The 833,765-nt window shown below is 60.4% G+C and carries 719 protein-coding genes, 18 tRNA genes, 1 other RNA gene, 13 pseudogenes and 5 riboswitches (1 of these 756 cut by a window edge); of the genes and pseudogenes, 321 read left to right on the top strand and 430 right to left on the bottom strand.

The genetic code is table 11. The annotated features are described in order from the left end of the window. Positions 1-47: 47 nt before the first annotated feature. Entirely contained in the window at positions 48-707 is a 660-nt protein-coding gene (locus tag J3T92_RS05720) for a hypothetical protein (protein WP_267400195.1), read from the bottom strand. A gap of 322 nt (positions 708-1,029) precedes the next feature. Between J3T92_RS05720 and J3T92_RS05715 the strand changes: the two are divergent. The 15 genes and pseudogenes from J3T92_RS05715 to J3T92_RS05640 all read left to right on the top strand — a co-directional run bounded on the left by J3T92_RS05715 (position 1,030) and on the right by J3T92_RS05640 (position 14,558). Further along, a pseudogene (locus tag J3T92_RS05715) lies at positions 1,030-1,805 on the top strand (hypothetical protein). 51 nt (positions 1,806-1,856) lie between these two features. Further along, on the top strand, positions 1,857-2,297 hold the full coding sequence (locus tag J3T92_RS05705) for an RpiB/LacA/LacB family sugar-phosphate isomerase (protein WP_045924139.1): 441 nt from the start codon (positions 1,857-1,859) through the stop codon (positions 2,295-2,297). Between the two features lie 50 nt (positions 2,298-2,347). Next, a complete protein-coding gene (locus J3T92_RS05700) occupies positions 2,348-3,124 on the top strand; it encodes a triose-phosphate isomerase family protein (RefSeq protein ID WP_267400191.1) in 777 nt (258 codons plus the stop codon). 230 nt (positions 3,125-3,354) lie between these two features. Beyond that, on the top strand, positions 3,355-4,026 hold the full coding sequence (gene infC / locus J3T92_RS05695) for a translation initiation factor IF-3 (RefSeq protein WP_029676114.1): 672 nt from the start codon (positions 3,355-3,357) through the stop codon (positions 4,024-4,026). Beyond that, entirely contained in the window at positions 4,007-4,201 is a 195-nt protein-coding gene (rpmI, locus tag J3T92_RS05690; RefSeq protein ID WP_024627165.1) for a 50S ribosomal protein L35, read from the top strand. Before infC ends, rpmI begins: the two co-directional genes overlap by 20 nt. A gap of 48 nt (positions 4,202-4,249) precedes the next feature. Then, positions 4,250-4,633: a 50S ribosomal protein L20 gene (gene rplT / locus J3T92_RS05685; protein ID WP_015021618.1), complete on the top strand. Its 384-nt coding sequence runs from the start codon at positions 4,250-4,252 to the stop codon at positions 4,631-4,633. Positions 4,634-4,750: 117 nt separating this feature from the next. Next, positions 4,751-6,520, top strand: coding sequence for a spermidine synthase (locus J3T92_RS05680; RefSeq protein WP_267400190.1), 1,770 nt, complete (start codon positions 4,751-4,753; stop codon positions 6,518-6,520). A gap of 109 nt (positions 6,521-6,629) precedes the next feature. Next, the gene (gene xerD, locus J3T92_RS05675) at positions 6,630-7,559 is read left to right on the top strand and encodes a site-specific tyrosine recombinase XerD (RefSeq protein WP_267400188.1); all 930 of its coding nucleotides are present in this window, start codon (positions 6,630-6,632) and stop codon (positions 7,557-7,559) included. A gap of 45 nt (positions 7,560-7,604) precedes the next feature. Further along, the gene (locus J3T92_RS05670) at positions 7,605-8,444 is read left to right on the top strand and encodes a ParA family protein (protein ID WP_024627161.1); all 840 of its coding nucleotides are present in this window, start codon (positions 7,605-7,607) and stop codon (positions 8,442-8,444) included. Then, on the top strand, positions 8,441-9,244 hold the full coding sequence (locus J3T92_RS05665) for a segregation and condensation protein A (protein ID WP_267400186.1): 804 nt from the start codon (positions 8,441-8,443) through the stop codon (positions 9,242-9,244). The genes J3T92_RS05670 and J3T92_RS05665 overlap by 4 nt, the downstream gene beginning before the upstream one ends. Further along, positions 9,241-9,903, top strand: coding sequence for an SMC-Scp complex subunit ScpB (gene scpB, locus J3T92_RS05660; protein ID WP_267400184.1), 663 nt, complete (start codon positions 9,241-9,243; stop codon positions 9,901-9,903). The genes J3T92_RS05665 and scpB overlap by 4 nt, the downstream gene beginning before the upstream one ends. 113 nt (positions 9,904-10,016) lie before the next feature. Then, entirely contained in the window at positions 10,017-11,936 is a 1,920-nt protein-coding gene (typA, locus tag J3T92_RS05655) for a translational GTPase TypA (RefSeq protein ID WP_267400270.1), read from the top strand. 71 nt (positions 11,937-12,007) lie between these two features. Then, positions 12,008-12,472, top strand: coding sequence for an alcohol dehydrogenase (locus J3T92_RS05650; protein ID WP_267400182.1), 465 nt, complete (start codon positions 12,008-12,010; stop codon positions 12,470-12,472). Beyond that, the gene (locus tag J3T92_RS05645) at positions 12,469-13,455 is read left to right on the top strand and encodes a prephenate dehydratase domain-containing protein (RefSeq protein WP_267400181.1); all 987 of its coding nucleotides are present in this window, start codon (positions 12,469-12,471) and stop codon (positions 13,453-13,455) included. The genes J3T92_RS05650 and J3T92_RS05645 overlap by 4 nt, the downstream gene beginning before the upstream one ends. 65 nt (positions 13,456-13,520) lie before the next feature. Next, positions 13,521-14,558, top strand: coding sequence for a prephenate dehydrogenase (locus J3T92_RS05640; RefSeq protein WP_267400269.1), 1,038 nt, complete (start codon positions 13,521-13,523; stop codon positions 14,556-14,558). On the opposite strand, the gene J3T92_RS05635 is transcribed toward J3T92_RS05640, so the two are convergent. Continuing rightward, entirely contained in the window at positions 14,548-14,820 is a 273-nt protein-coding gene (locus J3T92_RS05635) for a DUF6725 family protein (RefSeq protein ID WP_267400180.1), read from the bottom strand. The genes J3T92_RS05640 and J3T92_RS05635 overlap by 11 nt on opposite strands. A 71-nt stretch (positions 14,821-14,891) precedes the next feature. Here J3T92_RS05635 and J3T92_RS05630 point away from each other — a divergent pair, with 71 nt between their 5' ends. The 12 genes from J3T92_RS05630 to acnA all read left to right on the top strand — a co-directional run bounded on the left by J3T92_RS05630 (position 14,892) and on the right by acnA (position 32,335). Further along, positions 14,892-15,857: a tyrosine recombinase XerC gene (locus J3T92_RS05630; RefSeq protein ID WP_416378899.1), complete on the top strand. Its 966-nt coding sequence runs from the start codon at positions 14,892-14,894 to the stop codon at positions 15,855-15,857. A gap of 137 nt (positions 15,858-15,994) precedes the next feature. Further along, positions 15,995-17,674, top strand: a complete 1,680-nt coding sequence (locus tag J3T92_RS05625) for a peptide ABC transporter substrate-binding protein (RefSeq protein WP_267400178.1) — start codon at positions 15,995-15,997, stop codon at positions 17,672-17,674. Between the two features lie 78 nt (positions 17,675-17,752). After that, a complete protein-coding gene (locus tag J3T92_RS05620) occupies positions 17,753-19,414 on the top strand; it encodes a peptide ABC transporter substrate-binding protein (protein WP_267400177.1) in 1,662 nt (553 codons plus the stop codon). Between the two features lie 190 nt (positions 19,415-19,604). Then, the gene (locus J3T92_RS05615; protein ID WP_121914526.1) at positions 19,605-20,531 is read left to right on the top strand and encodes an ABC transporter permease; all 927 of its coding nucleotides are present in this window, start codon (positions 19,605-19,607) and stop codon (positions 20,529-20,531) included. 31 nt (positions 20,532-20,562) lie between these two features. Continuing rightward, entirely contained in the window at positions 20,563-21,552 is a 990-nt protein-coding gene (locus tag J3T92_RS05610) for an ABC transporter permease (protein WP_267400268.1), read from the top strand. 10 nt (positions 21,553-21,562) lie between these two features. Beyond that, complete coding sequence (locus J3T92_RS05605) at positions 21,563-23,560, top strand: dipeptide ABC transporter ATP-binding protein (protein WP_267400171.1); 1,998 nt, start codon at positions 21,563-21,565, stop codon at positions 23,558-23,560. A gap of 37 nt (positions 23,561-23,597) precedes the next feature. Next, the gene (locus tag J3T92_RS05600) at positions 23,598-24,395 is read left to right on the top strand and encodes a DUF3710 domain-containing protein (protein ID WP_267400170.1); all 798 of its coding nucleotides are present in this window, start codon (positions 23,598-23,600) and stop codon (positions 24,393-24,395) included. A gap of 4 nt (positions 24,396-24,399) precedes the next feature. Next, entirely contained in the window at positions 24,400-25,086 is a 687-nt protein-coding gene (locus J3T92_RS05595; protein WP_267400169.1) for a DUF3159 domain-containing protein, read from the top strand. Then, positions 25,079-26,365: a class I SAM-dependent RNA methyltransferase gene (locus J3T92_RS05590; protein WP_267400267.1), complete on the top strand. Its 1,287-nt coding sequence runs from the start codon at positions 25,079-25,081 to the stop codon at positions 26,363-26,365. The genes J3T92_RS05595 and J3T92_RS05590 overlap by 8 nt, the downstream gene beginning before the upstream one ends. 1 nt (position 26,366) lies before the next feature. Further along, positions 26,367-26,981, top strand: coding sequence for a substrate-binding domain-containing protein (locus tag J3T92_RS05585; protein WP_267400168.1), 615 nt, complete (start codon positions 26,367-26,369; stop codon positions 26,979-26,981). A 14-nt stretch (positions 26,982-26,995) separates the two neighbouring features. Beyond that, positions 26,996-29,494, top strand: coding sequence for an HAD-IC family P-type ATPase (locus tag J3T92_RS05580; RefSeq protein WP_267400167.1), 2,499 nt, complete (start codon positions 26,996-26,998; stop codon positions 29,492-29,494). A gap of 111 nt (positions 29,495-29,605) precedes the next feature. After that, entirely contained in the window at positions 29,606-32,335 is a 2,730-nt protein-coding gene (gene acnA, locus J3T92_RS05575) for an aconitate hydratase AcnA (protein WP_267400166.1), read from the top strand. A gap of 66 nt (positions 32,336-32,401) precedes the next feature. Here the strand turns inward: acnA and J3T92_RS05570 are convergent, their stop codons facing one another. Next, positions 32,402-33,205: a Bax inhibitor-1 family protein gene (locus J3T92_RS05570; RefSeq protein ID WP_220237134.1), complete on the bottom strand. Its 804-nt coding sequence runs from the start codon at positions 33,203-33,205 to the stop codon at positions 32,402-32,404. Positions 33,206-33,663: 458 nt separating this feature from the next. Between J3T92_RS05570 and J3T92_RS05565 the strand changes: the two genes are divergently transcribed. After that, positions 33,664-34,503: an aldo/keto reductase gene (locus J3T92_RS05565; RefSeq protein ID WP_267400161.1), complete on the top strand. Its 840-nt coding sequence runs from the start codon at positions 33,664-33,666 to the stop codon at positions 34,501-34,503. A gap of 120 nt (positions 34,504-34,623) precedes the next feature. On the opposite strand, the gene J3T92_RS05560 is transcribed toward J3T92_RS05565, so the two are convergent. Then, complete coding sequence (locus tag J3T92_RS05560) at positions 34,624-35,334, bottom strand: GTP pyrophosphokinase (RefSeq protein WP_416378843.1); 711 nt, start codon at positions 35,332-35,334, stop codon at positions 34,624-34,626. Positions 35,335-35,467: 133 nt separating this feature from the next. Between J3T92_RS05560 and miaB the strand changes: the two genes are divergently transcribed. Genes miaB through J3T92_RS05545 form a run of 3 tightly spaced genes read left to right on the top strand, consistent with a single transcriptional unit; the run spans position 35,468 to position 38,433 of the window. Continuing rightward, the gene (miaB, locus tag J3T92_RS05555) at positions 35,468-36,886 is read left to right on the top strand and encodes a tRNA (N6-isopentenyl adenosine(37)-C2)-methylthiotransferase MiaB (RefSeq protein WP_267400158.1); all 1,419 of its coding nucleotides are present in this window, start codon (positions 35,468-35,470) and stop codon (positions 36,884-36,886) included. After that, complete coding sequence (miaA, locus tag J3T92_RS05550) at positions 36,873-37,877, top strand: tRNA (adenosine(37)-N6)-dimethylallyltransferase MiaA (protein ID WP_267400156.1); 1,005 nt, start codon at positions 36,873-36,875, stop codon at positions 37,875-37,877. The genes miaB and miaA overlap by 14 nt, the downstream gene beginning before the upstream one ends. A 34-nt stretch (positions 37,878-37,911) precedes the next feature. Next, positions 37,912-38,433, top strand: coding sequence for a MerR family transcriptional regulator (locus tag J3T92_RS05545; RefSeq protein ID WP_267400154.1), 522 nt, complete (start codon positions 37,912-37,914; stop codon positions 38,431-38,433). A 10-nt stretch (positions 38,434-38,443) separates the two neighbouring features. Here the strand turns inward: J3T92_RS05545 and J3T92_RS05540 are convergent, their stop codons facing one another. After that, entirely contained in the window at positions 38,444-39,175 is a 732-nt protein-coding gene (locus J3T92_RS05540; protein WP_267400153.1) for a Fic family protein, read from the bottom strand. A 100-nt stretch (positions 39,176-39,275) separates the two neighbouring features. Here J3T92_RS05540 and J3T92_RS05535 point away from each other — a divergent pair, with 100 nt between their 5' ends. The 8 genes from J3T92_RS05535 (at position 39,276) to J3T92_RS05500 (ending at position 47,917) form a co-directional block, all read left to right on the top strand. Further along, positions 39,276-41,999, top strand: coding sequence for an FtsK/SpoIIIE family DNA translocase (locus tag J3T92_RS05535; RefSeq protein ID WP_267400152.1), 2,724 nt, complete (start codon positions 39,276-39,278; stop codon positions 41,997-41,999). 107 nt (positions 42,000-42,106) lie between these two features. Beyond that, positions 42,107-42,712 (top strand): CDP-diacylglycerol--glycerol-3-phosphate 3-phosphatidyltransferase, encoded by a 606-nt coding sequence (gene pgsA / locus J3T92_RS05530; protein ID WP_267400151.1) that lies wholly within the window; start codon positions 42,107-42,109, stop codon positions 42,710-42,712. Beyond that, positions 42,709-43,278, top strand: coding sequence for a CinA family protein (locus J3T92_RS05525; protein ID WP_267400150.1), 570 nt, complete (start codon positions 42,709-42,711; stop codon positions 43,276-43,278). Before pgsA (J3T92_RS05530) ends, J3T92_RS05525 begins: the two co-directional genes overlap by 4 nt. Before the next feature lie 269 nt (positions 43,279-43,547). After that, on the top strand, positions 43,548-44,066 hold the full coding sequence (locus tag J3T92_RS05520; protein ID WP_416378900.1) for a helix-turn-helix domain-containing protein: 519 nt from the start codon (positions 43,548-43,550) through the stop codon (positions 44,064-44,066). Between the two features lie 145 nt (positions 44,067-44,211). Further along, a complete protein-coding gene (locus J3T92_RS05515) occupies positions 44,212-44,445 on the top strand; it encodes a DUF3046 domain-containing protein (protein ID WP_015021655.1) in 234 nt (77 codons plus the stop codon). A gap of 228 nt (positions 44,446-44,673) precedes the next feature. Next, positions 44,674-45,828, top strand: coding sequence for a recombinase RecA (gene recA / locus J3T92_RS05510; protein ID WP_024627844.1), 1,155 nt, complete (start codon positions 44,674-44,676; stop codon positions 45,826-45,828). Between the two features lie 4 nt (positions 45,829-45,832). Beyond that, a complete protein-coding gene (locus tag J3T92_RS05505; RefSeq protein ID WP_267400148.1) occupies positions 45,833-46,747 on the top strand; it encodes a regulatory protein RecX in 915 nt (304 codons plus the stop codon). A 117-nt stretch (positions 46,748-46,864) separates the two neighbouring features. Next, positions 46,865-47,917 carry a DNA-processing protein DprA gene (locus J3T92_RS05500; protein WP_267400147.1) on the top strand — a complete coding sequence of 351 codons (1,053 nt, stop codon included), beginning with the start codon at positions 46,865-46,867 and terminating at the stop codon, positions 47,915-47,917. A gap of 50 nt (positions 47,918-47,967) precedes the next feature. Here the strand turns inward: J3T92_RS05500 and rnpB are convergent. The 6 genes from rnpB to J3T92_RS05470 all read right to left on the bottom strand — a co-directional run bounded on the left by rnpB (position 47,968) and on the right by J3T92_RS05470 (position 54,244). Then, positions 47,968-48,344, bottom strand: an RNA gene (gene rnpB, locus J3T92_RS05495) — RNase P RNA component class A. A 135-nt stretch (positions 48,345-48,479) separates the two neighbouring features. Further along, entirely contained in the window at positions 48,480-49,556 is a 1,077-nt protein-coding gene (locus J3T92_RS05490; RefSeq protein ID WP_267400146.1) for a LacI family DNA-binding transcriptional regulator, read from the bottom strand. Further along, positions 49,553-50,440 (bottom strand): carbohydrate ABC transporter permease, encoded by an 888-nt coding sequence (locus tag J3T92_RS05485; protein WP_267400145.1) that lies wholly within the window; start codon positions 50,438-50,440, stop codon positions 49,553-49,555. Before J3T92_RS05485 ends, J3T92_RS05490 begins: the two co-directional genes overlap by 4 nt. Beyond that, on the bottom strand, positions 50,437-51,309 hold the full coding sequence (locus J3T92_RS05480; protein WP_267400144.1) for a carbohydrate ABC transporter permease: 873 nt from the start codon (positions 51,307-51,309) through the stop codon (positions 50,437-50,439). The genes J3T92_RS05485 and J3T92_RS05480 overlap by 4 nt, the downstream gene beginning before the upstream one ends. Before the next feature lie 63 nt (positions 51,310-51,372). Further along, entirely contained in the window at positions 51,373-52,722 is a 1,350-nt protein-coding gene (locus J3T92_RS05475) for an ABC transporter substrate-binding protein (protein WP_267400143.1), read from the bottom strand. 85 nt (positions 52,723-52,807) lie between these two features. Then, complete coding sequence (locus tag J3T92_RS05470; protein WP_267400142.1) at positions 52,808-54,244, bottom strand: hypothetical protein; 1,437 nt, start codon at positions 54,242-54,244, stop codon at positions 52,808-52,810. A 413-nt stretch (positions 54,245-54,657) separates the two neighbouring features. Between J3T92_RS05470 and hpf the strand changes: the two genes are divergently transcribed. The 3 genes from hpf to trpD all read left to right on the top strand — a co-directional run bounded on the left by hpf (position 54,658) and on the right by trpD (position 59,861). Continuing rightward, positions 54,658-55,332, top strand: coding sequence for a ribosome hibernation-promoting factor, HPF/YfiA family (gene hpf, locus J3T92_RS05465; RefSeq protein ID WP_267400141.1), 675 nt, complete (start codon positions 54,658-54,660; stop codon positions 55,330-55,332). A gap of 225 nt (positions 55,333-55,557) precedes the next feature. After that, positions 55,558-58,530, top strand: a complete 2,973-nt coding sequence (gene secA, locus J3T92_RS05460) for a preprotein translocase subunit SecA (protein ID WP_267400139.1) — start codon at positions 55,558-55,560, stop codon at positions 58,528-58,530. 230 nt (positions 58,531-58,760) lie between these two features. After that, positions 58,761-59,861, top strand: coding sequence for an anthranilate phosphoribosyltransferase (trpD, locus tag J3T92_RS05455; protein ID WP_267400137.1), 1,101 nt, complete (start codon positions 58,761-58,763; stop codon positions 59,859-59,861). 81 nt (positions 59,862-59,942) lie between these two features. Here the strand turns inward: trpD and J3T92_RS05450 are convergent, their stop codons facing one another. Beyond that, positions 59,943-60,488 (bottom strand): hypothetical protein, encoded by a 546-nt coding sequence (locus tag J3T92_RS05450; RefSeq protein ID WP_267400136.1) that lies wholly within the window; start codon positions 60,486-60,488, stop codon positions 59,943-59,945. A 48-nt stretch (positions 60,489-60,536) separates the two neighbouring features. On the opposite strand from J3T92_RS05450, the gene J3T92_RS05445 reads away from it, so the two are divergent. Further along, positions 60,537-61,235: a lysophospholipid acyltransferase family protein gene (locus J3T92_RS05445; RefSeq protein ID WP_267400135.1), complete on the top strand. Its 699-nt coding sequence runs from the start codon at positions 60,537-60,539 to the stop codon at positions 61,233-61,235. A gap of 12 nt (positions 61,236-61,247) precedes the next feature. Here J3T92_RS05445 and J3T92_RS05440 read toward each other — a convergent pair whose 3' ends face one another. Next, entirely contained in the window at positions 61,248-63,401 is a 2,154-nt protein-coding gene (locus tag J3T92_RS05440; RefSeq protein ID WP_267400133.1) for a Stk1 family PASTA domain-containing Ser/Thr kinase, read from the bottom strand. Positions 63,402-63,420: 19 nt separating this feature from the next. Beyond that, positions 63,421-64,629 (bottom strand): polyprenyl synthetase family protein, encoded by a 1,209-nt coding sequence (locus J3T92_RS05435; protein WP_267400132.1) that lies wholly within the window; start codon positions 64,627-64,629, stop codon positions 63,421-63,423. Between the two features lie 175 nt (positions 64,630-64,804). Between J3T92_RS05435 and J3T92_RS05430 the strand changes: the two genes are divergently transcribed. The 4 genes from J3T92_RS05430 (at position 64,805) to J3T92_RS05415 (ending at position 74,359) form a co-directional block, all read left to right on the top strand. After that, complete coding sequence (locus J3T92_RS05430) at positions 64,805-65,410, top strand: hypothetical protein (RefSeq protein ID WP_267400130.1); 606 nt, start codon at positions 64,805-64,807, stop codon at positions 65,408-65,410. Positions 65,411-65,524: 114 nt separating this feature from the next. Continuing rightward, positions 65,525-66,925 carry an RNA polymerase sigma factor gene (locus J3T92_RS05425; protein WP_373312900.1) on the top strand — a complete coding sequence of 467 codons (1,401 nt, stop codon included), beginning with the start codon at positions 65,525-65,527 and terminating at the stop codon, positions 66,923-66,925. Between the two features lie 130 nt (positions 66,926-67,055). After that, positions 67,056-69,404: a DNA gyrase/topoisomerase IV subunit B gene (locus J3T92_RS05420; protein WP_267400129.1), complete on the top strand. Its 2,349-nt coding sequence runs from the start codon at positions 67,056-67,058 to the stop codon at positions 69,402-69,404. 47 nt (positions 69,405-69,451) lie between these two features. Continuing rightward, entirely contained in the window at positions 69,452-74,359 is a 4,908-nt protein-coding gene (locus tag J3T92_RS05415) for an ATP-dependent helicase (RefSeq protein ID WP_267400127.1), read from the top strand. Between the two features lie 19 nt (positions 74,360-74,378). Here J3T92_RS05415 and J3T92_RS05410 read toward each other — a convergent pair whose 3' ends face one another. Continuing rightward, entirely contained in the window at positions 74,379-77,003 is a 2,625-nt protein-coding gene (locus tag J3T92_RS05410) for a DNA gyrase/topoisomerase IV subunit A (RefSeq protein ID WP_267400125.1), read from the bottom strand. A gap of 114 nt (positions 77,004-77,117) precedes the next feature. On the opposite strand from J3T92_RS05410, the gene J3T92_RS05405 reads away from it, so the two are divergent. Next, positions 77,118-78,341 carry an alkaline phosphatase family protein gene (locus J3T92_RS05405; protein WP_267400123.1) on the top strand — a complete coding sequence of 408 codons (1,224 nt, stop codon included), beginning with the start codon at positions 77,118-77,120 and terminating at the stop codon, positions 78,339-78,341. On the opposite strand, the gene sepH is transcribed toward J3T92_RS05405, so the two are convergent. Beyond that, positions 78,342-79,403: a septation protein SepH gene (gene sepH, locus J3T92_RS05400; protein ID WP_267400122.1), complete on the bottom strand. Its 1,062-nt coding sequence runs from the start codon at positions 79,401-79,403 to the stop codon at positions 78,342-78,344. Positions 79,404-79,570: 167 nt separating this feature from the next. On the opposite strand from sepH, the gene J3T92_RS05395 reads away from it, so the two are divergent. The 3 genes from J3T92_RS05395 (at position 79,571) to J3T92_RS05385 (ending at position 82,775) form a co-directional block, all read left to right on the top strand. Next, positions 79,571-79,867 (top strand): DUF4193 domain-containing protein, encoded by a 297-nt coding sequence (locus tag J3T92_RS05395; RefSeq protein WP_267400121.1) that lies wholly within the window; start codon positions 79,571-79,573, stop codon positions 79,865-79,867. Further along, positions 79,867-80,331, top strand: coding sequence for a dUTP diphosphatase (gene dut / locus J3T92_RS05390; RefSeq protein ID WP_267400120.1), 465 nt, complete (start codon positions 79,867-79,869; stop codon positions 80,329-80,331). The genes J3T92_RS05395 and dut overlap by 1 nt, the downstream gene beginning before the upstream one ends. 83 nt (positions 80,332-80,414) lie before the next feature. Beyond that, on the top strand, positions 80,415-82,775 hold the full coding sequence (locus J3T92_RS05385) for a RelA/SpoT family protein (protein ID WP_267400119.1): 2,361 nt from the start codon (positions 80,415-80,417) through the stop codon (positions 82,773-82,775). A gap of 164 nt (positions 82,776-82,939) precedes the next feature. Here J3T92_RS05385 and J3T92_RS05380 read toward each other — a convergent pair whose 3' ends face one another. After that, a complete protein-coding gene (locus J3T92_RS05380) occupies positions 82,940-84,412 on the bottom strand; it encodes a DUF349 domain-containing protein (RefSeq protein WP_267400118.1) in 1,473 nt (490 codons plus the stop codon). 84 nt (positions 84,413-84,496) lie between these two features. On the opposite strand from J3T92_RS05380, the gene hisS reads away from it, so the two are divergent. The 7 genes from hisS (at position 84,497) to J3T92_RS05345 (ending at position 94,125) form a co-directional block, all read left to right on the top strand. Continuing rightward, the gene (gene hisS, locus J3T92_RS05375) at positions 84,497-85,882 is read left to right on the top strand and encodes a histidine--tRNA ligase (protein ID WP_267400117.1); all 1,386 of its coding nucleotides are present in this window, start codon (positions 84,497-84,499) and stop codon (positions 85,880-85,882) included. Positions 85,883-85,921: 39 nt separating this feature from the next. Then, on the top strand, positions 85,922-87,724 hold the full coding sequence (gene aspS, locus J3T92_RS05370; protein ID WP_267400265.1) for an aspartate--tRNA ligase: 1,803 nt from the start codon (positions 85,922-85,924) through the stop codon (positions 87,722-87,724). Positions 87,725-87,908: 184 nt separating this feature from the next. Further along, positions 87,909-88,724, top strand: coding sequence for an amino acid ABC transporter ATP-binding protein (locus J3T92_RS05365; protein WP_301280166.1), 816 nt, complete (start codon positions 87,909-87,911; stop codon positions 88,722-88,724). Positions 88,725-88,767: 43 nt separating this feature from the next. Then, on the top strand, positions 88,768-89,598 hold the full coding sequence (locus tag J3T92_RS05360) for a glutamate ABC transporter substrate-binding protein (RefSeq protein WP_254477180.1): 831 nt from the start codon (positions 88,768-88,770) through the stop codon (positions 89,596-89,598). 1 nt (position 89,599) lies between these two features. Continuing rightward, positions 89,600-90,277 carry an amino acid ABC transporter permease gene (locus J3T92_RS05355; protein WP_024627819.1) on the top strand — a complete coding sequence of 226 codons (678 nt, stop codon included), beginning with the start codon at positions 89,600-89,602 and terminating at the stop codon, positions 90,275-90,277. A 6-nt stretch (positions 90,278-90,283) separates the two neighbouring features. Beyond that, the gene (locus tag J3T92_RS05350; RefSeq protein ID WP_254477078.1) at positions 90,284-91,447 is read left to right on the top strand and encodes an amino acid ABC transporter permease; all 1,164 of its coding nucleotides are present in this window, start codon (positions 90,284-90,286) and stop codon (positions 91,445-91,447) included. Between the two features lie 74 nt (positions 91,448-91,521). Then, positions 91,522-94,125, top strand: coding sequence for a DEAD/DEAH box helicase (locus J3T92_RS05345; RefSeq protein WP_267400116.1), 2,604 nt, complete (start codon positions 91,522-91,524; stop codon positions 94,123-94,125). Between the two features lie 11 nt (positions 94,126-94,136). Here the strand turns inward: J3T92_RS05345 and J3T92_RS05340 are convergent, their stop codons facing one another. Together J3T92_RS05340 and J3T92_RS05335 are read right to left on the bottom strand one after the other, a co-directional pair. Next, a complete protein-coding gene (locus tag J3T92_RS05340; protein ID WP_267400264.1) occupies positions 94,137-94,862 on the bottom strand; it encodes an amino acid ABC transporter ATP-binding protein in 726 nt (241 codons plus the stop codon). Positions 94,863-94,948: 86 nt separating this feature from the next. Further along, a complete protein-coding gene (locus J3T92_RS05335) occupies positions 94,949-96,463 on the bottom strand; it encodes an ABC transporter substrate-binding protein/permease (protein WP_267400115.1) in 1,515 nt (504 codons plus the stop codon). Positions 96,464-96,707: 244 nt separating this feature from the next. Here J3T92_RS05335 and J3T92_RS05330 point away from each other — a divergent pair, with 244 nt between their 5' ends. Together J3T92_RS05330 and J3T92_RS05325 are read left to right on the top strand one after the other, a co-directional pair. Continuing rightward, complete coding sequence (locus J3T92_RS05330; protein ID WP_267400114.1) at positions 96,708-98,102, top strand: replication-associated recombination protein A; 1,395 nt, start codon at positions 96,708-96,710, stop codon at positions 98,100-98,102. A gap of 181 nt (positions 98,103-98,283) precedes the next feature. Further along, positions 98,284-99,681, top strand: coding sequence for an MFS transporter (locus J3T92_RS05325; RefSeq protein WP_267400113.1), 1,398 nt, complete (start codon positions 98,284-98,286; stop codon positions 99,679-99,681). A 130-nt stretch (positions 99,682-99,811) separates the two neighbouring features. On the opposite strand, the gene J3T92_RS05320 is transcribed toward J3T92_RS05325, so the two are convergent. Beyond that, on the bottom strand, positions 99,812-100,252 hold the full coding sequence (locus J3T92_RS05320) for a MarR family winged helix-turn-helix transcriptional regulator (RefSeq protein ID WP_267400112.1): 441 nt from the start codon (positions 100,250-100,252) through the stop codon (positions 99,812-99,814). A gap of 329 nt (positions 100,253-100,581) precedes the next feature. Between J3T92_RS05320 and J3T92_RS05315 the strand changes: the two genes are divergently transcribed. The 9 genes from J3T92_RS05315 to J3T92_RS05275 all read left to right on the top strand — a co-directional run bounded on the left by J3T92_RS05315 (position 100,582) and on the right by J3T92_RS05275 (position 110,307). After that, entirely contained in the window at positions 100,582-101,160 is a 579-nt protein-coding gene (locus tag J3T92_RS05315) for a haloacid dehalogenase-like hydrolase (protein ID WP_267400111.1), read from the top strand. 174 nt (positions 101,161-101,334) lie between these two features. Continuing rightward, positions 101,335-101,994, top strand: coding sequence for a winged helix-turn-helix domain-containing protein (locus tag J3T92_RS05310; RefSeq protein WP_416378842.1), 660 nt, complete (start codon positions 101,335-101,337; stop codon positions 101,992-101,994). After that, the gene (gene mtrB / locus J3T92_RS05305; RefSeq protein WP_267400109.1) at positions 101,991-103,625 is read left to right on the top strand and encodes an MtrAB system histidine kinase MtrB; all 1,635 of its coding nucleotides are present in this window, start codon (positions 101,991-101,993) and stop codon (positions 103,623-103,625) included. Before J3T92_RS05310 ends, mtrB begins: the two co-directional genes overlap by 4 nt. Further along, the gene (locus tag J3T92_RS05300) at positions 103,622-105,370 is read left to right on the top strand and encodes an LpqB family beta-propeller domain-containing protein (protein WP_254477085.1); all 1,749 of its coding nucleotides are present in this window, start codon (positions 103,622-103,624) and stop codon (positions 105,368-105,370) included. Before mtrB ends, J3T92_RS05300 begins: the two co-directional genes overlap by 4 nt. A gap of 55 nt (positions 105,371-105,425) precedes the next feature. After that, a complete protein-coding gene (locus J3T92_RS05295; RefSeq protein ID WP_267400108.1) occupies positions 105,426-105,566 on the top strand; it encodes a hypothetical protein in 141 nt (46 codons plus the stop codon). Beyond that, positions 105,563-106,537: an ABC transporter substrate-binding protein gene (locus J3T92_RS05290; RefSeq protein ID WP_045924190.1), complete on the top strand. Its 975-nt coding sequence runs from the start codon at positions 105,563-105,565 to the stop codon at positions 106,535-106,537. Before J3T92_RS05295 ends, J3T92_RS05290 begins: the two co-directional genes overlap by 4 nt. 134 nt (positions 106,538-106,671) lie before the next feature. After that, positions 106,672-108,258: a sugar ABC transporter ATP-binding protein gene (locus J3T92_RS05285; RefSeq protein ID WP_267400105.1), complete on the top strand. Its 1,587-nt coding sequence runs from the start codon at positions 106,672-106,674 to the stop codon at positions 108,256-108,258. After that, positions 108,224-109,303: an ABC transporter permease gene (locus tag J3T92_RS05280; protein ID WP_267400104.1), complete on the top strand. Its 1,080-nt coding sequence runs from the start codon at positions 108,224-108,226 to the stop codon at positions 109,301-109,303. The genes J3T92_RS05285 and J3T92_RS05280 overlap by 35 nt, the downstream gene beginning before the upstream one ends. Then, on the top strand, positions 109,300-110,307 hold the full coding sequence (locus J3T92_RS05275) for an ABC transporter permease (RefSeq protein ID WP_254477089.1): 1,008 nt from the start codon (positions 109,300-109,302) through the stop codon (positions 110,305-110,307). Before J3T92_RS05280 ends, J3T92_RS05275 begins: the two co-directional genes overlap by 4 nt. Before the next feature lie 79 nt (positions 110,308-110,386). On the opposite strand, the gene J3T92_RS05270 is transcribed toward J3T92_RS05275, so the two are convergent. The 5 genes from J3T92_RS05270 to J3T92_RS05250 are packed head-to-tail and all read right to left on the bottom strand — an operon-like array spanning position 110,387 to position 113,524. Continuing rightward, positions 110,387-111,433 carry a Gfo/Idh/MocA family protein gene (locus J3T92_RS05270; RefSeq protein ID WP_267400101.1) on the bottom strand — a complete coding sequence of 349 codons (1,047 nt, stop codon included), beginning with the start codon at positions 111,431-111,433 and terminating at the stop codon, positions 110,387-110,389. Next, a complete protein-coding gene (locus J3T92_RS05265; protein ID WP_254477091.1) occupies positions 111,426-111,890 on the bottom strand; it encodes a very short patch repair endonuclease in 465 nt (154 codons plus the stop codon). Before J3T92_RS05265 ends, J3T92_RS05270 begins: the two co-directional genes overlap by 8 nt. Positions 111,891-111,902: 12 nt before the next feature. Further along, on the bottom strand, positions 111,903-112,442 hold the full coding sequence (locus J3T92_RS05260; protein ID WP_267400099.1) for a peptidylprolyl isomerase: 540 nt from the start codon (positions 112,440-112,442) through the stop codon (positions 111,903-111,905). Between the two features lie 12 nt (positions 112,443-112,454). Then, on the bottom strand, positions 112,455-112,826 hold the full coding sequence (locus J3T92_RS05255; protein WP_254477093.1) for a YccF domain-containing protein: 372 nt from the start codon (positions 112,824-112,826) through the stop codon (positions 112,455-112,457). After that, positions 112,817-113,524 carry a TetR/AcrR family transcriptional regulator gene (locus J3T92_RS05250; protein WP_254477094.1) on the bottom strand — a complete coding sequence of 236 codons (708 nt, stop codon included), beginning with the start codon at positions 113,522-113,524 and terminating at the stop codon, positions 112,817-112,819. Before J3T92_RS05250 ends, J3T92_RS05255 begins: the two co-directional genes overlap by 10 nt. A gap of 206 nt (positions 113,525-113,730) precedes the next feature. Between J3T92_RS05250 and J3T92_RS05245 the strand changes: the two genes are divergently transcribed. The 15 genes from J3T92_RS05245 to J3T92_RS05175 all read left to right on the top strand — a co-directional run bounded on the left by J3T92_RS05245 (position 113,731) and on the right by J3T92_RS05175 (position 132,295). Then, positions 113,731-115,425: an MFS transporter gene (locus tag J3T92_RS05245; protein WP_267400097.1), complete on the top strand. Its 1,695-nt coding sequence runs from the start codon at positions 113,731-113,733 to the stop codon at positions 115,423-115,425. Between the two features lie 83 nt (positions 115,426-115,508). Further along, the gene (locus J3T92_RS05240; RefSeq protein ID WP_416378901.1) at positions 115,509-117,188 is read left to right on the top strand and encodes an NAD+ synthase; all 1,680 of its coding nucleotides are present in this window, start codon (positions 115,509-115,511) and stop codon (positions 117,186-117,188) included. 5 nt (positions 117,189-117,193) lie between these two features. Then, on the top strand, positions 117,194-117,430 hold the full coding sequence (locus J3T92_RS05235) for a hypothetical protein (protein WP_267400095.1): 237 nt from the start codon (positions 117,194-117,196) through the stop codon (positions 117,428-117,430). 242 nt (positions 117,431-117,672) lie between these two features. Then, positions 117,673-120,048 (top strand): formate C-acetyltransferase, encoded by a 2,376-nt coding sequence (gene pflB / locus J3T92_RS05230; protein ID WP_024627933.1) that lies wholly within the window; start codon positions 117,673-117,675, stop codon positions 120,046-120,048. A gap of 98 nt (positions 120,049-120,146) precedes the next feature. Further along, positions 120,147-121,028: a pyruvate formate-lyase-activating protein gene (gene pflA, locus J3T92_RS05225; RefSeq protein WP_121914576.1), complete on the top strand. Its 882-nt coding sequence runs from the start codon at positions 120,147-120,149 to the stop codon at positions 121,026-121,028. A 328-nt stretch (positions 121,029-121,356) separates the two neighbouring features. Beyond that, complete coding sequence (locus J3T92_RS05220) at positions 121,357-122,643, top strand: HRDC domain-containing protein (RefSeq protein WP_267400093.1); 1,287 nt, start codon at positions 121,357-121,359, stop codon at positions 122,641-122,643. 49 nt (positions 122,644-122,692) lie between these two features. Next, on the top strand, positions 122,693-124,069 hold the full coding sequence (tig, locus tag J3T92_RS05215; protein WP_267400091.1) for a trigger factor: 1,377 nt from the start codon (positions 122,693-122,695) through the stop codon (positions 124,067-124,069). 179 nt (positions 124,070-124,248) lie between these two features. Then, a complete protein-coding gene (locus J3T92_RS05210; RefSeq protein ID WP_029676324.1) occupies positions 124,249-124,836 on the top strand; it encodes an ATP-dependent Clp protease proteolytic subunit in 588 nt (195 codons plus the stop codon). A gap of 9 nt (positions 124,837-124,845) precedes the next feature. After that, the gene (locus tag J3T92_RS05205; protein ID WP_121914578.1) at positions 124,846-125,514 is read left to right on the top strand and encodes an ATP-dependent Clp protease proteolytic subunit; all 669 of its coding nucleotides are present in this window, start codon (positions 124,846-124,848) and stop codon (positions 125,512-125,514) included. A 144-nt stretch (positions 125,515-125,658) separates the two neighbouring features. Next, positions 125,659-126,972 carry an ATP-dependent Clp protease ATP-binding subunit ClpX gene (gene clpX, locus J3T92_RS05200; RefSeq protein WP_267400090.1) on the top strand — a complete coding sequence of 438 codons (1,314 nt, stop codon included), beginning with the start codon at positions 125,659-125,661 and terminating at the stop codon, positions 126,970-126,972. 69 nt (positions 126,973-127,041) lie between these two features. Continuing rightward, complete coding sequence (locus J3T92_RS05195) at positions 127,042-127,980, top strand: NAD kinase (RefSeq protein ID WP_254477102.1); 939 nt, start codon at positions 127,042-127,044, stop codon at positions 127,978-127,980. After that, positions 127,980-129,752, top strand: coding sequence for a DNA repair protein RecN (locus tag J3T92_RS05190; protein WP_267400087.1), 1,773 nt, complete (start codon positions 127,980-127,982; stop codon positions 129,750-129,752). The genes J3T92_RS05195 and J3T92_RS05190 overlap by 1 nt, the downstream gene beginning before the upstream one ends. 443 nt (positions 129,753-130,195) lie before the next feature. Then, on the top strand, positions 130,196-130,603 hold the full coding sequence (locus J3T92_RS05185) for a GntR family transcriptional regulator (RefSeq protein ID WP_267400086.1): 408 nt from the start codon (positions 130,196-130,198) through the stop codon (positions 130,601-130,603). A 22-nt stretch (positions 130,604-130,625) separates the two neighbouring features. Continuing rightward, the gene (locus J3T92_RS05180; protein ID WP_416378904.1) at positions 130,626-131,582 is read left to right on the top strand and encodes an ABC transporter ATP-binding protein; all 957 of its coding nucleotides are present in this window, start codon (positions 130,626-130,628) and stop codon (positions 131,580-131,582) included. Continuing rightward, positions 131,579-132,295, top strand: a complete 717-nt coding sequence (locus J3T92_RS05175) for an ABC-2 transporter permease (protein ID WP_267400084.1) — start codon at positions 131,579-131,581, stop codon at positions 132,293-132,295. Before J3T92_RS05180 ends, J3T92_RS05175 begins: the two co-directional genes overlap by 4 nt. Before the next feature lie 17 nt (positions 132,296-132,312). Here J3T92_RS05175 and thrC read toward each other — a convergent pair whose 3' ends face one another. After that, positions 132,313-133,794: a threonine synthase gene (thrC, locus tag J3T92_RS05170; protein ID WP_267400083.1), complete on the bottom strand. Its 1,482-nt coding sequence runs from the start codon at positions 133,792-133,794 to the stop codon at positions 132,313-132,315. 202 nt (positions 133,795-133,996) lie between these two features. On the opposite strand from thrC, the gene glyA reads away from it, so the two are divergent. From glyA to J3T92_RS05110, 12 genes are all read left to right on the top strand, one after another. Beyond that, positions 133,997-135,304, top strand: a complete 1,308-nt coding sequence (glyA, locus tag J3T92_RS05165) for a serine hydroxymethyltransferase (protein WP_267400082.1) — start codon at positions 133,997-133,999, stop codon at positions 135,302-135,304. A 119-nt stretch (positions 135,305-135,423) separates the two neighbouring features. After that, positions 135,424-136,737 carry a glutamate-5-semialdehyde dehydrogenase gene (locus tag J3T92_RS05160; RefSeq protein WP_416378905.1) on the top strand — a complete coding sequence of 438 codons (1,314 nt, stop codon included), beginning with the start codon at positions 135,424-135,426 and terminating at the stop codon, positions 136,735-136,737. After that, positions 136,734-137,291, top strand: coding sequence for a phosphoribosylglycinamide synthetase (locus J3T92_RS05155; protein WP_121914587.1), 558 nt, complete (start codon positions 136,734-136,736; stop codon positions 137,289-137,291). Before J3T92_RS05160 ends, J3T92_RS05155 begins: the two co-directional genes overlap by 4 nt. A 5-nt stretch (positions 137,292-137,296) precedes the next feature. After that, the gene (gene nadD / locus J3T92_RS05150; protein WP_229133146.1) at positions 137,297-137,977 is read left to right on the top strand and encodes a nicotinate-nucleotide adenylyltransferase; all 681 of its coding nucleotides are present in this window, start codon (positions 137,297-137,299) and stop codon (positions 137,975-137,977) included. Between the two features lie 103 nt (positions 137,978-138,080). Beyond that, on the top strand, positions 138,081-139,097 hold the full coding sequence (locus J3T92_RS05145; protein ID WP_267400079.1) for a ribose-phosphate diphosphokinase: 1,017 nt from the start codon (positions 138,081-138,083) through the stop codon (positions 139,095-139,097). Between the two features lie 82 nt (positions 139,098-139,179). Next, positions 139,180-139,250 (top strand) — tRNA-Gln (locus tag J3T92_RS05140). Positions 139,251-139,317: 67 nt separating this feature from the next. Next, positions 139,318-140,115, top strand: coding sequence for an HAD-IIA family hydrolase (locus J3T92_RS05135; protein ID WP_267400076.1), 798 nt, complete (start codon positions 139,318-139,320; stop codon positions 140,113-140,115). Between the two features lie 14 nt (positions 140,116-140,129). Next, positions 140,130-141,506, top strand: a complete 1,377-nt coding sequence (glmU, locus tag J3T92_RS05130; protein ID WP_267400263.1) for a bifunctional UDP-N-acetylglucosamine diphosphorylase/glucosamine-1-phosphate N-acetyltransferase GlmU — start codon at positions 140,130-140,132, stop codon at positions 141,504-141,506. 41 nt (positions 141,507-141,547) lie between these two features. Beyond that, positions 141,548-142,024 carry a ribosome silencing factor gene (gene rsfS / locus J3T92_RS05125; protein ID WP_267400074.1) on the top strand — a complete coding sequence of 159 codons (477 nt, stop codon included), beginning with the start codon at positions 141,548-141,550 and terminating at the stop codon, positions 142,022-142,024. Next, positions 142,017-142,757 (top strand): histidine phosphatase family protein, encoded by a 741-nt coding sequence (locus tag J3T92_RS05120; RefSeq protein WP_183129771.1) that lies wholly within the window; start codon positions 142,017-142,019, stop codon positions 142,755-142,757. The genes rsfS and J3T92_RS05120 overlap by 8 nt, the downstream gene beginning before the upstream one ends. Before the next feature lie 95 nt (positions 142,758-142,852). Beyond that, positions 142,853-143,779: a hypothetical protein gene (locus J3T92_RS05115; protein WP_267400072.1), complete on the top strand. Its 927-nt coding sequence runs from the start codon at positions 142,853-142,855 to the stop codon at positions 143,777-143,779. Between the two features lie 128 nt (positions 143,780-143,907). Then, the gene (locus J3T92_RS05110) at positions 143,908-144,993 is read left to right on the top strand and encodes a glycerol dehydrogenase (RefSeq protein ID WP_267400071.1); all 1,086 of its coding nucleotides are present in this window, start codon (positions 143,908-143,910) and stop codon (positions 144,991-144,993) included. Positions 144,994-145,082: 89 nt separating this feature from the next. Here the strand turns inward: J3T92_RS05110 and J3T92_RS05105 are convergent, their stop codons facing one another. The 4 genes from J3T92_RS05105 to J3T92_RS05090 all read right to left on the bottom strand — a co-directional run bounded on the left by J3T92_RS05105 (position 145,083) and on the right by J3T92_RS05090 (position 149,108). After that, positions 145,083-146,051 carry a PfkB family carbohydrate kinase gene (locus tag J3T92_RS05105; RefSeq protein ID WP_267400070.1) on the bottom strand — a complete coding sequence of 323 codons (969 nt, stop codon included), beginning with the start codon at positions 146,049-146,051 and terminating at the stop codon, positions 145,083-145,085. Continuing rightward, positions 146,044-147,510, bottom strand: a complete 1,467-nt coding sequence (locus J3T92_RS05100; protein ID WP_267400069.1) for a purine-cytosine permease family protein — start codon at positions 147,508-147,510, stop codon at positions 146,044-146,046. Before J3T92_RS05100 ends, J3T92_RS05105 begins: the two co-directional genes overlap by 8 nt. A 155-nt stretch (positions 147,511-147,665) precedes the next feature. Then, on the bottom strand, positions 147,666-148,661 hold the full coding sequence (locus tag J3T92_RS05095; protein ID WP_267400068.1) for an ADP-ribosylglycohydrolase family protein: 996 nt from the start codon (positions 148,659-148,661) through the stop codon (positions 147,666-147,668). Positions 148,662-149,035: 374 nt separating this feature from the next. Beyond that, positions 149,036-149,108, bottom strand: a tRNA-Ala gene (locus J3T92_RS05090). Positions 149,109-149,321: 213 nt separating this feature from the next. On the opposite strand from J3T92_RS05090, the gene J3T92_RS05085 reads away from it, so the two are divergent. From J3T92_RS05085 to J3T92_RS04990, 20 genes are all read left to right on the top strand, one after another. Then, positions 149,322-150,347 (top strand): D-2-hydroxyacid dehydrogenase, encoded by a 1,026-nt coding sequence (locus J3T92_RS05085; protein ID WP_267400067.1) that lies wholly within the window; start codon positions 149,322-149,324, stop codon positions 150,345-150,347. A 5-nt stretch (positions 150,348-150,352) separates the two neighbouring features. Then, complete coding sequence (locus J3T92_RS05080; protein WP_267400066.1) at positions 150,353-151,168, top strand: DUF1287 domain-containing protein; 816 nt, start codon at positions 150,353-150,355, stop codon at positions 151,166-151,168. Positions 151,169-151,274: 106 nt separating this feature from the next. Then, entirely contained in the window at positions 151,275-152,225 is a 951-nt protein-coding gene (locus J3T92_RS05075; RefSeq protein WP_267400262.1) for a magnesium transporter CorA family protein, read from the top strand. Between the two features lie 9 nt (positions 152,226-152,234). Next, positions 152,235-153,065 (top strand): glutamate ABC transporter substrate-binding protein, encoded by an 831-nt coding sequence (locus J3T92_RS05070; RefSeq protein WP_267400065.1) that lies wholly within the window; start codon positions 152,235-152,237, stop codon positions 153,063-153,065. A 75-nt stretch (positions 153,066-153,140) separates the two neighbouring features. Next, positions 153,141-156,110 carry a leucine--tRNA ligase gene (gene leuS, locus J3T92_RS05065; RefSeq protein WP_267400064.1) on the top strand — a complete coding sequence of 990 codons (2,970 nt, stop codon included), beginning with the start codon at positions 153,141-153,143 and terminating at the stop codon, positions 156,108-156,110. 100 nt (positions 156,111-156,210) lie between these two features. Further along, a complete protein-coding gene (locus J3T92_RS05060; protein WP_267400063.1) occupies positions 156,211-156,876 on the top strand; it encodes a ComEA family DNA-binding protein in 666 nt (221 codons plus the stop codon). Between the two features lie 425 nt (positions 156,877-157,301). Continuing rightward, complete coding sequence (locus J3T92_RS05055) at positions 157,302-158,786, top strand: ComEC/Rec2 family competence protein (RefSeq protein ID WP_267400062.1); 1,485 nt, start codon at positions 157,302-157,304, stop codon at positions 158,784-158,786. 28 nt (positions 158,787-158,814) lie between these two features. After that, positions 158,815-159,792: a DNA polymerase III subunit delta gene (holA, locus tag J3T92_RS05050; RefSeq protein WP_267400061.1), complete on the top strand. Its 978-nt coding sequence runs from the start codon at positions 158,815-158,817 to the stop codon at positions 159,790-159,792. Next, positions 159,789-160,373: a tRNA (adenosine(37)-N6)-threonylcarbamoyltransferase complex ATPase subunit type 1 TsaE gene (gene tsaE / locus J3T92_RS05045; RefSeq protein WP_267400059.1), complete on the top strand. Its 585-nt coding sequence runs from the start codon at positions 159,789-159,791 to the stop codon at positions 160,371-160,373. Before holA ends, tsaE begins: the two co-directional genes overlap by 4 nt. After that, positions 160,370-161,158, top strand: a complete 789-nt coding sequence (gene tsaB, locus J3T92_RS05040; RefSeq protein ID WP_267400058.1) for a tRNA (adenosine(37)-N6)-threonylcarbamoyltransferase complex dimerization subunit type 1 TsaB — start codon at positions 160,370-160,372, stop codon at positions 161,156-161,158. Before tsaE ends, tsaB begins: the two co-directional genes overlap by 4 nt. After that, positions 161,155-161,667, top strand: coding sequence for a ribosomal protein S18-alanine N-acetyltransferase (gene rimI / locus J3T92_RS05035; RefSeq protein WP_267400057.1), 513 nt, complete (start codon positions 161,155-161,157; stop codon positions 161,665-161,667). Before tsaB ends, rimI begins: the two co-directional genes overlap by 4 nt. Beyond that, the gene (gene tsaD, locus J3T92_RS05030) at positions 161,660-162,703 is read left to right on the top strand and encodes a tRNA (adenosine(37)-N6)-threonylcarbamoyltransferase complex transferase subunit TsaD (RefSeq protein ID WP_267400056.1); all 1,044 of its coding nucleotides are present in this window, start codon (positions 161,660-161,662) and stop codon (positions 162,701-162,703) included. The genes rimI and tsaD overlap by 8 nt, the downstream gene beginning before the upstream one ends. Positions 162,704-162,781: 78 nt before the next feature. Further along, positions 162,782-162,854, top strand: a tRNA-Asn gene (locus J3T92_RS05025). Positions 162,855-163,340: 486 nt separating this feature from the next. Beyond that, on the top strand, positions 163,341-164,876 hold the full coding sequence (locus J3T92_RS05020) for an alpha-N-arabinofuranosidase (RefSeq protein ID WP_267400055.1): 1,536 nt from the start codon (positions 163,341-163,343) through the stop codon (positions 164,874-164,876). Between the two features lie 56 nt (positions 164,877-164,932). Beyond that, entirely contained in the window at positions 164,933-166,303 is a 1,371-nt protein-coding gene (locus J3T92_RS05015) for an ABC transporter substrate-binding protein (protein WP_267400054.1), read from the top strand. Between the two features lie 61 nt (positions 166,304-166,364). After that, positions 166,365-167,291, top strand: a complete 927-nt coding sequence (locus J3T92_RS05010; protein ID WP_267400053.1) for a carbohydrate ABC transporter permease — start codon at positions 166,365-166,367, stop codon at positions 167,289-167,291. A gap of 1 nt (position 167,292) precedes the next feature. Further along, entirely contained in the window at positions 167,293-168,192 is a 900-nt protein-coding gene (locus J3T92_RS05005; protein ID WP_229133174.1) for a carbohydrate ABC transporter permease, read from the top strand. 153 nt (positions 168,193-168,345) lie between these two features. Then, positions 168,346-169,425 (top strand): LacI family DNA-binding transcriptional regulator, encoded by a 1,080-nt coding sequence (locus J3T92_RS05000; RefSeq protein WP_324123895.1) that lies wholly within the window; start codon positions 168,346-168,348, stop codon positions 169,423-169,425. A 774-nt stretch (positions 169,426-170,199) separates the two neighbouring features. Next, positions 170,200-170,565, top strand: coding sequence for a M23 family metallopeptidase (locus J3T92_RS04995; RefSeq protein ID WP_267400045.1), 366 nt, complete (start codon positions 170,200-170,202; stop codon positions 170,563-170,565). 119 nt (positions 170,566-170,684) lie between these two features. Further along, positions 170,685-172,511 carry an AMP-dependent synthetase/ligase gene (locus J3T92_RS04990; protein ID WP_267400260.1) on the top strand — a complete coding sequence of 609 codons (1,827 nt, stop codon included), beginning with the start codon at positions 170,685-170,687 and terminating at the stop codon, positions 172,509-172,511. Here the strand turns inward: J3T92_RS04990 and J3T92_RS04985 are convergent. Both J3T92_RS04985 and J3T92_RS04980 read right to left on the bottom strand, forming a co-directional pair. After that, the gene (locus J3T92_RS04985) at positions 172,481-174,064 is read right to left on the bottom strand and encodes a hypothetical protein (protein ID WP_267400044.1); all 1,584 of its coding nucleotides are present in this window, start codon (positions 174,062-174,064) and stop codon (positions 172,481-172,483) included. The two genes, J3T92_RS04990 and J3T92_RS04985, sit on opposite strands and share 31 nt — an antisense overlap. 207 nt (positions 174,065-174,271) lie before the next feature. Beyond that, positions 174,272-175,531 (bottom strand): NADP-dependent isocitrate dehydrogenase, encoded by a 1,260-nt coding sequence (locus J3T92_RS04980; protein WP_267400042.1) that lies wholly within the window; start codon positions 175,529-175,531, stop codon positions 174,272-174,274. Positions 175,532-175,694: 163 nt separating this feature from the next. On the opposite strand from J3T92_RS04980, the gene J3T92_RS04975 reads away from it, so the two are divergent. The 24 genes from J3T92_RS04975 to J3T92_RS04860 all read left to right on the top strand — a co-directional run bounded on the left by J3T92_RS04975 (position 175,695) and on the right by J3T92_RS04860 (position 197,145). Further along, positions 175,695-176,819 (top strand): GuaB3 family IMP dehydrogenase-related protein, encoded by a 1,125-nt coding sequence (locus tag J3T92_RS04975; RefSeq protein ID WP_267400041.1) that lies wholly within the window; start codon positions 175,695-175,697, stop codon positions 176,817-176,819. A gap of 199 nt (positions 176,820-177,018) precedes the next feature. After that, positions 177,019-177,573: a hypothetical protein gene (locus J3T92_RS04970; protein WP_034524942.1), complete on the top strand. Its 555-nt coding sequence runs from the start codon at positions 177,019-177,021 to the stop codon at positions 177,571-177,573. A 38-nt stretch (positions 177,574-177,611) separates the two neighbouring features. Beyond that, positions 177,612-179,564 (top strand): AMP-dependent synthetase/ligase, encoded by a 1,953-nt coding sequence (locus J3T92_RS04965; RefSeq protein ID WP_267400040.1) that lies wholly within the window; start codon positions 177,612-177,614, stop codon positions 179,562-179,564. A 3-nt stretch (positions 179,565-179,567) separates the two neighbouring features. Next, positions 179,568-180,050 (top strand): peptide deformylase, encoded by a 483-nt coding sequence (locus J3T92_RS04960; RefSeq protein WP_267400039.1) that lies wholly within the window; start codon positions 179,568-179,570, stop codon positions 180,048-180,050. 225 nt (positions 180,051-180,275) lie between these two features. Continuing rightward, positions 180,276-181,145, top strand: coding sequence for a 30S ribosomal protein S2 (rpsB, locus tag J3T92_RS04955; protein ID WP_024627680.1), 870 nt, complete (start codon positions 180,276-180,278; stop codon positions 181,143-181,145). Between the two features lie 27 nt (positions 181,146-181,172). After that, the gene (gene tsf, locus J3T92_RS04950; RefSeq protein WP_267400038.1) at positions 181,173-182,027 is read left to right on the top strand and encodes a translation elongation factor Ts; all 855 of its coding nucleotides are present in this window, start codon (positions 181,173-181,175) and stop codon (positions 182,025-182,027) included. 210 nt (positions 182,028-182,237) lie between these two features. Then, entirely contained in the window at positions 182,238-182,993 is a 756-nt protein-coding gene (pyrH, locus tag J3T92_RS04945) for a UMP kinase (RefSeq protein WP_267400036.1), read from the top strand. A gap of 114 nt (positions 182,994-183,107) precedes the next feature. Further along, complete coding sequence (frr, locus tag J3T92_RS04940; RefSeq protein WP_024627683.1) at positions 183,108-183,662, top strand: ribosome recycling factor; 555 nt, start codon at positions 183,108-183,110, stop codon at positions 183,660-183,662. A 25-nt stretch (positions 183,663-183,687) separates the two neighbouring features. Continuing rightward, complete coding sequence (locus J3T92_RS04935; protein WP_267400034.1) at positions 183,688-184,677, top strand: phosphatidate cytidylyltransferase; 990 nt, start codon at positions 183,688-183,690, stop codon at positions 184,675-184,677. A 37-nt stretch (positions 184,678-184,714) separates the two neighbouring features. Next, complete coding sequence (gene rlmN / locus J3T92_RS04930; RefSeq protein ID WP_267400033.1) at positions 184,715-185,902, top strand: 23S rRNA (adenine(2503)-C(2))-methyltransferase RlmN; 1,188 nt, start codon at positions 184,715-184,717, stop codon at positions 185,900-185,902. Positions 185,903-186,015: 113 nt separating this feature from the next. After that, complete coding sequence (gene hisF, locus J3T92_RS04925; RefSeq protein ID WP_267400032.1) at positions 186,016-186,792, top strand: imidazole glycerol phosphate synthase subunit HisF; 777 nt, start codon at positions 186,016-186,018, stop codon at positions 186,790-186,792. Positions 186,793-186,932: 140 nt separating this feature from the next. Continuing rightward, complete coding sequence (gene hisI / locus J3T92_RS04920) at positions 186,933-187,331, top strand: phosphoribosyl-AMP cyclohydrolase (RefSeq protein ID WP_267400030.1); 399 nt, start codon at positions 186,933-186,935, stop codon at positions 187,329-187,331. A gap of 86 nt (positions 187,332-187,417) precedes the next feature. Beyond that, on the top strand, positions 187,418-189,523 hold the full coding sequence (gene trpB, locus J3T92_RS04915) for a tryptophan synthase subunit beta (protein ID WP_267400029.1): 2,106 nt from the start codon (positions 187,418-187,420) through the stop codon (positions 189,521-189,523). Next, positions 189,523-190,443 (top strand): tryptophan synthase subunit alpha, encoded by a 921-nt coding sequence (gene trpA, locus J3T92_RS04910; protein WP_267400258.1) that lies wholly within the window; start codon positions 189,523-189,525, stop codon positions 190,441-190,443. The genes trpB and trpA overlap by 1 nt, the downstream gene beginning before the upstream one ends. A gap of 37 nt (positions 190,444-190,480) precedes the next feature. Then, positions 190,481-191,392: a prolipoprotein diacylglyceryl transferase gene (lgt, locus tag J3T92_RS04905; protein ID WP_267400028.1), complete on the top strand. Its 912-nt coding sequence runs from the start codon at positions 190,481-190,483 to the stop codon at positions 191,390-191,392. Positions 191,393-191,481: 89 nt separating this feature from the next. Continuing rightward, the gene (rpe, locus tag J3T92_RS04900; protein WP_029678892.1) at positions 191,482-192,147 is read left to right on the top strand and encodes a ribulose-phosphate 3-epimerase; all 666 of its coding nucleotides are present in this window, start codon (positions 191,482-191,484) and stop codon (positions 192,145-192,147) included. Between the two features lie 31 nt (positions 192,148-192,178). Continuing rightward, positions 192,179-192,442 (top strand): phosphoribosyl-ATP diphosphatase, encoded by a 264-nt coding sequence (locus J3T92_RS04895; protein ID WP_024627692.1) that lies wholly within the window; start codon positions 192,179-192,181, stop codon positions 192,440-192,442. Between the two features lie 50 nt (positions 192,443-192,492). Next, positions 192,493-193,344 carry an ATP phosphoribosyltransferase gene (gene hisG, locus J3T92_RS04890; protein ID WP_267400026.1) on the top strand — a complete coding sequence of 284 codons (852 nt, stop codon included), beginning with the start codon at positions 192,493-192,495 and terminating at the stop codon, positions 193,342-193,344. Between the two features lie 4 nt (positions 193,345-193,348). Further along, on the top strand, positions 193,349-193,963 hold the full coding sequence (locus J3T92_RS04885) for a CDP-alcohol phosphatidyltransferase family protein (RefSeq protein ID WP_029676262.1): 615 nt from the start codon (positions 193,349-193,351) through the stop codon (positions 193,961-193,963). Next, positions 193,956-194,912 carry a DUF881 domain-containing protein gene (locus tag J3T92_RS04880; protein WP_267400025.1) on the top strand — a complete coding sequence of 319 codons (957 nt, stop codon included), beginning with the start codon at positions 193,956-193,958 and terminating at the stop codon, positions 194,910-194,912. Before J3T92_RS04885 ends, J3T92_RS04880 begins: the two co-directional genes overlap by 8 nt. Position 194,913: 1 nt before the next feature. Then, entirely contained in the window at positions 194,914-195,246 is a 333-nt protein-coding gene (locus J3T92_RS04875; RefSeq protein WP_015021764.1) for a small basic family protein, read from the top strand. Positions 195,247-195,250: 4 nt separating this feature from the next. After that, on the top strand, positions 195,251-196,084 hold the full coding sequence (locus J3T92_RS04870; protein WP_024627696.1) for a DUF881 domain-containing protein: 834 nt from the start codon (positions 195,251-195,253) through the stop codon (positions 196,082-196,084). A 6-nt stretch (positions 196,085-196,090) separates the two neighbouring features. Continuing rightward, positions 196,091-196,534, top strand: a complete 444-nt coding sequence (locus J3T92_RS04865) for an FHA domain-containing protein (protein WP_267400022.1) — start codon at positions 196,091-196,093, stop codon at positions 196,532-196,534. A gap of 14 nt (positions 196,535-196,548) precedes the next feature. Then, positions 196,549-197,145 carry a MerR family transcriptional regulator gene (locus J3T92_RS04860; protein WP_416378836.1) on the top strand — a complete coding sequence of 199 codons (597 nt, stop codon included), beginning with the start codon at positions 196,549-196,551 and terminating at the stop codon, positions 197,143-197,145. Between the two features lie 158 nt (positions 197,146-197,303). Here J3T92_RS04860 and J3T92_RS04855 read toward each other — a convergent pair whose 3' ends face one another. From J3T92_RS04855 to J3T92_RS04830, 7 genes and pseudogenes are all read right to left on the bottom strand, one after another. Further along, positions 197,304-198,035, bottom strand: a complete 732-nt coding sequence (locus J3T92_RS04855) for an HAD hydrolase-like protein (protein ID WP_267400020.1) — start codon at positions 198,033-198,035, stop codon at positions 197,304-197,306. Continuing rightward, positions 198,028-198,375, bottom strand: a complete 348-nt coding sequence (locus tag J3T92_RS04850) for an RNA polymerase-binding protein RbpA (RefSeq protein WP_220237292.1) — start codon at positions 198,373-198,375, stop codon at positions 198,028-198,030. The genes J3T92_RS04855 and J3T92_RS04850 overlap by 8 nt, the downstream gene beginning before the upstream one ends. Before the next feature lie 84 nt (positions 198,376-198,459). Continuing rightward, entirely contained in the window at positions 198,460-201,024 is a 2,565-nt protein-coding gene (locus J3T92_RS04845; RefSeq protein ID WP_267400019.1) for a DEAD/DEAH box helicase, read from the bottom strand. Between the two features lie 13 nt (positions 201,025-201,037). Continuing rightward, a complete protein-coding gene (locus J3T92_RS04840) occupies positions 201,038-201,361 on the bottom strand; it encodes a hypothetical protein (protein ID WP_267400018.1) in 324 nt (107 codons plus the stop codon). Positions 201,362-201,382: 21 nt separating this feature from the next. After that, positions 201,383-202,480 (bottom strand): annotated as a pseudogene (locus tag J3T92_RS09530) (helix-turn-helix transcriptional regulator); the annotation flags it as partial. A 74-nt stretch (positions 202,481-202,554) separates the two neighbouring features. Next, a pseudogene (locus J3T92_RS09525) lies at positions 202,555-203,338 on the bottom strand (WYL domain-containing protein); the annotation flags it as partial. A 144-nt stretch (positions 203,339-203,482) separates the two neighbouring features. Then, positions 203,483-204,913 (bottom strand): UTP--glucose-1-phosphate uridylyltransferase, encoded by a 1,431-nt coding sequence (locus tag J3T92_RS04830; protein ID WP_220237296.1) that lies wholly within the window; start codon positions 204,911-204,913, stop codon positions 203,483-203,485. Between the two features lie 179 nt (positions 204,914-205,092). Between J3T92_RS04830 and J3T92_RS04825 the strand changes: the two genes are divergently transcribed. Next, positions 205,093-205,166: transfer RNA gene (locus J3T92_RS04825), tRNA-Pro, on the top strand. Positions 205,167-205,270: 104 nt separating this feature from the next. On the opposite strand, the gene J3T92_RS04820 is transcribed toward J3T92_RS04825, so the two are convergent. Beyond that, complete coding sequence (locus J3T92_RS04820) at positions 205,271-205,495, bottom strand: helix-turn-helix domain-containing protein (RefSeq protein WP_045924380.1); 225 nt, start codon at positions 205,493-205,495, stop codon at positions 205,271-205,273. Between the two features lie 91 nt (positions 205,496-205,586). On the opposite strand from J3T92_RS04820, the gene J3T92_RS04815 reads away from it, so the two are divergent. Beyond that, a complete protein-coding gene (locus J3T92_RS04815) occupies positions 205,587-206,855 on the top strand; it encodes a tyrosine-type recombinase/integrase (protein ID WP_052692763.1) in 1,269 nt (422 codons plus the stop codon). A 111-nt stretch (positions 206,856-206,966) separates the two neighbouring features. Here J3T92_RS04815 and J3T92_RS04810 read toward each other — a convergent pair whose 3' ends face one another. The 4 genes from J3T92_RS04810 to J3T92_RS04795 form a co-directional block, all read right to left on the bottom strand. Then, positions 206,967-207,155 (bottom strand): helix-turn-helix transcriptional regulator, encoded by a 189-nt coding sequence (locus J3T92_RS04810; RefSeq protein WP_267400016.1) that lies wholly within the window; start codon positions 207,153-207,155, stop codon positions 206,967-206,969. Beyond that, the gene (locus tag J3T92_RS04805; RefSeq protein WP_267400015.1) at positions 207,148-207,672 is read right to left on the bottom strand and encodes a hypothetical protein; all 525 of its coding nucleotides are present in this window, start codon (positions 207,670-207,672) and stop codon (positions 207,148-207,150) included. Before J3T92_RS04805 ends, J3T92_RS04810 begins: the two co-directional genes overlap by 8 nt. Before the next feature lie 293 nt (positions 207,673-207,965). Continuing rightward, positions 207,966-208,589 carry a response regulator gene (locus J3T92_RS04800; protein ID WP_267400013.1) on the bottom strand — a complete coding sequence of 208 codons (624 nt, stop codon included), beginning with the start codon at positions 208,587-208,589 and terminating at the stop codon, positions 207,966-207,968. Further along, positions 208,586-209,929, bottom strand: coding sequence for a sensor histidine kinase (locus J3T92_RS04795; protein ID WP_267400012.1), 1,344 nt, complete (start codon positions 209,927-209,929; stop codon positions 208,586-208,588). Before J3T92_RS04795 ends, J3T92_RS04800 begins: the two co-directional genes overlap by 4 nt. A 369-nt stretch (positions 209,930-210,298) precedes the next feature. Between J3T92_RS04795 and J3T92_RS04790 the strand changes: the two genes are divergently transcribed. From J3T92_RS04790 to J3T92_RS04780, 3 genes are all read left to right on the top strand, one after another. Continuing rightward, positions 210,299-211,282: an Abi family protein gene (locus tag J3T92_RS04790; protein WP_045924387.1), complete on the top strand. Its 984-nt coding sequence runs from the start codon at positions 210,299-210,301 to the stop codon at positions 211,280-211,282. Between the two features lie 475 nt (positions 211,283-211,757). Next, positions 211,758-211,976, top strand: coding sequence for an alpha/beta fold hydrolase (locus J3T92_RS04785; RefSeq protein ID WP_045924388.1), 219 nt, complete (start codon positions 211,758-211,760; stop codon positions 211,974-211,976). A gap of 385 nt (positions 211,977-212,361) precedes the next feature. Continuing rightward, positions 212,362-213,024: an alpha/beta hydrolase gene (locus tag J3T92_RS04780; protein WP_110412869.1), complete on the top strand. Its 663-nt coding sequence runs from the start codon at positions 212,362-212,364 to the stop codon at positions 213,022-213,024. Between the two features lie 1,508 nt (positions 213,025-214,532). Here the strand turns inward: J3T92_RS04780 and J3T92_RS04775 are convergent. After that, complete coding sequence (locus tag J3T92_RS04775) at positions 214,533-215,996, bottom strand: 5-methylcytosine restriction system specificity protein McrC (protein WP_267400009.1); 1,464 nt, start codon at positions 215,994-215,996, stop codon at positions 214,533-214,535. Between the two features lie 5 nt (positions 215,997-216,001). Further along, a complete protein-coding gene (locus J3T92_RS04770; RefSeq protein WP_267400008.1) occupies positions 216,002-217,837 on the bottom strand; it encodes an McrB family protein in 1,836 nt (611 codons plus the stop codon). A gap of 193 nt (positions 217,838-218,030) precedes the next feature. Here J3T92_RS04770 and J3T92_RS04765 point away from each other — a divergent pair, with 193 nt between their 5' ends. Then, positions 218,031-218,804 carry an alpha/beta hydrolase family protein gene (locus tag J3T92_RS04765; protein WP_267400007.1) on the top strand — a complete coding sequence of 258 codons (774 nt, stop codon included), beginning with the start codon at positions 218,031-218,033 and terminating at the stop codon, positions 218,802-218,804. A 68-nt stretch (positions 218,805-218,872) separates the two neighbouring features. On the opposite strand, the gene J3T92_RS04760 is transcribed toward J3T92_RS04765, so the two are convergent. The 6 genes from J3T92_RS04760 to J3T92_RS04735 all read right to left on the bottom strand — a co-directional run bounded on the left by J3T92_RS04760 (position 218,873) and on the right by J3T92_RS04735 (position 223,567). Beyond that, entirely contained in the window at positions 218,873-219,547 is a 675-nt protein-coding gene (locus J3T92_RS04760) for a response regulator transcription factor (RefSeq protein WP_267400006.1), read from the bottom strand. After that, positions 219,544-220,770: a sensor histidine kinase gene (locus J3T92_RS04755; protein WP_267400005.1), complete on the bottom strand. Its 1,227-nt coding sequence runs from the start codon at positions 220,768-220,770 to the stop codon at positions 219,544-219,546. The genes J3T92_RS04760 and J3T92_RS04755 overlap by 4 nt, the downstream gene beginning before the upstream one ends. A 162-nt stretch (positions 220,771-220,932) precedes the next feature. After that, positions 220,933-221,529 carry an ABC transporter permease gene (locus J3T92_RS04750; RefSeq protein WP_267400004.1) on the bottom strand — a complete coding sequence of 199 codons (597 nt, stop codon included), beginning with the start codon at positions 221,527-221,529 and terminating at the stop codon, positions 220,933-220,935. Positions 221,530-221,571: 42 nt separating this feature from the next. Further along, a complete protein-coding gene (locus tag J3T92_RS04745; protein WP_267400003.1) occupies positions 221,572-221,706 on the bottom strand; it encodes a hypothetical protein in 135 nt (44 codons plus the stop codon). A gap of 23 nt (positions 221,707-221,729) precedes the next feature. After that, on the bottom strand, positions 221,730-222,581 hold the full coding sequence (locus J3T92_RS04740; protein ID WP_267400001.1) for an ABC transporter permease: 852 nt from the start codon (positions 222,579-222,581) through the stop codon (positions 221,730-221,732). Beyond that, on the bottom strand, positions 222,578-223,567 hold the full coding sequence (locus tag J3T92_RS04735) for an ABC transporter ATP-binding protein (protein ID WP_267400000.1): 990 nt from the start codon (positions 223,565-223,567) through the stop codon (positions 222,578-222,580). The genes J3T92_RS04740 and J3T92_RS04735 overlap by 4 nt, the downstream gene beginning before the upstream one ends. A gap of 325 nt (positions 223,568-223,892) precedes the next feature. On the opposite strand from J3T92_RS04735, the gene J3T92_RS04730 reads away from it, so the two are divergent. After that, positions 223,893-224,696, top strand: a complete 804-nt coding sequence (locus J3T92_RS04730) for a MerR family transcriptional regulator (protein WP_267399998.1) — start codon at positions 223,893-223,895, stop codon at positions 224,694-224,696. A gap of 84 nt (positions 224,697-224,780) precedes the next feature. Then, entirely contained in the window at positions 224,781-225,308 is a 528-nt protein-coding gene (locus tag J3T92_RS04725; RefSeq protein ID WP_267399997.1) for a VOC family protein, read from the top strand. A gap of 299 nt (positions 225,309-225,607) precedes the next feature. Here the strand turns inward: J3T92_RS04725 and J3T92_RS04720 are convergent, their stop codons facing one another. The 12 genes from J3T92_RS04720 to J3T92_RS04665 all read right to left on the bottom strand — a co-directional run bounded on the left by J3T92_RS04720 (position 225,608) and on the right by J3T92_RS04665 (position 236,103). Then, complete coding sequence (locus J3T92_RS04720; RefSeq protein WP_267399995.1) at positions 225,608-226,012, bottom strand: DUF2511 domain-containing protein; 405 nt, start codon at positions 226,010-226,012, stop codon at positions 225,608-225,610. Between the two features lie 35 nt (positions 226,013-226,047). Beyond that, the gene (locus J3T92_RS04715; RefSeq protein WP_267399994.1) at positions 226,048-226,908 is read right to left on the bottom strand and encodes an ABC transporter ATP-binding protein; all 861 of its coding nucleotides are present in this window, start codon (positions 226,906-226,908) and stop codon (positions 226,048-226,050) included. Between the two features lie 31 nt (positions 226,909-226,939). After that, a complete protein-coding gene (locus J3T92_RS04710) occupies positions 226,940-227,698 on the bottom strand; it encodes a murein hydrolase transporter LrgB (protein WP_267399993.1) in 759 nt (252 codons plus the stop codon). After that, the gene (locus J3T92_RS04705) at positions 227,695-228,312 is read right to left on the bottom strand and encodes a hypothetical protein (RefSeq protein ID WP_267399992.1); all 618 of its coding nucleotides are present in this window, start codon (positions 228,310-228,312) and stop codon (positions 227,695-227,697) included. The genes J3T92_RS04710 and J3T92_RS04705 overlap by 4 nt, the downstream gene beginning before the upstream one ends. A gap of 109 nt (positions 228,313-228,421) precedes the next feature. After that, on the bottom strand, positions 228,422-229,267 hold the full coding sequence (locus tag J3T92_RS04700) for a hypothetical protein (protein WP_267399991.1): 846 nt from the start codon (positions 229,265-229,267) through the stop codon (positions 228,422-228,424). 14 nt (positions 229,268-229,281) lie between these two features. Continuing rightward, complete coding sequence (locus tag J3T92_RS04695) at positions 229,282-229,878, bottom strand: RNA polymerase sigma factor (RefSeq protein WP_267399989.1); 597 nt, start codon at positions 229,876-229,878, stop codon at positions 229,282-229,284. Positions 229,879-230,088: 210 nt separating this feature from the next. Beyond that, positions 230,089-230,622 carry a ClbS/DfsB family four-helix bundle protein gene (locus J3T92_RS04690; protein ID WP_267399988.1) on the bottom strand — a complete coding sequence of 178 codons (534 nt, stop codon included), beginning with the start codon at positions 230,620-230,622 and terminating at the stop codon, positions 230,089-230,091. A gap of 312 nt (positions 230,623-230,934) precedes the next feature. After that, positions 230,935-232,323, bottom strand: a complete 1,389-nt coding sequence (locus tag J3T92_RS04685) for a hypothetical protein (RefSeq protein WP_267399987.1) — start codon at positions 232,321-232,323, stop codon at positions 230,935-230,937. A 32-nt stretch (positions 232,324-232,355) separates the two neighbouring features. Further along, positions 232,356-233,066 carry an ABC transporter ATP-binding protein gene (locus J3T92_RS04680; RefSeq protein WP_267399986.1) on the bottom strand — a complete coding sequence of 237 codons (711 nt, stop codon included), beginning with the start codon at positions 233,064-233,066 and terminating at the stop codon, positions 232,356-232,358. 335 nt (positions 233,067-233,401) lie between these two features. Next, positions 233,402-234,442, bottom strand: coding sequence for a zinc-dependent alcohol dehydrogenase family protein (locus tag J3T92_RS04675; protein WP_267399985.1), 1,041 nt, complete (start codon positions 234,440-234,442; stop codon positions 233,402-233,404). A gap of 242 nt (positions 234,443-234,684) precedes the next feature. After that, the gene (locus J3T92_RS04670; protein WP_267399983.1) at positions 234,685-235,308 is read right to left on the bottom strand and encodes an endonuclease III domain-containing protein; all 624 of its coding nucleotides are present in this window, start codon (positions 235,306-235,308) and stop codon (positions 234,685-234,687) included. A gap of 120 nt (positions 235,309-235,428) precedes the next feature. Further along, positions 235,429-236,103, bottom strand: a complete 675-nt coding sequence (locus J3T92_RS04665) for an HAD family hydrolase (RefSeq protein ID WP_267399982.1) — start codon at positions 236,101-236,103, stop codon at positions 235,429-235,431. A gap of 284 nt (positions 236,104-236,387) precedes the next feature. Here J3T92_RS04665 and J3T92_RS04660 point away from each other — a divergent pair, with 284 nt between their 5' ends. Next, positions 236,388-236,726 carry a metalloregulator ArsR/SmtB family transcription factor gene (locus J3T92_RS04660; protein ID WP_024627731.1) on the top strand — a complete coding sequence of 113 codons (339 nt, stop codon included), beginning with the start codon at positions 236,388-236,390 and terminating at the stop codon, positions 236,724-236,726. A 10-nt stretch (positions 236,727-236,736) separates the two neighbouring features. Then, complete coding sequence (locus J3T92_RS04655) at positions 236,737-237,465, top strand: SdpI family protein (RefSeq protein ID WP_267399979.1); 729 nt, start codon at positions 236,737-236,739, stop codon at positions 237,463-237,465. Between the two features lie 217 nt (positions 237,466-237,682). On the opposite strand, the gene der is transcribed toward J3T92_RS04655, so the two are convergent. Then, complete coding sequence (gene der, locus J3T92_RS04650; RefSeq protein ID WP_267399978.1) at positions 237,683-239,791, bottom strand: bifunctional cytidylate kinase/GTPase Der; 2,109 nt, start codon at positions 239,789-239,791, stop codon at positions 237,683-237,685. Beyond that, complete coding sequence (locus J3T92_RS04645; protein ID WP_024627734.1) at positions 239,788-240,561, bottom strand: pseudouridine synthase; 774 nt, start codon at positions 240,559-240,561, stop codon at positions 239,788-239,790. The genes der and J3T92_RS04645 overlap by 4 nt, the downstream gene beginning before the upstream one ends. Positions 240,562-240,731: 170 nt before the next feature. Between J3T92_RS04645 and J3T92_RS04640 the strand changes: the two genes are divergently transcribed. Further along, positions 240,732-242,006 (top strand): MIP/aquaporin family protein, encoded by a 1,275-nt coding sequence (locus tag J3T92_RS04640; protein ID WP_267399977.1) that lies wholly within the window; start codon positions 240,732-240,734, stop codon positions 242,004-242,006. Between the two features lie 6 nt (positions 242,007-242,012). Here the strand turns inward: J3T92_RS04640 and J3T92_RS04635 are convergent, their stop codons facing one another. From J3T92_RS04635 to J3T92_RS04555, 17 genes are all read right to left on the bottom strand, one after another. Further along, a complete protein-coding gene (locus J3T92_RS04635) occupies positions 242,013-242,360 on the bottom strand; it encodes a DUF3017 domain-containing protein (protein ID WP_267399976.1) in 348 nt (115 codons plus the stop codon). Positions 242,361-242,493: 133 nt separating this feature from the next. Then, complete coding sequence (locus tag J3T92_RS04630; protein WP_267399975.1) at positions 242,494-243,867, bottom strand: NAD-dependent succinate-semialdehyde dehydrogenase; 1,374 nt, start codon at positions 243,865-243,867, stop codon at positions 242,494-242,496. Positions 243,868-243,998: 131 nt separating this feature from the next. Then, a complete protein-coding gene (gene purH, locus J3T92_RS04625) occupies positions 243,999-245,600 on the bottom strand; it encodes a bifunctional phosphoribosylaminoimidazolecarboxamide formyltransferase/IMP cyclohydrolase (RefSeq protein ID WP_267399973.1) in 1,602 nt (533 codons plus the stop codon). Positions 245,601-245,652: 52 nt separating this feature from the next. Then, positions 245,653-247,029 (bottom strand): DUF6350 family protein, encoded by a 1,377-nt coding sequence (locus J3T92_RS04620; protein WP_267399972.1) that lies wholly within the window; start codon positions 247,027-247,029, stop codon positions 245,653-245,655. Then, positions 247,026-247,949: a succinate--CoA ligase subunit alpha gene (gene sucD, locus J3T92_RS04615; protein WP_267399970.1), complete on the bottom strand. Its 924-nt coding sequence runs from the start codon at positions 247,947-247,949 to the stop codon at positions 247,026-247,028. The genes J3T92_RS04620 and sucD overlap by 4 nt, the downstream gene beginning before the upstream one ends. Next, the gene (gene sucC / locus J3T92_RS04610; RefSeq protein WP_267399968.1) at positions 247,946-249,160 is read right to left on the bottom strand and encodes an ADP-forming succinate--CoA ligase subunit beta; all 1,215 of its coding nucleotides are present in this window, start codon (positions 249,158-249,160) and stop codon (positions 247,946-247,948) included. Before sucC ends, sucD begins: the two co-directional genes overlap by 4 nt. 22 nt (positions 249,161-249,182) lie before the next feature. Continuing rightward, on the bottom strand, positions 249,183-249,767 hold the full coding sequence (locus tag J3T92_RS04605) for an adenine phosphoribosyltransferase (protein WP_024627742.1): 585 nt from the start codon (positions 249,765-249,767) through the stop codon (positions 249,183-249,185). A gap of 108 nt (positions 249,768-249,875) precedes the next feature. Then, positions 249,876-250,433 (bottom strand): preprotein translocase subunit YajC, encoded by a 558-nt coding sequence (locus J3T92_RS04600; RefSeq protein WP_267399965.1) that lies wholly within the window; start codon positions 250,431-250,433, stop codon positions 249,876-249,878. 66 nt (positions 250,434-250,499) lie between these two features. Further along, positions 250,500-251,576 (bottom strand): Holliday junction branch migration DNA helicase RuvB, encoded by a 1,077-nt coding sequence (gene ruvB / locus J3T92_RS04595; RefSeq protein WP_211120622.1) that lies wholly within the window; start codon positions 251,574-251,576, stop codon positions 250,500-250,502. Between the two features lie 3 nt (positions 251,577-251,579). Continuing rightward, on the bottom strand, positions 251,580-252,191 hold the full coding sequence (ruvA, locus tag J3T92_RS04590) for a Holliday junction branch migration protein RuvA (protein ID WP_121914658.1): 612 nt from the start codon (positions 252,189-252,191) through the stop codon (positions 251,580-251,582). A 42-nt stretch (positions 252,192-252,233) separates the two neighbouring features. After that, a complete protein-coding gene (gene ruvC / locus J3T92_RS04585) occupies positions 252,234-252,815 on the bottom strand; it encodes a crossover junction endodeoxyribonuclease RuvC (RefSeq protein ID WP_267399964.1) in 582 nt (193 codons plus the stop codon). A 4-nt stretch (positions 252,816-252,819) separates the two neighbouring features. Next, on the bottom strand, positions 252,820-253,575 hold the full coding sequence (locus J3T92_RS04580; RefSeq protein WP_267399963.1) for a YebC/PmpR family DNA-binding transcriptional regulator: 756 nt from the start codon (positions 253,573-253,575) through the stop codon (positions 252,820-252,822). 71 nt (positions 253,576-253,646) lie between these two features. Beyond that, positions 253,647-254,924: a glycosyltransferase family 4 protein gene (locus J3T92_RS04575; protein WP_267399962.1), complete on the bottom strand. Its 1,278-nt coding sequence runs from the start codon at positions 254,922-254,924 to the stop codon at positions 253,647-253,649. Further along, complete coding sequence (locus tag J3T92_RS04570; RefSeq protein ID WP_267399961.1) at positions 254,899-255,909, bottom strand: phosphatidylinositol mannoside acyltransferase; 1,011 nt, start codon at positions 255,907-255,909, stop codon at positions 254,899-254,901. The genes J3T92_RS04575 and J3T92_RS04570 overlap by 26 nt, the downstream gene beginning before the upstream one ends. A 4-nt stretch (positions 255,910-255,913) precedes the next feature. Next, the gene (gene pgsA / locus J3T92_RS04565) at positions 255,914-256,588 is read right to left on the bottom strand and encodes a phosphatidylinositol phosphate synthase (protein WP_267399960.1); all 675 of its coding nucleotides are present in this window, start codon (positions 256,586-256,588) and stop codon (positions 255,914-255,916) included. 3 nt (positions 256,589-256,591) lie between these two features. Further along, positions 256,592-258,637 (bottom strand): threonine--tRNA ligase, encoded by a 2,046-nt coding sequence (gene thrS, locus J3T92_RS04560; protein ID WP_267399959.1) that lies wholly within the window; start codon positions 258,635-258,637, stop codon positions 256,592-256,594. Positions 258,638-258,713: 76 nt separating this feature from the next. Beyond that, the gene (locus J3T92_RS04555) at positions 258,714-259,544 is read right to left on the bottom strand and encodes a PAC2 family protein (RefSeq protein WP_267399958.1); all 831 of its coding nucleotides are present in this window, start codon (positions 259,542-259,544) and stop codon (positions 258,714-258,716) included. 162 nt (positions 259,545-259,706) lie between these two features. Here J3T92_RS04555 and J3T92_RS04550 point away from each other — a divergent pair. From J3T92_RS04550 to J3T92_RS04535, 4 genes are all read left to right on the top strand, one after another. Further along, positions 259,707-259,779: transfer RNA gene (locus tag J3T92_RS04550), tRNA-Gly, on the top strand. A gap of 27 nt (positions 259,780-259,806) precedes the next feature. Continuing rightward, a tRNA-Cys gene (locus J3T92_RS04545) sits at positions 259,807-259,877 on the top strand. A gap of 23 nt (positions 259,878-259,900) precedes the next feature. Next, positions 259,901-259,972, top strand: a tRNA-Val gene (locus tag J3T92_RS04540). Positions 259,973-260,003: 31 nt separating this feature from the next. Then, positions 260,004-260,076, top strand: a tRNA-Val gene (locus tag J3T92_RS04535). Between the two features lie 651 nt (positions 260,077-260,727). Here J3T92_RS04535 and J3T92_RS04530 read toward each other — a convergent pair. Then, positions 260,728-261,381 carry a helix-turn-helix transcriptional regulator gene (locus J3T92_RS04530; protein ID WP_267399957.1) on the bottom strand — a complete coding sequence of 218 codons (654 nt, stop codon included), beginning with the start codon at positions 261,379-261,381 and terminating at the stop codon, positions 260,728-260,730. A gap of 731 nt (positions 261,382-262,112) precedes the next feature. Continuing rightward, a complete protein-coding gene (locus J3T92_RS04525) occupies positions 262,113-262,988 on the bottom strand; it encodes an undecaprenyl-diphosphate phosphatase (RefSeq protein WP_220235834.1) in 876 nt (291 codons plus the stop codon). Between the two features lie 145 nt (positions 262,989-263,133). On the opposite strand from J3T92_RS04525, the gene J3T92_RS04520 reads away from it, so the two are divergent. Then, positions 263,134-263,928: a fructosamine kinase family protein gene (locus tag J3T92_RS04520; protein WP_267399956.1), complete on the top strand. Its 795-nt coding sequence runs from the start codon at positions 263,134-263,136 to the stop codon at positions 263,926-263,928. 1 nt (position 263,929) lies between these two features. Here the strand turns inward: J3T92_RS04520 and dnaJ are convergent, their stop codons facing one another. Together dnaJ and hrcA are read right to left on the bottom strand one after the other, a co-directional pair. Continuing rightward, entirely contained in the window at positions 263,930-265,066 is a 1,137-nt protein-coding gene (gene dnaJ / locus J3T92_RS04515; protein ID WP_267399954.1) for a molecular chaperone DnaJ, read from the bottom strand. 84 nt (positions 265,067-265,150) lie between these two features. Beyond that, positions 265,151-266,224 carry a heat-inducible transcriptional repressor HrcA gene (gene hrcA / locus J3T92_RS04510; RefSeq protein ID WP_267400256.1) on the bottom strand — a complete coding sequence of 358 codons (1,074 nt, stop codon included), beginning with the start codon at positions 266,222-266,224 and terminating at the stop codon, positions 265,151-265,153. 184 nt (positions 266,225-266,408) lie between these two features. Here hrcA and tkt point away from each other — a divergent pair, with 184 nt between their 5' ends. Both tkt and tal read left to right on the top strand, forming a co-directional pair. Beyond that, positions 266,409-268,511 carry a transketolase gene (gene tkt, locus J3T92_RS04505; protein WP_267399952.1) on the top strand — a complete coding sequence of 701 codons (2,103 nt, stop codon included), beginning with the start codon at positions 266,409-266,411 and terminating at the stop codon, positions 268,509-268,511. Between the two features lie 156 nt (positions 268,512-268,667). Then, a complete protein-coding gene (tal, locus tag J3T92_RS04500; RefSeq protein ID WP_267399950.1) occupies positions 268,668-269,777 on the top strand; it encodes a transaldolase in 1,110 nt (369 codons plus the stop codon). Positions 269,778-269,895: 118 nt separating this feature from the next. On the opposite strand, the gene hemH is transcribed toward tal, so the two are convergent. The 12 genes from hemH to J3T92_RS04440 form a co-directional block, all read right to left on the bottom strand. Then, positions 269,896-270,819, bottom strand: coding sequence for a ferrochelatase (hemH, locus tag J3T92_RS04495; protein ID WP_267399948.1), 924 nt, complete (start codon positions 270,817-270,819; stop codon positions 269,896-269,898). Next, entirely contained in the window at positions 270,812-272,158 is a 1,347-nt protein-coding gene (locus tag J3T92_RS04490) for an MFS transporter (protein WP_267399946.1), read from the bottom strand. Before J3T92_RS04490 ends, hemH begins: the two co-directional genes overlap by 8 nt. Before the next feature lie 54 nt (positions 272,159-272,212). Continuing rightward, positions 272,213-272,971: a hydrogen peroxide-dependent heme synthase gene (hemQ, locus tag J3T92_RS04485; RefSeq protein ID WP_267399944.1), complete on the bottom strand. Its 759-nt coding sequence runs from the start codon at positions 272,969-272,971 to the stop codon at positions 272,213-272,215. A gap of 232 nt (positions 272,972-273,203) precedes the next feature. Then, positions 273,204-273,452: a preprotein translocase subunit SecG gene (secG, locus tag J3T92_RS04480; RefSeq protein WP_267399941.1), complete on the bottom strand. Its 249-nt coding sequence runs from the start codon at positions 273,450-273,452 to the stop codon at positions 273,204-273,206. Positions 273,453-273,512: 60 nt separating this feature from the next. Then, positions 273,513-274,295 (bottom strand): triose-phosphate isomerase, encoded by a 783-nt coding sequence (tpiA, locus tag J3T92_RS04475; protein ID WP_024628060.1) that lies wholly within the window; start codon positions 274,293-274,295, stop codon positions 273,513-273,515. 90 nt (positions 274,296-274,385) lie between these two features. Next, positions 274,386-275,582, bottom strand: coding sequence for a phosphoglycerate kinase (locus J3T92_RS04470; RefSeq protein ID WP_267399938.1), 1,197 nt, complete (start codon positions 275,580-275,582; stop codon positions 274,386-274,388). Between the two features lie 79 nt (positions 275,583-275,661). Next, a complete protein-coding gene (whiA, locus tag J3T92_RS04465; RefSeq protein WP_267399937.1) occupies positions 275,662-276,621 on the bottom strand; it encodes a DNA-binding protein WhiA in 960 nt (319 codons plus the stop codon). 120 nt (positions 276,622-276,741) lie between these two features. Next, positions 276,742-277,635, bottom strand: coding sequence for an RNase adapter RapZ (rapZ, locus tag J3T92_RS04460; RefSeq protein WP_155804756.1), 894 nt, complete (start codon positions 277,633-277,635; stop codon positions 276,742-276,744). 2 nt (positions 277,636-277,637) lie between these two features. Continuing rightward, positions 277,638-278,597 (bottom strand): shikimate dehydrogenase family protein, encoded by a 960-nt coding sequence (locus tag J3T92_RS04455; protein WP_267399936.1) that lies wholly within the window; start codon positions 278,595-278,597, stop codon positions 277,638-277,640. A 61-nt stretch (positions 278,598-278,658) separates the two neighbouring features. Next, positions 278,659-280,959: an excinuclease ABC subunit UvrC gene (gene uvrC / locus J3T92_RS04450; protein WP_267399935.1), complete on the bottom strand. Its 2,301-nt coding sequence runs from the start codon at positions 280,957-280,959 to the stop codon at positions 278,659-278,661. Further along, positions 280,956-283,877: an excinuclease ABC subunit UvrA gene (gene uvrA, locus J3T92_RS04445; protein WP_267400254.1), complete on the bottom strand. Its 2,922-nt coding sequence runs from the start codon at positions 283,875-283,877 to the stop codon at positions 280,956-280,958. The genes uvrC and uvrA overlap by 4 nt, the downstream gene beginning before the upstream one ends. 162 nt (positions 283,878-284,039) lie before the next feature. Further along, entirely contained in the window at positions 284,040-284,642 is a 603-nt protein-coding gene (locus tag J3T92_RS04440; RefSeq protein WP_267399934.1) for a DNA-3-methyladenine glycosylase I, read from the bottom strand. 185 nt (positions 284,643-284,827) lie between these two features. Here J3T92_RS04440 and J3T92_RS04435 point away from each other — a divergent pair, with 185 nt between their 5' ends. Continuing rightward, positions 284,828-286,006: a TspO/MBR family protein gene (locus tag J3T92_RS04435; protein ID WP_267399933.1), complete on the top strand. Its 1,179-nt coding sequence runs from the start codon at positions 284,828-284,830 to the stop codon at positions 286,004-286,006. A gap of 117 nt (positions 286,007-286,123) precedes the next feature. Then, a complete protein-coding gene (locus J3T92_RS04430) occupies positions 286,124-287,725 on the top strand; it encodes an ABC-F family ATP-binding cassette domain-containing protein (protein ID WP_267399931.1) in 1,602 nt (533 codons plus the stop codon). A 12-nt stretch (positions 287,726-287,737) separates the two neighbouring features. On the opposite strand, the gene J3T92_RS04425 is transcribed toward J3T92_RS04430, so the two are convergent. Next, on the bottom strand, positions 287,738-288,427 hold the full coding sequence (locus tag J3T92_RS04425) for an MgtC/SapB family protein (RefSeq protein WP_015021846.1): 690 nt from the start codon (positions 288,425-288,427) through the stop codon (positions 287,738-287,740). A 132-nt stretch (positions 288,428-288,559) separates the two neighbouring features. Here J3T92_RS04425 and J3T92_RS04420 point away from each other — a divergent pair, with 132 nt between their 5' ends. From J3T92_RS04420 to J3T92_RS04410, 3 genes are read left to right on the top strand one after another with little or no spacing between them, the layout of a single operon-like run. Then, the gene (locus J3T92_RS04420; protein ID WP_267399930.1) at positions 288,560-290,467 is read left to right on the top strand and encodes a bifunctional ADP-dependent NAD(P)H-hydrate dehydratase/NAD(P)H-hydrate epimerase; all 1,908 of its coding nucleotides are present in this window, start codon (positions 288,560-288,562) and stop codon (positions 290,465-290,467) included. A gap of 28 nt (positions 290,468-290,495) precedes the next feature. Then, positions 290,496-291,278: a 2,3-bisphosphoglycerate-dependent phosphoglycerate mutase gene (locus tag J3T92_RS04415; protein WP_267399929.1), complete on the top strand. Its 783-nt coding sequence runs from the start codon at positions 290,496-290,498 to the stop codon at positions 291,276-291,278. Positions 291,279-291,302: 24 nt separating this feature from the next. Beyond that, the gene (locus tag J3T92_RS04410; RefSeq protein WP_267399928.1) at positions 291,303-292,241 is read left to right on the top strand and encodes a LysR family transcriptional regulator; all 939 of its coding nucleotides are present in this window, start codon (positions 291,303-291,305) and stop codon (positions 292,239-292,241) included. A gap of 116 nt (positions 292,242-292,357) precedes the next feature. On the opposite strand, the gene J3T92_RS04405 is transcribed toward J3T92_RS04410, so the two are convergent. From J3T92_RS04405 to J3T92_RS04345, 13 genes are all read right to left on the bottom strand, one after another. Beyond that, positions 292,358-293,476: a DsbA family protein gene (locus tag J3T92_RS04405; protein WP_267399927.1), complete on the bottom strand. Its 1,119-nt coding sequence runs from the start codon at positions 293,474-293,476 to the stop codon at positions 292,358-292,360. A gap of 158 nt (positions 293,477-293,634) precedes the next feature. Continuing rightward, entirely contained in the window at positions 293,635-294,384 is a 750-nt protein-coding gene (gene pyrE, locus J3T92_RS04400; RefSeq protein ID WP_267399926.1) for an orotate phosphoribosyltransferase, read from the bottom strand. Then, on the bottom strand, positions 294,381-295,328 hold the full coding sequence (locus tag J3T92_RS04395) for a dihydroorotate dehydrogenase (RefSeq protein ID WP_220235856.1): 948 nt from the start codon (positions 295,326-295,328) through the stop codon (positions 294,381-294,383). The genes pyrE and J3T92_RS04395 overlap by 4 nt, the downstream gene beginning before the upstream one ends. Beyond that, a complete protein-coding gene (locus tag J3T92_RS04390; RefSeq protein ID WP_267399925.1) occupies positions 295,325-296,170 on the bottom strand; it encodes a dihydroorotate dehydrogenase electron transfer subunit in 846 nt (281 codons plus the stop codon). The genes J3T92_RS04395 and J3T92_RS04390 overlap by 4 nt, the downstream gene beginning before the upstream one ends. Next, positions 296,167-297,228 carry an orotidine-5'-phosphate decarboxylase gene (gene pyrF / locus J3T92_RS04385; RefSeq protein ID WP_267399924.1) on the bottom strand — a complete coding sequence of 354 codons (1,062 nt, stop codon included), beginning with the start codon at positions 297,226-297,228 and terminating at the stop codon, positions 296,167-296,169. Before pyrF ends, J3T92_RS04390 begins: the two co-directional genes overlap by 4 nt. 2 nt (positions 297,229-297,230) lie before the next feature. Beyond that, entirely contained in the window at positions 297,231-298,655 is a 1,425-nt protein-coding gene (locus J3T92_RS04380; protein ID WP_267399923.1) for a dihydroorotase, read from the bottom strand. A gap of 1 nt (position 298,656) precedes the next feature. After that, positions 298,657-299,070, bottom strand: a complete 414-nt coding sequence (locus tag J3T92_RS04375) for an aspartate carbamoyltransferase regulatory subunit (RefSeq protein ID WP_267399922.1) — start codon at positions 299,068-299,070, stop codon at positions 298,657-298,659. Next, positions 299,067-300,074, bottom strand: coding sequence for an aspartate carbamoyltransferase (gene pyrB / locus J3T92_RS04370; RefSeq protein ID WP_267399920.1), 1,008 nt, complete (start codon positions 300,072-300,074; stop codon positions 299,067-299,069). The genes J3T92_RS04375 and pyrB overlap by 4 nt, the downstream gene beginning before the upstream one ends. 70 nt (positions 300,075-300,144) lie before the next feature. Further along, positions 300,145-303,225 (bottom strand): bifunctional [glutamine synthetase] adenylyltransferase/[glutamine synthetase]-adenylyl-L-tyrosine phosphorylase, encoded by a 3,081-nt coding sequence (locus J3T92_RS04365; protein ID WP_267399918.1) that lies wholly within the window; start codon positions 303,223-303,225, stop codon positions 300,145-300,147. 85 nt (positions 303,226-303,310) lie between these two features. After that, a complete protein-coding gene (locus J3T92_RS04360) occupies positions 303,311-303,511 on the bottom strand; it encodes a carbon starvation protein (protein ID WP_267399917.1) in 201 nt (66 codons plus the stop codon). Positions 303,512-303,597: 86 nt separating this feature from the next. Next, entirely contained in the window at positions 303,598-304,833 is a 1,236-nt protein-coding gene (gene mmsB, locus J3T92_RS04355) for a multiple monosaccharide ABC transporter permease (protein ID WP_267399916.1), read from the bottom strand. Further along, on the bottom strand, positions 304,830-306,386 hold the full coding sequence (locus J3T92_RS04350) for a sugar ABC transporter ATP-binding protein (protein WP_267399915.1): 1,557 nt from the start codon (positions 306,384-306,386) through the stop codon (positions 304,830-304,832). Before J3T92_RS04350 ends, mmsB begins: the two co-directional genes overlap by 4 nt. 77 nt (positions 306,387-306,463) lie before the next feature. Beyond that, positions 306,464-307,618, bottom strand: a complete 1,155-nt coding sequence (locus J3T92_RS04345) for a sugar-binding protein (RefSeq protein WP_121914824.1) — start codon at positions 307,616-307,618, stop codon at positions 306,464-306,466. Positions 307,619-307,855: 237 nt separating this feature from the next. Between J3T92_RS04345 and J3T92_RS04340 the strand changes: the two genes are divergently transcribed. The 3 genes and pseudogenes from J3T92_RS04340 to J3T92_RS04330 all read left to right on the top strand — a co-directional run bounded on the left by J3T92_RS04340 (position 307,856) and on the right by J3T92_RS04330 (position 310,241). Further along, positions 307,856-309,049 (top strand): ROK family transcriptional regulator, encoded by a 1,194-nt coding sequence (locus J3T92_RS04340; RefSeq protein WP_267399913.1) that lies wholly within the window; start codon positions 307,856-307,858, stop codon positions 309,047-309,049. 93 nt (positions 309,050-309,142) lie between these two features. Further along, positions 309,143-309,904 (top strand): annotated as a pseudogene (locus tag J3T92_RS04335) (ATP-binding cassette domain-containing protein); the annotation flags it as partial. A gap of 16 nt (positions 309,905-309,920) precedes the next feature. Next, a complete protein-coding gene (locus J3T92_RS04330) occupies positions 309,921-310,241 on the top strand; it encodes a hypothetical protein (RefSeq protein WP_267399910.1) in 321 nt (106 codons plus the stop codon). A gap of 58 nt (positions 310,242-310,299) precedes the next feature. Here J3T92_RS04330 and metF read toward each other — a convergent pair whose 3' ends face one another. The 12 genes from metF to lepA all read right to left on the bottom strand — a co-directional run bounded on the left by metF (position 310,300) and on the right by lepA (position 330,138). Next, positions 310,300-311,181 carry a methylenetetrahydrofolate reductase [NAD(P)H] gene (gene metF / locus J3T92_RS04325; protein WP_267399909.1) on the bottom strand — a complete coding sequence of 294 codons (882 nt, stop codon included), beginning with the start codon at positions 311,179-311,181 and terminating at the stop codon, positions 310,300-310,302. Next, on the bottom strand, positions 311,174-313,510 hold the full coding sequence (metE, locus tag J3T92_RS04320) for a 5-methyltetrahydropteroyltriglutamate--homocysteine S-methyltransferase (protein ID WP_267399908.1): 2,337 nt from the start codon (positions 313,508-313,510) through the stop codon (positions 311,174-311,176). Before metE ends, metF begins: the two co-directional genes overlap by 8 nt. Before the next feature lie 178 nt (positions 313,511-313,688). Beyond that, positions 313,689-314,249: a SixA phosphatase family protein gene (locus J3T92_RS04315; RefSeq protein WP_267399907.1), complete on the bottom strand. Its 561-nt coding sequence runs from the start codon at positions 314,247-314,249 to the stop codon at positions 313,689-313,691. Positions 314,250-314,330: 81 nt separating this feature from the next. After that, positions 314,331-315,464, bottom strand: coding sequence for a tRNA (adenine-N1)-methyltransferase (locus J3T92_RS04310; RefSeq protein WP_267399906.1), 1,134 nt, complete (start codon positions 315,462-315,464; stop codon positions 314,331-314,333). A gap of 6 nt (positions 315,465-315,470) precedes the next feature. Further along, complete coding sequence (locus J3T92_RS04305) at positions 315,471-317,417, bottom strand: ABC transporter ATP-binding protein (RefSeq protein WP_267399905.1); 1,947 nt, start codon at positions 317,415-317,417, stop codon at positions 315,471-315,473. Next, positions 317,418-319,181, bottom strand: coding sequence for an ABC transporter ATP-binding protein (locus J3T92_RS04300; protein WP_267399904.1), 1,764 nt, complete (start codon positions 319,179-319,181; stop codon positions 317,418-317,420). 143 nt (positions 319,182-319,324) lie between these two features. Then, complete coding sequence (locus J3T92_RS04295; RefSeq protein ID WP_267400253.1) at positions 319,325-320,164, bottom strand: ABC transporter ATP-binding protein; 840 nt, start codon at positions 320,162-320,164, stop codon at positions 319,325-319,327. Between the two features lie 2 nt (positions 320,165-320,166). Next, positions 320,167-320,619: a tripartite tricarboxylate transporter TctB family protein gene (locus tag J3T92_RS04290; RefSeq protein WP_267399903.1), complete on the bottom strand. Its 453-nt coding sequence runs from the start codon at positions 320,617-320,619 to the stop codon at positions 320,167-320,169. A gap of 45 nt (positions 320,620-320,664) precedes the next feature. Beyond that, positions 320,665-322,212, bottom strand: coding sequence for a glutamate synthase subunit beta (locus J3T92_RS04285; protein WP_267399902.1), 1,548 nt, complete (start codon positions 322,210-322,212; stop codon positions 320,665-320,667). 1 nt (position 322,213) lies between these two features. Then, on the bottom strand, positions 322,214-326,788 hold the full coding sequence (gene gltB, locus J3T92_RS04280; protein ID WP_267399901.1) for a glutamate synthase large subunit: 4,575 nt from the start codon (positions 326,786-326,788) through the stop codon (positions 322,214-322,216). A 124-nt stretch (positions 326,789-326,912) separates the two neighbouring features. After that, the gene (gene hemW, locus J3T92_RS04275) at positions 326,913-328,217 is read right to left on the bottom strand and encodes a radical SAM family heme chaperone HemW (protein ID WP_416378906.1); all 1,305 of its coding nucleotides are present in this window, start codon (positions 328,215-328,217) and stop codon (positions 326,913-326,915) included. Positions 328,218-328,260: 43 nt separating this feature from the next. Beyond that, entirely contained in the window at positions 328,261-330,138 is a 1,878-nt protein-coding gene (gene lepA / locus J3T92_RS04270; protein WP_267399898.1) for a translation elongation factor 4, read from the bottom strand. A gap of 145 nt (positions 330,139-330,283) precedes the next feature. On the opposite strand from lepA, the gene rpsT reads away from it, so the two are divergent. Beyond that, positions 330,284-330,544, top strand: coding sequence for a 30S ribosomal protein S20 (gene rpsT / locus J3T92_RS04265; RefSeq protein WP_015021872.1), 261 nt, complete (start codon positions 330,284-330,286; stop codon positions 330,542-330,544). 36 nt (positions 330,545-330,580) lie between these two features. On the opposite strand, the gene J3T92_RS04260 is transcribed toward rpsT, so the two are convergent. The 4 genes from J3T92_RS04260 to J3T92_RS04245 form a co-directional block, all read right to left on the bottom strand. Continuing rightward, a complete protein-coding gene (locus tag J3T92_RS04260) occupies positions 330,581-331,387 on the bottom strand; it encodes a trimeric intracellular cation channel family protein (RefSeq protein ID WP_267399897.1) in 807 nt (268 codons plus the stop codon). A gap of 182 nt (positions 331,388-331,569) precedes the next feature. Next, complete coding sequence (locus J3T92_RS04255; protein ID WP_267399896.1) at positions 331,570-332,697, bottom strand: branched-chain amino acid aminotransferase; 1,128 nt, start codon at positions 332,695-332,697, stop codon at positions 331,570-331,572. 187 nt (positions 332,698-332,884) lie between these two features. Continuing rightward, positions 332,885-333,508: a 50S ribosomal protein L25/general stress protein Ctc gene (locus tag J3T92_RS04250; RefSeq protein WP_267399895.1), complete on the bottom strand. Its 624-nt coding sequence runs from the start codon at positions 333,506-333,508 to the stop codon at positions 332,885-332,887. After that, positions 333,501-333,638, bottom strand: a complete 138-nt coding sequence (locus J3T92_RS04245) for a hypothetical protein (protein WP_267399894.1) — start codon at positions 333,636-333,638, stop codon at positions 333,501-333,503. The genes J3T92_RS04250 and J3T92_RS04245 overlap by 8 nt, the downstream gene beginning before the upstream one ends. A 135-nt stretch (positions 333,639-333,773) precedes the next feature. On the opposite strand from J3T92_RS04245, the gene J3T92_RS04240 reads away from it, so the two are divergent. After that, a complete protein-coding gene (locus tag J3T92_RS04240) occupies positions 333,774-335,765 on the top strand; it encodes an AMP-dependent synthetase/ligase (RefSeq protein WP_267399893.1) in 1,992 nt (663 codons plus the stop codon). A 6-nt stretch (positions 335,766-335,771) separates the two neighbouring features. Here the strand turns inward: J3T92_RS04240 and era are convergent, their stop codons facing one another. The 6 genes from era to J3T92_RS04210 form a co-directional block, all read right to left on the bottom strand. Then, positions 335,772-336,725 carry a GTPase Era gene (gene era / locus J3T92_RS04235; protein WP_220235883.1) on the bottom strand — a complete coding sequence of 318 codons (954 nt, stop codon included), beginning with the start codon at positions 336,723-336,725 and terminating at the stop codon, positions 335,772-335,774. Continuing rightward, entirely contained in the window at positions 336,722-338,134 is a 1,413-nt protein-coding gene (locus J3T92_RS04230; protein WP_267399892.1) for a hemolysin family protein, read from the bottom strand. The genes era and J3T92_RS04230 overlap by 4 nt, the downstream gene beginning before the upstream one ends. After that, entirely contained in the window at positions 338,127-338,681 is a 555-nt protein-coding gene (gene ybeY, locus J3T92_RS04225; protein ID WP_267399891.1) for an rRNA maturation RNase YbeY, read from the bottom strand. Before ybeY ends, J3T92_RS04230 begins: the two co-directional genes overlap by 8 nt. Continuing rightward, positions 338,678-339,793 carry a PhoH family protein gene (locus J3T92_RS04220; protein WP_267399890.1) on the bottom strand — a complete coding sequence of 372 codons (1,116 nt, stop codon included), beginning with the start codon at positions 339,791-339,793 and terminating at the stop codon, positions 338,678-338,680. Before J3T92_RS04220 ends, ybeY begins: the two co-directional genes overlap by 4 nt. A 40-nt stretch (positions 339,794-339,833) precedes the next feature. Continuing rightward, positions 339,834-340,181 carry a histidine triad nucleotide-binding protein gene (locus J3T92_RS04215; protein ID WP_267399889.1) on the bottom strand — a complete coding sequence of 116 codons (348 nt, stop codon included), beginning with the start codon at positions 340,179-340,181 and terminating at the stop codon, positions 339,834-339,836. A 97-nt stretch (positions 340,182-340,278) separates the two neighbouring features. Continuing rightward, on the bottom strand, positions 340,279-341,079 hold the full coding sequence (locus J3T92_RS04210; protein ID WP_267399887.1) for a 16S rRNA (uracil(1498)-N(3))-methyltransferase: 801 nt from the start codon (positions 341,077-341,079) through the stop codon (positions 340,279-340,281). 119 nt (positions 341,080-341,198) lie between these two features. Between J3T92_RS04210 and J3T92_RS04205 the strand changes: the two genes are divergently transcribed. After that, positions 341,199-341,287: transfer RNA gene (locus tag J3T92_RS04205), tRNA-Leu, on the top strand. Here the strand turns inward: J3T92_RS04205 and J3T92_RS04200 are convergent. Next, complete coding sequence (locus tag J3T92_RS04200) at positions 341,269-342,141, bottom strand: MerR family transcriptional regulator (protein WP_267399886.1); 873 nt, start codon at positions 342,139-342,141, stop codon at positions 341,269-341,271. The genes J3T92_RS04205 and J3T92_RS04200 overlap by 19 nt on opposite strands. 266 nt (positions 342,142-342,407) lie before the next feature. On the opposite strand from J3T92_RS04200, the gene J3T92_RS04195 reads away from it, so the two are divergent. The 3 genes from J3T92_RS04195 (at position 342,408) to J3T92_RS04185 (ending at position 346,194) form a co-directional block, all read left to right on the top strand. Further along, entirely contained in the window at positions 342,408-343,931 is a 1,524-nt protein-coding gene (locus J3T92_RS04195; protein WP_267399885.1) for a carboxylesterase/lipase family protein, read from the top strand. A 36-nt stretch (positions 343,932-343,967) separates the two neighbouring features. Beyond that, entirely contained in the window at positions 343,968-345,224 is a 1,257-nt protein-coding gene (locus J3T92_RS04190; protein WP_267399883.1) for an MFS transporter, read from the top strand. Positions 345,225-345,327: 103 nt separating this feature from the next. Next, positions 345,328-346,194 carry a TrmH family RNA methyltransferase gene (locus J3T92_RS04185; protein ID WP_267399882.1) on the top strand — a complete coding sequence of 289 codons (867 nt, stop codon included), beginning with the start codon at positions 345,328-345,330 and terminating at the stop codon, positions 346,192-346,194. A 194-nt stretch (positions 346,195-346,388) separates the two neighbouring features. Here the strand turns inward: J3T92_RS04185 and J3T92_RS04180 are convergent, their stop codons facing one another. From J3T92_RS04180 to aroC, 12 genes are all read right to left on the bottom strand, one after another. Continuing rightward, positions 346,389-347,705, bottom strand: a complete 1,317-nt coding sequence (locus tag J3T92_RS04180) for a uracil-xanthine permease family protein (protein WP_267399881.1) — start codon at positions 347,703-347,705, stop codon at positions 346,389-346,391. Between the two features lie 101 nt (positions 347,706-347,806). Next, positions 347,807-348,529, bottom strand: a complete 723-nt coding sequence (locus J3T92_RS09470) for a metal-sulfur cluster assembly factor (RefSeq protein ID WP_324123915.1) — start codon at positions 348,527-348,529, stop codon at positions 347,807-347,809. Further along, complete coding sequence (gene sufU / locus J3T92_RS04170; RefSeq protein ID WP_267399880.1) at positions 348,526-349,113, bottom strand: Fe-S cluster assembly sulfur transfer protein SufU; 588 nt, start codon at positions 349,111-349,113, stop codon at positions 348,526-348,528. Before sufU ends, J3T92_RS09470 begins: the two co-directional genes overlap by 4 nt. A gap of 60 nt (positions 349,114-349,173) precedes the next feature. After that, positions 349,174-350,448 carry a SufS family cysteine desulfurase gene (locus J3T92_RS04165; protein WP_220235896.1) on the bottom strand — a complete coding sequence of 425 codons (1,275 nt, stop codon included), beginning with the start codon at positions 350,446-350,448 and terminating at the stop codon, positions 349,174-349,176. A 21-nt stretch (positions 350,449-350,469) separates the two neighbouring features. Further along, positions 350,470-351,249 (bottom strand): Fe-S cluster assembly ATPase SufC, encoded by a 780-nt coding sequence (gene sufC, locus J3T92_RS04160; protein WP_220235897.1) that lies wholly within the window; start codon positions 351,247-351,249, stop codon positions 350,470-350,472. Between the two features lies 1 nt (position 351,250). Further along, positions 351,251-352,477, bottom strand: a complete 1,227-nt coding sequence (gene sufD / locus J3T92_RS04155; RefSeq protein ID WP_267399878.1) for a Fe-S cluster assembly protein SufD — start codon at positions 352,475-352,477, stop codon at positions 351,251-351,253. Continuing rightward, positions 352,477-353,931, bottom strand: a complete 1,455-nt coding sequence (sufB, locus tag J3T92_RS04150; RefSeq protein ID WP_267400251.1) for a Fe-S cluster assembly protein SufB — start codon at positions 353,929-353,931, stop codon at positions 352,477-352,479. Before sufB ends, sufD begins: the two co-directional genes overlap by 1 nt. A gap of 260 nt (positions 353,932-354,191) precedes the next feature. Then, positions 354,192-355,856: a CTP synthase gene (locus J3T92_RS04145; protein ID WP_220235899.1), complete on the bottom strand. Its 1,665-nt coding sequence runs from the start codon at positions 355,854-355,856 to the stop codon at positions 354,192-354,194. 65 nt (positions 355,857-355,921) lie between these two features. Then, entirely contained in the window at positions 355,922-358,465 is a 2,544-nt protein-coding gene (locus tag J3T92_RS04140) for an excinuclease ABC subunit UvrA (RefSeq protein WP_267399877.1), read from the bottom strand. Continuing rightward, positions 358,462-358,932, bottom strand: coding sequence for a type II 3-dehydroquinate dehydratase (gene aroQ, locus J3T92_RS04135; protein ID WP_220235901.1), 471 nt, complete (start codon positions 358,930-358,932; stop codon positions 358,462-358,464). Before aroQ ends, J3T92_RS04140 begins: the two co-directional genes overlap by 4 nt. A 3-nt stretch (positions 358,933-358,935) precedes the next feature. After that, positions 358,936-360,567, bottom strand: a complete 1,632-nt coding sequence (locus J3T92_RS04130) for a bifunctional shikimate kinase/3-dehydroquinate synthase (protein WP_267399875.1) — start codon at positions 360,565-360,567, stop codon at positions 358,936-358,938. Between the two features lie 13 nt (positions 360,568-360,580). After that, positions 360,581-361,774: a chorismate synthase gene (aroC, locus tag J3T92_RS04125; RefSeq protein WP_220235903.1), complete on the bottom strand. Its 1,194-nt coding sequence runs from the start codon at positions 361,772-361,774 to the stop codon at positions 360,581-360,583. A gap of 62 nt (positions 361,775-361,836) precedes the next feature. Here aroC and J3T92_RS04120 point away from each other — a divergent pair, with 62 nt between their 5' ends. Further along, positions 361,837-362,310, top strand: coding sequence for a prepilin peptidase (locus J3T92_RS04120; protein WP_267399873.1), 474 nt, complete (start codon positions 361,837-361,839; stop codon positions 362,308-362,310). Between the two features lie 53 nt (positions 362,311-362,363). Here the strand turns inward: J3T92_RS04120 and mltG are convergent, their stop codons facing one another. The 7 genes from mltG to rpsD form a co-directional block, all read right to left on the bottom strand. Next, on the bottom strand, positions 362,364-363,560 hold the full coding sequence (gene mltG / locus J3T92_RS04115; RefSeq protein ID WP_267399872.1) for an endolytic transglycosylase MltG: 1,197 nt from the start codon (positions 363,558-363,560) through the stop codon (positions 362,364-362,366). Continuing rightward, on the bottom strand, positions 363,561-364,043 hold the full coding sequence (gene ruvX / locus J3T92_RS04110) for a Holliday junction resolvase RuvX (RefSeq protein WP_267399871.1): 483 nt from the start codon (positions 364,041-364,043) through the stop codon (positions 363,561-363,563). Between the two features lie 7 nt (positions 364,044-364,050). Further along, positions 364,051-366,732 (bottom strand): alanine--tRNA ligase, encoded by a 2,682-nt coding sequence (gene alaS / locus J3T92_RS04105; protein ID WP_267399870.1) that lies wholly within the window; start codon positions 366,730-366,732, stop codon positions 364,051-364,053. 166 nt (positions 366,733-366,898) lie between these two features. Beyond that, entirely contained in the window at positions 366,899-367,138 is a 240-nt protein-coding gene (locus J3T92_RS04100; protein ID WP_267399869.1) for a hypothetical protein, read from the bottom strand. Next, a complete protein-coding gene (locus J3T92_RS04095; RefSeq protein WP_267399868.1) occupies positions 367,138-367,569 on the bottom strand; it encodes a DUF948 domain-containing protein in 432 nt (143 codons plus the stop codon). Before J3T92_RS04095 ends, J3T92_RS04100 begins: the two co-directional genes overlap by 1 nt. A gap of 92 nt (positions 367,570-367,661) precedes the next feature. Next, entirely contained in the window at positions 367,662-368,330 is a 669-nt protein-coding gene (locus J3T92_RS04090) for a histidine phosphatase family protein (protein ID WP_267399867.1), read from the bottom strand. Positions 368,331-368,422: 92 nt separating this feature from the next. Beyond that, a complete protein-coding gene (rpsD, locus tag J3T92_RS04085; protein WP_220235909.1) occupies positions 368,423-369,049 on the bottom strand; it encodes a 30S ribosomal protein S4 in 627 nt (208 codons plus the stop codon). A 319-nt stretch (positions 369,050-369,368) separates the two neighbouring features. Between rpsD and J3T92_RS04080 the strand changes: the two genes are divergently transcribed. After that, positions 369,369-370,055 (top strand): TetR/AcrR family transcriptional regulator, encoded by a 687-nt coding sequence (locus J3T92_RS04080; protein WP_267399862.1) that lies wholly within the window; start codon positions 369,369-369,371, stop codon positions 370,053-370,055. Then, on the top strand, positions 370,052-371,311 hold the full coding sequence (locus J3T92_RS04075) for an MFS transporter (RefSeq protein WP_324123914.1): 1,260 nt from the start codon (positions 370,052-370,054) through the stop codon (positions 371,309-371,311). The genes J3T92_RS04080 and J3T92_RS04075 overlap by 4 nt, the downstream gene beginning before the upstream one ends. Positions 371,312-371,397: 86 nt before the next feature. Here the strand turns inward: J3T92_RS04075 and J3T92_RS04070 are convergent, their stop codons facing one another. From J3T92_RS04070 to J3T92_RS04055, 4 genes are all read right to left on the bottom strand, one after another. Beyond that, positions 371,398-371,970 carry an NAD(P)H-dependent oxidoreductase gene (locus J3T92_RS04070; protein WP_267399859.1) on the bottom strand — a complete coding sequence of 191 codons (573 nt, stop codon included), beginning with the start codon at positions 371,968-371,970 and terminating at the stop codon, positions 371,398-371,400. A gap of 168 nt (positions 371,971-372,138) precedes the next feature. Further along, positions 372,139-373,473, bottom strand: a complete 1,335-nt coding sequence (locus J3T92_RS04065; protein ID WP_267399858.1) for an ABC transporter permease — start codon at positions 373,471-373,473, stop codon at positions 372,139-372,141. Next, positions 373,460-374,653, bottom strand: coding sequence for an ABC transporter permease (locus tag J3T92_RS04060; protein ID WP_267399857.1), 1,194 nt, complete (start codon positions 374,651-374,653; stop codon positions 373,460-373,462). The genes J3T92_RS04065 and J3T92_RS04060 overlap by 14 nt, the downstream gene beginning before the upstream one ends. Before the next feature lie 41 nt (positions 374,654-374,694). Beyond that, positions 374,695-375,651, bottom strand: a complete 957-nt coding sequence (locus J3T92_RS04055) for an ABC transporter ATP-binding protein (protein ID WP_220235915.1) — start codon at positions 375,649-375,651, stop codon at positions 374,695-374,697. Positions 375,652-375,830: 179 nt separating this feature from the next. Here J3T92_RS04055 and J3T92_RS04050 point away from each other — a divergent pair, with 179 nt between their 5' ends. Beyond that, the gene (locus J3T92_RS04050; protein WP_267399855.1) at positions 375,831-377,078 is read left to right on the top strand and encodes a sensor histidine kinase; all 1,248 of its coding nucleotides are present in this window, start codon (positions 375,831-375,833) and stop codon (positions 377,076-377,078) included. Next, positions 377,075-377,728 carry a response regulator transcription factor gene (locus J3T92_RS04045; protein ID WP_267399854.1) on the top strand — a complete coding sequence of 218 codons (654 nt, stop codon included), beginning with the start codon at positions 377,075-377,077 and terminating at the stop codon, positions 377,726-377,728. Before J3T92_RS04050 ends, J3T92_RS04045 begins: the two co-directional genes overlap by 4 nt. A 51-nt stretch (positions 377,729-377,779) precedes the next feature. On the opposite strand, the gene J3T92_RS04040 is transcribed toward J3T92_RS04045, so the two are convergent. Both J3T92_RS04040 and J3T92_RS04035 read right to left on the bottom strand, forming a co-directional pair. Next, positions 377,780-380,314 carry a UvrD-helicase domain-containing protein gene (locus tag J3T92_RS04040; protein ID WP_267399853.1) on the bottom strand — a complete coding sequence of 845 codons (2,535 nt, stop codon included), beginning with the start codon at positions 380,312-380,314 and terminating at the stop codon, positions 377,780-377,782. 190 nt (positions 380,315-380,504) lie between these two features. After that, positions 380,505-380,798 (bottom strand): hypothetical protein, encoded by a 294-nt coding sequence (locus J3T92_RS04035; protein WP_220235919.1) that lies wholly within the window; start codon positions 380,796-380,798, stop codon positions 380,505-380,507. Between the two features lie 247 nt (positions 380,799-381,045). Here J3T92_RS04035 and J3T92_RS04030 point away from each other — a divergent pair, with 247 nt between their 5' ends. Beyond that, a complete protein-coding gene (locus J3T92_RS04030; RefSeq protein ID WP_220235920.1) occupies positions 381,046-381,636 on the top strand; it encodes a xanthine phosphoribosyltransferase in 591 nt (196 codons plus the stop codon). 38 nt (positions 381,637-381,674) lie between these two features. On the opposite strand, the gene J3T92_RS04025 is transcribed toward J3T92_RS04030, so the two are convergent. The 3 genes from J3T92_RS04025 to J3T92_RS04015 all read right to left on the bottom strand — a co-directional run bounded on the left by J3T92_RS04025 (position 381,675) and on the right by J3T92_RS04015 (position 385,194). Next, a complete protein-coding gene (locus tag J3T92_RS04025) occupies positions 381,675-382,667 on the bottom strand; it encodes a D-2-hydroxyacid dehydrogenase (protein WP_220235921.1) in 993 nt (330 codons plus the stop codon). Positions 382,668-382,739: 72 nt separating this feature from the next. Next, positions 382,740-383,909, bottom strand: a complete 1,170-nt coding sequence (locus tag J3T92_RS04020) for an aminotransferase class I/II-fold pyridoxal phosphate-dependent enzyme (protein WP_267399849.1) — start codon at positions 383,907-383,909, stop codon at positions 382,740-382,742. A 340-nt stretch (positions 383,910-384,249) separates the two neighbouring features. Continuing rightward, a complete protein-coding gene (locus J3T92_RS04015) occupies positions 384,250-385,194 on the bottom strand; it encodes a sugar-binding transcriptional regulator (protein WP_267399848.1) in 945 nt (314 codons plus the stop codon). 155 nt (positions 385,195-385,349) lie between these two features. On the opposite strand from J3T92_RS04015, the gene deoC reads away from it, so the two are divergent. The 5 genes from deoC to J3T92_RS03990 all read left to right on the top strand — a co-directional run bounded on the left by deoC (position 385,350) and on the right by J3T92_RS03990 (position 390,380). Then, positions 385,350-386,000, top strand: coding sequence for a deoxyribose-phosphate aldolase (gene deoC / locus J3T92_RS04010; protein ID WP_267399846.1), 651 nt, complete (start codon positions 385,350-385,352; stop codon positions 385,998-386,000). 92 nt (positions 386,001-386,092) lie between these two features. Further along, a complete protein-coding gene (gene fucP, locus J3T92_RS04005; protein ID WP_267399845.1) occupies positions 386,093-387,439 on the top strand; it encodes an L-fucose:H+ symporter permease in 1,347 nt (448 codons plus the stop codon). Between the two features lie 14 nt (positions 387,440-387,453). Next, positions 387,454-388,470 (top strand): aldose 1-epimerase family protein, encoded by a 1,017-nt coding sequence (locus J3T92_RS04000; RefSeq protein ID WP_267399843.1) that lies wholly within the window; start codon positions 387,454-387,456, stop codon positions 388,468-388,470. A gap of 8 nt (positions 388,471-388,478) precedes the next feature. Continuing rightward, positions 388,479-389,405: a ribokinase gene (gene rbsK, locus J3T92_RS03995; RefSeq protein ID WP_267399842.1), complete on the top strand. Its 927-nt coding sequence runs from the start codon at positions 388,479-388,481 to the stop codon at positions 389,403-389,405. A gap of 150 nt (positions 389,406-389,555) precedes the next feature. After that, positions 389,556-390,380: an oxidoreductase gene (locus J3T92_RS03990; RefSeq protein ID WP_267399841.1), complete on the top strand. Its 825-nt coding sequence runs from the start codon at positions 389,556-389,558 to the stop codon at positions 390,378-390,380. A gap of 120 nt (positions 390,381-390,500) precedes the next feature. On the opposite strand, the gene J3T92_RS03985 is transcribed toward J3T92_RS03990, so the two are convergent. Both J3T92_RS03985 and J3T92_RS03980 read right to left on the bottom strand, forming a co-directional pair. Further along, the gene (locus tag J3T92_RS03985) at positions 390,501-391,529 is read right to left on the bottom strand and encodes an alpha-L-fucosidase (protein WP_267399839.1); all 1,029 of its coding nucleotides are present in this window, start codon (positions 391,527-391,529) and stop codon (positions 390,501-390,503) included. Between the two features lie 47 nt (positions 391,530-391,576). After that, positions 391,577-392,776 carry an MFS transporter gene (locus J3T92_RS03980; RefSeq protein WP_267399838.1) on the bottom strand — a complete coding sequence of 400 codons (1,200 nt, stop codon included), beginning with the start codon at positions 392,774-392,776 and terminating at the stop codon, positions 391,577-391,579. Between the two features lie 556 nt (positions 392,777-393,332). On the opposite strand from J3T92_RS03980, the gene J3T92_RS03975 reads away from it, so the two are divergent. The 9 genes from J3T92_RS03975 to J3T92_RS03935 all read left to right on the top strand — a co-directional run bounded on the left by J3T92_RS03975 (position 393,333) and on the right by J3T92_RS03935 (position 400,600). Beyond that, positions 393,333-394,295: a N(4)-(beta-N-acetylglucosaminyl)-L-asparaginase gene (locus tag J3T92_RS03975; RefSeq protein WP_267399836.1), complete on the top strand. Its 963-nt coding sequence runs from the start codon at positions 393,333-393,335 to the stop codon at positions 394,293-394,295. Positions 394,296-394,599: 304 nt separating this feature from the next. After that, positions 394,600-395,574, top strand: a complete 975-nt coding sequence (locus tag J3T92_RS03970) for an ABC transporter ATP-binding protein (RefSeq protein ID WP_267399834.1) — start codon at positions 394,600-394,602, stop codon at positions 395,572-395,574. Further along, positions 395,571-396,419: an ABC transporter permease gene (locus tag J3T92_RS03965; RefSeq protein ID WP_267399833.1), complete on the top strand. Its 849-nt coding sequence runs from the start codon at positions 395,571-395,573 to the stop codon at positions 396,417-396,419. The genes J3T92_RS03970 and J3T92_RS03965 overlap by 4 nt, the downstream gene beginning before the upstream one ends. Then, positions 396,416-397,219 (top strand): ABC transporter permease, encoded by an 804-nt coding sequence (locus J3T92_RS03960; protein ID WP_267399832.1) that lies wholly within the window; start codon positions 396,416-396,418, stop codon positions 397,217-397,219. Before J3T92_RS03965 ends, J3T92_RS03960 begins: the two co-directional genes overlap by 4 nt. Positions 397,220-397,257: 38 nt before the next feature. Continuing rightward, positions 397,258-397,710 (top strand): hypothetical protein, encoded by a 453-nt coding sequence (locus J3T92_RS03955; protein WP_267399831.1) that lies wholly within the window; start codon positions 397,258-397,260, stop codon positions 397,708-397,710. Positions 397,711-397,717: 7 nt separating this feature from the next. Beyond that, positions 397,718-398,047: a hypothetical protein gene (locus J3T92_RS03950; RefSeq protein ID WP_267399830.1), complete on the top strand. Its 330-nt coding sequence runs from the start codon at positions 397,718-397,720 to the stop codon at positions 398,045-398,047. A gap of 41 nt (positions 398,048-398,088) precedes the next feature. After that, positions 398,089-399,345: a sensor histidine kinase gene (locus J3T92_RS03945; RefSeq protein ID WP_267399829.1), complete on the top strand. Its 1,257-nt coding sequence runs from the start codon at positions 398,089-398,091 to the stop codon at positions 399,343-399,345. Between the two features lies 1 nt (position 399,346). Further along, positions 399,347-400,072 (top strand): response regulator, encoded by a 726-nt coding sequence (locus tag J3T92_RS03940; protein WP_267399828.1) that lies wholly within the window; start codon positions 399,347-399,349, stop codon positions 400,070-400,072. Positions 400,073-400,162: 90 nt separating this feature from the next. Next, positions 400,163-400,600 carry an ATP-binding cassette domain-containing protein gene (locus J3T92_RS03935; RefSeq protein WP_267399827.1) on the top strand — a complete coding sequence of 146 codons (438 nt, stop codon included), beginning with the start codon at positions 400,163-400,165 and terminating at the stop codon, positions 400,598-400,600. Positions 400,601-401,178: 578 nt separating this feature from the next. Here J3T92_RS03935 and J3T92_RS03930 read toward each other — a convergent pair. Continuing rightward, positions 401,179-401,613, bottom strand: coding sequence for a hypothetical protein (locus J3T92_RS03930; RefSeq protein WP_267399826.1), 435 nt, complete (start codon positions 401,611-401,613; stop codon positions 401,179-401,181). 177 nt (positions 401,614-401,790) lie between these two features. Here J3T92_RS03930 and J3T92_RS03925 point away from each other — a divergent pair, with 177 nt between their 5' ends. Together J3T92_RS03925 and J3T92_RS03920 are read left to right on the top strand one after the other, a co-directional pair. Then, on the top strand, positions 401,791-402,204 hold the full coding sequence (locus J3T92_RS03925) for a TetR/AcrR family transcriptional regulator (protein ID WP_267399825.1): 414 nt from the start codon (positions 401,791-401,793) through the stop codon (positions 402,202-402,204). Between the two features lie 12 nt (positions 402,205-402,216). Continuing rightward, positions 402,217-402,594 (top strand): hypothetical protein, encoded by a 378-nt coding sequence (locus J3T92_RS03920; RefSeq protein ID WP_267399824.1) that lies wholly within the window; start codon positions 402,217-402,219, stop codon positions 402,592-402,594. Between the two features lie 93 nt (positions 402,595-402,687). On the opposite strand, the gene guaA is transcribed toward J3T92_RS03920, so the two are convergent. Next, positions 402,688-404,250: a glutamine-hydrolyzing GMP synthase gene (guaA, locus tag J3T92_RS03915; RefSeq protein ID WP_267399823.1), complete on the bottom strand. Its 1,563-nt coding sequence runs from the start codon at positions 404,248-404,250 to the stop codon at positions 402,688-402,690. Positions 404,251-404,587: 337 nt separating this feature from the next. On the opposite strand from guaA, the gene J3T92_RS03910 reads away from it, so the two are divergent. The 3 genes from J3T92_RS03910 to J3T92_RS03900 all read left to right on the top strand — a co-directional run bounded on the left by J3T92_RS03910 (position 404,588) and on the right by J3T92_RS03900 (position 410,293). Next, positions 404,588-407,062 (top strand): phosphoketolase, encoded by a 2,475-nt coding sequence (locus tag J3T92_RS03910; RefSeq protein WP_267399822.1) that lies wholly within the window; start codon positions 404,588-404,590, stop codon positions 407,060-407,062. A 126-nt stretch (positions 407,063-407,188) separates the two neighbouring features. Continuing rightward, positions 407,189-408,877, top strand: a complete 1,689-nt coding sequence (gene pta / locus J3T92_RS03905; protein ID WP_267399821.1) for a phosphate acetyltransferase — start codon at positions 407,189-407,191, stop codon at positions 408,875-408,877. 189 nt (positions 408,878-409,066) lie between these two features. Continuing rightward, positions 409,067-410,293, top strand: a complete 1,227-nt coding sequence (locus J3T92_RS03900; protein WP_024627366.1) for an acetate/propionate family kinase — start codon at positions 409,067-409,069, stop codon at positions 410,291-410,293. Positions 410,294-410,448: 155 nt separating this feature from the next. On the opposite strand, the gene hisN is transcribed toward J3T92_RS03900, so the two are convergent. Then, complete coding sequence (gene hisN / locus J3T92_RS03895; protein ID WP_267399819.1) at positions 410,449-411,249, bottom strand: histidinol-phosphatase; 801 nt, start codon at positions 411,247-411,249, stop codon at positions 410,449-410,451. 32 nt (positions 411,250-411,281) lie between these two features. Beyond that, a complete protein-coding gene (gene aroA / locus J3T92_RS03890; protein WP_416378907.1) occupies positions 411,282-412,637 on the bottom strand; it encodes a 3-phosphoshikimate 1-carboxyvinyltransferase in 1,356 nt (451 codons plus the stop codon). Between the two features lie 118 nt (positions 412,638-412,755). On the opposite strand from aroA, the gene J3T92_RS03885 reads away from it, so the two are divergent. Then, a tRNA-Pro gene (locus tag J3T92_RS03885) sits at positions 412,756-412,829 on the top strand. Here J3T92_RS03885 and J3T92_RS03880 read toward each other — a convergent pair. The 11 genes and pseudogenes from J3T92_RS03880 to J3T92_RS03835 all read right to left on the bottom strand — a co-directional run bounded on the left by J3T92_RS03880 (position 412,821) and on the right by J3T92_RS03835 (position 421,864). Further along, on the bottom strand, positions 412,821-413,219 hold the full coding sequence (locus J3T92_RS03880; protein ID WP_267399817.1) for a hypothetical protein: 399 nt from the start codon (positions 413,217-413,219) through the stop codon (positions 412,821-412,823). The two genes, J3T92_RS03885 and J3T92_RS03880, sit on opposite strands and share 9 nt — an antisense overlap. Next, the gene (locus tag J3T92_RS03875; protein ID WP_267399815.1) at positions 413,204-414,106 is read right to left on the bottom strand and encodes a hypothetical protein; all 903 of its coding nucleotides are present in this window, start codon (positions 414,104-414,106) and stop codon (positions 413,204-413,206) included. The genes J3T92_RS03880 and J3T92_RS03875 overlap by 16 nt, the downstream gene beginning before the upstream one ends. 13 nt (positions 414,107-414,119) lie before the next feature. Next, positions 414,120-414,332, bottom strand: coding sequence for a hypothetical protein (locus tag J3T92_RS03870; protein ID WP_267399813.1), 213 nt, complete (start codon positions 414,330-414,332; stop codon positions 414,120-414,122). A gap of 34 nt (positions 414,333-414,366) precedes the next feature. Then, positions 414,367-414,816, bottom strand: a pseudogene (locus J3T92_RS09520) (ABC transporter permease); the annotation flags it as partial. A gap of 1 nt (position 414,817) precedes the next feature. Further along, positions 414,818-415,542: pseudogene (locus J3T92_RS03865) on the bottom strand (ABC transporter ATP-binding protein). 117 nt (positions 415,543-415,659) lie between these two features. Then, positions 415,660-416,373: a TetR/AcrR family transcriptional regulator gene (locus J3T92_RS03860; protein ID WP_267399812.1), complete on the bottom strand. Its 714-nt coding sequence runs from the start codon at positions 416,371-416,373 to the stop codon at positions 415,660-415,662. 127 nt (positions 416,374-416,500) lie between these two features. Next, entirely contained in the window at positions 416,501-417,184 is a 684-nt protein-coding gene (locus J3T92_RS03855) for an NUDIX hydrolase (RefSeq protein WP_267399811.1), read from the bottom strand. A 35-nt stretch (positions 417,185-417,219) separates the two neighbouring features. After that, entirely contained in the window at positions 417,220-418,137 is a 918-nt protein-coding gene (locus J3T92_RS03850; protein ID WP_267399809.1) for a Nif3-like dinuclear metal center hexameric protein, read from the bottom strand. 53 nt (positions 418,138-418,190) lie between these two features. Next, positions 418,191-421,085, bottom strand: coding sequence for a DNA polymerase I (gene polA, locus J3T92_RS03845; protein ID WP_267399807.1), 2,895 nt, complete (start codon positions 421,083-421,085; stop codon positions 418,191-418,193). 7 nt (positions 421,086-421,092) lie between these two features. Next, the gene (locus J3T92_RS03840; protein WP_015021953.1) at positions 421,093-421,740 is read right to left on the bottom strand and encodes an ANTAR domain-containing response regulator; all 648 of its coding nucleotides are present in this window, start codon (positions 421,738-421,740) and stop codon (positions 421,093-421,095) included. Positions 421,741-421,790: 50 nt separating this feature from the next. Beyond that, positions 421,791-421,864, bottom strand: a tRNA-Leu gene (locus J3T92_RS03835). Between the two features lie 121 nt (positions 421,865-421,985). On the opposite strand from J3T92_RS03835, the gene J3T92_RS03830 reads away from it, so the two are divergent. Beyond that, positions 421,986-422,579, top strand: a complete 594-nt coding sequence (locus J3T92_RS03830) for an NUDIX domain-containing protein (RefSeq protein ID WP_024627356.1) — start codon at positions 421,986-421,988, stop codon at positions 422,577-422,579. A gap of 148 nt (positions 422,580-422,727) precedes the next feature. Here the strand turns inward: J3T92_RS03830 and pyk are convergent, their stop codons facing one another. From pyk to J3T92_RS03800, 6 genes are all read right to left on the bottom strand, one after another. Further along, on the bottom strand, positions 422,728-424,170 hold the full coding sequence (pyk, locus tag J3T92_RS03825) for a pyruvate kinase (RefSeq protein WP_267399805.1): 1,443 nt from the start codon (positions 424,168-424,170) through the stop codon (positions 422,728-422,730). A gap of 114 nt (positions 424,171-424,284) precedes the next feature. Then, positions 424,285-425,283, bottom strand: a complete 999-nt coding sequence (locus J3T92_RS03820; RefSeq protein ID WP_267399804.1) for a TerC family protein — start codon at positions 425,281-425,283, stop codon at positions 424,285-424,287. A gap of 141 nt (positions 425,284-425,424) precedes the next feature. Further along, the gene (gene uvrB / locus J3T92_RS03815) at positions 425,425-427,536 is read right to left on the bottom strand and encodes an excinuclease ABC subunit UvrB (protein WP_024627353.1); all 2,112 of its coding nucleotides are present in this window, start codon (positions 427,534-427,536) and stop codon (positions 425,425-425,427) included. 39 nt (positions 427,537-427,575) lie between these two features. Continuing rightward, entirely contained in the window at positions 427,576-428,223 is a 648-nt protein-coding gene (gene coaE / locus J3T92_RS03810; protein WP_267399803.1) for a dephospho-CoA kinase, read from the bottom strand. A gap of 80 nt (positions 428,224-428,303) precedes the next feature. Further along, positions 428,304-429,809 carry a 30S ribosomal protein S1 gene (rpsA, locus tag J3T92_RS03805; protein WP_267399802.1) on the bottom strand — a complete coding sequence of 502 codons (1,506 nt, stop codon included), beginning with the start codon at positions 429,807-429,809 and terminating at the stop codon, positions 428,304-428,306. Between the two features lie 102 nt (positions 429,810-429,911). Then, a complete protein-coding gene (locus J3T92_RS03800) occupies positions 429,912-430,832 on the bottom strand; it encodes a bifunctional methylenetetrahydrofolate dehydrogenase/methenyltetrahydrofolate cyclohydrolase (protein ID WP_267399801.1) in 921 nt (306 codons plus the stop codon). A 212-nt stretch (positions 430,833-431,044) separates the two neighbouring features. On the opposite strand from J3T92_RS03800, the gene J3T92_RS03795 reads away from it, so the two are divergent. Continuing rightward, positions 431,045-431,920 (top strand): ABC transporter ATP-binding protein, encoded by an 876-nt coding sequence (locus J3T92_RS03795; RefSeq protein WP_121914768.1) that lies wholly within the window; start codon positions 431,045-431,047, stop codon positions 431,918-431,920. Further along, a complete protein-coding gene (locus tag J3T92_RS03790) occupies positions 431,917-432,744 on the top strand; it encodes a metal ABC transporter permease (RefSeq protein WP_267399797.1) in 828 nt (275 codons plus the stop codon). Before J3T92_RS03795 ends, J3T92_RS03790 begins: the two co-directional genes overlap by 4 nt. Positions 432,745-432,750: 6 nt before the next feature. Here the strand turns inward: J3T92_RS03790 and J3T92_RS03785 are convergent, their stop codons facing one another. Next, positions 432,751-433,230: a 2-C-methyl-D-erythritol 2,4-cyclodiphosphate synthase gene (locus J3T92_RS03785; protein WP_267399795.1), complete on the bottom strand. Its 480-nt coding sequence runs from the start codon at positions 433,228-433,230 to the stop codon at positions 432,751-432,753. Between the two features lie 14 nt (positions 433,231-433,244). Then, positions 433,245-433,865 carry a CarD family transcriptional regulator gene (locus tag J3T92_RS03780; RefSeq protein WP_267399794.1) on the bottom strand — a complete coding sequence of 207 codons (621 nt, stop codon included), beginning with the start codon at positions 433,863-433,865 and terminating at the stop codon, positions 433,245-433,247. A 224-nt stretch (positions 433,866-434,089) separates the two neighbouring features. Between J3T92_RS03780 and J3T92_RS03775 the strand changes: the two genes are divergently transcribed. The 4 genes from J3T92_RS03775 to J3T92_RS03760 all read left to right on the top strand — a co-directional run bounded on the left by J3T92_RS03775 (position 434,090) and on the right by J3T92_RS03760 (position 438,013). Beyond that, the gene (locus tag J3T92_RS03775) at positions 434,090-434,827 is read left to right on the top strand and encodes a response regulator transcription factor (protein ID WP_024627345.1); all 738 of its coding nucleotides are present in this window, start codon (positions 434,090-434,092) and stop codon (positions 434,825-434,827) included. Positions 434,828-434,836: 9 nt separating this feature from the next. After that, positions 434,837-435,976 (top strand): sensor histidine kinase, encoded by a 1,140-nt coding sequence (locus J3T92_RS03770; protein WP_416378902.1) that lies wholly within the window; start codon positions 434,837-434,839, stop codon positions 435,974-435,976. A 70-nt stretch (positions 435,977-436,046) separates the two neighbouring features. Next, positions 436,047-436,664 (top strand): LexA family protein, encoded by a 618-nt coding sequence (locus tag J3T92_RS03765; protein ID WP_267399792.1) that lies wholly within the window; start codon positions 436,047-436,049, stop codon positions 436,662-436,664. Then, on the top strand, positions 436,661-438,013 hold the full coding sequence (locus J3T92_RS03760) for a Y-family DNA polymerase (protein WP_267399791.1): 1,353 nt from the start codon (positions 436,661-436,663) through the stop codon (positions 438,011-438,013). Before J3T92_RS03765 ends, J3T92_RS03760 begins: the two co-directional genes overlap by 4 nt. On the opposite strand, the gene J3T92_RS03755 is transcribed toward J3T92_RS03760, so the two are convergent. Further along, positions 438,010-438,765, bottom strand: coding sequence for a ComF family protein (locus J3T92_RS03755; RefSeq protein ID WP_267399790.1), 756 nt, complete (start codon positions 438,763-438,765; stop codon positions 438,010-438,012). The genes J3T92_RS03760 and J3T92_RS03755 overlap by 4 nt on opposite strands. Before the next feature lie 106 nt (positions 438,766-438,871). After that, positions 438,872-439,666: an HAD-IIB family hydrolase gene (locus J3T92_RS03750; RefSeq protein WP_416378822.1), complete on the bottom strand. Its 795-nt coding sequence runs from the start codon at positions 439,664-439,666 to the stop codon at positions 438,872-438,874. Between the two features lie 110 nt (positions 439,667-439,776). Between J3T92_RS03750 and J3T92_RS03745 the strand changes: the two genes are divergently transcribed. Continuing rightward, entirely contained in the window at positions 439,777-440,211 is a 435-nt protein-coding gene (locus J3T92_RS03745; protein ID WP_024627339.1) for a metallopeptidase family protein, read from the top strand. A gap of 10 nt (positions 440,212-440,221) precedes the next feature. On the opposite strand, the gene J3T92_RS03740 is transcribed toward J3T92_RS03745, so the two are convergent. The 3 genes from J3T92_RS03740 to J3T92_RS03730 are packed head-to-tail and all read right to left on the bottom strand — an operon-like array spanning position 440,222 to position 445,186. After that, complete coding sequence (locus J3T92_RS03740; RefSeq protein ID WP_267399788.1) at positions 440,222-441,733, bottom strand: DUF5719 family protein; 1,512 nt, start codon at positions 441,731-441,733, stop codon at positions 440,222-440,224. After that, on the bottom strand, positions 441,730-444,870 hold the full coding sequence (locus J3T92_RS03735) for a glycosyltransferase (RefSeq protein WP_267399787.1): 3,141 nt from the start codon (positions 444,868-444,870) through the stop codon (positions 441,730-441,732). Before J3T92_RS03735 ends, J3T92_RS03740 begins: the two co-directional genes overlap by 4 nt. 58 nt (positions 444,871-444,928) lie before the next feature. After that, positions 444,929-445,186: a WhiB family transcriptional regulator gene (locus J3T92_RS03730; protein WP_267399786.1), complete on the bottom strand. Its 258-nt coding sequence runs from the start codon at positions 445,184-445,186 to the stop codon at positions 444,929-444,931. A 304-nt stretch (positions 445,187-445,490) separates the two neighbouring features. Between J3T92_RS03730 and J3T92_RS03725 the strand changes: the two genes are divergently transcribed. The 4 genes from J3T92_RS03725 to J3T92_RS03710 all read left to right on the top strand — a co-directional run bounded on the left by J3T92_RS03725 (position 445,491) and on the right by J3T92_RS03710 (position 450,659). Continuing rightward, a complete protein-coding gene (locus tag J3T92_RS03725) occupies positions 445,491-446,945 on the top strand; it encodes an LCP family protein (RefSeq protein ID WP_267399785.1) in 1,455 nt (484 codons plus the stop codon). A gap of 338 nt (positions 446,946-447,283) precedes the next feature. Then, a complete protein-coding gene (locus tag J3T92_RS03720; protein WP_267399783.1) occupies positions 447,284-448,255 on the top strand; it encodes an LCP family protein in 972 nt (323 codons plus the stop codon). A 94-nt stretch (positions 448,256-448,349) separates the two neighbouring features. Beyond that, positions 448,350-450,302: an FtsK/SpoIIIE domain-containing protein gene (locus J3T92_RS03715; RefSeq protein ID WP_267399781.1), complete on the top strand. Its 1,953-nt coding sequence runs from the start codon at positions 448,350-448,352 to the stop codon at positions 450,300-450,302. A gap of 78 nt (positions 450,303-450,380) precedes the next feature. Further along, on the top strand, positions 450,381-450,659 hold the full coding sequence (locus tag J3T92_RS03710; protein ID WP_015021978.1) for a WhiB family transcriptional regulator: 279 nt from the start codon (positions 450,381-450,383) through the stop codon (positions 450,657-450,659). A gap of 81 nt (positions 450,660-450,740) precedes the next feature. On the opposite strand, the gene J3T92_RS03705 is transcribed toward J3T92_RS03710, so the two are convergent. Further along, positions 450,741-452,228 carry a sensor histidine kinase gene (locus J3T92_RS03705; RefSeq protein WP_267399779.1) on the bottom strand — a complete coding sequence of 496 codons (1,488 nt, stop codon included), beginning with the start codon at positions 452,226-452,228 and terminating at the stop codon, positions 450,741-450,743. 168 nt (positions 452,229-452,396) lie between these two features. Between J3T92_RS03705 and trhA the strand changes: the two genes are divergently transcribed. After that, a complete protein-coding gene (trhA, locus tag J3T92_RS03700) occupies positions 452,397-453,317 on the top strand; it encodes a PAQR family membrane homeostasis protein TrhA (protein ID WP_267399778.1) in 921 nt (306 codons plus the stop codon). A 123-nt stretch (positions 453,318-453,440) separates the two neighbouring features. Here trhA and J3T92_RS03695 read toward each other — a convergent pair whose 3' ends face one another. From J3T92_RS03695 to J3T92_RS03635, 13 genes are all read right to left on the bottom strand, one after another. Continuing rightward, complete coding sequence (locus J3T92_RS03695) at positions 453,441-453,920, bottom strand: GreA/GreB family elongation factor (protein WP_267399777.1); 480 nt, start codon at positions 453,918-453,920, stop codon at positions 453,441-453,443. Positions 453,921-454,025: 105 nt separating this feature from the next. Beyond that, on the bottom strand, positions 454,026-454,433 hold the full coding sequence (locus tag J3T92_RS03690) for an FKBP-type peptidyl-prolyl cis-trans isomerase (RefSeq protein WP_220235969.1): 408 nt from the start codon (positions 454,431-454,433) through the stop codon (positions 454,026-454,028). 90 nt (positions 454,434-454,523) lie between these two features. Then, positions 454,524-454,609 (bottom strand) — tRNA-Leu (locus J3T92_RS03685). Between the two features lie 24 nt (positions 454,610-454,633). After that, the gene (locus tag J3T92_RS03680) at positions 454,634-455,635 is read right to left on the bottom strand and encodes a Ppx/GppA phosphatase family protein (RefSeq protein ID WP_267399776.1); all 1,002 of its coding nucleotides are present in this window, start codon (positions 455,633-455,635) and stop codon (positions 454,634-454,636) included. 11 nt (positions 455,636-455,646) lie between these two features. Then, positions 455,647-456,237 carry a DUF501 domain-containing protein gene (locus tag J3T92_RS03675; protein ID WP_267400247.1) on the bottom strand — a complete coding sequence of 197 codons (591 nt, stop codon included), beginning with the start codon at positions 456,235-456,237 and terminating at the stop codon, positions 455,647-455,649. Between the two features lie 181 nt (positions 456,238-456,418). Beyond that, complete coding sequence (locus tag J3T92_RS03670; protein WP_267399775.1) at positions 456,419-457,003, bottom strand: FtsB family cell division protein; 585 nt, start codon at positions 457,001-457,003, stop codon at positions 456,419-456,421. A 95-nt stretch (positions 457,004-457,098) separates the two neighbouring features. Continuing rightward, entirely contained in the window at positions 457,099-458,394 is a 1,296-nt protein-coding gene (gene eno / locus J3T92_RS03665; RefSeq protein WP_220235973.1) for a phosphopyruvate hydratase, read from the bottom strand. A gap of 43 nt (positions 458,395-458,437) precedes the next feature. After that, on the bottom strand, positions 458,438-462,040 hold the full coding sequence (gene mfd / locus J3T92_RS03660; RefSeq protein WP_267399774.1) for a transcription-repair coupling factor: 3,603 nt from the start codon (positions 462,038-462,040) through the stop codon (positions 458,438-458,440). Continuing rightward, complete coding sequence (gene pth / locus J3T92_RS03655; protein ID WP_229131621.1) at positions 462,030-462,629, bottom strand: aminoacyl-tRNA hydrolase; 600 nt, start codon at positions 462,627-462,629, stop codon at positions 462,030-462,032. Before pth ends, mfd begins: the two co-directional genes overlap by 11 nt. A 40-nt stretch (positions 462,630-462,669) precedes the next feature. After that, positions 462,670-463,200: a GNAT family N-acetyltransferase gene (locus tag J3T92_RS03650; protein WP_267399772.1), complete on the bottom strand. Its 531-nt coding sequence runs from the start codon at positions 463,198-463,200 to the stop codon at positions 462,670-462,672. Then, positions 463,197-466,403: a UPF0182 family protein gene (locus J3T92_RS03645; RefSeq protein WP_267399771.1), complete on the bottom strand. Its 3,207-nt coding sequence runs from the start codon at positions 466,401-466,403 to the stop codon at positions 463,197-463,199. The genes J3T92_RS03650 and J3T92_RS03645 overlap by 4 nt, the downstream gene beginning before the upstream one ends. A 9-nt stretch (positions 466,404-466,412) precedes the next feature. Then, the gene (locus tag J3T92_RS03640) at positions 466,413-467,576 is read right to left on the bottom strand and encodes a glycosyltransferase family 4 protein (RefSeq protein ID WP_267399770.1); all 1,164 of its coding nucleotides are present in this window, start codon (positions 467,574-467,576) and stop codon (positions 466,413-466,415) included. Further along, complete coding sequence (locus J3T92_RS03635; RefSeq protein ID WP_267399769.1) at positions 467,573-468,205, bottom strand: NAD(P)H-dependent oxidoreductase; 633 nt, start codon at positions 468,203-468,205, stop codon at positions 467,573-467,575. The genes J3T92_RS03640 and J3T92_RS03635 overlap by 4 nt, the downstream gene beginning before the upstream one ends. Positions 468,206-468,338: 133 nt before the next feature. Further along, positions 468,339-468,497: riboswitch (M-box (ykoK) riboswitch) on the top strand. A 97-nt stretch (positions 468,498-468,594) separates the two neighbouring features. On the opposite strand from J3T92_RS03635, the gene J3T92_RS03630 reads away from it, so the two are divergent. The 4 genes from J3T92_RS03630 to J3T92_RS03615 all read left to right on the top strand — a co-directional run bounded on the left by J3T92_RS03630 (position 468,595) and on the right by J3T92_RS03615 (position 472,730). Next, positions 468,595-470,334 carry an ABC transporter permease gene (locus J3T92_RS03630; RefSeq protein ID WP_267400246.1) on the top strand — a complete coding sequence of 580 codons (1,740 nt, stop codon included), beginning with the start codon at positions 468,595-468,597 and terminating at the stop codon, positions 470,332-470,334. A gap of 20 nt (positions 470,335-470,354) precedes the next feature. Then, positions 470,355-471,707 (top strand): nitrate/sulfonate/bicarbonate ABC transporter ATP-binding protein, encoded by a 1,353-nt coding sequence (locus tag J3T92_RS03625; protein ID WP_416378903.1) that lies wholly within the window; start codon positions 470,355-470,357, stop codon positions 471,705-471,707. 47 nt (positions 471,708-471,754) lie between these two features. Next, positions 471,755-471,827, top strand: a riboswitch (Fluoride riboswitch). 88 nt (positions 471,828-471,915) lie between these two features. Next, positions 471,916-472,353: a FluC/FEX family fluoride channel gene (locus J3T92_RS03620; protein ID WP_267399767.1), complete on the top strand. Its 438-nt coding sequence runs from the start codon at positions 471,916-471,918 to the stop codon at positions 472,351-472,353. Continuing rightward, a complete protein-coding gene (locus J3T92_RS03615) occupies positions 472,350-472,730 on the top strand; it encodes a fluoride efflux transporter FluC (RefSeq protein WP_267399766.1) in 381 nt (126 codons plus the stop codon). The genes J3T92_RS03620 and J3T92_RS03615 overlap by 4 nt, the downstream gene beginning before the upstream one ends. 33 nt (positions 472,731-472,763) lie before the next feature. On the opposite strand, the gene J3T92_RS03610 is transcribed toward J3T92_RS03615, so the two are convergent. From J3T92_RS03610 to J3T92_RS03585, 6 genes are all read right to left on the bottom strand, one after another. Next, positions 472,764-473,771, bottom strand: a complete 1,008-nt coding sequence (locus J3T92_RS03610) for a bile acid:sodium symporter family protein (protein ID WP_267399765.1) — start codon at positions 473,769-473,771, stop codon at positions 472,764-472,766. 120 nt (positions 473,772-473,891) lie between these two features. After that, positions 473,892-474,683 (bottom strand): L,D-transpeptidase, encoded by a 792-nt coding sequence (locus J3T92_RS03605; protein WP_267399764.1) that lies wholly within the window; start codon positions 474,681-474,683, stop codon positions 473,892-473,894. 54 nt (positions 474,684-474,737) lie between these two features. Next, a complete protein-coding gene (locus J3T92_RS03600; RefSeq protein ID WP_267399763.1) occupies positions 474,738-475,538 on the bottom strand; it encodes an alpha/beta fold hydrolase in 801 nt (266 codons plus the stop codon). After that, positions 475,535-476,641 carry a redox-regulated ATPase YchF gene (gene ychF / locus J3T92_RS03595; RefSeq protein WP_267399762.1) on the bottom strand — a complete coding sequence of 369 codons (1,107 nt, stop codon included), beginning with the start codon at positions 476,639-476,641 and terminating at the stop codon, positions 475,535-475,537. Before ychF ends, J3T92_RS03600 begins: the two co-directional genes overlap by 4 nt. A 57-nt stretch (positions 476,642-476,698) precedes the next feature. After that, the gene (gene proC, locus J3T92_RS03590) at positions 476,699-477,502 is read right to left on the bottom strand and encodes a pyrroline-5-carboxylate reductase (protein WP_267399761.1); all 804 of its coding nucleotides are present in this window, start codon (positions 477,500-477,502) and stop codon (positions 476,699-476,701) included. Between the two features lie 10 nt (positions 477,503-477,512). Beyond that, on the bottom strand, positions 477,513-478,892 hold the full coding sequence (locus J3T92_RS03585; RefSeq protein WP_267399760.1) for an alpha/beta fold hydrolase: 1,380 nt from the start codon (positions 478,890-478,892) through the stop codon (positions 477,513-477,515). 552 nt (positions 478,893-479,444) lie between these two features. Between J3T92_RS03585 and J3T92_RS03580 the strand changes: the two genes are divergently transcribed. From J3T92_RS03580 to J3T92_RS03560, 5 genes are all read left to right on the top strand, one after another. Continuing rightward, positions 479,445-482,513, top strand: coding sequence for an InlB B-repeat-containing protein (locus J3T92_RS03580; protein WP_267399759.1), 3,069 nt, complete (start codon positions 479,445-479,447; stop codon positions 482,511-482,513). A gap of 474 nt (positions 482,514-482,987) precedes the next feature. Further along, positions 482,988-484,025 (top strand): LacI family DNA-binding transcriptional regulator, encoded by a 1,038-nt coding sequence (locus J3T92_RS03575; RefSeq protein WP_267399758.1) that lies wholly within the window; start codon positions 482,988-482,990, stop codon positions 484,023-484,025. Between the two features lie 54 nt (positions 484,026-484,079). Further along, complete coding sequence (locus J3T92_RS03570; RefSeq protein ID WP_416378883.1) at positions 484,080-485,063, top strand: ribokinase; 984 nt, start codon at positions 484,080-484,082, stop codon at positions 485,061-485,063. Positions 485,064-485,676: 613 nt separating this feature from the next. After that, complete coding sequence (locus J3T92_RS03565; RefSeq protein WP_267399757.1) at positions 485,677-488,445, top strand: DUF7134 domain-containing protein; 2,769 nt, start codon at positions 485,677-485,679, stop codon at positions 488,443-488,445. Positions 488,446-488,793: 348 nt separating this feature from the next. Beyond that, positions 488,794-489,468: a response regulator gene (locus tag J3T92_RS03560; RefSeq protein WP_267399756.1), complete on the top strand. Its 675-nt coding sequence runs from the start codon at positions 488,794-488,796 to the stop codon at positions 489,466-489,468. Between the two features lie 19 nt (positions 489,469-489,487). On the opposite strand, the gene J3T92_RS03555 is transcribed toward J3T92_RS03560, so the two are convergent. Then, positions 489,488-492,136 carry an FtsX-like permease family protein gene (locus tag J3T92_RS03555; RefSeq protein WP_267399755.1) on the bottom strand — a complete coding sequence of 883 codons (2,649 nt, stop codon included), beginning with the start codon at positions 492,134-492,136 and terminating at the stop codon, positions 489,488-489,490. A gap of 31 nt (positions 492,137-492,167) precedes the next feature. Next, positions 492,168-493,052 carry an ABC transporter ATP-binding protein gene (locus tag J3T92_RS03550; RefSeq protein ID WP_267399754.1) on the bottom strand — a complete coding sequence of 295 codons (885 nt, stop codon included), beginning with the start codon at positions 493,050-493,052 and terminating at the stop codon, positions 492,168-492,170. 88 nt (positions 493,053-493,140) lie between these two features. Between J3T92_RS03550 and J3T92_RS03545 the strand changes: the two genes are divergently transcribed. Then, positions 493,141-493,335: a hypothetical protein gene (locus J3T92_RS03545; RefSeq protein WP_267399753.1), complete on the top strand. Its 195-nt coding sequence runs from the start codon at positions 493,141-493,143 to the stop codon at positions 493,333-493,335. 160 nt (positions 493,336-493,495) lie between these two features. Here J3T92_RS03545 and J3T92_RS03540 read toward each other — a convergent pair whose 3' ends face one another. The 3 genes from J3T92_RS03540 to J3T92_RS03530 all read right to left on the bottom strand — a co-directional run bounded on the left by J3T92_RS03540 (position 493,496) and on the right by J3T92_RS03530 (position 498,606). Then, positions 493,496-496,189: an ABC transporter permease gene (locus tag J3T92_RS03540; protein WP_267399752.1), complete on the bottom strand. Its 2,694-nt coding sequence runs from the start codon at positions 496,187-496,189 to the stop codon at positions 493,496-493,498. Positions 496,190-496,200: 11 nt separating this feature from the next. Continuing rightward, entirely contained in the window at positions 496,201-497,091 is an 891-nt protein-coding gene (locus J3T92_RS03535; protein WP_267399751.1) for an ABC transporter ATP-binding protein, read from the bottom strand. A 195-nt stretch (positions 497,092-497,286) separates the two neighbouring features. Further along, positions 497,287-498,606 (bottom strand): O-acetylhomoserine aminocarboxypropyltransferase/cysteine synthase family protein, encoded by a 1,320-nt coding sequence (locus J3T92_RS03530; RefSeq protein WP_267400244.1) that lies wholly within the window; start codon positions 498,604-498,606, stop codon positions 497,287-497,289. A 266-nt stretch (positions 498,607-498,872) separates the two neighbouring features. Here J3T92_RS03530 and J3T92_RS03525 point away from each other — a divergent pair, with 266 nt between their 5' ends. The 4 genes from J3T92_RS03525 to J3T92_RS03510 all read left to right on the top strand — a co-directional run bounded on the left by J3T92_RS03525 (position 498,873) and on the right by J3T92_RS03510 (position 504,263). Further along, positions 498,873-499,766 carry a pyridoxamine kinase gene (locus tag J3T92_RS03525; RefSeq protein ID WP_267399750.1) on the top strand — a complete coding sequence of 298 codons (894 nt, stop codon included), beginning with the start codon at positions 498,873-498,875 and terminating at the stop codon, positions 499,764-499,766. 759 nt (positions 499,767-500,525) lie between these two features. Then, entirely contained in the window at positions 500,526-501,044 is a 519-nt protein-coding gene (locus tag J3T92_RS03520; RefSeq protein WP_267399749.1) for a YraN family protein, read from the top strand. Beyond that, complete coding sequence (locus J3T92_RS03515) at positions 501,044-502,630, top strand: YifB family Mg chelatase-like AAA ATPase (RefSeq protein ID WP_267399748.1); 1,587 nt, start codon at positions 501,044-501,046, stop codon at positions 502,628-502,630. Before J3T92_RS03520 ends, J3T92_RS03515 begins: the two co-directional genes overlap by 1 nt. 1 nt (position 502,631) lies before the next feature. Then, positions 502,632-504,263 carry a DNA-processing protein DprA gene (locus J3T92_RS03510; protein ID WP_267399747.1) on the top strand — a complete coding sequence of 544 codons (1,632 nt, stop codon included), beginning with the start codon at positions 502,632-502,634 and terminating at the stop codon, positions 504,261-504,263. Here J3T92_RS03510 and J3T92_RS03505 read toward each other — a convergent pair. Continuing rightward, entirely contained in the window at positions 504,179-504,523 is a 345-nt protein-coding gene (locus J3T92_RS03505; protein ID WP_024626499.1) for an MGMT family protein, read from the bottom strand. The genes J3T92_RS03510 and J3T92_RS03505 overlap by 85 nt on opposite strands. A gap of 78 nt (positions 504,524-504,601) precedes the next feature. Between J3T92_RS03505 and J3T92_RS03500 the strand changes: the two genes are divergently transcribed. From J3T92_RS03500 to J3T92_RS03490, 3 genes are all read left to right on the top strand, one after another. Then, positions 504,602-506,503 carry an FAD-dependent oxidoreductase gene (locus J3T92_RS03500; RefSeq protein ID WP_267399746.1) on the top strand — a complete coding sequence of 634 codons (1,902 nt, stop codon included), beginning with the start codon at positions 504,602-504,604 and terminating at the stop codon, positions 506,501-506,503. Between the two features lie 142 nt (positions 506,504-506,645). After that, the gene (locus J3T92_RS03495; RefSeq protein WP_416378882.1) at positions 506,646-507,821 is read left to right on the top strand and encodes a succinate dehydrogenase/fumarate reductase iron-sulfur subunit; all 1,176 of its coding nucleotides are present in this window, start codon (positions 506,646-506,648) and stop codon (positions 507,819-507,821) included. A 73-nt stretch (positions 507,822-507,894) separates the two neighbouring features. Next, positions 507,895-508,572: an O-methyltransferase gene (locus J3T92_RS03490; RefSeq protein WP_267399745.1), complete on the top strand. Its 678-nt coding sequence runs from the start codon at positions 507,895-507,897 to the stop codon at positions 508,570-508,572. Between the two features lie 19 nt (positions 508,573-508,591). On the opposite strand, the gene J3T92_RS03485 is transcribed toward J3T92_RS03490, so the two are convergent. Beyond that, the gene (locus J3T92_RS03485; RefSeq protein WP_267399744.1) at positions 508,592-509,359 is read right to left on the bottom strand and encodes a TIGR00730 family Rossman fold protein; all 768 of its coding nucleotides are present in this window, start codon (positions 509,357-509,359) and stop codon (positions 508,592-508,594) included. A 147-nt stretch (positions 509,360-509,506) separates the two neighbouring features. Here J3T92_RS03485 and J3T92_RS03480 point away from each other — a divergent pair, with 147 nt between their 5' ends. Continuing rightward, positions 509,507-510,247: a glucose 1-dehydrogenase gene (locus tag J3T92_RS03480; RefSeq protein WP_267399743.1), complete on the top strand. Its 741-nt coding sequence runs from the start codon at positions 509,507-509,509 to the stop codon at positions 510,245-510,247. A 1,684-nt stretch (positions 510,248-511,931) separates the two neighbouring features. On the opposite strand, the pseudogene J3T92_RS03475 reads toward J3T92_RS03480, so the two are convergent. Then, positions 511,932-512,209 (bottom strand): annotated as a pseudogene (locus J3T92_RS03475) (ABC transporter ATP-binding protein); the annotation flags it as partial. A gap of 525 nt (positions 512,210-512,734) precedes the next feature. Here J3T92_RS03475 and J3T92_RS03470 point away from each other — a divergent pair. The 3 genes from J3T92_RS03470 (at position 512,735) to J3T92_RS03460 (ending at position 513,916) form a co-directional block, all read left to right on the top strand. Next, a complete protein-coding gene (locus tag J3T92_RS03470) occupies positions 512,735-512,974 on the top strand; it encodes a hypothetical protein (RefSeq protein WP_267399742.1) in 240 nt (79 codons plus the stop codon). Positions 512,975-513,286: 312 nt separating this feature from the next. After that, on the top strand, positions 513,287-513,559 hold the full coding sequence (locus J3T92_RS09515; protein WP_416378881.1) for a DUF2599 domain-containing protein: 273 nt from the start codon (positions 513,287-513,289) through the stop codon (positions 513,557-513,559). Between the two features lie 117 nt (positions 513,560-513,676). After that, on the top strand, positions 513,677-513,916 hold the full coding sequence (locus J3T92_RS03460) for a hypothetical protein (protein WP_267399740.1): 240 nt from the start codon (positions 513,677-513,679) through the stop codon (positions 513,914-513,916). Between the two features lie 1,470 nt (positions 513,917-515,386). On the opposite strand, the gene J3T92_RS03455 is transcribed toward J3T92_RS03460, so the two are convergent. The 4 genes from J3T92_RS03455 to J3T92_RS03440 form a co-directional block, all read right to left on the bottom strand. Further along, complete coding sequence (locus tag J3T92_RS03455) at positions 515,387-515,611, bottom strand: hypothetical protein (RefSeq protein WP_267399739.1); 225 nt, start codon at positions 515,609-515,611, stop codon at positions 515,387-515,389. 78 nt (positions 515,612-515,689) lie between these two features. Further along, on the bottom strand, positions 515,690-515,938 hold the full coding sequence (locus J3T92_RS03450; RefSeq protein WP_267399738.1) for a hypothetical protein: 249 nt from the start codon (positions 515,936-515,938) through the stop codon (positions 515,690-515,692). 2,135 nt (positions 515,939-518,073) lie between these two features. Further along, the gene (locus tag J3T92_RS03445; protein ID WP_267399736.1) at positions 518,074-519,858 is read right to left on the bottom strand and encodes a macrolide family glycosyltransferase; all 1,785 of its coding nucleotides are present in this window, start codon (positions 519,856-519,858) and stop codon (positions 518,074-518,076) included. Next, positions 519,780-520,355 (bottom strand): hypothetical protein, encoded by a 576-nt coding sequence (locus tag J3T92_RS03440; RefSeq protein WP_267399735.1) that lies wholly within the window; start codon positions 520,353-520,355, stop codon positions 519,780-519,782. The genes J3T92_RS03445 and J3T92_RS03440 overlap by 79 nt, the downstream gene beginning before the upstream one ends. A gap of 184 nt (positions 520,356-520,539) precedes the next feature. Between J3T92_RS03440 and J3T92_RS09510 the strand changes: the two genes are divergently transcribed. Continuing rightward, positions 520,540-520,722: a WhiB family transcriptional regulator gene (locus tag J3T92_RS09510; protein ID WP_416378892.1), complete on the top strand. Its 183-nt coding sequence runs from the start codon at positions 520,540-520,542 to the stop codon at positions 520,720-520,722. Between the two features lie 184 nt (positions 520,723-520,906). Beyond that, the gene (locus J3T92_RS03435; protein WP_267399734.1) at positions 520,907-521,419 is read left to right on the top strand and encodes an EXLDI protein; all 513 of its coding nucleotides are present in this window, start codon (positions 520,907-520,909) and stop codon (positions 521,417-521,419) included. A 1,043-nt stretch (positions 521,420-522,462) separates the two neighbouring features. On the opposite strand, the gene J3T92_RS03430 is transcribed toward J3T92_RS03435, so the two are convergent. From J3T92_RS03430 to J3T92_RS03335, 20 genes are all read right to left on the bottom strand, one after another. After that, a tRNA-Arg gene (locus J3T92_RS03430) sits at positions 522,463-522,536 on the bottom strand. 105 nt (positions 522,537-522,641) lie between these two features. After that, on the bottom strand, positions 522,642-523,451 hold the full coding sequence (locus J3T92_RS03425; protein WP_267399733.1) for a TlyA family RNA methyltransferase: 810 nt from the start codon (positions 523,449-523,451) through the stop codon (positions 522,642-522,644). After that, positions 523,448-523,768, bottom strand: a complete 321-nt coding sequence (locus J3T92_RS03420) for a hypothetical protein (RefSeq protein ID WP_267399732.1) — start codon at positions 523,766-523,768, stop codon at positions 523,448-523,450. The genes J3T92_RS03425 and J3T92_RS03420 overlap by 4 nt, the downstream gene beginning before the upstream one ends. 5 nt (positions 523,769-523,773) lie before the next feature. Beyond that, a complete protein-coding gene (locus J3T92_RS03415) occupies positions 523,774-524,838 on the bottom strand; it encodes an HAD-IIA family hydrolase (RefSeq protein ID WP_267399731.1) in 1,065 nt (354 codons plus the stop codon). After that, entirely contained in the window at positions 524,835-527,009 is a 2,175-nt protein-coding gene (locus tag J3T92_RS03410) for a helicase (RefSeq protein ID WP_267399730.1), read from the bottom strand. Before J3T92_RS03410 ends, J3T92_RS03415 begins: the two co-directional genes overlap by 4 nt. A 23-nt stretch (positions 527,010-527,032) precedes the next feature. Further along, a complete protein-coding gene (gene tyrS, locus J3T92_RS03405; protein ID WP_267399729.1) occupies positions 527,033-528,364 on the bottom strand; it encodes a tyrosine--tRNA ligase in 1,332 nt (443 codons plus the stop codon). Between the two features lie 248 nt (positions 528,365-528,612). Continuing rightward, positions 528,613-529,344, bottom strand: coding sequence for an SGNH/GDSL hydrolase family protein (locus tag J3T92_RS03400; RefSeq protein ID WP_267399728.1), 732 nt, complete (start codon positions 529,342-529,344; stop codon positions 528,613-528,615). A gap of 93 nt (positions 529,345-529,437) precedes the next feature. After that, the gene (argH, locus tag J3T92_RS03395; RefSeq protein ID WP_267400242.1) at positions 529,438-530,883 is read right to left on the bottom strand and encodes an argininosuccinate lyase; all 1,446 of its coding nucleotides are present in this window, start codon (positions 530,881-530,883) and stop codon (positions 529,438-529,440) included. A 17-nt stretch (positions 530,884-530,900) separates the two neighbouring features. Next, a complete protein-coding gene (locus tag J3T92_RS03390) occupies positions 530,901-532,136 on the bottom strand; it encodes an argininosuccinate synthase (RefSeq protein WP_267399727.1) in 1,236 nt (411 codons plus the stop codon). 59 nt (positions 532,137-532,195) lie between these two features. Beyond that, positions 532,196-532,732 (bottom strand): arginine repressor, encoded by a 537-nt coding sequence (locus J3T92_RS03385; RefSeq protein WP_267399726.1) that lies wholly within the window; start codon positions 532,730-532,732, stop codon positions 532,196-532,198. Next, positions 532,732-533,706 (bottom strand): ornithine carbamoyltransferase, encoded by a 975-nt coding sequence (gene argF / locus J3T92_RS03380; RefSeq protein ID WP_267399725.1) that lies wholly within the window; start codon positions 533,704-533,706, stop codon positions 532,732-532,734. Before argF ends, J3T92_RS03385 begins: the two co-directional genes overlap by 1 nt. A gap of 47 nt (positions 533,707-533,753) precedes the next feature. Continuing rightward, positions 533,754-535,049 (bottom strand): acetylornithine transaminase, encoded by a 1,296-nt coding sequence (locus tag J3T92_RS03375; protein ID WP_267399724.1) that lies wholly within the window; start codon positions 535,047-535,049, stop codon positions 533,754-533,756. Continuing rightward, a complete protein-coding gene (gene argB, locus J3T92_RS03370) occupies positions 535,036-535,983 on the bottom strand; it encodes an acetylglutamate kinase (protein ID WP_267399723.1) in 948 nt (315 codons plus the stop codon). The genes J3T92_RS03375 and argB overlap by 14 nt, the downstream gene beginning before the upstream one ends. A 71-nt stretch (positions 535,984-536,054) precedes the next feature. Further along, entirely contained in the window at positions 536,055-537,224 is a 1,170-nt protein-coding gene (argJ, locus tag J3T92_RS03365; protein ID WP_267399722.1) for a bifunctional glutamate N-acetyltransferase/amino-acid acetyltransferase ArgJ, read from the bottom strand. Then, positions 537,221-538,315, bottom strand: coding sequence for an N-acetyl-gamma-glutamyl-phosphate reductase (gene argC, locus J3T92_RS03360; protein ID WP_267399721.1), 1,095 nt, complete (start codon positions 538,313-538,315; stop codon positions 537,221-537,223). Before argC ends, argJ begins: the two co-directional genes overlap by 4 nt. 108 nt (positions 538,316-538,423) lie before the next feature. Next, on the bottom strand, positions 538,424-539,014 hold the full coding sequence (locus tag J3T92_RS03355; protein ID WP_267399720.1) for a DJ-1/PfpI family protein: 591 nt from the start codon (positions 539,012-539,014) through the stop codon (positions 538,424-538,426). A gap of 23 nt (positions 539,015-539,037) precedes the next feature. Beyond that, positions 539,038-539,646, bottom strand: a complete 609-nt coding sequence (locus J3T92_RS03350; RefSeq protein WP_267399719.1) for a DUF4190 domain-containing protein — start codon at positions 539,644-539,646, stop codon at positions 539,038-539,040. 25 nt (positions 539,647-539,671) lie between these two features. Further along, positions 539,672-542,278, bottom strand: a complete 2,607-nt coding sequence (gene pheT / locus J3T92_RS03345) for a phenylalanine--tRNA ligase subunit beta (protein WP_267399718.1) — start codon at positions 542,276-542,278, stop codon at positions 539,672-539,674. A gap of 7 nt (positions 542,279-542,285) precedes the next feature. Continuing rightward, complete coding sequence (gene pheS, locus J3T92_RS03340; RefSeq protein ID WP_267399717.1) at positions 542,286-543,353, bottom strand: phenylalanine--tRNA ligase subunit alpha; 1,068 nt, start codon at positions 543,351-543,353, stop codon at positions 542,286-542,288. 69 nt (positions 543,354-543,422) lie between these two features. After that, positions 543,423-544,343, bottom strand: coding sequence for a TrmH family RNA methyltransferase (locus tag J3T92_RS03335; protein ID WP_267399716.1), 921 nt, complete (start codon positions 544,341-544,343; stop codon positions 543,423-543,425). 220 nt (positions 544,344-544,563) lie between these two features. Here J3T92_RS03335 and J3T92_RS03330 point away from each other — a divergent pair, with 220 nt between their 5' ends. Next, positions 544,564-545,184, top strand: coding sequence for a superoxide dismutase (locus tag J3T92_RS03330; RefSeq protein WP_024626528.1), 621 nt, complete (start codon positions 544,564-544,566; stop codon positions 545,182-545,184). 109 nt (positions 545,185-545,293) lie between these two features. Here the strand turns inward: J3T92_RS03330 and J3T92_RS03325 are convergent, their stop codons facing one another. From J3T92_RS03325 to J3T92_RS03315, 3 genes are all read right to left on the bottom strand, one after another. Then, complete coding sequence (locus J3T92_RS03325; RefSeq protein ID WP_267399715.1) at positions 545,294-547,783, bottom strand: ATP-binding cassette domain-containing protein; 2,490 nt, start codon at positions 547,781-547,783, stop codon at positions 545,294-545,296. Between the two features lie 10 nt (positions 547,784-547,793). Continuing rightward, positions 547,794-548,468, bottom strand: coding sequence for an ECF transporter S component (locus J3T92_RS03320; RefSeq protein ID WP_267399714.1), 675 nt, complete (start codon positions 548,466-548,468; stop codon positions 547,794-547,796). A gap of 49 nt (positions 548,469-548,517) precedes the next feature. Further along, positions 548,518-548,633: riboswitch (TPP riboswitch) on the bottom strand. A 3-nt stretch (positions 548,634-548,636) separates the two neighbouring features. Next, positions 548,637-550,013: a dipeptidase gene (locus J3T92_RS03315; protein ID WP_267400241.1), complete on the bottom strand. Its 1,377-nt coding sequence runs from the start codon at positions 550,011-550,013 to the stop codon at positions 548,637-548,639. Between the two features lie 66 nt (positions 550,014-550,079). Here J3T92_RS03315 and J3T92_RS03310 point away from each other — a divergent pair, with 66 nt between their 5' ends. From J3T92_RS03310 to J3T92_RS03290, 5 genes are all read left to right on the top strand, one after another. Beyond that, positions 550,080-550,706 (top strand): DUF3043 domain-containing protein, encoded by a 627-nt coding sequence (locus J3T92_RS03310; protein ID WP_267399713.1) that lies wholly within the window; start codon positions 550,080-550,082, stop codon positions 550,704-550,706. Between the two features lie 140 nt (positions 550,707-550,846). Next, positions 550,847-552,334, top strand: coding sequence for a dihydrolipoyl dehydrogenase family protein (locus J3T92_RS03305; protein WP_267399712.1), 1,488 nt, complete (start codon positions 550,847-550,849; stop codon positions 552,332-552,334). Between the two features lie 48 nt (positions 552,335-552,382). After that, the gene (locus J3T92_RS03300) at positions 552,383-553,117 is read left to right on the top strand and encodes a DUF4191 domain-containing protein (RefSeq protein ID WP_267399711.1); all 735 of its coding nucleotides are present in this window, start codon (positions 552,383-552,385) and stop codon (positions 553,115-553,117) included. Between the two features lie 136 nt (positions 553,118-553,253). Next, positions 553,254-554,690, top strand: a complete 1,437-nt coding sequence (glnA, locus tag J3T92_RS03295; protein WP_267399710.1) for a type I glutamate--ammonia ligase — start codon at positions 553,254-553,256, stop codon at positions 554,688-554,690. 202 nt (positions 554,691-554,892) lie between these two features. Continuing rightward, positions 554,893-556,239, top strand: a complete 1,347-nt coding sequence (locus J3T92_RS03290; protein ID WP_267399709.1) for an MFS transporter — start codon at positions 554,893-554,895, stop codon at positions 556,237-556,239. A gap of 97 nt (positions 556,240-556,336) precedes the next feature. Here J3T92_RS03290 and J3T92_RS03285 read toward each other — a convergent pair whose 3' ends face one another. From J3T92_RS03285 to J3T92_RS03275, 3 genes are all read right to left on the bottom strand, one after another. Beyond that, on the bottom strand, positions 556,337-557,533 hold the full coding sequence (locus J3T92_RS03285) for an Mrp/NBP35 family ATP-binding protein (protein ID WP_267399708.1): 1,197 nt from the start codon (positions 557,531-557,533) through the stop codon (positions 556,337-556,339). A gap of 69 nt (positions 557,534-557,602) precedes the next feature. Further along, on the bottom strand, positions 557,603-560,191 hold the full coding sequence (gene ligA / locus J3T92_RS03280; protein ID WP_267399707.1) for an NAD-dependent DNA ligase LigA: 2,589 nt from the start codon (positions 560,189-560,191) through the stop codon (positions 557,603-557,605). Then, on the bottom strand, positions 560,184-563,588 hold the full coding sequence (locus J3T92_RS03275) for a tetratricopeptide repeat protein (RefSeq protein WP_267399706.1): 3,405 nt from the start codon (positions 563,586-563,588) through the stop codon (positions 560,184-560,186). The genes ligA and J3T92_RS03275 overlap by 8 nt, the downstream gene beginning before the upstream one ends. 50 nt (positions 563,589-563,638) lie before the next feature. On the opposite strand from J3T92_RS03275, the gene J3T92_RS03270 reads away from it, so the two are divergent. Continuing rightward, complete coding sequence (locus tag J3T92_RS03270) at positions 563,639-565,897, top strand: hypothetical protein (protein WP_267399705.1); 2,259 nt, start codon at positions 563,639-563,641, stop codon at positions 565,895-565,897. 18 nt (positions 565,898-565,915) lie between these two features. Here J3T92_RS03270 and J3T92_RS03265 read toward each other — a convergent pair whose 3' ends face one another. The 4 genes from J3T92_RS03265 to ppgK all read right to left on the bottom strand — a co-directional run bounded on the left by J3T92_RS03265 (position 565,916) and on the right by ppgK (position 571,759). Further along, entirely contained in the window at positions 565,916-568,153 is a 2,238-nt protein-coding gene (locus J3T92_RS03265) for a glycoside hydrolase family 3 C-terminal domain-containing protein (protein ID WP_267399704.1), read from the bottom strand. 71 nt (positions 568,154-568,224) lie between these two features. Further along, a complete protein-coding gene (locus tag J3T92_RS03260) occupies positions 568,225-569,601 on the bottom strand; it encodes an MFS transporter (RefSeq protein WP_267399703.1) in 1,377 nt (458 codons plus the stop codon). 131 nt (positions 569,602-569,732) lie between these two features. After that, positions 569,733-570,914, bottom strand: a complete 1,182-nt coding sequence (locus J3T92_RS03255; RefSeq protein ID WP_267399702.1) for a pyridoxal phosphate-dependent aminotransferase — start codon at positions 570,912-570,914, stop codon at positions 569,733-569,735. A 74-nt stretch (positions 570,915-570,988) separates the two neighbouring features. Next, positions 570,989-571,759, bottom strand: coding sequence for a polyphosphate--glucose phosphotransferase (ppgK, locus tag J3T92_RS03250; RefSeq protein ID WP_220236045.1), 771 nt, complete (start codon positions 571,757-571,759; stop codon positions 570,989-570,991). Positions 571,760-571,932: 173 nt separating this feature from the next. On the opposite strand from ppgK, the gene J3T92_RS03245 reads away from it, so the two are divergent. After that, the gene (locus J3T92_RS03245) at positions 571,933-572,712 is read left to right on the top strand and encodes a nitroreductase family protein (RefSeq protein ID WP_267399701.1); all 780 of its coding nucleotides are present in this window, start codon (positions 571,933-571,935) and stop codon (positions 572,710-572,712) included. Positions 572,713-572,763: 51 nt separating this feature from the next. Next, positions 572,764-573,534 (top strand): histidine phosphatase family protein, encoded by a 771-nt coding sequence (locus tag J3T92_RS03240; RefSeq protein ID WP_267399700.1) that lies wholly within the window; start codon positions 572,764-572,766, stop codon positions 573,532-573,534. A gap of 13 nt (positions 573,535-573,547) precedes the next feature. On the opposite strand, the gene J3T92_RS03235 is transcribed toward J3T92_RS03240, so the two are convergent. The 8 genes from J3T92_RS03235 to J3T92_RS03200 form a co-directional block, all read right to left on the bottom strand. Beyond that, on the bottom strand, positions 573,548-574,573 hold the full coding sequence (locus J3T92_RS03235) for a glycosyltransferase (protein WP_416378889.1): 1,026 nt from the start codon (positions 574,571-574,573) through the stop codon (positions 573,548-573,550). A gap of 62 nt (positions 574,574-574,635) precedes the next feature. Then, positions 574,636-576,453, bottom strand: a complete 1,818-nt coding sequence (locus J3T92_RS03230) for an ABC transporter permease (RefSeq protein ID WP_267399697.1) — start codon at positions 576,451-576,453, stop codon at positions 574,636-574,638. A gap of 230 nt (positions 576,454-576,683) precedes the next feature. Next, complete coding sequence (locus tag J3T92_RS03225) at positions 576,684-577,421, bottom strand: ABC transporter ATP-binding protein (protein ID WP_267399696.1); 738 nt, start codon at positions 577,419-577,421, stop codon at positions 576,684-576,686. A 39-nt stretch (positions 577,422-577,460) separates the two neighbouring features. Beyond that, a complete protein-coding gene (locus J3T92_RS03220) occupies positions 577,461-578,147 on the bottom strand; it encodes a hypothetical protein (protein ID WP_267399695.1) in 687 nt (228 codons plus the stop codon). Then, positions 578,128-578,562, bottom strand: a complete 435-nt coding sequence (locus J3T92_RS03215) for a hypothetical protein (RefSeq protein WP_267399694.1) — start codon at positions 578,560-578,562, stop codon at positions 578,128-578,130. The genes J3T92_RS03220 and J3T92_RS03215 overlap by 20 nt, the downstream gene beginning before the upstream one ends. Positions 578,563-578,729: 167 nt before the next feature. Continuing rightward, a complete protein-coding gene (locus J3T92_RS03210) occupies positions 578,730-579,560 on the bottom strand; it encodes an ABC transporter ATP-binding protein (protein WP_267399693.1) in 831 nt (276 codons plus the stop codon). A gap of 81 nt (positions 579,561-579,641) precedes the next feature. Then, positions 579,642-580,484 (bottom strand): hypothetical protein, encoded by an 843-nt coding sequence (locus tag J3T92_RS03205; RefSeq protein ID WP_267399692.1) that lies wholly within the window; start codon positions 580,482-580,484, stop codon positions 579,642-579,644. Beyond that, the gene (locus J3T92_RS03200) at positions 580,471-581,142 is read right to left on the bottom strand and encodes an RNA polymerase sigma factor (protein WP_267399691.1); all 672 of its coding nucleotides are present in this window, start codon (positions 581,140-581,142) and stop codon (positions 580,471-580,473) included. Before J3T92_RS03200 ends, J3T92_RS03205 begins: the two co-directional genes overlap by 14 nt. Before the next feature lie 144 nt (positions 581,143-581,286). Beyond that, positions 581,287-581,421: riboswitch (FMN riboswitch) on the top strand. Positions 581,422-581,426: 5 nt separating this feature from the next. On the opposite strand from J3T92_RS03200, the gene J3T92_RS03195 reads away from it, so the two are divergent. Both J3T92_RS03195 and J3T92_RS03190 read left to right on the top strand, forming a co-directional pair. Next, the gene (locus tag J3T92_RS03195) at positions 581,427-582,032 is read left to right on the top strand and encodes an ECF transporter S component (protein ID WP_267399690.1); all 606 of its coding nucleotides are present in this window, start codon (positions 581,427-581,429) and stop codon (positions 582,030-582,032) included. Positions 582,033-582,065: 33 nt separating this feature from the next. Further along, on the top strand, positions 582,066-584,492 hold the full coding sequence (locus J3T92_RS03190; protein WP_267399688.1) for an energy-coupling factor transporter ATPase: 2,427 nt from the start codon (positions 582,066-582,068) through the stop codon (positions 584,490-584,492). Positions 584,493-584,875: 383 nt separating this feature from the next. Here the strand turns inward: J3T92_RS03190 and J3T92_RS03185 are convergent, their stop codons facing one another. The 6 genes and pseudogenes from J3T92_RS03185 to J3T92_RS03160 all read right to left on the bottom strand — a co-directional run bounded on the left by J3T92_RS03185 (position 584,876) and on the right by J3T92_RS03160 (position 592,653). Beyond that, complete coding sequence (locus J3T92_RS03185; protein WP_220236050.1) at positions 584,876-587,524, bottom strand: ATP-dependent Clp protease ATP-binding subunit; 2,649 nt, start codon at positions 587,522-587,524, stop codon at positions 584,876-584,878. A gap of 132 nt (positions 587,525-587,656) precedes the next feature. After that, positions 587,657-588,610 (bottom strand): annotated as a pseudogene (locus J3T92_RS03180) (DUF3027 domain-containing protein); the annotation flags it as partial. Positions 588,611-588,677: 67 nt separating this feature from the next. Beyond that, positions 588,678-589,067 carry a cold-shock protein gene (locus J3T92_RS03175; protein WP_015022102.1) on the bottom strand — a complete coding sequence of 130 codons (390 nt, stop codon included), beginning with the start codon at positions 589,065-589,067 and terminating at the stop codon, positions 588,678-588,680. A gap of 86 nt (positions 589,068-589,153) precedes the next feature. Beyond that, positions 589,154-591,109: a sensor histidine kinase gene (locus tag J3T92_RS03170; protein ID WP_267399686.1), complete on the bottom strand. Its 1,956-nt coding sequence runs from the start codon at positions 591,107-591,109 to the stop codon at positions 589,154-589,156. Next, positions 591,099-591,857 carry a response regulator transcription factor gene (locus J3T92_RS03165; protein ID WP_267399685.1) on the bottom strand — a complete coding sequence of 253 codons (759 nt, stop codon included), beginning with the start codon at positions 591,855-591,857 and terminating at the stop codon, positions 591,099-591,101. Before J3T92_RS03165 ends, J3T92_RS03170 begins: the two co-directional genes overlap by 11 nt. Before the next feature lie 4 nt (positions 591,858-591,861). Beyond that, complete coding sequence (locus tag J3T92_RS03160; protein ID WP_267399684.1) at positions 591,862-592,653, bottom strand: TPM domain-containing protein; 792 nt, start codon at positions 592,651-592,653, stop codon at positions 591,862-591,864. 69 nt (positions 592,654-592,722) lie between these two features. Between J3T92_RS03160 and J3T92_RS03155 the strand changes: the two genes are divergently transcribed. After that, the gene (locus J3T92_RS03155; RefSeq protein WP_024626574.1) at positions 592,723-593,016 is read left to right on the top strand and encodes a WXG100 family type VII secretion target; all 294 of its coding nucleotides are present in this window, start codon (positions 592,723-592,725) and stop codon (positions 593,014-593,016) included. Between the two features lie 207 nt (positions 593,017-593,223). On the opposite strand, the gene groL is transcribed toward J3T92_RS03155, so the two are convergent. The 3 genes from groL to J3T92_RS03140 form a co-directional block, all read right to left on the bottom strand. Then, positions 593,224-594,843, bottom strand: a complete 1,620-nt coding sequence (groL, locus tag J3T92_RS03150) for a chaperonin GroEL (RefSeq protein ID WP_024626575.1) — start codon at positions 594,841-594,843, stop codon at positions 593,224-593,226. A 297-nt stretch (positions 594,844-595,140) separates the two neighbouring features. Continuing rightward, a complete protein-coding gene (locus J3T92_RS03145; RefSeq protein WP_015022108.1) occupies positions 595,141-595,344 on the bottom strand; it encodes a cold-shock protein in 204 nt (67 codons plus the stop codon). Positions 595,345-595,513: 169 nt separating this feature from the next. Then, the gene (locus J3T92_RS03140; protein ID WP_267399682.1) at positions 595,514-596,158 is read right to left on the bottom strand and encodes a LytR C-terminal domain-containing protein; all 645 of its coding nucleotides are present in this window, start codon (positions 596,156-596,158) and stop codon (positions 595,514-595,516) included. A 148-nt stretch (positions 596,159-596,306) separates the two neighbouring features. On the opposite strand from J3T92_RS03140, the gene J3T92_RS03135 reads away from it, so the two are divergent. The 12 genes from J3T92_RS03135 (at position 596,307) to J3T92_RS03080 (ending at position 608,612) form a co-directional block, all read left to right on the top strand. Next, positions 596,307-597,095, top strand: a complete 789-nt coding sequence (locus J3T92_RS03135; protein WP_267399681.1) for a uracil-DNA glycosylase — start codon at positions 596,307-596,309, stop codon at positions 597,093-597,095. 45 nt (positions 597,096-597,140) lie between these two features. Beyond that, a complete protein-coding gene (locus tag J3T92_RS03130; protein ID WP_373312847.1) occupies positions 597,141-598,196 on the top strand; it encodes an AAA family ATPase in 1,056 nt (351 codons plus the stop codon). Then, on the top strand, positions 598,193-599,125 hold the full coding sequence (locus tag J3T92_RS03125) for a DUF58 domain-containing protein (protein WP_267399680.1): 933 nt from the start codon (positions 598,193-598,195) through the stop codon (positions 599,123-599,125). The genes J3T92_RS03130 and J3T92_RS03125 overlap by 4 nt, the downstream gene beginning before the upstream one ends. Continuing rightward, a complete protein-coding gene (locus tag J3T92_RS03120) occupies positions 599,122-599,655 on the top strand; it encodes a hypothetical protein (protein ID WP_267399679.1) in 534 nt (177 codons plus the stop codon). Before J3T92_RS03125 ends, J3T92_RS03120 begins: the two co-directional genes overlap by 4 nt. Next, entirely contained in the window at positions 599,652-600,728 is a 1,077-nt protein-coding gene (locus J3T92_RS03115; protein WP_267399678.1) for a vWA domain-containing protein, read from the top strand. Before J3T92_RS03120 ends, J3T92_RS03115 begins: the two co-directional genes overlap by 4 nt. Next, the gene (locus tag J3T92_RS03110) at positions 600,725-601,753 is read left to right on the top strand and encodes a vWA domain-containing protein (protein WP_267399677.1); all 1,029 of its coding nucleotides are present in this window, start codon (positions 600,725-600,727) and stop codon (positions 601,751-601,753) included. Before J3T92_RS03115 ends, J3T92_RS03110 begins: the two co-directional genes overlap by 4 nt. Further along, complete coding sequence (locus tag J3T92_RS03105; protein ID WP_267399676.1) at positions 601,750-602,283, top strand: DUF6466 family protein; 534 nt, start codon at positions 601,750-601,752, stop codon at positions 602,281-602,283. Before J3T92_RS03110 ends, J3T92_RS03105 begins: the two co-directional genes overlap by 4 nt. 126 nt (positions 602,284-602,409) lie before the next feature. Further along, positions 602,410-602,739: a hypothetical protein gene (locus J3T92_RS03100; protein ID WP_267399675.1), complete on the top strand. Its 330-nt coding sequence runs from the start codon at positions 602,410-602,412 to the stop codon at positions 602,737-602,739. Continuing rightward, a complete protein-coding gene (locus tag J3T92_RS03095) occupies positions 602,736-604,163 on the top strand; it encodes an alpha/beta hydrolase (protein ID WP_267399674.1) in 1,428 nt (475 codons plus the stop codon). Before J3T92_RS03100 ends, J3T92_RS03095 begins: the two co-directional genes overlap by 4 nt. Before the next feature lie 72 nt (positions 604,164-604,235). Continuing rightward, on the top strand, positions 604,236-605,681 hold the full coding sequence (gene purB / locus J3T92_RS03090) for an adenylosuccinate lyase (RefSeq protein ID WP_267399673.1): 1,446 nt from the start codon (positions 604,236-604,238) through the stop codon (positions 605,679-605,681). A gap of 2 nt (positions 605,682-605,683) precedes the next feature. After that, the gene (locus J3T92_RS03085) at positions 605,684-608,155 is read left to right on the top strand and encodes a lysylphosphatidylglycerol synthase transmembrane domain-containing protein (RefSeq protein WP_267399672.1); all 2,472 of its coding nucleotides are present in this window, start codon (positions 605,684-605,686) and stop codon (positions 608,153-608,155) included. A gap of 169 nt (positions 608,156-608,324) precedes the next feature. Beyond that, positions 608,325-608,612 carry an HU family DNA-binding protein gene (locus J3T92_RS03080; protein ID WP_015022121.1) on the top strand — a complete coding sequence of 96 codons (288 nt, stop codon included), beginning with the start codon at positions 608,325-608,327 and terminating at the stop codon, positions 608,610-608,612. Between the two features lie 101 nt (positions 608,613-608,713). Here the strand turns inward: J3T92_RS03080 and J3T92_RS03075 are convergent, their stop codons facing one another. The 10 genes from J3T92_RS03075 to rpoZ form a co-directional block, all read right to left on the bottom strand. Continuing rightward, the gene (locus J3T92_RS03075; protein WP_267399671.1) at positions 608,714-610,141 is read right to left on the bottom strand and encodes a proteasome accessory factor PafA2 family protein; all 1,428 of its coding nucleotides are present in this window, start codon (positions 610,139-610,141) and stop codon (positions 608,714-608,716) included. Positions 610,142-610,144: 3 nt separating this feature from the next. Beyond that, positions 610,145-610,348 (bottom strand): ubiquitin-like protein Pup, encoded by a 204-nt coding sequence (locus tag J3T92_RS03070; RefSeq protein ID WP_024626588.1) that lies wholly within the window; start codon positions 610,346-610,348, stop codon positions 610,145-610,147. Between the two features lie 24 nt (positions 610,349-610,372). Continuing rightward, on the bottom strand, positions 610,373-611,209 hold the full coding sequence (locus J3T92_RS03065) for an inositol monophosphatase family protein (protein ID WP_024626589.1): 837 nt from the start codon (positions 611,207-611,209) through the stop codon (positions 610,373-610,375). Positions 611,210-611,299: 90 nt separating this feature from the next. After that, positions 611,300-612,808, bottom strand: a complete 1,509-nt coding sequence (gene dop, locus J3T92_RS03060; protein ID WP_267399670.1) for a depupylase/deamidase Dop — start codon at positions 612,806-612,808, stop codon at positions 611,300-611,302. Beyond that, positions 612,805-614,367, bottom strand: a complete 1,563-nt coding sequence (gene arc, locus J3T92_RS03055) for a proteasome ATPase (RefSeq protein WP_267399669.1) — start codon at positions 614,365-614,367, stop codon at positions 612,805-612,807. Before arc ends, dop begins: the two co-directional genes overlap by 4 nt. Positions 614,368-614,438: 71 nt before the next feature. Beyond that, complete coding sequence (gene fmt / locus J3T92_RS03050; RefSeq protein WP_267399668.1) at positions 614,439-615,413, bottom strand: methionyl-tRNA formyltransferase; 975 nt, start codon at positions 615,411-615,413, stop codon at positions 614,439-614,441. Between the two features lie 45 nt (positions 615,414-615,458). Further along, the gene (locus J3T92_RS03045; RefSeq protein ID WP_267399667.1) at positions 615,459-616,163 is read right to left on the bottom strand and encodes an HAD family hydrolase; all 705 of its coding nucleotides are present in this window, start codon (positions 616,161-616,163) and stop codon (positions 615,459-615,461) included. 101 nt (positions 616,164-616,264) lie between these two features. Then, positions 616,265-618,568, bottom strand: coding sequence for a primosomal protein N' (locus J3T92_RS03040; RefSeq protein ID WP_267399666.1), 2,304 nt, complete (start codon positions 618,566-618,568; stop codon positions 616,265-616,267). A gap of 92 nt (positions 618,569-618,660) precedes the next feature. Next, a complete protein-coding gene (gene metK, locus J3T92_RS03035; protein WP_267399665.1) occupies positions 618,661-619,881 on the bottom strand; it encodes a methionine adenosyltransferase in 1,221 nt (406 codons plus the stop codon). A 61-nt stretch (positions 619,882-619,942) separates the two neighbouring features. Next, the gene (gene rpoZ / locus J3T92_RS03030; protein WP_015022131.1) at positions 619,943-620,227 is read right to left on the bottom strand and encodes a DNA-directed RNA polymerase subunit omega; all 285 of its coding nucleotides are present in this window, start codon (positions 620,225-620,227) and stop codon (positions 619,943-619,945) included. Between the two features lie 178 nt (positions 620,228-620,405). Between rpoZ and ilvD the strand changes: the two genes are divergently transcribed. Then, positions 620,406-622,268: a dihydroxy-acid dehydratase gene (ilvD, locus tag J3T92_RS03025; RefSeq protein ID WP_220236074.1), complete on the top strand. Its 1,863-nt coding sequence runs from the start codon at positions 620,406-620,408 to the stop codon at positions 622,266-622,268. Between the two features lie 90 nt (positions 622,269-622,358). On the opposite strand, the gene J3T92_RS03020 is transcribed toward ilvD, so the two are convergent. The 16 genes from J3T92_RS03020 to J3T92_RS02945 all read right to left on the bottom strand — a co-directional run bounded on the left by J3T92_RS03020 (position 622,359) and on the right by J3T92_RS02945 (position 642,342). Then, complete coding sequence (locus tag J3T92_RS03020; protein ID WP_267399664.1) at positions 622,359-623,513, bottom strand: PTS transporter subunit EIIC; 1,155 nt, start codon at positions 623,511-623,513, stop codon at positions 622,359-622,361. Beyond that, positions 623,510-624,514: an ROK family protein gene (locus J3T92_RS03015; RefSeq protein ID WP_267399663.1), complete on the bottom strand. Its 1,005-nt coding sequence runs from the start codon at positions 624,512-624,514 to the stop codon at positions 623,510-623,512. The genes J3T92_RS03020 and J3T92_RS03015 overlap by 4 nt, the downstream gene beginning before the upstream one ends. Positions 624,515-624,657: 143 nt before the next feature. Continuing rightward, a complete protein-coding gene (locus J3T92_RS03010; protein ID WP_267399662.1) occupies positions 624,658-625,335 on the bottom strand; it encodes a transaldolase family protein in 678 nt (225 codons plus the stop codon). Positions 625,336-625,416: 81 nt separating this feature from the next. Beyond that, on the bottom strand, positions 625,417-627,843 hold the full coding sequence (locus J3T92_RS03005) for a glycyl radical protein (protein ID WP_267399661.1): 2,427 nt from the start codon (positions 627,841-627,843) through the stop codon (positions 625,417-625,419). Between the two features lie 356 nt (positions 627,844-628,199). Next, positions 628,200-628,946, bottom strand: coding sequence for a DeoR/GlpR family DNA-binding transcription regulator (locus J3T92_RS03000; RefSeq protein ID WP_267399660.1), 747 nt, complete (start codon positions 628,944-628,946; stop codon positions 628,200-628,202). An 85-nt stretch (positions 628,947-629,031) separates the two neighbouring features. After that, complete coding sequence (locus tag J3T92_RS02995) at positions 629,032-629,937, bottom strand: glycyl-radical enzyme activating protein (protein ID WP_220236080.1); 906 nt, start codon at positions 629,935-629,937, stop codon at positions 629,032-629,034. Between the two features lie 110 nt (positions 629,938-630,047). Then, positions 630,048-630,671 (bottom strand): guanylate kinase, encoded by a 624-nt coding sequence (gene gmk, locus J3T92_RS02990; RefSeq protein WP_267400239.1) that lies wholly within the window; start codon positions 630,669-630,671, stop codon positions 630,048-630,050. 95 nt (positions 630,672-630,766) lie between these two features. After that, the gene (gene carB, locus J3T92_RS02985) at positions 630,767-634,141 is read right to left on the bottom strand and encodes a carbamoyl-phosphate synthase large subunit (RefSeq protein ID WP_267399659.1); all 3,375 of its coding nucleotides are present in this window, start codon (positions 634,139-634,141) and stop codon (positions 630,767-630,769) included. Beyond that, a complete protein-coding gene (carA, locus tag J3T92_RS02980; RefSeq protein ID WP_267399658.1) occupies positions 634,134-635,345 on the bottom strand; it encodes a glutamine-hydrolyzing carbamoyl-phosphate synthase small subunit in 1,212 nt (403 codons plus the stop codon). Before carA ends, carB begins: the two co-directional genes overlap by 8 nt. 197 nt (positions 635,346-635,542) lie before the next feature. Then, complete coding sequence (nusB, locus tag J3T92_RS02975) at positions 635,543-636,223, bottom strand: transcription antitermination factor NusB (RefSeq protein ID WP_267399657.1); 681 nt, start codon at positions 636,221-636,223, stop codon at positions 635,543-635,545. Positions 636,224-636,246: 23 nt separating this feature from the next. After that, a complete protein-coding gene (gene efp / locus J3T92_RS02970) occupies positions 636,247-636,810 on the bottom strand; it encodes an elongation factor P (protein WP_045924655.1) in 564 nt (187 codons plus the stop codon). Positions 636,811-637,046: 236 nt separating this feature from the next. After that, positions 637,047-638,246 carry an elongation factor Tu gene (tuf, locus tag J3T92_RS02965; RefSeq protein ID WP_267399656.1) on the bottom strand — a complete coding sequence of 400 codons (1,200 nt, stop codon included), beginning with the start codon at positions 638,244-638,246 and terminating at the stop codon, positions 637,047-637,049. Positions 638,247-638,441: 195 nt separating this feature from the next. Next, the gene (gene fusA / locus J3T92_RS02960; protein WP_045924656.1) at positions 638,442-640,568 is read right to left on the bottom strand and encodes an elongation factor G; all 2,127 of its coding nucleotides are present in this window, start codon (positions 640,566-640,568) and stop codon (positions 638,442-638,444) included. Between the two features lie 26 nt (positions 640,569-640,594). Next, positions 640,595-641,065: a 30S ribosomal protein S7 gene (rpsG, locus tag J3T92_RS02955; protein WP_015022140.1), complete on the bottom strand. Its 471-nt coding sequence runs from the start codon at positions 641,063-641,065 to the stop codon at positions 640,595-640,597. A 3-nt stretch (positions 641,066-641,068) separates the two neighbouring features. Further along, the gene (rpsL, locus tag J3T92_RS02950) at positions 641,069-641,440 is read right to left on the bottom strand and encodes a 30S ribosomal protein S12 (protein WP_015022141.1); all 372 of its coding nucleotides are present in this window, start codon (positions 641,438-641,440) and stop codon (positions 641,069-641,071) included. 494 nt (positions 641,441-641,934) lie between these two features. Then, positions 641,935-642,342, bottom strand: coding sequence for a DUF488 domain-containing protein (locus J3T92_RS02945; RefSeq protein ID WP_416378719.1), 408 nt, complete (start codon positions 642,340-642,342; stop codon positions 641,935-641,937). Positions 642,343-642,423: 81 nt separating this feature from the next. On the opposite strand from J3T92_RS02945, the gene J3T92_RS02940 reads away from it, so the two are divergent. The 5 genes from J3T92_RS02940 (at position 642,424) to J3T92_RS02920 (ending at position 645,696) form a co-directional block, all read left to right on the top strand. After that, the gene (locus J3T92_RS02940; protein WP_267399652.1) at positions 642,424-643,416 is read left to right on the top strand and encodes a YwiC-like family protein; all 993 of its coding nucleotides are present in this window, start codon (positions 642,424-642,426) and stop codon (positions 643,414-643,416) included. Beyond that, a complete protein-coding gene (locus tag J3T92_RS02935) occupies positions 643,413-643,991 on the top strand; it encodes a DNA-deoxyinosine glycosylase (RefSeq protein ID WP_267399651.1) in 579 nt (192 codons plus the stop codon). Before J3T92_RS02940 ends, J3T92_RS02935 begins: the two co-directional genes overlap by 4 nt. Further along, positions 643,981-644,439 (top strand): ASCH domain-containing protein, encoded by a 459-nt coding sequence (locus tag J3T92_RS02930; RefSeq protein ID WP_267399650.1) that lies wholly within the window; start codon positions 643,981-643,983, stop codon positions 644,437-644,439. The genes J3T92_RS02935 and J3T92_RS02930 overlap by 11 nt, the downstream gene beginning before the upstream one ends. A 132-nt stretch (positions 644,440-644,571) precedes the next feature. Next, a tRNA-His gene (locus J3T92_RS02925) sits at positions 644,572-644,647 on the top strand. Positions 644,648-645,405: 758 nt separating this feature from the next. After that, complete coding sequence (locus J3T92_RS02920) at positions 645,406-645,696, top strand: hypothetical protein (RefSeq protein ID WP_267399649.1); 291 nt, start codon at positions 645,406-645,408, stop codon at positions 645,694-645,696. Between the two features lie 134 nt (positions 645,697-645,830). Here the strand turns inward: J3T92_RS02920 and J3T92_RS02915 are convergent, their stop codons facing one another. Then, positions 645,831-646,682, bottom strand: coding sequence for an aldo/keto reductase (locus tag J3T92_RS02915; RefSeq protein ID WP_267399647.1), 852 nt, complete (start codon positions 646,680-646,682; stop codon positions 645,831-645,833). Positions 646,683-646,829: 147 nt separating this feature from the next. After that, positions 646,830-646,890: riboswitch (guanidine-III (ykkC-III) riboswitch) on the top strand. A 21-nt stretch (positions 646,891-646,911) separates the two neighbouring features. Here J3T92_RS02915 and J3T92_RS09505 point away from each other — a divergent pair. The 9 genes and pseudogenes from J3T92_RS09505 to J3T92_RS02875 all read left to right on the top strand — a co-directional run. Beyond that, positions 646,912-647,124 (top strand): annotated as a pseudogene (locus tag J3T92_RS09505) (CBU_0592 family membrane protein); the annotation flags it as partial. A gap of 192 nt (positions 647,125-647,316) precedes the next feature. After that, a complete protein-coding gene (locus J3T92_RS02910) occupies positions 647,317-647,568 on the top strand; it encodes an ACT domain-containing protein (protein WP_267399645.1) in 252 nt (83 codons plus the stop codon). A gap of 424 nt (positions 647,569-647,992) precedes the next feature. Continuing rightward, a complete protein-coding gene (locus tag J3T92_RS02905) occupies positions 647,993-648,763 on the top strand; it encodes a hypothetical protein (protein WP_267399643.1) in 771 nt (256 codons plus the stop codon). Between the two features lie 423 nt (positions 648,764-649,186). Further along, on the top strand, positions 649,187-650,368 hold the full coding sequence (locus J3T92_RS02900; protein WP_267399642.1) for an NAD(P) transhydrogenase subunit alpha: 1,182 nt from the start codon (positions 649,187-649,189) through the stop codon (positions 650,366-650,368). Next, positions 650,365-650,733, top strand: coding sequence for an NAD(P) transhydrogenase subunit alpha (locus tag J3T92_RS02895; RefSeq protein ID WP_267399641.1), 369 nt, complete (start codon positions 650,365-650,367; stop codon positions 650,731-650,733). The genes J3T92_RS02900 and J3T92_RS02895 overlap by 4 nt, the downstream gene beginning before the upstream one ends. Beyond that, positions 650,730-652,139, top strand: coding sequence for an NAD(P)(+) transhydrogenase (Re/Si-specific) subunit beta (locus J3T92_RS02890; RefSeq protein ID WP_267399640.1), 1,410 nt, complete (start codon positions 650,730-650,732; stop codon positions 652,137-652,139). The genes J3T92_RS02895 and J3T92_RS02890 overlap by 4 nt, the downstream gene beginning before the upstream one ends. Before the next feature lie 102 nt (positions 652,140-652,241). Then, entirely contained in the window at positions 652,242-653,267 is a 1,026-nt protein-coding gene (locus tag J3T92_RS02885; RefSeq protein WP_267399638.1) for a threonine aldolase family protein, read from the top strand. Between the two features lie 267 nt (positions 653,268-653,534). Next, positions 653,535-653,777 (top strand): alcohol dehydrogenase catalytic domain-containing protein, encoded by a 243-nt coding sequence (locus J3T92_RS02880; protein ID WP_267399637.1) that lies wholly within the window; start codon positions 653,535-653,537, stop codon positions 653,775-653,777. 114 nt (positions 653,778-653,891) lie between these two features. After that, positions 653,892-654,230 carry a hypothetical protein gene (locus tag J3T92_RS02875; RefSeq protein WP_267399636.1) on the top strand — a complete coding sequence of 113 codons (339 nt, stop codon included), beginning with the start codon at positions 653,892-653,894 and terminating at the stop codon, positions 654,228-654,230. 175 nt (positions 654,231-654,405) lie between these two features. Here the strand turns inward: J3T92_RS02875 and J3T92_RS02870 are convergent, their stop codons facing one another. From J3T92_RS02870 to J3T92_RS02855, 4 genes are read right to left on the bottom strand one after another with little or no spacing between them, the layout of a single operon-like run. Then, the gene (locus J3T92_RS02870; RefSeq protein WP_267399635.1) at positions 654,406-654,933 is read right to left on the bottom strand and encodes a sensor histidine kinase; all 528 of its coding nucleotides are present in this window, start codon (positions 654,931-654,933) and stop codon (positions 654,406-654,408) included. Further along, positions 654,909-655,310: a hypothetical protein gene (locus tag J3T92_RS02865; protein WP_267399633.1), complete on the bottom strand. Its 402-nt coding sequence runs from the start codon at positions 655,308-655,310 to the stop codon at positions 654,909-654,911. The genes J3T92_RS02870 and J3T92_RS02865 overlap by 25 nt, the downstream gene beginning before the upstream one ends. Before the next feature lie 60 nt (positions 655,311-655,370). Beyond that, positions 655,371-655,907 (bottom strand): response regulator transcription factor, encoded by a 537-nt coding sequence (locus tag J3T92_RS02860; RefSeq protein ID WP_267399631.1) that lies wholly within the window; start codon positions 655,905-655,907, stop codon positions 655,371-655,373. Between the two features lie 14 nt (positions 655,908-655,921). Next, positions 655,922-656,062, bottom strand: coding sequence for a hypothetical protein (locus J3T92_RS02855; protein WP_267399629.1), 141 nt, complete (start codon positions 656,060-656,062; stop codon positions 655,922-655,924). 157 nt (positions 656,063-656,219) lie between these two features. On the opposite strand from J3T92_RS02855, the pseudogene J3T92_RS02850 reads away from it, so the two are divergent. After that, a pseudogene (locus tag J3T92_RS02850) lies at positions 656,220-657,152 on the top strand (ABC transporter ATP-binding protein). After that, a complete protein-coding gene (locus tag J3T92_RS02845) occupies positions 657,149-657,925 on the top strand; it encodes an ABC transporter permease (protein ID WP_267399627.1) in 777 nt (258 codons plus the stop codon). Before J3T92_RS02850 ends, J3T92_RS02845 begins: the two are co-directional and overlap by 4 nt. 11 nt (positions 657,926-657,936) lie before the next feature. Here the strand turns inward: J3T92_RS02845 and J3T92_RS02840 are convergent, their stop codons facing one another. From J3T92_RS02840 to J3T92_RS02820, 5 genes are all read right to left on the bottom strand, one after another. Continuing rightward, positions 657,937-659,109, bottom strand: coding sequence for a glycosyltransferase (locus J3T92_RS02840; protein ID WP_267399626.1), 1,173 nt, complete (start codon positions 659,107-659,109; stop codon positions 657,937-657,939). 77 nt (positions 659,110-659,186) lie between these two features. Next, positions 659,187-660,050, bottom strand: coding sequence for a MetQ/NlpA family ABC transporter substrate-binding protein (locus tag J3T92_RS02835; RefSeq protein WP_267399625.1), 864 nt, complete (start codon positions 660,048-660,050; stop codon positions 659,187-659,189). 33 nt (positions 660,051-660,083) lie between these two features. After that, positions 660,084-660,965: a MetQ/NlpA family ABC transporter substrate-binding protein gene (locus tag J3T92_RS02830; RefSeq protein ID WP_220236108.1), complete on the bottom strand. Its 882-nt coding sequence runs from the start codon at positions 660,963-660,965 to the stop codon at positions 660,084-660,086. 25 nt (positions 660,966-660,990) lie between these two features. Continuing rightward, a complete protein-coding gene (locus tag J3T92_RS02825) occupies positions 660,991-661,671 on the bottom strand; it encodes a methionine ABC transporter permease (RefSeq protein WP_267399624.1) in 681 nt (226 codons plus the stop codon). Next, a complete protein-coding gene (locus tag J3T92_RS02820) occupies positions 661,668-662,720 on the bottom strand; it encodes a methionine ABC transporter ATP-binding protein (protein WP_220236109.1) in 1,053 nt (350 codons plus the stop codon). The genes J3T92_RS02825 and J3T92_RS02820 overlap by 4 nt, the downstream gene beginning before the upstream one ends. Before the next feature lie 114 nt (positions 662,721-662,834). Between J3T92_RS02820 and purT the strand changes: the two genes are divergently transcribed. The 6 genes from purT to purD all read left to right on the top strand — a co-directional run bounded on the left by purT (position 662,835) and on the right by purD (position 672,744). Beyond that, positions 662,835-664,142 (top strand): formate-dependent phosphoribosylglycinamide formyltransferase, encoded by a 1,308-nt coding sequence (gene purT, locus J3T92_RS02815; RefSeq protein WP_416378890.1) that lies wholly within the window; start codon positions 662,835-662,837, stop codon positions 664,140-664,142. Positions 664,143-664,219: 77 nt separating this feature from the next. Further along, positions 664,220-664,972, top strand: coding sequence for a phosphoribosylaminoimidazolesuccinocarboxamide synthase (purC, locus tag J3T92_RS02810; RefSeq protein ID WP_267399622.1), 753 nt, complete (start codon positions 664,220-664,222; stop codon positions 664,970-664,972). Positions 664,973-665,051: 79 nt separating this feature from the next. After that, entirely contained in the window at positions 665,052-668,831 is a 3,780-nt protein-coding gene (locus J3T92_RS02805) for a phosphoribosylformylglycinamidine synthase (protein ID WP_267399621.1), read from the top strand. Between the two features lie 17 nt (positions 668,832-668,848). Then, the gene (gene purF / locus J3T92_RS02800; protein ID WP_267399619.1) at positions 668,849-670,366 is read left to right on the top strand and encodes an amidophosphoribosyltransferase; all 1,518 of its coding nucleotides are present in this window, start codon (positions 668,849-668,851) and stop codon (positions 670,364-670,366) included. A gap of 38 nt (positions 670,367-670,404) precedes the next feature. After that, positions 670,405-671,454, top strand: a complete 1,050-nt coding sequence (purM, locus tag J3T92_RS02795) for a phosphoribosylformylglycinamidine cyclo-ligase (protein WP_267399617.1) — start codon at positions 670,405-670,407, stop codon at positions 671,452-671,454. Between the two features lie 18 nt (positions 671,455-671,472). Further along, complete coding sequence (gene purD / locus J3T92_RS02790) at positions 671,473-672,744, top strand: phosphoribosylamine--glycine ligase (RefSeq protein ID WP_267399615.1); 1,272 nt, start codon at positions 671,473-671,475, stop codon at positions 672,742-672,744. On the opposite strand, the gene J3T92_RS02785 is transcribed toward purD, so the two are convergent. Together J3T92_RS02785 and J3T92_RS02780 are read right to left on the bottom strand one after the other, a co-directional pair. Further along, on the bottom strand, positions 672,741-674,918 hold the full coding sequence (locus tag J3T92_RS02785) for an LTA synthase family protein (RefSeq protein ID WP_267399614.1): 2,178 nt from the start codon (positions 674,916-674,918) through the stop codon (positions 672,741-672,743). The genes purD and J3T92_RS02785 overlap by 4 nt on opposite strands. 126 nt (positions 674,919-675,044) lie before the next feature. Further along, positions 675,045-675,965 carry a metal ABC transporter solute-binding protein, Zn/Mn family gene (locus J3T92_RS02780; protein ID WP_267399613.1) on the bottom strand — a complete coding sequence of 307 codons (921 nt, stop codon included), beginning with the start codon at positions 675,963-675,965 and terminating at the stop codon, positions 675,045-675,047. Between the two features lie 227 nt (positions 675,966-676,192). Between J3T92_RS02780 and J3T92_RS02775 the strand changes: the two genes are divergently transcribed. Beyond that, positions 676,193-677,557, top strand: a complete 1,365-nt coding sequence (locus J3T92_RS02775) for an alpha/beta hydrolase (RefSeq protein WP_267399612.1) — start codon at positions 676,193-676,195, stop codon at positions 677,555-677,557. Positions 677,558-677,611: 54 nt separating this feature from the next. Further along, positions 677,612-680,221, top strand: a complete 2,610-nt coding sequence (locus J3T92_RS02770) for a bifunctional lysylphosphatidylglycerol flippase/synthetase MprF (RefSeq protein ID WP_267399611.1) — start codon at positions 677,612-677,614, stop codon at positions 680,219-680,221. On the opposite strand, the gene J3T92_RS02765 is transcribed toward J3T92_RS02770, so the two are convergent. The 3 genes from J3T92_RS02765 to purE all read right to left on the bottom strand — a co-directional run bounded on the left by J3T92_RS02765 (position 680,193) and on the right by purE (position 682,362). Next, positions 680,193-680,636 carry a Fur family transcriptional regulator gene (locus J3T92_RS02765; RefSeq protein WP_267399609.1) on the bottom strand — a complete coding sequence of 148 codons (444 nt, stop codon included), beginning with the start codon at positions 680,634-680,636 and terminating at the stop codon, positions 680,193-680,195. The two genes, J3T92_RS02770 and J3T92_RS02765, sit on opposite strands and share 29 nt — an antisense overlap. Before the next feature lie 69 nt (positions 680,637-680,705). Then, the gene (gene purK / locus J3T92_RS02760) at positions 680,706-681,872 is read right to left on the bottom strand and encodes a 5-(carboxyamino)imidazole ribonucleotide synthase (protein WP_267399608.1); all 1,167 of its coding nucleotides are present in this window, start codon (positions 681,870-681,872) and stop codon (positions 680,706-680,708) included. Further along, positions 681,856-682,362, bottom strand: a complete 507-nt coding sequence (purE, locus tag J3T92_RS02755; RefSeq protein ID WP_267399607.1) for a 5-(carboxyamino)imidazole ribonucleotide mutase — start codon at positions 682,360-682,362, stop codon at positions 681,856-681,858. Before purE ends, purK begins: the two co-directional genes overlap by 17 nt. Positions 682,363-682,541: 179 nt before the next feature. Between purE and J3T92_RS02750 the strand changes: the two genes are divergently transcribed. Together J3T92_RS02750 and J3T92_RS02745 are read left to right on the top strand one after the other, a co-directional pair. Further along, positions 682,542-684,380, top strand: a complete 1,839-nt coding sequence (locus tag J3T92_RS02750; RefSeq protein ID WP_267399606.1) for a 1-deoxy-D-xylulose-5-phosphate synthase — start codon at positions 682,542-682,544, stop codon at positions 684,378-684,380. A gap of 44 nt (positions 684,381-684,424) precedes the next feature. Then, positions 684,425-684,501: transfer RNA gene (locus J3T92_RS02745), tRNA-Arg, on the top strand. A gap of 208 nt (positions 684,502-684,709) precedes the next feature. Here the strand turns inward: J3T92_RS02745 and J3T92_RS02740 are convergent. Together J3T92_RS02740 and J3T92_RS02735 are read right to left on the bottom strand one after the other, a co-directional pair. Beyond that, positions 684,710-685,330 (bottom strand): NUDIX hydrolase, encoded by a 621-nt coding sequence (locus J3T92_RS02740; RefSeq protein ID WP_267399605.1) that lies wholly within the window; start codon positions 685,328-685,330, stop codon positions 684,710-684,712. A 21-nt stretch (positions 685,331-685,351) separates the two neighbouring features. Continuing rightward, on the bottom strand, positions 685,352-686,509 hold the full coding sequence (locus tag J3T92_RS02735; protein ID WP_267399604.1) for a hypothetical protein: 1,158 nt from the start codon (positions 686,507-686,509) through the stop codon (positions 685,352-685,354). Between the two features lie 6 nt (positions 686,510-686,515). Between J3T92_RS02735 and J3T92_RS02730 the strand changes: the two genes are divergently transcribed. Continuing rightward, complete coding sequence (locus tag J3T92_RS02730; RefSeq protein WP_267399603.1) at positions 686,516-686,752, top strand: hypothetical protein; 237 nt, start codon at positions 686,516-686,518, stop codon at positions 686,750-686,752. A 571-nt stretch (positions 686,753-687,323) separates the two neighbouring features. Here the strand turns inward: J3T92_RS02730 and J3T92_RS02725 are convergent. Further along, positions 687,324-689,987: a multicopper oxidase domain-containing protein gene (locus J3T92_RS02725; protein ID WP_267399602.1), complete on the bottom strand. Its 2,664-nt coding sequence runs from the start codon at positions 689,985-689,987 to the stop codon at positions 687,324-687,326. Between the two features lie 58 nt (positions 689,988-690,045). Here J3T92_RS02725 and J3T92_RS02720 point away from each other — a divergent pair, with 58 nt between their 5' ends. Genes J3T92_RS02720 through J3T92_RS02710 form a run of 3 tightly spaced genes read left to right on the top strand, consistent with a single transcriptional unit; the run spans position 690,046 to position 691,783 of the window. Continuing rightward, positions 690,046-690,798, top strand: coding sequence for a helix-turn-helix transcriptional regulator (locus J3T92_RS02720; RefSeq protein WP_267399600.1), 753 nt, complete (start codon positions 690,046-690,048; stop codon positions 690,796-690,798). Beyond that, the gene (gene fdxA / locus J3T92_RS02715; RefSeq protein WP_267399599.1) at positions 690,795-691,181 is read left to right on the top strand and encodes a ferredoxin; all 387 of its coding nucleotides are present in this window, start codon (positions 690,795-690,797) and stop codon (positions 691,179-691,181) included. The genes J3T92_RS02720 and fdxA overlap by 4 nt, the downstream gene beginning before the upstream one ends. Continuing rightward, positions 691,178-691,783, top strand: coding sequence for a DNA-3-methyladenine glycosylase (locus J3T92_RS02710; protein ID WP_267399597.1), 606 nt, complete (start codon positions 691,178-691,180; stop codon positions 691,781-691,783). Before fdxA ends, J3T92_RS02710 begins: the two co-directional genes overlap by 4 nt. Before the next feature lie 48 nt (positions 691,784-691,831). Here J3T92_RS02710 and J3T92_RS02705 read toward each other — a convergent pair whose 3' ends face one another. From J3T92_RS02705 to J3T92_RS02665, 9 genes are all read right to left on the bottom strand, one after another. After that, complete coding sequence (locus J3T92_RS02705; protein WP_267399596.1) at positions 691,832-692,983, bottom strand: MFS transporter; 1,152 nt, start codon at positions 692,981-692,983, stop codon at positions 691,832-691,834. A gap of 151 nt (positions 692,984-693,134) precedes the next feature. Beyond that, positions 693,135-694,316, bottom strand: a complete 1,182-nt coding sequence (locus J3T92_RS02700; protein WP_267399595.1) for an SLC13 family permease — start codon at positions 694,314-694,316, stop codon at positions 693,135-693,137. A 225-nt stretch (positions 694,317-694,541) separates the two neighbouring features. Beyond that, positions 694,542-694,718 carry a hypothetical protein gene (locus tag J3T92_RS02695; RefSeq protein ID WP_267399594.1) on the bottom strand — a complete coding sequence of 59 codons (177 nt, stop codon included), beginning with the start codon at positions 694,716-694,718 and terminating at the stop codon, positions 694,542-694,544. 3 nt (positions 694,719-694,721) lie between these two features. Then, positions 694,722-696,134: an MFS transporter gene (locus J3T92_RS02690; protein ID WP_267399593.1), complete on the bottom strand. Its 1,413-nt coding sequence runs from the start codon at positions 696,132-696,134 to the stop codon at positions 694,722-694,724. Positions 696,135-696,137: 3 nt separating this feature from the next. Next, positions 696,138-697,079 carry a nucleoside hydrolase gene (locus J3T92_RS02685; protein WP_267400237.1) on the bottom strand — a complete coding sequence of 314 codons (942 nt, stop codon included), beginning with the start codon at positions 697,077-697,079 and terminating at the stop codon, positions 696,138-696,140. A 37-nt stretch (positions 697,080-697,116) separates the two neighbouring features. Further along, a complete protein-coding gene (locus tag J3T92_RS02680; RefSeq protein ID WP_267399592.1) occupies positions 697,117-698,274 on the bottom strand; it encodes an iron-containing alcohol dehydrogenase in 1,158 nt (385 codons plus the stop codon). A gap of 2 nt (positions 698,275-698,276) precedes the next feature. Next, complete coding sequence (locus tag J3T92_RS02675) at positions 698,277-698,972, bottom strand: phosphoribosylanthranilate isomerase (protein ID WP_267399591.1); 696 nt, start codon at positions 698,970-698,972, stop codon at positions 698,277-698,279. A gap of 45 nt (positions 698,973-699,017) precedes the next feature. Continuing rightward, entirely contained in the window at positions 699,018-699,992 is a 975-nt protein-coding gene (locus tag J3T92_RS02670) for a carbohydrate kinase family protein (protein ID WP_267399590.1), read from the bottom strand. Positions 699,993-700,192: 200 nt separating this feature from the next. Then, the gene (locus J3T92_RS02665) at positions 700,193-701,296 is read right to left on the bottom strand and encodes a PfkB family carbohydrate kinase (protein ID WP_267399589.1); all 1,104 of its coding nucleotides are present in this window, start codon (positions 701,294-701,296) and stop codon (positions 700,193-700,195) included. Between the two features lie 447 nt (positions 701,297-701,743). Between J3T92_RS02665 and J3T92_RS02660 the strand changes: the two are divergent. Beyond that, positions 701,744-702,075 (top strand): annotated as a pseudogene (locus J3T92_RS02660) (nucleotide pyrophosphohydrolase). A gap of 10 nt (positions 702,076-702,085) precedes the next feature. Here J3T92_RS02660 and J3T92_RS02655 read toward each other — a convergent pair. Both J3T92_RS02655 and J3T92_RS02650 read right to left on the bottom strand, forming a co-directional pair. Next, positions 702,086-702,859: an HAD family hydrolase gene (locus tag J3T92_RS02655; protein WP_267399588.1), complete on the bottom strand. Its 774-nt coding sequence runs from the start codon at positions 702,857-702,859 to the stop codon at positions 702,086-702,088. 49 nt (positions 702,860-702,908) lie between these two features. Beyond that, on the bottom strand, positions 702,909-703,133 hold the full coding sequence (locus J3T92_RS02650) for a helix-turn-helix domain-containing protein (protein ID WP_110417844.1): 225 nt from the start codon (positions 703,131-703,133) through the stop codon (positions 702,909-702,911). A 289-nt stretch (positions 703,134-703,422) separates the two neighbouring features. Here J3T92_RS02650 and J3T92_RS02645 point away from each other — a divergent pair, with 289 nt between their 5' ends. Then, on the top strand, positions 703,423-705,342 hold the full coding sequence (locus J3T92_RS02645; RefSeq protein WP_267399587.1) for an alpha/beta hydrolase: 1,920 nt from the start codon (positions 703,423-703,425) through the stop codon (positions 705,340-705,342). Positions 705,343-705,436: 94 nt separating this feature from the next. On the opposite strand, the gene dnaG is transcribed toward J3T92_RS02645, so the two are convergent. From dnaG to J3T92_RS02615, 6 genes are all read right to left on the bottom strand, one after another. Next, positions 705,437-707,527 (bottom strand): DNA primase, encoded by a 2,091-nt coding sequence (gene dnaG, locus J3T92_RS02640; protein ID WP_267399586.1) that lies wholly within the window; start codon positions 707,525-707,527, stop codon positions 705,437-705,439. A gap of 57 nt (positions 707,528-707,584) precedes the next feature. Then, positions 707,585-708,868, bottom strand: a complete 1,284-nt coding sequence (locus J3T92_RS02635; RefSeq protein ID WP_267399585.1) for a deoxyguanosinetriphosphate triphosphohydrolase — start codon at positions 708,866-708,868, stop codon at positions 707,585-707,587. An 18-nt stretch (positions 708,869-708,886) separates the two neighbouring features. After that, positions 708,887-709,345: an Ohr family peroxiredoxin gene (locus J3T92_RS02630; protein ID WP_267399584.1), complete on the bottom strand. Its 459-nt coding sequence runs from the start codon at positions 709,343-709,345 to the stop codon at positions 708,887-708,889. Between the two features lie 70 nt (positions 709,346-709,415). After that, positions 709,416-710,774 carry an alanine racemase gene (gene alr, locus J3T92_RS02625; protein WP_267399583.1) on the bottom strand — a complete coding sequence of 453 codons (1,359 nt, stop codon included), beginning with the start codon at positions 710,772-710,774 and terminating at the stop codon, positions 709,416-709,418. 42 nt (positions 710,775-710,816) lie between these two features. Further along, positions 710,817-711,467 (bottom strand): N-acetyltransferase, encoded by a 651-nt coding sequence (locus J3T92_RS02620; RefSeq protein ID WP_416378808.1) that lies wholly within the window; start codon positions 711,465-711,467, stop codon positions 710,817-710,819. 131 nt (positions 711,468-711,598) lie between these two features. Then, positions 711,599-712,657, bottom strand: coding sequence for a LacI family DNA-binding transcriptional regulator (locus J3T92_RS02615; RefSeq protein WP_267399582.1), 1,059 nt, complete (start codon positions 712,655-712,657; stop codon positions 711,599-711,601). A 150-nt stretch (positions 712,658-712,807) separates the two neighbouring features. Between J3T92_RS02615 and J3T92_RS02610 the strand changes: the two genes are divergently transcribed. The 5 genes from J3T92_RS02610 to J3T92_RS02590 all read left to right on the top strand — a co-directional run bounded on the left by J3T92_RS02610 (position 712,808) and on the right by J3T92_RS02590 (position 717,941). Continuing rightward, complete coding sequence (locus J3T92_RS02610) at positions 712,808-714,091, top strand: enolase C-terminal domain-like protein (protein WP_267399581.1); 1,284 nt, start codon at positions 712,808-712,810, stop codon at positions 714,089-714,091. 80 nt (positions 714,092-714,171) lie between these two features. Then, on the top strand, positions 714,172-714,963 hold the full coding sequence (locus J3T92_RS02605; RefSeq protein ID WP_267399580.1) for an SDR family oxidoreductase: 792 nt from the start codon (positions 714,172-714,174) through the stop codon (positions 714,961-714,963). An 8-nt stretch (positions 714,964-714,971) separates the two neighbouring features. Then, on the top strand, positions 714,972-716,240 hold the full coding sequence (locus J3T92_RS02600) for an MFS transporter (protein WP_267399579.1): 1,269 nt from the start codon (positions 714,972-714,974) through the stop codon (positions 716,238-716,240). Between the two features lies 1 nt (position 716,241). Continuing rightward, positions 716,242-717,039 (top strand): amidohydrolase family protein, encoded by a 798-nt coding sequence (locus tag J3T92_RS02595; RefSeq protein ID WP_267399578.1) that lies wholly within the window; start codon positions 716,242-716,244, stop codon positions 717,037-717,039. A gap of 2 nt (positions 717,040-717,041) precedes the next feature. Next, a complete protein-coding gene (locus tag J3T92_RS02590) occupies positions 717,042-717,941 on the top strand; it encodes a dihydrodipicolinate synthase family protein (RefSeq protein ID WP_267399577.1) in 900 nt (299 codons plus the stop codon). 79 nt (positions 717,942-718,020) lie between these two features. On the opposite strand, the gene J3T92_RS02585 is transcribed toward J3T92_RS02590, so the two are convergent. The 7 genes from J3T92_RS02585 to J3T92_RS02555 form a co-directional block, all read right to left on the bottom strand. Then, a complete protein-coding gene (locus tag J3T92_RS02585; protein ID WP_024626660.1) occupies positions 718,021-718,503 on the bottom strand; it encodes an S-ribosylhomocysteine lyase in 483 nt (160 codons plus the stop codon). Between the two features lie 78 nt (positions 718,504-718,581). Beyond that, positions 718,582-720,585, bottom strand: a complete 2,004-nt coding sequence (locus J3T92_RS02580) for a RecQ family ATP-dependent DNA helicase (protein WP_267399576.1) — start codon at positions 720,583-720,585, stop codon at positions 718,582-718,584. 79 nt (positions 720,586-720,664) lie between these two features. Then, positions 720,665-721,486 (bottom strand): ABC transporter ATP-binding protein, encoded by an 822-nt coding sequence (locus tag J3T92_RS02575; protein ID WP_267399575.1) that lies wholly within the window; start codon positions 721,484-721,486, stop codon positions 720,665-720,667. Beyond that, entirely contained in the window at positions 721,473-722,267 is a 795-nt protein-coding gene (locus J3T92_RS02570; RefSeq protein WP_267399574.1) for an ABC transporter ATP-binding protein, read from the bottom strand. Before J3T92_RS02570 ends, J3T92_RS02575 begins: the two co-directional genes overlap by 14 nt. Further along, positions 722,251-723,282, bottom strand: a complete 1,032-nt coding sequence (locus J3T92_RS02565) for an ABC transporter permease (protein ID WP_416378891.1) — start codon at positions 723,280-723,282, stop codon at positions 722,251-722,253. The genes J3T92_RS02570 and J3T92_RS02565 overlap by 17 nt, the downstream gene beginning before the upstream one ends. Further along, positions 723,279-724,259, bottom strand: coding sequence for an ABC transporter permease (locus tag J3T92_RS02560; protein ID WP_267399573.1), 981 nt, complete (start codon positions 724,257-724,259; stop codon positions 723,279-723,281). The genes J3T92_RS02565 and J3T92_RS02560 overlap by 4 nt, the downstream gene beginning before the upstream one ends. A 2-nt stretch (positions 724,260-724,261) precedes the next feature. Then, positions 724,262-725,908, bottom strand: coding sequence for an ABC transporter substrate-binding protein (locus tag J3T92_RS02555; protein WP_267399572.1), 1,647 nt, complete (start codon positions 725,906-725,908; stop codon positions 724,262-724,264). A 145-nt stretch (positions 725,909-726,053) separates the two neighbouring features. Between J3T92_RS02555 and J3T92_RS02550 the strand changes: the two genes are divergently transcribed. Continuing rightward, positions 726,054-726,851, top strand: coding sequence for a type III pantothenate kinase (locus tag J3T92_RS02550; RefSeq protein WP_267399571.1), 798 nt, complete (start codon positions 726,054-726,056; stop codon positions 726,849-726,851). Here the strand turns inward: J3T92_RS02550 and J3T92_RS02545 are convergent. From J3T92_RS02545 to J3T92_RS02490, 12 genes and pseudogenes are all read right to left on the bottom strand, one after another. Next, positions 726,808-728,910 carry a beta-galactosidase gene (locus tag J3T92_RS02545; protein ID WP_267399570.1) on the bottom strand — a complete coding sequence of 701 codons (2,103 nt, stop codon included), beginning with the start codon at positions 728,908-728,910 and terminating at the stop codon, positions 726,808-726,810. The genes J3T92_RS02550 and J3T92_RS02545 overlap by 44 nt on opposite strands. Positions 728,911-729,020: 110 nt before the next feature. Next, a complete protein-coding gene (locus J3T92_RS02540) occupies positions 729,021-729,773 on the bottom strand; it encodes a pseudouridine synthase (protein ID WP_267399569.1) in 753 nt (250 codons plus the stop codon). 6 nt (positions 729,774-729,779) lie between these two features. After that, entirely contained in the window at positions 729,780-731,672 is a 1,893-nt protein-coding gene (gene glmS / locus J3T92_RS02535; RefSeq protein WP_267399568.1) for a glutamine--fructose-6-phosphate transaminase (isomerizing), read from the bottom strand. An 87-nt stretch (positions 731,673-731,759) separates the two neighbouring features. Further along, the gene (locus tag J3T92_RS02530; RefSeq protein ID WP_267400232.1) at positions 731,760-732,560 is read right to left on the bottom strand and encodes an amino acid ABC transporter ATP-binding protein; all 801 of its coding nucleotides are present in this window, start codon (positions 732,558-732,560) and stop codon (positions 731,760-731,762) included. Between the two features lie 28 nt (positions 732,561-732,588). Continuing rightward, positions 732,589-733,563, bottom strand: a complete 975-nt coding sequence (locus J3T92_RS02525; protein WP_267399566.1) for an amino acid ABC transporter permease — start codon at positions 733,561-733,563, stop codon at positions 732,589-732,591. Between the two features lie 109 nt (positions 733,564-733,672). Then, positions 733,673-734,611 (bottom strand): ABC transporter substrate-binding protein, encoded by a 939-nt coding sequence (locus J3T92_RS02520; RefSeq protein WP_267399565.1) that lies wholly within the window; start codon positions 734,609-734,611, stop codon positions 733,673-733,675. Between the two features lie 289 nt (positions 734,612-734,900). Next, positions 734,901-735,377 carry an SsrA-binding protein SmpB gene (gene smpB, locus J3T92_RS02515; RefSeq protein ID WP_267399564.1) on the bottom strand — a complete coding sequence of 159 codons (477 nt, stop codon included), beginning with the start codon at positions 735,375-735,377 and terminating at the stop codon, positions 734,901-734,903. 93 nt (positions 735,378-735,470) lie between these two features. Continuing rightward, on the bottom strand, positions 735,471-736,859 hold the full coding sequence (locus J3T92_RS02510) for a CHAP domain-containing protein (protein WP_267399563.1): 1,389 nt from the start codon (positions 736,857-736,859) through the stop codon (positions 735,471-735,473). A gap of 87 nt (positions 736,860-736,946) precedes the next feature. Beyond that, positions 736,947-737,870 carry a permease-like cell division protein FtsX gene (gene ftsX, locus J3T92_RS02505; protein WP_024626676.1) on the bottom strand — a complete coding sequence of 308 codons (924 nt, stop codon included), beginning with the start codon at positions 737,868-737,870 and terminating at the stop codon, positions 736,947-736,949. Between the two features lie 824 nt (positions 737,871-738,694). After that, a pseudogene (gene ftsE / locus J3T92_RS02500) lies at positions 738,695-739,726 on the bottom strand (cell division ATP-binding protein FtsE); the annotation flags it as partial. Between the two features lie 97 nt (positions 739,727-739,823). Beyond that, entirely contained in the window at positions 739,824-740,957 is a 1,134-nt protein-coding gene (gene prfB, locus J3T92_RS02495; RefSeq protein ID WP_267399562.1) for a peptide chain release factor 2, read from the bottom strand. A gap of 107 nt (positions 740,958-741,064) precedes the next feature. Further along, positions 741,065-741,196: a hypothetical protein gene (locus J3T92_RS02490; RefSeq protein ID WP_267399561.1), complete on the bottom strand. Its 132-nt coding sequence runs from the start codon at positions 741,194-741,196 to the stop codon at positions 741,065-741,067. Positions 741,197-741,342: 146 nt separating this feature from the next. On the opposite strand from J3T92_RS02490, the gene dapD reads away from it, so the two are divergent. Next, a complete protein-coding gene (dapD, locus tag J3T92_RS02485) occupies positions 741,343-742,302 on the top strand; it encodes a 2,3,4,5-tetrahydropyridine-2,6-dicarboxylate N-succinyltransferase (RefSeq protein WP_267399560.1) in 960 nt (319 codons plus the stop codon). A gap of 19 nt (positions 742,303-742,321) precedes the next feature. Here dapD and J3T92_RS02480 read toward each other — a convergent pair whose 3' ends face one another. The 3 genes from J3T92_RS02480 to J3T92_RS02470 all read right to left on the bottom strand — a co-directional run bounded on the left by J3T92_RS02480 (position 742,322) and on the right by J3T92_RS02470 (position 745,515). Next, on the bottom strand, positions 742,322-743,611 hold the full coding sequence (locus J3T92_RS02480; protein ID WP_267399559.1) for a citrate synthase: 1,290 nt from the start codon (positions 743,609-743,611) through the stop codon (positions 742,322-742,324). A 325-nt stretch (positions 743,612-743,936) separates the two neighbouring features. Next, on the bottom strand, positions 743,937-744,713 hold the full coding sequence (gene map, locus J3T92_RS02475) for a type I methionyl aminopeptidase (RefSeq protein WP_267399558.1): 777 nt from the start codon (positions 744,711-744,713) through the stop codon (positions 743,937-743,939). 103 nt (positions 744,714-744,816) lie between these two features. Beyond that, positions 744,817-745,515 (bottom strand): HdeD family acid-resistance protein, encoded by a 699-nt coding sequence (locus J3T92_RS02470; RefSeq protein WP_267399556.1) that lies wholly within the window; start codon positions 745,513-745,515, stop codon positions 744,817-744,819. A gap of 176 nt (positions 745,516-745,691) precedes the next feature. Between J3T92_RS02470 and J3T92_RS02465 the strand changes: the two genes are divergently transcribed. After that, positions 745,692-747,785, top strand: a complete 2,094-nt coding sequence (locus J3T92_RS02465; RefSeq protein ID WP_267399554.1) for a M13 family metallopeptidase — start codon at positions 745,692-745,694, stop codon at positions 747,783-747,785. Between the two features lie 119 nt (positions 747,786-747,904). On the opposite strand, the gene J3T92_RS02460 is transcribed toward J3T92_RS02465, so the two are convergent. After that, positions 747,905-748,414 carry a single-stranded DNA-binding protein gene (locus tag J3T92_RS02460; protein WP_267399553.1) on the bottom strand — a complete coding sequence of 170 codons (510 nt, stop codon included), beginning with the start codon at positions 748,412-748,414 and terminating at the stop codon, positions 747,905-747,907. A gap of 371 nt (positions 748,415-748,785) precedes the next feature. Here J3T92_RS02460 and J3T92_RS02455 point away from each other — a divergent pair, with 371 nt between their 5' ends. Continuing rightward, positions 748,786-749,640 carry an exodeoxyribonuclease III gene (locus tag J3T92_RS02455; protein WP_267399552.1) on the top strand — a complete coding sequence of 285 codons (855 nt, stop codon included), beginning with the start codon at positions 748,786-748,788 and terminating at the stop codon, positions 749,638-749,640. Positions 749,641-749,755: 115 nt separating this feature from the next. Here the strand turns inward: J3T92_RS02455 and J3T92_RS02450 are convergent, their stop codons facing one another. Next, on the bottom strand, positions 749,756-751,570 hold the full coding sequence (locus J3T92_RS02450; protein WP_267399551.1) for a proline--tRNA ligase: 1,815 nt from the start codon (positions 751,568-751,570) through the stop codon (positions 749,756-749,758). Positions 751,571-752,409: 839 nt separating this feature from the next. Between J3T92_RS02450 and J3T92_RS02445 the strand changes: the two genes are divergently transcribed. The 4 genes from J3T92_RS02445 (at position 752,410) to J3T92_RS02430 (ending at position 756,226) form a co-directional block, all read left to right on the top strand. Continuing rightward, the gene (locus J3T92_RS02445) at positions 752,410-753,195 is read left to right on the top strand and encodes an ABC transporter ATP-binding protein (protein ID WP_324123883.1); all 786 of its coding nucleotides are present in this window, start codon (positions 752,410-752,412) and stop codon (positions 753,193-753,195) included. A gap of 56 nt (positions 753,196-753,251) precedes the next feature. Beyond that, the gene (locus J3T92_RS02440) at positions 753,252-754,694 is read left to right on the top strand and encodes a hypothetical protein (RefSeq protein WP_267399549.1); all 1,443 of its coding nucleotides are present in this window, start codon (positions 753,252-753,254) and stop codon (positions 754,692-754,694) included. A 26-nt stretch (positions 754,695-754,720) separates the two neighbouring features. Next, positions 754,721-755,473, top strand: a complete 753-nt coding sequence (locus J3T92_RS02435; RefSeq protein ID WP_267399548.1) for a hypothetical protein — start codon at positions 754,721-754,723, stop codon at positions 755,471-755,473. A gap of 270 nt (positions 755,474-755,743) precedes the next feature. Then, positions 755,744-756,226 carry a GNAT family N-acetyltransferase gene (locus J3T92_RS02430; protein ID WP_267399547.1) on the top strand — a complete coding sequence of 161 codons (483 nt, stop codon included), beginning with the start codon at positions 755,744-755,746 and terminating at the stop codon, positions 756,224-756,226. A gap of 33 nt (positions 756,227-756,259) precedes the next feature. Here the strand turns inward: J3T92_RS02430 and J3T92_RS02425 are convergent, their stop codons facing one another. From J3T92_RS02425 to rpmE, 8 genes are all read right to left on the bottom strand, one after another. Continuing rightward, positions 756,260-757,666 (bottom strand): PIF1 family DEAD/DEAH box helicase, encoded by a 1,407-nt coding sequence (locus tag J3T92_RS02425; RefSeq protein ID WP_267399546.1) that lies wholly within the window; start codon positions 757,664-757,666, stop codon positions 756,260-756,262. Positions 757,667-757,706: 40 nt separating this feature from the next. Continuing rightward, on the bottom strand, positions 757,707-758,408 hold the full coding sequence (orn, locus tag J3T92_RS02420; protein ID WP_220236176.1) for an oligoribonuclease: 702 nt from the start codon (positions 758,406-758,408) through the stop codon (positions 757,707-757,709). Between the two features lie 165 nt (positions 758,409-758,573). Then, positions 758,574-760,121 carry an IMP dehydrogenase gene (gene guaB, locus J3T92_RS02415; protein WP_220236177.1) on the bottom strand — a complete coding sequence of 516 codons (1,548 nt, stop codon included), beginning with the start codon at positions 760,119-760,121 and terminating at the stop codon, positions 758,574-758,576. 66 nt (positions 760,122-760,187) lie between these two features. Further along, positions 760,188-761,378: an MraY family glycosyltransferase gene (locus J3T92_RS02410; RefSeq protein ID WP_267399545.1), complete on the bottom strand. Its 1,191-nt coding sequence runs from the start codon at positions 761,376-761,378 to the stop codon at positions 760,188-760,190. Further along, a complete protein-coding gene (locus J3T92_RS02405) occupies positions 761,375-762,034 on the bottom strand; it encodes an L-threonylcarbamoyladenylate synthase (protein WP_220237448.1) in 660 nt (219 codons plus the stop codon). The genes J3T92_RS02410 and J3T92_RS02405 overlap by 4 nt, the downstream gene beginning before the upstream one ends. Before the next feature lie 52 nt (positions 762,035-762,086). Then, on the bottom strand, positions 762,087-763,070 hold the full coding sequence (prmC, locus tag J3T92_RS02400; protein WP_267399544.1) for a peptide chain release factor N(5)-glutamine methyltransferase: 984 nt from the start codon (positions 763,068-763,070) through the stop codon (positions 762,087-762,089). Continuing rightward, positions 763,067-764,155 carry a peptide chain release factor 1 gene (prfA, locus tag J3T92_RS02395; protein ID WP_267399543.1) on the bottom strand — a complete coding sequence of 363 codons (1,089 nt, stop codon included), beginning with the start codon at positions 764,153-764,155 and terminating at the stop codon, positions 763,067-763,069. Before prfA ends, prmC begins: the two co-directional genes overlap by 4 nt. A gap of 103 nt (positions 764,156-764,258) precedes the next feature. Beyond that, a complete protein-coding gene (gene rpmE / locus J3T92_RS02390) occupies positions 764,259-764,471 on the bottom strand; it encodes a 50S ribosomal protein L31 (protein ID WP_015022244.1) in 213 nt (70 codons plus the stop codon). A gap of 207 nt (positions 764,472-764,678) precedes the next feature. Here rpmE and J3T92_RS02385 point away from each other — a divergent pair, with 207 nt between their 5' ends. After that, positions 764,679-765,452 carry a (S)-acetoin forming diacetyl reductase gene (locus tag J3T92_RS02385; RefSeq protein ID WP_267399538.1) on the top strand — a complete coding sequence of 258 codons (774 nt, stop codon included), beginning with the start codon at positions 764,679-764,681 and terminating at the stop codon, positions 765,450-765,452. Positions 765,453-765,529: 77 nt separating this feature from the next. On the opposite strand, the gene J3T92_RS02380 is transcribed toward J3T92_RS02385, so the two are convergent. Next, positions 765,530-766,741, bottom strand: a complete 1,212-nt coding sequence (locus tag J3T92_RS02380) for a MalY/PatB family protein (RefSeq protein WP_267399537.1) — start codon at positions 766,739-766,741, stop codon at positions 765,530-765,532. Positions 766,742-766,884: 143 nt separating this feature from the next. Here J3T92_RS02380 and J3T92_RS02375 point away from each other — a divergent pair, with 143 nt between their 5' ends. Beyond that, positions 766,885-767,709, top strand: a complete 825-nt coding sequence (locus J3T92_RS02375) for a helix-turn-helix transcriptional regulator (RefSeq protein WP_267399536.1) — start codon at positions 766,885-766,887, stop codon at positions 767,707-767,709. Positions 767,710-768,323: 614 nt separating this feature from the next. On the opposite strand, the gene J3T92_RS02370 is transcribed toward J3T92_RS02375, so the two are convergent. Continuing rightward, positions 768,324-768,400 (bottom strand) — tRNA-Ile (locus J3T92_RS02370). Positions 768,401-768,485: 85 nt separating this feature from the next. Next, entirely contained in the window at positions 768,486-769,133 is a 648-nt protein-coding gene (locus J3T92_RS02365) for an ECF transporter S component (protein ID WP_267399535.1), read from the bottom strand. A gap of 301 nt (positions 769,134-769,434) precedes the next feature. On the opposite strand from J3T92_RS02365, the gene ettA reads away from it, so the two are divergent. Beyond that, the gene (ettA, locus tag J3T92_RS02360; RefSeq protein WP_220236185.1) at positions 769,435-771,111 is read left to right on the top strand and encodes an energy-dependent translational throttle protein EttA; all 1,677 of its coding nucleotides are present in this window, start codon (positions 769,435-769,437) and stop codon (positions 771,109-771,111) included. 39 nt (positions 771,112-771,150) lie between these two features. Next, positions 771,151-772,065 (top strand): acyl-CoA thioesterase, encoded by a 915-nt coding sequence (locus tag J3T92_RS02355; protein WP_267399534.1) that lies wholly within the window; start codon positions 771,151-771,153, stop codon positions 772,063-772,065. Positions 772,066-772,138: 73 nt separating this feature from the next. On the opposite strand, the gene J3T92_RS02350 is transcribed toward J3T92_RS02355, so the two are convergent. From J3T92_RS02350 to J3T92_RS02305, 10 genes are all read right to left on the bottom strand, one after another. Beyond that, entirely contained in the window at positions 772,139-772,726 is a 588-nt protein-coding gene (locus tag J3T92_RS02350; protein WP_267399533.1) for a DUF3180 domain-containing protein, read from the bottom strand. Further along, the gene (locus J3T92_RS02345) at positions 772,723-773,805 is read right to left on the bottom strand and encodes a dihydroneopterin aldolase (RefSeq protein ID WP_267399532.1); all 1,083 of its coding nucleotides are present in this window, start codon (positions 773,803-773,805) and stop codon (positions 772,723-772,725) included. Before J3T92_RS02345 ends, J3T92_RS02350 begins: the two co-directional genes overlap by 4 nt. Positions 773,806-773,888: 83 nt before the next feature. After that, positions 773,889-776,003 (bottom strand): ATP-dependent zinc metalloprotease FtsH, encoded by a 2,115-nt coding sequence (gene ftsH, locus J3T92_RS02340; protein ID WP_267399531.1) that lies wholly within the window; start codon positions 776,001-776,003, stop codon positions 773,889-773,891. Continuing rightward, the gene (gene hpt / locus J3T92_RS02335) at positions 776,000-776,602 is read right to left on the bottom strand and encodes a hypoxanthine phosphoribosyltransferase (RefSeq protein ID WP_110425672.1); all 603 of its coding nucleotides are present in this window, start codon (positions 776,600-776,602) and stop codon (positions 776,000-776,002) included. Before hpt ends, ftsH begins: the two co-directional genes overlap by 4 nt. Next, on the bottom strand, positions 776,589-777,698 hold the full coding sequence (tilS, locus tag J3T92_RS02330) for a tRNA lysidine(34) synthetase TilS (RefSeq protein ID WP_267399530.1): 1,110 nt from the start codon (positions 777,696-777,698) through the stop codon (positions 776,589-776,591). The genes hpt and tilS overlap by 14 nt, the downstream gene beginning before the upstream one ends. A gap of 19 nt (positions 777,699-777,717) precedes the next feature. Then, positions 777,718-779,142: a D-alanyl-D-alanine carboxypeptidase/D-alanyl-D-alanine-endopeptidase gene (locus J3T92_RS02325; protein ID WP_267399528.1), complete on the bottom strand. Its 1,425-nt coding sequence runs from the start codon at positions 779,140-779,142 to the stop codon at positions 777,718-777,720. 110 nt (positions 779,143-779,252) lie between these two features. Continuing rightward, positions 779,253-780,884 (bottom strand): hypothetical protein, encoded by a 1,632-nt coding sequence (locus tag J3T92_RS02320; RefSeq protein ID WP_267399526.1) that lies wholly within the window; start codon positions 780,882-780,884, stop codon positions 779,253-779,255. Next, on the bottom strand, positions 780,881-781,726 hold the full coding sequence (locus J3T92_RS02315) for an ABC transporter ATP-binding protein (RefSeq protein WP_267399525.1): 846 nt from the start codon (positions 781,724-781,726) through the stop codon (positions 780,881-780,883). Before J3T92_RS02315 ends, J3T92_RS02320 begins: the two co-directional genes overlap by 4 nt. Positions 781,727-781,779: 53 nt before the next feature. Beyond that, positions 781,780-783,006 (bottom strand): glycosyltransferase family 2 protein, encoded by a 1,227-nt coding sequence (locus J3T92_RS02310; RefSeq protein WP_267399524.1) that lies wholly within the window; start codon positions 783,004-783,006, stop codon positions 781,780-781,782. Continuing rightward, a complete protein-coding gene (locus J3T92_RS02305; protein WP_267399523.1) occupies positions 783,006-784,445 on the bottom strand; it encodes an AI-2E family transporter in 1,440 nt (479 codons plus the stop codon). The genes J3T92_RS02310 and J3T92_RS02305 overlap by 1 nt, the downstream gene beginning before the upstream one ends. A 90-nt stretch (positions 784,446-784,535) precedes the next feature. Here J3T92_RS02305 and J3T92_RS02300 point away from each other — a divergent pair, with 90 nt between their 5' ends. From J3T92_RS02300 to J3T92_RS02290, 3 genes are all read left to right on the top strand, one after another. Further along, positions 784,536-785,429: a glycosyltransferase gene (locus J3T92_RS02300; RefSeq protein WP_267400229.1), complete on the top strand. Its 894-nt coding sequence runs from the start codon at positions 784,536-784,538 to the stop codon at positions 785,427-785,429. A gap of 60 nt (positions 785,430-785,489) precedes the next feature. Beyond that, positions 785,490-785,561: transfer RNA gene (locus tag J3T92_RS02295), tRNA-Glu, on the top strand. Between the two features lie 145 nt (positions 785,562-785,706). Beyond that, positions 785,707-786,909 (top strand): site-specific integrase, encoded by a 1,203-nt coding sequence (locus J3T92_RS02290; protein WP_267399522.1) that lies wholly within the window; start codon positions 785,707-785,709, stop codon positions 786,907-786,909. A gap of 8 nt (positions 786,910-786,917) precedes the next feature. Here J3T92_RS02290 and J3T92_RS02285 read toward each other — a convergent pair whose 3' ends face one another. After that, complete coding sequence (locus J3T92_RS02285) at positions 786,918-787,190, bottom strand: hypothetical protein (RefSeq protein ID WP_267399521.1); 273 nt, start codon at positions 787,188-787,190, stop codon at positions 786,918-786,920. A gap of 89 nt (positions 787,191-787,279) precedes the next feature. Here J3T92_RS02285 and J3T92_RS02280 point away from each other — a divergent pair, with 89 nt between their 5' ends. The 4 genes from J3T92_RS02280 to J3T92_RS02265 all read left to right on the top strand — a co-directional run bounded on the left by J3T92_RS02280 (position 787,280) and on the right by J3T92_RS02265 (position 790,144). After that, positions 787,280-788,113, top strand: a complete 834-nt coding sequence (locus tag J3T92_RS02280) for a hypothetical protein (RefSeq protein WP_267399520.1) — start codon at positions 787,280-787,282, stop codon at positions 788,111-788,113. 134 nt (positions 788,114-788,247) lie between these two features. After that, positions 788,248-788,631 carry a hypothetical protein gene (locus J3T92_RS02275; protein WP_267399519.1) on the top strand — a complete coding sequence of 128 codons (384 nt, stop codon included), beginning with the start codon at positions 788,248-788,250 and terminating at the stop codon, positions 788,629-788,631. 5 nt (positions 788,632-788,636) lie between these two features. Beyond that, a complete protein-coding gene (locus J3T92_RS02270; protein ID WP_267399518.1) occupies positions 788,637-789,230 on the top strand; it encodes a hypothetical protein in 594 nt (197 codons plus the stop codon). Continuing rightward, positions 789,227-790,144, top strand: a complete 918-nt coding sequence (locus J3T92_RS02265) for a helix-turn-helix domain-containing protein (RefSeq protein WP_267399517.1) — start codon at positions 789,227-789,229, stop codon at positions 790,142-790,144. Before J3T92_RS02270 ends, J3T92_RS02265 begins: the two co-directional genes overlap by 4 nt. A gap of 257 nt (positions 790,145-790,401) precedes the next feature. Here J3T92_RS02265 and J3T92_RS02260 read toward each other — a convergent pair whose 3' ends face one another. The 22 genes from J3T92_RS02260 to J3T92_RS02155 form a co-directional block, all read right to left on the bottom strand. Then, a complete protein-coding gene (locus tag J3T92_RS02260; RefSeq protein WP_267400227.1) occupies positions 790,402-790,641 on the bottom strand; it encodes a phage holin in 240 nt (79 codons plus the stop codon). 13 nt (positions 790,642-790,654) lie between these two features. Then, positions 790,655-791,899: a GH25 family lysozyme gene (locus tag J3T92_RS02255; RefSeq protein WP_267399516.1), complete on the bottom strand. Its 1,245-nt coding sequence runs from the start codon at positions 791,897-791,899 to the stop codon at positions 790,655-790,657. A gap of 65 nt (positions 791,900-791,964) precedes the next feature. Then, positions 791,965-792,279 (bottom strand): hypothetical protein, encoded by a 315-nt coding sequence (locus tag J3T92_RS02250; protein WP_267399515.1) that lies wholly within the window; start codon positions 792,277-792,279, stop codon positions 791,965-791,967. Positions 792,280-792,293: 14 nt separating this feature from the next. After that, positions 792,294-794,750 (bottom strand): hypothetical protein, encoded by a 2,457-nt coding sequence (locus tag J3T92_RS02245; protein WP_267399514.1) that lies wholly within the window; start codon positions 794,748-794,750, stop codon positions 792,294-792,296. 13 nt (positions 794,751-794,763) lie between these two features. Further along, positions 794,764-795,996: a hypothetical protein gene (locus tag J3T92_RS02240; protein ID WP_267399513.1), complete on the bottom strand. Its 1,233-nt coding sequence runs from the start codon at positions 795,994-795,996 to the stop codon at positions 794,764-794,766. Next, positions 795,972-796,922 (bottom strand): hypothetical protein, encoded by a 951-nt coding sequence (locus J3T92_RS02235; RefSeq protein ID WP_267399512.1) that lies wholly within the window; start codon positions 796,920-796,922, stop codon positions 795,972-795,974. Before J3T92_RS02235 ends, J3T92_RS02240 begins: the two co-directional genes overlap by 25 nt. Positions 796,923-796,932: 10 nt before the next feature. After that, positions 796,933-797,808 carry a hypothetical protein gene (locus J3T92_RS02230; protein ID WP_267399511.1) on the bottom strand — a complete coding sequence of 292 codons (876 nt, stop codon included), beginning with the start codon at positions 797,806-797,808 and terminating at the stop codon, positions 796,933-796,935. Next, positions 797,805-801,098 (bottom strand): phage tail tape measure protein, encoded by a 3,294-nt coding sequence (locus J3T92_RS02225; RefSeq protein WP_267399510.1) that lies wholly within the window; start codon positions 801,096-801,098, stop codon positions 797,805-797,807. Before J3T92_RS02225 ends, J3T92_RS02230 begins: the two co-directional genes overlap by 4 nt. Before the next feature lie 15 nt (positions 801,099-801,113). Further along, entirely contained in the window at positions 801,114-801,284 is a 171-nt protein-coding gene (locus tag J3T92_RS02220; protein WP_267399509.1) for a hypothetical protein, read from the bottom strand. Positions 801,285-801,475: 191 nt separating this feature from the next. Then, a complete protein-coding gene (locus J3T92_RS02215) occupies positions 801,476-801,946 on the bottom strand; it encodes a hypothetical protein (protein WP_267399508.1) in 471 nt (156 codons plus the stop codon). A 95-nt stretch (positions 801,947-802,041) separates the two neighbouring features. Continuing rightward, complete coding sequence (locus J3T92_RS02210) at positions 802,042-802,617, bottom strand: hypothetical protein (RefSeq protein WP_267399506.1); 576 nt, start codon at positions 802,615-802,617, stop codon at positions 802,042-802,044. 69 nt (positions 802,618-802,686) lie between these two features. Beyond that, on the bottom strand, positions 802,687-803,082 hold the full coding sequence (locus tag J3T92_RS02205; protein ID WP_267399504.1) for a tail completion protein gp17: 396 nt from the start codon (positions 803,080-803,082) through the stop codon (positions 802,687-802,689). Next, positions 803,079-803,450: a hypothetical protein gene (locus J3T92_RS02200; RefSeq protein WP_267399503.1), complete on the bottom strand. Its 372-nt coding sequence runs from the start codon at positions 803,448-803,450 to the stop codon at positions 803,079-803,081. Before J3T92_RS02200 ends, J3T92_RS02205 begins: the two co-directional genes overlap by 4 nt. Position 803,451: 1 nt before the next feature. Then, complete coding sequence (locus J3T92_RS02195; protein ID WP_267399501.1) at positions 803,452-803,895, bottom strand: DUF6093 family protein; 444 nt, start codon at positions 803,893-803,895, stop codon at positions 803,452-803,454. A gap of 9 nt (positions 803,896-803,904) precedes the next feature. Then, positions 803,905-804,357 (bottom strand): Gp19/Gp15/Gp42 family protein, encoded by a 453-nt coding sequence (locus J3T92_RS02190; protein WP_267399499.1) that lies wholly within the window; start codon positions 804,355-804,357, stop codon positions 803,905-803,907. A gap of 2 nt (positions 804,358-804,359) precedes the next feature. Continuing rightward, positions 804,360-805,352 carry a major capsid protein gene (locus tag J3T92_RS02185; protein ID WP_267399498.1) on the bottom strand — a complete coding sequence of 331 codons (993 nt, stop codon included), beginning with the start codon at positions 805,350-805,352 and terminating at the stop codon, positions 804,360-804,362. 21 nt (positions 805,353-805,373) lie between these two features. Beyond that, positions 805,374-805,949 carry a capsid assembly scaffolding protein Gp46 family protein gene (locus J3T92_RS02180; RefSeq protein ID WP_267399497.1) on the bottom strand — a complete coding sequence of 192 codons (576 nt, stop codon included), beginning with the start codon at positions 805,947-805,949 and terminating at the stop codon, positions 805,374-805,376. 76 nt (positions 805,950-806,025) lie between these two features. Continuing rightward, positions 806,026-807,033 carry a hypothetical protein gene (locus tag J3T92_RS02175; protein ID WP_267400226.1) on the bottom strand — a complete coding sequence of 336 codons (1,008 nt, stop codon included), beginning with the start codon at positions 807,031-807,033 and terminating at the stop codon, positions 806,026-806,028. Further along, positions 806,918-808,390 (bottom strand): phage portal protein, encoded by a 1,473-nt coding sequence (locus J3T92_RS02170; protein WP_267399496.1) that lies wholly within the window; start codon positions 808,388-808,390, stop codon positions 806,918-806,920. The genes J3T92_RS02175 and J3T92_RS02170 overlap by 116 nt, the downstream gene beginning before the upstream one ends. Then, positions 808,365-810,032, bottom strand: coding sequence for a hypothetical protein (locus J3T92_RS02165; protein ID WP_267399495.1), 1,668 nt, complete (start codon positions 810,030-810,032; stop codon positions 808,365-808,367). Before J3T92_RS02165 ends, J3T92_RS02170 begins: the two co-directional genes overlap by 26 nt. 6 nt (positions 810,033-810,038) lie before the next feature. Then, entirely contained in the window at positions 810,039-810,548 is a 510-nt protein-coding gene (locus J3T92_RS02160; RefSeq protein ID WP_267399494.1) for a hypothetical protein, read from the bottom strand. 750 nt (positions 810,549-811,298) lie between these two features. Continuing rightward, positions 811,299-811,568 (bottom strand): Thoeris anti-defense Tad2 family protein, encoded by a 270-nt coding sequence (locus tag J3T92_RS02155; protein ID WP_267399493.1) that lies wholly within the window; start codon positions 811,566-811,568, stop codon positions 811,299-811,301. A 76-nt stretch (positions 811,569-811,644) separates the two neighbouring features. Here J3T92_RS02155 and J3T92_RS02150 point away from each other — a divergent pair, with 76 nt between their 5' ends. Next, the gene (locus tag J3T92_RS02150; RefSeq protein WP_267399492.1) at positions 811,645-811,995 is read left to right on the top strand and encodes a hypothetical protein; all 351 of its coding nucleotides are present in this window, start codon (positions 811,645-811,647) and stop codon (positions 811,993-811,995) included. A gap of 87 nt (positions 811,996-812,082) precedes the next feature. On the opposite strand, the gene J3T92_RS02145 is transcribed toward J3T92_RS02150, so the two are convergent. The 23 genes and pseudogenes from J3T92_RS02145 to J3T92_RS02040 all read right to left on the bottom strand — a co-directional run bounded on the left by J3T92_RS02145 (position 812,083) and on the right by J3T92_RS02040 (position 823,651). Further along, a complete protein-coding gene (locus tag J3T92_RS02145; RefSeq protein ID WP_267399491.1) occupies positions 812,083-812,823 on the bottom strand; it encodes a hypothetical protein in 741 nt (246 codons plus the stop codon). After that, positions 812,810-813,007: a hypothetical protein gene (locus tag J3T92_RS02140; protein ID WP_267399490.1), complete on the bottom strand. Its 198-nt coding sequence runs from the start codon at positions 813,005-813,007 to the stop codon at positions 812,810-812,812. Before J3T92_RS02140 ends, J3T92_RS02145 begins: the two co-directional genes overlap by 14 nt. Positions 813,008-813,184: 177 nt before the next feature. Continuing rightward, positions 813,185-813,430: a hypothetical protein gene (locus J3T92_RS02135; protein ID WP_267399489.1), complete on the bottom strand. Its 246-nt coding sequence runs from the start codon at positions 813,428-813,430 to the stop codon at positions 813,185-813,187. Beyond that, positions 813,427-813,687, bottom strand: a complete 261-nt coding sequence (locus J3T92_RS02130) for a hypothetical protein (RefSeq protein ID WP_267399488.1) — start codon at positions 813,685-813,687, stop codon at positions 813,427-813,429. The genes J3T92_RS02135 and J3T92_RS02130 overlap by 4 nt, the downstream gene beginning before the upstream one ends. Further along, positions 813,684-814,046, bottom strand: coding sequence for a hypothetical protein (locus J3T92_RS02125; RefSeq protein WP_267399487.1), 363 nt, complete (start codon positions 814,044-814,046; stop codon positions 813,684-813,686). The genes J3T92_RS02130 and J3T92_RS02125 overlap by 4 nt, the downstream gene beginning before the upstream one ends. Next, positions 814,043-814,192, bottom strand: a complete 150-nt coding sequence (locus J3T92_RS02120) for a hypothetical protein (protein ID WP_267399486.1) — start codon at positions 814,190-814,192, stop codon at positions 814,043-814,045. Before J3T92_RS02120 ends, J3T92_RS02125 begins: the two co-directional genes overlap by 4 nt. Further along, positions 814,189-814,701, bottom strand: a complete 513-nt coding sequence (locus J3T92_RS02115; protein WP_267399484.1) for a hypothetical protein — start codon at positions 814,699-814,701, stop codon at positions 814,189-814,191. The genes J3T92_RS02120 and J3T92_RS02115 overlap by 4 nt, the downstream gene beginning before the upstream one ends. After that, complete coding sequence (locus tag J3T92_RS02110; protein WP_267399483.1) at positions 814,698-815,579, bottom strand: hypothetical protein; 882 nt, start codon at positions 815,577-815,579, stop codon at positions 814,698-814,700. The genes J3T92_RS02115 and J3T92_RS02110 overlap by 4 nt, the downstream gene beginning before the upstream one ends. Beyond that, the gene (locus tag J3T92_RS02105) at positions 815,554-815,994 is read right to left on the bottom strand and encodes a hypothetical protein (protein ID WP_267399482.1); all 441 of its coding nucleotides are present in this window, start codon (positions 815,992-815,994) and stop codon (positions 815,554-815,556) included. The genes J3T92_RS02110 and J3T92_RS02105 overlap by 26 nt, the downstream gene beginning before the upstream one ends. After that, positions 815,981-816,409, bottom strand: a complete 429-nt coding sequence (locus J3T92_RS09500; RefSeq protein WP_416378909.1) for a DNA cytosine methyltransferase — start codon at positions 816,407-816,409, stop codon at positions 815,981-815,983. The genes J3T92_RS02105 and J3T92_RS09500 overlap by 14 nt, the downstream gene beginning before the upstream one ends. 525 nt (positions 816,410-816,934) lie before the next feature. Beyond that, positions 816,935-817,417: pseudogene (locus J3T92_RS09495) on the bottom strand (DNA cytosine methyltransferase); the annotation flags it as partial. After that, positions 817,414-817,818 (bottom strand): hypothetical protein, encoded by a 405-nt coding sequence (locus tag J3T92_RS02095; protein ID WP_267399480.1) that lies wholly within the window; start codon positions 817,816-817,818, stop codon positions 817,414-817,416. The pseudogene J3T92_RS09495 and the gene J3T92_RS02095, both read right to left, overlap by 4 nt. Continuing rightward, a complete protein-coding gene (locus J3T92_RS02090; RefSeq protein WP_267399479.1) occupies positions 817,815-817,964 on the bottom strand; it encodes a hypothetical protein in 150 nt (49 codons plus the stop codon). The genes J3T92_RS02095 and J3T92_RS02090 overlap by 4 nt, the downstream gene beginning before the upstream one ends. Further along, positions 817,945-818,460 carry a single-stranded DNA-binding protein gene (gene ssb / locus J3T92_RS02085; protein WP_267399478.1) on the bottom strand — a complete coding sequence of 172 codons (516 nt, stop codon included), beginning with the start codon at positions 818,458-818,460 and terminating at the stop codon, positions 817,945-817,947. The genes J3T92_RS02090 and ssb overlap by 20 nt, the downstream gene beginning before the upstream one ends. Next, positions 818,450-819,094 carry a helix-turn-helix domain-containing protein gene (locus tag J3T92_RS02080; protein ID WP_267399477.1) on the bottom strand — a complete coding sequence of 215 codons (645 nt, stop codon included), beginning with the start codon at positions 819,092-819,094 and terminating at the stop codon, positions 818,450-818,452. Before J3T92_RS02080 ends, ssb begins: the two co-directional genes overlap by 11 nt. 211 nt (positions 819,095-819,305) lie before the next feature. Further along, complete coding sequence (locus J3T92_RS02075) at positions 819,306-819,464, bottom strand: hypothetical protein (RefSeq protein WP_267399476.1); 159 nt, start codon at positions 819,462-819,464, stop codon at positions 819,306-819,308. Beyond that, the gene (locus J3T92_RS02070) at positions 819,451-819,927 is read right to left on the bottom strand and encodes a hypothetical protein (protein WP_267399475.1); all 477 of its coding nucleotides are present in this window, start codon (positions 819,925-819,927) and stop codon (positions 819,451-819,453) included. Before J3T92_RS02070 ends, J3T92_RS02075 begins: the two co-directional genes overlap by 14 nt. After that, entirely contained in the window at positions 819,924-820,589 is a 666-nt protein-coding gene (locus tag J3T92_RS02065) for a hypothetical protein (protein ID WP_267399474.1), read from the bottom strand. The genes J3T92_RS02070 and J3T92_RS02065 overlap by 4 nt, the downstream gene beginning before the upstream one ends. Then, complete coding sequence (locus tag J3T92_RS02060) at positions 820,586-821,422, bottom strand: PD-(D/E)XK nuclease family protein (RefSeq protein WP_267399472.1); 837 nt, start codon at positions 821,420-821,422, stop codon at positions 820,586-820,588. Before J3T92_RS02060 ends, J3T92_RS02065 begins: the two co-directional genes overlap by 4 nt. Then, positions 821,422-822,012: a hypothetical protein gene (locus tag J3T92_RS02055; protein ID WP_267399471.1), complete on the bottom strand. Its 591-nt coding sequence runs from the start codon at positions 822,010-822,012 to the stop codon at positions 821,422-821,424. Before J3T92_RS02055 ends, J3T92_RS02060 begins: the two co-directional genes overlap by 1 nt. A 295-nt stretch (positions 822,013-822,307) precedes the next feature. After that, a complete protein-coding gene (locus tag J3T92_RS02050; protein ID WP_267399470.1) occupies positions 822,308-822,544 on the bottom strand; it encodes a hypothetical protein in 237 nt (78 codons plus the stop codon). Then, positions 822,541-823,302: a phage antirepressor KilAC domain-containing protein gene (locus tag J3T92_RS02045; protein WP_267399469.1), complete on the bottom strand. Its 762-nt coding sequence runs from the start codon at positions 823,300-823,302 to the stop codon at positions 822,541-822,543. The genes J3T92_RS02050 and J3T92_RS02045 overlap by 4 nt, the downstream gene beginning before the upstream one ends. Next, positions 823,295-823,651, bottom strand: coding sequence for a hypothetical protein (locus J3T92_RS02040; protein WP_267399468.1), 357 nt, complete (start codon positions 823,649-823,651; stop codon positions 823,295-823,297). The genes J3T92_RS02045 and J3T92_RS02040 overlap by 8 nt, the downstream gene beginning before the upstream one ends. Positions 823,652-823,720: 69 nt before the next feature. On the opposite strand from J3T92_RS02040, the gene J3T92_RS02035 reads away from it, so the two are divergent. The 4 genes from J3T92_RS02035 (at position 823,721) to J3T92_RS02020 (ending at position 825,706) form a co-directional block, all read left to right on the top strand. Then, entirely contained in the window at positions 823,721-824,119 is a 399-nt protein-coding gene (locus J3T92_RS02035; RefSeq protein WP_267399467.1) for a hypothetical protein, read from the top strand. An 873-nt stretch (positions 824,120-824,992) separates the two neighbouring features. Then, a complete protein-coding gene (locus tag J3T92_RS02030) occupies positions 824,993-825,349 on the top strand; it encodes a hypothetical protein (RefSeq protein ID WP_267399466.1) in 357 nt (118 codons plus the stop codon). Further along, entirely contained in the window at positions 825,346-825,546 is a 201-nt protein-coding gene (locus J3T92_RS02025; RefSeq protein WP_267399464.1) for a hypothetical protein, read from the top strand. The genes J3T92_RS02030 and J3T92_RS02025 overlap by 4 nt, the downstream gene beginning before the upstream one ends. Before the next feature lie 63 nt (positions 825,547-825,609). Then, positions 825,610-825,706, top strand: a tRNA-Glu gene (locus tag J3T92_RS02020). 710 nt (positions 825,707-826,416) lie between these two features. On the opposite strand, the gene J3T92_RS02015 is transcribed toward J3T92_RS02020, so the two are convergent. From J3T92_RS02015 to J3T92_RS02000, 4 genes are all read right to left on the bottom strand, one after another. Beyond that, positions 826,417-828,036, bottom strand: coding sequence for a glycoside hydrolase family 43 protein (locus J3T92_RS02015; RefSeq protein ID WP_267400225.1), 1,620 nt, complete (start codon positions 828,034-828,036; stop codon positions 826,417-826,419). A 90-nt stretch (positions 828,037-828,126) separates the two neighbouring features. Next, entirely contained in the window at positions 828,127-829,008 is an 882-nt protein-coding gene (locus J3T92_RS02010) for a carbohydrate ABC transporter permease (RefSeq protein WP_051354081.1), read from the bottom strand. 47 nt (positions 829,009-829,055) lie between these two features. Further along, positions 829,056-829,982 (bottom strand): carbohydrate ABC transporter permease, encoded by a 927-nt coding sequence (locus J3T92_RS02005; RefSeq protein ID WP_267399463.1) that lies wholly within the window; start codon positions 829,980-829,982, stop codon positions 829,056-829,058. 116 nt (positions 829,983-830,098) lie between these two features. Further along, entirely contained in the window at positions 830,099-831,379 is a 1,281-nt protein-coding gene (locus J3T92_RS02000; RefSeq protein ID WP_267400224.1) for an ABC transporter substrate-binding protein, read from the bottom strand. 362 nt (positions 831,380-831,741) lie between these two features. On the opposite strand from J3T92_RS02000, the gene J3T92_RS01995 reads away from it, so the two are divergent. After that, positions 831,742-832,761 carry a LacI family DNA-binding transcriptional regulator gene (locus J3T92_RS01995; protein ID WP_267399462.1) on the top strand — a complete coding sequence of 340 codons (1,020 nt, stop codon included), beginning with the start codon at positions 831,742-831,744 and terminating at the stop codon, positions 832,759-832,761. 425 nt (positions 832,762-833,186) lie between these two features. Here J3T92_RS01995 and J3T92_RS01990 read toward each other — a convergent pair whose 3' ends face one another. After that, positions 833,187-833,765 carry the 3' end of an elongation factor G gene (locus J3T92_RS01990; RefSeq protein ID WP_267399460.1) on the bottom strand. 1,386 nt of this gene lie beyond the right edge of the window, so the window shows 579 of its 1,965 coding nt (coding positions 1,387-1,965); its start codon lies beyond the right edge, outside the window — the gene reads right to left on this strand; the stop codon is at positions 833,187-833,189.

Below are 833,765 nucleotides of genomic sequence, written 5' to 3'. Positions count from 1 at the left end.
ATGTGGTCTTTGCCGGACCATGCTCGTCCATGATAAGCTCCCCCTCCTCACATGACACTTTGCCACCAGCTCCATTCTCCAACATTTGTCGGATTGCCGGGGAGGCCGGACCGCCACGGGCGGTTTTCGACATTTTGGGGTGCATCCCCTTGCCGGGGTGTATGCATCATGACGGTGACGGGCTTGTCGCCACCGGGTCCTGCGCCAGCGGGGGAGCAGGATCGAAAGAATGGAACAAATGACGAGCAGAATGCACGTGACGATGATCGGGGTGATGCTGCTTTCGACTTGGGCCAGTATCCCGGTGATGCCGTTTTCTGCTCGCGGATGTCCGGCGGCGGCGACGTGGACGTGTAGTTCCTGGTCACGAGGCCATCGGCGCTGGTGGTGGTGATTGATGCGTCGGCACCGTTCTTATGGGTGTGCACGCTCATGCCGAATCGTTCGTCGTATTGCGGGACGATGGTCCATTGGTCGGTCCTGGGCACCTCGACCGTGTATTGGCGGGTGTCCGGGTTGAAGTGCTGTATATCGTGGCCATTCACCTTGATGCCGGTCAGACGGCCACCTGGGTGGCTGGGGGGAGGGGTGATGTAGATGATCGTGATTACATGCTGGACGAAGTTTCTGAGATCCCCCGGGGCAACGATGTTGACGGTGTACCGGTAGGTCATGCCCTTGGTCTTCGACGTGGTGACGACGGCCACCTGTCCTGTTTTGGCCTGGTAGGAGAATACGCCGCCATTCGGGATGGTGTATTGTCCTTGTCCACTGCCACGTACTTGCCATCGGCATCGACATATCCGTGCGCTTGCAGGTCGGCGTCGTGTTCGTACTCCGTCTGCGTGCCTCCCTGACGGATCGGCTGTTTCGGCGTGGATGTCCCTACTGCAGGGTTCGGTTCTCAGCTGTCTACTACCGGTATCGTGATAGGTTCGGGAGCTGTCATCGGTGTAGGTGCAATCGGCGTGGATCTCGGGTTGATTTCCATAATCGACATCGTAATCTGCATTCCTGAGTTCGCTGCCGGTGTCTGACTGTTCTCCCAAGCTTATACAACGGTATTACCCTCGCTATCAGGTAAGCGACGGCTCTGAGTATGCCATCAAGGACGACGCCCTGGCACAGGTTTCCAGCATGCTCAAATCACTATCTTCGGTTTTGCTGGCCCCAATATTGCTGATCATCGGCACCATCGACAAGGCGTTCTTCTCCCAGAGCTCCGTCGATTATGTGATTACGCGATTTTTTGGGAATACTGTGATCGTCTTGCTGCTGTCGGCCCTGTACGCGCTGATCTTCTTGGGGCTCGGTTCGGGCATGACCGCCAAGAGAACATTGAGTTAGAGCAAGACCAGCTTAAAAGATATGGTCAATGTTCTGCTGATCATTGGCGAAGGCGGTGGCCTTAAGGAAATGATGCAGAGCACTGGTCTGAGCGCTCAAATAGCGACAACCACATCCAAGTGGGCCATTCCCACCGTTCTGTCGGCTTGGCTGATCGCTACGCTCTTCCGAGCCGCTCTTTGGTCTGGCACGGTCGCTGTGGCGGCTGCAGCGGGCATTGCGGCTCCGATGGTCGCACAAACTGGTGATTTGCAAAAGGCGCTGGCTGTTCTAGCCATCGCCGTAGGCGCGATGATCTTTCTCATGCAAATGATGGTGCCTTCTGGCCCTTCCAGGAGCATCTGGACATGACAGTTCTTCAGGAGTTGAAAACATGGAGCTTTCTGGTGACTGTCCAATCGGTGGTAGGTCCGATTGCTCTGCTGCTGGTGGATGCCGTCCTAGGCATTGTGGTATAGGCCGCTAGCCCGCTACGTCGATATTCGAGATTCAAGGAAAGGTGAAAGATAATGAGACTGGCGTTTGGAGCCGATCCTAATGCTGCAGGGTTGAAGAATGTGCTCATGGAGGAGGCAAGACGTCTAGGTCACGAGGTGATCGATTTCCCTACTGATGATCCGATCTACGCCAACGTGGCCATCGCCCTTGCGCAGTCCGTGGTTAGGGGCGAAGCGGATCGAGGCGTCCTGCTGTGCGGGACGGGTCTAGGCGTTTCGATCTCGGCCAATAAGGTGCCGGGAGCCTATTGCGCTTGCGTATCGGACATATACCAAGCCGAGCGTGCCCGCCGCAGCAATGATGCGAACATCATCGCCATGGGTGCTCAGGTTCTGGGGCCCGAAACAGCCAAATCCCTGTTAAGGGCCTATCTGGACAGTGAGTTCGATCCTGATTCCAGAAGTGGCCCGAAGGTGGCGCGCATCCGCGAATTTGAGCTTCATCAGCAATGATGAATCCGTGGGCAGCAGATAGTCAATTTTAATAGCGCAGAGTGGGGAAGATGAACAAGCCGATTGTAGCTATAAGCCTGAAAATGTATTTTACAAGAAAACAGACACTGGCATATTGTCGACGATTAGCCGATCTTCTCAATGCCGCAGCCCTTCCACTGGACAAGGTGACCATGGCGGTTTTGCCGGATTACCTTACGGTGGAGCAGGCTGGGCAGGCCCTGCTGTCCACGGATGTTCATCTTGGTATTCAGGATGTATGCGATCAAGATCGTGGCCCGTTTACTGGAGAGGTCTCGCCCCGGGATGCTTTTGATCTGGGTGTGACCGTGGCCGAAGTGGGTCATGAGGAACGCCGTCGCCTGTATGGGGAAGATGATGAACTCATCGGGCGGAAGGTTCTTGCATGCTGGCGCAATGGATTGACACCCCTGCTGTGTGTGGGTGAGCTGAGCAACCACGGTCCTGAGGCAGCCGCTGATTATTGCTTAAAACAGATCGAAATGGGGCTGGGTGAGAAGCCTGACCTTCCAGCCTGGATTGCATATGAACCCGTCTGGGCCGTCGGAGCTTCCCGCCCCGCTCCAGTTGAATACGTCCAAGAGGTATGTTCGATTATCAAAAACAAGCTTGGCCCCCAATGCCACAATTTGTCGCTCATATATGGAGGGGCCGCTGCTCCGGGATTGTTGACTGAGCTATGGCCAACTGTCGATGGGGTCTTTCTAGGTCGTTTCGCGCATGATCCCGCTGCTTTCCTGGAAGTCGTGAAAGAGGCCTGGCGCCTGATCAGCCAGGACTCGGAGGTCCAGAACGGTCAGAGTTGACCGCTTATCGGCATTGTGCTAATATATCCAACGGCTTGAGCAATCAAGAAAGCGGGTGACCCACCTGGAAGTCTCTTATGACTTCGGGTTCGAGGAGTGGCGATATTCTGTTGTATTCTACAGAATCGCTCATGAACGCGGAAGTGCGTCGTTTACAGCGATGGTCTTTTCGTCTGGACTCATGTGGATCGGCTGCAGGCAGTGGATGTTGTGGTATTTGAGAAGGAGTCATCATTAGCGACGAACCAAGGATTAACGACGATATACGAGTGTCTCAGGTACGCCTGATCGGGCCCAACGGCGAACAGGTGGGAATCATTGCGACCTCCGTCGCCCTCAACCTGGCCAAGGAGGCCAACCTTGACCTGGTCGAGGTTGCGCCCAAGGCCAAGCCTCCGGTCGCCAAGCTCATTGATTACGGCAAGTTCAAATACAACGAGAAGATCAAGGCTCGTGAGGCGCGCCGCAATCAGAGCATGTCGGAGATCAAAGAGATCCGCTTCAGATTGAAGATCGACGACCACGACTTCGAGGTCAAGGAGGGGCACGTGCGCCGCTTCCTGTCCGCCGGAGACAAGGTGAAGGTCACTATCATGCTGCGTGGGCGCGAGCAGTCCCGGCCCATCGGCGGCGTGGAGCTCCTGCGTAAGCTGGCTGACGACGTCGCGGATCTGGGCTCCATCGAGTTTGCCCCCAAGCAGGAGGGGCGCAACATCATCATGACCCTGTCGCCCAAGGGCAAGAAGGTCCACACACAGTCCGAGCAGCGTCGGCGGGGCGGTCAGGCCCGTGCCGAGCGCAAGGCCCGTCAGGCGGCCCATCTGGCTGCCAAGGCCGACAACAATACTTCTCCCAAGCAGATGAAATCCAAGGAGGGCAGCAATGCCGAAGATGAAAAGTAACTCCGCCGCATCCAAGCGCGTCCGGGCCACGGGTTCGGGCAAGCTCATGCACGCCGGGACCGGTATGCGCCACAATCTGGAGCACAAGTCGGCCAAGAAGCGTCGTCACCTGTCCACTGACGAGGTGCTCGCTCCGACCCAGTCCAAGAACATGAAGAGGATGCTGGCCCGCTGAGCGGGTGCTGTCGCGTCGAGTGAGATTTTAGAAAGCTGAGGAATATCTATGGCACGAGTCAAGCGGGCAGTTAACGCGCATAAGAAGCGTCGGGTCGTCCTGGAGCGGGCGTCAGGCTACCGTGGCCAGCGCTCCCGTCTCTACCGCAAGGCCAAGGAGCAGCTGCTTCATTCATATACATACAACTTCCGGGACCGCAAGGCCCGCAAGGGCGACTTCCGCAAGCTGTGGATCCAGCGCATCAACGCCGGATGCCGCGCCCAGGGAATCACCTACAACCGCTTCATCCAAGGGCTGCGCTTGGCCGGCATCGAGCTGGACCGTCGCGCCCTGGCCGACCTGGTTGTCAACGACATCGACACCTTCAACGCCATCGTGGCTGAGGCCAAGAAGGCCCTGCCTGCCGATGTGAACGCTCCGGTCGCTGCCTGATCAGCGGACCCGAACACCGCATTTCAAGAACCTCGCCTTTCGCGGGGTTCTTTGCATATTTGACCATTCCTCAGCGGGACGGTAAGTTGATTGACGACAATGATGCCGGGAGCAGCCATGAACGATGATCACAGCGCAAACGTGTCGGCTGTATCGGCAGCATCGGCCGGTCAGTCCAGTCCATCACCGAGTAGCGGCAGATCCAAGCCGGCCAGGATCAATCAGTCGCGCCCCATCCTTCAGTCGCGGATCTTTCTCTATGTGACTGAGTTCTTCTCGGGGATGGCCGTCATGGCCGATGAGCTGGGAGCATCCCGCCTGCTGGCTCCTTACTTCTCGTCCTCCCAGATCGTATGGACCATCATCATCGGGACCATCATGATCGCTCTAGCCTTGGGCGCCGTCGTCGGCGGCCGTTGGGCCGACCGGAACCCTGACCCGGACAGGCTCTACCTGTGCATTATGGCCGCTGCGGTCTGGATTGCCCTGATCCCACTGGTCGGCAAGTATCTGATCATCCTGATCTCGGGGCTGCTGATCGTGGCCGTATCCACCAACTTCCTGGTCCTGGCGGCTTTCATCTCCTGCCTGATCATCTTTGTTCCGCCCCTCTTCCTCCTGGGCACCATCACCCCCGGACTGGTCAAGAGCGCCACCGACTCCCTGGACGACAACGCTTCGGTGGTCGGCCGGCTCAGCGCCTGCAACACGGTAGGTTCCATCCTGGGCACCTTCCTGCCCACCTTTGTGACCATCCCGGCAGTGGGGACCTTCGTCACCTTTCTGATCTTCTCGGGGATACTGCTTCTGGTGACCTTGGTCTACTTTCTTTCATCCCAAGCGCATCGCCAGGCCTGCCTGATCGCCACGGTGGCCTTTGTGGTCTCGGCCGCCCTGTCGCCGATGACGGGGTTCGCCTTCTGGGAGAAGGGCCTGACCTACGAGGGCGAGTCCATCTACAACTACCTGCAGGTCAAAACCCTGGCGGACAGAACCATCCTTTCCACGAACGTCCTCTTCGGCGTTCAGTCGGTGACCATGAAGCATCCCGGGATGACCGGCATGTACTACGACACGGCCCTGGCGGCACCGCTCATGGCTGATCAGGCCCGCTCGGCTCTGATCCTGGGCATGGGGACCGGGACCTACGCCCGGCAGCTGAGGCGGTACTATCCTCGGATGGCCATCCAGGGGGTGGAGATTGACCGGACCATCAGTGACCTGGCCACCAAGTATTTTGATCAGCCCGCCGATATTCCGGTTTCCACCTACGACGGGCGAGCCTGGCTGGCAGCCAGTGGCCAGCGCTTCGACCTGATCGTGGTTGATGCCTATCAGGACATCACCATCCCCTTCCAGATGAGCTCCACCGAGTTCTTCACCCTGGTCAGGAATCACCTGAATCCGGGCGGGGTCATGGTGGTCAACATGAACATGATCGACGACGGTCAGGGGTCCATCAATGCGGCCCTGACCAATACCATCACCAGGGTCTTCGGATCCGATGCCATCCTGACGGCCGACGTGCCCCAGACCACCAACCGCGAGCTCTTTGCGCGCCGCCCCGCTTCCGAGGATTGCTCGGGATCAGAAGGGGATAACCAGGGCAAGAAGGCGGCCATGAGAGACTATCCGCATTCCGACCTGCTGGCGGAGGCTGCCTTCAGGGTCAGCCCTGATCCGGACCTATCCGCGATGATGGAGCAGGTCAGCACCCGTCTGAGCACGGTTGGGAATGCAGAGGGGAGAGTATTGACCGATGACAATGCGCCGGTGGAACTGCTGGGCATGCATGCCATCGACAGGATCATCAGCAGGGAGGCCAGACCCTACCGACGGATTCTTCAGCAAGAGGGGATTCAAGGGCTGGTCCGGGAGCTCTCTTGAGCGGTCGCGGCAATACCGAGCGCGTCGGAAGCATGGAAACAGGGGAGTGGAGCGTTAGAATGTGGCCTACAGACCAGCACTGATGAAGAGAACCGGAGGTTAAGCGGTAGTGGACGGTGATCATCAGGAGGGGCTGACCGCCCTGCTGGATCAGTTCCTGGCCTATACCGGGCTGGAGCGGGGTCTAGCCCCTGCCACGGTCAAGGCCTACAAGTCCGATCTGACCATGTACATCAATTGGCTATCCGCTCGAGGCATCACCAACCTGGAACAGATCAAGACCGCCGATGTGGAGGGTTTCCTGGCCCATCTGGCCGATGAAAGTCCAGCCAGCCGCTCCCGAAGGATGGCCGCCGTCCATGAGTGGCACCGGTTCGCCCTCAAGCAGGGGGTGACCGACCAGGATGTCTCCCGTACCGTCAAGGCTCCCAAGGGCACCTCGGTCCTGCCCGGTGTGTTGGACGTGGACCAGGTGGCCCGGCTGCTGGATGTGGCTGCCATGGGCGGGTCCAAGGATCCGGTGGTCCTGCGGGACAAGGCCCTGCTGGAGTTCATGTACGCCACCGGCTGCCGGGTCTCGGAGGCCGTCGGCACCGACTTGGAGGACATGGACCTTAATGAGCGGGTGGTCCGTCTGACCGGCAAGGGCGACAAGCAACGTCTGGTGCCCATGGGCTCCTACGCCTGCCAGGCCATGCAGGCCTACCTGAATCTGGGACGGTCCAGCCTGTGCGATCGGGCCACCAAGGGCAGGGAGCTGCGTGCCGTCTTCCTCAACAAGCGGGGCAAGCGGCTGACCAGGCAGACCGTCTGGCAGGTGGTCAGGGATGCCGGACGCCGGGCGGGCCTGAACAGACCACTGCACCCCCACACCCTGCGGCACTCCTTCGCCACTCATCTGCTGGAGGGAGGCGCCGATGTGCGTTCGGTTCAGGAGCTGCTGGGCCACGCCTCGGTGACCACAACCCAGATTTACACACACGTCAGCCCCCAGGCCCTGATGGAGACCTACCAGACGGCCCATCCTCGCGCTCGCTGACCCGCCAACCCGCGAATGCGGTCGGAAACTTGATAGGGTAGAAGCATGCCTACGGATTTGTTAGGGCGCGAGTATGAGACGTTCGCTGCCCCAGAGCCTTTGAAACAGCACGGCCCGGCCCGTGTTCTCGCCATGTGCAACCAAAAGGGCGGCGTGGGCAAGACCACCTCATCCATCAATATCGCCGGGTCCCTGTGCCAGTACGGGCGACGGGTGCTGATCGTGGACTTCGACCCCCAGGGCGCGGCCACCGTGGGTCTGGGCATCAATGCCAACAGCGTGGATAACACCATTTACACCGCCATGTTCGACACCTCTCTGGATGTCCACGAGGTGGTCCGGCACACCCGTTTCGACGGCCTGGACATCATCCCGGCCAACATCGATCTGTCGGCCGCCGAGATTCAGCTGGTCACCGAGGTCGGCAGGGAACAGGCCCTGGCGGCCACCATCCGGCCCCTGCGGCAGGAGTATGACGCCATCATCATCGACTGCCAGCCCTCGCTCGGCCTGCTGACCGTCAACGCGCTGACTGCTGCGGATGGGGTCATCATTCCCGTGGCGGCCGAGTTCTTCGCTCTGCGCGGCGTGGCCCTGCTCATGCAATCCATAGAGAAGGTCCGCAGCCGCATCAACCCTGATCTGCAGATCTACGGGGTGCTGGTCACCATGTACACCAAGACCCTGCATTCGGACGAGGTGCTTCAGCGCATCTACGAGGCCTTCAAGGGCAAGGTCCTGCACTCCATCATCAGCCGGTCCATCAAGCTGCCCGATGCCACGGTGGCCGGCGAGCCCATCACCATGTTCGCCCCCGAGCACAAGACCGCCAAGGAGTATCGGGAGGTCGCCCGGGAACTGATCGCCCGTGGCATCGTGGCGTGAGCGGATCAGCGGACGGCTTCGCCGTCGACCTGGATGTCTACCAGGGACCCTTCGACCTGCTGCTGGGTATGCTGGCCAACCGAAAGCTCACCCTGACGGAGGTCTCCCTGGCCTCCATCACCGGGGAGTTTCTGGACTATGTGCGCACCCTGGACTTCAGTCAGGGACTGGACCAGGCGAGCGCCTTCCTGGATGTGGCCTCGGTGATGGTCGAGGCCAAGAGCGCTGCCCTCTTGCCTGTGGAGGACGAGTCCATGCGCGACCAGGCCTCGATGGATGCACTTCGGGAGCGTGATCTGCTCTTCGCCAGGCTGCTGCAGTACCGGGCCTTCAAGCAGGCGGGGCAGGACTTTCGAGCCAGGCTGGCCGCCAACTCGGGCCGCTACCCGCATCCTGGCCATCTGGAGCCTCAGCTGGCTCATCTGCTGCCTGATCTCGTCTGGACCCTGAAACCAGAGGATCTGGCGCTGCTCTGCGCCAATGCCCTGGTCAACGCTCCAGCACCAGAGGTTCGTCTGGACCAGCTGCACGTGCCCCTGGTCGACCTGAACAAGGAGGCCGACCAGGTTCGCCAGGCCCTGCTGGAACAGCCTGGTCAGCCGGTGGCCTTCGCCGATCTGGTCGCCTCCTCCAAGGGTCGGGCGCAGGTGGTGGCACGATTCCTGGCCGTGCTGATCTTCTTCAGACAGGAGCTGATCCAGTATCGCCAGGATGGCCCCTACCAGCCGCTCTACCTGCGCTGGATAGGACAGACCCAGGAGCCGGAAACGGCCTTGATCAGTGAGGGGGACTTCGCATGAGCCAAACCTCGGCTCCCGATACCCGTCCCGAATATGTGGACTTCGACGTGCAGGACTTTCCCGGCGGACTGGCCGCCTGTCTGGAGGCCATCTTGGTGGCCACGGACCGACCGCTGACTGCAGAGGACTTCTCCCGGGTGCTGGCCGTGGATCCTGACCCGGTCAATGCCGCCCTGGAATCGTTGGCTGAATCCTATAGCGACCGAGGATTTGAACTGCGTCGGACCGCCCGGGGTTGGCAGCTGACCAGCCGGGCCGCCTACCAGCCCGTGGTGGCGGCCTTCGTCAAGGACGGCCAGACGGCACGCCTCTCCCAGGCGTCCTTGGAGGCCCTGGCCATCGTGGCCTACCGCCAGCCCATGACCCGTGCTCAGGTGGGCCAGATCCGCGGGGTCAACTCCGACGGGGTCATCCGGGCCCTGCTTGTGCGCGGCCTGGTTCGTGAGGAGGGTCTGGACGAGCAGACCCATGCCGCCCTGCTGGTCACCACCGACCTCTTTCTTGAGCGGATGGGCCTGCAATCCTTGGAGGATCTGCCCTCCCTGGCTCCATTCCTGCCCGACGAGGACTCGGCCCTGGCTCAGGCTCGCCAGGAGCTGTCCGGCCAGCTCCAGTCCCCGGATCCGGCACATGGCTCGACCCAGGGCGAGGAGCAGTGAACGCCTGTCACACAAGGCGGTTACACTTGTCTCTGTTTGTCCAGTTCCGGGACCACGCCAGCCGGCAGACAGGCCGGCAGGGCATGGATAGCATTCACGAGAATGAGGTTTTGATGGCGGTACGCGGCGATATACGAAATGTGGCGATTGTGGCACACGTTGACCACGGCAAGACCACCCTGGTCAACGCCATGCTGCAGCAGTCGCACGTCTTCTCCGAGCGGGAGGAGGTGCCCGACCGGGTCATGGACTCCAACGATCTGGAGAGGGAAAAGGGCATCACCATCCTGGCCAAGAACACCGCCGTCAAGTACACAGGCCCCCTGGCAGCCAAGCTGGGCCAGCCCGACGGCATCACCATCAACGTGGTGGACACCCCCGGCCACGCCGACTTCGGCGGCGAGGTGGAGCGCGGCATCTCCATGGTCGACGGGGTGGTCCTGCTGGTGGATGCTTCCGAGGGGCCCCTGCCCCAGACCCGCTTCGTCCTGCGCAAGGCCTTAGAGGCCAAGCTGCCCGTCATTCTGGTCATCAACAAGACCGACCGGCCCGATGCCCGCATCTCCGAGGTGGTCTCCGAGTCCACCGACCTGCTCTTGGGCCTGGCCCAGGACGTGAGCGAAGAGGGAGTGGATCTGGACCTGGATTCCCTCCTGGACCTGCCGGTCATCTACTGTGCAGCCAAGGCCGGCAAGGCCTCTTTGAACCAGCCTGCCGACGGTGCTGTGCCCGACAACGACGATCTGGAGCCACTCTTTGAGGCCATCCTGAACAACATCCCAGCCCCGGAGTATGAGAAGGGCGCACCCCTGCAGGCCCATGTGACCAACATCGACGCCTCCGACTACCTGGGACGTCTGGGCCTGGTGCGCATCTACAACAGCACCCTGACCAAGGGCCGCCAGTACGGCCTGTCGCGCGTGGACGGGTCCATCGAGAACTTCAAGCTGACCGAAATCCTGCGCACCAAGGGCCTGCAGCGCTTCCCGGTGGATGAGGCCGGTCCCGGAGACATCGTGGCTGTGGCCGGCGTGGAGGACATCATGATCGGTGAGACCATCGTCGATCAGGACGACCCCCGCCCCCTGCCTCTGATCCACGTGGACGACCCGGCCGTCTCCATGACCTTCGGCACCAACGATTCGCCCTTGGCCGGCACCGAGGGCAAGGACCATAAGCTGACCGCCCGCATGCTCAAGGACCGCTTGGACCGCGAGCTGATCGGCAACGTCTCCATCAAGGTGCTGCCCACTGACCGGCCCGACGCCTGGGAGGTCCAGGGCCGTGGCGAGCTGGCCCTGGCCATCCTGGCCGAGCAGATGCGCCGCGAGGGCTACGAGTTGACCGTGGGACGCCCCCAAGTGGTCACCAAGACCGTGGACGGCAAGCTTCAGGAGCCTATGGAATCCGACACCATCGACGTGCCCGAGGAGTACATGGGCGCGGTAACCCAGCTTATGGCCGATCGCAAGGGCCGCATGGAGACCATGACCAACCATGGCTCCGGCTGGGTCAGGATGCAGTTCACTGTGCCCTCCCGCGGCCTGCTGGGCTTCCGCACCGCCCTGCTTACCGCCACTCGCGGCACCGGCATCTCCTCGTCCATCTCCGCCGGCTACGCCCCCTGGGCGGGTGACATCAAGACCCGTCAGAACGGATCCATGGTCTCTGACCGCTCCGGTAAGGCCAGCCCCTACGCCATGCAGAAGCTCCAGGCCCGCGGCGAGTTCTTCGTCAAGCCCCAGTCGCCTGTCTACGAGGGACAGATCGTGGGCATCAACAACAAGCCCGGCGACCTGGACATCAACATCACCCTGGAGAAGCACATGACCAACATGCGTTCCTCCACCGCCGACGTGTTGGAGACCCTGACACCGCCCATCGACATGAGCCTGGAGGAGTCCCTGGACTTTGCCAACGATGATGAGTGCGTGGAGGTGACTCCCGAGTCCATCCGTGTGCGCAAGATCATCCTGGACAGGGATGCCTGGTACAAGTGGAACGCCCGCCAGCGCAGGGCCAACAAGAAGTAAGCCTTCTTTCACAATCAGATCAGTGCGACCCGGCCGACCCACGGTGACCGGGTCGGACTAGTCTTGAACCCATGAACTCTCAGGTTTCCAAATCCAAGGAACAGGCCGCCTCCCACTCGGCGGGGGAGTCCGGCAAGGCAAATCCCTTCCGTTGCCTGCTGGGCCTGCCCATCGGCTTGGCGGTGGGCGTGCTGGGGACCCTGGTCCAGCGTTCCGGGGCCGCCCAGGGTCTGCCCTGGGGTATGGTCCTGGCCTATCTGCTGGTGGCCCTGGCTGCCTGGTGGGTTCGATGCGACAGCGGCACCATGGGTCTGGCACTGCACTTGGTGGCCTCGACGGTCGTGGTTTGGTTGCTCTCCATGCGCGGACCCGGCGGCGATGTGCTCATGCCCTACGCCAACTTCCCCACATTCTTTGCCAAGTATGCGGTCTTCCTCTGGATGGGCGGGCTGGTCCTGATTCAGACCCTGGCCATCTGCCTGCCGGCCTCCTGGTTTGCCGACGGCCCCCTGCGCCGTCAGGGGCGACCAGTATGAGTCAGGATTCGTCAGGAAAGCCTGCGACTGTGCCCGACCGGGTCTCCCTGTACTTCCTGGGTCCCGAGGGAACCTTCACCCATCAGGCCGCCCTTGAGGCCGCCAACCTCATGGCAACAGGGCTGGACTGCAAGGCTGACTTGCGCCCCTGCCTGGATGCGGCTGGCATCGTGGTCGCCGTGGAGGAGGGCCGAGGCTGGGGAGTGCTGGCCTGGGAGAACAACGTGGAGGGCCATGTGGTGCCCAACATGGACGCCCTGATCGACGCTCAAGCGGTAGCGGGCTTCGGCATGGTCCGCCTGCCCATCGTCTTCGACGCCTTCGTCCGAGCCGACCATGGCCCCCTGGACCAGGTCGCTGCACATCCCCACGGCCTGGCCCAGTGCAAGGGCTTCATCAAAGAGACCGGCCTCAATCCCGTGACAGCCAACTCCAACGCCGCTGCCTGCCGTGATCTGGGCCCCAACCAGGTGGCTCTGGGGCCGCGCATCTGCGGAAGCCTCTATGGACTGGAGACCTATCGGCGCGAGGTGCAGGACTATCAGGGGGCCCGCACCGACTTCCTGCTGCTGGCTCCCCGGGATCAGGCCGCCCGGCTGGCACGGCGTCTGGCGCCGGGCGGGGATTTCGAGTCCATCGTCACCTTCATTCCCCTGAACACCGGGCCGGGCGTGCTGGCCAACCTGCTGGACCGCCTGCGCGATGCGGGCCTGAACATGACCTCATTCATGTCCCGGCCCATCAAGGGGCACGACGGGACCTACAGCTTCGTAGCCAGCATTGACGCCGCACCGTGGCAGAAGGGTCTGCATCAGGTGCTGGCCGACCTGCTGGACAAGGGGGACTGGCTCAAGACACTGGCGGTCCATCCGCGCACCCCGCATCCAGCGCCCCCCATCCGCGAATGGATGCTGCCCAGGGCGGGGGCCTTCCGGGGTGAGGACCCCGATTCCGAGACGATCAGCAAGGAGTTGTTATGGTAGATGAATCCGCGCCCTTCCCACACATGGACCTGTCCGGTCCCGAGCACATGCATCCCATGGCAGGCATGGCCGCCTCGCCGGTGCTGACCTCGGCCCACAAGATCGCCGTGGCAGGGCTGGGCCTGATCGGCGGATCGCTGGCCCGCCGTCTGGCTGCCCGGGGCCGGTTCGTGATCGCCTGGAACCATAATGACCGTCCCTATGAGCAGGCCCGCAGCCAGGGGATCCATTGCGTGGACACCCTGGAAGAGCTGGCCAAGGGCAAAGCAGACGTGCTGGTGCTGGCCACCCCCTTGCGGGCCATGCCCGAGGTGCTCAAGGCCCTGGCTCCGGTGCTGACCCGGGGCACCACCCTGACCGACGTGGGCAGTGTCAAGGGTCCGGTCCGCCAGCAGGTCGAACAGGCCGGTCTGGCCGATCGTTATGTAGGCGCCCATCCCATGGCCGGCAGCGAGGGCTCCGGTTACGAGGACTCGGACCCGGCCCTCCTGGAAGATGCCCTCTGGGCCCTCTGCGTCGATGAGCATACGGACTACAGCCGCTTTTTGACTGTGGCTGACATGGTCACCCAGGGGCTGGGCAACCGGCTGATTGTCCTGGACGATGCCACCCATGACCGGGCCGCGGCACTGATCTCGCACATGCCCCATGTGGTGGCCACCGCCCTGGCCAACATGCTGGCCACATCGCCTGACCGCCGTGTGGCCTCGGCCCTGGCGGCCGGATCCTGGCGTGACATGACCCGGGTGGCCCTGACCGATCCTGAGCGGACCCGGGCCATGGTGGAGGAGAACTCCGACCAGGTGGCCGACCTTCTGGATGACTTGGCCGAGAATCTGCAGGGCATGGCCTCCCTCTTGCGGAACCAGGAGCCGGCGGCCGATAAAAAGCGCCAGGACTTCTTCCTCCAGGCGGACCCCTTCCGGCGTTACAAGGCCGCTCTGGGCGATCAGGAGCAGATGTCCACCACCGACCTTGAGCTGGATCCGCAGGAGGGCAACTGGCGTCAGGAGCTGCTGGATTCGGCCCAGCGCGGCGAGCAGGTCTCGGCCTTCCTGACCACCAGCCGGGCCCGGGTGCTGCACCCTCCGGTCATCGACTGAGATCAGGTGGGTCCGGGCGGGGCGAACGGCGTTCCGGGACCGGCTTCAGTGCCACCATGTCTGCCGCTTGCAGGGTCACACGTTCCCCGGGACGCGACCCATTGGCCGCCGGGTCCCTGTCCAGGATCAGCCGCCGTCCGTCCCAGTCGACCGCATGGCCCACGTAGTCGCGGAACTTGGGCCTTCCGTCTTCCGGGTCCGGTCCCAGGGCAATCCTGACCACCAGCCGCGCTCCGGCCGGTATGGTTGCTGGCAAACGCATGGCCATCCACCTCCGGGGTCAGTATCGCCTGCGGCTGCGACGAGGGTTAAAGCGCCTAGACTGTATTGCACATGCTGCACAGCCAAGCGAAGGGAGCGCCCGTAGTGGATCAGGATCTGCAGGACTTCACCGACTATCTTTCCCGGGTGGCAGGCAAGAGTCCCAATACCGTCCGCTCCTACCGGGCCGACCTGGCAGGCTTTCTGCACCTGATGCATCTGCATGGCATCGATGATCCCGCGCAGATCGACCTGGCCACCATCAGGTCCTGGCTGGCCCACGAATCCGCCACCCACGCCCGCTCGACCATGGCCCGGAAGACAGCCGCACTCAGGTCCTTCTTCGTCTGGCTGAGCCGGCATGGCCGCATCAAGACCGACCCAACCCTGGCCCTGAGCAGCCCCAAGCAGTCCGAGCACCTGCCACGAATCCTGACGCACGACCAGGCCCGCACCCTGATGGATACAGTTGACGAGGATCCGGTCGAGCCCCGGGAGGACCAGGAGGTTCAAGCGGCCCTGCAGGTGCGGGACGCGGCCATGCTGGAGCTGCTCTACGCCACGGGCATGCGCGTTGCCGAGCTCTGCGGATTGGACCTGGGTGACGTGAACCGACACAGCCGCACTGTAAAGGTCCTGGGCAAGGGATCCAAGGAGCGGGTCCTGCCCTATGGCCTGCCCGCCGATCGTGCTCTGGACCGTTGGCTGGGGGAGGGGCGGCCGGTCCTGGCGGGCGCAACGGCCAAATCGGCCCGCAAGGCCGGTCAGGCCCTCTTCCTGGGTCAACTGGGCGGCAGGGTTGGTCAGCGTCAGGTCCGCAAGGTGGTCCACCAGGCGGCCGGTCAGGCCGGGGTGCCCGACATAGCCCCCCATGCCCTGCGGCACTCGGCCGCCACGCATATGCTGGATGGGGGAGCCGACCTGCGCGAGGTTCAGGAGATGCTGGGCCACTCCTCCCTGCGGACCACCCAGCGCTACACCCACGTCTCCATCGAGCAGCTGCGGGCCCGGTACAGGCAGGCTTTTCCAAGGGCCTGAAATCCGGCAAATGAGACAGGACTTGTCTTGGGAAACATCCTGGTATCAGAATATGGCGTATTGTAACTTGAACATCGGTCAAAGACTTTCGGGATACAGGCGAGACGTTGATAACCAGCTAAAGGGGAGCGGCAGGAATGAAGAAAAGTTCACAGCTCACGGTGGTGTCAGCGGTCATCTGTGCCTTGGCGCTTCTGGCCAGTGGCTGCGGTAGTGGCGGCAGCAGTACCGATACCGAGGGTGCCGAGCAGTCGTCCGGCGACCAGGCCAGCAACAACGCCGTGGTGTCGGTCCATGGGTGCGAGCCGGCCAACCCGCTCATTCCCAGCAGCGCCGCGGAAAGCTGCGGCGGGCAGGTCGTGGACGCCATCAACTCCAAACTGATCCGCTTCGATGACCAGGGCAAGGCCCACAACGATCTGGCCTTGGAAATCAAGGGCAACGACGACATGTCCCAGTACAAGGTCACCCTGGCCGACGGGCGCAAGTTCTCGGATGGCACCCCTATCACCGCCAAGTCCTTCACCAAGGCCTGGTCCTGGAGCGCCAATGTGTCCAACGGCCAGCTGAACGCCAGCTTTTTCTCCAATATCAAGGGCTTTGATGACCTGCAGAAACAGGGCGTGCCTACGGATGCCCAGTTCTCCGGATTGAAGGTCATCGATGACAAGACCTTCACCGTGGACCTCATTTCGCCCTCGTCCACCTTCCCCATTCAGGTGGGCTATACCTCTTTTGCGCCCCTGCCTGAATCCTTCTACAAGAATCCCAAGGCCTACGGGGAGAACCCTGTCAGCTCGGGTCCCTACAAGTTCGAATCCTGGCAGCACAACGTCATGATCAAGCTTCGCAGGAACGACGGCTACGACGGGGAGGTCAAGGTCCGCAACGGCGGCATCGACTATAAGGTCTACACGGACCTGGGTTCCGCCTATTCCGATGTACAGGCGGGCAACCTGGATGTGATCGACAGGATTCCCACCTCCGCCGTCAAGACTTTCATGACCGACAGCATGGTTCAGAGTTATAACAAGCCCGGCTCCACCCTGCAGATGTTCACCATTCCTACCACGATGGAGCATTTCGGCCAGGATCAGGAGGGCCACCTGCGCCGCCTGGCCATCTCCATGGCGATTGACCGGAAGATGCTGATCGACAAGGTCCTGGGCGGTCTGGGCGTGCAGCCCACCGACTTCACCGCGCCGACCATTCCAGGCTATACCAAGGATCTCAAGGGTTCGGACAACCTCAGGTACAACGCCAAGAAGGCCAAGGAGTACTGGGCCAAGGCCGATGCCATCAGCAAGTGGTCGGCAGACAAGAGCTTCCAACTGCTTTACAGTTCGGATGGCGGAGCCAAGGACTTCTACGACGGCATGGCCAACTCCATCAAGAACACGCTTGGCATCAAGGCCGAGGCCTCTCCCGTGCCCACCTTCAGCGAGTTCCGCGGCAACATCAAAAAGCGCCTCTATAACAATGCGGCCTTCAGGTCTTCATGGTCGCCCGACTATCCATCGCCAGAGAGCTATCTGATGAGCAACTTCGCCAGCTCGGCGGCCGATGGCAACGGATCCAACGATGGCGACTACAAGAACTCCAAGTTCGACGCCCTGCTGAAGCAGGCTGCCAAGGCCAAGGACACCGATGAAGCCAACAGGCTCTTCCAGCAGGCTGAGGAGATCCTTCTACAGGACATGCCGGCGGTTCCGCTCTATTATGGAAACAACATTGGCGCTTCCGCCAAGAAGGTCCATGGGATGCGTCTGGGCTGGGATGGCTATCCGATCTTCCCGGAGCTGTCCAAGGACCAGTAATGATCGTGCCGGAAACGGCATGAACCGCCGTCGATGACTGGCGGTTCGGGAAACCAACCAAAGGAAAGAGCAAGATATATGAAGAAGCAATCGGCCCTGACCATTGCGGGTGCCGGACTGTGCGTCATGGCACTCACGCTGGGTGCCTGCGGCGGATCCGGTGGATCGGACTCCTCTGCCAAGGGGACCAACGGTGGCAGCTCGAATGCCGTCATCTCGGTCTTCAACCCTGAGCCGGCCAATCCGCTCATCCCCAGCATGACCAACGAGGTGGGGGGTGGCAACCCCATCGACGTCATGTTCTCCAAGCTGGTCCGCTTTGACGACAAGGGCAAGCCAGTCAACGAGATCGCCAAGCAGATCAAGGCCAACGAGGACAACACCCAGTACACCGTGACCATCAACGACGGCTGGAAGTTCTCGGATGGCACCCCGGTCACCGCACAGTCCTTTACCAAGGCCTGGTCTTGGGCGTCCAGCATCGCCAACAAGCAGCTGGGCTCCAGCTTCTTCGCCAACATCAAGGGTTATGACGACCTGCAGAAGGAGGGCACCCCCAGCGATGCCCAGCTGTCCGGCCTGAAAGTCATCGACAACAAGACCTTCACCGTTGATCTGACCTCGCCTTCCTCCACCTTCCCCATCCAGGTGGGCTACACCGCCTTTGCGCCCCTGCCTGAGTCCTTCTATAAGGACACCAAGGCCTTCGGCGAGAAGCCGGTGACCGTGGGACCCTACAAGTTCCAGTCCTGGGAGCACAACAAGTCCATCAAGGTCGTCAAGGACCCCGCTTACAAGGGCGGCGTCAAGGTCAAGAACGGCGGCGTGGAGTTCCGCTCCTACACCGATGCCACCGCAGCCTACCGCGACGTGCAGGCCGGCAACCTGGATGTGCTGGACACTCTGCCCGCCTCGGCTCGTAAGACCTTCCAGACCGACAACACGGTCCAGGCCATCAACGACCCGGGCTCGGTCATCCAGATGTTCACCATCCCCTCCTACATGAAGCACTTCGGCCAGGATCAGGAGGGCAAGCTCCGCCGCCAGGCCATCTCCATGGCCATCGACCGGCCAACCATCATCAAGAAGGTGCTGTCCGGAACCGCCAAGGAGGTCCACGACTTCACTGCCCCCGTCATTCCCGGCTATTCAACCAGTATCAAGGGATCTGACGTGCTCAAGTACAACCCGTCCAAGGCCAAGGAGCTCTGGGCCGAGGCCAACAAGATCTCCCCATGGAGTGAGGGCGACACCTTCAAGATCGCCTACAACGCCGATGGCGCCCACAAGGAGATCTACGACGCCGTGACCAACTCCATCAAGAACGCCCTGGGCATCCAGGCTGCAGGCAACCCTCTGCCCACCTTCAGCGAGTTCCGCTCCAACGTGCAGAACCGCAAGTTCACCGACTCGGCCTTCCGCTCCGGTTGGCAGCCCGACTACCCCTCGCCCGAGAGCTACCTGTCCAGCAACTTCGCCAGCTCGGCAGCCAACGGCAACGGGTCCAATGACGGCGACTACAAGAACCCCGAGTTCGACGGCCTGATGGACAAGGCAGCCTCCGCCAAGAGCATCGACGAGGCCAACAAGATCTACCAGCAGTCCGAAGAGCTGCTCTTCCGCGACCTGCCCGCAGTTCCGCTCTACTACCAGAACTCCAACGGCGTGGCCGCCAAGAACGTCCAAGGATTCTCCTTCAACTGGAAGGGCGTCCCTGCTTACTACAACATCAGCAAGTGAGATGACGGGAGCCTGAATCCTGCACCTGACAGCTGACACCGCCCGGGCCGGCGCGGAAGGATCCATTCCGCGCCGGCCTTGGTGTCTTTGCACCCCTGTTGAGGTGTGCTGGTAGACTCAAACAAGAATTTTTGCGGCGGCCCCGATCCCCATGCCGATCCCGGTCGCGGATGACAAAGGAGAATAGCCGATGGGAAAATATCTTCTGCGACGTATTCTGCAGATGATCCCCGTCGTTCTCGGCACGACACTGCTGATATACGCGCTGGTCTTCGCGCTTCCCGGCGACCCTGTGGCCGCCATGTTCGGAGACAAGCCGGTCAACCAGGCCGTTGCCGCACAGATACGTTCGGAATACAATCTCGACAAGCCCTTCATCGTGCAGTACGTGCTCTTCCTGAAGAACGCGCTGACCCTGAACTTCGGCAACACCTTCGCCGGCCAGCCCGTGATCAGCGTGATCGGCAGGGCCTTCCCGGTGACCATCAAGCTGGCCCTGATGGCCTTCGTCTTCGAGGGCGTCTTCGGCGTGATCTTCGGCATCATCGGCGGCCTGACCAAGGGCAAGTGGTCGGACAACATCATCCTGGTCCTCTCCCTGCTGCTGATTTCGGTGCCTACCTTCGTCACCGGCTTCATCCTGCAGTACCTGTTCGGCGTCAAATGGCATCTGCTGCCGGCTACAGCCGGGGCCAATCCGGGCTTCATTGATCTGCTCATGCCGGCCGTTGTGCTGGGGTCGGTATCCATGGCCTCCATCATCCGTCTGACCAGGACGGAGATCACCTCCAACATCTCCGAGGACTACGTGCGCACGGCCCGGGCCAAGGGCATGAGCAACCGGTCCGTCATCGTGCGGCATGTGCTGCGCAACTCCCTGATCCCCGTGGTCACCTACCTGGGCGCCGACATCGGCGGACTGATGGGCGGGGCCATGATCACCGAGCGCATCTTCAACATCCAGGGCGTGGGCAACACCCTTTACCAGGCCATCCTGAGGGGCGAAGGCACCCTGGTGGTCTCCATCGTGACCATTCTGGTCCTGATCTTCGTCATCACCAGCCTCCTGGTCGACCTGCTCTACGCAGTGCTCGATCCGCGGATCCGGTATGCGTGAGGGAGAGGGACCGACTATGAGTGAAACGGCAATGAACGAGTCAAGCGAACAGAACGAAAGCCAGGCCCGCGTCTACTTCCCTGACCCCCTGCCGGGGCAGGAGCGGTTCGTGGCCCCCATCGACGAGACGCCCCTGCGCGAGGTGGACTCGGTGGATGAGGACGTGCCGCCCACCAGCATGTGGGCCGACGCCTGGAAGACCCTGAGGCGCAACCCGCTCTTCATCATCTCCTCAATCCTGGCGATCGTGGTCATCCTGGTGGCCCTCTTCCCCAACCTCTTCGCCAGGCAGGACCCCATGGCCTGCAGCCTGTCCGACTCCCTGGAGCCCGGCCGGCCCGGGCACCCCCTCGGCTTCGACCTGCAGGGCTGCGACGTCTACAGCCGCGTCATCCACGGGGCCCGGACCTCGGTGGCCATCGGTATCATGACCACCATCCTGGTCACCGTCTTCGGCGGCCTCATCGGCGCCATCGCCGGATTCTTCGGGGGCTGGGTCGACGCAGTGCTCAGTCGCATCACCGACATCTTCTTCGCCATCCCCATGATCCTGGGCGCCATCGTGCTCCTGCAGATGTTCCGCACCTCCACCTCCCTGTGGAAGATCATCCTGACCTTGACCCTCTTCGGCTGGGTCAACATGGCCCGTATCACCCGCAGTGCCGTGCTGGAGGCCAAGAACCTGGAGTTCAACACCGCTTCCACGGCCCTGGGCTCCACGCCTCTGCGCAACCTCTTCCGACACATCATGCCCAACTCCCTGGCCCCGGTCATCGTCATGGCCACCATGTCGCTGGGCACCTACATCGTCTCTGAGGCCACGCTGAGCTTCCTGGGCATCGGCCTGCCCTCCACCGTGGTCTCCTGGGGCGGGGACATCTCGACGGCCCAGAACCTCCTGACCACCAACCCCTCGGTCCTCTTCTATCCCTCTGCAGCCCTGGCCATCACCGTGCTGGCCTTCATCATGATGGGCGACGCGGTCAAGGATGCGTTGGATCCCAAGAGCAGAACGGCCTGAGTGAGGAAGCATGACTGAAGCAGACAAGAACATGACCACCAATCAGGAGCAGCAGCCCCTGCTCGACGTTCGGGACCTGCAGGTGGACTTCACCGCCGATGGGCGCACCGTCCACGCAGTTCGCGACGCCTCCTTCAACGTCTACCCCGGCCAGTGGGTGGCTATCGTGGGGGAGTCCGGCTCGGGCAAGTCCACCTCGGCCATGGCTGTGCTGGGCCTTCTGCCCGGCACCGGCAAGGTGACCGGCGGCAGCATCAAGCTCAATGGCCGCGAGCTGGTGGGCCTGGACCGCAAGGACTATGAGGCGCTGCGTGGCTCCCAGGTGGGTCTGGTCCCGCAGGACCCCATGAGCAATCTGAACCCGGTCTGGCGCATCGGCTCCCAGGTCAAGGAGGCGCTGACCGCCAACCACATGGATGTCTCTCGGGAGAAGCGCTCCCGGTTGGCCAAGGCCCTGGCCGGCGATGAAGAGGTGACGCTCAAGAAGTCAGACGACGAGCTCTTCATCTCCTCCAAGGACCTGCCCGGCCTGCTGGAAGCCGCCCGTCAGGCCCTGAGTGATGCCGGGGTGGCCGACGTGGACAAGACCATGGAGGCCCTGAAGGCCGAGTGGGATGTGGGCTCCGAGACCCGCTGGGGCGTGGCCAAGTCCCTGATCGACGCCGGTGTGGATGACGATGCGGCCTGGAAGTTGGCCAAGGAGCATGTGACCGGTTCGGACATGGATGACCGCATTGCCGGTCTGCTGTCGGAGGCCGGGTTGCCCGAGGCCGCCACCAGGGCCAGGCAGTATCCGCATGAGTTCTCCGGCGGCATGCGCCAGCGCGCCCTGATCGCCATCGGCCTGGCCTCCCGGCCCGACCTGCTGATTGCGGACGAGCCCACCAGCGCCCTGGATGTGACCGTCCAGAAGCGGATTCTGGACCACCTGCGCAACCTGACCGAATCCTTGGGCACCGCCGTGCTCTTCATCACCCACGACCTGGGTCTGGCGGCCGAGCGCGCCCAGCACATCGTGGTCATGTACCGGGGTCAGGTGGTGGAGTCCGGGCCCAGCCTGGAGGTCCTGCAGCACCCCCAGCACCCCTACACCAAGCGGTTGGTTCAGGCCGCGCCCTCGCTGGCCTCCCAGCGCATCATCTCCGCCAAGCAGCGCGGCCAGGATGCCGAAGACCTGCTGGAGCACCATGTCAAGGGCGAGAGCACTCTGGAGCGCAGCGAGCACGTCATCACCGTGGAGCACCTGACCCGCGAGTTCAGGTTGCCCCGGCGCAAAGAGATGTTCAAGGCTGTGGACGACGTCTCCTTCTCGGTCAAGCGAGGAACCACCTTGGCCATCGTGGGGGAGTCCGGCTCCGGCAAGTCCACCGTGGCCAACATGGTCCTGCACCTGCTCAAGCCCACCTCGGGCCGGGTGACCTACGAGGGCCAGGACATCGCCGGCTTCGGCAGCCACGAGCTCATGGAGTTCCGTCGGCACGTGCAGCCGGTCTTCCAGAACCCTTACGGCTCCCTGGACCCCATGTACTCCATCTACCGCTCCATCGAGGAGCCCCTGCGCATCCACAAGATCGGCAACGCCAAGTCCCGGCAGAAGCGGGTCAAGGAGCTGCTGGACATGGTGGAGATGCCCGAGTCGGTCATGGGGCGCTACCCCAACGAGCTCTCCGGTGGACAGCGTCAGCGCATCGCCATCGCCCGGGCCATGGCCCTGAATCCGGATGTGATCATCTGCGACGAGGCCGTCTCCGCCTTGGACGTGCTGGTCCAGGATCAGGTGCTGCGGTTGCTCAACGACCTGCAGGCCGAGCAAGGGCTCAGCTACCTGTTCATCACCCACGATCTGGCCGTGGTCAGGCAGATCGCCGACGAGGTGGTGGTCATGCAGCACGGCCGACTGGTGGAGCACGCCACCACCGACGAGGTCTTCGACCACCCGCAACGCCAGTACACCAAGGATCTGCTGGACGCCATCCCCGGCGGCAAGCTGCGCCTGGGTCTTGACTAGGTATCCTTTGCACAGACTTACAAGGAAATGAGGCATCATGGGATTGTTCGGTTTCGGCAAGAAACGCGCCAAGAAGCAGGCTGAGGAGGCCGTCGAGGAGTCCAAGGACGTTGAAAAGTCCACGGAGAAATCTGACCAAACTTCTCAGGCTGGCCGCGATGAAGCCGAGCAGAGCGGGAAGGGCCCCTGGGACAGTTTGGATTCCGAGGCCCCCGACACCGATGAGTACCTGGACATCGGTGCCCTGATGCTTCCCTTCCTCAAGGGCAGTGAGCTGAGGCTCAAGGCCAACTCGCAGACCGGCGACGTGCTGGGAGCCACCATCACCTACGGGTCCTCCAGTCTGGAGCTGGAGCCCTTTGCGGCCCCCAAGTCCCTGGGCCTCTGGGACGAGGTCCGGGCCGACCTGCTCAAGGCCAACCCCTCCTGCAAGGAGGTGGACGGCGTCTTCGGCAAGGAGCTGACCCTGCCCGTCAAGGTCAAGGGTAAGAACCTGGTGACCCGGGTGGTGGGCATCGACGGACCCCGTTGGATGCTGCGAGGCATCTTCTCCGGTCCTGCGGCCAAGGGCGGCAAGGAGAAGGATGTGCTCGACGGCTACCTGGCCGACCTGGTCGTGGTCCGTGGCGATGAGCCCCTGGCCCCCCGTGACCTGGTTCCCATGCATGCGCCCATCACCCCCAACCAGCGTCGAGGAGAAGCCGAAGACTCGGAGTCCAAGGACGATGAGAGTGCGCAGATCCCCGGCAGGCCTGAGGGCCCCTTCGATTCGGATCAGCAGACCGAGGTGAAGACCACACTGTCTCGCGGACCCATGTTCTCGGAGGTCCGCTAAGGCTGTGAAGCAGAAGCATCTCGGGCTGGCAGCGCTGGCCGACGACGATTTCTCCGTCATGGAGGCCATCGGCGGATGGCGGGGGATTGTCGAATCCCTGTTGCCGGGGCTGGTATTTCTGGTTTTCTTCCTGGTGACCGGCCGTCTGGGGCTGACCGTGGCGGTTTCGGCGGCCTTGGCCGTTGTGCAGCTCCTGATTCGTCTGGTTCAGCGGCAGTCTTTTCTTGGGGCGCTGACCGGTCTGCTTTCGGTGGTCATCTGCCTGGTGGCTGCCTGGCTGACCCGAGATGCCCGCAACTATTACCTGCCAGGATTCCTGACCAACGGATTCTGGATCATCGTTCTCGGTGCCTCGCTGCTGGCACGGATGCCCGGCATAGGCCTGCTGGTGGAGTATCTTCGCCGACCTGTCGTCTCCGGGTGGAGACAGTGGCTGGCCTCTTGGCGCAGTGAACCGGATCTGGTACGGGCCTATAATCAGGCCACCCTGGTCTGGATCGCCGTCTTTGCGCTGCGCCTGCTGGTTCAGGTGCCGCTCTACTTAACTGGTTCCGTTGGGTTTCTTGGTGCCGCACGCCTGATTCTGGGCCTACCCCTGTTTGCCCTGGGAATCTGGATCAGCTGGCTGCTGATCGGCGGTCCCTACCACCGTCGCCAGGCCGACCAGGAGGTTCATGCCGATCATGACTGAGACCAGGGTTCGTCTGCGTATCGAGCGCTATGCCGACCAGGGCCGTTGCGTCACCCATCTGGAGGACGGTCGGGTGGTCTTCGTCCGCTTCGCCCTGCCCGGGGAGCTGGTGGAGGTCCTCCTGGACGAGCCTCACGGCCGGGCCGACAGATTCGCCACGGGAGAGGTCACCCAGGTGTTGGAGGCCAGCCCTGACCGACGTGAACCCGTCTGGCCCCTGGCTGGCCCCTTGGCCTGGGGAGGCGGCCTGGGCGGCGCTGATCTGATTCACGTCAGCCTGCCCGGTCAGCTGGCCTGGAAGGCCGATCTGATTGGTCAGCAGATGTCCCGTCTGGGCGGGGTGGACGTCCAAGTGCCGGTGGTCCGAGTTCCGGGCGATGAAGAGCTGGGCGGCCTGCACTGGAGGACGCGAATCGAGCTGGTGGCCGACGACCAGGGCCGCCCCTCCATGCGTCGGCAGGGATCGCATGACCGCCTGCCGATTCAGACCATGCCCTTGGCTACACAGCAATTGCTGGACCTGGCTGACGAACTGGGCATCTGGGAGGGCGGACTGCCCGCTGGTGCCCGCATACGCCTGGCCGTGCCCCAGCCGCGCGATGGGGGACCGGTCGGCGACAACTACGCCCTGCTGGTGGATGGTCGCCTGAGCAAGGGGAGCCGCCTGTTGATGGAGCGGCTGGAGGCCGGGGCAGGACCTGTCTACCAGGTTCGGGCCGACGGATTCTGGCAGGTCCACCGCCAGGCACCGGTCGTGCTGACCAAGGCGGTCCTGGACCAGGCCAGGCAGGCCCTGAATGGGGTCGCCGAACCGGTCATCTGGGATCTTTACTGCGGATCAGGGCTCTTCACCCTGCCCTTGGCTGCTCTGGCCGACGGACGTGTCCGGCTTCTGGCCGTGGAGGGGTCCGCCGGAGCCATTGCCAGCACGAAAAACAACGTGAAGCGGGCCGGACTGGACCGGGTGGTCCTGCGTCGAGGGGACGTGGCCAAGGTCCTGGCTGGCGGTCCGCCCAAGGGGCTTGGCCATCCCGACTTGATCCTGCTGGATCCACCCAGGGCCGGCGCCAAGGCTCAAGTCTGCCGACTGTTGGCCACCAGCGGGGCGCAGACCATCATCTATGTGGCCTGTGATCCGACCAGCCTGGCCAGGGATACAGCCACCCTGATCTCCCTGGGCTACAGTCCCAGGCACCTTGAGGCCTTTGACATCTACCCGATGACCCACCATGTGGAAACTGTGGCGGTCTTCATCCGCACGGCGGGAAGGCAGCGCTGACATGAGACACACCGGGCGGATCGTGGCAGCGGTCAGGCGGCTGGCGGGTCTACTGCTGGCAGTCGCCCTGCTGGCAGGCCTGCCCATGCTGACCGGCTGCGCCCCCAAGCACAGGGCTGTGGGCGACTCCTGGCATGAGGGCACCGTGCCCCATGACGGCGTGGATCGGTCCGACACACTCGTGGCTTTGATTGGATGCCCGCAGAAGGGTGACAAGGACCCCGATGCCGGTCTTGACAGCCGCATCCTGGCGTCCTTGAAGGCCGAGCGCATGAAGGGCTATTTCTCCTCCGCGCAGTCTACCAGCGATCAGCAGGATGGGGTGCAGGATGCCATCAACCGTGGAGTCAGTCTGATTCTGATTCGCCAACCCGGAGCCGGCGACTGGACCCCGGCCCTCAAGGCAGCCCGGAAGGCGGGCATCCCTGTGGTAGAGTTCGCTCAAAGCGCCAAGGCTTGGACCCCTGACTTAGGTAGGCTCTACTATGCGGCTACGGTCCACCCGGTGGATCCTGCCGGGAATCCACGTGCGCCCTTGCTGGCCGACGCCCTGCAGACCATTGTGGACGACGGACCGCATGCCAGGATCATGGCCGTGCGCCTGAGCGCCGACTGAAAGAGGGGCTAAGGATGAGCACAGGCAGTGAGCAAGAGACGGCAGTGGGCACAACGGCGGGCACAGGCTTTCCGGACACCGACCGGCCGGGGCTGAGCTCCCAGGAGGTGGAGCAGCTGGAGGCCCAAGGTCTGATCAATGCCTCCCAGGACCAAACCTCCCGCAGCCTGGGCCAGATCATCCGAGACAACGTCTTCACCCTCTTCAACGGGATCATCCTGACCGCCATGGTGGTGGTTCTGCTGACTGGCCAGTGGAAGGATGCGGTCTTCGGACTGATCATCATCATCAACACCGGCATCGGCGTGGCCACCGAGCTCAAGGCCAAGCACACCCTGGACGGGCTGTCCATCCTGGTGGCCTCCGACTACACGGTGCGCAGGGATGGCCGTAACCTGACCCTGCCCCACGATGCCATCGTCAAGGGGGACCTGCTCTGGATCCGCTCCGGGGACCAGGTGCCCGCCGATGCGCAAATCATCGACACATACGGTCTGGAGCTGGACGAGTCCATGCTGACCGGCGAATCGCGCACGGTCAAGCACAAGCCGGGCGACCAGGTCTACTCAGGCTCCACGGCCGTCTCGGGCATGGCCCTGGCCCAGGTGACCGCCGTGGGCGCCGACTCCTACGCCGCCACGCTGACGGCCAAGGCCAAGGTCTACAAGAAGGTTCGCTCTGACCTGAACGAGGGCATCAACACCATTCTCAAGGTCATGACCGTGGTGGTCATTCCCCTCTGCCTGCTGCTCATCTTCACCCAGATGCGGACCGTGGGCGGCTTCCAGACGGCCCTGGCCACCGGAGCCTGGCGGCAGGCCGTGGTGTCTGCCGTAGCCGGGGTCGTAGGCATGATCCCTGAGGGTCTGGTTCTGCTGACCTCTCTGAACTTCGCCCTGGCTGCCATCCGCCTGGCCCGCCACCAGACCCTGGTCCAGCAGATGGAGTCCGTGGAGACCCTGGCCCGGGTGGACGCCCTGAACTTGGACAAGACCGGCACCATCACCGACGGGGGCATCGTCTATGACGATCTGCATCCGCTGGTCGATGACTTGCCTGCCCAGCAACTGCGGCAGGCCCTGGTGGACGTCTGCGCGGAGGAGAGCCCCAACGCCACCGGCCGTGCCATCCTCAAGGGGATGGACGACCTGCGCCCCGGCAGGGCCGTCAGCCGCCTGCCTTTCTCCTCGGCCCGCAAGTGGAGCGCCGTGGCCGACCAGTCCGGCAAAATCTGGTACTTCGGCGCTCCGGAGGTGCTCCTGGCATCCCAGGCGGGCAGGTGGCCCCAGGTGGACCTGCAGGTGGCCGACTTGGCCGACCGCGGCTATCGGGTGCTGATGCTGTCCGCCCCCGATGGGTACCCGAGCACTGACCAGCCTGACCACTTCACCAGCAGCCCCGACCTGCCTGGGAACCTGAAGCCCCTAGCCCTGATCACCTGCTCGGAGCACATCCGCGAAGACGCTGCCGAGACCCTGGCCTGGTTCCGCCAACAGGGTGTGCGCTGTCGGGTCATTTCGGGCGACAACCCGGCCACGGTGGCGGCCATTGCCAACAAGGTGGGCCTGACCGGCGACAGGGCGCCCAGGGCCATGGATGCCCGTCAACTGCCCGAGGACACGGCAGCCCTGGCCGAGGTCCTGGAGGATGTAGACGTGCTGGGCCGGGTCCTGCCCGACCAGAAGAAGGCCATCGTCCAAGCCCTGCACCTGAAGGGTCACACGGTGGCCATGACCGGCGACGGGGTCAACGACTCCCTGGCTCTGAAGGAGGCGGATCTGGGCATCGCCATGGGCAATGCGGCGGCAGCCACCAAGGCCGTGGCCCAGCTGGTCCTGGTGGATTCGCGCTTCTCCCACCTGCCCGACGTGGTGGCCCGGGGCCGGCAGGTCATGGCCAACATGGAGCGTGTGGCTGGTCTCTTCTTGGTCAAGACCGTCTACTCGGCCCTGATCTCCTTAGGTGTGGTCCTGACCGGCATTCCCTTCCCTTACCTGCCCCGGCACATCACCTACATCGGCGCCCTGACCATCGGCACTCCCGCCTTCTTCCTAGCGCTGGCCCCCAACACCAGGCGCTACCGGCCAGGCTTCCTCAAGCGCGTGGTTACCTTCGCCCTGCCCTCGGGCATCGCCACTGCTTTGATTGTGCTGGCGGCGGCCTGGAGCCTGCCCGGCTTGCTGGGCCTGGACCTGGCCCGGCCCGGTGACCTGGGGCGCTGGCGGTCGGTCTGCGCCATCGTCCTCTTCTGTATGGGCGTGCTGGTCCTGACCCAGGTGGCCCGGCCCATGCGCTCTTGGAGGGGCCTGCTGGTCCTCTTCTTCGCTGCAGCCGGGGTGATCGGGGCCCTGATCCCCATGGTGGCGCAGTTCTTTGCCATCAGCCTGCCCACTGGTCCGGCCCTGGTCACAACCGTGGCCTTTGCCTTGGTGGGAGCCCTGCTCATGGTCCTGGCCGTCTTGGGCTATCCGGCATGCGCACGTTACATACGCCAAGTAACACATGGGCGCTAAGAATGGAACCTAAAAAGCGCAGATAGCGTCACTGACGGCCTGGGGTCCTCCTGCCGCCGGTCCACGTGGGCGCAAGGGCCGGCGCCTGAGCGTCCAGGGAAGGGGTGGTGCATGTCAGAATCCGCACAAGATGCCGGTCGTTCCAAGCTCAAGGTGGGTTCCGAGGAGTTCGAATACTACCGGATCAGTGACCTGCCGGGAATCGACCACCTGCCCTACAGCCTGCGCATCCTGGCCGAAAATCTGCTGCGGCACCAGAACGGAACCACGGTGACCCGGGACCAGCTGGATCAACTGCTGGACTGGGACCCCAAGACCCAGTCCGACAGGGAGATCCAGTTCACCCCCGCCCGGGTGCTCATGCAGGACTTCACCGGCGTACCCTGCATGGTCGACCTGGCCACCATGCGCGATGCCGTCAAGGCCCTGGGCGACGATCCCTCCCTGGTCAACCCGCTCATCCCCGCGCAGATGGTCATCGACCACTCCGTTCAGGTGGACAGCTCGGGCGTGCCCGGTGCCCTGGAACACAACATGGACCTGGAATACCAGCGCAACAGCGAGCGCTACCGCTTCCTGCGCTGGAGCCAGCAGGCCTTCCAAAACTTCCGCGTGGTGCCCCCGGGCACCGGCATCATCCACCAGGTCAACCTGGAGTACCTGGCCCAGGTGGTCATGCGCAGGGACAGGACCAAGGGGGAGAGGCCGGCCCTGGTCTACCCGGACTCCTGCGTGGGCACCGACTCCCACACCACCATGGTCAACGGCCTGGGCGTGCTGGGCTGGGGCGTGGGCGGCATCGAGGCCGAGGCGGCCATGCTGGGCCAGCCCATCTCCATGCTGGTGCCCCAGGTCTTGGGCTTCAAGCTGACCGGATCCATTCCCGAGGGGGTCACCGCCACCGACGTGGTGTTGACCGTGACCCAGATGCTGCGCGAGGTGGGCGTGGTGGGCCGGTTCGTGGAGTTCCACGGCAAGGGCCTGGCCCAGGTCCCCCTGGCCAACCGGGCCACCCTGGGCAACATGAGCCCCGAATTCGGCTCCACCTGCGCCATCTTCCCCATCGACCAAATAACCCTGGACTACCTGCGTCTGACCGGCCGCAGCGACGAGCATGTGCGCCTGGTGGAGGCCTATGCCAAGGCCAACGGCCTGTGGATGGACCCGGAGGATGCCGACTGCCCCGAACCCGAGTATTCGCAGGTGCTGGAGCTGGATCTGTCTACGGTGCGGCCCTCCATTGCCGGCCCCCGGCGGCCCCAGGACCGCATCCTGCTGGACCAGGCTCAGAAGACCTACCAACGGGACCTTAAGGATTACAGCGACCAGGACAAGGACAAGGGCGAGGCTGTGCCGGTCAGGAAGGCCGACGGCAGCGAGTTCAGCCTGCGGGACGGGGATGTGGTCATCGCGGCCATCACCTCATGCACCAACACCTCCAACCCCTCGGTCATGGTGGCCGCCGGTCTGCTGGCCCGCCAGGCGCGCGCCCGGGGCCTCAAGCCCAAGCCCTGGGTCAAGACCTCGCTGGCGCCGGGCTCCCAGGTGGTGACGGACTATCTGAACCGGACCGGCCTGAGCAAGGACCTGGATGCCCTGGGCTTCGAGCTGGTCGGCTACGGCTGCACCACCTGCATCGGCAACTCCGGCCCCCTGGACCCGGCCATCCACCAGGCCATCGCCGATCATGACCTGACAGTGACGGCCGTGCTCTCGGGCAACAGGAACTTCGAGGGGCGCATCAGCCCGGACGTGAAGATGAACTATCTGGCCTCGCCGCCCCTGGTGGTGGCCTACGCCCTGGCCGGCACCATGGACTTCGACCCCTGGCACGACTCCCTGGGTCAGGACAGCCAGGGCAAGCCGGTCATGCTGGCGGACATCTGGCCCTCCCAGGAGGCCATCGAGTCCGTAGTGGGCACCGCCCTGGACCGGGACATGTATCTGCGCGACTATGCGGACGTCTTCGGCGGGGATGATCGCTGGCGGAAGCTGGAGGTGCCGGAGGGCGAGCTCTTCCACTGGGACCAGGATTCCACCTACATACGCCGCCAGACCTTCTTCGACGGCATGAAGGCCCAGCCCGACCCCCTGGAGGACATCCACGGGGCCCGGGTGTTGGCCCTGCTGGGGGATTCGGTCACCACCGACCACATCTCGCCCGCAGGGGCCATCAAGGCCGATGCACCAGCCGGCCGCTACCTGCAGGAGCACGGCATAGCCCCCAGGGACTTCAACTCCTACGGCTCCCGGCGCGGCAACCACGAGGTCATGGTCCGGGGCACCTTCGGCAACATCCGCCTGCGCAACCAGCTGCTGGCCTCGGTGGGGCTGGATGTGCGCCCGGGAGGGTTCACCTACGACTTCCTGAACGGCCAGGAGACGACCATCTTCGATGCTGCGCAGGACTATGCCAGGCAGGGCACGCCCCTGGTGGTGCTGGCCGGCAGCGAGTACGGCACGGGCTCCTCAAGGGACTGGGCGGCCAAGGGCACCCGAATGCTGGGCGTGCGGGCCGTCATCGCCAGGTCCTTCGAGCGCATCCACCGCAGCAACCTGATCGGCATGGGCGTGCTGCCGCTGGAGTTTCCTGCAGGTCAGTCGGCCCAGAGCCTGGGGCTGGATGGTCAGGAGACCTATGACCTGATTGGCGTCGATGCGCTGAACAGCTCCCTGCCTGAGCAGGTCCAGGTGTGTGCCCAGCGGCCCGACGGCAGCAGGGTGGAGTTTGCGGCCAAGGTGCGCATCGACACCCCTGGCGAGGCCGAGTACTACCGCAACGGCGGCATCCTTCAGTACGTGCTGCGTGGTCTGCTGGCCAGGGTCGACCAGGATGCCTGAAAAACCAGGATGCCTGAAAAAGATATAAAAAATCCCGCCCCCGATGCCAGGGGCGGGATTTCTTCGTCAGTTCCGGTCGCCGACCAGATTCAGGATGTAGAGGAAGAGGTTGACGAAGTCCAGGTAGAGGTTGAGGGCGCAGAGGATGGAGACCCGCTTGATGGCCTCCGGCCCCTGGCTGCGGTAGGTGGCGAAGATGACCCTGGTCTGCTGGGCGTCGTACATGGTCAGCCCGGCGAAGAGGATGATGCCGATGGCCGAGACCACGCGCAGGGCCGTGTTCGAAGGGGCCACGAAGAGCATGACCAGCTGGACCAGGATCAGCATGAGCAGGCCGGCCATGAAGATGGACCCCATGCCCAGCATGTTCCGCCGGGTGGTCAGCCCCAGCATGCTCAGAACGAAGAAGAAGCCTGCGCTGATCACCAGGGTCAGCATGATGGACGGCAGTGAGTAGGTTATGAAGATGGTGCTCAAAGTGAAGCCCATCAGGGCCGCATAGAGGTAAAACATGACCCGGGCGGTGGAGGTGCGCATACGCATGATCCGGGCGCTCAGAATCATGGCGAAGGCCACCTGGACCACGGCCATGCCGATCCAGCCCAGGGTGCCCGTGGCCTGCATGAAAGCCAGGAGCAGTCCGGTCCGGGCGGTCAGATAGGCCGTCAGGGCGGTGACCAGCAGGCCGACGGCCATCTCCGCATAAGCGCGGGACATTGAGACCCGCTCCGCCTTTTCAAAGCTGTATGCTGCGTTGGCGTCGATGGGCGAGCCCATGCTGTAGGGCTCACCGCCCTGCATGGTCGGCATCGGCTGCTGCGCGTACTGACTGTATGGGGCCTGCGGCCGCGGATTCCCGTTGAAAGCCATCTGCTCCTCCTTGTCGTTCCCGCCTGTGGCGGATAGTTATCTTATCCAAGTCTACATGGCGGGCTGGCTGTATAAAGGGTGTTTGCTCTGGCCGCAATGGCGGGGTGGTTCCTTGCCTACACCCCGCCGTTGCGGTTGCCTCTTTCTGATTGTGTGTTGCACGATTTAAGGGGTATGAGCCTCTGCGGCGCTCAGCCCTGTCGGGCTGGCCCGGCAGGAGGCCGGATGCATGAACCGGCAGCCAGGCGGGCCGGTGCCGTCTGCCATGTCGGCCTCCTGCCTGCCGGAAAGCCGCCCAGCCGGAGGACAGGACGCATGAAGAACATGCCCAAGCACGGTTTCGTGCATCGACATCTGTCAAAAAGCCGTTATCGCTGGTTCGGCCCATCTTGCCTGGCAGATAGAATGAACAGGCAACACGTCACGGCCTCTGATCGGCCGGCAAGGAGTATGCCTATATGACCGGAAACGTCACCGACACCGTCATCACCCTCAACAATGGGGTCAGCATTCCCCAGCTGGGGCTCGGGGTCTTCCAAACACCTGATGGCGAGGCCACCAGCCAGGCCGTCACCTGGGCCCTGCAGGCGGGCTACCGCCACATCGACACCGCCATGATCTACGGCAACGAACAGTCCGTGGGGGAGGGCCTGCGCCGCTCCGGGGTTGACCGGCGGGATGTCTTCCTGACTACCAAGCTCTGGAATGAGGACATCCGCGCTGGGCGGGCCAAGGAAGCCTTCAAGGAGAGCCTGGACCGGCTGGGCGTGGACTACCTGGACCTCTACCTGATCCACTGGCCCGCCCAGGGCTGGCAGCAGGCCTGGGAGGACATGGAGGAGCTCTACACCCAGCGGCGCGTGCGGGCCATTGGGGTCTGCAACTTCCAGAAGCACCACCTGGACGAGCTGCACACTATCAGTGGCACCAAGCCGGCGGTCGACCAGATTGAGTCCTCGCCCCAGTTCGTCAACGGCGACCTGATCGACTACTGCCACGGCACCCTGCGTGTGGATGTGGAGGCCTACAGCCCCCTCGGCGGCACCGGCGGCAACCTGCTGGCCGACCCCAGGCTCAAGACCATGGCCGAGCGCTACGACCGCTCACCGGCACAGATCGTGCTGCGCTGGCATCTGCAGCGCGGGGTCATCGTCATCCCCAAGTCCACCCACAAGGACAGGATTGAGCAGAACGCGCAGGTCTTCGACTTCGAGCTGAGCGACGAGGACATGCAGGCCATCGCCGCCATGAACAGGGATGAACGCACTGGCGCGGATCCCGACAATTTCGACTTCTGAGGAATGGTGGTACAGGAGGAGACCCGACCTTGAAGGCGGGGCCACCTCCTGGGGCCTGGCGGAAGCCCCAACCCTTCCACCTGGCCTGGTTCCTATGGTAAAGGATCTGTGAGGATTCAGTTAATCGGTATTGCCGCTGATGGCTTCGTCGTCGGAATCCTGCTCCTGGGGCGAACCTGAGATGTCGCGGTGGATGGACTGCATCTGCACCTCAATGTTCTGCAGGGAGCGGGCGCAGTCCAGCAGGGTCTGCGAATGCTCGGCCAGGCGGGCGTCGGGTAGGTCGGACTTGTAGCGCAACTGGTGCTCCAGGGAGGCCCAGTAGTCCATGGCGATGGTGCGGAACTGAACCTCGACCGGCGTGTAGTGGGGGCCCGAGGTCAGGAAGACAGGCACGGCATAGATGACGTGCAGGCTGCGGTAGCCGTTCATCTTGGGATTGCGGATGTAGTCCTTGACCCTCAGCACCTGGATGTCCGACTGGTCGGAGAGATAGCGGGAGACCGAGTAGACGTCGTCCCGGTAGTTGCAGATGACACGCACGCCGGCCACATCGAAGATGTGATCGCGCACCGAGGTGATGGTGACGGGCAGGTTCTTGCGGTGCAGCTTGCCGATCAGCGAGTCCACGCTCTTGAGCCGGCGCTCCATGTGATGGATGGGGTTGTGGCTGAACCTGACCTGGAACTCGGTGTCCAGCACGTCCAGCTTGGTCGAAATCTCGTACATGGCCCCCTCGTAGGTCTGCATGAGATTGACGAATTCCGTTATCTCGTCGATATTCAGCTTGGGGCGGTCCCTTTCGTCCAAGTCTGACAGCCGTTGCTTCATTTCGGATGCGCTCATGGCACTGTTACGGTCGAGTATCACATGAACCTCCCATGCCGCCGTTCGTAACCATGACTCATGGTACGCACAGGCCCCGATGGCCGCGGGACCCGACCTGCGCATACAATCATGGCTTATGGAAGCAGACGAGGGCATGAGCGTGACCGCTCAGCGTAAGGGCAGCAGGGGCGTCTACTATGTGCGGACCCTGGGCTGTCAGATGAACGAGCACGATTCCGAGCGAATTGCCGGGGTGCTGCAAGACCACGGCTACCAGCAGGCCACGCCCGAGCAGGTTCGCGCACACGAGGTGGACGTGATGGTGCTCAACACCTGCGCCGTGCGCGACAACGCCACCGAGCGCATGTACGGGACCATCGGGCGCTGGCACCGGTTCAAGCAGCACAAGCCCGACACGCGCATCGCCGTGGGCGGCTGCATGGCCCAGAAGGATCGGGAGCGGATTGTGAGGGCGGCGCCCTGGGTGGATGCGGTCTTCGGCACCAGGGACATCGGCTCGTTGCCCGGCCTGCTGGATAAGGCCCGCGAGGACGGGCGGCCCCAGGTGGGGGTCTCGGAGGAGTTGCGGAATCTGCCCGGGCGGCTGCCGGAGGTCAGGGCCTCGCGCTCGCAGGCCTGGGTGTCCATATCGGTCGGCTGCAACAACACCTGCACTTTTTGCATCGTGCCCTCGGTGCGCGGTCGGGAGCGGGACCGGTCCATGGACGACATCCTGCACGAGGTCCGGGACTGTGTGGGCTCCGGAGCCCGCCAGGTGACCCTGCTGGGGCAGAACGTCAACTCCTACGGCTGGTCGACGGGGGACCGCTACGCCTTCGCCCGACTCCTGCGCGCCTGCGGCCGGGTGCCCGGGCTGAAGAGGATCCGCTTCACCTCGCCCCATCCGGCTGCCTTTACCGACGATGTGATTGCGGCCATGGCCGAGACTCCCACGGTCATGCACCAGCTGCACATGCCCCTGCAGTCGGGCTCCGACCGGATCCTGAGGGCCATGCGGCGCTCCTACCGGTCCCAACGCTTTCTGGAGATACTCGACAAGGTGCGGGCCGCCATGCCCGATGCCCAGATCACCACCGACATCATCGTGGGATTCCCAGGGGAAACCGAGGAGGATTTCCAGGCCACCATGGATACGATGCGCCGGGCGCGCTTCTCGTCGGCCTACATCTTCGAGTATTCGCCTAGGCCCGGCACACCTGCCGCGCGCATGACCCAGCTTCCCAAGGCCGTGGTCCAGGACCGGTTCGAGCGTCTGCATACCCTGCAGGAGTCCATCACCATGGAGCAGATGAAGGCCTTCACGGGCAAAGACGTGGAGGTGCTCATCGGCGACAGGCACGGCCGGCATGACGGCAGCACCCACCGGGTGACCGGGCATGAGCGCACCGGGGTGCTGGTCCACGTCGGCGTGCCTAAGGGAATGCCTGCGCCAAAGCCCGGCGACCTGGTCACCTGCACCGTCACCCAGGCCGGACCCCACTATCTGATTGCTGACCCGGATCCCCGGGTGGGGCAGGTCTATGACATCCGCTGAACCCCGCATCGTCTCCATCGTGGGTCCTACAGCCTCGGGCAAGACCGCCCTGGGTGTGGCTCTGGCACAGGCTCTCCAGGAGCGCGGGCAGGAGGCACATATCGTCAATGCCGATGCCTACCAGATGTACCGGGGGATGGATGTGGGCACGGCCAAGCCGCCGGTCCAGGAGCGGCAGGCGGTGGTCCACCACCTGATCGACATCATCGAGCCGGAGGAAGCCATGAGCGTGGCCCGCTTCCAGGCCATGGCCCGGTCCCTGATAGCCGACCTCCGGACGCGAGGAATCAGGCCAATCCTTGTGGGCGGCTCCGGGCTCTATACCCGGGCTGTCATTGATGGCCTGTCCTTCCCTGGCACTGACCCGTCGGTCAGGGCCAGGCTGGAGGAGTTGGCCCAAGAGGAGGGCCCCGGGCTGCTCTTCCGCGAGCTGCAGGAGCGGGACCCGGAGGCTGCGGCCCGGATGGATCCTCGGAATGTGCGCAGGACCGTGCGGGCCCTGGAGGTCATGGACATCACTGGACGGCCCTACTCGGCCAGTCTGCCCCGATATCGCTACCTGATGCCCGCCCTGCAGTTGGGACTGGACCTGCCCCGGGAGGAGCTAGACCGCAGGATCGACCAGCGCACCCAGGCCATGCGCGACCGGGGGCTTGTTGACGAGGTGAGCGGGCTGCGAAACCGCCTGGGGCCCACAGCTTCCCGTGCCCTGGGCTATCAGCAGATTCTGGACTACCTGGACGGCCGCACCGACCTGGATGCCGCCTTCGAGCTGATAGCGCAGAAGACCAAGCGCCTGGCCCGCAAGCAGATGGGCTGGTTCGGCCGGGATCCGCGTATCCACTGGCTGAATGCCCTGGCCCCGGACTTGGCTCAGCAGGCCCTGGACTTGGTGGACCAGGCCGACCAAGGCTGCTTCGACCAGGCGGATGCCCAGGCCGATCTTTCAGAACAGGGAAGGGTGACCAGACACCATCTGGGAGCGCTTTGACTTCAAGTACTTGAAGTTCCTAGGCTGGATGGGTATGACCACCATCATGCAGCCCCAGGTTGAAACCCAGACCGCCCAAACCCAGGCCGACCAGGAATCCGGGCCCTGGTACACCATTCGCCAGGCCTCGCTCATGTCAGGGATGCCGGAGACTACCCTGCGCTACTACGAGACCATCGGCATCATTCCGCCCATCGCCAGGGATCCCTCAAGCGGCCACCGCTGCTACAACCAGGAGGATCTGGACCTGCTGGAGACCATCTCCTGCTTGAGCGCCACGGGCATGTCCCTGGAGCACATGCGGGAGTATCTGGGCAACCGCGCGGCGGGATCCGAGGTCGCCGGACGGCAGATCGAACTCCTGGACGAGCAGGAACAGCGGCTGGACCAGCGGATGGCCGACCTGCGCGCACGGAAACGGTATGTGCAGCTCAAAATAAAATACTGGGGGCGCATCCGCGACCACGACCAGGCTGGTGCAACACAACTAATCAGTCAGAGTGCCCAGATTATCGAGGCCGCCAAGCGTAGCGGCAACGAGCGGCTGCCGGGCTGAAGCTGCCGACTCAGTGGGCTGGGCCCTGGTCCCATCCGGCGATCAGGAATATTCGAGTTGGGTTGACCGGGCGGACTATGCCCGCAATCAGGACCTGCAGATCATCGGTCTTGCCTCGGAGCGCTCGCTGGATGGCCCGGCGGTGGGCGGCCGGATCAGCCCGTCCCCAATCCAGGTCCCAGCCTGCATCGTGGGACAAGCGTGAGAGGAAGATGCGCAGAGTCATGCCGTTGCAGTCGGCGAAGGGGTGCAGATAGGAGAGCTCGTCATAGTAGTGGGCCAGGCGGTCTGCGAAGACCGGACGGTCCAGGTTGGCCAGATTGCGTTCGGCCGCCAGCTCCTGGCCGATGGCTGCCGCACCCTGCTCCAGCATGGCCGCCGGATACAGGCTGGCATCGTCGTCTGGTTGGGGTCGGCGCAGCACTCGCCCTTCCGGCAGACTGGGCAGCAGCCGACGGTGGATGGCCCGCAGCTCTTCAAGATCTCCCTCGGTCGCCCAAGGCCGCTGACAGATCAGGATGCTCCGCAGAAAAAGGGCATCCGCCGGGGTATCTGCCTTGGCCTTCTTATGACTGCTCTGTGCCTCCAAGCGTCGGGCCTGGTCGGCCAGTGACTCGGCCTGCCTTCTGCCCGCCATAAAGTCGCTGGCCGCCTGAAGAGCAAAAGGACTGGGCCGACGGTCATCCAGAAGCAGGTTGCGCATGGCGAAGGCCACGGCGCTCTGACGTTCGGCTGGTGTCATGCCAACGATGCTAGCCCTGGCGGCCCCCGTCTGAAAGAGTTGTGCACACTGACCCGGAGAACCCGATGCGGACCGGGGTTCTGGGTAGGCTGAAAGGGTTATGACACGTAAGCAGCAAGCAGACGCACGCGGTCGCGGCCGGACCGCATCCAAGGACAGCCAAGACCCGGAACCCTTCTGGCATAAGGTCTTGCTGGCCCTGCCCCGGGGCATGGGATCCTTGGTTCGCGCCGTGGCCGGCAAAAACGGCGACAACTCCGCCTATCGCAAGGATGGACTCTGCTTCGTACTGGTCATTCTGGCCGTGCTTTTCTGCGCCAGCGAATGGTTCCGCGTGAACGGCTTTCTGGGGCGGGGGCTGCATGCCCTGGCTGCGGGTGTTCTTGGGCTCTGCAGCATCATCCTGCCGGTGGTTCTGCTCTTTGCGGCCTTCCGGCTGGTCTGCTACACCGGGCGCGAGGCGGGCAACCTGCCTGTGGTGGGCGGCCTCATGGTGGTGCTCTGGTCGGTCTGCTCCATTCTGGACGTGCTCATGGCCTCGGATTATCGCGGCTTTGACATGAAGGCCATCAGTGACTCAGGCGGCCTTCTGGGGTTCTTTCTGGGGTCGCCTCTGGCCTGGGGGCTGTCCAAGGTCTTCGCCGTCGTCATCTTTGTTCTTGTGGCCATTTTCGGTCTCTTCATCACCTTTAGATTCCATATGAGTGACCTCATGGCCTGGCTGCGCGGCAAGAGGGCCCATGCCTCCAGCTCGGCTTCGCCGCAGACCGCCCCCAACGAGGTCAGACTGGGCGATGACACCCTGCCCCTGGCGCCCGGCGTGCCCACCCACCAGGAGCCGGACCAGGAGGATGCCCAGGACTCCGACAGGGGCGGGGTGGCCGGCTGGTTCAGTCGGCTGCTGCATGGCCGCATCGGCAAGGATACGGACACCCATCTTGAGCGTTACGAGGCTGACGAGCCCTTCTCCCAGGCGGCCTCGCTGGAGGGTGCTGACCAAGGTGATCGGTCGGCGCAGGGTGCGCAGTCCGATCAGGTGTCCACACAGAACATGCCCGCTGTAGAGGCCCCGGCCACGGCTGCCCTCCTGGATGCCAGGGAGCAGGGGCACCCCAAGGTGGATCCGGCCGCCCTGTCCGGTGTGGGGACCTCGGACCCCTGGGCCGCTGCCGCAGCTGCAGCCGACACCGTGCAGATGGATGCCCAACCCGCTCAGGGAGCGGGGAACCAGCCGGCTGGAGCCCAGGGTACGGGAGCCCAGGCTGCCGACGCGTCAAGCTCCTCCGATGACCGCCAGGTGGACGAGAGCCGGCCCTATGTGCTGCCCAGCACGGACCTGCTGGTCAAGGGGAAGCCTCACGCGGTCAGGACCTCAGCCAACGACGCAGTCATCAAGGCCTTGCAATCAACCTTCCAGCAGTTCGATGTGGACGCCAAGGTGGTGGGCTTCCTGCGTGGCCCCTCGGTCACCCAGTACGAGGTGGAGTTGGGGCCGGGCGTCAAAGTGGAGAAGGTCACCAATCTTCAGCGCAACATCGCCTACGCGGTGGCCAGTTCGGACGTTCGCATCCTGTCCCCTATCCCCGGCAAGTCGGCCATCGGCATCGAGATTCCCAATGTGGACCGCGAGATCGTCCACCTGGGCGACGTGCTGCGCTCCGACAAGGCCAAGCAGGACGACAACCCCATGATGACCGCCGTGGGCAAGGATGTGGAAGGCCACTATGTGACCGCCGACCTGACCAAGATGCCCCACCTGCTGGTGGCCGGCGCTACGGGTTCGGGCAAGTCCAGCTTCATCAACTCCATGCTGGTTTCGTTGATCATGCGGGCTACGCCGGAACAGGTCCGCCTGATCATGGTGGACCCCAAGCGTGTGGAGCTGAGCGCCTATGCCGGCATTCCTCACCTGCTCACGCCCATCATCACCGAGCCCAAGAAGGCCGCCCAGGCCCTGGAGTGGGTGGTCAAGGAGATGGATGCCCGCTACGACGACCTGCAGTTCTTCGGATTCCGGCACATCAAGGACTTCAACAAGGCCGTGCGCGAGGGCAAGGTCCACGCACCGGCCGGCTCCAACCGCAAGGTGGCGCCTTATCCATACCTGGTCGTGGTGGTCGACGAGATGGCCGACCTGATGATGGTGGCCAAGAACGACGTGGAGAGCTCCATCCAGCGGATCACCCAGCTGGCACGTGCGGCCGGCGTGCACTTGGTCCTGGCCACCCAGCGGCCCTCGGTGGACGTGGTCACCGGTCTGATCAAAGCCAACATCCCCTCCAGACTGGCCTTTGCCACATCCTCCTCGACGGATTCCCGAGTCATTCTGGATGCCACTGGCGCCGAGACCCTGATCGGCCAGGGCGATGCCCTCTTCCTGCCCATGGGCCAGGCCAAGCCCACACGCGTCCAGGGAGCCTGGGTCTCCGAGTCCGAGATCCGCAAGGCGGTGGATTATGTGCGCACCCAGCGCAAACCCCATTACCGCGAAGACATCGAGCAGATGGCCGACAAGGCCGACCACAAGAACGAGATTCAGGAGGAGATCGGCGACGACATGGACGAGCTGCTCCAGGCGGCCGAGCTGGTGGTGACCACCCAGTTCGGATCCACCTCCATGCTCCAGCGCAAGCTGCGTGTGGGTTTCGCCAGGGCAGGGAGGCTGATGGATCTGCTGGAGTCGAGGGGAATCGTAGGGCCGTCGGAGGGCTCCAAGGCCCGCGAGGTGCTCATTCAGCCGCCGCAGCTGCAGCAGGCCCTGGCTTTCATCCGAGGCGACGCCACCTCCATGGATCCTGCCCCCGATGAGCAAGCGCAGGGCTGAACATCGGCCCGAAGAGCCGGGCCTGGTCTACCGTTATGATGAAACTGCCGCCCGGCATGTATTGTTGGACGGCCCGAGCGCACGAGTATCGCGTATAAGGAGTGGCAATGCAGGAGCATGCCGAGTCAGAGACCGGTCGTGAGAGGCGTAGGCTTCTCGAAGGATGGAATTCTCCCCCAAATCTGGTCACCTACACCCGTATCCTCCTGGTCCTGATCTTCATCGCTCTGGATCTGATGGCCGGTCCTTGGGGCGAGCGCAGGCCTGGCATGCGGTGGACCGCCGCAGTGCTCTTCATCCTCGCCGCCTCGACCGACAAGCTTGACGGGTGGCTGGCCCGCCGGTACAACCAGGTGACCGAACTGGGCAAGCTCATGGATCCCATTGCCGACAAGCTGCTGATCTGCTCAGCGCTGATTGTGGCATCCGTCTTCGGCGAGCTCTGGTGGTGGATCACCCTGCTCTTCCTAGTGCGGGAACTGGGCATCACCCTGCTGCGGGTTCTGGTCATCAACAAGCAGGGCCGGGTCATCGCCGCCTCCCGGGCTGGCAAGTACAAGACCCTATTTGAGTGCATCGGTCTGGGTATGCTCATGGTGCCCCTTTCGCCGGTCTGGCCCTGGTACCTGGTGACTACGCGCGTGGTCATCCTGGTGGCTCTGGCCCTCTGCCTCTACTCGGGAGCGGAATACGTGATAGGGATGCGGCAATGATCGGCAAGAGCGTGCAGGTCCGCTGCGACGACCTGGCTGGACGGATCATCGACACCTGCCGTGATTCTGGCCTGTTGCTGGCTGCAGCCGAATCACTGACCGGGGGACTGCTGGCCGATGCTTTCGTCAGGATTCCCGGGGCGTCAGACGTCTTTCTGGGCTCGGCCGTCACCTATGACATCGCCGCCAAGGCAGCCATCCTCAAAGTGGACCAGGATCTGCTGGCCACCCAGGGCGCAGTCCATCCCCGGGTTGCCCAGGAGATGGCCGAGGGCACGGCCAGGCTTTACACCAGGCCGGGGCACGAAGATACTGTTATAGGCATGGCCACTACAGGTGTGGCTGGGCCTGGTCCTGATGGGGGTGATCCTGCTGGGCTGGTCTACATCGGTCTGGCTCTGCCCGCCCGGGTGATGGGTCGACGTATAGAGACTGGCCTTCAGTCCCATGTCTACCGGACTTATGCCTATGAGCTGCATCTGGATGGCGATCGGGAACAGGTGCGCCGGGGGACGGTCATGCGGATTCTGGAACAGCTGGATCGGGCCTTGCGCTCGCGGGGCTGACGGCCTGATGCGGTCAGTCGCTTTTACGGTTTTTACGGCTTCCGCAAGTCGATGTCGAACCTTCTGCCTGCGGAATGCTGTAGTCGGCAGGCCAAAGCAAGAGGGTGCCTGTATTGTGCCATCCCTCATGTTCCCTGATTTCTTTCTTGCGCATACGTGACCTTGGTCACAAAGCAAGCATTTCGGGTTCCTCCCCTGGAATAATCTACTGGCTCGTCTGTTGGTCAATGTGTAAGAAGTTGAACACGATAATGGCGAAAGGGGCTGCTATGGCCAGCACCGAGACCGTGATGACTCGAACTAACGATACCTATGATGTCAAGCCGGCCGCACCCGGAGTGGAGCGCAATGCACGGGTTCGTGATCTGACACCTGCCCAGCGTCGTGCCGTCGTCTTCGCCCAGCAACAGGTGATCCGTGCCAAGGCTGCCAAGAAGGCCAAGGAGGAGCGCCAGGCCAATCTGAACAAGATGTGGATGGAGGAGGACGGCGTGGAAGCCAGCCGTCAGCGGGCAGCCTCCACCAACGACGGCCAGGCCGTCACCCACACCGTCTCCCTGCGCGAGGCCTTGGGCCACGTGCTGCGCGAGCTGAGGACCAACGATCACAAGACCCTGCGTGAGGTCAGCGAGAAGGCCGGCGTGTCCCTGGGCTACCTGTCCGAGGTGGAGCGCGGCCAGAAAGAGGCCAGCTCCGAGCTGCTGAGCTCCATCGCCGACGCACTGGGCCTGGGCGTGCCGCAGACACTGAGGATGGTGGCGGACTACTTGGAGTCCACTCAGGAGTAAGTATGTCAGGTCCTGCCGGTCGACTCGGCGGACCGTTCTTGAGGGCGTCCGGTTCTGAGGAACCAGGCGCCCTCTTCTGCTGACTGTCGGTTGCTACCGTAGAAGGGGTGTGACAGGGTGGGTTTTGGACGAAAGGTGATGTCGGGTGCGTGAACGGGAATTCTGGCAGCTGCTGGAGGAGGTCTTCGGCCGGGTCTACGGACGCAGCCTGGCCCGTGACCAAAGGCTGACCGCCCTGGATGCCATGACCGTAATAGAGGCATTGGATGCGGGCGTGGAGCCGCGCGTGGTCTGGAATGTGCTCTGCGATCAGATGGAGATTCCCGACTCCCGCCGCTGGGGGAAGGATCACAATGCGCCGCCCATGCCGGCAGCCTGATCGGCGGGTTTTATCCTCCGCGAACGTATTTCCCATACCAGGCGATTTTCGAACATTTGTTCGCATAGTCGGGTATACTGATACCCATGGTCCGGTGATTATCGGCACGTTCGACCACATCGGGCGCCGGGACCGCAGACGGGTTCCGACGGCGGATAGGCTGTCAATCGTGAGGTCGTCAATCAGGATGTCGTCATCGTGAGGTCGGTTACGAAAAAGGAGAGCCATATGGCACGTCAGAGCAACAGTGGCAAGGCGAAGAAGGAAGAGGAGGGCGGGATCGACCCACGTCGCCAGGCAGCTTTGAACACGGCCCTCGCGCAGGTGGAGAAGAGCTTCGGCAAGGGTTCGGCCATGCGTCTGGGCGACAAGCCTGCCCAGGATGTGGAGGTCATTCCCACCGGATCCCTGGCCTTGGACATGGCCCTGGGCATCGGCGGACTGCCCCGTGGCCGCATCGTCGAGATCTACGGTCCTGAATCCTCGGGCAAGACCACCCTGGCCCTGCATGCGGTGGCCAATGCACAGGCCGGTGGTGGAGTGGCCGCCTTCATCGACGCCGAGCACGCTCTGGATCCCGAGTACGCCAAGAAGCTGGGCGTGGACACGGACTCCTTGATCGTCTCCCAGCCGGACAACGGCGAACAGGCATTGGAGATCGCCGACATGCTGATCAGGTCGGGTGCCCTGGATGTCATCGTCATCGACTCGGTGGCCGCCCTGGTGCCCAAGGCCGAGATCGAGGGCGACATGGGTGACAGCCACGTGGGTCTGCAGGCCCGTCTGATGAGCCAGGCCCTGCGCAAGATGACCGGCGCCCTGTCCCAGGCCAACACCACAGCCATCTTCATCAACCAGCTCAGGGAGAAGATCGGCGTCTTCTTCGGCAGCCCGGAGACCACCACCGGCGGCAAGGCCCTGAAGTTCTATGCCTCGGTCCGCCTGGACATCCGCCGCATCCAGACCCTGAAGAACGGCGACGAGGCGGTGGGCAACCGCACCAAGGTCAAGGTAGTCAAGAACAAGATGGCCCCGCCCTTCAAGGTGGCCGAATTCGATATTCTCTATGGAGAAGGCATCTCCAAGGAGGGTTCGGTTCTGGACATGGCCCTGCAGACCAACATCGTCAAGAAGTCGGGCTCCTGGTTCACCTACGAGGGCGATCAGCTGGGTCAGGGCAGGGAGAACGTCCGTCAGTTCCTCAAGGACAACCCCGGCCTGACCAAGGAGATCGAAGATAAGGTCAAGGTGGCCTTCGGCCTTATCCCTGCTCCCTCTGAGGACGACAAGGCCGATCAGGCTGATGCTGACCAAGGCAGCAAGGAAGACGACTCGGCTCCTGTCGACGTCAACACCACCGTACCCACGGCCCAGGCTGCATGACCCGATGATCTCGGCCGAGGACTTCCTCAAGGACAATCCTGTCCGACTGGCACAGACCGAGGATTCTGCCGACTCCAGTACAGAGTCGAAGAATTCTCGGTCGGACAAGTTGCAGCCAGACTCTGCGGGTGCGCCTGCTCCAGCAGAGTCGGTGGCAGTTCTTGATCCTGTCCTTGAGCAGAAGGATGACAGCTTGAAGGAGGACAGCCGCCCAGTGCAGGCCGCTGCCTTGGGTCTGGAGCATGGCGCCCGATTCGGGGGTAGTCTGGAAGATGTAGACAGTGCTGCCAATGCTGATATGGGTGACGAATCCCTGGCAGGTCACCATTCTCGTGGTCGCCGTTCTGCCCGGGGTTCCGATAGAAGGACCCGCCGTCGTGGCCGTCACCCACGTGCCGGCGGCTTTGGTGGGGGTTCCGCGCCTGCAGCTCCGCGAGCAGATGCCGATGATGCGGATGCTTGCCGGGAGGCTGCTCTGACCCTGCTGGATGCTGCGGCCCGTTCAAGCGGGGCTCTGGCCCGCCGTCTGGTTGACAAGGGGTTTGATACGAACGTGGTCGATCAGGTGATCGACCGGCTGACCAAGTTGGGTTTGGTGGATGACCAGGCCTATGCCCAGGATCTTCTGCGCTCTTGTCTGCATCGCACCATGGGGGAGCGCGGTGTTCTCTCGGAGATGACCCGCAAGGGTTTGGATCGGGGGCTGGCTGCGCAGGTAGTCGCTCAGGCCTCCCGTGAGGGACTCTTCGTCGACTCCGCCTACGAGCTCGGTCACAAGGTGGTCCGGAAGACAGCGGGGCTTGATCTCAAGGTGCGTAAACGTCGATTCTGGAGTGCTGGATCCCGCAAGGGCCACTCTCCCGGCCTCCTCAACCAGGTGGCAGCAGACCTTTTCGTCTCTGACGACCCTCTCGATTGAGATGCGCCATGGACCTATCGGTATCCAGAATGAAAGCTTGCAAGGCAATATGCGGCTATGGCCGTTTCCCTGAACTGCTGCTCTTGTTCTAGATCTGTTAGAAGGTGAAAGTGTCGGATGCTCAAAAAGAGTGAACTTCTGCAGGAAAATACAGCACTTGTAGCCCTTCTAAGAACCATTGACAAATCTCATGATACCTGGAGCTCCATCGCTGAGAAGGTTGTACGCCAGGGTAGCGCTATTCAAGTTTTTGAACATGAGCTTGACCCGCAGCACCATCGGCTGGATGACCCCGATGAGGATGACGAATATGACGACCGTATTCAGTCGACCCTGTTGGGAGAGGATGACATACCGATTACCGCACAAAGTCGTGTACAGCTCCTGCAGGATCACAAAGAGGCAGAAGCCTTGGTTCACGATTGGGATAAGCAGGGTTTGGATATGGTGTCGGTCCTCGACGAACGGTATCCGTTGAGCCTGCGTGAAGTTGTCGATATGCCTCCGTTCCTGTTTTCCAAGGGGCGTTCCCTCAGCCCCAATCAACAGGATATGGGTGTCAGCGTGGTCGGTTCGCGCAATGCAGGGCCGGAGGCCTTGCACTTCGCTTCTGATGTCGCAACAATGCTCGTGAGTAAAGGCCTGACCGTTATCGCCGGCTTGGCCCTGGGGGTGGATGCTGAGGCCCATCATCGTGCCCTGCAGGAGCATGGCCGTACGGTGGCTTTCATCGGTACGGGCATAGGGAAGTACTACCCTGCAAAAAATCGCCAATTGCAGGATCTTATCGAACGTAAAGGGCAGGTGTTTTCGCAATTTTGGCCTTGGCAGGAGCCCGCAAAGTGGACCTTTCCTGCGCGTAATGCCACCATGAGCGGCTACGGGATCGCTACGGTCATTGTTGAAGCCCATGAATATTCCGGAACCCGTGTGCAGGCTCGGCAGGCTCAGCATCATGGCCGGCCGATCATAATTCGCGACGTTGTAGTTGACCATACGGAATGGGGCAATCGTTTGGCCCATAAGCCCAATGTTTACGTCGTATCCAATGTGGATGATGTGGCCAGGGCCATCAACTCGATACAGAGGGTCAATGGTGAGTTACAAGACGCAATCAACGGTCTAATTGCCCAAGCCAGTGCCTATGCCAAACGTGTCTTATTGGTCTGACTACAGCCGACCTTTAATGATCGCAAGTGTAAAAGTAGCTGAGGGGAAGAAGATGAGACCTCTCATATACCCCGGGTTCTGTCATCGACCGGATAAAATCCGGACGACGGGTGGCCATCCATCTCGACCTGACGTTGCCGCCAGGCTCTAGCGGCCTACCCGAAGGCGGGACGAGCAGCCCCTGAATGCCTTCTGCTTGGCCTTGCTCCCGATGAGGCTTGCCATGCGGTCGGCGTTACCGTCGACCCGGTGGTCTCTTACACCGCCGTTTCACCCTTGCCCGCCTTTAGAAGGCGAGCGGTCTATTCTCTGTTGCGCTATCTCTCAGGTCGCCCTGGGCGGAAGTTATCCGCCATCGTGCTCTGTGGAGCCCGGAAGTTCCTCAGCCCTTCCCAGGAGGAGGGGCCGCGGCCATCCGAGAGGTCTCGTTTAGCATGATAGAGATTCACAAGGACCTTAGCAAAATTGGAACAACCTACTCAGCTATATTCAAAAATATCTTTGAACAATATACTGTGTAAGTTAAAAGCGAACATTTAACAATTTTGTAGTGATAAATAATTCATTGCCAGTTAGTAGCCACGGATGCCCTTATGACAGGTGGACAGACCACGAGCTGTTTACCAGTCATAGGTGCATCCTCATTGAGTATAGCTTTTACTCCTTCATAACCTAGTTGGTAATGGGGAAGGGCGACTGTGGTCAGTGGTGGTGAGAGGTGGGCTGCAATGATCTCTTGATCGTCAAAGCCGACGATTGAAATGTCATCAGGTATGCGGGATCCTCCACGTTGGAGTTCGTCATACAGGCCCATAGCCACTCGATCATTGTGACAAAAAACTCCTGTTGCACCACTATCTTTTACCCGCCTTGCAACGCTCCGACCTCCCTCCTGGTTGGGTTCCACTTCAAAGGTCAAAGATGGATCAAAAGTTATGCCAGACTCTTTTAGGGCTTGCTTGTATCCATCCAAGCGCCCAGTCTTTGCCGGAGATTCAGCTCTGGTATTGACAAAGGCGATTTTCGAATGTCCTCGTTCCAGCAAAAGCTGTGTTGCTGTTCGGCCTCCCTGAATTTCATCCGGAACAATTGCCAGGGGAGAATTTTTCTTATTCCCGAAGCAGTTCACTAGAACGGTTCGAACATTCTCGAGGGGTTTAGGTACTTCGATTGAATGGTGATACCAGGTCGAAAAAGCGATCCCCCTGACCTTGTATCGCAAAAACATTCGTATAGCCTCGTCTTCAAGGCCTCGGTTGCCTTCAGTGTTGGCAATCAGAAGAACATATCCTTGTTCCCATGCCGCATTCTGTGCCCCATGAATAACTTGCCCTGCGAATGGAGTGGTTGCAATGGAATCGGTAACCAAGCCTATGAATTGTGAGTAACCACGCACTAAATTTTGAGCCATAGCATTAGGCCGATAGCCTAATGCACGTATTGATTCCAGCACTTTCTCTCGAACTTCGGGACTAATCCGAGAGACCTTCTTGTTGTTCATGACTAAGGAAACTGTAGAGACTGACGTGTGCGCTCTTTGAGCCACGTCCTTGAGCGTCACCGGTTTGCTTTCATTCTTGATCGAATGGGGTTTGCTTGCCCCCTCTTCTTTCGCGTCTGTGGATTTTCGTTGGTTCATCCTTTAGAAGCCCCGCCTTCAATGCCCTGTATCATTGCCTTATTTAGTATAAGAAAGACCAGCATTAGAGGGGTAATCGTCACGCATACGGCAGCAAAAGTTGCAGTCCAATCAGTATTACCCATGGCTCCAATGTAATTTTGCAACCCGAGTGGAATAGTCTTCAGTCCATCAGTCAGGATGAACGTGTTGCCGAATATAAATTCATTCCATATGAAAATGCTGTTAACCAGGACTACGGTTACGACCGTATTCAGAGATAGAGGTAGTGTTATTTCCATAAAAATGCGGTATGGACCGGCACCATCTAAGGAAGCTGCTTCATAGTTTTCTCGAGGAGTATAATGATAAAAGGAGCTGAAAAGAAAAACCGACATAGGTATTGAGAAACCCGCTAGTGGAATAATCATGGACAAACGTGTGTCAAGAAGGTTGATTTGAGAATAGTCAATGAATAGGGGTACCAAAGCAATCTGAGTGGGGACGATCATGCCCATCAGGAAAAGCATACGAATTATTTTGCTCCACTTAAAGCCTAAAACTTCGATAGCATATGCGGCCATCATGCCCATAATCACGATCAACAGATCAGCGCCAAATGTAACGATAAGGCTGTTGAAAATATACTGACCAAGATTGCCGGCTTGAAATGCTCTTGAGTAATTCTCCAAGGTGAAGCTGTGAGGTACTCCGAAAGCGTTGCCGGATGCAAAATCATGTTCGGTTCTTAGACTGGTGATAAAGAGCCAGAGCAGGGGATAAACCTGGATTATCACAATCAGGATTATGAACACCCTATTCAAAACCATATGGAAGTTTAGCTTGTTTCGGCGAGCAGATGGTTTGTTCTGTCCTTTCAGAGCTAACGTACTTGTTGCACTCATGCTTCTTCCTTTCTGAAAATGACCTTGAAGATCAAAGCAACTGCTATCAAGCACTCAATAACGATGAAAACCGAAATGGCACTTGCATATCCGTAGTTGGTATTTGAGAAAGCTGTCCGGTACATATAAGTCGTAACAAGTTGCCCATATCGTCCATTGGTCAGAAGGTAAGGTATATCGAATCCTCGTAGTCCATACGTGACTGCCATGATTACCGTCGTGATCCATACGGGTCGTATGTAGGGGAAACGAATCTTAGTGAAAAGTTGCCATCCATTAGCACCGTCCAGTCTTGCTGCTTCTTCTATTTCAGGTGGGACTGACATGAATGCTGCGTAGATAATCAGCATGTACAGACCGCTAAATCGCCATCCTTCCGGTATAGAGACAGCCGAAAGAACAGTATGAGGGTCTGATAACCAGGCATGGGTCCAGGAATGCAGCCCTATAGCATCCAAGGTTTGATTGAGCAGTCCTTTTGGATCAACCGAGTATATTCTCTGGAAAAGAAACGAGATAGCTACTGTTGAAATGACTGCTGGCAGGAGGTACAAGGTTTTGACCAAATCCCGACCTTTAGTCATTCCCGTGAGCAACGTAGCTACGAGCAGCGCGCCTCCCAGCTGAAGGACTAGGCAAATAACTAGGTAGACCATAGAGTTGCCAAAAGACTGCCAGAAGACGGAATCTCCAGTGAGCATTTTTATGTAATTGGCAAGTCCAGTAAATTTCATGTCAGAGATGCCATCCCAATCGAAGAAGCTGATGATCAAAGATTGGATGACAGGCAAAAGTACACCAGCTCCGTACAGGAGAAGGGGAGGAAGAATAAAAATCAAAACTGATTTCTTAGATCTATATGGAAGCATAATTTGTCCTTTTAAACGGGCAGAGCTCTGTAGGTGAGAGCCCTGCCCGAAGTTTGTCAAATATCAGTTCAAATCTTTGAAAGCTTTGGGCCCGTTTTCTTGGATGACCTTATCCATAGTGCTGATAAACTTATCAACGCTTATATCGCCCTGGACCAAGAGGGGCAGTTCTTGTTGCAACCGCGTATTAGAAGTTGAGTCAAGCTGTGTGTCCCAAGGCATCAGAGTCACTTTGCCGACTTTATCTGCATCATCGAAGTTGCGTTTGTACAGCGGCGTAGCGTCGGAAGGTATTTTTGCAGTACTTGATTTCATCGGGGTGATTTGGCCAGTATCGGCATAAATCTTCGAATAATTGGTTAAGGAATACTTGATGAAATCGCGAACTAGCGGATCATAGGTCTTAGCGTTGATTGCCATTCCTATTCCCGATGGAGCGGCATACTCATTCTCCGTGGTTTTGGAGCCGGGTGTTGTTGGCAATAGGAAATAATCAATATCGTCGCGGACTTCTGGATTTAGCTTAGATGTGGCTAATGCCGGTAGGTCCCAGCTCCCATCGTTGTAAACGGCTGCTTTGCCGGATGTAAAAAGTGCCTGAGCATCGGCGTATTCAGTTGATGAGAATCCTTGTTGGAAGCATTGTGATTTCCCTAGATTAGCCATCCACTCTACCGCTTTGCGTCCCTCGGCATTCGAAAGTTTAGCATTACCCTTTTTAAGGTTTTTAATAAACTCATTTCCAGATGCTCTAAAGGGATAAAAAGCCATGTAACGTTCCAGTGGCCACATGTCCTTACCGTTCAAGGCGATCGGCGTGCTGCCGCTTTTCTGTAGGGCCGTGCACATGGCAGGAAAGTCATCAAGGGTCTTCGGTATGTTGATGCCGGCTTTTTTGAATAAAGCCTTATTGTAGAAGAACACTTCGATCTGTGACTCAAAAGGAACCATATACAAACTACCATCATCAAAGCGTTGATAGTCCAGAGCCGAAGTTCGGTAGTTGTCGTAGATTTTCATATCCTTCAACATCTTTTCAACATTGACCATGCTTCCCTTCTTGGCCAGTTTCTGTGCAAAGGGTGTTGCATCGATGTCGAAAAGATCTGGGAGTTTATTCGCGGCGGCCAGCGTTTCTAATTTTTGAATGTAAGAAGGCCGATCAGGCGTGGTAATTAGTTTCAGTGAAAACCCTGGGTGTTCTTTGGAATAGTCTTTAGAAATTTGCTTCATGGCCTTGATGACTCCCCCGTCAGCCGGTCTGGACAGCAGCCATGAAATTTCGCGGGGCTTGATGTCGCCCTTAGGGTTGACGCTCTCGGCCTTACCAGATCCTCCGCCACTGCCGCAACCTGTTACTAGTAATAATGCAGCTACCGTTGCTGCAATGGCAGCATACTTATTTTTTCTCATCCTGGTAATCTCCTTTGATTATTTGTATGGGTGGGGTGTCATTTTGCTGACAGATTTATTTTTTTTTTTTAATTGTTTGCCTGTCTCATTGTTGGGTTGTGGATATTGTGACTGCTGTGATTGTTGCTTCCCCGTCTGTCACGCAAATGCCGAAATAGCTACCAAGAGGATTTTCCAAACGCGAATGGAGGGTAGTTTTCCCGTCGACGTTGCAAAGGCAGATATCCTTATCCAAAAGAATGTCGACTTCATGTTTGCCTATCGACAGATTGCATGGACGCTCTAAATCCACGAAATGAGGAATATCGCCCGATATCTGCCACTGCTCTTTTCCTGTAATTGGCCTGGGCCAGCGGTCTAAGACCAGCCTTGAGTATCCGGGCTCTAATCGGAGCGAATATGCTTGGTCACCATCGGCTGAGCTTCTGATTAGAAAAGCAAGGTTGTCGGGTTCAGGCTCGTGAAGAATGAAATCAATGTGCACTAAGCATGTGGAAGGAAGCTCATCTGAACTCATCCTGACCACCATGCCGTCGTCTCTTTTCAGATTCACGTCGAATTCGAATTGATCCATGGATTGAGGGAGCCCAAATACCTCCTTAATTTCGTGGGGGATACGGAATGATAGGGATCCGTTCTTCTGCTGTATTGCTTCAAGCACCGACATGGTTCCTGCCCACTGCCAGGCACCATCATCTTTGTTGTCTGTGCGTGTTGGAATCCATCCGAAGAAAAAGCGTCTGTTATTCCACTCCACGCTCTTTGCGGCATAGAAGGCTCGTGCATCGATGCTGTCCGAATCGGGTGGCCTCAACCATGGCCCTTGAAGAGATCTGGCCATACGATAACGCGTGCAGAAACGTTCCGAGAATTCTGAATATACGAGATACCACCATTTCCCCCAATGGAAAAGGTCTGGGCACTCGTGGGTGATGAACCTGTCGGGTGCCCAAATGGGATCAACAGCACGCCACGTGTGTAGATCTTCGGAGACGCATTGAGCAATCAAACCTTGTCTTCGAGATGGGCCGGCTTCGCGGCGTGCGGCTATGAGCATATGCCACAGTTGATCAGATTCGTTGAAGAAGACGAATGGATCTCTCCAATCCGATGTGTCATACCCCTGAGTGGCACAGAAAGTATCGGCAGGAATCTTGCTCCAGTCTGTGAGGGAGCCATTGCTTACGGCATGCATCACCCACTGAATGGGGTGGTTTCGCTGATCCTTGATCTCAGGATTGACTCCTGTATAGAAGAGGTGGGTAGTGCCCTTTGCGTCCTCTACAACGCTGCCAGTGTAGGCGTTAAAGTCTTTGTCTTCTAATGAACCGTTATGCAGAACAAGGCCGTAATCGTGGTAGTTTCGTAGATCTCTTGTGCCCACTAGCCGCCAGCCCATTCCTGTTTTAGGGCCCTTGCGCTGTTCATCAAGATAGAAGAGCATGAATTCGCCATCGCGAGTGAAAGGTATAACGTCACCGACCCAACCTCGGACCGGCTGATAGAAGATTTGTCTACTCATTGAGAACCTCGTCGTTTCAGCAGCGATTAATGACAAAATGCGTTGTTCGAACGTTTGAACAAACTGTATTTACTATACTATTGATTTATATCGATATTGTCAAAATAAGCGATTTCTGAGTTCTATACTGGTTGTTCAAACGTTGTAATCTCGGTGTTGTCCTTGTGCTATTTGGCAAGATCTAAAAATGTAACAATGGTGAAGTTTTGTATTGATCAATTGTCATAAAGCGTAGATCCGATTCAATGCGATGCATACGGTGTGTTTGTTGATCTAGCAAGCTTGAAGCAAGAAGTCGTTTGAGTCAGTGTCGGATTCAGAGGCTTTCGGCTAAAATCGGAAGCACAGTCGATGGTGACCAAGTCCGCCATCGCACCAGCGGTTCGTCCGCTCACAAGTGCAAGGAGATTCCCATGGAGATCGTCATTACCGGTCGACATACCCAAATCAAGCAGCGGTTCCGCGATGTTGTGGACAGCAAGATGAACAGGGTGACGGCCATCGCCCCCGATGCACAGCGCATCCAGGTCGTTGTGACACATGAAGGCAATCCCCGCCAGGCTGACAGCGCCAAGAGGGTGGAGCTCACGGTCCAGGCCGGCAAGACCGTGATTCGGGCCGAGGCTTCCAGCGCCGACGAGTTCAGCGCGCTGGATATGGCCCTGGACAAGCTGACCCAGCGTCTGCGCCGGGTCCGCGACCGCCGCAAGGATCACCGCCGCGGACTGGAGCATCCACCTCTGCCCGTCGAACTGCCCGTGGACGACCAGGCAGGCGACCAGGGAGATCAGGGCCAGGAGTCCAATCCCGACAACAGCGCCCAGAGCGCCGTGGCCTCGGATCTGGCTCCGGGCCAGTCGGTCGAGGTGCAGGTGGGAGACACCCCCATCGTCATCCGCCGCAAGCTGCACATCGCGGAGCCCATGAGCATCGACGAGGCCCTCTACGAGATGGAGCTGATCGGCCATGACTTCTTCCTCTTCGTCAACAAGGAGACCCAGCGGCCGTCGGTGGTCTACCGTCGGCATGGTTGGAGCTATGGCGTCTTCGAGATCGATACGCCTGAGCATGTAGGCCAGAAGAAGTAACGGTAAAACGGATATTGAACTGTGGGGCGATTCCCCGGCGGCAGATTGGCCTGACCTCGGAGAATCGCCCTTCTTCAATGCCCGGTCCGGCTGCCAGGGCCACAGTCGGGTTTGTGGAACCATCGGTTTCGAGAAAATCGGTGCATTCGCGTAAGATAATCAAGGTCTGGGCCTACGTCAGCTGAGGGCGTGCGAAGGCCATAAAAGAACGGTAGGGAGCGCAACGTGGTAGCAGTCTTGGACAAGGTCCTCCGTATGGGCGAGGGTCGTCAGATTCGCAAGCTTCAGGGGGTGGCCAAGGCGACCAACGCCTTCGAGGATCAGATCTCGGCCATGTCCGATGAAGAGCTCAAGGCGCAGACGCCCAAGTTCAAGCAGCGACTGGAGAACGGCGAATCCCTCGATTCCCTGATGCCCGAAGCCTTCGCCACGGTTCGCGAGGTTTCCAAGCGCACCCTGGGCCAGCGGCACTTCGATGTCCAGCTGATGGGCGGCGCGGCTCTGCACTGGGGCAACATCGCCGAGATGAAGACCGGCGAGGGCAAGACTTTGGTGGCCACCCTGCCCAGCTATCTGAACGCCTTGGAGGGCAAGGGCGTGCATGTGGTCACGGTCAACGACTACCTGGCCTCCTACCAGAGCGAGCTCATGGGACGCATCTTCCGCTTCCTGGGCATGAGCGTGGGCTGCATCATCACCGACCAGCGCCCCAACGAGCGTCGCAAGCAGTACCAGGCGGACATCACCTACGGCACTAACAACGAATTCGGCTTCGACTACCTGCGTGACAACATGGCCTGGGACAAGGACGAGCTGGTTCAGCGCGGCCACCACTTCGCCATCGTGGACGAGGTGGATTCCATTCTGATTGACGAGGCACGAACTCCTCTGATCATCTCCGGACCCGCCGAGGGCGACGTGACCCGATGGTATCGGCAGTTCGCCAAGCTGGTCCCCAAGCTCACCAGGGATGAGGACTACGAGGTCGACGAGAAGAAGAAGGTCGTCGGCATCCTGGATCCGGGCATCACCAAGGTGGAGGACTACCTGGGCATCGACAACCTTTACGAGCCCGCCAACACCGCCCTGATCGGATACCTGAACAACGCCATCAAGGCCAAGGAGCTCTTCCTGCGCGATCGCGACTATGTGGTTCAGAACGGCGAGGTCCTGATCGTGGACGAACACACGGGCCGTCTGCTCAAGGGCCGCCGCTACAACGAGGGCCTCCACCAGGCCATCGAGGCCAAGGAGGGCGTGGAGGTCAAGGCCGAGAACCAGACCTTCGCCACCATCACCCTGCAGAACTACTTCCGCATGTACGACAAGCTGGCGGGCATGACCGGAACGGCCGAGACCGAGGCCGCCGAGTTCATGAACACCTACAAGCTGGGCGTGCTGCCCATCCCCACCAACAAGCCCATGATCCGCAAGGACCAGGACGATCTGATCTACCGCTCCAAGAAGGAGAAGCTGGCCGCCATCGTTTGGGATGTAGCCAAGCGACATGCCAAGGGCCAGCCCATCCTGTTGGGCACCGCATCCGTGGAGTCCTCCGAGGTGGTCTCCTCCCTGCTGGACGTAGCCGGCATCGACCACCAGGTACTCAACGCCAAGCAGCATGCGCGCGAGGCTGCGGTCGTAGCCGTGGCAGGGCGCAAGGGCGCCGTGACCGTGGCCACCAACATGGCTGGGCGCGGCACCGACATCATGCTGGGTGGGAACGTGGAGTTCCTTGCCGATCAGAAGCTCAAGGAGCAGGGCTACTCGCCCGACGACACCCCCGAGGAGTATGAGAAGCGCTGGCCCAAGATGCTGGATTCCGTCAAGGAACAGGTTAAGGACGAGCATGAGGAGGTTGTCAAGCTGGGCGGCCTCTACGTGCTGGGCACCGAACGGCACGAGTCTCGCCGCATCGACAACCAGCTGCGCGGCCGTTCCGGCCGTCAGGGCGACCCCGGTGAGTCCAGGTTCTACCTGAGCCTGGAGGATGACCTGATGCGCCTGTTCAACACCCAGCTGGTGGCTCGCATGATGTCCTCCAAGAGTCTGCCCGAAGGTCAACCCATCGGCACCAAGAGTGTCTCCAAGGGTGTGCGCAATGCGCAGAAGTCCGTCGAATCCCGCAACTACGAGATCCGCAAGAACGTGCTCAAGTATGACGACGTGATGAACAAGCAGCGTCAGGTCATCTACGGCGAGCGTCAGGCCGTGCTCAAGGGCGAGGACATCCACCAGGACATCCTCCGCTTCATCCGTGAGACCGTGACTTCATACATCCGTGGGGCGCAGAACGGCTCGGACAAGCCTCAGGATTGGGATGCTGACGGGCTCTGGAAGGCGCTGGCCTCCGTCTATCCGATCAGTCTCGACCAGGATGAGAGCATGGACTCCCTGGAGGGTCTGAAGGGTGACAAGGCCGTCAAGGCCCTGGCGGACAAGATCGTTGAGGATGCCGAGTCCATCTACCAGAAGCGCGAGGATGAACTGGGCGAGAAGGGCTCCAGGCAGCTGGAGCGCCAGGTGGTCCTCTCCGTCCTGGACAGCAAGTGGCGTGAGCACCTCTATGAGATGGACTACCTCAAGGATGGCATCGGCCTGCGCGGTATGGGTCAGCGCGACCCCTTGGTCGAGTACCAGCGCGAGGGCTACCAGATGTACAACTCCATGATCGACGCCATCAAGGAGCAGACCGTGCAGCTGCTCTTCAACGTGGACCTCAAGCAGATCGCGGCCAGTCAGGAGAACGAGCGGCGGGCCCGCGAAGAGCGTGAAGAAAACGAGGGAAGCCAGTCCGAGGAAGTCAACTACCAGGCGCCTGAAGAGCCTGATGCCGAAGACGAGACCACCGACATCGACGAGACGGCCGAGGAGCGCGATGAGGATGCCCCGGCGGGCAGCGTCCAGGAGGACTCCGACAAGGATGAGTCAGAGGATGCCGCTGACGCGCAGTCGGGTCTGAGCACGTCCGCCGAGGACTCGGAGGCTTCCGACGATTCGGCCCCGGCCCCGGTTGGGCCTGCTCCCATCAGTCATGCCGAGGGGAAGGTTCCTGCCAATAAGCGGCCCAAGGCCGTAGAGGATCACTCGCCTTGGGCCGATGGCCGCACCTTCCCGGGCACACCCCGTAACGCTCCTTGCCCCTGCGGCTCTGGACGCAAGTACAAGATGTGCCACGGTCAGAACGAGAAGAAATGACAGGTAGGCTCACTGATTAGCGGCTTCTGCAGATAGGGTTGCCGATCTGTTTGACGGTCATCGCTCGCAAGGGCGGTGGCTGTTTCCATATATTGGATTGACTGCTTTCATATATTGGTAGATAAGTGACCAGAATATGGGATTACCTTGTGTAGGGGAGGGGCAGGGCAGTAAACCTAGAGCAAACAGCGGGGCATCCGGCCCCGCTTCTTCAAAGGAAAAGAGTCATCATGCGGCCACTTAGCTGGAAATCCGTCCTGAACTCCTTGGTGTCCGGTCGACACCTGAGCGCGGATGAGGCCGAGTGGTGCATGAACGACCTGATGGACGGGAATGCCGACCCGGTACAGGTGGGCGCCGCCCTGTCCATGCAGTCCACCCTGGGGCTGACCAGCCCGGAAGTCGAAGGGGCCGCCAAGGCCATGGCGGGTCATGCGGTGCCGCTGAAGGTCAGCGGTGATGTGACTGACATCGTCGGCACCGGCGGCGATGGGGCAGCGACCGTCAACCTGTCGACCATGGGCGCCATCGTGGCTGCCGCAGCAGGGGTCAGGATCGTCAAGCATGGCAACCGGGCCGCCTCCAGCAAGAGCGGCACCGCCGACTGCCTGGAGCAGCTGGGCCTGCCCTTGGATCTGCCGCCGCAGGAGGTGGCTGCCATGGCTGATCGCTACGGCATCACCTTCGTCTTTGCCAAGACCTTCCACCCGGCCATGCGGTTTGCCGGACCTGTTCGCTCCTCGCTGGGCATCCCGACCGTCTTCAACCTGCTGGGTCCCCTGACCAACCCGGTCAACCCGCGCTATGTGGCCATTGGATGCGCCCAGCGTCAGCTGAGTCCCATGATGGCCCAGGTCTATGCCTCACGCGGCCAGGAGGGCATGGTCTACACCTCGGTCGAGGGCCTTGACGAGATGGCCCCGACCGGGCCGGTTTCCATCTGGGAGATCCACCAGGGCAAGGTGGAGGAGCGCTCCTTCGACCCGACCCGTGAACTGGGCCTCGACCCGGTGGATTTGGATGACCTGCGCGGCGGCGATCCCGCCTTCAACGCCAGCGTCGTCAGGGACTTCCTGGCTGGAAAGTCGGTTCCCTCCGGTTCCACGGCCCTGCTCAATGCGGCCTCGGCCATCGTGGCTGACGGTACGCAGATCGATGCCGGTCCCGAGGCTGATCTGAACGTGCGGTTTGCCCAGGCCTATCAACTGGCTACCGAGGTTGTGGATCAAGGCATGGCCGCCGACCTCCTGACAGCCTGGATCCACGGAGCCCAGGAGGCGCAGTCCCATTACCGGCAAGAGGATCGGGCATCCCGTCCGGTCTTAGTCTAGGTTCGTTGCTGCTAGACCTGTTTGGGCCCCGCCGGCTGATATTCCAGCCAGTGGGGCCCGATTTTTTGGCGGCACACGGCATTATCGCCTGTAGTGTCGTTCGTCGTCATCGAAGAGCCCGCTTGAATCATCGCGGAAATTCTTCCGGTCGATGATCAGTCCTGCGATGCCTATCAGCAGGAGCAGGCCCGCCAGCAGGCCGGTCAAGCCGGACCAGCGGGGAATGAAGATGGTCAGGAAGAAGCAGACCAGGCCCAGCGCCGTCATGATCATGAACGCCACCCGCCTTCTGCCCAGATCGCTCAGGTCGGGGTTGGGCGGCACAAAGTTCGACGACTGATCCATGACCTCGTCGGTGTCCAGCCAGCTCCTACCCTGGAAATCGCGCGGTCCTGAGCCGCCGACGAAGGAGTCTCGCTTCAGGTCCTCGGCCCTCAGCGCCGCCTTCTTCTCGGACTTTCGAGCCTTCTTTTCAAATTCCTTGGCCGTCTTGGACGACTCCAGGGAACCCAGCTCGTCAGCGTGCGAGTTCAGGAAGTCCGCCCACTCTTCGTCCCCCTGTGGGGAGCCGGTTCCCGCCTCGCTGTTATACTGTTTCCCGGCGTCGTTATGCTTGTGCTCGGTCATAGAACCATCGTAACCTCGGCCGCACGCATTCGCTACCAAGGAGTCTCTGTGCTGTACTGGTTCTTCGTCAAACTGCTCGGTCCGTTGGCGCGTACCTGGTTCAAACCGACCGTTGAGGGCACGGGGAACATTCCCAAGCAGGGGGCTGCCATCATCGCCTCCAACCATCTGGCCGTCATCGACGATGCCCTCCTGCCCATCACCTGTCCTCGGATGATCCACTTCATGGGCAAGGCCGAGTATTTCAACGGCAAGGGGATCAAGGGCAGGTTCAAGAAGTGGTGGTTCAGCTCGGTCGGAGTCTTCCCCGTGGACAGGTCAGGCGGCTCCAAGTCGCTGGGAGCCATGGAAACGGCGCGTTCCATCCTTGAGCACGGGCACATCTTCGGCATCCATCCGGAGGGCACGCGCAGCCCTGACGGCAGGCTCTATAGGGGGCACACCGGGGCGGCGCGACTGGCCTTCGAGACCGGGACGACGGTGGTGCCAGCAGCCATCATCGGCACCAGGCAGCTTCAGGAGCCCGGCCATGTGATTCCTCATAAGGGCAGGACCAAGGTCATCTACGGCAAGCCCATCACGGTGCCCTATGTGCCGGTCAACAGCCTCACCCATGAGGAGATCCGCAACCTGACCGACCGGATCATGCAGGAGATCCAGGAGATGAGCGGGCAACGATACGTGGACGTGTATGCCCAGGTCATCAAGGCACATGAAAACCATGAGAACACTCAGGAGCTGGACTGACTTCCCAAGGGTTCAGACGACGGTCAAGGTCACGACGGCCGGCGAGCCGTCATCGTTGAGCACCTTGACCTGACTGCCGGGATTGGGGTCCTGGATGCGCACCGTATGGGTCAGGTTGCCCAGAGGAGCGGAAATGTTGACCTTGAGCCCGTATCCCTCCAGAATCCGGGTGGCCTCGTCCTGGCTCTTGCCTTTCACGTCGGGCATGGTGATGGACTGTGGACCCTTGGAGATCACCACGTTGACCGCATCGCCCCAATGGAGCTGTTCCTGGGCCTGGTGAGAGGCGGATATCACCTGGTTGCGTGGCACCTTGTCGGACCAGTCCTCACTGTAGCTGACCTTGAGCCGGAGGGCTTCCAGGGCCGCCTTGGCCTCATCCCTGGCCTTGCCGACGATATCGGGCATGGCCACAGGCATCCTACCCTTGGACAGGACCAGGCTGACCTTGGCATCGTGACGGGTCTTGGTCCCTGGGGCCGGGTCCACTGAAATGGCCGCTCCTTCGGGGATGTCCATGGAGTATTGGTCCTTGGACGTGTCGTGGTCGATCCTGTCGAACCCGGCTGCCTTCAGAGCATGCACCGGATCCTTGCCGTTGGATGTTTCCGGCATGAGGAGGTCCTTGGGTACCGTGGCCTGGCGCACTCCCTTGGAGACGGTCAATTTGAGCCTGCCGCCCCTCTTGCTGATATGGGCTCCGACAGTATCGGGATCGGCGGCCATGACGGCTCCCTTGGCCACCTGGTCGCTGAAGTCGTAGGCGGTGTCGACCTCGATGCCTGCGACCTTGAGTGTGCGGGCGTATTTGGCGAAGTCGGCGCCGACGACCTTGCACTCCTGGTTCTCGGAGCAGGAGACGTCATCCGGCTTGGGCAGGGCGACATAGCTGCCCGGACCCAGGAAGTACCACCAGGCGCCACCGCCGCCTCCGGCCAGGGCAAGCACCAGCAGGACTACAAGCGTGATGATCAAGCCCCGATGCCTGTGCTTGTGCTGGGGTTGAGCCGCTTCAGCGCCTTGCCGCAGGGTCTTTGCATCGGCTGAAGGTGCTGTCGGATTCTGAGGCTGCAGAACGGTCGTGGTCTCGGCTCGGGAGGGGGTGTCCACGTCGTTGAGCCGATAGCGTCTGGTCGCTGCGTCCGCATCGGTTTCAGGCGGGGCGGGCACAGACGGAACCGTGTCCGAATTCTCCGGGTCTGTTGCTGCAGCTTCGTCGTCGCTGGGTGCCGTAGTCTCCTGATCAGAGGTTCCGGCGATGGCGGACGCGGGCTGTCCGCTTGCTGCTGGCAGCACGTAGTCCAAGGCTTGCCGGTCCAGTCCCTTGACCACCTTTCTCAGGCTTTCCAGGGCCTTGCCGGCGTCATCCGGGCGATTTTCGGGGGAGCGGTCGGTCATCGCGGAGACCAGGGCGGCCACAGATGGATCGATTCTGGGACAGACCCTGGCCAGGGAGGGGACATCCTCGTGGACGTGCTTGAAGACGATGGTCACCGGATTGTCGCTGGCGAAGGGAACCGTGCCGGTCAGCATCTCGTAGGCGATAATCCCCACGGCGTAGAGGTCGCTCTGGGGTGAGGCCTCATTGTTTTCGATGGTCTCGGGTGCCAGGTAGGCGGCCGTGCCCATGAGCATGCCAGTCGAGGACAGGGTGGCCTGGGCTGCGGCGCGGGCCAGACCGAAGTCGGTGATCTCCACATGGCCGCGGTCGTTGATAAGAATGTTTTCCGGCTTGATGTCGCGGTGGATGACGCCGGCTCGGTGGGCGGAGGCCAGGCCGTCCAGGATCTCGCCCAAGATGCGCAGGGTCTCCTTCAGGGGGTAGACGCCCTGCCGGGCCATGTCCCGCCGCAGGCTGATGCCGTGGACATACTCCATGACCAGGTAATCCAGCCCCTGATCGACGCCCGTGTCGTAGACCTGGACGATGTGGGGGTTGGCGATGGCGGCCGCGGACCTGGCCTCCCGGCGGAAACGCTCCTCGAACTGGGCCCTGTGCGGTCCCTGGGCCAGCATGGTGTGCATGATCTTGACCGCCACGTGCCTGGACAGCCGCTGGTCCAAAGCCTCGTAGACCGTGGCCATGCCACCCTGTGCGATCTCACGCAGAATGCGGTAGCGCCCGTCGATGATCCGGTCGCTGGTCCTCTCGTCCGCTTCACTCATGCTCGTCTTGTCCGGCCCTCTACACCTCGGAGGCCTGACCGGCCTCGGCATCAATGGAAGATACACGTTCATGATACCCGGCGGTGGTGGCAAGCGGCAGGAAGCGTCGGCAGGCCTCGAGGAATATGGTTCGGCCACTTGCCGGCAGATGCAGATCATGGGCCAGGGCCTGGGCTCGGGCCTGGGCTCGGACGGACAGGTCGGCCATGCGTTGACGGCTGGCCTCTACGGCTCCACAGGACTGCATCAGATCACGGACCATATTCACCTGGCTATCCTTGCGGCGTTCGGCCGGGGAATCGTAGATTCGACGAACCTCTTTGGCCTGATCAGAATCGGCCATGGCCAGGGTGTCGGCCAGGAGGACGGTCCGCTTGCCCTCGCGGATATCGCCACCCACAGGTTTGCCGGTGCGTCGGTCGTCGCCTGTGACGTCCAAGAGATCGTCCGCCAGCTGGTAGGCCAGCCCCAGGTCCAGACCCAGGGCGCGCACCGACTCTTTGTGCTCCTCCATGTCTGCTCCGGCGGCCAACAGGCCCAGAGCCAGCGGGGTCAGGGTGGTGTAGGAGGCGGTCTTCCAGGCCATGGTGTGCAGGGCCTGGCGGCGCAGGCGTTCCGGATTGTCCAGACAGGCCTCCTCCATGCCCATGTCCAGGACCTGGCCGGTGACCACAGCCGTCTGCATGGCTTGGAAGGTTCTTCCGATGGCCGGTCCCTGAGGCAGCCCGGCAGCCGCCTGGAGGGCCATGTCCGTGCTCAGCGATGCCAGCAGGTCGCCAAGCAGGATGCCCAGACCGGTGCCGCGGACATCAGGTCTTGCGGGTGCCCGGCCGCTCGAGTCGTTTCCGGCAACCGACCGGCTCAGGGCCAGGTGGGTGGCAGGGCGGCCCCGACGACGGGGGGAACCGTCGATGATGTCGTCATGGACCAGCGCGCTGGTCTGATAGACCTCCAAGGCGCAGGCAAGGTCCACCACCGCCTGTTCACGGTCGGGATTCTGCTCGGAATCCAAAGCCCGCCAGACGTCGCAGAGCAGCAGGGCGCGCAGGCGTTTGCCGCCGCGGCCGGCCTCGATTGCCTGGAGGATGACCTCATGCAAAGCCTCCTGGGAGGGGTCCTGGTCCCGGGGGTGGTCCGGTCCGGGTTCTGGAGCAATCAGGTGGTCGCAACGGCGCTGGAGCAGTTCCTCTATGCGCTGTTCGACCCGTGCTGCAGTCACGCTTTTCATGCCTTAGAGCCTATCCGCATATCTGCCCAGCGGACAGGCTGCCGGGACCGTGGTGGATGGATGACGTCACTTGACCACATGATCGGTTGGAGCCTTCCTCACGGTGCCAACTGGATCAGGATGGTGCCAAGGCTCCCGGTTCCCATGCCGGGAGCGGATGGGAGGCGCTGAAGGCATGGACGACGCAAATGAAAAAGGTATGAAGGAACTGGTGGAGAACTACCGAGAGGGCCGACGACGATGGGGTGTGGAAGAGGCCGACAGACGATGGCTCCAGCAACCGTTGACAGACTGGATCGCTGGTTTGAAGGGGCCGCAGGCGCGCCAGCAGTTGGACTCCGACTCGGCAGACTGCCTGGCCGTGGCCACAAAGGAGACTCTGGCCATACGCGACGGGCTTATTTTGTCAATGCTGGCGCCTGAGCCTGGTCTGGACAGCGATCGGTTGATGGACCTGTGTGTTCGTCCCAATGATCCGTCGAATGTGACGGCGCTCTGCAGCATCCTGGATGCGGTCTTCAAGGACACTGCGACACGGCCGGACCAGCCCCGCTGTCGTGCAGGGCTTGCCATGCTTGAAGCCATGGCGGATCAGGTTCCCCCGGGGTTTCGGTCCCAGCCACTGGCGGTCGCGGCCTATGTCGACTGGTGGAGTGGGGGATCCCGAGCATCGGGGTTTGCGCAGAAAGCCCTGGCAGACGACCGTTCCTGCAGTCTGGCCGCCATCGTCCTGGCCTTGATAGGCCGTGGCATCGATCCGGCTTGGAGGCAATTGAGCTGAATCGGGAATAATCGTCCCCCTGGGGTGGTTCACTGTAATGAGTCTACGATTTGACCTTGCCATAGCTGTGCCCTTAAAGCAGTGTCGGCGGGTGGGATGATCCAGGAGGAGAATTTGGCCACGAAGGACACCAAGTCAGCCAAGACAGCCGCAGTGGATACCGCAAAGGGCCGTAGCAGTTCGACTGCCGGCAGGACCAAGACCACCACCAGGTCCAAGACCAGCAGCAAGGCGTCCCGCAAGACCACGTCCCGTAAGAGCGCCGCTACTAGCACCTCGGCGACCAAGAGGAACCGCCGTCCGGCCTCCAAGACCACCAAGAAGGTCGAAGAGAAGCCCATCCTGCAGCAGGAGGAGCAGGAGCCCGACGAGGATCTGCTGGAGGATCAGGAGGACGACGACCAGCTGGAGGACGAGCCCGACGAGGACGATCAGGAGGAGGATGAGGCCTCCCAGGTCCATGATGAGGCCGAGGAGGACCGCAAGGCCGCCCATGCCCTTGCCGCCAAGGTCAAGGGCGCTTTCGTCGTCGACGATTCCGATGACGATGAGAATGTCACCCCCTCTGGCAATCCCAAGCGTCGCGTGGTCACCGCCGGCGCCACTGCGGACCCTGTCAAGGACTACCTCAAGCAGATCGGCCGCGTCAGCCTGCTGAACGCCGAGCAGGAGGTGGACCTCTCGGAGCGCATCGAGGCCGGCCTCTATGCCCAGCATCTGCTGGATACCGAGGGCGAGGGTATGGACTTCAAGCGTCGCCGCGAGCTCAAGTGGGCCGCCAACGATGGGAAGAAGGCCAAGGACCATCTGCTGGAGGCCAACCTGCGACTGGTGGTCTCCCTGGCCAAGCGCTACACGGGCAGGGGCATGCTCTTCCTGGACCTGATCCAGGAAGGCAATCTGGGTCTGATCCGTGCTGTGGAGAAGTTCGACTACACCAAGGGCTACAAGTTCTCCACCTATGCCACCTGGTGGATTCGTCAGGCCATCACCCGCGCCATGGCCGACCAGGCCCGCACCATCCGCGTGCCCGTCCACATGGTCGAGGTCATCAACAAGCTTTCCCGCGTCCAGCGTCAGATGCTGCAGGATCTGGGCCGCGAGCCCACCCCCGACGAACTGGCCAGGGAGCTGGACATGCCCGTCGAGAAGGTCCAGGAGGTCCAGAAGTACGGACGTGAGCCCATCTCCCTGCACACCCCTCTGGGTGAGGACGGCGACTCGGAGTTCGGCGACCTGATCGAGGACACCGACGCCATCGCCCCCTCGGATGCTGTGGCCTTCTCCCTGCTGCAGGAACAGTTCCAGCAGGTTCTTGAGACCCTGAGCCCCCGTGAGGCCGGTGTCATCAAGATGCGCTATGGCTTGGAGGATGGGCAGCCCAAGACCCTGGACGACATCGGCCGAGTCTACGGGGTCACTCGTGAACGCATCCGCCAGATCGAGTCCAAGACCATGTCCAAGCTGCGGCATCCCTCGCGCTCGCAGACCCTGCGTGACTTCCTGGATCAGTGACCTCTGCGCCCGACGGGGAGGCCCTGACACTGTCGAGGCCTCCTTGCTAGAAATGGTCATCGGTGCGTAAGCGACCGCCCATGTGGGGACTCCTGTCCTCCTGGGCGCCATGAGGTGAACGGCGAGGTAAATGGTGGCGAAAAAGCCTGATAAGGAAAAGTCCTATGGTGCCGGCAGTCTGACGGTTCTGGATGGCTTGGAAGCGGTGCGCAAGCGTCCGGGTATGTACATTGGGACCACGGACAGCCAGGGGCTCATGCACTGCCTTTGGGAGATCATCGACAACGCCGTGGACGAGGCCCTGGCCGGCCAGTGCGACCATATCAAGGTCATCCTGCACAGGGATGGCTCCATCGAGGTGGATGACAACGGCCGAGGCATCCCCGTTGATATAGAGCCTCGGACAGGGTTGACCGGCGTGGAGGTGGTTCTGACCAAGCTTCACGCGGGAGCCAAGTTCGGCAACTCTTCATACACGGCTGTGGGCGGCCTGCACGGCGTGGGATCTTCGGTGGTCAACGCCCTGAGCTCCCGACTGGACGTGGAGGTGGACAGGGACGGCAAGACCCACCGGATGCGCTTCCATCAGGGCCATCCCGGTACCTACCAGGACCCTGATCCGGAGCATCCCTCGCCTGACTCGCCCTTTAAACGCACCAGGAAGAACCGGCCTACGCCCCTGGAGGTGGTCGGCAGCGTGCCCAAGTCCAGGACCGGCACCAGGGTGCGCTACTGGGCCGACCCGGAAATCTTCAACCCCACGGCCCGGTTCAGCTACGCCCAGCTGATCGACCGGGTACGTCAGACCAGCTTCCTGGTGCCTGGCCTCAAGATCACTGTGATCGACGATCGCATCCCCGCCACAGGAAGTGCCGAGCAGGATCTGCGCCTGGAGGTTGACGGCGAACCTGCTGCAGAGCCGAATAATCAGGACGTTCAGGAGAACCTTCGTGAATCGTCTGACAGCGACGATCACTCTGAAGAAGGCGACGGGGACGAACGTGCCGAAGACGCGCAGGCCGAGGATGCCGACCTTTCGGCCACCGAGAGGGCCGACCGGGCCATGCTGCAGCCGGAGGACGAGTCCGGCCATCAGCGGGTGGAGGAGTTCCTGCACACCGGTGGGGTGACGGACTTTGTGGACTTCCTGTCCACGGGCGAGCCGGTCAGCGACATCTGGCGGATCAGCGGCCAGGACACCTACCAGGAAGAGACCCAGCGGGTCGGTCCCGATGGCGAGCTGCACGCCGAGCAGGTGGAACGTGTCTGCGGGGTGGATATCGCCCTGCGCTGGGTCAATGACTACGATTCAGTCGTTCGTAGCTTCGTCAATGTGGTGGAGACGCCCGGCGGGGGCATGCACGTGGACGGGTTCATGAACGCCATGACCCGCCAGGTGCGCAAGGCCGTTGAGGCCAACGCTCGCCGTCTCAAGGTCAACCTCAAGGATTCTCACACCAAGGTGGAGCGCGACGACGTTCTGGCCGGGCTGGTGGCCGTGGTCACCGTGCGCATCGCCGAGCCGCAGTTCCAGGGCCAGACCAAGGACGTGCTGGGTACGGCCCAGGTCAAGCCCATCGTCACCCGGATGACCGACGACCAGTTCGGCCAGATGATCAGCGGCTCCAAGCGCGGCTTCAAGGAGCAGTCCGGCCAGGTGCTGGAGAAGATCGTGGGCGAGATGCACGCCCGCGTCCAGGCACGTAAGACCAAGGAGGTCACCAGGCGCAAGAACGCCCTGGAATCGGCCTCCATGCCCTCCAAGCTCTCGGATTCCATGCCCGGCAACGACGACATCGCCGAGCTGTTCATCGTCGAGGGCGACTCCGCCCTGGGCACGGCCAAGGCGGCCCGAAACTCCATGTTCCAGGCCCTGCTGCCCATCCGTGGCAAGATCCTCAACGTGCAGAAGGCCTCCCTGTCCCAGATGCTGACCAACAAGGAGTGCGCCTCCATCATCCAGGTGGTCGGCGCGGGCTCGGGAGCCAGCTTCGACATCGACCAGGCCCGCTACAACAAGGTCATCATGATGACCGATGCCGACGTGGACGGCGCCCATATCCGCATCCTGTTGCTGACCCTCTTCTACCGCTACATGCGGCCCCTGATCGAGAACGGGCGGGTCTACGCAGCCGTGCCACCCCTGCATCGAATCGCCCTGGCAGGCAGGAACAAGGGGAAGTTCATCTACACCTATTCGGACGATGAGCTGGAGGGCAAGCTGGCCGATCTGCAGGCCAAGCACATCGACTACAATCCCGATGTGCAGCGCTACAAGGGTCTGGGCGAGATGGACGCCGACCAGCTGGCCGACACCACCATGGATCCCAGGACCCGCATGCTGCGCCGCATACGCATGGAGGATGCCGCTCAGGCGGCCGGTATCTTCCCCCTGCTCATGGGGGACGACGTGCCGCCCCGCAAGCAGTTCATCGTGGACAATGCCGACGACTTCGACCGGAGCAAGATCGACACCTGATCTGTCTTCAGCAAGGCCCGAAAGGTGGGGAGAGGAGCGTAACGCAGATGAGCAGCGATCCCTTGGGTAATTTCTCCCCGCAGACGGCCGGCTGGTTTCGTCAGGCCTTCCCTCAGGGTCCCACGCCGACCCAGGTGCAGGCCTGGCCGGCCATCCGTTCAGGCGGCGATGCGCTGATCATTTCGCCCACCGGCTCGGGCAAGACCCTGGCCGCCTTTCTCTGGGCCATCGACGAGCTTATGACCATGCCCCGGCGCTCCCGGAAGCCTGGGGTCGCCGTGCTCTACATCTCGCCCATGAAGGCCCTGGGGACGGATGTGGCCCGCAACCTGCAGGCTCCGCTGGAGGGCATAGCCGAGCGCTTTGTACAGCAGGGAGGTAAAGCGCCCAAGGTCCGGACGGGCATCCGTACCGGAGACGCCGACGCCCGCGGCCGCAGAGCCCTGGCCGCCCATCCTCCGGATATTCTGGTCACCACACCTGAGTCCCTCTATCTGATGCTGACCTCCAAGACGGCCAGCACGCTGAAGAACGTGCAGACCGTTATTGTGGACGAAATCCACGTTTTGGCGGGCAATAAGCGCGGGGCTCATCTGGCGCTGAGCCTGGAGCGCTTGGACGACCTGGTCGGAGGGCCTGTGCAGCGGATCGGCCTGTCGGCGACGGTCCGTCCACCCGAGCAGGTGGCCCGTTTTCTGGGCGGCAGCCGTCCGGTCAGTCTGATCCAGCCCAGGTCGTCCACAGCCATGGACCTGCGCCTGATCGAGCCCCTGGAGGACATGGGGGATCTGGCCGCGCCGCCCGGCGAGTCCAGCCAGGAAGGGCAGGAGGGGGACCAGAGAAGCGGATCCATCTGGCCTGCCGTCGAGCGGGCCATCCTGGATCAGGTCCTGTCCCACCGCACCACCCTGGTCTTCGTCAACTCCCGAGGACTCGCCGAACGCCTGACCGCCCGGCTGAACGACCTGCACCAGTCTGATCTGCAGGCATCCGGCCACGACCGGCCAGGTTCATCCGATGAAACAGCTGAGCCCAGGGAGCCGGCCCACTACGATTCGGCCACCGGGTCCACCTCCGAGAGAACCTCCGGCCTGAGCGTCGACCAGCCCATCGCCATGGCCCATCATGGTTCGGTATCCAAGGAACGCCGCCGCCAGGTGGAGGACGATCTCAAGGCCGGCAGACTGCGGTGCGTGGTCGCCACCTCAAGCCTGGAGCTGGGTATCGATATGGGTTCGGTCGATCTGGTCATCCAGGTCAATGCCCCGCTGTCGACCGCTTCGGGACTGCAGCGGGTGGGCCGGGCTGACCATCAGGTGGGTCAGGTATCGCAGGCCAGGCTTTTCCCCCTGACCCGCGAGCAGATCCTGGAGTGCACGGCCAGCATGGAGAGCATGGTCCAGGGTGACATCGAACCCACCATCATGCCCAGCAGTCCCTTGGATGTTCTGGCCCAGCAGACGGTGGCCGCGGCCGCCATGGGCCCGCTCAAGGAGGAGGACTGGCTGGCCACGGTCAGACGGGCCGCGCCCTTCGCCCACCTGGACCAGCAGGTCTACCGGGCGGTGCTGGGCATGCTCAGCGGTGCCTACACCTCCCAGGATTTCACCGCCTTCCGTCCCATCCTGGTCTGGGACCACCAGACCGGTATGCTGACGGTCCGGCCCGGCGCGCAACGACTGGCGGTCACCTCCGGAGGCACCATTCCCGACCGTGGCTCCTACAGTGTGGTCATGCCCTCCGAGGCCGCCGGCGGCAAACCCCGCCGAGTGGGGGAGCTGGATGAGGAGATGGTCTACGAGTCCCGCAAGGGGGACGTGATCACCCTGGGTACCACCTCCTGGAGGATCCAGCAGATCACCCGCGACCGTGTGGTGGTCGTGCCCGCTCCGGGACGCTCCGCCAGGCTACCCTTCTGGCATGGGGAGGGCACCGGCCGCGACCCTGCCTTTGGCCGTCGCCTGGGCAGACTCGCCATGGAACTGTCCCAGGGCCTGATACCGGCGGTCCAGACTGCCTCCGGCCGGCCGGGTTTCACTCAATCAGTAAGCACTCGTCTGCTGAAGGACGGCCTGGACCGTCCTGCTATCAACAATCTGGCCGCCTTTCTGGCCGAGCAGCAGGCCTCCACCGGCCGGGTGCCCGACGACCGGCACCTGGTGGTCGAGCGCTGCCCCAACGAGGAGGGCGATCTGAGGCTGATCCTCCATTCGCCATACGGCCGCAGGGTCAACGAGCCTTGGGCCCTGGCCATCGCCGCCCGGCTCTCCCGTGAGCGCGGATACGACGGATCCGTCTGGGCGGGGGAGGACGGCATCGTCGTGCAGATTCCGGGCACTGATGCCTTCCTGGAAGATCAGCGAATATTCGGATTCACCCCTGATCAGGTGGAGCGCGAAGTCCGAAGGCACCTGGTGGGCTCAGCGCTCTTCCAGGCCCGCTTCCGCCAGTGCGCAGCCCGCTCGCTCTACATGCCCAGGATGGAGCCGGGTCGTAGGGTTCCGCTCTGGCAGCAGCGTCTGCGGGCCTCCCGTCTGCTGGACGCGGCTCTGAAGGAGGATGACTTCCCCCTGGTTCTGGAGACCATGCGCGAGTGCCTGCAGGACGTCTACGACATGCCTGCCCTGCGCGAGCTCATGGCCGACCTGGAGCAGGGGAGCGTTCGTCTGGTCCCGGCCTCCACCAAGGCCCCCTCGCCCATGGCTTCAGGGCTGCTCTTCGGCTACCTGGGGACCTTCATGTACCAGTACGACATGCCCAAGGCTGAGCGCGACGCCGCCATGCTGGCCATCGACTCCGACCTGCTGGAGCAGATGGTCGGCCAGGTGGACATGGCTGACCTTCTGGACCAGGAGACCGTAGACCAGGTGACTGCTGATCTGCAGCGGCTTTCGCCCAGAACCCGGGCCAGGGGAGCCGAAGGACTGGCCGACCTGTTGCGCACCCTGGGCCCCATGGATTTGGCTGGGATTCGTCGGCGCATGCGCGGGCAGGAGGACGAATCGGTTACGGAGGCACAGGTCCGGGCCATGCTGGAGGAGCTGCAGACCCAGGTCAGGGTGGTCCAGGTCAGACTGGGTACACGCGACTGCTGGGTATGGGCCGGTCAGGCAGGGCGGCTGACGGCGGTTCTGGGCCCTGGCATCATCCGGCCATCCGCTCAGTCAACACAAAAATCGGAATCGGACGGTGAAGCCTTTGACCAGCTGGTCAGGCAATATGCCGAAGTCCATGGGCCATTCACCACCGAGGACCTGGCCGGTCACCTGGGTCTGGGCAGCGCTCTCTTGGAGGACCGACTGCGCTCCCTGGCCTCACGCGAGCTGCTCATGACCGGGGTCTTCCCCAGGCCTGACCTGAGTGCCTATGGCGAGCCGGGATTTGAGGGAGGCGAACCCCGCCGGGGGTGGCTGGATCCCGAGGTCTTCCGTCGGCTGCGCTCGCGGTCCCTGGCCAAGGCCAGCAAGGCCGCCAGTCCTGTCCCCGGTCATGTCTACAGCGACTTTCTTCTTCACAGGCAGGGTCTGGCACCCCTGGGCCAGGAGCCCTTGATGGGCACCGAAGGATTGCTGGAGGTGGTCGGGCAGCTGGAGGGGCTGGCTCTGCCGACCGAACTCTGGGAGTCGGCCATCTTCCCGGCCAGGGTGCGTGATTACGGACCGGCCTTGATGGACGATCTGCTGGCTTCGGGCCAGGTGGTCTGGGTGGGGTCCGACCAGGGGGAGGGCCCGTTGGGCGCCATGACCTTTTATCTGGCCGAGGACCTGGATGATGAGCTTCCAGCACAATCTGTTGGTCCTCCGTCGGTCACGGATGTGGCCGGCAAGTCGAGCAAGGCGGGCGACGCGTGCGATCTGGAAGAGACCATGCTGGATGTTCTGGCCGACGGGGGAGCCTACCGCTTCGATCGGCTTCTGCGCGCCTGCGCCGGCCGGGGCGGGAATGACGTTGAGTCTCTTGGTTTTGAAGCCCCCGATCAGGAGGCCGTGGCACGGTCGCTCTGGGATTTGGTCAGGTGTGGACTGGTCACCAACGCCTCCCTGGCTCCGGTTCGGCGCCTGATCCGAGGATCAGGGTCTCAGTCCTCGGGGAGGACCCGACGCCTGCCCCACGGCCTGCATGGACACGGCAGGCCCAGGGGTCGTGCAGCCATGATGCGGGCGACAAGCTCAACAGCGCTGTCAGCAGCGGCGGAGGGGTTCTGGACCCTGGTTGTGGATGAGCGCGGGTCAGCAGGAGGCTCAGCGGGGACTGGCATGGCCGGTTCACGCGATGAGCCTAGAGGCAGCCAGGACGATGATCGACAGCGGACCGTCCGCCTGGTCCACGAGGAGCAGGCCATCCTGGACCGCTATGGGCTCCTGGCTCCGGTGCTGCCTGAGGTGCGGTCTCTGCCTGGCGGATTCTCGGCCCTCTATCAGGTCTGCAGACGGATGGAGGAGGCCGGTCAGCTGACGCGTGGGGTCATCGTCGACGGTTTCGGCGGTGCCCAGTTCGCCCCCCGAGAGGTGATCAACCAGCTCAGGGACTTCCAAGAGGATGAGCGCAGGAGCGATGGTGAAGACAGATCGGGGCAGCGACCTCCCGAGCCCGTGGTCATGGATGTGACCGATCCCGCCAACCTCTATGGCACGGCTCTTGCCTGGCCGACTACATCAGGGGATGCCGGCGGTCGGCCCATTCGGCGGATGGGGAACCTCTTGGTGCAGCATCGAGGCTGCGCCCTGGTCTATGCGGCGCCCAAGGGGCATCATCTGCTGGTCTTCGGCGAGCCCGAGTGTGGATTGCTGGAGGCGGCCTTCGCCCAGCTGGCTTCATGGCTGAGGCGGGGCGGGCAGGGACGCATCCTCTTCAGTGATGCCAATGGCCGACCCCTGACCATGCGTGAACCGGTGGGCATGGCCCTGGCCGCCGCCGGATTCACGGCCGGACCAGGCGGCATGGCCCTCTACTGAGCCTTGTGTGAACGTGTCCTCAGGCTACAAAGGCGATGGGCGCTGCCAGCTCCTGGCCGGAGGCATCCCGGCGCATGTCCACGTCGGGCAGGTCGACCGGAGAACCGGCAGCGGTGCTGGCGTGCAGGGGCCAGGCGCCCACCCGGGCCAGCAGCAGGGTGTCCTGACCCTTGAGGAAGCGCTGGGAGCGCACGCCCCTCGTGCCACGGCCCTTGACCGGATACATCTCCAGCGGAGTCAGCTTGGCCGACCCATTCTCGGTGCCGGGCAGAGCCTCGGAGTCACCGGCCACGGTCAGGACCACGGCCCCGGCCTGGGTGCTCATGCCATCCTCGCCGGTCTCCTGGTAGGTCCAGCCGATCTCTCCGGCCGGCACAACCGCGAAGGTGGCGACCTGGCAGCCCTGGACCAGTCGGATGCCCACCATGCCTGCCGCATTGCGACCCTGGGGGCGAACCTTGTCGCCGGTGAAGGTCAATAGGCTGGCATCCGAGGAGATGAGCACCATGCGGTCCCCGTCCTGGCAGGGGGCTGCGAAGACCACCTGATCCTCATCCTTCAGGTCGATGACCGTCCAAGAGTCCATGGTGGTCGGGGACTCGCGGTTCCAACGTTTGACCGTGCCAAGCCGGGTGCCCAGGGCCAGGGGCCGGGTGTCGGCCATGTCGATGACGGTGACGGCGTGCTCGTCGGCCTGTGGTTCGGTGCTGGCGGTCCCGCCCAGAAGCTCGTCAGCCACGATGCCCCCGCTCAGGTTGGGGTTGGCGGTGGCGGGGATCAGCGGCAGGTCGGCCACAGGAGCGGTGATCAGCCGTCCAGCCGTGGTGACCAGGCCGTAGGTGGCCAGGGTGGTGGTGGCGAATATGGCGATGATCTGGTCGTCATGCCCCCGGTCCTGGTTGCGTGGCCGGGACCGCCAGGCGTCCAAGGCTCCTGAGGTGCTGCGTGCCAGCAGGCCGGTGGCGCTCATCATGACCGTGCAGGGCTTGTCCTCCATGTGCAGGTCGCCGCCGTCCCCGCCGCGGCTGGTTCCTCCGCTTGCCATCAGTGCGGCCTGTGGGCCGGCACCGGCCTTGCCGGGGGTTTGCTGGTCGCCGGCTGCTGCCGACTGCACGGGGGCCAGATCGCCGGAGGGCTCCTGGTCCAGGATGACCGTGCGCCTGGGCGTACCCCACTGGGCCACCGCCTGGTCCATCTCCTGGATGACCACCCGGTCAAGCTCGGCCGAGGAACCCAGAATCCGCTCCAGTTCCTCCAGCTGCTTGTTGAGGTCGTCGCGTTCGCCCTCCAGCTCGATCCTGCTCATCTTGGTAAGCCGCCGCAGCCGCAGGTCAAGAATGTACTGGGCCTGGGTCTGATCCAGGTCGAAGACCGCCATCAGCTTGGTCTTGGCCGCATCCGCATCGTCCGAGCTGCGAATGACCTGGATGACCTCGTCGATGTCGACCAGGGCCAGCAGAAGACCCTCGACCAGATGCAGACGTTCCAGGGCCTTCTTGCGGCGGAACTCGCTGCGCCGATGGATGACCGTGCGCCGGTGCTCCACCCAGACCTCCAGCAGCTCCTTGAGCCCCATGGTTCTGGGCCGTCCGTGGACCAGGGCCACGTTGTTGATGGTGAAGGAGTCCTCCAGGGGCGTGTACTTGAAGAGTTTGCCCAGGACCTTGCCCGGGTCGAATCCCGTCTTGATCTCGATGACCAGGCGGGTCCCGTTGTGCCGGTCGGTCAGGTCGATGGCGCTGGAGATGCCCTCCAGCTTGTGGTTGCGCACCCCATCCGAGATGCGTTCCAGAACCCGTTCGGGTCCCACCATGAAGGGCAGCTCAGTGACCACGATGGCCTTCTTGCGGGCGGTCACGTTCTCCAGGTGGGTGACGGACCTGGTCACGAAGGCCCCCCGGCCGTGCTCGTAAGCCTTGCGGATGCCGTCCCGACCCACGATGACCCCGCCGCCGGGCAGATCCGGGCCGGGCACGTAGCGCATGAGTTCGTCCAGGCTTGCGTCCGGGTGGGCCACCAGATACTTGGCAGCGGCCACCACCTCGCTCAGGTTGTGGGTGATCATGTTGGTGGCCATGCCCACGGCGATGCCCGAGGCTCCGTTGACCAGCAGGTTGGGGATGGCCGAGGGCAGGACCTGGGGCTCCTTGAGCTTGTTGTCGTAGTTGGGGGAGAAGTCCACCGTGTCCTGGTCGATGTCGGCGTTCATGCCCAGGGCCGCCGGAGCCAGCCTGGCCTCGGTGTAGCGGGAGGCCGCCGGTCCGTCGTCCAGGGATCCGAAGTTGCCGTGGCCGTCGACCAGGGGCAGGCGCATGGCGAAGGGCTGAGCCAGCCTGACCATGGCCTCGTAGATGGAGGAGTCGCCATGGGGGTGCAGCTTGCCCATGACCTCGCCCACGGCCCTGGCGGACTTCATGTAGGGGCGGTCGGGGTTGAGGTTCATCTGGCCCATCTGATAGATGATCCGCCGCTGGACCGGCTTGAGTCCGTCACGGGCGTCGGGCAGGGCCCTGGCGTAGATGACCGAGTAGGCGTATTCCAGGAAGGACTTGCTCATCTCCTCGTTCAGAGGGGTTTCGACGATGTGCTCCTTGACCTGCCTGGGGTCGTACCCCGCCGCCTTGCTCCTGCGATGAGTTGCCATGCTCCAGCTCCTGCTCCTTCACGTTCCGCCTTATGATAACCGGACGGTCCGCCAAAGCCTTCACCGCAGGGATGCGGTGTCGGCCTGGGGTCTGACCGTGCTTGAATGGAAGGCATGGGTCTGGATACACCTGACATGAAGGAACTGCTGCAGCCGAGTCCGCCTATCCAATACGGGGACCGGGCGGGGGCTAACCATGTTGGCGGGGCCAGGCATCTGTCCGCCGTCCTGCCAGCCCTGAGCGCCTGCCTGGGAATGCCTGTGGCCACCGACGTCCATCCGTCTGCCAAGGCTCTCCAGGAGGCTCTGGGACTGCCGGAGGCCCGGTCGGTGGTCGTCGTCCTGGTGGATGGGCTGGGATTCTGGAATCTGGTCAGCCGCCAGGGCCATGTGCCCTACCTGCGCTCGCTGCTGTCCGAGCCCATCAACCAGCGTCCCCTCTACACCAGTCTGCCCTCGACGACCGTGGCGGCCATGGGGGTCTTCGGCACCGGAACCAGCCCTGGACTGACCGGCATGACCGGCTACACCCAGCTGAACCCGGACACCGGCCAGTTGGGTCAGATGATCCAATTCAGGGGCGCTCAGGATCCCGAGCGCCTGCAGCGCCGTCCCACGGTCTTTGAGACCCTCCAGGCGCAAGGGGTCCGTGTGACCTCCTCGGGCCTGCCGCGTTTTCGCGATTCAGCCCTGACCCGCGCGGCTCTGCGTGGCGGGGAGTATCTGGCCCACAACCACTCCCGTCAGCGTCTCCTGGCCGCCTGCGAGGCTGCCCGCCAGCCGGGTCTGACCTACCTCTACATTCGCGATGTGGACAAGGTGGGCCACCACAGCGGCTGGGAGGGTGAGGAGTGGGTGGCCGCTCTTGAAGCCACCGATGCACAGCTGGCCGAGCTTCATCGCCGCCTGCCTGCCGGGACACTGACGGTGATCATAGCCGATCACGGCATGGTTGAGTCCGATCCGAACCAGCGCATTGACATTGCCCAGGATCCCGAACTGAACCGGGATGTGCGACTGGTGGGCGGCGAGCCCAGGGCGGTCATGCTCTATCTGGACCAGGGGGCGAACCCCCAGGTCGTGGCTACACGCTGGCGCGAGCGTCTGGGGGAGCGGGCCTGGGTGTTGACCCGGGACCAGGCCATCCAAGGGGGAATCTTCGGCCCTGTGGACGCTCGGATCCGACCCATGATCGGCGACCTTCTGGTGCTGGCCGGTGACCGGATCACCCTGGTGAATTCTGCAGATCAGACGGATGCCGCAACCAGGCTGCCCGGCGTGCATGGTTCATGGACCCGTCTGGAGACGCAGATTCCCTGCCTGATCGACCTGGTCTGACTACTTGCCGAAGAGGATCTCATCCCAGCTGGGCACGGCCGACCGTCCGGAGTGCTTTTTGGCCCGCTTGCTGCGGCGACCCTCCTTGGGCTGATCCTCCTGCTCGTCCTGCCTGGCATCATCGCCTGGATCCTCTTGCCGGGGCTGCTCCTGGTCCGCCTGGCTCTGTCCATGGTTCTGCACGGGCAGGACCATGGTGGATTCGTTGTCCCTGATGGGAGGATGCTCGGCTGTGTCGGGGTCCTCGGTCAGTTCTGCGCTGGGGTGGCTGGGCTCTTGCTCGGCTGTCCGCTCCTGGCTCTCCTTGGGCTTGCCATAGAGCCAGGCCGTGAGTGCCGCCTGACGTTCACCGCTCTCCTGGCCCTCCGATCCGGCGTCCTCTTCTTCGATTTGGGTAAAGGTATCCTTCTGGCTTGGAGGCCGCCTGTCGGTCTGATCGTCAATCGCTTCGGCAGGCCGATCCTGACCATGATCGTCTGCAGAATCGGCCAGCAACATCCTTGCCGCCCCGTTCAGGCAGGTCACGGTGTTGTCATGCATGTTCCAGGCCCAGCGGGCGTTGAAGATCCGCTTGTCCAGCGTGAACACGCCGTTGATGTTCCAGGGTTCGTACCCTCGTCTGGTGGCCTGCCAGGAAACCTGTGCCAGACTGACCCCAGCACGGGCCAGCACCTTGCCAATCAGTTCCTGGTAGTTACGCCCGCCCGACCCCTTGGGCGCCGGCATGGTCAGGAATTGCTCGATGGCATACTTCTTTTCGGTCTCCACCGGGGCCGCGAAACGCCGTACCAGCGCTTCGTTGACAGCGTATTGCTGAGCCACCTGCTCAGGGCGGGCGCCGGCACGCACAGCCGCCTGAATGGCCGAGACAGGCAGGGGCTTGGACTTGCCCGTCTGGGGGTCCACGTCCTCTTCCTCCTTGACCTGCTTGGCCTCAAGAATGGCGCGATCAAGCGCATCGTCGACCCTTACGGCGAAGTGCCGGTGGTCACAGACGAAGACCAGATCGCCCCTGTCGTCGACATGGTCAAAGCTGGCCACCCTGGTCCCATTCTCAGACATGCACGCCCCTATCCTCTTACGGTTCCTTTACACACCCTTAGGTATTTCCATTGTGCCCTACGGTTGGTATTTTACGTGCTTTTGAAATCGTGTATCCTATGCGCAGTACATATCGTGTGAAATGACCGGCATACGAGGTGGCCGGCCGAACAAGGAAAGGGTACACGATGGCACAGGATTACGATACCCCGCGCGACAAGGACGAAGACGAGGAATCCCTGCAGGAGCTGGGCAAAAGCGGCCAGGATGCCGGGGCTGACCTTGACGATGACGACGAGAACGCCATCGCTGAAGACTACGAGCTGCCTGGTGCAGACCTGAGCAATGAGGACTCTTCGGTGACTGTCATTCCCATGCAGGGTGATGAATTCATCTGCTCCAACTGCTTCCTGGTCAAGCACCGGAGCCAGCTGGCCTACACCACCCCCGACGGCAAGCCCGTCTGCAAGGAGTGCGCCGCCTGATGGCCTACGACGAGTCCTACAACGAGCCAGAAACGGTCGAGGTCCTGTTCAAATCCTTGGATGGGGCCAAGGTGCCGGAATACGCCATGCCCGGCGATGCAGGTGCCGATCTGCGAGCCAGGGTGGCCGTGGATCTGGCTCCCTTCCAGCGGGCGCTGGTTCCCACCGGCGTCGCTCTGGCTCTGCCCAACGGGTACGTCGGCCTGGTTCACCCGCGCTCGGGACTGGCAGTCAAGATGGGGGTAACCGTGCTCAACGCGCCCGGAACCATCGATGCCGGGTACAGGGGCGAGATCAAGGTGCCGCTGATCAACTTGGATCCGCGTGAGTCGGTTCACTTCGAGCCCGGGGAGCGCATTGCCCAGCTGATCATTCAGCGCTACGTACAGGCCCGTTTCGTGCCCGCGGAACGTCTGCCCGGCTCGGCGCGTTCGGATGCCGGATTCGGCTCGACGGGCCGCTGAGGCATCCTTCGGACACGGACGGCCTGAATGGGTCAGGCGCAAGTGTAGGATTGGTGCATTATATCTGGACATGGGAGGCTTGAATGGTCACTCCGGAGGGCAGCGTCTGCAGCAATGATGTCGGCGAGCAGGCCCCTTCCGGCCTGTCCTCCAGAGCCTTGGGCTGCGAGATCAGCGACGATCCGCTCAACCCTCTGATGCCCATCCGGGAGATCTGCGCCGCCCACCATCCCGGCGAGGATCTGTCCATGCTCCAGCGCGCCTATGACCGGGCTGTGGTCCAGCATGCCGACCAGAGGCGCAAGTCCGGCGAGCCCTACATCATTCATCCATTGGCTGTGGCCCAGATTCTGGCCGACCTGGGCATGGGTCCCACGGTGGTTTCGGCCGGCCTGCTGCACGACACCGTGGAGGACACCGACTACACCTTGGAGCAGTGCCGGAACGAGTTCGGCGACACGGTGGCCGGCCTGGTGGATGGGGTCACCAAAATATCCAAGATGGACTACGGTGATTCGGCCCAGGCCGAGACCATCCGTAAGATGATCGTGGCCATGAGCCGGGATGTCCGCGTCCTGGTGGTCAAGCTGGCCGATCGGGTCCACAACGCCCGCACCTGGCGCTACGTCAAGGCTTCATCGGCCCAGCGCAAGGCCCGCGAGACCCTGGATGTCTATGCGCCCCTTGCCAACCGGCTGGGCATGAACGCCATCAAAACCGAATTGGAAGAACTCAGCTTCAAGACTCTCTATCCCAAGATCTACCACGAGATCGTGGTGCTGGTCTCCCGCAGGGCGGGCCAGCGGGAGGTCTATCTGAAGCAGATCCTAGACGAGATCCACGAGGATCTGGACGCCCAGGGCATCAAGGCCCAGGTGACCGGACGGCCCAAGGACTACTTCAGCATCTACCAGAAGATGATTGTGCGCGGGCACGATTTCGCTAACATCTATGACCTGGTCGGGGTGCGGATCATTGTGGACACCATCCGCGATTGCTATGCGGCCCTAGGCGCCGTCCATGCCCGCTGGAGTCCGGTGCCTGGGCGGTTCAAGGACTACATTGCCATGCCCAAGACCAACCGCTACCAGTCCCTGCACACCACGGTGGTGGGCCCGGGCGGTAAGCCGGTGGAGATCCAGATCCGCACCTGGCAGATGCACCGTCGTGCCGAGTTCGGCATCGCCGCCCACTGGAAGTACAAGGAGAACGGGTCCGCCGGCCGCGAGCTCTCCCAGCCGGACAAGTCCGACGTCAAGCGTGAGCGCCAGGAGGGGGAGCTGAGCCAGGAGGACAACCTGACCTGGATCCAGCAGCTGGCCGACTGGACCAGCGAGACCCCTGACTCCAACGAGTTCCTGGGCTCCCTGAAGGACGATCTGGGTTCGGCCGAGGTCTATGTGTTCACCCCCAAGGGCAAGATCATCTCCCTGCCGGCCGACTCCACACCCGTGGACTTCGCCTACGCCGTCCACACCGAGGTGGGGCACAGAACCATGGGCGCCAGGGTCAACGGTCGTCTGGTCCCCCTGGACACCAAGCTGCGCAACGGGGATACGGTGGAGATTCTGACCAGCAAGTCGGACACCGATGGACCCTCGCGTGACTGGCTCAGCTTCGCCAAGAGCCCTCGCGCCCGCAGCAAGATCCGTCAGTGGTTCAGCAAGGAGCGCCGTTCGGAGACCATCGAGGAGGGCAAGGACGAGCTCATCCGCGCCATGCGCAAGCGGAACCTGCCCGTGGCCACCCTGCTGACCCCCGAAGCCATGGTGGGCGCCGCCGACGAGCTCAACTATCCCAATGAGAAGGCGGTCTACGCCGCCATTGGCGACGGACAGGTCTCCACTCAGAACGTGATTTCGCGTCTGGTCCATGACGCCGGCCGGTCGGCCCTTGAGGACGAGGTGGAGCAGGAGGCCATTCCCCTGCAGCGGGTCGCCAAATCCAGTCGGCCGGAGACCTCCCAGGGGATCTCGGTCAAGGGCGTGGACGATGTCTGGGTCAAGCTGGCCCGTTGCTGCACCCCGGTGCCGGGAGATCCCATCACCGGGTTCATCACCCGCAACCAGGGCGTTTCGGTTCATCGGTCCGACTGTCAGAACCTTCTGGACCTTCGCAAGAAGCAACCCGAACGGATCATCGAGGTCTCCTGGACAGGCAAGCAGGGCACCTTCATGGTCCAGATCCAGGTGGAGGCCCTGGATCGGCCCCACCTGCTCTCCGACATCACTCAGGTGCTGTCCGACCACGGCGTCAACATCCTGTCTGGCAGCCAGTCCACTGGCCGTGACCGGGTGGCGGTCAGCCAGTTCGTCTTCGAAATGGGCGACCCCCAGCATCTGAACACCCTCTTGTCGGCAGTCAGGAAGATCGACGGGGTCTTCGATGCCTACCGTCTGACCGGAGCCAAGGGTTCGGCCAGCCCCCATATGCGGGCCATCTGACCTTCCATCTCAACCACCGCTATGTCCGCTTTTCCTCTACACTCTTGCGACGGCAGGGTCACTTGCTTTCGGCCTTGAACTGAAAGACGGTTATCAACGGTGGTTACGGAAGGGCCCCCGGTGGTCGATGACCAGGCCGGGGGCCCTGAAGCAGTCAGATGCGATCAGCGCACGGCGTTCATCCACTGCTCCTTGGTGGCCTTCTCGGCCTCAAGCTCCTGCTTCTTAGCCGGATCCTGCTCGGCGGCGATCCGACGGTCCAGATCCTCAAGCTGGGCGGCCAGCTGCTGCTCGAAGCTGGAGACGCGGGCATCGGCCTCGGGGTCCGACTGGTTCCAGGCTGCATCCTCCACGGCCTTGATCTGCCGGTCCACAGCATCCATCCTGCCTTCGATCCGGCGCACGTCGTCACGGGGGACAAAGCCGATGCCGTCCCATTCCTCCTGGATCTTGGCCAGCTCCTGCCGGGCCTGCTTGGCGGCCTTGGCATCCTTGACGGGCAGCAGAGCCTCAGCCTTGGCCACCAGGGCTTCTTTCTTGGTCAGGTTTTCGCGCTCGTTGACCGAGGTCTTGTCCCGGTCTGCCTGACGGGCGTTGAAGAAGACATCCGCGGCCTGACGGAACCGGGCCCAGAGGGCATCGTCATCCTGACGTCCTGCCCGTCCGGCCTGCTTCCAACGGTCCATAAGCTCGTTGAACTGGTGGGAGGTGGGTCCCCAGTCGGTGGAGTCCTTGATCTGGTCGGCCTCGGCGATGATCTCCTCTTTGATCCGCTTGGTCTCTGTCCGTTGGGCATCACGCTGCTGGGCCCACTTGCGGCGGGCCTGGTTGAAGGTGGTGCGGGCGGAGGAGAAGCGCTTCCAGAGCGCGTCCGCGTCGGCCTTGTCGATGCGGATGGTGGTGCGCTGGTGGTGCTGCCACTGCTCGAAGAGGGAACGGAACTTGTCCGCTGTGGAACGCCAGTTGGTGGAGTCGCCCAAGGAGGCAGCCAGCTCTTCGGCTTTCTCCACAATGGCGGTCCGCTCCTTGATGGCCTTGGCCATGGCATCCTTGCGTGCCTGCGCCAGCTCGGCCTTGCGCGCCTGCCCCTGTTCGGCCAGCTGGTCCAACTGCGTGCGGAGGGCTGCGAGGTTGCCGACGGCCTCGGGCTGGCTGGTCTCCTCCTTGAGTGAGGTTATGGACTCGTCAATCTCGTGGGCCTTGATCTTAGGGCTGCGCAGCCTGGAGGCGAAGAGGTTCAGCTTCTCCTTGAGGTCCAGGTAGCGGCGGGCGTAGAGGTTTAGGGCCTCCTTGGCATCAGCGTTGGGGAACTGGCCCACCTGGCGCTCCTGGTCGCCCTCGCGGACGAAGACATTGCCCTGCTCGTCCACCCGTCCGAAGGCTTCTGCCTTGTCGATCTCCTCCTGGCTGTAGGTGGGAGCGGCCGAAGCGGCCTTGACATGAGGGGCCTTGTGGGCCAAAGCCGCAGGGGAGGGAACTGCCTTGGGCTTTGCCGGCGGCTCAGCCGGTACCGGTGCGCTCTGGGTCTGTCCGGCTTCGGGTGTCGTGGCAGCGGCGACCTGGCCCGCCGCATCCGCGGTGTGCTCCTCCTGCGGTGTCGAGGTGTTCTCGGGTGTGATGGCGGTGTTGTCGGCCATGGCCAGCTCCTTAGGCTTGTGTGTTGGAGAGATCGCAAAATATGGCAGTACCATTTTCCTTGACCTCCTATAGTATAGGTTCTTATGGCAAAAGGCACATCTCTATCCGGTTTCCCTGAATGGCTTCCTTCACAACGAGTGGTGGAGCAGCGCGTTATCGACACGCTCCGCAAGGTCTTCGAATTGAACGGCTACATCGGCATTGAGACCCGGGCAGTCGAAGAGGGCTCCAGCCTGCTCAAGAAGGGGGAGACCAGCAAGGAGATCTACCTGCTCTCCCGGCTGCAGGATCTGGGCCAGGAAAAGGATGTTCCGGTGGAGCGTCGGCTGGGCTTGCATTTTGACCTGACCGTGCCGCTGAGCCGCTACGTGGTGGAACACAGCAACGACTTGACCTTCCCCTTCAAGCGCTGGCAGATTCAAAAGGTCTGGCGGGGGGAGCGCCCCCAGGAGGGACGGTTCAGGGAGTTCGTCCAGGCTGATATTGATGTGATTGGCAACGGGGAGCTGCCCGACCACTACGAGGTCGAGGTGCCCCTGGTCATGCTGAGCGCTCTGGAGGAGCTGCGGGCCTTCGGACTGCCCAAGCCCACCGTGCATGCCAACAACCGCAAGCTTTCCGAGGGATTCTACAGGGGTCTGGGTCTGGAGGATGTCGAGGGCGTGCTGCGCGAGATCGACAAGCTGGACAAGATCGGCCCTGACGAGGTGGCCAGCCTGCTGGTCAGTGAGTGCGGTGCCAACCAGGACCAGGCCAGGGCCTGCCTGGATCTGGCTGAGCTGACTGCCGACGATGGCGAGCAGCTGCGCCAGCGGTTCGACGCCCTGGTCGACAAGGTTGGCATCGACAAGCAGTCTTCTTCATACTCCTTGGCCATTGAGGGGCTGGAGACGCTGGCCATGATCATCGACGAGGCTGCACGCATCCGGCCGGGCTCTGTCATCGCCGACCTGAAGATCGCCCGCGGCTTGGACTACTACACCGGCTCTGTTTATGAGACTTTCCTTGAGGGGGCGCAGTCCCTGGGATCCATCTGCTCCGGCGGTCGTTATGACAACCTGGCCAGCCATGGCAATCGCACCTACCCGGGTGTGGGGCTGTCCATCGGGCTTTCGCGCCTGCTCTCCTACCTGTTGGCCCAGGGGGTTCAGGCCTCTCGGGTCTCCCCAGCGGCGGTCATGGTCGCTGTTTGGGACGAGGAGGATCGCACCGTCAGCAACCATATCGCCCAGGACCTGCGTGCCAGGGGGATCGCCGCTGACGTGGCACCCACCGCAGCCAAGATCGGCAAGCAGATCCGCTATGCCGACCACCTAGGCATCCCCTATGTCTGGTTCCCCGCCAAGGAGGGCCAGCAGGAGGGTGACCAGGTCAAGAACATCATTACCGGTGAACAGATTCCGGCTGACCTGGTGTCGTGGACGCCGGATAGCCTGTATGCCCGGCAGAGTGTGGAATACCAGGCCTGACGCACGGGCAGGCCGAGCATTATGGAGGTACAGGAAAGCATGGGCCAGTCGGCTTACAGAACCAGCTACGCCACGGATGTCACTGAAGATATGGTCGGTCGCCAGGTCACGGTGGCCGGTTGGGTGGATCGCCGCCGTGATCACGGAGGTGTGGCCTTCATCGACCTGCGTGACCGCTCCGGTCTGGTGCAGATCGTCATCTATGACGAGGAAGAGGCCCGGCCCCTGCGCAGCGAGTACGTGATCCAGGTCACCGGCAAGGTTCGCGAACGTCCCGAGGGCAATGACAACGAGCACCTGTCCACCGGGCACATCGAGATCGTGGCCGACAAGATCGAGGTTCTGGCCAAGTCGGCCGCCCTGCCCTTCCAGGTGTCCACAGCCCTGGAGAACGAGGCCGAGAACAAGCTGCCCGGCGAGGATGTGCGGCTGCGCTACCGTTATCTGGACCTGCGCCGCCCCTCCATGCAGCGCAACATCCGCCTGAGGGCCGCCATGAACCGTGCCGCCCGTGCCGCCCTGGACAAGATGGACTTCTGCGAGATCGAGACGCCAACCCTGATCAAGTCCACGCCCGAGGGTGCCCGCGACTTCCTGGTCCCGGCCCGCCTGGTGCCCGGATCCTGGTATGCCCTGCCGCAGTCCCCCCAGCTACTCAAGCAGCTGCTGATGGTGGGTGGCTTCGAGCGTTACTACCAGATCGCCCGCTGCTACCGCGACGAAGACTTCCGCGCCGACAGGCAGCCCGAGTTCACCCAGCTGGACATCGAGATGAGCTTTGCCTCCCAGGAGGACGTAATGGCCATGGCCGAGCAGGTCATTGCCGAGGTCTGGAAGGCTGCAGGATTTGAGGTCACCTTGCCCATCCCTAGGATCAGCTGGCAGGAGGCCATGGACAAGTACGGCTCCGACAAGCCCGACCTGCGCTTCGGCAACCCCATCGTCGAACTGACCGACTACTTCAAGGACACCCCCTTCCGGGTCTTCCAGGCCCCCTACTTGGGCGCCGTGGTCTACCAGGGTGCGGCCAACCTGCCCCGCAGGCAGTTCGATGCCTGGCAGGAATGGGCCCGCCAGCGGGGTGCCAAGGGCTTGGCCTACGTCCAGTTCACCGGCGAGGGCACCCTCAAGGGACCCGTGGCCAAGAACCTGTCTGATGCCGAGCGTCAGGGCCTCAAGGAGGCTGTGGGTGCTTCGGATGGCGATGCCGTCTTCTTCGCAGCCGGTCCCCGCGAGGCCTCGCAGACCCTGCTGGGTGCGGCCCGTGTGGAGATCGCCCGTCGCCAGGGACTGCTCAAGCCCGACGAATTCGCTTTGACCTGGGTGGTGGACTTCCCGCTCTTCAAGCCCACCGACGACCCGGATGACGACGATGTGGCCGTGGGCCATTCCAAGTGGACCTCCATGCATCACCCCTTCACCATGCCCTCGGCCGACTGGATCGACCGCTTCGACAAGGATCCCGAGCACGCCATGAGCGACTCCTACGACATCGTCTGCAACGGTGAGGAGATGGGCGGCGGCTCGGTGCGCATCCACCGCGACGACATCCAGGACCGAATCTTCAAGGTGCTGGGTATCGGCCCCGAGGAGGCCCAGGAGAAGTTCGGCTTTTTGCTGGATGCCTTCAAGTACGGCGCTCCGCCCCACGCGGGCATCGCCTTCGGCTGGGACAGGACCGCCCAGATCCTGACGGGAGCCGACTCCATCCGCGATGTCATCGCCTTCCCCAAGTCCGGTGGTGGCCAGGATCCCATGACCGGTGCCCCTGCGCCCATTTCCGACCAGCAACGCGCCGAGACCGGCGTGGACTGGGAGCCGGATCAGGAGGATGCCGACTGAGCGCACTTCGTCACTGATCGACGAGAGACTATAAGGGCTGGAATCCTGCGGGAGACCGGCCCTTATTGTTTTTGTCCTTCTATGCATTGGCGGGTCAATCGGTCGCGCTTGGCCAGGGGCTCCGCTTTTCATGAGAACCGTTTCTATGGCCGTTCTGCAACAAAGGATGAGTAAACTGCCCAATATGAGCGAAACAACCAAACAGCCGTCGGAGCGGATTCTGCCGGAGAAACCGGCTTCGGACCGCCCCGTCAAGGACAAGTCCGGGCCGCTGGTCGAGCTGGCCCACGTCGAGAAACATTTTGGCAGCCTGCACGTCCTCAAGGACATCAACCTGCAGGTCGACACCGGCGAGGTGCTGGTGGTGGTCGGGCCCTCAGGTTCCGGCAAGTCCACCATGTGCCGAACTATCAATCGCCTGGAGTCCATCGACTCCGGTGTCATCAGGATCGAGGGGGAGCCCCTACCCCAGGAGGGACGAGACCTGGCTCGGCTCAGGGCCGAGGTGGGCATGGTCTTCCAGTCCTTCAACCTCTTCGCCAACAAGACCATCCTGGAGAACATGACCCTGGCGCCCATCAAGGTGCGCCACATGCCCAAGAAGGATGCCGAGGACCTGGCCATGGACCTCCTGGCGCGGGTGGGCGTGGAATCCCAGGCCTCCAAGATGCCCTCCCAGCTCTCCGGCGGCCAGCAGCAGCGTGTGGCCATCGCCCGTGCCCTGGCCATGCAGCCCAAGATCATGCTCTTCGACGAGCCCACATCAGCGCTGGACCCGGAGATGGTCAACGAGGTGCTGGATGTCATGATCCAACTGGCCCAGGAGGGCATGACCATGATCTGTGTGACCCATGAGATGGGCTTTGCCCGTCAGGCGGCCGACCATATCGTCTTCATGGCCGACGGGCGGATCCTGGAAAAGGACGACCCCGACGATTTCTTCGACCACCCCAAGACCCAGCGGGCCGCCGACTTCCTGTCCAAGATTCTGACCCACTGAAGCAGGAGGGAAGCGTATCCGCATGAATGCAAGCATGCATGGCATGGGCCGGCCGTTGAAACGGCTGGCCAGGAATCTGACCGCAATCCTGTGCGCACTGGGTTGTCTGGTCTCACTGGCGGCTTGCGGCTCCGACAAGGAGGCAGGCAAGATCCGGGTGGGCATCAAGTTCGACCAGCCTGGTCTGGGCTTCAAGAAGGCCGGGACCTATGTGGGCTTCGACGTGGACGTGGCCACCTACATCGCCGACAAGCTGGGGTACAGCGCCGACGACATCGTCTGGAAGGAGGCCCCCTCCAAGCAGCGGGAGGCCATGCTCCAGAACGGCGACGTGGACATGATCCTGGCCTCCTACTCCATAACGGACGAGCGCAAGCGGGCGGTCTCCTTCGCCGGACCATACATCGTGGCCGGCCAGGACCTGCTGGTGCGCAAGGAGGACCATCAGATCCGCGGCCCCGAGGACCTCAACGGCAAGCGCCTGTGCTCCGTGACCGGATCCACCTCGGCCGTCACTGTCAAGAAAAAGTTTGCCAAGGAGGTCCAGCTGATGGAGCAGCCCGGCTATGCCGAATGCGCCACGGCCCTCTTCTCAGGCATCGTCGATGCGGTCACCACTGACGACATCATCCTGGCCGGGCTGGCCTCCGCCTCCCGTGGAAGGCTGCGGTTGGTGGGCAAACCCTTCACCCAGGAGTACTACGGCGTAGGCATCAAGAAGGGGAATACCAAGCTGGCCCACAAGATCAACGCGGCCCTGGCCGACATGGAGGCCAACGGCTCCTGGCAGCGGGCGCTGGAGAACAACACCCGGGGCACCCACTACAAACCCGACCCGCGATTCAACCCGCCCAAGCCAACGGAAGGAGAGTGAGATGTCAACCATCATCGAACTGTTTTCCGACTACGACATCCCGGCGGCCTTCTGGGTCAACATCCAACTGACCCTCTGGTCGGCCCTCTTCTCGCTGATTCTGGGCATCATCCTGGTGATCATGCGTATCTCGCCCATCTCCTCCCTGAGGGCCGTCGGCCGAGGGTATGTGGAGTTCTTCCAGAACATGCCTCTGACCATCATCATGGTCTTCATGGTCCTGGGGGCCTTCGCCCAGCTCAAGATCAGCTTCTCGCCGGAATTCTCCGTCAACTTCTTCTGGCTGGCGGTGACGGGCCTGTCCCTGTATACGGCGGCCTTCGTCTGCGAGTCCCTGCGCTCGGGCATCAACACGGTTCCTCTGGGCCAGGCCGAGGCGGCCCGCGCTCTGGGGTTGAGCTTCTTCCAGTCGGCCTCGCAGATCATTCTGCCCCAGGCCTTCCGCGGGTCGGTGGCGCCCCTGGGCAACACCTTCATCGCCCTGCTGAAGAACTCCACCGTGGCTGCAGCCGCTTCCGTGGCCTCCGAGAGCTCCTCCCTGATGAGCGAGATGATCGAGTTCCACGCCAACGCCATTGTGGCCATCTTCCTGATTTTCGCCCTGGGATACGTGATTCTGGTTCTGCCCATCGGAGCCTTGACCACGTACCTGTCCAACAAGCTGGCAGTGAGGAGGTGAGCGGCCATGGCACAGGACAATGAGAGCTCGCTGCTCTTCGATCAACCCGGCCCCAAGGGCCGGCGCACCATACGAATCGCCAACTGGATAGCCGCCGTCATCTTCGCCATCGTGGTCATCCTGGTGCTGATGAGGCTGCACAACCCTCCGGACGGTGAGAACCAGCTGAGCTGGGAACTCTGGCGCCCGGCCCTGGACTACGAAGCCTGGTCGGACTTCTACCTGCCCGGGCTCTGGCTGACCATCAAGGCCTCGGTTGTTGCCGTGATAGGCTCGGTCATCTTCGGATTCGTCTTCGGCATCGGCCGTCTGCTGCCCAACGGGCTGGTAAGGGCAGTCTCAGGCGTCATAGTGGAGTTCTGCCGGGCCGTCCCGGTGCTGATGATGATGATCTTTTTCTGGCGCTGGTTCGCCTTTGCTGGAATCAGCCAGGCCTCCTACTGGGCCGTCGTGCTGGGCCTGATCCTCTACAACGGCTCCGTGGTGGCTGAGCTGATCCGTTCGGGCGTGGGCAACCTGCCCAATGGCCAGCGCGAGGCCTCTCTGGCCCTGGGGTTGACCAGGACCCAGTCCCTGATGCAGATCGAGGTTCCCCAGGCCGTTTATGCCATGTTGCCGGCGGCCGTGACCCAGCTGGTCGTGGTCCTCAAGGATACGGCTCTGGGCTCCATCATCATGTACACGGATCTGCTGCAGGAGTCCCGTCGTCTGGGCTCCATGTACTTCAACATCCTGCAGACCCTGGTGGTGGCCTCGGTGGTCTACTTCTTCGTCTGCTTCCTGCTGTCCTACTTCGCCCGCTGGCTGCCCAAGAAGATGCAGGAGCGCACCGCCGCCCCCGCCGACTTCGTGGAGCCGGCCGCGCCTGTGGCCATCATGGATCCCTCCAATGTCAACCAGATAGCCGTGGCCAAGGAGGTGGATGAGGACCGGTACGGCGGCGCGCCGCTGCAGTACCACGCCCACCACCGTGGATCCAACGCCTCCATCCAGCACTGGAGGAAGACCCGCTACATCCAGGGCTATGACAGGACCCAGCCCGACACGCTGGTCGATCCACACAAGGCGAGCCTGGAGATTCCGGACTTCCTCAAGCCTAGACGCGGCGGCCGCTCCGACGGCGATCAGAAGGACGAGGGCAAGAAGCAAGAGGGCAAAGACCAGGACTGAACGGTCCTCAGCTCCCATGATCCCAAGCCAGTCTCCGGCCGGACTTGTGCGCCTGGCCGGATAGACTGGTGGACATGGTCCAAGAACATGCTGATTCCTCAACCGCCCCAACCGGCCAGCCCGCCTCCCTTGGCGACCTGGTTCCCGAGGCGGGAGGCCCTCGCAACCTGACCGAGGATCAGATCTACGACCGCTTCTTCTCCTGGGTGGCTTCCCGGGGCATCACCCCCTGGCCGCATCAGGAGGAGGCCGTCCTCTCCTTGGTTTCAGGCGACCATGTGATCCTGTCAACCCCGACCGGCTCGGGCAAGTCCATGGTGGCCCTGGCTATGCATTTCATCGCCCTATGCACCGGACGGCGCTCCTACTACACGGCCCCCATCAAGGCCCTGGTCTCAGAGAAATTCTTCGACCTGGTTTCGGTTCTGGGCCGCGACCGTGTTGGCATGATCACCGGCGACACCCACATCAACACGGATGCCCCGGTCATCTGCTGCACGGCCGAAATCCTGGCCAACCAGGCCTTGAGGGAGGGTCGCCATGCCGACATCGGGTGTGTGGCCATGGATGAGTTCCACTATTACGGGGATCCGGACCGAGGCTGGGCCTGGCAGGTGCCCCTGCTGACCCTTCCCGATGTGCAGTTCCTGCTCATGTCGGCCACCCTTGGCGACGTGGATCAGATCGCCCAGGACCTCGAACGCAAAACCGGGGTGGGTGTGGACATCGTTGCCGATGCCCCCCGACCGGTGCCACTGGATTACCGTTACGTGGACACCCCCCTGCCTAGCACCGTGGAGTCCCTGCTGGCCGATGGGGATTCGCCGGTCTATATCGTTCATTTCTCCCAGGATGCCGCCCTGGAGACGGCTCAGGCCCTGTCCAGCACGGGGGTCTCCGACCGGGGGCAGCGCGACCGGATCAAGGAGGCCATGGCCGGCACCCACTTCACCACGGCCTTCGGCAAGATTCTGCAGCGGCTGTTGCGCACCGGGGTCGGGGTTCACCATGCGGGCATGCTGCCAAGATACCGGCGCCTGGTGGAGCAGTTGGCCCAGGATGGCCTTCTGCCGGTCATCTGCGGCACAGACACCCTGGGGGTCGGCATCAACGTGCCCATTCACACCGTCCTGCTGACCGGACTGACCAAGTTCGACGGCTACAAGATGCGCCGTCTGCGCGCCCGGGAGTTCCACCAGATCGCCGGTAGGGCCGGACGCATGGGCTTCGATACCAGCGGACTGGTCGTGGCCGAGGCACCCGAATACGAGATAGAGAACGCCAGGGCCGTGGCCAAGGCGGGCAACGACCCCAAGAAGCTCAAGCGGATCAAACGCAAGAAGCCCCAGGAGGGGTTTGTCACCTGGGGCAAGGGAACCTTCGACAAGCTGATTGAGGCCCGTCCCGAGACCCTGACGCCGCACCTGAAGATCACCCACGCCATGGTCCTCAACGAGGTTGATCAGGGCGGGGATGCCAGGAGGCGGGTGGAGGATCTGATCGAGGACTCCCGTCAGACCCCGCAGCAGAAGGAGTATCTGCAGGACCGGGCCGACGAGATCTTCCAGACCCTGACCGATACCGGAGTCATCGAAACCGAACGGAACCCGGACGGCGGCCTGGACTACTTCACGACCGTGGATCTGCCCGAGGACTTCGCCCTGGACCAGCCCCTTTCGCCCTTCCTGCTGGCTGCCCTGGAACTACTGGATCCCGAGGATCCTGACTATGACATGAATCTGCTCTCCATGGTCGAGGCCACCCTGGAGGATCCCCGGCAGATACTCAAGGCCCAGCAGCGGCAGGCCCGAGATGCGGCCATCCAGCAGATGAAGGAGGATGGCCTGGAATATGAGGAACGGATGGAGCGCCTGCAGGAGGTGACCTGGCCCAAGCCCCTGGAGGAGCTGCTGGGGGAGGCCTTCGACCGCTACCGCCGGGACGTCCCATGGGCCAACGACTATGAGATCCACCCCAAGTCCGTTCTGCGGGACATGATCGAGACGGCCTCGGACTTCAACGGCTACATCGCCCGCTACGGAATATCCCGGTCGGAGGGGACTCTGCTGCGGTACCTGTCCGATGCCTATCGGGCTTTGAGCAGGACGGTTCCCGAAGAGTTCATGGATGAGCGGCTGGAGGACATCCTGGCCTGGCTGGGACTGATCGTGCGTTCGGTGGACTCCAGCCTGGTGGATGAGTGGGAGGCCGCAGGCAGGGCTGAAAATGGCGAAGTCCCGAGTGGGCTAGATGCCGCCCCGCCCAAGGTGGAAAACCAGGTGGTGGCGGACCGGCGGGGGCTGACCCTGCTGGTGCGCAACGCCATGTTCCAACGGGTGGAGCTGGTGGCCGCCGACCGCCCGGAGGCCCTGGCCGACCTGGATGCAGACTGGGGATACGGTCTGCGGGCCTGGAGCGACGCGCTGGACGACCTCTACGAGGACCATGAGCAGATCCTGACCGATGCCCAGGCCCGGTCCTCGGACTTCTTCAGCCTGGATGACCGGGACGAGCGTCAGGGGCACACCTGGCGGGTCCAGCAGATCTTCGACGATGTCGAGGGCGAACGCGACTGGGGCATCGCCGGCATCGTGGACCTGGATGCCGCCCAGGAGAGCGGTCAGGTGGTCTTCAAGGAATACCGGGTGGGTCCCATCGAGGAGTTGATGGAGCTCTAGGCCGGGGTCTTTTACAGGACCTTGGAGAGGAAGGACTGCAGCCGAGGGCTCTGCGGGTGGCCGAAGATCTGCTCGGGCGTGCCCTCCTCCTCAATGATCCCGGCATCGGTGAAGATCACCCTGGAGGAGACCTCCCGGGCGAAGGCCATCTCGTGGGTGACCAGGATCATGGTCATGCCGCCCTCGGCCAGGGAGCGGATGACTTGGAGCACGTCGCCCACCATCTCCGGATCCAGGGCCGAGGTGGCCTCATCGAAGAGCATGATGTCGGGATGCATGGCCAGTGCCCGGGTGATGGCGACACGCTGCTGCTGACCGCCGGACAGATCCGTGGGTCGTGCGTCCGCCTTCTCCTGCAGACCTACGGTCTCCAGCAGGTCCAGGGCCTGCTGCCGGGCGTCCTCCTTGGGCGTCTTGTGCAGCATATGGGGGGCCAGCATGATGTTGTCGGCCACGCTCATGTTGGGGAAGAGGTTGAAGTGCTGGAAGACCATGCCCACGTGCTCGCGCAACTTGTCGATGTTGGTCTTTGGGTCGGAAATGTCGATCCCATAGACGCTGATAGTGCCCGAGGTCGGCATCTCCAGGGCGTTGATGCAGCGCAACAGGGTGGACTTGCCCGCTCCCGAGGGGCCGATGATGGAGATGACCTCGCCCGGCTTGACCTCCATGTCGATCCCCTTGAGGACCTCGGTGTCGCCGTAGCGCTTGTGCAGGTCGCGGATGGATACGGCCATCTGGGACTTTCCCTGGCTGAGGTGACTTTGGTTCTGACGGATGCGACGTGTCAGTCGTCCGGTGTCCATGTCCGGGTCCTCGAAGTTCATCGATGCAGCCTCCTATCGAGCATATTGGCCATCCAGGTCAGGGCGCTGATGGCGACGAAGTAGATGACGCCCACCATGAAGAGGGTTTCGGTCACGCGGAAGTTGGCCGCGTAGATCTGCTGGGCCTGGTAGAGCAGTTCGCCGAAGCCGATGGCCAGCAGCAGGGAGGAGTCCTTGAGCATGATGACCAGCTGGTTGATGATGGAGGGCGTGGCGATTCTGACGGCCTGCGGCAGAATGACCCGGCGCAGGGCCATGCGACGGGTCAGGCCCAGGCTGCGGGCCCCCTCCATCTGCCCGACGTCCACCGAGTCGATGGCCCCGCGCACGATCTCGACCAGGTAGGCTCCGGAGTTCAAAGACAGGGTCAGCGCGCCGGCCAGCCAGATGCTGATGCGGTGGCCGATCAGCTGGGGAACGCCCAGGTAGAAGAAGAAGGCCCAGACCAGGACGGGTGTGCCCCTGAAGACCGCCACGTAGATCCGGGCAATCCAGGACAGGATACGGTTGGGGCTGATCCGCCACAGTCCCAGGATGATGCCGATGGCCAGGGCGATGACGAATGATATGGCCGTGATGGCCAGGGTGTTGCGCAGGCCCAGCATCAGGGAGGGGAAGGCCTGACGGACCAGCTCGAAGAATCCTGGCCGGGAGGCGGAGTCATTCTTGCTGGAATGGCTGCTGCCCACATAGGATTCGACCAGTTTCTTATAGCTGCCGTCGGCCTTCATCTTGGCCAGACCCTCGTTGAAGGCGGCCACAAATACCTTGTTCTCACCCTTGCGGACGGCCGCCCCGTAGGAGGCGCCAGGCTCCTTCTTGGTCACGGTCTTCAGCCCGTTGCCCTGGGCGATGCCGTAGGCCAGGACCGGGTAGTCGTCAATGACCGCTTGTGCGTTGCCGGACTTGACCATCTCGTACATGGTGGAGGACTGGTCCACCGCCTTGACGCTAAATCCGTACTGGGCCGCCCGCTGCTTGGCGAAAGCCTCGCCCTCGCTGCCGGTCTTGACGGCCACCACGCTGCCTCGCAGATCCTTGTAGCTGTGGATCTGCTCGTTATCCTTGGCAATAGCCATTTGCACGCCGGAGTCGAAATAGGGGTCGGTGAAGTCGTAGACCTGCTTGCGCTGGTCGGTGATGGTCATGCCGGCTATGACCACATCGGCCTGCTGGGAGTTCAAGGCCTGTAGGGCGGCGTTGAAGCCCAGGGACTGGATCTGCACCGAGAAGCCCTCGATGTCGGCGATCTTGCGGATCAGATCCATGTCGATGCCGACCAGCTTGCCGGAGGAGTCATGGAACTCGAAGGGGGCAAAGGTGGTGTCGGTGGCGACGCGGAAGGTGCGTCCGTGGACCGCCTGCGCGGCGGGGGAGTCCTGGGCCGCCTGCGCCGACGTGGCCAGGGGGGCGACGATCAGGGCTGAGAGCCCCAGGACCAGGGCTAGCAGGCCCATGGCCCACCTGCCCGGACCGGATGTCCATCCCTGGCGAACATGCTTGGCGATCACTGGCGATTCTCCTTATTGTTCCGACCTGTGCCGGTCCCGGTTTTCATGGGCCTTCCTGAAGATATTCAGGCGGATGACCAGTAAACTGTACACACACCGGGTTTCCGGAGCCCAACTACGCGCTGGGCGATACGGCTATATGGGTTCCCAGTCTAGCGCGTTCGTCCTGCTGTTTGCGGCAGACGCAGGCCTATGCTGGTGAGGGCGGGGAGCCATAGGGGCTCCGAGGAATGAGGTATTGCATATGGTTGATGATCTCTTCCAGGCGGCGGATCCCCCTGAGGAGCACACCCTGCCTCTGGCGGTCAGGATGCGACCCAGGAGCCTGGACGAGGTGGTCGGCCAGGACAAGGTCACGGCTCCGGGAACCCCCTTGGAACGGCTGGCACGGTCGGATCCGAACAACCGTCTGACGGCTCCCAGCTCGGTCATTCTTTTCGGCCCTCCTGGGGTGGGCAAGACCACCCTGGCCTACATTGTGGCTCGACAGTCCGGTCGGCATTTCGAGGAGCTTTCGGCCGTCACCTCGGGCGTCAAGGAGGTGCGGCAGGTCCTCGCCCAGGCCCGGGAGCGGCTGGTCAGCCAGGGTCAGGAGACGGTCCTTTTCATCGATGAGGTCCACCGCTTTTCCAAGTCCCAGCAGGATGCCCTGCTGCCCAGCGTAGAGAACCGGGATGTGACCTTTATCGCAGCCACCACGGAGAATCCCAGCTTTTCGGTCATCGCGCCCCTGCTTTCGCGTTCGGTGGTGGTCAAGCTGGAGGCCCTGGACGACAAGGACCTGGCCAAGCTGATCCGCCGGGCCGTCAAGGACCAGCGGGGGCTCAAGGATCAGGTGCGGCTGGATTCCGAGGCTCTGAACCAGATTGTGCGTTTTTCCGGGGGTGATGCCCGTCGGGCCTTGACCATTCTTGAAGCTGCGGCCGGGGCGGTCACTGAGGATGGGCCTCGTGCCAAGGGGGCGCGTCGGCCCCTGATCAATGCCAAGGTGGTCTCCTCGGTCATGGACGTGGCCGCCGTCCGCTATGACAAGAAGGGCGATGACCACTATGACGTGGCCTCGGCCTTTATCAAGTCCATGCGGGGGTCAGACGTGGATGCGGCCCTGCACTACCTGGCTCGGATGATCCGGGCAGGCGAGGACCCCCGCTTCATCGCCCGACGGATCATGATCGCCTCCGCCGAGGAAGTGGGCATGGCCTCTCCGGAAGTGCTGGAGATCACGGTCGCGGCAGCCCAGGCCGTGGCCATGGTGGGCATGCCAGAGGCCCGGCTGATCCTGGCCGAGGCAGTCATCGCCGTGGCCACTGCACCCAAGTCCAACGCCTCCTACCTGGCCATCAACCAAGCCCTGGAGGATGTGGACGCCGGGCATATCGGCCAGGTGCCTCTCCATTTGCGCAACGCTCCCACCAAACTGATGAAGGCCTGGGGCAACCATGAAGGCTACCAGTATGCGCACGATGCGCCGGATGCAGTAGCACCGCAGCAGTACATGCCGGACGAACTGGTCGGACGACGCTACTACCACCCCAATGATAGGGGATACGAGCGTCAGCTGGGCCCACGTCTGGAGGCCATCAGGGCTATCCTGGACAGGGCCGCCGGGCCGGAGGGAAACGCCGGGTCTGGGCAATGACCGTCCAGACTCCTATACTGGTCACCCAATAGACGTTGAGCAGCCACACAATGACCGAAACGCCGCAGGGTTCAGGCCTTCCATATTGACGGTCGCCATGCTCCCACAAGGAGCCTGTCGCTGTCGGCAGGTCTGGCATGGACGCATGGGGCATGCCTCATGCACGGGCGCGAGGGTGACGATGTCGACGGCGGTCATTGACAATGCAGACATATCCGAACAATCCAAAGGTCTCGGCGTGGCCGAGGACGACCTGGCGGTCCGCGAGATTACCCGGCGAGTAGACAATGCTCGTGAATCGGCTACTTTTTACAAGATCGTGGCCCTGGTGGCCGCGGGAATGCTCATGGACAGCATCGATGTCTATGTGGGCAGCGCTGTAGCCAGTTCAGCCTTGAGCACCGGATGGTCCACGGTCGCCCAGAACTCCCTCTTCCTGTCGGCTGGCTTCCTGGGGCTCCTGGTGGGCTCGTTGCTGGCCGGATTCATCGGAGACCTGCGGGGGCGCAAGACCGCCTATCAGATCAACCTGCTGCTCTTCGGCGGCTTTACCCTGCTGGGCGCTCTGGCCCCGAACATGGCCATCCTCTCGGTCTGCCGGCTGGGGGCTGGCCTGGGGCTGGGCGCCGAAATCGTTACCGGATTCTCCATGGTCAACGAATTCGCTCCCATCAAACACCGCGGCCGTTGGAGCGCCATCGTCTCACTGGTGGCCAACACCGGAGTGCCTCTGGCCATGCTTCTGTGCGCCTGGATCATTCCGCGCTGGTCCTGGCGGCCGCTCTTCGTGGGCATTGGTCTGGCAGCTGCGCTGATCTGGTACCTGCGGCGTGACATCCCTGAGTCCCCTCGCTGGCTGGCCCTGCATGGGCGGATGGACGAGGCTGTCCAGGTGGTCGAGCTTCTGGAGGCCGATAATGGCCGGGTAGGGTCAAACTCCGGTTCTGCCAGCGGTTCCGCACTTGACGGAAGGAACGAGGGTGGCGAGCCATCCGCCAAGGCTTCGGGCAGCGTTGTTCGCGGCCTGATTGTGGCCACCGTGGCGGTTTCGGCCACCAACGTCTGCTCCTATGCCTTCACCTCCTGGGTGCCCACCATCCTGCTCAAGCGGGGCATAAATCTGAGCGGATCCCTGTGGATCAGCACCCTGATGATGCTGGGCGCCCCCTTGGGCTGCCTGATCGGATCCCTGCTTCTGGACCGGATCGGCCGCAAGCGGATCATCGTCACGGCCTTCCTGCTGACGGCGGTCTTTGGACTGCTCTACGCTGCGCAGACCAGCCAGGTCACGGCCATTCTGGTGGGCATCATGCTCATGGCCAGCCTCTACGTTCTCATGTCTTCGGTGGTGGCCGTCTATGCGCCCGAGCTCTTCCCGACCACGGTCCGCTTCCGTTGTGTGGGCATCGCCAATGCCGTTGCCAAGCTCTGCAATGTGCTCATGCCCGTGCTCATTGGTGCCATGCTTAGCCAGTGGGGGAGCATCTCAATCTTCGTTACCATCAGCCTGGTGGCCCTGGCTTCCATGCTGGTTGTGGGCCTGATGGGCTGGGAGACTTCCGGCCGTTCGGTGGGCTGACAGAGGCCGGTGCCAAGGGCGTAAAGACTCTGAAAAGCAAGGGACTTGGCATGAGCCTGGTGCCGTCGAGGGGCGGCCAAGGCATCGGCCAGGTCCTTTTCTCAGCAAGAATTTTGAGCAGTAAGAGCAATCAGAGATGGTTGGCCAGCAGCCGGTTGTAGACGCAGCGCAGCTCGGTCTGGAAGGTTTCAGGGTCGATATCGGGATTCTGCTTGAACAGGTCGATCCACCAGTTGTTGACCGATCTGATCCGCTTGCGAGCTATATCTGCGCCTGACTCGGTCAGGGCTATGATGTTGACCCGGTGATCGGCGGGGTTCTGTTCACGGCTGACCAGGCCTAGGGATTTTAAGGCTTTCAGGTCCCGGGCCAGCAGACTGGGGTCTACGCACAGGTCCCGGGCTATTTGGCGCTGGCTGAGGCCTGGATGATCGTAGAGATACACCATCAGATCACCTTGGGTGCCCCGTAAGGTGGAGTCGCCTGCGTACCGGCTGGCATCGTTGCGCGCATGCCGGTAGATTCCGGCTATGCAGCTGCTCAGGTTGTGGTAGTGGCTCTTCTTCAACATCGCTGCTGCCCCCTAGCTGATAAGGAAGATCACAGAGTTCGGCGGACATGATTGTCCGCATGGACCCCTTCGGCGCCGTTCCCCTTCCAGGCCTATTTTCGACAAGTCCCTAGCCTTGGCCCTATATGAACAACGCATTTTTCATCATATCAATACCGTCGACACCATGGGGATGATCCACGATCAGGACAGGGACTGCCTATTCGCGAGGCTGTTCGGGTCAACATCTGGCGGAACAGGATCCATGGAAGTCGGGGACTATCACCGTCATTGCTCCACGGTATGCTAAAATGTTCGCTTTTTAGTGCTGAGATCTGGAAAGGACTGGCATGCGGGTACTGGACTTCGACGGCACCATCTACGATGGCGAGAGCCTGCTTGACTTCTACCTCTTCACTGCCCGCAAGGATCCGCGGGTGCTGCACTACCTGCCGATTGCCCTCTTCTACGCCGTTCGCTACCGTCTGGGCCGGGTCACCCTGGAGCAGCTGGACTCCGCCATGCGTCGGGTGGGATCGCGCTACCTGCGTCGGCTGACCTCCCGTCCCGGCTTTGACATGGACCGGTTGGTCAACCAATTCTGGGATGCCAACATGCACAAGATCATGGATTGGTACACGCCCCAGGCTGACGACGTGGTGGTGACCGCCTCCTTCGATCTGGTGGCCGGGGAGGCTTGCCGCCGACTGGGCATCACCCGCTGCATCGGTTCCACCCTGGATTTGGAATCCCTGACCGTTGGCTACCTCAACTTTGGGCCTGACAAGCCTCTGCACTTTCAGCAGATTCTGGGTCATAAGACGGCCATCGACGCCTTTTACACCGATTCGGCCTTCGATCTGCCCATGATCGATCTGGCACGGCGAGCCTACATGGTGGAGCATGGCCGGGTTCGTCGGATCAAGTAGGTCAACCCTGTCAATTTCCGCCTAGATCCGTCGGCGGGTTCAGCCCCGACCAACCCTGCTATCGTTCTGCTTAGAAGCAAGTGAGCATAATGGCATGCTGAGAACGAGGGAGGGCTTCTTGTGAAAGAGCCGGCCACGATACTGATTGTCGACGATGACAAGGATCTGGGCGAGATGTTGTCGATAGTGTTACAGACAAAGTCCTACAGGCCAGTGACCTGCACGGATGGGTCCAGGGCAGTGGAGATATTCCCTACGGTGGAACCTGATCTGGTGCTGCTGGACATCATGTTGCCCGGCATGGATGGGATCGGCATCGCCCGTTGGATCAGATCCAGATCCAATGTCCCCATCATCATGCTGACGGCCAAGTCTGATACCAAGAACATCGTCGAGGGTCTGGAGGCCGGAGCCGATGATTATGTGGTCAAGCCCTTCAGCACTGATGAGCTTTTGGCCAGGATCCATGCCCGCCTCCGCCCGGTCTCGGTCCGTGCTGCACAAAACGGGCAGGGATTGCCGGCCATCATTCACGGCCTGATAGAGATCAATCGGCAGAAACACACTGCGGTCAAGCGGGGCATTCAGCTTTCCCTGACCCCAACCGAGTTCGAGCTGCTCTATGTGCTGGCATCACACCCAGGTGAGGTGCTTAGTCGGGCAGAGCTGTTGCGAAAGGTCTGGGACTATCAGGACATGGGCGATACCCGCCTGGTCAACGTCCATGTGCAGCGTCTCAGGCAGAAAATCGAAGACGATCCCGAAAATCCAAGAATCATCGAGACGGTTCGGGGAATCGGTTACAAGTATGCGGCTGAGCAGCCAGGATCATGAGCACCCGCACCAGGCCCAAGGGCGCGTCCACAGTCGGGAAGACCCTGCGCAGACTCCGCAAAGCGGTCGGGAGCTCTTTGCAGGTACGTATGGTCCTTCTGGCGACGGTTTCGGCGCTTTTGATCGGCATCGTCTTCATGACAGCATCCCTGTATTCGGTCAGGACCTCCCTCTTGAACCAGGTTCTGCGACAGGCACAGGCCGACTTTGCTGCCGAGCTGAACAGGGCTCAGGGTGGACTTGACTCAGCAGACATCTCCGACGACGAGGGGAGCTATCAAAAGCTGGTGGTCAATATGGCAGCCAATGTTCAGAATGAGGGGGCCCCTAACATGGTTGGGGTCTTCATCTGGCCAGATGACTCCACAGCCCGCAGGTTTGTCCCCGTATCGACTGCCCCGGGGGACAGCGACCTGATCACTCCGGAAATCAGGAATGCCGTCGTCTCCAATGGCAGCCACTCATACTCGCAGATGATCAATACGGCCGACAAGGGCCAGTACCCGGTCCCGGGCATCGTCATGGGGTCCATGTTGAGGCCGGCCACCACCGGAGGGATCGAGTTCTACGCCATCTACTCCTTTGCGGACCAGCAGCGCTCCGTTCTCTCCGTGCAGATGGCCCTTCTCGCGGTCAGCGTGGTGACCAGCGTGGTGATGGGGATCATCGTGTTCCTGGCCCTTCACTCAGTCATCCGTCCGGTGACCAAGGTGGCAGGTGCCGCCAAGGGATTGGCCCAAGGGGAGTCGGACGTCCGGGTCACCGAGGACCGAACCGATGAGCTGGGTACCCTGCAGCGTTCCTTCAACGTGATGGCTGATTCCATCAATGAAAAGATCGGTCAGCTGGAGGAAGCCGAAGCCTACCAACGCAGGTTCGTTTCGGACGTCAGCCATGAGCTGCGAACCCCGGTCACCACCATCCGCATGGCCACGGACCTGCTTTTCCAGAGTCGGGACGACCTGGATCCAAACAAGCGCAGGACCGTGGAATTGCTGGACAAACAGGTGTCACGCTTCGCCAGCATGCTTGAGGATCTTCTCGAAATATCCAGGTACGAGGCCGGTCAGGCATCGCTGAATCCGGACCTGTGCGATGCCTGCGATCTGGTTCGCAAGGTGGTGCAGCAGGTCGCCCAGATAGCCGGGACCAAGGGGGTTGCAGTGAATGCGCTCCTTCCCGGCCACAAGGTGATGATCACCGTCGATGCCAACCGTTGTACTTCGATTCTGCGCAATCTGGTCAACAATGCCATCGATTTCGCTGAGGACGGGCCGGTGCAGCTGCGGCTGGCCGTCTCGGAGCAGGCCGTGGTATTCAGTGTGCGCGACTGGGGAACCGGCATTGCGCCCGAAGACCTGACTCATATATTCGAACGGTTCTGGCGGGCCGATCCGTCACGGTCTCGGTTGACAGGCGGTACAGGTCTGGGGCTGTCGATAGCTCTGGACAATACCAATCTCATGCATGGGCTGCTCCAGGTGCGCTCGCAGATCGGGCAGGGAACCTGGTTCCTGCTGACCCTGCCCAGGGATGTCTCCGAGCAACTGGATCAGGGCAGTGCGCCGGTTCGATTCCAGCCTGGTCAGGGTCTGGATGTGGAAGGCTCCTTTGAAGAGGCTGCATCATGAGTGTTTTCAGACCCTCCCGTTGGCCAAGAGTCCTTCGCTCTGTGCGGATGCTGGGCCTGTGTGCTGCCATGGTGGTTGCCCTGGTCGCCGGAGGTTGCTCCATTCCATTCGGACTGCCTACTTCCGGGTCGGTCCGTCAGCTCAGTCCCGTTGAGAATCAGCCCCATCGGGTCTTCTCCTCCCCGGAGGGTCCTGTGGACGGAGCCGGACCAGAGAGCATCGTCAAGGGCTTCCTGGCGGCTTTGCCTACCGGCATTCAAAGCGATGGCTTTGCTGTCGCCAAGTCCTACATGACCAAGCGGGCCTTTGCGGGATGGGACTTCAATGCATCCGTCTCGATCTATAAGGGTTCCCCTGTCTATGACCGCGTGGATGACGAGGGCAGCGGGAAAAGGACCGCCCTGGACCTGACTACCGAGTGCATTGGTTCCTTGGACGCCCATGGCATATTCTCCGTCACCGAGCAGGACTGCGGCTCAGGGTACAGGACCGAACGGTTTGAGCTTGCTAAGGTTCGCGGTCAATGGCGGATCAGCAAGGCCCCGGCGGGGATAGTGATCTCTTCGGATGATTTCATGCAGGTCTACCGTCAGGTCGTCATCTATCAGTTCCCCTTGGCCAAGGGTGTGCCTGTTCCTGACAACCGGTGGTTCGGCTGGCGCAACTGGAGGACCCTGGCCTTGAAGGAACTGCTGAAGGGCCCTCCGGCTTGGCTGCGGGATTCCGTGACGAACTTCAATACCGCCAAGGTCTCCTTGGCAGTCGACGCGGTGCAGCAGGTCAAGGGAAGCATGGAAATCAAAGTCAGCAGCTCCTTCGCCACCCTGAGCAGCGAAAACAAGGCCATGCTGGTCCATCAGATGCGGATGCTCTTGGGCGACGGCAATGGCGAGTTTGATCTGCGCGTGATCGATGCGTCAGGGATTGATTACTCCCACGCGGATGATGATCTGACCCTGGCCTCAGGGCAGACTTCCAACCGCATCTACAGTCTGGGCAGCAGCGGGGTGGTAGGTTTCAACTCCTCGAACCTGATCAGGGTCGGACAACCCCCCGTCTTTCATGAGCCCAAGGGGCTGGTCTTTTCCTCCAATGGCGGAGCGCTGCTGTCCGATCATGGCCAGGTGACCTGTCTGAAGCCTGATGCTTCATCCTGCGGGAAACTGTTTGTCGACACGCCCATTGCCGCCATAACCGGCAGTCTGACCGATGAGATCTGGGCGGTCAGGCAGAGCGATTCCGCCATCCTGGTCGATACAGGCAAGCCGGGCGCCCTGGAATTCACCCTGCCCTGGCTGCATGGGCGGCGTGTGGTCGCCCTGGCTCTGGCGCCTGAGGGGCAGCGTCTGTGCCTGGTGCTCGACGACGGCTCGCAGGGTATGAACACCCTGGTCATGCTGGGTATTGTCCGAGGCGAGAATCAGCGGCCCAAGGGCTTGAGCGACCAGATCCAGGTCATCGCCCGGCATCGGGACATCAGGGCCTTAACCTTCTACAACGACAACACCCTGGTCTACAAGGATGGCGACATGGATGCGGGCGGCCATTCCCAGATCGCCCCCGGTCCGGAGACGGTCCAGCATCTACCGGCAGGAACCACAGGCTTGGCTGCAGGGCAGGTCAATCAGATGCAGAGCCTGATCGCCCTGGACCGTTCGGGCATTGTCCATTGTTTGTCCGGAGCCCTGGAGGGCATGTGGTACATCATTGATTCCCAGGTGGATACGGTTACCAGCGGCAGGTAACAAACACAAGGATGCGCGGGATCGACTGTGGATCGACTGTGGCCTATTGGTCAATATGATTGAACTGTTATCGATTTGTTATCGCAGCGCCTTGAGCTCGGTGAGCGGAAAAACCATACTGAAAATCGTGGATGTCATCATCGATGATCATAATGCTGTGGCTTCGATGCTGACTACTCAAGGAGGAGAACAATGAATACAGTACTGAAGAAGGCGCTGACCATCGCCACGGCCTCGGCTGCGGTCTTGGCCATGGGAGCTTGCGGGTCTTCCGGATCCAGCTCCAGCAAGGGCGGCGACAAGCAGAAGACCATCGGGTTTGTGGCTGTAGGTCCCGAGGGCGGCTTCCGTACGGCCAATGAGAACGATCTGAAGAAGGCCTTCAAGAACGCCGGATTCAACATGATCTATTCGCCGACCCAGAACAACGATCAGCAGAAGCAGATCCAGGCCTTCAACAAGTTCGTCAATGACGAGGTGGATGCCATCGTCCTGTCCTCCACCGAGGACAGCGGCTGGGACGAGTCGCTGAAGAAGGCCAAGGAGGCCGAGATCCCGGTCTTCCTGGTCGACCGTAACGTGCAGACCAAGGATGAGAGCCTGGTTGCCTCCCACATCGGGCCTTCCAACGAGTGGGCAGGACAGCAGGCTGCGGAGTTCGTCAACAAGAACTTCCCCGATGGAGCCAATGGCCTGATCCTGGAGGGCCCTGCCGGCCTGTCGGTGGTCAAGGACCGCCAGAAGGGCTGGGATTCCAAGATCGGTGGCAACATCAAGGTTCTGGAGAGCCAGTCGGCCAACTGGTCCACTGACGAGGCCAAGACCGTGACCGCCGGACTGCTGGATAAGTACAAGAGCCAGAATGTCCAGTTCATCTTCTCGCAGAACGACGAGATGGGCCTGGGTGCTGCACAGGCTGTCGATGCCGCAGGTCTCAAGGGCAAGGTCAAGATCATCACCATCGATGGCACCAAGCCTGCTCTGAAGGCCCTGATCGACGGCGACCTGTCGCTGGTGATCGAGTACAACCCGCTCTTCGGCGAAACGACCGCCAAGACCGTCAAGGATTACCTGGACGGCAAGAAGGTCAAGAAGAACATCGTCATTGATTCGAAGGTCTTCACCGCCGACGAGGCCAAGAAGGTCATCGATTCCAGAGCGTACTGATCTATCGCTGATCGCATATGAAACAGGACGGCGCACCCGGGAAGGTTGCGGTACGCCGTTTTTCATGGGCGGGAAAGGGTCTTGGGACCTCGGTACCGCCCCTCGATCAGCATTCAGTTTGATGAGGCAAGACAATGACAAAAGAAGAACCCTTGGTCTCCATGAAGGGAATCAGCATTGAATTCCCTGGTGTCAAGGCGCTCGACAATGTCGATTTGCGTCTGTTCCCCGGTGAGGTCCATGCCCTCATGGGGGAGAACGGCGCAGGCAAATCGACCATGATCAAGGCGCTCACCGGGGTATACAAAATCAACGCGGGAACCATCACCGTCAACGGCCAGAACAGGATTTTCAACGGCACAGCCGATGCGCAGAACGCCGGCATCGCCACGGTCTACCAGGAAGTCAACCTGTGCACCAACCTGAGCGTGGGCGAAAACGTTATGCTCGGGCACGAGGTGAGGGGGCACCTGGGCATTAACTGGCGCAAGACCCATGAGGCAGCCAAAACCTATCTGGCCCAGATGGGACTGACGGATCTGGATCCCCACACTCCGCTCAATGAGATATCCATAGCCATGCAGCAACTGGTGGCCATCGCCAGGGCCATGGTCATCGATGCCAAGGTCCTGATCCTGGATGAGCCGACATCTTCGCTGGATGCCAATGAGGTTCAGGATCTGTTCCAGATCATGCGCAAGGTCAGGGACAGGGGTATCGCCATACTTTTCGTTTCCCACTTCCTGGACCAGGTCTACGAGATCGCCGACAGAATGACCATTCTGCGCAACGGCAAATTCGTCGAGGAGACCATGGTCAAGGACATGCCGCGCGATGTTCTTATTACCAAGATGATCGGCAAGAACGCCGACGAGCTCTCGCTGATCGGTACCAAGTCGAGGAAGGAAACACCTCAGGCTGCAACGGACCGGCCCCTGGCAAGCGTCCGCGGCTTCGGCAGAAAGGGCAGCATCTACCCCTTCGACATGGATCTCTTCAAGGGCAAGATCATGGGACTGGCCGGCCTGCTGGGTTCCGGCAGAACCGAAATCGGCCGTCTGCTCTTCGGCGCAGACAAGCCCGACAAGGGCACCTACACCTTTGATGGGAAGAAGATCTCCATCGACAGCCCGGCCACTGCCCTGAAGAACCGAATCGCCTACTCCACGGAGAACAGAAGGGATGAGGGCATCATCGGCGATCTGACCGTCAGGGAGAACATCATCCTGGCCCTCCAGGCCACCCGGGGCATGTTCAGGCCTATTTCCAGGAAGGAAGCCGATCGGATAGTCGACAAATACATCAAGGAGCTCAACGTTCGCCCGGCCGATCCCGACAGGTTGATCAAGAACCTGTCAGGCGGAAACCAGCAGAAGGTCCTACTGGCCAGGTGGCTGGCTACGGATCCGGAGCTGCTGATCCTGGATGAACCGACCAGGGGAATCGACATTGGCGCCAAGGCTGAGATTCAGCAGACGGTGCTGGATCTGGCCGCCCAGGGCATGAGCGTGGTCTTCATCTCCTCCGAACTCGATGAGGTCGTCCGCCTGTCCGATCAGATAACCGTCCTCAAGGACCGTCACAAGATCGACCTGATGGACAACGACGATACGGTTTCCCAGCAGACCATCGTGGAAGACATAGCCAACACCTGGTCTCTGGACAATCTCAAGGAAAGGAGGAAAGATGAGCAAGCCCGCCAAGCAGCAATCGGAGGATGAAGGTCCATCCTTCCTACGCCGTATATTCGGCAATCAGCTGATTTGGAGCGTGGTCGCCTTCCTCGCGCTGATTCTGGTCTGTACGCTGGTTGATCACTCCTTCCTCAGCCTGTCATACAATCCGCGTACAGGTGGCCTGGCAGGACCCCTGATCACCATGATCCAGGAGTCTGCACGATACCTGATGATCGCCACCGGCATGACCCTGGTCATCTCGACCTCGGGCATCGACCTCTCGGTCGGCTCGGTCATGGCCGTGGCCGGAGCTGCAGCCATGCAGATGCTGATCAACGGGGTGAACGTCTGGATGGCCATTCTGATCTCCCTGGCCGTGGGTCTGGTTCTGGGCTGCATCAACGGCGCCCTGGTCTCCATCCTGGGACTCCAGCCCTTCATCACCACGCTGATCATGATGCTGGCAGGCAGGGGACTGGCCAAGGTTATCACCAATGGACAGAATGCCGACGCTTCAGGCGTGGCCGGCAGCGGACCATTGCGCTGGATGGCCAACGGTTTCATTCTTGGAATCCCGGCCAATTTCGTCATAGCAGTGATCATCGTCTGCCTGGTCGGTCTCCTGATGAGGAAGACGGCGGCCGGCATGATGATCGAGTCGGTGGGCATCAACCAGGAGGCCAGCCGAATGACCGGCATCAAGCCTCGGCGGATCCTCTTCCTGGTCTACGCCATCTCCGGCCTGCTGGCCGCTGTGGCAGGGCTCTTCGCCACTGCATCAGTGATGAGGGTCGACGTGGTCAAGACCGGTCAGGACCTAGAGATGTACGCCATTCTGGCTGTGGTCATTGGAGGCACCTCCCTGCTGGGCGGCAAGTTCTCGCTGCTGGGAAGCGCTTTCGGCGCCGTGATTATTGCGATGATCCGCAAGACCATCATCACCCTGGGCATTGATTCAGCCGCCACGCCAGCATTCTTCGCTGTGGTGGTCATCATCATCTGCGTCATGCAGGCGCCCAAGGTGCACAATGCGGTCGCTGAGTTCAAACGCAGGCGTGCCATGAGGCAGTCTGCAGAGGTGGTGGCATGATGAAGAAGAGTGCAAGCAGACAAACAGGTTTCCGGCTGAGCCCTAGGGCCATTCCGACAGTTGCTGCCGTGGTCATCTTCCTGCTCATGCTGATCATGGGCCAGGTGCTCTTCGGCACCTATATCCGGCTAGGATTCATGTCCTCCCTGTTCATGGACCACGCCTACCTGGTGATCCTGGCAGTAGCCATGACCTTCCCCATCCTCACCGGTGGCATCGATCTGAGCGTGGGGGCCATAGTGGCCATCACCGGCGTGGTCGGTGTCAAGCTCATGATTGCCGGTGTGCCGGCGTCACTGGTCATTGTCATCATGATCGCCATCGGTGCGGTCTTTGGACTTTTGGCCGGTGTGCTCATTGAAGAGTTCAACATGCAGCCCTTCATCGCCACGCTGTCCACCATGTTCCTGGCCAGGGGCATAGCCTCCATCATCTCGACCGATTCGCTCAATATGCCGCAGAACAACAACTTCAGCTGGATCGGCGGCGAGGGACTGAAGATCATCGACAACCCGAAGATTTCCAACGACCTTTCGCTGAACTTCGGTGTGATAGTCGCTCTGGTTGTCGTGGCGGTCAGCTACGTCATCCTCCACAAGACTAGGACGGGCCGCACCATCTACGCCATCGGTGGTTCCCGGTCCTCGGCTGAGCTGATGGGCCTTCCGGTCAAGCGGACACAGTATGTCATTTACCTGACCTCGGCCGTCCTGGCCTCCATCGCCTCCATCGTCTATGTGGCTGGCATCGGTTCAGCCAAGAACACCATGGGCGTCGGCTGGGAGCTGGACGCTGTGGCTGCAGTCGTCATCGGCGGTACCCTGATCACTGGCGGTTACGGCTACGTGCTGGGCTCCGTCATAGGTGCGCTGGTCCGTTCGATCATCGATCCTCTGACCTCGGACTTCGGTGTTCCTGCCGAGGCCGTCACCATCGTGGTTGGTCTGATGATCCTGGTCTTCGTCATCCTCCAGCGTCTGGTGACCTTCGTCAGAAAGGAATGAAGCAGAGTTTTCCAGGATGATCTGAATGGGGGCTGATGCCGTGGCGATTGCGGCATCAGCCCCCATTTGCGTTGCTGGTTCATGATTCGAAGGGGAAGACCAATCCCCACTGGCGGCGCAGAGAGTCCATGAGCTCCATGATGCGCAGGGTGTCCTTGTGGGGCATCTGGGCGCACTCGGTCTTGCCATCCAGGATGGCCTGTGCCGCGCTGGACACCTCATACTCATAACCGGTCAGCTGGTCGGGGATGGGGTAGTGCTTCTTCAATTGATGATCCGCGTCGTACAGGTCGATGGACTCCACATTGTTGATGTTGGCGCACTGCAGGTAACCCTGGTCTCCCCAGATGCTGCCGGTCCGGTCACTGGTCGAGACCATGGAGCTGGTCGCCGCGCCCATGGATCCATCCTGGTAGAAAATGGTCGTGGAGTTCTGGCTGTCGACCCCCTCAGGGCTGCGGACCCAATCCGTGCAGACCCGCTCAATAGGCTTGGGTCCCATGACCATGTCAATGAAGTTGAGAGGATAGACACCTACGTCGAGCAGGGCGCCGCCGGCCAGAGCCGGGTCGGTCATTCTGGCCTTGCCTACGGTCACATATCCCAGGTTGGCGGTGACGGTCCTGACGGTGCCGATTTCCCCTGAGGAGACGATGTCGTCGATGATGGAACGTGAGGGCATGTACCTGGTCCAGATGGCTTCGGTGCAGAGCAGGCCGGTGCTCTCGGATGTATCAATGACTTGCCTGGCCTGATCGGCGTTGGCGGCGAAGGACTTCTCGACCAGTACGTTCTTTCCCGCCTTCATGCAGGCGATGGCCTGTTCGGCGTGGAGGCTGTGAGGCGTGGCGATGTAGACCAGATCCACTTGGGGATCATCCAGGAGTTCCTGGTAGGACCCATAGGAATGCTCGAATCCATATTTTTTGGCGAAGGCGGCTGCGCGATCCCCGTCCCTGGAGGCCACGGCGTAGGGGGCGATCAGATGGCTATACTGCGAGTCCTGAGCCATCATGACCACCGTCTTGGCCAGGGCATTGGCTATCCGTCCGGCGCCGAGAATGGCGAAATTTACCCGCATACCCCTCTGCTCAGCCTCTTGTCGTTTGCCGTTCAATCTACTCATCCTTGACTCCTTCGTTTGGATGGTCATCTGCTGTGATGGCCTCATACAATTTCTGCAGGGTTTCCTGGGCATGGCGGGCATCCAGCTGGCACTCCCAAACGGTGAAGACCCGCCAGCCCATGGCTTTCAGTTTTTTGCCCTGCTCCTGATCCCGCAAACGGTTCCTTGTTAGCTTTGTGGTCCAATATTCCACATTGGATTTGGGAAGCGAGAATTTGGCACAGCCCTGATGCATGTGCCAGAAACAGCCATTGACGAATACCATGGCCCGCCACTTGGGCAGTACCACATCAGGATGGCCCGGATACCTCTTGTCGTTTTTGCGAAACCGCAGACCTCGTGAGAATAGGTAGGACCGGACCTGGCGCTCTATTGATGTTTCCGTGCCCCTGATGCGGGACATGGTGTAGCTGCGTGTGCCGGGCTGGAATCTGCTGGGTGTTTTTCTTGAAACCATCCCCGGCCCGGCTCAGAGGATTTCGACGCTGTTGATGAAGACCGGCTCAAGGGGACGGTCGCCCGAGTCGGTGGCCACGGCGTCCAGCTTGTCGACCACCTTCCGGGAATCATCATCGGCCACCTGGCCGAAGATGGTGTGGTGCCCGTTCAGCCAGGGGGTTGGCACGGTGGTGATGAAGAACTGTGATCCGTTGGTGCCGTGGGTCTTCCCGGTGGCAGGATCCCGGCGCAGCCCTGCATTGGCCATGGCCAGCTTGTAGGGTTCGTCAAAGGTCAGAGAGGGGTCGATCTCGTCATCGAACTCGTAGCCGGGGCCGCCTGTGCCGGTGCCCAGCGGGCAGCCGCCCTGGATCATGAATTCCTTGATGATCCGGTGGAAGGTCAGACCGTCGTAGAAAGGATCCTGACGCTTCTGGCCCGTCTCGGGGTCGGTCCAGTCCCTGCGGCCGGCGGCCAAATCAAGGAAGTTGGTTACGGTTTCAGGGGCCTGATCGTCAAAGAGGTCCAGGCGAATATCGCCCTTTGAGGTATGCATAATGACTGTGCTCATGTCCCAATGCTTTCATAAGACGGCGACGCGCACCGAGGATCCGAAGGGCATCAGGGCCAGGCGGGCCATCTTGAAGGCCTGCAGGCCGAAGGGTATGCCCACCACGGTCAGCATGGTGACCAGCCCGGCCGCCAGATAGGCCAAAGCCAGCCACCAGCCGCCCAGGATGATCCAGAGCAGGTTGGCCAGCCAGGATCCCAGTCCGCCGCCGTAGATGACCTGTCGGCCAAAGGGGGTCAGGGTCAGTCTGGCCATCTTGAAGGCCTGGATGCCCAGGGGAATGCCCACTACGGTCAGGCAGAGCACGATGCCCACCATGGTCCAGGCCAGGGCGATGGCCAGTCCTCCCAGCACTAGCCAGCAGATGTTGCCGATCAGGCGCATGTCGGTCCTTCCGTCAGGGTGGCGGTGACGGCCTTGGCACAGGCGGTCACTTTCTCGATGATGCAAGTCAGTCGTTTCTCCCGCTGCTCGGGCGCAAGCTCCTGGTCCAGGGCATCAATCAGTCGCATGCCGGATTGAACGATCCCTCGCGTCACCTCCACGCCCATGGCCGGGTCTGTTGGGCGCAGGGCTGTCCACGCCTGGATCAGCGGCTGGTTGACCTGCCGGTGGAAGTCCAGCAGGGCTTGGATCTGCCGGTCTGTGGACCGATCGCTCTTAGGATCAGGCTCTTGGGGATTCGAGGGGCTCCCGTAGATCAGGGCCTGGCGTAACTGCTCGTCGTGCTGCTCGGCGTAGAGGTTCATCAGCCAGCCGTGTCCGTGCAGCCCGGCCTGTTCAAGATTGGTGCGGGTCCAGACCTCGACCGTCCGGCGTGGGTCGTCCGTCTGACCCAGGGCCAGGTCCAGGGCCTGGCCCCAGTCAGGCAGGTGCCGTTCCATGACCATGTCGCAGAGCTGGTCGGCATCCCTTGCGTAGCGGTAGAGGGAGTTCCGTGCCAGATTGGCACGTCGGGCCACCTCGGCCATGGTCAGTTGGCTTCGTCCGCCGGTGCGCAGGATGGCTTCGGCGGCGGCGATGATCTGGTCCAGGGTTTTGGCGCGGTGTTCCTGGAGTGTGGATTCGCGAATCCTGGGCATGGTCCTCCTCGGTCCGGCCTGCTGGGCGCAGCGATCGTGAATCGGGCTGGGCCGGTCATGGGGCATATGATATGGCCTATTTGCAGTAGAGCCAAGTTGCCAGGACCGGTTCAGCGTGCGGCTTGTCCGCGCTGAGAGAACTTGCCAGACAGGTTTTCGCGACGTATAGTCGCAAAAAATCGCAGACCAGGGTGAGGGGAGATCTGATGACCGGATCGGCCAGTATGGACTTGAAGAAGGGTAGCCAGAAGAACCGTCAGGAGTCTCAAGAGGCGGCACCGCCCTGGCGCGCCCTATGGGTGTTGGCTCTGGGTCTGGCCATGATCGTGCTGGATTCGTCCATCGTCAACGTCTCCATACCTTCCATCATCGCTGCCATCCATATCAACCTGGCTCAAGCCCAGTGGGTGACCGCCCTCTACAGCATCGTCCTGGCGGCCCTGCTCCTGCCTTCCGGTCGGCTGGGAGACATGATCGGACGCAAGCGGATCCTGCAGGTGGGCACGGTCATCTTTGTACTGGGTTCCGTCTTTGCCGCATCGGCCTCCTCCGGCACACTGCTGCTTTTGGCCAGGTTTGTTCAAGGAATCGGCGGCTCCCTGGTTATGCCTTCCACCCTCTCTACCGTGTCCGCCACCTTCCGGGGTCGGCACCGGGCCACTGCATTCGGCATCTGGGGGGCCGTCATGTCATCCGCAGCGGCGGTCGGCCCCTTCCTGGGCGGGGTCTTCACCAGCACCATCGGATGGCGGTGGATCTTCCTGGTCAATCTGCCCCTGGGACTGATCGTCTTCCTGGCCAGCGCAGTCTTTGTGCCCGAGACCAAGTCAGCACCCAGGCAGGCCGGCGACCGGTGGGGGATGCTTGCCGACTGGAAGGGTATACTCCTTTCGGCCCTGGGGTCGGCCCTGGTGGTCTTTGCGCTGATCGAGGGGCAGACCTACGGCTGGTGGCGTCCCCGCGCCGCACTTGAGCTGGGCCCACTGCACTGGTCTGCATCGGCGCCCCTGTCGCCGGTTCCAGTCAGTCTGCTCCTGGGGCTGTCCCTGCTGGCCGCCTTTGCACTGACCGAGCTGGCCAGGGCGCGCAGGGGCAAGATGGTCATCCTGGATGTATCCATGTTCGCCATCGGCACCTTCGGCTGGGGCAACCTCACGGCCGCCATCGTCAACGCCGGTCAGTTCGCGGTCATGTTCATCCTGCCCCTCTATCTGATCAACGCCAGAGGCCTGAGTCCATTGGGAGCCGGATCCATCCTGGGTGTCATGGCTCTGGGGTCGGTTGTTTCGGGCGGTCTGGCCCGGGTGGTCTCAGCCCGTCTGGGAGCCGGCGGCACGGTGCAGACGGGCCTGCTGATGGAGATCGTCGGCGTGGCCCTGTCCATTCTGCTCATGCGTGGGTCGGTACCTGTCTGGCCCATGACCCTGACCCTGATTATTTACGGTGCCGGCCTGGGCTTTGCCTCGGCACAGCTGACCAGCCTGGTGCTGTCCGGTGTTCCGGTGGCACAATCCGGCCAGGCTTCGGCCACACAGTCCACCATCCGTCAGTGGGGGACCGCCTTGGGTGCCGCAGTCTCTGGTTCCGCCCTCTCCCTGGCTCTGAGCCTGGTGCTGCCGAGGCATCTGACGGCCCTCAAGGGTATCTCGGCGCAAATGGCTGATGGTCTGGTCAGATCGGTTCAGTCTTCTGCCGGAAACGCCATTGTCGGCATGCGGGCTCAGGGTACCCGGGGCCGACTGGGAGCTTTGGGCCCCCAGGTGACCAATGCCTTGACCGAGGGATTCACCCAAGGCGCCCAGTGGGCCATGGGCTTCGCGGTCCTGCTGCTTCTTCTGGGACTGGTTGCCTCGGTGCTGGTGCGTCGTGCCGCCCGCAAGGCTGGCGCCGATAAGATCTGAGGCATTCGTGACCCCGCCTTCTTCGGGTTCGGCACCGCATGGGGTTGTCTGCCCGTCGGCCGGCCTTGGCACGGTTTAGAATCATGGATATGGGCATACAAGAGGAACAGCCGCGGCGGGATGGCGATCTGCTGGTGGCTCTGGCTCAGATCGACACCTGTGTGGGCGATCTTGACGGCAACGCTGACATTATTATGGACTACTCCCGAAAGGCGGCTGGGCAGGGGGCGACCCTGGTGGTCTTTCCCGAGATGAGCCTGACCGGTTACCCGATCGAGGACCTGGCATTCCGCGCCAGCTTCCGTCGGGCCGCCTGGTCTCGGGCCGACCGTCTGGCCAGGCAGCTGGAGGAGCAGGGTCTGGGCAATCTGTATGTGATTGTGGGGACCGTGGGCACCGATACGGATCAGGACCGGCCCCGCAACCGGCTGGTGGTCCTGCACCAGGGTCGGGTCGAGGCCGGCTACGACAAGCACTTCCTGCCCAACTACGGGGTCTTTGACGAGTACAGGATTTTCACCCCGGGGGATAGGACCGTGGTCCTGGAGGTGCAAGGGCACCGGATAGGGTTGGCCATCTGCGAGGACATCTGGCAGGAGGGCGATCCCATCAGCGACTTGGCTGGACGGGACATCGACCTCTTGGTGACCATCAATGGCTCACCCTTCGAGGAGGGCAAGGGGCATGTCCGCTACGAGCTGGCGACTCGCCGGGCCAAACAGGTCGGCGCGCCTTTGCTCTACCTGAACCAGGTAGGCGGGCAGGACGATCTGGTCTTTGACGGCGGCAGTTTCGTGGTGGATCAGGATGGCACCCTGCTGGAGCGCTCGCCCAGATTCGTTCAGGATCTGTCCATCTGGACCCTGCCTGCATCAGGGGAGCGCCCCATGCCCAGCAAGTCCTGCATGGCCGAAGAGATGCCTGGGGACGAGGAGGTCTATCGGGCCTGTGTGCTGGGTCTAAAAGATTATATGGCCAAGAATCACTTCACGGGTGTCTGCCTGGGTCTGTCGGGCGGGATCGACTCGGCCCTGGTGGCCACCATAGCCGCCGATGCCTGTGGAGGGGAGCATGTGCGCGGCATCTCCATGCCTAGCCGTTACTCCTCGGAAGGCTCTCGGGATGATGCCGCCGACCTGGCCCAGCGTCTGGGTGTGCGTTACGTGGTTCAAGCTATAGGCCCGGAATTCGATGCCTTCCAAGGGCAGTTGCACCTGGAAGGTGTTGCTGAAGAGAACCTCCAGGCCCGGATACGCGGCGTCATCGTCATGGCTTACGCCAATGCCGAGGGGCTTCTGGCCCTAGCCACGGGCAACAAATCCGAGCTGGCCTGCGGTTACTCAACTATCTATGGCGATGCAGTCGGCGGCTATGCGCCCATCAAGGATCTGCTCAAGACCCGGGTCTGGCAGCTGGCCCGCTGGCGTAACGCCCAGGCTCAGGCAAGAGGCGAACGTGAGCCCATCCCGGTCAATTCCATCGTCAAGCCGCCTTCGGCCGAGCTGCGACAAGGGCAGAAGGACTCTGATTCCCTGCCTGACTACAGCCTGCTCGATAAGGTCCTTGAGGCATACATCGAGCATGCCCACGGTCGGGCTGATCTTCTGGCCGATGGTTTCGATCCTGACACGGTCGACACGGTCATGCGGCTGGTGGATCGAGCCGAGTGGAAGCGGCGCCAGTATCCGCTGGGACCCAAGGTCACCTCCCTGGCCTTCGGTCGTGATCGTCGGCTACCCGTCACCAACGCCTTCAGGGAGTGATCGCCATGGGTTCCGAACAGGAGAGGACGGCCTGGTACTTCAACACCGTCACCGGCATACCCGAGCAGGGCAAGCTGTCTCCCCAGGACAGGCGGATGGGCCCTTACAGCAGCAGGCAGCAGGCCCTCGATGCCTGGAAGATCGCCAAGCGCCGGAACAAGGAATGGGATGAGGAGGACCGTCGTTGGCGGCAGGCCTGGGAGGGAGAACCTGAGCAGGGACAGTCATCAGCTGACAGATGAAGCTCCTGCTGGATCGGCAACCTGCTTTGGCGACCAGTTGGCTGTGCAATCTGAACGGATGGGGACTCAAGCCGTGTGCCGGGCGAGTTTGCTAGATGTGGGCGTGGCGGCCATTGCGAGTCCGCCCTCAGTGTGATATAGCTCACGTCGCGATTCGGTTTCCCGTGGTATTGCGCCCCCTATACTTGAAAGTGACAGTGGTGTGAGGAAGCGCCATTGACCATATCAACAAGGAGTTGACTATGACAGCAGTTGAGACCAACACCGTCTCTCCCGCAGAGCTGCAAGCCAAGGCTTGGAAGGGCTTCAAGGGCGAGGACTGGAAGAAAGACATCGACGTTCGCGACTTCATTCAAAAGAACTACACGCCGTACACCGGTGACGAATCCTTCCTGGCACCGGCCACGGAGAAGACCAAGTTCCTGTGGAATTACCTGGACGATAACTTCCTTGCCGTGGAGCGCAAGCAGCGCGTCTACGACGTGGACACCCACACTCCGGCGGGCATTGACGCCTTCCCGGCCGGATACATCGACGGCAAGCCTGCCGGCGAGACTCAAGACGACGTGATTGTCGGCATGCAGACCGACGTTCCCTGCAAGCGTGCGATGATGCCCTACGGCGGCTGGCGCATGGTTGAGCAGGCCCTCAAGGAGGCCGGCAAGGAGCCCGACCCCGAGGTCAAGAAGATCTTCACCCGGTATCGCAAGACCCACAACGATGGCGTCTTCGACGTCTACACCAAGAGGATCAAGCTGGCCCGCCACAACAAGATTCTGACCGGTCTGCCCGATGCTTACGGCCGCGGCCGTATCATTGGCGACTACCGTCGTGTGGCCCTCTACGGCATTGACGAGCTGATTGCCCGCAAGAAGGCCGACAAGGATTCGATTCCTTACCGCAACGACTTCACCGAGGAAGAGATCGAGCACTGGATCCGCTTCCGCGAGGAGCACGCAGAGCAGATCAAGGCTCTGAAGCAGCTGCTGACCCTGGGCAAGGAGTACGGCCTGGATCTGAGCCGTCCTGCCATGAACGCCAAGGAAGCTGTCCAGTGGACCTACATGGCCTACCTGGCCTCGGTCAAGAGCCAGGACGGCGCCGCCATGTCCATCGGCCGTCTGTCCGCCTTCTTCGACGTCTACTTTGAGCGTGATCTGGCCGCTGGTCTGATCGACGAGACCGATGCCCAGGAGATCATCGACAACATCGTGATGAAGCTGCGCATCGTGCGCTTCCTGCGGACCAAGGACTACGACAACATCTTCTCCGGCGACCCCTACTGGGCCACCTGGTCCGACGCTGGCTTCGGCGACGACGGCAGGCCCATGGTCACCAAGACCTCCTTCCGTCTGCTGGCCACCCTGACCCTGGAGCACCTTGGACCCGGCCCTGAGCCCAACATCACCATCTTCTGGGATCCGAAGCTGCCCGAGGGCTACAAGCGCTTCTGCGCCCGTATCTCCATCGACACCTCCGCCATCCAGTACGAGTCCGACAAGGACATTCGCGCCCACTGGGGCGATGACGCTGCCATCGCCTGCTGCGTGTCTCCTATGAGGGTCGGCAAGCAGATGCAGTTCTTCGGCGCCCGTGTCAACTCCGCCAAGGCTCTGCTCTATGCCATGAACGGCGGCCGTGACGAGATGACCGGCATGCAGGTCATCGACAAGGACGTAATCAAGCCTGTCACCCCCAAGGAAGACGGATCTCTGGACTTCCAGGAGGTCAAGGACAACTACGAGAAGGCCCTGGAGTGGCTGAGCGAGACCTACGTCGAGGCCCTGAACATCATCCACTACATGCACGATAAGTACGACTACGAGTCCATTGAGATGGCCCTGCACGACAAGGAGGTCTACCGCACCCTGGGTTGCGGCATGTCCGGCCTGTCCATCGCTGCTGACTCCCTGTCGGCTATCAAGTACGCCAAGGTCTACCCGATCTACAACAAGGATGCCAAGGGCACTCCTGAGTATGTCGAGGGCGCTGACGACGACCTGATCGTCAACTACAAGACTGTTGGCGAGTTCCCGATCTACGGCAACGATGATGATCGCGCCGACGACCTGGCCAAGTGGACTGTGTCCACCGTTATGGGCCAGATCAAGCGCCTGCCCGTCTACCGTGGCGCTGTGCCGACCCAGTCCATCCTGACCATCACCTCCAACGTGGAGTATGGCAAGAACACCGGGTCCTTCCCCTCCGGCCACAAGAAGGGCACCCCGTATGCTCCCGGCGCCAACCCCGAGAACGGCATGGATTCGCACGGCATGCTGCCCTCCATGTTCTCCGTTGGCAAGATCGACTACGACGACGCCCTGGACGGCATCTCGCTGACCAACACGATCACCCCTGACGGCCTGGGCCGCGACGAGGATGAGCGCATCAACAACCTGGTGGGCATCCTGGACGCCGGCAACGGCCACGGGCTCTACCACGCCAACATCAACGTCCTGCGCAAGGAGCAGCTGGAGGATGCCGTCGAGCACCCCGAGAAGTACCCGCACCTGACTGTGCGCGTCTCGGGCTATGCCGTCAACTTCGTCAAGCTGACCCGCGAGCAGCAGCTCGACGTGATCTCCCGCACCTTCCACCAGGGCGCGGTGACCGACTGATCGCACTTGTGCGATAGTCAACCGTTGATGAGACGGTGAATCATGGGGCGGGGCGCACCAAGGCCCCGCCCCCTTTTCGTCTTTTTCAGGAGGATCCGATGACGGAGACCACCACCTTCCGTACCACACAGCCGCACATGCTGAAGGAATCCAAGGTCTACCAGAGCCAGACCCTGATGGGCGGCCTTTCGGGGTTCGAATCGCCCATAGGGCTGGATCGCCACGACCGAATGAATGCCCTGCGCACGGGTGACATTGGTTTTGTTCACTCCTGGGACATCAACACCTCAGTGGACGGGCCGGGCACAAGGATGACCGTCTTCATGAGCGGATGCCCCCTGCGTTGCCAGTACTGCCAGAATCCGGACACTTGGAAGATGCGGGATGGCCAGCCCGTATACCTGCAGGCCATGATCGATAAGGTGGCCCGCTACCAGGATCTTTTCAAGAGCACGGGCGGAGGAATCACCTTCAGCGGCGGCGAATCCATGATGCAGGCCGCTTTCGTTTCAAGGGTCTTCAGAGCCGCCAAGGAAATGGGCGTCCACACCTGCCTGGACACCTCGGGCTTTCTCAACCGCAACTACACCGATGCCATGATTGACGACATCGACCTGTGCCTGCTGGATGTCAAATCCGGCGATGAGGCCACCTACAAGAAGGTGACCGGCGGCACGCTGGCCCCTACGATCGAATTCGGCAAGCGCTTGGCTGCTCGTGGCAGCAAGATCTGGGTTCGCTTCGTTTTGGTGCCGGGGCTGACCGACTCAGAGGAGAACGTCGAGAATGTTGCGCGGGTATGTGAACAGTTCAAGGATGCGATTGAGCACATTGATGTGCTTCCCTTCCATCAGCTTGGACGGCCCAAGTGGCACGAGTTGCGCATTCCCTACCCGCTCGAGGATGCCAAAGGTCCCTCTGCGGCTCTGAAGGATCGGGCCAAGAAGCAGCTGGAGGCCCACGGCTTCGTGGTCTACTGAGCCTCGGGACCCAGGAAGAACCAGAATAATTGCTTGTGACTCCCCATGGCAGATGTCGTGGGGAGTTTTGTTTGCCTGGGTGAAGGCCCGCCGGCCAATCAGCGAATGTCAGACTCACTGAATGTCCGGCACGATGAATGGCTGGCACGATGAATAGCCGGTTTGGGGAATGGCCGACCCTGTAAATCGATAAATTGTCGACCAGGTCTGCTCAGTAAATGATTATCGGTGGGTTGAGGCCATGGACTATGCTTTCAGGCGTGTGTTTTCCGGGCCGATCGGCCCGGTGGCGTGATGGAAGACAAACTACAAAAGAGGTTGAGCGCAGGTGACCACGGAACCTAAGACGCAGCTGCTTTCAGAGCCCGCCCAGGGTGTACCGTCGCTCATCGACGATATGGACGGATACCACCGGGCCTGTCGGTTGCTGTCTCAGGGGAGCGGTGCGCTGGCCGCGGATGCTGAACGGGCCTCGGGCTTCCGCTATGGCCACGACGATTACCTGGTCCAGTTCAAGCGCCAGGGGGCGGGGATATTCCTGCTGGACCCACCAGCTTTGATGCAGGCGGGCTGCGACTGGTCGGAATTCAATAAGGCTGTCGATGGGGCCCAGTGGATCATTCATGACTCCCCTCAGGATCTGCCTGGCTTCTATGCATTGTGCATGAGGCCCTCATCGCTCTTCGACACCGAGCTGGCGGCCAGGATGCTCAACCTGGGTCATTACGGCCTGTCTGCAGTGACTGCGCACTATCTGGGACTGACGCTGGCCAAGGAGCACTCTGCCGCTGACTGGTCCTACCGCCCTCTGCCCCGTGATTGGCGTAATTACGCCGCCTTGGATGTGGAGCTGCTGGATCAGGTGCGAACGCGAGAGCTGGAGGACCTGCGTCGTCACGGCAAGGACGAGTGGGCCAGGCAGGAATTCACCTGGCTGCTGGAGCAGGGCAAAATCCCCAAGCCGGAGCCTGAGCAGCCCTGGCGGCATATCTCGCATATCAACTCCCTGCACAATGACCGCCGAGGACTGGCTGTGGCCCGTTCCCTGTGGACCACCCGAGACCAGCTGGCCAGACGCAACGACATAGCACCGACACTCCTCCTGCCTGACAAGGCCATCATCGAGGCAGGCAGGCTCAAGCCACGCAACAACGCCCAGTTCCGAGCCATAAGATCCTTGAACGAGCGGGTCAGAATCCATACCGGCGGCGAGCAGGACCGCATGTTCGAGCGCTATGCACCCATCCAGCGCCGGGTCAGGCCCTCGGTCTGGAAGCAGGCCATTCTGGATGCCTTGCATCTGCCCACCGAGGAACTGCCGGTGCCTCCCAAGCCACGGGTGGAGGAGACCAACGCTCCCAAGTCCATGCAAGTCTGGCGGCACCGCCACCCGGATCGGTTTACCAGGCTGGAGGCGGCGCGCAAGGCGGTGACTGCAGTGGGACGCCAGACCAACACCCCCGACGATATTCTGATCAAACCCCGCTACCTGCGCAACCTCTGCTGGACCGATCAACCGGAGAAGCGTGATGTAGCCGACTTCCTGCGTCAGGAGGGTGCCCGTCCTTGGCAGGTTTCGCTCCTGTCAGAGTCCCTGACTCGCGCTATTATGTAACGGTTGCCTTACTGGCAGATCAAACGGTTTGGATGAATTGGAGCGCAGCGTGAAAATCAGCGTCAGAAACCTCGAGCCCACCAAGGTCAGGCTCACCATCACCGTCGATCCCGATGAGCTGAACCCCTACCTGGATCAGGCCCGTAAGGAGATCGGCAAGCAGGTGACCATCCCAGGCTTCCGCAAGGGGCATGTACCCGGACCCATCATCGATCAGCGCGTGGGCTTTGCCAGCGTGGCGGGCGAGGCCGTCAACGCCGGCGTGCCCGAGCTCTACTCCAATGCCCTGGAGGAGAAGCAGCTGCACGCCATGGCGCAGCCGCAGATCGACGTCAAGGACATCCCCTCCTCCGCCAAAGACGACACCAAGCTCAAGTTCACCGCCGAGGTGGAGATTCGTCCCAAGTTCGAGCTGCCCGACATCGAGGGCATGGAGATTGAGGTTCCCAAGCCCGCCGTCACCGACGAGGACGTGGACAAGCGCCTGGACAATCTGCGTCAGCGTTTCGGCACCCTGGTCAGTGTGGATCGTCCCGCTTCCAAGGGCGATTACGCCAACATCGACCTGGATGCCGTCATCGACGGCGAGTCCGTGGACTCCCAGCAGGGGGTCAGCTACGAGTTGGGCTCCAACACCATGCTGGATGGCCTAGATGAGGCCCTGGACGGGCTGTCCGCCGGGGAAGAGACCACCTTCGAGGGCACTCTGGAGGCCGGTGAGCACCAAGGCGAGAAGGCCCAGATCAAGGTCAAGGTCAACTCGGTCAAGGCTGAGGAGCTGCCCGACCTGGACGACGAGTTCGCCAAGGAGGCCTCGGAGTTCGAGACCCTGAAGGAGCTGCGCGAGGACGTGCGCAAGCAGTGCCAGGTGGATGCCGAGGGTCGGCAGGCCACTGACGCCCGCGACGCTTTCATTGCCAAGCTCCAGGACGGCCTGGACATCCCGGTGCCCAAGGGCATCAAGCAGTCCATGGTAACTGATCAGCTCAAGAACACCGGTAAGGATCCCGACAAGGCCAGCAAGGACGAGAAGGCCGAGGCCGAGAAGAGTGTGGAGAAGGAGTTGCGCGACCAGATGACCCTGGACGCTCTGGCTGAGAAGCTGGGTATCACGGTCAGCCAGGCCGACGTGACCAACTTCCTGGCCTCCATAGCCCAGCAGTATGGTATGGATCCCAGCGCCTTCATCAACGGCATCGTCCGCAACGGACAGCTGGGTTCTGCTGTGCAGGAGGTCGGCCGCTCCAAGGGCATGCTGGCCGGCATGCGGGCCGTCACCTTCAAGGATCCCGATGGCCAAGAGGTGGACCTGAGCCGCTTCCTGGGCGAGGATGAGCCCGAGGCCCAGGAGGAGCAGGACGAGAGCGTCCAGGCTGCCTCCGCCGCGGCTGAAGTGGCTGACCAGCTCTCCCAGGATCAGGAGTAGCTTACAAAGTAGCGAACAGGGCCGTACCCAGTGGCGAAACAGCCTGGGTGCGGCCCTGTCGTAGCGGTTGCGCAAAGAGCGGAAAGGCTGTGGCTGCGTCGATTGCGGGGGCTACTCTCAATACAGATACGTTTATCGAAGGAGACAGGGTGAACAACTCATTGGCAACCAGTCCCGTGATGGAGGAGGGGGAGGCCCCTGCGCCGACCGATCCCATCTTCAACCGACTGCTCAAGGACAGGATCATCTGGCTGGGGGACGAGGTCAAGGACGCCAACGCCAACGTCATCTGCGCACAGATGCTGATGCTGGCGGCCGAGGATCCAAAGAAGGATATCTGGCTCTATATCAACTCGCCTGGCGGCTCCATTACGGCCGGCATGGCCATCTACGACACCATGCAGCTGATCGAGCCTGACGTGGCCACGGTTGCGGTTGGCATGGCGGCCTCCATGGGCCAGTTCCTGCTTTCCAGCGGGGCCAAGGGCAAGCGCTTCGTCACCTCTCATGCGCGGGTGCTTATGCATCAGCCCTCGGGCGGCGTCGGAGGCACGGCCACTGATGTCAGGATCAACGCCGAGCTGATCATGGACATGAAGCGCACGCTCTCCCAGCTGACGGCCGAGCAGACCGGCCACACCCTGGAAGAGATCTACCGGGACAACGAATACGATCACTGGTTCACGGCCCAGCAGGCCCTGGAGTACGGCTTCGTCGACCGGATCGTGACCACCCACGGCACTATGACCGCGGATCAAGGGAAGTGAGCACTCCACATGGCATCTGAAGAAGCGCAATTCGTAGCACGGGCCCGTCGACTGGCCGGCCCTCGTGGCCTGGCCGCCATGCCCACCGACCGCTATGTGCTGCCGCAGTTCGAGGAGCGCACCCCATACGGCTACAAGCGTCAGGACCCCTACACCAGGCTCTTCGACGACAGGATCATCTTCATGGGCGTCCAGGTGGATGACACCTCCTCGGACGACATCATGGCCCAGCTCCTGGTTCTGGAGAGCCAGGATCCCAACCGCGACGTGATCATCTACATCAACTCGCCAGGGGGATCCATGACGGCCATGACCGCCATCTATGACACCATGCAGTACATCAAGCCCGATGTGCAGACCGTCTGCCTGGGCCAGGCCGCCTCGGCTGCTGCCGTTCTTCTGGCCGCCGGGACCAAGGGCAAGCGTCTGATCCTGCCCAACGCCCGTGTGCTGATTCACCAGCCGGCCATGGAGCAGGACTTCGGCAAGGCCACCGAGATCGAGATCCAGGCCAAGGAGATGCTTCGCATGCGCACCTGGCTGGAGGAGACCCTGGCCAAGCACACCGGCCAGGATGTGGAGAAGATCCGCAAGGACATCGAGGTGGACACCATTCTGACCGCCCAGCAGGCCAAGGAATACGGGATGGTGGACGAGGTCCTGGAGCACCGCAATTAGCTCTGGTGACTGCACGCATGATTGATCGTCCGGATGGCGGCGGGCCCCTGGGACCCACGGCCTCCGGACGTTTTTGGCATCATGGACGATGCCGGTCATATATGATTTCGCCGATCCTTGCGGATGCTCCGGGAAGGGAGAGCCATGGGCCGTGTGGTCAGCTACAATGACGGACTGAATCGCTGCGAGTTCTGCGGCAAGGACGAGCATCAGGTGCGCCGCCTGGTCAAGGGGCCTTCCTGCGCCATCTGCGACGAATGCATACGTCTCTGCGCCCAGATCATCCAGGAGGATATGGCCAAGGATGCTGCCGACCAGCGGGTGACCCTGCCTGCACCCTCGAAGATATTCGCCTATCTGAACAGGTATGTCATAGGCCAGGAGGCCGCCAAGCGCACCCTGTCGGTGGCGGTCTATAACCACTACAAGCGCGTCAATATGGACCTGGGCGACCGTGGCCGTGCTGCTGACATCGCATTGGAAGGCAAGGATGCGGTCCCACGCGTCCAGGTGGACAAGTCCAACATCCTGCTCATGGGGCCCACCGGCGTGGGCAAGACCTACCTGGCGAGAACCCTGTCCACCATCATGAACGTCCCCTTCGTCATTATGGATGCCACCAGCCTGACCGAGGCGGGGTATGTGGGCGAGGATGTGGAGTCCGTCCTGCAGGGGCTGCTCCAGGCTGCCGACGGCAACATGGACCTGGCCCAGCGGGGGATCATCTACATCGACGAGATCGATAAGATCGCCAGGAAGTCTGGCGAGAACACCTCCATTACCCGGGACGTGTCCGGCGAGGGGGTCCAGCAGGCTCTGCTCAAGATCATCGAGGGCACCCAGGCCCGAGTGCCGGTCCAGGGTTCCCGGCGGCATGGGGATGTCCGCACGGTCGTCATGGACACAGCCAACATCCTCTTCATCTGCGGTGGCGCCTTTGTCGGTCTTGAGGAAATCGTCCGTCGGCGGCTGGGCCTGCGGGAGAGCGGATTCTCGGCTACTCAAGGGAATGACAAAGTGCCCGACGACCGGGTCATGAGCCAGGTCAGGGCCGAGGATCTGGAACAGTTTGGCCTGCTTCCTGAGTTCGTGGGGCGTCTGCCGGTCATATCCACTCTGGAGCCGCTGGGTGCCGATGAGCTGCGGCGGGTGCTGACCGAACCGGACAATGCCCTGGTTAACCAGTACCGGCGCATGTTCCTGGATGACGGGGCCGATCTGGTCTTCACTGATGCCGCTCTGGACCGTGTTGCTGCCATCGCCCTGGAGCGTAAGGTGGGCGCCCGCGGGCTGCGCGGAATCATCGAGCACACCCTTGAGGCGACCATGTTTGAGCTGCCCGACAGGACGGATGTCTCCCGTGTCGTGGTGGATGCCGACGCCGTGGACGGAACGGGATCGCCCCGGTATGAGACCGGGCAGGGGATGGCCGCAGCCGCTGGTCGCCGTTTGGCCTGACCCCGCCACGATGAGCGCCGCTGTTGGCCGCGCCCGATAGGATGATCATTGATGCCGGAAGGAGGGCCCATGGGTGCTCGTAGCGCTGTCGTGGTCACGCACAGCCGGGTCCGGGCAAGCGGCCACCTGGTGGATGAGGTCGAGGAGCAGCTGCGCCGGGACGGATTCCGTGTCTCGATTGTCGACAACATCGCCGCCCCGGAATTTGGCAGTCCCAGCCAGCAGGTGGCTGACGACACCGAGATCGTCATCGTCCTAGGCGGCGATGGAACCATTCTGCGGGCTGCAGAGTTGGTCAAGGGCACCGAGGTCCCCATCCTGGGGGTCAATCTGGGTCATGTGGGGTTCCTGGCGGAGTTCGAGAGCTTCCAGATAGGGGAGGCCATTCGCCGGGTGGCTGATCATGACTACTCCATCGACGAGCGCATGGTGGCCCATGTGGACTTGTGGATACCCGGGGCCGATCGACCACTGAGCGACTGGGCCCTCAACGACATGACCCTGGAACGATATGATCGGGGCAAGATGATCGAGGTATCGGTCCGAGTGGACGATGTGGAGATGAGCTCCTTCGGCTGCGACGGCATGATTGTGGCCACCCCGACCGGATCGACGGCCTATGCCTTTTCGGTGGGCGGGCCCATCGTCTGGCCGGATGCGCAGTCGCTGCAGATGGTGCCCATAGCTGCCCATGCCCTCTTCGCCCGATCTCTGATCATCGGTCCAAAGTCGCAGTTCACCCTGGATATTCTGGGTGATTCCCAGTCGGCCGGCTGGATCTGCAATGACGGGCGCCGTCAGCGGCCAGTGCCCAAGCGGTCCCGCATCGTGGTGCGGCAGTCCCACGATATTCTGCGGCTGGCCAGGCTGTCCGGGGTGCCCTTCACCAGACGGCTGGTTTCCAAGTTCGATCTGCCGGTGGTCGGCTGGAGGGAGCAGCATCGCCCCTCGGCAGCTGCGAATGGACAGGGCCAGGGGGAGTCGCAGGAGTCGAACAAGGAGCACTGATGCTGGAAGAGCTGGAAGTACGAGACTTGGGTCCCATCCATCATGCCCTGCTGCGGCCTGCTGTTGGCATGACGGCCATCACGGGGGAGACCGGGGCTGGCAAGTCCATGCTGCTCAACGCCATCAGGCTGATCTCGGGGTCCACTGCCCGCCTCCAACTGGTGTCACCTGGAGCCCGTGAGTCCTGGGTGCAGGGGATTTTTGATGCCGGAACAGCGGGAGCTGAGAATCCAGTGACCGCTGCCATCACCGAGGCTGGTCTGCCCTTGGAGGATGAGGGGCAGATCTTTCTGGCGAGGACCATGCCTGTCAAGGGGCGTTCCCGTGCCGCCCTGAACGGCAGGACGGCACCTCGTGGTCTGCTGGAGGAGGTGGCTGGCATGCTGGTCACCGTCCATGGCCAGGCGGATCAGATGCGTATGGCCAGTCCGGCCCGGCAGCGCGAATTTTTGGATGCCTATGCCGGTGACGGCCCGCAGCTGGAGGCCTTTTCCAAGGCCTTCCGGCAGTACCGACAGGCCCAGGACCATCTGGAGGAGCTGCGCAATCAGCAGTCCGGTGCTATGGCTCAGGCTGATTATCTTCGCGAATCCATCGCCCGGATCGACCGGGTCGACCCCCATTCCGGCGAGGATCGTGAACTCAAGGCTCAGCGGGACAGGATCGAGCACGCTGCCCAGATCAGTCAGGGCGTCATGGCTGCACTGTCTGCCCTGGACTCCGGCCAGATCGACCCTGACGCCGACGCGCCATCGGCCACGGCTCTGGTTGAGCGGGCCATTGCTGCCCTGGAGGGCATCGGTGTGGAGGGGGTCTTTCAGGAGTCGGCCCAGCGGCTGCGCGCGCTCAATGCAGACCTGTCTGACCTGGTCTTCACCCTGAGCAGCCAGCTGGACGACGAAGGCCAGGAGAGCGATCTGGACAAGATCAATGCTCGCATTCACGATCTGGATGAGCTGACCCGACGCTGGGGACCGGACATCGACGATGTTCTGGCCTGGCGCAAGAAGGCTGCATTTGAGCTTGAGGACATGGATGCCTCACCCGAGAAGCTGGATGAGCTCCAAGGTCAGGTTGAGCAGCTTCGCGGAACCGCCTTGAAGGCTGCCCGGGCTCTGTCTGCGTCACGGGCCAAGGCTGCACGAAGGCTGAGCGATCTTGTCGACGGCGAATTGCGCTCCCTGGCCATGGCGGGCGCTGGGCTGGAGATCCGTGTCAGACCACGCCAGGACCAGGCTATGGACGCGCATGGTCTGGATCAGATCGACTTTCTCTTCAGACCATATCCGGGTTCGGACCTTCTGCCCATGGGCAAGAGCGCCTCGGGCGGCGAACTCAGCCGACTCATGCTGGCCCTGGAGCTGGTGGCCGCTGAAAGTCGGACATCACCGGGACCTGACAGACCTGGCGATGGGCGTACTGGCCTTGGTGCCCAGGTCGTCGAGCCGGCGATGACCTTCATCTTCGACGAGGTAGACGCCGGAGTCGGTGGTCGGGCTGCCGTCGAGCTGGGTCGCCGTCTGTCCCGGTTGGCGGTCACTGCCCAGGTGATCGTGGTCACCCACCTGCCGCAGGTGGCTTCCTGGGCCGATCGCCAGTTCGTCGTAGCCAAGGGCCGGGAGGGTGGCGATGCCGTAGAGACCCTGGTCCACCAGGTAGAAGGCAAAGACCGAGAGCGGGAGATCGCCCGGATGCTGGCCGGCAGCGAGTCCGCAACCTCCTTAAAGCACGCCCGAGAGCTTCTGTCCTCCAGCAGACTCCAGCACCGATAAGTCTGGTTGCCACCTGCACTTTGTCGTGCCAAAGTCCGTCGATTTGACGGCTGTGACAAGTTTCAGCGACTTTGTTGTCTGTTGCAACCGTTCTGCTGTGTGCTCCATATCCATCATTCCTTTGCTTTTCATCCTGATGCCATAGCTGTAGGCAATCGGCAGCTGATGGCCGTGCGGCAACGATTATGCTGGATTTTCGTTGATGACACCGTAATCCGCCCTCGGTATGAGCAATACGGCGTTGACCTGTTCCAAATGGATTTTGTTCGAAGTTGTGGTCGGCCGGGATTTCTGTACCACAGCGCTGTTCCACCGAATCTGTGAATCATGACCTCAGCAGATCATTGGAGCGTTTGTCTTCATGGCTAAACTGTTATAGTGTATATATGAACACCGGCACAGCTCAGCCAGGGTCGTGCTGACAATCAATGAAAGGGGCTTGGATGAAGCTGATCATCTCATCCCTGTCCGGACAGCCGATTTATCGGCAGATCGAGGACCAGATACGTTCGGCCATTCTGACCGGAGACCTGAAAGCGGGGGAGGGACTGCCTTCTCTGCGACATCTCTCGCAGGAGCTCAGGGTGTCCGTGCTGACCGTGACCCGCGCCTATACCGAACTCGCCCAAGAGGGCTTGGTGGAGAACATCCAAGGCAAGGGGACCTTCGTGGCCGACAGCGGCGACAAGGTCATGCGGCAGCATCTGGAGAACCGAGTGCAGTCCCTGCTGGGGGAGGCAGTCGATACGGCTCGTCGGGCCGGCATGGAGCCGGACCGGATTCGCGGCCTGCTCGACGGCCTACTCGGCAACAGGGGTTCTGCACCCGCGTCCGAAGAAGGAAAGGAATAGGAGTATGCGTGCATCACCGCCGATGACAACTTCCGGTGAAGAGGTCGACTATGCCCTGCGCGTCAGTGACCTAGGGAAAAGCTACGTCAAGGCTGACGGCACGGGATTCCGCCTGCAGCAGGTCACCATGGACCTGCCCATGGGCTACATCATGGGATTGATAGGCCCCAATGGTGCAGGCAAATCCACCCTGATCCGGCTCTTGCTGAACATGACCCGTCGAGACAGCGGAGCAATCAGCATTCTGGGCCGCGATCCCTCGAGTCAGGAGGAGGAGGTCAAAGCGGATCTGGGCGTGGTCTTCGATTCCATCTATTTCCTTGAGGCGTGGAAGGTCAAGGCCGTCGAGCCAGTGATGGCACCCATGTATCCCTCTTGGAACAGTGATCGCTATCAGGACTATCTGCGTCGGTTCGGTCTGCAAGAAAACCGCAAAATCGGCAAGCTCTCCCGCGGCATGCAGATGAAACTGATGCTGGCTGTCGCCCTCAGCCACGACGCAAGGCTCTTGATTCTGGATGAGCCCACCAGTGGTCTGGATGTCCTGGCCAGGGACGAGCTCATGGATATTCTGCTGGACTACATCGGTGACGGTCGTCATTCCGTGCTGTTCTCCACGCACATCACTGCGGATCTTGAACGGGTGGCTGATTTCGTTACCTACATCAATCGAGGGTCTGTCTTCTACACCGGCCCCAAGGATGAGTTGATGGAGGCTTTCCAGATAGTGAGAGGAGGGCCGGACGATTTGGCTAGAGCACAAATGCCGCATCTGATGGGCTTGCAGCGTTCCGCCACGGGTTTCGAGGCTTTGGTTCCTACTGAACGCTTGAAGGATTTTCTGGCATTGGCTTCTCCTGCCGCCGTGGAGCCTTCGGATGGCCGCTACCTGGTAGAGCGGGCCGACTTCGACAACATCATCAGACTGACCGCGGGCTCACCTTCCGCGACCGACAGGAATAAGGAGATGGAGTCATGAAGGCGATAGCCAAGCAGATCAGGTTGGACATGCAACGTTTCTCAGGAACAGGGAGACCTTGGGTTGGTGTGCTGATTTACATGTCCGTGCCCTGCATCGGAATCCTGCTGAACCTAGTCATGGCCCTGACAGGCAATGATGGGGAAGATGCAAGGACCGCCTTGACGGGAGCAGTGGCCGGCATGGGAATCGGACTGATTGTGGGCCAAGTATTCGGCTTGTTCGCCGATTTCAGCAATATGGCAATTCGGTTGAACGGTCTGCTGCCCATAACACGTGATCACCAGGTATTCGGACGCTATGCCGCTGTAATTCTGCTGGTTCTGGTTCAGTCTTGCGGCTATGCAGTATTCTTCTTCTACACTACTGATTCATTTTTGCATGGTCGGGACCATTGGCACGATACTGTCTTGTTTGCTCTGGGGTTGTTCCTGTTGGAATCTTTGCTCTTTGCAGTAGCTACGCCCTTGTTTTATTGGCTGGAACCAGTTAAGGCAATGATAGTCTTCCTGGCGCTTCTTGGTTTGGTACCCATCATGGTCCTTATCGGCAGTTTGCTGCCCGTGGACTGGGGGACCTTCTGGAATTCAATCATGCATTTTTTGACATCCGACCTGTGGCGGCCAGTGCTCCTCGGGCTGGCCTTGATTCTGGCGGTTGAAATGGTTTCGATAGTCTTATCTCGCAAGGTCTATGTCAGGAAGGAGATCTGAGCCGATTCGCTCAGGCTTCAGGACTGCATGACCGCGTGGCGGACGTAGTCGGACATGTCCCCTGGATCGATGCAGTCCTGGAAGCGCACAGGTGCGTTTTCCAGGGTGCGCAGAGCCTTGGGGGGCCTGGTGTTGGTGGCCTCGGCCAGGATGACCATGCAGTCGAAATCGCTGTCCGGGGTCTCCAGACCCAGGGATTGACAGACCACCCTGGGGAACTTGTAAGGACTGGCCGTGGACAGCAGTACCCGGGGCACGGCAGAATCCCGGTCGGTCTGCCCGGTCATGACCTGGTAACCGCAGGCCGTGTGCGGATCGATCAGGTATCCCCGGTTCTCCCAGCAGTTGCCGATGGCTGATGCCACCTGGTCCTCGTCGGCCCAGCCGCAGGAGAAGAGCCCGCGGATTCTGGTCGTCAGGGCATCAGGCACCTGGTAGCGTCCCGTAGATTCCAAATCGCTCATAAGCGAGGCAATCAGTTTGGTGTCGCCGTCGGCCATGTAGTAGAGCATCCGTTCCAGGTTGGAGGATATCAGAATGTCCATGCTGGGGGAGGTGGTGGTGTAGAAGGGGCGGTTGCGGTCATAGACGCCTGTGGTCAGGAAGTCGTTGAGGACACGGTTGCGGTCCGAGGCCACGGTCAGGCGAGCCACTGGAAGGCCCATCATCTTGGCATAGTATCCAGCCAGTACATCGCCGAAGTTGCCGGTGGGCACGCAGAACTCGACCGGATCCCCAGGTCTGATCACTCCCCGTTCCATCAGGGACCCGTAGGCCCGGAAGTAGTAGACGACCTGCGGGGCCAGGCGGCCTACGTTGATGGAGTTGGCCGATGAGAGAACGGTCGAGGCCTTCTCGTCCAGCTCGCGAGCCAGGTCAGCGTCGGCAAAGATGGACTTGACTGTGGACTGGGCATCGTCGAAATTGCCCCGAACCGCACAGACCCGCAGGTTGCCGCCCTGCTGGGTGACCATCTGCAGACGCTGAATCTGGCTCACCTTGCCTTGCGGGTAGAAGACGGTGATGCCTGTGCCCGGCGCATCTGCGAATCCGGCCAGCGCCGCCTTGCCCGTATCACCGGAGGTGGCGGTGAGCACCATGATCCGCTCGCCATCGTCCCCGGCCAATGCCATCAGTCTTGGCAGAAGCTGCAGGGCCACGTCCTTGAAGGCCGATGTGGGTCCGCAGAAGAGCTCCAGTACGAAGTCGTTGCCGCCCAGATCCACCAGAGGGGTGATTGCCGGATCGGACCACTGTTCTCCGTAGGCTGCGTCCAGGCAGGAGTCCAGTTCTGGGGAAGAGTAATCACTCAGCAGACTCGAAAGGACCAGTTTGGCCGTGCTCTTGTAGTCCAGGCCGGCTACCGAGGCAGGATCGATGATCTCGGCGTCCAGTTCATCGCTAACGTAGAGTCCGCCGTCAGGAGCCAGGCCTCGTCTGATGGCCTGCTTGGACGGCAGCTGCTCCTTGCCGCCTCGGGTGCTGTGGTATGTGCTCATGGTTGCCTGCCCCTCCGCCATGTCGCTGAACAGATTATTACCAAGGCATTCTACCCTGCGCGGGGGTCAGAACCATTGCTCTGCTCGGCTCGCGGAGGAAACTGTCTATGGACGTCAGGGCCTGCCAGGGGCCGGCATAGCGTACAGTATTGCCCACCAGCCCTGTATCCGAGGCTGGACCTTATAGACAAAGGAGTGACCCATGGTCGAAGAGAACCCGGTACAGCAATCCTACGATGTCCTGAACTCTTCGATCTCGCAGGTGGATCCGGAGATCGCTGCACTGCTGGATGGAGAGTTGGAGCGTCAACGCGGTGGTCTGGAGATGATCGCCTCAGAGAACTTCGTGCCCAAGGCCGTCCTGCAGGCTCAGGGATCCGTACTGACCAACAAGTACGCCGAGGGCTATCCTGGCAGACGCTACTACGGGGGTTGCGAGTGGGTGGATCAGGTCGAGAACCTGGCCCGGGACCGCGCCAAGGCCCTGTTCGGCGCCGAGTACGCCAACGTCCAGCCACATTCGGGCGCCCAGGCCAACGCCGCCGTTTACCAGGCACTGATCAAGCCCGGCGACACCGTGCTGGGTCTGGCCCTGGATCATGGCGGTCACCTGACCCACGGCATGAAGATCAACTTCTCCGGGCGCTTTTACCATGCCGAATCCTACGGGGTCGATCCGGACACCTTCCGCATTGAGCCCGAGATCATCCGCCAGCGGGCTCTGGAGACTCATCCAGCCCTGATCATCGGCGGGTGGAGCGCATATCCGCGCATCGAGGACTTCGCAGCCATGAAGGAAATCGCCGATGACGTGGGAGCCAAGTTCTGGGTGGATATGGCGCACTTCGCGGGTATGGTGGCAGCCGGCCTGCACCCCAGCCCGGTGCCCTATGCCGATGTGGTCTCCTCCACGGCCCACAAGACCCTGGGAGGACCCCGATCCGGATTCATCCTGGCCCGTAAGGAGTATGCCAAGAAGCTCAACTCCTCGGTCTTCCCCGGCAACCAGGGCGGCCCGCTCATGCATGTGGTCGCCGCCAAGGCTGTGGCCTTCAAGCTGGCCGGCACGCCTGAATTCAAGGAGCGGATGGAGCGCACACTGGAGGGCGCCAAGATCCTGGCTGAGCGCCTGATGGCCAAGGATGTGGCCGACAACGGCATCACCGTGCTCACTGGAGGGACGGACGTCCACCTGGTCATGGTGGATCTGCGCAACAGCGAGATGGACGGCCGCCAGGGGGAGGATCTGCTGGCCAAGATCGGCATCACCGTCAACCGCAATACGGTGCCCTTCGATCCCCGCCCGGCATCCGTGGCCTCCGGTCTGCGCATCGGAACCTCCGCCCTGGCCACGCGTGGATTCGGCCCGGCCCAGTACGAGGAGGTGGCCGACGTGATCGGCACTGCGCTGGCCCAGGGTCCCCAGGCTGATCTGGATGCCCTCAAGGCCCGGGTGGACCGGTTGGTCGAGGCCTTCCCGCTCTATCCCGAGCTGGATCAGACCCACTGATCGGCACTTGGAGGAGGGAGGTGCAGCAATGCCCTCCCTCCTCCTGTCGTCATTGCCTCCGCTGTGGGTTACAATCGGTACAGAATATGGGTCTGTCAGGCCCGTGAGGGCGAAAGGATCTGACGAACATGAGTGAAAACGACGACTCAGATCGCCAGGATGTGTTTGATCGGGTCTGCGCGATGGCCGATGCTGCGGCGGCTGCACAGGCAGGTCTGGCAGGTATGACCGGCCAGGCAAGGAACGCCCTCTTGCTGGCCTTGGCCGATGCGCTGATCGATCAGGCTGAGCAGATTGCCGCAGTCAATGAGCAGGACTGCGCTCAGGCTTTCGAAGAAGGAATGAGCGCCGGTCTGATTGACCGTCTGCGCTTGGATAAGGTTCGTATTGCGGACGCCGCCCGTGGCGTGCGCATGGTGGCGGGACTGACCGATCCGCTTGGCGAGGTGGTTCGCGGCCATGACATGCCCAACGGCATGCGGCTCAATCAGGTGCGGGTTCCCCTCGGCGTGGTGGCCATGATCTACGAGGCCCGGCCCAATGTCACCATCGATGTGGTGGCCCTCTGCCTCAAGTCCGGCAATGCGGCCCTCCTGCGAGGGGGGCACGCGGCCCAGCGCACCAATCGCGCGCTGGTGGAGCTGATAGGCGGGGTGCTTCGTGAGCAGGGGTTGGATCCGGCTCTGGTGGCTTCCGTGGATCGATACGGTCGCGAGGGGGCCCAGGCTCTGATGAAGGCGCGCGGTCATATTGATCTGTTGGTGCCCAGGGGTGGCCGGGGGCTGATCCGCAGCGTAATTGAGCAGGCCACTGTGCCCACCATCGAGACCGGGGCTGGCAATGTCCATATTTACGTGGACCGTTCGGTGGATATGGATCAGGCCATCCCCATCATCGTCAACGCCAAGACCCAGCGGGTGGGCGTCTGCAACGCTGCTGAGAAGCTGATCGTCCACAGGGATGTGGCCGCTGAATTCCTGCCCCGCGTGGCCCAAGCGCTGACGCAGGCCCAGGTCGAGCTGCACCTGGATGCGGTCTCCATGGACATCCTCGCCGGGCATGGTTTGCCTGAAGAACTGCTGGTCCGCGCAGAGGAAGCCGACTGGGATCGTGAGTATCTGGATCTGAAGATGGGGGTGCGTGTGGTCGACTCCCTGGATCAGGCCATCGAACACATCAACCGTCACTCCACCGGACATACCGAGGCCATCCTGGCCCGGGACTATGAGGCTGTGGAGGAGTTCTCCCGTCGTGTGGATTCGGCCGTGATCATGGTCAATGCCTCAACGAGATTCACCGATGGCGGCATGTTCGGCATGGGCGCCGAGCTGGGCATCTCCACCCAAAAGCTGCATGCCCGAGGACCCATGGGTCTGCAGGAGCTGACGACCACCAAGTGGATCGGCTACGGCAGGGGACAGGTACGGCCGTGAATGAGAAGATCGAAGAGCTCTTCCAGCGCGAGCACGACAATCCCCGCATCTGGCTAAGGGTGGCTTCCGAACGGCTGAGCCTGCTGCGGTACGTCTTTCTGGTGCAAATCGAGGATGGCATCCCGGATGCAGACCAGCGCTCCTGCCTGGAGTACGCCGACGCTGTCCTGATTGGCTGGCCTGACGAGCATGCCGATGATGTATACGACCTGGACCAGGACCAGCTCAATCAGGTCAGGCATAACATCACCGTCATGGAGGAGCGGGTGCCGGTCTTCCGCAAGCAGGAGCAGGAGGGGCGCATCGCTGACCTGTCCGATTCATTGGTAGCTATCACCGGATGCGTGGCTCAGGTTCGTCGGGCCTACCAGCCGGGCTTCCCCCTGCCCACCTATTCCGAGATCCGCCGGGTGGTCCAGGAGGAGTGGAATGCCGATATGGAGCGGATCGATCCTGACCGGGTCAACCCCAGCGCCGAGCAGATGCGTCAGGAGGCCAAGTCGGAGAACGAGGAGAACGCCTCGGAAGCCAGACGGGAGGGCGAGCAGGCGTGAACCGGATGATGTCTGAGCTGTCCAAGGAGGGGGAATCCGGGCAGGAGCCATCAGATATTGATCGGACCGCTGGGTCGGCCCACCATAACCATCGTCCCCGTGTGGGGATTATGGGCGGCACATTCGACCCCATTCATAATGGCCACTTGGTGGCTGCCTCGGAGGTGGCCTGGGTCTACGACCTGGATGAGGTCATCTTTGTGCCCACCGGCCGCCCGGCTTTCAAGCTGAACAAGACGGTGACCAATGCTGAGGATCGCTATCTGATGACCGTGATAGCCACGGCCTCCAACCCCAAGTTCACGGTCTCCCGGGTGGATATTGAGCGTCCTGGCATCACCTACACGGTGGACACTCTGCGCGACATCAAGCGAATGCGCCCCGACAGTGACCTCTTCTTCATCACCGGGGCGGACGCCGTGGCCGAGATCATGCGCTGGAAGGATGCCAACCGGATGTGGGATCTGGCCAAGTTCGTGGCTGTCTCCCGGCCCGGCTATTCCTCAAGCCTGGACGACCTTCAGGTGCCTGCCCAGCGGGTGGATACGTTGGAGATTCCGGCCCTGTCCATCTCGTCCACGGATGTGCGCCGTCGCTCGGCCCGGGGCATGCCCGTCTGGTACCTGGTTCCGGACGGGGTGGTGCAGTACATCAACAAGCACGGGCTCTACCGCTCAGCTTCCTGAGCTTTGCATTCCGCCTGACTCGTCAACACGGACTGCTCGGCTGTGTCAGCGCGCGCCATTATTATGGAGGCTGTCCGCTTCAGCGAAAACAACGTTTGGAGATATGGTGAGCGCGATACTCAAAGGCAGACCAGGAAAAAATCTCATACTTGTCACAGGCCGGACCCATCCCAGACTCGCGGCGGACGTGGCCGATCAGCTCGGCATCGACGTCCTGGAGACGACAGCCTACGACTTTGCCAATGGCGAGATGTATGTGCGTTATACGGAGTCGGTGCGTGGTGCGGATGTCTTCGTCCTGCAGACCCATTCCGACCCGGTCAACAAGTCCATCATGGAGCAGCTGATCATGATCGATGCCCTCAAGAGGGCCTCGGCGCGATCCATCACCGCAGTCTGCCCGCTCCTGGGTTACTCCCGTCAGGATAAGAAGCACCTGGGGCGCGAACCCATTTCCTGCAGGCTCATGTTCGACCTGCTCAAGGCGGCCGGTGCGGATCGAATCATGTCGGTCGACCTGCACGCTGCCCAGTCACAGGGCTTCTTCGACGGGCCTGTGGATCACCTGATTGCCATGCCTGTGCTGGTGGACTATGTGCGCGACCGGATGGATCTGTCCAAGGTGGCCGTGGTCTCGCCAGATGCCGGCCGCATCCGGGTGGCCGAGCAGTGGGCCCAACGCCTGGGTGGCGTGCCCCTGGCCTTCATCCACAAGACCCGTGACATCACCCAGCCCAACAAGGCTGTGGCCCATCGGGTGGTGGGCGACGTGCGCGGCTTGGACTGCGTGCTGGTGGACGACCTGATCGACACCGGCGGCACCATCGCTGAGGCCTGCAATGTGCTGGATGAGGCTGGCGCCAATTCCATCACCATCGTGGCCACCCATGGCGTCATGTCCGGACCCGCCGTGGAACGTCTCAAGTCCTGCCAGGCCAAGGAGGTCATTCTGACCGACACGGTTCCCATCCCCCAGGAGAAGCGTTGGGATGGGTTGACTGTGCTGTCCATCGCCCCCCTGCTGGCTTCGGCCATCAAGGCGGTCTTTGAGGATGGCTCAGTGGCCCGGCTCTTCGATACGTATCCAGCTCATCACGGCCAAAGCTTCCTCTTCGCTTAAAGCCTTGCCTGCCCGGCATGGCGTGGCGTAATCGTCCGGCTGTGGCATAATAAACCTGGCGGGGCCTCAAGAGTTCCGCCCTTCCCCCATGGTGTAAAGGCAGCACACGGGTCTTTGGAACCCTTAGTCTTGGTTCGAATCCAGGTGGGGGAGCTTACGCTCGCCGATTCCGGTCGGAGACGGCCTCCTTGGGGTCGGTGACCAACCGAAAGGAACTGTCTTGGCAGTCAAGAAGATCGAAACCTGGCTCACCGACATGGACGGCGTGCTGGTGCACGAGAACACGGCCCTGCCCGGAGCTGCCGAATTCATCGACACCCTCAAGCGCAACAACCGCCAATATCTGGTGCTGACCAACAATCCCATCTACACCCCACGTGACCTTTCGGCCCGCCTTGGTCGTTCGGGCATCGACGTGCCCGAGGATCGGATCTGGACTTCAGCCTTGGCCACCGCCGACTTCGTGTCTCGGACCATGCCGCAGGGATCGGCCTATGTGATTGGCGAGGCTGGGCTGACTACGGCCCTGCACGAGGCCGGGTTCATTCTTTCCGACATCAATCCGGACTATGTAATCCTGGGCGAGACCCGGACATACTCCTTTGAGTCCATCACCACAGCAATCCGTCTGATCCTGGGCGGCGCCCGCTTCATCTGCACCAACCCTGACGCCACCGGCCCCAGTGAGAACGGCGTTCTGCCGGCAGCCGGCGCTGTGGCGGCCCTGGTGACTAAGGCCACCAACCGGGAGCCCTACTTCGTGGGCAAGCCCAATCCCATCATGTTCCGCACGGCCCTGAACAGGGTTGGCGGCCACTCAGAGACCACGGCCATGATCGGTGACCGAATGGACACCGACGTGGTGGCCGGAGTCGAGGCTGGCCTGAACACCTTCCTGGTGCTGACTGGCATCACCACACGATCCGAGGTGGAGACCTTCCCCTACCGCCCTGACCAGGTGGTGGATTCCATTCAGGATTTGATCGACATCGCCGAGAGAGGGGTGGTGGAGTTTTGAGCGGCGGGCAGACGCTGACCGCTGGCATCATCCTGGCCGCAGGCGAGGGCACTCGCATGCACTCGGCCCACCCCAAGGTTCTGCATACCTTGGCTGGCAAGACCTTCCTGCAGAGAGTCATGACTTCGGTGACCGCCCTGAATCCGGAGCTGACTGCCGTGGTGGTTCATCATCAGGCCGACCTGGTGGCGCAGGCCGCACGGTCCTACGATCCCCAGGTGCGTATCGTCCGTCAAGACAGCAGACCGGGTACAGGGCGTGCGGTTCAGTGCGCCGTAGACCAGCTGGATGGGGAGCTTCGGCATGACGGTCAGGTGCTGATCGTGGCCTCGGACATGCCCCTGCTGGACGCGGACACGCTGCAAAGCCTGCTCGACTATCATGTCAATTCCGGTGATGGGGCCACCGTGCTGACGGTCAATCTGGACGACCCTACCGGTTACGGCCGCATCATTCGTGACCAGGATGGACGGGTCCTGCGCATCGTCGAACAACGGGATGCCACCGGCACCGAGCTGGCCGTCAAGGAGGTCAACACTTCCGTTTACGTCTTCGAGGCTGATCTGCTTCGACAGGCGGTCCGTGGCCTGGACGACAGCAACGCCCAGGGGGAGTTCTATCTGACCGATGCCCTGGAGACAGCCCGTCGCTTGGGCCGGGTGGGAGCCTTCGCCGCTCCTGATCCGCTCAAGGTCGAAGGCGTCAACGACAGAATCCAGTTGGCTGATCTGGCCAAGGCCCATAACCTGCGGGTCTGCCACAAGTTCATGCGCCAGGGGGTGACAATCCTGGATCCATCCACCACCTGGATCGAGGACGACGTGGTCGTCCAGCAGGATGCCGTCATTCTGCCCGGATGCTTCCTGCAGGGTCATACCGAGATCGCCTCGGACGCGGTCATCGGGCCCTATACCACCCTGATCGATGCCATCGTCGAGCCGCAGGCCAGGGTGGAGCGTTCCCGCGTGCAGGAGACCCGGATTGGGGCCAGGGCCAACATCGGCCCATGGACCTATTTGAGGGCCGGCAACGTCCTTGCCGAGGACACCAAGGCCGGGGCCTTCGTGGAGATGAAGAAGGCCACCATCGACCACGGGACCAAGGTGCCCCACCTTTCCTATGTGGGCGATGCCCACATAGGCCACGACAGCAATGTGGGCGGTGGGTCCATCACGGCCAATTACGACGGCGTGCACAAGAACCGCACCGAGATCGGGTCGGAGGTGCATGTGGGCGCAGGAAACCTCTTCGTGGCACCCGTCCAGGTGGGCGACGGGGTCACGACCGGGGCCGGATCGGTCATCCGCCATCCGGTCGAGGACGGAGCCATGGTCTACTCCACCAATGACCAGCATCAGGTTCCGGACTGGAAGCCTGCCTGGGAGCGGTAACCATGAGAGCATCGGCTTCACAACAAGGAAAGGCGTGACAAGTGCCAGCATTGCAGGAATCCATCGACGCGGTCCGGGTGGCCGCTCGGGCTGCCAACGATGTCAAGGCCATGGACATCGTGGCCTTCGACGTCTCCCGGCCCATCGCCATCACCGATATCTTCATGGTGGCCACCGGCAGCAACGAACGTCAGGTCCTGGCCATCGCCGAGGAGGTGGAGAAGCAGCTCCATCTGCAGAAGAACCTGGATCCCCGCTCGCGGGAGGGCGTCCAGGAGGCCCAGTGGGTTCTGCTGGACTACGGTGATTTCGTCATCCACATCATGCACAAGCAGGCCCGGGCCTACTACGATCTGGAACGGCTTTGGAAGGACTGCCCACAGGTGGACCTGCAGCTGGAGCACCCCTTCACCCTCGCCGATGATGACCCGGATAGCCAGCTGGCCTCCAAGGCGGACGATCTGAATGGGGATGATCTGCGCAGCCGTTTCGTCGATCTGCAGGAAAGCCATGACTGACTCGGTTGCCACCGTCGAGGATGGACGGCATGTGCGCTCCATGACCGTGGTCCGTCATGGGCAGACCTCATATAATGCAAAGCACCGGATGCAGGGCCAGATCGACATTCCCCTCAACAGCGTTGGCCGCTGGCAGGTGGAGAGGGCTGCCGAGGAGCTCCGGGCTGAGTACGTGGATGGCGCTCCTCAAGACCGTCACCTGCTGGTGGTCTCCTCTGACCTGGGTCGGGCTGCCGCCACCGCTCATGCCTTTGCCGACCCCTTGGGCCAGACGGTCCATCTTGATCCCGGGTTGCGCGAGCGCAGCTTTGGCGAGTGGGAGGGGGCCAGCGCTGAGGAGGTTCGTCAACGTTGGCCCGAGGACTATGAATCCTGGTCCCGGGGTGCCGGGGGAGAGCTGCTGCACGGTGCCGAGACCAAGGCCCAGGTAGGTAAGCGCGGTCTGGAAACCCTGAACCGTTGGATCCACCGGGCTGGTCCAGACACGGATCTCATGGTCTTCTCCCATGGGTCCTTCATAGCCCAGGCCCTCCAGGCTCTGCTGGGCATGGCCAGTGAATATCCCGAATACCTGGGTCTGGTCACCATGCGCAATGCCCACTGGGCGCGATTGATGCCACGAGACCTGCCGGACGGCGGTCTGCGCTGGTCCATGATCGACTACAATCGCGGTCCTGCCATCGCCATGCGTGGGGACTGGGACAATCCCCGAGGGCTGGTCCAGACCGATTGAGGTGCTTGGGCGGTCGGCCGAACATCACAGGATCGCCATGACCACCAGCTACCATAAGAGCGCAGCAACCAGCCGTTGGATCAAAAGGGGTCGGAGTGAAGCAGTTCTTTCATGACATTTCCTGGGCGCAGATCGTCGCCGGCGCTCTTGCAGCCATGACCTCCTTCTGGCTGGCAGCCAAGATCGGCGTGGCGGGATCCATCATTGGTGTAGCAATCGGTTCCATCGTTTCTGCTGTGGCCTCGCAGATCTACAAGAATGTCTTGGAAGCCTCCGGTCAGAAGCTGCAGGAGTCCGTGGTTGGCAGTGCTGACCAGGATGATGACAATTCCAAGACGGATTCGAATTCCGATTCAACCGCGGATGGACAGACCACGGTCTTGCCGGCACAGGGGAAGGGCACTTCGGACGATTCCAGCGGTGCTGCAGACGGATCCACCCAGGTCATGGCCCCGGTTGATGGGTCCACCCAGGTCATGCCTCCTGTCGGTGATGAACAGTCGGCGGCCAAGACGGGTCGGACCGTTTCGTCCAGCAACGGTCCTCGGGCCCATGCGGCTCCCACTGCGGCAAACAGCAAGAAGAAGCTGGATCAGCGACGCCGTAACGTCATCATTGTCTCTGTGGTCAGCGCTCTGGTGGCCGTGCTGCTGTCTGCTCTGGCCATCAATGCCCTGACCAAAGGCGAAGGCACCGACAAGGTGGTTCGTAACGTGGTCAGCCCTTCTACCAGCCAGGTAACCCCCAGCCATGAGGAAGAGACCCCTTCTAAGCCTGCACAGCGTACTGAGCAGCCAGAGGATCAGTCAACCTCGGGTGTCCCCCAGAATCAGCCATCGGGAGCGAATCAAAACCCAGGCACTGAACAGGGAACGGGACAGGGTCAGCAGCAGGGAGGAAACTCCATGAGCTCGCCATCGCCGTCTGCGGATGCGACCGGCTCCACGCCCAGTCCCTCAAATACGGCTTCCACACCTCAGTCGTCACCGACGAGTACGACCAATTCCTTGCCTCATAACTGACCTGCCTGTCGGCGCGGCACACCCATCCCACCATATAATGTGACTAGGGTCACTTTCAGGCGGGCCAAGAGGCCCGTCCTTAAGGACCTGGTCCCGAAGGCGGGATCAGCGATGAGAAAGGTGTATATATGCGCAAGGTTCTGTGCTCTCCCGGCTCCTATGTTCAGCAGGAGGGCGCCATGGGAAAGCTGGCTGGAGAATACGCGGCTCTGGGCACCAAGGGCGCCCATCTGATCGTCGATCCGGTCATCGACGGGCTCTACCACGACGACATTGTCGCCTCCTTTGAGCACGATGGGATCCCCTACGAACTGATGAAATTCGGCGGCGAGTGCTCCATGGAGGAGATCGACCGTCATCGTGCTCATTTGGGCAGCAGCGACGCGGTGATCGGCATCGGCGGCGGCAAGACCTTGGATACCGCCAAGGCTGTGGCCCACTTCGCCCACCTGCCGGTCATGATTGTTCCCACGGCGGCCTCCTCGGATGCGCCCTGCTCAAGGCTGTCCGTGCTCTACACGCCCGAGGGCGTCTTTGACCGTTACCTGCCCCTGCCTGCCAACCCCAACGTGGTCCTGATGGATACCGACGTCATTGCCAAGGCTCCGGTGCGTTTCCTGGTGTCAGGACTGGGCGATGCCTTCGCCACCTATTACGAGGCAGCCGCCTGTGTGCAGTCGAACGCGGTGACCATGACCGGGGGACACGCCACCATGGCTGCCTTCGCCCTGGCCCGTCTCTGCCGCGACACCCTGCTGGAGGATGGGGTCAAGGCCGTGGCCGCTGCCAAGGCCGGTGTCCGCACAGCCGCCTTGGAGAAGATCATCGAGGCCAATACGCTGCTGAGCGGTCTGGGCTTCGAGAGCTCCGGCCTGGCTGCAGCCCACGCCATCCATGATGGGATGACCGCCCTTGAGGGCACCCACTCCATGCTGCACGGCGAAAAGGTGGCCTTCGGCACCTTGGCCCAGCTGGTCCTTGAGGATTGGCCCCTGAAGGAGACCCGCGGGGTCTATGACTTCTTCCGCAGTGTGGGTCTGCCCACCTCCCTGGAGCAGATCGGCATCGGCCAGGCCAGCGAGGAGGATCTGCTCAAGGTCGGCGAGCATGCCTGCGGCCCTGACGAGACCATGGGCAACATGCCATTCGAGGTCACCCCCACCGATGTGGCCCACGCCCTGCGCGCAGCCGATCAGCTGGGAAAGCAGCTCTGATACGTCATTCCCTGGTCCCTCGTTGAGAGACCAAGCGGCCGTCGGCATGAAGTCGGCGGCCGCCTTTGTTTCCTCCGGTTTTGCTCCGGTCACCATTGCAGGGAGCTGGCGGCCTTTCGTATGGCTTCTTCACTTGGGCATGTGGCTGGACCCCGCTGGGTAGTGGAAAGTGCTCCTGCACAGTTGGCCAGCACCAGGGCCTCCTCAATGGGCAGACCTTGGAAGATGCCCGCGCAGAGGACGCCCGAGTGTGCATCGCCTGCACCGTTGGTGTCTATGGCATGGACCTGCGGGGTGGGAATGTACTGGCTCTGCATTGCATCCTTGGGCTTGCAGTACCAGGCACCGCGGGCGCCGGCCCTGAGAACCACAGGACTGTCCAGTCTCAACGAAAGCGAGCGGCAGAGGGATTCCAACTCAGTAACGTCGCCAGTTTCGGGTTGGCACCCTAGACGTTTCGCCAGGATTGGTCCCTCGCGTTCGTTGAGGGACCAGATAGGATGCAGACTGTTGACCGCATCAAGCACATCCAATGCAATATCGGCCACCATGGGTCCCAGATCGAAGAGCACCGGAAATCCTTCGCCCTGGTGTTTCTCAGCAAAACCGAGCAGGCTTCGGGTGTTGTCCTTGTGGCAGAAGGAATACCCGCTCAGGTAGATGACATCACCGGGAACCAGATTCATGCTTTCGTAGGTGCCCTTCGGTACCTGGGTCTCAGCGCCCCTCGCCGATACAAAGGTACGTTCACCCGAGGGCTCGATCATGGCTACCGAATATCCGGTATCACAGTCATCCAGCACAGGCCCTTGTGCGGGAACCTGCAGGGCGGCAAGGGCTCCACGGACCATGTCCGCCATCGGACCTGTGCCGATCGCCCCCATGTAGGCTACGGGCGCTCCCATCCGCCTGGCTGCCTGGATCACGTTGTATCCGCCGCCGACCTTTATGGCAGTTTGTCTGGCGAAAATGTCCCCTCCGCGTTCCGGGAGGTGGTCGATGTCCATGCTGAGGTCAATCACCACCTGACCGAGATGAAGGATGCTGGGTTCAGTCATTACTGCTGCTCCTCACCGCCACTGAGTCCTTGGAGAGGAGGTGCAAAATGGCATAGAGGATTCCTCCCAAGAGGAGGGATACCAGCCATGCCAGACCGTTCCTGCCCAGGAAGCTGCCGGCCAGCGGTCCTGAGAACCAGACCTCGTTTTTGGAGACTTGGGCCGTCACGAACAGGAAGCCGACGACTATCCCCACCAACCAGCTGACGATGGCCGGGAGGTTGATGCCGTGCCAGTACCAGTATGGGGAGTCGGCTCGCAAATTCAGAAGGCCGTCCGAATCGTAGCGCTTGCGGAAGATCATATCTGACAGGAAGATGCCTGCCCAGGTGCTCAGCGGTACTGCCAAGAGGGAGATGAAGGTGACGAAGGGGCCGTAGAATCCGTCGGAGCCCAGCGTGAAGTACAGGGCTCCGCAGGTGGTCACCACCACATCGACGACGACCGCATAGACGCGGGGAATTCTGATGCCCAGGGTGATGGTGGTCAGGCCGGCCGAATATACGGACAGGTTGTTTGACATGAGCAACCCAGCGAAGGCGGCAATCAGATAGGGGATCGAAACCCAGGCGGGCAGGGCGCTTCGAACCGCGGCGACCGGATCAGCGGCGGAGGCAATGGTGGAGTTGCCTGCTGTCAGGACCGATCCCAGACCGATAACCACGACCAGGGGGATGCCGGCGCCGGCTGCTGCAGTCAGGATCAGAGAGCCCGATTTTACCGAGGTCTTCTGGTAGCGGGCCATGTCTGCGCCGGAGTTGACCCAGCCGATGCCCGTCCCCGCGGCTATGGTGCCGACGCCGATCAGGAAGGCGCTGGCTGGTCCGGGTGCATTGCCGATGAAGGAAGACCAGTCGACGGTCGTGGCCAGATAGATGGCCACCAGTAGAGTGAGGGCTCCGAATATCCAGGTGGCCCATTTCTGCACAGTGAGAATGAAGGCGTGGCCGGCGGCCGAGACCACCACGGTCAAGGCTACGAAGACGGCAATGCAGACAAAAGTCAGGAAGGGGGAGCGCTTGGCATCGGCTGAGGTGCCGAAGATGATGGCGATCAGGGAAAGTAGTGCAAAGGCGCCGGTCATCGTGTTCACCGTCTCCCAGCCCAATCTGGACAGCAGAGCCACCAGTGTGGGGCCTGCATTGCCTCTGACGCCGAAAATAGCCCTGGACAGGGTCAGCGTGGGGGCGCCGCCTCTTCTACCGGCTATGGAAATGATGCCGACCAGTGCGAAGGATCCGAAGGCTCCGATGGTCGTGGCGAGCACGGCTTGCCAGAGGTTGAGGCCCTGGGCAATCAGGGTTGCTCCCAGAGGGATTCCCAGAATCGAGATGTTGGCGGCGAACCAGACCCAGAAGAGCTGACCGGGCGACCCGTTCCTCTGATCCTCGGGCACGGGTTCGATGCCCCTTTGCTCAACTCTGGAGAGGATGGTGCCCTCTTTTGGTGCAGTTGACATGGATTGTCTCCTTTGACTCACGATGTACTGAATGCAGCGATGGATTGTCTGGTCAGGCCTGTGGCGTGGCCGGGTGGACCCCATGATCTCGGGGTTGATTGGATTTTACATTGTCGTATTCCTGAAGAATTCTGCCGTATCCGTTTTGCCCTTTGCTACCTTAGGGCAATCAGGCCACGGGCAGTTTTCTGCAGGTCAAGGTGAGATACCGAAGCCACCTGGGAGCAGAGTGCAGGGTCGAAGACCTCGGGGCCGGTGCATGCGCCGGTCATTGCGCCGGTCATGGCAGCGATGGTGTCCGTATCGCCGCCCAGGTTGACTGCGACGAATAGAGCCGATTGGGGATCGTCGGCGAATCTCCAGGCCAGGGCAAAGGCGGCTGCCACAGACTCATTGGCCTCCACCGAAGTGCCGCAGTCTTCGATGAGGTGGCGTTCGAAGTCGTCCTCATCGCTGAATTCTTCGGACACTTGTATTGCCTGGCGAGCGCGTGCGGGAACCGAAGCCTTAGGGGTCCAGGCTCCGGAGGTTTCCATGGCGGGTACCAGGCGCAAGGACTCGTCCAGTGCCTGGCGAAGGCTCATTCCTTCAAGCCCCAGACTGACTGTCGTAGCGATCAGCGCTGCGCTTTGAAAGCCTGCGACCGTGTCGTGGGTGACCTGACAGGACTCGTAGATGCGATTGGCCAGCCGTCTGGTGTCTTCAGGCCTGTTGGCTATCCCTACCGGGGTGACTCGCATGGCTGCCCCATTGGTGGTGCCGGTCCTTCCCGTGGTCATGATGTCCGCGCCCTGGCGAACCTGTTCCAGAGCCAGCTTGGTGGATGGCCCGAGCAGGTCGAGTGATCCGCGTGACTTCACGTCGTCCTCCCAGGCCAGAAGGCGCTTAGCGAACTCTTTCGGATCGATGTGTCCTCTGCCCTCGATGACCAGTTCTGCGACAATCAGTGCCTGCTCGGTGTCATCGGTCACAGATCCCGCAGGCATACTGGGAGCGATCGGTTGATCCGCAATAGCAACACGAAGGGTGTCAACCCTGCCGTAGGCCTCATGGATGGCTGCTGGACTCATGCTCTGCGTGGGCATGCCCAATGCATCTCCCAAGGACAGCCCAGTAAGTGCGCCAAGTGCGCCCTTTTCAGTTCTGGTCATTGTTGTGCAAGCCTCCAGAGTTGTTGTGATGAGCCCATGAATCTGTTTGCAGATAGACTGCGACATTTTTAATCAGAATAATTGTAAGGCCCTTGGAGGTTTGTCGGCACAAAGGTTGTGGCAGGCATGATTCACAATGAAGAATGGGAATCCGAAGGAGCTCTACCGTGCTAGGTGGGAGATAAAAACAATGCACGTTAGTCGAGGTTAAAGATTTGATCGAGGTATGGGTTCTATAGATTGCTGACAGCGATTGGCGAAGATTATCCCTGATGCCGTAACGTAGTTTGTAAGGGTGTCCTAATCTGGGCTTCGGCATGGATCAGCATCCTGATATGAAAAAGGATCCCGAGGTGACCTCGGGATCCTATCTGTGGAGCTAGGGGGATTCGAACCCCCGACCTTCTCCATGCCATGGAGACGCGCTACCAGCTGCGCCATAGCCCCGTGCTTGCCTTGCTTGGTGAAGCCTTGCCTATAGTACACCGGGATTGGTGAATGGAGCAACTCAGTGTGTTGCCCTGGAATTGCAGGGATTGTGAGCTAATTGATGGATTTTATCCTCGAATGGTCTTGAGTCATTCCTGAGCTTGCAAGTGCGCTAGCATGATGAACAAGGGGCGACCAAGGGGGTCGGCAGCAACGGAAAGGCGGCGGACCATGACCGGTAAAAACGATGCCGAAGTGCGGGTTGAAAATCGGAACGAGAACCATCCTGGGGACCAGCTCATCATCAACTGCCTGCCCTTGGACCAGAGTGAACGACAGGAATTCCTTCAGGCGGCTCCAGGCGTTCGTCAGGAGTTCATTGTCGACACGGACATGCGGCAGAGCATGCATTGGCTCATCGATGTCCCTCAATCCCTCCGATCGGAGGCCACGATCATTTTGGGTAATCCGCCGGCCGAGCAGGTGGTTGCCTGCCATAACCTGGTCTGGCTGCAGACCAGCAGCGCGGGTGTGGATGCCTACCTGAAACCGGGGGTTCTGCCTCCGGACGCCATGTTAACCAGTGCCTCAGGCGCTTACGGGCAGTCGGTCTCCGAGCACATGTTCGCCATGATGTGGGCTCTGATGAAGGACCTGCCGGCCTACCGGGACAATCAGCGTTTGGGCCGTTGGGAGCCTCGCGGGGCCGTCCTTTCGCCGTGTGGCTGCCAGGTCCTGGTTTTAGGCACAGGGGATATCGGAGCCTCCTTCGCTCGTCTGGCCAAGGCCGTAGGCGCTCGGACCATCGGTATCAGGCGCCATCCCGACCAGCCGGTGGAGGGGTTCGACCGTCTGGCTGGTTTTGACGATCTGGATGCCCTGCTGCCTGAGGTGGACGTAGTGGCTCTTGCCCTGCCTTCAACGCCGCTGACCCGGCACATCATCGATGACCATCGTCTTGCATTGATGAAGTCCACCGCCGTGCTGATCAACGCGGGCAGGGGAGATGCCGTGGACTGCATGGCTCTGGCCCAAGCCCTGGATAAGGATGGCATTTTCGGTGCAGGTCTGGATGTGACCGAACCGGAGCCCCTGCCTGAAGATCACCCACTCTGGAGGCAACCACGCTGCCTGCTCACCCCGCATGTGGCCGGGGGAGCCCATCTACCCTCCAACATGGACAAGGTTCGGGAAATCTGCCTGGATAACCTTCATCGATTCATGGATGGCAGGCCCCTGCGCAACCGGATGAGGTGACCACTGTGCCTACAGAGCGAAACCGCAGCGGCCGCAGCCATCGGCGGACAATGGTTCTGCGGTGGGCGGCTGTCCTGCTGGCGCTCGCGTTGGTTGTGGCGGGCTCCTTGGCCCTGGCTGGCAGGCTGGTGGGCGTCGGGCCTGCTCGCCATTCAGACAATCAAAACTCCTCCGCAAACGGCCCCAGGACCGCTTCTCACGGCCCGCCCGGGTATTCTCCAGAGCAGACCGCGGCCCATTCGCCTCTGACCTCGCCTGTGGACTACAACCATGACGGCGTGGATGACTACACGGCCATGGTGCGTGGAGCCCATCAGGAGGCCCGCCGCCATCCTCATTACGACAGCGGCTACTACCAGGGCGGCTATCCGCCCGATGACCGCGGCGCCTGCACCGACGAGATCTGGAGGGCCTTCCGGCAGGCCGGCTACGATCTGAAGACCATGGTCGACGCCGACATCGCCTCGTCTCCTGGGGCCTACGCCGGCGTGATCAACAGCCCGGATCCGAACATCGACTTCAGGCGCACCAACGTCCTCGGCGTATTCCTGTCCCGGCATGCCCAGCGTCTGACCAACGACACTGCGGCCACCGACCAGTGGCAGCAGGGCGACATCGTCATCTTCGACACCTCCTGGCACATCGGCATGGCCTCCGATAGAAGGGACAGCCGGGGTATTCCCCTGCTTCTGCACAACATGGGCCAGCGCGACAGGGAGAACGACTACCTGGGCTCGCCGGGCCACCGTCCCATCACCGGGCATTTTCGCTTCGACGCTTCCAAAATCCAACCCGCCGTCCTGAAGCCATGGCGGGGATGACCGGGGACTATCCTGCGGAATTGGACACGGCGGTAACTGGTTGTCTGCTACTATCGGTTCGGCCAGGCACGTCGGCCGGGTTCGAGCACGAGAGGTGGTGATGGCGATGATGAGAGTATTCAGCACCATGAGCGGGCAGATCGAGCAGATCGGCAAAGCTTCCAAGGGCTCATGGATATGCTTATCGGCGCCTACCGATGTCGAGCTGGCCAACGTCTCCCAGACCACTGGCATAGACCTGGCTGATCTGCGCGCCCCCTTGGACGATGAGGAGCGCTCGCGTGTGGACGTGGAGGACGAGTACACCATGGTCATCGTCGACATTCCCCGGGCCGAGGAGCGCGACGGCCGGGACTACTACGAGACCATCCCTTTGTCCATCATCGTCACCGAGGATCTGATCGTCACCGTCTGCATGCAGGACACCGTCCTGCTCCACCCCTTTATGGAAGGCACCATCCGGGGTTTCAACACTTTCATGAAGTCCCGCTTCATCCTGCAGATCCTCTACCGCAACGCTACCCTCTACTTGCGCTACCTGCGCATCATTGACCGCGAGTCGGACCGGCTGGAGCTCAAGCTGCGTCACTCCATGCAGAACCGAGAGATCCTCATGCTGCTGGAGCTCAACAAGACCTTGGTCTACTTCGCCACCAGCCTCAAGTCCAACGAGATCGTACTGGAGAAGCTGACCGGGCTGGAGCGGATCAAGCGCTACCCGGACGACGAGGATCTTCTGGGCGACGTGATCACCGAGAACAAGCAGGCCATTGAGATGGCCAACATCTACTCAAGCGTGCTTTCGAACATGACCGACGCCTTCGCCTCCATCGTCTCCAACAACGTCAACAACGTCATGAGGATCTTTACCATCATCTCCATCAGCCTGTCGGTGCCTACGCTGATCTTCTCCATGTATGGCATGAACTTCAACCAGGGAATGTTCGGCATGCCCTTCACTGACAAGCCTTGGGGATTCGCGGTTGTGGTGATTCTTTCAGGTCTGGTCACCGCCCTGGTGACTTGGTTCCTGACGCGTTCGAGAATGTTCAAGTAGGGGCCGATCATGTTTGCACGCAGGATTGCGGCGGCTCTGTTGGCGCTGGTTCTGGCGGTGCCCCTAAGCGGGTGCGGCCGCCAGGAGGATCGCTACCGGGCGGGTTCCATCGGGCCCAAGATCAGCGTGGGCATCTCCTTCGACCAGCCCGGGCTTGGATTCGCCCAGTCCGGCCAGTACCGGGGTCTGGATGTGGATGTGGCCCAGTACGTGGTCCACGAGCTGGGATACGCCGAGTCGCAGATCGTCTTCCGCCAGGTGAAGCCTGCGGACCGCGAGCGCATGCTCGAACAGGGCCAGGTGGACATGGTCGTGGCCGGCTACTCCATCACCCAGGATCGTCAGAAGCTGGTGGATTTCGCCGGGCCTTACCTGGCTGCGGGGCAGGACCTGCTGGTTCGCCGCACTCAGAGCGACATCGCCGGAGTGGAGGACCTGGCCCAAAAGCGGGTTTGTGTGGCAGCGGGATCCACCTCCGGGGCTCTGGTGCGTTCGCTGGCACCCCAGGCCCAGGTCCAGGAGCGGGAGGAGTTCCCCGAGTGCATCACGGCCCTGCTCAGCGGGGATACGGATGCCGCCAGCGGTGACGACTTTGCCCTGGCCGGACTGGCTCATGTTCGTGGCGGTGGCCAACTGCGCCTGGTCGGCAAGCCCTTCTCCAACGAACATTACGGTATCGGCGTGCCCCACGGTGATCCGGAGTTGGTGGACGTCATCGACCAGGCCTTGAAGAGGATGATGCGGGACGGGTCCTTCAAGGCCGCCCTGGGCCGGGCCTCCAAGTCCATCGGCTATTCCATTGATGCCGCCGCCCGCACTCTGCGGCCCGGCGATCGCTGAGCACGGCTTCCGCCAGGATGACGGATGCTGGACATTGGCTCGGCCGTGTCCATGTGAATGGCGATAATTCACCATATGAACGCGAATGAAGACAGGGATCATCAGCAGACCCAGGAATCCGATCAGCCCAAGTTCCGCTACGATGCCGCCATGGCGCAGACCATCGAGGAGCACTGGCAGAAGCGCTGGGACAAGGAGGGCACCTTCTGGGCAGCCAACACCAAGGGTGATTTGACCGATGCCCAGGGAGATCACGCCGGAGGCCGCAGTCCCTACTTCGTCATCGACATGTTCCCCTATCCCTCGGGCAAGGGCCTGCATGTGGGCCACCCCTTGGGCTACATCGCCACCGACGTGGTCAGTCGCTACCACCGGATGAAGGGCGAGAACGTCCTGCACGCCATGGGCTACGATGCCTTCGGCCTGCCCGCCGAGCAGTATGCAGTCCAGACCGGCCAGCATCCCCGGGCCACCACCGAACAGAACATCGACAACATGCGCTGGCAGCTGCACAGGCTGGGGCTCAGCTTCGACGACCGCCGCTCCTTCGCCACCATCGATACGGACTACGTGCGCTGGACCCAGTGGATCTTCTCGCGCATCTACGAGTCCTGGTACGACCCCGACTACCGCCGTGCCGACGGGGGGACGGGCTCGGCCAGGCCTATCAGCGAACTGGTCGAGGCTTTCAAGTCCGGAAGCAGGCCCATCCCCGGTCATCCCGATGCCTCCTGGGAGGACCTGGACGAGGCCGAGCGCTCCGAGGTGCTCAACGACTTCCGTCTGGCCTACATCTCGCGCTCGCCGGTCAACTGGTGCCCCGGACTGGGCACGGTCCTGGCCAACGAGGAAGTGACCGCTGAGGGCCGCTCCGAGCGCGGCAACTACCCGGTCTACCAGCGCGAACTCAAGCAGTGGTCCATGCGCATCACCGCCTACGGTCACCGGCTTCTGGAGGATCTGGACATTCTGGACTGGCCCGAAAAGGTCAAGCTCATGCAGCGCAACTGGATCGGGGAGTCGCACGGGGCTTCGGTGGACTTCACCGTGCCCAGCCCTGACGGCGATCAGACCATGGAGGTCTACACCACCCGTCCCGATACGCTTTTCGGTGCCACCTTTGCCGTGGTCTCTCCTGAGCACGACCTGCTGCAACACCTGCCCCAGGAGTGGCCTGAGGATGTGCCTGAACAGTGGAAGGGCGGTTATGCCAATCCCACGGAGGGCGTTCAGGCCTATCGACGGGCCGCCGAGGCCAAGACCGCCAAGGATCGCGTGGACGAAGGCGGGGCCAAGACCGGCCTGTTTACCGGGCTGTATGCTCTCAACCCCATCACCGGGGCCAAGCTGCCCATTTTCACCGCCGATTACGTGCTGATGGACTACGGCACTGGAGCCATCATGGCTGTGCCAGGCGGTGATCAGCGCGATTACGATTTCGCTGTCAAGTATGGTCTGCCCGTCGTCTACACGGTCAGCCCGCTGGATGATTCCGGACAGACCTTGGACGATTACCGGGGCAAGGCACCTTTCATATCCCACGACGGGATTGTGGTCAACTCTTCGGTCCAGGCCACCCAGGCCGTTGGCGATTCGCTCAGCCTGGACGGTATGCGTGTTGACCAGGCCATCGAGAAAGTGACCGCATGGCTGGAGTCGGCCGGGGTGGGCCATGGAACGGTCTCCTACCGGCTGCGCGACTGGCTCTTCTCCCGTCAGCGCTACTGGGGCGAGCCTTTCCCGGTGGTCTATGACGACCAGGGCCTGTCCCACCTGCTGCCCGACGACCAGCTGCCGGTGGCCCTGCCTGACGTGCCCGACTATTCGCCCAAGACCTTCGACCCCGAGGATGCCCAATCCAGCCCCGAGGCACCGCTGAGCCGCAACCAGGACTGGGTGAACGTGACCTTGGATCTGGGCGACGGCCCCAAGGTCTACCACAGGGACACCAACACCATGCCCAACTGGGCCGGCTCCTGCTGGTACTACATGCGCTACATCGACCCCAAGGACGACCAGCACATGGTTGATCCGGAGGAGTACGACTACTGGCTGGGTCCCAAGCACAATGCCACTGCCGGGGAGTCGGGCGGCGTCGATCTCTACGTGGGCGGTGTGGAGCATGCGGTGCTGCACCTGCTCTATGCCCGCTTCTGGCACAAGGTCCTCTACGATTTGGGATACGTCTCGTCCAAGGAGCCCTTCCACAAGCTCTTCAACCAAGGAATGATCCAGGCCTACGCCTACACGGACCAACGCGGACAGTACGTGCCTGCCGCCGAGGTGGAGGAGCATGATGAGGGCGGCAAGGTCAGCTACACCTGGCAGGGACAGCCGGTCAACCGCGAGTTCGGTAAGATGGGCAAGAGCCTTAAGAACATCATCACCCCGGACGATATGTACAGCACCTACGGGGCCGACACCTTCCGCCTCTACGAGATGAGCATGGGCCCCCTGGATGAGTCCAGGCCCTGGAACACGCGCAATGTGGTGGGCGGCATGCGCTTCCTGCAGCGGCTCTGGCGCAACGTGGTGAACGAGCAGACCGGCGAGGTGGTCCTGGACGAGGGAGAGCCCGACCAGAAGACCCTGAAGCTGCTCAACACCACCATCCACGACGTGACGGTGGAGATGGAGGCCATGCGGCCCAACACGGCCATCGCCAGGATGATCGTGCTCAACAACCATCTGACCGGCCTGAATCCGACACCCAGGGCAGCCATCGAGCCCCTGGTGCTCATGCTCTCGCCCATCGCCCCCCACATCTGCGAGGAGCTTTGGAGCCGGCTGGGTCACAAGGAGTCCCTGGCGCATGCCCAGTGGCCGACCTGGGATGATCGCTATCTCGGCGAGGACACGGTCACCGCCGTGGTCCAAGTCAAGGGCAAGGTCCGTGGCAAGCTGCAGGTCAGCCCCGACATCGCGCCTGATCAACTCGAGGCCATGGCCCTGGCACTGCCCGCCGTCCAGGAGCGGCTGGGTGGCAAGGAGCCGCGTAAGGTCATCGTCAAGGCACCCAAGATCGTTTCGGTCGTGCCGGCCTGATCCTGCACTGCCCGCAGCCAGGCTGTGGACAGGCGATGACCTTCGACCACATAGCCTCCCGACCTCATATCGGGGGGCTTTTTCATGTCAGGCTGGGTCCATGAGCATCAACATCACCCAGCCGCCGGCGCCGCCCCTGCAGGCTCTGGCTCTGAATCAATCCGCCAGGTCAAGGGGGTCGGCCGAAGATATGGCCGAATCCCAGACTCGGCGTGATCGGCCTGTCTGGTCGTTTACGCCGCTTCAGGCCTTGATAGCCATTCTTATTTTGGTGGTTGCCCTTGCGATCAGTCTGACCCTGCTGGCCCAGCAGGAACGGGCGCTGGCCGCAGGAGTGGCAGTCGACGGGTCCGGGGGCAAGTCATCGGTCCTGGCAAAGGGCGATGCCAACGGTGCTGCACACCGAAGCAAGCATGTTTCAGGAAGCGATGGTAGACGGAACACCCATGGTGACGAAGGCAGCGGGCATACCGAATCGGCCTCGGATTCCGCTCAACATGGTGAAGGGGCAGGCAATGCCTCTGCTGCTCCGGCCTCCAGTGCCTCCGCGGGAACAGCGGATCAGACCGGACGGGTGAATCTCAATAGTGCCAGTCAAAAGGATCTGGAGAATGTCAAGGGGATCGGTCCGGTCACGGCAGCAAAAATACTGGAGCACCGGCGTGCTCTCGGCGGTCGTTACGCCTCGGTCGATCAGCTTCTGGATGTTCCCGGCATCGGTGCCAAGACACTGGCCCGATTACGCCCATATCTGGTGGCGCAATGATGGTCTGCCGGGCAGAAGATCGTCTTGCTGCTGATCGAGACAATGGCAATCGCAATCTTCGCATGCTTCCCGCTGCTTGTCTGGCCTGGGCTATCGCCCTGCTGGTCCCATGGCTTCTGGGCCGGAGCGTGGGCGGATCCGTGGCCGGAACATCCAAGAGCGGCGACTGGTCCAAGACGGCAGGGGAGTCCAGAGGCGGCATGGGTATGTCGGTGTGGTTGATGCCGCTTGTCTTGGCGCTTCCATTGCTGATAGCCATGGTCCTGCTTGCCTTCAAACTCGTTTGCTTGCTTGTTGCAGGGGACGCTGATTGCAAGGGTCAGGTATCGCGCCCACCCTATCGCCCATGCCGGCGGATCCGGCTGCACCAAGTTTGTCAGTCTCCGTGTATTTCCACCTGGCTTGGTCCTCGGAAGCTGCCGACATTGGCTGTCTTGGCTGCTGTGGCTCTGACTGTGGCATTGGCCGCCGCAGTCGGTCATGAGTCAGTGCGCAGCGGGCCGGCAGCTCGGCAGATTCGTCAGGGAAAAGCGCTGGCTGAGGTTCGTGGCTGGGCTGTGGACCCCATGAGTGCATCCTCTCGGCGAGGCTGGGACTGTCAGGCGGAGGTCAGGCTGGCATGGGTTACTGTGGCCGGGGTGCGCATGCCTTCCGATGAACGGATCATCCTCTTCGCCCGAAGCCGGTCATGCCTGCTGCAACAGGGCGGGCAGTATCGTGCGCGAGGCCTCTTGGAGCCCTCTGCTTACGGCCGTCCTATTCCCTGGCTGGCTGTGGAAGACGGGGCGAAAGAGGTCGAGCCGCCAGGCCCCTGTAGACGATTGATCGCCCGTATGCAAAGGGCCTTTCTCGAGCAGACCAGCAGACTGGACGATCAGGGACGGATCCTGGTGCCGGGTTTGACCATGGGCATTCTGGGCAATCAGGCCCTGCCCGGGTCGGATGGCTCCCTGGGCAGGCCGGCAGTGGAGCCTGCCTATGCCACCCGTCTGACCCAGGACTTCCGGACATCGGGCATCCTGCACCTGATGGCGGTCTCTGGCGGGCACTTCATGATTCTGGCCTCGCTGTTGGTCAGGATCATGCGAGCCCTGCGCTCGCCGCCCTTGCTGATGGCCTTGGTTTTGTCTACCGCCTATCTGGGTTTGGGCATGCTGATGGTCCCAGGTGATTCAGTTCTGCGAGCTCAGGCCATGGGGCTTCTTTCGGCCTTGGCTCTGGCTGCCTGCCGGCCTGCCCAGTCATTGAACACGCTGTCCTGGTGTGTCCTGCTGGTGCTGATCCTGCGACCTTCCATGGCTGCAAGCTTCGGCTTCGCACTCTCCTGTGGAGCCGTGCTGGGCATCGGCCTGGGTAACCGGCGGTTGGCAGCCCTCCTTGAAGATCATCTACCGACATTTTTGGCACGTCCATTGGCCACGACCCTGTGCGCCCAGGCCGGAACCCTGCCCGTGCAGGTGTTGATGAGTCCCGGGTTGCCTATACTGGCTCCACTGGCCAACCTGCTGGTCACTCCTGTGGTCGACGCTGCAACAGTGACTGGCCTGCTGGCTCTGCTCACCTCCTGGCTCTGGCCTCCAGTGGGTCTGTTCCTGGCCCGACTGACCTCCCTGGGTACCGGAGTCATGGCTTTTGCCGCCAGGTGGCTGGGCGAAGCGGCTGCTCCGGCGGCCTGGCCACCGGGACCGGTCGGTAGCGCCTGCCTGGTTGGTCTGGGTCTCATGGCCGTGATCGATCATCGGCTGATTCGATTCATCTGTGCTCGTGGGCTCGATCACTCATGGCCGGCTGTGACAGGGGTGAATTCCGGGGTTCCCTTCCGGCCGTCGGCTTGGGTGTCAATCAAGGGCTGGCTACAGCAGACCTATGGCCTTCTAGCCCAACTGGTCTTCAAAGATGACCGAGGGTAATGTCCAGCGATGAAGGGAGATTTGAGTCATGACCGAAGCTCAGCAGGAGAACCCTTCCGTCCATCTGGTGGTCGGCGGCGATCCCTTCCTCAACGCTCAGCGTTTCAAGGAGCTGTGCGCGCAGGCGTGTGCCGCTCACCCGGACAGCGAATACATTGAGCTGGACGCGGCGGACTGCGACGCTTACGCCTTTCAGGAGGCGGTCGGACCCTCCCTGCTCAGTCAGACGGCTGTGGTTTGTCTGGATGATCTGCAGGCGGCTGATGAAGCCCTGAGCCAGGCCTTGATTGATTTCTGCCGCGAGAGCGCAGGGGACGAATCCAGTATCGTCATCGCACGTCATGACGGGGGCAACCGGGGCCGCAGGCTCCTGGCCCAAATGACACGGGTCGGAGCTGTCACGGAGCGGATGCCGGATCTGAAGAAGTTCGACGACAAGGTCGACTTCGTCTATGGGCGTTTCAAAGCCCATCAGCGCCGTATCCAGCCACGGGCTGCCCAGCGCTTGGTGGATGTTCTGGGCGAGCGCACTCCGGAACTGGCTGCCATGTGCTCCCAGCTCTGCTTCGATTTTGCCCAGGATCCCATGACCTTGGAGATCGTCAACCGTTATCTGACCGACAACCCGGCTGTATCCGGATTCGCGGTGGCGGACAGGGCCCTTGCTGGCAGGCCGGCCCAGGCCGTCGTCGCTCTGCGTACGGCTCTGGAGCAGGGCAACGAACCAGTCTCCTTGATTGGCGTACTGGCCCTGAAGCTGCGGACGCTAGCCAAGGAGGCGGCCATCGAGTCGGGATCCATTACCACAGCTGAGGCCAAGGCCGCCTACTGGCAGTTGCGGGAGGCCAAGAGACAGCTGCATGGATGGACCTCCTCCGGCCTGGCGGCCTGCATCGAGGCCTTGGCCCAGGCTGATGAGATCAGCAAGACCAGCAGCGGCGACGCCCGCTATGCTCTGGAACGGGCAGTGGAGCTGATCGCCGCCAAGGGAAGGACAATGGCATGAGCCAGCAGGATGGATTGGAACTGGCGGTGCCTACAGGCGAGGACATGCAACGCCTGGGCAGAAACCTGGCCTCGTGTCTGCAAGGCGGGGACGTGATCCTCCTGTCCGGGCCTCTGGGGGCGGGTAAGACCACCCTGGCCCAGGGGCTGGGCGACGGACTTGGAATGGATGGCCCTGTGGTTTCGCCCACGTTCACCATCGCAAGGGAGCTGCATGGCCGCCTGTCAGACGGCTCGCCGGTTACCCTGATCCACGTGGATGCCTACCGGCTGGGTGGACAGGGCTATCTGCCTGGCGAGGATGCCGTGGATCGGCTCCTGGACGAGCTGGAGTCCCTTGGTCTGGATGAGGAATTGGAAGACCCGGGCCAAAGGACCATCATTCTGATGGAATGGGGCGAGCAGATGGTCTCTGCTCTGGCCGATCAACGTCTGGAAGTGAGCATCGCCCGACCCGTGGGTCCCCGGGAAGATCCTGAGGCGCCACCCAGCTCCCAGGGTCAGCGTATGGTACGTCTGCGTGGAGTGGGTCCGTCTTGGGCCAATAGAATGGATCAGCTGAGAAAGGCGATGACGGCATGAGCGGGACCGATACGTCCCTTTTGGTGATCGATACCTCATATGGCTCGACTGTGGGGCTGCCGGGGTGGGAGCCGTGCATCGAGACCGACTCGCGCTCGCACGTAGAACGCCTCCAGGTCAATATCGCCAAGGTCATGGATCAGGCTGGGCTGTCTGCAGACGATCTGCGGACCATCGTGGTGGGACTGGGGCCTGCACCCTTCACCGGTCTGCGGGCAGGCATCGTCACCGCCAAAGCCCTGGCGTTTGCCACGGGTGCCCGTCTGCTGGGACAGGACATCCTGGAGCCGCAGGCCCGCTATGCCTACAGCCGGTTCAAGCGGCAGGGTCAGGACCATTCACGGCTTCTGGTCCTGGCTGTCAACGATGCACGTCGGCGGCAACTCTACTACCGTCTTTTTGGCGACTTCGATGGCGCGCAGGCCCCGGCCCAGCCGCTGACCGACATGAGTATCGACTATCCAACGGTGATCTGTGAGAAGATCGCGGCCATTGTGGAAGAGCGGGAGTCTGTGGACCAGGGTCCTGTCACTCTGGTCATTAGCGGTCATGGAGCCGGCCGCTATGCCGACCAATGGGAGCGTCTGGATAAGCATTCCGATATACGGGTGGTGCTGGATGAAGGATCCTTCCTGGCGGATCGGACACGGGGGACAGGCCTGATGGCTGCTTGCGCTAGCAGACGTGCCCAGCATGGGCTGATCGACCCGGTGGAGCCCCTCTATCTTCGCCGACCTGACGTCTCCGTGCCCAATCCGCTTAAGCACGTGGCAATCCAATCATGATTCGCAGGGCGGTCTTTAAGGACCTGGACCGGCTGGTCGATCTGGAGTCGCGCGTCTTCGGTGACCAGGCCTGGAGCCGGCAGGAGCTGCGGTTCGAGTTGTCTGCGCCTTCACGCACCTACCTGGTCTGGGAAGACCAGGGTGCCATCCTGGGCTACGGAGGTTATTGGTCAGGCGAAAGGGATGCCGAGCTGATGACCCTCGGGGTCTTGCCGGAAGCCCGGCATCGGGGTATTGCAGGATCTCTGCTGGCCAGGATAATTACGGGAGCCGATCGCGAGGGTCTGCAACGCATGAATCTGAAGGTCCGCGTAGATAACCCTGTGGCCATTGACCTCTACAAGAACTTTGGCTTCTCACAGGCCGGTCTATGCAAGGGTTACTATCAGCCTGAAGACGTGGATGCCTGGGCTATGACCAGACCTTTGAGCTCGATTGGACCGGGACCGGTGGGTTTTGTCAGCAACAAGCCTTCGGAAGGACAGGAAAGGATCATTGACCATGAGTGAGCCACTGGTGCTTGGCATCGAATCCACCTGCGACGAGACCGCTGCCGCCCTGGTTCAGGGCAACCGGCTGCTGTCCAACGTGGTGGCATCCTCCATGAACGAGCATGCCCGCTATGGTGGCGTCATCCCCGAGATCGCCTCGCGGGCACATGCTGAGTCCTTTGTGCCGGTCGTCTCCAAGGCCCTGAAGGATGCGGATATGGACCTGTCCCAAGTGGATGCCATAGCGGTCTCGGCTGGTCCTGGATTGGCTGGATGCTTGGCTGTAGGCGTTTCCGGTGCCAAGGCGTTGGCTTGGGCGGCGAAGAAGCCCTTGTATGGCATCAACCATGTCATCGGACACATAGCGGTCACCCAGCTCCAATTCGGACCCTTCCCTCAGAATGCCCTGGCCCTGATAGTCTCCGGCGGTCACACCTCGTTGCTGCATGTGGATGATCTGGCGCGATCGGTCCAGGTGGTGGGCACCACCCTGGACGACGCGGCAGGGGAGTGCTTCGACAAGATCGCACGCCTGCTTGGCTTCCCCTATCCGGGCGGCCCCCACATCGACCGCCATGCCCGTCTGGGCGACCCCCACGCCATCGCCGTGCCCCAGGGATTGACCAAGGGCCGGGCCGGGGCCGAGCATCCTTATGACTTCAGCTTTTCGGGGGTCAAGACCGCCGTGGCTCGATGGGTCGAACGCAGACAGCAGGCCGGGCTCGACATTCCCGTGGACGATGTCTGTGCCTCCCTGGCTGATTCCGTGGCCACCGTCCTGTCCCGCAAGGCTATGGCCGCATGCCACAGGTTCGACACGGATACTCTGATCGTCGGCGGCGGGTTCTCGGCCAACTCGCAGCTGCGTGGCAAGCTTCAGGAATTCGGCGAGCAGGAGGGCATCAAGGTCCGCATTCCCAAGATCAACCTGTGCACGGACAATGGTGCCATGGTGGCCATGCTGGGCGTCAATCTGGTCCAGGCCGGACTGTCCCCCTCCGCTCCTGACTTCTCCATCGATTCGGCCATGCCCATGGACAGGATTCTCATGTAATCGACACGCCAAGTTGTCGGATGCGAGGGTCCTGACTATAGTATGGTAATTGTGTTCAGCGAGAGTTGAACGGGACATTCCCGCATAGCTCAGTTGGCAGAGCGTTCGACTGTTAATCGAAATGTCGCTGGTTCAAGCCCAGCTGCGGGAGCTCTCAACCGCCGGTTCCCCGGCGGTTTTTTTTTATGTGAGCCATATTGGTTTGGTTCTAGCTGCAATGAACTGGCCTGTCATTGCAATGGGCTAGCTTATTGTTTTCTACTTAGTGACTGATGGGAAATTGTCAAGGCTCTGCCTCTCTGCGTGTTTCCTTTAACCCAATGTGTAGATAGTCGGCTTTGAGATTTACCTATAGATATAGCAGTCAAAAGACCCAACAGACCCTTAGGCATCGTGTTGCATCGGATGGCGTGTCGCGTGTATTCTCAGGCGAATTAGAACAACGTTGTATGTCTTGTTGGTTCTGCACTTTCTTTTTGTTGTATAGTGTATTTAGTGATGTGCAGGGTTGCACTGAGAAAAGCGAGGCAAAGAAATGATTCTTCTACATATTTCGCGGTAAAACAACGTTGTACTCAAAAGAGAGAACCTTGCACTGTTGATGGACATAAAAGGCAGGGGAAAGGAGACCAGATCCATGGAAGAACGGCAACAATCAAAGCCTGGAAAAGCGCATCTGATTCTGGACACGCAGACAAGGTCCATCCCCATCAATGAACGCGTTTTCGGCTCGTTTGTTGAGCATTTGGGTCGTGGTATCTATACAGGCATCTACGAACCAGATCATCCGACTGCAAACAAGGCGGGATTTAGACAGGACGTCATTGATTTGGTAAAGGAGCTTGGCGTCACTGCTATCCGCTATCCCGGCGGGAACTTTGTATCCGGCTATCGCTGGGAGGATGGTGTCGGGCCGCGCTCTGAACGTCCAAAGCGCATCGATCTGGCCTGGCATTCGGGCGAAAGCAATGAATTCGGTCTTCATGAGATGGCGGATTGGCTGGATGAATTGGGCGGCAACGAACTCATGGAAGCTGTCAATCTCGGTACACGGGGTATTCAAGAGGCCCTTGATCTACTTGAATACGCCAATATTCCTTCTGGTACGGCTTTGTCTGACATGCGCCGACGCAATGGTCGTGAGCAGCCGTTCGGAATTCGAATGTGGTGCTTAGGCAATGAGATGGATGGTACTTGGCAGATCGGTCACAAGACCGCCCATGAATACGCCAGACTGGTCACTCAGACTGCAACGGCGATGCGTATGGTCGACCCCGATCTAGAGTTGGTGGCCTGCGGCTCTTCTTCGCACAGCATGCCTACTTTCGGTGAATGGGAACGTACTGTACTGGAGGAAGCCTACGATCAGATTAATTTCATTTCCTGCCACGCGTATTATGAACCGCACAATCGCGATATGGCCAGCTTCTTGGCTTCCGGTGTCGATATGGATGGGTTCATCAGCGATGTGGCTTCAGTCATAGCGGCGGTTCGTGGCAGACTCAAGAGTAAGCACAAGGTCTATATATCTTTCGATGAATGGAATGTCTGGTATCAGGATGCAGAGCCGAGTAAGCCTCCAGTAGGTATAGGTAACTGGCCTCAGGGTTCGAGACTTCTGGAAGATATCTATTCGGTTGCTGACGCAGTGGTGTTTGGCGATCTGCTCATCACCCTGCTCAGAAATGCTGATGTCGTGCATTCCGCCAGTCTGGCTCAATTGGTCAATGTCATTGCTCCAATCATGACAGAACCTGGTGGTCCTGCTTGGAGACAAACCATTTTCTTCCCGTTTGCTCTGACTGCCAAATATGCCAAGGGTGGCAGTGTGCTGCCCTCTCAGGAAGATGCCGACAGATGCGAAACCAGCCAATATGGCGATGTGCCGATGACGGACTCTGTTGTGGTAAGAGGAGCCGATGGCTCGCTGACTGTTTTCGTTGTCAACCGCAGCCTTGATCGGAGTGTAGAGTATCGTTCCGATCTTTCCGGACTCTACAGAACTGGCAAAGTGGTTGTTCGGAGCCTCCATGACGAAGATATTGCTGCTCGCAATACGCTTGAGGATCCAGAGCGTGTCAGTTTGCAGACGCGTAAGGACTTTACCTTTGAGAACGGCAAATTGAGTATCATGCTTCCTCCGGTTTCGTGGACGGCTATCCACATAGATTGATAATTACAAATTGTTGGTTTCCACATATATTCAAAGGAGAAATAATGAGGAGAACTGTGAGAATCATTGCAGCGGCACTCTCGGGAATCTTAGCGATTTCCATGGCTGCCTGTGGCGGCGGTGGAGGCGCCAAGAGTGAAAGTCAGGCTGAGCACAGTGATAAAACTGCGAATGCCAATGCACAATGCCAGAACAAGGTTAAAAAGCCGAATGCGGAAAAGGTCACCGTGTGGGCCTGGTATCCAGCCATTCAGAAAGTAGTCGATGAGTACAACGAGAACCATGATGACATCCAGGTGTGCTGGACGAACGCTGGTCAGGGAAGTCCTGAATACACCAAATTCAATAATGCTATAAAAGCCAAGTCCGGCGGTCCTGACATCATCCAGCTTGAGTATGAAGCGATGCCGCAATTCGTCGCGGGGGCTCAGAAGCATCTGGTTGACCTTAGCAAGTACGGAATGAATGATCACAAGCAGGAGTACACGGAAGGCGCCTGGAAGAGCGTCAGCATGGGCGGCGGCAACTCCGTTTATGGCGTTCCTGTCGATCTTGGTCCTTTCGTCATGTACGTGCGTCAGGACATCTTCGATAAATACCATGTCAAAGTTCCAACCACTTGGAAGGAATTCGAGCAGGCAGGCAAGGATCTTAAAGCTGCCGGCTTCGACGGGTTCCTGAGCGATTGGGCTCCTAACGGCACCGCTGTCAATCCTGCGCTCTTTGCTCAGGCGGGAGAGAAAGTCTACAAGTATTCGTCAAAGACGCCTGACAAGGTAGGCATTAAGTTGGATACCCCAGGTGTGCAGAAGGTTCTAGAGTACTGGCAGAACCTGGTCAAGGAGGGCCTGGTCGACACGACGGACGCCAATACGACTGACTGGAACAACAATATGATTTCCGGCAAGTATGCTGCCTATGTTCAGGCTTCCTGGCTGACTGGTTACATCAAGGGCTTGGACAATTCTTCAAGCGGCAATTTCAGGATCTATAAGGCACCGGTTTGGGATGACTCCACGCCTCAGGTCAACCAGGGAGGATCCGCTTGGGCTGTAACTGATCAAGCAAAAGACACCAAAGCAGCGGCCAGCGTTGCTCACGATCTGTTCGATTCAGATACAGCACAGCATATCGGTGTCACCGATGGTGCATTGTTCCCATCTTGGAAGAAGCAGCTCGCATCGGACGCTTTCAAGAACATGCAAGAGCCATTCTTGGGCAACCAAAAGCCTAATGAAGTCACCATTCCAGTGGCTAATGCTTGGAAAGGTGACGAGTTCCTGCCCTTCCAGACTTATGCCTATGACGAACAGACCAAGTCCTTCTCTGCAATTGTCAAGAAAGGTAATGATTGCAAGGAGACCCTGAAAGCTCTGGAAACCAAGCTGAACAATTATGCCAAGCAGCAAGGTTTCACTATAGAGTGACTGCTCATTTTAATTGGAGGGATGTCGTGATCGGTATCCCTCCTTTTTAGGAGGTTCTGAAATGGCTTCGAACGCAATAGTTAAGCCGAGAAAGACGAAAGCCAATGTCGGCAGCAGTCGTAGAGCAATGTGGGGATGGTTCTTCACGGCTCCTTTTGGGGTCATCTTTCTGCTGTTTCTTGTGATACCGCTTGCTTACGCATTCTATGTATCGTTGTTTACTTATACTCAAGTCAAAGGGGAGTCCTTCTCGGGGTTCGCCAATTATCAGCGCGTTTTTACTGACTCGATATTTCTGGTCGGCATGGGGCGCGTCATTCTCTACACCGTCGTCATGGTTCCGATCCAATTGGGTCTGGCCCTGATATTCGCTCTGCTCCTGGACTCTTTTAAAAACAAGTTTGCCTCGGTCTCTCGCCTGGTTATTTTCCTGCCCTATGCAATTCCTGGTGTTATCGGTGCCTTGATGTGGGGATTTATGTACTCCAAGAATATGGGTCCGTTCACTACAATATTTGGGCTGTTTGGAATGCAGACTCCCGGTTTCCTCACCGCCAACGGCATCTTCGGTTCATTGGTCAATGTCGTGACTTGGCAATGGACGGGGTACTACATGGTGATTTTGTATTCGGCCTTGCAGTCCATTCCGCATGAACTCTACGAGTCAGCCAGAATAGATGGGGCTTCAGAACTGAAGATTGCTACAAGAATCAAGGTGCCGATGGTGTCAGGATCATTGGTCATGGTGACTATCTTCTCCCTTATCGGAACCCTGCAGTTCTATACAGAACCCACCATTTTGCGCAATCAGGCGCCAACGGTCATACCGCCCGAGTATACGCCCAATATGTATGCGCAAGCTCTCGCTTTCAACTACAACCAGACCAACTACTCTGCCACGGTTTCGTTTGCTCTGGGATTGGTCGTGGTGATATTCAGCGTTTTGTTCATGAGACTGACTCGTCATCAGTCTGGATTGGAGGACTGACATGTCAGCCACAAGAACAAGTGGCACTCGCAGAAGTGCCAAGCGCATCCAGGGTAATACCAGCGTTTTCGTGTATGTAGTACTGATATTGGCCATGGTCTATTTCCTCCTGCCTGTATGGTGGCTGATTGTTGCCTCCACAAAGTCGAATTCGGGATTGTTCTTCGGCGCCCACGGCTCTATGTGGTTCGATAAGGATTTCGACCTGTGGAAGAACATCGGTCAACTTACGACCTATCAGGATGGCATTTACTGGCGCTGGATTTTCAACTCCTTCCTTTACGCTCTTGTAGGAGGATTTGGTGCCACAGTAGTGGCGGTTATGGCCGGGTATGGTTTTTCCAAGTTCAGATTCCGTGGACGAAATCTATATTTCAACATTGTTCTTGGTGCTTTGATGATTCCTTCGACGGCCTTGGTGATACCCACGTTCCTGCTGATGTCTGACATCGGTATGACCAACACCATTTGGGCTGTGCTTTTGCCATCTCTGCTTAATCCAATGGGTGTTTACTTGATGAGAATCTACTGCATGCAATCCCTACCCGATGAGATGATCGAGGCGGCTCGAGTTGATGGGGCAGGTGAGTTGAGAACTTTCACACAAGTTTCTCTGCCAATTATGACCCCAGCAATTACTACAGTCTTTCTGCTTTCCGTGGTCGGTGCTTGGAACAACTTCTTCCTGCCTCAGGTTGTTCTCACTAATCCAAAGTTGTTCCCGATTACGGTCGGGCTGACCCAATGGCAGACAAAATCCCAGGCCGGAGCAGCATCAGAACAGGTCTGGAATTTGGTGACTTCAGGAGCCTTCATCTCAATTATCCCCATGGTCTTGGCTTTCCTCTTCCTGCAAAGGTACTGGGTAGGAGGATTGACGGCCGGATCTGTTAAATCATGATTCAAGGAAGGACCTGGTATTTAGGCTGTATGTTCTTTGTTGAGATAAACTGAAAACAGAATTGTTGTTACATATTCCGAATTCGCATAAGTCCACTATGTGGAGTTGCGCGAATTCGGAATATATGTAATTACCGATTGGTAAGGGGCTCTATTGACAACCAGAGTGACTATCAAGGATGTAGCCAGGCATTCTGGTGTTTCCATCAAAACAGTGTCCAATGTTATCAACGGTACTGGCAGTATGCGTGATTCCACCAGACAACGCGTGCAGAACTCTATTCGTGAACTTGGATACATGGTCAATGTATCGGCCCGTTCATTAAAAACGGGTGCCACCAAGCTCATAGGTCTGGGAATTTTTGATTTTTCGCAGCCATTCGCCCCTTATTTGGCAGATAAAGTCATAGACATATCACGAAAACACGGTTATGGAACAGTGATTAGCACTTACGGGTCGGACAGATCAGGTCTGCCTGTCATCATGGACGAAATTACAAAGCTGTCAGCAGATGGGTGGCTGCTTTTTTCGGACCAACCTTTAAAGAACGAAGGTATCATCCTTGATCAGCCCTATCCGATTGTTCTAGCCGGTGACTACAACTCCTATGATCGTGTTGACTGGGTGACTATGCCTAATACGAGAGCCATTCGGTATGTCACAGGCAGGTTGCTCGATATGGGATGTCGTCATATAGCAGTCTTCGGTGCACCGGAAAAGCCAAAGACGCGCAATGAATACATGTGCGCTACCGAAGGCCTGCAAGAACTGAGAATTAGGGGATATATCGAGGCCTTCGAAGAGCGGGGGCTATCGGTGGATTGGCAGATGCTTCTGCCCAAGGATTGGATGGAAGGAGTTAGCGGCGTACAGGCTGTGACACAAATGTTGTCCAAAGGTATACGCCCGGATGCGATTATTTGCCTGACTGATGCCATGGCGCTGGGTGCCTTGCATGGTTTGCAGAACGAGGGAATTCGCATTCCCGAAGATGTTCAAGTCGTGGGATTCGACGATGTACCGGAGTCGTCCTACTCGACTCCATCACTGACTACCATCGATCCATACCTAAATGATTACGTTGAGCATGCTATTGATATGTTGATTGAGCGCATTAATGGGTACAAGGGCAAATCTAGGACTTTTGTGACTGATTTCCAACTCGTTGAGAGAGATTCAACCCTGGCTTTCCCCACAGAAAAACATACTAAAGCAATATCCGCAACAAACTAGGCAGAAGCGGCTTGACCTTTAATTATGGTTCAACAATTGCAAGAAATGTGATTGTTTGTTGAAGTAATTTCTGATGAATTCGTTTTGGGCCTGGTCGTCTGTGAGCTTTGCTGATTCTAGTTCTCCAACTTTTTAATAGCTTGGCACTAGTTTCTTATTCGCATATTTACATTAGACGAGATATATGTAAGAACCCATCTGCATTCAATAGCAGTTAGTGTAACCTTTACCTAATTTTGTTAGAAGGTTTCTCAGTTTACAAAGTATAAGTTCGGTCAACACTTTTGACGAGTCTTTTCCTCATTCCTTGCGCTCTTGTAGGAACAATTACCATTAGGTTTTCGCCGGACGAGCTGTGGAAGACTACATATTTGACCACATGCCTCTTTCTGGTTCACATGGCTTTGGCATCCAGTCCATCATGATGGTGGGCGCCCAATCGGGTACCCACGATGACGGAATGAAGGTGCGACTATGGCCTGTGCGCGTGACCATAAGAACAAGGGTATCCGGAGGGTTACCGGCCGGATGCCTGACATGCCTTCCGGCTGTCGGCCCCCCTGGTTTCCCAGGACCCTGCTGGCACTGACGCTGGCACTGGTCCTGTCGACCGCGGGGCCTACGGCAACCGTCGCGTCTCAGCCTGCGCCGACCCTGCCTTCGGCTGCAGCTCCGGCGCAGAATGGTCGAGTTACCTCATCGACCTCAGCCTGTCGCCGGGGCTGGCTGTGGCCCCTTGAACCTTTGCCTGGTGATAAGGCCGACCCAGAGATTATGCGTCCCTTCGATCCTCCGGATCATCCATGGCTGAGCGGTCATCGCGGGATCGATCTGGCAGTGCAACAAGGCAGGCACATCCGGGCCCCGGCAGATGGTGTCATCAATTTTGTCGGTTCTGTAGCAGGCAAGGACGTGGTCTCCATTCGTCACGGCAAACTGACCTCCACCTATGAGCCGACGAAGAGCTCATTGCCGGAGGGAACCCGGCTGCAGGCCGGCACAGTCTGGGGAGAAGTAGAGGGGGTCTCTGACCACTGTGATCAAGATTGTCTGCACTGGGGGCTGAAAGATGGTCATGATCACTATCTGGATCCAGGCGCTAAAGTCGGACGGCACCGCATTCGTCTCAAGCCTCTATAGGAGTGCGCGGTCCGCCTGCGAGACTCGCGCGTCTGCAGACCAGGTATATCGCCGGCCCGGGGGAGCGGTTAGAATCGTAAAGCATAACGCCGTTTCAGCAGGGAGTGGTCATGCAGAACATGCAGGAAGAATTTACGCGTCCGCTTGAGAAGCCCATAGACGCCGATGCCGGTGTCTTCTCCCTGCTTGAGGACAGGGTGGAGCGCCTGGGTGACGATCCTTTGATCGAATACCGGAGCGGACGCGAGTGGAGCACGATAACGGCCCGTGAGTTTCGCGACCGTGTGATCGCGCTGGCCAAAGGGCTTATGGCCCGGGGGGTAGGCCGGGGAGATTCGGTGGCTATCGTCTCGCACACCCGATGGGAATGGACTGCCCTGGACATGGCCATCCTGTCCATCGGAGCCGTGACGGTGCCGGTCTACGAGACCGACTCTCCCGATCAGATTCGGCGCATCTTCAACGATTCCCATGTCGGCATGGCCTTTCTGGAGGATGACGACATGAGGGCCCGAGTGGATGCGGTTCGCTCCCAGTGTGCCTATTTGAACGACTTGTATGTGATTACCAGGGGAGCGCTGACCACCATGACCGCCTACGGGCGGGCGGTGGACCAGGCAGACTTCCAAGCCCGTGCCGACTCGGTGCAGGGTTTCGACTTGGCCACCATCGTCTATACCTCAGGCTCCACGGGTAAGCCCAAGGGTATAGAACTCAGCCATAGCAACATCGTCTTCACTGTCCGTTCAGGTACTCAGGCAGTCCCTGACATCTGCCTGGGTGAGGGCAAGCGGCTTCTGCTCTGCCTGCCCCTGGCCCACGCTTTCGCCCGCTGCCTGCAGTTCTTCGCCATTGCCACGGATCTCACCCTGGGGCTTACCGGGTCCATCCGCAATCTGTTGCAGGACATGCAGACCTTCAAGCCCACTTTTATCCTGGCTGTGCCGCGAATCTTCGAGAAGATTTACAACGCTGCCTCCCAGCGGGCCGGAACAGGCGCCAGGGGCAGGATTTTCCTGGATGCTGCAGGAGTGGCCAGGCAGTGGTCTCGTCATCAGCAGACCGGAAGCCGGGTTCCCATGTCGCTGAAGACCAAGCATCTCATGTACACAGGCACCGTTTACGACCCCATCCTGGAGGCCTTGGGCGGCCGGGTCCGGTATGCCATTTCGGGCGGAGCTCCCTTGGACAGGGACATTGCGGACTTCTTCAACGGCATAGGTTTGCCTCTGCTGGAGGGCTACGGTATGACCGAGACCATGGGTCCAGTGACGGTCAACCCCACCGAAGGCTACAGACTGGGCACCATCGGCTTGCCCATGCCCGGCATCACCGTGGGCATTGACCAGGAGGGCCAGCTGTGTGTCAAGGGCCCCGATGTCTGCATGGGCTACCACAACCATCCGGAAATCACCACCAGGCAGATTCGCGACGGTTGGCTGCTGACCGGTGATCTGGGCAGTCTGGACGAAGACGGGTTCGTTCGGTTGACCGGTCGGCGCAAGGAGATCATCATCACTGCAGGGGGTAAGAACATCTCGCCTTCGCTGCTGGAAACAGCCGTTGAGCGTTCGCCCATCATCAGCCATTGCATGGTCATCGGAGACCGCAGGCCTTTCATTTCGGCCCTGATCACCCTCAATCTCGAGGAGGTCAACAAGTGGTTGCGGGACCAGGGCGCTGAACCCTTGGACGATGCCGCTTCGGCTGGGGAGAACCCTATCATCCGCACGGAGATCGATCGTGCGGTAGATGCGGCCAATGCGCAGGTCTCCCGGGCCGAGGGAATCCGCCGCTATCTAGTTCTGGACCAGGACTTCACTCGTGAAAATGGACTGCTCACCGCATCATACAAGCCCCGTCGCCAGGAGGTTCTCAAGCGGTATGAAGACCAGATCGAGCAGAAGATCTATGCTCAGAGACCTGCGTCGGCTGGCTTGATGTAGCCTGTATCAATCAGAGCCGCCTTGAGGTTGGAGGCCGAAACCGCAACCAAGGGTCTTGACAGGCGGCGCTGTTGCTTGCCGTCCTGGTTGACGGTGTGGATCGTATCCATGGCTGGCACCTTGCCCTGGCTGTTGAGCCCGACACAGGCCTTGGCCATATCAGCCGCAAGACCCAGTCTGTCCTCCAGACCAGTCATCCACTGCCGTCCGTCCACGATTTGAGGGATGTTGTCCACGTAGGCGCCGTATCCACTGATGACGGGCCAGGCAGCGTGGTCGTCCGAGGGCGTGGAATCCTGAGTCCTGCCCGTGGTCTGCGAAGGATCAGCCTGCGACGCCGTCGGATTCTGGGCTGCAGGGCTCTGAGCAGGCTTGGGCACGTGCTGCCGGTGCAGATCCTGATGACCGACCATGGATCCCACAATGCCTGATATTGAGATCTCCGGGTTGACGTCCGCCGAAGAACCCCGATAACCCAGATCCCCGAGCTCAGAGACCACGCCGGAAACAATGAAGTCGTTCATGGCCAGAATGCCGTCCACCTCGGTATGGGTCTTGGCATCATCGTTTGTGGCCAGGCGGGTCGCCAGCTCTTTGCCCGTAGCCGAAGCGTCCTTGCCTGGATCAAAGGCGATCGCCTGCCAGTCCTTCTCGGTGCTGTCTGTCTTCAGGAGCCCAGAGGGGCTGATAGCCCGTCCATCCTTGAAGTAGGGCCCCAACACCTGCCAGATTCCTGCGAAAGCCTGGGCGGGGAGGGAATTCTGCTCAGCCTGGACGGTTTCAACACCCTTGTCAGCAGGGGATGCATCAGATGATGCGTCAGCTGTCCGGTTCGGCAGCAGAATTTCGATGCGGCAGGGGTTGTCCTTGCTGGCCTTGTCCAGTTCCAGTTTGCTGGCCAGCTTGTCCGCCTGCATCTGACCGATGGCCCGTGCATCAGATAATTGCACGAACAGATCCGGTTGGATGCCCGGCACCTGGTTGGCCAGCAGGACCACATGCATGCCCGCGCCCGCAGCAAGACGCAGAGAAGAGACCAGACGTGCGCGCGCCTTGTCTTTGGCATCGGCATCCAATGACTGGCTGATATAGTCGCCATACTGGCGGGTAATGGAATCTGGCGAGGTCATGGGTGCCACCACCAGTGTGGTCGGCTCTGAAGTCTTCCCGGCCTTGCGCTCCGAAAGGCGGTTGACCAGGTAATCCTGCAGCTCCTTGCTTTGATCCTCCAGGTTCCCGCTGGTGTAGGCATCGATGTGTTTATTGGGAAGATGCTCCTTGGCCAGTGCTGCCTTGAGCTCAGGAACCAGCGCGGCCCACTTGTTGATGGGCGTGTGCTGGGAGAGGGTGATGCCGTCGGAGGGAGTGAAAATAGCCACCCGACCGGGGACCTCAGCGGCCGCAGTAGCCCCTTGGCTCTGTGGGGCGCTCGGAGACTGTTGTGCACTGCCCAAGGCCGGACCACCGCAAGCACCAGCCGATGCCACCATGACCAAACTCGCCAGCAGGGCCAGCAAGCCGGACAAATGCCGTGCAAAGCCGGTCTTCTTCACGTTCGCTCCTTCGTTCCGACAGAGCCCGACTCTGGCCGGGTCCCGAGCAACCATTCTATGGGCTCTCGGGCAGGAGCGTATGAAAGGCCGATGTTTCGCGTAGACGGTCCTCGCCGGTGGAAGTGATAGTGAAGGCTGTTCTGCGGAGAGTAACCGCCTGCAATAACCGTCTGCAATGGCAAGAAGAGGGTGCTGGTGTCTTATCTGCTAGTCTGCCTTGGCCGCCTTGCGTTCGGTGGCTTCTGCAGCACCTGAAGACATACGCTCGGCAAGAGCATGGTCCAAGGCGTCCATGAACCCTTCGGTGTCCAGCCAAGGCTGATCAGGACCCACCAGGCTGGCAAGATCCTTGGTCATGCGACCGGAGCGTACGGTCTCGATGACCACGGATTCCAGTGTTTGCGCGAACTCGGCCACCTTGGGGGTGTCATCCAGCCGCGCCCGCTGCTTGAGCCCGCCGGTCCAGGCGAAAATGGAGGCGATCGGGTTGGTGGAAGTGGTTTCCCCCTTGAGCCAGCGCCGGTAATGCCTGGTCACGGTCCCATGGGCGGCCTCGGCCTCTACGGTCTGTCCATCGGCCGTCATCAGCATGGAGGTCATGAGACCAAGGGATCCGAACCCCTGAGCAATTGCATCGGACTGGACGTCGCCGTCGTAGTTCTTGCAGGCCCAGACATAGCCGCCCTGCCATTTGAGCGAGGAGGCCACCATGTCGTCGATCAGCCGATGCTGGTAGGTCAGCCCCTCTTGTTCGAACCGACTCTGGTACTCCTGCTCGTAGACTTGGGCGAAAATGTCCTTGAACCGGCCGTCGTAGGCCTTGAGGATGGTGTTCTTGGTGCTCAGGTAGACCGGATAGTGCCTCTGCAGGGCGTAGTTGAAGCAGGAACGCGCGAAGTCGCGGATGGAGTCGTCCAGGTTGAACTGTACCTGTGCCACACCCGGACCTGGGTAGACGGTCACCTCTCGGGTCACCGGGTCGCTCCCGTCTTCAGGAGTGAAGACGACGCTGAGCTTTCCCGGCCCGGGCACAGTGAAATCAGTTGCCTGGTATTGGTCGCCGAAGGCATGGCGGGCCACCACGATGGGCTTGGACCATCCGGGAACCAGCCGGGGAATGTTGTCGATGACGATGGGCTCGCGGAAGATGGTTCCGCCAAGAATGTTGCGGATGGTACCGTTGGGCGACTTCCACATGCGCTTGAGACCGAATTCCTTTACCCGGGCCTCGTCCGGGGTAATGGTGGCGCACTTGACGCCCACGTGCTCGCGCTGAATGGCCTGTGCCGCCTGCACGGTGACCTTGTCGTCGGTGGCGTCCCTGTTGCGGATGCCCAGGTCGTAATAGTCCAGGTCCACGTCCAGGTAGGGCAGAATCAGCCGTTCCTTGATCATTTTCCAGATGACCCGGGTCATTTCGTCACCGTCGAGCTCGACGATACGTCCTTTCACGGCGATCTTGTCCATGGCGGCCTCCTATCGATCGGCGGGTCGGGGGCCGGATCCTGCTCCCGATGCCTCAGTTGCGCTCGCGAACTGTTTTATCCCAAGTTTGTTACTCTCTGTTCCCATGCTCGTAACCCGTTCGTAGCACGTCGGAGCGTCATTGTGAGGCGCTAGGCTGGCAGACATGACACAGGAAATCGAAATCGGTCTCGGCAAGAAGGCCACGGTGGCCTACATGCTCGATGATGTCTCCATACTCCCCTCAAGAAGGACCCGGGATCCCCAGGATGTCTCCACGGCCTGGCAGGTGGATGCCTACGAGTTCAACCTGCCACTTTTGGCAGCGCCCATGGATTCGGTCACCAGCCCGGAGACGGCCATCGCCCTGGGACGGATGGGCGGACTGGGCGTGCTGGACCTGGAGGGACTGTGGACCCGGTATGAGGATCCGCGTCCGCAGCTGGACCGGATAGCCCATGCCTCGCCGGAGCAGGCGACCGGGGTCATTCAGGAAGCCTACCGGGAGCCGGTCAAGGCGGAGCTGATCACCCGCCGTCTGCAGGAGATTCGCAAGGCCGGGGTCACGGTGGCCGGAGCCCTGTCCCCTCAGCGCACCCAGGAGTTCTATGCCACGGTGGTCGATGCGGGCGTGGACCTCTTCGTGATCCGAGGAACAGCGGTCTCGGCCGAACACGTCTCCACCAGCCATGAGCCCCTGAATTTAAAGAAGTTCATCTATGACCTGGACGTTCCGGTCATCGTCGGCGGGGCCGCCACCTATCAGGCTGCCCTGCATCTGATGCGCACTGGAGCCGCCGGGGTGCTGGTCGGGTTCGGCGGGGGAGCGTCATCCATTGATTCCGCCACCGTCGGAATCCAAGCGCCTATGGCCACGGCCATCTCGGATGTGGCCGAGGCGCGTCGCGACTACCTGGACGAGTCGGGCGGACGTTACGTTCAGGTCATCGCTGATGGGGAGACTGGTACCTCGGGTTCCTTTGTCAAGGCCTTGGCCATGGGGGCCGACGCGGTCATGCTGGGCACGCCCTTAGCCAAGGCTACGGAGGCTCCCGGCCAGGGCATGCACTGGGGGGCCGAAGCTCATCATCCTGAACTGCCGAGGGGCCGCAGGGTCCAGGTCGGGCAGGTGGGCAGCCTGGAGCGCATACTCTTCGGTCCCAGCGATCGCACCGACGGCAGTCTGAATCTGATCGGGGCCCTGCGCCGGGCCATGGCTTCCACCGGTTATGTGGATGTCAAAAACTTCCAGAAGTGCCGTGTGGCAGTGACCCCCGCCCCCCGCTGCTGAGTAGAACAGGACATTCACGGTCCATTTATCCATAATCTGTCTAAAGGCCGGTCCAGGTTGACCACATTCCTGAACCGGCCTTTACAATCCCTCAGTGCATTCTTACTCTGGACGTATTCGCTGTCGTTGCGTCGGTTGCCCAGTGCACCTCGCCGGCATGGGAGGGGGAACAAGCACATAGTAGTGCGAGGGGAGAAGTATGACGGAGTATATGGATCTGGCACCGGTCTGGGACCAAGATCAAGCAACCGAGGAGTCGACAGGACAGGAGGTCGGCGGCTGGTGGCCGTCTACCTGCACGCAGGTCCCCTTGGGATTTGGCGACATCAACCTGACAGTGCGAACGGTCAACTTCATCCGGCCGGGGGATGCTGCCGGGCATGAGGGCCTGTCTGCGGATCTCAAGCGTATTCTTGTCAATCTGTGCGCCTTGGCATCCAGGGTCTTCGATGTGTTGCGGGGTCGTTTACCTATGAAGAGCCTGGATCGTGTGCTCAACCGCGTCTGCATGGAACGATTGGCCCTGCTGGCCCAGTTGCTACGGGATCGGCATCTGGGCATGGTCCGAACAGCGGACCACGCCGGCATGACTTATCTGCCGCTGATCCCTAAACTGGTTGAGATCTACCGCGTAGACCGTGACCGGTACGAAACCACCATCGGATTTCTGGTCGGTGAGCGCACTGTGCTGACCAACCTGATCGTCGCCAGAAGCGGTTCGCGCTGGGTCTGTGTGCGCTTCGACATGGGCTAGGCGGCGGCTTTGGCGGGTTGACCCATATGATGGTGGGTATGTTGCGTGAATATACGGTCGAGCTTCAACACCCGACGACGGACAAGGACACCATCTATTCACTCCTGGCAAAACGCACCGCCCGTGACCCTGAAGAGCTGGTTGCCCAGTGGCAGGATCCCATGACCAGAAACTGGCACGATGTCAAGGCCGGGCAGATGTCCGCACGGGTTCGCGCCGTGGCCAAGGGCATGATGGCTTTGGGCGTGGAAAAGGGCAGCACTGTGGTCATCTACGCCTCCACCAGTTATGACTGGGGGGTTACGGACTTTGCCTGCGCTGCCATCGGGGCGGTCTCTGTGCCCATCTACGAGACCGACTCGCCCAGCCAGGCCCAGAAGATCGTTCAGGATGTGGACTGCATCCTGGCCTTTGCCGGTGACTCAGAGCATGCACAGATCCTGGAGCAGGTCCGGGGATCCTCGCCCAAGCTCAAGTACGTCTTCAATTTCGAAGCCGGGGGCCTGAACGCAGTCAGCGAATTCGGCCAAGGGATCGAAGATGAGCGCCTGGATCAGGCCATTGCCCAAGTCAAGGCCGACGATCTGGCCACCATCGTCTACACTTCGGGCTCAACTGGGGAGCCCAAGGGCGCCATGCTCTCCAACCGGAACTTCGTCCACATCGTCTTTGTGGGCTGGGATGTGCTCTACCACATGCTGGCAGCGCCCTCCCGCCTGATGCTCTTCCTGCCCCTTGCCCACTGCTTCGCCCGCTACATCCAGTATGTGGCTATCGGCGCCCAGGGCGTGGTTGGATACGTCTCCAACGCCAAGCACCTGCTGACCGATCTGCGCACCTTCCGGCCCACATATCTGCTGGGCGTGCCACGCGTCTTCGAGAAGGTCTACAACGCTGCCTCGCAAAAGGCCGGCACCGGCATGGCCGGCAAGGTCTTCGCTAAGGCCACCAAGCACTTCATCAAGTGGTCCAAGGACGAGCAGGAGGGGAACGGTCATTCGCTGTTTACCCGCCTCGCCCACGCCTTCTACACCAAGACCGTCGGCAATACGATCGAGTCCGCCCTGGGCTCCAACCTGAGTTACCTGGCCTGCGGCGGCGCGCCCATGAACGCCGACCTGGCCCATTTCTTCAACGGGATCGACGGGATCACCTTCATTCAGGGCTACGGGATGACCGAGACGGCAGCACCCTGCATCGTCAACTTCGAGGATGCCAACGAGGTGGGATCTGTCGGCCGCCCTGGCTCGGGCATCACGGTCAGGCTGAGCGACGACGATGAGCTCCTGGTCAAGGGTCCCAGCGTCTTCATGGGCTACTACCACCAGCCTGAGCTTGATTCCACCGTGCTCGATAAGGATGGCTGGCTCCACACCGGTGATCTGGCCCAGATCGACGACCAGGGCTTCGTCTTCATCACCGGCCGCAAAAAGGACGTTATCATCACCGCCGGCGGCAAGAACGTGAGCCCGGCTCCCCTGGAGGATGTCATCAGCACCTGCCCCGTAGTCTCCCAGGCCGTGGTCGTGGGCGACGGCAGGCCCTTCGTAGGTGCCCTGGTCACCCTGGACGCCGGGATGCTGAAGTCCTGGCTGACCTCCCAGGGTCTGGACGCTGACATGAGCATGGAGCAGGCCAGCCACAACGAGGCCATCCATGCCTTCATCCAGCAGTATGTGGACAAGGCCAACTGCAACGTCTCGCGGGCCGAGTCGGTGCGTAAGTTCCTGGTGCTGGACAAGGACTTCAGTCAGGAGGACGGCACCCTGACCCCCAGCCTGAAGGTGGTGCGCCCCGAGGTGCTCCGCCAGTACGCTGAACTCGTGGATAAGGTCCTCTATGCGCCTAGGACGCCAGCCAAGCCTGCTGCCAAGGAGAACGACATTGTCAGCAGGGCACGGACCACCATGAGCGATTCCCTGGCAAGCATGACCGGACGCAAGCGTGATGGCCGCCAGGAGGAGGAAGCGGCCCCGGAGGACGAGGAGTAAGCAGTGGCGATTCGTACAATCAGAGTGGTTCCCGATCCGGTTTTGCGAACCCCCTGCGATCCAGTGACCAGCATCACCCCGGCTGTGCGCAGTCTGGTCCGTGACCTGGTGGACACCGTGGACGACCCGGGCAGGGCAGGCCTGTCGGCCAATCAGATCGGGGTGGGCCTGCGCGTCTTCTCCTACAACATTGGTGGCAAGGTGGGCTACATCATCAATCCGGTCATCGACAAGGCCTCCGGCGAGCAGTATGGCGAGGAGGGATGCCTGTCCCTGCCCAACCTTTGGTATCCGACCAGGCGTGCCGACTACGCCCGAGCACACGGCATCGACCTGGATGGCAAGACGGTGACTCTTGAGGGCCATGGCATCATGGGGCGGATGATCCAGCACGAGTGCGATCACCTGGACGGCCATGTCTATGTGGATCGGCTGGAGAGCGACGTCCGTCGCAAGGCCATGCAGCAGCTGAGATCAGCTAGGTAGGCAGAGGGCGAACATGATACCCGAGGTCATTGGCCTCGGGTATCATGGTAATTCGGCGTGTCACTGCGCAGGTCTGCTGTCACGGGCGGGCAGGCGCGCCAAGCGTATTCCCGAACACACGCCGCAAATTCGCGCCATGTCCGCGACGTCCTGTGTCGGTCGGCTCCTCGGAGTTGCACGCAGGTGCACATGGCCAGGCAATAACCGACAATGAAAGGTATAGACATGGCACAGATCACCATGAGCGAAATGCTGAAGGCCGGCGTCCACTTCGGACACCAGACCCGTCGTTGGAACCCCAAGATGAAGCAGTACATCCTGATGGAGCGCAACGGCATCCACATCATCAACCTCTTCAAGTCGCTCGGTCTGATCGACCAGGCCTATGACTTCATCAAGCAGACAGTCGCCCACAACGGCACCGTGCTCTTCGTGGGGACCAAGAAGCAGGCCCAGGAGGCCATCAAGGCCCAGGCCACCCGGGTGAACATGCCCTACGTCTCCGAGCGTTGGCTGGGTGGCATGCTGACCAACTTCCAGACCGTGACCAAGCGGGTCGGCCGCTTGAAGGAGCTGGAGGAGATGGACTTCGACGACGTGCACGGCTCGGGGCTGACCAAGAAGGAGCTCCTGCTGCTGCGTCGCGAGAAGGACAAGCTGGAGCGTCAGCTGGGCGGCATCCGCAACATGAACCGCACCCCTTCGGCCCTGTTCGTGGTCGACATCAACAAGGAGGCCCTGGCGGTCTCCGAGGCCAACAAGCTGGGTATCCCGGTCGTGGCCCTGGTGGACACCAACACGGATCCCGAACTTGTCACCTACCCCATTCCCGCCAACGATGATGCCATCCGTGGCGTCGAGCTGCTGACCAGGCTGATGGCCGATGCCGTGGCTGACGGTCTGTTGGAGCGTTCCGGCAAGGCCGCCAAGACCGAGGAGGCCTCCGACCAGCCCATGGCCGAGTGGGAGAAGAACCTGCTGGAGAACAAGGACGGACAGCCGCAGGAGCAGGCCCAGGAGACTGCCCAGGCTCCCCAGGCCGAGCAGCCTGCGCAAGAGCAGCAGGAGACCCCCGCTGCCGATCAGGCTGCCTGAAATCTGACGTCTAGATAGGAGAGTTTCATGGCAAAAATCACCGCTGCACTGATCAAGGAGCTGCGCGATCAGACCGGCGCCGGCATGATGGACGTCAAGAAGGCCCTGACCGAGGCCGAGGGCGACATGGCCCGCGCCAAGGAGATCATCCGCGCCACCGGTATCCAGGCCGCAGGCGCCCGCGAGGGTCGCAAGGCTCAGGAGGGCTTGATCGCCTCCACCGTCGTCGAGGGCGGACAGGGTCAGATCGGCTACGCCGTCGAGCTCAACTCCGAGACCGACTTCGTGGCCAAGACCCCTCAGTTCGTCGAGTTCGGCCAAGAGGTCATCGACGACGTGGCCAAGGCTGATGCCTCCAACGTCGAGCAGGTCGATGCCGCTCCATCCAAGTCCGGCACCGTCAAGGAGACCGTAGAGGAGGCCGGCGCGCTCTTCCATGAGCACGTCAAGGTCGGCCAGGTGGCCCGGGTCGAGGGCCCCCGTGTGGAGATTTACGCCCACCGCAAGTCCGTGGAAATGCCCCCCTCCATTGTGGCCATGATCGCCACTGATGAGGCCGGCGCCCAGGTGGCCCATGAGGTGGCTCTGCAGATCTCCGCCATGAGCCCCAAGTGGCTCAGCCGCGAGGATGTGCCTGCCGACGTGGTGGAGTCCGAGCGTCGCGTGGCCACTGAGAAGTCCCAGGCCGAAGGCAAGCCCGAGAAGATTATCCCCAAGATCGTCGAGGGGCGTCTGAACGCCTTCTTCAAGGAGACCGTCCTGCTGGAGCAGCAGTATGTCAAGGACACTTCCAAGACCATTGGCGACCTCTTCAAGCAGGCTGGCGGCAAGGCTCTGGCCTTCGCCCGTCTCGAGGTCGGCAAAGGCGACGAAGAGGAGTAGCCCAGCAATGTACTGAGTTGCCTGGCCTGATCCTGAGCTGAGGGATAGGCAGATGACCGGCATTGATGGTAATTGACGATAGGGGAGTGGCTTTCGTGGCTGCTCCCCTTCTTTTGTCCCGAGCCTGACCAAGAAGGGGTTGTCGTCCAGCCCCGATACCCTAGTTACCGGCGTATTCCGCCCGTCATCATGTTTGGAGAAAGGGCTTTTATGACTGGATCCGATTCAGCGCAAAACCCAGCATCGCCTCGTCGTGTGCTGCTCAAGCTCTCCGGAGAGGCCTTCGGGGGAGGCGAGGTCGGCATCGACGTGCAGGTGGTCAAGCGGGTGGCCAAGGAGATCGTCCAGGCGGTACAGGGCGGCGTGCAGGTGGCCATCGTGGTGGGCGGCGGCAACTTCTTCCGCGGAGCCGAGCTCAGCCAGGCCGGAATCGAGCGTTCGCGCGGCGACTACATGGGCATGCTGGGTACGGTCATGAACTGCCTGGCCCTGCAGGACTTCCTGGAGCAGGATGGTCAGGCCACCAGGGTGCAGACAGCCATCACTATGGGCCAGGTGGCCGAGCCCTATATCCCGCTCAAGGCCATCCGTCATCTGGAAAAGGGTCGTGTGGTCATCTTCGGTGCCGGATCAGGCATGCCTTACTTCTCCACCGACACCGTCTCCATCCAGCGGGCTCTGGAGATTCATTGCGTCGAGGTCCTCATGGGCAAGAACGGTGTGGATGGCGTGTATACGGCTGATCCGCACAAGCAGGCTTCTGCGCGCATGTTCACCAATCTGAGCTATCAGCGGGCTCTGGTGGACAATTTGGCCGTCATGGATGCGGCAGCCCTGTCCATGGCCCGGGACAACGATATGCCCATCCGTGTCTTCGGACTGGAGGGTGATGGCAACGTGACCGGAGCGCTCAAGGGCCAGCGTCTGGGCACCCTGGTCCACGGTGGTCCTGATCGTACCCTGTGACCGGTTGCGGGCACACCCCGCGCCGCTTGGCCCCTGTGGCCCCATGGCCGTAGAGTATAAGAATGACGGACCTCGCGCGCACAGGCGGATGGTCCATACAGCAAGGAGCAGATCATGACCACAGTGGTGGACCAGGCCGGAAGGCAGATGGACAAGAGCATCGAGGCGACCAAGGAGAACTTCTCGGGAATCAGGACCGGGCGTGCCAACCCCTCCTTCCTCAACGACATCATGGTTGAGTACTATGGCACTCCCACGCCCATCAAGTCGCTGGCATCCATCGGCGTCCCGGAGCCTCGCACCCTGGCCGTCACCCCCTTCGACCCCTCCCAGGCGGGTGCGGTCGAGAAGGCCATTCGCGATTCGGACCTGGGCGTCAACCCTAGCCGTGACGGCAACGTCATCAGGGTCACCATGCCCGAGCTGACCGAGGAGCGCCGCCGGGATTACGTCAAGCTGGCCAAGACCAAGGCTGAGGAGGGCAAGGTGGCCGTCCGCAACATCCGGCGCAAGGTCAAGGAAGAGCTGGAGGCCAAGGTCAAGGATGGCGACCTGGGCGAGGATGAAGGCAACCGGCTGCAGAAGGAGCTGGAGACCGTCACCAAGCAGAAGAACGACATGATTGATCAGCTCCTGGATGCCAAGGAGAAGGAGATCCTCGAGGTCTGATCCGCCTGGGGAGGGTCCACACTTCATGAGTATTAAGGAAAGCTCGGCCGAGAAGGCCGGTCAGGATGCCGTCGCAAGCCTGAACAAGCGGACCGGACGCAACATGCCGCAGGCGGTGGCCACTGGCGCGCTTCTGGTGGTCATCATCCTGGCCTGCATCCTGGTGCGCATCGACGCATTCATCTACCTGATCGTGATCTTCATGACCCTGGGGCTTTGGGAGCTCAGGGTGGACTTTGCCACGGCTGGCCTGCATATACCGGTGGTCGAGCTCTGGATCTGCTCGGCTGCCACCATGCTGGCCTCCTTCTACGCTCCTGATCACGTGGCGGTCATGACCGCCGGAGTTCTGATCACCGCTCTGGTCGGGGCCCTTGCGGCCACCCGCAACCATCGCCTGGGCGGTCGGCTGGTCAAGGCGGTGAACGCCAAGCTCTCGGGCAAGGATGCGCAGACCATGGCCGATGCCTCCTATGGCGCCTCAGATGGGGAGAACCGATCAAGCAGCCTGGCCAATGTGGGCGTCACCCTTCTGACCGTTGTCTACATCACCCTTCTGGCCTGTCTGATAACCCTGCCCACCACCTTCGGCGGGCATCCTGCCGCACACGCATTCATGGTGATTTTCCTGCCCGCCTTAAGCGACATCGGTGGTCTTCTCTTTGGCTCGCTCTTCGGTAAGCACAAGATCTCGCCCCGCATCTCTCCCGGCAAATCCGTGGAGGGGTTGGCAGGCTCCATGCTCTGCTGTCTGGTTGGCGCCCTGGTTATCTTCGCGGCCACCTATCCCATGGCGGTTTGGGGGCGGATCTGGTGGGTCGCCCTGCTCATGGGCATCATGGTCGGAGCCACAGGCACCCTAGGGGACCTGAGCGCATCCTTGATCAAACGTGACCTGGGGATCAAGGACATGGGCCACCTGCTCAAGGGCCATGGCGGAGTGCTGGACAGGGTGGATTCCATCCTCATGTCCGCACCGTTCATCACACTGGTTCTTTTGATTACCGGTCTGTGACCGGTATTTGACGGCTGATACAGGATGAGGTAGAGGTATGACAGATGTCGATTTGACCGGTGCCGAGCCTGAAACCGGCATCACCCCAGGAGGCGAGGATGGGGCTTTCCGCGACGTTCTGGCGGCCGACCACGCCCGTCGAGGCAAGCCACCGCGCCACTTTACGGATATGGACCAGCATGAGCGTCAGGAGGTCTGCGCGCAACTGGGTCTGCCGAAATTCCGGGTCTCGCAGCTGGCCAACCATTACTTCAACCATCTGTCCACCAATCCGGACGACTTCACGGACTTTCCCGCAGCCAGCCGTCAGGAGGCCGTGCACCGCTTCTTCCCTGAACTGATCACCCCGGTCACTGTCCAGAAGGCGGACCAAGGGACGACCATCAAGACCCTCTGGGAGCTCTTCGACGGGTCCAGGATCGAGTCCGTGCTTATGCGCTATCCCTCCAGAGCCACCCTCTGCATCTCCAGTCAGGTCGGCTGCGGTATGGGCTGTCCCTTCTGCGCCACCGGTCAGCTTGGATTGACCCGGAACATGTCGACCGGCGAGATTCTGGAACAGGTCAGGGCCGCCTCCCGGATGATGCGGTCCGGACAGGTTGCCGGAGGCCCGGGACGTCTGAGCAACATCGTCTTCATGGGGATGGGCGAGCCCATGGGCAACTATCGGGCTGTGCTTTCCGCAGTCAGACAGATCAGTGCCCTGCCACCCAAGGGATTCGGCATCTCGGCTAGGAACATCACCGTCTCCACGGTCGGTGTGGTCCCCGGCATCCGCAAGCTGACCAAAGAGGGCATTCCGGTCCGTCTGGCCGTCTCCCTCCATGCTCCCAGCGATAAGTTGCGCGACGAGCTGGTTCCCATGAACAGACGCTTCAACACCACCCAGGTTCTGGACGCGGCCCACGACTACTACCTGGCTAGTGGCAGACGGGTCAGCATCGAGTATGCCCTGATGCGAGGCATCAACGACCAAGCCGAGCATGTCCGCCTTCTGGCCAAGCGCCTCAATCATTACGGGGACGACTGGGCTCATGTCAATCCCATACCCTTGAATCCAATCGAGGGGTCCCGTTGGACGGCCTCCAAGCCCGAGGACGAGCAGCGCTTCCTGGACATCCTCCACAAGGCCGGAATCACTGCAACCATGAGGGACACTCGCGGATCGGACATCGACGGTGCCTGCGGGCAGCTGGCAGCCAAGGCCGTCAAGCTTCAGGCCTGAATCAGCTTTTACAATGCGTTCATGCCATAGTGTGGACATGCCAGGGCCTTCGGACACCAGAGCAGCTAAGGTCTTGACTCAAACAAATCGGTTCAGGCAGGAAGGCAGGTCGCATGGCGGTAGCGGTTCGTGTCATTCCCTGCCTGGATGTCGACCAGGGCCGTGTGGTCAAAGGCGTCCACTTCAAAAATCTGCGCGATGCGGGCGACCCGGTCGAACTGGCTTCCGCTTACTACCAGCAGGGCGCTGACGAACTGACTTTTCTGGATGTGACTGCCTCTGGAAGCGGGCGAGCCACCATGGTGGACCTGGTCAAGAGCACTGCCGACCAGATCTTCATTCCATTGACCGTCGGCGGAGGTGTGCGGACGCCGCAGGATGTCGACACTCTCCTGCGGTCAGGGGCCGACAAGGTCGGCATCAACACGGCAGCCATTGCCAATCCGCAGGTCATCGGGGATATCGCCCAGCGGTTCGGTCGTCAGGTCCTGGTGCTTTCGGTCGATGCCCGCCGATCCAATGCCCAGGGCATTACCTCAGGATATGAGGTGACCACCATGGGTGGCAAGCAGTCCACCGGCATCGATGCCATCGACTGGGTCAAGCAGGCTCAAAAGCTTGGAGCCGGTGAGATCCTCCTCAACTCCATGGATGCAGACGGCACCCGTCAGGGATTCGATCTGGAGATGATCGCCGACGTGCGCAAGGCTGTCTCTCTTCCGCTCATCGCTAGCGGTGGCGCAGGCAAGGCCGCCGATTTTCCTCCTGCGGTCAAGGCCGGGGCCGATGCGGTCCTGGCGGCTTCCGTCTTCCATTTCGGCCAGGTGTCCATCAAGGATGTCAAGCAGGCGCTTCATACGGCCGGGTATCCGGTTCGATGGCAGGCCTGAACCCAATCTGGCAGATAATTTCGACATCATATGCTGCATGGCATTTGCTGGCCATGCTGGCAGTCATCGGGAAACCATACCCATACCATAAACAATCAACCGGCAAGGATGTGTCGGACAAATCAGGAGAATGAGGATCAATGTCACAGTCTTCGAAGGACCAGGAAGCACGTTTGGATCCGAGCATAGCGGCCAGGCTGAAGAAGGATTCCAAGGGACTTGTTGCCGCTGTGGTCCAACAGTATGACAGCCGTCAGGTGCTCATGGTCGGGTACATGGATGAGGAGGCCCTAAGACGGACCCTGACTACAGGAAGGGTCACCTTCTGGTCCCGCTCCAGACAGGAATACTGGCGCAAGGGGGAAACCTCCGGGCATGTCCAATACGTCAAGGGCGTCAGCATCGACTGCGACGGGGACGCCTTGCTTATCGAAGTCGACCAGGTGGGGGCGGCCTGCCACACCGGACACAGGTCGTGTTTTGAAGCCGGAGGACCCTTGCCTGCGGTGCAGGGCAATCGTACTCAGACACAGATGTAGAGCGAGGAAGGGTAATGGGTAATCCAGTGGAGAAAGACGCTAAGGTTGTGACAGGGAATACACAAGAAACTGGAGGGAAGGGCTCTATGACCGTCTTGGATGAACTGGTGGCCGGCGCCGTGGAGGATGCAAGGAGCCGGGTGCAACAGATTCCCTTGGAAAGTCTCAAGCAACAGGTCAGGAGCATGAAGCGCAAACCTCTGGATGCCGCGCGACTGCTCAGGGAGAGCGTCGGTATTCCGATCATCGCGGAAATCAAGCGAGCCTCGCCCTCCAAGGGGTACCTTGCCGACATCAAAAATCCCGCCGCTCTAGCCCGGCAGTATGCCAACGGGGGTGCCTCGGCCATATCGGTCCTGACCGAGGGCAGGCGCTTCCTGGGATCCTTGGAGGATCTGCGACAGGTCAGACAGGCCGTGGGCATTCCCGTGCTCAACAAGAACTTCATCGTCTCCGACTACCAGGTCTGGGAGTCCAGGGCCAACGGGGCCGACATGATCCTACTGATTGTGGCGGCCTTGGATGACACACGTCTCAAGCACCTGCTGGACCTGGCCGGGAGCCTGGGCATGACCGCCCTGGTCGAGACGCATGATCGTCAGGAGATCGAGCGGGCCATCGCGGCCGGTGCCAAGGTGATTGGCATCAACGCCCGGAATCTGAAGGACCTGAGCGTCGACGTCGACCAGTATGCCCGCCTGGCTTCCAACCTGCCCAAGGATGTGGTCAAGGTGGCCGAGTCCGGAGTGTTCGGCACGGTCGAGCTGGAGCGGTACGCGCGGGCAGGGGCCGATGCGGTCCTGATAGGAGAAGGTCTGGTCACCTCCCAGGACCAGGAGGGTACGGTTCGCTTGCTGGTTCAGGCTGGCCACCGCTTCAAGGCCGCCGAGGCCAGACCCCTGTCGACCCATGGCGGTCCCTATTTCGGCCCCTATGGCGGACGTTTCGTCCCTGAGGCCCTGGTGGGCGCCCTTGATGAGCTGGAGCGTGTCTACAAGGAGGCCAAGGCCGATCCGGCCTTCCGTGAGGAGCTGAACAGACTCAACCGTGTCTATGTGGGGCGTCCCTCGGCCCTGACACCGGCGCCTCGGTTCGCCAAGCTGATCGGCGATCGGGTCGGCGGCCAGGTCAGGGTCTTCCTGAAAAGGGAGGACCTGAACCACACGGGCGCCCACAAGATCAACAACGCCCTGGGTCAGGGGCTCCTGGTCAAGCGCATGGGCAAGACCCGGGTCATCGCGGAGACCGGTGCCGGTCAGCACGGCGTGGCCACGGCCACGGTCTGTGCCCTCCTGGGCTTCAAGTGCCGAATTTACATGGGGCAGATCGATGCCCGCAGACAGGCCCTGAACGTGGCCAGGATGCGGATGCTGGGAGCCGAAGTCGTCGAGGTGACCACCGGGACCAGGATCCTCAAGGACGCCATCAATGAGGCCCTGCGTGACTGGGTGACCAACGTGGAGTCCACCCACTACCTGTTGGGCACGGTTGCCGGCCCCCATCCCTTCCCAACCATCGTCAGGGACTTCCAGAAGATCATCGGCGAAGAGGCATCCGCACAGCTTTCCGCATACGGCATCGACCATCCTGACGGGGTTGTGGCCTGCGTCGGCGGGGGTTCCAACGCCATCGGCATCATGAACACCTTCCTGGACGATCCACGGGTCTCCCTTTACGCATATGAGGCCGGCGGGGATGGGCCCAAGTCGGGCAAGCACGCCATCCGCCTGTCGCCAGGCACCGGTCAGATCGGCGTCTTCCAAGGAATCAAGTCCTATCTCTTGGAGGACGACCAGGGTCAGACCATGGACACCTACTCCATCTCCGCCGGTCTGGATTACGCCTCGGTGGGACCCGAGCATGCCTGGCTGCACGACATGGGCCGGGTCAAGTATGACTACGCAACCGATAAGGAGGCCATGCAGGCTTTCAGCGACCTCTGCCGGACCGAGGGCATCATCCCTGCCCTGGAGTCCTCGCACGCCTTGGCCGGAGCCAGCAAGGCGGCCACCGACCTTTTGCGCAAGGGAATCAGGAATCCTGTCATTCTGATCAACATTTCGGGCAGGGGCGATAAGGATGTAGCCACGGCGGGCAGATGGTTCGGCTACCTGTCCGAGCAGGAGGCCAGCGCTTTGGAAGCCCAGGCCGGGCACAGCAGAAGCGATCAAGCAGAAGAGGAGGCCCGATGATGGTCAACCAGCAATGGCAGTGGCAGAAAGCGCCCGTCCAGCCTGTCCAACCCAAGCCTGTGCAATCCCAGCCTGTCCAACCTAAGGGGTTCAGCCGCACGGCCAGCCCGGTGGCGTCCACGCTGCAGACCCTCCGCCAAGAGGGCAGGCCAGCATTCATCGGCTACTTCCCCTACGGATTCCCTGACGTGCCCACATCCTTGGAGGCCATGCGGGTCATGGTGAAAAGCGGGGTCGACATCGTCGAGATCGGGCTGCCCTACAGCGACCCGGTCATGGATGGCCCGGTCATCCAGGCGGCCAGCAAGTGTGCCATCGACAATGGCGTCAAGGTCGAGGGTGTCTTCGACGCGGTCCGCCAGGTTCAGGCGGACGGTGCCAGGGCTCTGGTCATGAGCTACTGGAATCTGATCATGCATCACGGAGTAGCGGATTTTGCCGCCCGGATGGCCGAGGCCGGCGGGTCCGGGCTGGTCACCCCGGATCTGATCGTCGACGAATCCGGGGAATGGATAGAGCAGTCGGATCGGTATGGTCTTGACCGGGTCTATCTGGTCTCGCCCGACTCAACTGATGCACGTCTGCAGATCACCTCCCGTGCAGCCAGAGGATTCGTCTACGCGACCTCCCGGATGGGCGTGACCGGCGAACGTACCAGTATGTCCAACTCGGCGCAGAACCTGGTGGCGAGAGTCAGGCAGGCTGGGGCCCCTTATGTATGCGTGGGCATCGGGGTGTCTACCGCCCAGCAGGCCTCCCAGGTCGGCGCCTACGCGGACGGGGTCATCGTCGGCTCGGCCCTGGTCCACTGCCTTCTGGATGACGAGGGCAGGCCGCGGAAGGACCGTAGAAAGGCACTGGAGTCCCTGGCTGAGGTTTGCTCCGACCTGCGTTGGGGCATCTCACAGGCCAGGAAGTGAGTGGGGCTGTAAGGCCCAGGGGCTAGATTGGGGCTTTATGACGCTTGCCTACATTCCATCGCCAGGAATCTCCAGTTTCCATCTGGGGCCGGTCACCATCCGGTTTTACGCGCTGACCATGCTTCTGGCCATCATCGTGGCTGCCTGGATCACCGCCAGGCGCTGGAAGAAGGAGGGTGGCCGGACCGACCAGATTCTGGACATCGCCATCTGCGCGGTACCGGCCGGCATCGTCGGCGCCAGGCTCTACCACGTCATCACCACACCTGAGCGGTATTTCGGAGCTGATGGCAATCCAGCCGATATTCTGCGCATCTGGCGTGGCGGTTTGGGCATCTGGGGTGCGGTCCTCCTGGGAGCACTGGCAGCCTGGGCCTGGTGCCGTCACAAGAGCTACCCGACCGCCCTGCTGGCCGACAGTGTGGCTCCTGCCCTTCTGGTGGCCCAGGCCATCGGGCGGCTGGGCAACTGGTTCAACCAGGAACTCTACGGGGCCCCAACCACGCTGCCCTGGGGACTGAAGATCGATGCGGCAGGTTCCGCCATTGGCAGCAGCGAACAGTGCTATGACGGGGCCACCTGTCCGACAGGCACCCTCTTCCAACCCACATTTCTGTATGAGATGATCTGGAACCTGATTGGCGCAGCCCTCCTGGTCTGGATCGGCCACAAGGCCGTGAACGTGCTCAAGGCTGGCTCGCTCTTCGCCCTCTATGTCATGTGGTACACCCTGGGGCGCACCTGGATCGAGGCCCTTCGCATCGACTTCGCCCACGAATTCCTGGGTGTCAGGGTCAACGTCTGGGTGTCCATGACGGTCTTCTTCCTGGCGGCTGCAGCCTTCGTCCTCATAGCGCGCAAGGGCAAGCCGACCTCCCTGCTGTCCGAAAAGCTGCGGACCATCACCGAGCTTGAGGTGTGTCAGGAATCCGAGGCCCGGAGCAAGTAGGACAGGGGTCAGCTATCCGGGGTCGGTAGGTGTGCAATTAAGCCACAAACCGGTGCCGCCGGTCTTCCGTACAACATAGAATAATCTCCATGAGCATTCAGATAGCACCCAGCATTCTTTCCGCCGATTTCGCCAACTTGGAGCGGGATCTCAAGGCTATTGCCAATGCCGATATGGTTCACGTGGATGTGATGGACCACCATTTCGTTCCCAACCTGACGCTTGGCGAGCCCGTGGTGGAGCGCATCTGCCAGGTGACCGACCTACCGGTGGACGTGCATCTGATGATCGAGGACCCCGACCGTTGGGCCCCGGAATTCGCCAAGCTGGGTGTTGCCTCCGTCACCTTCCATACCGGAGCCGTCCATGCCCCGGTCCGTCTGGCCCGCCAGCTGCACGACATGGGGGTCAAGGCCTGCCTGGCCGTGCGCCCTGCCGAACCTGTGGAGCCGATATTCGACATTCTCGATGAGTTTGACATGATTCTGGTCATGACCGTGGAGCCAGGTTTCGGCGGCCAGAAGTTCCTGGACAATCAGATGCCAAAGACCCGCCGCCTTCGTGACCAGATCACCGCACGCGGCCTGAAGACCCACATCCAGGTGGATGGCGGGGTAAGCCCCACGACGGCTCCTATAGTGGCAGAAGCTGGAGCCGACGTTTTGGTCGCAGGCTCCGCGGTCTACGGCGCTGACGACCCGGCCAAGGCCATTGACCAGATCAGGCAAGCCGCGCAGGTAAGCTACAAGGACTGACAGTTTTTGCAGGAAGAATGGAGATAGCCAGATGAAGACCTTCGATGGGTTGTTTGAGGAGCTTACGACCAAGGCCAAGGAACGTCCGGAAGGATCCTTGACCGTAGGCGAGCTGGATAAGGGCACGCATTTCATCGGCAAGAAAATCAATGAAGAGGCTGGAGAGACCTGGATCGCCGCTGAGTATGAGGGCAAGGAGCGGACGGCCGAGGAGATGAGCCAACTGCTGTACCACATTCAGGTCATGATGATCGATCGGGGCATCACCCTGGAGGATGTCTACAGGTATCTGTGACCCCTGATCCTATCCCGCTGTAGATTCGCTTCCGCAATTAGGAGGTTGCCGTGTTGAAGGTCGCGGTGCCCAATAAGGGCATGTTGTCCCAGCCCGCATGGAGGCTGCTGTCAGAGTCTGGCTATCGTCTGCGTTCCAACGATCGGCAACTGGTGGTGGATGACGTTGACAACGACATTCAGCTCTTTTACTTAAGGCCCAACGACATAGCGGTCTATGTCGGCTTGGGAACCATCGATCTGGGCATCACCGGGCGTGACCTTCTGCTCAACTCCGGAACCCGGGCCGTCGAGGTCACGCAGTTAGGATTCGGTGCGTCCACCTTCAGATTCGCCGCTCCGGAAGCCAGTGCCATCAACACCTTGCAGGACGTGGACGGCAAGCGCATTGGCACTACTTTCGACCGGCTTCTTGAGAACTACCTGACCAGCAAGGGACTCAAGGCCGAACTGATCCACTTGGACGGCGCAGTGGAGTCCTCAGTCCAGCTCGGGGTAGCCGACCTGATCGCCGATGTGGTCTCCACCGGCACCACCCTGCGTAACGCCGGGCTACGGGTCTTCGGCGATCCGATTCTGAAATCGGAGGGGATTCTCATCAGATCACCCCGTCTGGATCCAGATGATGAGCGGTTGGCGGTCATGTCCCGCAGGCTGGAGGGTGTGCTGACAGCCCGCCGCTATGTACTGATGGATTATGACATCCCGGTTGAACGCGTGGCCATGGCCGTGGGCATCACACCAGGCTATGAGTCGCCGACAGTCTCCTCCCTGCACGACAAGCAGTGGGCCGCAGTCAGGGCCATGGTTCCCAGGGACCAGGTGAACAACCTCATGGATCGCCTCTATGAGATCGGTGCGCGTGCCATCCTTGTAACTGCCCTTCAAGCTTCTAGAATGTAGTCGGATGGCACTGATTGATCGAATTTCACGCAGCAGGTACAGCCCTGAGCCAAGGTCGGTAATTCTCACCGTACCCAATGTCATCAGCCTGCTTCGTATCCTCTCCATACCTCTTATTGCCTATCTGGTGGCCAACCGTCATCTGATCATTTCCTTGGTGGTCATGCTGATTTCGGCCCTTTCAGACGGTGTGGATGGGATCATTGCCCGTAGGTTCAACCAGGTCAGCAAGCTGGGGCAGATCCTTGATCCGGTTGCCGATCGGCTGCTGATTCTCTGTTCCGTCCTTGCCCTGAGCATCGCCTCCATACTGCCATGGTGGCTTCTGGCCCTAGTAGGTGTCCGGGATGTGCTCATGGGTCTGTTGGTTTTGGCGCTGGCCCAGCACGATTATGGCCCCTTGCCCGTGCACTTCGCCGGCAAGACCGGAACGGCCGTGCTCATGCTGGCCATACCGGCCCTGATTTTTGCGGATGTGGGCACCTCAACCTTCTTCCGTCTCTTCCACCTGGTGGCACTTGCGGCCGTCATCTGGGGGGTTGGCCTTTACTGGCTGGCAGGGCTGATCTACGCACGCCAGGGCATCGGATTGCTTCGTCAGGACAGCCATCATGACTGAGCCGCAGATGACCCCCGAATCCTTCCACGTGCCGCCTGACCGCGCCTTGATTCACCGTCGGGCGGCTTTTTCGCATTCCAGTGCAGGTCTGGAACGCCACTATGTAGACCAGGAGAGCTCGGAGCCTGCTCAGGAATCCATGCGTCGGCGCATGGCTGATGAGTCTCTGAGGCTGATTGACGACCTGACCAACCGTCCTATGGATCCCATGTTCGAGGATGCCCGTCTGCTGCCCGCCGAGCGTAGATCGCCGCTGAGCGTATGGGTCAACCGAATACTGGTCTTCGTCATTTGTGTATTGGTCGGCCTGGCAGGCACGGGTATAGTGCAGGTGTTGCACCGGGACCCCCGTCAGAAGGTACGTGAGAAGCTCATCTCCCAGGTGGAGGCGGTCAGCAAGCGTGCCAACGATCTCAACAGTCAGATCTCGGATCTTAATGGCAACATCGATACGCTCTCGGCTCAGGAGGGCGGCCAGGGGCAAAGCAGTACGCAGACCGCTGACGATCTGACCAACGGCACCAGCAAGGTGCAGGGGCAGGGTGTCGTCATCACCTTGGCCAACCCCATTGCCTCCAAAGATTCCCGGGAGAATGCTGATCAGATCAAATTGCTCACCGACCAGGACCTGCAGTGGTTCCTGACCAAGCTTTGGTCTGCGGGGGCCGAAGCCATCGCCATCAACGGCAATAGAATAGGAACACAGACATCAGTGCGTACGGCCGGTCAGACCATTTTGGTGGGGACCACCTCGATCGAGTCACCCTATAAGATCGAAGCCATCGGCGATCAAGGTGCCTTGTCCGATCTGATGGTTCGTAGCGATCTGCAGGGCCGTCTGCGGGACCTGAAGAAGGCGAACATCACTGTCAATGTGGTCAAACAGCGACGCCTGAGTCTGAATGCAGTGAGTTTGCCCAATCTGTCCTATGCCGGAAGGAGTCATTGACATGTCGGCAATTCTCGGCCTGATCCTAGGCGTGGTGGCGGGCATCTTCCTCAAGCCCGACATTCCCATTGTCCTGCAGCCTTATTTGCCCATCATGGTGGTGGCCGCTCTGGATGCCCTGATGGGCGCGGTCCGTTCCTACTTCGAACGCAGCTTCTCGGACCGGGTCTTTGTGGTCTCCTTCATCTCCAATGTGATCACGGCAACTCTTCTGGTCTTCCTGGGTAACCAGCTGGGCGTGGGCTCTCAGCTGTCTACGGCCGTCATTGTGGTGCTGGGCATCCGCATCTTCTCCAACGTCTCCGCTATTCGACGGTTCATTTTCAAGGGGTGAGCATATGAGACACACCCTGAGGAAGAAGCGCGATGAGGGAATGCCCAAGAGCATTCCGCCTAGGAGGCCTGGACGGGTCAGGGCTCCGGCCGACGACACGCAGACCGGTGCTTTTCCGGTGGTTCGCCGTCGGCCTCTGCGCACCCTTAATTCCAACGCCACCAGGGTCAGGCTGGTTACCAGCGTCCTGGTGGCCCTGATGTGCGCCCTGTTGGGCTTTGGTTATGCGGTCCAGGTGCATAATAACCAGTCCTCCTACCAGAGTCTGTCCGAGGAGGAGCTGGTACGGGTGCTGGATGAGACCAGCAACCAGGTCGACAAGCTGGAGGAGCGCAAGAGCCAGCTCAACCAGCAGCTGACCTCCATCAAGTCCGCCGCCGACAAGCAAAAGGAAGCTGCCCGCATAGCCCAGCAGAATGAGCAGAGCAGCGGCATCCTTGCCGGGCGGCTGCCTGCACAAGGCAGGGGAGTGGTGGTGACAGTCACCGAAGACAGTGATCGGGTGGATGCTTCTACCATGTTCAATCTGATCGAAGAGCTGCGCAATGCTGGCGCTGAGGTCATATCCTTCAACGATGTCCGGGTGGTTACCAGTACTTATCTGTTGGACACCCGCACCGGCCTGCAGTGTGACCACGCCAAGCTGCGCAGCCCCTACGTTGTCAAGGCCATTGGGGATCCGGACAGCCTGCAGAATGCCGTCCAGATCGCCGGGGGAGTGGGTTCGCGGATCAAGGTGCAGTTCCATGCGACCGTATCCGTGGAGCAGTCGAATAGTGTCAGAATCGACCAGGTTCGACGCGTGCAGGACTACCAGTATGCAAAGCCTGTAGAATAGTCAATTATGACAGATCCTATTCCCACTGCGGGCGAGACGACCATCATCGGCATGCCGGCCCTGAACATTCCAGTCACCTCCAACGGTGACCGTCCACTGACCAAGGACGACTTGGTGACCATGGCACGATTGCCTGAAGGTACAGCCCTGCTGATCTCTACCAGGGGAGCGGTGTCAGGATCGCGCTATCTGTTGGACGAGGATCAGGTCAGCGTGGGTCGTGATCCGAAGGCGGACATTCTGTTGGACGATTCGACAGTCTCCCGGGCGCACGCCATATTCGTGCGGACTGACCATGGTTTTCGGGTCGAGGATACTGGCAGTCTCAACGGCACTTATGTCAACCGCGAACGCGTGGACCAGGCCGACCTGCACAATGGCGACGAGATCATGATCGGCAAGTTCAGATTGGTCTACTTCGATAATCGGGCAGTCATCGCCAAGAACTGACAGGGGGGCATGACATGGCCGGTGAGATGCCGACGCTGGTACAGGGTGAACTCTTTTCGCCTGAGCAGGCTGAGGGCACGACCCGGGGTTACCGGGGAACGGTCGCAGCCAAGGTGGCCGGCATCACCTATCGGCAGCTGGATTACTGGGCTCGCAAAAGGATTGTAGAGCCGTCAATCAAGGCCTCACACGGGTCAGGCTCCCGTAGGCTCTACTCCTTCAAGGATGCGGTTATCCTGGCTGTCCTCAAGCGTCTCTTGGATGCCGGTGTCAATTTGGTCAATGCCACGAATACGGTGAACTATCTCGAGCGTCGAACTGTTGGTCAACTCGAGCATGTAACGGTGGTCTGCGATGGTGATCAGGTCACCGAATGTTCAGGACCTGATCAGGTCTTTGCGCTGATGCAGTCCGGGCGTGCCGTTTTTGCTATCTCTGTGGGTGCTATCTGGCATCGCATGGATCTTGAGCTGCAGACCTGTGATCATGTGGATTTGACTACTGGACAGCTGACCCCGGGTCTGCCTGAGCGGCCTATCGACGAGCTGACGGCCATGCGTCTGCGCCAGCGCCTGGAGCAGCAGCACGAGCAGCGCCAGCGGGCTGCATGATTGTCGCGGTGGAAGCCGAAACAGGGGAGAAAAACGAAAAGTAATTTGACATAACGTACATTATCGGCTTACTAGGTCACTATCAGTATCCTGATAGTATTCTGACGTTTCCAGCGATTCATGGTCAATCCATTGGCGCTGACCTTGCAGTGGCATCCTCAGTGCTGAGTCTGATCGTTGTCGAAGTAATCCTCGGCAGCTTGGCACAATTGATCGACCTGGTCGATGACTCGATAGCAGCCGTGAGATTCCAGCTCTCCGGGCTCGGCATAGCCCCAGCGGCATCCCAGGCAGTCCAGGCCGGTTTCCAGCGCCCCATCGGCATCAGTCCAGCGGTCACCGGCCATAAGGGCTCGGTCGCCGAGTTTTGCATTGAAGCCAGTCTGCTCAAGTGCGTAGGTGATGACCTGGGCCTTGGTGGTTCTTGTGGAGTCCTTGCTGGCGCCATAGATGCCATCCACCAGTGGCGTCAGTCCGAAGTGGTCACAGACCGGTAGAGCCTGGTACTCGGGTTTGCAGGTGGCCACAGCCAATGTCAGACCATGTTTGCGCATACGACTCAGCTGTTCGATGATGCCGTCGAAGACAGTGGCGAGCAGGCGTCCAGGAATGTGTTGGCCAGGATGCTTCGGATCCTCGAATGCTGCTAACTCGCTGTAATAACGCCGGTAGATCTGTACGCCCTTATCGATGTCTTCCTCCCTGATGCCGTTGTGGCGCAAGGATGCTTCGATAGCTGGTCCGATGAATCGTCGAAGTTCGCTCTCATCGGGCACAGGATGACCAAGCTCTTTGAAAGTTTGTACCACAGAGGCGATAATGCCCGGATGAGAAGCAGTCAGGGTGCCGTCCAGATCCAGCAGAACCAGGCGGCGCGGCGATTTACTCATAGTCGGGGAACCATCCTTCTCGGTGCATTTTCAGGCGCTTGTCCAGTACGGCTTTGAGCTCATCCTCGGACCGGCGCTCCAGCAGCATGTCCCAGTGGGTCCTGGTCGGTTTGCCGGTTTTGCCGGACTCCTGCTCGTCATGCCCCTCGAGTTGAGCGATCTGCCCGCAACGGCACTCCCACTCCTGCGGCACCTCAGCGCCCTCAGCCAGCGGCAGAATGGTCCGATGGCCCTTGGGGCAGATGTAGGCGACCTCGCTGCGTGCTGCGAAATCCACATTCTGATCGGATTCCAGGGACTTCGCCCCGATACTCATACCGCGAAGACTGCGCTCTGCCATGATTCCTCCATACTTATGTCCGTCACTGCCTCCAAGCTACAGAACAGTGTTGACCTGAAACTTATTCCCTGTCTGCGGTCGTGTTCACTCCACGCCCGTATAAGCCACAATGCCGCGATTGACCTGGTCGGCGGCGATGCTGGCAGTCCTGGCAAGGTGATGTCCTCCCCTGCCCAGGTAGGGTTCGACCTGAACGATTTGGGTGAGCACATCGGACAGGCGCTTGGCATTGCGCACAAAGTCCCCCGCCGTCAGATCGCTGTCGCGCAGGATGGTGGTCAGCGAGTCGCCACAGGCCCAGTCGTAGATGGTCGGCCCCAAGCCAAAGTCGAGTTCCGGGGGCAGCTCCAATCCAGCCTGATCGCAGCGCTCCTGCACTTGGGACCACTGACGTTTCATATCCTCCATGGCCTCAACCAGCCTGTGAGCCCGGTATCCGGCCCTCTCCCCCGGCTGCTCCCCCACCCCACGGCGAGATTCGTAGACTAGTCCGGAGACTGCGGCTGCCAGTTCGGCGGGCTCCAGATCATTGAGGATGCCCCGATCAAGGATCTCTGCAAGACTCAGATCCTGCTCGCTGTAAATGCGCCGGAGCAGCTGGCCCTTCCGGGTCAGTCGGCAGACGTCTGGGCCCATAGGCCGGGTGTAGCACAGGTCAGCCAGAATCTGGCAGATCCTGTCGAACTGTCGTGAGACTGACCCTGTTTTGGACTCGTACTGTTCCCGGGTGCGCTGCAGCTCCTTATCCATGCGGATCCATCGGTTCCCCCAGCGCAGATGCTTGGGCAGGTCAGGGCACTGGCGGCAGGGATGGTTGCGCTCCTGCTCACGCAGCTGGTCGATATGCCGGTCAAGGTCGCAGAATGCCCGGTTGCGGGCCTTCTCGCTGGTGAATCGTTGCCGTTTCAGTCGACGGCAATCGTTTTTCTGGGCCGAAGAGAGGGCCGCACGGATACGCATGAACTCGATCAGATCGCCACGGTTGCATTGAGCAGCTTTCCGGTAGTCCTCCAGGCCGCTGGTCAGGGTCTCGATGCGCTCCTCCAGCTCGGAGGCTGATCGGTTGGCCTCCCACTGGGCAAAGGAGTGGTCCAGGGTGTCTCGGGCACGCGTGTAGCTGGATGAGTTGAGCAGGTTGACGGCCATGTTGAAGGTGGGCCGGAAGCTGGAGTGCAGCGGGTAGACCCTCCGGCTGGACAGCGCAGCCATGGTCTTGGGGCTGAAGTCCCGGTGGTCGACCACCACTACATGACCAATGTCGTCGATGCCGCGCCGGCCGGCTCGACCGGTCAGCTGGGTGAACTCGCCAGGCGTAAGAGCTACATGGCCTGTCCCGTCGAATTTCTCCAGCTTCTCGACCACCACGCAACGGGCGGGCATATTGATGCCCAAGGCCAGTGTCTCGGTGGCGAAGACCACCTTGAGAAGTCCTAACTCGAACAAGTGTTCGACTATCTGCCGAAAGAGGGTGACGACGCCGGCATGATGGGCGGCGAAGCCCTGCTCCAGAGCGAAGCGGAACTGGGCGAATCCCAGCGCTTTGAGATCCTCCTTGCTGAGCTGGCCGGCTGCCATGGAGTCCACGATGTGCCGTATGCGGCGGGCTTCCTCATCGGTGGTCAGCTGCAGCCCTGCTCGAATGCACTGCTGGACGGCCTGGTCGCAGCCGGTGCGCGAGAAGATGAAGTAGATGCCGGGCAGCATATCCATGAAGTCCAGCTCATCGACCACATCGGCCCGGCTTGGTCGATACCGCTCTTCCGTTCGCCGCTCCGGTCTGCCGCCCCGGCCATGACGGTGGTGGTGCCCCTGGTCGCGGGCCTGGGCGCGCTCCTGCCCAGCCTTGTCCAGCTGGGCCAGCCTGGAGACCAGACGCGGGTTGATCTTTGGGGTCTGCCGTCCTGAACCGTCATGCCGATACAAGTCCAAGATCTCGGGCTCGGTGTGCCTGTCGGCCTGGACCAGGACATGCTGTTCCAGCGGCACGGGCCGTCGCTCGGAGACCACCAGATGGGTGCGTCCGCGCACTGAGGAGATCCAGTCGGAGAACTCCTCCACGTTGGACACGGTGGCCGACAACCCCACGATTCGGGTTGAAGCCGGAAGATGGATAATGACCTCTTCCCAGACGGGCCCCCGGAAACGGTCGGCCAGATAGTGGACCTCATCCAGGATCACGTATTTCAGGGCCATCAGGGTGGAGGACTGCTCGTAGAGCATGTTGCGCAGGACCTCGGTGGTCATGACCACGATGTCCGCCTCGGAGTTGATGGAGGTGTCGCCGGTCAGCAGCCCCACCCGGTCCTCGCCGTATCGGTCGACCAGGTCATGGTATTTCTGGTTGCTCAGCGCCTTGATGGGGGTGGTGTAGAAGGTCTTGACGTTCTGTTCCTGGGCCAAAAATACTGCGAAGTCAGCCACGATGGTCTTGCCGGCGCCGGTCGGAGCGGCCACCAGGACGTTGTCGCCATCCTCAAGGGCGGTGATGGCCTCCAGCTGGAAGTCATCCAGGGGGAAGGGCAGCTTGGACTGAAAGCGTGCGGGAGCCCCGGTCATGCGCTTGCGGTGACGACTGAAACGGGCGTAGCGTTCCGCCGGCCCCGGTTCGGATGCTGTTGAATCCTGTCCGTGGTGACGATGACCTGACATGTTCCTCCAAGAACTACTTATTGAACTGCTTCCACCGCCGCCAGGTGCGGCCGTGATTCCTCCTGCGCTGCTCCTTGCGCTGCAGGACCAGAGCATGGGCCTGGCTGTATCGCTCGGTTGACTGCGACAGGGGCAGGGCGAAGGCCGGACCCTCGGTCCTATCCGTTGCTTGGGACTGCTCTGCTGCAGGGGGTTGCGGCATGTGACGGTTCAGATCGTCCGAGACCCGCCCTATGGAGCGGCTGGCTGCCATGGCGTGGCGGATGGCGTAGACGGCTCCCCCGATCAGCATGGCCAGCATGAAGATCACCAAAGGGATCCAGATCCATCCAGGCATGTGACTCCTCTCCGACCGGGGCTAGTGCCGGTCCTGCTCCTTGTCGTGGGCGTCACTGATGGTGATCTCGCGTTGGGCGCGGGCCAGGATCATGGTGCGCAGGGTCTTGGGCGCTACTGCGGTGATGTGCTTGGCGTGAGCGATGCAGAAAGCCACGAACCAGGAGTCCGAGGAGACGGTCAGGTGGACTTTCTGCCCCGTTCCGCAGGGCTCCACCGAGGCGCCCGGCAGCGACTTGATGTAGGGCAGATCCGGCCGGTCGGTAATGAAGACCGCAGCCGTGCCGTTGTCGAAGGACCACTTGCGTAGCTCGCCGACCGGCACATCCGGGAACTCCACCTTATGGCTGGGCTTGACGATGGTCGCATGTTCGATTCTGGCTATTCGCAGAACCTGCCACTGCCGGTTGCGCCCGGTGCCCTGCTTGAGGTGACGGCTGGAATCCGAGGGAGCGTCTGCAGCCTCGGTGCCCTCTGCTGCATCGCCGATATCGGTCCAGGCGGCGACATAGTAGACGCCCTCATCCACAAAGATCTTGGCAGGGGCCACAACCTTGCGGCGGGTCCTGCCGGCAGCGTCCGTGTACTCCATGTCCAACAGGGACTCGGTCTTGATCGCCCGGCGGACCACCGAGAAACTCTTGGGTTCGGTCTCATACCCGGTAAGGGAGAGCCAGGGTGTCTCGCCTGGTCCAACATGCGTGCGCAGACGCTGATAGAGCGACTCGGCCTGGCTGCGGGACTGCTCGGGCAACAGGGGCGAATGGGCCAAGTAGTTGAGCGAGGCGGTCAGCATGCTCAGGTATTGGGGTGAAATGCCGGCCAGTCGCTCCAAGCCTAGTGAGTTGGTGGCCGAGACGATGCCGCTATCGTCCAGCAGGGACCAATCGATGTCGAAGAACTGGCTACCAGCCATCTCACCGTCGTCCGAGACTGTGGTCAGAGTGTTGATGTCCTTGTGGATGGTGTTGACATACTTGCGCAACTCTTCCTTGCTGTTGGGGTGGCCGATGAAGCGCTCAGCCAACTCGGCCAGGGAGAACTCCTCGCCCAGGTGTGCGGACAGGAAGAGCATGAGCCGCAGGCGGCGGTCCACCTCGGACCCGGTCTGGAAGGAGGATGCGCTGGCTCGGCGGGCGTGACGAAGGTCGGTATCGTCGTCGCTTAGGTCGGTGGCGAAATGCTCGACGCTGGTCCGAGCAATCTCCGGGGAGATGACCGTTGCCGCGCCGGGGCTCTGCGACTCGTCGGCCAGCTTGAAGCGGGCGGCTGCATCCAGACGGCGTCGGAAGGCATCTGCGGCCTCCTGCGGGCTGACAATGGAGGCATCGGGGTGCTCCAGGACGAACATGGCCAAATCGTCCGAATCGGCATAGGCTACATTCAGGTTCTCTCCGTCCACGTCCACTGTGGCGGCGAAGCGTCGCGAATCGATGACCTTGACCAAATCGTCGGGAATGCGCTGGGTACCCAGTCCCGGAGCTATGGAGTCCAGACCCAAGCCAGGGATGGGCACTTGCGGCACGCGGGGCGTGGTGCGTGAGACCGGTCGGGTCGGCTCCTCACAGGCCTCCTGAGACATGGCAATGGATCGCGCAAGGTAGTTGGCCGCGGCCAACACCGGCATGTCCTCCTGGTTGAAGTGCATGCGGATGCGCGGTTCATCCCCCAGCTGCAGACGGTAGGAGGCGAAATCCTGCCCCTCGGACTTGGAGGAATACTCCGGCTGCCGGGATTCGATGGCTATGCCCATGGCCGCCAGCTTGGCCCGGTCACGCTGGAACTGCTTGGCAAACGCGGCCTTGGCAGCCTGATCTGCCAGCTCGCCATAGGAGTCGGCATAGGCCTTGACCCGCTGTGCTATCTGTCGTGAGGTAAGCCATTGCGGAAAAGCGGACGATAAGACGGCTAGGACATCCAGTTCATGCTTGCCCCACTTATCCGAAAAACGCCGTCTTCCGTTCGTGCCTTCTGCCATCAGTCCTCGCGTATCGTTAAAATTTTACATATCAGTGCGCCTAACGCACATCTAACTATCATAGATTGATTTTGGGGGCTGTGGGAGCCAAACATCCAAATACGGTACCATTTCTTGACAGGCTGAACGCTGCTGCACCTGGCCCTAGATCCACTCGTCGGGTTCGATCCCCTGAGGCCCCACATACTGGCCGTTGGGCACGTATGATGAGCGTCCCTGGTCGCGCAGATGGGCATCCGCATACAAGGCCACATCCCTGCCAAAGGTCCAGTCCCCTTCGATGGTGACCGAGTTGGCAGCCGCCAGGCTGGGAACCCCGTAGGGGAATCGTTCGTCGAAGTCGGCGATGTACTTGTAATAGCGCTCATCCAGCTGGACGTTGGGGAAGTCGTAGTTGCCGTCCTCCATCTCGTAGGAGTCGGTCAGATGGAAACGGTCGGAGCGCATGATGAACAGGTCGTCAGTGGTCTTGACCGGCAGGAAGCGCATGCGGTCCACCTGCACGCAGATGGCTCCTTCGAAGAGCGAGGCGGCAGAGCCCATGGCAGTTTCCAACTGCACCACGGGACGGGTGGAAGGATCGGTGGGATCGACGGTCTTGCGGTTCTCGATGATGGGCAGGGGCAGCACGCCCTTGTATTGGGCCAGCTTGTCGCGAAGGGCATCGACCCTGACCCAGATGCTGTTGGTGTTGAAGTAGGGGTGTTTGCGGATGGACATGGCCGAGCTGCGGTCATGTGGATCCACCTGGGACATCTCCCGTAGGATGAGGTGCCCAGTAGCCTTGTCGATGACGATGTGGCCGCCTTTGCGGTCGGCGTCGGTCCGCTTGGCTACCTCGATCATGAAGGGCGCTCCAGACTGTGCGAAATAGCCGGCCAAGGTCCTTGAAGGCCGGGCGCCCAGGTTGTCGGAGTTGGAGATGAACAGGTAGTCGATCCCCTGCTCCTTGAGTATGTCCAGCAGTCCGGTCTCCCAGATGGTCGAGAAGATGTCGCCGTGGCCGGGAGGGCACCATTCCAGATCGGGCTTGGCTGGGAAGTCGACCGGGCGGCCGGTGTCGGCGTCGATCTTGGGCTCGATGTGCTGAATGATCTCCATGGGCACATCATTCTGGACGAAGCGGCGGTCCTGCCTGACGACCCGCATGGTGTCTCGCGAGGTGCGGAAGGAGTTCATGAAAATCAGCGGCAGCGGCACCCCCAGGCGTTTTCGGGCCGTCAGCACCTGGCCCATGATGATGTCCAGGAAGCGCATCCGACGGGCCTTGTGGCGGCGGATGGGCAGCAGGGACTTGGCCTTCTCCAGGCCCATAGAGGTGCCCAGCCCACCGTTGAGCTTGATGAAAGCGGTGCGGGAGAACGCGTCCAAGGCCATGTCCATGTCCATGGAGTCGTGGATATCTTTGGTGCGGGGCACGTCCTTGAGCGGGGCGACGTCCTTTTCGCGCACACAGGCCTTGGCATCTCCCCGTTCCCAGGTTTCGTAGAGGTGCTGGAACTGGCTGATGGAGACTTCGCTCATGCCCCTCTCGCGCATCTTTGCGGCCGAAAGGTCGAAAACGTCTGTGCTCATGAAACCCCTTCCGGGCTGGGACGACTTGCGGCCGACGCGGGTTGCGCCGACCGTTCAGAATAATGATAGCAAGTCGATCATGGGGCTCGGTCTGTCTGCACTAGTCTGCCGGGACTCGCCGGGCCATTGTTGGCCCGGTGACGCTGTGCTACTATCTCTACTCGGTGCTGATGCACCGTCGGGCCGTAGCGCAGTTTGGTAGCGCACTTGACTGGGGGTCAAGGGGTCGCGGGTTCAAATCCCGCCGGCCCGACGAGATAGCAATGATTCCAAGGCTTCCGGGCCTTGGATTTTTTTGTATGCCCCGAATCGGGCACATTTCGGGCACATCGCCCTTGCCTTCGGGCACATTCCGGCTCATTCCGGCCGCACCGTATTGCGACGGATAAGTGCCGCCACATCCTCGGGCCGGTATCTAACCAGACGACCTATATGCACGTACGGAAGCTCGATTTTCTGCGCCCTCCAGGCGTTCAGGGTGCTCACCGGTATCACCAGGATCTCGGCCGCTTCCGCAGGGGTCAGCAGCCTGGTCGGTGTCATAGCCGGGTTATCGTTCATTGTTTGCTGTATTTGGCTCATACCTGTTCCTATGCGTCAGCGCGCACCGCCGTTAGCTGGTGCTGGATATCGCTAAATGGAACAAATTGTTATCTGACGCATAGAGGTTGATATGGCAAAAGCATGGATAAACGACAGATGGTTGAAGGCCGCCCTGGTCACGACGGCACAGGGGCACACCTCCAAGGAGGAACCGTCCGCATATATGAAGCACTCCCTATCCAAGCACACCGACGACCCTGAGAACGCCAAGGTCCCTGAGCGATACAGGGCCAAGGACTTCGGCAAAGGGTCACGCTGGGAGGTGCGATGGAGGATTGATGGAATCACACGAAGGAAGTTGTTTCGCTACCGGGGTGAAGCGGAGGCTTTCATGGCCGAGATCGAGGACCGGATACGGTCGAACCGATACATGGATCCCCGAGACTCCTGCAGGCCGTTGCGACAGGCAGCGGACTTATGGCAGCAGGGTCTGGCGGGCACTATCAAGGGATCGACAGAGGGACGCTACCGGCGTGAGCTGCGCGTGTGGGTTCTGCCTCAATGGGGTGACGTAGCTTTGAAGGACATTTCCACGGCGAGGATCCAGCGCTGGTACGTCAGCCTAGCCGATGGGACGGCGCCTTATGGAGGTGAACGAGGCTCGGCCTCCTCGCTGTCCGCGTCCTCAATCCGCTCCGTAGGCAAGATTGTGTTGGGCTCGATTCTGGATGTGGCTGTGGAAAACCGCTGGATAGATACCAATCCCGTCGCCAAAGCCAAGGTGCCACATAACAGAGCGGTTCAACGGCGAATATATCTAACCCCACAAGAGATCAAGATCCTGGCGGGTCAGATGGACGAGGCCAATGCCACGGTCATTTACTTGCTTGCGTATACGGGACTGCGCATCGGCGAGGCACTGTCTCTGAGGTGCGGGGACGTGGATCTGGGGAGAAACCGGATTAATGTCCTACGCACCCAGTCGGTCGATGTTGATTCGCATATCGTTGAGACATTGCCAAAGGGAAACAGGACCAGGTTTGTGCCCATACCCAGCCAACTGCTGCCCAGAATTAAAGATTTGCTCGACGGCCATGGCCCCGAGGATTACCTACTGCGCGGGCCGAGAGGCGGCAGACAGACCACCACTAACTGGCGGAACCGGGTATGGGCTCCAGCACTGCGGGATGCGGGCATGCAGGATATCGAGGGCCTGGTCATCCACTCCCTGCGCCACACCTACGCCTCCCTGGCGATCAAGGCCGGGGCGGACGTGAAAACCCTGCAGGCCGTCCTGGGCCATGCCTCGGCCACAGAGACCTTGGACACCTACGCGGACCTATGGCCCAACCGCACCGGCGAGGTGGCCGAAGTCATCGGCCAGGATATCCAAATCTGACATGGCGGAGTATAAATAAGGGTGCTTTTGCCTGTTGTTAGGCAAAAGCACCCTTGCATAATTTCCAGTGAGTTCCCTTATTTCCAATCAGGGTCTGAGCGTCGGGCATGTTCAGGGTTCGAATATGTCCTCTATAGTTAAATCGAATGCATCCGCCAGGCGGAAAGCAAGTGGCAGCGATGGGTCGAAATGGCCCTTTTCAATCGAAATTACGGTCTGACGGCTCACTCCCAGTTTTTTGGATAATTCCCCCTGAGACCAACCGTGTTCTTTTCGCAACTTTGCCAGATGGTTATCCACGACTGATGAACCTCATGATTGTGTAGGCCAGGACAAAAACCAAGAGCATTGCTATCAGAATGCACACCAACATGAACGCCCACTGATCCTTACCCAACAAACTGGCCAGCAGGCAGCTGAAAGAAACAACTCCCAAAAAAATGCGATATGAGAGCTGTTCGGCTTTCCCGTACCAGTGGTTCTCTATGTTCTCCCCGGCATGCTGATCTGCTCCGGGCAAGGTGTCGGTATCCACCAAGATGACCCAGCAAAGGCTGACTGATACTGGACAAAATGCCGCAGTCACGATAAGCGCCTTAATAATCCATGGCATAGTCTGCGGCATGAAGCTGGCGACAATAATTCCCAGAACGAAACCGCTGACCAGACCTGGAATCAATGCTGCAGTGAGAGCCGACATCGAATGGGATCCAAAGCGAACAGTACCAAACGGTCTTGGTCGCGCATGTGCCGTTGGCTCGGACAAACTTTGTGAGCGGGTCAAGTCGGATGTTGCCTTGCTTTCGTTTTTCTTCACGGGGTGCTCCTTGCCGAATGCGAATGTTGAACAGGTAAACCGGTCTGAGCACGACTATAATGTAAAGCTAGCTTTACGTCAAGTGTGTTTGACATATTTTTGTTTCGTCATTTCTCCTTGGCTATCACCAACAGCATTGACGATGAAGTTCACATCATTGAAGGTGTAATGCGGTATTCGGATATGAGGTCCCCTGCCATTCTCCGATGACTGATGGCTGGACCTCTCATGTGCAATTGAGGCCGAAGCAAGACCAAGAAGAGTAGTTTGCGCTACTTAGAAGGGTCCTGCTTTCAGGGTTTCAGTCCCAGGGTTTCGATGGCTTTGGCTACGGCGGCTGTGCGGTCGTTGACTTCGAGTTTGGCGAAGAGTCGGCTGAGGTAGGTTTTCACGGTGGTCTCGCTGATGTACAGGCGGGCGGCGATTTCTCGGTTGGTAAGCCCTCTCGCGGCCTCTCGCAGGACCCGGGTCTCCTGTTCGGACAGGACCGGTCTGTCTTGCGGGTGCAGGGCTTTGCTGACCGCCTTCGCCGCTGACGGATTCAGCACGGTGGCTCCTGCCACGGTGTCTCGGATGGCTTGGGCCAGGATGTGGGGTTCCACGTCCTTGAGCAGGTAGCCGTTGGCGCCGGCCTCGATGGCGGGCAGTATGTCGGTGTCCGAATCATAGGTGGTCAGGATCAGCACCTTGGTCTCGGGCTGGGCCGCCAGGATCCTGCGGGTGACTTCCGGGCCGTTCATGTCCGGCATCCGTAGGTCCAGGAGCAGCAGGTCCGGCCTGGTCCGAGCCACTGCGGCTATGGCTTGGGCGCCGTTGCCGGCTTCGGCCACGACCTCCAGGTCGGCGTGGCGGGTGAGCATGCTGCGTATGCCCTCGCGGACCATGGGGTGGTCGTCGGCCATGACGAGACGTATCATGCTTCCTCCTTGCCGGCCCGGTCGTGGTCGCCGGGCTCTTCGGTCGGTACTGTGATGGTTATTCGGGTGCCTTGCCCGGGGCCGGATGTCACGGTGCAGGCCCCGCCTGATTCCTTGGCCCTTTTGGCCATGTCCCGCAGCCCGTAGCCGTGGCCTGCTTGTTCCATTCTGATGGAATCCAGGTTGTCGGCGTCGAAGCCGAGACCGTCGTCCGTTATCAGCAGTTCCAGCGTGCCCGGATGTGAATCGTGCGGCCCGTTCTCTTGCGGTACCAGGCTGATGTGCACATGCCTGGCTTCTGCATGTTTGGAGACGTTGGCCAGAGCCTCCTGGACGATGCGCAGCAGGTTGACCTCGGTCCGCCTCGGCAGTGCCGGCAAAGGCTGTTGGATGCGGCATTGCGCTTGGAATCCTGCCTCTTGCGCTGCGGCTTGCACAGTCCTTTCCAGGGCCATGCTCAAATCCTTGCCGTCCAGGTCGGCCGGTGCCGAGTCGGTTATCATCCGCCTGGTGTTGTCCAGGGAGCTTTGTGACAGGTCGGCGATCATGTCCAGGTGCCGCCGGGCCGTTGGCAGGTCGTCGTCCAGCTCTTCGCGGGCCACCCTGGCCAGGGCCAGTACCGAGGCCAGGGATTGGGCTATGGTGTCGTGCATTTCACCGGCAACCCGTTCGCGTTCGATCGAGGCGCCTTCGGCCAGGCTCAGCCTGCGGATGGTCTCCTGCTGGGATTCGAGCTGGTCCAGGAGCATCTGGTTGTGCCCGTTGGTCAGGGCGAGGATATCGAAGGATTTGCCGATCATGGCCGAGAACACCACTACCAGGCCCATGAGCATGAGATTGCCGGCCAGGTCGGTGCCCAGGAACCTGACGCCGGCCATGGCCATGGCCACGAACACCGCGTTCAGGACCCCCACCAGCCCCAAGGCCGGCAGGTAGGCGAAGGCAATAAACAGTTGCGGAACCACGAAGAGTTGCGCCAGGATCGCCACCCCGTCCAACCAAGCGCCCACAGGCAGGCAGACCAGGGACAGCAAGGCGAAGACCCAACCGTGAGCGCCGGTCTTGCTCACCGGCTCGGCCATGCCCGGCCCGTCCATCTGGTAAGGCTGGTCATAGACCCGCCCCAGCACGAAGGTCATGAAATAGAGGCAGGGCACGAGTATGAGCAGGCTCGACAGCAGCCTGGCGCCTATAGGGACCGATGTGAAGCAGCAGTCGGCCACCACCACGCAGGCCGCCTCCACGATGAAATACCAATTCCATGTGGTGTGGATGCGCCGACGCTGGGTGCTGGTCCGTGATGCAACGACCTGCCCCTGAGAAGTTCCTCTGGTTTTCACTGTGTCTTCCACCCCTCGCCCCTGGTTTTTCCGCTCACGGATCCTGAATCCAGCCCCTTGGGTTGTGTCCGCCCCGATCCGGTGATGGGTGCCATCATCGTGCCTTCCTGGGATACAGAAGGGCAAGGGGGATGAAGACCAGGGACAGGCAGGCCATCACCAGGACCACGGCCCTGCGCCTGGCAAAGGACGCCACCCCGTTCAGCGTCGTCTACGCTCAGCCACGGCCCTAAGCCATAAGCAAAGCATTAGGGTTTGCGCTCGGCGCCGGCATGATGTAGACTCAATCATGTTAGAAGCCGCCACTGCCTCTACTGCCTTTCGGGGTGGAATGCATACTATGGCGGTACTTTTTTACCTGGAGGGCGCATGGCATCCACAACCGTAGCCAAGCTGCCCCCATACCCCAGCCACCCGTACCGCAGTTCCATGGACCTGGCCCAGCTCCTTGTGGACAACGGGCTGACGGGTATCAGCGTCCAGGACCTTGCCGGGCGAATAGACCTGGTCGGCTACTACCGCCTCAAGGGTTACTGGTATCCGTTCCTCACCCCTGTGGCAGGTGCCAGAAAACGCAAACTGCCCTTCCTGTCCCGCACGTCCTGGGATTCCATCTGGGAACGCTACGTGTTCGACCAGGAATTGCGCACCATCGTCTTCGACGGCATCGTCGGCATCGAGGTCCATCTCAAAAGCTACATGGCATCAGAGCTGGCCAAGGCAACTGGGCCGTTCGGCTATACCGCGCCGGATGGCCTGCCCGGGCTCAGCCCCGAGGAACACAGGAACGCGATCGCCAATATCACCAGCGACTACCAGCGGTCGTCGCTGCCTCAGCTACGACATTTCAGAGCCACGTATTCCGATCCGCTGCCGCCCATCTGGATGCTGGTGGACTGCCTTTCCTACGGTGATTTCAAGAAGATCTTCTACAAGGGCGCCGATCCTTCAATCAAACGGCAGTTGGCACTGCAGCTTGGCATCATGTCCAACAAGCCCGGCGTCAGCAACGAGAAACTGCTGCGCGACTGGCTGGAAAACATTCGAATCGCCCGCAACAAGACCGCCCATCACGACCGCTTCTGGAACTGCATCGACCCCAAGATGACACCCATCAAGCCCAAGCTGTACCCCAACGACGCTACTTGGTGGGGCAACCAATGGGAGCCCTTCCGCCGGCCGGAGTCAAAAGGCCCGGCTGGATTCCTGACCATGGAGCACTACCTGCTGAACCAGCTAGGCATCACCTACTGGCGCAACAACTTCGTGGGACTGATGAACCGTTACCCCGGCATCCCCCTGAAACACATGGGCTTCCCGGACAACTGGCAGTCACTGCCCATCTGGCAGTGAAGCCTGCACCCTTTTCACCCAATAATACTGCGACTAGAATAGGCAGGCAGTTTTGGCGTATAGCCTTATTCCAGGCTCGTATTGAGGGGCAAGCTGGTTCCGGTCGCGTGGCGACCGGAACCAGTGCGGCAGCAGTATGGTCGAGCTGATCCAGCTCGGCGGGGTTTCGGGGCGGCGGCCCCGATACAAGCTTTGCTGCCCACCTAAGTCAGATGGCTTTTCACAGAAAGTAGGACATACCCGAACCACTAGATCGCAGGCCACCACCATTTGGGCAGCGCACGGTTCCATAGTGTTATCGCTGGCCATGTCTCAATAATGCAAGATTCACCGATAGTAATCTCAAAGAGGATTCCATCAGAACCTCAACCAGTCATCCAGCTCCTCTGCTCGTTCTCATGTCCGGCTTGTCAAAGCTCTCCCCTGCCAAGCAACCCACCAACCCTGCGATGTGCGACCACTTCACCAGGAGCTGATGGACACGGACTTCACCGACACCCACCACTTCGAGGTGCCGGTCACCTTCTGTGAGGGCAGACAGGACCACCACGTCTCCTCCGCCGTCGCCCGCGACTGGTACGAGACAATCGACAGCCCCAAAAGCTGGCACTGGTTCGATCGCTCCGGCCACTTCCCCCAATGGGAGGAACCCGACCGCTTCCTGGGATGTGTGCTGCAAGACTTAAGTCAATAACTGATCGCAGAACCGGAATCCTTTTTTTGCCGAGAAAGCACTTCCTCAATATGCTTTTACTGCTGCTTTGCCACAAGCTGTCAGCTACTGTAGACTCGTCTATATGCTCCAAGTAATTACGAGGAATCCCCTGGAAGATAAGGGCGAAGCACAATATCGTCAGCTGGTGAGAGTGGGACATAAACTACTGAGTGTCGCGGTGTTCGGGGACACACATGGTAGCGTCCCGAAACTGGTGCTGCTTTCAGGGTGTGGAACCCCTTCCCCTCTGTATGATTTCAAGGCTCTCATTACTAGACTGCAAAACTCATACTGTCTGATTGTGGTGGAGAAGTCCGGGTACGGGTTTAGTGACTGGTCTCGGGACCCCAGAGATATCGACACGATGTTGGATGAGACCAGGGCGGCGCTGCACGGGGCCGGAGTGACTGGGCCCTATGTGCTCCTCCCCCACTCAATGTCTGGGCTTGAAGCACTTTACTGGACCAAGAAGTACCCTGCCGAGGTGGAGGCCATCATCGGATTGGATATGGCCACGCCACAGGCTTATGAGACGCGCAACCTGGTGCCTCCCGCCGCAGCCACAGCACTGTTGGGCGCCCTTTGCCGGACAGGACTTCCTCGTCTCCTGCCCAGACTGACCGCGGACCAGTCACCCGCCATCAAAGCAGGAAATTTGTCTGCTGAAGATAAGGCGGTCTACCGGACCCTCTTCTTCAAGAACTTCATGGATCCAGACATCCAGCGAGAGATCAACACGGTCAACGCCAACGCCCGCAAGGTTGCGGAAGCTGGATTGCCACAGATCAAGATGCTGCAACTGGTTTCCAACGGGAAAGGCACTGGCTTCAGCAAGGATGAGTGGCGATCCATCCAAGAATCCTTCAAAGCGCAGCAAGGTAACTCACAGATACGGTATTTCGATGCCCCTCATTATCTCCACGACTATGTGCCTGAAAAAATGTCCGAGGCCATCAGGGATTTTATAAGCGGAAAACCTGACCGATCCAGCAAGGTTATCCGGCACACACTTACATCTCATCCCTGAATCAGTTCCAAGCAATCTCATTTTATGCAGTCAGACGATTTCTGTGCCAATGTCATCAGACACTTCCTTCTGGCTAATCCAATCGGGCACATTTCGGGCACATCGCTACCCATAAGTACCCGTATCAGCTTGCATCAGTTCATACTTGGAATCTGCTAGAATTGGCAGTATTCCTTGGATAGTTAGCAGCAGTTAAAGGCAGCTCGCATGTACCAGAACAGCGGCTTATCTTACAAGGGGTCGCGGGTTCAAATCCCGCCGGCCCGACCAATAGCAACTATTCCAAGGTCTTAGGCCTTGGAATTATTTGTATTTCCAGGTGTACGGGGCATATTGGGCATATATTGCCAGCGCTTCTTGTGTTCTTTGTTTTGTTAGTTGCACCGTGCTGCAGCGGATTGGGTTCGCCACATACTTTGGCTAGTATCTGGCGAAATCGGCGCTGTTCCTCCCTTAGGGATGTCTATATGCGGAAGAACTGCTCGGATAGGCGAAGCCTGGGTAGATGATGGCGATGGTACCAGGGTTAGGCTCAAGTTTCCTTCTGATTGTCATGTGTTCTGGTTCATCATCACGGGTTTAATATAAGGGGAATCGTTGGCCGTGGCTGGCCAGGCGGTTGTGATCAGCTCGTCATCATTTCGAAGCTTGAGGTTTTGCGTTCGCAGCCGGGATGAAGTAATGTCTGTCGTGTTAGAAGCCGCCACTGTCCATACTGCCTTTCGGAGCGGAACGCATATTATGCGGTATTTGCTACCCACATAGCATATGGCACCCACAACAGCAACCAAATTGTTCCTTAACCCAGCCTTCCTTACCTCGAATCGGCAGACCTGGCTCTACTACTTCTGGACAACGGGTTGACAGGTGGCCACGCGAACCGTGTGGCGTTGGTCGGTTATTATCGCCCAAGGGCTGCTAGTATCCCTTTCTTACTCCTACGGCAGGTAGCAGTAAACGGGAGCTGTCTTTTCTTCCGAGCACTGTTTCAGAACCCATTTTTAAGAATGATACGCGTTCGACTAGGAGCTGCGTAGCATCATCCCCATCAGAGAGCCGGCATGCGTCAGTGTGCAAAATTAGAAGCATTCTCTGCTCGAACCATGCTTACCACTTCATTATGGGTCGGTGGTGATAGCACAGCGTGATTGGGATTCACCATGATGGTCAGGAGTGCTCTATTTTCCGCTATCTACATTATTGACACGAAATACTACTTCTGATATTTGCGTTCCTTCTAGTGATGCTTGGACATAGGAAGGGGCTTCGTTCTTATGCGTATCAGTTAGGTATGAACCCAGGTTCGAAACTCTCCGCATCGATGATCAGACAAGCGCATAAACCTACTACGTTCAGTTCATGCAGACCGTTATTGGCACTGTATGAGTAAGTTGTCTCATTCAGAAACTCTTTTCAGGTTTTGTGTATTACTGTTCTGCTAGAAAGTCACTCTTGTTGCAGGCATCAATACACCCGCCTAGATAATGAACATTATCGAATAGTCGCAATTATGATTGCAATGAGACTATTGATTTTGCAAATTGGTTTTCGTTATCTTGCATTAATGAAGAGTACTCCTCGTATGTCGATGCTCCAGTTGGAATCGGGAATCCAACTTTTTCGAGTACGACTTTTTGCTCGCTTTCCCTAAACCGTACACTTTGCGAACCGCCATTGATGCCTTGAAGCAATTCAAATCCTGTAATAAAAGGTGTGGATTTACTATTCTCTTGTGATTCGGGGTACCAGTATTGTCCATATCTGGAATCAAACCGATACATGTAGGCCAGTAGTTGAAGATAGTCTGCGCCAGCAATATTGTCTATCGGCTTGTATTTTGCGTCAGCAATTATGGTAGGAGCACTGCTTATTAAGAAATCAGGATATATAAGGCCAAATTGCCCTTTGACTTTAGAACTTCGGCCATATTTCTCAGGTTTGCCAAATAAATACTGTTTTCCTGTTTTTGATTTGTTGCGCGGGTGAACAAAAGATATGCTGTAGCGCTTGTCGCGCAAAAGAGTATTGAGATACTCCTCCCAGAGCCAAGAACAATCGAAGAGAATGCCATTGATGTGGCCCTTACCTGACGCGCTCGCAGATATTGAGTCATGGCACAAGATTGCTACGCATATTTTTTGCAGCAGCCTGTAACTTCGAAAGTACTCATTGACAACAGGATGTCGGATATTCCACTCTATGATCCTGCGTCTTTCTGTCTTGCGATATCGCGGGGTTCTCAGCCTTACCGTCCGAACGTTGTCTCTAACATTTTTATCGTCATTAAGTAGCTGCCGCCCGATTGTAAATCCAGCAACAATGTATTCAATGGTATGTCTGATTAATTCACTGATGGGGTTGTCAAGGTCGAGATCCCGAGTAGTATAAGCCACTCGCCCGATAAAGGGAACATCAATGTTGAGATATCTGGCAACGTCGACTGTGCCTTTCAGCCGGGAATCGTTATACTCTCGCCTGACATACATTTTGTAGGCACCGACTTGAAGAGCTTTGTTCAGAAAGTACGGGAATAAGAGTACCAGCAGTTTTTTCCACCTGTTGCTTCTAAGAGGTGAAAAGTTGAAACCTTTGGCCACATCTACATGCAGAACCTTCTCCAGTAGGTAAGCGAAGAAATAATCATCCTCTATGTGGACAGGCTTTTCATTTTGCTTGAAAAAACGTGTAGATATACTAACTGTGTCAGTGCCATCTCCAAGCACGCCTATCAGGTTTTGCGTTCTTATTTTGCCTTGATATGTGTCAATAACACGCTGGTTGAGACTTACATCAATGTCTCCATCGTCCTCTCTCCCCAAATAAATAATTCCCTCTTTATCAAGCAAGGTCTCTACTGTTTGGTTGAGCAGTGATCGATAGAGATGGGTTGCAGTAAATGACTGGTCTTCTATCGGGCTGTTATCCGATAAATACCAGAAATGTGGACCTGCAGATGAAGCGTTCGTGGCCACTTTCCTCATGCCTCACTCGAGCCTGAGTCGCTGCCAGTTGTGGGCGCTGCGTCTCCTTGTGCGGGTTGGTCTGTAGTATTAGAAGGATCGCCTTTGTCAAACGCCTCACGGATCTCTTGTAATTTCCCATCAGCATCATCCATGCCCCTGAGATAATCAGTCAGCAATGGTTCGAGATGGTTCTTCCAAAGTTCAAGGGGTGCGTCTTCATCAACTGACTGAGCTATCTTGAGGAAATAACCGACTCCAAGAATGTAGTCGGTTCCTAAGAATTCGCTTATTTTGCTATTCACGGATGTCATCAAGCTCTTTGCTCTACCTCCGTTGGGCGTACCATCGAGAGCACTAGCTGATTCTTCTGCAGTTATTTCGATAAAAGTGAAGCGTCGTCTCATGGCAAAATCGAAGGAATCTACGCTTCGGTCTATGTCATTCATAGTTCCGATGATGTACACATTCTCGGGAATATAAAACTTTTGTCCTGCATCCAATCCGCCACGTTCCTTGTAGGCTAGAGAGTGGAGATTGGCATACTGAGTGTCTACACTTCCTTTTTTGCCTCGGTAGTCTGGATCGATGCTGAAGAATAGCTCTCCGAAAATCTTTGAAAGATCTCCTCTGTTGATCTCGTCAATGACGATCACAAAGTTCTGGTCTGGATTGGTTCTTGCCTCGTTGACGAACTTAGTAAATGTTCCAGGATATAATTGGAAGCCCACATTGCCTGTCGCTGTAGTTTCGGGTCGGAGGCCTTCCACGAAATCCGTATAGTCGTAGCTAGGATGAAATTGGACAAATTCGTATTGGTGGCTTTCATTCAGTTGTGCGTTTAACTGTTCCTCGTTGTCATAGTCGACGCATAACAATTCAGCAGCTATTTTCCTGGCGACTGTGGTCTTTCCTGTTCCAGGGGCGCCATGGAAAATAATGTTTCTGACTTCTAGTAGTTGTTTCGCTCGTTCGCTGAGTTTGCTGTATTGTTCTGAGGTCATGTTGTGGTGCTTGGATTTATTTATTTTGTCTAGCTGGACAATCAAATCGAGCATTTGCTTAACCAATGCATTCGGTTTCTTTGCTGATAGATCAAGATCTTCTACAGTGCATGAGAGCGCTGGCATTTTTTTCTGCCAGGCTTCTGATCTGACCGGATGCCATCCAGCACGCAACTCTGCAATAATTTTACTTTCCTCATGAAACGAAGGACGAATATTAAGGTAGGTGCCGTTTACATTCATATATGTGGAATTAGGTGTAGCATAAGCCCCATTTTTAAAGAACCACAAGGTGAAATCCATGCCTGTTGACAGGATATTAAACTCTCGCTGTAATTCTGGGTAACCGTGATTTCTCCAGTACTCCACAAAATCTTCCTGCGTGCTGCATGTATGACTAAGACCTTGATCCTCTTTGCTCCCTTCTTTCTTTTCCTCCTTTTTTCTTACATTTTCGTTATTGTGTTCTACAAAGAAATTGAGTAAATAAGCAAATTTTTCATAATCATCTTCTTTTTGATGATATTCAATAAGAAATTGCTTATATAGGTCTATCCCAGATTTCAAATCTATAGCAATCGTGCTTTTTTGAAAATCCGAGTCCGCTAAGATCTGATCACAAATAGGTTTGAACTCGTCATAGGTCAGATAGTCAAAAGCTGATTCTTTGACGGTAGTCGCGACTGAGCTTCCAATTTGCTCAAGCCCGCTTTTCATATTCCTAAGCGTTTTTTCAAGTGTGTAAGTCTCGGTTGTTGTAGGCATACCTTGATTTATGGGACGTGTCTCATTCCAATATCTGAATCTTTGCTCTTGAACCGCTGTAGACGTTTCTTTGGAATTCGTCATTTTTTCTGACTCTATTGGCATCAGTGCGTTCCCCTTATTCTGGTGATACTTGTTTAAATCTACCGTGGATGGCTGTTATTGTCGAGCAATAAGCGGTTGCCGCCTATCTTAGATTATACGCTAGAAACAACACAATTTTGAAAGGTCTCGCTGATTCAGAATCCATTTATTATGAACAGTCCAAATACGAAGATTGCCATATGAGGACGAGCTGTGCAGTCTTAGTGATTTCACCTCCCAAGGCTTCCTGGTCTTCGCCTATGATGCCGCCGGTAACGATGAAAGCGCTGGTAAGTCCGTCAGGGGCCTTCCTCAAGTGGTCGAGGATTTGGACCAAGCCCTTCGTTTCGTGGAGGGTGAGCAATCATATAAGGGTCTCCCTCTTTTCCTGTTCGGACAGAGCTGGGGAGGCTATGCCGTCGGCGCTGTTCTCAACCTTCACCCAGAGGTCAAGGCCGCAGTCATGGTTTCTGGATTCAATCGCTCGATCGATATGATGCGTCAGCCCGGCAGAAAAATCGCTGGCCCTGCCGTCTCGCTTATCCTGCCCTGCGTGAGCTTGTATGAGCATGTAAAGTTCGGGAAGTTTGCGGACTATACCGCCTTGGATGGCTTGAAGAAATCCAAGGCAGGAATTTTCATCACTCAGAGCCGTGACGATCAGGTGGTCCCGGTCAGATATAGCTATGACCTCTTCCATGAGGAATTTCAGTCCAACCCACGATTCCGGTTCCGTGAATACCAGGATCGCGGACACGCCTATGTCTACTATTCCCAGGACTCAGTGCGATACCGCAAGCAATTCGACCAGGGATACAAGGAACACATGAGACGACTGGGTCAAAAGCCGTCCAACGAAAGCTATAACGCATATGCGGCCAAACACTTCGACAAGTCAAAGGGCTTCGAGCTTGATGTGTCCTTGATGAACCAAATGGCGGACCTCTATCGCCAATATATGGATTGAGACGCAAAAAAACAGCCGGTTGTGGTCTTCTTCCGTCGACCAATGAGCGAGACCGCATTTGGTGCTGCTTATCGGTTTGGCATGTCGGCCTGATACCAGAGAACGGCGATGTTGATCCGGTCCCTGACCTTGAGTTTGGCCAGTATGCGGCTGACGGTCTTTTTGACTGAGTCAGGCTGCAGCTGGATGCGCTCGGCAATCTCCGCATTCGACAGGCCTTGACTAACCAGCGAAGCGACCTGAAGTTCGCGTTTGCCCAGTTGCGCGAATTTAAGGCGAGCCTCAGATTCATCATTGGCTCTTGGCCTCGGGACTCCTTTCCTGATTACTTCGGCTGTGATGCGCGGCGTGAGAATGGCATCGCCTGCATGCAGCGCATGGATGGCTCTGTGCAGATCTGCTGTCTTGACATCCTTGAGCAGGAATCCGGATGCGCCTGTCCCTAAAGCTGTAAAGGCATAGTCGTCCTCGTCATAGGTGGTCAGAATGAGAATACTTATTTTAGGAAAAAGCCTTTTGATACGGCTGGTGGCATCCAGCCCGTCCATGACAGGCATGCGCACATCCATCAGAATCACGTCGGGCAGAGGCTGTTGATTTTCGGCGGATGTGGCCAGTTTATCCAAAGCTTCTTGGCCGTTGACCGCCTGTGCTACCACATGCAAGGTTGGATCTTTAGCGACCATGAGTGCCAGTCCCATGCGGGTCGGGCGTTGGTCGTCGACGATCATGACGCGGATCATGCGTTCTCCTTCATGCCTATATTGTTAGCTGCCATTGCGGCTAGCGAGGGTATGTGGGCCTGCAAGGTCCAACCATCAGAACCAGGACCCGAATGGAAGCCGCCACCATGAGCTTGCACCTCGGCTCTTAACCTGGCAAGACCTGTACCGCTGCTACTGGTGTTGTCGGCTTCGTTATTCAAGAATCGTCCATCATCGCGAACGGTGATATCTATGCCGCCCCGGCTGTTGTGATCCCAGGAGACCACAATACGATTAACCTCCTGTCTGTGGCGGAGGGCGTTGGTGATCGCCTCCCTGGTGACTGTGAAGGCAAGGTCGGCCTGTTCGGAATCCTGTGGCCGACGACCCGTTTCCGTCAGGGCAGTGCTGATGCCGACATGCCGGGCGTGGTCGAGGATGGGTTTGATGTCATCCCAGCCATGCCTCTCCCCTGTGGCCGGCTGTGGGTCGTTTTTTGGATCTGTTTCTGATTGCAGGGCTTTAACAGCCGTTCGGGCGTCATCCAGTCCCTGCCGTGCTAGGTCGTTAATCATCGAGATAGCCTCATCAATTTCCGGCTTTCCGCTGGCATGATCCAGACCTTCGGATAAGGCGATGATGGCGGTCAAGTCGTGACCCACGCTGTCATGCAGTTGGGCGGCAATCCTGGACTGATGCATGGCCTGGTCCCGCTCATGGGCCAGAGTTAGAGCATGCGAGCGCTCCTCCTCCAGCGCCTGCTCCGACATGCGTGACTGCCTTGCAGAGCGTGAGAGGAAGGCGACTGTCAGGCAGAGGGCGAAAGTCAATCCAGTCGGATACAGAAGGTCAGTGAAGTGGACATCATGATGCCAATTGGCAGAGAATGCAATGCTGAGCAGACCCAGAATGGTGGAACTACACAGTCCAGCTGTCAATGATGCCATGCTCTTGGCTTCTACCGCGCAGGCGTAGAGGCTGATAATCCAGGGAATGACCAGGTAGGTGCATCCCGAGCCGTAGATTGCGGCAGTCAGGGCAAGCATGCCACTGACCACCAGCAGGGTCGCAATAGGATATAGACGGCGCAGGCATAGGGTGACAAGTGCGAGAAAAATAATGACCACAAACAGGGGCAAGCCCCAGCTGGCAGACTTCATGACCTGGTAGAGGGTCTGGTTGGCGCTGCTTGGGGCAAGGATCAGCCTGGTCAGCATCCCTGTCTCGTAGAGGGCGCAGAAAAAGACTGCCACGAAGGTCATATATGGCCGGTTCCACAACTGAATCCAGCCTTGAGCCTTCTTGCCTGCTTTCATCGGTGAGCCTCTTCCTGATAACTGCCGGTATTCCATTATGCTGTCAGACACTGAGATGTGCGGCCTGGCAAGCGCATTATCCTCTCTTTATTGACTCTGCACTTAAGATCAGATGGCTCTGCGAGCCTGGTGCCGGAATATAAGGAGGCTGATCAGCACCCAGAGGATTGCCACCATGCACGAGCTTGCCATAGAGGTCGTGGATGCGATATTGCCCATGTCACGGGCTGCGGATGCAGTAGTAATCAGGGCCAGCGGATACGGCAACGCCAATGCCGGTGCGGCAACCGACAGCGCACAGCCTGCCAGAGTGAGCAGAAACATGATGTTCATAGTCGAGGCGAAGGATTCGGCTCTGGCGGCTATGGCCTGGGTCAGAGTCATAATGGCCCACACTGCCAACGTCATTGGTACGCCACGCAAGAGATAGGGACCGAGTTCCGCTGGGTCGAAGCCTCCTACAAGAACACCCACGAGTATGAATTCGGATTCAAAGATGGCGACGCTAAGGAGGGAGGCCAGCAGTCCGTGCATCATCTTCCCGGCTATGGCAGTCCCGACCATGCCGGAGGCATTAAGACGCTGCCAGTTGCGTCCCTTGTGCTCGTTGGCTTCAATTTGGGCAGCAAAGGCCGCGACCAGGACTGGCATGAAGACCATGCTTGGCAGAAGGATCGCCTGCCCCCAGATCGCTGCCCAGGTCACCCCTTGAGTCTGGAAGTCCGGTCTGTAGCTCTGATACTGGTCTCAACCGTTGAAGATTCCTATGGCGTCGAAGAGCATGGTGGCCAGCCAGTACCAGAAATTGCCGGCCTTGCGGATCTCCCATTTGAAAGCGGCAATGATTGATGGCCTGTGGCGATGCATCGGGGTGATAGTCATAGCGTTTGCTTGGTACTGCCTAGTCATCGGCATAACTCCTTGGCCTTGACGATGAATGCTGATATTCCCGACCAAATAATGCATGCCAGAAGGCTGGTCAGGACCTTCGTCCAGGGATTGGCAACCAAGGTCATACTGGCAAAGCCATCAGGACTGGCAGAAGACAGGAAGGGGCTGGCGGCGGAACTGATTCCTGCCGGGAAAAGCCAGCCTAGACCTGGCATATTCATCGGACCAAGTCCAGTCCCGATCAGACCGGCTATCACACCCAGACCCAGTCCTATGGCTTGCTTATCTATTGTCAGCGAGAGGGCGAGTTGTATAGCCGTGACCGCCATGGTTGAGAAGCAGGCTATCAGTGCCGGAACGAGTACGTATTCGGCCAGACTGCCCTCGAGATGGAATCCTTGTGCCGAAGCTGCCAGCGGTACCCACGTCAGAGGAATTACGAAACATAGCGTAATCACAGACCCAGCAACTATGAGCTTGGCAAGAAACCTCTCAGTCGCATCCTGTCCTAAGGAGCGCCATTTGAGATCCATGCGCTCGCCGCTCTCCAGGACAGCAAGTCGGCTGGTCAGCAGAGCGGCAAGGATGGGTGCCAGTAGGCCAACAGTTTGGTAGATCTCACCTTGAGCAAGGGCTACGGTACGTGTGGCAGGGTTCGCAGATTCAGCTCGTTTTATGAATGCCAAGCCCGACCATGCCGAGACTAGAGCAATCATGCCCAAGGCCATCCACCAAAATGATGAGCCTTTCAACTTGTGCAGCTCCATCGAAAGCAGAACAAGCAGCCCTCCTGGATGGGATGAGCGTGGCGGTTTTCCCGATCGAAATTCTTTGGGCCGCATGGAGAATGATTCGACAGAGCTCATCGTATGCTCCTCTGTTTATGACCGAACGGCTTCACAGGACCCTGCGCTACATGGTTCTGCGGGTTTTCCACGAGTTCGAGGAAGGCCTCTTCCAAGCTCTTGCGTTCGGAAGCGACACGGTATACCTGCAGACCATGCGATATCAGCCGAGTCACCAGCGTCCCGATTTGCGGATCTGATATCTCGGGAATGCGCAGGGTTGCGCTCTTCCGGATATATTCGTGGTGAATGCTTTGAGTTTCAAGTATCTCTGACGCGAGTTCAGGATCGGACACACGTAGATCGATATGACCCTTATCGCGCAAGTTTTCCAAAGTCCCCTGGTAGAGCAGATGACCGTCGGCAATGATGCCAACTACCGGAGCCATCTTTTCGATCTCGGACAGGATATGGCTGCTGATGATGACCGTGATTCCCTGGGATGCGGCCAGGTCTATGATCATCTGTCGCATCTCGACCACTGCCTCAGCATCCAAGCCGTTGGTGGGCTCATCCAGGAGCAGAAGCTCCGGCTGCGAGATCAGCGCCATGGCGATACCCAGCCGCTGCTTCATTCCTAGGGAATAGGCGCTCGTCTTCCTTTTCTCATACGCCTGCAATCCCACCTTGGTCAACACCGCTGAGGCAGCTGAAACTGGCAGACCCAGATAATCGGCTACCATGCGGCAGTTGTCCAGGCCCGACAGGCCTGGATAGAAGCTGGGTCCTTCAATCATGGAGCCCACACGGCCCGGCTGGATCATAGTCTTCTTTCCGACTTGCTGTCCTAGCAGCCACATGCTTCCGGAAGTCGGTTTTGTCAATCCCAGAAGGAGCTTCATGGTGGTCGATTTTCCGGCTCCGTTTGGTCCCAGCAGTCCATAGACCTCGCCAGCCGGTACCCGTAGATTCAGCCCATCCACGGCTTTAAATCCGCCATAGGCCTTGACCAACCCCTGTGTGGCCACAGCCAGCTGTGGGTGATTGCTTCCGTCCGTATATGCCATTGCGCCTCCCCTTCCGATAGGAATTCAATTGATTCCTATGCAAGTTCGGCGGGCACAATCCTTCAACGCGGGAAAAGAAACTGTCCCCCACAGGGGACAAGTCGCTGCTGACGAGGCTGATTTACATCCACGGGAAAGGTGTCTCGCTGGATTTAGTCGTCTTCATGTTCAGGGAATACTCCGCAAACAAGCAGGGCCAAAAGCGTCCTCCTCAAGAACCTGTTATTGGGATGCTTGAGGCCGGTGTGTGCATGCACTCACTCACCCAACCCCCAGAAAACAAACGATTTGACCTTGACATAATGGCAAGGTTTAGGGTCAAGGCATGACACGAGAGAGCGAATTCAGTGGTGAGGGCAGCAGGAGCGGCTTGAGCATCGGTCAGATGTCTGAGCTTACCGGGGTCAGTCGGAGAATGTTGCGCCACTGGGAGGAGGAAGGACTGATCTCACCCCTTCGCGACCAGTCGAATTACCGGCATTATCTGCAGGATGACGTCGCACAGCTGGAGCGAATTGTGACATACAGGGAGATGGGCTTTAATGCCCGACAAATCAAGGCATTGCTCAAGTGCAAGGCACCGCTGGCCTTGGATGAGTTGCGAGGTCAGCGTTTGCGGATTGAGGAGAAAATCCAGCTTCTTAGGAAAGCTGCGGATCGTTTGGACCGGCTCATAACCCTTGCTGAGGGGAAGTCGGGTAATGATTCAGCCGCCACGAAGACCGGTCAGGAGGACCAGTACTTTTCGGAAGCATACGAACGCTGGGGTACTAGCAGGCAGTGGCTTGAGTATGCGGAGCGAAAAGCTGCTTGCCCCGAACAAGAGCAGAAAAAGGACATGACCCGGCTTAAAGACGTGGAAAGTGAGCTTGCAGGAGCCAAGCGAAAAGGTCTGCCACCGTCCTCAGATAAGGTTCTCGAACTGATTGACGAGCATCGGCAGGCTTTGTCATGGTTCCACGTAACGCCTTCCATGCACGTCATTCTTGGACGCATGTATGTGGCTGATCCACGTTTCAGATCCCACTATGAACAATTGGAACCAGGATTGGCGAAATGGATACTGGTCGCAATCGAATCTGTAGCGCGTGCAAATGGGATAGATCCGTCAACCGCCAAATGGGAGTGACGCAGTCAGTACCTTCCATCTACGTATCACGTTTTCTGTTTGACAACCCAATTGAAAATCCTTCAATTAAGGAACGAGGTAACCATGCACAACCATGACCAGACCAAAGCTTCTGCTTATACAAATGCAAGCATAAGTCCCGTGCCGGAGCCAGGTAAGGATGCGGAACCGCCGGAGCCTTATAGAGGCATCTACCTCATGCCCATGTTCATGTGCCTGTATAGCCACGATCTAGAAGAATCAGAGGTTTTCTGGACGCAGGGATTGGGTTTCATCAATTTATACACCATGTCAGGCGTGATGATTCACTTGCGGCGCTGGGCCTTTCAGGATGTGCTGATCCGCAAGAGTGGCCCTAATGCTGGCAGCCCTGATGCGGATATGGAGCCCATAGGAAGCCTGAGCGTAGCAGTCACGGAAAAGCAGATCGACAAGATTGTAGAAACATGCGATCGCCTTCGTCCGGGATCCACTTCAGCTCCAGTACGTAAGCCGTGGAACTCGCTTGAAGCTAGTATTCACACTCCAGAAGGCCTGGCCCTTACCCTTACGGCTGCCTTGGCTGTCGATAAAAGGCAGACCGAAGTTTATCTGAACTCGCACGGTCAATGAGCAAAGTTCAAGCCCTTCTCCCCTGTCATGATTTGATTCTAAGAGCAACGATTAAATGTCCCGAACGGCTGGTGGGTTAAAACGTAAGGCTCTACGTCTTTGAGCAGATAATTATTGGCTTCAGCCTCGATGACCGGCAGAACATGGTGGTAAGAGGTGCATTCCAACTGCGCTGCCAGCCAGTTGAACGGCACGGTTGTAACAGAATGTAGATGCATAATCCGGCAGGCTGCTCTGGACCCGGTAAGATCAGGTAGGCTACCAGAAGAGGACAAACCGCAAAGCCCTGTAAAATTGGTTTATTTTGGTATGTCGCAGACCGAGAAGGCGAAACTCATCAGAGTTCCTACTGATTTACTCTTATCTGATTTTAATGTCTCAATACTTTTGAGATGCTCATTGTCTTGTACCTGGTTCAGTGCGTACTGGTCACCATCTGAGGTGGTAAAGCGGAGGATGGGGTCTCCCTGCTTGCTGAGCTTGCATGACACGGTGCCCTCATCAACTTTAAGAGGCCAGGTGTGACCCAGATCCTCTTTCGAAATTGTTTGCGGGTTGCTTGTAGCTGCAACCTTATTGCTTCCATCAGTGGAATACTCCTCAGGGTGCTTCATGCCATCAGCGCAGCCGACAACCCCCACTGTCAGCATAATTGTGGCGCATATAAGGAAAGGGGTTCTGAGGCTCTGCTTGATTCGTTTCATAATTATCGGCGTTCTTTCATACTTGGAGACGGTTTCTAGCGCTCGCTGGCCAAAGCCATATATCCGTCCTCCAGGTTGGGCTCAGTTTCTACAGAGCCTGCGGGCGGTGTATCGGTAACTATGCGGTATCTTGTCCCCTGTGGGGTGGGTTCCGCGTTGATGATTGTGGCATTATTCGGTGGGGCCGCGATGGGAGGTGTGACCCAGGTGTGACCGGCAGCTTCATGGATCAGCCCCTCTGTCGGCCCGTCATACAGGTTGCGTCCGCAACGTAATACACACACCCAAGGGCAGGTTTGTGCAACATCATCGAGTATGTGGGTGGAGAGGATAACGGTTCGATCCTGTCCCAGCTGGGCAAGGAGCGTGCGGAACCGCATGCGCTCTTCGGGATCCAACCCCGCTGTGGGTTCGTCGACTACCAGCAGCTGGGGGTCGCCCATAAGTGCCTGTGCGATGCCAACCCTGCGCCTCATACCCCCGGACAACCCTCCGATAGGTTGGTTCATCACGTCTTCCAATCCCACCTGTTCCAGGAGGGTATGCGCCTGCTCCTGCCGTGCACGTTTATTGTCGATCATTTTCAAGATGCCGATATAGTCAAGGAATTCAAGTGGCGACAGGTTCTTGTAGGGGGTGATGTGCTGTGGCAGATAACCCAGGTGCCGTTTTAGATTTCGCCTGTTGGCCGGCGAAGACAGGTCTTGTCCATCAATAAAAATTTTACCTTTAGTCGGTTTGATTATTCCGGTGAGAATACGCATGAGGGTTGTTTTACCGGCACCATTTGGACCAATAAGTCCTATCATGCCCTGTGGAAGATCGACGGTCAGATCGTTTAAAGCGGCCGGTCTCCCCCGAAAATCCTTGGTCAGATGGTCAATAGAGATAAACATGTGGGTAATTCCTTTCAAAGTCAGTAGATAGTCAGATCCGAGCTTTTATGTGGTTGGAGGCTATGTTTGCACCAGTGAAAAGGAGGAAGATAATACACACCTGCCAGAGCAGGGATATGACTCCTGATTGGAAGGTAAAGGGGCCGTTCGCTGGTGCGTACACAGGATCGGTATGGAACCATCCCTGTGCAATGGGATCGCCAATGACTGCAAGCGGGCCACCATTGAGTGTTGGAAGTGGTAAGAGGGGGGTATAGAAAGCCAGCCAAGCCCATACCAGGACGGCAAGAATTCGGGCTACGATCGTGGGCAACAGGGCTCCTAGCAGGGCGGATATCCCTATAGCAATCAGTATTGATGGCGCGAGTATGACAAGTGCTACTGCCAGGGCCACAAGTATTGCCTTACCGTTGCCGTTAATGGCTTGGTGGACCGCGATCAATACAAGGAAAAGCAGGGAAGATGATATGCAGATGACCCAGGCTCCCAAGACATGAGCTGAACGGATGACGGCCATCGGCAAGGGGGAGGTGGATTCAAGCTCGTCCATACCTGTTCGCCTGCCGGCAGTCATAAGGTCGCTAAAAGATGCTGCGTATGCCAACGGGGTGAACATAGCAAGAACCTGTCCGGTAAAGACAAGACCATCTATGTTGCTGAATCCAGGTGACATAGGAGAAGCATAGGCCAAAAAGAGGGCGAAGAGCGCCAGCGGTATGCTGGCTATCCACAAGGCTTTGCGCCGATAAAACATCAGTAGCGTGATGCGTACAAGGCTCAGTATCCTCATAGGGCTGCCACCTTTAGAACATTGCATTCCGTATCACCGCACATGTTCCATCCGAAGATTGCGCCTGCCGCTGCAACAAACACTGGAATGAGTCGTTGCCGGACCGGATCTGTGATGTATGGATCCCATATAAAACATAAAAACAGCCAAATAGCTATGGAAGCCAGCGATGATGTTGGCATAGACGTGGTGAGTACGGCTATAAGGAAAACTAGACAACTGACAATGAATATACTGCCAACCGGGGTAATGATGCTCACCCATCCCATGTCACGTGGCCAAAGTCGCATCATATGCAAGCCGATAAAAAGAAGGCCTGCGGCAGCAAGAAATGCTCCGGTAATGATAAGCAGCCTGGTCACTTGAACTTTCCGCCATCCAGTTGGAGTTGATTCAGCAAGTTCAACGATTGGGTCGCCATTGAGCACAAAAGCTGTAGATAGGCCAGTAGCAATTACTGGCACCTGAGTAAGAGCCATCATAACCAGCCGTATGCGGCCCGGTGACCAAATGCCCTCCAGTAAGGAGCCCACAAAAAGAATGCCTGCAGTCAGTATGAACGGCAGTAATACCAGCCTATAAAGCCTCTTGAGCTGTATACCTACGAAAGCCAACCTCGTCCACCTTCCCCATATCTGGTTTTGGCCTCGGCTGCTGCCAGACATTGCTCGCTGCTTGTTCCGTCTGCTTAGTTAGTAGCGAGAGAGGATGAAAAGGTTCATATTAATTTTTATCTCCACCGGCGAGTTGAGTATGCCAGGCAAGAGGGGCTGTAAGGATAACAGCAGATAGGAGTCCCACCGTCAGTACGATGGTCCCTGCCCAGGCTGCGGTTGTAGTGGGTACCGAATTGACCCATGCCGGTAGGAAAAATGATGACCTCAAGTTCTGCAAAGTTCTCAATAGTGGTGCAAGTACCCCTAGGAGCAGTGCAATCCACGAGCATTGCCATATGCATAAGAGGGCCACAATATTCGCCAGGAGTATTATGGGGGCTATTGTTTGGGCAATAACTGGCAAAGGCCTTATTCCAGGGTTGATGACAGTGACAATCAACAAGGCTGCTCCCCCGACGACAATGTTGGAGATAAAAGCCAGCAATAGCCTAGTAGCTACTACAACTTGAGGTCCTAGGGGCATACTGAGCATTAATTCACGATCGTCTTTAATGGAAAAGACCAGGATAATTGTCAGTGCCATGTTGAGCATGAGCATATTTGAAAAGATATGCATACCGAGACTGCCGTAACGTGCACCTTGCATAAGGTTGCTAATTAAGACGGAGCACGCTGCTATCGCAATTTCTGCCAGTAAGATATATCGCGGTATGAGGTGGAATTGGGCCCGAATAAGTGGGCCACAGGAACGTACTTGGCGCATGAACGGAAGCGGTTGATCCGTTGCCAGCGACGGCTTCTGGTGGATGGCCTTCATTACGCTAGTAAAAGCCGGAACTGCCGGCCGGGCATTCTGCTCTTTTTCCCTAAGCGCCTCTTGAACTTCACCCCGGTATTCTTCGGTGACTGGGCCTGTGCTATCTGGGCTTGTGCTCTTATATCGGTCTGTCATAATCACGCCTTCAATTATCTCTGGCTCGGCACTTCTTGGGTTTTGACTGGAGCGAGGTCGGTCAACTGCGGGCGCAGGATCTGCCTTGCCCGGGCAATGCGAGATTTCACAGTCCCAACTGGAACGTCGAGCAGGGAGGCTATTTCCGGGTAGGGTAGCTCGTGGAGCCAGGCCAGCGTCACCGTGTATGCCATTTCTGCTGGGAGTGCATCAATCCTTTGCCGTATTATTTCCATCGTCAGATCCTTATTGACCAGTTCTACAGGCCCCAGCTGATCATCGGTTATCGAGTCAAGTTCCACCTGAACCATTTGGTCAGGTGGTTTCGGTTTGCGACGTTTCATATAGATTTGCCGCCGGGCAATGCTGAGTATCCAGGTAAGCACCTTGCTGTCTGCGCGGAAGGTTTTTGAGGAACGCCAGCAGCCCAGCCATGTGTCAGTAAAAACTTCACTGGCATCTTCATCGTCGGATATTCGCAGGGAAATAAAGGCTTGGACGGTATGAGCATACTTATTGTAAAGTGTTTCAAAGGCCGATTCATCGCCGTCAGCCACCATCTTGATCAGCCTTATATCATCAGCATCTGGATCAATGCGAGATCGTTTCACTGATGATGTCCTTCTCTGTGTTGTCTACATCCTAGATATCGTTCTGCATACTGTTATGCAAGCGGTTATCGCGGTTATGCTCCATTACTATTACGAATGTACTGGGATGCTGATTTTAGGGTCGCCCATACTGTGAATTTAGTCGCGAAGTCGCAGGGCAACCCATTACTGTCTGTGTATGAAGCTGGTTCTTTTCAGGTGTCCTAGCGCTTATTTGCGTCCTTTCAAATACTTCCGTACCTTCTTCAGGGCCCAGTCGTAATGGCTGGAGGTTGAAGAGATGAAGGCAGAGCCCAAGGTAGAGTTTCCTGTCCATGGGAGGGCGCCCTTGGTGAATAGCTGTTCGTTGGTGAACGATTGCGCCAGGGCCATGACCTTCTTATGGGATTCGATAAACAGGTTCAAGGCCTGATCGTAGGTGGTGTCATCATGCTTGTCACGCAGCTTCACATTCATTTCGCCGTAATTACGCCAGTTGTAGCCGTCAGGAAGAAAGTCGTGGGTCCTGCCCTGCTGGTTGTCCTCCACCCAATTCAACAGCAGCTGATGCCACTCGTAGAGATGGACGAGCACATCCTTGATGTTCCTGTCGCGTGCCCAATGGGCCCCCTTCTCCTTGCTCAGATCGAAGGAAAAGCGGCCATTGCGTTCTTCAGGTGTCAGCGGCTCAAGCAGCGCCACGAGTTTGTCGAAGCCATCATCAGCCGCCTTGATGAGTTCTTCCTTGGTAGTAGGTCGCGCCATGACGGTCCTCCATTTGTCTGTTGTTGACAAGGTTTGACTGGTTCATCGTCACCTGTCACGGTTTGTCATTGACTGTACCCTATATGGGCCTTGCAAATGCTCGTGTGTAGGAAATCGTCGCATACTCCTGTGTTTACCTGTATTGGTGGGAAGCCATCAAGTGCTCACAGATGCACCTACTAATTAAATTCATCAAGCCGAGCGCTGCATATACCGACTTAATTTATTTAACAAGAGGCATGAGGGAATGGCAGAGGTCGGCAGGTTTGCTGTGGCTCAAATATGTAACCGGGCTTAGGCAGCAGGACTTTATTACTCGCCTATGGCATGAGATATGACACTGACAGAGTTCTCGAATCTGGTGGTCAGAGCTTGGATTCCTGTGGCTGCGGCACCAAGCAGGGATGCGATGAGCACCACTACGATCCAAGCGCCCCATTGCACGCTCATCTGTGCTTTGCCCATGAAGCGCAAGAGCATGAAGGTCAGGGATGAGGTGCAAAGCAAGGTGGTGACCAGGGAGAACAGTGTGCTGGTGATCATAGTGATGATGCCATCAAGTGCGCCCAATACTCTGAGCTGGCCGATTCCAGCACCTGATACGTAGGTCAGCGCCAGATCAAGCCCTCTGCCTTTGGAAGTGATCAAGGTGCCTGCAATTGCACCTGTTATCGCGATGATCAGTGGCGGTCCAGTGACCGCCAAGAGACTTGCAAACATGTCTGCGGTCGCCGGAACAGTGCTATCTGGTGTGGGGGGCAAAGTGACTTGCATGGTGGTGATCATCGTGCTCAACCCTCCGCTGACGGTCATCAGCAATGACAGACCTGCAGTCATCGGGATGATCGCCGCTCCCTGGCGCTGTATGCTGCCGACAGCCTGCTGGCCTGCCAGCCTCCAGGTTCTGGATCGCAACGCCACAATACGCGTCCATATCGCCGTGAAGCCGGGCAGGAGGTATGGCGCGAAAGCTGCAAGCGAGAATATCAGGAGGAACATGCCGCCCATGGCGAAGGCGAGAAATACCGTCATCCGATCCGCAGCGGCATTGCTGCTCATCTGACTGGCAGGAGGGTTAGTTGCAAGTGCAAAAGCTGGAATCAGCAACATACAGCCCGCGCCAATCAAGCATACGATTCCCAGGAGGAAGCGGAAGACACCTATCTGCTTTGGCGGGTTCTGGGATTGTCTGAGGGCTTCCATTGGTCGTATTTTCGAGAGCGAACGGATAGTCAACAGGGTGCTTATGAAGATGGGCGCAACGCTGAAAGCGAGGCCTTTGCCCAGCGAATTGAACAGGTGGCTGCTGGCATATGTCAAATGCAAATCGAGTGGATTTGTCACCATGGCGAAGATCAAGGGCGTAATCACTGGCAGCAAAAGGCAGGTGGCTGCAATAGACAGGATGAATAATCCCATAACTATCAGCAGATTCCAGGCCAGCAGTTGCCTAGGCAGAGCGCCTTGTAAAACCATGAGCGCCAGTTGATGCCGTCGTTGATTCAGTGCTGAGTTCATGACCCATAGCAACACAGCTACGGTGATGATCACGCTGAATGTTAAGGCGGGACCAGTGTATGTGGATCCAAGTTCCTGCTCCGGGCCCTGATAGTCCTGATCAATGATTGCGGCGACCGCAATGAGGGAGCAGATGACAGTCTGGGATACGACCATGGCCAGCAAGACGGCGCTCCAGACCATGGGCGCTGCTTTGAGTTCGGACAGGGCGCCTCTCATGCCATGGGCGCTTTCGCAGAGAATGACTGGCTGATTCGGCCATCGCGCACGGCAAACAGCCGATCGCACTGACCCGCCACCTCATTGTTATGTGTCACCAATACGATGGTTTTCTTTTCGTGGTTGGCAAGTTCCTTCAGCACCGATATGACCTTTTCTCCGGATTCCTGATCCAGGGCGCCAGTCGGCTCGTCCGCGAATACCACGTCTACGTCGGACAACAGGACGCGGGCCAGGGCAACACGTTGCTGCTCGCCGCCCGACAGCAGGGTGACGCTTTTCTTTTTCTGATCGATCAAGCCAAAGTACTTCAAGAGGGAATCCGCCGTCTTTCTGGGAAAGCGGGATCCGCGAAGAGTGAATGGCAGAGCCAGATTCTGTTCGACTGTCATGCTGGTGATCAGGTTGTAGGACTGGAATACGAAGCCTAGATGCTGGCGTCTGAACTTGGTCATGGCCGACAGCCCCAGACGGGTTATGTCCTTGCCCAGCAGAAGCACAGTGCCGCTAGTGGCCTTCTCCAGCCCAGCCAGGCAGTACAGCAGCGTCGATTTGCCGCTGCCTGACGGCCCGATGATGCCGGTCATCTCCCCCGGATAGGCAGTGAACGCTATGTCATTGAGAATGGTCAGTGAATCGCCGCGGCGCGGGGAGACCACCATGGACAGCCCCGTAGCTTCAATCGTTGGTGTCGGTCCTCTGCTCACGCTTATGCTGGGGTTATTCATAGTTGCATCTTTCCCTTGGATGATCATCGACGACCTTCCAGACCGAGGCATCTACGCCCAGTAATGCTGATTCGCCTCGCAGATGTCATGTGCCCTCGTTCGTCGCTTGACCCTGTATGACGGTCATCCTTGTCGTCATCAGTCAATTCCATTGATATCAGCGAAAGAAGGGATGAAATACCCTGATTTACCCTGAATTATCCCTGACACGGCCCTGATTTTTCGAAATAAGAGGCATGTTCAGGAAGGCATGCTTACGCGGCGCCACCGGTAATGTCAGCAGCGCCGAGAATCAGCTGATTACTGTTGCAGCCTCATTCGCTAACAAGCAGCAGGGATTTGATGGCGGTGCGCTGGTCCATGGCCTCATAGGCCTCCTGGATGTGATCCAAGGCAAAGCGCTGGGTGAAGACCTTGCCTGGCTGGATGCTGCCCTTGAGCACCTGATCAAGCAGCAAATGCCTGTCATATGTGGTGACTGCGGCCGTGCCTCCTCGCAGCCCAACATTGCGCCAGAACAGCTTAGAGGTGTCCATGGTAGCCTGCTGCGGTACGCCGACCCGGCCGACCACTGCGCCGGGCCGAGCCACCTTGACGGCGGTATCTGTGGACAGTTCGGTGCCTACGCATTCCAGAACCGCATCGGCTCCTGCTCCGTCGGTGAGGGCCATGACCTGCTCCACAGCAGCGTCGCCACGTTCAGCCACGATGTCAGTGGCTCCGAATTCACGCGCCAACCTCTGGCGGTCCTCATGCCGGCTCATGGCGATGATGCGTTCGGCCCCACGCAGCTTGGCTGCTATGACTCCGCACAGACCCACCGCTCCATCGCCCATGACCACGACCGTATCGCCATCTTTGACCTGGGCTGTAGCGGCTGCATGATAACCCGTGGCCATCACGTCGGAGAGGGTCAGCAGGGAATCGAGCATGTCGTCGCTGTAGTCCTCAGGCTGGCCAGGAATCTGCACCAAGGCCCAGTCCGCCTTGGTGAATCGCAGATACTCGCTCTGATAGCCGCCGCTCCCCCGCCTGTCCGGATCAAGGCAGTCACCGTCGAAGCCGGCCCTGCAGGCTGCGCAGTGCCCACAGCCATGAGTGAAGGGCGCAATGACGAAGTCACCAGGTTTGACATGAGAGACATCCGAGCCCACCTTTTCGACCAGGCCGATGGCCTCATGCCCTACGTGACTGCCTGAGGGCATTGAGGAAATACCCCGGTACCACCACAGGTCGGATCCGCACACGCAGGCCCGGATGACCCGAATCACGGCATCTCCAGGCTTTTCGATGGTCGGCATCGGTGCTTCCTCCAGCTCGATGCGGCCCGGCTTTACAAACTTTGCTACCTTCATGCTCTTGCTCCCCATTCTTCACTACCTGGCGTATTCGCCTGCCAAGTATGCGGATGAAACATAGTCTACGGAGTTCAATCCGCTTGAAGTCAAGTCAATACCTTATTGTGCGCGATTCACTGAGGTGCGGACAAGATTGTTACGCGGGAATACGGTCATAAGATGCAGCCGTATCGTATATAGGTGCCGTATAGGGGTACCGTCATATGCCTTGTGACTCGGCCGAACCTCAAGGGATCAACTCACTTGGAAGAGCTTCCATGACCGCCAAGTTCCTTAAGGAAGGCGGCATAGGCCTGGGGATTGCGATGGTTTTTGCCCGCTTGAACGATCAGCCCGTGGTATTCGCGCAGATCGTTCAGCGGCCATTGATCAACCTGAATAAAATCCGCCTCGTACTCTTCGCCCTCCTGGTATGACCGCAGGGAGGCCCAACCCAGACCGTCCAGCATTCGGCGTGCATAGGCATCCCAAATGAAGCAGCGCTGGCCGAAGGCATAGAGCCGTATGACATCCGCCGTCTCGCGTCCAACCCCGGCAATGGTGAGCAGGTCGTCACGCAGGCCTTCATCCGCGCAATCCTCAACATCGGCCGTGCGGATGCCATGAGCCAGCAGCCACTGAGCCAGGGCTTTGCAGGTGCGTGCCTTGGCCTTCATGAAGCCGCTTGATCTGATCAAGTTCGTCAGTCTTGCCAGGTCGACGTCGGCCATGTTGCAGGGGTTGAGCAGATCGGCTTTGCGCAGCTGCTCGATGGACATGGCCGCGTTCCCCCAAGCTGTATGTTGGACCAGCACCGCTCCGATCATCATTTCGAAGTCGGTCTCTGCCGGCCACCAATTCTGCAATCCCAGACGAGCGAGCAAACGTGAGTACAGCCACCTTGAGCAACCGGCATTTATCCTGCCTGAATTGCCCATAACGCCTCCACCAAACTACTTGACGCTTTTCATGGTAACAGCTGGCTCCGGCCGTTGCGGAGCGAGTCAGAGAATGGTAGGCGCCTGGGCGAAGTCAGTGATAGCGCCATCGGCCTCAGAGCGAATGACATCCCAATTCTTGGCCGAAGACTGGTCGTACATGGCCCAGACCTTCATCCCAGCGCGTTTGGCCGAATCGACGGCGACCAGAAGATCCTCGAACACAGTGCAGTGGTCAGGTGGTACACCCAGCATCCGCGAAGCCAACAGGTAGATTTCCGGTTCCTCCTTGCCAATGCTTTTGGCATCATCCACGCTGCAGACCTGGTCGAAACAATCGGTCATCCCAGCGTGCTTCAGAGCAGCCTGTCGCAGGCGCGGAGGGAGGCTGGTTGCCACAGCCAGGGCGGCACCGCTGGCTTTTAGCGCTTGCAGATAATCAAGTGCATGTGGCTTGGGTTGTACAGCTGTGGCGTAGAGCAGGAGTGCGTCCTCGTTCCACTCCTCCACAAGATCTTCTGGGTGCTCGTCAAGGTGGAAGCGGTCGATGGTGTATCTGGCGATGGCACCGGTCTGCATAGAGGCCACTACAGATGCGTAATCGTCCGGCATGGGGATGTTGTGACGAGCGAAGAATCGTTGGTCGATTTCCTTCCAGACTCCCATAGAATCCAGAAGAGTGCCGTCGAGATCGAAGATGGCGGCCTTACCAACGTTGACTTTTATTCCATTTTCGCCCATGCCGCAAATTCTCCTATTCGCCGAAGTTATTCATAGTAGCATGACCTCAGATCGGGTCTGGCTGACCGGGTTTGAGCCAATGTTCTCCCCAATCAGCCTCGGCTTCAGAAAAGTAGGTATGTTCAACAGTTTAATGTCGCCACGACAGGCATCAATCCGGGCGATTGTCAATTATTTTGCGCTCAGTGATTGAAAAGCGTATAAAAGTTGAAGAAGATATACAATATTGATTGAAACAATGTTAGCATGCAAATACTAGAGAAAATCATCGAAAAAGGAGACTTATGGCTATTCAAGAAACAACAGCGGCTCTGGCTGATCCCCTGCGTCGTCGTGTGCTGGATCTTTTGGAGCAGGGCGGCATGGAGGCCGGACGCCTGGCTGAAAAGCTGGGAATGACCCCGTCCAAGCTGTCCTATCATCTGCGGAAGTTGAAAGAAGCAGACCTGATTGTCGGCCACAAGCAGGGCACTAGGGTCATCTACGAACTCAATCTGAGCGTGTTGGACAGCACTATTCAGTGGCTCTACCGCCTGCGGACCAGCGCCAGCGACAAGAGAAGTGTGTCTGAGCCTCAGACTGTGAGCAAGGAAACTGGTTCGACGGCGGTTTCCGAGTCCTAAGGAGACTCTCATGGCGGATGGCAGCAAAGCGGGTCGGTTCGTCCCGACCCTTGTCGCGGCTCAGTGGGTGCCGGGGATAATCATGCTGGGCGTAAGCCGCATAGTGGTCAATCGTCTGCCGAATGAAAACGTCCCGCTTCATTGGAACGCTCAGAACCAGGTGGATCGCTGGGGCTCTCCCCAGGAGCTGGTTTGGATGCCCTGCTTCTGTCTGGTCATTGCGCTGATTTGGACCATCCTCATGCTCGTCCTGCGCGCATATTTGATTAAACGTGGTGATGAAGCGGGGCATACCTTGACCGTTTTTCTGCTGGGTGGTCTATGCATGCAGATTATTTTCACTGTTATAGATCTGTTCGAATTAGCTGTTGCTGATCCTCATTGGGGATGGTGGCCGACGGATTTCGGCATTGATAAGGTCGCCATGCTTTTGACCGGTCTGACTCTCATAGTCATCGGCAATCTTGCTCCTAAAACCAGACCCAACGGCATCAGCGGTTTTCGAGTGCCAGGTGCCTACGCCAGCCGCGAGGCTTGGCGCCATTGTCAGCAGTTTGGCGGGGTGCTCTTCATGATTCTGGGCGTGGTCATGATCCTGTCTGCCTTGGCTTATAGCGGAGTCAGACTCTACTGGACCTGTGGAACGGCTCTGGCAATCGTCCTTGTACTCATATGTGCCTATGGTTCATACGCTGGCAGAAAGTATGCCGGGCAGGGCGGACCCGTGTACCACCGCTAGTGCTTATATGCAATTAGTGGTTTGAAGGAGACTGCAAATAGCAGATCTGCATATACGTAATGGGGACTATCTGAATCTTTTGGAAGGATTTGGAGGTCCCCTAAATACAACAAATGTCCAGAAACACAGTTCTTTCTACAAGGATTTGCAGACAAGGCCGTCTAGTCGAGAAGGCAAGGTCCCTGGGCCGACTTAAGAGCCGGGCCAGGGACCTTCTTCATTTGCGCTTCTTCTTTTCGCGGATATGCACGGAGGTTTGGATGGGAGTGCCCTCGAAGCCGAACTCCTCGCGCAGGCAGCGTTCCAGATAGCGGCGGTAACCGTGCTCCAGGAAGCCGGTGGCGAAGATTACAAAACGCGGCGGCCTGGTGGAAGCCTGGGTGGCGAAGAGGATCCTCGGTTGCTTGCCGCCTCGTAACGGATGCGGGTGTGCAGCCTGAACCTTGCCCAGGAAGGAGTTGAGCTTGCCGGTCGGTATGCGCTTGTCCCATGATTCCAGAGCAGTGCGCATGGCCTTGGCCAGCCGGTTGGTGTGCCAGCCGGTCTTGGCAGACAGGTTGACCCGTTCGGCCCAGGTGACCCGGTCGAACTCGGTCTGCCAGAGCCGCTCGAGACGCTGCCGGCCGAAGTCGTCCAGCAGATCCCACTTGTTGAAGACCAGGACGATGGCCCGACCCGCATCCACGGCCTGGCTCATGACCTTCAAGTCCTGATCGGCGATGGGCTGGGAGGCATCGAAGAGGATGAGTGCCAGTTCTGAGCGTTCGATGGCCGCCTGGGTGCGCAGACTGGAGTAGTACTCGGCACCCGAGATCTTGTGCAGGCGACGCTTGATGCCGGCGGTGTCGATGAAGAGCCAGTCCTCGCCGTCCACCTGTACCACCTCGTCGACCGGGTCTCTGGTGGTGCCGGCCACATCGTGGACCACGGCCCGCTCCTCGTGAGCCAGCTGGTTGAGCAGGGAGGACTTGCCCACGTTGGGCCGGCCGACCAGGGCCACCCGGCGCAGGCCCTCCGGGGTGAGGAATCCCGAGGTCTTCTCAGCCTTGCTGAGCTGTTCCAGCGCGGCGTCCAGCAGATCACCTATCCCCCGGCCGTGCATGGCGGAGATGGCATAGGGTTCGCCCAGGCCCAGCTTCCAGAATTCGGAGGCGGTGTAGTCGGCCATACGGTCATCCAGCTTGTTGACGGCCAGGACGACCGGCTTGCCGGCAGCCCGCAGCATGGTGACGATCCGCTCGTCGCTGGCGGTCAGCCCCACCTGGCCGTCCACGACCAGAATGACGGAATCAGCCAGGGACACGGCGACCTGCGCCTGGGAAGCGATGGCGGATTCGATGCCCTCCACATCGCTTTCCCAGCCGCCGGTGTCCACCAGCTTGAATTGGGTGCCGGCCCATTCAGCCTCGTAACTGACACGATCCCGGGTCACGCCAGGGGTGTCTTCGACTACGGCAGCACGGCGGCCGAGAATCCTGTTGACCAGGGTGGACTTGCCCACGTTGGGCCTTCCCACCACGGCCAGCACGCCCACGGCCTTGGGGCCTTGGTTTTGGTCATCCTGGCTCTCTGAGCCGCCCTCCAGCAGAGCACGGTCTTCTTCATCCAGCTCATAGTCGTCCAGATTGCGGGCGTACTCGTCGTAGGAGTCCTCCTCCATGGCCGAGGAGACCAGATCGATCAGGATCTGCAAGGTTTGCTCGAAGGTCAGATCGGAGTTGTCCACGGTGGTCACCCCGTCGGCTGCGCTCATGAAAGAGGTGACCTTGGAATCCCGGGCATCCCGGGCAGCCAGATCCTCGGCGCCGGCTGATCCAGCCTGGGCCTGGCCGCTGCGGCGAGCCTGGCGGACCTCCTCACGGGCTGTCAGGAGTACACGGACCTGGGCATCCGGGGCCACCACGGTGGTGATGTCCCGTCCTTCGGCCACCACGCCGCGCTCCTGGTCGGCCATGATGGCCCGCTGGGCAGCTATCAGAACCCGGCGCACGGCCGGAATCGAAGAGACCACGGAAACATGCTCGGAGACCCTGGTAGAGCGTATCTCTTCATCCACGTCACGACCGTCCAGGCTGACAGTGGGATGTTCGGGATCGAGTCCCATGACCAGGTGGCCACCGGTGATGGATTCGGCCACGGCCTCGGTGATCGCCTCCTGGTCGGGCTGGTCTGCGTCCAGGTCCAGCCCGCGGTCCATGCACCATAGGGCGACCGCCCGGTACATGGCGCCCGTGTCCAGGTAGGCCAGGCCGAAATGCTTGGCCAGGGCCCGTGAGGTGGAGGACTTGCCCACTCCCGCAGGGCCATCGATGGCGACGGTGATCACAGTCCGACCTCCTTATCCAAGGCCTTGATCTCGGCGGCGGAGAGCACCCGATAGGAGCCAGGACGAATCTCGCCCAGCCGGATGGGGCCGATCTGGGTGCGCACCAACCGGGTCACTGGGTAGCCGATGGCACCGAAGATGCGCCGGACTATCCGGTTCTTGCCCGAATGCAGAACCACCTTGACGATGGTGTGCTCGCGGTTGTGGTCGATGATGGCGCAATGGTCCAGGCGGATCAGGCCGTCATCCAGCTCCACGCCCTGGGTGACCAGCCGCCGGCAGACATTGCCGCCAATGTGGCCGCTGAGCGTGGCGATATAGGTCTTCTCCACCTCGTAACGCGGGTGCATGACGTGCTGGGCCAGCTCACCGTCGTCGGTCATGAGGATCAGGCCCTCGGAGTCATAGTCCAGCCTGCCCATGTGGAAGACCCGCTCGTAGCGGTCCCCGATGATGTCGCGCAGAGTGAACCGACCCTTGGGGTCGTCCATGGTCGAAAGGACCTTGCGCGGCTTGTTCAGGGCAAGGGTGACATGCTTGTCGTTCAGATGGATGCGCGATCCATCAACGCGGATCTGCTGGTGGGATGGGTCCACCCGGCTGCCCAAGGTGGTGACCAGCTCGCCGTCGACCTCGACCCTGCCTTGGGTGATGATCTGCTCGCATTTGCGACGAGAGCCGAATCCGGCCTGGGCCAGCACCTTTTGGAGGCGGATGCCTTCCTCCCCCTGTTCGCGCGCTCTGATCGCCTGTGTGTATGGATGTGGCATCGTTCTCCCAACGTGGCCTGATAGATATGTAACGGTTAACGTTCCGGGCGACCGCAGCCGCCAAAAGGTCATATCATACTATATCGGAGCCTAGGGAAGTGTTGTTGGCTTGCCCTAAGCTGGAAGCTGTTGTTGTTCATTGTCGTCGAAGGGATTGCAAGGTGGGGAACATGACTATGGAAGCAAGTGCTGAGCCGGTCCTCGAACAGGCCGACGGGCAGGTTGCCGCAAAGCCCGTCCGCAGGCGGATCAGGCCTCGTGATGTTCGTTGGATTCGTGCCGCCGCCGAGCTGGCGGGCACCTTCCTGATCTGCGCGGTCATCTACCTGTCCTACAGCTTCGGCCAGCTGGTCATGGGCCAGCCCAGTGTGGTGCTGCCGGTCCTGGGAACCGCCCTGACCTACTTGGTCGTGACGGCCATGTTGGGCGGCGTCTCCGGCGGACACTTCAACCCCGCCGTGACCGTGGCGGCCATGTTCACCTCACAGATCAGCATGGTGGACGGGCTGATCTACATCGTCGCCCAGGTGATCGGCGCTATCGGCGCTGGCGCACTTGCCGTTGCCCTTGTGCCGGTCAGCAAATCCGTGCCGGACAGGACTTGGCTCATGTTCTCGGTCAACGGTTTTTCCGGCGGCTCACCCGCTGCGGCCACCCTGGGTCAGCAGCACATCGCCTTCGGGGCGCCCATGGCCATCGTGGTTGAGCTGATCGGCTGCATGATCGTGGTGGCTGCGGCCATCACCACCCTGCGCTCTGACGGCCGTGCCCGCCGCAATCATGCTCTCTACACCGGGCTGGCCTATGGCGTCGGCGTGCTGGTCACCTACCCCATCACCTGCTCGGGACTGAACCCGGCTCGCTCCACCGGTATCGCCATCTTCGCCCAGTCCAAGCACATGGCCGTCAGCCCGATCTCCCAGCTCTGGCTCTTCTGGATCTGCCCGCTGCTGGCTGCCTCTCTGGTGGCCCTGGTCATCATCATGACCAGCATCATCACCGACAACATGGCCATGCGCGCCATGGGCGCTGCCACTGATGCGCAGCGAGTTGCACAGGTGGATGCAGATGCTCAGGCACAAGCACAAGCTGATGCTTTTGCCCCCGGTGCTCAGGCTCAGTTGGGCCCGGATGCTCAGGCTGAAGCCTTTGCTCCTGCTGGTGCCCAGGTTCAGGATCAATCGGCCCAGGCATCACCTGCTCCGGTTCAAACCCCTGTTGCTGATACAACTGACACGGTCGCCCCTGCGGACACCACTGCTCAAACCGTCGATGTATCGTCTCTATCCGATTCCGATGCAGAGCAAGATGCTGATGCTGGAAAGGATGCTGTTGCCCCCGCTAATGCAGGAACCATTCCCGATCTGCAGGTCGAGCCCCTTCATACTGCTTCGGAAACAGAAGACAGTGATGATCAATCCGAAGACAAGCCTACTGAAAGCTGAGAGGGGTCACAGCATCAGCTGAATGCTGGTGTAGGCGACCAGCAGGCCGATGCCCAGGGCGATGCTGATGAAGGCATCGAAGGGCACCGACCGCACCTTCCAGGGGCTGCGTTCCTTGAGGATCAGGCGCAGGGCGCCGCAAACCAGGGCCGCGACGGACACCAGTCCAGTCGCGGCCCATGTGTATCCGCAGAAGGCCACGAGCGCGGCGACAAGCACCACGAGAAAGATGATGGCCTCGCAGATAGGACGACCCTCCTGAGCCTCCGAGACGAAGGGGTGGCCTCGACCAGAAGTCTTGGGCGGTTGCGGGGGCTTGAGGTTCGGATTTTCGGTCTTAGCCGCGTCTGCCATGTTCTCCTGCCTTCTGCATATGCTCTGTCGGTTCGAGCCTACCAGTGCTGTTGACGCAAAGCGACCGTGCCGCCATCGCCCTTGGACGATGATGGCACGGTCGCTGTTTCAACAAGGAGCCGGAGCAGTCCGATCAGTTCTTGTGCTGGAAGATCAGATGCTCGTTGGCGAAGGTGTCGAAGCCCAGGCTGTAGAGCTCGCGGCCGTAGCCGGAGTTCTTGACGCCACCGAAGGGCAGTTCAGGCATGGTCACCCATCCGCCGTTGATGAAGGTCATGCCGGTCTCGATGCGACGGGCCAGGACATCCGCATGGTCGGTATCCGAGGAGAAGACCACACCGCCCAGGCCGTAGCTGGAGTCGTTGGCCAGTTCAATGGCCTCATCCTCGTTGGCCACCTTGTAAATGGAGGCCACAGGGCCGAACATCTCCTGGTTGTAGACGGGGTTGTTACGGTCGATGTCCGTCAGAACCGTCGGGGTGAAGAAGGCCCCCGGCGAATCGTATGGCTTGTTGCCGTAGGCGACCTTGGCTCCACCGGCCACAGCGCTTTCGACCTGCTTGGCCAGGTTGTCGCGTGCGGAGACCATGCACATGGGGGCCAGCGTGGTTTCGGGGTTGCTGGGATCGCCCAGAACCGCGTGCGAGAAGGCATCGACGATGAGCGAAACGAAGTCATCGTAGCGATTCTCCGTGACGATGAAACGCTTGGAGGAGGTGCAGACCTGGCCGGCGTTCGTCAGCCTGGCACCCGGGGCCACCTTCTTGAGCAGATCCCAGTCAGCGTCATCCAGGACTATGAAGACGTCGTTGCCGCCCAGCTCCATGGAGGACTTCTTCAGGTTGGCTCCAGCCGACTTGGCCACGGAGGCGCCGCCGCGCTCCGACCCGGTCAGGGCCACGCCAGAGACGCGGGGATCGGCGATGGCACGGTCCACCTGGTCATAGTTGACAAAGAGGTTGGTCAGGCTGCCCTCGGGGGCTCCTGCTTCTTTCACGGTCTGTTCGAAGGCCACAGCCGAACCCGGCACGTTGGAGGCGTGTTTGAGGATCATGGGGTTGCCCAGAATGAAGTTGGGGGCGAACACGCGCATGATCTGGTAATAGGGGAAGTTCCAGGGTTCAACCATGAACACGATGCCGGTGGCTTGCTTGACGTAGTAGGCCTTGCCAGCGGGGTTGTCCAGGGGGACGGGAGCCAGCAGCTCCTCCGCGTGGTCGGCGAAGTAGTCGGCGATGTCTGCGCACAGCTCCACCTCGGCGCGGGCCTCGCCCACCAGCTTGCCCATGTCCAGGGTCAGGTTGGCTGCCAGGGTGTCCTCGTTCTGACGGAAGAGCTTGGCGACCTGACGCAGTTGTGCGGGACGGTCACCGGGGCCCTCCTGCTTGCGCCAGGTCTTGTAGAGGTCATGGCCACGGGCCAGGGCGTTCTCCAGGTCTTCATCGGTGGCATCTGGATAGGTCTTGATCAGTTGGTTGTTAAAAGGATTGACTGTCTGATAGGTCACAATATCTCCTTCGAATTATGGGTACCTAGTCAGCATCATCGCTGGTCAGTTCATTCAGCATATCACCGCATTGGACCCTGCGGTCAAAGAATTTGCCGCAGGGCGACATTTGACCGCAGGGTCCGGTTTCATCAGTGGAAGAAGTGGCGTGTCCCGGTCAGATACATGGTCAGATCGGCGTCCTGGGCGGCCTTGATCACCTCAGGATCACGGATGGAGCCACCCGGTTGCACCACGGCCCTGATGCCGGCCTGGATCAGATATTCCAGACCATCCGCGAAGGGGAAGAAGGCATCGGATGCGGCCACTGAGCCCTTGGCCCGGTTACGGCCCTCATCCAGCGTGTTGGCCCGCTCGACTGCCAGGTGGCTGGAGTCAACCCTGTTGACCTGGCCCATACCGATACCCACGGTGGCTCCCTGGTTGGCCAGGAGCACCGCGTTGGACTTGACCGAGCGGATGGCCCGCCAGGCGAAGGTCAAATCATCCATGGTCGTCTGGTCGGCTGGGTTGCCGGAGACCAGACGCCAGGTGGAGGGATCGTCCCCCGGGGCGTCGATCAGGTCGGGCGTCTGTACCAAGGCTCCCCCGTCGATTTGACGGATGATCGGGCGCTGACGCGGGCGGCGTTGCACAGACAGGATGCGCAGGTTCTTCTTGGTTCGCAGCAGGTCCAGGGCCTCGGGCTCATAGCTTGGAGCCACAATCACCTCGGTGAAGACCGGCTTGATCTGCTGGGCCATGGTCAGGGTGACCGTGCGGTTGGCGGCGATGACCCCGCCATAGGCGCTCATGGGGTCGCAGGCGTGGGCGCGGCGGTGGGCCTGGGCGATGTCCTCCCCCACGGCCAGACCGCAGGGGTTGGAGTGCTTGACCACGGCCACTGCGGGCAGGTCGGGGAAGTCCCAGACCGAGCGCCAGGCGGAATCCGCATCCACGTAGTTGTTGTAGCTCATTTCCTTGGCTCCGCCCAGGTGCTCTGCGGCGGCGAAACCGTCCCGGTCCAGCGGGTCCAGGTAGAGGGCGGCCTTCTGGTGGGGGTTCTCTCCGTAGCGCAGTTGGCTGGCTAGACGCCAGGTGCGGGTCAACGCTTGGGCTGGTTTCTGATCCTCGGCCTTGTCCTGCTTGTCGTCAACCCATGTGCGTGCTGTCCACTCGGCGATGGCCGCGTCATAGGAGGCGGTCAAGGCGAAGGCTTTGGCAGCCAGACGTCCGCGTTCGGCCAGGCTGAAACCGGTGCCTGAGGCGATGCGGTCAGCGGCCAGGGCATAGTCATCAGGGTCGGTGATCACAGCCACGCTGGCATGGTTCTTGGCGGCGGCCCGGATCATGGCAGGGCCACCGATGTCGATGCGCTCCAGGCACTGGTCAGCATCGGCGCCCTCGAGGACGGTCTGTTCGAAGGGGTAGAGGTTGACCACCACCAGGTCGAAGGGGGCTATGCCCAAGTCCTTGAGTTGCTGGACATGGTCGGGATTGGTCATGTCGGCCAGCAGCCCGGCGTGGATATGCGGATCCAGGGTTTTGACCCGGCCGTCAAGACTCTCCGGAAAACCGGTGACCTTTTCCACCGGGGTGACCTGGACGCCCAGATCCTGCAGCTTCTTTGCGGTGCTGCCGGTGGAGACGACCTCGGTGCCTGCCTGGCGGAAGGCCGATGCCATGGCCTCAAGACCCTGCTTGTGGTAGACCGAGACCAGTGCTCGGTTGATGGTTCGATTCGTGGTGACCATGGAAACTCCTACTCCTATGCTTGAATGCCGAGGCGCCCCGCCACCTTCGGACCTACTTGCCTGGTCTGCGGGTGGACGAAACCTGTCGTGGTGTGTCTGCTCGGTCGGTTGCCTTGGACTCCTTTCTCCCCTGACCGCGTGATTGGTTGTGTTTTTCCTTGTTTTTCGCCTTGGCGGAATTTTTTATGGTGTCTGCCTGGCGCAGATAGTCAATCAGGATGTCCTTGATGATGATCAGGGCGGCGATGACGAGTGCCAGCAGCCATACTCCCAGCAGACCTACCCCCAGGGAGGTCCCGATCATGCGCAGGGAGGAGGCTATGGGCACGCCCACTCCGGCAAGTCGCTGGCGGCCCAGGGCCCCGTTGGAGAGTTGGAAAAGCAGGGCAAGACCGAGCAGGGTGACCAGCCAGGTCAGGGCCATGGCCAAGGTTGCCATCAGGAAGCAGACTGCGGTATCTCGGGATTTCAGTCCCGCTTGGTGCACAGCGGCGTGAATTCTGACACCCCATGGTCCGGTCAACAGCAGAATGCCCGCAACCACTCCGGCCAGCAAAGGCAGGTTGAGCAGGAGCAGACGAACCTCCTGCCGGGAGACCGGCTCTGGGAACAGCCCGAAGAGGGGCAGCGAGGGCAGACTTGAGGCGTGTCCGGACCAGAGGGTGAAGGTCGCCAGCCCGCCGATGTTGAAACCGCTGCCGAAGAGCCAGGAGGCAGTCCAGATGATCAGATTGGGTAGCCAGGCCAAGGAGGCCAGACTGGTCGTTACAGCCGAGGCGGTGCCCATACGCGTCAGTTTGAACAGGCGGCCCACGTCTCCGTGATAGAGGGCGACCCATACAATCAAGGCGATCAGGCCGGCGACCAGCATGGCGGCCAAAAGCATCAATCCGGCCGTGAGACCCAGCCGAATGGTCCTGCGGACCTGAATTGGTAAAGATTCTTTGATGCGTTTGGTGAAAGCCTGGCGGAACGGTTCAGAGCGGACCCAGGCCCAGCCGTAACCCAATAGGAAGACCAGGCTGGTCCGCAAAAGAATGACCGGGGTGGTATCCACCTGGACGGTCTGGCTGCCCTGCATGAGGATGAGGCTGCACAGCACCCAGACGACCAGGCCGGCAATGCAACCACCGACGGACATGCCCAGCCGTCTGACCAGGGAGCGAATCATCCAGATCAGCAGACCGGTCAGCAGCAGGGGGATGATGGTCAGGGTCAAGGCCCCGGCCGTGAACCCACAGCCCTGGGTGAGCAGGGTGATGGTTTCTGTCAGGGCCACAGTGGCCATGGACAGTGATGGCCCGCCCTCCTCAATGGAAATGATGAGCAGGAGCAGGGCCATGCAGGAGCCTAGGGCGACAGTGTAGATAAGTATGGCTAGGAAGGCCTCGAGGGCCCCCCGGAGCCACACTTTCACCCTGTCGGTCATATGATGGCATGCTCCCGTAGCAGGTCGCGGGTTAGCCGGGCCGTCTCGCCGGGTGTGGTGCCCACCTTGATGCCGACGGACTCAAGCACTTCCTTCTTGTCGGCGGCTGTGCCCTTGCCGCCCGAGATGATGGCCCCGGCGTGGCCCATCTGCTTGCCCTCTGGGGCGGTGAAGCCGGCGATATAGGCCACGATGGGCTTGGTCATGTGGGTGGAGGCCCAGTGGGCGGCCTCCTGTTCAGCCGAGCCGCCGATTTCGCCGATCATGACGCAGGCCTTGGTCTCTGGATCGCGGTTGAAGGCTTGCAGGGCCTCCAGCATGGTGGTGCCCACAATGGGGTCGCCGCCGATGCCCAGGCAGGCGGTGAAACCGATGGAGGACAACTCCCCCATGAGCTGATAGGTCAGTGTGCCGGACTTGGAGACCAGTCCCAGCGGGCCGCGACCGGCGATGCCCTGCGGGATGATGCCCAGGTCTACGCCAACGCCGTTGGGTCGGTCGGACATGGTCATCAGTCCTGGGCAGTTGGGACCGACGATGCGGCAACCGCGTTCCCTGGCCAGGGCCACGCAGTATGCGGTATCGGCCACGGGAATGCCCTCGGTAATGACCACAATCAGGGTGATGCCGGCCTCGATGGCCTCGACCATGGCATCCTTGGCGAACCTGGGCGGGACGAAGACCACGGAGGTGCGGGCTCTGGTCGCCTGACGGGCGGCTGCGCAGTCGGCGTATACGGGCACATGACGGGTCTGGCCGTCCGGACCGTCGAAGTCGACCGTCATTCCAGCCTTGCGGGCATTGACTCCGGCCAGGATATTGGTGCCTGCCGCCATCATGTGGGCCGTGTGGACCATGCCCTGGTGACCGGTCATGCCCTGGACCATGACGGGGGCGCCGTCTTCAATGAAGAGGGTCATCGTCCCGTCTCCTTTCCTGCCTGGGCGGCCAGGGCCACGGCCTGGTCTGCCGCCTCCTCCATGGTGCGGGCCACCTTGAGCCGAGGCTGTTGGGCCTTGGTCAGCAGGTCCAGCCCCTCGGCAGCCTCATTGCCGTCGAAGCGGACCACAATGGGCCGGTCGTCGTTCTGGTCCTGCTCACCCTCGGCATCCACGGCGGCCAGGATGCCCTGGGCCACCTGCTGGCAGGAGGTGATGCCTCCATAGACATTGACCATGACCGAACGGACCTTGGGGTCGGAGAGGACCACGTCCAGGCTGGTACGCATGACTTCAGGAGAGGCTCCGCCGCCGATGTCGAGGAAGTTCGCGGGTCCGATAGGAAGGCCCTGGCGGTGTCCTGACCCGGCCACCGCATCCAAGGAACTCATGACCAGTCCTGCGCCGTTGCCGATAACACCCACCTGACCGTCCAGATGGACGTAGTGCAAGCCCGCAGCCTTGGCCTTGGCTTCCAGGGGGTCGACCTGAGCTGGGTCCGTGAACCGCTTCCATCCGTCGTGCCGGAAGGCTGCGTTCCCGTCCAGGGAAATCTTGGCATCGAGGGCATCCAGGTGCTTGGTGGCCTCGTCGTCCGGGTCGCCCACCTTGGCCAGGGGGTTGATCTCGACCAGGGTTGCATCGCTGTCCTGGAAGGTGTGCCACATGCCCAGAAGTATCTGCGCGGCCTGCTCCAGATCGGCATGGTAGAAGCCGATGCGCTCGGCCATGGTGCGGGCGGCCTGCCTGTCGAAATCCTCCAGGGGGCCGATGTGCAGGCGCCGAACCGATTCGGGATGCTCGCGGGCGATGGTCTCCACCTCGGTGCCGCCGCTGGCCGTGGCCAGGACATCGTAGTCCCGGGAGGTGCGGTCCACCGAAATGGACAGGTAGTACTCGTGCAGGATGTTGCGAGCTTCGGTGACCAGGATCCCGCTGACCGGATGGCCATCGATGTTCATGGGCAGGATGGCCTCGGCCAGTGCCACGGCCTGCTCGTGATTCTCGGCTCGCTTGACGGCTCCCGCCTGTCCCCTGTGGCCGATGGTGGCCTGGCCCTTGATCATGCAGGGATAGCCGATGATGTCGGCTGCCTGGCCGGCCTCTTCAGCGGTTGAGGCATAGACGGCCCTTGGCTGGGAGATGCCATGTTCAGCGAGCAGCTGCCTGGCCTGGTATTCGTACAAATCCATGGTGATGGTCCCCCAATCGTGCTCAGGCGGGCATGTTCATCAGGCAGGTGACCGGGTAGGCGCCCAGGGCCTTGCGACCGTCCAGACCGTTGAGCTCCATGACGAAGCTGAAACCGGCCACCTGGCCTCCGGCCTGCTCCACCAGACGTGCAGCTGCCTGGGCGGAACCGCCGGTAGCGATCAGGTCGTCGACAATCAGGACTCGCTGGCCAGGGCGCAGGGAGCCCTGCTCGATTTCGATGCGGGCGTTGCCGTATTCGAGTGCGTATTCCTGGCTGTAGGTAGGATCGGGGAGCTTGCCAGCCTTGCGCATGGGCAGGAAGCCCTTACCCAGATCGCAGGCCAGCTGGGGGCCGATCAGAAAGCCGCGAGCCTCAAGCCCGGCGACCAGGTCGAAGTCCTCCGGCTTGACGGGCAGGGTGCGCTTCATGGCGTCGAGAATAATGGCTAATCCCCTGGGATCCGACATGGCCGGGATGAAGTCCCTGAAAAGGATCCCCTTCTTGGGAAAGTCCGGAATGGTACGGATCAATGAGATCAGATAAGCGGCGTCGTCATCGCCCACCTGCTTAAGTTCTCCAACCTTGATATCGTCCGATTGAGCCATGATCTTCTTTCTGTTTTGCTCCTTGGAAGTGGTTGCCGGGGCCATCATACGCGCGCCGCGTTTCCGTTCGGAGTCAGCCTGACGGAAGGTGTGGCGCGCGCATGACCTTCAGGACTTGGCGGAAGTCGAATCCGAAGCCTTGGAATCCTTGGACGCATCCGATTCGTCAGCGTCATCGGACTTTTCCTCATCCTCAGTCTCGGCCTTGTCTGATTCGTCTTCCGGCTCTGGTTCGGAATCCGACTTGGATTCGGCCTCATCCTTGTCCTCGGAAGCGGCAGAGTTCTCTGTGGCAGCATCGTCGGCGGCGGTGTCTTCAGCGTCGGTGACCTCGGCTGGGGCATCCGCATTCTCGGGCAGGGGGTTGCCGTTTTCGTCAACCTCGTCGTCGTGGATATAGGCGGGGACGATGGGGGGCTTGGTGATGGCCTGGATGCGCCAACGGGACTGCGAACCCTCGGAGTCGATGACCACCTGCTCCTTCTCCAGGTCCACGGAGACGACCTTGCCAAGAAGACCAGTGGTGGTGGCTACCTCGTCACCGGGCTGCAGGGATTGGCGGAAGTCCTGGACGGCGGCCTGCTGTTGCTTGCTCTTGCGGGAGCTTCCCCACATCATGGCGATCATCAGGGCGATGATGACGATCATGAAAAGCATGGATCCCATGGTTGTTTCCACTCCTTGTTTTGGCGGGCATCAAACGGCGATGTGCATTGCTGCAAAGACCTCAGTCTAGAACAGCTTCATGACATCCTCGGGCGGTTTGCGGCCCAGGTGCTCCCAGGCCTTGGTTGTGGCCACACGGCCCTTTGGGGTGCGCACCAGGAAGCCCTCGCGCACCAGGTAGGGCTCACAGACCGTCTCGACCGTCTCGGCCTCCTCGCCCACCATGGCGGCCAGATTGTTCAGGCCCACGGGACCGCCGTCGAAACTGTTGACGATGGCCTTGAGGACGGCCAAATCCAGGCGGTCCAGCCCCTCAGAGTCAATCTGGTAGAGGGCCAGGGCCTGCTTGACGTCATCGGGGCCGACCTGGGGAAGATCGTGGACTATGGCCCAGTCGCGCACCCGGCGCAGTAGGCGGTTGGCGATCCTGGGCGTGCCACGGGAGCGCAGGGCCAGCTGATGGGCGGCATCATCCTGCAGGACAATGCCCAAGACCTTGGCCGACCGTTCGACCAGCTTCTCCAGCTCCTCCTCCGGGTAGAAGTCCAGGTGGGCGGTGAATCCGAAACGGGCCCGCAGGGGTGAGGGCAGCATGCCTTCACGGGTGGTAGCGCCGATGACCGTGAACCTGGGCAGGGTCAGCGGAATGGAGGATGCTCCGGGGCCTTTGCCCACCATGACATCCACGCGGAAGTCCTCCATGGCGATGTAGAGCAGCTCCTCGGCGGCCCTGGGCAGGCGGTGGATCTCGTCGATGAAGAGCACCTCGCCGGCTTCCAGAGAGCTCAGGATGGAGGCCAGGTCGCCGGCATGCTGAACGGCTGGGCCCGAAGTGACGCGGATGGGCACCTCCAGCTCGTGGGCGACGATCATGGCCAGGGTGGTCTTGCCCAGGCCTGGAGGGCCTGCCAGCAGGATGTGGTCCGGGGCCACGTCCCGCTTTTTGGCAGCCTCCAGGAAGAGCCCCAGCTGGGCCTTGAGCCGGGGCTGGCCGATGAACCCGTCCAGGGTTTCCGGCCGCAGCTCCTCGTCGCTGACCGGCTCGCCTTCGATGGGCCGGGCCGAGACCATCCGCAGGGATTCCTCCTGGGCATCGCCATTCTGGGAGTCGATGTATCCCGTAGAGATCTGCTTATCAGCCATGGGTCAGCGCCCCCTGTCCAGCCGGGTCAGGGCCTGCTTGAGCACCTTGGGAATGTCGGCCGACTGCAGGGGCAGGGTGTAGCCGCCCTCGTTGCAGGTCTGCTCCACGGCCTGCTCGGCATCACGCTGTAGCCAGCCCAGGGAGATCAGTCCCTCAACCACCTGGTGGGCGCCGTCGTCGGTCTGGGCAGGTCCCTGCTTGCCTGTGCCGGCATCCAGATCCAGCTTGCCGGAGAGTTCGAGGATGATCTTCTGAGCGCCCTTCTTGCCCAGGCCCGGCGCACGAGACAGGGCCGCAGCATCGCCGTCAGCCACGGCCTGGGCCAGCTGGTCCGAGTTCAGGGTGGCGAGGATGGACAGGGCCACGCGAGGTCCGATGCCGCTGACCTTCTGTAGCTGGGCGAAGAGGGATTTGGAGGTGCGGCTGAGGAATCCGTAGAGGGTCAGCGCGTCCTGGGTCAGGGACAGGGCGGTGTAGACGGTGACCGTGGATTCGGCCCGCATGGAGGCCAGATCCGATTGGGGCATGCGCACCTCGAAACCCACACCCGAAACATCGATGACGGCAGAGCCTGTTTCGATGGCGGCCACCCGCCCGGTCAGCATTGCCAGCACTTGATCACCCCTCGATGGAATCGAACGTCTGTTCGAATCAGCTTACATGTCTCGCTGGACTCCCCGGTGCTTGCCATACTTGGCGGAAGCCTGCGCCCACTGGCGCTGGGCCTGGGTCAGATGCTCTTCGCGCTCCCCGCCCTGAATGGCTCCGGCGGGCCTTAGAGCGTGGCAGATGGCCTGGGCCAGAGCATCTGCGGCGTCTGCTGGTTTGGGCAGCTGGTTGAGACCAAGAATTCGTGTCACCATCCGCTGCACCTGGATTTTGTCGGCCTGGCCGTTGCCTGTCACGGCCATCTTGGCCTCGGTGGGTGTGTGCAGGGCCACGGGAATCCCTCGCTGTGCCGCACCCAGCATGGCCAGCCCGGCCGCCTGTGCGGTTCCCAGCACCGTGTTGTGATTGGACTGGGCAAAGACCCGCTCGATAGATACCACATCGGGGCTGAAACGGTCCAGGGCGGCCGTCAGCCCCTGGTAGATGGCCAGCAGCCGCAGATCCTGGCTCTGTTCGGGGTCTGAGCGCACGACATCCACATGAACAAAGGAAAGCCGGCGCGATGCACCGGCTTCAATGACGCCAACGCCGCATCGGGTGAGCCCCGGGTCGACGCCGAGAACAATCATAAGGTCACTCGTCGTCCAACTGGGCCATGACCTCGTCAGGCGCAGTCCAGTTGCTGTAGATCTCCTGCACGTCGTCCAGGTCGTCCAGGTTGTCGATCAGCTTGGAGACCTTGCGAGCTGAGTCCAGGTCCAGGGTGACCTCGCTTTTGGGGTTGAGGACCAGGTCGGCGGAGTCATAGTCCATGCCCGCCTCCTGCAGGGCCTTACGGACGTTGACCATGTCGCCGGGGGCAGTCAGCACGGTGTAGCTCTCGCCGTTGTCCTGCACGTCCTCGGCACCAGCCTCGGCGGCCTTCTCGAAGACAGTATCGTAGTCCAGGCCCTCCGAGGGGACGATGATCTGGCCCTTGCGCTCGAAGTTGAAGCTGACCGACCCGTTCTGGGCCAGGGAGCCGCCGCCCTTGGTAAGGGTGGAACGTACCTCGGCGGCCGCACGGTTGCGGTTGTCGGTCAGGCATTCGATGATGATGCCCACGCCGGCGGGAGCGTAGCCCTCGTAGACGATAGTCTCGTAGTTGGTCGCTCCGGCCTCCTCGCCCGAGCCCCGCTTGACGGCCCTGGTGATGTTGTCTGCGGGCACGGAGGACTTCTTGGCCTTGACGATGGCATCGTAGAGCGTGGGGTTGCCATCGGGGTCACCGCCGCCGGTGCGGGCAGCAATCTCGATGTTCTTGATCAGCTTGGCGAAGAGCTTGCCACGCTTGGCGTCGATGGCTGCTTTCTTGTGCTTGGTGGTCGCCCACTTCGAATGCCCTGACATATGTCTCCTGACGGTACGAATGCGTAAACGAATGGAATTCTAGTTCCGCTCTTCGACAATTTTATGAGTTTTCAGGCCCTTCCGTGGTGGGCTTCATCGTAAAGAGAACCAGCCTTCAGGCCCACCAGTCTGCCCAGCAGGCCACGGCGATGATCAGGCCGGGCTGCCAGGGCGCGGGCATAGACATCCAGAACCTGGTCGGTGACCCGTTCCCAGTCGTAGTCGCTGGCCCGGCGCATTCCGCACGAGGCCAGATTCATGCGGGCAGTTCGGTTGTCCAGCAGGTCAAGGACCGCCCGGGCGCAGTCCGGGGGGTCTCCGTTGGCGAACAGACGCGCGCTGTGGCCATTCTGGGAGACATCCTTGAATGCAGGCAGGTCCGAGGCCACCACCGGGCAGCCTGCAGCCATGGCCTCGACCAGCACGATGCCAAAGCTCTCTCCCCCGGTCTGCGGAGCCAGATAGAGGTCCAGGCTGTGGTAGAAGGAGGCCTTGTCCTCGTCGCTGATCCGACCCAGGAAGGTGAAGTGCTGGGCCAGTCCGGGATCGACGGCCTCGAGTATCTTTCGTGCCTCCCCCTGACCGTCTCCCGCACACAGGAAGCGGGCTCCCGGCACGCGCTGCAGAATGGCAGGTGCCGCCTGGGCCAGAATCCTGAACCCCTTGCGCTCCTCTTTCATCCGTCCCAGGAATCCGATGGTGGGTTCCCGCTCGCTCCCCTGCCATTCCGGGCGCGGCCGGGCATTGCGCAGGGCTTTGGTCTCGATGCCGTTGGGGATGATCTGGCTGGGTATGCCCGGCTCCAGCAGGTTCTGCGCATTCTGCATGGCTGATGGGCTGACGAAGATGGCCTGGCTGATGCTGGCCAGGTATCGCCGCAGGTACCGCCTGGTCAGCCTCAGGGCCAGGGGCGGCGAATCGAAGGCTGCATGGAAGGTGGCCACATAGGGGCAGGGAATAAATCCGGGCTGCAGGGGCTTGTGGCTCAGGGAGGGCACCTCGGGCTCGTGCAGGTGCACGATGTCGAAGTGACCCTGTCTGACCCACTGCCGGGTCTTGTGGCCGGCCACGCCGAAGTAGCTCAGGTTGGCCACGGATCCGTTGTAGGGAATGGAGAAGGAGGAGCCGGTGGTCTGCACCCAGAGGGGCATGTCCTGGGTGCGTCGGCCCGGAGCCAGAACCTGCACCTGATGGCCACGGTCCATAAGATGTCTGGCGAAGTCGCGAATATGCAGTTGGACGCCGCCCGGAGTCTCGAAGGAGTAGGGCGAGATGATCCCCACTCGCAGAGGTGCCTTGATGGCAGCCCGCTCTGGCTCCTGCTCAGGCCTTTGCTTGGGTGCCTTCATGCCTTTCACCCCCCTTGTTTCCTGGTGCCTGGGCCAGTATGAAGTCCGGTAGGTCGTGCATCCGGGAAAGATCCAGGTCCTCAAGGAAAATCGGCTGAAGCATGTGCCAGTCCTCGGGATGCTCCCGAATGCCCCGGGCCCACTGATCCACCCAGGCCTGCGTCAGAGAGTTGATCGCCTGCTCCCGGGGCATGTCCATGTAGGGCTCAATGGCGATTGGCCCGTCCACCTGGCATACATAGCCATAGGGGGACTTGGCCTGTCGGCGGCGCTCCCCTGTCAGCCTCTCCCTGTGCATGTTGACGGTGTACAGGGGCAGACGGGCGTCCAAGGCTATGACGGCAGGGCCTGCGGCCACGCGAATCCAGGAGTCGAAGGCCTTGACGAAGACGCCTCGGCGGCTCAGATCGCGGTCGGCCAGCAGGGGCACCACCTGGTCCGGCTTCCGCAGCAGGGTTGTCAGACGGTCGGTGATGTCCGGCTCGCCGGTCAGCAGGATGTTCATGCCCAGGCGGCGACGGATGTCTGCAAAGGTGTCCAGCATTCCCTGGTCCCGCAACCGCTCGGCCACCGTAGTGACCTGACCGACTGTCGAACAGGCCCAGAAGCCCGCATAGTCCCAGTTGCCCTGGTGGCCCATGCCGATGGGCAGGGACCGCAGGCCGATGTCGGTCTTGGCCGGATCCGGGTAGGCGCTGCCTCCACCGTGTATGCGTGCCAGCAGCTGCTCCTTGGTGCGGGCACCCACTGTCAGGGCCTCGACGAAGTAGACGAAGTAGGAGCGCATGCCCTGGCGCGAGGTGTGCCGCAGGCTGCGAGGGTCGGCCTCTGGCATGACATGGGCCAGATTGCGCTCCAGCTGTCTTACGCCGCCTATCCGAAACAGCCAGCAGAGGTCGGCTGCTGCCAGGAAGAGGCCGCGCACCAGCCGCTCGGGCACCAGACGCGCGTGCTGAGCCAGGAAGATGAGCAGTCGGTCCAGCATAGGCTCACTCGTGGTTGGGGTTGGCAGGCTGCGGGTTGCGGCTCATGTCCTTGGCGACGTGGCTGATCCGCTGCCAGACGGTGACGATGCCCAACAGGGCCAGCAGGATCAGGAAGCAGCTGAGCACGGCCAGGGGCAGCCCGGCTCCCGTCAGGGCCATGCCAACTAGGATGATGACCAGCCGATCCGACCTGGTGGCAATGCCATTCTTGGCCTCGAACCCCTCGGCCTCGGCCCGGGCCCGGGCGTAGGAGGTGACGAAGGAGGTCATGATGGCGAAGAGCGCTGCAGCCATGCCAACCTGCGCCCAGATGTCTGGACCCAGGTGGCTGCCATCTGCCACCCAGGCCAGCTCGTGGCGGCGCAGGTAGATGATGACCCCGGTCAGGACGGCCCAGTCGGCTATCCGGTCAAGGGTGGAGTCCAGGAAGCCTCCGAACTGGGTGCCCCCGCCGGTCAGCGCAGCCACGGAACCATCCAGGGAGTCGAAGGCCACCAGGATGGCCAGGACGATGGCCCCGGGCAGGAGCCAGCCGGTGAACCCGGTCACGATGGCGACCAGGGTGGTGCCTATGGCTCCGCTGATCGTGACACCATTGGCGCTCACGCCCAGACGAACCAGGCCGCGGGCGATGGGGGCGATGATGCGCTTCCAGGGGCGCCGTAGATGCTCGAACATTGGTCAGTCCTGACTGCAGGAGGTGTTCGCTCGGAAGTCATCCGCCGAGTTGATCTGGGCGCGGACCCTGATGGCCTCGTTGATCCAGGCACGGGCCTGCTCCACGGGCACGCCGTTGAGTTGACTGCCGTCGCGGAAGCGGAAGGAGACCGCGTTCTTGGAGGCATCCTCCTCGCCGGCGATCAGGATGAAGGGGGCCTTGGACTTGGCCGCGTTGCGAATTTTCTTGCCGAAGCGGTCGTCGGAGCGGTCGATCTCGCAGCGGACCATGTCGTCGCGCAGCTCGTCCAGCAGATGCTCCAGGTGGGGGGCGAACTCGTCGGCCACGGGCACGGCCTGCACCTGGACCGGGGCCAGCCAGGCCGGGAAGGCGCCGGCATAGTGTTCCAGCAGGATGGCGAAGAAGCGCTCAATGGATCCGAAGAGGGCCCGGTGGATCATGACCGGCCGCTGGTGGGAGCCGTCGGCGGCGATGTACTCCAGCTGGAAGCGCTCGGGCAGGTTGAAGTCCAGCTGAATGGTGGAGACCTGCCAGGTGCGCCCGATGGCATCGCGGGCCTGGACGGAGATCTTGGGCCCATAGAAGGCGGCGCCCTCGGGGTCGTCAACCAGTTCCAGGCCAGAGTCCTTGGCCACCTCGGCCAGGGTGTTGGTCGCCTCCTCCCAGACCTCGTCGGAGCCGACGAACTTGTTGGGATCCTTGGTGGACAGCTCCAAGTAAAAGTCGTTGAGGCCGAAGTCCTTGAGCACCTTGAGCACGAACTGGAGCAGGTTGGTCAGCTCACCCTTCATCTGGTCCCGGGTGCAGTAGATGTGGGAGTCGTCCTGGGTCAGGCCGCGCACACGGGTCAGGCCGTGGACCTCCCCGGACTTCTCGTAGCGGTATACGGTGCCGAACTCGAAAAGCCGCAGGGGCAGCTCCTTGTAGGAGCGCTGGCGGGACTTGAAAATCAGGTTGTGCATGGGGCAGTTCATTGGCTTCAGGTAGTAGTCGAAGCCCTGGCGGGTGACCTTGCCCTTGGAGTCCTTCTCCTCGTCCAGGTGCATGGGCGGGTACATGCCGTCCTTGTACCACTGCAGGTGGCCCGAGATCTCGTAGAGGTGGCCCTTGGTGATGTGCGGGGTCTGCACGAAGGAGTATCCGTTGCGCCGGTGCATTTGCCGGGAGTAGTCCTCCATGGCGTTGATGACGGCTGCGCCCTTGGGGTGGAAGACTGGCAGGCCGGGGCCGATTTCGTCCGGGAAGGAGAAGAGGTCCATCTCGGCCCCCAGCTTGCGGTGGTCGCGGCGGGCGGCCTCCTCCAGACGGGCGGTGTAGGCTTTCATGTCGTCCTTGTTGGCCCAGGCGGTGCCGTATATGCGCTGAAGCATGGGGTTCTTCTCGTCCCCGCGCCAGTAGGCGGCGGCTGTGCGCATGAGCTTGAAGCAGCGGATGTAGCGGGTGTTGGGCAGGTGGGGGCCTCGGCAGAGGTCCTTCCAGACCGTGTTGCCCTCACGGTCCAGGTTGTCATACATGGTCAGCTCGCCGCCGGTGGCCACCTCGGTGGCCTCCTCGCTGTTGATTTCGGCCTCCTTGGCACCGATCAGCTCCAGCTTGTAGGGCTGGTCGGCCTCCTCCTTGCGGGCCTCCTCCTCAGTGACAACGCGCCTGCGGAAGCTCTGGGAGGACTTGATGATCCGCTTCATTCGCTGTTCGATCTGCTTGAGGTCGTCGGGGGTGAAAGGCTTGTCCACGTCGAAGTCGTAGTAGAAGCCATCCTTGATGACCGGGCCGATGCCCAGCTTGGCGTCAGGGCGGATCTCCTGGACGGCCTGAGCCATGACGTGGGTGGCCGAGTGCCGCATGATGGCCAGTCCCTGGTCGCTCTCCAAGGTGATGGGCTCGACCTCGTCGCCTTCGTGCAGGGGTGTGCAGAGGTCGCGTGGCTGCCCGTTGAGGTCAACGGCGATGATGTCCTTGTCGTCAGCGAAAAGCTGGACGCCAGTCTGATCCGCCGCCACCTCCTTTCGTTCGCCCTTGACGATGATGGAGATGCTCGACTGTGTCATGAATGCCGTCCTTGCTATCGGAGCCCGCGTTACAGGGTGCAGGCTGGACATGGTTATCGAGCCACAGCCTAGGTCGTCACTCAGACAAGGAGGGGCCTTTGTTGCCCATGGAGCGCAGATAATCCTCGGCTTCCCGGACCAGCTCTTCGGCAGCCGGCTCGTCTACCTGGGCCTGGTCGACATCCATCTCCAGACGGTGTACGTAGTTTGCCAGGTCGTCATTGCAGCGCAGCAGCATTCCGGCCTGGGCCTTCCACTCGGCTGCCTTGCGGGGCAGCTCCCCCTCGTCAAGGTGGACCCCAAGCATGGCCGAGAGCCTTTGCAGGAGCTGCAGGGTGCCCTGGGCGCACTCGTCGCTGCCCAGGTACTGGGGCACGGAGACCCAGATGGATTCGGTGCTGTAGCCGTCTTGGGTGGCCAGGGCATCCAGAACAGTGGGGATGCCTATTGGGCCGGAGTGTCCGTCGGTGTCGGTCTTCGGCTGGTCACCAGCCAGATCGTCAATGGGCAGAGGCCTGGTGTGGGGGCAGTCGGCAAACATGGCACCCAGGGTGATGATGGCATCCGCCTCATCGTCTTCGGCCCAATGGATGCTGCGCCGACAAAAATCGCTCCAGTGGTAGTTGGGCTCCGGGCCCATCTCCAGCAGGAGGGTGTGGGTGTCATCAATCTGCACTCGGTAGATCTTGGTGGAGGGCCAGATAATCCGACGCCTACCCTGCACATGGCAGAGCATGGGCCGTGACATCTGGTAGTCGTAGAACCCGTCGCCTGGAATGCTGCCGATCTCGTGGGACTCGTAAACGTTCAACAGGTGGCGGATGACGTTGGTCGAGGCTGAGCATGCGTCGTTCCAGCCGTCGAAGGCGGCCACCATGGTGCAGTGCTGCCTGGCTTCTTCACTCATATCTCTCACCCTACCGGTAGGAAGCCTTGTATAGCGTGGCTTTGCCGTCAGCGGAGGGTGGCTCTATGACGCGGCGACACGCTCTTTTTGCCAAGTGCTGGGGTCTACGCTACAGTAGTGCAACGTGCTTCGGCTGTCACTACTAGGGTGAGGGTTGAATGTGCGGGCATAGCTTAGTTGGTAAAGCGCGACCTTGCCAAGGTCGAGACCGCGGGTCCGAGTCCCGTTGCCCGCTCGAGGTTTCGAGCAGTTTAACCAATACGGTGGGTTAGCCAAGCGGTTAGGCAGCGGCCTGCAAAGCCGTATAGACGAGTTCGACTCTCGTACCCACCTCTCTCTCGAAACGAGAATGACCCGGGCGGTTGGCGCAGAGGTAGCGCACTTCCCTGACACGGAAGGGGTCACTGGTTCGAATCCAGTATCGCCCACGAGGATCACTTCGGTGGTCTTTCCCAATCCGGGCGATTGGCGCAGCGGCTAGCGCACTTCGTTCACACCGAAGGGGTCGCAGGTTCGATTCCTGCATCGCCCACCTGGATGCATAGTCTTTCTCCGTCTTCTCTCTGAAAATCCATTAGCAGGCAGGGAAGTTTGATCCGCTTTTTGTCCTATCGGGCTCTTCTGGTCATGGGCTTTTTGGTAATAATTTATTTGTGGTGGTTCAAACCGGTTTTCTCAATGCCGCGGCAAGGCTTTGGCCTCCTGTCTTGGGCGTCTCCCATCGACGGACATCCGATATTCCCCTGTTTGAACCAGATCGTGCGCTCTATTTCCTGCCTGCTGCGAGTTCGGCCGATGGACGTCATTCGTATTAGGGTCAGACTTTGAACCGAACGCTTGGCATGTCCGTGGCTTTGTGATAATTTACTCTTATCTGCAGGTCGGGGGACCCGCCAGAAACAGGAGTAACCCGATGTGTCCTTAACGAGGTGATAACATGCAGAAAAGCCGGGGCCTATGAGGGCAAGTTGTTGCCGTGGCTGAATCTGCCATTCCCCCCACAGCTTGAGGAAACCGTGGACTCTTTGTTCTACCTATGTGATACTTGCGTGGCCCGCGTGTAGGGTCGCGTTCCGGTTGTCGTGCAATTCACGGCGGCCGTGTTGTAAAGCTCCCCCGGCGGCGCAGAATTATACCCCCCTCTCCTGCCGCCGGGGGTTTTACTTATTAGCTGTTTTGGTCCCTATTTCAGGGCCTGCAGGTACCGGTAGAGAGTGGGAATGGATATTCTGAGCTCGGGTGCCACAATTCCTACCGCGCCCTTGATCAGGAAAATGCCCCGGTCCTTGATGTCGCTGATGATGTTCAGCCTGTCCTGTTTGGTCAGCTTATCCATGGGAATGTTGAACTGGCGGACCGCCTCCCTGGTGATCCTACGGATGTTCTCCTGAGGCTCTTCAGTCATGTGGCTGCGGGAGGCCTCTGTGGAGATCTGCACATCGTCGGAGTCGGTTTCGGTCAGAGTCTGCAGCACATGGGCCGCCTGCTGCAGCTCGGTGATGTTGATGCTGATGCAGAGCAGGCCGATGACGGTTTGCTGCCTGTCGTGTATCAGGTATGAGGAGACGCGGAACTCGTGCATGTTCAGGCGGCGCCCGCGGTAGTCGGAGACGAAGTCGGCCCCATCGCGTTCGGCCCGCATGGCCAGTTGGCGGGTCTGGTTGGTCACGGTGTCGCCCAGAGTGCGTCCGGAAAGCTGACCATTGCGAATAAACACTATGGTATTCTCGAGGCGAGTGATGTCATGCACGGCGATCTCGGCCATGGGGCCGAAGGAATCGGCCATGAATTCTGCAAGGGGAAAAATCTCTTCAAGGTTGTCAACTGTGAAATGCATGGCTGATCCTCAACATCCTAACAGGGCGGTTTGCGGCCGCCGGTTGGTGCTGCGGGAAGCGAAAGGCTTGGGAGGGAGTGATATGTTCCATTACTTCTATACCTGCCAGACGGCTTCCTCTAGTTCCGTATACTAGACCTTCTCTTTTGCCCTTCGGTTCCCGGTCCGCCGTCCATGGCCCAGCTGATCCACGGGGGTAACCAAGCGCCGAGGGATTTTCATGTTAACGCAAGATGATGGTTAAAAGCTGCTTTTGCTGCCCGGCTGATCGTCCGGGGCGGGTGCCTTTTATGACCGATATTCCTGAATCGGGCATGTGGAGTAAGTACAGATTCCCAAAAATCCCGGGAAAGTCAATGATTCCGGAAGCTGATTGCTGGTCCTCGTTATGGATTTCAGGCAGGATGTGAACTCAATGTGAGCCTGATCACGTGTGTCGATGTCTGAAGGCCCTGAAGTCTGCCATGCCCTGGATGGCCGCATGGCCTTGTTTGCCATTTACTATGAGGAGGGGCATCAGCACTAGTGCCGTCATGAGCTATTACAGGCCAAACCTATATGGCACAACCGTTGCAAATCTCCCAGAAAAAATCGGGATCCCCCGTTGGCCGCGCAATGCATGCAGGTCTGTGTGCTGACTCCACTGCCGCGAAACCAGGGCAGTACATGAAAGAATGCTGTCACGCGACATTGGGATCGTCTGATCCTCGACGAAGTTCTTCATCAGGGGGTCAGCTGGCTGCAACGCCGCCCACGGCAGGCAGGGCGCCGACCATGAGCATGATGGCCACGAAGATTGCCAGGCCGATTCGGTAGATGACAAATCCCCGGTAGGAGAAGCGTGAAACGATCTTCAAAAAGGCGATGATAACGATGTAGCCCAACAGAAAGCTGACCACGGTGGCGCAGATGGTGGCCCCCCAGCCGGGGAAAGCAGCATCTGCATTGATGTTTTTCAAGGACTTGACCGTCTCTAGGATTCCGGCGCCGAAGACGGCGGGAATGGCCATGAGGAAGCTGACCCGGGTTGCGGCCTCGCGGGTATAGCCCAAGCCGCGGCCGAAGGTCATGGTGCCGCCCGAACGGGATACGCCGGGGATCAGGGCCAGCATTTGCCCGATGCCGAAGAGCAGGGCGTCACGGGCGTTCATCTGCCGGATCTCCTTGGTCTGACGGCCATGGCGGTCGAAGTAGTCCAGCAGCAGGCCAAAGACGATCAGTACCACCACGGTAATCCATAGATTACGCAGCTTGGTCTCGATTATCTTCTGGAAGAGCAGTCCCGCCACGACGATGGGCAGGGTTCCCAGGATGATGTACCAGCCCAATGCTGCGTCATGGTCCTTGGAGCCCATCCGCTCCCGCCAGGAGGAGCCGTCCTTGCCAGCCAGGCAACGGAACCAGTGGGTCAATATGCGGACAATGTCATGCCGAAAGTAGAGCAGAACCGCCAGCTCGGTGCCGAATTGGATGATGGCTGTGAAGGCCGCGCCCGGGTCCTGGCCCAGCAGGCCACCCACAATGCGGATATGGGCGCTGGATGAGACGGGAAAATACTCCGTCAGGGCCTGCACCAGGCCGAACAGAATGGCTTCGAAGAAATTCATGGACCCCTCTTGCTATGTCGGACAACAATGGCAAGCATAGCCACCGCGCAGGGCAGGAAGAGCCAAGGGCCGGGCATGTCTCGCAGAATGCCCACAATGGATCTTGTCGGAATCGACGACTCGACGATTAGGGGTGTGGATCATCATGGCCAAGACCTACAGAAAATCCAGGGGCGGGGCCCCGGCGGGATTCTTCGAGTGCGAAGGGCGCGGTCTGCAATGGCTGGGCCAGGCTCAGGCGCAGGGCGGTCCCCGAGTGGTGGATGTCTACGACTGGGGCCCGGACTATTTGGACATTGAGGAGGTAACCTCCGCCTCCCCCACGTCTGGCGCGGCCTACCGCTTTGGCGCCCAGCTGGCCCATATGCATGATGCCGGGGCCGACCACTTTGGCTCTGCGCCCGAGGGCTACACGGGCACCTGCTACTTCGGGCCCCTGCAGGATCCACTGCCCATGGACGTGGGCGCCTGGGACGACCCGGCCACCTATTGGGCCAAGGGACGGCTGGAGCCCATGGTGGGCATGGCCATGGATCGGCGGGCGCTGAACCGCGAGGACATGGAGATGACCCAAGAAGTGATCCAGGCCCTGCCGGAACTGCTGGGTGCCGCCGCCAATGACAAGCCCGCCAGGGTCCACGGGGACCTGTGGAGCGGCAACGTCATGTGGGCCAGGAAAGACGGGCAGACACAGGCTGTCCTGATCGACCCTGCGGCCCACGGAGGCCATCGTGAGGAAGACTTGGCCATGCTGCAGCTGTTCGGCATCCCCTACCTAGGGCAGATTCTGGACGGCTACCAGAGCGTGCATCCCTTGGTGGCCGGCTACCAGAACCGGACTACGCTCTGGCAACTCTACGCCATCGCCGGGCACTGCGCCTTCTTCGGCGGCGGCTATGTGAGCGAATATCGGTCCATGTGCCGGTCGCTGCTGGGATGAATCAGCTGAAGATGTCCTTGAGCTTGCCGAAGATTCCCTTGCGGCCTCCGGCTCCGGCAGGCTTGGCGCTCTGCGGGACCTGCTTGGCTTCGGAGTCGTGGCTGTCGGCGAAGTCCTCAATCAGGCGGCGCTGATTGTCGTCCAGCTTGGTGGGGATCTGGACCAGCACGTGGACAATGATGTCGCCGCGCTCCTCCCGGTTGCCCAGTCTGGTGACACCCAGGCCCTTGATGGTGATCTCCTGGTCGGGCTGGCAGCCGACGGGGATCTCCACCTGGCGCTGGCCGTCGAATGTCTCTAGGTCCACCTGGTGGCCCAGCACGGCCCAGGTCATGGGCACGGCGATCCAGCAGTGCAGGTCCTGGCCACTGCGAGTGTAGTGTTTGTCGGGCTTAATGGCGATGTCCACGTACAGGTCGCCGGCCGCTCCGCCGCCTTCGCCCACCTCGCCTTGGGAGGCCAACCGCAGGCGTGAGCCGTCAGCCACGCCTGCTGGCACGTTGACGCCCACCTCGCGGCGGGTGCGTACACGGCCGTGGCCGTTGCAGACCGGGCAGGGGTGCTCGATGACGGTGCCGTGGCCCTCACACCGCTCGCAGGGAGCCTGGCTCATCATCTGCCCCAGCAGGGTCCGCACCACCTTCTGGGCATAGCCCTTGCCATGGCATACAGGGCAGGTCACCGGGGAGGTCCCCTTCTGGGCCCCCGATCCGCCGCACTCCTGACAGAGGCCATAGGTGCTGATGGGGGTGCGTACAACGCCGCCGAAGATGGCGGTCTTCATGTCCACAGAGACCTGGGCCAGGGCATCCCGACCGGGTTGGGTGCGCGGAATGGGCCCCTGGGTCGTGCCCCCGAAGCCGCCGCCGAAGAACTGGTTGAAGACGTCGCCCATGTCAAAGGGGCCGGCTCCCTGGGAGGCCTGGGGGTCATTGGGGTCCACGCCCGCGTCGTACATGCGCCGCTTCTCAGGATCCGAGAGCACCTCGTAGGCGCTGTTGACCTCCTTGAACTTGTCCTCGTATTCAGGCCCGGCGATGTCCGGGTGGTACTTGCGGCTCATTTTGCGATAGGCACGCTTGATGTCCTGATCGCTCGCGCCGCGCTCGACTCCCAAAACCTCGTAGTAATCTGCCACCGATCATCCTTTTCGTTTGATGCCCTCTCGACCCATAGTTGCATGGGCCCACGATACCTATGACTTATGCCGCTGCCTTAACGGTCATGGCTCCCCGTCGCCGGCCAGGAAACCGGTCAAATACGAGGCCACGGCACGAACCGCGCTCATGGTAGCCGGATAGTCCATATGGGTCGGGCCGATGGAGCCTACGAAGGCCACTGGCTCGTCGGCTTCCGAGCCGTCGGTCTGCCTGGACCTGGCATGACCGTATCCACTAGTGACTACTGAGGCGTGGACTAGCTCGGGAGTCCGGGTCTCGGTGCCGATTGCCACGCTGACCCCGTTGCTCTCGCGCGAAAGCTCGCTCTGGGCCCGCATGAGCCGCATGAGCACCACCTGCTCCTCCAAGGCGTCCAGCAGCGAGCCCAAGTCCCCCAAGGAGACGGCCTGGCTGTGGGTCAGCTGGGAGGTGCCGGCCATGTAGAGGCCACTGGTCTGCTCTCGGGTGGCCATCTCGTCGAAGACCGCGGCCACCAGGCGCAGCGTGGACTTGTCGCGGCCCTCGGTAAGGGAGTCGGCCAGTATGCGGCAGCGGTCGGCTGCACGGTCCAGGGGCAGGTCCTGGCACTGCCGGTTGATCTGGTCGGACAGGCCCGCCAAGGCGTTCGGGTCCTCCTGCAGGGGCCCGTGCAGGGTGCGCTGGACCACCCGGCCGGTATCGGTGATTACCACCATAAGTACGGTCCCCCGGCTCAGTCCTATAAGCTCGGCCCGGCGCAGGTTTGAGCTGGCCAGGGAGGGCGAGGCCACCACGGCGATCTGCCCGGTGATCTGAGCCAGAAGCTGGGCGGCGTGCTGCAGGGTGTCCTCCAGGTTGACCGACCCGGACAGGAAAGCGTTGATGCCCCGGCGCTGGGCGGAGGACAGGGGCACGATGGTGGCCAACCTGTCGACGAAGTAACGGTAGCCCTTCTGGGTGGGGATGCGGCCGGCGGAGGTGTGGGGCTGAACCAGGTAGCCCTCGCTCTCCAGGGCCGCCATGTCGTTGCGCACGGTGGCGGAGCTGACTCCAAGCTGATGACTTCTGGTGAGCGAACCCGACCCCACCGGCTCACGAGAACGAATGTAGTCCTCGACAACCGCCCGCAGCACCAGCATGCGTCTGGTATTAGGCAATGTCGCTTCTCCCGTCATGGTTTCATTATTAGCACTCGGGCCAAGAGAGTGCCAAAACGTCGCGCGAAGAGCCGAATTGTGTCGTCTCAAACCGATACGATGGAAACGCATTGTGAAGGTAACCGAACATTTTCGACACAAGTCGAACATGGAGACCTCTAGATTGGAAGGAAAGCAGCACCATATGGCAGATTTCACATGGTCCGAACTCGATGAGCGGGCTGTCAAGATGGCCAAGGTCCTCTCGGCCGACGCGGTCGAGAAGGCCGGAAGCGGCCACCCTGGCTCCCCTATTTCGCTGGCGCCCATCGCCTACGCGCTCTACCAGCACTTCATCCGTCACGATCCCAACGACCCCGACTGGGTTGGGCGTGATCGGTTCATTCTTTCCGGCGGCCACGCCTCGCTGACCCAGTACGTGCAGCTCTACTTCTCCGGGTACGGACTGACCCTGGACGATCTGAAGCGCTTCCGCACCGCAGGCACCCGGACCCCCGGCCACCCCGAGTACGGCCTGACCCCCGGCATCGAGATGACCACCGGCCCGTTGGGCCAGGGTCTGGCCTCGGCTGTGGGCTTCGCCTATGGTCAGCGTTACGAGCGTGGTCTGCTGGATCCTGACGCACCCGAGGGGCAGTCCCCCTTCGACCATAAGGTCTGGGTCATCTGCGGCGAGGGCGATGTCGAGGAGGGCGTCTCCTCCGAGGCCAGCTCCTTGGCCGGCGACCAGCGCCTAGGCAACCTGACTGTCATCTTCGATGCCAACCACATCCAGATCGAGGGCGACACCCGCATCTCCCTGGGCGAGGACATCCTCAAGCGCTACCAGGCCTACGGCTGGTACACAGACGAGTTCAGCTTCATCCAGCCCGACGGCTCCTACAAGGAGGACGTCGAAGGCCTGGCTGCCGTCCTGGAGAAGGCCGAGCAGGTCACCGACCGGCCCAAGTTCATCAAGGTGGACACCCTGATGGCCTGGCCGACCCCCGGTAAGACCAACGATCCTTCAGCCCACGGCTCTGCCCTGGGCCCCGAGGCTGTCGCCGCCCTGAAGAAAACCCTTGGTTACGACCCTGAGCAGAGCTTCCAGATCGACGAGGAGGCCCTGGCTCACGCACGCGAGGTCGCTCAGCGCGGCCTGGCCGCCCACAAGGACTGGGACGAGAAGTTCCAGGCTTGGCGCAAGGCCAACCCCGACAAGGCTGCTCTCTACGACCGCATCCATGCCGGCAAGCTGCCCGAGGGCTTCGACAAGGCCCTGGACGACCTGGAGGCTGGCTTCGAGCCCGGCTCCAAGGTGGCCACCCGCAAGGCTTCCGGCGCAGTCATCAACGCCCTGGCCCCCATCATGCCCGAGCTCTGGGGGGGATCCGCTGATCTGGGCGGCTCCAACAACACCAACATCAACGGTGCTGTCTCCTTCGCTCCCGAGGCCGACGAAACCGTTCAGTGGCCCAAGGCCAGCAAGTACGGCCGCCAGCTGCACTTTGGCGTGCGCGAGTTCGCCATGGGCGCCATCACCAACGGCATCCTGTTGGGTTCGGACACCAGGCCCTACAACGGGACCTTCTTCCAGTTCAGCGACTATGAGCGCCCCTCGGTGCGTCTGGCGGCTCTGATGGACATCCCCAACTTGTATGTGTGGACCCACGACTCCGTGGCCCTGGGCGAGGATGGCCCCACCCACCAGCCCATCGAGCACCTGACCGTCATGCGTGCCATCCCTCAGATGGAGGTTGTGCGCCCGGCCGACCAGTATGAGACCGCTGAAGCTTATCGCGCCTTCTTCGAGAAGGGCAACACCCACCCCACAGCCATGATTCTCACCAGGCAGGGCGTGCCCACCTTGAAAGAGACCAAGGCCAAGGCCCGTGAAGGCGTTCGCAAGGGCGCCTATGTGCTGGTCGACACCGAGGGCCAGCCGGATGTACTGATCATGGCCACCGGCTCCGAGGTGCAGCTCGCTGTAGCTGCCTCCAAGACCCTGGCTGAGCAGGACGTCAAGGCCCGTGTCATTTCCGTGCCCTCGCTTGAGTGGTTCGAGGAGCAGGACGACGAGTACAAGGAAGCTGTTCTGCCCGTCTCCGTCAAGGCCCGCGTCTCGGTTGAAGCTGGCCTGGCCACGCCCTGGTACAAGTACCTGGGCAGCTATGGCAAGCCCGTCTCCATAGAGCAGTTCGGTCTGCAGGGCAGCGGCGACGAGAACATGCGTGACCTGGGCATCACCGCCGATCATGTGGTCGAAGCAGCACAGGCATCCCTGGAGGAAGTCCGTCGGGCACGCTGAACCCGGCATCGTGATTAATCGGGGGCCGTCCGCGATGCCGGCCCCCTCCCCTGCAAAACACGTCCGAAACGCGGGCCTGGGGGAATACAGCAATAGACTTCCCGGTAGAGCATAGTGAATGTGATTCTATCGGGAACCCAAATAAGGAGTGACAAGATGGCAGAAAATGCAAACACCCAGCGCACCAGCGATTCAGGTGTCTCGATCTGGCTGGACGACCTGAGCCGCACCCGCATCGAGTCGGGCAATCTGCAGCAGCTGATCGCCGAGCGCAATGTGGTGGGCGTGACCACCAACCCCTCGATTTTCCAGAAGGCCTTGAGCCAGGTGGGCCCCTATGACGAACAGCTCAAGCAACTGGGTCGCATACCCGTTGAGGAGGCCGTCCGCGAGCTAACCACAACCGACGTGCGTAACGCCACCGACATCTTCCGCGAGGTTGCTGAGAAGACCGATTACGTGGATGGACGCGTCTCTATCGAGGTCGATCCTCGTCTGGCCCACAACACAGAAGAGACCGAGAAGCAGGCCGAAGAGCTCTGGAACAAGGTCGACCGGCCCAACGCCATGATCAAGATTCCCGCTACCCTAGAGGGCCTACCCGCCATCACCGCCACCCTGGCCAAGGGCATCTCAGTCAACGTGACCCTGATCTTCTCCCTGGAGCGCTACAAGCAGGTCATTGATGCCTTCATAGAGGGCATGGTCCAGGCTGACAAGAACGGCCATGACCTGAAGCACATGGGCTCGGTGGCCTCCTTCTTCGTCTCCCGCGTGGATACTGCGGTTGACAAACTGTTGGAGGCCAACGGATCTGACGAGGCCAAGTCCCTGGAGGGCAAGGCCGCTGTGGCCAATGCCCGCCTGGCTTATGAGCTCTTCGAGAGGGCTTTTGACAACGATCCTCGCTGGGCTGGCCTGGAAGCCAAGGGAGCCAAGCGTCAGCGTCCGCTCTGGGCCTCCACCGGCACTAAGAACGCCGCCTACTCCGACTGCAAGTATGTGGACGAGCTGGTGGCCCCTGACGTGGTCAACACCATGCCAGAGAAGACCCTGAATGCTCTGGCTGATCACGGCAATGGCGCTCCCTCGGTCAAAGGCACCTACCAGGAGAGCCACCAGGTGATGCAGAAGCTGGCCGACCTGGGCATCAGCATCAAGGACGTGACCGACAAGCTGGAGGCCGATGGCGTCGCCGCCTTCATCGACTCCTGGGATTCGGTCCTCTCCGACGTACAGAAGGGCATCGATCGCGTCAACGGCTGAGCGCCTGACTGACAGCCGTCGCGAGCGATTATCGATTGTGCCCCGCAGGTTCAAACCTGCGGGGCACAATCGATATCTCAACAAAAATCCAAGTAGATATGCGACTACTCTTATACGACTACTCTGTCTTGGTCTCTTCGACCACCTGCTGCAGGGCGGCAATCAGGGCGGGGCTGTCGTTGGGCAAGTTCAACCTGGTCAGGGTGCCGCCAGCTGATTCAATGGCCCTGGTCAGCTCAATGTCCACGTCATAACAGATTTCCAGGTTGTCAGCGATGAAGCCGATGGAGGCGGAGACGATGGTCTTCATGCCGCTCTTGGTAATCAGATCCTTGGCCACATTGACGAAATCAGGGCCGATCCAAGGCTCCTGGGTGCGGCCTGCCGACTGCCAGGCCAGCACGTACTGGTCCTCATTGAGGTCGGCGGCCTGAGCCACGGCATTGGATAGGCCGATGACCTCATCCTTGTAGGGGTCCCCTCCTTGGATGATGCGCAGGGGCAGTGAGTGGGCGCTGAAGATCACCTTGGTGTCCGGCCGGTCGGTCAGATCCTTCATGGCCACCAGCTGATCGCTCCAGAAGCGGATCAGTGCCTGGTGGTTCCACCAGGACCGCACCGGCAGGTATCCTATGCCCGGATGGGACTCGATGGCCCTGCTGGCACGGTTGTGGTAGTCCTCGCTCGAATATGAGGAGTATTGCGGGGCAAGGGGCAGGCCAATAACCCTGGTGATGCCATCGGCGGCAATCTGGTCGACCGCATCCTTGATGAAGGGGGCGATGTATTTCAAACCTTCGTAGACCTTGTAGGCGCCGGGATGGGCCTTGTCCAGCGCAGCCTGAAGACCGTCGCGCTGGGCCGTGGTGATCCTGGCCAGGGGCGAGGGCAGACCGATGGCCTTGTAGCGGCCGACCAGCTGGTCCATGAGCGGCTTGGGCGGCTCCTGCCCGTGGCGGATGTTGGTGTAGTACCCCTTTATGTCGGACTCCTGGTAGGGGGTGCCGTACGCCATGAGGAGGACAGCTGTAGATTCAGTCATCAGCAACTTCTTTCTGTGAAAATGGAATGCAGTATGCCAGGCCGATATTGACCAGGGCTATGACGATGACCACCAGGAACATGTTCCTGTAAGAGGCCAGTCCAGCCTGTCCGCCCACCTTGCCCAGTTCAATGGCCGAGGCGAAGAGCAGGGGGGCGATGGTGGTGCCGATTTTCTTACAAGCGGACAGCCCGCCTATGGCCTGCATACGGTTTTCGGGCCCGGCCAGCCTTCCGGCGATCACCTGGAGCGGCGAGGACATCATCGAGCCCATGCCGACCCCCATCAGGAAAGACAGCAGCATGAAGAGCTGCAGATTGTGCAGGGTCAGGGTGATCATCAGGGCCATCAGGCCTATCAAAGACGATGAGAAGACAAGCGTGGTCCGGTAGCCGAACTTGTCGACCAGCAGCCCGCCCAGCCAGGACCCGACCACAGAACCGAGCCCGACGCCAACCATGACCATGCCGGCCGAACGGACCGGGAGCCCGAAGACTGAATGGACATAGGTTGGAATGTATACGAAGAGGGAGAAGAACATGCCTCCCAGCATTCCCAGCAGCAGGGTGAGCCCATAGGAGGGCAGCTTCAGCAGGCGGATGGGCAGGAAGGGCATGGTCTCGCTTGAGCCGCCCAGATTACGCTCATGCAACAGGAATACCGCGCCGGCCATCACTGCGACCAGGAGGCATCCGATGATCAGGAGCAGGTAGGTGGTTCCGTACTGGAGGAAGGTGATTGCTACCATCAGCAGGGCCAGAGCTACGCTGAAGGAGCCCAGGCCCAGGTAGTCGGTCTTCCAGGCGCGGTCGGTCTGGGAATCGCCCATCATGAACCAGGCCAGTATGAACAAAATGGCTAAAAAGGGCAGCATCATGAAGTAGTAGGCACGCCATCCGTGGGTGATGCCCAGGAGCATGCCCGAAAGGACCGGGCTGACCATGGCGGAAAGGCCGGCGATGATGCCCACCGTGGAAACCTTCCTGCCTTGGCTGTTCCTCCGGGCGCGCTGCAGAAGGACGTTCATGGACAGGACCATGATGCCGCTGTCTCCCAGAGACTGGATGAACCGGCCCAGCAGCATGACTGCATAGTTGGGTGAGACCGCCGTCATCAGACATCCAAGGAACCAGAAGGCCAGCTCCCAGAGGAAGACCTTCCTGGTCCCGTGGGCATCGGAGAGGTTGGATGTGATGGGAGTGCCCACCACCAGGCCCAGGGTGTACAGGCCAACCACCCAGGAGGAGCCGATGGTGGTCAGGCCGAAGGTCCGTGTGATGGACGGCATCATGGTCGGCACCGCTCCCCCATCCAGCTGGGTGATGAAAACGATGACCATGAAGAACCATAAGGGCGTGGCGAGGATTGATCTTCCCTCTCTTGTCGTCATGTGCTACTGTCCCATCTGGTCCGTGAGCAGCCTGTCAATGCGCTCAGGATCGGTCTGGGTGCCTACCAGGAAGTAGGGGAATTCGCCATAGATGGAGCTGGCTTCGATGTAGCGCATCTCGGTGACGATCTTCTTGAACTCGATGGGGTCGTCGGCGAACAAGGTAACGCCCCACTCGTAGTCGTCCAGACCAATGGAACCTGTCAGGATGATGGAGACCTTCCCGGCGTAGGAACGGCCGATCTTGCCGTGGTCGTGCATATAGGCCTTGCGCTGGTCGTAGGGCAGCGTGTACCAGTTGGCGCCGGGGACGCGGGTCTTCGACATGGGGTAGAAGCAAATGTAGGGCTTGTCGGGCGTCTTGGGATGCAGGCTGGCGTCGACGTAGGACCAACCGCGGTCAGTGGTCGGCTTGCCCGAGTAGAGGCCCACCTCGGTGACCGACACATAGGAGATGGTCGGCTCCAGATAATCGGAGAAGCGCAGCTTCTCCAGGGAGGTTTCGACCTCCTGCAACTGTTCCAGGGTCTCCCTGAGGACCATCAGGCCCAGGTCGGCCTTTTGCCCATTGACTTGACACCAGTAGTGGCTTCCCTTGCCCTGGGACTGGACCGCGTCCAGCTGTGCGGCAAGGGCCTTGAATTGATCCAGGCATTCTCGGCGCTCGTCCTGCGGCGCTCTGCGCCACTTGGCCCAATCAATCTTCCAGAAGAGGTGGAGGCAGAACCAGCCCTCCAGGCTCGGTGCAGCTTGCTCAGCCATGAGCACTTCCTTTCGCTTGCTTAGCTTGCACGACATTGTGTGATGCGCCGCTCGTCGGGCACACCATTCTCTAATCTATCCGTCAGGCGGCTGAATCGTTGGATTATCGGTGCATTGTGAATGACATATTGTGGTAATAGTCAAGGACTAGGAGCCCGCACTAAAGTCGTCCAGATATGCAAAAACCCCGGTCAATGCCGGGGTCAAATATTTTAGGTATTGTCTGATGGAATCAGGCCAGCTTGTACTTGGTAATGAGATCCAAGGCGATGATGATGGCCACCCAGATTAGGGCCACGATGATGGTCAGCCGGTTCAGGTTCCTCTCGGCTGCACCTGAGGTGCCGGCGTTGGAGCCGATTCCGCCGCCGAACATATCGGACAGGCCGCCGCCCTTGCCCTTGTGCAGCAGAATCAGCATGGTCAGCAGTATGCTGGCGAGGATCACAACGACTTCGAGCACAATCTTGACAATGGTCACGGCACATACCTCCATGTAAGGAACTGGGAACAAGTATACAGATACCCGGGGAAAAACGCATCAACCCTTGGCAGCCAGTCGCACGATCCGCGCGAACTCCTCCACGTCCAGGGAGGCGCCGCCCACCAGAAAGCCGTCCACGTCCGGCTGGGTGATCATCTGGGAGGCATTCTTGGAAGTGACCGAGCCACCGTAGAGGATGCGCACGGCCTGGCCGGCAGGCTCTCCGAACTTGCCTGAGATGTGGTCGCGGATGGCCCGGGCGGCCTGTTGGGCGGTGTCCGGGGTGGCCACCATGCCGGTGCCGATGGCCCAGACCGGTTCGTAGGCCACAATCAGGTTTTCCATGTCCTCCTTGGCCAGGTCCCGGGTGACGTCGTTGACCTGGCCCACGGCGAAGTCCAGTTGGATGCCCTGGCGGCGCTCCTCGTAGCTCTCCCCCACGCAGAGGATGGGCTTCATGCCCGCAGCCAGGACGGCACGGACCTGGTCGACGATGTTGGCGTCGTCCTCGGGATGGTACTTGCGTCGCTCGGAGTGGCCCACAATGACGTAGCTGCAGCCCAGCTGGGCCAGCATGTCAGCGGACACATCCCCGGTGAAGGCTCCCTGGGCGGTGACGGAGACGGCCTGCGCCCCATACTCGATGGGCAGGTTGTCGGCCTCCACCAGCACCTGGACGGAGCGCAGGGCAGTGAAGGCGGGCATCAGCGCCACCTGGCAACGCCTGCGGTCGAAGTGGGCGTCGCGCAGGAGCCAGGCCAGCTTCTGCACGAAATAGGTGGCTTCCAGGTGGTCGAAATTCATCTTCCAATTGCCGGCCACCAGGGGAATGCGTGCCATACCAGACCTTTCCATCCGCGTACCAACAGCAATGCCGGGCCGCCGGATGCGAAACCCGGTGACCCGGCATTGCCCGCCTGTCTGCCGATTTTACTCCAGCACCTTCAGACCCGGAAGCTCCTTGCCCTCAAGGAACTCCAGCGAGGCACCGCCACCGGTGGAAATGTGCGAGAAGCCGTCCTCAGGGAAGCCGAGGTTGCGCACGGCCGAGGCAGAGTCGCCGCCACCGACGATGGTGAAGGCTCCAGCCTTAGTGGCATCGACCAGGCCCTGGGCCACAGCCCGGGTGCCATCGGCGAATGCCGGGAACTCGAAGACGCCCATGGGTCCATTCCAGACCACGGTCTTGGAGTCCACGATCTTGTCATGGAAGAGCTTCTGGGAGTCAGGGCCGATGTCCAGACCCATCTTGTCTGCAGGGATGCCATCGGCGGGAACCACCTGGTGGGGTGAATCCGCCTTGAACTCGTCAGCCACCACGATGTCGGTGGGCAGGACGAGCTCCACGCCTTTCTCGCGTGCAGTGGCAATGTAGCCCTTGACAGTGTCGACCTGATCCTCTTCCAGCAGGGAGGAGCCCACCTCATAACCCTCAGCCTTGAGGAAGGTGAAGACCATGCCGCCACCGATGACCAGACGGTCGGCCTTGCTGAGCAGGTTCTCGATGACGCCCAGCTTGTCAGAGACCTTGGAGCCGCCCAAGACCACAGTGAAGGGCCGGTCGGGATTCTCGGTCGCCTTGGATAGTGCCTTGACTTCCTTCTCGACCAGCAGGCCTGCTGCGGAGGGCAGGAACTTGGCCACGGAGTAGTTTGAGCCCTGGGCGCGGTGGACTACACCGAAGCCGTCTGAGACGAAGACGTCGCCCAGGTCGGCGATCTTGCGGGCGTAGGCGTCACGCTCGGCCTCGTCCTTGCTGGTCTCCTCGGGGTTGTAGCGCACGTTCTGCAGCAGAACCACGTCGCCGTCGTTCATGGCGGCCACCTTGGCATGGGCATCTGGGCCATAGGTGTCCTCAGCCAGAGGAACCTGCACGCCCAGCAGCTCGCTGAGGCGAGCGGCCACGGGGGCCAGGCTCAGCTCGGGAACGACCTTGCCCTTGGGTCGACCCAGGTGGGCCATGAGGATAACCTTGGCGCCCTGGTCACGAAGCTGCTTGATTGTTGGCAAGGCGGCGCGGATGCGGCCGTCGTCCGTAATGGTGGTGCCGTCCAGCGGCACGTTAAAGTCCGCGCGGACGAGCACGCGCTTGCCCTTGAGATCACCGAGGCTATTCAGTGTTTTCATGCGTATCCTTTCTGACCGCGGGTCAATGCGCCCGCTCCCCTGCCATGGTACTCAGGCAGACCGACCTGTGTGAGCTATCTCACTCTTGTTTGGCCAGTTCCTCGGTCTTCTTCTTTTCGACTTTGGTGGCCAGCTGCAGCAGACGGCGGATACGTCCGGCGATGGCATCCTTGGTGACCGGTGGGTCGGCAAGGCGGCCCAACTCTTCAAGGGAGGCCTCACGGTGATCCAGACGAAGCTGGCCGGCCGCACGCAGATTCTCAGGTATGTCGTCGCCAAGGATTTCGAAGGCTTTGGTGACCTTGGCGCTGGCCTCGACGGCAGCCTTGGCCGACCGGCGCATATTGGCATCGTCGAAGTTAGCCAGGCGGTTGGCCTTGCCGCGGGACTCCCCATCGCTGCGCTTGCCGGTCCACTCACGGGAGGACTTAGGGGCGCCCATCAGGTTGAGCATGCGTTCGATGACGTCCGGGTCACGCAGGGTGACGCGCTCGGAGCTGCGCACCTGGCGGGCCTTGGCGTTGATGCCCAGACGGCGGGCGGCGCCCACCAATGCCAGGGCGGCCTCGGATCCGGGGCAGACGATCTCCAGGTAGGAGGCCTTGCCCGGGTCGGACAGCTCGCCATGGGCCAGGAAGGCTCCTCGCCATGCGGCCTTGACCTGGGCGATGTTGCCGGAGACGATGTCGGCGGGAAGACCGCGAACCGGATGCTTACGGCGATCCAGCAGACCGGTCTGCAGGGCCAGGGCGCCACCTGCCCGCAGCACACGGACCGAGTAGCGGGTCAGGTTGCCGGTGGGGGCCTGACGCTTGACCTGGATCAGATCGGAATCATGGCCGTAGACGTCCCTGATGGTGTTCTGCAACCACTGCGCTGCCGGCAGGGAGTCGAATTGCGCTTCCACCACAATGTGACGCTGAATGATGTGCAGACCGCCGCCGAAGCGGATCATAGCCGCCGATTGTGCTTTCTTGGCAGAGGGGGGTTCGTTGTCAATCGCGGCCAGCTCGCTTTTGACATCATCAAGTAGGGCCAAGAGCCGTCCTCCTACGAAAAAATACTGAAAAATGAATACTTCTTGGCCGCGCGACACACCTGCCGTGCCGACCACCGGATTACTGTGATACCGAATATCTTGGACAAATTGCGCCCTTGGCTATCCGCGGGAACGGTGCGGCAGCTCGCGGGCCGAGACGGTCACCTCCATTCCCCGGGACCGCAATCGGGCGGCCAGAGCGTCGGCCATGGCTACTGAGCGGTGTTGTCCGCCAGTGCAGCCAAAGGCGATGGTCACATAGTGCTTGTCCTCGCGTGCATAGCCGCTGAGCGCAGTCAGAATGGCGGTGGTGTAGGCATCCAGGAACTCCTTGGCGCCCTCGCTGGCCATCACATAGTCCCGAACCGGGCCGTCATGGCCGTTCAGGTCCCGCAGCTCGGGAACCCAGTAAGGGTTGGGCAGGAAGCGCACGTCGGCCACGAAGTCGGCATCGATGGGCAGGCCGTACTTGAAGCCGAAGCTCATGATGTGCACGCCCACGGTGGTCGGACCGGAGCCCAGGACCATTTCGTAGAGGCGGGTGGACAGCTGATGGATGCTCAGGTTGGAGGTGTCGATGACCATGTCGGCACGCTCCTTGAGTCCGCTCAGCAGGCGGCGCTCCTCCTGGATGCCGTCGATCAGACGGCCCGAGCCCTGCAGGGGGTGGGGTCGGCGGACGGATTCATAGCGCTTGACCAGCACTTGATCAGAGGCATCCAAAAAGAGGATGCGGCAACGCACACCCAGGTCGTCCAGGTGGCTGAGCACGGCGGACAGGTCGTCGAAGTAGGAGCGGGACCGGACGTCGATGACGGCGGCCAGGCGGTGCAGAGAGCTTCCGGCCGAGGTCATCATGTCGACCAGGGGCACCAGCAGGCGCGGGGGCATGTTGTCGACCACATACCAGCCCATGTCCTCCATGGAGTCGGCGGCGCGGGAGCGGCCTGCGCCGGACATGCCTGTGATCAGCAGTACCTCAAAGCCTGCGAAGGGCGGTTTTTCCGTCGTCATCGTCATGCCTCCCTCAAGGCTCGGTCCATGGCTGCCACCGGAACAGCAGCCAGGGGTCGGCCGGTCATCAGCGCCACCTGACGCACGGCTTGATAGAGCAGCATTCGTTCGCCGCTGATGGTCCGTGCACCTGGCTGGCGGCGGAAAGCCTTCATGAGCGGAGTGGGCCGGGGATCATAGACCACATCCAGTAGGACTGGGCCCAAGCGCCCGTCGTCATCAGCGGTACTGATCAGATCAGCTAGGGGGTCAGCTGCACCCGAAGGCAGGGTGGAGACGACAATATCGGCCCTGGTCAGGGCCCTTTCGGCTGCCTCTGCCTGGTCCATGGCGGTGACGGTTGGCTCGGGCAGACCCAGCCGGGAGGCAAGGTCCAGCATGTGGTCACAGTGCTCCGGGCTGCGGGCCAGCAGGTCCACACGCTCAACTCCTAGCACCTTCAAGGCACAGAAGGCGGACTCGGCGGTGTTCCCGTTGCCGATGACCAGGGATCTCGCTCCCCCATACGGTTGGTCGGGAAGCCGGTCTTGCCGTCCCTGACCGGCTGCCTCAAGCAGGGCGGTCAGATCGTGAGGATCTTCGTCAGCCCTGCAACGGTCGGCAGCCTCCAGCAGAGCTGCCACGATTCCCTCCACGTCGGTGTTGTACAGGGACAGACCCTTGGCTGGGCCGCCCTGTGCAAAGACTGCTGTGTTGGCCACTCCCAGGGTCTTAGACCAGCAGTCACAAAAATCTCCCAAGGGGCCAACGGCACTCTTCAAGGGCATGGTCAGGCTGAGACCGGCCCAGGACGGGTCAAGGCCGTGGATAAAGTCCGCCAGACCATCGGCGTCCATGCGCACACGGTCGTAACGCCAGCCGTCCAGGCCCAGTGCGGCATAGGCTGAGCGATGCAGGAGGGGTGAAAGGGAATGGCTGATGGGGTCGCCCAGGACGGCACAACGACGATCAGGTCCATTCATATCCGCAATCACGCACCAATCAAGATCAGGGCATGGCCTTCTGCCAGCCTTCTGAGCCATTTTATCGCTGGCTGTCCCCGGTCTGATCTTGGTCACTGTGGAGGGCCTGGTAGATGGCCTCGGCCTTGGCTGAGCCGATGCCCTTGACGGCCTCCAGCTCCTCCTGGGAGGCCTGACGCATGCGCTTGACCGACCCAAAATGATTGAGCAGCTTCTTCTGATAGGCGGGGCCGATGCCCGGAATCTCATCCAGGGCCGACCGGAGGGCACCCTTGCGCCGGGTCTGCCGGTGGTAGGTGATAGCGAACCGGTGGGATTCGTCGCGCACCCGCTGCAGTAGGTACATGCCCTCGGACTGGCGCTTGAGGATGATGGGATAGTCGTCGTCAGGCACCCAGACCTCCTCCAGGCGCTTGGCCAGCCCGCACAGGGCCACATCGTCCACACCACAGTCGTGCAGGGCCCGGGCCGCAGCTGTCACCTGGGGTTTGCCGCCATCGACCACGACCAGGTTGGGCTTGTAGGCGAAGTGGCGGGCGGCGGTGTTCTGCTGGACGATGGCCCCCTCCTCCTGCTCCACCAATTCGGGTGCCTTGTCGCTGGCCTTTCGCTCGGCCTCCATGCTGTCGCCGCTGTCGCCGGCGATGTTACCGTGACGAAAGCGCCGGGTCAGGGTCTCGTAGATGGCGCTCATATCGTCCACGGCGCCCTTGCCGTCCTCACCGCGGATGGCGAACCGGCGGTACTCGGACTTCTTGGGGACAGCATCCTCGAAGACCACCATGGAGGCCACCTGGAACTGGCCGCCCACGGTGTTGGAGATGTCGTAGCACTCGATGCGCAGCGGGGCACGGTCCAGCCCAAGGGCCTTGGCCACGTCGTTCATGGCCTGGGTGCGGGTGCCCATGTCGCTCATGCGGCTGAGCTTGCTGCGCTGGAGGGCCTGGCGGGCGTTGGCGTTGGCCCGGTCCATCAAGGACTTCTTTTCGCCCCGGCTGGCTACACGGATGATCACTGCGGATCCGCGCAGCTCCCGCAGCCACTCCTGCAGGTCACCGGTCCGATCCGGCTGGATGGGAACAATGACCTCGGGAGGCACCGGCGAGATGGGGGCCAGCAGGTCGGCACGTCCGGTCTGATCCTGATGGCGGTGCCGGCTCCTGGTGGCCTTGGCCCGGGCCTCGGCATCCAGAGCTGTGACCTTCTGGGTGGAGCCCATGGCATCCCGGTCCTGGCTGATGGAGACAGGGGTATCCGACTCTCCGGGCAGCTTGTGCAGCTCGCTATCGTTCTCATTCATCAGGTCCGAGTAGACCTGCACCAAGAGGTCGCTGATCAGCTCGCTGTCGGAGACGTCCTCGACCCGCTCCACGCTCCAGTTGCGTTCGCCGCGGATGGCCCCTGAGCGCACGAAGAAGGCGTGGACCGAGGCCTCCAGTTCGTCCGAGGCCACGCCAAAGACGTCCACATCCACGTTGGAGGCGAAGGCCACGGCATTCTGCTCGATGACCGTGTCCAGCATGGCGATCTGGTCGCGCAGGCGGGCGGCCTTCTCGAAGTCCAGATCCTCGCTGGCCTTCTGCATGCTCCTGGTCAGTCCGGCCCGGTAGCTCTTGCCCAGCCTGCCGGTGATGACCCCGGTCAGCTCCGTACACAGACGACGATGGTCGCTGGCGCTGATCCGGCCCACACAGGGGGCCGAGCACTTGCCGATGGAGGCCAGCAGGCAGGGACGGCCGCTGAGCTTGGCCTTGCGGAAGACGCCGGGGGTGCAGGTACGCACCGGGTAGGTCTTGAGCAGGGCATCCAGGGTGTGCTTCATGTCCCAGACCTTGGCATAGGGGCCGAAGTAGCGGGTGTCGTGCCGTTTGCGCACGCGGGTCATCCATACCCGGGGGAACTCCTCCCCCACGGATACAGCCAGGTAGGGGTAGGTCTTGTCGTCCCGCAGCTTGACGTTGAAGCGGGGATCGAACTCCTTGATCCAGGTGTATTCCAGGGTCAGGGACTCCAGGTCGGTACCCACCACGGTCCACTCCAGGCTCCGGGCCGTCAGCACCATGGTCTGGGTGCGCGGGTGCAGGTTCTCCAGGGGCTGGAAGTAGTTGGTCAGACGGTTGCGCAGGTTCTTGGCCTTGCCCACGTAGATGACCCGGCCGTCGTCGTCCCGCCACTTGTAGACCCCCGGCTGAGTGGGAATGTCCGAGGTCTTGGGACGGAAGAGGTCCCGGCTGTCGCCCAGCAGGGGTGCGCCGTTCTTGTTGACGCCTGTCGTGGTGCCGGTGGCGGACTCCTCCTCCAGGGCTTGGGCGGTGCGTCGCCATACCTGCGGCGTGTGCCGCTCGAAGCAGCTACGGGTCATGATCGGGTGGCCTTGGCTACCTTGGCGGGATCCAGCATGGGCTTCAAGTACTTGCCGGTCCAGCTGTTCGGATTGGCGGCCACCTGCTCAGGGGTGCCCTGGGCCACCACGGTGCCACCGCCGTCGCCGCCCTCGGGTCCCAGGTCGATGATCCAGTCGGCGGTCTTGATCACATCCAGGTTGTGTTCGATGACAATGACCGTGTTGCCCTTGTCGACCAGGCCGTGCAGGACCTTGAGCAGCTTGCGGACATCCTCGAAGTGCAGGCCCGTGGTGGGCTCGTCCAGGATGTAGACGGTCTTGCCGTCGGAGCGCCGCTGCAGCTCGGTGGCCAGCTTGACTCTCTGGGACTCGCCTCCGGACAGGGTGGGAGCCGGCTGGCCCAGGCGGATGTAGCCCAGGCCCACGTCTACCAGGGTGTCCAGGTAGCGGGCGATGGAGGGATAGGCCTTGAAGAAGTGGGCGGCCTCCTCGATGGGCATGTCCAGCACATCCGAGACGGTCTTGCCATTATAGGTGACCTCAAGGGTCTCCCTGTTGTAGCGCTTGCCGTGGCAGGTCTCGCACTGGACGTAGACGTCGGGCAGGAAGTTCATCTCGATCTTGATGGTTCCGTCACCGTGGCAGGTCTCACAGCGGCCGCCCTTGACGTTGAAGGAGAATCGGCCTGGCCCGTAGCCGCGCACCTGGGCCTCGGGGGTCTTGGCGAAAAGCTGGCGGATCTTGTCCCAGACGCCGGTGTAGGTGGCCGGGTTGGAGCGCGGGGTGCGGCCGATGGGGTTCTGATCCACGTGGATGACCTTGCGCACCTGGTCCACGCCCTCCACCCTGGTGTGCTTGCCGGGCACGATGCGGGCGTTGTTGAGCTGGTCGGCCAGCACCGGATAGAGGATGGAGTTGACCAGGGTGGACTTGCCGGAGCCGGAGACGCCGGTGACCAGGGTCATGACCCCCAGCGGGAAGGAGACCTTGAGGTTCTTCAGGTTGTTCTCGCGTGCCCCCACCACGGTCAGTTGGCGGGTCCTGTTGGTCTTGCGGCGGCGTTTAGGCACCTCGATGGACCGGCGTCCGGCGATGTAGTCGGCGGTGATGGAGCGGGAGGCCTTGACCAGGTCCTGCGAGCGCCCAGAGAAGATGACCTCCCCGCCATGCTCGCCGGCCCCCGGGCCGATGTCGACCAGCCAGTCTGCCTGGCGGATGGTGTCCTCGTCGTGTTCGACCACAATCAGGGTGTTGCCCAGGTCGCGCAGCCGCTGCAGGGTCTTGATCAGCCGGTCGTTGTCCCGCTGGTGCAGGCCGATGGAGGGCTCGTCCAGCACATACATGACGCCCACCAAGCCGGAGCCAATCTGAGTGGCCAGACGAATGCGCTGGGCCTCGCCGCCGGAGAGGGTGGCTGCAGCCCTGGAAAGGGTCAGATAGTTCAGGCCCACGTCGTTGAGGAAGCGCAGACGGGCACGAATCTCCTTGAGGACCTCCCCGGCGATCTTGGCCTGGGCGCCCTCCATATGCAGGCCCTCAATCCACTTCAGGCTGGCGGACACGGCCATGTCGCAGACCTGGGCGATGGACAGGCCGTCAACAGTAACGGCCAGGACTTCTGGCTTCAGGCGCTTGCCCTGGCAGACCTGGCAGGGCACCTCGCGCATGTAGGACTCGTAGTACTGCTTCATGGGCTGCGAGTCGGTCTCGTCGTGGCGACGCATCAGGGTGCGGACCACGCCCTCGAACCCGGTGGTGTACTCGCGCAGGCGGCCCCAGCGGTTCCGGTAGGAGACGTCCACCTTGAAGTCGTGCCCGTACATGACGGCGTGACGGACCTCCTCGGGCAGATCCTTCCAGGGGGTCGAGGTGGAGAAGCCCATCTCCTTGGCCAAACCGTCCAGCAGGTGGCCATAGAAGCGCTGCTGGCTCTTGGTGCCGCTCCAGGGCTCCACGGCCCCGTCCTTGAGGCTCTTCTCCGGGTCGGGCACCACCAGCTCGGGGTCGATCTCCAGGTTGAATCCCAGACCGGTGCAGGCCGGGCAGGCTCCGTAGGGGGCGTTGAAGGAGAAGGTCCTGGGTTCGATCTCGTCCAGCTCCAGCTCGTGGCCGTTGGGGCAGGACCGCTTCTCGGAGAAGGGCTGGCGACGCTCGGGGTCTTTGGCATCCAGATCCACGAAGTCGGCCACCACGGTGCCCTTGGCCAAGCGCAGGGCGGTCTCCACGGAGTCGGTCAGCCGCTGGCGCATGCCCTCGCGGATGACCAGCCGGTCCACCACCACCTCGATGGTGTGCTTCTTCTGCTTGGTCAGCTTGATGGAGTCGGACAGCTGGTGCATGTCCCCGTCGATGATGGCCCGGGAGTAGCCGTCGGAGCGCAGGAGCTCCAGGGTCTCCACGAACTCGCCCTTGCGGCCCTTGACGATGGGGGCCAGCAGCTGGAAGCGGGTCCCCTCCGGCCTGGACATGAGGGTGTCGACAATCTGCTGCGGCGACTGGGCGCGTACCTCGGCCCCGCAGACCGGGCAGTGGGGAATGCCGGTCCTGGCGAAGAGCAGGCGCAGGTAGTCGTAGACCTCGGTGATGGTGCCCACGGTGGACCGGGGGTTGCGGTTGGTGGTCTTCTGGTCGATGGAGACGGCCGGGCTCAGGCCCTCGATGAAGTCCACGTCGGGCTTGTCCATCTGGCCCAGGAACTGGCGGGCATAGGCGGAGAGGGACTCCACGTAGCGGCGCTGACCCTCGGCGAAGAGGGTGTCGAAGGCCAGGGAGGACTTGCCGGAGCCTGACAGGCCGGTGAAGACCACCATCCGGTTGCGGGGTATGGACAGGTTGACGTTCTTGAGGTTGTGGGCCCGGGCGCCCTGGATGACGATCTTGCGGTCGTTGGGCACCATGGACAGGTCCGCCACCAGGGACCCCTTGGATTCGATCATGCGCGGGTTTTCGATGGCCGCGTCCACTGTCGACTTAGGCTTGTTCTGCTGCTTCACGTGCTTCCCATCCGCTTCCCTGAAGACCCATGGCCAAGGCTGAGGCCAAAGCCTGACCATACTATCGCCGGGGCCGAATAATTCGAACAGGTGTTCGATGATGGCTTAGATGGTCGGGGCGGGCGGATCCAGGGTCGGGTGGCTGCAGCCGTTGAGGAAACAGTCGTGCTGGTGGTCGTTGATCATGCCGGCCGCCTGCAGGAAGGAGTGGACGGTCACCGGTCCAAGGAATCGCAGACCCAGGTCGCGCATATCCTTGCAGACGATGGCCGACAGGTGGTCGTAGCGCGGTATGGACGGATCGTCCGGGTAGTCGTGGTTGATGGTCAGCCCGCCGGTGAAGGACCAGCAGTAGCGGTCGAATGCCTCCCCGGGAAATTGGCGGGCGATCAGGGCCGCGTTGGCCACCGTGGCTTCGATCTTGCGCCGATTGCGGATGATGGCCGGGTCGGCCATGAGACGGTTGATGCGGTCGGCGTCGAAGGCTGCGACGGCCTGAATATCGAAGTTGTCGAAATCCTTGAAGAGGGCCTGGCGGCGGTGCAGGACCAGCTGCCAGCTGAGCCCGCACTGGAATATCTCCAGGGAGAGCATGGCGAAGAGCCTCTGGGAGCCATGCAGGGGTCGGCCCCACTCGTGGTCGTGGTAGCTACGCATGAGCGGATCGTCCACCCGAGCCCAGTCGCATCGATATAAAGGTTCGGCCACTTCACACTCCCATCTCCAGTATTTGGCTTCAGGCTAGCACCGGCGGTCACCCAGACCGGGTGGTCAATACCACTGAGCCAGGCGGGCCGCTTTAAAGTTGGAGTAGAGGCCGGTCGGGCCCATGCCCGGGGCCATCCCCATGGCGGCAGTATGGTTGCGACCGGCAAGGAGAGGAAGCATGTGCCATGACTGACAAGGACAATCCGCGCAGACTCTGGACCGACGATGAGGACCCCGTCGAGAGGGCCAAGCGCACCTCCCCTGCCATGCAGGGCAACCAATCAACCTCGGGCTCGTCATCGGCAGCCCGGAGTTCGAGGAATGAGAGTTCAGCATCTTCTAGTGCGTCGACTTCAAATTCTTCGACTTCAAATTCGTCTAGCTCAGGTTCATCGTCTTCAAGTGCCGCAGCCAAGCAGTCTGGTGACTCGTCGAAGAAGTCATCGACTGAAAAAACCAGCGCCAATGAGACCGCCAATAGAGGCGAGAAACACTCTGATAACAGCAGCACTGAGGCAGCACAGGAATCAAATCAGACCAAAAGGCAGGGTCAGCCTGAGAAGGAGCAGGAATCCTCCAAGGGACGCGGCTGGAAGCTCTTCGAGGACATCCTGCTCTGGGTGGCCTGGGTGGCCATGGTGGGCTTCAACGGCTATGCGGAGGTCTACCATTTCAATGGCACGACCGTGGGCGGTCTGGCTCGCAAGGTCGATCTGTGGATCATGCCCGCCGGCTATGTCTTCGCCATCTGGGGGGTCATCTACATCGCCCTGGCCATCTGGCTCTTCCGCTTCTGCCTGGCAGGTCCCAGCCGCAAACGTCTGGGCTTCCTGCCCTTTACACTGAGCGGACTGCTCTTCGTGGCCACCTGCTGCCTGAACATCGCCTGGCTGGCCCTGTGGCACATGGAACGCAACTTCTGGGCCCTGGTCATCATCCTGATTCTGACCGTACTGACCTGGATGCTCTACGCCCTGGTACGCAGGGACGCCACCAAGGCCGGAACCCCCACCGCAGCCAAGGCCCTGGACTGGATTCCCCTGTCCATCTACGCCAGCTGGCTGAGCGTGGCCACCCTGGTCAACGCCGGATACATGGTGGTCGCCGGGCACAAGGTCGGCAGTGCCGTCCAGGGATTCGCCACCATTATTGTGGTCGGCGCCCTCCTGGCCGTCGCTTATCTGATGAACAGGCATGGCAAGGACTGGGTCTTCGGCCTGGTGGTCATCTGGGCCTGCCTGGGCATCGGCATCAGGATCTTCTCCTTCGCGGCCGCCATGGGTGTGCTGGTCATCGCGCTGACCGCCGTAGGCGCCTTCCTGGTCTACTTCCCCTGGAACAAGTTCAGGGTGGTCCGCCGCTGATCCATCCATGATGCATCCATTGCCCCGTCAGCCGAGACGCACTGGCGGGGCTTGCTTCTTGCTACCATGATTCCTTGCAAGTTTTGAATCCATGAGGAAAGTGGGGTCGGAGGCGGCATGGCTATTGAGGCGCAGGGACTTGAGATCCGGATAGGTGCCCGACTACTGCTGCAAGCCACCGACTTCCACGTGACCAAGGGCGACCGGATCGGCCTGGTGGGCCGCAACGGCGCAGGCAAGACCACGCTGACCCGGGTCATCACCGGCGACATGCTCCCCTCGGCCGGCAAGGTGCGGGTGACCGGACAGCTGGGATACCTGCCCCAGTCCACCCATGCAGGTGACTCCGAGCAGAGCGCCCTGGACCGGGTCATGAGCGCCAGAGACATCGCATCCATCATCCAGCGGATGCGCAAGGCCGAGACCGAGATGACCAGTCCCGATCCCAAGGTCATGGAAAAGGCCATGAAGCGCTACGACAAGGCCCAACAGGACTTCGAGAATGCCGGGGGCTATGCGGCCCAATCGCAGGCCATCGTCATGGGTGAGAGCCTGGGGCTGAGCCAGGAGACCCTGCAGCAGGCACTGGGCACCCTCTCCGGCGGTCAGCGCCGACGGGTCGAGCTGGCCAGAATCCTCTTCTCCGACGCTGACACCCTGATTTTGGACGAGCCCACCAACCATTTGGATGCCGACTCCATCGAATGGCTCAAGGGATACCTGCGCCGGTTCGAGGGCGGCTTCCTGATCATCTCCCACTCCACCGAGCTGCTGGACGAGACCGTCAACCGCATCTGGCACCTGGATGCCCAGCGTTCCTGCATCGACATGTACACCATGGGATGGAAGGCCTACCTGCGCCAGCGGGTGGTGGACGAGGAGCGCCGACGCCGCGAGCGGGAGGTGGCCGAGAAGAAGGCCGACCGTCTGATGCGGCAGGGCATTCGCCTGCACGCCAAGGCCACCAAGGCCGTGGCCGCTCAGAACATGATGCGCCGCGCCCAACGCCTGCTGGCCGACACCCAGGAGGCGGAGAAGGCCGAGAAGGTGGCTGACCTGCGCTTCCCGGATCCTGCTCCTTGCGGCCGCACGCCCATCATGGCCGAGGATCTGTCCAAGGCCTACGGCTCCAACATCGTCTTCGCCGGCATCAACCTGGCCATCGACAAGGGCTCCCGGGTGGTCATCCTGGGGTACAACGGCGCTGGCAAGACAACCACGCTGCGCCTGCTGGCCGGCATCGAGCAGCCCGACACGGGCAAGGTGACCCTGGGGCATGGGGCCAAGATCGGCTACTTCGCCCAGGAGCACGACACCCTGGATAACGATGTCACCGTTCTGGAGAACCTGCAGCATGTGGCCCCGGACCTGGACAACACCCAGGCGCGGACCATCCTGGGAACCTTCCTCTTTTCAGGGGACGACGCCATGAAGCCCACCAAGGTGCTTTCGGGCGGTGAGAAGACCCGCCTGGCCCTGGCTACCCTGGTGACCAGCCGTGCCAACGTCCTGCTGCTGGACGAGCCCACCAACAACCTGGACCCCGCTTCGCGCGACGAGATACTCAAGGCCATCGCCAAGTACAAGGGGGCCATCGTGCTGGTCACCCACGACGAGGGGGCCGTCAAGGCGCTCAACCCTGAGCGGGTACTGCTCATGCCCGACGGGGATGAGGACCTCTGGAGCGACGACTACCTGGATCTGGTGGCCGAAGAGTAAAGCGGAAGGGGGTCAGTCGTCCTCCCCCAGGACCTCCACGCCCTTGACCCCTGGAGTCTGGCCAATGGATTCGACCAGCTCAGTCACATCCCCCTTGCCCAGCAGGTTGACGGTGACATCGGCGCCCTTCCAGGCATCCCGGTGCAGCTCGTGGATCGTCAGCACCCGGGACTCGAAGCCCATACGGGTGGCCAGCAGCAGGGATTCGCGCAGGCAGCCGTGACCGTCCTGATATACGATGCGCAGAACCGTGTTCTGACGGTTGCGCAGGAACCACTTGAGGATGGGCGCGATGACCAGGACGGCCAGAAAGTAGAAGACGACCGCCAGGATGGCGATGGCGAAGAGCTGGACCCCACAGGCCATGCCCACGGCGGCGGCCACCCAGATGGCGCTGGCCGTGGTCAGACCCTTGACTGAATCATGGTTGAAGAAGATGACTCCAGCGCCGATGAAACCGATGCCCGAGGCCACTCCGGCCGCAATTCGCGATGCATCCCAGGAGTAGTTGCCCACAGCAGCCTGGATGCCGTAGAGGGAGACCATGGTGAACAGGCAGCTGCCCAGGCCCACCAGAATATGGGTGCGGATGCCAGCGTCATGCTTGAGAAACTCGCGCTCGAAGCCGATAAGGCCACAGAGGACCACCGTCAGGACCACCGCCATGATCTGGCCCTGGTTCGGCATTGCGAATCCCTGCATGATTTCCTTCCTGCCCTCGTAAGTAGGCAGACCTTATAACGCTTGCAGGACAAGGCCATCGGATAGAGTGGAGTGAGCACGTGGCCGGCTGTGCCGCCGCACGTGGACCTGTTGAATGAGGGGTGTGATGCCATGAAGCCGTCACCAGATGAACGCCGCGAAGCCCGCCGGATCCTGGCCACCAGCGCTTATTCCGCCGACATGATCCGATCTCTGGAACAGCCGTTTTTGGACGACGGGGTGCCCCTGATGCGCATCGCCGCCGGGTCCTTGGCCTCCGTGGCCGACGTCATGCTGACCCATGCCGGGCTGGAGCCGACAGGAGCCAGGATCGTCCTGTTGGCAGGGGCCGGCAATAACGGCGGAGACGGGCTCTATGCCTCGGCTGACCTGGCCAGGCACGGGGCCGACGTGACTGTGGTGGCGGCCGGACGAAACCTGCACCAGGGTGGGCTGGATGCACTTCTGCGCGCCGGCGGAGTGGTCACGGCCCTGGATCCTCAGGCAGCCATCCCTGGCTGCGAGGCACCGGTTGGACCGAACCAGGCTACCGAGGAGCTGGACCAAGCCCTGGAGCTATGCCGGCAGGCGGATCTGATCATCGATGCTATGACGGGAATCGGCCTCAAGGGGGCGCTGCGCGGCATTCCAGCCGCACTGGCCTCAGAACTGGGCATGGAGAGCGGTCTGCCCGACAGACCCGCTTGGCACGACCCCGCCGGACAAGACGGGCCCCTGGTGCTGGCCGTGGACACTCCCTCCGGCGTGGACATCGATGAAGGCACCCTGCCCGGTGCCTACATCCCGGCTGATGTGACCGTGACCATGGGAGCCATGAAGCCCTGCCTGATGCTGCCCCCAGCCGCCTACGTCTGCGGCAGAATCGTCCTGGTTGACTTCGGTTTCGACACATCGGCCCTGGCCCCCAGCGTTTCCTGCATGAACGCCGAGGACTGCGCCGGGCTTTTGCGGGCGCCCCGGGTGGATGACACCAAGTACAGCCGAGGCGTGGTCGGCCTGGTCACCGGATCCGCCCTCTACCATGGCGCGGGGCTGCTCTCCAGCAGGGCTGCGGCCAGCGGCAACGTGGGCATGATCCGCTACTGCGGCCCCGGACAGGTGGATGATCTGATCCTGCAGGAGCTGCCCGAAACGGTACTAGGCCGTGGACGTGTCGAGTCCTGGGTGCTGGGCTCGGGCGTGCCCACCCGGCAGGCTCAGAAGGCCGCCGGGCCTGAAGGCCAAGACGGTCAGCGGGATCTGATCGCCGACATACTCAGTCAACAGGCCGCTGACCTGGACGAGGACGAGGCAGCGGCCGATCCGCCGGTGGTGGCCGATGCCGGAGCCCTGGACCTGCTGCCGGACCGACTGGGCCCTCGCACTGTGTTAACTCCGCATGCTGGCGAGATGGCCGCCCTGCTCAACTCGCATGGCGAGAATGTGGACGGCGAACAGGTCATGGCCGAACCCTTGCACTGGGCTGTACGCGCCTGCCAGCTGACCGGAGCCACGATTCTGCTCAAGGGTGCCATTACGCTGATTGTCGGCGATGACGGTACCGACCGCCCCCGGGTCATGACCACCGGCTTCGGCCCAGCTTGGCTGTCCACGGCGGGGTCAGGGGACGTGCTCTCCGGAGCCATCGGGGCCATGCTGGCCCAGAACGCCGGACCGATCCAGGATGATGCCACGCTGATGGTGGATCTGACTGCGGCTGCGGCCTTCCTGCATGGGCTGGCCGGTTCCCTGGCCAGCGGCGGCAGGCAGACCGGTTGGGAACAGCCGTTGATCTTCGATCCCCGCAAGCCCCAGGACTTTGCGGATCTGGTAGCCGAGGACAACCAACCGGCGGGCCAGGGGACCGTTACAGGACGCATGGGACAGCCGATCCGTGCCGGGCAGGTGGCCGATGCCCTGCCCAGGGCTATAGGACTGGTCATGTCCAGAGCCGTGAGGGCCGCTGAACAGATTGACCAACCCATCCAAGACGGAGAGGATGCCTCTCTTTTCTTCGAGAACAGCTCGCTTTGGTTCTAAGCACATCATTAGAAAAGGAGTCGATTCGATGACCTCGCAACTCATCGTCATGCGTCACGGAGAAAGCGTCTGGACCCAAAAGTCCGTCAACCGTTTTGCCGGTTGGGTGGACGTGCCCCTGACGGATCGCGGACTGGAACAGGCCCGCCATGCCGGACAGCTGCTCAAGGAATCAGGCCTGCTGCCCGACATGGTCTTCACCTCACTGCTAACTCGCAGCATCGTCACGGCTAACACGGTCCTGGACCTGGTAGATCGAGCCTGGATTCCGGTGGAGCGCACCTGGAGGCTGAACGAGCGCCACTACGGTGCCTTCCAGGGACAGACGCGACCGGCCATGCTGAAACGATACGGCCAGCAGCAATTTAATATCTACCGACGTTCCTACGATGTTCGGCCGCCGGCCATCGAAACCGATTCAGCCTACTTTCAGGGAAAGGATCCACGCTATGCCCCGGCCTTGGCCGACGGGCTGGACAGCCAGAATCCGGCCGAGATCCGTGCCGAGTGCCTCAAAGACCTGCTGCTTCGTCTGCATCCCTACTGGAGCAGCCGGATAGCCCCCAACCTGGTGCAAGACCGGACTGTGCTCGTCGTTACCCATGGTTCCGTGGTCCGCAGTCTGATCAAGGTTCTTGAGAAAGTGGACGACAAGGACATAAAATCCATCAATGTGCCCACCGGTGTGCCCATGGTCTTCAGCTTCGAGACGAATCGGCATGGCAACCCCCAGGTCCAGGGTCCGGGTCGCTATCTGGATCAGAAGGCCGCGAATCAGGGTATGGCTGAAACCGAGGCCCTAGGCCGATAGGGCCTCGGGTATAGATTGGCCTATATGACACTGCTCCAACTGCGCTACATTGTCAAGATTGTCGAATGCGGTTCTATGAACGAGGCCTCGCATGAGCTCTACATCTCTCAGCCGGCCCTGAGTTCATCGGTCAAGGAGCTGGAGAACGAGCTGGGCATCGAGATCTTCACTCGCCACTCCCAAGGGATTGCTCTGACCGTGGACGGGGCGGAATTCCTGACCTACGCGCGTCAGATTCTGGATCAGACCGATCTGCTGGAGGCCCGCTACAGGCAGGTCAGGCCCCGCAAGCAGCTCTGCCGGGTCTCCACCCAGCACTACATGTTCGCAGTGGAAGCTTTCGTGGAGATGATTAACTCCATCGATTCCGACGAATACGAATTCACCATACGGGAGACGCGCACCAGGGACATCATCGACCAGGTGGCCACCCTCCAGTCGGAGATCGGCATCATCTACGAGTCCGACTTCAACAAACGGGTCCTGTCCAAGATGCTCCGCGAGAAGCATCTGGACTTCCATCCGCTCTTCCGGGCGGACCTGCATGTCTTCATCGCACGGACCAACCCCTTGGCCGATCGGGCCATGGTGACCATGAAAGATTTGGAGCCCTACCCCTTCCTGCAGTACGAGCAGGGTGAAGAGGGCTCCTTCTACTTTGCCGAGGAGGCGGTCTGGCCCGACTACTCCCCCAAGCAGATCACCGTGAGCGACCGGGCCACCATGCTCAACTTCATCGTGGGGCTGAACGCCTACACGGTCTGCACCGGCATCGACAACGAGGACCTGAACAACGAGAAGATCGTCAGCGTCCCCCTAGAGTCGGACGAATCCATGCTGGTAGGCTGGATCGTCAATAGCCGGACCAAGCTGTCCAATGCCGCTGAACTCTATTTGGACAAACTGTGCCAGGTGGTGTCCAACCATGGATACTCGCTGATTGAACAGGAGTCAGGCGAGTAACAACCGAGCAAACAACAATCGAGCAAGTATCAGCGGAACAGGCATCAAATTCCACAGGTTACGATTCATCTTCCAGCGGCGATAAGCGAACTTCGCCGCTGGTCAGTAGCCTTGGGTTACATTGCTTTCAGCGCTTTTCCCTGGGCTCCGATGGATGGCATCCTCCCCTGATGGCCTACATCCTGCGATTTGAGTCCCAGGGCCTTGAGCAGGGCCCGGTCCAGATGTTCCAGCCCGCCCTGGCTCTTTGCCGCTGCAGTCAGGTCCCAGACCTTGCCGTTGATCATGATGGTGGGCGTCGAGAACTCCCCCTTGGTGTCCTTGGCATCCTTCCTGGTGATGGCGTAGGCATTGACCTTGTCAACCCATGGCCTGTAGGTGCCTTGGACGAAACGGTCTGCCAGGGACCTGGGCACCCCCGCTCCCACGGCCTGGTCGGCCAGTCGGGCATCGGAAACCGCCTGATAGGAGCTTTCATCGGGCTGGAAGTCGGCTGCGAAGACGGCGGCTGCAAAGGCCGACAGATGATCTGGATCCTCCTGGGCCACCATGGCCAGGGCGTTGTCCACGCGGCTGGAGTACTGGTCGCTGGATGCCGAATCCAGGAAGTTCAAAAAGTTGTAGGTGACGTTGATCTGACCGGCGCTGATCATGCGCTGCAACTGGGGATCGATAACCCGGCCCACCTTGCCGCACCAGGGACACATGGGATCCATGAAGATCTCAAGGGTTGGCGCGTCGGCAACCTTCTTCTTGCTGCCGACCCCCCTGGCTGAAACGGTCAACCCTCCTTGGTCGTCGGCCACCGAAGGCTTGGCATTGACCTCTTGCAAATCCTTGTAGGCCTTGGCATCCCCGTTGGGGCCATTTCTGACTTGCGCGTTCGGTGCTCCTGATGAAGTCTTTTGGGATGACAGGTTGCCTGCTGAATGATCAACCCACAGCATGTATATGCCTGCTGCAAGCACCAGCACAAGAGCCACCGCGACCAGTATCAGCGACAGCCTCAGCGACCGCCGTTCGGTAATACGCTCTTCAGGCTCGCTCTCCCGAGACTGGCCTGTCTTCCCCGGTTTCTCTTCAGTCGACATTCGTCCATCCACGGGCTCTGCAGCCTTCGGAGATTTCATAGTGCCGGCTGTTGTGGCCGAGACGGCAGGCTTGGTCGCCTTCACTGCGTCGACCCCAGTCTGGTCAGGTTCCTCATGACCGTTCTGCTCCAGCGGTTTCGTCATGATCCATGGCCTTCCCTTGCGACGATGATCCGTCGGCCTGCCCGTCGGACACCTACCAATCTACACGAGGGTCGGCCGACAGATTGGCCGTCCGAAGAATGTGCGTCAATGGCGGTCTGCATGCACAAGTTGGCTGCCCGTATGAGCCCGACATTTGCTCAGGCCCCGTAACGCTCCAGATAGTCCCTGGCGGCATCGGCGGTGCGCTGGTCCAGAATGGGCGACCCGCCCGGGCCCTTCATGTTGGCGGCGGCATCGAAGATCTGACGGACGTTGACGATGCTGATGACCGGGAAGTGGAACTCGTCCATGATGGATTCGACAGCTGAGCCCTGCCCCTGGCCCGTGCGCTCCATCCGGTCCACGGAGAGCACCAGGCCGACGATGGTCACCTTGGCCTGGGACATGATCTTGGGCACCACCTGGCGGACGGCGGTCCCGGCCGTCATGACATCATCCACCAGCAGCACCCTCATGCCGTCCCTGAGCTGGGTGCCGACCATGAGCCCTCCATCGCCATGGTCCTTGACCTCCTTGCGGTCAAAGGTGAAGCCGACCGGCATCCCATGCGCCCCGCTCAGCGCGATGGCAGTGGAGACGGCCAGGGGAATCCCCTTGTAGGCCGGGCCGAATACCGTGTCGATGTCTGCGGGCAGGGTTCCCTGCTTCACGGCCTGCACGATGGTCCGGGCGTAGAACTCCCCCAGCAGAGCGATCAGCCGTCCGTCGTTGAAGGCCCCGGCGTTGATGAAGTAGGGCGAGCGCCGCCCCGACTTCAGGGTGAAGTCACCGAACTTGAGCGCTCCGCTCTGGAGCAGGAAGCTGGTGAAACCCTCCTGGATGCGGCGGGTCCGCTTCTGGGCATCCCCGTCATGCTTGGACTTGTTTTCTGCTTCGGATGCGCTCATCGCCAGCACTCCCCTTTCTTGAGCAAATCAGCCAGATCAGGCCGCTCGTCCAACAGATCGTCCAGCTCCCGGGCCACCCGCATGGGCGCCACAGGATCCACTAGGGCCGCAGCCCCCACCTCGACGGCGTTGGCACCCGCATAGAGAAATTCCAAGGCCGTGCGTCCCGAGTCGATGCCACCGATGCCGATGATGGGAATGTCGGGCAGTGCCCGGCGTACCCGCCAGACGAAGGACAAGGCTATGGGCAGGATGCAGGGGCCCGAGACACCGCCGGTGCCCTGGGCCAGTATGGGCCTGCCGTCATTGATGTCGATGCGCATGCCTACCAGGGTGTTGATCAGACTGAGGGCATCCGCTCCCCCATCGGCGGCAGCCCTTGCCACCTCCACGATGTCGGTGACGTTGGGGGTCAGCTTGACCACCATGGGCTTGTCGGTCAGACCCCGCAGCCGGGTGATCAGCCGGTTCAGAGCCTTGGCGTCGGTGCCCACGGACATCCCTCCATGGGAGACGTTGGGACAGGAGACGTTGATTTCCAGCATGTCCGCCGGGGAGTCGGCCAACCGTTCCACGACCGTGGCATAGTCCTCGTCGCTGTGACCAGCCACATTGGTGATCACATTGGCTCCCAGGGCCTTGAGTCTGGGCAGCTCATCCACCAGGTAATGGTCCACGCCCGGGTTCTGCAGGCCCACGGAGTTGACCATGCCGGCTGGGCTTTCGGCGGTCCTGGGCGTGGGGTTGCCTTCCCAGGGAACCGGCGAAACCCCCTTGGTGGAGATGGCGCCCATCTGGGAGACGTCATAATAGCCCCCGCAGGCATCCAGGTTGAAGGTGCCCGAGGCCGTGCCCACCGGGTTCTTCCAGAGCGTTCCGGCCACAACGGTTCCATGCCGCCAGGCGTGCGGCTCCAAAGGATCCATGATTGTCAGCCCGCTCATCGTGTCTCCTTCTTGTCCTCGTCTGCATTCCAGATCAGACGGTCGGCAGCAAAGACCGGGCCGTCCTTGCAGACCTTGAGCCTGCCGTCCACGGTGTCGATCACGCAGGCCACGCAGGTGCCATAGCCGCAGCCCATACGGGACTCCATGCAGCACTGGGTCGGCAGGCCGACTTTACGGGCCCAGGCGGCAACGGCCCGCATCATGGGTAAGGGGCCGCAGGTCAGGATGATGGTTTGCTCGGGGTTGATGTCTTCGCGAACCCGGTCCAAAAGGGTTATGACATCCCCTGAGGCGTTGTCGATGGACTCAAGCCGGTCGGTCAGCGAGCCCATAATGGCATCGGCGAACCGATGATCCCGGTAGCCCAGCAGGGCGGTGGTGCGCGCTCCAGACCGGTCTTGGAGGCACTGGGCTGCGCGAATAAGCGGAGGGACGCCCAGGCCGCCGCCCACCAACAGATAGTGAGCGGGCTTCTCCAGGTCGAAGCCATGGCCCAGAGGCCCCAGCAGGTCCACAGCCATGCCTGGCCGCAGTCGGGAGAATTCAGAAGTCCCCTGGCCCACCACGGCGAAGATGATCTCGATTTGCTCGCCATCCAGAACTCGGCTGATGCCGAAGGGTCTGGGCATCATGGTTATACGGTCTGCCGAGTAGAGATTGATGAAGGCTCCTGCCGGGGCGTGGGATGCCAGGTAGGGGTCGCGGATGGCCATCCGCCAGACTTGCCTGTCCAGGGGCTCCATGCCGGTGACCAGGGCGGTGCGCCGTCCGGGTAGCCGGCCTGCCTGTTGGGCCTGCTCCTCCACCTGGCTGGTGGATATGAAGAGGTTGGGTTTCATCGGACCTCCTTGATCGCCTGATTGAGATCGTCTTTCATGGCCTGCGCGGCCTGGCGGGCATCGCGGGTGACCATGCCTAGGGCCGCTTGAACGCTGAGCTGCGGGCTGTAGCCCGGATCCTTCCGCCAGGCTCCGATGATTCCCCGTGAGGAGTTGACTACAGCGCCGCCTCCGAACCGGTCGAACATGGGCGCCACATCGGCCCCCGAACCGCCCTGGGCTCCGTAGCCAGGGACCAGGAAGAAGGTGTGGGGCATGGCCCGGCGCAGAAGGGCGCCGTCTTCGGAGTGGGTGGCGCCGACCACGGCTCCGAGCCTGGAATAGCCCGACTGACCGATGGAGGGCTGCCCCCAGGATTCGACAAGGTCGCCCAGGCGCTGATAGATGGTGCCGCCGCCCGAGTCCCTATCCAGGCCCAGTTCCTGGATCTGGCCGCCTGAAGGGTTGGAGGTGCGCACCAGAGCGAAGAGGTCACCATGGATGTGCTCCGCCGCCTGCAGAAAGGGTTCCACCCCGTCGGAACCCAGGTAGACGTTGATGGTCAGCGCATCCTCGTACCAGGGGAATCTCCCGCCTGTTCGGGCTGGGCCATCTACTGCCTGCCTTGGTGCGAAGGGCAGGGGAAGCCCATCCAGATGGGCAGCGTAGGCTTCGGCCGTGGAGCCGATGTCCCCGCGTTTGACATCCCCGATGACGTAGAGGCCACGGTCGGCTGCAGCCCGGCAGGTGCCGGTGTAGGCCCTGATGCCCCAGGGTCCCAAGGCCTCATACATGGCGATCTGGGGTTTGACTGCTGGCACTAGGCCGGCCACGCCCTCCAGGATGGCCAGGTTGAAGCGCAGATAGGCCCGGGCCAGATGGTCTGCCCAGACGGCCTGGGCCTGCTCGTCCTGGGCCTGCTGCGGATCCTTGGGGTCCAGGCCCATCTCTGTCATGCTTCCGGCGGTACGCTGCCTGGCCTGTTCAATCAGTTGGCTGGGCAGCAGTTCCGGTCGCGGATCCAGACCAACCACGGTCGGATTGTGCTTGTCCTCGATGAGCGCGGTCAGTCGGTCCATGCTCAGATCCTTTCCCTGGTGATGACGCGGTTTGCGGGCAGACGGGAAAAAACCAGACGCCCCTCCTTGATGGTGGCCAGGACCCGTCCGGCCAGTTCCGCCCCGGCGAAGGGGGTGTTCCTCGCCTTGGAGTGGAAACGGCTGGGATCCACCTTCCACTTGGCTGCAGGGTCCAAGATGACCAAGTCGACAGGCGGCTGGCCGGAATCGCTGTGCTGGTCGACCTCCAGCTGAAGATGACCGGTGCCAGCCTTATTGACCTTGTCAGCTGTGTGCGAGGGCAGGTTTTCGGGCAGTAGTCGATGCATGCCCATGAGCTCGGCCGGAGCCAGGGACATGAGCTCGATCAGACGGTCATGGCCGATGAGCCCGCTCTTGACCAGGACCTGGTTGCAGACCGCATAGGCAGTTTCCAGGCCGATAATGCCGTTGGGGGCGTCTTTGATCCCCAAGGCTTTCTCAGCGGTGGTGTGCGGCGCGTGGTCGGTGGCGATCATGTCCACAGTGCCGTCAGCCACCGCCTCAAGGGCTGCCTGCTGGTCGGCGCGGGAGCGCAGCGGAGGGTTCATCTTGGCCATGCTGCCGCAGCGCAGCAGGTCCTCGTCGCAGAGGGCCAGATAGTGGGGCGCGGTCTCGCAGGTGACTGGCAGTCCACGGGCCTTGGCCCGTCTGACGGCCTCGAATCCGCCGGCGGTGCTGACATGCTGCAGATGCACCCGGGTGCCGGTGCGCTCCGCCAGGTCGATGTCGCGATTGATGACGGCGGTCTCGGTTGAGGCGGGAATCCCCTCCAGCCCCAGTTGGCGACTGACTGATCCGAGGTTGACCTGACCGTGCTCGTGGTGCTCACAGTGATCCAAAACGGGCAGGTCGAAAGACCGGGCATTGGCGGCCACAGCCTCCAGGGTTTGGTCGGTCACTGCCGAGCCGTCGTCGCTGATGGCCACTACAGGATGTGTCCATCCGTGGCCGGCCAGGTGCTTCGACCAGTCGTCTGGGTTTGAGACCTGGCGGCCAGTCCGGTCCACGGTGGCAGCCACACAGAGGGCGTAGTCCACCGGCAGGCTCAGCCCATGGTCCCGCTCGTAGGACTCTAGATAGTCGATAACTGTGCGCCCGTCGGCCATCCTGGTGCGGCCGTCCATGGCGGGCTGGGTGTTGGGCATGAGCAGTATCAGCCCATAGCCTCCGGCCGCTGCGGCAGCTGTACCGCTGACCATGTCCTCCTTGTCGGTCTGCCCGGGGTCGCGCAGGTGGACGTGGGGGTCAACCAGAGCAGGAGCCAGCACCAACCCCCGGGCGTCTATCTGATCCACCTCTGTCGACATGGCACCGGTCTCGTCAACCAGCGTACTGTCAATGGTCTGGGGAAGTACCAGATCGACCGCCCGGCTGCTGCGCCAATCAGTCAACCCCAGCAGCCGCATGTCAGTCTTCAGCCTTCTCGTCGCAGTAGTCGCAACGGTAGACCCCAGCATCATCCAGGTGGAAGCGTTGGTCCACGCCGGTCTCCACCGTGGTGACGCAACGAGGGTTGACGCAGGTGATGACGTTGACCAGGCGGCTGGGGCGGTCCGGCTGATGCTTGCTGACGATCCTGCCCTGCCGGACCACATTGACGGTGGCCTCGGGGGCGATGAACCCCAAAGCGGTCAGGTCCAGATCCCCGGTCTGCTCGATCTTGATGATGTCCTTGGACCCGTACTTGCGGCTGTCCGTGTTCATGATCAGGGCCAGCCGGGTCTTCGCCGGGTCCACGCGCAGGTAGTGCAAGACCTTCAGTGCTGTGCCCGCACGAACGTGATCAATGATGATGCCATCAACAATACTGGTGACCTTCATGCCGCCACCTCCTTCTGCTTGCGATAACCGGGCAGCTCGTCACCCAGCAGGGCGCTCTCCAGGGCCATTCTGACCAGCATGCCATTGCGGACCTGCTGGAAGTAGGCCGCACGCGGATCATCGTCCACCTCCACGGCAATCTCATTGACCCTGGGCAGGGGGTGGAGGATGGCCATGTCGGGGCGCGCGGACCGAAGCTTGTCGGCATTCAGAATGTAGGTGTCGCGCAGGCGCAGGTAGTCGTCCTCGTTGAAGAAGCGCTCCTGCTGGACACGGGTCATGTAGAGCACGTCCAGGTCGCCGATGACCCCGTTCAGATCCCCGGTCTCCCGGTAGGTGCAGTCGGCCGAGGAGCGGATCCTCTCCAGGACGTATTCTGGGGTACGCAGCTCGTCGGGGCTGATCAGGACGAAGTCCACATGGCCCAGGCGGCAGAGGGTGGTGATCAGGGAGTGGACGGTGCGGCCGAAGGTCAGATCCCCGCACAGGCCGATGGTCAGGTGGTTCAGCCGACCCTTGCGGGCGCGGATGGTGGCCAGGTCGGTCAGGGTCTGGGTCGGGTGCATGTGTCCACCGTCGCCGGCGTTGATGACCGGGACCGTAGCTGCTTGGGAGGCCACCAGGGCGGCACCCTCCTTGGGATGGCGGATGGCCACGATGTCGGCGTAGTTGGAGACCGTCTTCAGGGTGTCGCTGATGGACTCCCCCTTGGAGACGCTGGCCAACTGGGCGCCGGCGAACCCGATGACCTGGCCGCCCAGACGGAGCATGGCCGTCTCGAAGCTGAGCCGGGTGCGGGTGCTGGGTTCATAGAAGAGCGTGGCCAGGACCCGGCCGTCACAGGTGTGGGCCACCTGGCGGCGATGGGTGTCGATGTAGGCCGCCCGATCCAGCAGGTCCAGGATCTGGGTCATGGGAATCTCGTCGAGGGTTACCACACTTCGCCCACGAAGGGGAACGACGGCGGAAGAGGTGTTGGATGCGTGATCAACTTGTTGGGACAACGGCTCACCTTCCTCAAGGTGGCCACCTTATGTGACCTGAACAAGCATACGACCCCGGATGGACCCAGGGTCAGCCCCCGTAAAAGAGCCGTTCCATGACCTGCCTGCAGCGGCGCATGGCCGCCAGCAGCTCGTTGACAAAGTGCTGGCCCCGGTGGGCCGGGTAGTCCAGGCAGACTGCGATGCCTCCCAGAACCTGCCCATCGTCAGGCAGGATGTCCGCCTGGGAAACACGTCCGGACCAGAGGAAGTTGGCGTTGCGGGCAGCCGTGCAAAGCACCCAGCTGCGGCGTAGGGCCTTGGCATCCTTGGTCTCGATGAGTCCCGCAGCCTCCAGGGCGTCCAAAGCGGTCAGCGTGCCGGTGACCTGCAGCTCAGGCAGATCGTGGGCATGGCGCAGCTGGAGGAGCTGAACCGTCCACTCCACATCAGACAGCCCTCCCCGGCCCAGCTTCAGGTGCCGGTCCCGACGCACGCCACGCGGCAGCCGCTCAGCCTCCATCCGGGCCTTGAGACGGCGTATCTGCCCCAGCTCCTCCTCGTTGGGCGGTTGCTGAGGATAGCGCAGTGGATTGGCCGTACCCTCCAGAAAGGCCTTGGCCAGGTCAGCATTTCCGGCTGCAAACCTGGCCCGGATCAGGGCCTGATGTTCCCAGGTCTCGGACCATTCGCGGTAGTAGCGCTGGTAGGAGTCCAGGGAGCGCACCAGAGGACCCTGGCGTCCTTCGGGGCGCAGGTCAAAGTCCAGGTCGATACCGGGTTCAAGACTGGCCCGTCCAGCCAGGACGGCCCGCAGGTCGGCGGTCACCCCACGTGCGAATTCCGCCGCCTGGTCCTGGTCGGCGCCCGAGGCTGGACGGTAGATCAGCATGATATCGGCGTCCGAGTTGAAGTTGACCTCCCTGCCTCCGTAGCGGCCCATGCCGATCACAGCCAGATCGGCTGGTGCGCTAGCCTGTTCCAAACGGTGATCCACAGCCCAGTCCAAGGCTGCATTGATGGCTGCATCGTAGACATCGGACATGCCCGCCAGGCAGGCCTGCTGATCGTCCACCCCGCTCATCCAGCCCAGTCCAATACGCTCGATCTCCTGTCGGCGCATGGCCCGCACTGCGGTGGCGAACTCCTCCAGCGAGTCCGCATGACGGGTGCGATAGGCCGCGGCGCGCTTGTCCAGAGTGGCTCGATCACGGGGGATCATGTCCTGGTCATGGCCCAGCCAGGTGACCGACTGGACGGACCGGGCCAGGGCACCGGATAAATAGCGTGAGTTGGACAGGACATGGCAGAGTCGGCGGGCGGCCGAAGTGGAGTCCCGCAGGAAGCCCAGGTAGGTGCTCTTCCCGCCGAAGTGCTCCTCCAGGGTTCGCCAGCCCAGCAGTCCCATGTCAGGGTCCTGTCCCTCCCCCAGCCACTGAAGAACGGCGGGCATGAGAATACGGTTGATCCGTGCCGATCGGGTCACCCCTGTAGTCAGTGCTGTAACGTGGCGGATGGCTGCATCGGGGTCGGCAAAGCCGATGGATGCGAACCGTGCGCGGGCCGCCTGGGGGCGCAGGCTGACCTCGTCCTCGTCCACCTGAGCGTTGATGGGCAGCATGGGGCGGAAGTAGATGGCCTGGTGAAGGTTGCGGACCTCGATCCTGGTGGCCTGGTATTGGGCCAACATCTGGTCGGCATGCAGGCCGAAGGCCCGGGCCAGCCGTCGCAGATCGCGGTTGTTCTCCAGTTCCTCCAGGCTGGGCGGCCGCTGGCCGATGGTGCCTGAACGGTTGATTTTCGGAAAGAGATGGGTGCGACGCAGCTGCCAGATCTGCAGACGATGCTCCATGACCCGCTCGAACCGATAGTCGTGATCCAGCAGGTCGCCGTGCCTGGCGGAGATGTAGCCGCCCTGGGCCAGTGCCTGCAGGGCATCCAGGGTGGCCGGGCAACGCATATCAGGATCGCTGGAGCCATGGACCAGCTGGAGCATCTGGACGGTGAATTCCACGTCCCGCAGTCCCCCCTGACCCAGCTTGATCTCACGCTCCTTGCGGTCCTCGGGTATCAGTCGTTCTACCCGTTGGCGCATCCGCTGGCAGTCGTAGACGAAGTTGGGACGCTGGCAGGCACCCCAAACCAGGGGTTCGACCATGGCCGCATACTCCTGGCCCAGGGCCTTGTCGCCCGCGACCGGACGGGCCTTGAGCAGGGCCTGGAACTCCCAATTTTCAGCCCATTGGGCATAGTAGTCAGCGTAAGAGGCCAGACGCCGCACCAGGGGGCCATCACGCCCCTCGGGCCGCAGGGCAGTATCAACCTTCCAAAGCGGTGGCTCGGTCGATCCGGGAATGACCGCCTGGCAAACCCGTTGCAGGAGGACGGCCATGGCAGTGCCCACGGCGATGGGATCGGTCTCCTTCGGATCCGTCCCTGATGCCGGCTCCACCAAGTACATGAGGTCCACATCGGATACGTAGTTGAGTTCCTGGGCGCCCAGCTTACCCATGCCAATGACGGTCAGACGGCATGAATCCGCATTGGGAACCTGACGGCAGGCGATGCTCAGAGCCCCTTGAAGTGCAGCATCGGCCATGTCGGACAGGGCCCGGCTGATTGCTGGCTCCAGCTCCAGGGGATCCTCAGCTGCCAGATCCCGGGTCATGACGGCAGCCAGTTGCAGCCGGTATTCAAACCGCAGTGCATCGGCGTAGGCCGCCAGTGAGGGCGCCGAATCCGAATTCTTCTCCACTCTGTCCATGGCGTCAAGAACCCGCTTCTGCCTGGTTTCCGCAGGGCAGTCAGCCAAGTGGTCGGGATCCTGGGCGGCCGCCTCTACCAACTCCGGCCGCGAGCGCATCAGTCGCCCCATGGCCTCCGAGGCCCCCAGCACCCTGATCAGCGACTGGGCGGCATCTTGGTTTTCCTGCGGGGATCCAGCCAGAAAGTCCGGCCGGGCTCCCTGCGGACACTGCTCCAGGATTCGTATCAGCCCAGCAATGGCTTCATCCGGATCGCAGGCCTGGTCTAGGCTCTGGACCAGGGTTTGCTCCAGCTCCCGATCGTCCACCAGACGGGCAAGCCGATCCAGCCGAACCCGGGCCTTGTCCAGGTCGTGCAGCCCAAGGTGGATCAGGGTCGAAGTGGTCGGTTGCGCTGGATCTTCCATGACTCATCCCCTGCCTTTGCTTAAGACTCCACAACGACTCTGATGTCTGCGGAACCGGTACAGGCATTATAGGGGTGACGGGTCGTCAGCCCTTGCGCCCCTCCCGGAAGGCGCAGACGGCACAGTATACGGTGACAACAGCCAGGCACACGGTGAAGATCAGTGTGGGCCATGTCAGCAGGCTGCCGTCCCGCACGGCCTCAGCCAGGGATTGGACCAGCCAGATGGCGCAGGCAGCAGCAGTCAGGCCATACATCCGAGAACGGGCCTTGCCGGTGATACGCACGATTGTGCTCCTTTTTGCAGATGTTCGAAAGATGAATGATCGGCTTAGGGGACGTGAAGTGCCCATCCCCTAAGCCGATGGTCAGGTCAGCTCTTGCGGCGCTTGGACATGACATCAACAGCCACGGCCAGCAGGAGCACCAGGCCCTTGATGGTCTTGACGATGGCTGTATCCACACCCATGATGGACAGCCCCTGGTTGATCACACCCATGACGAAGGCTCCAACGACGGCCCCGGGAATGGTTCCGATGCCGCCGGTGACAGCCGTGCCGCCGATGAAGCAGGAGGCGATGGCATCCATTTCGAACTCCATGCCTGCCTGAGCTGTGGCCGAGGCCAGTCGTGAAAGCATGCAGATGGCTGCCACGGCCGACAGGAAGCCCATGTGGACGAAGAGCGTGAAGTCCACCCGTTTGGCGTTGATGCCCGAAAGCACAGCGGCCTTGCGGTTGCCGCCCACTGCGTAGACATGCCGACCGAAGACGGTCCTGGTGAGGATGAAGTTGTAGATCAGGACCAATACGGCCACAATGACCAGCATTATCGGTGTCCCGCCCTGGTTCTCATTGCCGGAGGAGGCCAGCAGGTAGGTCACGAAGAGGATGACGACTGCGGCCACGATGATCTTGCCGGTCATCAAGGCCTTGGGTTCGGGAACCAGACCTACGGCCAGGGTCTTGCGGCGGCGGGCGATCTGCGACCAGGCATAGGCCAGGATGCAGATGATGCCCAGCACCACGGTCAGGCCGTCGAATGGCCCCCACCATCCCAGGATGTTGGGCAGGTAGTCACGGGCGATCCCCCTGAACTGAGCGGAGGTGATGGGCACGGACTCGCCGACGATGACTGTGGCCAGACCACGGAAGATCAGCATGCCGGCCAGGGTGGTGATGAATCCTGGAATGCCGATGACAGCGACCCAGAATCCCTGCCAGATGCCGATCAGCAGGCCCACGATCAGGGACAGGCCGATGGCCAGGATCCAGTTGACTCCCATATGTTCCATGAGGATGGCGCAGACGCCACCGATGAAGGCCACCAAGGAGCCCACGGACAGATCAATGTGGGTGGCGATGATGACCATGACCATGCCGATGGCCAGAATGATCACGTAGGCGTTCTGCTGGATCAGCGAGACGAAGCTGTTGGGTTTGAGCAGCACACCCTTGGTCAGTATTTCGAAGACGACCACGATAACCACCAGAGCGCCGACGATGCCATACTGGCGGGCGTTGCTGGCCAGGGAGGCCAGAATGCCCGGTCCTGCCTGTTCTTGTTCCACCGCCTGCGCGGCGCTCTTGTTGCTGTTGGGCGAGCTCATCTGGCTGCCACTCCCTTCTTTTCCTGGGTCATGCCCTTCATCAGATATTCCTGCGAGAAGTCTTGACGCTCCACGTTGTTGGTGATGACTCCCTGGCTGACCGTATAAATCCGGTCACAGATGCCGATCAGCTCGGGTAGCTCCGAGGAGATGACCACCACAGCCTTGCCCTGGTCGACCAGCCGGTCGATGATCTCGTAGATCTCATACTTGGCTCCCACATCAATGCCTCGGGTGGGTTCGTCCAGGATGAGCACATCAGGATCCGAGATCACCCACTTGGCCAGCACGACCTTTTGCTGGTTGCCGCCGGAAAGGGTGGAAACGGGCACGTCGATGTTGCTGCACTTGATGTTGAAGTCCTTGCGGTACTCCTCCACCCGTGCCCTCTCCAGGTTCTCGTTCATGACCCCGTGACTGCTCATCTTCTTGAGCGAAGCCATGGAGGCATTTTCCCTGATGTTCTGCAGCAGGTTGAGTCCGAAAACCTTGCGATCCTCAGTGGCGTAGGCCAGGCCCGAATCGATGGCCGACCGGACGTTCGGCAGCTCGACCTGACGGCCATGCATCTCGATTCTGCCGCTGATATGGCTGCCATAGGACCGCCCGAAGATGCTCATGGCCATTTCGGTGCGACCCGCACCCATCAGTCCCGCCAATCCGACGATCTCACCCTGGTGAACCACCAGATTGGCATGATCGACCACGGTGCGGGAGGGATCCTGCGGATGGTGGACGGTCCAATCGCTGACCTTGAGCACCTCCTTGCCGATGTGCGGCACGTGCTCGGGATAGAGGTTGGTCAGCTCACGGCCGACCATCTTCTGGATGAGCAGATCCTGATCCAGAGGATGGTCCGCATCAATTCTCATACCGCCCACCGTGGAGCCATCGCGCAGAATGGTCACACCATCCGCAATCTGTCCCACCTCGCCCAGCTTGTGGGTGATGAGGATGCTGGTCACTCCCTGCTGGTCACGCAACTGCCTGACCAGATCCAGCAGATGCTCGGAATCATCGTCGTTCAAGGCGGCTGTGGGCTCATCCAGAATCAGCAGCCTGACGTGCTTGGACAGCGCCTTGGCGATCTCCACCAGCTGCTGCTTGCCCACTCCAAGATCCATGACCCTGGTGTCTGGTTTCTCGTTCAGGCCCACACGCTCCAAGAGACGCGAGGCCTTGGCCCTGGTGGTGTCCCAGTCCATTACGCCATTGTGGGCCTGTTCATTGCCCAGGAAGATGTTCTCGGCAATGGACAGGAAGGGGCTCAGCGCCAGCTCCTGATGGATGATGACGATGCCGTCGTCCTCCGAATCATTGATGGTGCGGTAGCGGCAAGGCTTGCCATCGAACAGGATCTCGCCGGTATAGCTGCCATGCGGGTAGACCCCGGACAGCACGTTCATCAGGGTGGACTTGCCGGCCCCGTTTTCCCCGCAGATGGCATGGATTTCGCCCTTGTGCACGTCCATGTCGACATTGGACAGGGCTTTTACCGGACCGAAGGTCTTGGTGATCCCCTGCATTCGCAACAAGACGTCCTCGTCGGACATGCTTTCACCTCCTGTGCGCCGACCGTCCCTCCCCTTAACAGGAAGCGGGACGGTCCGGCGCGACTGTGATGCCGACCTCACTTGGTCAGCTGATCGAATCGTTCCTGGGTCAGGTAGTTCGCCTTGACCAGATCGGTCAGGTTGTCCTTGGTGATGGCCTTGGGATCCAGCAGCTTCGAGGGCACCTTGATGCTGTTGTTGTCAAAGGTGCCGTTGATGCCGGTAACCTTCTTGCCCTGGGCAATTTCGATGATCATGTCGTAGACGGCCTCGGCCAGCTTGTTGACGTCCTTGAAGACGGTCTGACCCTGCAGTCCCTTGGAGATGTTGGCCACGGAGATCTCCATGGCGTCCTGTCCGGTGATCTTGGGCCAGCTGTCAGTATTGGGCTGGATGTCAGGCCTCTTGGACTGGATGGCGTTGATGACCCCCTGGCTTATGCCGTCATAGGGGCTCAGCACGGCATCCAAACGCTCGCCGTGGGCGTAGGTGGAATCGAGAATGGACTCCATATCCTTCTGAGCCTGTTCGGTCTTCCAGGACTGGACTGAGATCTTCTGCCAGTCGGAGAGTTTGAAGTCCTTGGTCACGCCGCCGCCATGCTGGGAGGGGCTGACCAGAACGCCCGACTTGAAGTAGGGCTGCAGAAGCTCCCAGGCACCCTTGAAGAAATACTTGGCGTTGTTGTCGTCGGGAGAACCGGTAAAGAGCTCAATATTGAATGGACCCTTGGCTCCGTTTTTGAGTCCCAGCTGATCGATCAGCCAGTTGGCCTCCAGCACGCCGGTGCGCTCAAGCTGGAATGTCGCATAGTAGTCAACAGCCTTGGTGTTCATGATCAGCCGGTCATAGGCGATGACCTTGGCCCCGGCATCCTTGGCCTTCTCGACAGCAGGCCCCACGGCGGTGCCGTCCTTGGAGGCCACCACCACGATCTTGGCGCCCTTGTTGACCATGTTCTCGATGTCGGCGTTCTGCTGGGCGGGCTTGTCATCCGCGAAGGAGAGCACTACCTTGTAGCCGGCCTTCTCCAGTTTGGTCTTCAGATTGTTGCCGTCCTTGTTCCAACGCTCCTCGGATTTGGTGGGCATGGAAACACCGATGGTGGCGCCTTTGCTGATCGCCCCTCCCTCTTGGGAGGAGCTGGAGGCACGTGATCCGCCGCAGGCGCCCAGTCCGGTCAGCATGGCGACCCCAATGACAGCCGCCATGGTTCGTTGCATCATCTTCATGAAGACTCCTTCATCCTTGAATTCTCGGGCAGGCATCTCCGTCTGCCTGGACCCCTTCATTGCAGGCCCAGTGGTCAGCATACCCAATTGCGTTAACTTTATCAACTCAAGAAAGCTGATTACCTATTCTTCTGTTTTGTACATGAATTTAATAATTCGCTCGAACTTTGGTCTTTCACCGGCGCAAGGGGGTTCACTGGGCGGGGGCAAGCCACGATCTTGGCTACACTGGAACCTATGGCACATCGATTATTCGGCTCACAGTCCTCACTGCGTGAGGCCAACCGTGCCCTCCTGCTGGATACGATCCGAAGATTCGGCGCCATGACCCAGATCGAATTGGCTGAAAATACCGGGCTCTCAACAGCAACTGTCTCCAACCTGGTACGTCTGATGGGCGATCAGGGACTTCTGGAGACATCCTCCACCACCAGAAACGGCCGTCGCGCCACCCTGGTCATGCTGGCCCGCCGCAAGGGCCTCGGGGTCGGGCTCTACATCGGCCGCCACGAGATGCGACTGGAAGTAGTCGACGCCAGCCATGCCATACTGGCAGAGCATGATATGGCTCTGCCACGCCAGCACAAGCCGGACACAACCCTGGAACGGGCCATGATTCTCATCAAGGAGACGCTGACTTCCATCGGTGCCCAATCCGATGAGCTTGTCGGTCTGGGCCTGGCCATGGGGGCCCCTGTGGACTGCAGAACTCACCAGCTGGCCATTCCCGGCATCCTGCGAGGCTGGGACAAACAGGATCTGATAGGCACTTTCCATGAGGCTTTTCAGGTGCCGGTCCAAGTGGACAACGACGCCAACTTCTCAGCCATGGCCGAGCTGAGAATGGGCGCAGCAGTCGGCAGACGAAACTTCGTCTACATCCACGCCAACGACGGGGTGGGCGCGGGAATCGTCATCAACGGCGAGATGTGGCGGGGCACCACCGGGCTTGCAGGCGAGATAGGCCATGTTCAAGTGGACCCCTTGGGCGATATCTGCATCTGCGGCAACCGCGGATGCCTGAATACGGTGGTGGACGAGAGCCGTTTGGTCTCCTTGCTCAGCGTGACCCACGGGAACATGACTCTGGAGGATCTGGTGGCCAATGCCGTCAAGGGGGACCCAGGGTGCAGACGGATCGTGGGAGATGCGGCCATCCGCATCGGCAATGTAGTGGCCGATCTTTGCAACGCCGTGGATCCCGAAGTAGTGGTCCTGGGAGGCATCCTGAGCACAACAGAAGACGTGTTTCTGGAGCCCCTTCGGGAGACTCTCCAGCGCATGCTCTTCCCCGATGCCATGGTCCCCATGGAGGTGCTCCCTGCCCGCTATCCGATTAACGGATCGGCTCTGGGGGCGGCTATGATGGCTGTCGATAGCGTCAACGAACACATTGATGTGTCCACAGAATCCGCGGGTCGATCATCGTAGAGGAGGTGACCTGGATTGCATGAAACCACTGTCCTGATGCAGATGGACGACCTCTGCATCAGGTTCGGGTTCGTTGAGGCCCTCAAACATGTAAGCCTGGATATTCGCCAACACGAGGTGCTTGCCGTCGTGGGCGACAATGGAGCAGGCAAGTCCACCCTGGTCAGGATTTTGTCAGGCCTGATCCGTCCCGATCGGGGTACGCTTATCTGGAAGGGCCGACCAACCAACATTCCCTCGATCAGAGTCGCCAATCAGTTGGGCATCGCAGCCGTCTTCCAAGGGCAGGACTTCTGCGACAACCTGGACGTCTCCTCCAACCTCTTCCTGGGCAAGGAACTGCGTGATCGTCACCATCGTCGCGATGACGAAGCCATGCGTCGGCGTACCCGTCAGGTCCTGCAGTCGCTGTCCTCCCCCATCCGTGTAGGCCAACCTATGGCCACCCTATCCCTGGGACAAAAACAGACAGTCTCAATCGCCAGAACCTTGCTGGACAATCCCGAGTTGATCCTCATGGACGAGCCGACGGCCTCCTTATCGGTCATGCAGTCCGCCGAGGTGCTCAACTACATCAAGCGCATGCGTTCCGAGGGCCGTAGCATTCTCATGGTCTGCCACGATCTGCCGGATGTCTTCGCGGTTTCCGACCGCATAGCAGTCATGCGCCAGGGTCGGCTGGTGGGGGTCCTGCCTACGGCCAAGACCACCTATGAGACTGTAATCGCGCTGATTTCAGGCATCGATCCCGAGGATGTCATCCAGGACCAGGAACAACTGGATGCCATGGCCAGAGCCAACGCCCGCGTCCACGCCCTGCGCGGCACCAGAAAGATCCTGCCTGAGCAATCATGAATGAAGGAACCCTAGAATGCAGCTGACCGATATCCTCCTGACCATTGCCTGCGCCCTGGTAGGGCTGGCGGTGGGACTGATCTACGGATTTCTGCAAAAGAAAAACGACCGGCTGACCGACTCGCAGCAACGCTGGACACCGATCCTATCCCTGATCGGGGTCGGCCTGGTGGTCGTTCTCATTCTGCTGGGACGTGACCTGGCCTCCTGGGTAACCATCGGAGGGATGATCCTTGGTCTGCTGATTGGCATGATACCGCCGCTCAACAGAGCTGCACTCAAGGTCTGGCCATGGCTGAGGCCCCGCACCGACAATCAAGGCCGAAAGCGTCGCTGAAAGCTGGCAATCACGCTTTTGCGTTCATCGATGCGGGGCATTCCCCTCTTTTATGCAGTTATTTTTGGCTGCTGACCGGCTCCTCCTTGGCGCCCACCTGCCGGAAGAGGTGACGGACGTTGTGCCAGATGCGCCTGGTGACGCCAGAATGATTCATGGAGTACAGGTGGATGCCATCCACCCCGTGCGCCACCAGGTCGGCGATCTGCTGTGAGGCGTAGATGATGCCCGCCTCGCGCAGGCTGGCCCGGTCGTCACCCCAGCGCTCCAGGATGGACTCAACCGCCGCCGGGATCCGCGCCTTGCAGACCTCGCTCATGTGCCGTACCTGGCCCTCGTTGGTGATGGGCATGATGCCGGCCTCAATGGGCACCTGGATGCCGGCTGCCCGGGCCCGGTCCAGGAAGTCCAAAAAATCGGCGTTGTCGTAGAAGAGCTGCGAAACCAAATGATCCACGCCGGAATCCACCTTGATTTTCAGATTCTCAATGTCGTCCTCAGGCGAGGCGGCCTCCGGGTGGGTCTCCGGATAACAGGCTCCGTATATCGACAGGTTGGGCCGACGGGAGCGGATGTAGGCTGCCAGGTCGCTGGCATGGTCGAAGACTCCGGCAGGCTCGCGGCCCTCCACGCTGTCGCCGCGCAGAGCCAGCACCGCTGCCACCCCTGCGTCGTCGAACATATCCAGGGCCTGATCGATCACCTCGCGGTCCGCATACTGGGCGGTCAAGTGCGCCACGGCAGGGATGCCGTACTCGGTATGGATGGTCTTGGCTATGCGAGCCGTGGCCGTACGGTCTGAGCGCCGGCCGGTCCCGTAGGTCACCGAGATGAAGTCGGGCATCAGCCCTTCCAGACCATCCAGGGTGTCATAGATGGTGCCCACCGGGGCATCGCGCTTGGGGGGAAAGACCTCCAGGGAAAAGATAGGCTCATGCATGATCCGACTCCTGACTGGACGATAGCTCCGCACGCACCTGCTGTGCGGCGGCCACCATGTGCTCCAGACTGGGCCATGTCTCCTTGTCGCCTCGGGTCTTCAATCCGCAGTCGGGGTTGATCCAGACCTTGGCCACGTCCAGCTTCTTCAGGATGGCGTGGATCCGGTCCACGATCTCCTCGGTGGAGGGGATGCGCGGCGAGTGGATGTCGTAGACTCCGGGGCCTGCCTCGGTCTCGAACTTGGCCTCCTGAATGGCATCCAGGACGGTCAGATCGGAGCGGGAGGCTTCGAAGGAGATCACATCGGCGTCCATGGCATCAATGTCCTTGATGATGTCGTTGAACTCCGAGTAGCACATGTGGGTGTGAATTTGGGTAGTGGGTTTGACGCCGGAATGGACCAGCCGGAAGGCGGGGATGGCCCAGTCCAGGTATCGGCTGTGCCAGTCGGAGCGCCGCAGCGGCAGCTTCTCACGCAGGGCGGCCTCGTCGATCTGGATGATGCGGATGCCTGCGGCCTCCAGGTCCAGGACCTCGTCACGGATGGCCAGGGCCAGCTGGCGGGTCTGCTGCTCGTGATCGATGTCCTCACGGGGCCAGGACCAGTTGAGAATGGTCACCGGACCGGTGAGCATCCCCTTGACCACATGGTTGGTGCGGGACTGGGCGTATGAGGACCAGCGTACGGTGATGGGCCGGGCGCGGGAGATGTCCCCCCAGACGATGGGAGGCTTGACGCAGCGGGTGCCATAGGACTGGACCCAGGCATTCCGGGTGAACAGATAGCCCTTAAGGTTCTGGCCGAAGTACTCGACCATGTCGTTGCGCTCGAACTCGCCATGGACCAGAACATCCAGGCCTATCTGTTCCTGGTGGTCGATGACCTGGTCGATCTTGCGGGCGATGAAGTTGTCGTAGTCCTCCTGGCTGATTTCCTTCTTGCGCAGGCGGGCCCGCTCGGCGCGGACCTCGCCGGTCTGGGGGAAGGAGCCGATGGTGGTGGTGGGCAGCAGGGGCAGACCCAGCTCCTGGGCCTGGATCCTCTGGCGTTCGGGCCGGGCAGGGGTACGCACGAAGTCCCCGTCCTCAAGGCCGGCCAGGCGCTGCTGCACCTGCGGGTCAGGCTGGACGCGGCTGCCGTCGAAGAGCTTCTGATTGTCAGCAAGGGCCTTGCTGGAGCGGCGCTGGTCCTCATTGGCATCGGCCAGCTGGGCCAGGTCGTGCAACTCGCCCAGCTTCTCCAGAGCGAAGGCGAAGTGGGGCCGCACGGTGACGGCATCCAGCCCGTTCTCGTCGGCCACGGTGTAGGGCACGTGCAGGAGGGAACATGCGGTGGACACCACCACGTTCGAGGTCACCTGGTGCAGGGCATCCAGGAGGCCCAGACTGACCGCATAGTCGTTGCGCCAGATGTTGCGGCCGTTGATCAGGCCGGCGAAGATGGTGGTTCCCTCCGGCACGCCGTGCTCCTTGAGGGCCGCCAGATTCTCATCCCTGCCCTCGATCAGATCCAGGCCGATGCCGTCGAAGCCCAGGTCAGCCAGCCGATCGTAACAGTCGCCCACATGGCCGAAGTAGGTGTTGAGCAGAATACGGACCTTGCCCCGGTCGCTCTGGCGGGCCTTCAGGATGGGCTTGTAGAGGGTCTCGAAGAGGTCCTGGTCGCCCGGTTCCTTGTCCAGGACCAGATAGGGTTCGTCCAGTTGCACCCAGTCGGCGCCCAGGCCGATGAACCGCTCCAGTATGGTCGCGTAGGCCTTGGCCAGATCCTGCACCAGTGCCGGGTCCGGATCCAGCAGCTCGCCCTGGGGACCGCGTGCCAGCTTGAGGAAGGTATATGGGCCGATCAGCACCGGCTTGGCCGCGATGCCCTGCTCGCGCGCCTCCTGGAACTCCTTGAAGGGCTTATCGCCTTCCAGGGCGATTTTGGTGTTCTGATCGATCTCGGGCACCAGGTAGTGGTAGTTGGTGGTGAACCACTTCTTCATGGGCAGGGCGGTCACGTCACCCTGCTCCCCCTGGTAGCCGCGGCCCATGGCGAAGAGGGTATCCTCGGGACCCAGGCCCAGCTTCCGATAGCGCTCTGGCACGACGCCCAGGAGGATAGAGGTATCCAGGACCTGGTCGTAGTAGCTGAAATCGTTGACGGGAATCAGGTCGACGCCTGCCTGCTGCTGAAGCTGCCAGTGTCTGGCCCGCAGATCAGCGGCCGTGCGCCGAACCTCGTCCAGATTCCGTTCGCCCTTCCAATAGCCCTCGATGGCCCTCTTGAGTTCGCGGTGCGCGCCGATGCGCGGGAATCCGGACACGGATGTAATCGCTGCCATGAAACCTCCCAGTTTCGTCCTGATATCTTTGGTCAGCCTATCAGCGGCGGGGGGAGGCGGGTAATTGGTGCAAATAAGGTGTCGCCATAACCTGAATCGATAACGACAAGACGGCAGGCACAGGACTGATGCTCACCAAGACTGCCTGCAGAAGGTTGCCTCGAGCTTGTTCTGCCGGTCAGTCCTCCAGGTCCTGGGGGCCCAGAATGCCAAGCAGACGGGCCTGATGGGTTCCCCAGTCGGTCAATGGCCGCTCGGAGCCCAGCACGACCATAGTGGCCGGCGGCAGTCCAAGATTGAGCAGGTCCAAAAGGTCAGGATCGGAGTCGTCCTCGGCCAGCCACTGTGAGCAGATAGACATGGTGGGCTCATGCCCTAGGATAAGGACCCGGCGGTCACGGTCCTCGGTCTGTGCCAGCTGGTCGAAGACCGCCTGCATGCCGGACTCATAGAGGGATTCCCGGTAGTCGACCCGGGGTCCGTCACCCAGGGGTTTGAGCATGCCGTCTAGGGTCTGACGGGCCCGGGGCGCACCCGAGCAGATGATGCGGTCGGGCACCAGGCCCAAAGCGGTCAATCCACGGCCCATGATCCGGGCCTGTTTCTGGCCACGGTCGGTCAGCTGGCGGCTGCGATCGCCCTGTGACCCCTGGCGTTCCGTCTTGGCATGACGCATGAGCATGAGGGTTCGGCTGCACCTGTGCAGATCCTCGGCCTTCAGACCTTTTCGCAAACCCATGCCATGCTTCCTTTCCCGAAGTTCCTATCAGGCGTCTTTTCCATTATGACAGAGCCAGGTGAAAGAGCGGGCCATGGGCGATCAGCCTTCTTGCTCCTTGCCGTCTTCCAGAGTGCGCACCTGATGGTCCAGATCACGCAACACCTTGCGCAGCTTGCGATCGGAGACCCGGCGCAACTTCAAATCCTCGAGGTCCTCCAGGTCTTCCTTTTCGCGCTCGTGATTTGAGCCGCTGATCTTGGCAGGCCGCCGCCCCTGATCCACATCGGTCTGGTAGTCCTTGGTAGCCCGGATATGCTTGCGAAGAGCCTGCTGGCCGGGAGCCATGGCCCTGCTGGTCAAGAGGAAGCCGGTGTGCCCGATCATCTCGTGCTCGGGTCGGACCGCCAGACCGTCGGCCTTCCAGGAGCGCTCCAGGCTCTCCATGATCTCGGGTTCGGTCCACCGACCGTCGGCGCGCAGGGCCTCGGCCAGTCGGCTGAGCTGGGTGGTGGTGGTCACGTAGGCGGTCAGCGCGCCGCCGGGGGCCATGACCCGGTAGGCCTGCTCCAGACGGTTCCAGGGGTCCAGCATGTCCAGAACGATACGGTCGAATTCGTCCTCTGGCAGGTCGGCCGCAACGGTGTCGAAGTCGCCGGTACGCAGGTCCCACTGGACAGGGCGCTGCCCAAAGAATACGGTGGCATTGCCCATGGCCACCCTGGCGAACTCCTCCCGCCGCTCGATGCTGGTCAGTTTTCCTGCGGTGCCGATGGCATCCAGAAGACCCAGGCTCATGGCCCCTGAGCCAGCTCCCGACTCCAGGACCCTCATGCCGGGACGGATGTCACCCAGGAGAATGACCCTGGCCACATCCTTGGGGTACATGATCTGGGCGCCGCGCGGCATGGAAAGAATATAGTCCTCAAGCCTTGGACGCATGACGGTAAAGGCCCATCCTCCGATGCCTCGCGAGGACTTCCAAGGCTTGGCCCTGTCAGGCACCCCTGTGTCGGTGTCGGCATCCTGCTTGTGACGCATCTGCCGCCACTTGTCGGCCGAGATGGTCACCACCACGGAGCCCTCGGGCAGACCAATCATGGCCTCGTGCGGCAGAAGACCGTGGTCGGTCTGGGTCAGGCCGCCTGGTTCCAGCATGACCGTCAGCTTGCGGCCACGCCGGTCGGTCAGGTGGACCCGCTCCCCTACGCTCAGCGGACCGCGTTTAAGGCTCATGCCTCCTCAGTCCTCCTCGCCCTTGGTGAACTGGGAGTTGTAGAGGGAGGCATAGGCCCCGCCGCGCTCCAATAGCTGGTCGTGGGTGCCCTGCTCGACCACCGAGCCGTGGTTGACCACCAGGATCAGGTCGGCATCGCGGATGGTGGACAGCCTATGCGCGATGACGAAGGAGGTCCTGCCCTTGCGCAGGGTGTTCATGGCCTGCTGGACCAGCAGTTCGGTCCTGGTATCCACCGAGGATGTGGCCTCGTCCAGGATCAGGATGTCCGGGTCGGACAGGAAGGCCCGGCAGATGGTCATCAGCTGGCGTTCGCCCTGGCTGAGCTCGCTGCTGTCCTCGTTGAGGACGGTATCGTAGCCCTTGGGCAGCTTGCGGATGAACTCGTCCACATGAGTGGCCTTGGCGCCATCAATCAAGGTCTGCTCGGGGATGGTCTGTCCCTCGTCCAGCCCGTAGAGCAGGTTGTCGCGGACGGTCCCATCAAAGAGCCAGGTGTCCTGCAGGACCATGCCGAAGTGGCTGCGCAGGTCGTGGCGGGTCACCTTGGAGGTGTCCACGCCGTCGATGGTGATGCGTCCGCCCCGGATCTCGTAGAAGCGCATGAGCAGGTTGACCAAGGTGGTCTTGCCCGCCCCGGTGGGCCCGACGATGGCGATGGTCTGCCCGGGCTTGGCCTCGATGGATAGGTCCTTGATCAGCGGCTCGGCCGGATCGTAGGAGAAGCGGACGTGGTCGAAGCGGACATGCCCCTCGACCTTGCCTCCTGTCTCCTGACCCATATGGTCGGGATGCTCGATGTCCGGCACCTCTTCGGTCTCGTCCAGGAAGTCGAAGACCCTGCGGCAGGAGGCCAGGGAGGACTGGAGCATGGTGCCCATGGAGGCCAGCTGGCCAATGGGCTGGGAAGCCTGACGGGTGTACTGGGTGAAGGCCTGCAGGCCGCCCAGGCTCATGCTGCCGTTGAGCACGTGCACGCCGCCGATGATGACCACGATCACGAAGCTCAGGTTGCCGAAGAAGGTGGACATGGGCGTGACCAGGGCGGAGAAGAAGGAGGCTTTGAAGCTGGCCTGGTAGAGCTCCTGGTTGCGCTCCTCGAACTCCTCCTCGGCCTTGCGCTGGTGGCCGAAGGCCCGGACGACCATATGGCCGGAGAACATCTCCTCCACGTGGCTGTTGACCTGGCCGGTGCGGATCCACTGCCGGGTGAACTGCGGCTGGGTCTTCTTGAGGATGATGCCCGCGCACAGGGCCATGACCGGGATGATGATGAAGGCGATCAGGGTCAGCAGGGGCGAGATGGTCAGCATCATGATGAAGGCACCGATGATGGAGAAGACCGAGAAGAGCAGCTCGCCCAGGATCTGCTGCAGGGTGCCCGAGATGTTGTCGATGTCGTTGGTGGTCCGGCTCATGACCTCGCCGCGCGGGGTCCGGTCGAAGTACTGCAGGGGCAGCCGGTCCAGTTTGTCCTCGATCTGCCTGCGCATGGTGTAGACCGCGTCGGAGACCAGCCGGGTCATCAGGAAGTTCTGCACCAGCCTGACCAGGATGGAGATCAGGTAGATGCCGATGACGAACATGAGGATGGTGCCGAAGCGCCCCCAGTCGATGCCCACGCCAACCTGGACGTTCATGGAGTCGATCATCCGGGCGAACTTGTCCTGCCCGCGGGATTGCAGGTAGGTGACCACAGCCTGCTTGGGGGTGCCGGGCTTGGCGCCCATTTTGACCAGCATGGACCCCAGCAGCCCCTCGAAGAGGACGTTGGTGGCCTCGCCCATGACCTTGGGTCCGATGACGATCATGGCCACGGCGATCATGCCGGAGAGGACCATGACGATGACCCTCCAGGGGCTGGCCAGCAGATAGTGGACCAGCCGGCCCACGGTGTGACGGCGGCCGCCCACGGCCTGCGAGCCTGTATTTACGCTCAAGTTCTTAGCCATCTACTCGGCCCTCCCCTCGTCAATGCTGAGCTCTTCCACGTCGGGACTCTGCCCGCCCTGGGACTGGACGATCTCCTGATATGTTGGGCAGTCCTCCATAAGTTGGTCGTGGGTGCCCCGCCCGACGATGCGGCCTCGATCCAGGACCAGAATCTGGTCGGCCTGGCGGATGGACGCCGCCCTCTGGGCCACGACTATCTGGGTGGCCTGGCGGGTGACCGGCACCAGGGCCTCGTGCAGGGCCTGGTCGGTGGTCATATCCAAGGCGGAGAAAGAGTCGTCGAAGGTGTAGATGCGGGGGTTGCGCAGGATGGCCCTGGCCATGCAGAGCCGCTGCTTCTGCCCGCCAGAGAAGTTGGTGCCGCCCTCGGCCACGCGGGCATCCAAGCCCTCGGGGATCTCACGGACGAAGTCCTCGGCCTGGGCGATGCGCAGGGCTTCCCAGATGCGGTCGTCGTCGGCGTTTGGGTCCCCGTACTGCATGTTGTCGCGGATGGTGCCGGTGAAGAGGGTGGCCTTCTGCGGGACCGGCCCGAAGATCAGGGCCAGCTGGTCGGGGTCGTACTCGCGCACGTCGTGCCCGTCCACCAGCACCTGGCCGTCGGTGACGTCGAACATGCGGTTGGCCAGCCGGATGATGGTGGACTTGCCGGATCCCGTGGCCCCGATGATGGCCGTGGTCGTTCCCGGCCGGGCAGTGAATGAGAAGTCCGAAAGGACCGGGTCCTGGGCACCTGGGTAGCTGAAGTCCACGTGCTTGAACTCCAAGAGCCCCTGGGGGTGCTCGTTGCGGTAGGGATGCTCGGGTGCGGCGATCTCGCTGGTGGCCTCCAGGACCTCGTTGATCCTTCGGGCGGCCACAGCGGCCCTGGGCAGCATGACCGACATCATGGCGGCCATCATCAGGCCCGACAGAATGATCATCAGGTACTGGATGAAGGCCTGCAGGGCGCCGATCTGCATGGCCCCGGAGTCGATGCGGCGGCCGCCGAACCACATGATGGCCACGTTGGACATGTTCAGCAGGAACCACATGAGCGGCACCATCATGCTCATCAGTCGACCGGTGGAGATCAGGACGCCGTAGACATCGCGGTTGGCCTTGTCGAAGCGAGCGGCCTCGGTCTTCTCGCGGACAAAGGCGCGGATGACCCGCACACCGGAGATCTGTTCGCGGACCAGACGGTTGACGGAGTCCAGCATGTTCTGCAGGCGGGTGAACAGGGGTCCCATCCTGCCCATGAGCACCAGGGCCACCAGGAGGATCAGGGGGACGATAACCGCCAGGGACCAGGTCAGGGGGCCGTCCTGGCGCAGGGCCAGAATCAGTCCGCCGATCAGCATGACCGGGGCCTGCAGGATGATCATCAGGGTCTGCATGGTGGTCATCTGCAACTGCTGAACGTCGTTGGTGGTGCGGGTGATCAGGGAACCGGCCGAGAAGCGCTCGATCTCGTTGAGGCTGAAGCCCTCCACCGAGGCGAACAGGTCCCTGCGCAGCTCGTAGCCCATCCTCATGGCCAGCCGGGTGGCGCAGTAGACGGCGACTATGTTGGCCACGATCTGGATGGCGGTGATCCCCATCATCTGCCAGCCGATCCGGTAAATGGCATCCTGGTCGCCTACGGCCACGCCCTTGTCGATGATGTCCGCCTGCAGGTTGGGCAGGTAGAGGTTCAAGGCCGTCTGCGCCACTTGAAAGAGCACCAGAACGGCCACCTGGAGCCAGTAAGGCCGCAGGTAGCGAGTCCATATCTTGATCACGTCAACATCCTTCACGCATACAGGTCTGCCGCAGTCCCCGGGCAGACAAACCACCACAGTCTATACCCGCGCCTTGGAGAACAAATTTGCTATTCCTTGAGCTGACATGGGCGTGTCAGAACGTGGTCAGCAGGCAGTGGCGTTCAGACGGCGAAGGCACCCCAGCGTCCGTCGCGGTGGACTACGGTCAGGTCCAGACCGAAGAGCTCGCTCAGGCGCGGACCGGTCAGTCCGCCCTCCAAGGGGCCTTGGTAGACGATGGTGCCCGGATCCGGGTCACCGGTGTCTGCAGTGTCGGCAGGACGCCGGCCCATCATGGCTATCCGGTTGAAGCCCAGAGGGATCTCCTCAAGTCGATGGGTGACCAGGATGACCGTGCGATCCTTGTCTTCACGGCCAATGTCGCTCAAGGCCCTGAGCACCAGCTCCCGGCCACCCAGATCCAGCCCGGTGGTCGGCTCGTCCAGGATCAGCAGGTCGGGATTGGCCATGAGCGCCCGGCATATCAGCACACGGCCGCGCTCCCCCTTGGAGAGCCGGTACATGCGCTTGCCCTTGAGGTAGGCGATGCCGAACCGGTACATCAGGGCCAGGGTGGCCTCCTCCTGCTCGGGTGTGAAGGTCTCCCTCCAACGGCCGGTGGTGTCGCTGAAGGCAGTCAGCACCACATCGTAGGGATCCTCCTGAGGGCTGATGGTCTTGGCCAGGCCGGCCGAGGCCAGCCCTATCCGATGCCGGTATGAGAAGACGTTCACCTTGCCCAGCCGGTTGCCCAGGATCTCTACGCTGCCGGTGCTGGGGAAGCCTCGGGTGCTCATCATGGCCACCAGGGTGGATTTGCCCACGCCGTTGGGTCCGAAGAGGACCCACTTCTGCCCCTGGCCCACTTCAAGGTTGACATCGTCCAGTATGACCCGGCCCTGACGGCGGAATCCCACGTGCTGCATGCGCACGGCCTGCTGTTCTGCCACGCCTTCGCTCATGGTCACAGGGCCGTTCCGTAGGAGTCCAGACGGGGATTGTCCCGATTGCCGCCCACCAGGAAGAGTCCCAGTACGCCCAGGCAGAAGACCGCCGCGATGGCGATGGTGGCCCAGATGGGAACGTGGGGCAGCCACATGCAGACCAGGAAGGCCAGGCCGGAGCAGATGATCAGGGCCCAGACCAGGATTCGCAGCCATTGACGCACGCCGCTGGGAGCCCTCAGCAGACGGGGGTTGCGGCCATTGGGGTCCACGGAGTCCTTCTGCACCAGGTCATCGGTGTGCCCGGTGGGCTTCCACTCGGCGCCCTGGCCAGCCTCCAGCCGACGGGAGCGCTCCTGCAAGGCCCGTTCATCCATCACTCCGGCCCTGCCCTTGACTGTCATCCTCCGGTCATCATTGCCGCCACGGCGGTTCCGCTTGGCCTGCGCCCTACGTTCAGCGCGGTTGGTCATATCCCACTGCCTCCATCCCTTCGATCGGCACCATACCTTTTCATATTAGCGTGGGCGCCGGTCGGCCGCAGGCAGGGTCATAGCGCGCTCATCGGCTCGGATGGGGGCGGGCAATTCAGTGGCGCCTGTCAGATACCGGTCCACGGCCGCAGCGCAGGAACGGCCCTCGGCCAGTGCCCAGACCACCAGGGACTGACCGCGTCCGGCATCACCGCAGACGAAGATGCCGTCACGTTCGGTGGCGTAGTCGGCATCCCGCGCCACGTTCCCGCGCCCGTCCAGCCCTACGCCGGTCTGTCCGGTCAGGGTGGCCGTCTCCGGATGGGCAAAACCAATGCTGATCAGCACCAGGTCGGCAGGCAGAACCCGTTCGGTGTCGGGGTGGGGAATGATTCGATCCTGATCGTCACGACTGACATCCACCACGCGAACGCCGCGCACCCGTCCCTCATGGTCCCGGTCGAAGCCCGTGGGGGCGCTGGTCTGGTCCAGGTTGATCCGGTCATCGGAACCGTCGCCCAGGTATTCCAGGCTGTCCACCGCGTACTCGTAGTGACCGCCCTCCTCCATGGAAGAGGTGGGATTGTAGAGCCGGGCGTAGGTCGGCCAGGGCCGGTTATCGGGCCTGGACGAGGGTTCTTTGGGCCGGATCTGCAGGACGGTGACCGACTTGGCGCCCTCTCGCAGGGCCGTGCCCAGGCAGTCCGACCCGGTGTCGCCGCCACCGATGATGATGACGTCCTTGCCGGCCGCATCGATGTCGTTGATGGGCTCGCGGCCCATGAGTTCGCGGGTGGGGTCGGGCAGGAAGTCCATGGCGTAGTGGATGCCCTTAAGCTCCCGTCCGGGCAGATCCACCCGCCGGGGTTCGGTGGAACCAATGGCCACCACCAAGGCGTCATAGCGGGCCCGCAGCTGATCCCAGCCCAGGTCTTGGCCGATTTCGACGCTAGTGCGGAATCGAGTCCCCTCGGCCTCCATCTGCTCCAGCCGACGGTCCAGCAGGGACTTCTCCAGCTTAAAGGCGGGAATGCCGTAGCGCAGCAGCCCGCCAATGGCATCGGCGCGCTCGTAGACCACGACCGTGTGCCCGGCCCGGGTCAACTGCTGGGCACAGGCCAGCCCTGCGGGGCCCGACCCGACCACAGCCACAGTCATATCGGTCAGCCTCTGAGGCGGTCGGGGCTTGACCAGGCCCAGGGACCAGGCCTGGTCGATGATGGTCTGCTCGTCCAGTTTGATGGTGGTGGCCGGCTGGTGGATGGAGAGCACGCAGGAGGATTCGCAGGGAGCCGGGCAGATCCGTCCCGTGAACTCCGGGAAGTTGTTGGTCAGGCTGAGCCGCTCGTAGGCTTCGTCCCAGCGGCCTCGGGACAGCAGGTCGTTGAACTCGGGGATCAGGTTGCCCAGGGGACAGCCGGTCATGCAGAAGGGGGTGCCGCAGTCCATGCAGCGGGCGGCCTGCTCGGCGGTCCAGGGACCTGGACCAGTGGTCTGATGCACGTCCCGCCAGTCCTTCAGGCGTTCAGCCACTGGGCGTTCGGCGAGCTCGTGCCGGGTGCGTACCTTGAGGAATCCCTTGGGGTCGACCATATCAGTGCGCTCCTTCCATGACCTGGGCGTAGGTAGCGTCCCAGACGCCGGGCGCGTTGAAGTCCACCTGCTCGCGCTCGGCCTCTTCCATGGCCTTCTTCATGGCCAGATAACGGCGGGGAACCAGATGGGTGAACCGAGCCAGCGCGCTTGGCCAGTCCTCCATCAGGGCGGCCGCAGCCTTTGATCCGGTCAGCCGGACATGCTCGGCGACGAGATCTCTGAGCATGGCCGCCTGGTCCCGGTCGGGCTCCAGGGCCAGCAGGGAGCCGTCATTCCAGGCTTCAGGATTGAGCCGTGAGGCATCCATATCCAGCAGGTAGACATCCCCTCCCGAGAAGCCAGCGCCGAAGTTGCGTCCAGTGGAACCCAGAACCACTACCAGGCCGCCGGTCATATACTCGCAGCCGTGGTCGCCCAGGCCCTCGACCACGAAACGGCCGCCCCCGTTGCGCACGGCAAAGCGCTCCCCGGCCCGTCCAGCTACGAACATATCGCCTGAGGTGGCACCGAATCCTGCCACATTGCCGCAGATGACGGTTTGGTGCGGATCGAAGCGAACTCCCTGGGCAGCGTGGAGGACCAGACGACCGCCGGACAGGCCCTTGCCTGCATAGTCGTTAGCCTCGCCGATCACCCGGATGGTCTCGCCACGGGGGATGAAGGCGCCCAGGGACTGTCCGGCAGAACCTGTCAGCGTGATGTCCACGGTGTTCTGCGGCAGGCCGGCTGCCCCGTATTTGCGAGTGATCCTATAGCCCAGCATGGTGCCCACGCTCCGGTTGACGTTGCGCACGGCTCCCTTGACGACCACCGGCCGACCCTCATCCAAGGCGTCGACGGCCTGATTGATCAAGTCCACATCCAGGGACTTGTCCAGTTCGTGATCCTGAGCCTGGGTGTGATGCAGCACAGTGCCTGGGGTGGGGCCCGGCTTGCGCAGGATGGCGTCCAGATTGATGCCCTGGCTTTTCCAGGCGTGCACAGAGGTGTCCCGGCGCAGGCACTCCACGTGGCCGACCGCCTCCTCCAGGCTGGTGAAGCCCAGGGATGCCAGGATCTCCCGCACTTGGCGGGCCATGAACATAAAGAAGTTGACCAGGTCCTCGGGCCGACCGGTGAAGCGCGAACGCAGCTCCGGATCCTGGGTGGCAATGCCCTGGGGGCAGGTGTTCTTGTGACAGGCCCTCATCATGACGCAACCCTCCACCTGCAGCGCCGTGGTGGCGAAGCCGAACTCCTCGGCCCCCAGCAGAGCTGCTATGACCACATCGCGGCCGGTCTTGAGCTCACCGTCGCACTGGACCACGATCCGCGAGCGCAGGTCGTTCATGACCAAGGTCTGCTGGGTCTCGGCCAGGCCCAGCTCCCAGGGGGTTCCCGCGTGCTTGATGGCATTGAGGGGCGCCGCTCCCGTGCCGCCGTCCTGGCCGGAGATGAGGACCACGTCGGCATGGCACTTGGCCACGCCTGCGGCCACGGTTCCCACCCCGTGCTCGGAGACCAGCTTGACATGGATGCGGGCTCGAGGGTTGGCCATCTTCAGGTCGTGGATGAGCTGCTTGAGGTCCTCGATGGAGTAGATGTCATGGTGGGGAGGAGGCGAGATGAGCTCGACCCCGGGTGTGGAGCGCCTGACCTGGGCTATCCAGGGCGGGACCTTGGCGCCGGGAAGGTGTCCGCCTTCACCTGGCTTGGCTCCCTGGGCCAGCTTGATCTGCAAGTCGGCGGCCGAGACCAGGTAGTCGCTGGTCACCCCGAACCGAGCCGAGGCCACTTGCTTGATGCGGCTGGTCCTGGCAGGGTCTGCAATCCGGTCCGGAGACTCGCCGCCCTCGCCCGAGTTGGACCTGGCCCCCAGCCGATTCATGGCCAGGGCCATGGTCTCATGAGCCTCCTGGGAAATGGACCCATAGCTCATTGCGCCGGTGGAGAAGCGGGTGACGATGGACTCGGCGGGCTCCACCTGGTCCAGTGGTATGGGTGCCCTGCCGGAGTGCAGCTCCATGAGGCCACGCAGGGTCATGCCCCGCTTGGCCGCCGCGTTCACATGGTCGGTGTAGGCCCTGAAGAGCCCGTAGTCCCCGCGCTTGGTGGACTGCTGGAGCAGAAAGATGGATTCGGGGTCGTTCAGATGGTCCTCGCCGGTGCGCCGCCAGTGGTAGTTGCCGCCTGTCTCCAGATCATGCCCGGATCCGGCGGTCCACTCGATGGGGTAGGCCACCCGGTGGCGCTGGGCCACCTCGGCAGCTATCTCATCCAGGCTTATGCCGCCCACCAGGGAGGTGGTGCCGGTGAACCAGCGGTCAATGACCTCACGGCTCAGCCCGACGGCCTCGAAGAGCTGGGAGCCACGGTAGGACATAATGGTGCTCACGCCCATCTTGCTCATGATTTTCAGGACCCCGGTGCTCAGGGCCCTGACCAGGTTGGCAGAGGCCTTTTTGGCGTCCACATGCAGGTCGCCGCTGTTGGCCAGGTTCTCCACGGACTCCAGGGCCAGGTAGGGGTTGACGCAGGCGGCGCCGTAAGCGATCAGCAGGGCCACATGGTGGACCTCGCGCACATCGCCGGCCTCCACTGCCAAAGAGACCTGCGTGCGGGTATGCTGACGAAGCAGATGGTGCTGGACTGCCCCAGTCAGCAGCAGGGAGGGTATGGGTCCCCAGATGTGGTTGGAGTCCCTGTCTGACAGGACAAGCACATTGCAGCCCTCCTTGATGGCCTGGTCCACCTCCCTTTCGATGGCTTCCAGACGCTCCTCGAGGGCCTTGCCGCCTCCGGCCACCTGGTAGAGGCCGCGGATCAGACGGGGGCGGAAACGGCCTTCCAGGACTGGCGCCCGGTCCAGGCGCTTGATCTGTGCCATCTGCACGGAGTCCACCACAGGCAGGTCGATGTGGATTTTCCAGGCGTGCTCGGGGGTGTCCTCCAAAAGGTTGGGCTCAGGGCCGATGGCTGAGGCGATGCTGGTCACCAGCTCCTCGCGCTCCCAGTCCAGAGGCGGGTTGGTGACCTGGGCGAATTTCTGGGTGAAGTAGTCGAAGAGCAAGCGGGACCGGCATGAAAGCACGGCGATGGGCGCGTCATTGCCCATGGACCCGATGGGCTCGCCGCCGCTTTCGGCCATGGGCCCCAGCAGCATGGTCAGGTCCTCCCGGGTGTAGCCGAAAGCCTGCTGCCTGCGGTGAACCGAGATGCGCGAGTAATTGACATGCTCGCGCTCGGGAAGGTCGTCCAGACGGACAGTCCGCTCGGAAACCCACTTCCTGTAGGGGTGCAGACCGGCCAGCTGGTGTTTGATCTCATTGTCGGGCACTATCCGGCCCTCTTTGGTGTCCGCCAGGAACATGCGTCCCGGCTCCAGCCTGCCCTTGACGACGATGGATTCCTGGGGCGTATCCTCCAGGACGCCGGCCTCCGAGGCCAGGACCAGGTGGCCGTCCTCGGTCAGCTGCCAGCGGCCCGGACGCAGGCCATTGCGGTCCAGCTGGGCGCCCACCAGGGTTCCGTCGGTGAAGACGATGGCCGCCGGTCCGTCCCAGGGCTCAATCAGTGTGTCGTTGTACTGGTAGAAGGCCTTCAGGTCCGGGTCCATGTCCGGATCCTGCTGCCAGGCCGGAGGCATCATCATGGAGACTGCATGGGGCAGGGACCGTCCGGCCAGGTGGAGCAGCTCCAGGGTCTCGTCGAAGGTGCCCGAGTCTGAGGCGCCAGGCGTATTGACCGGCAGCAGCTGGGCCATGTCGCCCAAGAGCTCCGAGCTCAGCTTTCCCTCGCGGGCCGACATCCAGTTGCGGTTGCCCTGGATGGTATTGATCTCCCCATTGTGGGCGATCATCCGGAAGGGCTGGGCCAGGGGCCAGGAGGGGAAGGTGTTGGTGGAGAAGCGGGAGTGGACGATGGCCAGGCGGGCCTTCATGGCCGGATCGCTCAAGTCGGGGAAGAAGCCCTGCAGCTGCTTGGCGGTCAGCATGCCCTTGTAGGTGATAGTCCGGCAGGACAGGGAGGCGAAGTAGACGCCCAGCTCGTGCTCGGCACGCTTGCGGACCCGGTACCCCAGCCGCTCCAGGTCCAGTCCTCCGCGGCCCTGAGGGCCGGCGTCGCACATGATGGGCATAAGGAATCGCGGCATGGAGGCCAGAGCCTGAAGACCCAGTCCGCCCGGGTCGGAGGGCACTGCCCGCCAGGCCAGGACACGCAGTCCCTCCTGGCCTGCAATCGATGCGATGGCCTCCTCCTGGCTGGCAGCCTGTGCCGGATCCCTGTCCAGGAAGGCCATGCCCGCCAGATAGCGGCCGGCTTCAGGCAAATCCTGGTAGACACGGGTGCGCATGAACTCGTCGGGCATGGAGAGCATGATGCCGGCCCCATCGCCGGTGTTGGGCTCGGCTCCCACGGCCCCTCTGTGGTCCAGGTTGACCAGGACGCGGATGCCCTGCTCAACAATCAGTCTTTCGTCCTGTCGGTTGAGGGTGGCCACCATGCCGAAACCACAGGCATCGTGTTCCGTATCAGGGTCATAGAGCCCTTGCGGGCCGTGGACATGCAGATCGAGGGGGGCCGTGAATGACACCGCAATCACCTCATTCGTGGGACGCGGGCGGGGCCGGCATGCTCCACCCTTGAAGAGCCTGGTCATTGGTGAATAAACACAATAATGCATTCACAGGTGACATCCGTGTAACGTTCCGCAGTGTCTAACGAATTCCTACTGCCTCCAGGACCTGATCGATGACCAGATCATTGAGCAGGCGGCCCCGGCGGGTCACCTGGATCCTGTCGCTCACGGGATGCAGGAGTCCCTGGTCGACCAAAACCTTAAGAATCTTCGGGTCGGCCGGACGACCCGCCTGTCTGGTCAGCCGATCCATTCCTAGGCCTTCAGGCAGGCGCAGGGCCAGCATGACGGTTTCCTCCAGGTCCTGCCTCCAGCCCAGAAGCTCGGCATCCTGCCAGGGCACATGTCCGGCATCCATGGCGGCTGCCCAGTCCCTGGGGTGGGCGATGTCCCAGGAGCGAATAGCCCGGGCACGCCGCTCCTCCAGGCCGGGCTCCCGCGAAAGCCACCAGTGTGCCATGGAAAGGGCCTCTTGCGCTGTTGACGTTCCTGTGGCTCTGAACCCGGGCGAAACGGAGGGCATGGGCTCCTGCTCCCGGGTTGCTTCCACCGGTGCCATGCCCGTGGCCTGGCCTTCCAGAGCACGATAGTGGGAGTGAGCGCCGGGCCCGATGCCAGCCCAGTCCACGTTGTGCCAGTAGCCCAGGTTGTGGCGGCTCTCCTGGCCGGGGCGGGCCCAGTTGGAGATCTCGTACCAGTCAAGGCCTGCCTGGGAGAGCATGTCGTCGGCCATCTCGTACTTGGCCGCCTCGTCATCGTCATCAGGGGCGGGCAGTTGGCCCCGGCGCACAGCACGACCCATCTTGGTGGTGGGTTCCAGCGTCAGGGCATAGGCGGAGACATGGTCCACGCTCAGGTCCAGGGCAGCCTGCAGGCTGGTCCGCCAATCCTCAAGCCGCTCCCCCGGCGTCCCGTAGATCAGATCCACGCTGGCCCTGAGACCCAAATCCCTGGCGGCGGCTACATCGGTGGCCACATTGGCCGGGGTATGAGTGCGGTCCAGGGTGGCCAGGACGCTGGGCACTGCTGACTGCATACCAAAGGAGACCCGGTTGATGCCCCCCTGGAGCAGCTGCTCCAGGTAGGCCCGATCCACGGTGTCAGGGTTGGCCTCGGTGGTGATTTCGGCCCCCGGGGTCAACCCCCAGAGGTCGGCCACGGCCTCGACCATGCGCACCAGATCCTGGGCAGGCAGAATGGTGGGCGTTCCGCCGCCGAAGAAGATGGTGGACACGGGCGGCTCTATCAGGCCCCGGGAAGTCTGCCAGGCGCGGACCATGCGCATCTCCTGAATGGCCAGGTCGGCGTAGTGCTCCCGGCTGGCGCCCCCGCCCAGGTCCCGGGCCGTGTAGGTGTTGAAGTCGCAGTATCCGCAGCGGCGCATGCAGAAGGGCACATGGATGTAGACCTGGTAGGATCCCACCCGTTCAGCCCTCCTTCTTGGCGGCAGCCCGGATCTTGTCCTTGGTGTCCCTATCCTGGGCCTGGCCCGTGCTCAGGGCGGCGATGAAGGCCTCCTGGGGCACTTCGACATGTCCCAGCATCTTCATGCGCTTCTTGCCGGCCTTCTGCTTTTCGAGCAGCTTGCGCTTGCGGGTGATGTCGCCCCCGTAGCACTTGGCCAGCACGTCCTTGCGCAGGGCGCTGATGGTCTCGCGAGCGATAATCCGCGATCCTATGGCCGCTTGGATGGGGATCTCGAACTGCTGGCGCGGAATCAGCTTGCGCAGTTTCTTGGTCATCATCACCCCGTAGGCGTAGGCCTTGTCCTTGTGGACGATGGCCGAGAAGGCATCGATCTTCTCCCCCTGGATGAGGATGTCCACCTTGACCAGGTCGGCGGACTGAGTGCCGTCGGGCTGGTAGTCCAGGCTGGCGTAGCCCTTGGTCCGGCTCTTCAGCTGGTCGAAGAAGTCGAAGACGATCTCGGCCAGGGGCATGCGGTAGTGCATCTCGACGCGCTCGGGGCTCAGGTACTCCATGGTTCCCATCTGCCCGCGATGGTCCTGGCAGAGCTCCATGACCGGTCCGATGAACTCCTTAGGAGTGATGATGTCGGCGCTGACCACGGGCTCCAGAATCTGGCGAACCTTGCCATCGGGGAACTCGCTGGGGTTGGTCACCGTGTGCTCGCTGCCGTCCTCCATAGTCACCTGGTAGGTGACGTTGGGGGCCGTGGCGATCAGATCCATGCCGAACTCCCTGCTCAGGCGCTCGGTGACGATCTCCATGTGCAGAAGCCCCAGGAAGCCGCAGCGGAAGCCGAAGCCAAGGGCCACGGAGGTCTCCGGCTCGTAGACCAGGGCGGCATCGTTGAGCTTGAGCTTGTCCAGGGCGTCGCGCAGCTCGGGGAACTGGGCGTTGTCGATGGGGAAGAGCCCGGAATAAACCATGGGCTGGGGGTCCTGATAGCCAGGCAAGGGCTCCTTGGCCGGGTTGGACTCGGTGGTGACGGTGTCGCCCACCTTGGACTGGCTGACGTCCTTGACGCCTGTGATCACGTAGCCGACCTCCCCGGCCCCCAGGGCCTTCGTGGGGGTCATGTCGGGGCTGATCACGCCCAGTTCGATGGGGTCGTGCACGGTCCCCCGGCCCATCATGCGGATCTTCTGACGCTCCTTGAGTTCGCCGTCCACCATTCTTATGTAGGTGACGATTCCCCGGTAGGAGTCGTAGACCGAGTCGAAGATGAGGGCACGGGCTGGGGCCTTGGGATCCCCTTTGGGGGCCGGCACCTGGTCCACGATCCGATCCACCAGCTCGCGGATCCCCTGGCCGGTTTTGCCGGACACCCGGAGCACCTCGTCCGTGGAGCAGCCGATCAGATTGGCGATCTCCTCGGCGTGCTTGTCCGGCTCGGCCGAAGGCAGGTCGATCTTGTTGAGGACGGGGATGATGGTCAGGTCATCCTCCAGGGCCATATACAGGTTGGAGAGGGTCTGCGCCTCGATGCCCTGGGTGGCGTCCACCAGCAGAACCGCGCCCTCGCAGGCCTCCAGGGCCCGGGAGACCTCGTAGGTGAAGTCCACATGGCCAGGGGTGTCAATCATGCCCAGGGTGTATTCGACGCCATCCTTGACCCAGGGCAGGCGAACGGCTTGGGACTTGATGGTGATGCCGCGCTCCTGTTCGATGTCCATCCTGTCCAGGAACCGATCGTGCATCTCGCGCTTGGGCACAATCCCGCTCAGCTGCAGGATCCGGTCGGCCACCGTGGATTTGCCGTGATCGATGTGGGCGATGATGCAGAAGTTGCGGATCAGCGATTGGTCGGTGAATCCTGGTTGGTTCTTGGCTTCCTGCACCGGTCTGCTCTCCTCACGTACGTCTGGTCTAACGATTCTAGACGATGCCCTGGGCCGAAGCGCCCGCTCCAGGAGGGTTCTTCTCGCGGTCAGGTGCTAGTATGGTGGTTTGTCTGTACAGATACATTCATCGTTTGGAGCAACATTGGCAAACATCAAGTCGCAGAAGAAGCGGGTCATCACCAACGAAAAGGCGCACCTGCGCAACAAGGAGGTCAAGAGCGCGATCAAGACCTCCGTGCGTTCCGTGCGCAAGGCCGTGGATGCCGGTGACAAGGAGGCCGCTCAGGCTGCCTACCAGGTGGCCGCCCGCCGTCTGGACAAGGCCGCCGGCAAGGGTGTAATCCACCGCAACCAGGCCGCCAACCGCAAGTCCGGTCTGGCCAACGCCGTCAACGCCCTCTGAAGCGCCCCACAAGGGCCGGTGATCCAAGCGCTTGGATCACCGGCCCTTTTTGACGCCCGGCTCCCCTTTTGAATTCTCGTTGGCATCCTCGTCGTCGTGCTGGATGGTGACGCTGATGTCCGACCGGCCGCGCATCAGATGCCGGATGGCCATGGTCAGCTGGGCATCGTTGAGCGGCAGCCGGGCCGAGCGCCGGTCCATTGCCCCAGGCACCAGGATGTCGAATTTTACCGAGATGATGCGCAGGACGACCACCAGGGCCACGATGGCCAGGTCCAGAGCCATGTCGACCCGGACCGGATATAGCCCATGCTGCCGGGCGCGCGCGGAGGCCAGGGTCAGCAAGCAGCCGATCAGGGAAGGCAGCGCGTACCAGTGCTGGTCCTGGATGACTGCAAGCACCTGGTTGAGAAGGATGTCTCGAAGGAGCCCCCCGACCAGGGCCGTGGCCATGCCCATGAAGATGGCTGTCATGCCGCCGGTTCCGCACATCAGTGCCTTGGCGGTCCCGTTGACGGCGAAGGATCCCAGCGCCATGGCATCGGTGACCAGCATGGACCAGGTCATCCTGCTGATCTCGGGATGGGCGACAGCCACCACCAGGCCTGATGCCAGGGTGACGATGAACGAGCCCTTGTCGGTGATGCCGCTGGGGGGCACCTGGCCCAGCAGGACATCACGGACCACTCCGCCGCCCAGAGCGCTGATCCATGAAACCAAAAGGATGGCGATGATGTCGTAACCCTTGCGGACGGCAGCCAGACCGCCCGAAAGCCCGCAGCTGAAGATGCCCAGGTACTCGATGACCATGAAGATGAGGTTCCCCTCCAAGGCCGTCTTCATCCCGCGCTTCTCCTCCCGGAATCGCCCCGCACTCAAGTCTGTCTATAGATTAGCCAACCCCACAGCTGAACAGGCCGATGATGTGCGCAAGGCCACAAAGATAACGGAAGGCGGCGCAGGGCAAAATGTCGCCCTGCGCCGCCTTCCTCTTAAGACCTGCCAGGCAGGCATGGGTTCAGCGTTCAGCAGACCTTCCACATCCAGTCGTGCGGATCCTCGATCTCGCCCAGCTGGATGCCCAGGAGCTCGTTGCGCAAGTTCATGGTGACCTCGCCCGAGCCTCCGTCGGCCACCTGAACGTCGAAGTTCTCGGACTTGAAGCGCCCGATCGGGGTGATGATGGCAGCAGTCCCGCAGGCGAACACCTCGGTGACCTCGCCCGAGCGGATGTCATCCAGCAGGGTGTCCAGACGGATCATGGTTTCCGTCACGTCCCTGCCGTTGTCCTGTGCCAGAGCGATCAGGGAGTTGCGGGTGACGCCGGGCAGAATGGTTCCGGTCAGGCTGGGGGTCTCCAGGTGTCCGTCCTTGTGGACGGTGAACATGTTCATGCCGCCCAGCTCCTCCAGGTAGGTCTTGGTGGCCGCATCGACGAAGCAGACCTGCTCGCAGCCGTGCTCGGCACCGCGGTTCTCACCCAGCAGGGAGGCCGCATAGTTGCCGCCGCACTTGGCAAAACCTGTGCCGCCGGGGCCGGTGCGGAACCACTTGTCCTCCACCCAGATGCTGACCGGCTTGACACCGCCGGCGAAGTATGGTCCCGAGGGCGAGGCGATGACGCAATAGTCCACCGCATGCGGAGCGCGCACGCCCAGGAAGGGCTCGGAGGCGAACATATAGGGGCGCATATAGAGCGTGTACTCGCGCCGCTTGGGCACCCAGTCTGCGTCACGGCGGACCAGGGCCGCGACCGATCCTAGGAAGTCATTGGGCTCGAGCGGGGGCAGGGCCAGGCGCTTGGCTGAGTTGTAGAAGCGCTGGGCGTTGGCATCGGGCCGAAAGAGCCAGATAGAACCATCGTCGTGGTAGTAGGCCTTGAGCCCCTCGAAGGCCTCCTGGGCATAGTGAAGCACCGAGGCACCTGGATCAAGGCTCAGCGGCCCGTAGGGCTCAACCCTGCGATCCTTCCAGCCGTCATCCGAGGTCCATCCCATGTGGGCCATGTTGTCTGAGAAAAGCTGGCCGAAGGCGGGCTTGTCAATCAGCCGGGCACGTTCCTCGTCAGAGGCTGGATGATCGTTGGGAATGACCTGGAAAGCGTCCGCCAACTCATTGAGTGCCTTCGGGTCGTGATGTGATTGCTCTGCCATTATCTACCACTTCTTCTTGCTGCTGTATCTGGTTGCTCGGGTGCGATGCTTATGGCGATGCCCGGTACCCGAACTATCGCATAGGCAGACCCAAACCTGTCCGGCGCATTTCGCATAGTGACCGTCTCAGACAAAAAGGCCGCAGGATCGTGATGATCCCACGGCCTTATAGAACGGAACTCTGGGTTCACTCGCCCTGGGCGTCGGCCTCCGGAGCAGCTTCCGCATCGGCCTGTTCGGTCTCCTCGGAGGGGGTCTCCAGGCTCTCCTCCTTGGGGATCTCGACTGAGACGATGGAATCCTCCATATCGTCGATGACCAGCTCGGAGCCCTCGGGCAGCTTGACGTCCTTTGCCAGGATCTTGTCGCCCTCGGACAGGCCCTCCACGCTGATGTCGATGCGCTCGGGCAGGTTGGACACGTCAGCCCTGACCTGCAGGTTCTGGGTGTCGACCAGCGCCACGGCGGCGCCCTTGGTCTCGCCGCTGACGAAGACAGGCACCTCCACGGTGACCTTCTCGCCGGCGCGGACCTCGTAGAAGTCGATGTGCTCCACCTGGCGCTTGACCGGGTTGCGCTGCACGTCCTTGACCACGGCCGTCTTGGTCTGTCCGCCGAAGCTGATGGAGAAGAGGGCGTTGGCGCGACGCAGGGCCAGAGTGGTCTCGCGCATGGGCAGCTTGATGTAGTCGGGCTGGGCGCCGCCGGCGTAGATGGTGGCGGGAATCTGCTGGGCCACGCGCATGCGGCGTGCCGCTCCCTTGCCGAATTTGTCGCGGACTTCGCCATCGAGCTTAATTGTGTTAGCCATGCTGGCTTCCTTCCTTGAGTGGTTCCTCAAGACCGACCTGGGCCGGTCCTGGCGCATCGCCGCGTCGGATTCCGGACCGCCCATAAGGAAAGGCCGCCGATGATCCAGCCGAGTCGATAACGGAGGCCATGAATCCTCCCTCGCCAAAGCAACATATGTACTTTAGCACCCAGCCTGCCCTTTTCCAAGTAGGCGGCTATTCTGGACATATCCCGCGATTATTGAAGGAGACAACGTGTCGTTACTAGCATCGGCCAAATCTTTTATGGCACACCAAGTGGGTCATGGGGAGGGACCGACTGGCGAGGAGAATGGGGATCCGTCACAGGCCTCCCCCCGGGCCGCCGAGGAGTCACTCGCCCTGCCCAACACGCATTTCTGGTCGGCCGACTACGCCACCACCACGCGCATGGATCCAGCCTCGGGGCTGCTTTCGGCCACCACCGCCGGCATGGGACCGGTGCCAGACGACATGACTGTCTATGACATCTACGCCGACCGGGCCCGCCGCACCCCCGACCAGCCGGTTCTGCACTTCGTAGAGAACGGCAGCTGGACCTACCGGACCGGCCGTGAGATCCTGCATGACATCAGAACCACCGCCAAGGGCTTCTTGCACTATGGGCTGAAGAAGGGCGATGCCGTGGCCTTCATGTGCAGGACCAGCTACGAGTGGGACATCGTAGATGCCGCAGTCCTGTCCATCGGCGGGGTCATCGCCACCATCTACGACACCGATTCGGCCGAGCAGATTCGATTCATCGTCAACAACTCCGACGCCAGGCTGCTGGTGGTGCAGACCGCAGAGATGCGCGCCAAGGCCGAGGGGGCCGACAAGGACTGCCCTACCCTGGAGCGGATCGCCTGTCTGGAGTCCGGGGCCCTGCAGGAGCTGCAGGCCTACGGGGAGCCGGTCAGCGACACCGAGCTTGACGAGCGGATCAACTCCATCCACAAGACTGACCTCTGCTCCATCGTCTACACCTCGGGTTCCACGGCGGCGCCCAAGGGCGTGGAGATGACCCATGAGCATTACTGCCAACTGGCCAGAAACCTGAACGCCTTCATCCCCAATCTGACCCTTGACCCGGATGGATCCATCCTGCTTTTCCTGCCCCAGGCACACACCTTCGCTCGGGCCATCAGCTACGGGGTCGTCTACGGAACCATGCACGTGTACATATCCTCTGGACTGGCAACCCTGCTGTCCGACCTGCAGGAGTCCAAGCCTACAGTCATTATCGGCGTGCCCAGGGTTTTCGAGAAGGTCTACAACGCCGCCTCCCAGAAGGCCGGGCACGGTATCAAGGGCAGAATCTTTAACGGAGCTGCTCGGGCGGCACGCACCTATATGGAGGACATCTCTCGCCAAGGCTGGCCAACCAGGCGAAGCGCCCTGCGGAGAGCCCTCTACGACCCGCTGGTCTACTCTTCCCTACGCCAAGTCATGGGCGGACGGGCCAAGTGGATCGTCTCCGGAGGCGCTCCTCTGGACCCGGAGCTGCTGGGGTTCTTCCGCGGCTCCAATGTCCCGGTCTATGAGGGCTACGGCCTGACTGAGACCACTGCGCCCTGCGCCTTCAACCCTCTGGGCACCCCCTACCACAGGGGCTCGGTGGGCATCCCCTTCCCGGGATTCACCATCCGCATCGCATCGGACGGCGAGGTGCAGATCAAGGGCGTCTGCGTATTCCACAGCTACCACAAGAACGAGGAGGCCACCCGCGATTCCTTCACTGGGGACGGCTGGTACGCCACAGGCGACTTGGGGCGGCTCTCCCGAGACGGGTTCCTCTTCCTGACCGGGCGCAAGAAGGACCTGATCATCACGGCCGGAGGCAAGAACGTCTCCCCCAGGCCCATCGAGGAGGTCATCGAACGTTCCGAGATCGTCTCCCAGGCTCTGGTTCTGGGCGACAAGCGCCCCTTCATTTCTGCCCTGGTCACCCTGAACGAGTCCGCCCTGCGGCCCTGGCTGGCATCCAAGGGGCTGGATCGCAACATGTCCCTGCAGGAGGCGGCGCAGAACGCCGTGGTACGGGCCGAAGTCCAGGAGTATGTGGACCGGGCCAATGAGGGCGTCTCACGGGCCGAATCGGTGCGCAAATTCATCATTCTGCCCGAGGAGTTCACCCAGGACAACGGGCTGATGACACCATCCATGAAGGTGATCCGGCCCAAGGTCATCGAGCGCTATGCCGACCTGCTGAACACCCGGATGTACACGGCCAAGCGCACCCCGGCACCCCGCCGCTGAGCACGATCAGAACCCCAGGCGATCCAGCTGCCTGGGGTCGGTCTGCCAGTTGCGGGCCACCTTGACGTGCAGATCCAACCGGACCTTGCGACCCATGGTCCGGTTGACGGCAGTACGCAGCTTTTTCTTCACCCGCACCAGATGCTCGGCCCCACGCCCGATGACGATGGGCTTCTGGGAGTCGCGCTCTACATAAATGCCGATCTGAACTGTGTCGCGTCCGCCCTCCGGATCCGGTTCGATGGACTCCACACGGACGGCCAGGGAATGGGGTAGCTCGTCGTTGAGCTCTTCCAGGTAGGCTCCGCGAACCATCTCGGCGATCATATCTTCTGGACGCTCCTCGGTCAGCTGGTCGTCAGGGTAGAGCTGGGGGCCCTCGGGCATGGCATCAATCAAAACCTGTGCCACCTCGTCCACGTTGTCAGCCTCCATGGCACTGACCGGAACGATCTGAGAGAAGTCTGCAAAGGCGCCAATCTCCAGAAGCTTGTCCACCAGCTGGCTCTTGCCCAGTTGGTCGATCTTGGTCACTATGGCGATCAGGGGCTTTCGCCAGATCCACTTGCCGTCCTTGTCCTTGCGGGCGAAGTCGGACCGCAGCCGGCTGAGAATGCGACGGTCGCCAGGGCCTATGGCTTGGTCGGCAGGCAACAAAAAAGCAATGGCGTCCACGTCCGACAGGGAGGCCTCCACCACGTCGTTGAGCCGCTGGCCCAGCAGGGTGCGCGGACGGTGAATGCCCGGGGTATCCACCAAGACCACCTGGGCCTCAGGGCGGGTCATAATCCCTCGAATAGCCTTGCGGGTGGTCTCCGGCCGGGAGGAGGCGATGGCGATGGGCCTGCCTACCAGGGCGTTCATGAGCGTGGACTTGCCCACATTGGGTCGGCCTACTACTGCCACAAACCCCGATCGGTGGACCGGCGCCTTGGCATCACTGTGTTCTTCCTTGGTCATGAATTCTCCTGACTGCCCTGCCCGGGTTGATCCCCGTCGGCCTGTTGGTCTTCTTGCCCTACACCGTCCTCCAGGGCGATGCTGGATCCGTTGGCTGGCTCGACCACGATGGTGGCGATCTTCTTGCGGCGACCCACGGCTTCTCCTGCGGTCAGCCTGATTCCTCGGGTCACTGCCGATGAGCCTGAGACTGGCACGGAGCCCAGCAGCTTGGTCAGCAGGCCATAGACCGTATCCACATCGTCCTCGTCGATGGTGATCTCGTAGAGCTCCTCCAGGTCGGCAATGGGCGTGCGGACCGGCAACCGCCAGGTGTGTGGGCCGATCTGCTTGGGCTCATCGTGCTGGACCTGGTCATGCTCGTCCTCCAGCTCCCCCACGATCTGCTCGATGGCGTCCTCAATGGTGACCAAGCCGGCGATGCCCCCGTATTCGTCCACGACCACAGCCAGGTGGTGGCGGGAGCGCTGCATGTAGTGGAAGAGGTCGTCCACCGGCTTGGATTCAGGCACCAGGACGGGCCGACGGATGATGGAGGCGATCGATCTGTCGCCCTTACGGCTAAAGGCCAGGGCGCGGACCACATCCTTCAAGTAGACGATGCCGACCAGGTCATCCACGTCGTCGCCAATGGCAGGAATGCGGGAGAATCCCGACCGGGAGAAGAGCTTCAGGGCCGAATCCAAAGTGGCATCCTTGGAGATGCAGATCATATCGGTGCGAGGAACCATGATCTCCCGGGTAAGCGTAGTCGACAGGGTCAGCACGTTCTTCAGCATCTCGGAGATCTCCGGATCGAAGGCGCCGGCCTCCACCAGCTGGTCGACCATGGCACGGCCCTGTTCGATCTGGATCTTCTCCAGTTCCTCGTCGTCAGAAAGGTCGCCACGATGGTTTTTGCGGGAACGGGCCTCAGCCTGCCGCCGACGCTTGAAAGGCGTCAGAAGAACGGCCAGCCCGACCAGACGCACGTGCTTGAGCAGCGTTTCCATAGGCTGGCGGGAGCGGCCATGCGGACCCAGAGTGACGGAGACGGCGGCCACCAGGATGGCCATGACCACTCCACACAGCAGCTGCTCCCAGAGGGACAGGCCGCCAAGAGCAGCCATGCTGGCCACCAGGACGCCGACCATGATGTCGCAAATGATGCGGAAAAAGGCACAGGCGCTTCCGGTCACCTGCCGTTGGGAGATCAGACTCTGGGCCCGATGAATACGGTCGATTCGCTTCATCCTAGAGAACTGGCTGAGTTCCTGATCGGTCTGCAAGCCCAAGATCAAATTGTTGAGACTGGATCGGGTCACCCGGTTGAGTGCACCCTGGGCCTCGGCAAGCGCCAGAGAGAGCACGACCAGGGCGATTACGGCCAAAGCCATGATCACCAGGGCGGCGATGGTCCGCTCACTCATGGGATTTGCCTCCCTGATGGGCTTCGCGGCCGTACCGCTCATAGATCTCCAGAGCATTGGTGGCCCCGGCCGGCAGCGCGGCATCCGTGATGGGCCCCTGGCGCAGGGCCAAAAAGGTCAACAGGAGTTGGCGCTGCAATCCAAACATCTGCGCCTCCTGCTCCCTGCTGACGTGGTCATACCCCAGCAGATGCAGGGTACCGTGGATGGCCAGCAACAGCATCTCCTCCATGGTGGAATGGCCGGCTGCCAAGGCCTGCTGCGCCGCCACCCAGGGGCAGATGACGATATCGCCCAGGATTCCCTCCTGCCGATGGTTTTCATCGCCGGGGCGCAGCTCGTCCATGGGAAAGCTCATGACATCGGTAGGACCGTCCAGGTTCATCCAGCGCTCATGCAGCACCGCCATGGGCTCGGGATCGTTGAAGATGATGGTCATGTCGGACTGGGTGCTCACCCGCATCTGGTCCAGTACCCACACCCCCAAGTCGGAGAAGGTCTTGGCATCGATCAGCCATTGGGTCTCGTTGGTCACTTCTACGCTCATGCCTGCTCCCGTCCCCGGTTGCTGGCTTGATCGGCACGGTCGTAGGCCCGGACAATCTGCCCAACCAGTCGGTTGCGCACAACATCGGCCGCCTGCAGGTGTACGAAGGCAATATCGTTGATGCCGTGCAGCACCTGTTCTATAGTGGCCAAACCAGATGCGGGCCCGCCCAGATCCACCTGGGTGACGTCGCCGGTAATGACCATCTTGGTGTTGAATCCAAGACGGGTCAAGAACATCTTCATCTGCCTGCGGGTGGTGTTTTGCGCTTCGTCCAGGATCACAAAGGCATCGTTCAGGGTACGCCCGCGCATGTAGGCCAACGGGGCAACCTCAATGGTCTCATCAGCCAGAAGCCGATGGAGCCGCGAGGTGCCCAGCATGTCAGCCAGGGCATCGTAGAGGGGCCGCAGATAGGGGTCTACCTTCTCATTGAGGGTGCCAGGCAGGAAGCCCAGGCTCTCCCCCGCCTCCACGGCAGGCCTGGTCAGAATGATACGCCCGATGCGCCCGGCCCGGAATTCCTGCACAGCCTTGGCCACCGCCAGATAGGTCTTACCGGTGCCGGCCGGGCCGATGCCGAAAGTGATGGTATGCGTTTCAATGGCGGCCACGTAAGCAGACTGGCCAGCAGTCTTGGGCCTGATCGGACCCTTGGAGGCCTGGGTCAGAGGGCGGCGACGAACTGCAGCGGGGGCCGCCTGGCGGAGTTGGCTGATGCCTTCCAGTGTGTTGTCCCCCTCGGACTCTGCAATGGCTGTCTCCTGATAATTGCGGTCTGTAATGTTAATTGTCCGCCCTTCTGGAGGGGAGTAATCGGCTGCGTCGGCCGTCCCCAAGCGGCGATGGTCCAGTATTCGCCCCACCTGATCGGCATCCACTGGGACCTGGTCGGCTGTCTGCATGAGTTCGGTCAGCAGATCCCGTATTTGAGCCGCCTGAACGTCCCCCTGCCGGTCCTGAGCCTGCAGCATGATCTGGTTGCCACGAACCAGGATGGACACTGCCGGGAAGGCGCGCTCAATCCTGTCGATGACTGCATCCTCCGGCCCCAGCACCTGAACCGGGTCGATCCCCTCCGGAATCTCCAGGGTTCGCGTAGTTACCGCCACGGATTCCCTTCCTGCACGATGACGATGGTGAACACGGGCATCACTCGGGCAACACCTGTCCGGTCAGGACGTGTGCGTGGACATGGAAGACTGATTGGCCGGCATCCTCCCCCGTGTTGAAAATCAGCCGGTAGGCTCCATGATAGTCCTGATCGGCGATCTGCTGCGCCACCTGGACGATGTGGGCCAGAGTGTCAGGATCAGCTTTGGCCAGGTCGGCCACCGACGCATAGTGGTGACGCGGGACGATCAGGACATGGACGGCGGCCTTGGGGTTGGCATCCTTGAAAGCGTAGACGGTCTCATCCTCATAGACCTTTTCGCTGGGGACCTCCCCTGCCACGATTCTGCAGAAAATGCAGTCCTCCTGTCGATCGTCATCGCTCATGACCACTCCTTGCTTCCTTACTGTTTGCCGAAATTGCTGTTTTTGGTGTTTTCGCTGTTTTCCATCTTATTGTCGAGGATGTATATTGCGTGCGACTTCATGCGCTGGGCTCAGGGGCCTCTGACTTCCAGCGACCCAGCATGTCCGCCAGCAGGGTCAGGGCCACAGGTCCAGCCAGGGCAGCCCGGAGGATATTGTCCCCCAACCGGACTGCCAGGGCCCCCTCCCTTATCATGGTCTGGACCTCCTGATCGGCAATTCCGCCTTCAGGACCCACAACCACGGCGACCGACGAGCTCTCTGGCAGCTTGTCTACGCGTTTGCGGACCGCATCCCAACCAAGGTCGGCGTCCTGGTGCAGCACCAGGACCAGGCCTCCCTCATCGGTCGCCTTCCGACACCAGGCGCCCAGACCACGGCTGTCCACCTTGCCCAGCAGCCGAGGACGGTAGGCCCTCCGGCTCTGCTCAGTGGCTGCTTCCAAGACGGCCTGCCAGTGCCGGTCGTTGCGGCCTGGCCTCCATTTGGCTATGGACCGATCAGCCTGCCAGGGCATCACTTTATCCACGCCGATCTGGGTGGCCATATCTATGGCTTGCTCGTCCCTGCCGCCCTTAGCCAGGGCCTGGACCAGAATCAGTTCTTTCTCGGGAGGCGCCTGCCGGCCCACAGCGGTGACCTCCACCAGGCCGGTTGAGGCATCTCTGACCAGGGCGCTGATGCGCAGTCCGCTCCCGTCTGATAGATCCAGCTGGTCCCCGTTCCTCAGCCTCATGGAACCCAAGGCATGGCGACAAACGTGCTCGGGCAGAGTCAGACGCCAGCCAGCATGGAGCTCATCGCTGGCCAGTGGGGAATCATCGTGATCGGGATCCAGCAGGAAGAGGGGTGCAGTCATGGTGTTAGGCTACAGCCCGCCGCCGAAAAAGCACTCTCCATGACGACACGCTCCCCCAATCGCTCAGTGCGTGATTCCGCCCAAGATGCTATGATTATTTCCGTTGCAATTACGCACCTGTCCGGGTGGCGGAATGGTAGACGCGCTAGCTTGAGGTGCTAGTGCCTATATATATACAGGCGTACGGGTTCAACTCCCGTTCCGGACACTCGATTCCAGGTCGTTGGAGACTACAGGGATCTCCATCCTGCTCACATATTCATCGAAGTCATTGGACTCGTATTCGCCGATGAGGCAGAACTCCAAGGGATCTCCGTCCACACGGTAGCCCATGGTCTTTAGATCTTCGAGCATCTTGCCATGGATTTGTCTGCAGCGAGCAAAACTGCCCACAAAGGTGCAGGAGGCATAGGTGCCGGCTGGCAGATCATAATCACCGCTAAACCCTGGATCGGGGCAGTAGAGCAGGATGGCCTTGGGCGGGAACCAGCCCTTGACCGGACGTGAAGCATCCACTTGATAACAGGTCAGCGTATTGAGGATCTGCAGCGTCTCGTGGTGCAGTGCCGTGTAGTGGGCGAATGCGAAGGGTATCCTGTCGTAGCCGATCATGTGGTCCGCCACCAGGGCGCAGTGACGCAAGGGACGGTGGACGATTACGGTCCGTGCCGGGGATATGGAAGTCATGGCATGCGTATACTTCTGCAGGCTGCTCAAGAGGCCACGCTTGATGGAGGCCAAATACCGCATCTGGCTGTCAACACGTTCCACCTCCTCGTCAATCAGCGAGAGGGTGGCATCGAAGGTGCGATTTTTCAAGTAATGTCCTATGCGGTCCAGGCTGAAATCCAGCTTCCGAAGGGCCTGTATGACGTTGAGCCGAGCAAAGTCGTTCGGCCCATAAAGTCGATAACCGTTGACCGGATTGCGTCGGGGCACCACCAGCCCGATCTGCTCGTAGTAATACAGGGTCTCAGTGGTGATGTCGTACAAGCGTGCCGTCTGACGGATGGTGTAGCCCTCCTCGATCAGGCTCTCTGTGTCATCTACCTCGGCTTCCATGGCTGCCTCCTGCACGGGTCTGGTCCGACCCTAGGGTTTTCCATACTCCCCTCCCCTGCATCTTTATGGACGTAATCCATCGTATCAGCCTGAAATCCTCGTTCTGTCAGTGTTTTGCCCCCTATATGAATCTTCAGACCCAAAGCTGCACACTGCCCTTCCACCCGATTTGACCTTCGGCTGACACCAGGCCATAGGGTGACATTTATCCAAGGTCGACGGGGACACAGCCGCCGACCGATCATTACCTCCTGGAAAGGAAAATCATGCCAACTGTCACCACAGAATTTGGCACCTACCATGGCATCACCACCTCTCAGGGGACTGTCGCCTACCTGGGCATCCCCTACGCCAAACCTCCCGTGGGCGCACGCCGCTGGAAGGCCCCGGAGCATCTGGATCCCGAGCACCGCGACTACGACTGCACTCACTTCGGGGATTCCGCCCTGCAAAAATACGACCCAGTCATGTATGCCTCACGCCGCCAGCAGAGCGAGGACTGCCTGACCCTGAACGTCTGGGTCGGCCATGAGGGCGCCCAAAGGCTGCCCGTCATGGTCTTCATCCACGGCGGCGCATACGTGGAGGGCGGTTCGTCCGACCCTATGTACGACGGAAGCAACTTCACCAAGCGCAACGATGTCGTCTATGTCACCATCAACTACCGGGTCAACCTCTTCGGGTACATGAACCTGGCCGGATTGCCTGGAGGCGACGAATACCGGCAGTCAGGCTATCTGGGACTCATGGACCAGGTCGCCGCCCTGCAGTGGATTCAGGAGAACATCGCCGCTTTCGGCGGAGATCCTGACCGGGTCACCCTCTTTGGCGAATCATGCGGTTCAGGCTCCACTATGCTGCTGACCGTCGCTCCAGCTGCCAAGGGGCTCTTCCAAAGAGCCATCGGCGAATCCGGCCCCATCCAGCTCTACAACACCCCGGACTCCACGGCTCCCTACGCACGCGAGTTCATGGAGATGATGGGTTGCAAGACTGCCCAGGAGCTGGCGACCCTGCCTGTCGGCGACATCATGATGAAGTTCACCGGAGAGTTCTTTACCAAGCACATCCATGAGATCTCGCTGATCTTCGCTCCCACCACCGATGGCGACTACCTTCCGGCCAAGCCCCTACAGGCATTCAAGGACGGTGCCGCAAAGGACGTAGAGATCATGCTGGGCTGCAACGCCGACGAGTTTGCCTACTGGAAGCTCTACTTCAAGGACTTTGGCAACGAAATGCCTGACTTCTGGCACCACCAGGCTATCTTCCACTTTGATGGCAAGTTGGACTCCGAACACTACGAGAAGCTCTGGGAGCAGGCCCACCCAGGAGAAGATCCCGCCGAGCGCTACTTGGAGTACGCCAACCAGATCGGCTTCAGGGTTGGCACCAACCTCATGTGCGAGTACCAGTCCAAGTACAGCACCGTCTACCAGTACCTGTTCACCTACGCCTCCAAGATCCCCGGAATGGGATCATGCCATGCCATTGAACTGCCCTTCGTGCTGCATAACACCCAACGGCCTGACCTGCCCGAGACCTTGACCGGCGAGGTGCCGCCCATGCATCTGTCGGACGAGATGAACGACGCCTGGTGCTCCTTCGCCGCCACCGGCCATCCTGTCAGCGGCGTAGGCGATGCCTGGAAGCCCTACAGCATCGGCCATCCAGACACCATGGTCATCGACGAAAACGGCTGGAACCTGCGCCGGGACGTCAACAAGGAGAACATCGATCTGCTCCGTCCGGCATTCGAGGAGTGCCTGTTGGATGGAGACCGTCACTAAGCTGCCTGTTCCACGTAAACCGTGGAGGGAGAGAACATGAACACTCGAAAATCATCCAATTACCGCTGGGTCATCGCGGCCGTGGTCTGCCTGATCGGCATCCTGTCCAACTACATGCAGTACCAGATATCCGCTCTGGCGGTCTACCTGATGCCCATGCTGCACATCGACCAAGCCGGATTCTCGACGCTGCTGCTCATGCCCATGCTGACTGCAGTATTTCTCAGCATCCCCATGGGCACCATCGGTGACCGTGTTGGCCCCAAGAAGGTAGTCCTGACCGGTCTGGCCATAGCCGTGGTCGGCGCCTACATCAGGACCTTCGGCCTCAACTTCCCGCTGCAGATGCTCTCAATGTTCCTGCTGGGGGCCGGCATTGCGGCTTTGAACGCCAATCTGGTCAAGATCTTCAGCGTCTGGTTCGGCGATCAGACGCAGATTGCCATGGGATTCTTCTATGGATCGGCCGGCATCGGGGTCATTCTGGCCCAAATGGTTGCTCCCCGGTTCTCGGTGCGCAACTCCTATCTGAGCGCAGCTATCATCCTGACGGTGGCAAGCCTGCTCTGGATCTTTCTGATTCGTGACGCTCCTGAAGGAGTGCATCTGCCACCAGCCACCGATTCTCCGCTCAAGTACTTTAACGTCGCAGCACGGAGTCGCAATGTCTGGCTGATCGCCCTCTGCTACGGCTGCTCCATGGCTGCATCTACCGCCTTCGCGGGATTCATTCCCCAAACGCTGATCAACAACAACGGCTTCAACAAGACATCAGCCGGTCTTGTCGCCTCAGCAGCGGCCCTGGGCTCCATCGCAGGATCCATCGTCGGGCCCATGATCAGCTCTCGTCTTGGCAAGTGGAAGGGTTACCTCTTCGCCACCATTCTAGTGGGTACGGCGCTCATGGTCTACTTCTGGGCAGTGGTGCTGATGCTGAAGAAGGCCCCTGTTGTGGGTTTGCTCTGCTGCATCATGTTCATTTCAGGCGCCTTTGGTGCCATAAACGGCCCCATCGTCCAGGCCATGCCCTTCGCCCTGCCTGAGATTCGCGGCAAGTATGCCGGAAGCGCCGGTGGTCTGGTCAGCACTGTTGGTCTTCTCTGCGCCTTCCTGTTGCCTATCATCATCTCCTCGATCAGCAAGGGCAACTACGTGCTCAACCTGGGGCTGGAAAGCATGATCTTCCTGCTCTCCGATGTCTTCGTCCTGCTGCTGCCGGAGCTTGGCCCTCAGGGCGACATCGCAAAGCGCATTGCTGCCGCCGATAGTCAGGCTGCACAAGAGAGGCAGTGATAGCTTACCTGAGCTGAATTTCAACTGCCTTAGGCGGCGCGACCGGATGTTTTCGGTTGCGCCGCCTATGCTGTTCTCAGGACCGGGAAAAGGAGCTGCAGGCGTGCTCAAGGTGAGAATCGACTCCATAGACGATGAAAGAATCGAGGCATACACCAGGCTGACCGAGCCGCAGCTGCGCAATCGTCTGGAGCCTGCCAAGGGCCTGTTCATCGCCGAGTCCCCCAAGGTCATCGCCCGCGCCCTGGATGCCGGGGTTGAGCCTATCTCCTTCCTGGTGGAAGAGACCTGGCTGGAGGGGATGCATTCCATGTTCGACCAGGTGGACGCTGCCTTCGGGCCCAACGTTCCCGTCTACGTAGCCAGCCCCGCACAGCTCAAGACCATCACCGGCTACCGGTTGCATCGGGGCGCGCTGGCGGCCATGAGACGCTGGCCGCTGCCCACAGTCGAGCATATCTGCCGCTCGGCAAGACGGGTGGCCGTCATGGAGAACATTGTTGATCACACCAACATCGGCGCCCTGATGCGTTCTGCGGCGGCCCTGCAGGTAGATGCGGTCCTGGTCACCCCCTCCTGCTCTGATCCCCTTTACCGAAGGGCCGCGAGAGTCTCCATGGGCACGGTCTTTCAGGTTCCCTGGACAAGGATTGGTGGCGACGACGTCCACGCCTGGCCCGACCAGGGCATGCGCCAATTGCACGATTTGGGCTTCACCACTGCAGCCATGGCCCTGAACCGGGATGCCATCAGCCTGGATGATCTGGCCGAGCGTCTAAGACCCGGGCCCGATCAAATCGATCGTCTGGCCCTGATATTCGGTACAGAAGGCGACGGGCTCAGCCACAGGACCATCGCCCGGGCGGACCTGACCGTGCGCATCCCCATGAGCCACGACGTGGACAGTCTGAACGTGGCTGCATCAAGCGCCGTAGCCTTCTACGCAACCAGACCCCAGCAGGCATGCTAGCCGAGCCTTGCCAGCTGACTAAGACAACCAACCAACTGAGCCCTCTGCTGCGTAGCGAATTCCTGCTGCCCTGAGTCTCTTCACTGCATGGCTGCGTACTTAATACCGGACAATCTTTGGCGTCAGGCGATACTTGTCAGCAGTTAAGGTTCGAGCATCAGGCAACCAGGGAATGCCGGGCGGACATGGCGCAATCAGCTCTGCTGGGAGACGGCTTGCGAATCCTCATGGATGTAGTCGTCCGGGTCGATAGTTCCCCGCCAGCGGCCGATGGCCTTGAGACCGTGATACATGGCCAGAGTAGCCACAGAGCCAATAGCGATGCCGTTGAAGCTGACTCCAGCCACTGCGAAGGTGAAGTCTGCGATGCCCACGATCATGACGACGGCGCCCACGGTCATGTTGACGGATTTGCCGAAGTCCACCTTGTTCTCAACCCATATGCGGATGCCCAGCATGCCGATCATGCCGTAGAGCATGGTGGTGACCCCGCCCAGAACGCCGGTGGGAATGGTGTTGATGACGGCACCGAACTTGGGACAGAGGGAGAGCAGGAAGGCGAAGATGGCGGCGCACCAGTAGGCGGCTGTGGAATAGACCTTGGTGGCAGCCATGACGCCGATGTTCTCTGCGTAGGTGGTGGTGCCCGAGCCTCCTCCCAGCCCGGCCAGCGTAGTGCCCAGACCGTCGGCCATAAGGGCGGTTCCGATCTGATCGTCATAATCGCGCCCGGTCATCAGGGCCACAGACTTGACATGACCGATGTTCTCGGCCACCAGGACCAGCACCACAGGGATGAACATGGCCAAGACTGAAGGGTCGGCCTGAGGAGTGTGGAAGTGAGGCAGACCGAACCAGGCGGCCTTTTCCACAGCTGCGAAGTCGACCTGGCCCTGGGCGACCGCAAAGATGTAGCCGACGATGACGCCCAGAAGAATATTGAGACGGCCGATCAAGCCCTTGAAGAGCACGGCTATCAGCATGACGGCCACCAGGGTGACCAGGGCGGTCAGCGGGGCCGATTTGAAATTCTTCCAGGCCGAGGGGGCCAGATTGAAGCCGATGATGGCCACGATGGCGCCGTTGACCACCGGGGGCATGATCATATCGATCCATCGCGAGCCTGCGAAGTGGACAATCAGGCCAATCAGGAAGAGCAAGGCGCCGGTGACCATGATCCCGAAGGAGGCCACAGCAAGACCCTTGTGGGCGGTGGTCACTGCCAGGACCGGGGCGATGAAACCGAAAGAGCTGCCCAGGTAGGAGGGCAGACGGTTACGGTTGATAAGAAGGAAGAGGGCCGTAGACATGGCCGTGAAGAAGAGGGTAGTGGAGGGGTCGAATCCGGTCAGAATAGGGACTAGAAAAGTGGAACCGAACATGGCGATGACGTGCTGGGCACCGATCCCGGCCGTACGTGGCCATGTGAGTCGCTCATCCGGTTCTACTACCTCGCCCGGAGCCAATGTTTTCCCGTCGCCATGAAGTTTCCAGCCCATGGTCAATGCCATTTCACTGTGCTTTCTCTCATGCGCCGTGCCGGTCACGGCGGACCGGAATCATCAGTATATTCGCATGGAAGGACCTGAAACGACCTACCTGGCAGATGGCCTCACTGATAGGTGGGCATGTTCTCGAAGTTGAAGCCGATGGCGGCCAGCTGCTCACGACCCTCAGGAGTGATCATGTCCAGGGTCCAACGCGGCGACCAGGTCCAGTCAATGCGGAACTCCTCGACCAGGCCCGCCAGGACACTGGCGCACTGGTCCTCAATCAGGTCTGTCAGCGGGCAGGCTGGCGTGGTCAGAGTCATGGTGATGATGGCCCTTCCCAGTTCGTCGATTTCTATGCCATAGACCAGTCCTAGGTCGACCACATCAATGCCCAGCTCGGGATCGATGACCTGGTGCAGGGCCTCCCTGACATCCTCGGCGGTGGCCCGGCCGATGTCGTCGACGGCCTTGAGAGGGATGGCCTCCTCAGCGGCGGCCTCAGCATCAGCAGCATTCTGGTCAACTGTTTTCTCGCTATTGGTGACCTGCTCGCTAGCCGAAGTTTGGTCATTCGAGCCTTGATCCGCTGACTCACCTTCGGGGGAGACTTCAAAGGCAGTCTGGTCGGCGCGCTGATCGCCGGCCTTGGCCAAATCAGACTCCTTGTTCGCCTGACCATCGACCTGACGCATGGAACCTCCCTCGGCCGACTTCAGAACCGTTTCTGCGCCCAGGGGATTGCCAGCCAAGGCCTGTGCCGTGCCTGGATCGCTGATGGCCCTGCCCACCGAGGCCAGGATGGAGTCCTGGGGTTCGGGCACCAGATTCGTGTTGCCGCTCATGCCTGCTCCTCCTTCACAGCTTTGTCGCCCACCCGCCCAGCTGACAGGGCCTGGGCCACCGAGGCCTTCATACCCTCCCAGCCCAGGAGGGCGCACTTGATTCGCATGGGATACTTGGACACGCCCTGGAAGACCATGGCATCGCCAAGGGCATCTTGCGCCTTCTCATCCTCGATGCCAGCTCCGCGCGATTCCATAAGCTTGCGGAAGTCAGCAGCCAGGTCCATGGCATGGTCAACGGTCTGCCCCTGGACCAGATCCACCATGATGGACAGGCTGGCCTGGCTGATGGAGCAGCCTGAACCTTGCCAGACGATTCGCTGGATGAGGTCGGGGCCGCCCTGCTCGCCAGGCGCCACCTCCACATGAATGGTTGCCTGATCCCCGCATGTGGGATTGAACTGATGGGACTCGGCAGCCAGGCAGGCCTCGTGCTCCACCCTGATGGTCACGCCGTCGCCGTCAGAGTCTTCTCCCCCATCAGCCTGATCCCCTACACGCCCGTGAGGATCCCTTGCCGCGTCCAGGATCACCTCCTGGTACATCTGCTCCAGATCCTCGTCATCCATCCCGAAATCTGCCATGTCCTTAAACCTACCAGTATGTCTTAGCCAAAACCGTCGATGCGCTGCCGGTGAAGACCCTCACGCCACCCGGAAGAACCTGCGGACTCCGGAAACGGCATCCAGCAGGGCATCCGTGTCGGCCACAGTATTGTAAACACCGGTCGAGGCCCGGTTGGAGGCCATCAGACCGAAGTGTCGATGGACCGGCTGAGCGCAATGGTGTCCTACGCGGATGGCAATACCGCGCGAATCCACATACTGACCCACGTCGTGGGGATGGACCCCCTGCACGTCGAAGGCGACCGTGCCGATCCGGTCCTCTGGAGTGGTCGGCCCTAGGATACGTACCCCATCCAACTCCCCCACCCTCAACAGACCAATGGCGATGGCCTTCTCGTGTTCAGCCACGTTCTCCATGCCCAGATCCATCAGCCAATCGGCAGCTACGCCAGCGCCAATCATCTGTGCAACCGGCTGGGTGCCAGCCTCAAACCGGGCTGGCGGATCCATATAGCTGGCTGGACGGTCCAGATAGGCCAGCTCCACCATGGATCCGCCGAATGACGCCGGTGGTAGGGCCTCAAGCAGCTCTCGACGGCCATAGAGGAAGCCCACGCCGGTGGGGCCATACATCTTATGCGCACTCCAGGCAGCGAAGTCCACGTCCATGGCGTGCAGATCGATAGGCAGGTGAGGCACCGACTGGCATACGTCCAGCACCACCAGGGCGCCCACCTGATGGGCACGGCGGACAATGGGCTTGATGTCAGTAATGGCGCCGGTCACATTGCTGACGTGGGTGACGGCGACCACCTTGGTCCGCTCGGTAATGACCTGGTCGGCGGTATCGGCCAGAACACGGCCATCCGGGTCCAGATCGAAACTCTTGAGGACTGCCCCAGTCCGGTAGCAGAGCTCCTGGAAGGGCAGGAGAACCGAGTGATGCTCGGCCTTGCTGACCACGACCTCATCCCCGGGCTTCAGGGCGAACCTACGTGCCGCCTTGCCTCCACGACCCAGGCTGGCATTGCCGAAGGCGGTGGCCAGCAGGTTCAGAGCAGCCGTGGCCCCGGCGGTGACGACAATCTCCTCGCCGCCCTCCTGGCCTTCTGCGCCGACCAAGGCGGCCACGCGTGAGCGTGCATGCTCGAAGGCCATGGTACTGCGGGCAGCCAGTTCGTGGGCGCCCCGGTGCACCCCGGCATTGTCCTTCAGGTAGAAGTCCCGAACGGCATCGATGACCGCCAGGGGCTTCTGGGCAGTGGCAGCCGAGTCCAGATAAACCAAGGGGTGGCCATGCACCTGCTGGTCCAGAATCGGAAACTGCTGCCGAATGCTGTCATCAATGACCATTGCGGACCTCTTCTCTTATCCTCAGGCCAGGGCCGATTCGGAGTCGGCACCCTCTGGCAGGTACTGGTCGTACCCGGTCTCCTCCAGGGTGTCGGCCAGCTCGGGACCGCCGGTCTTCACAAAGCGACCGTCGGCGAAAACGTGGACGATGTCAGGCTGGATATACTTGAGAATCCTGGTGTAATGGGTGACCATGAGCACGCCCATGCCGGTTTTCCCTTTGGCCCTGTTGACCCCTTCGGAGACGATGCGCAGAGCGTCCACGTCAAGCCCGGAGTCGGTTTCGTCCAGGATGGCGAACTTAGGTTTGAGGAGCTCCAGCTGCAGGACCTCGGCCCGCTTCTTCTCGCCGCCTGAGAAGCCTTCGTTTACCGAGCGCCGGGCGAACTTGGGATCCATGCGCAGCCGCTTCATGGCATCATTCAGATCCTTGGTCCACTGGCGGATGGCCGGGGCCTTGCCGTCGACCTCGGTCTTGGCAGTACGCAGGAAGTTGGTCATGGACACGCCAGGCACCTCTACCGGGTACTGCATGGCCAGGAAGAGCCCTGCCTTGGCCCGCTCGTCCGGGGTCATCTTGAGCAGATCCTGCCCATCCAGCAGGGCCTGGCCCGAATCCACCTCATACTTGGGATGGCCGGCCAATGTATAGGCCAGGGTGGACTTGCCCGACCCGTTGGGCCCCATGATGGCGTGGGTTTCACCGGAGTGGACGGTCAGCGTGGCCCCCTTGAGGATCTGCTTGCGACCCTCCTTGGTCTCCACTGAGACGTGCAGATCCTTGATTTCCAATGTGGACATGTCAGTTCTCCTCCAAAACGTGCTGCATCTCTTGATCCTCGCCGGCCGCCAGCCTGCGGTCGATGACCCCCATCAGGTGCCCGGAGACGCTGGGGACGTCAATCTCCTCCACCAGTTCTCCGAAGAAGCCTCGAACCACCAGCTTGCGGGCCTCCTGCTCGGGGATGCCGCGGGACTGCAGGTAGAAGAGCTCCTCGTCGTCGAAGCGCCCAACCGAACTGGCATGGCCTGCCCCGATGATGTCGCCGTTCTCGATCTCCAGGTTGGGCTCGGAATCCGCGATGGCCCCAGGGGTCAACACCAGATTCCGGTTGAGCTCGTAGGAGTCGGTTCCAGGCGCGGTAGGCTGAATGAGCGCATTACCCACCCAGGTGGTGTGCGCGCCGATTCCATCCAGGGCCCCCTTGTAGACCACGCGGGACTTGCAGTTGGGATGGTTGTGCACCACCATGGTCCTGTGCTCCATGTGCTGGCCGGGGTCGACGAAGTAGATACCCAACATGTTCAGGTCGCCCTGCTCGCCGCCGAAGTCCTGGTCCATGCGCAGCCGCACGACATCGCCGCCCAGGCTGACTACAGAGTGACGCAGAGAGGCCTCGGCTCCCAGGTGAATGCGATGGTTGCCTACATGCTTGCTGCCCTTGTCCCACTCCTGGATGAAGGTGGTCGACATCTGCGATTTGTCACCGATGTCGATTTCAACGCCCTCAGCCAGACGTGCCTGGCCCTGGTGCTCGACCACCAGATCGGCCTTGGTGCCCGCCTCTGCCTTGATGACCAAGTGGAAGGCATCCAACTCGGGGCCGCCGCCATTGACACGGACCAGCACGGGCTGATCCAAGGTGCCTCTGAGGTTGACCACAGTCGCCTGCTTGCCGCTCGCCCACTCCACGGCTGCCGCTCGGTCGCTGGGCTTGAGGACAGTGCCGCAGGGAGCCTGAGCCATGGGAATCTGGCTGAAGCTGACCTGATCTGCGGGAGGGACGGACCCGTCGATCATGGTGACCGAGACCCTGGTCAGACCGCTGGGCTTGAAGACAGCGAAGAACTCCTCCATTCGGTCGATGGGGGTGAACCGCCAGTCATCCTGCTTGCGGGTGGGCATGGGGAAGTCGTCAGGATTGAAGGAGCGGGGCTCCTTGTCGGCGCTGGACGGCATGGTTGCCGGGAAAGCGTATGGGTCCTTGGGATCCGCATGCGGAATGGTTATTTCGCTCTTCTGTGACATCAGCCTACCGAACCCTCCATCTGCAATTCGACCAAGCGGTTGAGCTCCAACGCGTACTCCATGGGCAGCTGCCGGGAGATAGGCTCCACAAACCCCCGCACGATCATGCCCATGGCTTCCTTCTCCTCCAGACCGCGGCTCATCAGGTAGAAGAGCTGGTCCTCGGAGACCTTGGAGACGGTGGCCTCGTGGGCCATGGACACGTCGTCCTCGCGAACGTCCACGTGCGGGTAGGTGTCCGACCGGGAGTAGTCGTCCACCAGCAGGGCATCGCAGACCACCGAAGAAGAGGACTTCTCGGCACCCTTGATGATCTTGACCAGGCCCCGGTATGCGGCCCTTCCCCCGTTGCGGGAGATGGACTTGGAGACGATGGTTGAGGAGGTGTGGGGTGCCAGGTGAATCATCTTGGCGCCCGTGTCCTGGTATTGTCCCTTGCCGGCGAAGCCCAGGGAGAGGGTCTCGGCCTTGGCGTAGGGCTCGGCAAGGATGCAGGCCGGGTACTTCATGGTCGCCTTGGACCCGATGTTGCCGTCCACCCACTCCATGGTGCCGCCCTCGCGTACATAGGCACGCTGGGTGACCAGGTTGTAGACGTTGTTGGACCAGTTCTGGACCGTCGTGTAGCGCACACGGGCGTGAGGCTCGACCACGATTTCCACATTGGCCGCATGCAGGGAGTCGGTGGAGTAGATGGGGGCCGTGCAGCCCTCCACGTAATGGACGTAGGAACCCTCGTCGGCGATGATCAGCGTGCGCTCGAATTGGCCCATGTTGGGCGTGTTGATCCGGAAGTAGGCCTGCAGGGGGATGTCCACATGTACTCCCTTGGGCACGTAGACGAAGGAGCCACCCGACCAGGCCGCCGTGTTCAAGGCGGCGAACTTGTTGTCGTCCGGGGGAATGACCGTGGCAAAGTACTTGCGGAAGAGGTCCGGGTACTCTTTCAGGGCCGTATCCGTATCCAGGAAGATAACCCCCTGTTTGCGCAGGTCGTCACGGATGGAATTGTAGATGACCTCGGACTCGTACTGGGCGGCTACACCGGAGACCAGCCGCTTCTTCTCGGCCTCGGGGATGCCCAGCCGGTCGTAAGTAGTGCGGATGTCGTCGGGCAGTTCCTTCCAATCCTTGGCCTGCTCCTTCAAGGGCTTGACGTAGTACTTGAAGTCGTCGGCATCGAACCCGCTTAAATCCACGCCCCACTTGGGCATGGGCTTGTCCATGAAAGCCCGATAGCCCTCGAGTCGCATCTGCAGCATCCAGTCAGGCTCGCCCTTGTCGGCCGAGATGGCCCGGACCACGTCCTCGTCGATGCCCTTGTGAGCGTTGCGACCGGCATCATCGGAGTCGTGCCAGCCATAGGTGTAGTCGCCGAACTCGGAGATGATCTGGTCGTCTTTTTTGATTTTTTCTTCATTGACGCGGGAGCGGTCGGCCACATATTGGCTCATTTCCACATCCCGCGATGTGTCTGTCCGCTGCGAGGTGCTGTCCACGAGCTGAGACCTCCTAACACACGCACGGCCACCATATGCGGCCGATCACACCTTTACAGGATAACCGTGGCACTGGTGAACCGCCAGACCCGGGCTTACGCTCTCTAAGGAATCCGACCCTTCCTTTCGGCGAAAGCGCCGATATGGACAATCGCCCGCTTCCCTATAAGAGGGAAACGGGCGATCTTACCGGAAGAGTCCGAAAGGAATTGACTTCAGGCCGCCTCCTGGCCTCCGTGCTCCAGGCTGGCCTTGACCAGGCCGGTGAAGAGAGGATGCGGCTTGGTGGGCCGGGACTTGAACTCCGGGTGGGCCTGGGTGCCCACATAGAAGGGGTGCTGGTCCTGGGAAAGCTCCACGAACTCGGTCAGCTGCCCGTCCGGGCTGGTGCCTGAGATGTGCAGGCCGGCCTTGTCCAGCCGCTCCTTGTAGGCCACGTTGACCTCATAGCGGTGGCGGTGGCGTTCTGAGATCTCAGTGGAGCCATAGAGCCGGGCTACCAGGGAGTCGGGCTTGAGCACTGCCGGGTAGGCGCCCAGCCGCATGGTGTGGCCCATGTCGCCATGGCCGGCCACGATTTCCTTCTGCTCCTCCATGGTGGCGATGACCGGGTTCTCGCAGTCAGGCTCGAACTCCGAGGAGTTGGCATCCTCCAGCTCCAGGACGTGACGGGCGAATTCGATGACCATGGACTGCAGACCCAGGCAGAGTCCCAAGGCGGGCAGGCCGGTCTCACGGGCGTAGCGCAAAGCGCCAATCTTGCCCTCGATGCCACGGATGCCGAAGCCTCCGGGAACCACGATGCCGTCAACGCCCTCCAGGGCCTTGCGGGCGCCATCCATGGTCTCGCAGGTGTCGGCTGCCACCAGCTTGACCTGGACCTGGGACCGATTGGCGAAGCCGCCGGCCTTCAGAGCTTCGATGACCGACAGGTAGGCGTCAGGCAGGTCGATGTACTTGCCCACGATGGCGACGGTCACCTTGGTACGGGGGTTGTGGACCCGGTCCAGCAGGTCCTCCCACTCGTTCCAGTCGACGTCGTGGAAGGGCAGCCCCAGCTTGCGCACCACGTAGGTATCCAGACCCTCCTTATAGAGGATCTTGGGCACGTCGTAGATGCTGGGCGCATCCACGCAGTTGACCACGCCCTCGGCATCCACGTCGCACATCAGGGAGATCTTGTCCTTGATGCCCTGGTTGAGCGGCCTGTCAGAGCGCAACACCAAGGCATCGGGGGCGATGCCCAGCTGGCGCAGGGCCATGACCGAGTGCTGGGTGGGCTTGGTCTTCAGCTCGTGGGCGGCTGCCACATAGGGCACCAGCGAGACATGAACGAACATGCAGTTGTCCGGACCGATGTCCCGACGAACCTCGCGAGCGGCCTCCATGAAGGGCTGTGACTCGATGTCGCCCACAGTCCCTCCGATCTCGGTGATGATTACATCCACATCGTCACTGGCCTGGGCCCGCATGCGGCTCTTGATTTCATTGGTCACATGGGGAATGACCTGGACGCACTGGCCCAGGTACTCCCCCGCCCGCTCTTTGCGCAGAACGGACTGGTAGATCTGGCCGGTAGTTACATTGGCCTTCTGGGAGAGGAAGACGTCGGTGAAACGCTCGTAATGGCCGATGTCCAGGTCGGTTTCGGCCCCATCCTCGGTCACATAGACCTCGCCGTGTTGGAAGGGGTTCATGGTCCCTGGATCGACGTTGATGTAGGGATCCAGCTTCTGTTGAAGAACGCGGATTCCACGGCTTCTCAGTAGACGACCCAGAGATGATGCGGTCAGTCCCTTGCCCAGCGAAGAGACCACGCCGCCGGTGACGAAAATGTGTTTGGTAATATGCCCTTGCGGATTTCCATGTTCTCTGACCATGGAACTTCAGCCTATCAGGCGGGAGCGACCAGAAACCGGCCAACACTCGAGGAGGACTGACTGATTCAAGGACGGCTCAAATGCAGGTGGTCGGCCAGGTAGCGGCCGGTCACCGAATCCGGGTTGCGAGCCACGGATTCCGGGTCCCCTTGGGCCACGATTCTTCCGCCTCGATCGCCGCCCCCCGGACCCATATCGACCACATAGTCGGCGTTGGCGATCATGTCCAGATCGTGTTCGATGAAGACCACCGTGGCCTCCTTGCTGACCAGGCGCTCCAGTACTCCGATCAGGACGCGCACATCCAAGGGATGCAGGCCTGTGGTGGGCTCATCGAGAACGAACATGGAGCCATTCTGCCTACGGCCCAACTCGTTGGACAGCTTCAGCCGCTGGGCCTCCCCTCCAGACAGGGAGGGGGTGTCCTCCCCCAGGGTCAGGTAGTCCAAGCCCAGGTCCTTCAATGTCTGCAAGCCTCGGCGGATGGCTGTGTACTCGCGGCCCTGTGCGAAGACCTCCAGGGCACGGCCCACCTCCATGGCTAGCAGATCGGGCAGACTCATCGGCTCCGCGTGGGCCGGCGTGGACAAACGGTAGTGCTCGGCCTCCGGACGGTATCGACGACCATGGCAGCTAGGGCAGGTGATGGGGATGTCAGGCAGGAACTGCACATCCAGGCTGATCTGCCCGGTCCCGTCACACTGGGGGCAGCGCAGGGATCCGGTGTTATAGGAGAATGCAGAGATGCCCAACTTGTCCTTTTTCGCCTGGTCAGTGGCCGCGAAGAGGCGACGCAGCCGGACCATCAGCCCCGAGTAAGTGGCCACCGTGGAGCGCACGTTGATGCCTATGGGCGAGGAGTCCACCAGCCGGACCCTGTCGATGCCCGCTGGTTCCAGGCTGTGTACATGCTTGGGCATGGGGTCGCCCTGAATGCGGGCCTGCAAAGCCGGGACCAGAGACTCCAGGATCATGGTTGTCTTTCCTGAGCCGGATACACCGGTCACTGCCGTCATGCACCCACGGGGAATGGCTAGAACGAGAGGGTGGACTGTGTGAATGGGTCCTGATTGCATACGGATCCACTCATTCTCTGCAGGCATGGGATGCCGGTCCCGTACCAGAACAGGCTCGCGTCCATCCAGAAAACCGGCAATACGCGAGTCCGGGTCTGCAGCGATCTGCTCAGGGGCTCCATGGGCCAAAATCCTGCCGCCGCGCTCCCCTGCTCCGGGACCCATTTCGATCAGATAGTCGGCTGATTGCAGAACCTTGACGTCGTGGTCGACGAAAACCACCGAATTGCCGTCGGCCAGCAGGTCGCGCATGACCCCTGTAAGCCCCTCCAGGTTGGCAGGATGCAGGCCGGTCGAGGGCTCGTCCAGCACATAGAGCACGCCAGTGGTCTCATTGCGCACAGCCCTGGCCAGCTGGGCCCGCTGCCGCTCCCCGGTAGACAGGGAGGCGCTGGAGCGGTCCAGGGTCAGGTAGCTCAGTCCCAACTGAATCAGTCGCCTGCCCATCTCATCCAGGGTCTTGCAGAGGGCCGACGCCATGGGCCGCATAGGTTCAGGCAGCGTGGGCGGCAGCTTCCGACCCCAGTCCAGCACCCGATCAAGAGGCCAGGAGGTGACCTCGGCTAGGTTGTCTCCGTTGATCTCGGGCAGACGCGCCCGCTGGTTGAGCCGGGTGCCCTTGCAGTCCGGGCAGGTCCGTTCGGTCAGGAACTTGGACACCTTGGCCAGGCGCTTGTCGTCGTTGGCTCTCTTGAGCTCCTCGGTCACGGTCAGCCGTGCGTTGCGGAAGGTGAAGTCCAGCTCATGGACACCCTTGATTGAAGTAATGGTGATGTGCTTCTTCTCGGCTGGCCCCTCGAAGACGATCTTTCGTTCCCGATCGGTCAGATCCCGCCAGGGCACGTCGGTGCGGACTCCGAACTCGCGCACGATGTCGGGCTGGACGTTGAAGCCGAAGGTCCGCCATGGCACCACGGCCCCTTGGTCGATGGTCAGGCTGCCATCGGGAACCAGGGTGGCGTCGTCCACCTCGCGCACGGTCCCGGTCCCTTGGCAGGCAGGGCAGGCCCCCAGGGAGTTGAAGGCCAGCTCCTCGGCGCTGGGAGGCTCCACCTTTGCACCGCAAATAGGGCAGCTGATGGTCATCTCGGCTGCCACTGCCAGGGTGGGCTCCTGCCGATGGCCATTGGGGCAGACGTGGCTGGCCAGCCGGGAAAACATCAGCCTAAGCACGTTAAGCAGCTCGGTGGCGGTGCCGAAGGTGGAGCGCATGCCGCCCACGCCCGGGCGTTGACGCAGGGCCAATGCGGGGGGCAGGAAACGCACCGAGTCCACCTGAGGGCGCTGGGCCTGGGTCATCCGCCTCCTGGTGTAGGTGGACAGGGATTCCAGGTAGCGCCGTGAGCCCTCGGCATAGAGGACCCCCAGAGCCAGGGAGGACTTTCCGGAGCCCGAGACCCCGGCGATGCCCACCAGATGATTCAAAGGAACGTCGACATCCAGATTGCGCAGGTTGTGGACCCTGGCGCCGCGGACAAGGATGGCCTTGGGCGGTGCAGAGAGCTTCTTGCCGATCTCTCCGCTGTCTCTCATGCGCTCTCCTGCAGGTGAGCCACTGCCTCCAAGGCCAGCCGGTAGCCGTAGAAGCCCAGGCCGGTGATGGTGCCGGTGGCCACCGGCGAGATGACGCTGCGTCGGCGGAAGGCCTCCCGGGATGAAGGATTGGAAATATGAACCTCCATCAGTGGCAGCCCTGCCTGGGTGACCTGGACGGCGGCATCGGCAAGTCCATAGCTGTAGTGGGTAAAGGCCGCCGGGTTGAGTACCACCGCGCTGCCCTGGTCTACCGCCTGATGCATCCAACAGATGACCTGGCCCTCGTCGTCCGATTGCAGCACCTGAACATCCAGGCCCAGCTGCTGACCCCATTGTTCGCAGTCCCGGGTCAGTGTCTCCAGATCCTGACGACCGTAGACATCAGGGTCGCGCACACCCAGCCGACCCAGGTTGGGTCCGTTGACCACCAGAACCGTCTGCCTGCCCTTGTCGGCTTCCGCCATTTGTCATTCCTCCTTGCGTATGGCCTGGAAGGCCTCCTTGAGCGCCGAGACCGGCGGGTCGTCCAGGTGGGTGGGTTTGCCCAAACCATCAAGAATGATAAACCGCAACTTGTTGCCACGGGCCTTTTTGTCCCGATGCATAAGGGTCAGCACATGGTCGAAATCGCCACCATCCCACCAGGTTCTAAGGCCCAGGGAAGACAGAAGCTGCCGGTGGTAGTCGACCGCCTCCTGATCCAGATGGCCGGTGATCCTGGCCAACTCGGCCGCGAAGACCATGCCCACTGAGACGGCCTGACCATGCCGCCAGGTGAAGTGTTCGATCTTCTCGATGGCGTGGCCCAAGGTGTGGCCATAGTTGAGGAACTCCCGCAAGCCGGACTCTTTGAGATCCACTGAGACGTGCCGGGCCTTGACCTCCACGGTGCGTTCGATCAGATCCTGGACCACCGTGCCCAGCCACTGGTCAGACTCCTGTCCGTCGAAGGCTCGCAGGCAGTCAGCCCGCTCCTCCAGCTCACGCAGAATACCTCCGTCCATGATGAAACCGGACTTGGCCACTTCTCCCAGGCCCTCTACGAAGATCTCGTTGGGCAGGGTCCGCAGAGTCCGCAGATCAGCCAGGACGCCGGCAGGGGTGTAGAAGCTGCCGACCAGATTCTTGCCCTGCTCCATGTTGATGCCGGTCTTACCTCCGGTGGAGGCATCAACCATAGCCAGCAGGGAGGTGGGGCAGTTCACATAGCGGATGCCGCGCATCCAAGTAGCGGCGATAAACCCGGCCTGGTCTGTGGCCGCTCCCCCTCCCAATCCCACAACCGCGTCGGAACGGGTGAAGCCCTCGGTGGCCAAGCGCTCCCAGATACCCTGGCTGACCTGGATGGTCTTGCCTGCCTCCGCGTCCGGAATGGTCAAATCCACCACCTGATACCCGGCCTGGCGAAGCAGGGCCCGGGCATGGTCGGAATGACGCTGGACCGGCTGGGTGTGAATCAGGGCCACCCTCATGGTCTGGTCGCCAAGCAGCTCATGCAGTCGCCCGGTCACCCCGGTGCCGATCCTCACATCATAGGGATAGGGACCGCTGACGTGAACCACCCGCTCAGTCAAGGCATCGGCTAGCCGTCGGGCTAGGGCCCAGGGGGTGGTGTTCCTGGATTTGAGGGTGATGGTAGCCAGCCCCTGGTAGACGCTGCGACGCTCACGATAGAGAGCCATCCAGCGCTCCGATGCGCCGCCGCGAAGAAGGGGGCGACGATCCGAGTGAGCCGCTCGGCTGATCCCCTCCTCAGGGTCGATCTGCAGGTAGACCACAGCACCGCCAGCCCGCCGATAGTCCTGCAGCGCCTGGAAGACCTCGATGCTCATGGGAGCACCGCCTCCCAGGGACAGGATGCCGCTGGGAAAATCCTTCAAGAGGTCCAGGACCGTCCTGGTCTCCATACCGCGGAAGACCTGCTCGCCCTGGCTGTCGAAGATCTCGCTGACCGACAGACCTGCTTCTTCCTCAACGCATTGGTCCGTATCCCGGAAGGGCACCTTGATCAGGGCGGCCGTCTCCCTGCCCAGACGGGTCTTGCCCGCACCGGGCATGCCGATGACGACGGCCTTGGGCATGCTGCTGCTTTCAATCATGCAAGACCGCCCCCTACCGCAGATGCTCGGGCCAAGACTGGAGGTAGGCCTGGGCGTTGCGCCGAACCTCCTCGAGCGAGTCGCCGCCGAACTTCTCCAAGGCGAATCGTGCCAGCGTCAGGTTCATCATGGCTTCGCCGATCACTGCGGCGGCAGGCACTGCAGTCACGTCGGAACGCTGATGGATAGCCTGGGCAGGCTGGCCGGTGGCCACATCCACCGTCCGCAGGGCTCGGGGCACCGAAGAGATAGGCTTCATGGCGGCCCTCACCCTGATGGGCTGGCCGTTGGATGTGCCACCCTCCAGGCCGCCCGCGTGGTTGCTGAGTCTGCGGATGGTGCCGTCAGGACCGGGCTCCATCTCGTCATGGGCCTGTGATCCGGGGCGATCAGCCTCGCTGAATCCATCACCGATCTCCACGCCCTTGATGGCCTGAATGCCCATGAAGGCGCTGGCCAAGGCCGCATCCAGACGCCGATCGTCCTCCACATAAGTGCCCAGTCCTGCAGGCACGCCATAAGCGATGACCTCGAAGACCCCACCGGCGGTGTCGCCGTCCTTCTTGATCTGATCGATCCTGGCCACCATCCGCTTCTCAGCGTCCTTGTCCAAGGTCCTGACCGGAGAGGCATCCAGGGCGGGTCCGTCTTCAGGGCCGGGCGTAGCCTCATGCCCCTCCAGCCCGACCCCGGCTATGGAGATGACGTGGGAAACGGTCCGTATGCCCAGGGCCTGCTGCAGGAAGTCGGCAGCCACCGATCCTAAGGCCACTCTGGAGGCGGTCTCCCTGGCAGATGAGCGCTCAAGGACTGGACGCGCATCCGTAAACCCGTACTTGCGCATACCAGTCAGATCGGCATGGCCTGGCCTGGGCCTGGTCAGAGGGGCGTTGCGACCGGTCGCCGGGGGCTCCTGATCGGCAGGCAGCTCGTCCACGCTCATGATCCGCTCCCACTTGAGCCACTCCGTGTTGCCGATCTCGACGGCCACTGGTGAACCGAGCGTCCGTCCATGTCTGACTCCGGTCAGCAGTCGCACCTTGTCCTGCTCAAATCCCATCCTGGCCCCACGGCCATAGCCCAGCCGACGACGGGCCAAAGCCGATTCGATATCCTTGGTGGACACGGCGACACCGGCGGGCAGACCCTCCATCATGGCCACCAAGGCCTCTCCGTGGGATTCCCCTGCCGTCTGCCAGCGCAACATATTCAAGCTCCTCGTTTGTTCCTCGTTTGCCAGGTTAGGGCTACGTATGATTATCTTAGAAGATGGTCTACCTCATCCCAGCGCCGGGACTGCTCACCGCCCTCCTCCTGGCCCTGATAGACATCCGCTCCCGGCGAGTCCCACGTCTTCTGGTGCTCTTCGGGCTGGTGCTGCAGACCGTGACCCTGCTGGTCTTTTCCCTGATCAAGGGCCGTCCGACGCTACTGGCGCAGTGCCTGCTGCTGACTCTGGCATGTGCGGGACTTCAGCTCCTGCTGGCCCTAATCCGACCCGGCGCTCTGGGACTGGGCGACGTGACGGCTACAGGTCTGGTCGCCCTGAGCCTGTCTGTCCTGGGATGGACGACCATTCTGGTCTGGTGGCTGATGATGGGCCTGCTGGGGCTGGTTTCCCTGGCTCTGGTCTGGTTGGCTCGTCGCCGCAGGTCGGCCAGAACGAACAACCCTCTCTCGCTGGCCTATGTCCCGGTCATCCTCGCAGCAGCGGCAGTGGCCCTGGCCATTGATGCCATCTAGAGCCGGCAAGCGCCTGACCGGGGTTGGGATCCTCAAATTCCAAGAAAATGGTGCTAATTGTTCTGCTCGTTGTGCTTTGATTCCCAGGCCTTGTATTCCTTGACATCTCGGTTGAACTGATCCTGGTTGTCGCTGAACCTGGTCTCCCCCGTGTCCATGTTGACGGTCACGAAATAGAGCCAGTTGCCCGACTCCGGGTGCATGGCCGCCTGGATGGCCTCGTCTCCCGGGCTGCCGATGGGGCCTGGAGGCAGGCCCTGGTGGACCCTGGTGTTGTAGGGGTCGTCGGCGTTCTGCAGCATGGCATCGGTCAGCTTCAAGGCCGAGACGTTGTTGGAGTAGGCCACCGTGCTGTCCATGCCCAAGGGCATTCCCTTGGCCAAGCGGTTGTCGATGACCCTTGCCACCTTGCCGTAGTATTCCGATTTGTTGACCTCGGCTTCGGTAATCGAGGCTGTATTCAGGATGGTCTGCCGTTCCTGACCTCCGGGTACGCCCAGCTGATCCAGATGCTCAATACGCTTGGAGACCAGGTTGGTCAGGATGGCCTTGGCCGACCCGGCCTTGCGCACATCGTACTCCCCGGGCTGCAGCCAACCTTCAAAGCCTCCCTGGGCCTCCTGGGGCAGAATCCCATCCCCCTTGGCTTGAACCAAGGCATCGAATTCGCTCTGCGGCACCCCAGAGAGCTGAGCGGCCCTGGCAATCACATCACGTACCCGCTCGCCGGCCCTTACCTGTAGGAAGCCTCCGGCCTTGTTCCGGTCAGTCAGAATGGTCACGACATCGGAGGCTTTCATCCGCAGACGCAGATCGAAGGTGCCGGGCACCAGCCTGGACTCGGATTGGGCGCTGGTGATGGCGTGCAAAAAGGCCTCCGTGGACTTGACCACTCCAGCCTTGACCAAGTTGGCACCGACCTGATCAGCCCCCTGGCCGCTCTCGACCGTGAACTCCACCGGCGCTCCACCAGGGCCGGGATAATCAGGGGCGACTTCCTTGGTGGCTACGATCCTGGGAGTTCCATGGCGTAGCCCGCCCACCAGAATCACCACGCAGGAGGCAGCAACCACCACGGCCAAAGCGATGAGGAGAACCATAATCCGCTGACGGCGCTTGTGCCTTTCACGCCGACGGCGCATCTCACGACGTGAACGAGGAGGACGCGGCGGCATGATGGAAACCGGTGCCTGCCCATCGGCAACCCACTGGACCTTGTCCTGGAAGAATTCCTGCATGTCGTCGGCCAATTACCACTCCTTGTCGACACGTTGGTCATCCAGGGCCGACTGTAGCAGTACAACAGCGGACTGCTGATCGACCATAGGACGATGTTTTCGCCCGTCAACACGGGCATCGTATAGCTGACGATGGGCGCTGACGGTCGTCAATCGTTCGTCTAGCAATACTACACTGGGCAGCTGATCGGGGGCGATGCCAGCATCCTGAGCGGCCTTCTGCAGACGTCCAGTCAGGGCGCGCACCCAACGGACCGCCTTTTTAGCGCTGCGACCAGCCTGGCCGCTCAGGAGCAGGGGGTGACCGACTACGACCCTGGACACGCATTTATTCATGATCAGGTCTTCCACCTGGTCCAAGGCCTGGAAGTAATCGCCCTGAACCCTGATGTTGCCAACGGGGAAGGCCAGGGTCAACTCAGGGTCCGACAGGGCCAGACCCACCCTGGCTTCGCCAAGATCCACCCCCAGCCACGCGCCTGTCTGTAATCGCACGGGAGGCTCAGCCCTCTCGGACCTGATCGCTTAGGGCTTTCAAGGCCCGATCAATGGCTGAAGCATCCTGGCCACCACCCTGGGCGAAGTCAGGCTTGCCACCACCGCCGCCTCCCAGGACCTTGGATGCCGTCCTGACCAGGTCGCCGGCCCTAAGACCGCGGTCACGTGCAGCCTGATTGGTTGCTACAAAGATGACAGGCTTCTCATCCTCGCTGACACCGGCCAAAGCAACCACAACCGGGTATTCATCGCCCATGCGGGCCCGCAGGTCGGTTACCGTCTTGCGCAGGGCATCGACCGAGCCAAAATGCTCCATATTCCGAGAGGCGATCTTGACCTCGCCTGGGGCGTGCAGAGCATGGTTGGCCAGCTCTGGCACAGCCTGGGCCATCTGCTGCTCATAGGTTGCTGCCAGTCGGCGATCGGACTCCTTGAGCTTGGCCAGCAGGGCAGAGATCCTGGACTCAAGCTCGTCAGGGCGGGCGTTGAGCTTGTCTGAGAGCTGTGAGACCAGGGCGTGCTCACGGGCGTTGTACTCGTATGCCCCCTGACCCACTACGGCATCGACACGACGAACGCCGGTGCCCACCGAGGCTTCGGACAAGATGGAGACCGCGCCGATCTTGCCCACATGGTCCACATGGGTTCCCCCGCAGAGCTCACGACTCCAGCCGTCCTCGCCAATGGAGACCACACGGACCACGTCGCCATACTTCTCCCCGAACAGGTGCATGGCGCCCAGGGCGATGGCATCGTCGTACTTCATCTCCTGCGTGGTCACAGCCAGGTTGTCTCGCAGGCGGTCGTTGACGCGGGATTCCACCGCATCCATGGCCTGGCGGCTGGGGGCCTGCGACCACTGGAAGTCGAAACGCAGCCTGTTGGGCGCATCCTCAGAACCGCGCTGCGTGGCCTGGGGACCCAGTTCCTCTCGCAAGGCCTTGTGGACCATGTGCGTTGCGGTGTGTGAGCGGGCGATGGCGCCGCGCCGGTTCCGGTCGATGGTGGCCGTGACCTTGGCCTGCAGGGTCAGCGTCCCTTCGGTCAGCCGACAACGGTGGATGGTCAACCCCTTGATGGGCTTCTGCACGTCGTCCACTTCAAGGACGGCCCCATCGTCGGCCAGTATCTCACCCTGATCGGCTAGCTGACCGCCGGCCTCGGCATAGAAGGGCGAGCGGTCCAGAATCACCTCAACCTGGGCAGGTGCCTTGACAGCCGGAACCGCTCCCTTGCCCTCCTGGATGATGCCCAGGACGGTTGACCGGCTGGAAAAGTCAGTGTAGCCCAGGAAGACCTGAGGCTCGGCCAGACTCTTGCGCATATCGTCGTAGACGCTCAGGTCCACGTTGTGCCGCTTCTTCATAGCATCGGCGCGAGCCCTGGACTTCTGCTCGTTCATGAGCTTCCGGAACTCGTCCTGATCGACCTTGACTCCCTGTTCGGCAGCCATCTCCAGGGTCAGCTCGATGGGGAACCCATAAGTGTCGTGCAGAGTGAAGGCATCCTTGCCGGACACCTCAGGTTCGCCCTTCCCGCTTTTGGCCTTGTTGACGGCAGTATCCAGAAGGGTGGTTCCCTTGTCCAAGGTCCGGCGGAAGGACAGCTCCTCGCCATAGGCCGATTCGGACACATCAGAGAAGGTGTCGTTCAGCTCCGGATAGCTGGGGGCCATGGCCTCCTTGGAGACTGGGAAGAGCTGGGGCAGAACCTCCTGGTCCACGCCCAGCATCTTCATGGAGCGGATGGTCCGGCGCAGCAGACGACGCAGCACGTAGCCACGACCGACGTTGCTGGGGCGGACTCCGTCGCTCATGATCATCAGGGCCGAGCGGACATGGTCGGCCACCACACGGAAGCGCACGTCATCCTGGGCGTCGTCGCCGTAGTGCCGACCAGACAGGCTCTCGGCCGCCTGGATGACAGGGTAGACCTCGTCGGTCTCATAGATGTTCTGCTTGCCCTGAAGCAGGTAGGCCAGACGCTCCAGTCCGGCACCGGTGTCGATGTTCTTGTGCTCCAGCTCGCCCACGATGTGCAGGTCGGTCTTGGATCGGACATTGTCCACCTCGTAGTTTTCGAAGACCAGATCCCAGATCTCGATGTATCGGTTCTCGTCTGCCGAGGGGCCGCCCTCCTTGCCATAGGCAGGGCCGCGATCCACGTAGATCTCGGAGCACGGTCCGCCGGGGCCGGGGCCGCCGGTTGTCCAGAAGTTGTCCTCCATGCCCAGGATTTCCATGTGCTCTGGGTCGAAACCCTCGTTCTTCCACAGTGAACGAGCCTCGTCATCGTCGGTGTAGGTGGTGACCCAGATCGTTTCGGGGTCGAAGCCGTAGCCGCCCTGGTCCTGGGGCTTGGTCAGCAGATCCCAGGCATAGTGGATGGCCTCCTCCTTGAAGTAGTCGCCGAAGGAAAAGTTGCCCAGCATCTGGAAGAAGGTGCCGTGACGGGTGGTCTTACCCACCTCATCAATGTCCAGGGTACGCACGCACTTCTGATTGCTGGCCATGCGGTTCTTGGGCGGGGTCTGCTCCCCCAGCAGGTAGGGGATGAAGGGAACCATGCCGGCGATGGTGAAGAGCGTGGTGGGATTGGGCGAGATCAAGGAGGCGGAGGGAACCACCAGATGATCCTTGCCCTGGAAATAATCGAGGAAACGCTTGGCGATTTCCGATGTGCGCATGCTGCTTCTGCTCCTTCAGACCCGGCAAACACCGAGGGGATTACGGGTTGTCTAAATGACTCGGTTATACGGGGTGCGAGCAGGTCGCCCTCACTCCGGACTCTTAGCTGAATATGGTGATTTTATACCGGCCAGGCGCGTCTGCCTTGGCCTGTCCGCCCCGGGCTCAGCCCTGGAAACGGTCCAGATAGCGTCGGCCCAGCTCGTCCTGCCGCTGGTGCATTGTCTGGGTGAACTGGCGCACCAGACCGGACAGGGTCCGTGAGGCTACCTGGTCCTGGTCCTCACCCAGCACGAATTCCCTCGCACGCTTCGGGGTATTGGCCCTCACATAGGCCTCTGCCTTGGTCACCAGGACCACGCCTGCCGTGACGCCCAGCCCCATCCAGAAGATCCGTTTGAACATCAGCGGGTCCTCCCCTCGTTCCCTTGACCGTCATTGGTCTTTTTTGCTGTGGAGGGATTGGATTCGGCGTTGTCGCGACTACCTGAAAGGAATGACGAGATCGTCTTGCGCAGGGCATAGAGGAAGGCTGCCACTTTGATGACCGGCTTGCCCAGCATTGATCCATACAGATCGGTCAGGGCGCCGACGTTGCCTGCCGTGGTCGAGGCCGCTGCGGAGATGCGATTGATGTCGGTCAGGGTCTGGTTGAGCTGAGTGACCGTGCTGGCGGACTCGTCCAGGGTGGGCACCACATGGTCGCCCGCCTGCTTGATGGTCTGCGCCAACTGGTCGAAGAGCTTCCCCAGACGAATCAGGGGATAGATTAGAAACCCCGCCAGGATAGCGAAAGCAATGGCCGCTATCAGGCCGGCAATCTCTCCTACGCCCATCTGCTACCTCTCTTCCATTGGTACGATACTGGGGACAACGCTAGCACGCACCGTCTATCAGACTAGGCCACGACCGGCCGGTTGAAGCCGATTCAGCGGTTGAAGGACTGAACCTGCAGGGCGCGCTCAAAGGGGGCTTCCGTATCAAAGTCGAATATTGTGACGCTTCCGTTGCTCGGGCGGCAGCTGGTGTCGTAACGACCGCCGCCGAAGCGGTTGACCAGACTGAGCAGGGTGTTGCCGTGCGAGATCAGCAGGACGCGGTCGCCATCTTTCAGATGCGGATCGGCTGCAATCAGGGCGAATCCGCCGGCAATGCGCGTCCAGTACTCGCTGTCGGACTCCGCATCGCCAAAGGGGTCGGCCTCCTTGAGGAAGTCCCTGGTGGCGGCCAGACCGAACTGGTCCACAATCTGCTGGTAGGTTCCTGCTCCATGTGGCGCGCCTGCAGCCCACCAGGCCAAGGCCATGTCCTGCCCCTCGAAATAGCCATAGAACTGCTCGCGGAAGTGACTGTCGCTGACCGGCTCAGGCTTGTTCTCCGACTGGTTCTGGTCCAGGATTCTGCGGACTGTCTCCTGGGCGCGTGTAGTGTCCGAGCAGTAGGCGGCCGCAAAGCTCACTTTGCTCAATCTTTGGCCCGCACGATCAGCATCCTCGAGCCCCGATGAGGTCAAGGGCGAGTTGGACCAGCCCTGGAGACGGTTGTAACGGTTGAAATAAGTCTGTCCATGGCGGACAGCATACAGATGGAGCAACATGACCCCATTATCCCACGCGAATCCCAACAGGGGCGGCAGAACCTGACATGCAAAGAGCCCCGGACGAACCGGGGCCCCGAGATTTTTCGCGGTCAGCGAGCGTAGAACTCGACCACATACTGAATGTTGACCTGAACCGGGATCTCCTCCGGTTCAGGCTTGCGGACCAGGGTGGCCTTCAGGGAGGCCAGGTCCACGTCCAGGTAGCCGGGGACTGCAGGCAGCACGTCCCTATGGACGCCTTCTGCGGCGATCTGGAAGGGTACCATGGTCTGGCTCTTGGGCTTGACCTGAATGGTCTGACCGGGCTTGACCCTGTAGGAAGGACGGTCCACGATGTTGCCGTCGACCAGGATATGGCGGTGGACCACGTACTGACGAGCCTGGGCCGTGGTGCGTGCGATGCCGGCGCGCAGGACCAGGTTGTCCAGGCGGCACTCCAGCTCGCGAAGCATGGCTGCACCGGTCTGGCCGGACTCGTGGGTGCCCCGCTCGTAGGCGGCACGCAGCTGCTTCTCGGAGACGCCGTACTGGGCGCGCAGCCTCTGCTTCTCGCGCAGACGGACAGCGTAGTCGGACTCGGTGCGACGGCGGCTGCGGCCGTGTTCGCCTGGGCCATAGGGGCGCTTTTCGAACAGGCGCTGGGCCTTGGGGGTCAGGGCGATGCCCAGAGCGCGGGACAGGCGGACCTGGCGACGCGCACGCTGAATGTTAGTCATTGATGCAATCCTTACTTGCTTCTGTCGTTATCTGAACGAAGACGGCCGAAACCGTCGAGTCAGGCCTCTCCAATGCTTCACCGTGCCAAGCACGAACGACCTTGCGGCCGCCGACCCATTGATGGGCTGAGACTCCAGATAGATTTGCGCACAAATGCGCAAACCAAGTGTTCATTAAACCACATGTGCCCGACCTGGGGCAAAGAGTATGTTGTGATATATTCATACCAACGGTCGGTATGATATCGAGTCATGACAAGCAGACTCCCCCAACCAACCGACGATGACCTATCGTCATCGACCTGAAAGGAAGACGCCTATGGCCCGCAATGCTCACCCTGAACTGACGCAAGAGCGAATCATCAAAGCCGCTACCGAGCTCTTCACCCGCCAAGGCTACGACAAAACCAGCATGCAGGACATCATCAATGCAACAGGAGGCTTGAGCAAGGGAGCTGTTTACCATCACTACCAGTCCAAGGAAGACCTCTTCGACGCTGTGGCCAATAGATTGATGAACACTGTGAGCGAGACGACCAGCAAGGCCCATGCCCGGTCGAAGCAAGACACGGCTTTGAAGCAGCTGCAGTCGCTCTTCTCTCCCGAGCGGGCGCGAAAGAGGCTGGAGGCCGCGGATCTGATGTTCCGCGAATTCAACCCAAAGGCCAATCCTAAGATGATCGGCATGGAATTCACCGCCTTGGTGGATGAGCGGGACGACTTTGTCGACCTGATCAAGCAGGGCAACCAGGACGGTTCAATGCATGTGGACCACGTCGAACAAACTGCAGAGATCTTCCGCCTGCTGGCTAATATGTGGCTCCTTCCCTTCTTTCGTAGGGGAACACAGGCGGAACTGCGCACCAGAGCCGCTTGCTTTTTCTCTATCCTGCAGGGCCTGGGCATCCCCCTGGAGGGCCAAGGGTTCTCCGACCTGCTGGCCTCCTTCGGCACCGATGCCAAAGGGGGCGGCAATGAAAAGACCGAAGGCGAGGGGAGCATATGAACCCGCTCGCTCACAACCAAACCTCAGGCAAAGGGTTGCTGGCACCGCCGTTCATTGCTCTTCTGACGACTGAGATTCTCTCCAATCTAGGGGCAGACATGCTTGGTCTTCGCCCTTCCCCTTCATCTGCTCAACATCTCAGGATCGGCATCCCTCTATGGCATGGCATCCGCTCTGGCCGTCCTTCCATCCATACTCCTGACCCCCCTGGGCGGAGCTCTGGCGACCGACTGCACAAGCAGTCCACCATGGCAGTGCTGGACATTCTGTCGGCATTGACCGCCTTCTTGTACATTCTGATCGGCCACAAAATCGACCCCGTTTTTTTGACCGTGGCCTGCATGATGCTGGTCAACGCCTATAGGGCCTGTTACAGCCCAACGGTGCAAGCAGCCCTTCACTGCCTGGTAGACAGAAAAGACCTGACCCGTGCATCAGCCCTGGTTTCCCAGGCGATCTCCCTCGTAGGAATGATCGGACCAGTGTTGGCCGGCATGGTCATGGGATTCTTCGGAATCATGCAAGCGGTCGGGATTGCCGCCTTGGTCTGTCTTATTTCTGCTGTCTGGATCAGGATCGCCGTCAGTATTCCCGAACCAGCACAGGGCTCCTCCCAAGGCCCAAGAGCACTGGTGAGCCATCTGGCCGCGGATGCCAAAGCGGCTGCACAATTTCTGGTCAGGCATGGCAACCTCAAAGTGGTCATAGGACTCAGCCTGGCGGCCAACTTGATCTTTGCCTCCTACATCAACGTGGCCCTGCCCTATATGGTCACTCGCACGCTGGGCCTGAGCAATGCCATGCAGGGGCTGGCCGAAGGAATACTGGCCTGCGGAAGCCTGCTTGGAGCCGTCTTGGTGTCCATCCGTCCAGCCTGGTTCAATCTGCAACGAATACCCATGCTGCTCTCGGCCAGCGCCCTGGTTCTCCTGCCCATTGCAGCAGGACTGCTTCTGCATTCGCCTACTCATGTCCTCTTCGCACTGGTAACCGGATGCATAGCTCTGGCAGCGGGAATAGTGCAGACGGTCAGCATCACTTCCCTGTCCTATGAGCAGATTCATACCCCTGCAAGGCTGATAGGCAAGGTGATAGGGCTGACCAATAGTCTATGCATGTGTGCGATTCCGCTGGGACAAGCCGCCTTCGGCCCGCTGATCGACCACTGCCCCATGACCCTGATCATCACTGGAGTGGTCATGGTGACACTGCTGACATGTCTGATCGCCAGGCTGGCCATGAAACCGGACGAATGACTGGCATGGCGTATGCCCTTTGAATGCCGCGCCAGCGCTTTTCGTCATTGACGGTCAAAGGTCCATCGCTTAAAGGCTGACAGGTCTTACTTTGCTGAAGGCACTGTCTTGCAAATCTTCCGAGTGAAGGCCTTGCGGCGTCCAGGCGTATCAACCTTCGAGTCGATGCGGCCCAGAATGCTGGCCCCAGTAAATTTGATACCGCAGAATTTTAGGATGGAATACTTCCATCGGGTCACGGTGGAACCATGCATCTTGGAGACGAAGGCCGGCCCATGGCTGCTGCTGATGATTTGCGCCGTCTTGCCCTTGAGCAGTCCCTCCGATTTGAGACTGCTCCCGTACCGGTAGGCAAATTGTGGCGTGAGTACCCTATCCAACCAGCCCTTGAGGATGGCTGGTTCACCTGCCCACCAAATGGGGAAGACAAAGACCAGATGATCGGCTCGGGCAACCATGCTTTGATAACGCTTAGGTGCTGATTCGTCCTCCATGTGCTTGGCATAGCCGTAACGAAGCACCGGGTCGAAGTCTTCTTGGCTGAGGTCGATCATCTCGACCGCGTGACCCTTACGCCGGGCAGTTAGTGCGTAAGCCTGGGCGTTGGCATGGCTAAAACTACCTTCATAGGGTGATCCTTGAATAACAAGTATGTTCATGTCATCTACTTCTTCAGTTGTACTGCATTTGGCTTTGGCGCTATCTAAAACTTCAGCTGGCTCTATTATTCAATAATAATTTTATATTCGGTAACTTACCGCGAGCAAAACCGTCGACAGATTGGACAGCGATGGGTCTGGCCTGAAGATTATATGAATGCAGGTAAGCTACCCGATCATACTAGGATCGGAGCCAGCAGGAGCGACCAGGGTGGCCCGGGTGCGTGTCAGGCGGGAGACCATGAGACCAACGCAGGAATAGGCCAGTGCGAACAAGGCAACCACAGTAAGCGGAAGACCCCAGGAGGCCAAATCTGCCGCACTTGCATCCACTATTGATTGGACAGCGGTGTTGTACCACCAGCCCGGAGTCAGTTTACCGATGGTCTGCATGACCGGAGGCAGGCTGCCGCCGGTACTTGACCCGGAGGTGAACATAACCACCAGGCCGAAGATGACGCCTACAGAGTTTATGAGCGAAGAGGAAGGATTGAACTGAGCAAGCATGAATCCGAAGGATGCCGCCGATACCGCGAATATCAGCATGGCGACAAAGCTCAGCAGCACCCTCCCCCAGCCCAGTGAAGCCAAGGACACCCCAGAAGCCGCCATACTGAAGGCAACGAGTGCCACATAGTAGGCCCAGGAGATGCCTGCCAGGATGAGGGCTGCCGTGAGCTCCTGTCCATTCAGACTGCTTGATCGCATTGGGGAGGCAAGCAGGCGCCGACGTCGGTCAGGAGAGCTGAACGCGGCGAAGAGCGTGGCGACGCTGACCGTCAGCGCTGTCATCAAGGGAAAGGCAGCCAGGCCAACTGTCGTAGCGAAGCCTTCCGACAGTGCTCTATTGTCGCCCTTTGGGCTGGCATGGATGCCCACATGTGGCTGGTTGTCGGCATAGTGGGCCACTGCATAGGCGGCCGCATCCTTGAACACTGCCGACGAATGCAGCTCCATCGAGCCGTTTTGTCCTCGACCTGCAAGCACAGCAAAACGAAGAGCATCAAAATAGCTGTCCACCTGCAGTTGTGCCAGACTGCCACGGCTGGAATTATAGGAGGCCGCCGTTTCAACTTTCGGAAAACCAAGCGTCTTACCGCCGCTGGGAGCTTGGGCAGCAGTGTCTTCAAGCGCCTCAAGGAAGCGTTGCCCATATCCGGCTGGGATGATAATGGTCAAATCGCTTTTGCCGGATACATTTGCGTCCTGCAAAGCCTGTGGCCTATCTTCGACTGTCACCAGCTGGGCCGACTTGCCCAGATACTGCTCCAGACCCCGGCCCAGCTCGCAACCGACCTGGTCACCGCAATCCCTGTTGATGACGGCTACCTTCGCACGTGCGGGTTCGAAGCGCCCAACCGAGCTTGAGGCATTGGCACGCACCGCGGCCTGCATATTCGTGGAACCGATGACAATCATGATCAGGCTCATGCCCACCAGATACAGGAGGAGGTAGAACTTATGCGCCCAGATGACGCGCAGTGCTGTTTTACAAGTATTCATACCGTTGTTTCCTTAGGAGCAGACCACAGGCAGCCAGGAAGATGGCGGCCATAATGACCAGGATGCCGCAGGTGCGGGCGAAGGGTGCCAGGCTGTCGTAGTAGACGATGTCGTAGAAAAGGTTGGAGACCTGCTTGACGGGGTTGATCAGGTGCAGGACCGGAGCGCGTTCCTGTATGGCATTGTTGAGGTCCATAGCCAAGCTGCCATAGAGGCCGATAAAGGCACTCAGGGTGCAGTCGATGCCGACGACCAAACCAACCTTCGTTTCGATGGGGAGTTTGGGAATCGCACCCATCATAGAGCCGAAAGCGGTAGCCATAAAGGTGCCCACGGCGATGGCTATGAGTGCTATCGGGTCACGACCGCCGATTTGCACGCCGCAGACTGTTCGGACGAAGATATAGGCGACTAGGAGGCTGACTGCGGAGAAGAGCCAGGAGGCCAGAAAGGCACCCGCTGCCTGCCGCCACTTGGGGCTGGGAGAACTGGCCCGTCGGGCTCCCAAGGCTGAAAGGTTGGGCTGAGTCCTGGCAATCATCTCAGCTGCGGTGCTGGCACCGATAAGACAGGCCATAGCGAGCACAGCGAAGAAGTAGGGCGCGGTCATCGAAGGGTGGATGTGCGTCAGGCGGATTTGCTTGGTGTAGGTCTGTCCGCCGGATCGCACCAGAATTTGAGTACTCGGTGAGGATTTGGTAGACCTTGCGGATTTTGCTTGGTTGAAGCTGCCCAGCGAAGCGGAGAGAATGGAGACCGCTATGCCTTCGGAAGCGGTTGAATCGGATTGGATGCTGGCTGCTTCACGGTCGCACAGGACCATGTTGACCAGACCGTCAGAGCCCGCGTACAGGTATCCGATGTCTTTCCGGCTATCCAGACGCGTGTCTGCTTCGGCCTTGGTAGCCACCGTCGTCGGGATAAGCAGCTGAGTGTCGTCGGACCCAGCCTTGGGTTTCTTCGATAGTGAGGAAACCAGCTCGTCAGCACCTGGGCTGGCTTTCCAGTTGCTGTCCGAGACTATGGCGAAATGCTGTGCCTCGGCAGTGTAGCCGTCTTGCAGGTTGCCCATGATGCCCAGCATCAGAGCGGCCAGAATGACCGGAAAGGCCAGGACCCAGAAAAGGGAGGAGGTGTTGCGTATCGAGGTCTTGACGTTGATCAGGAATGAGTTCCACATAGATATGTGCTCCTTACGGCAATTGAGCCTATGGACCGCGCTCAGTCACGCAGTTCCTTGCCGGTCAGCTCCAGGAAAACGTCGTTGAGGGATGGCGGACGGCTGGTCAGGTGGCCGTAGCTGGTCTGGGTGGATTCCAGGACCGTCAACACGTCCTGCAGGTTGTGCTCGCCCTGGCGGCAGCGGATGACCAGCTCCTTGCCGTCATAGTCGACAGATTGAGCCAGAGGCAGGGCGCGGATTTTGGCCAGTGTGGACTCCTGCAGGTCCAGAGTCTCGACGGTGACCTGCTCACCGGCCTGGACCATGCCCTTGAGTTCCTCAGCCGCGCCTAGGGCAATCTGACGGCCATGGTCCATAATCATGATCCGCGTACAGATCTGCTCCACCTCCTCCATGTAATGACTGGTGTAAACCACGGTGGCCCCCTGGTCGTTCAGCCGTTCGATGCCCTCCAGGATGGCGTTTCGGCTCTGGGGATCAACGGCGACGGTGGGCTCATCGAAAAAGATGAGGTCGGGCTGGTGGGCGATGCCACAGGCGATGTTGAGCCTGCGCAGCAGGCCGCCCGACAGTTTGCCCGGGCGGAACTTGCGGAAATCGCCCAGCCCCACGAAGTCGATGGCCTGCTCGACCAGGTCCTTGCGGTCGGCCTTCTTGGGCACGTAGAGGGAGCAGAAATAGTCGATGTTCTCCTGAACGCTCAGTTCATTGAAGACGGCCACATTCTGTGGAACCACGCCGATATGACTTTTGAGATCGTAGGAGGTCGGGGTCATCTCCTGCCCGAATATGCGAACCGTTCCCGATTCAAAGCTGAGCAAGGCCAGGATGCAGTTGATGGCAGTTGACTTGCCTGAACCGTTAGGGCCGAGCAGTCCGAATACCTCGCCACGACCGACTTCCATGTCGAAGTGGTCCAAGGCCACCGTGTCACCGTAGCGCTTCACCAATGCGCTGACCTTCAAGGCCGGCTCTTGCTCATGTGAACTGTTCATGATTCCATCATCCCAGCTGCAGCTGGCCCAACACCGTGACAGTTGTCATCAAAATTGTAAATGCTCGAATCAGATTAATGACATCTGTCATGGGTGCTCCCGCCTGTGGATCGGCGCAGGAACGGGTAGTCCGCCAATTACTATTTAGGACAATAGAGCAACAGGGCGAGGAGACATTCATGGGCAGGATAGCTGGCTGGCTGGCCCTGGTTGGTCTGGGGGCCTTATGCGGATCATGGTATGGTTCAGGGGTTTCAGCAACCCTGATCGCTGGCCTCTTGGCCTCGGTAGCAGTAGGAGCCCTGTGTGAATGGACGTTGCCAGCGCCAGGTTCCATGTTGGGTGGTGCCCTGGTGTCGCTTTTGGCAACATTCATACCAGTCTGGCTTTTCTTTTTGCCAGCGCTGGCTTTCGAGGCGGGAGTTGGACTCGGAGCCATAGTCCCGACTGCCGGATCAGTCGGCATGAAAGACTCCCTGGCCAAGGACTCAAGGCTGCTCTTGGACTTGTTGCCGGCATTCTTCTGGCTGATACCTGCCATCACTGACCTCATACTGTTCAGAGGCTTCACCCAGCGCTATGCGCTGCTGACTTTGTTGACATCAGCACTGGCGCAAGGCGGCGGTCTGGCATGTGCGCGCTTGGCGGAGGCTAAGGAGCGTGTATGGCAGATTGAAGACACCGAGCGCTACCAGATTCGCCAACTGCGCGGCCGCATCAACGACCTGGACGAGGAGAGGGCCCAGGCGACCCGGATGGCACACTTATCCGAGCGGACCCGAATCGCCCGAGACATTCACGACAATGTGGGACACCAGCTCACCCGTGCCATCGTGCAGATCCAGGCTGGCTGCGTGGTGGCTCAAAGCAAGGGTGATCAGAGTGCCGAGCAGCTACTGGACAGTGTCGGCAAGACCTTGGACGAGGCCATGACCACAATTCGTCGTTCCGTGCATGACTTGGAGGATGAGGGCACTGACTTCGCATCCCAGATGCAGGAAGCCAGCTCCGAAGCTTCGACGGGGCAGCTGCAGGTCGATCTGAACAATGGCATTGAGGCAGCGCCTGCACCAGTGTGCCGTTGCTTGGCCACCATTGTTCGCGAGGCCCTTACCAATACGGTCCGCCATTCTTCAGCCAAGTCAGCGCAGGTTATCCTGCGCGACCTCCCAGCCTTCTGGCAGATGGTGGTGCAGGACGACGGCGGGATTCAGCAATCGCAGCCTGACAGCTCGCACTTAAAGAAGCCAGAGCTCCATCGCGGCATGGGGTTGGCCGATATGGAGGCCAGGGCCAGGGCCTTGGGCGGCACGGCCAACAGCGGCCCCAACCAGCAAGGATGGAAGGTCTTCGTATCCTTGCCTAAGGAGCCTTGGTTCGACCACACCCCAGCCGAGCATGAAGAGGGTAGGAAGGTAATGGCATGAAAGTCGCTATCGCTGATGATGATCCGATCGTCTGCTCATCCCTGTCAACGATTTTGACGGCAACCGGTACTGCAGATGTGCTCTGGACTGCCGGTGACGGCCAGTCAGCCCTCGAGAGTTTTCAGGCAGCTGGAGGAAAGCCAGACGTTCTGTTGCTTGATGTGCAGATGCCTGGCATGGATGGTCTGGAGGCGGCGGAACGCATCATCGCCATGGATTCGGCTGCCCGTGTGCTCTTTCTAACCACCTTTGCAGACAAGGAATATATTTCACGCGCCCTGGCCTTGGGCGCCAAGGGGTATGTGATCAAGCAGGACGTGGCTTCAGTGGTGCCGGCTCTGCAAGCCGTCATGGCGGGACAGACGGTTCTTGGAGCTGAGGCCGTGGCTAATCTGTCACTAGGCAATAAGGACAAACAGTCGCAAAAGAATCCGGCTGAGCCTGTTCCCCGGCGCTTCCAAACACTGACCGACCGCGAACGCGAAATCGTCGCTCTGGTGGCCGGCGGCCTCGACAACCAAGCCATCGCCAGGCGGCTCTGCCTCAGCGAGGGCACTGTCCGCAATCACATCTCAGCCATCCTGGCCAAGACCAACCTGGCCAACCGCACCCAGTTAGCCGTGGAATGGCTGTCCTCGCAAGAGTCATGAGTGTATAGTTTCGGCGGTCTCGTCCCTGGACAGGCTCCGAGTCTCGATCGTTCAGAGTTTTTCTATCGGTGCCAAGCGCAGCATCAGCCTCTTGGTTCCCTCGGAACCGAAGTCCACGGTCAAGACCGAGTTGTGCCCCTTGTCCTGAATATCGACCACCTTGCCCAGGCCATACTGATCGTGGGCCACCCTGTCGCCCAAAGAGAAGTCCTGAATGGACAGGCCATTCGACTTGGGCTGGCCCGAGGCCCTGCCAGTGCGTGCGGATGACGATGAGCTTGCTGTGCTGTGCCTGGTCGTAACTCTTCCGCTTCTGGAAGAGGAGCTACGAGAGCCATATCCGGATGATCCGAACGACCGCTGCGAGGAGGTCCGCGAGCGCCCATGCACATTATGGGAAGAGCCAAAACCGGAGCCGGAGCCGAACCCGCCGAATGAACGATGACCGAATGCACGGCTATCGCTTTCATCCTCGAAGCCGCCGAATTCGTCCTCGTCGTCACCAAGGTCCCAGCCTGCGCGCATCCGCTCATTGCCCGCCTGCCGACGCTTCCAGTCAATCAGCTCGTCAGGGATGTCGTCCAGGAACTGGCTGGGCAGCATCTCATTGACCTGCCCCCACTGTGAGCGGACGGCCGCCCGCGTCAGGTAAAGACGTCTCTTGGCACGGGTCACGCCCACATAGGCCAGCCGACGCTCTTCCTGCATCTCGTCGGCATCCTCGAGGCAGCGGGAGTGAGGGAAGGTTCCCTGCTCCATGCCAGTCAGAAAGACCACCGGGTACTCCAGGCCCTTGGCCGTGTGCAGGGTCATCAGGGTCACTTTGCCTGAGTCGTCGCCCAAGCCTGGCAGCTGGTCTGAATCGGCCACCAGTGCCGTGGTCTCCAGGAAGCCCGCCAGCGTAGCGTCAGGAGTCTTCTGCTCGAACTCGGCAGCCACAGACTGCAGCTGGCCAAGGTTCTCCAGCCGAGAGGCATCCTGCGGGTCAACGGACTTGCGAAGCTCGTCCAACATGCCGGACTCCTCCAGGACCTTCTCAACAATCTGCGATGGCTTGGCATCGTGCTCAGAGGCAAAGTCGGTCAGGGAGCTGATCAGATCCCTGAAGGTCTTCATCCGCTTGACCATCAGCGTGGAAGCTCCGGGCACTTCCTCAATATGCTGCACCCCCTCCCAGAAGGAGACCTGATGCAGATCCGCATAGGAGGTCGCCGCCGCCTCGGCACGTGCGGCCAGGCCCCGCTTGGGCACGTTGAGTATCCGACGCATGTTCACGTCGTCCTGGGGATTGGCGATGGCGTGCAGGTAGGCCAGGGCGTCCTTGATCTCCTTGCGCTCGTAGAAGCGGGTCCCGCCCACCAATTGATAAGGCAGACCGGCGTTGATCAGCCCCTCCTCCAGGGCGCGGGACTGGGCGTTGGCCCGGTACATGATGGCCATGTCGGAGTAGGGAATGCCCTCCTCGCTGCGCAGTCTGGCGATCTCGGTGGCGATCCAGGCGGCCTCCTGCTGGGCGTTGTCGGCTGCGTAGCCCACGATGGGCTCCCCCTTGCCCAGGGCGGTCCAGAGCTTCTTGGGCTTGCGGCCTTCATTTTTGACAATGATGGCATTGGCTGCATCCAGAATGGTCTGGGTTGAACGGTAGTTCTGCTCCAGGAGGATGGTCCGGGCCCCAGGGAAGTCCTTCTCAAAGTCCCTGATGTTGCTGATATCGGCCCCTCGGAAGGCATAGATGGACTGATCCGAATCCCCCACCACGGTGATCCAGGCCTGCTCCTGCTTGCCTGCATCGGCACCGGCAAGCTCGCGCATGAGCACATACTGGGCATGGTTGGTGTCCTGGTACTCGTCCACCAGCACGTAGCGGAAGCGATGGTGGTAATACTGCGCCACCATCGGGGATTGCTGGAGCAGCTGGACGGTGCGCACAATCAAATCGTCGAAATCGACGGCGTTGGCCTGAGCCAGCCGATGCTCGTACTCGGCGTAGATCACGGAGTAGAGCTCCTCCTCGTTGCCGAAGCGGGCGGTAATCTGCTGGCCGCGCTGCCCGGGCCGGTAGTCGGGGGCATACTCCTGCAGCTGCGTGCGCCAATCCTGCAGGTTGTTCTTGTAGTCGGATATGTGGCTCAAAATGTTTCTGGGCGTGTAACGCTTCAGATCGATGTTGAGGTCCTTGCCAATCAGTTTGATCAGGCGCTCGGAATCGGCCGTATCGTAGATGGTGAAGCCCGATCGCAGACCGATCTCCTTGCCATCCCTCCTCAGAATGCGCACGCAGGCCGAGTGGAATGTGGACACCCACATGCGGTCGGCCACGGGTCCGATCAGCCGACGCAGACGCTCGCGCATCTCGGAAGCTGCCTTGTTGGTGAAGGTGATGGCCAAGATCTGGCTGGGCCAGGCGCCGAACTGACTGAGAATCCAGGCGATCCTGCGGGTCAGCACTCGGGTCTTGCCAGAGCCTGCGCCTGCCCCGATCAGCAGGGCCGGCCCCTGGTATTGAACAGCCTCGGCCTGCTGATCGTTGAGCCCCTTGAGCAGCTCCTTGGCGCTGCGCTGGATCAAGTCCGGTTCCTCGTTCACAAGCCACCTCTTGCCATCTGGTCTCGGTCACCGTCACAGGCCGGATGGCGCACACCCGGCAACCAACTATTTCTACCACAAAGCGGTGTCATCGACCTTGGCTCAGGGGTCAGCCAGCAGATATAAAAATCCCGTCCGCTTTCGACGGGGAAAGCGAACGGGGGTAAATCGGGGAAGTCAGATGACCCAGTCAGTTGCGCATTTGGTCCTTGGCGTTGTTGGCGGCCTCAGTGGCGCCCTGCTCAGCCTTTGCCTTGCCCACCTTGACATCGGCCTTGGCCTGGTCCATCTTGTCCGAAGCGGCGTCCTTGGCATCGGATGCCTTGTCCTGGGCAGCGTCCTTGGCGTCGCCCATCTTGTCGGCAACGGCATCCTTGGCATCGGATGCCTTGTCCATAACGGTGTCCTTTACATCGCCTGCGACGTCGGAAATCTTCTCGCCGGCAGACTTCATGGCATCCTTTGCATCATCCAGAATCCCCATATGGTCCTCCTTAGGTCCTTTAACGCACCGCGACGATGCGCGACCAATGCGGTCAATTTTCACTGTAACAGTCAGGACCTTGAATCCGCGGATTGACGGGCTGACACGCCAGGAAGACACTCCAATCCGCTGGAGGTGAAACCTGGCGGATCAGGGCGGCCTGACCACAGTCCCAGAACCGGGTTATCTTGGTGTCTATCCGCCGGGACCACAGGGGCCCCGCATTCATGACGACAAGGACGATGACATGCAGGAACTCGAGGAGCGAATCCGCCGCCAAGGCACGGTCAAGCCTGGCAATGTACTCAAGGTGGACGCCTTCCTCAACCATCAGTGCGACGTGCGGCTCTTTGACCACATGGGCGCTGAATGGGCCCGCCTATTCGCTGGTCACAGGATCGACAAGATTCTGACCATTGAGGCATCCGGCATCGGCATCGCCTGCCTGGCCGCCCGCCACTTCGGCGACGTGCCGGTGGTCTTCGCCAAGAAGACCCAGTCCATCAACCTTGACGGCGACCAGTACACGGCCCGCATCTACTCCTTCACCAAGCAGCGCGAGTACCCCGTCATTGTGGCCAAGCGCTTCCTTACGGAGGGCGAGCATGTGCTGATCCTTGATGACTTCCTGGCCAAGGGCAACGCCCTGCACGGTCTGATCGACATCTGCCATGATGCCAAGGTCGTCATTGAAGGCATCGGCATCGCCGTGGAGAAGGGCTTCCAGGAGGGCGGCCGTACCCTGCGCAAAGAGGGCTACAACCTCAAGTCCCTGGCCATTGTGGAAAACATGGACCCGGACCAGGGCACCATCACCTTTGCGCACAATCCCGCCTGAGCAGGCCGGCGCCCGGTCCGGGTCGCGGAAACATAGCGTCAGTCCACCTGATGCTCGCTGGTGCCGCCCTCCAGAATGGTCTTGACGTCATTCAGGGAGATGTTGACCATGGCGTTCACAGCGGCATCGGTGTAGAAGCCGATGTGGGGTGAAACCTCCACATTGGGCATGGCCTTGAGGGTCTCCAAGGCCTGGTTGCCGACCCTGGCTCCACTCAGATCCTTTTCGAAGATGCCAGCCTCCCCCTCGATGGTATCGATGGCTGCACCGGCGATGGACTTGGTTTGCAGGGCCTCAATCAGCGCCGGGGTGTCCACAATGGGGCCGCGGGCGGCGTTGACCAGGAAGGCCGAGGGCTTCATGGCATCCAGGGCCTGCGCGTTGATCAGATGGTGGGTGGTCTCGTCCAGCGGCGTATGGACGGTGACGATGTCGGCCCGCTTCAAAAGGGTGGGCAGATCCACATAATCAAGAGTGTCTGCCAGCTCTGGGCGGTGAACCGGGTCGTTGGCGATGACGGTGGAACCCAGGGCCCGGAAAATCCTGGCAACGGCCGATCCGATCTTGCCTGCTCCAATGATCCCCACGGTCAGGTTGTGGATCTCGTGGGCCTGAAGCCCAGCCCAAGTATAGTCGTCCTTGGCCTCGCGAGCGCTGGCCTCCCCCAGATGCCGGACCAGACGCATGACCTGGGCCAGGACCAGTTCGGAGACCGACCGGGGCGAGTAGGCAGGCACGTTGGTGACGACTAGTCCATTCTCCCGGGCGGCCTGCAGGTTGACGATGTCATAGCCCGTAATCCGCAGGGTCAGCTGCTTGATGCCATAGTCCTTGAGCCGCTGGTAGAGCTCGGGCTCGGGCAGGGCCGCGTGCTGCTGGATGACGATGCCGTCGTATCCCTTGATCATGTCCACGGTCTTCATCCCCAGATCGTGGTCGGTAGTATCCACCTGAATGTCATTGGCTTGCGCCCAGGCCCGAATGGCCTCCTGCTCGTCGGGGCGTACTGAATACATAAGAATGCTGGTCATTGTTCCTGTCCTTGGTAACTGCCTTCGTCGATTGTTGCTCGGTGATGATTGTCGAATGAATCGCCGGAGGGATCAGCCGCGATTTTGGTGCATATAGTCGCCGATCCGCTCCACTGCGGTATGCAGGTCCTCCATGGAGGCCGCATAGGAGATGCGGACGTAGCCTTCCCCACCGGGCCCGAAGCTTGCTCCGGGGATTACCGCTACCTTGGCCTTTCGAGCCAGGTCGTAGACGAAGCTCCAGCTGTCGCGCATGCCCTCGGGCAGCTGGGCGAAGATGTAGAAGGCACCCTTGGGATCGATCACGCCCAGACCGACCTCGGGCAGGGCCTTGGCCAGATAGTCCCGCCGCTTGCGGTAGGCCTCGCGCATCGGATCCGTGTCATTCATGCCCTTAGTCAGAGCCTCCTGGGCGGCATACTGGGCGTTGGTGGTCACCGAAGTGATGGTGAACTCGTTGACCTTGCTGATTTGGTCAATGACGTCGGCTGGGCCGGCGGCGATGCCGACCCGCCAACCTGTCATGGCATGGGACTTGGAAACCCCGCCAAGCACGACCGTCTGCTCGGGCAGGATGGCGCCCATGGATACATGGGTGTCCTGGTAGGTCAGCTCGGCGTAGATCTCATCGCTGAGCACGAAGAAGCCGTGCTTGCGCGCCACCTGGGCCAGAGCCTCCAGATTTTCACGGGCATAGGTCACGCCGGTGGGGTTGGTCGGATAATTGAGCACCAGGGCCTTGACCGGACCATCGCTGTTTTCGACGGCGGCCTCCAGCTTGTCCGGCTTGAGAATGAAGCCGTCATCGGATGTGTCGACAAAGACGGTCTTGGCGCCGCTCAGCTGGGCAATAGGAATATAGAGAGGAAAGATGGGCGTGGGCAGAATGACCGTGTCGCCCGGGTTGATCATGGCGGTGAGGCCCGAGAAGATGCCCCCGGTGGCCCCGGCCGTAATCACTATCTGACTGTCAGGGTCGCAGTCCAGTCCGTACTTGGCCTGAAGGTAGTCCGCTGCCGCCTTACGCAGACTGGGCATACCGCGACTCTCGGTGTAATGACTGTGGTTGTCTTGGATGGCCTGGATGCCCGCCTGCTTCACGTGCTCAGGGGTGAAGAAGTCAGGCTCACCCAGGGTCAGCTTCACAATGCCGTCTATTCCGGCGATCTCCTTGTTGAACTCGAGAATGTCGCTCGGTGCCAGAGCTTTGACCCTGGCATTCATATGCTCCGCCAATGTCATTGGCTTGTCCTTTCCCATGCGGTTACTACAACCATTGTCGCTGGTGCTGCCCTACCGACTATGCGGTGACGATGCACGGGAAATGCTGTCGACGACTGCAGGGCCGGTGGGTTCCGATCCGTGCAACCGTTCCTACAAGGCACGCGGCGTCACAGATCGAATCCGTGCCACCAATAGGTAAATCGTGTGCCCTGCATGCTGAAACCTCCTGCGGAATCTACAATCAGCATTGATAGTAAGCGTACAGCGGTGTTTCAACAATCATACGAGCGCGACCATTATTTGACCAAACGCTTGTTTACTGGCAAGCAGTGCAATTCCCTCGATTGCAGAGGTTCGCCTATTCCTCTAACAGACGCATGGCAGCCTGGGAATCCGTAATCAGCACATTGGCATAGCCGCCCAGAAGCGCCGCACGCATGGATGCTATCTTGGAAGGCCCTCCCGCCACCAATATGGAACATGGCTTCTTGCGCAACCGATCAAGCTGTATCCCCGCCGTTCTCGCGTTAATGCCATCATCCGCAATGGAGCCGTCCGGAGCTATAAATCGTGAAAGCACATCGCCGACAGCCTTATGCTGCAGCATGATGATCTCTTTGCGGGAGAGATATCCCAGTTTGAAAAGCATGGCATCGTCACGAACGGTTCCACAGGTAAACACGGCGATATCGGTACGTTCCCCCTGACGAACAATCTCGTCGATGAAACGATCCTTGAGCACAATATCCCGAGTCAAGGCATTGTCGAAAATGACCGGCAAGGGCAGCACTGTGGTGGTGGTGCCGAAGGCCATGCCGAATTTCAGGGCGATATCCGCTGCATAGTTGTTGAAATCGGACGCGGAGACACTCCCCTTCAACTGCACCACCGATACATCCTTGTGCTCATTGGGCCGTAGATGATCGGCTACGGACTTGAGGGTCCTCCCCCAACTGATGCCCAACCGGTCGTGATCGCCGACAATCTCGGCCAGGTAATCTGCTGTAACCGTGCCCAGTTTGTCCCTGATGGCGTCTTCGTCACCGGTCGAGTCATAGGTGAGTTTGACCTCGCGCAGGCCGAAAGCCACTTTGAGCCTCCTGGCCAGCGACTCCAAATCAGCCTGAGGATCAGTTATGAGCACGCGGACCAGCCCCTCCTGCCTGGCGAATGCCAGAAGACGCGAAACCGTGGGACGAGAAACGTTCAGTCTGCGGGCGATGGCGCTCTGGCCTAAGCCCTCCTCATAATACCAATGGCAGACTGTGACAGCTTGATTCCTGTGCTGTTCATCGTCGATCATAAAACCTTCCCTTCTCCTGGTTGTGCGGAACCAACATGCAAAAGAAATTCATAGCCAGCTGGTGATTAAGCATCCAATTTTGAAAAAATGTTCATTATAGCATTTTACTTCTGTGCATTCACTGTTACAGTGAGGCCCACAAGGAGGTAACAACCATGCAGATCAATCGCCTCATCGATCACACACTGCTCAAACCGGACGCAACGCTGGCGCAGATCGACCAGGTCATCGACGAAGCCCTGGACAATCATTTCTATTCGGTCATGGTCAATCCCTACTGGGTTTCCCACGTCCATGAGCGGGTGAAGGGGTCGGATGTCCTGACTGCCTGCGTCATCGGCTTCCCCCTGGGCGCCAACACCACGGCAACCAAGGTCGCCGAAACCCAGGAAGCCATCGCGAACGGAGCCGATGAACTGGATATGGTGATCAATATCGGCGAAATGGCAGGTGGCCGGGAAGACCTGGTTGCCAAGGACATTCGTGCTGTCGTCGAGGCGGTCCATCAGGCAGGAAAAGTGGTCAAGGTCATCATCGAGACCGCCCTGCTTAGCGATGAGCAGATCGCAAGGGCCAGCGTGCTGGTGGCCGATGCGGGCGCCGATTTCGTCAAAACGTCCACCGGATTTGCCAGCCGCGGCGCCAGTGTGCACGACATCGAAATCATTAAAGAAGCAGTCAAGGGAAGAATCCACATCAAGGCCGCCGGCGGCATTCACACCCGGCAGGAGGCCGAGGCCCTGATCAACGCTGGTGCCGAACGCCTGGGCACCAGCTCCAGCATGGCCATCATCGGCAAGGCCTGACTTCGGCATCCGGGAGCCAACCCCCGGGCCGACTCTTATATTCTCGGCGGGCGCAGCGCAGCGGCCGCCGAATGCAAACCCAAGGAGGGGTTATGCAATCGCCAACCTTTCATCTGTTCAAACTGCACGCACAGGAATTGGATGATGGATACCTGGACAGGACGCCAATGCTCCAGTACATCCTCCTCTCCTGCCTATTCCCCCTTTGGGGAGCAGCCGCCAGTCTCAATGACATACTCATAACCCAATTCAAAACCATCTTCACGCTGTCCAATGTTGCCAGCGCCTTTGTGCAGACGGCCTTCTATCTTGGCTACTTTCTGATTGCCATACCAGCTTCGCTCATCATCAAGAAGACCTCATACAAGGTCGCCATCATGATCGGCCTTTCGCTGTACACCATCGGATGCTCAATCTTCTTCCCAGCCTCGCGCATGGCCACCTACGGATTCTTCCTGATTGCCCTGTTCGCCTTGGCCTGCGGATTGAGCTTCCTGGAGACCTCGGCCAACACCTTCAGCTCACTGATGGGCCCGAAGAAGTATTCCACCCTGCGGCTGAACATCTCTGAAACCTTTTACCCGTTGGGTGCCATAGCCGGCATACTGCTGGGCAAATATCTGATCTTCGGTGCCGGCCAAAGCCTGGAAAGGCAGATGAAGGGACTTCACGGACAGGCCCGCATCGCCTTCGGCGAGCGCGCCCTTCAGCATACGCTGCTGCCTTACAAATACATCATCTTCGTCCTCTTGGTCGCCCTGGTGCTTTTCGCACTGACGCAATTCCCCTCAGGCAAGCCCATGGTGGATCCGACCAAACAGCAGCCTCAGGCGCGCATCGGCGAGACACTGGTCTATCTTGCGCATAACCGCCGCTTCCTTTGGGGCATTTTCACCGAGTTCATGTATGTGGGCATGCAGACGGCCGTGTGGTCCTTCACCATCAGGTTGGCCATGGAACTCAATTCCTCGATCAACGAACGCTCGGCATCGACCTTCATGGTCTACAGCTACGCCGCCTTCTTCATAGGCAAGGTCATTGCCAACTTCATGATGAAGTCCATGCACCCCGCCCGGGTCCTGCAGTGGTTCTCGGCATTCGGACTGGCCGCTCTGGTCTACATCCTCCTGGTGCGCAACATGAGCGCCGTCTATGCGGCCATTATCGTCTCGGGCCTGTTCGGACCCTGCTGGGCCACCATCTACTCCCAGACCTTGGATACGGTGACCGACAAACGCCACACGGAAACAGCGGGAGCCATCATCGTCATGTCCATTGTGGGCGGGGCCTTCATTCCAGTAGCGCAAGGATTCGTCGCGGACATCTCGAACATGTCCCTGTCCTTCCTGGTCGATGTGATCTGCTTCGCGGTCGTCTGCGTTTATTCCACAGCAAAGATGCGTGCCTTCAAGGCTGAGGGAGCTCGAGAAAACCAATGAAAGGAAAACCAATCATGCAACAGCTTCATCTCAATCATGACATGTTCGGCCCGGCCGAATTCACCCTCTATGAGGACGATGCTTTCAAAGCCGTCACCTTCACCTACCCATCAGGAGTTGAAGCGGTCCGCATGGAGAACTCGCGCGGCCAGCTTACCGTCCTGCCCTACATGGGCCTGATCATCTGGGATGCGGTCTTCGACTCCACCAGCCTGAAGATGAAGGACATGTTCTCGCAGCCCCTGCCCGGCACCGCCATAGCTGATACCTACGGCTGCTTCCAGTTCACATCGGGACTCCTGGGCGGAGGAACACCAGCCCCGGAGGACGACTATCAGCTTCACGGCGAGGCTCCGACCAGCCGTATGGACAGCGCCTGGCTGGGATTCGAAGAAGGAACCATGTCAATACATGGGCAATTCGAATATGTCAAAGGGTTCGGCGACCACTACCTGAGCCGGCCGTCCGTGACATTGCATGCAGATTCCGGACTCTTCGACATCGGCCTGGAGGTCACCAACCTCTCCAACTACCAGACCATGCCTCTGCAGTACATGTGCCATATGAACTACGCATACGTGCATGACGGGCATATGGAGCAGAACGTGCCTGACGAGGCTTTCCGTCTGCGCCAGACCGTTCCCGCCCACGTGCATCCCACCCCGCAATGGCTGGCCTACAACGAAGAACTCAAAGCAAGCGGCGAGCTGATCAATGACCTGAACGACGAAAGCCACTACGATCCTGAGATCGTCTTCTTCTCCCAGAACCTGACCCACTTTACGGATATGGCCGAGTTCCGGCTCCATCTGAATGCCGAGCACAACTTCCTGACGCGGTTCAGCACGGAGCAATTCCCCATCGTCACCCGCTGGATCCTGTACAACGCCGACCAGCAGGTGGCGGCCTTCGCTTTGCCCGGCACCAGCACGCCCGAGGGCCGTGCCGCCGCTGAGAAGGCAGGCACCCTGATCCATCTGAAGCCTCAGGAAACACGTTCCTTCCTGGTAACCACCGGTCTGGAAAGGTAAAGAACAATATGGCTGACATCACTGTCATCGGTTCCAATATGTACGAGCTGACCACCTTTGTCGATCGCATGCCGGTGGAAGGAGAGACTGTAGAAGCTCCTGAATTCGAGATGGGATTCGGCGGCAAGGGGGCCAACCAGGCCATTGCCGCCGCCCGCTTGGGTTCACAGGTCAACTTCATCACCATGGTCGGCAAGGACGAGTTCGGCAGACAACAGCTGGAAAACTATCGCAGCAACGGCATTAGCTCCGAGGGGATCGGCATCGCTGATGGGAGCAGCGGCGTGGCGCCTATCTTTGTGGACACCAGCGGCGACAATCGGATCCTGATCGTCAAAGGCGCCAACAAGCAGCTGACCCCTGCCGCCTTGGACAGTAAAAATGACCTGATCAAGGGGTCGAAACTGGTCGTTCTCCAACAGGAGATCGCCCTGGAGACCAACTACCATGCGATTGAACTGGCAGAGGATTACGGCGTGCCTGTCCTGCTGAACCCTGCGCCAGCCAATGATGATCTGAACATCAACTATGTCTCCAGAGTGGCCTTCTTTGCACCAAATGAGACCGAACTGGCCACACTCACCGGAATGCCCACAGAGACACTGGACGAGATCAAAGCTGCAGCACGGAACTTGGTTAAGCGTGGGGTAGGCAACCTGATTGTCACCATGGGCGGCAAGGGCGCCCTCTGGGTCAGCGCCGACCAGGAGCTGCTGGTGCCTGCGGTCACGGTTGAAGCTGTGGATACCACTGGCGCCGGCGATGCCTTCATCGGCTCGTTCGCCCACTACTACACGCAGGGCGAGGATGTGCCAACAGCTCTGGGCCACGCCAACAGATACGCTGCAATCAGCGTCACACGCCGCGGCACCCAAAAGGCTTATCCAACAGCCGCCGAGCTCAGCGACCTACTGCTGGAAAGAGTGCAGGTGTAAGGTCTTCACCATGGTCGCATTGCCAGACGTGGACGGATAGACCGCCCTCGTCTGGCTTTTATGTCCTTACTTTGAAATGCTGTCATATACTGTGTCTCAAAGAAAAGCAGGAGCCACGATTCACAGACACCAGCCAGAGAGGTAATAAATATGGCCAATCAAGTGGCACTGGTCACTGGAGCCACAAGCGGCATAGGATATGAAACCGCGCGAATGCTCGCCGAGCATGGATACAGGGTGTATGCGGCAGGGCGACGAGTCGAACGACTGAAGCCGCTGGGCGACAAGGGGGTGACGGCCCTGCAGATGGATTTGACTGATTCTGCATCAATTGAGAAGGCTGTCACACAAATCCTGCAGAAGGAGAGGCGAATCGACCTGCTGGTCAACAACGCCGGCTACGGGTCCTATGGCCCAGTCGAGCAGGTCTCCATCGAAGAGGTGCGACGACAATTTGAGGTCAACCTCTTCGGCCTTGCCCGCTTGACCCAGCTGGTACTGCCCGCCATGCGCCGAGCCAGACGCGGCCGGATCGTCAACACCTCATCCATGGCAGGCCGAATGGTCACCTATATGGGTGCCTGGTATCATGCCACAAAGTACGCTCTTGAAGCCTTCAGTGACGCCCTGCGCATGGAAATGCGTCCCTTCGGTATAGACGTGGTCCTGATCGAACCCGGAGCCATTGCCACAAACTGGGGTACGATCGCCGCCGACCATCTCCAGACGGTCACCCGCAAGAGCGCCTATCAAAAATCAGGATTCCGAGCTGCTGCCGGGTTACGCAAACTGTACTCCGGCAGGCATTTGACCCAACCATCAACCATCGCCAAGGCCATCGTCCGTGCTTCGATAGTACGCCATCCCCACCCACGCTACCTTCTGGGCTTCGGCGCCAAACCTCTGGTTGCCCTTCATGCTTTGCTCCCCACCCGCGCTTGGGACTACCTGATGGTCCATGCCAAGGGCCTGTAGGCGGAAAACAAGCTATCAGAACAGTACTCCTGAGCAGCCGAATGCTTGGCGAGGAAGCTGTCGGACAGGAGCGGCATAGCTACAATGGGATCCCTAGCTAACTGTCAGGATTCTAGATCCTCAAGCCTCTAGAGTGCGCGCTCCCAGGAGCGCCTGCTCAGCATCCATGGGAACGCGGCCCAGGCCGTCAAGACCGACATTGAGCAGGTAGTTGATGCCGTACTTGTTCAGATGGGCCTTGTAATCGTGAATGGTCTGCGGGCTCTTCCAGTTCTGGTCATGATAGGAGAATCCCCAGGAATCGTTGATGGTCCCGGCGGTCTCGTAGAGGCCAAGCTTTGAGGGCTTGAATCCTTCGATCGAGTTGTAGTCGACATCCCCGTCCGAGGTTGCCTTCTCGCTGGCATCCGAATCTTCGGGAATCTCGTTGTCCCCCAGAGAGACGTAGTCGTAACGGCCGTTGCCCAGCCTGGAATTGATCAGGCAGTCGGGCTGCAGGCGCTTGACCGTATCGTAGATGGTCTGGCTCTGCTCGTCGCTGAGGGTCATTGGTACGTCAAACCAGGCTACCGATATTTCCCCGTAGTTGCTCATGATCTCTTCGATCTGCGGCATGATCTTGTGCTCGAATGCCCGGTCGTAGTTCTTCTCCCCCGTGAAGTCCCAGCTGTTGTCCCAGGTGGTGCCTGCGGTCTCAATATCGTTCGAGAGGTATCCGCCGCCATCCGGTTCATGCCAGTCCAGGTCCTGCGAATAGTAGAGGCCAAAACGCAGTCCGGCCTTGCGGCAGGCCAAGGACAGCTCGCCGATCACATCCCGGTGGAATGGCGTCGCGTCATAGACGTTGTAGGGATCCACCAGCGACCGGTACATGGCGAAGCCGTCATGGTGCTTTGTAGTGACGACCAAGTACTGCATACCGCAGCGCTTGGCCAGGTCAACTATGGCATTCGCGTCGAAATAAATGGGATTGAAGGCCTGGGTCAGGCGCTCGTACTCCTTGTTGGGGATCTGGAGCTTGGATTGGATCCATTCCGCATAGTTGCTAGACGACTTCCCCTGGTACTCTCCTCCCAGGAGTGAATAGAGACCCCAATGAATCATCATTCCGTACTTGGCTTGCTTGAACCATTCCACGGTATCGCTCATTATTTACCTCTGTTTCTGTTGATTGACACGAGTTGCAATGACCACTCTCAGATGGTCAGCTTGTCCTTCTTGACGACGAAGGCATCGTAAAGGGCCAGAATCACGTAGCAGACACCTGCGCACATGATCATGAAGCCTGGGTCTTTATTGCCAAGCACCCCGCCCAAAGCCTGGAAGAAGTAGGGAGCAACCAGGGAGCCGACGTTGATACCGATTAGGATGATCGAAGTGGTCAGGTTCATGGAGCCCTTGGGCGAATAGGCCACCATGCGGGCAGTCAGAGCCGGATTGATGATGCCGTTGCAGAACCCTGCCACCAGGACCAGAACCAGCAAGATCGGAATGGAGTTGGTGAAGGGCATGGCGATCATGACCACTGCCGTCAGCACCTCGAAGATGAAGACGGTGTATCGTCCGCACCACTTGGCGAGTTGTTCGAAGGCGATGCCTGAGACAATCGAGCAGAGTACCAGGAAGCCGAAGATCCTGGTGGCATCAGCTGCAGAGCCTATGTGCGAATCAACCATATGACTGGCCAGCTTCAGGGAGATAGCCGAATAGAAGAGGCAGACGAAGAGGAAGAGGATGGCCAGCTGGATGACACCGCCGTTGGTGGACGGCTTGATGGAGGTGTCCTCCTCGACCTCCTTGCCGTCCTCCACGATGACTCGGTCAAGCCGCTTGGGGACGAAAAGAGAGACGAGGACGATTGGCACGATCAGGAAGAGGAAGACCAGGTAAGTGGCATGCCAGGAGATGTTGATCAGGAATCCTGCAATGAAGAGCATGATCGAATCGCCGATGGCACCGACGGAGTTCCTCCAACCCAGGAGCCTGTTTCTGATTTTCCCAGGGAAGACATCAGTGATGTAGGAGACGCTCAGCGGGGTGAAGATGCCCATGCCCACGCCGAACATGGCCCTCGACAGGAAAATGGCCGGGTAGTTGTAGAAGAAGGCAGGTATGACTCCGAAGACCAAGGAGACGATGAGCCCCAAAAGGACCGTGTACTTCTTGCCCAGCTTGTTGGATATGAGGCCACTGACCACAGTTCCCAGCAGGACGCCTCCCGTAGGGATGACAACCAATAGCTCGACGTTGGCCTCTGAAATGTTGGAAAAGTATTGCTTCATCAGCGGGATGGTCCCTGAGACGGCATTGGAAACCGACATCAGGAACGATATGGACAAGATGCCCAACATCAAAATCGGTGAACTGGTGTTCACCTGTTTCTCTTTCGACTCCATAATAGTCCCTTCTTCGGAACTGTCACCGCATTCGCATTTACGATGGCGAGTGATTGATTCACTCATGTACTGCAAACAACTAGATTCGATAGACTATCTTGGTCTCAAACTATTTCAATAGATAATAGTTTGTTAGTAGTATATATCAAATTGGAAACTGTACATGCCGAAGGTGTTGCGTCACGCCGAATCGACCGGATCTGCCATCCAGCGATCACCAAACAAATTGTTGGAACTCGGCCTTTTAAGTCAGCCTGAAGGCATGTAGGCACATGCTGATGCCTTTCATGCGATTAAAAGCACCAACATCACATTCCTAAACAAGAAGTACCTTTAGTAATTATTATTGACAGAAGCAAGAGGCCAGAGGACATGATTGCTGTCTGAATGCGAGCAGGGCTAGCCCGCAGCCGACGGCCCATCCGCTCAGGGCACGGTCTGTCAGCTTGATCATCCGTCGATCGGCTGAGGTCCGGCTGCCTCTTTTGCCATAAAACAGCATTCGTGCTCCGCTCAAGAGCAGCCAGTGTACATACCGATAGAGAGAGCCAAGGTAATGAGTAATTCATCCCGGCAGCAATCCAGCCAAAATCAATCCACCTGGGCATCCATCGCTACCTGGCAGATGGCCTATGAAGGCATGGTCAAGTCCAGTTCCGGTCTGGAAGAGGGTGGCCAGGCAGGCGACGCTGTCGAGACGTTGATTCAAGAGGTCGAAGCCAACCCCGATTACACTTCCGTCGGTTATGGCGCCTTGCCCAACCGGGAAGGCGAGATGGAGATGGATGCCGCCTTCATGGACGGAAATAGCATGGCTTTGGGCGCTGTAGCTGGCATCCAGCATGCACTGCACCCCATATCAGTGGCCAGACAGTTGAGTCGACGCCATACCAGCAGCTTTCTAGTCGGACAAGGCGCTACTCGCTACGCCCAGATCAGCGGGTTCGAAATGCGCAACATGCTGACGGACAGGGCCAGAAGGCGTTGGGAGTTGGAATCCGCAAAGGCCACAAGACCGGAGTCTGCCGGCCCCTATCGAGGCCACGATACGGTCGGGGCCATCTGCTTGGACTTGCAGGGGTCGATGGCTGCTGGCACATCAACATCGGGGCTCTTTATGAAGGAACCAGGCAGAGTAGGCGATTCACCCCTGCCCGGCTCGGGCTTCTACGTGGACAGCGCAATCGGAGGGGCGGCCGCCACCGGGCTGGGCGAAGACATCATGAAAGGATGCCTCTCCTATCGGATCGTCGCCCTGATGAGAAGCGGATTGACCCCGCAGGAAGCCTGCGATTCGGCAGTCTACAACCTTGATGACTTCCTGAGGAACCGTTATGGCAAGGTCGGCGAGATCTCCATGATCGCTCTTAACAAGAGGGGGGAATGGGGAGTCGCCACCAACGTGGAATTCACCTTCTGCACAGCCACCAAAAGCGAGCAAATCCGCATTCTCATGGCCAACCCAGACGGCAAGGGCGGAACACGAATCGAACCAGTGACCAAGGACTGGTTGCAGTAATATGAGCGCTCGATGAGGATGCCCGTCAAATGACCGTTTAGTCGCACCTACGGAAGGCAGGGTATTGTAGCCAACAGTATTTGATTTTATATTGAGTGCATTAGTAAATGCATTCAATGAGGAAGCATCGTCATAAACCGTTGCAGTGTAATCTCAATAACGGCCTGGCTTGGTAAAGGTGTCTCGTACTGGAAGAAATGTCGGCATGTATGTCCTCCTGAGGGGACATATATGCTTTCCGTGTTGTCTGCGCTGCCGAAAGAAGCTTCCATGGAGTTGGAAACCAATCAATAGGGAGGCAACGATGAATGGATATCAGGACATTCGACCTCATGCGGCCGTTGTGACGGAGGACCTGGTCAAATCCTATGGCACTTTCAGGGCTGTGGACGGATTGAATCTGCAGGTGCCCATGGGTGGTGTCTATGGGCTGCTGGGGCCCAATGGTGCGGGCAAGTCCACCACGATGAAGCTGCTGCTTGGCCTCACCCGGCCGACCGGCGGCCGGATGTGGATGCTGGGGCAGAACGTCGGCTCCGGGAAGCGCGCTGTCGCCCCTGGGCGCGTGGGGTCCATGATCGAAGGCCCCAGTTTCTACCCAGGCCTTTCCGGGCTGGACAACTGCCGTATGGTGGCCGATTATCTGGGTCTGCCTTCCGGCTCGGCATCGGCCGTGTTGGCCAAGGTGGGGCTGAGGGGGCATGAGGACAGGAAGGCCAGGGACTACTCCCTGGGCATGAAGCAGCGGCTTGGCATCGCCATGGCGCTCATCTCCCGTCCTAAGCTGCTGCTTCTGGACGAGCCGACCAACGGTCTGGACGCCGAGGCGGTGGTCGAGGTGCGTCAGATGATCATGGACCTTGCTGCCAGCGAGGGCGTCACGGTCATCATCAGCAGCCACATCCTCTCCGAGATCGAGAGGATGGCGCCGGTGGTCGGCGTCATCGCCGCGGGGCGTCTGCTCTACCAGGGCTCCCTGGAGGATCTGCGCGAGGAGGGACACATCGACCTGCGCGTCTCCGACCCCCGCCTGGCGGCGGCCACGTTTGAGCGCGACGGCATCGGCTATGAGTATGTGAAGGAAAGCGGGGCCTTGCGCATCCCGGAGCTCGATGACCGGCGGGTCGGGGGCCTAGTCGCCCGGCTGGTCTCCCAGGGACTGGAGGTCTATCGTGTGGCCTCCGAACGCAAGAGCCTGGAGGAGGCGTTCCTGGAACTGGTGGAAAGCCCCCGGGCCCATGCGCCGCAGACCAGCCTCAAGCAGGAGGCTTCACGATGAGCGCCATGACCGCAGACACCCTGGAATCCGTGGGGCCCACGAAGCATGGTGGTGTCGGAGCCGTGCGCTCCGGCGGCCCGTTGACGCTCGTCTCCATGGAGGTGCGCAAGCTGAAGGGCTCGTCGTTCTGGTGGATGGCCATGGGCATGGTCGCCCTGGTCTCCCTGTGGTCGGGATTCGCCCTCATGGACCGGGCCGGTGACAATCCGGCGACACGCACCGTGACCTTGGCGCAAGGCGATGTCTACGAGCTCGTCGGCCTGCTGGCCCCGATCCTTGCCGCCCTGCTCACCAGCCGGCTGGCCGTCATGGAGACCCGCGGACGCATGGACCTCAAATGGCGGTCCCTGGGGCAGGGGGAGTCCGGCCTCTTCCTCGCCAAGCTGGCGGTGGCGGGAACGGCCCTGTCCCTGGTGTTTGTGGTTCCCCTGGCATGGACGCCTCTGGCGGCCTCGGCGATGGGCTTCGAATCCTCCGGCGGCCTGCCTTCTCTGATGCTTGCACCGGCCCTTGTCGCTTTCCTGTCGTGCATGGCCGTGACCGCCGTCCAGCTGATGCTTTCCATGACCATCGGCAAGCAGGCCGTCGGCCTGGGCGTGGGCGTGATCGCCGGTCTGGTCGGCTCGGGCCTGGGGCCGTTGAACGTGGCCCAGGCGGGCTGGCTGTTCCCGGCCGGCGTCAGCTCGGCCGCCAGTCCTTTCCTGGTCACGGCCACGCCGGACGGCTTCGCCAGAATGACGCTCGTCGCCAATCCCTGGGCCCTGGTGCTGGCCGGCCTGGTCGCCTGCATCGTCTGGACCGGCGTTTCGGCATTCGTCATCATGGTAAAGGAGTCACACCGATGAGCAGGCACACAATCGACACCATCGCAATCAATAGTCGAGCGAGTAGGGTCCGCAAGCGGCCCTCCGTCGTGGCGGCCTTCCGTTGGGAGATGCGCAAGGCCGGCAACCTGTGGTACTGGCTCGCTACCGTGCTGTTCGATGCCATCGGCATGTTCCTCGGTCGGGACCAATACGTCAGCTACCGTCGGGAGTTCCAAGCCCAAGGCGTGACGTGGACCGCCGTCTGGGGGCAGGCCATCCTGCTGAGCAGCATGGTCTTCATGCCGATCCTGGTCGCCGCCTTCGCCGCCCAGATCGAAGCCAACGAACACCGGGGGCGCAACTGGCAGCGCCTCAACGCGTCGGGGACGGCCGGCACGGCCATGGCGGGCAAGATGCTCCAAGGATTGTTCGCATCGTTCATGACCGTCGCCGTCTTCGAGCTGGAGTTCATCGCCGTGGGCATGAACACGGGCTTCGGCCTGTCCCAGATCGGCCCCTACCTCCTACGGGCCGTCCCCATGACCATGGCCGTCTGGGCCATCATGACCCTGACACAGGCCATCGCCACCAGGACCGGGTCGTTCGCCTCCACCATGTCCATCATGCTCCTGCTCACCCTGGCCGGCTGCGCCCTCACGCTCGTGGCCCCCACCCTGGCCATGCCCTACCCGCTGGCCCTGATCACGACCGCATCGGCGGCCAGGGACCTGGGCAACCTCGCCTCGGTCTCCTCAGTCATCGCATCGACCTTGGCGGCGGCCCTCTGGGTTCTGATCGGGGCGCTTGCCTTCCGCCGGCTCACCAGGAAAGCCATTTGACCAACAGAATCAATCCATTCTAAGAAAGGACATGCACCATGACCCTCGCCACCGACAGGGCGGGTCACCCCGCACTCCATGTCATCCGCCGTCTCGTCATATTCATTACGGCGTTGCTGGCGCTATCCGCCCTCTCCGGATGCTCGACCGGCCTGGGGGTCAGCAGGCAGGACGATTTGGTGGGAACGCGATCGGATGCCGCTGATTCCTACTCAGGAAGGTACATGGCCTCCTATCATGGATTCACCGGCACGGAGACCCTCTTCGGGGGGACCGGCAAACACACGACCATACACGTCACCGGCCGGGTGTCCGGCACGCAGGGTGCCGGGACGATCCTGGTGACCGACGGCTCGGACATGAAGCGTCCCCTGCCCATCCACCGGGGCGCCTTCGACCAGACCTACGCACTGGACGGCAGCAGCTTCTACATCTACGCCAGCGGGGACCACTTCACCGGCAGCCTTACCCTGATCTCAAAAGAGGAGTGAGAAGCTCATGGGCAGGAACACCGGTTCGGCGCCGACCCGCATTGCCGTAGCCTGGCTGGCCCTAGGATCAGCATTTGCCCCCTCGCTCGTCACCCTGTTCTTGCAGCTCTGCGGAGTCCGGCTGTATGCCATGGGCAACCTACGCAATTCCATAATCGTCTGCAACAGCCTGTGCGTCCTGCTGGGTTTTGTCATTGCAGCGGTCACGTACCGTAAAACGGCTATACGGCACCGGGCATTGGCCCGGATGGCTCTACTGCTCACCGGCAACGCAGCGTTCCTCGTGCTCGTTGCGACAACGGTTCTGGCTGCCGACTTCTTCCTTCTCGTCAGGTGACGGCATAATGAGATAGGGGTATTGCGGAAGGGGCCGGAGCGATGAAGCCGAACAGGAAGCTGGCTGATTGGTTCGAATACTGGAATAGGCCAAGCACAACTTATGTCATGGTCTTCTTGTGCGCCCTGTACGAAACAATGATGCTCACGCGGCTGGTCCTCGCTCCCGACAGCGCCGACCGAACCTTGCGTCAGGTTCTGGACACCACGGCATGGGGCATGCCTCTGTATGTTGTCATCATCATCCTGTCCCTCATCCTGCTCTGCTTACGCCGTCGACGACCCACGGCGACTCTGCTGGCCATCACCATCCTCATGCTGCTGACGGCGGCAATCTACGGTTCCGCATATACCGACCTAGTCTCAGTGTGGTATATCGCTCTCTACGCCTGCACGGTCGAGACCGAGAAACTCAGAAACCTCATCGCCTGCCTGATCCCAACCGCTCTTTTGGTGTTGACGGCCACGATCCTGGCGACCCTGTGGCATCAGGACGCCAACTTCACCGGTCTGCTTTACTCTACAGCCACGTACTCCGCCTTATGCGTGGGTTTGGGACTGGTGTCCAGGGCACGGCGGGAACGGCACCTGTCCGAACAGACGCTTTCGAACGAACGTAGGCGGAGCCAGCACCTGGCGCAACAGCGCGATCGGGCAGTCCACCAATCCCGAATTGCCGCAGAGCTCCATGACAGCGTGGGCCACGACCTGACGGCCATCATCGCGCTGTCCGAGGGTCTGGACCAAATCACCGGAAAACCGGAAGTCGATGATGCCATCAGTATGATTAACGAACTGGCGCGCCAGGGACTGGCTGATACCAGAACGGCCGTGAAAGCACTTCAGCCGTCGTCCAATATCGACGGGTATCAACTCGCGTCGGAAGGGCAAAAGCAGGCATACCACTGGGATGATATCAACCCGATCATTAATCATGCACGGCAAGTCGGGATGACCGTCGCACTGACTGAAACCGGACGCCGGCCGCAAGACCCTATACAGGCTAATCTGAGCTTCATCATCACCAGAGAGGCCATTACCAACGTACTCCGACACGGGAATCACGTCGACCGTATCGTAATCTCTTGGGACCATGACAGTCGGGGCGGTATAACCATCTCGGTCAGGGACAACGGTAAACCCGTTCAAGAGCCATCCGGCGACGGAACCGGGCTGAACAGACTCCAAGAAACTCTTCGAGGATATGGTGGTGTCCTGAAATTAGGGCCCACGTCCAACGGATGGCTCCTACAAGCCCGTATCCCCTCACTCAAAGAACCCACAGATAGCGAGGAATAACATGATCCGTGTCATGATCGTAGATGACCAACGTCCAGCCAGAATGGGATTTGCGCTTATGATAGCCGTAGATCGTGGATTGCAGGTGATAGGCCAGGCGGGAAACGGCAAAGAAGCCCTTGACTTCCTGGAATTCGCCGAGAAGCAGCAACGGTTTCTGCCCGACGTGATTCTGATGGACGTGCGGATGCCGATTATGGATGGCCTTGACGCCACCAGCGTCATCAAGGAACGGTACCCGTCCATCAGAGTTATCATCCTGACCACCTACGACCAAGACGACTACGCCTTCGGGGGCCTTAGTGCGGGCGCTTCTGGATTCCTGCTCAAGGATGTCAGAGCAGCAGACTTATGTAAGGCGATCCGATCCGTATGTGCGGGTGATGCCATCCTCACCCCACGCATAACCGGTGAGGTTATACGTAGGGGGATAACCGCAGCGAAAACAAACGAGGAAGAAATGGAATTGCAACAGCAATTTGCCAACCTAGGCAGACGTGAATTCGAAGTTGCCTCCCTCATCAGTGAAGGCCTGACTAACGCTGAAATAGCCCAAAGATTAGGCGTACATGCTGACTCCGTCAAGAAGACCGTAAGTCGAATACTCAAAAAACTCGGCGTCAGAGAACGGCTTAACATAGCTGTTCTCTGGTACAAAGCCGCGATGGACCAGAACGTAGGACATCCCTCAAAGCACTTGAGAAGGCCTCCCAAAGTCATAGGATAGGCTTTCTTAAGTGGTACGCTTGTTGAAACACCACAACAGCATTCATTCATCCGATGCGGCATATATATTACTTACCGTTTGTCCCCCCAGGTGCACAAAACAAAGACCTCAGATCAGAGCATAAAAGACACCGAAATTTGGGCCACACTACATAAAGTAGGTCTCGATCAACGAATCCAAACCTTTCCCTTGGGTCTCGACTCCAGAATCAGTGAAGACGGCAAGAATCTATCGAACGGCGAGAAAAAGCGCCTAGCCTTAGCGAGGGCCTTGCTAAACGGGAGAAAACTCGTTGTACTTGATGAGCCGTTCAACGGATTGGATAATAAGACAAAACGTAGCGTCTATCAATCCATGACAGAGTATTCGGACAGAGCCTTTATCATCGTCACCCACGATCTGGATATCATTTCAGGCACAAGCTCTGTCATCTATCTTGACGGAAGCACCACGCCAGTCATTGGCAAACATCACGATCTCGTGAAAAGCAACAAGAACTACCAACGTTTCTTTTCGATGCCGGAGTGACCTAAAAAGATGCAAAATCGTAACACTTACAATATCTGAAATTAGCGCAGTTTGCGATAAAAGATAAGGGTGGTCATCTTAGGGGAATATTGGCTACCCCCATATGCGTAGAAACTGTAGCATCTATGCCGCAGGTATCTTTATGATCAGACCGCAACGACTCTGAGCTAGTATCGTCCTTGTTGGATAAAGTCCGAGAAAAGATTTTCTGCACGTAGTCAGTGGTTTGCTCGCGATTTTTGATCAATCTGCGACAGATTGGCAGCAAACCGAAAGCTGACATGGCAAGCACCAAGACGGACGCGACTGCGCCTGTTACCGACGAACCGATGGATACCAGGCCTGGGTCAGGATGGCGTTCCAATCATCAACATTAGAGACAACCGAGGTGTCGAACATAGTCCGGACTGCTGGATTCCGGGTTTGTCGACTCAGGGTCCAATATCTTCCGCTGAACAATTGGCAATTGACTACCATGAATATACTTTCTGCCGCCTAATCAGGAAGATGCGACTAATGAAAGATACTTTTCTCAGATAGCTGCGAATATTCTGTTTCGCGCTTTTGCGTGAGTATATTTAATTCTTATGACTGTTTATTGTTTCGAGGTAAGTGTTAACTATGGAGATTACTCCGTCTCTTAACATGTTTGTTGCAGCCTGTTTTTGCTGTTTAAATGTTGCCTCTCTCTTTTGTTTCTTTGTGTCATGAGTTTGTGCATCATGACGCCAATGATTTGTTTCTTCCACTGTGCCATCTAATTCAGTTGTTTTACTAATTATCTGGTCTATTTCGATAGCAGGATTGCGTGTAAAGACTTTGCAAATGATTAGGAACTCGGAAATATTGAGAGGAGAGTTTTGGTATTTGAGAACGTTGTACATTCGCGCATAAGAGCATCCAACTTTGTCGGCTAGGAATTTGATGCTTATTGAACGTTTGGACTCTTTCAGCCATTTCTGGACAAAGCTAACTGCGACCTTATCGGCGGTGCGCCACGTGCTGACACTCATAGTAATTAGTCTATGTCGTTCCGTTACAGTGTGGGTAAATATGTCGCGCAGATATGAAAACACGTATAAAATTATTGAGAGAGTAGAAAAATGCCTATGATTCTTCTTAAAAAGAATATGTGATAGGGTCGTTTATCATTCTTGACTATTCAGTCAATTAATGGTATCTTGGCGGGCATGGGTCGTAAGAGAAATTTCAATGATGATGAGATCCTTGCCCGTGCAGGAGAAGTTTTCCTGGAGCATGGCTATGAGGGTACGTCGATTGATGCGCTCGTTAAGGCAACGGGTCTGCTACGAGGTAGCCTCTACGGTGCGTTTGGCAGCAAGCGTGGCATGTTCGTGGCTGCGCTACGTGACGCAACGGATTCGGAGTCGCGCGATTCAGGAGTGCTCGATCTGGTATTGGTAGCACTCATGGAGTTGTCAGATCATGATCTCGAGGTTCGTGGACTGGTCAGGGACTACCTTGTGAAGCTGTCCCGTTCGAGATCGTGCCATGCCGATGCTGTGAGCGTTGATGTCGCCAAGCTCCTTGGCGAGACGCTGCTGCAGCGTGCACATGTTCGGTTGCAGTCTGATGATGAATGAAAGAGGCAAATCATGAACAACAAGGTGGCAATTGTCGGGCGGACCCTGGAGATTGAGCCGCAGGGTTTGGATAAGATGTGGTCGTTCAGGGGGAAACTGGTGGTGCCGCTCGAGCATGTTCTGGGCGCGAGCGAGGATCCGGGCATTCTTGACGATGCCAAAGGACTGCGTGTACCCGGCCTGCATGTTCCCGGTAAATGGGCCGGCACATTTATTGAGCAAGGGGAGAAAACATTCTGGAATGTCACTAGACCGGAAAGCCCCATCGTCATCCAACTCAAGGGGGAGCACTATGACCGACTGGTGCTCGGAGTAGAGCATCCCCGCGAGCTGGTCAACCGGATCAACGCGGCCATCACAAAGCAGCAAACAATGAATTCCAACACCTGAGCTCTTCTATCGGCATCAAGTGGCGAGAGGTCAACCGAATGGGCCGGACAAGTCATATGACATATCGCCATATGACTTGTCCGGCCCAGATACTTACTCCCACTCGATGGTTGCCGGAGGCTTCGAGGTGCAGTCCAGGACCACACGATTGATTCCCGGGCACTCGTTGGTAATGCGTGTGGAGATGGTGGCCAGCACGTTGTAGGGCAGACGTGTCCAGTCAGCAGTCATGGCGTCCTCGGAGGAGACCGGACGCAGCACAATCGGCGAGCCATAGGTACGCTCGTCGCCCTGCACCCCTACTGAATGCACATTGGCCAGAAGCACCACCGGGCACTGCCAGATCTGTCGATCCAGCCCAGCCTTGGACAGCTCCTCGCGGACGATGGCGTCGGCCTCGCGCAGGGTCTCCAAGCGTTCCTGGGTAATCTCCCCGATGATGCGGATGCCTAGACCAGGGCCCGGGAAGGGCTGGCGCCAGACGATCTGATCGGGCAGGCCCAGTTCGGTGCCGATGGCCCGGACCTCGTCCTTGAAGAGGGTGCGCAGGGGCTCGATCAGCTGGAACTTGACATCCTTGGGCAGACCACCCACGTTGTGATGGGACTTGATATTGGCCGCTCCATCTCCACCGCCAGACTCGACAACGTCGGGGTAGAGCGTGCCCTGCACCAGGAACTTGACTTCCTTGCCGGTCTTGCCGGCCTCTTTAATCACCTGCCGCTGGGCCCTTTCAAAGGTGCGGATGAACTTCTCCCCGATGATCTTGCGCTTGCGCTCGGGTTCGGAAACGCCCTTGAGGGCAGTCAGGAAGTCCTGTGAAGCATCCACGGCAATTAGCTTGATGCCAGTGGCGGCTACGAAATCATGCCTGACCTGCTCGGCCTCCCCCTTGCGCAGCAGACCATGATCCACAAAGACGCAAGTCAGCTGGTCGCCGACGGCCCTGTGGACCAGAGCGGCCGCCACGGCTGAATCGACTCCGCCCGACAGGCCGCAGATAACCTGGTCGTCACCCACTGTGCGACGAATCTTCTCCACCTGCTGCTCGATGATGCCCGAAGCGTTCCAGTCCGACGGAAGTCCGGCGCACTGATGCAGGAAGCGGTTGATCAAGTCCTGCCCCAGAGGAGTGTTGGTCACCTCGGGATGCCACTGGACCCCGTACAGCCCCCGGGATGGATCCTGCATGGCCGCCACAGGAGCACCCTCGGTATGCGCCAGAACCTCAAAGCCTTCAGGCGCACGGTTGACGGCGACGCCATGGCTCATCCACACATCCTGCCGTGCGGGTGAATCCTGTAGTATTCCCCTGGCGCTGTCGATGAAGGCCTCGGTCTTGCCGTACTCCCCCAAGGCCGCCTTGTCCACTTCACCGCCCAGCTCATGGGCCATGACCTGGAAGCCGTAGCAGATGCCCAGCACAGGCACCCCTGCCTCGAAAATCCTTTTATCTATGGTAGGCGCCCCGTCCACGTAGACGGAGGCAGGCCCACCGGAGAGGATGACCGCCTTGGGATCCTTGGCCAGCATCTGCTCCAGGCTCATCGAATGGGGCACCAGCTCGGAGTAGACCCCCGCCTCCCTGACTCGACGAGCGATCAGCTGGGCGTACTGCGCACCGAAATCGACCACCAGGACGGGACCCTGTGCCATAAGACTCCTTATATATATGTATGCTGTATCTGCCATGGATGCCCGGGAGCGACGAGTTAACGCCCGCGGGCAAGTCCAGTATGGTTGCAGTTTTCGACAATGCTACCGTCATTGAGCCCTGATCGGCACCCCCGGCAATAATTCCTGTCTGCAAGCAGACAATTCCCTCGCATTTTCTCACAAGAGCGAACACACACTGCAAGAAAACGTTCAGAAAAGTCTGCTCGTTCACGTACCATGTAGGCATTGGGTACGAACCCGACGGATGCCTGAAATGACACCGCACGAGCCCGTAACCGAAGTAAATAAACAATCGCACTAAAGTGCAGGAGTACACATGACGAATCCTGTTATCGGCACCCCTTGGGCGAAGCTGGAGACCCCAATCGCCGAGGAGACCCTCGAGGCCGTCGACAAGTATTGGCGAGCGGCCAACTATCTTTCCATCGGACAGATTTATCTTCGCAGCAACCCCCTGATGAAGGAGCCCTTCACTCGGGAGGACGTCAAGCATCGTCTGGTCGGCCACTGGGGCACCACCCCCGGCCTGAACTTCCTGCTGGGCCATATCAACCGTCTGATCGCCGACCATCAGCAGAACACCGTTATCATCATGGGCCCCGGCCACGGCGGCCCTGCCGGCACCTCGCAGTCCTACCTGGATGGCACTTACAGCGAGTACTACCCCAAGATCACCAACGATGATGCTGGCCTGCAGAAGTTCTTCCGCCAGTTCTCCTACCCGGGCGGCATCCCCTCCCACTTCGCGCCTGAAACCCCCGGATCCATTCACGAGGGTGGCGAGCTGGGCTATGCACTCTCCCACGCCTACGGCGCAATCATGAACAACCCCAGCCTCTTCGTGCCCTGCATCGTGGGCGACGGCGAGGCCGAGACCGGCCCTCTGGCCACCGGCTGGCAGTCCAACAAGCTGGTCAACCCCCGCACTGACGGCATCGTCCTGCCTATCCTGCACCTGAACGGCTACAAGATCGCCAACCCGACCATCCTCTCGCGCATCTCCGACGAGGAGCTGCATGAGTACTTCCACGGCTTGGGTTATGAGCCCTTCGAGTTCGTCGCAGGCTTCGACGACGAGGATCATCTGTCCATCCACCGTCGCTTCGCCGACATGCTGGAGACCGTCTTCGACAAGATCTGCGACATCAAGGCCCGGGCCGAAACCGACGACATGACCCGTCCCTTCTACCCCATGATCATCTTCCGCACGCCTAAGGGCTGGACCTGCCCCAAGTTCATCGACGGCAAGAAGACCGAGGGATCCTGGCGTGCCCACCAGGTGCCGCTGACCTCCGCCCGCGACACCGATGCCCACTTCCAGGTCCTCAAGAACTGGCTGGCTTCCTACAAGCCCGAGGAGCTCTTCGACGAGAAGGGCGCCCTGCGTCCCGAGGTCACCAGCTTCATGCCCAAGGGCGACCTGCGCATCGGCGAGAACCCCAACGCCAATGGCGGGCGTCTGCTCAAGCCGCTGGAGCTGCCTGACATCCACGACTACGAGATCGACGTCAAGAAGCACGGACATGGCTGGGGCGCCACTGAGGCCACCCGTGTCCTGGGCTACTACACCCGCGACGTGCTAGCCAAGAACCCCACCGACTTCCGCATCTTCGGGCCCGATGAGACGGCTTCCAACCGTCTGGCTGCCGCTTATGAGGTGACCAATAAGCAGTGGGATGCCGACTACCTTTCGGAGCTGACCGACGAGCACATGGCCCACACCGGCCAGGTCATCGAGCAGCTCTCCGAGCACCAGATGGAAGGCTTCCTGGAAGGCTACCTGCTGACCGGACGCCATGGCATCTGGAGCTCCTACGAGTCCTTCGTGCACGTCATCGACTCCATGATCAACCAGCATGCCAAGTGGCTGGAGGCCACAGTCCGCGAGATTCCGTGGCGCAAGCCCATCGCCGGCCTGAACCTCCTGGTCACTTCGCACGTCTGGCGTCAGGACCACAACGGGTTCTCACACCAGGATCCCGGCTTCGTCGACATCCTGCTGAACAAGAACTTCAACAACGATCATGTAGTCAACATTTACTTCCCCGCTGATGCCAACATGCTGCTGAATGTGGGCGAGCGTTGCTACAAGTCGACCAACTGCATCAACGCCATCTTCGCCGGCAAGCAGCCCGCCGCCACCTACCAGAGCGTGGACGAGGCCGCCGCCGAGCTGGAGAAGGGGGCCGCCCGCTGGGATTGGGCCTCCAACGCCGAGGATGCCGAGGATGCTGATGTCGTCATCGCCACTGCGGGCGACATCCCCACCCAGGAGGCCCTGGCCGCCGACGATATGCTGCAGAAGCTGGGCCTCAAGGTCCAGTTCGTCAACGTGGTCGACCTGCTGAAGATCCAGGATGCCGAAGAGAACGATCAGGCCCTGTCCGACGAGGAGTTCACCGAGCTCTTCAGCAAGGACAAGCCGGTCCTGTTCGCCTTCCACGCCTACCCCGGCTCCATCTACCGCCTGATCCACGGACGCCCCAACCACGACAACTTCTCCGTGCACGGTTACGAGGAGCAGGGCTCCACCACCACGCCGTTCGACATGGTGCGTGTCAACAACATGGACCGCTGGTGCCTGGCCGCCTCCGCCCTGAAGCTGGTGGATGCCGGCAAGTATGCCGACCAGATCGACAAGTGGACCAAGTTCCGCGATGAGGCTTTCCAGTTTGCCGTGGACAAGGGCTACGACCACCCCGATTACACCGATTGGGTCTGGCCCGATGCCAACCGCGCCGGCCAGGAGACCATCTCCGCCACCGCCGCGACCGCCGGAGACAACGAGTGATACGCTGATCCGACCCTGGAACCGCCCGTCATGCGCAGCCCGCATGGCGGGCGGTTTCTGTATACTGGACAAGGTTGTGAACAAAGCAGTCATCAAGGCAACCACGTCCGGACAGGAGAAGACACAGTGAGTCTTGCAAGCATCACCATCATCAGCCCAGAAGCCGCCAACGGCCGCAATGTCGTGGCCTACGGCCTGACCAAGGCCCTGAGCGCCAAAGCCAAAACGGCCGTATTCAGGCCAATCGCCTGCAGGAAGCACCCATTGACCCCGGAACTGGTTGCAGCCAGCTCATTCCCCGACACAGATCCAGAGATCTGCCGTGGCAAGTGCCCCGGGCACGCCACTGAGGACCCCATGCAGACCCGGGCCGATGTCCTCAATGCCTATGACGGGCTGGTGGAGGCCACCCATCCCGAGCGCGTCCTGATCGTGGGCAGCGATGCCTCAAAGCTCTTCGACCCCGGCCTGTTTGCCCTGAACGCGCAGATCGCCGCCGACCTGAGGTCCCCGGTCATGCTGGCCGTCTGCACCATCGGCAGGGAACCCGGTCAGGTCATGAAGACCGTGGCCGCCTGCCGGCGAACCATCGAGGCGCAGGGAGCCGTGCTCGCCGGTGTCTTCATCACCGGATGCCAGCCCGAACAGAAAGCGCCACTCACCGAGGCCTTCCAGGAATACGATCTGCCGACCTGGACCGTCTCCAAGATGGACTTCGACACGGATCCGTCCGCCGATCAGGCCCGCCAGGCCACCAGTCAGACATTCCAGCAGGAGGTGGATGTCGACCAGGTGCTGAAGGCCGCCGACGCCGCCAGCCCCAAGGCCACCACTCCTGTAGCATTCCAGAACGACCTGCTGGCCAAGGCCAAGGCCAACAAGAAGACCATTGTCCTGCCCGAGGGCGGCGAGAACCGCATCATCAAGGCGGCCGACTACCTGCTGGCGCGGAACATCGTCGACCTGATCATCGTGGGCGACAAGGATTCCATTCTGGCCCGCGGCAAGGAGCTTGGCCTCAACAACCTGAACAAGGCCTCCTTCCAGCCCATGGATGACGAGCAGGTGCTAGCACCCATGGTTGATCGCCTCTGCCAACTGCGTGCCAAGAAGGGCATGACTCCGGAGCAGGCGCGTAAGCAGCTGGCCGATCCCTCCTACTTCGGCACCATGCTGGTGGTACTGGGCAAGGCCGACGGCTTGGTGTCCGGCTCCATCAACTCCACAGCCAACACGGTCCGCCCAGCCCTGCAGGTGATCAAGACCAAGCCGGGCGCTTCGCTGGTCTCCGGAGCCTTCCTCATGTGCTTCCCCGACCATGTGGCGGTTTTCGCCGACTGCGCCATCAACCTCAACCCGTCGTCCGAGCAACTGGCCGACATCGCCATCCAGTCGGCCCAAACCGCTCGCTCCTTCGGCGTGGATCCGCGCGTGGGCATGCTCTCCTACTCCACCCTGGGCTCGGGCAAGGGCCCGGATGTCGACCTGGTTGAAGAGGCCACCCGCCTGGCCAAGGAGAAGGCGCCGGACCTGCCCATCGTGGGCCCCATCCAGTTCGACGCGGCCTGGTCGCCCACTGTGGCAGCCACCAAGGCCAAGGGCGATCCGGTTGCCGGAACGGTCAATGTCTTCGTCTTCCCCAGCCTGAGCGCCGGGAACATCGGTTACAAGGCCGTACAACGCACCTCGGGTGCCCTGGCCATCGGACCGGTCCTGCAGGGGCTGAACAAGCCGGTTAACGACCTCTCGCGCGGCGCTCTGGTGGCTGACATCATCAACACCGTGGCTCTGACCGCCGTCGAGGCCCAGGACTGATCGCCGTCCCTATAAGGTCTTTATGAACCTCTGGGGCTGCTGCTGGATCCTATCTCTAGAAGGTTCCGGTAGCAGCCCCAAAACCATGTCGGCCTGGCTATATACCGCGGCTTGTAAGGGCCGACGAGTAATCTTGAAGACTGATTGAGGAGCACAGGCTCTATACAAGCACATCAGGAGGATGCCCCAATGGCGAAAACCGTCCTAGTCATCAATTCGGGTTCAAGCTCGATCAAGTACCAGCTGGTTGATCTGGAGACCAGCCAGAGCCTGGCCTCGGGTCTGGTCGAGAAGATCGGCGAGCCGACCGACGGCCACTACAAGCACGAGGTCAATGGCGAGAAGCATGAGCTTGAGGAGCCCATCCACGACCATGAGACCGGACTCAAGCGCGTCCTTGGCTTCTTCAAGGAGTACGGCCCTGATCTGGACAAGGCCGGCATCATCGCCGTTGGTCACCGTGTCGTCCAGGGTGGAGCCATCTTCCCCAAGCCTGCCCTCCTGACCAAGAAGACCCTGAGCCAGGTCAAGGATCTGGCCGTGCTGGCCCCCCTGCACAACGGACCTGAGGCTGAAGGCGCCGAGGTCATGAGCCGGCTGATGCCGCAGACCCCGCAGGTCTTCGTCTTCGATTCCTCCTTCTTCTTCGAACTGCCCAAGAAGGCCTCCACCTACGCCCTCAACAAGGACATCGCCAAGCAGTATCACATCCGTCGCTACGGTGCCCACGGCACCAGCCACCAGTATGTGGGCCAGCTGGTTCCCGGCCTGCTGGGCAAGCCTGCAGAGGGCCTGCGGCAGATCGTCCTGCACATCGGCAATGGGGCTTCCGCTTCGGCTCAGGTCTCCGGACATCCCGTTGAGACCTCCATGGGCCTGACCCCCCTGGAGGGCCTGGTCATGGGCGGCCGCACCGGCGATATCGACCCTGCCGTTGTCTTCCACCTGATCCGCAACGCCCACATGAGCGTGGATGAGCTGGACACCCTCTTCAACAAGCGCTCCGGCATGACCGGCCTGACCGGTCACGGTGATATGCGCGAGGTCCACAAGCTGATCGCCGAGGGCGACGAGGATGCCAAGCTGGCACTTGACATCTATGTCCACCGCATCGTCGGCTACATCGGCAACTACACGGCCCAGATGGGCGGCCTGGACGCCATCACCTTCACGGCTGGCGTGGGCGAAAACGATGAGATCGTGCGTCGCCAGGTCATCGAGCAGCTGAAGCCCTTCGGCGTGAAGCTGGACCAGGAGAAGAACGACCAACGCTCCAAGGAGGCACGGATCATCTCCACCCCCGACAGCACGGTCGCCGTCTGCGTCATCCCCACCAACGAGGAGCTCTCCATCGCACGTCAGGCCGAGGTCGTCGCCAGCCAGGGCGATGCCTACGGCAACAAGTTCCAGGCCTGACCGTTGACCAGACCTGCCCCTCAACCCGACTGATGGTCGAATGAGGGATGATTGAGATAAGGGTTCGGTCCTAAGAGCTTGGTCCTAAGAACCAAGAAGGCTGGTGATCACATGCATTGCTGTGATCACCAGCCTTCTTCTATATGTCATATGTGTCAGTCGCCCAGGGCCTCTAGGGCTTCCTTGTGCAGAAGACCGTTGCTGGCAAGGCCATTGCCACCCCAGGGACCCGGGTTGCCCGCCAGGTCAGTAAAGCTGCCACCGGCTTCGGTCACGATGGGAACCAAGGCACCCATGTCATAAAGGTCAAGTTCCGGCTCGGCCGCCAGGTCGATGGCACCCTGGGCCAGGAGCATGTACTGCCAGAAGTCACCGAATCCACGCAGGCGCCAGATTCGATCGGTCAAGTCGAGAAGCCTTTCCCGGCGGCCTATGGCCTTCCACCCAGTCAGCGACGACAAGGACATGGAGGCGTCTTCCATCCGGTCCACTCCTGATACGTGGATGGCCTTGGGAGCTTCACCCTGGCGCGCCATGTAGGCTCCCTGACCCTGCGCAGCGTACCAGCGGGTGCCCAACATGGGGGCCGATACCGCGCCGACCACCATCTGATGGTCTACCTCCAAGCCGATCAGGGTCGCCCAGACGGGTACTCCGCGCACATAGTTCTTGGTTCCGTCAATGGGATCGATGATCCACCGTCTACCGTTGGACTCCTGCTTTCCCAGCTCCTCAGCATAGATGGTATCGTTCGGCCTTGCTAGGGCCAGAACGCGACGAATCACTGCCTCCGCCTCTTTGTCGGCCTGGGTGACCGGAGTATTGTCCGCCTTGCGTTCCACATGAAGATCCGGCGACTTGAAGTAGCCCACGGTGACCTGATCCGCCCGGTCGGCCATGGCGATGGCCAGATCCAGATCCTCCTGCCAGGTCTGCCTTTCAGCTTCGACGCTCATAACACGGCTCCTTTCGCTCGAATCGCTGTAGCTCAGCCTTGACCCTCGTCTGCCAGCATCCGCTTCCACATACCCGGGAAGTCGGGCATGGTCTTGGCCGTGGTGCCGATATTACGCACTCGGATGCCAGGTATCTTGAGCCCGATCATGGCGGCAAAGGTGGCCATGCGATGATCGGCATAGGTCTCCATGACGGCCCCATGCATACTGTGCACAGGCACGGGCTCGATGGCCAGGCCATCGTCCAGCTCACGGGCCTGGCCGCCTATTCTGGTGATTTCGGTGGCCAGTGCCTTCAGCCGATTGGTCTCATGACCGCGCAGGTGGTCAATGCCGTGCAGGCGGCTGGGCCCATCGGCAAAGACCAGGATGGCCGCAATCGAGGGAACGATCTCCCCTGCTGGGGACAGGTCGAAGTCGCCGAGTCCATGAATGGCTTCCCCCCCGGTCACCCGACAGGTGGCGCTACCCTTACCGTCGGGAACCATGTCTACCTTCGCGCCCATAGTTTTCAGATACCCGGGCAGCAAGCCACCTGGCTGTGTGGTCCGTTCTGGCCAGTTGGGCACACTGACTTGCCCGCCTCCTATCAGGGCTGCTCCCAGGAAGGGAGCCACATTCGACAGGTCGGGCTCCACCTGGACCCGATCGGGCAGCTGCGTCCCAGCAGATCCCCTGCCTTCAACGCTCCACTTGCAACGATCAGGATTGGCCTGAACCTGGACTCCAGCCTGATGCAGATCCTCAACAGTCATGGCGATGTGCGGAAGACTGGGCAGATGCTGACCAGAGTGGACGATGGTCATAGTGCCATCAGCTCTGGCAGCCAGCAGCAGGAGGCCGGAAATGAACTGCGAGGATGCCGAGGAGTCTATGGTCACCTCCCTGCCCACCAGGCGATTCGGGGGTGTGAGCACAAAGGGCAGGAAGCCCTCCTGGCCTAGGTACTCGATCTTGGCTCCCAGCTGGGTCAGGCCGTCCAAGAGAGGCCTCATGGGACGCCGATAGGCCTGCTGGTCTCCATCGAAGTGCGTGGGGCCATCAGCCAGCATGGCCAGGCCCGGCACGAAGCGCATGACGGTTCCAGCCAGTCCGCAGTCTACCCGGGCGCCGCCACGGAAACGTCCGCCTGACGGTGGAATGACCGTTACATTCGTAGGGTCGTCCGGATCAACCCGACAATCCACGCCGAGGGCCTCCAGGGCCCCAATCATCAGGTCCGTATCACGCGATCTGAGCAGACCAGTCAGCCTGACCGGACGACTTCCCAGGGCCGCCAGGATCAGATACCTGTTCGAGAGGGACTTGCTCCCCGGTATGGTCACCGTTGCATCCAAGGGGCCATCAGCCTGCGGTGCCGCCCATATCTCTTCCACTGTCATGGTCACCATGGTAACCGCAGGCGCAGAGCTGTTCGCGCTCCCTGCTCATCCTCGCAGGACCAGCCGGGACCCGACCGTGTGCTATATTGATACATTGTGCCCATGCAGTGACAGCGATGGGCGCCGGGCTATAGCGCAGCTTGGTAGCGCGCCTGCTTTGGGTGCAGGATGTCGCCGGTTCAAATCCGGCTAGCCCGACTTTTGCTTTCGTCCCATTTCGGGAGTCGGATCCTTGGCATTCATGCCCAGCAATCCCGTAGAGAAAATCGACAGAGCAAAAAGGCCCGTCAGGCCCGCATAAATGGACATGGTGATGGGGATGCCGACCAGATTACCCAGCGTCAGAAAGACCATCTGCCCCAGAGGCGCCCCGATCATCATGACAGTCTGTACCACTCCCATAGTTGCGGCCAAGTGGTCCTCGGCCACCGTACTGATGAGCATGGTCATGAACCTAGGGTTGATCTTGCCCAGAAGATAGTTCATGGCCAGGAGAGGAAAGAACAGTAGGGCAGGAATGCGCAGCCAGACCAGATTGACCCCTACCACAGCAGCTGCGGCCATGACACCGGTCAGCAGGTGGGCCATGGGTAACCGCCTGAGAGGATCCGCAGCAATGAGTGCACCGAGGATGAGTCCCAGGGAGGAGATGCCGTTGACGGCGGCAATAGTCGTTCCGTAGCTTCCCCACCAGACCTCGGGCTGGAGATAAGCCCCAGATTGAGCAGGGGCTGCAGGGCCGTCCCCAGAAGGTTGACCATGCATCCGAAACCCACCATCAGGACCAGAAAGGCGGAGTGGTGGAACTCCCCCAAGGTCACATGGAGGCTGGATGCTAGTCCCACATGCTTGCCCACAGGCGAGCCATTAACTGAGACCTCCGCCCTGACGAATTCCCTATAGCCAACAGCAACGAGAATCCCCGCCAGAAGGAAGGTGAGGGCGTTGATCAGCGCAAATATAGCGAAACTGTTACCCAGGAAGGCAATTAACACTGCGCCTCCACCTGCACTGATGACAGCCGCAACGCTGGAGGTAGCAGAGGTGATCGAAGTAGCCTGGTGAAGCTGGCCCGGCTGAACCAGATGTTTGAGAACCGGCATCCACAGACTGCCTGCATACCCCTCCAGCATGGAAGATGTCATATCCACGGCCACCAGCAGCAGGAAGACGGGAAGGCTCTTGGACCTGCCGATCATTATGGCCATAACCAGATAGATACACACCTGAACCAGCTTGATCACCACTTGCATCCGCGTCTTGTGCATGGTCCTGTCGGCCAGGTATCCGGTCAGAATGGCCGTCAGGGCTGGAGCCACCCAGGCCATTGAGGCTATGGAGACGGCCAGTCCGGCAAAGGGCATGGTCTGGGCATAGACGATGAAGACGATGTTGAAGAGCTCGCCTCCGACCGTATTCAAGAGACTGGCCAGAAACATGGTCACGAAAGGCTTGTTCTTCAGAAGCTCCTGCATGGTCGGCCGTCGATCAGGGCAGTTCGATCTTCATGAGGGTCCGGTGAAGCAGCCACCAGGCCGGCAGGGAGGCCAGAAAGATAATCAGAAGCAGCAGAGCAGACAGTGGCGGGGAGAGGGAGAGCAGGTTGCCCACTACAGCGTCCAGCAGAAGCAGGACTGCGAACATGATGGGCAGCGAGCGCTTCCAGAAGCCTATAGAAAGGGCGATGCCAACCAACCCCACCAGGTCCGGCAAGGCTGGTAACCAGCATGAGGAGAACCTGTCCAAGCAGACTGCCTGACGAGCCCGTTCCAAGCGAACCCACAAGACGGTCGATCAGCAAGATGACAGTCAGGGTGATGGCCGTCCCAACCAAGTAGGAGAGCGCCGTAAAGAGGCCGACGAAAACCAGCTTAGACAACAGGATTCGACCTCGCGATATCGGGCATGAGAGGGTGAGCGCCAGGTTCCTCCACGTATAGGGCTCAATGAAGACCAGGTTGCAGAGGGCAGCAGCCACCAGGGAGAAGCCCACCAGAAGGATGACCATGGCCATCTGCAGCACGAAGGCCAGACTGGACAGCCGAGGGTCTGACCGGCCGCTTGTGTGGCCAATGGCCAGGAACATGCCTCCGATGGCCAAGGCTGCGGCCACTACTGCCAGCCCTCCGAAGATGCAGGGCCATAGCCTGGTCTTTTTCAGCTCTAATTTCAGCAGCGTCTTCATATCAGCCCTCCATGGCCTTGACCAGGGTTCGCTCGGCGACCTCCTGGCCTTGATTGAGCAGTTCCGGCACGCTGGCCTGTAGGCTGATTCTGCCGTCCGCCACGACCATTACGCGGTCGGCCGTGCGCAACACCTCGGAGAGAATGTGGCTGGAAAAGAGGATTGCACTCCCCTGGGCTGCCAGGCTTCGCAGGCTGTCTCGCAGCTGTTCGATGGCCACAGGGTCCAGTCCGTTCAGCGGCTCGTCCAGTAGGTAAAGGTCAGGATGATGGCCCATGCACCTGGCCAGGACCAACCTCTGCCTCATACCCATGGAATACCTGCCGACAGGAGTAGTTGAATCGGCGGCCAATCCGACCTTCTCCAAAAGATGGCTGATCCCGGTAGGCTTGGCATCCCTATGCTCCCGGTCTGCCAATGCCAGGTAGGTCAGATCAATTTCAAGATTCTCCCTAGCGCTGAGGGACTCATAAAAGACCGGCTCGTTGATGGACGCTCCCATTCTGGCCAGATTGCCCGGATAGTCTTCGCGGAGAGGCCTCCCTAGAAAACAGACTCTGCCGCCGACAGGCCTCCGGTCAGGATCTTCAACAGCGTGGACTTGCCAGCCCCGTTGGCACCCAGCAAGCCCAGAATCTCGCCCTGCTCCAGGGTCAAATCCAGTCCGGACAGCACCTCCCTGCCTTCAAATACTTGGACAATACCGTCCGCCTTCAGCACCTGCATAAAACTCCCTTCAAAAATACCGATGGTATGTTTGGTGGAAACAAAAACCATTCCTCGGTGAGCGCCCGAATCTTGCTAGTAGCCGGAGCCCTCTTGGCCTTAAGAAATCTATCGGCTCTAAGAGACCCCTTGATCCTGATTCTTGTCAGATTCCTCTTGCGTGGACTCCCCGCTGGTGGCAGTCAAAGGATTGCTCTTCAGATGTGCGTGCAGGTGCACGGCCGCGCGAATAACCCGATCATCGACGACAGGCGCCCCTATTCCCTTGAGCATATCCGCCAACAGGGTGAACTTGGAGACCACCTGGTCCCGGGTCATGGTCGAGAATCGAATCCCTATCCACATGTTGAGCAGGATGTAGAGCACCTGGGCCAGATCCTCGGGATTGCATGGGGCGATGGAGCCGTCCTCCACACCTTCGCGGACATCAGGGGTGATCACGTCCACAATCCTGTCCATGGATTTCAGATACATCTCCCCTACCATGAGGGGGCTCTTCAGCAGGGTTCTGGCGGAGAAGGTGACATCCAGACGCGAGTATGCCGATAAGGAGGCAATCAGCTCGTTGCGCAGCTTCTCCAACCCGGTCTCGCCAGGCCAGTCCCCCAGCCAGTCTCCCTGGGATGAGGACGAGGCCATACGCTCGGTGACCGCGTGGAAAATAGCCGTCTTGGATGGGAAATGGTAGTAGACCGCTCCCTTGGTCATGCCACCCAGGCCGTCGACGATGTCCTGGATGCTGGTTCCGTCGTAACCCTTTTCCAGGAAGAGCCACTGAGCTACATCAAGGATCTGATTGCGATGTCCTTCAGGATCCTTCGGCGTGCCCATGCAGTGCTCCTCTCCCTGTCAGCGCAACAATGCCTGATCATTCTGACATGACCATCTTTTCTGACAAGAAGATATCATACCACCGGTATGTTCTGCTTGCGCAATTACGAGCGTTGAAGCCTAGACATTAATCCTTTTGCAGGCGACGGATGGCTTCATGCTGAATGGCCACCACCGCCTTGGCATCGGCGACTCCCGCTGCACAAAGCTCCTGCCAGGAGACCCAGGCCGACTGGATATGCTCGCCCGGGTCGAAGTCGGTGGATCCTTGATGCCAGCGACGCAGATGCAGGACCACGATGTGGCCGAGCTCGTCGCTCATACCCAGGGAGGAGTAGACATCGGGAGCAGCATCAATCCAACCGTCCTCCGGATCCAGATGGCTTTCTGAGCCCGTCGCACCCTCAGGTCCGGGCACCAGACCGGTCTCCTCACGCAGCTCGCGCAGGACGGCCTTGACGGGGCTCTCCCCCGGGTCGATGAAGCCGGCCGGCAGGCCGAAGACATAGGCCTGGGCACCCACCCGGTACTCGCGGGTCAGCAGATAGGCATCGGCAGCGCAGTCGTGTACCAGGATGACCACACAGGGGTCATGACGGATGAGCTGCCGGTCGATGGTTTCCTTGGAACCGTCACGCCGGAACATGGCCACCCGCTGCTGGTCGATAACGAATATCGGGCCGCGAAAGACCTCCCTGTCATCCATCAGCTTGGGAGCGCGGGTCATATCGATACCCTTGGGTCCCTGACCATCGCGGCCATCCAGTTTGGCGGCCAATCGTGCCTGCAGATCCTGCGCTTCATCGCTCATGAAATCACTCCTCCTCAACCATCAATCCTCAGCCGTCAACGCACCACCATGGTCCAGGGATCGGTGACGATGGACGAAACCTCCACCTGCGGGCGAACACCGGTGACCGTCTTCAGGGCCCTGGCAATGTCTCCCTTGGCGTAGCGGAACCAGAGGCTCTCAATGGCCGAGTGTGGGGTGTTGATCAGCATGGGTCTGGGCTGATTGGGCCGACCGGCCATCCTGGCCTCATAGAGGGCCTGTTGGTAGGCGTCCGTGGCAGGGTGATGGCGCAAATCGCTGGTCATGTAGACATCAGCCCCCGTGGATCGAACCAAGTCGAACTCGGAATCCCCCGAGCCGGGCAGCAGGGCGACTGTAGAGACCATGGCCAGGGACGGACCGACCGCCTGAACACCCAGAGCCGTCTTTGGCAAAAGGCCCGCCACGGTATGGACCAAATCCTCAAATGGGGTGGGCTTAGGAAGCCGTCCCCAACGACCCAGACCCACCTGGATCCCCTGATCGGCGTGCAAATCGCGGTTTGAGACCAATTGAGGAGCCAGCGGTCTCGCCTCCTGCAGGTCCAGGGCATCGGCAGCCGCCTGAGCCACACCACGGTAGGCGGCATCAGCGTTGGTATGCCCCACCCAGAGCCCACAGTGACCCTCAACCAGTCTGGTTATCATATCCCCGCGGAAGTCCAGGCCGGAAACCTGGTGGACCGATCTGAAGAAGAGCGGATGGTGGGTGATCAGCAGGTCGGCCTTGTGGTCCAGAGCCTCCTGAACCACATCAGGCCGAGGGTCCACAGCACACCAGATCCGTCTGACTGGCCAGGACGGATCCCCCGCCACCAAACCCGGATGGTCCCAGTCTTCCGCGTAGTCCAGAGGGTAGAGCCCCTCCAGCAGATCCACCACCTGGCCCAGGGGCGCCGAAGGCCTCTGGGCCTCATCCTGTTCATCAGGCATGACGATCCCTCCTTGGATCCTACTGGGCTGGTCCCAGGCCACTCCATGTCGGATCAGTGAGCAGCCAGCTCCCAGTCCTGGCCGATACCGGTGGATACATCCAGAGGTACGGCCAATTCAACGGCATGTTCCATGGAGTCCTTGACCAGCTTGGTGGCCTTTTCGGTCTCGCCGGGAGCGATCTCCACCAGCAATTCATCGTGGATCTGCAGGGAGATGCGACTCTTCAGCCCCTGATCGGACAAGGCACGGCTGGCCTTGATCATGGCGATCTTCATAATGTCGGCAGCCGACCCCTGGATGGGCGCATTCAAGGCGGCCCTCTCGGAGGCCTCGCGGGTGGGACGGCGCTTGGAGCGCAGTCCGGGGAAATAGCGCCGCCGCCCGAACATGGTCTCGGTGTAGCCCTTCTCCCGGGCATCGGCCACCAGGGACTCCAGGTACTCATGAACCTTGCCAAAGGTGGCGAAGTACTTGGCACGCAGCACGTCAGCCGCAGCCGGGCTGATCTTAAGCTGCTGGGCCAGGCCATAGGTGCTCAGTCCATAGGCCAGCCCGTAGCTCATGGCCTTCACGTGGGAGCGCTGGTCTCCGGTGACCTCCTCCATGGGGATGTCATAGACCAGGCTGGCCACATACCGATGAAAGTCAGCGCCAGACTTGAAGGCGTCAATCAGGGCCTGATCCCCGGAAAGGTGGGCCATGATCCGCAGCTCCACCTGGGAGTAGTCCGAAGAGAGCAAGGCCTCGTATCCGTTGCCTGGCACGAAGGCCGAACGGATCTCACGGCCCCGGGCATCCCGGTTGGGGATGTTCTGCAGGTTCGGATCCACCGAGCTCAGCCGTCCGGTGGCCGCCACAGTCTGCTCGTAGGTGGTGTGCAGCCGTCCATCCCGGGGATTGACCGCCTCGCGCAGGGTCTGCACGATCTGCTTGAGCTTGTTGGTCTCCCTGTGCTTGAGCAGGGCCCCCAGGAAGTCGTTGGCACGCTCGTTGTTGACCGACTTGATATAGAGGTCCTGCAGGACCGAGACGTTGGTCGAATAGGAGCCTGTCTTGGTCCTGTGGGTGGGCACCAGGCCCATGTCGTCGAAGAGCACCTTGCTCAGCTGCTTGGGGCTCTGCAGGTTGACACGGCTGCCGGCCCTATCCCAGGCGATTTCCTGGGCCTGGCGGGCCTCGGCGGCGAACCGGTCGTGCATCTCCTTCAGGCGGGCATCGTCCACCTTGGCGCCCTCGGTCTCCATCTGCGCCAGGACTGCGGAGGTGGGCAGCTCTATGGTGCGCAGCAGGCCATATTGGTGACGCTCGTCCATCAACTCCTGCAGACGCTCGGAAACCATCATGACGTACTGAGCCTGGCGAAGAATCCGGGTCCCCCGCCGACGTTCGTCCTCGTCCTCTCGCCCGTCCAGAGCCAGGGCCCCCTGGGTGGCCTCAGGTTCCTCCTCCACGGGAATGGCCAGGAAATGGGCGACGGCCTGCTCGAGGTTGTCGGCGTGAAAATCGGGCTCAGCCAGGTAGCCTGCCAGCTTAGTGTCGAACAGAGGCAGCGGCATGTGCAACCCCTGACTCTCCAAGAGGTGCAAGTGTTCCTTGTAACCATGAACCACGCAGGTACCGATCCGCTGGTCGATCAGCTCCTGGATGGCCCCAAGCATATCTTCGTCTATGTCTTCTGCCATGAGGACCAGGCCGTGCCCGTCCATGGAGAGAATGGCCAGCTCCTCCAGACCATAGTCGCCATGCTTGGCCCAGCCGATGGCGTGGAGAACCCAGTGCTCCTTCATGGCCTCGCTGCAGCGCATGGCATTCTGGTCGGAGTCGCCGATGTCCTTGATTTTGTCCAAGGAATCGGCCATGGCCTTGACATGGTCCGCCGAGCGCCGGCAAAGGGCCTTGTCCGGCAGATGCTTCTCGCACCAGTCCCGCAACTGGTCTGCAGACTCCACCTTATCGCGCTCGGGCTGGACGAACTCCTCCTGCTTGTTGCTGACATCGACCAGTGCCGAGGCTGGAGAGTAATCGTAATCGGCTACCGTATTGAAGCCCCGCAAAATCTTTTTGCGGGTTTGGGGGCCGAACTGCAATTGCTCGAAGATGGGCAGAACCTGATCCGTGTGGATGGTGCCGAAACGCAGATCCTCCACCTTCACACCCAAGTCCAGGTCGCGCACCAAGGCGTTGACCTTCCGGTTGAGCCGCACCTGGTCGGCGTTCTCAGCCAAAGCCTGACCCTTCTTGCCGCCGATCTCGTCGGCATGCTCCAGAATGGAATCCAACGATCCGTACTTGTTGATCCACTTGGCCGCATAACCGTCGCCCACACCCGGCACGCCGGGGATGTTGTCGGCTCCCTCCCCGCGCATGGCGGCCAGATCGGGATACTGCTCCGGGGTCACCTTGTAGCGATCCATAATGGCCTGCGGGGTCATGTGCTTGAGGTTCTTGAAGTGGTGGCCGGGGTAGAGCACGGTGATGTCGTCGTCCACCAGCTGGAAGGCGTCCCTGTCGCCCGACAGGACCAGGGTCTTGAATCCGGCCTGTTCCCCCATGGTGGCCAGCGTGCCGATGATGTCATCGCCTTCGTAGCCGGGCTTTTCGATATAGGTGATGCCCAGTCCCTTGAGCAGGTCCTGGATCAGCGGCAGCTGGCTCAGCAGTTCCTTTGGGGCGGCCTCACGGGTGCCCTTGTACTGGGGCAGCATGGCATTGCGGAAGGTGCCGCCCTTGACATCAAAGGCCACGCCCATGTGGGTGGGCTTCTCCTTGGCCATGACATCCGCCAGCATGGTGGCAAAGCCCCATACCGCGTTGGTGGGCTGCCCTGTCGAAGTGGTGAAACTCTCGACGGGAAGAGCATAGAAGGCCCGGAAGGCCAGCGAATGTCCATCGACGACCAGCAGGATGCGGCCGTCCTTGTCCTGCTTCTTCGTCTGGTCTTCCATAGGAGGGCTAACGGTCGTTCTGGTTGGCCACGTTGTTGATGACCACGTCGGCCACCTCCTGCATGGTCAGCCTGCGGTCCATGGAGGTCTTCTGGATCCAGCGGAAGGCCTCGGACTCGGTCATGCCCATGCTCTCCATGAGCAGACCCTTGGCCCGATCCACCCGCTTGCGAGCTTCGAAACGGGCCTTCATGTCGGTGACCTCGTCCTTCAGGGCGTTGATCTGGTCAAAGCGTGAGATGGCCACCTCAAGGGCCGGCAGCAGCTTTTCCGGAGCGAAGGGCTTGACCACGTAGGCCATGGCTCCAGCATCAGCCGCCTTCTCGACCAGGCTTTGCTGGGAGAATGCCGTCAGCATAACCACAGGGGCCAGGTTCTCCTTGCCGATCTCAGTGGCGGCGGTAATGCCGTCCGTGCCGGGCATCTTCACGTCCATCACGACTACATCGGGCCTCAGCTCGCGGGTCAGATCAATGGCCTCCTGGCCGCTGGCCGCCTGACCGACCACGTCATAGCCGGCATCCTCGAGAGCTTCGACGGTATCGAGCCTGATCAAAGCCTCGTCCTCCGCCACAACCACGGTCCGCCCTTCGGGGGAATCGCTGCGGTTCTTACTCTCTGAAGCCACTTTCAACCTCGTTTCCTGAAAGTCCATCCGCGCTTCAGCGAAAACCGATGAGAGACGGATGGGGGTTCGCTTTATCGTGCCCCCGGTGAGACTCGAACTCACACTGCACGGATTTTGAGGCCGTTTCCTCTACCAATTGGGATACGGGGGCTTTTCATCACCACAGAGAATCTACCATACTTTGGCGACGACGCAAGGTTATTCGTGTTGATTCTGCCTTAGAATGAAGACAGTTATGTATTCAGGCACATCAGCAGTCGAAGGAGAGCATGATGACCACTCAGATCTATCGACGGTTCGATCCTTGGCGCACCTCCCCCGTCCAGGAGAAGGCCCGCAAGCAGATTATGGACAGCCACTACTTCAGCGTCGACAGAGTCACCTTTGAATCCAGCGACAATCAGACCTTCGATCGCAGCATCGTCAGCGAGAAGCATGGAGACACCATCGCCGTCCTGGCCATCACCGACGACGGACGGATACCCCTGGTCGAGCAGTACCGTCTGCCCACCCACCGTTGGACCCTTGAGCTGCCGGCAGGGCATCCACTCAATGACAAGGAAGCCCCCATCGATGTGGCCACCAGGCGGTTGCGCGAGGAGGCCGGATACAAGGCTGCCTCCTTCAACCAATTCGCGAGGTTCATCAACACCCCCAGCTTCTCCACCCAGCACACCACACTCTTCTATGCCGAGGGCCTGACCCCGGTCCAACCGGCTAGCCTGGCACCAGAGACCCCCCACCAGAATGTGCGACTCTTCACTGTGGATGAGGCCTATGACATGGTGATTGCAGGAACCATACTGGACGCCAAAACCACCATCGCCATCCTGCGGGCCAAAATCGGACTGTCTGACCTGCACTGACACAGACACCCTCACACAAAGAACCGGTGGCCTTTCCCCCTACATTGATATGGGGAAAAGACCACCGGTTCACTGCTTCATCAGCATCTTGGAGATCTGAGGATCCACCTGACTGACTTAATCGACAGTCAGGTGGCACATCAGAGCATCACTCGTTGGAGCCCACGGTGTGGACGTAGATGCAGTCGGTGTTACCTGGCTCATGCTCGCCCTGGGCGCAGCTAAGCACCACCAGGCAGTCGCCGTCGGAGACCTTGCCCTGCTTCTTCAGGATGGAGTCCACGAAGTTCATCAGGTCTGCGCGAGTGAAGTCATGGTAGTCCTGCCCGCAGAGGAACGCCTCGGTACCCCAGCTCAAGGCCAGCCAATGATAGGTGTGCTCATTGGTGGTCAATGCATAGATGGGGGCAGCCGGACGCTCGCGAGAGATCCGGTGCACGGTGTTGCCCGTCTGAGTGAAGGCCACGATGGCCTTGGCATTGATCTTGTCGGCCAGATCCACAGCGGCGGAAGAGACGGCACCCGAGTTGGACATGTCCAGGTTGTGCATGGTCGGGATGCGGTCGAAGCCGTGGGTAGTGGCGTAGTCGGAGATCCGGGCCATGGTGGAGACCGTGGTGTCGGGGTATTCGCCCACGGCGGTCTCGTTGGAGGTCATGGTGGCATCGGCACCGTCAAGAACGGCGTTGGCGCAGTCGGAGGCCTCGGCGCGGCTGGGGATGGGCGAATGGACCATGGAGCCCAGGACCTCAGTGGCGACGATGACCGGCTTGGCGTACTGACGGGCCAGCTCGATGCAGCGCTTGGTCACCAGGGGGACCTGCTCGAAGGGCATCTCCACAGCCATATCACCGCGGGCCACCATGATGCCGTCGAAGGCCTTGACGATCTCCTCCAGGTTCTCAACAGCCTGGGGCTTCTCAATCTTGGCGACGATGGGGATGCGGCGACCCTCCTCGTCCATGATCTCATGGGCACGGTCGATGTCGGTGGCGAAACGGACGAAGGACATGGCGATAATGTCAGCGCCAGTGCGGATGCCCCAACGCAGGTCCTCCTCGTCCTTGGGGGTCAGCGCCGGCAGACTCACAGCCACACCAGGCAGGTTGATACCCTTGTGGGAGGAGACAGGACCGGCCACGACCACCTTGGTATAGACCTGGTTGCCCTCGACCTTGGTGACCTCCAGGCGGACCTTGCCGTCGTCGATCAGGATGGGATCGCCGGGGTGGCAGTCCCCGGGCAGACCCTTGAAGGTGGTGGAGGTCATGTGTTCGTCACCCTCGACATCGTCGGTGGTGATGATGAACTCCTGACCCTCCTTGAGGTTGACCTTGTCTTCGCCCTGCTCGTTCTTCTTGAACCAGCCGCAACGAATCTTGGGACCCTGCAGATCGACCAGGGCCGCCACATTTCGTCCAGTCTCCTTGCTGGCCTGACGGACGTTGTTGTAAACCTTGAGGTGATCTTCGGGGGTGCCGTGTGACCGGTTGAGTCTGGCTACATCCATACCGGCCTTGACCAGCTTGGTGATGTTCTCCAGAGACTCCGAAGCCGGCCCGATGGTGTCGACGATCTTGGCTTTGCGCATATGCTACCTGCCTGTTCTTTTTCCTGTTTACCGTTCTATTGTACAGACTCAGCCTGATGGGAACCACTATTTTCCGTTAGCGCTAACATCCCTTGTGGTTCAAGGGATCGCTTATTACTTTTCTCTCTGCGAGTCTGTTTCAAGGGACTGACGACGACTCTTGAGTATCGAAGCCAGAGCGGCGATGCCTACGGCCAGGACAATGACCAGCAGGGACGCCCAGGTCGGTATATCCGGCACGGCTTCCAGGGGCTGCCCGCCATTGATGAAGGGCAGCGTGTTGCCGTGCAGAGCCTCCATGATCAGCTTGACCCCGATGAAGGCCAGGACCACAGCCAGCCCTAGGGGCAGATACTCCAGCTTATCCAGCAGGGATCCCAGCAAGAAGTAGAGCTGCTGAAGGCCCAGTAGGGCGAAGACATTGGAGGTGAAGACGATGAAGGGATCCTTGGTCAGTCCGAAGATGGCCGGAATGGAGTCAAAGGCGAACATGACATCAGTGGTGCCGATGGCCAGGAAGACCACCAGCATGGGCGTGAAGTAGCGCTTGCCCTCGAAGGTGGTCCGCAGGTGCTCACCGTCGTAGTGGCTGGTGATGGGAATGACCCGGCGCAGGACCCTGATCAGCCCATTCTCGTGGTACTCCTCCTGCTTGCCTCGGCTGGAGACCATGTTCCAGGCGGTGTAAAGCAGGAAGAAGCCGAAAATGAAGAAGACCCAGGTAAAGCGGGTGATCAGCGCCGTTCCGGCCAGGATGAAGACACCGCGCAGCAGCAGGGCGATGGTGATGCCGACGCTGAGCACATAGCGCTGAAGCCGCAGGGGCACAGCGAAATTGCCCATGATGATGACGAAGACGAAGAGGTTGTCGATGCTGAGCGAGTACTCGGTCAACCAGCCCGAGTAGAATTCGATGGCCGGCTTGGAACCGGCCACCTTCCAGATCAAAGCACCAAAAATCAGGGCCATAACCACGAAGAAGCCGATGTGCCTCACGCATTCGCCGGTCGAAGGAACGTGCGGCCGACGCCCGATCACCAACAGATCGACCACGAAGAAGATGGCCAGCACAACCAGGCTCACAACCATGAACGGCAGAGGTGTCTCAGACATATCACCTGATTTTAGCGGCAAGATATGACGTGCTCATCGCCCCCGTCTGCCCGTCAGAGCATTCTCGCAGGCAGCGGTCTGCAGGTTGGGCCTGAGATGCTCTTGCCTCCGCATCACAGGCCAAACCTACTTTTGGCCTACTTACTTTTTGGCCTCGGTCATCTGCCGCAGCTCTTTCTTCAGATCCTTGATTTCGTCGCGCAGACGGGCTGCAAGCTCGAACTGCAGCTGTTGCGCAGCCGTGTGCATCTGGTCGCTCAGCTGACGGATCAGGTCGGCGAGGTCCTGAGCCGGCAGACCGGCCTGGAGGATCTCCTGATGCCGCTTGTCAGCCTCCTCCTTGTCATAAAGGGGCACGCCCAGGTGGGAGTTGCCAGCCTTGTTGGCGTTGCGGTAGCCGCCCGCCAGCAGGGTCTGGGTGTCCACATCCTCCTTGGCCAGCATGTCGTTGACGTCGCTGATCTTCTTGATCAGCGGCTTGGGGTCCACGCCGTGCTCCTTGTTGTAGGCGATCTGCTTGGCCCGGCGACGGTTGGTCTCGCTGATGGCCTTGTCCATGGAGTCGGTGACCTCGTCGGCATACATGATGACCTTGCCGGACACGTTCCTGGCCGCGCGGCCGATGGTCTGAATCAGGGACCGGTAGGAACGCAGGAAGCCCTCCTTGTCCGCATCCAGAATGGCCACCAGGGAGACCTCGGGCAGATCCAATCCCTCGCGCAGGAGGTTGATGCCTACGATGACATCGATCTTGCCCTCGCGCAGCTCCCGCAGGAGCTCCACGCGCCGCAGGGTGTCTACGTCAGAGTGCAGGTACTCGACTTTGATGTCGCGCTCCAGCAGGTAGTCGGTCAGGTCCTCGGCCATCTTCTTGGTCAGCGTGGTCACCAGAACCCGCTCGTGGCGATCCACCCGTGTCTTGATCTCATCCAGGAGGTCGTCCACTTGGCCCTTGACGGGCCTGACCTCCACCTCGGGATCCAGCAGGCCAGTGGGCCGGATGACCTGCTCCACCACCCCATCGGACAGGCCCATCTCATAGTCGCCCGGTGTTGCTGAAAGGTAGACGGTCTGGCCGACCTTGTCCAGGAACTCCGGCCACTTGAGCGGACGGTTGTCCATGGCCGAGGGCAGGCGGAAACCGTGTTCGACCAGGGTCCGCTTGCGGCTGGCATCCCCCTCGTACATGGCTCCGATCTGAGGAACGGTCACGTGGGATTCGTCGATGACCAGCAGGAAGTCGTCGGGGAAGAAGTCCAGCAGAGTGTGTGGCGGGGAGCCGGGTTCGCGACCGTCGAAGTGACGGGAGTAGTTCTCCACTCCCGAGCAGGTGCCGATCTGGGTGAGCATCTCCAGGTCGTAGGTAGTACGCATGGTCAGCCTCTGGGCCTCCAGCTCCTTGCCCTGCTTGCGCAGCTGGCCCACACGCCAGTCCAGCTCCTCCTTGATGGTCTTCAGGGCGCGCTCCATCCGTTCGGGACCGGCCACATAGTGGGAGGCAGGGAAGATGTGCACGGAGGTCTCGTGGGCTATCTCGTCCCCGGTCAGCGGGTGCAGGGTGGAGATGCGGTCGATCTCGTCACCGAAGAATTCGATGCGGACGGCCAGCTCCTCATAGACGGGGATGATCTCAACCGTGTCACCGCGCACGCGGAAGGTGCCTCGGGTGAAGGCGATGTCGTTGCGCTTGTACTGCATGTCCACGAACTTGCGCAACAGGTCGTCCCGATTGATCCGGTCCCCCTCGTGCAGGAAGAGCATGCGCCCGGCGTACTCCTCGGGCGTGCCCAAGCCGTAGATGCAGGAGACGGTGGCCACCACCACGCAGTCGCGCCTGGTCAGCAGATTGGCTGTGGCCGCGTGCCGGAGCCGCTCCACGTCGTCGTTGATGTTGGAGTCCTTCTCAATGTAGGTATCTGTTTGAGGGATGTAGGCCTCAGGCTGGTAGTAGTCGTAGTAGGAGACGAAGTAGGAGACCGCATTGTCGGGCATGAGCTCCCGGAACTCGGCGCAGAGCTGAGCGGCCAGGGTCTTGTTGGGTTCCAGAATCAGGGTGGGCCGCTGCAAGCGCTCGATCAGCCAGGCCGTGGTCGCGGTCTTGCCGGTGCCGGTGGCGCCCATGAGCACCACATCGTTCTCGCCATTCTCGATCCGGGTGGCCAGTTCCTCGATGGCCTCTGGCTGGTCGCCGGAGGGCTTATAGGGAGACTTGACCACGAAGGGCTTGTCGGTCCGCTCAATGTTGAACCCCATGAAACTCCCTTCCAGGATGCGTCATTCGCCTAAGGCTCCTCAGTCGCTGTGCAAGGACCCTTGGGCCAAGGTCTTTAGCTCTTCGTATATTCTATCAACAGACTCGAACATTTGTTCGATAGGCTGGGACCCGTCCACCAGCAGATCGGCCTGGGCGCGTCGCGAACTGCTGCTGGTCTGGGAACCGATGCGTCCAACAGCCTGGCTTTTGGTCATATGCCGCTGATTCACCATACGCGCAATCCTCACCTGGCTTGGGGTCTCCACCAACACGACCGTGTCGAAGTGAAAGGGAATGGCTGAGCCTACCTCGGTCAGCAGGGGCACCTCATGGACCACCACCTCGGAACCATCCAGCAAGGGCTGCTCGGCCTTGGCGGCCAGGTCATAGACCAGCGGATGGATGATGTTGTCCAGATCCCTGCGATCACGATCGGCCGTCGGCCCGCCGAAGACCCGTGCCGCCAGGGCTGACCTGTCCACTCCCCCACGGCCGTCCCCGCAGTCTGAGCCGAAACGCTCCAAAACCGGCCCCACGCCGGGCCCGCCCGGAGCAATGACCTCGTGGGAGAGCTGGTCGTAATCGATGACCTTGGCCCCGTCCTGAGCCAGCCGAGCCGCCACCGTGCTCTTGCCGGCCGCTATTCCGCCGGTCAATCCCACACGTATCATCCCGACCTCCCGCATACACCCTATGGATCTTATGGCAGCAGATACAAATGGAGGGGCCCGACCGAGGCCGGACCCCTCCATTCACCGCTTAATGCTCACTTCTTTTCCTTGAGCAGCTGCTCGCGCAGGGCGGCCAGTTGGTCGTCGGAAGCCAAGGTGCCCTCGGAGCTGGACTCCGAGCTGTAGTTGGTGGTCTCCTCGGAGTTCTGACGACGAGAGCGCGAACCGGAGGCGGGCGCCTGGGAGGACCGGCTGTCCTCGGCGGCCGAAGCCTCGGCGTTCTCCAGCTCCTTGGCCACGAAAGCCTTGTGCTGCTCCCAGAGGTCGTGGGCGGCCGCATACTGGGACTCCCACTCCTCCCGCTGCTTCTCGTAGCCGGCGATCCACTCGTTGCTCTCGGGGTCGAAGCCCTCGGGGTACTTGTAGTTGCCATCCTCGTCGTACTCGGCGGGCATGCCGTAGATGGCCGGATCGAAGTCCTCGGAGGTCGGATCGACGGAGTCGTCGGCCTGCTTGAGCGACAGGGAGATGCGGCGGCGATCCAGGTCGACGTCGATGACCTTGACGAAGATCTCCTCGCCCTGCTTGACCACGGTCTCGGGGTTCTCCACGTGGCGGTTGGCCAGCTCGGAGATGTGGACCAGGCCCTCGATGCCGTCCTCGACGGAGACGAAGACACCGAACTGCACGATCTTGGTGACCTTGCCCTTGACGATCTGTCCGGGCACGTGGGTCCGGGCGAAGCGCTGCCAAGGATCTTCCTGGGTGGCCTTGAGGGACAGCGAGATGCGCTCGCGGTCCATATCGACATCCAGCACCTCGACGGTGACCTTGTCGCCCACTTTGACGACCTCGCTGGGGTGATCGATGTGCTTCCAGGAAAGCTCGGAAACGTGGATCAGGCCGTCCACGCCACCCAGGTCGACGAAGGCGCCGAAGTTGACGATGGAGCTGACCGTACCCTCGCGGATCTGGCCCTTCTTGAGCTGGGCCATGAAGGTCTCGCGCACCTCGGACTGAGTCTCCTCCAGGTACTGGCGGCGGGAGAGGACCACGTTGTTGCGGTTCTTGTCCAGCTCCAGGATCTTGGCCTTGATCTTCTGCCCGATGTAGGGGGACAGGTCGCGCACGCGGCGCATCTCGACCAGGGATGCGGGCAGGAAGCCACGCAGGCCGATGTCGACGATGAGCCCGCCCTTGACGGCCTCGATGACGGTGCCCTCAACGACGCCGTCAGCCTCCTTGATCTTCTCGATGTCGCCCCAGGCGCGCTCGTACTGGGCACGCTTCTTGGACAGGATCAGGCGGCCTTCCTTGTCCTCCTTGGTGACGACCAAAGCCTCGATGGTGTCACCGACCTGGACCACATCGTCGGGATCGACATCCTTCTTGATGGAAAGCTCGCGGGAGGGAATCACGCCCTCGGTCTTGTAGCCGATGTCCAGCAGAACCTCGTCATGGTCGATCTTAACGACCGTCCCCTCGACCAGATCCCCATCGTCGAAGTTCTTGATGGTGGAATCGACTGCCTTGATGAAGTCTTCCTCGGACCCGATGTCATTGACCGCGACCTGGGGGACTTCCTTCTTGTTCTCTGCCATTAATTAAATTGTTTCTTGTATAGTTGATGGATATTTTTCCGTATTGAGTTATGCGTTCCCGCCGGCAGGCGCGAACATTCTCCATGATAGGAGACACCGCGGTCATTGTCGCCGGGAGACCTCGGGCGTGTCGCAGACAGGGATTCCGGCGGCCCGCTCGGCGGATTCAACCACATTGACCAGAAGCATGGCCCGGGTCATGGGACCCACGCCACCGGGGTTGGGCGTATAAGCGGCTGCAGACTGCCTGGCGGCCGGGTCGATGTCGCCCTTGATCCGCCAGCGCCCCTCCTGCTGATCCCAGATCCGGGAGACGCCAACATCCACCAGAACGGCACCCTGGCGGACCTGGTCCGGGCCAACCAGCCCGGCTCGGCCCACGGCCGAGATGATCACGTCAGCCCTGCGCAGATGGGCGTCAACGTCCTTGGTGCGGGTATGACAGAGGGTCACGGTGGCATCCACCCCGCGGTTGGTCAGGAGCAGCCCGATGGTGCGTCCCACGGTCAATCCCCGGCCCAGCACACAGACATCCTTGCCAGCCAGGTCTATCCCGTAATGGTCCAGCAGGTAGAGGATCCCCCGCGGGGTGCAGGGCAGGGGGGTCCGCACCTGGCCGTCGGTATGCAGAACCAGCTGACCCAGGCTGTAAGGATGCATGCCGTCGGCATCCTTGGCCGGATCGATGCGATCGATGATCCCAGTGGGATCCACGCCCTCGGGCAGGGGCAGCTGGACGATGTAGCCGGTGCAGTCAGGATCCTGGTTGAACTGATCCACGGCAGCAAGAATCCGCTCCTCGCCGGCATCGGCGGGTAGATCAACCCTGATCGACCTGATGCCCACCTGGCTGCAGTCCCGGTGCTTACCCTCTACATATTTAACCGAGCCCGGATCGTCCCCCACCAGGATGGTCCCCAGGCCGGGCGTACGTCCCATGGCCGTCAGCCTCGCCACCCGAGCGCGCAGGTCCTCCTTGAGTTCCGCAGCCGCCGCCTTCCCGTCCAGTTTTACTGCAGTCAACACGTCTCCATCATCCAAGAGGGCACAAACCCTTGTCGAATTCGTCTGGGCCAGATTAGCTCAGATTCCTCCCCGAACGGAACCAGCGTCCAATGGCCGGTCTGGGAGGACTCGACTGCTGAAGTTGCGCCCTGTCCTCTCCCCAGCGATAATGAGAATCATGCTCAATAAGAGCAGGTTTACCATTTTAAGCCCGTGCAGGAAAGGAAGTCATGGATACGGACACGGATAGAACATCCACGCAGGCCTGCATCGTCTTCGACCATGCCGCCATCCGCCGTTCCGGGCGGCTGATCTGGTCAGAGGGGACCTTCACCATTCCCTCGGGAACCGTGACCGCCATCGTGGGCACCAACGGCACGGGCAAAACCAGCATGATGCAGGCCGAGCTGGGCCTGCTCCCCCTGGACGCCGGCAGCCTGCGGGTCCTGGGGCAGCCGGCCGGCCAGGCCAACGATCGCATTGGATACGTACCACAGAGCTACACCTCGGATATCGACTCCAACCTTACGGCCGAACAATCCGTCCTGCTGGGGCTGACCGGCACCCGGTTCGGCATTCACCCCGTCACCCGGCAGGACCGCGAGCGCGCCAGAGCGGCCATGCGCTTCGTGGGTGTGGAGGACAGGGCCCACCTGCGCCTGTCCCAGCTCTCCGGCGGCCTGCGACAGCGGGTGGCCATCGCCCAGGCCTTGGTCTGCGATCCTGATCTGCTCATGCTGGACGAGCCCCTGGCCAATCTGGATCTGGCCGGGCAGCGCGCCACCGTCCACCTGCTGGCACAACTCAACAGCCGTCTGGGCATGTCCATCCAGGTGGTGGCCCACGACCTGAACATGCTGCTGCCTGTGCTGACCGGGGCGGTCTACCTGCTGGACGGGCACCCTCATTACGCCCGCATGGACGACGTGCTGGATTCGGACCTGCTCACCCACCTCTACGGCACCAAGGTGGAGGTGGTCACCACTCCTCAGGGGGACATGTTCGTGGCCCCCGACATGGACGAGCCGATCGGACCCGTCCATAATCGCTACCAACCCAGCCAGGTGGCCCGCCTGCACGGGACGGACCGGGAAAGGAACTCATGACCACACCAGTCTTCGACCCCCATTGGACCGAGATCCTCGCCGCCCCCTTCATGCGCAACGCCATGGTGGCTGGCCTATGCATCGCCGTGGCTGCCGGAGCCATGGGCTACTTCACCATTGCCAGACACTCCACCTTCGCCGCCCACGCCCTGGCCCACATCGGCCTGCCCGGTGCCACAGGGGCCGTCCTGCTGGGGCTGCCGGTCTCTGCCGGCATGGGACTCTTCGCTCTGGGAGGGGCACTGGTCATCGGAGCCCTGGGCAAGCGGGCCTCCCAGAGGGAGATCGCCACGGGTACGGTCCTGGCCTTCGCCACCGGTCTGGGACTCTTCTTCGCCAGGATGTCCAGCTCGGCCTCCCAGCAGATGCAGGCCATCCTCTTCGGATCCATCCTCACCATCACCCGGGGCCAGGTCGTCGGCTTCATAGTCTTCGATGCAATCCTGCTGATCCTGCTGGCCCTGATCTACCGGCCCCTGCTCTTCAGCTCCCTGGATGAGCAGGTGGCCCAGGCACGCGGCGTGCCCATCGGGCTGATGAACCTGACCTTCATGGCCATCATGGCCGGCGTCATCACCATCGCCGTACCGGCAGTGGGGACCCTGCTCATCTTCGCCCTGGTCGTCACCCCGGCGGCCACGGCCAACATCCTGGTGGCCTCTCCCCTACGGGCCATGCTTCTATCAGGATTGATCTGCCTGGCTTCAATCTGGGGAGGCCTGGTGATCTCGGCCATGGTGCCGACCCCTCCCAGCTTCGTCATCGTGACCCTGTCCACCCTCTTCTGGGCTCTGGCCAAGGGATGGGCGGCCCTGCGCGCCTGATGCCGGTCAGTCCACCAGGGCGGTGGCCATGACGGCGACGCCCTCATCGTGGCCGGTAAAGCCCATGCCATCAGTGGTGGTGGCAGTCAATTTAACCGGTGCCCGGACAGCCTGACTCATGGCCTGCTGGGCCAGGTGACGACGGGAGGAGATTCTGGGGCGCTGGCCGACGATGACCAGGGAGGCGTTGAGCAGCCTGCGACCGTGCCCATGCAGACAGTCCATGGTCTTCTCCAGCATGGCCGTGCCGTGCATGCCCGCTCCAAGAGCCTGTGATCCCAGGCCGAACAAGGTACCGATATCGCCCAGGTCGGCGGCTGACAGGATGGCATCGATCAGGGCATGGGCGGCTGCATCGCCGTCAGAATCGCCCAGCAGGCCGGGGGTTCCGTCATTCCAGGACAGACAGGCCAACCAGAGGGGACGCTCACCGGTCGGGTCGAAGCGATGGGCGTCAAAGCCCAGTCCAATGTTTGGATGGCCCATGACCGAATCCGGCCTCAGCGCTTGGCCTTGGTCTTGGTCTTGCCCTTGGTCTTGGCGGCCCCCTGGGCCACCCGTGCCAGGGTCTTGGAAGCCGGCTCCTTGGGGGACTTGGTATGGTGCTTGTCGTCGCCGGGCATGGGCTCCGCATAGCCCAGGTTGACGTCCAGCAGGCGCTGGGCCTCGTCCTCGTCCAGCTTCTCGGACAGGGCGATCTCGGAGGTCAGGATCTTCCGGGCCTTGATCAGCATCCGCTTCTCGCCCGCCGACAGCCCGTGCTCGTCCACGTCGCGCTGGGAGAGGTCGCGCACCACCTCGGCGATCTTGTTGACCTCGCCGGTGGCGATCTTCTCCACGTTCAGCTTGTAGCGGCGGGACCAGTTCATCTCCTTCTCCTCGACCACCGGGGTGCGCAGGATCTCGAAGACCTTGGCCACCGCCTTGGCGTCGACGATGTCTCTGACGCCCACCTTGGCCGCGTTCTCCACGGGGACGTTGATGACCAGTCCGTCCGAGGAGAGCACAGACAGCTGCAGGTACTTGCGGGTGACGCCCTTGACGGTCCGTTCGGTGATGGCGTCCACCCTGGCGGCCCCATGACGCGGATAGACGACCATGTCACCGACCTTGTAACCCATATGCCCTCCAGAACGAGTCGAGAAAATACCATATAATAGTGCCATTGCGTATGGACTTGCTGACGGGCGCCTGGGGACGACGCGATTCTCCGCGAGCACACTTCCCCTGGAGGCTCTGAAGACTATTCTGGAAGAAACGACGGTGGTGGAACGAATGCCGACAAGGCTCCACCCCGCATGACGAGCATCGTTTTGCGGATCAGTGATCGAAAACAGAGGTAGGCATGATCAGAAACACAAGCCGCTACACTACACCCAGCACCATCCTGGTGGTTGAGGACGAACCCACCCTGGCCACTGCCATAGCCCAGCGCATCACCGCCGAAGGGTGGACGGCCCGGGTGGCCTCGGACGGTGCCAGCGCCGTGCAGGCCGCCTCCCAGATCAAGCCCGACCTGGTTATCATGGATATCATGCTGCCCGTCATGGACGGACTGGAGGCCACCAAGCGGATCGTGGCCGAGCGACCGGTGCCGGTGCTGATTCTGACCGCCCGGGACGACGAGGCCGACAAGGTGACCGGTCTGGGCGCCGGAGCCGACGACTACATGACCAAACCCTTCTCCATGCGCGAGCTAATCGCCCGCTGCAAGGCCCTCCTGCGCCGGGTGGAGCGGGCCAAGGTCATCGCCAAGAACTCCGAGAACGAGAAGGTGCTGGACTTCGGATCCCTGGTCATCGACCCGGCCCAGCGCATCGTGACCCTACGCGGGAAGCAGATCCACCTGACCCCCACCGAATTCGACCTGCTGGCCACGCTGGCCCGTCGGCCCAAGTCCGTACTCACCCGCGAGAAGCTGCTGGAGGAGGTCTGGGACTGGGTGGATGCCTCGGGCACCAGGACGGTGGACTCCCACGTCAAGGCCCTGCGGCACAAGCTGGGCTCGCAGATGATTCGCACCGTGCATGGCGTGGGCTACGCCTTCGAACCGCCCGAGGATCAGGAACAGGACCAGCGGTAGCAGCCGCGGATGCACGCCATGAGCAAGGACGGCAAAAGCCGGCGCAAGGGGCCTGGTCTGAGTGCGCGTGTGGATCGCGAACGGCCCATTGGATCCTTCGCCTCATTGAAGGTGGAGCTGAGCGTCCTGATCATCATCTCCACAGCCATCGCCTTCGTCATGGCCTGGTTCCTGCTGAAGATGGGCTGGAGCGGCTGGATCGCCATGCCGCTGACCCTGGTCGTGGCCCTGGGGATCACCTACTTCTTCTCCCGAGGGCTCACCGCTCCCCTGCGGCAGATGCGGGATGCAGCCGAGGCCATGGCCGACGGGGACTATACGGTTCGTGTCCATGCCACCACGACCAGCCATGACGAGGTGGGGCTCCTGGCCCAATCCTTCAACGAGATGGCCGAGGAGCTCCAGCACGCCGACCAGATGCGCCGGGATATGGTGGCCAATGTCAGCCACGAGCTGCGCACCCCCGTCTCGGCCCTGCAGGCCATGGTGGAGAACATGGCGGACGGGGTGACCGAGCCCACGCCAGCCAACCTGGAGGGGATCCTGGAGCAGACCCATCGCCTGTCCGACCTGATCGCCTTCCTGCTGGATCTGTCGAGGATGGAGGCTGGAGCCGCCAGCCTGCAGATCGAGGACTTCGACTTCGGGGACTTCATTGACGAGACCCTCCAGCCCCTGGCCATAGCCGACGCCGGGCACGCCCACGACATCCAGGTGGATCTGGAGAAGGGCCTGAGGATGGAGGGCGACCAGGATCGGCTGCGCCAGCTCTTCACCAACGTCATCAGCAACGCCCTGAAGCACTCGGCCGACGGCACCACGGTGCTGATCCAGGCCCACGAGAACCGGCAGCAGGAGACCATTGTCACCAACGTGGTCAACTTCGGCTCGCAGATACCCCCCGAGGCCCGCACCGACATCTTCCGGCGCTTCGTCAAGGGCAAGGCCGGCCCGGGTACGGAGTCGGGCGGCACCGGGCTGGGGCTGTCCATCGCCCGCTGGGCGGCCCAGTTGCATGGAGGCCAGGTGCAGGTGGTGGACGACCCGCGCGGAGCCGACTTCGAGATCACCCTGCCCAGATATCACCGTGACCCCGACGAGGACGAGGGGGACGGAGACCACTCTGACGGGTCCGACGCGCCGCATTGACGGGGAGGCGCACTTCGGCTCATAATGAAATCGAACATTTGTTCGAATGTCATCGAGTTCGAGGTGTGCCATGGTCGCTACCATCCATGGGTCGCCGGAGGCGGCCCCTGCTTCCCTGCCGGAGTGCCGGGTCGATGCCCTGAGTCCCTTCCGAGAGCACCCCAGTCCTGTCCCCCAGGCCTTGGAGGCCGTCCACGCCGGCTTCCCCTCCGTGGCCCAGGACTACTTCAGCGGCGACTTCAGCTTCGATCAGAACGTCATCATCCACCCCGATGCCACCTTCATCATCCACGTGGCCGGCGACTCCATGACCGGAGCCGGCATCTTCGATGGGGACCTGTTGGTGGTCGACCGGTCTTTGGAGCCGCGTGAGGGGGACATTGTCATCGCCATCCTGGACGACGAGCTGCTGGTCAAGCGGCTGGCCAGACGCAAAGGACGGACCATGTTGCGGGCCGAGAACCCCGCCTACCCCGACTTCCTGCCCCAGGAGGGCGAGGAACTGGTCATCTGGGGGGTGGCCATCGGCAACTATCACTGGCAGCGGGTGGACACCAAGGGCGAACTTCGGAGCGGCTCTCCCCTGCCCCAGGTCACCTATCCCGGGCATACCCCGCACGGTCGCAGGCACACGGGAATCCAGGGCCGGAAGCCCGTCTATCCTTCCACGGGCTGGGGGTCGGCATGAGCGCGCAGAGACCGGCCCAGCCGGCATCCGGGACCGCTCTGACAGGCCAGGTAGTCCTGGCTGATGCCAACTCTTTCTTCGCTTCATGTGAGGCCGTCTTCGACCCCTCCCTGGCCGACCGCCCGGTGGTTGTGCTGTCCAACAACGACGGCTGCGTAGTGGCCCGCAACCGCCCGGCCAAGGCCTTGGGCATCACCAATGGCACACCCTGGTTCACCATTCGCGACAGGGCCCTGCAGGACGGGGTGGTAGCCCGCAGCTCCAATTATGAGCTCTACGCCAGTCTCTCAAGGCGCATGATGGCCATCATGGCCCATTTCCTGCCCAACCAGGAGATCTACTCCATCGACGAGTGCTTCATGGACAGCATCTGGAACGACAAGCGCACCGTCCAGATCTGCCGGGAGCTGCGCGCCGCGGTCCTGCGGTGCACCGGCATCCCCGTCAGCGTGGGCGTGGCGCCTACCAAAACCCTGGCCAAGGTGGCCAACCACTGGGCCAAGGACCATCCCTCGACCGAGGGGATCACCCTCTGGAGCCAGGTGGAGTCCCAGTATGGCGACCAGGCTCTGGCATCCGTGCCCGTCGACCAGGTCTGGGGAGTAGGCCGACGGCTGACCGGCAGACTCATGGGCATGGGCATCACCACCGCCCTGGATCTGCGCGATGCCGATCCCTCCCTGATCCGGCATCGGTTCTCCGTCATGCTGCAGCGCACCGTACTGGAATTGAGGGGACGACCCTGTATCGAACCCGAGGCGGATGCCGCCAGGGGCGTGCGCACCGATCAGATTCTGTGCTCGCGCATGTTCTCTCACCCCATTGAGGGCTACTCCACCCTGGCCCAAGCTTTGAGCATCTACGCCCAGAAGGCCTGCCGCCGCCTGCGTCGACAGCACGGCCTGTGCGGCAGAGTGCGGGTCTTCTGCTCCACCAGCCCCTATGCGCCCCAGCAGTTCTGCTCAGCTGGCCGGACCGTCGTCCTGGAGGATCCCAGCGACGACCCGCTGGTCATCGCCGGCGCAGCCAGCCGGGCGCTCAAGGGCCGAGTGGATCCGCACGCCCGCTGGATCCGGGCCGGGGTGGTTCTGCTGGACCTGACCGACGCCGACCACTTCCACACCTTGGAAGGCCTGGACGCAGCCCGGGACACCCATGGTCTGGGGGACGTCCTGGAGGATGCCACCCGTCGTTTCGGCCCCTTCCGCGTGGGCGTGGGCTACGGAGGCATCCGCGGCCAGGGCCGGGGCGACGAGGATACGGGGGCCGACTGGGCCATGAACCGGGGCATGCTCTCCCCCCGGGCCACCACCCGCTGGGACGAGATGGCCATGGCCCAGGCCCGCTAGAGATCCTCATGGCCTGGAGGAACGGCCGCCAGAGCCAGGGCAGCCAGCGGTAGGGCACCTGCAGCCTCCAGGGCACGAGCACACTGACGGATGGTGGATCCAGTGGTGATGATGTCGTCCACCACCAGGACAGGATGACCGGCCAGTCGTGAGGGATCCGCAACCGCAATCCGGCCTGCCAGCCGACGCGAACGGTTCCGACGGCCGCCCGCTTGGACAGACTTGGTTCTCACGGAGTTCATGATCAGGGCCGGTTCCACCTGGGCAGCCAGACCCTGCCGTTGCAGGGCCTGGACCAGAGACAGGAGGATCGGCTCCAGATGAACCCTCCCCCGCCTTCGCAGGGAGGCGCGGGAAGAGGGGGCGGGAACCACCAGAATGGCCCTGGCAGACTTGGGCCGAAGCAGAGGATCGATCAGCCTGGACAGGGCTGGAGCCAGATCGGCCATGACCTGGCCCAGTGGCCTGTCCAAGGGCCGGTTGTCATGGTCCTTCCAGGACAGAATGATCCGCCTGACAGGTCCACGATATGGAGCGCAGGCCAGCGCCAGACCTAGGGCATAGGCGGGCGCGGGCACCGACAGGGGCCGGAAGAGCAGGGATCTGCAGCTGGGACAGAGCAGAAGGTCCGGGCGGTCACAGCCGGCGCAGGCTCGAGGAGCCAGCAGGTCCAGGGCCGAGCCAGCCATGGCCGAGGCGACAGCATAAGCGGCCCGTCTGAGACGGCTGGATGCCGATAAAGGATTGTGCATATGACCCAGCCAACCCTCGAACAAAGAGGATAGACAAGCAGATCAGGGCCATGTGCATGAACAAGTTATCCGTTCACAGGATTGTCTGCGGACAGGTTTAGCAGATTCAGGCCAGATCAGCCTCCATGGCCTGAATCAGGGCCAAGGCATCGGCAGGATCGCGCACACGCAGAGCCATGGCCCCCGCCAGGGCCGCCGGATAGTCGTTGCCATCAGGATCCATCCGGTCGCCCACGAAGGCGATATCGCCGACATCCACACCCAGTATCCTGGCCAGGGAGGTCACGGCGTAGGCCTTGTCAATACCCTTGGCCGAGATGTCCACGCTGGTGGAGCCGCCTGAACGCACCTGCAGGTTGGGCAGATCGGCGGCCACGGCCCGGGCCAGGGCATCCTTGCGGCTGTTGTCCGGATCCCAGGCCTCCTTGGCTTGGACAGGGGCCTGCTGACCCAGGGCGGAGAAGGTTATCTGGCTGCCGCGATCCTCGATGCGCGGCCCCCAGACCTGCTCCTCCCAGTCGCCCAGCTGCTTGGCTCTGCGTTCCAGGCTGGCCTCGGCGGCCTGCAGGTCCTGGGCGCTCAGGTCGTGGGCATAGACGCAATTCCAACTTCCATCCTGCCAGCGGTAGTAGCGGGTGCCGCTGGTGGGCATCAGATGCAGCTGGTCGAAACGGGTATCGTCGGGCAGAGCATCGAGCACCTGGTCGCGGAACTGGCTGAACCGCCCGCCAGAGACGATGGCCACGGGCCGAAGCCGGGTCAGGGCGGCGAAATGAACGGCCATGGTCTGGTCCATACGGGTCTTGGACAGCGCCAGAGTATTGTCCAGATCGAAGGCCAGCACTCGTGCCTGTGCGCAGATGGACCCTATGTCTTGGCTGCCCCACCAGGCCACGTTCATCGCACCGTCCTCCGCCATGATTGCTCCCATCCGCTTGTCGATCATCGCTCTATGCTACAAGACACCCTGAATCAAAACTGTCACTGAGTTGAGGGGCTATGGTGAGTGTCATGATCAACGATCAGCCGCCTTGGTCCCGCAGCGTCTACCGGGACAGTCATGGCCGAGGGATTCGTCGGCCCACCTTCGGCACCCGCCTGCCCCGCTATCGCACCAGATGCGGGATCTTCGACGACCTGACCGCGGCCCAGATCCGGCGTCTGGGAGCCGGTTGGCCCCAGCTGGTCAAGCCCGTCCAATTCGCCGTCGAGGACGTGCCGCCCTCCGACCCCACCCCCTGGGAGGACAGGGCGGACCTCTTCTCACGCAGTTTCCCGGCAGGCCGCGGCATCCCCGCCAGAATCGTCCTCTACCGGCTGCCCATCCAGAGCAAGACCCGGGACCGCACCGAGCTGGAGTTGATTATCCGCGACGAACTGGTCCTGCAGTTGGCAGACCTTTACGGGCGGGACCCGGAGGAAATCGACCCCATGTGGGGACGCTGACAGCCGACGTTCAGGGCAGGACAGTGGAGTCTGGACCGGAGCGGATCAGCGTGGTGGCAGGCATGAGCCCGTCAGGAGCCATGACGGCCAGACCGGCCAGGCCAGCCTGGTTGACCGCGTCCACGCTCAGACGGGCATTCCAGATCAATCGGGATGAATCCTCGTTCAGCCGTACGGCGGCCACCTGGTCGCCCAGGTCGTGGGCTGAAAGCTCATGGGCCCGACCCGGCTCAACGGTCAGCGAGCGCTCATCCAATTTCTTGCCCTTCTCGTCGAACCCAACCAGTTCGGCCTTGATCGGATCCGTCGATGGGTTGACCAGGGTCAGCGCTGCCTGGGCGGGCTGGGATATGGTCAGGGCCGAGGAGGCGGCAGCAGTACCCGCAGGAATCAGAGCCAGGTCGGACTGCGACTGATCCTGGCTGCCCCGACTGGTCACCTGCAGGACTGCTCGGACAGGCTGGTCGGCATGCACCTGCAGAGCCAGCTTGCCGTCAGGCACGCCACCCAAGTCCACAGCAGTGGCCCTGGAACCCTGCAAATCCACCCGCCGCAAGGATTCCCGACCGCCTTCATCCATCCAGGACAGCTCCGCCGCGGTAGCCTTGGAACCCTGCAGAAGCAGGGTGGCCTGGTCTGCCCCGCGCAGGCCGGGAATAACCAGATCACGGCCGGGCGCCGCCAAGGCCGTTACCTGATCCGACCCGCGCGGATCCAGTCCAGCCATGACATTGACCGAAACCGACATGGCCACTGGCGCCTGGGAGCTGCGAGCCCGGACGTAGACGGCCTGCTGTCCGGGAGCCGCCGCAGACAGGTCGTATGAGGCATGGCCGCCAGGCGCCACAGTCATGGTGTTCCCGGTCTCCAGGGACAGGTTGCCAGAGGAATGCGAACCCTGGATCTCCAGACTGATCACCGTGGCCTTGGATGACGGGTTGTAGGCCACCAGCCGCTCTGTGGACCCTCGACCGGTGGCAGGCAACAGGAAGCCGGCATCCATGACGACCCGAGGGCAGGCCAGCGCCTGAACCCCTCGCAGATCGCCCTTGGTGGCCCAGGAGACCATACCGACAGCAGCTCCCGTGCCCGGCTGGGACTTGAGCATCCGGGAATCGAAAGCCGTAGCCGAGGCACCTGGATCGATCGAGGCGGCCATGGTCTTCTGCCCATCCAAGAGGTCGGGATCAGTCATCGTGGTGCGTCGCCCGTCTCCAAGCGGGGTCAGGCTGGCACTGCCGATGGAACCAAAGGCGGCGGCTGTGACACGGGCGCTCAGATCGCCTTCCGAGGCTTTGAACTGGTCATCGCCGACCTTGTCCTCATCCGCTACCGTCATTCGAGCCGGGCAGTAGGACGCTACCTCACGTTGGCTGACCCGGGTGGCAACGACTGACGAGCCCAAGGCCCCATCAGCCAAGGAGGCCGGGGGCGTCCATACCAAGAGAGCAGCGATCAAAACCGCCACCAGAGGCGCCGTGACCAGAGCAGCCACCAGGGATCCCTTGCTTCGTACACTCATAGTTGCTCCCCTCCAAAGTAGCCCGGACGCGGCAGAGCCACCAAGCAGTATCCCAGCAAGACCAGGCCCAGGGTCCAGAGCCAGATCCTCCTCCAGGTGCTGGCCGCCGCTTGATGGGCCCCGGCCATGTTGACTCCCACATCCCTGCCGGATTGCGAGCTCAAACGGAAATAGGTTCCCTGGGCATTGGTCGCCACCTGCTGGGCACCATCGCTGGCGGTGATGTTGGATACCAGGTCATCGTTGGGTGTGGATCCCATGCCGACTGCTCCGGAACGGTCGGCGGGCACATAGATTCCCCCGAAGCCCATACCGGATACAGCCGCTACAGCCTTGGAGTCGGCGTTGGCCATCAGAGCCGCAGCTGAATGCGAGAGGACATCCTGACCGGCCATCTGCCCGCCGTTCACCCTCTGGGCACGCAGGGCAGGCGAGGCATCGATCAGATCCCCTCGTGAGGTGTGCAGACCCGTGTAGGCCACGCGGCCATGGGAGGGCGAGGTCAGCACCAGCACCCGATGGGATGGATCCTTGTTCAGGTAGTCCACCGCCACTGCCGGGAGCTGCCGGTCATCAGCAGACAGGGGTCCTCCGACTGGCGCCGCCAGACCAGCCGCCGCCACGCCTGCCGTTACCAGGGTCAGGACCAGGCCTAGCAAGAGTCTGACAATCCGTCCCCCGCCATCAACCGCAGCCGCAGAGGTTGAAGAGGACTGCGCAGGAGGCAGGGGCGGACGATCAGCATCGCCCTCTGGAACCTGATCGTGCCCAGGAGCAAGGGGCGAGAAGGGACGGACGGCCCTGCCAGCCAGAAGGCCCAGACAGGCCAGCAGCCCCATGAAGGCAAGCATCACCCCAGGCAGGACCGAACCGGCCACTGGACCGGTCTCGTCCAAGCCGATGCAGACCGCCTGGGAGATCAGCGCCAGAATCAGGCCCAGCAGAACCGTACTCCAAAGAATCCTGGCAGTTTTGAGCGCCCGAGGCACAACCAAGGCGATGAAGGCCAGCAGGGCCACCACCAGCAGACAGCAGGCCAGCGTGGCCGGACGCCAGAGCTCAGGTCGCCACCTGAGGGGCCACAGGGCCGAAAGATCCAGTCCCAGCAGGCGGGCCAGCAGTTGCCCCAGGCTCCCGGTTCTGGGTTGACCGGTCAAGCCCGTCGAGGGGATCATAAGATCTGCGAACAGCTGTCTGAAAAGTCCTTGATTGGCATGGCGCAAGGAATTGACCAGGGTGGGCGCCAGGGCCAGCGCCGAGGGCAGGGGCATCAGGAGCAGCATGACCCGATGGGAGGGCACCAGGCAGATCGCCATAATGAAGAGCGGGATCATGGCCAGCATGAGCTGAGGTTCGGCAGCCAGGACCGGCAGAAAACAGATAGAGGCCAGAGCCGCCTGCTGCACCGAAGCCTTGGGGCGCACGGGAGCCTCAGACTGATACAGCCCCACGGCCTTGAAAACAAAGGCAAAGGCGGCAGGCATGAAGGCCATGACCGTCAGCATGGGCAGCTGCAGACCATCCACGATGCCCAGGGCGAATGCCAGACAAGCCCAGAGCAACCCCAGCAGGACTCGAATGGGATTGGACCTGGTGACCACGCCGGCCAGGGCCCAGAAAGACAGAGCGGCCAGTCCCGTCTCCGCCAGGAGCATCAGGGCCATGGCTTGGGCTACGTGACCGCCGGTCAGCAGAGCGAAGGGCAGGAGGACCAGGAGGAAGGGGGCAGGAACTGCGGGCTGCCCCACACCCCCGGCCCAGGACCAGGAGGTGGTGGCCGCCGTCAGCACCTGGGACCAGTCGGCTCCGGACGAGGGCAGGGAGGGAGCGTGGATGGCCCCTCCCGAGAAGATGGCACGACAGAGTGGCCAGTGGGTGGCCACCAGGGCCGCCAAGACCGCTATGGTCATCCCTGAAGCCCAGGCCAGGCGACGCAGGAACTGCTGGCGCAGATGAGCCAAGGCCAGGTGGCTGAGCATGGGATGTTCCTGCTGGTCGTGGAAGGCCTGCCTGCGCTGCCGCCACTGTCTGATCTGCTGACCGTTGGCCTGAAGAATGTCCAACCGGCGGGGACCACCATAGCAGGCGGAGGTCAGACGGCGACGCATCGTGAACAAGGATGCGGGGTTGGCCAGAATCCGCCAGGGTGCGCACAGCCGGCAGAGGGCCCTGTAGGGCCGTTTGCCGATAAGATCAACCGCCATGAACCACAATGCCGCCAGAACTCGCCAGAGCCAGACCAGCGGCCACCAGGGCAGGGCAAAATCAGTCAGCAGGTAGCGTTCCCGGGCCAGTATGGGACCCATGGAGGCATCCAAGGGGTGGTCGGGCTGCACCGACCGCCCGTTCCGATCACGCAACCCGCTCATACGGGCACCGGCATGGGCCACCCGGGCGTTGGGTACGATTACCACCCGCCCCCCTGACAGGCAGATACGACGGCAGAGATCATCGGCCTGGCCAAAGGTGCCAGCCCAAGCGCCTGGTCCGCCCAGGTCCTTCATGGTCTGCATGAGCACCAGGGCGCCAGCCAGGCTCACCGCGAAGACATCCTGACGCGCGTCATATTGCTGCTGGTCGGGTTCGCTGTCCACCACCAGACTCACCGTTCGGTGACGGTAGGCATACCGACCCACGTCATGGAGTCCCTGGCCCTGCCAGTCATACTGTTTGGCACCCAGCAGGGAGGCAGTGGGATTGCTGTGCCAGGTGTCCACCAGCTCGTCCAGGCAATGATTATCCAGTGGACGGCAGTCGTCGTGCAGAAGCCAAAGAGCGCGAATCCGACCAGGCAGACGGGCGTAGCCAAGCGCCTTGTCCAAGGCATCGCCGAAGGAGGAGGCACCTCGCGCGCGGACCACCTGCACTTCCACACGCGCGGGCCCATCCACCGGAAACTGCGCATAGAGCGGCTCTGTGGTGGACCCCGAACAGTCCGCGATAACCAGGACCCGTGGCAAGAGGCTCTGTCGCAAGAGGGCACGCAGGGTGTCCGGCAAATAGGTCAGATCATGCTCGACCGTGATCACCGCCGCCACGGCATCCTCCACATGAGGGCTGGCGGCGGGCGAACATTCGTTCATGACTGAAGAGAGGACCTGCCGGACATCCTGGGCTTGAGGCGCGACGAAACTCATGCGTTCCAGTCTACGCAAACCAGGTCACCGGATGCCTCGCTTGGGCACCTGCGGCGATTCAGATCTGACGCTGCGCGCGCATCCTCTTCTTGTAACGGCGGCGCTCCCGTTCACTCATGCCGCCCCAGATGCCGAAGCGCTCGTCATGCTCGACCGCCCAGTCCAGGCACTGCTTGCGGACGGTGCAGTCGGCGCAGACCCGTTTGGCCTCCTGGGTGGAGCCCCCCTTGCCCGGGAAGAATGCTTCCGGGTCGGTCTGCGCACAGAGCGCCTCGCTTCGCCAGGATGGTCCGACGTTGACTTCGAACCACTGCATCAGCGGTGTCAGCCTGTTTTTAGTTGTACTGCTATAGCGAGTGTCAACAAATTCACTCATAGCGACCCCCCAGTCCCTAGTGTGTTTACACACTTTTATTACAGCTGCTGCAGGGGTCTTCTGTCAACCCCTAAATATCTGCGAGCGCAACTGAGCAACACATACAGGGAGCCATATCGCCCGAAGAGGAGCTGCGGATGGGGGTCAGACTATACTATGACTGGTTCAAGCACGCATCACCGCCATCCCGGTTCTTCCCGCCGGAATGAGCCCTACAGCGACAGCCGATGAGGAAGGCATACCATTGACGTCCCCAACCAGAAAGATGGGTCTGCCCAACATCAAGGCGGGCAGGAACGGCAAGCCCCAGCACAGCGACGGGTTTCGCAGCAGCCACCGTCTGCGCACGGGCATCTGCCTGGCCCTTACCTTCGTTCTTTGCTTCCTGGCCTCGACGGTGGCGGCCTTCTGGACCGACATCAACGGTCACATGCACGTGCTCGAGCCCGTCAGCCTGACTCAAGCCCACAAGGCCCCGGAAGACATTTACAAGGGGAGGACTTTGAACGTCCTGGTGCTGGGACAGGACACCCGGGACGGTAAGGGCAACTCCGAGGTGGGCGGCAGCGGCGACGGCCTGGAGGAGAACCACCAGTCGGACACGGCCATGGTGGTCCAGATCGCCGCCGACCGCTCCTATGTGAATGTGGTCTCCATTCCCAGGGACTCCATCGTAAACGCCCCGGCCTGCACCACCAGCAAGGGGGATACCATCCCGGCCCGCCGCCAGGTCATGTTCAACTCCATCTTCGCCGAGGGCTATAGCCAGGGCGGCGATGCCAATTCGGCCGCCAGCTGCTCCCTGGCAGCGGTCCGTTCCCTGACCGGCTTGGACATTCAGCAGTTTGTGGTGGCTGACTTCAACGGCCTCAAGTCCATCATCGACGCCCTGGGTGGGGTAGATGTGTGCATCCCCAAGGACACCTGGGACGGCTATACCGGCATCAACCTGAAGCGTGGTCTGCAGCATCTGGACGGCACCCAGGCCACCGAGTACGCTCGCATGCGCCACGGAACCGCCGCCGACGGGTCGGACATCATGCGCACCACCCGCCAGCAGTATCTGATCAAGAGCCTGGTCAACGAGGCCAAGACCGTCAACATCTATTCCGACCTGCCCAAGGCCTACCGTCTGGCCACCACCTCCATGTCCACCCTGCAGCTGAGCGAGGGGTTGGGCAACTTCCAGACCCTGCTGGGCCTGGGCAACTCGCTCAAGCACATAGACACCACACATATCTACGCCCGGACCATACCTGTCGAGGAATGGTCCCAGGACAACAACCGGGTGGTGTGGACGGACGAGGCCGAAACCATCTGGCATCTGCTGCGAGAGGGCAAGCCCTTGACCCAGGCCAATGAGGACGCAGAGTCAGCTTCCTCGTCAGGCAACCAGGCCAGCAATGGTCAGGATGCCCAGAGCGCCCAAAACTCACAGAGTGCCGCTCAGACGGCTCGCAACGGCTCTGACACAGGGGGCGGCACCCAATCCCCATCTGCATCCGCCGCTGCTCTTCCCAAGCCCGATCCCCGTACCGGACTGATCACCATGCCCGACAAGACCCTGATCGATCCCAACACGGGCGGGACCGTCGATCCGGACGACGGAACCATCAGGGATGCGAACACCGGACAGTACATCGGCATGGCGGACCGCTACCTGTTTGCTACGGTCTGTGCGGTTCCGGCGCAGAGATAGCCGATTAAGCTTCCTGGGGTCGTTCAGGCATGCTATTGCTTACCTAGTCGGTCAAAGCTACGGAGGTTAAGGGTATGCGGACTGGATCAGACCAAGACGGACAAGGACAGGAGCCTCCTAGCTTCATGCCCTCCGGGCATCACCGTCCGGCGGCCGACCCCAGATCTCCAGGCACCGAGGCCAGACACAGCCGTAGCCAGACGCCTCCCAGCTTCTCCCCATCTTCCGGGACGGGGCATCAGAAAGCCAGACGCACCAGTGGCTCCTCGAAAACCACACCCAGGCCGGCGACTGCAGCTGCACCTGTTAAAAACGACTGGCGCAACAACAATCGGAACATGCGGAACGGCGCTGCCCTCGTCCGTAAACACCCAGTGCGCAAGTTCGTAATCATTCTGCTGCTGGTCCTGCTGCTGGCACTAGTTGTACTGGCAGGTGGAGGATGGTTCTGGGTCAACGGCAAGCTCACCCGCGACAAAATGCTGACCGATACCCCTGGCTCAGAGGCCACTACCTGGCTCCTGCTGGGATCGGACCAGCGCGACGGTTCTCCGGGGGCCGGACAGGATGCCAGCATCACCGGCTTCCGCACCGACACCATCCTGGTGCTGACCAAGCCCCGCCACGGAGCCGCCTCCCTGATTTCAATCCCCCGCGACTCCCTGGTCAAGCAGGACGGGGATTACATGAAGATCAACGCCGTGGCCTACACATCGGGCTACCGGGCCCTAACCGGCCAGATCGAGGACATCACCGGTCATAAGGTCGGTCATGTGGCCCTTATCCGTTTCGGGGGCCTCAGCAAGGTGGTCGACGCCCTGGGCGGCGTCAGGCTTTGCTATGACGCAGACGTCAACGACCCCAACTCCGGCATGGTCTGGTCTCGCGGCTGCCATCAGGCCGACGGCGGCATGGCCCTGGCCTTCACCCGCATGCGCTACTCGGATCCCAAGGGAGACTTTGGGCGTGCCGAACGCCAGCGTCAGGCCATCTCGGCCATCAGCGCCAAGGCCCTACAACCTTCGGTCATGCTCAACCCGTCGAGGGCCGGCAAGGTTCTTTCCGCAGGTCTGGATGCCCTGGTGGTGGATGAGCGGGCCAACCCCATAGACCTTGTGCACATGGTCCTGGCCTTCCGCAGTGCCAGCAGCAGCAAGGGGGTCACCGGAAGCGTCTACTGGACAGATCCCGACTACTATCCGGGCGGGGGCATCGGTTCCACCGTTCTGCTGGACCAAGCCCGCAACACCGACCTGTTCAACCAACTGGCCCAGGGCAGTCATGCCGCTGGAACGGTCGGCGGCATGTAGCGCCCGCTTTGCATACACCACCAATCCCGTCCACATTCGACCACATGCCAGGCCTGCTCTAGCGCTCCAGCCTCGGGCAGCTCATGCTGAGGGCATGACCAAGGCCAATTCATCAGCAGCCATATCGACAGACCCGAGCGGTGCTGCAGGTGGCGATTGGCGCTCTGCCGGCTCCAAAGAGAAGAAGGCCAAGGGGGGAAGCGCTAAGGTCATTCTTACCCTGGTTGCACAGACGGCTCCGGCCCTGGCCCAGGCAGGCATGATCTGGTACGTAGTAGGCCAGGGCCGCTGGACGTTGCTCCTCCTCTTGCTGCCCAGCTTGACGGGCACCCTGGCCATGGTGCTTCTGAGCCTGCTGCGAATGCATCGCCGATCATCGTCCACTCCACTGGCAGGCGCACAATTGAAGTACGGCACAGTATCGGATCGTGCATCCCTCTCGACGACTACAGAGAACGAGACCTTGCAGGACCTGGCTCAACTGGCCTCTAACCCAGGCCCTCAGCTAGAGTCCCGGCTCTTGGGGTCAAGGCGTTCAGGATCACAAGGTCTGCCCTGGCAGGGCATAGTCCACGCATGGCTTGCCGCATCAGGAAGGTCGGCACCGGCGGTCATCGGTATCCGCCCTGATCGTGGTCCGCTGGTCATCGATCTGCCCCGCGACGGACCCCACGCCCTGGTGGCAGGCACCACAGGTTCGGGCAAATCAGTCTTTCTGCAGACCTGGTGTCTGGCCCTGGCCGCCAGTCAGCCGCCAGACCGGCTCAATCTGGTCCTGCTGGATTTCAAGGGTGGTGCCGGCTTTGGCCTACTGGCCCGACTGCCGCACACCGTGGGCTGCGTGACCAATCTGGATCTGGACCGGGCCGTACGCGCGCTGAACGGCCTTCAACGGGAATTGGAGCGCCGCCAGCGCCTGGTCGCCAGAGCGGGGGTTGAGGACACTGCCCGTATGGCCGATCCACCGGCACGGCTGGTGGTGATCATTGACGAGTTCCAGGCCCTGCGCCAACTTCTGCCTGACTATCTGGACAGACTGACCTCTCTGGCCTCTCAGGGCAGATCCCTGGGTATGAACCTGGTGGCCTGCACCCAGCAGACCATGGGGCAGGTCAGCGCCCAGATGCGTGCCAACATGAACCTGGGCATCTGTCTGCGGGTGCGGGATCCCCTGCAGTCCAGAGAGCTGCTGGGATCCTCCTGTGCTACGGCGATCGACCCTGCCTGCCCAGGTCTGGGCTTCCTGGAGCAGGGCCGGGGTCCCCAGGCCTTCCGCACCTGCCCATCAGCTGATCCGCAGGCCCTGGTGGGCGAGATCGTCAAGGCCAGTCGCTTTTGCGGCAGCCGACCGCCGGCACCGCTTTTCTCCCCTCCCCTGCCAGAGCATGATCCGGCCTGCGGGCAGGTCCTCTGGCAATCGGGACGGCCTCAGATACCTCTGGGACACATGGACGACGGGGTTCTGCTCCATCTCTATCGCCTGCCACTCAACGGTCATACAGCCCTGATCGGACCTCGAGGACGGGGCAAGAGCACCCTGCTGGCGCTGCTGGCGCGTTCCCTGCTCACCCTGATGAAGCCAGGAGCCCGACCTGAGCCCAGCTTCGACCTGCGCATCACGCGTCGAACAGGTCATGGTTACAGCAGCCGGGACTTTCCCGGCCCGGTGCCGTCACCGCCTCAAGGCCGTCAGGATGGCAGCCGTGCATTGGTCTGGATTCTTGACGATGCCCAGGATCTGCTGGATCCGCTTTGTCGGGATCCCCTGGCCCCTCTTCTGCAGGAGGCTCTGGGACAGGAGGGAACCACCGTGATCCTGGCCGTGGATACGGCCAGCGCCCTGCACAGACCAGAGCGTTTCAGCCGTCGTCTGGTGTTCCCCTGCGGCGAACGGGGGGCCGATCTGGCAGCTGGCATCCCCGCCGATCAGCTGGCCACCCTCCCCACCCGGGCCAGCGCCATTCCCGGACGGTGTCTGGTTCTGGAAGCGGGTCTCGCCATTCCGCTACAGGTGTTCTCTTTAGCCGTAAAACAAATGAACCCTTGAAAAAAGTCACTCATCGTGCTTATCTTGCATAGGGTAGTGATAAAAGCATCGATAAAAACTTCTTGGAGGCTTAGGTAGATGAGTAATGCGTTTGATTGGCGCGCCAAGGCTGCTTGCCGTGACAAGGACCCTGAGCTGTTCTTCCCCGTCGGCAACACCGGTGCAGCCTATCAGCAGATCGAGGAGGCCAAGGCTGTCTGCAGGACCTGCAAGGTCATTGACGCCTGTCTGAAGTGCGCGCTGGACACCAACCAGGATTACGGTGTCTGGGGCGGACTGAGCGAGGACGAACGCAGGGCTCTGAAGCGCAGGGCCATGCGTGCGCGCAGGTCCCAGGCCATGCAGATGCAGTCCTGACATCTTTCCGATTGCGCAAAACAGGAGAGGGGCGATGGCTTGATGCCGTCGCCCCTCTCTTTTTCTCAAAGGTGCCTGGCATCACACGTCCTGGGCCACGCGCAGCTTGATGTTGATGACCACCCGGGTGCCGCCATCCCGGCGGGGCTCCCACTTGACCGTGCCGCCGAAGTCGTTGGTGACGAAGGTGTTGATGATCTGCGTGCCCAGCCCGGATCCGGTGGAACGAGCCTGGCCCTGATCCGACTCGGTGCTGTAGCCGTTGCCGTCATCCTCGACTACCACATTGAGATTGTTGCCGCCCCGGCCCACCGATATGGTGATATGCCCCTCGTCACGGCCCTCGAAGCCGTGCTCGACCGCGTTGTTGACCAGTTCGGTCAGCACCAAGGACAGGGGTGTGGCATCCTGGGCGGGCATCATCCCGAACTTGCCCACGTAGGAGATGGTGATGTGCTGGTCGCTGGTGGTGGCCAGGTCCACGCTCATCTTGAGCAGGTTGGCGATCACCTTGTCGAAGTCCACAATCTCGTCGGCGGTCTGACTGAGGCCCTCATGAACCACAGCGATGGTCTGGACCCGTCGCTGGGCCTCCTCCAGCTCCTTGCGGACCTCGTCGGACTTGGTGCGCCTGGCCTGCAGCCGCAGCAGGGCCGACACGGCCTGGAGGTTGTTCTTGACCCGGTGGTGGATCTCGGAGATGGTGGCATCCTTGGTCTGCAGCTCCTTCTCCCGGCGGCGCAGTTCGGTCACATCCCGACAGAGCACGATGGCGCCAATCCTGCCCTGCTTGCCATAGAGGGGCAGGGAGCGCATGGAGACGGCCGACCCGTTGGCGTCCAGCTCAGAGTCCACGGCCGCCTTGCCCGTCAGAACCAACGGCAGGGAGTCGGGCACGGGATCGTTCTCCTTGAGCAGGGAGGTGCCGATCTCGCTCAGGTACTGGCCGATCATGGTCTCGACCGAGCCCAGCCTGCGGAAGCAGCTGATGGCGTTGGGCGAGGCGTAACGCACCACGCCGCTTGGCGTCAGCACAAAGAAACCGTCGGCCACCCTGGCGTTGTGCCGCTGGTTGAGCACCGAATCCGCGTAGGGGAACTCGCCTCGGGTGATCATCTCGAAGAGCTCCTTGCCCGCGTTGATGCTCTCACTCTCGTACCGGCCGTTGGACTCGCGGGTGGCCATGTTGGTTTCGCGAACCACCAGACCCAGGGTCCTGCCCTGGTGACGGATAGGAGCATAGACGTCGCAGACCGTGGCGCGGCCGATGGTGCGCAGCTTGTTGGATCGCAACACCCCCTTGGACTGCATGGCCACCTCCAGCTCTTCGCGGCGATCAGCCGGGAAGTGCTCCCCCACCACGTCTTCGGCGCGCAGTGACATGACCGTGGAGGGCCGGCACTGCTCGGCCACGGTGAACTCCCCCTCGCCGGTGCGCAGCAAGAGCAGCAGGTCGGCAAAGCTCAAATCGGCGATGACCTGCCAGTCGGCCACCAGGTGGTGGAGCCACTCGCGGTCCTCCTCATTGCAGTCGTCGCATGATGCCAGAATCTCGGAAAAATCAGCCATGCACTCCATCATACAAAGGTCCCTCGGAAGCAGACAGGCGGGTCATGCCAAGGGCGATGGTGACATGCGCGTCCAATGCATAGGTCTGGGGTAGGGTGGTTCACGGATGTTTCGCCCCGACAACCGGACACGACAGACCCGGACCAGTCAAGGGGCCAAGGGAGGGCCATGGCAACCAGGACCAACGAGGACGACAGACCGCCCGAGGATCAGGGGGTCGATGCCGAACTCGAACGCCGCCGCCAGCAGCGCCGCCAGGAGCTGACCTACCTGCGCCGGGATGCGGAAGTGGCTCACGAGGCCCATCTGCAGGCCAGGGCAGACGCAGTGCGCGCCAAGGCCAAGGCCAAGGCTGCGAGGATCATGGCAAAAGCCGAGATCAAGGCCTCACGGATCGAGGGAATCCCCGACATGGAGATCGAGCGCAAGGTCCGTCTGGATGTGCACGGTCGCCCCAAGCCCCTGCTGCGCGGCTGGATCCACGCTGTGGCCGCCCCCCTGGCCCTGGCCGCCGGCATCGTACTGATCTGCCTGGCCCACGGCACTGGCCTCAAGCTGGCATGTGCAGTCTTCATGGTCGCCTCGCTGGCCCTCTTCGGCAATTCGGCTCTCTACCATCTGGGTGACTGGACCCCTGGGACCACGGACGTGCTGCGCCGCCTGGACCACGTCAACATCTTCCTGCTCATCGCCGGCACCTACACGCCTATTTCCTTCGCACTGGAACCCTTCTGGCGGCGGGTCATCATCCTGGGCATGTGGGGGGCCAGCCTGGTGGCCATGATTGTCCACGTCTTCTGGATCGATGCTCCCCGCTGGCTCTACACCCTGGTCTACGTGGTTTTCGGAGTCTCGGGGGTGGGCTTCCTGAAGCTCTTCTGGGACTCCCCCATGGCCGGTCCGCCTGTCGTTTGGCTGATTGTGGCGGGTGGCTTGGCCTACATTCTGGGTGCGATTGTCTACGGCCTGCGCCGGCCGGACCCCTGGCCCCGGGTATTCGGCTTCCATGAGATCTTCCACTGCGGCACGGTCATCGGCTACGCCTGCCACATCGTGGCCATCTACCTGGTGGTCTGCAACCTGCGCTGAGCAAGCTCGCCAGTCCGACTGCCTTACGAATCAAGCAGGTGCTTATAGATGAAGCCGCTCCCCGCCACGATCGACGGGGGCGGCTTCTTTCAAGCCGGGCTGGGACGGTGAGGGGTCGTCCCGCTACTTGAGGGGCTGGGCATCCTTGACGGTGACCGAAATGTCCTTGCCATTGGGAGCCTTGTAGGTCACAGTCTGCCCCTTCTTGGCGCCCATCAGGGCCGCGCCGATGGGCGACTCGGGGCTGATGACGTCATATTCGGTGGCCACGGTCAGATCCCTGGAGCCCAGCACATAGACCATTTCGTTGCCGGCCATGGTCAGGGTCACCAGGGAGCCGTTGCCCACCGTGCCCGCCTTGGGGGCCTTGAGGATCTTGGCGTTGCGAAGCTTGACGATCAGCTCGTTGATCCGCCCCTCGTTCTTGCCCTGCTCCTCGCGGGCAGCCTGATAGCCGCCGTTCTCGCTCAGATCGCCCTCGGCCCGAGCCGCCGCAATGCGTTCGGTGATCTCGTCGCGGTACTCCCCCTGACGATGGTCAAGCTCCTCCTTCAACTTGTCGTAAGCGGCCTGTGTCAGCAGAATCGTCTTTTCCTCAGCCATGTGATTCCTCCTTATTTAATGCACTTGTCTCGTGGCCCGACCTGGACTGCAAAGTCAAGAGTATGAAAAAGGCGCCGGCCCTCACCGGCGCCTGGAGACCCTTGTCTACCGTGTCGATATGATGTCGATCACGAAGACTAGAGTATCGTTGCCGCCGATGCCCGCCTGGGGCATCCCCTGACGACCATATCCGTACTCCGGCGGAATGGAGACCACCAACCTGGACCCCACGTTATGACCGGGCACCGTCTGGTCCCAGCCACGAATGACCTGCCCGACGCCGATGCCGAAGCTGGCCGGCTGATGACGCTGAAAGCTCGAGTCGAAGACCTGGTCCGAACCCCAAACGACGCCGTGATAGTTGACGGTGACAGTATCGCCCTTGTGGACGACAGGCCCATCCCCCTCGACCAGTTCCACGGCGCGTAGCCCGCTGGGCGCAGGACCATGGAAGGTTATGGTCGGCGTGGCGCCGAATTCGGCGTTCACCTCGGGCATGGATCGGTCACTCATGACAACTCCTTTGGTTTTCTTGCGTACCAGAGTATCGGTTCGTCGGCCGGGTGACAAGTTGCAACACTGCCGTCCAAGCCGACGAGGCCTTGGTGCCCCGGGTGGGAATCGAACCCACAAGCCGGTGAAGGCGGCGGATTTTAAGTCCGATGCGTATACCATTTCGCCACCGGGGCCGTAACCCATAGCGCCTTATTATATCATTCGCGCAGGAGGGTCCGACCGTAGTCCAGGACCAGGCCATCCAAGAGGCCGTGCTCGCTGGCCACATAGGTTCCAGAAGCCAGTGCACTCGGGCTGGCCTCGCCTAGTCGCTCCAGCAGACGGCTCCAGATCAGGGCGCCGCCGCCGATCACATCCACACGCCCGGGATGGATGGCTTTGAGCTCCCGACGCTCCTGACGGCTCATGTTCAGCACCTGGTTGTCAACCCTGCGGGCCGCATCGACCGAAATGGACTGGCCATCGACGGCATGGCGATCGTATACCGGGCATCCCAGGGCCAGGGCGCTCATGGTGGTGACCGTGCCGGAGACCCCGATCACACTGCCTACCCTGGCTACAGGGACCTGGCCGAAGGCCCGGTCGATCCAGCAGTCGACATCCTCAAGCGCCTGGTTGATCTGCTCCTGGGTGGGCGGATCGTCCAGCAGATGGCGCTCGGTCATTCGGACGGATCCGATGTTCATGGAGTAGGAGGCTCTGACTTGGTCAACAGGCAGATCTCTCCCGTCCCCGCCCAGGACCAGCTCGGTGGAGCCACCACCCAGATCGACCACCAAGTAGGGTGCAGGAGGCATGTCGGCGCTGACCCGCTGCTCCAGAACGCTGACCGCGCCCAGAAAACTTAGCGAGGCCTCCTGGGAGCCGCTGATAACCTCGGGCATAACTCCCAATATGGAACGCACCCCTTCCTCGAAACTTTCGCGGTTATCGACATCCCTGGTAGCTGAGGTGGCCACAAAGCGCAGGCTATCCACCGGGTGCTCCTGTAGCTGCTGGGCGAAAATCCGACATGCCTCAAAGGTGCGCTCCAGGGCCTGGTCAGCGAAACGGCGGTTACGGTCCACGCCCTCCCCCAACCGGATGACCCGCATCAGCCTGGGAGCCACCGGATGTAGCCCCTGCCGGTCCACCTGGGCTATCAGCAGACGTATAGAGTTGGTGCCGCAGTCCACGCCCGCCACTGTCACCTGATCCATGGAAGCCTCCTTCATTGGTTTTCCTGCCAGTTCTCTTGCCCTGATGTCTCAGTCCAAGGCTGGGCACACCGGCAGACCTGCGGGTCGAATGCCTGACACACCAGCCCCAGGACCCGGTCGCCCAGGGGATTGACCCCCGAACCCATAACCAGAGACTGGGCGGTCAGAGCATGCAGACACTTGACCCGCTTGGGCATGCCACCGGCCGAAACTCCGGCGATGTGCCCCTCGTCGTCGCCCAGCAGCCTGGCCAATGCAGAGCGGAAGGCCAGATAGAGCTCGTGGGCCCTATGGTAGGCGCTGGCCAGATCCGGATCCGAACCCAGCTCGGCATTCCAGTCAGCCATGACACCGTCAGCCTCCAGCCGGGAGACGGCCTTGACGGCCTCGGGGCTGGTCAGATAGCAAGTGGTCGGAAAGGGTGTGCCATCTTCCAGCTGGGGCCGAGTGACCACAGCCAGCGGATTCCCACAGACGCAACGGGCACCTACAGCCACCATGCCCCGCGGATAGCGTCCGAGCTGGCTGTTCACGACGGCTATCTGATCCGGTGTGGCCGGGGTCGCCAGAAGCTCCTGGACGCGATTGCTGACCGACACCAGGTCTCGGTCAGTAACCAGGTTGGAGAGTCTAGGCTCGGTCCGGAGCTTGACTGCAGCTCGAGATTCCACTGCTGCCTGGGGCCTTTCCTGGGCCTTGATCACGCTGTCCTCATCTTTCCTGATTGTTCCCTGCTGCTGAGTTCATTAACAGTTGGCACGACGAAATCCCAACCTTCGGAGTTCACTGCCCTCCCCCGTCCTCGGATGAGGAGGAGCCCTCAGAGCCACCTGGACTGCTTGAACCAGACGGACCAGCAGATTCGTTCGGACTGGTTCCGTCGCCATGTTGCTGGCCTGTGCTCCCCTTGCTCCCATTGGCAGCCGAGTTCTGGTCGGCCTTGGCAAAGGAGTACGCCATCTCCTGATACCAGGGCAGAGAATTCTTCCTCGGGGCCCGAACTCCCCTGCTTCCGGCCTGGTCCTTGTCCTTGCCTCCAGTGACTGCCTCCGGGTGCAGGACCCGGATAGCCTCCTCGTCGGGGAAGACGAATCCCAGACGGTCACGGGCCTGGGCAGTCACATAGGCCTTGTCGTCCCAGCGCCGGATTTGGTTCTCCAGGTCGCGCTTGTGCTCGACAAGCTGGGCCTGCTGGTTGCGCAGGCCGTTGAGCTCGGAAAGATTGATGGCATAGGCATGGAAGGTGGAGACCAGCTGGATCAGTCCCAGGGCCACGATGATGATCGCCACAAAGAAGGTGATGGGTCCCGACGACCGCCTGCTCGTCCGCCGGTCGCCGCCGCCACGTTTGTTCTTGGCCATACCCATAAAAATACCCGCGGCAGCCGACGCGGACCGCCACGGGTGAAAGACTCTACAGTCGCGTCAAAACCTGCAAGAGGTCCGGCCCGACTGGCAAGGCCTTACTTAGTGTACTTCTTGCAGGCCTTGAAGGCGCTGTATCCGGCGTACTCAGCGGTGGAACCAAGCTCCTCCTCGATCTCCAGCAGCCGGTTGTACTTGGCGATGCGCTCGCCACGGGCCGGAGCACCGGTCTTGATCTGGCGGGTGTTCTTGGCCACAGCCAGGTCTGCAATAGTGGTGTCAGAGGTCTCGCCGGAACGGTGGGAAACCATGGAGGTGAACCCGTTTGCAGTGGCCAGCTCGATGGCGTCCAGGGTCTCGGTCACGGTGCCGATCTGGTTGAGCTTGACCAGCAGGGAGTTGGCGGCCTTCAGGTCGATGCCCTTCTGCAGCCTCTTAGGGTTGGTCACCAGCAGATCATCGCCCACGAACTGCAGGCGGTCGCCCATGGCGGCGGTGATCTTCTGCCAGGCGCCCCAGTCCTCCTCAGCGAAGGGATCCTCGATGGAGACCAGCGGGTACTTCTCGACCAGACCCTGGTAGTAGTCCAGCATGTAGTCGGCGTCGCGGTCCTCGCCGTCGAAGTGGTACTTGTCAGTGTCCTTGTTGTAGAACTCCGAGGAGGCCACGTCCAGGCAGAGGCCGATCTGCTTGCCGGGCTCGTAGCCGGCAGCCTGAATGGCGTCGACAATGTACTTCAAGGAGTCCTCGTTGGACTTCATCTTGGGGGCAAAGCCGCCCTCGTCGCCCAGGCCGGTCTCGTGTCCGTCCTTCTTCAGGATGCCTTTGAGGGTGTGGTAGACCTCGACGCCGGCGCGCAGGGCCTCCCGGTAGGATTCGAAGCCGTAGGGGGAGATCATGTACTCCTGGATGTCGGTGGCGAAGTCAGCGTGGGCGCCACCGTTCATGATGTTCATGTTAGGCACAGGCAGAATGTGGCCGTTGGTGCCGCCCAGGTAACGGTAGAGAGGCAGCTCGGCGGACTCGGCAGCCGCATAAAGCGCAGCCAGGGAGACGCCCAGAATGGCATTGGCGCCCAGCTTGCCCTTGTTGGGGGTGCCATCCAAATCAATCATGGTCTCGTCCAGAGCGCGCTGATCGGTGGCGTCCATGCCGATGACGTTGGGAGCGATGGTCTCATTGACCGCCTTGACGGCATCCAGGACACCCTTGCCCTGATAGCGCTTCTTGTCGCCGTCCCGACGCTCCCAGGCCTCGGCCTCACCGGTGGAAGCGCCGGAGGGAACCAGACCGCGCCCCTCGGCACCGTCCTCGGTCTGCAGAACGACCTCGACGGTCGGGTTGCCACGGGAATCAAGAATTTCGCGCGCGAACACGCTTTCAATTGCTGCCACAACTGCTCCTTCAATAAGTTGTTGTGATGTCTCTTACAGGATACTAGTTTTGTTGGACCGGTGCGTTGCCAGTCGGCGTTCCCTGATCCGAAGACTTGGGCAGCCCCCAGGCCAGGTCGTCCAGAAGGGTGTCCACCCAGGCGGTCATGGCTGTCGAATCCATCGGTCCCGAACCCAGGGAGCCCGCGAATGGGGCCGGGATCAGCAGGGTCTGCGTCACCGGGCGGTACTGGCTGCCCTTGTAAATGCGTGCGATCCTGGCCTGGAGGGAATCGGGCATGGTCACGGGCCCGATCCGCACCCTGGAGCCCTGGGAGGCGATCTCCACAATGCCCAAGGAGCGAGCCTTAGCCCGCAGCCTGGCCACAGCAAAGAGGGTATCGAACTGAGCCGGCGGACGACCGTAGCGATCAGTCAACTCCTCGTGCAGGTCGCGCAGATCCTGCTCGTTGCGGGCCGAGGCCAGCTTGCGGTAGGCCTCCAGGCGCAACTTGTCCGAATCGATGTAGTCCACTGGAATAGAGGCCTCCAGAGGCAGGTCGATGCTGACGGTGACCGGCTCGGTCCGCCCGGGCTCCTTGTACTCTTCTACCGCCTCGGAGACCATACGCACATAGAGGTCGAAGCCGACCCCCTCGATGTGGCCGGACTGCTCGTCCCCGAGCAGATTGCCGGTGCCGCGCAGCTCCAGGTCCTTCATGGCCACGTCGTAGCCGGAACCCAGGGCCGTGTTCTGGGCGATGGTGGCTAGCCGGTCATGGGCGGTCTGGGTCATGGGCCTGCTGGGGTCATAGAGGAAGTAGGCGTAAGCCCGTTCCCGACCTCGTCCCACCCGGCCCCGCAGCTGATGGAGCTGGGAGAGTCCGAAGCGGTCGGCCCGGTCCACAATCAGCGTGTTGGCGTTGGGTATATCCAGGCCGGTCTCGACGATGGTGGTGCAGACCAGCACATCGATGTCCCGGTGCCAGAAGTCGCGGATGACCCCGTCCAGCTGCTTCTCCCCCATCTTGCCGTGGGCCACGCCCACCTTGGCCTCGGGGACCAGGGTCTGCACCTCGGCCGAAACCTTGCCGATGTCCTCGACCCGGTTGTGTATGTAGAAGATCTGGCCCCCGCGCAGGAGTTCGCGGCGGATGGCCGCAGTCACCTGGGCATCCTCGTAGGCACCCACATAGGTCAGCACCGGCAGACGGTCCTCGGGGGGCGTAGCCAGGGTGGACATCTCCCGGATGCCGGTCACCGCCATCTCCAGGGTGCGAGGAATTGGCGTAGCCGATAGGGACAGGACATCCACATTGGTCCGCATAGCCTTAAGGGTCTCCTTGGCCTCCACACCGAAGCGCTGCTCCTCGTCCACGATCATCAGGCCCAGATCCTTGAAGCGGATGCGGGGGTTGAGCAGCTTATGGGTGCCGATGACCACGTCCACAGCCCCACTGGCCAGACCCTCCATGGTGGCCTGGTTCTCCTTGGCAGTCTGGAAACGGCTCATGGCGGCCACGTCCACCGGGAAGCCCTCGAAGCGCTCGGTGAAGGTCTGGTAGTGCTGCTGAACCAGCAGGGTCGTAGGCACCAAGACCACCACCTGCTTGCCATCCTGAACAGCCTTGAAGGCGGCACGGATAGCTATTTCGGTCTTGCCGAAGCCCACATCCCCGCAGATCAGGCGGTCCATGGGCACCGGCTTCTCCATGTCGGCCTTGACCTCGTCTATGGCGGTCAGCTGGTCAGGGGTCTCCTGGTAGGGGAAGGCATCCTCCAGCTCCTTCTGCCAGGGGGTGTCCGGGCTGAAGGCGAAGCCTTTGGTGCGTTGCCGGGCCGAGTAAAGCTTGACCAGGCCTTGGGCGATCTTGTGGACGTGTTTGCGGGCCTTGGCCTTGGTGGCCGACCAGTCGGATCCGCCCAGCTTGTTGAGCCTGGGGATCTCGGCGCCGATGTAGCGGCTGACCTGGTCCAGCTGGTCGGCGGGCACGAAGAGCTTGTCTGGCGGGGCGTTGCGCTTGGAGGGTGCATACTCCAGGACCAGATACTCCCTGCTGCCCTTGCTGGGGCCTACGCCCACGCTGCGCTGGCGCATGCCCAGGAAGCGGCCGATGCCGTGCTGGTCGTGGACCACGTAGTCGCCGGGCTTGAGCTCATCCAGGTCGATGGCCTTGCGCCGGCGGTTGGAGGTCTTGCTTCCGGCGGCCACGCTGGTGCGGCCGGTCAGGTCACGCTCGGTCAGCAGGGCCAGATGGGCGAACTGGTCCACGAAGCCGTCCACAGCCAGGGAGCGGTGGTACTCCACCCCGACGACCCCCGTGGTCTGTACGGCCCGGCGCAGACGACTCAGCGTCCCCTGGGCCGGAGCGGTGACCACGACCCGGTCGCCGCGCTCCAGCAGGGAGGCGATGCCCGAGGCGGCCCGATCCTCGTCGCCGCGGTACTGATCCGGGGCCAGGGCATCCAGACGCTCGGCCCCCTCCCGATCAGGATCCACCGAAAGGTCGGTCAGCTTCCAGACCTCCCCCTTGCGGTACTCCAGGGATGAGATGACCTCGTCGTAGTCCAGGAAGCTGGCCCTGTCGAAGCTGATGGGTGCGCCCGAGCCCTGCCCGGAGGCAGCCACATGCCAGCTGGCGGCCAGGAACTCGTTGGCGGTCTTGACCAGATCCTGGGCGGAGCGGGCCAGCAGCTGCGGCTCCGAGAGCAGAATCAGAGCACCCTCGGGCAGCATGGACCCCACCGGCACCAGGTCGTCGACCAGGGCAGGCAGGAGGGACTCCATGCCCTCCACCGGAATGGCCTGGGCAATGGACTCCAGCATGTCGTCGGCGTTGGGGATGCTCCCGATCAGGGAGCGGGCACGGGCACGAACCTGGTCGGTCAGCTGCAGCTCACGGCAGGGCGGCGCCCAGATCCGGTCCAGGTCGGGACCGTAGGTGCGCTGGTCGGAGGCGTGGAAGCTGCGGATGGTGTCCACCTCGTCACCGAAGAACTCGATGCGCACCGGATGGGCCATGGTGGGGACGAAGACATCCAGGATGCCGCCTCGGACGGCGAACTGACCGCGTTCCATGACCAGGTCCACCCGGGTGTAGGCATTGCGGACCAGAGCCTCGACGGCCTGGTCCAAGGGCAGCTTCTGGCCGCGCAGAAAGATCAGGGGCTCCACATCCTGCAGACCCTTGACCACCGGCTGCAAGAGGGAGCGCACGGGCATGACCAGGATGCGGATGGGTCCGAAGTCAGGGTCGTCCTGGACCGGATGGGCCAGCCGCCTGAAGACGGCCATCCGGGAGGCCACGGTGTCTGCCCGGGGCGAGAGCCGTTCATGAGGCAGGGTCTCCCAGGAGCGCAGTAGGGCCACGTCGCCAGGGTCACCCTGGTACCAGGAGCGGATGGCGCCAGTCATCTCCTGGGCATCACGCTCGGAGGGGACCACCAGAACGACCGGGGCACGTCCGGCTGCTGCGGCGGCCAGGGCTGGCCTGATGCCCTGGGGAGCCTGCACCATGAGGGAGGTGTCGGTGTCGGCAGCAGGCTCGGAGTCTCCTTGGACCAACCTGGTGAAGGCAGCATCCGCCTGCAGATCGTCCAGAAGAGGACGCAGGGACCCGTTCAGCGATTCCTGGGGCTCTGTCTTCTGGGTTTGCTCATCGACCATTGAACTGCTCCTGAGCCTGGTTGAGGCCCTTGATGATCACGGTTTCTGCGGCATCCGCGCCGTCGGCCAGAAACTCGGGCAGACGCTTGCGCTGATCGCCGACGAAGGTGCCCAGAACCCAGTCCACAGTGCGGCGGTGGGCGTCAGGACCTCTCCGGGCATGTCCCACGCCCATGCGGACCCGGGCGTAGGCGTTGCTGCCCAGGGAGCGGTCGATGGAACGGATGCCGTTGTGCCCGCCCGAGGACCCGCCGGCCTTGACCTTGATCCGGCCGAATTCCAGATCCATGTCGTCATGGATGACCACGACCCGGCCAACCGGTATGTGGTAATAAGAGCAGATGGAGGCCAGGGCATCGCCGGAGTCGTTCATGAAGGTCAACGGCTTGGCCAGGAAGAAGGGTGTGCGGCGTCCGTCAAGATCCAGGGTGCCACGGCCCAGCTGGGCCAGACCTTTGTGGTCGCGCAGGTTGACCGACCAGCGTTCAGCCAGCAGATCGGCGCACATGAAGCCCATGTTGTGCCTGGTGCCCTTGTACTCGTCACCCGGGTTGCCCAGTCCGGCTATCAGCCAGAAATCGGATGCCATGTAGGTGATACCTCCTGCTCTCAAACGGGACGGTGAGATTCTACACAGGCTCCCCGACCCCGTTTCGCTCAAGGGACAGGCTCCAGTAGGAGACGTCATGCAGGACGAACCGGTCCCAGGCGGCCTGGGGCAGGAGGCCGAAGCGGCTGAATCCGAAGCGGTGCAGCAGGGCCTTGGAGGCCGTATTGTCATCGAAGATGATGGCCACGGCCAGACGCATGCCCACCTGCTGGGCGCGCTCCAGAAGCGAATAAACCATCAGGGCGCCCAGGCCGCGTCCACGGCTGCCGCGATCCACGTAATAGCTCAGCTCGCAGGTCTCCTGGTAGCCGGGCCGATCGTAGTAGGCCGACAGGGAGCCGAAGGCCAGCACCTTGCCCTCCTGCTCCAGAACCAGGACCGGATGGCCCTGGTCAGGATCGTGGTCCAGCCACCATTGCAGGCGCTGATCCAGGCTGACCGGGGCCGTATCCGCCGTGGAACCGCCATCCATGACGGCCTGGTTGTAGATGGCGGTGACCGCCTCCAGGTCCCCGCGGCGGCAGAGCCGGATGCGCGGGGTGACGCTCACCTGTTGCCACCCTCCTGGTCGGAGGCTTCCTTGAGGGCTTCGCGCAGACGTTTCTGCGCCTCGCCGTAGGCACTGAAGTCACCCTTCTTCAGGGCGGCATCGCCGTCGCTCATGGCCTGGTTGGCCTTGTCCAAGGCCTGTTTCAGGGCCTGTCCTGCTGTGGCCGACGCCCCACCGGAGCCGGCGGTCTTATCCGGGGCTTTACCGGATTGCTCGCTCTGGTCAACATCGGAATTGGTCCGTCCCGTGTTGTCGGCATCACCGGCCGATGCGCCCGAGTTGCCCTGGAAGGTCTTGTCGAGGGCCGCATCCAAGGTCGCTGAGGAAGAGACCTTGTCTCCGAATGCTACCAAAACCCGCTTGAGCAGGGGGAAGCTGGTGGCGCCGCTGGACTGGACGTAGACCGGCTGGATGTAGATCAGTCCGCCGCCTATGGGCAGGGTCAGCAGGTTGCCGCGTTTGACCTTGGTGGACCCGGACTGGAGCAGGTTGAGCTCGGTGGAGACCGCGGCATCCGAGTTGAAGTTGTTCTGAGCCTGCCCTGGGCCGGGCACATTGGAATTCTTGGGCAGCTCCATCAGCCGGATGGTCCCGTAGTCCGGGCCTATCACCCCCTTGGTCGACCCGGCGTCGGAATCCACAGACAGGAACCCGGTCAGAATCTCCCTGGTGGAGGTGCCTGCGGGGATGAAGGTGGAGGTCAGCGAGAAGGCGGGCTTGTCAGTCCCCGGCGTCTGCAGGGTCAGATAGTAGGGAGGCTGCTTGACCCCGGCCTTCTGCTCCTTGCTGGTTCCGGTCGGATCCACGGGGGTCTGCCAGAAGTCCTCGCCGGAGAAGAACTGGCTGGCCGAGTTGACGTGGTACTGGGACAGGAGCTGGCGCTGCACCTTGAACAGGCTCTCCGGGTAACGCATGTGGCTCATCAGGTCGCCCGAGATGGACGAGAGCGGCTTGAACTGGCCGGGGAAGACCTTCTGCCAAGCCTTGAGCACCGGATCCTTGGCATCCCAGGCATAGAGGTCCACCGAGCCGTCATAGGCATCGACCGTGGCCTTGACGGAGTTGCGGATGTAGTTGGCCTTCTGGGAACCCAGGCCCTTGACGGCCTCCGAGCTCAGGGTGGTCGTGTCCTGGGTGATGGGACCCAGATCCACCTTCTGGGAGTAGGGGTAGGCATCAGAGGTGGTGTAGCCGTCGACGATCCACTTGACCCGTCCATCAACCACAGCCGGATAGACGCGTCCGTCCAGGGTCAGATAGGGGGCGATCTGGGCCACGCGCTCCTTGGGCGAGCGGTTGTAGAGGATCTGCGAGTCGGGCGTGACGCGGTCCGAGAAGAGGATCTGGTCGGATCCAAATCGGATGGCGTAGAGGACCCGGGCCAGGAAGTTGCCCACCGAGGGGCCGCCGTTGCCCTTGAAGGTGTTGGTGGCTCCCTTGGAGCCGGTGGGATAGTCGAATTCCCAGCCTGAGGAGCCCTGGGGCGCGCCGACGATGGAGTACTCGGGCGCGTTGGGCGAGAAGTAGATTCGCGGCTCGTAGTGCTGGCTGCTTGTCAGCTTGCCCCTGGTGGGGATGTCCTGCTCGAAGAACTCGGGCTGCCCGTCCGGGGTGACCTTGTTGCCGTAGGCGGCCACAATGCCGTAGCCGTGGGTGAAGACCGTGTGGTCGTTGACCCAGTTGCGGTTGTCGTTGCCCTCCAGGTCCAGCTCGCGAGCGCCGATGACCGTATCCTGGCTGACCCCGTCGATGTCGTACTTGTCGACGGCCAGGGTGTCCTCGAAGGTGTAGTACTGCTTGGACTGCTGCAGCTGCCGGAAGGTGGGCGAAACCACCTGGGGATCCAGCAGACGAATCTGTGCGGTGGTCTCCGCATCCCGGGAAAGGGCGCCTGACTGGACCTCGGTGGTGGCGTCATAGGCCTCGGTCTTCAGCCTGTCCAGCCCATAGGCCTGGGCGGTGGCGGTGATGTTGCGCTGGATGTAGGCGGACTCCATCTCCTGAGCGTTGGGGTTGACCCGGAAGCGCTGGACCAGTGCCGGCCAGAAGACGGTCAGCAGCAGGGACAGCACAATGGTGACGGCCACAGCGAGGACGGGAACCCGCCACTGCTTGACGGCCGACCCCAGCGATCCTGCATGGACACGGCCGGGTTCCAGGGTGGGCGAGCGCAGAATCCAGACAGCCAGGATAATGCCCAGCAGGGCCATGACCACGGCCATAATCAGGGTCACGGGAATGGCCGCCTTGACCGAGGTGTAGGAGGCACCGGTGATCCGATCGCCCTCCTCGGTCAGCCTGCCGAAGACGCCCAAGGCCGTATCGCCGGCCCATACCAGCATGAACAGGACCAGCCAGACGGCTACCTGCCTGCGGGCGGCACGGGTCATCTCCAGAATGCCGCGGCCCTGCACGGGCATGGTCAGCCGGATCCCGCCCATGAGGAAGTTGGTGACCAGGCTGAAGACCGTGGCCGCCAGCAGCATCATCAGCAGGGAGGAGACCAGCAGCCGCAGCCCGGGCAGGATGAAGACATAAAAGCCGTTATCCAAGCCGAACTGGGGATCGCGCACCCCGAAGGACTGGGCGTTGAAGAGCAGGAGCACCTGCTTCCAGTCGGCGTTGAACTGGAAGCCAAAGAAAACACCGACGACCAGGGAGACCACCGCGGCCACCTTAAGCGCCTTGCGTGAAGAGACCCCCTTGCCGACTTCGATCAGATCGCCCCTGACCCTGATGGTGGACCCGTCGGGCGAATCGGGACGGCTGCGGATGGCCAGGAAGGCCGAGAGCAGGGTCACCGCGGCCAGCAGCAGGGCGTAGGCCAGCCACAGGCCCACCTTGATACCCAGCTGGGTCCAGACAATCCGTGCCGCCCCCAACTGGGAGAACCACATGACATCGGTGATGAAGCGACTGAGCCCGAACAGGAGCAGGAGGACGACCAGGACGACAGCGACAACCACGGCCAGAATCCGCATGCCCCGGGAAGGTCCGTTACTGTCCTTCTTGCGGGAGGTCAGCCGGGGGTCACCTGGTCCGGCGAAGCGGAAACGGGGCGTGCTGCCGCCCCCTTGGCCGGGACCCTCCCCATCGGTCTGCACATGCAGGATGACCGGGTCGTCGTCATTGCGACGCCGGCCTGGTCCGCCTGGACCGCCCTCAGGGTCGAACATGGAACCGAAGAAATCAAAGAATGACATGTACCTACCCTACATGAGACGGCGGTCTTGAATGGCTTGCCGGTAGACCTCCTCCACCTGATCGGCCACGGTGGTCACGTCGTAGCGGTCCAAGAGCGCCAGCTGGTCATGGCGCACATTTCGCCTCCAGGAGGGGTCCCCCAGAGCCTGAACGATTCGCCGGGCCAGCAGTTCGGGGGTGTTGGGCGAGTCGACAGTCACCAGAGCCCGCTCATCACCCATCAGGGTGGACCGGTAGCCGGGATTGTCCCCGGCCAGCACCGGAGCCGTGCCCGAGGCGATTGCCTCCAGCAGGACGATACCGAAGGACTCGCCCCTGGTGGAGGGAAAGACGGTCAGATCGGATGAGGCCAGCAGGGCGGGCTTGTCCTTCTCATCCACAAAGCCGGGGAAGGCCACCGGGGTGCGCAGGGCTGCAGCCTTTCGACGGCAGTCCTCCAGTAGCGGCCCCTTGCCGGCCATGGTCACATGCAGGCCTTCGGGCAGGATGCCGGTCCGCTCCCCCGCCTGGAGGGCTGACAGCAGGATCCCCGCCCCCTTGCGAGCCACGAACCGCCCCAGGAAGACCAGATGCGGCCCCTGGCCGTGCAGGCGCGCCACCTCCTGGTCGCCAGCGGCCTGACGGGCCCGGCGCAGGGCAGCCACGTCCACAGGGTTGGCCACCACCCTGCTGGGCGCGTCGGCAGTCTGCCGGGCATAGCTGGCCGCCACAGGCGAGACCGCTATGACTCTGTCGATGCGCCTATGGGTCCTGCGGTTGATCAACCCCAGCAGCCGGCCGCCCAGCAGCTGCAGATTCCCCGTGGGGGCGATGTGGTAGGTGGCCACCAGGGCCGTTGCCGGGTCTGCGGCCCGGATGACCCGACCGGCAAGGAAGGGGCTGTAGGGGGCCTGGACGTGCAGCAGGTCGAAGTGTTCGGCCTCCAGGACCCGGCGGATAGGCGCCTTGGGAGCTGGCAGCGGTATGCGCATCCTGTTGCCGTTGAAGGAGACCATGACGTTGCGGGACAGGGAGTGGACTCCGTCAACCGGCGGATGGGCGGTCTGCCCGACCAGATACTGGACCCTATGGCCCCGCCTGCCCAGCTCCCGTCCCAGGGTCAGAATGTGCTGCTGGACCCCGTCAAGCACATCCAGGGTGTCATCGAAGACGAATCCGATGCTGAGCGTCACTGAGTGTCCTGATCCGCTCCGGACTCGGTCCCTGCGGCCAACTGACGACCCTTCAGGGCCAGGGCCACCAGGTGCCGGTCGGCCGCCTCGCGCGCCTGCTGTTCATCGTTGCCCGAATCCAGATTGTCCACATAGATGGTCTCCACCTGGGCGACCTGGCAGTACTTGAGGAAGGTCTGCCGACGGAGCTGGTTGTCCAAGGCCTCACCGATGCCGCTGGACTGGTACCATTCCTTTTCCCCGCCGGTCAGCATGATCAGCTCCACCCGACGTCCGGCCAAGGCTCCGGGGGTTCCATCAACGTTATAGGCGAAGCCCCGGCAGATGACCCGATCAATGAAGCCTTTCATGATGGCCGGCATGCTGTACCAGTAGACAGGGAAGACCAGGGCCAGCACGTCCGCATCCTTGACGCGTTCCTGCATGGCCTGAACATCCTCGGGCATAGGGCCCAGGCCCAGGTAGTGGGTCCTGTCCTCCATGCCGAAGACGGGATTGAACCCCTCGGCACAAAGGTCGATCAACTCGGTGCGAGCCCCGCCCTCGGCCGCCCCGTCCAGCAGGGCATTGCCCGCCGCATCGGTCAGACTCTTGGGTTCGGGGTTGGCCGTGACTGCCACGATCTTCATAGGGATTCGCTCCTTACATTTCAGTTCGTGCCTGCACTGACTGCGTGCAAGCCCATGCCATTGTCAGTCCCGGCAAGGACGACAACGCTGGTTTGGCAAATGCTTGACACTGCTCTTGGGGCCATCTATGTTATTGGGTGGTCGGTAGGTGAAGCTACCGCATGGACAAGGCATGCTGCCGCAAAGTGGTGGAGACACCCCGCGCAGGTCAACAGTCCCCGTCGAATCAAGGTAGGGACTAATGCAGGGCCAAATACCATGCGAAGCCGAAGCTTGAACGATGACAATGGTCGGCTCATGGCCGATCGCCACGCCGTCTTCGAGGTTGCCGACAGGGATGTTCCGCACCTTGGAGGGAGGCCATCGTGAATGCTTTCGCACTGCCAGGAATGCTCCGTTCTCCACTGAACGACGACCGCAACCAGGCATCGCGCTCCACCCGTATATGGACAGGCCTGGCCGTAGCCATAGGCGCGTTGGTCCTGCTTGGGGCCCTGGCCTATCTGCTGCCCGCCCTGGGTGCCCCTATCGGTCCTGCAGGCATACCCTCGCACGTCTCCACCGACCCGGTCAACCTGCCCTACTACGCGCTGCGGTCCCTCTTCCGCATGTTCGCGGCTCTGATCATCTCCCTGGTCTTCGCCTTCCTCTATGGACTGGCAGCCGCACGCTCCCGCCGCCTGGGCGCCGTGCTCATCCCCCTGCTGGACATCCTGCAGTCGGTGCCCGTCCTGGGCTTCCTGTCGGCCACCATCTCAATCTGGCTGGTCCTCTTCCCCGGGTCCATCATGGGCGTGGAGGCGGCCTCCATCTTCGCCATCTTCACCAGCCAGGCCTGGAACATGGCCTTCTCCTTCTATAACTCCCTAACCAGCGAACCCGCCGACCTGGACGAAGCGGTGAGGCTGATGCGCCTGACCCGCTGGCAGCGCTTCTGGAAGCTGGACGTGCCCAACGCCATGATCCCCATGCTCTGGAACTGCATGATGAGCATGGGCGGCGGCTGGTTCTTCCTGACCGCGTCCGAGATGATCTCGGTCAACAAGAGGACCCTGGCCCTGCCCGGCATCGGCTCCTTCGTGGAGGAGGCCACCGCCGAGCAGGACCTGGGCAAGGTGGGGCTGGCCATCCTGACCATGATCGTGGTGGTCTTATTGATTGACTTCCTGCTCTGGAAGCCGCTGACCGCCTGGGCCGAGAAGTTCCGCTACACCAGCAGCCAGTCAAGCGAGCCCCGGCACAGCCTGGTACTGACGGTCATCCGTCTGTCCGGGGTCAAGGACCTCTTGGGTCTGGTGGGCCATCCCCTGACTGACTTGCTGGACCGGATCACCCGCCCCATGGGCCGAACCGGGGCGCGTTGGAGCCGGAGCGGCGGACGCAGGCGTGCAGGCGACCTGTTCTGGTGGGCCTGCCTGGCCTCGATTGGCCTGTGGGGACTCTGGCAACTGGACCGTCTGGTCATCCGCCCTCTGGGCCTGGGCGAGGTCGGGCACGTCTTCCAGCTGGGTCTGCTGACCTTCCTGCGAGTGCTGATCCTGATGGTGGCCTGCACGATCGTATGGGTCCCGATAGGCGCTCTGATCGGCATGAATCCGCGCATCTCCCGCTACCTGCAGCCCCTGGTGCAGATCCTGGCCTCCTTCCCGGCCAACTTCATCTTCCCCTTCGTCACCATGATCTTCATCATCTGGCGAATCGACATCAACTGGGGCAGCATCCTGCTCATGGCCCTGGGCACCCAGTGGTACATCCTCTTCAATGCCATCGCCGGGGCCTCGGCCATCCCCGACGACCTGCTGGAGATGTCGCGCAGCCTGGGCCAGAACCGCTGGCAACGATGGAAGACCCTGATCCTGCCGGCCCTGTTCGGCTCCTGGTGCACCGGCGGCATTACAGCGGCCGGCGGAGCCTGGAATGCCTCCATCGTCTCCGAGGTGGTCTCCTACGGCAAGACCGCACTGACGGCCCGGGGCCTTGGAGCCTACATCGCCCAGGTGACCGCCACTGGAGACACCCCCCGCATCATCCTGGGGGTGGCCGTCATGAGCGTCTTCGTGGTCCTGGCCGACCGGTTCTTCTGGTCTCCCCTGCAATCACTGGCACAACGGCGCTATTCCCTGACATGAGAAGTCTGAGAGGTTCGACAATGACCAAGATCAATTCCAACGGGATCATCACGGCCGAGCACGTGACCAAGACCTACCAGTCCGACAAGGGCGCGGAACTGACTGTCCTCGACAACATCGACTTCACCCTGCACGAGGGCGAGGTGGTGGCCATCCTGGGCCGCTCAGGCGCCGGCAAATCCACCCTGCTGCGCATCCTGGCCGGCCTGGTCCCGGCCAGCAAGGGCAGCGTCGAATACCGGGGCAGGCAGCTGGACGGGCCCAACCCCGGCGTGGCCCTGGTCTTCCAGAGCTTCGCCCTGATGCCCTGGCTGACCGTCAAGAACAACGTTGAGCTGGGTCTGCAGGCCCGGGGGGTGCCCAGGAAAAAGCGCGAGAGCCTTTCCCTGGCCGCCATCGACGCCATCGGCCTGGACGGCTTCGAAAGCGCCTACCCCAAGGAGCTTTCCGGTGGCATGCGACAGCGCGTGGGCATCGCCCGGGCCCTGGTCCTCAAGCCAGACGCCCTCTTCATGGATGAGCCCTTCTCGGCCCTGGACGTGCTGACAGCCGAGAATCTGCGGCAGGAAGTCCTCAAGGTCTGGTCGGAGGAGGCAGGCAGCGTCAAGTCGGTGCTGATCGTCACCCATAACATCGAGGAGGCCGTAGAGATGGCCGACCGGGTTCTGGTCCTGGACTCGCATCCCGGCCGGGTCATCGCAAACGTGCCCATCCATCTGGACAGGCCTCGGGACAAGCAGTCCGATCTCTTCCAGTCCTGCGTGGACTACCTCTATTCCATCCTCACCGGCCGGCGCGACAGCAAGGACATCCGCCGTCGTCTGCAGACCAAGGTGCGCAACCGTCAGGCCGTGCGGGACTCGGTACGGGACGAGGACATCACTGAACGCAACCTGCCCGACGCCACACCCGGCGGCCTGGCCGGCCTGGCCGACGTCATGGTCAACCAGCCCAACGGCATGGACCTGGCCGACCTGGCCGCCAAGCTCTCCTTCGAGGTGGACGACCTCTTCCCGCTGATCGATGCCGGACTCATGCTGGGCATCTTCCAGGCCGACAACGGGCACGTCAGCCTGACCGACCAGGGCCGAGCCTGGAACGACGCGGACATCCTGGAGAGCAAGGAGATGTTTTCCCGAATGCTGATGGCTCATGTTCCGCTGATCCGCATCATCGACCGGGCCCTGAAGAACAGCGACGACAAGAGCCTGCACGGCTCCCTGATTCTGGACCTGCTGAGAGCCCACCACTCGGACAAGGAGGCTGTCCAGCAGTTCGACACGGCCATAACCTGGGGTCGATACGGGGAGCTCTTTGACTACGATGCCGACGACGACCGGCTGACCCTGGACCCGGAGAACCACACCGAGTGAGCAGTCACGACAGCTGTGGCGGCTGCGGTCCCCTTGTTCTCCTAGAATGAGCCTCGGGCGATGGAACCCGCCCGGGGCTCGAGCCCCGAACCGCAAACTGCTGATAGTTCCTGCACCATGATTCGACGACCCGTCTGTGGGCCGGGTGCAGGCGCATGCCATCCAGCCCGACCCTGCGGACGCTGATCCGTCGGGAACCGAGATCCCAATGACCAAATCTTCTACCGGACCTGATATGGCCACGGCCCTGGTGGTGGTGCTGGGCGGAACCCTGGGCACCGGCTGCCGGTACGCCCTGAGCCTGCTGCCTGGCCAGAGCGGCCCACTGCATCCAGGAACCCTCTTGGCCAACCTGATCGCCTGCGCAGGCTACGCCCTACTGACCGCTTTCTTGGCCGGGCTGCCCAAAAGCGCACATGCGCGCCGAAGGCAGCTGACCAACAAGGGTCTGGGCATGGGCCTTTGCGGAGGGTTATCGACCATGTCCACCCTCTCGCTGGAACTGGTCCAAGGCCTGTCGAGCGGTCAAGTCCAGGCAACCCTTGCCTACCTGCTGATCTCCTTTGCCGGAGGCCTGCTGGTCTCCTGGGCCATGGCAGCGCTGGGAGCCCGTCTGTCCTCACACATCCAAGCAGGTGCGCGATGACCATTACATTTACACTGCTGATCTGCCTGTGCGGCGGCCTGGGGGCCGGACTGCGCTACCTGCTGGATACCCTGGTCAAGGCCCGCTGGCAGGTGAACCTGCCCCTTTCGACCATGATCATCAACCTGTTGGCCGGATTAGCTGCAGGACTGGTGGCCGCTCTGGCCACCTTCCACGGACTGCCTAACTGGGGACGGCTTCTGCTGGCCACAGGACTGCTGGGCGGCTTCTCTACTTTCTCGACGGCTGTCAACGAGGTGCTGGCCCTGGCTCGGCAGAGAAGACAGCTCGCAGCTCTGGGCTACCTGGGGGCATCAATTCTTCTGCCGCCCATGCTGACGGCCCTTGGTTTCATGCTGGCCGGACCGGGCATGTAGCAGGTCCAGCCAGCAATCAAGGCTTTGCAGAACTTAGGCGCGAGCCGGTTCCGGGCGACCCTGGGCGGAGTCGGCGGCAATCCCCAGCCGGTCGTCATGCCGACGCCACCAGGCGGACAGCACCGAGCCGGAGATGTTGTGCCAGACACTGAAGAAGGTGGAGGGGATGGCCACAATCGGGTCGGCGGCGAAGGCCTGCAGGGCCAGGGTCGCGCCCAGTCCGGAATCCTGCATGCCCACCTCGAAGGTGATGGCCTTCTGCTGGGCGTAGCGGAACCCCTTGGGGTAAAGGCGGTACATGAGCCGGCTGAAAAGGAAGCCCAGCCCGTACCCGCACAGGTTGTGGAGCATGACCACCGGCAGGACCAGGGCGGTGGCGGCGGTGAAGAGCTTGGCGTGGTTGACGGAGACGACCACGCCGATGATGACCAGGATGGCGATCTGCGAGACTGCCGGCAGAGCCACGGTCACCTTCTGCACCTTTTCCTTGAATAAGGCGTGGACGGCCAGGCCCAGGGCGATAGGGATCAGCACAACCTCAAGGGCGGTCAGGAAGAGCTGCTTGGTAGGGATGGCCACATACTGGCTGGCCAGCAGGTTCATCAGCATGGGGATCATGAAGGGCGCACACAAGGTGGAGAGCAGGCCTATTGACACGTCCAGGGCCACATCGCCGCGCGACAGATAGGACATGACGTTGGAGGAGGTCCCCGAGGGGCAGCAGCCCACCAGGATGACTCCCACGGCGATCATGCCGTCCAAGCGGAAGATGCGGCAGAGCAGCACGGCCAGCAGGGGCATGATCAGGTAATGGGCTATGGTGCCGACAATGACCATGAGCGGCATCTTGAGGATTCGCTTGAAGTCGTCCAGGCTCAGGGTCAGCCCCATTCCGAAGAGGATAATGCTCAGGAAGTAGTTGGTGTAGCTGCGGGCCCAAATGCTCATCTGCGGGACGAAGAAATTCATGGCGGCCCAGGCTAGGACCACCAGGATGAACCACTTAGTCAACCAGTCACTGAACCGCTGCACCTTTTGCATGATTCCTGACCACTTCCTCTCGATAGTTCTCTCTGTGGTAGGGCAAAGTTAGAAAACCGAGGGCAGGCACGACGGCGAATGGTCACATTTTGGACGCAGCTGTTCCGGCACCGACTGGATTCACTTGATCAGGACGGGCGTGCCGGTGGGCACGGACTGCATGATCCATCGAGCGTCGGGCACCGTCAGTCGGATGCAGCCGTGGGAGCCAGGGCGGATGCCCAGCATATCGGCCTCCTCCTTGATGTATCCGCCCTTGGAATCGGTGGGAACCGAATGGAAGAGGAAGACCCCGTGGTTCAGAAAACTGGTGTAGTAGCGGGCGCCCATCCCCTCGCCGGGATTGTAGAAGTGGTCGCCGCGCTCGGCCTGGATGCGGAAGCTACCCCTGGGCGTGGAGTCATCCATGCCCGTCGAGGCGTACATGGAGTAGAGCAGTTCAGACCCGTCGCGCACATAGACCCGCTGGTCCTGAAGGCTGACCTCCAAGGATAGGCCAGGATGGGCTGCAGGATCCGGGTAATCAACCTGCTCGGAAGGCTTGAGCCAATCGACAGGATGAGCGGAAGTAGCAGCAGGGTCTGGCTTCTGCTGCTTTGTCTGATTCTTTGTGGTTGATGAAGAGGAGGAGGCAGATTTGCCGGGATGATGTGCCTTGGGGAATCGTCTGACCGAAACGGTGGATGTGCTCGAAGCGCTCGCAGCTGTGGTTCGTTCCGCATGAGCCGCATCCACCGGCTGGAACAGGTTGACGATCAGGACTGTCAGCAACAGCGTCAGCAGGGCGCTTGTCACTACCACAGGCGTGCGGCGGACAGGGTCCAGCAACCAACGGAGCATGGCAAGCGCACGCCGCTTAAGGCGTTTGCCATCCAATCCCCAGACAGCCATGTCCTTCCCCTTCGTCGCCATTGAACGAACCTGTATGCACAGTTCATTGTAATGGCAGACGAAACCGGGAGAGACTCAGCCTTTCAGCACCTGCCTGGCCCAGTCCTCCAGCAGGTCACAAACCAAGGCGTTCTGCTCGATCTGCACATTATGGCCGGCCCGATCCAGCACCGAGTAGGAGGCTCGAGGGAAGCGGCAGGCCAGGTCGAACTGGTCCAGGTAGCCCACACGGTCGTCCTGGCGTCCACAGACAAAGAGCACAGGAGCCATGAATCCGGACCAGACCTGGTCGAAGTCCATATCCAGCTGATAGTGCCCCTCCATTCGAGCCACCGTATCGGCATCGGCAGAACGAATACCGGGCATGATGGTCCGTTGGTAGGCCTCCAGGTGCTTCCGGGACTCCACCACGGCCATCTGCCGGTAGGCATGCCTGGTGAACTCGTCCACGTCGGCCAGTCCCTGGTCGTCCCGGATCAGCACCTGACGTGGGGGCAGGCGCCTGTGGGCGGTCACAGGGTCGACCACCGAGGAGAGCAGGGCCATCCCCCGGCAGCGCTCCAGTCGACCGGCGGCGGCATGACGGCTGAGCAGCCCGCCCATGGAGTTGCCCACCAAGGCGAAAGGGCCACCGCCACTGAAAATGTCCACCTGGTCATTCAGCCACCGGGCCAGACCGTCCAGGTCGAGGATGGACGGGTCGGGCGGCGTGCGGCCGAAGCCGGGCTGGTCCAGATAGATCCGCTCGAAGCCGCCCACCCGCTCGAATACGGGATCCAGGTCGTCGAAGATGTGGTGGTCCACACCGGACCCATGCACAAAGATCAGCGGCAGCCCACGACCCCGGCGAATGGCGAACCCTGGCTTGGCGCTCACTTCTTGGAACCGGAGGGTATGCCGGTCTTGAACTCTACGATGTCGCCGTCCTGCATGACGTAGTCCTTGCCCTCAAGGCGCATCTTGCCCTCCTCGCGCACCTTGGCGTAGGAGCCGTCGGCGGCCACGAAGTCGTCGTAGGAGACCACCTCGGCCTTGATGAAACCCTTCTCGAAGTCGGTGTGGATGACACCGGCAGCCTGCGGGGCGGTCCAGCCCTGGTGGATCTGCCAAGCGCGCACCTCTTTGACCCCGGCGGTCAGGAAGGTCTGCAGGCCAAGAATGTCGAAGCCCACCCGGGCCAACTGGTCCAGGCCGGACTCCGTAAGCCCGGCATCGGTCAGCATCTCGCGGGCGTCCGCCTCGTCAAGCTCGGTCAGCTCGGACTCGAACTGGGCGTTGAGGAAGATGGCAGGCGCGGGAGCCACGGAGTCGGCCAGCTGCTTCTTCAAGTCCTCGTTCTGCAGCTCGTCGTCGTCCACGTTGAAGACGTATATGAATGGCTTGGCGGTCATCAGATGCAGGTCGTAGAGCTCGTCCTTGTCGATGTCACCGGCCTTGGCCGCCTGGTCGATGGTGCGACCCTGGCCCAGAATCTCCTTGGCCTTGCGGACGGTGTTCAGGTAGGCAGGCTTGATCTTGCCCCCGCGCTGGTCCTTCTCCAGCTTGGGCAGGGCCTTGTCGATGGTCTGCATGTCGGCCAGGATCAGTTCGGTGTTGATGGTGTCGATGTCGTCGGCCGGATCCACCTTGCCATTGACGTGGACGATATCGTCGTCATTGAAGGCGCGTACCACCTCGCAGATGGCGTCGGCCTCGCGGATGTTGGCCAGGAACTGGTTGCCGAGCCCCTCCCCCTCCGAGGCCCCCTTGACGATGCCGGCGATGTCCACGAAGGTGACCGTGGCGGGCACAATCTTGTCTGTGTGGACCAACTTAGCCAAGACGGGCAGCCGGTCGTCGGGCAGGGGCACGATGCCGGTGTTGGGCTCGATGGTGGCGAAAGGGTAGTTCTCCGCCAAAACGTTGTTGCGGGTGAGGGCGTTGAAGAGTGTGGACTTGCCGACGTTGGGCAGCCCGACGATTCCTATGGTTAACGACATATCCACCAGTCTATTGCCCGGACTGCCCCCGGCGTGGCTCCCCTCAGGACGGCAGGCTCAGTCGCCGCGCTCCACCGCATCGATGGCTTCGATGACCGCTCCACGGAAGCCGTGCTTCTCCAAGGAGGCGACCCCCTTGATGGTGGTTCCGCCCGGCGAGCAGACCGCGTCCTTCATGGCCCCGGGGTTGGTGCCGGTGGACATGTAGAGGGCTCCTGTCCCCTCCACCATTCGCGCCGCCAGCCGGTAGGCCGCCTGCCTGGGCAGCCCATGCTCCACCCCGGCATCGGCCAAGGCCTCCATGTACATGGCCGTGTAGGCGGGCGCGCATCCGGCGATGGTCGTGCCCACCGAGACCAGCTCCCGGGGCAGCCGCTCGATCATGGCCACCGGGTCGAAGACCCGGGTAAAGAGCTCCCGCTGCTGGTCGGTCAGGGTGTCGTCCTCCTGGGTGATCAGAATCCCTTGCCCTACTGAAATGGGGGTGTTGGGAACGGCGCAGATCAGGTGGGTGCCCTCCGCCAGAATGTCGGCATAGTCCTCAAGGGTCATGCCGCCCACCACCGAGAGGACCATGCGATCCGGGTCAGCCAGCTCATGGCGGATAGGCTCGCAGACCTGGGCCACCTGCCCCGGTTTGACGGCCAGAACCACCAGGTCGGCGGCCGCAGCCACCTCGGTGCCTGAGTGCATGGGCCGCACACCCAGCTGTGCCGCACGCCCCACCAGCCGGTCATAGTGGGCTGCGCAGGCCACAATCCGGCCGCCGGGCAGCACACCAGCGTCGACCAGCCCCTGGGCCATGGCCTGGGCCATGTTGCCGTATCCGATGAATCCGAGAGTCAATGAATCCGTGTTCATGCCCTCAAGTCTAGCCGCGCGCCGGGAAGAGCCCCTCCAGATCGCCGCGCTCCAGGGCCAGCCGGTAGAGGTGGGCGAAGACCCTGTCCCCGTGCAGGCCGTCGTGCTCGAACTCGTTGGTCACCCAGGCATGGGCGTGGCCTACGCGCGAGAGAGTGTCCAGCTGGAGCTCGGAGGGCACATAAAGGTCGTCGGCATAGACCGCGGCCTGCAGGGGAACCTGATTGTCGGCCAGGCGCTCGGGATCGTACAGGTGACCCCAGGAACCCTCCTCCATGAGCAGGCTGACCGCCGGGCCGAAGGGGCGCAGGGCCGCCTCCTGCTCGAACATCCAGGGGGAGATCGCCTCCCCTGTGAACATGAGCGGGCGGGCAGCGGTGTCGAATTCGGGGCGGACGTCGCGCACCCGCTGCCCTGCCCAGCGCAGGGGGGCGCAGTCCCCGTCGGCGTAGATGAACTCCTGCAGGGGCCAGTAGAGCGGGCTGACCGAGGTGGCCGCCCGCACCCCCTCCAGGAAAGTCTGCGAGAGGGTGGCTCGGGAGCTGCTAGCACTGGAAACGGGCAGGCTGCCGTCGCCATCCAGGAAGGCCGTGTCCAGCAGCCAGTGAAGGCGCTCGAACCCGCCGCTCTTGCCCAGGTCCGCGCCCAGGGTCTGCAGCCGCTCCACACTCAGGGGGTCGCCGCCGGGCAGGACCACATCGCCCTGGGCCAGCCGGTCGGCAATAGCTGCCACACGGTCTTGATCCCCCGGATAGCGCTGGTAGAAAGCCTGGGACCGTTGGGCCATTTTGGCGAATGTGTGGGAGAAGAGCTCATAGGCATCCGTGGGGATGTGCGGCACGCCCCCGGCAGTGAAGGCCGCAGCAAGCCCTTGCGGGAAGTTCGACAGGTAGGCCAGGGTCAGGAAGCCGCCGAAACTTTGTCCAAGGGCCACCCAGGGACGGCCGGCGAAGACCGTACGACGCAGGTGCTCGAAGTCCCGGATGATGGAGTCCGCCAGAAAATGCTTCAGATAGTCGGCCTGGGCCCGGGGCTCGCCTAGGGAGGCCATGGTGGAGCCGTCGATGGCGCTGGACCGGCCTGTACCCCGCTGGTCGGGCAGGACAATGCGGAAGTGGCGCAAAGCCTCGGCCATCCACCCGTCGGCAGTGGCGTTCAGCGGCCGTGGAGCCCCATACCCGGGTCCGCCCTGCAGGTAGACCAGCATCGGCAGATCGTCGTGGACATGCTCGGGGGCGCAGACCACGCGGTAGAAGCAGCGGATGACCGTCTGGTCCGAATTGTCTTCGGCTCGCCAAATGCCAGGTTCACTGCCCGCCCAGTCCAGGGGAACGGGGATGGACCCCTCTCGAACGTAGAGTCCAGGCAGATAGTATCCCTGGTTGGTCATATGCTGGCTCCTTTCCTTTAGTTCAGTCGGGTTCATTGTCGCCGGGCGGTTGGACCGGGCTTGTGTGTCGTCTGTGGACTGGGTGGTAGGGTGAAAGGCGGGGGATGCCGGGGAGGCGGCTGGCTTCCGTTTTGGCTCTTGCGGTGTGGCGCGGGGCTGGCGCTGGCTGGCAGGCGGTGTTTGCTTTGTTTGGTGTTTAGTGAAGGGGTTTTGGTTTCATGCATCTGGTTTCCCGTCTGCGTCGCGTGTCGGCGGTGGTGATCGTCCTGCTGGGCCTGCTGGCGGGCCTGGGCGCCGCGTCCGCCCGGGCGGACGCTCCTATCCTCACCGGGGGGGGGGGGTCGGACCCCTCGCGCAGCTGAACCAGCCCCGGGCATTCTCCCCGGCAGCGCGAGCAGCACCCCGCTTCCCTCGCCATCACCGCTGACAGCTTCCCCGCCGTCAAGCCCGATAGCGAGCCCGAACGCCCCGTCATCGCCGACGGGGACGCCCGACAGCGCAGACCCCGCTCCGGCCGGATCAGCCGGAAAGACGGATGATCAGGCTTCGCGCATGGTGCGCTTCGACCCGGGCGACGGAAGCAAGCCCATACAAACGACCGTGAAAACCGGCACCCTCGCCGCCCCCCTGCATCAGAACCCTGGACGCGGGGGCTTCCGGTTCGACGGGTGGACGCTCGACGGGCAGCCTTTCGACTTCCGGACCCCCATCCTCCAGGACACCACCCTGAAAGCCAAATGGACCACGACAACGGACTGGACGCTGAGCCCGGGCCACGGGCCCGCCGCCGGGACGCGCCTGGCCATCAGCCCGCCCGGCAGGCAGGAGCCCTGCTACACCAGCATCCAGGCCGCCGGAGAGCAGGCCACCGGCCTGACCGGCGACGGCCGCATCCGCACATGGACGCAGGACGGCACACCCGAACAGGCCCCCCTCCCCGCCCAGGCCCCACAAGGGCTCCGCTACCTGCAGGCCGCAGCAGGCAGCCGACGGCAGGCCGCCTTGGGATCCGACCAGCGGATCTACACCCGGGACAGCCAACAATCAACGCCCGCCGTCCTCGACACCGGCCAGGACACCGGGTTCACCAGCATCAGCATGGACGATGACCTCCTGCTGGCCGTGGACCGGCAAGGCCGGGTCCACGCCTTCCAAGACAGCCGGGCCGGCAGCCGGAAGCCCCCGGAGCAGGCCACGGCCAGCCTGCCCGGACAGGCGCAGGCCGTCACCGCCGCCGCCTCGGGCGGCCGGATCCTCGCCCTGGACGCGGACGGGCAAGCCTGGGCCTGGGACAAGGCCGACACCGGCAGCATCAAACCCGAACGCATCAAACAGGACCCGGGCACACGCCTCATCCAAGCCCAAGCCCTCAGCACAGGATTCCTCCTCCTGGACGCAGACGGACAAGCCCGGTACCTGGCCGACGGCACAACCAGCCCCGCAGCCGTCAGCCTGCCGGAAGGAGCGCAGGCCAGCCAGATCAACACCAACCAGGACCAGGCCATCATCACCGGCAAGGACGGCCACGTCTGGGCCTGGAAGCCCGGCCAGGCGCCCATGCGCGCGGACGACGGGAGCCGGGCCTACGTGCAGGCGGCAAGCATCAACGGCAGGATCGCCGCCATCAGCAGGCAGGGCGACCTCTACGGGTGGAGCCTGGACAAGCAGGGCCAGCCCGGCAAGCCGGCAGGGATCACCACCACTCAAGCACCCAGCCTGGAATCAGCCAGCATGGACGGGCAGCCGCTCAAACTCAGCAAGAACAACGACGCCTGGCAGACGGACATCCCCGCCCGCAAGCCCGGACAAGCCGCCATCCTCATCACCGGCAGCCAGGACGGCCAGCCCTTCACCAGAAGCCTCAACTACACGGTCGACCAAACCATGACCAGAGAAAATAAGCAAGGCACGACCCACACAGTTACTTTCAATGCGGGCGGCGGAAGCCCCGAACCCGCAGATCAGTATTTCTCCACACCGAACAGCAGAGTCAAGCGGCCCTCCCCCGACCCCACACGCCAAGGCTACCAGTTCGACGGATGGTTCACCGGCAGCATCGCCTACGACTTCAGCAAGCCCGTCGACAAGGGCCTCACCCTCACTGCCCACTGGACGCCCGAAAGCCGGAACGACACGTGGAGCATTAGCCCCGACAAGGGCAGCCAGCTCGGTGGCGGATCCACGACCATCACCCCGCCAGACAGAGCCAGCCAAGGTATCAGATTCAACCAAGTTAGCGGAACAAAAGACTTCAGTGGTTTTTCCTTGGCGGTGGGCAGCGACGGGAACGCCTACGCCTGGGGATACAACAGTTCTGGCCAGCTTGGCGACGGGACGACCACCAATAGGACCACGCCGGTCATGGTCAGGAAGCCTGATCCCAAGACGTATCCGGACCTGCCAGCGGATTTCACCTACGTGCAGGTCAGTGCCGGAAGCGCTCATTCGCTGGCCCTGGGCAGCGACGGGTACACCTACGCTTGGGGAAACAACGGAGATGGCCAGCTCGGCAACAACAGCATCAGCAGCTCGACTGTTCCTGTGCGCGTGCGCGACCCCGCCAGCCCCGCTGACGCGAGCAAAGGACTGCAAGCCACACAGGTCAGCGCCGGAAACTATCATTCTCTGGCTGTAGGCAGCGACGGATACGCCTACGCCTGGGGATACAACAACAGCGGCCAGATCGGCAACAACACCAGCAGCGACTCGCATGTTCCTGTGCGCGTGCGCGACCCCGCCAGCCCCAATGATCCAAGCAAAGGACTGCAAGCCACACAGGTAAGCGCCGGAGGCTGGCATTCGCTGGCTGTGGGCAGCGACGGATACGCCTACGCCTGGGGAAGCAACCACTATGGCCAGCTCGGCATCAACACGAGCAACGACTATGTGAATCCTGCTCCTGTGCGCGTGCGCGACCCCGCCAGCCCCAGTGATCCAAGCAAAGGACTGCAAGCCACACAGGTAAGCGCCGGAGGCGCTCATACGCTGGCTGTGGGCAGCGACGGATACGCCTACGCCTGGGGATACAACCACTATGGCCAGCTCGGCAACAACACCACCAGCGACTACGATCCGAACCCTGCTCCTGTGCGCGTGCGCGACCCCGCCAGCCCCAATGATGCAAGCAAAGGACTGCAAGCCACACAGGTCAGCGCCGGAGTCTGGCATTCGCTGGCTGTGGGCAGCGACGGATGCACCTACGCTTGGGGACGCAACTACGATAGCCAGCTCGGCAACAACAGTATTCCCGCGTCGAGTCACAGTGCTGTTCCTGTGCCGGTGTCGTTCAGCCTGCAACCGGTGATCGCCGGTGTCAGATTCGACCAGACCCCCGTATCGGGGCTGATGCACGGCGAAGGCGGCAGCGTCAGCGTGGCAGCGCCTGCACACGCGCCGGGCACGGTCACGGTCAGCGTCGACTACACGTTGGGCGGCGCAGGAAGCATCCTGACGGACAAGTCCCTCAGCTACACGTACACGCCGCTGGGCGTGCTCCCAAGGGCCGGAGGAGAGGGCATCCTGCTCGCCCTGGCCACCGGCATGACCGGCATGGGCGGGGTCATGGCCTCACGCCGCCACCGGTGGGAAGCACGCCAACTGCTTCACGCTTCGCACGAGTAAGACCGGCCGGGCGGCATATCAATCCCCCCGCCCCCGGCCCACCCAGGGGGAGCAGGGAGGCCAGTGCCAATCAAGGCTCAACCCCAAGAGAGCCGACACGCCTCCCGCGCCCCCACCACACTCCCGCAGGCGAAAGCACGCGAGCAGACATGCACGCCCTACCGCCCCCGCCCGGGAGAGAGGAAAACAGCGGCCAAGCCGGCCGAGGGCATACATGCTCCAGCCAGCCCGGCCGCTGTTCATCCTCCCAATACCAGCATAATCGCGCAAGCAGTAACCCTTCACCCAGCATTTAGCCTCGCTCGCCTTCACTCAAAGCCAAGCCTCGACGGGCCATGCTATGAAAGTTGCGGTATCGTTACCGCACTGATATAACTGAAGGCTGTCAGAACCGTTCGCCTGCCCATGGCGTCGGTCAGGCAACCGCCGAGGTCGGCAGTCCGGCCCGGCGGCCGACCACTTCGACGAAAGGCCATGATGGCGTACGCGACGATCAGGGATGTGGCCCAACGGGCCGGAGTCTCCGTATCGACGGTCTCCCGAGCCCTCAACGACTCCGGGCGCATCTCCCCGGCCACACGACAGCGCATCGAACAGGTCATCCACGATCTGCACTATGTGCCGGACTCCCGGGCCCGATCCATGCACTCCGCCCACTCACGCACCATCGGTCTGCTCATCCCCGACATCCGCAACTCCTACTTCGCGGACCTAGCCTATCTGATCCAAGGTCAGCTGCTCAGCCACGGCTTCCAGACCCTGATCTGCACCTCCACCCAGGGCGACCCCGGCGAGGACCAGGCCCAGGTGCGCAATCTGCTCGGCCAGCACATCGACGGTGCCATCATCGTGCCTGGGCCGCGTTCCTCACACACCTTGGAGGAGCTGACCAGACGCGGACTGCCACTGGTCTGCGTGGACCGTGCCGCCGAGGGCTCCAACGGACGCGACGGACGGACCATCCCCTGCGTGGACGCCGACCCCGAGCCCGGCCTGAGGCAGGCCCTTAAAGATCTGCACGCCGAAGGCCACCGACGCATCACCCTGGTGCCCGGGCCCCTCAAGGAATCGGCCACCTTCCGCGAACGCCTGAACGTCTACCGGGACCTGCTGGCAGACATCGAGGGCATGGAAGACCCCCTGTCCGACCAAGTAGAGCCCGGCACCTTCAACCCCGACATGATCGACCTCTGGGCCCGGCAGGGCATCACCGGCGTGCTCTTCGGATCCTCCCTGGATGCCATACGCGCCATCAAAACGGCCCAGTCCCGAGGAATCGGCATCGGCGAGGACCTGTCCATGATCACCTTCGACGACCTGCCCGTCTTCCGCATCCTGACCCCGGCCGTGTCGACCATCTCCCAGCAGATCGACACCATGGGGACCCGCTGCGTGGACATGCTCCTGCAGCTGATGGCAGGCTCGCCCGTACGGTCGGTCCGGTTGCAGACCAGCTACCGCCACGGCGACTCGGTGGGTCGCCCGCCCGCGCACACCGGTCAGGATCCCTGAGCCGTCCACAGCGTGATCATCAAGGCGGACAAGCTCATCAAGGAACGGAGAAACATGATTCAAGATATGGCGGCGGCGCCCGACCAGGTGCTCAAGGGACTGGATGCCCTCAAGGGGCCCATCTCGGTGGTCGGGTCAATGAATGCGGACTACACGGTCAACACTGACCGGCTGCCCAAGCCCGGCGAGACCATCAACGGGGGTCCCCTCCAAGTGCTGCCCGGGGGCAAGTCGGCCAACCAGGCGGCGACTGCGGCCCGCATCGGTGCCCAGGTCAGGCTCTTCGGGGCCGTCGGCTCCGACTCCAACGCCGACTTCCTGCTGGGGCAGCTGGGCAACGCCGGGGTGGACGTCTCCCATGTGATGACCGTGCCGGGAGCCAGCGGAACCACAGTCATCACCGTGGATGCGCGCGGCGAGAACACCATCGTCTACTCCCCCGGCTCCAACGGCAAGGTGGATGTGGACTACGCCCACCGCTCCCGCCAGGCCCTGACCTCCGCCAAGGTGCTGGGCCTGTGCCTGGAGAGCCCCATCGAGACGGTCACCGAGGTCGCGCGCATGGGCCACGAGGCCGGCATGACCGTGCTGCTCAACGACTCCCCCTTCCGCGCCGACCTGCCCGCCGACCTGATCGCCAACTCGGACCTGATCCTGGTCAACGAGCATGAGATGGCCCAGCTGCTGGGCATCGACGAGCCCGAGGACGGCGACTGGCTGGGGGCCGACTGGGACCGGATCAACCAGACCATGCAGGACTTCGGCTTCCATCGGGCCATCGTCACCCTGGGCGGCGAAGGATCCATGGTCCTGGACCAGGGCCAGACCTACCGGATTCACGCCGTGCATGTAGACGCCGTGGACACCACCGGCTGCGGGGACGCCTTTATGGGCACCGTGCTGGCCGGCCTGGCCTCCGACATGACCCTGGTGCAGGCCGCCCAGCTGGCCTCCTACGTCTCCGCCTACGCTGCCACCGGACAGGGGGCGCAGGCCTCCTACGGCACGGCCGAGCAGATTCGGCTGCGCTTCTCCTGAGATTGGGTGCCCTCCCCTGCGTTGTCAGGCCGACGAACCGTTGCAGAATGCACGACGATTCGTCGGCCTGACTGGTATCTGTGGAATACAGGCTGGATGGATGGATATGGGGTGCATACTTGTTGCCGGTTGCCAATTGCCGGTTGAGCACAAATGTGGAATCCATATGGAACCCAAACTCATTGCCGACTGAGCGCAAGTCTGCGATCCGCTCTCACTGCCTGCTGAATCCAAGCACAGAATCCATACTTATTGCCAGTTAAAGCCCTACAAGGGTTGGGACGTGCATTGGGGTACGCATACGTCTCGGCCGTGCATGCTATGCAGAAAGCCATTCCATGTAAGAATGCGTGTACATAAGAATGCATGTACAGCACCACGGCAAGGAACGGTACTAGGTCTCCCAAAGCCAAAGCGGCTAGACCGATAACGGCAATCGCCATCTGCAAAGCCGCCATCTTCCGACTCACTATCTTCCGACTCGCCATTCAGCACCCACTTCCGATTGCGACTGCTCCGACTTATCCACTTTGAGACAGCCTGGGCCCACATTTGACCACATCATCCCTCGGACTGATGGCACCTCCCTCCGCCCCCGAATAGTGTTGATTCCATGAACACAGTCAGTCAAACAGCGCAGCGACCAATCACCAGGTCCAACAATCGAACGCTGCTGACTGACGCTCTCTTCGCCATCCTTCTGTTGCTTCTAGTGAACGGCTCCACCGCCAATCTCAAAGATGGAGCCCTGATCCCCTTGCAGGAAAACCTAACCCTGATGTGGACGGTCCTGCTCATAACTCCTGTCGTTATCCGTCGTCGATTCCCCGACCTGGCAGCCTGGCTCTTCGTTGCTGTGGCTCTGGCTCAGCTTTTCTTGGGACCAGCCATCATGCCCGCCGATGCAGTCTGCCTGGTTATGGTCTATTCCTGTCTGCTCTACGGACGCCCATCCTTGCGTCGACTCTACCTGACCTTGGCCTGGGTCATGACGCCCTTGTCCTGCCTTATCTTCACATTGGTCGATTTGGGGTTTCTGCCTCCGGGAAGAGCACAGCCGAACCGCACCTCTATGTGGCCGATCTCATTCAGAGAACTGGCGACCACCCTCCTATCGAATTTTCTGATCGAAGGGCTTTTACTGCTCGTAGCCATCGTCGCAGCCTACTGGACGCGGACCAGGCGAGATGCCCTTGACGAGGCTCGTCGACGCAACCACGCTCTGGCCCTGCAGGCAGAACAGAGCGCTGCCCTGTCCGCCAGCGCTGAGCGGGCCCGCATAGCTCGTGACGTGCATGATGTCGTCGCCCACACACTGTCCATCGTCATCGTGCAGGCCGATGCCGGCAGATACGCAGCCACTGCCGATGCGAGCCTAGCCCTCAAGACTATGCGCACCATCGATCAAGAGAGCCGTCGCGCCCTACGCGAGCTGAGCTCTCTCTTCGGCAAACTCAAATCACCGACCAACCCAGCGGCCGAAACCAGCCAAAAAACAGCGGATTCCCCTCCCGGTCAACACCCGTCTTCCCTACCACCAACCGACCCTGCCGACATCCATACCCTTGACCAATCTCAAACAACCACCCAAACGAATTCCCCTCGTCAATCCGCGAACGCTCATGATCCGAATCCACCCGGAACGGATCGCACTCAGCCAAGTCAAGCCAGCGACTATCTTCACACAGGCAAAGAGACTCCAGCTGCTAACACTGCCAAGGCTAACGTTGATACGGCCCACAATGCGTGTATTTGGTCCTCAGATGCCACCTCTTCAAGCAATCCGCCGACCAGCTACGAATCATGGACAAACTTGATAGATGCCGCCCAACTTGCTCAGCCAGAATCTCAATTCAACCGACGCCTCGAAGGCCGACCCCACCCAGAAAAGTTGGATCGCAGCCGCGCCATGACTGCTTATCGGGTCCTCCAAGAAGCCTTGACCAACGTTCGCAAGCATGCCGCTCCGGCTTCGGATGTGCTGATTGAAGAACAGTGGCTCACAGACGGTCTGTGCCTCACCATTGACGACCACCCGCTCGACCATGCCACTACCAATTCAGATTCTCCGCCGCAGATGGATCGACCTGAGCATTCAGGTTTCGGCCTTTTGGGAATGCGCGAACGACTGACTTCCCTGGGTGGCAGCCTTCAAGCTGGTCCCAAGCCAGAAGGCGGTTACCACCTCCAGGCGCGGATTCCTTTTGCTGCTCCGCCAAAACCCGACCCTGAAGCAGGAATACACGTCAACCGACAAACGCAATGGTCCTTGCGTTCGATTGTCTCCACGCTCTTCGTTTGGTTCCAACGCCATCCGTTGACGGCCGACCTGGGTCTGGTAATCGGAGTCGTATTGGTAGAAAATCCAGGTCAAGCTCTTGCCATAGCACCTGTCACTCCCCAATATGATCCAGGCCGGCCAGCAAGAATCATTGCCACACTAGCTATCGCTTTGCCCCTGATTGTGCGCAGGGTCCGTCCCGGCATTTGCGCCGCCATAGTAGCTGCAGTTGCCGCCCTGCTGCTCCTTTTCTCGCCCTGGCTACCAGAAGCTGCAGCCTTATCCCCAATCGCCGTCTATTCAGCAATGGTTTACGGTAAAGACACCACCAGGCGCTGGGTTCCGTTCGCGGTCATCACAGATATGGTTTTGTGGACTGTCAGATGTGCAGTCAATAACCAAGGGTGTCCCACCATTTTGTCCTACATAACAAAAGGACCAGCAGAAGCCTCTTTTTCTGCATCCCATTTAGCGCTTTTCATAGTAATGGCCGCGCCGGCCTTGATCTGTCTGCTGAGCATTCTGATTGCCTCACGCCGACGCACTCGTGGTTCGGTTCTGCTTCTCCAGCAGGAGCGCGAGCGCGCGCTAAACCAGACCTTGCAGGAAAGCCAGGCTCTGGCAGCCAATCAAGAGCGTGAACTTATCGGCGCCACCATGCAGGTAGAAGTGGCCGCCACACTGAATACAGTCATTGCATCCACCGGCAAGGCCATCGCCGAGTTGAACGATTATCGAGCCAAGGAGGTGGACCCTCACCCAGAACAGGTAGCGCAAGCCTTCGGCGACATTGCAACCCAAGGACGCCAGGCCCTGGCTCGCATGCGACAACTGCTCACTGTCCTGCGTCACAGTTCCAGTACTGATTTGCGTTCAGACAATGACACCACCGACGTGTCAGACGTGAGCACCAATTCAGACAGGAACCATATGGTCGATCCCACCCACAAGACCGCACCATTGCCGACTCTTCACCCAGCCAAACCCTTGCCAGTAGATCTTGACGATCGGCTTGACAACCCTCTGCAACATTCGCAACAGGATAAGGAATCAAAGCGCGTCCAATCGGACCAACCGGACTGCAGACATGAGCGTTCTTGATGATGTGCACCTCCTATGGCGAGCACACAGGAAATGGATACACAGGAAATGAACACAGCAGGCAATGAGCCCAGCAGAAGAATCGAGCATTCTATGAATCACGGACCGGAAGATCAGCCCAGCCCAGGAATCAACGACAGAAGCGGATCACTTCACCATTTGGTAGTGGCTCCGTCAACAGTTATTTCGGTAACAATCACTCAGACAGCCATCGCTTAGACAACACTCAGTCAGACAGCGATTACCTTGGCTACAAATTGAGACCAGTCGCAATTCCTAGCCACACTCGACTCAGATAAAATCGGATGGTGGCGCTGACCATCATCTAGCGGAAAGAAGCAGGCAGTTATGGAACGGACCGAACCCATCAGCGTTGCCATCGTGGATGACCAGGATCTGGTCCGGGCTGGCTTTTCCCAGGATGACATGACCGTGGTTGGCCAAGGCGCGGACGGCGAGCAAGCGGTGGACCTGGCTTCACGCCTGCGGCCTGATGTGATCCTCATGGATGTCCGAATGCCCGGCATGGATGGTTTGACAGCCACCCGCCGGATCACTGCTCTGTCGCCTGACCGTCCGGAGCCCAGGGTCATTGTGCTGACCACCTTCGATCTTGACGAATACGTCATGGCTGCCATAAAAGCCGGCGCATCAGGATTTCTGCTCAAGGATACCGAACCTGAAACCCTCTTGTCCTCCATCCGTACAGTTCACCAGGGCAATGCGATCATCGCCCCTTCGGCTACAAAACGCCTAATCGAACATATGGCTCATGACATGCCTGAGACCAAATCCATGCCATCGGGCTCAACCTATCGCGATCCCGAAGCGGACCTGCTCACTGATCGCGAGTTGCAGGTCCTGGCTCTCATAGCCCAAGGCCTGAGCAACCAGGAGATTGCCGACAATCTGGGGATCTCACTGCCCACGGTGAAAACCCATGTCACTCACATTCTCCAGAAAATCAATGCCCGCGACCGTGTCCAAGCAGTGGTCTTCCCTTACGAAAACCATCTGGTATGAACACGGCCATCAAGCAGTATCAATCATCACTGAGCGCCTCAATGGGTGAAACCTTAACTGCCTCCCTGGCTGGCAGCACACTGGCTGCCACCGCAGCCAGCAAGGCCACCGGCAGTACCAGCGCAAAAACCGACCATGGCACGGTGAAGGTCACGGATCCTAAGGGAACAAAGACCTGATAGGCTCCTATCCACCCGAATAGCATTCCTAGAACGATTCCAGCCAGACTAGCTCCTAGGGCAATCATGCAGGCTTCGACTCCCAAGGATCGGCGAATCTGGAGGCTGCTCATGCCGATTGCTCTAAGCGTGGCGGTCTCACGACGGCGTTCCAGCACCGACATCATCAAAGTGTTGGAGACCCCTATGAGGGCGATAATGACCGCAACGCCCAGCAATGCCACCATGATCGCCAGCAAGGAATCGATTCTTTCGCCCCATAGTCTCTTTTGCGTCAGCCCACCGCTGATAGCCATGTCGTCATGCTCTCCGACAGCCTGACGTATGTCATCCAAGAGCAGTGCGGCATCACGATCTCCCAGCGTCCTGATCCAGATTTCATGCGTCTCGGTGTTTATCCCAGCGACATTCTGGGAGTCCGTGATTGCATAGACGCCACTGGTATCCAGCCCGCCGAATCCGGCAAAGACCCCGGTCAATGTTCTTCTTGCAACTGACTCTTTTCCACGTTCATCGTCCGCCTGAAGATCAGCTATCGATAACTTCAACTGACTTCCGCTCCGGTAACCGGAATGCTTGGAAATCGTTCTGGTCGATACCAGCAGTGCATCCGACCTTTGCATACCCAGACCCAGATCGGCATGAAGCACACGCCTGATACGTGAAGCATCCAAGGCATAGACAGTCATGGAATCTTGTGAGGGACCTCCCGACTCGACCTTGGCATTGAATCTCTGCACCAGCTCTGCATCAGCAACACCTTTGATACGCTGAATGGCCCGCACATTATTCTTGTTCAGCCCCTGGCCAGATATTTCAATATCCAAGGAATAACGCTGATCAATATCCTTGGCCAAGGTCCGTTTAGTGGTTACCGCACCTGTAGCTAGAGTGGAGACCAGGGTTACGCCAATCAGCAGAGCAACACCTGTGGCAGCTACTCGTGAGGGATTTCGAGCGATATTCGCCACTCCAACCCTGCAAGATGGTCCAATCCGGGACACAGGTCTACCCAGGCAACGCAGAAGAGATGGAATCCATCGACGCGCACCGATCAGCGCACCCAGAAAAATCAGCAAAACACCCAATACTGCGAGACCCAGCAAGAGTTCCTGCTGATTACTGGTCTGGACTGTATCGCCGGTGTTTGTCCTGACTAGCTCCCTGACGCGCCAAGAGGACCAGATCACGAACGCTATGCCAATGACCGCCAACAGGATGCTGATCAGCAGACCGGTCCGTTTCCTGTTTCCTTGCTCCTGATAATCCAGTGGCTGCAGGGCTTCAAGCGGTCTGACTTTGATAGCCGTACGCGTAGACCCAAAGGCAGCCACCAAGGTTGCCAGAACGCCAAGCGCAAATGGAACCAAAAGGGCAGCAGGAGTAAGCAGAAGTGCAAGCTCCATGGTGCCCGAATGCAAACCAAGGCAACCGGCAAGACCCATCAAGCCCATGGCCAGCAGGATGCCAATCAAGGACGATATGACACCAAGAAGCAGTGCCTGCTGCAGCACGCCTAACCTGATTTGCCGTCGATCCGCACCAATAACCCTCAGCAGGGCCAGATACCTGCGCTGTCTGGCCACCATGATCTGGAAGGTGTTGGCAATCACCAAGGCAGCCACCACCATGGCCAGCACACCGAAAGTCATGAGGAAGACAGTCATGATGTTCACACCTTTGCCAGTCTGGTCACTGAGCAGCCTGTCCTCCATGGCGCGACGGCCCTCCAACCGGTATCCGTCAGGAACGTATCGACTGATGTCATGCAGAGTGTTCTGAAGTTCCTTGCCTTGGCCATTAACCAACAGATAGATGTTTTCCAAAGGAGGGGACTCCGGTCCAACCATTCCCACCTTAGTCAGCAGACGACCAATCCGAGAACCCGTCAGCACCACAGCTCCGCCGAAGTCGTCGTACTGTCCACCACGGCTCTTGCTGATACCTGAGATGGTCAAGTTCACAGAACCTTGGTCAACAAGGCGTTCTTTATTTGAAGAATCCTGAGCACTGTCACTTTCTGGGAGCATCAACGGGGATAGATGGAGGCGCACTTTATCACCAAAGCTGGCCTGTAGCCTGTCAGCGACGGAACGCGGCAGTACCACCTGATCGTCTGAATCCGGCCATTGTCCCCGATCCAAATCGATAGGCATGAGCTCCTGCCTGGCACCCATAATGGCCAGAATCCCCTTGCTGGACCGACCGTTTGCTTCCGTATCCACCATGAGGTTGACATCGGGGCGCAGACCACGAACCCCCTGCAGTTTCGACAACCCCCTGCTATCGAACTCGTCGAACAGAATTGGCTTGTCCTGATCCCTTCTGGCTGTCACAGCATAGTTGGCTTGGCCGGCATCCATGCTGATCTCGCGACGCATGGAGACATTCGCCACGTTGCCAAAAAGAAGTGTCAGGCACATAAAGAGGGTGCCGATCACGATGGCCAGACCAGCCGGCATCATCATTCGTGCATCGCGCTTCATCATCGTACGGGTTATACGCCACACAATGCACCCCCTAGTCCTGTACCCGGGAATAGTCAGCAGCGCCAGCCGAAACTTGTTCAGCCAGAAGATCGTTCATGGCTTTCACCGTCGGATCCTGTCGGTCCGCAACGATCTGTCCGTCAGCAAAGACCAGCGCACGGTCGGCATAGGATGCGGCATAGGCATCATGGGTGACCATGATGACGGTCTGGTTCAGCTCGCGTACGGAATCGCGCAGGAACTTCAGAACACGAGTGCTGGCGGCCAGGTCCAGGTTCCCCGTCGGTTCGTCCGCGAAGACCAGACCGGGTTTGGTTATCAGCGCTCTGGCGATGGCGACCCGCTGCTGCTGCCCCCCGGATAATTCACCGGGAAGATGGTCCAGCCTCTCCGACAAACCCAGAGTCTCTACCAGCTGCTCCATCCACGAGTTGTCGGGCCGAACGCCATCCAGTACCAGCGGCATGAGGATGTTCTGTTTGGCCGTGAACATAGGCAGCAGGTTGAAGCTCTGGAAGATGAATCCCAGATGTCGTCGCCTGATCAGGGTCAGCTGACGGTCGTCCACTCGTGTCAGGTCGACTCGGCCAGCCTGATCGATCGATGAATGATGACGATGTCTGCTCTTCGGCTGCAGAAGATCAGCGGCCATATAGACATGGCCAGAGGTGACAGTACCCAGACCGGCCAGAACGTGCATGAGCGTTGACTTGCCCGAACCTGAAGGCCCCATGATGGCCGTGAACCGGCCACGTTCAAAATTCACGTCAATTCCGCGCAGGGCATGGACAGCATTCGAGCCTTGCCCATAATCCTTGGTCAGCTGCCTGGCGCTGACGGCCGGCGGTCCCGCGACGCCTGGGCCTGCACTGTCGATTAACCCTTGTGAAGGTGAAGTATCCGCTTTGTTCTGCATGGTGCTCCTTATCCGTCAGGAAGCCTTTCTCCCGTTAGCATCCGACCCTATGCGGCTATCAGCTGCCGCGATATGGTCCCTAGGAGGGATGAAAAAAATCATTCTTACGGATGAGTGCGCTGAAAAACTCTTCCTGTTAGGCTGGCACCATCCAAATAAACGCGGAGCGGCGGGGATGGACATCTGGGAGATGAAGAACATCATGTTCAGCGCAAAAGACGTGAGCCTCAAGACATGCAACCATCGGATCAATGGATTGCAACAGTTACCTCGATCCCCTTGATTGACTCCGGGAATATCAAGGTCCCTTCGCTCAAGCCGGCTCCCTTCCAAGCAGCATCAGTAAAGACGGCATCTGGGGAGACAAATCAATCATTCCCGACGCCGACCAAGGCGCGCTGGGATAAAGGCTGGTGCTTATGATGCGCGCTGGTTGCTTGCCGTCATTCCTCAGCAAGAGCCACAACCGGTGGAGTCCGGTTGACGCGTCTAGCTGGCAGGACGCTTGCCAGGATCGCCGCTACGAGTGTCACCACCAGAATCACCAGTCCAGTGGACCAGGGAATGGGGAAAGCCACAGTCCCCAGAGAGGAGAAGATCTCATAGGCTGCAGCCCAGCCGAAGAGCAGGCCCAGGACCATGCCAGACAAGGACGACCCCAGGGCTATCAGCCCTGACTCCACAGCCAAGGACCGACTGATCTGCTTGCGGGTCATCCCGATGGCCCGCAGGGTGGCGGACTCACGCCGACGTTCCAGCACCGAAAGGGAAAGCGTGTTGGCCACGCCGATCAAGGCGATGGCAACTGCCACCGCCAGCAGGGCGAGGATAATCATGAGCAGGTTGTCGATGGTCCGGTCCCACTGTTGCTTCTCAGCCAGCCCGCCCTTCACGGAAACAGCCGAATACCCAGAAAGTGCACTCTTCACCTTGTCTATGAACGCCGAGACTGTTGGCGAGCCATGGACCTTGGCCCAGATCTGCACGGTCTGAGGCTGAACGCCATTGAGCGAGGAGGAGTCGGTCAGGCCATATAAATCGCTGGCATCAATCCCCTGGAAGGGCGCGTAGACACTGGTCACGAAGAGTCTTTGAGCCACCGATGCGGATCCGCCTTGAGCGTCGCCTTGAATTGGGTTGAGTACATTGAGTCCCAGATTTCCGCCGTCATGAAAATCCTTCTGTTTATCCATGAGGCTTTTTGGAAGCAGAAGGGCATCTTGTCCGGAAAGATCCTTGCCGACCTTGGCATTCAGGAGGCGATCGATCTTGTGCGCATCCAGGGCGAAAATAGTCATTCCTGCACCGTTCTCGCCGCCTGATTTGACCATGGCAGCATACTGGGGCACCAGTTCGGCCTGTGCGACCCCGTCGATCCGTCGAATGGCGTTCAGAGCCTTGGCATCCAGGCCATCGGCGCTGATCTGCAGATCGACCGAGTAGTGCTCATCCATCATGTCGGCCATGGTCTGCTTGGCACTGGCGGCGCCTGTGGTCAAGGTGGCGACCAGCGTTACGCCGATCAGGAGGGCGGTACCTGTTGCCGCCACACGGGAATGATTCCGTGCAATGTTAGCCACGGCGATTGTGGACGAGGGCCCAATCCGCGAAACCAGGGACCCGACTCCCTTGAGCATGAAAGGAATCCAACGATTGGCGCTGAAAAGGATACCTAGGAAGGCAAGGACAATGCCGATGACAGCCATGGCAGCGACGATATTCGGCCCGTCTCCGGATGCCTTGCTGGCCTTGTCTGCCGTGACATTGAGCCTGACCTGCCAGAGAGACCAGACCGTCATGGTGATGCCCAGCAGAATCATGACCACGCTGACAAACAGTCGTATTCTGCTCGTCCGCTTGTTCTGCAGAAGATCGGCAGGCCTCAGCGCCTCCAAAGGACTGACCCTGGTGGCGGCCCATGAAGATCCCAGGGAGGCCAAGACCGTAACGACGATGCCGAAAACGAGAGGCACCAGGATGACTGCCGGAGTCAGCTTCAATTGGAAGTAGAGGGAACTCGTATGAGCCTTGGCTACACCCAGAACGGCCATGATGCCGATGGCGGCGACGACCCCGATCAGGGAGGCCACAGCGCCCAGGATGACGGAGCGTAACAGGACGCTGGCCCTGACCTGCCCCTTATCGGCGCCTATTGTCCTCAGGAGGGCCAGGTAGCGACGTTGCCGAGCCACCATAACCTGGAAGGTGTTAGCTATGACGGTGGCAGCCACAAACATGGCCAGCGTGCCAAAGACCAGAAGGAAGGTGGTCACGGGGTTTTGGGAACCGCCGAGTGCGGTCTTGACCAGTCGGTCCTCCATAGTGTGACGGTCCTCAAGGGAATAGCCGGAAGGCATGAGCTTGCGCAGAGAGGCCAGACTCCCATCGAGGTCGCTGCCCTGCCCGCCAACATTCAGGTAAACGTTTTGAGCATACAGGTTACCCATGTTGCCAAGACCTGCTGTAGCCATCAAGGCATCTATGGTCTTGGGGGTCAGTACGATTGCGCCGCCCGATTCGCCAAACCTGTCGCCCTCGTTGCCCTGGTTCGAACTGACACCCGACAAGGTCAGCGGCTTCGATATGAACCTACCCGCAACCTGGTCAGCGCTGGCTTGCCCTTTCGGCCCAAGGTCCTCGGAAATATACAGCATGTTAGGCGACAGGTTCAGATTCACCTTGTCGCCGAGGGAAAGCTTGAGCCTGGACACAGTCGGCCCGGGTAGAACCACCTGGTCATCAGAGCTAGGCCAGGATCCCTTGGCCAGACCGATCGGCATCAGCGATGAATCCGCCATAGGAATGGCAATCACGCTCTCGCTCTTGATCTTGCCGGCGCGGACATCCACCATGAGCTGGGTGTCTGATCTGACTGCGTGAACACCTGGGACTTTTGCCAGCTCCTCGGTTTTGAAGTCCTTCACCCTTTTCTGCTCTGAATGGTTGCCCTCCGCGGGGATGATGGCGTAGTTGGCCTGGGCGGCATCGGATGAGACCATCCGCCGCATGGAAACGTCCATGGTGTTGCCGAAGAGGAAGGTCATGGCGATGAACAGTGTTCCGACGACAATGGCGATGCCGGCGGGAACCATCATGCCCAGGTCATGCCGCATCATTTTCCTAGCAACGAACCACATGAGCATTCCCCTTAGCGATGAGCAGCCGAGTCAGCTGCAGCTGTGGAGTCCATGACTTCCTCGGAGAGCAAGGCGTTCATGGAATCCACAGTGGGTCTGTCCTGGTCTGCCACGATTCGCCCATCCGCAAATACCAAAGCCCGGTCGGCAAAGGAGGCCGCAAAGACATCATGCGTGACCATGATGATGGTTTGCCCCAGCTCGCGGACCGAATCCCGCAAGAAGCTGAGCACTTCGGTCGAAGAGGCCGTGTCCAGGTTTCCGGTGGGTTCGTCTGCAAAGACAATGGAAGGCTTGGTGATGAGGGCCCTGGCGATAGCCACACGTTGCTGTTGACCACCAGAAAGCTCGCTGGGCCGGTGACTCAGCCTCTCTTCCAGACCCAGGGTCTTGGCCAGAATGTCCAACCAGGCTGTGTCTGGCTTGGCTCCATCCAGGATCAGAGGCATGAGGATATTCTGCTTGGCCGTAAACATGGGCAGGAGGTTAAAACTCTGGAAAATGAAGCCCAGACTCTGGCGCCTCAAGAGGGTCAGCTGATTGTCGTTGAGCTTGGTCAGGTCGACCACGCCCCTCCGCCCTCCTTGACGACGGGCCCGCCTGCCCTTCACGCCGACGGCATCGGTCCCGTTCAGGTAGACATGTCCGGAGGTAACGGTGTCCAAGCCCGCCAAGGTGTGCATGAGGGTGGACTTGCCCGACCCGGAGGGACCCATGATGACCGTGAACCTGCTCCGTTCGAATTCGACATCCACACCCCGGAGGGCATGGACCAGGTTCTCCCCACTCCCATAGTCCTTGGTCAGTCCTTTGGCCTTGATGGCCACCTGGGCGATTTGCCTCGGTTTCCCCGCACCGGACGACGGATCGGAAGACGCCCTCGTCTTTGCTCCATGTTTCATACTCCCATCATACCCACCAGAACGTTTCCGCCTGACTGGTCAGGTGCTCTCTGCCACTGGAGCGAGGGGATGAGAAGGCATATACAAAGGTGCCCATCGAAACGTAATGAGGTTTCGACAGGCACCTTCTGCTTCTGTGCCTTCTCGGTCATATATCGCGCAGATATGGCACCAAGAAGGAAGTGTAATTGCCGGTTACTTGGCCAGACCGGACTCCTTCAATGCCTGGAAGGCACCCTTGAGGTCATCCAGAATGTCCTCGATGTTCTCCGTGCCGATGGAGAGCCTGATGGTACCGGGATGGATAGCCTGATCCTCCAGCTCCTCCGGCGTCTCCTGGGAGTGGGTGGTCGATGCCGGATGGATGGCCAGCGACTTCACATCAGCCACGTTGGCCAGGAGGGAGAAGAGATGCAGGTTGTTGATGAAGACCCTGGCCGCATCCTTGCCGCCCTTCAGATCGAAGGTGAAGATGGAACCAGCGCCGTTGGGGAAGTAGCGCTTGTAGAGCTCGTGGTCGGGGCGCCCCTCGATGGCCGGATGGCTGACCGACTCCACCTCTGGCACGGTCTGCAGGTAATCCACTACCTTCAGGGCGTTCTCAACGTGACGCTCAACCCTCAGCGAGAGTGTCTCGGTCCCCTGCAGGAGGAGGAAGGCTGCAAAGGGCGAGATGACGGCGCCGGTGTCGCGCAGGAGGATGGCGCGAATGCGGGTGACGAAAGCCGCAGCGCCCAGATCCTGGTAGAAGCACAGCCCGTGATAGCTGGGGTCAGGCTCGGTCAAGGTGGGGAACTTCCCGGGCACTGCCGACCAGTCGAACTTGCCGCCTTCAACGACGACCCCGCCCAGAGTGGTGCCATGGCCGCCGATGAACTTGGTGGCTGATTCCACGACGATGTCAGCCCCGTGCTCCAGCGGACGGAACAGGTAAGGAGTGGCGAAGGTGTTGTCGACGATCACCGGGAGGTTATGGTCATGGGCGATCTTGGAGATGGCCTCGAAGTCGGGCAGATCGGCGTTGGGGTTGCCGAAGGTCTCGAAGAAGACCAGCTTGGTGTTGTCCTGGATGGCCGACTCGAAGTTGGACGGGTCCGAAGGATCCACGAAGGTGGTCTCGACACCATCACGGGGCAGAGTGTGCTTGAGGAGGTTGAAGGTTCCGCCGTAGATGTTCTTGGAGGACACGATATGGTCCCCGGTCTGGGTGATGTTCCGGAAGGCATACTCCACCGCTGCCGCTCCCGAAGCCACAGCCAAACCGGCGGTGCCGTTCTCCAGGGCGGCGATCCTGTCCTCGAAAACCCCCTGGGTAGAGTTGGTCAGACGGCCATAAATGTTGCCCGGATTCTTCAGCGCGAACCGGGCCTCGGCGTGATCGAAGTCGTGGAAGACGTAGCTAGTGGTGGCGTAGATGGGCACGGCCCGGGAATCAGTGGCTGGGTCGGCTTGTTCCTGGCCCACGTGGAGCTGAAGCGTCTCGAAATGGTACTTGTGCGGGTTCTGGTCGGTCATGTCGATTCCTATCTGTTGGTGACGTGCGTCCTCGTCCATGTTCTTGAATGTGACCATAAGCGGCACAAGCCCACCTGTTCAAGCCAGAAGAGACTTTTCGGTATCGTCCTTTTTTATAACAGCTTCCAAAAGGTTGAAAACTGGCCTTTTTTATCTCGCTATTGCACACGCGGCGGTGCCCGTTTAACCCCTCCGCTGTAGAGTCGAGTAAGCGACGGAGAAGACTCCGCTGCGAACAGCCTCAGCAGGCATGAAGGAGTTCAAAGATGGCCGGACAGACGGACGATCAGAACAGACTCTACCAGCGCGACAGCAAGTACATCCCCCGAGTCGCCGCTGTGCATGACATGTGCGGGTATGGTAAGTGCTCGCTGACGGCCGCCATCCCCATCCTTTCGGCAGCCGGATGCGACGTTTGCCCGGTGCCCACCGCCCTGTTCAGCGCGCACACCATGTTCAAGGACTACACCTTCCATGACACCACCGAGATGCTGCCGGGATACTTGGATGCCTGGCAGAAGGAGGGCGTCGAACTGGACGGAATATACAGCGGGTTCCTGGGCAGCGCCGAGCAGGTCGACATTATTCAGCGCATGTATCGCGAATACCCCAAGGCCCTGCGGCTGGTCGACCCGGTCATGGGCGACGGCGGATCCATGTACCCCACCTACACCGAGGAAATGTGCCGGGCCGTGACCAATCTGGTCGATGGGGCCGACCTACTCATGCCCAACTTGACCGAGGTCAGTCTGCTGACCGGCATCGACTATGAAGGCCAGGACCTCGACCACACCCAGGTTGACGAGCGTCTGGGCCGCCTGCTGGACATGGGCGCGAAAAACGTCATCATCAAGGGCATCGATCGGAAGGACGGCAAGCTGCGCAACTTCGTGGCCTCGGCAGATCATGGCGGGGTCAGCGAGCGCACCGAGCTGGTCCACGACAAGCTGCCCTTCATGATCCACGGCACCGGCGATGCCTTTGCCTCCAGCCTCTGCGGGGCGCTCTTTGCAGGACGAGACCTGGCCGATGCAGCCCAAATTGCCGGCGAATTCGTCCGCTCGGCCATGCAGCACACACGCAATCAGCCCGACTATCAGCAGCGCGGGGTCAGCTTCGAGCTGGATCTGGGGCAGATGACTGCTCTGATGCAGGAGTAGTGGGCTCGAGGCCGGTGAAAATCGCCTAAGAGTCTGGGCATTTGTCAAGAGCGGAAGACAGGAGTGGACAAATGGAACCCAAACCGCCCCAATCGCCTCATTCCTTTCAGACAAATACTCGGTCGACAAGGTGATTAATCAATCATAAGGATAGTTGACCACAGCAGGCCGGAAAGCGTTGCCAGCGAATTCGCCGGCGATGTCTTCCGGCCTCTGTTATCTCTTTACTTCTGGTTCTTTTGCCTGCCTATTGCCCCGCTCCCCTTGTTCATTTGCTTTACCTGGTATCACTCGTTTCTATTTCCCTGGTTTCTGTTTCCTAAGTTCCGCTTGGCTTAGTCCCGCTTTGCTTGGTTTCTGCATACCTTGGTTTTTGTTTCGGTCCTTCTTGCCTCTGCCGCCTCTGCCCGATGCAGAGATGAGTGCGATAGCTACAGCATCAGTATCGTCAATCCACTCGTTCATCCACTTTCGTGCGTGCGCTGGTTCATTCGACCACATGCCTGGTTCGACTAGTCACCGACTTCCCTCCAGTGATCTCCTTGAAACATGGACACACAAGCACTGACTAGACCAAGTAATCTCCTCACAGTTTTCAACGACCGGGTTGGCAGCACTGACGCCGATATTAAGATTCCAGACTCAACGGTCGCGCAGCCCATAAGCGCTTTGCCTGCTACCACCAGGTCCGCCGACAATCCAGAAACCACGCCGCCTGGAAGAACAAGGTTAAATACGAGCAACCATGAATCCATCGACATGGAGCTGGCAGATGTTGAGCGACAGATCAGGGCCAGGGGCGTAAGCAGCCGAGAACTCGGACGTTTGGGCGAAGACTACGCCTGCCAGTGGCTGCGGCAACGCAACTGGAAGATTCTAGCCCGGAATTGGAGAAGCCGGTTCGGCGAGCTGGACATCATCGCCCTGGATCCCGAATCAATTCTGGTATTCGTTGAGGTCAAAACCAGACGCACCGGTCGGTTCGGATCCCCAGAACAGGCTGTCGGCCCGCGCAAACAGACCCATCTTCGTCGCGCCGCAGTCCAATGGCTGATTAGCCATGACCGAGTTCCCAGCGCACGGCATCGTGGCACCCGTTTCGATGTCATCAGCCTGTCAGTCAAGTCAGACCCCGGCAGAAGCATGCATTCCGAGAACCCCTATCCCCTGGCTTCCAGTCAGGCATCCGCCAAGGCCGCCACAGGATCCAATTGTTCGGGCAAGGGTGGATGGAATCCGGGATCAGTCTTCCTCAGGCACACCAGGGAGGCCTTCTGATGCGTCTTGGATCCGCTGAATCCGTGGGATTGATAGGCCTCAAGGCCTTTCTGATTCACGTACAGTCCTTCATCTCCCCAGGGCTGCCCTACTTCTCCATCATCGGCCTACCGGATGCCTCCCTGTCGGAATCAAGGGAACGGGTCAAATCCGCCTGCTCGGCCTGCGGATTCCGGTGGCCGCAGACCAGGGTCACTGTCAACATGTCCCCAGCTTCAAAGCCCAAGCATGGCTCCTCACACGACCTGGCCATTGCGACCAGTGTCCTCGAAGCCGGCGGGGCACTGCCGACGGAAGGCCTGGATCATACGGTCATCCTGGGCGAACTCAACCTGGATGGCACGATTCTGCCGATCAACGGTCTGCTCCCCATCCTGACGCAGGCCAGAGCCCAGGGGATCACACGGGCTTTCGTCCCCGCAGACAACCTGGACGAGGCTCATCTGGTACCCGATATCGAGGTCGTGGGACTACGCCACCTGGGCCAGCTCATTCAAACCTTGGGCGGGCGAGGCAGGATCGCCGTTCCTGAGCTTGACAGCCACTTAGACACCGACAAGTCGACCGCCATAGCGAAGGCGCATCCCAGAATCGGGCAGCATGAAGACAACTCCCCCGCCAATGCCGACCCATCTCCGCCCAAGCCGGACATGGCTGACGTGATTGGGCAGGAGGAGACCAAGTGGGCCATGATGGTGGCTGCAGCCGGCGGTCACCACATGCTCATGGTCGGCCCTCCAGGAGCCGGTAAAAGCATGCTGGCTGAACGGCTTCCCAGCATCATGCCCGCCTTGGACGCTGTTCAACAGCTGGAGGTGGCCTCCATTCGATCCCTGTGCGGCACGCTGAGCCAGTATGGGATCTCCGATGTGCCACCCTTCGAGGCTCCTCATCATACGATCTCCATGGCGGCCATGGTCGGAGGTGGCGCCGGACTGGCCACCCCAGGAGCCATCACTCGTGCCCACCGCGGCGTCCTCTTCATGGATGAGGCTCCGGAATTCTCCCCAAGGGTGATCCAATCCCTGCGCGAGCCCCTGGAGATCGGGCGAATCTTCCTGTCCCGGGCCAAGGGCAGCACCACCTTCCCGGCTCGTTTCCAGCTGGTCATGGCTGCCAACCCCTGCCCTTGCGGGTACGGATACGGCACCGGCGAGCGCTGCACCTGCACGCCCCGCGAACGCCTCCGCTACTGGAACAGGCTTTCCGGACCAATCATGGACCGCATCGACATCCAGACCACGGTCCCCCCGGTGACCGACCCGGGATTCGACGACCACCGTCCACGCCAGCACAGCGCTCAGATCCGCCAGCGTGTGACCCACGCCCGCCAGACGGCAAAAGAGCGTTTTCGCAAGCAAGGTTGGACCTGCAACGCTCAGATCAGCGGCGAATGGCTGCGTCAGAACACATCAGCCAAGGCACGTTCGGTCGTTGATCAGGCCCTGCGCAGGCAGCGGATCAGTCTGCGAGGTGCCGACCGGACCATGCGCCTGGCGTGGACTCTGGCAGACCTGGACGGGCGGACCAGCCCCGGTGCCGACGATGTGACCACCGGCATTCTGCTCAGAACAAGGGCCGTCTGAGATGGCCCAACCCATGATAAAGACCATGCTTGACGACCAGCCGCAACCGATGACCATGGTCGAAAGCGACTGGCTTGCCAGAACCGTGCTGACTCTAGCGGCAGATGGCCCCGATGCTTTTATGATTGCTTGTCTGTTGGGCTCGGACCAGGCGGCCGATCTTTGTCGAAATCTGATCGAGCTAAGAGCGCCAAACCAAGCAGGGACTGACAGCCATCATGATGCTGCTCGCACGAGACTGGATGAACGCTTTCTGAAGGGGACGGCCCGGTGGGGACGACAAACGAGCCCCGAGGACCTCACTCGGTTCCACAAGATCAGCAACTCCTGGCGGAGACGCCTGACACCCTTGCTTGCCATGGACACCGACCAGGTGCGGACCATGATGACTGGCGGAGGCCGATTCTGGGTGATGACCCCAAGCGATCCCTGCTGGCCAGGCCAGGTGGATGACCTGGCACGCCGCTCCGATTGGGCCCCTCCCCTCTGCCTGTGGGGGCAAGGCAATCCCGAAACATTGATCTGCTGTGACCGACCCTTGGCCGTGGTCGGGTCAAGGACATGTGACGAGTATGGTCGGTCCACTGCTCACCAGTTAGCCAGGAAGGCCGCCGGCGAAGGCCATCTGGTCGTCTCCGGTGGGGCCATGGGTACGGATGCCGCCGCTCACTGGGGAGCCCTGGCCGCTGGCGGCGGACGCACGGTCGCCGTTTTTGCCGGAGGCTTGCTGCATATGGGTCCCAAGCGCAACAGCCGTCTGTTCGAAAACATCGAGGCAGATGGCGGCGCACTGATCAGCGAACTGCCGCCCGGAACCATCCCCGAGGCGCGTCGTTTCCTGCTGCGCAACCGGATCATCGCCGCCCTAGCCTCCGATATTGTGGTGGCACAGGCACGGCACAGATCAGGCGCGTTGAACACAGCCAACTGGGGCGTCGAATTGGGTCGTCGCGTACTGGCCGCTCCTGGCAGAATCGATCAACCGGAAAACACCGGCTGCAACCGGCTCATCCATGAGGGCAAGGCGGAGCTACTCCTGTCTGCATCCGACATCCGAGACATTTGCCACCCTGCCCATGGACCGGTTCACCCCGGCAAGTCCGTCCGTCAAGAAGCCTCCGCTTCAGTCAATACCGCCGAATCACGCGGTAATCAAACGAACAGGCAGAACGCGCGACGCACACCGACGGTTGGTTCGGATCATCGGGACCAGACCATAAACGGCGGCCAACCGGGCCCAACCGTGCTTAAACAATCCCCGACCGATAGAGACGAACCTTCAACCCAGTCATCAAATTCGGGGACTGACAGTGAAGGCAAAAAAGCAGATGACGAGTCTCTAACCAAAGAAGAGGCAACCGTGCTGGCGGCTATCCGCACCTACCAGCGTCGGGAAGGTCCGCCCATGACGGGACAGCTTCGCGCTGAGCTGGCGAATCAAGGACGTGAGCTCTCCGTCAGGCATCTGATGCAACTGCTGGGATCCCTAGAGATTCGTGGTCTGATCAGCCTGAAGGACGGATGCGTCGTAGCTGAGCACCCGAAGAATCAGGCCTGCCAGCGGCAGCGGTCCAAATCCACCACCCAGCCATCTGCACCAGCCGACTCGTCACTACGCGGAGGAACAAAATGAACGCCCTCATCCTCCAGCAGCTGACGCTGACGTTCAGGACCGCCAAAGGCGAATCCTGGCGCCAGAGAACCATCGCGGAAGACCACGCGATGACAGGGAATCACCCCGGGTTCGGGGTTGTCATGAAGTGCATAACCCACGAACCTGGCGTTGCGTGGGTGACCAGTCAGGGAGGCGACCTGACCGTAGGTGGCTACCTTGCCGCGAGGGATCCGCCTGACGACCTGATACACCTGCTGGGAGAAGGAAAGTTCGGTCATAAGATCTATTCTGCCCGCGTAAGCAGACATGAGCCGGAAGGGCCACCACTATCAACGGGTTGTGACAGTATCAATGGTATGAATCCGCAGAAGGTCAGAAGCCGCTATGATGCCGTCATCGTCGGAGCCGGAGCGGCCGGGTTGTCAACCGCTCTGGGACTGTACAGGGCTCTGGAGAGCGACGGAAATAGGAACGATTCGTCGCCAAAGGTCCTAGTCGTCTCCAAGTTGCAGCCCCTGCGGTCCCACACCGGCTCAGCAGAGGGTGGCATCGCGGCCAGTCTGGGCAATCAGGAGAAGGATGACTGGCATTGGCATTACTACGACACCATCAAGGGCAGCGACTGGCTGGCTGACCAGGATGCCGTGCGGATTCTGGCCGAGCAGGCCCCGGGCATCATCATCGAACTGGAGCATGACGGGGTGGCCTTCTCAAGGACTGAAGACAGGCACATCGCCCAGCGGAAGTTTGGCGGCCATACCGCCGATTATGGTGGCCACCCAGTCCGGAGAGCAGCCTATGCAGCCGACCGTATCGGCCACCAGATCCTGCACGCTCTTTGGCAGCAGTGTCTGCGTCTGGGAGTCGAGTTCGCTGAGGAATGGTATGTGACCGATCTGGTCGTGGATCCGCCTGCTGATGAGGAAACCGGCGGCCATGCCCGTGGACTGATCGTCCTGGACACCCACGCCGGCAAGCTGCAAGCTATCCAAGCCGACAATATCGTCCTGTGCACGGGTGGGGCGGGCCGACTCTTCCATACGACCTCCAACTCCTGGGATCTGACCGGTGACGGCATGGCGCTCGCCCTGCAGGCCGGCCTGCAGCTGGAGGATGTGGAGTTCATCCAATTCCATCCCACCGGCCTGGGCCACACCGGCATCCTGCTGTCGGAGGCCTCCCGTGCAGAAGGCGGCGTGCTCCGGAACAGTCAAGGCCGGGCCTTCATGCAGGACTACGCGCCGGGACACGGCGACCTGGCAGCCAGGGATGTGGTCAGCCGTTCCATCATGGCCGAGATTGATGCAGGTCGCGGGGTGGCCGATCCATCGGACCCGGACGGACCTCATGATTGCGTCTGGCTGGACATGACCGGTATTGATGGCCAACGCATGACTGCCCTGCTCCCCCAGGTCACCGAGACCATCCATCGCTACGCCCACCTGGATCCCACTGTGGACATGGTTCCGGTCAAACCCACCGCCCACTACACCATGGGAGGCATTCCCATTACCGATCGTGGCCGCGTCTATCGTTGGCAGAATGGCCACCGTCGAATCGTCGACGGACTGTTCGCTGCCGGGGAATGCTCCTGTGTCAGCGTTCATGGGGCCAACCGACTGGGCGGCAACTCCCTGCTGGACGCCTGCCTCTTTGGCACCAGGACCGGGCAGACCATCGCCGCCGCCATGACCAAAGCCGATGAGCCAAACGACACGACCGACACGTCTCCGCTCACACAAGCTCTGCAAAAGCGTCAGGCCTTCCTGGACGAGTTGCTGGCTGGCGCAAGCAACGGCGAATCCTCGGAACCAGCATTGGCTGACGACCAAGACGAAGCCTCCGACTCCGATGACGATGCCACACTGAACAACCCTTATGCACTGATGGGCCGACTGGGACGGCTGATGGAGGAGGCCGTTGCCGTCCGATGCGATCAGGGCAGCATTGAAAAGGGTTTGCGCAGTCTGGATCAACTGGAAACTGATGCAAAACAGCTACATGCGCACAGTGAGACAGCAGTACTCAACCAGGAAGTCACCGCCATCATGGAGGTGGACAACCTGCTGACACTGGCCCGGGCTGTGTTGAATGCCAGCCTACAGCGTCAGGAATCCCGTGGCGCCCTGTATCGCAGCGATTATCCGCAGCGCGATGACGAACACTATCTGGCTCACACCATGATCGATGCTAAGGAAGACGTCTCCTGGCAGCCTGTTCATATCGTCGACATGCCTCCCAAGGGCCGCAACTACTGATGGACTCCGATTATGGACTCTGAACCCAAACTCGTCAGACGAGCACCTAATCGAGACCTATTCAGGTCAGTCAGGGATTAGGATGGAGTCCGCGCATATCAATGGGCATCGGGCCATATCCCGAGCAAGGACAGGAGCAACTGTGACATCACAGTCCACGGAATCAGACGGATCCAAGGCATCCGCATCGGACAGCGATCCCCGTCCGGTAACTTTCCGAATAGCCCGGTTTACCCCACGACCTCAATCAGAGCGTCCGGCGCGAATCAATCCCTTTGCCAAAAGCAATCCTTTCGCCGCAGCGGGCAGTCGACGGGCTCGAGGTCGCCGTTGGACGCAGGAGTACACAATTCGCATTGCCCCGCAGCATACCGTTCTGGATGCCCTTCTGCAGATCAAACGAGAGGCGGATCCTACACTGAACTTCCGGTACTCCTGTGGGCATGGCATGTGCGGGTCGGATGCCGTGCTCATCAACGGACGTCCGGACCTGCTCTGCGCAGCCACCATCGCCGACTGCCTGTCTGCATCCAAGACCATGCTGAACGCATACGCCTCACCCGGCGTGGCTGCTGGAAATCCACAGGTCCAACAGCCTTCAGTCTTCCGTCGCACTGGTACGGCAGCCGCCGTAACTGGCGTATCCTCGTCGGCTGCGCATTCGAATTCGGACACAGAACCCAGCGCTACAAATCATTCGGAAGCTTCAGACCCTACAGACCCTTCAGTCCCTATAGAGGCTACAGGCCTTACAAAAACTCCAGACTATGCAGAAACCTCAGTTGTAGAGATTCGTCCGCTTCCCGGCTTTACCCCACTCAGAGACCTGATAGTGGACACCGATGCCATGTTTGAACAGATTCGACGTTTCAAGCCTTATCTGCTCCATGATGATCCCTCTGCCGATAGCGGCCAGAATCATCGAGAATCTGATCAACGGCAAACCCATGATTCTCAGCTAAACCCGTTAGCCAAGGCAAGAGCAGCCAACACAGAACCAGCGTCTGAATACAAGCAAACTCCGGAAGAGCTGGCCCAGTATGAGCTACTCAGCACCTGCATCGCCTGCGGACTCTGCCAGGGGGCCTGCCCCATTTATGCGGGTGGTGAGGCCTTCGCCGGACCGGCAGCCATGATCGCAGCGGCTCGATTCATCAACGATTCCCGCGACAGCCATCGGCAGGAACGTCTTGAAGCCATTGACCAGGTGGACGGGATCCAGGCTTGCCAGTCCATACGGGCCTGCACCCGACCCTGCCCCCGAGGGATCGACGTGGGCGAAGAGATGTGGAAGCTGGTCGAAGCCGTCAAGGAGTAGCCAGACTCATGCCCATACAGGGCAACAAGAGCCGGCGACAGGCTTGTGCCCTCTAGTCGTTACCATGGTTAACATGGACAAAACCTCGTACAACAACGTCGCCAGAGGATGGGAATTCGCCGAGGCAAGCGCTCTGAACGTCGAATCCGACAAGTTGCAGACCTTGCGAGACAAGGCTACAGAGGCCGGATTCGCCCAATGTTCCCGGTCTCAAGGCGCCTTCCTGCAGTTCCTGGCCGGCCGGAACGCTCCGGCATCCATTATCCTGGTAGGCAACGGCTCTGTAGTCGAAGCCCTGCGCCTGATGACGGGCCTGCACGGTCATGGTCAGTTCACCGCCGTTGACTCCACAGCCCAAGGCACCTCGCTGGTCAAAAAAATATTCGCTGGCATGGAGAAAGTCCATCCAGGCATGAGGCTGCGGGCGGTCAACGCGGCTGCCAGGACCTACTTCCCCAGGCTCAACCCCAGCGACTACGACCTTATCGTCGTCTCAGGCAATGGGGACAACTACCAGCAGGTCATGGACCAGGCTCCGCGCCTGCTCAAGGAACGGGGACAGCTGATTTTCACTGATGCCTTCGACCTGCTTGAGGACCCCGACAAGGGCGGTGTGCTCAACCCGGCCAACAGGTCCGCCAAAACGACCGCCTTACGGACCATCATGGAGGCCATAAGCAAAGACAATGCTTGGGAATCCTGCCTGTTGCCCATCGGCACGGGCATGATCATGGCCACCCGCGCCCGCTGACTACTACCCGCCTGCTTATTCAGACACGGTGACGAAGGATGGCCTGGACAGCCTCATCAGGATCATCAGTGCGGATGACCAGATCAGGGTCCAGCTCAGAAATCATCCCCCTCTGCTTCAGCGTGTCCGAGATCCAGTCGAAGAGTCCCCGCCAATAGGCCCTGTCGAAGAGGACGATGGGCATACTGGGCGCCTTATGGGTTTGGACCAGGGTCAGCACCTCGAACATCTCGTCCAGGGTGCCGAACCCGCCAGGACAGACGATGATGCCCGAGGAGTATTTCATGAACATCATCTTGCGTACGAAGAAGTAGCGGAAGGTGATGCCCAGATTCACCCAGCGGTTCAGCCCCTGCTCCATGGGCAATTCGATGCCCAGGCCGACGGACTTGCCGCCAACCTCCGCCGCGCCCTTGTTGGCCGCTTCCATGATGCCAGGCCCTCCCCCGGTAATGACCGCCATACCGGCCTTGGCCAGGTCGCCGCCCATCTTTCGTGCAGCAGCATAAGCGGAATCATCCCTGCCGGTCCGGGCTGATCCAAAGATCGCAGCCGCCGGCCCCAGCTCAGCCAGCGCGCCGAACCCGTCGATGAACTCAGCCTGGATGCGCAGCACCCGCCAGGGATCCATATGCAGCCAGTCCGTATCACCGCCCGATGAGAGCAAACCAGCGTTGGCATCCGCCTCAGGAATCATGGGCCCGCGCATGATTACCGGACCGCTGTGGTAAGTCCTGCCCAGGTCCGGGCCCTCATCGTCATTGTGATTGTCAACCATATCCGCCATATACGCATTCCTTCATCGGGCCCCAATACCATGGACCCGTTCAATCCTGTTCCGGCTCTCATGATAGCGTCCCCGCCGTCCAGCCACCGGCCAGACTAGCATGGATAGGGTGTGCAAAGCGCACACACATGAACAAGGGAGTTGGCAATGGCACGACTGGACGGCAAGGTGGCCATCATTACCGGAGGAGCCAAGGGTTTTGGCCTGTCCACTGCACAGCTTTTCGTGCAAGAGGGAGCCAAGGTGGTCATCACCGATCTGGATGAGCAAGGTGGTCAGCTGGCCATAGACACCATAGGCAGGGACAACGCAGCTTTTGTCACTCAAGACGTTGCCAAGGAGAATAGCTGGGGTCCTGTATTCAGCACTGCACGCAACCAGTTTGGCGAAGCCGATATTCTGGTCAACAATGCAGGCATTCTCTTCTTTGATGATGCAGAGCACATTGAAATGGACGAGTGGCATAAAATTCTATCGGTGGATTTGGACGGGGTCATGCTAGGCGTCAAATATGCCATAGCGTGCATGAAGGAGCACGGCGGCTCCATTATTAATATGTGTTCCATTGCGGGCTTGATTGGCATAGCCAATCTGTACGCTTACAACGCCGCCAAAGGAGCAGTGCGGCTGCTGACCAAGTCGGCTGCTCTCTATTGCGCTCAGCAGGGATACCCAATCCGAATAAACTCGATTCATCCCGGCTACGCCCACACCCCCATGGTTGACGCCTATCCGCAGATGCGCGACGACCTCGAAAAGCTGCACCCCATGGGTCGCTTGGGTTCAGCCAGGGAAATCGCCAACATGGCCCTCTATCTGGCCAGTGATGAGTCCTCCTTCTCTACCGGATCCGAATTCGTCGTTGATGGCGGCTACACAGCACAATGACACGAACACCAGGCTTCAGATCTGAGCCGCGGCCGCCCATGGCATTATGCAGCACTGGGCGGCCGTGGGACCCTCATCATGAAGCACGGTAACTACATCCATTTAGACTTATAGAGGGAATTCTCTTCGGCCATATGATATTGATTACCTGCCAAGCATGAGCGCCACTGGCAGTCTTGAAACACCATCGACAAGAACTGGGAGCAGCAGGACGCTATTTTTTTCACTGGTGTCTTGCGGCGGAGCACCCAGTCACTGAGGCATCGAGCAATCCGTCACGCCCAAGGCACCTCGTATTGCTGAGATACTTGCCACCGCCATCGCCAAGGGACGATGGCGGCCTGCAACGAGCATCACCCTGGCAGATATGCATCAACACTTCTCTTTTCCCTGGACTACTGCGAGAGGAACAGCGCAAAAATTGCACCCTATGCAGCCTGTTGATGTTGCAAAACAGATAGGGTCGTGGCCAATAACCTTGATCAATGGAATTGATCAGACGCCCAAAGTCATGCGTTGGAAACCACAAGCCTCTCATCGCAAGGAACAGCTGCTTTACTAACCGAGCTGCGCTTGGCAGGCGAACCGATAGCTCCCAAGGATGCCGGTTGCAATCTGACGGCCTGCGTTATCTACAGCAGAATGAACGGGATGCGCCAAGAGTCGGGGCGTTTCACTCTTGAAAGCACCGAAGGCCTATCATGTTTCTGCTTCTTCAGTGGCGGCATCGCGTAACTACCTGGGGCAAAAAGATGACGGCAGTCCTCTCGCGCAGCAGTGATGGCGTGAAGATCAACGGTACCATAGCAGCGAAAATAGGCGACAACACCATATGGCAGGGATCCAAGAACGCAAAAACTAACAACCTTCTTCAAGAATCTCTCCGCCTTCCCTCAGTCTCACATGGAAAACCAGCCGTGAAGTTCGGCATACGCACGCCCAGCACCAAACGGAGCAACGAGGGGCCGAATGTGGACTGGTACATAGGGCCATAGAGATGTTCACGCACGTGAACAGCAGGCATGTCCGAGCCAATCCGAGCGTCTGGCTTTGGTTGGCCTGGCCCGGCAGTGGCCTGGCCTGCGGACTATACACGGCCACTGGAAAGACAGCCTGATTATGGGCTCAAACAGGAGCGCCATCGGCACGCTAGCAGAGTGAAGCACACGGTTCACGATCCTGCTGCACCTGCCCAATGGCCATGACGCGAACCAGATACAGGAATCCACCGTCGCCAAGGTGCGGACCCTGCCCAAACTCCTGCTCAACACCCTGGTCTGGGGCCAAGGGGCCGAGATGGCCCCGAATGGGAAGATCGCCATGGGCAGGCCGGACATGTGGGTCGGCTTCTGCGACTCCCACAGCCCCTGGCAGTACAGCACCAATGAGAACACCAACGGGCTCCAAGCCAGTACCCCCTCCCCCCAAAAACGAAGCAGCCTGTCCGGCTACGCAAGGCCGACCTGGACACCGTGGACGAGGAGCTTGGGCGACAGACCCAGCGAGACAACCCTCGAACTGCTCACCACCAACCAACATGAACCCAGGCAACCACACAAACGTTGCAACCACCAACAGAACCCGAACTCCCAACAATCACTATGCGCAAGATGGCGATGTTGGGAATATATACGCAGAGAGGACCGAAGCTTAGTTGGCTTCGACCCTCTCTGGATGCATTGTCTCACGGGACTCCTAAGGCCAAGAGCTCAGCGGAAGTAAACTGGCTGTTGTAGAAGTCAGCGTAAAATCGGCCCGCTTGTGCGGTTCGTCGTGGGCACCGCGCCCGATAATCTGACCGTGTTCCATGAACATACTAAGGTCGGTATCGCGAATCGTAAAGAGCCGGTGGACAATCACGACGAAGGTGCAAGTCCTCGCTCAAGCATCCATGACATTCGGAATCAGCTCCCCAGTGCGGGTATCGATGGAAGAAGTAGCCTCGTCTAGAATCAGGACGGGATGCGGCGGTGGGAGCAAATCCCTGGCAGTCAGCGCGATGGACCTAAATCTAAAATCAAATCCGTAGAAGCGCATAAGGATATTGACCATCGTACTATTGCCAGCACCAATGTCCCCATCAGAGACGCTTTCCGTCTCAACTGAACCCGCGACAGCGAAGTCCTTAATCATTTTGCAAACATCTTACATATAGGAGAAGCTTACATTAGATAAGGCTACCTTTTGTAAAAACAGAAGAATCAAGTACAATGAACTAACATAGTAAGGCCATCTTTCGTTATTCTTACAGCCCTCTTGCATTGCTTGTTCAAGTGGTAAGTATTTAAAAAGATTGGAGCATCGTGAGACACGTGAAATGTAATGTAATTGTATTCGGTACAGCAGTTATTTTTGTAGCTTTAAGTCCTTTTACAGCAAACGCAACCGAACCACCTCCAAATCAAAGCTACGACGAAAAAGCGATAAGTAGTTTGACAACTAAATCGGAATTGCCTGTAGAACCACTGAGATCCACTAGCGGAACGTATGAGGCTGAAGCCGGACTGGTTGCTGTTTCTTTCTATACCCAAGGATCCACAAAAGCCTGTTGTCATATCTAAACAAAATGAATCTAGCGCAGCTTTCATCAAGACCTCAACAAGTAGTATAGATATGAAGCAATATGTTGAAAACAGCACCGTCGTTAATCAAGGCATGAATATGTCTATTGGATCGCAGGCTATAGATGGCGGAATACAACAAATTGCTTATATAAAAAGATGTTGATTTTCACATACTTTCAGTAAATTACGCTACACAAGGTTCAACACATTTAGCATATGCTAGAGATGCCAAGAGAAGAACTTACAGTAGTGTAGCCCTATTCAAAGACACCGCCGAAAATGAACCATTACTATTTATGCCTCTTCCATCTGCTAAGGATACAAATGGGAAATCACTAAGTTCTCATTAAAAAATGAAGGGCATAATCTGGTTCAAGTAATTGACAGGACAGCTGACATTCAATTTCCAATTGTTTCAACTTACGCATCTATAGTAACTTTCTTTAGTTCGAATAACTGGATATACCGGTCTCCGATGTGGTCTTTATCCTCAGTTCCTAATGGATGGTTCCGCGTTGCAGGCGGTTTAAACGGCGTTGCGGAAGAAATCGTCAATCGGCAAGCCTGGAATGCCATTTATGCGCAGCACCATGCCAATAGCCACTGGAGGGACAGAAATGTGAATGGAATGTTCAACCAGTATGAATGCCATTTCCATTTTGCTTTTTGGAAATCAGCTTTCAATCTCGAACCTAATAGGCCCAATCCTGGTTTTAATACTTATTTAACAAAACTGTGTAATCCGTAGCATTTTGCCGGCGTTTGCGCTGGAGGGTTATTTGACGTCCCTCTACCGTACCTATTATCAGGCCTTTGCCACGTTTTACTAGCTGGCTTTAGCTTATGCCCATGGAGAGAGATACCTATGAAAGTGCTTGCGATTATCATGAATGCTCTAAGCCTGCTTGGCTTAGCTCTCACAGTCTATATGCAAATGAAAGCCGGAATCTATAGCGATGAGTATGCTGACCTTTATACCCACTTCGATCAATCGCAGTCGAGTCTTTTGTGGATTTGTATCTTGCTTTTCTTCATTCTTCTCATACTTTCACTCTCAACGCTGATCTACTTTTCAGGGCAAGCAAAAAGAAAGGCCCTTCGATGAAGAGAAGTCGGCTTTGCCGTATTGCCCTCAGACCAGGCTGCGAGACAGAAGAATAAGGCTTTTATGTCTGCTCACTAACCGACGAAGAGTCACACTGGAGCCCCCGTCCATCGGCTGCACTTAGCAGGTTCTAGGGATTGTGGCAACACTTGTCTGACTGGAGGATGGATGAGTGGGCGCAGCAAAGTGTTTGTAGGTGCTTGATGGCGTGTGACGTGAGTCGCGGACTGATGTGCAGTGCCCATGGGATGCGTATGTGCGGGCCTTGGAGTCAGACTGGACTTCACGCAGGCGGCTCACCTGACTGGGTAAGAAACACACGGGCGAGCCCTGGCGCAACATACGCCCCGGGATCCACAGGCGTGAGAAACCGAATGTGGTTTGGTACCGTAGGGCCCATAGAGATATACCCACGCATGTGGATGGCGAGTATCTGAGCCAGGCCGAACGCCTGGCTCAGGCTGGCCTGGCCTGGCAAAAGGTCTGGTCTTGCGGGTTGTACCCGACCACTGAAAGGCGGCCCGATTATGGGCTCAAACAACAGGATCGTCATCGACACCCCGGCGGAGCACAGCACACGATTCATAATCCTGCTGCACCTGCCCGCAGGCCTTATGCACACCGCGCAGCCCGTCAGTGACGAACACGCCGGCTGCTCGTTATGGAAAAAGAGGGCCATGTAACCCGCTTGCTCTCTGGCGGAACCTCTGCTAGCGCATCGGGTTCGGGCCATATGTTTTAGCTACAGTCGATGTTTGTGAAAGGCCCTTGTACCGTGAGCTACGTTCCACTGGACCCTGTTCAATCTGGTCCACGTAACCCGATCAAACAGAGCAGGCAAGCCATTATTACCGATCCGTCCGTTAATAACTCATAGATACAACTACTGTCACAAAGCCAAACCCGCATCATAAACAACAAATTCAGCTCCTATGAGCCAAATAAACGCCATCTGAGTCTTGACACCCTACATATATACAAACTACCTATCGGAATATTCTCACCTCGAAAATCATACAGAACTTGTCAGATTCGGATATTCTGGCTGATCACTTCCGCCACTTCGCCGGTGCGGTTAGGTCATAGGTCAGTATGGGTGTCCAGGGTCTCTGCGATCAAGGCGTGGCCCAAGACGGCCTACAGGGTCTTCACGTCCGCACCGGCCTTGATGGCCAGGGAGGCGTAAGTGTGACGCAGAGAGCGGATGACCGCCCTCGATATCCCGATGCCCTCTTCCTGCAGGGCCGGGGTCCACACCCGGTTCCTCCAGTTCGCGGTGTTCTGCCTTCATCCCCATGGTCCGCGCAGTAGAAACTCCTTCGGGCTATCTCCTTAAGCAGTGTTTTGACCCTGGGCAGCAACTGACTGGGTATCGGCACGAACATGGTTCCGTTGCCCTTCGACAGGGTCTCACCCTAAGATAGTTGACATTGACCAACTGAGCGCACAGGACGCTGATCCGGTTCCGGCTCAGATCCACGTCCCCGCATCGCAGGGCCAGGGCCTCGCCGATGGGCAGCCCGTGTCCGCGAGCAGGTAAACGACTATGGTGTTGGCCACGTCCATCTGCTCCGCGATGGTTTTGATCTCCTGCGGGGCCAAGTATATCCGCCGTTGGACGACTCGGTTGTACAGCACTTTGGCCTTGACCTTGGCCACGGCCACGGAGTTAGTCTCCAGCCATCGGTTCTCCACCGCCGCATCCAGGATGGAGCCCAGAACATTCCTGCCCGCAGAGCGGATCGAGGACGCTGACAGTAGGAAGCCGGAGTCCTATTTGCCGGCATAGGGCGCCGTCCCCTCCGCCAGTTCGACATACCAGTGCCGGATCCTCACGGTGGTGATGTCCTTCAGCGCGTCCTCCCTCCGTTTGGGCAGGACCCAGCAGCGCAGCTCAAGCCGGTACCGTCCTTCGGCCGAGCCCTTGACCGTACCCGTCAGCCCCTGCTGCCACAGGTCAGCCACCCCGCTCAACGGCCTGCAGGAGTCCCTGGGGTCCGTGTACCGGTTCGAGCGTCCCATCCTCAATCTCGGCCATGAACGCCTCGGCGTCGGCCCGGTAGCGGAAGAGCCTACACCGGCCTGTGCCGTCAATCTTCCAGCGCACCTCCCAGCGCGCTCCTTTGCTGGAGTACTTCGACCTGAAGTCATCGGGCACCTACCTACGCCTTCCCCAGCTCGCCGGCATACATCGCCAATGATCGCTTCACTTTCCCGCCATGCCCGCCCGCCGTCGTGATCTGGGCGGACTTCAGCCACTTGTCATGTATCCATGCTTTTGCCATACCAACCTCTATGAGTCAAACAAAACCCGTTCCGATTAGCGATAACCAGCGCCAGCCCGCAGCGCACGCTGACACATAGGAACAGTGGTGAGCCGAACACAGGAAACAATGAACGAAAATACGGCCACGACGCCAGCCAGGCTGCTGACACCGACCGAAGCGGCCAAGATCCTGGCGCGATCCGGTTAACACCCTGAAACGCATGGAGGACGCAGAAAACCAGGCTTCCGTATGTGCATATAGGGGGGGGGGCTGGTCAGATACCAGCCCGAGGATGTGGCGGACCTGATATACCACAACACAGTACAGCCGAATTGAGATTTAAAGAGACCCTGCACATATGATGCACCCGATTGGGTTCAGCTACCATTTTGGGGCAAAACTCGAACGTACTTGGCTAGACGAAAAGGAGCAACAAATGATATTGACGTCCGCCAAGGAATAAACCTCTAATGTTGTTCTTTTTGGACAGTTTCTCCGACGACTGATCAAAGCATTCCGAACTTGATCATGTACGAAAATCTCATATTATCACTAAAAAACTTGTAAATTGATAAAGTGCTTTTTTAAAGTATTTTACGGTGATTCTCGAAACAGCAACCGGTTATCCAGCAATGTTCAATTAGATCTTTCAATCTCTGCAAGTGCACTAAAAGCAAAAGACCAAAAGGTCTATAGATACTGCGACCGGGCCTGTGCGGGACAGCAGCATATGGCCACCCAGTACTCCTGCTCATCGTCCGGAGCGCATGCCGTCCAATAGGGCCTACAGGTCGCGCAGGGTGCCAAAGTCGGCGGTCAAGGGGTTGGGCCTGGTATTCCCATCGAGCCCTCCTCATGCAGGCTGCCGTCCAGGCACCAGCCGGCGATGGACGGGGTGTCTTGATCGAGTCCTGTTCGTGGCCCCCATCGACTTCCAAACCGAACGTGAAGGGATCTCGCGCTTTGAAGTTGTCCGCATAGGGGCTGAATTATTGCGGCTTAGAACAGCGAAACTCCGAGCAGCCAGGGCAAAACGCCTCGTCGCTGTCATCGCCATAGGGGTAGCACATGTCATCAGGGAATGAGAAGGACGAAGTGAAACGGACATAGTCTCCGTGCGTACAAGCGACAGTGACAGGGCATTTCAAAAACACCGCCTTAGAATACAGACAATTCCAATAACGGAATATGTTCAGATTGGCATGACGAAAAGCTCAAGGCTGCATTCCCCTACCAATTAACGACAAAAAGCATTTTCAGGGCGGTGGCAGAATGATCGAGCTGATTCAGCAAGGTTGGAGGCGGCAGCCCCTCCTACCATCTGGCGTTCATTCCCTAATCTGCATTAGTAGTCGCATAAGCAGTCACTACTTATAGTGTGTCTTTTTTACACAAATCATGACTTGTCTGATTCTTGAATTCAATCTTTAAGAGTCATAGAACACCTAAAACGCCTTCAAAAGCCCTGGACCAAAGCTGGTAGAACCAGCGCAATCTGCATACATGGAACACAACAAATACATACATTCTTAAAATGCACAGTTCTATAAAGATGGCCACGGGTAGCCGGAAAACTACCTCATGATCAAGCGCAATCGTCACAAAGCCGATGGCGCCGACTATCCCCCCCCCCCCCGCCATGTCACCTTTAAAGCGGAGGTGTTTCCTTCTTGCCTTGAAGGATTCTTTTTGCCCTATTCATGACCTGCTTGTAGTCAAGAGTTACTCGACAACTGGAGATAGGCATGTGCATCTGCATACCAGCCCTCAATCAGATGTCGCTCTTGGCCTACAGGCGCAAACATGATGCCCTGCGGAACAACAGTTTTTCTATCTTTCATCGACAAATCCAGCATAAAGAGGTGGTGCTGCACATATAATAAGACGGCATTACCCAGCTTGTTTTCTCTTATCTCTTAACAAATTATTAAGATCTTCTACCACTTGCCGGTTCCCACCGGAATGCTGCATATCCTCACCAATCTTCTTTACATTTGCGGCAATTTGTTTATCTTCTAGGACATCAAAAGCCGTTTGCCTGAGTGAAGTTTTATCGATTGCCTTTCGACTCAAAACTTTGCCCAATCCCAGTTCGGCAATTCGTGCTCCTACTGTAGGCTGGTCATCCGCCATAGGGACCACCACCATGGGAACCTGATAATACAGGGCCTCGTTAGCACTGTTCATACCTCCGTGAGTGATAAAAAGAACAGCTTTATTTAGAACAGCTAATTGATCAACAGACTGATGAATATGTATGTTCTCTGGGACAGAGCCCAATTCAGTTCGGTCGAAATTCTTACCGACAGATAAAATTACCGTCACATTTTGCTTCGCGAATGCACCCACTACCGCCTTATAAAACGGCATGAAATTGTTAAAAATGGTCCCCAGTGACGCATAGATGATAGGCTTTTCTCCAGCAGTTCTAAGCTCGTTATTCAGGCTGATATCGCTTGTTTTCAGGTCTCTGCCATCCAAAGAAGGGCCTATAAATTTGAAACTCTTCTCCGGGAAGGATGCGCTATCTAACTGGAATGCCCGAGAAGTGTACACGTATGTAATTGTAGGAATATTATCAACAATCTCCGTAACAAAATCAGAAGATTCAATACGCTTATGCCTTCGCATTGAAAGCGACATCGCTTTTATGATGGGAGGAAATTTTAAAAGACTGGTTACATGCAACCCGCCCGTATTCGATAGTTTCATGAGAATGGAACGGTTGTATGCAAACGTAGAAGAAAGACGAATAGAAGGGACACCAATCTGGTCAGCGAGGCATTTCCCTGAAAGCAATAGGCTCTCATACAACAAAGCATCGTACTGTCGCTCAGAAGCTAGGCGACGGCCCGTGTTTATTGCATAGACCCCACCACGCAAGCTCTGTACCGTATTCGGACGCTCAGGATAATGGTCGTATGACACAAACAATGCTCCAGATTCTTCTATCTGTTTCTTCCATCTGGGATCGCATACATACGTAACCGAGTAGCCAGCTTTCACTAAAGCTCGAGTTGTACCCAGAGTCGGATTGATGTGCCCTTGATAAGGCATATTCAACAACAAAAGTTTCCCTTTGCAAGATGAGATATCCAAATCATCATGTGGAGGAGCTGAAATAGCTCCTTTGGTTATTGTCATGATTACTGCTCCCCCCCTAATCGGAGTCCATGCTACCATATAGTCGGCATTGAAGTACTCTGGATAATCTGAATATTGTATGTGCAATATTTCTTCCTTGTAATGAACCTCAGCCGTCTTGTGGGTTGAATCAACTCTAAAAACGTGGAAACTCTTTAGCTTGCCATGCAATACGCCAACAGTCTTTGCTGCTGCTTCCTTAACGGCCCAAAATACGGTTTTCCAATATGAAATTGTTTTATCGGTTGTCACTACAAGATGTGCTATTAAATGCCTGTCTTCGTCAGAAAACGCAAACTGCATAGTATCGTCTGTAAATTCTTTTATCCTTGCGATGTCAATACCAAGCCCGCCACCATCAACTGATTTCTCACCAGCTATTGCAACACCAGTTGAATCGCAATGCGCTATTGAAACTTGAACACTCCCAGGATTAAAACCATTACGTCCTTTTACAAAAGGAGCCCCATCAGATCTATTAGAAATAGCGATTTGTGCTGGAAAAATGCTGCCGGCATTTTTTCTTCCCAAAGGTAGCTACGCAGCATATCTTTAGCTGCTATTCTTCCTGCTAGCCAAGTTCTTTTCTTCATTGGGCTGAGACGGTCATATTCTTTCCGCTCTTCAGATGGAAGATAGTTGGACATCATAGATTTTCTATCTTGCAGATCGTCGCCTGACAAAGTGAATGATGCCCAAGTCTTGCCATGTATATCCGAGAGAACAGTCTTCTCGGGCCAATGAGTGTTGTCATAAATTTTAGGGTTGCCTTTGAACCTTCTACTAGTCCAGTTTGTTATAACAGCCCAAATTTTATCTTGATAAACGAGCTGTATGTCAGCTCTAACTACTGAGTCTGTTAACTCTTTTATGGATCCCGCCGACTGCCCCGTCTGCGAGTTCGACGCCTGAAACCGCAATACCCACATGAGCACGGCGGAAAGAAAACGGCGGCCGGCGCGCGAAGAGAAACAGGCCCGGCCCGCGAAGCAAAGTGACCAAACCGGAACAGATACATACCACTTCATAGGTCACCGGCCCGAAAAAGCCAAACCATGAATCCTCTCAACGCGAACAAGGAAACGGGGCAAGACTGGGCAGAGGTGCATTTCAGACCCCCCCCCCACCGCGCATGCCGGGCAGGTCTACCGGTGCAGGCTCTTCCCTCGAATGTAGACAGACCGGGTCTCAACCTGATCTGTGACCGCATGTATGGACCGGAGATCGGTGACACCGCCGACGACCGGGCCCTGCAAAAAGGCAGCCAGGCAGGTGTGCGAGGTCTGCCCGATACAGTACAGCTGCCTACCCGTGGCCATGAACTCCAGCTATGTGGACGGCATCTACAAAGGTCTGATACACATGGAACGCAAAGAACCGGCACAGCTGATATAGGGTTCACTCGCCTCCCGAATGCCCAAAGAGGTAAGCAAGAAAGAATCCTTGAGAAGACTGCTCAAGTCAGAGCATGATCTTTGGCCCAGTTCTAGTAAAGAGGCTATTCATAAGTAAAAAAGATAGCACAGACTCTCTAAGCAGCCGATTTGTCATCATGAAAGATATGTGTATAACTATAATCATGGCTACAAAGAATATTTATGTCTCAGAACAAGACTTGCCCCTTTTCAAAGAGGCTATGCAGTACGCTGACAGCCTCTCCACAGCTGTTGTGTTGGCTTTACGACTTTTTATAGATACAGAAAAAGAAAAAGAGTCAGGAAATAAGGTTATCGAACTAAAAGTTTCATCTGATGGCCGAGAAATCATAAAAAGGTTCATAGGTAACAAAATTTATAAATTCAGTGACAGATCTGCAGGGAAAATGCATATTACGGAGATTTTTCTTACCAAGAAGAAGAACTATGTTTTATACGAGCGAACTTTCACAGACTGGTCAATGTTTGCCGAACATGCCTTTCGGCTAAGCGATGATCCGAGAAGTTGGTACATTGATTATCCAGACAATGTTACTCGAGAGATGTCGGTTTATAAAACCCTTGATGAGCTGAAATTACAATTGCCAAAAAAATTAGCTCAAAAGGTTATGACTACTGAGTCTACGTATAAAAGTGTTGAAGATTTGGATATATGATAGGAGATACTTAATATTGGAGAATGCCAGAAAAGAAAAAACATGTTGCATGAGCAACTATCAAAGGCAAAATAGCATGAGTGTGATAGAGCATATAGGAGTGAATTAATACTAATATTTTAGATTCTAAAACAAGAAAAGACTTGCTTTCCAATTAAGCATACCGAGACACCGAATTACTATAAAAAAGTCCCTGACACGATAACTCCTGTAAAGCCCCTTATTATTTCTGGAAAACAAGTCCGGAAGATGATTTCTTCCCCAGTGATCTCTATAAAAATGAGAAGACTCCCCAACCAAACCGAGCTCGCATTTTTAGTCAAAGATTATTGCCCCATCCAACCTGATCTGTTTCCGTTCGACCAAACTTCAGGCGATAGGGGAGAGAATTTCACATAATCAAGTAAAGCACTTTTGTTATATAGCATAATGAACAATTTAGCTAAACCTATTGATGCGCTCATCTCTGCTACTCTGAGCCAACACTTGGGAGAATTAAGTAAGCTAGCTTTTTTAATTCTGAGAACCAAATAATGTTAATCCGAAACAAAGCAATTAATATCACTGCCAGCACAATCAGGGCGGACTTCAACCACTTGTCATGTATCCATGCTTTTGCCATACCAACCTCTATGCGTCAGACAACAACCCGTTCCGATTAGCGATAACCAGCGTCAGCCCACGGTAGCGCGCGCTGACGCATAGGAACAGGTATGAGCCAAACACAGGAAACAATGAACGAAAACACGGCCTTGCCCTCGACCAGGCTGCTGACACCGACCGATGGGCCGAGATCGTGGCGCGATACAGGACTAGCACCCTGAACGCATGGAGGGCGCAGAAAACCAGGCTTCTATATGTGCATATAGGGCGCCTGGTCAGATACCGGCCCGAGAACGTGGCCGACCTGATACGCTGCAACACGGTATGGCCGGAGTGAGATCGATAGGGCACCCTGCACATACGATGTGCTCGAAATATGCCCAATCCCGAGAACAAGAATGGTCCCGAGGCTGTAAAACCTTGAAACCATAGCTTTTTTGTGCGCCAGACAGGATTCGAACCTGCAACCTGCTGATCCGTAGTCAGCTGCTCTAATCCGTTGGGCTACTGGCGCATGTCATCTTGACGAGGAACTCGTTTTGACAACTCATTTATATTACCGCAATTGTGGATTCTGTCCAGTCTGGTGTGTCGCACGGGAAGCGGGAAGCCACAGGCTTTAGGCCGACCGTGACCAAGAGAGCCAGAGCAGATATTCCACGTTGCCATGAGCTCCGGTTATGGGAGATGGCATGGTAGCGCGGGCAACGAATCCTTGCTCACGTGCACAGGCCAAGACGCGCTCTAACGCCTCTTGTCTGCGGTCCTCCTCCGTCACAATGCCATGATGACCCAGCAGGCTACGCCCGACCTCGAACTGGGGCTTGACCAGCAACAAGCAGTTGGCAGCAGGCGCCAGCAACCCAGGCAGAACAGGAACGACGTAGGTCAGCGAGATAAATGACACATCGGAGACCACATATTCAGGGCGATACGGTAGGTCCCCCGGACGGACTTTGCGTATGTTGACACCGCTCATGTCAATCACCCTAGGGTCAGCGGCAATCCGTTCCAGCAACTGTCCGTGGCCCACATCAAGGGCGATAACACGTCTCGCACCATGTCTGAGCAGAACGTCAGTGAAACCGCCTGTAGAAGCGCCGATATCGAGACAGAGCCTGTCCCGCGGACCGGGCATCCCCTGCGCCGCAAAAGTCGTCAGGGCACCCTCCAGCTTCAGCGCGCCACGGGAAGCATAGTCATCGCCCGGGTCCAGAAGAATCACATCACCCGGCTGGACGCCTTGAGAAGGCCTTGATGCCAGATGATCGTTGACTGTAACCCGGCCCTGGCGAATGAGCGCCTGGGCCCTGGCACGCGAATCCGTGAGTCCCTGTGCAGGTAGGACGCGGTCAAGCCGGTCGCGGGTGTGAACGACAGTTCTACGGCGACCTGCCCCAGCGCTGACGGCCGCGTCCTCATCGTTCACTTGCCCTCCCGATTCAGGTCCTGCTGAAGCCCGGCCAGCACCTTGCCGAGCATCTCGACCTGCTGGGCATCGTCCAGATCGTCCAATTTCGCCAAATAAGGGAAACGCTCCAAGAGAGGGGCCATGGCTTGCTTATCCAGCGGCTCTTCAGGTGCTGACGCAGTCGGATTCTCGTCTTCTGTCTGTGAGGACCGTCCAGAATGCTCAGACTCTACAGGCTGCCCGGTCTGGCTGGACTGCTCAGGTAGCACGCAGCGATTGAATCCTTGGGATGATCCACTCGCTCCGCGCTGTCCGGACCTGGCTTCTTCTGACATAGCTGCTATGCCCCTATGACGAAGGCAGGCAGATCCAGCGAATCCATGTCTCCGCCACGATCCTGATACTCCCAGAGTGCACAGGCGCAGGATCGCACGGCATCCAAGTCAGACAGGGGGTCGCTCCCGTCCTCAAGAGCTCGCAGAGTGACATGCCCGTCATCATCCACCTTTGCAGTTTGGACGCCGCAGTGCCAGGTCTGGTCAGCTTCCTTTTCAGGCTGCGGTTGCGGCGCGGCCAGGCTGCGCAGGTCTTCAGCCAGATAGGTCGGCCGCCATTTGGCCGGTGCAGTCAGAATGGCGGGTGTCCGAGCCACGCCCGTCAAGACAACCATAGAGTCGTATCCGCCCCGGTTGGCTGCCTCAATGTCGGTATCCAAACGATCGCCCACAGGCAGGCATTGATCAACGCCCAAGATTTTTTCCTGGCTGTCGGCCAACAACTGCCGTGCCTCGTCGTACATGGCCGATTCCGGCTTGCCGGCTGAGTCCTCCGGCTGCTTGCCAGTAGCCAGAATCACGGGTTGAAGCATGGCTCCATTGCCAGGCGCCATGCCTCCTTCACGGGGCAGAGTCTGATCCTTGTTAGTAGTGAAGTACCGTGCACCGTTTTCGATGGCAAAAGCGGCCTGGGCCAGGTCCTGCCAGCTCAGTTCGGGATACCAAGCCTGGATGACGGCCTCCGGCTGGTCTGTGGCCTTGTCGACGGGCACCATTCCGTTGATGCGGATTTGATCGCGTAGATGATCGGATCCGATGACCAGCACCTTGGCGCCCTCCTGCAAGTGTCGGCGCAGCATTCGTGCGGCGACTACAGCGGAAGTAATCACCTGTTCATCATCCAAGGTCAGACCGAACCCGCGCAGCTGATCGGCCACCACATGAGGGAACCGGGATGCGTTGTTGGTGGTGTAAGCCATGCGCATGCCCAGCAATTGAGCGCGATCGATGCCCTCGGCCGCATGCTCGACAGGGTCAGCGCCCCGGTAGACCACCCCGTCCAGGTCCAGCAGAGCCAGGCGGTAGGTCTTTGCCGGAGCGTCATCAGTTCCTTTGAAGAAGATGGTCACGATTCAGCCCTGTCATCATCAGACATACCGGACTCATTGACCTGCTCATCCCTGGCCTGTTCATTTTGATCATTGATAGTGTCTGTCTCGGATCCTGCACTCAGGACAGCCGTCTCACCGTCGTCGACAGTCGATTCATCGGCAACAGCCGCGTCAGCTTCGCTACTGTTCTGGCCGATTTGAGAACCATCATCCGAAGTTTCTGCATCAAGGCGAGAAGACTCCCCCCCGGATTGTTCCACAGCATCTGACGATTCCTGCATTCCGGATTCCTGCATTTCAGATGAACTAGCAGAGTCGGACGAACCAGTTGAATCAACAGTGTCGGATATATCAACTGAATCAGTCGAGTCGGTTGAGCCATCTGCGTCACCTATGCCAGCTGAGTCAGCTGAATCGTTCAAAGCTACTGATTCGTGAGATTCCTTAGCCATGCTGTCATCAGCACCCTGATCGGATGCATCAGTGGCATCAGACTCAGCATATTCAGTCTCACCCTCATCCGAGTCATCCTCACCGCCGTCCGGGTCGATGGAGAGATCCTCCATCATGGCCGGATCCAGGTGCTCCAGGTCATAGTCAATCAGGATCTCCTCGGACTGTCCATCCTTTTGCCCATCCTCGCCTTCATCCTCGTCGGCATACTCAGCTTCCAGCCGATCCAGCAAGGGTTCCAGCTCCAAAGCCTCCTGGCCACGACCAGCCTGATCAAGGAAGTTCTGTTCGGCTTGGACGGCACGCATCCGATAGTCGCCGCTGAGCCCACGGGCCTTGACCAGAGCCTGAACGGTCTCGATGGCCTTGTCCCACAGGCCCAAATCGCCCAAGGCTCCGGCATAGACCAAGAACATCTCCGCCTTGGGCTCGCCCTGCAGCTGGCTGCCCTCGTCGGAGGTAGCCTCCTCAATGGCCTTGCTGGGATTGCCCAGACCACGTTCGCAGTCGGCGATGAAGGGCAGGTAATCCGGGTAGCCGTTCATACGGTGCGCAGTGCGGAACTCCTTGAGGGCCAGTTTGTAGTCGCCCTGACGGTAGGCCACCAAGGCCAGCGTCTCCCGGGCAAGATCAATCCGCGAGGCCTGCCGGGCAGCCCACTTGGCGTGAGCCAGGGCCCCCTGGGGATCGGTCTCCTCCAGTGCGTAGGCGGCCAGGATGTGCAGACCGATGTTCTCCGCGTGTTCCTTGCTCAGCCCACGCAGGCGCAGGCGGTCATCCTTGGAGAGCATGGACCATTCCAGGCCCTTGGGCATCTTGGGCTCGCCAGGCCGACGATCCGTGTAGGGGTTCTGCGAGGGGTAGGAAATGGTCCCGTCTGAGTTGCGGCGACCGCGGTCATAACCATTCTGACGGTCACGCTGATAAGTCCCGCGGCGGTCGTCATGGTGATAATCTTCACGGCGACGGTCATCGCGACCATGCTGGCCCTGGTACCTGTCGCCATGGGAACGGTCACCCCGATAGCCGCCTTGACGATGGTCGTCACGGGAACGGTCACCATAGGAACGGTTGCCATAGTGACGATCTCCATGTGAACGCTCCTGGCGTGGACGGTCATCACGGGAGCGGTTGTTCCATGGGCGATTCCCACCGGACCGCTCATCCTTCCGACGATCAAACCTCCTGTCGTCATCCCGACGACGGTTGCCACGGAAGCCCTGACCGCGATCGTGGTCACGGTCATGCCGCTGGTAGCCATACCCCGACCTACCGCGATCATTGTCATGGTCACGATGCCCGTATCCACCATGACCGTTGGCGTGGAAGTCGCGACGAGGACGGTCACCATCCTGTCGACGGCCGTGGCGGTCATCACGCCTGTCAAAATAGCGATCCCGGTCGGAATCCCTACGGAAGCCGCCGTGGCCATCCTGACGATCATGCCTGTATCCTCGATTATCGCGGTCGAACCGGTCGTGCCCGCGTCCGCGGAAGGGCCGCTGTCCATTCCTGCCCTCGGAGCGACGCTCTTCGCCGCTCTCGCCGTCATGGTTGTGGAAGTTGCCGGAACGGTGACCTCCCGAACGGTAGCCTCCGGAGCGGTATCCGCCCGAATGCGAACCGCCCTTGTGGAAGCCCGAAGAGCGACGGCCGCCCGACCGGAAGCCTCCTGGGCGCGAACCGCCCCGGCCTCGTCCGCGATCACCCCGGGAATGATTGTGTTCTTCTGCCATCAGTGTCCTTAATTCCTACGTTCCTACTTGCCGGCCCGACGCTCAAGTGCGCCCAGGGCCTTCTTTCCTCTGCGAACCAGGGCGAAGCGCCCATGCAGAAAGTCCTTATTCTCCAAAACCTGATCCGGATCCTCGATCCGCTGGTTATTCAGATAGAAACCGCCCGATGCCACAGTTTTACGAGCCTCAGAGACCGAGCGGAAGAGTCCGGCCGCAACCCCGGCTTCAACCAGACGTTGACCCTCACTGGCTGCAGGCAGGGCTCGCCCGCCTTGGCCATCATCGATCTTGAGGCCGTCGAGTGCGGAATCCAGCACATCCTCGTCCAGCTCCTCCAGGGTCTTGCCGCGACCGAAGAGAGCACCAGAGGCATCAATGGCCCCTTGGGCGGCATGCTCGCCGTGCACATAGGAGGTCACCTGCCAGGCAAGGACCTTCTGGGCCTCGCGAACGCCCGGATCCTGGGCGGTCCTCTCCTCCAGACGCTCAATCTCGGCCTTGGGCAGGAAGGTGAAGGTCTTCAGCAGCTTGACCACCTGGTCGTCAGGCTGGTTGAACCAGAACTGGTAGAAGCGATAGGGGCTGAACATGGTGGGATCCAGCCAGACTGCATTGCCTTCGGACTTGCCGAACTTCTTGCCCTGGGAGTCGGTGATCAATGGGCTGGTCATGACGTTGACGGATGCATTGCGCACCTTACGAATCAGGTCCAGGCCGCTGGTCAGGTTCCCCCACTGGTCGCTGCCGCCCAGCTGCAGGCTGCATCCGTAGCGGTCGAAGAGCTCCAGGAAGTCGTTGCCCTGAAGCACCTGGTAGCTGAACTCGGTAAAGGAGATGCCTTCGTCTGAGTCCAGACGGCGGGCCACCGTGTCCTTGGCCAGCATGGTGCCCATGCGGAAGTTCTTGCCAACATCGCGCAGGAAGTCGATGGTGCTCATAGAGCCGGTCCACTCATAATTATTGACAAACCGGACGGGATTCTCACCTTTGGTGTCCAGGAAGCGCCCGATCTGGCCACGCAGGCGCTCGGTCCACTCAGCCACGGTCTGCTTGGGGTTCAGGGTGCGCTCCCCCGACTGCCGAGGGTCGCCGATCAGCCCGGTGGCCCCGCCCACAACGGCGATGGGATGCAGACCGGCCGCCTGCAGGTGGCGCATGTTGAGCAGCTGGACCAGATTGCCCACGTGCAGTGAGGGGGCCGTGGGGTCAAATCCGCAATAATAGGTCACCGAGGGGTCGGCCAGCACCTTCCTGAGCTCGGACTCGTCCGTGCACTGGGCAATGAGACCGCGCCACTTGAGTTCGTCGAAAAGCGAGTCGAAACCCGCCTGCCTGAAATCGGTGACTTGCGACATGAGAGGCTACTCCCTATCGAATATTTGATGAATGTATGCTAAACCCTACTATTCTTGCAACAGATACCGACACGACAGAGCCCCGAACCACTGCAGACAAGACCGCATCAAGCCGGAATTCCCGAGGAATGAAGCTGGGTTGATTATTAATTGCGGACCATCCGCTGTTGACCGACTCTTGACCGCCGACTGTTGGGCTATGGCAGGGCGACCAGCAGGAACCTTTCTGCACAATCGCTGCATTCAAGTCAGGAATGCACAGACACAGATAACTGATCGATCAAGTCTTGGGGAATATGGTCGACCACGCAGGCGGCCATGCGCCGATATCCTTCAACCCCCGGATGGAAGTGGTCAATGCCCCAGAAATCGGGTCGGTCAGTGCCAACGTCGTCACGGGTGGCATCCACGAAAGGCACCGAGGCCTCTTGGCAGACCCGACGGCTGGTCTGCGTCTGGCGTGCTATCCGACGCTCCACCTCGGCCCTGAGCGCCCGACCCAGGGCAGGATCTCGATAGAGCTGACCGGAGCTGAGCACCAGCACCTGGCGGCCCTTGTCTTTAGCCAGATCGATGCTGGCTGCCAGGTCATCCCGCCACTGCTCATCGGTACGATTGGCCATGATGTCGTTGGATCCCGCACACAGAACCAGCAGATCAGGATGATCCTGCAGAGCGGGCAGAAACCGGTAACGCACCCTGCGGATGGTGGCCCCCAACCGGCCCTGGGTCGACCAGGATACCGGGCGCCCCAACCGGGTGGCCAGGCAGGCTGCTATGTCAGGGACGAAGCCCTGGCTCTGGTCCTTCACCCCGCAGCCGACCGCCATGGAGTCACCCACTACCAGCATGGTCAGCGGCTCCAGGTCGCGGCCTTGATCCGGTGGCGAGCACAGCCCTTGGCGTGAGCCGGGTGGCTCCTTGGCCAGAGTGATGTGCTGCTTGGCCCACCAGGCCTGGACCAGTGCCACCGGATTCATGTTCGCCGCCGCCTTTCGCTCTTTACCCTCCCTCTTGGGGAATTGCCGTTCGGAATTTTAACGCGGCCACCGGTCTGGCGGAAACCAGAAAGCTCACTTGGGCGGACGGAAGGCGGGCCCATCAGATTGCGAGTCGGCGAAAGCCTTCAGCTCTTCCAGCACATGTACAGCCTGGTCCATCTGCTCCTTGACCCTCTCCGGTGCGGTGCCCCCCTGGCCCTGGCGAGCGCGTACTGCTCCCGCGGCAGTCAGGACCGAACGGACCTTTGGAGCTTGATCGGCAGGCACCCAGTCAGCGAAGACCCTGACGAAATCGGCATCCTCCAGGTCAGCCAGCTCGCATCCACGCCCCTCGGCCAGCTTGACGCAGGCTCCGGAGAGCTCGTGGGCATGCCGGAAGGGCACTCCTTGCCTGACCAGCCATTCGGCCAGGTCGGTGGCCAGAGCAAAGCCTGTGGGTGCCTGCTCCTCCAGCCGATCCTTGTTGAAGGTCAAAGTAGCGACCATGCCGGCAAAGGCGGGCAGCAGGACCTCCAGGGTATCCACCTGGTCGAAGACCGCCTCCTTGTCCTCCTGCAGGTCGCGCGCATAGGCTGTCGGCAGCCCCTTGAGGGTGGTCAGCAGGCCAGCCAGATCCCCGATCAGTCGACCGGCCTTGCCGCGAGCCAGCTCGGCCACGTCCGGATTCTTCTTCTGAGGCATAATGGAGGACCCGGTCGAATAGCCGTCGTCCAGGCAAACGAAGGCGAACTCCTGGGTGTTCCAGATGATGATCTCCTCGGCCAGCCTAGATAGGTCCACGCCGATCATGGCGGCGACGAAGGCGAATTCGGCCACCACATCCCTGGCGGCTGTCCCGTCGATGGAGTTGGCGCAGACCCGGCTAAAGCCCAGATCCCGGGCCACTGGCAGGGGGTCCAGACCAAGGGTGGTGCCAGCCAGCGCACCCGACCCGTATGGACTGGCATCAGCACGCTGGTCCCAGTCTCTCAGGCGCTCCAGGTCACGGATCAGGGGCCAGACATGGGCCATGAGCTGGTGGGCCAGCAGAACAGGCTGGGCGTGCTGCATGTGGGTGCGGCCAGGCATGACCGTGGTCCCCGCCGCACGGGCCTGATCCATCAGAGCCTGGGCCGTGCACAGCAGATCCTTGGCCAGCACCCGGGCGTGACGACGCAACCAGATCCGAATCAGGGTGGCGATCTGATCGTTGCGCGAACGCCCGGCCCGCAACTTGCCGCCCAGCTGGTCCCCCGCAATGTCGATCAGGCCGCGCTCCAGGGCCGTGGCCTCGTCCTCATCGCCGGGTTCAGGGGCGAAGGCGCCGGAATCCACCTGATCCTGGAATTCATCCAGGGCTTGTTCCATACGTGCCAGCTCGCCATCATCCAGCAACCCAGCACGGTTGAGGGCCCGAGCGTGTGCCCGGGAACCGGCAAGGTCGTCATCGGCCAGTCGCCAGTCGAACTGGGTGGACCGGCTGAGCTCAACCAACGCCGGCGAGGGACCACCGCTGAAGCGCCCGCCCCAGAGGGCCATGGGCTTGTCGCCGGTGCTCACTGCTCTTGTCCGTCCTGTGCAATGCCGTTGCCGAAGCGCATGTCACGGGCGGCGGCCACCTTGTCGGCCAGGCCGTAGATGGCGATGAACCCGTTGGAGGCGTTCTGGTCGAAGCTGTCGCCGGACTCGTAGGTGGCCAGGCTGTAGTCGTAGAGGGAGCTGTCGGAGTGACGGCCTGTGACCACGGCCTGCCCCCCGTGCATGACCATACGGATGCGGCCGGAGACATAGCGCTGGGTCTCCTCGATGAAGGCGTTCAGGGAGCGGACGGCCGGCGAGTACCACTGGGCGTCGTAGACCAGCTCGCCCCAACGCTTGTCGATGTCGCGCTTGATCCGGTGCTGTTCGCGCTCCAGGCAGCAGTTCTCCAGCTCCTGGTGGGCGGTGATCAGGGCAACGGCCCCGGGTGCCTCGTAGAGCTCGCGGGACTTGATGCCCACAAGCCTATCCTCGATCAGATCCACACGTCCGATGCCCTGGGCTCCGGCCCGGCGGTTCATCTCTTCGATGGCCTCCAGAGGCGTAACGGCCCTGCCGTCGATGCGCACGGGGATGCCCTGCTCGAAGTCGATGGTCACCTCGTCCTCGACCGGTGGGAAGGCAGGATCGTCGGTGTAGGAGTAGACATCCTTGGTGGGCCCGTTCCAGGGATCCTCCAGGTAGCCTGTCTCGATGGCCCGTCCCCAGACGTTCTGATCGATGGAATAGGGGCTCTCCTCGGTCTGCTCGATGGGCAGGTGGTGCTCCTTGGCGTAGGCGATTTCCACATCCCTCATCAGTCCCAGGTCACGGATGGGGCTGATGGCCTTCAGCGAGGGGTCGATGGACATGATGGAGACCTCGAAACGAACCTGATCGTTGCCCTTGCCGGTGCAGCCGTGGGCTATGGTGTCGGCACCGTACTGGTGGGCCGCCTGGACCAGATGCTTGGTGATCAGCGGCCTGGAGATGGCCGATACCAGCGGGTAGACACCCTCGTACATGGCATTGGCCTTGAGCGCCAGCATGCAGTAATCCCTGGCGAACTCGTCCCGGGCATCCACCACTACAGACTCGACGGCTCCGCAGTCCAGGGCCCGCTGGCGGATGGTCTGCAGACGCTCGCCGCCTTGCCCCACATCCAGGGAGACGGCCACCACATCCTTGCCGGTGCGCTCCTTGAGGTAGGGAATGGACACCGAGGTGTCCAGGCCGCCCGAGTAGGCCAGCACGATGCGATTGTTTTCGGTCATGGCGATCCTCTTTCCTTCTAATTTCACACTTGTCAATATTCAGTTCATGCTTTCAGCCATCATCGGGCTCTGGCATCCTCCTGGCCGGAGACGATAGTCATGAGCCAGTCGGCCCGGGATGAAGCCGATTCATCGTCTGCAGCGATGATCAGAATCGTGTCGTCCCCGGCTATGGTGCCCAGGATTCCATTGATGGGCTGGCGGTCCAGGGCAGAAGCTGCATACTGGGCAGCGCCGGCCGGGGTTCTGACCACCAGCAGGTTGCGGGCCCGGGCCACTGAGGTAATCAGCCCAGTCAGAATCTTGGCCAGGTAGGCATCGGTCTTGTTCTCCCCCTCGACCTCAGGCCCCTCTGCGGCAGCCGCCTCCATGGCCTGCTGGTCGGTGGTGGCGGGAATCCAGTAGGCCATGCTGCCGTCTGCATACCGCAACTTGGTGGCATGCAGGTCGTCCAGGTCCCGGCTCAGGGTGGCCTGGGTCACCTCAATGCCCTGATCAGCCAGCAGGGCTGACAGCTGCTGCTGGGAGTTGACCCTATGTCGGCTCAAAGCCTGACGGATGGCATCCAGCCGGGCCACCTTGGTCGTCGGACGCATCAGCACACCCCCTGCAGGAGGGATTCGTCACCCCGGGAGCGGGCCACCAGCCAGGTCATCAGGGCCTTCTGGGCGTGCAGCCGATTTTCGGCCTCGTCCCAGACCACGGACTGGGGGCCGTCAATGACCTCGGCCGTCACCTCCCGGCCCCTGTAGGCGGGCAGGCAGTGCTGGAAGAGTGCATCCGGGCGGGCATGGGCCATAAGTGCGGCGTTGACCTGATAGGGCAGGAAGGGATGGGAGCGGATGGCGTACTGGTCCTCCTCGCCCATGGAGACCCAGGTGTCGGTGAAGACGCAGTCAGCGTCCTCCACGGCCTGGACCAGATCCGTGGTGACCAGAATGGATCCGCCGTTTTCAGCGGCCAGGGTCCGCGCCTGTTCCACCAGGTTTGGATCGGGCAGGAAGCCGTTGGGTCCGGCAATCCGCACGTTCATGCCGGCTACTGCCCCGGCCAGCAGATAGGAGTTGGCCATGTTGTTGGCTGCGTCGCCCAGGTAGGCGATGGTCATGCCGGCCAGGGCGTCGACCCCGCCCCGGTGCTGTGCCAAGGTCAGGAAGTCGGCCAGAACCTGGCAGGGATGGAAGGAATCGGTCAGCGCGTTGATGACGGGCACGGTGGCATGGGCAGCCATGGTCTCCACCCGATCCTGGCCAAAGGTGCGCCAGACTATGGTGGACGTCATCCGTGTCAGCACGTTGGAGGTGTCCGCCACGGGCTCGCCACGGCCCAGCTGCGAGCCAGAGCTATCGATGACCATGGGATAGCCGCCCAGCTGGGCCACACCCACGCAGAAGCTGGTTCTGGTGCGCGTGCTGGGCTTGTCGAAGATGATGGCCACGGCCTGAGGCCCCTTATAAGGCTGAGATAAATAGGGATTTGCCCTGAAAGCCATGCCCAGTCGGAGAACCTCCAACTGCTCCTCGTGGTTGAGGTCGTCGTCACGCAGCATGTGCCGCAAACCGTTGTTCATCTCTGCCTCCCTATCGCTATGATTATGCACGTCATTGATGGCTGATCTCACTGATCATCCTGCCGCAAGCCCTTGTCCGCGAGACTGGCCGGAGCCTTGGACAGGATATCCACGGCCAGGTCGATCTGATCGGCCTGGATGATCAGGGGCGGGGCCAGACGCAGGGCATCGGGGGCCACAGCGTTGACGATCAGCCCATGGTCCAGGGCCCAAGAGGCCAGATCCCCGGCACAGGGAGCGCTCAGCTGGACCGCATCCAGCAGTCCCCTGCCTCTAACCTGGGTATAGAGGGGATTGCCACAGTCGGTAAGGCCGGCGCGCAGCCTCTCCCCCATCTGCCGCGCCCGCTCCAACAGGCCCTCCTGCTGGATGGTATCCAAGGTGGTCAGCGCCAGAGCCGATCCCAGAGGATTGCCGCCGAAGGTGGACCCGTGCATGCCCGGGGTCAGCAGACCTGACGGCCCAGGGCCGAAGGTGATCATCCCGCCCATGGGGAATCCGCCTGCCACCCCCTTGGCGAAGGTGAGCACGTCCGGGCAGGCTCCTCCGGACAGGCTCTGGTCTTGGAAGGCGAACCAGTGGCCGGTCCTGCCCATGCCGGTCTGCACCTCGTCCAGAATCATCAGGGCTCCATGCTGGCTACAGAGCTCACGCACCTGCCGAACGTAGTCAGGATTCAGCGGCAGCACCCCGGCCTCTCCCTGGATAAGCTCCAGAATGACGGCAGCCACCGGCTCTTCTGAGGTCTCCCCCTGTGCAAAGGCCTTCTCTATAGCTTCGCCGTCTTCTGCCGGCAGGAAGCCCATACCCGGGACCAGGGGCTGGAAGGGCTCACGGATGGCCGGCTTCCATGTCAGACTCAAGGATCCCATGCTGCGGCCGTGGAAACTATGGGTCAGCGCCATGATACGGCCGGGAAGCCCGCCCAAGTGAGCGCCATGCAGCCTGGCCAGCTTGATAGCCGCCTCATTGGCCTCGGTTCCCGAGTTGGCGAAGAAGACGCGGGATCCCTCCGGTGCCTGAGCCAGGTCCAGCAGTCGTTCGGCCAGCTCGATCTGAGGCTGGGAGGCGAAGAAGTTGCTGATGTGGGCCATCTTTCCGGCCTGCTCTGCCAATGCCTTGTTCCAGGCAGGATGGGCGTAACCGAGGGCATTGACCGCGATGCCGGCCATCATGTCCAGATAGCGGTTGCCGTCCAGGTCCCAGATCCAGGCGCCTCGACCATGGTCCATGACCCTGCCCGGCCGACCGAAGACCTGCATGTGGACGCGGTCATAGCGGTCTGCCCATTGACTGCTCTGCGGCCCCTCGGGAGTTCTCATAGGTGCATCAGCCTTCGTCATGGCTCCTCCTCATGATCATGTCCTTGCCCGGTACGACCACCGTGCCGATGCCGTTGCGGGTGAAGATCTCGTTGAGCATGGAATGCGGCCGCCGCCCGTCGATGACGTGGGCCTCGCCCACCCCGGAGCGCACGGCCTGCAGGCAAGCCTCCATCTTGGGGCGCATCCCCTCATGCATGTCCTCCAGCATGTCCTCAAGATGGTCCACCCCGATGCTGGAGACCAGGGAGTCGGCCTGGGGCCAGTTGGCATACAGGCCCTCCACGTCGGTGAGGATGACCAGTTTCCGGGCCCCCAAAGCTACTGCCAGAGCGGATGCGGCCGCATCGGCATTCACGTTGAGCACCTGGGTGGGATCCTGCTCGTCAGGAGCCACAGAGGAGACGACGGGAATTCGCCCGGCATCGATCAGGTCTTCGACGGCCGAGGCATCCACGCCCACGACCTCGCCCACCAGGCCCAAATCAACCGGCTGACCATCCGCCATGCCGGTACGGCGGGCTGCACTGAACAGGCCAGCATCCTCACCCGACAGGCCTACAGCCATGGGACCGTGGGCATTGATGGCCCCGACCAGATCCCTGCCCACCTGTCCGGTCAGCACCATACGAACCACCTTCATGGTCTCCGGTGTGGTCACCCGTAGGCCGCCGCGGAAGACCGAGGGGATGCCCAGGGCCTGGAGCATGCTGGAGATTTGCGGGCCGCCGCCGTGCACCACCACCGGATGCATGCCCACCTGCCTCAGGAAGACCATGTCTTGGGCAAAGCACTGCCGCAGATGGTCGTCCACCATGGCATGGCCACCGTATTTGACTACGATCCGCTGGCCGGCGAACTCCTCCAGCCAGGGCAGGGCCTCGATGAGCACCTGGGCCTTGCGGGCGTCGTCCAAGGCCTTTTCAGCTTCGGCTTCCTGCTCGTCATCCGCCATCCTCTTCCCCTTCCTTATGACCATCTTCCGATTGCTGCAGCTCTTGGCAGCGCGCCTGATCGGTCTTCCCATCAGGTGTGGTAGTCGGCATTGATGGTCACGTATTCGTGGGTCAGATCATCGGTCCATACCGTGGCCTGGCTGTCACCCTGACCAAGGTCGATATCGATATGGACCTCTGGGACATGCAGGTCGACCAGCTCCGGGTCCTGGCCGGGACGGCCGCCCCGGCAAACCTTGATGCCGTTGAAGCTGACATCCACATGGGCCGGGTCATAGGCCGCCGTCGAAACCGGCACGGTGCCCAGGGAGGACACCACTCGGCCCCAGTTGGGATCCTCGCCGGCCACCGCGCACTTGAGCAGTGTTGAGCCGGAGACCGCCCGGGCGCAGGCAAGGGCTGCATCCTCACTCTCGCCACCATCCACCCGGATACGGATCCGATGCCTACTGCCCTCGCCGTCGGCCACAATCCGATGGGCCAGATCCGCGCAGGCCTGACCCAGCTTCTCCTGGAACTGGTCGGGATCAGGCCGCACACCAGAGGCCCCGGAGGCCATCAACAGGACGGTGTCGTTGGTGGACATGCACCCGTCCACGTCGATCCGGTTGAAGCTGAGCTGGCAAGCTTCCGACAAGGCTTGGAGTGCCTCTTCCGGCTCCAGAATGGCATCGGTGGTGATTACACAGATCATAGTGGCCAACTGCGGGGCGATCATCCCGGAACCCTTGACCATGCCGCCCAGCCGCCAGCCGGATCCGTCCACAGCCACGGTCTTGGTGCAGGTGTCGGTGGTCAATATGGCCTTGGCGGCCTCTTCGCCGGCCTCCTGACTGGCCGACAAATCCTGGGCAGCCTGGTCAATGCCGGTCAATATGGAATCCAGATGCAGCAGATGGCCGATGATCCCGGTGGAGCAGACAGCAACTCGATCAGCGGGCAGACCCAGTTGCTCTCCTGTCCGCTCAGCCATGGCCCTGGCCTGGTCCAGGCCCTCGGGACCAGTGCAGGCGTTGGCATTGCCGGAGTTGATGACCACGGCTCCAGCATGGCCTTCTTCAAGGATTCGGCTGGTCCAGATGACCGGAGCGGCCCGGAAACGATTGGGGGTAAAGACCCCAACAGCCGTGTCCATGGGTCCGCTGTTGACGACCAAGGCCAGGTTTCGGCGCTGTGGACCTCCCGGACGATGGGCGATGGCGGTGCCAGTCCGGAAGCCTGCAGGGTAGGTGATGCTCATGGTGCAACTCCTATGGTTGTCAATCCGGTCTCCTCGGGCAGGCCCAGGGCCAGATTTACGGCCTGGAGGGCCTGGCCTGCGGTGCCCCGGGTCAGGTTGTCGATGGCGGCGAAAGCGTAGAGGCGGTCGGCGCGCTGGTCCACAGCGACCTGGACCTGGGCCCGGTTGGAGCCGTACACGTCGGCCGTGGAGGGGAGCCTGCCCTCGGGGAGCAGATCGACGAACTGCTCCTGGGCATAGATCTCTTCCCAAACGGCACGAATATCTGCCTTCCCCATGCTCCGTCCACGCTCGCTCAGCTTGGCCGAGACCACAGCCAGAATCCCCCTTGACATGGGGACCAGTATGGGGGTCAGCCCCAAACTGATGGGCTGTTTCCCAAGACCTCCGAGGTTCGGATCCGCAGCTGCGGCCTTACGCAGGTTCTGCAGAATCTCAGGGATATGCCGATGGGTGCCGCCGACCGAATAGGGATGGGCTGAATTGATGGCCTGGGCTGCCAGTAGATCCATTCTGCCGCTTGAGCGTCCGGCACCCGAATAGCCGACTGCCAGGTCAGCAACCAGATCATTGGTCTGCACCAATCCGGCGGCCAAAGCAGGCTGGAAGGCCAGGGTGACTGCCGTGACATTGCAGCCGGGACCAGCGATCCGCCGGGTCTGCCCAAGCAACTGACGCTGACGACCGCCACCCGGATTGAGCAGCTCAGGCATCCCGTAGGTCCACGGGCTTGAGAAAGGTCCGCCATAATAGTCTTGCCAGTCCTCCGGATTCTCCAGCCGGTGATCAGCGCCCAGGTCGACCATCAGCGATTGCGGATCCAGCTGCTCGGCCAAGGGACCCGAAGCCCCGTGAGGCAGGGCCAGAACCACCAGATCATGGCCGGCCAAGATCTCCGGCTTCGTATCCTGAATCTGCAGCGAGGCCAGCGACTCCGGAAGGTTGGGCGAGAACTCCCCCAACAGTCGACCAGCGGAGCCGTGACCGGTGACCGTGCATACCTGAAAGGCTGGATGCGCTGCCAATAGACGGATCATTTCCGAACCGGCATACCCCGAAGCTCCCGCTACAGCCACCGTGTATTGCCGCATGAGTGCTCCCTTCATCGGGCACCATCATACATACTCATGCAGTAAAACGCATATTTATACAATTCGGCGTGTCGCTATACACATGCTATAGCTGCGCGACGCTGTCACCTATGCGAAGGGATCATAACCGGAATCTCGGTTTCGGATGTATTCCATTTGCGTACTGGCCCTGTCCGCAGCCTCGGGCCCGCATGTGTCCTCCACAAAGGCCAGTGCCATGTCAATACCGGCCGAGATACCCGAAGAGGTACGAAACTTGCCATCAACCACCCAACGGGCATCCTTGACCCAGTTCACACGCTTCCCCGTGCTGACGACCCAGTCAAAGGCCAAGTCATTGGAGGTCGCACGCCGACCGTCGAGCACACCGGCGACAGCCAAGAGAGCCGATCCTGTGCAGACCGTCATTACCTGGGACGACTGGGCGGCCAGGTTTGCCAACTGCCCAATCCATCGGTCGTTTCCAACCAGAGTTCGCGTGCCGGACCCGCCAGGTATCAGCAAAACTCCCTTGGGATCGATCGCTTCGGGTCCTACAGCTTCGACCCTGACACCGTCCTCTTCGACTTTCACTCCAGGGCCCTCCAAAGAGAAAAGTCGCACCCGGGCGCCATCAGTATTGATGAAAACCTCAAAGGGGCCGAAAACATCCAAGGGCTCAAACCCGTCGAATACGACAATATTGATATCCAAACCCATCTGAATGACCCCCTGCTTAGATCTCAGGCGCTGACACCGCCCCCGCCTGAGCCGCCGCCACCCGTCGAGGGCGACGGCACCATCTGTTGGTAGAAGTCGTTCAGGGAGACCCCGTTGACCAGAAGCCAGATCCAGGCCAAGGTAAAGAGCAGGTTGATGATCAGGGCAGCCATGGCCAGCCCATAGCCCTTCATATGCAGTCGGCGGGTCCGATACATGGAAACGCCGCCGAGCAAGGCGGGAATCACAGGCATGGGCAGGAAGAGAGCCATAAGGAAGGCGATGATGGCGCAGGGATCCCAGTGGCCGTAGACCGGATTTTGGGAGGGGTCGTTCAGATCGGGCATGCCCTGGGGAAGCCATCCTGGCGCACCGGGACGGGCCTGAGGATTGCCAGGATTTCCGCCGCGGCCGGGACCCGACTGCCCCGCCATGGGCATGGGCCTATTGGCGGGGTTGCCCTGGGACGAATCGGATTCCTTGGCCTTGGGTTCGGGGTCTGGGCGACCGTAGATGTACGGATTCCATCCTGGATAACGATCGGCGCGCGCGCCGTACAAGGGCTGGTCGCCCCCATCATGATCCTGGCGGTCGGGTCCACCGGCTGTGCCCTGTTCTTGAGAATCCGTCATGTCCCTCGGTCCCCTTGATGCCCGGTCAGGCACGCAGCACGGCGCCCAGACCTGCAGTCTTGTCAACGATGGCCTGGCGCAGGGATTCGCTGTCCTCGGACGTCAAGGTGCGGTCCGGGGCGCGGAAGGTGACTGCGAAGGCCAGCGATTTTGCATGCTCACCGATCTGATCGCCAGTGAAAACGTCGAACAGCTCGATGGATTCAAGACTAGACCCAGCCGCTTCTCTGATGGCGGAAGTCAGGTCGGCTGCCGAGACCGTGTCCGGCACGGTGAAGGCCAGATCCTGACGGACCGGCGGGAAGGTCGACACGGGCTTGGCCTGCAGGGGGGTGTAGTCCAAATGGTCCAGCACCATGTCCATACTCAGCTCGAAGGCGGCCGAGTGGGCAGGGAAGCCCAGAGCCTGATCAACCCGAGGATGCAACTCGCCCACCATGCCGACAAGCGTGCCGTCATCCAGGACCAGCCTGGCGGTACGGCCCGGATGCCACTGGTCGGGCACCTGCTCGGCCGAGGGCTGCTCAAGCCGATAATGCGCTCCCAGCCTATCCAGGACACGCCGAGCGGATTCGACTGCATCGGTCCAGTCCACATCCCTGCTGTCCTTGAGCCAGCCGTCCTCCTGGGCACGGCCGGTCAGCAAGGCCGCCACATGCAGCCGTTGCTCTGGCAGACCCTGGTCCAGGCGGGCCAGATCCTCGTCGCTGGGCCGCACACCGCCCGGAAGGGTGGGCACCGCAGGAGCCTTGGGATCGCGACGGAAGACATAGCCGATCTCGAAGAGACGCACATCCGTGTTGCCACGTCGCAGGTTGCGCTCCACGGTGTTGGCCAGCGGCAGCAGCAGGCTCTGGCGCAGGTAGGGCCTGTCAGCGGCCATGGGGTTGGCGAGTTCCACGCTGTTGACATGGACCTCATCAGGATCCATGCCGAAGGCCTTGAAATCATTGTTACCGACGAACGGGTAGTCCAGAACCTCGGTCAGTCCATACTCGGCCAGGGTGTCAGCCACCCAACGGCGGCGCTGCTGGCGATCGGTCAGACCAAACGCTCCGGACACCTTGGGTGATGGCACGGTGACGGGAATGCGGTCATAACCCACCAGACGGGCCACCTCCTCGACCAGGTCGCAGCCCTCACCCAGGTCGGGCCTCCAGGTTGGAGGAGTCACCGACAGCCGATCTTGAGGATCGCCCTGGACAGTACAGCCGATATCACGCAGAATGGCCACGATGCGCTGGGGCTCCACCTCCAGTCCGGTCAGACGTGCCACCTCGCTGACGGCAAAGTCGATGACCGGCATGGGCTTGGTCTGATCCATATCCAGCGGAGCATCCAGGTCCTGCCCACCGGCAAGGCGATGCAGCAGGTCAGCGGCCATGGCTGCGGCGGCTGGCTGCATCTGCGGATCGACCCCGCGCTCAAAGCGCTTGGAGGCCTCCGAGGGCAGCTTGTGGCGACGGGCGGTCCGGGCGATGGTCACCTGGTCGAAGTGAGCGGACTCAATCAGAATGTTCTTCGTCTGATCGGTCACTTCTCCGTACAGACCGCCCATGACGCCGGCCAGACCCAGAATGCGAGATCCCTCTTGCCCCTGGGGCGAGTCGGTGATGAGCAGATCCTCGGTGCTGAGCTCGCGATCCTTGCCATCCAGAGTAGTCAGGTGCTCGCCCTGCCTGGCCCTGCGCACCACGATAGGCCCGCTGAGCTTGTCCAGGTCGTAGGCGTGCAGGGGCTGGCCCAGATCCAGCATGACGTAGTTGGTGATGTCCACCGGCAGGCTGATGGAGCGCATGCCGGCCCGAACCAGCCGACGACGCATCCAGCTGGGAGTCGCCGCCTTGGGGTCGCACCCGGTCAAGGCACGCAGGTAGTACCGATCACAGCCTGGCTGACCGTGAATAGGATTCTCATCCTGAACGCGCACGGCCAGCGGTGCCTGATCCTCCTGGGCTGCCGAGGCCGGCACCGTCTTGTTCAGTTCAATCACCGGATCCGTGTACTCGGCGCCCGTGGAGTGGTGGTATTCGCGGGCAACCCCCCGGTAGGAGAAGGCGTAGCCACGGTCAGGGGTGATGTTGATCTCAAGCACGGGCGTATTCATATGCAGGAGGCTCATGGCATCGTCACCAGGCTTGAGCTGCTCGTACTGCTCGGGGGTGAACCCGTAGTTGCGTAGCAGGATGATGCCCTGATGGTCCGAACCCAGTCCCAGCTCACGCTCGGAGGCGCACATGCCGTCCGAGATATGACCGTAGGTCTTGCGTGGTTCGATGCGGAAGTCACCGGGCAGGACGGCCCCTGGCAGAGTTACCACCACCTTCTCACCCGCAGCCATGTTGGGGGCCCCGCAGACGATGCCACGCGGCACCTTGCGACCCTGGTCGTCCACGGCGTTGTACTGCTCGCCCACATCAACATGACACCAGTTGATGGTCTTGCCGTTCTTCTGAGGCTCAGGCTCGGCATCCACCACATAGCCGACTACGATTGGGCCGGTCACAGTGGACTGGTGGATGTCCTCTTCCTCCAGTCCGACCCGGACCAGGTCCTTGGCCAGCTGTTCATAGGTCAGATCCTCAGGGACCTGCACATGCTCCTTGAGCCAGTCGATATCTACCATTGGCATCTGACAGTCACTCCCCCATCTCGAACTGCTGGCTGAACCGCACGTCGCCTTCGACCAGGTCGTGCATATCGTTGATGTCGTGGCGCAGGAGCAAGGTGCGCTCCATGCCCACACCGAAGGCGAAGCCTGAGTAGCGCTGCGGATCCACGCCGGCTGATCTCAGAACGTTGGGGTTGACCATGCCGCAGCCTCCCCATTCAATCCATCCGGGGCCGCCCTTCTTGTCAGGGAACCAGAGGTCCATCTCGGCGCTGGGCTCGGTGAAGGGGAAGTACGAGGGCCGTAGTCTGGTCCGGGCCTCAGGACCGAACATGGCCACAGCGAGCTTGTCCAGGGTGCCCTTGAGGTCGGCCATAGTCAGGTGTTCATCGACGGCGATGGCCTCGCACTGATGGAAGACCGGGGTGTGGGTGGCATCCAGTTCATCGGTGCGGAAGACCCTGCCCGTGCAGGCCACGTAAAGCGGTACACCGCGGGTTATCAGGGAACGGGCTTGATCGGGCGAGGTATGGGTGCGCATGACCATGTTGGAGCCGACGAAGCCGGCGGCGTCCCTGGCCTGGCTGCCCTTGACGTAGAAGGTGTCCTGCATCTGACGGGCAGGATGGTCAGGGCCGAAGTTGAGCGCATCGAAGTTGTACCATTCGGCTTCCAGCTCGGGGCCCTGGGCGATACTCCAACCCATGGAGACGAAGAAATCCTCCACGTCCTCCATGAGCTTGGACAGCGGATGACGTGCGCCCTGAGGTTTACGCTCGACCGGAAGGGTCATATCCACCTGCTCGGCAGCAAGGCGGCGGGACTCCTCCTCCTGGCGCAACTGCCGCTCCTTGAGCCCGTAGGCGCGGCCGAAGTCAGCCTTGAGCTTGCCCGCTAAACGGCCGGCGGTCTTCTTCTGATCCGCTGGCAGCCTTCCGATGATCCGGCCGGATCCGGCCAGGGCTGAACCTGTCCCTGCATACTTGGCCTTGATCGCCTTGAGTTCTTCCAGATCGGAGGCTTCGCGAATCCTGCCGATGCCCTCGTTGACCTCGTCGGTCATCGCCGCGGGGTCGAATTCTTCCTGTGCCACCATGGACCTTTCCACTGTTGCCAATGCCGTGTCCGGGCCGCAAATCAGCGGAAATCCCGGTCGTTGACGCCTTCACATTCTTTCAATACGACTCGACATGGCCATGGCGTAAAGCAGCACCGCCGCCGAGGTGGCCAGATTGAGTGATTCAGCCCGCCCGTATATGGGTATGCGAACGATCTGATCCATGGACTGCAGCAACCCACTGGGCAGTCCACGTGCCTCATTGCCGAAAAGCAGGGCCATGGGTTGACCCGACGAGTCTGGCTTGGCCAGGGCACCGCTCGCCATCAAATCAGTCAGGGAGCGGACGGGTTTGTCCGGCGTGCCATAGACATCCGCGGCCACCATGGACCGACCCTGCCGTCTGCACAGGCCCAGGAAGTCTTCGGTGCCCATGCTCATCAGGGGTATATGAAAGGCCGATCCGGCCGTAGAACGAATAACCTTGGGATTGGTGGGTTCCACGCACTGGTCCACCAGGATGACCGCCCGGCAACCGGCGGCATCGGCGGTGCGAATGACGGTTCCGGCATTGCCTGGATCACGAATCTGCCAGAAGGCCGCCACCAGGTCGGGCCCCTCCCCCGGCAAGTGCTGGGGATCCTCAAGATCTGTCGGTTGGGCCAAAAATCCATCAGTCCGCGCCTGTGCCAGGATTCCCTGGGCATTGCCGCTGATGGCACGCATGACCCGGGCCGAGACGAAGTGTCCGTAGCAGTCAGGCAGCTCTCGAGCCTGCTCCATGATGGCCCCTACGGTCTCGTTGAGTGGCTGCGGATGGCCGCCCTGGGCTACAGGAGAGGATTCATCTATCTGAATATAGAGGTCGGTCAGCAGGTCGGGACGCCAGCGGACCGCCTCGCGCACGCTCTGCGGCCCCTCTATCAGGAAGCGGCCATGACGCTGCCGGGCCCGCCGATCCTGCAGTTCAGCCAAGCGACGAATTCGTTGGGCACGGGGATTGTCGAGAAGGGATTCATCAAAGGGCATGAGCACAACTCTAACCCCGGCAGTCGAGAGCACGGCTGACGGACCTTCATGAGCCCGCATCTGTGGGAAATTTCACTGAAAGAAAGGTCTGCGCCCCTTGTGCTCGGCGAACAAAAGGCTAGTGTAAAAGAACCGGTCGGGTCGACCACGTCCATTGCTGGTATGGCGCAGACCGACCATGGCACATCTGGCTTGGCCAGAATCATTGTGAGGAGACGATATGCCCGTATACACACTTCCCGATCTGCCCTACGACTACTCGGCACTGGAGCCGTACGTGTCCGGCAAGATCATGGAGCTGCACCATGATAAGCACCATCAGGCTTATGTGAACGGGGCCAACAAGGCCCTGGAGCAGATCCACGACGCGGCCGAGTCCGGCAACGTGGCTCAGTCCAACCTGCTGGAGAAGAACCTGGCCTTCAACCTGGCCGGGCACAAGAACCACTCCATCTTCTGGAAGAACATGGCCCCGGCCGACGGCCAGGAGCCTACTGGCGAACTTAAGGCCGCCATCGAAGACCAGTTCGGGTCCTTCCAGGGCTTCCAGACCTACTTCGAGTCCATGTGCGCAGGCATCCAGGGCTCCGGCTGGGCCGTCCTGGCTTGGGATACCCTGGGCGAGCGCCTGGTCACCCTACAGATGTACGACCACCAGGGCAACCTGCCCGTCACCATCTTCCCGCTGGTCCTGCTGGACCTCTGGGAGCACGCCTACTACCTGGAGTACCTGAACGACCGGGCCAGCTACGTCAAGGCCTGGTGGCACATCGTCAACTGGGAGGATGCCTCCAAGCGCTTCGACGAGGTGCGCAACATCAACACCACTCTGGCCAGGTAAAAGACCAGCGCTTCCAACCACAGGCAAACCTTGGCCCTTTCCCCTCTCTGCGGGAGGTGGAAAGGGCCAGGGTTCCTCTATATCTGAGACCTGCGGAAACCCCTGACGATCAGTTGCCGAAGAAGGCGATGGAGCCGGTCAGCGCAGCCATGGTCAGGGAGATTGCGGGCACAGCCAGACAGATAAGCAGGAAGCCCGCATCACGAGTTCTGACATGGGAAACCCTGGCATGGGTTCGTGGAGTGCTGCCGCCGAAGCCCCGGGCCTCCATGGCCGTGGCCAAGGTCGTCGAACGCCTGATGGACAGGACCAGCAGCGCGAAGGCTTGAGGCATGAAAGCCTTGAAACGATTCTCATCGCCCAGTCCGCGACTGCGGCGCGAGGCCGTCAGGGCCGACCAGTCGTCCTTGAGAACAGTGAAAAGCCGCATGCCGGCCAACCCGCCGTAGACGAAGCGATCAGGCAGGTGGAGCACCTGGCTGAAGGCATCGGCCAGGTCGGTGGCGTCTATTCCCAGCACGGTGATGATGGCGGGGATCCCGATGGCCAGGATTCGCAACGCAGTAGCCAGGGCCAGGTCCAGCGACCGCTGGGTGATGTGGATCATTCCCCACTGCCAGAAGGTGGCGCCGCCGCTCTTGCCATAGAGGATGATTGCCAGGGCCGAACCCGGTGCCCCCAGGAAGATAGGCCAGGTAGACCTGACCACGCGCAGGGGCGTGAAGCCTGCCGCGCCCAGCAGCAGGAACTCCAGGATCAGGGCCGTCGTGGCCGAAACCGGGTCCAGGCTGATCAGCAGGGGCAGAGCCGCCAGAAAGGCCCCGATCAGACGAAAGGCTGGATTGATAGAGGCTATGTATGGCGATCGGCTGGCTGGCTTGACAGGTTCGTCCCGCTGATCCATGGGCGTGACGGTCAGTCTGGCCGCAACAGTCTTGTGGCGAGCCTGCATATCTGACTCGACTGCAGGCCAGACGGCCTTCTGGGCTCCCGGAGGCGTCATTTCCACCAGGCGGGCATCCAGGGTCTGAACCAGTTCCCGGTCATGGGTGACCAGAATGATGCAGGCTCCCTGGTCGCGCAGGTCTGCAATCAGCTGGGCCATGCTGACCCAGGTGTTCCTGTCCTGGCCGAAGGTGGGCTCGTCAAGAATCAGCATCTGTGGTGCAGCGGCCAGGGCCGAGGCCACAGTGAGCCGCCGCTTCTCGCCACCGGAGAGCGTGTAAGGGTTGGCGCGGGCGTACTGTCTCAGACTGAAGCGACCCAGCAGCTCCAGGGCGCGGGCCTGGGCCTGGTCCTCGGTCATGCCGGTGCGAATGGGGGCCAGCTTGACCTCTTCCAGGACCGTGCCCCGGGCAAACTGGTGCTCGGGATTCTGAAAGACATAGGCGATACGCGCGGCCAGCTGGGAAGAGGTCCATCGAATAGGCTCCGGCTCGGTAGGCGTCTGCCCCTGGGGTCCTCGAAGCAGATGGGCATGGGCAAGCACCGAACCGGCCACGGGCTCCAGCAAACCAGCCAGGGTCATGGCCAGCGTGGACTTGCCGGCTCCGTTGGCTCCGACCAGGGCAGTGACCTGCCCGGCCCTGAATTCCAGATCGATGTGCTCGGCCACTGCCTTGCCCTGACGACCAACCGCCAGATCCCGGGCGGTCAACAAGACTTGATGACCATCATGACCGTGGCCGGATTGCCCAGACCGAGCACGTCCAAGCTCAGGGAGCGAATCCTTGGCACTCCTATAGGCCTCAGGAACCCAGATGCCCAGGGAGGCCAGATCCAATCCAGGATCAGTGAAGACCTCCTGGGGGCTGCCGTCGGCCATGATCACTGTCTTGCGATAGGCTGCAACACCCGATCCACCGACGCTGTCTTCAACCTCGCCCAGCCCGAGCACGATGACCCTGTCGATCATATCCATCCAAGGCTCTGCCCGGTGCTCGACCAGAACCATGGTGGAGCCTTGCCGATCCAAGACCTTCCTGACGGCACCGACAATTTGCTTGACACCGACCGGGTCCAGGTTGGCCGTTGGCTCATCCAGCAGAAGCAACCCAGGCTGCATGGCCAGAGCGCCGGCCAGGGCCAGACGCTGCATCTGCCCTCCGCTCAAATGCATGGTGGATCGGGTCAGCTGCAGGTCAGCCAGACCCACCTCGGCCATGGCCTTCCGCACCCGTGGCCAGATCTCCTCGCGGGGCAACCCCATGTTCTCCGGCCCGAAGGCCACATTGTCACCCAGCCGCTGAAAGATGGCCTGAGCATCCGGATCCTGCAGGACCAGACCCACACGCCCACGGCTTGATACGGCGGGATTGCCGTCGATGAGGACCTGACCCTGGGTCACCCCGCCTTCGTCATCCTCGACCTGGTCCTGACCGCTCTGCGGGGCATGATCGCCCAGCAGCCCGGCCACACCCTCAAGGATGGTCGATTTGCCAATGCCGGAGGCTCCCAGCAGAAGCACCCGCTGACCCGCAGGAATACTCAGGGAAAGATCCCTGACAGCAAAGTGGTTCCGATAGGCATGGCGGTACCCCCAACCGCGCAGTTCCAAGGCCGCGGATTGGTAGGGATTGTCCTGGATGCTCTGGTACACGCCCAGACCTCTACTTCCCGGCCGTCCGAATATCGCGGCCGGAGGCGAAACGGTCCAGAGCCCCGGTGGCGGCAATGGCCTTATAGAGGTACCAAACCAGAACTCCGGCGATCAGCGCGCCCGAAATCAGGGTGGTTATCAGATAGATCACCCCATAGGGGCCGGTCAGGTTGATGGCCTGTAGGTGCGTGCAGAAGGAATACAGCCAGCAGCCGAAACCAGCGGCAGCGCCCGACAGTGCCACCGTGGACATGTTCCAACGCCGGTAGCGCAGCAGCATGAAGACCAGTTCGGCCATGAAGCCCTGAAGCAGACCGATCAGTATGGTCTCCACAGGCACCCAAAGGCTGCCCAGCAGCGACTCCAGGATGGCGGCGACCAGCTCGGCATAGACCGCTGCACCTGGCTTGCGTACGATGACCAATGCCAAGGGCCCGGCGAACAGGTAGAGGCCGTTGAGAATACCGCCAAGACCAGGCACAACCCCGTCCAAGAAGGACCAGGGAATGGTAGTCACCATGGCGACCACCCAGTAGATGACGGCGGAAGCCACCCCGATGACCGAGGCAACAGCGATATCCACCACCCTCCACCGTCTGGAGGGGATCCTGACTTGGGAGGGAGTCTTGTCAGACTCCGACTCCGGTCCGGAAACAGTATTGTTCATGAAATGACCATCAGTCATGATCTTGTGCCTTTCCTCGGGGCGCCCCCTATGAGCGCCATCCCGTTCAGGCACGGGTCCAGTGACATCCGTGCGCCGGCATTACCCGGTAAACGTTCGTCCGGTTGAGGCTGAGCCTCCTCTCAGCCGCACGCCCTTGAGCATACGGCCCCCGTGTCACCTGGCATTCTAGAACATACGATGGTCAAGGGAATCCAGCAGGAGGGCCTCGGTGATGATGTTGTCGACCAGCCCCTGCAGGGAAATGGACTCGTTCGGACTGTGCGCGTTGGACAGGGGATCCTCGGGGCCGGTCACCAGGACCTGGGCCTCAGGGAAGAGGCGCTTGAGTTCGGGGATGAAGGGGATGGATCCGCCCTCGCCCTTGTTGACCGGGTCGCGTCCGAAGGCCTGCCGCATGGCCTCCTCGGCCTGCCGGACCACCGGGCTATCGGCGTCCATGGCCCATCCCATGCCCATGTCGCTGGGGGTGACCTCCACTTTGGCCCCATGAGGGGCATGGGCGACCAGGAAATCAGCCAGAGCCTGCGCGGCCTGCTCAGGCCGTTGGGTGGGCGCAGTCCGCAGCGAAATGCGGAAGCGGGTCTTGTCGGCCAGCACGTTGAAGGAGCCCTCCACCGGATGGGCATCGAAGCCGATCACAGCCGCCGCAGGCTTGGTCCAGAGCCTGGAGGCCAGGGAGTCGGTTCCGGCCAGCCGGTAGGAGTCCACCACGCCGGCATCCGCACGCAGCTGAGCCTGATCCAGGTCACGCTGCAGGCCGCCGACGGGCTGTCCACCCTCCAGGCCGGGCACGGCAAGTTCCCCATGGTCGTCATACATGGAGGAGATCAGCATGGCAGCCAGGGTGTTAGCATCCAGGATGGGCCCGCCGAACTGCCCGGAATGGACCGGGTGCTCCAAGGCTGTGACCGTGACATCCAGGTCCGCATTCCCTCTTAGTGAGGTGGTCAGGCTGGGGGTGTCCGCCGACCAGTTGCCCGAGTCGGCCACGATGATCAGGTCCGAGGCGAAGTCGTCCCGATGAGCTTGGAGGAAGGGGATGAAACTGCGCGAGCCCATCTCCTCCTCGCCTTCGATGAAGACCTTGACGTTGACGTGCAGGTCCTTGCCCAGGGCATGCAGGGCACCCGAGTGGATGGCGATGCCGCCACCGTCGTCGGCCGATCCGCGTCCGTAGAGCCGTCCCTCCTTCTCCACACCGGTAAAGGGATCGGTTGTCCACTGGGAGGGGTCGGGCACCGGCTGCACGTCGTGATGGGCATAGAGCAGAACGGTCGGGGCCTTGTCGTCCACCTGCCGGGATCCGATGACCTCGAAAGCACCAGGGGTCCCGTCAGGATTGGTGGCCTGGACCACACGGGCATCTACACCCACCTGCCGCAGTTGCCCGGCCACATAGTCGGCTGATCGCCGCATGTGATCCCCGGTAATCCCCTTGGCCGAAACCGAAGCCAGGGCGATCTTGTCCTTGAGCAGATCGACGATCCGGCTCCTATCGTCTTGCACACGGGTACGGATCGTCTCCAGGCCCAGTTCCGCCATCATTACCTCCTATAATTGCTTGTGAATCAATGCTTGCGAGTCTAGGCGTCACCGTAACCTGTTCGCATGACATGGAACCCCTTCTCACGCAAGGATCGACGGGACAAAGAGGCGGAGGCGGACCAGACGGCCTCCGCTGAAGAGGCACGGGGCAAGGGACGCCCTACGCCCAAGCGCAAGCAGGCCGAGGCCAGGAACCTGCGCCCGCTGGTCCCCAAGGACCGCAAGGCCTCGCGCAAGGCTGCCAAGGCCCGGATCCGAGCCCGTGAGGATGCTCAGTACGAGGCCATGAGGACCGGCGATATCAACCACATGCCCAAATCGGAGCGCCTGCCTTGGAGAATCTACATCCGCGACTATGTGGATGCCCGCTTCAATCTGCTGGAATGGATCTTCCCGGCCATCATTCTTATGTTCGTGGCCACCCTGATGGGCATGTTCGTGGGTCCGCAGCATTATGCTGCCTTCACCATGGTGGTGACCGTCCTTCTCTATGGCTACCTGATCGTGGCCCTGATCGACACCTGGCTGATGTGGCGCAAGCTCAAGGGCCTGCTGATCGGCAAGTTCGGCGAACGCTCGGTGGCCAAGGGTTCACGATCGGCCTCCTACGCCTGGCAACGGGCCATGATGGTCCGGCGCTGGCGGGTTCCCAAGCCCAAGCAGAGCAAGCGGGGGCACTGGCCCGACTGACGAGCAATCGTCCTTGCACGCCGGCCGGCGGGTCGGTTAACCCGCCCGGTGCCCCTAGGGTTCCGGGCGGTCTCCGTATTCACTCCGCATTATGCCAATGGTCTTCATTCTCCCAGCCGGTACGGCTAGCATGTATTGTTATGCAGCAATCGATCAACCAACCCGCTACAAAGTCTCTTGACCCATGGGATGCCGACAGCCGCCAGTACGACACCATCATCATCGGATCCGGCCCAGGCGGCTATGCCACGGCCCTTCGCACGGCAGAGCTGGGCGGACGTGTGGCCTTGGTTGAGCAGGACCCTGTCGTTGGCGGCGTCTGCCTGAACCGCGGATGCATCCCTACCAAGGCCCTGCTGACAGCCACCCAGGTTCTGGAACAGGCTAGCCTTGGGGCAGCCATGGGGATCAATATCGAGTCGGCCAACATCGATTATCAGAAGCTTCAGGACTATCAGGACCGGATGGTCGATGCCATGACCGGCGGTCTGTCAAACCTGCTCAAGCAGCGTGGCATCACCGTGGTGCACGGCCACGGCACCATTGTCGGTGACGGCCTGGTGGAGGTGGCCGCTGCTGACGGCAATCGAACCCGTCTGACTACCTGCGACACGATCCTGGCCACTGGGTCTCATGCCAGAGCCCTGGAAGAACTCCCTTTCGATGATCTTGTCATCGACACCGACCGGGCTCTAGCACTCAAGCCCTTCCCCCACCGGGCGCTGATTATCGGTTCAGGTGCGGTGGCCCTGGAATTCGCCACTATCTGGAACCAAGCCGGCTGCCAGGTGACCCTGATGATCAGACATGACCGGGTGCTCTCCCACTGGGGTCGGCGAACAGGCCAGATCATGACCCGGGAACTGGAGCGTCAGGGGATTCAGATCATCACCCATGCCCGCTGCTCGGGAGGGCACCGTCTGCCCGCAGACGGGGGCATTCAGGTCGACTACCAGCCGTCCGACGACAAGGGCCATGCGGGAGCGATCGAGACTGATCTGGTCCTGGTGGCCATCGGCAGAGATCCCAATACCAGCCCTAAGCATATGAAAGAGCTGGGCATCGACCTGGACGAGCATGGCCAGGTTCTGACTGACTCCCAGGGGCGCACCAGCCGTGACCGTGTCTGGGCCCTGGGTGACATCACCCCAGGTCACCATCTGGCCCACAGGGCCTTCCAGCAGGGCATAACCCTGGCCGATGCCGCCTCTGGCCTGGATCCTGAACCGGTCAACGAGGCCACCATTCCCCGCGTGGTCTTCTCCTCCCCCCAGGCAGCAGCTGTGGGCTTCAGCCGCCAGGAGGCCGAGGACGATCCATCGCTGAACCAGATCAAGGAGACCATCTACCCCATGATGGCCAACTCGCGCATGCGCATGAGCGGCCTGCAGGGCACCCTCAGCCTGATCACGGCCTGCCAAGCCACTGATCTGGAGAAGCAGATGGTGGTCGGTCTGGAGGTGGTCTCCCCCCAGGCATCCGAGAACATCGCTGAAGCCCAGCAGCTGGTGGGCAACCAGATCCCCTTGCACCGGGCGGCCGGGCTCATTCACCCACATCCCACGTTCTCCGAAGCCATTGGAGAGGCCCTGCTTAAGGCTGATGGCAGACCCCTGAACATGCGGTAGGCATGCGGTAGACTGGTCAACCAGCGAACGTTTCCAAGTGAGGATGGCATGGCTACAGAGGACACCAAGGGCAAAAAAGCAAAAAAGAAGACCAGCACGATCAGCCAGATCGTCAAGATCTACCGATTCACTTATGAAGAGGACAAGGCTCTTCCCTGGCTGCTGGCCGCGGCCATTCTGGTGCCCACACTGATAGCAGTGGTGATCTGCCTGTTGGCTCACTTTGGCTGGCTGTCCTGGATTCTTACCGTGCTTCTGGGCATCATGGTCGGCCTGCTTCTGGCCACCATGACCCTGACAAGGCGCTCTGACCGGGTAGGCTACGCTAAGATGGAGGGTCGTCCTGGCGCTGCCGCCGCCGTGCTGAGCAGCATCTCCAAGGCAGGCTTCTCCTTCCCCCAGGAACCCGTCTGGATTGATGCCAAGACCAAGGATGCCGTCTGGAGGGGCACCGGCCGCACCGGGGTCTATCTGATAGCCGAGGGCGACTACAACCGCGTCAACAAGGCCATGAACCGCGAGGAGGAGAAGATCCGCCGCATCACCCGCGGGTCCGCCATCCCGATCTACCGGATCAGCGTGGGTCACGGCCCCGACCAGGTTCCGCTGAACAAGCTCCAGCGCACCGTGGTCAAAAAGAAGATCAAGCTGACCGCCACCGAGCTGGAGACCCTGAACGACAGGCTGGTCACCCTGCAAAAGCGGCAGAATGCGCTGGGAATGCCCAAGGGCATTGATCCAACCAAGATACGCGTCAGCCGCAAGGCCATGCGTGGGCGCTGACTGTTGCGAAGGTCCCATCTCCTCCAAGGAGGCGCTGGGACCTTCGCATGAAACACCCCTGTAACCTCAACGGCGCATTGCAGAAAAACCGGTCCCCTAGACTGGATGTTACGGTTTTCAGGAAAGGAGCAGTTCAGTGAAAGAACTGAAATCAAAGGCCGATTGCGAAGCTCTGATCAACCAGGAGGGCGTGGAATACGTCTCAGTCAGGTTCACGGACCTGATCGGGGTACAACAGCACTTCACCGTGCCCGCCAGTGAATTCCTGAAAGACGCTTTCACTGACGGCATGGCCTTCGACGGCTCCTCCGTCCAAGGATTCCAAGCCATCAACGAATCCGATATGAAGCTGATTCCAGACCCTGAAACAGCCTATCTGGATCCATTCCGCCGCCACCGCACTTTGAACGTGGCATTCTCCATCGTGGACCCGGTGACCGACGAACCATACTCGCGCGACCCCCGGCAGATCGCCTCCAAGGCTGAGGCCTATCTTCGCTCCACCGGCATCGCCGACACGGCATCCTTTGCTCCTGAGGCTGAGTTCTTCATCTTCGACAAGGTCCGCTTCGAGAACAGCATGCAGCGCTCCTTCTACGAGGTCGACTCCATCGAGGCCCCTTGGAACTCGGGCGTGGATGTCGAGGAAGACGGCTCCGACAACATCGGTTTCAAGAACCGGGTCAAGAGGGGCTACTTCCCCGTGCCGCCCATCGATCACTACCAGGATCTGCGCGACGACATGGTGGCCAACCTGCAGAAGGTAGGCCTGATCCTGGAGCGCTCCCATCACGAGGTGGGCGGCGCCGGCCAGCAGGAGATCAACTATCGCTTCAACACCCTGCTGCACGCTGGCGACGACCTGATGAAGTACAAGTACGTGGTTCACGAAACCGCTGCCCTGGCCGGCAAGGCGGCCACCTTCATGCCTAAGCCCATCGCCGGTGACAACGGGACTGGCATGCACTGCCATCAGTCCCTCTGGAAGGATGGCAAGCCCCTCTTCTATGACGAGAATGGCTATGGCGGACTCTCCGACATCGCCCGCTGGTACGTGGGCGGCCTGATTGAGCATGCCTCGTCCGTTCTGGCCTTCACCAACCCCTCCACCAACTCCTACAAGCGGCTGGTGCCCGGCTACGAGGCCCCGGTCAACCTGGTCTACTCGGCGCGGAACCGTTCGGCGGCCATCCGCATCCCTCTGGCCGGCACCTCGCCGGCTGCCAAGCGGATCGAGTTCCGCGCCCCCGACCCCTCCTGCAACCCCTTCCTGGCCTTCTCGGCCCAGCTGATGGCAGGACTGGACGGCATCCTCAACCACACCGAGCCTCCGGCCCCGATCGACAAGGACCTCTATGAGCTGCCTCCGGAGGAGCACGCCCAGATCAAGCAGGTGCCCGGCTCCCTGGAGGAGGCACTGAATGCCTTGGAGGAGGACCATGACTTCCTCAGCGAGGGCGATGTCTTCACCGACGACCTGATCCAGATCTGGCTGGACTTGAAGCGCGGCGAGTTGGACCAGACCCGTCTGGCCCCCACCCCCCTGGAGTACGAGCTCTACTTCCACATTTGAGTTCTGATGCCGACTAAGGCTGGCTGACCAGCCAGGTCGCATAGGGCCTGATCCTTCCTGCTGAAGGGTCAGGCCTCTTTGTATTATCACGACCATCGGCATCCGCCAATTGATGGCAACACGCCAGCTACGGCCTTCCGGCAGCGGTCAGGCCAGAATGAAAGGCAGGTATGAAAAACGGATCCGATGGAGGTGTAGACCGATGCGCTGGCTGCGTGAGTTCATGGAGTTGCCCGTATACCTGCGAGCCATGCTCATCGTGGACCTCATGTGCAACTTCGGCATCGGCCTGGTCATGCCCATCGAGTTGCTCTTTGCCACCCATTCCCTGGGCGCCACCATGAGCGAGGCCGCCCTCCTGGTAACTATCAGCTCGGTGGGATCCCTTATTTCCAATCCCATTATCGGATGGGTCTCTGATCGCCGCTCCTCCTGGCTGGCCATGCATACGGCCATGATCTTTTCGGTCATCGGCCCCCTGATCTTCACCGTGGCCCACGACTACCGGGCAGCAGTGGCGGGAGCCTTCGTCTCGGGCCTGGGGATGGGTATGCAGACCTCCTGGGCAAGCATTCTGACGCAGATCTCCACCCGGGAGCAACACCGGATCGTCTACGGAATGAACCAGGCCGAGCTCAACCTGGGCATCGGCCTTGGAGCGGCCGTGGGCGGACTGCTGGCCGCCGGCGGCCAGGACTTCCTTTACCGCACTGGCTTCGGCGGCAGGGCTCTGGGATTCGTCCTGCTCAGCCTGTCCCTGCTGGTCATCGAACGCCACTGGCGGCTGCGTCGGCTGACGGCTGAACTCAAGGCCAAGGCAGAGCGGGAGGCCGTCCAGGAATCCGCAGGGGCCACGGGCGCTCTGCAGGCTAAGCAGTCGGACAACAAAGAAAGCATGGCCATCAACGGCACCTTCGGAGGGCGAACCAGCTCACTGACCAGGGTGCTGGCCTCGATGGCCCTGCTGACCCTAGGCACCTTCTTCATGGACCTTTTCGGCTACTCTCAGTTTGACGCCGGTCTGGTCACCACCCTGATTTCGGATCCGCACATCCCCCGCTGGTCCCTTTCAGTGGTGGACGTGGTCAACACTTTCTCAGTGGTCATCATGAATATCGTGCTGCTGCCCCGGCTCAAGAACGCCAACCACGTGCGTCTGCTGCGCACCGTGCCGGTCTTCTGGGCTGCGGCCTGGGTGATCATCGTCCTTGGCCTGCGCCTGGATTCCACCCCCGGCGCCCTGAGCATAGCCTCCCTAGGCATCACCATTTTCGGACTGGGCGAGGTCATGATGGGCATCTCCCAGCCGGTGGTGGCCGCCGAGCTGGCCGGGCCATCATTTAGCGGACGCATGTTCGGCCTGCTCAACACAGCTGCCTCCCTGGGCTACATCGTAGGACCCATGTTCGCCTCCTACATCCTGGCCGGACATGAGGTCATCCCCTTCCTGGCCATGTGTGCCATTGGCCTGGTGGTGCTGGCAGTGCCCTGGTTCCTGGCCATCCCATCGCGGCAGATCACCAGCCAGAAGAGCCCGGCCGCCATCTAATCTCAGGCAAGGCACGACGCCGGGCAAAACTTCGAAAGGGGCAGATTCGAAAGGCGCCCAAGAAGGCAGATCCGCAGTTGCCAGTCCTCATTCAAAGTCAGTCTTCGCCGGCAGCCCGACGGGCATCGCCAGGCTCCGAACCCGCCATCAAGGTCTTGGCCAGGCCCACAAACCGTTTGGTCAGCGGAGAGTCATCCAGGGATCCATCCGGTCTGAGTACAGCCGGTCGACCGGACTCTCCAGACTCGCGCAGGTCGGTCTGCAGGGGCAGCTGCTCCAGCAGGGGCACCTGATATCCCAGGTCACGGGTCAGCTGGTCGGCCACACGCTGGCCGCCTCCCTGACCGAAGATGCGAAGCCGTTCGCCATTGTGCTCGTACCAGGACATGTTTTCGATCACACCCTGGACTTTAGTGGGCAGCTGCAGGGCCACCAGACCTGAGCGAACAGCCACCTGCGAGGCCGATGGCTGGGGGGTGGTGACCACGATCAGCCGGCTGTTGGGCAGGGCCTGGGCCACGGACAGGGCCATGTCTCCGGTGCCTGGGGCCAGATCCAGCAGAAGCACATCGGGGTCGCCCCACCAGACATCAGAGAGGAACTGTTCCAGCGAGCGCTGCAGGCGCGGACCCCTCCAGAGGATGGCCCGGTCCGACCCGGCGAACATGCCGATGGAGATCAGCTTGACCCCCCAGGCGGTGACCGGCATCAACATGCCATGCAGATTGGTAGGCCGATTGCGCACGCCGAAGAGCCCAGGCAGGGAGAATCCGTAGATGTCCGCGTCAATGGCGGCCGTGTCATAGCCCAGGGCAGCCAAGGTGGCAGCAAGATTGACAGTCACCGAGGACTTGCCCACGCCGCCCTTGCCTGAGGCGATAGCAAAGATGCGGGTGCCCACGCCAGGCTTGGAAAAGGGGTTGCTGCGCCGGGCCGCCTTGAGGTCGGCTACCAGGTTGTCCAGCTTCTCCCGGCTCATCGAGGAGACATCGATATGCGGGCGCAGCCGGGCTCGCGGATATGAGGTCACGGTTCCATTGATCTGGTTGGTAATAGTGGTCGACAGCGGGCATCCCTTGATGGTCAGCTCCACCCGCACGGTCACCTCGTAGTCGGCTTGGGCATCCCTGGCTGGCTCGACAATGATGTCGGTGATCATGCCCAGATCAGTGATGGATCGACCCAGTTCAGGATCGATGACCCGACTGAGCCGCTCATAGACCTCCCCCTTGATTCTTCGAGGCAGCTCCTCTAGATTCCGGGTCCCTTCCTTACGATGCTCTGCTTGTTCCATGCCGTCACCATATCGCGCCCAGCCATCCGCTGCCAGGGCGCGGCTGGTCGGATATTGCGAATGTCACAATCAGCCTTGTGCTGGGTTGGGATCGCCGGTATCAAGCAAGCGATGGAAGCCCGCCTCGTCCAGGATCGGCAAGCCCAGACTCTCAGCCTTGTCGGCCTTGGAGCCCGGGTTGGCACCCACAACCACATAGGTGGTCCTTTTACTGACGGATCCGGAGGCCTTGCCGCCGCGCTCCACGATGGCCTCCTTGGCAGAGTCCCTGGAGAAGTCCTCCAGGCTGCCGGTGACCACCACGGTCATGCCTTTCAGGGTCTGCGGCTTGGTGCTGCGTTCGACGTGAGCACCCACCCCGGCGGCCTGCCAGGAATCCAAGATGCGCCCGCGCCAGTCGTTGGGTTGTCGGGCGCCCTGGAACCAGTCGTGGATGGAGTGCGCGATCTCGGGGCCCACGCCGTCCAGCTCGGACAAGTCCTCCACGCTGGCCTCCTCCACCGCCTCGAGAGACGGGAAGCGGGTGGCTATGGCCCGGGCCGAGGTCGGTCCCAGGTGCCGGATGGATAGGGCCACCAGAACCCTCCACAGGTCGGCATGCCTGGCCTTGTCGATCTCTTCGAGCATCTGCAGGGTGTTCCTGGAGGGTAGGGCATCAGCACTGCCCAGTGCAGCCTCCTGAGCCTGGGTCTCATGGCTGTTCATGGCCCGTTCGCCGTGGCCTGCCTGATCGCCCTTGGGCAGGTTGTAGAAGGCAGGCACACGGTACCACAGGCCGCTGCCGCCAGTCCGGCGCTTGATCGCAGCTCGTCCCTGCCGACCTTCGACTTCCGCCTGCTCCATCAGGGGGACCTCGCGCCAGACATAAACCTGGCGCAGATCCTCCGCCTTCAGGTCGAAGAGGCCTGCCTCGCTGGTCAGGACAGGATCCTGCCGAGGCGGAAGCTTCAGATCCGGATCCGGCTGGTAGGGGGCTGCCTGGCCGCCTTGGTCAACCAGAACCTCACGCAGGCCAGGAGCATAGACCTCAACGGAATCGGGCCGGTTTTCATCGGGATTGGTCAAGGCTATGGCGCTCTGCTCCCCCAGATGTTCGATATCCAGGGCTTTGCGCGAAGCCATGTGGATGATCCGCTCGGTCAGCTGGGCCGGGCAGGACTCCACATTGGGGCAGCGGATGTCCACATCGCCCTCCTTGGCCGGAGCCAGACGGGCGCCACAGCTGGGGCAGATCTCGGGCATGACGAAGGGTCTCAGGTCCTTCTCGCGCCCCTTCCTAGCCTCGACGACCGGTCCGACCAGCTCGGGAATCACATCGCCCGCCTTGCGGACCACGACCGTGTCCCCGATCAGAATGCCCTTGCGTTTGACCTCGGAAGCGTTGTGGAGGGTGGTCCTGGAGACCGTGGAGCCGGCCACGGTGACCGGGGTGAGAACCGCCACCGGGGTAATCCGCCCGGTTCGGCCCACCTGGACGGTGATGTCCAGAAGCCGGGTATTGACCTCCTCCGGAGGGTACTTGTAGGCCACGGCCCAGCGGGGGGCACGGGAGGTGGCGCCCAGCCTGCGCTGAAGATCCCGGTCCTGCAGCTTGACCACGATGCCGTCCAAGGCGTGCTCGATGTCGTTGCGGTGCTGGCCGTAATAGTCGATCATGTCCAGGATCTGGTCGAAGGACGTGACGACCCGGTTGTGGGGGGAGACCGGAATCCCCCACTGCCTATAGAGGTCGTAGGCCTGGGACTGGTCGATGACCTCGTCATGAGTCCCCTTGGGATGGGCTGGCCCCCACCTCAGAGAGCCAAGGCCATGGGCGTAGAAGCTCAGACGGCGGCTGGCAGTGATGCGCGGATCCTTCTGCCTCAGGGATCCGGCGGCGGCGTTGCGGGGGTTGGCGAAGGGCGCCTTGCCCTCCTGCTCCTGTTGCTCGTTCAAGGCGTTGAAGTCGTCGAACCGCATGAAGACCTCGCCGCGGACCTCCACGAATTCGGGGATGTCGCGGGCCGGCCCGGACAGGTTCTGCGGAATGCTCGAAATGGTCCTGACGTTGAGGGTAATGTCCTCACCGGTCACCCCGTCCCCCCTGGTCAGGCCCTGCTCCAGGACCCCGTTGCGGTAGAGGAGGTTGAGGGCCAGGCCGTCGATCTTGACCTCGCTGGTCATGGGCAGGGCCTTGTCCTGCGGCCAGTCGAGCTCGCTGCGCAGCCCGTCATACCACTGGCGCAGCTCGGCGACGCTGAAGACGTCATCCAGACTGAGCATCTGGGAGGGGTGACGGACGGAGGCGAAGTCGTTGGAGAAGGTCCCTCCGACCCGGTGCGTTGGCGACTGGGGGGTATCCAGGCTGGGGAAGCGGGACTCCAGCTCCTGCAGGCAGCGCATCCTGGCGTCATATGCCGCGTCGGAGGAGACCGGCGCGTCGTCTATGTAGTAGGCGACCTGGTCGGACTCCACCCAGGCGGCCAGCCTGGACCAGAGACGCTGGGCCTGCTGGGCTCCCAAGGAGTCGAGGTCCAGCTCCCCCAGTCGCATGGCATCAGCATCGTCGGGCTGGAGGGATGCTATCCATCGGTCAGTGCCCGGCCTGGGCCTGGACTCGGCATCCCCACCCGCATCACCGGTTTGCTGAATATCTTCCTGAGCTGTTTTGTCATGCATTGAGCGACCTCATGAACTGTGCCTGTACCACATCAACACCTTCATTATCGTCGTCGTTCATCCTGGCGGCCGCCATTGACAGTGTCCGGGCCGGGACGAAGAGCCAGCCGTCCACACAGATGCGCGCGGCCTGACGCACTATCGAAGCCACCTCGGTGTGAGGCCAGACCGGCAGGCCGTGTTCAGCCAGCACTCGGCGTGCCTGCCTGTGGTCTTCGGGCAGAACCACGCACTGGGAGCGGGCCCTGGCCTGCAGCTCGGCCAGCTCGGTCTTGAGGGCTGGTATCCGGTCGGGACTGATATGCTCGCTCATCAGATAGGCCGCCGCAGCCACATCGAACTCGTCGCGCATCCATGAGGCATAGGCCAGACGGTAGTAGGCGAAGGAGGCATCGTCCCGGTCCAGAGCCACCCGCAGAGCGTTCAGTGTGGCAGCCCGGGCCGAATCCCAGTCCTCACGGTTGGCCAGCATGACCGCCAGCTTCAGGTGAGAGAGCGGGTAGGCAGGCGCATAGGCCACCATGGCGTTCAGATGCTTGAGGGCCGCCTGGTCCTTTTTAAGCTGGGCCAGCAGGTCGGCTATCTCCAGGTGGGCATAGAAGAGGTTGTCAGGAATGAGCAGGGTCCGCTCCCCCGGTGTGGCGAAAAGGCGATTATAGACCACCCGTTCGGCGTATGAATTGAAGTAGCGAGGCACCTGGCCCTCGGCTGCAAAGACGGCATCCATATGGGCGATGGCATCCTGCTCAACCTGTATGCCCTGGGCTGCGCCGCCGGAGAAGAGCAGGTCGCGGGCTTTGACGCGCTCCTTGTCCAGCTGTAAGGACAGTGAGAAGTCGAAGTCGGGAACAGGGGTGCCGTCGATCATGGCGCTGGCAACCTGAGGGGCCAGCTGTTCCAGCTCCGGGTCACCGATGCTCTGGATGATGCCCGTAGCCGCCTGGGCCTTGGCCGCCGATGTCATGGTCCGATCCGAGGCCAGCTGGTGGAAACCGCCTACAGCCCTCTGCAGCAGGTCGGCACGCTGGATGGACAGATCGACGGCCTTATGTGCGCCCAGGGCCTTGGCAGACTTGTCGGCAAAGGCCACCTCGGAAAACTCGGGCTCCTCCTGGCTGCCATGGGGGCTGAAGCGGTCATCGTGCATGTCGAAGACAGCCTCGGTGGGCTTGAGTCCGCCCTGGGGATCCACCTGCATGGCCGCGTCGAAGAAACGGTAGATGGCACGTGGATCCTTCAGCCCCTGTGAACGGATGCGGGAGAGGAAGAGTTCCCTGCTGAAGACCACCGAGACCAGGGTGCGGATGGTCGGATTGCTCTGCAGGGCGCTGAGCGGATTCTGGGATGCGTCATCCTCAGTCTGATCTGCGGAGGCATCTTCATTCGAGACATCCTCCTTCGATGCATCCTCGTTGGTCGACGACGGCGGCGCAAAGGCGGCAGAGTCAAGGTCCACGCCCTGCATGAGATCCTTGAACTCGCGGTCCACGGATTCCTTTTCACCCTGATCCTCGACCTTGTCCTCCCCGTCTTCCTGTTGTTGTTCAGGAGCCATTCGGGAGGCAATGGGCTTGGTGGGATCGCCGTGCACGTCACCATCCTTGGGATCAGCCTTGGACCCTGTAGGGGCCACCTCGCCTGAACGCATGCGCTCAAAGGCCTCCAAGGCCTGTCCCATCATGGTCCTGATGGCCGAGTTCTGCTGGTCGACAGCCTCTTCCAGACCGATGGAGTCAATTTGCAGGCTGACCTCGCGCACGGACGGATCCGCCCCGAAGGCCAGTGCGGCCATCATCAGCCCGACGCGCAGGTTGTAGTCGGCGCTCATGGCGGAACGCTCGCCCTCGTCCAGGTCCCGCCAGGCCCGCGACTGGTCCTCATAGCGGCTGGAGGGCATCATGGTACGCCCTGCCGCAGTGAAGGCCAGAGCCACCTGTCCCTGGGCAAGATTGGACCTGAACTCCACGTCGAAGCGGAAAGGCAACCGAAGGGATCGTATCAGCATGGCCATCGTCTGCCGGTAGACCCACTCGGATCGCACCGGCTCCTGGCCCTGGCCGTCCGCTCGCACGGGCAGCGCCTGGGGAGCCTGTTGACGGACCATGACAGCAGTGGCTGCGGCCTTGTCAACCATGGCATTGATAGCAGTTCGGCCGTCATCCTCCAGGGGATCGAAGCGAATCGGATAGTCTCCCGGGCGCAGCAGGGCGACAATGGCAGGATCCTCCAAAAGTGCCTGGTCCAGCCGCGTTGCCTGGACGCGATTGATCGAGTCCTCGGTGGGCAGCGTTCCCAGACGGGCATTGCGCTCCAGCCAGGCGCTGACTGCGGCGAATCTGTTGAGGTTGCCCTCGATACGCAGGGCCGCAAGCGCGGCAGTGAACTCCAGTCCGTTGTCCCAGCTCAGGAAGTAGGCGCCGGAGTAGGAGGAAGCATACAGATGCAGGGGCTCCGCCCCATGAACGGCCTCAAGGCCTGAGACGGGCGATAGAGCACCGGCCTCACGCATCAGGTCGGCGAACAGATCCTCCAGGCCAGAGACCCGCTGTCCGTGGGAGCGTGCCTGGATCATGTCGCCCACGCTGCGTCGGATGGCTCCCATGGGCGCCTCCCGATTGAGCCGGTAGAAGATGTTGCCCGAGCCGAACCCGGTGAAGGTTCCCTGAATGCGCGGCAGCAGGTAGGCGGCGAAGAAGGCGATGGCCACAGCATCCCGATACTCCAGGTCCAGGCGCATCTCAGGAGGCAGGAGGGGACGCAGCTGCTCCAGGCAATAGCGACCATCGGCTCGCAGCCAGGAGGCCAGCCAACGCATGTGGCCGGCATCATCACGGCCTGCTACGGCACCCTGCAGGGCATGGACCGGGCCCGAATCCTGACCCGGATCGCGGCCCAACCGACGACCGTCGGCCAGGGTCACCTCCTCCTCACGACCCAGCAAGAAAGCAGGCTCCATATTCTGCAGGTCCATCCGGCTCTGCTCGCCAATGAAGACCCGGCCATGGTCGTCGGCCAGAGCGATCTGGGCAAAGTGACGGTGATCGGTGAAGATCCCCAACGCGAAGCCCCGGCCCGGGGCATCGGGCCACTGAACCCAGCCCAGCGTCAGTCCCTCGGGCACGCCCTGCAGACGGGGAAAGAGCCGACGCTTGACAGCGATACCCAGAATACGGCTGTGAGAAGCCAGGAATTCGCGCATCTGCCGATCATCCGGATGGCCTCCCGTCCGGTTGATTAGATCGACCATGTCGGCCACCGAAGAATCCAGGGGATGATCCCCACGACCCCCTCTGGTCGGCCGAGAGGAGCCCACCAATCCCTCCAGTGCGGAAAGAATGGAACGGCCCAGGCCGGACAGATCACCGAAACCCCGGGACTTCTTCGCGTTCTTGGACATACCTTTGATTGTCCCAATCCAGCCAGACATGTCGCCGTTAGAATAAAACCGTGATGACTCTGCCAGCCCTGCGACGACCCACCCCGGCTAGGGGCACGACCATTCGCCTGCTGGTAGCGCTTGCTGCGGTACTCATCCTCGAACTGGGAGTATTCAATCTGGCCCATTGGCAGTCGCTGATGGGCTCCACATCAAACTCTCCGGCACAGACTACGGCCGATCCCCACTCCCCACTAGGTCGGCTGGGACCAGGGCTGTCCCCTCTGCCAGGCGGGGGATTGAAAGTCACCGATCCGGCTGGCGCCTGGGTAGATGTCCCTGATGCCGATGGACAGGCATCCTTTGTTCAGGCCCATCTGGCAGAGGATGTCGAGGGTTCATTCCTGTCGCAGATCCATGTACGTCTGGACCTGCGCCCGGCCGGCGGCAAGGGATGGATCCAGGGCACCCGAGGGCTGATCTGCCCCGGTCAGGCCCGTAGCCACTACCTGCGCGTCCGCGGAAAACCCAGCGGCACCCGGATCCAGGCCATGCGCCTGTGGATACAGGAACCCATCGGTTCCCGACTGGAACTGACAGGAGTGACCCCAGCCAAGGTGGTCCCCCTGGACTTCAACTTGGCGCGGATACTGCTGCTGACCTGTCTGGCGGCACTGATCCTGGGCTACCTGCCCGGCTCGATCCTCTGGCGGACCCGGTTGGATACAGGCTCGGTGAGCCAACGTCTGGTCCTGGCCCTGATTCTGGCTCCGCTGGCAGCCTGGTCCTGCTGGAACATCCAGCACGATCTGTCCACCTTCACTCCCATGGCCTATCACCAGCCGAACGCCTACGTATACGACTTCAACCAGTACGACCACGTAGCCCAGGCCCTTCTGCATGGACGCCCCTGGCTGGATCTTGGCCAAGCGCCGGGTCTGGCCAAGGCAGCCAACCCCTTCGACATAGCCACCCGTAACGCGCTGCTGGCCCAGGACCAACAACCCATATATTGGGACTACGTCTACCGGGGCGGCCACTGGTATTCCTACTTCGGTGTCCTGCCGGTGATGCTGCTCTTCCTGCCCTACCGAGTGATAACCAGCCTGGTGCATCCGAGCGGCTATGCCCTGCCTACCAGTTCGGCTGCGGCCCTGCTGGTCGCGACGGCCACCGTCATGACGGCCCTAGCTACCATCCGCCTGCTGGCCCGCTGGTTCCCACGAGTCAACCTGGCCGTGGTCGGCATGGCCCTTATAACCATGCTGGGAGGATCCGGCATGGTCTACCTCTGGTGCCGCCGCAACTTCTATACGATCCCTTTCGATGCCTCCCTGCTGGCGGTCATGACCGGACTCTGGCTCTGGATGGGGGCCAGACGGGTTCAGCGACAGGCTGCAAACGCCGGTGAGCGTTCGGGTCGTGGATCAACACGAATGTGGACCGTGGAGGACGGGGACCAACCCTGGCATCTGTCCAAATCTCGGCTCTTTCTGGGATCGCTGTCAGTGGCCGCCACCCTGGGCTGTCGGCCCACCTTCCTCGCTGCCGGCCTGCTGGCGCTGCCCCTGTTTGTCAAGGAGATAAGGGCAGTCGTCAAGGCCCTGTTCACGCGTGGACGCCATCCGGCTGGCATGTCCCGGAGGCGGGCACTGTCCCTGCTGGCCTGCTGCCTCTTGCCGGTCCTCCTGGTCGCCGCCCCTCTGCTCTGGTACAACCGTTGGCGCTTCGGGTCACTGCTGGATTTCGGCAACCGGTATCAGATGACCGTCCTGGACCTGACCAACTACCATCCCGGCATCCAGGGCCTGCTTCAGATCTTTAGCTACTACCTGCTGCAACCTTTGACCACCCTGCCGGTCTTCCCCTACTTGCAATTCTCCCCCGCTCCCATGCGGGTCTGGCACTTCACCGAGCCTGGCCTGGGCGGGCTCCTGGTCACCACCCCGTCACTCGCACTGGCCCTTGCTCTTCTTGCTCTGCCCCGGGTGCGAAAAGAGCTACAGCGTCGGGGATGGATGCCCGCCTTGGTCTTGGCCCTGGCTCTGGCAGCCCTGGTCATGGCTGCAGACTCCTATCTGGGTGGATTTTCGGTGCGCTACACCATTGATTTCGCCTGGTTGGTCTGCCTGGTCGCCGTTGTGGTCATGGCCGCCGCATCCTCGACATATGAAGACGGCCGCCCCGCAGCGGAAGCGGCCGTCATGAGCCTGCTGGCACTGGCCTGCCTGGCTGGCCTGGTCCTGACCTTGGTCAACGCCATGGTCCTGCTGGAGCACTTCGACCCCAGTCAGGCCATGAACGTAGCCGTCTGGTTCCTAGCACCCTGAGCCCAGCCGACCTCGGTATCAGGATTCCAGGCCCTGCTGCTTGAGGGCCTGGTGATACCGGTCGACCATATCGGCCACGATGCCATTGCCATCGCCACCCGACAGGGTGATCACCGAGGCTAGAGGCATGGTGTCAAAGAGCTGGGCCGTATTGGGATCGTCGGGCAGAGGTATGCCATCCTGCTCGATACGATCGCGCAGGATGGGCCCGCCGATCGAATTCTCGCGCCACTCCGCCATGGTCGATTCAGCGTTCAACGGAATAAAGCGGCCGTCGCCATCCACCTGCAGGTCCTGCTCCGTAACCAGATCGCGACTGGAGGTGCCCACTTGGATGCGGTAAGTGCCCGCCTCCACATGCCAGCCATCCATGACCGTTGACCAGTAGGCGAAGTCGCGCTCCGTCAGGTCCATGCTCACTCGGCTGGACTGTCCGGCTTTCAGGAAGACCTTGGTGAAGGCCTTGAGCTCATGGCTGGGCCGATTCACCCGGCTGGAGCAGGGGGCCACATAGACCTGCACGGTCTGAGCGCCATCCGCCTGCGAGGTGTTGGTCACGGTCACCTCCACCCGAGCCGAGTTGGCTCCGGTCTTGGTCACCGCAATCTGTTTAAGTGCAAAGTCGGCATAGGACAGCCCGAATCCGAAGGGGAAGGCCACCGGTCGCTGGAAAGTGTCGTAGTAGCGGTACCCCACGTAGACGCCCTCGCCATAGCGGGAGTGACCCTCCTCGCCAGGGAAGGAGGTAATGGTGGGGTTGTCCTCCAGCCGGACCGGAATGGTTTCAGGCAGATGACCCGAGGGGTTAGCGGCACCGGTCAGCACATCCACCACGGCGCGTCCGCCCTCCTGGCCCAGCAACCAGGTCTCCAGCAGACCCTTGGTATTGTCCATCCAATCGGCAACCGTCACCACTGCTCCGTTGGAAAGGACGGCAACCACCCGGTCGTTGACCTCGGACACGGCCCTGAGCAGAGCCACTTGCTTGTCGGGAAGATCCATACTGGTGCGGTCGAAGCCCTCGGACTCGGCGTATTCAGGCAATCCCAGGAAGAGCACCACGGTGTCGGCTCCGCGCGCTACCTCAAGCGCCTGCTGGGTCAGAGCAGGATCCTGTTCCTTCTCGTCCAACGTGAACCCGGGAGCAAAGTCCACATTTATGCCAGCCTCTTTGAAGCCACCCAGGACCGAGGAGACCTCGGTGGGTGTGATGTGCGAGGAGCCTCCGCCCTGGTAGCGCGGAGTCCGGGCGAACTCACCGATGACGGCGATCTTCTCCTTCGGGTCAAGGGGCAGGATCCGGTCCTCGTTACGCAAGAGGACGATGGACTCCTGGGCCGCTCGACGAGCCATGTTGTTGTGTTCCTGGACGTCGTAGCGATAATCCTGTCGGGACATGGCCGGACGGGCCTTTTCGATCAGGTCCAGGACCCCCTGGGCCATGCGGTCCAGCTGTTCCTTGTCCAGCTTGCCAACCTGTACGGCCTGGACTACCTGGTCGTCAGTGCGGGAAGGCGGCATCTCCAGGTTGAGCCCGGCCTGCAAGGCATTGACCCTGTTGTGGACGGCACCCCAGTCGGACATGACCATGCCCTGGTAGCCCCACTCACCGCGCAGAACGTCCGTCAGCAGCCAGCGGTTCTCTGAGCTGAAGACCCCGTTGAGCTTGTTGTAGGCGCACATGATGGTCCATGGCTTGGCATTCCTGACCACATATTCGAAGGCCGGCAGATAGATCTCGCGCAGGGTGCGCATGTCCACGTCAGAGCTGACCCTGAGCCGGTCTGTTTCCTGGTTGTTGGCTGCAAAGTGCTTCAGAGAGGTTCCCACCCCCTTGGACTGGACCCCTTCGACCAAACCTGCGGCTTCATGCCCGGCCAGCACAGGATCCTCCGAGTAAAACTCGAAATTACGACCGCCCAGCGGGCTGCGCTTGATATTGATACCGGGTCCCAGGATTACGGCCACCTTCTCCTGGACGCACTCCTCGCCCATGGCCTGGCCCACCTGGTAGGTCAGATCAGGGTTCCAGGAGGAGGCCAGTCCCGCTGTCGGGGGGAAGCAGGTGGCCGGGACCGATCCGTAGACGTCGGAGCCAGTGGCCTTGCGCAGGCCATAGGGACCGTCGGTGATCATATAGCCTTCATAGCCCTTGTCGGTCAGTCCCTGCAGGTGCCAGGAGTCGGATCCCGAGGTCAGCGAGGCCTCCTCTTGCAGTTCCAAATCCTCGGCTTTGGTACGCGATTCTTCTGTCATGTCTTTTTTCCTTTCGGGTTTGATTGGCCGGGCCGCTGCTCAGCACAGGTCCGGATTACAGGTTTTCAGACTCACTTGACCTTGCGAATCATCATGATGAATACGGTTCCCACCAGCAGGCAGGCGATGGCGACCGGGAAGATCATCCTGTAGCCGTCGAAGAGTCCAATGACCAGCGTGGTGCACCCGGAAGCGATCACCTGACCGATCGTATTGGCCAGGTTGAGGATGCCCAGATCCTTGCCTGCCTCCTTGGCGTTCGGCAGCACATCGACGTTCAGCGCCTGATCGACTGACATGTAGCAGCCATTGCCGATTCCAGCCAGGGCGGCATAAATGTACATACCCGTTGCAGTTGGCATCAGGAATGGGAAGAGTATGCCGATAGCGAGAATCAGACAGCTAGTGGCTACAATCACCTTTCTCCTGTGCAGAAAGTCCGAAAGCGGGCCCGAAACCACGGAGGCCAGGATGGTGGTCACCACCGAGATCAGGGCCATGATCTTGAGTGTGGATGCGGCCTGGGCATCGCTCAGGTGACAGTACTTTTGCAGTATGTAGAGCTGGTAGCCCTGGATCATGAAGCATCCGACGACGAAAGTGAACCTGCCCAGAAGCGCCAGGTAGAAGTCGCGGCAATTTTTGGTGGGCGGTATGAAGGACCGGCCAACATCTGCCCAGGTTCGTTCCACGACCGTGTTGGCAGCCGACTTCTCCCGGGGCCAGATCAACACAGTGAGGATACCAGAGAAGAGGAAGATGATCATGGCGACTACAAGGCCTGTATGGATGCTGGCTATGAAGGAGCTGCCGATGATGGTTCCCAGCTGCTGGCCGATGACCTGGCTGGCGCCATAGAGTGCCGAATAGGTTCCCCTGGTCGACTCAGGAATCCTGTCTGAAAGGACTGCCACGGCCGGGGCTATCAGGCAGTTGATGCCCACCTGCACAATGCACCAGCCGAGGATGATCATGGCGAGTGTATGGGACTGGATAACCAGCAGAAAACCAAGGGCGCCGATAATTCCGCCCAACACGATCCAAGGGGTGCGCTTGCCGACTCGGAACCTCGACATGTCTGAGAGAGCACCGAAAACAACGTTGGCCACTAAGGCGAACACGCAGCCGATCGAATTCATTGTCCCCAGAGCCGCTTCAGCGCTGACCCCATGCAGGGAATTGAAAATCTGCGGCAGGAGGACCCCGGATCCCATGGTAAAGGGCGCAGCCCAGAGCAGGGATACCAAGACGAAGCCAATGGCAAAGCGGACCTTCTCCGCATTGTTGAGCCTTCTGCCCGTGTCCGGAGCCAGGCTCGCGTCAATGCCCCGGTCCGCTGCGGCGCCTCCGGTCTCATCTGCGGAGGCCATGGCCTTGATGTCTTCCCCGACTTGAGCGCCAACCCCCTCAGCTGGATTTCTCCTCTGACCCTTATTTCCGTTCCCCATTATCGTCTTTCCTTCCTGTGCAACCCTGCAGTCAGTGGCTCATCATTGAGCCTAACCAATCTCCCCCTTCCATGATGAATGGTCACTTAGAACTTATTATCGGAGCAAACCAGCCAGCAAACGGGCCACAGTCACAATTTTTTTTCAATCGCCGACACGACTGAGTCAGCATTCCGCTGGAATTCCGAGGGTTCAGGCAGGAGCGACAGGGCCAGATACCCATTCCCTGGCATGTCGAAAAAGTATCCGGGCTGGCCAGTCAGCCCGTAGGACCCGATCAAGCGAAGGATCAGCTCCTCCTCGTCGATGACCTGAGGGAAGCGAAGAAGAACGTTCCAGCCAGCCTCAGGCCTGAGCAGGGAGAGGCAGGACTCCTTTAGAACCAGTGTCTGTCTCAGGATTTCGAGATTGCCCCTGACACGTTCACCCACTCGGCTGGTCTGGCCAGGAATATCCGAGAGCATGGCCTCCATATCCCTGGTGATCAGAAGACTCATGGGCAGGTAATCATCCGCTATCAGATCAAGATGGCGCTTGGCCTCGGCAACCTGGTCGGCCGGCCCGGAAACCTGGATCCAGCCCACCTTGGCATGGGGAGCTGCCAGGCTCTTCGAGAATCCGTCCAAGGCGAAGGTCAGCACCCGATCCTCACCAGCCAGCCGGGCACGACCCGGCAAGGGGTCCAGAGGGTAATCGAAGAAGACCTCATCCGCTATGATGGCCACCCCCTGCCGCTGGCAGAGTTCCAGCAGCGACCGGCGTTCTTCCGGGTGAATGTAGGAACCTGTGGGATTGTTGGGATTGATAAGGACCAAAGCGCGGATACAATCGCCCTCAGGTCCTTCCAGAGCCTGTCTGACCGTGGCCAGGTCAAGGACCCATGATCCGTCGTAAGCCAGGCGGTATGGAATTGTCCGGACACATTCCAGACCGGCGATGGATTCGATCAGGGGATATCCAGGCCTGGGCTCCAGAATGGCATCACCCGGATCGCAGAGAAGCTTCATCAGCCAGGAATAAGCCTGGGATGTCGAGGAGAGCAGGTAGAGGTCATCAGGATCGACCGCCGCACCGTCCACGCTCTGATTCGCTTCCTGACGCCTGGTCAGAAACTCAGCCAGGGCCTGGCGGGCCACATGAGGTCCTCTCGGTTCGGCCTCATAGACTTGGGGCAGGAACGACGGGGCCAGTCCGAAACGGGTGGGGTTGGAATCATTCAGCCTGCCCAGCTTGAGCCCTTGGGAGCGTGCTCCTGACTCGGCCAGAGCAATGCGATTGAGGCGGTCAGACCCTGTACGGTGAGAAAAATGCACGATTCTTCAGCTCCTCATGCGATCCAGCAGTGGCCGGAACGCCCCAAACAGGTTGGTCGCAGAAAAGCCCTGCTTCACCCCAGACGCTTTTGCCGAAGGTCAGCCAGATAGGCGGCGCCGACAATGCCAGCCTGATTGCGCAGCTTGGCAGCCACAATGGGAGTCTTGATGTCAATGTGAGGCAGGAACTTCTCGCTCATCCGACTGACACCGCCGCCGACGACGAAGAAATCGGGATTGAAGTAGTGCTCAAGCAGTCGGTAGTATTTGGTCAGACGGTTGGCCCACTTCTTATAGCTCAGCTTCTTGCGGTCGCGCACCGAAGAGGCCGCGTACTTCTCTGCGTCCTTGCCGTCCAGCGTCAGGTGGCCCAACTCACTGTTGGGGATCAGAACACCGTTGTAGATCAGAGCCGTGCCGATGCCGGTACCCAGCGTAGTGGCGATGACCAGACCCCTCTGTCCCTTGGCCGCCCCGTACTGTACCTCGGCAAGGCCGGCCGCATCTGCATCGTTAACAACGCTGACGGGCCTGCCGCAGGCCTTGGAAAGGACCTCCTGAACATTGGTGCCCACCCAGGCCTGGTCCAGGTTGGCCATGAAATCGAGCGGTTTGTCAGGCTTGACAGGTGCCGGAAAAGCGATGCCCACAGGGACGTCCGAGGAGACTTCGAAGCGGTCCAGGAGCTCTTTGACCACGACTCCTACAGCCTCCGGCGTCGAGTGCTCCGGTGTTAGAATTTTCTTGCGAGGTTCTGCAAAATCGCCGATCGTCAGGTCAACTGGGGCAGCCTTGATGCCGGATCCACCAATATCCACTCCAAAAGCCTGCGCTGTTTCAATCATTGCTGCTCCTTAGCTGATCAAAGATGAGGGTCCGAACCGGCACGGTAGCGATTGTACCCCAACCCATGTCTCCGTAATCCTCGGCAGCGGCACAAGCCGGACCAAGCGCAGACCATTCCGCCGGCCTTGTGCTACTACATGCAGGAAAAAGAATTGGGTGGAATAATGAGGTTATGACCGAACATACACAGCTTATTGATGCAGTCAACGTGCGAATCACCACCAGAGAATACGACCCCAAGCCCATCGATCCCGAACTAGCCGGGCAGCTGGGCAGCACTCTGAACGCTCTGAACACGCTGAGCGGCCTGGACATGCAGCTGGTTCTGGGCAAACCCGACGCCTTCGCGGCCGACAACGCTTCCGGCCACCTGGCCAATGCTGCCAACTACCTTGCCCTAGTAGGACCCAAAGATGATCAGAAGAGCCTGGAGAAAGCCGGCTTTTATGGCGAGCGCATAGTTCTTGCCGCCACCTTATACGGACTGGGGACAGGATGGGTGTCAGGCAGCTGGGACCGCCAGGCGGCCGAGCGCCACTGCCGGATCACCCCCAGCCAGTCGCTCTATCTAGTGGTCACCATCGGCTATCCGGCCGACCAGGTCGGCTACGGCAACCAGGACTTCGACAAGCTTTGCCAACGTCAGAGCGAGCATCGAACCTCCAAAAGCTACAAGGAGCTGACTTCATCCATGAGCGCGCAGGACCACCAGGATGCTCCGGAATGGTTCAAGGCCGGCGTGGCTGCCGCCGCCAAGGCTCCTTCAGCCATGAACGGGCAGCCAGTGCTATTCGCTTGGGACAAGGGCTCAGGCAGTGCGATCGCCACATTGGACCCCTCGGTCGCTTATGGTTCCGTCGTTGATCTGGGCATAGCCAAAATGAACTTCCAGATCGGAGCCGGAGGCGGCACATGGACCTGGGGCGACAAAGGCCGCTTTATCAGGTCCTGACCATGGCTGCACCCCGTGACCGGGCAAGGGGGCCGTGTAGGGTGATGACCTATGAACAATGGAGCATCATCACAGTCCACCACCCAAACGAGCACTGAAGCAGGTCCGGCCACCCTTTACCTGACCCGACACGGCAGAACAACGGCCAATGTCATGCACCTGATGCAGGGCTGGTCCGATTTTCCCCTGACCAGGCAAGGTCGCGAGGACGTGCGCCAGTTCGGCCGGGGTCTGCGGCCCATTCGTTTCCGGGCAGCCTGGAGCGGCAATCTGAGCCGACAATATGAAACCGCCCGTCTGGCCCTTGACATGTCGGGCAATGGGGACCTGCGCGTGGGCGTTGACCCTGACCTGCGCGAGGATAATTTCGGCAGTTTCGAGGGCCGGGACGAGCGCACCACTCTTGACCAGGTCTGCGCCGCCATGGGGTTCAAGGACTTCACTACAGCCAAGGCAACCTACGGCAGAAACATCTCCGTCCATATGCAGGACACCTTCCACCGGCTGGATGCCCAGGACGTCCTGTCTGCCGGACTGGAAGAACAGGATCGGGCTGAGACCACGGCCCAGGTCCGCAGCAGAATGATCGCTGTGCTGACGCGCATCGCCCAGTCCGCAATCGAAGAGGGCGGCGGGCCTGTCCTGGTGGTCTCCTCAGGCATGTGCCTTCAACAGTTCCTTGTGGCCATCGACGACGATTGCCCTATCCCTGACATGGCCAACACCGCAGTCACCAAGGTAATCTATGGGAATGATGGTTTCCATCTAGCTGGACCAATCGGTTCCATGGATTACTTCCAGGCAGGAAGTCAAGAAAAGTAGCAGTCAAACCTATTCAGGCGCGTTGTATTTCCCCGGCTGGTTGTCTCTTAAGCGGTTCCATGGGCCTCCATTCGGGATCATGCAGTATCTGGCGCGAATCCACCCATCCCTTCAGGATGGCAGGAATACCAGTCATGATGTGGCTACGATCAACAGCCAGAAGGCGGATGACTTCCTTGAGAGCTGTTGCCAGGGTTCCCAGGGAGAAAGCCAGAGGTCGATAGTCCCCGTGAACCATGAAATACCTGGCCATGAAGCCCCGGTTGCGCATGATGTGATAACGGTTCATGTCAGACGTGGAATTGAGCTGGCGCACCCCAGCGATGTTCCAATTAGCTAAGTTGCGAGTCCGGCGCATGACTACATCTGATATGACCACAGGCTGTGTGACCTTGGATGCCAAATACCCATAGATGGTGTCATCCCAATAGATGAAGAAGCGCGGATCAGGCAGACCGATTTGATCCACAATCTGCCTGGAGAAGAATCCCCCTTCAAAGCACATGGTGTTCATAGGCCGACATCCTGATGGTCCGAAATCACCTGGGGCGATCGGGTCTGGAATACCCAAGGCAGTGAGAAAATGATACTGCCAATAGAAGGAACCGCCATCATAATCCAGCCGGGAACCCTGCACCACCTGATAGCGGTCACTCCATTGGGCTAGCGAGTCAAGTCCTTCAGGTTCTACTGCAACGTCATCATCCATGACCCAGAACCATTCGGCACCGAGCTCGTATGCTTTCCCCACACCGGCGGAGAAGCCTCCCGCGCCGCCGCCATTCTGGTCCTGTGGCAGATAAACCACACGATCTTGATTGCCGGAGCCGTCGATGATGGTCCTGCCCCAACGTCCTGTCACACGTTCAGAAAACTGCTCAACTATGGTTCGCGTGTCTGCCGAATTCTCGTTATCCACCACCACAATCCGCCATGGGGCTTGGGTAAGTTGGAGAATCGAGTCGAACAGGCCTGTCAGCAATTCCTGACGCTTATAAGTTACGACGACCATGGCCGCCTTATTCAAGGTCTTTCCCATGCTCTCCATTGTGACACCGACCCGCAACTTTGGCTTACTGCGAGACAAACCTCCTGACGAGTTTAGCCTTCTTCCGCCTTCCTGGATTGCAGACTGCACAGCCAGGATGTGAACACCGCCACCAGCAACAGAACAACAGTCACTAGGAGGAACCGGCCTACGGGCACAGGAGTCAGAGCCACAGACATGCCGGCCTGGACGAAACTCAAGGCTATGCAGCCTTCGACGATGACAATCGCCAGCAGAGACATTACTGCGCCACCGGCCACATCGGTCAGCGTCTCCATCACCCCCGACCAGGTTATTGAACTCCAGACAACACCAATCTTGTTGAGCCGCTGGTTCTGCCGCTTGCGCTCCCAGGCCAAAATAGCGATAGACTGCATCATGAAGATCAGGGCAAGAACGGTCCCGCCGACGATCATGACCGTCAAGGCCGTCTGCCCGGACAGGCCTCGTTGAATAAAGTCGTCTATATATTCCTGCCTGGTCTGCACTGCGAAGTCGCCCTGAAGGCCACCCTTCAGAAGAGTGACAATCCTATGCGCATCAGTCTGATTGGCAGCTGAAATGGGAATGATCGTATGTGGGTCTTCCCCCAATCGAGGCAGGTTATCATCCACAGTCAGAAACTGAGGATAGTTATTGCTTGCAGATAGTTGTGGGATGCCCTTAGGCGACTGAACAAGAGCAACGATCCGTGCCTCATGCCGTCGATCATGACGATCAAGAAGACAGACGGTGTCACCTATGGAATAGGAGGAATCCTGATTCACTGCGACTCGCCCTGGACCTAGGTCAGCCAAATTCCCTTTAACCGGGGAGAACTGAATGCCCGACGAATTCTGACCCCGCAGTTGATCTGCAGATTCCCATACCACCGTTGCCGCCTGGCCCTGCGATCCTTCCATAGCCCATTGCTGAGTCTGGTAGGTGACAAAGTCTCGAACCTCAGGCATCCCACTGATCAGCTCGGATGGATCGCGGTTTTCGGCATCCGGATCAAGGGAAGTAGCCATAACATCGGCCTTCAAGGGGTACAAGCTCAGAACCGCCCCTCCGATGGAACCAGCCTGCAGGGCAGCCACAAGTGAGATGACAATGGTCAGAACCATCATAGCTGGGAGGGCTATCGCGGTTGAACCTGCGCTCTCCTTTCGAGCACGCTGCAGGGCCAGAAGACCGGGGCCTCCGGCCGCCTTCGCCGGAATCAGACCGATGACTGACACAGTCAGGACGACCAGGACCGGAGCCGCCAAATAGACCGTAGTGATGACAAGAATGACCGCGAACATAATCCGCAGGTCCTGAGTCATAGAAGGCAGTGGGGCGAACCCGACCACCAAGGTCAGGATCAGAAAGACCAAGGCTGCTGAAGAACGAACCCATCCGATCCGCTTGGTTCGGTCATTGGTTTCCGTCATGAGCTGGAGCGGTGATGCCCCGCCCACCTTGCGCATAGCCATCCATACTCCCAGCAGACAGGCGACCATCATCATGATGAAAGTGACCACTGCAATGAAAGGCCGAATCCGTGGGGTGAAAACCATGCCCCTGTCGCTGAACTCGGCCGAGCGCGCGTAAAACCGTCCTACTGGTACAGTCAGGAGGGATCCGACCAGGCAACCTATGAGATTCGAGAGGGCCAAGGGAATCGAGAACTCCAGGAGACCTATGATCAGGATCCTCCTGCGGGAGGCACCGTTCAACCGCATCATTCCATACTCGCGTCGGCGCTCCTGAGTCAGAAAGGTTACCGACGAGAGAATCAAAAAAACCGACACGAGCAGGCAGCAAGCCAGCGCTGGAACAGTGACTATGAAGAGACCTGAATAAGGTGCCTTGGCTTGGAAACGCCGGTAGGTATTCAGCTTGCTCAAATTGCCAATACTATCAAAGGACTTTCCCGCTTGGTAGACCTGCATGGTCGAAGAAGTCAGAAGGGATGCCAGGCATGTGGACAGACCCATGACCGTGTATGATGCTCGATGCTTCTTGATCAGGGACCAGACCAGAAAGAAAAAGGTCGGTCGACTGATTGAGGAGGATGCATGTAGGGACACCTGTCCGGGAACTTCACCTCTTCCAGCTTGACCTTTGCCTACATGCATCATCTGTCTACCCCCTGGCTAACCTGAGTCATGCTGGTCAGATGAGTGGCCAGCTGCTCGGCCGTATACCCCTGGCAGATCGAATGCACGGTGCCGTCCACCAAGAACACCGTGCGCTGCGCCCAGGCCGCCACGTTGGGGTCATGTGTTACCATCAGCACGGTTCGTCCGCCCTCCACCAGGGTCGAAAGGGCATCCAGAACCATTTCCGAGCTGCGCGTATCCAGCGCACCCGTGGGTTCGTCCGCAAAAATCATGTCTGGCTGGGCGACCAACGCCCTGGCAATGGCCACGCGTTGCCTTTGACCGCCAGATATGTCAGACGGATACTGCTGCGCATAACCATCCAGCCCCAAAATCTTTAGGGCCTGCAGTGATCGGACGACACCAACTTTGGGGCCGCCGAAGAGCTGGGGCAGCATGACGTTCTGCAAACAGGTGAAGGCCTCGACCAGGTTGTAATCCTGAAAGACGAAACCTATATGGTCACGCCGCATCCTGGTCAAAGCGGACTCCTTCATCCCGGCTATGTTCTGGCCGGCAATCTCGACCGATCCCTGCTGCACAGGCAAGAGCCCTGAGGCGCAATAGAGCAGGGTGGTTTTCCCTGCTCCGGAAGGGCCCATGACTGCGGTCCAAGATCCTGCCGGGCATTCCAAGCCAACTTGGTCTATTCCAGCTTCACCAGCCTTGTAATGGAAGGACACCCCCTCCATCTTCAGTGGCAGTTCATTCATGGATATTCCTTTCATTCAGGCCGCCTAAGCAGCAAATCGTCAGATGGTTGGATGGCTATGGAGCCTTCTGGCCGACCGCCAGCAAAGCAAAACGGCTAAAACCAGCAGGCTTAGGATCAGGTAGAATTCAGTCCCAGGCAATGGCACAATTCGAGTAACCACACTGCCAATGCAGCATGGATCCACGAGAAGCCAGTCGACAAAGACATGAAAGGCCGGCAACAACACAGGAACTGCAAGCAAGACCAAGCGTGTGTAGGTGCTGCAGTGTGTGGAAATCCAGAGAACCAAGAGAAAAACAAGAAAGGCTGACCCCAAGCAAAGCAATATGAAAACAGCCAGGTATTCTCCTAAGGACCAGGTGAACCAAGGCAATGCATGTCCATCAAAGACCGGAAGATCCTGCAGACCAGCGGTCTTGGGCAACCACATCAGCATGGATCCCCCTGCCACCATGAGCATCATCAGCAGACCGGTACAGACCATGGCGAACAATTGCAGCTCAGGCAAGAATCGTCCAGTCCGTGTCGTCAACTGCGTCTGCCGTACTCCATGGACCTGATCCTTGACAAGGCGCGGGGCTACGACAACCAAGGCTGCCAGAAGCGGAACCAGAAAGACTGAAAGTCTGAAGTTGCTCTGGGTGTACTCCAATAGTTCCGGGGCGGCCAAGCCCATGCCCGTCTTGCACTGTCCGCTTAAGACGTCAAGCCGCTTGGTCACCAAGCTGGGGCAGGTCAATGCCCTTTGTATTGCCCTTTCCCAACTGTTTCTTGGCTGTTGCAGTCAGGGCTTCTCGGTTGCATCCGCGATAGGCATCCATCACATCATGGCAATGAGCAAGCCGACGATAGCTGGGCAAGGCTCTGATGCGCTCAGTCAGTCTGCCCCTGTCTGTGTTCAGTACTGAAGGATGTGACCAGCGCGAGCTCTCGACCGAGTCGACCAGGTCCCTGGCCGACTGATAGTCCTTGACGTCCAGTTGCACAGCTTGAGAACCAAGAGCCATCAGATCTCTGGATACCGCCGGCTCAAGTCTACCAGCCTCACGCTTCATTCCGGCAATGGTGTACTGACTGACATACAATCCATAGCTAGCCAGGTCATGATGAGCTTCATCAGTGGGAATCTGGTCGTACATGGCTAGATTTAGACAGAAAACGAATCCAAGAGACAGACAGAGTACCAGCCAAAAGGAGGTACCCAGAAGATGTCGCATCTCGTTCCTGATCACCGTCCATCTTATAAAAGGGCATCCTTGACAAGAGAAGGGATTGCGAGCCTGATTCGGCGAAGTATGCTGCATCGCTACTCCCCGTCCCTGTAAATCACCAGGAAGGCATCCTCCAAGTTGGCAGGAACACCCTGGCCCTGGGACGGTGGCGCAGGCGAGTAGATTCTCAGATGGGTCGCATCCCCGTCCAGCTCCTCCTCAAGGAGCAGCTGCCCCTCTCCTAAGCGGTAATCTGCAGGAACCAGGAATATTTTGCCTTCCAGCCTGCGAGTTATCTGCCTAGGTGACTGGTTGCAGCAGATCCGTCCATCCTTGAGCATAATGACATGGTCGGCGATAGTCTCCAGGTCAGAGACGATATGGGTGGATAGGATGACAATCCGATCGTGCGAAAGCGCATGGACCAGGTTGCGCAAACGGACGCGCTCCCGTGGATCCAAACCTGCGGTCGGCTCGTCCAAAATCATCAGTTCCGGGTCATTGATCATGGCCTGAGCCAATCCCACGCGCTGAATCATGCCCCCGGAGAGTGTCTTCATCTTCTGCTTGCCATGGTTTTTAAGCCCCACAATCTCTAGCAGATGTTTAGCCAGAGGCTTGGCCCGTTTGTGACCAATCCCCTGAAGGGCTGCTATGTACATCAAAAAATCTTCAGCGCTGTAGTCTGGGTAATAGCCGAATTTTTGAGGCAGATACCCTAGGAGGCCCCGATAATCCTCGTCCATGACCATGATGTCCTGCCCGTTCCAAGTGATGTCTCCCGAATCCGGGCGGATCAGTGTGGCGATCATTTGGATCAGCGTGGTCTTGCCTGCTCCGTTGGGCGCGAGGAGCCCATGGACGCCGGTTCCAATAGAGAGGCTCAGATCGTCGATCACCCGTTTGTCCCTGAAGCTCTTTGACACATGGTACAAGTGCAACACGAAACTTACCGTCCTTTCAGGCTAAACATGTGCGATTCTGTCCTCATACAGTCCCCAGTCTTTTCATCCGCATGTCCGCTTTGGCAGCATTGATCCCACGCAGCGTTCATGCAGAACAAGAAGGAAGATCAGCAGAAGGACAAGGCCCGTCGCCAGGCTTAGAGCCGGCGGAATGAAGAAAAGAATGGGAGCGGTGGCAAATCGAGTAAGATAAAGAATCCAGCCGAGCACAATCCAGAGTCCGAGAACCAGGTAGATGGACAGTTCTCCACGCACATGTTCCTCCACCCATATCTGATCCAAGGAAAAGAGAAAAAGGGAGGAGAAGCTGATCCCCAAAAGGGTCATGGTGGACAGCCCCGGATTGGTCGTCTGCGCCAATAGGACGGTGGCCAAGGATGAAATCATCATGCTGACCATGCCGAACAGGAGCATCCTGACTGCAGCTATCTGGCGGAATGACCACCTGCAAGTTCTGATTAGATTCAAGGTATTCAGGTTCCGCTCCTTGAGCACTACCAAAAGGTGCACTACCAGGAAAAGAGCAGGCGAGCAGACGAATATGGGGACAACCAGACCGAATATTCTATCGACCCTGCTAGGCCAAGCGGTCTTCATGAAGGAGCCAAAGACGGCCGCCCAGACCGCCAGCGTCAGGATCAGGCCGAAGAACACGCAGTCCCAGAGGCCAAAGAGCAGGTTTCTCAGGCCCAGGGAACGAACCATGGCTACAAGGGTCCAGATCAGCCCAGGCCGTTTTCCCATCCCCTTGCGGACAATCGTTTTTATGGATCGCTCGCGCATTTTGGAGCCGCCGACCTGAGTTTCAGCAGCATCATCGCACTCAAGGTCGCTACCCTGCAGAGCCGCCAGAATGGGACGGATATCAGGTTCAGACCGATTCATGACCAAACTCCTTCCTCAGATTGTCCAAGAGTCGGTAATACCGAGCCTTGACCGTGCTTTCAGGTTCTCCGCAAACCTCAGCGATCTGCGCGAACCCATAGCCGGCGTACAGATGGAGGCGCAAGACCTCCTGCGCCGGGACCGGAGCCTGTGAAATCCTGTCTTCAATCCGACCAACCAAGTCGTCCTTGAAGGTCTGGTCGGCCGGGTCATCATGCTGATCGTGGCTGGATACCACAAGTACTTGTGTCTCCTGCCGCTGTCGTCTGCGGCGTATCCGCCAGTAGTCGATGACCTTGTAGGTGGCAATGCGATGGATCCAGGTTCGGAAGCTGGACTTGTTCGGATCGTAGCCGCCCAATGACCGCAGAATAGCGACGAAAGTATCCTGAGCAAGGTTACGCGCCTCCTCCCTGTCGCCGACCTGAGCGCGGATGTAGACCAGCAGGTCGTCGTAATACTTGCGAACCAAGTCATCGGCTGCGCGAAAGGATCTGGTGGACAGTATGCTTCTGATCCATTCCAGGTCCTCTGCTTGGGATTGGCCACCGTCAGCGTCTCCGTCACTTGTTTGTCTGACAAGGGCCGGATGCATAGCTTCATCCGTAGGCATCAGATGGTCGCCCATCCTCACCACGCTCCAGCCTCCTTGCAACATTGTGAACTTTCTACAACCTCATATTCGTTGTGCAGGCTGCAATAGTTGCATGGACGGCGGTTTTATTTCTTTCTCGGCGTGTCTAGAAATGCACCAGCGGCGAGAGGGAATTGACCATTCCAAAGAGCACAGCTATATTGAAATCATCAGTTTCAGGGAAGGTGAAAGTCCTTACTGGCGGTATCCGGCTGAATACCGGGAGCCCGCGACCCGCGCAAGCGGTGGATATCGGTCGAAGTCCGAAGCCAACGGTTACAGTCCGGATGGAAGAAACGAGGCCCTCTATGAGCATGCCCAATTCTCATACACACACCGTTGCAAACAAGGATACGCGCTTCAATGATGTCCACTCCACAGGAGCGGGCGGTTCAGGACGCTGGTCTACCAAGCGGATCGCAGTCTACGCGCTCTTCGTAGCCCTGGCCATGGTTCTGAGCTTCTTCTCCTTCCCGATCTTTCCTGCGGCCCCCTGGCTCAAATACGACCCCTCGGGCATCGTCGTCCTGGTGTGTGGCTTCGCCTTCGGACCAGCGGCTGCCGCCATCATCTCCATCCTGGGATTCGTTCCTCACCTGTTCACCAACCCCTTCGGCGCTCTGATCTCGATGATCGTGGCCCTGGCCCTGAGCGTGCCGGCAGCCTTGATCTACCGCAGGTTGCACAGCCGTAAGGGAGCGGTCATCGGGATCGTCTCCGGCGCTATTCTGGGCGTGATCGCAGCCATCCTGTGCAACGTAATAATCACACCCTTCTACGCGCACATGTCCATGGCCAAGGTGGTCGCCATGATCGTGCCGATCCTCCTGCCCTTCAACCTGATGAAGTTCGCCATCCACGGCGTGGTCACCTTCCTGATCTACAAGCCCATCTCCACACTGATCAACAAGTAGGCCACGGCGGTTCGGAACGTCATGGCGGCATCCATGGACCAATCCCCAGTCCCGGATTCAGCGGATCCGAAGGCGACCGTCGCCCGGCTCAGCCAGGTCTCTTTCTCTTATGACGGAGGCCGGACCTGGGCCTTGGACCATCTGTCCATGGAAGTGCGTGCACGCGAACATCTGTGCATCCTGGGAGCAAATGGTTCCGGCAAATCCACACTGGGAAGCATCCTCTCGGGTGCGACGGCACCTGACCACGGCCAGGTCGAGCTTATGGGCCGATCCGTCTGCTCCGATACGCCGGGTCAGGGCCGACAGATCGATACTGAGGCCTACCGACAGGCACGGCGGAGCATCGGCATGGTCTTTCAGAACCCCGAAGACCAGATCGTAACCACCGTTGCCCAGGACGACGTGGCTTTTGGACCCGAAAATCTGGGCATGCCCCGCCAAAAGATGCTTTCCTGCGTCCCAGCGGCCCTGAAGCAGGTAGATCTGCAGACGCGGATGAATGATAATCCCACCCGCATGTCTGGCGGGCAGCAGCAACGACTGGCCCTGGCCGGCAGCCTGGCCATGAATCCAAACATGATGGTGCTGGACGAACCTGGCGCCATGCTCGACGCGGCCGGTCGACAGGAGATCCAATCAATTCTGCGTCGGCTGACGGACCAGGGCACAGCTGTCGTCCACATCACCCACCTGCTCGAGCAGGCCAGGCATGCTGATCGGGTCCTCGTGCTTGACCATGGGCACATCCTGGCTTCAGGAAACCCGGTCCGGATCCTGGAAGGACAAAACCTGCCTGTCCTTGCCCGCGAAGATGCCCAGCAGGCAGGCAGCGAACCGGATCGGAATACATCAAGCCAGAGCGCGACGATACATGCGGATACGAAATCTACGGTCGGCGATCGGGCTGATACTATGGTCAAACTCTCGGGCGTCTCCTACAGCTTTCCCGATGCCGACGACCAAGCGCTCAGCCATGTGAGTCTGGAGTTGGCGGCAGGACAGACCCTGGCCATCATCGGGCGCAACGGATCCGGCAAGTCCACTCTGGCCAGGCTCATCTGCGCCCTGGCCACTCCCGACAGCGGGTCCATCCAGGTGGCCGGCCTGCCCCTGGCCGGACCCGACCGGCCCAAGGCCAGGCATCTGCGGCGCCAGAATCTGAAGCTGCTGCGCCAACGGGTCGGCTATGTCATGCAATACCCCGAACATCAGCTTTTTGCGGATTCTGTTGCCCAGGACATCGCCTATGGTCCACACAACCTGGGCTACGGGCCCGAACAGGTGCAGCATCGGGTGGATGAGGCCATGAAGCTCCTGGGCATCAGTGATCTGGCCGACCGCTCCCCCTTCGACCTCTCGGGAGGCCAGCGGCGCCTGGTGGCCATCGCCGGAGTCGTGGCCTGCAGCCCGCAACTGCTGGTTTTGGACGAGGCCACTGCCAGTCTCGACCCCCAGGCCTGCGCACGCATCATGACACTGCTTCGAGTGCTCCATCGGCGCGGTGTCACCATCGTCATGAGCACGCACGCCGATCGTGAGGCCCTGGGCCTGGCCGACCAGACCCTGCTCCTGGAGCATGGAGAAACACTGGCCTATGGGCCTGCTGCTGAAGTCGTGAAGCGCTACCATCAACTGCTGGCAACAGGAGCAGCGGAGAAGGAAACCAATCGCACTCAGACCGACCAGAAACCCCCGTCCTTGCTGGCAAGACTTGACCCGCGAGCCAAGCTGGCAACCTTCCTCCTAGCCATGTTCACCGCCTTCGCTATCTCCACGCCAAGGCAGCTTGTTCTGGCGCTGGTGGTCACTGTGGGTCTCTTTGGCGCCGCCCGGGCCCCACTGCGTTCCATCATGAACTCGGTCAAAGGCTTTCTGGCCCTCATGCTTCTGCTGGCTCTGTTCAATCTTTTGGTCACGCAAACCGGCCGGAAATTGGCTGCCTGGGGCCCATTCGTGCTGACCACTGACGGCATCTGGGTGGCCGTACTCTATGCCTGCCGCTTTATGCTGATTATCTTTCTGGGAGCGCTCCTAGTGGAGACCACCACGCCCACGCAGATGACCGATGCCTGTGAATCCCTGCTGAGCCCACTGTCAAAGCTGGGCATACACACCAATGAGATTGCTCTGGTCCTTTCATTGGCCCTGCGTTTCATCCCCACCTTGGGACGTGAAGTTCAGGCCATCGTTGAGGCCCAGGCCGCCCGCGGCGGATCCATCGAGTCTGGCTCGCTCTCTCAACGCCTGCATGCAGCCATAGCCATCACAGTCCCCGTCTTCGCCGGAGCCCTGCGCCACGCTGATAACCTGAGCCGGGCATTGGACGCCCGGTGCTATGAGGGAAGCCGTCAAGAACGCACCCACTACCGATTGCTGCGACTGGGCAGGATGGACATCCTGTTCATCGCTCTTATGTCCCTCTACCTTCTGGCCCTGCTGCTGCATCCCCTGTTCTGAGCAGTCAGGGCCGCGTCAAGCACTTAGTCCATGCCTGGCTTAAGTGCTCCATCCCGCAACCATCTGAGTCCTCGACTACTTAAGCAAACGAGCCGTTGTGAATGGAAGGCTGACCTGGGAACGCTGGGGTCAGTCGCTGTCAACTTCATCGCTGCCTCGAAGCTGATATAAGAAAACGATCGAGCCCTTCGACGGACTCGTAAGGCAAGGCGAATGCGGAGCTCACTCTGCCAACAGACACTATATATTTCAAGCGATGCTTCAAGAACGATATTGCAGAGATCAGCACCTATCCTCGGCAGCATCAAATAAGCGGGGCTGGAGCACTATCCAAGTGCTCCAGCCCCACTTCAGTCAGCCGCGTCAGGCATTAACCATGTATCTCAGTCACCAGCAGGCGAACTCTGGCCAGACTGCTCAGGACCCTGGCCATCCTGGCTCTGGCCGTCAGCCTCGCCTACTGGCGGAACATCAGCCTCGGAAGAACCGACCGAAGCTCCAACCAGTTCGGGCTTCTGGTCCTGTCCATCAGCGGAGCTGGCCGCATGCCTGGGTCCCTCAAAGGGCTTGCCGGTGAAGGTGAACTCGCCCAGGATGCCCTCGCCTTCGGCGTCAACCTGAACGGACTCATTGTCTGTAAGCTCACCCATGAGGATCTTCTCGGAGACGGCATCCTCAATGTCCCGCTGTATGACGCGGCGCAGAGGCCGGGCACCCAGAAGCGGATCGAAGCCCTTTTCGGCCAACAGGTCCTTGGCCTTGTCGGTCAGGTCCAGGGACATGTGACGCTCGAAGAGACGATCGTTGAGCTGGGTGATGTCCAGATCGACGATCTGACGAACCTGGGGTTCAGTCAGTTGCTGGAAGACGATGATGTCATCCAGGCGGTTCAGGAACTCGGGCCTGAACTGCTGCTTGAGCTCGCTGGTCACCTGGTCCTTCATCCGCTGATAGGAGGTCTCGGTGTTGCCGCTCACGTTGAAGCCGGTGTTGGCCGCCTTGGCGATGTCGCGGGTTCCCAGGTTGGTGGTCAGGATAATGATGGTGTTCTTGAAGTCCACCATACGACCCTGTCCATCAGTCAGATGACCGTCGTCCAGCACCTGCAGAAGGGTGTTGAAGATGTCCGGATGAGCCTTTTCGATCTCGTCGAAAAGGACCACGGAGAACGGCTTGCGCCTGACCTTCTCAGTCAGCTCGCCGCCCTCTTCGTATCCCACGTACCCTGGAGGTGCGCCAAAGAGACGAGAAGTGGAGTACTTCTCCGAGAACTCGGACATATCCACCCGGATCAGGGCATCCTCATCATCAAAGAGGAACTGGGCCAGTGCCTTGGCCAGCTCGGTCTTGCCCACGCCGGTGGGGCCAGCGAAGATGAAGGAACCTGCGGGACGCTTGGGATCCTTGAGACCCACTCGGGTGCGACGGATGGAGCGGGACAGGGCGGAGACAGCCTCATCCTGGCCGATAATCCGCTTGTGCAGCTCCTTCTCCATACCCAGAAGCTTCTTGGACTCGGCCTGAGTCAGCTTGAAGACCGGGATGCCGGTGGTCGAGGAGACCACCTCGGCGATTACATCCTCGTCGACAACCATCTTGACGTCGGACTCGCCCTCGTGCCAGGCCTGCTCCTTCTCCTTGCGCTCGGCCTCCAGCTTCTCCTGGCTGTCGCGCAGCTGAGCGGCCTTCTCGAAGTCTTGGTCCTTGATGGCCTGGTCCTTCTGAGCGGAGATACGATCCACCTTGGCGTCCAGCTCCTTGAGCTCCGGCGGTGCAGTCAGCCGCTTGATGCGCAGACGAGCGCCGGCCTCATCGATCAGGTCAATAGCCTTGTCAGGCAGGTTCCTGTCCTGAATATAGCGCGCAGAGAGCTCGGCCGCCGACTGCAGAGCCTTGTCAGTGATAGTGACGTGGTGATGATGCTCATAGCGGCCGCGCAGGCCCTTGAGGATCTCGATGGTCTGGGCGATAGTGGGCTCAGAAACCTGGATCGGCTGGAAACGCCGCTCCAGGGCTGCATCCTTTTCGATGTACTTGCGGTACTCGTCGGTAGTGGTTGCTCCGATGGTCTGCAGTTCGCCGCGGGCCAGCAGAGGCTTGAGCATGTCAGAGGCTCCCAGAGCACCGTCAGCCGAACCTGCGCCGACGATGGTATGGATCTCATCGATGAAGAGAATGATATCGCCCCGGGTCTTGATCTCCTTGAGCACCTTCTTCAGGCGCTCCTCGAAGTCGCCCCGGTAGCGTGAACCGGCCACCATGGAGCCCAGATCCAGCGAGTAGACCTGCTTGCCCTTGAGGGTCTCGGGCACATCGCCTTCGTGGATCTTCTGCGCCAGACCCTCGACCACGGCGGTCTTACCTACACCGGGCTCTCCGATCAGCACAGGGTTGTTCTTGGTCCTCCTGGACAGAACGACCATGACCCGCTCAATCTCGTTGGCTCGGCCGATGACCGGGTCCAGCTTGCCTTCAGCGGCTTCCTGGGTCAGGTTCCTGCCGAACTGGTCCAGGATGGCTGAACCGGTCTGTCCGCTCTTGTTGGAAACGCCACCGGCGTTGGCCAGATCGCCCTTGCCGGCATCGCCCCCCTCGTGGCTGCCGCGAATCATGTCAATAGTGGCGGTCCGCAGATCGCCCAGGTCCACGCCCATCTTGATCAGCACCTGGGTGCCGACACCTTCACCCTCGCGGATGAGTCCTAGCAGAATGTGCTCAGTGCCAATGTAAGAGTGTCCCAGCTGAAGCGCCTCACGCAACGACAGCTCCAGGACCTGACGGGCGTGCGGCGTAAATGGGATGTGCCCATTGGGAACCGCATTGCCCTTACCGATCATCTCCTCTACCTGTTTGCGGGTGGCATCCAGTTCCACGCCCTTGGAGGCCAGGGCCTTGGCGGCGACACCGTCACCTTCCCTGATCAGGCCCAGGAGGAGGTGCTCGGTGCCGATGTAATTGTGCTGCAGAGTGCGGGCCTCTTCCTGCGCCAGCACAATCACCCGCCGCGCACGGTCGGTAAACCGTTCGAACATACTTGTCCTTCCCTTTGATCCGTAATTCACTCTACAGATTTACGGTGACGTTTATTCTCGGCCCACCGGGGATTGCGCTCTGAACGCAACGAGGCCTTGGAATCACTCCTCTGAGCCGTCTTCCGACTGCATCTGCTCCATGAGTTCCACCTCAGGGCGCTCCTCGCGAGGCTTCTGCCTGACCACATCAATATGAAGATCGTCATAGGCCGGCTGGGACTGAACCCAGAGATGGGACTCCTCCTGGGGCTCGATCTCGGAATGCTCCCCGCAGCCATGATCCAGGGAGACCACACGCCCATCGTCCGGGCTCCAACGATTGGCACAGACGCCGAACATGGACCCCAGATCACCTGCCAGGGGAATCATGAAGCCGCAGGTCTCGCAGGCCTTGCCCTTGGCCGTTCGGGTCGACAGGGACTTGGGACCGTGCTGCCCCTCGTACCAGCGCTTGGCAGTGGCGGACCTGGCCTCGACGGTCATCAAGTGCCGACGAGTCAGAGCGAAGCGGTCGACGGCCTCGTCCAGATCGTCGGAAGATGTCTGTGCACCGAAGGAAACCTGACCATCCGGTTCCTGCTCGCGAACGTCTTTTTCGTCACCTGAGCGGTCTGCCAGGCGGAAGACCGCACCGTCAGCGTCAACCGGGGTGGACGCTTTCTGACCCTCTTCATTGTCCTCTGAGGTCGGCTGCACTTCAGAATTCTGAGGCTTAGCCTGCGCAGGCTTGTAGCCGGCCGTCAGTCTGGGGTCGTCGGGGTCGGTTCCCATGGCATCGGTCACGCTCAGATCCGAAGGCAGCAGGCGATCCTTCCAGGGAACCCAAGCCGGGGGCTGCAGGGCCGCATCGGTGGGCACCAGAGACGATTCATCCACAGTCCAGGTACCGGCATCCTCATCACGGTAAAGGGTGACCGACCACTGCCAGCCCTCGTAGCCCTTGATAGCCGAGGCGAACCGGTAGTCCCAGACTCCATCCCCGATCAGGGTGCGGTCGACCAGCCCACCAACCTCATCGCTGTCGGCAGCCACGCTTAGAGCTACCCGCCTGGCCAGTTCCTCAGGATCCAGGTCCTCTTGAACCATCTATCACACCTTCATCATCAGTGGGACCGGATCAACCGATCCTCGTCGGATTCTTCTCGCCGTCCACTCAGTCCGGCACGTCAAAGTCATCGGCCACAGCCCTCAGGAGGGTAGCCAGCTTGGCGGATTCGGCCCGACCTGGATAGTGGTGCCGACGCAGGCCATTGCCAGCCGAATCCAGCAGCTTGATCAGATCCTCCACGATGGCAGCCATATCGTCCGGATCAGGTCGCTTGGCACGCAGAATGGAGGGGGTCGGCCCCACCAGCTTCAGATCCAGGGCCTGGGGGCCCTTGCGTCCCTCAGCCACCGAGAACTCCACCCGGGATCCCTTGCGTATGGTGGATACCCCAGCAGGCAGGGCTGACGATGGCAGGAAGACATCCCCACCCTGTTCATCCGTGATGAACCCGAACCCCCGCTTGGCGTCATACCACCGTACTCTCCCGCTGGGCATGCTCTGCCACTTCCTTACGTTGCTTCTTGAACAGGTATATACAAAATCAGTCTACCTGACCTGGACAGTCAGGACGACCCATCTTGTCATAGGCGTACGGGACGGTTGGCGGCAGGATTAGCCTGATCCTCAACGCCTCCCTGATCCCGCCTGACGCCCTGGGGTATGACGATGGTGAAGGTCAAGCCGCCCCCCGGGGTCTGCGAGGCGCAGATGAACCCCTGATGGGCCTTGACAATGGATTGCACAATGGCCAGACCCAACCCCGTGCCGCCCTTCTCCCGAGCCCTGGATGGGTCGGCAGTATAGAAGCGCTCGAAGAGCCTGGACCTGGATTCCTCCGGGACGCCCGGCCCATGGTCGACCACGCGAATGACGGCATAGTCGGTGCCCACATGGCTGTTCTCTGCCACCTGGATCGCCTCAGTCAGTCGTCCCAGAGAGGATTCAGCGGCCTCCAACCTTGTCAGATCCGCTGGAGCGATGGTCGCCTTGACCAGGCCCAATCCCACTCGAACCGGCGAATCAGATGGGGTGTAGCGGTGGATATTGCCCACGATATTGGTAATCACCTGACGCAGACGACTAGGATCGCCAGTCACCTGCACCGGGGGCAAGGGGCCCTCCTGAATGTCCAGGCTGACAGATGGACCCAGGTGCCCGCCCACGGTGATTTTCTCCTTGCTGCGCCCTTTGAGGCCTGGCAGACCCTTGTTGGCTGCGACCGGGACCTCCTGGGGGGCTGGCTGATCCTCGGTATGCAGGCATACCTTTCCTGTAGCCATTTGCCTGCCGGGGTCCAGGGCATGCAGGTCATCCACCCCATCTCGCACCAGTCCAGTCAAATCGACCGCCAGGGTCGGGTCGATTCCCCTGCCCTCATCCAGGCGTGCAAGCGAGAGCAGATCCGTGACCAGGACAGTCATCCTGGTGGAGGAGTCCTCGATGTGCTGAATGGATTTGTCGGCCCGCTCCAAAGCCCCTGGATAGTCACGCTGCATCCTGTAAAGCTCCGCATAGCCGTGGATGGCAGCCAGTGGGGTGCGCAGCTCATGGCTGGCATCTGAAACGAACTGTTTCATCTTCTCAGTGGTCTGGCGCTGCTCGTCGAAGGAATGCTCGATTCGCGTCAGCATGGCATTCAGGGATGCTGCCAGGGAACCCACCTCGGTATTCTCCGGGAAACTGGGAATGCGTTGAGAAAGGTCGCCAGCCGCTATCTTTGCAGCGGTCTTCTCAATGCGCTTGAGGGGAACCAGGGTGGACTGGATCAGCAGGACCGAGATGACTCCACCCAGAAGGACCACCACGACGGAAATGATCATGCAGAAAGCCGTCAGATCATGCACAGCCTCATCCTGATCGCTCATGGACAGGCCAATGAAGAGCACGCCGCTGATTTCGGAACCGTCCAGCTCGTTGCCTAGCTTCCACTGCATGGCCACCACCCGCCAGGAGGCTCTGGCTCGCTTCATGGTGTCCCGGTCGGGCGAGGCCTGCTGAGAGCCGCGCACGTAGGCTGGTACCGTGGTCGGCTGGCCCAAGGGTATCGAGCCCAGGCTACCGTCGGCCGGAAGGCGCGGGCGGGAGACGACCCCATTGACCTGCATCGGATTCAGATCGTCCGAAATGATGTGCAGGTCGTCGTCGCGGATCTGCAGGAAATAGTCGGTGGGGCCAAGCCCGTTCTTGCTCAGATCCTCCTGACGGAGGAGGGTGGCGTTGCGAATGCCTAGGTTGGCCTGGCGGATCAATTGCGAGTCTGTGCGCTTCATCAGATAGTCGTCGGCCATCTGGCAGATGGCTACAGAAACGCCCACCGTGCCCACGATGAGCAGAATGAGCATGCTGGCCACAAGTTTGGTGCTTAGGGGGATGGCAGCCAGAGGCGACCTAGGCAAGGAGCGATCCCTCGGTTTGCTGGAGCCGGATGCCTTGCCGGAGTCCGAACCCATGAAGGACTTGGACCCGTCAGCCGTCTTCGTGCCGGGAATGGCCGACGATTCTGTCTTGGGGAGCGGACCCTCGGGACTAGTCGCCATCGCCGCCGTCCGATGCGTTCTGCCTGGGAGCCCTGATCATGTAGCCGATGCCGCGCTTGGTCTCAATCAGCGGGGTGACCTTGCGCTCACCGCCTTGTCCGTCACTGACGGTGATGCCATCCACTTTCTTGCGCAGGTATGAGATGTAAGATTCAACAATGGCCGCATCGCCGCCCCAGTCGTACTGCCAGACATGGTCCAGGATCTGGGCCTTGCTGAGCACACGACCCTCGTTGTCCATCAGGTAGCGCAGCAGCTTGTATTCGGTCGGGCTCAGGTCGATGGGTTGACCGGCCCTGGTGACGTCGTGGGAATCCTCATTGATCTCCAGATCGCCCACACGAATGACCGGATCGTCCTCCTGGTGTTCGCGGGTCCTGCGCAGTATGGCCTTGATCCTGGCCACAACCTCCTCCAGGCTGAAAGGCTTGGTCACATAATCGTCGCCGCCCACAGTCAGTCCCATGACCTTGTCCTGGGTGTCATCCCTGGCGGTCAGGAAGAGCACGGGCGCATCGATCCCCTCCTGACGGATGCGTGAGGTGACCGTGAACCCATCGATGTCAGGCAGCATGACATCCAAGACAATCAGATCTGGCTGGGTGCGCTCAATGACCTGGATGGCCTCGGAGCCGGATGCCGCGGTCTCGACAGCAAAGCCCGCGAAGTGCAGGGAGGCCACCAGCAGATCCCTGATGGACGGTTCGTCGTCGACCACGACCAGTTGTGCTTGCGTCGGTTTGCTCATGGCTTCAGCTTGCCGCCTCTTTCTGGGTATTCTCTGATAGTTTGCTGACCGTCTCTGCCGGGCGTAATTGTTTCTTTGCAGCGCCGGACTTGCGATGATGAGCCCCGGTTCGGCTACTGCGACGCCACCAAATCGTAACGGCTACGCCCAGCACGATCAGGACGACAACCGTCGCCGAAAGAGCAATGATCATCACCCGGTGATGCCGGTGGTTTTGGTCAAGAGTCTCAACCTGGTCCATCATGGCCTTGGCCGAGCCCACCCAGTCGGGATTGCGGCCCTTGGTGACTGGCTCCAGAGCCGCCTGCGAGAGCTGATCCACGCTGGATTGGTCCTTGAGCCAGGCCTGCGAGTTGCTGGAGACCGCCACGACCAATTTGCCGTCCTGAGAGGCCACAGCCAGCAGAACCGTGTCGTGGGTGGGCTTCATCGATTCGAGCACCCTGGATGCCCAGGTCTCAGGCTTAACACCCTGATAGAAATGCGGAAGGTAGAGCAGTCGGACCGATACTCCTGTCTGCTGCGCGGTTTCCTCAATGGCATCCTTGACTGATCCCACGTCAGAACCCAGCAAATTCTGCGGATCGGTGATCGTGTCGGTCATGGTTCCGGCCCCAGTCTGAGGCTCATCGGCAAAAGCCTTGATCGGCCCCAGGACGCCGACCATCACAATCATCAGGAGCAGGAAAGCCAGCACCCGCCTTATGGGTGAAACGCCGACCGGATTCGTCTTGTGGAAGGGGACTCGTTCGACCACATGGATCCGCGGACGGGGCAACTGCTTGAACACTGTCATAGTGTCCACAGTAGCGGTTGACGGCAGTGGACTCCCCCACCATCACCGCCATTCACGGAAAGGACAATCATGACACGATTCCAAGTTGATTCTGATCAGATACAGACAGCCTCCGGCGCGGTCAGCGGCTCAATAGGAGCCATCAGAGATGCCGTGGCGGGAATGTACACCAATCTGGACAATCTGCAAAGCGTCTGGCAGGGCTCGGCGGCCAGCCAATTCGCCACGGTGGCCCAGCAGTGGCGCGCCTCGCAGGCTCAGATGGAACAGGCGCTTGAAGGTATCCAGGCAGCTCTGACACAGGCATCGTCGCTCTATGCGGACACCGAGGCCCAGGCCACCCGTCTGTTCGCCGGAGCCTGACGCCTGGTTGATACATGCAAGCAACCTGGAGCTATGTGATCATGGCGGATCGGCCCCGGACCTGGCAAGCATATGCGGAAAACGAAAACAGACGGTCAACGAGTACAAGAACAGAGACAGGGGCCTGCGCACCATTATCCGGTGCGCAGGCCCCTGTCCTTGGCGATCAATCAGTTCGGCCGAAAAGCCGGGCCGAACCTCGAGGGATCAGTAGCCCATGTCGCCCTGAGGCTGAGCGGCAGCAGGTGCCGGAGGCTCAGGCTTGTTGGCCACGACGGCCTCGGTGGTCAGGAAGAGCCCGGCGATGGAGGCAGCGTTCTGCAGAGCAGAACGAGTCACCTTGACAGGGTCGGCCACGCCGGCCTCCAGCAGATCCTGGTACTCGTTGTTGGCGGCGTTGAAGCCCTGACCAGCAGGCAGCGAACGAACCTTGTTGATGACCACGTCACCGGAGACGCCGCTGTTCTCGGCAATCTGCTTGATGGGGGCCTCGATGGCGCGGAAGACGATGGATGCGCCGGTGGACTCGTCGCCATCCAGCTTGACATCCTTCTCGGCCTTGGCAGCGGCCTGAACCAGAGCCACGCCACCTCCGGGCAGCAGGCCCTCCTCGATAGCGGCCTTGGCGTTGCGGACAGCATCTTCGATGCGGTGCTTGCGCTCCTTGGCTTCGACCTCGGTGGCTGCGCCGACCTTGATGACGGCCACGCCGCCGGCCAGCTTGGCCAGCCGCTCCTGCAGCTTCTCACGGTCGTAGTCGGAGTCGGTGTTCTCGATCTCGGTGCGGATCTGGCCCACGCGAGCGGAGACCTCGTCCTTGGAACCACCTCCGGAGACGATGGTGGTCTCGTCCTTGGAGACGATGACCTTCTTGGCGGTGCCCAGCACGCTCATGTCGATGGAGTCCAGCTTGAGGCCGAGCTCATCGGAAACCACCTGTGCGCCGGTCAGAATGGCCATATCCTGCAGCATGGCCTTTCGGCGGTCGCCAAAGCCAGGGGCCTTGACGGCGCAGGAGTTGAAGGTGCCGCGGATCTTGTTGAGGATCAGGGTGGGCAGCGCCTCGCCGTCCACGTCCTCAGCGACGATCAGCAGCGGCTTGCCGGTCTTCATGACCAGCTCGGCGATGTGGACCACGTCCTGCTGGCTGGAGACCTTGCCTGAGGTCAGCAGAATGTATGGATCATCCAGAACGGCGGTCTGGTCGTCGTTGTTGGTGACGAAGTAGGGAGCGATGTAGCCCTTGTCGAAACGCATGCCCTCGGTGAACTCCAGGTCCAGGCCGAAGCGGTTGTTGTCCTCGACGGTGACCACGCCGTCCTGACCGACCTTGTCCAGAGCCTCGGCGATCTCATTGCCGATCTCGGGGTCGCCTGCAGAGATGGTGGCGGTGGCAGCGATCTGATCCTTGGTCTCGACTTCCTTGGACTGTGCCACGAGCTCCTTGACGATGGCATCGGCCGCCTTCTCGATGCCGCGACGCAGGGCGATGGGGTTGGACCCGGCAGCCACGTTCTTCAGACCCTCATGCACCAGGGACTGGGCCAGTACGGTGGCGGTGGTGGTGCCGTCTCCGGCTACGTCATCAGTCTTCTTGGCTACTTCCTTGACCAGCTCGGCGCCGATGCGCTCGTAAGGATCCTCCAGGTCGATCTCCTTGGCGATGGAGACACCGTCGTTGGTGATGGTCGGCGCGCCGTAGGACTTGTCCAGCACCACATTGCGACCCTTGGGGCCCAGCGTGACCTTGACCGTGTCGGCCAGCTTGTCCAGGCCGGCAAGCATGCCCTGACGAGCTTCCTCGTCATACTCGATGATTTTTGCCATTGTTGCTTCCTCCGTCATGGCTTGAGGTTTCATGACCCACCGTCGGCGTGGAACGGAACCCGACCGTCAGCTGTCGTGTTATCACTCCCGCACCTCGAGTGCTAATTCAGCAGATTAGCACTCGGTGGGGCCGAGTGCCAACCTGAGTGGAAAATACGCTGCAGGCTGTATGTCATATCGGCCCTGACCGATCAGCCGTGCCCACAGACGATCCGCACTCTGCTCTCAAACGAATGCTATAAAAAAATGGACCCCGGAATGACCGGGATCCACCATGACGAATACAGAAGACGACAATCAGAGCTTGGTGACCTTGGTTGCCTGCAGACCCTTGGGGCCCTGCTCCACCTGATATTCGACCTTATCTCCCTCATCAAGGGTCTTGAACCCGTCGGACTGAATGGCTGAGTAGTGCACGAACACGTCCTCGCCGCCATCGTCGGGATTGATGAATCCGTAACCCTTGCCAGCGCTGAAGAATTTCACAGTGCCTTGTGCCATAACTAACTTCCTTAACATAGGTGCCGCGTCACAACAGATACGAGACTGACCGCATCTGCCTGGTCGGCAAGGTCAGTTTAGGCCCATTGATAGGGCAATTGCAAAACGCCGAGCCGAAATTCGGGAACTTTTGCCATCGAATTTCCTTGGTCGTCCGGTTGGTTGAACCTCACTGCATGAGGATGGCTTCCACCGGAGTGGAGGCCACGGAGGACTGCTCTACCTGGGTGATGCCCAACAGGCTGGCCACCTCCTGGGCAGTAGCCTTGTCACCCTCGTCACGGTAACGGACCGTACTTACGCCAGACAGAGCGCCCTGCGGGTTGGTTGCCGTGACCGCAGTATAACCGGCATTGACCAGAACCTGACGCTTGTTGCCTGCATAACCGGTGATCCTGGTTCCGTTGATGACCGCCACCTGTGTGCCCCTGTTGACCACGGGTGCCGGGCTGCTGCTGGATGCACTCGCCGAAGGCGATTGCGAGGACGGTTGTGAAGCCTGGCCCTGTGAGGATTCTTCAGCAGAGGTCTTGCTCTCTGAGGCAGAGGAGGATGCAGACCTCTTGGGCAGATGGCTGCTGATGACCTGTGAGGAATCAGTATGCGTCTGCTGCCAGGGCAGGGAGCCACTGACTGCAGCCCATAGGCCCAGTCCGCACAGCACGGCCAAGACCACCACCAGCAGGTAGGGCAGAACCCTGACCGACAGGGAACGAGGCCCCCGATGCACACCGACCGGCCCCTTGGGAGGGTTGTCGAACGCATCATGAACCTGGGGGCGCGCCTGCGTCCCATTGTCGCGCGTGCTAGCCATGAACTCTCCTCTGCTCCACCGGATCCTGAACCATTATAGGTAATGGGACGCCGGAGCAGCATCCCACTGACCATCCGACGTTCCCGCAAGCCTGGGAGAGCCATGACAACCCTGGCCGGCTCATAGCACCAAGCGATATAGTGACCTTATGAACAGCAGCCAGCCTATTGCCGCAACCTCCCCCGCGCCGACGAACGGAACCGGTACCAACCCTCCGACCATAGCAGGAGGCCAGGGCCGACCCCATCGCAAACCTCTGAGTGCCCTGGTGGATCCCGGCTGGGCCAAGGCTCTCGCTCCTGTCGAACCCAACATTCACCGGATGGGCGACTTCCTCAGATCCGAGCTGGCCCAGGGCCACCGCTATCTGCCTGCCAGCAAGAACATCCTGCGCGCCTTTACCATCCCCTTCGACTCCATCAAGGTCCTGATCGTGGGCCAGGATCCCTATCCGACTCCCGGGCATCCGGTAGGCCTAAGCTTCTGCGTGGATCCTGCAGTCAGCCCCATCCCCGGCTCCCTGCGCAATATCTACGCCGAGCTGAGTACTGACCTGGGCCTGCCCACGCCCTCCAACGGCGATCTGACACCTTGGACCCGGCGAGGGGTCATGCTGCTCAACCGCTGCCTGACTGTTCGGGTGGGCAAGCCGGCCAGCCACCGGAACAAGGGCTGGGAGGAGATCACCGACGCCGCCATCCGAGCTCTGAACGACAGGCGCGACCAGGAGGGCAAGATCCGGCCCCTGGTAGCCATTCTTTGGGGAAGACAGGCCCAGAGCCTGGAGCCCCTGCTGACCAACGCGGCCATCATCAAATCCCCGCACCCCAGTCCCATGTCGGCCCGATACGGCTTCTTCGGGTCCCGTCCGTTCTCCAAGGCCAACGAAGCGCTGGAGGCCATGGGCGCCGAGCCGGTGGACTGGTCCCTGACCTGAGTCCGGCTGGCTGAATCGTCAGGAAATGCCGTTACCATGTCTGCTATGGCATTATTCCCACCACGACCCAGTCAGTCCCCATCTGTTCAGTCCGGTCAGAACCGGCAGGTTCCGCCAATCAGCCAGGACGACCTGCAACGTTGCCGTCAGTTGGCCGACCGGATCCGAACCCGCTTTTCAAGGACTCTGGTAGGCCAGGAGAACCTGCGCGAGGCCCTTATCCTGACGCTGGTGGCCTCCGGACACATCCTGATCGAATCCGTGCCCGGCTTGGCCAAGACCACCGCCGCCCAGACCCTGGCCACCTCGGTCTCCGGCAGCTTCAAGCGGATTCAGTGCACGCCCGACCTAATGCCCTCGGATCTGGTAGGCACTCAGGTTTATGACTTCTCCACACAGCGCTTCTCGACGCAACTGGGCCCTATTCACGCCAACTTCGTTCTCCTGGACGAGATCAACCGCTCCAACGCCAAGACCCAGTCAGCCATGCTTGAGGCCATGGCCGAGGGCGCCACCACCATCGGCGGCGAGCGCATAGCCCTACCCCGGCCCTTCATGGTGATCGCCACCCAAAACCCCATTGAGGAGGAGGGTACCTACAACCTGCCCGAGGCCCAGATGGACCGGTTCATGCTCAAGGCCGTCATGACCTATCCTGATGCCGACCAGGAGACCCGAATGCTGCAGATGCTGACCAGTCGAGGCACCGATATGCCCGGCAAGGACGATCGGGACGCACTGACCATCGCCGATGTGGACTTCTTGAGGCAGAAGGCCCGGCAGGTCCACGTGGCAGAGCCCATCATGCGATATGCAGTCGATCTGGCAGCCACCAGCAGGGGGGCTGGATCGCGGCCCATCCAAGGGCTGGCCGAACAGGTGAGACTGGGAGCCAGCCCGCGTGCCTCCATCGCTCTGGTGCGCATTGGCCAGGCCAGAGCCCTGCTGACTGGCAGGGATTACGTCATTCCCGAGGATCTGAAGGACTGGGCCCATTCAGTACTCCGCCACCGGATTCTGCTGACCTTCGAGGCTCAGGCCGACGGCATCAGCAGCGACGACATCATCGACCAGATCGTCGACACGGTGCCGGTGCCATGAGCCGTCGACGCTCGGATCGCGACCCGGTCCGCAGGCGGATCGAGTCCTTGGACTCCAGCCTGCGGCTTCCCACGGTGCGCAGGGCCCTTGGTCTGCTGGAGGGTGAGCACTCCTCCAGCCGACGCGGCGGTGGAGACGAACGCGCCGACCTGCGCGCCTATGAGTTCGGAGACGAAACCCGCATGATCGACTGGCACGCCAGCGCACGGATGGGTCGGCCCATGGTGGTGGAGCGCGAGCGCCTGGTTACCAGCAAGGTCTGGCTGTTGCTGGACGTTGGCCGCGAGATGTCCGGAACCTGCCCTGACGGGGAGCAGGCCATCCAGGTAGCCGCCAACGCCCTGTGCATGTTCGCCTCCCTAAGCCTGCGCCGCAGCGATGAGGTGGATCTGGTCCTGGTCAATTCGTCCGCCATCCGCCGCATACCCTGCCAGGGCGGCTTCGCTCGATTCGAACAGACGCTGGACCGGGCTCTGGAGTCACCGCTGGAACAGCCACGCAACCTTGAGGCCCTGCTGGGCTACGCCGCCGGCATCCAGGACCGGCAGGCCATGCTGGTTATCGCCACCGACCAGTCGGCATTGCACGTAGACCTGATGCCGACCATCCGACAGTTGGCAACCACCCACCCCCTGAATCTCATCGGAGTGGAGACCATGAATCCCCTGCGCCAGCAGCCCGCTATGGGCTCGGTAAAGGATGCGCCCAGCGGACGCAGGATCCCGGCTTTCCTGCGAACCGCGAACGGGACGCAAGCTGTGGACCTGCACAGACGCTACCAGATTGAGGCCTTTAGCCGGGAACTGTCCAGAATCGGGGCCTCCCTGATCCGGGCAGACTCCAGCACAGCCATGTTCAACAGGTTCATCCACCTGCTTTCAGCCGGCAGACCGGGCATCCCCATGCGACGGACGGTGATGGCGGCATGAGTGGTGTCGTCCTGATTCGTCTTGCGTCCGATCATGGCCGAATCAAGGTCATGCCCACCATGACCCAGCCCACCTGGCTGTTGGCTCTGACAACGACCGCCATCATACTGGCCCTGGCCCTGGCCGGAGCGGCCATTCTTTTGCCTATGTTCCGCCGTCAGCAGGAAGAGCATCCGATCCAGGCGAGCTCTGACTCCCTCGATGCATGGCGTCGGCGGATTGATCAGGTGGTGGCCCAGTACAACAAGGGCCATCTGGACCGCGACCAGGCCATGACAGCACTGGCCACTATCGCTCGTGGATTTGCCTCCCACTCCTGGAACAGCGACATGAAATCCAAGACTTTGGCCGAAATCCAGGCTCAGCCCCGCACGCCGAGTACGCAGCAGGGTCTGGATCTGCTTCGACAGACCATAGATGCCCTCTACCCGCCCGAATTCGCCCTTCCACGGGACAGCGAGGGAACTGACGCCACGGTGAATCAGGCAGCCGACTGGGTACGGGATTTGATTGAACGGTGGCCACGATGAGCATAGGCAATCTGTCCTGGAGGTGGCCCTGGCTGCCGGTCCTGGCTCTGGTCCTGGCATTGGCAGTGGGCCTGCTGGCTCACCGTATGGCACGTCGTGGCCGGCCGGATCAGGAACCGGGAGCCCGGATCTGGACCTTGGACAACGACCTGGACACCGAGGAGGGCCACGAGGCCCTGCGGCGCTGGCGGCGATTGAACCGCTGCGCCGCAATCCTGCTCGCTCTGGCCCTGATGATGGTTTTAAGCCTGGCTGCAAGGCCCGCCCGGGTCGATCGGACATTGGAGGAGGGTCATAACCGCGATATTGTCCTATGTCTTGATGTGTCCGGGTCCACCCTGCCCTACGACCGGCAGGTGATCGCCTCCTACCTCGATCTGGTCCGCAACTTCCGGGGCGAACGCATGGCTCTGAGCATCTTCAACTCCACATCGCGCACCGTCTTCCCCCTGACTGATGACTATGACATGATCACTGCCGAATTAAGCAAGGCTCGGCGGATCCTGGACGGGGTGCAATCCCAGGACCGCATCGACGCCATGAGCGGACGACAGTACCAGGACATCAGCGACTGGCTGGAGGGCACGCAGAACCGCCGGGACACCACCTCACTGATCGGCGACGGACTGGTGGGCTGCGCTGCGCTCCTGCCGCAATTCGCTCCCAAGAACCAAACCCGACCGGCAAAGGCCGACCAACGTTCGAGCTCCTTGGTCCTGGCCACCGATAACGTGGTCTCCGGCAAACCCACGTACACCCTGGAAGAGGCGCTCAAGCTGACCTCGGCCGCAGAAATCGCGGTGGACGGGCTCTATTCGGGACCGGACCAAGGCACCGAGGATGAGACCACCAAGCAGATGCAGCGGCTTATCGAAGCCCGTGGCGGTATCTTCCTGCGACGGCAGGATGGGAACTCCATCAACGCGCTGGTCCGCCGGATCGAACGTCGCCATGGAGCCGACCCACGCCAGCAGGAGCAGTCCAGCCTGGTGGATGCACCCGGCTGGTGGACCCTGGCCCTGGCCCTGGCCCTGTCCGCATATCTGCTCCTGGCCTGGAGGCTGAAGCGATGAACATACTCAAGTCCCTGACCTTTGAGCCTGCTCTGGGCTGGGTGGCCGGCGGCCTTCTGGCAGGCCTGCTCTTGCTCCTGGCCATTGCGCTGGTCATCCATGGACTGCGTAAGGGACAGGATACGGATGCCGATCGCTGGGCCCTGGCCCGACGCACCGCCATGGTCCTGATCCTGGCCCTCATGGTCCTGACTCCCAGCACCGTCAGCAAAACCACCAACAAGGCCGTCAACGCCACTGATGTCTTCATTGCGGTTGACGTGACCGGATCCATGGCAGTCAAGGATGCCGGATATGGAACCCAGGACGGCATGAGCCGGTTGGAGGCGGCCAAGGCGGCCGTTCGAGACCTGGTCGACATCTATCCGGATGCATCCTTCTCGGCTCTGAGTTTCGGTGCCTCGGCCAGCGTCGATCTGCCCCTGACCCCCGACGTACGAGCTGTGGACAACTGGGCCCGTGGGCTGACCACAGAGCCCACCTCCCGTTCCTCGGGTTCCAGTCTGGACGCTCCTCTCGATCGGCTGACTCTGGCATTGAAGCAGACCAAGGACCGACATCCCAACGACCGGATCCTGCTCTATCTGATCAGCGATGGGGAGCAGACCGGCAGGGACGAACGGCGATCCTTCAGCGCTCTTAGAGAAGGGTTGGACGAGGCTTTTGTCCTGGGAACCGGTTCAGTCAAGGGAGGCACGGTGCCGTTGACCTCCGATGTGGGCGGCAGCGATGCCGGAGGCTGGGTGAAGGATCCGCAGACCGGCCAGCCGGGCATCTCGGCCATGGACCCGAACACCTTGAAGGCCATGGCCGACGAGATGAGCGGCCACTATCAGGCCCTGGTCAAGGGGGTCACCGTCCACGAGGGTGCTACGGCTTCGGTCTCCAAGCGCTACCGGGTGACCACGGTCGACCAGGTACGCCGACATGTCGCTCCACTGGTCTGGCCCTTGGCACTGGTGGAACTGGTCCTGGTCCTGGTTGAGGCAGGGCAATGGATCCGTACTTCGAGGAGATTGCTATGAGCAGGAAGATCCTTCGAACGCGTCTGGTTCTTATTGTTGTAGCCCTGATAGCAGCGCTGGCCGGGGCATGGGGCCTGATCAACGTCAGAGCCATCGCCACTTACAACGAGGCCACGCGCACACTGAACACCAGCATCCGGCAGGCCCGAAACCCACAGGCAGACCCGGCAGCAATCAAGGCGCTGCAAGATCAGGCAGACCGCCTTTTCGCCCAAGCGGCGCGGCCGGGCCCCTTGCTTCTGCCGAAGACCAGGCAGGCCGCGCAGGCCAACCAAGCGACCAGTACTGCGCTGACCCAACGTACGGAACGGGTACTCAAAAAACAACAAGCAGACAAAACCAAGAATGGGCAGGATGGAAAGAGCGGATCAGGCAAGGGCTCATCCTCTGGGCTGACCAAGCAGCAGGAGGCTGAGGTGGAGGATCTGCTCAAGCGCAACCAACAACAGAGCGATCCCTCCTCCTCCCCCAACCCAACAGGCAATACGGGCGGCCACCAGGACCAGGAAAAGGGCGTCAAACCCTGGTGACCGGCCATACCAGGCATTGCTCAACCATTTGCAAAGACCTGTCCCCATCAAAACGGGTCAGGCAACATTCGACCACATAGCCCAATCGACGCCATGCAAGCGTGACCGCGGTGATGAAGTAGGCGCATGGACAAGTCATCACCATCGTTACTACCAACCTGGGGCTCCTTCCTCGAGCAGTCCTCCTACCTGTCCGATCCTGAGGCGGCCGGAGCCTGCCCCTGCCACGCACGGGCAGCCCGCTGCCGGACCATGCTGGCCGATATGGCTCGGCAGTCGAGAACAACCCTGGTCCACCTGAGCGAGTTAGCCGGCCAAGCTCTTAGGGTCGACTGGCAGGGAAAGGCCGCTCAGGCCTACCGGGCCCAGGTACGGGCCATGGATGCCCTCTGCCAGGATCAGCGTGTCCAGGCAGGACGCACCTTGAACGTGATCGATCAAGAGAGCCAGCCATGAAGCGGACGATCACTGCCGCACCAGACGCCAACGGTTACACCAGCACCGAATTGGATCATCTGACCGGCATGGCGGACCGGCTCAACCAGGCAGGTGGTGCCCTGGCCACCCTGCAGACACAATGGATTCTTACCGATCAGGCCATCCGCAGAACCATGCCAGGACTGCCGGCACTCCCCTGCGCCCAGGCTGCCGTGCCGCCACCAGGTCACGCCCGTCTGCCCCTGGACCTGATGGTGACCTTCTGCCGTGACCAAGCTCAGTCCTGCGAAAACCTACGCACCAAACTCCAGTCTGTGGCCGATCGGCTGACCAAGGCCTACGGGTTGTACTCGCATGCGGAATCATTCATGGAAAAGCTGATGGACTCCCTGATATCCACGGCCGTGACCCTCTTTCAGCCCATCGCCCCGTACATGTTGGGAACCATCGGTCTGAGCCTGGGAGCAGCTAAACTGACCGGCAACCTGGATGCCTCGCAATTCCAGGAATTTCTGGAAACTACAGCCGGCATCCATCAGCCTCTGCTGGCCGCCGCCGCGTCCGACCTGACTTCAGACTACCATGATCCTATTGGCAGATTGGTCACCGATCCAGGTCTGCTGGTGCCCTTCATACTCGCTCATCTTCAGGGTGACCGGCTCACGATGGATCCTGTCCAGCCACAGGGCAAGGGGTTGGGCGAGGCTCATGACATCGCCACCGCTCTGCAGAATCTGGAGGCCTTGGGATCCTGCCGGGACGGCATTCCTTACGCAACCATCGCTGTACAACGATATCGGGAGGCGGACGGCAAGGACCGCTGGCTGGTCTACATACCCGGCACCAGCTCCCATCTCGATTCCCCCATCGGCTGGGGCCAAAACATCCAGCTCATGAGCGACAAGGCTTCAGTGCGCGAAAGTGCGGCCTCCCTGCGTCTAGTGGACCAGGCCATGCGGGAGGCCGGGGTGCGTCCGGACGATCCGGTCAGCCTGGTAGGTCATTCCCAGGGCGGCATCGTGGCCGCCACCATGGCCTCGGATCTTTCCAACCGTTACCACTTCGATCACATCGTGACCGTCGGATCACCCATCGCTCACCGCCAGATAGGGTCAGACACCTGGGTCACCAGCGTGGAGATGCGCGAGGAACTGGTCTCCAGTCTTGATGGAGCCGACAACCCCTCGCGGCCCAATCAACTGACTGTCAGGGGAAGGGCGGGCGGACCTCCCCCTCCAGGTGGCAACCAAACTGGCCGGTCGGTGACCACTGCCGGCCCCGGCAAGGAATCCACCCATGGCATGGCCTACCAACGTGCGGCCTGGGCTGATGCCAGCGATCAGAATTCACCAGCCGTACGACGTCAGGACGACCACTTCGCCCAAGCCATCGAGGGCGATCTGCAGGAGACCCGCTACTACCGCGGCAGGCTGCGGCGATGAGCGGGACACGCGGACCCCCAAGAGCACTCATATCGATTCCTGCTGGTTGACCCGGTCGTCTAGGCTGGAGTCATGAACCTGAGCCGAATCACCCCAGTCATCCCCCTCAACCCTTTGGACGGACGTTACCGCAGACAGACCAGCGATCTGGTGGACTACCTGAGTGAACCTGCCTTGAACCGCGAGCGTATACGGGTCGAGGTCGAATGGATGATCATGCTGGCCAACGGCTACCAGGGCAACGGTCAGCACCCGGTCCTGCCGGGCGTAAAGCCTCTGACCAAGGCTGAGCAGGCTTATCTGCGGGCTATCCCCGAGGATTTCGATGCCGATGGCATCACCGAACTGGCAGGTATCGAAGCCCAGACCCACCACGATGTCAAAGCAGTGGAATACTTCATCGACCGCCGTCTGGAGGCTGCAGCCACAGCCCTTGGCCCCGAGTCCCAACTTCCCAGGCTGACTCCCCTGGTCCACTTCGCCTGCACCAGCGAGGACATCAACAACCTGTCCTATGCCCGCTGCATCCGAGGCGGGGTCGAACAGGTCTGGCTCCCCAAGGCCACCCGAATCGAGAACCACCTGGCCACCATGGCAGAACAATACCGCGATCTGCCCATGCTTGCCCTGACCCACGGCCAGCCGGCCACACCCACCACCCTGGGCAAGGAGATGGCGGTCTACGTCCACCGGCTGCACCGGCAGCTGGACCGGATCCGCAATCAGGACTACATGGGCAAGATGAATGGTGCCACTGGAACCTTTGGCGCCCATATGGCCGCCCTGCCGCAGGTGGATTGGATTGATCTGACCCGGACCTTCATCACCGAGCGGATGGGCCTGGTCTGGAACCCATTGACCACCCAGATAGAGTCCCACGACTGGCAGGCCGAGCTCTTCGGCAACATCGCCCACCTGGGCCGGATCCTACACAACCTGGCCGTGGACATCTGGATGTACATCTCCCGTGGCGTCTTTGCCCAGGAACCTGTCAAAGGCGCGACAGGGTCCAGCACCATGCCCCACAAGGTCAACCCCATACGCTTCGAGAACGCCGAAGCCAATCTGGAGATTTCGGGAGCCCTGCTGGACACCCTGGCCACTACCCTCACCGAAACCCGCTGGCAGCGGGACCTGACCGACTCCACCACCCAACGCAACATAGGTTCGGCCCTGGGCTACAGCCTGCTGGCTCTGGACAACCTGGACGGCGGCCTGCAGACCATCCACCCCGACAAGACCCTGATGGCCCGCGAGCTGGACAGCAATTGGGAGGTTCTAGGCGAGCCCATACAGACGGCCATGCGGGCCGCTGGACTGGCTGGACGCTCAGGCATGGATCACCCCTATGAGCAGGTCAAGGAGCTGATGCGGGGCAAGAGGATCGGCCGGGAGGATGTCGAGCACTTCATCGATGGCTTGGACCTGGACCAGGACACGGCCAGTCGGCTCAAGGCCCTGACGCCGGCAACCTACACCGGCACAGCCGGAACCTTGGTGGACTTCGATCGCGACTGACCATGACCCCGTCCCAGTCGACCACCACCCCCGAGGACGCTGATTCCGCCCACCCTGGGCAGGAAGACCAAGTCGTCATCAGAGATACCCCACCCCAGCGGGTCCATGATGCCGAAGACCTACTTCGAGCCCTGGCAGCCCTGATCCTGGGAATCCTGGTCACCCTGGCAGCTGTCTACCTGAAAGGCATAGCGGCCGGAGTCGAGTCTGACATGCGCCAGGCTGGCAACGCCATGGACTGGCTCATGGACGTACCCACCGCTTTCCTCCAACAGGCGGTGACGGTGACCGTGGTCCTGGCCGTGATAATCCACCTGCTGGTCAACAGGGAATGGATCCAGGCCATCACCGCCCCCCTGGCCATGTTCCTGGGGTTTGGGCTGGTCATGCTGACCTCCAACCTCATCCTGAAGGCAGGCAACCCGACCCTGATCGCCTCATTCAGCTCCCAGAACGCCATAGGGTCGCCCGTCCTGCTGCCTGACTTCTATGCCGGTCTAGCTGCCTTCCTGAGCGCAGCAGGACCCCGTCGCCTGCGCAGCTCGGTCAAGTGGGGATGGAACGCTCTATACGTCGTGGCCATCATCATGGTCGCCATATCCTCCAATTCGGCCAGCGGGGTTCTGGTCTCGCTTATCCTTGGACGAATCATGGGCATGGTCGTCCGATACCTGGCGGGCACACAGAACAAGGGCGCCTGGGGGCAGGGGGTGGTGCAGGCGATAGCCTCCATCGGCATCCATGCCACGAGTCTGGAACGTCAGGATCCCAGTCTGGACTCCGATGGCCAGCCCCTGCCAGCCCTCGACGACGACCTCATTGAGGCCTCCCGCATCTACAGAGCCCATGACGGGCAAGGCCACACCTACACGGTGTCGGTCATGGACGGCCAGCTGCACACCATGGGCTATCTGATGCAGCTCTGGCAGTGGATCAAGCTGTCCGGAGTCTCCATGCGCCGGGACCGGTCAGTCAGAAACTCCATGCAACACCACATGGCCCTGCTGACTGAATTGCGGGACCTGGGGCTGCCCGCCCTGCACCCTTATGGCCTGACGGAGAGCGCCGAATCCTCAATTCTGGTACTGGAGGATGATGTCCATCTTGATCCCCTGGAACCTGAGAACCTGGACGCCGACAGGGCCAAGCAGCTGATGGACTACCTTCGCCGGGCCAACGAGCGCGGCTTCACACACCGCCGCATCCGCCCGGAGACTCTGGCCGTGGACCAGTCGGGCTCCATGGTCATCGCCGGCTGGGAGAACGGCGACAGCGCCAGCTCCCAGGCCAACATTGCCCTGGACCGGATCCAGCTTCTGGCCTTGATTGCCACAATGATCGGGGTGGATCAAGCCATTGATGCCGCCCGTGCCTCCTGGGGTGTCAAGACCCTGGCGGGGCTATCGCCATTCTGCCAGATGGTAGCCATTCCCGCACAGACCCAAGCCCTGCCCGGCTGGGATCGACAGATTCTGACTGACCTGCGCAAACAGTTGCAGGCTCTGGCTCCCCCTGAGTCGGTGGCTGAGACCGGCCAGGTAACCCTCTCACGTTTCAGTCTGCGCAGCTTCGTGGCCCTGGCCCTCTTGGTGGTAGCTGTGGCAGTCATTGTCACCCAGTTCAACCTGCCTCAGGTCATCAGCGCCGTCCGCAATGCCAATCCTTGGATGGCTGGGCTCTCCTTCCTGCTGGGATCACTGTCTTGGGTGGGTTGCGCCATCACTCTAGGAGTCTTCATCGATCCGGCCAAGCGCGATTTCAAGGGTATCTTCCTATCCCAGGTGGCCTCCTCCTTCACCTCGGTCTCCATGCCTGCCGGAGTGGGGCCGGCCTTCGTCAACCTGCAGTTCTTGCGACGGGACGGTTATGGCAACACCATGGCCACGGCCATCATGAGCGCCGTGGTGGCCGTCCAGTTCGCGACCACCTTCTGCCTGCTGATCGTCATCGGACTGTTCACCGGACGCAACACCCTATCCGGGATGATCCCCACCAACACCCTGGTCATCGTCATCGGAACAGTGGCCATCATCGCAGCACTGATCATGGCCCTGCCGTACACACGACGAATGGTCATGGAACGTTTGATGCCCATTGTGGCCTCCTACGCCCGCCACCTTGTAGAGATATTGACTCAGCCCCGGCAGCTGGTAGTGGCCGTGCTTGGTGCTGTGCTGCAGTCGGCCGCCTTGGGCATGAGTTTCTGGGCCGCCCTGATGGCCTTCGGCTGCAGGACCAACGTTTTCGAGACCACTTTCGTCTTCCTTCTGGCCAACACGCTAGGTTCGGCTGTTCCCACTCCTGGCGGCCTAGGGGCCATAGAAGCCGTACTCTTCTCCGCCTTCCGCCTGGCTGGAGTCCCCTCAGGTGTGGCCATCTCGGCCACTCTGGTCTTCCGTGTAGCCACCTACTGGCTGCGCATCCCCCTGGGAGCCCTTGCCATGCGCTGGTTGAGCAAGCACAATCGCATATGAAGAGCCCTTTGGACACTTTCATTCCCAAGGACCTCAAAAATCGCTTGATGAAATGTCGGAAACCCCCGAAAAATGCGGTGTTTGGGCCTAATCTGCGGTAATATCAGTCATTGACCGTTGGGCTTCCCCCAAATCAAGCAATGGGAGGCCCCCGAAAGAAGGATGTTCTATGGCATACAACAAGTCTGATCTCGTTTCGAAGATCGCGCAGAAGTCCAACCTGACCAAGGCTCAAGCGGAAGCTGCTGTCAACGCCTTCCAGGATGTCTTCGTCGAGGCCATGAAGTCCGGTGAGGGTCTGAAGCTGACCGGTCTGTTCTCGGCCGAGCGTGTCAAGCGCGCCGCCCGCACCGGCCGCAACCCCCGCACCGGTGAGACCATCAAGATTCCGGCCAGCTACGGCGTGCGTATCTCCGCAGGCTCGCTGCTGAAGAAGGCCGTCACCAACAAGAAGTGAAACCAGCCTTTCTGCAAGGGCCCCGGCATCCATCCACGGATGCTGGGGCCCTTCTTGGTTAGAGAAGACCTAATGGAAGTCCCGCGGTGCAAACTCGGCTTCTAGGCACGAGGTTCTGCGGCATTCTTGAGAAAGTCCATCAAGGAGTGGTATCGGGGTGGGCCCAGATGATCGAAGGGGTTAGGCAGGGCAACCTCTACTCGGTGAGAGCCGCCTAGGACCAGGTTGCTCCAGTCGCATGACCAGCTGCGTGTTCCCCGGTCTGCGGCACGGACGAAGTCGCCACGCAGACGGGCCCGGGTATCCTCCGGAGGTTGATCCATGGCGCGACGTATCTCCGAGTCGTCGACCGGCGAGCGCATGAGCCCATGCCTGATCAGGCCAGGGAAGGATCTTCCGGCGCTCAGATCGTGATAGTCCAGATCCAGGGCCTCGGCCAGATCCCGTCCGGCCTCTCGTCGACTCAGGCCCTGGATCAACCGCAACTTGGCGGCCCAATCCACCCAGTCAGCCAGATCCTGCCAACGCCCCGCGTCCAGCGCATCCAGGGCAACCCTCCAAAGTCGCAGGGCCTGCAGAGCCTGGGGTCGATCGATGCCTATATCCTCCTGCTGGTCAACCAAATCCTTGCAGGCCGACCAATAGGCCTCTTGCAGACCCAGGGCGCTGATACTGCCAGTTTTCGTGGAAGCCTGCAGTTCCAGAGTGACCCGGCCGGTCCGATCCCGACTGACGGCTCGGACGGCTGCACGGGGATCAGCCAGGGCCCAGTCCGCCAGGTCTGGTCGTCGGCCTTGACGGCAGGCTTGCTCGATCAGGTTCAGAACCACGTGAGTGCTGGCCATCTTGAACCAAGTGACCAACGGCGAACGGTTGGTATCCCCTACGATCACATGCAGACGCCGCCATCGTTCGGGATCGGCCAGAGGCTCGTCACGGGTGTTGACCATGGGACGGGCACGGGTGGTGGCCGAGGAAACCGCCTCATCCAGAAAGTCGGCCCGCTGGCTGATCTGGAAGCCATCTGGGTCCAGACGACCCGCCCCGGTGATCAGCTGTCGGGTGACCAGAAAGGGGACCAGGCAGGCTCCGATCATGTCCAAGGGGACTCCCCGATCCAGCAGGTAGTTCTCATGGCAACCGAAGGCATGATCCCGGGCATCCACATTGTTGGCAAAGACATGCACCTTCACGGGCCTGCCCAGATCCTCCGTCAGGCGTTTCCCAGCGCGCTCCGCAAGGTCGGTCATGATCCGCTCCCCGGCCAGCACCTGTTTCAGTGCCGTCAGCGGATTGCGGGCCTCCGCCGTGGCATACTCCGGGTGGGAGCCCACATCCAGGTAAAGCCGAGCGCCATTGGGCAGATAGATGTTGGTTGACCCGTGCTTCTCGATCAGAGGACGGAACATGGCCATGGCCACCCTGCCAGCGGCGTAGGGGCCACTGGCGCCGGTCAGACTCAGTCCATACTCGGTCTCGATGCCGAATATTCTGCGAAAGTCCGAGTCAGTCCCATGCCCATCCGTCATGGATCACTGGCCGCCCTTCTGGACGAAGCCCTGCACATACTCCTTGGCATTGGTCTCCAGGGTGGTCTCGATATCATCCAAGACGGCATCAAGATCGGACTGAGCCGTCTGACCCTGTTCACGTGCCCCGGTCTGCGGCAAATCCTCTTCCTGTTCCTGCTGCTGCCCGGCTGCCATATGCCGTCCCTGCTGGGATGCCTCAGCCATGGTCGCTCTCCTTCCCTGCCCGAATCAGCGTCCGCTCAGATAGGTGTTCAAATCCTCGGCGATGAGCCCGTTGGTGGCTACCACGTCGTTGCTGCCCTCCCAGCGCACGTGTCCGCCGTCCCAGCGCCAAAGGGTGCCCTTGGCCTCCCGGACCACGACAGCCGCTGCAGAGACAGCGGGGATGTCCCAGGAGTGCAGGGCCGGTTCGAAGTAGGCGTCGTAGCTGCCGTCCGCCACCCGACACAGGTCCAGCGAGACCGGACCAACACGCTTGATGTCGGCAGGCTTGCCGGCCATGCGTGAAACGATCTGCAGGACCTTTTCGGACTCGTTGGGGAAGTAGGACATACCGAAGCTGATCACTGACCCATTCAGGGTGGTCATCGTGGAGGGGATGATCTTCTCCCGCTTGTCGCCCACAATAGTCCGTCGGATCCTGATGGCGCCCTGACCCTTGGCAGCCAGATAGGTCAGGCCCAGGACCGGTGCATGCACGATGCCCAGGACCGGTGAAGCGTGACCCTTCTCGTCCACGGCGAAGAGGGAGATGGTCAGTGTCCATTCGGCCATGTTGCGCACATAGTTGACCGGACCGTCGATGTGGCCCAGGCACCAGTAACGACCGCCTGGACGGCGGTTGCCGGCCTCCTCCTCCCAGAAGCCGTCCATGGGGTCCAGGGCGGCGATCTTGGTCCGGCAGTATCGGATCAGACGCGTGTCAATGCTCGGCGAAAACTGGGTGCCTTGGCCGATGGCTGAGGTGGAGCGGGGATCGTGGGGGTTGATCTGGTCCTGGAGGGCATGACGACCGGCCTCCACAGCAATGGTGGCGGCCTGCATGGCCAAATCGCGCAATTCCATACTTCTCTTCTCTTTCAAACGGGTGGCCGAGGCATTGCCGACCGTGATCCACCGGTGGTCGTCCTGTCGGATATCGGACTATTTTCTGCGCTACCTGCAGTATATGTCGCGGCCATCCCGGTAGGAAGACCGTGTGTGACTCAGCGGATCGGACAGATCCACCACCCTGGTCCTAGGCTCTCCCTCCGGGCCCTGGCTCTCAAGAATGACACGACTCCAGGAGACAGCCCTGACCGCATCAGGGCAGCGATGTAGCAGCCGGGAACGGTACCAGGCGCGAGTCTGCTCCGGCCCCTGGTCCATGGCTATGGTGATCTGATCGGGATCGGCCAGTTGCAGGGCGGATCCTCTCAGTCGCCAAGGCAGGTCACGGCCGGGATCCACCCGTGCCCAGGCCAAATCCAGGGCCGCCAGACGGGGATCCAACCAGTCGGATATGGAACGACGACGACGCAGACGCTCCAGGAGCTGCCATTTGAGCAGCCATTCCAACCTGCCTGCCTGGTCGTGCATAGCCAAACGGGCCTCCTCGTCGCCCGAACGCACTGCGGCCAGATCTTCGAGCACCTGATCCCAGAGGCTCAGAACCCGATCATCGGCACATCCAGGCCTGTTGACATCCCGTCTGGTCTGGCGGGCCGCATCCAGCAATGCTCTTTGGATGGTCAGCGCATCGGCGAACCCTCCGTTTGCCAGGGCCAGCGGCTTGGTCAGGGTGACATCTCGCGAAACCGTGTGCAGGGCCGACACCGGATCATCCAGCGTCCAGCGATCCAACAGCTCATCGACTTGACTGGTCGAACCACCCTCGGACTCCAAGAGGCCCAGCAGCAGATCGGTCGTTCCCAGCTTGAGGACCAGGGGCGCATCCAGCCGGTTGGCATCGCCCACAATCACATGGAGGCGGCGACTGCCCGGCCCGGCATGTGACTCGTCCCGGGTATTGATGATCGGCCGCCCGAAGGTGGTCTGCAGTCCAATGCGGCTGGTCAGATAGTCGGCGCGCTGGCTGAGCTGGAAGCCAGACTCTTCGCTCCTGGGCCCCAGACCCACCCTGCCCGAGCCGGTGTAGATCTGCCGGGTGACGAAATGAATGGTCATCAGAGCCGCCACCCTGGCGAAGGGCACCGCCCTATCCATCAGATAGTTTTCATGGGATCCCCAGGCGGCACCCTTGCCGTCTACGTTGTTCTTGTAGAGAGTCAGACCTCCGGCCCTTTTTGCGGCCTGGGCCATCATCCGATCACCCGCACGGTCCTGGACCAACGCATCGAAGGCATTCACTGTTTCCGCCGAGGCATACTCCGGGTGGGCATGATCCACGTAAATGCGAGCGCCATTGGGAGCTGCCACATCAATCAGCCGGGCGCCGGGCGCGTCAGTGAGCATGCTCGGAGCGGCGGCGGAACGCGGCAGCCGACCTCCCCTGGCATCATTGACCGGATCCTCTTGCCCATAGTCCCAGCGGATATGCGCCAAGGCCGGCTGGGCGGCGGCCCTTACCAGACGCAGGGCCAGGGTACGTGGATCGGCGCCGGGATCCTGGGGGTCGGCTATGGCGTACTCCGTCTCGGTACCCATGACCCGCTCGGCATTCATGATCGCTCCCCTGGCCCGTCAACTGGGCGAACCTCCTGAACCTGCCCTGGGCGCAGTCCTGCCAGATCGGCCCAGCGGTCCGGATCCTGCCCACTGAGCTCCTCCAGCGTGTCCTCATACTGCCCACGGACCGCCCTTGCGCAGAACCCGCGGTCAAGACCCACCTGCCGACCCTGTTCGATGGAGGCCTTGACCGCCATGGTCTTGACCCGATCAACCAGGTTATGCAGCATGGCGCCGGAGACCACTGACTCTAGGTAGAGGGGCTGCCAGCGGCCCCTGGCATCCATGATTCTGCCCAGCAGGTGGTCATCATCCCGAGCGAAGAGTCCGTCGACCAGCACCTGGATCAGCTCCTCCGGCCCACCATCATCCTCCATGGGCATATCGGAGCCCAGATATTTGCCCAGAATGGCGGCTGACCTGGTTCTGTCGGGCCGATCGATGCGGATCTTGACATCCAGCCGTCCAGGGCGCAGAACCGCCGGGTCGATCATGTCAATGCGGTTGGAGGCGCCGATGACCATGACCTGGTCCAGGGATTCGACACCGTCCAGCTCGGTCAGGAACTGGGGGACGATGGTGGTCTCCACATCCGACGAGATACCAGAACCTCGGGTTCGCAACAGGGCATCCATCTCGTCGATGAAGACCACCACCGGTCCACCCTGGCCTGCCAGGTTGCGGGCCCGGGCGAAGAGGCGGCGAATCAGCCGTTCGGACTCGCCCACGAACTTGTTGAGCACCTCAGGACCCTTAACTGACAGGAAGACCCCATGACCGTCGCTCTCCTGGGCCAGGGCACGGGCCAGAGCCTTGGCGATCATGGTCTTGCCATTGCCGGGCGGACCGTAGAGCAGGACACCCTTGGGGGCCTGAAGCCCATAACGACGCATGAGATCAGCATGCTGGAAGGGCAGCTGGACCGCATCCCGGATCCGCTCGATCTGCCTGTCCAGGCCGCCAATATCAGAGAAGTCCACGTCAGGAGTCTCCTCCAGGAGCATGTCGGCCTGATCCGACTCAGGCAGCACAGCCAGGGCCATCGAACAGCTTTCGTCCATGAGCAAGGCGCTACCCGCCTCGATGGGCTGGTCCTGTAGAGAGCCCGCACGCGCGGCTACGCGGGTCTGACCGGAGGGGTCTTCCACCAACAGGGCACCGGATTCCAAGGTCTCCCGCAGCGTGCGGACCTGCCCGGTCACCGGCTGATCGCCCACACGCACCACCACCATATCGGCGTTGAGCAGAACCTCCTGGCCGGCCCGGATCCGCTCGGCGTGGATATCAGGCGCCAGGGGGACGACCATCCGTCTGGAACCGTTCAGGATCAGCAGACGGGCCTGCTGCACCCCCTGGCTGTCATAGGCTACGGAATCCACGCCCAAGGCCAGGGCGACGGTCAAGGGCGGTTGGCCCAGCTGGGCCAACTGGCTCTTGGCCTTGGACAGTTCCTTGGCAGCCCTGGTCAGCGCGGCAGCCAAGGCCCGGTTGCGCCGTTCCCCGTCCTGGTCCTGGTCATTGGCATCGTCAGCTTGCTCAACATCATCGGACTGCATGACTACCCTCTTCCCTCCATCGTTCGCCCCTGGAATCCCCGCACGGCTTGGACAGCCAGCCGGGAAGGGACTCAGCTGCAGTGGGCCCCGTCTTCCAAACGAGCTCCACGGGCCCAGTCCATGGCCTTCATGGCGCGTTTGCCGGCAGCCTTGACCATCTGCAGCTCCAGGGGCAGGGTCTTGGTGCCCACCCAGAGGTGATGACGGTCCCTGGCCAGCCGACCCGGCTCCAGGTGCCCCGGAAGACCGGGCTCATCCCCTCGGGCCGGTGCCGCCCTGAGCACGGTCAGTCCTGTCTGCTCGTCCTGCGGATCGTCGCCCCGCCGGTACAGACACCAGGCTCCCGGTTCCGGGCTGCAGGCGCGAACCTGCCGATCCAGAGCAAAGACGGGCACATCGAAACGCATGTGGGCATCCTGATGGGTGATTTTGGCGGCCACCTGATAGGCGCCCCGCATCTGCTCCTTGGGTTGAATCCGACCCTCCGCAAGGGCCTCAAGACTGGCAGCCAGCAGGTGGGATCCGTCCTCAGCCAGGCGATCCAGCAGCTCGCCCGAGGTCTCGTGCGACCCGATCTCCACCGTAGACTGTGCCAGGATAGGGCCTTCATCCATGCCAGCCGTGAGCCGGAAGACCGTGGCGCCAGTGATGGTATCCCCGGCCCAGATGGCCCGCTGTACTGGGGCTGCTCCACGCCACTGCGGCAGCAGGGAAAAGTGTAGGTTGTACCAGCCCCCCTCAAAGGCGTCCAGGACCGGCTGGCGCAGGATCCGTCCGTAGGCCACGACAGCCGCACAGTTGGCACCCGTATCCTTCAGCCGCGCCGGAAAACCCGGATCGGACGGGTTGTCCTCAAGAACGGGAATCCCCAGCTTGATGGCCTCAGCCTTGACCGGACTGGGCTGCAGATGCCTTCCACGCCCCTGGGGTGCGTCGGGTCTGGTGAGCACGGCGGCAACCCGGAAATGCTCCTGGTCGGCCGCCAGCAATCTCAGAGACGGCAAGGCGACCTGGGGTGTGCCCGCAAACAGCAATGTCATGACCATATCGTCTATCTCCTTTTCATCTGACGGCTTCGGAACTCTGCACGTTCACTGCACCTGAGGAATGTTCACCCCTGCCTCAATCAAGGCAGTGCGCAGCCCGTAGGGGTCGCTGAATCGCAGGCTGCGGATGCCGGCCTTGTTGGCACCAACTACATTCATACCCTTGTCATCCACGAAGAGGGTCCTATCAGCCTGGATTCTGAACTGGTCCAGGGCGTACCGGTAGATGGCCGGGTCGGGCTTACGCATGTGAATGGGCCCGGAGACCACCACCCCGTCCAGCCTATGCAGGAAGGAGTCTCCGTCCCAGGCGTGATGGAAGAGTTCGGCACCCCAGTTGGTCAGCCCCCAGACACCCAGGCCTGCCGCCTTGAGATCCTCCACCAGCATACGTGCCCCTGGTACAGGTCCGGTCAGTGAATCGACGAAATGATCACAGTAGTAGGCGAACATGGCATCCCAAGGGGCCCCGCAGTTGGCGGCCACCCAGTCACGGGCCTGGGCGCAGGTGGCTCCGCCATCCATCATGTTGTTGGCCCGGTAGAAACCGGAACGGCTGTCGTCCAGCATGGCTTCGATGCTCTTGCGCCCGTACCTGGCCACCATGGCCATCTCGGGCTGCCAACGAATCAAGACGTTGCCGAAGTCGAAGATGACCTGCTCGATGGGCTGACCCTGGGCCTGAGCCGCCGCCTGCTCGGCCTGGATCACATCTGCCTCAACCCGAATCTCGCCCGGCCATCCCTTCATGCCTCTCCGCCTTTCCTGAATTCGTTCATTCGCGCCTCTGCCTGCGCCCCCTCATGAAACCACGCCGCATAGACCCTGTAGAGATTCGCCTGGGGCGACAATCAGGTCAGATCCTTGGGATCCATCCGGAAGCGCAACTCCCCTCGCCCGCGACCGGCCACGTACCTGGCTTGAGCCTGCTTGAGATCGTCAGCCAGCTTATCCCTGGAACTGGTGGGTACCCGAACCAGGGCTTGGACCCTATCCTGAGTTCCCTCCAGGTAGCCGGCTTTCAGCGTGGAAGGCGCCGGTATGGGCACAGGGCCAAGCAGGGCAGGGACCGGCTCAGGACCGGCATCTGTCATAGCCTCCTGCTCCGGCGTAATCCCAACGGCATCCAGCATCCAAGTGACGGCCTCCCTTTCGCCCCATATCGCAGCCATGCCGACCGCAGGGGGCATGGCAGTCAACCGACGGTCCGCCAGATCGGCGGCGGCCAACACCGGCCCCTGCCAGGTCATCAGCGCCTGGGCCAGCTGGGGATCGCACTCCCCCAACAGGAGCACCTGACCTCCCTGGGCCCGGGGGCGACAAAAGGAGGCCACGCGCATCCAGGCTCCCAGGGTGTCCATACGTGCATCGACGCCAGGGGCATACAGACTGGTCCAGGCATCCAGAATGGCCACGGCCCGGTATCCTCGCGACAGCCGGGGCAGGTCCGAATCACCTGTGTCTGTATTGCTGCCTTCAACACTCGAAGCGACCACTCTAGGCTCGGCACCCGGGGTGGCGATGACCAAGCTGGGACGATCCTGTATGCGTTCGACCACCCCGCGAGGCTGGCTGGGCGAAGAGATGACAATGGGCACATTTCTGAAGAGCATGCGCAGCTCCTGGGCCGTCCCGGCGGCACCTACCCTGACCACCCGAAGCCGCGAACCCCCGCAATCCGGACAGGACCAGTCCGTAGCCGCAGCCCCGCACCAGGCGCATCGAGGCGCACCAGGCCGCCTCGCCCGCAGGGGTCCGGTGCAACGCGGGCAGCGAGCCTGATGATGGCAGCGAGCGCAACTCAGGCTTTCGAAGATGCCGTCCTGAGGGATGGACAGCAGAACCGGACCACGCTCCAAGGCTTTGTCAATAACCACGACGGCGGTATGTGGAACCCGGGCGCCCATGGTCGGGTCGGCCAGATGGCTCAGTTCCTCCCGGTTCAGCCAGCGAATCCAGGGCTGCAGGGTCGTCACCGTAGGCCGGTCAAGCGTCAAAGCGGTGCCTGGACCGGTCACACCGGAGTCCGCCTCGGTGGCCTCGGGCAGACTCTCCCAGTGGGAGCGCACGCTTCTGGCACGGGCCATGGCCAGGAATACGCCGCCGTGTGCACGCGCCCGCAACCTCAACACTCCACGGGCATTGGCATAGGGCATCATCCCATCGGCGTACTGGTAGCTGGCATCGTCCATCAGGGCGAAGAGGGCGGGCCCCTCAACCGGGGCGTACATGGCAGCCCGCAGCCCGATGGCGCAGCGGACCTGACCTGAAGCTAGGGCAAGGTAGGCCCTGTAACGCTCGGCAGGAGCCATGCCGCTGTCCAGAATGGCGAAATCGCCGGACCAGCCGTGAGCCTCCTGTTTGCCAGGACCAGCGGCAACAGAGGGGCCAAAGGGACGTAACCCCAGCTGCTGAAGGACTGCGGACAGGTGGGACACCTGGCGGCTGCCCGGCAGCACCATAACCGCCGATCGGCCGGCCAGCAGGGCCCCTATCAGCACCCTGGCAGCCAGCAGGGCGGCCTGGTCCATACCGGGCAAAATGTCGGTCAGATAGGCGGTGAACGTATCCTCTTCCAGTGACTGATCCAGTTTCTCCAGTCCCTGATAGCCCGGATCAAGCTTCTGTTTCAGATCCCTCAGCCGCTGGGCCAGCCCGGCCACCCAGGCGAGATCAGACGCCAGCCGGGGCTGACCGGGAACCAGCTGCTGCTCCTTGTCGATGCGGGCCACGCGAGGGGGCAGGGCCAGCCGCAGAATATTGGCCTCAGTACCCCCATAGGCCCTGGCGATGGCAGTGATGTCCACGCGCAGGGAAGATGAGATCAGGCTGCGATCCAGCACCACCCGCTCCAAGAAACGCAGGGAGGCGCGGGGAACCTGGCTGTCTGCCGCGCGTTCCCAGATGATGCCGTTAACCCTGCGCGCCCCGAACCGGACGCGAACCAGACATCCCGGCTGTGCATGATCGTCCTGGTCGGCATCCACCAAATAATCGAAGGTCCCGCCCAGATGAGTGGCCTGCACATCCAGCACCACCCGTGCCACAGGGAGTTCATGAGCCGGTCGGCGCGGAGGTTTCTTTCGACTGCTGTTCGAACGACGGCGTGGGGCAAGACCATCCAGGGCGGGCTGACTAACATCCTGCGAATCCATGGCTTCTCCCCTCGCTTTCACAATTAAGAGAGCCACGGCGGATTCCCCAGTCGATGACCTGGGAATCCGCCGTGGCTCTTGATGAACAGCTACTACCTGGTCATGCCGATGGCGGCCTTGAGCTCGCCCACCTTGTCCACCTGCTCCCAGGTGAAGTCGGGATCCTCCCGGCCGAAGTGCCCGTAGGCTGCAGTCTTGGCGTAAATGGGCCTCAACAGATCCAGCTCATCAATGATGGCTGCCGGCCGCAGGTCGAAGACCTCGCGCACAGCCTCCTGAATATGTTCTCGGGTGACTCCCTGCTCGGTGCCGTAGGTCTCCACGTTGACGCTGACCGGATCGGCCACACCAATGGCATAGGCCACCTGGACCTCGACCTTGTGTGCCAGACCAGCAGCCACAATGTTCTTGGCCACCCAACGCGCTGCGTAGGCAGCAGACCGGTCGACCTTGCTGGGATCCTTGCCGGAGAAGGCGCCGCCTCCATGATGCGCCGCCCCGCCATAGGTGTCCACAATGATCTTGCGACCGGTCAGTCCTGCGTCAGCCGCAGGGCCGCCCAAAATAAAGGAACCGGTAGGATTGACCAGCACACGGTAGCCCTGGTGCTCCACAGCCTGACCGCAGACACGATCCAGCACGGGCGTGATGACATGCTCCGTCAACTGCTCCTGCAGCCAGTCATGCCCAACCTCTGGATCGTGCTGGGTGGAGATGAGGACCGTATCCACCCGGCGGGGCCGGTCATCTTGATCGTATTCGATGGTGACCTGGGTCTTCCCATCGGGCCGCAGGTGGGGGATGATCCCCTCCTTGCGCACCTGAGCCAGCCGGAAGGCCAGCTGGTGGGCCAGATAAATGGGCAGGGGCATGAGTGAATCGGTCTCATCGCAGGCGTACCCGAACATGACCCCCTGGTCGCCGGCCCCCTGGGACTGGTAACGCTCCTCGCGGGTGGCGGCGCTCTCCTGGCTGGCCGACAGCCGTTCCACACCCTGGTTGATTTCCTTGCTCTGCTCGCTCAGGGCCACGGTCACGCCGCAGGAATCCGCGTCCAGTCCAATTTCAGACGATGTGTAGCCGATCCTCCGCAGTACCGACCGGACCTGGGACTGGATGTCCGTGTAGCCCTGGGACGACACCTCTCCGAAAACGAAGAAGAGTCCAGTGGCCGCCGAGGTCTCCACAGCCACATGCGAGTGCGGATCCTGGGCGATCAGATCGTCCAGGATGGCATCGGAAATCTGGTCGCAAACCTTGTCTGGATGCCCCTCGGTCACCGATTCAGCCGAAATCAGCCGTCGCTCTGTCATTTCATTCACCTTTGTCTAGAAACCGTCACCGCTCGGGGACCTTGCACCGGGAGTCGAAGACTCAGTTGCCTTCGCTCAGATCGTCCTCGCCCAGGGTCTCCTCAAGCAGGCCCTCGTTGATTTCACGGAAGGCTATGGACAGAGGCTTCTCCTGGTTCTGGTACTCGACCAGCGGGCCGACGTTCTGCAGCAGGCCCTCATTGAGTTGCGTGAAATAGGAATTGATCTGACGGGCCCGCTTGGCTGCGAATATAGAGAGCGCATACTTCGAATCGGCGTGCTTCATGAGGTCGTCGATGGGAGGATTCGCAAATCCCTGCGGATGGGGCTCGGTACCGAATGCCATAAGATGTTTCTCCAATTCAACTGGATGAACCATTCATTCAATCTGTATAATTTTACCGCCCGGGCTCGATTTTATCCTGGGATGCTTCTCTGCCGGGAAAAGCAGCGCAAACAAGCCGGAAATTCCAACATGTGGTCATGTTCAAACCGTTGATGCCCGTGATCACTTGAATAAAACTATGCAGATGCGATCAGCCAAGTTGATGAAGGAACGAGAGTTCGCAGGCGCCCGTGCTCTCTATCGTGCCGCTGGCGTCAAGGGCGAAGACTTCGGTAAGCCCATCGTGGCCATCGCCAATTCCTTCTCTGAATTCGTACCCGGCCACGTCCATCTGAATAAGGTGGGGCGCCTGGTCTCCAAGGCTGTCAAGGAAGCGGGCGGTATCCCCCGCGAGTTCAACACCATCGCCGTAGATGACGGCATCGCCATGGGCCATACGGGCATGCTCTATTCCCTGCCCAGCCGTGACCTGATAGCGGACGCTGTGGAGTACTCGGTCAACGCCCACTGCGCTGATGCCCTGATCTGCATTTCCAACTGTGACAAGATCACCCCCGGTATGCTCATGGCAGCCCTGCGTCTGAACATTCCCACGGTCTTCGTCTCCGGCGGCCCCATGGAGGCTGGGCGTACAGTCATGCCCGATGGAACAGTCCATGAAAGCACCGATCTGATCGACGTCATGTATGCTTCGGCGGACGACAACATCGACGATGCAAGTCTGCTGGCACTGGAGAAGACGGTCTGCCCCACCTGCGGATCCTGCGCCGGCATGTTCACCGCCAACTCCATGAACTGCCTGACTGAGGCCATGGGGCTGGCCCTGCCCGGCAACGGCACCACCCTGGCCTCGCACACAGCTCGAAAGATGCTCTTCGAGCGAGCCGGCAAGCTGGTCGTCGAGATTGCCAACCGGTACTACCGGGATGACGACGACTCGGTCCTGCCACGGTCCATCGCCACCAAGAAGGCCTTCGAAAACGCCATGACCATGGATGTGGCCATGGGCGGGTCAACCAACACCGTCCTGCATATCCTTGCTGCCGCGCAGTCGGCGGATGTGGGTTTCACCCTGGACGACATCGAGCGCATCTCCCACACGGTTCCCTGCATCTGCAAGGCCTCTCCCTCCGGAGACTGGGAGATATCCGACGTCCACCGGGCCGGTGGCATCTGCGGCATCCTGGGCGAGCTGGACCGCGGCGGGGTCCTTCACCAGGATACGCATTCCATCGATTACCCGGACCTTGAGTCCAAGCTCAACGACTGGGACATCATGCGCCCCACCTGCTTGGACCAGGCCAAGGAGCTCTACCACGCAGCGCCCGGGCGCATCACCTCCCCCGAGCCCTTCAACCAGTCCAAGGAGTGGGAGGACCTGGACACCGACCGTGTCAACGGCGCCATCCACGACCTGGATCATCCTGCTGTCTCCGAAGGCGGCCTGGCCATACTTCGCGGCAATCTGGCCCCCGATGGCTGCGTTGTCAAGACCGCAGGCGTGCCCAAGGAAATCTGGAACTTCCGCGGACCGGCCCTGGTGGTCGAATCGCAGGAGCAGGCCGTGGAGGTCATCCTCAACGGCACTCTGCACAAGGGTCAGGCCCTGGTCATCCGTTACGAGGGACCCAAGGGTGGCCCTGGCATGCAGGAGATGCTCTACCCTACTTCATTCGTCAAGGGCAAGGGCATCGGCAAGGACGTGGCCCTGCTGACCGACGGCCGCTATTCAGGCGGCTCATCGGGCCTGGCAATCGGCCATATCGCTCCTGAAGCAGCCAACAAGGGCCCCATCGCTCTGATACGCAACGGCGACATGATCTGCATCGACATCCCCAACCGGCGTGTAGACGTTGAACTGAGCGATCAGGAACTCGCCCGGCGACGCGCAGAACTGGAGGCCGGCGAGGGATACATGGCTCACAGGGACCGCAAGGTCTCTCTGGCGCTGAAGGCCTACGCCGCCTTCGCCCGCTCGGCAGACAAGGGCGCCACCCGCGACCCGGATCTGATCAACCGACTGTCGGGTCTGGACCGATAGAGGCTGAGCCCAGCAGCAAGACTGACCATAATGCCCGGTCATCGAATCACCAATCGATGCCCGGGCATTCATTATAAAGAGATGCATCACTCAGACGAGTACGGTCGTCTTGGCAGGCACAGTTTCCGAAACTTCGGATGAAGACGGTTCCGCCTCCACAGTTTCTTCTAGATTGTCGACTCGGAATTTAAGCACCATAGTCAGGAGGAAGGCCACGAGCATACCTGCCAGGCAGGCGCCCAAGTAGACAACGAACCCATGACCGAAGAATATGGGCAAGGCAGCCAGACTGGGAAAGGCGAAAGCCGTGGCCTGTACGCCGGAAAGTCCTGCGATGACGCCGCCTATGCCCCCGCCGACGCAGACGGCCAAGAGTGGCCTCTTTCTGGGCAGATTGACTCCAAACATAGACGGTTCCGTGATACCGAATAGGGCCGAAACCGTAGCTGACAGACAAGTGGATTTGAATGCCTTGTCATGGCTCTTGAACATCACGGCCAGCGCAGCTCCTGCCTGCGCGAAGACCGCCGGACCCATCATGGCTAGAACGGTATCATGACCGCTGACGGCAATGTTGTTCATGGCTAAGAGAATCAGACTCCAGTGGAATCCGAAAATGACCATGGGCTGGACAGTGGCCCCCAGCAAAAGTCCAGCAATGACCGGTGAGAGTGCGTACACCCATTCATAGCCAGCTGCCAGTCCGTCACCAATGATCTTGCCTATGGGACCAAAGGCAAAGAGGGTGAGGAACCCTATGACCAAGATGCAGACCAGAGGCGTCAGGAATCCCCTAATCACTTCGGGCAACACCCTATCCAGCCATCGTTCCAAATAGACCAAGACGCCAACGGCCAGAATGATGGGTATCACGCTGGAGGCATACTTGACACCCAGGATCGGAATGCCGAGAAACCTGATGGTCTTGCCGACCTCCTGTACCGCAACCAGATTGGGATAGAGCAGCATGCCGGCGATAACCACAGCGATGAACGGATCAGCACCGAACTTCTTGGCTGACGTGTAGGCCAAGAGCATGGGCAGGAAGGTAAACAAACTGGAGGCCATGGCATCCAGCACAAGATAGGTCTGGTCGCTGGTGCTCAGCACATGGGTCGTCGTCAGAATGACGAGGACACCTTTCATAATGCCGACGGTCGACAGCAGATTGACTATCGGAAGAAAGATGCCCGATATTCCATCAATGACGATATCAAGAAGTTCTTTGGCGGACCGCCCTTTCATAATACGCCGCCGAAATCGTTGACCAGAGCCGGCTCAGTGCTCTCCATCACTTCTCCGTTGGCACTCATCTGGGGATTCTTTCCGAAGTACTCCACTTCGTCGGCATCCTCCAGATAGCATTGGAGCGCTCCTACCAGATTCGCATCATTCTGGAATTTGCAGGCTGCCACCTCGGCACGTGAGACGTGATAGGGACAGGTGGCATAGAGTCGGTCCAGATTGCTTCGGATGGCTTCTATTAGAGCCGGCTGGGCCGATATACCACCGCCAATGGCAAAACGTTGAGGATCGCAAATGTTCTGAATGTTGTATATCTGTACCGCCACATCGTGCGCATAGGAATCAAGGCATTCCAAGGCCGTCTGGTCTTGCTCGTCGACCGCCTTGAAGAAGGCGACACCGTCTACATCCGAAAGATCAAGGTTCTTGCGCTCGGCATAGGTCTTGCACAAACCGGTGGCACTGCATTGGTTTCCCCACACGCCATCCTGGGTCGGTGGATCCTGGGAAGAAGTCATAATATAGCTGACCTCCCCGGCGGAAAAATGGCGTCCGGGGTAGAGCTGGTGATTGACGATGAAGCCACCACCGATCATTGTGCCGAGAATAATGACGAAGCCATCCTGCACATCCTGCAGGCTGCCGACTCGGGATTCGGCCATGGCTGCGCATTTGGCATCGTTCTGAATGACGATGCGCACAGGACAATTGCGGAAGAGAGCGTGCCTTATATAGAAGTCGTCGTTGTATCTCAAGGCACCGCCCATGGCGCAGTAGCCTTTTTTGCTGTCGATAATTCCGGGCATGGATATGGCGATCCCCTGCACACCCGGCTCTTGTTCGAACAACTGGGTCAGAGCCCCAATCAGTTCGTCACGCCCACGCTGAGGCGTAGGCATGGAGTTACGAGAAACGATTGAGGTGTCTTCCAGCATGTAGGCATATTTGATGGTGGTGCCACCAATGTCTACGGTAAGAATTTTCATGATGCATCCTTGCATAACGAACTTCGCATATCAGACAAGTACTTCGTATCATCCTCGCCCCGGTTATCCAACCATTCAGGAGGAGAATACGCAGACGGGGGCATGAATACCGCTAATGCCATGCCCCAGAAGAAAATGACCGCTCCACTCGGTCATCGCTAGCAGTCGGCCATGGTCCTTCCGGCACCAACCAAGCCTTGGAAGTCAGCGTTGAAGACTTCTACTGCAGCTGAGATCGCTTGGTTCTTCACGAGGCCATCGATTATGGATGAGCTAAGCGTAGCCGCTCCGATGCCGTACTGGGCCAGCTCCAGAACCTGCTGCGAATTCTTGAAGCTGGCGGCTAGGACCTCACAGTCAAGATCATTAGCACGGAAAATGTCATGAATGGTCTTGGCGGCCTGAACGCCGTTGTAGCCCATGTTGTCAATCCTGTTGATGTATGGGGCTGCATAGGAGGCTCCGGCCTTGGCGGCCAGAAAACCTTGCAGAGGCGTGTAAATAGCCGTCGCAGTCACCTTCACACCTTCGGCTACAAGGGTCTTCATAGCTTTGAATCCCTGGGGTACGCTGGGAACCTTGGGGAAGGTGTTGGGCCCGAGCTCTTCGACGATCCTGTGCGCATCAGCCACCATGCCGGCACTGTCGGTAGCGACCACCTGTGCATGCAGTTCCAAATCCGAACCAATGATGGAGCGTATCTCTTTCAGAACCTCGAAGGGAAGTCTGCCCGCTTTGGCCAGAATGCTGGGATTGGTGGTGACCCCGTCAATAGGGTAGATGTCAATCAGCCTTCTGATGGCTTGCGTATCGGCATCATCGATGATCAGTTTCATACTAGTGTCCTTCACTTATCTAGATGGACTTTGTTTATGTAGGGCCTGCCGGGAATGACTTCCCGGCAGGCTAAATGGTGTTCAGAACGTCTGCTCAGTCCGCTCGATGATGTCGTCCTGTGTAGCCTTGGATAGCACCGTAAAGAAGGCGCTGTATCCGGCTACCCTGACAATCAAGTCCCTGTGCTTGTCAGGGTGAGCCTGAGCATCCAGCAGGGTGTCGCGGGAGACCACGTTGTACTGCACGTGGTAACCGTGCAACTGGTCGAAGAAGGCGCGGGTGACCTGGGAGAGCTTTACCCGGTTCTCCGGCTTGGCCAGCACCTGCGGCGTCATCTTCTGGTTGAGCAGGACCCCGCCAGTAATGTCCTCAGTCGGCAGCTTGGACACTGATTTAAAGACAGCCGTAGGACCATGCTTGTCTGCCAAGTGAGAGGGACTGCAGCCTTCGGCCAATGGCTCGCCGTTCTTGCGGCCATCGGGGGTGGCCAGAGTCCCTGCACCCTGGGGAACGTTGGCTGAGATGGAGCTTGTGCCGGCGCTGTAGGTGCCGCCGATGGGACCACGGCCGTACCGTGTGTTGTGGTACTTCTTCATTTCGTCGATATACACGTCGTAGGCCTTGCGGATCAGGCTGTCGACGTAGTCGTCGTCGTTGCCGTACTTGGGAGCCCTCTGCATGAGTCGGCGAATACGCTCATTCTCCTCGCCTTCCCAGTTCTCCTGCATGGCCTGCCAAAGCCTGGCAGGTGTGACCTTGTGCTCCTCGAAGACCATCTTCTTCACGGCAGCCAAGGAATCGGCCAGGTTGGCTATACCCACCTGCAGGTCGGAGATGAAGTCATAGTGCGCTCCGCCCTCCTTCATATTCAGTCCACGCTCGATGCAATCATCGGTCAACGCGGAGCAGAGAATATCAGCGGTGTCATGTTCGAGAACCATGTCGCAGGTGGCGTCAATGATGACACACTGCCTGCACATCTCGCGAATGACCTTGTCCCAGCAGGCTTCGACCTGATCGAAACTGGTGAAGTTTTTAAAGTGACCGACCCCTTCGACTAGCTTGGTGCCGCTAGCCGGGTCCACGCCGTCATTCATGGCGATCAGCAGAGCCTTGGGGAAGTTGAGGAAGCTCATACCCGTGCATCGGTATCCCCACTTACCAGGAACAGCGGTCTCTACGCATCCTATGGCCGAATACTCGTAAGCATCCTCGCGGCTAACACCCTTGTCGATGAAGCTAGGGATGATGATCTCATCATCGTTGAAGGCCGGCATGCCGAAACCGCAACGAACCACCTCAATGCACTCTGACATGAAGTCATCGGGCAGGTTCTCGTGATAACGAACCGTGAGGTTGGGCTGTGTCAGATGGCTCTGAGCAACGGACTTGAGAATGAGCCAGCTCATGGGATTGGTGGCATCCTGGGGCTGACCGTTCACCAGCTTCTGGCCGCCCACTGTTACATTCTGATACAGGGGTGAACCAGCAGAGAATTGCGTGTGGCTCCATGGACGGATCTTGTTGATGGTGTAGGTCTTCAGCCAAAGGTTGGTCATCAGTTCGACAGCCTGGGGCTCATCAATGAGCCCGGCCTTCAGATCCTTCTCATAGAAGGGATCCAGGTATTGATCCATGCGCCCATAGGAGAGCGAGTGACCGTTGGATTCGATCTGCAGGGCCAGATGCACCAGCCAGACCGACTGAACTGCTTCACGCAGATTCCTGGCGGGCTCATAGGGCACGTGCTCCAAGGCTTCCGCCATTCCACGCAGCTCCTCGGCACGCTTGTCATTGCCCTCGTCAGCTGCCTGCCTGGCCTGCTTCAGCGCCAGCTCAGCGTAGCGGTGAGCAAAAGTCTTCATGGCGTCAATCACGATGATGATGGCCCTGTAGAAGTAGCTCTTGTGAATGTTCCGGTAATCGGTCAGATCGAGCTCATCCAGCTTTTCCTGAGCCCGACGGCTGAAGTCCTTGAGGCCATGGCTGAGAACAACAGCGTAGTTGACGGCGCAGTGTGCATCGCCAGAGGTGATGTTGCCCTCAGACTTGATGATTCCCAAATCATAAAAGAGCTTGGAGTGAGGAGGGAAGGCTGCCAGTCCACGATCCTGAAGCGTGTTATGCTCCCAGAAGGGTGCAATGGAACGCAGCCTCTCCTTGTTCTCTTCGGTGATGGTGAAGACGTCGCCGTCACGCTTGTCGAATTGGTCCAGCTCATCAATGACCCAGCCCATAGCATATTCGGGATAGATGGGTGCAGCTCGGTTGGCCGAGGCCTGATTGCCAGCAATGAGAGTTTCCGGCTCGATGTAAATAGACATCGATTCCAAAACCCGCTTGAGCATGATGGCTCTCTTTATGGCCAGCGGCTGATCCTGACATTTTTTATATACCTCAGTGGTGATCATCGCACGCTCGACATCGACCTTCGGGGTCACCGAGAGGAGCTGATCACGGAAGGACTCCATCCGGGGTGTCAGCTTGCCGAAATGTTCTTCGTTCATTTTTCTTCCTTCCAGAACACCGCGATTCGGGTCTTTCTGTAAACCGCTAGATCCACACCACAGTGTGCTCCAAATCACATTTCACTAGAAAACTATCATACGTTAGCAATAAATGCAATTTTGAAACGTATATTTCTTTTATTCGTAAGAGACAAATAGATCATATGATACACAGGTATGGTTTGCACATTGATAATGGACACTGATGAATCTCATTCGGTCTTCGCTGCGCGACTCACAGCGAAGACCGTCAATCAGCCACTCGCGCAGGAAAGAAAGAAAAAGGTGAGCGGTGCAGTAGATGCCCAAGAAGGGCACTCAATACATGGTTTATACCGTCTCAGTAGATTCTCGTGTCAGACTGTCTCCAGATCGATGCCATGATCCAACAGCTGTTTCGATGCTTCTGCGGTAATGTTGTTATCGGTGATAACCATGGTGCTTTTTTGAGGAAGATTCAGCGAGACCGTGCTGCCATGGCCAAACTTCTCGCTCTCCGTAAGAATCACAATGCGCACGGCGTGCATGGCCATGTCACGGACAGCCTGAGCCCGCATCTGATCACGGTTGGCGAACCCGGTATCAGGGTCAAACCCATCAGCCCCGATGAACATCACATCCACCTGTATGCCAGTAAGACACAAGGGAACCATGGGACCCACCAGAACTTGGGCGCTGTGCTGATAGATACCGCCAATCAGAATAATCTGGCAGTTGCCGGCATCACCGATATAGTGAGCCACGAAGGCACTGTTAGTGATGATGGTCAGGTCCTTTTTGGTACGCGCCAGCTCAACCGCCAGCAGAGCGCAGCAGCTGCCATTCTCCACGATGACCGTGCCGCCGTCAGGCACACAGGCGACAGCCCTACGCGCAATCCTCAGCTTCTGCTCATAGTGACGAGCCAAGCGACCTTCGACATTGTCTGTGCTTTTGATGGCAGCATACCCATGCTCTCTGGTGATGAGACCACGACTCTCCAGCTCGTTCAAATATTTACGTACGGTCACCTGAGAGACGCCCATACCCTTGGCGATCTCGCTGACCTCCATTCGCTCTCTGTCGATGAGCATCTCAAGGATGCCGTTGGCACGATTGTCCACCTGAACCCGTCCTTAGTCGAGAGGTCACCCGCCCCGTCATGAACATTCTAGAATGCCGAGAGCCGTCGTGAAAGTCAAGCGAGCTTCAGAAGAAGGCGTGCACACCTTCCTGCTCATAGACCTGTCGGTAGTCTTCCAGATCTTCCTGATGAGTGTTGGGTACATTACTGTACTTGTAATCGTCGCGCTGCAGAAGATCATATTTGGACTCACCGAAATTATGGAAAGGCAGAAGCTGAACCCTATCCGCGCCCAGCTTCAGCAGGCGCAACGCCATCTGCCGGGCATCATTCATCTTATCGTTATAGTCAGGAATCACCGGGGTTCGAACCAGGACATCCTTGCCGCTATGCAGGGCGTAACTGGTGTTGCGCTCAATCAGACTCAGACCAACCCCAGTCCCCTCCTTATGAACCTGTTCGTCCCAATGTTTCATATCGATGAAGACGTGATCCAGGTGATCCAGGGCGCTTCTGAAGACTGATTCCGGTACATGTCCTGTGGTTTCGATGTTGGTGTCAATGCCCCGATCCTGCAAGGCCGACAGCAGGGCCACACAGAAGTGCCCCCACACCAAGGGTTCGCCGCCTGAAAGCGTTACCCCTCCACCGCTCTGACGATAGAAAGGCAGATCTTTCATACACTGATCGACAACTTCATCCAGATCGCGCGTCCTCCCAACCAGACTCAGTCCCTTGCACTCGCGTGTGGCCTCCAGAGCAGCGGAATCGTCATATCGCAGTGCATGCACGTCCACAGCTCTGCTCCGGTCGGTCTTGACGAATCCCGGGGACGCAGGCAGAGCATTGCAAGCAAAACACCCCGAACACGACTTGGGATCCCACTCGAATTGAGGCGTGCGGATCTGGCTCTCCGGGTTGGAGCACCAGCCGCACCTCATAGGACAACCCTTGAGGAAGACCACCGTACGGATGCCGGGCCCGTCATTCAAACTGAACTGCTGGATGTTAAATACAGTGGCGGATACCATGGTCGCCTCCATTGCGCAAGACCCGAACAACTATTCTTTCTTCTGAAGCAATCATACATTACATATGAAAGCAATACAAGTCATATTGATTCGCGGAAGAGACCTAATATTTAAAATTCGTATTCCTTGGCGATTACCTCCCAGAGCGCCTGGGCTGCTTTATCCACGCTGTCGTTGACTATGACCTGGTCGAACTGATCCTCGGAGGCCAGCTCCACCTTGGCGGTCTCCAGCCTGCGGGCACGCTGCTCTTCATTTTCGGTTCCCCTCATGTTCAGCCTGGTGACCAGGTCATGAAATGAGGGCGGCGCCAAGAAGACGTAGAACACTTCCATGCCCAGCTCCCCCGCCCGTTGGCGGACACGGTGCGCCCCCTGCAGGTCGATCTCCAGAATCGTGGGCACCCCTGCTGCCAGATGGTCCAGGACCGGCTGTAACGGGGTGCCATAGTGGGACATGCCATGGACCAGGGCGGTTTCCAGAAAGTCCCCGGCGGCCTCCCTGCGGGCAAATTCCTGCTCATCCATGAACCAGTAAGTGACGCCGTCCTTCTCGCCAGGACGCGGCGCCCGGGTGGTGGCCGAGACGGAGACCCAGACCTCTGGGTGGGCATGACGCAGGGCCGCCTCCACAGTGCCCTTGCCTACGGCCGTGGGCCCTGTGAGCACGATCAGCCGGCCGCCAGTCTTCCCTGCCCCTCCGGTCTGCGCTTCCGAAGAGTCCTGTATCGACATGTCGGCACCGTTGATCGTTGACACGGCCACTTCCTTTCCTAAAAGTCACCCTCCGGCATATCTGGACCGGAACATGGATCAATCATATAGCGTACCTACTTGGCCTTTTCCAGCTCCAGCAGCCGGGCCGCGTGTTCCTGGATGCTCATGACCTCGTAGTCGTCCTTTTTGACCACGTCAATGGCCATCAGTGCGGCTGAGAATTCGGTGATGGTGGTGAACTGCGGCAGATCGGCGGCTATGGCGGCCACCCGGATCAAATAGCCGTCAGAACGAGAATCCCTGGAGCTGGGCGTGTTGAGGATCATGTCGATGGTCCCATCCTCAATAAGCTGGACAGGATTCCGGCCCATATGCCTTACTCCGTCAGAATCAGTAAAAGCCTGACCCTGCTCCTCACCATCGCTGATCTTGTCGACAACGGCCACATCGAAGCCGTACCGGCGCAGGACAGAGGCCGTGCCACTGGTGGCGCAGATGCTGAAGCCCTGCTCCAACAGGCGGGCTGCCAGCATGGGCAGCTGGCGCTTGTCCGCATCATTGACCGACAGGAAAACGACCCCGCTGGTAGGCAGACCTCCCTGGTGGGCGGCCAGCTGGCTCTTGGCGAAAGCGTGGGGAAAGTCCCGATCGAAGCCCATGACCTCTCCAGTGGAGCGCATCTCCGGGCCCAGCAGAATGTCCACAGTCCGGCCCACCGGAGTACGGAAGCGCTTAAAGGGCAGGACGGACTCCTTGACCGCCACGGGCTGTCCGACACGGACCATGCCGCCGTCGCCGACAGGCAAGAGCAGACCATTGGCTCGTTGCTGGGCGATGGACTCCCCCACCATGATCCGCGCCGCAGCCTTGGCCAGCGCCGTACCCGTGGCCTTGGAGGCAAAGGGGACGGTCCGGGATGCGCGGGGATTGGCCTCGATCACATAGAGGGTGTTGGCCATGAAGGCATACTGAACATTGATCAGCCCCTGGACCCCGCACCCTTGGGCTATAGCCAGGGTGGCCTGCCGCAACCGATTGATCTGGTCGTCGGAGAGGGTTGAGGGCGGCAGGGTGCAGGCGGCATCGCCGGAGTGGACTCCGGCCTCCTCCACATGCTCCATGATTCCGCCGATGTAGAGCTCCTGCCCGTCATAGAGGGCATCCACGTCGATCTCGATGGCGTCCTGGAGGAACTTGTCGATCAGCAGGGGTGAGGGCAGACGGCCGGAGACCACCGTATCGGCCTTGGCTTCATCCAGGGCTCGATCCACGTAGGTGGCCAACTGCTGGTCGTCGTAGACGATCTCCATGCCTCGTCCGCCCAACACGTAGGAGGGCCTGACCAGAACCGGGTAACCGATGGCGTGGGCTGCCTCCTTGGCCTCATCCAAGGAAAGAGCAGTGCCGTACCGTGGAGCGTTCAAATGCTCCTTGCTGAGCACCTGGCCGAAGAGTTCGCGGTTCTCGGCAAGGTCGATGGACTCGGGACTGGTTCCCAGAATGGGCACCCCGGCCGCCTTGAGCCTGGCCGCCAGAGACAAGGGCGTCTGACCGCCCAGCTGGACGATGACCCCTTTGACAGGTCCCATGGCCTTCTCAGCCCGGTAGATCTCCAGAACATCCTCGAAGGTCAGCGGCTCGAAATAGAGCCTGTCCGACATGTCATAGTCGGTGGAGACCGTCTCGGGATTGCAGTTGACCATGATGGTGTCATAGTCCTTGCCTAGCTCCTGGACGGCGTGCACGCAGGTGTAATCGAACTCGACCCCCTGACCGATTCGGTTGGGCCCCGAGCCCAGGATGATGACTGCCTCGCGCTGACGGGGTCGCAGCTCGGACTCGTCGGCGTAGCAGGAGTAGTAGTAGGGCGTGACCGCATCGAACTCAGCTGCACAGGTGTCCACAGTCTTGTAGACAGGATGAAGACCGAAGGCCCAGCGAAGTTCCCTGACGACTGCCTCGCCCTGGTCACCCATGCCACGCAGGTGGGCAATCTGCAGGTCGCTCAGCCCCGATTGCTTGGCCCGGCGCAGCAGGTCCTCGTCCAGGACCTCGGACTGGCGCACTTGGAGGGCCAGATCATTGATCATGCTGATCTGCTCCAGGAACCAGGGGTCGATCCTGGTGGCCTGGTGGACCTGCTCAACGGTGGCTCCGCCCCAGAAGGCTCGCTGAATCTGCAGGTAGCGGTGCTCTGTGGGAGTGTGCATGGCCTCCAGCAGCTGGTCCGTCTCGGCCTGGTCGGGCCTGGGGCCATCCCAGGAGAAGGTCATGTGCCGCTTGTCGATGGAGCGCATGGCCTTGCCCAGGGACTCGCGGAAGTTGCCAGCCAGAGCCATGGCCTCGCCCACGGACTTCATCGAGGTGGTCAGGGTCGTGTCCGCCCCGGGGAACTTCTCGAAAGTGAAGCGCGGAATCTTGGTGACCACGTAGTCGATGGTCGGCTCGAAGGAGGCAGGGGTTGAGCGGGTGATGTCGTTCTCTATCTCGTCCAAGGTGTATCCCAGGGCCAGCTTGACTGCGATCTTGGCGATGGGGAAGCCGGTGGCCTTGGAAGCCAGAGCCGAAGACCGTGAAACACGCGGATTCATTTCGATGACGATGATCCGGCCGTTCTTGGGGTTGACGGCGAACTGGATGTTGCAGCCGCCCGTATCCACCCCCACGCCGCGGATGATGGCGATACCGATGTCGCGCATCCGCTGATACTCCCGGTCGGTCAGGGTGAAGACCGGGGCCACGGTGATGGAGTCGCCGGTGTGCACGCCTACCGGGTCTACATTCTCGATGGGGCAGACCACAACCACATTATCCAGGCGGTCGCGCATGAGCTCCAGCTCATACTCTTTCCACCCTTCGATGCCCTCCTCCAAAAGGATCTCATCGGTGGGCGAATAGTGGATGCCAGCACCGGCGATCCGCCTCAGTTCCTCACGATCGTGGGCGATGCCTGAGCCCAGGCCGCCCATGGTGAAGGAGGGACGAACCACCAGAGGGTAGCCCAGTTCGGCGGCAACTGCCTCGGCCTCATCCAGACTGTGGGCGATGCGGGACTTGGCTGACTCGGCGCCGGCCTGGTCCACCACCTGCTTGAAGAGCTCACGGTCCTCTCCCCTGTCGATGGCCTCCAGCGAAGCGCCGATCAGCTCCACCCCGTAGCGCTCCAGCACGCCGGCCTTGCCCAGCTCCACGGCAGCGTTCAGAGCGGTCTGGCCGCCCAGGGTGGGCAGCAGCGCATCCGGCCGCTCCTTGGCAATGATCCGCTCAAGGAAAGGCAGAGCGATGGGCTCTATGTAGGTGGCATCGGCCATCTCGGGATCCGTCATGATGGTGGCGGGATTGGAATTGACCAGGATGACGCGAATCCCCTCTTCGCGCAGCACCCGGCAGGCCTGTGTCCCCGAATAATCGAACTCGGCCGCCTGCCCGATGACGATGGGCCCAGAGCCGATGACCATGACCGAATGGATGTCCTGCCGCTTAGGCATGTGCCTTCCCTTCCTTGGCGTCCTGCATCAACGTGATGAACCTGTCAAACAGATAGGAGGCATCGTGCGGACCAGCCGCCGCCTCCGGATGATATTGAACGGAGAAGGCCGGAATATCCAGGCACTCCAGACCCTCGACCACGCCGTCGTTGAGATCGACATGAGAGACCCGAACACGACCATATCGGCCCTCACCATAGGGCGAGGGCACCGGGTCACCCTTGGGCGCCTTGACTGCGAACCCGTGATTGTGGGCAGTGATCTCCACCTTGCCAGTGCTGAGATCCATGACCGGCTGATTGATGCCGCGATGACCGAATTTCAGCTTGTAGGTCTCGAAGCCCAGGGCACGGCCCAGTAGCTGGTTGCCCAGGCAGATGCCGAAGAAGGGCAGCCTTGCATCAAGCACCTGGCGCAGGAGGGCCACCTCATGGTCGGCCGTAGAGGGGTCGCCGGGACCGTTGGAGAAGAAGACGCCATCTGGATTGAGCGAGCGGATGGTCTCCATGGTGGTGCCCACGGGCAGCAGGTGGACCCGGCATCCGCGCTCGGCCAGCCGATGAAGGGTCATGGCCTTGATGCCCAGATCGACAGCAGCCACCGTGCAGAGCGGCTCCCTATCCTGATATTGACCGCAAGGCTCCACCGTGTAGGGATAGTTTGTGCTGACTTCGCCGGTCAGGTGGGAGCCGCCCATGGTCGGCGCCTGTCTGACTCGATCCAAAAGACTCTGGATGCTGCCATCGTCCAGGGCCGACCCAGAAAAAATACCGGCCCGCATGACGCCCGCTGAACGCAGGTGCCGCACGAGCCGGCGAGTGTCTATGCCGCTGATGCCGACGATGCCTTGGTCAATCATCTCCCCTTGGAGACCGCCTGTAGCCCGCCAGTTGCTGAAAGTGGGACTGGGTTCCCGGACCACATATCCGGCCACCCAGATCCGTGATGATTCACCGTCCTCCCCGTTGACACCGGTATTGCCGATGTGCGGAAACGTCTGGACTACTATCTGTCTGTCATAACTGGGATCGGTCAGGGTCTCCTGGTATCCGGTCATCCCCGTGGCGAATACGACCTCACCGATAGTGCTGCCCAGTGCCCCGAAGGCCTTTCCCTCATACACCTGGCCGTCCTCCAGCAGAAGGATGGCGGAATCGGAGAAACGACGATCGGAGGCGATGGCGTTGGTGTCCTTCAGGTTCACCGAACCCCCTTGTTTGCCGTGGATATTCGCACCTATATTAATGTCCCCCATGGATCATGCCGACTAGCTCGCCCAAAAGATGATTGGGCAAATCTTGCAGCAAGGCCTGCTGTTCAATAAATCTCAATATGGAAAAAAGGCCGACCTGATGCCCTAACAGCCAGCGGACATCGGTCGGCCTTTATCCGAATCATTACTCAGTCGCCTGAAGGAAGATCCACATCCGGGGTCAGTTCCTTCGGCAGCGTCAATTTCAACTGATCCAGACTGGGAGCCGACTGGTCGGCATCCTCATCCTCGTGTGTACCCTCTGCCGATTCCGACTCGCTGTCAGCATGGCCATCCCCAGAGGAGACTGGCTCAGAGGCTGCGATCCCTGCTTTTGCCTTATCGGATTCATCATCCGAAGCGTCCGCATCGGCCTCGGCATCAGCCAGGGCAGCGATCCGATCGGCTTGCTCACGACGAGCCTGATGCTCATCCTTCTCCTGCTCCAGGGCGCTGAGAACGCCGTGAATGAAGGAGGGGGCATCAGCATCAGAGAGGGTCTTGGCCAGAGACAGGGCCTCATCGATGGCCACCTTGTCGGGAACGTCAGGGTTGTAGAACATCTCCCAGGCGGCGATACGCAGTATGTTGCGGTCGATGGCATGCATGCGGCTCAGCGGCCACCGGGTGGAATGGGTCTGCAGGGCCTCATCAATATTTCGACGATGTTCTGCCACACCCTCAACGATGGTCACGGCATAGGCAGGCAGAGGTGTCTGTGCCCCCGGCCTAGCCTTGCGCTCCTCCAACAGGGAGAGGAAATCCTGGCTCTTCTCATCGGCCTCATACAGGGTGTTCAAGGCCCGCTTGCGGGCTGTGGAACGTGCCATGGATACGTGGTTTCCAGACTTGCTCAGTTCTCGCGGCCCAGGTAGGAACCGTCGCGGGTGTCCACCTTGACCTTCTCGCCCTCACCCACGAAGAGGGGCACCTGAATCTCTGCTCCGGTCTCCACAGTGGCGGGCTTGGTGCCGGCGTTGGAGCGGTTGCCCTGGACGCCGGGCTCAGTTGCGGTCACAGTCAGCACCACGGATGCAGGCAGTTCTACGGACAGCGGGTTGCCGTCATGGAAGCTGATGATGCAGTCGGTGCCCTCAAGCAGGAAGCGTTCCTGATCGCCGACCAGGGTTTCGGGGATGTTGACCTGTTCGTAGGTGTTCATATCCATGAAGACGAATGAGTCGCCATCCCGGTAGGAGTACTGCATGGTCCTATTGTCGACGGTCTCGAAGTCCATCTTCATGCCCGCGTTGAAGGTGCGGTCCACGATCTTGCCCGAAAGGACGTCCTTGATGGTCGTGCGCACAAAGGCCGGCCCTTTGCCTGGCTTGACATGCTGGAACTTAATGACGGTCCAAAGCTTGCCGTCCAGGTTGATGACCGATCCGTTCTTGATGTCGTTGGAAGTCTGTGCCATCTTGATACCACCTCATTCTTATGAACGTTCCTTCGGAGGGCTCCTGGCCATCTGCCGAAAGCACCGGGCCACACAGGATCCAGCCCGCTCGCGATAAATCCTCGCCTATTATGCCACGGCGCATGAACACCGGGGCTGGCCCGGCGGCGAGGCCTGCCGGATATGGGCGGGGCCCGGAATCACAGAAAGGATTCCGGGCCCCGTCATCGGATTGTGTCGATAAGCGACAGGCAATCCTACTCGATGATCTTGGTGACTCGGCCTGAGCCAACCGTGTGGCCGCCTTCACGAACAGCGAAGGTCAGGCCCTCTTCCATGGCGACGGGCTGGATCAGTTCGACAGAGAAGGTGGCGTGATCGCCGGGCTGAACCATCTCCACGCCCTCGGGCAGGGTGATGACGCCGGTGACGTCGGTGGTCCGGAAGTAGAACTGCGGACGGTAGTTGGAGAAGAACGGCGAGTGGCGTCCACCCTCGTCCTTGGTCAGCACGTAGACCTCGCCCTCGAACTTATGGTGAGGGGTCACGGTGCCGGGAGCAGCCACAACCTGGCCGCGCTCAACGTCCTCACGGCCGATGCCGCGCAGCAGCAGGCCGGTGTTGTCGCCAGCCTCAGCCTCGTCCATCTGCTTGTGGAAGGTCTCGATGGAGGTGACGGTGGTGGACTGGGTCTCACGCAGACCGACGATCTCCACGTTGGTGTTCACGGGCAGCTTGCCACGCTCGACACGGCCGGTCACCACGGTGCCACGGCCGGAGATGGTGAAGACATCCTCGATGGGCATCAGGAAGGGCTTGTCCAGGTCGTGGACCGGGGTGGGGATGTAGTCGTCGACGGCATCCATGAGGTCCTTGATGGTCTGAACCCACTTGTCGTGGTCAGGGGCATCGTCATGCAGGGCGCCATAGGCGGAGGTGCGGATGACAGGGCAGTCGCGATCGAAGCCGTTCTCGTCCAGCAGATCGCGGACTTCTTCCTCGACCAGCTCGATCAGCTCTTCGTCGTCGACCATGTCGCACTTGTTCAGGGCGACCAGGATCTTCGGCACGCCGACCTGGCGAGCCAGCAGCACGTGCTCGCGAGTCTGGGCCATGGGGCCGTCAGTGGCGGCGACCACCAGGATGGCGCCATCCATCTGAGCAGCGCCGGTGATCATATTCTTGACGAAGTCGGCGTGTCCGGGGCAGTCCACGTGGGCGTAATGGCGCTTGGCAGTCTGGTACTCGATGTGCGCGATGTTGATGGTGATGCCGCGCTCCTTCTCCTCAGGAGCAGCATCAATCTGAGCGAAATCGTACTCGGGGTTGACGTCCGGGTACTCCTCGTGCAGCACCTTGGAGATGGCCGCGGTCAGGGTGGTCTTGCCGTGATCGACGTGGCCGATGGTGCCAATGTTAACGTGCGGCTTGTTCCGCTCGTACTTTTCCTTTGCCATTGTGTTTTGTCCTCCTGGACGTCTCGTAGGTTGCCTGCACGAACCACGCACAGAGCACTCGCTACATATTACTGGGTTATCGGGTTCTTTGCCACTTTTGCCCTCCGCCCAGTCAGCGCTACAAGAGTGTAGCGCCGACTTGTGACAGAAGAGCCTTTTTGCGGCGGCCCGCAGTAGCGGCGGACCGGACCGGCATTACTCGCCCCGCTGGGCCTTGATGATCTCGTCGCTGACGGCCTTGGGGACCTCAGCGTAGGAGTCCATCTGCATGGTGAACATGGCGCGCCCCTGGGTCTTGGACCTGAGGTCGCCAATATAGCCGAACATCTCCGACAGGGGCACCTTGGCGTCGATGACCTTGACACCGGTGGCGTCGGTCATGGACTGGATGGAGCCACGCCGGGAGTTGATGTCGCCCATGACGTCGCCCATGTACTCCTCGGGAGTACGGACCTCCACAGCCATAATAGGCTCGAGGATGACGGGCTTGGCCTTGGGAGCAGCCTCCTTGAAGCACATGGAGCCTGCAATCTTGAAGGCCATCTCCGAAGAGTCGACCTCGTGGATCTGGCCGTCGGTCAGGGTCGCCTTAACGCCCACGACCGGGAAGCCTGCCAGCACGCCGGACTCCATGGCCTCCTGCACACCAGCATCGACCGAGGGGATGAACTCCTTGGTGATGTGACCGCCGGTGACCTTGTTCTCGAAGATGTAGGATTCGCCCTCAGAAGTATCCAAGGGCTCGAAGTTCATGAGCACCTTGGCGAACTGGCCGGAACCGCCGGTCTGCTTCTTGTGGGTGTATTCCTGGTTCATGACGGGCTTGCGGATGGTCTCGCGGTAGGCCACCTGGGGCTTGCCCACGTTGCACTCCACATGGAACTCGCGACGCATGCGGTCCACCAGGATGTCCAGCTGGAGCTCGCCCATGCCGGAGATCAGGGTCTGGCCGGACTCTTCGTCGGTCTTGACCTGGAAGGTGGGATCCTCCTCGGAGAGCTTCTGCAGGGCGATGCCCATCTTCTCCTGGTCGGCCTTGGTCTTGGGCTCCACGGCCACCTCGATCACAGGATCGGGGAAGGTCATGGATTCCAGCACCAGCGGCGCCTTCTCGTCGCACAGGGTATCACCAGTGGTGACGTTCTTGAGCCCGACGAAGGCGTAGATGTTGCCGGCGATGGCCTCATCGACCGGATTCTCCTTGTTGGAGTGCATCTGGAAGAGCTTGCCGACGCGCTCCTTCTTGTCCTTGGTGGAGTCCAGGACCGTTTCGCCCTGAGCCACCTTGCCGGAGTAGACGCGCACATAGATCAGCTTGCCGTAGAAGGGGTGGGTGGCCACCTTGAATGCAAGGGCTGAGAAAGGTTCGTCCACGGTGGGCTTGCGATCGATCTCGACGGACTCGTCGCCGATCTTGTAGCCCTTGATGGCCGGCACGTCCTCGGGGCTGGGCAGGTAGTCCACGACCGCGTCCAACATGGGCTGCACGCCCTTGTCCTTGAAAGCGGATCCGCAGAAGACCGGGAAGGCTGACTGCTCGATGGTCATCTTGCGCACAGCGGTGCGGATCTCCTGCTGGGAGATCTCTTCGCCGCCCAGGTACTTCTCAAGCAGGTCCTCGTCCGACTCGGCCACGGCCTCGAGCAGCTCGGTGTGGTACTGCTCGGCCTTGTCCTTGAGATCATCGGGGATGTCGATGGTCTCATACTTGGCGCCTAGGTCGGCCTCGTCCTTCCAGTAGTAGGCCACCATGCGAACCAGGTCGACCACGCCGTGGAAGTCGCTCTCAGCGCCGATGGGCAACTGCATGACCAGCGGCTTGACGCCCAACTTGTCCTTGATGGTGTCCACCGAGTAGTAGAAGTCGGCGCCCAGCTTGTCCATCTTGTTGATGAAGCAGATGCGGGGCACGCCATACTTGTCAGCCTGACGCCAGACGGTCTCGGACTGGGGCTCCACGCCCTCCTTGCCGTCGAACACCGCCACAGCTCCATCGAGCACGCGCAGGGAGCGCTCCACCTCGGCGGTGAAGTCCACGTGGCCGGGAGTGTCGATGATGTTGATCTGGTAGCGGTCCTCAGGATCGTGAGACTGACGGTTCCAGAAGGCCGTGATGGCGGCGGAGGTAATCGTGATGCCACGTTCCTTCTCCTGATCCATCCAGTCCATAGTGGAGGCGCCATCGTGGGTCTCGCCGATCTTGTAATTGACGCCGGTGTAGTAGAGGATACGCTCGGTCGTCGTTGTCTTGCCGGCATCGATGTGGGCCATGATGCCGATGTTGCGGACCTTGGTCAGGTCCGTGAGCACGTCTTGTGCCATAATTCCTTGTTCTCGCTCTCTTGGGATTACCAGCGATAGTGGGCGAACGCCTTGTTGGCCTCGGCCATCTTGTGGGTGTCCTCGCGGCGCTTGACCGCGGCACCCAGGCCGTTGGAGGCATCAAGGATCTCGTTGGCCAGCCGCTCCGACATGGTCTTCTCACGACGGGCGCGGCTGTAATCGGTCAGCCACCGCAACGAGAGCGTATTGGCGCGGTTCGGCTTGACCTCGACGGGGACCTGGTAGGTGGCGCCGCCGACACGACGGCTGCGGACCTCCAGGCTGGGACGAATGTTGTCCAAGGCGCGCTTGAGCACGGCCACAGGCTCCTGGTCGGTCTTCTCCTTGACCTGCTCCAGAGCGGTGTAGACGATGTTCTCAGCGATGGACTTTTTGCCGTCCAGCAGGATCTTGTTGATCAGCTGGGCCACCACGGTGGAACCGTAGATGGGATCGGGCAGGAGCTGGTGCTTTTTAGCTGGTCCTTTGCGTGACATGTGTTACTTGGCCTTCTTTGCTCCGTACAGGGAACGGCCCTGCTTGCGATCCTTGACTCCCTGGGTATCCAACGCACCGCGCACGATGTGGTAGCGCACGCCGGGCAGATCCTTGACACGTCCGCCGCGCACCAGCACGATGGAGTGCTCCTGCAGGTTGTGGCCCTCGCCGGGGATGTAGGCGGAAACCTCAATGCCGGAGCTCAGACGGACACGGGCAACCTTCCGCAGAGCCGAATTCGGCTTCTTGGGGGTGGTGGTGTAGACACGGGTGCATACGCCGCGACGCAGCGGGCTGCCCTTAAGCGCCAAAGTCTTCGACTTGCGAGGCTTGGCCTTGCGCCCTTTGCGGACGAGCTGTTCAATTGTTGGCAACTGACTCTCTCCGATTCCTTCGATGAACTTGTCTTCGTTTGCACTGCGAGACCGCCGCACCGCAGCCGCAGTCGCTCCCAAAAGGAGAGATCAGCCACTGTCCACCGGCCCGATGGCCCCTGATCCTCCTGCTGGGCATTGCTGCCTGCACTCTTCGGATCCGGGGATACCCCGACGAGCCCACCTGTAACATAAGGCGTGCTGTCGGCACACACGATGAAAAGTATATCATCGGGGCAGACATGTCCATGTCTTGCACTTGGAAGTATGCTCTAGGCTGTGCTCGCTGCAATGCCGCACTGAAACCGTTAATGGGAGATCCTTGCACATGCCTTATATTTACAGATACCTACAATGAGGTACCCGTCTATGGCAGATTCCTACTATACACATATATATGTATCGGAAAAACACATCTGGATCGGTAAATATAGTCACCAGAAACATCAATGCCAGCGTCCGGAAATGCTCTGACATTTGTGAATGGTCAGCGTCTACTTATCTTCCTTGTCAAGGGCCTGGCGGACGTAGTCACGCAGGATCAGGGCATGGTTGACGGCTGGGTCCTTGGCTGCATAAACCAGTGTTGTCCGATCATGTTCACGCGCGATGCTCAGCAGATCCTCCAGGGCGGGATTGTCATCCAGCTCAATGCAGTAGCGGCGTGCAAAGTCCTCGAAGCGGTCCGGATCATGGTGCCACCAGCGCCGCAGATCTGGACTGGGCGCAACATCCTTGAGCCAGCCGGACAGGGCTGCCCGCTCCTTGCTGACGCCGCGCGGCCAGAGCCTGTCGACCAGGATGCGGACCCCGTCCTCGTCAGCGGCCTGCTCGTATACGCGTTTAATATCCACCTGACCCATCATCCGCCTCCTGAAACCAGGGACCCGTATGATCCCCATGACTCCTTCGACCATGATATTGACTGAGTCTGCATTACGGAAGAGGCGGCGACAGCCATACCGGGGCGTAGGCTGATAAGTATGCTTACAGACGCAGAAAGGGTCAAGGCAGCCGGATCAAACGGCAGCAGACCGAGCCCTCGAGCCTGCAAATCAGCAAAACCGACCGGATCAGGGTCCAAGGGTCGACAGTGGCGTCGTTTATGGATACCCGACCAGATAGGCGGCTGGGCCATGGCCTTGATGCCGGGCCTGGCTGGGCTGCTGGTCGGAGGCCCAACCTGGAGGAGCCTGCTGCTCATGGTCGCTTGGGCTTTCTGCTACTGCTTTGAGTTCACGGGCTCGCGGTGGATGGTTTCGCACCGAGCTGCCAGATTCGCGCCACCGGCTTTGGGGTACGCTCTGCTCACGGCTGTGACCGGGCTGATCCTGTTGGTCGGCACCCCTGGGCTCCTGCGATGGGCCCCGTTCTACCTGGTGCTGGGCGTGCTGAACTTTGCCGCCGCCTGGATGCGCACGGAGCGCTCTTGGTGGAACGATGCCGTAGCCGTGATTGCAGCCTGCATGCTCTGTCTGATCGTCGTTTCCTTAGGGTCACGATTCCAGAAGCCGGAATCGGGTCTGACAGGTGCCAACGCCAGCTACTCTGGATGCCAACCGAATCCTGCAGTGGACTGCTTTGCCAGCGGATTCCTGCCAAGCGCCTCCCTGCCATCGATCGGAGTGGTCAGTGCAGCGGTCTTCGCTGTGACCCAGTTCGGGTCGGTCATCTTCGTCAAAACCATGATCCGCGAGCGTGGCAAGACCTGGTGCTACCTGCTTTCGCTGACTTGGAACCTGGCCCTCTGCCTGATCGGGGTCGCCATGGTGCACACCGCAGGATGGTGGCCTCTGCTGACCGGCCTGGTTTTGCTGGTGCGTGCGGCCCTGCTGCCTGCCATCTCCCGTCGGCGCCGCATTCCCATTTTGTATGTGGGCCTGGTTGAATGTGCAACCAGTCTGCTGGTCTTCATTCTGGTGGTCGCTCAGGCTGACGTGATGACCGCGTCTCTGACTAGTCTGCTCAGCGCATGATCGCAGGTTCGTCCACACATGTTACCCACGTCACCCACGGGTTCGGGCCTGTCTGGAATGACCAGTCCCGTGTGCTGATCCTTGGATCCATACCCAGCCCAAGTTCTCGCGAGGCTGGCTTCTACTACATGTTTCCGCGCAACCGCTTCTGGCCTGTACTGGCCGCACTCTTCGACCAGCCTGTTCCGGAGCCCGATCCAGCTGTCCGCGCTCGGTTCGCCCTCAATCACCGCATAGCGCTCTGGGATGTCGTTCAGGAATGCGACATCTGCGGCGCCTCCGATGCCTCCATCACCGGGGTGGTGCCGACCGACATCGCCGATCTGCTGGATGGTGCGCCGATCGGCACCATTTTCACTACAGGACGCAAGGCCGGTCAGCTTTACCGTCGCTACTGCCTGCCGGATCTGGAAGAGAAAGGGCATCGACTGACGATGATCAATCTGCCGTCCACCAGCCCTGCCAACGCCGCTATGAGTCTGGCTGATCTGATCAAGGCCTACCAGCCCGTAAGAAAAGCGCTCGACAACGAAGAGCCTAAAAGGCAAGACAATCGCATCGACTATGTCAAATAAACAAGTACCGACTATAGAAGCCCGAGATGTTGGGAATCTACCCAAGGATGAATTCGTCTTCCCTGGTCCAGAACGCGACCGCCTGGTGGAGGCTAATCTGGACGGGCGCAAAACTGCTACGACCAGCCTTATGGCAGAGTTCATCCATGATCATGAACCGCTTCCCTCCTCCGGCCGACGAACAGTTTTAGTGGACTCAGATGAGCAACCGGTTGCCGTCCTCAGATATGCCTCGGTGAGAGTGACCCGACTGGGCGTGGTCGTGCTGCAGCATGTTCTGAGCGAAGGAGAAGGCCATAAAAGTCTGGCGGAGTGGCGAGAGTCTCATGAGTCCTTCTGGACCTCAGAGAACATGCGACAGGCACTGGATGATCCCGACTTCGCCGCCGACGACAAGACCCTGGTGGTGCTGGAAACTTTTTATGTAGAGGCTGCGGTCGTGAATTGAATATGCATGAAATATGCCAAGACAAAACCTGGCTTTTATCGCATGGGTCACACCTCACCGGCGTGCCATGTCGTGCCATCGTGTATAGTTTCATCTGTTGCATTGATCCGCATCGCGGGTCGATTCACCATGGTGGCTATAGCTCAGTTGGTAGAGCACCTGATTGTGGTTCAGGAGGTCGCGCGTTCGAGCCGCGTTAGCCACCCCACCACAAGCCTTTGCCCCTGATCAAGAAAGTAGGGGATTTGTTATATGTGATCAAACGCCCCCAGCGTTTAAATATACGACCGTGTACGACCCAAAATTGGCAAATGACTTCACTCACCAAAAAGGCGAGTGCTAGCAACATAAATAACAGAATCACCCACAAGCCTGTAGGGCCGGAGCCGTATATGATGCCAAAGGCAATTCCCAAACCGGACAAGAACGGCAATCGGCGATAGCATAGCTGACATGGGTTCACCAATAATTAATGGAACCATCTTTAGTATGGACCGCATCAGGCTGGTCGGCTCGATAAATATCTTATTACGATATTAGGAAGAGGAAAAAGAGCAAAACCTCCTATCGATTTTCGAATTGGCCGACAGATATGCAGATGATAGCGTTGTCTCATGTGCCCAGGTGGTTCCTGGTGCGTAGTTCATCAGAAGCGTGGGAAATATCTTCATTTAACTACATTTATTTGGGAAGTGTTTGTACATATTACGCTTCGGCATAGGTCTATACGAGGCTGGTCTACAACTATGGTTGGTATTCTGCTGGCTATCATCTTGCCCACCAGTCTGATCATGAGCAGCCTGGCTGTGGCAAACACTACTTCCAGCCGATCCAACGTGCCCGAGGCGACCACGCTGAAGCAGATGGCAACAAGCCAACAGACGGACCCATCAGCCAATGCACCGATACTGCCGACCACTCCGGCTAACCCCCAGTCGCCGCTGCCTTCGCCCTTGCCCCTGGATAATGCATCCCCCCCCCCTCACACCCGCCCAGCTCGCACCGGACAAGCCAGGCAGCACCGACATTGAAAGCAAGGCCGCCGACAGCCAGCACCAGATGCGGGCATCCTACACCGTAACCTTTAAAAGTGACGGCAAAACAATCTTCAGCCAACAAACCCTCACCATACGGATCAACTCCCGCCTGATGCGGGAATCCCTGGGGCATGAGGACGACGGCATCCTGGTCCGGGACGAATACGCTGCCTTGCGCTCAGGCCACATAAACAACCCTAACGAGCAAGCATTCGTCTAAGGTTGTGACCGTCTAGTATGGCACTTTCCTATGTATTGATACAGCAGCAACAATCCCTGATATTAAAACAAGGGCGCTCACACTGGAGTCTTCAGGTGCAGGCGCCCTTGCCGTATCGGCTCAGCGGACCTCAGTCACTGTGTATAAGATATCCCATGCAAACGTGTGGCCTCCTCAGGCGTATCCACATCAAGAATGAGCGGCCCTCCCGTATCCATGGCCCTGATGTCATGCATATCGTCATCATCAAGACTGAAATCTGCAATATTGTGGTTCTCGCGAATCCGTTCCTCATGCACGGACTTCGGGATGGCGCATATCCCCTGCTGGGTCAGCCAGCGCAATACCACCTGGGCCGGGGTCTTGCCATAACGCTGGCCAATACGCCTGAGGACAGGATTGTCGAAAATGTCCTGACGGCCTTCAGCCAGAGGCGCCCAGGCCATTGGGGCAACCCCTTGCTCAGCCATGACCTTTCGGAGTGCAATCTGCTGGGTGAAAGGATGCAGCTCAATCTGGTTGACCATGGGCGCAATTCGGCTGGAAAGAATCAAATCAATCAGCCGGTCAGGCAGGAAATTGCAGACCCCGATGGCACGGACCCGGCCTTGCTCGTACAGGTCTTCCATAGCCCTCCAAGACCCCTGATAATCGCCATAGGGCATATGGATGAGGTACAGATCCAGGTAGTCGGTCTGCAGGTTCATCAGCGTCTTTTCAAAGGACTGCATCGTCCCCTCGTAACCATTTTGCTGAATCCAGACCTTTGAGGAGAGGCTCACTTCCTCTCGAGGAATGGCTGCTTCACTCAGAGCATCCCCTACTGCTCTCTCGTTGCCATAGCAGGCGGCAGTATCGATAAGGCGGTAGCCGTCATCGAGGGCCGACGCCACTCCACGCTTGCATTCAGCCAAATCATCTATCTGGTAGACTCCGTATCCTAATATGGGCAGTTCGAAGCCATTGCTCAACTGCAGTTTTTGCATACTCTATCCCCTCCATGGTGATGTCCTCCTGCAATCTAACAAAGCATGGGAAGACAGTACAATACCTGCTGCATATGGCTACCCATTCATCTTCTGCATGAGTGGCGCACCAAACCTTCAGCCCGCCTGCCAGTGGTGCTACAGTATCTTGCGGAAGCTTCCCTTCCCCGGACGAGACGCGCCGTACCCGGATTGACGACGACGCTCATCAGGTCACTCGCGGAAGGATGTGGTTGGTTTGCTCACACTGGTTCAACTTATTGGATTTTTGCTGCTACTCATGGCCTTTGCTTCGAGGCAACTGCTAAGCCTGTCCAGCAGCAGTCGGGTCAACCTTGCTCTAAACCTTGTCGGCGCAAGCTTGCTGGCCGTCGATGCCCTGGCTAACCGGCAGTGGGCCTTTTTTGCCCTCGAATGCGGATGGGCCCTGGTTGCGCTATACGCCATCATTCGTTCCCACTTAAAAAGCAAGTCACTCACAACCAAGGATTGCAGCTCAGCGACAAGGCAGGGGCGGGGCATCTGCATCCAGCCCATAGAGGCGAACCTGGCCGTTTGCAAGGTTGCTGATTATACAGAGGTAGATCTGAACTCACCTTACGTTTTTACAGGACGAACCGACCAAGAGGCTTCATTGGTCTGTCCAGCCGAGATGGTTCCCAGCCAGACTCTGGAACGCAGCGACGGATGGCGGGCCTTACGCATTCAAGGCATTCTTGATTTTTCGCTAATCGGCATCCTGGCGCCGATTGCCACCGTTCTAGCAGACAGGGGCATAGGCATTTTCGCTGTCTCGACCTACAACACGGACTATGTCCTTACCAAGGCCGAGGACTTCCCTGCCGCCCTGGATGCCCTTGACAAGTCAGGATATACAATCATCTGACTGATCACAGCAATAGCAGCGCTGTCCAAGAGTCAAAAGTTCAGATCATGACCGCCGATGCAGACCATGAATAAACAAACACCCTCCGTCGTTGAATATATTGCAACGAATCCAGCGCTTTTGCAGGTCCCCTTCGTCTAACTCTCTGTGCTTCACCTGCACTTGGTCGATATCGAAATGATGCCGATCTAGCGCCGGTCAATGTCACTTTTACGAGAAAAGGACACATACACTGGCCTCAACGGAGGTTGCTTCCTGAAAATAGGCAGGCTGCCAGATGACCTGCCACAAGTGACGCGGAAGCACAAGCCTGGAGGATCAGATGAGCAACAATCGAAACGAACATGCAAATAAGAACCAAGGCAGGCATGAGGGCAACTCCTCACGGAGCGACAGCACACGTGAAAGTTCTCAGCAAACATCCATGAACGACAAGAACCGCATGCCAAAACCATTGGAAACTGCTAATGCCGGAAAAGAAAGCCAAACAGCAAATGCACCCGAGGCGAAGCATGCATCAGAGCAAACAGGCGAGAAGGAAGGCAGGAACCCGTCCAACAAGGATTCTGATCATGGCGGACCTAAAGCACTAAATAAGCAGGAACGTGCCCTAGCCCCCGAGCGCGCACAGTCCGGACACGTAGACAGAGAGCATGATGGCCCCTCTCATGACAACGAGCCGAGCCAAACCAATAAGACTGCCGAGAAGCCATCTCAGCTGACTAAGGAAAGCAAGCCAGCCAAACCGCCCAAGGCGAAAAACCATGATTCCTTCTATCTAGGCCTGGCCTCGGCAGTCTTGGTCGCAGCTCTGGGCCTCAGCCTGAGCACCATGCCGATCTTCTTCTCGTTGCCTCTTGCTGCCGTCTTATTCGGAATCGGCATCTGGCTCCTCTCCTATGCCAGCTTCAAGTCTCCCGGCAAACCAGAGGAAGAAGGGACGGAGGCTGACAGGCATACCAGGACGGTCGTTGTGGCGACGGTCCTTCTGGTTCTGCAGACCTTCATCATGGATGTGTTCATCTTCACCCGCATGGGAACGATCAACAAGCATCAGAACGCCGTCGTCATAGTTTGGATCATCGCCAGCATGATTGAAGCTCTGGCTGCCTTCGCCCTTATCTACCATCACGATCCATTGCATTCCAAATCCAAGGAACCGATTGCCGATGGGAACCACGACAAAGGGGCATGAGGCAATAACGGAATTATTGCAGTATCCACCTGAGTCCTATCCTCAACTTGGATACTGTGAACAATCGAAATGTGAGAGAATCTCAGAACAAGAGCCCATAAAGAAAACTGTCCGATAAAGGCAATCGAATCAAATCAGATCAACCGTTCTAGAGAAGGGAATATCAGCCTTGGAGCAGGGCGCAGAACGAGACTGCTCCGCGGCTGATGTTCCCGCAGTCTGCTTCCTGATACGCCAAATTTCGGCATATGATGTCAAAGGTGACAAGATGGCCGGTTGTAGGCTCCAGTCAGGCAATCTGCCATATTCGATCGTCTGGAAATGGCCTAGAATAAAAAACGGATAGTTGCCCAAAAGTAACGGACGAAACCTATATTCTATATTGAAATTTTTCACACACAGTTGTGGAAGAAAAGGAAGGGTATGAGCGGACCAGAACAATCTCAGATAACTTTCGGGGTCCTGAATGAAACCAGCCATGATGAGTCGCGCGTGGCCTTGACGCCAGACATCGTGACCCGTCTGGCGAGGCAGGGCATCATCTGTCTGATGGAGTCATGCGCTGGAGTCCGAGCCGGCTTCAGGGACGAGGATTATCAGCGAGCAGGGGCTGTAATCACCGACAGGAATACAGTCCTGTCCAAATCCCAAGTCCTGGGCTTTGTCAACAGGCCAGACACATCCTTGCTGAGCCGGATACAAAACAAGACCTGGATCATCGGCATGCTGGGATCTTTCTCAGATCAGAATTACATCAAAGCCCTGGACGAGGCCGGACTGACGGGTATCGCCTTGGAACGACTCCCCCGTCAGCTCAGCTCTGCTCAGTCCATGGATGAAATGACCTCGCAGAACTCAGTCATGGGATACAAGGCAGCTCTGGTGGCTGCCGATGCCTACGGATCCTTCTTCCCCATGATGACCACTGCAGCAGGAACCATCCGGCCAGCCAAGGTTCTGGTTCTGGGCGTCGGCATTGCAGGACTGCAAGCCATCGGAACCGCCAAACGTCTGGGAGCCGTAGTCACCGCCTACGATGTCAGACCCGCCTCCAGGCAGGAGGTGGAATCCCTGGGAGCCAAGTTCCTTGACCTGGGACTGGATTTCTCCAAAGGTCAGGGCGAGGGCGGCTATGCGCGCCAGCTGAACAGCCAGGAGCAGGCTCAGCAGCAGGCAGCGGTGGATGCCAAGGCGGCAGGTTTCGATGTGGTCATCACCACAGCCAAGGTCCCAGGAGGGAAGCCGCCCAGGCTCCTGAGTGCCAAGGGAGTAGCCAATCTACACCCCGGAGCCGTGGTGGTGGACTGCGCAGCCAGCGATCTTGGCGGCAACGTTGAGGGGTCGCAGGTAGGAACCACGACCACGCATGAGGGAGTCATCATGATAGGTGCGCCATACTTGGCAAGCGGTGTGGCCACGACGGCCTCCAGCCTTCTGGCCAGGAATGTGGCGGACGTGTTGGTTCATTTTGTCCGCAATGGAGCGCTGAGCATCAAGGCAGATGATGGAATAGATCAGGCGCTGGTCGTAACAGGAACAGCAGAGTCTGGCGCGCGCGGAAGCACAGACGCGGCAAGCAGTGAGAAGAAAGGCCACCAGCAATGAATTCCTTGGTCATAGCAATTACACTCTTTATCTTGGCTCTGCTGATCGGCGTTGAAGTGATCGGCAAGGTTCCGGCCACCCTTCATACGCCTCTGATGTCCGGAGCAAACTCAATCCATGGCATTGTGATCGTCGGCGTGGTCATCATTGCAACGGAGGCGCACTCCCCGCTTTCCTACGTCCTCATTTTCCTGGCGGCCATACTTGGTGCCATGAATGTGGTGGGCGGCTATGTAGTGACGGACAGAATGCTGGAGATGTTCAAATCATCGAAATCCGGCAGGAAAAAGAACAAAGACGACCAGAACCACCAGGCTTCGGCCGTCCCGGTAGCGAATGCTGAGGACGGGGGAGCCGACAAGTGAACACCCTCGACATCATCACCTGGTTCGTCTACCTCCTCTCCTCGGTCATGTTCGTCATGGGGCTGCACTGCATGAACTCCCCCAAAACGGCCCGCACAGGCAATAGGATTTCTGCAGCAGGCATGATCATCGCCGTAGCCATGGCCTTCATCCACCTGTTCGCCACCGGTTTCGCCTCCTCCCTGGCCATCGTTCTGCTCGTGCTCGGCATCCTGATCGGGTCCGCAGCAGGGGTCTACTCGGCCAGGAAGGTCAAAATGACGGACATGCCCCAGCTGGTTTCCGTCTTCAACACGGTCGGCGGCGGCGCAGCAGCCCTGGTCGCCTTGAACGACATACTCACTTCCGAAGGTACCCCGACTCTGGTGGTGCTGATCACCGCCGGGCTCGGTGTGGTCATCGGTTCCGTCACCTTCACCGGTTCCCTGATAGCTGCCGGCAAGCTTCAGGGCGTCAGCCTGATCAAAAACCTGAAGCTGCCGGCCAAAGCTGTCTGGAATGTGCTCTTCGCCCTGCTGACGGTGCTCTGCCTGGTCATGCTCTGCCTGAATCCAGACAATCGGACCCCATGGGCCCTCCTCACGGCCATATTCGCCCTAGGCTACGGACTGGTCTTCGTCATCCCCATCGGCGGCGCTGACATGCCCGTGGTCATTTCTGTTCTGAACGCCTGCACTGGCACAGCTGTGGCCATGAACGGCCTGGCCATCGACAACGTCGCCTTGATCGTGGCTGGCGCACTGGTCGGTGCCGCTGGAGCGACCCTGTCCGTCCTGATGGCACAGGCCATGAACAGGCCTCTCCTGAGCGTTCTAGCTGGAGGGTTTGGCGGTTCCTCTGTCAGCGCCAGCCAGGATCAGGGTGCCCAGGGGACTATGAAGGAGACCACACCCGACGATGTGGCTGTCCAGCTGGTCTACGCAGACAAGGTCATCTTTGTCCCCGGCTTTGGTCTGGCTCAGGCTCAAGCCCAACGCGAACTGGCCGACTTGGGCGAGCTGCTCAAGGGTCATGGCGTGGAGGTCTCTTACGCCATCCATCCGGTGGCTGGCCGCATGCCCGGACATATGAATGTCCTCTTGGCCGAGGCCAACGTCCCCTATGAGGAATTGATCGACCTCGACGACATCAATCCCCAGTTCCCATCAGCCAACGTCGCCTTGGTGGTTGGCGCCAATGACGTGACCAACCCCGCGGCCCGCCGACCAGGGACCGCAGTATCCGGCATGCCCATCCTGGACGTTGACAAGGCCCAGCATGTTGTCGTTCTCAAACGAGGTCGTGGCAAGGGCTATGCAGGCATCGAAAACGAGCTCTACTTCAATCCGAATACGCAGATGCTCTTCAACGATGCCAAGGTCAGCCTTCAGGCGATCATTGCATCGGTCAAGGAACTTATCGCCTGAGCATCTGCTGGACGACCTGTCGCATATGCTGTAGTCAGAACCATGGCTCCAGATCGGCTTGGCTGATCCGGGGCCGATTATCGTCAAACAGGAAGGACCCGCATGCTGTCATTCGTCAACGACTATTCCGAGGGCGCCCACCCCGCAGTCCTGCAACGGCTAATCGACACCAACATGGAGCACCTTCCCGGCTACGGCAAGGATCGGTACTGCTTTTCCGCCGCACAGAAGATCGCTCAAGCCTGTGACTGTCCCCAGGCCCAGGTTTATTTCATGGCCGGAGGGACTCAGACCAATCAGGTCGTCACCTCCTGCCTGCTGAAGTCCTACCAGGGGGTGGTCGCTGCGGATACTGGCCATGTCAACGTCCACGAGGCCGGTGCCATTGAAGCCATAGGCCACAAGGTCCTCACCATCCCCAGCAAACAGGGCAAAATTCGCGCAGGCGATCTTAACGCCTTCCTTGATGGCTTCTACGCCGACGGAAACCATGAGCAGATGGTCTTCCCCGGCATGGTTTACATCTCCCATCCCACCGAGTATGGGACCCTCTACACCCGCCAGGAGCTGGAAGATCTCTCGCAGACCTGTCGGAAATACAAGATCCCGCTCTACCTGGACGGGGCCAGGCTGGGATATGGACTAGTGGCTCCAGGAACCGATGTCGATCTGGCGGACATAGCCCGTCTCTGCGACGTCTTCTACATCGGAGGAACCAAGGTGGGCGCACTCTGCGGCGAAGCGGTGATCTTCCCCAGGGGGAATGCTCCCGAACATTTCAGCACCATGATCAAAAGAAGGGGAGCCCTTCTGGCCAAGGGAAGGCTCCTGGGAGTGCAGTTCGACGCTCTTTTCACCGATGACCTCTACCTGCGCATCAGTCGAAGCGCCATCCAGACAGCAGCGATGATCAAAGAAGCCCTGCGCGAGAAGGGGTATCAGATTGTTATGGATTCCCCAACCAACCAAACCTTCATCTGTCTGGACAATGAGCGCATGGAGGAGCTGTCCAAGCAGGTCGCCTTCGACTTCTGGGAACGCAGCGATGCAACCCACACCGTGATCCGACTGGCCACCTCCTGGGCGACGACAGTCGAGGACACCCAGGCTCTGATCAATCTGCTGTAAAGGCCGCTCAAGCTAAACCAAAGCAAACCAAGGCCATCCTGCCACCACTTCCCTGCCGGTCATCCTTAGGGGAGGGATACTCATATATACGTGAACTTTTTCATCCGCTCTGTAGACACGACCAATCCCACATTGTTGGGCATATCACACTCTTTCGGGATGAGTGAAAGCTGGCGTTCAGCAGGTTTTTTATTGCAACGATGCTGATGCGCACACTCCCCGCCCTGAGCATAGAAACGGAAATGCTTCAATGATGAAAGGGAGCTTATGAAAGCCATTGTTTTCGAACAATTCAACACCTTCCCCACCCGCAAGGAAGTGCCGGAGCCGACCCCTGGGAGCGGCGGGGTTCCGCTCAAGGTTGCTGGGGCAGGTTGCTGCCATTCCGATGTATCCGTCGTCCAGGACTGCACGCCGGAAACCTGGAGCCGCGCCAAACCGCCGATTATTCTGTGGCATGAGACCACCGGCTGGGTCGAAAGGGCGGTCCCCCGATGTCACGGGCTTTAAGAAGGGTGATCCGGATGCGGCCACTACCCTGACTGCTTGGCCGGCCAAGAGAACTGATGCTCCAGCTCCGTAACCAATAAATCCCTGGCCTTGGGTCTGGGTCGCGACGGCGGCATGGCAGAATACATGACCGTCCTGGCCCGCAACCTGGTGCCGCTGGGCAATACGGATCTAATTGGCCCCCTAGCTAACGCTGCCCTGACCCCCTACCACGATCCGGGCTGCCATGCCTCATCTGAACGGCGGCGGAAAGCACGCTCTGGTCATTGGCCTGGGCGGACCGGCCCAGATCGCCATTCAGATTCTTCACGCCCTGCCAACATGTATCGCAACAGCCAGATTGAGGCTGAGATCGAAACCTATGCGCTGGACAACGCCCTCAATGCCCACCACAAGCTGGTCGACAACAAGCTCTCTGCCAGGGCTGTTGTAGTCCCGCACACCAAGACCTGATCTTCCCTAGCGCGTAAGTGAGAAAGCGGATCGCATGTCGGTCACATTTAAGCATGGTCAGATTTGTGTCCCGACACCATTTTCCACCTGCCTGCACTTGATGGCCTGTCATGGTCTTTTCACAAGGACCATGACAGGCCATAACGTCCAATCGAGGGGATCAAACCCACATTGTTTACAGTTCGTTCGATTGCAGAGCATCACTCAACAGCAAGTGGATCGAGAAAATACCGTTGGCGGATTCCAGCCTCATTGAACCGCCGAGCGAATCCACCAGGGAATCAACGATGCTCAGACCCAGACCTGTGCTTCTGATCTTGGTCCGTGATTGGTCCTCGGTCTGGAACCGTTCCATCAGCCTGTCTACATCGACGGCTACGTCCTTGGTTTTGTTGCCGAAGTCCAGATGAACCCGCCCATCTTCGCCCTGGTGCAGGTCCACCCAGGCTGATTCCTCCGCATACTTGAGCCAGTTGCCAATCAGATTCTGGATTACCCGACTCATCATGGTCTGGTCCGTCGTTATTTCCACACCAGCTTGGATCCTGGGATCCACCGTGACCGACTGTGCGGTCAAAGAATCGAAGGCGTTGAAGAGCTCCTGCTGAACCAGGGCCGACAGGTTCACCCTACTCAAATCCAGACTCACGCTCTTCTCTTGAATCAGATTGAAATCCATCAGGTAATGCAGATAGTGATCCACCGACTGCAGGTTGTTGAGAATCTTGTCCAGCTGCTCCTGGTCGTCCGATTCCTCTTTGAGCGGTTGGCGTATCCCCTAGCCACGATCAGAGGGGTCTTGATGTCATGGGTCAGATTGGTCAGCATCTGTCGGACCTGTTTATTCTGCTCAGCTTGGGTGATCTGCAGCCGCTTGTTTTTGTTGAGAATGGCGTTGATCCTATTCGCCAGAGTGCGGATGAGTCCGATATTGGCCCCAGTTGTTACCAGGGCATTGGAGTCCGCATAGTTGATGAAATCCAGATCACTGCTGATTCGTTTGAGGTCGACAATCAGCAGTATCAGTTTAATCGCCAATGCTAGGGCGACAAGACCCAGAACAAGTGCAACCACCTTCACGGATTCACCTCCGATGACCCCTTATTCGTCGTCATTCATCGTCCTGATTTCCACCCGAATTCAGACCAGGTGAACGCCGATACCCCAGACCGACACGATGTAGCGCTGGCTTCCAGCATATTTGTTAAGACTGGTCCGCAAAGTACTCAGGTGCACATTGAGAGTATTCTCGGCATTGATGTATGGATGGTTCCAAACCTGTCTGTAGAGGTCCTCCTTCTCGAAAACCCGATGCGGATGGTCCATCAGAAGCTCAAGGATGGCGAATTCTTTGCGAGCCAGATCGACCCTGTGCCCATCAACGCTGACCGTGTGCTCCATCCGGTCCAGCTCGATCCCCTCGAAACAAATCCTGGCGTCAGATTTACCTGCTGTATCCGCATCCGCTTTCAGTGCCACGGATTGGCGCAACTGAACCCAGACGCGAGCGCGAAGCTCGTCGATGTCGAAAGGCTTGGTCACATAATCATTGGCGCCCTGCTCCAAAAGGCTGACGGTCCTGGTCTTGTCCTGGATGGCCGTGAGGATGATGACCGGCACCGAAGACATGCGTCGAATGGCCTTGAGGACGCCGTCCCCGGTGATTACAGGAAGCATCAGATCCAGAAGGATCAGGTCGGGTTCCTTCTGCTGGAAGCGAGCAAGGCCTCGCCGCCTGTGGTCACCTGGATGATCCGATGGATCTCGCCCAGCACATCCTTGAGCAGGGACTGGATGTCCTCCTGATCCTCCACGACCAGAACCGTAGGCATACTTTCTTCCTTTCGCGGGTCACTCTCATGTTGCTGAAGCCCTCTCACGATGCCAATTTCGCCCAATCGGATTTATGTAATTCTTAATGATTTCTTTGCCAAGCACTTAAGAAAGGCATTTTAGATTCTCTAATAGCGACACAGGAAAAGGCACTCCATGGACGATACCATTCTGGATATTAGCCATGTCAGCAAACGGTTCGGCAGCTTCCAGGCACTAGGCGATCTCAGCCTTTCCATAAACAGGGGTGAGATCTACGGGTTGATCGGCGAGAACGGTGCTGGCAAAACCACCCTGATGCGTCTGATAACCTGACCCTCCCCCATGCAGAGGGGAGCCATAAGGCTAATGGGGCGCACAATCGGCAAGAACAGGCGCATTCTGAGCAGAATAGGCTCGATCATTGAGGCTCCGGCCGCCTTCAAAAAACTGACCGTCAGCCAGAACATGAAACTGACAGCCATCCAGCACGGGCTGGCCGACGACAAGGCCATCGTCCAGGCCATCGACTTCGTTGGTCTGGGCGAGAAGGCCAAAACTCGGGCCGCTCACCTCTCTCTTGGTCAGCGTCAGCGCCTGGGGTTGGCCATGGCCATCCTCACCCGGCCCGATTTCCTGATCCTGGACGAGCCCATCAACGGCCTGGACCCGGCAGGAATCATCGAATTCAGGACACTTCTGGGAAAGCTCAATAAGGAGCGCCAGACGACCATTCTCATCTCCAGCCACATTCTGAGCGAACTCTACCTGGTCTCCTCCCGGTTCGGGTTCATCAGCCACGGCCGCCTGATCAAGGAGGTAGACAAGGATGAACTGGACCGGATCAATCAGAATGGACTGTTGATCGACGTGGACCAGAGCTCCAAAGCCGCCACGATCATGGATCGCCAGGGAATCGGCCCCTTTCAAGTCCTTGACGACCATCAGATTCTGATCAGGCAAGGGAATCTGGAACCGGGCCCCATCAACAGTCTTCTGGTTCAGAAAGGCATCCTGGTCAATCAAATCAGCCAGCAGAAGGGATCGTTGGAGGGATATTTCGCAGATCTGCTGAATAAGGACCCTCAAGAGTCGAGGAGGCAACAATGATTAACCAGATCAGGGCCGACTTTTATAGGCAGCGACACTCCATCGGCATGCTGCTTCTGCTGATTGCCACTGTGGCCCTCGGCATCGGGACCACCTGGAGCAAGACCACTGTGGGCATCAGCACGGGCGGGGAAGAATACGCTCATAAACTTCCGGAAATCCAAGGCCAGAGCTGGACCATCAGGACAGGCCTGCAAGCTGGTGTCGCCTCCGCCACGTCCCTGATCTACTTTTATATCGCAGTCTTCGTTATCGTCATTGGTTCGGAGTACAGCCAGCACACCCTGAAGAACACGTTGACCTCGGGCATCTCGCGCATGCAATTCATCTTAGGCAAGTACGCGACCATCCTGATTGACATCATCCTCATGACCCTGTGCTACTTCATCGCCATCCTGCTGACCGGACTGGCCCTTGGAAGGAAGCCCGGAGTCGGCTGGGGCATCTTGTACAAGGATGTGGCCGTCATGACCCTATCGGTCAGCTTCTGCATCTCCGTCATCATCAGCCTGGGCATCGTCCTGTTGATCCTTACCCAATCCATAGTCATTCCAGCGGTAGTGATCGTGATATGGCCCGTGCTAATCGGCCTCATAGAGTTGACGGCGAAATGGAAATGGCTGCGATACTTCGACTTCGTCGGGTTCGGCCAACAGATTGTTCTGGATACGCTGAAGGCAGATCAGGCTTGGATCTATGCCGGCGTATCCGTGGGCGTGGTCCTGGTGGCCATCATCGGGTCGGCTCTGATCATATCCAAGAAGGAGATCTAAGCCAGATCGGGCTATGCCTGGTCCTGCTCTTGATTGTTGGCGACCTGCATGACCATCTTGGCAAAGGCTCTGACGGAAGCATCCAGGGAATAATGCTCTTTGGCATGTTCGGCGTAGCGTCTGGACCAGACCGCAAGTGCATCAGGATGGTCTATCCACCAGTCAACTTGCGCAGCCAGTGCCTGGGCCTTGCCGACCGGGAAGAGCGAGTGTTCAACCAGAGCGAAATGGCCGGCGGCGCTCAGGTCGGATTGTGCTATTACCGGGACTGCGCCGCAGGCCATCCCCTCTAGGACGCTGACCGATTCCAGGTCCGCGATGGAGGGATGGACCAGTAGATCGGCCTGTCTGAGCAGATCAGGCATGGTCGTGTTGTGATGGAATCCAATCGAGACCTGCGTGCCGTTCAGCTGCCTGGCGGCCTCCGCCTTCAGACGGCGCTCCATGGGACCTGTGCCAGCTATGGTCAGGCTGATTCTGCGTCTGTTCCTGCACAGGGCCAGAGCACGGATCAGAGTCAGATGGTCCTTTTCCCGGGCCAGCCTGCCAGAGGCCATGACTTGGATCAGCCGGTCGGGTCGCTGCCGCTCGTATCGGCCCCGCTCATATCGGTCACCGGGGTTGAACCTGGGCTGGTAGCCGTTGGATATGACATGCAGGTGGGCCTTGTACCCATGCGAGCGCAAGAGGTCAGCCGTCAGCTGGGTAGGAACGTGGATGTGCCTGACGTGATCGTAGAGCCAGAATCGAAAGAGCCGGTAGATGGCCGCATCCACCCCGGGCAGGTAGCGCAATGGACCAGCTGAATAGGTGATGTTCTCAGGCTGAATGTGAAACCCGGCAGTCACCGGTATGCCCATGAACCTGGCCTGTGCCAGGGCGGCACGGCCGAAGGCGAAGGGTTCGTAAATATGGACCAGATCCACACCGGCAAAGGCCCTTCGGAAAAGTTCCGGATCAGCACGAGCGAAGCTCATCTGCTGTCTGGCCGCCACATGAGAGACTAGAGGAATTCGATGCACCCGCGCCGGATAGTCGGTCGAGCCTACCCCCACCAGACGGACCTGGTGCCCCAGCGCTTCCAGACCCTGGGCGTATTGGATGGCGGAGTTGGAGGTCCCATTGCCCCTGTTGCCGAAGGAATCCAGGACCAGGGCCAGCGTCAGGCGATCATGATCCCTCATCAACGTTCCCTCCGCTGTTCAACTGTTGCAGACTTGGGTCGGACCAGGACAGGGCGACCACCCGATTGCACCCACTATTAGTAGGAGAAGGCCGGGACGGCCGCCCCACGGTAGTAGCGGTTGATGGCATCAGCCACATAGCGACTATGGTAGGCGGAGACCAGAGCTTTGTAGTCGGGGTCATTTTTGTCAGCCTGTCTGGCCACGATGATGTTGACATAGGGATGATTGGCTGGCGATTTGAGATCGCCGGGCACCTGGTAGATGGCATCCTGGATCTTCATGCCAGCATCCAGGATGAAATTGGTGTTGGTGATTCCCGCCGCATAGTCGGGCAGGACCTTGACGATCCCCGGTGGATCGACCTGATCCAGGACCAGCCCGCGCGGGTTGTCTACGATATCTTCGGGAACCGGCGTGGTGGCCTTGGGGTCTCGCAGACCGATCAGCCCGGCGCTGGCAAGCACCTTCAGGGAGCGGCCCAAGTCGATAGGATCGCTGGGTATTGCCAAACGGTCACCATAGCCTATCTGGTCAACGCTCCGGTACTTCTTTGAGTAGAGGTTGAGGGGTGAGATGTAGGTGTCGCCAATGGCTGCGAACCGGTACCCGTGCTGCTTGGACTCCTGCTCCAGAAAGGCATAGTGCTGGAAGGCATTCAGGTCAATCTCCCCGTTGGACAGTGCCTGATTGGCGTAACGCCCATATTGGAAGGAGCGGAGCTTGATTTTTATGCCGGCCCGGCGCTGGTCCAGTTGGTGCTGAACGGCCTTCCAGATCTCCTCATCAGCATCGCCCACCAGACCGATGCTGATCTCCCGCTGGCCGCGATCGGGCTGGTTGACCCTGACATAGGCCACTCCCATCAGGACGGCGACCACCAGGATGACGACCGAGACAGCTGCCAGCTCTCGCTTGGCCCTGGTTCTTCTGGTGCTCATATCCATCCTCCTTCATTTGTTGAACCTATCGCATCAGGAAACCTTGAAAGCCGGCAGGCAGGCCCCCTTGTAGACATGGACGATGGTGTCGGCCACGGGCTTGGAATGGTAGGCTCGCACCACTGCGGCGTAGGTGGGGTTATTCCGCTGATCCTTGGTGGTGACGATGATGTTAACGTAAGGCTTGTTGGCCGGGTTCTGGAGGTCGTAGGGAACCTCGTGGATGGCATCATGCACACTGCGACCTGCATCGACCACGAAGTTGGCGTTGGTGACCCCGCCCGCATAGTCGGGCAGCAGGTTGAGGATGCCAGCCGGATCCACCTGCTCGATGCGCAGATGCTTGGGGTTGTCCACTACGTCCTCGGGCAACGGGTTGGTGGCCTTGGGGTCGCGCAGACCGATCAGCTTGGCGTCGGCCAGGACCTTCAAGGCCCGGCCCATATTGGTGGCGTTGTTGGGAATGGCCACCCGGTCGCCGTCTTGGAACTGCGAAGGCTTGGCATAGCGCTGCGAGTAGAGGTTCATGGGCGAGATGTAGGTATTGCCAAGCACAGCCAGCTGGTAGTGGTTGGTTTTCACATCGTCCTCCAGGTAGGCGTAATGCTGGGCGGCGTTGAAGTCCACCTCGCGGTTGGCTGTGGCCTGGTTGACATAGATGGCGTCCTGGAAAGGCTTGAGCTCGATCCTGATGCGTTCGCCCCGCCGATCCAGCTCTGCCTGGACAGCCTTCCAAATCTGATCGTCCGAACTGCCAATGACGCCGACCTTGACGACCTTGACATCGGCACCCACCTGGTTCAGACGGACATCGGTACCGACCACTAGCGCCAGCAGGAGGACGATGACCAGGCTGAGCGCCGCCAGCTGGACCTTGGCTCGGTTCTTTTTGCCGACGCGATTACGACCGACCACAATAATCTGACCTTTCCCGGGTTGCTCAGTGTTCGACGACCTCGGCCAGAAGCCGGCCGAACAGTTCGATCAGGGCGATGAAGATGACCAGCACAATGATGGTGGCGATGGTCACGTCGTTCATGGACCGCTGGTAGCCCAGACGGATGGCGAAGTCGCCCAACCCGCCACCGCCCACAATGCCCACGGTGGCGGTCTCGCCCACCAGGCTGACGATGGTAATGGTGGTCACCCGGATGATGGAGGGGATGCCCTCACGCAGGTAGACGTGCCAGATGATCTGCCAGGTGGTCATGCCCATGGACTCCGCCGCCTCGACATACCCAGGGTCCAAACCGGCCAGGGCCGACTCGATCTGCCGGGAGAAGAAAGGCGTGATGCCCACGACCAGCGGGAAAATTGCCCCTTTAGGCCCGATGGCCGTACCTATGAGCATTCTGGTCACCGGCACCAGGGCGGCCGCCAGAATAATGAAGGGAATGGAGCGGAAGAGGTCAATCAGCTTGTCCAGAATGGTGAACACCAGGCCGTTGTGACGGATGCCATCACGTCGGCTGATGATCAGCCCCACCCCGATGACCAGAGCCAGCAGGAAGGAGATCACCCCTGAGACGCCGACCATGACCAAGGTCTGAACCATGCTGCTGAAGAACTCAGGCAATCGGCTCATGACGTTGGGGAACCAGGTGGTGAGCAGGGACGTCATGATTTGAGGACCTCGATTCCGATGTTGCGCGAGCGCAGGTATCCCATGGCCCGACGGATATTTTCCGGTTCGCCGCCCATCCTGACCACCAGACCCCCCAGGGGTGCTCCCTCCACCACATCGATGTCGCCGAAGATGATGTTGACGTCCAGGTTGTAGCGACGGCTGATGGTGGAGACCAAAGCCTCGGAGACCTCCTTGGAGACATAGGACATGCGCATGAGGATCTGCCCAGGCTCCAGGGCCACCAGGGGCGAATCGGCGGCCATCAGATCCTTGACCTTTTCCAGGTTGGATGTGGTGGCCACGAAAGACTTGGTCAGCTGGGCCTTGGGATCTGCAAAGACGTCGAAGACCCGGCCCTGCTCCACAATGACGCCCTGATCGATGACTGCCACCCGGTTGCAGATCTGCCGGATAACCGACATCTCGTGGGTGATCATGACCACGGTGATGCCCAGCTGGTCGTGCAGATCACGGAGCAGCTGAAGAATGGAGCGCGTGGTGGTCGGATCCAGTGCGCTGGTGGCCTCATCGCTGAGCAGGATATCCGGCTCGTTGGCCAGTGCTCGGGCGATGGCCACGCGCTGCTGCTGGCCACCGGAGAGTTCTGCGGGATAGTGGTCGGCCAACTCAGTCAGCCCTACCAATTCCAGAAGCTCGGACACCCGGGCCCGTCGAGATGCACGGTCGCGGCTGCTCCCCCGCAGAGGAAGGCCCACATTATCGGCCACCGTCCTGGATGGCATCAGGTTGAAGTGCTGGAAGATCATGCCCGTACGACGCCTCAAGTCCCTGAGCTCGGCCGGAGCCAGATACTTGACCTCGCGACCCCGGACCTTGACGCTGCCCGAGTCATAATCCTCCAGCCCGTTGATGCAGCGGACCAGGGTGGACTTGCCAGCCCCGCTCAGTCCGATGATGCCAAAAATATCTCCAGTCTCGACAGTCAGATCGATGTCGGCCAGTGCCGTCTTGTCTTCGTCGTCGTCGCTGTGATAGGTCTTGGTCAGGTGCTCCATCCGCACAGCCGGTATCCGCTCGCTCACGTTCCCGCCTTCCCTGGTCGACTGCCTGACATGGTAATCGTCCCGGCGGCCAGTGGACAAGAAGGCCTCTATAGATGTCGTTTATAGGCATGTATCGATAGTCGGTGACAGAATATGAGTATGCGCGCATCCGGTCAGCAGCGGATTATCAACACTATCGATCCAGGGAAGCGGTCGTTCGGCTCTCCTCTGGGGCCAAGATCCACACGAGTCCTTCTCCTAGGGGCCGGCGAACTCGGCCGCGAGATCGCCATGAGCCTGATGCGACTGGGGGCCTGGGTAGGTGCGGCGGACTCCTACCCTGGCGCACCGGCCACCCAGGTGGCCCATGTCGGCTACCAGGTGAGGATGAGTGACCCCCAGGCTCTTGAGGACCTGATCGAAATGGTCAAGCCCGATCTGATCGTGCCAGAAGTCGAGGCCATCGCCACTGACCGTCTGGCCGGCGCCGCAGCCCGTGGCATCCAGGTAGTGCCTGCCGCACCCCTGGCGGCCATGTGCATGGACCGCAGGGCCCTGCGCGTCTTCGCCCACGAGCAGGTAGGTCTGCCCACTACCCCCTATCAGTTCGCCAGCTCCCTCGAAGAGCTGGCCAGGGCGGCGGACCAGGTGGGCTACCCCTGCATGGTCAAACCTCTGATGAGCTCCTCCGGACACGGACAGACCCTGGTGCGAAGCAGGGAAGGTTTGTCTCAAGCCTGGAATTTGGCACTGACCCAGGGCCGGGCAGCCATCAGGCATCAGGGCGAGGCCGAGATCATTGTGGAGGCTCTGGCCCCCCTAGCGCATGAGCTGACCGTTCTGACCGTGGCTTCCTCCGCCGGCGTGGCCACCTGCACGCCCATCGGCCAGCGGCAGGAGAACGGCGACTACCGGCTCTCCTGGCAACCGGCGGAGCTGAATCCTGACATCTTGCAGCAGGCCCGGAGCATGGCCACCAGGCTGGTTCATGCCATGACCTCCCTGGCATGTCAAAGCGGGGAGACCGGGTGGGGGGTCTACGGAGTGGAGATTTTCGTTCTGCGCGATGGCTCGCTGCTCTTCAACGAGGTGGCCCCGCGCCCCCATGACACCGGCATGGTGACTATGATCTCCCAACGCCTGACCGAGTTCGACCTTCACGCCCGGGCCATCCTGGGCATTCCCGTCCATCAGGAGGATCTGGCTCTGAGTCTGCAGGAGGGCGCCTACGCGGTCAGCCGACCCATCCTGGTCAGGGGCCAGGGACCTGTCAGTTTCCAAGGTCTGCCGCAGGCCCTGGACCATCCAGGCACCGATCTGCGCATCTTCTCCAAACCAGAAGTGCTTGGTCTGCGCCGCATGGGCGTGGCCCTGGCCCAGGGTCCTGACCTGCAGACTGCCCAAGAACGGGCCGAAGCCGTGGCCGGCGATCTGAAACCTCAGGTGGGCTCGGAGATGTAACTCGGGCTTGCTATGGTGGTCATGTCCCAAGAAGTGCAGATGTTTCCAATTCGCAACAAACTCGAGGAAGGCGAACCGTGGAAAAGTTGGGGATGCGCTATCAAGGCAAGGCCAAAAAACTGTACGAAACGGATGATCCGAATGTGCTCTGGGTTGAGTACACCGATCAGGCCACGGCGGGGAACGGAGCCAAGAAGGCCAATATCGAAGGCAAAGCCAGACTGAACAACAGGATCACCACGGTGATATTCTCCCTGCTGGCACGCCGGGGCATCCCCAGCCACTTCGTACGCAGCATCTCGGATACCGAACAACTCAATCGCCGGCTGGACATGTTCCCCTTGGAGGTCGTCATGCGCAACCGGGCCGCAGGCTCTTTCGCCCAGCGGTACGGGGTTGCGGAAGGCACCGCCTTGAAGCAGCCGGTGCTGGAGTTCTTCTACAAGTCCGATCCCCTGGATGATCCATTTATCAACCGGGATGACATTCTGGCCCTGGGGCTGGCCACCGAGCAGGACCTGGACATCGTCGCCGCAAAGACCAGGGAGATCAACGGGGCGCTGACCGACATCTTCCACGCCATCAACGTAGAGCTGGTGGATTTCAAGATCGAAATGGGCAAGACCGAATCGGGCATCATCCTTCTCGGCGACGAGATCACCCCCGACACCTGTCGGCTCTGGGCAATCGGCAATAATCAGAACGGCCAGGTCACCCACCTGGACAAGGACATCTTCCGCAGGGACCTGGGCAGCATCATTCCTGCTTATCAAACCATTTTGGATGGGCTGACCGAATTGGAGGAGCGCGAAAGCCAATCGAACGGCTGAATCGATCGACCCGGAAGCGAGCTTATCGCCTCCGGGTTTTTCATAGGTCCCTAACCAATCCATCACGAAAGGATCCATCGTGCTCTTCCGTGTCTATACCGAGAAAAAACGGGGCTTCGACCAGGCCGCCGAGAGGCTTGCCGAACAGCTTCGCACCCTGCCGGGCGTGCAAGGGCTGACCGGCCTGCGCATGTTCAACCGCTACGATCTGGAAGGCATCGACGAAGACCTCTTCAAACGTTGCCTGCCCACGGTCTTTGCCCAGCCCCAGACCGATCTGGTGGTCACCCGACTGGAGGAAGCCCTGCGCATGAAGGGCGACGGGGACCTGCCGCCACTGGACTCCCCCATGCTCTTCGCCGTGGCCCCTCTGCCGGGTCAGTTCGATCAGCGAGCCGACTCCGCAGCCCAATGTGTCCAGTTGGTAGGCCAGGGCGCCCGACCCTTGGTGGCCACAGCTACTGTTTACCTGCTCCAGGGCGACCTGAATGCCGGGCAGATTGAAGCCATCCGCAATTACCTGGTCAACCCGGTGGACTCACGGGTGGTAGGGCTGGAGCAGCCCAAGACCCTGGCCATGCCTGATGACAATCCGGATCCAGTGCCTGTATTGGACGGGTTCCGCGATCTGGACGATCCTGAACTTGAAGCGCTGATTGACAAGCTGGACCTGGCCATGGATCTGCCGGATATCCGCTTCTGCCGGGACCACTACCGTCAGGAGAAGCGCGACCCCACCCTGACCGAGCTCAAGGTGATCGACACCTACTGGTCCGACCACTGCCGGCACACCACCTTCAACACCAGGCTGGAGCGGATCGAGGCGGACAACCCCCGGGCTCGCGCCACGCTGGAGCATTACCGGGCCATTCGCGCAGAGTTGGGCCGTCAGGACCGGCCGGAATGTCTGATGGACATGGGCACCATCGGAGCCAAGTACCTGCAGAAGCGCGGCATCCTGAACGACATGGACCAGTCCGAAGAGGTCAACGCCTGCACTATCCGAACCAAGGTCGACGTGGACGGCCAGGATCAAGACTGGCTCTTTCTGTTCAAAAATGAAACGCATAACCATCCCACCGAGATCGAGCCCTTCGGTGGTGCCGCCACCTGCATCGGCGGAGCCATCCGTGATCCCCTGTCCGGAAGGGGCTACGTCTACCAGGCCATGAGGGTCAGCGGGGCAGCGGATCCCCGCCAGCCCCTGGATCAGACCCTGCCGGGCAAGCTACCCGAGAGCCGTATCGTCCGTCAGGCAGCCGATGGCTACTCCTCCTATGGCAACCAGATCGGGCTGGCCACTGGGCAGGTTCGGGAGATCTACCACCCCGGCTATGCGGCCAAGCGGATGGAAGTGGGCGCTGTAGTGGCCGCCACCCCGGCCGACCATGTGATCCGCCGTCGGCCCGCACCCGGCGATCTGATCATCCTGGTGGGCGGAAGAACCGGCCGCGATGGAATCGGCGGCGCGACCGGAGCCTCCAAGTCCCAGAACGAAGAAAGTCTGGAACGCTGCGGGGCCGAGGTGCAGAAGGGCGATGCCCCTGAGGAGCGCAAGCTCCAGCGCCTCTTCCGTCGCCCGGAGGCAGCCAGGCTGATTGAGCGTTGCAACGACTTCGGAGCCGGCGGCGTTGCCGTGGCCGTAGGCGAGCTGGCGGACGGACTGAACGTGAACCTGGATCGGGTGCCGCTCAAGTACCAGGGGCTGGACGGGACTGAAATCGCCATTTCCGAGAGCCAAGAGCGCATGGCCGTGGCCCTGGCTGCCGAAGATGCGCCCGCCTTCATCGACTACGCCCGGCAAGAGGACCTTGAAGCCACCGTCATCGCCGAGGTCACCAAAGAACCCCGGCTGCGGATGACCTGGCGGTCAGACACCATCGTGGATATCCCCCGCTCCTTCCTGTCCTCCAACGGCGCCCCTCACAAGGCCGATGCCCAGGTGGCGGTTCCCGCTCCCTACCATGCCCCATTCGAGGTCCAAGGCAGCCTGGATGCACGCATGAGAGCCCTGCTTGCGGACATCAATGTCTGCTCCCAGCAGGGTCTGGCTGAGCAGTTCGACTCCACCATCGGTGCAGGCACCATCCTCATGCCCTTCGGTGGAGCCCGACAGCTGACACCGGCCCAGGCCATGGTGGCCAAGCTGCCCGTGGATGGGCACACCACCACCGCCTCGGCCATGGCCTGGGGATTCAACCCCTGGATCAGCAGCCAGGACCCTTACACCGGAGCCTACCTGGCCGTGGTCGAGAGCCTGGCCAAGCTGGTCGCCTCTGGCTTCAGCCGTTCCCGGGCCCACCTGAGCCTGCAGGAGTACTATCCCAAGCCCGGCGACGACCCCCGGCGTTGGGGTCTGCCGGTGGCCGGCGTCCTGGGAGCCCTCCAGGCTCAGCTGGATCTTTCCGTGGGTGCCATAGGTGGCAAGGACTCCATGTCCGGCAGCTTCGAGGACCTAGATGTGCCGCCCACCCTGATCAGCTTCGTTGTGGCCCTGGGACAGGCCAAGGATGCTATCTCCCCCGAATTCAAGGCAGCGGACCGCCAGGTCTATCTCTTGGCGCCCGATTACCAGGAGGACGGATTGCTGCCCGATCCGGAGAGCCTGCGGACCGTTATGGACCAGGTGGAGACGCTGATCAGCCAGGGCCTGGTGGATGCGGCTGCCACTCCAGGCTACGGATGCATGGCCCAATCCCTGATGGAGATGTGCCTGGGCAACAAGATCGGGCTGGATATGGCAGCAAACACTGCTATATCGGCGCTCTTCCGTCCCGCCTATGGAAGCTTCATCCTGGAGGCCTCTGGTCCGGAGCCCCTATTTATTCAGGATTCCGGTCTGCATCTGCACCTTCTGGGGCACACCCGTGAGGATTACCGCCTGCGCTGCGGCAGCGAGGATCTGGACCTGGCCGAACTCGAGGAGATCCGTGCCAGGGGTCTGGAATCAATCTTCCCATACCGAGGCCATGGCGACCCGGTGCCGACCATTGGCCGCACCGACCGCGAGTCCGGCAGGCCTGCTGCGCGCAGATCCAAGGGGACTTCCAAGACCGCACACCCCAGGGTGGTCATGCCCGTCTTCCCGGGAACCAACTGTGAGTTCGACTCCGCCCGGGCCTTCCGGGACGCTGGAGCCCAGGTGGATACCGTGGTCATCCGCAATCTGAATGCCGAGGACGTGACCGAGAGCTCCCGTCGTCTGGCCCAGGCCATCCACAGTAGCCAGATACTGATGCTGCCCGGAGGCTTCTCCGGCGGCGATGAGCCCGATGGTTCGGCCAAACTGGTGGCATCCTTCCTGCGTTCGAACCAGGTTGCCGATGCCCTCCAGGAACTGTTGCAGGACCGGGACGGGCTGGTTCTGGGTGTCTGCAACGGCTTCCAGGCGCTGATCAAGCTGGGCCTGGTTCCCTACGGCAAAATCGTCACCGGCTCGCCCGAGGATCCCACCCTGGCCGTCAACGCCATCGGCCGCCATCAGAGCCGTCTGGTCCACACCCGGATCAGCTCCACACGCTCCCCCTGGCTGAGCGCCTGCCGGGTGGGTGAGATACACACCATGCCCATCAGCCACGGGGAAGGGCGGTTCGTGGCCGAGCCCGGCCTCCTGCGCACCCTGATCGACCGAGGACAGGTGGCCGCCCAGTACGTGGACGAGCAGGGCCGTCCCTCCATGGATCCACTGGTCAACCCCAATGGATCCGACATGGCCGTCGAGGCCATCACCAGCCCGGACGGCCGGGTATTGGGCAAAATGGGCCACACGGAGCGCAGCGGCCCCGACCTGTATCTCAACGTGCCCGGAAAACATACACAGCCGCTCTTCCAGTCGGGAGTGGACTACTTTGCCGCCTAGGGGAAAGGACGTAGACCATGTCGTTGGAGCTTGAAGGCATCCACGAGGAATGCGGGATCTTCGGGGTCTGGGGCCACCCCGACGCCGCCCGGCTGACCTACTTCGGCCTGCACGCCCTGCAGCACCGCGGCCAGGAGGGTGCCGGCATCGTTTCCAACGACCAAGGGCACCTGATCGGGCGGCGAGGTCTGGGTCTGCTGACTCAGGTCTTTCCTGACGAATCCAGCCTGACACCGCTGACCGGGAACCGGGCCGTTGGCCATGTCCGCTACGCCACGACCGGCTCAGGGTCCATCGAGAACATCCAGCCCTTCGTCTTCCGCTTCCATGACGGGGACATAGCCCTGGCCCACAACGGTAATCTGACCAACTGCAACAGCCTCAAGGCGCAGCTGGAGGATCAGGGGGCCATCTTCCACTCCAACTCAGACACCGAGGTGCTCATGCACCTGATCCGGCGCAGCCCTGAAAAGGACTTCATGGCGGCGCTCAAGCAGGCCCTGCGCCAGGTCCATGGCGGCTTCGCCTACCTGCTCATGACCGAAGATGCCATGATCGGAGCTATGGATCCCAACGGCTTCCGCCCCCTCTCCCTGGGCCAGCTGCCAGGAGGGGCCTATGTCCTGGCCTCTGAGACCTGCGCCCTGGACCTGGTCGGCGCCACGCTGGTGCGGGACATCGGCCCCGGCGAGATCGTCCGGGTGGACGACTCGGGCTACAGCATCGAGCGCTATACCGATCAGACCTGCCTGTCCATCTGCTCCATGGAGTTCATCTACTTCGCCAGGCCCGACTCCAATATTTATGGGATCAACGTCCATTCGGCACGCAAGCGAATGGGGGCCAGACTGGCCCGCGAAGCTCCGGTGGATGCCGACATGGTCATCGGAGTGCCCAACTCCTCCCTGTCCGCCGCCTCAGGATATGCCGAGGCGGCCGGGCTGCCTAACGAGATGGGGCTGATCAAGAACCAATATGTGGCACGCACCTTCATCCAGCCCAGCCAGGCCATGCGCGAGCAGGGCGTCAGGATGAAACTGGCGGCTGTACGCGGCGTTGTAGCCGGCAAACGGGTGGTGGTCATCGACGATTCCATCGTCCGAGGCACCACTTCGCGCAGAATCGTCCGCCTGCTCCGGGAGGCCGGGGCCAGCGAGGTGCACATGCGCATCGCCTCCCCGCCCCTGCGCTACCCCTGCTACTACGGCATCGACATCCAACGGACCTCCGAGCTGATCGCCGCCAAGAAGTCCGTGGAGCAGATCAGAGAAGCCATTGGAGCCGATTCCCTGGCCTATCTGAGTCTGGACGGTCTGGTGGAATCCATCGGCCTGGGCCGTGATGCGCCCTATCAAGGGCTCTGCGTGGCCTACTTCAACGGAGACTACCCAACGCGGCTTGACGACTATGAGCAGGGCTTCCTGGCCTCGCTGACCCCAGAGGACCGGGCCCGGCTGGAAGCTTCCAAGGGATCCTACGGGCTTGACATGCCTGCAGGCTCGAGACAGGGAGCCGACCAATCCATTGAGCACTAGCGAAGAACAGAACAGACAGGGTATAGAAAGGGGCAGCCATGCCGAAGGCATATGAGCAGGCTGGGGTATCGGTAGAGGCCGGATACGAACTGATCGACAGGATCCGCTCCCACACGGCCAGAACGCGTAGGCCGGGTGCCGGCGATATCGGCGGCTTCGGCGGCGACTTCGACCTGTCTGCGCTCAATTACCGCCACCCAGTCCTGGTTTCAGGCACTGACGGCGTGGGCACCAAACTGATGGTGGCCCGGGAAGCCGGCCGTCATGACACCATCGGTCAGGACTGCGTGGCCATGTGTGTCAATGACATCATCGCCCAGGGGGCCGAGCCGCTGATCTTTCTGGACTACATCGCCTGCGGGCACAACGACCCGGCTCTGCTGGAGCAGGTGGTCAAGGGCGTGGCCGACGGCTGCGTTCAGGCTGGGGCTGCCCTGGTAGGCGGGGAGACCGCCGAGATGCCCGACATGTACCAGCCCGACGAATACGATCTGGCCGGATTCACCGTGGGTGTGGTCGAACGGGAGTCCCTGGTGGACGGTTCGGCCATCAAGGAAGGCGACCAGCTGATCGGTCTGCCCTCCTCGGGTGTCCACTCCAACGGTTTCTCCCTGATCCGTCAGGTCCTGCTGGATCAGGGGGGCATGAAGCTGGAGGATCGGCCCTACCAGCTTGATGGACGGACTCTGGGAGAGGAACTGCTGACCCCCACCCGTATCTATGTCAAGGCCCTACGTCCGCTCTTCGCCTCGGGCCTGCTCAGGGGCGCAGCACACATCACTGGCGGTGGCTTTGTGGAGAAGGTACCGCGAATCCTGCCCGAGGGACTGGCCGCCATCTTCAACCTGAATGCCTGGAAGGTGCCGCCCATCTTCACCATGATCGAAGAGATGGGCAGGGTCGACCATTTGGAGATGTACAACATCTTCAACATGGGCATTGGGATGGTTCTGGTGGTTTCTCCTGACCAGCTGGACCAGGCCCGTGCAGTCCTGGATGAGGAGCAGGAACCCTACGCTCTGATCGGACAGGTGACAGATGCTCAAAACGGCCAGCAGGTCATCCTTAACGACAACGGTCGTCAGTAATAGCGAGAGGAGCCCATCATGGCGGACAAGGTACTGGTCATCGGGTCGGGAGCCAGAGAGCACGTTATCGCCACCACCCTGCTGTCCGGACCAGGAGTGGATCGGGTCTGGTGCGCCCCGGGCAACCCGGGTATGGAGCCGGACGGCATCAGCCTGCTGCAGGAGGATTCCTCGCAGCCGGAAAAACTGATCGCTGCAATACGCGAGCTTGGAATCGACTGGGTCTTCGTCGGACCCGAGGCTCCTTTGACGGCTGGATTGGTCGACGAACTGCAGGCTGCCGGCATTCCAGCCTTTGGACCTACCAGGGCTGCGGCCCGCATCGAGGGATCCAAGGGCTTTGCCAAGGACCTGATGCGCAGGCATGGGATTCCTACCGCTGACTATGCGGTCTTTCATGACTTGGACAGTGCCAAGTCCTATGTGCACTCGCACGGCGCCCCGGTCGTCATTAAAGCTGATGGGCTGGCAGCCGGCAAGGGTGTGACGGTGGCCGCCGACCTTGACCAGGCCATACAGGCCCTGGATGACATCTTCATCGATCATAAGTTCGGACAGGCTGGAGCCCAGGTGGTCATCGAGGATCAGCTGGTGGGTCAGGAGTGCTCGCTCATGTGTTTCGTCAGGGGCGAGCAGTTCTGGCCCATGCCCCTGTCACAAGACCACAAGCCCGCCTATGACGGGGATCGGGGTCCCAACACCGGCGGCATGGGGGCTTACTCCCCTCTGCCGCAGTTCGGTCCAGAACTGACCCAAAAGGCCTTGGACACCATCGTGGCCCCCACCGTCCGGGCCCTGGCCCAGGAAGGCAGTCCCTTCACCGGTGTCCTCTACGCGGGATTGATGGTCACTGACAAAGGCCCTCAGGTCGTCGAATTCAATGCGCGACTGGGCGACCCGGAGACCGAGGTGGTGCTGCCCGCCCTGACCAGCGACCTGGGCACAGCCGTCCGTGCGTTGATGGAGGGCGGAGAGCCACAATTCACCTGGGACGAATCCCACAGCCGTTTGGGGGTGGTCCTGGCAGCCCAGGGCTATCCCGGCAATCCCAAGACCGGCGTGCCCGTACCCTTGATCGCCCCGGAGCAGGACCTCAGAGCCTACTATGCCGGAGTGTCCGGCTCAGCCTCAACTGGTCTGACGTCCTCCTCCGGAAGGACCGCACTGGTGGTGGCCCGAGGCGACGACCTGGCTCAGGCAGCCCACCGTGTATATGACCGGCTGGACGGATTGTCGATGCCGGGCCTCTTCTATCGGCACGACATCGGCCACCGCGGTCTGGAGGCCTAATTAGCTGAGCTGGTCGTGCTCTCGCTGTCCTTATCCTGGGTTTTCTCCTCGAGGCGGGCTTGCTTCTTGGCCTCTTCCTTGGCCTGACGCTCCATTTCGGCCTTCTGCCGGGCGGCATCCGAGCGGCGGGTAGGCGTGGTGTTGAAGCCAGTCCCCTGCAGGTAGTGCTTGCCGGCCATGATGTCGTACTGGATCAGCTTGTAGTCGTTCAGGAGCTGTCGGGTGGCCTTGTCGAAGTCTCGGGCATTCATGGGCTGGCCCTGGGCATTCAGATAGTTGGTCTGCCCTGCCGGTATTCTGTTCCAGTCCTGGATCTGGTTGGCCACCGGAGGCTCGATAGCGCTGATCTTGTCATGTAGCTCGGTTAGAAAGGCCGTAAAGGGCGAGACCTTGGCATCCATGTGCTCGGCCGCCTGGGCCTGGAAGAAGTTGGGCGAGGAATAGGCACTGTTGCTTACCTGCGTTCCCGAAGCATTCGAAGCTTTGTTAGACCAGATAAAGTAATCGGTCAGATGCAGGGCCAAAGAGTTGCGCTCGTCCCAGCTCGCCGTGCCATAGATGCCAGGCAGGTGATCCCCGTAAAAGACCACGGTGACCGGCTTGCTCTGGGAGTCCAGGCTGTTCAGAAAATCGGCGGTAGCCTGATCGCTCAGGCTGACCCCCTTGGCGTAGGTACGTATGGATTGCATCTCATCGTCGCCCAAGGGCCTGTTGGGGTCGGATGAACTGACCGAGAAGCCGTTGTTGTCATACCAGTCGTTGTAGGGCATGTGATTCTGCATGGTGATGACCTCGACGAACTGGTTGCCCCTGTCGTCGCCCATCTGCTCCAAGGCGGATTCGTAGGCGGAGCGATCCCCCACATACTGACTGCGGTCGATGCGGTCCTGGTGGGCTATCTGGTCAGGGCCTGTCAGTGAGTAGAAGTGCGAGAAGCCGAACTTCTTGTAGTTCTCGGCCCTGGAATACATGGAGGATTCATAAGGATGGAAGGCCAGGGATCTGGATGGCGTCCCCCAAGCCTGATTGACCGTGGGTATCCAGTTCAGGTGAGGGATAACCTGCTGATAGGGGGAGGTCAGCGAGGGATCGAAGTTGGCCATGGACAGGCCGGTCATGGCCTGGAACTCCAGATTGGCCGTTCCCCCGCCATAACCGGAGGAGAGCATGAGCCCGCTGGTGGTCCCCTCCTTGATGGATCTGATATGAGGCATGGGGTCCTGGTTGAGCGCGACGCCCGGCACCCGTGTGGGATCCGAGAACGACTCGGAGAGAATGTAGACCAGGCTCGACTCATTCATATAGGACTTGCGGTCATGATTGATGCGGTCCGCCGAAAGCTGGTAACGGTGGGCCAGAGACTGCATGGTGGCGCGGCTGTATCCTGCGGGCTGGTCCATGACCTTGGGTCGCAGCTGCCGGGAGAAAGATACAAAAACGCCGTTGCGCTGGGCGTCATAGACCGAGTCCCACATGGAGGGTTTGTCGCCCATGAACTGTGAGAAACGGTAGGCGGGACTGCCGTAGGTGCCCACAGTGGACATGAACACCGCCACCACCAGAACCGGCACCAGAACACCCGCCGTACGGAGTCCCGCGCCCAGGGGCTTGTTGCCGGTGGCTACCGGACGACCGCGACGGGCATCCATCCGTGTCACCACCCAGCAGAGCAAGCCGAGGACGATCAGGGCCACGACACCCAGCCCGATCATGATCAGGGACCGGGCCGGCAGGAAGGAGACCAGGTTGGCCGCATCAGCATGGAGGAAATCCAGATCCGAGGGCAGGATGGCCTCGTAGCGGGCGCGCACCTTGAAGCGCTCGATGATCGCAATGACCGCGCAGATGGCCAGAATCAGGCCTGATGCTGCCCAGAAGCGATTGGTCAGGTAGGCCAGCGCCAGGTAGACCAGACCCACAGCCAGCATGTTGAGCACCAGGACAAACCGGCGCTGGGTCCACATGGCCGAGATGAAGCCCCAGAAGCCGATCAGCGGGTTGGACAGCTCTACGCGGGAGCTGTTCAGGGAGACCCCCCACTGCAGGATGCCCACTGACAGGAAGTCAACCAGGATGAAGGCAAGCAGGTAGACCCACCCGCGTACCTGAAGACGTCCGGTCATGTTCTGCATCCAGGATGTCCACCGGCCGGGCTGACGCTTACGATCCTTCACCGCATACTCCTGACTTTGGCGACTAGGCCCACTGGGCCTTTACCGATACCTGTGCCATTGTTCCCATCAAGGACGACAAGCCCCATGAAAACACCCTTTAGCGAACAAAGAGAACCAATGGAATCATCAGGCCTTGGCCCCCGGCACCTGTTGGACCAGGGCGCTGATCCAATCCTCCAGGTTCCGGTACTTATCGGGGCGCTGCTCGCTGACCTCGAAGACCGGAACATGCGACTTGTGAGCCTCAGCAGCCAGCTCCTTGGAGGTTCGATTGACTTCTTGGGTGTTAAGGACCAACACGTCCAAGCGTCCGGATGCCAGCAGATGACGGAAGGCCACCAGGTCTTCAGGCGAGGGCTCGCTCTCGTTGGCGGCCGCCCGCAGGTACCCCTCTGGGGTCAGATCCTCCATGCCCAGATCATGGCAAAGATAGTAGGCTGCCGATTCCGTGGCCGCGTAGTGCCGTCCCTGGGTCTGTTTGCGCGTATCGGCAATCAGATTGTCCAGCCGGGCCTGTCGCTCTTGCCAGTCCTGGTAGGCCTTATCAAAATCGGCATCACGGCCTGGGCGCAGCTGCCGGTATGCCTCATGCACGGCCTTGGCTGCTGCCCTCCTGTCCTGGGAGGAGAACCAGAGATGGGGGTTGTCGCCGGTCTTGCGCCCTGATGCCTTGGATACGTCCACCAGCTTGGCCTGCCCTGTTTCCGCGGCCTTGGCAGCCCAGTCGTCGATGCCGGCCCCGTTGACGATGACCAGGTCTGCACGACTGATTCGGGCGATGTCAGCCGTTGTCGGCTCATAGTCATGGGCGTCAGTCGAGGTGTTGCTCAGAATGGTATCCACACGGGCCTGGTCGCCACCCAGATCCACGACCAGGGACTGCCATTGGTTGATGCTGGCCACCACCTGCAGAGGGCCGGGTCCTTTGGACGACGAGGACGATTCGCTCTTTCCGCAACCTGCCAGACAGGTCAGCAGGGTCAGTCCGACCAGAAGGGCGGCGACCAAGGTACGAGTCCGGCGGAGGCATAGGCTGCTGGCTTGCATGAATAGGGAGTTCCTTTCTGGCGACGGCACGGGACGGACCTGCCGCCAGGTCCACCGACCGTTACTGAGATTGATTATCAATAAATCTACCATAGACGAACCCATGACCGGAACTGTAGAGGCGGCCTTGGCGAGAATGCGAGAATGAATGACTGTTCAAATGGCAGCCGTGCGACCGGACACTCCCTATACTGAACTGCGGATGTATTTTGGTTGGAAGGAATGGCATGGGTGCATGGCTGGCAAGGGTTCATCTGACCCAGGGGTGGCTACCTGCGTCAATATTTTCGCTGACAGCCCTGGCCCTGATCGTGCTGGCACTGACCGGACTGACGCACGGACGCTGGCGGACTCTGCTGCGTCAAGTGGCCATTGCCCTAGGCATAGGAGCCTTGGGACTGTTGGCCACCTGGCTGGTCTCCGACGTCTTTATGCTCTTCGGCGTCTCCCTGGGCTGGATGGTCATCATCAGCGTGGCCTTGGGATTTCTCGCAGTGGGGTTTGCTGTCTGCATCCTGATCACTGCACGTGGCTGGCGACGGATTCTGGCCGCCCTGACCGTCCTGCTCTGTCTGCTGTCCACCGGGCTTCGTGTGGATATCATCTACGGGGAGTTCACCACTCTGGGGTCCCTGTTCAGCGTCTCCCTCTACCCCGACTACAGCGACCATAAGGCAGCCAGACCGGCCATGAGCGTAGCCCAGTGGCGATCCATGGCCTCACGGGGCGAGCTGCCCTCGCACCCCAGCGTCGGCCGCTCCTATAGCATGCGCATCCCCAACAGCCGCTCCCGATTCGCAGCACGGCCAGCTGATATCTACCTGCCGCCCGCCGCCTTGAGCGACAAACCGCCCGCGCTGCCTGTGTTCGTTCTTCTGGCCGGTCAGCCCGGAAGCCCCGACCGCCTCTTCACTGCCGGAGCCATTCCAGCCATGATGGATGCCTACGCCGCCCAGCACGACGGCCTGGCACCAGTGGTGGTCTCCCCCGACCAGAACGGTTCATCCTCTCACAACAGTCTTTGCGTGGACTCACCCGTGTATGGGAAGGCCGAAACCTACCTGAGCAGTGATGTTCCCGCCTGGATCCGCGCTGAACTGCCCGTCGCCAACCAACCCCAGCAATGGGCCATTGGCGGATTCTCCCAGGGCGGGACCTGTTCCACACAGCTTGGGGCACGGCATCCCAAGGTCTACGGCAACATGCTCCCAGCAGACGGAGAGCTGGAACCGACCCAGGGTCGGCAGGAGCAGATGATCCGCGACTACTTCGACGGCGACAGGAAGCGCTTCCTGGCCCAGGTACCGGCCAGGGCCATGCTGGAGCGGGCACCATCCCACCAGCTTCTGTTTACCGCGGCCGGGTCCAATGATAAGGAGTCCCAGCACAACATGATGGTCATTGCCAAGGCCGCCAACCGGGCAGGCATGAAGGTGCGGGCCGTCATCACCCAGGGGTCGGGCCATGACTGGCATACCGTCAAGACCGCTTGGAAACCCGGACTGGAGTGGGTGGGCGAAGCCATGGGACTAGGGCCTATGTCCCGACCAATTGAAGATTTTCCGAACATTATCGAAACACACATCGGTTGAACCGCCGACAGGTCAGAGCGTCCAAACCGATAAGCAGAAAGAGCCGCCGCAATCATGGAGACAACACATAAGGGATCCGGACTGATGGAGCCTTCGGCCAAGACCGTGCTTCTGCGGGACCTGACCCGGTGGGTCAGACGTCACGCTCTTGCACTGGCTTTCAGCCTTGCACTGGTCCTGCTCAACCTGATTAGCTGGCTACTGATCTGGCTGCTGCGCATCCCCGGCAGGACACGGCTGGGCATGCCGCTGTCCGACCTGATCATTCACCAGGTTCCTCATCCGGTCCACAGGCAAGGTCGTCCCTCGTTACTGGTTCAGTTCGCACGGCTGCTGGTATCCTTGGTCATCACTCCTGGCCCCTTGCAACTGGTCATAGATGTGGCCCTGGTCCTGGTCATGCTGTGCATCGCCGAGACCCGGCTGGGCCGCAGGCGCACCGTGTTGGCGGCGGTCATCAGCGCCATAGGCGGCGCGGCTGTCGGGCTGATCATCTGCACCCTGATCAATGCCCTCCAGGACCACTGGGGCTGGTTCATCCGAGTGCCCATGACGCTCAGCCCCATCATCCTGGTGGTCGGATCCCTGATGGCCTCCATCCCCTTCAGCGACTTCCTCTGGCGGCGCAGGATCGCCACCATAGGCTACACGGCCTTGATATTGATAGTGCTGTATACCGGTAACCCCGGCTACTATTGCGCCCTGGCGGCAGCACTGATCGGCCACTTGACCGGCCACCTCTGGCACGGACCGGTCCAGGACGCCAACCCGCACGGCCATAGCGGCTCCTATGAAACCCGCCACCTACTGGGAGCCATTTCCACGGTTCTGGCTCTTGGCCCCCTAGTCACCGTCTCCTCCAGGATCCGTGCGGGATTCTTCACCCCGCTGGGCATGTTCCTGGGTTCGGACCCCGGCGGTAGCGCTGCCCTGTCACGATGCCTGGCCGAGAACAACCAGGCCAGCTGCTATGCCCAGTATGGTCTGGTCGCCGGCCGAGCACCCACCGGCGTCTCGTCCCTGATCATGCCCACCCTGGTACTGCTGGTGGTGGCTTGGGGTATCTACCATGGCCGCCGGGTTGCCGCTGTCACGAGTCTGGTCCTCAACACCCTGACCATCGTCCTGGCCGTGCTCTATTTCCTGGTCTTCCCCCTGACCATCGGCGATGGCCTGTCGCGGGTCATCCACCACGGTGCCCTGCCCTCCCTGCTGATCATCACCCTGCCGCCGCTGATTCTCAACTGGTTCCTGGCACGCAACCTGCGCATCTTCCTAGTGCGAACCAAGACCTCGCGTCTACAGGTGGGCTGGGCAGCCATTGTCCTGGCCTTCCTGGCCACGGCCATGGGTTATCTGGCCTTCACTGCCGCAAGCCCTGGATCCTTCCACCCCTGGCCCACCACCGGCAGGGCACTCTCCCAGCTGCCCGAACTCTACCTGCCCAATGGAGTGGCCTCACGCTTCCGCCCAGCCCTGACACCGCGCACACCCACCGGGATCATCGTCAGCCACGGGGTTGGACTGATCTTCTGGCTGGTGGTCCTGCTGGTTCTGCTCTCCTGGATGCGCAGCTCGGTCATCCAGAACGGCAGCGAGCGCCAGGAGGCCGATCTGCTGGTCGAGTACGGGGGCGAGAGCATGTCCTTCATGACCACCTGGGAGGGCAACAGCTACTGGTTCTCTGACAGCGGCCGCTCAGCCATTGCCTACCGGCTCCTGCACGGCATAGCCCTGACCACCACTGGTCCATTCGGCGACCCTGACGAGTATGCAGACGACCTGGACGAATTCACCCGTTTCTGCAACGCCCACTCCTGGTCACCGGTCTTCTACAGCGTCCACAAGCCTCAGCGCGATCTACTTGCCTCTCGTGGCTGGTCCACCCTGACAGTCGGCTCGGAGATGGTGGTCACCCCCAGTCTTTGGCAGACCAAGGGCAAGAAGTGGCAGGACATTCGCACAGCCATCAACAAGGCCAAACGCGACAAGATCACCGACGTGTTGACCACATTCAACGATGCCTCATGGGATGTCCAGTCGCAGATCGTGGACATCTCCGAGCAGTGGGCCGAGCTCAAGGCCCTGCCCGAGATGAAGTTCACCCTGGGCGGCCTGGATGAGCTGAGGGACCCGCGCATGGCCATCCTCTACGCCGTGGACGACCAAGGCAAGGTGTTGGCCGTGACCAGCTGGATGCCCACCTACCGCCAGGGCCAGGTAATTGGATGGACCCTGGACTTCATGCGGCACAGGACCGACAGTCCCAATGGGATCATGGAGTTCCTGATAGCGCGGATGGCCGAGCGACTGCGCGACCAGGGCACAGCGGAATTCATGAGCCTCTCAGCCGCTCCCCTGGCCGGCATGGACAGCAGTGAAGACGATGGGGATGATCAAGGCGAAGATCGGACTGCCTTCCTGCAACATGCCCTGCATCTGGTGGCCGATCTGATGGAGCCAGCCTATGGCTTCCGCTCGCTCTTCTTCTTCAAGAAGAAGTTCCAGCCCAGCGAACACCCGGTCTATATCTGCTACCCCGACCCGGCCCAGCTGGCCCAGATCGGACTGGCCGTAGTCCAGGCCTACCTGCCCAATCTCAAGGCTTCGCAGGCCTGGGATGCCATCAAGACCATCATGCCCAAGGGCCGGGAGGATCACTGACATCCACCTGACCAGAGTGGTCCCGACAGCTGCTGCACAGCCCGTAGACCTCCAAGGTGTGCGAGGAGACTGTAAAGCCATGTTCAGCCGCCACAGCCTTCAGCCAGCCATCATCGGGCGGGCTAATTTCGACGGTCCTGCCACAGCGTTCACAGACTAGATGATGGTGGTGCCTCCGCTGAGCCAGGCAGACTCGGTAGAGGCGGATACCTCCATGCTCAATGCAGTCCAGGCTGCCGGACATATGCAGGGAGCCCAGCTGACGATAGACCGTGGCCAAGCCGATTCGCTGGCCCGAATCCCGAAGAAGCCTGTGCAGCTCCTTGGCTGAGACGAAGTCGTTCTGGGTCTGAAGAACCCTCCAGATGGCGTTCTTCTGCCGCGTCTGACGGCCGACGGATGAGCCAGCGTTCATGATTAGACACACTCCTTGGGCTCCACCAAGCCTACATCCGGATTGCCGGGTCGGATGTGAGGATTCGGTTCAGTCCGGGTCGGACCAGCAGCCTGTGGCCTCCAGGTCCTGGGCTGTCTGCTCCGGATCGTCGGTCAGCACCGTCAGGTGCCCCATCTTGCGGTCGGTGCGCACTTCGGCCTTGCCGTAATCATGCAGGAACCATTCGGGATGCTCACCCAGCAACTTCCTGACCGGAGCCACATGCTGGCCAAGAACATTGACCATGACCGCAGGGCTGAGCAGGCGAGGATTGGGCAGGGGCCACCCGGCGATACCCCGAACATGGGCATCAAACTGATCCATGGAACAGGCCTCGATGGTGTAATGACCGGAGTTATGGGGGCGCGGGGCCAACTCGTTGACCACCAGACCGCCATCGGGCATGACAAAGAGCTCAAGGGCCAAGGTCCCGGCCAGCTTGAAGCCGTCAGCCAGAGTCAGGGCCATGTCACGCGCCCGGTCCGCCATCCCAGGGTCCACCTTTGCAGGTGCCAGAGTCATGTGGAGGATGTTGTGACGGTGCTCGTTGCGGACCATGGGGAAGGTCACGTAATCCTTCCCGTTGCCTGAGACCAGTATGGAGGCCTCGAAGGCAAAATCCACGAACCCCTCCAGCACGGAGGGCGGGAAGTCCCGACCCTTCATCCGCGCCTGCAAGGCCTGCAGATCCTCATTCGTGCACAAGACCGCCTGGCCGTGACCATCATAGCCGCCGGTTCGTGTCTTGAGCACAGCGGGCATTCCCAGCTCCTTCAGGGCTGCGTCAAGCTGATCAAGGCTGTCAACCTGCCTCCAGGGGGCCGTATCGATGCCATGGCGGTTGATGAAGGTCTTCTCGTGAACGCGGTCCTGAGTGACTCTGAGCAGGTCGGTCCCCTGAGGGATGGCCACACGGTCCCTCACCTGATCCAGTGCGTCGGCATCCACGTTCTCGAATTCGTAGGTGAGTACATCGCTGCGTTCGGCAAGCCGCTTGAGGGCTTCGAGGTCGCCATAGTCGGCCGTCTCCTGAAAATCGGCGACCTGGGCCGCGGGAGCATCGGGCGTGGGATCCAGCACACCGATGCGGAATCCGTGGCAGCGGGCGCTCAGAGCCATCATCCGTCCCAGCTGGCCGCCACCTACGATCCCGATGACGGATCCCGGCTCCAAGTGATCGATTCTTCCCTTGGTTTCCTCAGACAAGCTTGGCATTGGAAGCCTCCACGGATCGGGCCAGCTCGGCACGGTAGTCATCCAGGGCCTGAGCCAGTCTTGGATCATTGATAGAGAGAATCGAAGCCGCCAACAGACCGGCGTTGGTGGCTCCGGATGCGCCTATGGCCGTGGTCGCCACAGGAATGCCGGCAGGCATCTGCACGATGGACAGGAGCGAATCAACCCCGCTCAGTGCATGGGACTTTACTGGCACCCCGATGACCGGCAGCGTTGTCTGAGCCGCCACCATCCCAGGCAGATGGGCTGCTCCTCCAGCCCCGGCAATGATGACCCCTATGCCCTGGCTCCGGGCCTGATGCGCGAACTCCGCCATGCGCCCGGGTGTGCGATGGGCGGAGATGACCTCCTTGGTGTAGACGATGGCGAACCGGTCCAGCATCCGACAGGCTTCCTTCATCGTCTCCCAGTCGCTTGATGACCCCATGATCACTGCGACGCGTGCCCCTTCATGTGTATCGTCAGCCATTGGCCCTCCAATGTTCATGCACATCCGATACTACGCAAGGCCGGGGAGAAGCCGACCAATCGTGACGGTCCTATGGATGTAAGGGCCGGGCCTGGTGAACATAAGGCCTTCAGCGGCTCCAAACCGCTGTCTCAGATTTAGAATCATTGGATTGCATTACGAAAACAGACAGGAGGGTTATGGGCAAGCTTCTGGACAGCATCGACTCACCACAGGATCTGAAGATCCTCTCCCTGGAAAAGCTGGATCGACTGGCCGACGAGATCCGTCAGCTGCTGATCAGCTTCTGTCGACGTCACGGCGGCCACCTGGGCTCCAACCTGGCCACCATCGAGCCCATCATCGCCCTGCACTACGTCTTCGATATGCCTCATGACCACCTGATCTTCGACGTTTCCCATCAGGCCTACACCCACAAGATCCTGACCGGTCGGCGCCGGGCCTACACGGACCCTGAGTCCCAGGAGGATCTTTCCGGATTCACCTCACCCAAGGAGAGCCCCTACGACGACTTTATGCTGGGGCATACCGGCACCTCCATCGGCTTGGCCTGCGGAATGGCTGCCCAGCGGGATGCGACCGGAGGCAGGGCCAACATCATCGCCTTCATCGGGGACGGCTCCCTGAGCAGCGGGCCGGCATTCGAGGGGCTGGACTGGGCTGCAGAACAGGGCGGCAACCTGATCATCGTAGTCAATGACAACGAAATGTCCATCGCTGAAAACCACGGGGGGCTCTACAAGAGCCTGGCGGCCCTGCGTGCCAGTGGGGGACGCAACCCGAACAATCCCTTCCGCGCCCTTGGACTGGACTACCGCTACGTGGAGGAGGGCAACCGAATTGAGGATCTGATCGAGGCTTTCCGTCAGGTCAAAGACACTGACCATCCGGTGGTGGTTCACATCCACACCCGCAAGGGCCTGGGGCTGAGCCAGGGCAGCCAGGGGCAAATCGGCCCAACTTCCCTGCCTGATTTGCCAGCTGAAGGTCCTGTGGAGGCCAACCACTGGCAGGACGGCCTGGACTCTCTGAACCGTCTGCCCAACTCACGGAAGACCTACGGAAGAATGGCCATGCAGGCCCTGGAGGCCAGGTTCCCGCAGGAGCCGGGCCTGACAGTCATCTCCCCCGCTACGCCGCTGTCCAATGGCATCGATCCCGACTTCCGCCAACGGGCCGGAAACCACTACCGGGACGTGGGCATCGCCGAATCCCATGCGATAGCCTATGCCGCGGGCATCGCCAAGGCCGGAGGCACGCCTGTAGTTGCCACCTCAGCCACCTTCTTCCAGAGGGCCTACGACCAGATCGAGCAGGAGATGGCCTTGAACGGCAGTGCGGTGACCCTGCTGGTCTTCTCCACCGGCGTTGCCAAAACCGACGCTACACATTCCGGCACAGCCGACATGGTCATGATGCGAGGCATCCCCGCACTGACCTGCCTGGCTCCGACCAGCGGGGCCGAGTTTTTGGACATGCTGGCCTGGGCCACGGGTCCGGCCCGGCAGCCGGTGGTCATCAGGGTACCCGGCGAGCGCACGCTGGCGACTGAACGCGCAGGCAAGCCGATAGCGCCAGCGACCTCCGATCCCACCTCCGGAGGGCAGCCTTGGGATCGTTACCGCATCCTGCAACAAGGTAGGACAGTGGCCTTGCTGGCTCTCGGCGATGCCCTGCCGCTGGGCCATGACCTTGCTGATTCCTTGGAAAGGTCCACGGGACTGAAGCCCACACTGGTGGATCCTCATCGCTATGACCGCTTGGATAAGCAGACCTTGGACGCCCTGGCCAGCACCCACTCTCTGGTGGTCACCATCGAGGACGGCCAGCTGGACAGCGGCTGGGGACAGGCCGTGGCAGCCTACTACGGGCCTGCTCAAGTCCGCACGCTGTCCTTCGGAGCGGCCAAGGAGTTCAATGATCGGGTACCCCAGGCTACTCTGCTGGAAAGGTATGGTATGACCGTTCCTGCAATGACCCAAGTCATATCGGATGCCCTTGTCGACCGGGCTTCATAGATCTGACCCGCCGGTGGACACAGGCGGGTACAATGAAAGGGTTTGGCCCCGTAGCTCAGCTGGATAGAGCAACTGACTTCTAATCTGTAGGTCGAGAGTTCGAATCTCTCCGGGGTCACCAATAGCCCTCCCTGCTCCTCTGACAAAAGCAGGGAGACAAACAAACTCATATCTTCTAAGAATGAGGAAGAAAATAATGAGTAAGACGATTCGCAGTAGTTGACGACTGCCGACAACGGTTCACTCATTGGTGGCAATTGTCATATAAAGCACGCAATTAATCCGAGCTCTGCGCAGCAGACCGCAAATATACAAATCACACTACAGACTCATTGCCTTTGCCTATCAATCTCTCGTATTGAGAATGCAGATATGGTAGGCCCATCAATCAGTCGTCCATCACAGATCATATTGGCAATATCAGCTGACCGCAGCCATTGAAAATCCTCTAGTTCCCAATCACCGCCTTGTTTGAAGCTATCGAGCATAGGAATAGATGGAACGTCATCAAGCCGTATTTCCATCACTCGCACGTCGTCTTGAAGCACCCCGGCATCGGCATGAAGCCTGTGCAACTGACGGACGGCGTCAGGCTGAGCGCGCAATCCAGTCTCTTCATGCAATTCGCGAATGGCTGTGGTCTGGGGATTCTCGCCTTGCTCCCCCATGCCTCGCGGAAATTCCCACAGCCAGTCTTCTACAGCGACCCGCCAGTGGCGCGCTATCAGGTAGAAATCCCCTCCCCCTCGTTCTACGACTGTCACGCAAATCACGCCTGGTTGACCCTGTTTGACAGATGCCACGTGCAAGGTCATACCTGCACCCGTGTCCCTCACCTTGACATCCACAGCAGTCACGGTAAAGTCAGCTCCCCCCGCTTCCTCGAAGACTTTTCTACGTCTTATTTCCTGTAAAGGACTACCGGGCCTCAGCTCATCAGCGTTTTTCACAGTCACCTTCCTGGTCAATAATTACCGTTGAGCGAATACCATAGTTTGTGTTGCCGTATGCTGGTCGTGCATCCACTCCACCATTGTCAGCAACTCGGGAAATACTTCAATAAACCAGGCCGCAATCAATATCAGGATAATGGACATTGATCCTGAAAAAATAACCTTGTCGCAGATAACAGATATGGATGCGAGAATCAGGGTCACAATGAACTGTTTGATGATTCTTGAATTGTCCTGCTTTCGATCAAGCTGTGATGCAAACTTCTGCACACAATATGCAATGTTGCGAATATGCCGCTGCTGGTCAGAGTCCGGAGCGTTCGGTCGACAATTACGCCACTGTTGGATCGCGTCTCTTGACTGATAACAGAACTGCACAAAACACGCGGAAGGCATATGCCCCAACAATTCTGTGACTTTGCCCGACAGCATCAATGAGCGCCCACCGGTCCGGCCTGCAAAGCGCTCATACGAATTCGGTTTGCTTTGTACAGCCATAAGGCAGCAGCCCAGATAATCCGCCATTGCTAAGCGGTAGACGAACTGGTACCAGTCTACCAGCGTTTGCTGGTCGCATTCCATGGTCCTACTGCAATCAGCTCTACCTACCGGCAAGGCCGACTGCCTGATAAGCGCAAAGGCCTTGGATCGTCTCGGTTCATGACTTATCTTGTCCAAAACATTCCGGAATGCGGTCTTTTCTGCCTCGTTCGCATTGGAAGCAGAACACCAGGAACGCAGGCAATCGGCGTTTTCACTGACAACAGGAAGAAAGGCATCATTGAAGCTGCGGACGATGCCGCAATTCGACCCGGTTTGAGAACGTTGTTGCTCATACCTAATGAGACCCTTCTGTTCCGCATCTATCCATTCCTGCCAGCGCTGAGCCAGCAATCGGCAGGTATCATCAGACAGGTCTTGCTGGCAGTATGCAGCATACAAGCAAGCGATCCTCTGAGCTATCGACCGATGATCGCCTGCATGCCCATTCAAGACAGCTCTAGCCTGTGGTGCAAATCTTTGACTTTCTTCAGAAGTGACGGTCTTTTGTAAAACTTGATACTCCAGCGGACGCAGCGTACCTATATCCGTCAAGTCAACCGCCTCTCCTTCAGACGAAAGTTGCTGCTGATTATCGGGCGGCACTGTAGTGAACCGCAACAGACATTGCTCCAAGGTCGGTTGTCTGCCGGATACGGTGAGGAAAGGCTTTTCATAACCATTTTGTCCCAGAAGGTCAAGAACTACATCAGGACCAAATGCCAGAAAATAGATACCATCAAAGAGCTCTGCGTCAGTGACAAGAACCTGAGGACTATAAAGGAATGCCGTTCTGAGAATGCCGGCAAATCGTTCAAGAAACTCTGGATGCTGCTGAATGGTTCTCTCTCAGATGCTTACGCCGTCATGACCCTCTGACCAGAACTTCGAGTTCACCTCTGGAACGCGCTTTTGATCGCACTTTAGATTGTGGTTGCATAGATGCCTGACCCGATTCCAATAGCTCAGCTGTTCCTCTGAATCGAAGTTGGTCAGCATGATGGCATATGAACATCCGCTCTGACTCATATCTATATGCTAGACCTCGTGTTTGCCTGCTTGTCTAGCACATTTCCCCTAAAACCGACGGCGCCAGTGGTCCGGCCCAAGTTTAGCCTTGGCAGCTTCAGGTCCGATATGTCAGCGGACCGGGCAGATCGAACAAGTTGAAGGTCACAGCGGCCATCCTGGCTTTTTCTTGGACTGCTTCGGCATACAGAACTTTTATCTTTTGGTAAGACCAGGCATGGGGTCACACAGCTGCTGATCATCATCTTCGTTCTCTTCATCAGCTCTCTCACCTCTTCGATCTAGGACATCGTTGAAGGTGCGCAAGTTTTTGGCTCACATCCAGGTTTGCCTTACCACATGGACGGCAAGGTACTCCGGCTGCAGGATTGGAGAAGACAAGACAATCAGCAGAGCTTGGCACAGAAGTCGTCTGATCGCGTCACGACACCCGCAGGATGCCGTGAGCGCCCTTTTCAGCCAGGCTCATCACGTGGTTGACTATGGAATAGTCGCCAGGCTGATCGACCTTGAGCTCTACAAAGCCGCCTTGGGCCGGCAGCAGGGGCAGGACCTGGGCTCCGGCTGATGAGGATGAGGCAGCGGCGGAATTCCCTCGAGAACCTCCACCGATCAGATAGCGGCCCTCAGTCCAGACCGTATCGAACTGGGTTCCCACAATATGGAAGGACAACGGCTGGTTGGGTCCGGCATCCAGAACCCAGATGCGAACCCTTTGCCCCTTCCCCAGTTTGAGCGGATGGGCGTCATATTGAAAGGCCCGTCCATTGAAGGTCATAATGTCCGGGCTCATGGCCGCCACCTTTTCAGGATCGGCAGTCCCTCCATTGGATCCCAGATAAATTTCAGACTGGACCAGAACATACTCCGCAGCCACTGGCGGTAGGGTGCCGTCATCCACGACCACCGCCCCATACATGCCGTTGGCTATGTGGTTTGACATGGGATCGCTGCTGCAGTGGTACATCCAAATGCCGGCCCGATCAGCAGTGAAGGTGTACAAGAGTTCCTTGCCCGGCTCTATGTTGCGCATCATGGTCTGGGGGACGGCCGGGCCGGCATGAAAGTCGATGGAATGGCTCATGCTTCCCTTGTTTCTGATGGTCACTTCAAAGGTGTCTCCCACCCGGCCTCTGAGCACCGGGCCCTGAGCCAGGGGCCGCGATTCCTTATCCCGTGGATCGCTCGCGTCGTCGAAGCTCCAGACCGTACGCTCGAGCCCTGCCGCCACCTGCTCCTTGCGCTCTTTGACCTCCAACGTGTACTTTCTTGTTCCCGCCTTCCCCTGATCATCCAGGGGTGGAAGAGCCGCCTTGGCAGGGTCGTTCTTCTCGGCCTGCGACTTGAGCTTGGCTGCTGACGGGACATGGCCCAGGGCTGTCTTCCCAGCGGAGGACTGACCTTGTTCGGCAACAATTCCACCCTTGGTTTTGACCTTGAGCTCCATGCCCATCTGGCGATGCCCTGCCAACGAGCACCAGCCCAGTGTGTCGCCCCCCAGGACCCCCACGTCAACCGAAACACTCTGGCCTACAGGGACGGATCCCGTGCTCTTGCCGTTGGCGAAAACCAGGTCGTGCCGCTGATCCCCGGTGTTTTGAAAATCCACAACCAGCCGGTCGCCTGCCTTGATGGTGATGGCATCCGGCACAAAAGCCATCCCCTTTACCCTGATTGAGGCTCTGCTGGTGTGACCAGTCGGCTGAACACCCTTCGACGATGCCTCCTGAACGCCCCCGGCACTGGGCACTGCCCCGACCGAAACAGCCGGCGTCGGCCGCAGGACCATCACAACCACGGCGGCCACCAGGACCAGCACAGTAGCCGAGGTGGCAATCAGGTCCGTCCTCAATGCCAGGGTCCCCACGCGTTCGTTTTGCGAGCCCTCGGGCTGGCGCCGACAGTAACGCTTGGATGCCAGAACCTGCTTGCCACGAGCAGCCAGATACACCACGGTCAGCATCATGGAGAGAATTCCCAGAACATTCAGGAGGTTCCCCGCCTTCCACAAGGACGTGTAGAGCCGGATGGCCCCAATGAGCCTGATCAGCAAACCAACCTGCATAAGTCCCCAGGCGCCCCAGAGAAGGGGGTGAAAGGGTAGAGGCCTGCGAATGACCGAAGGAACGATCATGCAGACATGGGCGATAACCATGGTCATGATGAATCCCACAGCCAACGCGTGCAGTGCCATATCGCCCCAGTAGGTGCTGGAGTTCAGGGGCGCCACCATCCAGATGAGGGCAGCCAGCAGTCCCCAGGCATAGGCCGACAACATGCAGGTGCCCATGAATCCTGGCAGGCCGCCATGGCGGAAGGTCCCCTTGGCCACGTCGTGACTGGCCATGACCAGGAGGAGCAGACCCAGGGACAGCCCTAGAAGCGGATAACCGACCGCAGGGGCCATGGCTTGGACCGGCAGCATCAGGACGGTCAGGAGGCTCAGACCAAGAATTCCCGATTCAAGACGGATATCCGAAAAGACCGCCCTGGCCAGCTCCACCCGCTCCCCCACGATGGTCAGAATCAGAAAGAAGAGCCAGGTTGGAGCCAGAACCGAGGAGTCCAACCCCGCAACCCAGCCAGCGGCCCCGACCAGACCCACCAGAGAGCCGAGAACCTGTATGAGCACCTCTGCAGAAGGCTGCCGACGCCAGATGGCCAAGTACATGGCTGTCAGGACCAACATGGACAAAGTCCATGGAATGCCGCCGAAAAGCTCCACCCTGACCCATGCCGGGACAGCACTGCGGCTTGAAGCCAGCAATGACAACAGGCAGAGCAGAGACCCCAGCAGGCCCAAGGCAGGAGCCAAGAATCCCCAGGAGGGTTTGCTGGATCCGCCGCTGCGGTAGGCCACTGCCCTCTCCAGGCCAATGGCAGCGCCCAAAAACCCATAGACCATGAGCCCGCCGTGCAGATCAGCCAGGGGCACCCTGCCTGAGGGGTGAATCAGATCCGCGCGAATCAGCGCCGCTACAAGACCAAGCAGTGCAGCCAGACCCGCCCCGATGAGAAGGGCCACCCTGGACCTAGGCACGGCCATTCTGCCGCCGGACTTACGCATCTTCCGGTCATCCTGCATGAGTCTGTCCGCCTTGTCCTGGGTTGATAATTGATTTGATAGGTATACAATTTAATCGATGAGTCAGGAAATTCAAGCCCATGAGCAACAGATTCGAACCTCCCGCAAGCGCAGACGCGGGGAGGAGATTCGCTCTGCAATCTTGGATTACCTTCATACGGCGGCCGAAGAGACCGGTATAGGTGTAACCGCACAGCAGGTCGGAGCAGCCTTCGGCATCCATCCGACGACCGCTCGTTTCCATCTTGAACGTCTGGTCGAACAGGGCGAGACAGTCCGTCAGAGAACAGACAGCGACGATCAATCAACCGGGCGAGGCAGACCGGCTGTCATCTACTCCCCCACGTCCATGAACCGAGCCAGAGAGGATATGATCTCCTCGCTCTGCCTGGCACTGGAAACCGCCTGTCCCGATACAAGGCGCAGGAATGAGGCCGCCTTGAAAGCGGGGCAGGCATGGGGTCGTACTCTAGCTCGGCAGGACAAGATCAATGCAGGAAAAAGCGTGCCATCGAGCATGACGCAGACACTGCTGGATGCTCTGACCACCTTAGGTTTTGCACCGGTGAGAGCGCGGCCGGATTCAGCAAGTCTGTATCTGACCGCATGCCCCTTTCTGGAAAGCGTCAGCAACCACCCCATTATCTGCAAGATTCATCTAGGAATGATCCAAGGACTAGCGGACGGCAACAATAAGGGGACCGGCGACAAAAAAGCCCATGTAGTGTTGAAACCCCTGTCATCGCCAAAAGGATGCTTCTTGAAAGTAGCCAAAGCAGACAGTCGATCAAAAAGGAGAGTAAAGCAATGACCTACGTGATTGCCCAGCCCTGCGTGGACGTCAAGGACAAGGCCTGCGTGGACGAATGCCCGGTGGACTGCATCTACGAGGGCCCCAGGAACCTATACATCAACCCCAACGAATGCATCGACTGCGGTGCCTGCGAGCCCGTCTGCCCGGTAGAGGCCATCTTCTATGAAGAGGATCTGCCAGAGGAATGGACCTGGTTCAAGGATGCCTCCGAAGACTTCTTCGCCCAAGTCGGTGATGCCGGCGGCGCCCAGGCCCAGGGATCCTACGATCACGACCATCCACAGGTCGCCGCCCTGCCCCACCAGGATAATTTCGTCTGCATCCAGCCGGAATCGCGCGGCCAGCGCGCGGTCTGGGTCCGCAAGGACCAAATGGAATGAAGGCCGGTTCAAGCCAGGACGATCACCTGGTCTTCCCAGACTTTCTGGACTGCCCTGTGCAGGAAGCCGCCCGTCTGCTTTTGGGCTGCCTGATCATCCGGGACTACGAGTCGGAAGGGAAACAGGCCAGGGTACGGATCGTGGAAACCGAAGCCTACGATCAGAATGATCCGGCCAGCCATGCCTACCATGGGCAATCGGCTCGCAACGCCGCCCTCTTCGGCCTCAGCGGACACATGTATGTCTACTTCACCTATGGAATGCACTACTGCCTGAACATCTCCTGCCAGGAGGACGGGTTCGGCGCCGGTGTGCTGATTCGGGCCTGTCAACCAGTGCAGGGTCTGGACCTTCTGCGCATCTACAGGCACGGACGTCATCCGGACCGGGATCTGACCAACGGTCCCGCCAAGCTCTGCCAGGCATTGGACATCGACAAGCGCTACTACGGCCATGACCTCAGAAAACCACCCATCCGTCTGGCAGCTTACGGACTGGCCCAGGACGAGACCATCACGGCAACGCCCCGAATAGGCATATCCCATGCCAAGGAGACTCTGCGAAGGTTCGTCATCACCGGCAATCCCTACCTGTCTCGATAAGTGAGCGACAATGCTTCACTTTTGGCTCACACTGTCTAAAAGAGTGGCTTATCGCTCAATGAAGCGTGACTCGACACAGCTCTGGAAGCGGACAAGCGAGAGAATGACGGCAGCCAGCAGAGCAATGATCAGCATGCCCATGAAACTGCCGGTCACCGGATCCAGGCCAAACACTGTTGAGAAAGCCTTGAAGACCCAGGTGGATGCCGTAAAACCAAGGCTGGTGGTGGCTGAAAAGACCCCCATGACCAGCGGATAGCGCTTGTGCTCAGTCAGATTGGACAGATAGTAGGGGCAGGTGGCCATATTGATGGCACTGCCCGAACCAATCAGAAATGCCGATAAACAAACCAGCGGGAACGAGCGAGTGGTCAGGAAGAGCAGGGCGCCCAGGGCCATCAAAAGGAAGGCAACCGGAATGGTCCATTGCTGGCATACCCGCTTGATGCCGTTGATGCTAAGCCCGATCACGACTGAGGAACCCGTGTTGAACATCAGGGCCACCCCGGCAGCACTGGTGCCGCCCAAACCATACTTGGCTATGTATACCGCGAGCTTGTTGTACAGGACCGCGACCAGGAAAATGCTCAGAAACCCAATGAGAATGCAGGAAATGGTAGCCCACCAGCATTGTCCACTTTTTTTAGACGACGACGCCTCAGATCTTACGGCCTTTTCCGACTCCTCTTCGACGGCGCCGACCCCAGGAACCATGAAGATGACCAAGACCAGGGCGGGCAAGGCCAGAAAATAGAGCCAATAGTTGTGTAGCCACCCTCCCTTGGCCAGGACACCGCCCAGAGCAAGAACCAACATGGAAGAGCCATCCTGAACAGCTAGGACCAATCCCATCAGCGCCGCCAACTGTTCTCCACGGAAGAACCTAGCCGACAGGCTGGGCAGGACTGTAGTGGCGATGCCCACGCCAAACCCGACAACCAAGGCAAACAAGAGCAGCTGGCCTACACTGCTGTGCACAAAAAGGGGCATCAAGCCGCCCAGCGCGACACACAGACAGCTGATGCAGCCAGCTGTTCTGAAACTCATTCTGGTCAAGAGGTGACCGAATAAAAGGGCGGAAACTATAGCAGCCGAAGAGCCGATGGAAACCACAGACTCAACGGTGGAAGGATCAGTGCGAGGAAAGGATGCCTGTATGGCCGCCACGGAGGGAGAAATGATGGAGTCAAACCGCGACATGATGGCCAAGGCCATGATTCCAACCAGAATTCCAAGATTCTGCCTGGACAATATCCCTGTGTCATTGGACTTAGACGCGCACGGGTCCGGTTCCACCGTCGCTGCCTCCCTCTCAATGTCAGCGGCACCATTCCTGGTTGATGGGGGTAGTCTACTCCAGCAGCAGGGCCATGCCAAGCAACACGACGAGGAAGAGCAGATTAAAAACGGTGTAGATTTTCAGGTACTCGCCTTTCTTGCCCGGATACTGCTTGACTACGGCCTTGTAGGAAATCAGCGAGGCCATCGAAGCGACCAAGGTTCCGAGCCCGCCCAGGTTGGTGCCAAGAATGATCGGGTGCCAGGCTGTCGAAAAACCTGAGACCAGAAGGGCTGTGGGCACATTGCTGATGACCTGGCTGCACAGGACCGAGGTAATCAGAGGATGGATATTGACCAGGCCGCTGACCAGGTTATAAAACTGGGGAATCCTCCTCGCATTGCCGATGAAAACGAAGAAAGCCACGAAGGTCAGCAGGAGTCCCCAATCTACATGCAGAAAGACCCCCCTATCGCAGATCAAGAAGGTCACCGCTACCACCAGAACCATAACCCATTGGGATATCAGTTTGGCCACGCCCAGCAGGCAGACAAGAAAGAGAAGGAGGTAGATGGCGATGCGCCAGCCGCTGGACTGCTGCATCTCTTTCACCTGAGGCTGTATCTCATCCTCCCTGGGCGCCAGTACGCTGCGGCGAATCTCCTGCGGATCCATGCCCTCGAACTTGTTAAGATGCCGATTCCTGAAGGCAAACCAGCAGCACAGGAAGAGCATCAGGGCAGCGACCAGGGCATAAGGCACCATAAGGAAGAGGAACTCACCAGTAGGCATCTCGGAGCGGGCCTTGAGATATAAGTTGTGGGCGTTGCCGATGGGCGTTAGCATGCTGCCCACATTGGCGCCCAACGTCATCAGGGTGACGATCAGCAGAGCATGGCTTTCCAAACCAGCCATGATGAGAACAGCAATGGCGAAGGGCGCAAAGGTAACCAGGGCTACATCGTTCGTGATGAACATGCTGGAGAAGAAAGGCAGGGAAACCAGGACCAAAGCCAGGCCCCGCACCGAGCGGACACGACTCAGCAGGCCGGCGCCAATGGCGTGGAAGACCCCGATGCGCTGAAAGCCGCAGACCACCATCATCAGAGAACCCAGCTGGGTGAGGGTATTGACATGGATATAGCCCAGATACTGCCTGTCGGGAGGAATGAGGATGCAGGATATGAGAGCGATGACTGCCGCGACAACCAGAACGGTCTCGTTTTTCAGCAGCCCGATCACCCGATGTTGCATGGTCACCTCCGGCGAACGAATTCCTCACTTAGTTTACGCGCCTGACAGAGGCTTACAGGACCCCTCATGGCGCTATTTTCCGCTGCTGTGCCTACGGTCGGCTTATCGGGGCCTACTGGCCGCTAGCCTGTCTGGCCCCGACTTCCGACTCTTGTCGGATACCCACAAGGCACAGAAAGGGGTCCTGCGAATCCATGCATTCGCAGGACCCCTATCGGCGCAATACTACCTGTCGCTCATTCGCTCCGGATCGGGAATCGCAATGATGCCAAACACCTTTTCATCGCCGATAGCTTCCAAATGTTTAAGAACGAATTGCAAGGACGCAATCTTGCCGTCCTGAACTATCTTTCTTAATCTCAAGCTGAACAAGGCCAACAAAACTGCTGCCAGTGCGTCCAATGTCTATTGGACCTCATCCTGCTTTGGAATGAGGAAAGAGCAAAGGAACGCAAGGACCAGAAGGACAGCAGAGCCGATCATGGAGGAGACATAACCTGCCTGAGCGCCGGACGTACCGGCTACAAGGTTCATTATGGCGTATAGTACGGCGTAACTCAGCCCGGCTCCTAGATTAAATCCGCCTGAGTTCAACCCCGGAAGATACCCGGTATTGTCAGCCGGCGATAGCACCACACCGAGGCCATTCAGCATGATATTGACCGTTCCCGCGTATGAAACACCCAGAAGCAGCGACATCACCACCAAAGACCAGACGCTTGGCGACAGACAAACATAAATGCCGAAAACAACACCTACTATGCTCACCAGCTGACCTGCACGAAGTACCTTGTGATACCCATATTTTGATGCCAGTATCCCGGCAACAGGTCCAAAAGCCAAACCGACGAGCGCATATGGAGTCAAAGTCGCAAACGAAACCACACTGGCACTCATTCCGGCACCGACCTTGGAATCCTGAGCCAGCGCGGGTACCACTCCATTCATGATTGCGAAGACGCCTACCATGGTGGTCAACGTGGTCAGCAAAAGCCCCCAAGTACGCCGTTGCTTCAGATAAGCTGTTGTCACCATAGGAGCTTTGCTTCTCTTCTCCGTATTCCAGAAGATCACGAAGAACAGTGCGGCTACCACCAATTCTATGCATACCATAAGCCAGTTGGCCGCAGCCAGTTTCTCGGCCTCATTGATGGCGAAATACGCGCAAACGAATGCAATACAAAGAAATATCACGCCAGCCCAGTCCATGCGCGGTGTCTGTGCTGCGTGACTTTCTTGGGCAAAAGCGGCGACCAGTATGATGGCCAATACGGCAACAGCAACCATAAACCAAAATACTGAGCGAAAACCGAAGGTCCCGGCCAACCATCCGCCCAGCAAGGCATCAACCCCGCCGATGCCGCCATTTACGGCGGTGAGAATGGACATGAGCCTGGCGTACCTAGAATCTTCTGTAACCTGCGCGTGCAACATAATCAACGTCATAGGGACAACAGGGCCTGCAACCCCTTGAACGACTCGTCCGATCATAAGCACGAGCACGTTGGGCGCAAAGGCCGAAATCACACAGCCAATGGCGGTTAGAACCAGGATGCCCGAAAGCACCTTCTTGCGGCCGACCAGGTCACCCAATCTAGGAAGGAAGAGCGAGAAGACAGCGCAAGAGGTGAAGAATACCGTCTGAGAAAGTCCGATTTGAGAACTCGTAGTATGCAACTCATGCTCCATAGTCGTCAGCGCGGGAGAAAGCATGGAAGCATTGAGCTGGAAAGCGAAGACGGCAGCCATCAGGGCCGTCATCAGGGCAACAATTGACTTGCCGCCCTGATCAAGGATTTTAGAGGATTCCTTAGTCATCGCTCATCCTATCTTTTCGATGGCATCAATAATCAGGTTCCAGAAACCGTCGAAGTCCAGCTTCACGGCAACCTGAGTATGGCAATCTTCAGGACTGGGTTCCGGACCACGCAGATCCGCCACGGTCATCCCGGTCGTCAGCTCTCCTCTCAGCTCGATATCAACTGGGCAGCGATGAGTCTTGACGATGTTTGGATCAATCAGATACGCAATTGTGCAGGGGTCATGGACGGGAGGGTCGACGAACGACTGGTTGTCTTTGTAGGATTTCCTGAAGAAGTCCATGAGTCCACTAACGAAATGGGCCAAATCAGTTCCAACGCCTTCTATGCGCTTCTGAACCTCTGGAGTACAGAGGGCCTGATGGGTCAAATCCAAACCGACCATAGTGACCGGCCATGGCTCATTGAAAACCACATGTGCAGCCTCCGGATCCACTTTGATATTGAACTCAGCAACAGCACTCCAGTTACCGACATGATAGCCACCGCCCATAAGGACGACTTCCTTGACCCGTTCGACTATCCGCGGTTCCTTGCGGGCGGCCATTGCGATGTTGGTCAGCGGACCGGTAGGGACCAAAGTTATAGTATCTGGTTCATTTTTCATTACCGTGTCAATGATCCAGTCGACGGCGTGACCAGCATCCAGCGGACGAGTCGGTTCTGGCAACGTGACGCCATCCAGGCCTGTCTCACCATGAATGGAGGCAGCGACTTCCTGTGGGCGAACCAATGGTCTGTCGCACCCAGCATGCACTGGCACATCCGTCGCATGTGCCATTTCAAGAACAGCCCTGGCATTGTATGTCACCTTGTCAAGGCTCTGATTGCCGCCTACCGTAGTAACGCCTAAAAGATCAATCGACTGACTGCCGACAGCCAAGAGAATCGCCACAGCATCGTCATGGCCGGGGTCAGAATCCAAAATAACTTTCCGTTTCATCAACGTTCTCCGTTCTTTACTTATTGCATGATGATAATCATCGAGTTCCGAAACCTTCGAGAAGATCACCGGCTGCTGCCTCATCAACCGTACGGGGCGTATTGCCGGCGAAACGCTCATTGGCAACAGCTGAAGCATTGCTCAGCAGTTCCTTACGATCTATCTGGTAGGTATCGAATGGACGCATTCCAAGTATGTTATCCCGGAAAACCTTGAAGGCTCGTACTGCAAGAACCGTTGTCTGCTCCGGGGGCGCGGATTCAGGATAAGAAGCTCCTAGAATCTGACCAATCTCGCGTATTTTCTTAGGACGAACTGGGCTTACAAACTCCATGACTGCAGGGAGGGCATAAGCCACAGCTTCACCGTGGATGATGTGGTATCGGGAACCGAGCACATGAGCGATGGAATGACCGACGATCGTGCCTGTATTGTTCAGCATCCAACCGGCCAGGTTCGCGGCAACCATGACCCGTTCTCTAGCCTCTATATCGTTTCCCTCATGCACAGCACGTGGCAGGTATTGGTACAGCAGGTACATGACTTTTTCGCAAATCGCATCGGTTACTGGGCTTGATTGACGAGACAGATATCCTTCCGCCGCATGACCGAAGGCATCAAGGCCGCAGGCGATGGTCATTGCAGGAGGCAAAGACAGGGTCAATTCAGGATTGAGCACGGCATATTCGCTGACGGCAGGATCCGCTAAAATGGTCACCTTTGTCTTTGACGATTCATCAGTAACGACAAGAGCATTGGACATTTCACTTCCGGTGCCGGCAGTGGTAGGAACGCTGATCTGGCCACGGCAGGGTGAAATTGGCCTGGTCGGATCAGTGTAATTCAGAATGTCTCCACCATTGGTTCTGACGATGTTGACTCCGCGAGCCACATCCATGGAACTTCCTCCGCCAATGGCAATCAAGCTATCTGCATTATGCTGCTTGAAAGCCAGAAAAGCATCGTTTACTGTTCCCTCGGCAGGATCGGAACCGACATTGTTGTAGACCGAAACCGCGATTCCACATGAGCGAAGCCAATCTAGAGCCTTGACGACTAGGGGCATTGTTGATACAAAATGATCGGTTATTACCAAGGGCCGCTTGTATGATTCGGTCTGAAGTATCTCTTTTAGGGTTTCGCCCAAATCATCAGTGGAGACGACCTTTACACGCTGCAGCAACTTATATTGCATAATCAGCAACCTACTTCTGCGGCCGCGCGGTCTGCATTTTTGCAAAATTCACGAACTTTGTCGATATCCTTCTGCATGTACCCGTCCTGGAACTTGATACTTGTTTTAGTGAGCGAATCCACGCCATATGGCCTGCATTTTCTTATTGCATCCGCTACGTTATCTGGACCGAGCCCTCCAGCCATGATGACCGGTTTTCCGCATTCCTCGACAATGCGTGCATCGATATTCCAGTCATGGGTCTGCCCGCTGGCACCTATGCCCGTATCTGGGGCCAGACCGGAATCCGTGAGTATGAAATCGCAGAAATCCGCTAGACGCTTGGCACGCTCAACAGCTGATTCATCGTTAACCAGCACAGCCTGCATAAGCTTTGTGGTGGGCGCGACATTTTTCAACCGTTCGGCAAAGGTTTTATCGGCCTCATACCCATCACCGGCGATATGAAGGATGTCAGGCTGTATGAGTTTGGCTAGTTCGATCATCTCGTCAGGGTCATTGGTCAGCATGATGGCCACCGCTTTCACTCCGCGGTTCCTGCATTCGTCGAAAATCTTGTGAACTCGATCCAATGGGACCCTTTGAGCAGGTACGCCACCATTCTGCATGGGCACCAGTCCAATATGATCGGCACCTGCCTCCATGGTTTTAATGCTTTCATCATAATGAATGATGGAATAGAGTTGCTTGACTACCATTGTTCTCCTTTACTGACAAATTCGCCGTGTGGTAAAACCATTTGTTCATGCAACAACTAAGGGTGCGGACATCTTGTCACGTATCTTTTGCACATTGATATCAGGAACCGCCTTGGTGCATTCCAGCGCAATGCTGGAGGCTGCCTGAGCTATGCGGCCTACATCTCGTATAGGACGATTCGGGTCATCGAAGTAACTCCATGCAATAGCAGCCATTCCTGTGTCTCCGGCCCCATTCGCCGTAACTATGGCCGTCGGGTAAGGCGGAACGTGAACCATTTCCTCCGTCCCGGAAGTCCGGGAAGCACACAAAATGCCTTCTGCTCCCAAGGATATATATACGGTTTTGACGCCTTTGTCCAAAAGCCAGGCAGCTCCCTCTTCAGCAGAGGCTTTGTCGTGTATATCTATGCCGCTTAGCTTTCCCGCTTCGATCGCATTGGGCTTAAGCACACTCATTTTATTAAGAATGGGCAGGAAATGATCCGCCTTAACAGTCGAGACGGTATCGCCGAAAAGCGGCGCCGTTACGTTTCTACCTATCCACTCCATGGTTTCAGGCGCTAGATTCGCATCCAAAAGACAAATTGCAGCCCCGTTGACAAAATCAAGACGGGTCTTCAGGAATGAAGGTGTGATTTGTTTGCAGATATCCATGTCATTGACCGCAACGAGCATATCGCCCGTTTCATCTGTAATAAACATGTAAGTCGACGATCTGTAATCATCTAGACGTTGCGAATATTCCAGATGGATGCCTTTTTCCCGACAGGTCCGCTCCATGACTCGCCCGTTGGCATCATTGCCATAAACAGTCACCAAGTATGTGGGAACATCAAGGCAGGCAAGGGATTGCGCCATATTTTGTCCAACCCCGCCAACCGACAAGCTTACTTTCCCTGGATTTGAATCACGATCTACGATGGCAGTATTCGGACGTCCACAAATGTCCATATTCATGCCACCTATAACGACAACATATCGATTGGTGTCGCATAAGCACTTTGCGAAATCCACCATTGAAACCAGCCTCCTTGCATAGTTGCGTTCATAGACACAACCAACAATTGTTTTATTCTATAAACAATTGTTACTTGTATGATAAGGAAGACTCGCTTCGCTGTCAAATGGATTGAAAATCGGCATTGATGCCGCTCTACGAGAGGACTCTGGGTTTGCTGCGTGAAAAAGATCTATGGCTGGAACTTAATGACAGCTGATTACTCTCGTGCAAAAAACGAATGGCGACGAGCCTCCAAGGCTTTCGGGCTCAGACTCGGATTGACTGACTGGACGCAGTCCATGGCCATAGCAGCCGCAGCATATGCAGTCTCCGCACAGTCCCGGTAGCCCATTTTCTTGCTATGGGACCAAAGAAGAGCAGACAAGGCAGCTGAGGCTGCGCCGTTATTGTGTCTGCTCTTGGTCCTTTGATCGTCAGGACAGAATACGTATTGGCTTCCATCGCTGTATAGATTACCCACGCCATCTATAAGCAGATATACACAGCGAACTCCTGCTTCATGCAGGAAACGAGCACAAAACTGACCACTTTGTTCATCGGAAGCATCCGTGTTTGTCAATAATTGCGACTCAGCACGACTAAGTACCAAAGTATCGATTCTGTTCAACACAGGCATCAAACGCGAAGCTTTATTGACAGAAACAACTCGAGCATAGATCGGACCAGAATAATGGTCACATATCCAGGCAATCGAAGCAGCTGTTAAGCTGGAATCGAGAACAACAGCATTTGCATTAACAATAATGTGAGCACGCTCACGCAAAAAAGTCGGGCTGATAAGCTCACTGCTGGCCATGTCATCCAACCCCACCATAGGGTCTCCGTCAGGACCGCTGACTGACAAATAGGTGGAAGTTGGAGTGTTGCTCAGCTGTTGGCAGTATGTTATGTCAAGGCCATTAGCCATGGCATCTTTCTTGAAGAACGCGCCGTTGTGATCGTCTCCATAGACTGATAAGAGATAATTCTTTACGCCCAAACATCCCAAATTATACGAGATATTACGACCTATGCCACCAGGGCTGAACGTGATTTTCCCAACATTAGAAGAATGGCTTACGACAGGATTTACTGACATACCATAAATATCCAAGTTGATCCCGCCTATCACTGCGACATAGGTAGGCGGTGAAACTATATACCCCTTTCCCAACAAATAGCCTTTCTTCACAAGATTGGATATATGCGCAGCAACACCGGAACGAGTGATGCCGCAAATGTGAGCCAGTTCGTTCTGACTAATCATCGGATTCTGTCTGATCAACCCCAATATCTGTTCTTCGCGATTGGTCACCGCCATAGATGCCTCACTCCACTTGTCCAGACGAATCTGTTTCACAATCTAGCATCATTTTGAACCTTTACGGGTTCCATTCTCGGCTTGATAAGGCCCAACTGCATGCCAAACCGTAGTTATTAGCAATACAAGATGAGAATAGATAGCCCTTATATAAGCCATTACCAATTGCTTGAGCACATCTGCTCAAATGATCGCCAAAAGTACCAACTGATGGCCATCAGCACGAGGGCTATGGCAGTCTGAGGTCAACCTAGCTAACATTCTAGGATACAGATTTTTACCACAACAGCAGCTATTTATGGTCACTTAATCGAAGAACATCTCTGACCATTCAAGGCAATAACGCATTATCGCCATACACCTAAGATGGGTACTGACGCGGCTCAATATATGTCACAAACCCACACCAATATGATGGCAGGATAGCCGGCTGATAGGCTCGAAATCATGATCAGCAAGGAAACAGAAACAGCAGTGATGGATTTTGTGCACGAGCGCGACTGGGATCAATTTCACACGCCCGCAAACCTAGCCAAATCCATCTGCATCGAAGCTGCCGAGCTCCTGGAATGCTATAATGGGGGGATGATCGCAGGGACGGAGATGAAGGCCACGTAACCGACGAACTGGCTGACGTGCTCACCCATTGCATCCAGCTGGCGGATCGACTGGATCTGGACATGGACCGAATCATCATGGACAAACTGCAAAGGACGGCCGACAGATATCCGGTGGCCACTTCGCGCGGTTCCAGCCGAAAATACCGGCCCCTGCAGTAGGCGGATCGATTCAGCAAGTCTGCGTAGCCGACGACCCCGGTCGTCCGAGTCGCTCGACAATCAGAGCAGACAAATCATCCAAGGTTACTCCAACATAGCTATTCAAGGAAGCGAACTGGGGGCCTGATGAGGTGTCGACCGGGTTGGTGCCGGTATAGGCCACAGTAGTAGCTCCTGAGGCCACAGCCGAGGTGATGCCGGTCAGGGTATCTTCGAAAGCCAGGCAGAAGGCCATCAAATCAGGGCTGTTGATGCCCACAAGACTGGCCGCATGCAGATAGGGAGCAGGATCGGGCTTCTGCGCCAGCCCATCATCCCCGCAGACATAGTCGGCAAAAGCTCCCTCGGGTGCCTTAGCGACCACAGCCTGAGCCATGCGGCGTGGCGAAGTAGTGACCAGAATCGAGGGGATGCCGGCCTCAACTAGGTCTGTCAGGATGGCACGAACCCCTTCAATCCATGGCATGTGACGCTCCTCCATGGCGATTACTCCATCAATCAGCAGATCTGGGATCTGATCCTCAGGAAGGTCAAGACCACGCTCCCGCATCACCCTTGCCACTTTGGTCAAGGGTTTGCCGGAAACCTGCCACCCCATGTCGGCATTCCAGTCTCCTCCATGCTCACGCACTAGATCGACCTCCGCCTGATGCCAGTAAGGCTCTGAATCGATCAGGGTTCCATCCATGTCCCAGAAGACTGCAAGCGGCCGGCGTCCCACAGCAGACCCGGCTTTGCCAGTCGACCCGACATGACTTTCATCCTTCTGATGCTCCATGTTCATGCACCCATTTTATCGGCAGGGTCTGTCTTGAGAATGATGCTGCTGCACATTACTTAGCATGAAGATCCGGCCATGGATCAGGCAGCAGCTCATCCAGACTCACATTGAGCACTTGAGCAACTGCCATAATGTTGATCAAACTGGGATTGGCTGGGCTCCCGGGTCGCGACTGGCCATGCTCCAACTGTTGATATGCGAACCGGGAAAGGTTGGCATTATAGGCGACGAACTCTTGACTGTAGTGCAAAGCCGTCCTTCTGCGTTGTATGTTCATACCTAATACTACGGCGTATTCCGCCCATCCATCCGGTACTTGAGAATGTGCCACAGAGCCAAAATAGGTACAAAAACCAGGTTGTCATGCCTTACCAGTAATACTATATCAGTAAGGCATCACCAGTTATCCAAACGGGGAACAATTACCGTGCTCTGTCTTGCACCAAAACTAGATAAGTCGTAGTCGTTGCTGGTTTCAGCACCTACATACGCGATGAACAACGAGGATCATCAATGAAAGCAACAATCTTGGGCGACTATGAAAACATCACAAAAAGGACGAATCAATGAAAAAATCCTCAATCATCAACAATCCGGTCATTGGCTTGGCTATTTCACTCATTCTCTGTCTGGCGTGCGGACTTATGTCCAATCTGGCTCAAACCGATGGAGGACGCGTTACAAAGGAGACGCTGCAAATTGAATCGCCGTCAGGCCACCGATTGAGCATGGACATGCTCCAGCCGAAAACAGCTTCTTCTAAGCACCCGGCACCTGCCATTGTCTTTGCTCACGGAGGTAACACCAACAAAGAAAAAAGCGATGACTTCCAGATCGAGTGGGCTCGCAGAGGTTTCGTCGTGATATCTTTCGACCTTTACGGCCATGGCGAATCTGAAATCCTCAATGACCAGGAATGGCTTGTAAATGGACGCGGATTGTATGACACGGTGGAATACCTCACCTCTCTCCCCTTTGTCGATGCTGATCGGATAGGGGTTTCAGGGCATTCAAGAGGCGGGAACACCATCCATGAATCCATCCTGATCGACAACAAGCGCCAGCATCCACTGATCAAGACCGTGCTCTATGTCAGCCGAGACCCGGTCTATAAGGACAACGAGACGGCCGCCTTCGGGTATGTTCCCGGCAAGACGAACGTCGTCGAAGCAGCCAAGAAGAACACCAACGGCAAGTACTTCAACTACTATCGCGAGCGCACCGTAGGAGTACTCGCCGGCAAATACGACGACTACTCTTTCAAGGAAAAAGATACGTCAACTGGCAAAATTAAGCCCAACCCGCAGTACCTCAAATCAAATAACGCACGGTCCTTCCTCAACTTCGGCATCACGCCCACTGACCATACACCTGCAGGGATCAGCGGCCGGTGGTACCGCAAGCAGATCAATGGCCATCAAGCCTCACACGTCATTTATATGGAGAACGGGACGCACGGAACAGTGCTCTTCCTATCCCAACCATGCACCGATGCTGTTCAATTCATGGTTAGGGCTTTCAACATGAAAACCGACCTTGCCGACAGCAATCATATCTATCCTGTCAAAATGATCGGAGGGCTTCTTGGACTGATCGGCCTCATGCTCTTCATGGTCTATGGAACACTCTGTCTGGTCAGAACCAGCCTCTTCAAAAAGGCCGGCTCAGAGGAACCGGCACGCATGCGTCAAGCTGATACCTATAAGGGAGGTTCAGTATGGCTTTGGGTCTGCCTACTGTCGGCCACCGCCTTCTCAGTTGCCAGCGCCTTGACGTTGTTCGGGCTGAAAGTCGACAAGCATATCGGCAACTACTTTCGGCAAGGTATGCCCTTGTTCTACGGTGTGTGGGGCTGTCTGAATGCCATATTCATGATCGCGTTGACAATTCTGTGGTACCGCTTGTATGCGCGAAAGAGGGGGACTAAAGTCTCGGATCTTGATCTGCCCATCGGTGGAGGAAGACTTTGGCAGACAATAACGCTTGCACTGACAGTCAGTCTTCTGGCTATATTGCTGATCTTCACATGCAAGTTCCTCTTCAACTCCGATTTCCGGTTCTGGTACTGGGCCGCCAGACCATTTACCGCCGACAAGATTCCTGAGATGCTCAAGCTACTGCCCTTCTTCCTTGTAGCCTACGGAACCACATCGGTCTTCATCAATAGCCTGAATTACTCCACCTCATTCGGGAGGAACTCAACAGCCAACATAGGTCTGCTGGCATTCTTCAACATGCTGCCGGCTCTGCTTATAGCAGTGGTTGGATACGGGTATTTCTTCGTCACTGGAGTCAACGGCTTGTTCGGCAACAACACACAGATACCAGACTGGATGCTGACACCCTTGGTCCCGCTGGCTGTCATGCCTCTGGTGACCCGGGCGATCTACCGTCACACCAGAAATCCCTATCTGGGTGGCATCATTACCGCGATCGTTGTTACTGTGATGACCTGCATCAACTCACAGATATCCTTCCCCGCCTAACGGGGAGACCACACCAACCCCAGGTCCTCTCCGTCCCTGTCTACAAGGAAAACTTCGACAAGGACAGGGAGGACCAACTTACCTGACCACCAGTTCACTCGGTGTTGCCGAAGACCTGGTTGCGCAAGTTGTTACGCTGGGTCTCATATTGAGTGAGCTGGCCAAGAAGATCGAACTTCTCCTGACCGTCGGGCAACTGATTCATCTGATGCTTGACCGAGGCAATCAGCCGCATATAGGTGGCATCCAACAGCCTTGCCAACAGCTCGGAGGCATACTGACGCTCCTCCAGGCTAGGCTGCCTCAACTGAACATCCGCTTCTTTGGAGCCCTCGTCCCGGTCTTCTTTCTTATTGCCTCTCTTGGAGTCCGATCCTGAGCTCCTCTGTCTATCCTCCTGCTTATCCAAATTCAGCGGCAGGGGCATGACGGCCAGCTCATTGATGGCCGACTCCAGCATGGGCCCGCCAGCCTTGGTCAAATTATGCATCCACAGCCCCTGGGGCGTCTTCCTGTCGGGCAGCCCTCCGGCTGCCTGCACAGCCTGATAGAGCGAGCGGAAAATCGGAACCTCGAAACTATCTGGGCTGAGTTGGGCGAAGGCATCCGATCCGACCGCTCTGGGGATCTGGATGAGCACACCCATGAACTGCTGCTCGCAGATGAAGACAGCATCATCGATGTGGTGGTAGCCCTGTCGGAGGGCATCCTCACGCTGTATCCCGCGGCGGCGCATGGCATCGTCACTGCCTTGGCCCGCACGACCCTCAGATTCACCCGCGCCGCGGTGAGGAGTGCGGACCGCATAGGCATCCTGGTCCTTCACATGCAGCTTGCGGCGGGCCCTGTTGACCTCCTGGCGCAGCAGATCCAGATCCACGCCGATTTTTCTGGCGGTTTTACGGGTATAGGCCCCCACCAGGGAGCGGTCCCTGATCTGGGCCAGAATAGGCGCCACGGCCTTGACTGCTCCCATCTGCCCGGTGGTGTACTGGGTATCAAACATGGCCACGGCGGTGTCGATGACGAAGTCATACAGCGGTCGGGCGTGCTCGACCAGGGATCGCACAGCCTCATCGCCGTAGCGGATGCGCAGATCGCAGGGGTCCAGATTCTCCCGGGCCACCGCCACGAAGGTCTGCGTCAGAAAGCTCCCGTCAAGGCCGAAGGCATGCAGGGCGGCCTTCTGCCCGGCAGCATCACCGTCGAAGGTGAAGACCACCCGAGAGCCCCGGACAGGCCCCACCAGCTGAATGGCGCCGAGGGCGTCGTCGGAGATGAGCCGGCGGACGATCTTGGCATGGTCTTCACCGAAGGCAGTGCCGCAGGTGGCTACAGCTGTGTCGACACCGGCAAGGTGGCAGGCCATGACGTCGGTATAGCCCTCTACTATAACTACCTGTCGCTTTTTGACGATGGCGTCCTTGGCCAGGTCTATGCCGTAGAGCACCTGGTTCTTGCGGTAGAGCTGGGTGTCTGGCGTGTTGATGTACTTGGCGTTGATGCCGTCGTCCTCGTAGAGTTTGCGAGCGCCGAAACCCAGGGTGCGGCCCGTGGAATCCCTGATAGGCCAGGTGACCCTGCCCCGGAAGTAGTCATAGACCCCCCGCTGCCCTTTTCTGGCCAGCCCTGCATCCAGCATCTCCTGCTGGGTGAAACCCTTGGTGGACAGATGGCGAACCAGGTTGTCCCATCCGCGTGGGGCGTATCCGCAGCCGAAATACGCGCTGTCTGCTTGGGAGAAGGTTCTGCCCGCCAAGAGCTTGCGCGCCGCCAGCGCATCCTTGCTCATGATCTGCGAAACGAAGAAACGCTGGGCCTCCTCGTTGGCCTCCAGCAGCCGGGAACGTTTGGACCCGCGACGCTTGTCCTGACGGGAGTTTTCGTAATGCAGCTCAATCTGGTACTTGTCTGCCAGAATCTCGACGGCATCGCCGAACTCGACGTTCTCCTCCTGCTCCACGTAGGTAAAGACATCGCCGCCCAGACCGCAGCCGAAGCAGTGCCAGACCCCCATAGAGGGACGCACCGAAAAGGAAGGAGACTTCTCGTCGTGGAAGGGGCACAAGCCCATGTAGGTGCCGGAACCGGAAGGCTTCAGAGTCACGCTTTCAGAGACGATCTCATACAGATCGGCCTTGGCTCTGACCTTCTCGATGTCTTCCTTCTTGATCATTCCGGACATGACACCCAGCCTACCGGCCCAGGCCGATGTGTTGCGCCCGGCGTAAATGCCGCAGGCCTAGGGGCAGACCAGGGAATGCAGGGCCAGCGCGGAGCCGTCGGTAAGAGAGGCCACCTGGTCGATGGCCACCCGCAATCGCTCCCCATCCGAACCTGCCTGACGCCAATCCTCCAGGAAGACATCCTCCAAGGCATCAGAGGATGCAGGCGAGTCGGCCATCATCACCTCAACCAAGTCGGTCACAATCTTCAATTGCTCCTCGTGGAAGGGTTCCTTCTCACGGGGAGCCATGACGAAGTAGACAGCAATCCCCTTCAAGGCCACAATCTCATAAGAGGTCCGGGGAGGAATGACCAGCCCAGCCGAGTACCTGGTCAAGGGGCCTTGGCCGTGACGGCTTCGCGTGGCCGCCTCCACGGAGTCAGCAAAGCGACCGATCAGATAGCTGGTGGTGTTCTTCAACGTAGCCAAGGCCCGGCGTGAACCGTCAAAGCCCGTCGGCAGCATGCTGCAGACGGCCTCCAAGGCTCGGACCAGCTGGTCGGCATCCCATCGATCGCCATACCAGGATCGGGCGGCCCGGACCACACCATCAATGATCCTGGGCTCAGCCAGCCGCTCAGGCACGAAGGATCCGACCACGATGGCATCCTCCACATCGTGGACGCTGTAGGCGATGTCGTCAGCCAGATCCATGACCTGGCACTCCATAGGCGTGCTGGCCGGCGGCGCCCCTTGCTTAAGCCAATGGAAGACCTCTTGGTCGTCAGGGTAGACGCAGAACTTGGCGGTTCTCTCCCCCTTGGGATGAGCCGAGGCCTCGGCCAGGGTCCAGGGATATTTGACCGCAGCATCCAGCGCGGCTCTGGTCAGGTTGACTCCTGCTGAACGTCCGTCAGGATGGAAGACCTTGGGCTCCAGCCTGGTCAGTAGTCGAAGGGTCTGTGCATTGCCCTCGAATCCCCCAATATCCGAGGCCAGCGAAGACAGGGCACGTTCGCCGTTGTGGCCGAAGGGCGGATGACCCAGGTCATGGGCCAAGCAGGCACAGTCCACCACGTCAGGGTCACAGCCCAGCATGGTCCCAATCTGCCGGCCGATCTGGGCCACCTCCAAGGTGTGGGTCAGCCGTGTACGGGCAAAATCGTCAGTGCCGGCGACCAGGATCTGCGTCTTGGCCCCCAACCGACGCAAGGCTGAAGAATGGACCAGGCGCGCCCTATCGCGTTCAAAGGCGGTCCTGCTGCTGGTCTTTGGGGGTTCTGGCGCCCACCGTTCCTGATCCTGGGCAGAGTAGCCCTCGGCCAGCAGGCGGGATCCGCCCTCCTCATCAGTGCCCATCAGGCGCGCCCGCTCCGTTCAGTCCAGGTTATCCACGACCACCACTTCAGTGGGCACATTGCCCGCCGTTGCCTTGGAATAGGGGCAGAGCTCCTGAGTGCGTTCCACCAGACGGCTGGCCAGATCACGATCAACCCCAGGCAGGCAGACCTCAATCAGCGCCTTGATGCCGAAGGACTCGCCCTGGTCACCAAGGGAGATATGAGTGCGCACCTTGCTCTGGGCCAGCTTGGTGGCCGGCACACGCAACTCCTTGCCGGCCAGTCCCATGGCTCCCTGGAAGCAGGCGCCCCAGCCGATGGCGAAAAGCTGCTCGGGGTTGGTACCCTGACCCTTGCCCCCCATGGCCTTTGGTGTATCCAGATCCAGGGAGAGATCGGGGTCGTGGCTGTCCCCATGGCCCTCGCGGCCACCGGTAATGTCAGCTACGGCTGTGTATGAGATGTTGCTTGGTTCATTTCCTGTATATGTAGTCATAACCTCATCTCACCACTTATATTGCCCCTTGACAAGGCCCCAAGCCTAGGTTCTACCTGTGATAGTGGTCTCAAAGAATGGATTCAGGGGCAATCAGGTGCAGATCGTCGGGGTCAACTACCTCATATACGCCCAGATAGAGCCGTGGAATCCGATTACTCAGACAAGTGAAAATCTCATAGCTAATGGTGTCAGCGGCCCGGGCCCAGTCATCAGCGGTTGGCTCGGCCTGATCCTCCCCCCGACCTGGCCCGAAGAGCACAACGGTATCGCCTTCGCTAACTCCCAAGTCGGAAGCCGTACCTTTGAGATCAAGAACGCACTGGTCCATACAGACCCTGCCAGCGACGCGAACCAACTTGGATCCTTGACGAGTCATCAGACGGACGGGTCCACCCAGGCGCTCTCGGCCCATATAGCCCTGGCGGTCGAAGCCCGAGGCAGACCGGTGAATCCCGTCGCCGTATCCCAGGGGCATGATAGCCGTGCTTGTCGACTTCTCCGTTAGATAAGTGCGTCCGTAGGAGATGCCGTGACCGGCTGGCATATCCTTGACAGTGCCCAGCTGGGCCTGAAGGGTCATTGCCGGACGCAGACCGTAATCGGCCGAAACCCCCATGGAGGGATCAGGCTCGTATCCGTACAGGCCGATGCCCGGACGGGTCAGGTCATAACGTATCCCGGGACGGGTGAGCGTGGCGGCAGTGTTGGCCAGATGCCGAATTTCAGGTTTCATGCCAGCGGCCGTCATCCTGTCAGAGAATTCCTCAAAGAGGGCGATTTGATCGTCAGTGGACGACACAAACTCCTCCACGCCAGGCATGTCGGCCACTGCTAGATGGCTGAAAAGCCCGACGGGCTCCAACAGCCCCTTTGCAGCCAGGCGGGAGAGCTCGCGCATGGCATCCCCGAAGGTTTCGGGAGTAAAGCCGTTGCGCCCGAAGCCGGTGTCCACCTTGATATGGACGCATGCAGGCCTGCCGACCTGATCTGCCGCCTGCGCCGCCATGTCCATGGTCTTTAGGGAACCGATGCCCAGATCGATGTCAGCCTGGATCAACTGATCAAAGGGGGCGCGGTCCCCATTGAACATCCAGGACAAAACCCGACAACGGTCGAATCCGATGCCCGCCCGGCGCAGACGAAGGGCCTCGCTGGCCTGGGCCGTGCCGAGCCAGGTGGCCCCGCCGGACAATGCCGCCAGGGCCACAGGAATGAGCCCGTGTCCGTAGGCATCGGCCTTGACCACACCCATGACTGCAGCATCGGGGTTCGTGGAACGAACCAGATTCACCAGAGTGGCCATATTGGCCTTCAAGGTCCGCAAGTCCACGATGATCTGTCCAGGATAGGCCCGAAGAGCCTGTTCGTAATGTCGCTGGCCCTCGGGCCCGGAGAACCGCCATGCCGGTGCTGCACTCAATGTCATGGCTCCATTGTGCGACGGCGCTGCGACGGTCGGCCCCCGCCCTCAGACGGCGACCAAGCGCTTGCCGACCCTTTCACGTTCTGCTAGGTCAAGGGGACGGTCGTGCCGCTGGTAGGCCACCCGCACGTTCTCGATCTCCTTGTTCTCAGGCATGATGATGTTGCCGCAGCGTGTGAAGCCATGGGTCTCCAGGATGTGCTGCATGGCGTAGTTCTTCAGTCCCGTATCGGCGCGGATGTTCTCGTACCGGCGCATGCTCCAGTCAAGCAGGTCCCCGGCCGCGTGACGTCCCAGGCCGGAGGCGGCCACCCGATGGATGGTGGTATAGGGCCGGTCGTCCAGCCAGCTGCCATCGATGACCCGATAATCAGGTTCCGGGTCATGGAAGAGGGCGAAAACGCCGATGATGCGCTCGTGGCTGCCCTTGTGCTCGTCCAATTCAGGTTCAGGGTAGGCGGGATCCTCAGGAATCTGATCCATACCAGCTGCATCGTCAACCAAGAGCATGGTATGGCCCCCGGCGATGTCTTCGCGGATACGTTCGGGCAGAGGGTACTTGTCCCCCCACTGGCGGGGGTTGCCGGTCTCGGCCATCCGCTTTCTGGCGTAGGCGTAGACAGGCATGATCGCCTCAAAGTCGTCCATGGTGGCATGACGGATCCAACGTGCAGTTTCCATCGTGTAGCTGCTCACTGTGGCTACCTCTTTCTCGACCGGTGCGGCAGGGACGAAACCCGTCCCCGCGATTGCCGAAGTACGAGTGTATTCATCAGCAGGCAGTCACGAAGTGAGTACGCATTGAGCGAATCGGGGAATAGTTTGGGCTATTCTGCATCCTCCTGAACCCGGCCTTCCGCGCGCAGACGACGACGGGCACGGGTCAGGTTGACCACGCTATGCCGACTGACCAGACGGGTTGGCATGACCACATGCCGCTGGAACTCCTTACCCTGGCGCGCATCGAGGATCATTCCCACCGCCATCCTGGCCATCAGATCAAATGGCTGGTCCACCGTGGTAAGGGCAGGCATCAGATAAGAGGACGGATAGACGTTGTCGAATCCGACCACGGACAGGTCCTGCCCGGGCTCCAGCCCACGTTCGCGAGCCGCTCTATAGATATTGACAGCTGTCAAGTCGTTGCAGGCCAGAATCGCAGTCGGACGCTGATCGCGGTCCAACAGATCACAGGCGGCTTGGTATCCCCTGTCAGGCAAATAGTCCCCCTGCTGAACCATGCTCGACGGCAGGCTGGCACCAATGGCTGCCAATGCTGCTCGGTATCCAGCCAGTCTGGCTTGCGCGGATTGCACAGTCGCCGGTCCGGCGATAACGCCAATGCTCCGGTGCCCAGCGTCAAGAAGGCATTTGGCCGCTTGGTATCCTCCAGTCCAATTGTCTAGCGTTATGCTCATATCCTCGTCGCTGACCAAATCCACCGGATCGACCGCCACCAGGGGAATGCCCCTTGCTTTGAGCACATTCTTGCCCTCTTGGTCTATGGAGGACATCTGGGTGATCACCCCCAGCGGGTTACGATCAATGATCCCCCTCAGACATTCCTCAGCACGTCGCTGGTGATCAGTCTGTGTCACCGTCAAAGCCAGACCGGCATCCAAGGCCCATTTCGAGGCATAACGTATCATCTCGATGGTGCCATTGTTGGCAATATAATCCACAACCAGCTCAATTGTCTGAGCAATTTTCGTGCTGACAAGCGGATGCGCATAGCCCTCGTCTGCCAAAGCTTTTTCGACCCTTCGACGGGTTTTTGCCGCCACGCCCGGTCGACCGTTGATCACCTTGGAGACGGTCGAAGCAGAGATGCCGAGCTGCTCGGCTATGGCGCCAACGTGGGGATTGCCTGGTTCCTGTCTGGCCATGTGCGTCCTTTCCATTACCCACCAATCGTAACCAACGAAGCACCAAAAGCATCCATGTCGGATTTAGAATTTTTACATTTCTAATTTTCAAATTTCTATTTCTACGCCTATACTGAGGTATACGTTCACAAGATTGGCAAAGGAGCCACGATGAGTACTATCACTGCGGTGAAAACGTATGACTTTCGTTTTCCCACTTCTCTGACCCTGTCAGGGTCGGATGCCATGAACAAGGACCCCGACTATTCGGCCGCCTATGTGGAAATACACACCTCGGCTGACGACGGCATCAAAGGTTGTGGCCTGGTCTTCACCATCGGACGAGGCAACGATGTTGTTTGCAGAGCTATAGATTCCATAGGAGAGACTCTGCGCGGCCTGGAGGTTGAACGTCTACTGGACAGCATGGGCCTGGCCTGGGACCTATTGGTCCATGACTCACAGCTGCGCTGGTTGGGGCCCGAAAAGGGAGTCGAGCACATGGCCATCGGCGCACTGCTGAGCGCTCTTTGGGACATGAAAGCCAAAAGGGCGAGAAAACCCTTGTGGCTGCTGCTGGCTGAAATGGATCCAGAGGATCTTGTCAGCACATTGGACTTTAGATACCTCTCCGATGCCCTGCGCCCCGAGGAAGCCATAGATATCCTCAAGGATGGGCAATCCGGCAAGCAGGAGCGCATCGAAGAAATTCGCCAGCACGGATACCCCGGTTATTCGACAGCACCCGGCTGGCTTGGCTACAGCGACGAAAAGATGGTGGAGATCGCCAAACGAGAGACTCAGGAAAAGGGCTTTAAGCAAATCAAGCTCAAGGTAGGCCAGAACCTCGATGATGACATACGCCGTCTGGGACTGGCCAGGGATGCCATCGGTCCCGACGTCCGCCTGGCCGTCGACGCCAATCAGGTCTGGGATGTCCCGCAAGCCATTGATTGGATCAACCATTTCCATGACTTCGACCTGGCATGGGTCGAAGAGCCTACCAGCCCCGACGACATCATCGGCCACGCAACCATTGCCAGAGCCATTAATCCCATACCCGTGGCAACCGGCGAACAGATGCAGAACCGCATCATGTTCAAGCAGTTCCTGCAGGCTAACGCCTTCGGCATCATGCAGATCGACGCCACCAGAGTGGCGGGCCCCCAGGAGATAGTTCTGGAATACCTGCTAGCTCGCAAGTTCCACAAGATAGTCTGCCCCCACGCCGGCGGGGTCGGATTGTGCGAGATGGTCTGCCACTTCGCCATGTTCGACTACGCAGCCGTCTCATGCACCACACAGGGCCGAATGATCGAGTACGTGGACAACCAGCACGAATATTTCGTGAACCCCGTGCATATCAGCCAAGGCATGTATAAGGCACCGACCGCTCCCGGCAATGGAGCCGAAATGACCGTGGAAACCGCACAGCGCTACCTGCACCAGGAGTGAGAGCGGCCCACCTCAATCAAAATCCGGTCCAATCACTGAACCTCAAACAAATCATCATCCATATAGACAAAGGAGTTCTCATGGATCTGCATCTCAAGAACAAGGTATTCATCATCACCGGTGGCTTTAAGGGCATCGGCAGGGGCATCACCCTACAACTGGCCCAGGAGGGTGCCATAACCGCAGTCATAGATCGTGACGAGTCAGCCAGGGACCAGTTCTGCAAGGACATCGAGGCCTATACCGATACCTACCGGACCTTCATTTTGGATCTGAATGACACCGACGGCATAGCACCCATTGTAGAGCAGGTACACAAGGAATTCGGTCATATCGATGGCATAGTCAACAACGCTGGAGTTAACGACAACAAGGCTTTGGAAACTACTGACTGGCGCGAGTTCGAGCGTTCCGTACACGGCAATCTCACCCACTACTACGAACTCATGCACGCCTCTTGTGCCTACCTCAAGGAAAGCCACGGATCAGTCATCAACATCACCTCCAAAACCGCTGTGACCGGTCAGGGCAAGACCAGCGCCTATGCAGCAGCCAAGGGCGGGATTCTGGGCCTGACCAGAGAATGGGCTGCGGCCTTGGTCCATGATGACGTACGAGTGAATGCCATCGTGGTCTCGGAATGCTGGACCCCGCTCTATGCTGACTGGATCAAGACCTTTGGCGATGAAGAGGCCCAGCAGGCACGCCTGTCGGTCATCACAGACAAGATTCCTCTGGAGCATCGCATGACCACACCCGAAGAAATCGGAAATACCGCCACCTTCCTGCTCTCTGATCGCGCATCACACACCACCGGCCAATGGGTGTTCGTCGATGGCGGATACGTCCACCTGGACCGGGCACTGAATTGAGCTCTGACATGGATAATACAAATACGCGAAACAAGGGCGGGTCCAAGGCAACCGTCGCCATAACCCTGGTCATCGGACTCTTCTTCATTTGGGGATTGACCATGAACCTGGTCAACGCCCTCAACAGCCCATTCAGCAACTACATGGAGCTGAACAGCACCCAGGCATCACTGCTGCAGGTGGCCTACTACGGAGCCTACTTCGTCATGGCCATCCCAGCCGGAATCATCTCCAAGCGCTTCGGTTACAAGGGCGGGGTCATCTCCGGACTGATACTGTTCGCAGTCGGAGCATTCATCGTGGTGCCGGCCACAAATATGGCCAGCTACGGACTCTTTCTGTTCGCCATGTTCGTGGTAGCGCTTGGAGCCTCATCTCTGGAGACCAACTGCAATCCCTACGTCACCAAGCTGGGCGATGAAAAAGGCGAATCCTTCAGACTCAATCTGGCACAGAGCTTCAACGGCGTCGGCAACGTGGTGGGGCCTCTGATTTTGGGCAGAGTGCTATCCAAAACCCTGACCCCAAAAGAGCCAGGCTTTGAGCAAGCCAAGGTCAAGTTCCTGTCTGACACCAGGATGATCTATATCGTCATCGGCATCGTTCTGCTGTTGGTGTTGGCTGTATTCATCGTCTTCAAACTGCCAACACCACCTGGCGATGACGAGCAGGAAGGGAAAACTGGTAACGGCTCCGGCACCTCAAGCCTGCTGAAACGCCCTTACTTCGTACTGGGCGTGATAGCCGAGTTCATCTTTATTGGCTTGCAGGTGGCGGGCATGGCCATGTTCTCCGCTTATGCCCTCAAACACTGGGGCGCTGGCATCACCGCCGGTCTGGCTGCCACATTGTTGGCATTGCTGTCGCTGCTGTTCACCCTTGGCCGGTTCCTGACCACTCCGTTGATGACCAAATTCGATGCCGGTAAGATACTGGGCGTCTACATGTGCATCACAGCCGTGCTGATGCTTCTGGTATTCCTGGGTCTGGGACGATTCTCGGTCATATGCTTCCTGGTTGCCTATCTGTTCATATCGATCGGCTACCCCACGATCTTCTCGCTGACGCTCAAGGGCATCAGGGGCAACGACGCCAAGACCGGCTCTTCTGCGCTGGTTATGAGCATCGTCGGAGCGGCCCTGATTCCACTGCTGTTGGGTGCCATCCAGGATGCCATGGGCATCGAAATCGCCATGCTGGTGACCGTACCCGGATTCCTCTACATCGCCTGGTATGCCTTCCGCGGGTGCCGCATAGGTCTTAAGCAAGGAGCCTAAAATGACACGACAACTACAGGTCATCGATGCTCACTTCCATATGTGGGATCTTGAACGGCAGCATCTGCCGTGGCTGGACGGAATGCCCTCACTGAACCGGAGCTTTCCCCTTCATGAGCTGGAAAGCGAGTACGAGCAGCTGGGAGTGGAATTTCTGGGCGGAGTCTATGTGGAAGTAGACTCGGACGACCCCCTATTAGAGGACCGCTTGGTCTATGAGAACAATGACCCCAAGATTCTTGCCCGAATGCTCCGAGTCCAGGTAGGGCCCTATATGAGGGTGCCCATCAATGCTACGGGTATCAGAGAGCCACTGCACACTGACTCTGCCCCTCACGGCCGTTGCATGGAACCCTCCTTCATCGCTGGGCTCTGCGCCATGGCTGATAAGGGCCTGCCCTTTGAGCTGTGCAACAGGGGGGCGGAACTGCCGGACATGGCTCAGACATTTTCTCAAGTTCCTTCCCTGACTGTCATCATGGACCATCTGGGCAATATGCCCGACTTGTCGTCGACCTCCAGAAAGGCCATAGAGGCCATGGCGGCCCTGCCGCACTGTTATATCAAGGTATCAGGGGACTTGCCGGTCGATCGCGACATCGTCGCCTTCGTCAGGGACACATTTCCCCCGGACAGGGTCCTTTACGCCTCCAACTGGCCGGTCGTCACCGTGCACTCCTCACTCCAGGAACACTGGCAACTGATGCTGGATACCTTTGGCCCTGATGAGGACTTCTTCAAGCACAACGCCATGAGGGCCTATGGGATCAATGCCGATATGCTTACTGTGGAAGGGTGAACATGAGCACATCATCAGCCACATTTGAGGGAATATTCTGCCCGTCGATTACCATCAGCGACGATCAAGGAGTCATCGACACCGACCTGTGGGGACGACATCTGGACCATCTGATCCAGGCTGGCATTGATGGAGTGCTTCTGTTCGGAAGCATCGGCGAGTTCTATGCCTATGATCTCCAAGAGAAGCGCTCAGCCCTGCAATTCGCCGTCGACCATATACGGGGGCGCATGAAGGTATTCGTCGGAGTAGGCGACACTGACATGGACCGGGTTATGGATCTGACCAAGTTTGCCGGACAAATCGGCGCCGATGCCGTGGTGGCTGTCAGCCCCTATTATTTCGGCCCTTCGGAACCGACTGCTTACAGGTATTTCACCAGCATCGCTCACGCCTCGACTGTGCCGGTGATCCTCTACAACTTCCCTGCTCGTACAGGCAACGACTGCTCCCCGGAGTTGGTCGCTAAACTGGCCCAGGAATGTCCAAACATCGTTGGCATCAAAGACACCGTGGACACAATCAGCCACACACGTCGAGTCGTATCGGCAGTCAGACGTGTCAGCCCTGAGTTCTCGGTGTTCTCCGGATTCGACGAATACTATATGGTCAATCGCATCTGCGGAGGCAACGGTGTTTTATCGGGCCTGACCAACGTGGAGCCGGAAACCTTCGTAGCCATGCATCAGGCCTATCAAGAGGGCGATTACCGGACTGCGCTAGACAAGGCCCAACGCATCAACCACCTGATGGCGATTTACGACACTGCGGATTTGTTCGTGTCGGCCATCAAGGGAGCTGTGCGACTGCAGGGTCTGCCCATCAGCACACGAATCCGCGAACCAGCCATGCAGATTGATGACGATCAGATGAAACAGATCGAAACCATATTGCGTAGTTGAGCTTTCGTCTGTTGCATCGAACTGGGCCTGAGGAAAGGAACATACCCTTCCTCAGGCCCAGTTGTTTGCCTGTCAGCGATCAGACCAGCTTGCGTTCAAAGGGATCGGAGCTGATGCCGGCGGCCACGATGTCGCGGCTCCACTGCTTGGCCGAGAAGAGCGAATGGTCACGGTAGTTGCCGCAGGAGGTGATCTCGGTGCCGGGCACATCGTCCCAGGTGGCCTTTTCGGCGATGAACTCCAGTGACTCCTTCAGGGCCTTGGCCACATCCTCGGTCGAATGACGGCCCCAGGCAAGCAGGTGGAAGCCCGTCCGGCAGCCGAAGGGCGAGCAGTCGATGTAACCGGGGATGCGCTCGCGCAGGAGCACGGCGATGGTGTGCTCGATGGTATGCAGCCCGGCAGTTGGAATGGCGTTCTGGTTGGGCTGGACCAGACGGAGATCATAGTTGGAGATGATGTCTCCTTGGGGCCCTTTCTCCTCGTCGATCAGTCGAACGTAGGGCGCCTTGACCTTGGTGTGATCCAGCTGGAAGCTCTCTACAATAGGTTTGTCAGCCATTGTTATTTCCTTTCCTGTCGGGCGCCCGGTATGAAAGGCAACCTTGATGAAGTCGTGTATGTCTCATGGTAGGCCGACCTACCTATCAGATTCGGCAGTGCCCCTGACCACATCCACCCCTCCTCTGGCCGAAAACTCGGAGATGACACCCATGAACTGGGGTCCATACTGCTCCAGCTTGTGCTGCCCCACACCATTGACGGCCAAGAAGGTTGAATCATCAGCCGGACGAAGACGGCACATATCGCGCAGTGCCTTGTCGGAGAAGACAATGTAGGGAGGCTTGCCAATCTTGCGAGCTATGCTGGTCCGCAGATCGCGCAACTTCTGGAAAAGTTCCTCATCCTCTGGGCTGGCATCGCTAGCAGCGGCCTGATCGAGACCGTCATCGTCGACAGTCGAAGAAGACCTGCCGTCGTAGACCTTGCCCGAGGCACGCGGGCGTTCCGTCCGCTTGATCTCGTAATGGAAGTCCGGACTGACCGTCTGCGCGGCCTTGGGTCCGAAATGAACCATGGGCAGCCGCCCTTCAGTGATATACAGATACCCGTCCGAGGCCATCTGGTTGAGCACGTCACGGATTCGCGCCTCTGGAACCTGGTCCAGAGCACCATAGCTAGGGCACCGATCCAACCCTCGCCGAAGAAGATCCTGCGAGCGCGATCCCCGAAGAATTTGCGCGATCTTGCCGGAGCCGAATCCCTGGTTCACATCATGAACGCACCTGCTGATGGCACGGGCCACATCGCTGACGTCGATAGTCGTGAAGGTGCTCAGGCAGTTGGAACAGTTCTGGCAGCCGCCGCTACCGGTGTCAGGATGCCCGACCGGGACAGATTTGCCCTTGTCGGCTTCGGCAGGCGAAAGACCTGCGGCAGCCTGGTCCACCTCCTCGCCAAAATACCGCAGCATGTACTGGTGAAGGCAGCCGGTGGTTCGACAATAACCGATCATGACGTTGAGCAGACGCCGGTGTTCGGCCCTGACTGCTTCGGCCTGCTCACCGGTCAGTCTGTCGTTGCCGTTGTCCATGTCCAGCAGGCGTCTGCGGGTGACGATGTCGCTCTCGTTCCACAGCAGGGAGCAACGGGCTGGCTCGCCGTCACGTCCCGCTCTGCCGGCCTCCTGGTAATAGGCCTCGATGCTCTCAGGCATATTGTGATGAATGACATAGCGTACGTTGGACTTGTCGATGCCCATGCCGAAGGCATTGGTGGCCACAACCACCTGCACCTTGTCGTTGACGAAGTCCCGTTGCGCCTGCTCCCTGTTCTGAGCATCCATGCCAGCGTGGTAGCTGACAGCACTGACACCGGCCTTGGTCAGGTCATCAGCCAGAGCCTCGGTCTCCTTGCGGGTGGCGCAGTAGACGATGCCAGAATCATCGCCATGCTTCAGTGCGTACTGGACCACCCAGCGATTCTTGTATTTGCTCTCCAACTTGATCACGTCGAAGAAGAGGTTGGGCCTGTCGAAACCCGTCACCGCCACGTAGGGATCGTCAAGGCCCAGCATGTATACGATGTCGCGCCGAACCTTCTCGGTCGCCGTAGCAGTGAAGGCTGCCACCGTAGGTCGGTCGGGCAGGGACCTGATGAAATCGCCGATGCCTAGGTAGGCAGGGCGGAAGTCCTGACCCCACTGGGATACGCAGTGGGCTTCGTCCACAGCCAGCAGGGAAATTTTTGTATGCTGGGCGAATTCCCTGAATCTGGGGGCATCCAGCCGCTCGGGAGCCACGTAGAGGATCTTGCTGCGCCCTTGTACAGCCTGAGCCAGGGCCAGGGACTGCTCATCCATGTCCTGGGTGGAATTGACGAATGAGGCCTGGATACCTGCGTCCTCCAGCCCGTCCACCTGGTCCTTCATCAGGGAAACCAAGGGAGAGATGACGATGGTCAGACCGTCCAGAAGAGTGGCAGGAATCTGATAGCAAATGGATTTGCCGGCCCCGGTCGGCATAACACCCAGGCAGTCCCGCCCATTCAGGATAGCCTTGACCAAATCCTCTTGACCTGGGCGAAAGGACTCATATCCGAAATACCGCTTCAGCGCCTGCCCTGCATCCTGGATGTCCACCATGATTCCCCAGTCTATTGCCACGGCAGGAGTCAAGCAGTGGGCGAACGACCATGTGGTCAATCGTCGGGAAAACGAACACCTACAGGGTTGCAGCAGCCAGAAGCTGGCGGGTATAGGACTGCTCAGGATGATTGAGGATGGCCTTCACCGGCCCCTCCTCCACAACCTTCCCCTGCCTGAGCACCATGACCCTGTCTGCTATGTGCTGGACCACACCCAGATCATGGGAGATGATAATCATGGACATACCATTTGACGAATCGCCCTGCTGTTTGGACTGGGCCATGATTGATTGAAGGGTATGGAGAATCCCTACGCGTGCTGAAACGTCGATGGCGCTCATGGGCTCATCGGCCAAGAGTATCATGGGCTTGACGATCAGTGCGCGGGCTATGGCCGCCCGCTGGGCCTGACCACCTGACAGATCGGAGGGATAAGCCGTCATGATCCTGTCCGGATCAAGCTGGACCTCTGACAGCACCTGGGCCACCCGATCGGCCAGGTCTCGTCCCCTCTCCCTGCGCCTGACAGCCAGCAGAGGTTCGGCTACCGACCGGCCGATGGTCCACCGGGGATCCAGGGAAGCAAAGGGGTTCTGGAAGACCAGAGCGGAGTCATGGGCAAGCGACTTGGCTGCCGTGGAACCATGGAGAACTGATCTGCCCAAATATGCCACCTGCCCGGCATCAGGCCTCAGCTGGCCCAGAAGCAGACGGGAAAGCGTGGTTTTCCCCGAGCCGGACTCCCCTATGATCGCCAGGCACTCCCCCGACAGGAGGGAAACATCGATGCCGTCAACTGCAGCTTCTCGAGCCGTTCCACTGCCGGTGGAGGCATAGATCTTGGTCAGGCCCTCCCCGATCAGGATCGGATCGGCATGTGCACCATCAGTCAGCCTCATGCTTGCCTCCATCTGTGCTCAGCGTCAACTCCCTGGCCGCCCGCACCAGGGTCCTGCCCTGCGGACTGGATGGGCTACGCAGAATGCTCTGCGTCTGTCCGCTTTCCACCACTCGCCCAGCGTCAAGGATGTAGCAGTAATCGGCAACCTGGGCCAGGACTGAGAAATCATGGGTGATGAACAGCAGGGAGGCCCCGTTCTGGTCGACCAGGGAGACCAGCAGGTCCACAATCTGCCGCTGGGTTATGGCATCCAGGGCCGTGGTCGGCTCGTCTGCCAGAATCAGTCTGGGCTTGGTGACCAGGGCCGTGGCTATGGCCGCCCGCTGCTGCTGCCCCCCGGACAGCTCATGCGGGTAGGATCCAGCCAGATCCGCATCTAACCCGACCTGGGCCAATATCTCCATAACCCGTCTGCGCCGTTCCTGGGCGCTCAGACGATAGTGGCGACGGAGGGGAAGCTCAACCTGACTGTAGATCTTCTTGACCGGGTTCAGGGCCGTGGAAGGATTCTGAAAGATCATGCCCATCCGGGAACCGCGCAGGTCCGCCAGGGACCGGTCATCCGAACCGAGAATCTGGAGCCCGTCCACCAGAATGGATCCCGACAGGGAGGCCGTCAGTGGCGTGGTGCCCAAAACGCTGCGGGCGATCATCGACTTTCCGGAGCCTGAGGAGCCGATCAGACCTACCCGCTGGCCGTCCTTCACCTGGAGATCCACCTGGTCGAGAATGGTGCGGCCATTGATGGACAGGCTCAGGCCGTCAATATTCAGCGACATGATTGTCTCCCTCGCTTGCATGGCCCGAAGCTTCTAAGCACGCAGACGTTTCCTGACGCACAGATTGAAGAGTGGACCGTCCGGCGGCAGCTACGGCAGCCCTGAGCCTGGGGTTGGTAACCGGATCGATGGCATCACGCAGGGCGTCACCGAACAGGTTCAGAGCAACCACCACCATGGTGACCACCAGGCCAGGCCAGAGCACAGTAAGTGGAAAGACATTGATGAACTTGACCGAGGTGGTCAGCGAGTGCCCCCAGGAGGGCAGGCCAGAGGGAACGCCCACCCCCAGGTAGGTCAACCCTGCCTCAGCCAGCACGGAGGTCCCCGCCGACATGGAAAGCTGGACGCACAGGACCGGAATGACGTTGGGCACCAGATGGGTACAGAAGATTCTGAAGGATCCGACCCCGCTGTGTCGGGCGGATCGCACGTAGTCCGACTCTGCTGCCAGAAGCGCTTGGGGCCGTACGATCCGGGCCAGGTTGAGTCCGTAACCGAACCCACAGGCCACGACGACCACGGCGATGCTGGGGCCCAGGGGGACAGCCAGGATCAGGGCCAGCAGAACTGTAGGCAGGGAAATCAGGGCATCTACCAGGACCACGACCGTCTGTGACACTCCTGAACGGCGCGAGACCATGGCCATGACCAGAAGAAGTCCAAGTACGCCTGATAGGAGAACCGCCAGAAGGCTGATGACCAGGTTGGTGGCCGATCCCGCCATCAGCCAGGAAAGAATGTCTGCCCCGGTGCCATCTGTTCCCAGCAGATGGGCACGGCTAGGGGCCTGCCAAATCCGGTACCCGTCAGTGACCCAAATCGGAACCGGGGTCCAGAACCTGGAGACCAGGGAGACCAGGATCCATATGGCCAGTACAATAAGCGAGTATCGCCCCGAGGCCTTGCGCCACATGCTGGACAACACCACCCGCATCCGTCCGAAGAATCCCAGTTGGCCTGGGAATGTGGCCCTCAATCCCAGGTGGGGCCTGTCTTCGTGTCCCCAATTCATAAGGCAACCACCTCCTGTCTGGCCGCACCTCGAAAACGCGGATCGATCAGCCTATGGATAACGTCCACCAGGAGTCCCAGGAAGAGGAAGAAGGCCGCCAGCAGAAGCAGCTCGGACTGAACAGCTGGGAGATCCCGGTTGCCCACATCGGTGATCAGCATGGAGCCCAGTCCCGGCAGGGCGAACAGGTTCTCGCTGACCATGACCCCGGTGATCATCTCGGCCATGGTCAGTCCAATCACCGAAACCAGCTGGGGGGAAGCCAGCCGCAGACCGATGCGCAGAGCAGCCTGGGTCCGGGTCATCCCGCAGGCCATGCCCATGTCCACATACCCCGAAGAGAGCATGTCGCCCAACAAGGAGCGGGTGTACCGCATGATGCCGGCACCCACGATGATGCCGGTAGACAGCGCGGGCAGAATCAATGCCGCCAAGGCCTGACCCGGCTGAGCCCAGCCGAGTGCAGGAAAGCCCTGAGAGGGCAACAGACCGATCAGGCCACTGCCCTTGGCGAAGAGCATGATCAGCAGCAGTCCTGACCAGAGGGCCGGTACTGATCCGCCCACAATGGCTACCATGTGGCTGAATGACTGCATCCGTGGCGAGCGAGCCAGAGCGGCCGCACAGCCCAGGGGAATGCCCAGCAGCAGAGCCACGGCCAGCCCCAAAAGGATCAGCGGAAAGGTGATCTGGGCTCGGACACCTACCTGAGAAGCGATGGAACGGTTGGTAAGAATGGACCTGCCCAGGTCCCCCTGCAGAAAGTCGCCGATCCAATCCAGATACTGCCTTGGGTAGGAGCGATCCAGGCCCATCTGCCGACGCAACCGATCGACGCGTTCGGGTGGGGCATCCAGCCCGGCCATAATGGCGGCCACGTCACCGGGCAGAATGCGCAGAGCCAAGAAGATGAGCAGCGAAATGCCTATCAGCGCCAAGATGAAGAGCACCAAGCGCCGCATCAGGAATCTGGCCATGGTCACCCCCGCCTATAAATCACGTCAGATAAGGGCATGAGAGACTGGTTCAGATTGACCGGGAAGCCCTCCAACCCCTTCCGCCAGGCCGTGGTCACCCGGTAGTTGAAGAGCCAGTCCGCCGCTGCGTCCTTGCTGACGATCCAGGCAGCCTGGGCTAGGAGCCTGTCGGAGTCATCGGCAGAGGTCGTGGCCATGGCCTGACGGTAAAGCTCCTGGACCTGACGATTGTCATAGTTGTAGTAGTAGCCGGGGTTGGCCCACTGGTGGAAGTCGTGGCTCTCGCCATGATCCACCAAAGACAGGTCATAGTCCTTGTTGGCATGCACGTCCTGGAGCCAGACTGAAAATTCCACCACCCGCACATCCAGGTCGATGCCCAACTGACGCAGCTGCGAGCGCAGCTGATCGCCCAGTTCGCTGCCATAGGTGTTGGCATAGGTCAGTCGTAGCTTGAGCCGGTGTTCGGGACCATACCCGGCCTGGGCCAGAAGCCGCCGCGCCTGCTCCGGATCGTGGGGATAGAGCCTGGTCAGATCCTGATAGCCGGGATCCAAGGAGGGTATGGGTCCACCCAGAGCCCTATCCGATCTGCCCCGGGAGGCGATCAGCTGCCGATGGTCGATGGCATGGCGGATGGCCTGACGCACCCGTGGATCGGATGTGGCACCACCCTTGCCGTTCATGGCCAGGACGTACTTGTCGGTATCGTCGCCCGCTTTGACCTGGAAGTCGGGGCTCTTGCGGAAGGGACTGGCCAGGTTCTCGGTGACCGGAGCCAGCACCTGCACATCCCCGCTACGCAGGGCGTTGACGGCGGCGTTGTCATCATTGAGGTAACGGATGACGATGGTTGGCGTCTTAGGCTTGTCGCTGCCCCAGTAGTGTGGATCGGCCTTGAGTGTGACCGAGTCGTTTGGACGGAAGCTTGCCAGCATGTATGGGCCGGATCCCACGGCCTGGGTCTTCATGTCGTAATGAGCCCGCCGGTCAAAGACCAGACCGGCCCGCCCGCTCAGTTGCCAGAGCAGATCCTGATAAGGTCTGGACAACGTCAGGCGCACCGTCAGCGGATCTGTCGCCTCCACACCCTGGAAACCCTCCAACATCTCGCTGCCCTGATAGTGACCTGCCATAAGTCCGCGAATGGAGTCGACCACGTCCTGGGCCCGAAGAGCATGGCCGTTGGAGAAGCGGATGCCCTCATGCAGATGGAAGGTGTAGACCAGGCCATCCTCGGAGATATTCCAGCTTTTTGCCAGCCCTGGGCGCACCCGATTCCTAGAATCTCGTGACACCAGACCCTGATAGACATTGCCGATCAGGAGCTGATCCAGCGCCGTACCCGACTGGTTGCGGATGTCCAGATTGGTGGGAGCCAGCTTGAGGCCCACAGTGACCGTATCCGCCACGCTCCCGCCCTCGGCCTGACCAGCGACTCCACGATGCCCTGTCCACAGGGAGATAGCCAAGGCCAGTGCCAGCAGGAGACTGAGCAGCTTCCAGGGCAGGGTGTTGCCGCCCGACTTCATGGGTCTGATCCTGGCGTTGAGTTCAGGGTCAGTGCTTGGGCCTGGTTCCTGGGCCACGTCTGTATCTGCTGCGGTCACGCTGTCATGGGCATGCGTGCCGTGTCGATCTGCGTTCATTGACGAATCCTTATGCTGTGGTTGACCGCCATTCTGGTCGATCACCGCCCACCAGCATACTCCCCGAAGCCATTACACAGGCTTATGCGCTTAGGATGGATTCGGAAAGCGCCACGCGCCCGGACGACGGCAGGGAGGAAGAGACATGCTGCTGGCCATCGACATCGGCAACACCAACATCGAGGTCGGATTCATGGAGGGCGACCAGGTCGCCGCCTCCTACAGGCTGACCACAAGGATCGATCACACGGCCGATGAGTTCGGGCTTCTGCTAGGGCAGCTCATGGCCCTGGCAGGCTACAAGACTGCGGATGTGCAGGACGCCATCATCTCTTCAGTGGCCCCTGCGGTCATGCACGCCGTCAGGTCCTGCCTGATCCGCTTCTTTTCCATCGACCCCATGGTGGTGAGCCCTGGCGTGAAGACGGGCATGAACATCCGTCTGGACGACCCGCGCTCCCTGGGCGCCGACTGCCTGGCTGACTGCGTGGGCGCCTTCCACCGCTACGGAGGGCCTGTACTGGTTATCGACTTCGGCACGGCCACCACCTTCAACTATGTGGATGACAGGGGCGCCATTCGCTCAGGCCTGATCGTTCCGGGCATCCGCTCGGGAGCCCAGGCCCTTGCCGGCCAGACCGCCCAACTTCCCCAGGTGGAGATCACCCGCCCTCAGACCATCATGGCAACTGGTACCAGGACGGCCATGCAGGCCGGGCTCTATTACAACTTCCTCGGCGGCCTGGAGCGGATCATCCGCCAATACCGCAGCGAGATAGGCCGGGACTTCCACGTGGTGGCCACGGGTGGCATGGGCCGTACCTTCTCAGAAGACACCGATCTGATCGAGGTCTACGATCCCGAGTTGATCTTCGCCGGCATGTACAGGATTCACCAGCTCAATGCCGATGGCCGACCACACGCTGCACCAACGCGCCATTGACCTGCAGACTGGCCTGCTTGCCATCCCCGTCAATGCCGGCCAGTGAACCCACCAAGATCTGGCCCTCCAGCTGAACCTGCACTGGATGCCTGGTCCGGTTGAACAGAAAGACGAAGCGCGTCCGATCATCCTTGCTGACTCGCTCAACTCTCAACAGATCAGAGTCTGCATGGGCCGACCGCATATCAGCGACATCCAGGGCCTCCAACAGGGCAGGAAGAACCTTGGCCAGACCCTGGGCATCCAGACGGCAACCCAGGTAGGCGGCCTTGCCATGACCCCAATCATGGACGGTCATGGCCGGCATGCCATCCATCCCTGTCCAGGGATCCGCCCGGTAGTTAGCTAGGACCTCGGTGTCCTTGTCCAGGTGACCGATGACATCGGCCCAGTCGTGCGCCGTAACCCCGTCGGTCAGATCCAGATGGTCCAGCACACCAGGCGTGCCGGGAGCCATGGGTGCGAACTCCTCGACCGACAGACCCAGCAGGTCCCGAAGCGGCCCTGGATAGCCGCCGGTCCAGACGCGGTCCTGCTCGTCGGCGATGCCGCTGCCCCAGGTGACGATTAGCCGCCCTCCACCATGCACATACTTGTGCAGCCTCTTGGAAAGATCAGCGTCGATCAGGTAGAGGGCTGGCAGTACCACCAACGGATACTCCTCCCAGTCGGCCCTGACTGGCAGGACATCAGGTCGGATGGTGTTGTCAAGGAAGGCCCGGTACCAGACCGGCGGCTCCTGGCCATGCTCGACCCGGTCGCTGGGTGAGGCTGCGTGGGAGCTGGCCCACTGGCTTGCATAGTCGAATACCAGGGCCACCGGGGCCTTGGCCAGCATGGTACCAGCCAAACCAGCCTGCGAGAGGCCCTGCAGGTCCCCTCCCAGCTGGCAGACGTCGCGGAAGACTGCCGTGTCTTCACCTGCATGAGGCAGCATGGCCGAGTGGAACTTTTCCGCCCCAGCCCGAGACTGCCTCCACTGGAAGTAGCAGATGGCATCAGCCCCGAGTGCCAGGTGGGCCAGGGAGTCGAGCTCCAGCTGTCCGGGCTCCTTGCGGGGGTTGATCGGCCGCCAGTTGACCGCCGAAGTGGCCTGCTCCATAAGCCACCAGGGGCGCCTACGGGCGATGGCATCCACCAGGCTGGAGGAATAGGCCAACTCTTCCAGATGATCCCTGCCCGGCGTCACATAGTGGTCATTGGCCACAAAGTCCACCTGGTTGCCCCAGTCGTCGTAGTCCAGGGCGAATCCGCCGGCACTGACCATGAAGTTGGTGGTCAAAGGTATATCCGGGGTGATCTCAGCCAAGGTGTCACGCTCGGCCATGTAGAAATCCTTGAGGGCGTCAGAGCTGAACCGCTCAAAGTCCAGCATGCGGCCCGGATTCTGGAAATTCCCCTGGCCAATGAAACGCGGCGGCAGAATCTGCGAGAAATCGCTCAGCCTCTGTGACCAGAAATCCGTGCCCCAGGCGCGATTGACGGCCTCAATGTCCTTGTAACGGCGGCGGCACCAGCGCTGGAAGGCCCGCATAGCATCATCGGAATAGTCGAAGCGATTGTGGCAGCCATACTCATTGCCCACATGCCAGGCCACCAGATAGGGGTTGTCCCGGTAGTGCTCGGCCATGGCCCGGCAGAGTTTCAAGGCGTAGGAACGGAAGACCGGCGAGGTAGGCCGCCAATGCTGCCGGGCCCCGGGCCAAACCGTGTCGCCACGCTCGTCCCTGAGCAGAACCTCAGGATGGGCCTGAGTCAGCCAAAGCGGCGGCGAAGCCGTGGCCGAGGCCAGATTGACCCCGATGCCGGCCCGACCAAGCTTGTCAATGATCCGATCCAACCAATCGAAATCGAAAACCCCCTGGCTGGGCTCTATGCGCGACCAGGAGAAGACCGCCAAGGCCACCACGTTGACCCCTGCCTTGGTCATCAGCCTGATGTCCTCATCCCATGTATCCTCAGGCCACTGGTCGGGGTTGTAGTCGCAGCCGTACCAGAGGGACTGCTGACCCTTGAGATGCTTGGGCCATCGATAAGGCCGCCGTGTCGGTTTGCTCATGGGTAGAACCTCCTGGTCCGTCTCAAACCTCGGACGGGGATACCTGCCGCGTCCACGTCGTCCCGCGGCTCCGGGACCCCCTGACCATTATGTCCCACCAGGCTGACTGTTTAGTCCTCGCCTTGAGGATCCAAGGGGACTGAGGAGACAAAGGCACGCTTACCCCCGGTGAAGGGGTCGGTGAATTCCACGCCACGGGCCACCAATTGCAGTGGTCGGGAGAAGTCGTCATAGGCCCGGGTCTGGATTCGTGGGTACAGGTCGTCGCCCACTATGGGCAGACCCAGAGCGTTCATGTGCACACGTAGCTGGTGGGTCTTGCCGGTCTTTGGGTAGAGGGTGTAGGTGGCCAGACATCCATGGCCCGCTGTCAGCTCGACTCGAGTAACGGCATTGACCGGCCCGCGCTCTTCCCAGGCCTGGAGAACCCCTCGGCGTTTGATCACCCTGGAGCGGCGCTCTAGCGGGAAGACCCGGGGCGGATCCAGGTGTCGCACGGTGCCGGTCCGCGGGCGAGCTATGGGTCGTACCGGCGCCAGACACTGGTAGATCTTGCGCACGCGATGCTCCTGGAAGAGCATCTGATAGGACCGCCTGGCAGACGGATCTCGTACCAGAACCAGCACACCTGCTGTGGCCCTGTCCAGCCGGTGGGCAGGGATGATGTCGGGCTCCCCGTAGAGCCGACGCATCCGGATCAGCACGGTACTGGCATACCACATCCCTCTCGGCATAGTGGCCAGAAAATGGGGCTTGTCGACCACAATGATGCGTTGATCCTCGTATATGATTCTGGACTCGAAGGGAATCTGCGGCTCCTCCAGAACCATCCGGTGTCCCTGCTGCTCGGACCCGACAGCCATGGGACCCTATTCCACCGTGACCGACTTGGCCAGATTGCGGGGCTTGTCCACGTCCAGACCCTTGAGCCGTGCCATGTCCAGGGCGAACAGCTGCAGGGGAACCACATCAACCAGGGGGCTGAGCAGGGTCGGGCAGGGCGGCCGCCAAAAGACCACGTCAGCATAGCGGTCGGCATCCGGGTCGCCCTCCTCGGCCACGACGATGGTGAAGGCACCACGGGCCTTGACCTCCTCAATGGCCGAGATGACCTTGTCGTGCAGCACATTGCGACCCCGTGCACTGGGGACGATGACCACCACAGGCTCCCCCGGCTCCACCAGGGCGATGGGCCCGTGCTTGAGCTCACCAGCGGCGAACCCCTCGGTAAAGATGTAGGCGATCTCCTTGAGCTTGAGCGCCCCTTCCAGGGCCACCGGATAGCCCACATGCCGACCCAGGAAGAGGAAGGAGCGGGCCTTGGACATGCGCTGAGCCGTCTGGCTGATGACCTCGGCCTGCCCGTCCAGCACCTTCTGGATTTTGGCTGGCATGGCTTTGAGGCTGTCGATGGTCTGGTGGATTTCGTCTCGATACATGGTCCCCTTGACCTGGGCCAGGTACAGCCCCAGCAGGTAGGCCGCCACGATCTGAGCCAGGAAGGCCTTGGTGGAGGCCACAGCCACCTCGGGGCCGGCGTGGGTGTAGAGCACGGCATCAGACTCCCTGGGGATGGTGGACCCCTGGGTGTTACAGATGGCCAGTACCCTTGAACCCTGCTCCCGTGCATGCCGAAGCGCCATCAACGTGTCCATGGTCTCCCCTGATTGGGAAATGGCCACGACCAGGGTGCGTGGGGTCAGGATGGGATCACGGTAGCGGAACTCATGGGCCAGCTCGACCTCCACCGGAATACGAACCCAATGCTCGATGGCGTACTTGGCCACCAGCCCCGCGTAGGAGGCCGTCCCGCAGGCCACGACAATGATCTTGTCAATCTGGCGGAAAACCTCCTCGTCGATATGAACCTCGTCCAAATCCAGGTCGCCCGACTCGTCGTACCGGCCCAGCAGGGTGTTGGAGACCGCCGCAGGGTCCTCGTGGATCTCCTTGTCCATGAAGGAATCCCATCCGCCTTTTTCGGCGGCTGAGGCATCCCAGTCGATGGTGTAACGGCGCGGGTGCTCCACCGGATGCCCTTGGAAGTCGGTGACCTTGACCTGGTCCGCGCTGATGCAGACGGCCTGGTCCTGCCCCAGCTCCATGGCCTGGCGGGTATAGGCTACGAAGGCGGCCACATCGGAACCCAGGTAGTTCTCTCCGTCTCCCAGACCGACCACCAGCGGCGAATCGTGTCGGATACCCACTACCAGATCAGGTTGCCTCGAGTCCACTGCCAGGATGGTGAAAGCTCCCTTGAGCATGCGGGCCAGCCGCCTGATGGCCTCGAAGATATCGGGCTGGCCGGTGGCGTCGACGATCTCCTGGGCGATCTTGCCCAGGAGCTTGGCAGCCACTTCGGTATCCGTAGAGGACACAAAAGTGTATCCCTCGGTCTCCAGGTCCAGCCGCAGCCTGGAGGCGTTCTCGATGATCCCGTTGTGGATAAGCGCGACCTTGCCGTCACGGCTGATGTGGGGATGAGCGTTGACATCAGTGGGTTCTCCGTTGGTGGCCCAACGGGTGTGGCCGATGCCTACGGTGGCCTCGGGCATGGGCTTGGCCTTCAGATCGGTGACCAGATTGCCCAGGCGTCCTGCCTTCTTGCGTACGGCCACCCGCGTCATCACAGGGGCAGCCAGGGCCACTCCGGCCGAGTCATACCCTCGGTACTCCAAACGCTCCAAACCCTTGAGGCAGACCTCCAAGGGCCTGCCGCAGGCCGTCCGTACTGATCCCGCATAACCGACGATTCCACACATGGGCCCCAGTCTAACCTTGGGAGTTTCGCCGCTGCCCGCCCACGGGGCTTCTTGCCGGAATTTCTACAACCTGAACAGAGCCTGAGGCTAGAGCACAGTGTGCAGGAATTCGGCGAACCTCTCGGTGCGAGGATGGTCAATGATGTCAGGGCCTCCCTGTTCCACCACAACGCCTTGGTCCATGAAGACGATCTGCTCGGCCACCTCGCGGGCGAAGCCCATCTCGTGGGTGACCACCACCATGGTCATGCCCTGTTGGGCAACCTGCCGCATAACCCCCAGAACCTCCCCCACCAGCTCCGGATCCAGGGCTGAGGTGGGCTCATCGAAGAGCATGATGTCGGGGTGCATAGCCAGGGCTCGCGCAATGGCCACACGCTGCTGCTGACCACCGGAGAGCTGGGCAGGGTAGTAGTCCATCCTGTCCTCGAGCCCTACACGTTTCAGCTGGGCCTGAGCCTCCTGGCGGGCATCGGTCTTGGGAACCCGGCCCACATGAACCGGCGCCTCCATGACGTTCTCCAAGGCGGTCATGTGGGGGAAGAGGTTGAAACGCTGAAAGACCATGCCGATCTTGGAACGCTGCTTGGCAATGGCCTTGTCATCCAAGGTCTGCAGCACAGGGCCCTTACCCGTATCGATCTTCCGGTATCCAGTCAGCTCGCCATCCACATAGATCTCGCCGGCTGTGCGGGTCTCCAGCTGGTTGATCAGCCGCAACAGCGTTGACTTGCCCGAACCGGAAGGCCCCAGGACGGCCGTTACCGTGCCGGGCATGACCTCTAAGTTGATTCCCTGCAGCACATGCTGATCGCCGAATACCTTGTGCACATTCCTGATGACGATGGCCGGATCCTTGCCGCCTTGACCGTCTTTCTTGGTCTGCATATCCTCGTCCATGATTCTCCTCCTGCGCTCAGGCGTTCAGCCCGGCCATCATGACCTTGTTGACCTTGTCGGTCTCCTGACGAGTCTGAGGATCCTCGCCATCCTTGCCGTCCTTGGCCCCCGACCCGGCTAGCGGCCGCGAGTCGAAGCCCTTGCCGTAGTGCTTCTCCAGCTGGGCCTGGATAACCATCAGAACAGAGGTGATGACCAGGTACCAGATGCAGGCCACAATCAGCAGCGGGATGGTCTTGTAGATGCGGTTGGCGATGGCGTTGGTGGCGAACTGGAGCTCCAGGGTGAAGGGCACGGCAAGAGCCAGGGATGTGGTCTTGAGCATGCCGATGGTTTCATTGCCGGTAGGCGGCACGATGATGCGCATGGCCTGAGGCAGGACGATCCGCCTCATGATCATGGCGGGCGGCATGCCCAGAGCCTTGGCGGCCTCCTCCTGACCAGGATCTACGGCCTCGATGCCGGCACGGACGATTTCGGAAAGGTAGGCAGCCTCGTTCAGTCCCAGGCCCAGAACCGTGGCCACGGTGGCGTTGAGCACGGTCTTGGTGTCGACGCTCCAGAACTCGGGCCCGAAGGGAATGCCGATGGCCAGCTTGGGAATCAGCACGGAAAGCAGACCCCAGAAGACCAGCTGGGTATATACAGGAGTGCCACGGAAGAACCAGATGAAGAACCAGCTGACCCAGCGCAGGACCGGATTGGACGACTTGCGCATCACTGCCAGGATGATGGCCAGAATTGTGGCCAGAACCATGGCGTAGACAGTCAGCAGAAGAGTCCACTTGATGCCATCCAGGACATGCTCGTTGAAGAGGTACTTCCAGACCGTAGGCCAATCAAAGTTGGGATTGGTCACCATGCCGTGGATCAGCATGGCCACGAAAATGGCCACGATGACGGCAGCCACAATCGGCCCCGGCTTGCGCACCGGTCTGGCCTCTATTCTGCCGGGGATCTGAATCTGGTCCGTCCCCTTCTTGGTATGCATCTCCTGCTTCCTTCCGCACCGCTGAACTTATTCAGGCCTAGCCTATCCAGCCAGGCCAACCGCTAGGCGCAGAACGGTTGTTGAACCGACCCGCGCCTGGAGGCTTGCCTCAGTCAGAGACCGCAGGGTTGATCTCCGCCTTCTCAACAGCACCGCTCTGAACGCCCCAGTTCTTGAGGATCTTGGCATAGGTGCCATCGTCGATCAACTTCTGAAGAGCCGCCTGGGTGGCCTCGGCCATGCCGCTGCCCTTCTTGAGGGCAGCACCTTGCAGGACGATGTCGGTATCCTTGCCCAGCTTCTCCAACTGGCCGTCGGTCTGTTTAATGGCATACCCGGTCACCTGGGAGTCGGCGTAGAAGACGTCGATCTTGCCGTTGACCACTGCCGTGGCGGCATCGGTCTGCTGCTTGTAGGACTGCACATCAACCGGCTTCTTGCCCTTGGCCTTGCACTCTGCCGAGATCTTGTCAGCAGCCTGTTGCTCTTCGATAGTGCCCGTCTGCACACCGACCTTGACGCCGCAGATGTCGTCAGGATTGATCTTGGAGGGGTTGCCCTTCTTGACGGCAAAGGCCGTGCCCGCCTTGAAGGTGGTGACGAAGTCGACCGACTGCATCCGCTCCTTGGTGATGGTGAAGCTGGAGATACCCGCGTCGTACTTGCTGCCGATGGCGGGGATGATGGTATCGAAGGAGGCACTGACCATCTCCCCCTTGAGCCCCATCACCTTGGCAATGGCGTTCGACAAGTCCACGTCATAGCCAATCGGTGTCTTTCCGTCCTCATTCATGAATTCACCCGGAGCATACGAGGTCTCCATGCCCACGGTCAACTTGCCGTCCTTGGAAACCGACTCAGGCACCTTGGCCGCGATGGCCGGATCCTTCTTGATGCCACTGACGTCAAAAGCCGCAGGATGGGAACTTGTTGTGGCCTTACCCGACGCACTGTTGTTGTCCGCCTCGTCGGTGGTTCCGCAGGCCCCGATGGAGGCCAGCAGGGCGACACTCAGAGCCGCCGTCAGCATCGCCTTGATCTTGCCCATGTCTTCTCCTCTTCCGGACCGCCCCGAGGCGATCCTCCGTATCCCTTGATTGACATGCACTATTATGCACATATTTGTATTTTTATGCATCCAACTGACTGATGATCATCAATCATGGTTTGCTCTTCAGGGCGTATTTTGGCTTTACTACAAGCTTCAGAAGCTTATAGAACACCGCCGGACGCCTTAGCTCCGGGCGTGTCGACCTGCATAGTGCAAGGCAATATCAGTAGTCAGTCGTCCCTATCCAAGAATTATCCGAGAATCGGAAAGCACATCAGCACGTGTTTCAGCCCCGACGGTTCCGATAGCGCATGGCCCTTTGGGCCTCACGACGGTCCTGCTCCTCACGCAGGGACTGGCGCTTGTCATACTCACGCTTGCCCCTTGCCACGGCGATCTCCACCTTGACTCTGCCATCCTTGAAATACAGACTCAGGGGGACAATGGTGTAGCCCTTGGCCTGAATCTGCCGCTCCAGGCGAATGATCTGCTTGGCATGCAGAAGCAGCTTGCGCTTGCGCTTGGGGGCATGGTTGTTCCAGGTGCCGTTGAGATATTCGGGGATATTCGCGTTCTCGAGCCAGACCTCGTGCCGAGGGTCGATGCTGACGAATGACTCAGCCAGGGAGGCCCGCCCTTCGCGCAAGGACTTGACCTCAGTCCCGGTCAGGGCGATGCCGGCCTCATACCGATCCTCGATCTGGTAGTCATGCCGGGCCCTGCGATTCTGGGCAATCATCGACGTGCCAGTCTCCTTAGCCATGATGTCCTCCTCCGGACCATGCCGATCATGTCGCCTGGTAGGCCGGACGGCTAGGAGTGGCGTCCCAGGTGGCGGACCTGGTCCGCTTCGATGTCAGTAATGAATGTACTGGTAGTTGCCAGCCCCGTAAACCGTCTCATAGGCAGGGAATGAGGCAAATCCAGTGCCTCCTTCGGAGATGAGCACAGACCCGTCTCCATTGACCCGCTCGACCACGGCCACATGGCCATAGGTCCAGTCGGCGTTCCAGTAACCGACCCGCTGACCACGGGCGAAGACCATGGCGGCTCCGACGTGCGGAGTGTTGTTGACCAGGTAGCCCAGACCACGTGCAGTATTGGCCCATTCAGCTCCGTTACCCATATAGGATCCCACAGGCAGGGACAGCTGCGAGCGCCGGATGTAAGCCCAGAGCGTGCACTGACGGGCGGGGTAAGCACTGCCGCCCACCGAATTGCCGGTAGGATGGCCGTAGCAGAACCCAGAGCCCTCAGGACAGCTGCCAGGTACCCCGTAATTCATACCGGAGGCACCTCCACCACCTCCGTTGCTCGGCGGAGACGGGCGCGGAGCCGGCGATGGTGCAGGGCCGCCACCGCCGACCTGCTGGGCGCCACCGGCATGGGGATCGGCCCCGCCGCCGGCATTGCCCGTGTTGAGGGAATCGATCATAGACTCGGTGGCCACGATATCAGCGGCCTCACGGGCTGACTGAGTGGTCAGGGCAGCCTTCTGCCCCTCCAGCTGCTTGCGTGCTGCGGTTCCCTGGTCGCGCAAGGCCTGCAGACTGTCCTGCTTGGCCTGCGCCGCAGCTGCCGCCTGCTGTGCCGCTGCCTGCTGCTGGTCGGCCTTGGCCTTCAAGGTGCTGATCTGCTCCTCAATGGCCTCGAGACGCTGCTTGCGATTCATGGACGAATTGAGGGTGTTGGCGGCATCATTGGCCGTATTGGCCTCGGATCGGGTCACGGCTGCATCGGACTGCATCTTGTCCACAAAATCCTTGGTGCTGGAGGACTTGGTCACCACGTCCATGACCTGGGAAACCTCAGAGCCGTGGAAACTCTTTCTCGCCATCTGCGCTACACCGGCCTTGGCGTCGTCATAGTCGATGCCGGTCTGACGGATCTTAGCCTCCAGGTCGGCACGATCCTTGCGGGCCGCCTGCAGTCGGTCGTTGGTGGCTTGAACCAGACTGTCGGCCTGCTCGGCCTGCTGCTGAGCTTCGACTGCACTCTGCTGAGCTGCCGGGATCTGGTTGGCAGTCAGATCGCTGAGACTGAGAATCTGGTTGGCCAGCTCGCTGTTGACACCCGCCAGCTTGCTCTTCAGAGCCTCATGGCTCTGTACCTTCTGCTGATAGCTACTCCAATCGGCCCGGGCCGGTGCGGGGGCCACTGTCAACCCCAGGATCCCACCGCCGAGCATCATGGCCAACGACCCCACCAGGCCGCAGATGGCTTCCAAGTGTTTCGTACGATTCATGGTCAAGTCCTCACTATCACTTATCCATGCTAGTCATCATTATGGCAGAGCTCGTACCCATAAGATCGATCGGCCCGTCGCCGCGGATCAGGTCCTCAGATACCGCCGCAGGGAGATGGAAGAGGCCAATGCGGACAAGAGCATGGCCCCCAGGATCAGCGCCGGTGCCATCAGCAGGACCGTGGACTGATCCACGTAGGGCATCCACTGGACCGTACGGGCCAGCCAGTCCGTGATGAAGAGCTTGACGATGGCGCTCAGAGCGCCGACAGCCAGAAGAGATCCCAGCAAGGATGCCACCACGCCCTCCAGGATGAAGGGCAGTCGTATTGTCCAGTTGGAGGCTCCTACCAGTCTCATGATCTCGGTCTCGTTGCGACGCGAGGCGGCACTCATCCTGATGGTGGTGCCAGTCAGCAGGATGGCCACGATCACCATGACGACGGCCAGAACCAGGGTGACTGCCGTAGCCCTGTTGAGGATCTTGAAGACCGGGTCGAATATCTGGCGCTGGTCGGACACCTCCTCCACGCCGTCACGTCCTGACAGCACCTCGGAGACCACCTGATACTTGGTGGGATCCTTGAGTTTGAGACGCAGGGAGGCCTGCATGTCCGCTGCGGTCATGGTCCTTCCCTCGTATGTGCCGTTGGGGTACTGCTTGAGGAAGGTGTTCTTGAAGAAGTCCTCCCGGCTCTGGTAGGTGATTTTTGCCACAGAGTCGCGCAGCTCGGTATTGATGGTGTTCTCCAGCTTGACGATCTCGTCGTTCGTGGGCGCCTTGCCGGTCGCGCAGGATGCCGCCTGGCTGGCGCCGTCCGGGCACAGCCAGACCACCACCTCCACTTGGTCGTACCAGTCCCCCTTGGCCTTGCTGATCTGCGCCTGCATAAGGCCCGATGCGCCGATGAAGAGGAAGGAGATGAAAGTGACCAGCATGACCGAGAGGATCATGGACCCGTTGCGCCGCAGGTTGTCCCAGGTGCTGGAAAGGATGAACCGCAGTCTCATCGTGCCGCCTTCTTCTTGTCATGATGCTCATCCCGAGCCTTTGCGTCGCTCTTTTGTTGGGACTTCCTGGCCGCCTTGGGGGCTTCAGGGGGAGCGGGCGGGGCCGGCGGGGCCCCCATGGACTCAGCATCGTAAGGCTCGACATCATGATCGATTTCGCTGGTCGAGTCCTTTTTACTGATCTTGCTCTTGCTGGAGACTTGCTTTGAGGATTGCGCGTCGTCCTGCTTCATTTGGGCCGTAGCCTGACCGGATTTGCCGGTCGGTTCCGCCGAGCTGGAAACATCGGGCCGCGGAGGCTGATCGGGCTTCTTGAACTGTTGTTCACGATCAGCAGCCTCAGCGGAGGTTTCCTTCAACGGTTGGCGGTCCTTGACCTTGTCATTTTGCTTGGATCCCCTCTGATCACGGTCATGATTGTGATCATCATGCGCAAGACCCTTGCGGTCGCTATTTGGTTTCCTACCCTGCTCATGACTGCTCGAATCCTCGGGCCGCCGATCCTGGGACCTGCTTTCTGGGGTCGACTTGGGCCGAACAGTATCCGAACCACGAGCGGACTTCCGAGATTTCCGGGAGGCTGCAGGTTCTGCTGGTTCTGCCTGGGGACGATCCCCGGATTCGGCCCGATCGGTTCCTGCCTTGCCCTGGTCTTGGTCACTGGAACCTTCATGCGACTGACCGGGTGAATCCTGGCCGCCCTGGGACACCGGCACAGGTCTGCGGAATCGTTCGTCAGGGTCAGAGTCGGTCTTCCCCTCGGACTGCCCCGCAGAGGCGCCTTCATGCTGACTGGAATCTTCCTGCGCAGACTCAAGGCTGCCCAGGCCCTTTCCCCAGGTCAGGGTGTCCTCCACCGAGGTGAAGACCTGCCCATAACGTCCTGTTCTCCCCGAATGCATGGACTTGGCCAGCCGTGCGATTCCCTCGTCGCCATACTGGCCCTGGTCGACGGCCTGTGCCGCCGCCTGGACCACCTGCTTGGCTCCCTTGGTTCCATCCACGATGGGCTCGGTAGCCGGGCTATTCCCATCCTGGACGACAACCTGCACCGGACGGCGCCCTCCAACTCCAACCTCACGAGCACGATCCAGGGCATCGCCGTCAGCGGGATCCCCGATGGCATGATGAGCGCGCGCCGCAACCTCGGCATCGGGGAAGAAGCGCGAAGAATCGTAGGAGCCGTGGGCCTCGTCGCGCATGATCCGGCCCGTATGCAGCTCCACCACCCGCTTGCGCATGGAGTTGACGATCTCCTCGTTGTGGGTGGCCATGACCACGGTGGTGCCGGTCCTGTTGATGGCGTCCAGAACCTCCATAATGCCCAGGGAGGTTGTGGGATCAAGATTGCCGGTGGGCTCGTCAGCCAGTAGGATTTCCGGATTATTGACGTAGGCGCGGGCCAAAGCCACCCTTTGAGCTTCGCCGCCGGAAAGCTCATGGGGGTAGTTTTGCTCCTTGCCCGTCAGCCCCACAGTCTTGAGTACCTGAGGAACCAGGGTTTTGATGGTGGACCGACGAGCGCCGATGACTTCCAGCGTGAAGGCCACGTTCTGCCATACGGTCTTGTTATTGAGCAGCTTGTAATCCTGGAACACAAAGCCAATGGAGCGCCGATATCCGGGAATTTCACGATTGCGCAGACGTCGCAGGTCGTTGCCGGCCACGCGAATCTCCCCCTCGGTGGCCTCCTCCTCACGCAGAAGCAGGCGGAGCAGGGTGGTCTTGCCCGACCCGCTGGCGCCCACAAGGAAGACAAAATCCCCACGATCGACATCCAGGCTGATGTCATCCAAGGCGGGACGGGACCCCTTGGGGTAGATCTTGGTCACGTCCTTGAGCGAAATCAACGCCATTGACTCTCCGTTCCTCGGTATTCCCCTACAGAGGCTATCAACAAGACCGACACTACACACTCATGAAACACCGACCCGGATGAGGCCGAGCACAGGTTTATTTGCTGGCTTCCTCCTCACGGGCCTGAACCCGCTGCTGATGCCGCCAACGGATACCGGCCTCTATGAAGGCATCGATATTGCCGTCGAAAACGCCCTGGGTATCCGAGGTCTCGTATCCTGTACGCAGATCCTTGACCATCTGGTAGGGATGCAGCACATATGAGCGCATCTGATCCCCCCAGCTGGCCTTGATGTCGCCGGCCAGCTCCTTCTTCTTCTTGGCCTCCTCTTCGTGCCGCAGAACCAGTAGGCGGGACTGCAAAACGGCCATAGCAGCCGCACGGTTCTGGATCTGGCTGCGCTCATCCTGCATGGTGACCACGATGTTGGTCGGCAAATGGGTGATACGCACGGCCGAATAGGTGGTATTGACACCCTGACCGCCGGGACCGGAGGAGCAGTAGGTGTCCACTCGGATATCCGAGTCGGGGATGTCGATGTGGTCAGTGGGTTCCACCAGAGGGATGACCTCGACAGCGGCGAAAGAAGTCTGCCGCCTGCCCTGGTTGTCAAAGGGCGAAATCCTCACCAGACGGTGAGTGCCGCCCTCCACAGACAGCCGACCGTAAGCATAGGGGGCATCCACCTGGAAGGTGGCCGACTTGATGCCGGCCTCCTCTGCATAGGAGGTGTCCATGACCTTGGTGGAGAAGCCGTGCCGCTCAGCCCACCTTATATACATGCGCAGGAGCATCTGGGCCCAGTCGGCCGCGTCCACCCCACCGGCACCAGAACGAATGGTGACCACGGCGGCGCGCTCGTCGTACTCCCCGTCCAGCAGGGTCTGGATCTCCATGTCAGCCAGGTCGGACCTCAACGAGTCGATCTCCTTGCGGGCCTCCACCAGGGTGTCCTGGTCATGCTCCTCCTGGCCCAACTCCTCCAGAGCCTGGACATCCTCCAGCCGGGAGGATGCGGACTCCAGATGCTTGAGCTGGGATTGCAGGGCTGAGAGCCTGCTGGTCACCTTCTGAGCATTCTCCTGATCATCCCAGAGTCCGGGCGCACTGGCCTGACGCTCCAGATCCGCAATCCGCGAGCGCAAACCCTCCGGGTCCAGCGCCTTGGAAATCATCTCGTACTTGGCCTTGGCCTGCTCCAATGCTTGAGCAAAATCCATCTCTGCCATACCGTCTCACCGCTTTCCAGACCGGCTCCATACGAGTCGGCCGCCGTCTTCATTGCCATTTGCCTGTGCCTGTGACGGCCGGATTCACGCCGACCGGACGGATCGGGTCAAAGGCCGCTGAAAATGGCGGGGATGATAAGACTGGCCAGCAAAGCCACGGCAATGACCAGGCAGACCGCCCTGGCTGTATTGCGGCGCCGACGCTCCCGGCGCTCACGCTCATGACTGTAGGCACTCATAGTTGATAATTTTACCTATCGGCTGCGACCTGGCTGGCGACCACCCAGAGCCGACTGTCGGACGGACCGTCTGTGTTTGAGCGTCGAGCGGTTTATCCTGTAAGACAACCTATGTCAATATGACTGCACAGCCAGAAGGAGGAACGATGAGCACAGCACGCACCGCATGGGGTTGGGGCCTGGCCAGCCAGGATGAGCAGGGCCGGACCTTGGATGTCTGGTACCCCAAGGCCGAGATCTCGACACCGCCGACCCCGGCGAACCGTCCCAACCACGACTTTGGCGACCAAGTCAACAACCAGCCCGACGCCCGCGGCATCCGAAAGGTTCCGGTCTTCACTGTGGCCGATTTGGATGGTCCAATAACCAATGCAGCCGATGCCTATCTGCGGCTTCATCTGCTCAGCATGCGCCTGACCCCTCCCAACAGCATGAACCTGGACGGGATCTTCGAACAGCTCAACACAGTGGTCTGGACCAACTATGGACCCTTCGCCGTGGAGGATTTCGCCATGCGCAGGTCAGCGGTCATGGCTGCAGCCAGCCGGTCCATGCCGGGCATCCCGGTGACACAGATAACGGTGCTGAGCGTGGACAAGTTCCCCCGCATGGTGGATTACGTGGTTCCCGATGGGGTCCGCATCGGCAACGCCGACCGGATTCGGCTCGGCGCCCACCTGGCTCCGGGAACGACGGTCATGCATGAGGGCTTCGTCAACTTCAACGCTGGAACTCTGGGCCACTCCATGGTCGAAGGCCGGATCTCCCAGGGAGTCGTAGTCGGCGACGGTTCAGACATCGGTGGCGGAGCCTCCATCATGGGCACCCTGTCCGGCGGAGGCCGCCACCGGGTCTCCATTGGTCAGCACTCCTTGCTGGGGGCCAACGCCGGCATCGGCATCTCCCTAGGCGACGACTGCGTGGTTGAAGCCGGACTCTATGTCACCGCCGGTACCAAGATCGGCCTGGGCGACCAGGAGGTCAAGGGGGCGGAACTCAGCGGAAGGGATCATCTGCTCTTCATCCGCGACTCCCGCACGGGCCAAGTCAGAGCCCTGCCCCGCAAGAAGGGGATCGAGCTGAACGAGCGGCTGCACGCCAACTGAGCCCAGGCGGACATAGGACTCAGCGCTCTCCTATAGGCAGGTAGTCACGTGGTCCCTGACCGGTATAGACCTGCCTGGGTCGACCTATTTTCGTGTCGGGATCGTCCAGCATCTCCCAGTACTGGGCGATCCATCCGGGGATGCGACCCAAGGCGAAGAGCGTGGTGAACATCTCCGGGTCGAAGCCGATGGCGCGGTAGATAAGCCCGGTGTAAAAATCCACATTGGGATAGAGGTGCCGCTCGACGAAGTAGTCGTCATGCAGGGCCAGGTCCTCAAGCTCCAAGGCCACGTCGAAGAGTTCTGCATCCTCAGCATTCCTATCCTGGTCGGGCTCGTCCATGAGCTTGTATAGCCACTGCTTGGCTATTGCCGCGCGCGGGTCATAGGACTTATAGACCCGGTGGCCCAGACCTGCAATTTTCCGCCCCTCGCTCTTGGCCTGGTCCACATAGCCTCGCACACCCAGACCGGAATCCCGTATGCTCTTCAGCTGGCGCAGCACAGCCTCGTTGGCGCCGCCGTGCAGGGGGCCTGAAAGTGTATTGATGCCGGCAGCCACTGCCGAATACAGATTGGCCCTGGCCGATCCGGCAATCCTGACCACAGAGGTGGAGCAGTTCTGCTCATGGTCGGCATGGATAATCAGAAGCTTGTCGAGGGCCTGCACCTTGAGAGAATCGGCATGATAAGGCTGGTAAGGCATGGCGAAGCTCATTCTCAGGAAGTCCTCCACATAGCCCCAGTTCCTGTCCGGGTAGAGCAGGGGCTGGTCGCGACGACGACGGTGGATCAGGGAGACGATAGTACGCACCTTAGCCATGATGATGGCGCTGGCCTCATCCAACTGCTCGGGATCGTCTACGTCACAAGTGTCCGGATGAAAGCCAGCAAGAGCGTTGACCGCCGCAGCCAGCACACTCATGGGATGAGCCTGGCGAGGGAAGGACGAGAGCAGATGACGGAAGTCCTCCCCTACGACCGTGTGACCCAGAACATGGCTGCGGAACCGCTTGTACTGCTCGGCATCAGGCAGTTCGCCATGGGACAGCAGCCAGGCCACTTCGAGGAAATTGGACTGGGCGCACAAGTCCTCTATGGCATAGCCCCTGTAGCGCAGTATGGACCGCTTGCCGTCAATGAAGGTTATTCCTGAAACGCATTGAGCCGTGGTCTGGAAGCCGGGATCGAGCGTGACCCAGCCGTCATTGCGCAGGGAGGAGACCAGAATGCCGTCGGGCCCCTCGGTGGCGCGAACCAATGGCAGATCAACCTGGTCGGAACCGATGGACAACCGTGCTGTAGACACCACGCACCTCCTGTCAATCAACCAGTGAGGTGCCAATGAGAGTCGACGGCCATGCCAGATCTGGCTACCGGCACCTGTACCGGCGTGGAATTGCCGATATGCTAACAGAAACAATCACGACTTCGATTACCGGCTTGTAACCGCAAGCAGGAATCCGTCCGTCCCTGGCCACGACCTGCGAGCCTAAGGCAGGGCCGTCTGCCTTCCCGCACCAGCCTGCAAGTAACAATTCCAAGGAAGAAAGGACGGCATCAGACAAGGGACCGAGGAACATCCACATTGTGGACATTCCTCGGCCCCTTATATAGTCCTGACAGCCCTCGAATCAGTCCCTGGTCGTCAGAATGACAGGTCCCTGCTCGGTGATGGCAATGGTGTGCTCGCTGTGGGCACCGCGCGATCCATCTGCAGAACGCAGGGTCCATCCATCCTTGGGATCCTGATAAATCTGATCGGTGGTCGCCAGGAACCAAGGCTCAATGGCGATGACCAGACCGGGGCGCAGCTTGTAACCGTGATGAGGAGTGCCATCGTTGGGCACATGGGGATCGCCATGCATGATCCGCCCTACCCCGTGGCCGCCGAACTCCAGGTTGACGCTGTATCCGTTTTCGTGGGCAACCTGACCGACCGCAGCGGAGATGTCACCCAGGCGGTTGCCAGGCTGAGCCTGGGCGATGCCCGCTTTCAAAGCCTCTTCAGTGGTCCGAATCAGCCGCAGATCCTCTGGATCGGCATGCTCGCCCACCACGAAGCTAATGGCTGAGTCGCCCACCCATCCGTCCACGTTGATGGCCAGATCCAGGGAAAGCAGGTCGCCGTCCTTAAGGTTGTAGTCATAAGGCACCCCATGCAGAACGGCATCGTTGACGGATAGGCAGATGTAGTGGGCGAAGGGTCCAGTACCGAAATCAGGCGCATAATCCACGTAACAGGAGGTGGCTCCCTTGCGGGAGTTGATCCTGTCCTTGACGTAGTCGTCCAGCTCCAGGAGGTTGACCCCAGGTTTGCTCATGGCCTTGAGCTCCTTGAGGATGCTGCCGACTAACCTACCCGCCGGCTTCATCTGTTCGATCTCCTGCTTGGTTTTGAGCTCGATCATCCTCTGCGTCCTTTCATGATTGGTGCCCGCAGGTGCCATCCCTTGGGATCCTGCCCAAGTACTACCTCTCAGTATTATCGGGTCAGTCGGACGAGTCCGGCTCTCAGTTCCGGCCGAAGGTGAAGGCCCTGATAATAGAGACGACTCCCAGCACCAGAAGAGCGCACCCGCTGAAAATAACCAGGAAGATGACGGAGCTCAACGGGTAGACCATGACGATGATCCCGGCAATGATGGAGACGATGCCCGAGAAGATGGCCCAGCCTGAATGCGGGAGCCCCCAGGAGGCGGCCAGACTCATTACGCCCTCCATGATCCAGCTGATGCCCACGATGATGGTGACCAGCAGGGTCAGCGCTGAAGCGGACAGGGCCGTGTTCCTCACAATCACGATGCCGCCGACAGCGATCAGAGCGCCAAAGAGGACGCCTAGCACACGCCAACCGCCTGGAAGTCCCTTGGTCACGATGGAGGTAGCCAGACGGACCACGCCGGAGATGATGAAGTAGATGCCCAGCACCACAGTCACGGCGATCAGGGTCTTGTCCGGCCTGAGCAGAAGGGCCAGGCCCAGGATGACTCCAATCACGCCCATGACACCCATGATGACGCGGATGGCCCTCAGGGTTCTGAATCCCAGATCCTCGGCAATCATGGAGAAAGGATCCATCCGTGGCGGGCGCCCCTGATAGCCGGGGTACTGCCCATACTGACCATAATTATTCTGGTATTGGCCGCCATTCTGCCCAGAATCCTGACCACCGTACTGGTTGGGCTGACCGCCCTGCATGGGATCCGTCATATCGTCCTCTTTCTCTCGCTCAGGGCAGCCTATGGCCCGCCCCGTTACCGTCTTTCAAGTGTAAATCACCAACGGAGGCAATCGCGGCTTTTCCCTTCGGCGGATGATTCGCCGGTCCGCCGATCTCCGGTGACCACAGGGCATGGCATGTCACCAAAGATGGCTAGGCTTGTGGCATGGCACAATCTACTGAATCCACGACCTCCTCCGGACTCGATCCGGCCTCCTTCTCTTCGGTCATTCGGCCACAAGACGACCTTTTTCGCTTTGTCAACGGCCCCTGGATCGACACCTACAGTCTGCCCGAGGACCGCTCCCGGTTCGGCTCCTTCGACAAGCTTGCCGAGGATGCCGAGGCACAGATCCACGAAATCCTTGAGGATCCGGAATCCACGGCCGTCAAGTCGGCCCTGCTCTATCGCAGCTTCCTGGACACCGATGCCATCGAGGCGGCGGGAATGGAACCCATCCGCCCCGACCTGCAGGCCATTGATGCTGTGCCCGACAAGAAGGCGTTGACCAGCCTGCTCGGCCGACTCAATCCGACTGGCGGCCCCGATCTGTTCGGTATCGCCATCTATGGCGATCCAGGCAACGCCGGCGTCAACGTAGCTCATATGGAGCAGGCCGGGCTGGGACTCCCCGACGAGGCCTACTACCGGGACAAGAGCTACGCTCCAGTCCGCCAGGCCTACACCGACATGGTCGCCTCATTGCTCAGGCTCTCCGGCTACGCCGACGACCAGGAGGATGCTCACAAACAGGCGGAGTCCTTCCTTGAGGTCGAGACGCGCATAGCGGCACGCCACTGGGACAACGTATCCACCCGAGATGAGGATCGCACCTACAATCCCACCACCCTGGCTGACCTGGAGTCAACGCTCGCCGATTTCGATCTGCACACCTGGATCGAATCCTGGCAGAGAGCCTATGCCTCCAGCCCTGTCGCCAATATGCAGCCGGTCGATCTGAGCACGGCCCTGTCCAGGACCATCGTGCACGAACCCTCCTTCCTGCAGGGTTTGAACGAGCTATGGAAGACCAGCGACCTGGAGGATCTGAAACTTTGGGCCCGCGTGCACACCCTGATCGAGTGGGCAGGTCTGCTCAGCAGCGACTTCGATCAGGCTAGGTTCGACTTCTACGGCAAGGTCCTTTCAGGCACGACCAAGATGCGGGACCGCTGGAAACGAGCCGTCTCCCTGGTCAACGGCATTTGCGGCGAGGAAGTCGGACGCGAATATGTGCGCCGGCACTTCCCTGCCTCCAGCAAGGCCCGCATGGAGGCATTGGTCTCAGATCTGATCGACGCCTACCGGGTCTCCATCACATCCAGTGACTGGCTGGGCGAACAGACCAAGGTCAAGGCTCTGGCCAAGCTGGACAAATTCTCGCCCAAGATCGGCTACACCGATCACTGGCGCGACTATACGGCCCTGGCTGTGGACGAAAAGCTGGGTCTGGTCGACAACGTGCGGCGGGCCAACCTCTACGAGTCCGGCTACCAGTTCGGCAAGGTCGGGCAGCCTGTGGACAAGGAAGAGTGGCTAATGAACCCTCAGACGGTCAACGCCTACTACGAGCCCACCCTGAACGTCATCGTCTTCCCCGCAGCTATCCTGCAGCCGCCCTTCTTCAACCCCGAAGCCGATGATGCCGTCAACTACGGAGGCATCGGGTCGGTCATCGGCCACGAGATCGGCCATGGATTCGACGACCAGGGTTCCAAGTACGACGGCGACGGACGTCTGCAAGACTGGTGGACCCCGCAGGACCGTGAGAACTTCGAGCAGCGGACCAAGGCGCTCATCGAACAGTACAACGGGTTCGTGCCCCAACAACTTGCCGAGAAGTACGCCGACAAGCCCGAGCAAGCACCTCATGTCAATGGGGCGCTGACCATCGGCGAGAACATCGGAGACCTGGGAGGCGTCAACATCGCCATCAAGGCCTACGCCCTCTCCTTGCAGAAGCGGCAGGGCGGCACAGCAGGGACAGACGATGTGGCCATGGACCAGGCGCTGGCCTCGGCTCCGGTCATGGACGGCTACACCGGCCTGCAGCGGTTCTTCCTGTCCTATGCCTCCATCTGGAGGACCAAGAACAGGGATCAGCTGGCTGAACAGTATTTGCAGATTGATCCCCACTCCCCTGCTGAATTCCGCACCAACGGCATCGTCAGGAATGTGGATCGCTTCTATCAGGCCTTCGGCGTCACCGCTGACGACGGCATGTGGCTGGAACCCGAGGCAAGGGTCAAGATTTGGTAAGCCTGTTCTGATTGAAATCATCGGTTGACGGTTTCAATCAGCCTGTTGACCAAGGCGGGATGTCGACTGGAATCAGCCGGCCTCCCGCCTTCGTCCTGCTCGGCCGAAACAACCTTTGCTCATCCAGCATTGGAAGCCCCCACTGGTGTCCGCTTGGCTGCAGATGACACCGATGATGCTGGGGCGGTTTCAGAGGGTGAAGATGTCAGCGGAGTGGTCCAAGGATTCGCACCGGCGGCCCCCTCATCGATGGGCGCAGTACCCGATCGGATCCTGGTGAAGGTATCCTGTCCCCTGGCCAGGTCGTGACCGATGCCATCCGCTACCAAGACCAGACTGCTATGCGGCTGGCCGTCGCTGGTCCACTCCTCCGTAACCAAGGATCCCGTCACCATGACCGGATCGCCCTTGTGCAGACAGGCCAGAGCATTAACCGCCAGGGTCCTGAAAGCCTTGACTGTCAGCCAGGTGGTGGATTTTCGTTTCCATACGCCAGCCGCAGCATCGTAATAGGCCGGCGTAGAGCCAAGCCTGAAGGAACAGACTGGTGTGGTTCCCGGCTGTCCCAGACGGGCTGGCTGGGTTCCCATAAAGCCGAAGACGGTCGTTTTTATTTCGTTGATGGACATATCGGAACCTCTCTGTCGATGTCATGAATCCGGCGCTGTAAACCCACCGGTCGATTGCTCATTGCGTGGCGGTGAAGCCGTCCGACGGAGAATCCCTAGCCAGAGCGCGGATAATCGGAGCGGGGGAAGGGACTGGCCCCGGCCAGGGACCCTCCGTCGAACGGTGAATCCATCCTGCCTCCGCGCACGTCCCCGCACCTGACCCGAAAGTCATTGTGGTCGAATGAGCTCGGTCTGTTTCGCGTGGTGGACAACCCTGCCCATGGCTGGTTTGGCAATACCTCTTTCACTGCGCAAGGGCATCGAAACATTGGTCCTGGGCTAAACTGTGAGAGCAGATATATCGGCACGGTTTGGAAGGACCCGCAGTCATGGTTCACACGCTGGTCAGTTGGAACATCGATTCGCTCAACGCCGCCCTGTTGGGCAAGAGCAGCCGCAGCGCCCTGTCCCTGAAGGTGGTGGAGACCATCCGGGATCTGGACCCCGATGTCGTAGCCATCCAGGAGACCAAACTCAACGGTGACCAGAAGAAATCCGCGGGCATCCTTAAGGCGCTCATGCGCTACTTCCCCGATTACCATGAGGCGGACCGTCGCTCCGAGGCTCCGGCCCGCACTGGCTACGCAGGCACGCTCATGCTCTACCGCAAGAGCCTGCCAGAACCTACCGTGACCCGCCCCCGCATCGGAGCTCCAGGCACCATGGACGACGAGGGCCGCATGCTCACCTTGGAGTTCCCGGACTGCTTCGTCACCACGGTCTACACTCCCAATTCCGGATCGGGACTGGTCAGGCTCAAGCCGCGCGGCATCTGGGACGATTGCTATCGTCGCTACCTGAAGGAACTGGATGCCCGCAAGCCGGTCCTGGCCTGTGGCGACTTCAATGTGGCCCACGAGGAGATCGACATCGCCAACCCGGCCTCCAACCACCATTCCGCCGGCTTCACCGACCAGGAGCGCGAGAAGTTCGGCCTTCTGCTGGATGCAGGCTTCACCGACACCTTCCGTAAGATTCATGGCGATGCCGCAGGCTTCTACAACGACCACCGCAGCGTCTACACCTGGTTCGCCCAGCGGGCCCCGAAAAGCAAGATCAACAACTCCGGCTGGCGCATCGACTACTGGCTGACCTCCAACCGGATCGCTGACCAGGTCAGTACCAGCGAACCCGTGGACACCGGCGAGCGCCAGGATCACCTGCCCATTCTGCTCCGCATCTGACCGGATAGATTCCTGACCCCAAAGCAATACAACCAAGAGGTGGAGCCTTGGTCACATCATGGTGTGACCAAGGCTCCACCTCTCTATAGTGCACTATGAGTGCGGCATGCATACCCTACTGCAGGGCTGCAATCCGATCCACGATCGTCTGAGCGGCCTCATCAGCAGGAACAGCTTGCGCATCCGAGCCGTCGCGGTTGCGGATCTCAATAGTGCCGTTGGCGATGGTGTCGCGACCGGCAATAGCGACCAAGGGCACCCCAATCAACTCTGCATCCTTGAACTTGACCCCCGGAGACACCTTGGGCCGGTCATCGTAGAGAACTTCAACGCCACGGTCCTCCAGGCCGGCAACCAGCTTCTCAGCAGCATCGAAGGCCTCCTGCTTCTTGCCGGTGGCCACCACATGAACCGCGGCAGGAGCTACAGCCTTGGGCCAGGCCAGACCTTTATCGTCGTGATGCATCTCGGCGATGCAGGCCAGCACGCGGGAGATGCCGATGCCGTAGCAGCCCATCCAGACCGGCACCGCTTTGCCGTTGCGGTCCAGGACCTTCAACCCCAGCGCGTCAGAGTATTTCAGTCCGAGCTGGAAGACCTGGCCGATCTCCACGCCACGCTCGAAGCTGAGCGGCCCTGATCCGTCAGGGCTCATGTCCCCGTGACGGACCTCGGCTGCCTCCACCACTCCGTCAGCTCGGAAGTCGCGCCCATAGACCGCATTGGCCAGATGCACGCCTTGGGCATCAGCCCCGGTCACCCAGGCTGAGCCAGGGGCCACATGGGCGTCGAGGAAGTAGCGGATATGGGCTGCGGACTCGGTGTCCGAACGCTGAGGGCCCAGAACACGAGGACCAATGTATCCCTTGACCAGCTCGTGGTGAGCAGCCAGGTCAGCCTCACTGGCTTCCTCGATCTCGGCCGGGGCGAACTGGGCCTCCAGCCGCTTCATATCCACCTGACGGTCGCCCGGCAGGCCAACGGCCACCAGCTCCCGCCAGCCATCGGGATGGTCATCATCCGCAGGGTGATTGACGGCCACAATCAGGTTCTTCAGAGTATCGGCAGCGGTCCAGTCACGGCCGTCCTCACGAGGATGCAGCTGGTTGAACCGCTCCACCAGAGTGTCGATAGTAGTCGAGTCGGGAGTTTCCAGCTCCTGCATAACCGGGGTCTCAGCGTAGTCGACGGAATCGGGACGCGGTGTGGTCAGCGCCTCCACGTTCCATGCCTTCCCCGAGGGCGCCAGAGCAAAGGTGTCCTCGCCTATGGGCAGCGGAGCCAGGAATTCCTCGGACTCGGATCCCCCCATAGGCCCGGAAACCGCGTGGACGATCACGTAATTGACTCCCAGACGCTTGAAAATTCGCTCATAGGCGCCGCGCTCATCCTGGTAGGCCTTCTTCAGCCCCTCCTCGTCCACGGTGAAGGAATAAGCGTCCTTCATGATGAACTCGCGACCCCTGATCAGCCCGGCGCGGGGACGGAACTCGTCGCGGTACTTGGTCTGGATCTGGTAGAGAACAACCGGTAGGTCCTTGTATGAGGAGTACATGTCCTTGACCAAAAGGGTGAACATTTCCTCGTGGGTGGGAGCCAGCAAATAATCAGCGCCGTGCCTGTCCTGTAGGCGGAAGAGATTCTCGCCGTACTCCTCCCAGCGGTGGGTGGCCTCGTAGGGCTCACGAGGCAGCAGGGCCGGGAAGTGGACCTCCTGGGCACCAATGCCATTAATCTCCTCCCGGACCACAGCCTGGACCTTGTCAAGGACCTTCAGACCCAAGGGCAGCCAGGTGAAAATGCCAGGAGCCACCTTGCGGACGTATCCGGCCCGCTGCAGGAGTTTGGCCGAGTCCACATCGGCGTCGGCCGGATCCTCCCTGAGGGTCCGCAGAAAGAGGGTTGACATGCGCATGGCTTTGGTTCTCATACCTCCCAAAGATATGCGCGCAAAGGGACAAGCAGCCATTGAGGATGACCTGTAATTATTCTCTTAAAGCGAGCCCAGAACCCTGCGGTTATGGGTGCTCTCACAGAGACGCACGCTATCGTTGCATACGACTACCCAACGATGTTGAGAGAAAATCATCCCCAAAAAAACAATGCTTGCCCAGACGCAATCGTAAAGATGAAGCCATGAAATACACAGCATTGGCCGATTGCGGATAGGACTCGTTGGAATCGGTATTATCATACACATAGCCGTGGTGGCCACAGCCCAGAGGACGATCGGGGCCGATCATGACACCCGCGGATCTGGGAAGGCGCGTAGAGAAAGCTGGATTTGACTCGTATAATAATTTATTTTAAACTCAATTATTAAGAGAATTCCTCTCTTAGAGAATGGGCTCAATAGGAAGGAACAATGAAGTTCTTCAAAACAATGAGACAACTTCTCGCTGCTGTTGCTGCGCTTGGTATGTTTGCAGCAGTTCCAGCAGTAGTATATGCTGATGAGGCGGTGTCGTTTTCGGGGATGAGGATATTTGTCCCGTGCCGAGCTGCTCGACATAACAACCAAGCCAAAAATACTTGTAAGAACTCGCCTCGATATGCCAGGGCAAAGATTGCCTGTAGATTATGGCCCGATCAATACACCGGTTGGATCAAGAACGGCACCAGCTATTCGGGTGGGTGTCCATTAGGTGTTAACGATGTTCCAAGCGGTAACCCTGTGAGTTTGGAGGTAGGAAACCCGTAAGACTACTCGGTTGGTTAAGCGGTTCTTTGCAGAAGAAGGACCGCTTCTCTTTTTTACAGTTTGGTTCAATAGTGACTTATAAAGTGTGCGTTTCCCTGTCGCATGTTTGTTTCTCATACGGACATAGACGGGTGCTATCCGATGTATCGTTGAGCTTCGGCAATGGCGTATACGGCCTGCTGGGTCCGAACGGTGCCGGCAAGACGACCCTCCTGAATATTGTAACCACCTTATCGCGACCTTCGTCGGGCGATGTGAAGATTGCCGGGGCGCATGTGCTGACCAGCTCTGGACGACGTCGGGCCAGGAGCCGGATTGGCTATTTGCCGCAATCCTTCGAGCTGATGGATGCCTCCAGCCTCATGCGCAACGTGCGGTATGCCGCATGGGCGCGTGGTTTGTCCTGGAGTGCTTCCTGCGACGCAGCAGTGTGGGCCATGGAGCAGGTGGGATTGTCCGGGGAATCCCACCGCCCGGTGCGCAGCCTGTCCGGCGGCATGCGTCAACGGGTAGGCATCGCTTGTGCGATTGTTGCCCGTCCCGACGTGCTCGTCTTGGATGAGCCGACCGTTGGCCTCGACCCGGTGCAGCGCATTGAGGTACGTAGATTCCTCGACGCCTATGCGGACAGTCACACGGTGCTGGTAAGTACACATTTGGTTGAGGACCTGGCCGCAATTGCCGACCGTGTACTGGTGCTCAATCATGGGCATCTGCTCCTGGACGGACACATGGATGATCTCGCAGCCTTGGCCAGTCCTGAGGACTCAATGGCATCGCCTTGGGAATCTGGTTATCGACAGCTTCTGAAGGGGACTGGACACCTGCCATCCGACCAGGAAGGGGTCTCATGATGGTCCGGCTGCTCAATCCCCTATCGCCGATAAGCTCGCTGGTGTTCTTTCTGTCAATGATGGCATATCCGGCTGCATTATCGGTGCGCAACTACGGCGTCGGCCGACCAGACGCGTCCCTGCGGGTGTTGCCAAACGCCGCCTTGCAGCTTGACCTGACCTGGATGCATCTAGTGACGGATGTGATTGCCTGCATGTTTGGTGCGTGGAGTGCCTGGAAGGCATGCTCCCCGCGGTCCATGATTGCGCCGCCCTGGATCGGGGGGTCGGCCGTCCGCAGATACAGCGCACCTGTCCTCAAAGGCGCTGCATTGTGCTCCCTGGCCTATGTGGCGGGCTGTCTTCCCGCCATTGTCCAGACTCTGCAATCCACGGGCGGATCAGTTCCCTTGGGAGCCTTGCTCATGGGCATGGCAGTGCCGGCGGCAATGTTCGCCCTCGGTTATGCGCTCGGCGCCATCATGGGCAGCCGCTGGTCCATGGTGCCGGCCACACTCTTGCCTGCGATCCTGTGTTGGGGCAGCGTGGTACTGCTCATACCGCGCGTACCCAAGGGGGACGTGTTTCCCCGAATGTGGGGGTCGGCTCTATCCGTGGTGATGCCGGTAATGGACACGGGCATCGGTGCTGAGCCGGGGCTCAGGATTAATCCGTCAGCTGTGGCAGTGCGCTGGATTTTAGTCGCGGTAGTGCTGGCCGCATCCACTGGGGCATGCATACTGACGGCACACCGGTGGCGGCGCAGCCTGTCATGGATAGTCGCCCCATTGGTGGTGCTTCTGCTTGTTCCGACTGCTGCCGGGGGCCTGGTCGCCATGTCCAGCCTGGCAGAATGGCGCCGATCCGTTCCGTTCACCCCTGTGTGCAAAAGCATAGACGGTGTGCCGCTGTCAGTGTGCGCCCACCCGGATGATGATGCCCAGCTGAGACGCTACATGCGGTATATGCAGTCGGTCGCCTCATGGTTCCCCAAGGACAGCGTGGAGGGCAGATCGGGTCTTGTGCTTTTGCTGGGCAACGCCTTTACGCCCACAACCCACGGCCAGGCATGGAATCTCACCGGCCAAGGCCTGGCCGAACTGCGACAGTTAGGCGGCAAGAAGATACAGGTGATGACCGACACAGTCACCGAACGCACTGGACGATACAGCGACCTAGCTGATGTCACGGAGGCCATCGTGGAGGAATTCATTCATGCGGACTGCGCGGCTACGGCACTTAAAAACGTGTATAAACAACGGACGTTGGATGGCGGTGCCAGCGTGTCCGCCTTCGTACTGGAGCAGCTGCCCCAGCGCATGAGAGAGACCGCCTACCAGTCCCTGGGCGGGGGAAGCGCAATCTCTGGGTTGGGAAGCGCCCGAGGCCCTGCCGCCGATCTGCTCAACGACGCTACGAATGAAGACTTCCATGCCTATGTGCGTCGTAACCTCTCTGACATCGAACGCTGCACCGTCACGCCGTCCGATGTCATCGATGGTCTGGGGAAGAACCACTGATGGGTGGCCGGCATCGACATGGTTCCATGAAAGGCGGAATCTCGGTCGGATGGTTGGCTGGGCGCCGCCCATGGGCGGCCTTGGCATTCGTCGTGCTGGCTGCGGCCGTGCCCTTCCTGCTTGCTTCCGCCTCCACGTCAGCTACCGGCGGGGAGATCTATGCCCGGCCAGCCTATTACGGATACGTCTGCGTTCCCGATCCACATGCAGCGGTATTCAACGGCGCCGTACACACCCAATGCCCACAAGGCAAAAGCGCCGTACCCAGTATCGTACCCATGGCCGAGCTGGCCTACGCGGCGTTCAGCGCATGCGCCTTGGTCATGCTTGCCCCGCTTATGCCCACATGGGAGCGCCTGAACCTGGCGCGCGTCCGTTGGCGAGCCCTGGCCGCCGGGACAGGCGTGCTGATGCTGCCGTTTCTTCTCAACCTCCTCCTTACCATACCCAGCTCCCTCAGCGACTCGGCCAGTGCACAGTCGCTGCTCAGGCTGGCTGTCTGCAACGGCCTAGTCGACGCATCTTCGGTCATGCTCGGCATCGCATCACTGGGTCGTTTCTACGGGCTTGGACTGGGCGCAGGGCTGGCAGTGATTAATATCGCCAGCCAAGGTATGCAAGTAGGCATGGGAATGTCGCTCCGTCTATACCCCGAGGACGTTAGACCACCCGTTCCTGGACAGGTTACTTGGCCGGCGATTGCCACGGTCTTGACGGTCTTCGCCGTCATACTCTGGACGGTCACCGGAGGCCGGGGAATGATTATGGACAAGAAATAAAGAGTCGGCACGACTCCTTGTGAGAGGTGTGAGATCCTGAGGGCCTTAACAGCGCAGGAGCTTGTCCGGATCCACCCAGCAGTCAACCGGACCTGCGTATATGACCCGCATAACCGAAACAAAAGCCAGACAGCACATACAGGAAAGGTCGGTAAATCCGCAGCCTGACATCTGGCATCTATCTAGCTCTATCCCTCCTCCATAAGGACAGCCAAGATATGATAGTTGTACGAACAGGTTTTCTGATTTACTAGGATAAGGCGGGCACCTATGTCTTCAGAGCCAGGTGTGACCATCCAGACCTTTACCAACCTCGACGCAGAGCACTTGAGGCTCCTCCTGGAGGCCGATCCCTCAGAACGGATAATTCGTGACGTTTTCACCCATTCCCGCGCCTATGAAATCCATACGGGACAAGATCTGACCGGTGTCATGCTGCTTGTCAGACCAAACACGGATACCGTGGAAATTGCCGATATCAGTGTGGACCGCGCTTATCGCAGACAGGGGCTTGGAAGTAGATTAATAGACCGAGCCAAGATGGAGACTGTCAGGCTGGGCCTGAGAAGACTGGAAGTCGGCACCGGATCCACCAGTTTTGGGGCCCTTTGCTTCTACCAGACATGCGGGTTTCGCATGGACCGCATTGAACGGAATTATTTTGTAAATCGCTACGCGCATCCCATTGTCGAGAACGGAATCACCCTTAGAGACATGGTTCGCCTGTCATGGCGTCTCGAACTACCCAAATAACTATACCGGGCCAAGACCAATAAGGACGACCCATCAGAAAAGCTGGTCCTGGCTGAATTCGTCTTCTGGTTCCTGACCGACGGCCCGCTTGGTGAAGGACTCAGAACCCTCATCCTTCAGACGGGCACAAGCCGCCCTGGACTCGGCCCTCAAACCAGTATCCAGAACGACGGCATCGGGAGAGACCAGGAAGGCGTGCTCATTGATGCCCGTCAGGTAGAGCCCATCCAGACTTTCCACACGGGAGAGGGCCACGTAGCCCATCCCTGGCGCGAAGGTCCGTCTCAGGTCCATGACTGCCCTGTCCAAGGTCATCCCCTGGGACTTGTGGATAGTGATCCCCCATGCGCAGCGAAGGGGAACCTGATTGACGGCGGCCAAGACCGTATCCCCATCCATAGTCTCCCAGGCGGCCGGCTTCATAGTGACCAGATTGCCATTCTGGAAGGAGACAATCGGCCATCCCCCCTTGGCCGAGCTGGTGAATCCGCTGACTGTGCCTATGGAGCCGTTGACATATTGATGATCCTGGTCGTTGCGCAGAGCCATGACCGCCGCTCCGGTCTTCAGGGCCAGATCCTCGGGGGCCAGCATGTTCTTCTTCAGCCGCTCAACCAGCCTTGTCTCGCCCCGGGATGTGGCCTGGTAATGGTGGGCCTCTTCGTCGATGGAGGCCAGGCGCTGGTCATTCAACGTGTCGGCCTGCTTGTTGACCGGGAAGAGGTGGACTGCGACCTGTCCAGGAGCAGGCACTGCGCCGACTCGGGCAGCCAAGACCTCATGGTCCTCCTGGGTGACGCCGCCCTCCCTGATATCAGTCAGGACGGTCAACAGCTGACCATCGTCCTGGCGATGCTGCTCAGTCAGATAACAGATGACGGGGTCCAGTTCCCGCCAGACCAGTGATTCGGTAACGAACCCGTCCGGATCCTTGCCAACCTGAGCATAGCGTTCCCGGGCAGCCTGGAATTCGGGGCTGGGCAGTATCCCTGCAGCTCGGTTGGACCGGGTCACCGGCGGCAGCTGGAAGAAATCCCCGGAAAGGACCACTTGGATCCCTCCGAAAGGCTCGGGGCTGTGGCGAACAGCCCGGCAGGCCTGGTCCACCATGTCGAAGAGCCAGGCGTGCATCATGGAGACCTCGTCGATGACCAGGATGTCGGTGCCTTCAATCTGCCTGCGACGACGGGTCTTGATCCGCTTCAAGAGCGATTCCGTCATACAGGTGGCGATTCCCACACCGCTCCAGGAGTGGATAGTCTGGCCGTTGATGTGCGTAGCGGCAATTCCGGTCGAGGCTGTCACCGCCACAACCGCTCCGGCCTGCCGGGCCTGGTGGACGAACTCGTTGAGCACAAAAGTCTTGCCTGACCCTGGGGCACCTGTGATGAAGGCATTGGCCCCCGCACTCAATATGGTCAAGGCTTCGGATTGCTGCATGCCTCCATGGTGCCACGTCAGAGGTACATGGCCACGCCTGTCAGTAGTCGGTCTTCTCAGGCTTATTGGCATCCTCGACAGGATTGCCAGACTCTTCGTAATGGCGCAGAAGACTGGTCTGCTCGATCTGTTCCGCTCCGGCCTTGGACTGGGCCTGATCAGGTCCGGGGGCAGGAACAAAGAACATGGAGCGGTAGTAGCGCAGTTCGTCCATGGACTCGATGATGTCGGCCAGGGCCCTGTGACCGCCATGCTTGGCCGGCTTGTTCTTGTAGACGTCCGGGTACCAGCGGCGCGACAGCTCCTTGAGGGTGCTCACGTCAATGACCCGGTAGTGCAGAAGATTCATCAAGTCGGGCATGTACCTGTCAAGGAACTTCTTATCAGAACCCACCGAGTTGCCTGCCAGATGAGCCTTGCCGTTCTTGGGCAAGAAGGGCTTGACGTACTCGATCACCTGACGCTGGGCATCCTCCAGGTCAAGGCCGGTCTTCATCTCCTCGATCAGGCCGGAGGAGGTATGCATCTTCCTGACGAAATCCCCCATATGGTCCAGGGCCGCCTGGGAGGGCTTGATGACCAGATCGATGCCCTTGTCCAGGACCTTCATGTTGAAGTCGGTGGGAACCACGGAGACCTCGCACAGCTCGTCATGGAAGATATCCAGACCGGTCATCTCGCAGTCTATCCAGATCATGCGGGATTCCTCCGCAGTGAAGGTCAGTTCATTCTTATCGCTCATCTGTATCCTTTCAGATCCGGGTTGCTGCCCGGGTCGATCCTTCCGCCGCCTTGGGCGGAACGTTACAAAATACCGCCAGCACGTGACCGGACCATGACTGACTTGAGATAAGCAATCGGCGCAGGTCATGATGAGACCCTGCGCCGATCACCTGCCTATGTAGACTCAGTTGTGGAAACCTGAGTAGTTAGGGGCCTCCTTGGTCATGACGATGTCATGGGGATGTGATTCACGCAGACCAGCATCGGTGATCCGAATGAACCTGCCCTTGCGCTGCAGCTCGGGGATGGTGCGGGCACCGGTGTAGAACATGGTCTGATGCAGTCCGCCGACCAGCTCGTAGAGCACATAGTTGAGCGGACCGCGATAGGGCACCTCGCCCTCGACACCTTCTGGCACCACCTTGTCGGAGCTTGTCACGTCGGCCTGGAAGTAGCGGTCCTTGGAGTAGCTCTTCTTGCCGCGCGGGGCCATAGCGCCGAGCGATCCCATACCCCGATAGACCTTGTACTGCTTGCCATGCAGGAGGACCTTCTCGCCAGGGGCTTCCTCGGTGCCTGCCAGCAGACCCCCCAGCATGACCGAATCGGCTCCCGCCACGACGGCCTTGGCGATGTCTCCCGAGTAATGGATTCCGCCATCGGCCACCAGAGGGATGCCGGCAGGACGGCAGGCCAGCGCGGCATCGTAGACGGCAGTCAGCTGGGGCACGCCCACGCCAGCAACCACGCGAGTGGTGCAGATGGAGCCGGGGCCCACGCCGACCTTGACCGCGTCAACACCAGCATCGATCAGAGCCTGGGCACCTTCGCGGGTGGCCACGTTGCCGCCGATCACATCCACATGGTCGAAGGCATGATCAGCCTTGATCCTGCGAATCATGTCCAGCATGAGCTTGGCATGACCATGCGCGGTGTCCACGACCAGAACGTCAACCCCGGCATCGGCCAGAGCGGTGATGCGCTGCCAGGCATCACCGAAGAAACCGACGGCCGCAGCCACACGCAACCGGCCACGCTCGTCCTTGGTCGCCTCGGGGTACTGCTCGGTCTTGACGAAGTCCTTGACGGTGATCAGCCCGGTCAGCTTGCCCTCGTCATCAACCAGGGGAAGCTTCTCCACCTTGTACTTGGCCAGAAGCTGGTGGGCATCTTCCTTGGTGATGTCGGACGGACCGGTGATCAGATGGTCCTTGGTCATAATGTCGCTGACCTTAAGCCGGTCGAAGTCAGCAGGATTGACAAAACGCATATCACGGTTGGTGATGATGCCCACCAGCCGCTGCCGACGATCCACCACGGGCAGACCGGAGACCTTGTAGGTGGAGCAAAGCTTGTCCAGGTCGGTCAGTGTGGCATCTGGTGTGACGGTCAGGGGGTCGGAGATCATGCCGGACTCGGACCGCTTGACGATGTCGACCTGATTGGCCTGATCTTCGATGCTGAGATTGCGGTGGAGGACGCCGATGCCGCCGTTGCGGGCCATAGCCACGGCCATGGTAGCCTCGGTGACCGTGTCCATGGCAGCCGAGAGGACCGGGGACTTCATGGTGATGTTCCGAGTCAGCCGGGTGGTGGTATCCACCTCGGAGGGAATGACATCGGATTCGTTGGGCAGCAGGAGGACGTCATCATAGGCCAGACCAATTTTCTGGAAGGCGTCGGGCAGTTGAGTGTAGGAGGAGGGTTCGCTTTGTGGGTTTTCCTTAGCCATAGCACCATGCTACAAGTGCTTCTTGACCGTTAACGGTACCGTGTTCGTACTATTTCATCCAGTGAATTAATCGCCCTCATTTTTATCATGGCGGCTCTTGCGATGCCAGGGCGGTCTGGCCGCATGCTGTGAGCCTTGGGCAGCGAGAAGTGCGTTCTCGCGCCTGATTTCGGGAAGTCGACGACGGTAGTAAGGGTAGAGGGTGGCGAAGGTCAGCAGTATGGCGGCCAGGACCAGACCAATCATGACATATCGCAGACGAAAGAATAGAATAAAGAGCGAGCCGAAGGCGATCAGTGCGGCCCAGCCCCAGAGAATAAGGACCGCGGAACGAACCGTGTGACCTATGCGCAACATACGATGGTGCAGGTGCATGCGGTCGGGGTGCATGGGTGATTGCCCGTGGCTGAGCCTTCGGATGATGGCCAGGCACATGTCCAGAACAGGCAGGAAAAGCACCAGGATGGGAAGAAGAATGGGCATGAATGCCGGCAGATAGATGCTGGCATGAATAGTTGCCGGATCCAGTCGGCCGGTGACCACAATAGAGGCGCAGGTAATCAGGTATCCCAGCAGCATGGATCCTGAGTCTCCCATGAAAAGCTTGGCTGGATGCCAGTTGTGCAGGAGGAATCCCACGCAAATGCCCACCATGGCCACGTCGATCAGGGTGGCCAAAGAGGCGTAGTCGGGCGAGATGCGGGCGATGATATAGGAGTAGATGGCGAAGGCGATGCCCCCGATGGCCACGATGCCTGCAGCCAGGCCGTCCAGTCCATCCACAAAGTTGACCGCATTGATGGAGGCCACGATCAGGAATGCCGTTATGGCCATGGACAGGCTGGGCGATGCCGCCACCAAGGATCCCAGAGGGAGGGAGATGATCTGGATACCGCCCCAGGAGACGAAGACCGAAATCAGCAGCTGGCCGGCCAGCTTAAGCATCCAGTCCAGGTCCCAAAGATCGTCGGCTATGCCCAGCAGGCAGATGGCTACGGCCCCGGCCAGGATGACCCAAGCCTGATGCCCGGACTGGAAGAGGCCCGTGATGAATGGGATGCGGGAGGCAAAGCACATGGCTACGGCAAATCCGATCAGCATGCCCAAGCCGCCCATCCGAGGGGTGGGCACTTTATGTACGTCGCGAGCGCGGACCACGCCTACGGCGCCAACCCGGATGGCGAGATGACGAATCATGGGCATGACCAGCCAGGTGGCCCCGCCAGCGATGGCAGCAATGAACAAATATACCCTCACTGGCCCTCCCCTCCGCTGGACCGGCCCGACAGAAGAGCACGGACCCGGGCCTCGCCGATTACGCCCTGCCGCAACACATGCATCCCATCAGGATCAGTCTTGTCGGCTTCCACCACTGTACTGGCCACTGAGCCAGGGGTCGGTCCCCCGTCCAGGTAAAGGTCGACGCTATCACCAAGCTCGGCTCTGGCCTGCTGCACGGTCTCCACGCTGGGATTCCCCGATCGGTTGGCGCTAGAAGCGGCCAAAGGTCCAGTCACCTGCAGGAGCGCCCGACAGATGGGAGAATCGGGTACTCTGACGGCCTGGGTAGAGCCATCGGGCTCCATTCGAGGGGTGCGCAGAGGGCAGGATTGCCCCACTTGGGCAATAGGCGAAAAAGGACCCGGCAACAAGGCGTCAGCCAGGCGATCAAGAGGGGCAGGCAGGCTAAGATCCAACCGGTCCATGGCCTCGACCCCATCCAGCAACACCTGAATGGACTTGGTTCTGGGACGGTGCTTGGCCTGGAAGAGCCTATCGATGGCCGCATCGTTGCATGGATCACAGACGATGCCATAGACCGTGTCGGTAGGAATGACCGCCAGCCCTCCGGCAGCCACCACCTGGGCCAGCAACTGCGGAGACCGGCTGTCATAGGTCATCACCCGGCTCATACCCTGCATCACGACCTCTCGGTTCGACATGTTCATGTGACCAGCTACTAATCTATCCCAGGACCAAGGCAGGTCGCCAGGATGCATGGACTGGCCGTCGGGCTGTCAGGTAGCGGTCTCGACCAGCCAGGTCCTGATGAGTGCGTGCCTGAACATATCCCCGCTCCAGTGCAGCAGCAACCATGGCCGGCCCCTGGGAGGCATCATGCTCCATGACCAGCAGACCACCGGGGGCCAGCAAAACCATGGCCTTGTCCAGAATGCGGCAGGGCAAAAGACACCCGTCAGGTGAACCACCATAGAGGGCCGGGTCAGGATCCCAGTCACGCACCTCGGGTTGGCTAGGAATCGCATCCATGGGGACGTAGGGAGGGTTGCTGATGACCAGATCCACCTTGGCATCCAGATCAGACAGGGTGGCGGGGTCCGTGGCATCAGCCAGCAGCAGCTGATAATCGGACCCAGACTCCCGGATGGCAGCCTCCTGATCGGTGGCGTTCAGCGCACCCCACCGATATGCCTCCTTGTCCACTTCCACGGCCTTGACCTGCGATCCTGGAACCTCGATAGCCAAGGACAGGCCGATGGCCCCGCTGCCAGAACACAGGTCCACTGCCAGTGGATGATTCACTCCGGTCAAGGCCTCCACTCCCGCCTGGACCACCGTTTCGGTCTCAGGACGTGGGATAAAGACCCCCGGCCCCAGGCGAAGATCCAAATAACGGAAGTAGGCGTGGCCAAGAATGTACTGCAGGGGTTCACGTCCGGCTCGCCGCTGCAGATAGGACTGATAACGGTCCAGGGTCGCCCTCCGAAAACCATCAGCCTGTCTGCGCCCGCCTTCATCCGTCAGCAGTTCCTCAGCAGTCCGTTTCAAAAGCAGAGCCTGATCCAGCTGGTGCAGATCGCACCCAAGGGCATCGGCCAGCAGCAGCCTGGCATCATTGAGCGGGGTAGGCACACCGGCCTGGGCCAGCAGGCGATGGCCGCTATCAACCAGCCCAGCCAGACTGGTCCCATGCCTCTGTTGATTCACCCCTGCGAAGCCATTCTGCGGGCCTCGTCGGCCTGAATATCAGAGTCGATAACGGCCTGCAGGTCGCCGTCCAACACCTGTTCCAGGTTATAGGCCTTGTAGCCGGTGCGGTGATCCACGATCCGGCTCTCGGGGAAATTGTAGGTTCTGATACGCTCAGACCGATCCAGAGACCGGACCTGGGAATGACGCATGTCGGCGGCTTGGGCGGCCTCCTCCTCATGCTTCATGGCCAGCAGACGCGACTTGAGCACCCGTAGGGCAGCCTGACGATTCTGTATCTGGGATTTCTCATCCTGCATGGAGACCACAATGCCGGTGGGAATATGGGTCATGCGCACAGCGGAGTATGTGGTGTTGACGGACTGTCCTCCTGGTCCGGAGCTCATGAAGATGTCAATCTTGAGGTCCTTGGGGTCAATCTCGATCTCATTGTCGTCTTCGTCAGCCTCGGGAAAGACAATGACTCCAGCGGCTGAAGTCTGAATGCGACCCTGAGACTCGGTGACGGGGATGCGTTGGACCCGATGAACGCCGCCCTCATACTTGAGCGAGGCCCAGACGCCGTCTGCAGGAGCCACCTGACCGCGAGCACGAATGGCCATCTGGGCATCCTTGACCCCGCCCAGCTGAGTTCGGTTCTCACTCATGATTTCGATGGTCCAACCGCGTTTTTCGGCATAACGCACATACATGCGCATCAGATCGCCAGCGAAGAGGGCCGCCTCCTCGCCGCCGCTGCCAGCCTTGATCTCCATGATCGTATCGCGGCCGTCATCTGGGTCACGCGGAATAAGAGCGGTGCGCAGGGTCTGCTCCAGATCCGGTATGCGGTCTGCCACAGCCTTAGCCTCTTCGGCAAAGCCAGGATCCTCCCGTGCCATCTGTTCGGCCGCCTGGCTGTCTTCCAAGGCGCCTTGATAAGCCTGGTAGGCAGCAACAATGGGAGCGAGCTCGGCGTGTCTGCGGCCCAATTTGCGGATCTGCACCGGGTCTGAAGCCGTTTCGGGCTGACTCATCTGCTTTTCCAGGCGACCGTACTCCTCGACGGCAGCCACCGCCGCCGGAAACTGCTCCTCGCTCATCTGCACTCTTCCCGTTCGCTCATCCGCATGGTTTAAGTCATAAAAAACGCCAGTCCCCACCGGGCATAGCAGAGCGACCCGGAAGGGACTGGCGTTGGAAGTGCTACTTGGTCCTCTTGCCGTAACGGGCTTCGAACCGAGCCACGCGACCACCGGTGTCTAGAATCTTCTGCTTGCCGGTGTAGAAGGGGTGGCAGTGCGAGCAGACATCAACCGTCATATGATCGCCGGGAGCGGTCGAACGGGTGATGAAGGTATTGCCGCACGAGCACGTGACCTCAACGGGATGATAATCGGGATGAATTCCCTGCTTCATGGTTACTCCTAGATCCAAGGGCCCCGGGTCGACCGCCCCTGTGGCGGACGTGAACCGGCAACCGAGTAATAGTCTAGCGCATCCCCGGGAGAACGCGATCCCCTTGCGCCACACGCCGAATCCGCCAACCGGGGTGGCCGGTCGGGCTTCCTTTAGAATCGAACAGTCGGACCGAACGGCCCGGCAAGCCAACACAGGAGGGCAGCAATGCAGCAGGAAGTGGCGTTCGTAACAGGGGCGGCTCAGGGGATCGGCGAGGCTATTGCCCGCCGTCTGGCCAAGGACGGGTTCGCCGTGGCTGTAGCGGATATGAATACAGACAAGGCCCAGTCAGTGGCCGACTCCATCAACCAATCAGACGGACGGGCCGTGGCCGTCACCCTGGACGTGACCGACCGTGTCCAGGTGCGTTCCGCCGTTGAGAAGACCGCAACCACGTTGGGCGACTTCAACGTGATCGTCAACAACGCTGGTCTCGGACCGACCACCCCCATCGAGTCCATCACTCCAGAGCTGTTTGACAAGGTCTACCACGTCAACGTGGCAGGAACCATCTGGGGGATGCAGGCCGCCGTTCAGGCCTTCCGCGACCGGGGCCACGGGGGCAAAATCATCAACGCCACCAGCCAGGCAGGCGTGGTGGGCAACCCCAACCTGATGCTCTATTCCTCCACCAAGTTCGCCATCCGCGGCCTGACTCAGGTGGCGGCGCGTGATCTGGCCAAGGAGGGCATCACCGCCAACGCCTATGCCCCCGGCATTGTCAAGACGCCCATGATGATGGACATCGCTCATCAGGTGGGGGTCAACGCCGGCAAGGATGACGAGTGGGGCATGTCCACCTTCTCGGACGGCATCGCCTTGGGACGGCTTTCCGAGCCGGAGGACGTGGCCAGTGCCGTAGCCTTCCTGGCCGGGCACGACTCTGACTACATCACCGGCCAGACCCTGATCGTGGACGGCGGTATGCAATTCCAGTGAGCCTCCCGCCAGGATTCGCCCACATATGATGGACCCTCGCTGAACGGTTCTGCCCGACGGCGAGAGTCCATGATCATTCAGGCGTTGAAGACGTACTTGTCCAGACGATCCATGGCCTCCTGGACACGGCTCAAAGGCAGGGCCAGGTTCATGCGGATGGCGCAGGGAGCCTTGAACTGCCGCCCGTCCTGGACGGCCACGCCTACATCCCAGGCACGCTTCAACAGCCGATCCAGGCTCAGACCATGATTCTTGCACCATTGCGTGCAATCAAGGAAGAGCATGTAGGTGCCTTGGGGCTTGGAGAGCTCGACTCCCTTGAAATGCTGCCGGATGTAATCGAAGGCATAGTCCACATTCCCGGCCAGGACCTGTCGGAGTTCGTCCACCCACTCCTGGCCCTGGGGCTTGTAGGCCCCGATCAGGGCATGCATGGACAGAACGTTCATGTCGTTGTAGTGGGCCTTGGACCCCTTGGCCACAATCCTGTCGCGCAGATACTTGTTGTAGATGATGTGGTAGGAGCCGACCAGCCCGGCCAGGTTGAAGGTCTTGCTGGGCGCATAGAAGGCTGCCGTCCTGTTGCGGGCATCCTCGCTGACCGACTGGGTGGGAATGTGCTTGTGGCCCGACAGGGTCAGGTCTGACCAGATTTCGTCGGAGATGACCACGCTGTCGTTGTCCTTATATACTTCCATGGCCTTCTCGATCTCCCACTTCTCCCAGACGCGGCCACAGGGGTTGTGCGGGCTGCAGAAGACCGCCACATGGATGTTGTTCTCCTTGAGCTTGCGGTCCATGTCCTCGAAGTCCATCCGCCAGACGCCCTGCTCGTCCTTCTTCAGCGGGCTGTGCACGATGTGGTAGCCGTTGTTCTCGATGCAGGACGTGAAGCCGACATAGGTCGGGCTGTGGAGCAATACTGCATCGCCAGGCGCGGCAAAAGCGGTCAACGTGGAGACCACTCCGCCCAGGACCCCGTTCTCATAGCCGATGTCCTCGGCCATCAGGCCCTCCACGCCATTGCGGGTGCGCTGCCAGTTGATGATGGCATTGTAGTACTCCTCAGTAGGGCTGAAGTAGCCGAATGCCGGGTGCTTGGCGCGCTCGATGATGGCCTCGGGGATAGTAGGTGCCGTCGGGAAGTTCATATCCGCCACCCACATGGGGATGACATCGAAGCCTTCCTTGGGAGGTTCGGGGGCGAATCCAGGCTCGGCACCCAGCCCGTCAACCGCAATGGCGTCCCTGCCGTGCCTATCCATAATGCTGGTGAAATCGTATGCCATAGTCAACCTCTCATCCCGTGCAGACGCGCTCGCAGCGACCTTCCGTCAGTCTACAGCTGTGGGCTGGATCCGAGTGTCCGCGGCCAATAGCAAAGCAACGATGGTACTATCTGCCTTGAACCAGCTGATGGGGGGTGACCAGAATGGGAGATTCAAAGCCCGTTTCGCCGGCCCTGCGTCCTTTCATCCCGCTAGTGGACTTCCTAGGTGAGATTCTTGGGCCCAACACGGAAGTGGTTCTTCAAAGCGTCAAGGATTTCTCGCATTCGGTTGTGGCCATCGCCAACGGCCACTTGAGCGGACGCACCATAGGCAGCCCCGCCACCGACCTAGTCCTGCGCATCTGGCAGAACCACGAATACGAACAGCGCGACTACCTGACCCATTACACCGGCTATACCATCCAGGGACACCCCATGGTCTCTTCTACTTTCTTTCTGCGAGATGCGAGAGGACGGGTGATCGGCTTTCTCTGCATCAACTTTGACAATTCCGCCTTCCGGCAGGCCAGTCAGCAGCTAAGACAGGCAAGCGCTTATCTGGATGCCCTGGGGCTGACCGGTCCTGCTGCGGAGCTGAAGGACAGGGGGGCCGCGTCAGAGAAATCGGATGCTCAAGTTGGCCGCGCCCAGCCGACTTCGGGCGCTGTCCGACTGAACGACAAAACCGTGGGCGACCAATCGACCCGTGAGGTGCTCTCGGTGAATACGAACGAACTGGTAACGCATAATATCGCCGACTTCGCCGCTGAGCTGGAAGTCCCTCCGGCGAGGATGAACCGGCAGGAACGACTGCAGCTGGTCACACGGCTTGAAGGCTCGGGGGTCTTTTTGATCAAGGGCGCAGTGGACACGGTTGCCCAGGCTCTCGAGGTCTCCTCCGCCAGCATCTACCGTTATTTGCATACCATACGCAATGCTGGCGCAGGCCCCGATCAGAGCAGATCGGCGCGCCAGGTCCAGCGTTGACACACCCCTGTCAGGGTGTATCATTAGGAACAGATATACGGGGGACGTATACACGAGAGATCTACAGGGGCTGAGTTGATTGCAGCTCCAGAGGAGATGTATATGCGTATAGTTTCCTGGCATATGTTGACGGCTCCAACTCGAGCGCGTCCCGTACTCTTTTCTATTCTCTATTCACATACTTAGCGGTTCTGCGGAATCGTTTCCGGATCAGTGCGACACGCTTAAGCCCAGGTTGTGTATGCATATCAGCCTGCTGGCACTGAAGGATGGATGCCCATTCACAAGTGCTCCATGATCCGATTTGAAAACGCGCCTAGCTCTTTTCCCCCGGCTTTCATGTGAAGCCGTACTATTGCATCGGTGAATCATGGATGCTAGAGCTAGGCGACGAGAGGACGGCCCCGACAAGATTCGGGGCTTGTCCTTCTCCTAAGACTATCAAGAAAGTTCGGGATACAAAACCCTCGAGCTGCAAAGACAAGCATCTGAAGACACCATCCGGCACCGAGCTGAGCCACCAGATTGTCATTGGACGAAGAAAAACGTCATGGCCTGGATTCGGCCGTTGACGCAACCCCCTAGAACCCGACCGGTTTCAGGGGGTTGCTTGGTGGTGGGGCCTCAGGGGCTTGAACCCTGGACCGAACGATTATGAGTCGTTTGCTCTAACCGACTGAGCTAAGGCCCCAAGCCGACAAGCAGCTGTTCCATCCTAGCAAATGCCAGGACTCATACCGCCTCCCGGTTGTGTCGGACTGCGACTGCGCCAGCCCTCAGATACCTGATCGGGCGACATGCAAATCATGCCCGGAAGCTAGGCGATCCAAGGCTCCGGTCCTGACAATGGCCTTGAAGAGCAGCCAGCTGACCAGTCCAGCGAAGAACAGACCGCTGATGATCTCGCATGCCGTGCCGATCAGCCCGCGGGGGCTGAGGAAGGCGACGCCCTGGTAATAGAAGGCCAAGAGGAAGGCGTTGTAGACCAGAGCGATCAGCAGTCCGCCCAACAGAGTGGTTCCCAGGCTCCAGCGCCGATAGCGAAAGATACCGAAAGCAAGCTCGGCGCAAAGGGCCTCCAAGAGGGCCTGCACGAAAATCATGGGCCCAGTGTAGGCGTTGCCTGGCAGGATCTCCACCAGTACGCTGATGATCCCCACGTAGACCGCGGCCCCGGGTTTGCGGATTATCAGCAGAGACAGCGTGCAAGGAAAGTAGAAAATGCCGTGCAAAAGGGCTGCCATGCCCGGCAGAAGAGCGGTCATCAGCGGAAAAACCCAGGAGGCCAGCAGACTGGCGGCCCAGTAGATCAGTCCGGCAACCGCGCCCAGACCAGCGCCAACAGCGATATCCAGCGGCTTCCAAGCAAGGGCATGGCCCGCACGCTGTGCTCTTTTGTCTCCAACGCCTGTTCGCGTCGTCATAGTCAACTCCGATCCGCCGGCACATCGACCGGTCTTCCTGATTCATGCACACAGCAAAACGCCCGGTCGTGCTGCAGACAGGCCGGATCGCAGCGTTCCTTGACCTGCGCATGCCGGGCGGGAACGTCCACTCAAGGCTACCCCGACTGTGAGCGCGGGACCAGGGTCTGGCCATAGATCCTGCCTATAGGCGGCCATACGTCTGCCTGGCCCTGCCTATCAGCCCGGCGCATAAGTCAGAAGTTCCCACTACCATGAATACAGTTTGCATTGGCTTTTCATGGTTCTGTGAGGTAGCTTCTTGGCCGAATTCATTTATCAGATGATCAAGGCGCGCAAGTCCTTCGGCGACCGCGTCATCCTCGACGACGTGACCCTGAGTTTCCTGCCCGGCGCCAAGATTGGCGTGGTGGGCCCCAACGGCATGGGCAAGTCCACCCTGCTGCGGATCATGGCCGGCCTGGACACGGTCAGCAACGGCGAGGCTCAGCTCACCCCCGGCTATACGGTAGGCATCCTGCAGCAGGAACCGCCTCTGGACGAGAATAAGACCGTGGGCGAGAACATTCGCATGGCCTTCGGCGACATCATGAGCAAGGTGGACCGCTTCAACCAGATCGGCGAGCAGATGGCCGACCCCAACGCTGATTACGACGCTCTCATGACCGAGATGGGCCAGCTTCAGGAGCAAATTGATGCCGCCAACGGCTGGGACCTTGACTCCCAGCTGGACCAGGCCATGGATGCTCTGCAGTGCCCCGACCCGGACACCCCGGTCTCGGTCATCTCGGGAGGCGAACGCCGCCGGGTGGCTTTATGCCGGCTGTTGCTGGAAGCCCCCGATCTACTGCTGCTCGACGAGCCCACCAACCACTTGGACGCCGAGTCCATCCTCTGGCTGGAACAGTATCTGCACACCTACAAGGGCGCCGTCCTAGCCGTGACCCACGACCGGTACTTCCTTGACAATGTGGCCGAATGGATCTGCGAGGTGGACCGTGGCCACCTCTACCCTTACCAGGGCAACTACTCCACCTATTTGGAGACCAAAGCCAAGCGTCTAGAAGTCCAAGGACAGAAGGATGCCAAGCTGGCCAAGCGGCTCAATACCGAACTGGAGTGGGTCCGCTCCTCCCCCAAAGCCCGGCAGGCCAAGAACAAAGCCCGCCTGGAGCGCTACGAGCAGATGGAGAACGAGGCCCGGAACAACAAGAAGCTGGACTTCTCCGAGATCCAGATTCCGCCGGGTCCTCGTCTGGGCTCCAAGGTGCTGGAGGCTGAGCACATCCACAAGGCCTTTGGCGACCGTGTCCTGATCGACGATCTGAGCTTCACTCTGCCTCGAAACGGCATTGTGGGCGTCATCGGCCCCAATGGAGTGGGCAAGTCCACACTCTTCAAGACCATCGTGGGACTGGAGCCGCTGACATCGGGCTCCTTGGAGGTCGGCGACACGGTCAAGATTTCCTACGTGGATCAGAACCGCGAGGGCATCGACCCCAACAAGAACCTCTGGGAGGTAGTCTCCGGGGGGCTGGACTTCATCGAGGTCGGAGGCGTTGAGGTGCCCACCCGCGCCTACGTAGCCTCCTTCGGCTTCAAGGGCTCGGATCAGCAGAAGCCGGCCGGAGTCCTTTCCGGCGGAGAGCGCAACAGGCTGAATCTGGCACTCACCCTCAAGCAGGGCGGCAACCTTCTCCTGCTGGACGAGCCCACCAACGATCTGGACGTGGAGACCCTGGAAAGTCTGGAAAACGCCCTGCTGGCCTTTCCCGGCTGCGCTGTGGTCATCTCCCACGACCGCTGGTTCTTGGACCGTATCGCCACCCATATCCTGGCCTGGGAGGGCACGGACGAGAATCCGGCCTCCTGGTATTGGTTCGAGGGCAACTTCCAGGCCTACCAGGAGAACAAGGTCAAGCGTCTGGGCGAGGAGGCCTCCAGGCCCCACCGCATCCACCGCAAGCTGACTCGCTGAACGAAATACGCCACTGGGAATCGAAGGCCAAGGAGAAGCATGAGCACCGAGGATGAAGCACTGGCCCAGGCCATCGCTGGGCTGAACCTGCAGAAGCAGCAGCCCGCCGATGGCCGTTCCCGTTTCCTTGGAAAATCGTTGGACTTTCCCACGGGACGCCTCTATGGGGGCCAGCTGCTGGGTCAGGCCATCATGGCCGGCGGGCGGACCGCACCCCAGGGCCGACTACCTCACTCGATGCACGCCTATTACCTGCGCACCGGACTCCTGAATGAAGACGTTCAGGCGGAAGTGGAGACCATCCGTGACGGCCGTTCCTTCTCCTCCCGACGAGTTGACCTGCACCAGGGGGAACGGACCCTCCTAAACGCCCTGCTCTCCTATCAGCAGGTCGGCCAGGAGGGCGTCCGCTATGACGACCCCATGCCGACGGGGCTGCCTGATCCGGAGGACCTGCCTGGTTCACGAGAGCTGATGGAACCCTATGCCGACAAGTCCCCCTTCGCGGACTACTACGCCCATCGGAGCCCCTTCGACATGCGTCATGTTGGCGGCACGGTCCTGTTGGATGATGCAGATGACGCAGTACCCGGGGATTCCAAGAACGACGACAGGGGTCGTCAGGCCGTTTGGAGCCGCACCCAGGGAAGAGCCGACTTGGACCCGCTGATGCGCCGAGCGCTGCTGGCCATGGAATGCGATCAGATCATGATGGAGCCTGCCCTGCGCCGTGCCGGGCTGAGCATGACTACCCCAGGGATTTCCTTCGCCTCCATCGACCATGCCATGTGGTGGTATCAGGACCTGAATCCCTGCGACTGGCACTGCTTTATTCAGGAGTCCCCAGTAGCCGACCACGGACGCAACCTATGCATGGCCAAGGTCTACAACCGCCAGGGTGACCTAGCTGCCTTCATGGTTCAGGAGGCCATGATCAGGGTGCCTAAAGACTGAACGGCCACCAGGTCATCGCGTATTTTTCAAAAAGCACAGGGTTAGCAGCATGGTCGGCAGCGACCGACCGTCTTCAGGAATTTCTTGGCGACGGCCTTGGACGCTGATCAGCATGATTCTCACTGGCATCGGCCTTTGTCTCCGCCCTGTCAACAGTATCGGCTGCATCGGCCATGGGTCTTTGTGAGGACTTTCGCCGGTCGGTATTCTCAGGTCCGTCATTCGGCGGCAGTTGACAGAGCCACTCCCCCACGGCCCCGGCTACCACATCGATAAGACAGACCAGGGATGCTACCAGGCACTCCTGCATGACCCGTGTGTAATAGGGCGCGCCTGCATGGCCCATGCTGATCAGAGCCTGACTGCCGTACCAGCCCAACAGAGCAGCACAGGCAACGCCCAAGGCTTTGCTCATGATCAGCACATTGACCGCGAAACGCAAATCCATCTCCTTGCGGTCTCCCCTGGCGTAGCGATGCACCTGGAAGGCCATGATCAGGATGGCCACCCCAAGCAGGAAGAGCAATACGCTGACCAGCCAGGGAACCCCCATGAGGTCCGTCCTGGTGGACATGCCCAGTTCCGAGATGCCGGCACCTCCAATCAGCCCAAGGATCAGGGCGACCAGGTAGTGCACGAGCGGTGTGCGGCGGGCCCTCATGACAGACCGTCCAGAATCCAGTCCTCCGAGACCAGGCTGATGCGATCACGGTCAGGAGCACGGTTGGCCAGGCTGGCCAGACAGGATCCGCCAGCACCAAGCAGGCAGTGTTCAGGCTCCAAATAGGCCCAGGGAATCAAAACGCGCGCTGGAGCATCAGCGGTCAGCAGAGGCGGACGGTCCTGGGAAGACAGAACAGAACCATCCAGAGTCTCCACCTCCACCACATCGGCATCCAAGCCGCCCATCTGCCTGATAGGAGCAGCCACCATGTCTAGAGCCGACTGCAGCTCCTCCAGATTCAGCGGCGTCTGCAGGATAACCACAGCCGACAGACGCTGATCCCCCTGATCATCCCGGTAGGCATATAGAGGCGAGATGCCGACCAACTGACTGCCGGGGATCCCGTCCAGAGCTGCAAGAGCACGAAGCATGGCCAACCGATCTGTTCCCGATGCTCCCTCCAGCGCAATTACATCACGCATCGGAAGGCCCTGCGGCTTGGCTCTTTCAACAGTCGGCCGGCTGAAAGCTTCGTTATCATTCTCCGGACCCGAGGACAGACTGTTCTCTGTAGAGGAGGTCAAGGGGTGACGCAGCCGGGCCTGCGCCGCATGGCCAGAATCGGCCTGACCAGACAGCAGGAATGAGGGATGCCCTAGAGCTGCATTCCCCCCGCCGCTAACTCGTCCAGATTCCATGCTGGCCGGGTTGCCTTCCACCTGATCGTCGGCCGCACGCTCCAAGGTGACGCCCACCTGAAAATCGACCCCTGTTCCCTGGTCGGCGCCCAGACGGGTGACCGTAACCCGGGTGCGGCGTATCTGGTGGGAGAGCAGGATGGCATCAGCCACCTTGGCAGTCAGGGATTCCAGAATCTCATCAGGCGACTCGTTTTGGATCAGGTTGACGATCCGACGGACAATCTGCACATAGTCCACTGTTTGAGTGCCGTCGTTGAGCCTGCCTGCCTCACTCAAATCCAGGTAGAGGACGGCATCGACCTGGTAGCCGAACCCAGGCTTCTGCTGACCATGCAGGGGTGCGACCTTGATGGAGCTCAAACGGATGGAATCCATGATGTATGCTCCTCCCTTGCCTTAGAACATTTACCGCCGCACGCCCTCGGGACCATATGCAGGACACCGAGCCGATCCAGAATTCAGTGCTGGTCCGTTGCGGACGAACCATTCACGCTGCGCCTGAGCTCCTCAGGAATCTCCACGGGTGGCTGCTCAGAGTCCGGCCGATCCGGCGCAGACAACCAGAGCTGACGCTCCGGAGCCTTGCGCAAGCCAGCGAAGACCGCAGCCAGTTCGTCCTTGTTCAGGGTCTCTTTGACCAGCAGCTGTCGAACGAGCTCGTCCAGCACGTCACGGTTCTCGGTGATGATCTGCCAGGCCTCTTGGTGGGCCGTCTCGATAAGATTGTGAACTTCCTGATCGATGGCCTCTGCGGTTTTCTCCGAATAGTTGTGGGGCTTCAGGGCATCAAGCCCGGAATCCTGGTCATTCTCGTCAGCCCACTTGATGGCTCCCAACTTGGATGAGAACCCATACTGCAGGACCATCTGCCGGGCGATGCTGGTGGCCTTTTCGATGTCGTTGGAAGCGCCTGTGGTCGGGTCGTGGAAGACCACCTCCTCTGCCACGCGACCGCCCATAGCGTAGGCCATCTGGTCCAGCAGTTCGTTGCGGGACTGCGAGTAGCGGTCTGTGGTAGGCATGACCGCAGTGTAGCCCAAGGCCCGTCCACGCGGCAGAATGGTCACCTTGGTGACCGGATCGGTGTGGTGCAGGGCCGCAGCAACCATAGCGTGGCCGCCCTCGTGATAGGCGGTGTTGCGCATTTCGGCCAGGGCCATGCCCTTGGTCCGCCGCCGAGGTCCGCTCAGCACACGGTCAATGGCCTCGTCGATGGCCCGGTTGTCAATCAGCTGGGCGTTGGAACGCGCAGTCAGCAGAGCCGCCTCATTGAGCACGTTGGCCAGGTCGGCGCCAGTGAAGCCGGGCGTGCGCACGGCCACAGTGTGCAGGTCCACATCCGGCACAAAGGGCTTGCCCTTGGCGTGGACCTTGAGGATGGCCTCGCGGCCTTCCAGGTCTGGGGCCTCCACGGCCACCTGACGATCGAACCGACCGGGCCTGAGCAAGGCCGGATCCAGGATGTCTGGACGGTTGGTGGCTGCAATGATGATCAGGTTCGTATCGTTGTCGAAGCCGTCCATCTCGACCAGCAGCTGATTCAGAGTCTGCTCACGCTCATCGTGACCGCCGCTCATGCCGGAGCCGCGCTTGCCGCCCACTGCATCGATCTCATCGATGAAGATGATGGCCGGCGCATTCTTCTTGGCCTCGTCGAACAGGTCACGCACTCGGGAGGCGCCCAGACCGACGAACATCTCGACGAAGTCGGAGCCTGCCATGGAGTAGAAGGGTACGCTGGCCTCGCCGGCGATGGCCCTGGCCAGCAGGGTCTTGCCGGTTCCAGGGGGACCATAGAGCAGGACGCCACGGGGTATGCGGGCACCCAGGGCCTTGTACTTGGAGGGATCCTTGAGGAACTCCTTGATCTCCTCCACCTCCTGGACAGCGGCCTCCTCGCCGGCCACATCCGAGAACTTGGTCTTAGGGGTCTGCCCGTCGTTGAGCCGGGCGGAGTTCTTCTTGCCGCCCATGCCGAACATGCCGCCGCCTGCCGCCGAGGACATGCGTGAGAGCAGGAACCAGAAGACCCCCAGAATGATCAGCATGGGCAGGATGGAAGAGATCAGGTAGCTCATCATGCTGGTCTGCGGCACCACTGAGTTGTACCCCTCGGCGGGCTTGGCCTTCTCGACGGCTTTGACCACCTGCTCCCCCTGGGCCTCCACATAGTAGAACTGCACGTCCTTGCCGAAGTTCTTGGAGCTGCGGTTGCCGCGGAAGCCGGGTACATCCTTGACGAAGTCGCTGTTGAGCTTGAGCTCGACGACCTGCATCTTCTCGGTGATCTCGGCCTTCTTGACCACGCTGCTGCGGTCGTTCAGCAGCTCTAGGCCATCCTGGGTGTCGATGGTCTGGGCGCCGTTCTGGCTGCTGAAGAAGCCGAAGATGGCCAGGATGATGACCACGGCCAGAATCCCCCAGAGCCAGGGGGAACGCCAGAAGGAACGGTTGCCCCCGTTGGGGCCGGATCCGTTGTTGCCCAAGTTGAAGTTGAAGGGGTTGTTGCCCTTGTCCCCGTTATCCCTGCCTCTATTGGGCGGACCCTGCTGCGGTCCCTGCGAGTAGCTCATGACTGCTCCCCCTGATCCTGATGATCCTGTTCCTGGGTCGGGTCCATGTATTCCTCGGACCTGAGTACGGCTATCGAGTCAAGATTACGGTACTGCTCGTCGTAATCCAGTCCGAAGCCCACAACGAATTCGTCGGGTATGGCGAATCCTGGATACTTGACATCCACCTCGACCTCGTGCCGCGAGGTCTTGTCCAGCAGGGTGAAGATCTCCACCGATGCAGCTCCTCGCTCCTTGAGATGCTCAACCAGCCAGTGCAAGGTGTAGCCGGAATCGATAATATCCTCAACGATCAGAATATGCCGTCCGCGCACATCGCAATCCAGATCCATCCTGATGTCCAGGTCCCCCTTGGAAACGCTGGTCTTGCCGGCCGGATAGCTGGAAATGCTCATGAACTCGATCTGCACCGGTATGGTGACGGCCTGTGAGAGGGCGGCAAGCGTATTGAAAGCCCCCTTGAGCACGGCCAGCATGATCGGGTTCTTACCCTGGTAATCCCGGCTGATCTGCTCGGCCGTCCGGTTGATCAGCTCCTCTATCCGTTCCTTGGACACCAGTTCATGGTCGATATGGGATTGAATATCAGCGATGCGCATGGTCTCCATCATTGCATATGAGAATGACTTGACCCTTACGGATTGCTGTATGGGAGCTGGGAAAGCGAGGGCCCTGCTGGCCGTGCCATCGGCAGACCAGATCATCCAGGGCCCGGACCTGCACGGCCGTGAACCGTATGCGCAGCTTGGTCAGCACCTGGGCCAGCAGGCGGGTGCGCAGAGCCGGGTGACAGTCGGCCAATCCGTGGGCATCCAAGCAGGCCAGCACCCCCTTGGCTCTCTGGCCCAAGTCAGGGCGGGCGACTAGCCGCTGGCACAGCCCATCCACCTGGGTGTCCAGGTAATCCTGATCAAGACGGGCCATATCCGCGCCCAGTGCCAGACGGCGAACCATGTCCCGGCCAGCGAAGCGATTCAAGGCTGGCAGCAGGTCATGGCGGATCCGCGAGCGCAGCGGCAGCGTCTCGGGAAGCGTGGAGCCGTCCGGCTGATCATCACCGTTGGTGGGGTCGTCCCACCAGTGAATCCCCTTCTGGCGGCAAATGGCCGTAGTGTCCTTTCGGTCCAGGTCCAGGAATGGGCGCAGGTAGCGCATTCCTCCACGCTCTACACGCCGGGCCATGCCGGTGATGGCCTCCAACCCCTGGGAGCGAATCAGGCCAATCAGCACCGTTTCGGCCTGATCGTCACGGGTGTGCGCCAGAAGGACGGCCCTGGCGCCAAACTTGAGGGCCTGCCCAGAGAGGGCCCGGTAGCGGGCTGCACGGGCATCAGCCTCAAGACCAGCCGTAGTAACAGGCACATCCACTCTGGTGACGCGGACCGGATCCAATCCCAGCTCCCGGCAGGTTCCAGCCGCGCGTTCGACGATCCGATCCGAATCAGGCACCAGACCATGATCGATCAGCAGGGCGCCGCACCGCAGCCCGGTCATATCAGCCACCAGGTGGGCCACATAGGCCAGAGCCAAGGAATCCCGGCCTCCCGAGCAGGCCACCAGAATCAGTGGGGCATCCGGATCGGGCCTGTGCACCCCGTGATGGGCGAACCGCCTATCCTGCAGGCCCAGGCCCTCACGGTCCAGGTTCGAACGCAGGAGCCCCACCGCTTTTTTCATCTCTGCCGAATAGACCATGGTTCAGGCTTCTTCCTGCTCAAATCCGATCCAGGGATCCGACCAGAGTGTCCACAGCCTGTCGGGCAGCAGCCGCATCCTCGGGATCGTTGACGACCACAGCAAAGACCAAAACACCACCAGAGCGACGAATCACATTGCCCGTGAGCGAAGTGACCTGATCCAGAGTACCGGTCTTGGCCCGAATCAGTCCATCAGCCTGGTCATCCACCTTTCGGCTGGCAGCTGTGCCGGTCAGACCCACTACAGACAGGCCCTTGACCAGGGGGGTCAAACCCTTGTCCGCAAGCGCCAGTTGCTGGACGTCAGCCAAGGTGCCCACCCGCAGGACGGAGCCGGGGGTAAGCCCCGAGCAGTCGGCCATCTTGAGTCCTGCGGTGTCCACGCCCAGCTTGTTCAGTGTGCTGATAACAGCTTTCACAGCACCGGCTGGGCTGTTGGGCATGTTCAGAGCCAGAGCGGTCAGGCGGCCGAAAAGCTCGGCCAGACTGTTGTCGGAGTTGCGCAGCATAAGCGACATAACCTCACTGAGCCGCGCTGAGTGGACACGGGCCAGAACCCTACCCCGGGCGTGGTCAGTCCGATCCGGCCCCTGGGCATTGTCCACCTGGATCCCGGCCTCCATCAGGCTGCTGGCGAAGGATACTGCAGCGGCCCCCGCCGGGTTTTCGACCCTGGGCAAGTAGACCCCTGCATCCGGATAGGCAACAGGCTCAGCCCGTCCCTGCCGAGCCTCATCCACAGCCATGGAGACAGGCACCTGGAAGTAGATCCCGTCAGGATTATTTTCTGCAATTCCCTCCGGCTCCTGATCGTCGCCGAAAAGCGTGTCCTGGTAAGCCAGGGACACTCGGTCGATCCCCTGCCGGTGCAGAGCCTGAGCCGTCTCCTCGGCCAGAGTCCCTAGTCCGGCCCGGCCATTGACATGCAGGGGGTCGTCTTTGCCTACCCCCAGGAGCATATCGCCGTGACCGCGCAGGGTCAGCATTGCCTGCGAGGGGGTAGAGGAATCCAGAACCGCCTCAGTGTCCAAGTGTGAGGACATGTCCAGAACAGAGGCGGCTGCGGCTGCGGTCAGGGTCTTCATAGTGGAGGCTGGCTGGCGTGCCTGGTCCGCGTTTTTCTGGGCCAGCACCCGTCCGTCAGCCTGTCGTATGACCAACGAGTACCCATTACCCAAGCCAGGTGCGCTGGTGAAGGCATCGACTAGCTGCTGGACCTGGCTGGCATCCACAGTAGACCCAGGCTTGTCGGCGGCGAGAGTCGGCGGCTCTCCTACCATGACTGCAGGGGGGACCGAAGAATGGCTGGTCTTAGCCAGGGTCAGCGGTCCGGACACCAGGTCGGTCAGGTCCATGCATGCATAGCCGACGACCAGCATGACAGCCACCAGCGTGGCCAAAGCCACCCGCCAGCGTCGCTTGATCCGCCGACGACGTGTCATGCGCAGCTGATGTCTGTCACCCAATTGCTCACTCCCGGACTTGCCTTCGCCAACCGAGTTCGGATCGGTAGGCACCATCCAACTAGCCTAGTACTGGCCCTTCCACTGTCTCAGGACTGCAAAGCGGCATAGCGATCCAGAGTCAGCAGAATGGCCGACTGTCGACGATCGAAGATCCGGGACCCTAAAGCGACACCCACAGCAAGCACAATCAGACCGTTCGCCAGTGCGACCGGCAGGGGCAGCCAGATGGGAAGCATCCCGCCCATGGTCAAGGCCAACGATGCCACCGAGAAAGTGGGCAGCATGATCACCAGACTAACCAACAACTGCAGCATTGGCAGGAAGCCTTGGGCAACAGCACGTCCCTGCGGTGAGGTGAAGGGCTGATCCATGGAGGGCACCGGATAGATGAGCAAGGCCGAGAAGACCTGGGCTACTCCCAGTCCAGACAGGAGCAATCCCACGGTCACAGCCAGCATATCCAGGGAGATGACCAGATTTCGTCCGCCCTTCATTGCGCCGGAGAAGGCCAAAGTCACCAGCCCGAGCAGGAGTATGCAAGGCATGGCCACGCTCAGATGGCTGCGGACACGGGACAGCCGGTCCTCACGACCCTTCACTCCCGCCGCTATCTCCATGCGCAGGGCAAGCCCATCGTAGGCCAAGGCGTTGCCCTCGGGAATCTCCAGAATCAGGGCACCCAATACCGGTCCCAGCCATAGCATCATGGGCATCTGACGGAAGATTATTGCGTATAAAATCACCACGACCAGCAGAAGCGGATAGCTAATAAGCTTGCGAGAGTCCTGACGAAGATAGATCAGCAATCGCGCAGCCATAGCATCCACAACGTTCTGCGACCGGCCCAGCATCCCCAGCCCCTTGGGAGCAGTCGACCGTTCAGCACTCGCTCTAACATGCAAGCGGTCATGACGCAGACACAACATGCCGATCATGAAGCAAAGAGCCAGGGTGGCCAGCTCCATCAACAGGCGTCCGACCAGAGCCCGCCATGATCCCGAAAGGAGATCCTCCGGCAGATGGACAGCGGCGCCCAGTGGCGTCCAGGCCAGTATGTCGGCCACGGACTTGAGGGAGTCAGTATCAATTTCCATGCCATCCATAATCCCGCTGTCCAGCAGAGAGGGCAGCATGCACAAAAGCATGCTCACTAAGGTGACCAACAGGTAGAGCCCTGATCGGTTACGTTGGGAGACCACCAAGGTACCGACCAGGTCCAAAACAGCCCTAGATAGGGCCAGCATTACCATGGCAGCCAGCAGGGCTGAAATTACAGCCACGATCGCGGCTCCGACACCTATGCGGGCATAGATGGCCGTCAGAGCCAGGAAGCAGACAAGACCGGTCAATCCCGCAGGCCCGGTCAACCCGGCCAGGTAAAGCCCCACCTGCAGCTGACTGTCAGGAATCCCGTAAAGGACGAATCGCGAAGGGCTCAGGATCGACCCCTGGCCCAGAAAAGCCAGTTGAATCAGAAGCATTCCCAGGGTCAGTCCGACCAGGAGCAGAACCAAAATGGTTCCCATACGCTGCCGATCGCCCAGACCAGCACTGGGCAGCCAGCCCCCCAGTGTCAGCGCCCCCTGCCATGAGGCCAGGCAAATGCCTATGGCCATGAGCAGGCTGATGATGGCCCCGACCATCTGCCAGGAGGAGTGCTTGATCGTGTTCCAAGTAATGGACCAACGCATGGCGATGATGGTGGCTACCGTGCTCATTCCGTCTCCTGGCCCTCCTCGGACCCGGAGCCGTTCAGCCAGGCGATTCTTTTAGCCTGGTGACGGCCGCCGACAAGCTCCAGGAAGCGATCCTCCAGATCCTCGCCGGCAGCGACCTGGGCCACCGTGCCGTCTGCCCGAACCAGACCATGGTTGATGATGGCCACATGGGTGCACATCCGCTCCACCAGGGCCATGACATGCGAGGAAATGACCACTGTTCCTCCGGTATCGACATACTCGGCAAGGATGTCTTTGAGATTGGCGCTAGAGACCGGGTCAACTGATTCGAAGGGCTCATCCAGCACCAGAAGCCTAGGGGAATGAATCATGGCTGTTGCCAGGCAGATCTTCTTGAGCATGCCCGACGAATAATCACAGACCCGCTTGCCGCCAGCATCAGTCAGATCGAAGGCGTCAAGCAGGTCCCTGGACCGGCCCAGCGCCTCACCGCGCGGCATCCGTCGAAGCATGCCCGAGTAAACCAGCAGTTGCAGACCCGTCAGCCTGTCGAAGATCTGATCGCTCTGGGGCATGACGCCGATGATGCGCTTGGCCGTGTCCACGTCCGACCATACGTCCCTGCCCAGGATCATGACATTGCCGGAGTCGGGCACCAGAAGTCCGGTCATCATGTTCAGCGTAGTGGTCTTCCCTGCACCATTGGGGCCGACTATCCCGTAAAAGGACCCCTTGGGAATGTCCAGAGAGAGGGCGTTGACAGCAGGCCGACCCTGATAGCATTTGACCAAGGCGCGGATAGAAACCGCTGCCTGCGGATCTGGCGGAGGGACCACTGCCGTCTGGGCGATCATGCTGGTTGCTTGCGCTTCGTCGGACATGGCCTTAAGTCTAGCCTATCCCCATTTCGCTGTCGATTGAGGGACTACTGTCCTTAATGCCCTGAATGCTCGATGGGCTTCCATCCCGGATTGGCAAAAATGGCCTGGAAGGAGATGGGCACGTAGCTGAGCATGAAGATGGGGAAGCTCAGGCAGTAAGCAAAAAGCTCCTTGTTGGATGCGCCGATCTTGTCCCGCTCGGCCAGCACGGTCAGGGCAGCCAGGCCCATCATGGCCAGGACGCCCAGAATCCCAGCCGCTATGCCATCGATCAGGCTGGTCACCTGACTGGTCCAGGTCACGAAGCCCAGAGCCGGGAAGAGCAGGCCGAAGAAGCATCGGACCAGGCCCAAGACCGTCAGAGGACAGATCAGGATGGTCAGATCCACGGCAGAGAAGTCGCGTTCACGAAAGGCCCGGGAGATCAAGGCAGGCCCGTAGTAGCGGAAGACCTGAAGGAAGCCCTTGCTCCAGCGCAGCCGCTGCCGCCAGCTCTGCTTGAAGGTGACCGGCTGCTCGTCATAGAGGATAGCGGTTCCGCAATAGCCGATGCGCTCGCCGTGCAGAACCGAATCCATGGTGAACTCCAGGTCCTCGGTCAGCAGGTGGAACTTCCAGCCGTTATTGCGCTCCATAACCTCCCTGGAGAACATGAACCCGGTGCCGCCAACATGGCAACTGGAGCCGATGACCATCCTTGAGGTGTTGAGGAAGCGCGATTCGCGTATGAACCACAGGGCCGAGCCTGAGGAGACCCAGTTGTCCGAGAAGTTGACCGAGTTTCGGTAGCTGGTCAGTATGCGGAAGCCGGACTGGAAGGCTTTGTTCATCTCTTCTATGTAATGGCGGTCCAGGATGTTGTCCGCATCGAAGACGAAATAGGCATCATAGCGGGAATCAAGACCCCGATCGAGTATCTGCTCCAGCAGGAAGGTCAGGGCGTAGCCCTTGCCCACCCGGGCCGGGTCCTGCCGCTCGACCACATGGCAGCCCAGGGATCTGGCCAGCCCAGCGGTGTTGTCAGTGCAGTTGTCAGCTACCAGCCATATGTCGACCATGGAGAATGGATAGGTCTGCTCCTTGATGGAGTTGATCAGATGACCAACCACCTGCTCCTCGTTGCGAGCGGAAATAAGGACGGCGAACCGCTTGTCGAAGGGAGCATCGGGAAAGACCACCGGCTTGGAGACGAAAGAGATGACGATGCAGATGGCCTGGTAGACGATGCCCACCCCGCCCAGCAGCACCATCAGTACGTCCAATACTTTGAGCAGAGCCATCAGCGCCACTCCTTGCGGGGGTTGTCCTCCCCCTCGGGGGCATCGTCCCCGGTCTCGGTACCCCTGAGCGGCCTGTGCCTTACTGGGGCCGAGGCGGACTTGGGTATGGGCACCGTGGCTGACTCGTCCAGGTCCTTGGCCGTCGGTGAGGATGTCGGGTAGAGCTGGCTGGCAATGGTCATGACAGGGTCGTCCACTCGAACCCTGGCACTGGTCCCCTTGGCGGACCGGCTGCCCACGTGACTGGCCACCGGCTGGACCACGTGCTCGTTGAAGGCCTCGACGCCCTCAACCACCTTGGACTTGCCGACAGGCTTGGGATCCTGCATGAGCGGGGAGTCAATCAGCTCGTAATGCTTGACCGAAGCCGAGAAGATGGCCTGGAAGCTGGCCGCCAGAGGCAGAGCCAGGAAAGCGCCAAGGGCGCCGAAGACCGCGCCCAGTGCCAGTACGGACAGGAAGGCGATGGCCGGGTTGAGGTCCATGGTCCGCTGTGAGATCTTGGGGGCCAGGATCATGTTTTCGATCTGCTGGTAGATGATGATGTAGACCAGCACAATAACAGCCACCAGCAGTCCGCGGCTCCCCCAGGCCACCACAATGGGAACGGCCCCGCCTATGTAGGTGCCGATAGTGGGCACGAACTGGGACACCAGCCCGCAGAAGAGGGCCAACGGCAGCCAATAGGGCACTTTGAGGATGACCAGGAAGACCGACATGCAGGCTGCAGAGATAAGCGCCAGGATGGTCCTGCTGAACAGGAAGCTGGAGATTTGGTCCTGGGCGATAGTCCAGACGAAGAGGAAGCGGCGCTGGCTCCTGGGGGCCAGCCACTGGCAGAGGCTGCGGCGCAGCTTGGGGCCTGCAGCAGAGATGTAGTAGATGACCAGCAGAACGGTCATGATATTGATGAAGGACCCTGCCAGCCCCACGGTGGTGGTCAAGGCCTGCCCAGCGAAGTCGGTCACCCAGGATGTCTGAATGTTCTTGACGATCTCCCCGCCCAGATCCTGCATGGCCGGCAGGTGCCAGGGGGTGCGGCTGGCGATGAATTCCGCCACCTGCTCATAGAGGGCCGGCAAGCCGTTGGCCATGCCGATGACCTGCTGGACCAGCAGATTGCCGAACATGCCCAGGAGGACGATCACAATAATGATCAGGCCTATCAGAGTGACCGCCGAGGCCGCTCCCCGCCGCCAGCCATGCCTGACCAGCCTGAGCACCAGGGGCTCCATGGCCAGGGAAACGAAGATGGCGATCACCACATCCAGCACCAGGAATTCGATCTTCCACCAGGATGCGTAGGCGAACCAGGCGAGAAAGACAGCTATCACTACATAGAGGAGGGCGCGGCCGAACCATTCCGGAGGTCGGCGTGGATCCCCCTTGGGCGGGAAGACCGTCGCGAAATCGAAGCGCTGCTTTTGCTCGTTGGCCATATGTTCCATTATCCCAAGATGGCTGACATGGCAGGCTATGGGGCACAGGTTGAGCCGACGGTGTATCCGGGCACACGTATCCTGAGGGGTATGTTGACCGTTTCCATAGTCATACCCGCCTGGAATGAGGAAGAACGCATTGAAGACTGCCTCCTGAACGCCACCAGGCAGAGCCAGGCACCCAAGGAGGTGCTGGTAGTCGACAACCGCTCCACGGACGCAACGGCCTCCATCGTCGAACAATTCATCGACCAGCACCCTGACCAGCATGTCAGGCTCCTCCACCAGGACAGCGAACAGGGTCTGATCCCCACCCGCAACTACGGACTTGACCGGGCAACCGGCGACGTGTTGGGCAGGATTGACGCCGACTGCATGCTTCGTCCCAATTGGGTCGAAGTGGTCTCCGGCATCTTCACCCGGGATCCAAAGGCCATGGGCGCCACCGGGCCAGTGGCTTATTATGACATGCCGGGCAAGCGGATCGGGCTCAAGGGCGACAACACCATTCGCCGGGCCATCTACCGGGCGGACGACGGGCAATACCTGCTATACGGTTCCAACATGGCCCTGCGCGCCACAGCCTGGCGGGCCATACGCAACCAGGTCTGCAGGGACAAGGAGGACATCATGCACGAAGATGTCGATATCTCTTTGCATTTGATCGACCAGGGGTTCAAGACGGTCTATTGCAAGGACATGAATGTGGGCATCAGCGCCCGCCGGATGGACACCTCTTTCACATCCTTCCGCCACTACATGCAGCGCTTCAAAAACACCTTCGACGCCCACCCTCAGCACACCCGGGAGCAGAAGCCCGAGCACACCCTCTACGCCATCTACCCGATCCTGCGAGCCTTCTACCCCGTCTACCAGAAGTACCTGGAATCCGCCGACATCAACCCTGCGGAACGTGTCTGGATCCGCGAACAGATGGAGCTCTTCCACCGGCGCGACCAGGAGCTGGACCAGGAGGACCACTGACCAGCGGACGGCACACCAGGCTTGCCTGGTCCATAGGGTGCGGGTATCATGGGCACGTTCGCCCCCGTCGTCTAACGGTTAGGACACCAGACTTTCAATCTGACAGCGAGAGTTCGACTCTCTCCGGGGGTACAATGCAAAGGGTTGGAAAACGGCGGTATTCCGCCATTTATCAGGAGCAAACAGAAATCAGCGAAAAACCCAAATCGGGCTGTTTCAGGCTACTTCGAGCCAAAATAGTACACACTATAGTACACACCTGTAGGATCGAGGTATCATGACCGAATCGGAGGAAACACACCGTCGTCCCAAAGGCAGCGGAGGGATCAGCAAGCCGTCCGACACCGGACTCTACGAGTACTCCATGGAGCTACCCCGTGACCCAGCCACAGGCAAGAGACGCAGGCTGGTAGTACGTGCCAAAAAGAAAAGGGTAGCCTTAGCCCGCTTCGCCGAGAAAAAAGCAAAGTACGAGGCCACCGGCAAGATCCCCACCACCAAGTCCCCGCTACTCAAAGACTGGCTGAACAGATGGCTGAACGAGATAATGCAGCCCCAGCTCAAACCACGCACCCTAGCCACCTACCGGTCGCTTGCAGACAAGTGCGTGATACCGGCCATAGGGTCAGTAAGAATAGCCGAGATAGGCCCCCAGCACTTCCGCATCCTCGAAGAGTACGTCACCAGCGATGACCCCAAAACCGGCCGCAAGGCTCGTAGCTCATCCATGGCGTCACATGCCTATCAGCTCCTCAGCAAGAGCCTCAAAGACGCCGTGGCGGAGAATCTCATAGATTCCAATCCAGCAGAAAAGAGCAAACGCCCCCGCGTCACCCAAAAAGAGATCCAGATACTCACGCCCCAGCAGGCCATGCTCATGATCCGCACCGAAGACGACCCGATGTACCAGCTGATGTGGCGGATCGCTTTCATGACCGGCTTGCGGCAGTCCGAAAGACTGGGCATAACCCCGTCCGAGCTCGTCACCGTGGATGAGGTGCCGTGCCTCAGCATCGACTGGCAGCTCCAACACATCAAAGACGCGAACTTCCCCGCCGGCATCGAACACCGTGATATGGGAGGCGGATACTACATGCTCCGCCCCAAGTCCAAGGCCGGGCGAAGGCTCGTGCCCTTGCAGTCCCAGCTCGCCGCCGACCTGTCCTCATGGGTCAGCCAGATCAAGGCCGGGCCTGATGACCTGATCTTCACGCGGCCTGGAGGGCTGCCCATGTCAGCCACCACGGACACCAAGCACTGGCGTAAAACCCTGCGCAAAGCCAAGCTCCCCCAGGTGCGCATCCACTCTGCACGGCACACCATGGCCACACTGCTCACCGAGGCCGGAGTCGACGACAAGACCCGCATACTGCTCATGGGGCACACCAAGCCCAGCACCACAGCCGGGTACACCCACATCGACACACACCACCTGCTCGGAGCAGTCGACCTGGCAGACAGGATGCTCACAAGCAAGTAGCCCACTCCTTATACATGCCTGTACCTGCGCTCGATCTCCCTGACGGTCCTTTCGGTGGCTCCGTATCGGATGGTGGCGAGGTCTGCTCTGATCTGCTTGTGGATGGTGGCGAGGCGCTCGCGGTCCTGCCGGCTGATGCCGGCCTGCTGCTCCTGGTCGATGATCTGGTCGAGTCGCTTGTGCAGGAGAATGGTCAGCCGCTCCCGGTCGGAGTCTGAGGCGGGCACATAGCCGGGGTGGTTGTCGGGGATCTGGGAGACATCATCAGGGATATAGGCCATACATGGATGATACGGCCAAGATGGCGGCTTATGATGAAAGCCTGATACTGATGGACGCAAGGCTGGCGTTCGCATCAAGGACGAGGAGCATGATGAGCAGGCGTAAGAGCAGGCCGACGCTTTCCCCTATCTGGCTTCCCTATGTCAGGGATAAGCTGGCCGACTGGAAGAACGACCTGGGCAGAAAGACAGCCATCGCGAGCGGGCAGCCTTTGGACGACTCATGGCGGATCGGTGAGCCCTTGCGGTCCTCGCCCATCTGGTGGGTGAGCCGAGACATGGCGACCCTGGCCGCCGACACCGCCGAGGCCGGCGACCTGCCCGACGTGCAACCGCCCAGCGACACCGGATTCATGGTCTTCCAAGACGGCCTGCCCTTCCGGCTCCAGGACTACCCGGACCGCCGGTCATGCAGCGTCGACGCCATCTCCTGGAGCAGATACGCCATCGGCCAGGGAACCACACTGGTGACCGAAGTGTTCAGCAGGGAGCCGGCCTATGTCAGGGAGTGCGATTCGCGACTGCCCATCGGCTATGTGACCTTCGCCCATGGCAGCAGGCCGGGCATCCTGGAGGACGTGCTCAAAGCCGCCTGGGCGCTCAGCCGGCAGCCTACGATCAGCCAGACCCGCGCCCCCAGGGTCACCCCGTTGGACCGGGTGCCTGCCAGGTACGAGCGGACGGAGATCCCCAAGGTGAAGGTGCTCACCCTCCGCGAGAACCTGCACAGGCCGGGCGAGAAAGCCGAGCCCGGCGAGAAGATCCGCGAGTACACGCACCGGTGGATCGTGCGCGGCTTCTGGCGCGAGCAGCCCTACGGGAAGAATCATGCCCTGCGCCGCCGTCAGTGGATACCTCCCTTTGTGAAAGGCCCTGCCGACAAGCCCCTCATCCGCAAGAAGACGGTGCATATCCTTCGGTAGACAGTGCGACACGCCCAAGAATGTTTCACCTTGATACATCTGATTCACAGCGATACATTATAGGTATCAGCAAAAAGAGAAGCCCCCACGGAGCAGCCACTCCTGGGGGCGGACGATCTGCTAAGGAGATCATCATGTACGAAGACTACACCGACAACAACCCCCTCGCCACCGCCCAGGTCTTTGACGATGTGGACCAGGACAAGAAGAACGGCCTACAGATCAGCACCGCCGCCCGCCGGATCGCCAAGGAATGCAACGACACCCAGAAGGACTACGGCGTCTACTTCGACAAGGACGGCCGCTACATCGCCGCCAAGCCTTATAACGCCACCCCATCCGGCGGGGTCGACGCCTACGCCCCCGGCCATGTCTTCTACGTGCGGGGCCGCAAGGATCACAGCCAGCGCGGGCACATGACCCAGCGCGAGGCGCAGATCATCGTCAACGCGGTCACCCGCTACGGGGCGGGCACCAGCGAGGCCGACCTCTACCAGTCCCTGATGAGCGAGGACTGACAAGCATGAAAGACCACGCGGACTTCGCCGGCTGGGTGCGGGACATGGTAATCCAGCTGCTGGCCGACCGGGCCGGACGAGCCCCGAAGAGGGACACGGGCATCTACTTGGAGCCGGCGGACCTGGTCCGCTGCCGCACCCAGTACGATGCGACGACCCCCTTCTGGATGTACAAGGGGGATCCCGAATGGCTGGACCGGGAGCCCGACCTGCTCGAGGCGCGCATCCAGGCGGTCCGGGAGGGCCTGTGCATGCTCACCTACCATGTGGGCCAGCGGGACATGACCCTGGCCCTCCTGCAGGCCGTGGAAGAGGGCAGGCCGCTCATGGACCCCCAGGTGCAGCGGATGGAGCAGGAGGAAAGCCGGCAGACCGGCAAGCAGGTCACCATCAGCGTCCTGCTCTTCGGCCAGTTCATGGACACCGGGGCGATGCACTCGGCCGGCAGGATAGCCAAAATGCTCAAAGAGCAGCGGATGGCCGTAGACTACGCGACTTTCATCATCGATCTGGCCGACTGGAGGCAGGGCGGCATGCGCAGCCTGGACATGCTGGACCGGTGGGGCCGGGAGCTGCGGGAAGAAGGACTGGAACAATGAGTGACAAAACGTATATGGAGAATGACCCGAAGACACTCGAGGAGGCCAGGACGATGCTCCTGGACTCCTGGCAGGACATAGACAAGGGCAAGCAGGCAGAGAAGCGGCGCGACGAGCTGATAGTCAAGGCTTTCGACCTGGGGGCCTCCTACACGGAGGTCATGGTCTGCACCGGGCTGAGCAGGCCCACAGTCTGGCGCATCCGCCGCCGCGCCGAGCAGAAGGGCCCGACAGAGGAGGCCGGCTGGGACTTCACCATCCCCGGCCACTCACCCAAGACCGACGTCGCCCAGTCAGTCCTTGAGGACACCCTCCAAGACGACTTTTTCACCCTGCTGGACGACGCGGCAGAGGACGACGACCATCACGACCGCGACTTCTCATCGCCCGACCTGAACGACAAGCAAAAAGCCATCCGGGATGCTGTCCACGACCTGGCTGCAAGAGCCGCCGTCACCAAGTCCGACATCGTGGCGTCCACAGCGCTGGGCATCACCCTTACCAGACACAAGCAAAGGCAAGCACCAGCCCAGGCTATGACGAGCAAGGATATCAGAGAGGAAGTGGAAGAACTGCAGCGAATTGCCGGCAGGGACACCTACATCCTGGCAAACCCATCCTGCCTGCGATTTTCATATCCAGCAGGCGAGACAGCCGACTACGGCCATACGATCACGACCGTCGTGCGCGAGGATGACGGCATCCTCCTGTACGACACCGAATACCAGGAGCATGTGGGGTTCTTCCCCGGCGACCCGGACCAGCATAAGCAGACACAGCTGCTCCCCTGCACCAACGGCCGTCAATACGACGAGGACAAGCAAAAGCACCAGGATGCGGAAAGCCTGTACGAGGGAGCCGAAGGCACCTGCACCGTCATCGGCACCGTCGCCGAACCAGCCAAAGATCATTAAGAAGCGCCGTGCCGTCCATATTGAATCGAGAGAGTAGGACGGCACGGCAAAGCCCAGCCTACAAGACAACGACGGCACAGGATGGCCTGACCGGAAAATGTGGATAAGTCACAAAGGCCCCGCCGAGTAGGCTTCGGGACTTGCATCCGAGAGGCAGGGCGGGGGACGATCAACACCTATTTTACACGCTGAAACGCGAAAAACGCCCCCGCTCCGGTCTCCCGAAGCGAGGGCAATTGTGTTTTATGAACGGGCCGCTATTTGCTGAGTGCGGCTTTGGCCTGGCTGCCTGCGATGCAGCCTGCGATGAGCACTCCCAGCGCGTAGATCGTAGTCACGATGGCGTCCGTGTGGGGCAGGCCCCAGACGGGGCCGACGCTGTGGACGAAGGCCCCCAGCAGAGGCAGGAACGCGAGCCCCACCCATTTGAGGATCTGGTAGAGCCAGTCGGGCAGCCAATAGGGCCTGTCCCCGTCCTCGGGGATCGTATCGGTCATATATGTCACCTCCTTAGTAGTTGAGGGTTTCTCCGGCGTAGATCAGGCTCGGGTTGCCGGACCGGTAGCCGTGGAGCTGGCTTTGGGGGATGCCGAGCCTGGCGGCTATCCCGGAGAGCGTGTCCCCACGCTGCACGGTCACGGTCCGGCCTCCTCCACCACCGTTGCCGGTGGCGAGACGCTGGCCCGGGTAGATGATGTAGGGCGCTCGGATGCCGTTGAGCTGGGCTATCATAGGCCAGGAGCCGTCGAAGACCATGCTCAGACAGTCGCCGGGACGCACCACATAAGTGCCGCTCCCGTTGCCTCCGCCCGAGCTGCCCCGCAGGCGTTCGTTGACCACAGCCATGACCTCGTCGTACCGGTTACCCAGGAGGGCGTGGCGCTGCGGGTCGTTGCCGTACTCGCCCCGGATGACTGCCGTGGCGAGGCTGCCCACGTCACCGACAGGCGCACCCTGGGATGGCGTGGGAGACGGCGTGACAGGATTGGCCTGCGTGCCTACCGGCGCGTTGGCATAGCGCGCCCAGGTGGCCGCGTCGCCGTAGAACCAGTTGACGTCCACGGCGTTGCCCACGCCGGGCACGCTCCCTGTGGAGGAGTACTGCCAGGCAGCCGCAAAAGGCCATGGTGCCACCGAGTAGGGAGGTGCCCCAGGATCACGCAGGCGCTCGCCGACGTATCCTCTGGGGTAGCCGGCCACCCAGAGCCCGTAGTCGGCTCCGGCCACAGCCTGCCAGTTTCCCGCCTGGATGTTGGAGGCCTGCATGTAGATGATGGGCTTGGTCCCCCAGTAGGAGGCCACCCGGTCAAGCCACCGCTTCGCCCAGTCCGTATGCGAGTTATACGGTGCTGGCGGCTCCCAGTCCAGGAAGGGGATCACGCCAGCATGCACCAGGCCGCGCGCGTTGGCCTGGGCGTTGAAGTGGTCGGCTTCGGCCTCCGGGCTGTTGCCGTAGTCGGGCCTGGCGTAGGCGTAGGCCCCGATCCGCAGGCCTGCAGCACGGTTGGCGGCGAGCTGGCAGTCGGCCGCAGGGTTGACGTAGCCGGTGCCCTCAGTGATCTTGGTAATGCTGAAGCTGGCTCCCGAGTCTCGGGCCGCCTGCGCGTTGTAGCACCCCTGATAGGACGCGTTGTCGAAACCGGCGTCCGCGTAGGCGGCACCGGGTGTGAGCATGGCCAGGACGGCGAGCGCCCCCACCATGATCCGCGCGTATCTGGGCTTGGCGCGGGCGTGCCGCGCATGGGACCATCGCATGCATATCCTCCTTAAATTAGGCATGAAAAAGCCGCCCGGATGGGCGGCGGGACAGGTGACAGAGGTCAGTCGACGGTGGGCAAGGCCTTGATCTCCTCGTAGATCTTGGTGCCCGTCCCGTTGCCTCCTAGGCTGTGGTAGGCGCGGTAGACGCGGTCGGCCTCCTCCATGACCGCCACCGGGATATAGCCGAGTGGCACGTATTTGGCGTGGATCTCCAGCAGCTCAGCCCTAAGAAGGGTGCGCAGGCCCGTCTCCATGGCCTGGTCCCTGGCCTCCTCCTTGCGGTGGCTTTTCAGCAGCCATCCGCATAGGCCGCCCACCCCGGTCAGGAGCATGGGCACGATGGACTCCAGCAGGGTCATCAGCAGGTCAGGCATCCACAGGCCCCCTCTCAGCATTCCGTCAAAAACGCGTAACGGCTGAAGACATGGGGATTCGCGTAGGGGTCGGCGAACGCCCAGTCGCCATTCGAGTCGATGCTCACGTCGCCGAACTTGATCGTCTGGATGCGCACGACGTATGTGCCGGCCTTCATGAACACCATCCGGGAGGAGGAGAAATTGTCGATGCCGCCGTTCTTTGGCGGGGAGAGCAGGGCGTGCCTGACGGCGATCCTCCCCTCGGGGGTGACCAGGTCCACACGCAGCCCGTATTCGCCGTTCCCGGCCACGCGGGCACCCACGTCGCACATGTACCAGCGGCCCTCGCCCGGTCCGGGCACCACGAACGTGTCGCTTGCTACTTCGGTGACCCAGCCGTCTACTGGTACGCCCGACCATGCGGACACCCACTGGTAAACGCGGCGACCCACCCCGTACCGGGGCATGGCGTTGACCGTAATGTCCCCCGAGATGCTGGCAGACTCCGACCCGGCGATGTCCACCCGGTTGGCCGCCACGCCTGCGGTGCTGCCCTGCGGGCCGATCGTGGCCGAGAACTGCGGCTGCTGGGGGCTCGTGCCCATGAGCAGCCGGCTGGAGGCCCCGTTGTGGTCCCCCCAGATCAGCCAGTACGGGTGCGTCGGGTCATCCCCGATGCCTTGCAGACCGCCAGTATTGGTCCCCTGGATCAGGGTCTGGCTCAGCTGGATGCGGTCGCCCTTCGAAGCGGTCTGCCATCCGCCCACAGCCTGCACCAGGCCGTCCGACGTTTTAAATAATATGTTCCCGTCCTTGTCCTTGGTCCAGAATCCGCTCTCGTCGAGCCCGTTCAGCCCGTCCTTGGTGACGAACCTATCGGACTGGATGATGGCCGCGGCCAGGCTGCCCACATCGATCTCGTCGGCCAGGAGCTTACGCACCAGGAGTTTTTTGAGCATGGCCTCGTCGGCGTATATCTTGCTGGCGGTGACGGACCCGTCAGCCATGCTGATCGGCCCTAGGCTGCCAGGGACCAGCAGCTGGTCAGCCACCAGGGTCTGCCGGTTGAATTTCGAGCCGTCCCAGACCATCACGCCGACCACATTGCCCGTGCTGTCCTGCCGGTACCACACGTCCCCCTGGGTCAGACCCGCATGCGCCGGCTCGGTCTGGCTGGTGTAAGTACGATTCTTGCCGTCAGCGGTAAGCTGCGCGCCTTGCGCCTCGGTCACGTCCTTGACGGTCAGGCCGGTAAGCCACCAGCCCTGCGCGTCACTGTAATACCCGTTGACGTTCAGCCACATGACCAGGCTGTTGGGCTTATCATCCCAAGCGTCGGGAGTCTTCGCATAGCCGCTGACCCACGTCCATTGCAGGGCATCCTTGGCATGGACTGTGAAACATTCGTCCCAATGAGTGCCCGGGTTGGTGTACCGCCAGCCGATTCTCAAATCTTTCCGGTCAGCCTTGTCGGCCACCACCCAGGCACCGAAACGGTAGACCCTGTTCTTCGCCAGGGGAAAGCGCCAGCTACTGAAATAGTCCCGTTGCTTGATGGCCGCGTAATGCGAGTACGGTTGCGGAGGGGCCGATGGAGCATCCCCCGTGTCCATGCCGATGCCGAACCCGTCCAGGTCGCCAAGCGCCGGGTCCATGCCCGGGTTGCGCACCAGCTCGGCCCCGTTGGACAATGCCCGGTCGGCCTTGCCGGAAGCAGCCGAGGCCACGGATGCGGCGGCATCGGCCTTATTGGAAGCCGTCGAGGCGGAAGCGGCCGCACCATCGGCTTTGGCCGAAGCGGCAGAAGCAGCGGCTGTAGCGGCATCGGCTTTGCTAGAGGCCGTGTCTGCTTTGCCGGAGGCTGATGTGGCAGCTGAGGCGGCCGTCTGTGCATCCTTGGAGGCCTGCTGTACGTCCTTGCTCACCCCGGCGATCTGGTTGATGGCCTCTTGCGCCTTGTCCTGCGCGTCCTTGATCTCGTCGGCATCGACGACGCTCTTGACCGTCACCGACACCGGCTTGGTCGGCTCGGACCCGTTGGGGGCCGGGCTGCCGTCCTCCGCATGCGCATCATCCCACGCACGGACGGTCACCCGGTGGACGCTGTCCGCCTCATACGGGCCCAAGGTCGCCGTGCCCCTGACCCGCAGCTGGCCGGCCTCCACCCCGTCCACCAGGATCTGGACGTGGTCGAAGTCCGCTGGAATGCCGCCCTTGAGGGTGCCGTCCCAGGAGACCAGGATCATTCCGGCGGCCGAGTCCACGCCGATGCCGGTGGGCATGCCCGGAGGGGTCGTGTCCCCCACCCAGGGGGCGATGCCGGAGGTGCCCGCGTCTGGTCCGATGACCGTCCTGGTGCCGTTGTTGTTATGCCAGGTGGCGCTGCCGGCCGCTCCGGTCTGCTGCCGGCTGGCCATGTCCAGAGCCCCGGCCGCCAGGGCCGCCAGCTGCTCCCCCGGGCTCTGCGGGGTGATCAGCGTATGCTGCACGATGATCTCCTTACTACTGGTATGGGTCTGCCATCACGTCGAAGGTGACCTTGGCCGTATCGGTCTGGTCGCCGGACAGGAGCATGACCGCCGTCCGGTAGTCGCCGTCCGGCAGGCTCGGAAAGTCCTGGATGCTCAGCACGGCCGGCATGCCCGGACGCAGGCTGGCCGGCGACAGGACCGTGTTGTCGGCGGTCATGTCGCCGAAATGCACCTGGGCGGTGATCTGGATGAGCTTGCGCCGGCCTGCCTGCAGCTGCGCTGCGGCGTGGGATTTGAGCACGTTCAGGTTGTCGGTGTCCGTGTCCGAATAGGCCGTCTCCCGGAGGATCTGCGGGTCGGGGCCGCCGGTGATGTCCGACAGGTCCTGGGCCAGGGCCGTGAGCACGCTCTCATCGCTCCCGGCACCCGTCGCATACACCCGCTGGACCGGGGCAGCATGCGCCACCTGCAGGTCATCCAGCAGCGATGCTCCCGGATGGTAGGCCAAGGCGACCGGAGGCGTGGAAGCGAACAGTCGCTTGTCCCCGTCGCTGCCGGCCTCGAAACGTATGCGCACATGCGTCCCGTCCCCGGTCAGGTACGGGATGAAAGCGAAGTCGGGCCCGTCCTGCAGGTCGGCGATGTCGCACAGCAGTTTTTTCGCGCTGTTGTTCTGGATGTTCCAGGCCTTCCATGAGGTCTTCTGGCGTGTCCCGTGCTCGCCCTGATAGGGCCAGTCGATGGGCAGAGTGCCGCCCTGCTTGCGGTCCGTGGCGTACAGGCCGGCCTCGCACATGATGCCCCGGTAGGACAGGCCGTCCACGCCGATCACATCCGTGCTCTTCCCGTCCCGGAAGGCCCCCTCGCGGACGACCAGCCGCTGGGCGAGAAGCTCCAAGGGCGATGAGAGGGGGAAGGATGTGTCCTGCTGCGTGTCCTGCCGCTCGCCGATCACACCCCAGATGGCCGGGTCGCCGAAGTCGTCGCCCGCCATGGAGCCCGCCCAGGCCAGGCACAGGGCCCGCCTGGTCGAGTCCAATAGCAGGCTCCGCTGGTCCGGCGTGTCCGCCGGCAGGGCCGTCCAGGGCAGCGTCAGGTTGGAGGCGCTCCGGTCGCCGGGCTCCCGTGACGTGGTCGTGAAGGAGGAGTCCCTTATCCCCATCTGCCATTGGAATGAGGGGATGTCCACGGGGGCGATGACCCGCCCGTCGCGAACGTCGGTCAGCCAGGCCCTCCAGCTCACCGGGCCGGCCCCCGGTCCCACACCTGGACGGTGCGCCCAGGGTAGGTCAGCCCGTCGTTCTCCCCGTAATGCATGTAGGACTGGCCGTTGCCCTGCTTGCTGGCCAGGCCCTGCTTGACCTTGATCGTATGGGTCCCCTGCCGCATGGTCATGATCACACTGTCATGCGCATGCGTCCACACGCCATGCATGAGCAGTGTCTCCCTCGTCGACCCGGGGATATCCTGGTCGTCCAGGATGAAGGTGACCGCCCAGGACGCCCAGTCGTTGTCGCCCACAGGCAGCATCTGCCCCTGGTCGCCCCTGATGGCGTAGGCCACGTCCGCGTCATAGGTCAGCTCCACCACCCGGTCGGTCGGCAGGTAGACGGTCACCGGATACTCGATGGACCACTGGCGGGGCCGGGGGTCCCCCCACACGTTCGTCCGCCGGTCCACATACTCCTCCAGCAGCCCAAGATTGGCCTCGTAGGAGATCGCATAGTCCACATCCCCCCAGGCCATGGCCGACGCGGTGCTCATCGCCCCCGCAGGCAGCCGACGGTAGCCGACCACCAGGCCGCCGGCCTCCACCTGCGGAGGCTGCGGAGCCGCGGACGGCGTGCCCTGCTGCACCTTGACATGCACCCGGTTGTCCGGCTGGCCCGTATAGGAGACGATATAGACCGCATCAATGCGAGGGTAGGCCGAATCCCCCGCATCCACCGCATTTTCCGTATAGGGGCTGCCGGCACCGTCCCACCAGGCGATGCTCATCCCGTCCGTCTCGCCCATCGAACACACCGCCAGGCCGGGCGACACCCCGTAGCGCAGATCCTGACGGCCCGACACCGCCAGGCCGCTGAGCACGCCCGTGCTCGCCCACTGGCCGGCGATCACCCTCCGGTGCGTCAACGCATCACACCCCTGACCCTCGCTGTCGGGGGCCACACCCAAAGCAGTAGACATAGATCACTCCTTACAGATACGTGTCACGGACACTCACGGTCGCCCAGCCCGAGCCAGGCGACATCAGCTGCACCGACAAAGACCCCATCGCCGGGATTGCAGGAAACCCCCTGCGGGTGAGCAGGCGGCTCACATCCACGCCACCCATGGACGCCGTCTGCGTCCGGCAGTCAAGGACCAGGGGCACACGGCCCACGCTCCCCGACCACTGCAAAGCCCTGCCGTCAGAGCCCACCAGGAGCACCCCGTCAGGCATCGGACCCGTCACCGTGATCACCGGATACGCCATGGCCGAGCCGCCATTGCGCAGCAGGGCCACGCTCTGCGGGGAGCCCGCATCAGCCCCATACGAGAGCGGGTACACCAGGCCCAGACCCTTATCCCCATAGGACAGACCACCCGACGAGGACGATGTGGGGAAAAGCTGCACGTCCATCGACCGCCAGGACAGGCGTTCGGGACGGCGGCACAGGACGGTGATCAGGCCCGTATCGGTCTGCATGGCCATGTTTTGCGGTGCCTTGTCGGGGAGCACCTGCAGCACTTCGCCCACCTGGTAGGTGTCCTCGGGGGGGTCCACGACCCGCAGGCGGACCAGCCGGTGCGTCAAAGCGCCAAGCATGCCGCGCAGCTGCTCCAGCCTGCCCCGGTCGCCGGCCAGCAGCCGGTAGGAGATGGACACGGTGCGGGCCCCGTAGGCGATGTCCGTCTCGCCCACGTCATGGTCGCCGTCACCCCACTTGCGGGGCGTGGCCTCCGTCCGCGACTCCGGGGTGCCATGCCAGCCGTCGATCTCCCGCAAGATCATCTCCCTGTCCCCGTCATCCCCGTACAGGCGGCACAGCTCCCTGTCCCCGCTCTGCGGGTAGAGGATCACCGTGCTCACAGCATGCCCCCTTTCCTCAGCAGGCCGAGGGTCGCATGACGCACCTTGGCCGCGTCCAAGGCCGACTGCGCGTAAGGGTCCTGCACCACATGCTGCTCGAAGGTGACCGGCTGTTGGTACACGATCCGCGTCTGCTGCTGGGCCGGCACGGCGTTAGGCGTGATCGGCGTGGCCTCGTACTTCTGCACGTAGCCTCCAGTCGCATAGCGCTGCCAGTTGATGGCGTTGAGCATCTCCGTGCCGTACTGGCGGACTGCGGCAGCCCGTATCACGTACTCCCCGTTGGACAGGCGGGCCGGGATGTCATCGCTGGTGCCCGTACCAGGCCCGGTGATCAGACCGCCGATGGCACGGCCCGGGACGGCTCCGATGTTGATGTGGAAGGGCTTGCTGAGGATGCTCCCGATGGTGTCCCAGAAACTGTGCGTATCCGCATCCACGGAAATGTGCTTCCCATCTATATGAGCGTCCTCGACTGCTTTCTTGGCAGACATGAAAGGTCCGTTATCACCGGAGATGAGCCCGGTCTTCGGCGCTATCTTCCAACCGTTGGCCTCGGCGATCTTGTGCCAGTAGTGGTTGTCTTCACCCTTGAGCTGGCCGGTCTTGGTGTCGATGGTCGCCCCGTTGGCCAAGGCGAGCGCCATGTCGTACTGGTGCTTGTCCAAGGTGAGCTTGGAGTGCTTGTCGTCGATCTTTGCTCCGGTCACCTCGCGGATGGCCATCATGGCATCCTTGTTCTTGCCGGTGATCTGGATGGTCTTGCCGTCAGGCAGGCCCTTGGCCGCCAAACCCACCTGCTTGAGGGTCTTCGATGCCTCGTCCTTTATTTTGAGTGGCTTGGCGTTGGCTCTCTCTATCTGGTTCACCAGGTCCTTGACCCGTCCCGAAGACAGGTTAGCCGAGTCGGCGAAGTTGGCAGCTTCATCGTCGCTCATGCCCATGGCTTTCGCATAGGCGATGACCTTCTGCCGGCCCTGCTCCATAACCTGGCTGACCTTGTCGATGCCTTCACCGTTCCGGGCATGCGCCTCGGCGCAATCCTGTGCAGCTGTCGCCAAGTCCTTCAGGGCCTTGCGATTGGCCTGGCCTTTAGGGTTGAAAGCATCCAGCGACTTGCCGTTCTTCTTCACCGCCTCGTCGGCAGCGGACAGTGCTTCACCCCACTTGGTATCCGCGTCAAAAGCCCCTAGTTTAAAACCGGAGTATTGTTTCAGCGCGTCCACAGCCTCGCCAAGCGCGGAGGATTCCTCGTTTACGCCTTTGTTGGAGGCACCAAGCTGGGTGGCGAGGATGGAGGATGCGTCGGCGGCTTTCTGGGTCTGCTCGGCTGACTGGCCTTGCGCCTGGGCGTGCTGTCCGGCCGCGTCGGCGGCTTTCCTGTCGCTCGCTGCAAGCTCATCCTTGCCCTCCTTGTTGCGCTTCGTGGCTTCCGTGGAGTTCTTATACACCTTGGTCAGCTGGGAGAGCTTGGTCTGGCCCTCGGTGATGACCCCGTAGTATTGGCTGCCGGACTGCTTGTTGGCCTCGAGGGCTTTGTTGACCTGGTCGATGGCGGTTTTACTGCCCTGTGCGGCGCGAGCGAAGGTGCCGGCGCTGATGCCGCAGGCCTGGAGCATGTCGTCAAGCGAATGGAAGCCTGTGTCGAGGTATTGCACCCAGCCCCAGTCGATGTTGTTGCCGCTTGTGATCATGTCGACGAGCTTTTCGCTGGCGTCCCCGCCTTCCGCCATGGCCTGGGACAGCTCATCCTGGGCAGCCCTAGCCTGGGCCGCATGGTTGGCAAAAGCAGTCAGCGCTGCCCCGGCCACTCCTAGGGCAATCCCCCACGGGCCGCCGAGCAGGTCGACGATGCCGCTGCCAGCGCTTTTGAGTGCGCCCATGCGCAGGGCGGAGCCGCTGGTGGCGGTGCCCACACGCCGCATCTGCTCCTCATAGGTGAGCGTTGACAGTTTGATCTGCTCCACCGCTGAGCTGAAATTGCCCATGGCGGCCTGCACACGCTGCACCGGGTCCACGACCAGGCCGAAGCTTCGACTCAGCGCGCTGGTGCTCTGCGCCGTCTGGCCGAAGACCTTGTGCAGGCCCACGCCGGCTCCTGCCGCCATGCCGAGCATGACGACGGTCTGCTGCACGGGGGCAGGCAGGTCGCCGAAAGCGGTCACCAAGCTGGTGACCGACTGGATGACGCTGCGGATGGGCCCGTTGGCACCGGACCCGATCTTGATCAGGGAGGTCTCAACTGCGCCGCCGAACTGCTCGACGTCGCCTTTCAGGTTGTCTGTCAGTGCGGCGGCCTGCTTGGCGGCGAATCCCTGCTGGTTGACCTGCTTTGTAAATTTATTGACGCCTTCGGCACCCTGCTCGTAGAGGGTGTTGCCCACGCTCATGGCCGCGTTGGAAAACAGCACGCCCATGGCATTGGCCCGCTGTTCGGGGGTGAGGGCTGACAGCTTCTCCTTGAGCTGGCCCGCGAAATTCGCCAGGCCGACGAAGTTCCCTTGGCTGTCGTACATGCTGATGCCCAGCTGCTGCATCTCGGCCTTGGCTGGTCCGGAGGCGCTGGTCAGGCCGATCAGCGCGGACCGCAGCTGCGTGCCCGCATCGGAGCCGACGATGCCCTGGGAGGCCATCATGGTGATGGCTCCGGTGGTGTCCTCGATGCTCATGCCCAGCTGGCTTGCGGTCGTGCCCACCATCTTCAAGGCCTCGCCCATGTCGGAGACCCCGCCCTGGGCGGTGTTCGCTCCGGCGGCCAGCAGGTCGGCCACATGGGAGGCCTGGTTGCCTTTCAGGCCGAACTCGTTGAGGGCGGATGCGGTGAGTTCGGCGGCGTCGGCGACGCCCATCTGCCCGGAGGCGGCCAGGTCGAGCGCCCCGTCCAGACCGCCCTGGAGGATATCCGTCGTGCTTACGCCGGCCTTGGCGAGCTCGTTGATCGCGTCGGCGGACTCGGTGGCGCTGTACACGGTGCGCGCCCCGGCCTCCAGGGCCGCATCCCTAAGCTGGCCCATCGTGGCGGCAGATGCGCCGGTGTTGGCCTGCACGGCGCTCATGGACTGGTCGAAGTCGGCGAAGGCTTTGACGGCTGCCACGCCTATGGCGGCGCTCAGGGCACCCACTCCAAGGGCCACTTTCTGCCCCATGGCGCTGAAACGCTCGCCTTTGCTCATGGGGCGTTCCAGGGCTGTGGACAGCTCCGTGGCTGAGGCTGACGCCGCCTGCATCTTGGCGGTGTAGTCCGTCGAGTCGGCCATGAGCCTGATGACGATGTTCTGGTTGAGCGCCACGATGCACCTCCACGGTTATCTGGGGTTGAGTCTGGTGGTCTGCGAGTTGGGGGCCTCCACCGTGCCCGACTGAGCGAATTCATCCATGGCCAGTTCGCGCATCCGCCCCACGTAGCAGGTGTCCACGGCGGCGTCCCTGAAGACGGTGGCGACAGCGACCTGGTCGTGGCAGAAGCTGATGTCCATGCCGCATACGGGGCACTTGTGAGCCCGCTCGTACGTGTCCAGGGCCATCATCCAGTCCCGCTCGTACTCGTCCCATTCGACCGGGTCGTCGGGGGTGGGCTGCCAGCCGAGCCAGCGCTTGTAGGAGATGCCCAGGCTGCGAGCTACCCGGAGCTGAGCGAGGATATCGGGATGCTGTGCGAGCCTGTCCGCTAGCCGATCAGGTCGCGCACCGCTTTTGGGAGCGCATCGATGGGGGTGTTGAGGGTCTGGATGGTCTGGATCAGGTCGGCCACCTGGATGTCGGTCAGCGAGCCCATCAGCCCGGCCAGGCCCTCCCCGCCCAGGTCGAGGTCCTCACCGCCCTTGTAGCGGGCCTTGACGAGCATGCGGGGCACCGCGTCGGCGACCATGCCCTGCAGGTCCTTGACGGCCCTGTCGCCCTTGACCTGCGTGTGGTCGATGACGATCGCGTTCCATGGGCTGGAGGGCAGACCCCGGAGGGTGAGCACCAGGGTGCTTTTGTCCAGGTCCTTGACCATGCCGGCCAGACGCACCTTGTCCTGCTTGTTTGGCTTGTCCTGGGCGTTGATCCGGTTGCTCAGGTCGATGATGTCGCTCATCAGCTGCAGGTCGGTGACGATCTCCACGTCCTTGGTGATGGGCTTGACGGCGATAGGCATGCGTGCTCCTCAAAAGATAAGTGATGTGCTCCTAAAAGGATTGGTAGGTCCCCGCATGGCCGGAGCACAGGGTCATGCGGGGAAGCATCATTTGGTCAGGCCGTGGCCGTGACGGTGGCGGTCTCGTCCTGGGAGCCGGGCGCGACCGAGAAGCTGATGGTGCTCATCATGCGGGCATTGTCCGCGTGGGCCACGGGGGTGGCGATGCCAATCACGGTTTTGAAAACAGACACCTTCTGGCCGGCCTTGTATGCGGCCTGGCCTGCGCCCCTGCGTCGCACCAGATACCCCTTGGTCCCCTTGACCAGGGTCTCTATGGCAGCGTTCGCGTAGCCCTCGTTGTTGACGTTGTTGATCACCTGCAGGGACCCGCCGTCGTACTTTTCGGCTCCCGGGATCTCGCCCACGTCGGCGGATGCCTCGCGGTCGTCCTTGATGGACTCCTGCGTATGGTTGAGCTTCCACCCGGTCGAGGTCAGATAGGCGGAAACGTTCAAATTCCCTTCAGCGTTGAGCTCCTCCTCGGTGGGCTTGGTCATGTCCTTGATGCTCCCGTGACCGGGCACGAAAGTGGTCAGAATGTTGCCGTCCTCGAGGATCGCGGCAGGCAGGCCAGTCTCCTCGTTGACCGCAGGAGTGGTCGGGGTGTTGTTTTGTGTGGTGTCAGGCATGGATGCCTCCAGATTGTTTATTGGGTTTGGATATGGAAAAGCCCCGCGGGCGAGCGGGGCGAATGCTGGTCAGCCGGTCCAGGCGAAGCGCCAGGTGAGCACACGCATAAGGAAGGGGATGGATGTCTTCGGGTCGGTCAGTTCCGCCGCGTACAGGCCGGAATCCTGGTCGGGGATCAGCCTGCTGATCCTCCGGTCGGCTGGCGTGGCCCCGTCCAGGCTGTTCTTGAGCCGGTCCATGGCGATGCTGATCCCGTCGCCCTGACGGCCGACGACGCGGATGTCGAGCACCCCGTCATGGGAGACGGCGTGCAGGTCCTCCGCCCCGCTGCGCCCGGTCTCGGAGACGCGCACCACTATCCAGGGCGGGCTCTGCCCGGTGGCCACGTCCTCATATACTTTCCAGCCGGGCATGGGCGGCACAAGGGCCATGACGGCTTTCCTGACCTCCACGGTCCGGCTCATATCTTGGACGCCGCCTCTCTGACATACCGGGCGGTAGGCTCCAGCTCATCCTTGCCATGCTCATAAAACCTGTGGCTGCCGCCTCCTCGGCTGGTGCCGAAGAAGGCGAGGTTGGCCAGGCTGGATGCGCCGCCCTGCTCGGGGCCGATGTCCGCCTCCACGACCGGGCCCCGCTCCTGCATGTCGTAGTGGATACGGATGCGGCGGAAAGCATGGTTGCGGGAGGATTGCAGGTCCTCGCTCACGCTCTGCTTGATGTTCTGCGCCCCGTGCTTGACCGCAGCTGCGACCAGCGCCTGGTTGCGCAGGGGCACGGCGGCGAGCGCCTTGGCCAGGTCCTTGACCTGGCTGGTGTCGATGGTCGGCATGTCAGTCCTCCTCGTTTTGCTCGGGTATCTCCTGCACGTTCCAGCGTCTGGCCGTCGCCAGGGTCTTCTCGGATTGCATGTTGACCAGGCTCATGCACCTGCCCTTCAGGTCAGGGTCCTGGGAGTCGACCACCAGGGCCACATCCTTCTCCCGCAGTCCCGTGGCGGAAATAGGCAGGTGCAGGTACAAGGACCATTGGGGCACGAGCCCGCCTACGTTGGAGGAGTCGCCGGACGCGGTGCTCGTCTGGGAGGCCATGCCCCCGGAGGTCTGTACCTTGCCCGGCCCCTCGTACAGGACCTCGCCGGTCGGGGTTTCCGCGCCGGTCACCGGGTCGACGGCTGGCTTTCCGGGCCGGGTGATGCGGATGGTGTCGGTCATGAGGCTTTCGGCTGCGCGCCTGAGCCTGGGCAGGCTGGCGGCGATCATGCTTGCTGGGTCCATGCCGGCCTCCTAATAGGCGTAGGGGTATGAGGGCAGGGGCACGTATACGGGGTCCATTTGGGCCTGGATGCTGTTCCTGCCTGTGTTGTCGATGCGGAGGAGCTGCTCCCATTCCTCGTCGAGGATGATGATCTCTCCGGTGGAGCGGGTCGAGTCGATGGTCTGCTGGATGTTGCCGTCGTCGACCTGGGTCATGACGGAGCGCAGGCCCTCGGGGTTGAGGGCCTTGCGTTCCACGGCGCTGACGAGCACGTCCTTGACGGTGTCCTTATAGGCGGGGTCCTGGCTGGCCCACTCGTCCAGGAGGGGCACGCGGGAGCGGACTTTCCTTTCGGCCTTGTCGAGCCAGTATTGCATCTGCCGGCCTTCGGCCCCGTCCTGGTCGATGCTTCTGCCCAGGGCGGTTGCTACGTCCTGGAGTTCCGCATATTTCGCGTGCCGCTGCTTGTCGTCGCCTGCCATGGTCACTTGTTTGCGGGCTTGGCGCCGGCCATGACCTTGACGCCGCGCAGGACGGCGGCGGCCTTGGTGGCCTTCAGGCAGACGGCCACGGGCCCCAGCTCGACCTCGCCGGACTTGACGGCCTTGGCGGTGCTGAAGTCGGGCAGCCAGGTCTTGACCAGCTGGCCTCCGGCGGTGCTGACCGCGTGGAAGCCGTCCAGGCCGACCCGGTAGGCGTACACGCTGGTGGTGCCGTCGGCGGCCACGGGGATGATCGGGTCGTTGGTGCCGGCTTTGGCGCCGGCGTCCACGAGGGTGATGCCTCCGTAGGTCTCCCGGGTGATGGGCCGCCCGTTGGCGCCCATCAGGTCATCGACCGGGCTGCGGGTCCAGGCGCTGGAGCGTCGGGCAGCGGCGCGGATCTTGGCCAGGGCCTTCTCGTTGCCGACCAGCACGGTGGGGGTGCCGTCCAGCAAGGAGAGGAACTCGTCCAGGCTGTCCAGGATGTTGAACCCGGAATCGCTCATGTCGGTCCAGTCGGGCTTGCTGTCCGTGTCCTCGGTGGAGGAGCCGGTCAGTGCCTTGTCCAGGCCGTCGAAGCTGTTTTCGTTCTTGTCCTGGTCGCCGTTGATGACGGTGTCCTGGAAGAGGGTGGTGGTGGCCTTGATCTTCTGGATCAGGTTCTGGGTGACCGCTCCGGATGCTGCGGGCCCGAGACCGGCGATGACCCGGTCCACCTCGAAGGCGCCGCCCAGGACGGCCAGGTCGACGCTCTTCTTCTCGGTCTTGACCTCCTGCGGCTCATACTCGCTGTTCAGGGCGCGGAATGCGGCCGTGGGCTGCGTGGTCTGCCGGCGGTAGGAGTAGGTGAGCGTCGCCCCGCCGCCTGCCGGGTTGACCACGTCGTCGAAGATGAGGGAGTCGAGGATCTCGGAGTTCTTTCGGAACTCGTCGATGACCATGGGGTCGTAGTCCTCGAGCGTGTTGTTCTTGGCTTCCGCCAGTGTGACTGCCATACGGATTCTCCTTAGTGGGTTTTACTGCTTGTAGTGTCCGGCGATGGCCTCGGCCAGGTTCGCGGGTTTGGGGCCTCCGCCCATGCCCTGGCTCTTGTCGGGCTTGGGTGCCGGAGGCTTGTGGTCGGCTGTGCTGATCAGGGCGGAGAGCTCCTCGGCGTCCTTGGCCATCTCCTCGGCGGTCTCCCCGCGCAGCCTGGTGGCGAGCTTGAGGGGGATGCCCTTGGAGGCGGCCACCTCGTACTGGGTGGCTTTGCGCCGGCTGGCCTCGGCATCATGCTGGAGCTGTTCGAGCTTTTCGGCCTGCTTCTGCTCCTCGCTCTTGTCGCGGTCCTGGTATTCCTTGAGCTTGGCTTCCAGTTCGGCCGCCCTGGCCTTCGCGGCCTTGGCTGCCTGGCGTTCGGCCTCCAGGGCCTTCTTGCCGCCTTCGCCCAGCGGCTCGTCGCCCTGGCCCTGCTCCAGACCTTGATTGCCGGCCTGGCCTTGGGTCTGCGGGTCCGGGTCGCCCGTCCCCTGCCCTTCGGCGTCCGGCTGGTCGATGGTGCGTATCCGCATCCAGTACAGGTCGCGCATTCGCATCCATTTGAGGTTGTGCATCGTTTCTCCTTGCTGTTGCCATGTCGCATGGCTGCGCCGGACGCCTCGCGCGCCCGGTGGAAAATTTGTTTGTCGGCTAGTCGAGCCAGCCGTAGTTGTGCAGGAGCCGGAGCGCCTTGTCGTGGTCGCTGCCGGCTATCTGGTAGATGGTCTCGGGCATGAGCCTGGGCCTGTCCACCCGCGTAGAACGGCCTCCCTTTTTGACGAAGTCCTTCGCGTAGCCGGCGTCGATCATCCGGTGTGAGGCGTAGCCGCGCCTGGTGGTGGATTCGGTGGTGTATTTGATGCGCCGGTCCCAGGCCTGGGCGGCGCTGACGCTGCCCTTGCGCCGGTAGGCGTTGACCAGGGCGTTCAGATCGGCCCCGTCACGGTAGGCGCGCGCGTTGGCCCGGCTGCCCAGCGTCCTGGCCAGCTGCCTGTCGTCCAGCCGGTCCAGCCAGGCCCTGGGGTCGGCGCAGGCGCTGTCGGGCATGCGGGTGGCGTACACGGCGATGCAGTCGCATCTGGGGTGGCGTTCGAAGGCCTTGGCGCCGCTGGGCTGGCCGGCGAGGATGACGCACCGGCCGCATGAGGGCGGGGTGAGTGCCCTGACCCAGACGGCCGTGTGGCGCCGGCTTCGTGCGGCCATGGCCGATGCGGACCGGGAGGTGTCGGCCAGGATGGTCCTGGCACGCTGCTGCAGCTGGTCCTCGATGACTTTCAGGGCGATCTGCTCGTCCAGGCCTTTTTTGACGGCCTGCTTGCCGGCGACGACCGCCCCCCACATGTCGTCCAGGGTGTCGTAGCCGGCCCCGTCCACGCCCACCCATTGGCGGGGGTCGACCGGGTACTGCGCGTACAGGGGGTGTCCGTCCAGCTCGCGCATGGCTTCCGGCGTGGCGGCTGCGGAGTCGGCTGCCGTGGCCTGCTGCGCCTGGTCCAGCGAGGCGAACAGGGCCGGCATGATGGCCGCGTAGGAGCCGGAGAAGTCACTGCCGGCGTTGGCCCGCCACAGGAGCGTGATCCTTCTGGCCAGCCTGTTGCTGCGTTTTCGGAGTCTTCTGGCCTGTCTGACCGCCGTCTGGGGCAGGTCCTGCCCCGCCATGGTCCTCATGGTCGTCCTCCCCGTCCATGGGCTTCACGTAGCCCCAGTCCTGCATGTCGTCGTCGGTGAAGCGTTCGCGTTCCTTGTCCTTGCGGGCTTCGGACCAGCCGAGCTCGTCCCAGGCCCCCTCCCTGCTGAGGATCCCCGTGGCGACGAGCTTCTGGATCGCGTCGGCCTTCTGCGCGAACGTGGGCGTGTTGGGGTCGTCCCAGTCGGTGCGTATGCGGTGCCCGTCCACCTGGTCGCCGGTGGCCATCCGCCAGGCCAGGGCCATCACATCCCCCCAGGAGTCGCCGTCCAGGCTGTTCTTCAGCTCCACGTTCTTGACCAGGCGCACCTCGTCGGCGCGGATGGCGCCTTCGCTGGCCGGGTTGGCGCTGTTCTGCCCGAAGTAGCGGACGGGCAGGCCGGTGACGGCGCTGACCTGCTCGGCCAGCAGGTCGATCACGGTCTTGAAGTTGCTCAGATCGCTGGCCGTGAACTGCCCGAATTTCGCATCCTTGGACTTGCTGGTGGTCATCGCCGTGTAGTAGGCCTGCCAGGGTGTGGCGATCCTGCCGGTCCTGGCGTCGATGAAGTCCTTGTCGGACAGGCCCACGGCCCATTTGCCGGGCACGGCGTGCGTCTCCATGGCCACCTGCAGGTCCATGAGCGCCCTGGCGGCCATGTCGGTGGGGCGCAGCACGTCCTGCATTTCGCTTTCGCCGGTGAAGTCGCCCACCCGGGGGCGGTTGATGAACTGGACGACGGGCACCTGGCCCAGATGGTGCTCGTCCCGGTCGGTCACGGCCCAGTCCCATCCGGCCCCCTTGTCCAGGTAGACGGTGGAGTCGGGCTGGTAGAGGGTGGCCTGGGTGGGCGCGTTGGCCCGGTACGGGTCGTAGTAGACGCGCAGGGCGGCGGTGATCCTGCGGGTCCTGGGGTCGATGCGGGCGATCATGGACTTGGAGGATTCCACCGTGATCAGCGGATGCGCCTTGTCGTCAGGGTTCGCTCCGACGGCGACGAACCCGTGCCCCTGGATGCGCGTCTCCAGGTGCGCCAGCACGCTCTGGGACTCCATGTTGTTGGCCTCCCAGATCTCCCACAGCTGGTCGCTGGCCTGTGGCTGGTCGGGCATGCTGAAGCTGCGCACATGCTGGCGTTGCACCACCGTGTCCACGGTCACCCGTGGCCAGTTCAAGGGGAATTCGAAGGCGCGAAGCTCCGGGGGGACGGCGATGCCGAGAATCTGGAGCATCTGCGCGCCACGGTAGTAGTCGTCCAGCTGCTGGTGGGTGCGGCGCAGGCGCGTCAGCCGGTAGTAGAGGGAGCGGACCAGCGTCTGCTCGTCAGAAGATAGACCCGTTTGCGCCATGCCAGTCCCCTTCGTCGTAGTCGCTGAATACGAATGCCTTGCTGTGGTCGCCGTTCCATCCGAGCGCCCTCATGTCGCTGGCGGCCTCGTGGGCGAGGATGTCGGCCATGCTGATGTCGATCTTCTGGTTTTCGCTGGGCTTGCCCAGGACGAACCTGTCGCCGGGCTTGGCGACCATGCGGGCCGCCATCATGTGCAGCTTGGCGGTCGGGTCGGGCGAATGCGTGGTGGTGCCGTCCGCCGTGTCCTCCCTGAATCGGACCAGCGCGTCGTACATGCGGCCCACCTGGTTGGTGGGCCAGGCGACCACCGTGTCCTCCCCGTAGCGTTCGCCCCATTCGTCCACCTGCGTCTCCCATGGGTGCGGGTCGCAGTAGAAGCGCATCACCCGGTATTTTGCGAACAGTTCGGACACGCAGGCGTCGACCTCGCTGCGCGGGATGCGTCCCTCCCATTCCCTGGGGTTCCACCAGGCTGGTCTTTTGGCCGGTCCGTAGGTGGGGGTCCACCGCCATCCGTCCATGGTCTCGGCCCGCAGGGCGGTCCAGTCGCCGGACTGGGAGCCGTCGAAGCCCATGCAGATCTCCGACCCTTCGGGCGGCGGCTCGCGGTCCACGGCCGTGCTGTCGTACAGCTGCTCGGGCATGTAGGAGCCCAGGCCCTGCACCAGTTCGCATCCGAAGAACCGTCTGGCCTGCGCCGGGTCGCGTTCCAGCAGTTCGGAGGCCGTGGCCTCCACCGCGTCCAGGTTCACCCACGGTGAGCCTTTGTAGACGAATTCGAGGATCTTCCGCCGGTCCTTGGGGTCGGTGAAGTCCAGGCTCGGGTCGTGCCTGGGGAAGTATTTCATGATGTCGTCGCGGCGGCTCTCGTAGGTGGCCTGGCCGAAGCTCGCATCCATGGGGTCCCAGGGGTTGGTCAGCTCCAGCATGCGCCCGTCCATGCCGGATACGCCTCGAAGCACCGTGTCGGCCACTTCGAACATGCCGGATCGGCGCGTGTAGATGCCGGACTCGTCCAGCAGGGCGAAGTTGACGGGGTTGCCCAGCTTGGACCTGGCCGAGGCGGTCACCGGGTCGATGCGCCCGCCGTTGGGCAGGCGGATGAACCCCTCGCGCACGGTCATCAGGTCCGAAAGCCTTCCGTTGCGGATCATGGTCTGCAGCGGCCGGTACACGTTGGCGGTCTGCTCCTCGGAGTTGGCCAGCAGCTGCACCAGGGCGGTGCGCCTGGGCATACCCATGGGCTCGCCCGGACGGTACTCGTACTCGAAGCCGCACCCGCACCCCCAGTCGGAGCACCGGTACACTTCGCCGCCCTTGGCCCAGCCGCAGAACACGCACGGCCCGCCGCCCTCGAAACATGCCACGGCTGCGCCGAAGGGGCTCTTGCCCAGCTTCTGCCCGCCCACGATCTGGCCCCGGCGCCACTTGTATGCGGACCCCTGCAAAGGCCGGCGCACGTCATAGGAGGCGTCGGCACGTACCGTGTAGAAGTCCACCGCGTTAAGCAGCTGCCAGCCGGTCAGGATGAAGGGCTTGCCCAGGTCGAATCCGCTGGGCACCACGCAGTGCCAGGCCGTCCAGTCGGCGAACAGGAAACCGAGCGACTTCGGCGGGGTGTGACGGGATTTCTTCGCCAAAACAGCTCACCCCATCTCCTCGTACCGTTCCCTCGCGCTCGGGAAAGCGATCACGTTCCTGGCCGGCCTGGTCTTCTTCCTGGTCTTGGCCTCGTGCGGGACGATCCTCCACCCGTTGAGCTTCAGGCCCTGCGGGGTAAGGCCGATGGTGTCCGCATACCGGGCCAGCGTCGCCCGGTCCGAGGCCGTCGACGAGGAGGATTCGCAGATCACGTACTGGCGCGCATACAGGGCCACCGTCCCCTGCAGATAGGCGTAGCAGGGGTCATGCCAGGCGATGGCCTGCGGAAGCCTCCACAGGCCCTTCCACACTTCGAGCTCGCGCTCATGCCAGCGTTCGGTCGCGGCATCGTCCTCCAACAAATAGGTGCCTAGAGGGAATCTAGGGGGCTTGTACCGGTAGCCGTTCGCGTCCAGGGCGAAGGCGCCGCCGGAAGACCGTCCCAGACGGTCCGAACGGGCGGAATTCGGGTCATAGGCCGGGCCCGAACGGGCGCGGGCTCCTCCGGACACCATGGCCGCTCACCTCGCCTCCCGCGCATGCTTCTGCAAATGTTTGAACCCTCCGCACCTGCGAGCCACCTCACCGGCGGTCTAGAAGGCCCGCCCGGGGGGTCACCCCCCTGGGGGTGGGCAGGTCTGATGATTCGTCGACGCTCTCATCTTCAAAGATCGATTCCGGCTTCTCGTCTTGCATCGCCGTCGTTCGCTGTTCGCTGTTTGCCTGTCGTTGTGCTGTTGTTTGCCGCCTGTCAGGCTTGGCCTGGCCGGTCGTGGTCGTTGGTTCAGGTCCAATGCTCGCGCATGCGCACGCTGTTGGCTTGCCCTGCGCTGCGATTGCAGTGCGAATGCTCAGGACCAGTCCATGCAAGCCGGTCGTCGGTGTGCCCCAGGTCCCACGCCTCGCCGCGTCGTATCGGCTTGCCGCATCTGCTGCACAGCACGGCATGCCCCTGGGCCAGGTACCGGGACCACCTGGCCCTCTCGGCCTGATGCCTTGCACCATAGCCACGACGAGAGGCCGAGCCTCGCTCCCTCTCATGCTCCTGCCTGTGGTCCTTGCAGTAACGCTGACCTCGAGGGACAAGCCGCGGGCAGTTGTGCCACGCGCACCGGCTCAGCGGCATGGAAGCCCTCCTGCCTGGCCGAGGGGATGGATGAGTGGGATGCCTGGCTCGCGTCCAGTGGTTGGGTTTGTGGCGTGGCCAGGCAAGGATGATGCCCGCAGGCGGAAAGTGAGGGGAAAAGAACCTGCGGGCAAGTGTGTTATTCGGCTATGACTTTGCCTGTAATGTCGCACAGCTGCCAGTCGTCGGACAGGAGCTCGATCTGGGTGGGGATCCAGGGGATGTACCCGTATCGGGATGCGGCTGTCAGGTAGTCGTGGGTGGGCTGTCCTGCATCCCTGGTCTGTCGGTCGTCCTGGGCCGTGCGCAGGCGGATGTCCACATCCTGCGACCAATGGGGCAGTCGAACGCTCACCTGCTCACCTCTATGGTCTTTGAGGTATTTGAGTGCTTGGTCGAACCCAGCCATGATGGCTCCTTAATGTCGTGTTTGATTAGCGTTAGATAAGCTGAAGGACCTGCAGGCAAGTGCTATATCTTGTGCCATGAGATGGGATTGGGAAGCATTCAGCTCCATAGCCACAGCTGCTGGTACGCTTGTTGCCTTGTGTTTGGCTGTTTATAACATTCATCAAAACAGGAAAAACGAGCGGAAGGCTATTGTCGACAAGGCTTTTGGGATCGCCTTGGAGCTTGTGGATGTGGTTGGCGAATTCTATAGACTGGCCTATGACCGCTTCGCCCCGTCGATGGCTGCCGTCAAAGGTCGCTACCTGATCAGGTTGCTTGACATGTATGGGTATTCATGTGATGAATACAAAGTTTTCAATAATTCAATAGACACGTCTTTTGACGAATTGGATCGTCTCTTTGAACAGATCAAACGTGATCAATAAAGGGCCGGACATCTCTGCCCGACCCTTACAATAAAACCAACTGTAACAAATATAGCGTAACAAGCCGACTCTGTCAAGCCCCGTTGCTTATGCGCAGGCTATGAGCTCGCTGGTGTCGAACACCCACTTGCCCGTCTCTTCCGATCGCACTGCTGAGGGCAGTTTCCCGCGTTTGATCCACATATCGACTCGGTTCCGGCTGACCTTGCGTCCGGTCTGCCATTGCGTCCATTCGGCCGCGTCCTTGGGCGTGCAGGTGATGGTCTGCCCTTGCAGCTCCTCCACCCTGGCCCGCCTGAGCGCCGAGACCGACCAGGTGCTGCCGCAGGCGGGGCATGTGGCCATCCGGTCGTCCGCCACTCCTGGAATGTCGGTCCTGCAAGCCGGGTTGAGGCAGTGTCCGTGGATGATCCGCTCCTCGGGCGGCGTGATCTGTAGCTTGACCCGCCTGTATGCGTTGGTGAGCTGCCTGTAGTCGCGGCCTGAGTTAGGCGCGTCAGCGAGCCGGCCCATGCTGGCTTGGAGCCTGGCGATGAGCACCGGTGCCTTGCCGCCCCACACTCCGATATCTCCCGCAACGTCCTGGAGCGTGTCCTCCACCTGGTCGTAGAGGGTTGCGGCGCTGATATCGATGGCAGCGGGGGCGAAAGCAGGATGGGCTCCTCCTCCGGTGCCGGCTGAGTAGTGCACCTCCCGCCGTTCGACCCGCTTCAGCTCCACCAGGCCAAATCTGAGCCCGTGGATGGTCTTGGCGAGCTCACGCCTATGGTCCTTGCACAAGGGGCCTCTGGGCAGGCCCTCGCAGATCGGGCACTTACTCCCTGCCACTGCCGCTCCTTTCGGTGGTGATCTTGTCGGCAAACACGGTCAGCTGGAGTCTCGGGACGGGCACCTCGTTGACGGGCGGGAGTATCTTGACCGACCCATCCTCCACGCAGTTGCTCAAGTCCACGCCGTTGATGGACACCCCGTCTCTTCTGACGTGGATGTCCGCACCATGCCATTCGCTCATCGTGTGGCCTCCTTGTCGTTCAAAATTCTGGTCCTTCCTGGTGTGCTGCTTCCTTGGCGATCGTCGTGCGCATGGCTTGGATGACCGTCTGCGGGTAGCCGTATCGGCGGCGTATCTGCTCGTCGTCGGCCCCATCGCGGATTGATTGCAGAGCCTTGGCCTGCTGGCTTGCTCAGGTCATGCCGTCTCCTCCGGTTCGGGCCCTGGGACTCGTCCATGCTCGTCGTCCCAGTGCCAGTGTTTCGGGCAGTAGTCTTTCCCGTCGTCCGTGTGCAGCCATTCACCGTCGTTCTCTGGGTCGGCGAACATGATTACGGCGGTGTCGTAGCTTTCCCAGGCGCTGTACATGTCATCGCTGGCGGTCTGCTCGCATCCTGGCCAGTCGCATGCCAGCGTATGCGCGGGAAAGGTCATGTCACTCATGACCGCCCCCTGGGCCCGGGCACGCGGCGGCTGCCATCCCAATGCCAATGGTCGGGACAGTAATCCAGTCCCGTGGCGGGATCATGCAGAAAGTCCTTATCCAGGAACTCGTTACACTCCTCTTCTGGCAAATAAGCCCACTGGCCTACTGCCTCCTGGTAAGTGGCATTGCCGTCGTACAGGTCGTTCTGGGCGGTCTCCTTGCAGCCCGGCCAGTCACAGGCCAACCGATGGTAAGTCATCAACCTGTCACTCATGCCGCCTCCTCCGGGAAGATGGCATCCAGGCTGGTACGAGACCGGATGGGTGCGACGTGAAGACGATCCACTCCTTTGATGAGAATTCCGAAGTCTACCGTCTTGGGAAACAGCCTGTGGAAGGTGTCGTCATCCACTCCCGACAGGCTCTGGATGAGCGGGTCGTGGGTGCGGTCGAAGTCATCCTCCGGGCCTAGCCGGTACACTCCCAGCACTTTGCCGGTTTCGGCGTCCACGTACCGGATCGCGTCAGCCTGATGGAAGGACTCGTCCCTGACCTCGTAGCGTTTTCTTCCCTGCTCGATAAGCCTGTAGATGTCTGGCTTGATCTTCGCGGTGATGATTGTCGTGGTCTTCATGCTGCCTCCTTCGTTTTCTCCCACTGCTTGAACAGTTGTTCGGCTTCGCGCTTCATTGCCTCCATATGCTCTTCTTTGGGGTCTTCCTCGCGTTTTCCCGTCTCGCCCTCACTCGGACTAGGGTCAGGGTCCGAAACTCCGCTCATGCTGCTCCTCCGATCACGTCTTGAATCTGCATGTCTCCTGCTTTCGTCTGCCCGTGGCCGATGAAATGCCGGACGGGCTTGGCTTTGGGTTTCGATTTGGGTGCCTCGATGATCAGCCGTCGGGAGGCTTCCACCGCGATGGCGTGGGCCTGCTCCAGTGGGATGCCTTGCCCGGTGTCGTGGACCAGCTTGCGCCGGTATACAGTCGCATGGTCCGAGTCGATGCCCGCCCGGTCCATGAGCCGCTCGATCTCCGCGTTCTCAGGGACCCGCTTGGCGCGCATCCGCTTGGTGAGGATGTTCACGTCACCAGACCGCATCCAGTCGGTGCCCGGGTGCGAGCCATAAAACTCTTCGACAGCCACGTTCGCATCCACCAGGTTCACAGCGTCGTCCAGCTCATGCCAGAACTGCTGGGCGTCGCTGGCTTCGAAAGGCATGTTCCCGTGGTGGGTCATGATCTTGGCGTAGACCAGGGCCGCTTCCGCCTGTGTGATCTGCTTGCTCATGCCGTCAGCTCCTTCCCGGCCTGTGGCTGTCTTGACGTCGCCTGCTCCTGGGCGATGATCTCCTCCACCACCTGGCGGTTGTGGTCGAGGTTCTGCTGCGACTTGCTCAAGCCCGACGACGCAGGTGCCCTCGGTTTGGGTTTGTTCTTCCAGCCGCCTTTCCGCAGCCAGTTGCCCAAGGTCGGCACGTAACGCGGATCCCTGTGCTCATTGGCCAGGATCTGAGCCCCGGCCAGGAGAGCAACGAAGCTGGTGTGCGGGCTCTTACGGTGCAGAACCCGCTTGAGCTCGCGGAGGCCATCGTCAGGATTGTCATGATTCGGGTAAATAGCCATCAGCTGATCGAACTCGGGGATGGGGTCTGTTGAGGGTTGACGTGATTCGGATTCGGATTCGCTCTGCCCCCCTTGGGGGGCTATAGGGGGTATATATCCCCTGTTCCCCTGTTCCTCTGTTCCCCTGTTCCAGGCAAGAGACTCTCCAGAGGGTCTCTTGAGAGTCTCGGTAAACAGCATGAGAGGAGGCTCGGAACCCTTGTCTGGCAACGGGTATCGCGCTTTCGCCGGATGATTGATCACCTGATGGTCGGACCAGTGCGTGACATGCAGATAATCCTTGTCATCGACCCGATACACCTCGATCAGACCATGCCGGGAAAGCGTTCTCAAACCTTCCGAGACTCTCTGGAGAGTCTCTTGAGAGTCTCTGGTCATATCCCCCGCGAACAGGTCGCCGACGATATCCTTGAGGCTGCAAAGCCCCACGCCGTTATCATCCACGTACGACCACAAGCCAATGAACAGCAGCCGGTCAGGTATGGACAGGGCATCTATGTCATCGCTCCTCCAGAATTCAGGCTTGATGCTCCTGATCCGCATGGTTCCCTCCTTTCTTCCTCTCGTTGATCTGCTGAGCGAGTCTGAGGCTGTGCTCTCTGGCCAGGCATCCGCATGAGCGCGTATGCCCCTTAACCAGGTTGGCTGCCCTGACGGTGACGCTCCTGCCGCAGTCGCATCGGCATACCCAGGTGAGCACCCTGCCCCGCCTGCCGCCGAACCCGGTCACCATGAGCCGCCCGTACCGGTTGCCCCGCAGGTCAGTGATGCGCCTCCGACAGCCGGGGAAGAGCACCCGCTCGCGTGGCGTCTCATGCAGCAGGCACATGTCCTCCCTGGACCGGTGCCCGCCATGCACGGGATCAAGGTCGTGCAGGCGGCGCGTGTACCGGCGTCTGCTGGCCGGCTCACGAAGCTGCCGGGCAATCACCAGGGCAGGCGGGTCAAGCCACGTCATGAGTCGGCTCCTCCGCTTGCTGGATGCGCCACCCGATCCAAGCCATGACCGGCACGGCCATGGAATTGCCGAGGGCCTTGTATCTGGGACTGTCGGGAGCATGATCCTTGCCCTTGTACGGCACGTCGGTCCAACCTGACGGGAAGCCTTGCAGCCGCTCGCACTCCACGGGCATGAGCCGGCGCACCATGCCACCGCCTGACACGGCGGGCTGCTTGGTCGCGGACAAGGTGGGACTCGTATCAGAGCTCACGCTCAAACCGGCCGTAGCCGCGTTTTTAGCGGAGAACACGTAGCTGGCGCTTTTGGCGTCATGCGCAGTCAGCGTAGGGGTGAGATCCTCACCGATGGCCGCATTCGACCCACTGTCAGTGGCGCACAGCACCACATTCGGGTTCTTGTCATCAGCTGCCATGAGGGACGGGGACACGTCCTCCCCTATGGATGAGCGCGGGCCGCGGTTGCTGGCGCACAGCACCGCAGGATTGTGCTCGGTCTTAAGCGTGGGACTCAGCTCCTCGCTGACCGCCATCGACCCCGCCCTATGGCCCGCGTTGGGCAGAAAAGCCACAGTCCTCTCCTGCACGAGGGGCACGTTGTTGCCTCCGGTGCCCATGCGCGCCGACAGTGTCTGGCTCACATCCTCATCGGCATACTTGATGCGCGAACCCTGCGGGTGATAGTCCAAAGCCACGGCCCTGCCGTCGCCTCCTGAACGTGCCCTTGTGTCCAGGGTCGGCCATGCGCCGTCAGGCCGGTAGACGCGCCGTGACTGCGTATCCCAGGGGGTCAGGCAGCCTCCGCCATCATCTGCGTCTCCAAGGCTGCCTTGAGCCTGCCTGGCAAGAGCTTGCCTCTTTGCCCTGCCCGTCGGATGATCCCAGCGCAGGCTTTCGGGCTCAAAAAGTACTTCCGCGGCACGCTGGCTTCCAAGACTGCCGACAAGGAACACACGTCTGCGTCGCTGGGCCACTCCGAAGTACTGCGCATCCAAAATTCGCCATGCCAGACCATACCCGAGACCATCCAAGGCTCGCAGCAAGCATCGGAAATCCTCCCCTCCCGAGCTTGAGAGCGCTCCCGGCACGTTCTCCCAGACAAGCCAGCGAGGACGGAGCTCGCGTATTGCTCGTACATACTCCCACATGAGCCCGGAGGCTCCCTCAAGGCCCTCCCTACGTCCGGCGATGCTGAAGGACTGGCAAGGGGATCCTCCGACCACAAGGTCGGCTGTAGTGCAGTCACTGTGTACTCTCCAATCAATCTTCGTGACGTCCCCGAAATTCGGCACCCGTGGATACCGTGCCGCGAGGACGGCGCTCGGGAATGGCTCAATCTCGCTGAACGCCACCGGCTCCCAGCCAAGAGGACGCCAAGCCACCGACGCCGCTTCAATGCCGCTGAAGATGCTCACATACCTCATGACGTGGCCTCCGCATCGGGCCCCAATGGCTCCCCGTGGTTGAGGAGCAGCGCATACTGCTCCAAGGTCATGTAGACCAGCTGCTGGCCCACCGTCTCCCTCGAATCAATCCCGATTCCGGCACGCTTCTGCACGACGGCCCAGAATGTAGCGCCATCGTTCACGGCCTCCTTCTGCGCCTGGTCAAGATGCTTGGGAATGTCCATGCGGGCCGTGTTCTTGCATTCGATGACCACCCGATGCTGGTCATGCATGATGCCATTGATGTCTCCCCGGTCCTGGGACCCGGACAGGTGGCGTCTCTCCACCCTCGGATCATCAAGACCCCAGGCCAGATAAGACGCCGTAGCGGTCTCCATATCCGCACCAGCACGCTTGGCGCTCTTGCGATTACGGCTCATATCAGGCCCTCCACGTATCTGCGGTCACGCTCCAGCTCGGCCTTTTGCTCGCCCTCCTCCTCGCGTCTGAGCTCGGCCTCCTCCACCGCATCCCAGTCGACCGGCTGCTCGATGCCCGCATGAGGGTTAAAAAACTGGATCGTCATTGCCGGCACCTCCCCACGGGTCCTGCTGTTGGGCAGCGGGAGCCTGGGCCTGCTGGCCGCCCCACTGCTGGGGACTGCTCCCCCACTGATGCGACTGTGGCGGAGCCTGCTGCTGACCATTGCCGTTCCGGGTCACCTGCGCGGTGTTCCTTGTCAGCGCTGGCCCGATCTCGTCCAGGCGCATCTCCACGACCGTGCGCTTGTTGCCCTCACGATCCTGATACGAACGCTGCTCCAAGCGGCCACGGGCGATGACCCGCATGCCCTTGGCCAGGCTGGCCTGGATGTTCGAGGCCATGGGACTGTAAGTGGAATCCCAGGCGGAGCAACGCATGAACAGCGTCTCCCCGTCCTCCCACTGGCCCGAATCCCGGTCGAACAGCCTCGGCGTGGACGCGATCGTCAGGTTCGCCACCGTGCCACCGTTGGACGTGGTCCGCATCTCAGGGTCAGCAGTCAAATTACCGACAATGCAGATCTGAACTTCATTTGACATAGGTGTCCTTCTTCTCTTTGGCCCATTTTGTTGAGTGCTTGAATGTGATCGGTCCGCCAGCAGATGCCCACTTCTTGCCAGAAGTAATTTGATAAAGCGTGGGTCTGCTAATGCCGTATTCCTTGGCCAGATCACTGCCGCGTTCACCTTTTGCATAACGCAGGCGTATCTGCACAACCTCAGCTTCAGTCAGCTTTGCCGTAGACCGTTCCTCTCCAAGAGGGATACGGTTTCGTGCAAACGCATCAGCCGCATTATCAGCCCTGCTCCCCCAATAAAGATGACGCGGATTGACACAGTTGGGGTTGTCGCAACGGTGTAATGCACACTGTTTCCCGCCTTGAGGGTTCTCCCCAGACAGCAACAGGGCTACAGCCGCAGATTTCCTCGTTCTACCGTGAAAAGCAAACGTCCCACGACTTCCTGCGCGGCCTCCTAGCCAAGGCCAGCACGATGAAACGCCCTTCCTTTGCACTTTTGCCCAGAACCTAGTCGCTTCATCCATTTGACGCAGAACTTTAGGTCTTTCCTCCTTGGGGGTCTGCTTATACCAGCGCAAATAGTGTTTGTTGCACATGCGGCGTTTAACGGCTTTGCCTTCGCAGCCTTCTTTGCAGCATGTATCTCCGGCCATTACTTGGCCTCCTTCACGAATTTCTTGATTTTGATGGGTTTGTCTTTGGTCCAGCAGGGTCTGGTCGCCCCATGCCTTGCAGCTGCCTCAGCGTTGCACTCGTACCCGCACCACAAGGCGTGCGCGCACGAGGACCTATGGCACTTCTCGCAGATGCTGGAAGTCAGACGCGCGCACGTCGCACACGAGCATCCAGGACGAGTAGGCAGAGTCATAGCCGTTCACCCCGGTCCATGCACCAGAAGCCGCACACGAGGGCAGCCAGGTCCACCAGGCCAAGCCGAGGCTCCACCAGCGTCCAAGGAACCGCGAAGAACAGGATCGCGCCGCACACGCCGGCACCAAGCAGTGCCAGGTCACTGATCGGCATGACGCGCCCCCAGATCCTTGACGACCCTGCTCACCAGCTCCTCGGCCAACGCCTGCGTCCCATACCGGTTGATATCGTCCAGAGCCAGTAGGAAAACCTCCCGATACCCGGCATGGAACGGATTGCCGCCGATACCTGCCCTGGTCGCATTGATACCCACGTCGTCAAGGTCAAACCGGGCATTCGTCACCGTCCCAGGGGCGACGGCCGCATACACGGTCTGCAAGGACGGCCAACCGCAATCAGCACCGCACACCCGGCTGCCCCTGACCTGCATATACGAGTCCACCGTGTCAAGCGCCGTCACATACCGGTCCGACGGCTTGCCGCTGTCACCACACAAAGGGCACCCATCCAAGCCGGGCGCATACGTCCTGGCACCACACTGGTCGCACTCATACACCTGCACCGTGCCGTCAGAATGCTTGCCGAAGAACCCTTTGATCTCTTTTATCCGCATCATCGGGCACCACCAGCCTCAGCCTCAAGACCACCAGTCTCGCCCAGGGTCGCCAGGAGCTTGTCTGCTTCGGCGGGGGTCAGGCGCGCGTCCGACAGCCTGCCCGTGACGGGCCTGCCGATGATGGCGCTCACCCTATGCCGCTGCTCGTCCGGATGCGTGATGCCGGCCTTGACCAGGGCCGCTCTGATCCGGGTCAGCTCCTGATCGGGCACGCCGCGGAACCGCTGACGGCCCACGAAGCCACGCTGGGCGCGTTCCTCCTCCTTGACGGCCATCTGCTCCGAACCGCCCTCGTCACCGGAGGCGAGGTTGAAGGCGCTGGTGATCGCGTACCGCTTGCAGCTCGTCCACGTGCCCGCATCCTTCTTCACGTCCTGGCCGGTCAGCACGCACGGGTAGGCCAGCAGGTCCTCGCCCTTGCCGGTCTTCACGTCCACGACCCGCACATGCACCGCATTGTCGATCAGCGGGGTGCTCAGCCACAGGTCCTGCTTGCCGAGCGCACTGTTGACCGACTTGTACAGGTCGTCGATGGTCGCATACCGGATGCGGCTGCCCTTGATGACCATCTGCCCCGACTTCTCCAGGGACATCTCCCTCCGGGCGTTCTGGATGCGCTCCCAGACCGTGCCCTCTGCTGGTTTGTTTTCCTGCCCGCTCATGCTTCCATCTCCTCGTACTCGCGATCGATCCGCCAGCCCGGGAACTGCACGTCCCTGGGGGTCTTGTCCAGCCCGTAGCAGGCCATCCTCTGTTTCCAGCCGTCGGGACTGTCGCGCTTGAACCCGGCCAGCTCGTCCAGGGCCTGCGCGATATGCTCCCGGGCCATGCCGATCTCCTGACCGTCCTCAGCCATCCGCCACAGCATGTAGTCGTAAGGGCGCTTCTTCTCCTGCACCACGAACTCGAAACCGATCGGACCCTCGTAGCCGGTCAGCCGGTAGAGCATCATGTAGAAGGCCGCCTGGATGTGATAGCCCAGACGGGCCGCATCCCTGGGGAAATCACGAGGGTCCGAAGCCGTGGTCTTGTAATCGCGGATACGCAGCACCCCATCCTCGTCAGGGGCGTCAGGCAGCCAGTCATACTTGCCCTTCAACGCCAAGCCGGAAGACGGATCATCAGCGAACACGGCCACCTCCGGCCTGCCCGGTATCGCCTTGAAGTAAGGTGACGTGACCGCGGCCATCGCCTCAGCCTTCGACAGGTCGGCAGCAGACAACACCGCCGCACCCCTCGCCTTCAGCTCCTCCATCTCGGCCCGGCCCGCCTTCGTGCGCAGATTCGGACGCTCCACAATCTCCGCGCCAGTGCCCAGCACCAGCGCGTGAGCCGCCCTGCCGAACTCCAAAGCATCACCCGACACGTCCAGGCCATGATCCAGATAATCCACATACGACAAAGGCGACACCATGAACCGCTTCAAAGCCGACTGGTCCAAAGCAGGGTCAGCGAAATACTCACTATCGGAAATCTGCCTGATATCAGACGCCATCACTCGGCCCTCCCGTCCACGAAATGCACAGGAGTCAAAGGCAGATGCTGCTCCGCCTGCTCGTCTCCGAGAAAGACGCCGCACTCCTTGAAGTCCTCAGAAACGTACACCCACTTGTCCGGCAGACCTATATCAGTCAGCATCAGCAGCGTCCCATCAGCACCCCGATAAGCGCCCAGCTCGGTCGGCAGCCTGTGACGGCAGCGCAAAGCGCACGAGACATGCTCGAAAGACACTGAAAACCCCACAACGGGGCGGAATTGATGGTGAGCGGAGAGTCCATTAACCCGTATAAGACGGCCATTGACCACTATCGCGTCGGCCTTGCTCATATCCACCGTGCGGATCTGCTCCCAGTCGCGCTCATCCCACACCAAAGACACCGACAGGATATGCGCAAACGTATTGACCACACGACCGTCGTCAACCACGAAAACAGGCGCACCATCCTCAGCCCTATGATCCAGACGAACCCGCCCATTCCGGCACAATTCACCATCGACGACCGTGCCATAGTCATACACCGCATGCACATGCTTGCCCTCAAGCTCATCAGCCGGCAGGCCCTCATACCATTCCTTGTCACTCATTTGTTTCCCTTCACTACGATTGGTTTTTCATCGATCCGTGCCGGCGACCAGGGCACCCGCGCCCGAAGCCGTTCACACTGGTCTGCGAGCGCCGCTACCGTCAGCGCACACTCGTCCAGATAGGCATCAACCTCATCCGCGTCATACCGGTCCGGGAACACCCACCAGCCACGGCGACAGTCAAAAGCCACACGCCGGATATCATCAGGAGTCAACAGGGGCATCACACCCACCCCCCAGCCCATAGAGGGCACGAGTCGCCGGGTCAAGACGCTCCAAATCAAGCAAAGCAAGCTCAGTCGGCGAGTACTGGCACATCCCACTCACCTCCCGGCTCATCCGGGGCGGCAGCAGCCCAGGCCCGCACATCGTCAGCTCGTAATTTTGCGAGCTGCGTGTCAAAATACTTGGCCGGCAGATCCTTATCGAGCACAGCCTGGCGTATCCGCTTCAGTGGGATGTTCATCACCGCCGATGCCTGGGGTATCGACCAGTATTCCGCGCTTTTCAGCTCTTCGATGCTCCTGCTCATGCGGCCACCCCCATGTCTTTCTGGTCGAGGAAGCGGCTGATGAAGTACGCCTGCCCCTTGCCGGTGACTTTGGGGGTCTTGTTGATGGTGGTATGCCCGTCCGAATGCACGACGGTCGTCTCCTTGACCCTGAACAGGCCAAGCTCCATGGACTTCTGCGTCGGCATGTTCTTAGCACTGCCGGACTTCATCAGATACCCGTGCTCGCGCATCCAGGCGAACAGCCTGGTAGCACCGGTGTCCACACCGTTGCCCTTGAGGATCTTCGCCAGGTCGCCCACGAGTATGTCCGTATGCGAGGCAGTGACCGCATCCGCGAACAGCACCTTCGGCCGTTGCCGGCCAAGCTGCTCCTCCTGCTCACGGACCTTTGACTGAAGCCAGCGCATGGACGCCAAGGCCATCTGCTCGGGAGTCATACGCTCCTGCCCCAGCATGTAGCCCCCATGCATGCGGATCGAAGGCAACACCTCATGCGTCACCCAGCGTTGGAAATCATGGGCCTGCGGTTTATCCGACCGGAGGATGATCTTGTACAAGCCAGACTCATTGACGATGTTGGACTCTCCTGACAAGCCGCCTAGATTGAATCTAGTCACCTCATCCTGGTCCAATCGCTTCGCCACATCTGTGGCGTTTTTGACACCTAGGACGTCGCACACATCCTTGAGCACCCACCAGGTCTGCCCCGTCTCAAACGTGAGCGTACGAACCCTATGCCCTTTGAAATCAAAGGGCTGTATAATATCTTTAGACATAGGCTGTCCTTTTAGCTGCTGTCGTGGCTCCCGAAGCAGCGGGAGCCTTTTCCTTTTCTTTTTTTGCAGCCTCGGCAAGGAGAGCAACCGGGTCTGAGCCGATGGCATCGGCTATCCCGATAAAGGCATCCATAGGCATCGTCTCTCTTGATAGACGCCTGCCGATGGTCTGCCTGTCAACTCCAAGCATTTGTGCAATCTGAGTCATGCTCTTATCGGACATAAGGACTTCTGCGCGCAAGAGACGAATAGCAGCGCGAGAGAGGTCTTTTTGATCGATTATTGCACTTGCAATCTGAGGCATAACATCAGCATAAAGTGTTTTCCGAATTATTGCAAGTGCAATCAAATAATTGCTCTTGCAATCTTTTTGGGCTATAGTGAAGTCATGCCAAGTAGAAGCTACCCATGGTCGTCAATGGACTACGCTGCATCTCTCGCAATTGCAGAGATGATGTCAGCCAGCCACGCAACACTCAACGACATAGTCGATAAATCCAGCGGTCAGCTGAGATACAACCGCGTAAGAGACCTAGTCAACGCTGAAAAAGCTCCAGTTAGAATCAGCGAGTTTGCTCTCATCTGTGAGATACTCGGCTACTCGCCGATCGAGCAATTCGCCAAGGTCTGCCAAGATGCCGAGAACATCCAAAACGGATACATCACCCCTGAATGGAAAGACAAGGAAGGACGGCCGAGATCTTTGACATCCGAAGAACTCCAACGGCCGCCATTCCTGCATGACGAACTTATCGACCTATTCACTCAAGTAAGAGAGAATCCCAGCCTTGAAATTAGCGCAACAAAAAAACAATAGCCAGGACAGTGTGTTTATTCTTCGCCGGCTAGCCTCAATGCTTCAGTTGTCACCGATACGCTCCCATGCGGATCGATGCTGACTATCTTCTTTATTCCGACCCCCATCAGAGCAAGCGCCTTCGTAGACGGGCATGCATTTCCGCAAGGATCCATATAGACCAAACCCTGGGTGACGAGATGGGACGTTATTTTTTCGCTGTGCTCATCGCCATTACACACACGCAGTATTACATTGGCTTCGTTGGCTGTATACAATTCAGTTCCTATCTATGTGTCTTACGTTTTGTGCCTATCCCGGCGCACTGATCCCCAAAACCCGTGTAGACTACATAGCAGCACCTCCTTTCAGGTGTCTACTTCTAGGGGAGCCGATCACTTGGCGGTGGGTGGCTTCCCTTTTTTATGCCCTGTAGAGCCCTTCTCTGGGCTTCACTCGAACATTTGTTCGAATGCTTTAAAGATACGACGGGACACGATAAGTGTCAATTTGGTCCGTATATGCCTGATGGGCTGATCGCATTTTCGCGAGTCTGCGGTAGTGCACCGAGATCTGGCTCCTAGGTCATGCCGTCTGCGAGGCGGCTCTTATTTGTGACTTGCACCACTGTACCCGACCCGCGCGAGATGACAAAACGTTACATCAGTTGATATCATTGCAGTTTCGACCCATAAAACAATCCTTGGCAAACGTTGTGCCAACTAGGGTCAAACGATTGCCAAATAAGGCAAGAAACGTCTTATTTCACGTATTGGTCACATACCATGTTCGCTACACCTGAACAATCCAGCATTCTCCCAGCTGACTATGCAATTCGGCCGCTCCTGATAATCTGCTGGTAGTCACCGAAGACGCAAGGGAAGGATAAATGAAATGGGACTATTCGGCGGTAACCAGGATGCGCAGGAGCGCTATTACAATCTCCCTGTCAGCACTGTGTACAACGGGATGAAGGGAATGCTGGAAGAGTCAAGCCGCTTCGCCCTCAAGCACGCCGACGATCTGTCCTGCACCTGCACTTTCAACACGGGCATCAGCATGACAACATGGGGCGAGAAGATGACGGCGGTCGTCTCCCCAAGCGGGGACGGCGCGAAGGTCAACGTCACCGTGGCCGCGAAGATTGGCGGCAACGCCATATGGCAGGGTTCCAAGAACGCGAAGAACCTCACTACCTTCTTCGACAGCCTTTCCAAGTACTTGCAATCGCACATGGGGCAGCAACAATGAAGTTCGGCATGCGCACGCCCAGCCCCAAGCGCTCGTTCAAGGCACGAACCACGGGCAAGTGGAAGAGGCAGGCGAAGAAGGCCCTCATCCCCGGATACGGAAAGAAGGGCATGGGGTGGATACGGAACCCCAGGAAAGCCGCCTACAACAAGATCTACCGGAAGACCACGTTCAGCATCTGGGACCTGCTCAAGTAAGGCAAATCAGCAGCCCCGCATTGGCGGGGCTTTTTTCATGGGAAAATAGTACACTGTTTGTACACACCTGGAGTATTATCATGAATCATGAGAATGGTTTACATAGTGCCGCCGTCAGACTTTCAATCTGACAGCGAGAGTTCGACTCTCTCCGGGGGTACAAGTTTTACGGCATATCCCTGTTGAGAGAATAAAAGCTGTAACCACAAGCTTCATGAACTGTTACGTACTTGAATAATCACAGAAAACGTCACTGTTTTGGGTCTCATCGCAAAAGATCAGATTGGGTCGCACGCAGACTGAAGATCTGCCTTGGCATGTAAAGCAGCCAACCTCAAAACACTCCAGCACAATTACCTTCACGACAGAAGACAACTCTTTGCCACGCTTTTGCATAGAACCTCACGTCAGCTGCCTAAGCGGCGCGGATCATATTCTGATTTCAAGTTCTTTTTAGCAAGGCAATACATGATTTTCTATAAAAAATTTTGATCCAAAATTACATAGTCAGCTAATGAAAACCTCAACTGCGGCAATGTGTCCAAAATACATGTATTTGCAGCAACCACGTTAATAGTCGATAAACATATGCTGAACCATATGTTTATCGACTTGTATATCTAAAACTCTGCCTATTGGAGACTTAACCGGACTCTCTTTCGACAATTCCATTCCCTATAGGAAGTTTGGTCTAGCGACTCGGCTTTCATTCTGCAAGCCATTAATAGACACCATATAGTTCACATTTTTTAATATCACTTACAATAAAAGGCCTCCATCACAACACCTATCGCAAGGGTAAAACACCTTGTCTTGGTGACGTCCAGCTGCAAAAGACTGACTCAGCGATAAGGAGGCTAAATCGTCCTTTCAATCAACATCCCAACTTTTATAGTCGTAATAATCAAAATGTGCCTCGCGCCTATATCCTCCGAGATCGACACAAGCCAAGCCAGAAAAAGCCCCAGTGAAGAAACCCCCAGAGGACTGAGCAACATAATCATCCGACAGAATTCGAGCATCCAAAACACATGGCAACGAAACGAATCGATGACCATCAAATGAATATTCATACCGATACATATCGGTATCAACCTGGGTGCGCAGCCACACTGATTGAACCTGTTGGGGCACTATTATGCTCCTGTCATGCAGGAAGGAATGATAACGACCTCTGTTGCACTCAGAGATTTCAATTACTTTGCAACCGCGCTCTTCATCCCAAGTTAGGTAGATCCAAGACCAAAAGTGATCATTGTAATAATTGGTCAGGCCCGCCATCTGCATATAGGAGTGGGGGTTGAACTCGACTTTTGTCTCAGCAGTAAAGTTAAACGCGTCCCAGCGTCGAGCAATCATGGCAAGTTCATCCCTGCTGGTTAAGGATTGACCACCCTTTAGTCGTAAACAGCCATCGCCTACATATCCCATTTTTTCGGAAAATGGTACACGACATGTATTCCATACTTGGTTTAGCTCTGAAAGTTGAAAATCGTCGTGAAACCTGTTGGATGGCTGGCTCTCCGTACTTGGTTCTACCGGAGGATCGACATACCGTTGACCGGCTTGGCCGCCTACGATATAAGGCCACCCATCATCTGTCCACTCCAGCTTCTGTATTGAGGTCTCTCTGCCAAGAGTGCACCATCCTCTAACTCCGTTCACCGGATCTTGCGGACGATGCCATGGACGAGCACAAAGAGACGCATAATACCACTGGCCATCAGAGGTATCTACCAACGAACCATGCCCTTGTTTCTGCAAGTAAGATTCGGGAGTTAAATAGTTCCCTAGCAGTGGGTTATTCGGCATCGCCTCGAACGATAGCGCATCAAGACTTCGTGAGCGAGCCACGGATTCCTGATGTTCATAGCCGGTACCTCCTTCGGCCGCGAAAAGATAATAATAGTCTCCGATCCGATATAGGTGCGGTCCTTCAGTGACTTTTACCTTGCTGCCTTTCCAGATTATCCGCTCGGTTTCAGGCATTAATTTCATCGTGCCCTTATCGAACTCAGTCAGAGTTATTCCGTTGAAGGCATGATGATAATCCCGAAAGTCCCATGTCTGCTGCACCAAATACTTGCAATCCCCGTCGTGGAAAAGACTAGGGTCGAAGCCAACGCCGTTTAACCTGATGGGGTCTGACCATGGTCCACGTATATTTTCAGCGGTAACGAGATAATTGGTGCAATCCTTAAAGGCCCCTTCAACTTGTTTGACATCAGTAAAAATAAGCCAAAATACCCCGTCATTGTATGAAAGGTCCGGCGCCCAGACACCTCCAGATGCACATGTTCCCTTCATATCAAGTTGACTCACCCTGTTCAACGGACTGGGCAACAATGCCCAGTTAACCATATCATGTGATTCATATAGTCGTACGCCTGGCCACCATTCAAAGGTGGATGTGGCTATATAATATGTTTCACCAACTCGGATAATCGAAGGATCAGGATTAAAACCCCTGAGCACAGGATTAGAAATCATCTTTGACATTGCTTCATCACTCCCCCGCCTGGTAACGTACTTCCCCATTGGTCTTTAATCTCACTTTATGTCTTTCCACCGCTTACGCCATCAACCCTTGATCGCCCCGGTCAAGCCTCCGACAATCCTTTTTTGGAAGAAAGTAAAGCACAATAATGCCGGAATCATAGACATTGAGGTAAAAGCCAGAACCTTGGCTGTATCCACGGAATACTGAGAGCTGAACATCTGGACTCCGAGCGGCAGCGTATACCTGTGCGGGTCATTAATCAGAAAGAGCGGAAGCATGTAGTTATTCCAGCTGTTGACAAAAGCCAAAATTCCGGTTGTAGCTACACCAGGCATGGATAGGGGCACAATCATGCGCCAGAAGAACCCCATCCGCGAGCAGCCGTCCAAGGCAGCAGCTTCCTCCAACTCCTGAGGGATGGACTTAAGGAATGGGACCAGAATAATAATCGTAGTCGGCAAGGCAAAAGCGATCTCAGGCAATACCAAACCAAAAATTGAATTCACCAGCCCAAGAGCCTTAATAAGCAAGTAAAGAGGGGTAATTGCAACCGTCATTGGAAACATCAGACCTGCAGCGAAAAGTGAATACATCAATCCTGCATACCTGAATCGATACCGCGCAATGACAAAACTGACCATAAGGCCAAGCGCTACCGTGCCAATTGTTGTTAGCAACGCCACGAGCAAGGAATTGACGAGTTGTTGCCAAAAAGTCCCGGATTCCAAAACGCTCGTGTAATTCGAAACAACCCAAGGGTTAGGCAGCCCTGAGGGATCTTGAGTTATTTGAGCATTGGTTCGAAAACCACCGAAGATGATATACAGCACCGGCCCAACACAGATTCCGACAAGCACGAGGGAAAGAAAATAGACTACAGGGTTACCCCAAGGAGTCGACGCACGTTCCCCCTTCCACCGCTGCAATATTTCAAAACGACTACCACCCTTATGATTTGACATTTTCCAGTTCCTTCCCAACAAAACTCAATAGCATCAGCAGTACGTCTTCATTTAGACTCTGTTAGCCCGCCCTCAAGATCCTTGCTGAGTACGAATTTTTGGTAAAGCAAGGCCACTAGCAGAGAAATCAGAAAGATAATCACCGCTATGGCGTTGCCATATCCGTAATTTGATGCAAGTCGCCCCTCGCGCACCATATAAGTAGCCATAGTCGACGTCCCGGCAGTATCGGAAACGTACTGTCCCCAAATGATGTAGACCAAATCGAAGAGCTGCATAGAACCTATAATGGAAAGGAAAGCGGCAATCCTCACAGTTGGAGCCAGCAAAGGCAATGTAATACTGCGTTGCATCTGCCAAAAATCTGCACCATCAACAGCTGCGGCTTCATATAACTCTTCTGGGATAGATTGAAGTCCTGCCAGCATCAGGATGACGTAAAAACCGACATACTTCCAAGAGATAACAAAGAGCAAAGTCCACATGGCGATTTTCGGGTTGGCAATCCAATCGGCTCCAGCAAGTCCCAGCTTGGCTAAGACTGCATTTACAGCTCCCTTACTTTGGAGCATCAAGCTCCAACCAGTTCCGACAATTACCTCGGAAATCACATAGGGGACAAATATCAAAGTCCGTATTAACCCCCTCCCCTTGAACTTTTGATTGAGTAGCAGTGCAAAGAGTATGGCAAGCGGTATTTGAATGATCAAAGACATCACGGCAATAAAGAAGTTGTGGCCAACTGCCTTTTGAAAGACCGGATCTTTGAGAATAAGAACAAAATTATCAATACCGATAAATTGTCCGTTGCTGGATGGCGAGCCGAAACCTTTCCACTTGAAGAGTCCGTAATACACCGCCATAAAAACGGGGAATATGACGAAACCAAGGAAGATAATGATTGCCGGAGTTGACAGGAGGGTTATTTCCACTCTCTCACGCCTGGACTTTGTGATTGCATTAGGATCACGCATTGGTTATGCGAACCCCCTTACTTGTAATAGTCTGATTCATACGATGCTTATGCGCGTTGCCTGTAAGACCATGGGTGATGCTGCCAGATGACGGCATCACCCATGAAACCTGATGCTTAACCTTTTTGAGCTGCTTGATCTGTTGCCTTGACGATATCCTTTGGCCCGCCCTTACCAGAGAGCATATTGACCACGCCGGTATTCAACGCATTACCGACATTCTGTCCGAATTGCGTATCAAGCCAAAGAGACATGGAAGACGCCTTAGCATACACAGCCAAGACTTCTTGCAGAGTCGGATTATCAACAGCGCTCCTCGCATCCTTAGCCGCAGGAATAGACGAGAAAGCTTTGTAGTACTCCTCTTGGTTATCCTTATTCACTATAAAGTCAAGGAAGTCTACACATTCTTTAGGCGCGTTGACCGAGCACGCGTATCCGTCGCTACCGCCCATCATGGCTGATTGATCACCTGCTCCACCAGACACCTCAGGAAACGCAAAGAATCCTAAATCATCCATTTTCCCATTGGGTGCTAGATCCATCATATTCATAGGCTCCCAGCTTCCCATCAGCTCCATCGCAGCTTTATGATTGGCCAAGAGGCCAGCCGAAGAATTGGCTCCTTGTGCTGCAGAGGTCGTCAGGAATCCCTCATTAAAGGGAGTTGTCTTGGCGAGGTCATCAAGATCTTGGCCAGCCTTAGTCCAACATTTATCTTCAAATTTTTTCGTTTTGACAGTCGAATTGAAGGTAGCCGGTGCACACTCACGCAAAGCAAACCAGTACCAATAGTGAGCAGCCGGCCAAGCATCTTTGGCGCCCAAAGCGATTGGGGGAATACCAGCGTCCTTCAGTTTCTGTACAGCTTGGCTGAACTCAGCCATGTTGGCAGGAGGCTGTTCTATACCTGCCTGTTTGAAGAGATCCCTGGAATAGAAGAAGCCCCCAGGGGAAAGCATAACCGGCACGCCATATTGCTTGCCATGGACCTTTTGAACAGACAGGGTATCGCTGAGACGTGACTGTACCGATTTAGACAACTTATCGCTCAGGTCCATGACCTGACCGGCTTCAACCATGTCGGACAATTTCTGACCGCCCCTAGACAAAAAGACATCTGGCGCAGAATTGGAATCCTGCATGGCTGTTTGCAGTTTACCATCATAATCTTCTGTCTGAATTGCTTGTACCTTCACTGTCACATTGGGATGCTTCTTCTCGAACTTACGAGCGAGATTTTCCTGATATGCTTTGCCTGATGCAGTCGTGGAAATATGCCAGAAATGTAATGTGACCTTGCCATCTTTACCCGCATGATCCGAACCTCCACAAGCTCCAAGTGAAAGAACGGTTACGCAAGTCAGTAAAGCCGCTCCAATTGTTTTTACTCTCATCATGCTCCCCTTAAACGGGGATCCTTTCCTGATCAAACGACACTGTTCACGATCGGTTACTTCATACCTTTGTATTGTTCCGCAACTCAGCTAGAACAATCACTCCCGCCTGCTTCCCCCAAAACAGCCCTAGGGATACCAGCCCGTTCACCACTTCCTTTCGAAAAGATTACCGAAAAAACCATTTCTTTTCGGTACTTGACAATATAACCATTAACAAGGTTGTTGTCAAAACGATGATTTACTTAGTTTCTGAGCAGATATCAATAAAAACTCAGCGCAGCAGCCTATTTCACTAAACGAAAGTTTCGAGTATACTGGAATGTGACCATTTGAAGCGTCTTTGTGGGGGCTGTTTCGACATGCTTAAGGAAAATGCTGCCAATACAACGGTACAGTTGTCTGACATCGCTGCAAAAACCGGTTTTTCACTCTCTACGGTTTCCAAGGTACTTAATGGACGAAGTGATGTTTCGGGAAAAACACGCAAAATCATAACAGAAGCCATAGAAACATATGGATACCACCGCAGGGTCCGTTCCTCCAAGAATCGCAAGCTGATTGAAGTAGTTTTTCAAAAATTCGACAGTCTCTGGTGCCTAGAAATACTACGTGGCATCCTCACCGAAGCCCAGGCTCACAGTCTGAGTGTGATCACTACAGAAAGCGGAGATGAAACGCACCCTGACTCATCCTGGGTCAATGGCGTGATCCACAGACAGCCTCTCGGCGTTATTCTGATTTTTTCTAATCTAACTGTTAAAGAGACCAAGCTCCTGTACTCATACAACATTAACTATCTGACGTTAGACCCATCAGGTACTCCTTCACCCGATAACATGTCTGTTCAAGCCGACAATTGGACTGGCGGCGTCATAGCAACCAGACATCTTCTGGATCTAGGACACAAACGCATCGGCATTATCACCGGGCCCAATCAGATGATGTGCTCAAGGGCTCGTTTTGATGGATATAAGGCTGCATTAAACGAGCATGGGATTCCGCTAGATAGGAAGCTTGTAAGAGAAGGAGATTTCACTACTCAATGTGGGTACCGGGAGGCTCTGAGCCTACTGAAAGAGCCGAACCCTCCCACTGCTATTTTTGGTGGCTGTGACCTGCAGAGTATGGGCGTTTACGAGGCAGCCAGAAGAATGAGGATACGGATTCCAGAAGACCTATCAGTTGTCGGTTTCGACGACATCCAGACCTCCGCTTTTATGGGACCAGCCATGACCACTGTTCACCAACCGTTACAGGAGATGGCCGTTATGGCCACGAACATGCTTATCGACAAAGAAAAAGGCACCATAACTAATAATCAAGTTGTACTACCGACCAGTCTGAAAGTAAGAAACAGCACAGCGCCTGTCGACGCATAACCGCGATAAAGGTACGAATGCAAGTTTAAACAATAATCTATCGCCGGAATCTACCATGTAGTTGTAAAAATCATATCCTTCTAGCGCTACTTCCGAATTAATGCGCACCGTTTTTCAATTCTTATAAATTTATCTATCGCCCGGATTTTTAAACATCACAAGCAACCAATATATGTTGCAAGCACATCAGTAAAACATTACCAATGCCGGTTGCACCTGTGAGGTTAGCATTGATGATAGCCGTAATTTAGCCATTTTTTGCCGCGATCCGCGGCAGTCTTTGAAACAACAATTCAGCTTTTCAGTATCTGAATATAACCCACATCTCTAGCAGGGTGCATAGATACCAAATTCAGGCGAATTGAACGATAAATACGGCTATTAATCAATAGGGGTTGCTGTTCCAGCCCGCATTTATTAACACATCAATGCCCAGCCATGCTTGGCAAATGCATGAAATCCTCCACGCGGTTCCATTTGACCGTATACCCAGCGCCATGAGAGCAGAAGACCGAATCTGGGGTATTGTCCAGATCAGCCTCAGGGTCGTAACCTATGTCAGCCACCACCGCATCCTGATCATGGCAGGGTCGGTACCCATCCACCGAGCATGACAGATGACCCTGACCATGAGTGTAAGCACTGAGACGAATGGCATAGTCACGCATATACGAGACCGGCGCCCGCCCCTCCAGATCTACAATGTCATGTGAACCATGAGGGGATCCCAGCTGACCGCCCATCCTAGCTATGTCGGACATGGCATGCCCCAGAGACTCACGTGGCAGACACAAACGGAACCAATACCAGGGCTCAAGTAAAAGACTCCGGGCTTTCATCAGTCCCTGTCGAATTGCCCGGTAGGTAGCCTGTCTAAAATCACCACCCTCGGTGTGTTTCAAGTGTGCACGCCCATCCAGCAGAGTGATCCGCATGTCTGTGATAGGCGATCCGGTCAGCACTCCAAGGTGTTCCTTCTCTTGTAGATGAGTCATGATCAAACG

The sequence above is a fragment of the Bifidobacterium sp. B4081 genome (genome assembly GCF_026537335.1).
Taxonomy (GTDB): Bacteria; Actinomycetota; Actinomycetes; order Actinomycetales; family Bifidobacteriaceae; genus Bombiscardovia.
This window is presented reverse-complemented; position numbering and strand designations above follow the sequence as displayed.

Bases quoted from the DNA above. Each gene is read 5' to 3' on its own strand.
- J3T92_RS05705 (WP_045924139.1), top strand. From the start codon at position 1,857: ATGAGACTGGCGTTTGGAGCCGATCCTAATGCTGCAGGGTTGAAGAAT.
- J3T92_RS05700 (WP_267400191.1), top strand. From the start codon at position 2,348: ATGAACAAGCCGATTGTAGCTATAAGCCTGAAAATGTATTTTACAAGA.
- rpmI (WP_024627165.1), top strand. From the start codon at position 4,007: ATGCCGAAGATGAAAAGTAACTCCGCCGCATCCAAGCGCGTCCGGGCC.
- rplT (WP_015021618.1), top strand. From the start codon at position 4,250: ATGGCACGAGTCAAGCGGGCAGTTAACGCGCATAAGAAGCGTCGGGTC.
- J3T92_RS05680 (WP_267400190.1), top strand. From the start codon at position 4,751: ATGAACGATGATCACAGCGCAAACGTGTCGGCTGTATCGGCAGCATCG.
- J3T92_RS05670 (WP_024627161.1), top strand. From the start codon at position 7,605: ATGCCTACGGATTTGTTAGGGCGCGAGTATGAGACGTTCGCTGCCCCA.
- scpB (WP_267400184.1), top strand. From the start codon at position 9,241: ATGAGCCAAACCTCGGCTCCCGATACCCGTCCCGAATATGTGGACTTC.
- typA (WP_267400270.1), top strand. From the start codon at position 10,017: ATGGCGGTACGCGGCGATATACGAAATGTGGCGATTGTGGCACACGTT.
- J3T92_RS05650 (WP_267400182.1), top strand. From the start codon at position 12,008: ATGAACTCTCAGGTTTCCAAATCCAAGGAACAGGCCGCCTCCCACTCG.
- J3T92_RS05645 (WP_267400181.1), top strand. From the start codon at position 12,469: ATGAGTCAGGATTCGTCAGGAAAGCCTGCGACTGTGCCCGACCGGGTC.
- J3T92_RS05640 (WP_267400269.1), top strand. From the start codon at position 13,521: ATGGCCGCCTCGCCGGTGCTGACCTCGGCCCACAAGATCGCCGTGGCA.
- J3T92_RS05635 (WP_267400180.1), bottom strand. From the start codon at position 14,820: ATGCGTTTGCCAGCAACCATACCGGCCGGAGCGCGGCTGGTGGTCAGG.
- J3T92_RS05630 (WP_416378899.1), top strand. From the start codon at position 14,892: ATGCTGCACAGCCAAGCGAAGGGAGCGCCCGTAGTGGATCAGGATCTG.
- J3T92_RS05625 (WP_267400178.1), top strand. From the start codon at position 15,995: ATGAAGAAAAGTTCACAGCTCACGGTGGTGTCAGCGGTCATCTGTGCC.
- J3T92_RS05620 (WP_267400177.1), top strand. From the start codon at position 17,753: ATGAAGAAGCAATCGGCCCTGACCATTGCGGGTGCCGGACTGTGCGTC.
- J3T92_RS05615 (WP_121914526.1), top strand. From the start codon at position 19,605: ATGGGAAAATATCTTCTGCGACGTATTCTGCAGATGATCCCCGTCGTT.
- J3T92_RS05610 (WP_267400268.1), top strand. From the start codon at position 20,563: ATGAACGAGTCAAGCGAACAGAACGAAAGCCAGGCCCGCGTCTACTTC.
- J3T92_RS05605 (WP_267400171.1), top strand. From the start codon at position 21,563: ATGACTGAAGCAGACAAGAACATGACCACCAATCAGGAGCAGCAGCCC.
- J3T92_RS05600 (WP_267400170.1), top strand. From the start codon at position 23,598: ATGGGATTGTTCGGTTTCGGCAAGAAACGCGCCAAGAAGCAGGCTGAG.
- J3T92_RS05590 (WP_267400267.1), top strand. From the start codon at position 25,079: ATGACTGAGACCAGGGTTCGTCTGCGTATCGAGCGCTATGCCGACCAG.
- J3T92_RS05585 (WP_267400168.1), top strand. From the start codon at position 26,367: ATGAGACACACCGGGCGGATCGTGGCAGCGGTCAGGCGGCTGGCGGGT.
- J3T92_RS05580 (WP_267400167.1), top strand. From the start codon at position 26,996: ATGAGCACAGGCAGTGAGCAAGAGACGGCAGTGGGCACAACGGCGGGC.
- acnA (WP_267400166.1), top strand. From the start codon at position 29,606: ATGTCAGAATCCGCACAAGATGCCGGTCGTTCCAAGCTCAAGGTGGGT.
- J3T92_RS05570 (WP_220237134.1), bottom strand. From the start codon at position 33,205: ATGGCTTTCAACGGGAATCCGCGGCCGCAGGCCCCATACAGTCAGTAC.
- J3T92_RS05565 (WP_267400161.1), top strand. From the start codon at position 33,664: ATGACCGGAAACGTCACCGACACCGTCATCACCCTCAACAATGGGGTC.
- J3T92_RS05560 (WP_416378843.1), bottom strand. From the start codon at position 35,334: ATGAAGCAACGGCTGTCAGACTTGGACGAAAGGGACCGCCCCAAGCTG.
- miaB (WP_267400158.1), top strand. From the start codon at position 35,468: ATGGAAGCAGACGAGGGCATGAGCGTGACCGCTCAGCGTAAGGGCAGC.
- miaA (WP_267400156.1), top strand. From the start codon at position 36,873: ATGACATCCGCTGAACCCCGCATCGTCTCCATCGTGGGTCCTACAGCC.
- J3T92_RS05545 (WP_267400154.1), top strand. From the start codon at position 37,912: ATGACCACCATCATGCAGCCCCAGGTTGAAACCCAGACCGCCCAAACC.
- J3T92_RS05540 (WP_267400153.1), bottom strand. From the start codon at position 39,175: ATGACACCAGCCGAACGTCAGAGCGCCGTGGCCTTCGCCATGCGCAAC.
- J3T92_RS05535 (WP_267400152.1), top strand. From the start codon at position 39,276: ATGACACGTAAGCAGCAAGCAGACGCACGCGGTCGCGGCCGGACCGCA.
- pgsA (WP_267400151.1), top strand. From the start codon at position 42,107: ATGCAGGAGCATGCCGAGTCAGAGACCGGTCGTGAGAGGCGTAGGCTT.
- J3T92_RS05525 (WP_267400150.1), top strand. From the start codon at position 42,709: ATGATCGGCAAGAGCGTGCAGGTCCGCTGCGACGACCTGGCTGGACGG.
- J3T92_RS05520 (WP_416378900.1), top strand. From the start codon at position 43,548: ATGGCCAGCACCGAGACCGTGATGACTCGAACTAACGATACCTATGAT.
- recA (WP_024627844.1), top strand. From the start codon at position 44,674: ATGGCACGTCAGAGCAACAGTGGCAAGGCGAAGAAGGAAGAGGAGGGC.
- J3T92_RS05505 (WP_267400148.1), top strand. From the start codon at position 45,833: ATGATCTCGGCCGAGGACTTCCTCAAGGACAATCCTGTCCGACTGGCA.
- J3T92_RS05500 (WP_267400147.1), top strand. From the start codon at position 46,865: ATGCTCAAAAAGAGTGAACTTCTGCAGGAAAATACAGCACTTGTAGCC.
- J3T92_RS05490 (WP_267400146.1), bottom strand. From the start codon at position 49,556: ATGAACCAACGAAAATCCACAGACGCGAAAGAAGAGGGGGCAAGCAAA.
- J3T92_RS05485 (WP_267400145.1), bottom strand. From the start codon at position 50,440: ATGAGTGCAACAAGTACGTTAGCTCTGAAAGGACAGAACAAACCATCT.
- J3T92_RS05480 (WP_267400144.1), bottom strand. From the start codon at position 51,309: ATGCTTCCATATAGATCTAAGAAATCAGTTTTGATTTTTATTCTTCCT.
- J3T92_RS05475 (WP_267400143.1), bottom strand. From the start codon at position 52,722: ATGAGAAAAAATAAGTATGCTGCCATTGCAGCAACGGTAGCTGCATTA.
- J3T92_RS05470 (WP_267400142.1), bottom strand. From the start codon at position 54,244: ATGAGTAGACAAATCTTCTATCAGCCGGTCCGAGGTTGGGTCGGTGAC.
- hpf (WP_267400141.1), top strand. From the start codon at position 54,658: ATGGAGATCGTCATTACCGGTCGACATACCCAAATCAAGCAGCGGTTC.
- trpD (WP_267400137.1), top strand. From the start codon at position 58,761: ATGCGGCCACTTAGCTGGAAATCCGTCCTGAACTCCTTGGTGTCCGGT.
- J3T92_RS05450 (WP_267400136.1), bottom strand. From the start codon at position 60,488: ATGACCGAGCACAAGCATAACGACGCCGGGAAACAGTATAACAGCGAG.
- J3T92_RS05440 (WP_267400133.1), bottom strand. From the start codon at position 63,401: ATGAGTGAAGCGGACGAGAGGACCAGCGACCGGATCATCGACGGGCGC.
- J3T92_RS05435 (WP_267400132.1), bottom strand. From the start codon at position 64,629: ATGAAAAGCGTGACTGCAGCACGGGTCGAACAGCGCATAGAGGAACTG.
- J3T92_RS05430 (WP_267400130.1), top strand. From the start codon at position 64,805: ATGGACGACGCAAATGAAAAAGGTATGAAGGAACTGGTGGAGAACTAC.
- J3T92_RS05420 (WP_267400129.1), top strand. From the start codon at position 67,056: ATGGTGGCGAAAAAGCCTGATAAGGAAAAGTCCTATGGTGCCGGCAGT.
- J3T92_RS05415 (WP_267400127.1), top strand. From the start codon at position 69,452: ATGAGCAGCGATCCCTTGGGTAATTTCTCCCCGCAGACGGCCGGCTGG.
- J3T92_RS05410 (WP_267400125.1), bottom strand. From the start codon at position 77,003: ATGGCAACTCATCGCAGGAGCAAGGCGGCGGGGTACGACCCCAGGCAG.
- J3T92_RS05405 (WP_267400123.1), top strand. From the start codon at position 77,118: ATGGGTCTGGATACACCTGACATGAAGGAACTGCTGCAGCCGAGTCCG.
- sepH (WP_267400122.1), bottom strand. From the start codon at position 79,403: ATGTCTGAGAATGGGACCAGGGTGGCCAGCTTTGACCATGTCGACGAC.
- J3T92_RS05395 (WP_267400121.1), top strand. From the start codon at position 79,571: ATGGCACAGGATTACGATACCCCGCGCGACAAGGACGAAGACGAGGAA.
- dut (WP_267400120.1), top strand. From the start codon at position 79,867: ATGGCCTACGACGAGTCCTACAACGAGCCAGAAACGGTCGAGGTCCTG.
- J3T92_RS05385 (WP_267400119.1), top strand. From the start codon at position 80,415: ATGGTCACTCCGGAGGGCAGCGTCTGCAGCAATGATGTCGGCGAGCAG.
- J3T92_RS05380 (WP_267400118.1), bottom strand. From the start codon at position 84,412: ATGGCCGACAACACCGCCATCACACCCGAGAACACCTCGACACCGCAG.
- hisS (WP_267400117.1), top strand. From the start codon at position 84,497: ATGGCAAAAGGCACATCTCTATCCGGTTTCCCTGAATGGCTTCCTTCA.
- aspS (WP_267400265.1), top strand. From the start codon at position 85,922: ATGGGCCAGTCGGCTTACAGAACCAGCTACGCCACGGATGTCACTGAA.
- J3T92_RS05365 (WP_301280166.1), top strand. From the start codon at position 87,909: ATGAGCGAAACAACCAAACAGCCGTCGGAGCGGATTCTGCCGGAGAAA.
- J3T92_RS05360 (WP_254477180.1), top strand. From the start codon at position 88,768: ATGGGCCGGCCGTTGAAACGGCTGGCCAGGAATCTGACCGCAATCCTG.
- J3T92_RS05355 (WP_024627819.1), top strand. From the start codon at position 89,600: ATGTCAACCATCATCGAACTGTTTTCCGACTACGACATCCCGGCGGCC.
- J3T92_RS05350 (WP_254477078.1), top strand. From the start codon at position 90,284: ATGGCACAGGACAATGAGAGCTCGCTGCTCTTCGATCAACCCGGCCCC.
- J3T92_RS05345 (WP_267400116.1), top strand. From the start codon at position 91,522: ATGGTCCAAGAACATGCTGATTCCTCAACCGCCCCAACCGGCCAGCCC.
- J3T92_RS05340 (WP_267400264.1), bottom strand. From the start codon at position 94,862: ATGGCCGTATCCATCCGCGACCTGCACAAGCGCTACGGCGACACCGAG.
- J3T92_RS05330 (WP_267400114.1), top strand. From the start codon at position 96,708: ATGGTTGATGATCTCTTCCAGGCGGCGGATCCCCCTGAGGAGCACACC.
- J3T92_RS05325 (WP_267400113.1), top strand. From the start codon at position 98,284: ATGTCGACGGCGGTCATTGACAATGCAGACATATCCGAACAATCCAAA.
- J3T92_RS05320 (WP_267400112.1), bottom strand. From the start codon at position 100,252: ATGTTGAAGAAGAGCCACTACCACAACCTGAGCAGCTGCATAGCCGGA.
- J3T92_RS05315 (WP_267400111.1), top strand. From the start codon at position 100,582: ATGCGGGTACTGGACTTCGACGGCACCATCTACGATGGCGAGAGCCTG.
- J3T92_RS05310 (WP_416378842.1), top strand. From the start codon at position 101,335: ATGTTGTCGATAGTGTTACAGACAAAGTCCTACAGGCCAGTGACCTGC.
- mtrB (WP_267400109.1), top strand. From the start codon at position 101,991: ATGAGCACCCGCACCAGGCCCAAGGGCGCGTCCACAGTCGGGAAGACC.
- J3T92_RS05300 (WP_254477085.1), top strand. From the start codon at position 103,622: ATGAGTGTTTTCAGACCCTCCCGTTGGCCAAGAGTCCTTCGCTCTGTG.
- J3T92_RS05295 (WP_267400108.1), top strand. From the start codon at position 105,426: ATGATTGAACTGTTATCGATTTGTTATCGCAGCGCCTTGAGCTCGGTG.
- J3T92_RS05290 (WP_045924190.1), top strand. From the start codon at position 105,563: ATGAATACAGTACTGAAGAAGGCGCTGACCATCGCCACGGCCTCGGCT.
- J3T92_RS05285 (WP_267400105.1), top strand. From the start codon at position 106,672: ATGACAAAAGAAGAACCCTTGGTCTCCATGAAGGGAATCAGCATTGAA.
- J3T92_RS05280 (WP_267400104.1), top strand. From the start codon at position 108,224: ATGAGCAAGCCCGCCAAGCAGCAATCGGAGGATGAAGGTCCATCCTTC.
- J3T92_RS05275 (WP_254477089.1), top strand. From the start codon at position 109,300: ATGATGAAGAAGAGTGCAAGCAGACAAACAGGTTTCCGGCTGAGCCCT.
- J3T92_RS05270 (WP_267400101.1), bottom strand. From the start codon at position 111,433: ATGAGTAGATTGAACGGCAAACGACAAGAGGCTGAGCAGAGGGGTATG.
- J3T92_RS05265 (WP_254477091.1), bottom strand. From the start codon at position 111,890: ATGGTTTCAAGAAAAACACCCAGCAGATTCCAGCCCGGCACACGCAGC.
- J3T92_RS05260 (WP_267400099.1), bottom strand. From the start codon at position 112,442: ATGAGCACAGTCATTATGCATACCTCAAAGGGCGATATTCGCCTGGAC.
- J3T92_RS05255 (WP_254477093.1), bottom strand. From the start codon at position 112,826: ATGCGCCTGATCGGCAACATCTGCTGGCTAGTGCTGGGAGGACTGGCC.
- J3T92_RS05250 (WP_254477094.1), bottom strand. From the start codon at position 113,524: ATGCCCAGGATTCGCGAATCCACACTCCAGGAACACCGCGCCAAAACC.
- J3T92_RS05245 (WP_267400097.1), top strand. From the start codon at position 113,731: ATGACCGGATCGGCCAGTATGGACTTGAAGAAGGGTAGCCAGAAGAAC.
- J3T92_RS05240 (WP_416378901.1), top strand. From the start codon at position 115,509: ATGGATATGGGCATACAAGAGGAACAGCCGCGGCGGGATGGCGATCTG.
- J3T92_RS05235 (WP_267400095.1), top strand. From the start codon at position 117,194: ATGGGTTCCGAACAGGAGAGGACGGCCTGGTACTTCAACACCGTCACC.
- pflB (WP_024627933.1), top strand. From the start codon at position 117,673: ATGACAGCAGTTGAGACCAACACCGTCTCTCCCGCAGAGCTGCAAGCC.
- pflA (WP_121914576.1), top strand. From the start codon at position 120,147: ATGACGGAGACCACCACCTTCCGTACCACACAGCCGCACATGCTGAAG.
- J3T92_RS05210 (WP_029676324.1), top strand. From the start codon at position 124,249: ATGGAGGAGGGGGAGGCCCCTGCGCCGACCGATCCCATCTTCAACCGA.
- J3T92_RS05205 (WP_121914578.1), top strand. From the start codon at position 124,846: ATGGCATCTGAAGAAGCGCAATTCGTAGCACGGGCCCGTCGACTGGCC.
- clpX (WP_267400090.1), top strand. From the start codon at position 125,659: ATGGGCCGTGTGGTCAGCTACAATGACGGACTGAATCGCTGCGAGTTC.
- J3T92_RS05195 (WP_254477102.1), top strand. From the start codon at position 127,042: ATGGGTGCTCGTAGCGCTGTCGTGGTCACGCACAGCCGGGTCCGGGCA.
- J3T92_RS05190 (WP_267400087.1), top strand. From the start codon at position 127,980: ATGCTGGAAGAGCTGGAAGTACGAGACTTGGGTCCCATCCATCATGCC.
- J3T92_RS05185 (WP_267400086.1), top strand. From the start codon at position 130,196: ATGAAGCTGATCATCTCATCCCTGTCCGGACAGCCGATTTATCGGCAG.
- J3T92_RS05180 (WP_416378904.1), top strand. From the start codon at position 130,626: ATGACAACTTCCGGTGAAGAGGTCGACTATGCCCTGCGCGTCAGTGAC.
- J3T92_RS05175 (WP_267400084.1), top strand. From the start codon at position 131,579: ATGAAGGCGATAGCCAAGCAGATCAGGTTGGACATGCAACGTTTCTCA.
- thrC (WP_267400083.1), bottom strand. From the start codon at position 133,794: ATGAGCACATACCACAGCACCCGAGGCGGCAAGGAGCAGCTGCCGTCC.
- glyA (WP_267400082.1), top strand. From the start codon at position 133,997: ATGGTCGAAGAGAACCCGGTACAGCAATCCTACGATGTCCTGAACTCT.
- nadD (WP_229133146.1), top strand. From the start codon at position 137,297: ATGATGTCTGAGCTGTCCAAGGAGGGGGAATCCGGGCAGGAGCCATCA.
- J3T92_RS05145 (WP_267400079.1), top strand. From the start codon at position 138,081: ATGGTGAGCGCGATACTCAAAGGCAGACCAGGAAAAAATCTCATACTT.
- J3T92_RS05120 (WP_183129771.1), top strand. From the start codon at position 142,017: ATGACTGACTCGGTTGCCACCGTCGAGGATGGACGGCATGTGCGCTCC.
- J3T92_RS05110 (WP_267400071.1), top strand. From the start codon at position 143,908: ATGCGCAAGGTTCTGTGCTCTCCCGGCTCCTATGTTCAGCAGGAGGGC.
- J3T92_RS05105 (WP_267400070.1), bottom strand. From the start codon at position 146,051: ATGACTGAACCCAGCATCCTTCATCTCGGTCAGGTGGTGATTGACCTC.
- J3T92_RS05100 (WP_267400069.1), bottom strand. From the start codon at position 147,510: ATGTCAACTGCACCAAAAGAGGGCACCATCCTCTCCAGAGTTGAGCAA.
- J3T92_RS05095 (WP_267400068.1), bottom strand. From the start codon at position 148,661: ATGACCAGAACTGAAAAGGGCGCACTTGGCGCACTTACTGGGCTGTCC.
- J3T92_RS05085 (WP_267400067.1), top strand. From the start codon at position 149,322: ATGACCGGTAAAAACGATGCCGAAGTGCGGGTTGAAAATCGGAACGAG.
- J3T92_RS05075 (WP_267400262.1), top strand. From the start codon at position 151,275: ATGATGAGAGTATTCAGCACCATGAGCGGGCAGATCGAGCAGATCGGC.
- J3T92_RS05070 (WP_267400065.1), top strand. From the start codon at position 152,235: ATGTTTGCACGCAGGATTGCGGCGGCTCTGTTGGCGCTGGTTCTGGCG.
- leuS (WP_267400064.1), top strand. From the start codon at position 153,141: ATGAACGCGAATGAAGACAGGGATCATCAGCAGACCCAGGAATCCGAT.
- J3T92_RS05060 (WP_267400063.1), top strand. From the start codon at position 156,211: ATGAGCATCAACATCACCCAGCCGCCGGCGCCGCCCCTGCAGGCTCTG.
- holA (WP_267400061.1), top strand. From the start codon at position 158,815: ATGACCGAAGCTCAGCAGGAGAACCCTTCCGTCCATCTGGTGGTCGGC.
- tsaE (WP_267400059.1), top strand. From the start codon at position 159,789: ATGAGCCAGCAGGATGGATTGGAACTGGCGGTGCCTACAGGCGAGGAC.
- tsaB (WP_267400058.1), top strand. From the start codon at position 160,370: ATGAGCGGGACCGATACGTCCCTTTTGGTGATCGATACCTCATATGGC.
- rimI (WP_267400057.1), top strand. From the start codon at position 161,155: ATGATTCGCAGGGCGGTCTTTAAGGACCTGGACCGGCTGGTCGATCTG.
- tsaD (WP_267400056.1), top strand. From the start codon at position 161,660: ATGAGTGAGCCACTGGTGCTTGGCATCGAATCCACCTGCGACGAGACC.
- J3T92_RS05020 (WP_267400055.1), top strand. From the start codon at position 163,341: ATGGAAGAACGGCAACAATCAAAGCCTGGAAAAGCGCATCTGATTCTG.
- J3T92_RS05010 (WP_267400053.1), top strand. From the start codon at position 166,365: ATGGCTTCGAACGCAATAGTTAAGCCGAGAAAGACGAAAGCCAATGTC.
- J3T92_RS05005 (WP_229133174.1), top strand. From the start codon at position 167,293: ATGTCAGCCACAAGAACAAGTGGCACTCGCAGAAGTGCCAAGCGCATC.
- J3T92_RS04995 (WP_267400045.1), top strand. From the start codon at position 170,200: ATGCGTCCCTTCGATCCTCCGGATCATCCATGGCTGAGCGGTCATCGC.
- J3T92_RS04990 (WP_267400260.1), top strand. From the start codon at position 170,685: ATGCAGGAAGAATTTACGCGTCCGCTTGAGAAGCCCATAGACGCCGAT.
- J3T92_RS04980 (WP_267400042.1), bottom strand. From the start codon at position 175,531: ATGGACAAGATCGCCGTGAAAGGACGTATCGTCGAGCTCGACGGTGAC.
- J3T92_RS04975 (WP_267400041.1), top strand. From the start codon at position 175,695: ATGACACAGGAAATCGAAATCGGTCTCGGCAAGAAGGCCACGGTGGCC.
- J3T92_RS04970 (WP_034524942.1), top strand. From the start codon at position 177,019: ATGACGGAGTATATGGATCTGGCACCGGTCTGGGACCAAGATCAAGCA.
- J3T92_RS04965 (WP_267400040.1), top strand. From the start codon at position 177,612: ATGTTGCGTGAATATACGGTCGAGCTTCAACACCCGACGACGGACAAG.
- rpsB (WP_024627680.1), top strand. From the start codon at position 180,276: ATGGCACAGATCACCATGAGCGAAATGCTGAAGGCCGGCGTCCACTTC.
- tsf (WP_267400038.1), top strand. From the start codon at position 181,173: ATGGCAAAAATCACCGCTGCACTGATCAAGGAGCTGCGCGATCAGACC.
- pyrH (WP_267400036.1), top strand. From the start codon at position 182,238: ATGACTGGATCCGATTCAGCGCAAAACCCAGCATCGCCTCGTCGTGTG.
- frr (WP_024627683.1), top strand. From the start codon at position 183,108: ATGACCACAGTGGTGGACCAGGCCGGAAGGCAGATGGACAAGAGCATC.
- J3T92_RS04935 (WP_267400034.1), top strand. From the start codon at position 183,688: ATGAGTATTAAGGAAAGCTCGGCCGAGAAGGCCGGTCAGGATGCCGTC.
- rlmN (WP_267400033.1), top strand. From the start codon at position 184,715: ATGACAGATGTCGATTTGACCGGTGCCGAGCCTGAAACCGGCATCACC.
- hisF (WP_267400032.1), top strand. From the start codon at position 186,016: ATGGCGGTAGCGGTTCGTGTCATTCCCTGCCTGGATGTCGACCAGGGC.
- hisI (WP_267400030.1), top strand. From the start codon at position 186,933: ATGTCACAGTCTTCGAAGGACCAGGAAGCACGTTTGGATCCGAGCATA.
- trpB (WP_267400029.1), top strand. From the start codon at position 187,418: ATGACCGTCTTGGATGAACTGGTGGCCGGCGCCGTGGAGGATGCAAGG.
- trpA (WP_267400258.1), top strand. From the start codon at position 189,523: ATGGTCAACCAGCAATGGCAGTGGCAGAAAGCGCCCGTCCAGCCTGTC.
- lgt (WP_267400028.1), top strand. From the start codon at position 190,481: ATGACGCTTGCCTACATTCCATCGCCAGGAATCTCCAGTTTCCATCTG.
- rpe (WP_029678892.1), top strand. From the start codon at position 191,482: ATGAGCATTCAGATAGCACCCAGCATTCTTTCCGCCGATTTCGCCAAC.
- J3T92_RS04895 (WP_024627692.1), top strand. From the start codon at position 192,179: ATGAAGACCTTCGATGGGTTGTTTGAGGAGCTTACGACCAAGGCCAAG.
- J3T92_RS04885 (WP_029676262.1), top strand. From the start codon at position 193,349: ATGGCACTGATTGATCGAATTTCACGCAGCAGGTACAGCCCTGAGCCA.
- J3T92_RS04880 (WP_267400025.1), top strand. From the start codon at position 193,956: ATGACTGAGCCGCAGATGACCCCCGAATCCTTCCACGTGCCGCCTGAC.
- J3T92_RS04875 (WP_015021764.1), top strand. From the start codon at position 194,914: ATGTCGGCAATTCTCGGCCTGATCCTAGGCGTGGTGGCGGGCATCTTC.
- J3T92_RS04870 (WP_024627696.1), top strand. From the start codon at position 195,251: ATGAGACACACCCTGAGGAAGAAGCGCGATGAGGGAATGCCCAAGAGC.
- J3T92_RS04865 (WP_267400022.1), top strand. From the start codon at position 196,091: ATGACAGATCCTATTCCCACTGCGGGCGAGACGACCATCATCGGCATG.
- J3T92_RS04860 (WP_416378836.1), top strand. From the start codon at position 196,549: ATGGCCGGTGAGATGCCGACGCTGGTACAGGGTGAACTCTTTTCGCCT.
- J3T92_RS04855 (WP_267400020.1), bottom strand. From the start codon at position 198,035: ATGAGTAAATCGCCGCGCCGCCTGGTTCTGCTGGATCTGGACGGCACC.
- J3T92_RS04850 (WP_220237292.1), bottom strand. From the start codon at position 198,375: ATGGCAGAGCGCAGTCTTCGCGGTATGAGTATCGGGGCGAAGTCCCTG.
- J3T92_RS04845 (WP_267400019.1), bottom strand. From the start codon at position 201,024: ATGTCAGGTCATCGTCACCACGGACAGGATTCAACAGCATCCGAACCG.
- J3T92_RS04840 (WP_267400018.1), bottom strand. From the start codon at position 201,361: ATGCCTGGATGGATCTGGATCCCTTTGGTGATCTTCATGCTGGCCATG.
- J3T92_RS04830 (WP_220237296.1), bottom strand. From the start codon at position 204,913: ATGAGCACAGACGTTTTCGACCTTTCGGCCGCAAAGATGCGCGAGAGG.
- J3T92_RS04820 (WP_045924380.1), bottom strand. From the start codon at position 205,495: ATGAGCCAAATACAGCAAACAATGAACGATAACCCGGCTATGACACCG.
- J3T92_RS04815 (WP_052692763.1), top strand. From the start codon at position 205,587: ATGGCAAAAGCATGGATAAACGACAGATGGTTGAAGGCCGCCCTGGTC.
- J3T92_RS04800 (WP_267400013.1), bottom strand. From the start codon at position 208,589: ATGATACGTCTCGTCATGGCCGACGACCACCCCATGGTCCGCGAGGGC.
- J3T92_RS04790 (WP_045924387.1), top strand. From the start codon at position 210,299: ATGGCATCCACAACCGTAGCCAAGCTGCCCCCATACCCCAGCCACCCG.
- J3T92_RS04785 (WP_045924388.1), top strand. From the start codon at position 211,758: ATGGACACGGACTTCACCGACACCCACCACTTCGAGGTGCCGGTCACC.
- J3T92_RS04780 (WP_110412869.1), top strand. From the start codon at position 212,362: ATGTTGGATGAGACCAGGGCGGCGCTGCACGGGGCCGGAGTGACTGGG.
- J3T92_RS04770 (WP_267400008.1), bottom strand. From the start codon at position 217,837: ATGACGAATTCCAAAGAAACGTCTACAGCGGTTCAAGAGCAAAGATTC.
- J3T92_RS04760 (WP_267400006.1), bottom strand. From the start codon at position 219,547: ATGATCCGCGTCATGATCGTCGACGACCAACGCCCGACCCGCATGGGA.
- J3T92_RS04755 (WP_267400005.1), bottom strand. From the start codon at position 220,770: ATGACCTTCGTGGCAGTCTTTTTCTGCGCCCTCTACGAGACAGGGATG.
- J3T92_RS04745 (WP_267400003.1), bottom strand. From the start codon at position 221,706: ATGACTATCACCCCGATGCATCGCCACAGGCCATCAATCATTGCCGCT.
- J3T92_RS04740 (WP_267400001.1), bottom strand. From the start codon at position 222,581: ATGAGCTCTGTCGAATCATTCTCCATGCGGCCCAAAGAATTTCGATCG.
- J3T92_RS04735 (WP_267400000.1), bottom strand. From the start codon at position 223,567: ATGGCATATACGGACGGAAGCAATCACCCACAGCTGGCTGTGGCCACA.
- J3T92_RS04730 (WP_267399998.1), top strand. From the start codon at position 223,893: ATGACACGAGAGAGCGAATTCAGTGGTGAGGGCAGCAGGAGCGGCTTG.
- J3T92_RS04725 (WP_267399997.1), top strand. From the start codon at position 224,781: ATGCACAACCATGACCAGACCAAAGCTTCTGCTTATACAAATGCAAGC.
- J3T92_RS04720 (WP_267399995.1), bottom strand. From the start codon at position 226,012: ATGAAACGAATCAAGCAGAGCCTCAGAACCCCTTTCCTTATATGCGCC.
- J3T92_RS04715 (WP_267399994.1), bottom strand. From the start codon at position 226,908: ATGTTTATCTCTATTGACCATCTGACCAAGGATTTTCGGGGGAGACCG.
- J3T92_RS04710 (WP_267399993.1), bottom strand. From the start codon at position 227,698: ATGAGGATACTGAGCCTTGTACGCATCACGCTACTGATGTTTTATCGG.
- J3T92_RS04700 (WP_267399991.1), bottom strand. From the start codon at position 229,267: ATGACAGACCGATATAAGAGCACAAGCCCAGATAGCACAGGCCCAGTC.
- J3T92_RS04690 (WP_267399988.1), bottom strand. From the start codon at position 230,622: ATGGCGCGACCTACTACCAAGGAAGAACTCATCAAGGCGGCTGATGAT.
- J3T92_RS04685 (WP_267399987.1), bottom strand. From the start codon at position 232,323: ATGGTCTGGAGCGCCGTCTTGCTGGCCATGGTCGTATCCCAGACTGTC.
- J3T92_RS04675 (WP_267399985.1), bottom strand. From the start codon at position 234,442: ATGAAGGTAGCAAAGTTTGTAAAGCCGGGCCGCATCGAGCTGGAGGAA.
- J3T92_RS04665 (WP_267399982.1), bottom strand. From the start codon at position 236,103: ATGGGCGAAAATGGAATAAAAGTCAACGTTGGTAAGGCCGCCATCTTC.
- J3T92_RS04660 (WP_024627731.1), top strand. From the start codon at position 236,388: ATGGCTATTCAAGAAACAACAGCGGCTCTGGCTGATCCCCTGCGTCGT.
- J3T92_RS04655 (WP_267399979.1), top strand. From the start codon at position 236,737: ATGGCGGATGGCAGCAAAGCGGGTCGGTTCGTCCCGACCCTTGTCGCG.
- J3T92_RS04645 (WP_024627734.1), bottom strand. From the start codon at position 240,561: ATGCCACATCCATACACACAGGCGATCAGAGCGCGCGAACAGGGGGAG.
- J3T92_RS04640 (WP_267399977.1), top strand. From the start codon at position 240,732: ATGACTATGGAAGCAAGTGCTGAGCCGGTCCTCGAACAGGCCGACGGG.
- J3T92_RS04635 (WP_267399976.1), bottom strand. From the start codon at position 242,360: ATGGCAGACGCGGCTAAGACCGAAAATCCGAACCTCAAGCCCCCGCAA.
- purH (WP_267399973.1), bottom strand. From the start codon at position 245,600: ATGGTCACCACGAATCGAACCATCAACCGAGCACTGGTCTCGGTCTAC.
- J3T92_RS04620 (WP_267399972.1), bottom strand. From the start codon at position 247,029: ATGACCGACAGGGTGAAAGTGTGGCTCCGGGGGGCCCTCGAGGCCTTC.
- sucD (WP_267399970.1), bottom strand. From the start codon at position 247,949: ATGACCCTCTTCATTGAAGACGGCGCCCCCGTCATGGTCCAGGGCATG.
- sucC (WP_267399968.1), bottom strand. From the start codon at position 249,160: ATGGATTTGTACGAATACCAGGCCAGGCAGCTGCTCGCTGAACATGGC.
- J3T92_RS04605 (WP_024627742.1), bottom strand. From the start codon at position 249,767: ATGGCTCAATCGGACGATATCAAGGTTGGAGAACTTAAGCAGGTGGGC.
- J3T92_RS04600 (WP_267399965.1), bottom strand. From the start codon at position 250,433: ATGGGATCCATGCTTTTCATGATCGTCATCATCGCCCTGATGATCGCC.
- ruvB (WP_211120622.1), bottom strand. From the start codon at position 251,576: ATGGCTGATAAGCAGATCTCTACGGGATACATCGACTCCCAGAATGGC.
- ruvC (WP_267399964.1), bottom strand. From the start codon at position 252,815: ATGATTGTTCTCGGCGTCGACCCGGGGCTCACCCGATGCGGCGTTGGC.
- J3T92_RS04580 (WP_267399963.1), bottom strand. From the start codon at position 253,575: ATGTCAGGGCATTCGAAGTGGGCGACCACCAAGCACAAGAAAGCAGCC.
- J3T92_RS04575 (WP_267399962.1), bottom strand. From the start codon at position 254,924: ATGAAGGCACCCAAGCAAAGGCCTGAGCAGGAGCCAGAGCGGGCTGCC.
- J3T92_RS04570 (WP_267399961.1), bottom strand. From the start codon at position 255,909: ATGCTGGACCGACTGCTCATCTTCCTGGCTCAGCACGCGCGTCTGGTG.
- pgsA (WP_267399960.1), bottom strand. From the start codon at position 256,588: ATGTTCGAGCATCTACGGCGCCCCTGGAAGCGCATCATCGCCCCCATC.
- thrS (WP_267399959.1), bottom strand. From the start codon at position 258,637: ATGACACAGTCGAGCATCTCCATCATCGTCAAGGGCGAACGAAAGGAG.
- J3T92_RS04555 (WP_267399958.1), bottom strand. From the start codon at position 259,544: ATGAGTGAAGAAGCCAGGCAGCACTGCACCATGGTGGCCGCCTTCGAC.
- J3T92_RS04530 (WP_267399957.1), bottom strand. From the start codon at position 261,381: ATGCATTTCACAGTTGACAACCTTGAAGAGATTTTTCCCCTTGCAGAA.
- J3T92_RS04525 (WP_220235834.1), bottom strand. From the start codon at position 262,988: ATGAATTTCTTCGAAGCCATTCTGTTCGGCCTGGTGCAGGCCCTGACG.
- J3T92_RS04520 (WP_267399956.1), top strand. From the start codon at position 263,134: ATGGCCAAGACCTACAGAAAATCCAGGGGCGGGGCCCCGGCGGGATTC.
- tkt (WP_267399952.1), top strand. From the start codon at position 266,409: ATGGCAGATTTCACATGGTCCGAACTCGATGAGCGGGCTGTCAAGATG.
- tal (WP_267399950.1), top strand. From the start codon at position 268,668: ATGGCAGAAAATGCAAACACCCAGCGCACCAGCGATTCAGGTGTCTCG.
- hemH (WP_267399948.1), bottom strand. From the start codon at position 270,819: ATGACTGAATCTACAGCTGTCCTCCTCATGGCGTACGGCACCCCCTAC.
- J3T92_RS04490 (WP_267399946.1), bottom strand. From the start codon at position 272,158: ATGGTCATCGTTTTCATCACCCAGCTGGATGGGGGAGCGGTGCCGACC.
- hemQ (WP_267399944.1), bottom strand. From the start codon at position 272,971: ATGGCTGAGCAAGCTGCACCGAGCCTGGAGGGCTGGTTCTGCCTCCAC.
- tpiA (WP_024628060.1), bottom strand. From the start codon at position 274,295: ATGGCACGCATTCCCCTGGTGGCCGGCAATTGGAAGATGAATTTCGAC.
- J3T92_RS04470 (WP_267399938.1), bottom strand. From the start codon at position 275,582: ATGAAAACACTGAATAGCCTCGGTGATCTCAAGGGCAAGCGCGTGCTC.
- rapZ (WP_155804756.1), bottom strand. From the start codon at position 277,635: ATGACGACGGAAAAACCGCCCTTCGCAGGCTTTGAGGTACTGCTGATC.
- J3T92_RS04455 (WP_267399936.1), bottom strand. From the start codon at position 278,597: ATGAATGGACCTGATCGTCGTTGTGCCGTCCTGGGCGACCCCATCAGC.
- uvrC (WP_267399935.1), bottom strand. From the start codon at position 280,959: ATGACCCGTAGCTGCTTCGAGCGGCACACGCCGCAGGTATGGCGACGC.
- uvrA (WP_267400254.1), bottom strand. From the start codon at position 283,877: ATGATCGAATCCAAGGGGTCCCTGGTGGCGGACCTGTCCATGGTGCCC.
- J3T92_RS04435 (WP_267399933.1), top strand. From the start codon at position 284,828: ATGACTGACAAGGACAATCCGCGCAGACTCTGGACCGACGATGAGGAC.
- J3T92_RS04430 (WP_267399931.1), top strand. From the start codon at position 286,124: ATGGCTATTGAGGCGCAGGGACTTGAGATCCGGATAGGTGCCCGACTA.
- J3T92_RS04425 (WP_015021846.1), bottom strand. From the start codon at position 288,427: ATGCAGGGATTCGCAATGCCGAACCAGGGCCAGATCATGGCGGTGGTC.
- J3T92_RS04420 (WP_267399930.1), top strand. From the start codon at position 288,560: ATGAAGCCGTCACCAGATGAACGCCGCGAAGCCCGCCGGATCCTGGCC.
- J3T92_RS04415 (WP_267399929.1), top strand. From the start codon at position 290,496: ATGACCTCGCAACTCATCGTCATGCGTCACGGAGAAAGCGTCTGGACC.
- J3T92_RS04410 (WP_267399928.1), top strand. From the start codon at position 291,303: ATGACACTGCTCCAACTGCGCTACATTGTCAAGATTGTCGAATGCGGT.
- J3T92_RS04405 (WP_267399927.1), bottom strand. From the start codon at position 293,476: ATGACGAAACCGCTGGAGCAGAACGGTCATGAGGAACCTGACCAGACT.
- pyrE (WP_267399926.1), bottom strand. From the start codon at position 294,384: ATGAGCGCATCCGAAGCAGAAAACAAGTCCAAGCATGACGGGGATGCC.
- J3T92_RS04395 (WP_220235856.1), bottom strand. From the start codon at position 295,328: ATGAGCGGGCTGACAATCATGGATCCTTTGGAGCCGCACGCCTGGCGG.
- J3T92_RS04390 (WP_267399925.1), bottom strand. From the start codon at position 296,170: ATGAAACCCAACCTCTTCATATCCACCAGCCAGGTGGAGGAGCAGGCC.
- pyrF (WP_267399924.1), bottom strand. From the start codon at position 297,228: ATGGACCGACTGACCGCGCTCATCGAGGACAAGCACAATCCGACCGTG.
- J3T92_RS04380 (WP_267399923.1), bottom strand. From the start codon at position 298,655: ATGCGGCTGCTGGGGTTGACTGATTGGCGCAGCAGCCGGGCGGTCGAT.
- J3T92_RS04375 (WP_267399922.1), bottom strand. From the start codon at position 299,070: ATGAAGGTCACCAGTATTGTTGATGGCATCATCATTGATCACGTTCGT.
- J3T92_RS04365 (WP_267399918.1), bottom strand. From the start codon at position 303,225: ATGGAAGATCCAGCGCAACCGACCACTTCGACCCTGATCCACCTTGGG.
- mmsB (WP_267399916.1), bottom strand. From the start codon at position 304,833: ATGAGCTCGCCCAACAGCAACAAGAGCGCCGCGCAGGCGGTGGAACAA.
- J3T92_RS04350 (WP_267399915.1), bottom strand. From the start codon at position 306,386: ATGTCCGACGAGGACGTCTTGTTGCGAATGCAGGGGATCACCAAGACC.
- J3T92_RS04345 (WP_121914824.1), bottom strand. From the start codon at position 307,618: ATGAAGATGATGCAACGAACCATGGCGGCTGTCATTGGGGTCGCCATG.
- J3T92_RS04340 (WP_267399913.1), top strand. From the start codon at position 307,856: ATGGCACATCGATTATTCGGCTCACAGTCCTCACTGCGTGAGGCCAAC.
- J3T92_RS04330 (WP_267399910.1), top strand. From the start codon at position 309,921: ATGCAGCTGACCGATATCCTCCTGACCATTGCCTGCGCCCTGGTAGGG.
- metF (WP_267399909.1), bottom strand. From the start codon at position 311,181: ATGCATGAGCCTATCTTTTCCCTGGAGGTCTTTCCCCCCAAGCGCGAT.
- metE (WP_267399908.1), bottom strand. From the start codon at position 313,510: ATGGCAGCGATTACATCCGTGTCCGGATTCCCGCGCATCGGCGCGCAC.
- J3T92_RS04315 (WP_267399907.1), bottom strand. From the start codon at position 314,249: ATGGGTTTGCGAAAAGGTCTGAAGGCCGAGGATCTGCACAGGTGCAGC.
- J3T92_RS04310 (WP_267399906.1), bottom strand. From the start codon at position 315,464: ATGAGCCTTAAACGCGGTCCGCTGAGCGTAGGGGAGCGGGTCCACCTG.
- J3T92_RS04305 (WP_267399905.1), bottom strand. From the start codon at position 317,417: ATGGCTAAGAACTTGAGCGTAAATACAGGCTCGCAGGCCGTGGGCGGC.
- J3T92_RS04295 (WP_267400253.1), bottom strand. From the start codon at position 320,164: ATGAGCGAAGGCGTGGCAGAACAGCAGGCCGTGCGCATGCAGCACGTG.
- J3T92_RS04290 (WP_267399903.1), bottom strand. From the start codon at position 320,619: ATGACCAACCGCGCTGAACGTAGGGCGCAGGCCAAGCGGAACCGCCGT.
- J3T92_RS04285 (WP_267399902.1), bottom strand. From the start codon at position 322,212: ATGGTCGACCCCAAGGGATTCCTCAAGGTACGCACCCGGCACGAGCTC.
- hemW (WP_416378906.1), bottom strand. From the start codon at position 328,217: ATGCGCCGCTGCGGATACTGCGACTTCAACACCTACACGGCCCGGGAC.
- J3T92_RS04260 (WP_267399897.1), bottom strand. From the start codon at position 331,387: ATGAAGACGGCCTTGGAGGGGAACCTCATCTTCATGGTCATCGAGTAC.
- J3T92_RS04255 (WP_267399896.1), bottom strand. From the start codon at position 332,697: ATGGCAGAGCAATCACATCACGACCCGAAGGCACTCAATGAGTTGGCG.
- J3T92_RS04250 (WP_267399895.1), bottom strand. From the start codon at position 333,508: ATGGCTAACACAATTAAGCTCGATGGCGAAGTCCGCGACAAATTCGGC.
- J3T92_RS04245 (WP_267399894.1), bottom strand. From the start codon at position 333,638: ATGGCCTCCGTTATCGACTCGGCTGGATCATCGGCGGCCTTTCCTTAT.
- J3T92_RS04240 (WP_267399893.1), top strand. From the start codon at position 333,774: ATGGCACACCAAGTGGGTCATGGGGAGGGACCGACTGGCGAGGAGAAT.
- era (WP_220235883.1), bottom strand. From the start codon at position 336,725: ATGACCAAGGAAGAACACAGTGATGCCAAGGCGCCGGTCCACCGATCG.
- J3T92_RS04230 (WP_267399892.1), bottom strand. From the start codon at position 338,134: ATGAGTGAGCGGACCATCGCCGCCCTGGTGATCATGGCTTTGGCCGTA.
- ybeY (WP_267399891.1), bottom strand. From the start codon at position 338,681: ATGAGCGTAGAAGTGACCAACGAGACCCAATGGCTGATCGATGCCAAG.
- J3T92_RS04215 (WP_267399889.1), bottom strand. From the start codon at position 340,181: ATGAGCGATGACGATCGACAGGAGGACTGCATTTTCTGCAGAATCGTG.
- J3T92_RS04210 (WP_267399887.1), bottom strand. From the start codon at position 341,079: ATGACTGCACCCCTCTTCCTGCTGGATCCCGATCACGATGATTCCCCA.
- J3T92_RS04200 (WP_267399886.1), bottom strand. From the start codon at position 342,141: ATGGAAGCCGAGGTAGATGACACAGAGAGCCTGATCGAGGAGGGCTAC.
- J3T92_RS04195 (WP_267399885.1), top strand. From the start codon at position 342,408: ATGCCAACTGTCACCACAGAATTTGGCACCTACCATGGCATCACCACC.
- J3T92_RS04190 (WP_267399883.1), top strand. From the start codon at position 343,968: ATGAACACTCGAAAATCATCCAATTACCGCTGGGTCATCGCGGCCGTG.
- J3T92_RS04180 (WP_267399881.1), bottom strand. From the start codon at position 347,705: ATGGCATTGACCATGGGCTGGAAACTTCATGGCGACGGGAAAACATTG.
- J3T92_RS09470 (WP_324123915.1), bottom strand. From the start codon at position 348,529: ATGAGCGGCAACACGAATCTGGTGCCCGAACCCCAGGACTCCATCCTG.
- sufU (WP_267399880.1), bottom strand. From the start codon at position 349,113: ATGGCAGATTTCGGGATGGATGACGAGGATCTGGAGCAGATGTACCAG.
- J3T92_RS04165 (WP_220235896.1), bottom strand. From the start codon at position 350,448: ATGGTCATTGATGACAGCATTCGGCAGCAGTTTCCGATTCTGGACCAG.
- sufC (WP_220235897.1), bottom strand. From the start codon at position 351,249: ATGTCCACATTGGAAATCAAGGATCTGCACGTCTCAGTGGAGACCAAG.
- sufD (WP_267399878.1), bottom strand. From the start codon at position 352,477: ATGTCACAGAAGAGCGAAATAACCATTCCGCATGCGGATCCCAAGGAC.
- sufB (WP_267400251.1), bottom strand. From the start codon at position 353,931: ATGAGCCAATATGTGGCCGACCGCTCCCGCGTCAATGAAGAAAAAATC.
- J3T92_RS04145 (WP_220235899.1), bottom strand. From the start codon at position 355,856: ATGGTCAGAGAACATGGAAATCCGCAAGGGCATATTACCAAACACATT.
- J3T92_RS04140 (WP_267399877.1), bottom strand. From the start codon at position 358,465: ATGAGAGACAGCGGAGAGATCGGCAAGAAGCTCTCTGCACCGCCCAAG.
- aroQ (WP_220235901.1), bottom strand. From the start codon at position 358,932: ATGGCGGAAGCCGACAAGGGCAGGCAGACGGTTCTGGTGGTCAACGGA.
- J3T92_RS04130 (WP_267399875.1), bottom strand. From the start codon at position 360,567: ATGATTGAAAGCAGCAGCATGCCCAAGGCCGTCGTCATCGGCATGCCC.
- aroC (WP_220235903.1), bottom strand. From the start codon at position 361,774: ATGTTGCGCTGGCAGACGGCAGGGGAATCCCACGGAGAGGCCTTGGTG.
- J3T92_RS04120 (WP_267399873.1), top strand. From the start codon at position 361,837: ATGGTCTACCTCATCCCAGCGCCGGGACTGCTCACCGCCCTCCTCCTG.
- alaS (WP_267399870.1), bottom strand. From the start codon at position 366,732: ATGCGCACATCGGAAATCGCCAAGCGTTTCCTCGATTATTTCCAGGGC.
- J3T92_RS04100 (WP_267399869.1), bottom strand. From the start codon at position 367,138: ATGTTCAAACGGATCTTCTGGATGGGGCTGGGCGTCACGGCAGGCGTG.
- J3T92_RS04095 (WP_267399868.1), bottom strand. From the start codon at position 367,569: ATGGGCGTAGGAGAGATTGCCGGCCTGATAGCGGCCATTGCTTTCGCT.
- J3T92_RS04090 (WP_267399867.1), bottom strand. From the start codon at position 368,330: ATGTTGCTCCATCTGTATGCTGTCCGCCATGGACAGACTTATTTCAAC.
- rpsD (WP_220235909.1), bottom strand. From the start codon at position 369,049: ATGACTAACATTCAGCGTGCGCGTCGCCAGGTCCGCCTGTCCCGCGCT.
- J3T92_RS04080 (WP_267399862.1), top strand. From the start codon at position 369,369: ATGGCCCGCAATGCTCACCCTGAACTGACGCAAGAGCGAATCATCAAA.
- J3T92_RS04075 (WP_324123914.1), top strand. From the start codon at position 370,052: ATGAACCCGCTCGCTCACAACCAAACCTCAGGCAAAGGGTTGCTGGCA.
- J3T92_RS04070 (WP_267399859.1), bottom strand. From the start codon at position 371,970: ATGAACATACTTGTTATTCAAGGATCACCCTATGAAGGTAGTTTTAGC.
- J3T92_RS04065 (WP_267399858.1), bottom strand. From the start codon at position 373,473: ATGAATACTTGTAAAACAGCACTGCGCGTCATCTGGGCGCATAAGTTC.
- J3T92_RS04060 (WP_267399857.1), bottom strand. From the start codon at position 374,653: ATGTGGAACTCATTCCTGATCAACGTCAAGACCTCGATACGCAACACC.
- J3T92_RS04055 (WP_220235915.1), bottom strand. From the start codon at position 375,651: ATGAACAGTTCACATGAGCAAGAGCCGGCCTTGAAGGTCAGCGCATTG.
- J3T92_RS04050 (WP_267399855.1), top strand. From the start codon at position 375,831: ATGGGCAGGATAGCTGGCTGGCTGGCCCTGGTTGGTCTGGGGGCCTTA.
- J3T92_RS04045 (WP_267399854.1), top strand. From the start codon at position 377,075: ATGAAAGTCGCTATCGCTGATGATGATCCGATCGTCTGCTCATCCCTG.
- J3T92_RS04035 (WP_220235919.1), bottom strand. From the start codon at position 380,798: ATGGGGATTCTGGATGATGCAAAGGATGCCATGAAGTCTGCCGGCGAG.
- J3T92_RS04030 (WP_220235920.1), top strand. From the start codon at position 381,046: ATGCAGGAACTCGAGGAGCGAATCCGCCGCCAAGGCACGGTCAAGCCT.
- J3T92_RS04025 (WP_220235921.1), bottom strand. From the start codon at position 382,667: ATGACCAGCATTCTTATGTATTCAGTACGCCCCGACGAGCAGGAGGCC.
- J3T92_RS04020 (WP_267399849.1), bottom strand. From the start codon at position 383,909: ATGACATTGGCGGAGCATATGAATGCCAGGGTCAAAGCTCTGGCACCG.
- J3T92_RS04015 (WP_267399848.1), bottom strand. From the start codon at position 385,194: ATGATCGACGATGAACAGCACAGGAATCAAGCTGTCACAGTCTGCCAT.
- deoC (WP_267399846.1), top strand. From the start codon at position 385,350: ATGCAGATCAATCGCCTCATCGATCACACACTGCTCAAACCGGACGCA.
- fucP (WP_267399845.1), top strand. From the start codon at position 386,093: ATGCAATCGCCAACCTTTCATCTGTTCAAACTGCACGCACAGGAATTG.
- J3T92_RS04000 (WP_267399843.1), top strand. From the start codon at position 387,454: ATGCAACAGCTTCATCTCAATCATGACATGTTCGGCCCGGCCGAATTC.
- rbsK (WP_267399842.1), top strand. From the start codon at position 388,479: ATGGCTGACATCACTGTCATCGGTTCCAATATGTACGAGCTGACCACC.
- J3T92_RS03990 (WP_267399841.1), top strand. From the start codon at position 389,556: ATGGCCAATCAAGTGGCACTGGTCACTGGAGCCACAAGCGGCATAGGA.
- J3T92_RS03985 (WP_267399839.1), bottom strand. From the start codon at position 391,529: ATGAGCGATACCGTGGAATGGTTCAAGCAAGCCAAGTACGGAATGATG.
- J3T92_RS03980 (WP_267399838.1), bottom strand. From the start codon at position 392,776: ATGGAGTCGAAAGAGAAACAGGTGAACACCAGTTCACCGATTTTGATG.
- J3T92_RS03975 (WP_267399836.1), top strand. From the start codon at position 393,333: ATGAGTAATTCATCCCGGCAGCAATCCAGCCAAAATCAATCCACCTGG.
- J3T92_RS03970 (WP_267399834.1), top strand. From the start codon at position 394,600: ATGAATGGATATCAGGACATTCGACCTCATGCGGCCGTTGTGACGGAG.
- J3T92_RS03965 (WP_267399833.1), top strand. From the start codon at position 395,571: ATGAGCGCCATGACCGCAGACACCCTGGAATCCGTGGGGCCCACGAAG.
- J3T92_RS03960 (WP_267399832.1), top strand. From the start codon at position 396,416: ATGAGCAGGCACACAATCGACACCATCGCAATCAATAGTCGAGCGAGT.
- J3T92_RS03955 (WP_267399831.1), top strand. From the start codon at position 397,258: ATGACCCTCGCCACCGACAGGGCGGGTCACCCCGCACTCCATGTCATC.
- J3T92_RS03950 (WP_267399830.1), top strand. From the start codon at position 397,718: ATGGGCAGGAACACCGGTTCGGCGCCGACCCGCATTGCCGTAGCCTGG.
- J3T92_RS03945 (WP_267399829.1), top strand. From the start codon at position 398,089: ATGAAGCCGAACAGGAAGCTGGCTGATTGGTTCGAATACTGGAATAGG.
- J3T92_RS03940 (WP_267399828.1), top strand. From the start codon at position 399,347: ATGATCCGTGTCATGATCGTAGATGACCAACGTCCAGCCAGAATGGGA.
- J3T92_RS03930 (WP_267399826.1), bottom strand. From the start codon at position 401,613: ATGAGTGTCAGCACGTGGCGCACCGCCGATAAGGTCGCAGTTAGCTTT.
- J3T92_RS03925 (WP_267399825.1), top strand. From the start codon at position 401,791: ATGGGTCGTAAGAGAAATTTCAATGATGATGAGATCCTTGCCCGTGCA.
- J3T92_RS03920 (WP_267399824.1), top strand. From the start codon at position 402,217: ATGAACAACAAGGTGGCAATTGTCGGGCGGACCCTGGAGATTGAGCCG.
- guaA (WP_267399823.1), bottom strand. From the start codon at position 404,250: ATGGCACAGGGTCCCGTCCTGGTGGTCGATTTCGGTGCGCAGTACGCC.
- J3T92_RS03910 (WP_267399822.1), top strand. From the start codon at position 404,588: ATGACGAATCCTGTTATCGGCACCCCTTGGGCGAAGCTGGAGACCCCA.
- J3T92_RS03900 (WP_024627366.1), top strand. From the start codon at position 409,067: ATGGCGAAAACCGTCCTAGTCATCAATTCGGGTTCAAGCTCGATCAAG.
- hisN (WP_267399819.1), bottom strand. From the start codon at position 411,249: ATGAGCGTCGAAGCTGAAAGGCAGACCTGGCAGGAGGATCTGGATCTG.
- J3T92_RS03880 (WP_267399817.1), bottom strand. From the start codon at position 413,219: ATGGCCCACCTGCTGACCGGTGTCATGGCCGCAGCTGCTGTGGTAGGG.
- J3T92_RS03875 (WP_267399815.1), bottom strand. From the start codon at position 414,106: ATGCAGGAGCTTCTGAAGAACAAGCCTTTCGTGACCATGTTTCTGGCC.
- J3T92_RS03860 (WP_267399812.1), bottom strand. From the start codon at position 416,373: ATGGGCACGCCGAAGGATCCTGAAGGACATCGCAATCAGATCCTTGAT.
- J3T92_RS03855 (WP_267399811.1), bottom strand. From the start codon at position 417,184: ATGAGCGATGAAGCGCAGGATCTGCAGGCACGATTGGCCGCCAAACTG.
- J3T92_RS03850 (WP_267399809.1), bottom strand. From the start codon at position 418,137: ATGCCTGATGAACAGGATGAGGCCCAGAGGCCTTCGGCGCCCCTGGGC.
- polA (WP_267399807.1), bottom strand. From the start codon at position 421,085: ATGGAAGACCAGACGAAGAAGCAGGACAAGGACGGCCGCATCCTGCTG.
- J3T92_RS03840 (WP_015021953.1), bottom strand. From the start codon at position 421,740: ATGGACTTTCAGGAAACGAGGTTGAAAGTGGCTTCAGAGAGTAAGAAC.
- J3T92_RS03830 (WP_024627356.1), top strand. From the start codon at position 421,986: ATGACCACTCAGATCTATCGACGGTTCGATCCTTGGCGCACCTCCCCC.
- pyk (WP_267399805.1), bottom strand. From the start codon at position 424,170: ATGCGCAAAGCCAAGATCGTCGACACCATCGGGCCGGCTTCGGAGTCT.
- J3T92_RS03820 (WP_267399804.1), bottom strand. From the start codon at position 425,283: ATGTCTGAGACACCTCTGCCGTTCATGGTTGTGAGCCTGGTTGTGCTG.
- uvrB (WP_024627353.1), bottom strand. From the start codon at position 427,536: ATGGGGTTCAACATTGAGCGGACCGACAAGCCCTTCGTGGTCAAGTCT.
- coaE (WP_267399803.1), bottom strand. From the start codon at position 428,223: ATGCGGGAGGTCGGGATGATACGTGTGGGATTGACCGGCGGAATAGCG.
- rpsA (WP_267399802.1), bottom strand. From the start codon at position 429,809: ATGGCAGAGAACAAGAAGGAAGTCCCCCAGGTCGCGGTCAATGACATC.
- J3T92_RS03795 (WP_121914768.1), top strand. From the start codon at position 431,045: ATGGATACGGACACGGATAGAACATCCACGCAGGCCTGCATCGTCTTC.
- J3T92_RS03790 (WP_267399797.1), top strand. From the start codon at position 431,917: ATGACCACACCAGTCTTCGACCCCCATTGGACCGAGATCCTCGCCGCC.
- J3T92_RS03785 (WP_267399795.1), bottom strand. From the start codon at position 433,230: ATGGGCCATCCAAACATTGGACTGGGCTTTGACGCCCATCGCTTCGAC.
- J3T92_RS03780 (WP_267399794.1), bottom strand. From the start codon at position 433,865: ATGGGTTACAAGGTCGGTGACATGGTCGTCTATCCGCGTCATGGGGCC.
- J3T92_RS03775 (WP_024627345.1), top strand. From the start codon at position 434,090: ATGATCAGAAACACAAGCCGCTACACTACACCCAGCACCATCCTGGTG.
- J3T92_RS03770 (WP_416378902.1), top strand. From the start codon at position 434,837: ATGCACGCCATGAGCAAGGACGGCAAAAGCCGGCGCAAGGGGCCTGGT.
- J3T92_RS03765 (WP_267399792.1), top strand. From the start codon at position 436,047: ATGGTCGCTACCATCCATGGGTCGCCGGAGGCGGCCCCTGCTTCCCTG.
- J3T92_RS03760 (WP_267399791.1), top strand. From the start codon at position 436,661: ATGAGCGCGCAGAGACCGGCCCAGCCGGCATCCGGGACCGCTCTGACA.
- J3T92_RS03755 (WP_267399790.1), bottom strand. From the start codon at position 438,765: ATGCACAATCCTTTATCGGCATCCAGCCGTCTCAGACGGGCCGCTTAT.
- J3T92_RS03750 (WP_416378822.1), bottom strand. From the start codon at position 439,666: ATGAACGTGGCCTGGTGGGGCAGCCAAGACATAGGGTCCATCTGCGCA.
- J3T92_RS03745 (WP_024627339.1), top strand. From the start codon at position 439,777: ATGATCAACGATCAGCCGCCTTGGTCCCGCAGCGTCTACCGGGACAGT.
- J3T92_RS03740 (WP_267399788.1), bottom strand. From the start codon at position 441,733: ATGAGTGTACGAAGCAAGGGATCCCTGGTGGCTGCTCTGGTCACGGCG.
- J3T92_RS03735 (WP_267399787.1), bottom strand. From the start codon at position 444,870: ATGAGTTTCGTCGCGCCTCAAGCCCAGGATGTCCGGCAGGTCCTCTCT.
- J3T92_RS03730 (WP_267399786.1), bottom strand. From the start codon at position 445,186: ATGCAGTGGTTCGAAGTCAACGTCGGACCATCCTGGCGAAGCGAGGCG.
- J3T92_RS03720 (WP_267399783.1), top strand. From the start codon at position 447,284: ATGCGGAACGGCGCTGCCCTCGTCCGTAAACACCCAGTGCGCAAGTTC.
- J3T92_RS03715 (WP_267399781.1), top strand. From the start codon at position 448,350: ATGACCAAGGCCAATTCATCAGCAGCCATATCGACAGACCCGAGCGGT.
- J3T92_RS03710 (WP_015021978.1), top strand. From the start codon at position 450,381: ATGAGTAATGCGTTTGATTGGCGCGCCAAGGCTGCTTGCCGTGACAAG.
- J3T92_RS03705 (WP_267399779.1), bottom strand. From the start codon at position 452,228: ATGGCTGATTTTTCCGAGATTCTGGCATCATGCGACGACTGCAATGAG.
- trhA (WP_267399778.1), top strand. From the start codon at position 452,397: ATGGCAACCAGGACCAACGAGGACGACAGACCGCCCGAGGATCAGGGG.
- J3T92_RS03695 (WP_267399777.1), bottom strand. From the start codon at position 453,920: ATGGCTGAGGAAAAGACGATTCTGCTGACACAGGCCGCTTACGACAAG.
- J3T92_RS03690 (WP_220235969.1), bottom strand. From the start codon at position 454,433: ATGAGTGACCGATCCATGCCCGAGGTGAACGCCGAATTCGGCGCCACG.
- J3T92_RS03680 (WP_267399776.1), bottom strand. From the start codon at position 455,635: ATGGATCAGGTGACAGTGGCGGGCGTGGACTGCGGCACCAACTCTATA.
- J3T92_RS03670 (WP_267399775.1), bottom strand. From the start codon at position 457,003: ATGGGTATGGCCAAGAACAAACGTGGCGGCGGCGACCGGCGGACGAGC.
- mfd (WP_267399774.1), bottom strand. From the start codon at position 462,040: ATGGTCGATGAGCAAACCCAGAAGACAGAGCCCCAGGAATCGCTGAAC.
- pth (WP_229131621.1), bottom strand. From the start codon at position 462,629: ATGGCATCCGATTTCTGGCTGATAGCCGGACTGGGCAACCCGGGTGAC.
- J3T92_RS03645 (WP_267399771.1), bottom strand. From the start codon at position 466,403: ATGTCATTCTTTGATTTCTTCGGTTCCATGTTCGACCCTGAGGGCGGT.
- J3T92_RS03635 (WP_267399769.1), bottom strand. From the start codon at position 468,205: ATGAAGATCGTGGCAGTCACGGCCAACCCCGAACCCAAGAGTCTGACC.
- J3T92_RS03630 (WP_267400246.1), top strand. From the start codon at position 468,595: ATGCTCCGTTCTCCACTGAACGACGACCGCAACCAGGCATCGCGCTCC.
- J3T92_RS03625 (WP_416378903.1), top strand. From the start codon at position 470,355: ATGACCAAGATCAATTCCAACGGGATCATCACGGCCGAGCACGTGACC.
- J3T92_RS03620 (WP_267399767.1), top strand. From the start codon at position 471,916: ATGACCAAATCTTCTACCGGACCTGATATGGCCACGGCCCTGGTGGTG.
- J3T92_RS03615 (WP_267399766.1), top strand. From the start codon at position 472,350: ATGACCATTACATTTACACTGCTGATCTGCCTGTGCGGCGGCCTGGGG.
- J3T92_RS03610 (WP_267399765.1), bottom strand. From the start codon at position 473,771: ATGCAAAAGGTGCAGCGGTTCAGTGACTGGTTGACTAAGTGGTTCATC.
- J3T92_RS03605 (WP_267399764.1), bottom strand. From the start codon at position 474,683: ATGGCGACGAAGGGGAAGGACATGGCTGTCTGGGGATTGGATGGCAAA.
- ychF (WP_267399762.1), bottom strand. From the start codon at position 476,641: ATGTCGTTAACCATAGGAATCGTCGGGCTGCCCAACGTCGGCAAGTCC.
- proC (WP_267399761.1), bottom strand. From the start codon at position 477,502: ATGAACACGGATTCATTGACTCTCGGATTCATCGGATACGGCAACATG.
- J3T92_RS03585 (WP_267399760.1), bottom strand. From the start codon at position 478,892: ATGACCAACCAGGGATACTATCTGCCTGGACTCTACGTTCGAGAGGGG.
- J3T92_RS03580 (WP_267399759.1), top strand. From the start codon at position 479,445: ATGGTGCGCTTCGACCCGGGCGACGGAAGCAAGCCCATACAAACGACC.
- J3T92_RS03575 (WP_267399758.1), top strand. From the start codon at position 482,988: ATGATGGCGTACGCGACGATCAGGGATGTGGCCCAACGGGCCGGAGTC.
- J3T92_RS03570 (WP_416378883.1), top strand. From the start codon at position 484,080: ATGATTCAAGATATGGCGGCGGCGCCCGACCAGGTGCTCAAGGGACTG.
- J3T92_RS03565 (WP_267399757.1), top strand. From the start codon at position 485,677: ATGAACACAGTCAGTCAAACAGCGCAGCGACCAATCACCAGGTCCAAC.
- J3T92_RS03560 (WP_267399756.1), top strand. From the start codon at position 488,794: ATGGAACGGACCGAACCCATCAGCGTTGCCATCGTGGATGACCAGGAT.
- J3T92_RS03555 (WP_267399755.1), bottom strand. From the start codon at position 492,136: ATGATGAAGCGCGATGCACGAATGATGATGCCGGCTGGTCTGGCCATC.
- J3T92_RS03550 (WP_267399754.1), bottom strand. From the start codon at position 493,052: ATGCAGAACAAAGCGGATACTTCACCTTCACAAGGGTTAATCGACAGT.
- J3T92_RS03545 (WP_267399753.1), top strand. From the start codon at position 493,141: ATGAAAAAAATCATTCTTACGGATGAGTGCGCTGAAAAACTCTTCCTG.
- J3T92_RS03540 (WP_267399752.1), bottom strand. From the start codon at position 496,189: ATGTGGTTCGTTGCTAGGAAAATGATGCGGCATGACCTGGGCATGATG.
- J3T92_RS03535 (WP_267399751.1), bottom strand. From the start codon at position 497,091: ATGAAACATGGAGCAAAGACGAGGGCGTCTTCCGATCCGTCGTCCGGT.
- J3T92_RS03530 (WP_267400244.1), bottom strand. From the start codon at position 498,606: ATGACCGACCAGAACCCGCACAAGTACCATTTCGAGACGCTTCAGCTC.
- J3T92_RS03525 (WP_267399750.1), top strand. From the start codon at position 498,873: ATGGCCGGACAGACGGACGATCAGAACAGACTCTACCAGCGCGACAGC.
- J3T92_RS03520 (WP_267399749.1), top strand. From the start codon at position 500,526: ATGGAGCTGGCAGATGTTGAGCGACAGATCAGGGCCAGGGGCGTAAGC.
- J3T92_RS03515 (WP_267399748.1), top strand. From the start codon at position 501,044: ATGCGTCTTGGATCCGCTGAATCCGTGGGATTGATAGGCCTCAAGGCC.
- J3T92_RS03510 (WP_267399747.1), top strand. From the start codon at position 502,632: ATGGCCCAACCCATGATAAAGACCATGCTTGACGACCAGCCGCAACCG.
- J3T92_RS03505 (WP_024626499.1), bottom strand. From the start codon at position 504,523: ATGACCGAACTTTCCTTCTCCCAGCAGGTGTATCAGGTCGTCAGGCGG.
- J3T92_RS03500 (WP_267399746.1), top strand. From the start codon at position 504,602: ATGAATCCGCAGAAGGTCAGAAGCCGCTATGATGCCGTCATCGTCGGA.
- J3T92_RS03490 (WP_267399745.1), top strand. From the start codon at position 507,895: ATGGACAAAACCTCGTACAACAACGTCGCCAGAGGATGGGAATTCGCC.
- J3T92_RS03485 (WP_267399744.1), bottom strand. From the start codon at position 509,359: ATGGCGGATATGGTTGACAATCACAATGACGATGAGGGCCCGGACCTG.
- J3T92_RS03480 (WP_267399743.1), top strand. From the start codon at position 509,507: ATGGCACGACTGGACGGCAAGGTGGCCATCATTACCGGAGGAGCCAAG.
- J3T92_RS03470 (WP_267399742.1), top strand. From the start codon at position 512,735: ATGAGGCTGAAGCCGGACTGGTTGCTGTTTCTTTCTATACCCAAGGAT.
- J3T92_RS09515 (WP_416378881.1), top strand. From the start codon at position 513,287: ATGTGGTCTTTATCCTCAGTTCCTAATGGATGGTTCCGCGTTGCAGGC.
- J3T92_RS03460 (WP_267399740.1), top strand. From the start codon at position 513,677: ATGAAAGTGCTTGCGATTATCATGAATGCTCTAAGCCTGCTTGGCTTA.
- J3T92_RS03450 (WP_267399738.1), bottom strand. From the start codon at position 515,938: ATGGGACGCTCGAACCGGTACACGGACCCCAGGGACTCCTGCAGGCCG.
- J3T92_RS03440 (WP_267399735.1), bottom strand. From the start codon at position 520,355: ATGAAGTGGTATGTATCTGTTCCGGTTTGGTCACTTTGCTTCGCGGGC.
- J3T92_RS09510 (WP_416378892.1), top strand. From the start codon at position 520,540: ATGGACCGGAGATCGGTGACACCGCCGACGACCGGGCCCTGCAAAAAG.
- J3T92_RS03435 (WP_267399734.1), top strand. From the start codon at position 520,907: ATGGCTACAAAGAATATTTATGTCTCAGAACAAGACTTGCCCCTTTTC.
- J3T92_RS03420 (WP_267399732.1), bottom strand. From the start codon at position 523,768: ATGTCAGAAGAAGCCAGGTCCGGACAGCGCGGAGCGAGTGGATCATCC.
- J3T92_RS03410 (WP_267399730.1), bottom strand. From the start codon at position 527,009: ATGGCAGAAGAACACAATCATTCCCGGGGTGATCGCGGACGAGGCCGG.
- tyrS (WP_267399729.1), bottom strand. From the start codon at position 528,364: ATGTCGCAAGTCACCGATTTCAGGCAGGCGGGTTTCGACTCGCTTTTC.
- J3T92_RS03400 (WP_267399728.1), bottom strand. From the start codon at position 529,344: ATGAATCCGGTGGCACTGGTCCAGGCCTGGTGGGCCAAGCAGCACATC.
- argH (WP_267400242.1), bottom strand. From the start codon at position 530,883: ATGGCCCTCTGGGGCGGGCGCTTCAGCGGTGGTCCCTCGCCGGCGTTG.
- J3T92_RS03390 (WP_267399727.1), bottom strand. From the start codon at position 532,136: ATGACCGAAAACAATCGCATCGTGCTGGCCTACTCGGGCGGCCTGGAC.
- J3T92_RS03385 (WP_267399726.1), bottom strand. From the start codon at position 532,732: ATGCGTCCGACGACCAAGGTGGCCCGGCTGGATGCCATCCGTCAGGCT.
- argF (WP_267399725.1), bottom strand. From the start codon at position 533,706: ATGAACAACGGTTTGCGGCACATGCTGCGTGACGACGACCTCAACCAC.
- J3T92_RS03375 (WP_267399724.1), bottom strand. From the start codon at position 535,049: ATGACGAAGGCTGATGCACCTATGAGAACTCCCGAGGGGCCGCAGAGC.
- argB (WP_267399723.1), bottom strand. From the start codon at position 535,983: ATGGCGGATGACGAGCAGGAAGCCGAAGCTGAAAAGGCCTTGGACGAC.
- argJ (WP_267399722.1), bottom strand. From the start codon at position 537,224: ATGAGCATCACCTACCCTGCAGGCTTCCGGACTGGCACCGCCATCGCC.
- argC (WP_267399721.1), bottom strand. From the start codon at position 538,315: ATGCGGCAATACACGGTGGCTGTAGCGGGAGCTTCGGGGTATGCCGGT.
- J3T92_RS03355 (WP_267399720.1), bottom strand. From the start codon at position 539,014: ATGGGTTTGGATATCAATATTGTCGTATTCGACGGGTTTGAGCCCTTG.
- J3T92_RS03350 (WP_267399719.1), bottom strand. From the start codon at position 539,646: ATGACGGATTCTCAAGAACAGGGCACAGCCGGTGGACCCGACCGCCAG.
- pheT (WP_267399718.1), bottom strand. From the start codon at position 542,278: ATGCCAATGGTAGATATCGACTGGCTCAAGGAGCATGTGCAGGTCCCT.
- pheS (WP_267399717.1), bottom strand. From the start codon at position 543,353: ATGGTGGCACAGGAAGAATTCGACCCCGCGGCGATGACCGACGAGGTC.
- J3T92_RS03335 (WP_267399716.1), bottom strand. From the start codon at position 544,343: ATGCCCTTTGATGAATCCCTTCTCGACAATCCCCGTGCCCAACGAATT.
- J3T92_RS03330 (WP_024626528.1), top strand. From the start codon at position 544,564: ATGCCCGTATACACACTTCCCGATCTGCCCTACGACTACTCGGCACTG.
- J3T92_RS03320 (WP_267399714.1), bottom strand. From the start codon at position 548,468: ATGACTGATGGTCATTTCATGAACAATACTGTTTCCGGACCGGAGTCG.
- J3T92_RS03315 (WP_267400241.1), bottom strand. From the start codon at position 550,013: ATGGCGGAACTGGGCCTGGAGACGATCCGTACCCGTGTGCAAGACGAT.
- J3T92_RS03310 (WP_267399713.1), top strand. From the start codon at position 550,080: ATGACATGGAACCCCTTCTCACGCAAGGATCGACGGGACAAAGAGGCG.
- J3T92_RS03305 (WP_267399712.1), top strand. From the start codon at position 550,847: ATGCAGCAATCGATCAACCAACCCGCTACAAAGTCTCTTGACCCATGG.
- J3T92_RS03300 (WP_267399711.1), top strand. From the start codon at position 552,383: ATGGCTACAGAGGACACCAAGGGCAAAAAAGCAAAAAAGAAGACCAGC.
- J3T92_RS03290 (WP_267399709.1), top strand. From the start codon at position 554,893: ATGCGCTGGCTGCGTGAGTTCATGGAGTTGCCCGTATACCTGCGAGCC.
- J3T92_RS03285 (WP_267399708.1), bottom strand. From the start codon at position 557,533: ATGGAACAAGCAGAGCATCGTAAGGAAGGGACCCGGAATCTAGAGGAG.
- ligA (WP_267399707.1), bottom strand. From the start codon at position 560,191: ATGCATGACAAAACAGCTCAGGAAGATATTCAGCAAACCGGTGATGCG.
- J3T92_RS03275 (WP_267399706.1), bottom strand. From the start codon at position 563,588: ATGTCCAAGAACGCGAAGAAGTCCCGGGGTTTCGGTGATCTGTCCGGC.
- J3T92_RS03265 (WP_267399704.1), bottom strand. From the start codon at position 568,153: ATGACAGAAGAATCGCGTACCAAAGCCGAGGATTTGGAACTGCAAGAG.
- J3T92_RS03260 (WP_267399703.1), bottom strand. From the start codon at position 569,601: ATGGGGAACGGAAATAAGGGTCAGAGGAGAAATCCAGCTGAGGGGGTT.
- ppgK (WP_220236045.1), bottom strand. From the start codon at position 571,759: ATGATTGAAACAGCGCAGGCTTTTGGAGTGGATATTGGTGGATCCGGC.
- J3T92_RS03245 (WP_267399701.1), top strand. From the start codon at position 571,933: ATGACCGAACATACACAGCTTATTGATGCAGTCAACGTGCGAATCACC.
- J3T92_RS03240 (WP_267399700.1), top strand. From the start codon at position 572,764: ATGAACAATGGAGCATCATCACAGTCCACCACCCAAACGAGCACTGAA.
- J3T92_RS03235 (WP_416378889.1), bottom strand. From the start codon at position 574,573: ATGGGAAAGACCTTGAATAAGGCGGCCATGGTCGTCGTAACTTATAAG.
- J3T92_RS03225 (WP_267399696.1), bottom strand. From the start codon at position 577,421: ATGAATGAACTGCCACTGAAGATGGAGGGGGTGTCCTTCCATTACAAG.
- J3T92_RS03215 (WP_267399694.1), bottom strand. From the start codon at position 578,562: ATGTACGACCAGATTCCCACTGATGAAGCTCATCATGACCTGGCTAGC.
- J3T92_RS03205 (WP_267399692.1), bottom strand. From the start codon at position 580,484: ATGAATCGGTCTGAACCTGATATCCGTCCCATTCTGGCGGCTCTGCAG.
- J3T92_RS03200 (WP_267399691.1), bottom strand. From the start codon at position 581,142: ATGTTGCAAGGAGGCTGGAGCGTGGTGAGGATGGGCGACCATCTGATG.
- J3T92_RS03195 (WP_267399690.1), top strand. From the start codon at position 581,427: ATGAGCATGCCCAATTCTCATACACACACCGTTGCAAACAAGGATACG.
- J3T92_RS03190 (WP_267399688.1), top strand. From the start codon at position 582,066: ATGGACCAATCCCCAGTCCCGGATTCAGCGGATCCGAAGGCGACCGTC.
- J3T92_RS03185 (WP_220236050.1), bottom strand. From the start codon at position 587,524: ATGTTCGAACGGTTTACCGACCGTGCGCGGCGGGTGATTGTGCTGGCG.
- J3T92_RS03175 (WP_015022102.1), bottom strand. From the start codon at position 589,067: ATGCCCAGCGGGAGAGTACGGTGGTATGACGCCAAGCGGGGGTTCGGG.
- J3T92_RS03170 (WP_267399686.1), bottom strand. From the start codon at position 591,109: ATGGCGACTAGTCCCGAGGGTCCGCTCCCCAAGACAGAATCGTCGGCC.
- J3T92_RS03165 (WP_267399685.1), bottom strand. From the start codon at position 591,857: ATGAGCAAACCGACGCAAGCACAACTGGTCGTGGTCGACGACGAACCG.
- J3T92_RS03160 (WP_267399684.1), bottom strand. From the start codon at position 592,653: ATGACAGTGTTCAAGCAGTTGCCCCGTCCGCGGATCCATGTGGTCGAA.
- J3T92_RS03155 (WP_024626574.1), top strand. From the start codon at position 592,723: ATGACACGATTCCAAGTTGATTCTGATCAGATACAGACAGCCTCCGGC.
- groL (WP_024626575.1), bottom strand. From the start codon at position 594,843: ATGGCAAAAATCATCGAGTATGACGAGGAAGCTCGTCAGGGCATGCTT.
- J3T92_RS03145 (WP_015022108.1), bottom strand. From the start codon at position 595,344: ATGGCACAAGGCACTGTGAAATTCTTCAGCGCTGGCAAGGGTTACGGA.
- J3T92_RS03140 (WP_267399682.1), bottom strand. From the start codon at position 596,158: ATGGCTAGCACGCGCGACAATGGGACGCAGGCGCGCCCCCAGGTTCAT.
- J3T92_RS03135 (WP_267399681.1), top strand. From the start codon at position 596,307: ATGAACAGCAGCCAGCCTATTGCCGCAACCTCCCCCGCGCCGACGAAC.
- J3T92_RS03130 (WP_373312847.1), top strand. From the start codon at position 597,141: ATGGCATTATTCCCACCACGACCCAGTCAGTCCCCATCTGTTCAGTCC.
- J3T92_RS03125 (WP_267399680.1), top strand. From the start codon at position 598,193: ATGAGCCGTCGACGCTCGGATCGCGACCCGGTCCGCAGGCGGATCGAG.
- J3T92_RS03120 (WP_267399679.1), top strand. From the start codon at position 599,122: ATGAGTGGTGTCGTCCTGATTCGTCTTGCGTCCGATCATGGCCGAATC.
- J3T92_RS03115 (WP_267399678.1), top strand. From the start codon at position 599,652: ATGAGCATAGGCAATCTGTCCTGGAGGTGGCCCTGGCTGCCGGTCCTG.
- J3T92_RS03110 (WP_267399677.1), top strand. From the start codon at position 600,725: ATGAACATACTCAAGTCCCTGACCTTTGAGCCTGCTCTGGGCTGGGTG.
- J3T92_RS03105 (WP_267399676.1), top strand. From the start codon at position 601,750: ATGAGCAGGAAGATCCTTCGAACGCGTCTGGTTCTTATTGTTGTAGCC.
- J3T92_RS03100 (WP_267399675.1), top strand. From the start codon at position 602,410: ATGGACAAGTCATCACCATCGTTACTACCAACCTGGGGCTCCTTCCTC.
- J3T92_RS03095 (WP_267399674.1), top strand. From the start codon at position 602,736: ATGAAGCGGACGATCACTGCCGCACCAGACGCCAACGGTTACACCAGC.
- purB (WP_267399673.1), top strand. From the start codon at position 604,236: ATGAACCTGAGCCGAATCACCCCAGTCATCCCCCTCAACCCTTTGGAC.
- J3T92_RS03085 (WP_267399672.1), top strand. From the start codon at position 605,684: ATGACCCCGTCCCAGTCGACCACCACCCCCGAGGACGCTGATTCCGCC.
- J3T92_RS03080 (WP_015022121.1), top strand. From the start codon at position 608,325: ATGGCATACAACAAGTCTGATCTCGTTTCGAAGATCGCGCAGAAGTCC.
- J3T92_RS03075 (WP_267399671.1), bottom strand. From the start codon at position 610,141: ATGACGGATGGGCATGGGACTGACTCGGACTTTCGCAGAATATTCGGC.
- J3T92_RS03070 (WP_024626588.1), bottom strand. From the start codon at position 610,348: ATGGCTGAGGCATCCCAGCAGGGACGGCATATGGCAGCCGGGCAGCAG.
- J3T92_RS03065 (WP_024626589.1), bottom strand. From the start codon at position 611,209: ATGGAATTGCGCGATTTGGCCATGCAGGCCGCCACCATTGCTGTGGAG.
- dop (WP_267399670.1), bottom strand. From the start codon at position 612,808: ATGAATGCCGAGCGGGTCATGGGTACCGAGACGGAGTACGCCATAGCC.
- arc (WP_267399669.1), bottom strand. From the start codon at position 614,367: ATGCAGTCCGATGATGTTGAGCAAGCTGACGATGCCAATGACCAGGAC.
- fmt (WP_267399668.1), bottom strand. From the start codon at position 615,413: ATGGTCATGACATTGCTGTTTGCGGGCACACCCCAGGTCGCCTTGCCG.
- J3T92_RS03045 (WP_267399667.1), bottom strand. From the start codon at position 616,163: ATGAAGGGATGGCCGGGCGAGATTCGGGTTGAGGCAGATGTGATCCAG.
- J3T92_RS03040 (WP_267399666.1), bottom strand. From the start codon at position 618,568: ATGGATTCGCAGGATGTTAGTCAGCCCGCCCTGGATGGTCTTGCCCCA.
- metK (WP_267399665.1), bottom strand. From the start codon at position 619,881: ATGACAGAGCGACGGCTGATTTCGGCTGAATCGGTGACCGAGGGGCAT.
- rpoZ (WP_015022131.1), bottom strand. From the start codon at position 620,227: ATGGCATTCGGTACCGAGCCCCATCCGCAGGGATTTGCGAATCCTCCC.
- ilvD (WP_220236074.1), top strand. From the start codon at position 620,406: ATGCAGATGCGATCAGCCAAGTTGATGAAGGAACGAGAGTTCGCAGGC.
- J3T92_RS03020 (WP_267399664.1), bottom strand. From the start codon at position 623,513: ATGAAAGGGCGGTCCGCCAAAGAACTTCTTGATATCGTCATTGATGGA.
- J3T92_RS03015 (WP_267399663.1), bottom strand. From the start codon at position 624,514: ATGCAAGGATGCATCATGAAAATTCTTACCGTAGACATTGGTGGCACC.
- J3T92_RS03010 (WP_267399662.1), bottom strand. From the start codon at position 625,335: ATGAAACTGATCATCGATGATGCCGATACGCAAGCCATCAGAAGGCTG.
- J3T92_RS03005 (WP_267399661.1), bottom strand. From the start codon at position 627,843: ATGAACGAAGAACATTTCGGCAAGCTGACACCCCGGATGGAGTCCTTC.
- J3T92_RS02995 (WP_220236080.1), bottom strand. From the start codon at position 629,937: ATGGTATCCGCCACTGTATTTAACATCCAGCAGTTCAGTTTGAATGAC.
- gmk (WP_267400239.1), bottom strand. From the start codon at position 630,671: ATGTCGATACAGGACTCTTCGGAAGCGCAGACCGGAGGGGCAGGGAAG.
- carB (WP_267399659.1), bottom strand. From the start codon at position 634,141: ATGCCTAAGCGGCAGGACATCCATTCGGTCATGGTCATCGGCTCTGGG.
- nusB (WP_267399657.1), bottom strand. From the start codon at position 636,223: ATGGCACGTTCCACAGCCCGCAAGCGGGCCTTGAACACCCTGTATGAG.
- efp (WP_045924655.1), bottom strand. From the start codon at position 636,810: ATGGCACAGACTTCCAACGACATCAAGAACGGATCGGTCATCAACCTG.
- tuf (WP_267399656.1), bottom strand. From the start codon at position 638,246: ATGGCAAAGGAAAAGTACGAGCGGAACAAGCCGCACGTTAACATTGGC.
- fusA (WP_045924656.1), bottom strand. From the start codon at position 640,568: ATGGCACAAGACGTGCTCACGGACCTGACCAAGGTCCGCAACATCGGC.
- rpsG (WP_015022140.1), bottom strand. From the start codon at position 641,065: ATGTCACGCAAAGGACCAGCTAAAAAGCACCAGCTCCTGCCCGATCCC.
- J3T92_RS02945 (WP_416378719.1), bottom strand. From the start codon at position 642,342: ATGGGGATCATACGGGTCCCTGGTTTCAGGAGGCGGATGATGGGTCAG.
- J3T92_RS02940 (WP_267399652.1), top strand. From the start codon at position 642,424: ATGCTTACAGACGCAGAAAGGGTCAAGGCAGCCGGATCAAACGGCAGC.
- J3T92_RS02935 (WP_267399651.1), top strand. From the start codon at position 643,413: ATGATCGCAGGTTCGTCCACACATGTTACCCACGTCACCCACGGGTTC.
- J3T92_RS02930 (WP_267399650.1), top strand. From the start codon at position 643,981: ATGTCAAATAAACAAGTACCGACTATAGAAGCCCGAGATGTTGGGAAT.
- J3T92_RS02920 (WP_267399649.1), top strand. From the start codon at position 645,406: ATGCATCCCCCCCCCCTCACACCCGCCCAGCTCGCACCGGACAAGCCA.
- J3T92_RS02915 (WP_267399647.1), bottom strand. From the start codon at position 646,682: ATGCAAAAACTGCAGTTGAGCAATGGCTTCGAACTGCCCATATTAGGA.
- J3T92_RS02905 (WP_267399643.1), top strand. From the start codon at position 647,993: ATGAACGACAAGAACCGCATGCCAAAACCATTGGAAACTGCTAATGCC.
- J3T92_RS02900 (WP_267399642.1), top strand. From the start codon at position 649,187: ATGAGCGGACCAGAACAATCTCAGATAACTTTCGGGGTCCTGAATGAA.
- J3T92_RS02895 (WP_267399641.1), top strand. From the start codon at position 650,365: ATGAATTCCTTGGTCATAGCAATTACACTCTTTATCTTGGCTCTGCTG.
- J3T92_RS02885 (WP_267399638.1), top strand. From the start codon at position 652,242: ATGCTGTCATTCGTCAACGACTATTCCGAGGGCGCCCACCCCGCAGTC.
- J3T92_RS02880 (WP_267399637.1), top strand. From the start codon at position 653,535: ATGAAAGCCATTGTTTTCGAACAATTCAACACCTTCCCCACCCGCAAG.
- J3T92_RS02875 (WP_267399636.1), top strand. From the start codon at position 653,892: ATGGCAGAATACATGACCGTCCTGGCCCGCAACCTGGTGCCGCTGGGC.
- J3T92_RS02860 (WP_267399631.1), bottom strand. From the start codon at position 655,907: ATGCTTCCTGTAATCACCGGGGACGGCGTCCTCAAGGCCATTCGACGC.
- J3T92_RS02855 (WP_267399629.1), bottom strand. From the start codon at position 656,062: ATGCCTACGGTTCTGGTCGTGGAGGATCAGGAGGACATCCAGTCCCTG.
- J3T92_RS02845 (WP_267399627.1), top strand. From the start codon at position 657,149: ATGATTAACCAGATCAGGGCCGACTTTTATAGGCAGCGACACTCCATC.
- J3T92_RS02840 (WP_267399626.1), bottom strand. From the start codon at position 659,109: ATGAGGGATCATGATCGCCTGACGCTGGCCCTGGTCCTGGATTCCTTC.
- J3T92_RS02835 (WP_267399625.1), bottom strand. From the start codon at position 660,050: ATGAGCACCAGAAGAACCAGGGCCAAGCGAGAGCTGGCAGCTGTCTCG.
- J3T92_RS02825 (WP_267399624.1), bottom strand. From the start codon at position 661,671: ATGACGTCCCTGCTCACCACCTGGTTCCCCAACGTCATGAGCCGATTG.
- purT (WP_416378890.1), top strand. From the start codon at position 662,835: ATGAGTATGCGCGCATCCGGTCAGCAGCGGATTATCAACACTATCGAT.
- purF (WP_267399619.1), top strand. From the start codon at position 668,849: ATGTCGTTGGAGCTTGAAGGCATCCACGAGGAATGCGGGATCTTCGGG.
- purM (WP_267399617.1), top strand. From the start codon at position 670,405: ATGCCGAAGGCATATGAGCAGGCTGGGGTATCGGTAGAGGCCGGATAC.
- purD (WP_267399615.1), top strand. From the start codon at position 671,473: ATGGCGGACAAGGTACTGGTCATCGGGTCGGGAGCCAGAGAGCACGTT.
- J3T92_RS02780 (WP_267399613.1), bottom strand. From the start codon at position 675,965: ATGCAAGCCAGCAGCCTATGCCTCCGCCGGACTCGTACCTTGGTCGCC.
- J3T92_RS02775 (WP_267399612.1), top strand. From the start codon at position 676,193: ATGGGTGCATGGCTGGCAAGGGTTCATCTGACCCAGGGGTGGCTACCT.
- J3T92_RS02770 (WP_267399611.1), top strand. From the start codon at position 677,612: ATGGAGACAACACATAAGGGATCCGGACTGATGGAGCCTTCGGCCAAG.
- J3T92_RS02765 (WP_267399609.1), bottom strand. From the start codon at position 680,636: ATGAACGCTGGCTCATCCGTCGGCCGTCAGACGCGGCAGAAGAACGCC.
- purK (WP_267399608.1), bottom strand. From the start codon at position 681,872: ATGCCAAGCTTGTCTGAGGAAACCAAGGGAAGAATCGATCACTTGGAG.
- purE (WP_267399607.1), bottom strand. From the start codon at position 682,362: ATGGCTGACGATACACATGAAGGGGCACGCGTCGCAGTGATCATGGGG.
- J3T92_RS02750 (WP_267399606.1), top strand. From the start codon at position 682,542: ATGGGCAAGCTTCTGGACAGCATCGACTCACCACAGGATCTGAAGATC.
- J3T92_RS02725 (WP_267399602.1), bottom strand. From the start codon at position 689,987: ATGCAGGATGACCGGAAGATGCGTAAGTCCGGCGGCAGAATGGCCGTG.
- J3T92_RS02720 (WP_267399600.1), top strand. From the start codon at position 690,046: ATGAGTCAGGAAATTCAAGCCCATGAGCAACAGATTCGAACCTCCCGC.
- fdxA (WP_267399599.1), top strand. From the start codon at position 690,795: ATGACCTACGTGATTGCCCAGCCCTGCGTGGACGTCAAGGACAAGGCC.
- J3T92_RS02710 (WP_267399597.1), top strand. From the start codon at position 691,178: ATGAAGGCCGGTTCAAGCCAGGACGATCACCTGGTCTTCCCAGACTTT.
- J3T92_RS02705 (WP_267399596.1), bottom strand. From the start codon at position 692,983: ATGTCGCGGTTTGACTCCATCATTTCTCCCTCCGTGGCGGCCATACAG.
- J3T92_RS02700 (WP_267399595.1), bottom strand. From the start codon at position 694,316: ATGCAACATCGGGTGATCGGGCTGCTGAAAAACGAGACCGTTCTGGTT.
- J3T92_RS02690 (WP_267399593.1), bottom strand. From the start codon at position 696,134: ATGACTAAGGAATCCTCTAAAATCCTTGATCAGGGCGGCAAGTCAATT.
- J3T92_RS02685 (WP_267400237.1), bottom strand. From the start codon at position 697,079: ATGAAACGGAAAGTTATTTTGGATTCTGACCCCGGCCATGACGATGCT.
- J3T92_RS02680 (WP_267399592.1), bottom strand. From the start codon at position 698,274: ATGCAATATAAGTTGCTGCAGCGTGTAAAGGTCGTCTCCACTGATGAT.
- J3T92_RS02675 (WP_267399591.1), bottom strand. From the start codon at position 698,972: ATGGTAGTCAAGCAACTCTATTCCATCATTCATTATGATGAAAGCATT.
- J3T92_RS02670 (WP_267399590.1), bottom strand. From the start codon at position 699,992: ATGGTGGATTTCGCAAAGTGCTTATGCGACACCAATCGATATGTTGTC.
- J3T92_RS02665 (WP_267399589.1), bottom strand. From the start codon at position 701,296: ATGGCGGTGACCAATCGCGAAGAACAGATATTGGGGTTGATCAGACAG.
- J3T92_RS02655 (WP_267399588.1), bottom strand. From the start codon at position 702,859: ATGAACATGGAGCATCAGAAGGATGAAAGTCATGTCGGGTCGACTGGC.
- J3T92_RS02650 (WP_110417844.1), bottom strand. From the start codon at position 703,133: ATGAACATACAACGCAGAAGGACGGCTTTGCACTACAGTCAAGAGTTC.
- J3T92_RS02645 (WP_267399587.1), top strand. From the start codon at position 703,423: ATGAAAAAATCCTCAATCATCAACAATCCGGTCATTGGCTTGGCTATT.
- dnaG (WP_267399586.1), bottom strand. From the start codon at position 707,527: ATGTCCGGAATGATCAAGAAGGAAGACATCGAGAAGGTCAGAGCCAAG.
- J3T92_RS02635 (WP_267399585.1), bottom strand. From the start codon at position 708,868: ATGGGCACTGATGAGGAGGGCGGATCCCGCCTGCTGGCCGAGGGCTAC.
- J3T92_RS02630 (WP_267399584.1), bottom strand. From the start codon at position 709,345: ATGACTACATATACAGGAAATGAACCAAGCAACATCTCATACACAGCC.
- alr (WP_267399583.1), bottom strand. From the start codon at position 710,774: ATGACATTGAGTGCAGCACCGGCATGGCGGTTCTCCGGGCCCGAGGGC.
- J3T92_RS02615 (WP_267399582.1), bottom strand. From the start codon at position 712,657: ATGGCCAGACAGGAACCAGGCAATCCCCACGTTGGCGCCATAGCCGAG.
- J3T92_RS02610 (WP_267399581.1), top strand. From the start codon at position 712,808: ATGAGTACTATCACTGCGGTGAAAACGTATGACTTTCGTTTTCCCACT.
- J3T92_RS02605 (WP_267399580.1), top strand. From the start codon at position 714,172: ATGGATCTGCATCTCAAGAACAAGGTATTCATCATCACCGGTGGCTTT.
- J3T92_RS02600 (WP_267399579.1), top strand. From the start codon at position 714,972: ATGGATAATACAAATACGCGAAACAAGGGCGGGTCCAAGGCAACCGTC.
- J3T92_RS02595 (WP_267399578.1), top strand. From the start codon at position 716,242: ATGACACGACAACTACAGGTCATCGATGCTCACTTCCATATGTGGGAT.
- J3T92_RS02590 (WP_267399577.1), top strand. From the start codon at position 717,042: ATGAGCACATCATCAGCCACATTTGAGGGAATATTCTGCCCGTCGATT.
- J3T92_RS02585 (WP_024626660.1), bottom strand. From the start codon at position 718,503: ATGGCTGACAAACCTATTGTAGAGAGCTTCCAGCTGGATCACACCAAG.
- J3T92_RS02580 (WP_267399576.1), bottom strand. From the start codon at position 720,585: ATGGTGGACATCCAGGATGCAGGGCAGGCGCTGAAGCGGTATTTCGGA.
- J3T92_RS02575 (WP_267399575.1), bottom strand. From the start codon at position 721,486: ATGAGGCTGACTGATGGTGCACATGCCGATCCGATCCTGATCGGGGAG.
- J3T92_RS02570 (WP_267399574.1), bottom strand. From the start codon at position 722,267: ATGTCGCTGAATATTGACGGCCTGAGCCTGTCCATCAATGGCCGCACC.
- J3T92_RS02565 (WP_416378891.1), bottom strand. From the start codon at position 723,282: ATGAATTGGGGACACGAAGACAGGCCCCACCTGGGATTGAGGGCCACA.
- J3T92_RS02560 (WP_267399573.1), bottom strand. From the start codon at position 724,259: ATGGCCAGATTCCTGATGCGGCGCTTGGTGCTCTTCATCTTGGCGCTG.
- J3T92_RS02555 (WP_267399572.1), bottom strand. From the start codon at position 725,908: ATGAACGCAGATCGACACGGCACGCATGCCCATGACAGCGTGACCGCA.
- J3T92_RS02550 (WP_267399571.1), top strand. From the start codon at position 726,054: ATGCTGCTGGCCATCGACATCGGCAACACCAACATCGAGGTCGGATTC.
- J3T92_RS02545 (WP_267399570.1), bottom strand. From the start codon at position 728,910: ATGAGCAAACCGACACGGCGGCCTTATCGATGGCCCAAGCATCTCAAG.
- J3T92_RS02540 (WP_267399569.1), bottom strand. From the start codon at position 729,773: ATGGCTGTCGGGTCCGAGCAGCAGGGACACCGGATGGTTCTGGAGGAG.
- glmS (WP_267399568.1), bottom strand. From the start codon at position 731,672: ATGTGTGGAATCGTCGGTTATGCGGGATCAGTACGGACGGCCTGCGGC.
- J3T92_RS02530 (WP_267400232.1), bottom strand. From the start codon at position 732,560: ATGCAGACCAAGAAAGACGGTCAAGGCGGCAAGGATCCGGCCATCGTC.
- J3T92_RS02525 (WP_267399566.1), bottom strand. From the start codon at position 733,563: ATGCATACCAAGAAGGGGACGGACCAGATTCAGATCCCCGGCAGAATA.
- J3T92_RS02520 (WP_267399565.1), bottom strand. From the start codon at position 734,611: ATGGGCAAGATCAAGGCGATGCTGACGGCGGCTCTGAGTGTCGCCCTG.
- smpB (WP_267399564.1), bottom strand. From the start codon at position 735,377: ATGGCTAAGGAGACTGGCACGTCGATGATTGCCCAGAATCGCAGGGCC.
- J3T92_RS02510 (WP_267399563.1), bottom strand. From the start codon at position 736,859: ATGAATCGTACGAAACACTTGGAAGCCATCTGCGGCCTGGTGGGGTCG.
- ftsX (WP_024626676.1), bottom strand. From the start codon at position 737,870: ATGAGACTGCGGTTCATCCTTTCCAGCACCTGGGACAACCTGCGGCGC.
- prfB (WP_267399562.1), bottom strand. From the start codon at position 740,957: ATGGCAGAGATGGATTTTGCTCAAGCATTGGAGCAGGCCAAGGCCAAG.
- J3T92_RS02490 (WP_267399561.1), bottom strand. From the start codon at position 741,196: ATGAGTGCCTACAGTCATGAGCGTGAGCGCCGGGAGCGTCGGCGCCGC.
- dapD (WP_267399560.1), top strand. From the start codon at position 741,343: ATGAGCACAGCACGCACCGCATGGGGTTGGGGCCTGGCCAGCCAGGAT.
- map (WP_267399558.1), bottom strand. From the start codon at position 744,713: ATGATCGAGCTCAAAACCAAGCAGGAGATCGAACAGATGAAGCCGGCG.
- J3T92_RS02470 (WP_267399556.1), bottom strand. From the start codon at position 745,515: ATGACGGATCCCATGCAGGGCGGTCAGCCCAACCAGTACGGTGGTCAG.
- J3T92_RS02465 (WP_267399554.1), top strand. From the start codon at position 745,692: ATGGCACAATCTACTGAATCCACGACCTCCTCCGGACTCGATCCGGCC.
- J3T92_RS02460 (WP_267399553.1), bottom strand. From the start codon at position 748,414: ATGTCCATCAACGAAATAAAAACGACCGTCTTCGGCTTTATGGGAACC.
- J3T92_RS02455 (WP_267399552.1), top strand. From the start codon at position 748,786: ATGGTTCACACGCTGGTCAGTTGGAACATCGATTCGCTCAACGCCGCC.
- J3T92_RS02450 (WP_267399551.1), bottom strand. From the start codon at position 751,570: ATGAGAACCAAAGCCATGCGCATGTCAACCCTCTTTCTGCGGACCCTC.
- J3T92_RS02440 (WP_267399549.1), top strand. From the start codon at position 753,252: ATGATGGCATATCCGGCTGCATTATCGGTGCGCAACTACGGCGTCGGC.
- J3T92_RS02435 (WP_267399548.1), top strand. From the start codon at position 754,721: ATGAAAGGCGGAATCTCGGTCGGATGGTTGGCTGGGCGCCGCCCATGG.
- J3T92_RS02430 (WP_267399547.1), top strand. From the start codon at position 755,744: ATGTCTTCAGAGCCAGGTGTGACCATCCAGACCTTTACCAACCTCGAC.
- J3T92_RS02425 (WP_267399546.1), bottom strand. From the start codon at position 757,666: ATGCAGCAATCCGAAGCCTTGACCATATTGAGTGCGGGGGCCAATGCC.
- orn (WP_220236176.1), bottom strand. From the start codon at position 758,408: ATGAGCGATAAGAATGAACTGACCTTCACTGCGGAGGAATCCCGCATG.
- guaB (WP_220236177.1), bottom strand. From the start codon at position 760,121: ATGGCTAAGGAAAACCCACAAAGCGAACCCTCCTCCTACACTCAACTG.
- J3T92_RS02405 (WP_220237448.1), bottom strand. From the start codon at position 762,034: ATGAGCCGGGTGATGACCTATGACAGCCGGTCTCCGCAGTTGCTGGCC.
- prfA (WP_267399543.1), bottom strand. From the start codon at position 764,155: ATGAGCGAGGAGCAGTTTCCGGCGGCGGTGGCTGCCGTCGAGGAGTAC.
- rpmE (WP_015022244.1), bottom strand. From the start codon at position 764,471: ATGAAGCAGGGAATTCATCCCGATTATCATCCCGTTGAGGTCACGTGC.
- J3T92_RS02385 (WP_267399538.1), top strand. From the start codon at position 764,679: ATGCAGCAGGAAGTGGCGTTCGTAACAGGGGCGGCTCAGGGGATCGGC.
- J3T92_RS02380 (WP_267399537.1), bottom strand. From the start codon at position 766,741: ATGGCATACGATTTCACCAGCATTATGGATAGGCACGGCAGGGACGCC.
- J3T92_RS02375 (WP_267399536.1), top strand. From the start codon at position 766,885: ATGGGAGATTCAAAGCCCGTTTCGCCGGCCCTGCGTCCTTTCATCCCG.
- J3T92_RS02365 (WP_267399535.1), bottom strand. From the start codon at position 769,133: ATGACGACGCGAACAGGCGTTGGAGACAAAAGAGCACAGCGTGCGGGC.
- J3T92_RS02355 (WP_267399534.1), top strand. From the start codon at position 771,151: ATGAGCACCGAGGATGAAGCACTGGCCCAGGCCATCGCTGGGCTGAAC.
- J3T92_RS02350 (WP_267399533.1), bottom strand. From the start codon at position 772,726: ATGAGGGCCCGCCGCACACCGCTCGTGCACTACCTGGTCGCCCTGATC.
- J3T92_RS02345 (WP_267399532.1), bottom strand. From the start codon at position 773,805: ATGGATTCCATCCGTTTGAGCTCCATCAAGGTCGCACCCCTGCATGGT.
- ftsH (WP_267399531.1), bottom strand. From the start codon at position 776,003: ATGAGCTACTCGCAGGGACCGCAGCAGGGTCCGCCCAATAGAGGCAGG.
- hpt (WP_110425672.1), bottom strand. From the start codon at position 776,602: ATGCGCATCGCTGATATTCAATCCCATATCGACCATGAACTGGTGTCC.
- tilS (WP_267399530.1), bottom strand. From the start codon at position 777,698: ATGGTCTATTCGGCAGAGATGAAAAAAGCGGTGGGGCTCCTGCGTTCG.
- J3T92_RS02325 (WP_267399528.1), bottom strand. From the start codon at position 779,142: ATGACACGTCGTCGGCGGATCAAGCGACGCTGGCGGGTGGCTTTGGCC.
- J3T92_RS02320 (WP_267399526.1), bottom strand. From the start codon at position 780,884: ATGAGCACGGTAGCCACCATCATCGCCATGCGTTGGTCCATTACTTGG.
- J3T92_RS02315 (WP_267399525.1), bottom strand. From the start codon at position 781,726: ATGTCCGACGAAGCGCAAGCAACCAGCATGATCGCCCAGACGGCAGTG.
- J3T92_RS02310 (WP_267399524.1), bottom strand. From the start codon at position 783,006: ATGGCTCTGCTCAAAGTATTGGACGTACTGATGGTGCTGCTGGGCGGG.
- J3T92_RS02305 (WP_267399523.1), bottom strand. From the start codon at position 784,445: ATGGCCAACGAGCAAAAGCAGCGCTTCGATTTCGCGACGGTCTTCCCG.
- J3T92_RS02300 (WP_267400229.1), top strand. From the start codon at position 784,536: ATGTTGACCGTTTCCATAGTCATACCCGCCTGGAATGAGGAAGAACGC.
- J3T92_RS02290 (WP_267399522.1), top strand. From the start codon at position 785,707: ATGACCGAATCGGAGGAAACACACCGTCGTCCCAAAGGCAGCGGAGGG.
- J3T92_RS02285 (WP_267399521.1), bottom strand. From the start codon at position 787,190: ATGGCCTATATCCCTGATGATGTCTCCCAGATCCCCGACAACCACCCC.
- J3T92_RS02280 (WP_267399520.1), top strand. From the start codon at position 787,280: ATGATGAGCAGGCGTAAGAGCAGGCCGACGCTTTCCCCTATCTGGCTT.
- J3T92_RS02275 (WP_267399519.1), top strand. From the start codon at position 788,248: ATGTACGAAGACTACACCGACAACAACCCCCTCGCCACCGCCCAGGTC.
- J3T92_RS02270 (WP_267399518.1), top strand. From the start codon at position 788,637: ATGAAAGACCACGCGGACTTCGCCGGCTGGGTGCGGGACATGGTAATC.
- J3T92_RS02265 (WP_267399517.1), top strand. From the start codon at position 789,227: ATGAGTGACAAAACGTATATGGAGAATGACCCGAAGACACTCGAGGAG.
- J3T92_RS02260 (WP_267400227.1), bottom strand. From the start codon at position 790,641: ATGACCGATACGATCCCCGAGGACGGGGACAGGCCCTATTGGCTGCCC.
- J3T92_RS02255 (WP_267399516.1), bottom strand. From the start codon at position 791,899: ATGCGATGGTCCCATGCGCGGCACGCCCGCGCCAAGCCCAGATACGCG.
- J3T92_RS02250 (WP_267399515.1), bottom strand. From the start codon at position 792,279: ATGCCTGACCTGCTGATGACCCTGCTGGAGTCCATCGTGCCCATGCTC.
- J3T92_RS02235 (WP_267399512.1), bottom strand. From the start codon at position 796,922: ATGTCTACTGCTTTGGGTGTGGCCCCCGACAGCGAGGGTCAGGGGTGT.
- J3T92_RS02220 (WP_267399509.1), bottom strand. From the start codon at position 801,284: ATGGACATCAGCTTCTGCCACGACCAGGTCGCTGTCGCCACCGTCTTC.
- J3T92_RS02215 (WP_267399508.1), bottom strand. From the start codon at position 801,946: ATGCCTATCGCCGTCAAGCCCATCACCAAGGACGTGGAGATCGTCACC.
- J3T92_RS02210 (WP_267399506.1), bottom strand. From the start codon at position 802,617: ATGCCTGACACCACACAAAACAACACCCCGACCACTCCTGCGGTCAAC.
- J3T92_RS02205 (WP_267399504.1), bottom strand. From the start codon at position 803,082: ATGAGCCGGACCGTGGAGGTCAGGAAAGCCGTCATGGCCCTTGTGCCG.
- J3T92_RS02200 (WP_267399503.1), bottom strand. From the start codon at position 803,450: ATGCCGACCATCGACACCAGCCAGGTCAAGGACCTGGCCAAGGCGCTC.
- J3T92_RS02195 (WP_267399501.1), bottom strand. From the start codon at position 803,895: ATGGACCCAGCAAGCATGATCGCCGCCAGCCTGCCCAGGCTCAGGCGC.
- J3T92_RS02190 (WP_267399499.1), bottom strand. From the start codon at position 804,357: ATGGCAGGCGACGACAAGCAGCGGCACGCGAAATATGCGGAACTCCAG.
- J3T92_RS02185 (WP_267399498.1), bottom strand. From the start codon at position 805,352: ATGGCAGTCACACTGGCGGAAGCCAAGAACAACACGCTCGAGGACTAC.
- J3T92_RS02180 (WP_267399497.1), bottom strand. From the start codon at position 805,949: ATGCACAACCTCAAATGGATGCGAATGCGCGACCTGTACTGGATGCGG.
- J3T92_RS02175 (WP_267400226.1), bottom strand. From the start codon at position 807,033: ATGGCGGGGCAGGACCTGCCCCAGACGGCGGTCAGACAGGCCAGAAGA.
- J3T92_RS02170 (WP_267399496.1), bottom strand. From the start codon at position 808,390: ATGGCGCAAACGGGTCTATCTTCTGACGAGCAGACGCTGGTCCGCTCC.
- J3T92_RS02160 (WP_267399494.1), bottom strand. From the start codon at position 810,548: ATGGTGTCCGGAGGAGCCCGCGCCCGTTCGGGCCCGGCCTATGACCCG.
- J3T92_RS02155 (WP_267399493.1), bottom strand. From the start codon at position 811,568: ATGGCTGGGTTCGACCAAGCACTCAAATACCTCAAAGACCATAGAGGT.
- J3T92_RS02150 (WP_267399492.1), top strand. From the start codon at position 811,645: ATGAGATGGGATTGGGAAGCATTCAGCTCCATAGCCACAGCTGCTGGT.
- J3T92_RS02140 (WP_267399490.1), bottom strand. From the start codon at position 813,007: ATGAGCGAATGGCATGGTGCGGACATCCACGTCAGAAGAGACGGGGTG.
- J3T92_RS02135 (WP_267399489.1), bottom strand. From the start codon at position 813,430: ATGAGTGACATGACCTTTCCCGCGCATACGCTGGCATGCGACTGGCCA.
- J3T92_RS02130 (WP_267399488.1), bottom strand. From the start codon at position 813,687: ATGAGTGACAGGTTGATGACTTACCATCGGTTGGCCTGTGACTGGCCG.
- J3T92_RS02125 (WP_267399487.1), bottom strand. From the start codon at position 814,046: ATGAAGACCACGACAATCATCACCGCGAAGATCAAGCCAGACATCTAC.
- J3T92_RS02120 (WP_267399486.1), bottom strand. From the start codon at position 814,192: ATGAGCGGAGTTTCGGACCCTGACCCTAGTCCGAGTGAGGGCGAGACG.
- J3T92_RS02115 (WP_267399484.1), bottom strand. From the start codon at position 814,701: ATGAGCAAGCAGATCACACAGGCGGAAGCGGCCCTGGTCTACGCCAAG.
- J3T92_RS02110 (WP_267399483.1), bottom strand. From the start codon at position 815,579: ATGCGGATCAGGAGCATCAAGCCTGAATTCTGGAGGAGCGATGACATA.
- J3T92_RS02105 (WP_267399482.1), bottom strand. From the start codon at position 815,994: ATGACGTGGCTTGACCCGCCTGCCCTGGTGATTGCCCGGCAGCTTCGT.
- J3T92_RS09500 (WP_416378909.1), bottom strand. From the start codon at position 816,409: ATGGCAGCTGATGACAAGAACCCGAATGTGGTGCTGTGCGCCACTGAC.
- J3T92_RS02095 (WP_267399480.1), bottom strand. From the start codon at position 817,818: ATGAGCCGTAATCGCAAGAGCGCCAAGCGTGCTGGTGCGGATATGGAG.
- J3T92_RS02090 (WP_267399479.1), bottom strand. From the start codon at position 817,964: ATGACGATCCAGTTTTTTAACCCTCATGCGGGCATCGAGCAGCCGGTC.
- ssb (WP_267399478.1), bottom strand. From the start codon at position 818,460: ATGTCAAATGAAGTTCAGATCTGCATTGTCGGTAATTTGACTGCTGAC.
- J3T92_RS02080 (WP_267399477.1), bottom strand. From the start codon at position 819,094: ATGGCCGGAGATACATGCTGCAAAGAAGGCTGCGAAGGCAAAGCCGTT.
- J3T92_RS02075 (WP_267399476.1), bottom strand. From the start codon at position 819,464: ATGCCGATCAGTGACCTGGCACTGCTTGGTGCCGGCGTGTGCGGCGCG.
- J3T92_RS02070 (WP_267399475.1), bottom strand. From the start codon at position 819,927: ATGATGCGGATAAAAGAGATCAAAGGGTTCTTCGGCAAGCATTCTGAC.
- J3T92_RS02065 (WP_267399474.1), bottom strand. From the start codon at position 820,589: ATGAGCGGGCAGGAAAACAAACCAGCAGAGGGCACGGTCTGGGAGCGC.
- J3T92_RS02060 (WP_267399472.1), bottom strand. From the start codon at position 821,422: ATGGCGTCTGATATCAGGCAGATTTCCGATAGTGAGTATTTCGCTGAC.
- J3T92_RS02055 (WP_267399471.1), bottom strand. From the start codon at position 822,012: ATGAGTGACAAGGAATGGTATGAGGGCCTGCCGGCTGATGAGCTTGAG.
- J3T92_RS02050 (WP_267399470.1), bottom strand. From the start codon at position 822,544: ATGAGCAGGAGCATCGAAGAGCTGAAAAGCGCGGAATACTGGTCGATA.
- J3T92_RS02045 (WP_267399469.1), bottom strand. From the start codon at position 823,302: ATGTCTAAAGATATTATACAGCCCTTTGATTTCAAAGGGCATAGGGTT.
- J3T92_RS02035 (WP_267399467.1), top strand. From the start codon at position 823,721: ATGGACTACGCTGCATCTCTCGCAATTGCAGAGATGATGTCAGCCAGC.
- J3T92_RS02030 (WP_267399466.1), top strand. From the start codon at position 824,993: ATGGGACTATTCGGCGGTAACCAGGATGCGCAGGAGCGCTATTACAAT.
- J3T92_RS02025 (WP_267399464.1), top strand. From the start codon at position 825,346: ATGAAGTTCGGCATGCGCACGCCCAGCCCCAAGCGCTCGTTCAAGGCA.
- J3T92_RS02015 (WP_267400225.1), bottom strand. From the start codon at position 828,036: ATGATTTCTAATCCTGTGCTCAGGGGTTTTAATCCTGATCCTTCGATT.
- J3T92_RS02010 (WP_051354081.1), bottom strand. From the start codon at position 829,008: ATGTCAAATCATAAGGGTGGTAGTCGTTTTGAAATATTGCAGCGGTGG.
- J3T92_RS02005 (WP_267399463.1), bottom strand. From the start codon at position 829,982: ATGCGTGATCCTAATGCAATCACAAAGTCCAGGCGTGAGAGAGTGGAA.
- J3T92_RS02000 (WP_267400224.1), bottom strand. From the start codon at position 831,379: ATGAGAGTAAAAACAATTGGAGCGGCTTTACTGACTTGCGTAACCGTT.
- J3T92_RS01995 (WP_267399462.1), top strand. From the start codon at position 831,742: ATGCTTAAGGAAAATGCTGCCAATACAACGGTACAGTTGTCTGACATC.